The 922,746-nt window shown below is 44.0% G+C and carries 909 protein-coding genes, 23 tRNA genes, 3 rRNA genes, 2 other RNA genes, 29 pseudogenes, 7 riboswitches and 8 other annotated features (1 of these 981 running past the window's edge); of the genes and pseudogenes, 716 read left to right on the top strand and 250 right to left on the bottom strand.

Annotated features, from left to right (window positions below; genetic code table 11):
• Window positions 1–3: 3 nt before the first annotated feature.
• Window positions 4–966, bottom strand: coding sequence for a sporulation hydrolase CotR (gene cotR / locus NST79_RS17965; RefSeq protein WP_015251166.1), 963 nt, complete (start codon window positions 964–966; stop codon window positions 4–6).
• Window positions 967–1,321: 355 nt separating this feature from the next.
• On the opposite strand from cotR, the gene NST79_RS17960 reads away from it, so the two are divergent.
• Complete coding sequence (locus NST79_RS17960) at window positions 1,322–2,665, top strand: FAD-binding oxidoreductase (protein WP_003228217.1); 1,344 nt, start codon at window positions 1,322–1,324, stop codon at window positions 2,663–2,665.
• A 251-nt stretch (window positions 2,666–2,916) separates the two neighbouring features.
• Window positions 2,917–3,429: a DUF3231 family protein gene (locus NST79_RS17955; RefSeq protein WP_003243249.1), complete on the top strand. Its 513-nt coding sequence runs from the start codon at window positions 2,917–2,919 to the stop codon at window positions 3,427–3,429.
• Window positions 3,430–3,464: 35 nt separating this feature from the next.
• Here NST79_RS17955 and NST79_RS17950 read toward each other — a convergent pair whose 3' ends face one another.
• The 6 genes from NST79_RS17950 to sacB all read right to left on the bottom strand — a co-directional run bounded on the left by NST79_RS17950 (window position 3,465) and on the right by sacB (window position 9,594).
• Window positions 3,465–3,785: a QacE family quaternary ammonium compound efflux SMR transporter gene (locus tag NST79_RS17950; RefSeq protein ID WP_003228222.1), complete on the bottom strand. Its 321-nt coding sequence runs from the start codon at window positions 3,783–3,785 to the stop codon at window positions 3,465–3,467.
• On the bottom strand, window positions 3,785–4,120 hold the full coding sequence (locus tag NST79_RS17945; protein WP_014480966.1) for an SMR family transporter: 336 nt from the start codon (window positions 4,118–4,120) through the stop codon (window positions 3,785–3,787). The genes NST79_RS17950 and NST79_RS17945 overlap by 1 nt, the downstream gene beginning before the upstream one ends.
• 81 nt (window positions 4,121–4,201) lie before the next feature.
• Complete coding sequence (locus tag NST79_RS17940) at window positions 4,202–4,786, bottom strand: TetR family transcriptional regulator (protein WP_003244443.1); 585 nt, start codon at window positions 4,784–4,786, stop codon at window positions 4,202–4,204.
• Between the two features lie 94 nt (window positions 4,787–4,880).
• Window positions 4,881–6,443 carry an aspartate/proton symporter AspP gene (gene aspP / locus NST79_RS17935; RefSeq protein ID WP_015384716.1) on the bottom strand — a complete coding sequence of 521 codons (1,563 nt, stop codon included), beginning with the start codon at window positions 6,441–6,443 and terminating at the stop codon, window positions 4,881–4,883.
• 107 nt (window positions 6,444–6,550) lie between these two features.
• On the bottom strand, window positions 6,551–8,101 hold the full coding sequence (levB, locus tag NST79_RS17930) for a glycoside hydrolase family 32 protein (RefSeq protein WP_212060901.1): 1,551 nt from the start codon (window positions 8,099–8,101) through the stop codon (window positions 6,551–6,553).
• 71 nt (window positions 8,102–8,172) lie between these two features.
• Complete coding sequence (sacB, locus tag NST79_RS17925; RefSeq protein WP_001022105.1) at window positions 8,173–9,594, bottom strand: levansucrase; 1,422 nt, start codon at window positions 9,592–9,594, stop codon at window positions 8,173–8,175.
• 538 nt (window positions 9,595–10,132) lie between these two features.
• Here sacB and NST79_RS17920 point away from each other — a divergent pair.
• The 4 genes and pseudogenes from NST79_RS17920 (at window position 10,133) to padC (ending at window position 13,281) form a co-directional block, all read left to right on the top strand.
• Window positions 10,133–11,488, top strand: a complete 1,356-nt coding sequence (locus NST79_RS17920; RefSeq protein ID WP_003243737.1) for a serine hydrolase — start codon at window positions 10,133–10,135, stop codon at window positions 11,486–11,488.
• A 15-nt stretch (window positions 11,489–11,503) separates the two neighbouring features.
• The gene (racX, locus tag NST79_RS17915) at window positions 11,504–12,187 is read left to right on the top strand and encodes a broad specificity amino-acid racemase RacX (protein WP_003244427.1); all 684 of its coding nucleotides are present in this window, start codon (window positions 11,504–11,506) and stop codon (window positions 12,185–12,187) included.
• Between the two features lie 130 nt (window positions 12,188–12,317).
• A pseudogene (locus NST79_RS17910) lies at window positions 12,318–12,773 on the top strand (DUF3237 domain-containing protein).
• A gap of 22 nt (window positions 12,774–12,795) precedes the next feature.
• Complete coding sequence (gene padC / locus NST79_RS17905; protein ID WP_003243190.1) at window positions 12,796–13,281, top strand: phenolic acid decarboxylase; 486 nt, start codon at window positions 12,796–12,798, stop codon at window positions 13,279–13,281.
• A gap of 26 nt (window positions 13,282–13,307) precedes the next feature.
• Here the strand turns inward: padC and NST79_RS17900 are convergent, their stop codons facing one another.
• The 3 genes from NST79_RS17900 to slrR all read right to left on the bottom strand — a co-directional run bounded on the left by NST79_RS17900 (window position 13,308) and on the right by slrR (window position 15,505).
• Window positions 13,308–13,499 (bottom strand): hypothetical protein, encoded by a 192-nt coding sequence (locus NST79_RS17900; protein ID WP_003228241.1) that lies wholly within the window; start codon window positions 13,497–13,499, stop codon window positions 13,308–13,310.
• A 2-nt stretch (window positions 13,500–13,501) separates the two neighbouring features.
• Window positions 13,502–14,971 carry a para-nitrobenzyl esterase gene (pnbA, locus tag NST79_RS17895; RefSeq protein WP_003243926.1) on the bottom strand — a complete coding sequence of 490 codons (1,470 nt, stop codon included), beginning with the start codon at window positions 14,969–14,971 and terminating at the stop codon, window positions 13,502–13,504.
• A 75-nt stretch (window positions 14,972–15,046) separates the two neighbouring features.
• Complete coding sequence (gene slrR, locus NST79_RS17890) at window positions 15,047–15,505, bottom strand: transcriptional regulator SlrR (protein ID WP_014478046.1); 459 nt, start codon at window positions 15,503–15,505, stop codon at window positions 15,047–15,049.
• Window positions 15,506–15,750: 245 nt separating this feature from the next.
• On the opposite strand from slrR, the gene NST79_RS17885 reads away from it, so the two are divergent.
• The 15 genes from NST79_RS17885 (at window position 15,751) to NST79_RS17815 (ending at window position 31,491) form a co-directional block, all read left to right on the top strand.
• A complete protein-coding gene (locus tag NST79_RS17885; protein WP_003228247.1) occupies window positions 15,751–16,455 on the top strand; it encodes a YveK family protein in 705 nt (234 codons plus the stop codon).
• Between the two features lie 5 nt (window positions 16,456–16,460).
• Complete coding sequence (epsB, locus tag NST79_RS17880; protein ID WP_003228249.1) at window positions 16,461–17,144, top strand: protein tyrosine kinase EpsB; 684 nt, start codon at window positions 16,461–16,463, stop codon at window positions 17,142–17,144.
• Window positions 17,145–17,378: 234 nt separating this feature from the next.
• On the top strand, window positions 17,379–19,199 hold the full coding sequence (locus NST79_RS17875; protein WP_212060884.1) for a nucleoside-diphosphate sugar epimerase/dehydratase: 1,821 nt from the start codon (window positions 17,379–17,381) through the stop codon (window positions 19,197–19,199).
• Between the two features lie 11 nt (window positions 19,200–19,210).
• Window positions 19,211–20,356, top strand: a complete 1,146-nt coding sequence (locus NST79_RS17870; protein ID WP_212060880.1) for a glycosyltransferase family 4 protein — start codon at window positions 19,211–19,213, stop codon at window positions 20,354–20,356.
• Entirely contained in the window at window positions 20,353–21,189 is an 837-nt protein-coding gene (epsE, locus tag NST79_RS17865; RefSeq protein ID WP_032722561.1) for a glycosyltransferase EpsE, read from the top strand. Before NST79_RS17870 ends, epsE begins: the two co-directional genes overlap by 4 nt.
• Window positions 21,182–22,336: a glycosyltransferase family 1 protein gene (locus NST79_RS17860; protein ID WP_015251178.1), complete on the top strand. Its 1,155-nt coding sequence runs from the start codon at window positions 21,182–21,184 to the stop codon at window positions 22,334–22,336. The genes epsE and NST79_RS17860 overlap by 8 nt, the downstream gene beginning before the upstream one ends.
• Window positions 22,333–23,436: an EpsG family protein gene (epsG, locus tag NST79_RS17855; RefSeq protein ID WP_212060877.1), complete on the top strand. Its 1,104-nt coding sequence runs from the start codon at window positions 22,333–22,335 to the stop codon at window positions 23,434–23,436. The genes NST79_RS17860 and epsG overlap by 4 nt, the downstream gene beginning before the upstream one ends.
• 24 nt (window positions 23,437–23,460) lie before the next feature.
• Window positions 23,461–24,495, top strand: a complete 1,035-nt coding sequence (locus tag NST79_RS17850; RefSeq protein WP_032726900.1) for a glycosyltransferase family 2 protein — start codon at window positions 23,461–23,463, stop codon at window positions 24,493–24,495.
• A gap of 4 nt (window positions 24,496–24,499) precedes the next feature.
• Entirely contained in the window at window positions 24,500–25,576 is a 1,077-nt protein-coding gene (locus NST79_RS17845) for a polysaccharide pyruvyl transferase family protein (protein WP_212060874.1), read from the top strand.
• Window positions 25,573–26,607, top strand: a complete 1,035-nt coding sequence (locus NST79_RS17840) for a glycosyltransferase (protein WP_212060871.1) — start codon at window positions 25,573–25,575, stop codon at window positions 26,605–26,607. The genes NST79_RS17845 and NST79_RS17840 overlap by 4 nt, the downstream gene beginning before the upstream one ends.
• Complete coding sequence (locus NST79_RS17835) at window positions 26,604–28,121, top strand: MATE family efflux transporter (RefSeq protein WP_029946014.1); 1,518 nt, start codon at window positions 26,604–26,606, stop codon at window positions 28,119–28,121. The genes NST79_RS17840 and NST79_RS17835 overlap by 4 nt, the downstream gene beginning before the upstream one ends.
• On the top strand, window positions 28,118–28,726 hold the full coding sequence (locus tag NST79_RS17830; protein ID WP_014480945.1) for a sugar transferase: 609 nt from the start codon (window positions 28,118–28,120) through the stop codon (window positions 28,724–28,726). The genes NST79_RS17835 and NST79_RS17830 overlap by 4 nt, the downstream gene beginning before the upstream one ends.
• Window positions 28,723–29,373, top strand: coding sequence for an acetyltransferase (locus NST79_RS17825; protein ID WP_086344342.1), 651 nt, complete (start codon window positions 28,723–28,725; stop codon window positions 29,371–29,373). The genes NST79_RS17830 and NST79_RS17825 overlap by 4 nt, the downstream gene beginning before the upstream one ends.
• Before the next feature lie 4 nt (window positions 29,374–29,377).
• The gene (locus tag NST79_RS17820) at window positions 29,378–30,544 is read left to right on the top strand and encodes an aminotransferase class I/II-fold pyridoxal phosphate-dependent enzyme (RefSeq protein WP_198878480.1); all 1,167 of its coding nucleotides are present in this window, start codon (window positions 29,378–29,380) and stop codon (window positions 30,542–30,544) included.
• Window positions 30,523–31,491 (top strand): polysaccharide pyruvyl transferase family protein, encoded by a 969-nt coding sequence (locus NST79_RS17815; protein WP_167408452.1) that lies wholly within the window; start codon window positions 30,523–30,525, stop codon window positions 31,489–31,491. The genes NST79_RS17820 and NST79_RS17815 overlap by 22 nt, the downstream gene beginning before the upstream one ends.
• Window positions 31,492–31,500: 9 nt before the next feature.
• On the opposite strand, the gene yvfG is transcribed toward NST79_RS17815, so the two are convergent.
• Window positions 31,501–31,719 (bottom strand): protein YvfG, encoded by a 219-nt coding sequence (gene yvfG / locus NST79_RS17810; protein ID WP_003219905.1) that lies wholly within the window; start codon window positions 31,717–31,719, stop codon window positions 31,501–31,503.
• A 78-nt stretch (window positions 31,720–31,797) separates the two neighbouring features.
• Between yvfG and rpoN the strand changes: the two genes are divergently transcribed.
• Window positions 31,798–33,108 (top strand): RNA polymerase factor sigma-54, encoded by a 1,311-nt coding sequence (rpoN, locus tag NST79_RS17805; RefSeq protein WP_033883454.1) that lies wholly within the window; start codon window positions 31,798–31,800, stop codon window positions 33,106–33,108.
• A gap of 26 nt (window positions 33,109–33,134) precedes the next feature.
• Here the strand turns inward: rpoN and lutP are convergent, their stop codons facing one another.
• Complete coding sequence (lutP, locus tag NST79_RS17800) at window positions 33,135–34,826, bottom strand: L-lactate permease LutP (RefSeq protein WP_041351729.1); 1,692 nt, start codon at window positions 34,824–34,826, stop codon at window positions 33,135–33,137.
• Between the two features lie 227 nt (window positions 34,827–35,053).
• Here lutP and lutR point away from each other — a divergent pair, with 227 nt between their 5' ends.
• The 7 genes from lutR to ganB all read left to right on the top strand — a co-directional run bounded on the left by lutR (window position 35,054) and on the right by ganB (window position 43,958).
• Window positions 35,054–35,776: an L-lactate utilization/bacilysin biosynthesis transcriptional regulator LutR gene (lutR, locus tag NST79_RS17795; RefSeq protein ID WP_003228277.1), complete on the top strand. Its 723-nt coding sequence runs from the start codon at window positions 35,054–35,056 to the stop codon at window positions 35,774–35,776.
• A 181-nt stretch (window positions 35,777–35,957) separates the two neighbouring features.
• A complete protein-coding gene (gene ganR / locus NST79_RS17790; RefSeq protein WP_003244199.1) occupies window positions 35,958–36,950 on the top strand; it encodes a galactan degradation operon transcriptional regulator GanR in 993 nt (330 codons plus the stop codon).
• A gap of 140 nt (window positions 36,951–37,090) precedes the next feature.
• Window positions 37,091–38,356 (top strand): arabinogalactan oligomer ABC transporter substrate-binding protein GanS, encoded by a 1,266-nt coding sequence (gene ganS / locus NST79_RS17785; RefSeq protein ID WP_095843958.1) that lies wholly within the window; start codon window positions 37,091–37,093, stop codon window positions 38,354–38,356.
• Between the two features lie 39 nt (window positions 38,357–38,395).
• Window positions 38,396–39,652, top strand: coding sequence for an arabinogalactan oligomer ABC transporter permease GanP (gene ganP / locus NST79_RS17780; RefSeq protein WP_015714738.1), 1,257 nt, complete (start codon window positions 38,396–38,398; stop codon window positions 39,650–39,652).
• Window positions 39,653–39,655: 3 nt separating this feature from the next.
• Window positions 39,656–40,507 carry an arabinogalactan oligomer ABC transporter permease GanQ gene (gene ganQ, locus NST79_RS17775; protein WP_015714737.1) on the top strand — a complete coding sequence of 284 codons (852 nt, stop codon included), beginning with the start codon at window positions 39,656–39,658 and terminating at the stop codon, window positions 40,505–40,507.
• 18 nt (window positions 40,508–40,525) lie between these two features.
• Window positions 40,526–42,589, top strand: coding sequence for a beta-galactosidase GanA (gene ganA / locus NST79_RS17770; RefSeq protein ID WP_212060868.1), 2,064 nt, complete (start codon window positions 40,526–40,528; stop codon window positions 42,587–42,589).
• 79 nt (window positions 42,590–42,668) lie between these two features.
• Window positions 42,669–43,958 carry an arabinogalactan endo-beta-1,4-galactanase gene (gene ganB / locus NST79_RS17765; protein WP_212060865.1) on the top strand — a complete coding sequence of 430 codons (1,290 nt, stop codon included), beginning with the start codon at window positions 42,669–42,671 and terminating at the stop codon, window positions 43,956–43,958.
• 52 nt (window positions 43,959–44,010) lie between these two features.
• Here the strand turns inward: ganB and rsbP are convergent, their stop codons facing one another.
• Both rsbP and rsbQ read right to left on the bottom strand, forming a co-directional pair.
• Window positions 44,011–45,222, bottom strand: a complete 1,212-nt coding sequence (gene rsbP / locus NST79_RS17760) for a SpoIIE family protein phosphatase (RefSeq protein ID WP_212060853.1) — start codon at window positions 45,220–45,222, stop codon at window positions 44,011–44,013.
• Between the two features lie 35 nt (window positions 45,223–45,257).
• Window positions 45,258–46,067: an alpha/beta hydrolase gene (gene rsbQ, locus NST79_RS17755; protein ID WP_212060851.1), complete on the bottom strand. Its 810-nt coding sequence runs from the start codon at window positions 46,065–46,067 to the stop codon at window positions 45,258–45,260.
• Between the two features lie 283 nt (window positions 46,068–46,350).
• On the opposite strand from rsbQ, the gene NST79_RS17750 reads away from it, so the two are divergent.
• The 9 genes from NST79_RS17750 to NST79_RS17710 all read left to right on the top strand — a co-directional run bounded on the left by NST79_RS17750 (window position 46,351) and on the right by NST79_RS17710 (window position 55,698).
• Entirely contained in the window at window positions 46,351–47,256 is a 906-nt protein-coding gene (locus NST79_RS17750) for an ABC transporter ATP-binding protein (protein ID WP_072692770.1), read from the top strand.
• Window positions 47,257–47,994, top strand: a complete 738-nt coding sequence (locus NST79_RS17745; RefSeq protein WP_003228297.1) for an ABC transporter permease — start codon at window positions 47,257–47,259, stop codon at window positions 47,992–47,994.
• A 3-nt stretch (window positions 47,995–47,997) separates the two neighbouring features.
• Window positions 47,998–49,113: a two-component system sensor histidine kinase YvfT gene (yvfT, locus tag NST79_RS17740; protein ID WP_003228300.1), complete on the top strand. Its 1,116-nt coding sequence runs from the start codon at window positions 47,998–48,000 to the stop codon at window positions 49,111–49,113.
• A gap of 16 nt (window positions 49,114–49,129) precedes the next feature.
• Window positions 49,130–49,732 (top strand): two-component system response regulator YvfU, encoded by a 603-nt coding sequence (gene yvfU / locus NST79_RS17735; RefSeq protein WP_015251201.1) that lies wholly within the window; start codon window positions 49,130–49,132, stop codon window positions 49,730–49,732.
• 174 nt (window positions 49,733–49,906) lie between these two features.
• Complete coding sequence (gene lutA, locus NST79_RS17730) at window positions 49,907–50,623, top strand: lactate utilization iron-sulfur protein LutA (RefSeq protein WP_119899768.1); 717 nt, start codon at window positions 49,907–49,909, stop codon at window positions 50,621–50,623.
• A 26-nt stretch (window positions 50,624–50,649) separates the two neighbouring features.
• Window positions 50,650–52,089, top strand: coding sequence for a lactate utilization iron-sulfur protein LutB (lutB, locus tag NST79_RS17725; protein WP_069964333.1), 1,440 nt, complete (start codon window positions 50,650–50,652; stop codon window positions 52,087–52,089).
• Entirely contained in the window at window positions 52,089–52,811 is a 723-nt protein-coding gene (lutC, locus tag NST79_RS17720) for a lactate utilization protein LutC (protein ID WP_003228309.1), read from the top strand. Before lutB ends, lutC begins: the two co-directional genes overlap by 1 nt.
• Window positions 52,812–52,918: 107 nt before the next feature.
• The gene (locus tag NST79_RS17715) at window positions 52,919–53,953 is read left to right on the top strand and encodes a glycoside hydrolase family 18 protein (protein ID WP_212060849.1); all 1,035 of its coding nucleotides are present in this window, start codon (window positions 52,919–52,921) and stop codon (window positions 53,951–53,953) included.
• A 97-nt stretch (window positions 53,954–54,050) separates the two neighbouring features.
• Window positions 54,051–54,286, top strand: a binding site (T-box leader).
• Window positions 54,287–54,354: 68 nt separating this feature from the next.
• Entirely contained in the window at window positions 54,355–55,698 is a 1,344-nt protein-coding gene (locus NST79_RS17710) for an amino acid permease (protein ID WP_003228313.1), read from the top strand.
• A 40-nt stretch (window positions 55,699–55,738) separates the two neighbouring features.
• Here the strand turns inward: NST79_RS17710 and NST79_RS17705 are convergent, their stop codons facing one another.
• A complete protein-coding gene (locus NST79_RS17705; protein WP_042975344.1) occupies window positions 55,739–56,656 on the bottom strand; it encodes a DMT family transporter in 918 nt (305 codons plus the stop codon).
• Window positions 56,657–56,755: 99 nt separating this feature from the next.
• Here NST79_RS17705 and NST79_RS17700 point away from each other — a divergent pair, with 99 nt between their 5' ends.
• Both NST79_RS17700 and NST79_RS17695 read left to right on the top strand, forming a co-directional pair.
• Window positions 56,756–57,634: a LysR family transcriptional regulator gene (locus NST79_RS17700; RefSeq protein ID WP_038429652.1), complete on the top strand. Its 879-nt coding sequence runs from the start codon at window positions 56,756–56,758 to the stop codon at window positions 57,632–57,634.
• Between the two features lie 156 nt (window positions 57,635–57,790).
• Window positions 57,791–58,801 carry an MsnO8 family LLM class oxidoreductase gene (locus NST79_RS17695; RefSeq protein WP_003228318.1) on the top strand — a complete coding sequence of 337 codons (1,011 nt, stop codon included), beginning with the start codon at window positions 57,791–57,793 and terminating at the stop codon, window positions 58,799–58,801.
• 49 nt (window positions 58,802–58,850) lie between these two features.
• On the opposite strand, the gene araR is transcribed toward NST79_RS17695, so the two are convergent.
• Window positions 58,851–59,939 (bottom strand): arabinose utilization transcriptional regulator AraR, encoded by a 1,089-nt coding sequence (araR, locus tag NST79_RS17690; protein WP_003243070.1) that lies wholly within the window; start codon window positions 59,937–59,939, stop codon window positions 58,851–58,853.
• A 203-nt stretch (window positions 59,940–60,142) separates the two neighbouring features.
• Here araR and araE point away from each other — a divergent pair, with 203 nt between their 5' ends.
• From araE to eno, 7 genes are all read left to right on the top strand, one after another.
• Complete coding sequence (araE, locus tag NST79_RS17685) at window positions 60,143–61,537, top strand: arabinose-proton symporter AraE (RefSeq protein ID WP_003243899.1); 1,395 nt, start codon at window positions 60,143–60,145, stop codon at window positions 61,535–61,537.
• 297 nt (window positions 61,538–61,834) lie between these two features.
• Complete coding sequence (gene cggR, locus NST79_RS17680; protein ID WP_009968188.1) at window positions 61,835–62,857, top strand: gapA transcriptional regulator CggR; 1,023 nt, start codon at window positions 61,835–61,837, stop codon at window positions 62,855–62,857.
• Between the two features lie 46 nt (window positions 62,858–62,903).
• Window positions 62,904–63,911, top strand: a complete 1,008-nt coding sequence (gap, locus tag NST79_RS17675; protein ID WP_003219957.1) for a type I glyceraldehyde-3-phosphate dehydrogenase — start codon at window positions 62,904–62,906, stop codon at window positions 63,909–63,911.
• 316 nt (window positions 63,912–64,227) lie between these two features.
• Window positions 64,228–65,412 carry a phosphoglycerate kinase gene (locus NST79_RS17670; RefSeq protein ID WP_003243051.1) on the top strand — a complete coding sequence of 395 codons (1,185 nt, stop codon included), beginning with the start codon at window positions 64,228–64,230 and terminating at the stop codon, window positions 65,410–65,412.
• A 30-nt stretch (window positions 65,413–65,442) separates the two neighbouring features.
• Window positions 65,443–66,204 (top strand): triose-phosphate isomerase, encoded by a 762-nt coding sequence (gene tpiA / locus NST79_RS17665; RefSeq protein WP_161476700.1) that lies wholly within the window; start codon window positions 65,443–65,445, stop codon window positions 66,202–66,204.
• Window positions 66,197–67,732, top strand: a complete 1,536-nt coding sequence (gpmI, locus tag NST79_RS17660; protein ID WP_161476701.1) for a 2,3-bisphosphoglycerate-independent phosphoglycerate mutase — start codon at window positions 66,197–66,199, stop codon at window positions 67,730–67,732. The genes tpiA and gpmI overlap by 8 nt, the downstream gene beginning before the upstream one ends.
• A 29-nt stretch (window positions 67,733–67,761) precedes the next feature.
• Window positions 67,762–69,054 (top strand): phosphopyruvate hydratase, encoded by a 1,293-nt coding sequence (eno, locus tag NST79_RS17655; RefSeq protein ID WP_003228333.1) that lies wholly within the window; start codon window positions 67,762–67,764, stop codon window positions 69,052–69,054.
• Window positions 69,055–69,098: 44 nt separating this feature from the next.
• On the opposite strand, the gene NST79_RS17650 is transcribed toward eno, so the two are convergent.
• Window positions 69,099–69,560, bottom strand: coding sequence for a GNAT family N-acetyltransferase (locus tag NST79_RS17650; RefSeq protein ID WP_003244063.1), 462 nt, complete (start codon window positions 69,558–69,560; stop codon window positions 69,099–69,101).
• Between the two features lie 125 nt (window positions 69,561–69,685).
• Between NST79_RS17650 and NST79_RS17645 the strand changes: the two genes are divergently transcribed.
• On the top strand, window positions 69,686–71,503 hold the full coding sequence (locus tag NST79_RS17645; RefSeq protein ID WP_212060847.1) for a zinc ribbon domain-containing protein: 1,818 nt from the start codon (window positions 69,686–69,688) through the stop codon (window positions 71,501–71,503).
• Between the two features lie 35 nt (window positions 71,504–71,538).
• On the opposite strand, the gene NST79_RS17640 is transcribed toward NST79_RS17645, so the two are convergent.
• Both NST79_RS17640 and NST79_RS17635 read right to left on the bottom strand, forming a co-directional pair.
• The gene (locus NST79_RS17640) at window positions 71,539–72,231 is read right to left on the bottom strand and encodes a zinc ribbon domain-containing protein (RefSeq protein WP_212060845.1); all 693 of its coding nucleotides are present in this window, start codon (window positions 72,229–72,231) and stop codon (window positions 71,539–71,541) included.
• A 131-nt stretch (window positions 72,232–72,362) separates the two neighbouring features.
• The gene (locus NST79_RS17635; protein ID WP_003228342.1) at window positions 72,363–72,977 is read right to left on the bottom strand and encodes a PH domain-containing protein; all 615 of its coding nucleotides are present in this window, start codon (window positions 72,975–72,977) and stop codon (window positions 72,363–72,365) included.
• A 149-nt stretch (window positions 72,978–73,126) separates the two neighbouring features.
• Here NST79_RS17635 and NST79_RS17630 point away from each other — a divergent pair, with 149 nt between their 5' ends.
• The gene (locus tag NST79_RS17630) at window positions 73,127–73,762 is read left to right on the top strand and encodes an NAAT family transporter (RefSeq protein ID WP_010886614.1); all 636 of its coding nucleotides are present in this window, start codon (window positions 73,127–73,129) and stop codon (window positions 73,760–73,762) included.
• Between the two features lie 17 nt (window positions 73,763–73,779).
• Here NST79_RS17630 and opcR read toward each other — a convergent pair whose 3' ends face one another.
• The gene (gene opcR / locus NST79_RS17625) at window positions 73,780–74,337 is read right to left on the bottom strand and encodes an opuC operon transcriptional regulator OpcR (protein WP_003244093.1); all 558 of its coding nucleotides are present in this window, start codon (window positions 74,335–74,337) and stop codon (window positions 73,780–73,782) included.
• A 263-nt stretch (window positions 74,338–74,600) separates the two neighbouring features.
• Between opcR and opuCA the strand changes: the two genes are divergently transcribed.
• From opuCA to opuCD, 4 genes are read left to right on the top strand one after another with little or no spacing between them, the layout of a single operon-like run.
• The gene (gene opuCA, locus NST79_RS17620) at window positions 74,601–75,743 is read left to right on the top strand and encodes an osmoprotectant ABC transporter ATP-binding protein OpuCA (RefSeq protein ID WP_003243370.1); all 1,143 of its coding nucleotides are present in this window, start codon (window positions 74,601–74,603) and stop codon (window positions 75,741–75,743) included.
• 22 nt (window positions 75,744–75,765) lie between these two features.
• On the top strand, window positions 75,766–76,419 hold the full coding sequence (gene opuCB / locus NST79_RS17615; RefSeq protein ID WP_003228349.1) for a glycine betaine/carnitine/choline/choline sulfate ABC transporter permease OpuCB: 654 nt from the start codon (window positions 75,766–75,768) through the stop codon (window positions 76,417–76,419).
• Window positions 76,420–76,438: 19 nt separating this feature from the next.
• Window positions 76,439–77,350 carry an osmoprotectant ABC transporter substrate-binding lipoprotein OpuCC gene (gene opuCC / locus NST79_RS17610; RefSeq protein WP_003228350.1) on the top strand — a complete coding sequence of 304 codons (912 nt, stop codon included), beginning with the start codon at window positions 76,439–76,441 and terminating at the stop codon, window positions 77,348–77,350.
• 17 nt (window positions 77,351–77,367) lie between these two features.
• Window positions 77,368–78,042 (top strand): glycine betaine/carnitine/choline/choline sulfate ABC transporter permease OpuCD, encoded by a 675-nt coding sequence (opuCD, locus tag NST79_RS17605; protein WP_014478003.1) that lies wholly within the window; start codon window positions 77,368–77,370, stop codon window positions 78,040–78,042.
• Between the two features lie 31 nt (window positions 78,043–78,073).
• Here opuCD and NST79_RS17600 read toward each other — a convergent pair whose 3' ends face one another.
• Window positions 78,074–78,607, bottom strand: a complete 534-nt coding sequence (locus tag NST79_RS17600; protein ID WP_024571735.1) for a GbsR/MarR family transcriptional regulator — start codon at window positions 78,605–78,607, stop codon at window positions 78,074–78,076.
• A 283-nt stretch (window positions 78,608–78,890) separates the two neighbouring features.
• Between NST79_RS17600 and opuBA the strand changes: the two genes are divergently transcribed.
• From opuBA to opuBD, 4 genes are read left to right on the top strand one after another with little or no spacing between them, the layout of a single operon-like run.
• Window positions 78,891–80,036 (top strand): choline ABC transporter ATP-binding protein OpuBA, encoded by a 1,146-nt coding sequence (opuBA, locus tag NST79_RS17595; protein WP_085185750.1) that lies wholly within the window; start codon window positions 78,891–78,893, stop codon window positions 80,034–80,036.
• Between the two features lie 16 nt (window positions 80,037–80,052).
• Window positions 80,053–80,706 (top strand): choline ABC transporter permease OpuBB, encoded by a 654-nt coding sequence (opuBB, locus tag NST79_RS17590; protein ID WP_161986368.1) that lies wholly within the window; start codon window positions 80,053–80,055, stop codon window positions 80,704–80,706.
• Window positions 80,707–80,717: 11 nt separating this feature from the next.
• Window positions 80,718–81,638 carry a choline ABC transporter substrate-binding lipoprotein OpuBC gene (gene opuBC / locus NST79_RS17585; RefSeq protein WP_021480617.1) on the top strand — a complete coding sequence of 307 codons (921 nt, stop codon included), beginning with the start codon at window positions 80,718–80,720 and terminating at the stop codon, window positions 81,636–81,638.
• Window positions 81,639–81,654: 16 nt separating this feature from the next.
• Window positions 81,655–82,335, top strand: a complete 681-nt coding sequence (gene opuBD, locus NST79_RS17580; protein WP_003228374.1) for a choline ABC transporter permease OpuBD — start codon at window positions 81,655–81,657, stop codon at window positions 82,333–82,335.
• Window positions 82,336–82,374: 39 nt separating this feature from the next.
• Here opuBD and NST79_RS17575 read toward each other — a convergent pair whose 3' ends face one another.
• The 4 genes from NST79_RS17575 to rghR form a co-directional block, all read right to left on the bottom strand.
• Window positions 82,375–84,075, bottom strand: a complete 1,701-nt coding sequence (locus NST79_RS17575; protein WP_212060843.1) for a methyl-accepting chemotaxis protein — start codon at window positions 84,073–84,075, stop codon at window positions 82,375–82,377.
• A 127-nt stretch (window positions 84,076–84,202) separates the two neighbouring features.
• Window positions 84,203–84,529 (bottom strand): catDE operon transcriptional regulator CatR, encoded by a 327-nt coding sequence (gene catR, locus NST79_RS17570; protein ID WP_003242888.1) that lies wholly within the window; start codon window positions 84,527–84,529, stop codon window positions 84,203–84,205.
• Between the two features lie 91 nt (window positions 84,530–84,620).
• Entirely contained in the window at window positions 84,621–85,040 is a 420-nt protein-coding gene (locus tag NST79_RS17565) for a helix-turn-helix transcriptional regulator (RefSeq protein WP_014480905.1), read from the bottom strand.
• A 29-nt stretch (window positions 85,041–85,069) separates the two neighbouring features.
• Window positions 85,070–85,477 carry a transcriptional repressor RghR gene (gene rghR, locus NST79_RS17560; protein ID WP_003220034.1) on the bottom strand — a complete coding sequence of 136 codons (408 nt, stop codon included), beginning with the start codon at window positions 85,475–85,477 and terminating at the stop codon, window positions 85,070–85,072.
• A 151-nt stretch (window positions 85,478–85,628) separates the two neighbouring features.
• On the opposite strand from rghR, the gene NST79_RS17555 reads away from it, so the two are divergent.
• Window positions 85,629–85,862, top strand: coding sequence for a helix-turn-helix transcriptional regulator (locus NST79_RS17555; RefSeq protein ID WP_009968172.1), 234 nt, complete (start codon window positions 85,629–85,631; stop codon window positions 85,860–85,862).
• 39 nt (window positions 85,863–85,901) lie between these two features.
• On the opposite strand, the gene NST79_RS17550 is transcribed toward NST79_RS17555, so the two are convergent.
• Entirely contained in the window at window positions 85,902–86,672 is a 771-nt protein-coding gene (locus NST79_RS17550; protein ID WP_212060841.1) for an alpha/beta hydrolase, read from the bottom strand.
• A gap of 148 nt (window positions 86,673–86,820) precedes the next feature.
• Here NST79_RS17550 and secG point away from each other — a divergent pair, with 148 nt between their 5' ends.
• The 11 genes from secG (at window position 86,821) to azoRB (ending at window position 96,704) form a co-directional block, all read left to right on the top strand.
• Window positions 86,821–87,051, top strand: coding sequence for a preprotein translocase subunit SecG (gene secG / locus NST79_RS17545; RefSeq protein ID WP_003220028.1), 231 nt, complete (start codon window positions 86,821–86,823; stop codon window positions 87,049–87,051).
• A gap of 131 nt (window positions 87,052–87,182) precedes the next feature.
• Window positions 87,183–87,923 (top strand): carboxylesterase, encoded by a 741-nt coding sequence (locus tag NST79_RS17540; protein ID WP_212060838.1) that lies wholly within the window; start codon window positions 87,183–87,185, stop codon window positions 87,921–87,923.
• Between the two features lie 18 nt (window positions 87,924–87,941).
• The gene (rnr, locus tag NST79_RS17535; RefSeq protein ID WP_003228386.1) at window positions 87,942–90,281 is read left to right on the top strand and encodes a ribonuclease R; all 2,340 of its coding nucleotides are present in this window, start codon (window positions 87,942–87,944) and stop codon (window positions 90,279–90,281) included.
• A gap of 144 nt (window positions 90,282–90,425) precedes the next feature.
• Entirely contained in the window at window positions 90,426–90,896 is a 471-nt protein-coding gene (smpB, locus tag NST79_RS17530; protein WP_003220025.1) for an SsrA-binding protein, read from the top strand.
• A 176-nt stretch (window positions 90,897–91,072) separates the two neighbouring features.
• Window positions 91,073–91,435: a transfer-messenger RNA gene (gene ssrA, locus NST79_RS17525) on the top strand.
• A 182-nt stretch (window positions 91,436–91,617) separates the two neighbouring features.
• Complete coding sequence (locus NST79_RS17520) at window positions 91,618–92,412, top strand: SDR family oxidoreductase (RefSeq protein ID WP_015251225.1); 795 nt, start codon at window positions 91,618–91,620, stop codon at window positions 92,410–92,412.
• Between the two features lie 109 nt (window positions 92,413–92,521).
• The gene (locus tag NST79_RS17515) at window positions 92,522–93,094 is read left to right on the top strand and encodes a TetR/AcrR family transcriptional regulator (RefSeq protein WP_032722523.1); all 573 of its coding nucleotides are present in this window, start codon (window positions 92,522–92,524) and stop codon (window positions 93,092–93,094) included.
• Window positions 93,091–93,450 carry a multidrug efflux SMR transporter gene (locus NST79_RS17510; RefSeq protein WP_003228392.1) on the top strand — a complete coding sequence of 120 codons (360 nt, stop codon included), beginning with the start codon at window positions 93,091–93,093 and terminating at the stop codon, window positions 93,448–93,450. Before NST79_RS17515 ends, NST79_RS17510 begins: the two co-directional genes overlap by 4 nt.
• Window positions 93,447–93,848: a YvaD family protein gene (locus tag NST79_RS17505; protein ID WP_003242541.1), complete on the top strand. Its 402-nt coding sequence runs from the start codon at window positions 93,447–93,449 to the stop codon at window positions 93,846–93,848. Before NST79_RS17510 ends, NST79_RS17505 begins: the two co-directional genes overlap by 4 nt.
• Window positions 93,849–94,013: 165 nt before the next feature.
• Window positions 94,014–95,909 carry an FUSC family protein gene (locus tag NST79_RS17500; protein ID WP_212060835.1) on the top strand — a complete coding sequence of 632 codons (1,896 nt, stop codon included), beginning with the start codon at window positions 94,014–94,016 and terminating at the stop codon, window positions 95,907–95,909.
• 159 nt (window positions 95,910–96,068) lie between these two features.
• Complete coding sequence (gene azoRB, locus NST79_RS17495) at window positions 96,069–96,704, top strand: FMN-dependent NADH-azoreductase AzoRB (RefSeq protein ID WP_003243587.1); 636 nt, start codon at window positions 96,069–96,071, stop codon at window positions 96,702–96,704.
• Between the two features lie 36 nt (window positions 96,705–96,740).
• Here azoRB and iolW read toward each other — a convergent pair whose 3' ends face one another.
• Entirely contained in the window at window positions 96,741–97,817 is a 1,077-nt protein-coding gene (gene iolW, locus NST79_RS17490) for an oxidoreductase (RefSeq protein ID WP_212060830.1), read from the bottom strand.
• 127 nt (window positions 97,818–97,944) lie between these two features.
• Between iolW and csoR the strand changes: the two genes are divergently transcribed.
• From csoR to NST79_RS17435, 11 genes are all read left to right on the top strand, one after another.
• Window positions 97,945–98,250 (top strand): copper-sensing transcriptional repressor CsoR, encoded by a 306-nt coding sequence (gene csoR, locus NST79_RS17485; RefSeq protein WP_003228404.1) that lies wholly within the window; start codon window positions 97,945–97,947, stop codon window positions 98,248–98,250.
• A 75-nt stretch (window positions 98,251–98,325) separates the two neighbouring features.
• Window positions 98,326–98,535 carry a copper chaperone CopZ gene (gene copZ / locus NST79_RS17480; protein WP_003228406.1) on the top strand — a complete coding sequence of 70 codons (210 nt, stop codon included), beginning with the start codon at window positions 98,326–98,328 and terminating at the stop codon, window positions 98,533–98,535.
• 83 nt (window positions 98,536–98,618) lie between these two features.
• Window positions 98,619–101,027: a copper-exporting P-type ATPase CopA gene (gene copA / locus NST79_RS17475; RefSeq protein ID WP_119899760.1), complete on the top strand. Its 2,409-nt coding sequence runs from the start codon at window positions 98,619–98,621 to the stop codon at window positions 101,025–101,027.
• Between the two features lie 160 nt (window positions 101,028–101,187).
• On the top strand, window positions 101,188–103,296 hold the full coding sequence (locus NST79_RS17470) for a heavy metal translocating P-type ATPase (RefSeq protein WP_212060823.1): 2,109 nt from the start codon (window positions 101,188–101,190) through the stop codon (window positions 103,294–103,296).
• Window positions 103,297–103,415: 119 nt separating this feature from the next.
• Window positions 103,416–104,084, top strand: a complete 669-nt coding sequence (gene bdbD, locus NST79_RS17465; protein ID WP_003228414.1) for a disulfide bond formation protein BdbD — start codon at window positions 103,416–103,418, stop codon at window positions 104,082–104,084.
• Window positions 104,085–104,088: 4 nt separating this feature from the next.
• Window positions 104,089–104,505, top strand: coding sequence for a disulfide oxidoreductase (locus NST79_RS17460; protein WP_003228417.1), 417 nt, complete (start codon window positions 104,089–104,091; stop codon window positions 104,503–104,505).
• A gap of 186 nt (window positions 104,506–104,691) precedes the next feature.
• Entirely contained in the window at window positions 104,692–105,300 is a 609-nt protein-coding gene (locus NST79_RS17455; protein ID WP_003219999.1) for a trimeric intracellular cation channel family protein, read from the top strand.
• Between the two features lie 197 nt (window positions 105,301–105,497).
• Window positions 105,498–107,822, top strand: coding sequence for an RNA polymerase recycling motor HelD (helD, locus tag NST79_RS17450; protein ID WP_212060820.1), 2,325 nt, complete (start codon window positions 105,498–105,500; stop codon window positions 107,820–107,822).
• A gap of 170 nt (window positions 107,823–107,992) precedes the next feature.
• The gene (locus tag NST79_RS17445) at window positions 107,993–109,810 is read left to right on the top strand and encodes an assimilatory sulfite reductase (NADPH) flavoprotein subunit (RefSeq protein WP_015251233.1); all 1,818 of its coding nucleotides are present in this window, start codon (window positions 107,993–107,995) and stop codon (window positions 109,808–109,810) included.
• Window positions 109,811–109,835: 25 nt separating this feature from the next.
• Complete coding sequence (gene cysI, locus NST79_RS17440) at window positions 109,836–111,551, top strand: assimilatory sulfite reductase (NADPH) hemoprotein subunit (protein WP_003243849.1); 1,716 nt, start codon at window positions 109,836–109,838, stop codon at window positions 111,549–111,551.
• 255 nt (window positions 111,552–111,806) lie between these two features.
• Complete coding sequence (locus tag NST79_RS17435; RefSeq protein ID WP_212060818.1) at window positions 111,807–113,819, top strand: Na+/H+ antiporter; 2,013 nt, start codon at window positions 111,807–111,809, stop codon at window positions 113,817–113,819.
• A 44-nt stretch (window positions 113,820–113,863) separates the two neighbouring features.
• Here the strand turns inward: NST79_RS17435 and yvgO are convergent, their stop codons facing one another.
• Window positions 113,864–114,349: a stress response protein YvgO gene (gene yvgO, locus NST79_RS17430; RefSeq protein ID WP_014480858.1), complete on the bottom strand. Its 486-nt coding sequence runs from the start codon at window positions 114,347–114,349 to the stop codon at window positions 113,864–113,866.
• Window positions 114,350–114,571: 222 nt separating this feature from the next.
• Between yvgO and pgoN the strand changes: the two genes are divergently transcribed.
• Window positions 114,572–115,402: a glyoxal/methylglyoxal reductase gene (gene pgoN / locus NST79_RS17425; protein WP_029318405.1), complete on the top strand. Its 831-nt coding sequence runs from the start codon at window positions 114,572–114,574 to the stop codon at window positions 115,400–115,402.
• Window positions 115,403–115,431: 29 nt separating this feature from the next.
• On the opposite strand, the gene modB is transcribed toward pgoN, so the two are convergent.
• Window positions 115,432–116,124, bottom strand: a complete 693-nt coding sequence (modB, locus tag NST79_RS17420) for a molybdate ABC transporter permease subunit (RefSeq protein WP_014906541.1) — start codon at window positions 116,122–116,124, stop codon at window positions 115,432–115,434.
• On the bottom strand, window positions 116,096–116,878 hold the full coding sequence (gene modA / locus NST79_RS17415; RefSeq protein WP_212060816.1) for a molybdate ABC transporter substrate-binding protein: 783 nt from the start codon (window positions 116,876–116,878) through the stop codon (window positions 116,096–116,098). Before modA ends, modB begins: the two co-directional genes overlap by 29 nt.
• A gap of 110 nt (window positions 116,879–116,988) precedes the next feature.
• Between modA and NST79_RS17410 the strand changes: the two genes are divergently transcribed.
• Window positions 116,989–117,915, top strand: a complete 927-nt coding sequence (locus tag NST79_RS17410; protein ID WP_161619304.1) for a substrate-binding domain-containing protein — start codon at window positions 116,989–116,991, stop codon at window positions 117,913–117,915.
• Between the two features lie 27 nt (window positions 117,916–117,942).
• Here NST79_RS17410 and NST79_RS17405 read toward each other — a convergent pair whose 3' ends face one another.
• Both NST79_RS17405 and NST79_RS17400 read right to left on the bottom strand, forming a co-directional pair.
• Window positions 117,943–119,796 carry an LTA synthase family protein gene (locus tag NST79_RS17405; protein WP_212060814.1) on the bottom strand — a complete coding sequence of 618 codons (1,854 nt, stop codon included), beginning with the start codon at window positions 119,794–119,796 and terminating at the stop codon, window positions 117,943–117,945.
• Between the two features lie 99 nt (window positions 119,797–119,895).
• Window positions 119,896–120,378 (bottom strand): metal-dependent hydrolase, encoded by a 483-nt coding sequence (locus tag NST79_RS17400; RefSeq protein ID WP_003228444.1) that lies wholly within the window; start codon window positions 120,376–120,378, stop codon window positions 119,896–119,898.
• Window positions 120,379–120,544: 166 nt separating this feature from the next.
• Between NST79_RS17400 and sspJ the strand changes: the two genes are divergently transcribed.
• On the top strand, window positions 120,545–120,685 hold the full coding sequence (gene sspJ, locus NST79_RS17395; RefSeq protein WP_003221612.1) for a small acid-soluble spore protein SspJ: 141 nt from the start codon (window positions 120,545–120,547) through the stop codon (window positions 120,683–120,685).
• A gap of 116 nt (window positions 120,686–120,801) precedes the next feature.
• A riboswitch (Lysine riboswitch) is annotated at window positions 120,802–120,981 on the top strand.
• Between the two features lie 103 nt (window positions 120,982–121,084).
• On the top strand, window positions 121,085–122,494 hold the full coding sequence (locus NST79_RS17390; protein WP_212060811.1) for an amino acid permease: 1,410 nt from the start codon (window positions 121,085–121,087) through the stop codon (window positions 122,492–122,494).
• Between the two features lie 286 nt (window positions 122,495–122,780).
• Here the strand turns inward: NST79_RS17390 and NST79_RS17385 are convergent, their stop codons facing one another.
• Entirely contained in the window at window positions 122,781–123,728 is a 948-nt protein-coding gene (locus NST79_RS17385) for an iron-hydroxamate ABC transporter substrate-binding protein (RefSeq protein ID WP_167560390.1), read from the bottom strand.
• Window positions 123,729–123,933: 205 nt separating this feature from the next.
• Here NST79_RS17385 and NST79_RS17380 point away from each other — a divergent pair, with 205 nt between their 5' ends.
• The 6 genes from NST79_RS17380 (at window position 123,934) to NST79_RS17355 (ending at window position 130,074) form a co-directional block, all read left to right on the top strand.
• Entirely contained in the window at window positions 123,934–124,980 is a 1,047-nt protein-coding gene (locus NST79_RS17380) for an iron ABC transporter permease (RefSeq protein ID WP_167560388.1), read from the top strand.
• Window positions 124,980–125,990, top strand: a complete 1,011-nt coding sequence (locus NST79_RS17375; RefSeq protein WP_212060810.1) for an iron ABC transporter permease — start codon at window positions 124,980–124,982, stop codon at window positions 125,988–125,990. Before NST79_RS17380 ends, NST79_RS17375 begins: the two co-directional genes overlap by 1 nt.
• Before the next feature lie 15 nt (window positions 125,991–126,005).
• Window positions 126,006–126,815, top strand: a complete 810-nt coding sequence (locus NST79_RS17370) for an ABC transporter ATP-binding protein (protein WP_003243882.1) — start codon at window positions 126,006–126,008, stop codon at window positions 126,813–126,815.
• 170 nt (window positions 126,816–126,985) lie between these two features.
• The gene (locus tag NST79_RS17365; protein WP_021480587.1) at window positions 126,986–128,179 is read left to right on the top strand and encodes an efflux RND transporter periplasmic adaptor subunit; all 1,194 of its coding nucleotides are present in this window, start codon (window positions 126,986–126,988) and stop codon (window positions 128,177–128,179) included.
• The gene (locus tag NST79_RS17360) at window positions 128,163–128,852 is read left to right on the top strand and encodes an ABC transporter ATP-binding protein (RefSeq protein WP_069322897.1); all 690 of its coding nucleotides are present in this window, start codon (window positions 128,163–128,165) and stop codon (window positions 128,850–128,852) included. The genes NST79_RS17365 and NST79_RS17360 overlap by 17 nt, the downstream gene beginning before the upstream one ends.
• Window positions 128,845–130,074 carry an ABC transporter permease gene (locus NST79_RS17355; protein WP_212060808.1) on the top strand — a complete coding sequence of 410 codons (1,230 nt, stop codon included), beginning with the start codon at window positions 128,845–128,847 and terminating at the stop codon, window positions 130,072–130,074. The genes NST79_RS17360 and NST79_RS17355 overlap by 8 nt, the downstream gene beginning before the upstream one ends.
• A gap of 33 nt (window positions 130,075–130,107) precedes the next feature.
• On the opposite strand, the gene rsiO is transcribed toward NST79_RS17355, so the two are convergent.
• From rsiO to NST79_RS17340, 3 genes are all read right to left on the bottom strand, one after another.
• Window positions 130,108–130,518 (bottom strand): acid stress-sensitive anti sigma factor RsiO, encoded by a 411-nt coding sequence (gene rsiO, locus NST79_RS17350; protein WP_003243579.1) that lies wholly within the window; start codon window positions 130,516–130,518, stop codon window positions 130,108–130,110.
• Between the two features lie 60 nt (window positions 130,519–130,578).
• Window positions 130,579–131,736 (bottom strand): oxalate decarboxylase, encoded by a 1,158-nt coding sequence (gene oxdC / locus NST79_RS17345; protein ID WP_014477958.1) that lies wholly within the window; start codon window positions 131,734–131,736, stop codon window positions 130,579–130,581.
• Window positions 131,737–131,856: 120 nt separating this feature from the next.
• Window positions 131,857–132,009, bottom strand: coding sequence for a YvrJ family protein (locus NST79_RS17340; protein ID WP_212060805.1), 153 nt, complete (start codon window positions 132,007–132,009; stop codon window positions 131,857–131,859).
• A 201-nt stretch (window positions 132,010–132,210) separates the two neighbouring features.
• Here NST79_RS17340 and sigO point away from each other — a divergent pair, with 201 nt between their 5' ends.
• The 5 genes from sigO (at window position 132,211) to NST79_RS17315 (ending at window position 136,538) form a co-directional block, all read left to right on the top strand.
• Entirely contained in the window at window positions 132,211–132,741 is a 531-nt protein-coding gene (gene sigO, locus NST79_RS17335) for an RNA polymerase sigma factor SigO (protein ID WP_014477957.1), read from the top strand.
• Window positions 132,742–132,744: 3 nt separating this feature from the next.
• Window positions 132,745–132,984, top strand: coding sequence for a sigma-O factor regulator RsoA (gene rsoA / locus NST79_RS17330; protein ID WP_003228484.1), 240 nt, complete (start codon window positions 132,745–132,747; stop codon window positions 132,982–132,984).
• 151 nt (window positions 132,985–133,135) lie between these two features.
• Window positions 133,136–133,849 (top strand): two-component system response regulator YvrH, encoded by a 714-nt coding sequence (gene yvrH, locus NST79_RS17325; RefSeq protein WP_003243545.1) that lies wholly within the window; start codon window positions 133,136–133,138, stop codon window positions 133,847–133,849.
• A complete protein-coding gene (gene yvrG, locus NST79_RS17320; RefSeq protein WP_014477955.1) occupies window positions 133,846–135,588 on the top strand; it encodes a two-component system sensor histidine kinase YvrG in 1,743 nt (580 codons plus the stop codon). Before yvrH ends, yvrG begins: the two co-directional genes overlap by 4 nt.
• A gap of 71 nt (window positions 135,589–135,659) precedes the next feature.
• A complete protein-coding gene (locus tag NST79_RS17315) occupies window positions 135,660–136,538 on the top strand; it encodes an SMP-30/gluconolactonase/LRE family protein (RefSeq protein WP_212060803.1) in 879 nt (292 codons plus the stop codon).
• Between the two features lie 36 nt (window positions 136,539–136,574).
• Here the strand turns inward: NST79_RS17315 and NST79_RS17310 are convergent, their stop codons facing one another.
• Window positions 136,575–137,366, bottom strand: coding sequence for an SDR family oxidoreductase (locus NST79_RS17310; protein ID WP_015384617.1), 792 nt, complete (start codon window positions 137,364–137,366; stop codon window positions 136,575–136,577).
• A gap of 153 nt (window positions 137,367–137,519) precedes the next feature.
• A riboswitch (cobalamin riboswitch) is annotated at window positions 137,520–137,659 on the top strand.
• A gap of 104 nt (window positions 137,660–137,763) precedes the next feature.
• On the opposite strand from NST79_RS17310, the gene NST79_RS17305 reads away from it, so the two are divergent.
• The 11 genes from NST79_RS17305 (at window position 137,764) to liaR (ending at window position 147,779) form a co-directional block, all read left to right on the top strand.
• Window positions 137,764–138,708 (top strand): ABC transporter substrate-binding protein, encoded by a 945-nt coding sequence (locus NST79_RS17305; RefSeq protein ID WP_029318420.1) that lies wholly within the window; start codon window positions 137,764–137,766, stop codon window positions 138,706–138,708.
• Window positions 138,671–139,732 (top strand): iron ABC transporter permease, encoded by a 1,062-nt coding sequence (locus tag NST79_RS17300; protein ID WP_015251250.1) that lies wholly within the window; start codon window positions 138,671–138,673, stop codon window positions 139,730–139,732. The genes NST79_RS17305 and NST79_RS17300 overlap by 38 nt, the downstream gene beginning before the upstream one ends.
• Window positions 139,732–141,060: an ATP-binding cassette domain-containing protein gene (locus NST79_RS17295; RefSeq protein ID WP_212060923.1), complete on the top strand. Its 1,329-nt coding sequence runs from the start codon at window positions 139,732–139,734 to the stop codon at window positions 141,058–141,060. The genes NST79_RS17300 and NST79_RS17295 overlap by 1 nt, the downstream gene beginning before the upstream one ends.
• A gap of 22 nt (window positions 141,061–141,082) precedes the next feature.
• Window positions 141,083–141,664, top strand: a complete 582-nt coding sequence (locus tag NST79_RS17290; RefSeq protein ID WP_003228501.1) for a cob(I)yrinic acid a,c-diamide adenosyltransferase — start codon at window positions 141,083–141,085, stop codon at window positions 141,662–141,664.
• A 176-nt stretch (window positions 141,665–141,840) separates the two neighbouring features.
• Entirely contained in the window at window positions 141,841–143,109 is a 1,269-nt protein-coding gene (locus tag NST79_RS17285) for an MFS transporter (RefSeq protein ID WP_038427906.1), read from the top strand.
• Between the two features lie 161 nt (window positions 143,110–143,270).
• Window positions 143,271–143,651: a cell envelope stress-induced membrane anchor protein LiaI gene (liaI, locus tag NST79_RS17280; protein ID WP_042974723.1), complete on the top strand. Its 381-nt coding sequence runs from the start codon at window positions 143,271–143,273 to the stop codon at window positions 143,649–143,651.
• A 26-nt stretch (window positions 143,652–143,677) separates the two neighbouring features.
• Entirely contained in the window at window positions 143,678–144,355 is a 678-nt protein-coding gene (locus NST79_RS17275) for a PspA/IM30 family protein (protein WP_015714684.1), read from the top strand.
• A gap of 100 nt (window positions 144,356–144,455) precedes the next feature.
• On the top strand, window positions 144,456–145,328 hold the full coding sequence (locus tag NST79_RS17270; RefSeq protein ID WP_212060801.1) for a DUF4097 domain-containing protein: 873 nt from the start codon (window positions 144,456–144,458) through the stop codon (window positions 145,326–145,328).
• Between the two features lie 33 nt (window positions 145,329–145,361).
• Window positions 145,362–146,087, top strand: a complete 726-nt coding sequence (gene liaF, locus NST79_RS17265) for a LiaRS two-component regulatory system accessory protein LiaF (protein ID WP_003228510.1) — start codon at window positions 145,362–145,364, stop codon at window positions 146,085–146,087.
• Complete coding sequence (liaS, locus tag NST79_RS17260) at window positions 146,084–147,166, top strand: two-component system sensor histidine kinase LiaS (protein ID WP_014480831.1); 1,083 nt, start codon at window positions 146,084–146,086, stop codon at window positions 147,164–147,166. Before liaF ends, liaS begins: the two co-directional genes overlap by 4 nt.
• The gene (gene liaR / locus NST79_RS17255) at window positions 147,144–147,779 is read left to right on the top strand and encodes a two-component system response regulator LiaR (protein ID WP_003243201.1); all 636 of its coding nucleotides are present in this window, start codon (window positions 147,144–147,146) and stop codon (window positions 147,777–147,779) included. The genes liaS and liaR overlap by 23 nt, the downstream gene beginning before the upstream one ends.
• Before the next feature lie 7 nt (window positions 147,780–147,786).
• Here the strand turns inward: liaR and gerAC are convergent, their stop codons facing one another.
• From gerAC to gerAA, 3 genes are read right to left on the bottom strand one after another with little or no spacing between them, the layout of a single operon-like run.
• A complete protein-coding gene (gerAC, locus tag NST79_RS17250) occupies window positions 147,787–148,908 on the bottom strand; it encodes a spore germination receptor protein GerAC (protein ID WP_015384607.1) in 1,122 nt (373 codons plus the stop codon).
• Window positions 148,905–150,002 (bottom strand): spore germination receptor protein GerAB, encoded by a 1,098-nt coding sequence (gerAB, locus tag NST79_RS17245; RefSeq protein ID WP_047183155.1) that lies wholly within the window; start codon window positions 150,000–150,002, stop codon window positions 148,905–148,907. The genes gerAC and gerAB overlap by 4 nt, the downstream gene beginning before the upstream one ends.
• On the bottom strand, window positions 149,971–151,419 hold the full coding sequence (gene gerAA / locus NST79_RS17240; protein ID WP_212060799.1) for a spore germination protein: 1,449 nt from the start codon (window positions 151,417–151,419) through the stop codon (window positions 149,971–149,973). Before gerAA ends, gerAB begins: the two co-directional genes overlap by 32 nt.
• Window positions 151,420–151,536: 117 nt before the next feature.
• Here gerAA and NST79_RS17235 point away from each other — a divergent pair, with 117 nt between their 5' ends.
• Together NST79_RS17235 and fumC are read left to right on the top strand one after the other, a co-directional pair.
• A complete protein-coding gene (locus NST79_RS17235; protein WP_003244599.1) occupies window positions 151,537–151,722 on the top strand; it encodes a YvzF family protein in 186 nt (61 codons plus the stop codon).
• Between the two features lie 66 nt (window positions 151,723–151,788).
• Window positions 151,789–153,177, top strand: a complete 1,389-nt coding sequence (gene fumC, locus NST79_RS17230) for a class II fumarate hydratase (RefSeq protein WP_167408438.1) — start codon at window positions 151,789–151,791, stop codon at window positions 153,175–153,177.
• 39 nt (window positions 153,178–153,216) lie between these two features.
• On the opposite strand, the gene NST79_RS17225 is transcribed toward fumC, so the two are convergent.
• Window positions 153,217–154,092 carry a TetR/AcrR family transcriptional regulator gene (locus NST79_RS17225; protein WP_003243192.1) on the bottom strand — a complete coding sequence of 292 codons (876 nt, stop codon included), beginning with the start codon at window positions 154,090–154,092 and terminating at the stop codon, window positions 153,217–153,219.
• Window positions 154,093–154,259: 167 nt separating this feature from the next.
• Between NST79_RS17225 and spxO the strand changes: the two genes are divergently transcribed.
• Window positions 154,260–154,424 (top strand): anti-adapter protein SpxO, encoded by a 165-nt coding sequence (spxO, locus tag NST79_RS17220; protein WP_003221681.1) that lies wholly within the window; start codon window positions 154,260–154,262, stop codon window positions 154,422–154,424.
• A gap of 27 nt (window positions 154,425–154,451) precedes the next feature.
• Here the strand turns inward: spxO and cssS are convergent, their stop codons facing one another.
• Together cssS and cssR are read right to left on the bottom strand one after the other, a co-directional pair.
• Window positions 154,452–155,807, bottom strand: a complete 1,356-nt coding sequence (gene cssS / locus NST79_RS17215; protein WP_003228527.1) for a secretion stress-responsive two-component system sensor histidine kinase CssS — start codon at window positions 155,805–155,807, stop codon at window positions 154,452–154,454.
• Window positions 155,804–156,481, bottom strand: a complete 678-nt coding sequence (gene cssR, locus NST79_RS17210; RefSeq protein WP_003228529.1) for a secretion stress-responsive two-component system response regulator CssR — start codon at window positions 156,479–156,481, stop codon at window positions 155,804–155,806. The genes cssS and cssR overlap by 4 nt, the downstream gene beginning before the upstream one ends.
• Window positions 156,482–156,758: 277 nt before the next feature.
• Between cssR and htrB the strand changes: the two genes are divergently transcribed.
• Window positions 156,759–158,135 (top strand): S1C family serine protease, encoded by a 1,377-nt coding sequence (gene htrB / locus NST79_RS17205; RefSeq protein ID WP_212060797.1) that lies wholly within the window; start codon window positions 156,759–156,761, stop codon window positions 158,133–158,135.
• 42 nt (window positions 158,136–158,177) lie between these two features.
• On the opposite strand, the gene mrgA is transcribed toward htrB, so the two are convergent.
• On the bottom strand, window positions 158,178–158,639 hold the full coding sequence (gene mrgA, locus NST79_RS17200) for a metalloregulation DNA-binding stress protein MgrA (protein WP_014477938.1): 462 nt from the start codon (window positions 158,637–158,639) through the stop codon (window positions 158,178–158,180).
• Between the two features lie 89 nt (window positions 158,640–158,728).
• A complete protein-coding gene (locus tag NST79_RS17195) occupies window positions 158,729–159,571 on the bottom strand; it encodes an oxidoreductase (protein WP_212060794.1) in 843 nt (280 codons plus the stop codon).
• A 134-nt stretch (window positions 159,572–159,705) separates the two neighbouring features.
• Here NST79_RS17195 and NST79_RS17190 point away from each other — a divergent pair, with 134 nt between their 5' ends.
• The 4 genes from NST79_RS17190 (at window position 159,706) to NST79_RS17175 (ending at window position 163,406) form a co-directional block, all read left to right on the top strand.
• Window positions 159,706–161,502, top strand: a complete 1,797-nt coding sequence (locus NST79_RS17190) for a M3 family oligoendopeptidase (protein WP_212060792.1) — start codon at window positions 159,706–159,708, stop codon at window positions 161,500–161,502.
• A 109-nt stretch (window positions 161,503–161,611) separates the two neighbouring features.
• The gene (locus NST79_RS17185; RefSeq protein WP_014477935.1) at window positions 161,612–162,049 is read left to right on the top strand and encodes a YusW family protein; all 438 of its coding nucleotides are present in this window, start codon (window positions 161,612–161,614) and stop codon (window positions 162,047–162,049) included.
• Window positions 162,050–162,266: 217 nt separating this feature from the next.
• Window positions 162,267–163,094, top strand: a complete 828-nt coding sequence (locus NST79_RS17180; protein WP_010886609.1) for an ABC transporter ATP-binding protein — start codon at window positions 162,267–162,269, stop codon at window positions 163,092–163,094.
• Window positions 163,095–163,118: 24 nt separating this feature from the next.
• The gene (locus tag NST79_RS17175) at window positions 163,119–163,406 is read left to right on the top strand and encodes a YusU family protein (RefSeq protein ID WP_003228549.1); all 288 of its coding nucleotides are present in this window, start codon (window positions 163,119–163,121) and stop codon (window positions 163,404–163,406) included.
• A 19-nt stretch (window positions 163,407–163,425) separates the two neighbouring features.
• Here the strand turns inward: NST79_RS17175 and NST79_RS17170 are convergent, their stop codons facing one another.
• Window positions 163,426–164,313 (bottom strand): LysR family transcriptional regulator, encoded by an 888-nt coding sequence (locus tag NST79_RS17170; protein ID WP_163131523.1) that lies wholly within the window; start codon window positions 164,311–164,313, stop codon window positions 163,426–163,428.
• A 133-nt stretch (window positions 164,314–164,446) separates the two neighbouring features.
• Here NST79_RS17170 and NST79_RS17165 point away from each other — a divergent pair, with 133 nt between their 5' ends.
• Together NST79_RS17165 and NST79_RS17160 are read left to right on the top strand one after the other, a co-directional pair.
• The gene (locus NST79_RS17165; RefSeq protein WP_015251260.1) at window positions 164,447–165,187 is read left to right on the top strand and encodes an SDR family NAD(P)-dependent oxidoreductase; all 741 of its coding nucleotides are present in this window, start codon (window positions 164,447–164,449) and stop codon (window positions 165,185–165,187) included.
• A gap of 18 nt (window positions 165,188–165,205) precedes the next feature.
• Window positions 165,206–165,589: a tautomerase family protein gene (locus NST79_RS17160; RefSeq protein ID WP_015251261.1), complete on the top strand. Its 384-nt coding sequence runs from the start codon at window positions 165,206–165,208 to the stop codon at window positions 165,587–165,589.
• A 35-nt stretch (window positions 165,590–165,624) separates the two neighbouring features.
• Here NST79_RS17160 and mdtP read toward each other — a convergent pair whose 3' ends face one another.
• The 4 genes from mdtP to NST79_RS17140 form a co-directional block, all read right to left on the bottom strand.
• A complete protein-coding gene (gene mdtP / locus NST79_RS17155; protein ID WP_161476725.1) occupies window positions 165,625–167,250 on the bottom strand; it encodes a multidrug efflux MFS transporter MdtP in 1,626 nt (541 codons plus the stop codon).
• Window positions 167,247–167,714: a MarR family transcriptional regulator MdtR gene (mdtR, locus tag NST79_RS17150; RefSeq protein ID WP_161476726.1), complete on the bottom strand. Its 468-nt coding sequence runs from the start codon at window positions 167,712–167,714 to the stop codon at window positions 167,247–167,249. The genes mdtP and mdtR overlap by 4 nt, the downstream gene beginning before the upstream one ends.
• A 158-nt stretch (window positions 167,715–167,872) precedes the next feature.
• On the bottom strand, window positions 167,873–168,205 hold the full coding sequence (locus NST79_RS17145; RefSeq protein ID WP_003222766.1) for a spore coat protein: 333 nt from the start codon (window positions 168,203–168,205) through the stop codon (window positions 167,873–167,875).
• A 12-nt stretch (window positions 168,206–168,217) separates the two neighbouring features.
• Window positions 168,218–168,463 carry a hypothetical protein gene (locus tag NST79_RS17140; protein ID WP_003228567.1) on the bottom strand — a complete coding sequence of 82 codons (246 nt, stop codon included), beginning with the start codon at window positions 168,461–168,463 and terminating at the stop codon, window positions 168,218–168,220.
• A 94-nt stretch (window positions 168,464–168,557) separates the two neighbouring features.
• Between NST79_RS17140 and NST79_RS17135 the strand changes: the two genes are divergently transcribed.
• Window positions 168,558–169,466 (top strand): proline dehydrogenase, encoded by a 909-nt coding sequence (locus NST79_RS17135; protein WP_212060790.1) that lies wholly within the window; start codon window positions 168,558–168,560, stop codon window positions 169,464–169,466.
• Window positions 169,467–169,490: 24 nt separating this feature from the next.
• Here the strand turns inward: NST79_RS17135 and NST79_RS17130 are convergent, their stop codons facing one another.
• Window positions 169,491–169,637: a YuzL family protein gene (locus tag NST79_RS17130; protein WP_003240817.1), complete on the bottom strand. Its 147-nt coding sequence runs from the start codon at window positions 169,635–169,637 to the stop codon at window positions 169,491–169,493.
• A 174-nt stretch (window positions 169,638–169,811) separates the two neighbouring features.
• Here NST79_RS17130 and NST79_RS17125 point away from each other — a divergent pair, with 174 nt between their 5' ends.
• The 21 genes from NST79_RS17125 to glxB all read left to right on the top strand — a co-directional run bounded on the left by NST79_RS17125 (window position 169,812) and on the right by glxB (window position 187,858).
• Window positions 169,812–172,181: a 3-hydroxyacyl-CoA dehydrogenase/enoyl-CoA hydratase family protein gene (locus NST79_RS17125; protein WP_119900126.1), complete on the top strand. Its 2,370-nt coding sequence runs from the start codon at window positions 169,812–169,814 to the stop codon at window positions 172,179–172,181.
• Window positions 172,182–172,191: 10 nt separating this feature from the next.
• On the top strand, window positions 172,192–173,367 hold the full coding sequence (locus tag NST79_RS17120) for an acetyl-CoA C-acetyltransferase (protein WP_212060788.1): 1,176 nt from the start codon (window positions 172,192–172,194) through the stop codon (window positions 173,365–173,367).
• Between the two features lie 14 nt (window positions 173,368–173,381).
• A complete protein-coding gene (fadE, locus tag NST79_RS17115; RefSeq protein ID WP_153940235.1) occupies window positions 173,382–175,166 on the top strand; it encodes an acyl-CoA dehydrogenase FadE in 1,785 nt (594 codons plus the stop codon).
• 110 nt (window positions 175,167–175,276) lie between these two features.
• Window positions 175,277–175,633, top strand: a complete 357-nt coding sequence (locus NST79_RS17110; RefSeq protein ID WP_003222779.1) for an arsenate reductase family protein — start codon at window positions 175,277–175,279, stop codon at window positions 175,631–175,633.
• 66 nt (window positions 175,634–175,699) lie between these two features.
• Window positions 175,700–176,083, top strand: a complete 384-nt coding sequence (gcvH, locus tag NST79_RS17105) for a glycine cleavage system protein GcvH (protein WP_003222781.1) — start codon at window positions 175,700–175,702, stop codon at window positions 176,081–176,083.
• Window positions 176,084–176,138: 55 nt separating this feature from the next.
• Entirely contained in the window at window positions 176,139–176,375 is a 237-nt protein-coding gene (locus NST79_RS17100; protein ID WP_003228581.1) for a YusG family protein, read from the top strand.
• A gap of 77 nt (window positions 176,376–176,452) precedes the next feature.
• Window positions 176,453–176,815, top strand: a complete 363-nt coding sequence (locus NST79_RS17095; protein WP_015483668.1) for a toprim domain-containing protein — start codon at window positions 176,453–176,455, stop codon at window positions 176,813–176,815.
• A 1-nt stretch (window position 176,816) separates the two neighbouring features.
• The gene (locus NST79_RS17090; protein WP_072173524.1) at window positions 176,817–177,137 is read left to right on the top strand and encodes a thioredoxin family protein; all 321 of its coding nucleotides are present in this window, start codon (window positions 176,817–176,819) and stop codon (window positions 177,135–177,137) included.
• A 106-nt stretch (window positions 177,138–177,243) separates the two neighbouring features.
• Window positions 177,244–177,588, top strand: a complete 345-nt coding sequence (locus NST79_RS17085) for an SCP2 sterol-binding domain-containing protein (RefSeq protein ID WP_003228587.1) — start codon at window positions 177,244–177,246, stop codon at window positions 177,586–177,588.
• 114 nt (window positions 177,589–177,702) lie between these two features.
• A riboswitch (SAM riboswitch) is annotated at window positions 177,703–177,809 on the top strand.
• Window positions 177,810–177,914: 105 nt separating this feature from the next.
• On the top strand, window positions 177,915–178,940 hold the full coding sequence (metN, locus tag NST79_RS17080) for a methionine ABC transporter ATP-binding protein MetN (protein WP_003242531.1): 1,026 nt from the start codon (window positions 177,915–177,917) through the stop codon (window positions 178,938–178,940).
• Window positions 178,933–179,601, top strand: a complete 669-nt coding sequence (gene metP / locus NST79_RS17075) for a methionine ABC transporter permease MetP (RefSeq protein ID WP_003228593.1) — start codon at window positions 178,933–178,935, stop codon at window positions 179,599–179,601. Before metN ends, metP begins: the two co-directional genes overlap by 8 nt.
• A 13-nt stretch (window positions 179,602–179,614) precedes the next feature.
• Window positions 179,615–180,439, top strand: a complete 825-nt coding sequence (metQ, locus tag NST79_RS17070; protein ID WP_003228595.1) for a methionine ABC transporter substrate-binding lipoprotein MetQ — start codon at window positions 179,615–179,617, stop codon at window positions 180,437–180,439.
• Between the two features lie 285 nt (window positions 180,440–180,724).
• Window positions 180,725–181,102 (top strand): carboxymuconolactone decarboxylase family protein, encoded by a 378-nt coding sequence (locus tag NST79_RS17065; RefSeq protein WP_014477920.1) that lies wholly within the window; start codon window positions 180,725–180,727, stop codon window positions 181,100–181,102.
• A 193-nt stretch (window positions 181,103–181,295) separates the two neighbouring features.
• Window positions 181,296–181,433 (top strand): hypothetical protein, encoded by a 138-nt coding sequence (locus NST79_RS17060; protein WP_003228600.1) that lies wholly within the window; start codon window positions 181,296–181,298, stop codon window positions 181,431–181,433.
• 193 nt (window positions 181,434–181,626) lie between these two features.
• Entirely contained in the window at window positions 181,627–182,412 is a 786-nt protein-coding gene (gene sufC / locus NST79_RS17055; protein ID WP_003151872.1) for a Fe-S cluster assembly ATPase SufC, read from the top strand.
• A gap of 17 nt (window positions 182,413–182,429) precedes the next feature.
• Window positions 182,430–183,743, top strand: coding sequence for a Fe-S cluster assembly protein SufD (gene sufD, locus NST79_RS17050; protein ID WP_003228602.1), 1,314 nt, complete (start codon window positions 182,430–182,432; stop codon window positions 183,741–183,743).
• Complete coding sequence (gene sufS, locus NST79_RS17045) at window positions 183,743–184,963, top strand: cysteine desulfurase SufS (RefSeq protein WP_003228604.1); 1,221 nt, start codon at window positions 183,743–183,745, stop codon at window positions 184,961–184,963. The genes sufD and sufS overlap by 1 nt, the downstream gene beginning before the upstream one ends.
• Window positions 184,953–185,396 carry a Fe-S cluster assembly sulfur transfer protein SufU gene (gene sufU / locus NST79_RS17040; RefSeq protein WP_003222809.1) on the top strand — a complete coding sequence of 148 codons (444 nt, stop codon included), beginning with the start codon at window positions 184,953–184,955 and terminating at the stop codon, window positions 185,394–185,396. The genes sufS and sufU overlap by 11 nt, the downstream gene beginning before the upstream one ends.
• 20 nt (window positions 185,397–185,416) lie before the next feature.
• Window positions 185,417–186,814, top strand: coding sequence for a Fe-S cluster assembly protein SufB (gene sufB, locus NST79_RS17035; RefSeq protein ID WP_003228608.1), 1,398 nt, complete (start codon window positions 185,417–185,419; stop codon window positions 186,812–186,814).
• 263 nt (window positions 186,815–187,077) lie between these two features.
• Window positions 187,078–187,356: a metalloregulator ArsR/SmtB family transcription factor gene (locus NST79_RS17030; protein WP_009968126.1), complete on the top strand. Its 279-nt coding sequence runs from the start codon at window positions 187,078–187,080 to the stop codon at window positions 187,354–187,356.
• Window positions 187,357–187,474: 118 nt separating this feature from the next.
• Window positions 187,475–187,858 carry a methylglyoxalase gene (gene glxB / locus NST79_RS17025; RefSeq protein WP_029318442.1) on the top strand — a complete coding sequence of 128 codons (384 nt, stop codon included), beginning with the start codon at window positions 187,475–187,477 and terminating at the stop codon, window positions 187,856–187,858.
• Between the two features lie 64 nt (window positions 187,859–187,922).
• On the opposite strand, the gene NST79_RS17020 is transcribed toward glxB, so the two are convergent.
• A complete protein-coding gene (locus NST79_RS17020) occupies window positions 187,923–188,198 on the bottom strand; it encodes a hypothetical protein (protein WP_003243521.1) in 276 nt (91 codons plus the stop codon).
• A complete protein-coding gene (gene sspG / locus NST79_RS17015) occupies window positions 188,198–188,344 on the bottom strand; it encodes an acid-soluble spore protein SspG (protein ID WP_003228613.1) in 147 nt (48 codons plus the stop codon). The genes NST79_RS17020 and sspG overlap by 1 nt, the downstream gene beginning before the upstream one ends.
• Before the next feature lie 158 nt (window positions 188,345–188,502).
• Between sspG and NST79_RS17010 the strand changes: the two genes are divergently transcribed.
• The 7 genes from NST79_RS17010 (at window position 188,503) to frlD (ending at window position 195,359) form a co-directional block, all read left to right on the top strand.
• Window positions 188,503–189,621 carry an FAD-binding oxidoreductase gene (locus NST79_RS17010; RefSeq protein WP_212060786.1) on the top strand — a complete coding sequence of 373 codons (1,119 nt, stop codon included), beginning with the start codon at window positions 188,503–188,505 and terminating at the stop codon, window positions 189,619–189,621.
• 102 nt (window positions 189,622–189,723) lie between these two features.
• Complete coding sequence (locus tag NST79_RS17005) at window positions 189,724–190,098, top strand: nucleotide excision repair endonuclease (protein WP_003228617.1); 375 nt, start codon at window positions 189,724–189,726, stop codon at window positions 190,096–190,098.
• Between the two features lie 215 nt (window positions 190,099–190,313).
• Window positions 190,314–191,300, top strand: a complete 987-nt coding sequence (gene frlB / locus NST79_RS17000; RefSeq protein WP_015251278.1) for a fructosamine deglycase FrlB — start codon at window positions 190,314–190,316, stop codon at window positions 191,298–191,300.
• 80 nt (window positions 191,301–191,380) lie between these two features.
• Window positions 191,381–192,649: an ABC transporter substrate-binding protein gene (locus tag NST79_RS16995; protein ID WP_041850561.1), complete on the top strand. Its 1,269-nt coding sequence runs from the start codon at window positions 191,381–191,383 to the stop codon at window positions 192,647–192,649.
• 57 nt (window positions 192,650–192,706) lie between these two features.
• Entirely contained in the window at window positions 192,707–193,585 is an 879-nt protein-coding gene (locus tag NST79_RS16990; protein WP_014477910.1) for a sugar ABC transporter permease, read from the top strand.
• 3 nt (window positions 193,586–193,588) lie between these two features.
• A complete protein-coding gene (locus NST79_RS16985; protein ID WP_014477909.1) occupies window positions 193,589–194,491 on the top strand; it encodes a carbohydrate ABC transporter permease in 903 nt (300 codons plus the stop codon).
• A gap of 13 nt (window positions 194,492–194,504) precedes the next feature.
• The gene (gene frlD, locus NST79_RS16980) at window positions 194,505–195,359 is read left to right on the top strand and encodes a fructosamine kinase FrlD (RefSeq protein WP_088326899.1); all 855 of its coding nucleotides are present in this window, start codon (window positions 194,505–194,507) and stop codon (window positions 195,357–195,359) included.
• A 24-nt stretch (window positions 195,360–195,383) separates the two neighbouring features.
• Here frlD and frlR read toward each other — a convergent pair whose 3' ends face one another.
• Window positions 195,384–196,112 carry a transcriptional regulator FrlR gene (gene frlR / locus NST79_RS16975; protein WP_024572487.1) on the bottom strand — a complete coding sequence of 243 codons (729 nt, stop codon included), beginning with the start codon at window positions 196,110–196,112 and terminating at the stop codon, window positions 195,384–195,386.
• A gap of 181 nt (window positions 196,113–196,293) precedes the next feature.
• Here frlR and ugpC point away from each other — a divergent pair, with 181 nt between their 5' ends.
• A complete protein-coding gene (ugpC, locus tag NST79_RS16970) occupies window positions 196,294–197,397 on the top strand; it encodes a sn-glycerol-3-phosphate ABC transporter ATP-binding protein UgpC (RefSeq protein WP_064671609.1) in 1,104 nt (367 codons plus the stop codon).
• A gap of 33 nt (window positions 197,398–197,430) precedes the next feature.
• Here the strand turns inward: ugpC and NST79_RS16965 are convergent, their stop codons facing one another.
• Together NST79_RS16965 and NST79_RS16960 are read right to left on the bottom strand one after the other, a co-directional pair.
• Window positions 197,431–198,297: an endonuclease I family protein gene (locus NST79_RS16965; protein WP_009968119.1), complete on the bottom strand. Its 867-nt coding sequence runs from the start codon at window positions 198,295–198,297 to the stop codon at window positions 197,431–197,433.
• Between the two features lie 81 nt (window positions 198,298–198,378).
• The gene (locus NST79_RS16960; protein ID WP_003228634.1) at window positions 198,379–198,516 is read right to left on the bottom strand and encodes a hypothetical protein; all 138 of its coding nucleotides are present in this window, start codon (window positions 198,514–198,516) and stop codon (window positions 198,379–198,381) included.
• Between the two features lie 222 nt (window positions 198,517–198,738).
• Between NST79_RS16960 and allC the strand changes: the two genes are divergently transcribed.
• From allC to pucE, 7 genes are all read left to right on the top strand, one after another.
• On the top strand, window positions 198,739–199,977 hold the full coding sequence (allC, locus tag NST79_RS16955; protein WP_212060784.1) for an allantoate deiminase: 1,239 nt from the start codon (window positions 198,739–198,741) through the stop codon (window positions 199,975–199,977).
• Window positions 199,978–199,993: 16 nt separating this feature from the next.
• Window positions 199,994–201,244, top strand: a complete 1,251-nt coding sequence (gene pucG, locus NST79_RS16950) for a (S)-ureidoglycine--glyoxylate transaminase (RefSeq protein WP_106073420.1) — start codon at window positions 199,994–199,996, stop codon at window positions 201,242–201,244.
• Between the two features lie 228 nt (window positions 201,245–201,472).
• Complete coding sequence (locus NST79_RS16945) at window positions 201,473–202,465, top strand: XdhC family protein (RefSeq protein ID WP_212060782.1); 993 nt, start codon at window positions 201,473–201,475, stop codon at window positions 202,463–202,465.
• The gene (pucB, locus tag NST79_RS16940) at window positions 202,462–203,079 is read left to right on the top strand and encodes a xanthine dehydrogenase accessory protein PucB (protein WP_212060780.1); all 618 of its coding nucleotides are present in this window, start codon (window positions 202,462–202,464) and stop codon (window positions 203,077–203,079) included. Before NST79_RS16945 ends, pucB begins: the two co-directional genes overlap by 4 nt.
• Entirely contained in the window at window positions 203,076–203,909 is an 834-nt protein-coding gene (gene pucC, locus NST79_RS16935; protein ID WP_212060778.1) for a xanthine dehydrogenase subunit C, read from the top strand. The genes pucB and pucC overlap by 4 nt, the downstream gene beginning before the upstream one ends.
• Window positions 203,910–206,147, top strand: a complete 2,238-nt coding sequence (pucD, locus tag NST79_RS16930) for a xanthine dehydrogenase subunit D (RefSeq protein ID WP_212060777.1) — start codon at window positions 203,910–203,912, stop codon at window positions 206,145–206,147.
• Window positions 206,138–206,659 carry a xanthine dehydrogenase subunit E gene (gene pucE, locus NST79_RS16925; protein WP_003243276.1) on the top strand — a complete coding sequence of 174 codons (522 nt, stop codon included), beginning with the start codon at window positions 206,138–206,140 and terminating at the stop codon, window positions 206,657–206,659. The genes pucD and pucE overlap by 10 nt, the downstream gene beginning before the upstream one ends.
• A gap of 206 nt (window positions 206,660–206,865) precedes the next feature.
• Here pucE and yuzJ read toward each other — a convergent pair whose 3' ends face one another.
• The 6 genes from yuzJ to pucR form a co-directional block, all read right to left on the bottom strand.
• Window positions 206,866–206,997, bottom strand: coding sequence for a YhzE/YjcZ family sporulation protein YuzJ (gene yuzJ / locus NST79_RS16920; RefSeq protein ID WP_009968115.1), 132 nt, complete (start codon window positions 206,995–206,997; stop codon window positions 206,866–206,868).
• Window positions 206,998–207,420: 423 nt separating this feature from the next.
• Entirely contained in the window at window positions 207,421–207,765 is a 345-nt protein-coding gene (uraH, locus tag NST79_RS16915) for a hydroxyisourate hydrolase (RefSeq protein ID WP_003244132.1), read from the bottom strand.
• On the bottom strand, window positions 207,765–209,249 hold the full coding sequence (gene pucL, locus NST79_RS16910) for a factor-independent urate hydroxylase (RefSeq protein ID WP_080529756.1): 1,485 nt from the start codon (window positions 209,247–209,249) through the stop codon (window positions 207,765–207,767). Before pucL ends, uraH begins: the two co-directional genes overlap by 1 nt.
• A 12-nt stretch (window positions 209,250–209,261) precedes the next feature.
• A complete protein-coding gene (pucK, locus tag NST79_RS16905; protein WP_212060775.1) occupies window positions 209,262–210,554 on the bottom strand; it encodes a nucleobase:cation symporter-2 family protein in 1,293 nt (430 codons plus the stop codon).
• Between the two features lie 5 nt (window positions 210,555–210,559).
• Window positions 210,560–211,909: a uric acid permease PucJ gene (pucJ, locus tag NST79_RS16900; RefSeq protein WP_212060773.1), complete on the bottom strand. Its 1,350-nt coding sequence runs from the start codon at window positions 211,907–211,909 to the stop codon at window positions 210,560–210,562.
• 144 nt (window positions 211,910–212,053) lie between these two features.
• On the bottom strand, window positions 212,054–213,649 hold the full coding sequence (gene pucR / locus NST79_RS16895) for a PucR family transcriptional regulator (RefSeq protein WP_212060771.1): 1,596 nt from the start codon (window positions 213,647–213,649) through the stop codon (window positions 212,054–212,056).
• Window positions 213,650–213,823: 174 nt separating this feature from the next.
• Here pucR and NST79_RS16890 point away from each other — a divergent pair, with 174 nt between their 5' ends.
• From NST79_RS16890 to yunB, 7 genes are all read left to right on the top strand, one after another.
• A complete protein-coding gene (locus NST79_RS16890; RefSeq protein ID WP_003243112.1) occupies window positions 213,824–215,164 on the top strand; it encodes an allantoinase in 1,341 nt (446 codons plus the stop codon).
• 98 nt (window positions 215,165–215,262) lie between these two features.
• Window positions 215,263–215,610: a hypothetical protein gene (locus tag NST79_RS16885; RefSeq protein ID WP_015714653.1), complete on the top strand. Its 348-nt coding sequence runs from the start codon at window positions 215,263–215,265 to the stop codon at window positions 215,608–215,610.
• 37 nt (window positions 215,611–215,647) lie between these two features.
• Window positions 215,648–216,496, top strand: a complete 849-nt coding sequence (locus NST79_RS16880) for a DUF72 domain-containing protein (protein WP_003243895.1) — start codon at window positions 215,648–215,650, stop codon at window positions 216,494–216,496.
• Between the two features lie 17 nt (window positions 216,497–216,513).
• Entirely contained in the window at window positions 216,514–217,335 is an 822-nt protein-coding gene (locus NST79_RS16875) for a sulfite exporter TauE/SafE family protein (protein ID WP_003228670.1), read from the top strand.
• Window positions 217,336–217,354: 19 nt separating this feature from the next.
• On the top strand, window positions 217,355–218,743 hold the full coding sequence (locus NST79_RS16870; protein ID WP_212060762.1) for a bifunctional UDP-sugar hydrolase/5'-nucleotidase: 1,389 nt from the start codon (window positions 217,355–217,357) through the stop codon (window positions 218,741–218,743).
• A 64-nt stretch (window positions 218,744–218,807) separates the two neighbouring features.
• Entirely contained in the window at window positions 218,808–219,113 is a 306-nt protein-coding gene (locus NST79_RS16865; protein WP_019712942.1) for a YunC family protein, read from the top strand.
• A 72-nt stretch (window positions 219,114–219,185) separates the two neighbouring features.
• On the top strand, window positions 219,186–219,950 hold the full coding sequence (gene yunB / locus NST79_RS16860; RefSeq protein ID WP_009968113.1) for a sporulation protein YunB: 765 nt from the start codon (window positions 219,186–219,188) through the stop codon (window positions 219,948–219,950).
• A gap of 27 nt (window positions 219,951–219,977) precedes the next feature.
• Here the strand turns inward: yunB and lytH are convergent, their stop codons facing one another.
• Window positions 219,978–220,958: an L-Ala--D-Glu endopeptidase gene (gene lytH, locus NST79_RS16855; protein WP_003243462.1), complete on the bottom strand. Its 981-nt coding sequence runs from the start codon at window positions 220,956–220,958 to the stop codon at window positions 219,978–219,980.
• Window positions 220,959–221,192: 234 nt separating this feature from the next.
• Here lytH and lipA point away from each other — a divergent pair, with 234 nt between their 5' ends.
• On the top strand, window positions 221,193–222,089 hold the full coding sequence (gene lipA, locus NST79_RS16850) for a lipoyl synthase (RefSeq protein ID WP_003222888.1): 897 nt from the start codon (window positions 221,193–221,195) through the stop codon (window positions 222,087–222,089).
• A gap of 15 nt (window positions 222,090–222,104) precedes the next feature.
• Here the strand turns inward: lipA and NST79_RS16845 are convergent, their stop codons facing one another.
• Entirely contained in the window at window positions 222,105–222,737 is a 633-nt protein-coding gene (locus NST79_RS16845; RefSeq protein ID WP_003243821.1) for a YhcN/YlaJ family sporulation lipoprotein, read from the bottom strand.
• Between the two features lie 113 nt (window positions 222,738–222,850).
• Here NST79_RS16845 and NST79_RS16840 point away from each other — a divergent pair, with 113 nt between their 5' ends.
• Genes NST79_RS16840 through nucF form a run of 3 tightly spaced genes read left to right on the top strand, consistent with a single transcriptional unit; the run spans window position 222,851 to window position 224,383 of the window.
• Window positions 222,851–223,126 (top strand): YutD family protein, encoded by a 276-nt coding sequence (locus tag NST79_RS16840; RefSeq protein ID WP_003228682.1) that lies wholly within the window; start codon window positions 222,851–222,853, stop codon window positions 223,124–223,126.
• A 23-nt stretch (window positions 223,127–223,149) separates the two neighbouring features.
• Entirely contained in the window at window positions 223,150–223,584 is a 435-nt protein-coding gene (locus tag NST79_RS16835; RefSeq protein WP_003228684.1) for a DUF86 domain-containing protein, read from the top strand.
• Window positions 223,585–223,612: 28 nt separating this feature from the next.
• Window positions 223,613–224,383 (top strand): 5' nucleotidase NucF, encoded by a 771-nt coding sequence (gene nucF / locus NST79_RS16830; RefSeq protein ID WP_043858611.1) that lies wholly within the window; start codon window positions 223,613–223,615, stop codon window positions 224,381–224,383.
• 26 nt (window positions 224,384–224,409) lie between these two features.
• On the opposite strand, the gene NST79_RS16825 is transcribed toward nucF, so the two are convergent.
• The gene (locus NST79_RS16825) at window positions 224,410–224,910 is read right to left on the bottom strand and encodes a phosphatidylglycerophosphatase A (protein ID WP_003243814.1); all 501 of its coding nucleotides are present in this window, start codon (window positions 224,908–224,910) and stop codon (window positions 224,410–224,412) included.
• A 152-nt stretch (window positions 224,911–225,062) separates the two neighbouring features.
• Here NST79_RS16825 and cotNH point away from each other — a divergent pair, with 152 nt between their 5' ends.
• The 5 genes from cotNH (at window position 225,063) to NST79_RS16800 (ending at window position 231,648) form a co-directional block, all read left to right on the top strand.
• A complete protein-coding gene (gene cotNH, locus NST79_RS16820) occupies window positions 225,063–226,082 on the top strand; it encodes a spore coat putative kinase YutH (RefSeq protein WP_212060761.1) in 1,020 nt (339 codons plus the stop codon).
• 200 nt (window positions 226,083–226,282) lie between these two features.
• Window positions 226,283–227,584 (top strand): homoserine dehydrogenase, encoded by a 1,302-nt coding sequence (locus NST79_RS16815; RefSeq protein WP_003228694.1) that lies wholly within the window; start codon window positions 226,283–226,285, stop codon window positions 227,582–227,584.
• A complete protein-coding gene (gene thrC / locus NST79_RS16810) occupies window positions 227,584–228,642 on the top strand; it encodes a threonine synthase (RefSeq protein WP_003228697.1) in 1,059 nt (352 codons plus the stop codon). Before NST79_RS16815 ends, thrC begins: the two co-directional genes overlap by 1 nt.
• A complete protein-coding gene (thrB, locus tag NST79_RS16805) occupies window positions 228,639–229,568 on the top strand; it encodes a homoserine kinase (RefSeq protein WP_017696732.1) in 930 nt (309 codons plus the stop codon). The genes thrC and thrB overlap by 4 nt, the downstream gene beginning before the upstream one ends.
• A gap of 106 nt (window positions 229,569–229,674) precedes the next feature.
• Complete coding sequence (locus tag NST79_RS16800) at window positions 229,675–231,648, top strand: S9 family peptidase (RefSeq protein WP_212060759.1); 1,974 nt, start codon at window positions 229,675–229,677, stop codon at window positions 231,646–231,648.
• Between the two features lie 42 nt (window positions 231,649–231,690).
• Here NST79_RS16800 and NST79_RS16795 read toward each other — a convergent pair whose 3' ends face one another.
• Window positions 231,691–232,026, bottom strand: coding sequence for a NifU family protein (locus NST79_RS16795; RefSeq protein ID WP_010886606.1), 336 nt, complete (start codon window positions 232,024–232,026; stop codon window positions 231,691–231,693).
• A 99-nt stretch (window positions 232,027–232,125) separates the two neighbouring features.
• On the opposite strand from NST79_RS16795, the gene NST79_RS16790 reads away from it, so the two are divergent.
• Window positions 232,126–232,452, top strand: a complete 327-nt coding sequence (locus NST79_RS16790) for a YuzD family protein (protein WP_015714646.1) — start codon at window positions 232,126–232,128, stop codon at window positions 232,450–232,452.
• Between the two features lie 25 nt (window positions 232,453–232,477).
• On the opposite strand, the gene NST79_RS16785 is transcribed toward NST79_RS16790, so the two are convergent.
• On the bottom strand, window positions 232,478–233,545 hold the full coding sequence (locus NST79_RS16785; RefSeq protein ID WP_003228707.1) for an NAD(P)/FAD-dependent oxidoreductase: 1,068 nt from the start codon (window positions 233,543–233,545) through the stop codon (window positions 232,478–232,480).
• Between the two features lie 262 nt (window positions 233,546–233,807).
• Between NST79_RS16785 and NST79_RS16780 the strand changes: the two genes are divergently transcribed.
• From NST79_RS16780 to paiB, 6 genes are all read left to right on the top strand, one after another.
• Window positions 233,808–234,044 (top strand): YuzB family protein, encoded by a 237-nt coding sequence (locus tag NST79_RS16780; RefSeq protein WP_003222913.1) that lies wholly within the window; start codon window positions 233,808–233,810, stop codon window positions 234,042–234,044.
• A gap of 136 nt (window positions 234,045–234,180) precedes the next feature.
• Window positions 234,181–235,395, top strand: a complete 1,215-nt coding sequence (locus tag NST79_RS16775; protein WP_003228710.1) for a NupC/NupG family nucleoside CNT transporter — start codon at window positions 234,181–234,183, stop codon at window positions 235,393–235,395.
• A 122-nt stretch (window positions 235,396–235,517) separates the two neighbouring features.
• Entirely contained in the window at window positions 235,518–236,372 is an 855-nt protein-coding gene (gene dapF / locus NST79_RS16770; protein WP_003243745.1) for a diaminopimelate epimerase, read from the top strand.
• Window positions 236,373–236,450: 78 nt separating this feature from the next.
• Window positions 236,451–236,813 (top strand): iron-sulfur cluster assembly accessory protein, encoded by a 363-nt coding sequence (locus NST79_RS16765; RefSeq protein ID WP_003244166.1) that lies wholly within the window; start codon window positions 236,451–236,453, stop codon window positions 236,811–236,813.
• A 340-nt stretch (window positions 236,814–237,153) separates the two neighbouring features.
• Window positions 237,154–237,672 carry a spermidine/spermine N(1)-acetyltransferase gene (gene paiA, locus NST79_RS16760; protein WP_038427892.1) on the top strand — a complete coding sequence of 173 codons (519 nt, stop codon included), beginning with the start codon at window positions 237,154–237,156 and terminating at the stop codon, window positions 237,670–237,672.
• Between the two features lie 23 nt (window positions 237,673–237,695).
• The gene (paiB, locus tag NST79_RS16755; protein ID WP_038427891.1) at window positions 237,696–238,319 is read left to right on the top strand and encodes a protease synthase/sporulation negative transcriptional regulator PaiB; all 624 of its coding nucleotides are present in this window, start codon (window positions 237,696–237,698) and stop codon (window positions 238,317–238,319) included.
• A 73-nt stretch (window positions 238,320–238,392) separates the two neighbouring features.
• Here paiB and guaC read toward each other — a convergent pair whose 3' ends face one another.
• Complete coding sequence (gene guaC / locus NST79_RS16750) at window positions 238,393–239,373, bottom strand: GMP reductase (RefSeq protein ID WP_029725886.1); 981 nt, start codon at window positions 239,371–239,373, stop codon at window positions 238,393–238,395.
• Window positions 239,374–239,651: 278 nt separating this feature from the next.
• Here guaC and NST79_RS16745 point away from each other — a divergent pair, with 278 nt between their 5' ends.
• On the top strand, window positions 239,652–239,792 hold the full coding sequence (locus NST79_RS16745) for a hypothetical protein (protein ID WP_003228723.1): 141 nt from the start codon (window positions 239,652–239,654) through the stop codon (window positions 239,790–239,792).
• Window positions 239,793–239,831: 39 nt separating this feature from the next.
• On the opposite strand, the gene yumC is transcribed toward NST79_RS16745, so the two are convergent.
• Window positions 239,832–240,830: a ferredoxin--NADP reductase 2 gene (yumC, locus tag NST79_RS16740; protein WP_015251312.1), complete on the bottom strand. Its 999-nt coding sequence runs from the start codon at window positions 240,828–240,830 to the stop codon at window positions 239,832–239,834.
• A gap of 331 nt (window positions 240,831–241,161) precedes the next feature.
• On the opposite strand from yumC, the gene NST79_RS16735 reads away from it, so the two are divergent.
• The 4 genes from NST79_RS16735 (at window position 241,162) to spsC (ending at window position 243,832) form a co-directional block, all read left to right on the top strand.
• Window positions 241,162–242,382 (top strand): NAD(P)/FAD-dependent oxidoreductase, encoded by a 1,221-nt coding sequence (locus NST79_RS16735; RefSeq protein WP_010886605.1) that lies wholly within the window; start codon window positions 241,162–241,164, stop codon window positions 242,380–242,382.
• A gap of 172 nt (window positions 242,383–242,554) precedes the next feature.
• Window positions 242,555–242,698 carry a YuiA family protein gene (locus tag NST79_RS16730; protein WP_003243733.1) on the top strand — a complete coding sequence of 48 codons (144 nt, stop codon included), beginning with the start codon at window positions 242,555–242,557 and terminating at the stop codon, window positions 242,696–242,698.
• 53 nt (window positions 242,699–242,751) lie between these two features.
• Window positions 242,752–243,072, top strand: coding sequence for a YuiB family protein (locus NST79_RS16725; RefSeq protein WP_003243877.1), 321 nt, complete (start codon window positions 242,752–242,754; stop codon window positions 243,070–243,072).
• Between the two features lie 103 nt (window positions 243,073–243,175).
• Entirely contained in the window at window positions 243,176–243,832 is a 657-nt protein-coding gene (gene spsC / locus NST79_RS16720; RefSeq protein WP_015251313.1) for a stationary phase survival protein SpsC, read from the top strand.
• 29 nt (window positions 243,833–243,861) lie between these two features.
• Here the strand turns inward: spsC and NST79_RS16715 are convergent, their stop codons facing one another.
• Window positions 243,862–244,338, bottom strand: a complete 477-nt coding sequence (locus NST79_RS16715; protein ID WP_003244337.1) for a divergent PAP2 family protein — start codon at window positions 244,336–244,338, stop codon at window positions 243,862–243,864.
• Window positions 244,339–244,495: 157 nt separating this feature from the next.
• Here NST79_RS16715 and NST79_RS16710 point away from each other — a divergent pair, with 157 nt between their 5' ends.
• The gene (locus tag NST79_RS16710; RefSeq protein ID WP_015251314.1) at window positions 244,496–245,998 is read left to right on the top strand and encodes a leucyl aminopeptidase; all 1,503 of its coding nucleotides are present in this window, start codon (window positions 244,496–244,498) and stop codon (window positions 245,996–245,998) included.
• A 146-nt stretch (window positions 245,999–246,144) separates the two neighbouring features.
• Window positions 246,145–247,473, top strand: a complete 1,329-nt coding sequence (locus NST79_RS16705; protein WP_003228736.1) for a Na+/H+ antiporter family protein — start codon at window positions 246,145–246,147, stop codon at window positions 247,471–247,473.
• 69 nt (window positions 247,474–247,542) lie between these two features.
• On the opposite strand, the gene NST79_RS16700 is transcribed toward NST79_RS16705, so the two are convergent.
• Window positions 247,543–248,145 carry a BioY family transporter gene (locus tag NST79_RS16700; RefSeq protein ID WP_003228737.1) on the bottom strand — a complete coding sequence of 201 codons (603 nt, stop codon included), beginning with the start codon at window positions 248,143–248,145 and terminating at the stop codon, window positions 247,543–247,545.
• Window positions 248,146–248,245: 100 nt separating this feature from the next.
• Here NST79_RS16700 and NST79_RS16695 point away from each other — a divergent pair, with 100 nt between their 5' ends.
• From NST79_RS16695 to NST79_RS16660, 8 genes are all read left to right on the top strand, one after another.
• A complete protein-coding gene (locus tag NST79_RS16695; RefSeq protein ID WP_003228739.1) occupies window positions 248,246–248,842 on the top strand; it encodes a sulfite oxidase-like oxidoreductase in 597 nt (198 codons plus the stop codon).
• Window positions 248,843–249,055: 213 nt separating this feature from the next.
• The gene (besA, locus tag NST79_RS16690) at window positions 249,056–249,925 is read left to right on the top strand and encodes an alpha/beta hydrolase (RefSeq protein WP_212059038.1); all 870 of its coding nucleotides are present in this window, start codon (window positions 249,056–249,058) and stop codon (window positions 249,923–249,925) included.
• Between the two features lie 192 nt (window positions 249,926–250,117).
• Window positions 250,118–250,903, top strand: a complete 786-nt coding sequence (locus NST79_RS16685) for a 2,3-dihydro-2,3-dihydroxybenzoate dehydrogenase (protein ID WP_160221794.1) — start codon at window positions 250,118–250,120, stop codon at window positions 250,901–250,903.
• Window positions 250,904–250,928: 25 nt separating this feature from the next.
• Window positions 250,929–252,125: an isochorismate synthase DhbC gene (gene dhbC / locus NST79_RS16680; RefSeq protein ID WP_212059040.1), complete on the top strand. Its 1,197-nt coding sequence runs from the start codon at window positions 250,929–250,931 to the stop codon at window positions 252,123–252,125.
• A 28-nt stretch (window positions 252,126–252,153) separates the two neighbouring features.
• On the top strand, window positions 252,154–253,773 hold the full coding sequence (locus tag NST79_RS16675; RefSeq protein WP_029725883.1) for a (2,3-dihydroxybenzoyl)adenylate synthase: 1,620 nt from the start codon (window positions 252,154–252,156) through the stop codon (window positions 253,771–253,773).
• A gap of 27 nt (window positions 253,774–253,800) precedes the next feature.
• Entirely contained in the window at window positions 253,801–254,739 is a 939-nt protein-coding gene (locus NST79_RS16670; protein WP_003228749.1) for an isochorismatase, read from the top strand.
• 19 nt (window positions 254,740–254,758) lie between these two features.
• Window positions 254,759–261,895, top strand: coding sequence for a non-ribosomal peptide synthetase DhbF (dhbF, locus tag NST79_RS16665; protein WP_212059042.1), 7,137 nt, complete (start codon window positions 254,759–254,761; stop codon window positions 261,893–261,895).
• A gap of 15 nt (window positions 261,896–261,910) precedes the next feature.
• Window positions 261,911–262,120, top strand: coding sequence for an MbtH family protein (locus tag NST79_RS16660; protein WP_029725880.1), 210 nt, complete (start codon window positions 261,911–261,913; stop codon window positions 262,118–262,120).
• Between the two features lie 43 nt (window positions 262,121–262,163).
• On the opposite strand, the gene NST79_RS16655 is transcribed toward NST79_RS16660, so the two are convergent.
• The 3 genes from NST79_RS16655 to adeR all read right to left on the bottom strand — a co-directional run bounded on the left by NST79_RS16655 (window position 262,164) and on the right by adeR (window position 265,459).
• Window positions 262,164–262,841 carry a YukJ family protein gene (locus NST79_RS16655; protein ID WP_021480511.1) on the bottom strand — a complete coding sequence of 226 codons (678 nt, stop codon included), beginning with the start codon at window positions 262,839–262,841 and terminating at the stop codon, window positions 262,164–262,166.
• 111 nt (window positions 262,842–262,952) lie between these two features.
• Window positions 262,953–264,089 (bottom strand): alanine dehydrogenase, encoded by a 1,137-nt coding sequence (gene ald, locus NST79_RS16650; protein WP_014480718.1) that lies wholly within the window; start codon window positions 264,087–264,089, stop codon window positions 262,953–262,955.
• Window positions 264,090–264,190: 101 nt separating this feature from the next.
• A complete protein-coding gene (adeR, locus tag NST79_RS16645; RefSeq protein WP_080263037.1) occupies window positions 264,191–265,459 on the bottom strand; it encodes a sporulation transcriptional activator AdeR in 1,269 nt (422 codons plus the stop codon).
• Window positions 265,460–265,977: 518 nt separating this feature from the next.
• Here adeR and NST79_RS16640 point away from each other — a divergent pair.
• The 9 genes from NST79_RS16640 to NST79_RS16600 all read left to right on the top strand — a co-directional run bounded on the left by NST79_RS16640 (window position 265,978) and on the right by NST79_RS16600 (window position 278,143).
• A complete protein-coding gene (locus tag NST79_RS16640) occupies window positions 265,978–266,271 on the top strand; it encodes a WXG100 family type VII secretion target (RefSeq protein ID WP_003220661.1) in 294 nt (97 codons plus the stop codon).
• Between the two features lie 69 nt (window positions 266,272–266,340).
• Complete coding sequence (yukD, locus tag NST79_RS16635) at window positions 266,341–266,580, top strand: ESX secretion system protein YukD (protein ID WP_003228763.1); 240 nt, start codon at window positions 266,341–266,343, stop codon at window positions 266,578–266,580.
• Window positions 266,581–266,594: 14 nt separating this feature from the next.
• A complete protein-coding gene (essB, locus tag NST79_RS16630; protein ID WP_128471909.1) occupies window positions 266,595–267,950 on the top strand; it encodes a type VII secretion protein EssB in 1,356 nt (451 codons plus the stop codon).
• A 60-nt stretch (window positions 267,951–268,010) separates the two neighbouring features.
• Entirely contained in the window at window positions 268,011–272,498 is a 4,488-nt protein-coding gene (gene essC, locus NST79_RS16625; RefSeq protein WP_192857948.1) for a type VII secretion protein EssC, read from the top strand.
• Window positions 272,495–275,719 (top strand): type VII secretion protein EsaA, encoded by a 3,225-nt coding sequence (gene esaA, locus NST79_RS16620; RefSeq protein WP_181217406.1) that lies wholly within the window; start codon window positions 272,495–272,497, stop codon window positions 275,717–275,719. Before essC ends, esaA begins: the two co-directional genes overlap by 4 nt.
• A 31-nt stretch (window positions 275,720–275,750) precedes the next feature.
• The gene (gene essA, locus NST79_RS16615) at window positions 275,751–276,206 is read left to right on the top strand and encodes a type VII secretion protein EssA (RefSeq protein WP_015251327.1); all 456 of its coding nucleotides are present in this window, start codon (window positions 275,751–275,753) and stop codon (window positions 276,204–276,206) included.
• A 62-nt stretch (window positions 276,207–276,268) separates the two neighbouring features.
• Window positions 276,269–277,000 carry a (S)-benzoin forming benzil reductase gene (locus NST79_RS16610; RefSeq protein WP_151262403.1) on the top strand — a complete coding sequence of 244 codons (732 nt, stop codon included), beginning with the start codon at window positions 276,269–276,271 and terminating at the stop codon, window positions 276,998–277,000.
• 198 nt (window positions 277,001–277,198) lie between these two features.
• Window positions 277,199–277,729 carry an HD domain-containing protein gene (locus NST79_RS16605; protein ID WP_003244444.1) on the top strand — a complete coding sequence of 177 codons (531 nt, stop codon included), beginning with the start codon at window positions 277,199–277,201 and terminating at the stop codon, window positions 277,727–277,729.
• A 177-nt stretch (window positions 277,730–277,906) separates the two neighbouring features.
• Window positions 277,907–278,143 carry a YuzF family protein gene (locus tag NST79_RS16600; protein ID WP_003220677.1) on the top strand — a complete coding sequence of 79 codons (237 nt, stop codon included), beginning with the start codon at window positions 277,907–277,909 and terminating at the stop codon, window positions 278,141–278,143.
• Between the two features lie 40 nt (window positions 278,144–278,183).
• Here the strand turns inward: NST79_RS16600 and NST79_RS16595 are convergent, their stop codons facing one another.
• Entirely contained in the window at window positions 278,184–278,573 is a 390-nt protein-coding gene (locus tag NST79_RS16595; protein ID WP_029318487.1) for a DUF2283 domain-containing protein, read from the bottom strand.
• Between the two features lie 114 nt (window positions 278,574–278,687).
• Here NST79_RS16595 and NST79_RS16590 point away from each other — a divergent pair, with 114 nt between their 5' ends.
• From NST79_RS16590 to pdeH, 7 genes are all read left to right on the top strand, one after another.
• Window positions 278,688–279,797: an AI-2E family transporter gene (locus tag NST79_RS16590; protein WP_029318488.1), complete on the top strand. Its 1,110-nt coding sequence runs from the start codon at window positions 278,688–278,690 to the stop codon at window positions 279,795–279,797.
• Window positions 279,798–279,856: 59 nt separating this feature from the next.
• Window positions 279,857–280,078, top strand: coding sequence for a spore germination protein (locus tag NST79_RS16585; protein ID WP_014477839.1), 222 nt, complete (start codon window positions 279,857–279,859; stop codon window positions 280,076–280,078).
• Window positions 280,079–280,150: 72 nt separating this feature from the next.
• Window positions 280,151–280,399 (top strand): YueH family protein, encoded by a 249-nt coding sequence (locus NST79_RS16580; protein WP_003228783.1) that lies wholly within the window; start codon window positions 280,151–280,153, stop codon window positions 280,397–280,399.
• A 71-nt stretch (window positions 280,400–280,470) separates the two neighbouring features.
• Window positions 280,471–280,869 (top strand): YueI family protein, encoded by a 399-nt coding sequence (locus NST79_RS16575; RefSeq protein WP_015251331.1) that lies wholly within the window; start codon window positions 280,471–280,473, stop codon window positions 280,867–280,869.
• Between the two features lie 96 nt (window positions 280,870–280,965).
• Window positions 280,966–281,517 carry an isochorismatase family cysteine hydrolase gene (locus NST79_RS16570; RefSeq protein ID WP_014477836.1) on the top strand — a complete coding sequence of 184 codons (552 nt, stop codon included), beginning with the start codon at window positions 280,966–280,968 and terminating at the stop codon, window positions 281,515–281,517.
• Between the two features lie 15 nt (window positions 281,518–281,532).
• Window positions 281,533–283,005 carry a nicotinate phosphoribosyltransferase gene (locus NST79_RS16565; RefSeq protein ID WP_003228788.1) on the top strand — a complete coding sequence of 491 codons (1,473 nt, stop codon included), beginning with the start codon at window positions 281,533–281,535 and terminating at the stop codon, window positions 283,003–283,005.
• Between the two features lie 136 nt (window positions 283,006–283,141).
• Window positions 283,142–284,371 (top strand): EAL and HDOD domain-containing protein, encoded by a 1,230-nt coding sequence (pdeH, locus tag NST79_RS16560; RefSeq protein ID WP_212059044.1) that lies wholly within the window; start codon window positions 283,142–283,144, stop codon window positions 284,369–284,371.
• Here the strand turns inward: pdeH and NST79_RS16555 are convergent.
• Window positions 284,347–284,715 carry a hypothetical protein gene (locus NST79_RS16555; protein ID WP_014477834.1) on the bottom strand — a complete coding sequence of 123 codons (369 nt, stop codon included), beginning with the start codon at window positions 284,713–284,715 and terminating at the stop codon, window positions 284,347–284,349. The genes pdeH and NST79_RS16555 overlap by 25 nt on opposite strands.
• A gap of 113 nt (window positions 284,716–284,828) precedes the next feature.
• Entirely contained in the window at window positions 284,829–284,954 is a 126-nt protein-coding gene (locus tag NST79_RS16550) for a hypothetical protein (protein ID WP_003228793.1), read from the bottom strand.
• Between the two features lie 220 nt (window positions 284,955–285,174).
• On the opposite strand from NST79_RS16550, the gene degQ reads away from it, so the two are divergent.
• From degQ to NST79_RS16520, 6 genes are all read left to right on the top strand, one after another.
• On the top strand, window positions 285,175–285,315 hold the full coding sequence (gene degQ, locus NST79_RS16545; protein WP_003220708.1) for a degradation enzyme regulation protein DegQ: 141 nt from the start codon (window positions 285,175–285,177) through the stop codon (window positions 285,313–285,315).
• A gap of 184 nt (window positions 285,316–285,499) precedes the next feature.
• Complete coding sequence (locus NST79_RS16540) at window positions 285,500–286,363, top strand: polyprenyl synthetase family protein (RefSeq protein ID WP_043858576.1); 864 nt, start codon at window positions 285,500–285,502, stop codon at window positions 286,361–286,363.
• 1 nt (window position 286,364) lies between these two features.
• Window positions 286,365–286,586, top strand: a complete 222-nt coding sequence (comX, locus tag NST79_RS16535) for a competence pheromone ComX (protein WP_014480704.1) — start codon at window positions 286,365–286,367, stop codon at window positions 286,584–286,586.
• Between the two features lie 15 nt (window positions 286,587–286,601).
• Window positions 286,602–288,914 carry a histidine kinase gene (locus NST79_RS16530; RefSeq protein ID WP_198878535.1) on the top strand — a complete coding sequence of 771 codons (2,313 nt, stop codon included), beginning with the start codon at window positions 286,602–286,604 and terminating at the stop codon, window positions 288,912–288,914.
• Between the two features lie 80 nt (window positions 288,915–288,994).
• Window positions 288,995–289,639: a two-component system response regulator ComA gene (gene comA / locus NST79_RS16525; RefSeq protein ID WP_003220716.1), complete on the top strand. Its 645-nt coding sequence runs from the start codon at window positions 288,995–288,997 to the stop codon at window positions 289,637–289,639.
• 18 nt (window positions 289,640–289,657) lie between these two features.
• A complete protein-coding gene (locus tag NST79_RS16520) occupies window positions 289,658–290,038 on the top strand; it encodes a hotdog fold thioesterase (RefSeq protein WP_017695528.1) in 381 nt (126 codons plus the stop codon).
• A gap of 40 nt (window positions 290,039–290,078) precedes the next feature.
• Here NST79_RS16520 and mnhG read toward each other — a convergent pair whose 3' ends face one another.
• From mnhG to NST79_RS16485, 7 genes are read right to left on the bottom strand one after another with little or no spacing between them, the layout of a single operon-like run.
• The gene (gene mnhG, locus NST79_RS16515; protein ID WP_014477830.1) at window positions 290,079–290,453 is read right to left on the bottom strand and encodes a monovalent cation/H(+) antiporter subunit G; all 375 of its coding nucleotides are present in this window, start codon (window positions 290,451–290,453) and stop codon (window positions 290,079–290,081) included.
• A complete protein-coding gene (locus NST79_RS16510; RefSeq protein ID WP_003228814.1) occupies window positions 290,437–290,721 on the bottom strand; it encodes a Na(+)/H(+) antiporter subunit F1 in 285 nt (94 codons plus the stop codon). Before NST79_RS16510 ends, mnhG begins: the two co-directional genes overlap by 17 nt.
• A complete protein-coding gene (locus NST79_RS16505) occupies window positions 290,721–291,197 on the bottom strand; it encodes a Na+/H+ antiporter subunit E (protein ID WP_003228815.1) in 477 nt (158 codons plus the stop codon). Before NST79_RS16505 ends, NST79_RS16510 begins: the two co-directional genes overlap by 1 nt.
• A gap of 5 nt (window positions 291,198–291,202) precedes the next feature.
• The gene (locus tag NST79_RS16500; protein ID WP_029725869.1) at window positions 291,203–292,684 is read right to left on the bottom strand and encodes a Na+/H+ antiporter subunit D; all 1,482 of its coding nucleotides are present in this window, start codon (window positions 292,682–292,684) and stop codon (window positions 291,203–291,205) included.
• Window positions 292,677–293,018, bottom strand: a complete 342-nt coding sequence (locus NST79_RS16495; protein WP_003220730.1) for a Na(+)/H(+) antiporter subunit C — start codon at window positions 293,016–293,018, stop codon at window positions 292,677–292,679. Before NST79_RS16495 ends, NST79_RS16500 begins: the two co-directional genes overlap by 8 nt.
• Window positions 293,018–293,449: a Na(+)/H(+) antiporter subunit B gene (locus tag NST79_RS16490; protein ID WP_003228819.1), complete on the bottom strand. Its 432-nt coding sequence runs from the start codon at window positions 293,447–293,449 to the stop codon at window positions 293,018–293,020. The genes NST79_RS16495 and NST79_RS16490 overlap by 1 nt, the downstream gene beginning before the upstream one ends.
• A complete protein-coding gene (locus tag NST79_RS16485; RefSeq protein ID WP_212059002.1) occupies window positions 293,442–295,847 on the bottom strand; it encodes a Na+/H+ antiporter subunit A in 2,406 nt (801 codons plus the stop codon). The genes NST79_RS16490 and NST79_RS16485 overlap by 8 nt, the downstream gene beginning before the upstream one ends.
• 230 nt (window positions 295,848–296,077) lie before the next feature.
• Here NST79_RS16485 and NST79_RS16480 point away from each other — a divergent pair, with 230 nt between their 5' ends.
• The gene (locus NST79_RS16480) at window positions 296,078–296,293 is read left to right on the top strand and encodes a hypothetical protein (RefSeq protein ID WP_134154331.1); all 216 of its coding nucleotides are present in this window, start codon (window positions 296,078–296,080) and stop codon (window positions 296,291–296,293) included.
• A 35-nt stretch (window positions 296,294–296,328) separates the two neighbouring features.
• On the opposite strand, the gene maeN is transcribed toward NST79_RS16480, so the two are convergent.
• The 7 genes from maeN to maeL form a co-directional block, all read right to left on the bottom strand.
• A complete protein-coding gene (maeN, locus tag NST79_RS16475; protein WP_003244241.1) occupies window positions 296,329–297,675 on the bottom strand; it encodes a sodium/malate symporter MaeN in 1,347 nt (448 codons plus the stop codon).
• A gap of 154 nt (window positions 297,676–297,829) precedes the next feature.
• Window positions 297,830–298,789: a guanosine ABC transporter permease NupQ gene (nupQ, locus tag NST79_RS16470; RefSeq protein ID WP_080529731.1), complete on the bottom strand. Its 960-nt coding sequence runs from the start codon at window positions 298,787–298,789 to the stop codon at window positions 297,830–297,832.
• Window positions 298,790–299,836, bottom strand: a complete 1,047-nt coding sequence (nupP, locus tag NST79_RS16465) for a guanosine ABC transporter permease NupP (RefSeq protein ID WP_029318495.1) — start codon at window positions 299,834–299,836, stop codon at window positions 298,790–298,792.
• Complete coding sequence (gene nupO, locus NST79_RS16460) at window positions 299,829–301,361, bottom strand: guanosine ABC transporter ATP-binding protein NupO (protein WP_032722430.1); 1,533 nt, start codon at window positions 301,359–301,361, stop codon at window positions 299,829–299,831. Before nupO ends, nupP begins: the two co-directional genes overlap by 8 nt.
• A gap of 75 nt (window positions 301,362–301,436) precedes the next feature.
• Window positions 301,437–302,516: a BMP family protein gene (gene nupN, locus NST79_RS16455; RefSeq protein WP_212059003.1), complete on the bottom strand. Its 1,080-nt coding sequence runs from the start codon at window positions 302,514–302,516 to the stop codon at window positions 301,437–301,439.
• A 472-nt stretch (window positions 302,517–302,988) separates the two neighbouring features.
• Window positions 302,989–303,696, bottom strand: coding sequence for a two-component system response regulator MaeM (gene maeM / locus NST79_RS16450; protein WP_014477821.1), 708 nt, complete (start codon window positions 303,694–303,696; stop codon window positions 302,989–302,991).
• On the bottom strand, window positions 303,689–305,290 hold the full coding sequence (gene maeL / locus NST79_RS16445) for a two-component system sensor histidine kinase MaeL (protein WP_181217401.1): 1,602 nt from the start codon (window positions 305,288–305,290) through the stop codon (window positions 303,689–303,691). Before maeL ends, maeM begins: the two co-directional genes overlap by 8 nt.
• Window positions 305,291–305,467: 177 nt before the next feature.
• On the opposite strand from maeL, the gene NST79_RS16440 reads away from it, so the two are divergent.
• The gene (locus NST79_RS16440; RefSeq protein ID WP_003228837.1) at window positions 305,468–306,025 is read left to right on the top strand and encodes a YufK family protein; all 558 of its coding nucleotides are present in this window, start codon (window positions 305,468–305,470) and stop codon (window positions 306,023–306,025) included.
• Window positions 306,026–306,225: 200 nt separating this feature from the next.
• On the opposite strand, the gene NST79_RS16435 is transcribed toward NST79_RS16440, so the two are convergent.
• From NST79_RS16435 to NST79_RS16425, 3 genes are all read right to left on the bottom strand, one after another.
• Complete coding sequence (locus NST79_RS16435) at window positions 306,226–306,639, bottom strand: thiol-disulfide oxidoreductase DCC family protein (protein WP_015384506.1); 414 nt, start codon at window positions 306,637–306,639, stop codon at window positions 306,226–306,228.
• A gap of 20 nt (window positions 306,640–306,659) precedes the next feature.
• Window positions 306,660–308,534 (bottom strand): transglycosylase domain-containing protein, encoded by a 1,875-nt coding sequence (locus NST79_RS16430; RefSeq protein ID WP_181217399.1) that lies wholly within the window; start codon window positions 308,532–308,534, stop codon window positions 306,660–306,662.
• A gap of 92 nt (window positions 308,535–308,626) precedes the next feature.
• On the bottom strand, window positions 308,627–309,805 hold the full coding sequence (locus NST79_RS16425) for a multidrug efflux MFS transporter (protein ID WP_072692755.1): 1,179 nt from the start codon (window positions 309,803–309,805) through the stop codon (window positions 308,627–308,629).
• Between NST79_RS16425 and NST79_RS16420 the strand changes: the two genes are divergently transcribed.
• Both NST79_RS16420 and kapD read left to right on the top strand, forming a co-directional pair.
• Window positions 309,738–309,941: a hypothetical protein gene (locus NST79_RS16420; protein WP_003243502.1), complete on the top strand. Its 204-nt coding sequence runs from the start codon at window positions 309,738–309,740 to the stop codon at window positions 309,939–309,941. The genes NST79_RS16425 and NST79_RS16420 overlap by 68 nt on opposite strands.
• Before the next feature lie 75 nt (window positions 309,942–310,016).
• Window positions 310,017–310,634, top strand: a complete 618-nt coding sequence (kapD, locus tag NST79_RS16415; RefSeq protein WP_003228846.1) for a 3'-5' exonuclease KapD — start codon at window positions 310,017–310,019, stop codon at window positions 310,632–310,634.
• Window positions 310,635–310,660: 26 nt separating this feature from the next.
• Here the strand turns inward: kapD and kapB are convergent, their stop codons facing one another.
• From kapB to patB, 3 genes are all read right to left on the bottom strand, one after another.
• Window positions 310,661–311,047 (bottom strand): kinase-associated lipoprotein KapB, encoded by a 387-nt coding sequence (kapB, locus tag NST79_RS16410; RefSeq protein ID WP_080529729.1) that lies wholly within the window; start codon window positions 311,045–311,047, stop codon window positions 310,661–310,663.
• Window positions 311,048–311,092: 45 nt separating this feature from the next.
• The gene (gene kinB, locus NST79_RS16405; protein ID WP_212059004.1) at window positions 311,093–312,379 is read right to left on the bottom strand and encodes a HAMP domain-containing sensor histidine kinase; all 1,287 of its coding nucleotides are present in this window, start codon (window positions 312,377–312,379) and stop codon (window positions 311,093–311,095) included.
• A 126-nt stretch (window positions 312,380–312,505) separates the two neighbouring features.
• Complete coding sequence (gene patB / locus NST79_RS16400) at window positions 312,506–313,669, bottom strand: MalY/PatB family protein (protein WP_212059005.1); 1,164 nt, start codon at window positions 313,667–313,669, stop codon at window positions 312,506–312,508.
• Between the two features lie 86 nt (window positions 313,670–313,755).
• Between patB and NST79_RS16395 the strand changes: the two genes are divergently transcribed.
• Complete coding sequence (locus tag NST79_RS16395; RefSeq protein WP_032722422.1) at window positions 313,756–314,016, top strand: YugE family protein; 261 nt, start codon at window positions 313,756–313,758, stop codon at window positions 314,014–314,016.
• A gap of 25 nt (window positions 314,017–314,041) precedes the next feature.
• Here the strand turns inward: NST79_RS16395 and NST79_RS16390 are convergent, their stop codons facing one another.
• Window positions 314,042–314,863 (bottom strand): alpha/beta hydrolase, encoded by an 822-nt coding sequence (locus NST79_RS16390; RefSeq protein ID WP_014480683.1) that lies wholly within the window; start codon window positions 314,861–314,863, stop codon window positions 314,042–314,044.
• A 147-nt stretch (window positions 314,864–315,010) separates the two neighbouring features.
• Between NST79_RS16390 and NST79_RS16385 the strand changes: the two genes are divergently transcribed.
• From NST79_RS16385 to yugI, 3 genes are all read left to right on the top strand, one after another.
• Window positions 315,011–315,511, top strand: coding sequence for an Lrp/AsnC family transcriptional regulator (locus tag NST79_RS16385; protein WP_009968070.1), 501 nt, complete (start codon window positions 315,011–315,013; stop codon window positions 315,509–315,511).
• Window positions 315,512–316,672 (top strand): aminotransferase, encoded by a 1,161-nt coding sequence (locus NST79_RS16380; RefSeq protein WP_015251346.1) that lies wholly within the window; start codon window positions 315,512–315,514, stop codon window positions 316,670–316,672. It begins immediately after the preceding gene.
• 200 nt (window positions 316,673–316,872) lie between these two features.
• Entirely contained in the window at window positions 316,873–317,265 is a 393-nt protein-coding gene (yugI, locus tag NST79_RS16375) for a S1 domain-containing post-transcriptional regulator GSP13 (protein ID WP_003228864.1), read from the top strand.
• A 78-nt stretch (window positions 317,266–317,343) separates the two neighbouring features.
• Here yugI and NST79_RS16370 read toward each other — a convergent pair whose 3' ends face one another.
• Window positions 317,344–317,580, bottom strand: a complete 237-nt coding sequence (locus NST79_RS16370) for a DUF378 domain-containing protein (RefSeq protein ID WP_003220771.1) — start codon at window positions 317,578–317,580, stop codon at window positions 317,344–317,346.
• Between the two features lie 229 nt (window positions 317,581–317,809).
• On the opposite strand from NST79_RS16370, the gene NST79_RS16365 reads away from it, so the two are divergent.
• The 5 genes from NST79_RS16365 to NST79_RS16345 all read left to right on the top strand — a co-directional run bounded on the left by NST79_RS16365 (window position 317,810) and on the right by NST79_RS16345 (window position 322,607).
• Window positions 317,810–318,973, top strand: a complete 1,164-nt coding sequence (locus NST79_RS16365; protein ID WP_212059007.1) for an iron-containing alcohol dehydrogenase — start codon at window positions 317,810–317,812, stop codon at window positions 318,971–318,973.
• Between the two features lie 102 nt (window positions 318,974–319,075).
• Window positions 319,076–320,248 carry an iron-containing alcohol dehydrogenase gene (locus NST79_RS16360; RefSeq protein WP_077671131.1) on the top strand — a complete coding sequence of 391 codons (1,173 nt, stop codon included), beginning with the start codon at window positions 319,076–319,078 and terminating at the stop codon, window positions 320,246–320,248.
• A 111-nt stretch (window positions 320,249–320,359) separates the two neighbouring features.
• Window positions 320,360–321,712: a glucose-6-phosphate isomerase gene (locus tag NST79_RS16355; protein ID WP_003243401.1), complete on the top strand. Its 1,353-nt coding sequence runs from the start codon at window positions 320,360–320,362 to the stop codon at window positions 321,710–321,712.
• 59 nt (window positions 321,713–321,771) lie between these two features.
• Window positions 321,772–322,143, top strand: coding sequence for a hypothetical protein (locus NST79_RS16350; RefSeq protein WP_015251349.1), 372 nt, complete (start codon window positions 321,772–321,774; stop codon window positions 322,141–322,143).
• Window positions 322,144–322,202: 59 nt separating this feature from the next.
• On the top strand, window positions 322,203–322,607 hold the full coding sequence (locus NST79_RS16345) for a YugN-like family protein (RefSeq protein ID WP_029318502.1): 405 nt from the start codon (window positions 322,203–322,205) through the stop codon (window positions 322,605–322,607).
• Here NST79_RS16345 and kbfO read toward each other — a convergent pair.
• Together kbfO and mstX are read right to left on the bottom strand one after the other, a co-directional pair.
• Complete coding sequence (kbfO, locus tag NST79_RS16340) at window positions 322,604–323,590, bottom strand: potassium channel protein KbfO (RefSeq protein WP_003228881.1); 987 nt, start codon at window positions 323,588–323,590, stop codon at window positions 322,604–322,606. The two genes, NST79_RS16345 and kbfO, sit on opposite strands and share 4 nt — an antisense overlap.
• Window positions 323,587–323,919, bottom strand: a complete 333-nt coding sequence (gene mstX, locus NST79_RS16335; protein ID WP_212059009.1) for a biofilm formation protein MstX — start codon at window positions 323,917–323,919, stop codon at window positions 323,587–323,589. The genes kbfO and mstX overlap by 4 nt, the downstream gene beginning before the upstream one ends.
• A gap of 46 nt (window positions 323,920–323,965) precedes the next feature.
• Between mstX and NST79_RS16330 the strand changes: the two genes are divergently transcribed.
• The 7 genes and pseudogenes from NST79_RS16330 (at window position 323,966) to NST79_RS16300 (ending at window position 329,100) form a co-directional block, all read left to right on the top strand.
• Window positions 323,966–324,229 carry a membrane protein gene (locus NST79_RS16330; protein ID WP_015483620.1) on the top strand — a complete coding sequence of 88 codons (264 nt, stop codon included), beginning with the start codon at window positions 323,966–323,968 and terminating at the stop codon, window positions 324,227–324,229.
• A 41-nt stretch (window positions 324,230–324,270) separates the two neighbouring features.
• Window positions 324,271–324,948 carry a zinc metallopeptidase gene (locus NST79_RS16325; protein ID WP_003228889.1) on the top strand — a complete coding sequence of 226 codons (678 nt, stop codon included), beginning with the start codon at window positions 324,271–324,273 and terminating at the stop codon, window positions 324,946–324,948.
• 43 nt (window positions 324,949–324,991) lie between these two features.
• Window positions 324,992–326,281 carry a hemolysin family protein gene (locus NST79_RS16320; RefSeq protein WP_212059011.1) on the top strand — a complete coding sequence of 430 codons (1,290 nt, stop codon included), beginning with the start codon at window positions 324,992–324,994 and terminating at the stop codon, window positions 326,279–326,281.
• Between the two features lie 124 nt (window positions 326,282–326,405).
• The gene (locus NST79_RS16315) at window positions 326,406–328,070 is read left to right on the top strand and encodes an alpha-glucosidase (RefSeq protein ID WP_212059013.1); all 1,665 of its coding nucleotides are present in this window, start codon (window positions 326,406–326,408) and stop codon (window positions 328,068–328,070) included.
• Window positions 328,071–328,095: 25 nt separating this feature from the next.
• Window positions 328,096–328,230, top strand: a pseudogene (locus NST79_RS16310) (hypothetical protein).
• Window positions 328,190–328,588, top strand: coding sequence for a secondary thiamine-phosphate synthase enzyme YjbQ (locus NST79_RS16305; protein ID WP_003243483.1), 399 nt, complete (start codon window positions 328,190–328,192; stop codon window positions 328,586–328,588). Before NST79_RS16310 ends, NST79_RS16305 begins: the two are co-directional and overlap by 41 nt.
• Before the next feature lie 257 nt (window positions 328,589–328,845).
• The gene (locus tag NST79_RS16300; protein ID WP_212059015.1) at window positions 328,846–329,100 is read left to right on the top strand and encodes a hypothetical protein; all 255 of its coding nucleotides are present in this window, start codon (window positions 328,846–328,848) and stop codon (window positions 329,098–329,100) included.
• 13 nt (window positions 329,101–329,113) lie between these two features.
• Here NST79_RS16300 and NST79_RS16295 read toward each other — a convergent pair whose 3' ends face one another.
• Window positions 329,114–329,851 carry a protein-glutamine gamma-glutamyltransferase gene (locus tag NST79_RS16295; RefSeq protein WP_003228904.1) on the bottom strand — a complete coding sequence of 246 codons (738 nt, stop codon included), beginning with the start codon at window positions 329,849–329,851 and terminating at the stop codon, window positions 329,114–329,116.
• Between the two features lie 158 nt (window positions 329,852–330,009).
• Between NST79_RS16295 and mcpB the strand changes: the two genes are divergently transcribed.
• The 9 genes from mcpB to rhaA all read left to right on the top strand — a co-directional run bounded on the left by mcpB (window position 330,010) and on the right by rhaA (window position 344,509).
• Window positions 330,010–331,998, top strand: a complete 1,989-nt coding sequence (gene mcpB, locus NST79_RS16290) for a methyl-accepting chemotaxis protein (RefSeq protein ID WP_212059017.1) — start codon at window positions 330,010–330,012, stop codon at window positions 331,996–331,998.
• Between the two features lie 176 nt (window positions 331,999–332,174).
• The gene (tlpA, locus tag NST79_RS16285) at window positions 332,175–334,163 is read left to right on the top strand and encodes a methyl-accepting chemotaxis protein TlpA (RefSeq protein ID WP_046160785.1); all 1,989 of its coding nucleotides are present in this window, start codon (window positions 332,175–332,177) and stop codon (window positions 334,161–334,163) included.
• Between the two features lie 125 nt (window positions 334,164–334,288).
• The gene (mcpA, locus tag NST79_RS16280; RefSeq protein ID WP_029318506.1) at window positions 334,289–336,274 is read left to right on the top strand and encodes a methyl-accepting chemotaxis protein; all 1,986 of its coding nucleotides are present in this window, start codon (window positions 334,289–334,291) and stop codon (window positions 336,272–336,274) included.
• A gap of 113 nt (window positions 336,275–336,387) precedes the next feature.
• Window positions 336,388–338,376, top strand: coding sequence for a methyl-accepting chemotaxis protein TlpB (gene tlpB, locus NST79_RS16275; RefSeq protein ID WP_003228913.1), 1,989 nt, complete (start codon window positions 336,388–336,390; stop codon window positions 338,374–338,376).
• A gap of 135 nt (window positions 338,377–338,511) precedes the next feature.
• Entirely contained in the window at window positions 338,512–340,581 is a 2,070-nt protein-coding gene (locus NST79_RS16270) for a bifunctional aldolase/short-chain dehydrogenase (protein ID WP_212059019.1), read from the top strand.
• Between the two features lie 57 nt (window positions 340,582–340,638).
• Window positions 340,639–341,415, top strand: coding sequence for a rhamnose catabolism operon transcriptional regulator RhaR (rhaR, locus tag NST79_RS16265; RefSeq protein ID WP_009968057.1), 777 nt, complete (start codon window positions 340,639–340,641; stop codon window positions 341,413–341,415).
• A gap of 4 nt (window positions 341,416–341,419) precedes the next feature.
• Window positions 341,420–342,877 carry a rhamnulokinase gene (gene rhaB / locus NST79_RS16260; protein WP_003228920.1) on the top strand — a complete coding sequence of 486 codons (1,458 nt, stop codon included), beginning with the start codon at window positions 341,420–341,422 and terminating at the stop codon, window positions 342,875–342,877.
• A gap of 17 nt (window positions 342,878–342,894) precedes the next feature.
• Entirely contained in the window at window positions 342,895–343,209 is a 315-nt protein-coding gene (rhaM, locus tag NST79_RS16255) for an L-rhamnose mutarotase (RefSeq protein ID WP_014480666.1), read from the top strand.
• 25 nt (window positions 343,210–343,234) lie between these two features.
• Window positions 343,235–344,509: an L-rhamnose isomerase gene (gene rhaA, locus NST79_RS16250; protein ID WP_212059021.1), complete on the top strand. Its 1,275-nt coding sequence runs from the start codon at window positions 343,235–343,237 to the stop codon at window positions 344,507–344,509.
• 40 nt (window positions 344,510–344,549) lie between these two features.
• Here the strand turns inward: rhaA and iolU are convergent, their stop codons facing one another.
• Complete coding sequence (gene iolU, locus NST79_RS16245; protein ID WP_212059024.1) at window positions 344,550–345,536, bottom strand: scyllo-inositol 2-dehydrogenase; 987 nt, start codon at window positions 345,534–345,536, stop codon at window positions 344,550–344,552.
• A gap of 181 nt (window positions 345,537–345,717) precedes the next feature.
• Here iolU and NST79_RS16240 point away from each other — a divergent pair, with 181 nt between their 5' ends.
• The 3 genes from NST79_RS16240 to NST79_RS16230 all read left to right on the top strand — a co-directional run bounded on the left by NST79_RS16240 (window position 345,718) and on the right by NST79_RS16230 (window position 347,987).
• Window positions 345,718–346,884, top strand: coding sequence for an AI-2E family transporter (locus NST79_RS16240; RefSeq protein WP_014480665.1), 1,167 nt, complete (start codon window positions 345,718–345,720; stop codon window positions 346,882–346,884).
• A 92-nt stretch (window positions 346,885–346,976) separates the two neighbouring features.
• Window positions 346,977–347,807 carry an undecaprenyl-diphosphate phosphatase gene (locus NST79_RS16235; protein ID WP_014477785.1) on the top strand — a complete coding sequence of 277 codons (831 nt, stop codon included), beginning with the start codon at window positions 346,977–346,979 and terminating at the stop codon, window positions 347,805–347,807.
• Window positions 347,808–347,914: 107 nt separating this feature from the next.
• Window positions 347,915–347,987, top strand: a tRNA-Ala gene (locus NST79_RS16230).
• 105 nt (window positions 347,988–348,092) lie between these two features.
• On the opposite strand, the gene cdoA is transcribed toward NST79_RS16230, so the two are convergent.
• Complete coding sequence (cdoA, locus tag NST79_RS16225; RefSeq protein ID WP_015251362.1) at window positions 348,093–348,578, bottom strand: cysteine dioxygenase; 486 nt, start codon at window positions 348,576–348,578, stop codon at window positions 348,093–348,095.
• Between the two features lie 494 nt (window positions 348,579–349,072).
• Here cdoA and NST79_RS16220 point away from each other — a divergent pair, with 494 nt between their 5' ends.
• From NST79_RS16220 to NST79_RS16210, 3 genes are all read left to right on the top strand, one after another.
• On the top strand, window positions 349,073–350,608 hold the full coding sequence (locus tag NST79_RS16220; protein WP_212059025.1) for an MFS transporter: 1,536 nt from the start codon (window positions 349,073–349,075) through the stop codon (window positions 350,606–350,608).
• Window positions 350,609–350,768: 160 nt separating this feature from the next.
• Window positions 350,769–351,617, top strand: coding sequence for an exo-glucosaminidase LytG (gene lytG / locus NST79_RS16215; RefSeq protein ID WP_003228938.1), 849 nt, complete (start codon window positions 350,769–350,771; stop codon window positions 351,615–351,617).
• Between the two features lie 108 nt (window positions 351,618–351,725).
• Window positions 351,726–351,989, top strand: a complete 264-nt coding sequence (locus NST79_RS16210) for a YiaA/YiaB family protein (RefSeq protein ID WP_003222348.1) — start codon at window positions 351,726–351,728, stop codon at window positions 351,987–351,989.
• Between the two features lie 35 nt (window positions 351,990–352,024).
• On the opposite strand, the gene ktrB is transcribed toward NST79_RS16210, so the two are convergent.
• The 4 genes from ktrB to gbsR form a co-directional block, all read right to left on the bottom strand.
• Window positions 352,025–353,362: a Ktr system potassium transporter KtrB gene (gene ktrB, locus NST79_RS16205; RefSeq protein WP_080529717.1), complete on the bottom strand. Its 1,338-nt coding sequence runs from the start codon at window positions 353,360–353,362 to the stop codon at window positions 352,025–352,027.
• Window positions 353,363–353,368: 6 nt separating this feature from the next.
• Window positions 353,369–354,037, bottom strand: coding sequence for a potassium uptake protein KtrA (ktrA, locus tag NST79_RS16200; RefSeq protein ID WP_029318513.1), 669 nt, complete (start codon window positions 354,035–354,037; stop codon window positions 353,369–353,371).
• Between the two features lie 72 nt (window positions 354,038–354,109).
• A riboswitch (cyclic di-AMP (ydaO/yuaA leader) is annotated at window positions 354,110–354,258 on the bottom strand.
• Window positions 354,259–354,402: 144 nt separating this feature from the next.
• Window positions 354,403–354,948: a biofilm surface layer hydrophobin BslA gene (gene bslA / locus NST79_RS16195; RefSeq protein WP_003243556.1), complete on the bottom strand. Its 546-nt coding sequence runs from the start codon at window positions 354,946–354,948 to the stop codon at window positions 354,403–354,405.
• 197 nt (window positions 354,949–355,145) lie between these two features.
• Entirely contained in the window at window positions 355,146–355,688 is a 543-nt protein-coding gene (gbsR, locus tag NST79_RS16190) for a transcriptional regulator GbsR (RefSeq protein ID WP_014480661.1), read from the bottom strand.
• Window positions 355,689–355,886: 198 nt separating this feature from the next.
• Between gbsR and betB the strand changes: the two genes are divergently transcribed.
• From betB to NST79_RS16175, 3 genes are all read left to right on the top strand, one after another.
• Window positions 355,887–357,359: a betaine-aldehyde dehydrogenase gene (gene betB / locus NST79_RS16185; protein ID WP_212059027.1), complete on the top strand. Its 1,473-nt coding sequence runs from the start codon at window positions 355,887–355,889 to the stop codon at window positions 357,357–357,359.
• A gap of 16 nt (window positions 357,360–357,375) precedes the next feature.
• Window positions 357,376–358,584, top strand: a complete 1,209-nt coding sequence (gene gbsB / locus NST79_RS16180; RefSeq protein WP_212059031.1) for an iron-containing alcohol dehydrogenase — start codon at window positions 357,376–357,378, stop codon at window positions 358,582–358,584.
• 87 nt (window positions 358,585–358,671) lie between these two features.
• Window positions 358,672–359,250 (top strand): MOSC domain-containing protein, encoded by a 579-nt coding sequence (locus tag NST79_RS16175; RefSeq protein ID WP_003228953.1) that lies wholly within the window; start codon window positions 358,672–358,674, stop codon window positions 359,248–359,250.
• Window positions 359,251–359,255: 5 nt separating this feature from the next.
• Here the strand turns inward: NST79_RS16175 and NST79_RS16170 are convergent, their stop codons facing one another.
• Window positions 359,256–359,744: a DinB family protein gene (locus NST79_RS16170; RefSeq protein WP_003242867.1), complete on the bottom strand. Its 489-nt coding sequence runs from the start codon at window positions 359,742–359,744 to the stop codon at window positions 359,256–359,258.
• 167 nt (window positions 359,745–359,911) lie between these two features.
• Between NST79_RS16170 and NST79_RS16165 the strand changes: the two genes are divergently transcribed.
• The 3 genes from NST79_RS16165 to NST79_RS16155 are packed head-to-tail and all read left to right on the top strand — an operon-like array spanning window position 359,912 to window position 362,525.
• A complete protein-coding gene (locus NST79_RS16165) occupies window positions 359,912–360,436 on the top strand; it encodes an NfeD family protein (RefSeq protein WP_212059029.1) in 525 nt (174 codons plus the stop codon).
• 20 nt (window positions 360,437–360,456) lie between these two features.
• Window positions 360,457–361,986: a flotillin lipid rafts scaffold protein FloT gene (gene floT / locus NST79_RS16160; protein ID WP_167408394.1), complete on the top strand. Its 1,530-nt coding sequence runs from the start codon at window positions 360,457–360,459 to the stop codon at window positions 361,984–361,986.
• Between the two features lie 17 nt (window positions 361,987–362,003).
• Window positions 362,004–362,525: a GNAT family N-acetyltransferase gene (locus tag NST79_RS16155; protein ID WP_192857937.1), complete on the top strand. Its 522-nt coding sequence runs from the start codon at window positions 362,004–362,006 to the stop codon at window positions 362,523–362,525.
• Window positions 362,526–362,566: 41 nt separating this feature from the next.
• Here NST79_RS16155 and thiT read toward each other — a convergent pair whose 3' ends face one another.
• Entirely contained in the window at window positions 362,567–363,145 is a 579-nt protein-coding gene (gene thiT / locus NST79_RS16150) for an energy-coupled thiamine transporter ThiT (protein ID WP_003228966.1), read from the bottom strand.
• A 99-nt stretch (window positions 363,146–363,244) separates the two neighbouring features.
• Window positions 363,245–363,346: riboswitch (TPP riboswitch) on the bottom strand.
• Window positions 363,347–363,812: 466 nt separating this feature from the next.
• Here thiT and NST79_RS16145 point away from each other — a divergent pair.
• The 29 genes from NST79_RS16145 to glgP all read left to right on the top strand — a co-directional run bounded on the left by NST79_RS16145 (window position 363,813) and on the right by glgP (window position 378,724).
• Window positions 363,813–365,362 (top strand): 16S ribosomal RNA (locus NST79_RS16145).
• A 170-nt stretch (window positions 365,363–365,532) separates the two neighbouring features.
• Window positions 365,533–368,460, top strand: a 23S ribosomal RNA gene (locus tag NST79_RS16140).
• Between the two features lie 55 nt (window positions 368,461–368,515).
• A 5S ribosomal RNA gene (gene rrf / locus NST79_RS16135) occupies window positions 368,516–368,631 on the top strand.
• The 16S, 23S and 5S rRNA genes sit together here with 21 tRNA genes alongside, the layout of an rRNA operon.
• A gap of 22 nt (window positions 368,632–368,653) precedes the next feature.
• A tRNA-Val gene (locus NST79_RS16130) sits at window positions 368,654–368,729 on the top strand.
• Between the two features lie 32 nt (window positions 368,730–368,761).
• Window positions 368,762–368,837: transfer RNA gene (locus NST79_RS16125), tRNA-Thr, on the top strand.
• 37 nt (window positions 368,838–368,874) lie between these two features.
• Window positions 368,875–368,950, top strand: a tRNA-Lys gene (locus NST79_RS16120).
• 10 nt (window positions 368,951–368,960) lie between these two features.
• A tRNA-Leu gene (locus tag NST79_RS16115) sits at window positions 368,961–369,047 on the top strand.
• A 5-nt stretch (window positions 369,048–369,052) separates the two neighbouring features.
• Window positions 369,053–369,127: transfer RNA gene (locus tag NST79_RS16110), tRNA-Gly, on the top strand.
• A gap of 14 nt (window positions 369,128–369,141) precedes the next feature.
• Window positions 369,142–369,227, top strand: a tRNA-Leu gene (locus NST79_RS16105).
• 9 nt (window positions 369,228–369,236) lie between these two features.
• A tRNA-Arg gene (locus tag NST79_RS16100) sits at window positions 369,237–369,313 on the top strand.
• 15 nt (window positions 369,314–369,328) lie between these two features.
• Window positions 369,329–369,405, top strand: a tRNA-Pro gene (locus NST79_RS16095).
• Window positions 369,406–369,410: 5 nt separating this feature from the next.
• Window positions 369,411–369,483 (top strand) — tRNA-Ala (locus NST79_RS16090).
• 20 nt (window positions 369,484–369,503) lie between these two features.
• Window positions 369,504–369,580 (top strand) — tRNA-Met (locus NST79_RS16085).
• Window positions 369,581–369,582: 2 nt separating this feature from the next.
• Window positions 369,583–369,659 (top strand) — tRNA-Ile (locus tag NST79_RS16080).
• Between the two features lie 6 nt (window positions 369,660–369,665).
• Window positions 369,666–369,758, top strand: a tRNA-Ser gene (locus NST79_RS16075).
• Window positions 369,759–369,775: 17 nt separating this feature from the next.
• Window positions 369,776–369,852 (top strand) — tRNA-Met (locus tag NST79_RS16070).
• Between the two features lie 11 nt (window positions 369,853–369,863).
• Window positions 369,864–369,940, top strand: a tRNA-Asp gene (locus NST79_RS16065).
• Window positions 369,941–369,952: 12 nt separating this feature from the next.
• A tRNA-Phe gene (locus tag NST79_RS16060) sits at window positions 369,953–370,028 on the top strand.
• Window positions 370,029–370,053: 25 nt separating this feature from the next.
• A tRNA-His gene (locus NST79_RS16055) sits at window positions 370,054–370,129 on the top strand.
• 10 nt (window positions 370,130–370,139) lie between these two features.
• Window positions 370,140–370,213, top strand: a tRNA-Gly gene (locus NST79_RS16050).
• A gap of 15 nt (window positions 370,214–370,228) precedes the next feature.
• Window positions 370,229–370,305 (top strand) — tRNA-Ile (locus tag NST79_RS16045).
• Between the two features lie 10 nt (window positions 370,306–370,315).
• A tRNA-Asn gene (locus NST79_RS16040) sits at window positions 370,316–370,390 on the top strand.
• A gap of 3 nt (window positions 370,391–370,393) precedes the next feature.
• Window positions 370,394–370,484, top strand: a tRNA-Ser gene (locus NST79_RS16035).
• A gap of 25 nt (window positions 370,485–370,509) precedes the next feature.
• Window positions 370,510–370,581 (top strand) — tRNA-Glu (locus NST79_RS16030).
• A gap of 231 nt (window positions 370,582–370,812) precedes the next feature.
• Window positions 370,813–372,696, top strand: a complete 1,884-nt coding sequence (glgB, locus tag NST79_RS16025; protein ID WP_212059404.1) for a 1,4-alpha-glucan branching enzyme — start codon at window positions 370,813–370,815, stop codon at window positions 372,694–372,696.
• Window positions 372,693–373,835 (top strand): glucose-1-phosphate adenylyltransferase, encoded by a 1,143-nt coding sequence (locus NST79_RS16020; RefSeq protein ID WP_003229018.1) that lies wholly within the window; start codon window positions 372,693–372,695, stop codon window positions 373,833–373,835. Before glgB ends, NST79_RS16020 begins: the two co-directional genes overlap by 4 nt.
• 23 nt (window positions 373,836–373,858) lie before the next feature.
• Window positions 373,859–374,890 carry a glucose-1-phosphate adenylyltransferase subunit GlgD gene (glgD, locus tag NST79_RS16015; protein WP_015251371.1) on the top strand — a complete coding sequence of 344 codons (1,032 nt, stop codon included), beginning with the start codon at window positions 373,859–373,861 and terminating at the stop codon, window positions 374,888–374,890.
• Window positions 374,887–376,341 (top strand): glycogen synthase GlgA, encoded by a 1,455-nt coding sequence (glgA, locus tag NST79_RS16010; protein WP_134991449.1) that lies wholly within the window; start codon window positions 374,887–374,889, stop codon window positions 376,339–376,341. The genes glgD and glgA overlap by 4 nt, the downstream gene beginning before the upstream one ends.
• Entirely contained in the window at window positions 376,328–378,724 is a 2,397-nt protein-coding gene (gene glgP / locus NST79_RS16005; RefSeq protein ID WP_033884545.1) for a glycogen phosphorylase GlgP, read from the top strand. The genes glgA and glgP overlap by 14 nt, the downstream gene beginning before the upstream one ends.
• A 30-nt stretch (window positions 378,725–378,754) precedes the next feature.
• Here the strand turns inward: glgP and NST79_RS16000 are convergent, their stop codons facing one another.
• Together NST79_RS16000 and cotI are read right to left on the bottom strand one after the other, a co-directional pair.
• Window positions 378,755–379,222 carry a TspO/MBR family protein gene (locus tag NST79_RS16000; RefSeq protein ID WP_204551355.1) on the bottom strand — a complete coding sequence of 156 codons (468 nt, stop codon included), beginning with the start codon at window positions 379,220–379,222 and terminating at the stop codon, window positions 378,755–378,757.
• Window positions 379,223–379,301: 79 nt separating this feature from the next.
• Window positions 379,302–380,375 (bottom strand): spore coat kinase CotI, encoded by a 1,074-nt coding sequence (gene cotI / locus NST79_RS15995; RefSeq protein ID WP_015251374.1) that lies wholly within the window; start codon window positions 380,373–380,375, stop codon window positions 379,302–379,304.
• Window positions 380,376–380,564: 189 nt separating this feature from the next.
• Between cotI and cotSA the strand changes: the two genes are divergently transcribed.
• The 3 genes from cotSA to NST79_RS15980 are packed head-to-tail and all read left to right on the top strand — an operon-like array spanning window position 380,565 to window position 383,201.
• Entirely contained in the window at window positions 380,565–381,698 is a 1,134-nt protein-coding gene (gene cotSA, locus NST79_RS15990) for a spore coat protein CotSA (RefSeq protein ID WP_003229028.1), read from the top strand.
• A 14-nt stretch (window positions 381,699–381,712) separates the two neighbouring features.
• Window positions 381,713–382,768, top strand: a complete 1,056-nt coding sequence (cotS, locus tag NST79_RS15985; RefSeq protein WP_088467357.1) for a spore coat putative kinase CotS — start codon at window positions 381,713–381,715, stop codon at window positions 382,766–382,768.
• A gap of 1 nt (window position 382,769) precedes the next feature.
• The gene (locus NST79_RS15980) at window positions 382,770–383,201 is read left to right on the top strand and encodes a hypothetical protein (protein ID WP_212059402.1); all 432 of its coding nucleotides are present in this window, start codon (window positions 382,770–382,772) and stop codon (window positions 383,199–383,201) included.
• Between the two features lie 73 nt (window positions 383,202–383,274).
• On the opposite strand, the gene NST79_RS15975 is transcribed toward NST79_RS15980, so the two are convergent.
• The 3 genes from NST79_RS15975 to NST79_RS15965 are packed head-to-tail and all read right to left on the bottom strand — an operon-like array spanning window position 383,275 to window position 386,734.
• Window positions 383,275–384,498 (bottom strand): glycosyltransferase family 4 protein, encoded by a 1,224-nt coding sequence (locus NST79_RS15975; RefSeq protein WP_076458306.1) that lies wholly within the window; start codon window positions 384,496–384,498, stop codon window positions 383,275–383,277.
• A 2-nt stretch (window positions 384,499–384,500) separates the two neighbouring features.
• A complete protein-coding gene (locus NST79_RS15970) occupies window positions 384,501–385,451 on the bottom strand; it encodes an NAD-dependent epimerase/dehydratase family protein (protein WP_029318306.1) in 951 nt (316 codons plus the stop codon).
• A complete protein-coding gene (locus NST79_RS15965) occupies window positions 385,448–386,734 on the bottom strand; it encodes a UDP-glucose/GDP-mannose dehydrogenase family protein (RefSeq protein WP_004398478.1) in 1,287 nt (428 codons plus the stop codon). Before NST79_RS15965 ends, NST79_RS15970 begins: the two co-directional genes overlap by 4 nt.
• Window positions 386,735–386,905: 171 nt before the next feature.
• Here NST79_RS15965 and NST79_RS15960 point away from each other — a divergent pair, with 171 nt between their 5' ends.
• Window positions 386,906–387,724 carry a UTP--glucose-1-phosphate uridylyltransferase gene (locus NST79_RS15960; RefSeq protein WP_212059400.1) on the top strand — a complete coding sequence of 273 codons (819 nt, stop codon included), beginning with the start codon at window positions 386,906–386,908 and terminating at the stop codon, window positions 387,722–387,724.
• 8 nt (window positions 387,725–387,732) lie between these two features.
• Here NST79_RS15960 and NST79_RS15955 read toward each other — a convergent pair whose 3' ends face one another.
• Window positions 387,733–388,452: a yteA family sporulation protein gene (locus tag NST79_RS15955; RefSeq protein ID WP_003229046.1), complete on the bottom strand. Its 720-nt coding sequence runs from the start codon at window positions 388,450–388,452 to the stop codon at window positions 387,733–387,735.
• A 289-nt stretch (window positions 388,453–388,741) separates the two neighbouring features.
• On the opposite strand from NST79_RS15955, the gene NST79_RS15950 reads away from it, so the two are divergent.
• From NST79_RS15950 to mntD, 10 genes are all read left to right on the top strand, one after another.
• Complete coding sequence (locus NST79_RS15950) at window positions 388,742–390,157, top strand: isochorismate synthase MenF (RefSeq protein ID WP_212059398.1); 1,416 nt, start codon at window positions 388,742–388,744, stop codon at window positions 390,155–390,157.
• Window positions 390,154–391,896, top strand: coding sequence for a 2-succinyl-5-enolpyruvyl-6-hydroxy-3-cyclohexene-1-carboxylic-acid synthase (gene menD / locus NST79_RS15945; protein ID WP_212059396.1), 1,743 nt, complete (start codon window positions 390,154–390,156; stop codon window positions 391,894–391,896). The genes NST79_RS15950 and menD overlap by 4 nt, the downstream gene beginning before the upstream one ends.
• Entirely contained in the window at window positions 391,884–392,708 is an 825-nt protein-coding gene (menH, locus tag NST79_RS15940) for a 2-succinyl-6-hydroxy-2,4-cyclohexadiene-1-carboxylate synthase (protein WP_212059394.1), read from the top strand. Before menD ends, menH begins: the two co-directional genes overlap by 13 nt.
• Window positions 392,709–392,742: 34 nt before the next feature.
• Window positions 392,743–393,558: a 1,4-dihydroxy-2-naphthoyl-CoA synthase gene (gene menB / locus NST79_RS15935; protein ID WP_003229054.1), complete on the top strand. Its 816-nt coding sequence runs from the start codon at window positions 392,743–392,745 to the stop codon at window positions 393,556–393,558.
• Window positions 393,559–393,648: 90 nt separating this feature from the next.
• On the top strand, window positions 393,649–395,109 hold the full coding sequence (locus NST79_RS15930) for an o-succinylbenzoate--CoA ligase (protein ID WP_029318302.1): 1,461 nt from the start codon (window positions 393,649–393,651) through the stop codon (window positions 395,107–395,109).
• Window positions 395,106–396,221, top strand: coding sequence for an o-succinylbenzoate synthase (menC, locus tag NST79_RS15925; protein WP_003229057.1), 1,116 nt, complete (start codon window positions 395,106–395,108; stop codon window positions 396,219–396,221). Before NST79_RS15930 ends, menC begins: the two co-directional genes overlap by 4 nt.
• 279 nt (window positions 396,222–396,500) lie before the next feature.
• Window positions 396,501–397,421, top strand: a complete 921-nt coding sequence (gene mntA, locus NST79_RS15920; RefSeq protein ID WP_212059392.1) for a zinc ABC transporter substrate-binding protein — start codon at window positions 396,501–396,503, stop codon at window positions 397,419–397,421.
• Window positions 397,422–397,439: 18 nt separating this feature from the next.
• Window positions 397,440–398,192: a manganese ABC transporter ATP-binding protein MntB gene (mntB, locus tag NST79_RS15915; RefSeq protein WP_192857932.1), complete on the top strand. Its 753-nt coding sequence runs from the start codon at window positions 397,440–397,442 to the stop codon at window positions 398,190–398,192.
• A 5-nt stretch (window positions 398,193–398,197) separates the two neighbouring features.
• Window positions 398,198–399,505: a manganese ABC transporter permease MntC gene (gene mntC / locus NST79_RS15910; protein WP_122895726.1), complete on the top strand. Its 1,308-nt coding sequence runs from the start codon at window positions 398,198–398,200 to the stop codon at window positions 399,503–399,505.
• Entirely contained in the window at window positions 399,495–400,382 is an 888-nt protein-coding gene (gene mntD / locus NST79_RS15905) for a manganese ABC transporter permease MntD (RefSeq protein ID WP_003229067.1), read from the top strand. Before mntC ends, mntD begins: the two co-directional genes overlap by 11 nt.
• 18 nt (window positions 400,383–400,400) lie before the next feature.
• On the opposite strand, the gene NST79_RS15900 is transcribed toward mntD, so the two are convergent.
• From NST79_RS15900 to NST79_RS15890, 3 genes are read right to left on the bottom strand one after another with little or no spacing between them, the layout of a single operon-like run.
• A complete protein-coding gene (locus NST79_RS15900; protein WP_003229069.1) occupies window positions 400,401–400,559 on the bottom strand; it encodes a DUF1540 domain-containing protein in 159 nt (52 codons plus the stop codon).
• 53 nt (window positions 400,560–400,612) lie between these two features.
• A complete protein-coding gene (locus tag NST79_RS15895; RefSeq protein WP_015251386.1) occupies window positions 400,613–401,653 on the bottom strand; it encodes a cytochrome d ubiquinol oxidase subunit II in 1,041 nt (346 codons plus the stop codon).
• Between the two features lie 42 nt (window positions 401,654–401,695).
• A complete protein-coding gene (locus tag NST79_RS15890; RefSeq protein ID WP_029318296.1) occupies window positions 401,696–403,027 on the bottom strand; it encodes a cytochrome ubiquinol oxidase subunit I in 1,332 nt (443 codons plus the stop codon).
• Window positions 403,028–403,232: 205 nt separating this feature from the next.
• Between NST79_RS15890 and NST79_RS15885 the strand changes: the two genes are divergently transcribed.
• Entirely contained in the window at window positions 403,233–403,481 is a 249-nt protein-coding gene (locus tag NST79_RS15885; protein WP_003219346.1) for a type B 50S ribosomal protein L31, read from the top strand.
• A 93-nt stretch (window positions 403,482–403,574) separates the two neighbouring features.
• A complete protein-coding gene (locus tag NST79_RS15880; protein ID WP_014477744.1) occupies window positions 403,575–404,138 on the top strand; it encodes a carbonic anhydrase in 564 nt (187 codons plus the stop codon).
• Here the strand turns inward: NST79_RS15880 and yidD are convergent.
• Window positions 404,135–404,362, bottom strand: a complete 228-nt coding sequence (yidD, locus tag NST79_RS15875) for a membrane protein insertion efficiency factor YidD (protein ID WP_003229076.1) — start codon at window positions 404,360–404,362, stop codon at window positions 404,135–404,137. The two genes, NST79_RS15880 and yidD, sit on opposite strands and share 4 nt — an antisense overlap.
• A gap of 127 nt (window positions 404,363–404,489) precedes the next feature.
• Here yidD and NST79_RS15870 point away from each other — a divergent pair, with 127 nt between their 5' ends.
• Together NST79_RS15870 and NST79_RS15865 are read left to right on the top strand one after the other, a co-directional pair.
• Window positions 404,490–404,963, top strand: coding sequence for an S-ribosylhomocysteine lyase (locus NST79_RS15870; RefSeq protein ID WP_003219361.1), 474 nt, complete (start codon window positions 404,490–404,492; stop codon window positions 404,961–404,963).
• Between the two features lie 119 nt (window positions 404,964–405,082).
• Window positions 405,083–405,520, top strand: a complete 438-nt coding sequence (locus NST79_RS15865; RefSeq protein WP_014480629.1) for a FixH family protein — start codon at window positions 405,083–405,085, stop codon at window positions 405,518–405,520.
• Here the strand turns inward: NST79_RS15865 and ytzI are convergent.
• Window positions 405,514–405,654, bottom strand: a complete 141-nt coding sequence (ytzI, locus tag NST79_RS15860) for a YtzI protein (RefSeq protein ID WP_003229081.1) — start codon at window positions 405,652–405,654, stop codon at window positions 405,514–405,516. The two genes, NST79_RS15865 and ytzI, sit on opposite strands and share 7 nt — an antisense overlap.
• Before the next feature lie 128 nt (window positions 405,655–405,782).
• Between ytzI and NST79_RS15855 the strand changes: the two genes are divergently transcribed.
• From NST79_RS15855 to ytkD, 3 genes are all read left to right on the top strand, one after another.
• Window positions 405,783–406,220, top strand: a complete 438-nt coding sequence (locus NST79_RS15855) for a Dps family protein (RefSeq protein WP_003229083.1) — start codon at window positions 405,783–405,785, stop codon at window positions 406,218–406,220.
• A 165-nt stretch (window positions 406,221–406,385) separates the two neighbouring features.
• Window positions 406,386–406,790, top strand: coding sequence for a holin family protein (locus NST79_RS15850; RefSeq protein WP_042977544.1), 405 nt, complete (start codon window positions 406,386–406,388; stop codon window positions 406,788–406,790).
• Between the two features lie 206 nt (window positions 406,791–406,996).
• On the top strand, window positions 406,997–407,473 hold the full coding sequence (ytkD, locus tag NST79_RS15845; protein WP_003229087.1) for an RNA deprotection pyrophosphohydrolase: 477 nt from the start codon (window positions 406,997–406,999) through the stop codon (window positions 407,471–407,473).
• 27 nt (window positions 407,474–407,500) lie between these two features.
• Here ytkD and NST79_RS15840 read toward each other — a convergent pair whose 3' ends face one another.
• The 3 genes from NST79_RS15840 to NST79_RS15830 are packed head-to-tail and all read right to left on the bottom strand — an operon-like array spanning window position 407,501 to window position 410,087.
• On the bottom strand, window positions 407,501–408,313 hold the full coding sequence (locus tag NST79_RS15840; protein ID WP_014477740.1) for an ABC transporter permease: 813 nt from the start codon (window positions 408,311–408,313) through the stop codon (window positions 407,501–407,503).
• Window positions 408,288–409,070 (bottom strand): ABC transporter ATP-binding protein, encoded by a 783-nt coding sequence (locus NST79_RS15835; protein ID WP_003229092.1) that lies wholly within the window; start codon window positions 409,068–409,070, stop codon window positions 408,288–408,290. Before NST79_RS15835 ends, NST79_RS15840 begins: the two co-directional genes overlap by 26 nt.
• A gap of 12 nt (window positions 409,071–409,082) precedes the next feature.
• Window positions 409,083–410,087, bottom strand: coding sequence for an ABC transporter substrate-binding protein (locus tag NST79_RS15830; RefSeq protein ID WP_047183069.1), 1,005 nt, complete (start codon window positions 410,085–410,087; stop codon window positions 409,083–409,085).
• 151 nt (window positions 410,088–410,238) lie between these two features.
• Here NST79_RS15830 and NST79_RS15825 point away from each other — a divergent pair, with 151 nt between their 5' ends.
• On the top strand, window positions 410,239–411,012 hold the full coding sequence (locus tag NST79_RS15825) for a prolyl oligopeptidase family serine peptidase (protein WP_015714567.1): 774 nt from the start codon (window positions 410,239–410,241) through the stop codon (window positions 411,010–411,012).
• Window positions 411,013–411,063: 51 nt separating this feature from the next.
• On the top strand, window positions 411,064–411,306 hold the full coding sequence (locus NST79_RS15820; RefSeq protein WP_212059388.1) for a DUF2584 domain-containing protein: 243 nt from the start codon (window positions 411,064–411,066) through the stop codon (window positions 411,304–411,306).
• Between the two features lie 38 nt (window positions 411,307–411,344).
• Here the strand turns inward: NST79_RS15820 and pckA are convergent, their stop codons facing one another.
• The gene (pckA, locus tag NST79_RS15815; RefSeq protein ID WP_014480627.1) at window positions 411,345–412,928 is read right to left on the bottom strand and encodes a phosphoenolpyruvate carboxykinase (ATP); all 1,584 of its coding nucleotides are present in this window, start codon (window positions 412,926–412,928) and stop codon (window positions 411,345–411,347) included.
• 196 nt (window positions 412,929–413,124) lie between these two features.
• A riboswitch (SAM riboswitch) is annotated at window positions 413,125–413,263 on the top strand.
• Between the two features lie 167 nt (window positions 413,264–413,430).
• On the opposite strand from pckA, the gene metK reads away from it, so the two are divergent.
• The 3 genes from metK (at window position 413,431) to alaP (ending at window position 418,208) form a co-directional block, all read left to right on the top strand.
• Window positions 413,431–414,633, top strand: coding sequence for a methionine adenosyltransferase (gene metK / locus NST79_RS15810; RefSeq protein ID WP_003229102.1), 1,203 nt, complete (start codon window positions 413,431–413,433; stop codon window positions 414,631–414,633).
• Window positions 414,634–414,782: 149 nt separating this feature from the next.
• The gene (asnB, locus tag NST79_RS15805; RefSeq protein WP_004398625.1) at window positions 414,783–416,681 is read left to right on the top strand and encodes an asparagine synthase (glutamine-hydrolyzing); all 1,899 of its coding nucleotides are present in this window, start codon (window positions 414,783–414,785) and stop codon (window positions 416,679–416,681) included.
• Window positions 416,682–416,816: 135 nt separating this feature from the next.
• The gene (gene alaP / locus NST79_RS15800; RefSeq protein WP_003229105.1) at window positions 416,817–418,208 is read left to right on the top strand and encodes an alanine permease AlaP; all 1,392 of its coding nucleotides are present in this window, start codon (window positions 416,817–416,819) and stop codon (window positions 418,206–418,208) included.
• 246 nt (window positions 418,209–418,454) lie between these two features.
• Here the strand turns inward: alaP and NST79_RS15795 are convergent, their stop codons facing one another.
• Window positions 418,455–418,970 carry a gamma carbonic anhydrase family protein gene (locus NST79_RS15795; RefSeq protein ID WP_004399093.1) on the bottom strand — a complete coding sequence of 172 codons (516 nt, stop codon included), beginning with the start codon at window positions 418,968–418,970 and terminating at the stop codon, window positions 418,455–418,457.
• Between the two features lie 48 nt (window positions 418,971–419,018).
• Here NST79_RS15795 and ytpA point away from each other — a divergent pair, with 48 nt between their 5' ends.
• Window positions 419,019–419,798, top strand: coding sequence for a phospholipase YtpA (gene ytpA, locus NST79_RS15790; protein ID WP_004398545.1), 780 nt, complete (start codon window positions 419,019–419,021; stop codon window positions 419,796–419,798).
• A 20-nt stretch (window positions 419,799–419,818) separates the two neighbouring features.
• Window positions 419,819–420,922: a tetraprenyl-beta-curcumene synthase gene (gene tbcS / locus NST79_RS15785; protein WP_029318290.1), complete on the top strand. Its 1,104-nt coding sequence runs from the start codon at window positions 419,819–419,821 to the stop codon at window positions 420,920–420,922.
• On the opposite strand, the gene NST79_RS15780 is transcribed toward tbcS, so the two are convergent.
• Entirely contained in the window at window positions 420,912–421,496 is a 585-nt protein-coding gene (locus tag NST79_RS15780; RefSeq protein ID WP_029318289.1) for a class I SAM-dependent methyltransferase, read from the bottom strand. The genes tbcS and NST79_RS15780 overlap by 11 nt on opposite strands.
• Window positions 421,493–422,461 (bottom strand): TIGR01212 family radical SAM protein, encoded by a 969-nt coding sequence (locus tag NST79_RS15775; RefSeq protein ID WP_024572829.1) that lies wholly within the window; start codon window positions 422,459–422,461, stop codon window positions 421,493–421,495. Before NST79_RS15775 ends, NST79_RS15780 begins: the two co-directional genes overlap by 4 nt.
• A gap of 161 nt (window positions 422,462–422,622) precedes the next feature.
• On the opposite strand from NST79_RS15775, the gene NST79_RS15770 reads away from it, so the two are divergent.
• From NST79_RS15770 to bceB, 12 genes are all read left to right on the top strand, one after another.
• Window positions 422,623–422,895, top strand: coding sequence for a YtzC family protein (locus NST79_RS15770; RefSeq protein ID WP_003229117.1), 273 nt, complete (start codon window positions 422,623–422,625; stop codon window positions 422,893–422,895).
• A 154-nt stretch (window positions 422,896–423,049) separates the two neighbouring features.
• The gene (locus NST79_RS15765; RefSeq protein WP_003229119.1) at window positions 423,050–423,187 is read left to right on the top strand and encodes a hypothetical protein; all 138 of its coding nucleotides are present in this window, start codon (window positions 423,050–423,052) and stop codon (window positions 423,185–423,187) included.
• Between the two features lie 33 nt (window positions 423,188–423,220).
• Window positions 423,221–423,613, top strand: coding sequence for a GntR family transcriptional regulator YtrA (ytrA, locus tag NST79_RS15760; protein ID WP_003229121.1), 393 nt, complete (start codon window positions 423,221–423,223; stop codon window positions 423,611–423,613).
• Entirely contained in the window at window positions 423,606–424,484 is an 879-nt protein-coding gene (ytrB, locus tag NST79_RS15755) for an ABC transporter ATP-binding protein YtrB (protein WP_029318288.1), read from the top strand. Before ytrA ends, ytrB begins: the two co-directional genes overlap by 8 nt.
• Entirely contained in the window at window positions 424,478–425,464 is a 987-nt protein-coding gene (ytrC, locus tag NST79_RS15750; RefSeq protein WP_029318287.1) for an ABC transporter permease YtrC, read from the top strand. The genes ytrB and ytrC overlap by 7 nt, the downstream gene beginning before the upstream one ends.
• 29 nt (window positions 425,465–425,493) lie before the next feature.
• A complete protein-coding gene (locus tag NST79_RS15745; RefSeq protein WP_029318286.1) occupies window positions 425,494–426,471 on the top strand; it encodes an ABC transporter permease in 978 nt (325 codons plus the stop codon).
• 14 nt (window positions 426,472–426,485) lie between these two features.
• Window positions 426,486–427,181 carry an ABC transporter ATP-binding protein YtrE gene (gene ytrE / locus NST79_RS15740; RefSeq protein ID WP_003229129.1) on the top strand — a complete coding sequence of 232 codons (696 nt, stop codon included), beginning with the start codon at window positions 426,486–426,488 and terminating at the stop codon, window positions 427,179–427,181.
• A complete protein-coding gene (gene ytrF / locus NST79_RS15735; RefSeq protein WP_029318285.1) occupies window positions 427,171–428,481 on the top strand; it encodes an ABC transporter permease YtrF in 1,311 nt (436 codons plus the stop codon). Before ytrE ends, ytrF begins: the two co-directional genes overlap by 11 nt.
• A 96-nt stretch (window positions 428,482–428,577) precedes the next feature.
• Window positions 428,578–429,273, top strand: coding sequence for a two-component response regulator BceR (gene bceR / locus NST79_RS15730; RefSeq protein ID WP_029318284.1), 696 nt, complete (start codon window positions 428,578–428,580; stop codon window positions 429,271–429,273).
• A complete protein-coding gene (gene bceS / locus NST79_RS15725; RefSeq protein WP_024573099.1) occupies window positions 429,266–430,270 on the top strand; it encodes a two-component sensor histidine kinase BceS in 1,005 nt (334 codons plus the stop codon). The genes bceR and bceS overlap by 8 nt, the downstream gene beginning before the upstream one ends.
• A gap of 101 nt (window positions 430,271–430,371) precedes the next feature.
• Window positions 430,372–431,133: a bacitracin ABC transporter ATP-binding protein BceA gene (gene bceA, locus NST79_RS15720; RefSeq protein ID WP_003229137.1), complete on the top strand. Its 762-nt coding sequence runs from the start codon at window positions 430,372–430,374 to the stop codon at window positions 431,131–431,133.
• Complete coding sequence (bceB, locus tag NST79_RS15715; protein ID WP_212059387.1) at window positions 431,123–433,063, top strand: FtsX-like permease family protein; 1,941 nt, start codon at window positions 431,123–431,125, stop codon at window positions 433,061–433,063. The genes bceA and bceB overlap by 11 nt, the downstream gene beginning before the upstream one ends.
• A gap of 36 nt (window positions 433,064–433,099) precedes the next feature.
• Here bceB and NST79_RS15710 read toward each other — a convergent pair whose 3' ends face one another.
• Window positions 433,100–433,846: an LMBR1 domain-containing protein gene (locus NST79_RS15710; protein ID WP_048655239.1), complete on the bottom strand. Its 747-nt coding sequence runs from the start codon at window positions 433,844–433,846 to the stop codon at window positions 433,100–433,102.
• A 188-nt stretch (window positions 433,847–434,034) separates the two neighbouring features.
• On the opposite strand from NST79_RS15710, the gene NST79_RS15705 reads away from it, so the two are divergent.
• Complete coding sequence (locus NST79_RS15705; protein WP_042977570.1) at window positions 434,035–435,228, top strand: MFS transporter; 1,194 nt, start codon at window positions 434,035–434,037, stop codon at window positions 435,226–435,228.
• A 236-nt stretch (window positions 435,229–435,464) separates the two neighbouring features.
• On the opposite strand, the gene NST79_RS15700 is transcribed toward NST79_RS15705, so the two are convergent.
• Window positions 435,465–436,250: a blue-light photoreceptor gene (locus tag NST79_RS15700; protein WP_033884846.1), complete on the bottom strand. Its 786-nt coding sequence runs from the start codon at window positions 436,248–436,250 to the stop codon at window positions 435,465–435,467.
• Window positions 436,251–436,654: 404 nt separating this feature from the next.
• Between NST79_RS15700 and NST79_RS15695 the strand changes: the two genes are divergently transcribed.
• The 3 genes from NST79_RS15695 to NST79_RS15685 all read left to right on the top strand — a co-directional run bounded on the left by NST79_RS15695 (window position 436,655) and on the right by NST79_RS15685 (window position 440,256).
• A complete protein-coding gene (locus NST79_RS15695) occupies window positions 436,655–436,990 on the top strand; it encodes a DUF4257 domain-containing protein (protein WP_212059386.1) in 336 nt (111 codons plus the stop codon).
• Window positions 436,991–437,092: 102 nt separating this feature from the next.
• Window positions 437,093–437,307, top strand: a binding site (T-box leader).
• Between the two features lie 107 nt (window positions 437,308–437,414).
• The gene (leuS, locus tag NST79_RS15690; protein ID WP_003229173.1) at window positions 437,415–439,829 is read left to right on the top strand and encodes a leucine--tRNA ligase; all 2,415 of its coding nucleotides are present in this window, start codon (window positions 437,415–437,417) and stop codon (window positions 439,827–439,829) included.
• A 115-nt stretch (window positions 439,830–439,944) separates the two neighbouring features.
• Window positions 439,945–440,256: a rhodanese-like domain-containing protein gene (locus NST79_RS15685; protein ID WP_004398993.1), complete on the top strand. Its 312-nt coding sequence runs from the start codon at window positions 439,945–439,947 to the stop codon at window positions 440,254–440,256.
• A gap of 21 nt (window positions 440,257–440,277) precedes the next feature.
• Here the strand turns inward: NST79_RS15685 and melA are convergent, their stop codons facing one another.
• Genes melA through NST79_RS15660 form a run of 5 tightly spaced genes read right to left on the bottom strand, consistent with a single transcriptional unit; the run spans window position 440,278 to window position 445,675 of the window.
• A complete protein-coding gene (gene melA / locus NST79_RS15680; RefSeq protein ID WP_212059385.1) occupies window positions 440,278–441,576 on the bottom strand; it encodes an alpha-glucosidase/alpha-galactosidase in 1,299 nt (432 codons plus the stop codon).
• A 19-nt stretch (window positions 441,577–441,595) separates the two neighbouring features.
• A complete protein-coding gene (locus NST79_RS15675) occupies window positions 441,596–442,426 on the bottom strand; it encodes a carbohydrate ABC transporter permease (RefSeq protein ID WP_212059383.1) in 831 nt (276 codons plus the stop codon).
• Window positions 442,423–443,334: a sugar ABC transporter permease gene (locus NST79_RS15670; RefSeq protein ID WP_029318280.1), complete on the bottom strand. Its 912-nt coding sequence runs from the start codon at window positions 443,332–443,334 to the stop codon at window positions 442,423–442,425. Before NST79_RS15670 ends, NST79_RS15675 begins: the two co-directional genes overlap by 4 nt.
• On the bottom strand, window positions 443,327–444,607 hold the full coding sequence (locus NST79_RS15665) for an ABC transporter substrate-binding protein (RefSeq protein ID WP_192857926.1): 1,281 nt from the start codon (window positions 444,605–444,607) through the stop codon (window positions 443,327–443,329). Before NST79_RS15665 ends, NST79_RS15670 begins: the two co-directional genes overlap by 8 nt.
• 33 nt (window positions 444,608–444,640) lie before the next feature.
• Window positions 444,641–445,675 (bottom strand): LacI family DNA-binding transcriptional regulator, encoded by a 1,035-nt coding sequence (locus NST79_RS15660; RefSeq protein ID WP_033884841.1) that lies wholly within the window; start codon window positions 445,673–445,675, stop codon window positions 444,641–444,643.
• Between the two features lie 217 nt (window positions 445,676–445,892).
• On the opposite strand from NST79_RS15660, the gene NST79_RS15655 reads away from it, so the two are divergent.
• The 10 genes from NST79_RS15655 to NST79_RS15610 all read left to right on the top strand — a co-directional run bounded on the left by NST79_RS15655 (window position 445,893) and on the right by NST79_RS15610 (window position 456,657).
• On the top strand, window positions 445,893–446,792 hold the full coding sequence (locus NST79_RS15655; protein ID WP_212059381.1) for an alpha/beta hydrolase: 900 nt from the start codon (window positions 445,893–445,895) through the stop codon (window positions 446,790–446,792).
• Between the two features lie 209 nt (window positions 446,793–447,001).
• Complete coding sequence (bioW, locus tag NST79_RS15650; RefSeq protein WP_033884852.1) at window positions 447,002–447,778, top strand: 6-carboxyhexanoate--CoA ligase; 777 nt, start codon at window positions 447,002–447,004, stop codon at window positions 447,776–447,778.
• A complete protein-coding gene (gene bioA, locus NST79_RS15645) occupies window positions 447,768–449,114 on the top strand; it encodes an adenosylmethionine--8-amino-7-oxononanoate transaminase (protein WP_032726441.1) in 1,347 nt (448 codons plus the stop codon). The genes bioW and bioA overlap by 11 nt, the downstream gene beginning before the upstream one ends.
• Entirely contained in the window at window positions 449,104–450,273 is a 1,170-nt protein-coding gene (gene bioF, locus NST79_RS15640) for an 8-amino-7-oxononanoate synthase (RefSeq protein WP_212059379.1), read from the top strand. Before bioA ends, bioF begins: the two co-directional genes overlap by 11 nt.
• The gene (gene bioD, locus NST79_RS15635) at window positions 450,270–450,965 is read left to right on the top strand and encodes a dethiobiotin synthase (protein WP_212059377.1); all 696 of its coding nucleotides are present in this window, start codon (window positions 450,270–450,272) and stop codon (window positions 450,963–450,965) included. The genes bioF and bioD overlap by 4 nt, the downstream gene beginning before the upstream one ends.
• Before the next feature lie 2 nt (window positions 450,966–450,967).
• Window positions 450,968–451,975 carry a biotin synthase BioB gene (gene bioB, locus NST79_RS15630; RefSeq protein WP_212059375.1) on the top strand — a complete coding sequence of 336 codons (1,008 nt, stop codon included), beginning with the start codon at window positions 450,968–450,970 and terminating at the stop codon, window positions 451,973–451,975.
• 68 nt (window positions 451,976–452,043) lie between these two features.
• Window positions 452,044–453,231, top strand: coding sequence for a biotin biosynthesis cytochrome P450 (gene bioI / locus NST79_RS15625; protein ID WP_212059373.1), 1,188 nt, complete (start codon window positions 452,044–452,046; stop codon window positions 453,229–453,231).
• 76 nt (window positions 453,232–453,307) lie between these two features.
• Window positions 453,308–454,069 carry an NAD(P)-dependent oxidoreductase gene (locus tag NST79_RS15620; protein ID WP_003245974.1) on the top strand — a complete coding sequence of 254 codons (762 nt, stop codon included), beginning with the start codon at window positions 453,308–453,310 and terminating at the stop codon, window positions 454,067–454,069.
• 206 nt (window positions 454,070–454,275) lie between these two features.
• The gene (locus NST79_RS15615; RefSeq protein ID WP_015251420.1) at window positions 454,276–455,136 is read left to right on the top strand and encodes a carbohydrate ABC transporter permease; all 861 of its coding nucleotides are present in this window, start codon (window positions 454,276–454,278) and stop codon (window positions 455,134–455,136) included.
• A 24-nt stretch (window positions 455,137–455,160) separates the two neighbouring features.
• Window positions 455,161–456,657 carry an extracellular solute-binding protein gene (locus NST79_RS15610; protein ID WP_024573266.1) on the top strand — a complete coding sequence of 499 codons (1,497 nt, stop codon included), beginning with the start codon at window positions 455,161–455,163 and terminating at the stop codon, window positions 456,655–456,657.
• 40 nt (window positions 456,658–456,697) lie between these two features.
• On the opposite strand, the gene NST79_RS15605 is transcribed toward NST79_RS15610, so the two are convergent.
• Window positions 456,698–459,016: a helix-turn-helix domain-containing protein gene (locus NST79_RS15605; RefSeq protein WP_212059371.1), complete on the bottom strand. Its 2,319-nt coding sequence runs from the start codon at window positions 459,014–459,016 to the stop codon at window positions 456,698–456,700.
• A gap of 215 nt (window positions 459,017–459,231) precedes the next feature.
• On the opposite strand from NST79_RS15605, the gene rmgP reads away from it, so the two are divergent.
• The 6 genes from rmgP to NST79_RS15575 all read left to right on the top strand — a co-directional run bounded on the left by rmgP (window position 459,232) and on the right by NST79_RS15575 (window position 464,065).
• Window positions 459,232–460,197, top strand: a complete 966-nt coding sequence (gene rmgP, locus NST79_RS15600; RefSeq protein WP_029946384.1) for a polygalacturonan/rhamnogalacturonan ABC transporter permease — start codon at window positions 459,232–459,234, stop codon at window positions 460,195–460,197.
• A gap of 7 nt (window positions 460,198–460,204) precedes the next feature.
• Window positions 460,205–461,326 carry a glycoside hydrolase family 105 protein gene (gene rmgQ / locus NST79_RS15595; protein ID WP_212059369.1) on the top strand — a complete coding sequence of 374 codons (1,122 nt, stop codon included), beginning with the start codon at window positions 460,205–460,207 and terminating at the stop codon, window positions 461,324–461,326.
• Window positions 461,323–461,826 (top strand): rhamnogalaturonan transport/degradation protein RmgS, encoded by a 504-nt coding sequence (gene rmgS / locus NST79_RS15590; RefSeq protein ID WP_212059367.1) that lies wholly within the window; start codon window positions 461,323–461,325, stop codon window positions 461,824–461,826. Before rmgQ ends, rmgS begins: the two co-directional genes overlap by 4 nt.
• 11 nt (window positions 461,827–461,837) lie before the next feature.
• Window positions 461,838–463,124: a Gfo/Idh/MocA family oxidoreductase gene (locus NST79_RS15585; RefSeq protein WP_144483299.1), complete on the top strand. Its 1,287-nt coding sequence runs from the start codon at window positions 461,838–461,840 to the stop codon at window positions 463,122–463,124.
• 22 nt (window positions 463,125–463,146) lie between these two features.
• Complete coding sequence (locus tag NST79_RS15580) at window positions 463,147–463,815, top strand: YesL family protein (protein WP_181217352.1); 669 nt, start codon at window positions 463,147–463,149, stop codon at window positions 463,813–463,815.
• 67 nt (window positions 463,816–463,882) lie between these two features.
• Window positions 463,883–464,065 carry a sporulation protein Cse60 gene (locus NST79_RS15575; protein ID WP_003223398.1) on the top strand — a complete coding sequence of 61 codons (183 nt, stop codon included), beginning with the start codon at window positions 463,883–463,885 and terminating at the stop codon, window positions 464,063–464,065.
• Window positions 464,066–464,101: 36 nt separating this feature from the next.
• Here the strand turns inward: NST79_RS15575 and opuD are convergent, their stop codons facing one another.
• Entirely contained in the window at window positions 464,102–465,625 is a 1,524-nt protein-coding gene (opuD, locus tag NST79_RS15570; protein ID WP_212059365.1) for a BCCT family transporter, read from the bottom strand.
• A 188-nt stretch (window positions 465,626–465,813) separates the two neighbouring features.
• The gene (locus NST79_RS15565) at window positions 465,814–467,076 is read right to left on the bottom strand and encodes an NAD(P)/FAD-dependent oxidoreductase (RefSeq protein WP_003229222.1); all 1,263 of its coding nucleotides are present in this window, start codon (window positions 467,074–467,076) and stop codon (window positions 465,814–465,816) included.
• Between the two features lie 202 nt (window positions 467,077–467,278).
• Here NST79_RS15565 and murJ point away from each other — a divergent pair, with 202 nt between their 5' ends.
• Window positions 467,279–468,913 (top strand): lipid II flippase MurJ, encoded by a 1,635-nt coding sequence (gene murJ / locus NST79_RS15560; RefSeq protein ID WP_014480588.1) that lies wholly within the window; start codon window positions 467,279–467,281, stop codon window positions 468,911–468,913.
• Between the two features lie 68 nt (window positions 468,914–468,981).
• Window positions 468,982–469,701 (top strand): pseudouridine synthase, encoded by a 720-nt coding sequence (locus tag NST79_RS15555; RefSeq protein WP_017695479.1) that lies wholly within the window; start codon window positions 468,982–468,984, stop codon window positions 469,699–469,701.
• Between the two features lie 121 nt (window positions 469,702–469,822).
• Here the strand turns inward: NST79_RS15555 and NST79_RS15550 are convergent, their stop codons facing one another.
• Window positions 469,823–470,044 carry a DeoR family transcriptional regulator gene (locus tag NST79_RS15550; RefSeq protein WP_003152337.1) on the bottom strand — a complete coding sequence of 74 codons (222 nt, stop codon included), beginning with the start codon at window positions 470,042–470,044 and terminating at the stop codon, window positions 469,823–469,825.
• Between the two features lie 289 nt (window positions 470,045–470,333).
• On the opposite strand from NST79_RS15550, the gene NST79_RS15545 reads away from it, so the two are divergent.
• Window positions 470,334–471,044, top strand: a complete 711-nt coding sequence (locus NST79_RS15545) for an ABC transporter ATP-binding protein (protein ID WP_015714539.1) — start codon at window positions 470,334–470,336, stop codon at window positions 471,042–471,044.
• Entirely contained in the window at window positions 471,041–472,198 is a 1,158-nt protein-coding gene (locus NST79_RS15540; protein WP_212059363.1) for an ABC transporter permease, read from the top strand. The genes NST79_RS15545 and NST79_RS15540 overlap by 4 nt, the downstream gene beginning before the upstream one ends.
• Window positions 472,199–472,237: 39 nt before the next feature.
• Here the strand turns inward: NST79_RS15540 and pbuO are convergent, their stop codons facing one another.
• Window positions 472,238–473,536, bottom strand: a complete 1,299-nt coding sequence (gene pbuO, locus NST79_RS15535; protein ID WP_212059361.1) for an NCS2 family permease — start codon at window positions 473,534–473,536, stop codon at window positions 472,238–472,240.
• Window positions 473,537–473,632: 96 nt separating this feature from the next.
• Here pbuO and pepV point away from each other — a divergent pair, with 96 nt between their 5' ends.
• The gene (pepV, locus tag NST79_RS15530; RefSeq protein ID WP_029318264.1) at window positions 473,633–475,024 is read left to right on the top strand and encodes a dipeptidase PepV; all 1,392 of its coding nucleotides are present in this window, start codon (window positions 473,633–473,635) and stop codon (window positions 475,022–475,024) included.
• Window positions 475,025–475,057: 33 nt separating this feature from the next.
• Here pepV and cysK read toward each other — a convergent pair whose 3' ends face one another.
• Window positions 475,058–475,993: a cysteine synthase A gene (gene cysK / locus NST79_RS15525; protein WP_003229237.1), complete on the bottom strand. Its 936-nt coding sequence runs from the start codon at window positions 475,991–475,993 to the stop codon at window positions 475,058–475,060.
• Window positions 475,994–476,141: 148 nt separating this feature from the next.
• On the opposite strand from cysK, the gene thpR reads away from it, so the two are divergent.
• The 5 genes from thpR (at window position 476,142) to NST79_RS15500 (ending at window position 481,770) form a co-directional block, all read left to right on the top strand.
• Complete coding sequence (gene thpR / locus NST79_RS15520; protein ID WP_015714535.1) at window positions 476,142–476,693, top strand: RNA 2',3'-cyclic phosphodiesterase; 552 nt, start codon at window positions 476,142–476,144, stop codon at window positions 476,691–476,693.
• Between the two features lie 25 nt (window positions 476,694–476,718).
• Window positions 476,719–477,633: a hypothetical protein gene (locus NST79_RS15515; RefSeq protein WP_212059359.1), complete on the top strand. Its 915-nt coding sequence runs from the start codon at window positions 476,719–476,721 to the stop codon at window positions 477,631–477,633.
• A gap of 48 nt (window positions 477,634–477,681) precedes the next feature.
• Window positions 477,682–478,611 (top strand): YegS/Rv2252/BmrU family lipid kinase, encoded by a 930-nt coding sequence (locus tag NST79_RS15510; RefSeq protein ID WP_174223161.1) that lies wholly within the window; start codon window positions 477,682–477,684, stop codon window positions 478,609–478,611.
• A gap of 25 nt (window positions 478,612–478,636) precedes the next feature.
• Window positions 478,637–480,793 (top strand): type I pullulanase, encoded by a 2,157-nt coding sequence (gene pulA / locus NST79_RS15505; protein ID WP_212059351.1) that lies wholly within the window; start codon window positions 478,637–478,639, stop codon window positions 480,791–480,793.
• Between the two features lie 179 nt (window positions 480,794–480,972).
• Window positions 480,973–481,770, top strand: a complete 798-nt coding sequence (locus NST79_RS15500; protein WP_009967993.1) for a phosphotransferase family protein — start codon at window positions 480,973–480,975, stop codon at window positions 481,768–481,770.
• On the opposite strand, the gene NST79_RS15495 is transcribed toward NST79_RS15500, so the two are convergent.
• Complete coding sequence (locus tag NST79_RS15495; protein ID WP_003237926.1) at window positions 481,771–482,049, bottom strand: YtzH-like family protein; 279 nt, start codon at window positions 482,047–482,049, stop codon at window positions 481,771–481,773.
• 206 nt (window positions 482,050–482,255) lie between these two features.
• On the opposite strand from NST79_RS15495, the gene trmB reads away from it, so the two are divergent.
• The 3 genes from trmB (at window position 482,256) to NST79_RS15480 (ending at window position 485,595) form a co-directional block, all read left to right on the top strand.
• Window positions 482,256–482,897 (top strand): tRNA (guanosine(46)-N7)-methyltransferase TrmB, encoded by a 642-nt coding sequence (trmB, locus tag NST79_RS15490; RefSeq protein WP_014477684.1) that lies wholly within the window; start codon window positions 482,256–482,258, stop codon window positions 482,895–482,897.
• Window positions 482,898–482,966: 69 nt separating this feature from the next.
• Window positions 482,967–483,812: an MBL fold metallo-hydrolase gene (locus NST79_RS15485; RefSeq protein WP_212059349.1), complete on the top strand. Its 846-nt coding sequence runs from the start codon at window positions 482,967–482,969 to the stop codon at window positions 483,810–483,812.
• Window positions 483,813–483,894: 82 nt separating this feature from the next.
• Window positions 483,895–485,595, top strand: coding sequence for an NAD-dependent malic enzyme (locus NST79_RS15480; RefSeq protein ID WP_003229258.1), 1,701 nt, complete (start codon window positions 483,895–483,897; stop codon window positions 485,593–485,595).
• A gap of 52 nt (window positions 485,596–485,647) precedes the next feature.
• On the opposite strand, the gene NST79_RS15475 is transcribed toward NST79_RS15480, so the two are convergent.
• Complete coding sequence (locus tag NST79_RS15475) at window positions 485,648–485,965, bottom strand: PepSY domain-containing protein (RefSeq protein ID WP_014480575.1); 318 nt, start codon at window positions 485,963–485,965, stop codon at window positions 485,648–485,650.
• 158 nt (window positions 485,966–486,123) lie between these two features.
• Here NST79_RS15475 and NST79_RS15470 point away from each other — a divergent pair, with 158 nt between their 5' ends.
• Window positions 486,124–487,197 (top strand): M42 family metallopeptidase, encoded by a 1,074-nt coding sequence (locus NST79_RS15470; RefSeq protein ID WP_014480574.1) that lies wholly within the window; start codon window positions 486,124–486,126, stop codon window positions 487,195–487,197.
• Window positions 487,198–487,251: 54 nt separating this feature from the next.
• Here NST79_RS15470 and NST79_RS15465 read toward each other — a convergent pair whose 3' ends face one another.
• Complete coding sequence (locus tag NST79_RS15465) at window positions 487,252–487,698, bottom strand: YtoQ family protein (protein WP_003229263.1); 447 nt, start codon at window positions 487,696–487,698, stop codon at window positions 487,252–487,254.
• 79 nt (window positions 487,699–487,777) lie between these two features.
• On the opposite strand from NST79_RS15465, the gene NST79_RS15460 reads away from it, so the two are divergent.
• From NST79_RS15460 to motS, 13 genes are all read left to right on the top strand, one after another.
• Window positions 487,778–487,894, top strand: coding sequence for a hypothetical protein (locus NST79_RS15460; RefSeq protein WP_004399150.1), 117 nt, complete (start codon window positions 487,778–487,780; stop codon window positions 487,892–487,894).
• Window positions 487,895–487,932: 38 nt separating this feature from the next.
• Window positions 487,933–488,256 carry a thioredoxin family protein gene (locus NST79_RS15455; RefSeq protein WP_003229265.1) on the top strand — a complete coding sequence of 108 codons (324 nt, stop codon included), beginning with the start codon at window positions 487,933–487,935 and terminating at the stop codon, window positions 488,254–488,256.
• A 14-nt stretch (window positions 488,257–488,270) separates the two neighbouring features.
• Window positions 488,271–489,080 carry a DUF1444 domain-containing protein gene (locus NST79_RS15450; RefSeq protein WP_212059347.1) on the top strand — a complete coding sequence of 270 codons (810 nt, stop codon included), beginning with the start codon at window positions 488,271–488,273 and terminating at the stop codon, window positions 489,078–489,080.
• A 15-nt stretch (window positions 489,081–489,095) separates the two neighbouring features.
• Window positions 489,096–489,701, top strand: coding sequence for a YtpR family tRNA-binding protein (gene ytpR, locus NST79_RS15445; RefSeq protein ID WP_212059345.1), 606 nt, complete (start codon window positions 489,096–489,098; stop codon window positions 489,699–489,701).
• Between the two features lie 159 nt (window positions 489,702–489,860).
• Window positions 489,861–492,719 (top strand): DNA translocase FtsK, encoded by a 2,859-nt coding sequence (gene sftA / locus NST79_RS15440; RefSeq protein WP_212059343.1) that lies wholly within the window; start codon window positions 489,861–489,863, stop codon window positions 492,717–492,719.
• Between the two features lie 249 nt (window positions 492,720–492,968).
• Entirely contained in the window at window positions 492,969–494,267 is a 1,299-nt protein-coding gene (gene murC, locus NST79_RS15435; RefSeq protein WP_003229274.1) for a UDP-N-acetylmuramate--L-alanine ligase, read from the top strand.
• 161 nt (window positions 494,268–494,428) lie between these two features.
• Window positions 494,429–494,851, top strand: coding sequence for a DUF948 domain-containing protein (locus NST79_RS15430; protein WP_003229276.1), 423 nt, complete (start codon window positions 494,429–494,431; stop codon window positions 494,849–494,851).
• Between the two features lie 30 nt (window positions 494,852–494,881).
• Entirely contained in the window at window positions 494,882–495,337 is a 456-nt protein-coding gene (locus NST79_RS15425; protein WP_004398549.1) for a YtxH domain-containing protein, read from the top strand.
• A 23-nt stretch (window positions 495,338–495,360) separates the two neighbouring features.
• Window positions 495,361–495,687, top strand: a complete 327-nt coding sequence (gene ytxJ, locus NST79_RS15420; protein ID WP_015251445.1) for a bacillithiol system redox-active protein YtxJ — start codon at window positions 495,361–495,363, stop codon at window positions 495,685–495,687.
• Window positions 495,688–495,922: 235 nt separating this feature from the next.
• On the top strand, window positions 495,923–496,999 hold the full coding sequence (locus NST79_RS15415; RefSeq protein ID WP_003223454.1) for a bifunctional 3-deoxy-7-phosphoheptulonate synthase/chorismate mutase: 1,077 nt from the start codon (window positions 495,923–495,925) through the stop codon (window positions 496,997–496,999).
• Window positions 497,000–497,274: 275 nt separating this feature from the next.
• Window positions 497,275–498,279, top strand: a complete 1,005-nt coding sequence (ccpA, locus tag NST79_RS15410) for a catabolite control protein A (RefSeq protein WP_003229285.1) — start codon at window positions 497,275–497,277, stop codon at window positions 498,277–498,279.
• 62 nt (window positions 498,280–498,341) lie between these two features.
• The gene (gene motP, locus NST79_RS15405; RefSeq protein ID WP_014477672.1) at window positions 498,342–499,160 is read left to right on the top strand and encodes a flagellar motor protein MotP; all 819 of its coding nucleotides are present in this window, start codon (window positions 498,342–498,344) and stop codon (window positions 499,158–499,160) included.
• Complete coding sequence (gene motS, locus NST79_RS15400; protein ID WP_003229290.1) at window positions 499,150–499,878, top strand: flagellar motor protein MotS; 729 nt, start codon at window positions 499,150–499,152, stop codon at window positions 499,876–499,878. The genes motP and motS overlap by 11 nt, the downstream gene beginning before the upstream one ends.
• 10 nt (window positions 499,879–499,888) lie before the next feature.
• On the opposite strand, the gene NST79_RS15395 is transcribed toward motS, so the two are convergent.
• From NST79_RS15395 to acuA, 3 genes are read right to left on the bottom strand one after another with little or no spacing between them, the layout of a single operon-like run.
• Window positions 499,889–501,052, bottom strand: coding sequence for an acetoin utilization protein AcuC (locus NST79_RS15395; RefSeq protein ID WP_024572896.1), 1,164 nt, complete (start codon window positions 501,050–501,052; stop codon window positions 499,889–499,891).
• On the bottom strand, window positions 501,049–501,693 hold the full coding sequence (locus tag NST79_RS15390) for an acetoin utilization AcuB family protein (RefSeq protein ID WP_003229294.1): 645 nt from the start codon (window positions 501,691–501,693) through the stop codon (window positions 501,049–501,051). The genes NST79_RS15395 and NST79_RS15390 overlap by 4 nt, the downstream gene beginning before the upstream one ends.
• Before the next feature lie 26 nt (window positions 501,694–501,719).
• Window positions 501,720–502,352: an acetoin utilization protein acetyltransferase AcuA gene (gene acuA / locus NST79_RS15385; protein ID WP_014665002.1), complete on the bottom strand. Its 633-nt coding sequence runs from the start codon at window positions 502,350–502,352 to the stop codon at window positions 501,720–501,722.
• 160 nt (window positions 502,353–502,512) lie between these two features.
• Here acuA and acsA point away from each other — a divergent pair, with 160 nt between their 5' ends.
• The 3 genes from acsA to NST79_RS15370 all read left to right on the top strand — a co-directional run bounded on the left by acsA (window position 502,513) and on the right by NST79_RS15370 (window position 506,098).
• Window positions 502,513–504,231 carry an acetate--CoA ligase gene (gene acsA, locus NST79_RS15380; RefSeq protein WP_004399030.1) on the top strand — a complete coding sequence of 573 codons (1,719 nt, stop codon included), beginning with the start codon at window positions 502,513–502,515 and terminating at the stop codon, window positions 504,229–504,231.
• Window positions 504,232–504,285: 54 nt separating this feature from the next.
• Window positions 504,286–504,522 (top strand) — a binding site (T-box leader).
• 49 nt (window positions 504,523–504,571) lie between these two features.
• The gene (gene tyrS, locus NST79_RS15375) at window positions 504,572–505,840 is read left to right on the top strand and encodes a tyrosine--tRNA ligase (RefSeq protein WP_029318254.1); all 1,269 of its coding nucleotides are present in this window, start codon (window positions 504,572–504,574) and stop codon (window positions 505,838–505,840) included.
• Window positions 505,841–505,969: 129 nt separating this feature from the next.
• Window positions 505,970–506,098: a hypothetical protein gene (locus NST79_RS15370; RefSeq protein ID WP_032722349.1), complete on the top strand. Its 129-nt coding sequence runs from the start codon at window positions 505,970–505,972 to the stop codon at window positions 506,096–506,098.
• 21 nt (window positions 506,099–506,119) lie between these two features.
• On the opposite strand, the gene rpsD is transcribed toward NST79_RS15370, so the two are convergent.
• Window positions 506,120–506,722, bottom strand: coding sequence for a 30S ribosomal protein S4 (rpsD, locus tag NST79_RS15365; RefSeq protein ID WP_003229304.1), 603 nt, complete (start codon window positions 506,720–506,722; stop codon window positions 506,120–506,122).
• 294 nt (window positions 506,723–507,016) lie between these two features.
• Here rpsD and NST79_RS15360 point away from each other — a divergent pair, with 294 nt between their 5' ends.
• Window positions 507,017–508,756 carry a diguanylate cyclase gene (locus tag NST79_RS15360; protein ID WP_212059341.1) on the top strand — a complete coding sequence of 580 codons (1,740 nt, stop codon included), beginning with the start codon at window positions 507,017–507,019 and terminating at the stop codon, window positions 508,754–508,756.
• A gap of 37 nt (window positions 508,757–508,793) precedes the next feature.
• Here the strand turns inward: NST79_RS15360 and NST79_RS15355 are convergent, their stop codons facing one another.
• Complete coding sequence (locus NST79_RS15355) at window positions 508,794–509,285, bottom strand: GAF domain-containing protein (RefSeq protein WP_212059333.1); 492 nt, start codon at window positions 509,283–509,285, stop codon at window positions 508,794–508,796.
• A 126-nt stretch (window positions 509,286–509,411) separates the two neighbouring features.
• On the opposite strand from NST79_RS15355, the gene refZ reads away from it, so the two are divergent.
• Entirely contained in the window at window positions 509,412–510,035 is a 624-nt protein-coding gene (gene refZ, locus NST79_RS15350) for a transcriptional regulator RefZ (RefSeq protein ID WP_014477663.1), read from the top strand.
• Here refZ and hisJ read toward each other — a convergent pair.
• Complete coding sequence (gene hisJ, locus NST79_RS15345; protein ID WP_212059331.1) at window positions 510,032–510,838, bottom strand: histidinol-phosphatase HisJ; 807 nt, start codon at window positions 510,836–510,838, stop codon at window positions 510,032–510,034. The genes refZ and hisJ overlap by 4 nt on opposite strands.
• A 196-nt stretch (window positions 510,839–511,034) precedes the next feature.
• Here hisJ and ezrA point away from each other — a divergent pair, with 196 nt between their 5' ends.
• Window positions 511,035–512,723, top strand: coding sequence for a septation ring formation regulator EzrA (ezrA, locus tag NST79_RS15340; protein ID WP_029318251.1), 1,689 nt, complete (start codon window positions 511,035–511,037; stop codon window positions 512,721–512,723).
• Window positions 512,724–512,818: 95 nt separating this feature from the next.
• Here ezrA and brnQ (NST79_RS15335) read toward each other — a convergent pair whose 3' ends face one another.
• Entirely contained in the window at window positions 512,819–514,156 is a 1,338-nt protein-coding gene (gene brnQ / locus NST79_RS15335; protein ID WP_003229322.1) for a branched-chain amino acid transport system II carrier protein, read from the bottom strand.
• Window positions 514,157–514,350: 194 nt separating this feature from the next.
• On the opposite strand from brnQ (NST79_RS15335), the gene NST79_RS15330 reads away from it, so the two are divergent.
• The 5 genes from NST79_RS15330 to NST79_RS15310 all read left to right on the top strand — a co-directional run bounded on the left by NST79_RS15330 (window position 514,351) and on the right by NST79_RS15310 (window position 520,385).
• On the top strand, window positions 514,351–515,496 hold the full coding sequence (locus NST79_RS15330) for a cysteine desulfurase family protein (RefSeq protein WP_161476787.1): 1,146 nt from the start codon (window positions 514,351–514,353) through the stop codon (window positions 515,494–515,496).
• Between the two features lie 3 nt (window positions 515,497–515,499).
• Window positions 515,500–516,705: a tRNA uracil 4-sulfurtransferase ThiI gene (gene thiI, locus NST79_RS15325; RefSeq protein WP_151262375.1), complete on the top strand. Its 1,206-nt coding sequence runs from the start codon at window positions 515,500–515,502 to the stop codon at window positions 516,703–516,705.
• Window positions 516,706–516,798: 93 nt separating this feature from the next.
• Window positions 516,799–517,008 carry an alpha type acid-soluble spore protein SspA gene (gene sspA / locus NST79_RS15320; protein WP_003223491.1) on the top strand — a complete coding sequence of 70 codons (210 nt, stop codon included), beginning with the start codon at window positions 516,799–516,801 and terminating at the stop codon, window positions 517,006–517,008.
• Between the two features lie 178 nt (window positions 517,009–517,186).
• Window positions 517,187–518,776: an acyl--CoA ligase gene (locus NST79_RS15315; protein ID WP_151262374.1), complete on the top strand. Its 1,590-nt coding sequence runs from the start codon at window positions 517,187–517,189 to the stop codon at window positions 518,774–518,776.
• A 19-nt stretch (window positions 518,777–518,795) separates the two neighbouring features.
• Window positions 518,796–520,385 (top strand): amidohydrolase, encoded by a 1,590-nt coding sequence (locus NST79_RS15310; RefSeq protein WP_151262373.1) that lies wholly within the window; start codon window positions 518,796–518,798, stop codon window positions 520,383–520,385.
• Between the two features lie 31 nt (window positions 520,386–520,416).
• On the opposite strand, the gene NST79_RS15305 is transcribed toward NST79_RS15310, so the two are convergent.
• Window positions 520,417–521,220, bottom strand: coding sequence for an NAD kinase (locus NST79_RS15305; RefSeq protein WP_004399091.1), 804 nt, complete (start codon window positions 521,218–521,220; stop codon window positions 520,417–520,419).
• Between the two features lie 185 nt (window positions 521,221–521,405).
• Here NST79_RS15305 and sppA point away from each other — a divergent pair, with 185 nt between their 5' ends.
• The 14 genes and pseudogenes from sppA to NST79_RS15235 all read left to right on the top strand — a co-directional run bounded on the left by sppA (window position 521,406) and on the right by NST79_RS15235 (window position 532,535).
• Window positions 521,406–522,413, top strand: a complete 1,008-nt coding sequence (sppA, locus tag NST79_RS15300) for a signal peptide peptidase SppA (RefSeq protein ID WP_015714516.1) — start codon at window positions 521,406–521,408, stop codon at window positions 522,411–522,413.
• Between the two features lie 12 nt (window positions 522,414–522,425).
• A complete protein-coding gene (locus NST79_RS15295) occupies window positions 522,426–522,920 on the top strand; it encodes an RDD family protein (RefSeq protein ID WP_014480553.1) in 495 nt (164 codons plus the stop codon).
• 74 nt (window positions 522,921–522,994) lie between these two features.
• Window positions 522,995–523,675 carry a DUF2953 domain-containing protein gene (locus NST79_RS15290; RefSeq protein WP_029318246.1) on the top strand — a complete coding sequence of 227 codons (681 nt, stop codon included), beginning with the start codon at window positions 522,995–522,997 and terminating at the stop codon, window positions 523,673–523,675.
• A gap of 13 nt (window positions 523,676–523,688) precedes the next feature.
• A complete protein-coding gene (ytfJ, locus tag NST79_RS15285) occupies window positions 523,689–524,144 on the top strand; it encodes a GerW family sporulation protein (protein ID WP_029318245.1) in 456 nt (151 codons plus the stop codon).
• 108 nt (window positions 524,145–524,252) lie between these two features.
• Window positions 524,253–524,756 (top strand): thiol peroxidase, encoded by a 504-nt coding sequence (tpx, locus tag NST79_RS15280; protein ID WP_029318244.1) that lies wholly within the window; start codon window positions 524,253–524,255, stop codon window positions 524,754–524,756.
• Window positions 524,757–524,816: 60 nt separating this feature from the next.
• Window positions 524,817–525,806 (top strand): class I SAM-dependent methyltransferase, encoded by a 990-nt coding sequence (locus tag NST79_RS15275; RefSeq protein WP_212059329.1) that lies wholly within the window; start codon window positions 524,817–524,819, stop codon window positions 525,804–525,806.
• A pseudogene (locus NST79_RS15270) lies at window positions 525,778–525,980 on the top strand (hypothetical protein). Before NST79_RS15275 ends, NST79_RS15270 begins: the two are co-directional and overlap by 29 nt.
• A gap of 172 nt (window positions 525,981–526,152) precedes the next feature.
• Window positions 526,153–527,340: an acetate kinase gene (locus tag NST79_RS15265; protein WP_003223511.1), complete on the top strand. Its 1,188-nt coding sequence runs from the start codon at window positions 526,153–526,155 to the stop codon at window positions 527,338–527,340.
• An 84-nt stretch (window positions 527,341–527,424) separates the two neighbouring features.
• A complete protein-coding gene (locus tag NST79_RS15260; RefSeq protein WP_033884139.1) occupies window positions 527,425–527,937 on the top strand; it encodes a molybdenum cofactor biosynthesis protein B in 513 nt (170 codons plus the stop codon).
• A gap of 169 nt (window positions 527,938–528,106) precedes the next feature.
• Window positions 528,107–529,318, top strand: coding sequence for an argininosuccinate synthase (locus NST79_RS15255; protein WP_003229357.1), 1,212 nt, complete (start codon window positions 528,107–528,109; stop codon window positions 529,316–529,318).
• Window positions 529,315–530,700: an argininosuccinate lyase gene (argH, locus tag NST79_RS15250; RefSeq protein ID WP_015251461.1), complete on the top strand. Its 1,386-nt coding sequence runs from the start codon at window positions 529,315–529,317 to the stop codon at window positions 530,698–530,700. The genes NST79_RS15255 and argH overlap by 4 nt, the downstream gene beginning before the upstream one ends.
• 64 nt (window positions 530,701–530,764) lie before the next feature.
• Entirely contained in the window at window positions 530,765–530,896 is a 132-nt protein-coding gene (locus NST79_RS15245; protein ID WP_009967976.1) for a hypothetical protein, read from the top strand.
• Between the two features lie 126 nt (window positions 530,897–531,022).
• Entirely contained in the window at window positions 531,023–531,790 is a 768-nt protein-coding gene (locus NST79_RS15240) for an SDR family oxidoreductase (RefSeq protein ID WP_004398521.1), read from the top strand.
• Window positions 531,791–531,851: 61 nt separating this feature from the next.
• Window positions 531,852–532,535: a metal-dependent hydrolase gene (locus NST79_RS15235; RefSeq protein ID WP_003245964.1), complete on the top strand. Its 684-nt coding sequence runs from the start codon at window positions 531,852–531,854 to the stop codon at window positions 532,533–532,535.
• 50 nt (window positions 532,536–532,585) lie between these two features.
• Here the strand turns inward: NST79_RS15235 and ytlI are convergent, their stop codons facing one another.
• Window positions 532,586–533,512 carry a LysR family transcriptional regulator YtlI gene (gene ytlI, locus NST79_RS15230; RefSeq protein WP_004398915.1) on the bottom strand — a complete coding sequence of 309 codons (927 nt, stop codon included), beginning with the start codon at window positions 533,510–533,512 and terminating at the stop codon, window positions 532,586–532,588.
• Window positions 533,513–533,664: 152 nt separating this feature from the next.
• On the opposite strand from ytlI, the gene snaA reads away from it, so the two are divergent.
• From snaA to NST79_RS15165, 13 genes are all read left to right on the top strand, one after another.
• Window positions 533,665–534,201: an N-acetyltransferase SnaA gene (gene snaA, locus NST79_RS15225; protein WP_015251464.1), complete on the top strand. Its 537-nt coding sequence runs from the start codon at window positions 533,665–533,667 to the stop codon at window positions 534,199–534,201.
• A gap of 13 nt (window positions 534,202–534,214) precedes the next feature.
• On the top strand, window positions 534,215–535,024 hold the full coding sequence (gene tcyJ, locus NST79_RS15220) for a sulfur-containing amino acid ABC transporter substrate-binding protein TcyJ (protein ID WP_015251465.1): 810 nt from the start codon (window positions 534,215–534,217) through the stop codon (window positions 535,022–535,024).
• Between the two features lie 13 nt (window positions 535,025–535,037).
• Complete coding sequence (gene tcyK / locus NST79_RS15215; protein WP_015251466.1) at window positions 535,038–535,850, top strand: sulfur-containing amino acid ABC transporter substrate-binding protein TcyK; 813 nt, start codon at window positions 535,038–535,040, stop codon at window positions 535,848–535,850.
• 21 nt (window positions 535,851–535,871) lie between these two features.
• Window positions 535,872–536,591 carry a sulfur-containing amino acid ABC transporter permease TcyL gene (gene tcyL, locus NST79_RS15210; RefSeq protein ID WP_015251467.1) on the top strand — a complete coding sequence of 240 codons (720 nt, stop codon included), beginning with the start codon at window positions 535,872–535,874 and terminating at the stop codon, window positions 536,589–536,591.
• Window positions 536,592–536,620: 29 nt separating this feature from the next.
• Window positions 536,621–537,328, top strand: coding sequence for a sulfur-containing amino acid ABC transporter permease TcyM (gene tcyM / locus NST79_RS15205; RefSeq protein ID WP_019712895.1), 708 nt, complete (start codon window positions 536,621–536,623; stop codon window positions 537,326–537,328).
• On the top strand, window positions 537,325–538,104 hold the full coding sequence (gene tcyN / locus NST79_RS15200) for a sulfur-containing amino-acid ABC transporter ATP-binding protein TcyN (RefSeq protein WP_015251469.1): 780 nt from the start codon (window positions 537,325–537,327) through the stop codon (window positions 538,102–538,104). Before tcyM ends, tcyN begins: the two co-directional genes overlap by 4 nt.
• Window positions 538,101–539,105 (top strand): LLM class flavin-dependent oxidoreductase, encoded by a 1,005-nt coding sequence (locus NST79_RS15195; protein WP_004398798.1) that lies wholly within the window; start codon window positions 538,101–538,103, stop codon window positions 539,103–539,105. Before tcyN ends, NST79_RS15195 begins: the two co-directional genes overlap by 4 nt.
• Window positions 539,106–539,119: 14 nt before the next feature.
• A complete protein-coding gene (locus tag NST79_RS15190) occupies window positions 539,120–539,401 on the top strand; it encodes a glutaredoxin family protein (protein ID WP_134156562.1) in 282 nt (93 codons plus the stop codon).
• Window positions 539,398–540,726 carry an LLM class flavin-dependent oxidoreductase gene (locus NST79_RS15185; protein ID WP_212059327.1) on the top strand — a complete coding sequence of 443 codons (1,329 nt, stop codon included), beginning with the start codon at window positions 539,398–539,400 and terminating at the stop codon, window positions 540,724–540,726. The genes NST79_RS15190 and NST79_RS15185 overlap by 4 nt, the downstream gene beginning before the upstream one ends.
• 46 nt (window positions 540,727–540,772) lie before the next feature.
• Window positions 540,773–541,465, top strand: a complete 693-nt coding sequence (ribR, locus tag NST79_RS15180) for a riboflavin kinase (protein WP_212059325.1) — start codon at window positions 540,773–540,775, stop codon at window positions 541,463–541,465.
• A gap of 17 nt (window positions 541,466–541,482) precedes the next feature.
• A complete protein-coding gene (gene sndA, locus NST79_RS15175) occupies window positions 541,483–542,733 on the top strand; it encodes an S-alkyl-N-acetyl-metabolite deacetylase SndA (protein ID WP_069322813.1) in 1,251 nt (416 codons plus the stop codon).
• A gap of 18 nt (window positions 542,734–542,751) precedes the next feature.
• A complete protein-coding gene (locus tag NST79_RS15170; protein WP_003246070.1) occupies window positions 542,752–543,654 on the top strand; it encodes a sulfite exporter TauE/SafE family protein in 903 nt (300 codons plus the stop codon).
• A 176-nt stretch (window positions 543,655–543,830) separates the two neighbouring features.
• A complete protein-coding gene (locus NST79_RS15165) occupies window positions 543,831–545,150 on the top strand; it encodes a CBS domain-containing protein (RefSeq protein WP_004398641.1) in 1,320 nt (439 codons plus the stop codon).
• A gap of 18 nt (window positions 545,151–545,168) precedes the next feature.
• On the opposite strand, the gene NST79_RS15160 is transcribed toward NST79_RS15165, so the two are convergent.
• Window positions 545,169–545,471 carry a YtpI family protein gene (locus NST79_RS15160; RefSeq protein ID WP_003229401.1) on the bottom strand — a complete coding sequence of 101 codons (303 nt, stop codon included), beginning with the start codon at window positions 545,469–545,471 and terminating at the stop codon, window positions 545,169–545,171.
• Window positions 545,472–545,601: 130 nt separating this feature from the next.
• Here NST79_RS15160 and nrnA point away from each other — a divergent pair, with 130 nt between their 5' ends.
• Window positions 545,602–546,543, top strand: coding sequence for a bifunctional oligoribonuclease/PAP phosphatase NrnA (gene nrnA, locus NST79_RS15155; RefSeq protein ID WP_004398971.1), 942 nt, complete (start codon window positions 545,602–545,604; stop codon window positions 546,541–546,543).
• A gap of 17 nt (window positions 546,544–546,560) precedes the next feature.
• Here nrnA and NST79_RS15150 read toward each other — a convergent pair whose 3' ends face one another.
• The 3 genes from NST79_RS15150 to ytrH form a co-directional block, all read right to left on the bottom strand.
• Window positions 546,561–546,752, bottom strand: coding sequence for a hypothetical protein (locus tag NST79_RS15150; protein ID WP_003229407.1), 192 nt, complete (start codon window positions 546,750–546,752; stop codon window positions 546,561–546,563).
• Between the two features lie 101 nt (window positions 546,753–546,853).
• On the bottom strand, window positions 546,854–547,357 hold the full coding sequence (gene ytrI / locus NST79_RS15145) for a sporulation membrane protein YtrI (protein ID WP_003229408.1): 504 nt from the start codon (window positions 547,355–547,357) through the stop codon (window positions 546,854–546,856).
• Entirely contained in the window at window positions 547,354–547,695 is a 342-nt protein-coding gene (gene ytrH, locus NST79_RS15140; RefSeq protein WP_003229410.1) for a sporulation membrane protein YtrH, read from the bottom strand. Before ytrH ends, ytrI begins: the two co-directional genes overlap by 4 nt.
• A gap of 139 nt (window positions 547,696–547,834) precedes the next feature.
• Here ytrH and dnaE point away from each other — a divergent pair, with 139 nt between their 5' ends.
• From dnaE to NST79_RS15105, 7 genes are all read left to right on the top strand, one after another.
• Complete coding sequence (gene dnaE, locus NST79_RS15135) at window positions 547,835–551,182, top strand: DNA polymerase III subunit alpha (protein ID WP_212059320.1); 3,348 nt, start codon at window positions 547,835–547,837, stop codon at window positions 551,180–551,182.
• Window positions 551,183–551,318: 136 nt separating this feature from the next.
• Window positions 551,319–552,551: an NADP-dependent malic enzyme gene (maeB, locus tag NST79_RS15130; protein WP_014664951.1), complete on the top strand. Its 1,233-nt coding sequence runs from the start codon at window positions 551,319–551,321 to the stop codon at window positions 552,549–552,551.
• 335 nt (window positions 552,552–552,886) lie between these two features.
• On the top strand, window positions 552,887–553,759 hold the full coding sequence (gene accD / locus NST79_RS15125) for an acetyl-CoA carboxylase, carboxyltransferase subunit beta (protein WP_024573337.1): 873 nt from the start codon (window positions 552,887–552,889) through the stop codon (window positions 553,757–553,759).
• Window positions 553,744–554,721, top strand: coding sequence for an acetyl-CoA carboxylase carboxyl transferase subunit alpha (accA, locus tag NST79_RS15120; RefSeq protein ID WP_003229417.1), 978 nt, complete (start codon window positions 553,744–553,746; stop codon window positions 554,719–554,721). The genes accD and accA overlap by 16 nt, the downstream gene beginning before the upstream one ends.
• 183 nt (window positions 554,722–554,904) lie before the next feature.
• Complete coding sequence (pfkA, locus tag NST79_RS15115) at window positions 554,905–555,864, top strand: 6-phosphofructokinase (protein WP_003229420.1); 960 nt, start codon at window positions 554,905–554,907, stop codon at window positions 555,862–555,864.
• Window positions 555,865–555,906: 42 nt separating this feature from the next.
• Window positions 555,907–557,664 (top strand): pyruvate kinase, encoded by a 1,758-nt coding sequence (gene pyk / locus NST79_RS15110; RefSeq protein WP_004398560.1) that lies wholly within the window; start codon window positions 555,907–555,909, stop codon window positions 557,662–557,664.
• Window positions 557,665–557,756: 92 nt separating this feature from the next.
• On the top strand, window positions 557,757–558,140 hold the full coding sequence (locus NST79_RS15105; protein ID WP_015251477.1) for an FxsA family protein: 384 nt from the start codon (window positions 557,757–557,759) through the stop codon (window positions 558,138–558,140).
• A gap of 32 nt (window positions 558,141–558,172) precedes the next feature.
• Here NST79_RS15105 and ytvI read toward each other — a convergent pair whose 3' ends face one another.
• Window positions 558,173–559,288: a sporulation integral membrane protein YtvI gene (gene ytvI / locus NST79_RS15100; protein ID WP_004399115.1), complete on the bottom strand. Its 1,116-nt coding sequence runs from the start codon at window positions 559,286–559,288 to the stop codon at window positions 558,173–558,175.
• A gap of 96 nt (window positions 559,289–559,384) precedes the next feature.
• Here ytvI and NST79_RS15095 point away from each other — a divergent pair, with 96 nt between their 5' ends.
• From NST79_RS15095 to coaE, 10 genes and pseudogenes are all read left to right on the top strand, one after another.
• Complete coding sequence (locus tag NST79_RS15095; RefSeq protein WP_015251478.1) at window positions 559,385–559,849, top strand: DUF441 domain-containing protein; 465 nt, start codon at window positions 559,385–559,387, stop codon at window positions 559,847–559,849.
• 332 nt (window positions 559,850–560,181) lie between these two features.
• Window positions 560,182–561,300: a citrate synthase gene (citZ, locus tag NST79_RS15090; RefSeq protein WP_212059318.1), complete on the top strand. Its 1,119-nt coding sequence runs from the start codon at window positions 560,182–560,184 to the stop codon at window positions 561,298–561,300.
• A gap of 164 nt (window positions 561,301–561,464) precedes the next feature.
• Window positions 561,465–562,736, top strand: a complete 1,272-nt coding sequence (gene icd / locus NST79_RS15085) for an NADP-dependent isocitrate dehydrogenase (protein WP_003229433.1) — start codon at window positions 561,465–561,467, stop codon at window positions 562,734–562,736.
• Window positions 562,737–562,779: 43 nt separating this feature from the next.
• On the top strand, window positions 562,780–563,718 hold the full coding sequence (gene mdh / locus NST79_RS15080; RefSeq protein WP_003237775.1) for a malate dehydrogenase: 939 nt from the start codon (window positions 562,780–562,782) through the stop codon (window positions 563,716–563,718).
• A gap of 211 nt (window positions 563,719–563,929) precedes the next feature.
• On the top strand, window positions 563,930–564,652 hold the full coding sequence (gene phoP / locus NST79_RS15075; protein WP_003229442.1) for a two-component system response regulator PhoP: 723 nt from the start codon (window positions 563,930–563,932) through the stop codon (window positions 564,650–564,652).
• A complete protein-coding gene (gene phoR, locus NST79_RS15070; protein WP_212059316.1) occupies window positions 564,645–566,384 on the top strand; it encodes an ATP-binding protein in 1,740 nt (579 codons plus the stop codon). The genes phoP and phoR overlap by 8 nt, the downstream gene beginning before the upstream one ends.
• A gap of 243 nt (window positions 566,385–566,627) precedes the next feature.
• The gene (gene polA / locus NST79_RS15065; protein WP_212059313.1) at window positions 566,628–569,270 is read left to right on the top strand and encodes a DNA polymerase I; all 2,643 of its coding nucleotides are present in this window, start codon (window positions 566,628–566,630) and stop codon (window positions 569,268–569,270) included.
• A 22-nt stretch (window positions 569,271–569,292) separates the two neighbouring features.
• Window positions 569,293–570,123 (top strand): DNA-formamidopyrimidine glycosylase, encoded by an 831-nt coding sequence (gene mutM, locus NST79_RS15060; protein WP_019712903.1) that lies wholly within the window; start codon window positions 569,293–569,295, stop codon window positions 570,121–570,123.
• Between the two features lie 148 nt (window positions 570,124–570,271).
• Window positions 570,272–570,922 (top strand): annotated as a pseudogene (gene ytaF, locus NST79_RS15055) (sporulation membrane protein YtaF); the annotation flags it as partial.
• Window positions 570,923–570,937: 15 nt separating this feature from the next.
• Window positions 570,938–571,531, top strand: a complete 594-nt coding sequence (coaE, locus tag NST79_RS15050) for a dephospho-CoA kinase (RefSeq protein WP_004398928.1) — start codon at window positions 570,938–570,940, stop codon at window positions 571,529–571,531.
• Window positions 571,532–571,572: 41 nt separating this feature from the next.
• Here the strand turns inward: coaE and ytbE are convergent, their stop codons facing one another.
• On the bottom strand, window positions 571,573–572,415 hold the full coding sequence (gene ytbE / locus NST79_RS15045; protein ID WP_003229455.1) for an aldo/keto reductase YtbE: 843 nt from the start codon (window positions 572,413–572,415) through the stop codon (window positions 571,573–571,575).
• Window positions 572,416–572,438: 23 nt separating this feature from the next.
• A complete protein-coding gene (locus NST79_RS15040; RefSeq protein WP_212059311.1) occupies window positions 572,439–573,626 on the bottom strand; it encodes an MFS transporter in 1,188 nt (395 codons plus the stop codon).
• A 183-nt stretch (window positions 573,627–573,809) separates the two neighbouring features.
• Between NST79_RS15040 and NST79_RS15035 the strand changes: the two genes are divergently transcribed.
• From NST79_RS15035 to thrS, 9 genes are all read left to right on the top strand, one after another.
• Window positions 573,810–574,190, top strand: a complete 381-nt coding sequence (locus tag NST79_RS15035; RefSeq protein ID WP_003229458.1) for a winged helix-turn-helix transcriptional regulator — start codon at window positions 573,810–573,812, stop codon at window positions 574,188–574,190.
• 205 nt (window positions 574,191–574,395) lie between these two features.
• Window positions 574,396–575,418: a glyceraldehyde-3-phosphate dehydrogenase gene (locus NST79_RS15030; RefSeq protein ID WP_003229459.1), complete on the top strand. Its 1,023-nt coding sequence runs from the start codon at window positions 574,396–574,398 to the stop codon at window positions 575,416–575,418.
• A gap of 238 nt (window positions 575,419–575,656) precedes the next feature.
• Window positions 575,657–576,037, top strand: coding sequence for an adenosylmethionine decarboxylase (gene speD, locus NST79_RS15025; protein WP_003223584.1), 381 nt, complete (start codon window positions 575,657–575,659; stop codon window positions 576,035–576,037).
• A gap of 273 nt (window positions 576,038–576,310) precedes the next feature.
• Window positions 576,311–576,769, top strand: a complete 459-nt coding sequence (gene nrdR / locus NST79_RS15020; protein WP_003223586.1) for a transcriptional regulator NrdR — start codon at window positions 576,311–576,313, stop codon at window positions 576,767–576,769.
• A 114-nt stretch (window positions 576,770–576,883) separates the two neighbouring features.
• A complete protein-coding gene (gene dnaB / locus NST79_RS15015; RefSeq protein WP_087614657.1) occupies window positions 576,884–578,302 on the top strand; it encodes a replication initiation membrane attachment protein DnaB in 1,419 nt (472 codons plus the stop codon).
• Window positions 578,303–578,329: 27 nt separating this feature from the next.
• Window positions 578,330–579,265 carry a primosomal protein DnaI gene (gene dnaI, locus NST79_RS15010; protein WP_003229466.1) on the top strand — a complete coding sequence of 312 codons (936 nt, stop codon included), beginning with the start codon at window positions 578,330–578,332 and terminating at the stop codon, window positions 579,263–579,265.
• 33 nt (window positions 579,266–579,298) lie between these two features.
• Complete coding sequence (locus tag NST79_RS15005; RefSeq protein WP_003229468.1) at window positions 579,299–579,940, top strand: TVP38/TMEM64 family protein; 642 nt, start codon at window positions 579,299–579,301, stop codon at window positions 579,938–579,940.
• Window positions 579,941–580,018: 78 nt separating this feature from the next.
• Complete coding sequence (ytxC, locus tag NST79_RS15000) at window positions 580,019–580,864, top strand: putative sporulation protein YtxC (protein ID WP_181217330.1); 846 nt, start codon at window positions 580,019–580,021, stop codon at window positions 580,862–580,864.
• 395 nt (window positions 580,865–581,259) lie between these two features.
• On the top strand, window positions 581,260–583,191 hold the full coding sequence (gene thrS / locus NST79_RS14995; protein ID WP_087614656.1) for a threonine--tRNA ligase: 1,932 nt from the start codon (window positions 581,260–581,262) through the stop codon (window positions 583,189–583,191).
• 39 nt (window positions 583,192–583,230) lie between these two features.
• On the opposite strand, the gene NST79_RS14990 is transcribed toward thrS, so the two are convergent.
• Entirely contained in the window at window positions 583,231–584,013 is a 783-nt protein-coding gene (locus NST79_RS14990; protein ID WP_015251491.1) for an HAD family hydrolase, read from the bottom strand.
• Window positions 584,014–584,179: 166 nt separating this feature from the next.
• Between NST79_RS14990 and lytS the strand changes: the two genes are divergently transcribed.
• From lytS to lrgB, 4 genes are all read left to right on the top strand, one after another.
• On the top strand, window positions 584,180–585,961 hold the full coding sequence (gene lytS / locus NST79_RS14985; protein ID WP_033884115.1) for a two-component system sensor histidine kinase LytS: 1,782 nt from the start codon (window positions 584,180–584,182) through the stop codon (window positions 585,959–585,961).
• A complete protein-coding gene (gene lytT, locus NST79_RS14980) occupies window positions 585,939–586,664 on the top strand; it encodes a two-component system response regulator LytT (RefSeq protein ID WP_019712907.1) in 726 nt (241 codons plus the stop codon). The genes lytS and lytT overlap by 23 nt, the downstream gene beginning before the upstream one ends.
• Window positions 586,665–586,796: 132 nt before the next feature.
• Window positions 586,797–587,237 (top strand): antiholin-like murein hydrolase modulator LrgA, encoded by a 441-nt coding sequence (gene lrgA / locus NST79_RS14975; protein ID WP_014477620.1) that lies wholly within the window; start codon window positions 586,797–586,799, stop codon window positions 587,235–587,237.
• Window positions 587,238–587,258: 21 nt separating this feature from the next.
• The gene (gene lrgB, locus NST79_RS14970) at window positions 587,259–587,954 is read left to right on the top strand and encodes an antiholin-like protein LrgB (protein WP_003229482.1); all 696 of its coding nucleotides are present in this window, start codon (window positions 587,259–587,261) and stop codon (window positions 587,952–587,954) included.
• Between the two features lie 31 nt (window positions 587,955–587,985).
• On the opposite strand, the gene NST79_RS14965 is transcribed toward lrgB, so the two are convergent.
• Window positions 587,986–588,648 (bottom strand): hypothetical protein, encoded by a 663-nt coding sequence (locus NST79_RS14965; RefSeq protein ID WP_032726368.1) that lies wholly within the window; start codon window positions 588,646–588,648, stop codon window positions 587,986–587,988.
• A gap of 257 nt (window positions 588,649–588,905) precedes the next feature.
• Window positions 588,906–589,036, top strand: a sequence feature (ribosomal protein L20 leader region).
• Window positions 589,037–589,094: 58 nt separating this feature from the next.
• On the opposite strand from NST79_RS14965, the gene infC reads away from it, so the two are divergent.
• The 4 genes from infC to NST79_RS14945 are packed head-to-tail and all read left to right on the top strand — an operon-like array spanning window position 589,095 to window position 590,546.
• Window positions 589,095–589,616 carry a translation initiation factor IF-3 gene (gene infC, locus NST79_RS14960; RefSeq protein WP_010886591.1) on the top strand — a complete coding sequence of 174 codons (522 nt, stop codon included), beginning with the start codon at window positions 589,095–589,097 and terminating at the stop codon, window positions 589,614–589,616.
• A gap of 12 nt (window positions 589,617–589,628) precedes the next feature.
• On the top strand, window positions 589,629–589,829 hold the full coding sequence (gene rpmI / locus NST79_RS14955; RefSeq protein ID WP_003222418.1) for a 50S ribosomal protein L35: 201 nt from the start codon (window positions 589,629–589,631) through the stop codon (window positions 589,827–589,829).
• A 31-nt stretch (window positions 589,830–589,860) separates the two neighbouring features.
• On the top strand, window positions 589,861–590,220 hold the full coding sequence (gene rplT / locus NST79_RS14950; protein WP_003222420.1) for a 50S ribosomal protein L20: 360 nt from the start codon (window positions 589,861–589,863) through the stop codon (window positions 590,218–590,220).
• A 56-nt stretch (window positions 590,221–590,276) separates the two neighbouring features.
• Complete coding sequence (locus NST79_RS14945; protein ID WP_003229490.1) at window positions 590,277–590,546, top strand: DUF1294 domain-containing protein; 270 nt, start codon at window positions 590,277–590,279, stop codon at window positions 590,544–590,546.
• A gap of 15 nt (window positions 590,547–590,561) precedes the next feature.
• On the opposite strand, the gene ysdB is transcribed toward NST79_RS14945, so the two are convergent.
• Window positions 590,562–590,954 carry a sigma W pathway protein YsdB gene (gene ysdB / locus NST79_RS14940; RefSeq protein ID WP_029318219.1) on the bottom strand — a complete coding sequence of 131 codons (393 nt, stop codon included), beginning with the start codon at window positions 590,952–590,954 and terminating at the stop codon, window positions 590,562–590,564.
• Between the two features lie 183 nt (window positions 590,955–591,137).
• Here ysdB and NST79_RS14935 point away from each other — a divergent pair, with 183 nt between their 5' ends.
• From NST79_RS14935 to NST79_RS14870, 14 genes are all read left to right on the top strand, one after another.
• On the top strand, window positions 591,138–592,223 hold the full coding sequence (locus tag NST79_RS14935; RefSeq protein WP_003229495.1) for a M42 family metallopeptidase: 1,086 nt from the start codon (window positions 591,138–591,140) through the stop codon (window positions 592,221–592,223).
• A gap of 197 nt (window positions 592,224–592,420) precedes the next feature.
• Window positions 592,421–593,392 (top strand): arabinan endo-1,5-alpha-L-arabinosidase AbnA, encoded by a 972-nt coding sequence (gene abnA, locus NST79_RS14930; protein ID WP_024573508.1) that lies wholly within the window; start codon window positions 592,421–592,423, stop codon window positions 593,390–593,392.
• A 177-nt stretch (window positions 593,393–593,569) separates the two neighbouring features.
• Entirely contained in the window at window positions 593,570–595,060 is a 1,491-nt protein-coding gene (araA, locus tag NST79_RS14925; RefSeq protein WP_003229499.1) for an L-arabinose isomerase, read from the top strand.
• A 13-nt stretch (window positions 595,061–595,073) separates the two neighbouring features.
• Window positions 595,074–596,756 carry a ribulokinase gene (gene araB, locus NST79_RS14920; protein WP_003229500.1) on the top strand — a complete coding sequence of 561 codons (1,683 nt, stop codon included), beginning with the start codon at window positions 595,074–595,076 and terminating at the stop codon, window positions 596,754–596,756.
• 16 nt (window positions 596,757–596,772) lie between these two features.
• Window positions 596,773–597,462 carry an L-ribulose-5-phosphate 4-epimerase gene (gene araD, locus NST79_RS14915; protein WP_003229501.1) on the top strand — a complete coding sequence of 230 codons (690 nt, stop codon included), beginning with the start codon at window positions 596,773–596,775 and terminating at the stop codon, window positions 597,460–597,462.
• On the top strand, window positions 597,440–598,258 hold the full coding sequence (gene araL / locus NST79_RS14910) for a sugar-phosphatase AraL (protein WP_015251501.1): 819 nt from the start codon (window positions 597,440–597,442) through the stop codon (window positions 598,256–598,258). Before araD ends, araL begins: the two co-directional genes overlap by 23 nt.
• Window positions 598,255–599,439, top strand: a complete 1,185-nt coding sequence (gene egsA, locus NST79_RS14905; protein WP_029318217.1) for a sn-glycerol-1-phosphate dehydrogenase — start codon at window positions 598,255–598,257, stop codon at window positions 599,437–599,439. The genes araL and egsA overlap by 4 nt, the downstream gene beginning before the upstream one ends.
• Window positions 599,440–599,469: 30 nt before the next feature.
• The gene (locus NST79_RS14900) at window positions 599,470–600,771 is read left to right on the top strand and encodes an ABC transporter substrate-binding protein (RefSeq protein WP_212059309.1); all 1,302 of its coding nucleotides are present in this window, start codon (window positions 599,470–599,472) and stop codon (window positions 600,769–600,771) included.
• Between the two features lie 35 nt (window positions 600,772–600,806).
• Window positions 600,807–601,748, top strand: a complete 942-nt coding sequence (locus NST79_RS14895) for a sugar ABC transporter permease (RefSeq protein WP_014480514.1) — start codon at window positions 600,807–600,809, stop codon at window positions 601,746–601,748.
• Window positions 601,749–602,594: an arabinose ABC transporter permease AraQ gene (araQ, locus tag NST79_RS14890; RefSeq protein ID WP_029318216.1), complete on the top strand. Its 846-nt coding sequence runs from the start codon at window positions 601,749–601,751 to the stop codon at window positions 602,592–602,594.
• Window positions 602,595–602,612: 18 nt separating this feature from the next.
• Window positions 602,613–604,115 carry an alpha-L-arabinofuranosidase AbfA gene (gene abfA / locus NST79_RS14885; protein WP_029318215.1) on the top strand — a complete coding sequence of 501 codons (1,503 nt, stop codon included), beginning with the start codon at window positions 602,613–602,615 and terminating at the stop codon, window positions 604,113–604,115.
• A gap of 151 nt (window positions 604,116–604,266) precedes the next feature.
• Entirely contained in the window at window positions 604,267–606,063 is a 1,797-nt protein-coding gene (gene cstA, locus NST79_RS14880) for a carbon starvation protein CstA (RefSeq protein WP_014477607.1), read from the top strand.
• A complete protein-coding gene (locus NST79_RS14875) occupies window positions 606,006–606,194 on the top strand; it encodes a hypothetical protein (RefSeq protein WP_080262655.1) in 189 nt (62 codons plus the stop codon). The genes cstA and NST79_RS14875 overlap by 58 nt, the downstream gene beginning before the upstream one ends.
• Entirely contained in the window at window positions 606,109–606,477 is a 369-nt protein-coding gene (locus NST79_RS14870; protein WP_250629443.1) for a VOC family protein, read from the top strand. Before NST79_RS14875 ends, NST79_RS14870 begins: the two co-directional genes overlap by 86 nt.
• 38 nt (window positions 606,478–606,515) lie before the next feature.
• On the opposite strand, the gene NST79_RS14865 is transcribed toward NST79_RS14870, so the two are convergent.
• The 4 genes from NST79_RS14865 to sspI all read right to left on the bottom strand — a co-directional run bounded on the left by NST79_RS14865 (window position 606,516) and on the right by sspI (window position 610,752).
• Complete coding sequence (locus NST79_RS14865; RefSeq protein WP_029318212.1) at window positions 606,516–607,850, bottom strand: (Fe-S)-binding protein; 1,335 nt, start codon at window positions 607,848–607,850, stop codon at window positions 606,516–606,518.
• Window positions 607,847–609,259, bottom strand: coding sequence for a glycolate oxidase subunit GlcD (glcD, locus tag NST79_RS14860; protein ID WP_029318211.1), 1,413 nt, complete (start codon window positions 609,257–609,259; stop codon window positions 607,847–607,849). The genes NST79_RS14865 and glcD overlap by 4 nt, the downstream gene beginning before the upstream one ends.
• 102 nt (window positions 609,260–609,361) lie before the next feature.
• Entirely contained in the window at window positions 609,362–610,468 is a 1,107-nt protein-coding gene (locus NST79_RS14855) for a CdaR family transcriptional regulator (protein WP_004398908.1), read from the bottom strand.
• A gap of 68 nt (window positions 610,469–610,536) precedes the next feature.
• Window positions 610,537–610,752 carry a small acid-soluble spore protein SspI gene (sspI, locus tag NST79_RS14850; protein ID WP_003229525.1) on the bottom strand — a complete coding sequence of 72 codons (216 nt, stop codon included), beginning with the start codon at window positions 610,750–610,752 and terminating at the stop codon, window positions 610,537–610,539.
• A 118-nt stretch (window positions 610,753–610,870) separates the two neighbouring features.
• On the opposite strand from sspI, the gene NST79_RS14845 reads away from it, so the two are divergent.
• Window positions 610,871–611,617 carry an RNA methyltransferase gene (locus NST79_RS14845; protein WP_003246182.1) on the top strand — a complete coding sequence of 249 codons (747 nt, stop codon included), beginning with the start codon at window positions 610,871–610,873 and terminating at the stop codon, window positions 611,615–611,617.
• Between the two features lie 66 nt (window positions 611,618–611,683).
• Here the strand turns inward: NST79_RS14845 and NST79_RS14840 are convergent, their stop codons facing one another.
• Window positions 611,684–611,890, bottom strand: a complete 207-nt coding sequence (locus tag NST79_RS14840; RefSeq protein ID WP_004398812.1) for a hypothetical protein — start codon at window positions 611,888–611,890, stop codon at window positions 611,684–611,686.
• Window positions 611,891–611,971: 81 nt separating this feature from the next.
• Between NST79_RS14840 and pheS the strand changes: the two genes are divergently transcribed.
• A complete protein-coding gene (pheS, locus tag NST79_RS14835) occupies window positions 611,972–613,006 on the top strand; it encodes a phenylalanine--tRNA ligase subunit alpha (RefSeq protein WP_003229529.1) in 1,035 nt (344 codons plus the stop codon).
• 15 nt (window positions 613,007–613,021) lie between these two features.
• Window positions 613,022–615,436 carry a phenylalanine--tRNA ligase subunit beta gene (gene pheT, locus NST79_RS14830; protein WP_212059305.1) on the top strand — a complete coding sequence of 805 codons (2,415 nt, stop codon included), beginning with the start codon at window positions 613,022–613,024 and terminating at the stop codon, window positions 615,434–615,436.
• A gap of 35 nt (window positions 615,437–615,471) precedes the next feature.
• Here pheT and rnhC read toward each other — a convergent pair whose 3' ends face one another.
• The gene (rnhC, locus tag NST79_RS14825) at window positions 615,472–616,410 is read right to left on the bottom strand and encodes a ribonuclease HIII (RefSeq protein ID WP_015251512.1); all 939 of its coding nucleotides are present in this window, start codon (window positions 616,408–616,410) and stop codon (window positions 615,472–615,474) included.
• Window positions 616,411–616,543: 133 nt separating this feature from the next.
• Here rnhC and zapA point away from each other — a divergent pair, with 133 nt between their 5' ends.
• From zapA to NST79_RS14755, 14 genes are all read left to right on the top strand, one after another.
• Window positions 616,544–616,801: a cell division protein ZapA gene (zapA, locus tag NST79_RS14820; RefSeq protein WP_003229534.1), complete on the top strand. Its 258-nt coding sequence runs from the start codon at window positions 616,544–616,546 to the stop codon at window positions 616,799–616,801.
• Window positions 616,802–616,807: 6 nt separating this feature from the next.
• Complete coding sequence (locus tag NST79_RS14815; RefSeq protein WP_003229537.1) at window positions 616,808–617,341, top strand: CvpA family protein; 534 nt, start codon at window positions 616,808–616,810, stop codon at window positions 617,339–617,341.
• 73 nt (window positions 617,342–617,414) lie between these two features.
• The gene (gene polX, locus NST79_RS14810; RefSeq protein WP_015384310.1) at window positions 617,415–619,127 is read left to right on the top strand and encodes a DNA polymerase/3'-5' exonuclease PolX; all 1,713 of its coding nucleotides are present in this window, start codon (window positions 617,415–617,417) and stop codon (window positions 619,125–619,127) included.
• Between the two features lie 20 nt (window positions 619,128–619,147).
• Entirely contained in the window at window positions 619,148–621,505 is a 2,358-nt protein-coding gene (locus NST79_RS14805; protein WP_212059303.1) for an endonuclease MutS2, read from the top strand.
• 14 nt (window positions 621,506–621,519) lie between these two features.
• Window positions 621,520–621,924, top strand: coding sequence for a DUF350 domain-containing protein (locus NST79_RS14800; RefSeq protein ID WP_003237674.1), 405 nt, complete (start codon window positions 621,520–621,522; stop codon window positions 621,922–621,924).
• A 188-nt stretch (window positions 621,925–622,112) separates the two neighbouring features.
• On the top strand, window positions 622,113–623,795 hold the full coding sequence (gene lcfA, locus NST79_RS14795; RefSeq protein WP_015251514.1) for a long-chain-fatty-acid--CoA ligase LcfA: 1,683 nt from the start codon (window positions 622,113–622,115) through the stop codon (window positions 623,793–623,795).
• A 104-nt stretch (window positions 623,796–623,899) separates the two neighbouring features.
• Window positions 623,900–624,484, top strand: coding sequence for a fatty acid metabolism transcriptional regulator FadR (fadR, locus tag NST79_RS14790; protein ID WP_003229547.1), 585 nt, complete (start codon window positions 623,900–623,902; stop codon window positions 624,482–624,484).
• A gap of 14 nt (window positions 624,485–624,498) precedes the next feature.
• Window positions 624,499–625,275, top strand: coding sequence for an enoyl-CoA hydratase (locus NST79_RS14785; protein WP_212059301.1), 777 nt, complete (start codon window positions 624,499–624,501; stop codon window positions 625,273–625,275).
• A gap of 14 nt (window positions 625,276–625,289) precedes the next feature.
• Complete coding sequence (gene etfB / locus NST79_RS14780; RefSeq protein ID WP_014480500.1) at window positions 625,290–626,063, top strand: electron transfer flavoprotein subunit beta; 774 nt, start codon at window positions 625,290–625,292, stop codon at window positions 626,061–626,063.
• Between the two features lie 35 nt (window positions 626,064–626,098).
• Entirely contained in the window at window positions 626,099–627,076 is a 978-nt protein-coding gene (gene etfA, locus NST79_RS14775; RefSeq protein WP_004398999.1) for an electron transfer flavoprotein subunit alpha, read from the top strand.
• Window positions 627,077–627,290: 214 nt separating this feature from the next.
• Entirely contained in the window at window positions 627,291–628,778 is a 1,488-nt protein-coding gene (abfB, locus tag NST79_RS14770; protein WP_212059299.1) for an alpha-N-arabinofuranosidase, read from the top strand.
• Window positions 628,779–629,100: 322 nt separating this feature from the next.
• Window positions 629,101–629,415: a thioredoxin gene (trxA, locus tag NST79_RS14765; RefSeq protein WP_003222500.1), complete on the top strand. Its 315-nt coding sequence runs from the start codon at window positions 629,101–629,103 to the stop codon at window positions 629,413–629,415.
• Between the two features lie 135 nt (window positions 629,416–629,550).
• On the top strand, window positions 629,551–631,323 hold the full coding sequence (gene uvrC / locus NST79_RS14760; protein WP_017696677.1) for an excinuclease ABC subunit UvrC: 1,773 nt from the start codon (window positions 629,551–629,553) through the stop codon (window positions 631,321–631,323).
• 64 nt (window positions 631,324–631,387) lie between these two features.
• A riboswitch (Lysine riboswitch) is annotated at window positions 631,388–631,567 on the top strand.
• A gap of 125 nt (window positions 631,568–631,692) precedes the next feature.
• Window positions 631,693–632,919 carry an aspartate kinase gene (locus tag NST79_RS14755; RefSeq protein ID WP_212059297.1) on the top strand — a complete coding sequence of 409 codons (1,227 nt, stop codon included), beginning with the start codon at window positions 631,693–631,695 and terminating at the stop codon, window positions 632,917–632,919.
• Window positions 632,920–632,962: 43 nt separating this feature from the next.
• Here the strand turns inward: NST79_RS14755 and NST79_RS14750 are convergent, their stop codons facing one another.
• Window positions 632,963–633,409 carry a YslB family protein gene (locus NST79_RS14750; protein ID WP_003222508.1) on the bottom strand — a complete coding sequence of 149 codons (447 nt, stop codon included), beginning with the start codon at window positions 633,407–633,409 and terminating at the stop codon, window positions 632,963–632,965.
• A gap of 292 nt (window positions 633,410–633,701) precedes the next feature.
• On the opposite strand from NST79_RS14750, the gene sdhC reads away from it, so the two are divergent.
• From sdhC to NST79_RS14690, 12 genes are all read left to right on the top strand, one after another.
• On the top strand, window positions 633,702–634,310 hold the full coding sequence (gene sdhC / locus NST79_RS14745; RefSeq protein ID WP_212059295.1) for a succinate dehydrogenase cytochrome b558 subunit: 609 nt from the start codon (window positions 633,702–633,704) through the stop codon (window positions 634,308–634,310).
• A gap of 33 nt (window positions 634,311–634,343) precedes the next feature.
• The gene (gene sdhA / locus NST79_RS14740) at window positions 634,344–636,104 is read left to right on the top strand and encodes a succinate dehydrogenase flavoprotein subunit (protein WP_015714474.1); all 1,761 of its coding nucleotides are present in this window, start codon (window positions 634,344–634,346) and stop codon (window positions 636,102–636,104) included.
• 2 nt (window positions 636,105–636,106) lie between these two features.
• Complete coding sequence (gene sdhB, locus NST79_RS14735; RefSeq protein ID WP_003229569.1) at window positions 636,107–636,868, top strand: succinate dehydrogenase iron-sulfur subunit; 762 nt, start codon at window positions 636,107–636,109, stop codon at window positions 636,866–636,868.
• A 59-nt stretch (window positions 636,869–636,927) separates the two neighbouring features.
• Entirely contained in the window at window positions 636,928–637,371 is a 444-nt protein-coding gene (locus NST79_RS14730; protein ID WP_212059293.1) for a thioesterase family protein, read from the top strand.
• 115 nt (window positions 637,372–637,486) lie between these two features.
• Complete coding sequence (gerE, locus tag NST79_RS14725; protein ID WP_003184172.1) at window positions 637,487–637,711, top strand: spore germination transcription factor GerE; 225 nt, start codon at window positions 637,487–637,489, stop codon at window positions 637,709–637,711.
• 244 nt (window positions 637,712–637,955) lie between these two features.
• The gene (locus NST79_RS14720) at window positions 637,956–638,396 is read left to right on the top strand and encodes a MarR family transcriptional regulator (RefSeq protein ID WP_003229573.1); all 441 of its coding nucleotides are present in this window, start codon (window positions 637,956–637,958) and stop codon (window positions 638,394–638,396) included.
• Window positions 638,397–638,403: 7 nt separating this feature from the next.
• Window positions 638,404–639,222: a glutamate racemase gene (racE, locus tag NST79_RS14715; RefSeq protein WP_015251521.1), complete on the top strand. Its 819-nt coding sequence runs from the start codon at window positions 638,404–638,406 to the stop codon at window positions 639,220–639,222.
• A gap of 114 nt (window positions 639,223–639,336) precedes the next feature.
• Entirely contained in the window at window positions 639,337–640,437 is a 1,101-nt protein-coding gene (gene gerM, locus NST79_RS14710; protein WP_021480263.1) for a spore germination protein GerM, read from the top strand.
• A 110-nt stretch (window positions 640,438–640,547) separates the two neighbouring features.
• A complete protein-coding gene (rph, locus tag NST79_RS14705) occupies window positions 640,548–641,285 on the top strand; it encodes a ribonuclease PH (protein WP_003246039.1) in 738 nt (245 codons plus the stop codon).
• 12 nt (window positions 641,286–641,297) lie between these two features.
• The gene (locus tag NST79_RS14700; RefSeq protein ID WP_015251523.1) at window positions 641,298–641,894 is read left to right on the top strand and encodes an XTP/dITP diphosphatase; all 597 of its coding nucleotides are present in this window, start codon (window positions 641,298–641,300) and stop codon (window positions 641,892–641,894) included.
• Between the two features lie 15 nt (window positions 641,895–641,909).
• A complete protein-coding gene (locus NST79_RS14695; RefSeq protein WP_212059291.1) occupies window positions 641,910–642,419 on the top strand; it encodes a metallophosphoesterase in 510 nt (169 codons plus the stop codon).
• 130 nt (window positions 642,420–642,549) lie between these two features.
• Window positions 642,550–642,623: transfer RNA gene (locus tag NST79_RS14690), tRNA-Arg, on the top strand.
• 63 nt (window positions 642,624–642,686) lie between these two features.
• Here NST79_RS14690 and NST79_RS14685 read toward each other — a convergent pair.
• Window positions 642,687–643,508 (bottom strand): YsnF/AvaK domain-containing protein, encoded by an 822-nt coding sequence (locus NST79_RS14685; protein WP_144483234.1) that lies wholly within the window; start codon window positions 643,506–643,508, stop codon window positions 642,687–642,689.
• 217 nt (window positions 643,509–643,725) lie between these two features.
• Between NST79_RS14685 and NST79_RS14680 the strand changes: the two genes are divergently transcribed.
• Window positions 643,726–644,994, top strand: coding sequence for a DUF1668 domain-containing protein (locus NST79_RS14680; RefSeq protein WP_212059289.1), 1,269 nt, complete (start codon window positions 643,726–643,728; stop codon window positions 644,992–644,994).
• 117 nt (window positions 644,995–645,111) lie between these two features.
• Here NST79_RS14680 and NST79_RS14675 read toward each other — a convergent pair whose 3' ends face one another.
• Together NST79_RS14675 and cotQ are read right to left on the bottom strand one after the other, a co-directional pair.
• On the bottom strand, window positions 645,112–645,567 hold the full coding sequence (locus tag NST79_RS14675) for a GNAT family N-acetyltransferase (RefSeq protein ID WP_212059287.1): 456 nt from the start codon (window positions 645,565–645,567) through the stop codon (window positions 645,112–645,114).
• Between the two features lie 168 nt (window positions 645,568–645,735).
• The gene (gene cotQ, locus NST79_RS14670) at window positions 645,736–646,071 is read right to left on the bottom strand and encodes an inner spore coat protein CotQ (protein WP_004398743.1); all 336 of its coding nucleotides are present in this window, start codon (window positions 646,069–646,071) and stop codon (window positions 645,736–645,738) included.
• Window positions 646,072–646,518: 447 nt separating this feature from the next.
• Window positions 646,519–646,765, top strand: a binding site (T-box leader).
• A gap of 121 nt (window positions 646,766–646,886) precedes the next feature.
• Here cotQ and ilvB point away from each other — a divergent pair.
• The 13 genes from ilvB to yihA all read left to right on the top strand — a co-directional run bounded on the left by ilvB (window position 646,887) and on the right by yihA (window position 663,977).
• Window positions 646,887–648,611, top strand: a complete 1,725-nt coding sequence (gene ilvB / locus NST79_RS14665; RefSeq protein WP_004398643.1) for an acetolactate synthase large subunit — start codon at window positions 646,887–646,889, stop codon at window positions 648,609–648,611.
• Window positions 648,608–649,126 carry an acetolactate synthase small subunit gene (gene ilvN, locus NST79_RS14660; RefSeq protein WP_004399096.1) on the top strand — a complete coding sequence of 173 codons (519 nt, stop codon included), beginning with the start codon at window positions 648,608–648,610 and terminating at the stop codon, window positions 649,124–649,126. Before ilvB ends, ilvN begins: the two co-directional genes overlap by 4 nt.
• Window positions 649,127–649,149: 23 nt before the next feature.
• On the top strand, window positions 649,150–650,178 hold the full coding sequence (ilvC, locus tag NST79_RS14655) for a ketol-acid reductoisomerase (protein ID WP_003222549.1): 1,029 nt from the start codon (window positions 649,150–649,152) through the stop codon (window positions 650,176–650,178).
• The gene (locus NST79_RS14650) at window positions 650,165–651,721 is read left to right on the top strand and encodes a 2-isopropylmalate synthase (protein ID WP_212058958.1); all 1,557 of its coding nucleotides are present in this window, start codon (window positions 650,165–650,167) and stop codon (window positions 651,719–651,721) included. The genes ilvC and NST79_RS14650 overlap by 14 nt, the downstream gene beginning before the upstream one ends.
• Window positions 651,722–651,741: 20 nt before the next feature.
• Window positions 651,742–652,839 carry a 3-isopropylmalate dehydrogenase gene (gene leuB / locus NST79_RS14645; RefSeq protein WP_072175585.1) on the top strand — a complete coding sequence of 366 codons (1,098 nt, stop codon included), beginning with the start codon at window positions 651,742–651,744 and terminating at the stop codon, window positions 652,837–652,839.
• Window positions 652,840–652,888: 49 nt separating this feature from the next.
• Window positions 652,889–654,307, top strand: a complete 1,419-nt coding sequence (gene leuC / locus NST79_RS14640) for a 3-isopropylmalate dehydratase large subunit (protein WP_003229604.1) — start codon at window positions 652,889–652,891, stop codon at window positions 654,305–654,307.
• A 12-nt stretch (window positions 654,308–654,319) separates the two neighbouring features.
• Window positions 654,320–654,919, top strand: coding sequence for a 3-isopropylmalate dehydratase small subunit (gene leuD, locus NST79_RS14635; RefSeq protein ID WP_029318194.1), 600 nt, complete (start codon window positions 654,320–654,322; stop codon window positions 654,917–654,919).
• Between the two features lie 118 nt (window positions 654,920–655,037).
• Window positions 655,038–656,042, top strand: a complete 1,005-nt coding sequence (gene ddcA / locus NST79_RS14630) for a DNA damage checkpoint antagonist DdcA (protein ID WP_015483530.1) — start codon at window positions 655,038–655,040, stop codon at window positions 656,040–656,042.
• 227 nt (window positions 656,043–656,269) lie between these two features.
• The gene (gene tig / locus NST79_RS14625; RefSeq protein ID WP_014480469.1) at window positions 656,270–657,544 is read left to right on the top strand and encodes a trigger factor; all 1,275 of its coding nucleotides are present in this window, start codon (window positions 656,270–656,272) and stop codon (window positions 657,542–657,544) included.
• Window positions 657,545–657,815: 271 nt separating this feature from the next.
• The gene (gene clpX, locus NST79_RS14620; RefSeq protein ID WP_003229613.1) at window positions 657,816–659,078 is read left to right on the top strand and encodes an ATP-dependent protease ATP-binding subunit ClpX; all 1,263 of its coding nucleotides are present in this window, start codon (window positions 657,816–657,818) and stop codon (window positions 659,076–659,078) included.
• A gap of 151 nt (window positions 659,079–659,229) precedes the next feature.
• A complete protein-coding gene (gene lonB, locus NST79_RS14615) occupies window positions 659,230–660,888 on the top strand; it encodes an ATP-dependent protease LonB (RefSeq protein ID WP_004398923.1) in 1,659 nt (552 codons plus the stop codon).
• Between the two features lie 180 nt (window positions 660,889–661,068).
• The gene (gene lon / locus NST79_RS14610) at window positions 661,069–663,393 is read left to right on the top strand and encodes an endopeptidase La (RefSeq protein WP_003229618.1); all 2,325 of its coding nucleotides are present in this window, start codon (window positions 661,069–661,071) and stop codon (window positions 663,391–663,393) included.
• Window positions 663,390–663,977 (top strand): ribosome biogenesis GTP-binding protein YihA/YsxC, encoded by a 588-nt coding sequence (yihA, locus tag NST79_RS14605; protein WP_003229621.1) that lies wholly within the window; start codon window positions 663,390–663,392, stop codon window positions 663,975–663,977. The genes lon and yihA overlap by 4 nt, the downstream gene beginning before the upstream one ends.
• A 21-nt stretch (window positions 663,978–663,998) precedes the next feature.
• Here the strand turns inward: yihA and NST79_RS14600 are convergent.
• A pseudogene (locus NST79_RS14600) lies at window positions 663,999–664,495 on the bottom strand (hypothetical protein).
• 229 nt (window positions 664,496–664,724) lie between these two features.
• Between NST79_RS14600 and hemA the strand changes: the two are divergent.
• The 8 genes from hemA to cotN all read left to right on the top strand — a co-directional run bounded on the left by hemA (window position 664,725) and on the right by cotN (window position 673,894).
• Entirely contained in the window at window positions 664,725–666,092 is a 1,368-nt protein-coding gene (hemA, locus tag NST79_RS14595; RefSeq protein ID WP_004399038.1) for a glutamyl-tRNA reductase, read from the top strand.
• Between the two features lie 7 nt (window positions 666,093–666,099).
• The gene (locus NST79_RS14590; protein WP_003222575.1) at window positions 666,100–666,930 is read left to right on the top strand and encodes a cytochrome c biogenesis protein; all 831 of its coding nucleotides are present in this window, start codon (window positions 666,100–666,102) and stop codon (window positions 666,928–666,930) included.
• 32 nt (window positions 666,931–666,962) lie between these two features.
• Entirely contained in the window at window positions 666,963–667,907 is a 945-nt protein-coding gene (gene hemC / locus NST79_RS14585; protein ID WP_010886587.1) for a hydroxymethylbilane synthase, read from the top strand.
• Entirely contained in the window at window positions 667,897–668,685 is a 789-nt protein-coding gene (gene hemD, locus NST79_RS14580; protein WP_212058957.1) for a uroporphyrinogen-III synthase, read from the top strand. Before hemC ends, hemD begins: the two co-directional genes overlap by 11 nt.
• Window positions 668,682–669,656: a porphobilinogen synthase gene (gene hemB, locus NST79_RS14575; RefSeq protein WP_015483525.1), complete on the top strand. Its 975-nt coding sequence runs from the start codon at window positions 668,682–668,684 to the stop codon at window positions 669,654–669,656. The genes hemD and hemB overlap by 4 nt, the downstream gene beginning before the upstream one ends.
• 29 nt (window positions 669,657–669,685) lie before the next feature.
• A complete protein-coding gene (gene hemL, locus NST79_RS14570) occupies window positions 669,686–670,978 on the top strand; it encodes a glutamate-1-semialdehyde 2,1-aminomutase (RefSeq protein ID WP_212058955.1) in 1,293 nt (430 codons plus the stop codon).
• A 130-nt stretch (window positions 670,979–671,108) separates the two neighbouring features.
• Window positions 671,109–672,836, top strand: a complete 1,728-nt coding sequence (spoVID, locus tag NST79_RS14565; protein WP_128993249.1) for a spore coat morphogenetic protein SpoVID — start codon at window positions 671,109–671,111, stop codon at window positions 672,834–672,836.
• Window positions 672,837–672,868: 32 nt separating this feature from the next.
• Window positions 672,869–673,894, top strand: a complete 1,026-nt coding sequence (gene cotN / locus NST79_RS14560) for a spore coat protein CotN (RefSeq protein ID WP_014480462.1) — start codon at window positions 672,869–672,871, stop codon at window positions 673,892–673,894.
• Between the two features lie 18 nt (window positions 673,895–673,912).
• Here the strand turns inward: cotN and NST79_RS14555 are convergent, their stop codons facing one another.
• Window positions 673,913–674,104, bottom strand: coding sequence for a hypothetical protein (locus tag NST79_RS14555; RefSeq protein WP_003222590.1), 192 nt, complete (start codon window positions 674,102–674,104; stop codon window positions 673,913–673,915).
• 165 nt (window positions 674,105–674,269) lie between these two features.
• Window positions 674,270–674,492: a binding site (T-box leader), on the top strand.
• Window positions 674,493–674,551: 59 nt separating this feature from the next.
• On the opposite strand from NST79_RS14555, the gene valS reads away from it, so the two are divergent.
• The 16 genes from valS (at window position 674,552) to rpmA (ending at window position 688,979) form a co-directional block, all read left to right on the top strand.
• Complete coding sequence (valS, locus tag NST79_RS14550) at window positions 674,552–677,194, top strand: valine--tRNA ligase (RefSeq protein ID WP_004398606.1); 2,643 nt, start codon at window positions 674,552–674,554, stop codon at window positions 677,192–677,194.
• A 59-nt stretch (window positions 677,195–677,253) separates the two neighbouring features.
• On the top strand, window positions 677,254–678,546 hold the full coding sequence (locus NST79_RS14545; RefSeq protein ID WP_003229640.1) for a folylpolyglutamate synthase/dihydrofolate synthase family protein: 1,293 nt from the start codon (window positions 677,254–677,256) through the stop codon (window positions 678,544–678,546).
• Window positions 678,547–678,686: 140 nt separating this feature from the next.
• The gene (locus tag NST79_RS14540) at window positions 678,687–679,433 is read left to right on the top strand and encodes an A24 family peptidase (RefSeq protein ID WP_212058953.1); all 747 of its coding nucleotides are present in this window, start codon (window positions 678,687–678,689) and stop codon (window positions 679,431–679,433) included.
• Between the two features lie 133 nt (window positions 679,434–679,566).
• Window positions 679,567–680,565, top strand: a complete 999-nt coding sequence (gene spoIIB / locus NST79_RS14535; protein ID WP_212058951.1) for an SPOR domain-containing protein — start codon at window positions 679,567–679,569, stop codon at window positions 680,563–680,565.
• 152 nt (window positions 680,566–680,717) lie between these two features.
• Window positions 680,718–681,287 carry a Maf family nucleotide pyrophosphatase gene (locus tag NST79_RS14530; protein ID WP_024572904.1) on the top strand — a complete coding sequence of 190 codons (570 nt, stop codon included), beginning with the start codon at window positions 680,718–680,720 and terminating at the stop codon, window positions 681,285–681,287.
• A gap of 36 nt (window positions 681,288–681,323) precedes the next feature.
• Window positions 681,324–682,019: a DNA repair protein RadC gene (gene radC / locus NST79_RS14525; protein ID WP_014480455.1), complete on the top strand. Its 696-nt coding sequence runs from the start codon at window positions 681,324–681,326 to the stop codon at window positions 682,017–682,019.
• Between the two features lie 91 nt (window positions 682,020–682,110).
• Window positions 682,111–683,124: a cell shape-determining protein MreB gene (mreB, locus tag NST79_RS14520; protein WP_003229650.1), complete on the top strand. Its 1,014-nt coding sequence runs from the start codon at window positions 682,111–682,113 to the stop codon at window positions 683,122–683,124.
• Window positions 683,125–683,154: 30 nt separating this feature from the next.
• Window positions 683,155–684,027 carry a rod shape-determining protein MreC gene (mreC, locus tag NST79_RS14515; RefSeq protein ID WP_212058949.1) on the top strand — a complete coding sequence of 291 codons (873 nt, stop codon included), beginning with the start codon at window positions 683,155–683,157 and terminating at the stop codon, window positions 684,025–684,027.
• Window positions 684,024–684,542, top strand: coding sequence for a rod shape-determining protein MreD (gene mreD / locus NST79_RS14510; RefSeq protein WP_004398811.1), 519 nt, complete (start codon window positions 684,024–684,026; stop codon window positions 684,540–684,542). The genes mreC and mreD overlap by 4 nt, the downstream gene beginning before the upstream one ends.
• Window positions 684,543–684,594: 52 nt before the next feature.
• Window positions 684,595–685,275 (top strand): septum site-determining protein MinC, encoded by a 681-nt coding sequence (gene minC / locus NST79_RS14505; protein ID WP_029318187.1) that lies wholly within the window; start codon window positions 684,595–684,597, stop codon window positions 685,273–685,275.
• A 1-nt stretch (window position 685,276) separates the two neighbouring features.
• Window positions 685,277–686,083 carry a septum site-determining protein MinD gene (gene minD, locus NST79_RS14500; protein ID WP_004398624.1) on the top strand — a complete coding sequence of 269 codons (807 nt, stop codon included), beginning with the start codon at window positions 685,277–685,279 and terminating at the stop codon, window positions 686,081–686,083.
• A 149-nt stretch (window positions 686,084–686,232) separates the two neighbouring features.
• Complete coding sequence (gene spoIVFA / locus NST79_RS14495) at window positions 686,233–687,027, top strand: stage IV sporulation protein SpoIVFA (protein ID WP_004398684.1); 795 nt, start codon at window positions 686,233–686,235, stop codon at window positions 687,025–687,027.
• Window positions 687,020–687,886 carry a stage IV sporulation intramembrane metalloprotease SpoIVFB gene (gene spoIVFB / locus NST79_RS14490; protein WP_004398649.1) on the top strand — a complete coding sequence of 289 codons (867 nt, stop codon included), beginning with the start codon at window positions 687,020–687,022 and terminating at the stop codon, window positions 687,884–687,886. The genes spoIVFA and spoIVFB overlap by 8 nt, the downstream gene beginning before the upstream one ends.
• A 57-nt stretch (window positions 687,887–687,943) precedes the next feature.
• Window positions 687,944–688,019, top strand: a sequence feature (ribosomal protein L21 leader region).
• Window positions 688,020–688,032: 13 nt separating this feature from the next.
• The gene (gene rplU, locus NST79_RS14485; protein WP_003229668.1) at window positions 688,033–688,341 is read left to right on the top strand and encodes a 50S ribosomal protein L21; all 309 of its coding nucleotides are present in this window, start codon (window positions 688,033–688,035) and stop codon (window positions 688,339–688,341) included.
• Window positions 688,342–688,343: 2 nt separating this feature from the next.
• The gene (locus NST79_RS14480; protein ID WP_003229669.1) at window positions 688,344–688,682 is read left to right on the top strand and encodes a ribosomal-processing cysteine protease Prp; all 339 of its coding nucleotides are present in this window, start codon (window positions 688,344–688,346) and stop codon (window positions 688,680–688,682) included.
• A 12-nt stretch (window positions 688,683–688,694) separates the two neighbouring features.
• The gene (gene rpmA / locus NST79_RS14475; protein WP_003222623.1) at window positions 688,695–688,979 is read left to right on the top strand and encodes a 50S ribosomal protein L27; all 285 of its coding nucleotides are present in this window, start codon (window positions 688,695–688,697) and stop codon (window positions 688,977–688,979) included.
• Between the two features lie 120 nt (window positions 688,980–689,099).
• Here rpmA and NST79_RS14470 read toward each other — a convergent pair whose 3' ends face one another.
• Window positions 689,100–689,222 (bottom strand): hypothetical protein, encoded by a 123-nt coding sequence (locus NST79_RS14470; protein WP_003229671.1) that lies wholly within the window; start codon window positions 689,220–689,222, stop codon window positions 689,100–689,102.
• A gap of 77 nt (window positions 689,223–689,299) precedes the next feature.
• Between NST79_RS14470 and spo0B the strand changes: the two genes are divergently transcribed.
• From spo0B to pheA, 4 genes are read left to right on the top strand one after another with little or no spacing between them, the layout of a single operon-like run.
• The gene (spo0B, locus tag NST79_RS14465) at window positions 689,300–689,878 is read left to right on the top strand and encodes a sporulation initiation phosphotransferase Sop0B (protein WP_004399131.1); all 579 of its coding nucleotides are present in this window, start codon (window positions 689,300–689,302) and stop codon (window positions 689,876–689,878) included.
• 33 nt (window positions 689,879–689,911) lie between these two features.
• Window positions 689,912–691,198 carry a GTPase ObgE gene (gene obgE / locus NST79_RS14460; protein ID WP_003246161.1) on the top strand — a complete coding sequence of 429 codons (1,287 nt, stop codon included), beginning with the start codon at window positions 689,912–689,914 and terminating at the stop codon, window positions 691,196–691,198.
• Window positions 691,199–691,258: 60 nt separating this feature from the next.
• Window positions 691,259–691,702 carry a transcriptional regulator ThrR gene (thrR, locus tag NST79_RS14455; protein ID WP_003222630.1) on the top strand — a complete coding sequence of 148 codons (444 nt, stop codon included), beginning with the start codon at window positions 691,259–691,261 and terminating at the stop codon, window positions 691,700–691,702.
• A gap of 16 nt (window positions 691,703–691,718) precedes the next feature.
• Window positions 691,719–692,576, top strand: coding sequence for a prephenate dehydratase (pheA, locus tag NST79_RS14450; protein WP_014477545.1), 858 nt, complete (start codon window positions 691,719–691,721; stop codon window positions 692,574–692,576).
• A gap of 23 nt (window positions 692,577–692,599) precedes the next feature.
• On the opposite strand, the gene NST79_RS14445 is transcribed toward pheA, so the two are convergent.
• Together NST79_RS14445 and nifS are read right to left on the bottom strand one after the other, a co-directional pair.
• Window positions 692,600–693,142, bottom strand: a complete 543-nt coding sequence (locus NST79_RS14445; RefSeq protein ID WP_004398582.1) for a transcription repressor NadR — start codon at window positions 693,140–693,142, stop codon at window positions 692,600–692,602.
• A complete protein-coding gene (gene nifS / locus NST79_RS14440) occupies window positions 693,102–694,289 on the bottom strand; it encodes an IscS subfamily cysteine desulfurase (protein WP_212058947.1) in 1,188 nt (395 codons plus the stop codon). Before nifS ends, NST79_RS14445 begins: the two co-directional genes overlap by 41 nt.
• 102 nt (window positions 694,290–694,391) lie before the next feature.
• Here nifS and nadB point away from each other — a divergent pair, with 102 nt between their 5' ends.
• From nadB to NST79_RS14410, 6 genes are all read left to right on the top strand, one after another.
• On the top strand, window positions 694,392–695,987 hold the full coding sequence (nadB, locus tag NST79_RS14435) for an L-aspartate oxidase (RefSeq protein WP_038829630.1): 1,596 nt from the start codon (window positions 694,392–694,394) through the stop codon (window positions 695,985–695,987).
• Entirely contained in the window at window positions 695,941–696,810 is an 870-nt protein-coding gene (nadC, locus tag NST79_RS14430; RefSeq protein WP_038829631.1) for a carboxylating nicotinate-nucleotide diphosphorylase, read from the top strand. Before nadB ends, nadC begins: the two co-directional genes overlap by 47 nt.
• Entirely contained in the window at window positions 696,797–697,903 is a 1,107-nt protein-coding gene (nadA, locus tag NST79_RS14425; RefSeq protein ID WP_101502146.1) for a quinolinate synthase NadA, read from the top strand. Before nadC ends, nadA begins: the two co-directional genes overlap by 14 nt.
• Window positions 697,904–698,019: 116 nt before the next feature.
• Window positions 698,020–699,183, top strand: a complete 1,164-nt coding sequence (gene safA / locus NST79_RS14420) for a spore coat assembly protein SafA (RefSeq protein ID WP_015251553.1) — start codon at window positions 698,020–698,022, stop codon at window positions 699,181–699,183.
• Between the two features lie 147 nt (window positions 699,184–699,330).
• Window positions 699,331–699,927 carry a spore germination protein SgpA gene (gene sgpA, locus NST79_RS14415; RefSeq protein WP_015714450.1) on the top strand — a complete coding sequence of 199 codons (597 nt, stop codon included), beginning with the start codon at window positions 699,331–699,333 and terminating at the stop codon, window positions 699,925–699,927.
• A gap of 102 nt (window positions 699,928–700,029) precedes the next feature.
• Window positions 700,030–700,752, top strand: coding sequence for a YebC/PmpR family DNA-binding transcriptional regulator (locus NST79_RS14410; protein WP_212058959.1), 723 nt, complete (start codon window positions 700,030–700,032; stop codon window positions 700,750–700,752).
• A 40-nt stretch (window positions 700,753–700,792) separates the two neighbouring features.
• Here the strand turns inward: NST79_RS14410 and NST79_RS14405 are convergent.
• From NST79_RS14405 to NST79_RS14395, 3 genes and pseudogenes are all read right to left on the bottom strand, one after another.
• Window positions 700,793–702,245 (bottom strand): annotated as a pseudogene (locus tag NST79_RS14405) (alanine/glycine:cation symporter family protein).
• Between the two features lie 163 nt (window positions 702,246–702,408).
• Window positions 702,409–702,549: a hypothetical protein gene (locus NST79_RS14400; RefSeq protein ID WP_004398683.1), complete on the bottom strand. Its 141-nt coding sequence runs from the start codon at window positions 702,547–702,549 to the stop codon at window positions 702,409–702,411.
• A gap of 6 nt (window positions 702,550–702,555) precedes the next feature.
• Window positions 702,556–702,882, bottom strand: coding sequence for a DUF5412 family protein (locus NST79_RS14395; protein ID WP_179191255.1), 327 nt, complete (start codon window positions 702,880–702,882; stop codon window positions 702,556–702,558).
• Between the two features lie 203 nt (window positions 702,883–703,085).
• On the opposite strand from NST79_RS14395, the gene NST79_RS14390 reads away from it, so the two are divergent.
• Complete coding sequence (locus NST79_RS14390) at window positions 703,086–703,208, top strand: hypothetical protein (RefSeq protein WP_003229707.1); 123 nt, start codon at window positions 703,086–703,088, stop codon at window positions 703,206–703,208.
• Window positions 703,209–703,253: 45 nt separating this feature from the next.
• Here the strand turns inward: NST79_RS14390 and NST79_RS14385 are convergent, their stop codons facing one another.
• The gene (locus NST79_RS14385; protein ID WP_021480227.1) at window positions 703,254–703,901 is read right to left on the bottom strand and encodes a phosphotransferase; all 648 of its coding nucleotides are present in this window, start codon (window positions 703,899–703,901) and stop codon (window positions 703,254–703,256) included.
• 237 nt (window positions 703,902–704,138) lie between these two features.
• On the opposite strand from NST79_RS14385, the gene iolG reads away from it, so the two are divergent.
• The 9 genes from iolG to yajC all read left to right on the top strand — a co-directional run bounded on the left by iolG (window position 704,139) and on the right by yajC (window position 711,587).
• Entirely contained in the window at window positions 704,139–705,164 is a 1,026-nt protein-coding gene (gene iolG / locus NST79_RS14380; protein ID WP_032726305.1) for an inositol 2-dehydrogenase, read from the top strand.
• 70 nt (window positions 705,165–705,234) lie between these two features.
• Window positions 705,235–706,542, top strand: coding sequence for an MFS transporter (locus NST79_RS14375; protein WP_003246197.1), 1,308 nt, complete (start codon window positions 705,235–705,237; stop codon window positions 706,540–706,542).
• 47 nt (window positions 706,543–706,589) lie between these two features.
• Window positions 706,590–707,102 carry a sporulation cell-cell signaling protein BofC gene (gene bofC, locus NST79_RS14370; RefSeq protein ID WP_003229715.1) on the top strand — a complete coding sequence of 171 codons (513 nt, stop codon included), beginning with the start codon at window positions 706,590–706,592 and terminating at the stop codon, window positions 707,100–707,102.
• Between the two features lie 138 nt (window positions 707,103–707,240).
• On the top strand, window positions 707,241–707,846 hold the full coding sequence (gene ruvA / locus NST79_RS14365) for a Holliday junction branch migration protein RuvA (protein ID WP_003229717.1): 606 nt from the start codon (window positions 707,241–707,243) through the stop codon (window positions 707,844–707,846).
• A gap of 10 nt (window positions 707,847–707,856) precedes the next feature.
• Entirely contained in the window at window positions 707,857–708,861 is a 1,005-nt protein-coding gene (gene ruvB / locus NST79_RS14360) for a Holliday junction branch migration DNA helicase RuvB (protein WP_003229718.1), read from the top strand.
• Window positions 708,854–709,054, top strand: coding sequence for a DUF2905 domain-containing protein (locus NST79_RS14355; RefSeq protein WP_003222669.1), 201 nt, complete (start codon window positions 708,854–708,856; stop codon window positions 709,052–709,054). The genes ruvB and NST79_RS14355 overlap by 8 nt, the downstream gene beginning before the upstream one ends.
• A 29-nt stretch (window positions 709,055–709,083) precedes the next feature.
• A complete protein-coding gene (gene queA / locus NST79_RS14350) occupies window positions 709,084–710,112 on the top strand; it encodes a tRNA preQ1(34) S-adenosylmethionine ribosyltransferase-isomerase QueA (RefSeq protein ID WP_003229723.1) in 1,029 nt (342 codons plus the stop codon).
• Between the two features lie 26 nt (window positions 710,113–710,138).
• On the top strand, window positions 710,139–711,284 hold the full coding sequence (tgt, locus tag NST79_RS14345; RefSeq protein ID WP_003229725.1) for a tRNA guanosine(34) transglycosylase Tgt: 1,146 nt from the start codon (window positions 710,139–710,141) through the stop codon (window positions 711,282–711,284).
• A gap of 36 nt (window positions 711,285–711,320) precedes the next feature.
• Window positions 711,321–711,587 carry a preprotein translocase subunit YajC gene (gene yajC, locus NST79_RS14340; RefSeq protein ID WP_004398708.1) on the top strand — a complete coding sequence of 89 codons (267 nt, stop codon included), beginning with the start codon at window positions 711,321–711,323 and terminating at the stop codon, window positions 711,585–711,587.
• Between the two features lie 56 nt (window positions 711,588–711,643).
• Here the strand turns inward: yajC and NST79_RS14335 are convergent, their stop codons facing one another.
• Complete coding sequence (locus tag NST79_RS14335) at window positions 711,644–712,033, bottom strand: TIGR04086 family membrane protein (protein WP_004398667.1); 390 nt, start codon at window positions 712,031–712,033, stop codon at window positions 711,644–711,646.
• Between the two features lie 197 nt (window positions 712,034–712,230).
• On the opposite strand from NST79_RS14335, the gene NST79_RS14330 reads away from it, so the two are divergent.
• On the top strand, window positions 712,231–712,887 hold the full coding sequence (locus tag NST79_RS14330) for a DUF421 domain-containing protein (protein ID WP_080529623.1): 657 nt from the start codon (window positions 712,231–712,233) through the stop codon (window positions 712,885–712,887).
• Window positions 712,888–712,890: 3 nt separating this feature from the next.
• On the opposite strand, the gene spoVB is transcribed toward NST79_RS14330, so the two are convergent.
• Window positions 712,891–714,447, bottom strand: a complete 1,557-nt coding sequence (gene spoVB / locus NST79_RS14325) for a stage V sporulation protein B (protein ID WP_130572640.1) — start codon at window positions 714,445–714,447, stop codon at window positions 712,891–712,893.
• Between the two features lie 115 nt (window positions 714,448–714,562).
• Between spoVB and comN the strand changes: the two genes are divergently transcribed.
• The 8 genes from comN (at window position 714,563) to dtd (ending at window position 723,935) form a co-directional block, all read left to right on the top strand.
• Window positions 714,563–714,859 (top strand): post-transcriptional regulator ComN, encoded by a 297-nt coding sequence (gene comN / locus NST79_RS14320; RefSeq protein WP_003229735.1) that lies wholly within the window; start codon window positions 714,563–714,565, stop codon window positions 714,857–714,859.
• Between the two features lie 38 nt (window positions 714,860–714,897).
• The gene (gene secDF / locus NST79_RS14315; RefSeq protein ID WP_015251564.1) at window positions 714,898–717,111 is read left to right on the top strand and encodes a protein translocase subunit SecDF; all 2,214 of its coding nucleotides are present in this window, start codon (window positions 714,898–714,900) and stop codon (window positions 717,109–717,111) included.
• Between the two features lie 157 nt (window positions 717,112–717,268).
• Complete coding sequence (locus tag NST79_RS14310) at window positions 717,269–717,766, top strand: cation:proton antiporter regulatory subunit (RefSeq protein WP_003229739.1); 498 nt, start codon at window positions 717,269–717,271, stop codon at window positions 717,764–717,766.
• 75 nt (window positions 717,767–717,841) lie between these two features.
• Entirely contained in the window at window positions 717,842–718,165 is a 324-nt protein-coding gene (locus tag NST79_RS14305; RefSeq protein WP_003229740.1) for a lipopolysaccharide assembly LapA domain-containing protein, read from the top strand.
• A gap of 66 nt (window positions 718,166–718,231) precedes the next feature.
• Complete coding sequence (gene recJ / locus NST79_RS14300) at window positions 718,232–720,592, top strand: single-stranded-DNA-specific exonuclease RecJ (protein WP_212058945.1); 2,361 nt, start codon at window positions 718,232–718,234, stop codon at window positions 720,590–720,592.
• Between the two features lie 5 nt (window positions 720,593–720,597).
• Window positions 720,598–721,110, top strand: coding sequence for an adenine phosphoribosyltransferase (locus NST79_RS14295; RefSeq protein ID WP_003229745.1), 513 nt, complete (start codon window positions 720,598–720,600; stop codon window positions 721,108–721,110).
• 167 nt (window positions 721,111–721,277) lie between these two features.
• Window positions 721,278–723,482: a GTP diphosphokinase gene (relA, locus tag NST79_RS14290; RefSeq protein WP_003229747.1), complete on the top strand. Its 2,205-nt coding sequence runs from the start codon at window positions 721,278–721,280 to the stop codon at window positions 723,480–723,482.
• A 12-nt stretch (window positions 723,483–723,494) separates the two neighbouring features.
• Window positions 723,495–723,935, top strand: coding sequence for a D-aminoacyl-tRNA deacylase (dtd, locus tag NST79_RS14285; protein ID WP_004398689.1), 441 nt, complete (start codon window positions 723,495–723,497; stop codon window positions 723,933–723,935).
• Between the two features lie 26 nt (window positions 723,936–723,961).
• Here the strand turns inward: dtd and NST79_RS14280 are convergent, their stop codons facing one another.
• Entirely contained in the window at window positions 723,962–725,518 is a 1,557-nt protein-coding gene (locus tag NST79_RS14280; protein WP_161476826.1) for an SH3 domain-containing protein, read from the bottom strand.
• A 132-nt stretch (window positions 725,519–725,650) separates the two neighbouring features.
• On the opposite strand from NST79_RS14280, the gene NST79_RS14275 reads away from it, so the two are divergent.
• The 5 genes from NST79_RS14275 to NST79_RS14255 all read left to right on the top strand — a co-directional run bounded on the left by NST79_RS14275 (window position 725,651) and on the right by NST79_RS14255 (window position 730,369).
• Window positions 725,651–725,821 carry a YrzK family protein gene (locus NST79_RS14275; protein WP_004399157.1) on the top strand — a complete coding sequence of 57 codons (171 nt, stop codon included), beginning with the start codon at window positions 725,651–725,653 and terminating at the stop codon, window positions 725,819–725,821.
• A gap of 59 nt (window positions 725,822–725,880) precedes the next feature.
• Window positions 725,881–726,113 (top strand) — a binding site (T-box leader).
• A gap of 89 nt (window positions 726,114–726,202) precedes the next feature.
• The gene (gene hisS, locus NST79_RS14270) at window positions 726,203–727,477 is read left to right on the top strand and encodes a histidine--tRNA ligase (RefSeq protein WP_003229755.1); all 1,275 of its coding nucleotides are present in this window, start codon (window positions 726,203–726,205) and stop codon (window positions 727,475–727,477) included.
• 13 nt (window positions 727,478–727,490) lie between these two features.
• Window positions 727,491–729,269 carry an aspartate--tRNA ligase gene (gene aspS / locus NST79_RS14265; protein ID WP_003229758.1) on the top strand — a complete coding sequence of 593 codons (1,779 nt, stop codon included), beginning with the start codon at window positions 727,491–727,493 and terminating at the stop codon, window positions 729,267–729,269.
• A gap of 60 nt (window positions 729,270–729,329) precedes the next feature.
• A non-coding RNA gene (gene ssrS, locus NST79_RS14260) (6S RNA) lies at window positions 729,330–729,522 on the top strand.
• Window positions 729,523–729,604: 82 nt separating this feature from the next.
• Window positions 729,605–730,369, top strand: coding sequence for a tRNA threonylcarbamoyladenosine dehydratase (locus NST79_RS14255; RefSeq protein ID WP_003229763.1), 765 nt, complete (start codon window positions 729,605–729,607; stop codon window positions 730,367–730,369).
• 41 nt (window positions 730,370–730,410) lie between these two features.
• On the opposite strand, the gene NST79_RS14250 is transcribed toward NST79_RS14255, so the two are convergent.
• Window positions 730,411–731,676 (bottom strand): replication-associated recombination protein A, encoded by a 1,266-nt coding sequence (locus NST79_RS14250; RefSeq protein ID WP_004398500.1) that lies wholly within the window; start codon window positions 731,674–731,676, stop codon window positions 730,411–730,413.
• A gap of 202 nt (window positions 731,677–731,878) precedes the next feature.
• Between NST79_RS14250 and cymR the strand changes: the two genes are divergently transcribed.
• The 8 genes from cymR (at window position 731,879) to NST79_RS14210 (ending at window position 738,664) form a co-directional block, all read left to right on the top strand.
• Entirely contained in the window at window positions 731,879–732,295 is a 417-nt protein-coding gene (gene cymR / locus NST79_RS14245; RefSeq protein WP_003225879.1) for a cysteine metabolism transcriptional regulator CymR, read from the top strand.
• 18 nt (window positions 732,296–732,313) lie between these two features.
• Window positions 732,314–733,456, top strand: a complete 1,143-nt coding sequence (locus tag NST79_RS14240) for a cysteine desulfurase family protein (RefSeq protein WP_212058944.1) — start codon at window positions 732,314–732,316, stop codon at window positions 733,454–733,456.
• A gap of 27 nt (window positions 733,457–733,483) precedes the next feature.
• Window positions 733,484–734,599 carry a tRNA 2-thiouridine(34) synthase MnmA gene (gene mnmA, locus NST79_RS14235; protein ID WP_212058943.1) on the top strand — a complete coding sequence of 372 codons (1,116 nt, stop codon included), beginning with the start codon at window positions 733,484–733,486 and terminating at the stop codon, window positions 734,597–734,599.
• 85 nt (window positions 734,600–734,684) lie between these two features.
• Entirely contained in the window at window positions 734,685–735,305 is a 621-nt protein-coding gene (locus tag NST79_RS14230; RefSeq protein ID WP_202926392.1) for a tetratricopeptide repeat protein, read from the top strand.
• 24 nt (window positions 735,306–735,329) lie between these two features.
• Complete coding sequence (locus NST79_RS14225) at window positions 735,330–737,726, top strand: ATP-dependent RecD-like DNA helicase (RefSeq protein ID WP_212058940.1); 2,397 nt, start codon at window positions 735,330–735,332, stop codon at window positions 737,724–737,726.
• 57 nt (window positions 737,727–737,783) lie between these two features.
• Window positions 737,784–738,308: a PRC-barrel domain-containing protein gene (locus NST79_RS14220; RefSeq protein WP_010886583.1), complete on the top strand. Its 525-nt coding sequence runs from the start codon at window positions 737,784–737,786 to the stop codon at window positions 738,306–738,308.
• Between the two features lie 11 nt (window positions 738,309–738,319).
• Complete coding sequence (locus NST79_RS14215) at window positions 738,320–738,511, top strand: hypothetical protein (RefSeq protein ID WP_003225893.1); 192 nt, start codon at window positions 738,320–738,322, stop codon at window positions 738,509–738,511.
• 21 nt (window positions 738,512–738,532) lie between these two features.
• The gene (locus NST79_RS14210) at window positions 738,533–738,664 is read left to right on the top strand and encodes a YrzQ family protein (protein WP_003229780.1); all 132 of its coding nucleotides are present in this window, start codon (window positions 738,533–738,535) and stop codon (window positions 738,662–738,664) included.
• A 34-nt stretch (window positions 738,665–738,698) separates the two neighbouring features.
• Here NST79_RS14210 and NST79_RS14205 read toward each other — a convergent pair whose 3' ends face one another.
• From NST79_RS14205 to NST79_RS14190, 4 genes are read right to left on the bottom strand one after another with little or no spacing between them, the layout of a single operon-like run.
• The gene (locus tag NST79_RS14205; RefSeq protein ID WP_003229784.1) at window positions 738,699–739,355 is read right to left on the bottom strand and encodes an amino acid ABC transporter permease; all 657 of its coding nucleotides are present in this window, start codon (window positions 739,353–739,355) and stop codon (window positions 738,699–738,701) included.
• A 16-nt stretch (window positions 739,356–739,371) separates the two neighbouring features.
• A complete protein-coding gene (locus tag NST79_RS14200) occupies window positions 739,372–740,022 on the bottom strand; it encodes an amino acid ABC transporter permease (protein WP_038829647.1) in 651 nt (216 codons plus the stop codon).
• A gap of 60 nt (window positions 740,023–740,082) precedes the next feature.
• Window positions 740,083–740,904: a transporter substrate-binding domain-containing protein gene (gene glnH / locus NST79_RS14195; RefSeq protein WP_212058938.1), complete on the bottom strand. Its 822-nt coding sequence runs from the start codon at window positions 740,902–740,904 to the stop codon at window positions 740,083–740,085.
• 20 nt (window positions 740,905–740,924) lie between these two features.
• On the bottom strand, window positions 740,925–741,653 hold the full coding sequence (locus NST79_RS14190; protein WP_212058936.1) for an amino acid ABC transporter ATP-binding protein: 729 nt from the start codon (window positions 741,651–741,653) through the stop codon (window positions 740,925–740,927).
• A 156-nt stretch (window positions 741,654–741,809) separates the two neighbouring features.
• On the opposite strand from NST79_RS14190, the gene NST79_RS14185 reads away from it, so the two are divergent.
• From NST79_RS14185 to NST79_RS14125, 13 genes are all read left to right on the top strand, one after another.
• Entirely contained in the window at window positions 741,810–742,871 is a 1,062-nt protein-coding gene (locus NST79_RS14185) for an AI-2E family transporter (RefSeq protein WP_038429392.1), read from the top strand.
• A gap of 330 nt (window positions 742,872–743,201) precedes the next feature.
• The gene (gene alaS / locus NST79_RS14180) at window positions 743,202–745,838 is read left to right on the top strand and encodes an alanine--tRNA ligase (protein ID WP_043856897.1); all 2,637 of its coding nucleotides are present in this window, start codon (window positions 743,202–743,204) and stop codon (window positions 745,836–745,838) included.
• Window positions 745,839–745,922: 84 nt separating this feature from the next.
• Window positions 745,923–746,189 (top strand): IreB family regulatory phosphoprotein, encoded by a 267-nt coding sequence (locus NST79_RS14175; RefSeq protein ID WP_003225903.1) that lies wholly within the window; start codon window positions 745,923–745,925, stop codon window positions 746,187–746,189.
• Window positions 746,190–746,196: 7 nt separating this feature from the next.
• Complete coding sequence (gene ruvX / locus NST79_RS14170) at window positions 746,197–746,613, top strand: Holliday junction resolvase RuvX (RefSeq protein ID WP_003229795.1); 417 nt, start codon at window positions 746,197–746,199, stop codon at window positions 746,611–746,613.
• A 17-nt stretch (window positions 746,614–746,630) separates the two neighbouring features.
• Window positions 746,631–746,912: a DUF1292 domain-containing protein gene (locus NST79_RS14165; RefSeq protein ID WP_003246199.1), complete on the top strand. Its 282-nt coding sequence runs from the start codon at window positions 746,631–746,633 to the stop codon at window positions 746,910–746,912.
• Window positions 746,913–747,042: 130 nt separating this feature from the next.
• Window positions 747,043–748,125, top strand: a complete 1,083-nt coding sequence (mltG, locus tag NST79_RS14160; RefSeq protein ID WP_014477501.1) for an endolytic transglycosylase MltG — start codon at window positions 747,043–747,045, stop codon at window positions 748,123–748,125.
• Between the two features lie 151 nt (window positions 748,126–748,276).
• Window positions 748,277–748,930, top strand: a complete 654-nt coding sequence (locus NST79_RS14155) for an O-methyltransferase (protein WP_014480416.1) — start codon at window positions 748,277–748,279, stop codon at window positions 748,928–748,930.
• A 5-nt stretch (window positions 748,931–748,935) separates the two neighbouring features.
• Window positions 748,936–749,865 (top strand): peptidase U32 family protein, encoded by a 930-nt coding sequence (locus NST79_RS14150; protein ID WP_070547588.1) that lies wholly within the window; start codon window positions 748,936–748,938, stop codon window positions 749,863–749,865.
• An 18-nt stretch (window positions 749,866–749,883) separates the two neighbouring features.
• Window positions 749,884–751,152, top strand: coding sequence for a U32 family peptidase (locus NST79_RS14145; protein ID WP_003229802.1), 1,269 nt, complete (start codon window positions 749,884–749,886; stop codon window positions 751,150–751,152).
• A gap of 6 nt (window positions 751,153–751,158) precedes the next feature.
• Window positions 751,159–751,794: a uridine kinase gene (udk, locus tag NST79_RS14140; protein ID WP_003225916.1), complete on the top strand. Its 636-nt coding sequence runs from the start codon at window positions 751,159–751,161 to the stop codon at window positions 751,792–751,794.
• Window positions 751,795–752,044: 250 nt separating this feature from the next.
• The gene (gene greA, locus NST79_RS14135; protein WP_004399078.1) at window positions 752,045–752,518 is read left to right on the top strand and encodes a transcription elongation factor GreA; all 474 of its coding nucleotides are present in this window, start codon (window positions 752,045–752,047) and stop codon (window positions 752,516–752,518) included.
• A gap of 53 nt (window positions 752,519–752,571) precedes the next feature.
• On the top strand, window positions 752,572–754,326 hold the full coding sequence (locus NST79_RS14130; protein ID WP_212058934.1) for a penicillin-binding protein 2: 1,755 nt from the start codon (window positions 752,572–752,574) through the stop codon (window positions 754,324–754,326).
• 64 nt (window positions 754,327–754,390) lie between these two features.
• A complete protein-coding gene (locus NST79_RS14125; RefSeq protein ID WP_212058932.1) occupies window positions 754,391–755,092 on the top strand; it encodes a YrrS family protein in 702 nt (233 codons plus the stop codon).
• A gap of 36 nt (window positions 755,093–755,128) precedes the next feature.
• On the opposite strand, the gene NST79_RS14120 is transcribed toward NST79_RS14125, so the two are convergent.
• Complete coding sequence (locus NST79_RS14120) at window positions 755,129–755,332, bottom strand: YrzA family protein (protein WP_014477495.1); 204 nt, start codon at window positions 755,330–755,332, stop codon at window positions 755,129–755,131.
• Window positions 755,333–755,524: 192 nt separating this feature from the next.
• Between NST79_RS14120 and NST79_RS14115 the strand changes: the two genes are divergently transcribed.
• The 5 genes from NST79_RS14115 to NST79_RS14095 all read left to right on the top strand — a co-directional run bounded on the left by NST79_RS14115 (window position 755,525) and on the right by NST79_RS14095 (window position 759,324).
• Entirely contained in the window at window positions 755,525–756,166 is a 642-nt protein-coding gene (locus NST79_RS14115; RefSeq protein ID WP_212058930.1) for a class I SAM-dependent methyltransferase, read from the top strand.
• A gap of 20 nt (window positions 756,167–756,186) precedes the next feature.
• A complete protein-coding gene (gene mtnN / locus NST79_RS14110) occupies window positions 756,187–756,882 on the top strand; it encodes a 5'-methylthioadenosine/S-adenosylhomocysteine nucleosidase (protein ID WP_009967881.1) in 696 nt (231 codons plus the stop codon).
• A gap of 64 nt (window positions 756,883–756,946) precedes the next feature.
• The gene (locus NST79_RS14105; RefSeq protein WP_003229809.1) at window positions 756,947–757,870 is read left to right on the top strand and encodes an O-acetylserine dependent cystathionine beta-synthase; all 924 of its coding nucleotides are present in this window, start codon (window positions 756,947–756,949) and stop codon (window positions 757,868–757,870) included.
• A 1-nt stretch (window position 757,871) separates the two neighbouring features.
• Window positions 757,872–759,011 carry a bifunctional cystathionine gamma-lyase/homocysteine desulfhydrase gene (locus NST79_RS14100; RefSeq protein WP_003229810.1) on the top strand — a complete coding sequence of 380 codons (1,140 nt, stop codon included), beginning with the start codon at window positions 757,872–757,874 and terminating at the stop codon, window positions 759,009–759,011.
• An 82-nt stretch (window positions 759,012–759,093) separates the two neighbouring features.
• Entirely contained in the window at window positions 759,094–759,324 is a 231-nt protein-coding gene (locus tag NST79_RS14095) for a YrhC family protein (RefSeq protein WP_003237358.1), read from the top strand.
• Window positions 759,325–759,359: 35 nt separating this feature from the next.
• Here NST79_RS14095 and NST79_RS14090 read toward each other — a convergent pair whose 3' ends face one another.
• Both NST79_RS14090 and fdhF read right to left on the bottom strand, forming a co-directional pair.
• On the bottom strand, window positions 759,360–759,842 hold the full coding sequence (locus NST79_RS14090; RefSeq protein WP_029727145.1) for a DUF1641 domain-containing protein: 483 nt from the start codon (window positions 759,840–759,842) through the stop codon (window positions 759,360–759,362).
• Window positions 759,843–759,860: 18 nt separating this feature from the next.
• Window positions 759,861–762,803, bottom strand: a complete 2,943-nt coding sequence (gene fdhF, locus NST79_RS14085) for a formate dehydrogenase subunit alpha (protein ID WP_010886582.1) — start codon at window positions 762,801–762,803, stop codon at window positions 759,861–759,863.
• 315 nt (window positions 762,804–763,118) lie between these two features.
• Here fdhF and NST79_RS14080 point away from each other — a divergent pair, with 315 nt between their 5' ends.
• The 7 genes from NST79_RS14080 (at window position 763,119) to cypB (ending at window position 770,120) form a co-directional block, all read left to right on the top strand.
• The gene (locus NST79_RS14080; protein WP_003229814.1) at window positions 763,119–763,487 is read left to right on the top strand and encodes a DUF2294 domain-containing protein; all 369 of its coding nucleotides are present in this window, start codon (window positions 763,119–763,121) and stop codon (window positions 763,485–763,487) included.
• A 261-nt stretch (window positions 763,488–763,748) separates the two neighbouring features.
• Window positions 763,749–764,549 carry a formate/nitrite transporter family protein gene (locus tag NST79_RS14075; RefSeq protein ID WP_130572633.1) on the top strand — a complete coding sequence of 267 codons (801 nt, stop codon included), beginning with the start codon at window positions 763,749–763,751 and terminating at the stop codon, window positions 764,547–764,549.
• A gap of 389 nt (window positions 764,550–764,938) precedes the next feature.
• Complete coding sequence (locus NST79_RS14070) at window positions 764,939–765,088, top strand: YrzI family small protein (RefSeq protein ID WP_004399102.1); 150 nt, start codon at window positions 764,939–764,941, stop codon at window positions 765,086–765,088.
• Between the two features lie 156 nt (window positions 765,089–765,244).
• On the top strand, window positions 765,245–765,403 hold the full coding sequence (locus NST79_RS14065; protein ID WP_003229817.1) for a hypothetical protein: 159 nt from the start codon (window positions 765,245–765,247) through the stop codon (window positions 765,401–765,403).
• Window positions 765,404–765,590: 187 nt separating this feature from the next.
• A complete protein-coding gene (locus NST79_RS14060) occupies window positions 765,591–766,133 on the top strand; it encodes a methyltransferase domain-containing protein (protein WP_212058928.1) in 543 nt (180 codons plus the stop codon).
• 222 nt (window positions 766,134–766,355) lie between these two features.
• Window positions 766,356–766,940, top strand: a complete 585-nt coding sequence (gene fatR / locus NST79_RS14055) for a transcriptional regulator FatR (protein WP_021480200.1) — start codon at window positions 766,356–766,358, stop codon at window positions 766,938–766,940.
• Window positions 766,941–766,955: 15 nt separating this feature from the next.
• Window positions 766,956–770,120, top strand: coding sequence for a bifunctional cytochrome P450/NADPH--P450 reductase (gene cypB, locus NST79_RS14050; RefSeq protein ID WP_212058926.1), 3,165 nt, complete (start codon window positions 766,956–766,958; stop codon window positions 770,118–770,120).
• A gap of 243 nt (window positions 770,121–770,363) precedes the next feature.
• Here cypB and NST79_RS14045 read toward each other — a convergent pair whose 3' ends face one another.
• The 5 genes from NST79_RS14045 to NST79_RS14025 form a co-directional block, all read right to left on the bottom strand.
• Window positions 770,364–770,654: a YrhK family protein gene (locus NST79_RS14045; RefSeq protein ID WP_004398584.1), complete on the bottom strand. Its 291-nt coding sequence runs from the start codon at window positions 770,652–770,654 to the stop codon at window positions 770,364–770,366.
• A gap of 133 nt (window positions 770,655–770,787) precedes the next feature.
• Window positions 770,788–772,692, bottom strand: a complete 1,905-nt coding sequence (gene oatA, locus NST79_RS14040) for an acyltransferase family protein (RefSeq protein ID WP_212058924.1) — start codon at window positions 772,690–772,692, stop codon at window positions 770,788–770,790.
• A 110-nt stretch (window positions 772,693–772,802) separates the two neighbouring features.
• Complete coding sequence (gene rsiV, locus NST79_RS14035; protein ID WP_212058923.1) at window positions 772,803–773,660, bottom strand: anti-sigma-V factor rsiV; 858 nt, start codon at window positions 773,658–773,660, stop codon at window positions 772,803–772,805.
• Entirely contained in the window at window positions 773,660–774,160 is a 501-nt protein-coding gene (gene sigV / locus NST79_RS14030) for an RNA polymerase sigma factor (RefSeq protein ID WP_212058922.1), read from the bottom strand. Before sigV ends, rsiV begins: the two co-directional genes overlap by 1 nt.
• Window positions 774,161–774,356: 196 nt before the next feature.
• The gene (locus NST79_RS14025) at window positions 774,357–775,184 is read right to left on the bottom strand and encodes a TrmB family transcriptional regulator (protein ID WP_040082334.1); all 828 of its coding nucleotides are present in this window, start codon (window positions 775,182–775,184) and stop codon (window positions 774,357–774,359) included.
• Window positions 775,185–775,337: 153 nt separating this feature from the next.
• On the opposite strand from NST79_RS14025, the gene NST79_RS14020 reads away from it, so the two are divergent.
• A complete protein-coding gene (locus tag NST79_RS14020; protein WP_014477480.1) occupies window positions 775,338–775,970 on the top strand; it encodes a LysE family transporter in 633 nt (210 codons plus the stop codon).
• Between the two features lie 84 nt (window positions 775,971–776,054).
• Here NST79_RS14020 and NST79_RS14015 read toward each other — a convergent pair whose 3' ends face one another.
• Both NST79_RS14015 and NST79_RS14010 read right to left on the bottom strand, forming a co-directional pair.
• On the bottom strand, window positions 776,055–777,443 hold the full coding sequence (locus NST79_RS14015) for an amino acid permease (protein ID WP_119899617.1): 1,389 nt from the start codon (window positions 777,441–777,443) through the stop codon (window positions 776,055–776,057).
• Between the two features lie 38 nt (window positions 777,444–777,481).
• A pseudogene (locus NST79_RS14010) lies at window positions 777,482–777,621 on the bottom strand (hypothetical protein).
• Window positions 777,622–778,176: 555 nt separating this feature from the next.
• Here NST79_RS14010 and levR point away from each other — a divergent pair.
• The 7 genes from levR (at window position 778,177) to sacC (ending at window position 785,964) form a co-directional block, all read left to right on the top strand.
• A complete protein-coding gene (gene levR, locus NST79_RS14005; protein WP_212058921.1) occupies window positions 778,177–780,984 on the top strand; it encodes a transcriptional regulator LevR in 2,808 nt (935 codons plus the stop codon).
• A gap of 189 nt (window positions 780,985–781,173) precedes the next feature.
• Window positions 781,174–781,614 (top strand): PTS fructose transporter subunit IIA, encoded by a 441-nt coding sequence (gene levD, locus NST79_RS14000; RefSeq protein WP_003246144.1) that lies wholly within the window; start codon window positions 781,174–781,176, stop codon window positions 781,612–781,614.
• Window positions 781,614–782,102: a PTS fructose transporter subunit IIB gene (gene levE / locus NST79_RS13995; protein WP_029318159.1), complete on the top strand. Its 489-nt coding sequence runs from the start codon at window positions 781,614–781,616 to the stop codon at window positions 782,100–782,102. Before levD ends, levE begins: the two co-directional genes overlap by 1 nt.
• Window positions 782,103–782,118: 16 nt before the next feature.
• Window positions 782,119–782,925 carry a PTS fructose transporter subunit IIC gene (gene levF / locus NST79_RS13990; RefSeq protein WP_014477476.1) on the top strand — a complete coding sequence of 269 codons (807 nt, stop codon included), beginning with the start codon at window positions 782,119–782,121 and terminating at the stop codon, window positions 782,923–782,925.
• Between the two features lie 21 nt (window positions 782,926–782,946).
• Window positions 782,947–783,774, top strand: a complete 828-nt coding sequence (levG, locus tag NST79_RS13985) for a PTS fructose transporter subunit IID (protein WP_003229834.1) — start codon at window positions 782,947–782,949, stop codon at window positions 783,772–783,774.
• 80 nt (window positions 783,775–783,854) lie between these two features.
• On the top strand, window positions 783,855–784,022 hold the full coding sequence (locus NST79_RS13980) for a hypothetical protein (RefSeq protein WP_225722062.1): 168 nt from the start codon (window positions 783,855–783,857) through the stop codon (window positions 784,020–784,022).
• The gene (sacC, locus tag NST79_RS13975; protein ID WP_250629437.1) at window positions 783,955–785,964 is read left to right on the top strand and encodes a levanase; all 2,010 of its coding nucleotides are present in this window, start codon (window positions 783,955–783,957) and stop codon (window positions 785,962–785,964) included. Before NST79_RS13980 ends, sacC begins: the two co-directional genes overlap by 68 nt.
• Window positions 785,965–786,007: 43 nt before the next feature.
• Here sacC and yraA read toward each other — a convergent pair whose 3' ends face one another.
• The 3 genes and pseudogenes from yraA to NST79_RS13960 form a co-directional block, all read right to left on the bottom strand.
• Complete coding sequence (yraA, locus tag NST79_RS13970; RefSeq protein ID WP_003229836.1) at window positions 786,008–786,517, bottom strand: cysteine protease YraA; 510 nt, start codon at window positions 786,515–786,517, stop codon at window positions 786,008–786,010.
• 132 nt (window positions 786,518–786,649) lie between these two features.
• The gene (adhA, locus tag NST79_RS13965) at window positions 786,650–787,699 is read right to left on the bottom strand and encodes an NAD(P)-dependent alcohol dehydrogenase (protein WP_212058919.1); all 1,050 of its coding nucleotides are present in this window, start codon (window positions 787,697–787,699) and stop codon (window positions 786,650–786,652) included.
• A gap of 130 nt (window positions 787,700–787,829) precedes the next feature.
• Window positions 787,830–788,020 (bottom strand): annotated as a pseudogene (locus NST79_RS13960) (carboxymuconolactone decarboxylase family protein).
• A gap of 182 nt (window positions 788,021–788,202) precedes the next feature.
• Between NST79_RS13960 and adhR the strand changes: the two are divergent.
• Window positions 788,203–788,625: a MerR family transcriptional regulator gene (adhR, locus tag NST79_RS13955; protein ID WP_212058917.1), complete on the top strand. Its 423-nt coding sequence runs from the start codon at window positions 788,203–788,205 to the stop codon at window positions 788,623–788,625.
• Window positions 788,626–788,887: 262 nt separating this feature from the next.
• Here adhR and NST79_RS13950 read toward each other — a convergent pair whose 3' ends face one another.
• The 5 genes from NST79_RS13950 to NST79_RS13930 are packed head-to-tail and all read right to left on the bottom strand — an operon-like array spanning window position 788,888 to window position 791,205.
• Window positions 788,888–789,187: a spore coat protein gene (locus tag NST79_RS13950; protein WP_003246006.1), complete on the bottom strand. Its 300-nt coding sequence runs from the start codon at window positions 789,185–789,187 to the stop codon at window positions 788,888–788,890.
• A 15-nt stretch (window positions 789,188–789,202) separates the two neighbouring features.
• Window positions 789,203–789,400, bottom strand: coding sequence for a hypothetical protein (locus NST79_RS13945; RefSeq protein WP_014480384.1), 198 nt, complete (start codon window positions 789,398–789,400; stop codon window positions 789,203–789,205).
• 18 nt (window positions 789,401–789,418) lie between these two features.
• Window positions 789,419–790,555, bottom strand: coding sequence for a zinc-dependent alcohol dehydrogenase (locus tag NST79_RS13940; RefSeq protein ID WP_003229843.1), 1,137 nt, complete (start codon window positions 790,553–790,555; stop codon window positions 789,419–789,421).
• Between the two features lie 18 nt (window positions 790,556–790,573).
• The gene (locus tag NST79_RS13935) at window positions 790,574–790,942 is read right to left on the bottom strand and encodes a spore coat protein (protein ID WP_009967868.1); all 369 of its coding nucleotides are present in this window, start codon (window positions 790,940–790,942) and stop codon (window positions 790,574–790,576) included.
• 17 nt (window positions 790,943–790,959) lie between these two features.
• The gene (locus NST79_RS13930) at window positions 790,960–791,205 is read right to left on the bottom strand and encodes a spore coat protein F-like protein YraG (RefSeq protein ID WP_003229845.1); all 246 of its coding nucleotides are present in this window, start codon (window positions 791,203–791,205) and stop codon (window positions 790,960–790,962) included.
• A gap of 248 nt (window positions 791,206–791,453) precedes the next feature.
• On the opposite strand from NST79_RS13930, the gene NST79_RS13925 reads away from it, so the two are divergent.
• The 4 genes from NST79_RS13925 (at window position 791,454) to NST79_RS13910 (ending at window position 793,124) form a co-directional block, all read left to right on the top strand.
• Window positions 791,454–791,840, top strand: a complete 387-nt coding sequence (locus tag NST79_RS13925) for a VOC family protein (protein ID WP_004398984.1) — start codon at window positions 791,454–791,456, stop codon at window positions 791,838–791,840.
• A 142-nt stretch (window positions 791,841–791,982) separates the two neighbouring features.
• On the top strand, window positions 791,983–792,084 hold the full coding sequence (locus tag NST79_RS13920; protein ID WP_119123071.1) for a hypothetical protein: 102 nt from the start codon (window positions 791,983–791,985) through the stop codon (window positions 792,082–792,084).
• Window positions 792,085–792,355: 271 nt separating this feature from the next.
• Window positions 792,356–792,715, top strand: coding sequence for an SH3 domain-containing protein (locus NST79_RS13915; RefSeq protein WP_004399021.1), 360 nt, complete (start codon window positions 792,356–792,358; stop codon window positions 792,713–792,715).
• A gap of 52 nt (window positions 792,716–792,767) precedes the next feature.
• Entirely contained in the window at window positions 792,768–793,124 is a 357-nt protein-coding gene (locus tag NST79_RS13910) for an SH3 domain-containing protein (RefSeq protein ID WP_004398671.1), read from the top strand.
• A 407-nt stretch (window positions 793,125–793,531) separates the two neighbouring features.
• Here NST79_RS13910 and NST79_RS13905 read toward each other — a convergent pair whose 3' ends face one another.
• On the bottom strand, window positions 793,532–794,347 hold the full coding sequence (locus NST79_RS13905) for an alpha/beta hydrolase (protein WP_212058915.1): 816 nt from the start codon (window positions 794,345–794,347) through the stop codon (window positions 793,532–793,534).
• A 136-nt stretch (window positions 794,348–794,483) separates the two neighbouring features.
• Window positions 794,484–794,747: a CD3324 family protein gene (locus NST79_RS13900; protein ID WP_003229850.1), complete on the bottom strand. Its 264-nt coding sequence runs from the start codon at window positions 794,745–794,747 to the stop codon at window positions 794,484–794,486.
• Window positions 794,748–795,190: 443 nt separating this feature from the next.
• Here NST79_RS13900 and csn point away from each other — a divergent pair, with 443 nt between their 5' ends.
• Window positions 795,191–796,006 carry a chitosanase gene (gene csn, locus NST79_RS13895; RefSeq protein ID WP_014480377.1) on the top strand — a complete coding sequence of 272 codons (816 nt, stop codon included), beginning with the start codon at window positions 795,191–795,193 and terminating at the stop codon, window positions 796,004–796,006.
• 269 nt (window positions 796,007–796,275) lie between these two features.
• On the opposite strand, the gene NST79_RS13890 is transcribed toward csn, so the two are convergent.
• Window positions 796,276–797,379: a 2-methylaconitate cis-trans isomerase PrpF family protein gene (locus NST79_RS13890; RefSeq protein ID WP_212058913.1), complete on the bottom strand. Its 1,104-nt coding sequence runs from the start codon at window positions 797,377–797,379 to the stop codon at window positions 796,276–796,278.
• Window positions 797,380–797,523: 144 nt separating this feature from the next.
• Between NST79_RS13890 and NST79_RS13885 the strand changes: the two genes are divergently transcribed.
• Together NST79_RS13885 and NST79_RS13880 are read left to right on the top strand one after the other, a co-directional pair.
• The gene (locus NST79_RS13885; protein ID WP_015251604.1) at window positions 797,524–798,393 is read left to right on the top strand and encodes a LysR family transcriptional regulator; all 870 of its coding nucleotides are present in this window, start codon (window positions 797,524–797,526) and stop codon (window positions 798,391–798,393) included.
• Between the two features lie 114 nt (window positions 798,394–798,507).
• Window positions 798,508–799,824 carry a citrate:proton symporter gene (locus tag NST79_RS13880; RefSeq protein ID WP_128471855.1) on the top strand — a complete coding sequence of 439 codons (1,317 nt, stop codon included), beginning with the start codon at window positions 798,508–798,510 and terminating at the stop codon, window positions 799,822–799,824.
• 275 nt (window positions 799,825–800,099) lie between these two features.
• Here NST79_RS13880 and NST79_RS13875 read toward each other — a convergent pair.
• A pseudogene (locus NST79_RS13875) lies at window positions 800,100–801,081 on the bottom strand (aldo/keto reductase).
• 135 nt (window positions 801,082–801,216) lie between these two features.
• Here NST79_RS13875 and sigZ point away from each other — a divergent pair.
• The 3 genes and pseudogenes from sigZ to NST79_RS13860 all read left to right on the top strand — a co-directional run bounded on the left by sigZ (window position 801,217) and on the right by NST79_RS13860 (window position 802,849).
• Window positions 801,217–801,737: pseudogene (gene sigZ / locus NST79_RS13870) on the top strand (RNA polymerase sigma factor SigZ).
• A 133-nt stretch (window positions 801,738–801,870) separates the two neighbouring features.
• The gene (locus NST79_RS13865) at window positions 801,871–802,626 is read left to right on the top strand and encodes a metal-binding protein ZinT (RefSeq protein ID WP_212058912.1); all 756 of its coding nucleotides are present in this window, start codon (window positions 801,871–801,873) and stop codon (window positions 802,624–802,626) included.
• Window positions 802,627–802,699: 73 nt separating this feature from the next.
• A complete protein-coding gene (locus NST79_RS13860; protein WP_128474279.1) occupies window positions 802,700–802,849 on the top strand; it encodes a hypothetical protein in 150 nt (49 codons plus the stop codon).
• Window positions 802,850–803,134: 285 nt separating this feature from the next.
• On the opposite strand, the gene NST79_RS13855 is transcribed toward NST79_RS13860, so the two are convergent.
• From NST79_RS13855 to NST79_RS13840, 4 genes are all read right to left on the bottom strand, one after another.
• Entirely contained in the window at window positions 803,135–803,212 is a 78-nt protein-coding gene (locus NST79_RS13855; RefSeq protein ID WP_072175780.1) for a YjcZ family sporulation protein, read from the bottom strand.
• Window positions 803,213–803,794: 582 nt separating this feature from the next.
• Window positions 803,795–804,502 carry a YrpD family protein gene (locus tag NST79_RS13850; RefSeq protein ID WP_015483480.1) on the bottom strand — a complete coding sequence of 236 codons (708 nt, stop codon included), beginning with the start codon at window positions 804,500–804,502 and terminating at the stop codon, window positions 803,795–803,797.
• A gap of 381 nt (window positions 804,503–804,883) precedes the next feature.
• Window positions 804,884–805,645 (bottom strand): glutamate racemase, encoded by a 762-nt coding sequence (gene murI, locus NST79_RS13845; RefSeq protein ID WP_212058911.1) that lies wholly within the window; start codon window positions 805,643–805,645, stop codon window positions 804,884–804,886.
• 334 nt (window positions 805,646–805,979) lie between these two features.
• A complete protein-coding gene (locus NST79_RS13840) occupies window positions 805,980–807,023 on the bottom strand; it encodes a nitronate monooxygenase (protein ID WP_029318149.1) in 1,044 nt (347 codons plus the stop codon).
• A gap of 394 nt (window positions 807,024–807,417) precedes the next feature.
• On the opposite strand from NST79_RS13840, the gene aadK reads away from it, so the two are divergent.
• Complete coding sequence (aadK, locus tag NST79_RS13835; RefSeq protein ID WP_029318148.1) at window positions 807,418–808,272, top strand: aminoglycoside 6-adenylyltransferase AadK; 855 nt, start codon at window positions 807,418–807,420, stop codon at window positions 808,270–808,272.
• A 226-nt stretch (window positions 808,273–808,498) separates the two neighbouring features.
• Window positions 808,499–809,002 (top strand): DinB family protein, encoded by a 504-nt coding sequence (locus tag NST79_RS13830; protein ID WP_015251612.1) that lies wholly within the window; start codon window positions 808,499–808,501, stop codon window positions 809,000–809,002.
• A 229-nt stretch (window positions 809,003–809,231) separates the two neighbouring features.
• On the opposite strand, the pseudogene NST79_RS13825 reads toward NST79_RS13830, so the two are convergent.
• Window positions 809,232–809,348, bottom strand: a pseudogene (locus NST79_RS13825) (TetR-like C-terminal domain-containing protein); the annotation flags it as partial.
• Window positions 809,349–809,813: 465 nt separating this feature from the next.
• Here NST79_RS13825 and NST79_RS13820 point away from each other — a divergent pair.
• The 10 genes and pseudogenes from NST79_RS13820 (at window position 809,814) to NST79_RS13775 (ending at window position 817,031) form a co-directional block, all read left to right on the top strand.
• Window positions 809,814–810,185, top strand: a complete 372-nt coding sequence (locus NST79_RS13820) for a YrdB family protein (RefSeq protein ID WP_153940005.1) — start codon at window positions 809,814–809,816, stop codon at window positions 810,183–810,185.
• A gap of 233 nt (window positions 810,186–810,418) precedes the next feature.
• On the top strand, window positions 810,419–810,982 hold the full coding sequence (locus tag NST79_RS13815; RefSeq protein WP_015251614.1) for a cysteine hydrolase family protein: 564 nt from the start codon (window positions 810,419–810,421) through the stop codon (window positions 810,980–810,982).
• Between the two features lie 98 nt (window positions 810,983–811,080).
• Window positions 811,081–811,230 carry a hypothetical protein gene (locus NST79_RS13810; RefSeq protein WP_003229864.1) on the top strand — a complete coding sequence of 50 codons (150 nt, stop codon included), beginning with the start codon at window positions 811,081–811,083 and terminating at the stop codon, window positions 811,228–811,230.
• A 392-nt stretch (window positions 811,231–811,622) separates the two neighbouring features.
• A complete protein-coding gene (locus NST79_RS13805; RefSeq protein WP_212058910.1) occupies window positions 811,623–812,855 on the top strand; it encodes a cytochrome P450 in 1,233 nt (410 codons plus the stop codon).
• 271 nt (window positions 812,856–813,126) lie between these two features.
• Window positions 813,127–813,362 (top strand): annotated as a pseudogene (locus NST79_RS13800) (barstar family protein).
• Window positions 813,363–813,693: 331 nt separating this feature from the next.
• Complete coding sequence (gene azlB, locus NST79_RS13795; RefSeq protein ID WP_212059573.1) at window positions 813,694–814,167, top strand: Lrp/AsnC family transcriptional regulator; 474 nt, start codon at window positions 813,694–813,696, stop codon at window positions 814,165–814,167.
• A gap of 12 nt (window positions 814,168–814,179) precedes the next feature.
• Window positions 814,180–814,944: an azaleucine resistance protein AzlC gene (azlC, locus tag NST79_RS13790; protein WP_212059571.1), complete on the top strand. Its 765-nt coding sequence runs from the start codon at window positions 814,180–814,182 to the stop codon at window positions 814,942–814,944.
• A complete protein-coding gene (gene azlD, locus NST79_RS13785; RefSeq protein ID WP_003245988.1) occupies window positions 814,941–815,273 on the top strand; it encodes a branched-chain amino acid transporter AzlD in 333 nt (110 codons plus the stop codon). The genes azlC and azlD overlap by 4 nt, the downstream gene beginning before the upstream one ends.
• 160 nt (window positions 815,274–815,433) lie before the next feature.
• Window positions 815,434–816,756 carry a branched-chain amino acid transport system II carrier protein gene (gene brnQ / locus NST79_RS13780; protein WP_212059569.1) on the top strand — a complete coding sequence of 441 codons (1,323 nt, stop codon included), beginning with the start codon at window positions 815,434–815,436 and terminating at the stop codon, window positions 816,754–816,756.
• Window positions 816,714–817,031, top strand: coding sequence for a hypothetical protein (locus NST79_RS13775; protein ID WP_015251620.1), 318 nt, complete (start codon window positions 816,714–816,716; stop codon window positions 817,029–817,031). Before brnQ (NST79_RS13780) ends, NST79_RS13775 begins: the two co-directional genes overlap by 43 nt.
• 157 nt (window positions 817,032–817,188) lie before the next feature.
• On the opposite strand, the gene gltR is transcribed toward NST79_RS13775, so the two are convergent.
• On the bottom strand, window positions 817,189–818,079 hold the full coding sequence (gene gltR, locus NST79_RS13770; protein ID WP_019712544.1) for a glutamate biosynthesis transcriptional regulator GltR: 891 nt from the start codon (window positions 818,077–818,079) through the stop codon (window positions 817,189–817,191).
• Between the two features lie 332 nt (window positions 818,080–818,411).
• On the opposite strand from gltR, the pseudogene NST79_RS13765 reads away from it, so the two are divergent.
• The 3 genes and pseudogenes from NST79_RS13765 (at window position 818,412) to NST79_RS13755 (ending at window position 821,161) form a co-directional block, all read left to right on the top strand.
• Window positions 818,412–818,800: pseudogene (locus NST79_RS13765) on the top strand (tautomerase family protein).
• A gap of 288 nt (window positions 818,801–819,088) precedes the next feature.
• Complete coding sequence (gene czcD / locus NST79_RS13760; RefSeq protein ID WP_212059567.1) at window positions 819,089–820,036, top strand: cation diffusion facilitator family transporter; 948 nt, start codon at window positions 819,089–819,091, stop codon at window positions 820,034–820,036.
• A gap of 87 nt (window positions 820,037–820,123) precedes the next feature.
• On the top strand, window positions 820,124–821,161 hold the full coding sequence (locus tag NST79_RS13755; protein ID WP_212059565.1) for an NAD(P)-binding domain-containing protein: 1,038 nt from the start codon (window positions 820,124–820,126) through the stop codon (window positions 821,159–821,161).
• Between the two features lie 121 nt (window positions 821,162–821,282).
• Here NST79_RS13755 and czcR read toward each other — a convergent pair whose 3' ends face one another.
• Window positions 821,283–822,149, bottom strand: a complete 867-nt coding sequence (gene czcR / locus NST79_RS13750) for a LysR family transcriptional regulator (protein WP_212059563.1) — start codon at window positions 822,147–822,149, stop codon at window positions 821,283–821,285.
• A gap of 125 nt (window positions 822,150–822,274) precedes the next feature.
• Between czcR and NST79_RS13745 the strand changes: the two genes are divergently transcribed.
• The 3 genes from NST79_RS13745 to NST79_RS13735 all read left to right on the top strand — a co-directional run bounded on the left by NST79_RS13745 (window position 822,275) and on the right by NST79_RS13735 (window position 824,987).
• Window positions 822,275–823,240 carry a DMT family transporter gene (locus NST79_RS13745; protein ID WP_212059560.1) on the top strand — a complete coding sequence of 322 codons (966 nt, stop codon included), beginning with the start codon at window positions 822,275–822,277 and terminating at the stop codon, window positions 823,238–823,240.
• A gap of 17 nt (window positions 823,241–823,257) precedes the next feature.
• Window positions 823,258–823,401, top strand: a complete 144-nt coding sequence (locus tag NST79_RS13740; protein WP_014477437.1) for a YrzO family protein — start codon at window positions 823,258–823,260, stop codon at window positions 823,399–823,401.
• Window positions 823,402–823,682: 281 nt separating this feature from the next.
• Window positions 823,683–824,987, top strand: coding sequence for a hemolysin family protein (locus tag NST79_RS13735; RefSeq protein ID WP_212059447.1), 1,305 nt, complete (start codon window positions 823,683–823,685; stop codon window positions 824,985–824,987).
• A gap of 152 nt (window positions 824,988–825,139) precedes the next feature.
• On the opposite strand, the gene bltD is transcribed toward NST79_RS13735, so the two are convergent.
• Window positions 825,140–825,598, bottom strand: coding sequence for a spermine/spermidine acetyltransferase (gene bltD, locus NST79_RS13730; protein WP_041850101.1), 459 nt, complete (start codon window positions 825,596–825,598; stop codon window positions 825,140–825,142).
• 168 nt (window positions 825,599–825,766) lie between these two features.
• Window positions 825,767–826,969: an MFS transporter gene (gene blt, locus NST79_RS13725; protein WP_212059449.1), complete on the bottom strand. Its 1,203-nt coding sequence runs from the start codon at window positions 826,967–826,969 to the stop codon at window positions 825,767–825,769.
• A 116-nt stretch (window positions 826,970–827,085) separates the two neighbouring features.
• Between blt and bltR the strand changes: the two genes are divergently transcribed.
• The 14 genes and pseudogenes from bltR (at window position 827,086) to NST79_RS13655 (ending at window position 835,755) form a co-directional block, all read left to right on the top strand.
• The gene (gene bltR / locus NST79_RS13720; RefSeq protein WP_212059451.1) at window positions 827,086–827,907 is read left to right on the top strand and encodes a GyrI-like domain-containing protein; all 822 of its coding nucleotides are present in this window, start codon (window positions 827,086–827,088) and stop codon (window positions 827,905–827,907) included.
• 64 nt (window positions 827,908–827,971) lie between these two features.
• Window positions 827,972–828,103: pseudogene (locus tag NST79_RS13715) on the top strand (hypothetical protein); the annotation flags it as partial.
• Window positions 828,081–828,224, top strand: coding sequence for a hypothetical protein (locus NST79_RS13710; protein ID WP_076458315.1), 144 nt, complete (start codon window positions 828,081–828,083; stop codon window positions 828,222–828,224). The pseudogene NST79_RS13715 and the gene NST79_RS13710, both read left to right, overlap by 23 nt.
• A gap of 225 nt (window positions 828,225–828,449) precedes the next feature.
• Window positions 828,450–829,010, top strand: coding sequence for a cupin domain-containing protein (locus NST79_RS13705; protein WP_212059453.1), 561 nt, complete (start codon window positions 828,450–828,452; stop codon window positions 829,008–829,010).
• A 383-nt stretch (window positions 829,011–829,393) separates the two neighbouring features.
• A pseudogene (locus NST79_RS13700) lies at window positions 829,394–829,706 on the top strand (sulfurtransferase).
• A gap of 21 nt (window positions 829,707–829,727) precedes the next feature.
• On the top strand, window positions 829,728–829,988 hold the full coding sequence (locus NST79_RS13695; RefSeq protein WP_003237170.1) for a metal-sensitive transcriptional regulator: 261 nt from the start codon (window positions 829,728–829,730) through the stop codon (window positions 829,986–829,988).
• A 147-nt stretch (window positions 829,989–830,135) separates the two neighbouring features.
• Window positions 830,136–830,618 carry a DsrE/DsrF/DrsH-like family protein gene (locus tag NST79_RS13690; protein ID WP_024572226.1) on the top strand — a complete coding sequence of 161 codons (483 nt, stop codon included), beginning with the start codon at window positions 830,136–830,138 and terminating at the stop codon, window positions 830,616–830,618.
• A 185-nt stretch (window positions 830,619–830,803) separates the two neighbouring features.
• Window positions 830,804–831,361, top strand: a complete 558-nt coding sequence (locus tag NST79_RS13685; RefSeq protein ID WP_110109440.1) for a sulfurtransferase TusA family protein — start codon at window positions 830,804–830,806, stop codon at window positions 831,359–831,361.
• A gap of 20 nt (window positions 831,362–831,381) precedes the next feature.
• Window positions 831,382–831,667 (top strand): annotated as a pseudogene (locus NST79_RS13680) (DsrE/DsrF/DrsH-like family protein).
• Window positions 831,668–831,696: 29 nt separating this feature from the next.
• Window positions 831,697–832,831, top strand: a pseudogene (locus NST79_RS13675) (MBL fold metallo-hydrolase).
• Between the two features lie 33 nt (window positions 832,832–832,864).
• On the top strand, window positions 832,865–833,092 hold the full coding sequence (locus tag NST79_RS13670; protein WP_069322778.1) for a sulfurtransferase TusA family protein: 228 nt from the start codon (window positions 832,865–832,867) through the stop codon (window positions 833,090–833,092).
• Window positions 833,093–833,151: 59 nt separating this feature from the next.
• Window positions 833,152–833,928, top strand: a complete 777-nt coding sequence (locus NST79_RS13665; protein WP_212059456.1) for a sulfite exporter TauE/SafE family protein — start codon at window positions 833,152–833,154, stop codon at window positions 833,926–833,928.
• A 582-nt stretch (window positions 833,929–834,510) separates the two neighbouring features.
• Entirely contained in the window at window positions 834,511–834,987 is a 477-nt protein-coding gene (locus NST79_RS13660) for an HXXEE domain-containing protein (RefSeq protein WP_004398792.1), read from the top strand.
• Window positions 834,988–835,230: 243 nt separating this feature from the next.
• Entirely contained in the window at window positions 835,231–835,755 is a 525-nt protein-coding gene (locus tag NST79_RS13655) for an NAD(P)H-dependent oxidoreductase (protein WP_003246192.1), read from the top strand.
• A gap of 489 nt (window positions 835,756–836,244) precedes the next feature.
• Here the strand turns inward: NST79_RS13655 and NST79_RS13650 are convergent, their stop codons facing one another.
• From NST79_RS13650 to NST79_RS13640, 3 genes are all read right to left on the bottom strand, one after another.
• Window positions 836,245–836,802: a GNAT family N-acetyltransferase gene (locus tag NST79_RS13650; protein WP_029318133.1), complete on the bottom strand. Its 558-nt coding sequence runs from the start codon at window positions 836,800–836,802 to the stop codon at window positions 836,245–836,247.
• Window positions 836,803–837,146: 344 nt separating this feature from the next.
• Entirely contained in the window at window positions 837,147–837,395 is a 249-nt protein-coding gene (locus NST79_RS13645) for a hypothetical protein (protein ID WP_119123070.1), read from the bottom strand.
• Window positions 837,314–838,531 carry a DUF418 domain-containing protein gene (locus NST79_RS13640; protein WP_003229894.1) on the bottom strand — a complete coding sequence of 406 codons (1,218 nt, stop codon included), beginning with the start codon at window positions 838,529–838,531 and terminating at the stop codon, window positions 837,314–837,316. Before NST79_RS13640 ends, NST79_RS13645 begins: the two co-directional genes overlap by 82 nt.
• Window positions 838,532–838,798: 267 nt before the next feature.
• On the opposite strand from NST79_RS13640, the gene yrkP reads away from it, so the two are divergent.
• From yrkP to NST79_RS13615, 5 genes and pseudogenes are all read left to right on the top strand, one after another.
• Complete coding sequence (gene yrkP, locus NST79_RS13635) at window positions 838,799–839,494, top strand: two-component response regulator YrkP (protein WP_003229895.1); 696 nt, start codon at window positions 838,799–838,801, stop codon at window positions 839,492–839,494.
• Window positions 839,481–840,779, top strand: a complete 1,299-nt coding sequence (gene yrkQ / locus NST79_RS13630; RefSeq protein ID WP_003246194.1) for a two-component system sensor histidine kinase YrkQ — start codon at window positions 839,481–839,483, stop codon at window positions 840,777–840,779. The genes yrkP and yrkQ overlap by 14 nt, the downstream gene beginning before the upstream one ends.
• A gap of 45 nt (window positions 840,780–840,824) precedes the next feature.
• Window positions 840,825–841,241: a phosphate-starvation-inducible protein PsiE gene (gene psiE, locus NST79_RS13625; RefSeq protein WP_003246154.1), complete on the top strand. Its 417-nt coding sequence runs from the start codon at window positions 840,825–840,827 to the stop codon at window positions 841,239–841,241.
• Between the two features lie 543 nt (window positions 841,242–841,784).
• Entirely contained in the window at window positions 841,785–841,949 is a 165-nt protein-coding gene (locus tag NST79_RS13620) for a hypothetical protein (protein ID WP_080265388.1), read from the top strand.
• Window positions 841,892–842,092 (top strand): annotated as a pseudogene (locus NST79_RS13615) (recombinase family protein); the annotation flags it as partial. The gene NST79_RS13620 and the pseudogene NST79_RS13615, both read left to right, overlap by 58 nt.
• Here the strand turns inward: NST79_RS13615 and NST79_RS13610 are convergent.
• From NST79_RS13610 to NST79_RS13600, 3 genes and pseudogenes are all read right to left on the bottom strand, one after another.
• Window positions 842,058–842,174 (bottom strand): hypothetical protein, encoded by a 117-nt coding sequence (locus NST79_RS13610; RefSeq protein WP_003229898.1) that lies wholly within the window; start codon window positions 842,172–842,174, stop codon window positions 842,058–842,060. The pseudogene NST79_RS13615 and the gene NST79_RS13610 overlap by 35 nt on opposite strands.
• Window positions 842,174–842,566 (bottom strand): annotated as a pseudogene (locus NST79_RS13605) (sigma-70 family RNA polymerase sigma factor); the annotation flags it as partial. The pseudogene NST79_RS13605 and the gene NST79_RS13610, both read right to left, overlap by 1 nt.
• Before the next feature lie 5 nt (window positions 842,567–842,571).
• Window positions 842,572–843,091, bottom strand: a pseudogene (locus NST79_RS13600) (ImmA/IrrE family metallo-endopeptidase).
• A gap of 264 nt (window positions 843,092–843,355) precedes the next feature.
• On the opposite strand from NST79_RS13600, the gene NST79_RS13595 reads away from it, so the two are divergent.
• The gene (locus NST79_RS13595) at window positions 843,356–843,892 is read left to right on the top strand and encodes an AAA family ATPase (RefSeq protein WP_029318119.1); all 537 of its coding nucleotides are present in this window, start codon (window positions 843,356–843,358) and stop codon (window positions 843,890–843,892) included.
• 195 nt (window positions 843,893–844,087) lie between these two features.
• Here the strand turns inward: NST79_RS13595 and NST79_RS13590 are convergent, their stop codons facing one another.
• Together NST79_RS13590 and NST79_RS13585 are read right to left on the bottom strand one after the other, a co-directional pair.
• A complete protein-coding gene (locus NST79_RS13590; protein ID WP_029318118.1) occupies window positions 844,088–844,630 on the bottom strand; it encodes a PadR family transcriptional regulator in 543 nt (180 codons plus the stop codon).
• A complete protein-coding gene (locus tag NST79_RS13585) occupies window positions 844,627–845,469 on the bottom strand; it encodes a sialate O-acetylesterase (protein WP_212059458.1) in 843 nt (280 codons plus the stop codon). Before NST79_RS13585 ends, NST79_RS13590 begins: the two co-directional genes overlap by 4 nt.
• A gap of 425 nt (window positions 845,470–845,894) precedes the next feature.
• Between NST79_RS13585 and NST79_RS13580 the strand changes: the two genes are divergently transcribed.
• The 6 genes and pseudogenes from NST79_RS13580 to NST79_RS13555 all read left to right on the top strand — a co-directional run bounded on the left by NST79_RS13580 (window position 845,895) and on the right by NST79_RS13555 (window position 847,966).
• Window positions 845,895–846,293, top strand: coding sequence for a hypothetical protein (locus NST79_RS13580; RefSeq protein ID WP_033884494.1), 399 nt, complete (start codon window positions 845,895–845,897; stop codon window positions 846,291–846,293).
• A 183-nt stretch (window positions 846,294–846,476) separates the two neighbouring features.
• Window positions 846,477–846,749: pseudogene (locus tag NST79_RS13575) on the top strand (ATP-binding protein); the annotation flags it as partial.
• Between the two features lie 5 nt (window positions 846,750–846,754).
• Window positions 846,755–846,904: a hypothetical protein gene (locus NST79_RS13570; protein ID WP_076458162.1), complete on the top strand. Its 150-nt coding sequence runs from the start codon at window positions 846,755–846,757 to the stop codon at window positions 846,902–846,904.
• 181 nt (window positions 846,905–847,085) lie between these two features.
• A complete protein-coding gene (locus tag NST79_RS13565) occupies window positions 847,086–847,313 on the top strand; it encodes a RusA family crossover junction endodeoxyribonuclease (protein WP_250625384.1) in 228 nt (75 codons plus the stop codon).
• A 189-nt stretch (window positions 847,314–847,502) separates the two neighbouring features.
• Window positions 847,503–847,709: pseudogene (locus tag NST79_RS13560) on the top strand (XtrA/YqaO family protein).
• Between the two features lie 70 nt (window positions 847,710–847,779).
• Window positions 847,780–847,966 (top strand): annotated as a pseudogene (locus NST79_RS13555) (hypothetical protein).
• A gap of 88 nt (window positions 847,967–848,054) precedes the next feature.
• Here the strand turns inward: NST79_RS13555 and NST79_RS13550 are convergent.
• Complete coding sequence (locus NST79_RS13550; protein WP_029318115.1) at window positions 848,055–848,321, bottom strand: hypothetical protein; 267 nt, start codon at window positions 848,319–848,321, stop codon at window positions 848,055–848,057.
• Between the two features lie 297 nt (window positions 848,322–848,618).
• Between NST79_RS13550 and NST79_RS13545 the strand changes: the two are divergent.
• A pseudogene (locus NST79_RS13545) lies at window positions 848,619–849,028 on the top strand (sigma factor-like helix-turn-helix DNA-binding protein).
• Between the two features lie 593 nt (window positions 849,029–849,621).
• Entirely contained in the window at window positions 849,622–849,837 is a 216-nt protein-coding gene (gene cotD, locus NST79_RS13540; RefSeq protein ID WP_212059460.1) for a spore coat protein CotD, read from the top strand.
• 186 nt (window positions 849,838–850,023) lie between these two features.
• On the opposite strand, the gene NST79_RS13535 is transcribed toward cotD, so the two are convergent.
• Together NST79_RS13535 and NST79_RS13530 are read right to left on the bottom strand one after the other, a co-directional pair.
• Window positions 850,024–850,116, bottom strand: a complete 93-nt coding sequence (locus tag NST79_RS13535) for a YjcZ family sporulation protein (RefSeq protein WP_029318114.1) — start codon at window positions 850,114–850,116, stop codon at window positions 850,024–850,026.
• 40 nt (window positions 850,117–850,156) lie between these two features.
• The gene (locus NST79_RS13530) at window positions 850,157–850,243 is read right to left on the bottom strand and encodes a YjcZ family sporulation protein (protein WP_212059475.1); all 87 of its coding nucleotides are present in this window, start codon (window positions 850,241–850,243) and stop codon (window positions 850,157–850,159) included.
• A gap of 182 nt (window positions 850,244–850,425) precedes the next feature.
• On the opposite strand from NST79_RS13530, the gene terS reads away from it, so the two are divergent.
• The 5 genes and pseudogenes from terS (at window position 850,426) to NST79_RS13505 (ending at window position 853,344) form a co-directional block, all read left to right on the top strand.
• The gene (gene terS / locus NST79_RS13525; protein ID WP_212059463.1) at window positions 850,426–851,217 is read left to right on the top strand and encodes a phage terminase small subunit; all 792 of its coding nucleotides are present in this window, start codon (window positions 850,426–850,428) and stop codon (window positions 851,215–851,217) included.
• A pseudogene (locus NST79_RS13520) lies at window positions 851,214–851,399 on the top strand (phage terminase large subunit); the annotation flags it as partial. The gene terS and the pseudogene NST79_RS13520, both read left to right, overlap by 4 nt.
• Before the next feature lie 26 nt (window positions 851,400–851,425).
• Window positions 851,426–851,566: pseudogene (locus NST79_RS13515) on the top strand (phage holin family protein); the annotation flags it as partial.
• A 43-nt stretch (window positions 851,567–851,609) separates the two neighbouring features.
• The gene (locus tag NST79_RS13510) at window positions 851,610–852,428 is read left to right on the top strand and encodes an N-acetylmuramoyl-L-alanine amidase (protein ID WP_212059465.1); all 819 of its coding nucleotides are present in this window, start codon (window positions 851,610–851,612) and stop codon (window positions 852,426–852,428) included.
• A 193-nt stretch (window positions 852,429–852,621) separates the two neighbouring features.
• Window positions 852,622–853,344, top strand: a complete 723-nt coding sequence (locus NST79_RS13505) for an NPP1 family protein (protein WP_144483135.1) — start codon at window positions 852,622–852,624, stop codon at window positions 853,342–853,344.
• Between the two features lie 205 nt (window positions 853,345–853,549).
• On the opposite strand, the gene NST79_RS13500 is transcribed toward NST79_RS13505, so the two are convergent.
• Together NST79_RS13500 and NST79_RS13495 are read right to left on the bottom strand one after the other, a co-directional pair.
• Window positions 853,550–854,014: an SMI1/KNR4 family protein gene (locus NST79_RS13500; RefSeq protein WP_015251659.1), complete on the bottom strand. Its 465-nt coding sequence runs from the start codon at window positions 854,012–854,014 to the stop codon at window positions 853,550–853,552.
• 13 nt (window positions 854,015–854,027) lie between these two features.
• Window positions 854,028–855,794 carry a T7SS effector LXG polymorphic toxin gene (locus NST79_RS13495; RefSeq protein ID WP_212059467.1) on the bottom strand — a complete coding sequence of 589 codons (1,767 nt, stop codon included), beginning with the start codon at window positions 855,792–855,794 and terminating at the stop codon, window positions 854,028–854,030.
• A 462-nt stretch (window positions 855,795–856,256) separates the two neighbouring features.
• Between NST79_RS13495 and NST79_RS13490 the strand changes: the two genes are divergently transcribed.
• From NST79_RS13490 to NST79_RS13480, 3 genes are all read left to right on the top strand, one after another.
• Window positions 856,257–857,129: a LysR substrate-binding domain-containing protein gene (locus NST79_RS13490; RefSeq protein WP_212059469.1), complete on the top strand. Its 873-nt coding sequence runs from the start codon at window positions 856,257–856,259 to the stop codon at window positions 857,127–857,129.
• A 391-nt stretch (window positions 857,130–857,520) separates the two neighbouring features.
• Window positions 857,521–858,189 (top strand): aspartate/glutamate racemase family protein, encoded by a 669-nt coding sequence (locus NST79_RS13485; protein WP_212059471.1) that lies wholly within the window; start codon window positions 857,521–857,523, stop codon window positions 858,187–858,189.
• 89 nt (window positions 858,190–858,278) lie between these two features.
• The gene (locus NST79_RS13480) at window positions 858,279–859,346 is read left to right on the top strand and encodes an isocitrate/isopropylmalate dehydrogenase family protein (protein WP_128471813.1); all 1,068 of its coding nucleotides are present in this window, start codon (window positions 858,279–858,281) and stop codon (window positions 859,344–859,346) included.
• Window positions 859,347–859,754: 408 nt separating this feature from the next.
• Here the strand turns inward: NST79_RS13480 and phrE (NST79_RS13475) are convergent, their stop codons facing one another.
• Window positions 859,755–859,892 carry a phosphatase RapE inhibitor PhrE gene (gene phrE / locus NST79_RS13475; protein WP_212059477.1) on the bottom strand — a complete coding sequence of 46 codons (138 nt, stop codon included), beginning with the start codon at window positions 859,890–859,892 and terminating at the stop codon, window positions 859,755–859,757.
• 179 nt (window positions 859,893–860,071) lie between these two features.
• On the opposite strand from phrE (NST79_RS13475), the gene NST79_RS13470 reads away from it, so the two are divergent.
• On the top strand, window positions 860,072–861,202 hold the full coding sequence (locus tag NST79_RS13470; RefSeq protein ID WP_212059473.1) for an aspartate phosphatase: 1,131 nt from the start codon (window positions 860,072–860,074) through the stop codon (window positions 861,200–861,202).
• 660 nt (window positions 861,203–861,862) lie between these two features.
• Here NST79_RS13470 and NST79_RS13465 read toward each other — a convergent pair.
• Window positions 861,863–862,729 carry a MurR/RpiR family transcriptional regulator gene (locus NST79_RS13465; RefSeq protein WP_339225762.1) on the bottom strand — a complete coding sequence of 289 codons (867 nt, stop codon included), beginning with the start codon at window positions 862,727–862,729 and terminating at the stop codon, window positions 861,863–861,865.
• A 217-nt stretch (window positions 862,730–862,946) separates the two neighbouring features.
• On the opposite strand from NST79_RS13465, the gene NST79_RS13460 reads away from it, so the two are divergent.
• Both NST79_RS13460 and NST79_RS13455 read left to right on the top strand, forming a co-directional pair.
• A complete protein-coding gene (locus NST79_RS13460; protein ID WP_339225761.1) occupies window positions 862,947–864,326 on the top strand; it encodes an aspartate aminotransferase family protein in 1,380 nt (459 codons plus the stop codon).
• A gap of 279 nt (window positions 864,327–864,605) precedes the next feature.
• A pseudogene (locus tag NST79_RS13455) lies at window positions 864,606–864,722 on the top strand (DNA-binding response regulator); the annotation flags it as partial.
• Between the two features lie 291 nt (window positions 864,723–865,013).
• Here the strand turns inward: NST79_RS13455 and NST79_RS13450 are convergent.
• The 3 genes from NST79_RS13450 to rapE all read right to left on the bottom strand — a co-directional run bounded on the left by NST79_RS13450 (window position 865,014) and on the right by rapE (window position 866,843).
• The gene (locus NST79_RS13450; protein ID WP_339225760.1) at window positions 865,014–865,418 is read right to left on the bottom strand and encodes a LysE family transporter; all 405 of its coding nucleotides are present in this window, start codon (window positions 865,416–865,418) and stop codon (window positions 865,014–865,016) included.
• A gap of 173 nt (window positions 865,419–865,591) precedes the next feature.
• Complete coding sequence (phrE, locus tag NST79_RS13445; protein WP_014114495.1) at window positions 865,592–865,726, bottom strand: phosphatase RapE inhibitor PhrE; 135 nt, start codon at window positions 865,724–865,726, stop codon at window positions 865,592–865,594.
• Complete coding sequence (gene rapE, locus NST79_RS13440) at window positions 865,716–866,843, bottom strand: response regulator aspartate phosphatase RapE (protein WP_029727091.1); 1,128 nt, start codon at window positions 866,841–866,843, stop codon at window positions 865,716–865,718. Before rapE ends, phrE (NST79_RS13445) begins: the two co-directional genes overlap by 11 nt.
• A 743-nt stretch (window positions 866,844–867,586) precedes the next feature.
• On the opposite strand from rapE, the gene NST79_RS13435 reads away from it, so the two are divergent.
• Window positions 867,587–868,672: a glycoside hydrolase family 26 protein gene (locus NST79_RS13435; RefSeq protein WP_212060627.1), complete on the top strand. Its 1,086-nt coding sequence runs from the start codon at window positions 867,587–867,589 to the stop codon at window positions 868,670–868,672.
• 438 nt (window positions 868,673–869,110) lie between these two features.
• On the opposite strand, the gene NST79_RS13430 is transcribed toward NST79_RS13435, so the two are convergent.
• Window positions 869,111–870,976 (bottom strand): DUF4365 domain-containing protein, encoded by a 1,866-nt coding sequence (locus NST79_RS13430; protein ID WP_167408301.1) that lies wholly within the window; start codon window positions 870,974–870,976, stop codon window positions 869,111–869,113.
• Between the two features lie 610 nt (window positions 870,977–871,586).
• Here NST79_RS13430 and NST79_RS13425 point away from each other — a divergent pair.
• A pseudogene (locus tag NST79_RS13425) lies at window positions 871,587–871,765 on the top strand (hypothetical protein).
• On the top strand, window positions 871,723–873,183 hold the full coding sequence (spoIVCA, locus tag NST79_RS13420) for a site-specific DNA recombinase SpoIVCA (protein WP_277737219.1): 1,461 nt from the start codon (window positions 871,723–871,725) through the stop codon (window positions 873,181–873,183). Before NST79_RS13425 ends, spoIVCA begins: the two are co-directional and overlap by 43 nt.
• 186 nt (window positions 873,184–873,369) lie before the next feature.
• Here spoIVCA and NST79_RS13415 read toward each other — a convergent pair whose 3' ends face one another.
• The 3 genes and pseudogenes from NST79_RS13415 to NST79_RS13405 form a co-directional block, all read right to left on the bottom strand.
• Window positions 873,370–874,782, bottom strand: a complete 1,413-nt coding sequence (locus tag NST79_RS13415) for an MDR family MFS transporter (protein ID WP_116316519.1) — start codon at window positions 874,780–874,782, stop codon at window positions 873,370–873,372.
• Between the two features lie 150 nt (window positions 874,783–874,932).
• On the bottom strand, window positions 874,933–875,403 hold the full coding sequence (locus NST79_RS13410; protein WP_033884465.1) for a MarR family transcriptional regulator: 471 nt from the start codon (window positions 875,401–875,403) through the stop codon (window positions 874,933–874,935).
• Window positions 875,404–875,542: 139 nt separating this feature from the next.
• Window positions 875,543–875,893 (bottom strand): annotated as a pseudogene (locus NST79_RS13405) (sigma-70 family RNA polymerase sigma factor); the annotation flags it as partial.
• A gap of 195 nt (window positions 875,894–876,088) precedes the next feature.
• On the opposite strand from NST79_RS13405, the gene nucB reads away from it, so the two are divergent.
• Window positions 876,089–876,499 (top strand): NucA/NucB deoxyribonuclease domain-containing protein, encoded by a 411-nt coding sequence (nucB, locus tag NST79_RS13400; protein WP_212060327.1) that lies wholly within the window; start codon window positions 876,089–876,091, stop codon window positions 876,497–876,499.
• A 32-nt stretch (window positions 876,500–876,531) separates the two neighbouring features.
• Here nucB and NST79_RS13395 read toward each other — a convergent pair whose 3' ends face one another.
• Window positions 876,532–877,254: a hypothetical protein gene (locus NST79_RS13395; RefSeq protein ID WP_010886572.1), complete on the bottom strand. Its 723-nt coding sequence runs from the start codon at window positions 877,252–877,254 to the stop codon at window positions 876,532–876,534.
• A gap of 251 nt (window positions 877,255–877,505) precedes the next feature.
• Here NST79_RS13395 and gnd point away from each other — a divergent pair, with 251 nt between their 5' ends.
• Window positions 877,506–878,399 carry a phosphogluconate dehydrogenase (NAD(+)-dependent, decarboxylating) gene (gene gnd, locus NST79_RS13390; protein WP_038429331.1) on the top strand — a complete coding sequence of 298 codons (894 nt, stop codon included), beginning with the start codon at window positions 877,506–877,508 and terminating at the stop codon, window positions 878,397–878,399.
• An 18-nt stretch (window positions 878,400–878,417) separates the two neighbouring features.
• On the opposite strand, the gene NST79_RS13385 is transcribed toward gnd, so the two are convergent.
• Window positions 878,418–879,044 (bottom strand): TVP38/TMEM64 family protein, encoded by a 627-nt coding sequence (locus NST79_RS13385; RefSeq protein WP_033884461.1) that lies wholly within the window; start codon window positions 879,042–879,044, stop codon window positions 878,418–878,420.
• Between the two features lie 186 nt (window positions 879,045–879,230).
• On the opposite strand from NST79_RS13385, the gene cwlH reads away from it, so the two are divergent.
• Window positions 879,231–879,983, top strand: a complete 753-nt coding sequence (cwlH, locus tag NST79_RS13380) for an N-acetylmuramoyl-L-alanine amidase CwlH (protein ID WP_032722147.1) — start codon at window positions 879,231–879,233, stop codon at window positions 879,981–879,983.
• Window positions 879,984–880,234: 251 nt separating this feature from the next.
• Complete coding sequence (locus tag NST79_RS13375; RefSeq protein ID WP_003229964.1) at window positions 880,235–880,966, top strand: SGNH/GDSL hydrolase family protein; 732 nt, start codon at window positions 880,235–880,237, stop codon at window positions 880,964–880,966.
• A 305-nt stretch (window positions 880,967–881,271) separates the two neighbouring features.
• Here NST79_RS13375 and NST79_RS13370 read toward each other — a convergent pair whose 3' ends face one another.
• Window positions 881,272–881,412 carry a sporulation histidine kinase inhibitor Sda gene (locus NST79_RS13370; RefSeq protein WP_003226124.1) on the bottom strand — a complete coding sequence of 47 codons (141 nt, stop codon included), beginning with the start codon at window positions 881,410–881,412 and terminating at the stop codon, window positions 881,272–881,274.
• A 361-nt stretch (window positions 881,413–881,773) separates the two neighbouring features.
• Here NST79_RS13370 and NST79_RS13365 point away from each other — a divergent pair, with 361 nt between their 5' ends.
• From NST79_RS13365 to NST79_RS13330, 8 genes are read left to right on the top strand one after another with little or no spacing between them, the layout of a single operon-like run.
• Window positions 881,774–882,292, top strand: a complete 519-nt coding sequence (locus NST79_RS13365) for a YqeG family HAD IIIA-type phosphatase (protein WP_003226126.1) — start codon at window positions 881,774–881,776, stop codon at window positions 882,290–882,292.
• Between the two features lie 3 nt (window positions 882,293–882,295).
• Entirely contained in the window at window positions 882,296–883,396 is a 1,101-nt protein-coding gene (gene yqeH, locus NST79_RS13360; RefSeq protein WP_003229966.1) for a ribosome biogenesis GTPase YqeH, read from the top strand.
• A gap of 17 nt (window positions 883,397–883,413) precedes the next feature.
• Window positions 883,414–884,256, top strand: coding sequence for a shikimate dehydrogenase (aroE, locus tag NST79_RS13355; protein ID WP_212060328.1), 843 nt, complete (start codon window positions 883,414–883,416; stop codon window positions 884,254–884,256).
• On the top strand, window positions 884,250–884,540 hold the full coding sequence (yhbY, locus tag NST79_RS13350; RefSeq protein ID WP_003226133.1) for a ribosome assembly RNA-binding protein YhbY: 291 nt from the start codon (window positions 884,250–884,252) through the stop codon (window positions 884,538–884,540). Before aroE ends, yhbY begins: the two co-directional genes overlap by 7 nt.
• A gap of 11 nt (window positions 884,541–884,551) precedes the next feature.
• Window positions 884,552–885,121, top strand: coding sequence for a nicotinate-nucleotide adenylyltransferase (locus NST79_RS13345; RefSeq protein WP_004398676.1), 570 nt, complete (start codon window positions 884,552–884,554; stop codon window positions 885,119–885,121).
• The gene (yqeK, locus tag NST79_RS13340) at window positions 885,111–885,671 is read left to right on the top strand and encodes a bis(5'-nucleosyl)-tetraphosphatase (symmetrical) YqeK (protein WP_014480316.1); all 561 of its coding nucleotides are present in this window, start codon (window positions 885,111–885,113) and stop codon (window positions 885,669–885,671) included. The genes NST79_RS13345 and yqeK overlap by 11 nt, the downstream gene beginning before the upstream one ends.
• A gap of 17 nt (window positions 885,672–885,688) precedes the next feature.
• Complete coding sequence (rsfS, locus tag NST79_RS13335; RefSeq protein ID WP_014480315.1) at window positions 885,689–886,045, top strand: ribosome silencing factor; 357 nt, start codon at window positions 885,689–885,691, stop codon at window positions 886,043–886,045.
• Window positions 886,042–886,785: a class I SAM-dependent methyltransferase gene (locus tag NST79_RS13330; RefSeq protein WP_042976537.1), complete on the top strand. Its 744-nt coding sequence runs from the start codon at window positions 886,042–886,044 to the stop codon at window positions 886,783–886,785. Before rsfS ends, NST79_RS13330 begins: the two co-directional genes overlap by 4 nt.
• A 65-nt stretch (window positions 886,786–886,850) precedes the next feature.
• Here the strand turns inward: NST79_RS13330 and comER are convergent, their stop codons facing one another.
• On the bottom strand, window positions 886,851–887,672 hold the full coding sequence (gene comER, locus NST79_RS13325; RefSeq protein WP_041850030.1) for a late competence protein ComER: 822 nt from the start codon (window positions 887,670–887,672) through the stop codon (window positions 886,851–886,853).
• Window positions 887,673–887,755: 83 nt separating this feature from the next.
• Here comER and comEA point away from each other — a divergent pair, with 83 nt between their 5' ends.
• The 3 genes from comEA (at window position 887,756) to NST79_RS13310 (ending at window position 891,343) form a co-directional block, all read left to right on the top strand.
• Window positions 887,756–888,373 (top strand): competence protein ComEA, encoded by a 618-nt coding sequence (gene comEA, locus NST79_RS13320; protein ID WP_041850029.1) that lies wholly within the window; start codon window positions 887,756–887,758, stop codon window positions 888,371–888,373.
• 66 nt (window positions 888,374–888,439) lie between these two features.
• The gene (locus NST79_RS13315; RefSeq protein ID WP_212060334.1) at window positions 888,440–889,012 is read left to right on the top strand and encodes a ComE operon protein 2; all 573 of its coding nucleotides are present in this window, start codon (window positions 888,440–888,442) and stop codon (window positions 889,010–889,012) included.
• Window positions 889,013–891,343 (top strand): DNA internalization-related competence protein ComEC/Rec2, encoded by a 2,331-nt coding sequence (locus tag NST79_RS13310; protein ID WP_041850028.1) that lies wholly within the window; start codon window positions 889,013–889,015, stop codon window positions 891,341–891,343.
• Window positions 891,344–891,382: 39 nt separating this feature from the next.
• Here the strand turns inward: NST79_RS13310 and NST79_RS13305 are convergent, their stop codons facing one another.
• Complete coding sequence (locus NST79_RS13305) at window positions 891,383–891,517, bottom strand: YqzM family protein (protein ID WP_003229983.1); 135 nt, start codon at window positions 891,515–891,517, stop codon at window positions 891,383–891,385.
• A 40-nt stretch (window positions 891,518–891,557) separates the two neighbouring features.
• Between NST79_RS13305 and NST79_RS13300 the strand changes: the two genes are divergently transcribed.
• On the top strand, window positions 891,558–891,707 hold the full coding sequence (locus NST79_RS13300; RefSeq protein WP_120363468.1) for a hypothetical protein: 150 nt from the start codon (window positions 891,558–891,560) through the stop codon (window positions 891,705–891,707).
• 39 nt (window positions 891,708–891,746) lie between these two features.
• Window positions 891,747–892,790, top strand: coding sequence for a DNA polymerase III subunit delta (holA, locus tag NST79_RS13295; RefSeq protein ID WP_029317888.1), 1,044 nt, complete (start codon window positions 891,747–891,749; stop codon window positions 892,788–892,790).
• A 14-nt stretch (window positions 892,791–892,804) separates the two neighbouring features.
• On the opposite strand, the gene rpsT is transcribed toward holA, so the two are convergent.
• Window positions 892,805–893,071 (bottom strand): 30S ribosomal protein S20, encoded by a 267-nt coding sequence (gene rpsT / locus NST79_RS13290; protein WP_003229989.1) that lies wholly within the window; start codon window positions 893,069–893,071, stop codon window positions 892,805–892,807.
• Window positions 893,072–893,274: 203 nt separating this feature from the next.
• Here rpsT and gpr point away from each other — a divergent pair, with 203 nt between their 5' ends.
• From gpr to mtaB, 12 genes are all read left to right on the top strand, one after another.
• Window positions 893,275–894,381 (top strand): GPR endopeptidase, encoded by a 1,107-nt coding sequence (gene gpr / locus NST79_RS13285; RefSeq protein ID WP_212060336.1) that lies wholly within the window; start codon window positions 893,275–893,277, stop codon window positions 894,379–894,381.
• A 62-nt stretch (window positions 894,382–894,443) separates the two neighbouring features.
• Window positions 894,444–895,649: a spore autolysin SpoIIP gene (gene spoIIP / locus NST79_RS13280; RefSeq protein WP_038429323.1), complete on the top strand. Its 1,206-nt coding sequence runs from the start codon at window positions 894,444–894,446 to the stop codon at window positions 895,647–895,649.
• A 16-nt stretch (window positions 895,650–895,665) separates the two neighbouring features.
• A complete protein-coding gene (locus NST79_RS13275) occupies window positions 895,666–896,004 on the top strand; it encodes a YqxA family protein (RefSeq protein ID WP_038429322.1) in 339 nt (112 codons plus the stop codon).
• A gap of 133 nt (window positions 896,005–896,137) precedes the next feature.
• A complete protein-coding gene (gene lepA / locus NST79_RS13270) occupies window positions 896,138–897,976 on the top strand; it encodes a translation elongation factor 4 (RefSeq protein WP_003229999.1) in 1,839 nt (612 codons plus the stop codon).
• Between the two features lie 52 nt (window positions 897,977–898,028).
• The gene (gene hemW, locus NST79_RS13265) at window positions 898,029–899,168 is read left to right on the top strand and encodes a radical SAM family heme chaperone HemW (RefSeq protein WP_015714284.1); all 1,140 of its coding nucleotides are present in this window, start codon (window positions 898,029–898,031) and stop codon (window positions 899,166–899,168) included.
• Between the two features lie 80 nt (window positions 899,169–899,248).
• On the top strand, window positions 899,249–900,280 hold the full coding sequence (hrcA, locus tag NST79_RS13260) for a heat-inducible transcriptional repressor HrcA (protein WP_003246126.1): 1,032 nt from the start codon (window positions 899,249–899,251) through the stop codon (window positions 900,278–900,280).
• 71 nt (window positions 900,281–900,351) lie between these two features.
• Window positions 900,352–900,915 carry a nucleotide exchange factor GrpE gene (gene grpE, locus NST79_RS13255; RefSeq protein ID WP_029317891.1) on the top strand — a complete coding sequence of 188 codons (564 nt, stop codon included), beginning with the start codon at window positions 900,352–900,354 and terminating at the stop codon, window positions 900,913–900,915.
• A 23-nt stretch (window positions 900,916–900,938) separates the two neighbouring features.
• Window positions 900,939–902,774: a molecular chaperone DnaK gene (gene dnaK, locus NST79_RS13250; protein ID WP_004398786.1), complete on the top strand. Its 1,836-nt coding sequence runs from the start codon at window positions 900,939–900,941 to the stop codon at window positions 902,772–902,774.
• Between the two features lie 199 nt (window positions 902,775–902,973).
• On the top strand, window positions 902,974–904,101 hold the full coding sequence (gene dnaJ / locus NST79_RS13245) for a molecular chaperone DnaJ (protein ID WP_212060338.1): 1,128 nt from the start codon (window positions 902,974–902,976) through the stop codon (window positions 904,099–904,101).
• Window positions 904,102–904,125: 24 nt separating this feature from the next.
• Window positions 904,126–905,061 carry a 50S ribosomal protein L11 methyltransferase gene (gene prmA, locus NST79_RS13240; RefSeq protein ID WP_004398884.1) on the top strand — a complete coding sequence of 312 codons (936 nt, stop codon included), beginning with the start codon at window positions 904,126–904,128 and terminating at the stop codon, window positions 905,059–905,061.
• Between the two features lie 22 nt (window positions 905,062–905,083).
• On the top strand, window positions 905,084–905,854 hold the full coding sequence (locus tag NST79_RS13235) for a 16S rRNA (uracil(1498)-N(3))-methyltransferase (RefSeq protein ID WP_212060340.1): 771 nt from the start codon (window positions 905,084–905,086) through the stop codon (window positions 905,852–905,854).
• Window positions 905,854–907,209, top strand: coding sequence for a tRNA (N(6)-L-threonylcarbamoyladenosine(37)-C(2))-methylthiotransferase MtaB (mtaB, locus tag NST79_RS13230; RefSeq protein WP_014114458.1), 1,356 nt, complete (start codon window positions 905,854–905,856; stop codon window positions 907,207–907,209). Before NST79_RS13235 ends, mtaB begins: the two co-directional genes overlap by 1 nt.
• Window positions 907,210–907,245: 36 nt before the next feature.
• On the opposite strand, the gene NST79_RS13225 is transcribed toward mtaB, so the two are convergent.
• On the bottom strand, window positions 907,246–908,169 hold the full coding sequence (locus tag NST79_RS13225; RefSeq protein ID WP_044052498.1) for a Na/Pi symporter: 924 nt from the start codon (window positions 908,167–908,169) through the stop codon (window positions 907,246–907,248).
• A 172-nt stretch (window positions 908,170–908,341) separates the two neighbouring features.
• On the opposite strand from NST79_RS13225, the gene rpsU reads away from it, so the two are divergent.
• The 17 genes from rpsU to glyS form a co-directional block, all read left to right on the top strand.
• Window positions 908,342–908,515, top strand: a complete 174-nt coding sequence (gene rpsU, locus NST79_RS13220) for a 30S ribosomal protein S21 (protein WP_003152957.1) — start codon at window positions 908,342–908,344, stop codon at window positions 908,513–908,515.
• A gap of 14 nt (window positions 908,516–908,529) precedes the next feature.
• A complete protein-coding gene (locus NST79_RS13215; protein WP_003230022.1) occupies window positions 908,530–908,976 on the top strand; it encodes a GatB/YqeY domain-containing protein in 447 nt (148 codons plus the stop codon).
• Window positions 908,977–909,106: 130 nt separating this feature from the next.
• Window positions 909,107–910,420, top strand: coding sequence for a nodulation protein NfeD (locus tag NST79_RS13210; protein ID WP_014477376.1), 1,314 nt, complete (start codon window positions 909,107–909,109; stop codon window positions 910,418–910,420).
• A gap of 21 nt (window positions 910,421–910,441) precedes the next feature.
• Window positions 910,442–911,437: a flotillin-like protein FloA gene (floA, locus tag NST79_RS13205; RefSeq protein ID WP_003230026.1), complete on the top strand. Its 996-nt coding sequence runs from the start codon at window positions 910,442–910,444 to the stop codon at window positions 911,435–911,437.
• Window positions 911,438–911,461: 24 nt separating this feature from the next.
• A complete protein-coding gene (locus NST79_RS13200) occupies window positions 911,462–911,881 on the top strand; it encodes a hypothetical protein (protein ID WP_212060342.1) in 420 nt (139 codons plus the stop codon).
• A 56-nt stretch (window positions 911,882–911,937) separates the two neighbouring features.
• Complete coding sequence (gene yqfC / locus NST79_RS13195) at window positions 911,938–912,219, top strand: sporulation protein YqfC (RefSeq protein ID WP_212060344.1); 282 nt, start codon at window positions 911,938–911,940, stop codon at window positions 912,217–912,219.
• Between the two features lie 18 nt (window positions 912,220–912,237).
• Window positions 912,238–913,434 (top strand): sporulation protein YqfD, encoded by a 1,197-nt coding sequence (gene yqfD, locus NST79_RS13190; protein ID WP_212060346.1) that lies wholly within the window; start codon window positions 912,238–912,240, stop codon window positions 913,432–913,434.
• On the top strand, window positions 913,431–914,390 hold the full coding sequence (locus NST79_RS13185) for a PhoH family protein (protein ID WP_212060348.1): 960 nt from the start codon (window positions 913,431–913,433) through the stop codon (window positions 914,388–914,390). Before yqfD ends, NST79_RS13185 begins: the two co-directional genes overlap by 4 nt.
• A 78-nt stretch (window positions 914,391–914,468) precedes the next feature.
• Window positions 914,469–916,604: a cyclic-di-AMP phosphodiesterase PgpH gene (gene pgpH, locus NST79_RS13180; protein WP_010886570.1), complete on the top strand. Its 2,136-nt coding sequence runs from the start codon at window positions 914,469–914,471 to the stop codon at window positions 916,602–916,604.
• Window positions 916,605–917,078, top strand: coding sequence for an rRNA maturation RNase YbeY (ybeY, locus tag NST79_RS13175; protein ID WP_003230039.1), 474 nt, complete (start codon window positions 916,605–916,607; stop codon window positions 917,076–917,078).
• Complete coding sequence (locus NST79_RS13170; protein ID WP_015384119.1) at window positions 917,059–917,430, top strand: diacylglycerol kinase family protein; 372 nt, start codon at window positions 917,059–917,061, stop codon at window positions 917,428–917,430. The genes ybeY and NST79_RS13170 overlap by 20 nt, the downstream gene beginning before the upstream one ends.
• 118 nt (window positions 917,431–917,548) lie before the next feature.
• Window positions 917,549–917,959, top strand: coding sequence for a cytidine deaminase (locus NST79_RS13165; RefSeq protein WP_003230049.1), 411 nt, complete (start codon window positions 917,549–917,551; stop codon window positions 917,957–917,959).
• A complete protein-coding gene (era, locus tag NST79_RS13160; protein ID WP_003230051.1) occupies window positions 917,940–918,845 on the top strand; it encodes a GTPase Era in 906 nt (301 codons plus the stop codon). Before NST79_RS13165 ends, era begins: the two co-directional genes overlap by 20 nt.
• Before the next feature lie 147 nt (window positions 918,846–918,992).
• Window positions 918,993–919,136 (top strand): YqzL family protein, encoded by a 144-nt coding sequence (locus tag NST79_RS13155; protein WP_003230053.1) that lies wholly within the window; start codon window positions 918,993–918,995, stop codon window positions 919,134–919,136.
• A 36-nt stretch (window positions 919,137–919,172) separates the two neighbouring features.
• Window positions 919,173–919,940 (top strand): DNA repair protein RecO, encoded by a 768-nt coding sequence (gene recO / locus NST79_RS13150; RefSeq protein ID WP_014477369.1) that lies wholly within the window; start codon window positions 919,173–919,175, stop codon window positions 919,938–919,940.
• 297 nt (window positions 919,941–920,237) lie between these two features.
• On the top strand, window positions 920,238–921,125 hold the full coding sequence (gene glyQ, locus NST79_RS13145) for a glycine--tRNA ligase subunit alpha (protein ID WP_003226213.1): 888 nt from the start codon (window positions 920,238–920,240) through the stop codon (window positions 921,123–921,125).
• Window positions 921,118–922,746 carry the 5' portion of a glycine--tRNA ligase subunit beta gene (glyS, locus tag NST79_RS13140; protein WP_038829712.1) on the top strand. It continues 411 nt past the right edge of the window, so only the first 1,629 of its 2,040 coding nucleotides appear in the window; the start codon lies at window positions 921,118–921,120; its stop codon lies beyond the right edge, outside the window. Before glyQ ends, glyS begins: the two co-directional genes overlap by 8 nt.

The raw sequence follows: 922,746 nt of genomic DNA, 5'->3' as shown, positions 1-922,746 counted from the left end.
AATTTATTTGCTTCCCCAGTTCTTCTCTATAAATTGAATTGCAGGCTGTAAGTTGGTTTTGTTCGCAATTTCAATGACAGCGGGAACGACGGCAGGGTCCGTTTTGGAGAAGTTCGGAATCCGCGGATCTAACCGGAAAAAACGATCTCCCAGAAGATTCGCACTGACCATGGATTCATAGTACCCATTACCGCCAGCAATCATCTGAAGAAATGGCAGTAAAGGTTCATTAGGCGACCTGTCCAAAAGGACTCCCCAATTTGGAGGAAGGTTCTTCAGATTTTCGGGACGTATGTTATCTGCACTTACCATTCCCCATCCCCTCGTATCTCTTCTTAACCGAGTCGGGGCTTCACCTGTTCCGATGGACAATACCGCAATTTGATCCAATGGCACGTTGGCTTTACCAACTGCAAACGCGATACTGGCTGTACTGGGATTCGTTGCTACTACATATCCGTCCACATAGTTTTGATAGGCGCGTTGCGTCGCGGGAGCACCGCTGCTCCGCAGTATGACATCACTCACTTTTTCATTTAAATAGGGAGAGCCGGGAAAATTGTGAAATAAGACAGGAGTCCAACGGTCCAGTTTTTGAGAGTATAATTTGAATGATGGGACAACAATTCGTTTTCTTAAATCTATAAGTTGAAGATCTGCTGGGAAAAAATTTCTTACCGCTTTAATAAAACCGGAATAGGGTAATTGTTGGTTGAAAACAGGTCCGCCTGGCCGGGAAATGCTGAATGCGGGTAGGATTTCATCCTCAAAATACTGAAGTGTTTCCCTTGGAGATCTTCCGCTTGCTAATGCAAGGGCAGTAAATGAACCGATTGAATTTCCCGAAAATACATGGGTTCGACTAATTAACTTCGGGTTTTGCCTAGCCAATCTGTTTAATAGTTGTAAACTTAAAGCACCTAAGGTACCGCCGCCGTCAAAGGTCATAATCCGATATTTTGCCAAAGCTGATGTCTCCTTTCTACATACATTCAGTATATGATGATCTAGAGTCTGTTGTATGGATGTATACCTCTGGTACTAAACACTTCTTCATCTCTCTTTTCTTTTGGCCTAAACGAATATTCACTCCGAAAAAAACTGGACACTGCTCCTAAAAACGATAAGAAAAAACGCTTGTTGGAGGATTGGACAGGAAGTTTGCTCAAAATTGTTTGAAAAATGTTTCTCAGCAGACCTCACCGACGAAAAAGGCCTTAGCGTATTATATTTATAGTTCGTAGATCATTTGTCTATGCGATTATCCAGCTCCTGCATATTTTAGTATCTGAATCGAATTTCTTTGGGAGTGAAATAATATATGGGATCAACACAGTTGACAGGGCGTGTAATCTTCAAAGGAGACCCCGGCTATACAGAGGCTATTAAGAATTGGAACCCTTATGTGGATGTCTATCCTCTTGTCTTTGTTTTTGCGCAAAATTCATACGATGTAAGTAATGCCATTAAATGGGCTCGTGAGAATAAAGTGCCCTTACGTGTCAGAAGCGGTCGCCATGCTTTAGATAAGAACCTTTCAGTAGTAAGTGGAGGAATTGTTATTGATGTGAGTGACATGAATAAAGTTTTCTTAGATGAAGAAAACGCTATTGCAACCGTTCAAACTGGTATTCCCGTTGGCCCGCTTGTAAAGGGATTAGCTCGAGACGGTTTTATGGCTCCGTTTGGAGATAGCCCAACAGTTGGAATCGGGGGAATTACGATGGGCGGCGGATTTGGTGTACTCTCACGATCGATTGGCCTTATAAGTGATAACCTTCTCGCGCTGAAAACGGTAGATGCAAAAGGAAGGATTATTCACGCAGATCAATCTCACAATGAGGATTTGCTATGGGCTTCTAGAGGCGGAGGAGGAGGTAACTTTGGATATAATACCCAATATACATTCAAAGTTCATCGTGCCCCTAAAACTGCAACCGTCTTCAATATTATCTGGCCGTGGGAACAATTAGAAACGGTATTTAAAGCTTGGCAGAAATGGGCTCCGTTTGTAGATGAACGATTAGGATGCTACCTTGAAATTTACAGCAAAATAAATGGTTTGTGTCATGCAGAAGGAATTTTCCTCGGTTCGAAAACTGAATTGATTCGATTATTAAAACCTTTATTACATGCGGGAACTCCAACAGAAGCAGATATCAAAACATTATACTATCCAGATGCTATAGATTTCTTAGACCCTGACGAACCCATCCCTGGCAGAAATGATCAGAGTGTTAAATTCTCCTCGGCATGGGGTCATGATTTTTGGTCTGACGAACCCATTTCAATCATGAGAAAATTTTTGGAAGATGCTACTGGAACAGAAGCCAATTTCTTTTTTATCAATTGGGGTGGTGCTATAAGCAGAGTCCCTAAAGACGAAACTGCCTTTTTTTGGCGCCATCCATTATTTTATACGGAATGGACGGCTAGTTGGAAAAATAAATCACAAGAAGATTCAAATCTTGCATCAGTTGAAAGAGTGCGTCAGCTGATGCAACCATATGTAGCAGGTTCATATGTTAATGTTCCAGATCAAAACATTGAAAACTTCGGAAAAGAATATTATGGCGCAAACTTTGCGCGGCTTCGAGAAATAAAGGCGAAATATGACCCCGAAAATGTATTTCGTTTTCCGCAAAGCATCCCGCCATCTCGTTAAAGTTTATTAAAGACAGAATCAATGACTCATACTAAAAAGCACTTGAATGGTTTCCGGTATCTTGTCTGTCGGGGTGCGAATCCCTTCAGTGCGTCCAATCAAACAACAGGAAAGACAATGGTTTGGCAACTTGCCACTCTTGTCTTTTTTGTTTTGTTTCATTTCATAAATCTTTTCCGCTGAAACATAAATGTTCCTCCGCTTGGGCACGTTATGAAATGTGCAATATTGAATATGGGAGGAGAATGAGCATGGGTATTTTAAGCGGAAATCCGCAGGATGAACCGATGCATTACGGTGAGGTATTCGGCTTGTGGAGTTATGTGATGGCGGGCAATAAAATGGTCGGCAATTACCAAATGCTATTGAATCATGTCGGTGATGACGACCTGAAGAAACTGCTTCGTGAGTCTATTGAGAAATGCCAAGATGAAATCAAACAGGTCAGCACGATCCTGAAAGAAAACGGGGTGGCGCTGCCGCCGGCTTCTCCTGAACCGCCGACAGCAGATCTTAACGACATTCCGCCTGGCGCACGGTTTCTCGATCCGGATGTGGCGGCCTCCGCGGCAGCAGAAAATGCTGCAGGTCTTGTGACATGCAGCAAAATGATGGGGCAATCGATTCGTGAGGATATTGCCATGATGTTTGGGCAATTTCATATGTCGAAAGCGGCAACAGGCGCAAAATACTTAAGGCTGCTAAAAAACAAAGGCTGGCTCATCCCGCCGCCGCTTCATCTTCAAAAACATCACGAAGCTTAATGGCAAAGGCATATACAGCTGTATATGCCTTGATTTTATGAAGATGACGTAAGACGCAGGCCGATGACGCCGGCTAGGATAAGGCAAAGTGAAATCACCTGTGAAAGCTGAAACCGCTCCTTAAACCAGATGAGCCCGACCGCCGAAACACCAATGCTTCCAATGCCAGTCCAGACGGCATATGCGACTCCGGCAGGCAGGACGATCATCGCTTGGGAAAGGCAGTAAAAGGATAAGCCGAATCCAACAGTCATCACAATGATTGGCCATTTTTTTCTTGTTCCGTCTATATATTTCATGGCAATGGCAGCTATAATTTCTTCTATGCCGGCAATCACTAATAAAAACCATGCCATTATTGTTCACCTCCCGGCTGAGATTTGCTTTCTTTCGTAAATAATTTCATTCCTAAAATGCCAGCCAGCAATAAAGCTAAAAAGAACATTTGGGCTGCTGAGAAGGATTCGCCCAGAACAATTCCAGTCAGATATGTTCCGACGGTTCCGATTCCCACAAACACAGTGTACGCGGCGGCCATCGGGATTTTTTGATAAGAGCGGATCAACAGGATAAAGCTGACCGCGATTAAGATAAAAATGATGATCCAATCCAAAAGCGAATCGGCATGTTTGAGGGAAGAGGCCCAAACAACCTCTAAAAGCCCTGCAATAAAAACAAGAACCCAATTCAAATGAAACACCTCTCTATTTTATGAATGAACGTCAGTCATTTTTAGGGCATTAAAAAATGAGCGGTGTTACCCAGTCATTTTTTAAGCAGTACCTAAGCTCCGTTTTAAGAAAGTGAAAATTTCCTTTTTATACACTTCAACATTTTCATCTTGTTCAAATCCGATATAGAATCGTTCCGCAGTATTCTCGACCAAGTTGATAATCGTTCTGGCCGTCCATTTTGAATTGATTCCTTCCGTTACCTCATGGTTTGCAATGGCCTTGTTGATGATTTTTTCAAGCCAGGAATAATAAGGCTGATAGATCGTCTCCCATTTTTCCATGGAGTGGTCGATCGCAAGCCCGGAATAACAGAGGACAATAATATCCTTATGGCGTTCTGTAATGAGAAATGTCTCATCAATTAATATATCTAAAACGGTCCAAAAATCCTCGTCCCCATGGAGCCTACCTTTGATTTGATCAAGTGTATGGGTGAGGAGATTTTCTGCAATGGCCGGTATGAGGGCATTTTTAGATGAAAAATACAAATAGAATGTTCCTTGGGCAGTGCCGGCCTTTTTGACAATATCAGAAATAGAAGCTTTGTCGAGGCCTTTTTCAGAAATGACTTCTATGGCCGCCTGCAATATTTTTTCGTATTTACCCGATGTTTGTTTTGGCATGAGGAACACCTCCAGTAATGACTGACTCTCATTCATTTTATCGCGTGTATGTTTGTTTGTAAAGAATAAAGAAGCAAGAAAACCTCTTGCTTCTTTATTTATCATAATCAATGGCGGCTTTTGGGAGCCCGGTATACTTTGCCCAGTAATAAATCGCAAGTGAGCCGATCGCGACTAAAATGAGGTCGACGGGATTGCTGATAATCCCTAAACCATGTCCGAAAGAACCGATGTAGGAAAAGATCAGCATCATAATATAAAACCCGATAAGCCACCAGGCTGATTTCAGCTGCTGAGCAAGGCTGACATCTTCTTTAGGCGTATATTTGCTGAAACAGAGATAGATCAAAAACATCACGAGTTGTGAACCGAGCAGCCAGGAGACTGTTTTCCATCCTGACCAGTACACGATAAACGCTGTAAATATAAAGGAAAGCGGCCCGATAATGCTCATTCCCTTTAAATAAAACGGCCTGTTTAAGTCCTTCGCGTTGACCCTCAGCGCAGCTGAAGAAATGGGTGCAATCGCATATGAAAGAATGAGCGCGACTGAACAGACATTGACGAGCGCGTTCCACGAAGGAAAGGGAAGTGTCCAGAAAATGGACAGGGCAAACGAAAGCCAAAGCGAAGCGCGGGGTGTCCCCGTATCTTTATTGACCTTTGAGAATATGCCAAATAATGTGCCGTTACGCGCCCAGGCGTAAACAAGGCGGGATGTCGTATTCATAAAGATATTCCCGTTTCCTCCGGGAGACAGAATGGCGTCTAAAATGACAAGCGTTGCAAGCCAGCCTAACCCGAGCATGACCGCAATATCCTTAAACGGCAATGAGAACTCCCGGCCAATTGCCGGCCAGCCATGTTTCAGTGTTTCTGTCGGGATTGCACCAATAAAGGTGACCTGCAAAACAGTATAAATGATGGTTGAAACGATGATGCAAATGATTAAAGCGATCGGGATATTGCGTTTGGGATTTTGGACTTCACCTGCTACAGATACAATCGGATGCAGGCCGAGATACGCAAACATCACGCCGCCTGTCGAGATGGCAGCCTGAATACCTGTAAATCCAAACGGTGCAAATCCTTCAACAGATAAATTCTCCGGCTGAAAATGAAAGATCAGCACAATAATGATGGTAATCGGCACAATATATTTAAAAATCGATATGATGAAATTCGCCTTAGCGAAGGTTTTGACGCTCCAATAATTCAGCAGGAAAAACAAGCATAATAGGGCAAACTGCAAGATCCAGCCGGAAATGGTCGGCGAATCAGACCCTTTAATGGTCAGGCCGGGAAACCAATAGGCCACATACTGGCGCACAGCTGTCACTTCAATTGAAATCAAGCTTGTATAAGCGACAATCGTGACAAACGAAATTAAGTAGCCGACAAGGTGGCCATGTGAATAAACGGGGTATCGAATGATGCCTCCGGTACGGGGCAGAGCGGCTCCGAGCTCCGCATATACAAGCCCTATTAACAAAATAATGGCTCCTCCGAGGATCCAGGAAAAAGCGCCGGAGGGCCCTGCTTTTGAAGCGACATTACTGACAGCGAACAGCCACGCTGATCCAAAGATGGCTCCCATCCCAATCAAAATCAGATCAAACAGCGACATTGATTTTTGAAAATTTCCTTGTTTAGACATTCGCTTCCTCCTTTGAAACCAGCCTTATATTCCTTACAATGCCCAATATGTAACAGAGAATACCGCTCCTAATAAAAAAACAGGGGCAGCCTGCGCCGCCCCTGTTTTTATTCATGAATCGAATCAAAGTGTTTCACTGTTATATTTTTGAAGGAGGCTGTGCCGCCGTCAGAATAAAGGGTAATTCCTTTATCTTCAGGCTTTGGGAAGACTTCATTTGAAAAAACGGTTTTCCCGTCGCCAACAAATACTTCTATCGTTGTTTTATCGACAAGTATTTTCAAATGCACCTTACGTTTGCTTACATCATAAGGAGCTTTGCTTTCGACATAGGTATTGCTTTTGTCAGGCTGATTTGTGGCTGCTCTATTGACATAAGCATAGCCGCCTTCAGCGAAAATACCGACATCAATATGGCGTTTTTGGTCTTCTGATTCTCTGAGCCTGACGCCTGCATTCTTTAGCTCTGACCAAGAAAGGTCCGTCTCAAGCTGGTACGTATCACCTGTAATCGACAATGTTTTTGATCCGTTCACATCCTGATCCTCTATTTTGTCAGTTGAAACAGTCAGCTGCTCCAAAGCTTCAATCGGCTGTGAGACGAGGCTGTATGTTCCATCCTGCTCCTTCAGCCGGAGTTCGCGTATGACAGAATCTGTGCCGTTAAAGCCGTTTTTCATTGTCGGGGTGTTGTTGGCATAATCCCAATTGTTCATCCAGGCAAGCGCGTACCGCTTTTCTAATGGATCTGTGCTTTTGCTGTCTTCGAACGTCACACCGCCATACCAGTCGAAGCCATAGTCAAGCCATTGGGCTTCAGTCTGATCCGCTTTGAATTCTTTTCCGTCGAAGCTTCCGGTCCAGTAGGCGTACGTATTTGGTTTGCCCCACGGTTTGCCATTCGCGCTGGCACCGAGAACCCACTTATTCGTTCCGTCGCTTGCCCGCATCATGTAGAGGTCGGGACATTCCACCATTCCCGCCTGTTCTGGGAAGAATCCGCTTGTGTAATGCCAGTCCTTAAGATTATCGGATTCATAAAAACCGATTTTTGATCCTTCAGCCATGACCATGACCCATTTGTTATCCTGGTCATCCCAGATGACTTTCGGATCTCTGAAATCGTCTGTGCCCGGATTAGGCATAACGGGGTTGCCACTGTAGAATTTGAATGATTTTCCTTTGTCTGTGCTGTACCACAAATATTGTTCCTGTTTTTTGTCTTTGGCTGAGGGCTGTGTCACAATCGCGACAAGCGCATTTTTCCCAAAGCCGGCTGTGTTCTCTTTATCAACCACGACGGAACCGGTCCAAATGTCACCGTCCGGGTTTGTATATTTCGGAATCGCCACGCCTTCATCGGTCCAGTGCACCAAATCCTCTGAGACGGCATGGCGCCATTCTGTGCCGTTGCCTTTTGGGTAATCCCGGTTATATAGATAGAAATAATGATACTTGCCATCAAAATAGATCGGTTTTTGAGGGTCATTTTTCCATTTATCCGGCGTCGTAAAATGATATGCCGCCCGGTAGTCCGGCTTCTGTTTTGATTTTGTTTTTTGGTCATGTCCTTCTTTTGGAAATAAGTCGATAAACAGCAATATTCCTAAAAAGGTTAGGAATACGGTTAGCCATTTGCCTGCTTTTATATAGTTCATATGGGATTCACCTTTATGTTGATAAGAAATAAAAGAAAATGCCAATAGGATCGGCATTTTCTTTTGCGTTTTTATTTGTTAACTGTTAATTGTCCTTGTTCAAGGATGCTGTCTTTGACAACAGATGTTTTCTTGCCTTTGATGTTCAGCAGGAAGCTTGGCGCAAACGTTGATTGTTTGTCTGCGTAGAATCCTCTGTTTGTCATATAGCTTGTAATCACGACATTGTTTCCTTTCGCTTGAGGTACAGCGAAGTGTGAGTAAGTAAAGGTTACATCGTTAGGATCAAGATCCATTTTTAACACAAGGCCAGTTTTGTTCAGCGGCTTGTATGGGCCAGTTAAAGAATTAGAAACATAACCAAGCATGTAAATATCGTTAGACGTAATGCCGTCAATCGTCATTTTTGATCCGCGGGAGTCAGTGAACAGGTACCATTTGCCGTTCATTTTAAAGACGTTCGCGCGTTCAATTTCATCTGTTACTGTGTTAGATGCAATCAGCGGTTTCATCACTTTTTTCAGTGTGTAATCATCGTTTAGCTCAATCATACCGAGAGCGCCGTTTGCTAACTCAGCCGTGCGTTTTTTATCGCTTTGCAGAAGTTTTTGACTTTCTTGACGGAAGAATGATGTGCTTTTGCCATAGTATGCTTTGTTAAATAAAGATTCTTCGCCTTGGTAGCCATCTTCAGTTCCAGTGTTTGCTTCAAATACTAAGTATTTGTGGCCTTTATCTTCTACGTAGTGAGGATCTCTCAGCGTATGGTTGTCGCCTGAGCTGTAGTTGCCTTCATCGATGAACTGCTGTACATTTTGATACGTTTTTCCGTCACCGTCAAAGATTGATTTATAATCCTCTACACCGTTGATGTTCAAAGAGCTGTCTGATGCTGATACGTTAACTTGTGCAGTTGTCAGTGTTTGTTTGCCGTAATGTTTACCGGAGAAATCAGTGTAGAATAAACGGATTTTTCCGTCAGATGTAAATGTGGCTGAACCTGACCATTCTTGTGTTTGGTCTTTTAGGATAGAATCATTTGCATCGAATTTGTCGCTGTCTTTAAAGACGCGGCCAGCGTTTTTCCAGCTGTCAATAGAAGTTTCGCCGACTTTTTGATAGAACATGTAAATCGATGTGTCATCCGCATTTTTAGGATCTCCGGCTAATGCAAAGACGATGTGGTAGCCGTGATAGTTTGCGACAGTGCCGTCAGCGTTTTGTAATGGCCAGCTGTCCCAAACGTCCAGGCCTTTTGCAGAAGAGATATTTTTAATTGTGGACGAATCGAATTCAGGAACTTGATATTTTTCATTTTTTTGCTGTTCAGGGATTTGCAGCATATCATGGCGTGTAATATGGGAAATGCCGTATGTTTCCTTATATGGCTTTTGGTTCGTTTCTTTCGCAAACGCTTGAGTTGCGCCTCCTGCCAGCAGTGCGGTAGTAAAGGTTAATACTGTTGCTTGTTTTGCAAACTTTTTGATGTTCATCGTTCATGTCTCCTTTTTTATGTACTGTGTTAGCGGTCTGCTTCTTCCAGCCCTCCTGTTTGAAGATGGCAAGTTAGTTACGCACAATAAAAAAAGACCTAAAATATGTAAGGGGTGACGCCAAAGTATACACTTTGCCCTTTACACATTTTAGGTCTTGCCTGCTTTATCAGTAACAAACCCGCGCGATTTACTTTTCGACCTCATTCTATTAGACTCTCGTTTGGATTGCAACTGGTCTATTTTCCTCTTTTGTTTGATAGAAAATCATAAAAGGATTTGCAGACTACGGGCCTAAAGAACTAAAAAATCTATCTGTTTCTTTTCATTCTCTGTATTTTTTATAGTTTCTGTTGCATGGGCATAAAGTTGCCTTTTTAATCACAATTCAGAAAATATCATAATATCTCATTTCACTAAATAATAGTGAACGGCAGGTATATGTGATGGGTTAAAAAGGATCTCTAACTGAAGGATTTTTCAAAATATTTGAAACGTTAGTAGGTTAGTAACGTACAGAGATATGGGAGGTGGAGGAATGAAGCAGAATAAAAGAAAGCATCTTCAGACGTTATTTGAGACATTAGGCGAAAAACATCAGTTTAACGGGACGGTTCTGGCTGCGGAGGGTGGCGATATTTTATATCACCACTCTTTTGGCTATGCGGAAATGACGGAAAAACGCCCGTTGAAAACCAACTCTTTGTTTGAGTTAGCGTCTTTGTCAAAGCCTTTTACAGCATTGGGAATCATCTTGCTGGAGGAGAAGGGGATTCTTGGCTATGAGGATAAAGTGGATCGCTGGCTGCCCGGTTTTCCGTATCAGGGCGTAACGATTCGGCATTTATTGAACCATACGTCAGGGCTTCCTGATTATATGGGATGGTTTTTTGCCAATTGGGATTCACACAAGATTGCGGTGAATCAGGATATTGTCGATATGCTGATGAATGAGGGGCTATCTGGTTATTTTGAACCGAATGAAGGCTGGATGTACAGCAATACGGGGTATGTGCTGCTGGCGGTTATCATTGAAAAAGCATCTGGCATGAGCTATGCGGATTTTATAAAAACAAGTATTTTTTTACCGGCAGGCATGAATGAAACAAGAGTGTATAACAGGAGGCTTTCGCCTGAGCGAATTGATCATTATGCATATGGATATGTGTATGATGTACATTCCGAAACATACGTCCTCCCTGATGAGCTGGAGGAAACGAACTATGTTGTGTATCTCGATGGCATACAGGGAGATGGGACGGTTAACTCTGTCACAAGCGATTTGTTTCGATTTGATCAGGCTTTATATCAGGACGATTTCATCAGCAAGGCTTCTAAGGAATCTGCGTTTTCTCCAGTGCGCCTCAACAATGGAGAAACAATTGATTATGGCTTTGGCTGGGTGCTGCAAAACAGTCCTGAAAAAGGGCGGATTGTCAGCCACAGCGGAGGATGGCCCGGCTATTCGACGATGATGATCCGATATATCGATCATCGTAAAACGCTGATCTATTTGAGTAATAAGGAAGAGGATACTGAATATGAACAAGCGATTCTGAAGGCGGCGGAACATATTCTATTTGGCCAGCCATATGATGTCCCGGAACGTCCTGCTGATAAAAAGAAAAAAGCAATTGATACGGCGATATACAGCCGCTATGTTGGCAGCTACCTGTTGCAGGATGGGACGGCTGCACAGGTGACAACCGAGAATGAACGGCTTTATTTGGAGATCGCCGGACAGCTGAGACTGGAGTTATTTCCTTCCTCGGAAACCCGTTTCTTTCTGCGAGCATTGTCTGTTGAAGTCGAGTTTACATTAGGTGAGGATGCTGCGAAAAGCTTTATCCTCTATGAGGATGGCTCAGAGGAAGAAGCGGTCCGTACGAAGTAGAAAGGAATGAATTTGATGATCGGAATATTAGCCGGAATGGGGCCGAAATCGACCTCGCCGTTTATTGATAAGGTGATTGATTACTGTCAGAAGCTGTATGGGGCTTCAAACGATATTGACTATCCGCACATGATGATCTATTCATGCCCGACGCCCTTCTATGCAGATCGTCCAATTGACCATGACGAGATGAAAAAAGCGATTATCGACGGAGCGGTAAAGCTCGAGAAAACAGGCGTGGATTTCATTGCGCTGCCTTGTAATACGGCGCATGTCTACTATGAAGAGATTCAGCAGGCATTGTCAGTTCCTATGTTGCATATTGTTGAGGAAACGATAAAAGAGATTCCGCATCCCGCAAAAAAAGCGGTGGTTTTAGGAACAGAGCCAACCATCCAATCCGCCATCTACCAAAAAGTTCTGAAGGGAAATGGACAAGAAGTTATTCACAAGGACCATTGGCAGCAGGCTGTGAACCAGCTTATCGCCGCAATCAAACAGCCAAATCATATGCAGCATACACAAGCATTGTGGCAGACGCTATATGAAGAAATCAGTCAGCATGCAGACATCATCATTTCAGCCTGCACGGATTTAAATGCGGTGTTAGATCATATTCAAAGTGAGATTCCGATTATAGATTCCTCTGCCTGTCTTGCCAAAAGCACTGTCAGCACATATCTTGCTTATCAAAGCTAGCTTCAGACAAGGACTGTCTTCAAACAGTCCTTGTTTTTTTATGTTCCTATTGTTTGACAGTTAACTGCAATGGTGTTAAAGTGAACATGTAAATAGTTACATGATTTTTTCTGAAGGTGAGGTGGTTCTCGTGAAGAAGCCGGTTTTAAAACCATTCGCCTCTTTAGAAATCAAGGTTGATCCGCCTATCACGATTGGTGAGACAAGCCTGGGACTGAGATGATTCATTCCGATTCGTTCGGGAACAATAACCGGGGAAGTAAAGGGACGTATTTTGCCGGGCGGTGCCGATTCACAAATGATTCGCGCTAACGGCAGAACAGATTTATCTGCCAGGTATGTGATTGAAACAGCAGATCATGAACTGATTTACATTGAAAACAATGGAATACGGCAAGTCAGCAAGCCGTTTCGAAAACAAGCGGCAGCCGGGGAAATTATTGAACCGGAGCATGTTTATTTTCGTACGGTACCGACGTTTGAAACAGGCAGTGAAGTCTATCAATGGCTCCATGACCGCTTGTTTATCGGTTCCGCAGAAAGAACCCCTGATTACGTTCTACTAGACATTTATGAAGTACAGTAAAAGACTAAGGAGAGTGTGTAAGATGGAAAACTTTATCGGAAGCCACATGATTTATACGTATGAAAACGGATGGGAATACGAGATTTATATTAAAAACGACCATACAATTGATTATAGAATTCATAGCGGAATGGTTGCCGGACGCTGGGTTCGAGATCAGGAAGTGAATATTGTCAAACTGACAGAAGGCGTATATAAAGTGTCTTGGACAGAGCCGACTGGCACGGATGTTTCATTAAACTTTATGCCAAATGAAAAACGCATGCATGGCATTATTTTCTTCCCGAAATGGGTGCATGAACATCCTGAAATTACGGTTTGCTACCAAAATGACCACATTGATTTGATGAAAGAATCCCGCGAAAAATATGAAACGTATCCAAAATACGTTGTACCTGAATTTGCGGAAATTACATTTCTGAAAAATGAAGGAGTCGACAACGAAGAAGTGATTTCGAAGGCTCCTTATGAGGGAATGACAGACGATATTCGCGCGGGAAGATTATAATAAACATAAAAACCCGGAAAAGAGAATTACTTCTCTTTTCCGGGTTTTCTTTTTGCTGAGTATGCGGGAACCATCACAATTCCCGCGAAAAACAGTATGATGCCAGTCCAGCGCATAGGCTGGTAATAGACTGTGTCCCGTAAACATACCACGGCCGACAAAATAATGATACAAGCTGCCACAACAATGGCAGCACCAATGTATCCTGTTTTCCCCATATTTATTCTCCTTTTGAAGGGAATAGCTTCTGCCTTTTTTCAGATTCGGGATCGTTTTCGATCGTAATCTCTGAGTCTAAAATCAGCGTCTCTCTCGTTTCTTCATGATACGCAGGCCAATTCACAGCTTCGGTGCTTGGGTTTCCTGTTTTGGCGAACGTGATCCACGCTGATTGTATCGTGTGAGAAAGCTGTTTCACCTCATCCGTAATCTCCGCTTTTGCCATTCGTTCCAATCCGTCCAGATTTCCAAAGACAAAAGGAAGCTCTAATGCGTGAAACGCTTTATTGTACGGCGGCTTCTTCGGGTGCCAATCGAACCTGTACATCCAGACAGGGGCGTAATGAGACTGTGCGGATGCATAGGCGACGGCAGGGCGCCAAAATAATAAATCAGTCATCATATGAATTTGGCTTTCCAGAGAACGCGGATACAAATCGGCAACTTTCTCTGCCAGCGGCTTCCCTAGTAAATATTCGAGCGCTGCATCAAGCGTTTCCTGAGAATGAACGTCTGAATCCGGGGTGAAAAATAAATATCCTTCATCACGGGTTGTTCCAATTAATAGCGGAATACCGGAAGCAGCCCCTTCTGCGATCGCTTTTTCTGGTTCTTCAGGCAGCGTTTTCGGATCAAGGGCGGGCTGGAAGAACAGCTGAAAGATATTTTCTTTTTCTGCAATCCGAAGCTGATCAGCCGCTTTTAGCAAATCTTCCGCAGAAACCGTATGCAATTTATCCAGTTGGCCCTCGTTAATCCCAAGGACCTGTAAAAAGGCTGCCGAGGTGCTCGCCGCTTGTTCTTTCGTCATCGTTCGAGAAGCGCCGCTTTCCATGATTGCTTTCTGGAACAGGCCTTTTGCCGCAGGCATAGCAAGCAGCGCGGCAATGCTCATCCCGCCGGCGGATTCTCCAAATACTGTTACGTTATCGGGATCACCGCCAAACGCTGAAATATTCTCTCGCACCCATTTCAGCGCGGCGGCTTGGTCTAAAAGCCCAAGGTTATCAGAATACGCCTCATTAAATGAAGACAAGTGCAAAAAGCCAAACGGCCCCAGCCGATAGTTCAATGTAACGACAATGACTTCTCCCTGTGCCGCAAGTTTTGATCCGTCATACAATGGCTCACTGCCCGCTCCTAGATAAAAAGCGCCTCCGTGAATCCACACCATGACAGGAAGATTTTTACTTGGGGTGTCAGGCGCAAATACATTGACATACAAGCAATCCTCGGACTGGCGGGGCAGCTCAGTATACGAAAGTGACAGCAAATCAGACGGCTGCGGGCAAATAGAGCCGTACGCTGTGGCATCAAGCACATCTTCCCACACTTCAGGCGGCTCAGGTGCTTTAAAACGCCATTGTCCGACAGGCGGCTTGGCATAGGGGATGCCTTTCCACTTATGTACGCCGTTTTCCGTTGTGCCTTTTACTTTGCCGTATTGAGTCGTTACTATTTGATGAGTCATTGTGTTCTCTCCCTTTTTCCCCCATTATAAACAGATTTCCCCTATAGATGCGAACGTTAGCCCTTTAACCGATCATCATCTTCCCATTGTTTTTAAAAAGGATTTGACTTCATGGACAGACAAGCCGATTTCTCTTGCCTCCGCCATCAGCGCTTTCCATTCTTCTATATTGGATTCCGTCAGTTTGCGGTTGCGGTAAGAGGCAGTTTCAGGCTGTTCTTTCTTGAGTCTGTTCGTAAAAGTGAACAATTCTTCCTTTTCCATCCCGGCTTGTACGGCTTGCACTAAATGTACGCGCCATTCTTCTTCACCGCCGCTGATTTTTTCATACATCATTGTTTCTGCGTCAAATAATTCTGTTAATTCAACTTCCAGTGTGGCAGAAACTTTTTTTAAAAATTGAACGGACGGATTCGTGTGAACGCCTCTTTCAATCTTGCTTAAATAGGATTTGGATACGCCTGACTCAACAGCCAGCTGATTAATAGAATAGCCTTTTCTTTTACGGTACAAACGGATAATTCTTCCAATCATAATATGAAATTCTCCTCTATTCCTGTCGTTATTTTGTTCATTATAAGGAATTTTTCGTTCTTTATAAAATTTAAAATAATAAGGGAAGTGCAGTAAATTAGAGGAAAATCATGATTTTGTTCTCTAAAGAGAACTTATTGGCTTATTTTGCAATTTTTAAATAATAACGTTTTCTTTTATAATCCAATCATTAACAGAAAGGGGCGCGGGAAGCCAGCCGCGGGAAGGCTGAAGGCTATGAATACATGAATGAGAATATGAGTTTCAAAGAATTATATGCGATTGTCAGACACAGATTCGTGCTGATTCTGCTCATCACAATCGGCGTCACCCTTATTATGGGTTTTGTGCAATTTAAGGTCATTTCACCGACCTACCAGGCGTCGACACAGGTGCTGGTTCATGAATCAGACGGTGAAGAAAACTCGAATCTCAGTGACATCCAGCGAAATCTTCAGTATAGCAGCACGTTCCAATCGATTATGAAAAGCACTGCCTTGATGGAAGAAGTTAAGGCGGAATTGCACCTATCTGAATCGGCTTCCTCGCTGAAAGGAAAAGTGGTTACCAGCAGTGAAAATGAATCAGAAATAATCAACGTTGCCGTTCAGGATCACGATCCGGCGAAAGCAGCTGAGATTGCGAACACGTTAGTGAACAAGTTTGAAAAAGAAGTAGATGAAAGAATGAATGTACAAGGCGTACATATATTATCAGAGGCGAAGGCTTCTGAAAGCCCGATGATCAAGCCGGCCAGGCTGCGAAATATGGTCATGGCTTTTGGCGCTGCTGTCATGGGCGGCATTACACTGGCATTTTTTCTGCATTTTCTCGATGATACATGCAAAAGCGCACGGCAGCTCAGCGAGAGAACCGGATTGCCATGCTTAGGCTCCGTTCCTGATGTCCACAAAGGGCGGAATCGCGGGATAAAACATTTCGGGGAGTGAAGCGAGTGATCTTTAGAAAAAAGAAAGCAAGGCGAGGTTTGGCTCAAATATCTGTTTTACACAATAAATCAGTTGTTGCGGAACAATATCGCACCATTCGGACAAACATTGAGTTCTCATCTGTCCAGACCAACTTGCGATCTATCCTCGTCACCTCCTCTGTGCCTGGTGAAGGTAAATCGTTCAGTGCAGCGAATCTTGCGGCTGTCTTTGCGCAGCAGCAGGAAAAGAAAGTACTGCTGGTGGATGCCGATTTAAGAAAGCCGACCATCAATCAGACGTTTCAGGTTGATAATGTAACCGGGCTGACAAATGTGCTGGTCGGCAATGCTTCACTCAGTGAGACGGTGCAAAAGACGCCGATCGATAACTTATATGTACTGACAAGCGGGCCGACCCCGCCAAACCCGGCAGAACTGTTGTCTTCAAAAGCAATGGGAGATTTAATATCTGAGATCTATGAACAATTCAGCCTCGTCATCTTTGATTCCCCTCCTCTTTTGGCTGTTGCAGATGCTCAGATTCTAGCAAATCAGACAGACGGCAGCGTGCTCGTCGTTTTAAGCGGAAAAACAAAAACCGATACCGTTCTGAAAGCAAAAGATGCACTGGAACAATCCAATGCGAAGCTGTTAGGCGCTCTTTTAAACAAAAAGAAAATGAAAAAATCGGAACACTATTCCTACTAGTTTTTGTAAAGGTGATGTCTCCTGACCTGTATCAATGGAGGCACTCGGCTCTGCTGTGGGCAGCTGAAGTTGCTGCCTTAGATGCTGGTCGTCGCTGGCGGGGCGTGAGGATGGGTTAAATGCCCACTTATCTCATATATACATAGGACGTATTGTCGGTTTAGCTGCTGCCGATTTTTTGGAGAGACGAAAACCGCCGCAGCTAAACCGATAAAAGAATTAGGGGGGAAAAGGTTGAGTTACCGGAGAAGACTGTCAATGATTATTGCGCTGGATACTTACCTCGTTTTAAATTCAGTTATTGCAGGATATCAATTTTTAAAAGATTCCTATCAATTTTATGACTCCGGAGCATTACTGCTTACCGCTGTCAGCTTGCTCCTCAGCTATCATGTGTGTGCTTTCCTGTTCAATCAGTATAAACAGGTGTGGACATACACCGGACTTGGCGAGCTGATTGTCCTGCTTAAGGGCATTACGCTTTCCGCCGCTGTGACCGGTATCATTCAGTATGCTGTGTATCACACGATGTTCTTCCGTCTGTTAACCGCGTGCTGGGTGCTTCAGCTTTTGTCTATTGGAGGGACCCGTATTTTATCCAGAGTATTAAACGAAAGCATCAGGAAAAAACGCTGCGCCTCGTCCCGCGCGCTGATTATCGGGGCGGGCTCAGGTGGGACTCTGATGGTCAGGCAGCTGCTTTCGAAAGATGAACCTGATATCATACCTGTCGCTTTTATTGATGACGACCAAACGAAGCATAAATTAGAAATTATGGGACTGCCCGTAATCGGCGGTAAAGAAAGTATCATGCCTGCGGTGCAAAAGCTCAAAATTAATTATATTATTATTGCCATTCCTTCACTCCGCACCCATGAGCTTCAGGTGTTATATAAAGAATGTGTGCGAACCGGAGTAAGCATTAAAATTATGCCTCATTTTGATGAAATGCTGCTTGGCACACGAACTGCAGGACAAATCAGAGATGTAAAAGCTGAGGACTTGCTCGGCAGAAAGCCGGTAACCCTCGACACTAGCGAAATTTCGAACCGCATCAAAGGAAAAACAGTTCTCGTCACGGGAGCGGGCGGATCAATCGGCTCGGAAATCTGCCGTCAGATCAGCGCGTTTCAGCCTAAGGAAATTATTCTGCTCGGCCATGGGGAAAACAGCATTCATTCGATTTATACAGAGCTGAATGGACGATTCGGCAAACACATTGTGTTCCATACGGAAATCGCTGATGTGCAGGACCGCGATAAAATGTTTACCTTGATGAAAAAATACGAGCCGCATGTTGTCTATCATGCAGCTGCCCATAAGCATGTGCCTTTAATGGAACACAATCCAGAAGAGGCGGTCAAAAACAATATTATCGGAACAAAAAATGTCGCGGAAGCAGCCGATATGTCGGGAACTGAGACATTCGTGCTGATTTCATCGGACAAAGCGGTGAACCCAGCCAACGTAATGGGGGCGACAAAACGATTCGCAGAGATGATTATTATGAATCTTGGGAAAGTCAGCAGAACCAAATTTGTTGCTGTTCGCTTCGGCAATGTACTCGGGAGCCGCGGCAGCGTCATTCCAATTTTCAAAAAACAGATTGAAAAAGGCGGCCCGGTGACAGTAACACATCCGGCAATGACCCGCTATTTCATGACGATTCCCGAGGCATCAAGGCTTGTGATTCAGGCTGGGGCACTGGCGAAAGGGCGTCAAATTTTCGTTCTCGATATGGGAGAGCCCGTAAAGATTGTGGATCTTGCCAAAAACCTCATTCATTTGTCCGGCTACACGACTGAGCAGGTTCCAATCGAATTCATAGGCATTCGTCCGGGCGAAAAAATGTATGAAGAATTGCTGAACAAAAATGAAGTTCATACTGAACAAATCTTTCCAAAGATTCACATCGGTAAAGCGGTAGATGGCGATTGGCCGGTGCTGATGCGCTTTATCGAGGATTTTCATGAGCTGCCGGAAGCCGACCTGAGAGCGAGGCTGTTTGCTGCAATCAATACATCAGAAGAAATGACGGCTGCCAGTGTTCATTAGGGGGAGTGAAAATGACGAAAAAGATATTGTTTTGCGCGACTGTTGATTATCATTTTAAGGCCTTTCACCTCCCTTATTTTAAATGGTTCAAGCAAATGGGCTGGGAGGTTCATGTCGCCGCGAACGGACAAACCAAGCTGCCGTATGTGGATGAGAAATTCTCCATCCCGATTCGCAGGTCACCTTTTGACCCTCAGAACCTGGCCGTTTATAGGCAGCTGAAGAAAGTGATTGACACCTATGAATACGACATTGTCCATTGCCATACACCGGTCGGCGGCGTTCTCGCCAGACTGGCGGCGAGGCAGGCACGGCGGCACGGAACAAAGGTGCTGTACACAGCGCACGGATTTCACTTCTGCAAAGGAGCACCAATGAAAAATTGGTTTCTTTACTATCCGATCGAGAAATGGCTTTCAGCATATACGGACTGCCTGATTACGATTAATGAAGAGGATTATAAACGGGCGAAAGGACTTCAAAGGCCGGGCGGAAGGACGCAGAAAATTCACGGCATTGGCGTCAATACCGAGCGTTTCCGGCCTGTCAGTCCGATAGAGCAGCAAAGACTTAGAGAAAAGCACGGATTCCGTGAAGATGATTTTATATTGGTTTATCCGGCTGAGCTCAATCTGAACAAAAACCAGAAGCTGTTAATTGAAGCCGCAGCCTTGCTAAAAGAAAAAATTCCCTCGCTTCGCCTTGTGTTTGCCGGGGAAGGGGCAATGGAACAAACGTATCAAACGTTGGCTGAAAAGCTTGGCGCTTCCGCCAATGTCTGTTTTTACGGCTTTTGCAGCGACATACATGAGCTGATTCAGCTTGCGGATATATCTGTCGCATCCAGCATTAGAGAGGGCCTCGGCATGAATGTGCTTGAGGGAATGGCGGCAGAAAAACCGGCGATCGCCACAGATAATCGCGGGCATCGGGAAATCATTCGCGACGGAGAAAACGGTTTTCTGATCAAAATCGGTGACAGTGCTGCTTTTGCCCGCCGGATTGAACAGCTTTACCATAAGCCGGAGCTCTGCCGAAAGCTGGGACAGGAAGGCCGAAAAACAGCCTTGCGCTTCTCGGAGGCGCGAACGGTGGAAGAAATGGCAGATATTTATTCCGCGTACATGGATATGGATACAAAGGAGAAAAGCGTATGAACTCAGGACCGAAAGTTTCTGTCATTATGGGCATTTATAATTGCGAACGCACTTTGGCAGAAAGCATAGAATCTATTCTCAGCCAATCCTATAAAAATTGGGAGCTGATTTTGTGCGATGATGCGTCAACAGACGGCACGCTCCGTATCGCGAAGCAGTATGCCGCTCATTACAGCGACCGCATCAAACTGATTCAAAACAAAACAAATAAGCGGCTTGCCGCATCATTAAATCATTGTCTTTCGCATGCGACAGGCGATTATATCGCACGTCAGGACGGAGATGACCTTTCGTTTCCGCGCCGTCTGGAAAAGCAGGTCGCGTTTTTAGAAAAGCACCGACACTATCAGGTGGTTGGCACCGGCATGCTTGTGTTTGATGAATTTGGCGTAAGAGGCGCCCGCATTCTGCCTTCTGTTCCGGAGCCGGGCATCATGGCAAAAGGGACTCCATTTTGCCATGGCACGATTATGATGAGAGCGAGTGCCTACCGCACGCTGAAAGGCTACCGGTCGGTGCGGCGGACGAGACGAATGGAAGATATTGATTTGTGGCTTCGCTTTTTTGAAGAGGGCTTCAGGGGCTATAATCTTCAGGAAGCCTTGTATAAAGTGAGGGAAGACAGCGATGCATTCAAACGGCGGTCATTTACGTATTCAATTGACAATGCCATCCTTGTCTATCAGGCGTGCAGACGCTTGAAGCTTCCTTTATCTGATTACATATATATCGCAAAACCGTTAATCCGCGCCTTTATGCCTCCAGCCGTGATGAATCGCTACCATAAAAAAAGAGTGATGAACCAAAAGGAAGGGCTTGTCAAGCATGAATAGCAGCCAAAAGCGCGTACTCCATGTTCTCAGCGGCATGAACAGGGGCGGCGCGGAAACCATGGTAATGAATTTATATCGGAAGATGGACAAAAGCAAAGTGCAATTTGATTTTTTAACGTATCGAAATGATCCGTGCGCTTATGATGAAGAGATTTTATCTTTAGGCGGGCGGCTTTTTTATGTCCCGAGCATTGGGCAAAGCAATCCCCTTACATTTGTGAGGAATGTGAGAAACGCGATAAAAGAAAACGGGCCGTTCAGCGCCGTTCATGCGCACACGGATTTCCAAACGGGTTTTATCGCCCTTGCGGCAAGGCTCGCCGGAGTGCCGGTCAGGGTATGCCACTCCCACAATACGTCTTGGAAGACCGGCTTCAACTGGAAGGATCGATTGCAGCTGCTCGTGTTCAGGCGGCTCATTTTGGCAAATGCGACAGCGCTGTGTGCCTGCGGAGAGGATGCGGGCAGGTTTTTATTTGGACAGTCCAATATGGAGCGGGAGCGTGTTCACCTTCTTCCTAACGGGATTGACCTTGAGTTGTTCGCCCCAAATGGGCAGGCGGCTGATGAAGAAAAAGCAGCACGCGGCATTGCAGCCGACCGGCTCATCATCGGCCATGTGGCCCGGTTTCATGAAGTGAAAAACCACGCGTTCCTGCTGAAGCTTGCCGCACATCTCAAAGAAAGAGGCGTTCGCTTTCAGCTTGTTCTTACAGGAGACGGGCCGCTGCGAGGGGAGATAGAGGATGAGGCGCGCCGGCAGAATCTGCTATCAGATGTTCTCTTTTTAGGCACTGAAGAACGGATCCATGAACTAATGCGTACATTTGATGTGTTTGTCATGCCGTCTCTGTACGAAGGCTTGCCGGTTGTGCTTGTGGAAGCGCAGGCGTCGGGGCTTCCATGCATCATTTCAGACAGCATTACAGAAAAAGTCGACGCCGGTCTCGGGCTTGTCACAAGATTAAGTCTTTCTGAACCGATCAGCGTCTGGGCTGAAACCATTGCAAGGGCGGCCGCCGCAGGCAGGCCGAAGCGTGAGTTCATCAAAGAAACACTCGCTCAACTTGGCTACGATGCACAGCAAAATGTAGGAGCGCTGCTGAATGTATACAACATCAGCACGGAAAAGGACCATAACCGATGATTGTATATGCCGTCAATATGGGGATTGTATTTATTTGGTCTTGGTTCGCTAAAATGTGCGGCGGCCGTGACGATTCGCTTGCCACGGGGTATCGGCCGAATAAGCTTTTGATCTGGATTCCGCTCGCTTCACTTGTGCTCGTGTCAGGTCTCCGCTATCGAGTCGGCACGGATTTTCAGACGTACACGCTGCTGTACGAATTGGCGGGCGATTATCAAAATGTGTGGCAGATATTCGGTTTCGGCACAGCGAAAACAGCGACAGATCCGGGGTTTACCGCACTCCTTTGGCTGATGAATTTCATCACGGAAGATCCTCAAATCATGTATTTTACGGTGGCGGTCGTGACCTACAGCTTTATTCTGAAGACACTCGCCGACTATGGCAGGCCGTTTGAGCTGAGTGTCTTTTTGTTTTTGGGAACCTTTCATTACTACGCGTCTTTTAACGGCATCAGGCAATACATGGTCGCAGCTGCTTTGTTTTGGGCGATCCGTTATATCATCAGCGGGAACTGGAAGCGATATTTCCTGATTGTGCTGGTCAGCTCGCTCTTTCATTCGTCGGCGCTGATTATGATTCCGGTGTACTTTATTGTCAGAAGAAAAGCCTGGTCTCCGGCGATATTCGGCCTATCCGCTTTATTTCTCGGCATGACATTTTTATATCAAAAATTTATTTCTGTGTTTGTCGTTGTACTTGAAAACAGCTCATACAGCCATTATGAAAAATGGCTCATGACGAACACAAATGGAATGAATGTGATCAAAATCGCTGTTTTGGTTCTGCCGCTGTTCCTTGCTTTTTGCTATAAAGAACGATTGCGGAGTCTGTGGCCGCAAATCGATATTGTCGTCAATTTGTGCCTGCTTGGTTTTTTGTTCGGCCTTTTGGCAACAAAGGACGTGATTTTTGCCAGATTCAATATTTATTTCGGTCTGTATCAAATGATCTTAGTCCCTTATTTTGTCAGGATATTTGATGAAAAATCGAACGCCCTTATCTATATCGCTATCGTTGTTTGTTATTTTCTTTACAGTTATTTGCTTATGCCGGTTGATTCATCGGTTCTGCCTTACAGAACGATTTTTTCCCGGTAATTTATGCACGAGGAGCCGGTCATTATGGAAACACCTGCGGTTAGTCTGTTAGTCGCTGTTTATAACACAGAAACATATATCAGAACGTGTCTCGAATCACTGCGGAACCAGACAGTGGACAATATAGAAATCATCATTGTCAATGACGGTTCAGCTGACGCCAGCCCGGATATCGCAGAAGAATACGCCAAAATGGACAACAGGTTCAAGGTGATTCATCAGGAAAACCAGGGACTCGGTGCGGTTCGGAATAAAGGCATTGAAGCTGCACGCGGCGAATTTATCGCGTTTATCGATTCAGACGATTGGATTGAGCCTGATTATTGCGAGCAGATGCTCCGGGCAGCAGGCGATGAAACTGATCTGGTCATTTGCAATTACGCCGCAGAGTTTGAGGACACTGGCAAAACCATGGACTCAGACATTGCCCAAACCTATCAGGATCAGCCGAAGGAGCACTATATCAAGGCGTTATTCGAAGGGAAGGTCAGAGGGTTTTCATGGAACAAACTGTACAGAAGAAGCATGATTGAAGCCCATCGGCTGTCGTTTCCGCTCCGAGGCGAGCTGGAGCATGTCGAGGATCAGTTTTTCAGCTTCAGGGCTCACTTTTTCGCCCGCTCAGTATCCTACGTAAAAACGCCGCTCTATCATTATCGAATTCACCTTTCCTCCATTGTGCAGCGCTATCAGAAAAAATTGTTTGAATCAGGACTTGCGCTGTATGAGGCGAATGCGGCGTTTTTACAGGAGAACAACAAACTGGAGGAGTATCGCAAGGAGCTTGATACCTTTATCGTTCTTCACAGCAGCATCTGCATGCTGAATGAATGGAAAACGAGCGGCAGCCGCCGACTGTTTGAAAAGCTTAGAAATGTTGGCGTGATATGCGCGGACCCGGTGTTTCAAGAAAGTCTTTCAAAAACGGGTACTGCTCCTTTTGACGCAAAACGGTCATGCCTGCTTCTGATGGCGAAATACAGAATGATTCCGTTCGTCGCGATGGCATCGGCTGTGTATCAGCGGGTGATCGAGTACAAAATGAGAAACAGAGGGTGAGGACATGTCGTTACAATCGTTGAAAATCAATTTTGCAGAATGGCTGCTGCTAAAGGTCAAATACCCGTCCCAATATTGGCTGGGAGCGGCAGATCAACCAGTAAAGGCCGCAGCACATCAGAAAAAAATCATACTGACCCTGCTGCCGTCCCATGACAATTTGGGAGATCACGCAATTGCTTATGCCAGCAAGGCATTTCTTGAGCAAGAATACCCGGACTTTGACATCGTCGAGGTCGATATGAAGGACATTTACAAATCAGCAAAAAACCTGATCCGCTCGCGCCATCCGGAGGATATGGTCTTTATCATCGGCGGCGGAAACATGGGGGATTTATACCGTTATGAGGAGTGGACGCGCCGCTTCATCATTAAAACATTCCGTGACTATCGGGTTATCCAGCTTCCGGCAACGGCTCATTTTTCTGACACGAAAAAGGGGCGCAAAGAGCTGAAACGGGCACAGAAAATTTATAATGCGCACCCCGGCCTATTGCTCATGGCACGGGATGAAACAACGTATCAATTTATGAAACAGCATTTTCAAGAAAAAACAATTTTGAAGCAGCCGGACATGGTGCTGTATTTAGATAGAAGCAAGACCCCCGCAGAACGCGAAGGGGTTTATATGTGTTTGCGCGAGGATCAGGAAAGCGTGCTTCAGGAGGACCAGAGGAACCGGGTCAAGGCTGCGCTATGTGAGGAATTCGGCGAGATCCAATCCTTTACGACAACGATCGGCCGCCGGGTCAGCCGCGATACACGCGAACAAGAACTTGAAGCACTGTGGTCTAAGCTGCAAAGCGCAGAAGCCGTCGTCACTGACAGGCTTCATGGCATGATTTGTTGCGCGCTGACAGGAACGCCGTGTGTTGTCATTCGCTCCTTTGACCATAAGGTGATGGAGGGCTATCAATGGCTTAAAGACATCCCGTTCATGAAGCTGATAGAACATCCGGAGCCAGAGCGCGTAACAGCCGCAGTCAATGAGCTTTTAACAAAAGAAACACCCCGTGCAGGCTTTCCGAGAGATGTGTATTTTAAAGGTCTGCGTGACAAAATCAGCGGTGAAGCGCAATGATCCCGCTCGTCAGCATTATTGTCCCGATGTATAATGTTGAACCATTTATAGAAGAGTGCATTGATTCTTTGCTTCGTCAAACGCTTTCTGATATTGAAATCATCCTCGTGAATGACGGAACACCGGATCGTTCAGGCGAGATTGCAGAGGACTATGCAAAACGGGATGCGAGAATCCGGGTCATTCATCAGGCAAACGGCGGGCTTAGTTCAGCGCGAAATACGGGAATAAAGGCCGCGCGGGGCACTTACATCGGCTTTGTAGACGGAGACGATTATGTATCATCCGCCATGTTCCAGAGGCTGACTGAAGAAGCGGAGCAAAATCAGCTTGACATCGTCGGATGCGGTTTTTACAAGCAGTCATCGGACAGGCGGACATATGTGCCACCGCAGCTTGAGGCAAACCGCGTGCTGACGAAACCAGAAATTACTGAACAGCTTAAACATGCTCACGAAACGAGATTTATCTGGTATGTATGGCGTTATCTTTACCGTCGTGAGCTTTTTGAAAGGGCGAATCTGTTGTTTGATGAAGACATCCGTTTTGCTGAAGACTCTCCCTTTAATTTGTCCGCTTTTCGCGAAGCGGAGCGGGTGAAAATGCTTGATGAAGGATTGTACATTTATCGTGAAAACCCGAACAGCCTGACAGAAATCCCTTATAAGCCGGCGATGGATGAACATCTTCAAAAACAATATCAAGCTAAAATCGCATTCTACAATCACTATGGCTTAGCAGGCGCATGTAAAGAAGATTTGAATGTGTACATTTGCAGGCACCAGCTTCCGATGCTTTTGGCAAATGCCTGTGCTTCTCCGAATTCGCCGAAAGACATCAAAAAGAAGATCAGACAGATTTTATCCTATGACATGGTGCGGCAGGCTGTCAGACATACACCGTTTCAGCATGAGAAATTATTAAGAGGAGAGCGCTTGGTATTAGCACTGTGTAAATGGCGGCTCACTTTTCTTATCAAGCTGTTTTTCGAGCATCGGGGGACAATGAAAGGCAGTGCGAAGCAGGCATGAAATTCACGATAAACTTCAGCGCTAATCTCACGGCTTTTCTCTTGTCCGTTTTCCTATCGGTTTGGATGACGCCTTTTATTGTCAAAACGCTCGGTGTGGAAGCGTTTGGCTTTGTTCACTTGACACAAAATGTGATTAATTACTTTTCGATTATTACCGTGGCGCTCAGCTCGGTTGTCGTTCGGTTCTTTTCTGTTGCTGCCCACAGGGGAGAGCGGGAGAAAGCAAATGCGTATATCAGCAATTATTTAGCGGCCTCTGTTTTGATTTCATTGCTGCTCTTGCTGCCGCTTGCGGGTTCGGCTTTTTTTATTGACCGCGTCATGAATGTGCCGCAAGCGCTTTTGGCAGATGTGCGTTTGTCGATTTTAATCGGCAGTGTGCTGTTTATTTTAACGTTTCTGATGGCGGGTTTCGGTGCTGCACCATTTTATGCCAACCGCCTTTATATCACCAGTTCCATTCAGGCGGTGCAAATGCTTATACGGGTGCTGTCTGTGCTGCTCCTGTTTGCATGCTTTGCGCCGAAAATCTGGCAGATCCAGCTTGCAGCTTTAGCTGGTGCTGTCATTGCGTCTGTGCTGTCTTTCTATTTCTTCAAAAAGCTGATTCCGTGGTTTTCGTTTCGTATGAAGGATCTTTCATTCCGCACAAGCAAGGAGCTGTTTCAAGCGGGCGCATGGAGCTCCGTCAATCAAATCGGCGTCCTGCTTTTTTTGCAGATTGATCTGTTAACCGCCAATTTGATGCTGGGGGCGTCCGCATCCGGGAAATACGCGGCGATTATCCAGTTTCCGCTGCTTTTGCGCAGCTTGGCCGGAACGGTCGCATCCCTGTTTGCGCCTATCATGACTTCATATTATTCAAAAGGCGATATGGAAGGGTTGATGAATTACGCCAATAAGGCAGTAAGGCTCAATGGTCTTTTGCTTGCACTTCCTGCTGCCTTATTGGGCGGATTGGCGGGACCTTTTCTGACAATCTGGCTCGGACCGTCCTTTTCAACGATAGCACCGCTTTTATTTATTCATGCCGGATACTTGGTTGTCAGCCTCGCCTTTATGCCGCTGTTTTATATATGGACCGCTTTTAATCAACAAAAAACACCGGCGATTGTTACCCTGCTGTTAGGTGCGGTGAATGTGGTGCTGGCGGTCACGCTGAGCGGGCCGGCTCATCTCGGTCTGTACGGCATAACATTGGCAGGGGCCATTTCTCTTATTTTAAAAAATGCCATCTTTACGCCGCTTTACGTATCCCGCATTACAGGCTACAAAAAGCACGTGTTCTTTAAAGGCATAATCGGGCCTCTTTCAGCCGCTGTATTTGCCTGGACGGTCTGTAAGGCAATTCAGTTCGTTGTGAAGATTGACAGCTGGCCGTCACTGATAGCGACGGGAGTGACAGTCAGCTTTTGCTACGCTGTTTTCGCTTTTATGCTCGTTTGTACAAAAGAGGAAAGACAGCTGATACTAAAAAGGTTTCGAAAAACGAAAGGAGCTGTGAATCTTTGATCCTGAAACGACTTTTTGATCTGACGGCCGCCATTTTTTTGTTGTGCTGTACGAGTGTGATCATTCTGTTCACCATCGCCGTTGTCAGGCTGAAAATAGGATCACCTGTCTTCTTTAAGCAAGTAAGGCCAGGCCTGCACGGCAAACCGTTCACCCTATATAAGTTCCGGACAATGACGGATGAACGGGACAGTGAGGGAAATCTGCTGCCCGATGAAGTCCGGCTGACGAAAACGGGCAGGCTGATCAGAAAGCTGAGCATTGATGAGCTTCCGCAGCTCCTGAATGTCCTGAAGGGCGATCTTAGCCTTGTCGGGCCGCGGCCGCTTTTGATGGACTATCTGCCTCTTTATACAGAAAAACAGGCACGGCGCCATGAGGTGAAGCCGGGTATCACAGGCTGGGCGCAAATCAATGGCAGAAACGCGATTTCCTGGGAAAAGAAATTTGAATTAGATGTATGGTACGTTGACAACCGGTCATTTTTTCTCGATTTGAAAATTTTATGTTTGACGGTGCGAAAGGTCCTTGTTTCAGAAGGGATTCAGCAAACCAATCATGTGACCGCAGAACGGTTTACCGGAAGCGGAGATGTGTCCTCATGAAAAACGTGGCCATTGTGGGTGACGGCGGACACGGAAAGGTGATCAGAGAGCTGATAAACGCCCGCTCAGATACGCGCTTAGCCGCAGTGCTGGATGATAAATTCAAAACGTTCGAAGGCGGAAAAGAATGGTACACAGGACCGCCGGAAGCCGTTACTGAACTGCGCAGGCTCATTCCTGATGTGCTGTTTCTGATTGCTGTTGGGAATAACAGTGTCAGAAAACAGCTGGCGGTGCGACTGGGACTGAGGAAAGATGATTTTATTACATTGATTCACCCGTCAGCCATCGTCAGCAAGTCGGCTGTCATCGGGGAAGGGACAGTGATTATGGCGGGCGCGATCATTCAGGCGGATGCGCGCATCGGCGCTCATTGCATCATCAATACGGGTGCAGTGGCAGAGCACGACAATCAAATCAGCGATTACGTTCATCTGTCCCCGCGTGTCACGCTGTCAGGAGCGGTTTCCGTTCAGGAAGGCGCTCACGTCGGAACTGGTGCATCCGTCATACCGCAGATCACAATCGGGGCTTGGAGCATTGTCGGCGCCGGCTCCGCAGTGATCCGTCCCATACCGGACAGGGTAACGGCGGCCGGTGCTCCGGCACGCATCATTTCTTCCATTCAAACATCAAACAAAGGATGATTCTATGCATAAAAAAATCTACTTATCTCCCCCTCATATGAGCGGCAGGGAGCAGCACTATATTTCAGAAGCCTTTCGCTCAAACTGGATTGCGCCGCTTGGGCCGCTCGTGAATTCATTTGAAGAACAGCTGGCAGAACGAGTCGGTGTAAAAGCAGCAGCTGCGGTCAGCTCAGGAACGGCGGCGATTCATCTCGCCCTGCGTTTGCTTGAGGTAAAAGAAGGTGACAGCGTGTTTTGCCAGTCCTTCACATTTGTAGCAACCGCCAATCCGATTTTATATGAAAAAGCGGTGCCCGTTTTTATTGATTCTGAGCCTGATACGTGGAATATGTCGCCGACAGCCCTTGAAAGAGCATTGGAGGAAGCGAAAAGAAACGGAACACTGCCAAAAGCGGTGATTGCCGTCAATCTATATGGGCAGAGCGCGAAAATGGATGAAATCGTAAGCCTGTGTGATGCATACGGAGTTCCTGTCATTGAGGACGCAGCCGAATCTCTCGGCACAGTCTATAAAGGGAAGCAAAGCGGAACTTTCGGGCGCTTCGGCATTTTTTCATTTAACGGGAATAAAATCATTACCACATCAGGGGGAGGGATGCTCGTTTCAAATGATGAAGCAGCAATTGAAAAAGCAAGATTTCTCGCTTCGCAGGCACGAGAGCCGGCTGTTCATTATCAACACAGTCAAATTGGTCATAATTACAGGCTGAGCAATATCTTAGCCGGCGTCGGCATTGCCCAGCTTGAGGTGCTGGATGAGCGAGTGGAGAAAAGAAGGACCATTTTCACGAGATACAACAATGCGCTCGGTCACATAGACGGCGTCCGCTTTATGCCGGAGTACGCAGCAGGCGTATCCAATCGCTGGCTCACCACGCTCACACTTGATAACGGGCTCAGCCCATATGACGTAGTTCAACGTCTTGCTGAAGAAAACATTGAAGCTCGTCCGCTGTGGAAGCCGCTCCATACCCAGCCGCTATTCGATCCGGCTTTATTTTATTCTCATGAAGATACAGGAAGCGTATGCGAAGATTTGTTCAAGCGAGGAATCTGTCTCCCATCGGGGTCCAATATGACAGAAGATGAGCAAGACCGGGTCATTGAAGTGCTACTGCACTTATTCCAAACTGCCGAGGTGAAGAAATGGACAGCAAGCATTCGATGATCAGCTTGAAACAGAAACTGTCCGGGCTGCTCGACGTCATTCCGAAACAATCAGAGATTATATATGCTGACTATCCTCTATATGGGAATGTAGGGGATTTATTTATTATGAAAGGAACAGAAGCCTTCTTTAAAGAACACGGGATTCGGGTCAGAAAACGCTGGAATCCTGACAATTTTCCAGTCGGGCGAAAGCTGGATCCTAATCTCATCATCGTCTGCCAGGGAGGCGGAAACTTCGGGGATCTGTATCCGTACTATCAAGGCTTTAGAGAGAAAATCGTTCAAACCTATCCGAACCACAAAATTGTGATCCTGCCGCAATCGATTTATTTTCAAAACAAAGACAACCTCAAACGGACGGCAGAGATATTTTCTAAGCATGCGAACCTTCACATTATGACAAGGGAAAAAGCCTCCTATGCTACGGCGCAGGCTTATTTTTCAAGAAATCACATTCAGCTTCTGCCTGATATGGCTCATCAGCTGTTTCCCGTCATTCCCACGCAGCAGCCGTCCAATCAAAAGCTGAGATTTATCCGAACAGATCATGAAGCAAACCAGGCGCTTCAGGGACACGCAGAAGCGGAAAGCTACGACTGGCGCACGGTGCTGTCAGCTTCAGACCGCCGGACGATTGCTTTTCTCCAAACGCTGAACGTCTTGAATAAAAAAGCAGGCAACCCTTTGCCCATTGCGTATATATGGGAAAAATACTCGGATTATATCGTCCAAAAAGCGATTCGGTTTTTCAGCCGTTACGAATCGGTGGAAACATCAAGGTTGCACGGCCACATCCTGTCTTCTCTTCTTCAAAAAGAAAACACGGTCATTGATAATTCCTACGGGAAAAACGCCAATTACTTTCATACCTGGATGGAAGGCGTGCCAAGCACCCGTCTCATCCAGCACGCCTCAAAGAAGGAAAACCTTCCTGCTCACATGTGAGCGGAAGGTTTATTTTGATTCTCCACGTTTGACTTTGTTGTATGCTTCATCTAAATGCTGAATCCGTTTCAGGACAACTGCGTTTTTCGTCAGCTGGTCCTGCACTAGTGTTGAGACGACGGAACGGTAGTAGCTGTTCATCGCGTGGATTTTATCCTCAGACTGATTCATTTCAATATGCTGTTTTAAATTCTCAATAAAATAAGGGACGGAAAAAAGTTCAGACATTTCTTTGGCAGCTCCTTTTTCATAAATGTATACGGTGTGATCTCAATCATGTACAATGAAGAAAGGGGAGTGAGCAAGATGGATATGAAACTTCAGCAAGTACAAGTATTAAAGCCTCAACTGACACAGGAGCTCAGGCAGGCCATCACGCTGCTTGGCTATCATTCGGCAGAACTCGCCGAGTACATTGATGAGCTCTCACTGGAAAACCCTCTTATTGAACGAAAGGAAACAGACACACCGCCACTATCTTACCATAAAACAAACAAAAACAGGATGAATGCACAGGAAGCGGGCCTTCAATTAAGTAATCCGCAAAAAACATTGCAGGATGCGTTAAAACAGCAGTCACTCGATATGAATCTGACCAACACTGAAAAAAAGATTTTTAATTATCTGATTCATTCGCTTGATTCAAACGGGTACTTGGAAGAAGATGTGGAGGAGGCAGCACGGCGCCTATCTGTATCGGCTAAGGAAACGGAGGCTGTTTTGGCAAAACTCCAGTCATTAGAACCGGCTGGAATCGGTGCGAGATCTTTGCAGGAATGCATCCTTCTTCAATTACAGCGGCTGCCGAACAGAAATGAACAAGCAGAAATGCTGGTTTCAGCTCATTTTGGTGCTTTTGCACAAAAAAAATGGAAAGCGCTTTCAGTAGAGACAGGAATTCCGCTTCATACCATTCAAGATATCTCAGATGATATCGCGGCTCTTCATCCTAGACCTGGCCTTCTGTTTGCCCGGCCAGAGCAAGATGTGTATATTGAGCCTGACATTTTTATCACCGTAAAAAACGGGCACATCGCAGCGGAACTGAATACCCGCTCGTTTCCCGAGATCGATCTGCATCCGCAGTACAGAACGCTTTTATCATCCGGCTCCTGTCAGGATACTGTCTCCTATTTATCTGCGAAATATCAGGAGTGGCGCTGGCTGAGCCGCGCGCTGAGGCAGCGAAAACAGACAATCACGAGAATTATCAATGAACTGATCACACGCCAAAAGGATTTCTTTCTGAAAGGGCGAAGCGCAATGAAGCCGCTGACTCTCAGAGAGGTGGCGGACTGTCTAAGCCTTCATGAATCAACTGTGAGCCGGGCCATTAAAGGGAAAACAATACAAACGCCTTACGGGCTGTTTGAGATGAAACTCTTTTTCTCAGCAAAAGCCGAGGCTTCAGGTGATGGAGATGCGTCGAATTATGCAGTCAAAACGCATCTGGAAAACCTGATCAATCAAGAGGACAAAACAAAACCGCTTTCAGACCAAAAGCTTGTCGATTTGCTGTATGAACAACACGGCATCCAAATCTCGAGACGCACCGTGGCAAAATATCGCGACCAAATGAATATTCCGTCATCGGCAGCGAGAAAGCGATATAAATAAAATCCTCCCTAGACGGGAGGATTTTTTTAAGGAATCATCCAGCTGAATACGTGATGCTGCAAAAAGGTGATGATACAAACGAGCAGCAGCAAAAACAGACTGTGTTTAATGGTAAAGCGGAAAAGATCTGACTCCTTTCCGGCGAGTCCTACCGCGGCGCACGCCACCGCTATCGACTGCGGTGAAATCATTTTTCCTGTGACACCGCCTGAAGAGTTGGCGGCCACAGACAGAACGGGGTCCATGCCGACTGATAATGCGGTGACTTTCTGCAGGTTGCCGAACAGCAGGTTGGCGGAAGTATCCGAGCCGGTAATGAAGACGCCGAGCCAGCCGAGAACGGGCGAAAAGAAGGTAAACATCGAACCTGTCAGCGCGAGTGTCATCCCGAGTGTCGTGCTCATTCCCGAGGAGTTGGTGACATAGGCAAAACCAACAACAGAAGCAATGGTCAAAATCGGAAGCTTCAATTCCTGGACTGTTTCTTTAAAAACGGTTCCCCAGTCTTTCCACGAAATCGCCGTGATGAACTTTGACAGCACTGCGGCAATCAAAATCGCGGTGCCGGCCGAACCAAGCACCTCCAACTTGTAAACCGCTTCAATCGGTGTACCGTCAGCATTGACAATCTGATTGTTCAAAAAAGGCACACCTGGGGAAAAAGTCAGTTTTTCTCCAACAGCATTCAGCCACTTTAAGAACACCGCAGAGCCTTCATAATGCCCGGTCAGCGCGGATTTGACAGATGGAATGCCCCATACGGATATCATCGCCGTCAGCAGCAGAAATGGCGACCAAGCCTTAAAAATCTGTCCGCCGCTGTACGCAGGCGCTGCCGGATTTGTGCGCGCCGTTTCAATTGAGGCGGCCGACTCTTGTTCACCGGCAAACCGGAATGTTGTTTTCGGCTTCCACCATTTCAAAAACACAGCAAGCGCAGCCATTGAAACAAGAGCTGACAAAACATCGGGCAGCTCAGGCCCTAAAAAATTGGAACTGAGATATTGAACAACGGCAAAGGAAACACCAGATACGAGAATCGCCGGCCAGATCTCCAAGGCTTTCCTGAACCCGCTCATGATGATGATTAAATAAAGAGGAATAAATACGGATAAAAACGGCAGCTGCCGCCCGACCATTTGCGAAATCTCCATCGCCGGAATCCCTGTCGGCCCTTCTACGGCTGTAATTGGAATCCCAATCGCCCCAAAGGCAACCGGCGCCGTATTGGCGATCAAACAGATCCCCGCAGCATAAAGAGGATTAAAGCCGAGACCGACCAGCAGCGCGGCAGAAATGGCGACCGGCGCTCCGAAGCCTGCTGCCCCTTCTAAAAAAGCCCCGAATGAAAAAGCGATCAAGAGAGCTTGAAGCCGTCGGTCATCAGTAATTGAGAGAACAGAGCTGCGAATGATATCAAACTGTCCCGTTTTCACAGTGATTTTATACAAAAAAACAGACGTCACAATGATCCAGCCGATCGGCAACAATCCGTATACGGCTCCTTGTGTCGCGGACATCAGCGCTTTTTCCGCCGGCATCCGATAAACCAATACAGCAATGATAAGGGCGATCCCCAATGTGGCCAAGCCTGCTGTATACCCCTTCATCCGTTTAATCGCGAGTGCCCAAAAAAAGAAAATAATCGGTACAAGTGCGGCAAGCGCTGATAATAGCAAATTTCCCCCTATAGGCGTATATGCCTGTGTCCATTGCATCCCAAACCCCTCCTTGAAACATAAACTGGCGCCATATGTAAGCGGTTTCTATAGATGATATGATCATCTGATGACTGGGTAATAAGACCAGTTACCTAGCATTATATTTTGAAAAAAATCAAAGTACAAGACTTTTTGACGAAATAGTCAAAATCTTTTGGCGGCCCACAAAACAGAGTATAATAGATCGTAAACAGCCAGACCTACAAGTTACGGGGTGAATTGCATTGAAATACAAACAGATTAAAACAAAAAAAATATATGAAGAAGTAGCGGATGCACTATTAGATATGATCAAAAACGGCGAATTGAAGCCGGGGGATAAACTGGACTCTGTTCAGGCGCTTGCTGAGAGCTTTCAAGTCAGCCGTTCAGCGGTTCGCGAGGCACTTTCTGCGCTAAAAGCGATGGGGCTTGTCGAAATGAAACAGGGAGAAGGCACGTATCTGAAGGAATTTGAGCTCAATCAAATTTCTCAGCCGCTCTCAGCCGCCCTTCTGATGAAAAAAGAGGACGTCAAGCAGCTGCTCGAGGTCAGAAAACTGCTTGAAATCGGCGTGGCTTCACTAGCGGCTGAAAAAAGGACAGAAGCAGATCTCGAAAGAATTCAGGATGCACTAAAGGAAATGGGCAGCATTGAAGCGGACGGGGAGCTGGGAGAGAAAGCAGACTTTGCATTTCATCTTGCGCTTGCGGACGCTTCTCAAAATGAACTTCTTAAACACTTGATGAATCACGTGTCATCATTGCTGCTGGAAACAATGAGGGAAACGAGGAAAATCTGGCTGTTTTCCAAGAAGACCTCCGTTCAGCGGCTGTATGAGGAGCACGAACGGATTTACAATGCTGTGGCTGCCGGGAACGGTGCACAGGCGGAAGCCGCCATGCTGGCGCATTTGACGAATGTGGAAGATGTGCTTTCGGGATATTTCGAGGAAAATGTGCAATAACCAACTCATTTCCCGGGCAATTCCGCCGGTTCCGAATGGTACGAACAACTGAGACTGAGCCGCAAATGGTTCAGTCTTTTTACATGAGGCAGCCAGAGGGCTTTGTGCACTTGACATTTGCGAAAAAGAAAGTAAAATATTTTACTAAAACAATGCGAGCTGAATAATGGAGGCAGATGCAATGGCGACAATTAAAGATATCGCGCAGGAAGCGGGATTTTCAATCTCAACCGTTTCCCGCGTTTTAAATAACGATGAAAGCCTTTCTGTTCCTGATGAAACACGGGAGAAAATCTATGAAGCGGCGGAAAAGCTCAATTACCGCAAAAAAACAGTAAGGCCGCTGGTGAAACATATTGCGTTTTTATATTGGCTGACAGATAAAGAAGAATTAGAAGATGTCTATTTTAAAACGATGAGATTAGAAGTAGAGAAACTGGCGAAAGCATTCAATGTCGATATGACCACTTATAAAATAGCGGATGGAATCGAGAGCATTCCTGAACATACGGAAGGGTTTATTGCCGTCGGCACATTTTCAGATGAAGAGCTGGCTTTCCTCAGAAATCTCACTGAAAACGGCGTGTTCATCGATTCAACTCCTGATCCCGATCATTTTGACTCGGTAAGGCCCGATTTGGCACAAATGACAAGGAAGACGGTAAACATCCTGACTGAGAAGGGGCATAAGAGCATCGGTTTTATCGGCGGCACATACAAAAATCCGAATACCAATCAGGATGAAATGGACATCCGTGAACAAACCTTCAGATCCTATATGAGGGAAAAAGCCATGCTGGACGAGCGCTATATTTTCTGTCATCGCGGATTCTCTGTAGAAAACGGCTACCGCCTGATGTCAGCAGCGATCGACACATTAGGCGATCAGCTTCCGACTGCTTTTATGATTGCAGCGGACCCGATTGCAGTGGGCTGTCTGCAAGCCCTGAACGAAAAAGGAATTGCCATACCAAACAGGGTAAGCATTGTGAGTATCAACAACATCAGCTTCGCGAAGTATGTCTCGCCTCCTCTGACGACGTTTCATATTGATATACATGAATTATGTAAAAATGCTGTTCAATTACTGCTTGAACAAGTGCAGGACAAGAGAAGAACGGTAAAAACATTATATGTGGGCGCAGAATTAATCGTCAGGAAGAGTATGAATTAAGGATGACTTAGGACACTAAGTCATTTTTTATTTAGGTAAAAAAATTTACTCTATGAAGTAAATAGTTTGTTTACACATTTTCTCAGGCGTGCTATATTATCTTTAAAGCGCTTTCATTCCTACCGAAAGGGTGACAATCAATGAAAATGGCAAAAAAGTGTTCCGTATTCATGCTCTGCGCAGCTGTCAGTTTATCCTTGGCGGCTTGCGGCCCAAAGGAAAGCAGCAGCGCCAAATCGAGTTCGAAAGGATCAGAGCTTGTTGTATGGGAGGATAAAGAAAAGAGCATCGGCATTAAAGACGCCGTTGCTGCGTTTGAAAAAGAGCATGATGTGAAGGTCAAAGTCGTTGAAAAACCGTATGCCAAGCAGATTGAAGATTTGCGAATGGACGGACCGGCCGGCACAGGCCCTGACGTGTTAACAATGCCAGGTGACCAAATCGGAACCGCTGTCACGGAAGGATTACTCAAGGAATTACATGTCAAAAAAGACGTTCAATCACTTTATACTGACGCTTCCATTCAGTCTCAAATGGTAGATCAAAAGCTTTATGGACTGCCAAAAGCGGTCGAAACGACTGTGCTTTTTTACAACAAAGATCTCATCACAGAAAAGGAATTGCCCAAAACGCTGGAAGAGTGGTACGACTATTCCAAAAAGACTGCTGACGGCAGCAAATTTGGCTTTTTAGCCCTATTCGATCAAATTTATTATGCAGAAAGTGTGATGAGCGGATATGGCGGATACATTTTTGGAAAGGCCAAAGATGGGAGCTATAACCCGTCAGACATTGGAATCAATAATGAAGGAGCTGTCAAAGGTGCGGCGCTGATTCAGAAGTTTTACAAAGATGGCCTGTTCCCAGCTGGCATTATTGGAGAACAAGGGATTAACGTATTGGAATCGCTGTTCACAGAAGGAAAAGCCGCCGCAATTATTTCTGGTCCATGGAATGTAGAAGCCTTTTCGAAAGCAGGAATCAATTATGGCATTACGAAACTGCCGAAGCTGGAAAATGGGAAAAACATGAGCTCCTTTATCGGCGTCAAAAGCTACAACGTCAGTGCATTTTCAAAGAATGCAGAGCTGGCGCAAGAATTAGCCGTTTTCCTGGCAAATGAAAAAAATTCTAAAACACGATATGAAGAGACGAAAGAAGTTCCTGCTGTGAAATCCCTAGCCAATGACCCGGCTATTATGAAAAGCGAGGCGGCACGGGCAGTTACTGAACAATCCCGTTTCTCAGAGCCAACACCAAATATTCCGGAAATGAATGAAATATGGACGCCGGCTGATTCAGCATTACAGACGGTTGCAACAGGGAAGGCGGATCCGAAACAAGCATTGGATCAAGCCGCTGAAACCGCCAAAGGACAAATTAAGGCAAAGCACAGCGGAAAATAAAGAGGAAGCTAGATTTGTATTGTAAGAGAGGTGAAAACGGTGCAGCATCGTCAAGTCGCTTTGTTGCTTTCTATCATCCCGGGGCTCGGGCAATTTTATAACAAGCAATGGATAAAAGGTATTGTCTTTCTTTTCTTAGGCGCATCGTTTTTTGCGGTCTTTGGAGATCTGCTCAATATGGGGTTTTGGGGAATCTTTACACTGGGAACAGAAGTGCCGCGGGATAATTCCGTTTTTCTGCTGGCGGAAGGAATTATCGCTGTCATCGTGACCTGCTTTGGCCTTGCGGTGTATTATGTGAATCTTCGCGATGCGTTCCAAAGCGGAAAACAGCGTGATGAAAATAAGCCATTAAGTTCCTTAAAGGAACAATACCAACATATCATTTCTGAGGGCTATCCTTATGTCGTCAGCGGCCCCTCTTTGTTTATTTTAATTTTCGCCGTGATCTTTCCTATCTTATTCAGCTTTGCATTAGCGTTTACAAACTATGATTTGTATCATTCTCCTCCTGCAAAATTAATTGATTGGGTCGGTTTTCAAACGTTCGCAAATATTTTCACAGTTGATATTTGGAGGTCGACTTTTTTTGATGTACTGGCTTGGACGGTGGTTTGGACACTTGCTGCATCCACACTGCAAGTCAGCTTGGGGATTTTTCTCGCGATCATTGTTAACCAGAAAGACCTTCGGTTTAAACGTTTTTTTCGGACGATTCTGATTTTGCCATGGGCCGTTCCCGGTTTTGTGACGATTTTAATTTTTGCGGGACTGTTTAATGATAGCTTCGGTGCGATGAATCACGACATCTTGGCTTTCTTCGGGATAGATCCGCTTCCGTGGATGACAGATGCCAATTGGTCGAGGCTTGCGTTGATTCTCATGCAGGGCTGGCTCGGATTTCCGTACATCTTTCTCGTCTCAACAGGCGTATTGCAATCCATCCCGGACGATCTGTATGAAGCAGCTACGATTGATGGCGCTTCTGTCTTTTCAAAGCTGAGATACATCACGCTTCCGATGGTGTTCATTGCAATGGCTCCGATTATCATTACCCAGTTTACGTTTAACTTTAATAACTTTAATATTATCTATCTATTCAATGGCGGAGGTCCGGCTGTAACCGGATCAACAGCCGGCGGGACAGATATCCTCGTTTCATGGATTTATAAATTGACAATGCAGTCCAGCCAATATTCTCTTGCTGCGGCTTTAACCATTTTATTATCTGTATTTGTTATCTCCATCGCATTGTGGCAATTCAGACAGACAAAGTCTTTTAAAGAGGGGGCATAAGGTATGCTGGCAGATATGAAAGTCAGAAAATATATCCGTCTCCTTTTCTCTTACTTGTTGCTAGCCTTTATGGCGGTCATCATTGTGTATCCTCTCCTTTGGACGGCAGGCGCAAGCTTTAACCCTGGCAACAGCTTAATCAGTACATCCATCATTCCGAAGCATCCGACATTCGACCATTACAAGGAATTATTTGCGGGCAAAGAAAGCCTTCAATATGTGCAGTGGTATGTCAACTCAATGAAGATCAGCCTGTTTACAATGGCAGGGTCTTTGCTCTGTGTGACGTTTACAGCCTATGCGTTTTCGCGCTTTCGCTTCAAAGGCAGGAAATACGCTTTAACGCTCTTTTTATTGCTGCAGATGATTCCTCAGTTTTCAGCTTTAATTGCCTTGTTTGTGCTGGCGCAAATCTTGGGAATGATCAATAGTCACTGGCTGCTAATCTTGCTTTATATCGGCGGCCTGATCCCGATGAATACGTATTTGATGAAAGGGTACATGGATTCCATTCCGATGGATTTAGACGAAAGCGCCAAGATTGACGGAGCCAGCAGCACCAGAATTTTCTTCCAGATCATTCTGCCATTATCAAAACCGATGGCGGCAGTCGTGGCCATGAACGGCTTTACCGGTCCGCTCGGAGATTTTGTGCTGTCCTCAACCATATTGAGAACGCCTGAATCATATACATTGCCCGTCGGTCTATTCAATTTAGTGAATGATGTCATGGGGGCCAGCTATACGACATTTGCGGCCGGAGCCCTGCTTATCAGCATACCGGTGGCCATCATCTTTATCATGCTGCAAAAGAATTTTGTGTCCGGACTAACCGCAGGCGGAACGAAGGGCTAAGAGAAAAAGGAGGAGAATGTGATGTCAAAGCTTGAAAAAACGCACGTAACAAAAGCGAAATTTATGCTCCATGGGGGAGACTACAACCCCGATCAGTGGCTGGATCGGCCCGATATTTTAGCTGACGATATCAAACTGATGAAGCTTTCTCATACGAATACGTTTTCTGTCGGTATTTTTGCATGGAGCGCACTTGAGCCGGAGGAGGGCGTATATCAATTTGAATGGCTGGATGATATTTTTGAGCGGATTCACAGTATAGGCGGCCGGGTCATATTAGCAACGCCGAGCGGAGCCCGTCCGGCCTGGCTGTCGCAAACCTATCCGGAAGTTTTGCGCGTCAATGCCTCCCGCGTCAAACAGCTGCACGGCGGAAGGCACAACCACTGCCTCACATCTAAAGTCTACCGAGAAAAGACACGGCACATCAACCGCTTATTAGCAGAACGATACGGAAATCACCCGGGGCTGTTAATGTGGCACATTTCAAACGAATACGGGGGAGATTGCCACTGTGATCTATGCCAGCATGCTTTTCGGGAGTGGCTGAAATCGAAATATGACAACAGCCTCAAGGCATTGAACCAGGCGTGGTGGACCCCTTTTTGGAGCCATACGTTCAATGACTGGTCACAAATTGAAAGCCCTTCGCCGATCGGTGAAAATGGCTTGCATGGCCTGAATTTAGATTGGCGCCGGTTCGTCACCGATCAAACGATTTCGTTTTATAAAAATGAAATCATTCCGCTGAAAGAATTGACGCCTGATATCCCTATCACAACGAATTTTATGGCTGACACACCGGATTTGATCCCGTATCAGGGCCTCGACTACAGCAAATTTGCAAAGCATGTCGATGTCATCAGCTGGGACGCTTATCCTGTCTGGCACAATGACTGGGAAAGCACAGCTGATTTGGCGATGAAGGTCGGCTTTATCAATGATCTGTACCGAAGCTTGAAGCAGCAGCCCTTCTTATTAATGGAGTGTACGCCAAGCGCGGTCAATTGGCATAACGTCAACAAGGCAAAGCGCCCGGGCATGAATCTGCTGTCATCCATGCAAATGATTGCCCACGGCTCGGACAGCGTACTCTATTTCCAATACCGCAAATCACGGGGGTCATCAGAAAAATTACACGGAGCGGTTGTGGATCATGACAATAGCCCAAAGAACCGCGTCTTTCAAGAAGTGGCCAAGGTAGGCGAGACATTGGAACGGCTGTCCGAAGTTGTCGGAACGAAGAGGCCGGCTCAAACCGCGATTTTATATGACTGGGAAAATCATTGGGCGCTCGAGGATGCTCAGGGGTTTGCGAAGGCGACAAAACGTTATCCGCAAACGCTTCAGCAGCATTACCGCACATTCTGGGAACACGATATCCCTGTCGACGTCATCACGAAAGAACAAGACTTTTCACCATATAAACTGCTGATCGTCCCGATGCTGTATTTAATCAGCGAGGACACCATTTCCCGTTTAAAAGCGTTTACGGCTGACGGCGGCACCTTAGTCATGACGTATATCAGCGGGGTTGTGAATGAGCATGACTTAACATACACAGGCGGATGGCATCCGGACCTTCAAGCTATATTTGGAGTTGAGCCTCTTGAAACGGACACCCTGTATCCGAAGGATCGAAACGCTGTCAGCTATCGCAGCCAAATATATGAAATGAAGGATTATGCAACCGTGATTGATGTAAAGACAGCTTCAGTGGAAGCAGTGTATCAAGAAGATTTTTATGCGCGCACGCCAGCGGTCACAAGCCATGAGTATCAGCAGGGCAAGGCGTATTTTATCGGCGCGCGTTTGGAGGATCAATTTCAGCGTGATTTCTATGAGGGTCTGATCACAGACCTGTCTCTTTCTCCAGTTTTTCCGGTTCGGCACGGAAAAGGCGTCTCCGTACAAGCGAGGCAGGATCAGGACAATGATTATATTTTTGTGATGAACTTTACGGAAGAAAAACAGCTGGTCACGTTTGACCAGAGTGTGAAGGACATAATGACAGGAGACATATTGTCAGGCGACCTGTCGATGGAAAAGTATGAAGTGAGAATTGTCGTAAACACACATTAGGCTGATGCTCCGCTCGGTATGGGCAGATTCTTTTTTCTATAGAATGAAAACGCTCACTAAGTCTTGGGAGGATGAAATCATGAAAAGCAAAGTGAAAATGTTCTTTGCGGCTGCCATGGTGTGGAGTGCATGTAGTTCAACAGGATATGCCGCTGCCATTGAGAAGGAGAAGCACGTATCAGAGCTTCGGGCAGAGGATCTTTTTGTTAAAAAAGTAGAGGGGATGAACAAGGATTTTATCAAAGGGGCAGATGTGTCCAGCGTTATTGCTTTGGAAAATAGCGGTGTCACCTTTTACAATACAAGCGGAAAACGCCAGGACATCTTTACAACCTTAAAACAGGCTGGGGTCAACTATGTTCGCGTCCGCATCTGGAATAACCCGTATGATTCAAATGGCAACGGGTATGGCGGGGGAAACAATGATGTTCAAAAAGCCATCGAAATCGGAAAAAGAGCGACAGCGAACGGAATGAAGGTGCTGGCCGACTTTCACTACTCTGATTTCTGGGCCGATCCAGCGAAACAAAAGGTGCCCAAAGCCTGGGCGAATCTCAGCTTTGAAGCAAAAAAAGCAAAGCTCTATGAGTATACGAAACAAAGCCTGCAAAAGATGATCAAGGAAGGCGTTGACATCGGCATGGTCCAGGTCGGAAATGAAACAACAGGAGGATTTGCCGGTGAGACTGATTGGACGAAGATGTGCCAATTATTTAATGAAGGAAGCCGAGCGGTCAGGGAGACAAATTCAAATATTTTGGTCGCCCTGCATTTTACCAATCCTGAAACGGCTGGAAGGTATTCATTTATTGCGGAAACACTCAGCAAAAACAAAGTGGATTATGATGTGTTTGCGAGCTCCTATTATCCTTTCTGGCATGGCACATTACAAAATTTGACCTCCGTGCTGAAGGCTGTTGCCAACACGTACGGCAAAAAAGTCATGGTGGCGGAGACATCGTACACCTATACCGCCGAGGATGGCGATGGGCATGGAAATACAGCACCAAAAAGCGGGCAGACGCTGCCATATCCAATTTCTGTTCAAGGCCAGGCAACTGCAGTAAGAGATGTAATGGAGGCAGTGGCGAATACGGGCAAAGCAGGACTTGGTGTTTTCTACTGGGAGCCGGCGTGGATTCCAGTCGGGCCGAAAACACAGATAGAGAAAAACAAAGTGTTATGGGAAACATACGGGTCAGGGTGGGCTTCCAGCTACGCTGCTGAATACGACCCTGAAGACGCCGGGAAGTGGTATGGGGGAAGTGCTGTAGATAATCAAGCTTTATTTGATTTTAATGGACACCCGCTGCCTTCCTTGCAGGTGTTTCAATATGCGGAGTCAGGACATATTCCAAAGAAACGCTGAAACAAAAAATCCATGAGATGTAACAAATCATTGTTATGTCTCATGGATCATTTTATTTTACATCAACTAATATAAAACATTCGTCATCACTCTTATGATGAGCTTCCTTTTGATGCTGCAGTGATGTAAGGATGTTCTCCTTCTGGTCAGCGATCGGCGAATCAGGATGATCCTTTAGTAAATCATATAAATAACATGAAGCCGTAGGATCCATCACGCCATCCGTATACAGAAGCAATTTTCCGCCCTCCGTGTATGAAAGGCTGCTTGACTGAAACACTAAGTCTTCAAACATCCCGATCGGAGGCGAAGTCGCGTGAAGCAGATGTTGAGTTCCGCTATCATCCTGCCAAAGTGCCGGCGGATGCCCTGCGTTGACATAATCAATTCTTTGCCGTGCTATGTCAATCTCGAGATAAATAGCAGTGCAATAATGTCTTGCTTCCTCATCATTTTGAAACAAGCTGTGAAGGTGCCGGTCCAATTCCTTCATAACTTTAACGGGGCTGAGACCTTGCGTGATCTGGCGCTGGAACAAAGGATGAAGAGACATCGTAATCAATGCAGATGAAATTCCGTGCCCCATCACATCAAGGATAATAATGCCGTAACGGTGTTCATCGATTTGATAATATCCGTAAAGATCACCTGACAATTCACTCGATGCGTTGTAATAAGAGTCAATCTGAACCTGATCGTTTACAATCGGTTCAGTCAACGAGTTTTTCTGGATCTTTCTGGCGAGTTCAAGCTCTCTTTTGGTGTTTAATTTAAATTGTTGATTTTGTTTGTTGATCTCAAGAAGTTCTTCTTGTTTTGCTTTCAGCGTTTCCAAGGCAATTTCTAACTCCGCATTGGCTTTCTGTTTGGCAAGCAAAGCTTCCTGAGCCTCATTTCTGGCTATCAGCAGCTCATTTTCATATTCATTTCGCTTTCGCATTGGAATAAGAACACAATCAAAGACAGAAGCCCCGCTACCGTGTCTCGCAACCGCATTGATAAGGACGGGAATTTCTTCTCCATCTCTTGCTTTCAGGGAAATGTATATTTCTTCGATGTGATGCTCCAATTTCAAAAGCGGAAAAAAATAAAGCTGGCAGAAAAGCTGTGCGGGAATGGTCAACATCATATTCATGTGCTGGCCGATAACCTGCTCCGGTTCATAATCCAGAATCTTGATAAGGGTACGGTTGGCAGCTATGATCGACCCCTCTTCTGACAAAGCGAGGAAACCGCATGGTGCATCATTCAATTGTTTGTCCATCTAAGAGGGTCACCTCTATCCCTTTCGTTCCTATATCACACGTGTGCTTTTAAATAATCGCCGATCAGCTGTATCGTCTCATCTGGATGGCTCATATGAGGGCAATGTCCGCGAGCCTCCATTTGTTTCAGACTGCTATAAGGCAGATGCTGATGCATATACTTACCTACTGTTGCAGGTGCGATGATATCATCTGCACATTGGAGAATAAGAGAGGGAACCGTTACCTTCGAAAGATCCTCTCGGTGATCAGAAAAAAACGCCGCTTTCGCGAATTGGCGGGCAATGACAGGATCAGTAGAACAAAAACGGCTTTCAAGCTCTTCCTTAATTTCAGGCCGATCTGGCTGATTCAGAACGGTTGCCGCAAATACAGTTGCCCAGCCGATATAATTTTTCTCCATCATCTCCAGCAAGCCAAGGAGCTGCTCCTCTTTAAATCCTCCGTAATACTCAGGCGGATCATTCAAATAGCAAGGAGAAGGCCCCACCATCACCAGATGGGAAAAAAGCTCCGGGCGGCGGATGGATGCAAGCATCCCAATCAAGGCCCCGACGGAGTGACCTACAAACACGGTTTCCTTCAGATCTAAAGCTTCACAAACATCAAGAACATCCTGGGCATAGCCGTCAAGTGTCTGGTAACGATTCAGGTCATATGCGCGCAAATCTGAATGTCCCGAACCGACGTAATCAAATAAAATCACACGATGATCTTCTTCAAAGGCAGGTGCCACGGCATTCCACACACTTTGATCGCATCCAAAACCAGGTGCGAACATGATAGATGCTCTGCCGCTGCCTTTCACCTTCACATGATTTCTAGACAAAATCGCTTCGTTCATGATTGGCTCCTTTCAGCCGGAAAGTAATATAAAGTTCAATATTTCTATCATAACACTCGGATGGTTTGAAGAGTGTATCTTTCTATGAATGTCACAGCAGTTTAAAAGAAAGAGGACATGGGAGATAGAAAAGATGGATGAATTGGAAGATGCAGGAGGAGGATTGCCTAGACACCGGGGTGAGAAAAAAATGACATTTGTCACTCCATCATCATGACACCCCATACTAACATCGTCTTCTCCGTCATTTTACAATCAATGTAAACGATCAGGAGGTGCTCATGTGATGAAAGAAGCAGTAACAGTAAGCAACGTGACAAAACATTTCCAGCGAAAAACCGCTGTAAACCACATCAGCTTCAGTATTGAAAAAGGAGAAATTGCAGCCATTCTCGGGCCAAATGGGGCAGGGAAGACGACCGTCGTCTCGATGATATTAGGATTGCTGAAACCGAGTGAGGGAGAAATCAAACTATTTAACCGGGTTCCCGATGATCAACAGGTTCGTGAAAAAATAGGTGTAATGCTTCAGGAAGTAAGTGTCATGCCGGGCCTTAAGGTGGATGAAATCCTTGAACTCTTCCGGAGCTATTATCCGAATCCATTGTCCATGAAAGAACTCGTTTCGTTAACAGCACTCACCAAAGAAGATTTGAAAACAAGAGCAGAAAAATTATCCGGCGGACAAAAACGCCGTTTGAGCTTTGCTTTGGCTCTTGCCGGGAACCCGGAGCTGCTTATACTTGATGAACCGACAGTCGGCATGGACACTTCATCAAGACACCGATTCTGGCAGACCATTCACGGACTGTCGGACCAAGGAAAAACGATTATTTTTTCAACTCATTATTTACAGGAAGCAGATGATGCCGCACAGCGAATCCTATTTTTTACTGAAGGACAGCTTGTTGCAGACGGCTCACCAATGCAAATCCGCTCAAGAATTCAAAAACAGTCTGTTTCCTTTACGCTTCATTCAAGTGAATCATTGGAAAGGCTGTCTTGTCACCCGGAAGTCGAGAGAGTGATCCACGAGCATGAGAGAACCATCATCCAGACATCAAATACAGACAAAGTGTTGGCGCTGATCTTTCAAGAAAACATACATGCACGGGATATTCGAATTGAGCAAGCAACGCTCGATGAGGCATTTCGCCAGCTGGCTGACGGCAACAGGGAGGCGATGTGAGTGAACGTGCTGCAAAAGCAAAGCATCGCTGAAATGAAAAGGGTGCTTAGGAACAAGTACTTTGTGCTTTGGTCTCTGATCATGCCGATTGCCTTTTATTATTTCTTTACAAATGTAGTGAATACCAACGTCCCTGATCAACGTGCATGGGAAGCCCATTACCTGATGTCGATGACAGTCTTCAGCGTGATGGGTTCCTCTATCATGACGCTTGGCATCCGAATGGTACAAGAACGGTCACAAGGCTGGGCCGCCTTTATCCGCCTTACGCCTCTTCCGGATCATATCTATTTATCAGCTCAGATGATCGGCCAAAGTGTCATTCACGTTTTATCAATTACCGTCATATTTCTGTTCGGCGCAATCATCAATGATATTGCCTTGTCACCGTTTGAATGGATGATGAGCGGACTGTGGATTTTGTTTGGCGCATTGCCTTTTTTAGCATTAGGCACACTAATCGGCCTCATGAGAAAAGTAGAAACAGCGGCCGGAATCAGTAATGTGCTTTATATGCTGCTGGCTTTAGGCGGAGGGATGTGGATGCCGTTTGAGGTCATGCCTGACATGATGCAGAGCATTGGCCAGTGGCTTCCGTCTTATCATTTCGGGAGCGGAGCGTGGGAACTTGTCCGGGGTGGGAGTCCGACTTGGAAAAATATTCTGATATTAATCGCTTATATGATGCTCTTCATGCTACTATCTAAATATATAAGAAGAAAACAAGAAGCGGTGTAATACATGAAAAAGGCAATATCTATTTTCCCGAAGGAATTCGGGTTTTTCCCTTATATCTTTCTGGTGTATACGATTATGCCGTTCCTCTCTTTATTAAAAGAATCAGGGGTCAAACAGGGGATCGGATATGGTATGCTGCTCCTTTTTGTAGCGGCATATCGCCAGTTATTCTGCAGCGTGGGCAAAGCTTCGTTTACATATTGGCTTATCGTGCAAATGGCGGTTATTTTGATGTATAGTGTGTTTTACAATATCACCTATATATACTTAGGTTTTTTTCCGGCAAACTTTGTTGGTTATTACAAAGAGAAAACGAATTTTAACCGTGCGTTCTGCGCTTTAATCTTTATACTGCTTTTTCCATGCCTATACCAATTTATCGCGAATTCGGTCTCGCTTCGGGAGCTTTTTTCTGTTCTCCCGTTTCTCGTCATTATGCTCATTTCTCCATTCGGAATTCGTTCTATGTTTCGGAGGATTGAGCTTGAAGCTAAGCTTGCACAAGCCAACGAACAGATAAAAGAACTCTCTAAAAGGGAGGAACGTGTTCGAATCGCCCGTGATCTTCACGATACTCTTGGCCACACCCTGTCGCTGCTTACATTAAAAAGCCAGCTCATTCAGCGGCTGGCTGCATCTGATCCAGAACGGACCAAGCTTGAGGCAAAAGAAATGGAAACCAGTTCACGCTCCGCACTCAAGCAAGTTCGAGAGCTGGTTTCTGATATGAGAACGGTCACGATAACAGAGGAGCTCGTAAACATTCAGCACATATTAAGAGCGGGGAACATTACCTTTCAATACGAAGGAGCCGACGACTTTTCAGTGATATCTCCCGTCACTCAAAATATTATCAGTATGTGTATGCGGGAAGCCGTGACTAACATTATCAAGCACAGCAAAGCAACCCACTGTGCCATCACCATTTCTCAATTTGCTGACAAAATGAGGATCGTAATACGGGATGACGGAAAGGGAGCGCCGAAGGAGAAAATGTTTGGGAATGGCCTGTGGGGAATGGAAGAACGGCTCATGCTCATTGAAGGGGGATTAACGGTTTCAGATCATAACGGAACGGTTGTGGCACTGACGATTCCGCTTATTAAAAAAGCAGAATGATTGGAGGACGAAAAGAATGATTCGTCTGTTTATTGCTGAGGACCAGCGCATGCTTTTAGGCGCTTTGGGATCCTTGCTTGATTTAGAAGAGGATATGACAGTCATCGGACAAGCATTGAACGGGGAAGAGGCGCTACATGCTATTTTGAAGCTGGAGCCGGATGTATGCATTATGGACATTGAAATGCCGGTTCGAAGCGGGCTGGATGTGGCAGAGGAATTAATGAAAAAAGGCTGCGTCAGCAAGGTCATTATTTTAACCACCTTTGCCCGCCCCGGATATTTTGAACGCGCCGTAAAGGCCGGTGCACATGGCTATCTGCTGAAAGACGGCGAAATTGACGATCTGGCCGATGCCATTCGAAAATGTGTAAAGGGAAAACGTGTCTTCAGCCCTGAGCTGACGTTTAATATGATGCGAGACGAAAATCCGCTAACCGTTAGAGAGCAAGAAATTCTGAGGCTTGCGGCTTTAGGCAAGACAACAAAAGACATTACGCTTGAGCTCTATTTATCTCAAGGCACAGTTCGAAACTATATCTCAGAAATCATCCAAAAGCTTAATGCGAAAAATCGGACAGAAGCCGCCAGCATCGCTGAGGAAAAGGGCTGGATTTAACCATATACTGCACTCCTGGGAGATCGGGAGTGTTTTTGATATGCCACAAATGAAAATATCCCTAGAAAACTCTTTCCTTCCATTGTCAGAATAGTGTACGATATTCATATAGTTATTTTAACTCAGGTCATCAGATGACCTGATCATATATTGGGGATGAGAGAGGGGTTCATCATGAAAGTCTCACTTTTTGTCACTTGTCTTGTTGATATGTTTCAAACAAATGTCGGAAAAGCAACGGTTGAGCTGCTGGAGCGGCTTGGGTGCGAGGTTGATTTTCCGGAAGGGCAGATTTGCTGCGGGCAGCCGGCATACAACAGCGGCTATGTACATGACGCCAAAAAAGCAATGAAACGGATGATCGAAACGTTTCAGGATTCCGAATATGTTGTCAGTCCTTCCGGTTCCTGTACAACGATGTTCCGGGAGTATCCGCACCTGTTTCAGGATGATCCGAAATGGGCCGATAAAGCGAAAAAGCTGGCGGATAAAACGTATGAACTGACAGATTTTATTGTGAACGTCCTTGGAGTAGAGGATGTCGGCGCGACCCTTCATACAAAAGCGACCTTACATACGTCGTGCCATATGACTAGGCTGCTGGGTGTTCGGGAGGAGCCGATGAAGCTGTTGAGCCATGTGAAGGGCCTGCAGTTTACAGAGCTTCCGGGCAAACATAACTGCTGCGGATTCGGAGGAACGTTCTCCGTCAAGATGGCGCAGATTTCTGAGCAGATGGTCGATGAAAAAGTCGAATGTGTGGAGGAAACGGGAGCAGAGGTGCTGATCGGTGCTGACTGCGGCTGTTTGATGAATATCGGGGGACGGCTTGGCCGAAAAGATAAGAATGTCAAAGTGATGCACATCGCCGAAGTGCTCAACAGCAGATAAAACTGGATTCAGAGGGGGAAAGGATCATGGCGATGAAAATCGGTACTGACGCTTTTAAAGAGCGGGTATCACAGGGGATTGATAATGAATTTATGAGAGGCGCTGTTTCAGGTGCACAGGAGCGTCTGCGGACGCGGCGCCTAGAGGCAGCAGAAGAACTGGGAAACTGGGAGGAGTGGCGCTCATTATCAGAGGAAATCAGGCAGCATGTCCTTGAAAACCTTGATTTCTATCTCGGACAGCTTGCCGAAAATGTGGCGAAAAGAGGCGGACATGTCTATTTCGCGGAAACAGCGGAAGAGGCGTCTTCTTATATTCGTGATGTCATTCAAAAGAAGAACGGGAAGAAAATTGTGAAATCTAAATCAATGGTCACAGAGGAAATCAATCTGAATGAGGTGCTGGAGAAGGAAGGCTGTGAAGTCGTAGAAACCGATCTCGGCGAGTATATTTTGCAGATCGATGATCACGATCCGCCGTCACATATCGTAGCGCCCGCCCTTCATAAAAATAAAGAGCAGATACGCGATGTGTTTAAAGAAAGGCTGGACTATCAATATACAGAAAAACCGGAAGAGCTGGTGATGCATGCGCGCGCCATTCTCCGGAAAAAGTTTCTGGAAGCTGATATCGGCATTACCGGCTGTAACTTCGCCATCGCTGACACGGGTTCTGTCAGCCTTGTGACCAATGAAGGAAATGGACGGCTTGTGAGCACCTTGCCGAAAACACAAATTACCGTCATGGGAATGGAGCGGATTGTCCCGTCATTTTCTGAATTTGAAGTGCTTGTCAGCATGCTGACAAGAAGTGCTGTCGGACAGCGGCTGACAAGTTATATTACAGCTTTGACGGGTCCGAAGCTGGAAGGTGAAGTGGACGGTCCGGAAGAATTCCATCTTGTCATCGTTGACAATGGACGATCCAATATCCTTGGAACGGAATTCCAGTCTGTGCTGCAATGTATCCGCTGTGCCGCCTGTATCAATGTCTGTCCTGTGTACCGCCATGTCGGCGGACATTCATACGGCTCAATCTACTCGGGACCGATCGGAGCGGTTTTATCGCCGTTGCTCGGCGGTTATGACGATTATAAGGAGCTGCCGTACGCGTCTTCACTGTGCGCTGCTTGTTCAGAAGCCTGCCCGGTCAAAATCCCGCTTCATGAGCTGCTACTCAAGCATCGTCAGAATATCGTCGAAAAAGAAGGCAGAGCGCCGATCAGTGAAAAGCTTGCAATGAAAGCATTCGGACTTGGCGCATCCTCTTTATCGCTTTACAAAATGGGCTCAAAATGGGCGCCGGCCGCCATGACGCCTTTTACAGAGGACGAAAAAATTTCGAAAGGGCCCGGCCCGCTTAAAAATTGGACACAGATCCGTGACTTCCCGGCACCGCATAAATCGAGATTCAGAGACTGGTTTGCGGACAGAGAAACAAGTGAACGCACGAAGGAGGAGCAGTGATGACGAAGGGAACCATTCAGAATCAAGAGAGCTTTTTAAATCGAATCGCATCCAGCCTGGGCCGTGAAAGAAGAACAGGAGGCGTGGCAGTCCCTGAATGGGCGCATCAGCCGCAATATAAAACACTTGAAGGTTATTCAGCGGATGACTTAGTCACAGTGCTCAAAAACCATTGTGTCAAAATCCATACAGAGCTGATTGAAACGGATTCAACCGGCCTTTATGATGCCCTGCGCGAGCAAGTCAGCCGCTTTTCCGGAGGCCCTGTCATCATTCCGAAGGACCCCCGCTTTGAAGAATACGGACTGAAAAGCCTGCTCACCAAGGACTGGCCGAGTGAAGGAACGCCGGTCTGGGAGTGGGATGCTGACAAAGGCGAGGAAAATATCAAAAAAGCGGAGCAAGCCAATGTAGGGATTACATTCAGCGAAATTACATTGGCTGAGTCGGGGACGGTTGTCCTCTTCTCCTCAAAAGACATCGGCCGATCTGTCAGCCTTTTGCCGACGACTTATATTGCGATCGTGCCGAAATCAAGCATTGTACCGAGAATGACACAAGCCAGTGATATCATCCGCCAAAACATTGCGAACGGTGTCACTGTTCCTTCATGTATCAACTACATTACCGGACCGAGCAACTCAGCAGACATTGAAATGGATTTAGTTGTGGGAGTGCACGGACCTGTAAAGGCAGCATATATTCTCGTCTCTGACCGCTGAACTCAGGAAGCCCGGCAGGCATATGCCGGGCTTTTTGCTTGTAAAAACTTCAACTTCCAATTTTTTGGCCGATGAGAAGAGTATGACTTGATACAGGAGGAAATGCGATGAAAAAATGGCTGATCATAGCGGTTTCACTGGCGATTGCGATTGTTCTGTTTATGTATACAAAAGGAGAAGCGAAGGCAGCCGGTATGACAGTAGGCTACACGACTGGGGATACGGCTTCATACAATTCTCTTACGAAATATCATACATACATGAATGCCATCGCAACCGATACATTTGCGTTTGAAAAAAACGGACAAATCATTGGCGATGCCCCAAATAAGCAGCTGACATATGCGAAAAAGAAAAAAATCAAGACATGGGCTGTCATTTCAAACTATAATGATGCCATTTATGATTTTGACGGAGATTTAGCGAGTCGGGTCATGAGCAATAAAACAGCGAAAAAACGATTCACAGATCAGTTAATTACACTGGCCAAAAAGCACTCATATTACGGAATCAATATCGATTTTGAAGCAGTAAATCCAGAAGACCGCGCTGCATACTCGAACTTCATTCAATATGTCTCACAGGCTTTGAATAAGAAACATATTAAAACAATGGTATCCGTTCCGGCCAAAAGCGCCGATGATAAAAATGATGACTGGAGCTGGCCGTATGATTATGCGAAAATCGGCAAATATGCCGACTTCGTACAAGTCATGACCTACGATGAACACGGCATTTGGGGTGAGCCGGGGTCAGTGGCAAGCACAAACTGGATCAAAAGCTCTCTGCAGTTTTCAGTCAAAAAGATCAAAGCCAATAAAGTCATCATGGGAATCCCTGCGTACGGCTATGACTGGGATGTAAAAGACGGAAGTGCCAGCACAATAAGGGAATGGAATGAGCTCAAATCCCTCATCCAAAAACAAAAAGCAAAGCCGGCATTCAACAAAAAATCAGGCTCGATGACATTTTCTTATGTTGACAAAAAGAAGCATAAACATGTCGTGTGGTATGAAAACGAAAAAACCGTTCAAACGAAAAGCCATCTGGCAAAGCAATATAAAATAGCAGGTGTTTCAGTTTACGCATTAGGAAACGAGTCAGAATCCTTTTGGAAAGCCATTCGAAAAGGGACAAAATAACAGTTTCTTTTTTCTCTGAAGTTATTGACAGTTAAAAGAGAAGCACGTATATTATGTTAATATATTCAGATCATAAAATTTGAGTTTTTCAGAAAACTAAAACACATAGATTGGGAGCAGTAAAAGAAAGTGATCAGAACAGAGAGCTGCGGGGTGGTGCGACGCAGCCTGATTCTTCTTTGAACTCGCCCGGGAGTGGTAAGACGGAACGGAATAGATTGAATATTCCCTATGTTTTAACGGCTAACCTTCGTTACAGGTCAAAAGCAGGATTCTTCATGAAGAATCAACAAGAGTGGTACCGCGGTCAGCCGAAGGCTCGTCGTCTCTTTATCTATTAGATTAGGTAGGAGACGGCGGGCTTTTTTGTTTTTGAAAACGAGAAGGAGAGGTAGAAGAGGATGAAAAACGACAATCAAACGTTAAAACGCACGATGACGTCCCGCCATATTATGATGATGGCGCTGGGCGGAGCAATCGGCGCAGGTTTATTTAAGGGGAGCAGCTCAGCGATCGATGTGGCAGGGCCATCTGTCATTATCGCATACCTGCTCGGCGGGATTATTTTGCTGTTTATTATGCAGGGGCTGGCGGAAATGGCTGTTCGAAACCGTAACGCCAGAACCTTCCGTGATCTTGTCCAGCAGGTATTGGGAAATTACGCCGCTTACTTTTTGGACTGGATCTACTGGAAAATGTGGGTGCTCAACATTGCGGCTGAAGCTGTAGTAGCTGCGATTTTCATTCAATATTGGCTGCCGGGCTGCCCGATCTGGGTGTTGGCATTAGGAATTTCTCTTATCGTCACGATTGTAAACTTGCTTTCTGTTAAAATCTTCGCCGAAACTGAATATTGGCTGGCAATGATCAAGATTACCGTTATTATTATCTTTATTATTCTGGGATTGCTGCTCTTATTTGTATCATTCGGTGATCATACAGCATCCGGATTTTCCAACCTGACAGACCACGGCGGATTTTTCCCGCACGGCGGCACAGGGCTGATCACGGCGATGCTTGTCGTCATCTACTCTTACGGCGGTACAGAAATTATCGGTGTAACGCTTGCAGAGACAAAAAATCCGGAAAAGGTTGTCCCGAAAGCTGTCCGCAGCACACTGACACGGATTGTCGCGTTTTACCTGCTGCCGTTTTTCATCATCGTCAGCCTGATTCCATGGAACCAAGTCAATTCCGTTCCGGAAAGTCCTTTCGTGATGGTCTTTAAAATGGTAGGCATTCCGGGCGCGGATCATATCATGAATGCAGTCATCCTGCTGGCGATCATTTCTTCTATGAATTCAGGTTTATACGGATCATCACGCATTTTGTATACACAGGCAAGTGACGGAAGGCTTCCAAAGGTCTTCTCGAAGCTTTCATCGAAAAACGTACCGATGTTTGCGATTCTGATGTGCACTTCTTCTCTCTATATTGGCGTATTGATTTCTCTGTTCGCAGGAAGCCAAACATTTAATTATTTAATGGGATCATTGGGATATACCGTTTTATTCATTTGGCTGATCATCGGATTCGCTCATTTAAAATCGAGAAAACAGCAAACGGAAACACCGGCCTATTATGTAAAATGGTTCCCGTACACGACATGGTTTGCGATTGTGGCATTACTCGCCATTCTAATCGGGGTCATCATGACAACATCAATTGTCATTACCGGCATTACTGCGGCGATCTACCTTTTGATTACAGTTGCATATTTGGTCAAAGGACGCAAGCATCAGTAAATAAGAAACCCTCTTGCCGCATCCGGCAAGAGGGTTTTTATTATTGTGCAGCTTTCTCGTTTATACCAATCGCCGCAGCTTTCTGCGCTTTTGATTTTGTATTCACGAGACAGATGCTCGTGACAATCAGCAGCAGCCCTGCCAAGAGGCTAAGGGTGAGCGGTTCATGCAGGAAAATGGAGCTGGCCACGATTGATATGAGCGGAATCAAAAAAGTATAAGATGCGACCTTGCTTGCTTCTCCTGAACCGACAAGCGTAAAAAAGACAAGCCAGCCGAGTGCGATAACGAATACGGAGATAAACAGCAGGCTCGTAATGAACGGAGCTGTCCATTGGATCGCCGAAAAGCTTTCTGTCCAAAAGCCGGATATAAGCAGAAACACGCTTCCGATCGTCAGCTGCAGAGCGACCATCCAGATGGAATCGACGCGGCTGCCTGTTTTTTTCATATATACCGTCCCGAGCGCCCAGCTGATTGCGGAGCCGAGAGCCAGCAGAACCCCCATGACAGAAATATGCCCGCTAAAGCCCGCAGCACTAATGACGGCTACTCCCGCAAAACCGAGGATGAGGCCAATCACTTTCATTACAAACATGGATTCGCCGAGCCACAGCCAAGAAAATACACCCATCAGAACAGGCTGGAAGAAGACGATTGCAGAAAACAGGCCGGCCGGAAGATAATTCAGCCCGATCGTTTGCAGGCCGTAGAATAACGTAATATTTAAAAGAGCAGAAACAAGATAAATCGGCCACGTTTCTTTTAAGCGTAATTTATGAATACGCGGCAGTGCGACAATGACTAATAAAAGCCCGCCGATCAGCGTTCGGATGCCCGCGAACAATAATGGCGGAGAATAGGCGAGCGCGGCTTTGGACAGCGGCCAATTGACGCCCCACATGATGACGAGAAATGCGAGCAGGAGAGCTGTCCGCGTTTTTGAGAGCTGCTTCATTGTTCATTCACTCCTTGTAGAACTTTTCCATCATATGATACGGTAGAACATAAGATAAATAAAATGAATCTTTTTTATAAGGAGCATAAGTAAATTGTTATGACCATTACACAATTAAAGGTTTTTGTGAAAATAGCTGAAACGGGAAGCTTTACAAAAGCGGGTCAGGCGCTGAACATGACACAGCCGGCTGTCAGCCATGCGATTTCTGCGATCGAAGCTGAGCTTGATGTAAAGCTGATCATTCGTGACCGCCGCAATGGCCTGATGCTGACGGATACGGGAAAACAGATCTTAGTACACATTAGAGAAGTCTTAAAAGGCATTGAAAAAGTTGAGCAGGTAGCAGCAGCAGAAAAAGGGCTTGAACTGGGAACGATCCATATCGGCACATTCTCAACTGCCTCGGCTTATTTTATGCCGAAGCTGATCAGTGCATTTAAACAAAAATATCCGAAACTTGAGCTCGTGCTGCACGAGGGAACTGTAAATGAAGTCAAGGAGTGGCTTCATACGCGGATGATAGATGTCGGGATTCTTCTGTATCCAACAGAGGAGATGGAGTACATTCATTTGAAAAAAGACAAAATGGCTGTCGTGCTCAGGGACGATCACCCGCTTGCCAGTCATTCGGCCATTACGCTGAAAGATCTTGACCATGAACCGATGATCGTCTGTGACGGAGGCTATGAATCACCATTTGTCGATATGTTCAGGCAGGCGGGCGCTACGCTGCACCCAGCTTTCACGGTCTATAACATCAACACCTCGATCAGTATGATCAGAGAAGGACTGGGCCTGGCCATTTTATCAGAAATGTCCATGTCGGGGATGCCGCTGCCGGAGCATGTGGTGACCCGGGAATTGGACCCGCAGGTATACCGTGATGTGCAGCTTGCTGTTCCGTCGCTAAAGGAGGCTTCTCTGGCGGCTAAGCTCTTTATTGAGATGGCTAAGGAGTTGTTTGGAGCAGAATAATGTTCCAAACCGTTCGTTTTATATTGTTCGAATTTCATCGAATCAAATTCTTTTATTCCTGAATGCAGTTGTGTTATGGTGTGATAGAAGTTCTTTCAATCATGACCTGACAGCTTTGGGCTGTTTACTGATAACACATTTGCAAAGGAGAACAATATGTCTAACAACCAACGCAAAGATACCTTGCTTTCTGTCTTGAATTTATCTCCGGTTGTTCAGGGAGGAACGATTGCAGAATCATTCCGAAACAGCATGGACTTGGCGCGCCGGGCAGAGGAATGGGGCTATCACCGTTACTGGCTTGCTGAACATCATAATATAGAAGGTGTTGCAAGCTCTGCCACCGCAGTTTTGATTGGCCATATTGCCGGAGGCACGAAGAAAATCCGCGTCGGTTCCGGCGGCATTATGCTCCCGAATCACTCTTCATTAGTCATTGCTGAACAATTCGGCACACTGGAAACACTATATCCCGGGCGGATTGATCTGGGGCTTGGACGTGCGCCGGGAACAGACCAGTTGACAGCCAGAGCGCTCCGCAGAAACATCAACAGCGGGGAGGATTTTCCAGAACAATTAGAGGAACTGCGCAATTATTTTAAACCGTCAGGAAATGTGCGCAATCAAGTTCGCGCCATTCCCGGAGAGGGCATAGATGTGCCGATTTGGCTGCTGGGCTCAAGCGGCTTCAGCGCCCGACTGGCAGGTGAACTAGGTCTTCCGTTTGCCTTTGCCGCTCATTTCTCACCAGCGAATACGGTTCCTGCATTGGAGCTTTACCGCAATTCCTTCACGCCGTCAGACGTGCTCGACGAACCGTATGCGATGGTCGGTGTCACCATTATCGCGGCAGATACAAACGAGAAAGCGCAGCACCTTGCGACTTCGCATTATCAAAGGTTTCTTGATCTTGTCCGCGGTACGCCGAACCAGCTTAAACCGCCTGTTGAGGATATGGACCAAATCTGGAGCCCGTATGAAAAAGCGATGGTCAATGAGCAGCTGAGCTCCACGATTGTCGGAGGTCCGGAAGAAGTGAAGGCGAAGCTTGAAGATTTCGTCAAAACGACACAGGCTGACGAAATTATGGTTAACTCAGAAACCTTTGAACACGCAGACAGAATGCGTTCGTTTGAAATCATCGCTGACGTTTGGAAAAACAGATAACAGCTATAAAAAAAAGCAATGTAGCGGGGAGACCCATACATTGCTTTTTTTATTCATTCAGTTTTCGTGCGGACTGGCGAATGATCAACTCAGGCTCAAATATGACATCCTCTTGCTTCGGCTTTTTATGCTCTAAGCAGTCAATGACATATTTGGCGGCTGCTTTTCCAAGCACTGATTTCGGATGTTTGACAGAGGTTAGTTTCACTTCTGAGATTTGGGCGAAATGTGAATCATCATACCCGACGATAGACATATCTTCCGGCACTTTAAGATCCATCTCCCTCAGCATATCAATCACCTTCAGCGCAATTTCATCGTTATAACAAAGAATGGCTGTCGGCATGTGCTTGCTGTTTTTCTCCAGTGTGGCTTTTACTTTCTCCAGAAGTTTTGATTCTTTTTCTTCCGTTGTAAATGTCACGATCATATCCGGTGAAGGAAACAACTCACGCTCCCGGTGCGCCTGTATAAATCCGTTCATCCGTTTCACGCCTTGTGTGTCATCAGCTTTAAAAATACCCATCATATGCGTGTGGCCGAGAGAAAGCAAATGCTCCGCCGCCATCATCCCGCCTTTCACATCATCCAAGGTAAAACTTGGCGCGGCAAGCTCGGCATATGACGCGTTAATCATCGCAAAAGGAATGCCGTTTTTCTCCAAGTTCAGATAATAGCCGATGTTTGGGGTTTGAAGGGCGCTTTTTGTCGGTTCTACGATGAGTCCGTCAATATGCTGGGACAGCAGGTTTTCTAAGCCTCTTCTTTCGTTGTCCGGGTTGTTGTTTGTGCTTGTCAAAAGCATAGAATACCCCTGCTCGCTTAAATAGGACTCGATTCCTCTGATGATGCTCGGGAAAATATAGTCTGATATGTAGGTTGTCAAAACACCGATCGTTTTATTGGAATGCAGCGCTGACTTAGCAGAGCGTGAAGCGACAAAGGTGCCTCCGCCTTGCACGCTGTACAGCAGACCTTGTGATACGAGGTCTCCGATCGCTTTACGGATGGTATGCCGGCTGACGCCGAATTGCTGCATTAATTCGTTTTCGGTAGGGATTTTTTGATCGGGCAGTATTTTGCCTTGATTAATCCAAGAACTGATTTCTTCTTTTACTTGCGCGTATTTTGGTAACATATCCATTCCTCCAAAATGTATACGGACAAATTTCAGTATATCACAGCGTTCTTTGTAAGAAAACATTGACAGAAAATGCAAACAAGATTATTCTATATTTGTACGTACTAATTAAATGTAATTTTCGTTAAATTTTAATATAAGTACGTACAATTGAAGGTTTAAATGAAAACGCTTCACTCAACATTCGGGAGGGCAGGGAAATGAAGAATACTCCAACTCAATTAGAACCAAATGTTCCTGTAACAAGAAGCCATTCAATGGGATTTGTCATTTTGATCTCATGTGCGGCGGGGCTTGGCGGCTTATTGTATGGCTATGACACGGCAGTGATTTCTGGCGCTATCGGTTTTCTGAAAGATTTATACAGCCTGAGTCCGTTTATGGAGGGACTTGTCATTTCAAGCATTATGATTGGAGGAGTTGTGGGCGTCGGGATATCCGGATTTTTAAGTGACAGATTCGGCCGGAGAAAAATTTTAATGACAGCCGCTTTGTTATTTGCGATATCAGCAATCGTTTCAGCACTTTCTCAAGACGTGTCCACCTTAATCATTGCAAGGATTATCGGGGGGCTGGGAATCGGGATGGGCTCATCGCTCTCTGTTACGTATATTACAGAAGCGGCACCGCCCGCCATACGCGGAAGTTTATCTTCGTTATATCAGCTCTTTACGATACTGGGTATTTCCGCAACATACTTTATTAATCTAGCTGTGCAGCGGTCCGGAACATACGAATGGGGCGTGCACACCGGCTGGAGATGGATGCTTGCTTACGGAATGGTGCCGTCCGTCATCTTTTTCCTTGTCCTGCTCGTCGTCCCGGAAAGTCCGAGATGGCTGGCGAAAGCGGGCAAAACAAATGAAGCTTTAAAGATCCTGACACGTATTAATGGAGAAACTGTTGCAAAAGAAGAATTAAAGAACATTGAGAACTCTTTAAAAATAGAACAAATGGGGTCGCTCTCCCAGCTGTTTAAGCCGGGTCTCAGAAAGGCGCTTGTCATTGGAATCCTGCTGGCGCTGTTTAACCAAGTCATCGGCATGAACGCCATTACTTACTACGGGCCGGAAATCTTTAAAATGATGGGATTCGGGCAAAACGCCGGATTTGTGACAACTTGTATCGTCGGTGTTGTAGAAGTCATCTTTACCGTTATTGCGGTGTTGCTGATTGATAAAGTCGGACGAAAAAAACTGATGTCCATCGGTTCTGCTTTTATGGCTATTTTTATGATTTTAATCGGGACGTCGTTTTATTTTGAGTTAACAAGCGGGATCATGATGATCGTCCTTATATTAGGTTTTGTCGCTGCTTTCTGTGTCTCGGTCGGACCGATCACATGGATTATGATTTCTGAAATCTTCCCGAACCATCTGCGTGCGCGGGCTGCGGGCATTGCGACCATCTTTTTATGGGGAGCAAACTGGGCGATCGGACAGTTTGTGCCAATGATGATCGATTCTTTCGGGCTCGCCTATACATTTTGGATCTTTGCGGTGATTAACATCCTTTGTTTCCTGTTTGTCGTTACGATCTGTCCGGAAACGAAGAACAAATCGCTCGAGGAAATTGAAAAGCTTTGGATAAAATGAAAACGCTTTAATGAAACAGCCCTTTCTACGGGAAGGGCTGTTTATATTGGGATGCACCATTTGGCGCTTTCTGTATAAGATAAAGATATATAGGATAAAATATTGCTGGATAAAACGACGCGGCATGAAAACTCTGCGAATATTGTCGATGAATTGGCTCTTAACAGTTGAATAAACAATTCCACCCTGTTAAAATAATTAAAGAAAGCAGAAATGATTTTTTTTGGCTATGACGGGACGTTTTTTGTCATAGCGGGACATATAATGTCCAGCAAAAAAGGAAGGAACGTTTGAGTCATGAACCAGTTAATACAAGCTCAAAAAAAATTATTGCCTGATCTTCTGCTCGTTATGCAAAAGAGGTTTGAAATCTTGCAGTATATCAGGCTGACAGAACCCATCGGGCGAAGAAGCCTGTCTGCCAGTCTCGGAATCAGTGAGCGTGTGCTGAGGGGCGAGGTTCAGTTTTTAAAGGAACAGAACCTGGTCGATATTAAGACAAACGGCATGACATTGACAGAAGAGGGCTATGAACTGCTTTCTGTTTTGGAAGATACGATGAAAGATGTTTTAGGTTTGACTCTTTTGGAAAAGACATTAAAAGAACGTTTAAATCTAAAGGATGCCATTATCGTATCCGGAGACAGCGATCAATCCCCATGGGTCAAAAAAGAAATGGGAAGAGCGGCTGTCGCATGTATGAAAAAAAGATTTTCAGGCAAAAATATCGTCGCTGTAACTGGCGGTACGACAATTGAAGCTGTCGCCGAAATGATGACGCCGGATTCTAAAAACCGCGAGCTTTTGTTTGTGCCTGCAAGAGGCGGTTTAGGCGAAGACGTGAAAAACCAGGCGAACACCATATGCGCGCATATGGCGGAGAAGGCTTCAGGCACTTACCGGCTTTTGTTTGTTCCGGGACAGCTGTCACAAGGCGCCTATTCATCTATTATTGAAGAGCCTTCTGTCAAAGAGGTGCTGAACACCATTAAATCAGCGAGTATGCTGGTTCATGGAATCGGCGAAGCTAAAACTATGGCTCAGCGCAGAAACACGCCTTTAGAAGACTTAAAGAAAATAGATGATAACGACGCGGTGACGGAAGCGTTCGGCTACTATTTTAACGCGGACGGCGAAGTGGTTCACAAAGTGCATTCTGTCGGAATGCAGCTGGATGACATAGACGCCATCCCCGATATTATTGCGGTAGCGGGCGGATCATCAAAAGCCGAGGCGATCGAGGCTTACTTTAAAAAGCCACGCAACACGGTTCTCGTCACAGACGAAGGAGCCGCAAAGAAGTTATTAAGGGATGAATAATCCCTCAATATAAATATCTCTCACTTATTTAAAGGAGGAAACAATCATGGCAGTAAAAGTCGGTATTAACGGTTTTGGTCGTATTGGACGTAACGTATTCCGCGCAGCATTAAACAATCCTGAAGTTGAGGTAGTAGCGGTTAACGATTTAACAGATGCTAACATGCTGGCTCACCTTTTACAATATGATTCTGTACACGGAAAATTAGACGCTGAAGTTTCAGTTGACGGTAACAACCTTGTTGTTAACGGCAAAACAATTGAAGTTTCTGCAGAACGCGATCCTGCTAAACTTAGCTGGGGCAAACAAGGCGTTGAAATCGTAGTTGAATCTACTGGTTTCTTCACAAAACGCGCAGACGCTGCGAAACACTTAGAAGCTGGCGCGAAAAAAGTAATCATCTCTGCTCCTGCTAACGAAGAAGATATCACAATCGTTATGGGTGTTAACGAAGATAAATACGATGCGGCTAACCACGATGTTATCTCTAACGCATCTTGCACAACAAACTGCCTTGCGCCGTTTGCAAAAGTACTTAACGATAAATTCGGCATCAAACGCGGTATGATGACAACTGTTCACTCTTACACAAACGATCAGCAAATCCTTGATCTTCCGCACAAAGACTACCGTCGTGCGCGTGCAGCAGCTGAAAACATCATCCCAACATCAACTGGTGCTGCTAAAGCAGTTTCTCTAGTTCTTCCTGAACTAAAAGGCAAACTGAACGGTGGAGCAATGCGTGTTCCAACTCCAAACGTTTCTCTAGTTGACTTGGTTGCTGAACTGAACCAAGAAGTAACAGCTGAAGAAGTAAACGCAGCTCTTAAAGAAGCGGCTGAAGGCGACCTTAAAGGAATCCTTGGCTACAGCGAAGAGCCATTAGTTTCTGGCGACTACAACGGAAACAAAAACTCTTCTACAATCGATGCTCTTTCTACAATGGTTATGGAAGGCAGCATGGTAAAAGTAATCTCTTGGTACGATAACGAAAGCGGCTACTCTAACCGCGTTGTTGACCTTGCAGCTTACATCGCAAAAAAAGGTCTTTAATTTATAGCTGAAAAAGGACCTGACTTGGTTCTTTCGAATAGAAGCGCTATAATGAAAGCGGACAAGGGAAGGGGACGGACTCCCTTTCCCTTTTTCCATGAAGACCGGCTTTCAGAAAACGCTCTGTGATAGAGAAACGACCGCGTTTTAAGCAGCTTTGCCGGCGCTTTCGCCTAAGGCCGCTGCCCTGGCTTTTAGACGAACTGCCCTGTGCCGAAAAAGAATGCGATCTGCCCTAGCGGAGTTATCGCTTGAACAGACGGTTTCACGTTTTTCGTGCTGTATGCAAACCATTTTGAAGGAGGATCTCCTAGGCATGAATAAAAAAACTCTCAAAGACATCGACGTAAAAGGCAAAGTTGTATTCTGCCGCGTTGACTTTAACGTTCCAATGAAAGACGGGGAAGTAACAGACGATACACGTATCCGTGCTGCGCTTCCAACAATCAAACACCTTGCAGACCAAGGCGCAAAAGTCCTTCTTGCGAGCCACTTAGGCCGCCCGAAAGGCGAAGTGGTTGAGGAGCTTCGTTTAACTCCTGTCGCTGCACGTCTCGGCGAACTGCTTGGCAAAGAAGTGAAAAAAGCGGATGAAGCATACGGCGATGCTGTAAAAGCACAAATTTCCGAGATGAAGGACGGAGACGTTCTTGTATTGGAAAACGTACGTTTCTATCCTGGTGAAGAGAAAAATGATCCTGAGCTTGCAAAAGCATTTGCTGAGCTTGCAGATGTATATGTAAATGACGCATTCGGTGCTGCCCACCGTGCTCACGCATCTACAGCTGGAATTGCCGAGCATCTGCCAGCAGTTGCAGGTTTCTTAATGGAAAAAGAGCTTGATGTACTTGGAAAAGCGGTTTCCAATCCTGACCGCCCGTTCACAGCGATCATCGGCGGAGCGAAAGTAAAAGACAAAATCGGTGTAATCGAAAGTCTTCTTGATAAAGTAGACAACCTGATCATCGGCGGAGGTCTTGCTTATACTTTCGTAAAAGCGCTTGGCTATGAAGTCGGGAAATCTCTTCTTGAAGAGGATAAAATCGAGCTTGCGAAATCATTTATGGACCGCGCTAAAGAAAAAGGCGTTAACTTCTACATGCCTGAAGATGTACTCGTTGCAGATGATTTCTCTAACGATGCAAACGTGAAAATTGTGCCGATCTCTGAAATCCCTAGTGATTTAGAAGCAATCGACATTGGTACGAAAACACGCGAAACGTATGCTGACGTCATCAAAAACAGCAAACTTGTCGTGTGGAACGGACCAATGGGCGTATTCGAAATCGACTTGTTCGCTCAAGGAACAAAAGCGGTTGCGGAAGCATTGGCAGAGGCGAAAGATACATACTCTGTCATCGGCGGAGGAGACTCTGCGGCAGCGGTTGAAAAATTCGGCCTTGCTGACAAAATGAGCCACATCTCAACAGGCGGCGGCGCATCCCTTGAGTTTATGGAAGGCAAAGAGCTTCCAGGGGTAGCTGCACTGAACGATAAATAATCTCAAAACTGCTATAAGGAAGTGGAACAGATGAGAAAACCAATTATCGCCGGTAACTGGAAAATGAACAAAACACTCGGCGAAGCTGTCAGCTTCGTTGAAGAAGTGAAATCTTCCATTCCAGCAGCAGACAAAGCTGAAGCTGTTGTTTGCGCGCCAGCGCTTTTCTTAGAAAAGCTTGCTTCTGCTGCGAAAGGCACTGACCTAAAAGTCGGCGCTCAAAACATGCACTTCGAAGAAAGCGGCGCGTTCACAGGCGAAATCAGCCCGGTTGCTCTGAAAGACCTTGGCGTTGACTACTGCGTCATCGGCCACTCTGAGCGCCGTGAAATGTTCGCTGAAACTGATGAAACAGTTAACAAAAAAGCACACGCAGCTTTCAAACACGGCATTGTGCCGATCATCTGTGTAGGTGAAACGCTTGAAGAGCGTGAAGCCGGCAAAACAAATGATCTTGTTGCTGACCAAGTGAAAAAAGGCCTTGCTGGTCTTTCTGAAGAACAAGTTGCTGCTTCTGTTATTGCGTATGAGCCAATCTGGGCAATCGGAACAGGCAAATCTTCTACAGCGAAAGATGCGAATGACGTGTGTGCGCATATCCGTAAAACCGTCGCTGAAAGCTTCAGCCAAGAAGCTGCAGACAAGCTTCGCATCCAATATGGCGGAAGCGTAAAGCCTGCAAACATTAAAGAATATATGGCAGAGTCCGATATTGACGGTGCTTTGGTCGGCGGCGCGAGCCTTGAGCCACAGTCATTCGTTCAATTATTGGAGGAAGGTCAATATGAGTAAAAAACCAGCTGCACTCATCATTCTTGATGGGTTCGGATTACGTAACGAAACAGTAGGGAACGCAGTCGCTTTAGCGAAAAAACCGAATTTTGACCGCTATTGGAACCAGTATCCTCATCAAACATTGACTGCTTCAGGCGAGGCTGTAGGTCTTCCTGAAGGGCAAATGGGGAACTCCGAAGTAGGTCACTTAAATATCGGTGCGGGACGTATTGTGTACCAAAGCTTAACACGCGTAAATGTTGCCATTCGCGAAGGAGAGTTCGAACGCAATCAAACATTCCTTGACGCGATCAGCAACGCGAAAGAAAACAACAAAGCCTTGCACCTGTTCGGTCTTTTATCTGACGGAGGCGTGCACAGCCATATCAATCATTTATTCGCACTGTTAAAGCTTGCGAAAAAAGAAGGGCTGACAAAGGTTTATATCCATGGCTTCCTTGACGGCCGAGATGTAGGTCCGCAGACAGCGAAAACGTACATCAACCAGTTGAACGATCAAATCAAGGAAATCGGTGTAGGTGAAATCGCCAGCATTTCCGGACGTTACTACTCTATGGACCGCGACAAACGCTGGGACCGTGTAGAAAAAGCGTACCGCGCAATGGCGTACGGCGAAGGCCCATCTTACCGCAGCGCCCTGGATGTTGTTGATGATTCATATGCAAATGGTATCTACGATGAATTCGTGATTCCATCTGTCATCACAAAAGAAAACGGTGAGCCTGTTGCGAAAATCCAAGACGGCGATTCTGTGATTTTCTATAATTTCAGACCGGACCGCGCCATCCAGATTTCCAACACGTTCACAAACAAAGACTTCCGTGACTTCAATCGCGGCGAGAATTATCCAAAGAACCTGTATTTCGTCTGCCTGACTCACTTCAGTGAAACAGTTGACGGCTATGTAGCGTTTAAACCGATAAATCTTGATAACACAGTCGGAGAAGTATTATCTCAGCACGGGTTAAAACAGCTTCGAATTGCAGAAACTGAAAAGTATCCGCACGTCACGTTCTTTATGAGCGGCGGCCGTGAAGCTGAATTCCCGGGTGAAGAGCGTATTCTCATCAACTCGCCTAAAGTTGCAACGTATGACTTGAAGCCTGAGATGAGTGCGTATGAAGTGAAGGACGCGCTTGTCAAAGAAATTGAAGCTGACAAGCATGACGCGATTATTCTTAACTTCGCAAACCCTGATATGGTCGGCCACTCCGGAATGGTTGAACCAACAATTAAAGCAATTGAAGCAGTGGACGAATGCTTGGGCGAAGTCGTTGACGCGATCCTTGCTAAAGGCGGACATGCCATCATTACCGCTGATCACGGTAATGCTGACATTCTGATTACAGAATCAGGCGAACCGCACACTGCGCATACAACAAACCCAGTCCCTGTGATTGTAACGAAAGAAGGCATTACCCTGCGTGAAGGCGGAATCCTAGGCGACCTTGCACCAACGTTATTAGACCTTCTTGGTGTTGAAAAACCGAAAGAAATGACAGGAACATCTTTAATTCAAAAATAATTTGAAAATCAAAAGGAGAGACAAAACTCATGCCATACATTGTTGATGTTTATGCACGTGAAGTATTAGACTCCCGCGGCAACCCAACAGTTGAAGTTGAAGTATATACAGAAACAGGAGCTTTCGGCCGCGCATTAGTGCCAAGCGGAGCTTCTACAGGTGAATACGAAGCGGTTGAGCTTCGTGACGGCGACAAAGACCGTTACCTTGGAAAAGGCGTGTTAACAGCTGTTAACAACGTAAACGAAATCATTGCTCCAGAGCTTCTTGGCTTTGATGTAACTGAACAAAACGCAATCGATCAGCTTTTAATCGAGCTTGACGGTACTGAAAATAAAGGCAAACTTGGTGCGAACGCAATCCTTGGCGTATCTATGGCTTGTGCGCGTGCTGCTGCTGATTTCTTACAGATTCCTCTTTACCAATACCTTGGAGGATTCAACTCAAAAACGCTTCCTGTACCGATGATGAACATCGTAAACGGCGGAGAGCATGCTGATAACAACGTGGATATTCAAGAATTCATGATCATGCCTGTAGGTGCTCCTAACTTCCGTGAAGCACTTCGCATGGGCGCTCAAATCTTCCACAGCCTGAAATCAGTATTAAGCGCAAAAGGCTTAAACACTGCTGTAGGTGACGAAGGCGGATTCGCTCCAAACCTTGGTTCTAACGAAGAAGCGCTTCAAACAATCGTTGAAGCAATCGAAAAAGCCGGCTTCAAACCTGGCGAAGAAGTTAAACTTGCTATGGATGCTGCATCTTCTGAGTTCTACAACAAAGAAGACGGCAAATACCATCTGTCTGGCGAAGGCGTTGTGAAAACATCTGCTGAAATGGTTGACTGGTATGAAGAGCTTGTTTCTAAATACCCAATCATCTCTATCGAAGACGGACTTGACGAAAACGACTGGGAAGGCCACAAGCTTCTTACTGAGCGTCTTGGCAAAAAAGTTCAGCTTGTTGGTGACGACCTCTTCGTTACAAACACGAAAAAACTTTCTGAAGGTATTAAAAACGGCGTAGGCAACTCTATCCTGATCAAAGTAAACCAAATCGGTACATTGACTGAAACATTCGATGCGATCGAAATGGCGAAACGCGCAGGCTACACAGCCGTTATCTCTCACCGTTCTGGTGAAACTGAAGACAGCACAATCGCTGACATCGCTGTGGCAACAAACGCAGGACAAATCAAAACAGGTGCTCCGTCTCGTACGGACCGTGTTGCGAAATACAACCAGCTTCTTCGCATCGAAGATCAGTTGGCTGAAACTGCTCAATACCACGGTATCAACTCTTTCTACAACTTAAACAAGTAATAAAAAGACCGCCGGGATTTTCTCTCGGCGGCTTTTTTATGCTTTCAGAGATCCAAATAAAGCCTTACCATATCGCGGCATTGAATCCCGTTTTCAAAAATGTCCTCATCATAATGTCTGAGAAAGAAATCGTGGTCGATCGCCTGAATGCGGAATCCGCATTTTTGATAGAGGGAAAGCTGATGAATGCTCGAATTCCCCGTTCCGATTTCAATCGTGTCCGCCCCCAGCTTCTTCGCTTTTTCGATGGCGTCAAGTACAAGCTGTTTGCCAAAGCCTTTCTTCTGAAGAGATTCTTTTACCGCAATATTTACAATTTCAACTGTTTGCGGCCTTGTTTTTAGCAATACATAAACCCCTGCAAGCTCATCACCGGCCCAAGCTGTGTAACATTCTCCCCTCTCAAGATATTCATCTACAATGTCTTTCGATGGATCGGCGAGCAGCAATAGATCATATAATTCGTCATTTGTTTCTTCTCCTAATTCAATCCTGAGCTTTTGCATATTCGTACCACCTTTTTAGTCTGATAGACATTTAATTTTTTCATTCGTTCCCAATTTCATTCTGTTTTATTATAAAATATGAAAAGTAGTAAATGTTATCAAATTAGTAGAATAGGAGGAAAGTCATGTTTTTTTGTAAGAATTGCGGCTCCCAGAATAATGAAGGAGCCAAGTTTTGTAAACAATGCGGCACCCCGATCGGAGGGGGTAGCAAACAGGCAAATCAAGAAACAGCTAGCACTGCAGAAACAAGGCAGGCTCCGCGAAAACCGATCCCTAAGAAAACCATCATTTTATGGAGCAGCATTGCCGCGGCGTGCGTTATATTATTCGCCGCATATAAAACCGGAGCGTATTTTACTTCAAAGGATAGGTTAGTAGACAAGTTTGAACAGGCCGTAAATGATGGGGATCAGGACCAAATCGCGACTCTGCTTACACCGGTAAATGACAATCTTAAACTCACTAAAAATAATGTAAAACCGTTTCTTACATATTTGAAGGATCATCCAGACAAAAAAGATGAACTTTTTGCATCGCTGCGGGATGAAACAGCCCAGAAGGATATCGTATATGCAGAAAAAGACGGGAAAAGCCTGCTGGTATTTGACCATTATGACTTAAAGGTAGCACCTGTTTATTTTGAAGTGAGCAGCAATTATAAAAATACCGATCTATATGTCAATAAAGAGGAAGCCGGATCTGTAAAGAAAGCAGATCAAGCACAAACCCTTGGTCCGTACATTCCCGGCGAATATACAGTCTCAGCCAAACTGAAAAACGATGTCGTTGACCTTGTGAAAAAGGAAGACATTCAGGCGATTGGCGATAGCAGCTTTCGTGTTGATCTCTCATTGGAAGCAGACGATGTGACATTCAGCTTAGCGGATGACATCAAGAGCGGGAAGGGAGATTTGCTGATTAACGGCAAGTCAATTCATAAAGATCCGTTCAAATCCGTAACATATGGTCCGCTGCTGACAGATGGATCAATGACAGCTTCAGTCGAGGCAGAATTTCCGTGGGGAAAAACAAAAACTGCCGGCGTTCCGATCGATGATAAAGAAATGGAGTTAACGTTAATTCCTGATCAAGTTACACAGGAACAGATTATGAACACAATTGTCAAAACAACAAAACAATACTCCAAAGCTCTATCTGATGGGAATACAGCCCAGATGACAGAGGCAAGTGCCAATTGGAAGGCGGAGACGAAGGACACCGTCGATTCTATGAAAAGCGCGGATTCATACTTAAAAGATAGATACTTGGAAACTGATTTTGACCTGGACACATTTGCCCTCTCTCAGAAAAACGACGGAACGTGGCAGGTATCGGTAACAGGAAAAGAACTTCACCAGTCTTCTTCGTATAACGACTATACAAAATCTGAAATGACTGACGACAGTCCGAGTTATGAATATCTTCTTTCATATGATAAAAAACAGAAAAAGTGGATTTTCGAAGATGCAGAATCAACATTCGAATCTGCAGGCACAAATATAAAGAAAATCAAAAATGATAAACCAGAGACATACACTTCCGCCTGGGCTGGCTCGAAAAACAAAGGCAGTGAAAGCTCTGCAAGCGGCGATGTTACAGATGAACAAGTGACATTATTTATGGGCAGTTATCTGCAAAGTCAGGCAGATGCCGTGAATCAAAATAATTTCTCACTGATGGAAGACAGCCTTGAAAAAGGCAGTTCCCTTTATTCCGACCAGCAGCATCTCGTGTCGAAATTAAATAAAGAGGGGACAACAGAAGACTTTAATAACTATGAAGTGAAAAGCTGGAGCCAAAATGGGTCGGCTATCACGATTAAGACGTATGAAGAATTCTATATCACAAAATCAGGCGGCAGTCCAAAGCTCAGAACATATAACTGGACCTACACCGGCGTAGTGAAGAACGGAAGAATTTACTTAACGTCTATTCAATAAAACAACCCCATCACCAGCAGGTGATGGGGTTGTTTTTAAAAGAGCATATAACGGAAAATTTCTTTGACATAGTGTTCGATAATAAGCTGAAATGTAACGCAGATGATCAGATAAATCACAATCGTTGAGTAAATGACATCAACCTTCCCTTTATATGAATGCTGGTAACTGCTCAGCATCGCAGGAGGAATGGCGAAGAATGCACCGATTAAACCAACGGCTAATATGGTAAAGCAAATGTCTGTATGTAATAAAAAGAAGAAAAGGGCAAGAATCAAAATAGCCGTAAAAGGAATAAGAAATGCTCCGAATCTTGAGAATGAATCCTTGAAAGACACTTGGTTTCCCGCGATTTTCAGGGCGAAAAAGATGCATGCATGCAGGCCAAATAGAAATAAAATAAAATAAATGGTTGGCTCTATTGCTGTAAAGCTTACGCTTCCGGGACCGTCTGAAAAAAGAATATAAAACATCAAAGGGGTCAGCAAACTGAAAAGAACCATCGTAATGATTGCGCTGATCAGCTGTTCTCCGCCTGTTGCTTTACATTCCTGATAAGGGCGTTTCAGGACGGATAAGACAAATGAACCGAACTGTTTTGCTGCTTGCTTTGCAGCGGCTCCAGTTTGAGCTGCATGCTGGTGGCCTGATTGACCGGGGAGCGGTGATCCGCATTTCTCACAAAAATTTCCGCCATCTGTTTGATGGCCGCATTGAGGACAATACATAAAATAACTCCTTTATCTGTAATATAGGGAAAATAGACTAATAGTTTTATTATAAAAGAAAAAAGTTGTAAAGTAATCAATATTCATACAAAAAAAGACACGAGCACGATAGCAGCTGTGTCTTTTTTTATCTAGTTATTCATATATTTCTCAAATACATCCCCAAAATCCTTAATATGATACTGCGAGCGAACGGATGTCAGCCAAGTGAATCCGAATTCGGTCAGCTCTTTGTATTGCGTTTCAATATTGACGTGCTCAGGGCGGGTATGGTGAAGAATCGTCACTGCTTTATCTAAGCTTTGCTCCGCTTGATTGATTAAAATGTCATTTTCATAGGTTGTTTCAGCGATGCGAAGCAGTGCTTTATAAAGGTCTTTTAACTTTTCAATCTGGTCTTTGTGGACATCAATGTCGAATTGTTCACCGCCCAGCTTGAACTTAATTTCAACATCCAAATCCACTTTTCCGGCAGTTTCAAGAAAAACGTCAGAGATTTTATATTGCGAATAAGGATAGCGTTTCAACGTTCGTTTTGAGGAAGTGGCGCGTTCGCCGTCCACATGGATCAGGGCCAGGTTCGTAAAGCAATACTCGTCTGCTTTTGTTTTAATCAAGAAATAAATTTTCTCATTATCTTCATGCATGACATAGTCATCTGCATCTGTTTTGTCATAGTCCTGAGGTTCGATAATTTTTCCGATATCAGATAAGCCCAAGGCATCTGCCGCAATTTTTTTGAACATCTGTATACGTCTTTCCTATTCAATTTGTCACTTCATTGTAGCATGGCGCGTTTCTGACAGGCTATAAAGGTTTACCGGGAAATCGCCTCCGGGTAAAAGGGTGGAGAATAATTCTATTTCCTGTGCAGAGACTATCAACAAGGAGGTATATGATGTTCTCATTTATCGTTCACGTCTTCATTTCTTTATTCGCAGTATCGAATCCGATCGGAAACGTACCGATATTTCTGACGCTGACAGAAGGCTATACTGCAGCGGAAAGAAAAGCGATTGCCCGGAAGGCAGCTATTTTATCCTTTTTTATTCTCGCGGCTTTTTTGGTTTTCGGCCATCTTATCTTTAAACTGTTTGATATCAACATTCACGCGCTCCGAGTGGCGGGCGGCATATTCATATTCGGCATTGCCTATAATCTATTGAATGCGAAAGAATCACACGTGCAATCTCTTCACCATGATGAACATAAGGAAAGCAAGGAAAAAGCGGATATATCAGTCACACCTTTATCCATTCCGATTATTGCTGGGCCCGGAACGATTGCAACAGTGATGAGCCTTTCCGCCGGTCATAGCGGCATTGGTCATTATGCGGCTGTCATGATCGGCATAGCCGCCGTTATTGCCCTGACCTTTCTCTTTTTCCACTATTCTGCTTTTATCAGCAGCAAACTCGGAAAAACCGAGATGAATGTGATTACCAGACTGATGGGATTAATCTTAGCCGTGGTTGCGGTCGGGATGATTGGTGCCGGGCTAAAAGGCATGTTTCCGGTCTTAACTTCATGATGCAAAAAGCAGCTCTCTTATTTTAGAGAGCTGCATTCTTTTGTTTTCGGCACATACCGAAAGACTTCCTCACTCTCAAAAAATTCAATCAACCTGCTCAGCCAATCATAGTAATGAAGCCATTCTTTTAATTCATTCAGCAGCTGATTGACTTTCTCTTCCGCTTCCGGGGTAAGCCCGTCCCTTTGTAAAAGATCACTCAGCTCCCGGTTTAATTTTTTATACAGCACTTTGTTTTTGCTCACGACCTTTGTCCAATTCGCCGCAAATAAAGAAATGAAGGTTTGATAATAATCCTGCTCGACGTCATAAAGGTCTTTTCGTACGCCTTTTTCAAACACCTTTTCGGCGATATTGGCATCGATCATTTCCCGGACAACCTGGCTCATCCGTGTTTTGCTCATGCCCGTTGCCTCAGAGAGCTCGCTTAAGGTCATTGGTTTTCGATTCATATAAATAATTCCGAGCACACGTCCGACAGTTGAAGGCATTCCAAACGTATGCATATTTTCGGCAATCTTCTCAATGAGATGCTCTTCAGCATGTTCAATGATGTCGAGAGCGGTTTTTTTCACAGCTGATCATCCCTTCAAATGGCAATTGATGGTGTCAATATATCATATTTCTTCCTGGTGTTGAAAATAGCTGAATGCAGAGGAAGTGGGAGGTATCCGGAGTAATTGTAAGAACACCCTTTCCGTCTCGGTCATAACAATAAATAATCTATAAATAACATATAATTTCAACACATTGTAAACTTTTTATTTTACAAAGTTCAAACTATAATAAGGATTATACTTTTCAGAAAATTTAAAGGAAACCTGCGGAGGTGCACGGATTGCTGAAATTGGAACAAGTGTCAAAAGTATATAAAGGCGGCAAAAAAGCTGTGAACAGCATTGATTTAGATATTGCAAAAGGTGAATTTATCTGTTTTATCGGCCCGAGCGGCTGCGGAAAAACGACGACGATGAAGATGATCAACAGACTGATAGAACCATCGTCTGGAAGGATCTTTATCGACGGAGAAAATATTATGGAACAGGACCCGGTTGAGCTGAGGAGAAAAATCGGCTATGTGATACAGCAGATTGGTTTGTTCCCCCATATGACCATCCAGCAGAACATCTCACTCGTACCAAAGCTGCTGAAATGGCCTGAGGAAAAACGGAAAGAACGGGCGCGCGAGCTGTTAAAGCTTGTGGATATGGGCCCAGAGTATTTAGACCGTTATCCGCATGAGCTCAGCGGCGGACAGCAGCAGAGAATCGGCGTGCTGCGCGCCCTGGCAGCGGAACCCCCTCTCATTTTAATGGATGAACCGTTCGGAGCGCTTGATCCGATTACGCGTGATTCCCTTCAGGAAGAATTCAAAAAACTGCAGAGAACCTTAAACAAAACGATTGTGTTTGTAACCCACGATATGGATGAAGCGATTAAGCTTGCCGACAGGATTGTGATATTAAAAGCGGGAGAAATCGTTCAAGTCGGCACACCTGATGAGATTCTTCGAAACCCGGCAAATGAGTTTGTTGAAGAATTTATCGGGAAAGAGCGCCTGATTCAGTCAAGACCGGATATCGAGCGGGTAGAGCAAATGATGAACAGAACGCCGGTGACGGTATCTGCGGACAAAACGCTTTCTCAGGCGATTCAGCTGATGAGAGAAAAACGTGTTGACTCGCTGCTCGTTGTGGACCGGCAAAACGTGCTGAAGGGCTATGTTGATGTGGAAATGATTGATCAAAACCGCAAAAAAGCGAGCATCGTTGGCGATGTATACCGTTCAGATATATATACCGTTCAAAAAGGGGCGCTTCTTCGCGATACAGTCCGAAAAATTTTGAAGCAGGGGATCAAGTATGTTCCGGTCGTCGATGAACAGAACCATTTAGCAGGGATTGTGACAAGAGCGAGCCTTGTTGATATCGTATACGATTCCATTTGGGGCGACGAGGAAAACCAGCTCATGACGATCTGACCAGGGGAGGAGCTCTTTTAAGATGAATCAAATGATGACTTTTTTGCAAACGAACGGCGGAGAGCTGTTGTATAAAACAGGAGAGCATTTATATATTTCACTCATAGCCGTTGTATTGGGCATTATCGTTGCAGTGCCGCTCGGCGTTGCTCTTACCAGAATGAAAAAAGGCGCAGGTGCGGTAATCGGTTTCGTAAACATTGTGCAAACCCTGCCGAGTCTGGCGATTTTAGCCTTTTTTATTCCGCTTCTCGGCGTAGGAAAAGTGCCTGCGATTGTCGCTTTATTTTTCTATTCGGTGCTGCCGATCCTGCGCAATACGTATACCGGCATTAAAGGTGTAAATAAAAACCTCCTGGAATCGGGGAAAGGGATTGGCATGACCGGCTGGGAGCAGATTCGGCTCGTTGAAATCCCGCTGGCGATTCCCATCATCATGGCGGGGATCCGCACATCAACGATCTATCTAATTGGCTGGGCGACACTTGCGTCGTTTATCGGGGGGGGCGGCCTCGGGGACTATATTTTTATCGGCCTGAACCTATACCAGCCTGAATATATCATTGGCGGTGCCGTGCCTGTCACAATTCTGGCAATTATTATTGATTATGTGCTGGCTGTGACAGAACGAAAGGTGACGCCGAAAGGCTTGCAAGGGATGAAGGAAGTTTCGTAAGGAGTTGGCACTGTTGAAAATGACAAAAATCAAATGGCTTGGCGCGTTTGCTCTCGTCTTTGTCATGCTGCTAGGCGGCTGCTCTCTGCCGGGTCTAGGCGGCGCTTCTGACGATACGATCAAAATCGGGGCGCAGAGCATGACAGAATCAGAAATTGTAGCGAATATGATCGCGCAGCTTATTGAACATGATACAGATTTGAATACTGCTTTAGTGAAAAACCTCGGCTCAAACTATGTTCAGCACCAAGCGATGCTGGGCGGTGACATTGATATTTCAGCCACGCGCTATTCCGGAACAGATTTAACAAGCACCCTCGGCAAGGAAGCGGAGAAAGATCCGAAAAAAGCGCTGAACATTGTGCAGAACGAGTTTCAAAAACGCTTTTCCTATAAATGGTTTGATTCCTACGGCTTTGATAACACATATGCCTTCACCGTAACAAAAAAGTTTGCGGAAAAGGAGCATATTAACACCGTGTCCGACCTGAAAAAAAATGCCTCCCAATATAAATTAGGCGTCGACAATGCTTGGCTGAAACGAAAAGGCGACGGGTATAAAGGCTTTGTCAGCACATATGGCTTTGAGTTCGGCACAACTTATCCGATGCAGATCGGGCTTGTCTATGACGCAGTCAAAAATGGGAAAATGGACGCCGTTTTGGCTTATTCAACGGATGGACGGATTAAAGCATATGATCTGAAAATCTTAAAAGATGATAAGCGTTTCTTTCCACCGTATGACTGTTCACCGGTGATTCCGGAAAAGGTGCTTAAGGAGCATCCGGAACTTGAAGGTGTGATCAATAAGCTGATTGGGCAAATCGACACGGAAACGATGCAGGAACTTAATTATGAGGTGGATGGCAAGCTGAAGGAGCCGTCTGTCGTAGCAAAGGAATTTTTAGAGAAACATCATTATTTTGACTAAGAAAAGAGGTGGATCATATGGAAGTACTACAGCAGCTTGGCACATACTATTCGCAAAACGGCGGTTATGTGCTGCAGGAGTTTTACCGCCATTTTCTGATGTCGGTATACGGCGTTTTATTTGCCGCCATTGTTGGAATTCCGCTCGGCATCCTGATAGCCAGATACAGAAGATTAAGCGGATGGGTTTTTGCGGTCACGAACGTCATTCAGACGATCCCGGCTCTCGCCATGCTCGCCGTGCTGATGCTTGTCATGGGGCTGGGCGCTAATACGGTGATATTGTCATTATTTCTGTATTCTCTTCTGCCGATTATCAGAAATACGTATACTGGGATTATCAGTATTGAGCACGCCTATCTTGAATCCGGAAAAGCAATGGGGATGACAAAATTTCAAGTGCTGCGGATGGTCGAGCTTCCGCTTGCGCTTTCTGTCATAATGGCCGGCCTGCGCACCGCGCTTGTCATTGCCATCGGCATTACGGCCATCGGGACATTTGTCGGTGCTGGCGGTCTCGGGGACATCATCGTCAGAGGATCAAACGCCACAAACGGAACCGCGATTATATTAGCGGGAGCGATCCCCACAGCTCTGATGGCGGTGATTGCCGATTTGGTCATGGGCTGGCTTGAACGAGCATTAAGCCCGATTAAAAAGAGAAAGAAGAAAAACTTGGCAGGTGCCGCATAAGAAAAAACGCCTTGTAATGACAGGGCGTTTTTTACGGCTTCGGCACATATTTAAAAATGTCTTCGCTCTCAAAAAACTCAATCAAACGGCTGAGCCAATTATAATAATCGAGCCATTCCTTTAATTCCTTCAGCAGCTCATTCACTTTTTCTTCCGCTTCAGGAGTAAGCTCTTCATCCAACACGCTAAGTAGCTCCCGATTGAGTTTTTTATGCATCATTTTGTTTTTGCTGACGACTTTGCTCCAGGTGGCTGAAAACAGCGTGATAAATGTTTGATAGTAGTCCTGCTCAACCTCATATAAATCTTTTCGCACGCCTTTTTCGAATACCTTCTCGGCAATGTTGGCATCAAGCATTTCCCGCACTACCTGGCTCATACGTGTTTTGCTCATGCCGGTGGCCTCAGATAATTCCGTAAGCGTCATCGGTTTTCGATTCATATAAATAATGCCCAGCACACGTCCGACGGTAGAGGGCATTCCAAATGCATGCATGTTTTCCGCGATTTTTTCTATAAAATGGTCCTCGGCTTGTTCAATGATCGTTAACGGATCTTTCTCCAACGGTTTCATCCTTTCAGCTAACAATTCCGATGTCAATATACCACATTTTTGATACGGCGAAAATGCTGTCAAAAGAGAATTTGGCAGGAAATTGGAGCAATAAGGAGATCAACACACGTCAATGCGGGTAAATCAGCGTTTACACATACTTTATAAATAATATGAACAAATTGTAAACTTTTTATTTTATAAACTTTATTCTATAATGGGAAGCATTCAATTGTCTGAAAAATTAAATTTAAACTGAACAAATTGAATAAACTTAATTTTGGAGGTGCGATGTTTGCTGACATTAGAAAATGTCTCGAAAACATACAAGGGCGGCAAAAAAGCTGTGAACAACGTAAATCTTAAGATTGCAAAAGGCGAATTTATCTGCTTTATCGGGCCGAGCGGCTGCGGAAAAACGACAACAATGAAAATGATTAACCGATTAATTGAGCCTTCCGCCGGAAAGATTTTCATTGACGGCGAAAACATCATGGACCAGGATCCTGTAGAGCTCAGGCGCAAAATTGGCTATGTGATTCAGCAGATCGGCCTGTTTCCCCATATGACCATTCAGCAGAATATCTCACTCGTCCCAAAACTGCTGAAATGGCCGGAGCAGCAGCGGAAAGAACGGGCGCGTGAGCTTTTAAAATTGGTCGATATGGGGCCTGAATATTTAGACCGTTACCCTCATGAATTAAGCGGGGGGCAGCAGCAGCGTATTGGTGTATTACGGGCACTTGCCGCGGAGCCGCCGCTTATCTTAATGGATGAACCGTTTGGGGCACTCGACCCGATTACGAGGGATTCCCTCCAGGAAGAATTTAAAAAACTGCAAAAAACCTTACATAAAACCATCGTATTTGTTACCCATGATATGGATGAAGCGATTAAGCTGGCAGACCGGATTGTGATTTTAAAAGCGGGAGAAATCGTTCAAGTTGGAACGCCCGATGACATTTTAAGAAATCCGGCAGACGAATTTGTTGAGGAATTTATCGGCAAGGAGCGGCTGATTCAGTCATCCAGCCCGGATGTTGAACGGGTTGACCAGATTATGAACACACAGCCTGTAACGATCACCGCGGATAAAACGCTTTCTGAGGCCATTCAGCTGATGAGGCAGGAACGGGTCGATTCATTGCTGGTCGTCGATGACGAGCACGTTCTGCAAGGCTATGTCGATGTTGAAATCATTGATCAATGCCGGAAAAAGGCCAATCTCGTAGGTGAGGTTTTACATGAAAATATATACACAGTACTGGGCGGCACACTGCTGCGCGACACGGTCCGCAAAATTTTAAAACGGGGTGTCAAATATGTTCCCGTTGTGGATGAAGACCGACGCCTGATCGGAATTGTGACGAGGGCAAGTCTGGTCGACATCGTGTATGACTCCCTCTGGGGAGAAGAAAAGCAGCTCGCAGCATTGTCATAGGGAGGGGCGATAAGTCATGCATCATATTGTTCAATTTTTGCAAATCAATGGGGGCGAGCTTCTTTATAAAACATACGAGCATATTACGATATCGCTCATTGCTGTGATCTTAGGCGTGCTGGTTGCCGTCCCCCTCGGGGTTGTGCTTACCAGAATGAAAAAAGGAGCCGGCACCATTATCGGCATTGTCAATATCATTCAGACGCTGCCGAGTCTGGCCATCCTCGCTTTTTTTATCCCGCTCCTTGGTGTAGGAAAGGTTCCGGCCATTGTGGCTTTGTTTTTCTATTCCGTATTGCCGATTCTACGCAACACGTATACCGGCATTCGCGGCGTCAACAAAAATCTGCTCGAGTCTGGCAAAGGCATCGGAATGACGCCGGCTGAACAAGTCCGCTTGGTGGAGCTGCCGCTTGCCGCGCCAGTGATCATGGCGGGAATCAGAACATCGACGATTTACTTAATCGGCTGGGCCACGCTTGCTTCCTTTATCGGAGGCGGCGGATTGGGTGATTACATTTTTATCGGACTGAATTTATATCAGCCGGAATATATCATCGGGGGCGCGGTACCTGTCACGATATTGGCAATTGTGATTGATTATGTGCTGGCAGTTGCTGAACGAAAACTGACACCTGCCGGCATGCAGAGATTGAAGGAATTGTCATAAGGAGGCGGCTCATGAAAAGAAAATATCTCAAATTAATGATAGGTTTAGCACTTGTGGCAACGCTGACGCTGAGCGGATGTTCGCTTCCTGGTCTCAGCGCTGCTGCAGACCAGACCATTAAAATCGGCGCGCAAAGCATGAGCGAATCAGAAATCATCGCCAGCATGCTTGGTCAGTTGATCGAACACCATACAGATCTCAAAACAACAACGATTAAAAATCTTGGCTCCAACGCGGTGCAGCAGCAGGCTTTAATGAACGGGGAAATCGACATTGCCGCCACAAGATATACGGGAGACGCGCTGACAGGCACGCTGAGAATGGAACCTGAAAAAGATCCGGACAAAGCGCTGGCGCTTACTCAGCGGGAGTTTAAAAAAAGATATGATTTAAAGTGGTATGACTCCTACGGGTTTGATAATACATATGCCTTTACAGTCAGCAAGGAGTTGGCCGACCAATACCATTTAGAGACCGTATCAGACGTTAAAAAATGGGCGCCGCAATTAAAGCTGGGCGTTGATAACTATTGGATGAAGCTCAAAGGAAACGGCTATCAGGATTTTACGAAAACCTACGGCATGACATTCGGCGGCACGTATCCGATGCAGATCGGCCTTGTGTACGACGCGGTGAAAAGCGGAAAAATGGACATTGTGCTTGCGTATTCAACCGATGGAAGAATCAAGTCCTATGGTCTCAAAATGCTAAAGGATGATAAACAATTTTTCCCGCCGTACGACTGTTCTCCGGTTGTTCCGGAAAAGGTGCTCAAAGAACATCCTGAGCTTGAAGGCATCATCAAGAAAATGCTCGGAAAAATCGACACAGCCACGATGCAGGAGCTTAACTATGAAGTCGACGGCAATCTCAAAGAACCGTCTGTCGTTGCCAAGGAATATTTAGAAAAACATCACTACTTCGAATCGTGAAAGGGGGAAGAGGTCAATGAACGTGCTTGAACAGTTAATGACGTATTACGCGCAGAATGGCAGTTACGTCATGGATGAATTCGGCCGCCACTTTCTCATGTCGGCTTACGGCGTTTTATTTGCCGCTGTCGTCGGGGTTCCGGCCGGAATCCTCATCGCGCATTTTCGCCGTTTGTCAGCCTGGGTGTTTGCAGTAACAAACGTTATTCAAACAATCCCGGCGCTCGCTATGCTGGCCGTCTTAATGCTTGTTATGGGGCTCGGCGCAAATACCGTGATTCTATCATTATTTCTGTATTCCCTGCTGCCGATTATTCGAAACACGTACACAGGCATTATCAGTATTGAGCATGCCTACTTAGAATCGGGAAAAGCAATGGGCATGACGAAATTCCAAGTGCTCAGAATGGTTGAGCTCCCGCTCGCACTTTCTGTCATTATGGCGGGCCTTCGCACAGCTCTCGTCATTGCCATTGGAATTACTGCGATCGGCACATTTGTCGGTGCCGGAGGCCTTGGGGACATGATCGTCCGCGGCTCAAACGCGACAAACGGAACTGCGATTATTCTAGCCGGAGCGATACCAACTGCGGTGATGGCGGTAGGGGCGGATTTGCTCATGGCTTGGCTGGAGCGGGCATTAAGTCCGGTGAAGAAAAAAAGAACCGGGGCGAAACATGTTCAATCAGCTGCATAGAATAGAAAAAGAGGCTGGAGTCCAGCCTCTTTTTTCTATTTAAATCGTAAACTGACCCATCTTCTCATTAAGCTCATTGGCCAGCTGCTCAAGCTCTTCAGCATTTAGAAGCACTTGATCCATCGAATGGGCGGATTGCTCGGTAATTGAAAATGTTTCTTCAATGCCGGCGGCAGACTCTTCGGATACAGAAGCGATATTTTCAATCGATTGATTGATGGTAATCGATTGGTTTGTTAACAGCTTCAGGCCATCCGTTACTTCCTTAATGCTGTCTGCAACATGGGTAACGGATTGCTTGATATGCTGCATAGCCTGTCCGGTGTCTGTAAGGTTTTCCGTTCCTTTTTCGACTTCTGTAAAGCTGCTTTCCAAGTACGTAATAACGGAGTGGATTTCCTGCTGTGTCCCGTTTACAATCCGGGTAATGTCCTGCACAGAATCAGAAACGCCGTCAGCCAGCTTTCTGACCTCCTCTGCCACAACGGCGAAGCCTTTGCCGCTTTCTCCTGCGCGGGCAGCTTCAATCGCGGCGTTAAGGGACAGCAAATTCGTCTGCTCGGCAATCCCGTTGATGACCTGAACGAGCTTGTTGATATCCTGAGAATGCTGTTCAAGTGATCTCACTTTATGAACGGCTTCTTGAACGATATGGTGGATGGTTTTCATTTGCTGTAATGACGTAGCCATATTTTCGTTTCCGCTTACCGCGAGTTCGAGAACGTTTTGAGACGTATCGCTGATTGTAATGCCGTGATTATAGGCTTTATCAATGTTTTCAGTGAACTCATTCATCGATTCGGCAATCGTCACCGCGTCTTGGGCCTGCTGTTCAGAGCCCTCAGCCATTTCGTTCATCGTTTCAGTAATATGTTTGCTGCCGGATCTTGTTTCATTCGTTGCGGTTGCAAGCACCTGCGAAGAAGAAAGAACCCGGCTTGATATGTCTTTAGAATATCCGACAATATCTCTCAGATTCCCTACCATTTTTTGCAACGCTTCATTCAGATCACCCAGCTCGTCTTTTGAGTTGAGCGGCTCCATATCGTTCGACAGATCGCCTTCGGCAATATGATTGGCAGATTCCTTCATGCGAATGATAGGCTTTACAATGTTTCGCGTGATATAAAGCCAGATGAAAATGCTGATGAGGACCGATGCTGCCACAAGCAAAGCAGTGTAAATGAGCCCTTTATGATAGACGGCCTTCGTTTCTTTTACCGCTGTGTTGCTGCCTTCTTGATTTAAGTCAACAAGCTGAGTGATTGTTTTTTTCATATCCTCAAAGCTGGCCTCAGTCTGAACCAATAAACCTCTTGCTTTGTCCATGTCATTCGTGCGGCCGCTTTCGATAATTTGCGCATGAATATCCATATAGGTATTCACTTCAGTTTGAAGCTGCTCGAACAGTTTCTGCTCTTTATCAGTGGAGATCGTTTTTTCGTAGTTATCGAGCTTTTGGTTAATGTCTTCCATGATTTGATTCATTTCTTGATCAAGTGTATCCATTTTGCTTTTGTCTGTATAAATCAGAAAGTCCTTTTCTTTAGAAGACAGGTGCTCGGTTACATAATTAATTGAAGTGATTCCTTTGATGCCGTCAATCCATTTTGTGTTGATTTCATCTGTTTTTTGAATGATATGCTGCATATTAAGAACGCCTATTCCGCCTACAAGTAAATTGATCAGGATCAGTGTCAAAAATACCAGGCTGAATTTGCGGGAAATCGTCAGTCGCATATAGTGGTCTCCTTTAAAAACGTAATGTGTGGATGTACTATATATCGGCTGAGAAATCGTTTTTTCACCTGGGAAAAAATAAAAAACGGCTCTTTTCTCGTCTTTGAGATCAGAACCGTTTTAGCAATTAGTCAAGAAAGGAAGGGTCAATCCATTCAGTCGCCCATTTAGAAATCTCACCTAGAATGGGGGCCAGTGCCTTTCCTTTATCAGTCAATGAATATTCGATGCGAACCGGAGTTTCAGGGATGACATCCCGCTTCACTACTCCTTCAAGCTCAAGTTCTTTCAGCCGTTCTGACAGAACTCTGCCGCTTAGATTTGGAAGTGCTGCTTCAATTTCGCTAAATCGCTGCGATCCGTTCAAGAGCTGAAATACGATCAAAGCGACCCAGCGTTTACTCAAGATGTCGACTGCTTTTTCAAATCTAGGACACATTTCTGATTGGTTCATACTTTTCACCTCGTCTGTTACTATTATAACGCAAATAACGAGGGAGGGTATGCAAGCGTGATTGATAAAATATAGAAAGAGAAACAGGGGATTATGAGGAAGAGGCGCGTTTTTTTGCTTCTGAAGACAAAAAATCGAAGTATTTGCTGAGATTTTCAATATCCTGCTTTGAGAGATGTTCCCATTTTTGACTATTGAAAATCGGGAGGTGCTCCGCTCCGCGCGTGACAGCCGTCTGGTAAATTTCATAAACGGATTGATAGCTTTCTGATGCTTCGCGGATTTCTTCAGGAAAGGCCTGAATATGGCCTGCGGCGGCCATTAGGTTTTCGTACGGCACTTTCAGGACGGCTGCTAGTTTTTTAATCGTGGCGGGTTTTGGCGTCCCGCGTTTGCCGTTTTCAATTTTTGAAATGGTGGCCGAGCTGATGCCTGAGTACACCGCAAGCTGATTCACTGTCAGTTTGCGGGCGCGGCGCAGCTCCCGTAATTGCTGTCCGAACGGTGACATGGTCTATCGCCTCACATTTCTATCAAGAGTCAGTCATCAGCAGACCGTTTTTTGGCTTCGTCTGAAATAAACGAAAAATAATGATCCAGCATGAGCAAATCTTCTTTATTGAGATATTGCCACTTTTCGTTCTCAAGAAGCGCAAGGTTTTTCAGGTCATAGGCCTCCGCTTTTTCAAGCAGCTTGCACTTCGTTTCGTAAGGGGCCCTGGCTTCATGCACTTCTTCGATGTAACCAGCCTTGTACATAAGCCCCTCATAAGGAATTTTTAAGGCCTCTGCCAGTTTTTTGATGGTGGCAGGTTTGGGAACGCCCCGTTTTCCGTTTTCGATTCTGGAGATGCCGGCCGCGCTTACGCCTGAATAAGTCGCCAGCTGGTTGACTGTTAACTTTCTCTCTTCACGCAATGCCCGTAATTGTTCGCCAAAGCTTTCCATATATCTCACCCCGTCCCTCACTGTTACTCATATTTTAGTATGTTTATTGACTAAAGGGAATAGGTAGACTGGAAATGTATTGACAAAAGTTAACATAAGCCGTAATGTAAAAGTATAGAAAAAAGTTTTTCAGGAATGGAAGGTGAGGAAAGTGCCAGTAGAAAAGATACAGATTAGACGTGATTATGTCTTGCAGTATATGGTTAATAACGATTATTCCCTTAATCAGCTTGCGCTGGAAATCGGAGTCTCACCCGCCACACTGAGCCGCGTGCTGAATGGAGAAAGACGGCCGGGGCAGCTTGTGATCGGTAAAATGCTTCACTATTTTAATTTGAAATTTGAGGATCTTTTTTACTATGATTTTGTTGACAAAAGTCAATAAAGTAACAAAAAACGCAAGGAAGCCAAGCGTTTTCTATTCCTATGAATGATGTGTCAGCACAAACCCTGTCACCAGCTCATTGCACGTTTTCCATTGTTTTGTCGGCAATTGATGTCCCTGATATTCCAATCTGAAAAATTCGGCATGTCTGCACGATCTTCGGTAATAGCCTGCGTTTGTAAAGGTCCAGTCCCGCAGTCCGCCATACATAAACAGCATTGGCATGTCTAGGCGGGGCAGCTGTTCAATGCAGTTGTAGCCAAGCGAATCCAGATAATACTGATGCCAATGGTCCAGGTCTGCTTTTTTCATATGGTCTGTTAATATGCTGCGAAGCTGTCTGTCTTTTGTGTGGCTGCCAGCGAGGATTTTCATGAGCAAACCGGGGTTTTTTTCAAGCAGATACATTCCCAGTTTGTGCAGCTTCTGGCCGATTACGTTATGAACAGCGGGGTAGGCGCCGGACAGAATAAGGTGTGACACTTTGTCCGGGCGGGTGAAGCCGATATGCTGCGCGATTAAGCCTCCGGCAGAATACCCGAATAACACAGCTTTATCAATGTCCAAAGCGTCCATGAATTGCGCGATCTCGTTTGCGTAATAGGAAATAGACGCTGGCTGATCGATGTGATCACTATCACCGTGGCAGCTTAAATCGGGAAAAATCACCCTGAAATGCTTGGATAGAAGGCGCTGATAATAAAAAACCTTGCGTCCCATGCCCGGCGGGTGGATAAAAATGATAGGGATTCCCTGTCCATATTCTTCATAAAAAAGATGTTTCCTGCTGTCTATGCTGATAAGCGGCATCGCTTTTCTCCTTTGGCCTTTTCATATGAATAGGGTAACCAAGATAAAACGTCTTATCCGGCCTTTTGGCGTCTGATACAGCGTGACATGCCAACCCTTTTCATGTAAAATAGAAGTAATGTAGCCAGTGAGTCTGGAGGTGTATGGGATGCACGCAGTTTTGATTACCTTATTGGTTATCGTCAGCATTGCACTTATTATTGTCGTTTTGCTTCAATCCAGTAAAAGCGCCGGATTATCTGGTGCGATTTCAGGCGGAGCGGAGCAGCTCTTCGGGAAACAAAAAGCAAGAGGTCTTGATTTAATTTTGCACCGCATTACGGTAGTGCTGGCAGTCTTGTTTTTCGTGTTAACGATTGCGCTTGCTTATATCCTATAGGGCAATGTTTGTATAAGGTCTGATGTGAAGTCAGGCCTTTTTCACGTTTCTGGATGATATTCAAAACGTTTTTTTCTGATTAAACTGTGGAAAACTATAATGATCGTGCAGATAGAAAGGGAGACATGAGCATGAAAGTTGTGACACCAAAACCATTTACATTTAAAGGCGGAGACAAAGCGGTGCTTTTGCTGCACGGCTTTACAGGCAATACAGCGGATGTAAGGATGCTGGGACGATATTTGAATGAACGCGGCTATACGTGCCACGCGCCTCAATATGAAGGACATGGCGTCCCGCCTGAAGAACTTGTACATACGGGGCCCGAAGACTGGTGGAAAAACGTAATGGATGGCTATGAATACTTAAAATCTGAAGGCTATGAGAGCATTGCTGCCTGCGGACTGTCGCTTGGCGGGGTTTTTTCGCTGAAATTGGGTTACACTGTACCCATAAAGGGAATTGTCCCAATGTGCGCACCGATGCATATTAAGAGTGAAGAGGTCATGTATCAAGGCGTTCTTTCATACGCTCGCAATTACAAAAAGTTTGAGGGGAAAAGCCCGGAGCAAATTGAAGAGGAAATGAAAGAATTCGAAAAAACGCCGATGAATACCCTCAAGGCGCTGCAAGACTTAATTGCTGATGTGCGGAATAATGTCGATATGATTTATTCACCGACATTTGTGGTGCAGGCCCGTCATGACCACATGATTAATACCGAAAGCGCCAATATTATTTACAACGAAGTGGAAACTGATGATAAACAGCTGAAATGGTACGAGGAATCAGGGCATGTCATTACACTCGACAAAGAACGTGACCTCGTCCATCAGGATGTGTATGAATTTTTAGAGAATCTCGATTGGTAATCAACAGGAGGTCGGATAATGGAAAAAGAAGCATTTATGGAAAAGCTTCTCTCGTTTATGAAGGAAGAGGCGTACAAACCTCTGACCGTTCAGGAACTTGAGGAGATGTTAAATATTACGGAAGCCGAGGAGTTTAAAGAGCTCGTCAAAGCGTTAGTCGCCTTGGAAGAAAAAGGCCTTATCGTACGGACGAGAAGCGACCGTTACGGCATTCCGGAGAAGATGAATTTAATAAAAGGAAAGATTTCAGCGCATGCGAAAGGATTCGCCTTTTTGCTGCCTGAGGATACGTCGTTAAGTGATGTGTTTATTCCGCCTAATGAGCTAAATACGGCAATGAACGGCGATATCGTCATGGTGCGTCTGAACTCACAATCAAGCGGCTCCAGGCAGGAAGGAACCGTCATACGGATTTTAGAAAGAGCGATTCAGCGGGTTGTCGGCACGTATACAGAAACGAGAAACTTCGGCTTTGTCATTCCGGACGACAAAAAAATCACGAGTGACATCTTCATTCCGAAAAATGGGAAAAATGGAGCTGCGGAAGGGCATAAGGTTGTTGTCAAGCTGACGAGCTATCCTGAAGGCCGCATGAACGCAGAGGGTGAGGTTGAAACCATTCTCGGCCACAAAAACGACCCGGGCATTGATATTTTATCGGTCATTCATAAGCACGGCCTGCCGGGAGAATTTCCAGCTGACGCGATGGAACAGGCATCAAGTACGCCTGACACGATTGATGAAAAAGATCTGAAAGACCGCCGTGATCTCCGTGACCAGGTGATTGTCACCATTGATGGTGCGGATGCGAAGGATTTGGATGATGCAGTTACCGTGACGAAACTTGATGATGGAAGCTACAAGCTTGGCGTTCACATAGCTGATGTCAGCCATTACGTAACCGAAAACTCGCCGATTGACAAAGAAGCGCTTGAAAGAGGGACAAGTGTGTATCTGGTTGACCGTGTCATCCCGATGATTCCGCACAGATTGTCAAACGGCATCTGCTCCTTAAATCCAAAGGTTGACCGCCTGACGCTTTCTTGTGAAATGACAATTAACAGTCAGGGACAGGTGACAGAGCACGAGATCTTCCAAAGTGTCATCAAAACAACGGAAAGAATGACATATTCAGATGTGAATAAAATTCTTGTTGATGATGATGAAGAGCTGAAGCAAAAATACGAGCCTCTTGTTCCGATGTTCAAAGACATGGAGCGCCTGGCTCAAATTCTTCGCGATAAGCGGATGGACCGCGGCGCCGTTGACTTTGATTTCAAAGAAGCAAAGGTGCTTGTTGATGACGAAGGAGCGGTTAAAGACGTTGTGATCAGAGAACGCTCTGTCGCCGAGAAGCTGATTGAAGAATTTATGCTTGTAGCAAACGAAACAGTGGCAGAGCATTTCCATTGGATGAACGTCCCGTTTATATACCGGATTCACGAAGAGCCGAATGCTGAAAAGCTGCAAAAGTTTTTAGAATTTGTGACGACATTTGGCTATGTGGTGAAAGGAACGGCGGGGAATATTCATCCGCGCGCGCTGCAAAGCATTCTGGACGCTGTGCGTGACAGACCAGAGGAAACGGTTATATCTACTGTTATGCTCCGTTCGATGAAACAGGCGAAATACGACCCGCAAAGCTTGGGGCATTTCGGTCTGTCAACGGAATTCTATACGCATTTCACATCGCCGATCCGCCGTTACCCGGACTTAATCGTTCACCGTCTGATCCGAACGTATTTGATCAACGGCAAAGTCGATGAAGCGACACAGGAAAAGTGGGCTGAACGCCTGCCGGATATCGCCGAACATACATCATCTATGGAGCGCCGTGCAGTTGACGCCGAGCGTGAGACGGATGATCTGAAAAAAGCGGAATACATGCTTGATAAAATCGGTGAAGAGTTTGACGGCATGATCAGCTCTGTGACAAACTTCGGAATGTTCGTCGAGCTGCCGAATACAATTGAAGGACTCGTCCATGTCAGCTTTATGACAGATGACTACTACCGCTTTGACGAACAGCATTTCGCAATGATTGGCGAGCGGACAGGCAACGTCTTCCGCATCGGGGATGAAATCACAGTCAAGGTTGTCGATGTCAATAAAGATGAGCGCAATATCGACTTTGAAATTGTCGGCATGAAGGGCACTCCGCGGCGTCCGAGAGAATTGGACAGCAGCCGGAGCAGAAAACGCGGAAAGCCTGCCAGAAAACGTGTTCAAAGCACCAATACACCTGTTTCTCCAGCTCCGTCTGAGGAAAAAGGGGAGTGGTTCACTAAGCCGAAGAAGAAAAAGAAAAAACGCGGCTTCCAGAATGCTCCGAAACAGAAACGGAAAAAGAAGAAATAGCAGCTCAACCAGCAAATAGGGCCGCAGCGCTCTATTTGCTTTCTTTCGGAAACAGCTTTTCATTGTAGCGGTACGTGACATTTGGTAAAATAGAGCGTATCGCAAAAGGTGGACAGTTTTTCCTTAGAGAGAGGAGGTTCTGGCATGCCAAAAGGGTCAGGAAAAGTATTATCTCAAAATAAGAAAGCCAACCACGATTATTTTATAGAAGAAACCTATGAAACAGGCATCGTTCTGCAAGGAACCGAAATCAAATCGATTCGCGCCGGCCGCGTAAACCTTAAGGATTCCTTCGCCAAAATCGAACGGGGAGAAGTGTTTCTCCACAATATGCACGTCAGCCCATATGAGCAGGGAAACCGCTATAACCACGATCCGCTCCGGACAAGAAAGCTGTTAATGCACCGCAAGGAGATTAATAAGCTGATCGGGTTAACAAAGGAAAAAGGCTATTCTCTCGTTCCGCTGAAGCTGTATTTAAAAAACGGCTTTGCCAAAGTGCTTCTCGGCCTTGGAAAAGGGAAGAAGAACTATGACAAACGGGAAGATCTGAAGCGCAAGGACGCGAAGCGGGAAATCGAAAGAGCGTTCAGAGACAGTCAAAAAGGCTTCTAAAGGCATAGTGCTTGATTCGAAAATCAGGCCTGTGCTATACTGTGTTCACGATCAGATCACGACGCCATTCATTTGAAGGATTTGACAATTGAAAAGAGCCGTGATCATGTTATAATAAGACTATAGCCAGTTTGAGTGAGAGCTTGATATTTTCTCCCGTATTTCCCTTATACCAAGGGGACGTTACGGATTCGACAGGGATGGATCGAGCTTGAGCTGCGAGCCGAGAGGCGATCTCGTAAACACGCACTTAAATATAACTGGCAAAACTAACAGTTTTAACCAAAACGTAGCATTAGCTGCCTAATAAGCGCAGCGAGCTCTTCCTGACATTGCCTATGTGTCTGTGAAGAGCACATCCAAGTAGGCTACGCTTGCGTTCCCGTCTGAGAACGTAAGAAGAGATGAACAGACTAGCTCTCGGAAGGCCCGCCCGCAGGCAAGAAGATGAGTGAAACCATAAATATGCAGGCTACGCTCGTAGACGCTTAAGTAATCGATGTTTCTGGACGTGGGTTCGACTCCCACCGTCTCCATACATACTGACAATAAAGCAGAACCTCTTAAGAGGTTCTGCTTTATTTTTTCTCCAAACCACAGGCACCAAAAAGTGCGTACTTCCATTTCAATCCCAGCTGTTTCATACTGATTGCAGAGCAGATGTTTCACCAATCAGATTTCTGTCAATAAATAAGAGGAATCAAAAACGGAGGGATGAATAATGAAGCTGAATTTACAAGGAAAAACCGCATTGGTGACCGGTTCGACATCAGGGATCGGAAAAGCTATTGCCTCTTCATTAGCTGAAGAAGGTGCGGCAGTGATCATTAACGGACGCCGGGAAGAGAAAGTGAATCAGACGATAGATGAACTGAAAACACAACATGCTGAAGCGGTTCTTTATCCGGCCGCATTTGATTTGGGAACTGAAGAAGGCTGCAATAAGCTGTTTCAGGCATATCCAGAGGTTGATATTTTGGTCAACAATTTAGGGATTTTTGAACCGGCGGAGTACTTTGATATTCCCGATAATGAATGGTTTCGTTTTTTTGAAGTGAATATTATGAGCGGTGTAAGGCTGACACGCAGGTATTTGCATAACATGATAGAGAAAAAAGAAGGGCGTGTGATTTTCATTGCCAGTGAAGCGGCGATTATGCCGTCACAGGAAATGGCCCATTACAGTGCGACAAAAACGATGCAGCTGTCCATTTCCCGCAGTTTGGCGGAGCTGGCAACCGGCACGAATGTCACAGTCAACACCGTCATGCCGGGCTCTACCTTAACAGAGGGTGTGGAAACTATGCTGAACTCGCTGTATCCTGGTGAAAACCTGACTGTTCAAGAAGCTGAGGCACGTTTTATGAAAGAAAACCGGCCGACATCTATTATTCAAAGACTGATCCGTCCGGAAGAAATCGCCCACTTCGTTACATTTTTAAGCAGCCCGCTTTCCTCTGCGATCAATGGCGCGGCACTTCGGGCAGACGGCGGTTTGGTCCGCAGTGTCTTTTAAACCTCTCCCAACAGGAGAGGTTTTTTATATATTGTTGATTTCCATAAATTTCTGCCGTATAATATTGGTACCGAAATAGTTTTCTTGGTACCGAAAGCGGGGGATTAATATGGATAAAAGAATTCTGGCGGAAACTTTCCGGCTGATCAAGCAAAAAGGATTTTCATTTACGATGAATGATTTGGCTGCAGCGCTGGGAACGAGCAAACGGACGCTCTATGCATATTATTCATCTAAAGATCAGCTTGTTGAGGCGGTTGTCGAACAATTTTTAGCCGAAATGAAGCAAATGGAAAGAGACATCTATGAAAATGAAAGTTTAAATGTGCTTGAAAAGGTGAAAAAAATGCTGATCAGCCTTCCGCAGGGGATGGAACTGCTGAACATGGGATTATTAAATGAACTAAAGAAATACCATTACGATGCGTGGCTTACATTAGACACGTTTATTAAGGCAGAATGGGCCATTGTCCTAGAATTATTAAACGAGTGCAAGCAGCAAAAGAGAATCAGAAACATCAATCCGGACCTGTTTATTCACATGTATATAGGGAGCATCAATCAAGTGTATGACCCTGAATATCCGCTGAAACATCAGTTCACGACAGGAGAGGTGCTTGAATCAATTGTAGATGTTTTGTTTAACGGTATAACAGCTGATGAGGAGGCTGATGCGACGTGAATTGGGTGTTTCTATGCTTGGCGATTTTGTTTGAGGTTGCGGGAACTGTCAGCATGAAGCTATCGTCTGGTTTTACAAAGCTTATTCCCAGTTTGCTGTTGATTTTCTTTTATGGAGGGAGTCTTTTCTTTCTGACGCTTACGCTTAAATCCATTGATGTATCAGTTGCTTATGCTGTATGGTCAGGGATGGGAATTGTCCTGATTACAGTCGTTGGTTTTTTGTTTTTTCAAGAACATGTGAGTGTCATGAAAGTCATTTCAATTGGATTGATTATTGCCGGTGTTGTGTCTTTAAACCTGATCGAGCATGCTGCGGTGTCTGAGCCGGTACATAAAAGCGGGCAGTACAAATGAGATATATGAAGCTGTTTTTTCTCGTGACTGATATCGGTTTTATCTTGTACTGGCTGTCAGCCGGGTTTTCGCTCATACCGGAAAGCTGGGCTTTTAAACATCATGACCATCCGTTTATGATCGCTTGGAACTGGTCTTTTTTTCCGCTGGATATCCTGATTTCTGTCACAGGGTTGTACAGCTTGTACCTACAGCGGGTGAATCGTGCTGACTGGAAGCTGATGGCGCTGATTTCTCTTGTGCTGACCTGTTGTTCAGGTCTGCAGGCGCTATCATTCTGGACATTCAGCAGTGACTTTGATCTTGTGTGGTGGCTGTTTAATGGGTATCTATTGATTTATCCTTTATTTTTTATTCACCTGCTCTTAAAGGAAGGCAGAAGGACAAAACAGTCCTGACAGGTGCCGCTTTTATGATAATAAACTGATGTAATAAAGCAGAGACGGTATAAGTCTCTGTTTTTTTATCGGGCGCACCAATTGAGAAGCTAACCGCGTTTTTGGGCATACTAAAGCGAAGAAACGGGAAAAGTTCTACACATTCATTGAAAAGGATTTTGTCAAATGAACAAAACTGCTGCGAACAATCAAAGAATCATGCCTATCGTGAAGGATGCCTTTCGCATTCATGCAAATCCATTTCCTTGGAAAAAGGCTATCGGATCAGGTTTCGCTTCAGGGTTTCCTGTGCTGGTCGGAGCATTGGCAGGTCACACGGATTACGGATTAACTGCAAGTATCGGAGGCTTTGTTTATTTATATGCGGGCGGTGAATCATACAAAAAGCGCGCCTTGAAGCTGCTCTTGGTTTCCATTGGGATCGCCCTCTCATTTGGCTTAGGGACGCTTTTGTCCGGGATGCTTTGGATGATGGCGGCTGTTTTGGGGCTGATCGGTGCAGCGGCGATGTTTATTTTTAGCGCGCTCGGCATTCAAGGCCCTGCGCCGATGTTTTTTGTCATTGCCTTTTTAGTCAGTTCCGGGCTGCCGGCCGATCCTTCACAAGCGCTGTTCAGAGCGGGACTGACGTTTCTCGGCGGCATCTTCGCCATGGGTATCGCTTTAATCGGCTGGTTATCGAACAAACATGGACCGGAGGGAGCGGTGCTGCAAAAAACATATCATCAGCTGGCTGCATGTCTTTCAGCCGTCGGAACGCCAGGTTTTCATAACGCACAGCATCAGACCGTGCTCATGCTTAGAACAGCCCGCCAAACGGTTCTTGGGAAAGGGAACAGACGGAAAAAATCGCGGCATGATGAACGATTTTTCCGCCTCCTTGAAAAAGCTGACGACATATTCATTGCCATTATTCATTTTTCAGCTGAAACGCCGGACAGAGAGACCGCGCAGATTGAAAAGGCACTTCGCCAAACCGGAGATATGCTTGCGCATGCACGGGTTTCCGGTACGTTTCAGATTAATGAGAACGAATCTGAGCCTAGGCGGAAGCTGTTTGAAGAAATCAATGAGGTTTTGTATATCGCTTCAGGACGTTTTGATAAGCAGCTTGACGGGGAACCAAGCCGCCTGCCATCCTCTTTTTACTTTTTGAGAAATGCCTTTGACTGGAAGTCTCCAGTTTTGATTAGAGCGTTAAAGTACGGAATTGTTCTGTTTGCCGCCGATATGTTTGCCCTCGCATTCGGCTTTGCACGCTCCTATTGGATTCCGCTTTCGGCAGCAGCGGTCATGCTTGGCACTACTGTTGTTTTTACGCTTCACAGGGCTATTCAGCGTTCGGCCGGAACGGTGATCGGTGTTATACTGGCAGGCGCAATCCTGTTTTTTAAGCCGGGCGGTGTTTATATTGCGTTTTGTATTGCAGCGCTGCAATGTCTTCTTGAGATGCTGATCGTCCGCAATTATGCGTTGGCTGTTCCCTTTTTAACCGCAAATGCGCTTGTTATCACAGAAAGTATGCATGGCGGGGCGGGCGCCGGTTATTTTATGATAGCGAGGCTGACTGATGTAGCTGTCGGCAGCGTGATCGGGCTGTTGGGAACAATGCTTTTGTGGCGGCGGTTTTCAACCAAGCGGCTGCCAGAACTTGTGCGGAATGTCATCCGGCTGGAAGGGCAGTTTATGGAGAAACTGTTAACCGGGCAAATTGCCGACGAACACAAGTTAAGGGTGAGTCTTGTCAGGCTTCGGGATGCGTATGACAAGGCGCTTGGCGAGTTTCCTCACGCGAATGCGGAGGCGCTCTGGCCTGCCATTTCCGGTGCTCAGCACTTAGGGTACTATTTGCTCTCGGCGCAAGCTCACCGCCGTCCGCCTGCTCCGTTTTCTGATGAAGAGATCAACCAGCTGCGGGCGTTTTTTGAACGGGCTGAGCAATCCTTTATCATGAAAAGGATGCCTGCGGATATTCAAGTGCCGCATGTCCCTCATTATCCTCGAATCAGTAAAGAATTGTCTGCGCTGTATTCCGGCTTGAGAACAGCTTTTGAAAAGTAAGCTGTTTGGGAAAGTTAAATAATCTTTAATTCGAGATGTTTTACTTGAAAGTAAATTTCTTTGTCTCTATAATAAAGTCTAAGAGAGACAGAATAATCATTATGCATCTGTATGATAATAATTGATGTGTGATTTTTAAAAACGAAAGGGCTGGTAAAAATGGCAAAAGTATTATATATCACTGCTCATCCGCATGACGAAGCAACTTCGTACAGTATGGCAACAGGTAAAGCATTTATCGAATCTTACAAAGAAGCGAATCCAAATGATGAAGTTGTACATATCGATTTGTACAAAGAAAACATCCCGCATATTGACGCAGATGTATTCAGCGGATGGGGAAAGCTTCAGTCAGGTACAGGCTTTGAAGAGCTTTCTGAAAGCGAAAAAGCGAAAGTAGGCCGTTTGGGAGAGCTTAGCGATCAATTTGCATCAGCTGATAAGTATGTATTTGTTACTCCTTTATGGAACTTCTCATTCCCGCCAGTGATGAAAGCGTATCTCGATTCTGTTGCTGTTGCAGGAAAATCATTCAAATACACAGAACAAGGTCCTGTCGGCTTGTTAACTGATAAAAAAGCAATTCATATCCAAGCGCGCGGCGGCTACTATTCAGAAGGCCCTGCGGCTGAGATGGAAATGGGGCACCGCTACATCGGCATCATGATGAACTTCTTCGGCGTACCATCATTCGATGGCATTTTCGTAGAGGGACATAATGCGGAGCCTGATAAAGCACAGCAAATCAAAGAAGACGCGATTGCGCGTGCGAAAGAAGCAGGAAAAACATTCTAATGAAAAAGCCTCCCCTTATTTGGGGAGGCTTTTGTTTTAGTGCTCCAGCATAATGGTTCGTTTCTCTTTACTGCTTTCCATCGCGGCTTCAATGATGCGGATGACATTAATACCTTCCTCAGCAGTGACTGGCAGCGCAGCACCTTCTCGTATGCTTTCCGCTATTTTACGGTAATAAGTAAGGTAGGAGCCATTTACTGATGGGATCGTTTCTGTTTTTTTGTCGGAGCCACGAATGGTTGTAAGCTGTCCGTAAAACTCCGGATCATCTGCACCCCAGCTGTCATCCTCTGGTTTTCTTCCCGCTCTGAGTGCGTCTTCCTGTCCGTCAATTCCGTATTTGATAAAGCTGGAATCTTTTCCATGGATTTGATAACGAGGTCCGTTTGCCGGAACGATTGATCCTCCGTATAGAATGGCTTGAAGCTTGCCATAATCCAGGGTTAAATGAAAATAGTCAACCGTTTCGGCATTTTCCCGCTGGGCCATCACGTTTGCAGTCACGGCTTTAGGCATCCCAAACAAATGCAGGGTTTGGTCTATGATGTGGGAGCCGAGATCATACAGCGTACCAGTGGCAATGCCTTCTTTTTCCCGCCACCGCGCTTGAACTTCAGGTCTGTAGCGGTCATAGGAAACTTGATATGTATTGATATCTTCAAGGGATCCTTCAGAGATCAGTTTTTTAATCGTTAAAAAATCGTTATCCCAGCGTCGGTTATGATATACGCTTAATAATACGCCTTTTTCATCGGCAGCCCTTTTTAATGTTTCCCCCTCTTCGGCCGTTGCTGTCATTGGTTTTTCCATCACAACATGTTTTCCGGCCTGTATGCATGCCATAGCATGCTCGTAATGAAGGCCGCTCGGGGTGGTGACAATGACAAGCTCAATGGCAGGGTCATTTGTGATTTCCTCAAGCTCATGTACAACCTCAGCATCTGGAAAATCCCGTTTCACTTCTTCTGTCCGAGATGTCATGATTTTGCTGATTTGATATTCATCCAGAACATCCAGCAGCGGCCCGTGAAAAACAGAACCGGACAATCCGTATCCTAATATTCCAACCTTGATCGCATCCACTTTTCTTCTCCCCTTTAAAAGCGTTATCAACAGAAGTATATACCCTCCTGATCAAATGGTAAAACCTAACTGATTCATTTTTTGCATCGGCATGCTTAGACAACCGTTTGGACAATCAGTATAATGGGAATTAATATCATTAAACAGAGGTGTACGCATGGAAAAGCATAACGAACATAAAACATTAAACCATAAAAGCTCGAAAGAAAAGGATCAGATTACAAACCGGCTTAAGCGGATTGAGGGTCAAGTCCGAGGCATTCAAAACATGGTGGAAAACGACAGATATTGTGTAGATATTCTTGTGCAAATTTCAGCTGTTCAGGCGGCAATGAAAAATGTGGCGCTTCATTTGCTTGAGGATCATGCCCATCATTGTGTAGCAGATGCCATCAAAAGCGGAGACGGGGAACAGGCCATTTCTGAGCTTTTGGACGTATTTAAAAAGTTCACAAAATCATAAAGCGTTTTTTTATTGTAATACCCTACGGGGGTATGGTAGGATGAAAATAGAAAGAATAAACAGGAGGAATTGATTATGGAACAAAAAACATTGCAAGTTGAAGGAATGTCTTGTCAGCACTGCGTCAAAGCAGTAGAAACAAGCGTAGGAGAACTGGACGGCGTCAGTGCCGTTCATGTCAATCTGGAAGCGGGTAAAGTCGATGTTTCGTTTGATGCTGACAAAGTATCAGTCAAAGATATTGCGGATGCGATAGAGGATCAGGGCTATGACGTAGCTGAGTGATTCAAGGTATCGCGCCTTTAGGGAGGCGCGATATTTCTTTCATTTTTATATACCCCCCAGGTGTATATAAAGGAGTGAGTATGTTGAGTGAACAAAAGGAAATCGCGATGCAGGTCTCTGGTATGACCTGTGCGGCATGTGCTGCCAGAATTGAAAAAGGCCTGAAGCGGATGCCCGGTGTCACGGATGCAAATGTTAATCTGGCAACGGAAACATCAAATGTAATCTACGATCCTGCTGAAACAGGGACTGCAGCGATTCAAGAAAAAATAGAAAAGCTGGGCTATCACGTCGTTACAGAAAAAGCTGAATTCGATATTGAAGGCATGACCTGTGCGGCTTGCGCCAATCGGATTGAAAAACGGCTTAACAAAATAGAAGGCGTCGCAAATGCTCCAGTAAACTTCGCTTTAGAAACAGTTACGGTCGAATACAATCCAAAAGAAGCGTCTGTCAGCGATTTGAAAGAAGCGGTAGATAAGCTTGGATATAAGCTAAAGTTGAAGGGTGAACAGGACAGTGAGGCTGCTGCTAAAAAGAAAGAAGAACGGAAGCAAACGGCGAGACTGATTTTTTCAGCTGTCCTGTCGTTTCCATTGCTTTGGGCGATGGTGAGCCATTTTACATTTACATCATTCATTTGGGTACCGGATATATTTCTCAATCCGTGGATGCAGTTTGCGCTGGCGACACCAGTCCAGTTTCTGATCGGCTGGCCGTTTTATGTGGGTGCTTATAAGGCGCTCAGAAATAAAAGCGCCAATATGGATGTATTGGTCGCCCTCGGTACGACGGCTGCTTACGCTTATAGTCTTTATCTTACTTTTCAAAGCCTTGGCTCTCACGGGCATACAGACGGCCTTTACTATGAAACAAGCGCGATTTTGCTGACGCTGATTTTATTAGGCAAGTTGTTTGAAACAAAAGCAAAAGGCCGTTCCTCGGATGCGATTAAAAAGCTGATGAAGCTTCAAGCGAAAACAGCGACTGTTGTAAGAGACGGACAGGAGCAAATCATCCCGATCGACGAAGTGCTTGTTAATGACATTGTTTACGTCAAACCTGGCGAACGAATTCCTGTCGACGGAGAAGTGGTTGAAGGCCGTTCAGCGGTTGACGAATCGATGATTACAGGAGAAAGTCTTCCTGTTGACAAAAATCCTGGTGACAGCGTGACAGGTTCAACCGTTAACGCAAACGGCTTTCTGAAAATTAAAGCTGTCAACGTCGGAAAGGATACTGCGCTTTCTCATATCATCAAAATTGTTGAGGAAGCACAAGGGTCAAAAGCACCGATCCAGCGTCTCGCTGACCAGATTTCAGGCATTTTTGTACCCATTGTATTGGGGATTGCCGTTCTCACTTTTCTCATTTGGTACCTTTGGGCGGCTCCTGGCGATTTTGCTGAAGCGATCAGCAAGTTCATTGCGGTTCTTGTCATTGCCTGTCCTTGCGCCCTCGGTCTTGCCACTCCGACGAGCATAATGGCTGGATCTGGACGCGCTGCTGAATTCGGGATTTTATTTAAAGGCGGCGAGCATTTAGAAAAAACACATCGTCTCGATACCATTGTTCTTGATAAAACCGGAACCGTGACAAACGGGAAGCCGCATCTGACAGATGCCATTCCATTCGGCCATTTTGAAGAAAAAGATTTGCTTCAATTTGCAGCGGCAGCGGAAACGGGATCAGAGCATCCGCTTGGCGAAGCGATTATTGCTGGCGTGAAAGATAAAGGGCTTGAGATACCGAAACTTACCCGCTTTGAAGCAAAAGTCGGCGCAGGCATTTTGGCTGAAGCCGGAGGAAAAAGCATTCTCGTCGGCACAAGAAAATTAATGGAGAGCGAACAGGTTGAGCATGGGGCTCTTCTCGCCCAAATGGAAGAGCTAGAGGCCGAAGGGAAAACAGTTATGCTTGTATCCATTGATGGAGAAGCAGCGGGGCTAGTAGCAGTTGCAGATACGATTAAGGATACGTCGCGGAAGGCTGTTGCCCGTCTGAAAGAGTTGGGCCTTGATGTCATCATGATGACAGGAGACAATCGCAGAACCGCAGAAGCCATCGCGAAGGAAGCGGGAATTGCGAATATCATTGCGGAAGTCCTTCCTGAACAAAAGGCGGCGGAAATCGCCCGCTTGCAAAAAGAAGGCCGCCAGACAGCAATGGTAGGCGACGGAATTAACGATGCGCCGGCGCTTGCCACAGCTGACATCGGCATGGCGATTGGAACTGGCACGGACATTGCCATGGAAACAGCAGACATTACACTTATTCGCGGCGATCTAAACAGCATTGCTGACGCAATCCGCATGAGCAGATTGACAATGAAAAACATTAAACAAAACTTATTCTGGGCGCTTGGCTATAACAGCCTCGGCATCCCAATCGCAGCACTTGGATTTTTAGCACCGTGGATAGCAGGAGCAGCAATGGCATTCAGCTCCGTTTCCGTTGTTCTGAATGCTCTTCGTCTGCAGAAAGTAAAATGAAAAACCGGCTATATGCCGGTTTTTGTTTTTCATTGACACTTTCTTGGAAAACAACATATAATAGGTGTAACTATTATATGAGTATATGCTCATATATATTATAAAGAATGCAATACTCATTGATACGCTTTGAAGAGGGAACCCTAAATCGGAAGGTAAGGTGAGACTAGTGAAACAGGAATACGTTCTGGACGGTTTGGATTGCAGCAATTGTGCCCGAAAAATCGAAAATGGAGTCAAAGGCATAAAAGGCATTGACGGATGCGCGGTAAATTTTGCGGCAAGCACCTTAACTGTCTCAGCCGATGGGAAAGAAGAGCAATGGGTCACGAATAAAGTAGAGAAAAAAGTGAAATCAATTGATCCGCATGTAACGGTTCGCCAAAAGCATAAAAAGAAATCAGCTGATGATGGCTATCGTAATCGAATGGTCAATATGCTGATCAGAATGGCGGCGGCTGTCATTCTCGGCGCAGCGGCATATTTGGTTCATTCGGGAACCATTGAATTTTTCCTTTTCCTCGGTGCTTATTTGATTATCGGCGGTGACATTATGATCCGCGCAGTCAAAAACATCATCCGCGGTCAGGTGTTTGACGAACATTTCTTAATGGCCCTTGCCACAATCGGCGCTTTTCTGATTCAGCAATACCCTGAGGGGGTCGCCGTTATGCTGTTTTATCAAATCGGTGAGCTTTTTCAAGGAGCCGCGGTCAGCCGTTCCAGAAAATCAATTAGTGCGTTAATGGACATACGGCCTGATTACGCCAATCTCAAAACAAAGAACGGCATCGAACAGGTTTCCCCGGAGGACGTTCAGACAGGAGACATCATTGTGGTTAATCCGGGAGAAAGCATACCCTTGGACGGTAAGGTCGTGCAAGGGTCAGCGATGGTTGATACATCTGCGTTGACAGGTGAGTCCGTTCCGAGAAAAGCTGCGGAAGGACAAGATGTAATGTCAGGCTTTATCAATCAAAACGGCGTTCTGCATATTGAAGTCACAAAGGGCTATCAGGAATCAGCAGTATCAAAAATATTAGACTTGGTTCAGAATGCGAGCAGCCGTAAAGCCCGGACAGAAAACTTTATCACGAAGTTTGCCAAGTATTATACACCTGCTGTTGTGATCATTGCGGTATTGCTGGCCTTTGTTCCGCCGCTTGTTCTTTCTGGCGCCGCGCTTTCCGATTGGGTGTACCGCGCGCTTATCTTTTTAGTGATTTCTTGTCCTTGTGCGCTTGTTGTCTCCATTCCGCTCGGTTTCTTCGGCGGAATCGGAGCGGCCTCAAAGGCCGGAGTGCTTGTAAAGGGAAGCAATTATTTAGAAGCCTTGAATCAAGTCAAATACGCGGTGTTTGATAAAACGGGAACACTAACAAAAGGCAGCTTTGAAGTGACAGAAATCAAACCCGCGGAAGGTTTTACAAAGGATAGATTACTTGAAGCGGCGGCATACGCTGAGCTTCATTCACAGCATCCGATTGCTGAATCTGTGCGTAAAGCTTACGGGAAAATGCTTTCCTCCGATGAGATAGAGTCATACGAAGAAATCCCCGGCCACGGCATTTTTGCAAAGGTAAATGGAACTGAGATCCTTGCCGGGAATAAAAAGCTCATGGAAAGAGAACAAATTGAGGATGTCCCGGATGAAAATGCTGGAACAATCGTACACGTTGCTGTTGATCAACGCTATGCCGGAGCGATCATCATAGCGGATGAAGTAAAGGAAGACGCAGCACAGGCGGTTGCTGATCTGAAGTCGCTTGGGATCAAACAGACAGCTATGCTGACGGGTGATTCGAAACAAACGGGAGAAGCCGTCGGAAAACAGCTTGGGATTGGTGAGGTATATGCAGAGCTGCTGCCGCAAGATAAAGTCGCGCAGGTCGAAGCATTAGAAGCTAAGCTTTTGCCTAGTGAAAAACTGATTTTTGTCGGTGACGGCATCAATGATACGCCGGTGCTTGCACGCGCAGATATAGGGGTTGCGATGGGAGGCCTTGGCTCAGACGCCGCGGTAGAAGCCGCAGACATCGTGCTGATGACAGATCAGCCGTCAAAAATAGCAGAAGCGATTCGGATTGCGAAACGGACACGGCGAATCGTGTGGCAAAACATCGGCTTTGCTTTAGGTGTGAAAGCGATCTTTCTCATTCTTGGAGCATTTGGAATTGCAACCATGTGGGAAGCGGTTTTCTCAGATGTCGGTGTTACACTGCTCGCTGTGGCAAACGCGATGCGCGTCATGCGTCTCAAAAACAAATAAATTGTCGGAGAGAATTCATTTTTTCGGGGTTTTCTTATCGGCGCTTGTCTTGTTAAAATAAAGAAGTGGGTCAATTGCGATCCGCTTCTTTTTTAATTTTAAAACGATGAGGTGTCGGAGTGAAAAAGAAACAGCAGTCTTCTGCGAAATTCGCGGTCATCCTTACGGTTGTGGTTGTTGTATTGCTAGCAGCCATTGTCATCATTAATAACAAAACGGAACAAGGCAATGATGCGGTTTCCGGACAGCCGTCTATCAAAGGGCAGCCTGTGCTTGGCAAGGACGATGCACCGGTAACTGTAGTAGAATTCGGAGATTACAAATGTCCGTCTTGCAAGGTGTTTAACAGTGACATCTTTCCAAAAATACAAAAAGACTTTATTGATAAGGGCGATGTGAAATTTTCTTTCGTGAACGTCATGTTCCATGGAAAAGGTTCAAGGTTAGCGGCTCTTGCATCTGAAGAAGTATGGAAGGAAGACCCTGACTCTTTCTGGGATTTCCATGAAAAGCTGTTCGAAAAACAGCCGGATACGGAACAGGAATGGGTAACCCCAGGCCTCCTTGGTGATCTTGCAAAAAGCACCACAAAGATAAAACCTGAGACGCTCAAGGAAAATCTTGATAAGGAAACATTCGCTTCTCAAGTGGAAAAGGATTCTGACCTTAATCAAAAAATGAACATACAGGCAACACCGACGATTTATGTCAATGATAAAGTGATCAAAAATTTTGCGGATTATGATGAAATCAAAGAGACAATAGAAAAAGAGCTGAAAGGGAAGTAACAATATGAAAAATAGAATCGTATTTTTATATGCTTCCTGGGTTGTGGCTCTTATCGCTATGCTGGGCAGCCTGTATTTCAGTGAAATCAGAAAGTTTATTCCATGTGAACTGTGCTGGTACCAGCGTATCCTCATGTATCCGCTCGTCCTGATTTTAGGCATCGCCACCTTTCAAGGGGACACACGAGTGAAAAAATATGTGCTCCCGATGGCGATTATTGGGGCATTCATTTCGATCATGCATTACTTAGAGCAAAAAGTGCCCGGCTTTAGCGGCATTAAGCCATGTGTCAGCGGCGTGCCGTGCTCGGGCCAATATATTAACTGGTTTGGTTTTATTACGATTCCATTCCTGGCCCTGATTGCTTTTATCCTGATTATCATTTTTATGTGCCTGCTGAAAGGCGAAAAATCTGAATAACAAAAAAAGCGCCCGCGTATGCCGGGCGCTTTTTTAATTTCGCAAACTCATGTCCATCAGCAATAGCCGTATTCCCTCTAAATTTATCTTTTTTTCTCATAAAAATGTTATTGATTTTACGCTTGAGCGATTATAAAATCTAGAGGTCGTCAGAAAATTTAACAAACATAAAAGGGAGTCATCAGAATGGCTTGGGAGCTGCTCAGTGTGATTGGCATCATTGCGTTTGCAGTCAGCGGCGCAATTGTTGCGATGGAAGAGGAATATGATATTTTAGGAGTTTATATATTAGGGATTGTCACAGCTTTTGGAGGAGGAGCGATCCGCAATTTGCTGATCGGTGTTCCGGTGTCAGCGCTATGGGAGCAGGGAGCGTACTTTCAAATCGCGCTTTTATCTATTACAATTGTGTTTCTGTTTCCGAAGCTGCTGCTGAAGCATTGGAATAAGTGGGGCAATTTATCAGATGCGATCGGCCTCGCTGCCTTTGCTATCCAAGGCGCACTGTATGCCGTCAAAATGGGCCATCCGCTTAGTGCCGTGATCGTGGCTGCGGTGCTGACGGGAAGCGGGGGCGGGATCATCCGCGACCTTCTTGCCGGGCGCAAACCGCTTGTGCTGAAGGCAGAAATTTATGCAGTCTGGGCGGCTCTCGGCGGTTTAATCGTTGGCTTGGGCTGGCTGGGGAACTCGTTCGGCTTATACGTTCTGTTTTTCGTGCTCGTTGTTTGCCGGGTTTGTTCCTATATGTTTAATTGGAAGCTGCCAAACCGTTCTTTTCGCTTAGATAATTAATAGCAAAAAAACCGATTTCGAAGTGAAATCGGTTTTTTTCTGCATAATATAAATAACCCAAACCTTGATTGGTATTGGGTGAATGTGCTATTATAAATTGTATTTGCCAGTTTACATCATATATTTAATATATGTATCCAATTATATTTTACAGTATTTCATCTATGTTTGTCAACTATTTTCTGGAGGTGCCGTTCATGAATCAGCAGGATAAGGAATGGAAGGAAGAGCAGTCGAGAATAGATGAGGTGCTGAAGGAGCTCGAAAAAAAAGAGCGGTTTCTGGAAACGTCTGCGGGCGGGTTGAAGCATGATATCATCGGATTAAGAAAAAGCTTTTGGGAGGATGTTAAGGTTAATTTTGATGATGCCCATGAAGCGATTGAAACGATGGCAAGCATTAAGCAGCAGGCAGAGCTGCTGTCTGATCGGGAACAGAATCATCGGCGCATGGATCAGCAGCTCAAACGAATTCATCAATTGAAAAAATCGCCTTATTTCGGCCGGATTGATTTTATTGAAAACGGCGAGGCGGAGGCAGAGCGAATTTATATCGGTTTAGCTTCCTGTTTGGATGAGAAAGAGGAACACTTTCTGATCTATGACTGGAGGGCGCCGATATCAAGTTTGTACTACAATTATTCTCCAGGAAAAGCGGAGTACGAGGTGCCCGGTGAAACGATAGAAGGGGAAATGGTGCTGAAACGCCAGTTTATGATCAAAAACGGCACTCTCAAGGCGATGTTTAATACCGATATGACGATTGGCGATGAAATGCTGCAAGAGGTATTAAGCCATCACTCCGATACCCAAATGAAAAACATCGTGTCTACGATTCAGAAAGAACAAAATCAGATTATCCGTAATGAAAAAAGCAAGATCCTGATCGTGCAGGGAGCGGCTGGCAGCGGGAAAACATCGGCTGCGCTTCAGCGTGTCGCTTATTTGTTATACAGGCACCGCGGCGTCATTGATGCCGGACAAATCGTTTTGTTTTCTCCCAACTTCTTATTTAACAGCTATGTCTCCTCTGTTTTGCCGGAGTTAGGAGAAGAGAATATGGAGCAGGCGACGTTTCAGGAATATATCGAGCATCGTCTTGGCCGCAAGTTCAAATGTGAAAGCGCCTTTGATCAGCTCGAATATTGCCTGACCGAAACTAAGGAAGGCGATTTTCCAACAAGGCTCGCGGGAATCACATGGAAGGCGGGTTTATCCTTTCAGCAATTCATTAATGAATACGTCACACGGCTTTCCTCTGAAGGGATGATTTTTAAAAATATCATATTCCGCGGACAAAAGCTGATCACAAAGGAGCAAATTCAATCCTATTTTTACTCATTGGATCAAAATCACTCCATTCCGAATCGGATGGAGCAAACCGCGAAGTGGCTGCTGAGTGAGCTTAACAAGCTTGAGAAAAAGGAACGGCGAAAGGATTGGGTTGTTCATGAAGCTGAGCTGCTTGACAAAGAGGACTACTTGGACGTGTACAAAAAACTGCAGGAAAGGAAACGGTTCAGCGAGAGTACGTTTAACGATTATCAAAGAGAGCAGCAGCTGCTTGCCGCCATCATTGTGAAAAAAGCTTTCAAACCGCTCAAGCAGGCAGTCAGGCTCCTTGCATTTCTTGATGTTTCACAGCTGTATTTGCAATTGTTTTCTGGCTGGGGAGGGAAATCTCAGCATGAGAAGATGGCGGCAATAGGAGAGCTGACCCGATCGGCATTTGCAGAAAATAAATTGCTCTATGAGGACGCAGCACCGTTTCTTTATATGCAGGATCTGATTGAGGGCAGAAAGAAAAATACGAAAATCAAACATCTATTTATTGACGAAGCCCAGGACTATTCACCGTTTCAGATGGCTTACATGAAAAGCATTTTTCCGGCTGCCAGCATGACAGTGCTCGGTGATATCAATCAGTCCATCTACGCGCATACCATACACGGGGATCAGCGTATGGATGCGTGCTTTGAGGATGAGCCTGCTGAGTATGTTCGTTTAAAGAGAACATACAGATCAACAAGGCAGATTGTCGAGTTTACCAAAGCGATGCTTCAAGATGGAGCGGATATTGAGCCGTTTAATAGAAGCGGGGAAATGCCGCTCGTTGTCAAAACTGAAGGACATGAGAGCCTTTGCCAAAAGCTCGCGCAAGAAATTGGACGGCTCAAGAAAAAAGGGCACGAAACAATAGCCGTCATCTGCAAGACTGCGCAGCAATGCATACAGGCGCACGCCCACATGAGTGAATATACAGATGTTCGCCTGATTCATAAAGAAAATCAACCATTCCAAAAGGGTGTTTGCGTGATTCCGGTGTATTTAGCAAAGGGAATTGAATTTGACGCAGTGCTTGTCTATGATGCATCTGAAGAACACTATCATACAGAGCACGACCGCAGGCTTTTATATACTGCGTGCACCCGTGCGATGCACATGCTGGCGGTATTTTATACAGGTGAAGCCAGTCCGTTTGTAACCGCTGTGCCACCTCACTTATATCAGATGGCTGAATGAAGAGAAGGGAGTCCTTCTCTTTTTTCTATTTACATGAAGCATAGCCGTTTTATCATTAGGATTCTTAATAGTTATCATCATGTAAATATATTTTACTTAAGCCTAGTATTCGGGTAAAGTTCAATTAGATGCAATTTTCGATCAGTTTATAACTTTGTGAGGTGGATACGTTGCAACTTCAGGTAATGAACAGTCCGTTTAATCAGGAGCAGGCAGAGCTCCTTAACCGCCTTCTGCCGACCTTGACCGAATCCCAGAAAATCTGGCTGAGCGGATATTTATCCGCTCAATCTGTTTCCGCCCAAGAAGCTGCGGGTGCGCCGGCGGCAGCTGTGTCTGCGGAAGCACCGGCACCGGCCGTTTCAAAAGAAGTGACCGTTCTTTATGGTTCGCAGACGGGAAACGCACAGGGGCTTGCAGAAAATGCCGGCAAGCAGCTTGAACAGAGCGGTTTTCAAGTGACCGTCTCATCCATGAGCGATTTTAAGCCGAATCAGCTGAAGAAGGTAACCAATCTTTTAATCGTCGTCAGTACGCATGGAGAAGGAGAGCCGCCTGATAACGCGCTGTCGTTTCATGAATTTCTGCACGGAAGACGGGCGCCTAAGCTTGAAGATCTGCGTTTTTCCGTTTTGGCGCTTGGTGACAGTTCGTACGAATTTTTCTGCCAGACAGGGAAAGAATTTGATCAGCGCTTAGAAGAACTCGGCGGAAAACGGATTTCTCCGCGCGTTGATTGCGATCTTGACTATGATGAACCGGCAGCCGAATGGCTTGAGGGTGTATTGAAGGGATTAAATGAAGCTGGGGGCGGAAGCGCCGCGCCTGCGCCGGCGGCTGCGTCTCAAACCGGTGAGTCTTCGTATTCCAGAACAAACCCGTTTCGGGCTGAAGTGTTAGAAAATTTAAATTTAAACGGCAGAGGATCAAATAAAGAAACACGCCATGTGGAGCTGTCTCTTGAAGGATCAGGCCTGACTTACGAGCCTGGTGACAGCCTCGGCGTCTATCCGGAAAACGATCCGGAACTTGTCGAGCTGCTCCTTAAGGAAATGAATTGGGATCCGGAAGAAATTGTGACGCTTAATAAGCAAGGTGATGTCCGTCCGCTGAAAGAAGCGCTGATTTCTCACTATGAGATTACCGTTCTCACAAAACCGCTTCTTGAACAGGCAGCCCAGCTGACAGGGAACGATGAGCTTAGAGAGCTTTTAGCCCCGGGAAATGAGGAGAATGTAAAAGCCTATATTGAAGGGCGCGATTTGCTTGATCTCGTCCGTGACTATGGCCCATTTAGTGTATCTGCGCAGGAGTTTGTCTCGATTTTGCGAAAAATGCCTGCCCGCCTTTATTCGATTGCAAGCAGTTTATCCGCAAATCCGGATGAAGTGCATTTAACAATCGGCGCAGTCCGCTACGATGCGCACGGCCGTGAACGAAAAGGCGTCTGCTCGATTTTGTGCGCGGAACGTCTGCAGCCAGGAGACACACTGCCGGTTTATGTACAGCACAATCAAAACTTTAAGCTTCCGAAAGACCCTGAAACACCGATTATCATGGTGGGCCCTGGGACAGGCGTCGCACCTTTCCGTTCCTTTATGCAGGAGCGTGAGGAGACGGGAGCGGAAGGAAAGGCATGGATGTTCTTTGGCGATCAGCACTTTGTCACGGATTTCCTTTACCAGACAGAGTGGCAGAATTGGCTCAAAGACGGTGTGCTGACAAAAATGGATGTGGCGTTCTCACGTGATACGGAAGAAAAAGTATATGTGCAGCACCGCATGCTTGAACATAGCGCAGAATTGTTTGAATGGCTTCAAGAAGGAGCGGCTGTTTACATTTGCGGAGATGAAAAGCACATGGCGCATGACGTCCATAACACATTGCTTGAAATTATCGAAAAAGAAGGCAATATGAGCCGCGAAGAAGCGGAGGCTTATCTTGCCGATATGCAGCAGCAAAAACGCTATCAGCGTGATGTATATTGATTTGACTTGAAAGGAGTTTTTCAACATGGTGACCAAAATTCTAAAAGCACCGGACGGCTCTCCAAGTGATGTTGAACGCATTAAAAAAGAAAGTGATTATTTGCGCGGCACGCTGAAAGAAGTGATGCTCGATCGAATCAGTGCGGGAATTCCGGATGATGACAACCGCCTGATGAAACACCACGGCAGTTATTTGCAGGATGACCGCGACCTCCGAAATGAACGCCAAAAGCAGAAGCTTGAGCCCGCATATCAGTTCATGCTGCGCGTGCGTATGCCCGGGGGCGTCTCGACGCCTGAACAATGGCTTGTCATGGATGACCTGTCCCAGAAATACGGGAACGGCACATTAAAATTGACGACACGTGAAACGTTCCAAATGCACGGGATTCTGAAATGGAACATGAAGAAAACCATTCAGACGATCCACTCAGCACTTTTGGATACGATCGCAGCCTGCGGAGACGTAAACCGTAACGTCATGTGTGCATCAAACCCTTATCAATCTGAAATCCACTCAGAGGTATACGAGTGGTCTAAAAAATTAAGTGATGATCTGCTGCCGCGGACGAGAGCATATCATGAAATTTGGCTTGATGAGGAAAGAGTTGCCGGCACGCCGGAGGAAGAAGTCGAGCCAATGTACGGACCGCTCTATCTGCCGCGGAAGTTTAAAATCGGTATTGCCGTTCCGCCGTCTAATGATATTGACGTCTTTTCACAAGATCTCGGATTCATTGCGATTGTCGAGGATGGCAAGCTGATCGGTTTTAACGTGGCAATCGGCGGCGGTATGGGAATGACGCATGGCGATACTGCGACATATCCGCAATTAGCCAAGGTGATCGGATTCTGCCGGCCTGAGCAAATGTATGACGTTGCTGAAAAAACGATTACGATTCAGCGTGATTACGGCAACCGTTCTGTCCGTAAAAATGCGCGGTTCAAATACACAGTTGACCGCCTCGGTTTAGAAAACGTAAAAGAAGAATTGGAAAACCGTCTCGGCTGGAGCCTGGAAGAAGCGAAGCCGTATCATTTCGATCATAACGGCGACCGCTACGGCTGGGTGGAAGGCATCGAGGATAAATGGCATTTTACGCTGTTTGTCGAAGGCGGCCGTATAACGGATTACGATGATTATAAGCTGATGACAGGCTTGCGGGAAATCGCCAAAGTTCATACAGGCGAGTTCCGGCTGACAGCCAATCAGAACTTAATGATTGCGAACGTTTCAAGCGATAAAAAAGAAGAAATCAGTGCTTTAATTGAACAATACGGACTAACTGACGGCAAGCACTATTCAGCACTTCGCCGCAGCTCGATGGCATGCGTCGCGCTTCCGACCTGCGGATTGGCAATGGCCGAAGCAGAACGTTATTTGCCGACCCTGTTAGATAAGATTGAAGAGATTATTGACGAAAACGGCCTTCGTGATCAGGAAATCACCATTCGCATGACAGGGTGTCCGAACGGCTGTGCACGTCATGCACTCGGTGAGATCGGATTTATCGGAAAGGCGCCGGGCAAATATAATATGTATCTTGGCGCTGCGTTTGACGGAAGCCGTTTAAGCAAAATGTACCGTGAAAACATCGGTGAAGCAGACATTTTAAGCGAGCTGCGCATCCTTCTTTCCCGCTATGCGAAAGAACGCGAGGAAGGCGAGCATTTCGGTGACTTTGTCATCCGCGCGGGCATTATTAAAGCAACAACTGACGGTACGAATTTTCATGATTGAGAAAACTAAGAAGAGAGACAGGGAATAGCTTCCTGTCTCTTTTTTCTGTAATTTGCTCTGCTGCAAAAAAGTTCACTGTGAGCATATCATGAGAAAAAATACCCTAAAAAGGGTACTATAAAAGAAGACAAGTGTGGAGAGAACTCCTGCGAAACCACATAGCGGATGCAAGGCCACCCTAGCTCAAGGGCTTTTAGACAAACAGATTTTTTGGCTCATCATGCCGACACACAACAGACGAAGGAGGTCATGCATTTGGACATATTTTTAGTTGTGCTCGTATTATTAACGATTATTGCGATTTCTAATATCGTGAACCGGTTTATTCCGTTTATTCCGGTGCCGCTGATTCAAGTGGCTCTTGGGATTCTTGCCGCCTCATTTCCACAGGGACTTCATTTTGAATTAAACACCGAATTGTTTTTTGTTCTGTTTATCGCGCCTCTGCTATTTAATGATGGAAAGAGGACACCGCGGGCAGAGCTTTGGAATTTAAGGGCTCCGATTTTATTGCTTGCACTCGGCCTTGTATTTGCGACTGTGATTGTAGGCGGCTACACGATTCACTGGATGATTCCTGCTATTCCGCTGGCAGCGGCCTTTGGACTTGCGGCCATTCTTTCACCGACTGATGTCGTCGCTGTCAGCGCATTATCAGGAAGAGTGAAAATGCCAAAAGGGATTCTTCGCCTGCTGGAAGGTGAGGGGCTGATGAATGATGCATCAGGTCTGGTGGCCTTTAAGTTTGCGATTGCAGCGGCAGTGACTGGTGCATTTTCATTAGCACAAGCGGCTGTCAGCTTTGTCTTTATTTCTCTCGGAGGCTTGCTGTGCGGGGTTGTCATTTCATTTTTGATTATTCGTTTTCGCCTATTTCTGCGCCGCCTTGGCATGCAGGATGTCACGATGCATATGCTGATTCAAATTCTGACGCCGTTTGTGATTTATTTGTCAGCTGAAGAAATCGGCGTTTCCGGCATTTTAGCTGTTGTGGCTGGCGGTATTACCCATGCGGTTGAACAGGATCGTCTGGAATCAACGATGATCAAGCTGCAAATCGTCTCCTCAAGTACGTGGAACATTATTTTATTTATTTTGAACGGCCTGGTCTTCGTTATTCTCGGCACGCAAATCCCTGATGTTATTTCTGTTATCTTTAACGACACTGCCATCAGCAACATGAAGGTGATCGGCTATATCCTAGTCATCACATTTACGTTAATGCTCCTGAGATTCCTGTGGGTGCTGTTCTTCTGGAACGGCAAATGGTTCTTTAATAAAGATCAGAACATCTATAAACCGGGTCTTCGTTCGACGCTGTTAATTTCGATTTCCGGTGTGCGTGGAGCAGTAACGCTTGCAGGTTCTTTTTCCATTCCGTATTTCCTGGAGGACGGCACGCCGTTTCCGGAAAGAAATCTGATTCTCTTTTTAGCAGCCGGCGTCATTTTATGCACGCTTGTCATTGCTACCGTTGTGCTGCCGATTCTGACTGAAAAAGAAGAAGAGGACGAGGAACGAAACAAGAAGCTGCTGACGGCGAGACGCAAATTGATCAAAACAGCCCTTCAAACGATTAAAGAGGACATGAATGAGACAAACAAAACGGCCTCTCTTGCGGTGATAGCTGAATACAATGAGAAAATGAAAAATCTTCGTTTTCAGCAGTATACATCATCTAATCGCATTAAGAAGCACGAGCGAAAAGTCCGTGCGCAGGGGGTTAAGGCTGAGCAAGAGGCGCTGATGAAAATGCTGGAGCGGGGAGACATCCCGGAAGAAACAGCAAATGTGCTGCAAGAACGATTTAACGAGTTGGAAATTTTGTATGCGAACCCGTTTAAAGTCGGATTATCAAAAACAAGGCTCAAGCGGCTGATGTATTGGATTTTCTTCGGTGAACATAAAAAGCCGGAGATGTCGATTTTAAATGAAGCGGGATTGATACGGGCAACAAGAGTGAAAACGGCAAAAGCAGCGATAGAATATCTGGAAAAACATAAGACGGAAGAACATAAAGAAGTATTTTTATCTGTCATTTCGTTCTATAAACAGTTAATTTTCAGGCTGGAGCACAGCCATCATGAGCTGAAATCAAGCGCCCATTTTGAAAATCAGAAGCTGGAAGTAAAGCTGAAGGCTGTGCAGGCGATCAGAAATGAAATTCAAACGCTCTTCGAAGAGAGGGAAATTTCCCGGGACATTTCCCATGAGCTTCGCCAATACATTAATGATGTCGAAGCCGCCATGCTTGAAGGCGGCGAATAAATGCAGCAAAAAAGCTGGCGTTAGAGCGCCAGCTTTTTTCTATATTAAGGGCGATGAAATGCGACAGTGCTGCCATCCCGGTCGAACCAGCCTCTGAAGGCCCAGTTGATCCAGCCGCCATCGCCTTTGTTTGTAAAGGTTCCATCTTCAAATACCCAAATGCCATACGTAATGCCGTCGTAAACGGCTGAGCCGTAAAATTGCACACCGTTCAAATGATCTTCATATTCCTGGCTTAAATTAAAGACCATGACATTATATTTTTGGCCGGATGCGTAGAAGGAAGACTCCATGAGGTTTTTCACAAACCCATCCCTGTTCTGTGCGGATTTGATGGCATCAGCGATCTGGTTGGCAATTCCAAGTACATCCAGATTGACGTTTAAACCTACATCAGCGGCAGTTGTTCCAGCAGCAGTTGTCTGCGACATCTTCGGAGCAGGATTTTCTTCAGCGGAAGCAAAGGACAAAGGGGCAATTGTCAAAGCGGCACCAAGAGCAAGTGTCATTGGGATACGAATACGTTTCAAGTTGTTTCCTCCTTTGTTTTCATTTGGTTACACTAAACGCATACCCTGCTCAATGTATTTGTAATCTCAATATTGTTAAAATAGGAAAAAAATAGTGTTTGGATTTGCCTGTGCTGTGAAAAAAGAAGCAAAAAGAGGGTCTTAAGCGTATTATTGGTATCGGCTGAGAGGAATGTGAGATAATATAGACGCTTACATTTCAGTGAAAGGGTGGATGTTCAAGTGCCAACAAGTTTAAAAGATACTGTAAAGTTACATAACGGAGTTGAAATGCCTTGGTTCGGTCTGGGTGTTTTTAAAGTAGAAAATGGTAATGAAGCGACTGAATCAGTGAAAGCGGCAATTAAAAATGGCTATCGCAGCATTGATACAGCAGCGATCTACAAAAATGAAGAAGGCGTTGGCATCGGGATTAAAGAATCCGGTGTGGCAAGAGAAGAGCTCTTCATCACATCAAAAGTGTGGAATGAAGATCAAGGCTACGAAACAACGCTTGCTGCCTTTGAAAAGAGTCTGGAAAGATTGCAGCTTGATTACTTAGATTTATATTTGATCCACTGGCCTGGCAAAGATAAATATAAAGATACATGGCGCGCGCTTGAAAAGCTGTACAAAGACGGCAAAATCCGCGCGATCGGCGTCAGCAACTTCCAAGTTCATCATTTAGAAGAGCTGTTGAAAGATGCTGAAATCAAACCGATGGTGAACCAAGTTGAGTTTCACCCTCGCTTGACGCAAAAAGAATTAAGAGATTACTGCAAAGCGCAAGGCATTCAGCTGGAAGCGTGGTCTCCGCTCATGCAGGGACAGCTTTTGGATAACGAAGTACTGACACAGATTGCTGAAAAACACAATAAATCTGTGGCTCAAGTGATTTTGCGCTGGGATCTGCAGCATGGAGTTGTAACCATTCCAAAATCCATTAAAGAACACCGTATCATCGAAAACGCTGATATTTTTGATTTCGAATTGTCTCAAGAAGACATGGACAAAATTGACGCATTAAACAAAGATGAGCGTGTCGGCCCAAATCCTGATGAGCTTCTGTTTTAATCAAAAAACTCCCCGCTACGGGGAGTTTTTTAGTGCGTTTTTTTCTGTTGAATGAAAAACAGCATCAAAAAGGAAATGACAACAATACAGACGACCCACGCCCAGGCAAGGGTATTGTTGCCGGAATCCAATGCGACATATATCGCCGTTGGCAGTGTTTGCGTAACACCGGGGATGTTCCCTGCAAACATGAGTGTTGCGCCAAATTCTCCGAGCGCCCGCGCAAGGCTGAGGATGCTTCCGGTCAGCAATGAAGGATAGGCAAGCGGGACGGAGATATGGATAAACACTTTCCATCTGCTAGCGCCGTCTACCATTGCCGCACCTTGTATATCGGGGTCAATGTCAGCAAATCCGGTTTTGGCTGATTGATACATAAGCGGAAAGGCTACAACAGCCGAGGCGATCACAGCGGCCCACCAGGTGAAAATGACAGGCTGCTGGAAAATCCACTCGATGGCTTGTCCGATGAAGCTGTGCTTTCCGAAAATGACGATCAGAATAAAACCGACAACAGTAGGCGGAAGAACGAGCGGAAGCATAAAACATGTTTCGAGTGCCGTTTTTCCGAAAAATGATGCCCGTGACATCCATGCTCCAGCAAGTGTTCCGAGAATAATGACAACAATTCCGGCAACTGCCGCCACCTGAAAGGAAAGCACAACGGGTGTGAAAAATTCTGAAGCGCTTATGCTACTCGGCAGTAAAGCCATATTTCTCAAATACTTTCATTGCTTCATCAGATTGCAGGTATTCGTAAAATTCCTTCGCTTCCTTACGGTGTTTTGTATCTTTTACGATTCCTAACGGATAGACAATTGGGCTGTGTGTATCTGCTTTTGCCTCGTCAACAATGTTGACCTTTTTCGAGACTAGGGCATCTGTTTTATAAACAACACCTGCGTCTACATTGCCGGTTTCAACATAAGAAAGAACTTGGCGAACGTCTTTTCCATACACAATTTTCTCCTTCACTTTGTCCCATAAAGACAGCTTTGTCAGTGATTCTTTCCCATAAGCTCCTGCCGGTACGGATTCCGGAGTGCCAAGAGCGATTTTTTCTGATTCAGCCAGATTGCTGAAGCTTGTCACAGGTGAATCTCCGTTTTTCGGTACGACCAGCACAATTTCATTACCGACTAATTCAGTGCTGTCTTTTTTTGCGATATCTCCATCATCCACCAGCTTTTTAAATTTATCCTCAGCAGCTGAGAAGAACAGATCTGCTCCTGCTCCTTGAGAAATCTGTTTTTGCAAGGCGCCGGATGAGCCATAGTTATCTTGGATGGTTATATGTTGATGATCTTTTTCATAATTTTTTTGGATTTCCTCAAGTGCATCCTGCGCGCTGGCGGCAGCTGAGATGGTTAACGTTACTTTTTTCTCGCTGTCCGTTGAAGACTGGTTTGAAGAACAGCCTGCTGCAAGCAGAAAAGCAGTTAAGGCTGCGATGAAAATAGAATACTTCTTAAACATGATTGCACCCCTTATCATTAGATATAACTAATTATAACTGATTATGTTTGGTTTATGTGGGTTTTTTTACATTCGGCGAAAAGGTATAATAAAATAGGAGAGTGATGATGATGAATGAAACCTCTTCCTATACGATAGAAGAAGTTGCAGGTCTGCTGAAGGTATCAAAGCTGACCGTTTATGATTTGATTAAAAAAGGCGTGCTGCCTGCTTACCGTGTCGGAAGGCAGATGCGTGTGGATGAAGAAGATTTAAAGCAATATAAAACGAATATGAGAATGTCTCAGCCCATCGCTGCAACTGAAGCGCCGAAACAGGTGCAGGAGGCTGAGCCGGACGGCAGACTGAATGTCATGATCAGCGGACAGGATATTTCGATGGATATCCTCAGCAAGCATTTGGAGAATGCCATTCAGGAGACGCCGCTCCGTAAATACAAAGGAAGCTTAAACAGCCTGATTGATATGTATCAAGGCAAGTGTGACATTGTCAGCCTCCATTTGTACGATGCAGAAACGGGTCAGTATAACGCGCCTTATGTAAAACGGATTTTGACAGGTGAACCGTTTTGTCTCATCAATGTCGTTCTCCGCAAAGCAGGACTGTATGTGCAAAAAGGGAATCCGAAAAACATTCAAGGCTGGAAAGACTTGAAAAGAGCCGATATCCGGATCATCAACAGGGAAAAGGGTTCTGGCGCAAGGGTGCTCCTTGATGAACAGCTTGGCTTGCTTGGTGTGAATCCGGCTGATGTAGTGGGATATGGCGATATCGTGACTGATCATTACGCTGTCGCTTCACAAGTTTCAAGCGGACAGGCTGACGCGGGAATCGGGGCGCAGCACGCGGCACATATGGGCAGTGTTGATTTTATCCCGCTCATCGACGAACAATATGATATCGTTGTTTTGAAAAAACATGAGCAGCTGCTGAAAGCCGTGAAGGAGATTTTGAATTCTGAGGAATACAAGGCGAATTTGTCTCATTTAAACGGCTATGAAACGAAGCTGACTGGCAAGGTGATGTTGGAAACGTAAAAAATCCCTCTTGATAGAGGGATTTTTTCATTCGGAAAACCTGAGCAGGTCACCATTTAAAATTTTATCAGAGAGAGAAAGTTCTTCGTTTGCTTTCTCCTTGTAAGGGAGGCACGCATCCTGATCTTCCAGCACTTCACCTGTTTTTTGGCTATAGCACGTGTTCTTTGTGTATACATAATCGTTCGTAATAAAGCTGCCGTTTCGCAGAACGGCGAATGGGGTGCGGTCGCCCGACAGCAAATCATTGCCGAATTGGATATCGCCTTTTGTCTCAACGCCGAGCAAATGCATCAGCGTCGGCCTGACGTCGACTTGCCCGCCAACATCAGAGATGGTTTCCGGCTGTTGATCGGTGATTCCCGGGATATGTATGATAAACGGCACCCGCTGGAGCTGAACGTTGTCATACGGTGTGATTTCGTCTTTCCCTAAAAACTCAGCCATTGCCTCGTTATGGGCTTCAGAAATGCCGTAATGATCTCCCATAAATACGATCATCGAATTTTCGTATAAGCCTTCGTCCTTCAGTTTTTTGATAAAATGCTTCAATGCTTCATCCTCATAGCGAACCGTGGTCACATAGCGGTTTAACAGATCACTGCTTGAATCGAATTCATCTATCAGCTGATCCTTTTCATCAATCTCAAACGGAAAATGATTCGTTAACGTGATAAAACTGCTGTAGAACGGCTGCGGCAGGCTTTTCAGCTTTTCGGCGGACTGCTCTAAAAATTCTTTGTCTTTTAAGCCCCAGTTTGTCGATGTCCCGGGAGTGACATGAAAATCATCAACATCAAAAAAGCGGTCAATGCCAAATGTATCGTACATGACATCTCTGTTCCAAAATGTTTTATGGTTAGCGTGAAAGACGGCTGAATAATAATCGTGCTGTTTCAGCGATTTATACATCGTATGAAATTGATGGTCGCTTTTCGTGAAAAAGACGGCGCCGCTAAGGGAAGGATACAGTGAGTTAGCGACGATAAATTCTGAATCTGATGTTTTTCCTTGTTCTGTTTGCTGATAGAAATGATCAAAGGAATAGCTTTTTTTAATGAGATCATTCATAAAAGGGGTAATTTCTTTTCCATTTACTTTTTCATTCAGAACAAAGCTTTGGGTCGATTCAAGTGTTACAAAGATGACATTGCGCCCCTTTGCAAGGCCGAATTTGCTTTGATCAGGCTTGCTGTAATCAGCCTCTGTGTAGTTTTTAATGGCAGTTATACTGTCTTCATCGGCAAAAGCTTTCGCGCTGATATTAACAGTCTGAGAAATTGTATCGTAAATGTGGAACTGAAACAGACCGATGCTTTTGACTAGCATTTCTCGGTCAAAAGAATGTGCCAAAAGCTTCGGCTGCTGTACTTCTGCAAGTGCCAGTGTGCATAAAAGCATGCCGCAGGAAGCTGCATAGTACCGTTTGATCGTGCGGGGAGCGGCTTTTGTCTGTGGGTGTTTGGTTTTTCTGGCGAACAGCAGCAGAAAAACCAAATCCACAAACAGGGCGATAAACAGAGGATGGAACAGTTCTTTTACACTGCTGCCCATATCGCTCATGTTGCTGGCCTGAAATAAAACCGGGATGGTAATAAAATCGATATAAAAGCCGTAAAAAATCGTATTAGAGATCAAGATAACAGTCAGAACCAAATTGGCAATCAGCAAAAAGGCCCGCTGCTTGTTTTCTTTTAGAAACAGGCCGATCCCGAATAAAGGAAGAATAAAGCTGAGCGGGTTGACCAGCAGCATTAGCTCCTCCAACAGAGTATCGATTTGCAAATCAAAGCCGAGTTTATATATCACATACGTTTTGATCCACATAAATAAGATCGAAAAACATAAAAACCGCTGATTGTGAAAAAAGGTTCCTTTCATCAATATGACTCCTCACGTTTTCTTGATCATCTGCATGAAATGCTTCTTAAGTAAAACCTACTAAAAACAGCCGGTTCAGACAAGTCTCAGCACTCATGTTTAAAACATGCGCCCATGAAACAGCATATAAAAGTAGTAACATGAAGCAAGGGTCAGGCCGGCTAGCACGAGCTGCTCAGAAAAACTGCCTGTCTTCATATATAATGGAAGCCGAACGCGGATCGTTGAAGGGAATAATAATTTGATTCCGTTCACCGTCCAAGCGTCAAGAATCAAGTGGCTCGCCATTCCGATCATCAGGCCGGCTGATATGTTTTTATCTGGAATGTATGTAGAAGTGATAAAAAACATGATGAGCATAAACAGCAAGCTGTGTGTAAAGGTGCGATGGCCAAAAACGGAGCTGACCACTTTCGATAAAATAGGAAATTTTCTCCCGATTTTGCTTTGTGTGTGGCAGATATCGGGTATTAATGCTCCAACCGCGCCTGACGCAGCCATAAGCACTGGATCAAATCCATAATAATAAGCCGCTGCCGTACAAGAAGCGATGCCTCCCATGATGTGTGTTTTTCCTGTCATTTGCCGCTTCTCCTTTTATCTTTTGCAAAAAATCTCTGAATTACAAATATATCAAGAGAATGTATGTTTGATCAACAGGACTTTGGACGATAAAAAATATCCCGCATAATTTTTCAGGAAAGAGGCATCTTAAACATGTACCTATTTTTTAAAAGAGGTGATACGAATGGGTTTCTTTAATAAAGATAAAGGAAAACGTTCCGAAAAAGAAAAAAACGTAATCCAAGGAGCTCTTGAAGATGCTGGTTCAGCTCTAAAAGATGATCCGCTTCAAGAAGCTGTGCAAAAAAAGAAAAATAATCGATAACCACATGCGGATAGGGCTTGGCTCTATCCGTATTTTCCATCTGTTCCCTTTGACAGATCATCCTTTCTTTGATAACCTTCTGGGAGTAACTGAATAATTAAATCCTCACTCTTTCTCAGTGAGGTAGAGGTTGCGCGGATGATGAGTCACACATGCTAGGCTGACAGGGGCTGTTAAACATGTGTAAAAGGCATCAGCGCCGAAGTGTGGAGAAAGCCGATCCTTCTCTATGCTGGGACTGTATCTGAATAAGTGCAGGACTGCCGCGTGCTTTTTCGCGGAGGGCTATCCGGAGATCAAGGGTGTGTGTTTCTTTAAGCATGGACTTTTGTTCAGGCTTTTTTTGCGTTTATATGATCTCGGGGTCTGGTCCGTACAAAGAATCATGGAGGTACTGGAATGGAACAGACAAAAAAATGGGGTTTTTGGTTATTAACGGCGTTTGTCGTTGGAAATATGGTTGGATCAGGAATTTTCTCCTTGCCGAGCTCGCTTGCTTCAATTGCGAGTCCGTTTGGAGCTACGTCCGCCTGGCTTTTGACAGGTGCCGGCGTGCTGATGATTGCACTTGTGTTCGGACATTTGTCCATTCGTAAGCCTGAACTGACAGCGGGACCGCAAAGTTATGCAAGAGCGCTGTTTTCTGACCCGAAAAAAGGCAACGCTGCCGGTTTCACAATGGTGTGGGGCTACTGGGTGGCGAGCTGGATCAGTAACGTGGCGATCATCACAAGTCTCGCCGGTTACTTGACTTCGTTCTTCCCGATCTTGGTTGATAAACGTGAGATGTTTTCGATCGGCGGGCAAGAGGTGACACTCGGCCAATTACTGACGTTTGCCGTATGTACGATCTTGTTATGGGGAACGCACGCGATTCTTGTTGCCAGCATTAACGGCGCAAGTAAATTAAACTTTGTCACAACGCTTTCTAAAGTATTAGGTTTTGTCTTCTTTATCGTTGCCGGTTTGTTTGTGTTTCAAACGTCATTATTCGGTCATTTTTATTTCCCGGTTCAAGGAGAAAACGGCACAAGCATTGGAATTGGTGGCCAGGTTCATAACGCTGCGATTTCTACACTGTGGGCGTTTGTCGGAATTGAATCCGCGGTGATCCTGTCCGGCCGTGCGCGCTCTCAGCGTGATGTGAAACGTGCGACAATTACCGGCTTGCTGATTGCCTTGAGCATATATATTATTGTGACTTTAATTACGATGGGTGTTCTGCCGCATGATAAGCTTGTCGGCTCTGAAAAACCATTTGTTGATGTACTCTATGCGATTGTTGGAAACGCGGGAAGCGTGATTATGGCGCTTTTGGCTATCCTTTGTTTATTCGGAACGATGCTCGGCTGGATTTTGCTTGGCTCTGAGGTGCCATACCAAGCCGCTAAAGCAGGAGATTTCCCGGCATTTTTTGCAAAAACGAATAAAAAGGGAAGTCCGGTCATTGCACTCATTATTACAAACGTCATGTCACAGGTCTTCATTTTCTCGGTTATTTCCCGGACAATAAGTGACGCATTTACATTTTTAACGACAGCGGCTACACTCGCATATTTAATTCCGTATCTGGTATCTGCAATCTACAGCTTGAAGGTAGTCATCAAAGGTGAAACGTATGACCAGCTGAAAGGCTCCCGTGTAAGAGACGGATTGATCGCGATACTGGCGTGTGCATACTCCGTGTTTGTTATCGTAACAGGCACAGCAGATTTAACGACATTTATCCTCGGCATCGGTTTATTCTTTGTCGGCTTGATCGTTTATCCATTTGTGAGTAAAAAGTTCCAGAAAGAAAAACAAGCATAATGAAAAGACACCTGATTTGCTCAGGTGTCTTTTTTATAAAATCACAATTTCTTCTGTTAAGAATCCGTTCGTTAACCTAGCTGATAGGAAAGCTGAAATCGAAAGAAAAACTTTAAGGCACAATCGAATATGCAAAAAACGTTTTTCAGTCTCTCCAGCATAAAAAAACTGATCGTGATGAGGATGCAGCTTAATATGAATGGCTCAAAGAAAATATCTGATATGATTCAAATTGAGCCGTTCCTTATAAATCAGCAAAAGAGCCGCGGGCAGTCGGCTCTTTTGTTTATTTAGTCAAGCTTTCCGTAATAAACTCCAGTTGTCCTTCTAATGAAATCGGGTCAGAGAAATAGAATCCGATCGGATCCATCTTGTAGACATGGCCATTTTTAACGGCATTCAGGTTCTTCCAAATGGAGCTTTCAAAAACGCCGCCATCATCACCGCCTGATTGCCATGGGCCCGCGAAAATGTAATCTCCGGCGAAATCAGGGAGCTTCTCTAATGAAATACTTGTATAACCTGGCCCCTGGTCAATGGCTTTTTCTTTTGTCAGCTTTGTAGCCTGCAGGCCGAGGTCTTTGTAAATGATGCTTCCGCCTCTTCCAAAGTCTTTACCGAATACGTAAATGTCTTTTCCGTTCGTTTGCATAATGGAAATGGTTTTGTCACCGACCGCTTTTTTGATTTTTGTTTTAGCTGCCGCAACTTTTTTATCCCACTCGGCCAGCCATTTTTCAGCTTTATCTTCAGTTCCCGTCATTTTTGCAAATTCTTTTAGCTGTTCAATGTTGTCGAGCTTATCGTATTTTACTGCGACAGTCGGCGCAATTTTTTCAAGCTTTTTAATATCAGCGCCCTGTGTTGTCCAGACGATAATCAGGTCAGGGTTCAAATCAATGACCTTTTCAACCGAAGTGCCGTCTCCGATGTTTTCGACGCCGTCGGTTTTTCCTTTGTAGTAAGGGTTTTTAAATACATTCTCAGGCGCGCCGACAACGTTGATGCCGAGTGTTTTGAAGTAGCCGTAATAGCCGTCTGCCATGACAACCACCCGTTTAGGATGCTTCGGGATTTTTACATTTCCGTTTTCAGCCTTGTATGTAAAGGTTTCTGCGCCTTTTGAATCAGAGGCAGAACCTTTGCTTTCTGAGTTATTCCCGCAGGCTGCCAGCGCTGCAATCAATAACAGGGCAAAAAACGCGGTTCCGAGTTTCTTGTATATATGGGTCATATCTCATACCTTCTTTCTAAAAAATAGATGAAAAAGAGAATCATTATCATCTGTGATTATACCACTGCAAGTGCCGGTTGACACGATATTTTTGCAAATGCATTTTCATTTTTGTTCAAAACACTCTATTAAATCAGCTGAAAAAAGTGATATACTGAAACAGCAATTGATAATCATTATCAGTAACAGAAAGGAAGTACGGCAGTTGAGTCAACATAAAAATATACAGACTGCATCAGAAAAAATCCAATGGACGTCAAGGACATATGGCGCGGTCATCGTCCTTATTGCAGGTCTATGCCTGCTTTGCCTTGGCGCATTTTTATCCATATCCCTCGGTGCAGCGGATATTCATTTGCGCACTGTATGGGACGCCATTTTTCATTATCAGCCGACAAAGACATCTCACCAAATTATACATGATCTTCGGCTGCCGAGAACGGCGGCTGCCGCGCTTGTAGGCGCATTGTTGGCAGTGTCGGGAGCAATCATGCAGGGGATGACGAGAAACCCATTGGCAGAGCCTTCGATTATGGGTGTGACATCAGGCTCTGCGTTTGCTGTTTCGATTGCGTTTGCCTTTTTTCCCGGACTTTCTGCAATGGGGCTTGTGCTATGGTCCTTTGCGGGAGCGGGGCTGGGGGCATCGACGGTAATGGGCATCGGCATGTTTTCAAGGGGTGGACTTACGCCTGTAAAGCTTGCTCTGGCGGGTACGGCAGTTACTTATTTCTTTACCGGCATTTCAACTGCCATTGCAATCCGCTTTGATGTCGCTCAGGATATCAGCTTTTGGTACGCAGGCGGGGTAGCGGGTGTGAAATGGTCGGGGGTCCAGCTTTTGCTTATTGCAGGGGCTGTCGGTTTAACGCTCGCGTTTTTCATCGCCAGGTCTGTTACAGTGTTAAGTCTCGGTGACGATCTGGCAAAAGGGCTTGGACAATATACATCAGCGGTGAAACTGGTTGGCATGCTTATTGTAGTAATTCTGACCGGAGCTGCGGTTTCCATTGCCGGCACTATTGCATTTATCGGGCTGATCATTCCGCATATTACCCGTTTTTTGGTCGGTGTGGATTATCGGTGGATCATTCCTTGCTCGGCGGTGCTCGGTGCTGTTTTGCTTGTTTTTGCTGACATAGCGGCCAGACTCGTAAATGCGCCCTTTGAAACGCCTGTCGGCGCGCTGACTTCTCTGATCGGCGTTCCCTTTTTCTTTTATTTGGCACGTCGTGAAAGGAGAGGGCTGTAATGAAAACAAAAACAAACAAACCGCTTATTGTAATGGCTGTGACCTTTTTGCTTATCGTGGTGGTCTTTTTTATCAGTCTCAATTTGGGCGTTATCAAAATTGCACCGCTTAAAACGCTTCAGGTCTTTTTCGGCCAAGGAACGGCGCGTGATGAACTTGTCTTATTTGAGTTCAGGCTGCCCAGGATCATCCTTTCTTTGCTTGTTGGAGCAGGGATCTCCGTAGCTGGAGTCATTTTGCAAAGCGTGTCTCAAAATGAACTTGCCGAGCCTGGTATTCTCGGAATTAACGCCGGCGGTTCACTTGCTGTAGTGCTTTTTATATACTTTTTTCAAGGGTCAGCTTCAGATCTTAGCTTTTTCGGAACATTTATGCTGCCGTTCAGTGCTTTGGCAGGAGCAATCCTCGCTGCGTTTCTCATTTATATTCTGGCATGGAAAAAAGGCGTGACACCGATTCGGCTGATTTTAGTCGGCATAGGGGTGAATGCCGGGTTCAACGCCCTGTTGCTGATTTTTCAGCTCAAGATGGACCCTCATGATTTTATGCAAGCCGCGGTTTGGATATCCGGCTCAATATGGGGGGCGAACTGGAATATGATCTGGGCGATTCTCCCTTGGATTGTGATCTTGCTTCTGTTTACTTTATATAAGGCACGCTATTTGAACATTATGCAGCTCGGAGACCAATTGGCGACCGGGCTGGGCACCGCTGTTGAAAGGGAAAGACGGATTCTTCTTCTGGCAGCGGTCACTCTTGCCGCTTCATGCGTGGCAGCTGCTGGGGGCATCGCGTTTCTCGGATTGATCGCGCCGCATGTGGCTAGAAGGCTGACCGGTCCACGTCACCAGACGCTGATACCGGTCTCCGCCTTCATCGGCTCATTCCTGTTTTTGCTTGCTGATACGCTGGCGAGAAATGTATTGGCACCATCAGAAATTCCGGTCGGACTTGTCATTTCCGTGCTAGGTGCACCTTACTTTATTTATTTATTGATGAAAGCGAATTAGAGGAGGGGGCCGAATATGAATTCATTATCAACGGAACAGCTTGGAATCGGTTATGGCGACAGGGTGATTGTAGAGGATTTAAATATATCGATTCCTAAAGGGAAAATTACCACCTTAATTGGCCCGAACGGCTGTGGGAAATCAACGATTTTAAAAACAATGTCCAGAATTATGCGTTCACATGCAGGTGCCGTCTATTTAAACGGCAAAGCGATTCATAAAATGTCTACAAAGGACATTGCAAAAGATATGGCGATTCTTCCACAGACACCTGAAGCGCCGAGCGGCCTAACAGTGCACGAATTGGTGTCGTACGGCAGGTTTCCGCATCAATCAGGATTCGGCAGATTAAATGACGAAGACCGCCGGATTATCAAATGGGCGCTTGAAGAAACAGGCATGGCTGAATATGCTGAACGGCCGATTGAGGCATTGTCAGGCGGACAGCGTCAACGCGTGTGGATTGCCATGGCGCTTGCGCAAGGGACGGAACTTCTTCTGCTGGATGAACCTACAACGTATCTTGATCTTGCACATCAGCTTGAAATTCTGCAGCTGCTTGACAGACTCAACAAAGAGCAAGGGCGGACGATTTTAATGGTCATTCATGATCTTAACCATGCAGCTCGTTTTTCTCATTATATGATCGCGCTCAAAAAAGGCACGGTCATCAAGGAAGGAACTGCACTGGAGGTCATGACACCGGACATTTTGAAGCAGGTATTTCAGATTGATGCCGAAATCGTGACTGATCCCCGTACAAATAAACCTGTATGCTTGACCTATGACTTGATTAAAAATGAAAAAGAGCTAGTTACTGTATGAAAAAATCCCGGTTTGAAGCCGGGATTTTTTTTATTCGGCTTTGAAAATACAATTTTTCTATTTGATTCCGTCATTTCAATAAAAGGATTGCAAGTCTTTTTGAATTAATAGATAATATTGGTTAGAATGTTTCGAAAATATTACATAGTTTACAGAAAGAGGAGATCGTTGTGTCCAAGAAGAAAAAATGGCTTATTGGCGGTGCGATATGTGCCGGTGTGCTTGTATTGGCTGGGATCGGCGCTGGCGGTTTTTACTTTTTTACTCACATGAACCAAGTTGCCGTATCATCGGAGCCCTATGCTGAATCGGTCGCGGTATACATGGGAGGAGATTCAGAATCAGGCCAAACGTTTTCTGGAAAGGTTGAACCTGAGAAACAGCAGAAAGTATACATAGATTCAGAAAAAGGCAGCATTAAAAAAACATACGTCAAAGAAGGTGATCAGGTTAAAAAGGGCGATAAGCTTTTTGAGTATGAGGGCGAGGATCATTCTGATGAAGTGGAGCAAGCCAATTTGCAAATTGAAATGACAAATCTGCAAATCAACCGTTTGCAAAAATCAATAACGGAAACGGAAAAGAAGCTGAAAGTTGCAGGGAAAGAAGAGAAAACCCAGCTTCAAGATGAACTTGACCAAGCCAATTTCGATTTGAAAACAAGCCAGCTTGAACTGAAGCAGCATCAAAAAGAACTGGCTGGCCTGACGAAAAACAAAGGTTCCAATGTCATTACAAGCAAGCATGACGGAATCGTTCAAAGCGTCAATCAGGATATCGCTGACGGTGCAACAGGCGACCAGGCAGCAGGCCCGTATATCCAGATTGTTTCGACAGGCAAATATCTGGTCAAAAGCCAAATCAATGAGCTGTTAATGGACACGATCAAAAAAGGCAGCAAAGTCAGGGTCACGCTGAAAACAGGCGGTGAGGGCGAGTGGAAAGGAAAGGTCACCTCGATCGGCAAGCTTCCAGCGGGAGCAGGCGAGGGTGAAGAATCAGAAAGCTTTGCTGATGAAGAAATGAATCCCCAGTCCTCTAACTATCCTTTCACCATTTTATTAGACAGCCATAAAGGTCTTGAAGTCGGCTATCATGTCAACATCGAAGTGATGAGTGATAATGCTGATGCGGACACGATCAAGCTGCCGTCCGACATGGTCATTCAGGATGACGGCGAACCGTACGTATGGAAAGCTGATGAGAATCACAAAGCGGTTAAGCAGCCTGTTGAAATCGGAGAGACTGATGAAAATGACATGGTGGAAATTAAGAGCGGCCTGACGCCGGAAGATTATGTGATCTATCCTGATCCCGCGGTCAAGGAAGGAAAGCAGGTTACAGTCAATGCTGACACTGAATAATATTTCGAAGTCGTACAAGCTGGGAAAAGAAGAAGTTCCAATCTTGAAACATATCAATCTGACTGTTCAGGCGGGGGAGTTTTTAGCTATTATGGGGCCTTCCGGTTCTGGAAAGTCAACGCTAATGAATATTATCGGCTGTTTGGACAGGCCAACCTCAGGAACCTATACGCTTGACCAGATCGATATATTGAAAGGGAAAGACGGGGCTTTAGCCGAAATTCGCAATGAATCAATCGGGTTTGTGTTTCAAACTTTCCATTTGCTGCCGCGTCTCACCGCGCTGCAAAATGTCGAGCTGCCGATGATCTACAATAAAGTGAAGAAAAAAGATAGAAGGCAACGGGCATATGAAGCGCTGGAAAAGGTCGGATTAAAAGACAGGGTCTCCTACAAACCGCCTAAGCTGTCCGGCGGCCAAAAGCAGCGGGTGGCGATAGCGAGGGCCCTTGTCAATCAGCCGAGGTTTATTTTAGCTGATGAACCGACCGGGGCGCTTGATACCAAATCAAGTGAACAAATTTTGTCACTGTTTTCTGAACTGCATCGGGAAGGCAAGACCATTATTATGATAACCCACGACCCGGACGTCGCCAAAAAAGCTGACAGAACCGTTTTTATCAGAGACGGAGAGCTGGTATTAGATGAGAGAGGGGATATCAGCCATGCTTGAACATATTCGAATCTCCTTTCAATCCATTTTCTCTCATAAATTAAGATCCATTCTGACAATGCTCGGCGTGATTATCGGCATAGCGGCAATCATCGCGATTGTTTCAATGCTGAAGGGCCAAAGTGAGCAATTAAAGCAAAGTATGATCGGCATGGGAAACAACGCCATCAATGTTGTCTATCAGCCGTCTGGCGGAGAAGAGGAGAGCGGCGGCCCTCAGGTGTCGTATGCGTCCGCGCCGCCTGTAGCGGAAGAAAAAGTAAAGGCGATCAAATCAGATCCGATGGTCAAAGGATTATCCTTATATTACTTGTCAGAAGGCGCGAGCGTTTTTCATTTAACAAACGTTTCGTATCCCCAAGTGTATGGAGTGGACGATGATTACTTCGACATGTTTCCAATCCGAATAACCGAAGGGAGAAAGCTGACGGAAAACGATTTAAACAGCACACACCAAGTAGTGATGATCAATGAAGCTGTCAGAGATGAACTGTTTCCAGACGGAGAAGCTCTGCATAAAAGCATTGAGATGAATGGTGTGCCGTTTAAGGTCGTCGGTGTTTTTAAAGAAAAAAATCAACAGGAAAGCATGTTTGAAGGCGACTATGCGAACCCGGTTTTGTACGTGCCGAAAAAAGTGTGGCCGCTTATTGAAGGGTTTGACGCGCCAACGCAGATTGCCGTGCAGGCTGATTCTTCTGAGCATATCCAAGAAGCGGGTGTAATGGCTGCAGATCTTTTAAATCAGGGACTGTCAGAAGCTGAGCTGGAAAAAGCAGAGTACAGTGTAATAGATCTTCAGGAGATCGCGCAGGAAGTGGAGTCCTTTAATCAGTCATTTGCATTGCTGCTTGGCGGAATCGCCAGTATTTCACTTTTGGTGGGCGGTATCGGCGTCATGAATATTATGCTCGTTTCCGTAACGGAGCGCACGAGGGAAATCGGAATTAAGAAAGCGCTCGGTGCTAAGCGGCGTGTGATTTTATTTCAATTTTTAACCGAGGCTGTCGTGCTGACAAGCATTGGCGGAATACTCGGTGTGCTGGCGGGCTTCGGCATCGCCAAGCTGCTGACGGTCATTTTTCCGATGCCTTTTATCGTCTCCATTCCAGCTGTTGTCGGAGCACTCATCTTTTCAATGGCAGTCGGCATTATCTTCGGCTTGCTTCCGTCTATCAAGGCTTCGAAGCTTCAGCCTGTAGACGCGCTTCGCTATGAATAAAAAGAACGCATCCAATTGGAATGCGTTCTTTTTTTAGCTGGGAAGAGCCGAGTTGCATTTGTCTAAAATCAAAAAAACGGCTGCGACAATCATTTCTTCTGTGGTGGACAGCCAGATGTCGCTGATCAATTGGTCTGTTGTATGAGCAGTCATCCACAAAAATAGCAGCTGTACGATGCCGGCAAGGAGAATGAATAGACGTTTTCCTGTCTTGAAAAATGTAAAGCTATGTATCATCAGCCTTTCAAATGGTTCAAAGCATAATCCGAGAACAAGAAATACCACGGCAAAAAGCAGGACATGAGCTGCTGAGCGGTAGCTCGTTCCCGCTAAAGAAAACAATATATAGATGACAGCAAAATAGGTCAACACCACTGCTGCTGCGGCCAGCAAGTACTTTATGGAGAGCCGCAATAAGCGTTTTGAAGGGTTTTGATGTTTCACTGGTTCAGCTCCTTATGAAGGCTTGCAGAGAACGAGTGCTCTCTGCAAGCCGCAAGTCTTTTATTTACTGCATTTCTTTTTCACTACTGGGTGCTTTTCTTTTGAAAGCACATCAGTAAAGTCTTTGCCCAAGTCAAGGTGCGCTTGAACAAATGTTTCAGGAAGCATGGCAAGCCATTGGTTTAAAGATACATCAGCATAATGGTCGTCTTTGAAGATTTCTAAAAAGACAAGCGGTTCATCCCCGATGTTTTCAACGTAATGACCCATTGCAAATGGTACATATCCGACATCACCGGCTTGGTAATTAAACGTTCTGGCATGGCCGTCAGATGCAAAAACGGTCATCCTAGCTTTACCGGAGATGTAGTATTGCCATTCGTGTGTATTCGGATGCCAGTGCAGTTCCCTCATGGCGCCGGGTTCTACTGTTACGAGCGCTGATGCGATGGTTTTAGACACTTTGAAGTTTGTCGAATCTGCAATGTATACTTTTCCTCCCTCAGATTCGATCGGCTCTTGTTCAAGAAGGCGGTAAGTAAATGGATAAGGCACTTCGCCATTCGGCCCTTCCACAATATCATCTTTTAAACTGCCAGGGAGTTGGTTTTCAAATATATATTTTTCTTTGCCAGGCAAATTGGCAATCTCTTCTTTTGTCACGCCGAAGTTCGCAGCAATGACTTCTTTTGGAGTGTGGGCAAGCCAATCTGTCAGCTGGAACGTGCTGTTTTCAGAGAATGATCCATCGTCAAACACGAGCAGGAACTCAGCTCCCTCATCCAGCGCTTGGATGGAGTGCGGCAAGCCTGACGGGAAGTACCAAAGGTCTCCTTCACCTACATCGTCAATAAAGCTGCGCCCTTTTTCATCTACAATTGTGACTCTTGCACTTCCGTAAATCATATAAGCCCATTCTGCTTCTTTATGCCAGTGAAGCTCGCGAATGGCGCCTGGCTTCAGCCGCATATTTACGGATGCAAGGTTTTCTGAAATCGGCAATTCACGTACTGTCACTTCACGGGCATATCCGCCCTTTTCTAATCGGTTATGAGTATCAGAGAACGAAAACTTCATATTGCTGACGGTGCCATGATCGGTTTCAGGCGGAACGAGCATATCAGGGTTTTGCCGGTCTCTTTCAATATTGCGCGGGATTTTTACCGTTGCTCCTTTGTCTCCTCTAATTGGCTGCGGAATGTCATTTTGTTTTTTCATGAAATGTTTCCTCCTTACATTTAAATGTGATAGCAGAAAGAGAAGGTGAAAGGCCTTTCGTTTTCCCTTCTGTTTTGTTAAGTGAAAAAAACCAGTGAAAAGTCAACTTCGATTGAAAAATTATTTTTTTGCATGATCTTTCAGTTCTGTCATTAGTTCTATTAATTGATCAAACTTCTTTTCGAATCGGGTCAGCAAGTACATTGCAATCAGCGCGGGAAACCCCAAATTGCCTATCTGTTTTACGACTTCCTCTATAAAAATCTGATCCATAGGAAAATACCTCCCTTCTTTTTCTGCAGTCATGTATGTAAGTGAAGGAAATCCGATAAAACGTAAACTGCTGCAAAGTATTTTGGAAGACACTAGTCGGAAAGTAGTAGTTTACTTTTTTTTGCTTTCCTTCATTTAATTTAGTAGGGAGGCGGTTTGATGGACTATCAAAGTCTTTTACGGTCAAAATGTAAGGAGATAATGAAGCATCCCATCGTGAAGCATTTTTTGAGCAATCCTCAGCATTACCGTTTGTTCAAAAACGTAATGGAAAGCCCTAACGAAAAAGATGCAAAATCATTGGACGAGCTATTTAAGCAGTTTTATAAAGAAATCCGCATCGTCAAGTATATGAATTCAATGATCCGCATCTTTTCTATTGATTTTGATAAGCGGGTTCGCAAAAATCAAAAACGGTATCCGCTGACGGTTGATCATCCGGAGGCAGGAGATCGGCTTCCTTCCGAAACAGGAAGCGATGCATTTGAAGAATTTTTAGACAGGCAGGATGATTTGAGCCAGCATGTTCAGGATTACCAGCTCTACCAAGCGATTCAGAAGCTGACTGACAAACAAAAAAGTGTGCTGACGAAAGTGTATCTTCACGGTGCCACGATGCAGGAGATTGCAGATTCATTAGGGGAGTCCCGACAAAACATTTCCAACATTCATAAAAAGGGGCTGGAGAATATCAGAAAGCAGCTAGCGGCGCAAAAAAAGGGGGAAAAGTAAGCTGTGGACGGCCAGTTTGAACAAAAAAAGAAACAAAAAGACGAGACTTATGACATTGAGCACCTGATTGCATGCTTTTCACCGATGATCAGAAAAAAACTCAGCAATACGTCCTATCAAGAAAGAGAAGATTTAGAGCAAGAGCTGAAGATCAAAATGTTTGAAAAGGCTGATATGCTTTTATGTCAGGATGTACCGGGGTTTTGGGAGTTTATTTTGTACATGGTGGATGAGAACTCATAATATTTTCATATGAAAAAACATCAAAAGGGAGCGCTTGTTTGCTCCTTTTTTGCTGTTTTGATTTGCCAAGCTCCAATGTATTCAAAAATGTACCATAAATAAACGATATAATGATAAGATGAAAAAAACAGTGACAGAAAGGAACATAAAAGTGGAAAATGCGTCAATTTTAATCGTAGACGATGAGAAAGCGATTGTGGACATGATCAAACGCGTTCTCGAAAAAGAAGGTTATCGAAATATACTGGATGCGGCAAGCGCAGAAGAAGCGATTCCCGTTGTGAAGGCCAATAAGGTTGACTTGATTGTGCTGGATGTCATGATGGGCGGAATGTCCGGTTTTGAAGCCTGCACATTGATCAGAGAGTATTCAGACGCTCCGATTTTTTTCCTGACGGCAAGATCATCCGACGCGGACAAATTATCGGGCTTTGCGGTTGGAGCTGATGACTATATCACAAAACCATTTAATCCGCTGGAATTAGCGGCGCGGATCAGAGCGCATCTCAAGCGTACATATCAATCGAAAGAAACGAGTTCAAATCAAACCTACACATATGATTACTTTACTTTTTCTCCGCAAAATGCCGAGTTGATCGTAGGCGGGGAAGCCGTTGCCTGTTCAGCCCAGCTTCTGCAGCTTTTGCAGTATTTTTGTGAACACCCTAACGTGGTGCTTTCCAAAGATCAAATATATGAAAAAGTATGGGGCTATCCTTCCTACGGTGACAACAACACCGTCATGGTTCATATTCGCAAGCTTAGGGAGAAGATTGAGCGCGATCCGAGCAATCCGGAGTATATTGTAACCGTTCGAGGTCTCGGCTATCGTTTTATCCCAAATCCTGAAGGCAAGCGGTCATGAGGTTAAGATGGAAGTTTTTGTTTCACTTTTTCGGTCAGATGCTGATTGTGATCCTGCTGCTTACGGTTATGCTTGTTGCGTCGTTTTTCTATTTAGACGCTCGTTTTAGCGATGCGGAATCCAATTCAGGGCTGACGAAAGCAACGACCGACACACTTGAGGCATATCTCGATGTAAACGAAGACGGGACATGGGAAGTGGATAATTTCCTGAAGAAATCTGTTGATAAACAGCACGGCTGGATGCAAATCATTGATTCGGAAGGAAACACTGATTATTCCTACAGCGTGCCAAAAGACGTGCCTGGCACCTATACCAAGAAAGAGCTTTTGTCTATTTATAAAACCAAAAAGCTTCATAACTATAAACTGAATTATTGGGCCATCAATATTGAAGATAAGTCGTATCTTCTATTGTCCGGCTGGAAATCAAAAAGTGAACAGCTCCTGACTTCCGTTGAAAAGCGCGAACAAAAGATAGACTCACTAGCGCACTATAAGTCTAGTACCATCGACTATATTAAACGGAAAAAAGGCGCCATTTACCTGTTAGACAGCAATGGAAAGATTCTCGACAGCATCAACAGCACAAAAAGCGAAAGAAAAACGATGAACCAGCTGGAGCTGCTTAAATACAGCTCTAAACCTTGGAACTATAAGCGGGAAATTTCCGTTAAGATCCTCAATAAAGACAGATGGATGGTCGCTACGGTGCCGAACCCTGTCTATGTAACCGATCAGGAGTTTAACAAATCGTTCCTGAAGGTTGTATTAAAAGCGATGTTTCTCGTGATGGCCGTTTTGTTCATGTATATCATTTGGATGACCGTTTGGTATATGTTCCGATTCGGGCTGCCGATTTTTCATACGATTAGATGGCTGGTCAATCTGTCAAAAGGGAAGCTTGAGGAACCCAGAAACCGGGACGGCCGTCCTGTCAGCAAAAATAAAAAGGGAAAAATCAAACAGCCGTACCGCTTCTTCGGTGAGATATTTGAATCAATGGATCAGCTGACTGAAACGCTGAGAAGGGATAAAAGAAACAGAGAAAAAATCCAGGCGACAAGGGAAGAATGGATTGCCGGTTTGTCACATGACTTAAAAACACCGCTCAGCAGCATTTACGGCTACAGCATGATGCTCGAGTCGAAGCAGTATGACTGGTCGCCGGAAGAAGTGAAAGAAATGGGGCAGGTTGTCAGAGAAAAATCTGAATACATGTCTAAGCTGATTGAAGACTTAAATTTAACGTATCGGCTGAAAAATGATGCTCTTCCTATTGAGAGAAATCTCACTAGCCTTATCCCGTTTTTTAAAAATGTCATTGAGGATTTTAAGAAAAATCCGTTTTCTGAAGGCTATGATATCTCGTTTGTATCCAAAGAAGAGCATATTGAATTTGCCCTTGATGAAGCGTGGTTCAGGCGCATATTAGAAAACCTCCTTGGGAATGCCGTGAAGCACAACGACAAAGGAACAGAGATTCAAGTCATTCTGGAGCAAACAAAAAATCATATATCTTTAAAGGTGAAGGACAATGGGAAAGGAATGGATGAAGAAACGATTACCCATTTGTTTAACCGTTACTACAGAGGGACGAACACAAAAGATTCAACTGCCGGAACGGGTCTCGGGCTCGCGATTGCCAAGGAGCTTGTCCATCTGCATAACGGAACGATACATGTGAACAGCAGAATGAACATTGGAACGGTCATTACCATCCTTTTTAAAAAACATTAAACATCAAGTGGTTTGGACACCTCTTTGCCGGGAATAACAATATATAGACTGAAGCTAAAGAGGTGTAACACATGGATGCAGTATTGGAAGCAGACACTCGGGCAGTGATTGGAGAAGGCCCGTTATGGGATGAAGAAAACGGCCGCTTATATTGGGTTGATATCCTGGGAAGCGAGCTTCACATCTTTAACCCTGAAGAAAAAATCAACCGATCGATCAAATTCAAATCCTTTGTGACGGCGCTTGCGAAATATTCAAAGGATGAACTGATTATGACGATGAAGGACGGGTTTTACCTGTATCATCTTCGGGATGACAGCTTGGAAAAAATTAAACAGCCGAAGGACATGCATGAGAGCCTGAGATTTAATGATGCTAAATGTGACCCTTACGGAAGGCTTTGGGCGGGGACGACGAGCATGGAAGGCGAGCAAAAACAGGCGTCGCTGTACCGTTTGAATCTAGACGGCAGTCTTGTCAAAATCAAGGATCAAGTCTCCACCTCAAACGGTTTGGATTGGGACCGCGAGCGGAATTTGATGTATTACATCGATACGCCGACGCAGGAGATTGTGCGTTACAGCTATGATCCTGAAAGCGGAGATGTTTCGAATCCAGAACCTGTCTATCGTTTTGATCAGTCAGACGGATTACCGGACGGCATGACAATTGACCAAAATGGCATGCTGTGGGTGGCGCTGTTTGGCGGCAGCCGCGTTGTTCACATTGACCCGTTTCAGAAAAAAGAAATCAATTCAATCAGCGTGCCGGCTAAATATGTCACGTGCTGCGCGTTCGGCGGCAGAGACTTAAAAACCCTTTACATTACAACGGCAACAGAACAAATGACAGAAAAAGAGAGATACGAGCAGCCTCACGCTGGAGGGTTGTTTTCAGCACAACTGGAAACAGGCGGATATCAGCCGGTACCATTTGCTGGAGACGTATAAAAAAACGCATCCGAAACACGGATGCGTTTTTTTATACTACAGAGAACGGATAATGCCGCCTTCCACACGCTGTGCCGTGCCGTTAATGGCGGATGCGGCGTCAGACGCGAGGAATACGATTGTGTTAGCGACTTCTTCTGCTGTCGCGTATCGCTGAATAAGCGAGGTTGGCTCATTGACCTTGAAATAGTCTTTGATAAATGTATCTGTATCCTGGCCGGCTGCTTGTGCGGCGCCTTCCATATAGGATGCCACGCCCTCTGTCCAAGTAGGTCCCGGGAGCACTGAGTTGACCGTCACATTTGTGCCTTTTGTCATTTCAGCCATTCCTCTTGAAAGGCTGATCAGTGCCGTTTTTGTCATTGAGTATGGAATCATCGTTGGCAGCGGTTTGACGCCTGCTTCACTTGCAATATTTAAAATACGGCCGCTGTTTTTGGCAAGCATTTTTGGAAGGAAGTGACGGCTTGTCCGAACGGCGCTCATCACGTTCACTTCGAAATATTGATTCCACTCTTCATCTGTCACATCGGCAAAGTCTTTTACCTCGAAGAAACCAAGGTTGTTGACAAGGATATCGATATCACCGATTTCATTTACTTTTTCAATAAAAGCCGCTGCTTCATCTGTTTTTGACAAATCGGCAGCAGCACCGTGCACTGTTCCATAGCCAGAAAGCTCTTCAATCGTGCGATCGACAGTCTCCTGTTTGCGTCCGTTGACAATGACTGCCGCACCCTCTTGCAGAAAGCTTTTTGCGGCGGCTTTCCCGATGCCGGACGTCGAGCCGGTGATTAAGACGAGTTTGTCTTTTAGCTGTAAATCCATAAGAATCATTCCTTTTGATTGATGATGGTATTAAGTATACAAGATCAAATTTAGTGTTTACGAGGATTTTGCTTCCATACACAATATGGGGAAAAGTCATTCAGGACACATATACAAGCCTGTCAGTCATATAGTATAATTACTCCGAAAAACGGATACGAATGTCAAATAGGTGCCGGTCCGTGAACAACAGCCGGCTTAAAAGGGAAACCGGTAAAAGCCGGTGCGGTCCCGCCACTGTAATTGGCCAAGCGCCAAGAGCCAGGATACCTGCCTGTTTGATCAGCACGAATTCTGCGAGGACAGATGATGTGTAAACAATAGGCTTTTTTGTGTTGTTTACAGCATCTTTACCGTCGTAGAGATGCTTTTTTAGTTCGTTTAGGAGGAAAAGATTATGAAAAAACGAGCCGGGATATGGGCTGCGCTTCTGTTGGCTGCTGTTATGCTGGCAGGCTGCGGCAATCCTGCGGATCAGAAGGATTCAAAGGCAAAACAAAAAACAGAAGCGTTCCCTGTCACCATTGATGATGCGTCAAACCAAGATGTAACCATCAAAAAAGAGCCAAAAAAGATTGTTTCATTAATGCCGAGCAACACAGAAATTACATACGCACTCGGCCTTGGTGACAAAGTGGTCGGTGTCACCACAAACGATACCTATCCAAAGGAAGTCAAAAAGGTTGAGAAAGTCGGAGATATGAATGTAAACGTTGAAAAAGTCATTTCTCTAAAACCAGATCTCGTTCTGGCCCATGAGTCTTCCATGTCAGCATCAGCGGATGCCATCAAACAGCTGAAGGACGCGGGCATTACAGTGCTGACTGTCAATGATGCACAATCATTCTCCGAGGTGTACAAATCAATCGAAATGATCGGAGAAGCTGGCGGGGCGGAGAAAAAAGCCGATCAGCTCGTGAAAAGCATGAAATCAGATCTAAAGGATATTCAAGAAAAAGCGAAAACCATTTCAAAAGACGAGGAGAAAAGCGTATTTATCGAGGTTTCTCCTGATCCTAACATTTATACAACCGGAAAAGATACGTTTATGAATGAAATGCTGAATGTCATCCATGCTAAAAACGCAGCTGCGGATCAGACAGGATGGGTGCAAATGACAGATGAGGCGATCGTAAAACTCAATCCTGATGCAATTGTTACAACGGACGGTGTGAAAGCGAAAGCTGTGGAAAAACGCGATGGCTGGAGCGAAATCAATGCTGTGAAACATCAGCGTGTATATGATGTGGACCCAGATCTTGTGACACGTTCCGGTCCCCGTCTGATCGAAGGGGTCGAAGAACTTGCGGAAAGCATTTACCCGGATACGTTTAAGGAATAATCGTTATGCCGCATATATCATTGGTTTCTCATTTTTAGCCGTGAGCATCATCTTAGGAATTTCTTGCGGCAGCCTGCATATTCCTATTCCCGCTGTTTTTCGTGTCTTTTGGCATCAAGGTTTCGGCGGCTCTATCGGTTCTGATGATCCGATGTACACTAATATTATGATGAATATCAGACTGCCGAGAGTTGTGCTGGCCGCCCTTGTGGGGGCGGCTCTTTCTGTTGCAGGGGCCGCTTTTCAAGGATTGTTGAAAAATCCACTTGCTGATCCCTATACGCTAGGTGTGTCATCCGGTGCTTCAGTCGGAGCTGTTGTGACTCTGTTCTTAGGTCTGCACCTTCCTGTCATCGGAGAGTTTACACTCCCGGTTGTGAGTGTAGCCGCGGCACTGGCCACGATGGCGGCAGTCCTTTTCTTCAGCCGCCTCGTTCATGCTTCGATGTCTGTTTCCACCCTCATTTTGACCGGTGTCATCACTAACTCTTTTTTGGGCGCATTTATTTCTCTTATCATCGCCTTGACAGGAGACAACCTGCTTCCGATTGTGCATTGGCTGCTTGGCAGCGTCTCAATGAGGGGCTGGAGCTATGTTATTTTGTTTCTCCCGTTTTTTCTTTTGGGAATCACTTTATTGATTATAAACGGAAGGGAATTGAACGTGATGACATATGGAGAAGATAAAGCAAAGCTTCTTGGAGTCAGCGTTCAGCAGAGGAAGATGATGATATTAATAGCAGGATCTCTTTTGACGGGAAGCGCTGTGGCAGTATCGGGCACGATCGGCTTTGTCGGCCTTGTGATTCCGCATATCACAAGGCTTTTGTGGGGAACGGACCATCGGCATTTACTGCCGCTGTCCGCCTTGCTAGGGGCAGGGTTTCTCGTTTTAGCCGATCTGCTTTCCAGAACCATCATTGAGCCGATTGAACTGCCGATCGGGATCATTACGTCCTTGGCGGGAGCACCTGTGTTCGCTCTTATTTTAATTCGGCAGCACCGCGGGGGGAGAAGCTTATGATGAAGGCAGAAGGGCTGTCGGGAGGATACGGGGACCGCCGCCTAATCAACAATGTCAGCTTAACAGTGGAGAAAGGAGAATTTCTCGGAATTCTCGGCCCTAATGGAAGCGGAAAAACCACGCTTTTGCACTTGCTGACAGGCACGCTGCCGGCCAAGGAAGGCAGCGTTTATCTGGCCGGAAAACTGCTGGCGGACTTTAAACCGAAGGAACTGGCGCAAATCATGGCTGTCCTGCCGCAAAAAACGGATCAAGCCTTCACCTTTACCGTCGAAGAAACTGTAGCCTTTGGCAGATATCCATTCCAAACGGGGCTGTTCAGACAGCAGACTGAAAAGGATGAAGCCATTGTACAGGAAGCAATGGAGCAAACAGGAGTGGCCGATTTTGCGCAAAAGCCGATTCGCGAACTAAGCGGAGGGGAACAGCAGCGGGTGTATTTGGCACAAGCTTTGGCGCAGCAGCCGCGTATTTTATTTTTGGACGAGCCGACTAATTTTCTCGATCTGGCTTATCAAAAAGACCTGCTTGATCTGATCAAACGCCTGACGAGAGAAAGCGGATTGGCAGCTGTCAGCGTTTTTCATGATCTGAACACCGCAAGCCTGTACTGTGATGAGCTCATGTTTATGAAAAACGGTACCGCCGGGCCTAAGCAAAAACCGGAATATGCTGTCACAGAACAAAGCATAAAGGCGGTGTACGATACAGATGTCACCGCCTTGGTACATCAAAGCTCACCTAAACCGATGATTGTGATTCAGCCTGAAAAAGATAGCGTGAAGCGGCAGTCTATCTCATTTGAAGCATTGCTCCAAGCGGGGCGTGATGACATTCTTCTGCAAACGGAAATCCCGCTTCGAACATTGTCCTCGACGCCTATCGGTGCAGGGTTTTCGTGGAGCAGGACGCTGATCCATAAACGGCTGCCAGATCAGCCAGATCCGATAGAAGGACTTACGGCCTGTCTTTCAGAAAGCGGTTTTCAACTGCAGGAGACGTGTGCGATGGCTTCTTCAGAAAGACTTGACCGTTTCGTGTATCGAACGTATGAAGACAGAGAGTTATCCGTTTTCATATGCGTTCAGACCGGCTTTTCGATTTGGATTTTGATAAACGGCTATGCGGCAGATCAATTCTTCATCAAAGCTCTTATGGCTGCCGAAGCAGAACGGACGAAAGTGCTGGGAGACGGAGGAGGCACAGGTGATATTCTCATCGCCGCGACTCAAACTCAGCAATCCGAAAACATAGAACAGCGGCTGAACCAATTGATAAAGAAAGGGACAGCTGAATGTGTAAAAGAGGCTGCTGAGTTGTTTGAATAAGTCTGTAAAGGAGATTCAGGGTATGAAACTATATACAAAAACAGGCGATAAGGGACAAACGGGCTTAGTCGGGGGCAGAACGGACAAGGACAGCCTACGCGTCGAAAGCTACGGCACGATTGACGAGCTTAACAGCTTTATCGGGCTTGCTTTGGCAGAGCTTTCCGGGCAGCCCGGCTTTGAAGATCTGACAGCCGAGCTTCTGACCATCCAGCATGAGCTGTTTGACTGCGGAGGCGATCTGGCAATCGTCACAGAAAGAAAAGACTATAAACTAACGGAAGAATCTGTTTCCTTTTTAGAAACGCGCATTGATGCCTATACAGCAGAAGCGCCGGAACTGAAGAAATTTATTCTTCCAGGCGGATCAAAGTGTGCTTCGCTTCTCCATATCGCACGCACCATTACAAGGCGGGCAGAACGAAGAGTGGTGGCGCTGATGAAATCGGAGGAGATTCATGAAACAGTGCTGCGTTATCTCAATCGTCTGTCCGATTATTTCTTTGCCGCCGCCCGGGTTGTGAATGCAAGAAGCGGTATTGGCGATGTAGAATATGAAAGAAGTGCCATTGTGTTTCGGGACCGAAACAGCAGTGAATCATAAAAAGTGAAAAGGAAGCCGGCGTGTTCAAATACATGCCGGCTTTTTTTGTTTTTCACTCTGTCAATTTCCCATTTTACGACAAAAAATGAACCTTATGAATTATTGACTGAAAAATGGAAAAATGAGATATTGTAATAAATAGATGTAAAAAATAGGCAACGGGGGGGCTCTGATGGATGGTGAAATTGATTGAAAGTGATAGCATCTGGAAGAGAAATTTCAATTATCTGTTTTTCTCAAGAATAGTCAAGATATCCGGCGATATGTTCGCATTTAATTCAATATTATGGTTTTTAATTTATGACGGCAAAGGTGCGATCGGCACTGCTTTATTGATTGCTGTCACGTTTTTGCCGGAAGCCGTTCTGGCGCCTGTGACGGGGCCTTTTATGAAACAGACCACGCTGAAATTTTGGATGTACTTTTCAGATCTGACAAGGGCGGCGATTGTTTTGATTATCCCTCTATGTCATTTTGCGGGCTTCTCTCCGCTGTGGTTTGTCATGACGCTTATGATTGTGCATTCAGCTACTGGAGCTGCCTACAATCCCGCCTCTATCGCTTTGATTCCTCAAATCGTCAATGAACAGGGCATTCAAAAAGCAAATGCTGTGCTGCAGTCCTCCGCTCAAATTGTTAGGCTCGGGGCTGTCACATTATGCGGCGCTTTTCTTACATTTATCAGTCCTTCTTATACCATGCTTATCGCACTTGTGCTCTATTTGGTGTCAGGTTTTCTCGTTCTTTTTATTAAGTACACTGCGGTTGAATCTCAATCAGAGTCTGCGGTTGTTACACAGAGAGGCACATATATCGGAAGACTGAAACGCGGCTTTAGGCTCGTCAGAAAACACCAGATTTTATACCCGCTCGCCATTTACTGTATCTTTATGAATTTCGCGGCTGCCCCATGGGAAGCGCTCTCTGCCGTATACGTTGCGGAAGATTTAAACGGCCAGCCGATCGTATACTCGCTTTTAAAGGCCACCACCGCCGCGGGCGCGTTTTTATTAGGGTTTGTGCTGGCGAAAGTCAAGGTAAACAGGTACGGCTTGTTATTCGTCACTGCCGGTATTATTGAAGGATTTGCTTTCTTTATTACCGGGATGAATACCTTTTTGCCGCTCGTCTTTTTCGCTGCTTTTACCTTTGGCGCCGCAGTCAGTGCTGTTAATGTTCCTGAGTACACGATTATCCAGACGTCTGTGGATAGTGAGGATCAGCCGCAGGTTTACGCCGTTATACATATGATCTCCAATATTTCGATCCCTGCCGGAGCTGTCATTTGCGGGTATGCCGCTAATGCTTTCGGCTCAGGAACAGTGATTGCTGCCGGCGGGATTGTCGAAATTATTGCGGGTATCGGAATCTTGCTGTTTACAAAACTGGCCAAAGCAGAAAGGTCCGACCTGATTAAAGAAAGGGAAGCAAGTGTTCATCTGTAAAGGGTTTTGAAACGCCATGCCTCGTGCATGGCGTTTTTTTGTGCCGATGGGTCCTGTGCGAGATACGACTCCGGTCTTATATAAAAATCAATCTCTGATTCGTTTTGCATATCTTCCAACTTGTATAAGATGAAGACAAGGAAAACGAAAGGAGGATCTGCATGAAAATAAACAAGAAAACAATAGGCGGATTCTTATTAATTGTATTTGGGATCTCCGTCTTTTTTGGAGGAGGAAGCTTCGGCTTTATCATCCCGCTCGCCATCGGGGGCTTAATGACATACGCAGGAGTCAAAAGGTTTGCCGCGGGAAAAACCATCACGGGAATCATTGTGGGTGGTATCGGAGCCATTATGCTCATCTGCTCACTTCCGTTTGTCGTCGGAATCGCATTGGCAGCCGCTATGGTTTATTACGGCTGGAAGCTGATGAAAAACGGATCAGCTGATAACGGTGTATCATCTTTTGATCCTGAACCGGCTTCTGTTGCCTACCAATCTCACTTTGATGACGAATGGGAAGAATTTTTGAAGAAAAAATAATATCAATATATTAGGAGGAATCAGGTATGGTATTAAAAAGAATCAGAGACATGTTTGTTGCGTCAGTTCATGAAGGACTTGATAAAATGGAGAATCCAAAGGTGATGCTGAATCAATATGTACGCGATATGGAAAGCGACATCGCAAAAGCAAAGCAAACAATTGTGAAACAGCACACGATTGCCTATCAATTTAAGAAAAAATATGAAGAAGCCGCTGAAGTGGCTGGCAAACGGAAAAATCAGGCACAGCTCGCATTTGACGCAGGTGAAGAAGAACTGGCGAAAAAGGCGCTGACTGAAATGAAGTATTTAGAAGGAAAGGCGGCTGAGCATAAAGCTTCCTATGAACAGGCAAACAGTCAGCTGGCCGATCTGAAAGAGCAGCTGGCTGCACTTGAAACAAAGCTTCAGGACGTAAAGGATAAAAAACAGGCGCTGATTGCGCGGGCAAATGCGGCGAAAGCTAAAGAGCATATGAATACGACATTTGACAAAATTGACAGTGAAAGCGCGTATCGTGAATTTTTGCGTATTGAAAATCGTATTGAAGAAATGGAAATCCGCGCGAATTATTCAAAGTCAGCGGAAGCCGGCGCAGAACTTACACGTAAAGAATTTGCAGACGATGTGGAAGCAGAGATTGAAAAAATGCGGACACTTTCACTGCAAAAATCAGACCAGACACAAGCGGCAAATGAATAAGCGGAACGGGGAAGGATTTGCGGTCAAGTCCTTCCCTTCCGCACGTATCAATTCGCAAGCTTTTCCTTTATAATAGAATGAATGAGAAGGATGAAACCGAATGAAAAAAATGCTTGGCAAACTGTTGATCACTGCCGGTATTCTGGTTTTTTTCGCTGTTGTCGTAAAAGATGTGTTTGCTGCAGGCCTGGGTTTCATAAATGGCACAGAAGCCGATTCAGCCAGCGCATCGCCGCGGGACATTGACAGCATGGTCATTGAGTCGGATAGCAAGGATGTCCGGATTATAGCGGAAGAACGAAGTGACATATCGGCAGGCATTTCAGGAGACTCAGGAAAGTTATTTGTTACTGAAAACAAAAGAAAACTGGAGCTGACCGTAAAGGAAAAAGAATTTCAATTTTTGAATGGGTTTAACCGTTCAACTCTTATCGTCAGGCTTCCGTATGATTATAAAGGTGATCTGGCAGTACGAACCTCAAGCGGTGACGTGTCTGTGGCCGGGAATGACCATCTTGCGCTTTCCGGGCTGAACGCAGTATCTGCGAGCGGAAATACGAGCGTGACGGACGTCCGCATTCAAGACCTGAAAGTGAAGGCATCATCGGGGGATGTTTCCATTTCAAATACCGTCTCCAAAACAGCCGGCATTGATTTAGCTTCAGGGGACGCAAATCTGGTTCATGTATCAGGCTCTCTTGATGTGAAAATGACTTCAGGAGATTTTAATGCTGTATTGAAAAAGGTAACCGGTCCCGTATCTGTCACGCTGACAAGCGGTGATGCTAATTTAAGCCTTCCCCAAAACGGCAGCTTTGCAGTCAATGCTTTATCAGCAAGCGGTGACGTCAGTTCGCCGTATTCATTTGCTGACAAAGCACATAAAGAACAGCATCACATCACAGGCACGCAAGGAAGCGGCCGGCATCCAATCGACATCAAAACGGACAGCGGGGATCTAACGATACGGTAGCACCAGGCAGAAGAAAGGAGGCGGACACCAGGAATGACAAAAAAACAGCTTCTCGGATTGATCATTGCTTTATTCGGCATCAGTATGTTTTTGCAAATTATCGGAATAGGCGATCTGCTGTTTTGGCCGCTCTTTTTTCTGATTGCCGGCTATTTCCTTAAAAAATATTCCCGTGATTGGCTTGGCTCCGTCATGTATATCTTTGCCGCGTTTCTATTTTTGAAAAACCTCTTCAGCATCACCTTTAATTTATTCGGCTATGCGTTTGCCGCATTTCTGATTTACGCCGGCTACAGGCTTGTCAAAGGGAAGCCGATATTCGAACCGAATGAGAAACAGGTCAACCTCAATAAAAAAGAACATCATGATCCGCCAAAAGATGTAAAACATCCCGACATGCGCAGCTTTTTTATCGGTGAGCTGCAAATGATGAAGCAGCCGTTTGACCTGAATGATTTAAATGTCTCTGGTTTTATCGGTGATATCAAAATCGATTTATCTAAAGCGATGATTCCCGAGGGAGAAAGTACAATCGTCATTAGCGGAGTCATTGGTAACGTTGATATTTATGTACCATCGGACCTTGAAGTGGCTGTCAGCTCAGCTGTTTTTATAGGTGACATCAATCTGATCGGCTCGAAGAAAAGCGGATTAAGCACGAAGGTATATGCCGCGTCAACCGATTTCAGCGAGTCAAAGCGCCGAGTCAAAGTGTCCGTTTCCTTATTTATCGGTGATGTGGATGTGAAGTACGTATGAGAAAAAAAATGCTTGCCAGCCTCCAATGGCGCGCCATCCGCATGACAACGGGAATCAGCCTGCTCCTTTTTGCCTGCCTGATTTCCTTTATGATGTTTTACTATCGGCTCGATCCGCTTGTTTTGCTGTCATCTAGCTGGTTCGGAATTCCGTTTATCCTGATTTTGCTTCTGATCAGCGTGACCGTCGGTTTCGCCTCAGGGTATATGTACGGCAACCGGTTGAAGACAAGGATTGATACATTAATTGAATCCATTTTAACCTTTGAAAACGGCAATTTCGCTTATCGGATACCGCCGCTCGGTGATGATGAAATCGGCCTGGCTGCTGATCAGCTGAACGAAATGGCGAAGCGCGTGGAACTTCAAGTCGCATCCCTCCAGAAACTTTCCAATGAACGTGCGGAATGGCAGGCTCAAATGAAGAAGTCGGTTATCTCAGAAGAACGCCAGCGATTGGCCAGAGATCTTCATGATGCGGTCAGCCAGCAGCTCTTTGCCATATCGATGATGACATCAGCCGTGCTGGAACATGTCAAGGATGCTGATGACAAAACAGTCAAGCGGATCAGGATGGTAGAGCATATGGCAGGCGAAGCCCAAAATGAGATGAGGGCGCTGCTGCTCCATTTACGGCCTGTTACCCTTGAAGGAAAAGGGCTGAAGGAGGGCCTTACGGAGCTTTTGGACGAGTTCCGAAAAAAGCAGCCGATTGATATTGAGTGGGATATACAGGACACAGCGATATCCAAGGGTGTTGAAGACCACTTGTTCAGAATCGTGCAGGAGGCCCTTTCAAACGTATTTAGACATTCAAAAGCGTCAAAAGTAACCGTGATTCTGGGCATAAAGAACAGCCAGCTCCGTCTGAAGGTGATTGATAATGGAAAAGGCTTCAAAATGGACCAGGTGAAAGCATCCTCATACGGATTGAATTCTATGAAAGAACGTGCAAGTGAAATCGGCGGGGTCGCCGAAGTGATTTCAGTAGAAGGAAAAGGCACCCAAATCGAAGTGAAGGTCCCGATTTTCCCGGAAGAAAAAGGAGAGAACGAACGTGATTCGAGTATTATTGATTGATGATCATGAAATGGTCAGAATGGGGCTCGCGGCTTTTTTGGAGGCGCAGCCCGATATTGAAGTCATCGGCGAAGCATCGGACGGCAGCGAAGGTGTTCGGCTTGCTGTGGAACTGTCGCCTGATGTCATTTTAATGGATCTTGTCATGGAGGGCATGGATGGCATTGAAGCTACAAAGCAAATTTGCCGGGAGCTTTCCGATCCGAAAATTATTGTGCTCACTAGCTTCATTGATGATGACAAAGTGTACCCGGTTATTGAAGCTGGCGCGCTCAGCTATCTGTTGAAAACCTCAAAAGCGGCAGAAATCGCCGATGCCATCCGCGCCGCAAGCAAAGGAGAGCCGAAGCTGGAGTCAAAAGTGGCGGGAAAAGTATTATCCAGGCTGCGCCACTCAGGTGAAAACGCGCTCCCGCATGAATCACTTACGAAACGGGAGCTCGAAATACTCTGCCTGATCGCAGAAGGAAAGACAAACAAAGAAATAGGCGAGGAACTGTTTATTACGATTAAAACAGTCAAAACACATATTACCAATATTTTATCAAAGCTGGATGTCAGTGACCGGACGCAGGCGGCGGTGTACGCACACCGAAATCATCTCGTAAATTAGGCGGTTGCTATTTGTTTGCGCCTTTCGTTCCGAAGTCTCTGACAATCACATTGACCCGGTAGTCTATTTCCGCATTGCTGAAATAATCATCATCCCATTTTCTTGAAATCTTTTTCCACTTTTGAGGATAATGAATTCTGACCTCGTTTCCCAGCCCGGTGACGTCCGCTTTGATCTCTTTCTGGAGTTTCCCTGTAATAAATGCTGTTACTGTATCGTGTACCCGTTTTTCAACTGTCTTTTCAATATTTTTGATATATGAATCCTTAAACGAATCTTCATTGGGATTCCAGTCTTCTGATAGACGCCCTTCAATATTGCGGGTGACAGTGAATTTGAACTTTCCGTCCTTATAGGCCGTCTTGATCTTCCGATTGCTCGAATATACTTCATAAGAAAAGAGATGGCCATCGCGCTTCAAGTCAATGACGCCTCCCTCGACAGTGCCTGAAAATAAGTTGATATTTTGAACCTCAATCGGGGTGAGATCCCGGTGCCATAATTTATTTTTTATAATAGTGGCTCCGTTTATTGCGAGCTTACCGTTTTCCTCACCGACATGAGGGATGAGGAATGAATCGTCAGAGGTTAAGTGTTCTGAAATCTCCCCCAATGTAACAGGCTCCATCATTCTGATCGTAACCTTATTATTCTCTGTCAGATCATAAATCACATTGGATGCGGGCTCGCCTTCATCATTCTTTTTAAATATATCCTTAGTTCGGCCGTCGGTGATAAAGACGTACGAACTCCTCCTTGTTCCGTTGTCTCTGACAAACTGGTTAATGATCGCATCCATTCCAATCTCATCCGCAATCACGCTCTTGGAAAGCAGAATGAGACGCAAATGCTGTGAAAACGTAGGGTTATGCTTTAATGCAGATGTTCTCATCATTTGATGGACAGTTTCACCCTTTGTGATAGAAAGCTGTGTCGGGTCAGAAGAAGTGCCCTCCTTGGAGCTGATTTTTTTCGGCACGAGAATTTGCTGTGTCAGCTCTAAATTGTCATCGTCAGGCTTGTCTAGCCCTACTCCGATCACTAAGCTTAATTCCTCGATATTCTCACTGTCCCAGCATCCGGACAGCAATAGAGTGCATATAAACATACATAAAATCCGAATTTTCATTTTGCTGTAATCCTCCTCTTGAGAGCTACAATGAAAAAGAGAATGAAGGGAAGCAGAAACAGGGAGACAAAAATATAGCCAAGATAATCGCTATACATCATGACTTGATTGGCGTCATCCGGCCAGAGAGAAAAATAAAAGACCGTTATGCCGATAATCACCATGCTTGTTTTAGTCGATAATCCGAATGTCTTCTTTAGCCCGTTAGCGGCAAAGTATCCGTAAATGACAAATGTGGTGAAAAACTGGATGATCCAGACCACCAGTAAAAACGATTCAAACCGTTCAATGAATATGCCTTTAAGCTCAAAGGACTGAAAGAGAGAAATAGTCGGCCAAATCAGCGTTTTCACCTCGGGAGCGGTCAAAGCTCCGACAACGATAATATACGTCAGGATATATAAGATAATCGGAATCAAAAATCCTAGAGACGCATATCTGAACGTGTATTTCTTTTTCTTCATATGTTCAGGGAGAAACAGCATCACTTCCATTCCTAAAAAAGAGATGGAAACGACAGTAAGGGAGTTTGCAATGGGGCCAAGGCCTTGGCCTAAAACAGGACGCAAATTATTGATATCAAAAATTTTAAAACTGATTCCGAATACAACCAGCAAAATAATAATGGTTACCGTTAAATAAAAGGGAAACAGCCGCGACACATCACTTAAACCTCCAATTATTAAATAAATACCGCAGCAAATAAACGTTAAAATAATGACTTGAATTGGGGTTCTCTCCAGCAGGAAAAACTTCACCATTTCAGCCATTGCCCGGGTCTCGAAGCTGGCTACGCCGAGGAAATAGCCGCAGATCAAAAGGCCAATGATGCTGCCGATCCATTTCCCAAGCCCTTCCTGCAAATACTCAAAGAGTGAAGGGTATTGATGTTTTTTCTGAATGAGCGTGTTTAAATAAATGAAGAAAATAAAAATGAAACCTTCTAATATCAGCGTGATCCAGCCGTCAGGCGTATTAGCCTTAGTGGTCAGCGCTCGCGGCAATGTTAAAAGTCCGGCCCCAAGCATTGTATTTGCAACAATAGAAATACCTTGAAAGGTATTAAGTTTCAGTGGAGTCTGTTTTTGGCTCATTTGGATTATTCGCCTCTTTTGGTTTGTTTTTAATTGGGAGACGGATAATGGAGTCACTCGTATTTTTCAGGCTGAAGAATCCATTCGGCGAAAAATACGGAGACCCAAAGCTCGTTTGTCTCGTTAAGTGCGTATAAACGACAAGCATAAATAAAATAATGCCGTACAGCCCTAAAATAGCGGCGGAAAACATCGAAATAAAACGCAGCACCCGGAAAGATAGACCCATTCCGTATTGAGGAACGGTAAAGGATGCCAGGGCAATGACACTGACGACAATGACCATAATCGAACTGACGAGATTCGCTTCTACAGCCGCCTGTCCGATGACTACGCCCCCGACGAGACCGATCGTCTGTCCGAGCGGATTGGGGAGACGCAGCCCGGCTTCCCTCAGCAGCTCGATGGTTACTTCCATCAGCAGGGCTTCAAATATCGGAGGGAACGGCACGTTTTCCCTGTTCGCCGAAATCGTGACGGCGAGTGCGGTCGGCAGCAGCCCCTGATGGAAGGAAACGAGTGCAATATAAATCGATGACAAAAACAAGGTGATGAAGATAGACGCAAAGCGCAGCGACCGGATAAGAGATGCTGAAATCCAGCGTTCATAGTAGTCATCCGGGGATTGCATCAGGATGCCGAGAGAAACCGGCACCAGCAGCACAAATGGTGAACTGTCGACCAAAATTGCCACACGGCCGTTAAACAGGGCTGAAGATACTTTGTCAGGTCTTTCCGTATTTTGAATCTGCGGAAATGGTGAATATTTATTATCTTCAATGAGCTCCTCGAGCGTTCCGCTGTCCTGGATATCTTCCAGCTGGATATTTTTAAGCCGCGCCTTCACTTCTTTTATGACGGACTTTTTTGCTTTGCCTTCAATGTACATAATGGCTGCAGGCTTCAGCTTGTTTTCGCCGATCATGATTTTTTTGGTGATCAATTTCGGATGAGAGGTTCTTTGTCTGATCAGAGCGAGATTTGTATCAATATCCTCTACAAACGCTACTTTTGGGCCCCGAACCACTTTTTCAGTTGTCGGCTCTGTCAGGCTTCTTGTTTTTTTCTTTCCTGTGGTCAGAATATAGGCTTTATCCAATCCGTTGATAAACACAGCACAATTGCCGTTGAGAATCGATTCAATCGTTTTTTTTGCAGTTTCAACAGGTCTTGCGTCAAGCTGGTCAAGGCGTTTTTTGACCTGGTCAAGCGTTAAGGTCTCCTCATCTTTAATCAAAGTTTTAATGGCTTCTGACACCTTATTCTCATCAGTCATTTCACTGAAATAGAGATAGTAAAAAACCAGTCCGTTCGCAAGCATTTTTTTGTTTTTCACCAGATCATCGTTTTCTTTTAATTTTGGCAGCACCAATGCTAAATTATCGTGTATATATTCCTTAAACTCTGTTTGTTCCAATGAGGTCACCTCTTATCCAAAACCTTAGTAGAGGTTATCTTTTCCTGTTAAAAAAATGATATACTGTGTTAGAGTATTTCATGGAGTAAGTTTTTTTATGAAAGCGGAGGAGACGAAGTGGCACAGGTAAGGCTAGCTGGAAAACAAGAAGAAATTGAACAGCTCATTAGATCATTTGAACAGCATTATGATGTCTCTTATACATCAAAGGAGTACGGCAGGACAAATCCAAAATACAAATATTCAAAGGATTCCCGCGTATATCTTGAATTAAAATTAAAATCTGCCAAGATCGAAAAATAAAAAGGATTTTTTGTGTCATTGGCGAATTATGATCTATTGAAGCAACCGTTATGGAGGGATACATAAATGGAATACAGAATTGAACGAGACACCATGGGAGAAGTAAAAGTTCCTGCTGATAAATTTTGGGGCGCCCAAACACAGCGAAGCAAGGAGAACTTTAAGATCGGTTCTGAAAAAATGCCGATGCGTGTTGTGAAGGCGTTTGCAATATTAAAACGAAGCACAGCTCTAGCTAATAAACGCCTCGGCAATCTGGATGCTGAAAAAGCAGAAGCCATTGCAGCGGTTTGTGATGATGTGCTCAAAGGCAAGTACGATGACAACTTCCCGCTTGTCGTATGGCAGACCGGAAGCGGCACTCAAAGCAATATGAACATGAACGAAGTGGTAGCCAACCGTGCGACTGCTTTATTAAAAGAGAAGAACTCTGATCAAACGATTCATCCAAATGATGACGTGAACCGCAGCCAAAGCTCAAACGACACATTCCCGACTGCGATGCATGTTGCCGCTGTTTTGGCTATTTACGAGCAGCTTGTGCCGGCGCTTGATCAGCTTCGCAATACACTGGATGAAAAAGCAAAAGCATACAATGATATTGTCAAAATCGGACGCACGCATCTTCAGGATGCTACGCCACTGACCCTCGGACAGGAAATCAGCGGATGGGTTCACATGCTGGACCGTTCGAAGGAAATGATTTTGGAAGCGACAGATAAAATGCGTGCGCTTGCAATTGGTGGAACGGCTGTCGGAACGGGTATCAACGCTCACCCAGAGTTTGGAGAGCTTGTCTCAGAAGAGATCACTAAGCTGACCGGCCAAACGTTCAGCAGCTCGCCGAATAAATTCCACGCGCTGACAAGCCATGACGAAATTACTTATGCGCATGGCGCATTAAAAGCGCTTGCTGCTGACTTAATGAAAATCGCGAACGATGTCAGATGGCTCGCAAGCGGACCCCGCTGCGGCATCGGGGAGATCGTCATTCCTGAAAATGAGCCGGGAAGCTCCATTATGCCTGGTAAAGTCAACCCGACACAAAGCGAAGCGTTAACAATGATCGCAGCGCAAATCATGGGGAACGATGCGACAATCGGCTTTGCGGCGAGTCAGGGGAACTTTGAACTGAACGTGTTTAAGCCTGTTATTATTTACAACTTCCTGCAATCTGTGCAGCTGCTCAGTGACGGCATGAATTCATTCCATGATAAATGTGCTGTCGGTATTGAGCCTAATAAAGAAACCATTCAGGAAAACCTGTCAAATTCATTAATGCTTGTTACGGCGCTGAACCCGCATATCGGTTATGAAAACGCGGCGAAAATCGCCAAGCTTGCCCATAAAGAGGGATTGACGCTCAAAGAAGCAGCTTTGAAGCTTGAATTGCTGACAGAGGAGCAATTTAACGAAATGGTTAAGCCGGAAGACATGGTAAAACCAAAGGCGTAATAGAAAGAAAGAACGGCTGCTTTTTAAGCAGCCGTTCTTCTAAATATGTTGCTGTTTTAATAAATATTTAAGCTGTTCCGCATCTTTGGCGAGAGCTTCAGACTCCGTCAGATTATGAATCATTCCTTTTATGATCGCCAGCTTCGGTGTTTTTTTCTTCATTTCTGCTTCAAGTATGTCCAGGCTCTCCGATAATTCAAGAGAGGAGTTTGTGTTTAAGCTGTTAATTTTGTCACGTAGGCTTTTCACAATCGATTCAGTCAGCGGGTCAGGCCGTCCGTGCGTAAGAGGCCCGAATAAAGAGCTCGCCTCTTCCAATGTGATGAAAGGCTTATCGTTTCGTTCAGACATGCCTTTTACCATATCATCAATTCGATTCATAATGATATCAGCTAATTGAGACGGCTTCACAGTGTACCCGAGCAAAATCATGCATTCCAGGTAAATCTGGCTGATGCCCTCTATTAAAAAACAAAGCTCAGCAGTGTAGGGTTCCGCTTTTTTTCCATAGATGTTCAGCAGGCTGTCGATATGAAATTGAAGTGAGGACTGGCGGATTTTTTTTGCGCATTGCTCCACTTCTTCTGTGTAAGGCAGAGAACCCTCCTTCAACTGCATGCTGATAAAATCTTTGTGTTCAAGAATGTTTTCATAGAGGACGGTCAGCTGTTTACGGTAAGCCGTTCTGGGGCTGTCGCCCTTCGTTTTAATATTTAAAATTCGGGTAAACGTTTTATCATAATAGTAGTTCAGCATAGAGAGAAGAAGCGCTTCTTTCGAAGGAAAATAAATATAAAAAGCGCCTTTAGATATTTTGCATTCTTTTGCGATTTCCTGGACTGATGTTGAATTGTATCCTTTTTGGGCAAATAGTTTTAAGGCTGTTTCAATAATCAGTTTTTCTTTTTCCTTCAATGGTTCCACCCTTTCGGAGCCCGGAGGCCTGCTAGGATATGACCATATAGTCACACCGTCTGTTATAAAATTAACCTTATTGTAACTTGTTTTTTTATCATGTATTATTTATATTATAAATTGAGATGACCGAATGGTCAAAGCTCAAGCGAAAGGGTGAATCTAGAATGAGAGAATTGGACGAAATGATCAGCCGCTTGCGAAACAGAGGAATCAAAGTGGAGAAAGTCAAATATCCGAAGCAGACCTTGTCAGAGAAAAAATGGGTTCATCAATGCAAACAGCCGCTCAAAACAAATTACAGAGATTTTAACGGCTATTCTTTCACATAAAAAAATAGACTGCAAAACATCTACAGTCTATTTTGGCACTGCTATGCGGTATGTTACACCCGTTTTGTCATTTTCAATTGAGATAGATGCCTTATGAAGAGTTAAAATTCGTTTTACGATGCTTAGACCAATGCCGAATTCGCCTTTCTTCCCTTTATTAAAAGGCTCATAGAGGCTGGAGAGCATCTCATCTTCAATATGCGGACCGTCATTTTTAATGGTGATCACGATATTTCGATCATCTTGTTTCATGCTGATTTCTATTTTTGTCTCAGCATAGCGGATTTGATTTTCCAGAATGTTTTCGAGGAGTTTGTTCCATTGCTCCGGATCGCCCGGCATCAAAATATCCTCTTCTACATCAATTTCCCACGATAGTTCTTTCCGCGCCCACTTCAATCGTTCGATGACTTCTTCTGTCACTTCCACAATACTGAACATGTCGTGCTGCACTTTTTGCTTCGCTAAATAATCCAGCTTCGTTAAATATAATAAATCCTTTATTTTTTTCTCCAGCTTAAGAGCTTCGCATTCAATAACATCTACAGTGTTTTCAAGGTCTCCTTTAGGAAAAATCCCGTCTTTAATTGATTGTGTATAGCCTCTGATGACCATGACCGGCGTTTTTAAATCATGAGAGATATTTTGCAATAGAGTTCTTTCTGTTTCATCCTTTTGCACAAGCTTTTGGCGCATCTCTTCGATGGTATGGCCCAATTTGCCGATTTCATCTTTCCGGTCCACTTTTACTGGGTCATCCCAATCCTGTTCAGAAATCCGTTTGACGTGTTTTTCAAATGATACAAGAGGCCTTGATAAATACTTTGCAAGCCAAATAGCCGGAATCCAGCTTAATAAAATGACGACAGCTATAATAAACAGAAGCTGTTTGAACAAGGTATAGGCCAAATCGTCCCGATAAGAATCAAGCGCGTAAGAGAGCATCATCGCTGATTGTCCATTGACGGAAAGTCCCTTTTTAATGACAAAAAACACTTTCTCTCCATTGACGTCGGCGCTGTAACGTTTCTTTTTAGCTTCCTGCTTATCAGCCAGCTTGTACACCTTGTGGATAAATGAAGATGACAGAATGCTTAAATCCTTGTCTGAAGAAGCCTCTTCATTTTCAGGAAGGAGCACGTGCTGTACGGAGCGGACAGTTGTCGGCGCCGTCGCTTCCTCGCTGTAATAGCGCCTTTCAATCGAACCTGGCAGGCGGTACTCTGTCAGAACATGCTGCTCATTTTCAATCGTCGTATACGTTTCATTAGTGAAAAAATCTCGCAGCGTGTTTGAAAATAACACAAGCAGTAAAATCGATATCGCTAACAGGATGCCGGATATGACAACCCATATCTGAAACGCGAGCGGCTTGTTTTTCATGATGACATCATCCTGTAGCCGAAACCGTAAATCGTCTCCACCTTCAATTCAGGCATCTTTCTGCGCAGTCTCCGGACGAGATCATCAACTACCCGGTCTGTTCCGAAGTAGTCATGTCCCCACACTTTTAGGAGGATATCCTCACGAGAGTATGGATGCCCTTTATGATGGATAAATAATAGCAGCAGATCAAATTCCTTTGACGTCAAATTGATGATATTCCCGTTTTCGTCATAGACCTCGCGGGCGTCTTCAGCGACCCGATACGAGGAGACGGCAATTTCATTTTTTTGGACAGGAGGAGCTTCCTTATATACGAGCTGCAGCAGCTTTTGCACACGGATAATCAGCTCCCGCGGCAGAAACGGCTTTGAAATGTAGTCATTGCTGCCAAGCTCTAAGCCAAGCACTCTGTCAATATCCGCATCTCGGGCGGAAATAAAAATGACCGGCACGTCAGGATCTTTCGCCTTGATTTCTTTTATTAATGTATAGCCGTCGGTATCCGGCAGCATGATATCGAGAATCCATAGGTGGGGAGACGGTGTCATTTTCTTTCTGGCGTCTTCACCTTTCGTAAAAGATGTAATGTTCCAGCCCTCATTCTCTAAATACTTCGTCAGCAGTTCATTCAGGTTATCCTCATCTTCAACTAGATAAATGGTGTATGACAAGGCTCTTCACATCCTTTCAACGTCATTATAAACTAGTTTTAACATACGGCAGGCAATTTTCATAATTTCACATATTCTTTTCATTTTTATCCCACAATGTTTGTTTATGATATGGTTAAGGGAAGAAAGGAAGAGAAAAAGAGCGAGGAAGATGTAGGATGATCAAACATATTCTATTTTGGTGCTTTGCTTTTCTCCTCATTATTGGGACAATTGAACTTGTACATGCGATGAATATGTAACGATAAATGAATAACCGTTAAAGGAGTGTCAGAACATGGATTATCGACGTGATGGCCAAAACGATCAACATCAAACTGAACCTTCACATACAGAACAGCAGAATACAGAAAACCAGAAGCTGATTGGACATTCTGAACAAGAATTGCTTGACGCGCCTGTGTCGTATGAAGCGGGACGGCAGGAAACGGCTTCTGCTTTAGAAATGGAAAAGCAACAAACGGCTGTGAAAAAAGAAAAGAAACGGAGAGCCGCATGGCTGAGCCCGATTTTAGGCGGTATTATCGGCGGGGGCCTCATGCTTGGCATCGCGCCTTATCTGCCGTCAGACCAAAATCAGGCGACCGAGACCGCTTCCGCAAATAAACAGGTGCAGTCTGATAATTTTACAACGGCGCCGATAACGAACGCATCAAACATCGCTGATATGGTAGAGGATTTAGAGCCTACGATTGTCGGAATCTCAAATATCCAAACCTCTCAAAATAACACATTCGGCACAGGAGGAGGCTCCAGCTCAGAAAGTGAAAGCGGAACCGGGTCAGGTGTTATTTTCAAAAAAGACAGCAATAAAGCGTATATCATTACAAACAACCATGTCGTTGAAGGCGCGAACAAGCTGACTGTTACGCTATACAACGGAGAAACGGAAACTGCCAAGCTTGTCGGCAGCGATACCATTACTGATTTGGCAGTTTTGGAAATCAGCAGCAAGAACGTCAAAAAAGTGGCGAGCTTTGGTGATTCTTCACAGCTGCGCACTGGCGAAAAGGTAATCGCTATCGGTAACCCGCTCGGACAGCAGTTTTCCGGTACGGTGACACAAGGCATCATTAGCGGATTGAACCGGACAATTGATGTGGATACAACACAAGGGACGGTGGAAATGAACGTGCTGCAAACTGATGCAGCGATCAATCCGGGGAACAGCGGAGGCCCATTAATCAATGCAAGCGGCCAGGTCATCGGCATCAACAGTTTGAAGGTGAGCGAAAGCGGCGTGGAATCACTTGGATTTGCGATCCCAAGCAATGATGTCGAGCCGATTGTTGACCAGCTGCTGCAAAACGGGAAGGTGGACCGTCCGTTTTTAGGCGTGCAGATGATTGACATGTCACAAGTTCCTGAAACCTATCAGGAAAATACGCTCGGTCTGTTTGGAGATCAATTGGGCAAAGGTGTTTATGTAAAAGAAGTTCAAGCAAATTCGCCGGCAGAAAAAGCAGGTATTAAATCTGAGGATGTCATTGTCAAACTAAACGGTAAAGACGTGGAAAGCAGTGCGGATATCCGTCAGATCCTTTACAAAGACTTAAAAGTCGGAGATAAAACAACAATCCAAGTGCTGCGAAAGGGAAAAACGAAAACGTTGAACGCAACACTGACCAAGCAGACAGAAAGCAGTTCAAGCTAAGAAAAAAACAAAAAGCTGAACCCAAATAGGGTTCAGCTTTTTTTATCCTAAATAAGAGGAAAGCATCCACACTTGTTTTTCAACTTCTTCAATTAATCCGACAAACAAGTCCGCTGTCGCATTGTCTTGATTTTCTTCAGCCAGGCCGATCACGAATTTAGATTCGCTGCTGATTTGTTTGTAGTCGTTTACCAATGCTTGTACCATTTCTGATGCTGATGTTTCATTTCCGCCGTCTGTGATAGATGCATGCTCAGTGTATTCTTTCACTGTGGCAACAGGCTGTCCGCCAATCGCCAGCAGGCGCTCAGCGATGGTATCCACTGTTTCAGCCGCATGGTCATAAAGTTCTTCAAATTTCTCGTGCAATGTAAAGAAATGAGGCCCTTTCACATACCAATGGAAACGGTGGAGCTTAGAGTATAAAAGAAACCAGTTTGATAATTGTGTGTTCATTGAATTCTCAACTAATGTTTGATTTGTTTTTGCGTTTTCAGTTTTCATAAGATAACGTCCTCCTTGTGATCTGTTGACTTAATTATATCATATACTAAATAAAAATAAATACTAAATTATAATAATTATAATTTAGATCAGCTGTATAGCTTTTTCTTCAGGATAGACTCCCACGCAGACCAAGGAAAAAACGATCGGAACAGCAGGGTGAGCTTGATGCCCTTTCCGATCGGGTATCGCAATTTCTTGATATGCTGTTTTGTTGCCAATTGATAAATGAGGTCGGCAACCTCTTGGGGATCTCCGCTTTCTTCTCCGTTTTTTTCAACGTAGGAAAGGATCTTTTTATAGTATTGATGATAGGCTGAATCGTCAGCAGGCACCGACATAAAATTTGATAATGACGTTGTCCAGATCGATGTCTTATATGAGCCCGGCTCGATCAAAGCGGTTTCGATACCGAACGGAAGCAGCTCGATACGCAGGCTTTCAGAAAAACCTTCCAATGCATGCTTAGAAGAAACATATGGCGACAGCGCTGGGAATCCGGTCAGTCCGCTGATGCTGCTCACGTTTATAATCTTTGCGCCGCCATGCTTTCTTATGTAATGCAGAACGGTTTTTGTCACATGGATCACACCGAAGACGTTCGTTTCAAATTGTTGTCTGAAATGTTCCATCGGCACATCCTCGACAAAACCTCCATAAGCCGTTCCGGCGTTGTTAACGAGTAAGTCGATCGGGGCGTAAGCACTAACGGCTTTTCCGAATGAGACTATAGATTGTTCATCGGTGACATCGAGAGCTGTAATGTGAATAGAATCAGACACATTGTGTGCTGCAGCCAATTCCCGCAGCTGTTCCGCTTTTTCAGGCTGTCTTGATGTGGCTATCACGAAAAATGATCGGGCAAGCTTTACAGCTGCCAGCAGACCGAAGCCGCTGGAGGCTCCCGTTACGATTGCTATTTTTTTATTCATCCTAACCCTCCTATTAAACTGCTACAGCTATTGTACTATCCTGAACAGGAGATGACGCCTGTAAAAAGAAATTTTTATAAAACAATTCAGAATTGTTCTATAATAGAACGAAAGAAGGAAAGGGGTTTTGTGAAATGGCGTTGGAAGGGGTAGGCCAAAGATGGGATCTTGATTCATTTTTTAAGGGCGGGAGCCAATCGGAAGAATTCAAAGGTTATATTGAGAAGCTGTCACAAAGTCTGCGTGCATTTCAAGACAGGACTGATGCGTTTCAGGTGCCTGAATCGCCTGAAGAGGCTGAAGGACTGACCGCGTTGCTTGATTTATTCGAACAGACATCCGTCAAGCTTCAGCAGGCCGGCGCGTTTGTTGCCTGCCTTCAGGCCCAGAATATCAATGATCAAAAGGCTATAGAGCATCAGGCACTCATGAACCGGCTTTCCGCAGATTTTCAATCGTCGCTCGTTACATTAGATCATAAACTTGTGGACATTGATCAAGAAGTGTGGAATAGGTTGTTAACAAAACCGGGATTGCGCGATGTTTCTTACATATTAAATGAAAGAAGACAGAGGGTTGCCGAAAAGCTTAGCCCCGGTAAAGAAAAACTGATCGGGAACCTTGCCGTGGACGGATATCACGCTTGGAGTGACTTCTACAATATGGTTGTCGGGAAAATGACGATCCCCTATGAGGAAAACGGTGAAAACAAGCAATTGTCTGTCGGTCAGGCGGAGAATATGATGGACCATCAAGACCGTACTGTCAGAAAAACAGTATATGAACATTTCCGCCAAGCTTGGGAGAGCAAGCAAGATATTTTCAGCAGCACGCTGAATCATTTGGCGGGATTCCGGCTTGAAACCTATAAAGCGCGCGGCTGGGAGAATGTCCTGAAGGAACCGCTGCAAATTAACAGGATGAAAAAAGAAACACTTGATACGATGTGGCAGGTCATCACTGAAAACAAGAAGCCGTTCGTTCAGTTTTTGAACCGGAAAGCATCCATGCTCGGCCTTGAAAAACTCAGCTGGTACGATGTCGAGGCACCGATCGGTTCTGACGGAAAGGCCTATTCGTATGATGAAGCCGCAAATATCATTACCAGCCAGTTTTCAACATTTGGCAAAAAGCTGTCCTCATTCACTGAAAAAGCGTTTCGGGACGGCTGGATTGAGGCGGAAGACAGGAGTGGAAAAAGAGTCGGCGGCTTTTGCACGAGCTTTCCTGACAGCGGGGAATCCCGGATTTTCATGACATTTTCGGGCAGCGCCTCAAATGTCTCTACTCTTGCGCATGAACTCGGGCACGCGTTCCATCAGGAAGCAATGCTCGACGTCAGGCTGTTAAACCGTTCCTACGCTATGAACGTTGCGGAAACGGCTTCAACGTTTGCAGAGATGATAGTCGCGGACGCGACTGTCCAGCAGGCCGAGACAAAGGAAGAAAAGCTTGTTCTTCTGGAGGATAAAGTGCAAAGAAGTGTTGCGTTCTTCATGAACATTCACGCGAGATTTCTATTCGAAACGAGATTCTACGAGGAACGAAAGCGGGGAGTGGTACCGGCCAGCCGCTTGAATGAGCTGATGGAAGAGGCGCAAAGAGAGGCTTACTGCAATGCGTTAGGAGAGTATCATCCACTTTTTTGGGCATCAAAGCTTCACTTTCACATCACGAGGGTGCCGTTTTACAATTTCCCTTATACATTCGGCTACCTGTTTTCTCTTGGCATTTACGCGTTGGCGCTTGAAGAAAAAGACACATTCGAAGAGAAGTATATGGCGCTATTGCGCGATACGGCTTCTATGACAGTGGAGGATTTGGCGATTAAGCATTTGGGCGCTGACATCACAAAGCGCGATTTCTGGGAGAATGCCATCAAGCTGGCTGTGCGTGACGCCGAAACCTTTTTACAAATGACCGAATCTTAAAGAAAAAGCCGTGGCGTTAAATGCCCCGGCTTTTTCAATTCTTCTCTGAATGAGGATTTCATTCTCTGGATATACCTAAAATAAATGGAATCCTACAGGGGGGAAACATATGCATTTGATCAGAGCAGCCGGGGCTGTATGTCTCGCAGTGGTTCTGATTGCGGGCTGCCGTTTCAATGAAGACCAGCAGCAGGCAGAAGGAGAAAATACAGCCGTCACCCAGCTGAAGTCCGTTCCCTACAGTAATTTTTCGCTTCGTGTGAGCTACGGGGATGGTGAGCATAACCGTTATGAAGGAATCTATACAAAGAACGGGACTCAGGAAAAAGCGGAAATACAGGATAAGCTCTCCGGTGTCAATCAGGAGGGAGAAGAAGCACTGGATGAGATGAAAATGATTTTGAGCGAGCTTTCCGTGACAGACCAAATGGCTGAAACAGAAGTGATACACAGTGTGCTGGCAGCATTTAATCTGGACAGTCATTATGATCACATCGATTTAAAATTGAAACTGAAGGACGGCTCCATCAGAGAAATCAAGAAGTAATCTTGTGATAAAAAACCCATAAACGTCAATTATGTCCATAAAACTAATTGAAAATGATTTTCAAAGTCAGTGTTTTCTGCTACAATGAGGGATATATGACCATATCAAATGGCTGAATATCGGAATCACTTGCATTGATGACAATTGACTTAAAAGCATGTATATAGAAAACGTGCAATACATAGTGCTGCTAAAAAGCCAGCAAAAAGGAGCGGTTATGGGTATGAGTGCAATTTCTACAGAAACGCTGAGCTTAGGATACGGGGATGCCGTTATTATTGATGAGTTGAATTTAACAATTCCCAAAGGTGAAATTACCGTATTTATTGGCAGCAATGGCTGCGGAAAATCGACACTTTTACGTTCATTAGCGCGCCTGATGAAGCCGAGAGGCGGTTCAGTGCTGCTGGAAGGAAGAGCGATTGCCAAGCTTCCGACGAAGGAAGTCGCAAAAGAGCTCGCAATCCTGCCCCAAGGTCCTTCGGCTCCAGAGGGGCTGACGGTGCATCAGCTGGTGAAGCAAGGAAGATATCCTTACCAAAACTGGCTGAAGCAGTGGTCAAAAGAGGATGAGGAAGCAGTTGAAAGAGCGCTTAAAGCAACAAAGCTTGAGGACATGGCTGACCGTGCCGTTGATTCTTTGTCAGGCGGACAGCGCCAGCGGGCTTGGATCGCGATGACGCTTGCCCAGGAAACGGATATCATCCTTCTTGACGAGCCGACGACGTATTTAGACATGACGCATCAAATTGAAATTCTTGATTTGCTGTTTGAGCTGAATGAAAAGGAAGACCGGACGATTGTTATGGTTCTCCATGACTTAAACTTGGCGTGCCGCTATGCGCATCATCTTGTGGCCATAAAAGATAAACGGATTTATGCAGAAGGCCGTCCGGAAGAGGTCATCACTTGTGATCTTGTGCAAAATGTGTTTTCTATGAACTGTCAGGTTACACAGGATCCGCTCTTCGGAACGCCTCTTTGCATTCCTCATGGCAGGGGCAGATGCATTGTCCAGGAAGCCGCTTTCACATCACATGGATAAATAACGCAGCGAAGGAGCTTTCAATTGAGAAAGCTCCTTGCTGTTTTTTCGAAAGGAAGATGGAAAATGGAACAAAAACTTCAGGAGCAGCTGGATGGATTGCTGGAGAAGTATACTGAGCTTCTGCTTGGTGAGACAAACGATGAGCTAAAAGAAGAAGTGAAGCAATGGATTTTGTACACCCATATAGCCAAAAGCATGCCTCCGCTCGCTAAGCATTGGAATGCGACATACCCTGATGCAAAGCAGGGCATTAAAGAGATCATTCAGCATATTAAGGAATTAAATGAAGCGCATCGAAACAAACAATAGCCAAAAAGCAGTCTGTTCATTATAGCAGACTGCTTTTTTGTGATTCAGCCGTTTTATCTGGCGTAAAGGAATCCATAAAGGTTCTCAGCGCGCTGCTGATAAACGAATCTTTTCGAACAATAAATTCTGTTTTCATCTGGCTGAGAGCTTCAGGCAGCGGGTACAATCGAATTGATCCTTCTGCTTCATGTTTCTGCACAACCGTTCTTGGCAGCAACGAGATGCCAAGACCTGCTGTAACCCCGCCGATAATTGCTTCAAGCGTCCCAAATTCCATAATGACTGGCTGTGTGACACCGACGGAACGCAGCCATTTTTCAAGTGTTTCTCGATACGAACAGCCTGTGCTGTAAACGAGAATCGGCTTTGTGATGGCTTCCTCAACATCGGGCACGGAGGCAGCCGAAACAACTACTGGTTCTTCTTCAAACGCAGGATAGGATTCGAGCTCAGGATGATGGCATTCGCATCCGATAAACGCGCCATCCAATTCATAACGAAGAACTTTATCAAGGAGAAATTGCGTATGTCCTGTTGTTAAAGACAGCTGGACGTTTGGATGTTCTTCATAATAAGATGCCAGGAGCTTTGGAAGCCTTACCGCGGCGGTTGTCTGAGTGGAGCCGATCATAAGCGGCCCGCTTGGTTCTGCGGAGGATGAGAGCGCTTTAGACGCTTCATCAAGCAGGCCTATAATTTTATTTGCGTAATCCAGCAGCAATTTTCCGCTTGCAGAAAGTGTCATGCCCCGATTATGGCGCAAAAACAGTGTGGTACCCAGATCAGCTTCCAATTGCTGAATTCTGGCCGTGACATTCGATTGTACATAGCCAAGCTGCAAGGCTGCTTTCGTAATGGTCCCTTCACGGGCTACCATTTGAAACACACGTAAATCTCCGCTTTCCATTTTGAACTCCTCCGTTCGTTTGCTATCAATATGAGTGATATCTAGTATCTTTAACAATCATTATACGCAACATCAAAGCTGGATTACAATGGAATCAGAAATATACTTTAGTCAACAGCAAGGAGTGGCGGCAATGAATGTCTTGAACAAAATAGCTCTCGTAACCGGGGGCGGCACAGGAATCGGAAAAGCAGCCAGTATGGAATTGGCAAAGCGCGGGGCGATTGTGGCGGTAAATTATTCACGCTCGCAATCAGAAGCGGAGGAAACAGTGGAAATGATCCAAAAAGCTGGCGGGCAAGCCTTCGCCATCCAAGCAGATGTATCCAAAAACAGCGACGTGCAGGATATGATTCAAGCAATCGTGAACACACACGGCACGGTTGATATTTTAGTCAACAATGCCAGCATTACACGGCATATTCCAATGGATGATCTTGAGGCTGCGACAGAAGACATATGGGATGAGCTGTATGCCGTCAATGTGAAAGGGATGTTTTTCTGCGCGCGGGCAGTGGTTCCGTTCATGAAGAAAAGCAAGGCCGGGGCGATCGTAAACGTCGGCAGCATTGCAGGGGTAACTGGTGCCGGCTCATCTATGCCTTACGCAGTATCAAAATCAGCGGTGCACGGTTTAACGAAATCATTGGCCCACGCCTTAGCGCCTGAAATCAGAGTGAGCGGTGTAGCACCAGGAGCTGTGGCAACGAGATGGTGGGCCGGACGGGAAGAAAAAATGAAAAGCATGATTGGCTCTTTGCCGCTGCAGTGTATTGCTGAACCAGATGATGTTGCCAAATTGATTTGTTCACTAATTGAACAGGAATCACTCACAGGCCAAATTATCACAATTGACAGCGGACAGACGCTGTAAAGAAAGGGATGCAGGGAGATGCCATTTGTACAGATTCATTTACGGTCGGGAAGAAGCGAAGCGTGGCTTCAAAAACTGAGCAGGACTGTCCACCAATCGATGATTGAAGAAATCAATGTGCCGGAAGATGACTATTTCCAAGTCATCAGACAATATGAAAAAAGCGAATTTTTTTATGATCCATTTTATCTCCAAGTCGAGCGAACTGATGAACTGATATACATTCATTTTACACTGAAACAGTCAAGAACAACTGAACAGAAAAAAGCACTTTACCGCTCAATCGCGAGCCGGATTCATTCCGAGCTTGGCGTCAGAAAAGAAGATGTGTTTATCATGCTGGCCGGAAATCAGGCTGAGGATTGGTCTTTCGGAAATGGAAGAGCCCAGATGATTGAATAAAAAACCCCGCGGATTGATACCCGCGGGGTGCTCTATTAATGGGAAGGTGATTCAACGGCTTTTGCCGCCTTCTCTTTTTCTTGTTGGTCTTCCGCTTTCTTATTTGATAGCTTGATAGGTTTTAAGAACAAGGTGAATACGGCTCCGACTGCGATAAAGATCAGGCCCGTATAAAACACGCTGTGGAGCGAATCCATCAACGATATTTTTAAAATCGGCACAATATGGGATGAGAAAGCCGCAGGGATTTGTTTGACCGCGTCCGGACTGAACAGTGATTGCAGCAGCCCTTGCGGATTTGTATCAATCATACCCTTTAGCTGGGCGGCAAACGAGCTTGCCTGTGCCGGAAGAGAGTCTAAATATGGAACCAATTTATCTGTTAATAGATTTCCTGATCTCGCATTCATTACGGCTCCCAGCATGGTAATGCCGAATGTTCCGCCGATAGAACGGAAGAATTGGCTGGATGAAGTGACAACTCCAAGCTCCTCCTTCGAAAAGCTTTCCTGTAAAGCCAATGTCAGAATCGGCATAACAAGACCCATTCCCAGACCAATAATCGCCATAAAAGATGTAGCGACAAGCTTGCTCGTGTCGAGATCCAAGGTCGTTAACAGCAGGAATCCGCCGGCCATAACCAGCATGCCTGCAATGATTTGCGGTTTAATCCCGATTTTATAAACAAGCTGTCCGCCGATGATACTTGTGATAATCATAGAAATCATCATCGGTGTCATAATTGTACCCGATTCAGACGCACTTACACCGACAATTCCCTGCATAAAGAAAGGAACAAACGTAATGGCGCCAAACATACCGATACTCATAAAGAAGCCGATCAAGTTTAGAAATGTAAATGTTCTGTTTTTAAATAAATACATTGGCAGGATTGGCTCTTTTGCTTTTGATTCTACGATGATAAAGCTGACAATGCCGATCAGTGCGAGAGCGAACAACCCAAGAATCTGCCATGAATCCCATGCATAATCTTTTCCGCCAAAGCTTAAGGCGAGCAGGAGGCTGACAACACCGACAATCATTGTGAAAATACCAGCGATATCGAAGTTGATCGGACCAGTCTGCTGGCGTCCCTGTAATCCTCTGGCAATAAAAATAACCGCAATAATTCCGACTGGCAGGTTAATATAGAAAACCCATTTCCAGTTTAACGAGTCTACAATCCAGCCGCCGATTTGCGGCCCAATCACTGAAGCCAGCCCGTAAATTGCACCAAAGACACCTTGGAATTTAGCACGCTGTTTTCCTGTGAACAAGTCACCGATGACAATCATCGCCATCGGCATCATGATGCCTCCGCCGATGCCCTGCAGTCCACGGAAGATAATCAATTCCGTCATGTTGTTGGCCATTCCGCACAAAGCAGAAGCGGCCATAAAAATAATCAAACCTGATACATAGACAATGCGGCGTCCCAATAAATCAGCCAGTTTACCGGCAATTGGAACAATGGTTGTTGATGTTAACAAATATGCAGTTGTCAGCCAGGTCATCATGCTCAAACCGCCCAGATCACCGACAATTTTCGGCATGGCCGTTCCGACAATGGTACCGTCAAGGGCTGAAAAAAACATGGCAATAATTAAGCCTGTTATTAATAACGTTCGTTTTGATTGTTTGCCTTCTTTACTCATTTTCATCCGTTTCCTCTTTTCATGTTTTGCTTTTCATCCGTTTCTGCTGCTTGTGCGAGCTTTGCTGTAATATGCGCCGCCTGCAGCATCTCCTCCTTCGTCAAAAAGGAAAGATAGCGCGCCATTATGGCTTTTCTGCCCGCCAGAACCTCCTCGAACTTTCTGTCTCCTTCGTCAGTAAGACTGAGATCAATCACTCGCCTGTCTTTTGTGTTGTGTGTTCTGGCGATAAGATTTTTTTGTTCAAGGCGATCTGCCATCAGCGTCACCGCGCTTGGCTTCACCTCCATACGCTCGGCAATTTCAGAAACTTTGAGGCTGCCGTGTTTCTTTAGGCTGGCCAGCACAAACAGCTGCGCTGGGGTGACACCTTGTTTCTCCATGCTTTCCAGCATTTCAGGCTGTATCTTTTGAAAGAGCGCCTGAAGCGATAATTGAATATCGGACATTAACTGATCCGCACTCTTCATATTCATTTCCCCTCTGTTACATACACTGTATATATATTTTAATGACAAAATAGTTAATGCTTATTAAATATAAATAAGCGTAAATGAAAAGTCAACTGATTTTACACAAAAAAAGGATAGATGCCCGAAAGAACATCGTATCCTTTTTACTAATGTTGTTATTGCTGATAAGGAGACTGCTGCTGAATGGTCTGCTGGAATTTTTGATAGGACTGCTGCAGCTTTTGTGCATCCTCCGCTTCAACAGAATACCATCCATATTGGAACATGAGATCATATAGTTTTCTTTGCGCTTTTTGTGACTCATCAAAAATGGATTGAATATCCTGATAAAGAGACTCGTGGCTGAATTCGTGCAAAGCAGTGCAATAAGCTGTTGTCATGTATTTTTCGGTTGTCAGCAATTCGTTGACGAAATCTCTGTCATTCATTTCCGATGTTGTCGGTACAGGTGTCTGCGGGTTGCTGATTTTTTGATTTTGCTGATTCATTCTGGCGCCTCCTTATTGGATGTAGCCGGACTGCTGCTGGCCTGGCTGCAGGTGCTTTAATATTCTTTGATAGTGATCATGATGCATGTGTCCGACGCGGTCGAGTTCTTGCTTTAACGTTTGATCCTGGCACTGCTGCGCCATGAAATGCGCTTTTTTCATCGCGAGCAAATTCCAGTTCAGCATGTCATTGAGATACAAATGATCCTTTGTCGAAATAACGGAAGGCGGCATTTGAGATTGCTGCTGATTATCCATTGTGATCCTCCTTTGGTTTCTGTTCATTTTATAGTTTCCTTCAGACTGGGAGTTATATACAGGTGTTTTGAAGATGACGGCGGGAGGGAGTCGGATGTTGAGACATGTGTTTTTATTCTTATCTCAAAATAAAACACTTACCAAGTTCGCAAAAGCATACGGAACGCGGCTTGGAGCACGAAGGTTTGTCGCAGGGAATACGATTGAATCGGCGGTTAAGACCGTCAAAAGGCTAAACAGATCCGGTTTGTGTGCAACAATTGATTATTTAGGCGAGTATGCAGCTTCGGAAAAAGAAGCAAACCAAGTCGCAGAGGAATGCAAGAAAGCCATTCAAGCCATTGCCGAACATCAATTGAATTCAGAGCTTTCACTTAAGCTGACCTCAATCGGGCTCGATCTTTCAGAAGAACTTGCTCTTACTCATTTGCGCGCCATTCTTTCCGTTGCGAAGCAATATGATGTTGCTGTGACCATTGATATGGAAGACTATTCTCATTATGAACAGACACTTTCTATTTACAGGCAATGCAAACAGGAATTTGAGAAGCTCGGCACGGTCATTCAGGCGTATTTGTACCGGGCGGCAGAAGATATCAGAAAGATGCGGGACTTAAAGCCGAATCTCAGACTTGTAAAAGGCGCTTATAAAGAATCTGCGGCTGTAGCGTTTCCCGACAAAAGAGGCACGGACCTTCATTTTCAGAGCTTAATAAAGCTGCAGTTGTTAAGCGGGAACTACACGGCTGTCGCCACACATGACGATGACATCATTGCATTTACGAAACAGCTCGTCGCCGAACATCAAATCCCCGCATCGCAATTTGAGTTTCAAATGCTATACGGCATCAGGCCGGAGCGTCAGAAGGAACTCGCCAAGGAAGGCTACAGAATGCGTGTGTATGTCCCATATGGAACGGACTGGTTCAGCTACTTTATGAGAAGAATTGCCGAACGGCCTGCCAATGCAGCGTTTGTGTTAAAAGGAATTTTGAAAAAGTGAAAGCAGCCGCGGGAAGCAGCTGCATTATGATTGTTCCATGTTATGTTTTTTATACTGCTGATTTTGACTTGTCCGTTTTCCGCCGCCGTAATGCTGAGTCGGACCGGCATCTCCCTTTACGCTCGCCGCGCTGACTGCCGCTGAAGACGGATTTTTTTTCTCTCGTACCATTCCCTTCACCTCCGGGCTTAAGTTGCCCGACTTTTATAGGCTTCATACAAAAAAATAACAAATTAGCTATTGAAGTCGAACCGGAAATCTTTTAAGATGAAAGAAGAAACGGGTTTCATTTTTTTTAGCCAAAAAATGAATGACTATTCATTCAATGTTCAAGGGGGATATCTCATGCACAAACACATTCGGAAGGCAGCCGTTTTAGGATCGGGGGTAATGGGTTCCGGGATAGCGGCGCATTTGGCTAACATCGGAATTCCTGTCCTGCTGCTAGATATTGTGCCGAACGATTTGACAAAGGAAGAGGAAAAAAAAGGGCTGACGAAGGACAGTCCGGAGGTGCGCAGCAGGCTGAGCCGGCAGGCGATGAAAAAACTGCTGAAACAAAAGCCCGCTCCCCTCACATCAGCGAAAAATACCTCCTATATTACACCGGGCAATCTGGAGGATGATGCAGAAAAACTGAAAGAAGCAGATTGGATTATTGAGGTCGTTGTCGAAAACCTTGAAGTCAAAAAGAAAATTTTCGCTCTTGTGGATGAACATCGAAAGACTGGAAGCATCGTCTCAAGCAACACATCCGGCATATCAGTGCAGGAAATGGCTGAAGGCCGGTCGGATGATTTTAAAGCCCATTTTCTCGGAACGCATTTTTTTAATCCCGCACGCTATTTAAAGCTGCTGGAGATCATTCCGATTAAGGAAACGGATCCTGATATTTTAAAGTTTATGACAGCTTTCGGAGAAAATGTCCTCGGGAAAGGTGTTGTTACAGCAAAGGACACACCGAACTTTATCGCAAACCGCATCGGGACGTACGGGCTTCTCGTGACAGTCCAAGAAATGCTGAAAGGCGGCTATCAGGTCGGGGAGGTTGATTCGATCACAGGACCGCTGATCGGCAGGCCGAAAAGCGCTACCTTTAGAACGCTTGATGTGGTCGGTCTCGATACATTCGCCCACGTTGCCCGAAATGTGTATGACAAAGCTGATGGCGATGAAAAAGAAGTGTTTCGCCTTCCAAGCTTCATGAACGATATGCTGGAAAAAGGGTGGATCGGAAGTAAGGCCGGCCAAGGCTTTTATAAAAAAGAAGGAAAAACGATTTATGAGCTTGACCCAGTGACGCTTACTTACGGCGAGCGGACAAAAATGAAAACACCGGCACTTGAAGCGGCAAAACAGGCAAAAGGGACAAAAGCCAAAATGAAAGCGCTTATTTATTCGGATGACAGAGCCGGCCGATTGCTGTGGAATATCACATCTCAAACCCTGCTTTACTCAGCCGAGCTGCTTGGCGAGATTGCCGATGATATTCATGCGATTGACCAAGCCATGAAGTGGGGATTCGGCTGGGAACTGGGACCTTTTGAGATGTGGGACGCCATCGGCCTCAAGCAGTCAGCGGAAAAGCTCGAGCAGCTTGGAGCAGATATGCCTGGCTGGATAAAAGAGATGCTGGACAAAGGAAATGAAACCTTCTACATCAAAGAGAACGGAACGGTATTTTATTATGACCGCGGCGAATACAGAGCCGTGAAAGAAAACAAAAAACGAATTCATTTACAAGCACTTAAAGAAACAAAAGGCGTGATTGCGAAAAACAGCGGAGCAAGCTTAATTGACCTTGGAGATGATGTGGCCCTTCTTGAATTTCATTCGAAAAGCAATGCGATCGGCCTTGATATCATTCAAATGATCCACAAAGGATTAGAGGAAACAGAACGGAATTACAAGGGGCTTGTCATCGGCAATCAAGGGAAAAATTTCTGCGTCGGCGCGAATCTCGCCATGATCTTAATGGAAGTCCAAGATGACAACTTTTTGGAAGTTGATTTTGTGATCCGCCGTTTTCAGGAGACGATGATGAAGATCAAATACAGTGCGAAACCGGTCGTCGCCGCGCCATTTGGCATGACGCTCGGCGGAGGAACGGAAGTATGCCTGCCTGCGGCGCGTACTCAAGCGGCAAGCGAAGCCTATATGGGCCTTGTTGAATCAGGTGTCGGCCTCATCCCTGGCGGAGGGGGAAACAAAGAGCTGTACATCAATCATCTACGCCGTGGCCTTGATCCGATGAATGCGGCAATGAAAACATTTGAAACGATTGCGATGGCGAAAGTGTCCGCTTCCGCTCAAGAGGCTCGTGAGATGAACATCTTAAAAGAAACGGATCAGATTAGCGTGAATCAAGACCACCTGTTATACGATGCGAAGCAGCTGGCGGCATCTTTATACGATACCGGCTGGCGGCCGCCTGTAAAAGAAAAGGTCAAGGTGCCGGGAGAAACCGGTTATGCGGCACTCTTGCTTGGCGCTGAGCAGATGAAGCTGTCCGGCTATATATCTGAGCATGATTTCAAGATCGCGAAAAAACTCGCTTATGTCATTGCGGGCGGAAAAGTGCCGTTTGGTACAGAGGTTGATGAAGAGTATTTATTGGAGATCGAAAGAGAAGCGTTTTTGAGTTTGGCAGGAGAAGCAAAATCTCAAGCGAGAATGCAGCATATGCTTGTGAAAGGTAAACCTTTACGGAATTAGGAGGGAGCTTATGAAAGAGGCAGTCATTGTGTCAGGTGCAAGAACACCGGTTGGAAAAGCAAAAAAAGGATCGTTGGCCACCGTTCGCCCGGATGATTTGGGAGCGATTTGTGTAAAAGAGACACTGAAACGGGCAGGCGGTTACGAAGGCAATATTGACGATTTGATTATTGGCTGTGCAACGCCTGAAGCGGAGCAGGGGCTTAATATGGCGAGAAATATCGGTGCGCTCGCGGGCCTGCCGTACACGGTTCCGGCGATTACAGTTAACCGTTATTGCTCTTCAGGCCTTCAGTCTATTGCATATGCAGCAGAAAAAATTATGCTGGGCGCCTACGATACAGCGATCGCCGGCGGAGCAGAATCCATGTCGCAAGTTCCGATGATGGGGCATGTTACCCGTCCGAACCTTGCTTTGACAGAAAAGGCACCGGAATATTATATGAGCATGGGCCACACAGCCGAGCAAGTCGCGAAAAAATACGGCGTCTCCCGTGAGGATCAAGACGCGTTTGCCGTTCGCAGCCACCAAAACGCTGCTAAAGCCCTTGCAGAAGGAAAATTTAAAGATGAAATTGTACCCGTAGAAGTGACGGTGACAGAAATCGGAGAAGACCATAAGCCTATGGAAAAACAGTTTGTGTTTTCTCAGGATGAAGGTGTTCGCCCGCAAACGACTGCAGACATCTTATCGACATTGCGCCCGGCCTTTTCCGTTGATGGGACGGTGACTGCGGGCAATTCCTCGCAGACAAGTGACGGAGCGGCGGCTGTCATGCTGATGGACCGGGAAAAAGCCGATGCTCTTGGCCTGGCGCCGCTTGTGAAATTCCGCTCCTTTGCGGTAGGCGGCGTACCGCCGGAAGTGATGGGAATCGGACCGGTGGAAGCGATTCCACGCGCTTTGAAGCTTGCCGGACTTCAGCTGCAGGACATCGGCTTGTTTGAACTGAATGAAGCTTTTGCCTCACAGGCCATTCAAGTAATCAGGGAATTGGGAATTGATGAAGAAAAAGTGAATGTCAACGGGGGCGCAATCGCGCTTGGACACCCGCTTGGCTGTACGGGCACAAAGCTTACACTCTCACTCATCCATGAAATGAAACGGAGAAACGAGCAATTTGGAGTCGTGACCATGTGTATCGGCGGCGGGATGGGAGCGGCCGGTGTATTTGAATTATGCTAAAGGGGGAAAAACAAATGGCAAAAAAAGCGGCTGAAGTACAAAAAGGCGGCGGATTTTTAATCGAGGATGTCACATACGATCAAATGTATACACCGGAGGATCTCACTGACGAGCATAAAATGATTGCGAAAACAACAGAGGATTATATCGAGCAAGATGTTCTCCCTCATATAGATGATATCGAAAACCATCAATTCGAGCATTCTGTCAGACTGTTGAAGAAAGCGGGCGAACTAGGGCTGCTTGGCGCCGATGTGCCGGAAGAATACGGCGGGCTCGGCCTTGATAAAATCAGCTCGGCACTCATCACTGAGAAATTTTCGCGTGCGGGAAGCTTTTCTCTTTCTTATGGCGCGCATGTCGGTATCGGTTCCTTGCCGATCGTCTTTTTCGGGTCAGAAGAACAAAAGAAAAAATATTTGCCTGGACTCGCTTCAGGCGAAAAGATCGCCGCTTATGCTCTGACTGAGCCTGGCTCTGGGTCTGATGCACTTGGAGCAAAAACAACAGCTGTGCTGAATGAAGCAGGAACCCATTATGTATTAACAGGGGAAAAACAGTGGATTACCAACTCTGCTTTTGCCGATGTATTTGTGGTTTACGCTAAGGTAGACGGCGACAAGTTTTCAGCCTTTATTGTAGAAAAAGAGTTCCCGGGTGTCTCCACGGGACCGGAAGAAAAGAAAATGGGAATCAAGGGATCATCGACAAGAACCCTCATTCTGGATCAAGCTGAAGTGCCAAAGGAAAACCTGCTCGGAGAAATCGGCAAAGGGCATGTCATCGCCTTTAATATTTTAAACATCGGCCGTTATAAACTGGCGGTTGGCACAATCGGCGCATCTAAACGCGTCATCGAGCTGTCTGCGGCATACGCAAATCAGCGCCGCCAATTTAAAACGCCGATTGCTGGTTTTTCATTGACACAGGAAAAAATCGGGACAATGGCCTCAAGGCTGTATGCGATGGAAAGCTCTGTATACAGAACCGTCGGGCTGTTTGAAGACAATATGAGCCAGTTCACGGCCGAAGATCTCAAGGACGGCCGGCAAATCGCCAAATCGATTGCGGAATACGCCATCGAATGCTCTCTGAATAAGGTATTCGGCTCTGAAACGCTTGATTATATCGTTGATGAAGGCGTGCAGATTCATGGAGGCTACGGCTTTATGCAGGAATACGAAGTAGAAAGGGCCTATAGGGATTCAAGGATCAATCGGATTTTTGAAGGCACAAACGAAATCAACCGGTTAATCGTGCCAAGCACCTTCCTGAAAAAAGCGCTTAAAGGCGAGCTGCCTTTATTCGAAAAAGCGCAGTCGCTGCAGGAAGAACTCATGATGCTTATGCCTGAAGAGCCTGGAAGCGGCGTCTTAGAGCAGGAGAAATATATCGTCAAGCAAGCCAAAAAAATTGCGTTGTTTGCTGCCGGCCTAGCCGCGCAAAAATACGGAAAAGCGATCGATCGTGAGCAAGAAATTCTCGTGAACGTAGCGGATATCGTCAGCAATGTATACGCAATGGAATCAGCCGTGCTCAGAACGGAAAAGGCCATTGCCGCACAAGGCGCTGAAAAAGCAGCGCAAAAGGTGCTGTACACAGAAATTTTCGTTCAAGAGGCCTTTAACGAAATTGAAGCGCATGCGAAGGAATCCCTTATCGCAATGGAAGAAGGAGATTCACTCCGCATGATGCTTTCCGCTCTGCGCAAGCTGACACGCGTAACGCCTAAAAACGTGATTCAGAAAAAACGCGAGGCGGCGGCAGGCATTTTTGAGGCTGAGAAATATACTGTCTGATTGGCCATGAGCTCCGCATGCGCGGAGCTCTTTTTTAAGAAGCACTGTTTTAGGTTTTTAAAACAAACTGTGTTAAAATAACCTCGATTATTTTATTGAGGGGGAAGAAGATGTCGTTAACTTTTTACTGGTACCCTAAATGCGGAACGTGCCGCAAAGCAAAGAAGTGGCTTGAAGAGCATGGGAAAGAAATAAACGAAATACATATTGCTGAGCAGCCGCCAAGCAAAGAAGAATTAAAAGCGCTTTATGAAAAAAGCGGGCTGGATCTCAAGAAATTTTTCAACACGAGCGGCATGAAATACCGCGAGCTCAATCTCAAGGAAAAGCTGTATCACATGTCAGAGGACGAACAGCTCGAGCTGCTGGCTTCAGATGGCATGCTGATCAAACGCCCGCTTACAACAGACGGCGAAAAAGTGACTGTCGGATTTAAAGAAGACCAATTTGAAGAAAACTGGGCTTAATGTAAATTTTTTTTGAAAAGTGTGGTATCTTCTTATTGTAGTGCTGTAAAAAATGGAGGGATTCAATTGAGCATACCAAAAGATTTGCGTTACTCAGGAGAACACGAGTGGGTAAAAGTTGAAGGAGAAAAAGCCAGAATCGGAATTACGCATTTTGCCCAGTCAGAACTAGGCGACATCGTGTTTGTCGAACTTCCTGAAGTGGGCGCTGAAATCAAAGCGGACGAGCCATTCGGCAGTGTTGAATCCGTTAAAACGGTATCTGAGCTTTATGCACCGATTAACGGAACGGTTGTGGAAGTAAACGAAGATCTTGATGACAGTCCGGAATTCGTCAACGAATCTCCGTACGAAAAAGCATGGATGATCGTCGTTGAGCCATCTGACGCTTCTGAAATTGAAAAACTGATGACAGCAGAGCAATACGAAGAGATGACACAAGAAGACTAAAACAGGATAGCCGTAAAAGCAATTGGACACGCTAACGTTATGGGAGGTGTCCAATATGGCTTTCGACAAACAAAAGCTCGATGTCACCAATGACGTGACAGGCCGCTTTCAAAATGGCCGGCTCTCGTTATATCATGATAATGAGATGATCGGCCAAATGACAAGCATGAATGAATATGAGCTTAAGTCCGGTTATTCCTTTGAAAATGAGAAATTTTATAAGACAGCCGATGTGGTCTCTGGAGACGACGCAAAATATGTAGATTGTGACTACGAAAACGGCTGGTGTTAATGTTGGCGGTGAATTTCACTGCCTTCTTTTACAATCTGAACGTTTCAAATTTGACGCGGCAGGTGAACAAGATGAAGATGGATGAGCTGGAAAAGGTTATGATTGTTGAGGGGAAATCAGATAAAGAGAAAATCGAAAGCGTCCTGAATGAACCGGTGCGCATTATCTGCACAAACGGAACAATCAGCCAGCTGAGGCTCGAGGAATTGGCTGACGAGCTTTATGATAAAGACGTCTATATATTAGTTGATGCTGATGAATCAGGTGAGAAATTGAGAAAACAGCTGAAGCGTGAATTTAATGAAGCCTGCCATCTCCATATCGACAGAGCCTATAAGGAAGTAGCGGCTGCGCCCAGGCACCATGTCGCCTCTGTATTGCTGCGTGCGAATCTGAATGTCCATACTATTTTTCTTGAAAGAAAGTCCCGAGGTGTATAGCATGAAAGAACTCCAAGAACACGAACTTGATCACATTGAAGATGATGTGTACCTTCTATATTTATATACTCCGTTTTGCGGCACCTGCCAGCTTGCAAGCAAAATGCTGACAGTGGTGAAAGAAATGCTGCCGGATGTCGCCTTCTATCAAAACAATGTCAATTACTCTCCGACATTCGCAAAAGCGTATCAAATTGAAAGCGTCCCTTGTTTTCTGCTGTTTAAAGGCGGAAAGTTGGTAGAAAGAGGATATGCATTTCATTCCGTTTCTTATTTATATGAGCTGATCAAACAAAAATCATCTTCCGCATCCCATTTATGACATATTTCTCAGCATATCCAATGAAATTGTCGTTCGTTTTATAAAGGGGTTCTTGCGACAAAGAGAGAAATGTGTATGTATGACCAACAAATAGGAGGTTGTACATATGGAGAAAGCGGAAGTTTTAGAGGATGAGTATCAGCATCTGTTTTTAAAACCCCTTTTGAATGCCTCAACATTGCTCATTACCTTCCAAGGAGAAGCAGAAGCCTTAACCGTCTCAATAAACGAACAGGGAGAAATGAAAAAAGTTTCTCCGCCCCAAACGTCCAACCTGACCTTTTACGGAAACCAAACGGAAATTATTGATTTATTGCACGGAGACATTTCCCTGCAGCACCTCATTCAGAGCGGAAGCCTCAAAGTAAAGGGGTCATTCAGGGCCCTGTTAAAACTGGAAGCCATTCTCTGGCTGACAAATGGATTTTTTCAGAGGATTTTAAAAAATTAAAAAATAATAAATTATTATAATAGTAAAAGTTGACATCATTTATTTTATTGACATTTAATCATTAGCCGTGCTATTCTACATTAAGAATTTCCGGACGAAAAAGACTATATATTTCTCTTATCAAGAGAGGTGGAGGGAAGTGCCCTATGAAGCCCGGCAACCATCAACACTGTTGAAATGGTGCCAATTCACACGAAGCGTTCAGCTTTGAAAGATGAGAGAAAGGCATTTTATATAAGCCTTTCTGCTCAAGTGTGCAGAAAGGCTTTTCTTTTGCAGAAAAAACCGGAAGATTTCTTAGAATAGTGTTAAGGCAGGTGATTGCTTTGATCAATCTTCAGGATGTTTCAAAAGTTTACAAGTCGAAACATGGAGATGTCAATGCTGTCCAAAATGTCTCGCTTTCCATTAAAAAAGGTGAGATTTTTGGAATTATAGGATATAGCGGAGCTGGTAAGAGTTCCTTAATCCGTCTGCTGAACGGCCTTGAGAAACCAACCTCAGGAACCGTGGAAGTGGCGGGAACCAAGATTAATGAAGTAAATGGACGCGGTTTAAGAAAAGCACGCCATGAGATCAGTATGATTTTCCAGCATTTCAATTTGCTTTGGTCGCGGACTGTCAGAGATAATATCATGTTTCCTTTGGAAATTGCCGGAGTGAAAAAGAGCGAGCGGATCAAGCGCGCCAATGAACTGATTAAACTGGTAGGTTTAGAAGGAAAAGAAAAATCTTATCCGTCTCAGCTGAGCGGCGGTCAGAAGCAGCGTGTGGGAATTGCCAGAGCGCTTGCAAACAATCCGAAGGTTCTTCTTTGTGACGAAGCGACATCAGCATTAGATCCGCAAACGACAGATTCAATTCTGGATCTATTGTCCGATATTAATGAAAGACTCGGTTTGACGATTGTGCTGATTACGCACGAAATGCATGTCATCCGCAAAATCTGCAACAGAGTCGCCGTCATGGAAAACGGCAAGGTGGTCGAAGAAGGCGAGGTTCTCGATGTCTTTAAAAATCCAAAGGAACAAATGACAAAACGATTTGTTCAACAGGTGACAGAGCCGGAAGAAACGAAAGAGACGCTTCAGCACCTTCTTGATGATACAGCATCAGGAAAAATGGTTCAGCTCACATTTGTCGGTGAGTCAGCAGAACAGCCTCTGATTACAGAGATGATCAGAAACTTCAATGTCAGCGTCAATATTCTGCAAGGGAAAATTTCGCAGACGAAGGATGGGGCTTACGGTTCACTGTTCATCCACATTGACGGGGACGAGGAAGAAGTGCAAAACGTGATCCGATTCATTAATGACAAACAGGTGAAAGCAGAGGTGATCACGAATGTTTGAAAAATACTTCCCGAACGTTGATTTAACTGAATTATGGAACGCGACATATGAAACACTTTATATGACGCTGATTTCTTTACTGTTTGCTTTTGTCATCGGGGTCATCCTCGGCTTGCTGCTCTTTCTGACGAGCAAAGGAAGCCTCTGGCAGAATAAAGCGGTCAACTCTGTGATTGCGGCCGTTGTTAACATATTCAGATCGATTCCGTTCCTTATTTTAATTATTTTACTATTAGGTTTTACGAAATTTTTAGTCGGCACGATCTTAGGGCCAAACGCCGCATTGCCGGCGCTGGTAATCGGCTCGGCACCATTTTACGCGCGCCTTGTTGAAATCGCGCTGCGTGAGGTGGATAAAGGTGTGATTGAAGCCGCTAAATCAATGGGCGCGAAAACGTCTACGATTATTTTCAAAGTGCTGATTCCGGAATCAATGCCTGCTCTTATTTCTGGCATTACGGTTACTGCCATCGCTTTGATCGGCTCAACGGCAATTGCCGGAGCCATTGGTTCAGGAGGCCTTGGAAACCTTGCGTACGTAGAAGGATATCAGTCTAATAACGCTGATGTTACCTTCGTTGCTACTGTGTTTATTTTAATCATCGTGTTTATTATTCAAATCATCGGTGATCTAATAACAAATATTATAGACAAACGATAAGGGAGGATTTACATTGAAAAAGCTATTTTTGGGTGCATTACTGCTTGTATTTGCAGGAGTTATGGCTGCCTGCGGTTCGAATAACGGCGCTGAATCCGGCAAGAAAGAAATTGTCGTTGCGGCAACGAAAACACCGCATGCGGAAATTTTAAAAGAAGCTGAACCATTGCTGAAAGAAAAAGGCTATACGCTGAAAGTGAAAGTTCTTAGTGATTATAAAATGTACAATAAAGCTTTAGCTGATAAAGAAGTGGACGCGAACTACTTCCAGCACATTCCTTACCTTGAGCAAGAAATGAAAGAAAACACAGATTACAAACTTGTGAATGCCGGCGCTGTTCACTTAGAGCCATTCGGTATTTACTCTAAAACATACAAATCACTGAAAGACCTTCCAGACGGTGCGACAATCATTCTGACAAACAACGTTGCTGAACAAGGCCGTATGCTTGCAATGCTTGAAAACGCTGGATTAATCACTCTTGATTCTAAAGTGGAAACAGTTGACGCAACATTGAAAGACATTAAGAAAAACCCGAAAAACCTTGAATTCAAAAAAGTAGCGCCTGAATTAACGGCAAAAGCATATGAAAACAAAGAAGGAGACGCGGTCTTCATCAATGTAAACTATGCGATCCAAAATAAATTAAATCCTAAAAAAGACGCAATTGAAGTAGAATCAACGAAAAACAACCCATACGCTAACATCATCGCAGTAAGAAAAGGCGAAGAAGATTCTGCAAAAATCAAAGCGCTGATGGAAGTTCTTCACTCTAAAAAGATCAAAGACTTCATCGAGAAAAAATACGACGGAGCTGTGCTTCCTGTATCTGAATAAGACTGAAACCCCGGATGAGAATTCCGGGGTTCAATTATTGACAAAGCCCTAAAACGATATTCGTTTTAGGGCTTTGTCATCTTTTCAGCGTGATTGAAAACCCTTGAAGTCTAGGAAGGCCGAGCATTGGAGCGGAGCGAATGTTGCAATTCGTGAGCACCAACGCGCAGGTCTGACAACGAATGCGAGGGTTTGCTGACACGGTGAAACCCCGGATGAGAAATCCGGGGTTTTTTTCGCGTATTTTCCTAAAAGCTGTTCATAATAAAAAGGAATGTTAAACAGATGGAGGGATTTTCTTTGAATCAAGACAGAGGAAGCATGCAGGACGCGTTAAAACAATATAAACATGGTTTAGGTACATTTGAACAAAAGATGCCGCTGATGGGAAGAAAATTTAACGAATTTACTGAACAGTGCTTTGCCGGGAATTCTCTGACTGAAAGAGAAAAACAGCTGATCGCCCTCGGAATTGCCATCAATGCTCAGGACGAATATTGCATGATCTATCATACAAAAGGCTGTCTCGATCAGGGAGCGACAGAAGAAAACATTCTCGAAGCCGTCAGTGTGGCAGCGGCATTTGGAGGCGGAGCGGCTTTCAGCCAAGGCGTGACAGTCGTTCAACAGTGCATTGAGGAATTCGGAAACACCACGCATTAAGAGAAGGAATATTCCGAAAAACCATTCTCATTTGTTCTGAAAGGATGCTTTCGTCTCATCTGCCGCTATTTCACGCCAAATCGTTTTTGCGGCATCCAACGCAGCACTGGTACAATAAAAAGCAAATATATGAAGGGATTGATTCATTATTTGCAGCAGCCAGGACAGACTGAACCTCGATTATACGTCAGAAATGGAAAAAGCGATGCAGCTGTCACACGGAATTGGATACGAGGAATATGGACGCCGGCTGGAAACAAGAATGAAAGTAGAGCGGCAGAGAGAGCTTGATTATGAAAAAAGCAAGCGGATTTCTGCGGGAGCTTATTGAGAAAATCAATCTTTTAAAAAAGGGTGGGAATCCACTCTTTTTCTTTTTCAATCGCTTTAATAAAGTGCTGATCTTTGTTAAACTTGAGGAATGTGCAAGGCACGATAAAAAGTTGTATTTACTTTTCATTTGTTATAAAATTAGAATGAGAATAAAATGAGAATAATGATTATATATTTTTGGAGGTATAGATATGGCTGCTTCAACATTAACGATCAAAGATCTTCACGTTGAAATCGAAGGGAAAGAGATCTTAAAGGGTGTAAACCTTGAAATAAAAGGTGGAGAATTCCACGCAGTAATGGGCCCGAACGGAACTGGTAAATCCACTTTATCAGCTGCTATTATGGGGCATCCTAAATATGAAGTAACAAAAGGCAGCATCACGCTTGACGGCAAAGATGTACTGGAGATGGAAGTGGACGAGCGTGCGCAGGCAGGCTTATTCCTTGCGATGCAGTACCCAAGTGAAATCAGCGGTGTGACAAATGCCGACTTCCTTCGCTCAGCAATCAACGCGCGCAGAGAAGAAGGCGATGAAATTTCTCTCATGAAATTCATCCGCAAAATGGACGAAAACATGGAGTTCCTTGAAATGGACCCCGAAATGGCTCAGCGCTATCTTAACGAAGGCTTCTCAGGCGGGGAGAAAAAACGCAACGAAATCCTTCAATTAATGATGATTGAACCGAAAATCGCCATCCTTGATGAAATTGACTCAGGTCTTGATATTGACGCTTTGAAAGTTGTATCAAAAGGGATCAACAAAATGCGCAGCGAAAACTTCGGCTGCTTGATGATCACTCACTATCAGCGCCTGTTAAACTACATCACTCCGGATGTTGTTCACGTTATGATGCAAGGCCGCGTTGTAAAATCCGGCGGTGCAGAGCTTGCACAGCGTCTTGAAGCAGAAGGTTATGACTGGATCAAACAAGAACTTGGCATTGAAGACGAAACTGTTGGCCAAGAAGCGTAAGCGTTAGGGGGATTAATATGACACTAGGTACAAAACTATCCGTAGATCAGGAGTATCTCAAAAGCTTTTCCGAAAAGCACCAAGAACCTGCCTGGCTGAAGAACCTGCGCTTACAGGCTCTTGAACAAGCTGAGGATCTGCCGATGCCGAAACCTGACAAAACAAAAATCACAAACTGGAACTTCACGAATTTCGCGAAGCATACAGTGGATAACGAACCGCTTTCTTCATTAGAAGATTTGACTGATGAAGTAAAAGCGCTGATCGACATTGAAAACGAAGATAAAACATTATACGTACAGCGTGACCAGACGCCGGCACATCTTTCTCTTTCTCAAGAATTGAAAGACAAAGGCGTCATCTTCACTGATATTCTGACTGCTGCACGCGAGCACAGCGACTTGGTGGAGAAATACTTTATGAAGGACGGCGTGAAGGTTGACGAACATAAGTTAACTGCACTTCACGCGGCTCTTGTTAACGGAGGAGCATTCCTTTATGTTCCGAAAAATGTTCAGGTGGAGACGCCGGTTCAGGCTGTTTATGTCCACGAAAGCAATGATACAGCTCTATTCAACCACGTGCTGATTGTGGCTGAAGACCACAGTTCTGTAACATATGTAGAAAACTACATCAGCACTGTAAACCCGAAAGACGCTGTCTTCAATATTATCAGTGAGGTCATCACAGGTGATAATGCCAGCGTGACATACGGTGCGGTGGATAATCTGTCAAGCGGTGTGACAACTTATGTGAACCGCCGCGGTGCTGCGCGCGGACGCGACAGCAAAATCGAGTGGGCTCTTGGCCTGATGAACGACGGCGACACGATTTCCGAAAATACAACAAACCTTTACGGTGACGGCACATACGGCGATACGAAAACGGTTGTTGTCGGAAGAGGAGAGCAGACAGAAAACTTCACAACACAAATCATCCATTTCGGTAAAGCTTCTGAAGGCTATATCTTGAAGCACGGTGTGATGAAGGATTCCGCTTCTTCTATCTTTAACGGAATCGGCAAAATCGAACATGGCGCTTCTAAAGCGAATGCGGAGCAAGAATCACGCGTGCTGATGCTTAGCGAAAAAGCACGCGGAGACGCAAACCCTATTCTTTTAATTGACGAAGACGATGTAACTGCAGGACATGCGGCATCTGTCGGCCGTGTGGACCCTATTCAGCTTTACTACCTGATGAGCCGTGGAATTCCGAAAGAAGAAGCAGAACGCTTAGTCATTTACGGATTCCTTGCACCGGTAGTAAATGAACTTCCGATTGAAGGCGTTAAGAAACAATTAGTTTCTGTTATCGAAAGGAAAGTGAAGTAATGAATATCACAGATATTCGTGAACAGTTCCCCATCCTTCATCAGCAAGTGAACGGACATGATCTCGTTTATCTCGACAGCGCGGCGACTTCTCAGAAGCCGCGTGCTGTCATTGAAACACTGGATAAGTATTATAACCAATACAATTCCAATGTTCACCGGGGCGTCCATACACTTGGAACCAGAGCGACAGATGGTTATGAAGGAGCGCGTGAAAAAGTCCGCAAGTTTATTAACGCGAAGTCAATGGCTGAGATTATTTTCACAAAAGGCACGACCACATCACTGAATATGGTGGCGTTAAGCTATGCACGCGCCAACCTGAAACCTGGTGATGAAGTGGTCATCACCTACATGGAGCATCATGCGAATATCATTCCGTGGCAGCAGGCTGTAAAAGCAACTGGCGCCACATTAAAATATATTCCGTTGCAGGAAGACGGAACGATTTCTTTAGAAGACGTCAGAGAAACGGTCACAAGCAACACAAAAATTGTTGCGGTGTCTCATGTATCTAATGTCCTCGGCACGGTCAACCCGATTAAAGAAATGGCGAAAATCGCTCATGACAATGGGGCTGTCATTGTGGTGGACGGTGCACAAAGCACGCCTCACATGAAAATTGACGTGCAGGATCTCGATTGCGACTTCTTTGCGCTTTCTTCCCATAAAATGTGCGGACCTACCGGTGTTGGTGTGCTGTACGGAAAGAAAGCCCTGCTGGAAAACATGGAGCCTGCCGAATTCGGCGGTGAAATGATCGACTTTGTCGGGCTTTATGAATCAACTTGGAAAGAGCTTCCGTGGAAATTCGAAGCGGGTACGCCGATTATTGCAGGAGCAATCGGCCTCGGTGCCGCCATTGATTTTCTCGAAGAAATCGGTCTTGATGAGATTTCCCGCCATGAGCACAAGCTTGCAGCTTATGCGCTTGAACGCTTCCGCCAGCTTGACGGCGTAACGGTTTACGGGCCGGAAGAGCGTGCCGGGCTTGTCACATTTAACCTTGATGATGTTCATCCGCACGATGTGGCGACTGTGCTTGATGCGGAGGGAATTGCAGTCAGAGCCGGCCACCATTGTGCGCAGCCGCTGATGAAATGGCTGGATGTAACTGCTACTGCAAGAGCAAGCTTTTATCTGTATAATACAGAGGAAGAGATTGATAAGCTTGTGGAAGCTCTTCAAAAGACAAAGGAGTATTTTACAAATGTCTTTTAATGCAAACTTAGATACATTGTACAGACAGGTGATTATGGATCATTACAAAAACCCGCGAAATAAAGGGGTTTTGAATGACAGCATCGTCGTGGATATGAACAATCCGACATGCGGCGACCGCATCAGACTGACAATGAAGCTTGACGGAGACATCGTGGAAGATGCGAAGTTTGAAGGGGAAGGCTGTTCTATTTCAATGGCATCCGCTTCGATGATGACTCAGGCGATTAAAGGGAAAGATATTGAAACTGCCCTTTCCATGTCTAAGATTTTCTCGGATATGATGCAAGGGAAAGAGTATGATGATTCTATAGATCTCGGGGATATTGAAGCCCTTCAAGGTGTTTCAAAATTCCCGGCCCGTATCAAATGTGCAACCCTGTCATGGAAAGCACTTGAAAAAGGAGTCGCGAAAGAAGAAGGCGGCAATTAAAAGGATTGGAGTGAAAATGGATGGCTAAAAAAATGCCTGATATTGGTGAATACAAGTATGGTTTTCACGACAAGGACGTTTCCATTTTCCGTTCAGAGCGCGGATTGACAAAAGAAATCGTAGAAGAAATTTCTCGCATGAAAGAAGAGCCTCAATGGATGCTTGACTTCCGCTTGAAATCACTTGAGCATTTCTACAACATGCCGATGCCTCAATGGGGCGGAGATTTAAACTCACTGAACTTTGACGAAATTACGTACTACGTAAAACCGTCTGAGCGTTCAGAGCGTTCTTGGGATGAAGTTCCTGAAGAAATTAAACAAACATTCGACAAGCTCGGTATTCCTGAAGCTGAACAAAAATACCTTGCGGGTGTTTCTGCTCAGTACGAATCTGAGGTTGTATACCACAACATGAAAGAAGATCTTGAAGCGCAAGGCATCGTCTTTAAAGACACTGACAGCGCGCTGAAAGAGAATGAAGATATTTTCCGTGAGCACTGGGCAAAAGTAATCCCGCCGACTGATAACAAGTTTGCGGCGCTTAACTCAGCTGTTTGGTCCGGCGGATCTTTCATCTACGTGCCTAAAGGCGTGAAGGTTGAAACACCGCTTCAAGCTTACTTCCGTATCAACTCTGAGAACATGGGTCAGTTCGAACGTACACTGATCATTGTTGACGAAGAAGCAAGTGTTCATTATGTTGAAGGCTGTACTGCGCCTGTTTACACAACAAACTCACTTCACAGTGCGGTCGTTGAGATCATCGTGAAAAAAGGCGGCTACTGCCGTTATACAACGATCCAAAACTGGGCGAACAACGTTTACAACCTTGTAACAAAGCGTACAGTCTGTGAAGAAAACGCAACAATGGAATGGATCGACGGCAACATCGGTTCTAAGCTGACAATGAAATATCCGGCTTGTATCCTAAAAGGCGAAGGCGCGCGCGGTATGACGCTTTCTATCGCTCTTGCGGGTAAAGGCCAGCATCAGGATGCAGGTGCGAAAATGATTCACCTTGCACCAAACACATCATCTACAATCGTATCAAAATCGATTTCAAAACAGGGCGGAAAAGTAACGTACCGCGGAATCGTCCACTTCGGACGCAAAGCGGAAGGCGCTCGCTCTAACATCGAGTGCGATACGCTCATTATGGATAACAAATCAACTTCAGACACAATTCCTTACAATGAAATCTTAAATGATAACATTTCATTGGAGCACGAAGCGAAAGTGTCTAAAGTATCTGAAGAGCAGCTCTTCTACTTGATGAGCCGCGGTATTTCTGAAGAAGAAGCAACTGAAATGATCGTAATGGGCTTTATCGAGCCATTCACAAAAGAGCTTCCAATGGAATACGCAGTTGAAATGAACCGTTTGATTAAGTTCGAAATGGAAGGTTCTATCGGTTAATGATGAAAACTCCTTTGTTTATCAAGGGGTTTAGAGATAGTTTTTAAAATGGCCGGCGTGCCGAATTTGATTGTAGAAGACGAACTTTTGAAGTTCGTCTTCTTTTATTTTTCAGAGACATATCCACTGTTATTTTGATGGTTTTAAGTCCTTATCGATTAGAATATTTCAGAGCTGCGCCGGATAGGTTCAGTTTCTATATCGCGCAACCATACAGTTGCTTATGCTTGACATGCAACTAATGAGTTGCTTATACTCAATATATGAATGGGAACAAAGACGCTATATTCAAAGCACTCGGCGATTCGACTCGGCGGCTTATATTAGACGAATTATCTGAACGCAACGAGCTGACGTTGTATGAACTTACGATACGTCTTATTACAAAGTACGACCTTTCTATTACGCGACAGGCGATAGCTAAACACCTTTCTGTACTGGAGGATGCAGGACTCGTAACATCAAAACGAAAGGGAAAATATCGAGTACTTATATTCAACAACGAACCACTTAAAAATTTGCTGAAAGGATGGATAGAATAATTTTATAAAATCAGAACAGGGCCTCGGGGCCTCTGATAAATGTGTGGGTTGTTTTGCTTGTAGCCAGATTGTTAGCATAGTACCATGCTTCATTCATATCGAAGGAGGGAAAAACAGTATGAAAATCGTTGTTACCAGTATATTTGTACAAGATCAAGACATGGCACTGGAGTTTTATACAGAAAAACTTGGGTTTATAAAAAAGGAAGACGTTCCTATGGGGAAATTCAGGTGGATAACGCTTGTTTCTCCAGATGATCAAGACGGAACCGAGCTTTTACTCGAACCGAATGAACATCCTGCCGCCAAGGAGTATCAAAAGAAAATATTCTCCGAAGGCCTCCCGGCCACAATGTTTGGCGTTGCAGATATTCAAAAAGAGTACAACCGATTAAAGGAAAAAGGCGTGACGTTTACGATGGAACCGACAAAAATGGGCGAAGTCACAATAGCTGTCTTCGACGACACATGCGGTAACCTTATTCAAATTGTACAGAAGTAACCGATTCAGTCGCGTCCTTTTTGTATGCAGAAGAAAAACCGCTGGCCACAGGGCCCGCGGTTTTTTACTCTTCTTCTGTCTCCTGATTGATAATTTGCTTTACAGATGATCTGCTGTTATTTTCTCTGTTCATCTCTCGCAATTGAGTATAAGCCATATCGAATTCCTCTTTTGTCATCTGCTTTGCGGCTAATGCAGAGCATAATATAGCAAAAGCAATTGGCATTGTATCAATGTGAATGTCGATATGGACCTCTGAGTTGCCGCTGTTTTTGATAACAGATTCAGTAGTGGGTATCTCTTGAGTATGTCTGTTGAGAGGAATGATGTTTTCGTTCATTAGTCTTCTCCGTCTTGTGACTGCGCCTGTGCCTGATCCTGATCTGTATTCACGCTGACCACGACTTTTGCATTACCGCTGTTTTGGACTTTTGCGACTGCCGCATCGCGTCTGTTTTCTTCATTTTCATGACGATTTTCGCTCATGGTATCATCCTTTCTCTATTGATAGTGACAGGATATTCGATAGGAGAGTAAAGAGATTGGACGAACTTCGCGGTTTTTCCACATTAGGGCAAAAGGTCGAAGGAAAGCATTCTATTTGGTAAAATGAATAGACATTATAATAGAAAAGGTGTTTGCATATGAAATCGTACATCATCGTCGGCGCAGGGATTCTGGGCGCGTCGACGGCTTATCATCTCGCAAAATCAGGCGCTCGCGTTACTGTCATTGATCGGAAAGAGCCGGGACAAGCGACTGATGCGGCGGCGGGGATCGTCTGTCCATGGCTCTCGCAACGTCGTAATCAGGATTGGTACCAGCTTGCTAAGGGGGGAGCCAGGTACTATAAGGATTTAATCCATCAATTGGAAAAAGACGGTGAAACGGATACAGGATACAAACGTGTCGGTGCCATCAGCATTCATACTGACGCGTCTAAACTCGATAAAATGGAGGAAAGGGCGTATAAGAGACGGGAGGATGCGCCGGAAATCGGCGACATTACCCGCTTGTCTGCAAGTGAAACGAAAAAGCTGTTTCCGATTTTAGCTGACGGCTATGAATCGGTTCATATCAGCGGTGCCGCCCGTGTGAACGGAAGAGCGCTGTGCCGGTCGCTTTTAAGCGCTGCAGAGAAACGCGGCGCAACGGTCATCAAAGGAAATGCGTCCTTGCTTTTTGAAAACGGAACAGTCACCGGCGTGCAAACAGATACAAAGCAGTTTGCAGCTGATGCGGTGATTGTGACGGCGGGAGCATGGGCCAATGAGATATTGAAGCCTCTTGGCATTCATTTTCAAGTGTCATTTCAAAAAGCGCAGATTATGCATTTTGAAATGACAGATACAGATACAGGATCGTGGCCGGTTGTAATGCCGCCGAGTGATCAGTACATTCTGTCGTTTGATAACGGCAGAATTGTAGCCGGCGCCACACACGAGAACGATGCCGGTCTTGATGATCTTCGTGTGACAGCCGGAGGCCAGCACGAAGTATTGAGCAAAGCGTTAGCCGTTGCACCGGGTCTTGCTGATGCGGCTGCTGTTGAAACAAGAGTGGGCTTCAGGCCGTTTACACCGGGTTTTCTGCCGGTCATAGGGGCTGTGCCGAATGTTCAAGGCCTGTACGCTGCTAACGGTTTGGGCGCTTCTGGACTGACGATGGGGCCGTTCTTAGGTGTAGAGCTCGCAAAGCTAGTTCTCGGAAAGCAGACAGAATTAGACCTTAGTCCTTATGATCCAGCCGGAGCACTTGCATAATAAGTAAGAGCATGACAAACAAATATAATAAAGCTGTTCTAGCTTTTCTTTTCTGTATGTGTTAGCATTTATCTTTAATGAAAAAGAGGACGTGAACTGATTTTGATAAAAATTGATATACCCGCACCGAATGTCACCATCACTGAACGACAGCAGTCAGCTAATGATAACGAGCCGAAGATAAAACCGATTCACGGATTCATCGACTTTCACCAGATCCCAAGGGACAAAGGCGGCATTTTTATGTTTTACAACATTCATGACGAGCTGCTGTTTGTCGGTAAAGCCAGAAAGTTAAGACAGAGAATTAAGAAGCATTTCGAAGACACTGTTTCACCGATCAAACATCACAGAGATGAAGTCTATAAAATCGAGGTATGTGTAGTTGATGATCCAATGGAAAGAGAGATTTACGAAACATATATCATCAATACACAGCACTCGAAGTACAATATAGACAAGGTATTTTTTAAATAAGACGTCAGTCTGCGGATTGAACAGCGAAGCCAGAGCTTAAGTCAAGTTCTGGCTTTTGATTTGGGCATTTTTTCGTGTATAGACCCTTTGTCTATCATTCGAATAAATTATTGAGAAATTTCAGAAAATAATATTGACAATCCTACCCGCGGACTTTAATATAACAATATATAATGTTATATAACGTTATATAATAAAAACGGGGAGTGAAGGATTTGAGTCAGGCCACAGCAAAAGTAAATCGTGAGGTTCAAGCTTTCTTGCAGGATTTGAAAGGGAAAACCATTGATCATGTATTCTTTGTCGCATGCGGAGGGTCTTCTGCCATTATGTATCCGAGTAAGTATGTGTTTGACAGAGAGTCAAAATCAATAAACTCCGACCTCTACAGCGCCAACGAATTTATTCAGCGCAACCCTGTTCAGCTTGGTGAAAAGTCTCTTGTTATTTTGTGCTCGCATTCGGGAAATACCCCGGAGACAGTCAAAGCTGCTGCGTTTGCAAGGGGCAAGGGTGCACTTACGATTGCGATGACGTTTAAACCGGAGTCTCCTTTAGCGCAGGAAGCGCAATATGTTGCCCAGTACGATTGGGGTGATGAGGCGCTTGCGATCAATACAAACTATGGCGTTTTGTATCAAATCGTTTTTGGAACCCTGCAAGTATTAGAAAACAATACGAAATTCCAACAAGCAATTGAAGGCTTAGATCAATTGCAGGCTGTATATGAAAAAGCCCTTAAGCAGGAAGCTGACAACGCCAAGCAATTTGCAAAAGCCCATGAAAAAGAAAGCATTATTTATACCATGGCAAGCGGTGCAAACTACGGTGTCGCTTACTCCTACAGCATCTGCATTCTCATGGAAATGCAATGGATTCATTCCCACGCCATTCATGCCGGAGAATATTTTCACGGACCGTTTGAAATTATTGATGAATCCGTGCCGTTTATCATCCTGCTCGGTTTAGATGAAACAAGACCTCTTGAAGAGCGGGCGCTTACCTTCTCGAAAAAGTATGGCAAAAAGCTCACTGTGCTTGATGCTGCATCTTACGACTTCACTGCAATTGACGATTCAGTTAAAGGCTATCTTGCTCCGCTCGTTCTCAATCGTGTGCTGAGAAGCTATGCAGACGAGCTGGCAGAGGCGAGAAATCATCCTTTATCTCATAGAAGATATATGTGGAAAGTTGAGTATTGATCTGAAAATGAGGAACCATTATGCATTAGACTATAATGTTATATAACATTATAGTCTAATGTCCAGAGGAGGCCAACCCTTTGAAGAAAATGTTGTTGTTCTTGATCATTGCAGCTGTCAGTATGCTCACCATCGCAGGCTGTTCGAGCCAAAGCAGTTCAGCGGACGGAAAGGTGACATTGAAATTTTTCCACAGATGGCCAAAGGAGCCGGAAAAAAGTTATTTTGAAGAGGTTGTTAAGGAATTTGAAAAAGATCACCCAGATATCGACATTCAAATTGAAGCCGTTTTAAATGACTCCTATAAAGATAAAATTAAGGTCATGCTGGGAACCACCAGCCCTCCTGACATTTACTTCTCTTGGAGCGATGAGTTTGCTTTTAAATTTATCAGAGGCAATAAAGCACTTGATCTCTCGTCCTACTACAAAAATGACACCGATTGGTCATCACAGCTCGTTCAATCGCAAATTACACCATTTACTTATGAAAACAAGCAATATGGCGTGCCGTGGCAAATGGACGCTAAATCATTCTTCTATAATAAAGACATTTTCCAAAAGATGAATCTTGATCCCCCGAAGACGTGGGATGAATTAATCGATGTGTCAAAAAAGCTGAAAGAACATGGCTACACACCGATCAGCTTCGGAACAAAGGCGACTTGGACAATCTCGCACTATATCGGCACGCTTAATCAGCGGATGGTCGATGAAAAAACGCGAGACAAGGACTATAACGCCAAAACGGGTGAATTTACTGATGAAGGCTACGTAAAAGCACTTGAAAAGCTTCAAGAGCTGATGCCTTACTTTAATAAACATGTAAACTCCGTCGACCACGAATATGTGAGACAGCAATTTAAGAGCGGAAAGTCGGCGATGATATATGCGGAAACAGCGGAAATCAAGCTGGTTGAACCGGTTAATCTCGGGATGTTCCCATTTCCTGAAATCAGCGGGCAGAAAGGATCTTCAGAAGCGTTAACGGGAGCGCCGGAAGGATTCATGATTTCCTCAAGAACAAAACATCCGAAGGAAGCAATGGAATTTTTGCAGTTCTTGACGTCGAAAAAAATGGGCGAAAAGCTCGTGAAAGATGTCGGGAAATACAGTGCAGTGCAAGGTACGGCTACTGAAGAAAATGCAACAGCTATTCAGCGTGAAGCCGTTCAGCATATTGTTGATGCCAAATCAATGGTTCCATGGTTTGATATGGATGTCGATGTTGAAGTCGCAGATGCGTACCTAACAGGCGTCCAGCAAATGCTTGGCGGCGACATGACACCGCAGCAGGTGATGAAAGCCGTTCAAAAGGCAGCAAAGCAGGTGAGGGCGTCAGCTGAATAAATCAAAGAAAAGGTGAAGCTTCGCACCTTTTCTTTTTATAAAGGAGATGAGATACCCTTGGTCAATCAGAATAAAATAATCCCCTATTTGTTTTTGGTGCCCGCTCTCGTTTTTTTACTTTTCGTTTATATCCCGATTTTTGAGAATGTATTCCTCAGCCTGTTTCAGTGGAGCTCATTTTCTCCGGAAAAAACGTTTATCGGCTTAAAAAACTATGTTGAATTATTTCATGATCCTGTCTTCTATCAGGCACTTACCAATAATGTGCTTTATGCAGTGATCTCAATTGTATGCCAGGTATTTGGAGGTTTGATTTTGGCGGCGGTGCTTGAGGATAAGCTGGTCAGAAAATGGTCGCCGTTTTTTCGTACCGTTTTCTTTTTGCCGGTTGTCATCTCAATGACGGTGATCGCGCTTTTGTTTGATTTTATTTACAATCCGGAGACAGGGCTGTTGAATCAGCTGCTTCAGGCCATCGGTCTTGATCAGCTGACGAGGGCCTGGCTCGGGGATGACAGCACAGCTATGCTTTCTGTCATTTTTGTGTCCCAGTGGCAATCTGTCGGTTATATTGCGATGCTGTACATCGTGTCGATTCAAAAAATACCGGATGAACTGTATGAAGCGGCCCGGCTTGACGGCGCGGGTAAAATTCAGCAGTTTTTTCATATTACTGTTCCCCAGACGAAAGAGATGTCTTTTGTTGCGGTGGTCATGACGCTGACCGGGGCCTTTACGGTCTTTAATGAGCCGTACATTTTGACAGGCGGCGGGCCGGGAAACGCGTCAGAAGTCTTGAGCACGTTTTTATATAAAAGCGCCTTTACAAAGGATATGATGGGCTACGCCTCAGCGATTGCCACTGTCGTGTTAATCATTACGCTTGCATTATCGCTCATGCAAATGAAGTTCTTTAAAACCGGAAAGGAGGAGTAACTGATGCTGCCTCAGAAGAAGACAGATTCGTTCAGATTGGAGCCTGTGCCTGACCAGCACATTGAGGTGAAAAGAAAGCCTAGACGAAAATGGTATATCGGAGAAACGTCTGTGTGGGTTTTTCTGTTTCTTTATCTGATTGCGATTGCCTATCCGCTTCTCTGGATGGTGATGAGCGCCTTTAAAAACTCTGACGATATTTTTGAGCACAGCTGGTCGCTGCCGTCTTCGTGGCATCCGGAAAATTTTGTTTCCGCCTGGAACCAGGGGATTTCTTCTTATTTTATGAACAGTGTCATCGTTACGGCGCTGACGTGTGTGATCACTGTCTTTATCAGTGCATGGGCAGCGTATGGCCTTTCCCGGTTTGAGTTTAAAGGAAAAGGATTCTTTTTGGTGCTATGTCTTGGCGGATTGATGCTGACGCCGCAGGTCAGTCTTGTGCCGCTTTATTCTATTATTCAGTCGCTTGGCCTGTACAATACGTATTGGGCGTTAATCCTGCCGTATGCGGCTTATCGGATCCCATTCACCATCATTTTGATCCGCTCTTATTTTCTTTCTATTTCCAAAGAATTGGAGGAGGCGGCCTATTTGGATGGGTGTACAAGTTTTGGAGTATTTTTCAGAATTTTCTTACCAATGAGCGTGCCGATTTTGGTGACATCCGGCATTTTGACAGCTTACCATACATGGAATGAGTTTATGTTTGCGATTATTTTCATAGATGATGAGAATTTGCGGACCATTCCAGCCGGGCTGATGCAGTTCAGAGACGCGCTGCAGACAGACTGGGGCGTCCTGCTGGCGGGGTTAACGATTTCAGCCGCGCCGATTATTATTCTATTTTTATTGATGCAGAAATATTTTGTCCGCGGGATTGCAAGCGGCAGTGTAAAAGGATAAAGGAGGAAGCACTATGAAATTGATTGCGGTTGGAGATAATGTTGTAGATTATTACCAGGATCAAGAAACATTCTACCCGGGAGGAAATGCCTTAAACGTTGCTGTGCTTGCCAAGCGGCTCGGGCATGAGTCTTCCTATATCGGAATCGTCGGCAATGACGAAGCCGCGGCGCATCTGTTGAACGTTCTCAAGCTGGAGCAGGTCAATGCAGATTATATCCGCCAGGCGCACGGGGAAAACGGGATGGCGATTGTCACCCTTGATGAACAGGGGGACCGTATTTTTGTCAGGTCAAATAAAGGCGGCATTCAGTCCCGGCTTCGGCTCGTGTTCCAGGAGAAAGATATAGCCTTTATCAGCGGACATGATCTGTTGCATACGAGCGTGTACAGCAGGCTTGAGAACGATCTTCCGAAGCTGTGCGGGCTTGTCCCGGTCTCATTTGATTTTTCAACCAATCGGGAGGATGATTATTTGAGGAGGGTCTGTCCTTATGTGACGTATGCGTTTTTTTCAGGAAGCGATTTGAGTGAGTCGGAATGCGGTGAGCTTGCCAAAACAGCTCATGGATACGGAGCCAAAATGGTTTGTATGACCCGAGGGGGCCAAGGAGCAATCCTGTCTGCGGGTGATCGAGTCTATCATCAGCCGATTGTGGAAGCTGATATAATAGATACACTTGGGGCGGGAGATTCTTTTATAGCAGGCTTTTTGACTGCCTTTTGCGTGAAGCAGGATATAACGTACGCTTTGCGCCAGGCTGCTGAAACGGCTGCGAAAACATGCGGTGTGTACGGAGCTTTCGGCTATGGCTATCCTTATCGCTTGGAGGACGGGGGAAGCAGTGAAAAAACGAGAATACTATAAGCAGTGTCTCGTTTTTTATGCCTGTTATGTGTAGGGGCTGTTGATGGTAAAAGTGACACGGTTTGTGTGCATCAAAAACAATGAGCAATAGATTGGCTGGTCGTTTGATGTAAAAGCCGTTTTATCAATTTCAAACAGCGCATCCCCGATATCACAATCCAGGTATTTGCTTTCCTCCTGTTGGGCATATACAACGTTTAATAGCTTCGTATTGTGCGTGGGTACAACTTTGTATTGCTGTTTCAAAATATCATGCATGGATACGCCGTCAGCAATAAAGGTATCAATGCCGGGAAACAAATCAAGCGGATAATGCGTCACTTCAAAGGTGAGAGGCTGATCATCATTATATAAAATCCGTTTTAATTCAACGACAGGGCTCTCGGGATGGATTTGAAGCTTTTCGGCGATGGGTTTTGTCGCTGGAATGATGTCATGGGACAGCACATGATGCTTCGGTTTTTTGCCGGTGGATTCCATAAATTCCGAGTAGCCGTTTACAGCGATCAGCTCTCGTTTTAATTTAGGGCTTTTAACGAACGTTCCCTTTCCCTGCTGCCTGATCAGATAGCCTTCTTCGACTAAATCGAGAATGGCTTTCCTGACGGTGATGCGGCTGACGTTATACTTGCTGCAAAGCTCGTTTTCGGTAGGCAGCTTGGCAGTTGGGGAATACACGCCCTTTTTGATGTCATCAGTGATGATTTGTTTTAGCTGAATGTATAAAGGTGTAGAACTTCCGTTGTTTAACAAAGGGTAGCCTCCTTTTAACCTATTATTTATATTATAATGTATTATGACGTTATAATACAAATTTACATTTTTTATTTTAGAGATATAGCAAAAATGGGAATCGATTACTCTAAAAATAACAGAAAGACCAAGTTGTTTCCAGTGACGAAATAACGGGTCAAAAGATAGGGGGACTTTTCTGATGGCTTCATTAACATTTGAACACGTCAAAAAATCATATCACTCACAATTAACCGTGAAGGACTTTGATTTAGATGTAAAGGATAAGGAGCTTTTGGTGCTGGTGGGGCCGTCAGGATGCGGAAAATCAACAACGCTGCGGATGGTGGCTGGATTAGAAAGCATTTCTGAAGGAAATCTTCTTATTGATGGGGAGCGGGTCAATGATCTTCCGCCGAAAGAACGTGATATTGCGATGGTATTCCAAAACTATGCGCTTTATCCGCATATGACGGTTTTTGATAATATGGCGTTTGGATTAAAGCTCAGAAAGATGGCGAAACAGGAAATTGCCGAGCGGGTTCATGCGGCAGCCAGAATTTTAGAAATTGAACATTTGCTGAAGAGAAAACCGAAGGCGCTCTCCGGCGGGCAGCGGCAAAGGGTGGCGCTTGGCAGGTCGATTGTGAGGGAGCCGAAGGTCTTTTTAATGGACGAGCCGCTTTCTAATCTGGATGCAAAACTAAGAGTGACGATGCGGACAGAAATCAGCAAGCTGCACCAGCGATTAGAGGCAACGATCATTTATGTCACGCATGACCAGACCGAAGCAATGACAATGGGAGATCGGATTGTCGTCATGAATGAAGGGGAAATTCAGCAAGTGGCGAAACCTCATGACATTTATCATTACCCGGCCAATTTGTTTGTCGCAGGCTTCATTGGCTCTCCCGGAATGAACTTTTTGAAAGGCATCATAGAACAGCAGCATGGCGAGCTGTTTTTCACAAATTCTTCGATCCGGCTTCATATTCCTGAAGAAAAAGCAAAGCGGCTGAAGGAAAAGGGATATGCCGGAGAACAGATGATTGCCGGTGTACGGCCGGAGCACATCACACAAATGACAGGAAATGACCAGTTGTTTGATTCAGTGTTTCAAGCGAAGGTGGAAGTGAATGAAAATTTGGGCTCGGAGCTCATAGTGCATGTCATGGCTGGGGATGAGCGGCTCAAGGTCCGTCTGGACGGAAACACGCGAATCGATGCAGGCGATTTAATCCAGCTCTCAGTGAAAATGGACCACGTCGTCTTTTTCGATGTGGAAACGGAAGAGGCTGTGTATTAGAAAAAGGTGCTCCTCAAAAGGAGCACCTTTTTCTTACGGCCAAATCTCATCCGCCCATTCAGGGTGGTCGATAAATGGATTGCGGTTGTGCTGATATTTTTCATAAATGATTTCATTTCTTTTCCGCTCGCGGTCGTCAACCGGATCCTGCTTATTCCATTCGAGCAGGACAGATTGTTTGCCATGATAAGGAGCTGAGCCGTTGCCTGTCTTATCATTAAGCTCAAGATCAGGATAGCCGTCATCACCCTCGTAACGGACAGCCATGTAAAACAGCATGCGGGCAACATCGCCTTTCACATCATCGCGGGGCTCCCATGAATCGCCGTCATAATAATTTCCGGGTGCCTTCGCATATTCAGTGCCGCCATTGTCAAAATCCATATTTCCTCTGGCGCTGTTAACTTGAACATCAGCCGGGCGCAAATGATGAATATCAGTACCAGGTCCCTTGCTCGTACCAAAATCGCCATGGGATTTCGCCCAGACATGCTCGCGGTTCCAATCGCCGACATTGCCGCCGTTCAGGTTTTTGGAACGCGATTCATTCGTATAGAGCAGGATGACGTTATTCGGATTTCTTGGGTCTTCATCCGTTTCTTTCAGCGCGTTCCACACTTCGCTGTAGGACAGCATCGTGTGTCCGCTGATAATACGGTGCAGGGTGCTTTTTAGCGAGTCTCCTGTTTTACCTTCAGCCCCTTCATAATAGGTATCTGTATCAGCATAGGGTGCAGCGGGGGCGGCTAATGAGAGAAGGCTTCCCGTTCCTGAAGGGGAAGACGCCAATCGGTCATTAAGGCTTAATGTGGTTTGCGCGCTTGCTGAAGCTGCTGGCGCAAGCCATCCGGAAATCAGTAATACACAGACGAGCGGCAGAAACCATGCTTTTTTTGTCATCACTTGCCCTCCTTTTATCAGATCATGTCTATTATCTAAAATTGAAATAAAGGATAGAAGTGTCATTTTGTATATTTTTCATTAAAATTGTAAATTAGTCCCTTTGGAGGAGGCGGAAATCTCCTGTTTCCATATCTTTAGGTCCTGTTTTTGCGGGCTGCCGGCATTTCTGTTTTCATCCGTTCCGCGAACATCGCCTCTCCAGCTTAGCTTGTTCATATGAAAGGCATTTTGACCCTCTCTTTCGCTCTTGCTGGCTCTCTTCCTTACCGTGTTTTCTTTTGACCTTTACATCAAAATAGTTGTGACATGTAGGGTGTATCTGGTTGCTGGATGGATACTGTGGCTAAAAAATAAACGTTTTTTTGGTTAATCTGTCAATGAACTATCATGTTGCTCCTTCTATAATGAAGTCACCATAGCGGCCAGAGGGGGGAGTACATGGAAAAGCAGAAGCTTTCAGTAAAAAACAGCATCACAGATTATATTGAATGGCTCGCCCAATACGGTGCGTCTGCGGATGGCGGCGTAACGAGGCTTTTATACACAAAAGAGTGGATGGACGCACAGCTTGCTGTGAAAACGGAAATGTCTTCTTTCGGGCTTGAAACAAGATTCGACGATGTCGGCAATGTGTTTGGAAGGCTTTCGGGCACCCAGTCTCCGGATGAAGTCATTGTAACCGGTTCACATATCGATACTGTCATCAATGGAGGAAAATACGACGGCGCCTATGGCGTTCTGGCGGCAATGCTCGCGTTAAAGCAGCTCAAGGAAACATACGGAGCGCCAAAAAAAACGCTCGAGGCGGTCTCCTTATGTGAGGAGGAAGGCAGCCGTTTTCCAATGACCTATTGGGGGTCGGGGAATATGACGGGTGTTTTTTCAGAACAAGATGCAAAAGAGCCAAGAGACGAGTCGGGAGTCTCGCTGCAACACGCGATGCATGAGAACGGTTTTGGCAAAGGTGTGTTTCAGGCAGCATATCGGACAGATATCAGCGCTTTTGTTGAGCTCCATATTGAACAGGGACAGACATTGGAAATGTCAGGACGGGATCTCGGGATTGTGACAAGCATTGCGGGGCAGAGGCGCTATCTCGTCACGCTGGAGGGGGAATGCAATCATGCGGGAACCACCTCCATGAAATGGCGCAAGGACCCGCTCGCAGCCAGCAGCCGTATCATTCATGAGCTGTTGCTGCGGTCGGAGGAGCTGCCGGATGAGCTCCGTCTGACATGCGGAAAAATAACGGCAGAGCCCAATGTAGCCAATGTCATACCGGGCCGCGTCCAGTTTTCAATCGATATTCGCCATCAGCATCAGCATGTGCTGGAACAGTTTCATCAAGACATGGTTGCTTTGATCAACGGCATTTGCCTACAAAAAGGAATTCGCGCTGTGATTGATGAATATATGCGGATAGAGCCTGTGCCGATGGACGAAAGGCTGAAGGCTGCGGCTTTTGAAACAGCATTAGAAAACGGCTTCAGCTGTGAGGAAATGGTGAGCGGAGCAGGGCATGACGCGCAAATGATCGGAAGGCGCTATCCTGCTTGTATGCTGTTTGTGCCGAGCCGAGGCGGCGTCAGCCACTCACCGAAGGAATATACGTCAGCCAGACAGCTTGAGATCGGCGTCCGCGCACTGACTGATTTATTATACAAACTGGCTTACTGATAAAGGAGGAATGGCTGTGTCAGGCAGAAGAGAATTATGCACCCCGTTAAGAACGATTATGACGCCGGGGCCTGTTGAGGTTGATCCGCGTGTATTAAGAGTAATGAGCACCCCGGTTGTCGGCCAATTTGATCCGGCGTTTACAGGTATTATGAATGAAACGATGGAGATGCTTCGGGAGCTGTTCCAAACAAAAAACCGCTGGGCATACCCGATTGACGGCACTTCACGGGCGGGAATTGAAGCAGTGCTGGCTAGTGTGATAGAGCCGGAAGATGATGTGCTCATTCCCATTTACGGCCGTTTCGGTTATTTGCTGACTGAAATCGCCGAGCGATATGGGGCAAATGTTCATATGCTGGAGTGCGAATGGGGAACGGTTTTTGACCCGGAGGACATCATACGGGAGATAAAAAAAGTGAAGCCGAAAATTGTGGCCATGGTGCATGGAGAAACATCGACAGGACGGATTCACCCGCTGAAAGCCATCGGCGAATCCTGCCGCACCGAGGATGCATTGTTTATCGTCGATGCAGTCGCAACGATTGGGGGCTGCGAGGTTAAAGTCGATGAATGGAAGATTGACGCTGCCATCGGCGGAACGCAAAAATGTTTGTCTGTGCCTTCAGGAATGGCGCCGATTACATATAATGAGCGGGTGGCGGACGTGATTGCAGCTCGCAAAAAGGTGGAACGCGGGATTGCGACACAAGCTGACAGGGCAGCACTTTCGGGAAATCGGCCAATTACAAGCAACTACTTTGATTTGAGCCAGCTTGAGGATTATTGGAGCGAAAGACGGCTCAATCATCATACAGAAGCGACGACGATGCTGTACGCCTTACGTGAGGGAGTCAGACTGGTGCTTGAAGAAGGTCTTGAGACGCGTTTCGAGCGGCATCGGCACCATGAAGCCGCATTAGCAGCAGGGATAAAGGCAATGGGGCTAAGATTGTTTGGAGATGACAGCTGCAAAATGCCTGTTGTCACCTGTGTCGAAATTCCCGGCGGCATTGACGGCGAGTCTGTTCGTGACATGCTGCTGGCACAATTCGGCATTGAAATCGCCAGCTCATTCGGCCCGCTTGCAGGGAAGATCTGGAGGATCGGCACGATGGGGTACAGCTGCAGAAAAGAAAACGTGCTATTCGTGCTTGCCGGGTTAGAGGCTGTGCTTCTCAGACATAACGCAGGAATCGAAGCAGGAAAAGCGCTCCAAGCAGCGCTGGATGTGTATGAAAACGCTGGCCGCCAGGCAGCGGTGTAAAGAAAAGCTTGCGGAACTCCGCAAGCTTTTTAACGATATGATTTCGTGTTTTCTCCAATCTGATTTTCTTCGTTTGACTCTTTTTACAAATCCTCTTTCTATGTGTTTCATTTTCTGACAAATCATGAGTCATTTTTTCTTCCATCGTCTATTCTTTATACAAGTTACCTATAAAATCACGCTGAACTAGTTGTTTCTCACGGCAATTTTCGAGAGGAGGATGCGGCATTGGGGAATTTTCACACGATGTTAGATGCGCTCCTGGAAGACCAGGAGGAGGCTGTACTGGCGACAATTGTTCAAGTTGAAGGCTCCGCGTATCGAAAAGCAGGCGCCTCTATGCTCTTTAAGAAAAAAGGCAGACGGATTGGCTTGCTGAGCGGCGGGTGTGTGGAAGAAGATGTATTCCAAAGAATCAGTGCGCTGGGCGATCAGCTCACATCAACGCTGATTCCCTACGACATGCGGTCGGAGGACGATCTTTCTTGGGGCATGGGAGCCGGGTGCAATGGCATTATTCATGTTCATGCAGAGCGAATCACTCAGGAAAAAAGGCGGCACTATGAGAAAGTGAGGGACTGCCTTCATTCAGGCAAAGCTGTCACTTCCGTTATAAAGATTGAATCCTCCCATTATTTATTTCTGACGGAGAACGGACATTTTGGGAACTGGCCGGACGCGCCTCTGCAAGATATTCAACGTACTGTTTCAACGCTTCATTTACCGCATTTCGATCAAACCACTAACATGTTTATTCAGCGAATTGAACCGAAGCCGCGTCTCATTCTGTTTGGGGCGGGACCGGATAATGTACCGCTGGCCAATTTGGCGGCTGAAACAGGGTTTTCTGTTATCGTGACGGATTGGCGGCCCGCTTATTGTACATCCTCTCTTTTTCCAAAAGCGGATCAGCTGATCACCGCTTTTCCGGAACAAATGCTTAGCGAATTTCAATTTTTTCCGCATGATGCAGCTGTTGTGGCAACCCATCATTATCAGCACGATCAAACGATCATCAACTTCTTATTTTCTCAAAACCTCCATTATATTGGACTGTTGGGTTCGGCAAACCGCACGAAACGGCTGCTGAACGGAAAACATCCCCCATCTCACTTTTACAGTCCGGTCGGGCTGAAAATCGGTGCGGAAGGTCCCGAGGAAATTGCGGTAAGTGTAGTTGCAGAAATTATTCAAACAAGAAAACGGCTGGCGGTTGTATGAGAAACCCCTATCTGATCGGCGTGTTTCTCGCTGCCGGCAAAAGCAGAAGAATGGGTCAAAACAAGCTGGCTTTGCCGCTAAAAGGAGAAAACATAGGCTCACTTTCCTTGAAAACTGCTCTGTCGTCCCGCCTTGATCACGTGCTGGTCGTCGAGCGGACAGAACATGCCTCCCTTGAGTGGATAGGAGCGCCGTATCACGCTCCGCCTTTTCAAAAACGCTGGAGCCTGCACGTTTGCCAAGACGCAGAAAAGGGTCAGGGGCATTCAGTCAGCAGCGGGGTGAGAAAAGCAGAAAGCATGGGGGCGGACGGCGTTGTCATTTTGTTAGCCGACCAGCCTCAGCTTTCCGTCGATCATCTCAATGCCCTTGTGGCTCTGGCTCCTGAGTCATTTGCCGTGTCATCGTTTTTAGGGGCGTTCACCCCGCCAATCTACTTCTCGTCGGCTTGTTTTCCTTATGTAAAGGGGTTAACGGGAGATGAAGGGGCTCGCAGGCTCCTGAAAAGCGGACAGCTTGGAGCAGGAGCGGTTTTGGAGCCAAAGGATAGCGGTGAGTTGGACGATATTGATACACCCGAGGAATATGACATGGTAAGGAGGGCGATGTCTTGAACGGCCAAGTGACAAAAGCAAGGATGAATATTCAATTATGGAGGCCGACAGCGCTTGATGAGGCCTATTCGCTTTTAGAGAAGCTTGCTTCGGATGTGTGTGCCGCATCGGGAAGCACGCTGCTTCAGCTTCAGTGGGACAAAGGAACTCTGCCGAAACAGCACCTTGTCAGCCTTGAAGGGATTGACGAGATGCGAGGGATCAGCGCCAGTGACACCCACGTGTCGATCGGGGCGCTCACATCACTGAATGAATGCAGAAAGAACCCTTTGATCAAGAGAGCGCTTGGCTGTTTCAGTGACGCTGCTTCCGCTGTCGCTGCACCGGGGATTCGCAGCCGTGCCACGATTGGCGGCAACATAGCGAGTAAAATCGGTGATTTCATTCCGCTTCTGCTTGTGCTTGGTGCTGAGCTTATCGTATATCAAAAGGAGCTAATCAGGCTGCCGCTTGGCGCTTGGCTCAGTGAGGAAGACTTTAGAACGGCTATCGTCACGCGTGTCATCATCCCGCGGGCGGAGGGAGAGCGTGTATTTTATCACAAGCTTGGAAGGCGCCAGGCTTTTACAGGAGCGGCTGCTGTTGCAGCTGGACGTTTTTTGAAAGACGGCAGCATTCGTCTCGCCGCTGGCCATGCCGATATCACTCCTAGGAGATTATTGGACAGCGAAGCGAAATGGATGGCACCAGGGTGGGACTCGCATGAGCTGTACAAAACACTTATCCATGAGCTGCCGTTTTCCTCAGATGCTTTTATGTCAGCGGCATACAGAAAAAAAGCCGCTGCCAACGTCATCATGGCAGAGCTGATGGCTGAGGGAGGGGAATAAATGATCATCAACAAACCGTCAAGGGTCAGGCCGGATGGAAGGGGTAAGGTTACAGGGGAATTGAAATATATGACCGATCTCAGCTTTCCGGGAATGCTGTATGGCAAGGTGCTGAGAAGTGCTTATCCTCATGCAGAGATTGTGTCGGTTTGCACCATAAAAGCTGAGAAAATGGAAGGCGTGCAAGCCATCGTCACGCATAAAGACGTTCCCGGCTTAAACCGATTTGGCATTGTCATCCCTGATCAGCCGGTTTTATGTGAGGACAGGGTGCGGTATGTCGGGGATGCGATCGCCGCAGTTGCTGCGGAAACGGAGGAAATCGCGGAAGCGGCGCTGGAGCTGATTCGAGTTGAGTATAAAGAGCTGGAAGTCATAGATTCACCAGAAAAAGCGCTTCGGCCGAATGCGCAAAGACTGCATGAGGACGGGAATATCCTGCACCGCACATTTTTTTCAAACGGCGATGTGGAAGAAGGGTTTCAAGCATCTGATACAGTCCTTGAAGAAACCTATGAGCTGCCGCGGCAGATGCATACGTATATGGAAACGGAGGGAGGCGTAGCCGTTCCGGAAGACGACGGGGGTTTTACGATGTATGCAGGAACTCAGCACGGCTATAAAGACCGTTTCCAGCTTGCCCGTATTTTTGATATTCCTGAAGAGAAGATCAGAATTGTGTCAAGTCCGATGGGCGGCTCGTTCGGAGGGAAGGATGAGCTGAATATTCAGCCGTATGCTGCGCTTTTGGCCCTGAAAAGCGGACGCCCTGTCAAAATCCATCAGACACGAAAGGAATCTGTACGTTCTGGCATTAAGCGCCATCCGATGAAGATTACGATAAAAACGGGTGCAGATCATTCGGGAAATCTATTGGCGCACGACGTGAAAATTGTGGCGGACACAGGCGCTTACGCCACGCTTGGGCCTGCCGTTCTAGATTTTTCTGTCGAGCATGCCGCGGGGCCGTACCGTATTCCGAATATCCGGACTGAAGGAATATCAGTATTTACGAACAACGGGGTGGCGGGTGAATTTCGAGGCTTTGGCGGCAACCAAATCACATTTGCACTCGAAACCCATCTCGATCGTCTCAGCGGCATGCTCGGCATCGACCCGCTGGAGCTGAGAAGAAAAAATATCAGAAAACCGCATGACTTGGGGCCGCTGGAGCATCGGATTGCATCGACTGACGGAGCGGCACAGGTGTTGAATGCCATATCTAAATCTCCCATTCTTAAAAAAACAAGCCGGAACTGCGGGTATCTGCAAAGAGGCACGGGAGCGGCAATTACAATGCACGGCGGCGGGCTGGGGTTTGGCCGAATGGATGCGGCAGGAGGCCGTTTGTCTCTTTCGAGTGAAGGCAAAATCACAGCATCATTTGGATTTGAAGAATGCGGACAGGGGATTCTAGCAGCGATTGAACAGATTGTCATGGAGGAGCTGGGTTGTGCCGCAGAGGATATTTCCATTGTTATTGGGGATACCGCAAAAGTGCCGAAGTCAGGCTCCTCCACAGCATCCCGCGGCACAAGCATGGTGTGGCACGCGATCCAGCGTTTGAAGAAGCCGTTTCTATCTCAGTTGAAAAAACGGGCGGCAGAATGGAGCGGCTGTTCAGCGGAAAACCTTATTCCCGGCGCTGCAGGCTTGCGTGACAAAAACACAAAGGCGCTCGTGGTGACGTATAAGGAGCTGGCTGAAAAAGGCCCTTTGGCAGAGGAAACGGCCTTTGACTTTCCAACAACGCCTGATCCTGTGGTGGGCGGCCATTTCCTCTACTCATTTGGAGCGGCTGCCGTTGAGGTGGAGGTAGATCTGTTAACAGGCGATGTCAAATTGATAGATTGTGAGCACGCTATTGCGGCAGGTCCGGTTGTCAGTCCGCAGGGATATCGAGGTCAAATTGAAGGCGGCGCTGCCATGGCACTCGGCTATACGCTGATGGAGGAAGCGAAAATGACGGACGGCCGTTATGCTGCGGAAAATCTCGATCACTATTTGATTCCCGGAATCAAAGATGTTCCTGACATGAAGCTGATTGCAATAGAAGACTTAATGAAGGGAGACGTATATGGACCGCGCGGTGTTGGTGAAATCGGAACAATCGCCATCACTCCGGCGATTGTAAAGGCAGTACATGATGCGGTCGGATGCTGGATAAACAAGCTGCCAATTTCAAGAGAAGAGTTGCTTGAAGCGATCGACAGAAAGGGGCTGAAGCAATGGACATAAAAGAGGCCGGGCCATTTCCTGTAAAAAAGGAACAGTTCCGGATGACCGTGAATGGTCAGGCGTGGGAGGTTGCTGCCGTTCCTACGACACATCTGAGTGACCTGCTTAGAAAGGAATTTCAGCTGACCGGGACAAAGGTGTCCTGCGGAATCGGCCGCTGCGGAGCCTGCTCTATTTTAATCGACGGAAAACTGGCCAATGCGTGCATGACGATGGCCTATCAAGCAGACGGCCATTCCATCACAACCATCGAGGGGCTTCAAAAAGAAGAGCTGGATATGTGTCAAACCGCTTTCCTGGAAGAAGGCGGCTTCCAATGCGGCTACTGTACGCCGGGAATGATCATTGCGCTTAAAGCATTGTTTCGGGAAACCCCTCAACCTTCTGACAAAGATATAGAAGAAGGGCTGGCGGGGAATTTGTGCCGGTGTACCGGGTATGGCGGGATTATGCGGTCAGCTTGCAGGATTAGAAGAGAGTTGAACGGAGGGAGACGGGAGTCCGGCTTTTAAAAGCCGGACTTTTTTAGCCTCAGTCAGACAGCGCGATCAAGACGCAGAAGCGTTGTGGGAAAACACACGATAAATCTCGTAGAACTTGACAGCTTCTGAATTACAAAAAGATTAGTGAGCACATAGCAAAGACGCCATAAAAACTTCTTATGGCGTCTGTACGGACAGGGAGGTGTTGGATACGGCGGAGGCAAGGAAAGTTAAACTTAATAATTAAAGATAGCTGCTCCAACAATGATCAACAAAATGAATAGCACCACGATCAAAGCGAAGGAGCTCCCGAAACCGTTTGAGTAACCAGAGTTTCCACTGTATCCACCAGAATTGTAGAATCCCATAATGTCACCTCCTTTAGTGGAGATAGTATAAGATATGCCAACGATTATTTTCGACATAGATTTAAGTCTAAAAAAGAAAAAATGAATATTTTGTCTAAAGGTGTAAGAGAGAACGCGTTATCAAAACTATTAAAAACGCAGCAATTGTCTTCAGAGTATTTTTTCGAGAAAAAACGCGGTCTGTTTATAGGATTGGAGAAGGGAGCTCGGCTGCTAAGAGCTGACTTATTAGTTTGAAACCTCGATTTATAAATGAAAGGACTACAGGGTATTTTTCTCGTAGGCAATTATCCTGAAAAATATAGGTGAATGTTTATTCTAGCTGTTGTTTCACTAAGTGTGGGGATCACTTCAAGTACTGTCCTAGGATCAAAAGTTAATTGAAGTGCAAAAAGAAGCCCGCCGGTGAGGCGGGCTTCCTTCTTAACTCCCCCTATACACCTGATAACCAAACGGCGACAGCAAGAGCGGGATATGATAATGTGCATCTGGATCTGCTAGCTGAAAACGGACGGTGACGATGGTTAAAAACGGCTGATCGGCTGCGTTCATGTTTTTACTCGCAAAATAGTCTCCTGCATGAAATTCCATCACATACTCTCCTGACATCAGCTCTTCACCAGCCAGCAGAGGGACATCGACCCTGCCGTCATTGTTAGTGTATACCTCTTTCATAATACTTTCGCCCAGCCGCTTCAATCCAATTTTTACGTTCGCCGCTGGTTTGCCGCAGGTTAAATCTAAAATATGGGTTGTCAGTTTTCCCATCAGGCTTTCAGGCTCCGACATTTTTCAGCGGCTTTCTGTTTTTCTTTCTCGGCGTCTTCTCTTGTCACGGTAAAATGTTGGAAACCGTATGGCGGGCGCGGTTCGGTGTAGACTTTTCCTTTTGAGCCCGGGATTTCTTCGACAACCGTATCCCACGTGTGATTTTGAGATTGGAAGCTGACATCAGTGAGCTGCGGGAACCTCGCTAATATTCTGCAGCCGATATGATAGATTAGGTTTTGGATTGAAGGGGTTTCGAGCTCGTGAAAAACGGTGCTCGCCAAGTCGCGGACTTGTTCAGCCGCAACGTAGCGGGCTGGATCAGAAGCGTATGAGTCATTTGTATTTTCATATTGCCAGCTGATGTTTAAATAGACAAACAGCGGGCGGTTGCCGTCTTCGGGGAGAGTCGTATATTCGTCCCGGATGAAGCCGACGAAGGAGTTGCCGCTCACCTTGACGAGCTGAAGATCCATGATTTCGCTGTATTGCTCGGTAATCGTTATGGTATTCCCGCTTCGTTCTGCTTTCAGCACAGAGCGGCTTCGTTCATTACGCGATCTTCTGAAGACGAGGCGGCTTGTGCTGAGATCTTTCTCCTCGTATGCAGGCATTGCTTCAAACGGAATGTCTTCGCCAGTCAGAGTGATCGTGTCCATATGAGAATAGGTATCTAAAAATCGGTGAGCTACATAGTGTAGGAACCCCTCGGTTGTCGTTCCTTCATAGGATGCGAGATGGCGCTGGATAAAGTTTTTCATTGAATCCGTTGCCACGACGAGAGTGTTGTCTCCGTCTGTAAATGATGGCAGGAAGGCTTCTCCGCCAATTTCGCATGTCACATCAACGCCGACAACGGTATTATCTCTTCCGGCAAAAGATGATTCCGGGATTTGCTTCACTCCAGTGAGCGGTTTTAAATACGTTCGGTATGCAAATACATTTCCTTTGCCATAAGACATGGTTCTTTTCATTTGCGTCTCTCCTTTTTCAGTGATGATGTCAGCCAGACGAAAGCGGGCGATTCGGTAAATTTCTATAAGGGCCTGCTGGAACTCCGTTTCTCGTTCGCTCTCAAGCCTTGCCAGCAGGGCTTGGTGAATGTCCTGTTTCGTCTTTCCCTTCACCGCTAAAATAAAAGGAAAGCCGAAGCGATCATAATAGTGTTCATTCAGCATGAGAAACTCCTCGTATTCCTGCTGTTCTAATTTGCCGAGCCCTGCGTTCTGCTGCTCTCGTACCGAGTCATCGCTCATTGTTTTCTTTGTTCCGAGCCGGGGATGCTTTTTGATTAAATCAAGCTGTGTCTCGCGATCCGCAGCTTTTACAATGCCAGTCATTTTGCGGTGAAGATCAGAAAGGGACGAAAACGGCCGTAGTGCTGCGGATCTCTCCGCAATCCATGAAGAGTGTTCAAAAATAGAGCCAAGTGTGTCTGTCAGTGTTTGTGTGTCCATTTGGTTCAGGTCATCCATTGTGAACATTGGCATCTTCCTTTACGTTTTTATGTCTGCGCCATTCGGCTGTTTGGTTTGAAAACAAGCGTGCAGTGCAATGGCCGTCAAACTGCCGATCACAATTCCGCTTCCTGCCAAGACAGAGGCCGCGCCCGGAAGAGATGAAAACAACGCGGGAACTGTTGTAGCGCCAAGCCCCAAGCTGACGGAAGAGGCGATAATCAGCAAGTTGCCTTGCGAATCAAGGTCAACGCTGGATAGCATTTTGATCCCGTAAGAAATGACCATGCCGAACATGACGATCATTGCGCCGCCGAGAACTGGGGTGGGGATCACTGTTGTCAGGGCCGCTGCTTTTGGAACCAGCCCGATCGCGACCAGTATGATTCCTGTGATGGCGATGACGTTGACACTTTTCATCTTTGAGAGCTGAACGATGCCGACATTCTGCGAGAAAGCTGTATAGGGAAACGCGTTAAATAAGCCGCCCAGCAAAATCGCAAGGCCTTCTGCCCGGTAGCCTTTTTCCAGATCCTTCTCCGACAGCCTGCGGTTTGTGATATCAGCGAGGGCAAAATAAACGCCTGTCGATTCAACGAGGCTGACAATCGCAACGAGAAGCATCGTGACAACAGCCGGCAGCTCAAAGGTTGGCGGTCCGAAATAAAACAGAGACGGAACATGAAGCCAAGACGCCTCCAAAACCTCAGAAAAATCGACCTTTCCCATGAAATATGCAGCCGCTGTTCCTGCGATAAGACCGAGTAAAATCGCTATGGAGCGGATAAAGCCTTTAAAGAAATAAAACAGCAATAAGATAAAAGCTGTGACGCCAAACCCGAGGAGCACGTTGTCGAGTGAGCAGAATTCTTTGCTTCCTTCACCTCCGGCCAGGTTATTCATTGCCGTTGGAATCAGGCTGATGCCGATGATCATGACGACTGATCCGGTTACGACAGGCGGAAAAAAACGGACAAGCTTCCCGAAGAAGCCCGCGGCTAAGACGACAATCAGTCCTGCGGCGATAATGGCACCATATATCGCTGGGACACCGTAAGTGCTTCCGATGGAAATCATCGGGCCGACTGCGGTAAACGTGCATCCGAGCACAACGGGAAGGCCGATGCCGAAATATCGGTTTCTCCAGAGCTGCAAAAGAGTTGCCGCCCCGCACATAAACAAATCAATCGCGATTAAATACGTCAGCTGCCCCGCATTCAGCCCGATCGCTGCTCCGACGATCAACGGAACGAGAATGGCTCCCGCATACATGGCAAGCATGTGCTGAAGCCCCAGCATCATTAGCTGTAAGGCATTGTGCTGTTCCTTCATCTTTTTTACACCTCTTTTTCTAATGCGAGTGTATGTTCTAATACCGGAAGTTCTGTTTGCTGTGCTGTTAATTCTTTTTTGTCGCGCAAGCTGAAAAATAGATTCAAAAAGATGGCGGTTAGGCTTCCGGTGATGGTGCCGTCACTGACCAGAATCCGGATCGGAGCGGGGAATTCAGCAAAAATCCCGGGGGCCGTGCTGGCGCCGATGCCGAGTGCGATTGAGCATGCGATGGTCAGGAGGTGGTATTGATTTTTGAGATCCGCTGTGCTGAGCATTTTGACGCCGGAGGCAATCACCATGCCGAACATGACGACGGTCGCGCCGCCAAGTACAGCAGCAGGAACGGCAGATGCAAGGGCGGCAATCTTCGGAATCAGTCCGAGACAGACAAGGATACAGCCTGCGGTAACGACGATGTTTCTTGTTTTCACTTTGGTCAGCTGCAATAAGCCGGCGTTTTGCGCAAAGGTATTATAAGGAAAGGCATTGAACAGCCCGCCGATGAGAATGGCGATTCCTTCCGCTCGATAGCCTTTGACGAGATCTTTGTCAGTTAAAGGTCTGCCGCATATCTTTCCGATTGCGTAAAAAACGCCGGTTGATTCCACAATAATGACGATTCCGACGATCAGCATCGTTAAGATCGGACCGATTTCAAACGCAGGGGCTCCGAAGTAAAAAGGCTTCGGGATTTGGAAGAACGGTGCTTCTGTAACAGAAGAAAAGCTGACTTTGCTCATGATCGCTGCTGCCGCTGTTCCGGCGGCGATGCCGATCAGAACGGATAGTGTTCGGGCAAATCCTTTGAGAAAGCGGTTGAGGACTAAGATCAGAACAAGGACACCGACAGAGAGAAGAAGGTTTTCGAGCGAACCGTATTCGGGGTTGGCGCTGCCGTTTATTTTTTCGCCGCCAGCCATATTTTTCACACCTGTTGGAACAAGTGAAAGGCCGATCAAGGTCACAACGGTACCTGTTACGACAGGAGGAAATAACACAGTCAGCTTGCCGAAAAAACGCGCAAACAAAAAGATGAACACACCGGCCGCAATGATGGAACCATAAATCGCGTGAATGCCGTAATTGCTGCCGATTGCAATCATTGGGGTGACGGCCACAAATGAACTGCCAAGCATGACGGGAAGCCCGATGCCGATGTATGTTCCGCGCAAGGTTTGCAAAAGCGTAGCGACGCCGCATGTTAACAGGTCAATCGCCAATAGGTAGGACAGCTGTTCAGTTGTTACATTCAGCGCCCTGCCGACAAGCAGGGGCACCAAAATCGCACCTGCATACATGGCGAGCACATGCTGCAGGCTAAGTGTAAACACCTTAAACGATCTTTTTTTCACTATAGTCCCTCCCTGTATGTGAACTTTAGTAACATAATATCGTTCCGGTCGAGGGGTGTCATTGGATACAGTAGCTGAAAAAGACAGGTGTGATTGCTGAAAGTGACGAAAAACGATTCGTTTTGTAAGAAAATGTAACAAACTTTAGCTGATCAGCCGCTGCATACGTAATGCAAGCCGCAAACGCATCGTTGTTTCAGGATCTTTTAAGCTTTTCCCCAGAAGCTCTTCGCATTTTTCAAGGCGGTATATGACCGTATTGCGATGAACGTACAGACGCTTTGCCGTCTCTGAAATTTGGCAGTGTGTCTCTAAATAGACGGAAAGCGTATGAAGCAGGCTTTGATCCTCCTGCTGTTTTTCAGCGAGGCTCTGAAGCGTGGAGTTGTAAAATTTCTTCAAATCCTCAACTGGGAGCAAGCGCAGAAGCTCAGGCACATCTTTGGCGTGATACACCTGGATAAATGCGGTGCTTCTTGACAAATGCCCCGATTGCAGAGCATCAGAAGCTTCTGTGAAAGCGTCGGGAACATCAATGAGCTTTTGGCAGATATTGCTGATGCCAAAGGACACGGTTCGTTTAAATTGAGCGCTGGCCTGTGTTTGAAACTGTTCTAAAAAGCTGATCACCGAGGCGTGCATTTCACTCCAGCTGTCTGTCGCCTCGATTAGAATAATGCCGACATTTCCTTTCATAAAGAAGTGAGGTGGAAACGGGAAGGCTGATAATTCACCTTCAAGAAATTCGAATACGCTGTCGGAAGCGAGCTGATTTTCTGTAAAGCTGATTGATTCGTCATTGCGATCGAGTTTGCCGGCGATGCACATGTATTTTTGATCCCAGCGCAGCTTGAATTCTTTCGCCCGGTTTTTGATTTCGTCATCTGAAGAAAAGGTCCGCTCAATAAAATTGTTGAAAAACTCATTGCGGGCCCGCCGGCTGAACTGCTTCAGCGCATTTTCCTTCAGCAGTTCAAAGGAAATGACGTTGGCCGCTTGTTCAATCGTGAGGATCAATCCTTTGTCGCCTGCCTGCACCATGTCGGGTATCAGCAGGTAGCCGCAGTTTTTTTCGTGATTATAAATAGGCAGGACAGAATATGTTTTCTGATCTGAGATTGTAGAGAAACAAGTGAAAAATGGCCCGGATACGGTATTCAGGGTGCCTTTCAGCTTTTCGGTCTCAACTGAAATCTGATGAGACGCAGACAGCATTTTGGCATGCTGGTCAAGCAGCAGCACGGGAAGCTGAAGGATGTCTGACACCTTTTTGAGGAGGGATTGCAGCCCCTTGCCGCTCATAATGTGGTTTGTGAATTTTTTGTGCGCGTAAATGGCTTGCTGCAGCTCGTTAGAACGCATATCGAGAATATGGCTGAGTGTGGCATTCACAATATCGCCGAGTCGGATGTGTTCCGGAAGCTCAATGATCGGAAACGCATATGAATCGGCCAGTTCGATGATTTCCTTCGGGATATCTTCCAGATAGCGCTTTGTTTTAATGCCGAGGCCCGCGCAGCCGCGTTTTGCCATTTGCCGAATCAGTTCAGATAATTGATGCGGGTGATCCTTCAGGTGATAGGCGGTGGTGACGAGCAATTCATTCTTATGCAAAAAGTCTGCGATATCCGGAGCGTCCATCATATTGACATGCTGAACCTCTCTTTCCCCTCCTGCTTTTCCAGCGATTAAATTGGCGTTTTCAAAAGCCGGTATTTTCATCACATCAAGAATATTCATAGCGCATTCTCCTTTTCTATAAAAACATTGGTTAAGGTGAATAATTTTCAATAGGAATTCTAGCGGTTTTGCTGATGTAATACGATCATAGTAGCAGTAAACTGTTGAAAATAGAACTGGTTGTGTTACATAAACTGACATGGAAAATCGTCATCCTGACATGGGGGGATCAATATGGCTTACGATATGGTGATAAAAGGTGCGAAGGCAGTTACGCCAGATGGCGTTATAGAAGCTGATATTGTAGTTCAAAACGGTGTCATTGCCGAGATAGGTTCTGACATTGAAGCAAGCGGGACGGAAATCATCCAGGCAGACGGGAAATACGTGTTTCCTGGTGTGATAGATTGCCATGTTCATTTTAATGAACCGGGCAGGGAGGATTGGGAGGGGTTTGAAACAGGTTCTCAAATGATGGCCGCAGGCGGTTGCACTACCTATTTTGATATGCCGCTCAACTGTATTCCATCAACCGTGACAGCAGAGCATCTTCTCGCAAAAGCTGAGCTAGGCAGGCAAAAATCTGCCGTGGATTTTGCGCTATGGGGCGGCCTTGTGCCAGGCCATATCGAGGACATCCGTCCGATGGCTGAAGCGGGAGCGATCGGGTTTAAAGCGTTTTTATCAAAGTCAGGCACTGATGAGTTCCGCTCTGTTGATGAACGGACATTGCTCAAAGGCATGGCAGAAATCGCGGCTGCAGGAAAAATCCTCGCTCTCCACGCGGAAAGCGACGCGATCACAAGCTACTTGCAGATGGTTTTGGCCAATAAAGGAAAGGTGGATGCGGATGCGTACGCCGCCTCCCGCCCGGAGGAAGCAGAAGTTGAAGCGGTGTATCGCACGATTCAGTATGCGAAGGTGACAGGCTGTCCGGTTCATTTTGTCCATATCAGCACGGCGAAAGCGGTCCGGCTGATCAGAGAGGCGAAACAGGAAGGTCTTGATGTTTCGGTTGAAACATGTCCGCATTATGTCTTGTTCAGCCATGACGATTTACGGCAAAGGGGCTCTGTCGCAAAATGCGCGCCTCCGCTCCGGTCACGGCAATCAAAAGAGACGCTGATCGAGACGCTCATTGCCGGGGACATTGACATGGTTTCCTCAGACCATTCCCCTTGCCGTCCATCCTTGAAGCGGGAGGATAACATGTTTTTATCATGGGGCGGAATCAGCGGCGGGCAGTTCACTTTATTAGGAATGCTGGAACTGGCGCTTGAGCATCAGATTCCATTTGAAACCATCGCAGAATGGACAGCGGCGGCCCCTGCAAAACGATTCGGCCTTCAGAAAAAAGGGCGGCTTGAGGCGGGGTGTGATGCAGATTTCGTGCTCGTCAGCATGGAGCCGTACACTGTTACAAGAGAATCGATGTTTGCAAAGCATAAAAAAAGCATTTACGAAGGACATACATTTCCCTGCAGCATTTCGGCCACTTACAGCAAAGGCCGGTGCGTGTACAATGATGGGGAAAAAGTCACTGAAATTGACGGAGCTCTGGTCGTTCCTTCGTAAGCCCGGCGGATTTTACCGCCGGGTTTTTTGATTTCCTCCGTTCTAGTTTTTAAAATCTCATCAACGTGGTATCTTTTTTTAAAAAGGAGGCGGAGGCAATGGAGCATGTCAAATACATACTTAAGCAATCCTGGTCGCGCCATTCGAGCTCTAAATGGACGGAAGAATGCCCGTCATGCGGCCAATGCGGCGTGACGGCATTGGTGATTCAAGACCATTTCGGCGGCACGATTTTCAAAACAAAAGTCGGTGAGAGCTGGCATTTTTACAACAGCATCAATGGTGTGATGTACGATTTTACGAGTGAGCAGTTTCAGGCGCCTATTGAATATCAGCATATTCCTTCCTCAAGAGAAGAGGCGTTTTTAGATACGAATGAGGAACAATATCAGCATCTTCGTTCTGCATTTTCCCGCCATATGAACAGCATTTCCGAGGAAACCTGAAAACACGTGTGATAAACTGGAAGAGAGGTGAATGAGTGTGATTTATATCGGACTGACGGGGTGGGGGGATCATGACAGCATCTATCCGCCGAAAACGGCCAGCCAGAAAAAATTGCAGGCCTATTCCTCCCATTTTCCGATCGTGGAATTAGACGCGAGCTTTTACGCGATTCAGCCGGCGCGCAATAATGAAAAGTGGGTGAAGGAAACGCCCGAAACCTTCCAATTTATCGTGAAAGCATATCAGGGCATGACAGGGCATCAGCGCGGCGAAATTCCCTTTGACTCAAAAGAGGAGATGTTTGATGCGTTTAAGGTGTCTTTAACGCCATATTTACATAGCAATAAGCTCGCCATGGTGCTGTTTCAATTTCCGCCGTGGTTTGACTGCAAGAAGGAGAATGTCGCCTATTTGAGATGGTGCAAGCACCAAATGGGAGATATTCCTTGCGCGCTTGAATTCAGAAACCGTTCCTGGTTCTCGCCGCCATTTTATGAGCAGACGCTTTCATTTATGAAAGCGGAAGGCTGGATTCACAGTGTCTGTGATGAACCGCAAATCGGAGAAGGCAGCGTTCCTACTGTGCTGCGCGCGACCGATGAAAACAAAACGCTCGTCAGGTTTCACGGACGCAACAAGCAGGGCTGGATGAAGCCTGATGGCGGGAAAAACTGGCGGGAGGTCAGGTACTTATACCGCTACAACCAACAGGAGCTGGAGGATTGGAAAAAGCACCTGAATGAATTGCAGCAGCAATGTAAGGATGTTTTTGTTCTGTTCAACAACAATTCCGGCGGTGACGCTGCGGATAATGGCAAGCAGATGCTTGAACTGCTTGATATCGAGTACAGCGGACTTGCTCCGAGACAGCTCGATTTATTTTAGAAAAGAGGTTTTTATTGATGTCGTTTGTGATTTTGGTCGTACTGGGATTAATCGCAGGTACGGTAGGAAGTCTGATCGGGCTTGGCGGCGGAATTGTCATTGTGCCGTCTCTGATGTTTTTAAGCACAGTGACGCAGCTGTTTCAGGATGTGACGCCGCAGGTTGCGATTGGAACTTCGCTTTTGGTCATTATTTTTACGGGCCTTTCTTCAACTTTGGCTTATATTAAATATAAAACAGTTGATTATAAGAGCGGACTCATTTTCTTTATCGGTTCGGGTCCCGGCAGCATGATCGGGGCTTACGTGTCAAAGCTGTTCAATTCAAACTCGTTTTCCGTTTGGTTTGGCATTTTTATGATTCTGATTTCATTATCCTTAATGCTGAAAGCGAAAGCCCGGCCAATCAACAAAGCGCACAAAGGAATTATCCGGACATTTCAGGATGATGCCGGTGAGCCTTATACGTACTCATATCAGGCCTCTGTCGGTATTGCCATTGCCTTTGTTGTCGGTTTTTTAGGCGGACTTTTCGGTATAGGCGGCGGATCACTGATGGTTCCGGCGATGATGCTGTTATTTCTGTTTCCGCCGAAGGTTGCGGTGGCAACGTCCATGTTTATTATTTTCCTGTCTTCTATGACAGGGTCTGTTTCACATATGATTTCCGGGCACGTCAATTGGCTGTACGCCCTCGCGCTTGTGCCCGGCGCTTGGTTCGGCGGAAAGCTTGGCGCCGCCATCAACAGAAAAATGCAGACGAAAACGATCGTTATGATCATGCGGATCGTATTGATTTTGATCGGCTGCCAGCTCATTTATGAAGGCATTTTCAGCTGAACGATTAGGGAGAGATATTATGAAGGAGAAGCTCCGCTTATATCATACAAATGATTTGCACAGCCATTTTGAAAACTGGCCGAAAATTGTAGATTATATCGAGCAGAAAAGAAAAGAGCATCAGTCAGACGGCGAAGAGACGCTCGTTTTTGATATTGGCGATCATCTTGATCGTTTTCAATTCGTGACAGAGGCAACATTCGGAAAAGCGAATGTCGATCTCTTAAACCGCCTTCACATTGATGGAGCGGCGATCGGAAATAACGAAGGGATTACGCTTCCGCATGAAGAGCTTGCTGCCTTATATGATCATGCTGAATTTCCTGTCATCGTCTCTAATCTGTTTGATAAAAATGGAAACCGTCCGTCCTGGGCGGTGCCTTACCATATCAAATCATTGAAAAACGATATGTCCATCGCTTTCTTAGGTGTAACTGTGCCGTATTATCCTGTATATGACAAGCTGGGATGGACAGTAACGGATGCCCTTGAAAGCATAAAGGAAACCATTCTGGAAGTGAAAGGGCAGGCTGATATTATCGTTCTGCTGTCACATTTAGGCATTCTTGATGATCAGGCAGTGGCTGAAGGGGTGCCTGAGATTGATGTAATCCTCGAATCACATACCCATCATTTGCTTGAAGATGGACAAGTGGTGAATGGGGTACTGCTGGCCAGCGCCGAGAAATACGGGCATTATGTCGGCTGTGTAGAAATCACGGTGGACAGCGTACAGCGAAGCATCATCAGCAAAACGGCTTCTGTGCAGAACATGGCGGAATGGACAGGAGAATCCGCAGAAACAAAAGCGTTTCTCAATGAAAAAGAACGTGAAGCCGAGGAGAAGCTGTCCGATGCCGTTGCAGAGCTTGCACAAGATGCTGAGGTGAAGTGGTTTGAAGAATCAGAGCTGCCTTTGCTTTTGGCATACGCCTTAAAGGAATGGTGCGAGACGGACATCAGTATGGTCAATTCAGGTGTCATTCTCGGTCCGCTTAAAGCAGGTCCTGTGACAAAGCTGGATCTGCACCGAATCTGTCCGCATCCGATCAACCCGGTGGCTGTCCGCCTGACGGGAGAAGAACTGAAGGAAACCATTGTCCATGCCGCTTCCGAACAAATGGAGCAGCTCCGGATCAAAGGACTCGGCTTCCGCGGAGAAGTGATGGGGAAAATGGTGTATGCCGGCGTTGAGGTAGAAACGAAACGGCTCGATGACGGGATCACCCATGTCACCCGCATCACGCTGAACGGGGAAGATATTGAAAAACATAAACAATACTCTGTTGCGGTGCTTGATATGTTCACGCTCGGCAAACTGTTTCCGTTGATTCGCGACGCTGCAGAAAAAGAATATTTTATGCCGGAATTTTTGCGGGATCTGCTTGCTTGGAAGCTTGCGCAATAAGGCAGTCAGCCCACAACAAGCTGTGCCCTTCATCATAAAGTGATGAATGAAGGGAGTGGTTGACGTGGTAAACCTGACACCGATCATGATAGAAGGACAGCCTTTTACAGCTGTGACAGTGAAACTTCCAAAAACGAATTTTATGGCCGTCGCCAATGATCACGGATACATTATGTGCGGCGCGCTTGATGTGGCGCTGCTGAATGAAAAATTAAAGGAGCGCGGCATCGTGGCGGGGCGGGCAGTTGGTGTCCGCACCATTGACCAGCTGTTAGACGCACCTTTAGAATCCGTCACGTACGCTGCGGAAGATCTTGGCATCAAAGTCGGCATGAGCGGCAGAGAAGCGCTTTTAAAAATGGTGAAATAAAATAAATTGGCCCCGGCTATTACTATGTCCCCTCTTACAAGCATACATTGTGATATGTAAGGGGGGATTTTCTTGCCAAGATATCGCGGCCCTTTTCGCAAGAGAGGACCTTTGCCTTTCCGTTACGTGATGCTCCTGTCAGTTGTCTTTTTTATCCTGTCAACAACGGTCAGCCTTTGGATGATCAATGGCTCGATCAAACCTGTTTTAATGGACATCGGCGAGATGGAAACGAAGCGTATAGCGACAGAGGTGATCCAGGATTCGATTGAGGACTATATGTCTGACAGTGAAAATATGAAAGATATGTTTCAAATGAATTCTGATGAAAACGGAAACTTAACGACAATCGATTTTAATACACAGGTTGTAAACAGTGTGAAAACAAAAGTGACAAAGCAGCTTCAGGCTCATTTGAAAGAGATGGAAACCCATACCGGACACAGCGGCGCCAGTGAAAACATTATGATCAACATTCCGCTGGGACAGGTAACCGGCAACAGCCTTCTTGGAAACCTCGGGCCGAAAATCCCGGTCCGGTTCAATTTAATCGGTGACGCTTTTACAGATGTCAAAACCAAAATCAAGCCGTATGGCATAAATAACGCACTTATTGATATCAGCATCTTTGTCGAAATTAAAGTGAAGGTCATCATTCCATTTGCCAGCAAAACCGCTGTCGTCACAAATAATGTTCCTGTATCGATTAAAGCAGTGCAGGGCGAAGTGCCGCAGTTTTATAATGGAAGCGGCGGCTCGGGTGTCACGCCTTCTGTCCAGCTTCCGAGCAGCAAAGAAAACGGTGCCGATTCAAAAAAAGAAAAAAGCAGCAAATAAGCCGCCTGTTGAAGAGGCGGCTTTTTGTTACTTCTTTTTTTGGTATTCATATCGCTCCCACGCCCTCAAATGCGGGTATGGATCAAATGACCATTCGGTTCTTCCGTTATCTTTGTACATGCCATAGTGCAGATGCGGCGGGAACTTCCCGGCGGTTCCCGGCGGGCCGTATCCGGAGCTGCCGACTGATCCGATCACTTGGCCAGGCTCAACGATTTGTCCTGTTTTAATCCCTTTGGCAAACCCATTGAGATGGGCAAAATAATGATACGTATTGTTAATGTCCCTGATGCCGATTCTCCATCCTCCGAAGCGGTTCCAGCCCTTCATTTCAACTACGCCGTAACATGTGGATTTGACAGGAAGGCCGTAATGGGCAAAGATATCCGTACCTTCATGAATCCGCCTTCCACCGAAGCCGCGGGCATCTCCCCACGTGCTTCGGTAGCTGTAATCGGTTCTGATCGGAAGCGGGAATGCATGCTCGCCCAGATCAATATGGCCGTAGGCTTTAAACAGCTTCATGAATTCAGATATAATCCCCACTGTCTGATCACGCCGGTAATAATTCCAAAGCCCGATCCGGATGTTGTCTTCATCTGTGCCATACGACAGTAAGTATTGGCTGAACGTATACAAGATATCTTCATCGTTGCTGACCTCGGCTTTCCCGTCTCCATCGCCATCCATTCCGATTCCGTCAAACACTTTAATGCTTAACGGCGCATCGTCTTTCGGATTCGGGTTTTCAGGCCCGCTCCAGATATCATCGGGTATATAGATGCTGATGATTCCCGCCTTTTCAGGCAGATCTTTCCGGTTGCTCCGCACGTTTTCTTCGTATTGATCAACAGCGGCGAGCGCATACCAAGGGATCTGCGTCACAGCTTCGATTTTATGATATAATTCCATCCGTTTCGACAGCACTGGATCTGAAAGTTTTTTTCCAGACGCAGAAGGCTCAAATGCAAACAAAAGGAGAAGAAGAGCGGATAACAAAACTTTCACAAAATAATCTCCTTTCATATTGAATACACATAGTTTGCGGCAACCCGGCTTAAAAATGTCAGTAATCATCTTCCCTTGTCGAGAAATTTTTCCTATGTTAAAGTGTCTAAAGAAAAGACTTTCTTTAGTTAGAAAAACATTATTTTTGTTGCAGAACTAAAACCTGCACCTTTCTCGTTTTCAGAATGTTTCGTGTCAGAAATTGAGTATATTGGATATTGGAGATGATGGGAATTGGCAAAGAAAGACGAACACCTCAGAAAGCCCGAATGGCTTAAAATTAAATTAAATACAAATGAAAACTATACAGGGCTCAAAAAACTCATGCGGGAAAACAACCTGCATACCGTATGCGAAGAAGCAAAGTGTCCGAATATTCATGAATGCTGGGCGGTCAGACGTACAGCGACATTTATGATTTTAGGTTCTGTTTGTACAAGAGCATGCCGTTTCTGTGCTGTCAAAACAGGCCTTCCAACTGAGCTTGATCTGCAAGAGCCGGAACGCGTAGCGGATTCAGTCGCGCTTATGAATTTGAAACACGCGGTCATTACGGCTGTTGCGCGTGACGATCAGAAAGATGGCGGGGCAGGCATTTTCGCGGAAACTGTCCGTGCGATCCGCAGAAAAAGCCCGTTCACAACAATTGAGGTGCTGCCGTCTGATATGGGCGGAAACTACGATAACCTAAAAACCTTGATGGATACACGCCCAGACATCCTGAATCACAATATCGAAACGGTTCGCCGCCTGACGCCAAGAGTCCGCGCGCGTGCGACGTATGACCGTTCATTGGAATTTTTGCGCCGTGCGAAGGAAATGCAGCCTGACATTCCGACAAAATCAAGTATCATGATCGGACTCGGCGAAACAAAAGAAGAGATTATTGAAGTAATGGACGACCTCTTGGCGAACAACGTGGATATTATGGCAATCGGCCAATATCTGCAGCCGACGAAGAAACACTTGAAAGTCCAAAAATACTACCATCCTGATGAATTTGCAGAATTAAAAGAAATCGCGATGCAAAAAGGCTTCAGCCATTGTGAAGCCGGTCCGCTTGTCCGTTCCTCTTACCATGCGGATGAACAAGTAAACGAAGCATCTAAAAAGCGTCAAGCACAAGCATAATGCCAAAACGCCAGATCATCTGGCGTTTTTGTCATTCCTATCGATTTTCATGTCCTGACGCGTTTCTCCATTGGCATTTTCATTCTCTGAGACAGGGCTTCCTTGCGGGGAGGTTTTCATTTCTTGAATCGTCCCCGACATGATCTCTCTAATATCCCTTGAACCAGAGCCGAGATTGCTGTAATTTTCGACGGATTGCATATGGTTTGGATTATCGGAAATATACACGTGATAGTATCGCGGTATCACAGAAGCCGCTGTTTTTTTCACCTGATCGGCGGTCAGCTCCCGGTTTTTAGAATCGGTTTTGTATACGACAAGCGCTTCTCGGTCAGTCACCAATGTCGCAGCATCTTGAATATGGGGGAGCTGAACCGTTAAACTTGATATCATGTGAGCGGTTTCTTCCCGGTTCATCACCGGCGTTTTCTGCTGTTCTCCGTCAAATTGTTCTTTTTGATAGCGGACATAGCCAAATTGTTCGTTCTCATTATGCCTGTTAAAAGCCTCGTTGCGGTCCGACACATGAATGGGTTTGGTTTGATTCTGCGTCTGATTCCGGACATTTTGGGCATTATCCAATCCTGCGCCTCCGCACCCGGATAATAGTCCGGTCAGCAGGCAGAGGCTGACAGCGGTTCGTTTCATTTATAAATCCCTCCTCATGTGTAGGGTAGCCAAATCGCATGATTTATTCTTTAGCAATTGATGGGGACGGGGCAATGAATTATGATAGGAATGAGTGAAAAAGAGGTGAGATCATGATTCTTATTCAAAATGCCGAATTTGAATTGGTGCACAATTTCAAAGACGGCTTCAACGAAGAGGCTTTTAAAGCCCGCTACTCCGATATATTAAATAAATACGATTATATTGTGGGAGACTGGGGATACGGTCAGCTAAGGCTCAAGGGCTTCTTTGACGACCAGAATCAAAAGGCAACCTTCGAAACGAAAATCAGCACATTAGATGAATATATTTACGAATACTGCAATTTCGGCTGTGCGTATTTTGTCTTGAAACGGATCAGAAAATAAATATACACAAAGGGGATGCTGTCATGTATTTTGTTGACAGAAGCAAAATCGAGAAAACACTAGGGTTCTTCGAGCACCAGCTGGCGCTATTTGACTCACAAACAGACTGGCAGTCTGAAATCGGGGAATTGGCACTTCAGCGTATAGGCCATCTGTTAATCGAATGCATTTTGGATACAGGCAATGACATGATTGACGGCTTTATTATGCGGGACCCGGGCAGCTATGACGACATTATGGATATACTTGTTGATGAGAAAGTTGTCACGGAAAAAGAGGGTGATGAGCTCAAAAAATTGATCGCCTACCGCAAAACGTTGGTTCAACAGTATCTGCTCGCTGACAGCGGCGAGCTTTACAGGCTGATCAAGGCGCATCAAACAGCTCTTCAGGACTTCCCGAAACGGATCAGAAGCTATTTGGAAACAGAGCTAGGACCTGTTTCTGCGTTTAAATAACAACTGGAAAGCCACAGGAGTGTTGGATATGAAAACATATAAAGGGTATTTAATTGATTTAGACGGAACAATGTACAATGGCACGGAAAAAATCGAGGAGGCGTGTGAATTTGTCAGAACGCTGAAAGATCGCGGCGTTCCTTATCTTTTCGTGACAAACAACTCTTCGCGCACACCGAAGCAGGTAGCGGACAAGCTCGTGTCTTTTGATATTCCGGCAACAGAAGAGCAGGTCTTCACGACCAGCATGGCAACTGCCCAGCACATTGCACAGCAGAAAAAAGACGCGTCTGTGTATGTGATTGGGGAGGAAGGAATCCGCCAGGCGATTGAAGAAAACGGCCTGACATTTGGCGGAGAAAACGCGGACTTTGTCGTTGTTGGCATCGACCGTTCCATTACATACGAAAAATTTGCTGTCGGCTGCCTGGCAATCAGAAATGGCGCCCGCTTTATTTCCACTAACGGAGATATTGCGATTCCGACTGAAAGAGGCCTTCTGCCGGGAAACGGCTCACTGACATCGGTGTTAACCGTATCTACAGGTGTACAGCCTGTATTTATCGGCAAGCCGGAATCAATTATTATGGAGCAGGCGATGCGCGTTCTCGGCACTGATATGTCTGAAACACTCATGGTCGGCGACAACTACGCCACTGATATTATGGCCGGCATTAACGCGGGTATGGATACGCTGCTCGTTCACACAGGCGTAACGAAAAGAGAACATATGACAGACGATATGGAAAAACCGACTCACGCCATTGACTCTCTGACTGAATGGATTCCATACATTTGAAAAAAGGGCGCCCTAAAAGGGTGCCCTTATTCTGTATGCCGCGCGCGGTGAGCAAGTCTGCTTGAAGCCGCGGCGGAAATCGCTCCGACGATGTCATCTAAAAAGGTATGGCATTCACCGGTTGATTTATCATTCAATCGTTTAAGGATTCCGGGTTTTTCTTTGTCGATGTAACCGTAGTTCGTAAACCCGATCGATCCGTAAATGTTCACAATGGAAAATGCCAGAACTTCATCTACTCCATATAGGCTTTCATCTATTTCCAGCATCGTTTGCAGCGGTTCAGACAGTTTTTTCTGCTCAGCAAGAACATCCAATTCAATGCCCGTTAAAATCGCGTTTTGCACCTCGCGTTTTGCGAGAACACGATTGACGTTCAGCGTGCATTCATCAATGGTTAAATCCGGATGATATTTTTTCTGCAGAAAAAAGACAAGCTCGGCAATGTCTGATACCTCAACGCCGCGCTCCTTCATCCGTGCTCTTGCTTTAGCTTCCATCTGACTGAATTGTTCGTTTTCTGACATCAGCTTCACCCAATCTTTTTTACTAGTTTATACAAAATGCTTGAGAAGTTTACGACTTTTTCTTGCGCCTTCTTCGGATTAAAATATGTATTCATAATTCCGGCTGTGTATGACTACGATGTGATGAGCCCTAATTCAACAGGCAGGTGATCATGGTGAAAGGTACAATAAAAGAAAAATACGGCATTCACATCAGGCAGCTTTCCATGTACCAGCACACATATCAATGCTTTCAGACGCCTAATTCATACTTTCTGATTATCCCCGTTTCCCAATTCTCAGATACAGAGCTGGCGGAGCTTTATTACATGAGTCAGTATTTACAAGAACAAAGTGACCCATACGTTTCGGTTTTTATCTTTACAAAAGAAGGTGAGCTGACATTTGAACATGAGGGAAAAACGTACGCTCTGCTGAAGGCGGCCCCCCCTTATTCAAACAGGGCGTTCTCCATTGGAGCGGAGCTTGCGGAATTTCACCGAAAAGGCCGAGGATATCCATATGAGGTGAAGGCAGCCGGAAGAATCGGCCAGTGGAAGGATCTGTGGGGAAAACGAATTGATCAGCTGGAAGCATTCTGGCAGAGAAAGGTTCAGACCCCTCCGCATGAGCCATTCGATAAAAAAATGATCGAATCATTTCCATATTATTTAGGACTGTCAGAAAACGCGATACAATATTTAGTGGACACTGAGCTGGATGACAAGCCCCAAGCCGCTGATTCAGGAACGATATGCCATCAGCGGATGGAAAGGCATACATGGTCACCGGAATCATTGATCAGGATTCCGGCGGATTGGGTGTTTGACCACGCTTCCCGTGATTTGGCTGAATATATGAGGCATACGTTTTTGCATCACAGACAAGATTTTAATCAGCAGGGCTTTCTCTTTTTACAGGAATACGAGCAAGTCACACCGCTGTCTTCATTTTCGAAACGCCTTTTATACAGCCGTCTGCTTTTCCCGCTTCATTATTTTGAAATCGTAGAAAGCTATTACATGTCATCAGAATCAGAAAAGCATTATTTTGAAGAACAGCTTGACTTCATTCTTAATGACTGTGGGCGTTATGAACAATTTCTCAATACAGCGCAGGAATTCATGAATATGCGGGCGCAGAAGCTGTTTGTTCCACGCGTCAGCTGGCTCGGCAAAGGCAGCTCAAGGTGAGGAGAAAATCTGACAAAAATAATTAGAAAATAAAGAATCTTGTCATATCAATGCGTTAAGCGTTTACATTCGCAAAATTCAGCCTAATGCTGTCTTGTCAAAACAGGAGCGGGCTTATATAATGTTTGTAACTTATATGTCTGTGTTGAGTTAACAATTGTCTTTTCCAAGAGGACAATCAAAAGAAAGGTGGAGTTTTTTTGAAAGCGATTCGTGTAGGGCTTTTAGGTTTAGGTACCGTCGGAAGCGGTGTCGTTAAAATTATTCAAGACCATCAGGATAAGCTTATGCATCAGGTCGGCTGTCCGGTTACGATAAAAAAAGTGCTTGTAAAAGATTTAGAGAAAAAGAGAGAAGTAGATTTGCCGAAGGAAGTGCTCACGACAGAAGTGTATGATGTCATTGATGATCCAGATGTTGATGTCGTCATCGAGGTGATCGGCGGCGTTGAACAGACAAAACAATATTTGGTCGACGCGCTGAGATCGAAAAAGCATGTTGTCACAGCAAACAAGGACTTAATGGCTGTGTACGGCTCCGAGCTGCTTGCTGAAGCGAAGGAAAATGGATGCGATATCTACTTTGAAGCCAGTGTTGCCGGCGGGATTCCGATTCTGCGCACATTAGAGGAAGGCCTCTCATCAGATCGAATTACAAAAATGATGGGAATTGTGAACGGCACAACAAACTTTATCTTAACCAAAATGATCAAAGAGAAAAGCCCATACGAGGAAGTGCTTAAGGAAGCGCAGGATCTCGGTTTTGCCGAAGCTGATCCGACTTCTGACGTGGAAGGGCTTGACGCCGCACGGAAAATGGCGATATTGGCGCGCCTCGGCTTCTCGATGAACGTGGATCTGGAAGACGTCAAAGTAAAGGGGATCTCCCAAATTACAGACGAGGACATCAGCTTCAGCAAACGCCTCGGCTATACAATGAAGCTGATCGGGATTGCCCAGCGTGACGGCAGCAAAATCGAGGTCAGCGTACAGCCGACACTGCTTCCTGACCACCATCCGCTTTCTGCTGTTCATAATGAGTTTAACGCTGTTTATGTATACGGCGAGGCTGTCGGTGAGACGATGTTCTACGGGCCGGGAGCCGGAAGCATGCCGACAGCGACATCCGTTGTTTCTGACCTCGTCGCTGTCATGAAAAATATGCGCCTCGGTGTAACCGGCAACAGCTTTGTCGGACCGCAATATGAGAAAAACATGAAATCGCCGTCTGACATTTATGCACAGCAGTTTTTAAGAATTCATGTAAAAGATGAGGTTGGTTCATTCTCGAAAATTACATCTGTGTTCTCAGAGCGGGGCGTGAGCTTTGAAAAAATCCTTCAGCTGCCAATTAAAGGCCATGATGAGTTAGCTGAAATCGTAATTGTCACACATCATACATCAGAAGCTGATTTCAGTGATATCCTGCAAAACCTAAATGATTTGGAAGTCGTTCAAGAAGTCAAAAGCACATATCGTGTAGAAGGGAACGGTTGGAGCTAATGTGGAAAGGACTTATCCATCAATATAAAGAATTTTTACCTGTAACAGATCAAACACCAGCGCTAACTTTACATGAAGGAAACACACCTCTTATTCACCTGCCGAAGCTGTCTGAGCAGCTCGGAATTGAGCTTCATGTCAAAACGGAAGGCGTCAATCCTACGGGATCATTTAAAGATCGCGGAATGGTTATGGCTGTGGCAAAGGCAAAAGAAGAAGGCAATGACACGATTATGTGCGCGTCAACAGGTAACACTTCCGCTGCTGCGGCAGCATATGCAGCCCGTGCTAACATGAAATGCATTGTCATCATCCCGAACGGAAAAATTGCATTTGGAAAACTCGCTCAAGCTGTCATGTACGGAGCCGAGATTATCGCAATTGACGGAAACTTTGACGATGCGCTTAAAATTGTCCGTTCCATCTGTGAGAAATCACCGATTGCCCTTGTCAACTCAGTCAACCCTTACCGCATTGAAGGCCAAAAAACTGCTGCCTTCGAAGTGTGCGAACAGCTGGGGGAAGCGCCTGATGTTTTAGCGATCCCGGTCGGAAATGCTGGAAACATCACTGCGTACTGGAAGGGCTTCAAGGAATATCATGAGAAAAACGGCACAGGCCTTCCGAAAATGCGCGGCTTTGAAGCTGAGGGTGCGGCGGCAATCGTGCGCAATGAAGTGATTGAAAATCCGGAAACAATAGCGACAGCCATTCGTATCGGAAACCCGGCAAGCTGGGACAAAGCTGTAAAGGCAGCCGAGGAATCCAATGGGAAAATTGACGAAGTCACTGATGATGAAATCCTTCACGCATATCAGCTGATCGCCCGTGTAGAAGGCGTGTTTGCAGAACCAGGTTCTTGCGCGTCTATCGCAGGAGTGCTGAAACAGGTGAAATCCGGAGAAATTCCGAAAGGCAGCAAGGTCGTAGCTGTGTTAACAGGAAACGGACTGAAAGATCCGAACACAGCGGTCGACATTTCAGAAATCAAGCCTGTCACATTGCCGACTGATGAAGACAGCATCCTTGAATATGTAAAAGGAGCGGCCCGTGTATGAACGAAGCCGACATGCTGTTCTCTGTCACTGTTCCCGGAAGCACAGCTAACCTAGGCCCCGGCTTTGATTCAGTCGGAATGGCGCTCAGCAGATATTTGAAGCTGACCGTCTTTGAAAGCGACAAATGGTCTTTTGAGGCTGAAACAGAAACAGTCGCCGGAATTCCGGCGGGTACAGATAACCTGATCTATCAAGTGGCTAAACGGACCGCAGATTTGTACGGAAAAGAAATGCCTCCTGTCCATGTGAAGGTGTGGAGCGACATCCCGCTTGCACGCGGCCTTGGCAGCAGCGCCGCAGCGATTGTAGCGGCCATTGAACTGGCTGATGAATTATGCGGCTTAAAGCTGTCTGAAGCGGACAAGCTGCATTTAGCGAGTCTAGAAGAAGGACACCCGGACAATGCTGGCGCTTCTCTCGTCGGCGGACTTGTGATCGGCCTGCATGAGGATGACGCGACCCAAATGATCCGCGTCCCGAATGCTGACATTGACGTAGTCGTTGTCATTCCTTTTTATGAAGTGCTGACAAGAGACGCGAGAGACGTGCTTCCGAAGGAGTTTCCATATGCCGATGCCGTAAAAGCAAGTGCTGTCAGCAATATCCTCATTGCTGCGATCATGTCCAAGGATTGGCCGCTTGTCGGGAAAATCATGAAGAAGGATATGTTCCATCAGCCGTACCGGGCGATGCTTGTGCCTGAGCTGTCAAAAGTAGAGCACGTCGCCGAGATGAAGGGCGCATATGGAACGGCTCTCAGCGGAGCAGGCCCAACGATTCTCGTCATGACCGAAAAAGGAAAGGGAGAAGAGCTAAAAGAACAGCTCGCGCTTCATTTCCCTCATTGTGAAGTAGACGCTTTGACCGTTCCGAAAGAGGGAAGTATAATAGAGCGAAATCCTTTATATCAAGTAAAAAGTGTATAGATCATGCCAAGCGTTCCTCAGCGTCAGCGGAGGGCGCTTTTTTTGCTGGAGATAAAGGAGTTTTTATTTAGAAAAACGAAATACATGTAAAAAGGAGGAGATGAATATGAAAAAGCTGATAACCGCAGACGACATCACAGCGATTGTCTCTGTGACCGATCCTCAATACGCCCCAGACGGTACCCGTGCCGCATATGTAAAATCACAAGTAAATCAAGAGAAAGATTCGTATACATCAAATATATGGATCTATGAAACGAAAACGGGCGGATCTGTTCCTTGGACACATGGAGAAAAGCGAAGCACCGACCCAAGATGGTCTCCGGACGGGCGCACGCTTGCCTTTATTTCTGATCGAGAAGGCGATGCGGCACAGCTTTATATCATGAGCACTGAAGGCGGAGAAGCAAGAAAACTGACTGATATCCCATATGGCGTGTCAAAGCCGCTATGGTCCCCGGACGGTGAATCGATTCTGGTCACTGTCAGTTTGGGAGAGGGGGAAAGCATTGATGACCGAGAAAAAACGGAGCAGGACAGCTATGAACCTGTTGAAGTGCAAAGCCTCTCCTACAAACGGGACGGCAAAGGGCTGACGAGAGGCGCGTATGCCCAGCTTGTGCTTGTCAGCGTAAAGTCGGGTGAGATGAAGGAGCTGACAAGTCACAAAGCTGATCATGGTGATCCTGCTTTTTCTCCTGACGGCAAATGGCTTGTTTTCTCAGCTAATTTAACTGAAACAGATGATGCCAGCAAGCCTCATGATGTTTACATAATGTCATTGGAGTCTGGAGATCTTAAGCAGGTTACACCTCATCGCGGCTCATTCGGATCTAGTTCATTTTCACCAGACGGAAGGTATCTTGCTTTGCTTGGAAATGAAAAGGAATATAAGAATGCAACGCTCTCAAAGGCGTGGCTCTATGATATCGAACAAGGCCGCCTCACATGTCTGACTGAGATGCTGGACGTTCATTTAGCGGATGCGCTGATTGGAGATTCATTGATCGGTGGTGCTGAACAGCGCCCGATTTGGACAAAGGACAGCCAAGGGTTTTATGTCATCGGCACAGATCAAGGCAGTACGGGCATCTATTATATTTCGATTGAAGGCCTTGTGTATCCAGTTCGCCTGGAAAAAGAGTACATCAATAGCTTTTCTCTTTCACCTGATGAACAGCACTTTATTGCCAGTGTGACAAAGCCGGACAGACCGAGTGAGCTTTACAGTATCCCGCTTGGACAGGAAGAGAAACAGCTGACTGGCGCGAATGACAAGTTTGTCAGTGAGCATATGATATCAATACCTGAAGAGATTCAATATGCTACAGAAGACGGCGTGACGGTGAACGGCTGGCTGATGAAGCCTGCACAAATGGAAGGTGAGACAACATATCCACTTATTCTCAACATACACGGCGGTCCGCATATGATGTACGGACATACATATTTTCATGAGTTTCAGGTGCTGGCGGCGAAAGGATACGCGGTCGTTTATATCAATCCGAGAGGAAGCCACGGCTACGGGCAGGAATTTGTGAATGCGGTCAGAGGGGATTATGGGGGAAAGGATTATGACGATGTGATGCAAGCTGTGGATGAGGCTATTAAGCGAGATCCGCATATTGATCCTAAGCGGCTCGGTGTCACGGGCGGAAGCTACGGAGGTTTTATGACCAACTGGATCGTCGGGCAGACGAACCGCTTTAAAGCTGCCGTCACCCAGCGCTCGATATCAAACTGGATCAGCTTTCACGGCGTCAGTGATATCGGCTATTTCTTTACAGACTGGCAGCTTGAGCATGACATGTTTGAGGACACAGAAAAGCTCTGGGACCGGTCTCCTTTAAAATACGCAGCAAACGTGGAGACACCGCTTTTGATACTGCATGGCGAGCGGGATGACCGATGCCCGATCGAGCAGGCGGAGCAGCTGTTTATCGCTCTGAAAAAAATGGGCAAGGAAACCAAGCTTGTCCGTTTTCCGAATGCATCGCACAATTTGTCACGCACCGGACACCCAAGACAGCGGATCAAGCGCCTGAATTATATCAGCTCATGGTTTGACCAATATCTCTAATAAAAAAAGCCAGGCTGATCAAATATCAGCCTGGCTGCTTTATTAAAAGACTTGTTCTACTTCAACGACACCCGGCACTTCTTCTAGAAGAGCGCGCTCAATTCCGGCTTTCAGCGTAATTGTTGAACTTGGGCAGCTGCCGCATGCGCCTAGAAGACGAAGCTTAACGATACCTTCATCTACGTCTACAAGCTCACAGTCACCGCCGTCACGAAGTAAAAACGGACGAAGTTTGTCCAGTACTTCCTGCACCTGTTCTTTCATTTCAACTTCAGTCATGACATTCGCTCCTTTCGTCGTCATAAAACCATTATATTCAGTGTAACAATAAAAATCTATTGTTTGGTTTGCAAAGTTGCTTTCCCTATTATAGCACATTCAGACTTCAACACAAAAACGGTTTTTTTCTATAAAAACGCCCTTTGGCTCTGTATACTTAAAAGAAAGGACTTACATAGGAGAAGGGGGCGTCTACAAGTGATGAAACCAGTCATTCTAAGCGTGTACGGGGCAGAAACCGTTTGTGCGAGCTGTGTCAATATGCCGACAGCCAAGGATACATACGAGTGGCTTGAGGCTGCGCTGAAAAGAAAATATCCAAATCAGCCTTTTGAGATGCAGTACATCGATATTCATGAGCCGCCTGACAATGAACATGCGAAAGAGCTTGCGGAAAAAATCAGAAATGACGAGTATTTTTATCCGCTTGTGCTCGTAGAAGACAAAATTGTCGGTGAAGGCAATCCAAAATTAAAAGACGTTTATGAGGAAATGGAGAAGCATGGGTATACAGAAAACCGCTGACTTGATCAGCGGTTCTTCTCTATCATTAACCGTTATGGTGTTTATACATCCACAGCAAGCCGGATTTCAGCATACGCGGAACACGGCCGATCAGCGGACGGTCAGCAACAAGCCCGAAGCCGGCTTTTTTTCCGAGTGAACCGAGGACGCCTTTCAGCTTAAACTGCGGCATTGATTCAGGCAGGGCTTCTCCATTCCAGCGTTTTTGCAAGATTTGGACAATCTGCTCTGCTTGAGCCTCTGCCAGCTGGGCGCTCGGTGCATGAGGAAGGCTGGCGCAATCACCGACAACGTACAGATGTTCATCACCTGGAAGATTGTGATGAGGCGTTAATACAATACGCCCTTGTGCGTCCTTCTCCACATCTAAGTCTCTGACGACTTTGTTTGGCTGGATGCCGGCTGTCCACACGATGGCGTCTGCAGAAATCGGATCATCGTGGTTATACACAACGCCTTCTTCTACTTTTGTGATATTTGCCCTGTTAATAATGCGGACACCGTGCTCTTCGAACCATTTTTGCACATATTTGCTTAAACGCTCGGGAAAGCTTGATAAAATGAGATTACCGCGGTCGAACAAAATAATGTTCAGGTCATCACGGCTTTCTCTCAATTCACTTGCAAGCTCAACGCCGCTTAAGCCCGCTCCGACAATGGCGACGGTGGCATTAGCGCTCAGATTATTCAGCTTTTGGTAGGTTTCGCGGGACTGATCGATGGTTTGAATACTGTAGGTGAATTCAGGCGCTCCCGGCACGTTGTGATATTTATCCTCACAGCCGAGCCCAATTACGGCGTCATCGTAAGAAATCGGTTCACGATCTTGGAACAGCACTTGTTTTTGTACAATATCAATTGATGTGATATCACCGTATTGGACATCCAGGCGAGGGTGCTCTGGGAATGACACTCTGATATGATGGTCAGAAATTGTGCCTGCGGCAAGGGCATAATATTCTGTTTTCAAGCAGTGATAAGGATTTCTGTCAATTAACGTGATTGAAACATCATCAGGCAGCTGGTTTGGCAATAAGCGATGAAGAACACGCATGTTCCCGTAACCTCCGCCGATCAAGACCAATTTTTTCATTTGAATTCCCCTTTAATCCGAAGAGTATGATAGATACATTGAAGAAAATACGAACTATGTAAAATAACATCTAGAATTATATCGAATTTGATCTAAAATCACAATAATAGTTTCAAAATAACCTACAATTTAGCCTGAAAACACAAATTAGTAAAACGTTATTTGAGAAATAATATGTTACGATAATAAATTTTGAATCATCCGTTGTCTTTGACGAATAGTGAAAAATTCGCGATAATGGACATATGTGAGGTGAAACCGCATGAATCCAATGATTGAATTTTGTGTCAGCAATCTGGCTCACGGCTCTCAGGAAGCCCGGGCGATTTTGGAGAAGGATCCCAACCTTGATGTCCTTGAATATGGCTGCTTAAGCTACTGCGGGACATGCATGGAATCGCTTTTCGCTCTGGTAAACGGAGAAGTCGTCATGGGTGAAACGCCTGCTGAGCTTGTTGAGAATATATATACCTTTATTGAAGAAAATCCAATGTTTTAAAGAAAAGGGCCTGGACAGGCCCTTTTTTATTTTGCCGTACAAAAGAACTAAAAAAATGTGTAGACATCAAAAAATATTATTGTTATCGTATAAAAGATATTTTTTTAAATAAAATTTAAGAGGTGTACGAGTATTCATGAATGTTCTGTGGGGGCTGCTGGGCGCAGTTGCGATCATTGCTATCGCGTTTTTATTTTCAGAAAAGAAAAGCAATATTAAGATAAGAACCGTCATCGTTGGTTTATGCACACAGGTGGCGTTTGGATACATCGTGTTGAAATGGGAAGCGGGACGCGCTGTTTTTTTATGGTTTTCAAGCCGTGTACAGCTTCTGATTGACTATGCGAATGAAGGCATCAGTTTTATTTTTGGACCGCTTCTAAAGGTCGGAGACAGTCCGGCATTTGCATTAAGTGTACTGCCCGTTATCATTTTCTTCTCAGCACTGATTGCAGTTTTATATCATTTGAAAATCATGCAGCTCGTTTTCCGTGTCATTGGCGGCGGATTGTCGAAGCTCCTTGGAACAAGCAAAACGGAATCTCTGGCGGCTGCTGCCAATATTTTTGTAGGACAATCAGAATCTCCGTTAGTGATCAAACCCCTGATTGCCGGGCTGACGCGCTCTGAGTTGTTTACGATTATGACGAGCGGTCTATCGGCAGTTGCGGGATCTACCTTGTTTGGGTACGCGCTTCTTGGTATTCCGATTGAATATTTGCTGGCGGCCAGCTTTATGGCTGCTCCAGCTGGACTAGTCTTTGGTAAATTGATTATACCCGAAACGGAAAAAACGCAAACCGTAAAAAGCGATTTCAAAATGGATGAAGGCGAAGGCGCAGCCAATGTCATTGACGCAGCTGCAAAGGGAGCGTCAACAGGACTGCAAATTGCGTTAAACGTTGGGGCGATGCTGCTTGCGTTTGTTGCGTTAATCGCTGTAGTAAACGGTATTCTCGGCGGGGCTTTCGGCTTGTTCGGTTTAAAAGGCGTAACATTAGAATCCATTCTCGGTTATGTGTTTTCTCCTATCGCCTTTTTGATTGGCGTGCCTTGGCATGAAGCATTGCAGGCGGGAAGCTATATCGGTCAGAAATTGGTGCTGAATGAGTTTGTCGCTTATTCTAACTTCGGTCCGCACATCGGCGAGTTTTCTAAGAAAACTGCTACCATTATCAGTTTCGCGTTATGCGGATTCGCCAATTTTTCATCAATTGCGATTATGCTTGGTACGCTGGGCGGATTAGCACCCAGCCGCCGTTCAGATATCGCGCGTCTCGGCCTGAAGGCTGTTCTTGCAGGAACATTAGCCAATCTGCTCAGCGCAGCCATTGCCGGCATGTTTATATAAACGATAAAAGCTCCTTGCGTCAGTGCAAGGAGCTTTTATGTATGAAAAACGGGGGATAATTGTATTGTGTCCGCTTATAATAGCTTTTATACTAAGAAAAAGAAAAAAAGTTGGAGGCACCTATGAACTCATTTCGATTTACCAAAATGCACGGCCTGGGAAACAGTTATATTTATGTGAATCAATTTGAAGAACAGCTTCCAGAAGAAAAACTGTCAGAGATTGCAATTCAGGTTTCTTCTGTTTATACAGGGATCGGATCCGACGGAATGATCCTGATATGCCCATCAGACCAAGCGCCTGTTAAAATGCGGATTTTTAATAATGACGGATCTGAAGGGAAAAATTGCGGCAACGGCCTGCGCTGCGTCGCAAAATACGCATATGAGCATAAGCTGGTTGAGGAAACATCTTTTCTGATTGAAACTCTCTCCGGGCTTGTGAAAGCGGAGGTTCAAGTCGAAAACGGAAAAGTGAATGTGGTCACTGTCGATATGGGCGAACCGCGCTTGACAAAATCCGAGCTTCCGATGCTTGACGGCGGGGAAGAGCACACAATCAATGAAACGATGGCATTTGGTGAAGTAGAACTAACAGGCACTGCCGTTTCAATGGGAAATCCGCATATCGTTTTTCCGATCGCAGACATTGAACAGGCACCCTTAACGACACTGGGGCCGGTGATTGAGAAAGATCCGAGATTTCCGGAAGGCATCAATGTGGAATTCGTTGAAACCGTGAATGAACAAGAATTGCATTTCCGCGTCTGGGAACGGGGATCAGGGATTACTCAGGCATGCGGGACAGGAGCATGTGCAGCGGCAGTCGCATCTGTATTAAACGGCGTATCAAAGCGAAATCAAGACATCACGGTGCATTTAGCAGGCGGGGATTTGGTGATAAACTGGAAAGATAACGGCCATGTAATGATGACAGGGCCGGCTGAAACCGTTTGTGAGGGTGTCTATTTCTTGTAAAACACCTTGTTTGAGAATTGGAACGATCATGTTTATAATAAAAGACAGCAACCGGTTTTTAAAAGGAGGTTCACAATGATGAGCAACCCGGTAACAATTACAGAAGCAGCAGCTTTGCATATAAAAGATATGATGAAAGAGCATGAAGAAGAAAACGCGTTTCTGCGTGTAGGCGTCAAAGGCGGCGGCTGCAGCGGACTTTCTTACGGCATGGGCTTTGAGCATGAAAAGAGTGAATCAGACAGTGTGTTTGATCAGCACGGCATCACTGTTCTAGTTGACAAAGAAAGCCTTGACATCATGAACGGCACCGTGATTGATTATAAACAATCCATGCTCGGCGGCGGCTTCACCATCGACAATCCAAACGCCATCGCTTCATGCGGCTGCGGTTCTTCGTTCAGAACAGCAACGAATGCAGGCAAGCCTGAAGAGTGCTAAGCACTAAAAACGGATAGCAACTATTACTGACGCTTTTCTTAGCGATAAATCATCGTTAAGGGAGGCGTTTTTATTATGGGGAAATGATGCAGAGAGTTCCGGGGACTTCGGCAAGAGAAACGCTGCTTTGTTGCTTGATTTTTGTTGTAAATACAGCAAAGTTACGCTATATTTAATGCGGGGTATATTTTATTGCATTTGCAACAAAATCACGATAGGGAGTTGATGATGAAGAAGATTTTTGGAATGGTAACAAGGTCAGTATCTGTTCCGTGTTTAAATATATTAAAAAAGGGACACAAGACAATTGAATTTTAAATAAAGGGGCTGAATCCGAACAATGAGTGTAAAAATGAAAAAATGCAGCCGGGAAGATTTACAAACACTTCAACAATTGAGTATTGAAACATTCAATGACACTTTTAAAGAACAGAACTCACCTGAAAATATGAAAGCCTATTTAGAAAGCGCATTTAACACTGAGCAGCTGGAAAAAGAGTTATCCAATATGTCTTCGCAATTCTTTTTTGTTTACTTTGATCATGAAATCGCTGGATATGTAAAGGTCAATATCGATGATGCTCAGTCTGAAGAAATGGGTGCTGAATCACTTGAAATCGAGAGAATTTATATAAAGAACAGCTTTCAAAAACATGGGCTTGGCAAACATCTGCTGAATAAAGCGATAGAAATTGCGCTGGAACGTAATAAAACGAACATTTGGCTAGGTGTGTGGGAAAAAAATGAAAATGCCATTGCCTTTTATAAGAAAATGGGGTTTGTTCAGACCGGCGCCCACTCTTTTTATATGGGTGATGAAGAGCAAACGGATTTAATCATGGCTAAAACACTCATATAATATTTTTCGAAGGGTGGATGATGATGTATATTCCAAAATATTTTAAAGTCACAAATGCTGAAGAAATTTGGAATTTTGTACAAGAAAACTCCTTTGGTACGATTGTCACAACAGAACAAGGAAAACCAATTGCCACACATTTGCCGTTAGGATTCAATAAAAAAGACGATCATTACTATATTACGGGGCATTTCGCTTATGGAAATCCTCAGTGGAGAACGTTTGAAGCCTGTGAAGATGTGCTTGTGATGTTTCAGGGACCGCACGCTTATATTTCTTCTTCCTGGTATTCGCGCGAAAATGTTCCGACGTGGAATTATCAGGCTGTCCACATGTATGGAAAAGCAAGTATGTTAGAGAAAGATGAATTAGCAGAAGAATTAACAATCATGCTGGAGAAATACGAAAAACATCGTGACAATCCTGTTTTATGGGATAAGCTTTCTCCAAAACTCTTAGAACGTGAATTGAAAGGTATCGTTGGATTTAAGATTAAGGTGGAAGACATTCAAGCGGCATATAAATTAAGCCAGAACCGAAATGAAACGGATTATATGAACATCATTGAACAGTTGCAAAATGAAGAAAATCCAAATGCAAAACAAATGGCAGAACTGATGGAAAATAAATTCAAAAAGCAAATATAAGCTTACTTTGCTGAAGAAGTAGCAGAAAACGCCAACTCAAGCGGAGAACCGCTGACTTGGCGTTTTTTTATGATTAATATTTATCCCCATTAAAAATGGAATTCTTCACAATCACATAATCCACATTGCGGATGGCGTCAAGCTTTGTTCCGCCTGCATAAGAAATAGAAGATTGAAGATCCTGCTCCATTTCAATCAGTGTATCCTTGATTGAGCCTTTATGCGCCACGTGCATTTTTTTGCCTTCGACATTTTTCTTTTCGCCTTTTTGGAATTCAGAGGCTGAGCCGAAGTACTCCTTGTAAAGCTTTCCGTCTTTTTCGATCGTTTGGCCTGGCGACTCTTCGTGTCCGGCAAATAGTGAACCGATCATGACCATCGTTGCGCCGAATCGGATTGATTTTGCGATGTCGCCATGGGTACGGATGCCGCCATCCGCGATAATCGGTTTGCTGGCAGCCTTGGCACACCAGCGCAGCGCCGCTAATTGCCAGCCGCCTGTGCCGAAGCCTGTTTTGATTTTCGTAATACATACTTTTCCCGGTCCGATGCCGACTTTAGTGGCATCCGCTCCCGCATTTTCAAGCTCTCTGACCGCTTCTGGCGTTCCGACATTGCCAGCAATAACAAAGCTGTCCGGCAAATGTTTTTTAAGGTGCTGGATCATTTCAATGACAGCATTTGAGTGCCCGTGAGCAATGTCAATTGTCACGTATTCAGGCGTCAGATTTTCTTCTGCCAGCTGGCGGACAAATTCATACTCCTCATCTTTGACGCCCACGCTGATAGAAGAGAATAACCCGCGTGCGTTCATATCTTTAATAAAATCAATTCGTGTCTCAGGCTCAAATCGGTGCATGACATAAAAGTAGCCATTTTCGGCTAATTGAATCGCTAGCTTTTCATCTATAATCGTCTGCATATTGGCAGGGACGACGGGTAATTTAAATGTACGTCCGCCTAAACGTACGGATGTATCACATTCTGAACGGCTATTTACAATGCATTTTGCAGGAATTAGCTGAATATCTTCGTAATCAAATACGTTTTCCATGGTTTTCACTCCTAAAAACGAATATTTAAAAGTATAATATATGAAATGTTCGCCTTATATAATGTACTCTGTTTTATTTAGGATGTCAAACATTATGATTTGCTGGCAGGTGTGGTGCAAGTGCCGAAGCTTGTCATGCAGGGTGAGTTTAGGTATCATAGTTTTAACGAATGGTCTTAGAGAGCGGATCAAAACGCGAATGATATACGTTCAGCAAAGCTTGGTCGTTCAGCACCAGGCTTTCTTTATGGCATGGACATGGGAAAGGAGCGAATAAGATGGCCCAAAACGAAGAAAAAACACCGAAGTCCCAAAAGATTCAGGACCGCATTATTATGGCAATGATCTGGGTAGTCGCAGCCCTTGTGATTGCGCTGGTTGTAGGAACTGCATTGAATTATATAAATATCTTCAAATAAAAAAGGAGCTGTGTCGCAGACACAAGCTCTCTTTTTTTATTATTTATTTTCAAAAAGACTTGTTGAGTGAAGAGGCTGTACGCGGGCTTTCGGGTCCATGTAAGCCTTGGCGTTGTTCACTGCTGTCGGTGCCTCGCCGAAGCCGCTGGCAATCAGGTTGACTTTTCCTTCGTATGTACAAATGTCACCTGCTGCAAAGAAGCCTTCGATATTTGTTTCCATTGTTGATTTTACGACAATGGAATTTTTCTCGATGTCCAGGCCCCAGTTTTTGATCGGTCCAAGAGATGAAACGAAACCGTAGTTGACGATTAAGTCATCAATTTCTAAAATCTCTTTGCGGTCGCCTTTCACTTCTTCAAGCACTAGCTGTTCGATTTTGCCTTCGCCGATCAGCTCCGCAGGGACGAATGGTGTCAGGACATTAACCTTCGACGCATGAAGGTTTTCCACACTGTGCTCGTGCGCGCGGAACTTGTCGCGGCGGTGAATGATCGATACTTCTTTTGCGATTGGCTCAAGCATAAGCGCCCAGTCAACCGCGGAATCTCCACCGCCAAGGATCGCAACGCGTCTGCCGGAGAATTTTTGCAGATCATCAACGAAGTAATGGAGGTTTTTGCCTTCATACTGCTCGGCATTTTCAAGTTCCAGCTTTCTCGGTTTGAATGCGCCGTTTCCTGCAGTGATGATGACCGTTTTAGAGTAGTGGGTTTCTTCATTTGTTACAAGCTTAAACACGCCGTCCGCTTGTTTCTCAACAGATTCAACCGCTTGCTCCAGACAAATGGTTTGGTCGAATTTCGCCATTTGCTCTTTTAGGTTATTGATAAGCTCTTGCGCACGGATTTTCGGGAATCCCGCTACATCATATATATACTTCTCAGGGTATAGGGCGCTAAGCTGTCCGCCGAGCTGAGGCAGGCTTTCGATAATTTTGACGCTTGCCTGTCTCATCCCGCCGTAAAAAGCGGTGAATAAGCCGACCGGTCCCCCGCCTATAATTGTAATATCATAAACCTTTGTATCCTCTCGCATACGAAAATTGCCTCCTAAATGAAAATTGTTATTAATTATACCATATTGCCGTTCAAATTGACGAGTCAGCAGAAAAAATCGTAAGGATCTAACGTGCCCATCCGTTCTTGAAAATATTTCCGCAGGCCGCTACGATAATAACCAAATGAAATGATCTTTTTCTGAATGTTTCTTGGGCCAGCCGGATAAACATGATAATAGTGCTACGGGTAAGGACTTCACAAAAAACTTTTCAATATATTTCATAAAATCCCGCCAATAAGCTGAAGCTAACACAAATGATGATTTTATTATGGGTCTAACAAAAGCAAAAAAAGAGAAGGTGGATGTGATGGCATTGAATAAGCCCAAAATCGTGATTTTAGGTGCAGGATATGGCGGATTGATGACGGTGACAAGGCTGACGAAGTATGTCGGGCCGAATGATGCTGACATTACGCTTGTAAATAAACACAATTATCATTATGAAACGACATGGATGCATGAAGCGAGCGCGGGTACGCTCCATCATGACCGCTGCCGTTATCAGATAAAAGATGTAATCAACCAGTCACGGGTGAATTTTGTACAGGATACCGTAAAGGCAATCAAAATTGATGAGAAAAAAGTTGTGCTTGCGAATGGAGAATTGCAGTACGATTATTTAGTCATCGGGCTCGGCGCCGTGCCTGAAACGTTCGGCATTAAAGGCTTAAAAGAATATGCGTTTCCGATTGCCAACATCAACACGTCGCGCCTGCTGCGGGAACATATTGAGCTGCAGTTTGCGACTTACAATACGGAAGCGGAAAAACGGCCGGACAGGTTAACGATCGTTGTTGGCGGTGCCGGATTTACGGGAATTGAATTTCTTGGCGAACTGGCTGCTCGCGTGCCGGAGCTCTGTAAGGAATATGACGTTGACAGAAGCCTTGTCCGCATCATTTGTGTGGAAGCAGCGCCGACCGTTTTGCCGGGCTTTGATCCGGAACTTGTTGATTACGCCGTACATTATCTTGAGGAAAACGGAGTTGAGTTCAAGATCGGAACGGCTGTACAAGAATGTACACCAGAAGGAGTCAGAGTCGGCAAAAAAGATGAAGAACCAGAGCAGATCAAATCGCAAACCGTTGTATGGGCGGCAGGTGTCCGCGGCCATCCGATTGTGGAGGAAGCCGGTTTTGAGAATATGCGCGGCCGAGTCAAAGTCAACCCTGATCTCCGCGCCCCGGGACATGACAATGTCTTTATTCTCGGCGACAGCTCGCTGTTTATGAATGAAGATACAGAGCGCCCGTATCCGCCGACTGCGCAAATTGCAATGCAGCAGGGCATAACGGTCGCTAAAAACCTTGGCAGGCTTATTAAAGGCGGAGAGCTTGAGGAATTCAAGCCGGACATTAAGGGAACAGTGGCTTCTCTTGGCGAGCATAACGCGGTTGGGGTTGTTTATGGCAGAAAGCTGAAAGGCACGCCCGCTTCGTTTATGAAAAAAGTCATTGATAACCGCTCACTGTTTATGATTGGCGGACTCGGACTGACATTGAAAAAAGGCAAGTTCAAGTTTTTCTAAAAACCCGCGGAAGCGGGTTTTCTTTATTAAAAAACGCCAAAATAAAAAGAGAACGAGAGGAAAACAAGTATGTTTCCGCTTACATCAAAAGATTTGTCACATGATCTGACTTTATTGTTGACAGCTTGATATGGTATATTATCAGAAAATTTAGAAAAAGGGTGATGATTAGATGAAAACTGCAACGACAACCGCTTCACATGCATGCCCATTTTGTTCAGGGAAAGGATATTTTCAATTGATTCTCGGCGGTTCAGAGACTTGTCCGTCTTGCCAGGGGACAGGAAAAGACAGTCATTCTTTTTCCAGCCGTTGACTTTATTTCAGCCCCCGCGTTACACTAAAAACAACGCAGGGGGGTGGAATAGGTTGATTAGTCTGCCAGTCGTAATCATCTCAATTGTTTTGTTTTTTGTCTTGTTTTTTGGAATCGGTTTCTTATTAAACATGCTGCTGAGAATGTCTTGGATTATGGCTGTGATTTATCCAATTGTATGCCTTTTCATTATCAGCAAAGAAAAGCTGATCAGCTATGTCCAGTCGCCGGGAGAATCCTTTGCCAGCCTGTTTCATCGTGTCTTATCATTAGCGGCTGCTGATGTGCTGATTTTAGTCAGCGGTTTGGCCGGCGCCATCGTGTCCGGTATAGCGATCAACATGCTCAGAAAAAGAGGATATCAAATGTTTTAAATGCCGCTTTCTTCTAAAGAAAGCTTTTTTTATGCGTTCAGCTCATTCACCATTTTGAATAATGCTCTCTCCACTTGGGAACAATGATTCGGAGGAGAGGTGAATGATGTTGAATATGATCAGACGTTTGCTGATGACCTGTTTATTTCTGCTTGCATTTGGCACGACATTTTTATCAGTGTCAGGAATTGAAGCGAAGGACTTGTCAAAATGGGTGCAGGAACATCAGGAAAAGCACTTGAAGCATGCAGGACTGACATTAAAAGCATTGCAGCAGAAACAAACACAAACCACGTCCGCGGCTGAGGATAAAACAAAACCGTTAGAAGAGGCATTTGATTGGAATGAATATCCAGTCCAAAGAGTAACAGCAACAGGCTACACAGCAGGAGCTGAGTCGACGGGCAAAAATCCCGGTGATCCATTATACGGGCTTACATATTCAGGTGTGAAAGTGAAACGGGATTTATATTCCACGGTTGCTGCTGACCCGTCCGTTTTTCCGATCGGAACAATTTTATTCATTCCGAACTACGGTCTCGGAGTTGTGGCCGACACAGGATCAGCTATTAAGGGAAACCGCCTTGATCTGTACTTTGAGACAGTCAAAGATGTATACAATGAATGGGGCAAAAAAACCCTTGATGTATATGTGATTAAAAAGGGAACGGGAAAGATTACCGAGGATGAGCTTGAGAAGCTCAATGAAACAAAATCTTTGCAAGTGTTCAGAAATCAATATAAAACTGTGAAAGAATAAAACGCTCCAGCGAAAGCAGGAGCGTTTTTTTACATGAAAAAGTAAGCGAGTACCAATGTCAGTAAAATACCTGTTAGGCCTCCGAAAAAGACTTCGATCGGCTGATGTCCGAGAAGCTCTTTCAGCTTTTTTTGCTTTTCTTTCTCTGCAGCCTTAGGGAAGTCCTTCGCTTCATTTACGAAACGGTTAAAATCAATAACAAGCTTATTAATGACTGTTGCCTGCTCACCGGCGTGGCGTCTGACGCCAGTTGCGTCAAACATGGTTATGACGGCGAAAATGGCGGAAACCGCAAAGAGTGAGGAGTCTAATCCATGCTCCAAGGCTACGCCTGTAGAAAGCGCAGTGACCGCTGCGGAGTGAGAGCTCGGCATGCCGCCTGTGCTTGTGACCAGCGACCAGTCCAGTTTTCTGGACACGATAAACTGTATGGGCACTTTGATGACCTGAGCAAAAATAATTGCGGCCAGGCTTGATAATAAAGGAAAATTCGTTAAAAGTTCCATCGGCGACATCCTTTCTATTTGAAAAATCCTTCGTGTTTCAAAAGAAAAAAGCAAGTCTTAGACTGTTGTTTGTTAAAATAAGTATAGTGGAAAGAATGTTTTTCCTATTATACCATTGTTCATTACAAATACCCATTACGTTAGGAGTGTAAGCCTCATGTTTTATGCGGTTCAACAATCAGAGCATACAGAAACCCTTGTTGTCGGGCTTTTTCAAAAAAGCCAGCTGACAGGAAAAGCGTTGGAAATTGATGAAATGCTCGAAGGCCATCTGACACAGCTTTTAAAAGAGGGTGATGTCTCTGCGAAACCGAATCAAGTATCAAAAGTATTCCCTCCATCTTCTGCGGGTATGAAACGGATTTATTTCGTTGGCCTGGGGAGAGAAGCAAATTATTCGTTTGAACAGGCGAAGGAACGTTTTGCTCATGTTTTTCAAGCCATTCATAAAGATCGAAAACAAGAAACTGCTGTTCTGCTTGATACGTTTATTTCGGAAGACGTGCCTCCAGCCGATGCCGCTCATGCTTTAGCTGAGAGCTGCCTGCTTGCTTCCTATGAGGTGCAGGATTATAAGCACAAATCAAATGAGCCTGACAAACAAATTGAAGCCGTGTATGTTGTAACAGATGAAGATACACAGGAAGTGCAGGCCGGGCTTCGCGTCGGCCAGGCATACGGACAAGGGACAAATTCGGCTAGAACGCTTGTGAATATGCCGGGAAACATGCTGACAGCGACTGACCTCGCTTCGTATGCTGAAGAGCTTGCGGCGAAATATGATTTTGAGTGTGAGATATTGGAGAAATCAGAGATGGAAGAGCTCGGTATGGGCGGAATACTTGCGGTAAACCAAGGCTCCACCGAACCGCCGAAAATGATTGTGTTGAAATATCAGGGCAAAAAGGAATGGGAGGACGTGGTCGGACTAGTCGGGAAAGGAATTACCTTTGACACAGGCGGCTACTCCATTAAAACGAAATCTGGAATTGTCGGCATGAAATCAGATATGGGAGGAGCAGCTGCGGTTCTCGGTGCTATGGAAACGATCGGAGAGCTTCGTCCTGAGCAAAACGTGCTGTGCGTTATTCCATCAACCGATAATATGATCTCCGGCGGGGCCATGAAGCCGGATGACGTGATCGTATCTTTAAGCGGAAAAACAATAGAAATCCTTAATACGGATGCTGAAGGAAGGCTAGTGCTTGCAGATGGCATTACATACGCGAAACAGCATGGCGCGTCAGTTCTTGTCGATGTAGCTACGCTTACCGGCGGCGTCGTTGTGGCATTAGGAACTGAAACAACCGGTGCAATGACAAATGATCAAAGCTTTTACCAGCAGGTAGCTGATGCTGCACAAGAGTGCGGCGAGGCGATCTGGCAGCTGCCGATAACAGAGAAGGATAAAAAACGCGTGAAAAGCAGCCAAATGGCGGATCTCAACAATTCACCGGGACGCGAGGGACATGCGATTATGGCAGGAACGTTTCTTGGTGAATTCGCTGAGTCAACACCTTGGGTTCACCTTGATATTGCAGGAACAGCGACTGCCAATAAAGCAACCTGCTTCGGGCCGGCCGGGGCTACTGGCGTTATGGCAAGAACACTGGCTACACTTGCGGAGCGATTTACATTGGAAGAAGATAAAAACGAGTAATGAAAAATCCCTGCTGTATGATGCGGCAGGGATTTTTTCTTCCGAAATCTTTAGTTGACTAAAGTGGATCGGTTATGATACGATACGTTCGTACTTTATTTATCTACTACATTAGCAAACTAAAGGATTTTTGGAGGGGTATCATCATGAATGCAGTCGTCATCGCAGTCCTGCTTATGCTTGTATTAAGCCTGCTGCGTGTCAATATTGTTATCGCATTAATTATAGGCGCCTTGGCCGGCGGGTTAACAGGCGGGCTCGGTCTTGGCGAAACGGTTAAAGCTTTCACAGACGGTCTCGGCGGAAATGCCACCGTTGCAGTTAGCTATGCCATGCTTGGCGCGTTTGCCGCCGCTTTGACGAAAACGGGTCTTCCGGACGCAATGGTGGAAGCCTCCGTTAAATTAATCGGAAATAAAGAAGATTCTCGAAAAAAAGCACTGTCTAAGGTGCTGATTGTGCTGATTATTTTAATTGTATCTTGTTTTTCGCAAAACGTCGTTCCGGTTCACATCGCGTTTATCCCGGTGCTGATTCCGCCGCTTTTGAAAATCTTTAATGAACTTGAAATGGACCGCCGTCTGATCGCGTGTGTAATTACATTTGGCTTAACGGCTCCTTATATTTTGCTTCCGGTCGGTTTCGGCCAAATCTTCCAAGGCATGCTGAAGGACAATATGGCGGATGCCGGGTTAAACGTTCCGCTTGCTGATATTCCGTACGCACTGATTATTCCAGTTGCAGGTATGGTTGTCGGCCTTATTTTATCAGTGATCGTATACCGTAAACCGAAACAATATGAAACAAAAGACATTTCAGGTGCAGAAGCATCGCCATATACGAGAAAAAGTATTGGTATCGCGGTTCTAGCCATTGTTGTGTCACTCGGCGTCCAGCTTTACTTATCTCAGACTTTGGGAGTAGAAGGAATGATTATGGGGGCGCTCGCTGGTCTGATTGTTCTGTTTGTCAGCGGTGTGATGAAGCGTGATGAAGCGGACTCACTGATTACTGATGGAATGGTTTTAATGGCCTTTATCGGCTTTGTCATGCTTGTTGCAGCCGGGTTTTCAAACGTATTGACGAAAACCGGAGATGTCGAGTCACTGGTCAAAACGTCAGCTGGTTTTATCGGACACAGTCAGTCCTTGGGCGCATTGCTGATGCTCATTGTCGGCTTATTAATTACAATGGGGATCGGATCTTCTTTTGCGACCATTCCTGTTATCACAACCATTTTCGTGCCTCTATGCATGCAGCTTGGATTCAGCCCGATGGCAACGATTGCGATTATCGGGGCTGCTGCTGCGCTTGGCGATGCCGGTTCACCTGCCAGTGACAGTACGCTTGGGCCGACTTCAGGTTTGAGTGCGGACGGCCAGCATCACCACATTTGGGATACTTGTGTGCCGACATTTATATTTTATAATATTCCGCTTGTCATCTTTGGCTGGATTGCAGCGCTTGTTTTATAGGAAAAAGGCTCCCCTTTACTGGGGAGCCTTTTCTCGTTATGATAAAAAAACCGTCCAATAGAACGGTTTTTACGTAGATGATATGTGATTTCTGTTAAAGCCGGTTGCTTTATGAATAGAGCGGTAGATTGCTGGAGCGATAAACGACAGTATCACAGCCAGCGCTGTATCTTTTACCATAAACCAAATCATAAAGCCCCAAGCCGTGCCGTAGCTCACTGGCGTATGAATCCACAGCTTCAGTGCAAGATACATATAGGTAGTGCCGATGAGATACATGATCGCCGTTCCGATAAGTGAAGCAATGAGAAATCGAATTTTACTTGGCTGAATGTTTCGTTCTAAAAACCATCCCGCTGCAAATGCTGCCGGAATGTATGAGATAATAAACCCGCCGCTTTTCCCTGCAAACGGTGCGAAGCCTGCTGAAAATTGAGCAAACACAGGCGCTCCGGCCAATCCCACAAGTGCATATACAATCATGGCAATCGCTGCCCGTTTGCTGCCAAGAAGCAAAGCTGCCAAGAGACAGAAAAACGGCTGCATCGAAAGCGGAATGCCGGCTACTTGTAAAAAGGGTGCTACTGATGTAATGTTGGCCCCGACAGCCATAAGTGCGGCGAACATGCCAATCAGCGCCATATCTCCCGCACGAAGTTTACGTTGTTTCATCGTTGTTCCCCCTTAGGTTGACATACACAATCATAGAGTAATAAAGAACAAAAAGATTGTCAACATGATTTTAATTTAGGTTAACAAAAAGGAGGCCCATATGTATTTCGGAAAAACAAGACAGTCCGATCAATCTGGAAGAGTGCCGCCAAATCAAAACGTCACCACTTCATTTCCTGTGCTTCATACCGGAGATGTCCCATATTACGAAGATATGACGAAATGGAATCTTCAAGTATACGGTTTGGTTGACCATCCGATGCTGCTAAGCTTTGAAGATGTCAAAGCCTTTCCACGGTATGAATCGAAAAATGACATTCATTGCGTCACGGGATGGTCAAGGCTTGATAATGTGTGGCAAGGCGTGCGGGCTTGTGATATAGCGGAAAAAGCGGGTGTAAAAGAAGAAGCGGGCTACGTCATTTTACATGCTGAAGAGGGCTGGACGACCAATCTGCCGCTTGATGATTTCTTAGCGGAAACTTCCCTTCTGGCTTATGCGCATAATGGCGAACCTTTAACCCCTGAACACGGCTTTCCGCTGCGGGGTGTATTTCCGCATCTGTATTTTTGGAAAAGCGCCAAGTGGCTGCGCGGCATCCAATTTACGAAAGAAAATCATCCTGGCTTTTGGGAGCGGAATGGCTATCACATGAGAGGCGATCCTTGGCAAAATCAAAGGTTTACATGGGATTAAGGTTCTATTTCAAATAGGACAATCCGCATCTTTATTGGGTTTTTACTTCCATATTGATAGTCTGCAGGTACCTTATTTGATCAAGGTGCCTTTTTTATTCGGGAAAAAGTTGACTTTCTTTGGAAGAAAACCTATTATTTGAGGTGTCTAGTTGATAGTGAAAATCATTATCATACATTGCGGTTTAGTTTAAGGAGAGGAATGTCGTACTGCATGAAAGAGCAAACAACAGACCGGACAAATGGCGGGACATCAAACGCATTTACGATTCCTGGTACGGAAGTGCGTATGATGTCTTCACGCAATGAAAACCGTACCTATCACATTTTTATCTCGAAACCTAGTACGCCGCCGCCACCCGCTGGTTATCCTGTGATTTATCTGCTGGATGCCAATTCTGTCTTCGGAACGATGACGGAAGCCGTTCGAATACAGGGACGCCGACCCGAAAAAACCGGGGTGATCCCTGCAGTGATCGTCGGCATTGGCTATGAGACAGCGGAGCCGTTCTCTTCAGCACGCCACCGGGATTTTACAATGCCAACAGCCCAATCGAAGCTGCCGGAAAGGCCCGACGGCAGAGAATGGCCGGAGCATGGCGGAGCGGAGGGCTTTTTCAGATTTATTGAAGAGGATTTAAAACCGGAGATAGAACGAGATTACCAGATTGATAAAAAAAGACAAACAATCTTTGGCCATTCGCTCGGAGGGCTTTTCGTGCTGCAGGTGCTGCTAACAAAGCCCGATGCGTTTCAAACGTATATCGCGGGAAGTCCGTCCATTCATTGGAATAAACTGTTTATTCTCGAGAAAACGGACCATTTCGTCTCTCTCACCAAGACAAACAATCAGCCTATCAATATCCTGCTTGCCGCAGGAGAATTGGAGCAGCATCATAAAAGCCGGATGAACGACAATGCGAGGGAGCTTTATGAGCGGCTGGCCGTTTTATCTGAACAAGGCATACGGGCGGAATTTTGCGAGTTTTCAGGAGAAGGACATATTTCAGTTCTTCCTGTTTTGGTCAGCCGGGCGCTGCGTTTTGCGCTTCACCCTGACGGACCGCATCTTTCAATGGGCTGAGACATACTCAGCCTTGCCTTTAAAAAATATTTGTCACTGAAATTATATTTGACTGTCACATGACATTTGGATATGATTATTTTTATAATTGATAATGATAATCATTATCAATAGATTGCGTTTTTCAAGGCGCAGCAGTCTTTTGCGCTGGATGTCTGTTCGGCATTTAGAGCGAAGAAAGGAATTGATGATATGAATGCAAAGGGTATAGAGGGAAAAATTGCTTTTATAACAGGGGCTGCCCAAGGAATAGGCGAAGCTGTTGCGCGGACGCTTGCCAGTCAAGGCGCACATATTGCGGCAGTTGATTATAATCCTGAAAAGCTGGAAAAGGTTGTGAGCAGCCTCAAAGCAGAAGGCCGCTATGCAGAAGCTTTTCCTGCGGATGTGAGAGACAGCGCGGCGATTGACGAGATCACGGCGCGCATCGAACGTGAAATGGGGCCGATTGATATTTTAGTGAATGTAGCGGGTGTCCTTCGCCCGGGACTGATCCATTCGCTTAGCGATGAGGAATGGGAGGCGACGTTCTCAGTGAATTCGACTGGCGTATTTAACGCCTCGCGTTCAGTCAGCAAATATATGATGGACCGAAGATCGGGTTCGATTGTAACAGTCGGATCGAATGCTGCCGGTGTACCAAGAACATCTATGGCGGCATATGCGTCTTCAAAGGCTGCGGCTGTGATGTTTACGAAATGCCTTGGCCTTGAGCTTGCAGAATACAATATTCGCTGCAACATTGTATCTCCCGGATCAACGGAAACAGACATGCAGTGGTCATTATGGGCCGACGAGAATGGAGCGGAGCAAGTCATAAAAGGATCACTTGAGACATTTAAAACAGGGATCCCGCTCAAAAAACTAGCCAAGCCTTCGGATATTGCGGATGCGGTGCTCTTTTTGGTTTCTGGCCAGGCAGGGCATATTACGATGCATAACTTATGCGTAGATGGCGGCGCGACCTTAGGCGTGTAACTGAATTTAAAGGAGGTTCATGAGAATGTTGGATCAAAACGTTATAACAGAAACAAAAGCGGAGCATTTGCTTCATGAATATCAGCCGGGCGCCTTTTTCTTAGCGTCTCCTCATCGTGTACTGTTAGCGAAAGGCATATGTGAAATCGTACCGGAGGCAGACGGGCAAAACCAAATGGAAACCCTTTCTGGCCGAATTGCAGAGGCGTTACGTCAGGCAAAACAATCAGGGCAAAGCCGGCCGCTTGTTGTCGGGGCCGTTCCTTTTGATCAAGTAAAAGCAGCGCGGCTCGTTGTACCTGAAGAAGTGCGCTGGTCAGGACCGCTTCAATTTGATCATGAGGAAGAGGAACAGCAGGCTGGGCATACATACCACATAAAGCCTGTTCCTGAACCTGAGGATTATAAAAATGGTGTTGAACAAGGGCTGGCACGCATTGCCGATGGAACACTCAGCAAAATCGTTCTGTCCAGGTCGCTGCATTTGACATCGCCTGAACCGATTCAGACGGATGAATTGCTTCGCCATCTGGCTCAGCATAACTCGCATGGCTACACGTTTGCCGCAGACGTGTCCAGTCAGGAGGAAACGTCTCCCCGCCGAACATTGCTCGGAGCAAGTCCGGAGCTTCTCGTTTCAAGGATGGGAACACAGGTCGTTTCCAACCCATTAGCCGGCTCAAGGCCGCGCAGTAATGATCCTGTTGAAGACCAGCGCCGGGCAGCTGAATTGCTTTCTTCCGCAAAGGATCTTCATGAGCACGCGGTTGTCGCTGACGCGGTTGCGGCAGCGCTGAGACCTTTCTGCCGGACGCTGGAGGTTCCGGAGAAGCCTTCACTGATCAAAACGGAAACGATGTGGCACCTGTCCAGCGTGATTAAGGGAGAGCTTTCCGACCCGTCTGTAACCGCACTTGAATTGGCGGCGGCTCTCCACCCGACGCCAGCAGTCTGCGGAACACCGACTGATCTTGCAAGAGAAGCGATTCTCAGCATTGAACCATTTGACCGCGGTTTCTTTACCGGCATGGTCGGATGGTGTGACGATGCCGGTGACGGAGAATGGATCGTGACCATCCGTTGTGCAGAAGCAGAAGAACGCTCACTCCGCCTGTATGCTGGAGCTGGTGTTGTGGCCGGTTCAAAGCCTGAGGACGAGCTTCAGGAGACGTCCGCAAAGTTTCGGACAATGCTGCGGGCAATGGGCGTGGATCACATATGAACAGAATGAATTGCTGGAGGGATACAACATGCTGAAAGGATTTACGCCTTGGCCTGATGAGTTAGCTGAGACCTATCGAAAGAACGGCTGCTGGGCCGGTGAGACGTTTGGAGATTTGTTAAGGGACCGGGCAGCCAAATATGGTGATCGCATTGCCATTACATGCGGAAACACCCATTGGAGCTATCGAGAGCTTGACACAAGGGCTGATCGCCTGGCTGCCGGATTTCAAAAGCTCGGCATTCAACAGATGGATCGTGTTGTGGTGCAGTTGCCAAATATCAAAGAGTTTTTTGAAGTCATTTTCGCGCTTTTCCGTCTGGGGGCGCTTCCAGTCTTCGCACTGCCTTCTCATCGAAGCAGTGAAATTACATATTTTTGCGAGTTTGCTGAAGCGGCTGCATATATCATTCCCGACGCTTATTCCGGTTTTGACTACCGTTCGCTTGCCAGACAGGTTCAAAGCAAGCTGCCGACTTTGAAAAACATCATTGTCGCAGGTGAGGCAGAGGAATTTTTACCGCTGGAGGATTTGCATGCAGAACCTGTAAAACTGCCTGAAGTCAAATCATCGGATGTGGCGTTCCTCCAGCTTTCTGGCGGGAGCACCGGGCTATCGAAACTGATTCCGAGGACCCACGATGACTACATATACAGCCTGAAGCGGAGTGTGGAGGTCTGCTGGCTCGACCACAGCACGGTGTACTTGGCCGCGCTGCCGATGGCACACAATTATCCGCTGAGCTCACCCGGCGTTCTCGGCGTATTATACGCTGGAGGAAGAGTGGTATTATCTCCTTCTCCAAGTCCAGATGACGCATTTCCTTTAATTGAACGGGAAAAGGTCACGATAACCGCTCTTGTTCCGCCTCTTGCGATGGTATGGATGGATGCGGCATCCTCACGCCGTGATGATTTATCCAGCCTTCAAGTGCTGCAGGTCGGCGGTGCCAAGTTTAGTGCTGAAGCCGCGCGCAGGGTAAAAGCTGTTTTCGGCTGCACGCTGCAGCAGGTGTTCGGAATGGCAGAGGGTCTCGTCAATTATACGAGATTGGATGATCCTGAGGAGATCATTGTCAACACCCAAGGAAAACCGATGTCTCCATATGATGAAGTGCGTGTTTGGGATGATCATGATCGCGACGTAAAACCTGGTGAAACAGGCCATCTGCTGACGCGGGGGCCGTATACAATTCGAGGTTACTATAAGGCAGAAGAGCATAACGCCGCTTCATTTACTGAGGACGGTTTTTACCGTACGGGTGATATCGTCAGGCTGACACGAGACGGCTATATTGTCGTTGAAGGCCGGGCGAAGGATCAAATTAACCGTGGAGGAGAAAAGGTTGCCGCTGAAGAGGTAGAAAATCATCTGCTGGCGCATCCGGCTGTCCATGATGCGGCAATGGTCTCCATGCCTGATCAATTTCTTGGCGAAAGATCTTGTGTGTTCATTATTCCCCGGGATGAAGCCCCAAAAGCCGCAGAGCTTAAAGCATTTTTGAGAGAGCGCGGACTGGCGGCATATAAAATCCCTGATCGAGTTGAATTTGTCGAATCCTTCCCGCAGACAGGAGTAGGAAAAGTCAGCAAAAAAGCGCTCCGTGAAGCCATTTCCGAGAAGCTTCTTGCAGGATTAAAAAAATAAAACAACAATTTGAGAGGAAGTGTTCATATGGCTATACCTGCCATTCAGCCGTATCAAATGCCGACAGCATCTGATATGCCGCAAAACAAAGTATCATGGGTGCCTGATCCGAATCGGGCTGTCTTGTTAATACACGATATGCAAAACTATTTTGTTGATGCTTTCACAGCGGGAGCGTCTCCGGTAACAGAGCTTTCAGCGAATATACGAAAGCTGAAGAATCAATGTGTTCAGCTTGGGATTCCTGTTGTCTATACCGCACAGCCGGGAAGCCAAAATCCGGATGACCGTGCGCTGCTGACAGACTTTTGGGGCCCGGGATTAAACAGCGGTCCTTATGAGGAGAAAATTATAACCGAGCTGGCACCAGAGGATGATGATCTTGTGCTGACAAAATGGAGATACAGCGCGTTTAAGAGAACGAATCTGCTTGAAATGATGCGCAAAGAGGGACGCGATCAGCTGATCATTACAGGAATTTACGCCCATATCGGCTGTCTTGTTACAGCATGTGAAGCATTTATGGAGGATATTAAAGCCTTTTTTGTGGGAGATGCAGTTGCTGATTTTTCATTAGAAAAACATCAAATGGCGCTGGAATATGCGGCTGGACGCTGTGCGTTTACCGTGATGACTGACAGTCTTCTTGATCAGCTGCAGAATGCGCCGGCAGACGTTCAAAAAACGTCAGCAAACACTGGCAAAAAGAACGTGTTTACATGTGAGAATATCCGTAAACAAATTGCTGAGCTTCTACAAGAAACACCGGAAGACATCACAGATCAAGAGGATTTGCTCGATCGTGGTCTTGATTCGGTAAGGATCATGACATTGGTGGAACAATGGCGCCGTGAAGGGGCAGAGGTGACTTTCGTGGAATTGGCTGAACGCCCAACGATCGAAGAATGGCAGAAATTGCTCACAACCCGCAGCCAGCAAGTGCTGCCAAACGCGGATTATTTATAAAAGGAGGGTAAACAAACGGATGCCTGATACAAAAGATCTTCAATATTCTTTGACCGGGGCGCAAACTGGCATATGGTTTGCTCAGCAGCTTGATCCGGACAATCCAATCTACAATACAGCGGAATATATAGAAATCAATGGACCAATCAATATTGCTCTTTTTGAAGAAGCTTTGCGGCACGTGATCAAGGAAGCGGAATCGCTGCATGTCCGCTTCGGTGAAAATATGGACGGGCCTTGGCAGATGATAAACCCGTCTCCGGATGTACAGCTGCACGTCATTGACGTCAGCTCTGAGCCTGATCCGGAAAAAACAGCATTAAACTGGATGAAAGCTGATTTAGCAAAGCCGGTTGATTTAGGGTATGACCCTTTGTTCAATGAAGCTCTGTTTATTGCCGGGCCTGATCGTTTCTTTTGGTATCAGCGCATTCACCATATAGCGATCGACGGCTTCGGTTTTTCCCTGATAGCCCAGCGTGTGGCAAGTACATATACTGCCCTTATAAAAGGACAAACAGCTAAAAGCCGTTCCTTTGGGTCTCTCCAGGCCATTTTGGAGGAGGATACAGATTATCGCGGATCAGAGCAGTATGAGAAGGATCGTCAATTCTGGCTGGACCGTTTTGCAGATGCACCTGAAGTTGTGAGCTTGGCTGATCGGGCGCCAAGAACATCTAACAGTTTTCTTCGTCATACGGCATATCTGCCTCCGTCTGATGTAAACGCGTTAAAAGAAGCGGCGCGCTATTTCTCAGGAAGCTGGCATGAAGTCATGATTGCGGTGTCAGCTGTTTATGTGCACCGTATGACCGGCTCTGAGGATGTTGTGCTCGGCCTGCCCATGATGGGTCGGATAGGGTCCGCGTCACTGAATGTACCGGCTATGGTGATGAACCTTCTCCCGCTCCGGCTGACGGTAAGCTCTTCGATGAGCTTTTCTGAACTGATTCAGCAAATTTCCCGGGAAATCCGCAGTATTCGGCGACATCATAAGTATCGCCATGAAGAGCTTAGGCGCGATCTGAAATTGATAGGAGAAAATCATAGATTATTTGGCCCTCAAATCAATCTTATGCCGTTTGATTACGGTCTCGACTTTGCCGGCGTCCGGGGCACAACGCATAATCTTTCAGCCGGTCCTGTTGATGATCTATCAATCAATGTATATGACAGAACAGACGGCAGCGGGCTGCGAATTGATGTTGATGCGAATCCCGAGGTATACAGTGAGTCTGATATTAAGCTTCATCAGCAGCGTATTTTGCAGCTGCTGCAAACGGCTTCTGCCGGAGAGGACATGCTGATTGGGCAAATGGAGCTTCTGTTGCCAGAGGAGAAAGAAAAAGTCATTTCTAAATGGAATGAGACGGCAAAATCCGAGAAGCTGGTCAGCCTTCAGGACATGTTCGAAAAGCAGGCAGTTCTTACGCCAGAACGTATCGCTCTCATGTGTGATGACATTCAAGTCAACTATCGAAAGCTCAATGAAGAGGCAAACCGCCTCGCGCGTCTGTTGATCGAAAAAGGGATTGGTCCGGAGCAATTTGTCGCTTTGGCGCTGCCACGTTCCCCTGAGATGGTGGCCTCAATGCTTGGTGTGCTCAAGACTGGTGCGGCGTATCTCCCACTTGATCCGGAGTTTCCAGCCGACCGCATTTCTTACATGCTGGAGGATGCGAAACCTTCATGCATCATAACGACTGAGGAAATAGCAGCCAGTCTGCCTGATAACCTGGCTGTACCGGAGCTTGTGCTTGATCAGGCTGTTACACAGGAGATTATAAAACGCTATTCGCCGGAAAATCCGGATGTATCGGTTTCTCTTGACCATCCTGCGTATATCATCTATACCTCAGGATCAACAGGAAGACCGAAGGGTGTCGTTGTGACACAGAAAAGCTTAAGCAATTTTCTGCTGTCCATGCAGGAGGCATTTTCTCTAGGAGAAGAAGACAGGCTGTTGGCTGTGACGACTGTCGCTTTTGATATTTCAGCATTGGAGTTATATCTTCCGCTGATTAGCGGAGCGCAAATTGTGATCGCAAGGAAAGAAACGATCCGTGAGCCGCATGCATTAGCTCAAATGATTGAAAATTTCGATATTAACATCATGCAGGCGACACCGACACTGTGGCACGCTTTGGTAACGAGTGAACCTGAGAAACTTCGGGGGCTTAGAGTGCTTGTAGGAGGCGAGGCGCTGCCGAGCGGTCTTTTGCAGGCGCTTCAAGACCTTCATTGTTCAGTCACGAACTTATACGGTCCCACTGAAACAACGATTTGGTCTGCCGCAGCTTTTCTTGAAGAAGGGCTGAAGGGCGTTCCTCCGATTGGGAAACCGATTTGGAACACGCAGGTGTATGTGCTTGATAATGGATTGCAGCCGGTGCCGCCGGGCGTTGTCGGAGAGCTTTATATTGCAGGAACCGGCTTGGCCAGAGGTTATTTCCATCGCCCTGATTTAACGGCGGAGCGCTTCGTTGCAGATCCATACGGACCGCCGGGAACTCGGATGTATCGGACCGGAGACCAGGCCCGCTGGCGCGCCGATGGGTCTTTGGATTATATCGGGCGGGCGGATCATCAAATCAAAATTCGCGGATTCCGAATTGAACTTGGAGAAATTGATGCCGTGCTTGCCAATCACCCGCACATTGAACAGGCCGCGGTTGTCGTACGGGAAGATCTGCCGGGAGACAAACGATTGGCGGCTTATGTAGTCGCTGATGCTGCTATTGATACTGCAGAGCTTCGTCGTTATATGGGGGCTAGTCTTCCTGATTATATGGTACCGTCGGCGTTTGTGGAGATGGACGAGCTGCCGTTAACACCTAATGGCAAGCTTGACCGGAAAGCACTGCCGGCACCAGACTTCAGCACATCTGTCAGTGATCGGGCCCCTCGGACTCCTCAGGAAGAGATATTGTGTGACTTGTTTGCAGAGGTTCTCGGTTTGGCACGCGTCGGTATCGATGACAGTTTCTTCGAGCTTGGGGGCCATTCTCTTCTTGCAGCCCGTCTGATGGGCCGCATTCGCGAGGTAATGGGAGCCGAACTTGGTATCGCCAAGCTCTTTGACGAACCGACAGTAGCCGGACTCGCAGCCCATCTTGATTTGGTGCAGAGTGCACGTCCCGCTTTGCAGAGAGCTGAGCGGCCTGAAAAGATCCCGCTCTCATTTGCCCAGCGCCGGCTATGGTTCCTGCATTGTCTGGAAGGACCGAGTCCTACTTATAATATTCCGGTTGCTGTCCGTTTGTCAGGTGAGTTGGATCAAGGATTGCTGAAAGCGGCACTTTATGACCTCGTCCGCCGTCATGAAAGTCTTCGGACGATCTTCCCTGAATCACAGGGGACATCCTATCAGCATATTTTAGATGCCGATCGAGCCTGTCCCGAGTTACATGTTACTGAAATTGCTGAGAAGGAGCTTTCTGATCGGCTTGCCGAAGCTGTACGCTACAGCTTTGATCTTGCAGCTGAACCTGCTTTTCGTGCCGAGCTTTTTGTGATCGGTCCTGACGAGTACGTGCTGCTTCTTCTCGTCCATCATATTGTCGGGGACGGCTGGTCCTTAACACCGCTGACCAGAGACCTTGGGACAGCTTATGCGGCTCGCTGCCACGGACGATCTCCCGAATGGGCGCCTCTTGCTGTGCAGTATGCAGACTATGCGCTTTGGCAGCAAGAACTGCTTGGAAACGAGGATGATCCAAATAGCTTGATTGCCGGACAGCTTGCTTTCTGGAAAGAAACCTTGAAAAACCTGCCTGATCAGCTTGAACTGCCAACCGATTATTCACGTCCGGCTGAGCCGAGTCATGATGGAGATACGATTCATTTTCGTATTGAGCCCGAGTTTCACAAGCGATTGCAGGAGCTGGCTCGCGCAAATAGGGTGAGCCTGTTTATGGTGCTTCAATCCGGTCTCGCCGCTTTATTGACAAGGCTCGGGGCGGGCACCGATATTCCGATCGGCAGTCCGATCGCGGGACGGAATGATGATGCGCTGGGCGATCTTGTAGGGCTGTTCATTAATACATTGGTGCTCAGAACTGATACGTCCGGTGACCCAAGCTTTCGTGAGCTTCTAGACAGAGTACGGGAAGTGAATCTGGCCGCCTATGACAATCAGGATCTGCCGTTTGAGAGACTTGTAGAGGTGCTCAATCCGGCTCGTTCGCGTGCGACGCATCCTTTATTCCAAATCATGCTTGCGTTCCAAAACACACCGGACGCTGAACTGCATCTTCCTGATATGGAGAGCAGCCTGCGAATCAACAGTGTCGGTTCTGCCAAGTTTGATTTGACGCTGGAAATTAGTGAAGATCGCCTTGCTGACGGGACACCAAACGGAATGGAAGGACTGCTTGAATACAGCACTGATCTTTTCAAGCGGGAAACTGCTCAGGCTCTTGCTGACCGATTGATGCGCCTGTTGGAGGCTGCCGAGTCTGATCCTGACGAGCAAATCGGAAATCTGGATATTCTTGCGCCAGAGGAACGCAGCAGCATGGTGACTGATTGGCAAAGTGTATCTGAAAAGATTCCGCACGCATGTTTGCCAGAGCAATTTGAGAAGCAGGCTGCTTTACGTCCTGATGCCATTGCCGTTGTATATGAAAATCAGGCACTGAACTATGCAGAGCTGAATGAAAGAGCAAACCGGCTTGCCCGAATGCTGATTAGTGAAGGTGTCGGGCCGGAGCAATTTGTGGCATTGGCACTGCCCCGATCGTTGGAAATGGCTGTCGGCCTATTGGCGGTGCTAAAAGCCGGGGCAGCTTATCTCCCTCTTGATCCGGATTATCCGGCTGATCGAATTGCTTTTATGCTAAAAGATGCCCAGCCTGCGTTTATCATGACGAACACTAAAGCTGCAAATCACATTCCGCCAGTTGAAAACGTGCCGAAAATCGTGCTGGATGATCCCGAGCTGGCAGAGAAACTAAACACGTACCCTGCAGAGAATCCAAAAAATAAGGATAGGACTCAGCCGCTTTCGCCTTTGAATACGGCGTATGTCATTTATACATCCGGCTCAACAGGTGTTCCAAAAGGTGTGATGATTCCTCACCAAAATGTAACACGTTTATTTGCAGCGACCGAGCACTGGTTCCGTTTCAGCTCAGACGATATCTGGACCATGTTCCATTCCTATGCGTTTGATTTTTCGGTGTGGGAGATCTGGGGTCCTCTGCTGCATGGCGGACGTCTTGTAATCGTGCCTCACCACGTCAGCAGATCGCCAGAAGCGTTTCTGCGCCTGCTTGTCAAAGAGGGGGTGACTGTTCTGAACCAGACACCGTCTGCTTTCTATCAGTTTATGCAGGCGGAACGGGAACAGCCGGATCTCGGACAGGCACTCAGTCTGCGCTATGTCATTTTTGGCGGAGAAGCGCTTGAACTCAGCCGTTTAGAGGATTGGTACAACCGCCACCCTGAAAATAGACCGCAGCTTATCAATATGTATGGTATTACAGAAACGACGGTGCATGTGAGCTATATCGAATTAGACCGAAGCATGGCAGCTTTACGGGCAAACAGCTTGATCGGCTGCGGCATTCCCGATCTTGGTGTATACGTGCTGGATGAACGCCTGCAGCCGGTCCCGCCGGGTGTTGCCGGAGAGCTGTATGTATCAGGAGCGGGGTTAGCACGAGGTTATCTAGGCCGGCCTGGTTTAACATCTGAACGCTTCATAGCTGATCCGTTCGGTCCTCCAGGCACCCGGATGTACCGCACTGGGGATGTGGCCCGCCTCCGCGCTGACGGTTCTCTCGACTATGTCGGCCGTGCAGACCATCAAGTGAAAATTCGGGGATTCCGGATTGAATTGGGAGAAATTGAAGCCGCGCTTGTTCAGCATCCGCAGCTTGAAGATGCGGCAGTGATCGTTCGTGAGGATCAGCCGGGAGATAAACGGTTGGCAGCTTATGTCATCCCTTCGGAAGAAACATTTGATACGGCGGAACTGCGCAAATATGCTGCGGAGAGACTGCCGGATTACATGGTGCCTGCTGCCTTTGTGACGATGAAAGAATTGCCGCTGACACCGAATGGAAAGCTTGATCGTAAAGCACTGCCCGCTCCGGATTTCGCAGCGGCAGTGACAGGACGAGGACCGAGAACGCCGCAGGAAGAAATTCTCTGTGACCTCTTTATGGAGGTGCTTCACTTGCCGCGTGTCGGCATTGATGACCGTTTCTTTGATTTAGGCGGACATTCCTTGCTTGCTGTACAGCTCATGAGCCGCATTCGTGAAGCGCTCGGCGTTGAACTCAGCATCGGCAACTTGTTCGAAGCACCTACTGTAGCCGGACTCGCTGAAAGACTTGAAATGGGATCAAGCCAAAGCGCTCTTGACGTTCTGCTGCCGCTCCGAACAAGTGGAGACAAGCCTCCTTTATTCTGTGTTCATCCGGCAGGGGGGCTCAGCTGGTGTTATGCCGGTTTGATGACCAATATAGGAACAGATTATCCAATCTACGGCTTGCAGGCACGGGGAATCGGGCAGCGCGAGGAGCTTCCGAAAACACTTGATGACATGGCTGCCGATTACATTAAACAAATCCGAACGGTCCAGCCAAAAGGCCCGTACCATCTGCTGGGCTGGTCCCTGGGCGGGAATGTCGTTCAAGCGATGGCTACCCAGCTGCAAAATCAAGGAGAAGAAGTATCCCTGTTGGTGATGCTGGACGCCTATCCGAACCACTTCCTTCCTATAAAAGAGGCACCGGATGATGAGGAAGCGCTTATTGCCCTTCTGGCGTTAGGCGGGTACGATCCAGACAGCTTAGGGGACAAACCGCTAGATTTTGAAGCGGCGATTGAGATTCTTCGCCGTGACGGCAGTGCGCTTGCGAGCCTGGATGAAACGGTCATTTTAAATTTGAAGAATACGTATGTCAATTCTGTCGGCATTTTAGGTTCCTATAAGCCGAAAACCTTCCGTGGAAATGTTTTGTTTTTCAGATCAACAATCATTCCTGAATGGTTTGACCCGATTGAACCTGACTCGTGGAAGCCTTATATTAACGGACAGATTGAACAAATCGACATCGACTGCCGTCATAAAGATCTATGTCAGCCGGAACCTCTGGCTCAAATCGGCGAGATTCTCGCTGTCAAATTGGAAGAGTTGAATAAATAAGGGAGGAGAAATAGAATGGCAAATCCTTTTGAAAATGCGGATGGCACATATTTGGTGCTGGTCAATGAAGAAGGCCAATATTCCCTATGGCCGGGTTTTATAGATGTGCCGAGCGGCTGGACAGTTGTTCATGAGGAAAAAGGGCGTGAAGCTTGTTTGGACTATATCCAATCGCATTGGAGCGATATGAGGCCAAACAGCCTAAAGACTGTTGAAAATGTGTAATCGTATCAAAAAGAGACTGCTCGCCGCAGTCTCTTTTTCTATCTTACGCAGACGTTTGAGTATGATCACAATCTCTGACCGGGTTTCCGTTTTCATCGGTACACCAAGATTGGGACAAAAACGCTAAAAACACAGCGGCCCACTGATCTGCAAACTGAATCAGAATACCCCCGTCATGCCAAGAGCCGTTGTCTTTTTTCCAGCGCGTATCCATTGCATTCCCTTGATTCATATGGATATTGTGCATTCCGTTAGTCGGGGTAAAGCCGAATATTTTATCTGCAGCCCGTTCAGGTCCGAATTTTGAACCAAATATATAAACCGGCGCTTTCTCATCTTGTGCTTTCTTCATATAGGTTTCAATAAAATCATTTAAATCATTATCAGGTCCCGTGATTTCATGAGGCAAAGGCTTCATTTCCCGCGGGTCAAACAAATTGCCCCGCACATAATCCAGTGCCACTTCACGGTTTGCTTCATTGATCCTTGTATATCCATACGGCATGTTCGGAAGGATGGTAATTGAGCCCGAATCAAACTGATCGTCAGCCAAATACAATACTTCAGATTCCTCAGAACTGGACATCACATTGATGGCGCACCTGTAATACGTATTCTCTTCACCGAGCATTTTGACTTGGAAATGAGGACTGTCATCATCTGTTTCCCGCTTCATGTCTAAGACTATGCCTTTTAACACGCCATATTGCTGAACAGCCATATGAATCCTCCTTTATGATCAACTTCATAGTCATAATTCGTGAAATGGTCTCTTTTTTCCTTTTAAAAAATAAAAAAGCCTGCAGAAATCTTTCTGCAAGCTCATTGTGAATTAAGCACCCGCCACAGATGATTCATCCTGTAAAGCTTTCTCGGCAGGAACATACTCATAGCCTAGATCTCTTGCTACAGCTTCATAGGTCACGTGTCCGTTTGCGGTGTTTAAACCCGCTCTCAGTGCCGCATTGTCTGCGAGCGCTTTTACTGCCCCTTTGTTCGCGATTTGCAGCGCGTATGGAACAGTAACGTTAGTCAGGGCGATTGTTGATGTACGAGGGACTGCGCCCGGCATGTTCGCTACAGCATAATGCACAACCCCGTGTTTTTCATATGTTGGCTGATCATGTGTTGTGATATGGTCGACAGTTTCGACGATGCCGCCTTGGTCGATCGCTACATCAACAATGACTGAACCGGGTTTCATTTGTTTTACCATTTCCTCAGTGACAAGAGTCGGAGCTTTAGCACCCGGAATTAATACCGCGCAAATGAGGAGATCCGCTTCCGCTACAGCATCAGCAATATTGACCGGATTAGAAATTAACGTTTTAATCTGATGACCGAAGATGTCATCAAGCTGGCGCAAGCGGTCTGCGTTTAAGTCAATGATCGTCACATCTGCACCGAGGCCGACAGCCATTTTCGCCGCGTTTGTTCCGACAACGCCTCCTCCGATAATCGTTACTTTTCCGCGAGAAACGCCCGGCACCCCGGCAAGCAGAATGCCTTTTCCGCCTTTAGGCTTTTCTAAGAATTGAGCGCCGATTTGCGCTGCCATTCTGCCCGCAACCTCTGACATTGGCGTGAGAAGAGGCAATGTCCGGCCTTCACTGACCGTTTCATATGCGATGGCAGTTACTCCTTTATCCTTCAAGGCCTGTGCAAGCTCAGGCTCAGCTGCTAAATGAAGGTACGTAAACAGCACAAGTCCTTTGCGGAAATAAACATATTCTTCCGGCAGCGGTTCTTTTACCTTCATGACCATTTCGGCGTCCCAGACCTGTTTCGGATCAGCGATGATTTCCGCTCCTGCTGACTCATAGGCTTCATTTTCAAATCCGCTTCCAAGGCCCGCGCCTGTTTCAACCAGCACCCGGTGGCCGTTTGAAATGAGCTGAGAAACGCCCCCGGGTGTTAATGCGACACGGTTTTCATTGTTTTTTATCTCTTTAGGAACCCCTATGATCATATCTGTCTCCTCCTGTATCTGTGATATTTTTAGTGTAGCTTGATATTTTGGAAAATTCTTTGTTTGATTAAGAAAATAAAAAAACATGGATTTGTGAAATTTCACAAATCCATGTGCCGAAGTTTGATATCTAAATAGATGGTGAATTTTTGATTCACATTTTTCAAATCAATTTCAGCGATCTGGCTGATCCGCTTGAGTCGGTAATTCAACGTATTAACGTGTATATTTAACAGCTTGGAAGCGGTATTCACGTTGCTGTCCGCTTCAATAAAGCGCTCTAGCGTCTCTACCATATTTGACTGGTGATCCCGGTCATATTGTTCAAGTTTGGAAAGCGAGTAATTATAATGGCCCGCCTGTTTCCGTTTTTCATATAAGACATCTAAGTATTGATAAATGCCTAACTCAGAAAAGCTGAAAAGATGTTTGGTCTCTTCAGCGAACCGTTCCTTCGTTTTTAAGACGGACAATGCTTCCTGATAGGAGCGGGAGACAAAAGAAATAGAGTTGTATATTCCGCCAAAAGCGATAGAAACGTCTTCTATTTTATACCGCTCCTTCAGCTGTTTTTGCGTACTTAAAGCAAACTGTTTTAAATCTTGAAAAGGATGATCTGTTTTGGGTGAGGTTAATATAATAAGTTCATTGGAATCTACGGTCGCCAGCAGCACGTAAACCTGCTGGGTCGTTTCCTGTAAATATTGCAGCTGCTGTTCGATTTTTTCAGTCAGCTCGCCATTTATGCGGATGATCATAACGGAAAACTCTGAAGGAGCGGCCATTCCAAGCTTATGGAACCCATCCGCCATATCATCCTCCTGATGGATGTGTCCGGTCAGCATTTTCCAGAAAAATTCTTGGCTGCGTTCTTCATTTTTCGTTTTTCTGATTTGAAGTTTGAGAAGCTTGTTTTTCACTGCTTTTGCTGCCATTTGCAATGTCAGCAGATCTTCATCGGACAATGTTTTTTGGATCTCAAGCGCCCATATGAAGCCAAGTACTTGCTTGTTTTTCCAAATCGAAATAGCGACGCGATTGCTCAGCCCGACTTCATCAATTTGCTTGACTCTGATCGGCTGGTCCGTTTTTAAGAGAGCTGGAATTGTCCCATCTTTCCACAACTTGTTAATCACCTTTTCCGGTACCCTTCTGCCAATAATGGTAGACGTCCGGGCAGGGTCTGTGCAGTCGCTGTGTGTACTGTAGGCAAGCAGCTTGTGGTTAACATCCTCTATGGTGATCGGGCACCGCAGAACGTCGCTGATATGATCAGCCACATCTTCAAGTCTGTCAAAACTATATTTAAACGGATCATTCGGCATGGTCATAAATCTCCCTACTTTTCGTGCTTGATTTCTCTTTGACATCTCATCCCCTTCCTTTTATTATGATTGTTGTTGTTTGTGAAAATCAACAACAAAGAACAGAAGCAAAAAAACAATTTCATGAGAGAAACGTTCTATATACATTTGGCGGTGTAATCGCCTTTTTGCAGGACAGTATGCCTCATATAATACGACAGCTTATCCTATTAATCTTCTAAGAAAGTCATCGGAGGCAAGACTAATTAAGGAAAGAAAAAACTGAACCTTTCAGAAATGGTGCTGTAGCATCAAATTTTCTGAAAGGTTTTTTTTGGGAGTTGGAGCGTTATTTGGGTCTTTTGGATTATTCGGAGAATGAAGAGAAGATTAAGAAAATAAACCTATTTACTTTACATTATATGTCATTTTTAAGTGATTCGGGGTAAACCATTGGACTCATTTTGTAAAATTAAAACATATTTGTTTGACTATGCCGAAAAACTGTTTTTATAATAATGACGTTCTAAAAATAAGTGAATTAGCCCATATTTAGGCTGATGGCACAGGAGGTAATGAGGAATATGGCAGGATTAATTCGTGTCACACCCGAAGAGCTAAGAGCGATGGCGAAGCAATACGGCGTTGAAAGCCAAGAAGTATTAAATCAGGTTGATCGTTTAAACCGAATGATCTCTGATTTGAAAAGCATGTGGGAAGGTGCTTCAAGCGAAGCGTTCGCAGATCAATACGAGCAGCTCAAACCTTCATTTATCAAAATGTCAGATTTGCTTCAAGATGTGAATCAGCAGCTTGATCAAACAGCAAATACACTTGAGTCTACTGACCAAGACATCGCAAATCAAATCCGCGGATAACAGTATGAAAGGGAAGGAGCGCCTGATTCAAAAGAAGACGGCGCTCTTTCTATGTAAGGGTGATCCTAAATGTATATTGATATTACAATAGATTTGAAACATTATAACGGCAGTGTCTTTGATCTCAGATTGTCAGATTACCACCCGGTGAAAAAAGTAATTGATATTGCTTGGCAGGCCCAAAGCGTATCTATGCCTCCGCGCGAAGGGCACTGGATCAGAGTGGTGAACAAGGATAAGGTGTTTTCCGGAGAATGCAAGCTGTCTGATTGCGGCATTACAAACGGAGACCGGCTTGAAATATTATGAAAGGATCTGGTTGAATGTCAGGTAAACAAAAATCATATTTAGAAAACCAATTAGAAGCTGTTGCCGAGAAAACAGATGCCGGCTATACATTTACCTTTCAACGGGAAAAAATAAAGCTTCTCGACGGTCTTGAAGCTAACGTGATCAAAGATATAAATCCATTTTTTCATAAAGAAATCGATGTGACGGATGATGAAGTAATCATCACAATCCAACCTCCCTCCTCCTATAAAGCATTCCGCTTCATGAAAGCTAAGGATAAAAAAAGTAAATGGCAGTTTGCCTATCAGCTTGTTCAAGCCGTACAGCAGCACAATCTGTCGAGGCTGAATTTGATTGTCGCTCCTGAAAACATTGTATTCGATAAAGGGCTTACGCCTTATTTTCTCCATTATGGAGTAAAAGAAAGCATTCCTCCTTACGAGCGTGATGAGGAAAGAGTATGGCAGGAGCTGAAAGCGGCAGCGGCTTTGGCAGTTGACGGCGCTTTTGCGTTTGAAGACTACCTGAAATTCAATGAAACGCTGACGTTCTCCGCAGAGGCAAAGGCGATATTAGATGCTGAATCCTATGATGATTTGCTCGAGCTGATTCAAACCCATATTGATGAGCTCGAAGCCAAAGCAAAAACATACATACATATCCCGAGAAAGAAGTGGAACATCCAGCGATATATCGGCCTGGGGCTCATTGTTTTGCTTGTACCGGCACTTATTTATTCGATGTACGCCTTATTTTTCGCGCAGCCAAAGCACCAGGCGATAGTGGACAGCAACCGTGCGTTCTTAAACAAGCAGTACAGTGAAGTCATCAGCACACTGTCCAAGTACGATGCGGAAAGCCTGCCTGAATCGGTGCAGTATCAGCTGGCGACGTCCTATGTTGAGGTCGAAAACCTGGGGAGTGCAAAAACCAAAAATATAGAAAATAATTTAGTCACCCTTCAATCAGACCCTCAGCATTTCTTATATTGGATTGATTATGGTCGAGGAGAATACAAAGAAGCGATCAGTATCGGCCGTAAGCTTGAATACAATGATTATATTTACTTTGCCCTAGCTAAATATAAACAGCAGCTTTTATCTGAGGATACAAATGATGAAGACATACAAAAAGAACTTGACTCAGTAAATAGTGAGCTTGAAAAAGCGCAAAAAGAACGTCAAGAAAATAAACAGTCTAATTCTGAAACATCGTTAGTCGATACAAGCGAAGAACAGACACAAACAGACGAAGAAAAACAAGCAGAAGAGAAAGCGGCAGAAGAAAAAGCCGCAGCCGAGGAAAAAGCGAAAAAAGAAGAACAGAAGGAAAAAGAAGACGAGAAAAAAGAAACAGAAAAGAAAGATGAGAAAAAAGATGACAAATAACGTGAGACATGAAGCGCAGGTCATCGCATGCTGCCATTCGGCCGTAAGGGGGTTCGCCATTTGAGTCTATTATGGGTTTTTTACCAAAATAACGTTCAAAAATTAAATCTGTCTAACCTCCCGTCGTCTCATCCGGTGACCATAGGGCCTGATGTGAAGGATTCTGTTACGATCAGCTCCATTCCATTTAATAGCGGAGTGATTTCTCTTAAAAGAAAGGAATCCGGCGGCCAATACGAAGTTTTCCTGGGAAATGATTGTCTCGGCACGATTGAGGCGGATATATCATTTACTCTCCAAACGGATCAGCATGATATACGCTTGATATTGACGGGCAGTGAACCTGAGAAATCCGTTTATTTTACGGGAAACCGGGATGAAATTGTATGTTCCTCAGAAAAAACGAATGCAGATATTTATCTGAATCCGCAAGACTTTGCATTTGCAGAACAAAGCACGTTTTCTTTGCTTCGTTCAGGCGGCAGCTGGTCGGTCCGCCCTGAAAACGGGTCTATCTTCTTGAACGGAGAGAAAATCAACGTCAATACGCCGCTTAAGCCGGGGGACGAAATATTCTGGAACTTCACGCAAATGAGGGTGACGGAACAAGACCTGTTAGAAATTGTTCATTATGCCCAGTTTGAAACAGCGTTAACAGAAACGGTCAAACCGAGTACAGAGATGCAGAAAAAATATCCGCAGTACAGAAGAACGCCGCGGATGGTATACGATCTGCCGGATGACCGCGTTTCTTTCAGTTTTCCCTCTCAGGAGAGCGATCAAACCAACAGAGGGCTGTGGCTCGTCATCCTGCCTCCGCTTGTGATGCTGATCGTGATGGGCGTAGTTGCCATCATCCAGCCGCGCGGCATATTTATACTCGTTTCTTTGGCGATGTTTATGATGACTCTCATTACCTCGACAGTGCAATATTTCCGGGATAAAAACCAGCGGAAAAAACGCGAGGAAAAACGGGAGCGTGTATATAAGCTTTACTTAGACAATAAGCGGAAAGAGCTTCAGGCACTTGCTGAAAAACAAAAGCAGGTTCTTGAATTTCACTTTCCTTCATTTGAACAAATGAAATACTTAACAAGTGAAATCAGTGACCGGATCTGGGAAAAATCCCTTGAAAGCAAGGATTATCTCCAGCTGCGGCTTGGGACGGGAACAGTTCCGTCAAGCTATGAAATCAATATGAGCGGCGGAGACTTGGCTAATCGTGATATCGATGATCTCATGGAGAAATCGCAGCACATGCAGCGCGTCTATAAAGATATCCGCAATGCGCCGGTGACGGTCGATTTGGCAGAAGGTCCGATGGGGCTTGTCGGTAAATCGCAAATTGTGAAAAATGAGATTCACCAGCTGATCGGACAGCTGTCGTTCTTTAACAGCTATCACGATTTGCGTTTTGTATTTATTTTTCATGAAGATGAGTATAAAGACTGGGAGTGGATGAAGTGGCTTCCGCAATTTCAAATGCCCCATATTTATGCAAAGGGATTTATTTATAATGAGCAAACGCGAGATCAGCTCCTGTCTTCACTTTACGAATTGATCAGAGAGCGTGATCTCGAAGATGACAAAGAAAAACTGCAGTTCAAACCGCATTTTGTATTTGTCATCACGAATCAGCAGCTGATCTCCGAGCATGTCATTCTCGAATATTTAGAAGGACAGCATGAGCATCTGGGCATCTCGACAATTGTCGCTGCGGAAACAAAGGAAAGCTTGTCGGAAAACATTACAACTCTTGTCCGCTACATCAATGAGCATGAAGGCGACATTTTAATACAAAAGAAAAAAGCGGTAAGAATTCCGTTCCGTCTCGATCATCATCAGCGTGAGGACAACGAACGGTTCTCACGCACACTGCGGACGCTGAACCACCAGGTCGGCATTACGAATTCCATTCCGGAAACGGTATCGTTCCTGGAGCTTTTTCAGGCGAAGGAAGTAAAAGAAATCGGCATTCAGCAAAGATGGCTGACAAGTGAATCGTCGAAGTCGCTGTCAGTGCCGATCGGCTATAAAGGGAAAGATGACATTGTGTATCTGAACCTTCACGAAAAAGCACACGGTCCGCACGGCTTGCTTGCGGGTACAACGGGGTCAGGGAAAAGTGAATTTCTCCAGACCTACATCTTGTCACTTGCAGTGCATTTTCATCCGCATGAAGCGGCTTTCTTACTAATTGACTATAAAGGCGGAGGAATGGCGCAGCCGTTCCGCAACATTCCCCACCTCCTCGGCACGATCACAAATATTGAAGGAAGCAAAAACTTCAGTATGCGTGCGCTTGCTTCCATTAAAAGCGAGCTGAAAAAAAGGCAGCGCCTGTTTGACCAGTATCAAGTCAATCACATCAATGACTATACAAAGCTATACAAGCAAGGGAAAGCAGAAGTGGCGATGCCTCACTTGTTCTTAATTTCTGATGAGTTTGCCGAGCTGAAAAGCGAGGAGCCTGATTTTATCAGGGAGCTTGTCAGTGCCGCGCGTATCGGACGAAGCCTCGGAGTTCATTTGATTTTGGCGACACAGAAGCCAGGCGGCATCATCGACGACCAGATCTGGAGTAACTCGCGCTTTAAAGTAGCGCTCAAGGTCCAGGATGCCACCGACAGTAAAGAAATTTTGAAAAACAGCGATGCCGCAAACATTACCGTAACAGGCCGCGGCTATTTGCAGGTCGGAAACAATGAAGTGTATGAGCTGTTCCAATCTGCATGGAGCGGGGCGCCTTACTTAGAGGAAGTCTACGGTACCGAGGATGAAATCGCGATCGTTACAGATACGGGTCTGATCCCGCTTTCTGAGGTTGATACCGAAGATAACGCGAAAAAAGACGTTCAAACCGAAATCGAAGCTGTAGTTGACGAAATTGAACGCATCCAAGATGAAATGGGAATCGAGAAGCTGCCAAGCCCTTGGCTTCCGCCGCTTGCGGAACGTATTCCGCGCACTCTTTTCCCTTCAAACGAAAAAGACCATTTCCACTTTGCGTATGTCGATGAACCTGATCTGCAAAGACAAGCGCCAATTGCTTATAAGATGATGGAAGATGGAAATATCGGCATCTTCGGCTCTTCGGGCTACGGAAAATCGATTGCAGCCACAACGTTCCTGATGAGTTTTGCGGACGTATACACACCTGAAGAGCTTCATGTCTATATCTTTGATTTCGGTAACGGAACGCTGCTGCCATTAGCGAAGCTCCCGCATACCGCGGATTACTTCCTGATGGACCAGTCAAGAAAAATTGAAAAGTTCATGATTCGCATCAAAGAAGAAATTGACCGCCGTAAACGTTTGTTCCGGGAAAAAGAAATCAGCCACATCAAAATGTACAATGCGCTGAGCGAAGAAGAGCTTCCGTTCATTTTTATCACCATTGACAACTTTGACATTGTCAAGGATGAGATGCATGAGCTTGAATCGGAATTTGTCCAGCTTTCCAGAGACGGACAAAGCTTGGGTATCTACTTTATGCTGACAGCAACGAGGGTGAATGCTGTCCGCCAGTCATTGTTAAATAACTTGAAAACAAAGGTTGTCCATTATCTCATGGATCAATCAGAAGGATATTCCATTTACGGCCGTCCGAAATTCAATCTTGAGCCGATTCCGGGACGCGTCATCATTCAAAAGGAAGAGCTTTATTTCGCGCAAATGTTCCTGCCTGTTGACGCCGATGATGATATCGGCATGTTCAACGAGCTGAAATCAGACGTACAGAAACTTCAAGGGCGATTTGCTTCAAATAAGCAGCCGGCACCGATTCCGATGCTGCCTGAGAGCTTGTCGACGAGAGAATTTTCTATCCGCTTCAAGCTGGAACGCAAGCCTTTATCTGTACCGATCGGGCTTCATGAAGAAACAGTCAGCCCAGTCTATTTTGATTTAGGCAAGCATAAGCACTGCCTGATTTTAGGCCAGACTCAGCGCGGGAAAACAAACGTCTTAAAAGTCATGCTCGAACATCTGATTGATGATGAAACTGAAATGATCGGCCTGTTTGACTCGATTGACCGCGGCTTATCTCATTATGGAAAGGAATCAGATGTTTCATATTTGGAAACGAAAGAAGATATTGAGCAGTGGATTGAAACAGCTGAAGACATTTTCAAAACAAGAGAGGCGATGTATGTAGAAGCCGTCCGCCAAGGAGACGCACAAAATCTGCGATTCTCACAAGTCGTGCTGATGATTGACGGGATAACGAGATTCCAGCAGACGATTGATACGAGAATACAAGATCGTCTCGCTAACTTCATGAAATCATACGCTCATCTTGGGTTCAGCTTTATCCCGGGCGGAAACCACAGCGAATTCTCAAAAGGCTATGACTCCTTGACGACTGAGATGAAGCAAATCCGCCACGCGATTCTGCTGATGAAAAAGTCTGAGCAAAATGTCATTCCTCTCCCGTACCAAAGACAGGAGCCTGAGATTCAGCCGGGCTTCGGATATGTTGTGGAAAACGGGAAGGAGCAAAAAGTTCAAATTCCTTTATGTTCTGCTGAAAGGGAGAGTGCTAGATGACAGAACAACGAAAAAGCTTGATCAAGTTAATATCCGCCGTCATCATCATTTTGCTGCTGCCGGTTTTGTTTTTCCGATTTATCGGAGACGATCCGACGAAAAAAGCAGTCAATTCCACCCGGCAAATCGCGGTGGTGAATGAAGACACAGGCGTATTGAGTGATGAGGTAAAGTCTGATGAAGAGGACAAATCCGCCCAGTTCGGCAAGGAAGTAGCGGCCGTTCTGGGTGAACGTCCTGATTATTCGTGGACGGTCGTAAACCGAAGCGCGGCCGAGACCGGTCTTGCTTCAAAGAAATATGATGCGATCGTCTACATTCCCTCAGACTTCTCAAAAAACATTTTGAGCTATGACAAAGACCATCCTCAAAAAGCAACGCTCGAATTCAGCATTCAAGATAACCTGAATGCGGTTAACAAAGAAAAAGTTCAGCGGGAGCTTGAGGATGCCCAAAAGACAATGAACAAAAAAATGTCGGCCTTATACTGGAACTTTGTTTCGCAAAAAGTGGACAACATCAGAGGAGAATTTGACAAGATCGTCAATAAAGAATCTGAATTCCAGAATGTCATGTACAACTTTTACAAACCAAGCTCTAATGATTTAGCAGGTGAAATCAAACAGCAAAAAGACTTAATCGATGAGCTGAAGAAATCAATGAATGAAGCGCAAGGCACGACAAAAGAAAAAGCTTCTACAGCGGAGGAAGCCAAAAACACGCTGAAAGAATTCATTGATACAGTTGAAAGGTACAAAGAATATCAAGAGAATCAGAAAAAGCTGCTTTTGGCAGCCCAGGATTCAACACAGCAGCAAATCCGGACAGGTCTGGATGCCATCCAGGCACAGCAAAAGGCGAATCAGTTCAGCGAACGCATGAGCGGGTTGGCAACCGGGATCGGCCAAGCGAAGACACAGCTCGGACAAACCAGTAATGTGCTGGCAAACGCCCAGGAAATTAGGGAAGGGCAAGTGTCCCAGCAGGAACTTGGCATGGCAAAAATCCAAAGTAATTTAATCGAACAATATCAGGCCGCATCAAGACAGGCTGCACTAAATCAGGTGTACCAATTGCTTGTCCCGGCACGTCAGGCATTGACAGTTGCGAAAGGGGACGACCCAGTCATAGACGATGGTTCTGACAACAATGATAAAGATAAAGACCCTAAAGAAGAAGATCCTGAAGAACTCAAAATTGATCTTGAAAAACAGCGTGAAGAACTGAAAAATATCGCTGCTGATATTCAGGATATTTCAGACAATCTGAAGGAGCCTGAAAAAGAGGACCCAACACCGGAGGACCCGGGTACTGAACCAGACGATCCGTCCACTGATAATCCAGAAAAACCTGATGACGGGGGCAGTACAAAGCCCGATGATACACAGGGCGACACAGGGAACGACAATAACAGCAGTGATACCGGTAATGACGGACAAACGGACGGCAGTACTCAGGATCAAGACCAGCAGAAGGGAACAGACGGTCAGGAGCAGAACGGCGATGCGTCAGACAGCGGAAAAACTGAAACGGGCACATCTGCCGAACAGACTGCTTCATCTGACTCAGCCCTTCAATTTATCAAGCTGGCAAATGAAGACGGTACCGGAGATTCAGGAGATACCGGCAGCGGCGGAGATACGACGGAGCCTGGGGACCAAGATCAACCAGGAAACGGCGGCATTTCTGATATCGCCAAAGCAAAGGAACAGCTCAGCAAAGCGTCTGAGCGAATCAAGCAAATTGAAGAAGAGCTCAAAGAAAAAGAAACTGCCCATAATGAAGAGCTGAAAAAGAAGTTAGAGGAAATAAAAGTACAAATGGAAGGTCTTAATGATGAAATTGAAGACCTGAAAGACAAAGTGAAAAAGCTCGAAGGTAAGCTTGAAAATCTCGAAGCGAAACGGAAGCGGGAGTTTGAAGGGATTTACAGTGCGATTCGCGAGCTTGAAAATAAAGATCAGCTTCAATTTTCAGGAGAAATCAATACAGAAAGCATCTCCGCTTTAATGAGATACTATAAATATTTGTCTGTTTATGACTCTGTATTATCCGGTACGATTGACAGTGCTGCAAAAGCCGGCGCTATTGACGGCCAGCAGGGCAACGTCAAATCAGTCCTGGCTCTCACACCTGAAGAATCAGCCAGCTGGGAAGCTCTCAAAAACAACACGATGCAAACAGATGAGGATATTAACAGCTTCATCGACGGCATGACCAAATTTGCGGACGACTACAGCGGCTATATCCGTGACTCTCAAGCAGGTGTTCTCGACGAACTGACGAAAATCTCTGAAAGTGCCGCAAAAGCGTCAGAACAGCTTGTAACGGGCGCAACACAGGAATCTGCGACGTTCAGCAACGATGGGCTGTCTGGCACCATGGCACTGAGTGTCCAAGATACGGTCGGCCAGGAAGTGCTGCAAATGTCAGACATGATGGGTTCATTGTCTGATCGCCAGTCAGGCATCATTGATTACACAACCAACATGCAGCAAAGCGTCAATGATGTTCAAGCGAAAGCCGACACCTTAAACAACAACTGGGGGAAAAATGTCGCCTCCACGAAACTCGTGCGAAATGACGTATACGGCATACTCGGAAATACATTAGTAGACGGGCAAAACAATGGCTATGTATATGATTACTTAGCGAATCCGCTTAAAATCAGCGGAGAGGTTCCGGAAGAAAAAATTCAGACGGTACCTCCGGTTGTCATCCTTGTCATTGTGTTGATCAGCAGTCTGTTAATCGGCTATTTCAGCTCGTATTACCAAAACGCACCGCTTCTCGTCAAAGGAGCGTTATTCGGAATTCTGAATATCCTTGTCGGACTTATGATCAGCTTGTTCGGTTTGAATATTTATTCACTGCCGGACGATCAGACGATTAAGTGGTCGGTGTTTACGATTCTATTGCTGGTCGCAAGCTCTGCCTTCATCCGGACGGCATTCAGATTCGGATCAATCCCTGGCTGGGTTGCTTCAGCGGCAATGATCCTATTCTATGTCGCACCGCTTATTGATTTGATCATGCCGAACTTTACATTTGAAGATCCGGTTTCGAAAGTATATATCGACATCCAGTACGGTACTGGGCACTTGTTTACAATGGGAATAACAGTTCTGCTGATCATTACGGTGATTGCCGCGGCTCTGCCGCTGATTATCCGGCTGATGGCTGAACACACAGCAGAAAGCGATGAAACGTATGAAGCGTGATCGCAGCATGGAAAAGGGGATCATGATTTGTATGCTCTCCTTTTCCCTTTTCATACCCTCTGCAGCTGCTGCCCAAACTGAAGAAAATACAGATGTCGCGCCAAACCAGTATGAGAAAAAAGACATCGAAATCGATACGAATTATTTGCATGAAGATACCTACTATGAAGAAAAAACAGAACTGCCTGAGGAACAAAAGGATATCACTTTTGATAAACCGAAGGACAAGGACGCCGAGCTGATAAAAGATTTGTTTACATCAACAAATGCCGAGGATTCCAACACGATTGCGGCCCAGTCGAAACAGCTTGGAATTACATTTGCAGAAAAACCAATAACAAAGACATCATCAACGGAAACAGAAGATGAACAAGAAACATCATCATTGCTGCTGCCGATGATCTATGTCGTACTGATCCTGCTCGGAATTGCAGGCATCGTGTTCCTCATCCCAAAAGTCACAGCGCAGGAAAACAAGAAGGCGTAGGCCGCGTGCTTGTGTTGTGTAAAAGCGGTGCCGTACAATAATAACGGAAAAGGAGGTTTCCAATGGAACTTTATATCATCACCGGAGCGTCAAAAGGGCTGGGTCAAGCCATTGCATTACAGGCTTTAGAAAAGGGGCATGAAGTCCATGCCTTATCCAGAACGAAAACAGATGTCTCTCACAAAAAACTAACGCAGCATCAAATAGACCTCATCAATCTCGAAGAAGTTGAACAGCAATTTGAAACATTGCTCTCATCCATCGATCCATATCGTTATTCTGGTATTACCCTGGTCAATAACGCCGGAATGGTAACGCCGATCAAACGTGCCGGCGAAGCGTCTCTTGACGAGCTTCAGCGCCATTATCAGCTGAACCTGACTGCGCCCGTGCTTTTGAGTCAGCTGTTTACAAAACGGTTTGCTCCATACAGCGGCAAAAAGACGGTTGTCAACATTACTTCAGGAGCCGCCAAAAATCCATATAAGGGATGGAGCGCGTATTGCAGTTCAAAAGCCGGGCTCGACATGTTTACGAGGACATTCGGATTTGAACAGGAGGATGAAGAGCTGCCGGTGAACATGATTTCGTTCTCACCTGGAGTGATGGACACTGAGATGCAGGCCGTCATCCGTTCTTCATCAAAAAAGGATTTCCACCACATTGAACGATTCCGGAAATTAAATGAAACAGGAAGCCTTCGCAGTCCGGACTTTATTGCCGGCACGCTGCTTTCTTTACTAGAAAAAGGGACGGAAAACGGCCGCATTTATGATATTAAAGAGTTTTTGTAGAGCAGATATTTTCTGCTCTTTTTTTTTATACAAAAGGCTACAGCCAGCGCATTTTATTGAACAGCCGCATATACTGACTGAAACGTTGCTTTTAGGGTATAACAATGATGATAAGAAGATCAAAATGATGTGACATAAGAATTGAGTTTCTCTGCAAATTATGTTAGGATTCTAAAAATATCTAAAGGAGGGGTTTCCATGAGAAAGGTTACATTAATGGATGTTTTCACCCATCCAATTGCACAAAAATATCTTCAGCGTTCCGGCGTGGCACATGCGATTGCCTGCGCTTATCATGCATACAGGCTGTCTGTGAAGGCTGACATCAATCCTGATTTAGCAGCAAAAGCGGCACTGCTTCATGACATCGGCCATTATGAATGGTATACAGACGGAAAGTGGGATTATGAGAAATACAAAAGAAATGACATTCATGCCATTAAAGGGGCGGAACGGGCGCATAAGCTTCTGATTCGGCTTGGCGAGGAACCGAAAGCGGCAAAAGAGATTGCACTAGCCATTTTGCTTCATACAGATTCCTATTTGCCTGAAGGCGAATTAGATAAAAACACGCTGCAGCAGATTGTCAAAAAAGCGGACGAACTGGATGAAGAGCCGGGCGGCCACCATCATTACCGCCAAATTGATCCTTCAACCGCACGAAAAAAAATAGAAAAGCTGGACCAATTAATCGACCAAGCCCAGGCATCCGTGATAAAGCCTGTATAAGTACGGAACAGCGCCCAGCTTTCTTCGCTGTCTCCGCTTCATCGATACTTCCTTTACACCCGCTTCCAAACGTATTCTCCTAAAATCTCCGCACCCCTTTGTTTTATCAGGTAAGCCTGTGTCATTATCCATAAGCGCGGCATAAGCTGAGATAAAACACACAAAGGGGATAAAAGTATGGTCAACCAAGGTAGTCCGCAACTGGTCTCTTTAGTCGATCCTTATGTCTATCAGACCATTAAAAAGCTCATCGGCTCAAGGTTCGTTATACAGACAGTACGAGATACGGTCAGAGGCAGACTGATCGATGTAAAACCTGACCATATCACAATTGAAGGAGCCCGAAATTCTGTTTGTTTGATCAGAATCCAGCACATGATTTCCGTCACCCCAGATTACAGTGAGCGGGTCTAACAGTGCTTGCGCATGAAAAATAGGCGTACACCGGGACGTCCTATTTTTCAGTTAAGCGCTGTAAAAACGCACTAAGATACATTGTTCCATCAAGGTCAAAGCCGGCAAATTCCTGATAGTCACCATCTGAAAAACAGAAAGTGACACCGTACACCGTATAGCAGGAACGGACTGAAGCATGCTGGCAGACCCGAAAATGATAACCGTCTGAATCTTTTACATATAGCCGGGATTTCCCGGCAAATGGGGCACAGAGGTGTGCTGCCTCACCAAAACATTCGAATCCGGCGATTTTGCCGTCTTGGCTGATATCCAGCAGGAGACAATCATTGACTCTGAGCTCCTCAGTCCGTACATTCCTGTTCTTTTTCGGAGGAAGAACATAGATATAAGCCAGTTCTGAATCTGTATCGTATGTCACGGCCTTCATCACCAACACTCCTTTCATTATATTAAGAGTTCTGATATGAGTTCATTTTTGTTACAATGATGGGGTATAAGTTCTTTTATCTGACAGACAAAGAAAAACTAGGAGGAACAAAGCTTGTTGAAATCAAAAGTCCATTTTTGGACATTGCAGATTTTATTTGTTTTGCTGATTATTTTTGTAGCAACAAAAGTTTCATTTGTATTTCAGCCGTTTATTGTTTTTATCTCGACATTGTTTTTCCCGATGCTGATTGCGGGAATTTTGTATTTCATATTTAATCCGGTCGTCCGCCTGCTTGAGAAAAAAATTCCGCGGACATTATCCATCCTATTGATCTATTTACTGTTTATCGGTTTGCTTGCCTTTATTTCAGCGTCAGTCGGACCTATCATCACCTCACAGGTGACAGGGCTGTTTAACAACCTTCCTGATTATATAAAACAGATTCAGGGGCTGACAAAGGATTTGTCCCATTCTCAATGGTTTACCTGGATGATGAACCAAGATTATGTATCGATATCAAAAATTGAACAGTCATTGACAAGCTTTCTCCAAAACCTGCCGCAAAATATCACGTCCAGTTTATCTGCGGTGTTTGGTGTCGTGACAAACATCACGCTTGTTATTATTACTGTTCCATTTATCCTTTTTTACATGCTGAAAGACGGACACCGCTTTCCGCATTTGGCAGTAAAAATTCTACCGGCTTCTTATCGGACAGAAGGCTTAAAGATTTTTAAAGATTTATCCGATACGCTTGCGGCATATTTCCAGGGGCAGCTGTTAATCTGTCTTTTTGTCGGGACAGCGTGTTTTATCGGCTATTTAATTGCCGGACTGCCGTATGCCCTGATTCTTGGGATTGTCATGGCGATTACCAATATCATTCCCTATGTCGGGCCTTTTCTCGGTGCCGCGCCGGCTGTCATTGTCGGTTTTATGGACTCGCCGGCCAAAGCGCTGTTTGCGATTATTGTGGTCGTCATCGTTCAGCAGCTGGACGGAAACCTGCTGTCTCCTCTTGTGATCGGAAAGCGGCTGAATACCCATCCGCTTACGATTATTTTGCTATTAATCGGAGCGGGAAGCTTCGGCGGAATTCTCGGCATGATTTTAGCGGTGCCGGTTTATGCGGTAGTGAAGGCGTTCTTCCTGAATATTGTCCGCTTGATCAAGCTGCGCCAGCGGTCACGACTCGAGGAAAACGCAAAGCCAGCTGAATAGGCGGGCACCATTATCGGCTCCTTGCATATGATGCTGTAAATCAATGCGGAGGTGGGGAAATGCCTGCAATTGTGGGGCCGATTTATATCATGTCAGTTACGGGTAATGCCGCGGCAAGCTTTGGAGACGTATTTGCGATTTCGCCCAAAAGCGTCGCTCATTCAGGGGCGGGGTCAGGCACATTTCAGCTTGGTGATTTTGTGAAGATTAACAACCAAACGAGTAAAACTCTCTTCAAAGATGCCGATATCACTGATGAAACAGTTTCGTTTAACGGGTAACAGCCTTTTCACAAGAGGCTGTTGCTTTTTTATTGTATAATATGGGTAGTCTTTAAATAGAGAGGTCATGTTATGAAAATCAGAAAAGCAAATATCAATACGCAAACCGGAATGATCACGGACGTGTATCTGCATGAAAACAGAAAAGAACTGCGCACGCTTGTAGCGGTACCGCAGCTGGAGTGGAGCACGATCATTTCCTATGAAGAAGATAAAGCAACTCTGCCTGAACGGCTGGAAGCGTCGTTGCGCCGGCATACAGAGGAAACCCCTGCTGGTGAGCTGGCCAAAAAAATCATTCATTGGGTAACAGAAATGTAAACGGCGCTTGAAAGTTTAGCTCCTGCCTGATCAGGTGATAATGAAGACAAACAAGACGGGAGGACAGGCTTTTGAGTGAAGATAAAATGGATCTCTATTTGCAGCAAGGAATGTATGGGCCTTTGGAGACAAAGCCTGACGAGCGCCATTTGTTTTTAGGCTCTTTAAGAGAAAGAGTCGTTTTGGCACTGACGAAAGGACAGGTGCTTAGAAGCAAACCGTATAAAGAGGCGGAGCACGAGCTGAAAAACAGCCATAACGTCACCCTTTTGATTAATGGAGAGCTTCAATACCAGTCTTACTCTCCTTATATCCAAATGGCGAACCGGTACGGAGTGCCCTTCAAGATTGTATCTGATCTTCAGTTTCATACGCCTTTAGGCATCGTCATTGCGGCTGACATCGCTGTGAATCGTGAATTGATATATATTCAGGACGACATTTATAATCGGTCAGTGCTGAAATCGTAAGAGACAAACGGACCGTTTGTCTTTTTGTTCATGGCAATTCACTTACAACTGGAGATAAGATATAATGTTCTCATACTGATGGCGGGGAGGCCGGCTATGAAAAAAGCACTTATTTGTATTGATTATACGAATGATTTTGTGGCGAGTGACGGAAAATTGACCTGCGGGGAGCCCGGCAGAATGATTGAAGAGGCGATCGTCAATTTAACTGAAGAATTCATCACAAACGGTGATTACGTCGTATTAGCAGTAGATTCTCATGATGAAGGGGATCAATATCACCCTGAAACCCGTCTTTTTCCTCCGCATAATATAAAAGGCACGGAAGGAAAAGATCTGTACGGAAAGCTTTTGCCTCTATATCAGAAACATGAACATGAGCCTAATGTTTACTACATGGAAAAAACGAGATATTCTGCTTTTGCGGGAACTGATTTAGAGCTCAAACTCAGAGAGCGGCAGATTGGCGAACTGCACCTTGCCGGTGTCTGCACAGATATTTGTGTGTTGCATACAGCTGTTGACGCATATAACAAAGGTTTTCGGATTGTTGTGCATAAACAAGCTGTTGCCAGCTTTAATCAGGAGGGGCACGCATGGGCTCTTTCCCATTTTGCAAACAGCATCGGAGCGCAAGTGGCAGAGTAAGGAAGGGGAAAAACAGTGTTAGAGTACGGATTTAAAGATGACAGCCTGTCATTACATACAGACCTTTATCAGATCAATATGGCGGAAACGTACTGGAGAGACGGCATTCATGAAAAGAAAGCGATTTTTGAGCTGTTTTTCAGAAGGCTTCCGTTTGAAAATGGCTATGCCGTATTTGCGGGCTTGGAAAAAGCCATTGAATACTTGGAAAATTTCAAGTTTACGGATAGCGATTTGAGTTATTTACAGGATGAACTCGGGTATCATGAAGATTTTATTGAATATTTGCGCGGCTTATCTTTTACAGGTTCACTTTACTCCATGAAAGAAGGAGAGCTCGTTTTTAACAATGAGCCGATTATGAGGGTGGAGGCACCCCTGGTAGAAGCGCAGCTGATTGAAACAGCTTTGCTCAACATTGTGAACTATCAAACATTAATTGCAACAAAGGCTGCCCGGATTAAAGGCGTCATTGGTGATGAAGTTGCGCTTGAATTCGGAACAAGACGGGCGCACGAAATGGATGCGGCCATGTGGGGAGCGAGAGCAGCCTTAATCGGCGGCTTTAGCGCGACAAGCAATGTAAGAGCCGGAAAGCGCTTTAATATCCCGGTTTCCGGCACACATGCGCATGCGCTTGTGCAGGCTTACCGCGATGAATATACAGCTTTCAAAAAATACGCGGAAACACATAAGGATTGCGTCTTCTTAGTTGACACGTATGACACGCTGCGTTCAGGCATGCCGAACGCGATTAGGGTTGCCAAGGAATTCGGCGACCGCATTAATTTCATTGGCATCCGTCTGGACAGCGGCGATTTGGCGTACCTGTCAAAAAAAGCCCGGAAAATGCTTGATGAAGCAGGATTTACAGATGCGAAGGTGATTGCTTCAAGCGATTTGGATGAGCACACCATTATGAATTTAAAGGCTCAGGGAGCGCGCATTGATGTCTGGGGTGTCGGTACGAAGCTGATCACTGCCTATGACCAGCCGGCTCTCGGCGCAGTTTATAAACTCGTTGCCATTGAAGAAGACGGGAAAATGGTCGACACGATCAAAATTTCGTCCAATCCTGAAAAAGTGACGACACCGGGCAGAAAGAAAGTCTACCGCATTATTAATCAGTCCAACCATCATTCTGAAGGCGACTATATTGCGCTTTATGATGAGCAGGTGAATGATCAGAAGCGGCTCAGAATGTTCCACCCGGTTCATACATTCATCAGCAAATTTGTCACGAATTTTTATGCGAAGGATCTTCATGAGCTGATTTTTGAGAAGGGTATTCTTTGCTACCAAAACCCTGAGATTTCAGACATACAGCAGTATGTGCAGGATAACCTCAGCCTGCTTTGGGAGGAATATAAGAGAATCAGCAAGCCGGAGGAATACCCGGTTGATTTAAGCGAGGACTGCTGGAGCAATAAAATGCAGCGGATCCACGAAGTGAAAAGCAGAATTGAAGAAGAGCTTGAGGAAGAATAAAGAAAAACTGGCCTTTCATTCGCGAAGGGCCAGTTTTCTTTATGTATATATTATTTTTCATGTTTAGACAATTTTCGTCAAATTATTTGATATACTTAGGGGTGAAAGCCGCGCGTATTGTAAGGGGGATAAATCAATGAGGGTGTTTGTTGCAAGACAGCCTATTTTTAATAGAAAAGAACAGGTTGTTGCTTATGAACTGCTGTATAGAGAAAGCGAAGAGAACGTGTATAGCGCTAAAGACGGCGATCAGGCAACAACAGATTTGGTGATCAACAGCTTTTTAAACATCGGAATTGAGAAGCTGACGGAAGGGAAACGCTGTTTTGTTAATTTTACGGAAAGCCTGATGTTTTCGAATCTTCCCACCTCCTTCAATCCGAAACAGCTTGTCATTGAAATCCTTGAAGATATACCGATCACGCCGGCCCTCATTTCTAGATGCAAAGAATTGAAAAAAATGGGGTATATGCTGGCGCTTGATGATTTTTATGCAATAAATCCGCAAGATGAGGACTTACTGGAAAAACTCATGAGCTATATTGATATATTGAAAATTGATTTTCTCAAAACAACACGAATGGAACGCAGAACAATTTTGCAAACCTACGGCTGCCGCGGCCTGATTTTTTTAGCGGAAAAAGTAGAGACCCGAAAAGAATATAAACAGGCGGTCCAAGACGGCTTTCAATTATTCCAAGGCTACTTTTTCAGCGAGCCGCGCATCATCAGCGGGCATGACCTATCGACTCATTTCTATTCTTACTATGAACTGCTTAACGAACTGAGTAAAGAGCAGCCTAACATAAAGCGTGTGACAGAGTACATAGAGCGGGATTTATCACTGTCCTATCAAATTTTAAAATTTTTAAACTCATCCCACAGCCGTTTGAGCCAGAAAATTGAAAGCATTCAACAGGCCATTATGCTGCTGGGATTTAATGAAATCAAACGGTGGATATATATTCTTTCCTTTAAGGATTTAAGCAGGAAAGGGCATTCCAGCAAGCACGAAATCATTAAGATTTCTCTGATAAGAGCAAAGCTTTGCGAACTGCTGGCGAGAAAGACATCCCGGCCGCAGCCAGCTTCTTATATGCTGATCGGAATGTTTTCTCTCATAGACACCCTCCTGCATAGAGAAATAGAGGAAATTGTTCAAGAATTGCCTTTAAAAGATGAAGTCGGGCAAGCATTATTAGGCCATCAAAACGACTACTACCAAATGCTTGAGCTTGTGAAATTAATTGAAAGCAACAACTGGGACACTTGCTCGGAATTAGACAATCAACTCGACAAAGAAGAAGCGTATGAATGTTATCTTGAGGCTCTGGAATGGTGTCATAATCTTATGGACGCAAAATGATTGCGGTCCTCTGACCACCGCAAAGCAAGAATGATTCGGCTTTGCGTTCCGATAAGGCTGATATAGATGCCGTCGGGATTAAAGACCGTATCCACTTCATGCCGGACGCCCATTTGTTTGATCAGGCGCTTGATGGTTTGTTTATCGGACTGCTCGGCTGCGGTCAGAATGCGGCGCGAGAGCTCCCGCGAGCCCGCAATGCGGCCGAGAACGAGCTGGGCATCCGCAAATATCCCTGCGGCCTGCCTCGCTGAACGGATAAAGGTATCAATATTGTTGGCAGGAGCGGGCGGACGGCGTACCTCATACGGATACACGTAAAACCAGGGATAACGATATCTCATGGGAGCACCTCGCAAAAAAGGATGTTTCTATATGTATAGATCCCTAATTGCCGAATATGACAAAGCGAAAAGGCCACAACTTTAGCGTTGCGGTCTTTTTCGGTGTTTGTCGGTCAGGAAACGCCAAGAATCGCATATTCAATTTTGAAAATACGGTATGAAGGACTATAGTCTTGCTTAGTGAAAATGCGAAACCCGTTAAAATCAAGGAGATTAAGAATCTTTCTCAATTTCAGCACATATAAACGCTCTTTCACACAGAAAGATAGTCCCGTTCTTGTTGTGATTCCTTTGAGTATAAGGACCTATTTAGATTTGCGGTGTCACGCAGGACTTTTTTGTATACTTTTCGGTGAAAAATAAGCCGAAAGCAGATACACTATTAGTAACAGATCAAATACCTAGGACTCGTTCACCATACACAATTCATTGATCTTTCAAAAAAGGAGTGTGGAAACGATGGAAAAGAAACTTGAAGAAGTAAAACAATTGTTATTCCGACTCGAACTTGATATTAAAGAAACGACAGATTCATTACGAAACATTAACAAAAGCATTGATCAACTCGATAAATACAATTATGCAATGAAAATTTCGTGAAAAAGACTTGGAAACAAGTCTTTTTTTTCGTTCTACCGATACAATAAATGGATAAAGTATTATATGATTGTTAAAAAACGAAAAACCTGCTGTCCTTTAAATGTCCCATTTAGTAAAATGGAATGGGAGGGGGGAAGTCGTTATTGAGCAGATATGTTTAGATTCTGTCCGGATCAAGGAGAAAATGAAGGAGATTGTAGATGAAAATATTTTAAATGAGGACTTAAAAGTGAAGCTCATTTCTTTTATCGAAGAAAAAAAACAATTTTCATTTGCAGAACTGGCTTATTACCATTACATAGCATTTGATGGAAAAAACGACAAAGCAATTGAGTTATTGGCGTCAGGTATAGAACTTTTAATTTTATCTGCGGACATTTTTGACGATATTGAGGATAAGGACAATCTTCAGGCTTCTTGGATGAAATTAGATCCTTCTATAGCAACTAACGCAGCTACCGCACTTTATACATTAAGTCTGCAGGTAATAGGTTCAGTCTCAAATCATCCAAAACTTTTAAGCCTTACTTTGCAATATTCACTCCAATCTTTACAAGGACAACATGTAGATTTGAATTTAACAGCCTCATCAGAATCAGAGTATATTGAAATGATTAAACTTAAGTCGGGTTCTCTGGTAACATTGCCCAGTATTCTTGGTGTATATCTGGCAACTGGAGAATGTAATGAAACAGTTGAGGAGTATTCACGTTATTTAGGTGTAGTCGAGCAAATTGCAAATGATCACTATGGACTTTATTACCCTAACAATAATGACTTCAAAACTAGACATACGCTTGCCTTCAATTATCTTAAAAATAAATTTAACCAATCATCAATTGACTTATTAAATTTTTATGCGCAAGAAAATCATATGATAAATAATTTGGAAGATTTGAAGGGAAAGTTAAGAGAATCAGGTGTAATACAATATTTGAATGTTATAAAAAATTTAGCAGTGGAAAATTTTAAGGAATCATTCAAAAAACTGAGATTAGATGAACAAAGAAAAAATAAATTACTTATTCAATTATTAAGGGGGATTTAATTTGAAACATATTGATAAAATCATTAGCCATCTAGTAAACAACCCGGAAGCGTTTGATCAATTTAAGAATGGGAACTTAACCTTGCTAAATATAAATGAAAAAGAAAAGAAAGCAATATTATACGCGTTTGAACAAGGAGAGGTGCCAAGAACAAGCAAGTGGCCTCCAATAGAAGCTATTAGTAATTTTTTTGAGGATGATAAAAGAAAAAGTTTGATTTAATTACGGGATGATGTGATGTACAGATATATTAACGTCTATAAATATTTGTCTCTAGTTTTTATCATTTTAAGTTTTATTTATGTTATATACCTCTCGTATAGCTTTGCTTTTAACATCTTCGTAGGTGCGGATGTAAAGATAAATGAACAGGGTAAGTTAGAGGTCACTAATGTTTTAGATTATACAGATGAATATTATTCAGGTGTGAAAAAGGGAGATATCATTCTTGAAGTAAATGGGGAGAAAGGCAGTGATATTCAATTAAAAAGTGGAAGATTGGTCAATGTAGAAAGTTTAATTGTTGAGAGAGATAATAAATCATTTCATTTACAAAATGTAAGCCTAATCAGTGAAGAAAATTTATTTATGTATCTCATTCCTGTAATATCTTATTCAATCTGTTTATTTTGTATATTTTTTATTTATAGAATAAATAAAGTAAGAAAATCAACTTCTGCTTATATTTTAATATTATTTTTGTTATTTGTATCAGTAGCGTATGTAAGTGCATGCGGGGCAAGAAGAGGTGAAGAGATAAGCACTTACCTGCTTGTTCTTACTTTAGTCAGCTGTCCGGTGTTATATATTCATTTTATATATAAATACTTTATAGAATTAGGAACAAAGTTATTCGAAAAGAAGATTTTAATCATTATGTATATGCTCCCGCTAATAAATCTTTTATTAGAGGACGTTCTGAGTAATAGATTAAAATCTTCGGCTTTTTTGTCTAATCTGAATTTGATTTCATTTTTTGTCCTAGTTCTTACTGTATCGATTCTTATCCATAAAGGGATAAGAAAATTTAAACAAAAAGAGCAAAAGTCAATTTTGAAAGTCCTTGCTTATACAAATATCTTTTCTTTCAGTCCGTTTATTGTCTTTTTTGCTGTTCCATATGTGTTTTTGGAGAAGTATGTCTCACCTTTTAGTTTGGCTGCTTTTACACTTGTTATACCTTTTTCTTTAGTATATCAATTTATGACTAATAGACTTTATAATATCGACTTTGTTGTGGGGCGGCTTAAGTACTACGGTTTTTTAGCCATTACACCTACTATTATCGTAGTGACCATCTTTAATTACATTCAGCAACCAAAGGATATCTTTTATTTAGTTAAACTAACAATTGCAATATATGTGCTTATGTTTGCCGTTTTTTACTTTAAAGAGATTATTGACTTTCGTTTCAAGTTAAAAAGATTTACTGAAAAATTTAATTATCAAGATGGGATTTTTAAATTTACTCAATTAATAAAGCAAGCATCATCAGTAGATCAAGTACTTAATCACTTTAAGAATACAATCTTAGATGTATTAAATATAGATAATGCTTGTGTGTATGATAATTCAAAAGGAGAAATTACTCTCCTTAGCAAGAATAACTTTAAAGATCTCACTTATAAAAATCATGAGCAATATGTGAAAAATTTTACTGGTGATATCGGCAAAATTAAAGAGTTTAAACAAGGTTTTATTATTAAAATAGGTGAACGAGGAGACAAATCATTTTTAGTACTCTGTTTCTCAAGTTATAATACTTTTAAATTAACAAGAGATGAAATTGCATGGCTCCAAACATTAGCGTTTTATACAAATGTTTCATTGGAAAACGTGATGAAAATAGAGGAATTGATGGTGCATCTTGAGGATTTAAAACAACAAGAATCCAACCCCGTATGGCTCAAAAAACTCATGTACACGATCGAGGAAAAACAACGCTCCGATCTCGCCCGCGATCTCCACGATTCGGTTCTTCAGGATTTGATTTCCTTAAAACGCCAGTGTGAGCTGTTTTTGGGTGATTTCAAGAAGGATGATAATCCGTGCCGTGAAGAGGTGCAGGACAAGCTTGTACAGATGAATGAGCAGATGTCTGATGTGATTTCGATGACGAGGGAGACGTGTCATGAGCTGCGGCCGCAGCTTCTGTATGATCTCGGATTGGTGAAGGCGCTGTCGAAGCTGGTGGCGCAGCAGCAGGAGCGGGTTCCGTTTCATATCCGTTTAAATACCGGGAGATTTACGGCTTCCCTTGATCTGGATTCGCAGCTGAATTTGTACCGGATCATTCAAGAGTTTCTGTCTAATGCGGTCAAGCACTCTCAGGCGACGGATGTGCTGATTATGCTCATCAGTATTCAAAACAAAATCGTTCTTCATTATGAGGACGATGGCGTTGGGTTTGATCAGGAAAAGAATACTGAGCATTCCATGAGCATGGGGCTTTCTGGCATTAAGGAGAGAGTCAGGGCTTTAGATGGGCGCCTTCGGATTGAAACAAGTGAAGGAAAGGGCTTTAAGGCTGATATTGAAATCGAATTGTAATGGATTTATAACGGAAACGACTTGGCACAGGCCAAGTCTTTTTTATAAAATGGAAAAGAGTGAGTAAAAGGGAGGAAAACATGAAAAAGATACTAGTGATTGATGACCATCCGGCTGTCATGGAAGGCACCAAGACAATTTTGGAAACGGATTCGAATTTATCTGTTGATTGTCTCAGTCCTGAACCGAGTGAACAGTTTATCAAGCAGCATGATTTCTCGTCATATGATCTCATTTTAATGGATCTGAATTTAGGCGGCGAGGTCAATGGGATGGAGCTTTCTAAACAGATTTTACAAGAGAATCCTCATTGTAAAATTATCGTGTATACCGGTTATGAGGTCGAGGATTATTTCGAGGAAGCGATTCGTGCGGGTCTGCACGGTGCCATCAGCAAAACGGAATCTAAAGAAAAGATCACCCAATACATATACCACGTACTCAACGGAGAAATTTTAGTCGATTTTGCTTACTTTAAACAGCTGATGACTCAGCAAAAAACAAAGCCGGCTCCTTCCTCTCAAAAAGAACAAGATGTGCTCACACCTAGAGAATGCCTGATTCTTCAAGAAGTTGAAAAGGGATTTACAAACCAAGAAATCGCAGATGCCCTTCATTTAAGCAAGCGGTCCATTGAATACAGCTTGACATCGATTTTCAATAAGCTGAATGTCGGTTCACGGACGGAAGCGGTTTTGATTGCGAAATCAGACGGTGTACTTTAAATGTTGGGGGTGTAGATGATGGATACGAAACACACATTGCTTGAAGCGCTTGGTATAGAGATTGTTGAAAACACAGCGGAACGATGCGTTGCGGTCATGCCGGTGGATCATCGGACGGTTCAGCCGTTCGGATATTTGCATGGGGGCGCTTCAGTGGCCTTGGCGGAAACAGCGGCGAGCGCAGGTGCACAGAACCTGATTGATCATTCAACACAGGCTTGTGTCGGTTTGGAGATTAACGCCAACCATTTAAAATCTGTAAAGGAAGGAACGGTAAAGGCGATAGCCGAGCCCGTTCATATCGGCAGAACGACGATTGTCTATCACATTCACATATATGACGAGCAAGAGAGGCTGATCTGTATATCCAGATGCACGCTGGCTGTCATCAAGAAATAAAAAAACAGCCGGAACTCTGCCTGTCCGGCTGCTATTATTTTTATAGATAAGAATCCTCTTTTCGTTTAATCACAAAGTTTCTGATTCCGTTATAGTCATCCTGTACGCTTCTCTCATCAAGCTTGACGCCGGAGTTATACGCAGCACGGCAGATCAAGTGCCCGCCGATAGGCGACGTAATAAAGATAAAGAGAATCCCAAGCAGGATTTTAGCGGAGAGCTCCCCCGTCACAAACCACAAATAGAAGAAGACACCGAGCAGTATCATATTGACACCTAATGTTGAGCCTTTAGAAGCAGCATGAGCGCGTGTAAACACATCGGGAAGGCGAAGTACGCCAAATGAAGCAATGAGGCATACAAGAGCTCCCAGCAATATGAATACAGCCACAACGACTTTAGCGGTTTCGATCATTTTCGATAATCTCTCCTTTCTCCAGGAACTTGGAAAATGCGATCGTTCCGATAAACGATAAAATCCCCAGCAACAAAATAATATCCAAAAACGCACTTGTTTTCAGCAAAATGGAGACAAGCGCCGTGATTGCGATCAGATTGATGCCGATTGCATCCAGAGCCACCACCCGGTCAGGCACAGTCGGCCCTTTAATGACACGAATGACATACAAAAAGGTAGACACTGCCATAATGCCGAGCGCGATTTGCAGGATCAGCGTAAACATCACCGGCTCACCTCCTGTATGGCTTTTTCAAATGACTCCCGAATGTCAAAAATCGCTTTTTCCGCATCCTCGATATCCATTGCATGAATATAAAGTATTGTTCTGTCATCTGAAATATCCATCACCAAGGTTCCCGGCGTTAATGTAATGAGCAGAGAAAGCAGGGTGATTTCCCAGTCCTTCGTCAGTTCAGTTTTAAAAGCAAAAATACCCGGTCTGATATTCAGTTTTGGAGATAAGACTGATTTCATCACACTGACATTGGCAAGGTACAGTTCCTTTATAAAAATGAAACAGAGCTTGATGATAGAAATCAATTTCCATAGATAAAACTGGCGAGTGAAAAAGCGCCGGAAGAAAAAGAGAGAGAGCATGCCCAGAATATAGCCTGTAATGAATCCTGCGGCGCTTGGACTGTTGCTTAAGAACATCCAGCAAAAAGCGAGAAACACATTTAATAAAATTTGAAATGCCATGCGATCTACTCCTTCAGAACAGCTTCGATATATTTTTCCGGATTCAGCAGCGTCTCGGCCGCTTGATCAACGTAAGGCGACACCCATTCTGTACCCAACCCGAAGAGAAGAGACAGCAAGAGAAAAATAGCTGCCGGATAAAGAAGTCCTTTAGCTGTTCGATGATTTGGTTTTGGCGTTTCTTTTTCTTCGCCCCAAAACGCATGTATAAAGATCCTCAGCACAGAGTACAGTACGAGCAGACTTGAAAGCAGAATCAGCATGGATATCGTAAATTCACCTTCTGCGAAGCCGCCCTCCGCAATTTTAAATTTGCCGACAAATCCGCTCAGTGGCGGAATGCCTGCAAGAGAAATAGCGGAAATGAAAAACATCCATCCAAGAACAGGATAGCGTTTGATCAGCCCGCCCATTTTATGCAGGCTCGCGGTTCCAGTCAATGCGATCAGCGTACCTGCCAGCATAAACAAAGCGCCCTTAATCAGCATATCGTGAATCAGATAGTAGATCGCGCCCTGAATGGATGCGGGGGTGTGTACTGCCACACCGAACAAAATCACGCCGACAGCGGTAATAATGTTATAGATCACAATTTTCATGACATTCGAATAAGCGAGTGAACCGATCACACCGAAAATCACAGTCAGCGCCGCCAGCCAAATCATCAGCTGATGGGTAAAGGCAGTATCGTGAATAAAAATCAATGTGAAAACCCTCGTAATCGCATATAACCCGACTTTTGTCAGCAAAGCGCCGAACAACGCGGAGATTGCCGCCGGTGGCGCGTAATAAGAGCCTGGAAGCCAAAAGTAGAGGGGGAAGATTCCGCCCTTCATGCCAAATACCAAAAGCAGCAGGACACCAATCACAGTGATCAGCCCGGTTTGTCCTGATTCGCTGATTTTCACGCTAAGATCCGCCATGTTTAACGTACCGGTTACAGCGTATAAAAAGCCGACCCCTATGACAAACAGGGCAGACGATACGATATTAAACACAATATATTTAAGGGATTCCCGCAGCTGAATTTTTGTGCCGCCTAATACAATCAGCATATAGGAAGCAATAAGCAGAAGCTCAAAAAATACGTACATATTAAATAAATCGCCTGTTAAAAACGCTCCGCTGACACCGGCAAGCAAGAACTGAACGCCGGAGTAGTAAAAGGAGCGCTCCCGTTTTTCACCGACGGAACGGAAGGAATAAAGCCCAACCAATAAACCGATGACCGCTGTTGTGAGAACGAGCAGGCTGGCGAATTGGTCTGCGGCGAGCACAATGCCGTACGGCGCTTTCCAGCCGCCTAAGCTGAGTGTCTGGATACCTTTTGTGAAGACAGTCTGTACAAGTATGCCGCTAATCACAATCCCGATGGCCGATGCCGCCGTGCTGAAGATTCTCATGAGCATAAGATTCTTCGTCATGAAAATCAGAAGAATAGCCGACAAAAGCGGGATCAGGATTGGCAAAATAACAAAATTATTCATGTTGATCATTTCCCCTCATTTGATCCATATCGTCCGATTTCAATTCCTGATAAGCGCGAAAGGCCATGACGAGGATGAATGATGTAACGCCAAAAGAAATGACAATTGCGGTCAAAATCAGGGCTTGCGGAAGCGGATCGACAAATGATTTGGCATGCTCGCTCAAAATCGGAGCGGCGCCTTTCTTTAACCCTCCCATAGTCAAAAGCATTAAATGAACGCCATGGCTTAACAGTGCTGTTCCGATAATGACGCGAAGCAGGCTTTTAGACAGCAGCAAATACGTAGCAGCCATAAAAATAATACCGGCTAATACAGCCATTAAGATTTCCATTATTCTTCCTCTCCAATCGTTTGAATAATGGTCATCGTTATGCCTACGACAACAAGATAAACGCCTAAATCAAATATCGTCGCTGTGGCGAGCTCCGTTTTCCCAAGGATCGGCAGCTGAAAGTATCCGAATGTGTGGGTTAAAAAAGGAGCCCCGAAGACAAAGGAGCCAACGCCTGTTAATACAGCGAGCAGAAGGCCGGCTCCCGCGACATAAATGAAATTGACCGGCAAAAGGGAACGCACGGTTTTTAAATCATACGCCAAGAGCAAGAGAACGATGGAAGAGGACGTGATCAGTCCGCCGACAAAGCCTCCTCCGGGCGCGTTATGCCCTGATAAAAATAAATAGAAAGAGAAAAGCAAAATGATAAAGGATACAAGCTTTGTCGCGGTTTGAAGAATCAAGTCATTTGTTTTTTGTTCATTCACCGCTTTTCCCCTCCTCTTTTACTTTTGTTTTAATCATGCTGTAAATGCCGAGAGCGGCTATCGTTAATACCGTAATTTCAAACATTGTATCAAATCCCCTGAAATCAACGAGAATGACATTGACGACATTATCCCCTCCGCCGAGATCGTGGCTGTGTTTGACAAAGAAGGACGCAATGCTGTCTTTTGTCCGCTGGCTTGAGGATGCGATGCCGAGCAGAGTAACGATAACACCGACGCCTAAAGAAATGATAAAATTCGTCATCCGGAACGTTCTCGTTTTTGTTTTCAGCCTCAGTTTCGGCAAATGGTAGAAGCAAAGCAGAAACAGTGCCACAGAAATCGTTTCAATGACGAGCTGAGTCAATGCCAAGTCCGGCGCTCTGAAAATGACAAAAAACAATGCAAGCGTATAACCGACAACACCGAGTGCAATGATCGCCGTCAGTCTTGACCTAGCAAAAACAGTCGCCACTGTGGCGCTGATCATGACAAGCGTCAAAATGATTTCGTATACACCGATTTTAGCCATGCCTTCCGTTTTAAATGAAAATCCGCCTTTAATGGCAAAAGCTCCGCCTATCAGAATGATGAAACCAGCGAAGATATACAGCAAATAATCTCTTAAAAACCCGGTCATATATTGTTTTGTGATCCGGTAAGAGCCTTTCTCCATCAGAGTCAAAAGCTTATCGTATAACCGGTTGAGTGTGAGTTTCGAAGGAAACAGTTTATAGATTCCTTTCCACTTATTCAGCGACAAATAACCAATTGTTCCGATCACAACAATACCCGCAGTCATGAGCAATTCCGTTGTAATCCCATGCCACTGTGAAATGTGAACGTGGAATTTCTCATGGCCGGCAAGCAGTGTCGGATAGATTGAGTTCATCGCAGGCTCTATCAGGGTGTACGACAATATATTCGGGAAAAAGAAGAGACTGACAGCCAAAGCGACAAGAATGACCGGTGGTACGAGCATGCCGACAGGCGCTTCGTGAGCCTGTTTTTCAAGGTGTTCAGGCTGGTAATTTCCTCTGAATGTTTTAAACAGCAATTTCATGCTGTAGATAAACGTAAATACACTTCCGATCCAGGCGAAAAGAGGGAACAGAACGCCCCATGTCTGCACGTTGAACAGGTCAAAATGTGTCACGCGAAGCATGCTTGTGAAAAACATTTCTTTACTCAAAAATCCGTTAAACGGCGGTAGGCCGGCCATTGAAAATGTCCCGATTAAGGAAATGGTAAATGTAATCGGCATAATCGCCATCAGGCCGCCTAGCTTCCGGATATCCCGTGTGCCTGTTTCGTGATCGATAATCCCGACTGCCATAAACAAGCTTCCTTTAAAGGTAGCGTGGTTGATCAAATGGAAAATGGCAGCCATAGCGGCAACTGTATAATATTCTGTATGGCCGTAATGAAGGGCCGCAGCACTGACTCCAAGCATGGAGATGATCATGCCGAGCTGGCTGACGGTTGAAAACGCCAAAATCGATTTTAAATCAGTTTGTTTCACGGCATGGAATGAACCCCAAACCATCGTAAAAAGGCCAACGAGGGACACGATCCAAAACCACTGAGCTGAAAAGGCGAAAATAGGACTGAATCTCGCAATCACATAAATGCCGGCTTTTACCATAGTAGCTGAATGGAGATAAGCGCTGACAGGCGTCGGAGCTTCCATCGCGTCAGGGAGCCAGATGTAAAAAGGAAATTGCGCTGATTTCGTAAAAGCCCCTAATAAAATGAGAATCATAGCCGGGATAAACAATTTGTGGCCGGCAATTAATTGAACCTGATGAACCATCTCTCTAATACTGAAGGAATCCGTTATCAAATAAAGGAGAATAAATCCGCCGAGCATGCACAGCCCGCCGCTGACCGTAATCAAAAGTGATTTGGCTGCGCCATAGCGCGACTTTTCCCGCTTATACCAATAGCCGATCAGCAAAAAGGATGAAAGGCTTGTAAGCTCCCAGAACATGTAGAGAACCATGACATTGTCTACTAGAACGACGCCGAGCATGGCGCCCATGAACATCAATAAGTAGACATAAAAGGGCCCAAGCTGTTCTTTTTCTTTCGATAAATAAAAAATGCTGTAAAGAGTGACCAAAGAGCCAATGCCTGTGATCAGTAAAGCGAATAATAACCCGAGGCCGTCTATATAAACGGTAAAGTTAATGCCGAGTGACGGAATCCACTCTAATACCGATCGAAGTGTTTCTCCAGATTGTGTCATCCTGATCATTGGGAGAAAGTATATAAACAGCAAGACGGGCAAGATCAACACAAACCAGCCCGTATGCACTCTTTTTGCGTATTTTGCCAAGAAGGGAATGATAAAAGCAAATAAAAAAGGCGATAAAATAGCAAGATGTAAGAGCTGCAAAGATAAGACCTCCTTTTCTCGTTCTCAATTGAAAAATGCGCTATGTATGAAATATACGGTCAAACGACCTAGTCCAAATTATATCGCACTTTTCTGCAAGCTGCCACGCTTCGAACTGCTGTAATGGGTTTTTATGAGTTCTTTTGACCTCAAAATAAGTCTAACAAAAAAGAGGTTATTTGTATATTTAAAATCAATCCTGATCAAGCTGAAGGAAAGGAGCTGGTCATGTGAAAAGAAAAGTCGTGATGTGCTCAGGTTTATTCTGCTCAGTATTTGCAGGGGCATTCATATTGAATCAATATGACGGGCGCAGCGGTGTGGCGGCTAGTGATGAGTGGGAGCTGTATTTACTGGAGCACCACCTGTCAGCCAGAATGAGTGAGACGGAATCAAAGGATCTGCCGTTTGGTCCCCGAGAGTATATTCGGATTGTGAATAAATAAAAAAAGAGTTCCGCATAAAACGGAACTCTTTCTGTTTATGAAGTGAAAAAACGAAGCAGCACTGTCGCGCAAATAACTGTGCCTGCACCGCCGAGACGGGTTGAAATTTGGGCAAACGGCATAAGGCCCATTCTTCCTGATGCCGATAAAATGGCAACATCACCCGTTCCGCCGAGACCGCTGTGGCAGCAGGTAACGATTGCGGATTCAACCGGATACATGTTCATCAGCTTGCCTACGAAATATCCAGAACCAATCATCGCGATAACAACTGAAATACAGATGATGACAAACGGTATAGAAATCACAGACGCTACGTCATCCAACGGAATAAAGAGGATGCCGAGACCGACCATCAGCGGCCATGTAAAGCTTGAAGAAATAAACTTATAAAGCTGGTAAGCGCCTTCTTCCATTTTTTTCGGAAGAATATTTGCATACTTGACAGCCGCAGCTGAAATAATCATTAAGATCGCGCCCGGGATGAAGATGAATTTCTCCAATAACCCGCCAAAAATAAAGAATGTACACGCGAGCAGAACTCCTGCTCCCATTAATTTGAAATCAATTTTTGCTTCGGCTTCTTTTTGATTGAAAATCTCATTTGCTTTTTTAGATTTTACGAGACGTCCGTTCCCATTTAGATCTGGACGCTTATCGCCAAGCTTTTTCATTAAGGCTGCACATATGATAGCAAAAACATTTCCTATAATTGCGGCTGGCACCAGCTGAGACACAAATACATCGGCGGATGAGCCCAGTATTTGTGAATAGGCGATTGAAAGCGGCAAAATCCCTTCACCTATTCCCCCGGCAATAATCGGGACAACAACAAAGAAAAAGGAATCATAGGCACTATAGCCAAAAATAAATCCGACAAGGATGCCGGCTGCAACGGCCGCGATCGTTCCTGCAACCAGTGGAACGAACATTCTGATAAACCCCTGTATTAAAACAATTCTGTTCATACCGAGGATACTTCCCACAACAAGGCACGCGATATAGAAATAAAGGAAGTTAGACGTTTTCATCAAGTTGGTTACAGCGTCTAAAGATGTTGAATTCAGTACATTGTAAAAGACTAAAAATGAAGGAACAAACAAAGATAAAATAGCAGGGCCGCCAATATCCTTCAATATCGGTATGCGTTGGCCTATGTCTCCGAGAAACACACCAAGAATCATAATGATGGCAAACCCGCCAAGCATATTTGCCGGCAGCTCATTGTAATAGGCTGCAAGAATAATAATAACAGCTAATACTGTGTATAATGGCAAAGGAATCACACCGATTTCCCAAGACCAAATTTTTTGAAACAGGTTTTTCTCCTGTGAGTCTTTTTGCTCAGGTGAAATTGTCCCCGTTTTTGGAATTGCTCCCATGTCATACACCCCCATGTATTGTTTGTTACAGTCTACAAGAAAGCGTTAACACTTCATATTTTTTTAAGTTAAAAAACTAATAAACAATTAAATTAAGAGGGTCTTTTGGATTAGAAAAAAATCCCTGAGAATCGTCTTCCCAGGGGAGAATGTTTTATCTTTTTCCTTTAATATAAGGCACGCCATTGGCTTTTGGCGCATCTGCCCGCCCGATAAAGCCGGTTAAAGCGAGAATCGTTAAGACATAAGGAGCCATCAGCATATACACATTTGGTATGTCTTTAAAAAGAGGGAGCAGCGATCCAATGATGCTTAAGCTTTGGGCGAATCCGAAAAACAGGGCGGCCCCCAGTGCTCCGATTGGATGCCATTTTCCGAATACAAGCGCTGCCAGGGCGATAAAGCCTTGCCCGGAGATGGTAGAGTGCGTGAAATCAAGCGCAATTGTGGAGGCATATACGCCGCCGCCGAGACCGCCGAACAATCCGCTGATCATCACGCCGATGTAGCGCATTTTATATACGTTGATTCCCATCGTATCGGCCGCCATCGGATGCTCGCCGACAGAACGGATACGAAGGCCGAACGGCGTTTTGAATAAGATAAACCAGGAAATAAAGGCAAGTGCTATTGCAAGAATAGACGTATAATAGACATCCGAAAAGAGGATCTTTCCCAAGACGGGAATATCGCCCAAACCGGGGATTTTCGTCTTATAAAAAGGCTCTGGAATTTTGTCTGTCTGCGCTTTGCCGTAGATCAGTTTGACGATAAATAAAGTTGCCCCAAGCGCCAGCATGTTAATGGCGACACCGCTGACTGTCTGGTCGGCGCGAAACGAAATCGCCGCTGCCGCGTGAATCAGTGAAAACAGGGCGCCTGCTGCCATGGCGGCAAGGAGCGAAAGCCAAGGTGCGGCGGCACCTAATTCCGGGCCTAAAAATAGATTAAATAGCACGCTGGTGAACGCCCCGATAATCATGAGGCCTTCTAAGCCGATATTTACAACGCCTGATCTCTCGGAAAACACGCCGCCGAGAGCAGTTAAAATAAGCGGGGCCGCATAGACGAGTGTTGCAGGGACAATGATAGATAAAATCTGCACAATGTCCACTTAGTTCGCCCCCTTTTTCTTCAATTTGCCCATGACGAAACGAATCGCATAGCTTGAAGCCACAAACAGAATAATAATAGCAATCACAATATCAACGACCTCTGATGGAACGCCTGATTCAATCGGCATATTTAATGCGCCGATTTTCAGCCCGCCAAGCAGGCATGCTGCCAGTACAACGCCGATGGCTGTGTTTCCCCCGAGAAGAGCGACAGCGATACCGTCAAAGCCTACGCCAGTAAATGCGCCTTTCACTGCGGCGTATTCGAATGTTCCTAGCCCCTCCATGGCTCCGGCAAGGCCTGCAAAAGCGCCGGAGATAAGCATGGAGGTCATGATATTCTTCCGCACGCTCATGCCGGCATACTGGGAAGCGTGCTGGTTAAACCCGACCGCCCGGAGCTCAAATCCTTTTGTAGTTTTGTTGATGATAAACCACATGATAACTGCTGCGAGAAGGGCAACGATGATTCCCAAATGCAGCCGTGAGTAATCGGTGATCTGTTCAAGAAAAGGAGAGCGGAGGGAGGCGGATTCGTGAATTTTCCCCGTCTTGTCCTGATGATCTGTCAAGACGTTTGAAATGATGTAATTGGTCATGTGCAGCGCGATATAATTCATCATAATGGTGACAATGACTTCATGAACGTAAAATCGCGCTTTCAAAATGCCGGGAATAAACCCCCATAATCCTCCTGCAGCTGCCGCTGTAATCAATGCGAGCGGCAAGTGAATATATGCCGGTCCGTCAAACGCCGTACCGACCCAAACCGCTGCTGTCCAGCCGACGAGCAGCTGTCCCTCGACGCCGATATTAAAGAGTCCGGTTCGGAATGCAAAGGCGACAGCCAATCCGGATAAAATATAAGGCGTAATTTGCCGGATTGTTTCTCCGACATAATAGATTTCTCCGAATATCCCATTCCACAAAGCCGAATATCCGCTAGCCACACTGTAGCCGCTCACAAGCATAATCAACGCGCCGGCCGCAAGACCAAGTATGATTGCGATGAGCGGCACGAGTAAATGAGAGAGTCGTTTAACCATTTGCTTTCCCCGCTTCCTTTTGCGTGCTTCCTGCCATCAAGAGACCAAGCTCCTGTTCAGTGGTTTCCTGCGGATTAACGCTGGCGATAATGCGTCCTTCAAAAATAACGGCGATTCTGTCACTGAGATTCATAATTTCTTCAAGCTCAAACGAGAGGAGAAGAACGGCTTTCCCGGCATCACGCTGTTCAATGAGCTTTTTATGGACAAATTCAATCGCTCCGACATCAAGGCCGCGAGTCGGCTGGGCGGCAATTAATAAATCAGGATTTCGGTCTATTTCCCGCCCGATAATCGCTTTTTGCTGGTTTCCGCCTGACAATGCCCGAGCGTGTGTATATTCATCCGGCGTTCTGACGTCGTACTCGCTGATCAGGCTGCGTGCTTTTTTGTACATTTCGCCTTTATGTAAAACGCCCAATGCTGAATACGGCTTTTTGTAATAGCTTTGCAGCAGGATATTCTCTCCGATTGGAAAATCAAGGACGAGACCGTGTTTATGGCGATCCTGAGGAATATGCCCGATCCCGGATTCAGTGATTTTTCTTGGCGTCAGGTTTTGGATCTGTTTTCCGTTTAAGGTGATTGTTCCTGAATCTGTTTTGCGGAGTCCTGTCACCGCTTCGATCAGCTCTGATTGCCCGTTTCCGTCGACGCCTGCTATGCCGACTATTTCTCCCGCTTTGACAGAAAGAGACAAATCTCTGACTGTCTCTATTCCGCGGGTATCCTTTACAGTTATGCCGTCAATCGCAAGCACTTCCGCTCCCGGCTGAGCAGCTCTCTTTTCAGTTTTGAACGATACCTCGCGGCCGACCATTAGACTGGCGAGTTCGTCTTGGTTTGTATCACGGACATCAAGGGTTTTGATGCCTTTTCCTTTACGGATAACCGTAACGCGGTCACAAATCTCCATAATCTCTTTCAGCTTATGGGTGATTAAGATGATGGACTTCCCTTCTTTGACCAGGTTCTTCATAATTTGCATCAGTTCCTTAATTTCATGAGGCGTCAAAACAGCCGTCGGTTCATCAAAAATCAGAATGTCGGCACCGCGGTAGAGGGTTTTTAATATTTCTGCGCGCTGCTGCATACCGACTGATATGTCAGCTGCTTTTGCTTCAGGATGGATCTGCAGGCCGTATCGATCGGAAATGTCCTGCACCTCTTGGCCAGCACGCTTCCGGTCAATTCTGCCAAACTTCTTTGGCTCCTTCCCGAGAATAATATTTTCAGCAACTGTAAAGGTGTCAACAAGCATAAAGTGCTGGTGCACCATTCCAATTCCAAGGTCATTCGCTTTGTTCGGGCTGTTGATGTGCACCTTCTCGCCGCGCACCCGAATTTCACCCCGCTCCGGCTGATACAGCCCGAAAAGGACATTCATCAACGTTGATTTCCCCGCTCCGTTTTCACCGAGCAACGCGTGTATTTCGCCTTTTTTGACTTGAAGATTGATATTGTCATTGGCGACGATACCTGGAAACGCCTTGCGGATATTGAGCATTTCAATGACATATTCCATTGATTGACCGCTCCTTTATTTCAAAATAAAAGAAAAACAAGGGATAAGGGCTCGACCTCCTTATCCCTGCGATTCTTATTCAGCTTTGAAGGTTTTCAGCTCTTTCTCAGTTGCCGGGATTTCCAATCCGTCGATGATTTTTTTCTTCCATTTATCGACCGCTTTGATCACATCATCCGATAGATTTTGTTTAGATGGAGAAATGCCGACTCCGTCTTGATCAAGCCCGTAGGTAAGTGTTTCGCCGCCCGGGAACTTTCCGTCACTCGCTTTTTTCGTTACATCTTCAACGACTGTATCTACTTTTTTCACCATGGAAGTGAGGGTGACGTTATCATCTGTTCCTTCTACCTGGCCTTCTGCGTATTGGTCTTTATCGACACCGATGACCCAGACATCGCGTTTTGGATCTTCTTTTTTCAGGTTTTTCGCTTCAGTAAAGACGCCTGTGCCAGTGGCGCCCGCAGAGTGATAAATAACATCTACGCCTGATTTATACATGCTTTCGGCGGTTGCTTTACCGACATCGGCTTTATCGAAACCCCCTGCGTATTTCACTTCTACAACGGCTTTAGGGTTAACTGCTTGCACGCCGGCACGGAAGCCGACCTCGAATTTTTTGATTAACTCTGATTCCATGCCGCCTACAAAGCCGATTTTTCCTGATTTGCTTGATAGGGCTGCGGCCACTCCGACGAGAAATGAGCCTTCCTGCTCTTTAAACGTAATACTTGCGACGTTGTCTTTATCGACAACAGCATCTATAATCGCAAAGTTTGTATTTTTACGCTGGTCAGCAATTTCGCTGATTGAATCCTCCATTAAGTAGCCGACGCCGTAAATTAAGTCAATATTCTCACGCGCCAATTTATTTAAGTTCGTTGTATAGTCTGCATCAGATTTGGATTGAAGATAGTCGTAACCGTTTTTGCCTTTTTTCAGCCCATTCTCTTTCCCAAAGGCTTGGATGCCTTCCCAGGCTGATTGGTTGAAGGATTTGTCATCCACTCCGCCTACGTCAGTAACCATCGCCACACTGAATTTGTTTTTGCCTTCGCCTGAGCCGCTGCTTTTTTCGCTGTTTCCGCATGCTCCTAATATGGTGCCTGCTGCGATCACAAGTGACATCGCCAATCCGATTTTTCGTTTATTCAAGATATAACCCCCCAGAAAAATTTGGTTCAAAGCTGATCCGGCCAGTCATGTGATGGGCTGTCCTGAACAATTTCTTAGAATCGATAAAATTTTCTGATAATAACAAATGGAATGCGCTGAGACAGTTCTATTCTTCCCTGAATAAGCGTGGTGTGAGTATTTCCTTCGAAAGGCGGGGAAGAGAAGGATGCGGAAGGCGTTCCGGGCGGAAAACCGTGACATCGTTTTCTGAAGTAAGACTTATGACTTAGTTTTTCGGGATCAACTAACCAATCATAATTTATCATTTAACTAATAAGAAATAAATAGAATTTCGCATAATTTTTTAAAAAGTATCTATTTTTAGAATTATTTGCTTAAAAATGTGAAAGGCCCTTTGTTATTCTTGTATAACTTATCAACAATAGAATCAAGCATCTTGGCAAGAGATATGACAGAAAAACGCACTGCTCAAAGCAAGCAGTGCGTTTTCTTATAGATATTGCTTTATTCCGTTAAGGTTACTGTTGTTGACGTTGTACTGAAACACAGGTCTTCCGATCGTTCCGTACGCCATTTCTACATTCAGAACTTGTATATCTTCAAGAAACTTTAAGTATTTTCGTATGGATACTTGAGAGATTTCTGTGTGCTTTGCCAAGTCTTCTGTCGTAAAAGATTCATTTTCAAATGACTGGATACTGGACCAGATCAGCTTCAGCGTGCTTTTTGTCAGGCCTTTAGGAAGCTGCACTTTTTCTGTTGCTTCTTTCTTTTGAAAAAGCTCGGCGTCCAGTTCTTTTTGGCTCATGTTGCGATGGGTTGAATACACCTTTTGTTTTCGTCTGTAATCAGACAAAGCCGTTTGGAAACGTTCAAATTCAAACGGTTTGATTAAATAATCGACAGCTCCGTACCGAAGTGTTTTCTTGATTACGTCAAGCTCGCTGGCCGCTGAGATGACAATCACGTCAACCGCTTCATTTTGGGCTCTCAATTCCGTCAGCAGTTCCAGCCCGTTTTTTCCCGGCATATAAATATCAAGCAAAATGAGGTCGATATGGTGCTCGCCTAAAATATGCAGAGCGCTTTGAAAGGAAGAAGCGATGCCTTTCAGCTGAAAGCCATCTATTTGGCTTAAATATCGTTTATTTAATTCACCCACCATGGGGTCATCTTCAACTATTAGTACATTAATCATGATTTTCCTCCTTCGGTTCGTACGGGATGCGAATACTGAATGTCGTTCCTTCATTCTTTTCGCTTGTGAGGATCATTTGGCCTTTTAAATTTTCGATGCTTTGCTGTGTGAAATAAAGGCCGAATCCCCGGTTTTTGCCCTTTGTTGAATAGCCTTGTTCAAATACTTTGGCTTGGTCTTCTTCAGACATGCCTGCTCCAGTATCGGTAATTTCAATATCAAGTATGCTGTTATGGAAGCGCATGGACATGGTGATTTGTTTTTTCGGCATATCGGCAACGGCGTCTAAGCCATTGTTGATGAGATTTCCGATGATTGTAATAAGTTCATGGATGACAGAAGGGTCTGCCGCGTTCGGGATGACACCGTTGCATTCAATATCAAGATTTGCGCCCTGCTCACGTATAAAGCTTTGCTTTCCGAGCAGAAAACCGGCCAGTACGGAGCTTTTGACATCATTTATAATTTCACTTGTTTCTGATTTTTGCTGTATGGCTATATCTTTAATATAATCTCCAAGATCATCATACTCTTTCAGCTGGACGAGACCTAATATCACATGCAGTTTGTTCATAAATTCATGAGACTGCGCTCTCAGTGCGTTTGCATACATTTTAACACCGGAAAGCTGTTCAGCTAAATGTTTTACCTCGGTCTTGTCGCGGAATGTTGCAATCGCTCCGACAGTTTGTCCTTTCAGCTGGATAGGAACTTCATTAAACACAAGCTCCAGCCCGTTAATGCGGATGTCTCTGTCTTGAAGAGGTTTTTTTGTCTCAATGACCTTTTTCAAGCGGCTTTTCGGCAAGATGTCATCTACATCCTGATCAATGGGATTTGTGTTGATGCCCATTTTGACGAATAGGCGTTTTGCTTCCGCGTTGGCAAGTTTAATTTTGCCATGTTCATCGACAGCGAGTATTCCTTCCTTCGTCGATTCCAGCATCGCGCTCCGTTCTTCAAGCAGAGTCGCAATTTCATAAGGTTCAAGTCCGTACATGATATTTTTCACTGTACGGGCGACGATAACGGCTCCGATCACACCGACGAAGATGCTGACGCAAATAATAAAGTAAAGCGGCCGTAAGCTATGGCTGATCACTTCATCAATTTCATTTACGGTGATGCCGACCGCGACTGCACCGACCTGTTTTCCATTCTCTGCGTAGACAGGGACGAACGCTCTCTGCGATTTCCCGAGCGTGCCAGAGGCTGTGCTGATATGGACATGCCCTTTTAATACCTCGGACTCATCACCGCCCCTGAATTTTTTTCCGATTTTGCTCGGGTCAGGATGAGTTTTGCGGATACCGTTCATATCCATGACGACAACAAATTCCGTGCCGGTAATTTTCTGAACCCGCTTTGTGTAGCTCTGCAGTTCCTTTTGTTTTTTTCCGCTTTCTAAAGCAGCGGCTGTCATCGGCGCTTCAGCTACCATTTCAGCAGTCTGCAGCGCAGTGGCCTTTTCCTGATCTCTAATTCGTTTGGTGGTTTGGGCACCGACTGTAAAAAACGTAATGAGCAATGCGATTAATACAACGATACAAACAAATATGGTGAGTCTGGTTTGCAGTTTTAATGTTTTTTTCATATAAAACTTCCTTACGTTTTATGATTCCTGCGTACTACTTTACTCTCAAAATGCTGCTTTGTGAAGATTTGGGACCGTAATTCGTAAAAAGGAGAAAAAATGGAATAATTTATCTTGTCAATGTGTTTTAAGTCCTCCATAATAAATGAGGTAGATTATAGAAAGGGACTTTTTTATATGAAAAATACTTATTTGACAGGATATTTTCCGCTGATTGCGATCCTGCTTTTTAGTTCGTCCTTATCCATCTCAACTTCACTTTATGCGTTGAAGATGCTGTCTTCATTTGGAATGTATGATGGAATGCTCGATTATTTTTCAGAGAAAGGAATCAGGCTTGCGTTATTTGCTGCCTTTGCACTTTTATATTTTATGGTTCTGTCCGCTCTGAAATTAATTGCAAATACCGTGACCGAGCTGTCATTGCTGTTTTTTGCTAATGATCCGGAAGGGAACAACCTGAAAAAACTCAGAATGGGTTCCATGATTTATTTGGGCGGCGGGATTTTATCCTTTGTGCTCTTGCAAAATGTCATTTGGATTGTGATCTGGTTTGCGGTCGTCACGCTCGCTTACTTTGTGTTTACCGTGTACCGGATTTATTCGACGCTTTCTCTCATGTCATTAGTCGGATTCATTCTATTGGAACTGCTGTTTTGGTTTACCTTTGTTATCGGTATTCTGTTCATATTTATCAAGCTTTATAATAGCATAATGGCTAGCTTACCTGTGTAGCTAGCCATTTCAGCGTTTGGTGGTCAGATTTGCGCTTCGTGCTCTGTACGCAATGAAACGGCGGTAGATTCTCAGGTTTCCGCCGTTTCACAACTTCAAAAGTTTTCAATCACGCTGAATAGATGACAAAATCCTAAAACGAAGCCGTTTTAGGATTTTGTCAACAATCTGTGATGGCTAGCGTCCTAGCCATTTTTTATTTACGGTAAAAATCTTTTTTTAATAGAAGGGGAGGGGAGCATACATTCATTTTTTTTGCCAAACCACTTATAGCGGTTGTTGGCAATGAAAGAATAGACCATATCTCTGACAGGCTTCGGCACTGCGAAAAACAGGACGAAGAGCCGCCATGGGCCTCGCAGATGCCTGAAAACCTTAATGGCTGCAGTTGACTTTGTGTACACTTGGCCGTCTTCAATAAAGACAAAGCTGTCAAACCGATCAGTCGGAAGCCCGCTTTTTTTCAGCAGGCTCTGTCCTGTTTCCGACTGCAGCGATGTGAAAGAAATCAATCCGTCCGGATCACGTTTAATGATAAACTGCACGGCTCCATTGCATAAATTGCAGACACCGTCAAACAGCAAAACGCGATTTGGAATTTGTTCTGAAGTCACCCCATATCCCCTCCGATCCTTTAATAAGCCGCTTGCAGCGTTCCTTTCCAGATGGAAAGCTGAGGGCTGATGCTGTGAAGATATTCAACGCTGGTCGGTGTATCCTTTCCGACCCAGACACCCATTGTATACGTATCAGTCAGGCCGACAAACCACATATCGTGATAATCATTTGATGTACCGGTTTTACCGCCGATGTAAGGCGCATTGAAATATGCTTTTTTCCCTGTTCCGCTTTTCACAACGGAAGACATCAGTTTTTTCAGCTGCATGTTCGTGCGGACGCTGAATATTTGAGTCGCTTTATCATTCCATTTATAAAGCGTTTTTCCTTTAAGGTCTGTCACCTTTGTAATCGCATGGCTCGGCGTATAGCTTCCGCTGTTGCCGAATGTCGTATAAGCCTTTGTCATCTCAAGAGGCGTCATGCCGTTTGTAAATCCGCCAAGCGCCGCCGGAAGAAGATAGTCACTGTCGACAAGTTTGGCAAAATGATACGGCTCAATATAACTGAATGCCTTTTGGATGCCGACGCGGTCGAGCATTCTAATAGCCGGTGTATTATATGAATTTTTAAACGCCGTATCAAGCGTCACTGTGCCGTAAGTACGGTTATTGTAGTTTTGCGGACAGTAGTCTTTGCTGCAAAACTTGCTGGCATCAATGGTGCTGCTTCCTGTCGCGCCGGTCTGTTCAATATAAGGGCCGTAATCAAGAAGCGGCTTAATGGAAGACCCCGGCTGCCTGTACGCCTGGTAGGCGCGGTTAAAGTCATATTTTTGATAGTTTCTCCCGCCGGATAGAGCGATGATTTGATGCGTCTGGTGATTAATCACAGCCGCTCCGCCCTGTACGTCCGCATACGGGAGCTTGGAATTCATTTGTGCCACAACTTGATTTTGCATGTACGGATCAAGTGCAGTATAAATTTTCACGCCGTCTTTCATCAGAGTGCTGACTCTTGCGGACAGCTCGTTCTCGATCTTTTCTTTTTGTTTTCCTGATGCTTTTTGAAGGCGTTTATCAAAGCCTTCTGATTCAGACACCAGCTGAGTGAATTCATCATTGACGTAGGAAACGTAGTCAGGATATTTGTCTTCTCTTTTTTCAACATCCAGTTTGATTTTTTGTTTTACGGCTTTTTTCAGCTCTTTGTCCGTAATAACCCCGGCATCTTTTAGCCCTTTAAGCAAACGTTCTTGACGGCTTTTCGTGTAGTCAAAATGCTTGAGAGGATCATATAATGTAGGGTTATTAGGTATAGCACAGATAAAAGCCATTTCTCCCACTGTGAGAGATTTCAGCGGTTTGCTGAAATAGAATTGAGCTGCTGAACCGACGCCATAAACACCATTGTTAAAATAAATGGTATTTAAGTAAGCTTCAAGAATTTCATTTTTCGTATATTTTTTCTCCAGCTGATAGGAATACGCGAGCTCTGTCAGCTTGCGGCTGAAGGAGCGTTCGTGGCTCAAATATAAGTTTCTTGAAAGCTGCTGTGTGATGGTGCTGGCACCCTGGTCAATTTTCTTGTCTTTTACGTTAGAAGCAGTAGCCCGCACCATTCCCATAAAGTCAAAGCCTTTATGCTCGTAAAAATGGCGGTCCTCAGATGTTAAGAAAATCTGTTTGACTTCCTCGGGAATCTTGTTAAATGGAACGAGCACACGGTTTTCGTGGTCGCTGACGATTTCCGAGACAAGGGAGCCGTCCCTGTCATACATGTAGCTGTTCTGAACAAGGCTGATATCTTTTAGATTAATATTTTTATCAAGCACCTGATCCAGGGACTTCATTTGTTTTACTTCTTTTCCGGAAGCGATAACTGTAAATGCAAACAATGGGATTATGCAAAGGAGCAAAATCCATCCGATTATTTTTCGTAACATGGTCACTCTCTTTTCTCCTAAATTCTAGCCATATCGTACCATTCTTTTGAGATTACGAGAAGGTTAAATTTAGAAGATTCCTCAGTTTTTTCTCGGAATCAGCTTGCTTTGGCATAAGAATCTTTCCGAAGTTTCTGCATGATCCAAAGCATGCAGGCGCCGGCGAAAAAGAGAAACGCTGTGACGTAAAAGGTGGCCGAAATGGTAAAATGGCTCGATATGATTCCGCCGAGCAGAGGCCCGAGCACGTTTCCTAAAAAGCGAAAGCTGACATTGTAGCCGAGAACTTCACCTTGAATGCTGCCGGGAGCCTGAACGCGGATCGCTGCCGTAATGCATGGCAGCAAACCGCCCATCGCCATCCCGAATAAAAATCTGAAAACAAGGAGCACGCTGAGTGAGGACGCGAGCGCCTGCGGAATAAAAAAGAAAGAGGCGGCGAGCAAAAGTCCGATTAAAATGCGGCGGTGGCCGTAGCGGTCGCCCAGATCACCCCATTTTCTAGCCAGCAGCAAACTTCCGAGCCCCGTTGCTGAAAATGCCATGCCGGAGAAAAAGGCAAGATTGACAGGTCCGTGCAGCTCATTTACATATAAAGCGAGCAGGGGCTGGATACTGAAATTGCCTGTTTGAATCAGCATGGTTAACAGCATCATGACCCACAGCGCCGGCTGGTGAAAAATATAGGATAGCACTTCTTTCCTCGAGTAAGACGTACGTTTGGCTGTTTTCTCTGCAAGAGGCTTTTCTTTGACACCAAATAACACGAGAAGAACAGACGAGAAAATCACAAAGGATGTGATAAAAAAGGTATACGTAAAGCCGAAATGATCAGCAAGCATGCCTCCCAAAAGCGGGCCGAACAAGCTTCCGGACACTTGCCCCATTTGCAGCGTGCCAAGTGTTTTGCCGGCTGAGCTCTTCGGAGTCTGTGCCGAAATCATCGCAAGAGAAGTCGGGATGAATCCGGTTACAAGACCCATTGCCATACGCAGAAAAAACAATTGGTACACCGATGTAACAAAGCCCATGAAGAAAATGCTGAGGGCAATGCCCGTTCCGGTTGCCATAAGGATTTTCTTGTATCCGCGTTTGTCTCCGAACCGTCCCCAAAACGGGGATACCAAAAACGCCATGAGAAATGTAATGCCGAACACATAGCCGCTCCACCTTTGCACAAAGCCGTTTGAAAAAGAGCTGAGCGTCTCAATGTATAAGGAGAGAAAAGGAACGATCATCGTTGTGCTAGCGGAGACAAAAAAGTTCGCCAGCCACACAATGACAAAGTTTTTCTTACGGATAGAAATAACATCACCTTCTTATTATTTCGGGTTCCTTACTAATTATAAAGAAACGATTCACAATTTAAAAGAAACGAAGCGGCTGGGAAAATTCATTATTTTTAGAAAATGAAGAAATGTCGAGAAGGGGAATTGATATACTATAAAGATAGCATTTTCTGATCGGAGGAAAGGCAGGTGTAAAAAGGTGACGACAAACAGCTTACTCATTATTGATTTCGAATTTACAATGCCTGATGGAAAGTACAGTCCTCAAAACTTCTTCCCGGAAATCATTGAAGCCGGAATTGTAAAGTCGATTGATGATGAAGTGGTTGAGACGTTTTCTAGCTATGTTAGACCGAAAAAGTTCCCGAAGCTTACGAAACGATGCAAATCATTTTTAAAAATAACCCAAAAACAGGTAGACGAAGGAATGAGATTCGAGGATTTCATCCGTAAACTAAACGAGCTGGATCCTGAGAAAAACAGCACAATTATTACGTGGGGAAACATGGATATGAAAGTGCTGAAGCAAAACTGTATGTTTAACCATATCCCTTTCCCGTTTAAGGGAGAAATGAGAGATTTATCGCTTGAATACAAAAACTTTTTTGGAGACCGGACATTGACGGGTTTATGGAAAGCTGCCGAAGAGTATGGAGATTCCGGAACCGGCACCCATCATAAAGCGCTTGATGATGCCCTTACAGCATATAAACTTTTTAAGCTTGTTGAGCAGGATAAGCAGTATCTCGAAAAGCCAAAACCGCCCACAATCGGCGAAAGAATCGATTTAACCGAACTGTTGAAGCGCGCGACGTGAAAAACCCAATCTTTTGTCAGACTGGGTTATGGCAGGTTAAAATATTCTTTTTCTAAAATGTCCAGATTATGAAGGGAGCGCTTTGCCCACTCCGAACCATCCTCATTCAATTTGGCTCTCATCTGTGCTGTCGCCTCCCGCAGAGATTCGGTATAATCCGGCACTTCACCGTCATAAGGCTTCACCATATGGTGGGGGATATTGGTCTGTTCACCATATGCGAGCGCTTTTCTCTCATGAAAAAATGGCACATCCGCCTGTTTTGGATGATGAAGGTCTCCCTGAGCGGGATGGGTAAGAACCGCTTTCACTTTCACTAAATAATGCTGCGGCCTGCAAGCCGTGATTTCTCCTATGTATACACCTGTTTTGTAAAATCCTTTAACGATAGAGCCTGTCTCAAACGTGCTCATCTGTCATCACCTCGCATTTATTCTATTAAAGTTCCAATCGATTTGCTAGTGAGGAAGATCAGCGGGAAGCTTAATGGTCACCGTAGTGCCTTTTTGGAAGCTGCTGTTAAATGAAATGGTCCCGTGATGATGTTCAATAATGGAAAAGGTTACGGTGAGGCCGAGTCCCGTTCCGTTCGTTTTTAAGGAATAATAAGGTTCGCCGAGTTTTTGCATTTGATGGTCTGTCATCCCGACCCCATTGTCTGTGATGTTAATCATGATCGTATGGCCGTTTCTTTTGGCTGATATGTGGATCATCCCCTTCCCGTGAGGAACCGCTTCAATACTGTTTTTCATCAGGTTGATGACAGCCTGCTTCAGCTTTGTTGCGTCTCCGTATATCAAAAGGTCCGGTTCTGTTTCAGCCTCGACGGTTACTGACTTGTAATTGGCGTACGACACCATAAGGGAGCTTGTCTCTTTGATAAGGGCAGATAGGTCAAAAACCTCTTTTTCGTATAATTGCTGTTTGGCCATATCGAGATAGTTTGTGATAATGCCTTGCGCCCGGTCAAGCTCTGACAGTACAAGCTTTTTGTAATCCGCACTCGACTTGTTTTGTAGGGTTTCGTCATTAAAAAGCAGCTGGACAAACCCGCGGACAACTGTCAGCGGATTCCTGACCTCATGGGCGACGCTCGCTGCCAGTTCACTCACAATCGTCATTTTTTCAGAATGGATAAGCTGTGAGCGCAGGGCGATATTTTCGGCGATGCTTTCGATAATATAGATGCTTAATAGAAGAACACTGGAGCGGAAAAGCCCTGAGACTGCCGCCTCGTAAACGAAAATTCCTGATTTTTGAAAATTTAAAATATTCAAGTCGGAAAGAATCCAGCTTGAGGCGAAAAATAGGAAAATCTCCACGCAGCTGATCAATAAAGACAGCAGCAGTTTTTTCGCTTTGGACATGAATGGCCATTTTTTCTGAAATAAGATTGGGATAATGATAAGAAAAGGCAGCAAAGTGAAAACAAACATTGCGGAAGGTTCGTAAAAAAGCAGTTCAAAACATAGGACAGATGCGGCGACTGTAAGTCCGGAAGCGGTACTAATGTAAAATAAACAAATGATAACGGGAATCATCTGAAGGCCGTATTGTATGTAGTCCATTTCATGAATCGGGAAAATAATGCATAAAACGGAGGCACCGCAGGCGAAGAGCGTGACCAAACCGCTGTTTATTTTTGGCACAAGAATCGCAGGTTTTCCAAGCCAAAACACTTGGTAAAGAAGAATAGGAAACAAAATAAAGCAGATGTGCAGAAGATAGTCTTTTAGAATTTCCATTCGTGTGAAATCCTTTCGTATAAAATATGAATCTATTATAACACTAAATATTAGAAGTAAAATATAAAATTCCTTTATTAAGAACGCCTTTACAAATGAAGACGTAAAGGCGTTTAACAGCTATATTTACGATAATGCGGCTTTGATGCGGCGCAGGCCGTCCTGCAGGGTTGCAAGAGAGCATCCTGCGTTCAGGCGCATAAATCCTTCTCCGCCAGGCCCGTATTTCGTCCCGGGCTCTAAAATAATTTTTCCTTTTTTTAGCATTCTTTGCTGAAGCTCTGCATCGGACAAGCCGTAAGCGCTGAAGTCGAGCCAAATCAAGTATGATGCATCCGGCTTCATCATTTTGACCTTTGGCAGCTCGGTGCTCAAAAAGGCTTCCGCTTCGTTCATGTTTCTCTCAATGTAAGAGATCAATCCATCAAGCCACGGTCCCCCTTTTGAATACGCGGCTTCGATTGCAGTGACGGCAAACGCGTTCAGTCCGCCTAAACCATTGCGCTGAAGGCTTGCGGAAAACTTGGCGCGCTTCAGGCGATCCGGAATAATGATTGCTGAAGCCTGCAATCCGGCGATATTAAATGTTTTGCTTGGAGCAGCACATGTCACAGAAATATCAGCGAAATCGTCAGAGAGCGAAGCGAACGGCGTGTGTATGTGTCCGTACAGCATTAAATCAGAATGGATTTCATCCGATACAACTGTGACGCCATGCTCAAGGCACAATTCGCCTAGCTTCAGTAAGTCTTCCCGGCCCCATGAACGCCCAGAAGGGTTATGAGGATTGCATAAAATAAACAATGTAACACTTGGGTCACTAAGCTTCGTCTCCAAATCTTCAAAATCCATTGCATATGCGCCGTCTTTTTCTAGCAGCGGATTATGTAAAATGTGCCGGCCGTTTTTCTCCACCATATGGTAAAAAGGCGTATAAACTGGAGGCTGAACAACTACTTGATCGCCCGGCTCCGTAAAAGCTTGTACCGCCATGCTCAAAGCCGTTACAACGCCGGGGCTGAATGTGATGCTTTCCGGATTCACCTTCCAGCCGTGCCTGTTTTGCATCCATCCGCACACAGCATCCCTCGTTTTTTGATCTGGAGTTGTATAACCAAAAATACCGTGGTCAAGACGCTCTTTTAACGCTTCAGTTATCGCTTCTGGCGCGCGAAAATCCATATCCGCCACCCACATCGGGAGTGCGTCTGTCACGCCAAATAATTCGCCTGTTTTGTCCCATTTGACCGATTGGGTGCCAAGGCGTTCTTCTCGTTTATCAAAGTTCATTCTGTTACCCCCTCATGTATGTTTATTCTTCTAAGCTTCACTATGATAAGATAGAACTGCAAATTTTATTATAAGCGGTGATGAATATGGAAGAAAGTCAAGCGGTCAGGGAAATGATTAAGATCATTGCCAAATGGGACCCGTTTAAATATGGAGAAGAGTTTTACGAAACGGAGGCTGTTGATGTCGTGCAGGCAGTCTATGATGAAGACGATCCCGACGTGCTGGCGAAAAGCATTCAGCAAATATTTGAAACTTCTTTTGAACAAACGCTGCCGATCGCCAGCTGCCGGGAAGTGGCTGGCCAGCTTTTATTCATTAAAAACAGCAGCTCCTGCACGCCTTAAAAAAACCGGTTCAGCACCGGTTTTTTTAATTGATAAAATCAGCAATGTGTTCAGAAACAAGTTCAGGCCGTTCTTCAGGCACCAGATGTCCGGTCTGGCCAAGTGAGTACAGCACGGAATTAGGCAAATCTGCGTGCAGCCGTTTACCGATCTCCATTGGGACAATTCGATCCTCCTCGCCCCAAATCAATAGAGCAGGCTTGTTCATTTTCTTCAATTGCTCGGGTTCTAAATCTCCTTCTCTGTGGCGGATAAACCTTGTCATGGCTTTGAAAATCTGCTCGTCCTGAAACGGTCTGCCATAGCCGTCGATCATCTCCTCATCAATCAGCGATTTGTCATGCACCACATTTAATAAATTTTTCATCACGCCTTCTTTCGAGAGCCAGCGTTTGATGTAAAGATGAAAATACGGGATATGGGTCCCGAAAATGATCGTCGGGTGTGAACGTTTTAAATACCCTGAACTGCAAAGCAGCACAACCTTTGAAAAAAGCTCAGGTTTTTGGAGAGCAGCAGACAGCGATATCTGCCCGCCCATAGAATGCCCGACAAGCACAGCCTGTTTCACTTGCAAGTGCTCCAAAATCCCAATGACAAGCTTAGCAAGGTTTTGATAGGTATAGATAAACGTTCTTGATTTTTCAGATTGGCCGAAAGGAGGCAAATCAAGCGCGATGATGTCGTACTTGTCCCGAAGGAGAGGGATTACTTTTCTGAAGCTGAATGCAGATGATAAAAAACCGTGTACGCAGACCAGCGTTTGCCTGCCGGGATTTTGATAATGTTCGTAGTATACATTGACTCCATCGACCGTAAACCGCCTTATTGGTGAAACCGCCTCCATTCTGTGTCACTCCCTTTTTTTGATGGTTGTATTATGCCCTGAAATTGTAAATTCTAGCGGAAGTTTCTCCTCGTTTTTTCTTAGCATTCGTCAAAAAACGTGATATAATGTCATGAGATTTCTTGACATTGCAAAGGTGTGAATCAAATGAAATTGACAGAAAAAGAAACAGAAATATTAGAAATTTTAGACGAAAACAGCCGCGCCGATTTAGAAACAATTGCAAAGATGGCAGGCATCCCTGTAAATGAAGTAAAAACAATTATTGACAAACTGGAGAAAGAAAAGGTTATTATCGATTATTCCGCTATGATTGATTGGCGAAAAGTAGACGGACATGAGGGCGTTACGGCCATGATCGACGTCAAAGTAACGCCGAAGCGGGGCGTCGGTTTCGATGAAGTGGCGGAACGGATTTACCGATTCCAAGAGGTTGAATCAGTTTACCTGATGTCAGGCGTATACGATTTGTCTGTCGTGATTCGCGGCAATTCGATGTCTGACGTAGCGCGTTTTGTTTCGGATAAACTCTCAACGCTTGATTCAGTTGTATCTACGACAACCCATTTTATCCTGAAAAAATACAAGCATGACGGCAAAGTGTTTGAAACAGGAGACGACGACAAAAGAATCGTGGTGTCACCGTAAATGACTTCGTATTTATCAGACTATGTACAACAAATAAAACCATCCGGCATCCGCAAATTCTTTGATTTGGCGGCAACGATGGAAGGCGTCATTTCTTTAGGCGTCGGCGAGCCTGATTTTGTTACCGCGTGGAATGTCCGCGAAGCAAGCATTCTCTCTCTTGAACAAGGATATACGTCATACACGGCCAATGCGGGTTTATACTCATTGCGGGAGGAAATCAGCCGTTATTTGAGCAACAGGTTTGACCTTAGCTACTCGCCAGATAATGAGCTGATTGTGACAGTGGGGGCAAGTCAGGCTTTAGATATTGCGATCCGCGCCATTGTGAATCCAGGTGAGGAAGTCATCATCCCTGAGCCGTGTTTTGTGGCTTACGATGCGCTTGTTTCTTTGGCAGGCGGTATCCCGGTTCACGTTCATACAACGGCAGACAAAGGATTTAAAGCAACGGCTGCTGATTTTGAAGCGGCAGTCACTGAAAAAACAAAGGCCATTCTCATCTGCTCACCATCGAATCCGACAGGTTCGGTTTATTCGAAGGAAGAGCTGAATGAGATTGCTAAGTTTGCCAAAAAACATGATGTCATCGTTTTAGCCGACGAGATCTACGCGGAGCTGACATATGATGAGGAATTTACAAGTATAGCGGCATTACCGGGAATGAAGGAACGGACGGTAGTCATCTCAGGCTTTTCAAAAGCATTTGCAATGACGGGCTGGAGGCTCGGTTTTGCCGCGGCACCATCCTTGCTTCGGGATGCCATGCTTAAAATTCATCAATATGCGATGATGTGTGCGCCCGCAATGGCGCAGTTTGCCGCCCTTGAAGGCCTGAAGAACGGCATGGAAGACGTAGAAAAAATGAAAAAAAGCTATCGAAGAAGACGGAATCTGTTTGTAGAATCGCTCAATGAAATCGGCCTCAGCTGTCATCATCCGGGCGGCGCTTTCTATGCTTTTCCATCTATTAAAAGCACGGGAATGAGTTCAGAACAGTTTGCCGAGGAGCTTCTTACGCAGGAAAAAGTGGCAGTTGTTCCTGGAAGTGTGTTTGGTCCGAGCGGTGAGGGATATATCCGTTGTTCATACGCAACCTCGATTGAACAGCTTCAAGAAGCGTTAGTCAGAATGAAACGCTTCCTGCAAAAAACAACATAAAAAAAGATACGAACCTTTTGTTCGCATCCAATAAAAGGGGGGAATACTAGAAAGCCTTTGGTATTTTCAGTTTACCCCCTTTTTGCTGTGCATAAACCTGATTTTTTATAAAAAGTTTTCTTTGCGGAAATAAGACATGTGTGATATAATTTTAAATTGCGTATAAACAGATATTTAATTTAACTTAGGAGTTGTTATGAATGGCAGCAAAATTTGAAGTGGGCAGTGTTTACACTGGTAAAGTTACAGGATTACAAGCGTATGGTGCGTTTGTTGCATTAGATGAAGAAACTCAAGGTTTAGTACACATTTCTGAAGTGACTCACGGTTTCGTAAAAGATATCAACGAGCACCTTTCAGTTGGCGACGAAGTACAAGTAAAAGTACTTGCTGTTGATGAAGAAAAAGGCAAAATCAGCCTTTCAATTCGTGCGACACAAGCTGCGCCTGAGAAAAAAGAAAGCAAACCAAGAAAACCTAAAGCTGCTCAAGTAAGCGAAGAAGCTTCTACACCACAAGGTTTCAACACATTAAAAGATAAGCTTGAAGAGTGGATCGAAATGTCCAACCGCAAAGACCTTATCAAAAAATAAGCATGAAAAAAAGCACCGGACAGGAATGTTCGGTGCTTTTGATTTCATGCAAAATCCTATTTCAGCGTGATTGATATCCTATCGCATTTCAGGATTTGCTGCTTCTTCACGTGATCTTTCCTCGTTTGGCTTAAATAGCAGACCGAGGTTGATTAAGCCGGCGATTCCGACAAGTCCGTAAATGATTCGGGAAAGAGCTGACCCTTGGCCGCCGAAGATAGCCGCTACTAAGTCAAATTGGAAAAATCCGATCAGTCCCCAGTTAATGGCGCCAATGATGGTTAATACAAGACAAATTCTTTGAATGGTACTCATGTTTTGCAACCTCCTCCATGAATTATTAAAACAGTTATAGATTGTGACATATTGGAGAATCTATACATGCATTCTCCATATGAGGGAAGCTGGCCTGCCCTCGCTTATATCAGCTTCTTTCCCAGCATCTTGCAAAATAAAACCATCTGGTATGCTGATCGGTGAGAGCTGATTGCTTTACATGTGGTGAGGACATTCTGCATAATAAAAAATCTAAGGAGGAGATGTCATGCAAAACTTTACATACTGGAATCCGACCAAATTAATTTTCGGGCGCGGCGAAGTGGAAAGACTTCCGGAGGAACTCAAACCTTACGGAAAAAACGTATTGCTTGTGTACGGAGGCGGCAGCATTAAACGCAACGGCCTGTATGATCAAGTGATTGATCAGCTGAATAAAGCAGGAGCGACCGTGCATGAATTAGCAGGTGTGGAACCGAATCCTCGTGTGTCGACTGTTAATAAAGGTGTTGCCATCTGTAAAGAACAAAACATTGATTTCTTGCTGGCTGTCGGAGGCGGAAGCGTAATCGACTGTACAAAAGCGATTGCCGCAGGAGCAAAGTATGATGGTGATGCGTGGGATATCGTTAAGAAAAAGCATCAGCCAAAAGATGCTTTGCCATTCGGAACGGTATTGACTCTCGCTGCGACTGGTTCAGAAATGAACTCAGGATCTGTTATTACAAACTGGGAAACAAAAGAAAAATACGGCTGGGGCAGCCCGCTCGTATTCCCTAAATTTTCGATTCTTGATCCGGTGAATACATTCACAGTACCTAAAAACCACACGATCTACGGGATGGTTGACATGATGAGCCACGTATTCGAACAATACTTCCATCATGTATCAAACACGCCGTATCAGGACCGCATGTGTGAATCACTTCTGCGTACAGTCATTGAAACAGCGCCTAAGCTGATCAATGATCTCGAAAATTACGAATTGCGTGAGACGATCCTGTACACAGGAACAATCGCATTAAACGGCATGCTTTCTATGGGGGCAAGAGGGGATTGGGCTACTCATAATATTGAACATGCAGTATCAGCCGTTTATGATATTCCGCATGCCGGCGGACTGGCGATTCTGTTCCCGAACTGGATGAGACACACATTGTCTGAAAACCCTGCCCGCATGAAACAGCTTGCAGTTCGCGTGTTTGATGTTGAAGAAGCAGGTAAAACGGATGAAGAAATTGCCCTTGAAGGTATCGATAAGCTGTCCGCATTCTGGACAAGCCTTGGCGCTCCGAACCGTCTTGCTGATTATGATATTAATGATGAGCAGCTTGACACAATCGCTGACAAGGCAATGGCTAACGGTACATTCGGCCAATTTAAATCACTCAACAAAGAAGATGTGCTGTCAATTTTAAAAGCATCTCTATAAAAAAAGGGGAAATAGCCGTTTGGCTGCTTCCCTTTTTCTTTTTGTCAACTTATGTTACAATGGAAAATCTGTTTTTCACCAGCATCATTTGGAGGTTTTACTATGGAAAATTTCACTTATTATAATCCGACAAAGCTGATTTTTGGAAAAGGTCAGCTTGAACAATTAAGAAAAGAATTCAAACGATACGGCAAGAATGTACTGCTTGTTTACGGGGGCGGCAGCATTAAACGCAACGGCCTTTATGATCAAGTCACAGGCATTTTAAAAGAAGAGGGCGCTGTTGTTCATGAGCTGTCAGGTGTAGAGCCGAACCCGCGTCTTGCGACAGTGGAAAAAGGCATAGACCTTTGCAGAGAGCATAACATTGATTTTCTGCTTGCTGTCGGCGGAGGCAGTGTGATTGACTGTACAAAGGCAATCGCAGCTGGCGTCAAATACGATGGCGACGCTTGGGATATTTTCAGCAAAAAAGTAACAGCGGAGGATGCGCTGCCGTTTGGAACTGTTTTAACGCTTGCTGCGACAGGGTCTGAAATGAACCCTGATTCCGTGATTACAAACTGGGAAACAAACGAGAAATTTGTATGGGGCAGCAATGTCACTCATCCGCGTTTCTCTATTTTAGACCCTGAAAATACGTTCACGGTTCCGGAAAATCAAACAGTATACGGCATGGTTGACATGATGAGCCACGTATTCGAACAATACTTCCACAATGTTGAAAACACGCCGCTTCAGGATAGAATGTGCTTTGCTGTTTTGCAGACGGTCATCGAAACAGCTCCTAAGCTTCTTGAAGATCTGGAAAACTACGAGCTTCGTGAAACGATTTTGTATGCTGGTACAATCGCTTTAAACGGCACGCTCCAAATGGGCTACTTTGGTGACTGGGCTTCTCATACAATGGAACACGCCGTTTCAGCTGTGTATGATATTCCGCACGCGGGCGGTTTGGCGATACTGTTCCCGAACTGGATGAGATATACTCTTGATACAAATGTAGGCCGCTTCAAAAACCTCATGCTCAACATGTTTGACATTGATACTGAAGGCAAAACAGATAAAGAAATTGCGCTTGAAGGAATCGATAAACTGTCTGCGTTCTGGACAAGCCTTGGCGCGCCTTCTCGTCTTGCTGATTACAATATTGGAGAAGAAAAGCTTGAGATGATTGCTGATATCGCAGCCAAGGAAATGGAACACGGCGGCTTCGGCAACTTCCAAAAACTGAACAAAGATGACGTGCTTGCCATCCTTCGCGCGTCTCTATAAACTCAAAGGGCGGAATCCAGTCATTCCGCCCTTTCTTCTTGACTTGATTTCACAGATAAGTTCATATAAAGTGAAAGGTGAAAACATTATACCGTTATGGAGGGACAAGCAATGACGCATGTACGCTTTGACTACTCAAAAGCGTTGACTTTCTTCAACGAACATGAACTTACATATCTGCGGGACTTTGTAAAAACAGCACACCATAATATCCATGAAAAAACAGGCGCGGGCAGCGATTTTCTAGGCTGGGTGGACCTCCCTGAACATTATGATAAAGAAGAATTCGCGCGCATCAAAAAAAGCGCGGAAAAAATCAAATCTGACTCTGATGTCTTGCTTGTTGTCGGCATTGGCGGTTCTTATCTTGGAGCGCGGGCAGCGATTGAAGCGCTGAATCACGCGTTTTATAACACTTTGCCAAAAGCAAAACGCGGTAATCCGCAAGTCATTTTTATCGGGAACAACATCAGTTCATCTTATATGAGAGACGTCATGGATCTTCTTGAAGATGTTGACTTCTCTATTAATGTGATTTCTAAATCAGGTACGACAACTGAACCTGCAATCGCTTTCCGTATTTTCCGCAAGCTTCTTGAAGAGAAATACGGTAAAGAAGAAGCGAAAGCGCGGATTTATGCAACAACTGATAAAGAGCGCGGCGCATTAAAAACGCTTTCTAACGAAGAAGGCTTCGAATCATTTGTTATTCCTGACGATGTCGGTGGCCGTTATTCAGTTTTAACAGCTGTAGGTCTCTTGCCGATTGCTGTCAGCGGCGTCAACATTGATGACATGATGAAAGGCGCCCTGGATGCGAGCAAAGATTTTGCAACATCTGAACTGGAAGATAACCCAGCATACCAATATGCGGTTGTTCGCAATGTCCTTTATAATAAGGGCAAAACAATTGAAATGCTCATCAACTACGAACCGGCGCTTCAATACTTTGCGGAATGGTGGAAGCAGCTGTTCGGAGAAAGCGAAGGGAAAGATGAGAAGGGCATTTATCCTTCTTCAGCGAACTATTCAACAGACCTTCATTCTTTAGGCCAGTATGTACAAGAAGGCCGCAGAGATTTATTCGAAACGGTCCTGAACGTAGAGAAGCCTAAACATGAACTGACAATTGAGGAAGCGGATAACGATCTTGACGGCTTGAACTATTTAGCCGGTAAAACTGTTGATTTCGTTAACAAAAAAGCATTCCAAGGTACAATGCTTGCCCATACAGACGGAAATGTTCCGAACTTAATCGTTAACATTCCTGAGCTGAATGCATATACTTTTGGATACCTTGTATATTTCTTCGAAAAAGCCTGCGCGATGAGCGGTTACCTCCTTGGCGTCAATCCGTTTGACCAGCCTGGTGTAGAAGCGTATAAAGTCAATATGTTTGCGTTACTCGGCAAACCTGGCTTTGAAGAGAAAAAAGCAGAGCTTGAAAAACGTCTGGAAGATTAATGTGAGAAAGCTGACTGGCATTTGCCGGTCGGCTTTTTATAAAATCAGAAAGGGTGCTGATGTTCATGAAACAATTGGTTAAACATCTCATCATTGCCGGTTTTTCTGCAGCTATTTTAAGTTTCCTTATCTCCTTTGATGCCGTGTATACAGAGTTTTCTTCAAGCTTTGGCGGCACGCTTTCACATTTTTTCATCCACGCCTTTCTTCTCATTGGTTTGCCGCTTGCCCTTTTTACCGATGCAGTACATCGGATTTTGCATTTAAAACGAACCCATACTCTTTTCACTAAATTAGGACTCTATGCAACGGTTGTTTATGTGTCTTGGGATTCAGCTGTATGGCTTGCAGCGGCAATGGCTGTTTACTTCTTAATTGAATGCGCTTTCTTTTCTGTTGGCCGCGCGAAAGAAACAACGATTTCCATGTAGGTGCCTCTGAATGAAGTCTTGTTCGGCAGGACAGGATAAGTGAAAAAAGGGGCATTCTGATGATACCAATACCTTCCGCGATAGATGGGCAGTCTTTTCTGCTTCAAGAACTGGAACAAGTGATGAAGCCGCTCGGTTATGTGATAAACGGCGGCTGGGAATACGATCATGGCTACTTTGATTATAAAATTGATGATAGAGACGGCTATTTATTTTTAAGAATTCCCGTCAATTCGGTACAGGGCAGTCTCGATGAACGAGGGGCGGCCGTCCGGATCGGAACGCCATTTATGCTGAGACAGGTGTTTCAGGCGGATGTTGACGATCACGCCGAGGGAGGGCCTTTCCAATCACTGTTTAATCAATTTTCCGAACCGGAAAGGCGGGACGCGGAAATTGATCCGGCATTTTTGGATATCGGCGCCTCTCTCGTGAAAGAATTGGAGGATGTTCTGTTACACTAGATGGCAAGGAATTGATCTGTTTCGAGCACCTTGTATGTAAGAGGAGGGGAAAGCATCGGCCCCTCCTTTTTTTGTACGCCTATAATTGTTGTGTTGTGATCAAGGAAATAGAGAACACAGGTTTTGTAAGCCGCTCCCTTTAGTTCGTCAGGAACAGCAAGAAGCTCCACGTGCTGATCAAGTGTCAGCTTGATTCCGTTCTGCTGTTTAGACGGCCGTAACTTGACTTGGTAATGCTGCAGCATCGCCCGGCTGATAAATTCTGAAGTTCCGATGATTTGGTTTGCGCCTGCCCGTTCCGCATTGGTGACAAAACGGTCAGTCAAAATCTCGACGATGCAATAAGCAAGGGGATTAAGCCCTTTAACAGATAAAAGAGTCAGCACTGACAGCATATCAGCATCAGTTTCACTTTTATACTGATCGGCAGTAATCATCACTGATTCCGCTTCAGTAATATTGGCCCGTTTCAGTGTCCCATCATCGGCAGCGTGCCCGCGTATGAAATGAACGTTTTCAATAAGCGGGCCTTCTGTTAAGGATTCATCGATTAGTACGACTGTTTTGGAAGGGGCGGCAAGCTGAAGGTCCTTCAAAAGCCGGTTTGTTTTTTCATTCCACCCGATCAGAATGATGTGGTCCCGGCCTTTGTAAGCAACTTTTCCTTCGATGTAGCGATGCTGTCTGCTGAATGCGGCCGCTGATAACGTAGCGAAATATGCTGTTACAAAGCTTGCTCCGCTCAAAATCAGCAGTATTCCGGCTGCCTGTCCCAGCGGCGTGTGCGGCACATAGTCTCCATAACCGACTGTAGAAACCGTAACGACAGCCCACCAAATACCTTCGAATACCGAAGTGAACTGCTTAGGCTCAAGTATATAAATGATTTGGCCGAACAAAAGAATCAGACATAAAATAATAACCCCGATTCGGATAAATAACGGCCACCTGAGCCATGAAATAAATATCCGATTTGATTTCATTCTTTTTCTCCTTCTTCAGATACTGAGATGGATAAAATCTGTTTAATAATTGTATTTAATTTCTCATTTAGCTTTTCCTGGCCGTACTTATCTCGGGCCTGCTTCATTAACTCGGCTGTATCATCATCAAGCTGAATAAGCGGTTCATCAATTTCCGATTCATTATACAGCTGGATAAACGCGTCCAGTCCTTCATTCATTCGGTCGATTGCTGTGCTCAGCTGTTCCTTTTCCTCACTCGTCACTTTCATAGTTTCCATCACACCCGTGCTTTTTTCTAACAGTATGTCCCACTTCCGGTGATGTTTTTCAAAAAATGTACAAAACATATAAAACCGGATTTCTCCATAAACTAAAACAAAAAGGATGAAAAAGATGACGATCTTTCAAAGAACGATCGTGGTTTTAATCGGTACGCAGCTGGCGGCATCCGCGGTGATTTTGTTTATTTTCGATTTGAATTCATATAATCACTTTTCCGGAAGCTTCTCCTGGCTTCATTTTCTGAAAGAACTGGCCGGCAGTTTCGCCTTTTATTTGTTTTCAGCAGGCCTGTTCTTTTTGCTGATTGGATTGTGTGCTCCAAGCCGGAAGAAAAAGCGCATTTCTGTACACGGGAAAGAAAACTCATTAAAATAATCGTAATAGAGAAATGATCATGGAAAAAGGATGATGAAAAAATGCTGTTTATATTTTTAACAATAGCCGCATTGGGATTGTCGTTTTGGGCACAATTTAAAGTAAAGAGCAACTTTGAAAAATATTCAAAAGTGGAAGCCTCAAGCGGACGTACAGGGGCAGAAACGGCAAGACGGATTTTAGATATAAACGGTCTTTACGACGTGCCGGTCGAACCGGTAAGAGGCACTTTAACAGACCATTACGACCCGACAAGACGGGTAGTGCGTTTATCTGAGCCGGTCTATTACGGCCGCTCAATTTCCGCCATATCCGTAGCTTCCCATGAAGTCGGACATGCCTTGCAGCATCAGGAGTCATATGGTGCGCTTGTGCTGAGACATAAAATCTTCCCAGTCGTGAATTTTGCATCCGGTGTAGCTCCTTTGCTTTTCTTAGGGGGCATGCTTCTCGGCAGCCTGAATTTGATCGGGCTTGGCATCATACTGTTTTCAGCGGCAGTCTTTTTCCAGCTGATTACATTGCCTGTCGAATTCAATGCAAGCTCACGCGCGAAGCAGATTATTGTGTCAGAAGGATTCATCCGAAACAATGAAGAAAATGGGGTAAATAAAGTGCTGAGCGCTGCTGCCTTAACGTATGTGGCCGCCGCCCTGGTTTCCCTGTTTGAACTACTTCGTTTTGTGATGATTTTCTTAAACGGTCGTGATGAGAATTAACGTTAAGGAGGTGGCCCCTTACCATTTATGGTAAGGGCTTTTTTTGCTTATTTTACAATTGATCGCCATTTTTGTTTTGATTGGCATTACGGCTGTTTTCGTTGCAGCGGAATTTGCGATCGTCAAAATCAGAGGTTCAAAAATCAATCAGCTCATCGAAAGCGGTGACAGCCGAGCACTAGCCGCACATAAAATCATCTCCAATCTTGACGAGTATTTATCAGCCTGCCAGCTCGGGATTACGATTACAGCCCTCGGCCTTGGATGGCTTGGTGAACCTACATTTGAACGTTTTCTTCATCCCTTATTTACAATGACAGGCATGCCGGAACCGTTTAACCACATTGTCACATTTGTAGTTGCATTTATCATCGTCACTTTTTTGCATGTGGTGATGGGGGAGCTTGCCCCGAAAACGGTTTCTATTCAAAAAGCTGAAGCTGTAAGCTTATGGATTGCAAAGCCGCTGATCTGGTTTTATAAAATCACGTACCCGTTTATTAAGGCATTAAACGGCTCTGCAAGCTTTCTTGTGAAATTGTTTGGCTTTCATTCAGTAAAGGAGCATGAGGTTGTCATCAGCGAAGAGGAACTAAGGCTGATCCTTTCTGAAAGCTATGAAAAGGGAGAAATCAATCAGTCTGAATTCCGCTATGTAAATAAGATTTTTGAATTTGACAACCGGGTAGCGAGAGAGATTATGATTCCGCGGACAGAAATTGCGGTTATCTCTCTGGAGCAGTCGCTTGAAGAGGCAATTCATCACATCATTAATGAACGGTATACGCGCTACCCTGTCATCAAAGATGACAAGGATCATATTTTAGGGATCATCAACAGCAAAGATATGTTTAAAGCTTATTTTCTCGGCCAGCCGATAAAGCTGGAGCAAATCATGAGGCCCGTTATCAGAGTCATTGAAAGCATTCCTGTTCAACAGCTTTTAATCCGCATGCAGAAGGAGCGGATTCACATGGCGATTCTCGTCGATGAATACGGGGGAACGGCGGGGCTTGTCACTGTAGAGGATATTATAGAGGAAATCGTCGGGGAAATCCGCGATGAGTATGATCAGGATGAAACACCGCACATCCTGAAAAAGGGCGAGCACCATTATGTGATGGATGGAAAAGCGCTAATAGACGAAGTGAATGACCTTCTCGACATTGCGATTGAAAATGAAGAAATTGATACGATTGCAGGCTGGCTTCTAACGCAAAAAATGGAGCTGAAAGCAGGAGATGTGATACACGCGGAGGGCTGTGAATTTAAAATCCTCGACGCCGAAGATCATCACATCCGTTTTGTAGAAATTAAAAAAACTAATTTTTAATAAAAAACAGCCGGGGAACGAACGGCTGTTTTTTGTGTCATCAAGTCATTTCTTAAAAAGCAATGCTGTAAAGCCTTTTTTCTACATAGGATATATAAGATGGACACTGGGAAGGAGTGGCTGTATGAAAAAGGCTTGGTGGAAGGAAGCCGTTGTTTATCAAATTTACCCCCGCAGTTTTAAAGATTCAAATGGCGATGGAATCGGGGATATTCAAGGAATCAGATCCAAGCTTTCTTACATAAAAGAGCTGGGCGCTGACGTCATATGGATTTGCCCGCTGTATGATTCACCGAATGCCGATAATGGCTATGATATCCGGGATTATCAAAACATATTAAGCGAGTTTGGCACGATGGAAGACTTTGACGAGCTGCTTGGTGACATTCATGATCTGGATATGAAGCTGATTATGGATCTCGTTGTGAACCACACAAGCGACGAACATCCATGGTTCATAGAATCCCGTTCATCCATACACTCGGAAAAGCGCGACTGGTATATTTGGAAAGACGGCAAAAACGGAAAAACGCCCAACAATTGGGAAAGCATTTTCGGCGGGCCGGCTTGGGAGTATGATCAAAAGACAAGCCAGTATTATCTGCACCTTTTTGATAAAAAACAGCCTGATTTGAATTGGGAAAATGAAAAGGTGAGGAATGCTGTTTATGACATGATCAATTGGTGGCTTGATAAAGGAATTGACGGATTTCGGGTGGATGCCATTACGCATATTAAGAAAAAAGAAGGGTTTCCCGACATGCCGAATCCAAAGGGGCTGGACTATGTCCCTTCCTTTCCTTATCATATGAATGCTGACGGTATTATGGATTTTTTAACAGATCTGAAGGAAAACACATTTTCCCGCTATCCGATTATGACAGTTGGTGAAGCAAACGGCGTCGCTGCAAAAGAAGCAGCTGATTGGGCTGGAGAAAAAAACGGCATATTCAGCATGATTTTTCAATTTGAGCATCTCGGCCTGTGGGATGTAGAGATCAATGAAAGTATTGATATCGTTGCATTTAAACGAATTTTAACTGACTGGCAGGACAGTCTGGAAGGGATCGGCTGGAATGCTTTGTTTATGGAGAATCACGACCAGCCCCGTTCAGTTTCTGTGTGGGGAGACGACGGAGTGTACCTGAAAGAAAGTGCAAAAGCGCTTTCCGCTGTTTATTTTCTCATGAAAGGCACACCGTTTATTTATCAGGGACAGGAACTCGGGATGACGAACGTGGCTTTTCCCTCTATTGAGGACTATGATGATGTCGCAATGAAACGCCTGTATGAAACAAAAACAGCGAAAGGCACATCACACGAGGATGTGATGAAGATTGTCTGGAAAAAGGGAAGAGACAATTCGCGAACGCCGATGCAATGGAATGCTGGTCCATACGCCGGATTTTCTGAGGCCAAACCGTGGATCGGAATCAATGAGAATTACAAATGGCTGAATGCCGAGGCGCAAAAAAACGATAAAACATCCGTTTACCATTTTTACAAAAGCTTGATCAAGCTGCGCCAAACATATGATGTTTTTATTAACGGGACATACGAGCTCATTTTACCGGAAGATCAGCAAATCTTTGCATATCTTCGGAAAAATGAGAGCCATACTGCACTGATTGCGGCCAATCTGACAGGAACACCGGCGTTGTTCAAGCACTCTGGATTGCCATTGTCATCAGATGCACTCGTCTTGTCAAATATTGAAGCAGAGCCGCACCAGCATATGACATCAGTACTCTTAAAGCCGTATGAAGCAAGAATATATCTATGGTGCTAAACTCCAGCCTTAGACTGGAGTTTTTTTGTTTTAACGGGTTTATGAGAGCGGTTTAACAGGAAAAAAAAGAACACAGAACGAATTAAGCGATGAGAGCGGACAAACGAAAGGAGAAACAAATGCTGAAAACACTGCAAATCAAAACAACCAAACGAGATGAAATGATTGATATCACCCGGGAGGTGGAAGCGTTTCTTCAAGAAACAGGTATAACGAGCGGCGCAGCGCTGATTTACTGTCCGCATACGACTGCGGGCATTACAATTAATGAAAATGCCGATCCGGACGTCAAAAAAGATATGCTCAGAAGGTTTGATGAGGTATATCCGTGGGAACATGAGCTGGACCGCCATATGGAGGGCAATACAGCTGCACACATGAAGTCGAGTACAGTCGGAGCTTCACAGCATGTCATTGTGGAAAACGGCCGGCTCATTCTTGGAACGTGGCAGGGCATTTATTTCTGCGAATTTGACGGCCCTCGCACCCGGACATGCTATATCAAAATGATGGGATAATAGGCTGTTTTTTATGACAAAAGCATGATCGCTGAACAAGCGCCGATAGCCGGAGGGCCTGTCACACCCGCCCACGCTGCGGCTTTATCGAATGAAGGCGCGCTTGGCATTCGTCCATATGCGAAATAAAAAGCGCGGGAAAGAGACACGCGCCTCATCCTTTGTTTTCAGGAAAGCCTGCATGAGGGATAGTCAATCAATGGATGTGAACGTACCGAGCTTTGCCGAACGTAACTTGATAAACTGAGGTGACAGATATGAACATTCTTCAATACTCTTATAAAAAAAGAGGGAAAATTGAGTTTGTATTTGAAGGCTGGCCTCACTCAAAAGTTACAATGGTTCCTATCAAAGGCTACTATTTTGTCCGCTTTATCAAATGGAACAGCCTGGATCCAATCGTGACAAGAAATGACCTTGAAAAAATGGAGTGGGCTGCGAACCAATATTTCGGCACAGCCCCCTTCTATCGAAAACGAAAGGCATTTGAAACCCCATCGTCCGGAAAATAGGCGATGGGGCTTTTTAGCGGACGATGCGGAAAAGAGACGGAACATCCAGTCTGGTCGCCTGAGACAGAAGGTAGGCTGACTGTAAGGCTCCTTTTTTCCTAAAAGAATTCAGCTTATCTATAATTTGCTTTCCGTTTAAGATTCCAAGACCATGGGCAAAATATTTATCTTCCCCCAGTAAAATCACATTTTCGCCTCTCCATTGTGCTTTTTGCGGATCAAATTCAGGATTCTTAAAATACAAACAATCTCCAAGGAAAAAGTGGTGTCCTGTTTCCGTATAGATCGGCAATTTCTCATAATGCCAGTCATATAAAATAATTCTGTCAAAGCTGGCATTGAATTTATCTTCTCCGATTGTATCGATTAAGGCCAAGTAATAAATGATAACGATTGCGGTTGCGCATTCAAACGCATAAAACGGGCCGTTCTCAGCAATGTCACGAATCGCTTTTGAAGGCGGCATTCTGTATTTCAGCTCCAAGGCGCCCTCCGGTGAAACCCTCCAATACGTTGTATTCCCGTATGTTTTTAAAAAAGTGGCAAACTTCGCCCCGCTTTTGTGCAGCGTCTTTGCCGCTGCTACAATATTCATCCGCAGTTTAAGCTCAAACATCAGTTCAGCAATTGAATGATAATCAAACTGAACAGGCGTCTCAATCATCTCTTTTAACAGCGGATTCAGATTTTGATCAATCTGCCAATTTTCAATATCCTGGGGACGGAGCAATTGTCCTGATACAATAATCATGTTTAGCCCCCCTTGTTTTATATAAGATATGCAAAGAGCTTGGGCAATGAAAGCTAAAAAGACAGAAGACTGCCAAAAAGAACTTCTTCCATTTTTTATTTTAAAACTTTTTTAAGCAGCCGATATATACTGTATCAAACCTGAAGGAGCAAGTGGACATGAAGACTTTTATCAATTGGCTTAAGAAACCGTCTATTTCAAAGAAATTAATCGTCTCATTTATTGCGATTCTCATTATCCCTATTCTTATATTAGAATTTAGCTCTTACCGAAGCGCCAGCGGAAAGCTGGATCGGGAAATTATGGGAAATGCGAAAAACAGTGTCGATACATTTAATACAACTGTTACAAATGATCTGGGAGAAAAAGCGAAAGCAGTCACCTTTTTCAGTGAATCTCTTAAAAGGTCCGCATTCAAAGGGAAATCGAATCAAGAAGAGATCAAAGCTAAATTTTCACAATATGTATCTATTAATCAAGGAGTAGCCAGAATTTATGGGGGCGCAGATAACGGCACTTATGTACAAGCGCCAAAAGAAAAATTGCCGGAAGGATACGACCCGAGACAACGGCCTTGGTACCAGGATGCGATGAAGGCCGGCGGTGAAATTGTCGTGACAGATCCTTACGTGGCTGCGAGTGACGGAAGCATGGTCATTACCATTGCACAGGAGCTGAAGGACGGATCTGGCGTTGTCGCCATGGATATTACCATTGATAAATTGTTAGAACAAATGAAACAAATCAAGGTCGGAAAAGAAGGTTATGCTTTCATTGCAACAAAAAACAAAACCTATGTCGCCCACAAGAACCATAAGGCTGGAGAAAAGCTTTCAGGCGACTGGGTAGCCAAAATGTATGCGAATGACAGCGGTGAACTCCAGTATACTCTTAATAACGAAGATAAAAAGATGACCTATACTACAAACGAACTGACTGGTTGGAAAATAGCCGGCACAATGTATATGGATGAAATTAAGGATGCCTCAAAGTCTGTGCTGACAACAGGAATGATTGTGCTGATTGCTTCCATTGTGGCAGGCGGAATTTTAATTCTGTTTATCGTTCGTTCGATTACAAAACCGTTAAAACGTCTTGTTCAATCATCGAAAACGATCAGCAGGGGGGATCTGACCGAAACGATCGAAATCCATTCAAAGGATGAGCTTGGGGAGCTTGGGGAAAGCTTCAATGAAATGGGACAAGCTCTCCGCTCTCTGATCAGCGCTATTCAGGACTCGGTGAACAATGTGGCCGCATCTTCCGAACAGCTTACCGCATCTGCCGGGCAGACGAGTAAAGCCACCGAGCATATTACGATGGCGATTGAGCAGTTCTCAAACGGAAACGAGGAGCAAAGCGAAAAGGTTGAATCCAGCTCTCATCAGCTGAACTTAATGAATGAAGGACTCCAGCAAGTCTCACAAACATCGTCAGATATTACAAAGGCATCTATCCAATCAACGGAAATCGCCGGAACGGGTGAGAAGTTTGTGCAGCAGACAGTCGGACAAATGAACTCGATTAATCAATCTGTTCAGCAGGCTGAAGCTGTTGTCAAAGGCTTAGAAGGAAAATCAAAAGACATCACAAGCATTTTGAGAGTCATCAACGGAATCGCTGACCAAACAAATCTGCTTGCACTAAACGCAGCCATTGAAGCGGCGCGTGCCGGAGAGTCAGGACGCGGCTTCTCTGTCGTAGCGGAGGAAGTGCGCAAGCTGGCTGTCCAATCAGCCGATTCAGCGAAAGAAATCGAAAAGCTGATCCAAGAAATCGTCGCAGAAATCGAAACCTCTCTTCACATGTTTAAAGAGGTCAATCAGGAAGTACAGTCCGGACTTGTTGTCACAGACAATACAAAAGAAAGCTTCCAGAGCATTTTCAGCATGACAAACGAAATCGCGGGCAAGCTGCAGACGATGAATTCCACCGTCGAGCAGCTGTCAGACCGTTCACAGCATGTTTCAGCAGCAGTCAGCGGCATTGCAGACGTGTCGAAAGAAAGCTCGGCAAGCATCCAGGACATTGCCGCATCAGCTGAAGAACAGCTTGCTTCCATGGAAGAAATCAGTTCCTCAGCGACGACTCTTGCGCAGATGGCAGAAGAGCTTCGCGATCTGACGAAACAATTTAAAATCGAGTAAAAACCGAAAAACAGCGCTATCAAAGCGCTGTTTTTTTATATGGTAAACAATAATAAAGTCCTAGTTTAAACGGTGAACTTAGAACTATTTTTCATTTTTTCCTCCATTTTCAATGTAATTTAAAGGAAGATCCGCCGATATAATTTGTAAATTATTGAAAGAAGGTTCAAAAGGAAATGAAAAAAACACTCACCACTATTCGTAGATCATCAATTGCAAGGAGACTTATTATTTCTTTCCTGCTGATCTTAATTGTTCCGATAACCGCCCTTTCGGTTAGCGCTTATCAATCAGCAGTTGCCTCACTTGATGTACAGATGACGCAAAGCGCAAAGGAAAATGTTCAGATATTAGATCACATCATTGATGATAAAATCAGCACGACTGAAAAAAGCCTCGCATATTTCAGCGATTGGGCTACAGAAGAAAAATTTCAGGATAAAAAGAAAACAGAGCTGAAACAGGAATTTAAACAATTTATCCAAATGAATGATAATGTCGCTGCGGTATTTTCAAGCGGCAAAGACGGGGAATTCACCCGTTATCCGTACGCTGACATGCCAAGTGACTTTAATGCTTTGGAACGAGATTGGTACAAAGAAGCAATGGCCAATAAAGGCAAAACAATTGTCACTGAGCCTTATGAATCGATTTCATCAGGAAAAATGGTCGTCACCATCGCCCGTCAAACGGTGGATGGGTCAGGCGTTGTCGCCATTGATATGAAAATTGATGACTTAGTCACTACCGCGAAAGGAATCAATATCGGAAAAGAAGGCTATGCTTTTATTTTGAGCCAAAACAAGAAAGTCATCGCCTACTCCGGAGAAAAAGCGGGAACAGAGCTAAAAGGGGACTGGGTTGATAAGCTCTACAAGGATAAAAGCGGGGACTTTGAATATACGTACAAAGGCAAAAAGAAAAAAATGGCATTTGCAACAAGCGAAACAACAGGCTGGAAAATCAGCGGCACGATGTATGCAAACGAGATTCACGATGCTGCAAGCAGGGTTCTGATCATGGCTTCAATCGTTCTGGCGATTGCCATCGCAGCTGGAATGACGGCGATTTATTTTGTGATTCGATCCATCACAAAGCCATTGAGACGCATTGTCGCATCCGCTGAAAAAATTAGTGAAGGCGATCTAACCGAAACGATTGAAATCAATTCAAAAGATGAACTCGGCGTTCTGAGCGAGAGCTTCAATCATATGGCACACTCGCTTCGCTCGCTCATTCAGGGGATCAAAGACTCAGTAGAACACGTTGCCTCATCGTCCGAAGAGCTGACTGCATCGGCAGACCAGACAAGCAGAGCCACTGAACACATTACGATGGCTATCGAGCAATTTTCAAACGGCAGCGAAAGCCAAAGCGAGAAAATAGAAACGACAACCGAACAAATTAATGAAATGAATGACGGATTGGCAGAGCTGGCGCGGGCTGCAGCAGTGATTACAGAAACATCCGCAGATTCAACCGAAGTGTCAAGCAAGGGGGAGACACTCGTCCAGAAAACAGCCGGCCAAATGAACACAATTGACCATTCCGTAAAAGCAGCGGAACAAGTGGTGAAAGGGCTGGAGATCAAATCAAAGGATATCACGAATATTTTGCGTGTCATCAACGGTATTGCGGATCAAACCAATCTTTTGGCTTTAAATGCCGCCATTGAAGCGGCCAGAGCGGGTGAATATGGCCGGGGCTTTTCAGTCGTCGCTGAGGAAGTGAGAAAGCTCGCGGTACAGTCGGCTGACTCAGCAAAAGAAATTGAATCGCTGATCAGTGAAATAGTAAAAGAAATTCACACATCACTGAACGTGCTTCAGTCCGTAAACAAAGAAGTTGAAACAGGGCTTGTCATGACGGATGAAACTAAACAGAGCTTCAAACATATATCGCAAATGACCAATCAAATTGCTTCCGAGCTGCAAAACATGAATGCAACGGTTGAGGAGCTGTCAGCGGGAGCTCAAGAAATTTCCGCAGCTTCAAATGATATCACAGCCATTTCTAAGGAAAGCTCGGATGGCATCCAAGATATCGCCGCTTCAGCTGAGGAACAGCTGGCTTCCATGGAGGAGATTAGTTCATCTGCACTGACGCTTGAAAGAATGTCTGAAGAACTCCGTGATCTGACAAAACAATTTAAAGTAGATAAATAATAGGTCTAAAATACTATTTATTTATGGGAAATTAGTTACTTTCGTTAAATTTCTTCTTTTTTGCTGTATATATTTACCCATTTCCAGCCGATATGAAGGGTAGCATAAAAAAGGAGAAATGAATGATGAAAAAAATACTCCAACTCATAAAACAAAGATCAATTACACGGAAGCTTCTCGTTTCCTTTCTGTCGATCCTCATCATACCGGTTGTTATATTGGCGATCTTTGCGTATCAATCGGCTAGCAGCTCACTCGACAGACAGATGATGGGGAGCGCATTGGAAAATGTACAGCAATTAAACGAAATCATTAACACCAGCATCGGCGAAAAAGAAAACAGTGCTGATTATTTCAGCGAATGGCTGACAAAAGAGAAATACAATGCAAAAAGCAATGCAAGCATTGCAGAGAAATTCTCACAATATATCAGCATTAACAAGGATGTAGAATCCATTTATACAAGCGACACAAAAGGGCACTTTACCCGCTATCCGGATCTTCCGATGCCAAGCGGCTATAATCCGGTTGAGCGCGACTGGTACAAAAAAGCGGTTGCGAATAAAGGAAAAGTCGTTGTGACAGATCCTTATAAAACCGCGTCGACAAATACGATGGTTGTGACAATCGCCCAGCAGACAAAAGATGGTTCAGGCGTTATCGCAATCAACATGACGATTGAAAATCTGCTGAAAACAACCAAAAAAGTCAACATCGGCACACAAGGCTACGCATTTATCATGACGAAGGACAAAAAAGTTGTCGCACACCCGAATGAAAAATCAGGAACTGAATTAAAAGGCGACTGGCTCGATAAGATGCTGAGTGCTGATAAAGGCGATTTTCAATACACCATGGATGGCGATAAGAAAAAAATGGCCTTTGATACAAACAAGTTGACGGGATGGAAGATCGGCGGCACCATGTATTTGGATGAAATCCATGAGGCAGCCCAGCCTGTCCTACACCTTGCTTTAATTGTCTTGGCCGCAGCTATTATCATAGGGATTATCGTCATGACTTTGATCATTCGGTCGATTACAACACCGCTGAAACAGCTTGTCGGTTCCTCTAAGCGGATCAGCGAGGGAGATTTGACGGAAACCATTGATATCCGTTCAAAAGATGAATTGGGCGAGCTTGGCAAAAGCTTTAACAATATGGCGTCGTCACTTCGTTCTCTCATACACGCCATCCAGGATTCCGTAGATAATGTTGCCGCTTCCTCTGAGGAGCTCACTGCATCAGCTGCGCAAACGAGCAAGGCAACAGAGCACATTACATTGGCGATTGAACAATTTTCTAACGGCAATGAAAAACAAAACGAAAACATTGAAACGGCAGCAGAGCACATTTATCAAATGAATGACGGGTTGACGAATATGGCTCAAGCTTCTGAAGTGATCACTGATTCATCTGTTCAATCGACAGAAATTGCAAGTGAAGGCGGCAAGCTTGTTCATCAAACCGTCGGCCAAATGAATGTCATTGACAAGTCCGTTAAAGAAGCGGAGCAAGTCGTACGCGGATTGGAAACGAAATCGAAAGATATTACAAACATTTTGCGTGTGATCAACGGCATCGCAGACCAGACGAACCTGCTTGCCTTAAACGCAGCAATTGAAGCAGCGCGCGCAGGCGAGTACGGCCGCGGCTTCTCCGTTGTAGCGGAAGAAGTAAGAAAACTGGCAGTACAGTCAGCAGATTCAGCAAAAGAGATTGAAGGATTAATCATCGAAATTGTGAAGGAAATCAATACATCACTCGGCATGTTCCAATCTGTCAATCAAGAGGTGCAGACAGGACTTGACATCACAGATAAAACAGAAATGAGCTTCAAACGCATTTCTGAAATGACGAACCAAATCGCCGGCGAACTGCAAAATATGAGTGCGACGGTTCAGCAGCTTTCTGCCAGCTCCGAAGAAGTTTCGGGAGCGTCTGAGCACATTGCATCGATTTCAAAAGAAAGCTCAGCGCATATACAAGATATCGCGGCGTCAGCCGAAGAGCAGCTTGCTTCCATGGAAGAAATCAGCTCGTCTGCAGAGACCCTTTCGTCTATGGCGGAAGAGCTTCGCGATATGACCAAACGATTCAAAATCGAATAATAAGCCTTAACACCCAAGCTTGTTACGCTTGGGTGTTTTTTTTAGTTTTTTTATTAAACCTTTTATCCTAGTTTGACGATATTAGATTTATCTTAAAGGAGGAGTCAACAAGAATGGGAAAATTCATACATTGGATCAAACAGCCATCGATCAGCAAACCGCTAATCGCTGCGTTTCTGGCAGTGCTTATTTTGCCGGTTGGGGTTTTAGCATATTTCAGTTATCAATCAGCTTGGAACGCGTTAGACAGAGAGCTCATAAACAGTGCGAAGGGAAATGTTGAAGAACTAAACAGTACGCTGCAAAATAAATTAGAAGATAAAGTAAAAGCAATAGATTATTATAGTGAGACAGTCGATAAAGACATATTGTTAGGCAAAAACAAAACATTACTGAAAGAGAAATTTAAGCAGTACACGACACTTAACGACGATGTAGGCGCAATCTATGCTGCTTCAGAAGATAAGAAGCTTTATAAATATCCGGATAGCGGTGTTCCGAAAGGTTTCGATCCGACAGGACGTGACTGGTACAAACAGGCGGTTGCGGAAAAAGGACAAGCTGTTTTCTCAGAACCGTATACTGATGAAGCGACAGGAGATATCGTTGTCACAATTTCAAAACAATTAAAAGACGGTTCAGGGGTTATAGCGCTTGATTTAAACCTGGATGAAGTGCTTACTGCATCACAAAGAATCAAAATCGGTAAAGAAGGCTTTGCATTTATTACGACTGGCAACAAAAAATATATCGCCCATCCGACCATTAAGCCGGGGACAACCGGATCCGGCGATTGGACAAACCAAGTATATTCCAAAAAAGAAGGCTCATTTGAATATATATTCGAAGGCAAAGAAAAGAAAATGGCCTTTACGACAAATAAACTGACTGGCTGGAAAATCGCAGGCACATATTTTGTCAGTGAATTGCAAGATGCTTCAAGTCCGGTGCTGAACACTGCGGTTATCATTCTATGCGTGTCAATTGTAATCGGCGGCATACTCATACTCTATATTATTCGTGCCATCACCAAGCCGTTAAGAAAACTTGTCTCAACGTCTGCAAAAATCAGCAGTGGAGATCTCACAGAAGTCATTGACATTCACTCGAAAAACGAGTTTGGCCAGCTTGGCGAAAGCTTTAATGAAATGTCTGCATCATTGCGTTCTGTAATCGGCGTTATTCAAACGTCTGTAGAAAACGTTGCTTCATCTTCTGAGGAGCTGACGGCAAGCGCAGCCCAAACGAGCAAGGCAACTGAACATATTACACTTGCCATCGAACAATTCTCAGATGGCAACGAGGCACAAAGCGAGAAACTGGAAACAAGCTCAAATCATCTTTCTCAAATGAACGAGGGGATTTCAAAAGTGGCTCAGGCCTCTTCAACCATTACGAAATCATCGATTCAGTCCTCTGAGGCAGCGGGTAGCGGAGAAAAGCTGGTGGAGCATACAGTCGGCCAGATGAAAACAATTGACCAATCCGTTCAAAAAGCGGAAGCGGTTGTGAAGGGCCTTGAAACAAAATCGCAAGATATCACAAGCATCTTGAATGTGATTAATGGCATTGCTGATCAAACCAACCTGCTTGCATTAAATGCTGCGATTGAGGCGGCAAGAGCGGGAGAATACGGAAGAGGTTTCTCAGTAGTTGCGGAAGAGGTTAGAAAACTTGCTGTACAATCAGCAGACTCCGCCAAGGAAATTGAAGGATTAATTCAAGAGATTGTCAGGGAAATCAGCACCTCACTTTCAATGTTCCAATCCGTGAATCATGAAGTGAAAGAAGGCTTGCAGATTACGGATCAAACAGCGGAAAGCTTTAAACAAATCTATGAGATGACAACCCAAATTTCCGGCGAATTGCAAAACTTGAACGCGACGGTTGAACAACTGTCAGCCGGATCACAGGAAGTGTCAAGTGCTGTTGAAGATATTTCTGCAGTGGCGAAAGAAAGCTCAGCAGGCATTCAGGATATCGCAGCTTCGGCGGAAGAACAGCTTGCGTCCATGGAAGAAATCAGCTCTTCAGCGGAAACGTTGGCAAACATGGCGGAAGAACTTCAGGACATTACGAAGAAATTTAAAATAGAATCATAATGAAACAAGAAAGCGGCATATCTGCTGCTTTCTTTTTTGTTAAAAGCAAAAATAAACAAAAACAATTCAAAAACAAACAGAAATCATATATAATGAAAACGGATACAAATAAAAGGGGATGGAGGAATATCAAATATGGCGAAACATATATGGGATTCAGAGCGAGCTGCACGGCTGCCTAAAGGTGTAGAGGAATTGGTGTACAGGTCCAATCTGATCGGGTCAGACCGCACTGTCTGCAACTGGGGCGGGGGGAATACATCTATGAAAACAACGGAAAAGGATTTTAGAGGCCGTGAAATAGAAGTCATGTGGGTAAAAGGAAGCGGTTCGGATTTGGCAACAATGAAAGCGCATAACTTTACCGGTTTGAAATTAGATGATATCCGCCCGCTGATTAAAAGGGACCAAATGCCAGATGAAGAAATGGTAGACTACCTGTCTCATTGTATGATAGACAGCAAACATCCCCGCCCTTCAATTGAAACGCTATTACACGCTTTTCTGCCATACAAACATGTTGACCATACCCATCCAGATGCGATTATCAGCATATGCTGTGCGGATAATGGAAAACAAATCGCTGAAGACATTTACGGAAATCGGTTTGTATGGGTGCCATACGTCCGTCCTGGATTTACTTTGTCTAAAATGATCGCTGAAGGCGTAGCAAACAATCCCCACGCCGAGCTTATATTAATGGAGAAACACGGCTTAGTCACTTGGGGAGAGACGTCTGAAACATGTTATCAAAAAACGATATCCATCATTCAAGAAGCCGAGCAGTATGTTAACGATCGTATCAATCAGCATGAGGTATTCGGAGGCAAAAGGTATCAGCCGCTGCCGGAGGATAAAAGAAAACAAATCTTGGCAGGCATCATGCCTGTGATCAGAGGAGCAGTAAGTGAAGAAAAGAAAATGATCCTTTCCTATGATGATCATGACGATGTCTTGGAATTTGTAAACAGTGTCCAAGCGCCAGCACTTTCGCAAATCGGTGCGGCATGCCCGGATCACCTTGTTCACACAAAACGGGTTCCGCTGTACATTGATTGGAATCCGGAAACTCAAGATGTGCACAAGCTTGCAGATCTGATCAAGTCAGGAGTCGAGACCTTTACATCAGAGTATCAGGCTTACTTTACACGAAATCAGCAGGATGGGGATCAAATCTTTGAATCCTCCCCACGGGTGATATTGATTCCGGGAATCGGAATGGTGAATACAGGAAAAAGTTATGCCATGTCTAAAGTAAGCGGGGCTTTATATCGGAGGGCCATCGCCGTGATGAAAGGAGCAACCGCTCTGGGGCAATTTGTTTCTTTACATGAAAATGAATCCTACCATGTCGAATATTGGCCGCTCGAACTATATAAACTCACGCTGGCCCCGCCGGAAGCAGAATTTTCCCGAAAAGTAGCGTTGATAACTGGAGGAGCCGGCGGAATCGGCAGTGCAGCATGCCGCCGATTTGCAGCTGAGGGAGGGCACGTGATCGTAGCTGATCTGAATATAGAAGGTGCACAGAAAATTGCCGGGGAAATAAACGATGCATACGGAGAAGGACGGGCAATGGCTGTCAAAATGGATGTGACAAAGGAGGAAGACGTACAATCAGCTTTTGAACGAGCGGCGCTTGCTTACGGCGGCATTGATACCGTCGTCAATAATGCCGGGCTGGCCACATCAAGCCCATTTGACGAAACAAGTCTAAAAGAATGGAATCTTAATATGAATGTTTTAGGAACAGGCTATTTCCTTGTAGCCCGTGAAGCGTTTAAACAGATGAAAAACCAAAATAGAGGCGGAAGCATGGTATTTGTCGGATCGAAAAATTCGGTTTATGCGGGAAAAAACGCCTCTGCCTACAGCTCTGTTAAGGCGCTTGAAACCCATTTAGCAAGATGCATCGCAGCAGAAGGCGGAGAATTCGGCATTAGGGTCAACTCCGTTTTGCCTGATGCAGTTCTTCAAGGATCGGCAATCTGGGGTTCAAGCTGGCGGGAGGAACGAGCCGCGGCGTACGGGATTGAACCAGATCAGCTGGAGGAACATTACCGGAAACGGACAGCATTGCTCGTCAATATTTACCCGGAGGATATTGCCGAAGCCATTGCATTCTTCGCTTCTTCTAAAGCCGAAAAAACAACGGGCTGCATGATCACGGTAGACGGCGGCGTCCCTGCTGCTTTTACGCGTTAGAAATATGCTATGATAAAAAATAAAAGACGGACTACGATATGAGGAAGGGCGTTACCGATGCTAGTAGCAGAACGGCAGCAAAAAATAGTGGAAATAGTAAATATGCGTTCAAGCATCCGCGTTTCCGAATTAAGTGACATATTTTCAGTCACAGAGGAAACCATTCGGCGTGATCTTGAAAAGCTTGAAAAAGAACATAAACTGAGCCGGAGCCACGGAGGAGCGGTCAGTATTCAGCAGAAGGAATCAGAAATTCATTTTTCTGAACGGGAAATCACGAATGTCATCGAAAAAAAAGCCATCGCTCACGAAGCGGCCAAATATGTAAAAAGCGGAGACCGAATTATTCTCGATGCAAGCACAACTGCCTGGTACATGGCGAAAATACTCCCTGACATTGAGCTCACCGTGATTACAAACTCAATGAAAGCAGCTATTGAACTCAGCAATAAAGAAAACATATCAGTCATTTCAACAGGCGGCATTTTGCTGGAAAAATCATTATCGTTTGCCGGCCCGTTAGCAGAGCGTTCACTTGAGACCTATCATGTCAATAAAACCTTTCTGTCATGTAAGGGATTTGACGTACACAACGGGATGAGTGATTCAAATGAGTGGCAGGCGCTGCTCAAAAAACGGATGATCGAAAGGTCGGACCAGACCATTTTGATGGCCGATTCAAGCAAATGGGGGAACCGCGAGTTTTCACATATTGCCTCGCTGCAAGATGTCAGCCGCCTTATTACGGATTCTGGACTTGATCCGGCATCGGTAAAAGCTCTTGAGGACAAAAAGGTGAAGGTGACAGCTGTTCCTCTTTCGAAGAGAGGGTGAAAGGATGATTTATACTGCCATTGATATAGGCGCATCAAGCGGGAGAATCATGGTAGGTGAACTGAATGAAGGGAAGCTTGACATACAAGAGATTCACAGGTTCGCTAACGGTTTCAGTCAAAGAGACGGGCATTGCTTTTGGGATATTGATCATTTGCTAAAACAAATCCTGCAAGGACTGCAAAAAGTAAAGACGCTTGGGTATGAACACTGCACCGTAGGCATTGATACATGGGCAGTTGATTATGTCTTACTGGACGAAAAAGGCGATCGGTTGCGGGAAGCAATCTCCTACCGTGATAGAAGAACAGATCACACAATAGACAAACTGGAACATACCCTCTCAAAAGCCGCAATTTATCAAAAAACAGGAATACAATTTCAGCCTTTCAACACGATCTATCAATTGTATGAGGAAGACCGTGAGCTGCTGATAAAGACAGACAAAATTATGATGATTCCTGATTATTTAGGCTATTGTTTAACCGGAAAAGCTGTAACGGAAATCACAAATGCGTCCACAACACAGCTTTTAAACGCCTCAACGGGAAATCTTGATCCTGAATTGCTTGAAGCCGTGTCCGTTCAGGAACAGCAATTTGCCCCGCTGACTGAACCGGGGTGTGAACTCGGGAAGCTAAGAAATGAGTGGTTCCCGGATTATGATCTCCCGGCGTGCAAGGTGATGACAGTCGCAACACATGATACGGCCTCGGCCGTCATTGCAGCGCCAGGAATAAATGATGGCTGGGCGTATATCAGCAGCGGAACATGGTCGTTAATCGGGGTTGAAAACAAAACACCGATAATAACTGATCTTGCTTTAGAAAACAACTATACAAATGAACGCGGCGCAAACAACACCATTCGCTTTCTCAAAAACATTATCGGCATGTGGGTGATACAAGAAGTCAGACAACAGTTACAAGCAGATTACTCTTTCCAGCAGCTTGCAGAAGAAGCCAAAAAAACAGAACCATTCCAGCAATTTATAAACTTAAATGATAAACGTTTCCTGAATCCAGAAAACATGATAAAGGAAATACAACATTATTGCAGACAAACCCGCCAAAAGACTCCTCGCACTGCAGGCGAACTTGCCTGCTGCATCTACAGCAATTTAGCCATCATCTATGCGATAGCCATCAAAGAGCTCGAAACAATCACAGAAAAACCGATCGAGCAATTTCATATCATCGGCGGCGGAGCCCGGAATGATTTCTTAAATCAATTAACGGCAGACATGAGTGGAAAAGCGGTATATGCAGGGCCGATAGAGGCAACTGCCACCGGAAATCTTTTGATGCAAATGATTGCTGCCAAAGAAGTCAAAGACATAAAAGAAGCCCGGCAAGTCGTCAGAAATTCCTTTCCGATCAAAGTGTTTACACCTAAAGACATTGACAGAAGCACGATCATTCAGTCATTTCAGCAAACTGTTTTGAAAGCGCTATCTAAATGATGAAGAGGTGAAAAGGTTTGAAAAGAAAAGCCAGTATCATGTTTGTCCATCAAGACAAGTACGAAGAATACAAACAGCGGCATGATGACATTTGGCCTGAGATGGCAGAAGCACTCAAAGCTCATGGAGCACACCATTATTCCATTTTTCTAGACGAGGAAACAGGCAGGCTTTTTGCATATTTAGAAATAGAGGATGAAGAGAAATGGAGAAAGATGGCGGACACGGAAGTTTGCCGAAGATGGTGGAAATCGATGGCGCCATTAATGAAAACAAATTCGGATTTCAGTCCTGTTTCGATAGATCTAAAGGAAGTTTTTTATTTGGATTAAAAAACTGATAAAGGGAGAGAGCCGCATGACCATAAAAGCCAATTATGACAGTGCAAAACAGGCATATGAAAAATGGGGAATTGATGTTGAAGAGGCGCTTCGGCAATTAGAGCAAGTGCCCATTTCGATCCATTGCTGGCAGGGTGACGACATTGAAGGCTTTGAAGTAAATAAGGGCGAGCTTTCAGGCGGAATTGACGTGACTGGCAATTATCCCGGAAAAGCGCAAACTCCTGAAGAATTAAGAAGAGATTTGGAGAAGGCTCTTTCTCTCATTCCTGGAAAGCACCGCGTAAACCTGCATGCGATATACGCAGAAACAAACAGGGAAGCGGTAGAACGTGACGAATTGAAGCCGCAGCATTTTGAAAACTGGGTGAAATGGGCAAAAAACCTTGGTCTCGGTTTAGATTTTAATCCAACCTTGTTTTCGCATGAGAAAGCGGCTGACGGACTCACCCTTTCACACCCTGATCCGGATATCAGAGAATTTTGGATCAGGCATTGCATCGCTTGCCGCCGTATCGGGGAATACTTCGGGAAAGAATTAGGAACACCTTGCTTGACGAATATTTGGATTCCCGACGGCTATAAGGATATCCCGAGTGATAGGCTGACACCGCGTAAAAGACTAAAAGAATCACTGGATCGGATCTTCGCAGAGGAGATCAGTGAACAACACAATCTTGATTCAATCGAGAGCAAGCTGTTCGGGCTTGGCTCCGAATCATATGTTGTCGGATCTCATGAATTTTATTTAGCTTATGCTTTGACGAATCATAAGCTTTGTTTACTTGATACAGGCCATTTCCATCCGACTGAGACGGTATCAAACAAAATCTCGTCCATGCTGCTTTACACAGACAAGCTTGCCTTGCACGTATCGCGGCCTGTTCGTTGGGATAGCGACCATGTAGTGGTTTTGGATGATGAATTGAGAGAAATCGCTCTTGAAATTGTACGAAATCATGCTCTTGAGAAGGTCGCCATCGGTCTGGATTTTTTCGATGCCAGCATTAACCGTGTAGCCGCCTGGACCATCGGAACGAGAAATATGATCAAAGCTTTATTGTATGCCCTGCTTCTCCCGAACGGATATTTAAAACAATTGCAGGAAGAGGGCCGCTATACAGAAAGGCTGGCCCTGATGGAGGAATTTAAAACATATCCTTTCGGAGCCATCTGGGATTCCTACTGTGAGCAAATGGGTGTTCCGGTAAAAGAGGCATGGCTTCATGACATCAAAGAATATGAACAACAGGTGCTTTTAAAAAGGAAGGCATCTTCTCCGATTGCCTAATAAAAAATCCGCCGCGGCATTTGCACGCGGGCGGATTTTTTTAAGCTTGATCAGCAGGGTATACAATCCCCATTTGCTTTCTTGCTTCTTCCATAATTTTTGCGGTGGTCAAAGACCGTTCAAATGTATTTTCTTCAGATTCCAGCTTATTCTCTTTTATGAGCGAGACAAATTCTTCTGCTTCATAGAACATCGCTGGTTTAGGATCAGGGATCGCGATGTTTTCAAGGCGGCCGTCCCGGTAGCGGATTTCAACACGTTCAGGCCGGTGAATCGTATCGATTACAATCGTCCCGTCTTCACCCTGGATTTCCGCTGGGGCATAGGAAGTAGAGATTTTGGAATGCATCAGAACGGCTTCGAACCCATCGTAAGACAGAATGACAGTTCCTTCTCCATCCACTCCGGAAGATAAAGCATATCCGTTTGCTTTTACATCCTTTGGCGCGCCAAACAACACAACAGCCGGATAAATACAATAGACGCCAATATCCATTAATGACCCATTGGAAAGCTCAGGCTGAAACGCATTCAAAACAGTTCCGCCTCTGAACGCGTCATACCGTGAGGAATACTGGCAGTAGCTTGCGGTAAATCTGCGGACAGTGCCGATTTTATGCAGGTGTTTTTTCAGCTCTTTGAAATTCGGCAGGAAAGTGGTCTTCATTGCTTCCATGAGAACAACGCCGTTTGCCTTAGCCGCTGAGATCATCTCTTCTGTTTCTTTTGTATTCGAAGCAAACGGCTTCTCACAAAGCACATGCTTGCCATGGTTCATAAAGAGAACGGCTTGTTCCTTGTGAAGAGCGTTCGGGCTCGCTATGTATACGGCATCAAAGCAATCGCTCGCCGCCATTTCCTGAAGGTCTGAGAAGGCATGCGCAGCGTTGTGTTTAGCAGCAAACTCGCCAGCGCGTTCAGCCGATCTTGAATAAACAGCAGTCAGCTGAAAATCTTCGATATCCGCTGCTGACTCAAGAAAGCGGTCTGTAATCCAGTTGGTTCCTATTATTGCAAAACGTATCACTCGTATCGCTCCTTTTGCATGATATAGCTAAATTATAGCTTAAAAAGAACAAAATCACATGATAGATATAAATAGAATGTTAAAACCGTGAAAGCTTTTCCAGCAATTAACGGTTTTTATTTTTCATTATAGGGACGATAGTGTACAATTTAATTAAACTATGTATGACGGAGGAACGATAGTGGAGACGTTGCAAACATGGAGCGGCAGATTCAAGCGATTCTTCTTGGACAATAAGTTTGTTTTATTTTTGCTTGTGCTGCTGCTGATTGGTTTAAATATTCTAGTATTTACAAAAACATCATTTATTTTCACCCCGATTATTGTTTTGCTCAAAACGATATCACTTCCGATTATTTTGACAGGCATTGTTTTTTATCTGTTAAACCCGGTCGTCGATTTCCTTGAGAGAAGAAGAATAAGAAGAATCTATTCTATATTGCTGCTATATCTATTGGTTATCGGGCTGATCACGATCACAATCGTGTCGATCATTCCCTTCTTAAAAGAACAAATTATGAGTTTAATCGACAACATCCCAAGATATGTGGATATCGTTGAAAATCAGACGAAACAGCTGATCGGCAGCAACTTCGTCAATCAGGCCCAGCAAACGACGAACATCAATATATCTGATCTCGCAACAAAGGTTTCAGATCAGGCAGCGACAATTGTGAACAGTACCTTTACCGGCGTTGGGAATTTTATCGGCGCCCTGACTGAGATTATCATTTCAATCGTTACGGTTCCGTTTATCCTTTTCTATTTGTTAAAGGACGGAAAAAAATTGCCGGTCTACATACTGAAGTTTGTTCCGACGCAATTGAAAGAACAGACATACACAGTCTTAAGCGAAATGAATCATCGGTTAAGCTCTTATATCAGAGGCCAGATCATTGTCAGCTTCTGTATCGGGTTTTTGCTGTTTATCGGTTATTTGATTATCGGGCTGGATTATGCTTCATTGCTTGCAGTCATTGCGGCTTGCACAAGCATCGTTCCATATTTAGGGCCAACGATTGCCATTACGCCTGCGATTATCATTGCCATAGTGACATCGCCGCTCATGCTGCTTAAGCTGGTGATCGTTTGGACGATTGTTCAGCTGATTGAAGGGAAGCTGATCTCTCCGCAAATTATGGGAAAAAACCTTCACATCCATCCGATTACGATTATTTTTCTGCTGTTAACAGCCGGCAAGCTGTTTGGTGTTGTTGGAATCATTCTTGCCATTCCTGGCTATGCAGTTGCCAAAGTCATTACGACACATTTATTTGACTGGTTTAAAATGCGGTCACATTTATACGATGAAGAAAAAAATGAAAATACGCCGGGGCATAAAGTGTGATTTTCGTTTATAGTTATATAAGACGGGCTTTCCATTTATGGAAAGCTCCCGTTATGTAAAAAAATAAATGTCTAATGGGGAGAATCAAAATCATGACTCTATGGGAATTGTTTGTAGCCGCCATTTTAGGAATCGTAGAAGGATTAACAGAGTACGCGCCGGTTTCTTCGACAGGACATATGATTATAGTAGACGACATCTGGCTTAAATCAAGTAATCTGATGTCAGAAGAAGCTGCTAACTCATTCAAGGTGGTTATTCAGCTAGGCTCCATTTTAGCAGTAGCTATCGTGTTTAAAGACCGAATTTTAAATTTACTGGGCTTGAAAAAAAATATTACAAGCGACCAGGAGCAGGGACATAAATTAAGCATTGCCCAAATTGCCGTCGGACTCGTGCCTGCTGCTGTTCTCGGCTTTTTGTTTGAAGATTACATTGATGAATATTTATTTTCCGTTAAAACTGTGGCCATCGGTTTAATTGCCGGGGCAATCCTCATGCTTTTTGCTGACTGGGTCAATAAACGGAAAACAGCGACAGACACACTCGACCGCATTTCCTATAAACAGGCGATAGCCGTCGGCTTATTCCAATGTCTTGCCCTTTGGCCGGGTTTCTCGCGTTCGGGTTCAACCATTTCCGGCGGTGTTATTCTCGGATTAAACCACCGAGCTGCAGCCGACTTTACGTTTATTATGGCGATGCCGATCATGATGGGAGCCAGCTTTCTAAGCCTCGTGAAGCATTGGGACAGCTTAAGCTCGGATCTGATGCCATTTTTCATCGTCGGCTTTATCTGTGCCTTTGTTGTCGCACTGTTTGTCGTCCGTTTCTTCTTAAGGCTGATTAACAAAATCAAACTTGTCCCATTTGCAATCTATCGAATTATTCTCGGTGTGATTTTACTTTTGATCATGATGTAAGTCGAAAATAAGGCTCTTTTTACGAGCCTTATTTTTTCTGTCAATTCAAGAGGAAACAGCTTGTTTTTCAAAATAAAATCATCTATAATAAACATGACATTACATACGGGGCCATAGCTCAGCTGGGAGAGCGCTACGCTGGCAGCGTAGAGGTCAGGGGTTCGAGCCCCCTTGGCTCCATACCTTTAAACCCTTATTCTATAAGGGTTTTTTTGTTTTGAGGAAAAGATTCATTCTCTGAATCCTCCAGTTGAGCGAAGTCAAAGTGAGCAGTTTATCTGTCAATCATGAATTTTCCAATACCTCCTTTTGTTCCTCAAAGACCGTCATGTCTTCCAAAGGAGGGGAGTAGACATGAAGAGACACCATTCGTTCGGATGTGGGATTAGACATTTTGTGAATTAAACCTTTGGTTGAAATAAGGCATTCTCCTTCGTGGACAAAGTATGAATTGGAGAGTTCTGCGTGTTCGCCGGCTGAGCGATAAATAGAATTAAGAAGCTTTCCTTCTAACACCATTGCACAACCAATGGATTGACCATGATCGTGGACTGTTGTCTCCTTGTTTGGCGGAATGTTAATCACGATAATTTCCAATTCATTATTTCGATAGATGGCATTTCGGCCGTAAGCGTACTGGTCTGGTTCCTTAATATACGGTTGACTCAATTTTGCTGCGTTTGGAATTTGTTTTAAAGACGTTGCTAAATCTTTAACCGATGGATTTTTCAAGCCGCCAAAAATGTCTTGGATACACTCATACAGTTCCATTCGTTTTTGCCTCCCGGAATATTTAAAATTTCCTTACATTGGTATTTCATAGGTTAATTCATGGTATTTACCCATATACAATTTAGAGGCGGCAAACGCCCAGTGAACACAAAAAAATGTGCGGCCAAAATGTTGTCTTATCACCAACTTATTCGAGTTTATTAGTTGGAATAGTGGATTGAAAGGGTTAAAACGGCCTGCTTTAATTCGCTTGAGGGAACGAGCAGGGATTCATAAGTGCAGTTCTAGACACAATATCGGGGAAAAGCTTTCTATGTTGTGCTTGAAATTTACTCCATTGACAAAACACAATCGATTTGAAATAATATTTGATTATATGCTCATTCATTCACATAATTATAATAAAATAATATCATTTCCCCTGAAAGGGAGAATATTAGACTGAAAGCTAATGGTATGCAAAATCTATTAGCTTCTTTTGGTTTCAAAAAATGATGTGTTTCGCATGTATTCATATAGGAAGGAATGACAACATGAAGACAAAACACTATTGGGTGATTTCTTTGCTCGCCGTCTTAGCGGTCGGGCCGGGATTGATGTCTAACACGGCATTGTCGTCAGTTCAAGGCCTTGTTCAGAAAGCGGTTGGAACAAGTGGCTTCACATCAGTAAATCCAATATTGATCGGCAATATGGCCTTTGCCTTATTAGTTCCGGCAGGACCGCTGCTGAGGAAAAAATTCGGTGCTCGTCCCCTCTATCTGGCTTCATTACCTGTCTTTATACTAGGTTCACTGCTCATCGCATGTTCAAGCGATGTTGCATGGATGGCGGCAGGACGCTTTTTACAGGGAGCGGCAACAGGTGTCATGCTGATGATTATGATTCCAATGCTTGTACTGTCATTCCCGATTGAACGCAGGAATTATGCACTGCTTGTGCTGATCGGGGGATTCTATGGTTCTGTTATCATCGGCACAATCCTGGGAACCATTGCAACAAGCTGCGGGCATTGGAGATGGCTGTTTTTCATCTTTGGCACCTCGTCCCTGATCGGTGTCGCGGTGAGCCATTTCTTTCTCCATGACGAACATCACGGAGCGGCGGATCAAGAACAGCCGCTTGATCGTGCGGGAATTCTTTTATCTGTTTTCCTTGCCGCAGCCTCAGCGGTTTCATTCATTTTTCTGCAAAAATGGGGGCTGTCATCGGGTTATGTATGGATTGGTTTCGGGGTGACGTTATGTTTGCTCATTGGTCTATTGATTGTGGAATATAAAGTGAAAAACCCATTCATATCTATTAAACTGATGCTGCTGCCAAAACCGGTGCTTGGCTTATTGATCATAGCTGCAGGGACGATAACGGTAGCTGTCAGCCTGTCTGCTTTTCAAGGCTTGCTCCGTCAAATGTATGATATTTCTCAGGAGCATCTCATTCTTTTACACTTGACTCTTTTAATCGGAGTGGCGATCGCGGCCATTTTGAGCGCTCTGTTTTATGATAAAGTCGGACCAGGGATGCTCGGTATTATCGGCGGACTCATTCTCGTCTTTGTGAATTTTCAATGGCTGCATATGCAGGATCGATCATCTCTTTATATGTTCGCGGCACTGTTTATCATGCTTGCAGCAGGAACAGGCCTGACAGTCGCCGCAGGGCTGATGGGAGCTGCCATGGGAGGCCCGCTGCCTGATTTGGTCAAGAGAATGACAGCTGTTCAGTTTTTAAGATTGTTTGTCTATATGGGAGTTCCCATTCTCATCGGCTTTTTCACGAAAAAAGATGCTGCCAGACAAAGCGGTTCGGTACAGGATTCTATGATGACTGCTTATCATGATCTTTTCTTCATTTCTTTTATCCTTAGCGTGCTGCTCGTCTGCCTGTCATTTTGTATGAATGCCACTGGAATGGGGCACAAGCTGGCACATAAACCACATGATAAAGCGAAAACAGCTCCGGAAAAACCGGCCGTCTCAGCACAAGGTTTGTCGAAGGCAACTGTCAAATCATATAAAGTAATAAATGATACGGAATATCGGAATGCACTCAGAAATTTACAAAAATAGAAACATGGTAAAAACCTTTTCATTGAGCGAAAAGGTTTTTATTTTGCAATCTTTTCCCAACTTTATCCCTAAAGAATTGAAAAATATTAGAAGTGCAAGTAAAATTCTAAAAGGTAGATTCTTTTACATTCGTAATCTTTTAATTCGAAGGAAGGTTTTCATGGCCCGTAAAAAACTTAAAAAACGTAAACTCTTGATTTCACTATTTTTCCTTGTATCGATTCCGCTAGCTCTGTTTGTTTTAGCGACAACTTTATCAAAACCGATTGAAATATCCAAAGAAACTGAAGAAATCGATGAACAGCAAGTATTTATAGACAGTCTGTCCGGACATGCCCAAATTTTGTATGAAAAATACCATGTTCTCCCCAGCATCACAATTGCTCAGGCCATTCTCGAATCGGACTGGGGGAACAGTGAACTGGCTGCTAAGGCCAACAACCTTTTTGGCGTAAAAGGGAATTATAAAGGCCATCATGTCACGATGGAAACGGACGAAGTTGAAAAAGGGAAAAGAAAAACCATTCGCGCGAAGTTTCGAAAATACAGCACGTTTTTTGAATCTATGGATGATCACGCCCAATTGTTCGTCCGTGGCACATCTTGGAATAAAAAGAAGTATAAACCGGTGCTTGAGGCAGGGAATTATAAGGAAGCGGCAACCGCCCTGCAAACATCAGGATATGCTACAGATCCTGACTATGCTGACAAAATCAGCGCTATTGTGGAAAAATACGATTTAGATGAGTACGATGAGGTAAATCCATCCCTCAAATCTGTGGATTTAAACGCCTCTATTAAAGACAGTGCCGTTCAAGACGTATGGTCCAAGCCTTCTACTGATGATCGGTCCATAAGGCTTACCTCTGCCCAATCTTACGTCGGCAAAGACATAAAGGTTGTGTCTAAAAAACAGAAAGGCCAGTCTGTATGGTACCAATTCCAAATCAATGATAAACTTATCGGCTGGATTGATGATTCAGCTGTTGAAATAAAGGAGGCAACCTAAGCCCTTTTTACTGGTATTTTTAATTCTTTGTTCCATTACGGGGAATTTGAGGTATAATATTCCACGGAAGTTATCACTTTTTAACTATGCTTTCGGGAGGGAACAAAGGTGCAGAAATATAGACGCAGAAACACGGTTGCCTTTACAGTATTAGCTTATTTTACTTTTTTTGCGGGAGTATTTTTGTTTAGTATCGGACTCTATAATGCTGATAACCTGGAACTCAATGAAAAAGGTTATTACATCGCTGTTATGATACTTGTAGCAGTTGGTGCGATTCTTACACAAAAAGTAACCCGTGATAACGCGGAGGATAATGAAATCATCGCGGAACAGGAAAAAAGACAAAATCAATCTCATATTGAATCATAAAAAATCCGGCGACTGCACGTCGGATTTTTTTGATATCACCCTGTAAACACTTCGCCATCAGGATAACGGATATTTGATTGCTCTGTTTTTGCGAATGAAAACACGAACGTTAAAGGGCCAATTCTTCCGATAAACATGATGACAATGATGATACACTTTCCAGCTGTTGTCAGTTCAGGAGTAAGCCCCATCGTAAGGCCGACAGTTCCGAATGCGGAAAAGGTTTCAAACACAATTTGAAGAAATGGCGCTTGTTCTGTGATCGTCAGGGCAAAAATCCCTAAAAACACGATGAACAAACTGGTGACGCTCACAGCTAAAGCTTTAATGATAATCGGATATTTGATGGAACGGCGGAAAATAACCGTTTCTTTTTTACCTCTCAAGTAAGCAATAACAGATGTTAAAATCACGATGAACGTAGTCAGCTTAATGCCGCTCGCCGTTGATGCGCTTCCTGCTCCGATAAACATCAATAATAAAGTAAATACAATTGTTCCTTCTCTCATGCTTCCAAAATCTAGAGAATTGAAGCCTGCGGTTCTCGGCGTCACTGCCTGAAAATAGGACGCCCACAGTTTATCCACTATATGCAGGTGGCCGAGCGTGCCGGGGTTGCTGTATTCTAAAATAAAGACCGTAAGCATAGCAATCGCATTCAACATCAGCGTTCCTGTAAGCATGAGCTTTGTATGTAAAGAAAAAGCTTTAAAACGCCGATTTTTCATCACATCAAACAGAACCGTAAATCCGATCCCTCCTGTGATAAATAAGAAAGTAATCACGAGGTTTACTGTAGGATCGCCAACGTAGCTCATCAAATTATCAGGCCACAGCGAAAACCCGGCATTGTTAAAAGCAGAAATTGCGTGAAACAAACTTGCAAACAAGCCGGATGACCAGCCGTACTGAGGTACAAGCCGGATGGATAAAATGAGTGCTGCTATCAATTCAATACTGATCGAAAACAGAAACAGGACTTTGACAAGGCCAATGACACCGCCGATTGTCGGCTGGTTTAAGGCTTCCTGGACGAGCATTCGTTCTTTTAAGCCGATTTTTTTTCCTAATATCATGACGATCAAGACCGCAAATGTCATAAATCCAAGCCCGCCAATCTGAATCAGCCCCATAATAACTGTTTGCCCGAATACCGTAAATTGAGTACCGGTATCGACAACAGCAAGCCCTGTAACAGTTGTAGCGGAAGCCGCAGTAAAAAGGGCATCTATCCATGACAATGGCTTCGTAGTGGAAATCGGAAGCATTAATAGGACAGCCCCGATGATAATGGTAAGGAAAAAACCAATGGCAAGCACTTGAGGCGGTGTAAACCGAACCCATTTGATCACTTTATCCCTTTGAAGTGTCACTTTTGTCTACATCCCTTCGTTTTCAAAACGTTTAATATCCTTTTTGTGGCCCATGATCACCAGGCAATCTTGCTCGTGAATGATGTCTTCAGGCGCGGGGGAAAGACAGATATCTCCATGATGTTTAATGGCCAGGATCGTGCAGCCGTACTTTGCTCTTACATTCAGGTCAATAATCGATTTTGAATCAAGCTTGCGCGTAGCCAGCAGCTCGACAATACTGTATTCATCAGATAGATCAATGTAATTCAAAACATTTTCGTCTGAAAGGCTTTGTGCGATTTTAACTCCCATATCTTTTTCAGGATGAATAATGCGGTCAGCGCCTATTTTTTCAAGCACCTTGTGATGATAATAGTTTTGAGCCTTCACCCAAATATTTGGAACATCAAGCTCCTTTAATAATAGGGTGGTCAGCGTACTCGCTTGAATATTTGCTCCGATGGCAACAATCACATATTCAAAATTGCGTATTCCTAATGAAAGCAATTCGTTTTCTTCGGTGGCGTTGGCAATTACCGCATGAGTGGCGTAAGAAGCATATGCATTGACCTTTTCTTCGTTGATATCAACCGCAAGGACCTCATGCCCCATTCTATGAAGTTCTTTACAAATGCTGCCGCCAAATCGGCCCAGCCCGATCACGGCAAATTGCTTATTTTTAATTCTTCCCAATGTTCATATCTCCCTTAGTGAATTAACGTTTTTGAAGCAAAAAAGACCATTGCAAAGAATGGCCGATAATAGACCTCCTCTCTGTATACGCCTACGAGGTTAGCTGTCGGATTAGGGATTCAGAGTACCCCCTCTTACTTAGTAAGATTCACCCCAAGGCTGTTAATAAAACAGCCAATCGTTGGTTCCCCCGTTCGTGTTTGATTAAGCGGTAAAAGAGACTGTATGAAATTGAACACTCAAGAATTTACTCCTGTTTCTAGTGTTTGTCAATTTAAATTTTAAACCAGAAAAAAGATAACGGGAATTAGAGAAAAAGGGGAGGGTAAAACGCAAAAAAGACCGGCGTTAACCGGTCTTTTACATTAGTTGCAACCGCAAGGCTGAGTCGGAGGAGTGCTGCGCTTAGCCACGTCAATGCTGGCTTCTGCGTAAAATTTATTTCCGATGCTTAATGATTTATTCTCTGCACGGAAAGTATATGTACCTGCGGCAGGAAGTGTTTTGTTATTCAGTTTTAATTTAAATTCGCCAGCTCCTAACAAATCAAGTGCCAAAGGAACTCTTACTGTTTTCCCGTTATTGAGGATCTGTGTTGTACGCAAGGCATTTCCGTTCAATGTGTCTTTCGTGTTTGCAGTAAATCCGCTTGGCAATGTAAACTCCATAACGCCAAGGCTGAGAAGCGTGTTTGGACGGTAAGTCAATTCGATATCTGAGAAAGACCATTCCGTTTTGCTGGCGCCAGTGATTGTTGCGAACAATGAAGCTGTAGACTGTGTTCTCATAGTAGATTCAGTATGAGCTTTAGTTGATGTAGATTCAGCCGCGAAAGAAGCTGTAGGTGCAGAAACGAGTAACCCGAGACTTAATGCACTAATTGCCAAAGAAGATAATAATTTGCGTTTCATAACAAAATTCCCCCTAAAAAATGATAAATTAAACAGGCCTGCCCGCTTTTCACCTCCTCTGAAAGGCCAAATACAAATTTTACCTACATAAAATTACCATCAAATATTTTGGAAGTAAATGGGGTGTTTTTCCCGTATTTTTCAAATTTGTAGTAGTTACATCAAAAAAACGCCTGGTTTCCCAGGCGTTTTCTGCTTTACTTTGTTTCGATCGGTATAAATTTAAAAATTTCTCCGGTCTGCACCGATTCAGCAAGCCGTTTCAGCCAGTCATAGTAAGCTTTAGAGCTTTCCAGCTGATCATATAACTGCAGTGCTTCATTTTTGATATCCTCATCGAGATCTTCCTTGCATAAAACCTTTTGTAAATCAGCTTGAGCTTCCTCGATCGCTGCTACATTCACTTGAACCTCCCGCTCCCATTTAGGCGGAAAGAAATTTGTGAAAAATTTAAAGAAATCCTTCTCAGCCACAAATGTATGCTTACGGATGCCCCGGTGAAATGTTTTTTTCACTACATTTAAGTCTTGAAGCTTTTTGACGCCTGTGCTCATGCTTGGTTTGCTCATTTGCAACTCCTCACGCATTTCGTCAAGCGTCATCTCATCCCTCATATACATGGTCCCATATAAAATCCCGACACTGCGGGTAATTCCGTAAAGATCCATCGTTTCAGCAATGGAGTCAATAACAAGATCCCGAGCCTGTTCTATAGCTGCAAATTCTGGATTTTCATCCATACTGACCCTCTTTTCCTTTAGAAAATTAAATTCGTTAAGTTATTTCTTTATGTTCTTTATCTTAACGAAACATGAGGAAAAGTCAAAAAGAAAAATCGAAATGGGACTTTGACAGTTTAAAAACCATATGTTAGATTAAGGTTGTTAAAAACATTAAATTTTTATTTAACAAACTTTATTTACGTCAAGGAGGCTTATATGAGTCAAACATTATTCATTGACGGAGAATGGATCAGTGCCGAAAAAGAACAGATCCGCAGTATTATCAACCCATTTAATCAAGAAGAAATTGCAACTGTAAGCGAGGGAGGGCGAGAGGACGCCATCAAAGCAATCGCAGCCGCACGCAGAGCATTTGACAAAGGAGAATGGTCTTCGCTATCCGGGCTTGAACGCGGAAGAATTGTTCTGAAAATTGCGGAATTAATCAGACGCGATCTTGAGGAGCTGGCTGAGCTTGAATCTCTTGATACAGGAAAAACACTCGAAGAAAGCAAGGCCGATATGGACGATATCGCCAATGTTTTTCAATATTACGCCGGCTTGGCAGACAAAGATGGCGGAGAGATCATTTCATCTCCGATTCCTGATTCAGAAAGCAAAATTATTAGAGAGCCAATCGGGGTTTGCGGCCAGATCACTCCATGGAATTATCCGCTCCTTCAAGCGAGCTGGAAAATCGCCCCTGCACTGGCTGCAGGAAACACAATCGTCATGAAGCCGAGTGAGATTACGCCGCTGACGACAATCAAAGTCTTTAAGCTGATGGAAGAAGCCGGTGTTCCAAAAGGTGTCGCAAATCTTGTTCTTGGACCGGGAGCCACAGTGGGCGACGAGCTTGCCGTAAACAAAGACGTCGATTTGATTTCATTTACGGGCGGAATTGAAACAGGCAAAAAAATCATGCGGGCGGCAAGCGGAAACGTCAAAAAAATCGCCCTTGAACTTGGCGGGAAAAACCCAAATATTGTTTTCAAGGACGCGGATTTAGAAGTTGCGGTTGATCAGGCCTTAAACGCTGTATTTTTCCACGCCGGCCAAGTATGCTCTGCAGGTTCCCGCTTGCTTGTGGAGGATGCCATTCATGATCAATTTTTGGCGGAGCTGGTCAAACGGGCAAAACGCATAAAACTCGGAAATGGTTTTCATGCTGAGACAGAAAGCGGTCCGCTTATTTCGGCGGAGCACAGGGCAAAGGTAGAAAAATATGTAGAGATCGGAATAGAGGAAGGCGCGAAGCTGGAGACAGGAGGCAAACGCCCGGAAGATCCTGCGCTTCAAAACGGCTTTTTCTATGAACCTACTATTTTCTCAAACTGTAATTCTGACATGAGAATCGTTCAGGAAGAGGTTTTCGGTCCTGTATTGACAGTCGAAACCTTCAGCTCTGAAGAAGAGGTAATCGAGCTTGCGAATGATACCATCTATGGCTTGGCTGGAGCGGTATGGTCAAAAGATATTGAAAAGTGCGAACGGGTAGCAGCCCGCTTGAGAATGGGAACCGTTTGGATCAACGATTTTCATCCGTACTTTGCACAAGCGCCATGGGGCGGATATAAGCAATCCGGGTTCGGACGCGAGCTTGGAAAAATAGGCCTTGAAGAATACACAGAAGTCAAACATGTATACCGTAATACAAAACCGGCAGCGGTTAACTGGTTCAATTCATAAGAGGGGGAGATTGATGATGACATTAAATATGAAGGTAGAAAGCATGCAGAAATTCCACACATTTGAAATTCCGACTGTGATTAAGCATGGAATCGGAGCCATCAAGCATACGGGTGAGGAAGTAGCTGCACTGGGCGTTTCAAAAGCGCTCCTTGTCACAGACCCAGGGATTTATAAAGCCGGTGTTGCTGATCCTATAATCGAATCACTTAAAGAAGCAGGCATTGAAGTGGTGCTCTTTAATAAAGTTGAGCCAAACCCGCCTGTCCGTCTGGTGAATGAAGGATCTGAGCTTTACAAAAAAGAGAACTGTAATGGTTTGGTGGCAGTCGGAGGCGGAAGCTCCATGGATACAGCAAAAGCAATCGGAGTAGAAGCGACTCACGAAGGAAGCGTGCTTGATTATGAAGCGGCAGATGGGAAAAAACCGCTGGAAAACCGCATTCCTCCGCTGACGACAATTCCCACTACAGCTGGAACAGGATCAGAAGTAACCCAATGGGCGGTTATCACAGATGAAGAAAGAGAATTCAAATTCAACACGGGCGGTCCGCTGATTGCAGCGCACTTGACAATCATTGATCCTGAGCTTCATGTTTCAATGCCTCCGCATGTAACAGCTATGACGGGAATTGATGCGCTCGCCCATGCCATTGAGTGCTATACAATGAAATTTGCACAGCCAATCACGGATGCGGTTGCCTTAATGGCGATTGAGTATGCCGCTCATTACATCAAGAGGGCATTTGCTGATGGAGAGGATCTGGAAGCAAGGTACGGAATGGCGCAGGCTGCGATGCTTGCCGGTCTTTCTTACGGAAGTGAATCAGCGGGCGCTGCTCATGCGATGAGCCAAACGCTTGGCGGTATTATCCCAGTCGCTCACGGCCAATGTGTAGCGGCGATGATGGGCCCTGTCATGGAATACAACTGGAAGGGCTATCCTGAGAAGTTTGCGCGTATTGCGAAAGCGTTCGGTATTGATACAAGCAAGATGACAACAGAAGAAGCTGCGAAAGCATCTGTCAATTGGATGTATGATCTGGTCGAAGATTTAGAAGTGCCGACTTTAGAAGAGCAGGGAGTATCACCTGATATGATCGAACGCTTGTCTAAAGAAGCAATGAAAGATCCGCAAACCTTCGGAAACCCTAGAGATTTAAATGAAAAAGCATACAACTGGATCTACAAGCGCTGCTTTAACCTTACGCCTAAAACGGTATAATCAAAATCCCGCTCCTTTACAGAGCGGGATTTTTTGGGATAATGAAGCATAGGTGGAAATTTTAGATAAGAAAGAAGGTGCCAGCTGATGTGGAAGCGTATGACTGCAAAAGCGGAAGGCTTATATATCGCAGATACAAAAAGCTTCGTAACAAAGCAAATGGACAAGCTTGATTTTGATTATGGCGGCATCCCCGGCGACTTGCATTTTGGCCTGACCAAAAAAGCGGGAGCCAGAGAACCAATGTTTTCAAGAGGGACTGAAATTTTCAACCGCAGACAAATTTCAATTGTTTCAATAGAGGAATGCAACGAAATCGCTTTAAAAATGGGAGTGCCGAGAATTTTGCCGGAATGGCTCGGGGCGAATGTGGCAGTCAGCGGTATGCCAGATCTTACTTCATTAAAAGAAGGAAGCCGGATTATTTTTCCGAGCGGAGCGGCTCTGCTGTGTGAGGGCGAAAATGATCCGTGTATCCAGCCGGGAGAAGTCATTCAGTCTTATTATCCGGACCAACCGAAGCTGGCGCCGGCTTTCGTCCGCCACGCACTGGGCATTAGAGGGATTGTCTGTATTGTGGAAAGACCTGGTGCTGTTTACACAGGTGATGAAATAGAAGTTCATTCCTATCAGCGAAAAGTCAAACGAAAAGCAGAAAGGGTCTGATTAAATCAGGCCCTTTCTATCTTTTCTTTAATTTCTTTCATTTGGCTGAGGTGCCGTTTTTCATGATGGCCGATAAAATCGATCCACTGTCTGACAGTCAGCTCTTGAAACACGGGATGCGGAAGCACTCTTTCAAAATCTTCTTCTTTCAGAGAGGCAATCGCAGCAGTCAGCTGCTCTCTTACCACATCAAGCTCACGTTTCATTTGGCTGCCTGAAATAAAATCATGCGCAGGCTCAAGATGACTCGGGGCTTTCCGTTTATTATTTCTGTCCTGTGCTACCTCAAGCGGTTTTTCTTCAATTTCTTTAATCGGAGCGTCCTTTACACGTTCCTTCAACATTTTTTGTGCGGTCATATCGATTTTTTTCAAATGGTCAAGAACTTCCCGTATGCTCCATTCTTCAGCAGAAGGCTTTTGGTTCAGCTTTTCGTCAGAAAGTCCTTTCAATTCGTTCCACGTTTCTAATCTGGCTTCATTAAAGATACTCATCATATCTCCTCCTAAAATGACATTACCATATATATAAGCAATTATCATTTATAAAGCACTTCAAACGGGTTATTTGTCTTAAAATTTTGAAACTTTTCCCGGGGTGTCTCGTATAAATGGTAACGGCAGCCGTTCATCAATGCATTGATGAAGAAAGGATGAGGAAATTGGAGTTATTTGGAGTACCTATACAAACAATGTATCTTTATACGCTTATTATTGCGGGCAGCCTTACGCTGTTATTCCTGTTTTTCGGAGATGTATTTGCAGGGCTGCCAGAAGGCATTCCGTTTCTTAATCCGACATTAGTGCTCTCATTTTTCACATGTTTTTCAGCGGGCGGATATATAGGTGAACTCGTATTGCCTCTGTCGAGCTTGCTGATTGCGCTTTTATCTTGCATCCTTTCAATCATGCTGGTGGTATTGTTTCACATCTTTGTACTGGTACCATTATCATCTGCAGAAGAATCATTGGCATATAGAGAAGATGATCTCAGAGGAAGACTCGGTAAAGTGATTACAGCTGTGCCGGTTGACGGGTTTGGTGAAGTGGTCATAGAAGGGATAGGCGGGACCATTTCAAAGTCAGCGGTCAGTTTTGATAATCAGCAGATCAGTTACGGGACAACGGTGTTAGTCGTAGATATTAACAACGGAGTTCTTTCGGTTACTCCGCATGAACCCATTTAACATACAAGGAGGAATTTGATATGACAATGCCGATTATAATGATCATCGGAGTTGTATTCTTTTTATTAATTGCACTAATAGCTGTGTTTATTACGAAGTATCGTACAGCAGGGCCTGATGAAGCGTTAATTGTAACAGGGAGCTATCTGGGCAATAAAAATGTTCATGTCGATGAAGGCGGCAACCGTATTAAAATCGTCCGCGGCGGAGGAACCTTTGTCCTTCCCGTCTTCCAGCAGGCAGAGCCGCTAAGCTTATTATCAAGCAAACTCGATGTTTCGACACCTGAAGTCTATACAGAACAAGGAGTGCCAGTAATGGCCGATGGAACTGCGATTATTAAAATCGGCGGTTCTATAGGAGAAATCGCTACAGCGGCCGAACAATTTTTAGGGAAATCAAAAGACGACCGTGAGCAGGAAGCGCGGGAGGTTTTAGAAGGCCACCTTCGTTCCATTCTCGGCTCAATGACAGTAGAAGAAATCTATAAAAACAGAGAAAAATTCTCTCAAGAGGTGCAGCGTGTCGCTTCACAGGATCTCGCGAAAATGGGGCTTGTAATCGTCTCGTTTACCATTAAAGATGTTCGTGATAAAAACGGTTATCTTGAATCATTAGGGAAACCGAGAATTGCCCAAGTAAAACGCGATGCTGATATCGCAACAGCAGAGGCTGATAAAGAAACCCGAATTAAGCGGGCAGAAGCCGATAAAGACGCAAAAAAATCAGAACTTGAACGGGCGACGGAAATCGCTGAAGCTGAAAAACTCAATCAGCTCAAAATGGCTGAATTCCGCAGAGAACAAGATACGGCAAAAGCGAATGCCGACCAAGCATATGATTTAGAGACTGCCAGAGCGCGCCAGCAAGTCACAGAGCAGGAAATGCAGGTTAAAATTATCGAACGCCAAAAACAAATAGAGCTAGAAGAAAAAGAAATTCTTCGCCGTGAACGTCAATACGACTCAGAGGTAAAGAAAAAAGCCGATGCAGACCGTTATTCTGTTGAGCAGTCCGCAGCAGCTGAGAAAGCCAAACAGCTCGCGGAAGCCGATGCCAAGAAGTACAGTATTGAAGCAATGGCAAAGGCTGAGGCGGAAAAAGTAAGAATTGACGGGCTAGCAAAAGCAGAAGCGGAAAAAGCGAAAGGAGAGACAGAGGCAGAGGTTATCCGCCTGAAAGGTCTTGCAGAAGCGGAAGCAAAAGAGAAAATTGCGGCTGCCTTTGAACAGTACGGGCAGGCGGCGATTTTCGATATGATTGTCAAAATGCTTCCGGAATACGCGAAACAAGCAGCGGCACCTCTTTCAAATATTGATAAAATCACCGTTGTCGATACAGGAGGAAGCGGTGAATCAAGCGGAGCAAACAAAGTAACCAGCTATGCGACGAACTTAATGTCAAGTCTGCAAGAAAGTTTAAAAGCATCCTCAGGAATTGATGTAAAAGAAATGCTTGAGAACTTTTCAGGAAAAGGAAACGTAAAACAAAGCATTAATGAATTAACAAATGAAATCAATGAAGCCAAAACGGTCCAAAAATCAGAGTAAGGAAAGGGCAGAACCGTATGGTAACTGTACGTGAAGCGAAGTTAGAGGATATAAAGGACATTGCAAAAGTGCATGTAGACAGCTGGAGGACAACATACCACGAAATTATCCCGATTGATTATTTAAACAGCCTGAACTATAAGGAATTTGAAGACAAATGGAAAAGTCGCTCGTTAAAAGGAGTATTTGTTGCTCAGGACGAAATGGGTTCAGTATTCGGCTTTGCTTCATTTGGACCTATTCGCTCTGAACAAGAAGGCTATGACGGCGAGTTATACGCTATTTATCTTGTGGAAGAGCGCCAGCGGCAAGGTGCAGGCAGGGCGCTCTTAGCAAAAGGAGCGGAGTATTTGCTTCAACATGGGTTTTCAAGTATGTTTGTTTGGGTTATTGAGCAGAATCCCTCGATTATATTTTATCAGGCCTATTCACCTGAAAGAGTAGCGGAGGACAACTTTGAAATTGCCGGAGTAAGGCTGAAAGAAGTAGGTCTTGGCTGGCCGGATCTTTCAGCTTTAAAAACACTTCTTAACAGATAACGAACAATCCCCCAGCAGAATTCGCTGGGGGATTGTTACTTTTACGCTTTGTCACTTTTAAGCAGACGGGGTGCTGTCATAAATAATAAACATAGGACAATTGCACAAATAATGAATGAAGGAACCATGTAAGTCGCATTATAAGTTAAAGAATAAATCCATACCGGTGTTCCTTTTGGAGCAAAGCTGCCGAAAAACACAGCTCCTGAAATGACATGCGCGGCATAGCGCAGCAAACTGCCGATAAAAACTGCGCTGACCACTGAAACAATCAATTTCCCTTTTGTTTTTGATACAGCGGCTTTACGGACAGAAGAAGCGAAACAGCCGCTTATGCCGATTGCTGCGAAAGCGACAATGTAATCTAACAATAGCTGTACAGGATGTTGAGCAAACAAGTTTCCGATTGCTATTTGTACTAGACCTGTCAACAAACCTGTAGTAAGACCTGCTTTGACACCCCAGCGAAACGAAATTAAAAAGATCGGAATCATCATGATGGAGACCGAGCCTCCTTGAGGCATGCTAAGAAACATTCCTGAGACAATGTCTAAAATAACGGCTGCCGCTGTCATAATGGCAATTTCAATAAGGCGAACCAGTTGCTTAGATTGATTCATATCTATCTCCTTCCATTGACAGACAACCAAAAGGACAACAAAAAAGCAGCACGCGGAAGGATGAGAAAAGTTCCACGCACTGCTTTACGATCTGCAATTCATTTGACTTTGCCACATCCCTACGCCAGCGTTAACTAACAGGTTCAAAGGGTCAGAACGAAACCGCTCACTCTCAGCTTTAATGCTCCCCTTGTGGTCATCAGTATTTAGTTCGTTTCTACTATACAAGAAAACGAAAAAAACAACAAGATCATATGACTGATGTATATGTTCTTTTAAGATACTTATATGATACACACGCTTTAGAAATCATGGCGAGGATTATAGTTTATTTGTTTTATAGATTTTTTTAAAAAAACTATTGCAATAAATAAATACAGGTGTTATATTATTAAACGTCGCTGATGCACAGCGGACACAAACTAGATGCTTCAAAACAACTCGAAAAAAGTTGTTGACAAAAAAGAAGCTGAATGTTATCTTAGTAAAGATGCTTCATTGAGAAGTAACGAAATGATCTTTGAAAACTAAACAAGACAAAACGTACCTGTTAATTCAGTTTTTAAAAATCGCACAGCGATGTGCGTAGTCAGTCAAACTAGGGCCTGCACGACGCAGGTCACACAGGTGTCGCCGCAGGATGCGGTGAACTTAACCTGTGATCCATTTATCGGAGAGTTTGATCCTGGCTCAGGACGAACGCTGGCGGCGTGCCTAATACATGCAAGTCGAGCGGACAGATGGGAGCTTGCTCCCTGATGTTAGCGGCGGACGGGTGAGTAACACGTGGGTAACCTGCCTGTAAGACTGGGATAACTCCGGGAAACCGGGGCTAATACCGGATGGTTGTTTGAACCGCATGGTTCAAACATAAAAGGTGGCTTCGGCTACCACTTACAGATGGACCCGCGGCGCATTAGCTAGTTGGTGAGGTAATGGCTCACCAAGGCAACGATGCGTAGCCGACCTGAGAGGGTGATCGGCCACACTGGGACTGAGACACGGCCCAGACTCCTACGGGAGGCAGCAGTAGGGAATCTTCCGCAATGGACGAAAGTCTGACGGAGCAACGCCGCGTGAGTGATGAAGGTTTTCGGATCGTAAAGCTCTGTTGTTAGGGAAGAACAAGTACCGTTCGAATAGGGCGGTACCTTGACGGTACCTAACCAGAAAGCCACGGCTAACTACGTGCCAGCAGCCGCGGTAATACGTAGGTGGCAAGCGTTGTCCGGAATTATTGGGCGTAAAGGGCTCGCAGGCGGTTTCTTAAGTCTGATGTGAAAGCCCCCGGCTCAACCGGGGAGGGTCATTGGAAACTGGGGAACTTGAGTGCAGAAGAGGAGAGTGGAATTCCACGTGTAGCGGTGAAATGCGTAGAGATGTGGAGGAACACCAGTGGCGAAGGCGACTCTCTGGTCTGTAACTGACGCTGAGGAGCGAAAGCGTGGGGAGCGAACAGGATTAGATACCCTGGTAGTCCACGCCGTAAACGATGAGTGCTAAGTGTTAGGGGGTTTCCGCCCCTTAGTGCTGCAGCTAACGCATTAAGCACTCCGCCTGGGGAGTACGGTCGCAAGACTGAAACTCAAAGGAATTGACGGGGGCCCGCACAAGCGGTGGAGCATGTGGTTTAATTCGAAGCAACGCGAAGAACCTTACCAGGTCTTGACATCCTCTGACAATCCTAGAGATAGGACGTCCCCTTCGGGGGCAGAGTGACAGGTGGTGCATGGTTGTCGTCAGCTCGTGTCGTGAGATGTTGGGTTAAGTCCCGCAACGAGCGCAACCCTTGATCTTAGTTGCCAGCATTCAGTTGGGCACTCTAAGGTGACTGCCGGTGACAAACCGGAGGAAGGTGGGGATGACGTCAAATCATCATGCCCCTTATGACCTGGGCTACACACGTGCTACAATGGACAGAACAAAGGGCAGCGAAACCGCGAGGTTAAGCCAATCCCACAAATCTGTTCTCAGTTCGGATCGCAGTCTGCAACTCGACTGCGTGAAGCTGGAATCGCTAGTAATCGCGGATCAGCATGCCGCGGTGAATACGTTCCCGGGCCTTGTACACACCGCCCGTCACACCACGAGAGTTTGTAACACCCGAAGTCGGTGAGGTAACCTTTTAGGAGCCAGCCGCCGAAGGTGGGACAGATGATTGGGGTGAAGTCGTAACAAGGTAGCCGTATCGGAAGGTGCGGCTGGATCACCTCCTTTCTAAGGATATTATACGGAATATAAGACCTTGGGTCTTATAAACAGAACGTTCCCTGTCTTGTTTAGTTTTGAAGGATCATTCCTTCGAAACGTGTTCTTTGAAAACTAGATAACAGTAGACATCACATTCAATTAGTAATACAAGATATCACATAGTGATTCTTTTTAACGGTTAAGTTAGAAAGGGCGCACGGTGGATGCCTTGGCACTAGGAGCCGATGAAGGACGGGACGAACACCGATATGCTTCGGGGAGCTGTAAGCAAGCTTTGATCCGGAGATTTCCGAATGGGGAAACCCACCACTCGTAATGGAGTGGTATCCATATCTGAATTCATAGGATATGAGAAGGCAGACCCGGGGAACTGAAACATCTAAGTACCCGGAGGAAGAGAAAGCAAATGCGATTCCCTGAGTAGCGGCGAGCGAAACGGGATTAGCCCAAACCAAGAGGCTTGCCTCTTGGGGTTGTAGGACACTCTGTACGGAGTTACAAAGGAACGAGGTAGATGAAGAGGTCTGGAAAGGCCCGCCATAGGAGGTAACAGCCCTGTAGTCAAAACTTCGTTCTCTCCTGAGTGGATCCTGAGTACGGCGGAACACGTGAAATTCCGTCGGAATCCGGGAGGACCATCTCCCAAGGCTAAATACTCCCTAGTGACCGATAGTGAACCAGTACCGTGAGGGAAAGGTGAAAAGCACCCCGGAAGGGGAGTGAAAGAGATCCTGAAACCGTGTGCCTACAAGTAGTCAGAGCCCGTTAACGGGTGATGGCGTGCCTTTTGTAGAATGAACCGGCGAGTTACGATCCCGTGCAAGGTTAAGCAGAAGATGCGGAGCCGCAGCGAAAGCGAGTCTGAATAGGGCGCATGAGTACGTGGTCGTAGACCCGAAACCAGGTGATCTACCCATGTCCAGGGTGAAGTTCAGGTAACACTGAATGGAGGCCCGAACCCACGCACGTTGAAAAGTGCGGGGATGAGGTGTGGGTAGGGGTGAAATGCCAATCGAACCTGGAGATAGCTGGTTCTCTCCGAAATAGCTTTAGGGCTAGCCTCAAGGTAAGAGTCTTGGAGGTAGAGCACTGATTGGACTAGGGGCCCCTACCGGGTTACCGAATTCAGTCAAACTCCGAATGCCAATGACTTATCCTTGGGAGTCAGACTGCGAGTGATAAGATCCGTAGTCGAAAGGGAAACAGCCCAGACCGCCAGCTAAGGTCCCAAAGTATACGTTAAGTGGAAAAGGATGTGGAGTTGCTTAGACAACCAGGATGTTGGCTTAGAAGCAGCCACCATTTAAAGAGTGCGTAATAGCTCACTGGTCGAGTGACTCTGCGCCGAAAATGTACCGGGGCTAAACGTATCACCGAAGCTGCGGACTGTTCTTCGAACAGTGGTAGGAGAGCGTTCTAAGGGCTGTGAAGCCAGACCGGAAGGACTGGTGGAGCGCTTAGAAGTGAGAATGCCGGTATGAGTAGCGAAAGAGGGGTGAGAATCCCCTCCACCGAATGCCTAAGGTTTCCTGAGGAAGGCTCGTCCGCTCAGGGTTAGTCGGGACCTAAGCCGAGGCCGAAAGGCGTAGGCGATGGACAACAGGTTGATATTCCTGTACCACCTCCTCACCATTTGAGCAATGGGGGGACGCAGGAGGATAGGGTAAGCGCGGTATTGGATATCCGCGTCCAAGCAGTTAGGCTGGGAAATAGGCAAATCCGTTTCCCATAAGGCTGAGCTGTGATGGCGAGCGAAATATAGTAGCGAAGTTCCTGATTCCACACTGCCAAGAAAAGCCTCTAGCGAGGTGAGAGGTGCCCGTACCGCAAACCGACACAGGTAGGCGAGGAGAGAATCCTAAGGTGATCGAGAGAACTCTCGTTAAGGAACTCGGCAAAATGACCCCGTAACTTCGGGAGAAGGGGTGCTCTGTTAGGGTGCAAGCCCGAGAGAGCCGCAGTGAATAGGCCCAGGCGACTGTTTAGCAAAAACACAGGTCTCTGCGAAGCCGTAAGGCGAAGTATAGGGGCTGACGCCTGCCCGGTGCTGGAAGGTTAAGAGGAGCGCTTAGCGTAAGCGAAGGTGCGAATTGAAGCCCCAGTAAACGGCGGCCGTAACTATAACGGTCCTAAGGTAGCGAAATTCCTTGTCGGGTAAGTTCCGACCCGCACGAAAGGCGCAACGATCTGGGCACTGTCTCAACGAGAGACTCGGTGAAATTATAGTACCTGTGAAGATGCAGGTTACCCGCGACAGGACGGAAAGACCCCGTGGAGCTTTACTGCAGCCTGATATTGAATGTTGGTACAGCTTGTACAGGATAGGTAGGAGCCTTGGAAACCGGAGCGCCAGCTTCGGTGGAGGCATCGGTGGGATACTACCCTGGCTGTATTGACCTTCTAACCCGCCGCCCTTATCGGGCGGGGAGACAGTGTCAGGTGGGCAGTTTGACTGGGGCGGTCGCCTCCTAAAAGGTAACGGAGGCGCCCAAAGGTTCCCTCAGAATGGTTGGAAATCATTCGCAGAGTGTAAAGGCACAAGGGAGCTTGACTGCGAGACCTACAAGTCGAGCAGGGACGAAAGTCGGGCTTAGTGATCCGGTGGTTCCGCATGGAAGGGCCATCGCTCAACGGATAAAAGCTACCCCGGGGATAACAGGCTTATCTCCCCCAAGAGTCCACATCGACGGGGAGGTTTGGCACCTCGATGTCGGCTCATCGCATCCTGGGGCTGTAGTCGGTCCCAAGGGTTGGGCTGTTCGCCCATTAAAGCGGTACGCGAGCTGGGTTCAGAACGTCGTGAGACAGTTCGGTCCCTATCCGTCGCGGGCGCAGGAAATTTGAGAGGAGCTGTCCTTAGTACGAGAGGACCGGGATGGACGCACCGCTGGTGTACCAGTTGTTCTGCCAAGGGCATCGCTGGGTAGCTATGTGCGGACGGGATAAGTGCTGAAAGCATCTAAGCATGAAGCCCCCCTCAAGATGAGATTTCCCATTCCGCAAGGAAGTAAGATCCCTGAAAGATGATCAGGTTGATAGGTCTGAGGTGGAAGTGTGGCGACACATGGAGCTGACAGATACTAATCGATCGAGGACTTAACCATATTTTTGAATGATGTCACACCTGTTATCTAGTTTTGAGAGAACACTCTCAATTTGTTTGGTGGCGATAGCGAAGAGGTCACACCCGTTCCCATACCGAACACGGAAGTTAAGCTCTTCAGCGCCGATGGTAGTCGGGGGTTTCCCCCTGTGAGAGTAGGACGCCGCCAAGCAATTGCACGTTAGTGCAATTATGGAGGATTAGCTCAGCTGGGAGAGCATCTGCCTTACAAGCAGAGGGTCGGCGGTTCGAGCCCGTCATCCTCCACCATTTTTCATTATACATATCGGTTTTACATATATGCCGGTGTAGCTCAATTGGTAGAGCAACTGACTTGTAATCAGTAGGTTGGGGGTTCAAGTCCTCTTGCCGGCACCACTTTTATATGATATAATATTCAAGTCTCTTGTAAGAAGAGCCATTAGCTCAGTTGGTAGAGCATCTGACTTTTAATCAGAGGGTCGAAGGTTCGAGTCCTTCATGGCTCACCATTTACATGTTGCGGATGTGGCGGAATTGGCAGACGCGCTAGAATCAGGCTCTAGTGTCTTTACAGACGTGGGGGTTCAAGTCCCTTCATCCGCACCATTTCTGCGGAAGTAGTTCAGTGGTAGAACACCACCTTGCCAAGGTGGGGGTCGCGGGTTCGAATCCCGTCTTCCGCTCCAACTATACCATCCACGCCGGGGTGGTGGAATTGGCAGACACACAGGACTTAAAATCCTGCGGTAGGTGACTACCGTGCCGGTTCAAGTCCGGCCCTCGGCATTAAGTGTTGCGCCCGTAGCTCAATTGGATAGAGCGTTTGACTACGGATCAAAAGGTTAGGGGTTCGACTCCTCTCGGGCGCGCCATGATCTATATGAAATCGGGAAGTAGCTCAGCTTGGTAGAGCACATGGTTTGGGACCATGGGGTCGCAGGTTCGAATCCTGTCTTCCCGACCATTCTTGGGGCCTTAGCTCAGCTGGGAGAGCGCCTGCTTTGCACGCAGGAGGTCAGCGGTTCGATCCCGCTAGGCTCCACTTGATTTTAAAAAATATTTGGCGGTGTAGCTCAGCTGGCTAGAGCGTACGGTTCATACCCGTGAGGTCGGGGGTTCGATCCCCTCCGCCGCTACCAATGGACCTTTAGCTCAGTTGGTTAGAGCAGACGGCTCATAACCGTCCGGTCGTAGGTTCGAGTCCTACAAGGTCCACCACTATACGGAGGAATACCCAAGTCTGGCTGAAGGGATCGGTCTTGAAAACCGACAGGGGTGTCAAAGCCCGCGGGGGTTCGAATCCCTCTTCCTCCGCCATACATATTCCTAATCATCGCGGGGTGGAGCAGTTCGGTAGCTCGTCGGGCTCATAACCCGAAGGTCGCAGGTTCAAATCCTGCCCCCGCAACCAAATTTTAAAATGGTCCGGTAGTTCAGTTGGTTAGAATGCCTGCCTGTCACGCAGGAGGTCGCGGGTTCGAGTCCCGTCCGGACCGCCATTTAAATACTTAGGCTCGGTAGCTCAGTTGGTAGAGCAACGGACTGAAAATCCGTGTGTCGGCGGTTCGATTCCGTCCCGAGCCACCATTTATCAATTTATCAATATATTTTGGCGGTTGTGGCGAAGTGGTTAACGCACCAGATTGTGGCTCTGGCATTCGTGGGTTCGATTCCCATCAATCGCCCCAAATAAAAATTGCGGGTGTAGTTTAGTGGTAAAACCTCAGCCTTCCAAGCTGATGTCGTGGGTTCGATTCCCATCACCCGCTCCATTTCTATATCGTCATGGGCCTGTAGCTCAGCTGGTTAGAGCGCACGCCTGATAAGCGTGAGGTCGATGGTTCGAGTCCATTCAGGCCCACCATGACTTTTGTTCCACAGTAGCTCAGTGGTAGAGCTATCGGCTGTTAACCGATCGGTCGCAGGTTCGAATCCTGCCTGTGGAGCCAAATGGAGAAGTACTCAAGTGGCTGAAGAGGCGCCCCTGCTAAGGGTGTAGGTCGTGTAAGCGGCGCGAGGGTTCAAATCCCTCCTTCTCCGCCATATGATTACAGATATAATAATTATCGGCCCGTTGGTCAAGCGGTTAAGACACCGCCCTTTCACGGCGGTAACACGGGTTCGAATCCCGTACGGGTCATCCAGAAGCCTTGCATATCCTGCAAGGTTTTTTTGTTTTATAAATCATGATATGTCTTAGATTTTGTTCTTTATTTTAAAAACAGACTACAATTATCTCCATATATTTCGTTTTTCTTCAGAAAATGAAGTTAATTGTCTATAAGTATAAGCGCTTTCAGGAAAGGGCTTTTTTTTATTTCTTCGAATAAATACTATAAATGAAAACTATGATGTCAGAAAGGATGATTACATGGCCGCTGCCAGCCCGACAGCACATGATGTTTATCTTTTTCACGAAGGCAGTCTGTTTAAAAGCTATCAGCTGTTTGGCTCGCATTACCGCGAGCTGAATGGCAAAAGCGGATATGAATTCTGTGTGTGGGCGCCTCATGCGTCGGAAGTACGAGTGGCTGGAGATTTTAACAGCTGGTCTGGAGAAGAGCATGTGATGCACAGAGTGAATGATAGTGGTATTTGGACGTTATTTATTCCAGGTTTAGGAGAAAAGGAACGATATAAATATGAAATCGTGACGAATAACGGTGAGATCAGGCTGAAGGCAGATCCATACGCTATTTATTCAGAAGTCAGACCAAACACAGCGTCATTTACTTACGATTTGGAAGGGTACAGCTGGCAAGACCAAAAATGGCAAAAGAAACAGAAGGCTAAGACGCTGTATGAAAAACCTGTTTTCATTTATGAACTGCATCTTGGGTCTTGGAAGAAGCATTCTGATGGCAGGCATTATTCCTATAAAGAATTAAGTCAGACGCTTATCCCTTATATCAAGGAGCATGGGTTTACCCATATTGAACTGCTTCCGGTGTATGAGCATCCATATGATCGTTCATGGGGGTACCAAGGAACGGGGTATTACAGCCCGACAAGCAGGTTTGGCACGCCGCATGATCTGATGAAGTTTGTTGATGAATGTCATCAACAAAATATCGGAGTCATTTTGGATTGGGTCCCCGGACATTTTTGTAAAGATGCACATGGCCTTTATATGTTTGATGGAGAACCGCTTTATGAATACAAAGAAGAACGTGATCGGGAGAACTGGTTATGGGGCACGGCAAACTTTGACCTGGGAAAACCGGAAGTTCATAGTTTTTTAATTTCGAATGCGTTGTACTGGGCGGAATTCTATCATATAGATGGATTTAGGGTTGATGCAGTGGCTAATATCCTGTATTGGCCAAATCAGGATGAACGCCACACGAATCCATATGCTGTTGATTTTTTAAAAAAACTCAATCAAACCATGAGAGAGACATATCCCCATGTGATGATGATTGCAGAAGATTCTACAGAATGGCCTCAAGTGACAGGTGCCGTTGAGGAAGGGGGGCTTGGTTTTCATTATAAATGGAATATGGGATGGATGAATGACGTACTGAAATACATGGAGACGCCGCCCGAAGAAAGGCGGCATTGTCATCAGCTTATCTCTTTTTCATTACTATATGCGTTTAGTGAACATTTTGTATTGCCGTTTTCTCATGATGAAGTCGTATACGGAAAAAAATCACTTCTCAATAAAATGCCTGGCGACTACTGGCAGAAATTTGCCCAGTATCGGCTTTTGCTGGGCTATATGACAGTGCATCCCGGAAAGAAATTGATCTTTATGGGATCAGAGTTTGCTCAATTTGATGAATGGAAAGATACAGAACAGCTTGATTGGTTTTTGGACTCCTTCCCCATGCATCAGAAAGCCAGCGTTTTTACGCAAGATCTTCTCCGCTTTTACCAAAAAAGCAAAATCCTTTATGAGCATGACCATCGTGCACAATCGTTTGAATGGATTGATGTCCATAATGACGAACAATCAATCTTTTCTTTTATTCGTTATGGCAAAAAGCACGGTGAGGCGCTTGTCATCATTTGTAATTTTACACCCGTGGTCTATCATCAATATGATGTTGGAGTTCCTTTTTTTACTCAATATATTGAAGTGCTTAACAGTGACAGTGAAACATATGGAGGCTCAGGGCAAATCAACAAAAAGCCGTTATCGGCCAAAAAGGGAGCACTTCATCATAAACCGTGTTATATCACGATGACCATCCCCCCTTACGGCATCTCGATTTTACGGGCGGTTAAAAAAAGAGGAGAGATAAAAAGATGAAAAAACAATGTGTAGCCATGCTCCTTGCCGGCGGGAAGGGCAGCCGTCTCAGCGGATTAACAAAAAATATGGCCAAACCGGCTGTATCTTTCGGGGGAAAATACAGGATTATTGATTTTACCCTAAGCAACTGTTCTAATTCAGGCATAGACACAGTCGGGATTTTAACGCAATATCAGCCGCTTGAGCTGAATTCCTATATTGGGATCGGCAGTGCATGGGACCTGGATAGATATAATGGCGGCGTGACAGTTTTACCCCCTTATGCCGAGTCATCAGAAGTCAAGTGGTATAAAGGGACGGCAAGCGCCATTTATGAAAATCTCAATTATTTGAATCAGTATGATCCTGAGTATGTACTGATTTTATCAGGAGATCACATATACAAAATGGACTACGGCAAAATGCTTGATTATCACATTGAAAAGAAAGCAGATGTGACCATCTCTGTCATCGAAGTGGGCTGGGAGGAAGCAAGCCGGTTCGGCATCATGAAGGCCAATCCAGATGGGACGATCACACATTTTGATGAAAAGCCCAAATTCCCTAAGAGCAATCTTGCCTCAATGGGAATTTATATATTCAATTGGCCGCTTTTGAAACAGTATCTTGAGATGGACGATCAAAACCCTTATTCTAGCCACGACTTCGGCAAAGACATTATTCCTCTGCTTTTGGAGGAGAAAAAGAAGCTTTCTGCTTATCCGTTCAAGGGATATTGGAAGGATGTTGGAACAGTGCAGAGCTTGTGGGAAGCCAATATGGATTTGTTAAAAGAGGACTCGGAGCTGAAGCTGTTTGAACGCAAATGGAAAATTTACTCCGTCAATCCAAATCAGCCTCCGCAATTTATTTCATCTGATGCGCAGGTTCAAGATTCGCTTGTGAACGAAGGTTGTGTTGTATATGGAAATGTGTCTCACTCCGTTCTTTTTCAAGGTGTGACTGTCGGTAAGCATACGACTGTTACATCATCCGTCATAATGCCGGATGTGACGATTGGGGAGCATGTAGTCATTGAAAATGCCATCGTTCCTAATGGGATGGTGCTGCCGGATGGCGCAGTGATTCGCTCCGAAAAAGACATTGAAGAGGTGCTGCTCGTTTCAGAGGAATTTGTAGAAAAAGAATTGATTTAATTACTGAAGAGGGGGCAGAGTCAGTGTTCAATAATCAAATGTTAGGTGTTATAGATGAAACCACATATAAGCATTCTCTTCAGGATTTAACAGCACAGCGGTCGCTCGGGGCGATCCCTTTTGCCGGCAGGTACCGACTGATTGATTTTATGCTTTCCAACATGGTGAATGCGGATATTAGGAGTGTTGCAATTTTTCCGAAGTATCGTTACCGTTCGCTCATGGATCACCTTGGGGCGGGTAAGGAATGGGATTTGCACCGGAAAAAGGACGGCCTCTTTTTTTTCCCGTCTCCCCATCTTCATCACGAATACGATGAATTCGGTTCCTTTCGCCAGTTTTCGGACCATCTAGATTACTTCCACAGAAGCACTCAGCAATATGCTGTAATCTCCAACAGCCATACCGTATGCAACATTCAATTTCAATATGTGCTGAAACGCCATCAGGAGGTTGGCTGCGACGTCACCGAGGTATTTCAGGACGGCCAGTCGCTGCAAATCTATATCATGTCAACAACGCTTTTAAAGGATCTGATCTACGGACATAGCGAAAAAGGCTATAAAACCATTCAGGAGGCTGTTGAAAAGGAATCTTCCGCCCTGACCATTTGCCCTTATGAATATTCAGGTTATGCCGCTGTCATTGATTCGGTGGAAAAATATTATACCCACAGTATGGAGCTCATTCAGCCTCGTTTTTGGCAGCAGGTGTTTTTGCCTCAGCAGCCTATCTATACAAAAGTGAAGGATGAGCCGCCTACGAAATACGGAAAGCACAGCACTGTCAAAAATTCTTTGGTGGCAAACGGCTGTGTGCTTGAAGGAGAGGTTGAAAACTGCATTTTGTTCAGGGCGGTCCATGTCGGAAAGGGTACGAAGCTGAAAAACTGTATTATTATGCAAAAAACGCAGATTGGCGAGGATTGTCTTCTTGAGCAGGTCATTTCGGATAAGGACGTTAAAATCGGCAAGGCGACAGAAGCTGTAGGAACAGCTGAGCAGCCGCTTGTATTAAGAAAAGGTTTGGTGCAAGGAGAGCTGATGAATTCTTGAAGATATTATTTGCTGTGTCTGAATGCACCCCATTTGTGAAATCAGGAGGTCTTGCCGATGTAGCAGGCGCTCTTCCGAAGGCGCTTGCGCGATTAGGCAATGAAGTATATGTGATGCTGCCGAAGTACAGCCAAATACCTGAACCGTGGAAAAAGCGTATGAAAAAAAAGGCTGAGTGTACGGTAGCTGTCGGCTGGCGTCAGCAATATTGCGGAATTGAACATATGGCCGAAGACGATGTGAATTATTACTTCATCGACAATGAGTACTATTTCAACAGGGATTCGTTGTACGGGCATTATGATGACGGTGAGCGGTTTGCCTTTTTTTCAAGAGCTGTGCTGGAGGCTGCCAAAGTTGTGAATGTTCCAGCCGATATTGTTCATACTCACGATTGGCATACAGCGATGGTCAATTATTTGCTGAAAGAGGAGTACAGAAAACATCCTTTTTATGAACGGATGAAAAGCGTGCTCACGATCCACAACCTGCAGTTTCAAGGCATATTTCCTCCTGATGTCACACATGACTTGCTGGGTCTTGAGATGGATCATTTTCATTATGAAAGGTTAGAATGCAACGGATTTGTCAATTTTATGAAGGCGGGCATCATTGCGGCTGATCATGTGACAACTGTGAGTCCCACTTACAGAAATGAAATATTGACGCCGTATTATGGTGAGCAGCTGGAGCAGGTTTTGCAATATAGGGAAAATGATGTAACCGGCATATTAAATGGCATTGATGATACGTTCTATCAGCCGAAAAGCGACCCTTATATAGAGGCGCAATACGATTCAGGGGATCTTGCATGCAAGTTGGAAAACAAAACGAAGCTTCAGCGGCGGATGGGGCTTCCAGAGAAAAACGATATTCCGCTGATCAGTATGGTGACAAGGCTCACTAAACAAAAGGGGCTTGATCTTGTCCGCAGAATTATGCACGAACTTCTTGAGGAGCAAGACATACAGCTGGTTGTGCTGGGCACAGGAGAACGTGAATTTGAAGATTATTTCCGGTATGCAGAATTTGCTTTTCATGAGAAGTGCCGGGCTTATATCGGGTTTGATGAGCCACTAGCCCATCAAATTTATGCGGGCTCTGATATGTTTTTGATGCCGTCGAAATTTGAGCCGTGCGGTTTGGGGCAGCTCATTGCTCTTCAATATGGCGCCATTCCGATTGTCAGGGAAACGGGCGGTCTTTACGACACTGTCCGTGCCTATCAGGAGGAAGAGGGAACGGGCAATGGCTTTACGTTTTCCGCCTTTAATGCGCATGATCTGAAATTTACGATTGAACGAGCGCTGTTGTTTTATCGCCAACAGGATGTATGGAAGAGCATCGTGAAGACCGCTATGAATGCAGATTACAGCTGGGGGAAGTCGGCTAAAGAGTATCAGCGTATTTTCGAGCAGGTGACAAGGAGTGGACGGGATGTTCTCGAGTAAAGAACGCTTTGCAGACTTATTTTTAAAGCGTCTGGAAATGACGTGCGGAAAAAGCTTTAAAGATTCTGCCAAGCTGGATCAATATAAAACGTTGGGCAATATGGTCAGAGAGTATATCAGCGCTGATTGGATCGAAACGAATGAAAAAAGCAGATCAAATTCCGGGAAGCAGACATATTATTTATCAATCGAATTTCTGCTCGGTCAGCTCCTTGAGCAAAACTTAATGAATCTTGGTGTTCGTGATGTTGTAGAAGCTGGTTTAAAGGAAATCGGCATCAATTTAGAGGAAATCCTTCAGATAGAGAACGATGCAGGTCTCGGCAACGGCGGGCTTGGCCGCTTGGCCGCTTGCTTTTTAGATTCTCTTGCTTCGTTGAACCTGCCGGGGCACGGGATGGGCATACGTTATAAGCATGGCTTGTTTGAGCAAAAAATTGTAGACGGACATCAGGTGGAGCTGCCTGAGCAATGGCTGAAAAACGGGAACGTATGGGAAGTAAGGAATGCGGATCAAGCAGTGGACGTGCCGTTTTGGGGCGAAGTCCATATGACAGAAAAAAGCGGGCGCCTGCATTTTCGCCACGAACAAGCGACAATTGTTACCGCTGTTCCTTATGATATCCCGATCATCGGCTATGAAACGGGCACTGTCAACACGTTAAGGCTTTGGAACGCCGAGCCCTATGCCCATTATCACGGCGGTAATATTTTGTCTTATAAGCGAGAAACAGAAGCGGTTTCTGAATTCTTATATCCCGATGACACCCATGATGAGGGAAAAATTTTACGGCTGAAGCAGCAGTATTTTTTAGTATGCGCAAGCTTAAAAAGCATTGTGAACAATTACCGAAAAACACATAAATCTTTATCCGGCCTGCATAAAAAAGTGAGCATTCATATTAATGACACTCACCCTGCGCTTGCGGTGCCTGAGCTGATGCGGATTTTGCTCGATGAAGAGAACATGAGCTGGGAAGAAGCTTGGCATATCACTGTACATACGATTTCTTATACAAATCATACAACATTGTCAGAAGCGCTCGAGAAATGGCCGATTCATTTGTTTAAGCCGCTGCTCCCGCGAATGTACATGATTATTGAAGAGATCAATGAGAGGTTTTGTCGTGCAGTTTGGGAAAAGTATCCGGGAGACTGGAAAAGGATAGAGGACATGGCGATTACAGCGCATGGTGTTGTCAAAATGGCTCATCTGGCCATAGTAGGCAGTTACAGTGTAAATGGCGTTGCAAAAATACATTCCGATATATTAATGGAAAGGGAGATGCGCGACTTTCACTTGCTGTTTCCGAATCGTTTTAACAATAAGACGAATGGAATTGCCCACAGGCGCTGGCTGTTAAAAGCGAATCCAGGCTTGTCTGCCATCATTACAGAGGCGATCGGCGATGAATGGGTCAAACAGCCGGAATCACTGATCCGTTTAGAACCGTACGCCACTGATCCTGCATTTATTGAACAGTTTCAAAACAACAAAAGCAAGAAAAAACAAGAGCTTGCCGATTTGATTTTTTGCACGGCCGGGGTGGTTGTGAACCCTGACAGCATATTCGACGTACAGGTGAAACGGCTTCATGCATATAAACGGCAGCTGCTGAATGTTCTTCACATTATGTATTTGTATAACCGCCTCAAGGAGGACGCCGGGTTTTCAATCTACCCGCAAACCTTTATTTTCGGGGCAAAGGCTTCACCAAGCTATTATTATGCCAAGAAAATCATTAAGCTGATCCATTCTGTCGCAGAAAAAGTCAATTATGATCCGGCAGTCAAACAGCTGATCAAAGTTGTTTTTTTAGAAAATTATAGAGTTTCTATGGCTGAGCGAATTTTTCCGGCATCAGACGTAAGTGAGCAAATTTCAACCGCAAGCAAGGAAGCGTCTGGTACAGGGAATATGAAGTTTATGATGAACGGGGCTTTGACGATCGGCACGCATGACGGCGCAAATATCGAGATCCTTGAGCGGGTGGGCCCTGACTGTATTTACACGTTCGGCTTAAAGGCGGATGAGGTTCTATCGTATCAGGAAAATGGTGGCTATAGATCGAGGGAATATTATCAGCATGACAGAAGAATCAGGCAGGTAGCGGATCAGCTGATCAATGGTTTTTTTGAAGGAGAAGCAGATGAATTTGAATCGATCTTTGACTCGCTGCTTCCGCATAATGATGAGTATTTTGTGCTGAAGGATTTCAGCTCATATGCAGATGCGCAGGAGCGAATTCAAGCTGATTATCGAGAGCGAAGGAAATGGTCTGAGCGTTCGATTGTAAACATTGCTCATTCAGGATATTTCTCCAGCGACCGCACGATCCGGGAATATGCGAAGGACATTTGGGGCATCAAGCCGATGATGTGAAAAAGCCGCTGTATAAGCGGCTTTTTTTGTTCACAGATCCATTGAATTGATTGTAAAGGATAAGAACGTCGCAAATGCACTCCATAAAAAATAAGGCAAAAGAAGATAGCTTGCGGCTCTGCTGTATTTTTTGGCAATGATCAGTAATACGATTGCTGTGATGGCGACAAGCAGGCAGTCAAGCGATGCAGCCAGCAGATTTTTTTGCGTAAACTGGAAATAGCTGAAGGCTTGATTGAGCACGTAATTTATCAAAAGTGTAAACCAAAAGCTTTTCGCACCTTTAAATGAAAACGCAGCATATACAATGGCTGCTGAAAGGGAGATCAGGGCAAACAGGATGGCCCAAATGATGCCGATCGCAGTTCCGCTTGGCGTCCAGTCCGGTTTTTTCAATGAATTGTACCATTCTTGGTCCACAGGAAACAGGTAGCCTGCGGCTGAAAACAGCGCATATGTAATTACAAAAACGGCTAAAGCGCCGACAATCTTTTTCATATTTGCAACCTCCGCATGTATTTAATTACCCTTTATCTTATAAAGATCAAACCCCCGATATGCGGGGGAAATGATGGTCTTAAATAAGCTGCCGCAATGCGTTTGCTTTAATGCGTTCATATTCAAAAGCTGATTCTAATTCTTCCTTCGGTAAAGCAGACTTGCGGACGTATTTTTCGCGAATGACATCGTAAAGCTCGTAAGGAAACAGCATATCAATAAACATGACTTGTTTTTGTTCTTCAGTTAATGGGGCTCTGGATTCGTATGCGTTCAGCATGACATTAAATGTTTCTTCATCCCAAACGCCCGTCGTATCCAAAAGCGGAATAATCATTTTGCGCAAATCGCGAATAGGCAGATCAAATGAAACGGTATCTAAGTCAATGACCCAAATCTGTTCATTTTCCCCTAAGAGTGTATTTCCGGTTCCGTAATCTTGGTGGCAAAGGTTAGGGCTTTTTTTCAGCTGTTCAGTCCATGGAACATAGGTCGACTGCAAAAGCTGGTCTTTGATGCGCAGCCCGTCTTCAATAAAGCCATCTATCTCCTGAAGATAAAACTGTGAGAAAGGATCTTCTTTTTCCGCCTCCGCCATCAGCTTCCACGTTTCCATCTGTTTGCATCGTTTCGTGTAGTGATTCGGCCAGCGACCTAATTTGGTAAATACGGGAACGCCATTTGGCGGCTGATATCCGACGGAAGCTGTATGAAAATCAGCAAGGCCTTTCATGATAAACTCCAAGTCCTGCTTTACAGTCAGCTCAAACGGCCTTCCTTCGATCCAGTCATATACGACAAATAGAAATGAGCCGTGCTTGGAATATAGGCTGCCTTTTTTGTTTGGGAGTATGCCAGGAACATTCATTCCTTTTTTTGCTAAATAGTCCTGCGCGAAAATGGAAAACAACGCTTTCTTTTCTGGCCTGTGTATTCGTTTTAGACAAACCGCGCCGGAGTCTGTGTGGACCTTCCAGACAAGGGCCATCTGGTTTCCCTGAATGACGTCTATTTTTTCAGCCTGCACATCCCATCCTTGAAGCACATTTTCAGCCAGCTCCGTTAATTTTTTTGCATCTTCTGCTGATAAAGGAAGCTCTGATGAATTCCCCTCCTCAATGACTTCATGGTTTTCTGCCATTAAAGGACACATCCTTACCTGTTTTACTCCTACCTTATGAATCAAAAGGAAAAAATGATTGAGTTATTTGACTATATTTAATAGATGAATCTGGTTGTTTACCCGTTTTGTTTTTAGGGCAGTCCCATTCCGCACAAGTTGGTTGTTCAGCCGTATCATGATTCTAACTAGTTAAAAATCATGCAGGAATGGAGGCTATGTATGAAAATAGCACTGATCGCCACAGAGAAGCTTCCTGTCCCATCGGTTCGAGGAGGCGCCATTCAAATCTACCTAGAAGCGGTTGCCCCTTTAATTGCCAAAAAACATGAGGTGACTGTGTTTTCTATTAAAGATCCGAATCTCGCTGATAGAGAGAAGGTAGACGGTGTCCATTATGTGCATTTGGATGAAGACCGTTATGAAGAAGCCGTTGGAGCAGAGCTGAAAAAGAGCCGTTTTGATCTTGTGCATGTTTGTAATCGCCCAAGCTGGGTTCCGAAATTGAAGAAACAGGCGCCGGATGCTGTTTTTATTTTAAGCGTTCACAATGAAATGTTCGCTTACGATAAAATCAGCCAGGCGGAAGGCGAGATTTGCATCGACTCCGTAGCGCAGATTGTTACGGTCAGCGATTATATCGGACAGACGATCACAAGCCGTTTTCCGTCAGCACGATCAAAAACAAAAACGGTGTATTCTGGTGTGGATTTAAAAACGTACCACCCTCGCTGGACGAATGAAGGGCAGCGGGCTCGCGAAGAGATGCGTAGCGAGCTGGGGCTTCACGGCAAAAAAATCGTCTTGTTTGTCGGCCGGCTTAGCAAAGTCAAAGGCCCGCACATATTATTGCAAGCTTTGCCGGACATCATTGAGGAGCACCCCGATGTCATGATGGTGTTTATCGGGTCAAAATGGTTCGGAGATAATGAATTAAATAACTATGTCAAACATCTTCATACCCTTGGTGCGATGCAAAAGGATCATGTCACATTTATTCAATTTGTGAAGCCAAAGGACATTCCGCGCCTTTATACCATGTCAGATGTATTTGTATGCTCTTCGCAATGGCAGGAGCCTTTAGCAAGGGTGCATTATGAAGCGATGGCTGCGGGACTTCCTATTATTACAAGCAATCGGGGAGGCAATCCAGAGGTCATAGAGGAAGGGAAAAACGGCTACATCATTCATGACTTTGAAAATCCTAAACAATATGCCGAACGTATCAATGATTTGCTGAGCAGCTCGGAAAAGCGGGAACGGCTTGGGAAATACAGCCGCCGTGAGGCAGAAAGCAATTTTGGCTGGCAGAGGGTGGCTGAAAATCTGCTCAGCGTCTATGAAAAGAACAGATAAAAGGGGTGAACAGAGTGTACCAAAAAGAGCATGAAGAACAGATTGTGTCCGAAATTCTCAGCTATTATCCGTTTCATATCGACCATGTGGCGCTGAAATCGAACAAAAGCGGGCGCAAAATCTGGGAAGTCGAAACTGATCATGGCCCAAAGCTGCTAAAAGAAGCGCAAATGAAACCGGAGCGGATGCTTTTTATCACTCAGGCACACGCCCATTTACAAGAGAAAGGGCTGCCGATAGCGCCGATTCATCAAACAAAAAATGGCGGGAGCTGCTTGGGCACGGATCAGGTTTCTTACAGCTTATATGACAAAGTGACAGGAAAAGAAATGATTTACTATGATGCAGAGCAAATGAAAAAAGTCATGTCATTTGCCGGCCATTTTCATCATGCCTCAAAAGGATATGTTTGCACAGATGAAAGCAAGAAGAGAAGCAGGCTGGGAAAATGGCATAAATTGTACCGATGGAAGCTGCAGGAACTTGAAGGGAATATGCAGATCGCGGCATCCTATCCTGATGACGTATTTTCGCAAACTTTCTTAAAACATGCTGATAAAATGCTGGCAAGAGGAAAAGAAGCTCTTCAGGCGCTTGATGACTCAGAATACGAAACCTGGACAAAAGAAACGCTCGAGCATGGCGGATTCTGTTTTCAAGATTTTACATTGGCACGTTTGACAGAGATCGAAGGGGAGCCTTTTTTAAAGGAGCTTCACTCGATTACCTACGATTTGCCGTCAAGAGACCTTCGTATTCTACTGAATAAAGTGATGGTTAAGCTTTCTGTATGGGATACTGATTTCATGGTCGCACTGCTTGCGGCCTACGACGCAGTGTATCCGCTCACAGAAAAACAGTACGAGGTACTTTGGATTGATCTCGCGTTTCCGCATTTGTTCTGTGCAATCGGGCACAAATATTATTTGAAGCAAAAGAAAACGTGGTCAGATGAGAAATATAACTGGGCGCTGCAAAACATGATTTCTGTTGAAGAATCTAAAGATTCGTTTTTGGATAAACTGCCGGAACTGTATAAAAAGATAAAAGCGTATCGGGAGGCGAATTGACATGAGGTCATCGAGACAAAAAGCCTCTATTTCTAAACTGGATCTCGACCAATTCGTATTTACACCGCCTGGACCGATGGGATGGCAGGCTCATGACTCAACCTCAGCTGAGAAGGAAGAAGAGGAGAAGCATTTAGATGTGGGCAGCATTCGAGAGCTCCCTCACATCAATGCACCGAAAGAATATCAAGAAGAAACGAAGGAAAAGGAAACAGATCACAAAATCGTCGATGATGAAGAAGAAACGAAATTCGAAACCACTCTGGAGCCTGAGGAGGAGCGTGATTCGAAACGCTCAGCGCCCCCATATGAAGAAGAGGATGAAGATGAAGAACCAGACTTAGCGGAAGAAGCTAAAGTGGAAATCATCATTCTTCCAAGTGAATCTAAACCAGCTCCATGGTTTTCTCAAACTGTAAAGCGCAAGGCATAAAGTCACATTTATGCCTTTTTTTAAGTTCTCTGCAGCGAAAAAACAGCCCGTTTTGCAACACGAGCTGTAGGTTTTATGTTTTTGCTTTCACAAAAAGCTGATTGATAGATGATAAATCAAAATTTTGCGTCAGAAAAGGCGGCGGAAATTGTTTGTTTTTCGGAGTGAGAACGGATTGGTAAACAGTATTGAGCCTTTTGGCCGCATGGGTAAAGGTAAATAAAGCTTCTACATGCTGTCGGGCGTTTTTTGTCATTTTGCTCATTAATTCTTGATCTGTAAAGGCTCTGTCAATTGCTTTTGCAAATGAAGAAGGTTTGTTGTATCTGTCGATGACAAGGCCGGTGACTTCGTCTTTTACGACTTCACCGTTTCCGCCCCGATTTGTGGTAATTAAGGGCGTGCCGGCCGCCATTGCTTCATAATTCACACGGGCGAGGGGTTCGTTCCACTGAGAGCTGCACACAAATACATCTGCCATCAGAAAAAGGTTTGGGATGTCGTCTGCGGGAATGAATTTTGTAAAGATTATGTGGTCTCTGTATGGCAGCGCCAGCGTGCGCAGATAGGTGACATATTGGTTTTCGCTGTCATCGCTGAACCACTTCCCGCCTGCTATGACCAATACAGCATCAGGGTGCTGCTGCAAAATCCTTCTCATGCTGTGAATGAGAAGGTGAGGTCCTTTTGTCGGGCTTAAGCGGCCGGCGAATAAAATAACTTTTTTATCTTCAATACCGTATTTTTTCCGGTATGTTTTTCTGACAGCCGAGCCTTTCATCGTCCAGACGGGCGGATAAGAGTTTAAATCAACGCCGGAATACACAACTTTTGTGATGTCCTCGGCTTCAGGGAAACGTTCAATGACGGTTTGTTTAATAAATTCGCTCACAGTTGTGATCATGGAGACATTGTCGAGTACTTCTTTTCCTTGCGCGAAGGTCATCTTTTTTTCAGAAAACATTTCGTTATGCAGGCTCAGAACGATCTTGCTGTTTGGTGAGGCTTTTTTATATAAAGAGACATTTAAAGGCCTGTTGAACACATGAATGAGGTCAAAGGAAGAGGCTCGCAGCTCTTCGGCTACCGCCTCGCGGTAATGTTCTTTTGGCAGATGGATATAATGTACGCCGTCTTTTGTTTCTCTTTTTGGGAGCGCTGGATCTTCTATTGAAAAAATGGTCAGGTCGTACCTGCTGCTGAAATAGGGCGTGACACCGTCAATCATCATTTGAATAGCGCCGCCGCGTACTGCGGGCGCCGGCAGCTTTTCTGTACAGATAAAGGCAAGCTTCATTTTTATTCCCCCTGATACAGCGACGATAAATAGGCGATTTCGTTGGTCAAGCCATCCTTTAAGGATGTGGCGGGATCATAATGCAAGAGCTGTTTTGCTTTTGAAATATCCGCCCACGTGTTGCTCGGTTCCCCTGCTATTTTGTCCGAAAAGTGCAGTGTTGCTTTTCTCCCGGAAATATCCTCAATGAGGGAGACAACTTTTAAGACTGAGGCACGCTCTGCGCCGCCGATATTTACTGTTTCACCAATAAGGTGGGGTTTCCCAAGAACAGCGGTGATGCCTTTGACACAGTCGCTGATATAAGTGAAATCTCTTGACTGCTGCCCATCACCGAAGATGGTAAGCGGCTTTTGCTGAAGGTGCTGCTTAATGAGCCGGTGAAAAGCCATATCCGGCCGCTGTCTTGGCCCGTATACGGTAAAAAAACGGAGAATCACAATTGGAATGCCAAAGCTCTGTTTATACACATGGCAAAGCTTTTCTCCCGTAAGCTTTGTTACCCCGTACGGAGATAAAGGAGAAAGCGACGTGTTTTCGCTGACTTTTCCTTGTTTTTCGCCATAGACGGAAGAGGTGGATGCAAAGACGAACGTTTGAATAGAATGTTCCCGGCACGCCTCGAGGAGCCTTTGGAGCGCTTGGATATTATGTGCGGCATATGGGTGAAAATGATTGCCCCAGCTTGAGCGGACACCCGGTATGGCCGCCAAATGAAAGATGACGTCCACTCCTTCCAGTAAGGGAGCAAGATCGGCTGTCAGCAGATTTTCCTTTATGAACGTAAATCGCTTTTCCGGCAGCAGGTTTTTAAGGTTTTTTAATTTCAAGGAAAATGGAGTAGGACCGATAAAGTCATCGATTCCGATAACGTTATGTTTCTTATCTTTTAGTAATTCTTCGCAGAGGTGGGAGCCGATAAAGCCCGCTGCTCCTGTGACGAGTATTTTCATGGACGGCCAACTCCCGTACAGATCAGGCCGCAAGCCTCGATCAGTTCTTTTTTTAGTACGTTGCGTCCGTCAATCACAAGACGCCCTTTCATGATATCTGCAGCCTTTTTCCAATCAAACGCTAAAAACTCAGACCATTCTGTCGCCAAAAATAAAAAGTCACTCTCTTCGATCGCATCAAAAGCTTGAGAATGCTGAGTTACATGTTGCCGCAAATGTTCTGGAAGTACAGCTTCAGGATCATATGCATGAACATCACATCCCAGCTCCGCCAGCCTTTCCATCAGTCTGACAGCCTGAGAATTCCGGATGTCATCAGTATTCGGTTTGAAGGAAATGCCGAGTACAGCCGCTTTCTTGCCTTGAAGTGTTTCGAAGAATGACTGTATTTTTTTGATATACAGGCCAAGCTGGGTGTCATTAATGTGCTGCACGGCCCGGAGCAGGAAGGTCTCCGTGTTTTTTTCCTGGGCAGCAAATTGCAGCGCCTGCAGATCCTTTGGAAAACAAGAGCCTCCGTATCCGATGCCTGCCTGCAAAAAGTGCTTCCCGATCCTTGGGTCTAGACCGATAGCGCGGGAAATATCTGAGATATCTGATTGATAGGCTTCACATATGCGGGCCATTTCGTTAATAAACGAAATTTTGGCCGCTAAAAAGAAATTGTTGGCATATTTGATCAGCTCTGCTCCCGCTAAGCTTGTAACGATAAAAGGGGTATCAATGTGTTTGTAAATGGATTTGACGATGGCTGCCGATACGTGATCTTCTTCCTGAACACCGATGACTGTTTTGTCAGGATGCAGCATGTCATATAAGGCATTGCCTTCCCGCAGAAACTCCGGATTGGATACGATATTAAAGAGGTTTTTAGACACTCCGGAGGCAATCAGCTGTTTTGCTATGTTTTCATTTGTCCCGGGCGGAACAGTGCTTTTCGTAATAATGGTTTTATACGATCGGATCGCCTCGCTTAAATCACCGATGACGGACTGCAGGGCTTTCGTATCAGCTGATCCGTCCGAACGCGGCGGAGTTCCGACTGCGATAAAAATAACGGGACATTCCTCCATGCTCGATTTCACTTCAGAAGAAAACGAGAGATTGCCGCAACGAAGTATTGCATCTGAAAGCCCAGGCTCGTAAAAGGGAATGACTCCTTTTTTCAGCTGCCCGATTTTTTTGACGTCTTTGTCTGTGCATATCATGTCATGTCCGATGGATGCCAGTGCCGCTGATAGGGTTAAACCGACATACCCGGCGCCAACCACACAAATTTTCATCACCTGAGCTCCTTTACAAGATTACTGGTCATATATCAATATCCTATTAAAAAAGGGCTGGTTCGTGATTCCGCTTTCTGCCCAGTTGCTTCCGCCTAATTTCAGATGTACAAACATCGGGATGCGCTCTTGGAATATCATGTAATAAACATGAGCTGAGGGGAAAATACCATGATAAAAAAAGCGATCATTCCTGCAGGCGGATTCGGCACGAGAAATCTGCCGGTGACGAAGGTGATTCCGAAAGAAATGTTTCCAGTAGGATCTAAGCCTGTGATTCATTATCTTGTTGAAGAATTAAAGGAGTCAGGCATTGAGGACATTTTGATGGTTGTATCGAGCCATAAAAATCTGATTGTCGACTATTTTGATTCCTCTTTGGCACTTGAGGCTTTTTTGGCCTCTAAGAATAAACTGCATTTGCTTAGTGAGCATCCCATTCCGGATATACGGATTCACTATGTGCGGCAGCCTTATGCAAAGGGTCTTGGCGACGCCATTTCTTTCGGAAAGCAATTTGCAGGCGGAGAGCCTTTTGCCGTCGTTTTGCCTGATGATCTGATTTTTTCCGCCAATCAGCCGGCTTTGGGGCAGCTGATTGAAGCATATACGAAATATCAGTCCAGTGTGATCGGCTTAAAAGAAACAAAAACGGAGGATTTACATCATTACGGTGTGATAAGGGGGGAGTCTGTTGAAAAAGGGCTTTATCGCATACAGGATATTGTGGAAAAACCTAAACAAAACCCTCCGTCTCATTTTGCCGCAGCAGGGCGTTATATTTTCACACCGGATATTTTTAATGAGCTGGAGGCATTAGAAGCTGATAGCGGAGGAGAAGTGCAGGTAACGGATGCGATAAAAGCTTCGCTCGGGGCATGTACCGTATACGGGAAATTGCTAGAGGGCGAGCGGTATGACATCGGCCTGCAAAAGGATTATCTGAAGCTGATTTACGATATGCTGAAAACGGAAAAGAACCCCCAATAATCGGGGGTTCAATCAGCGTGGAGATCGCCGAATGTGGTCATGATTCCCTCTTCGTCAAGTTCTTCTTCATAGCGCTCATGGGCTCTGCTTTGATAAACGGTAATTTCTTTTCCAGTGATATCTGTAGCGATGAAATTTTCGTAAGACTCCGTATTGCCGATATTCTCTTCGGCATTCATCGTCATATCATCATAGCTGAGCGGAGGGTTTTCCATATCCTGCGGCGTTTGTGAGTTACCATATTTTTCGACATCCTGATAGGAATCCTCACTGTCATATGGCGCTCTGATTTCTTCATCATCATCAAATTCAAATTGCCCGAATGGTGTTTCTTCTTCAATCGGACGGTCTTTGGAAACCACGTCCTGTGAAGAATACTCCGCGAGGGTTGTGGCAGTCGGAAGCGCTTCAAGTCGTTCGAAAGGGATTTCCTTTCCGCTGACTTCACAAATGCCATACGTACCGTTTTCTATTGCCTTCAATGAATGCTCAATGTCCCGAAGGTGCTCTCGCTCATGCAAGTCTAGAGCGATGTCTTTCTCACGCTCGTAAAGTTCTGTCGCCTGATCGCCGGGATGGTTGTCGTATGCCGAAAGCTCACCCCACGAATCATAAGGAAATGCTGAGTTAAGCTGAAAATGATCATTGTCTTTGAAACGGTTTAAGATATCTTTTTTCGTTTGTTCCAGTTCATTTTTTAAATGCTGAAGCTGTTCTTTCGTAAGCAATGTGATCGCCTCGTTTCTCTGTGATGCATACCTTTAGTATGAACAGATCGCCTGAGAACTTTCATAAATGGCGGGTGGAGGAATATAGGAGGTTTTCCTTTTATGGTAAGCGGATACAACCTTTGCTATCAGTGGAGAAAGAAATTTAAGCTTTGTTTCTTTTTCATTTCTGAAATTAGGTTTATAATAGGTAAGGCAGGCCATTTGGACTGCATGATCTGTGTTTGACACAGAGGAGACACAGGTGTATGGTATTAAAAGCATTTTAAGGATTATGGAGGAATGTCTCATGGTGACAACGGTGCAGCGTACGTTCCGAAAGGAAGTTCTACATGCATTACATAAAGCCAAAGAAGTCAACCATGCTGTCTTAATAAGCTATTCGAGACAAATCGAGTCTCTTGACCCTCTATCATTTTTCAATTACGGAGCAAAAAAATATACAGGCAATCGATTTTTTTGGTCAGATCCTGAAAGTGAATTGACAATAGTCGGTCTTGGCAAAGAAGCGGTTTTCCAGACAAATCAAAAAAACAGCGAGCGGTATCGTGAGGTTTTTGAACAATGGGAGCGCTTTAAAAAGACGGCTTTTCATATTTATGAAGAAGAAAAGCTGCAGCATTCTGCAGTGGGACCTGTGTTATTCGGAGGATTTTCTTTTGACCCTTGCGAAGAAAGAGGTTCACAATGGGACCATTTCTCGGAAGGGGATTTCTTTGTGCCTGCGCTTATGCTGACAATGACTGCTGAAGGCCCGTTCTTAACAGTTAACAAATGGGTAAGCGGAGGAGAAGATGCAGAAGCTGTTTTAGAAGGCTTAAAAGTTTTTGCAGCGGAATTTATGGTTCCCGATTTCAAGCAAGAAGATCAGGCTGTGATTGCAGCAGCCGAAGAGCTGGATAAGGATGATTGGCTGAAAGCAATCGAAATGGCCACAAGCCAAATTAAAGAGAAACAATATGATAAGGTTGTTCTTGCCCGAGAGCTGCTGCTCACGTTTGACGGTCCAATCCAAATTGAACCGGTGCTTAAAACGCTTCTGGACGATCAGCAGACAAGCTATGTTTTTGCAATTGAACAAGAAGGCAAAACTTTTGTCGGCGCGTCTCCGGAAAGACTGATCAAAAGAGACGGCGGCACTGTCATGTCTTCCTGTCTGGCAGGCTCCATTAAACGAGGCGTGAATGAAGAAGACGACCGCCGGATAGGCCTTGAATTATTAAACGATGAGAAAAACCTGCTTGAGCATGATATTGTGGTAGGTATGATTCATAATGCTTTTGTATCAAGCTGTTCAGAGGTTGAAAAGCCTGATGGACCTGTTTTGTACAAAACAAAAAGCGTTCAGCACCTGTTTACGCCGATTGTCGGACAGCTGCGCGAGTCTGCATCGATTTTTGACTTAATTGAGAAGCTGCATCCCACTCCGGCGCTTGGGGGAGCACCTCAGGAAAAAGCTGTTGACGTGATCAGGGAGATTGAACCGATGTCTCGCGGCTGGTATGCGGCCCCTATCGGCTGGATTGACAGCCAGGATAACGGGGAATTCGCGGTCGCCATTCGTTCAGGGCTCATCGAAGGAAGCACAGCAAGGCTGTTTGCCGGGTGCGGTATTGTGGAAGACTCGGAACCAATCTCGGAATATGAAGAAACACAGATTAAATTGAAGCCGATGATCTCTGCATTAGGAGGTGAGAGGCGTTGACAGTCAACCCGATTACTCATTACATCGGAAGTTTTATTGATGAATTCGCCCTTTCCGGAATTACGGACGCCGTCGTTTGTCCGGGCTCAAGATCTACACCGCTGGCTGTTCTTTGTGCTGCGCATCCCGATATCAGCGTCCATGTCCAAATTGATGAAAGGTCTGCCGGATTTTTTGCCTTAGGTTTGGCAAAAGCGAAGCAGCGTCCCGTACTATTGATCTGTACATCTGGAACAGCCGCGGCCAACTTTTATCCGGCTGTGGTTGAAGCCCATTATTCAAGGGTGCCTATTATTGTGTTAACTGCTGATCGGCCTCATGAGCTGCGCGAAGTAGGCGCACCGCAGGCTATTAATCAGCACTTCTTATTCGGTAACTTTGTTAAGTTTTTCACAGACTCTGCTCTTCCTGAAGAGTCTCCGCAAATGCTGAGATACATCCGAACGCTGGCAAGCCGCGCTGCCGGAGAAGCACAAAAGCGCCCGATGGGGCCTGTCCATGTGAATGTGCCGCTGCGCGAACCGCTGATGCCGGATCTTTCAGATGAGCCGTTTGGAAGAATGAGAACAGGCCGTCATGTGTCTGTGAAAACGGGTACGCAGTCTGTTGACCGAGAGTCCCTGTCTGATGTGGCTGAGATGCTCGCAGAGGCTGAAAAAGGAATGATCGTCTGCGGAGAGCTCCATAGTGATGTGGATAAGGAAAACATTATTACGCTGTCAAAAGCGCTTCAGTATCCAATTTTAGCGGATCCGCTGTCTAATCTGCGGAATGGTGTTCATGATAAAAGCACTGTTATTGATGCGTATGATTCGTTTTTAAAAGATGATGAGCTGAAGCGGAAACTTCGTCCTGATGTTGTCATTCGGTTTGGACCGATGCCTGTTTCAAAACCGGTTTTCTTATGGCTTAAGGATGATCCTGCGATTCAGCAAATCGTGATTGACGAGGATGGAGGGTGGAGAGACCCGACACAGGCAAGCGCGCATATGATTCATTGTAATGCGTCTGTTTTTGCTGAGGAGATCATGGCAGGCCTTACTGCTGCTGCCAGATCCTCAGAGTGGCTGGAAAAGTGGCAGTTTGTCAATGGGCGGTTCCGCGAGCATCTGCAAACAATCAGCAGTGAAGATGTTTCGTTTGAAGGCAATCTCTATCGAATCCTTCAGCATCTTGTGCCTGAAAACAGCTCGCTGTTTGTGGGAAACAGCATGCCGATCAGGGATGTTGATACGTTTTTCGAAAAGCAGGACCGCCCTTTCCGGATTTATTCAAACCGGGGAGCAAACGGGATAGACGGTGTCGTCTCCTCTGCCATGGGGGTATGTGAAGGAACAAAAGCGCCTGTTACCCTTGTGATTGGAGATTTATCTTTTTATCACGATTTAAACGGCCTGCTGGCGGCCAAAAAGCTGGGTATTCCTCTTACTGTGATTCTTGTCAATAATGACGGAGGAGGGATTTTCTCCTTTTTGCCGCAGGCTTCTGAGAAGACACACTTTGAAGATTTGTTCGGCACACCGACAGGGCTCGATTTCAAGCATGCGGCTGCACTTTACGGCGGAACGTATTCATGCCCGGCTTCTTGGGATGAATTCAAAACAGCTTACGCGCCGCAGGCAGACAAGCCCGGACTCCATTTGATTGAAATCAAAACGGATCGCCAATCAAGAGTCCAGCTTCATCGCGATATGCTGAATGAGGCTGTGCGGGAAGTGAAAAAACAATGGGAACTGTAAACATAACGGTATCAGATGGTGTCCGATATGCAGTGGCAGACGAGGGGCCGAATGCTTCCGAAGCCGTCGTCTGTCTGCACGGGTTTACCGGCAGCAAACAATCATGGAATTTTCTTGATGAAATGCTGCCTGATTCCCGCTTGATCAAAATTGATTGTTTAGGGCATGGGGAAACCGATGCCCCGCTGAATGGGAAAAGATACAGCACAAGCCGGCAAGTTTCTGACCTTGCCGAGATTTTGAATCAATTAAAACTTCACAAAGTGAAATTGATTGGGTATTCTATGGGAGGAAGGCTTGCTTACTCTTTCGCGATGACATATCCCGAGCGGGTATCGGCACTTGTGCTTGAAAGCACGACGCCGGGGCTCAAAACACTTGGAGAACGGCGGGAACGAATCATGCGGGACCGGAAGCTTGCTGATTTTATTTTACGAGACGGGCTCAAAGCGTTTGTTGCGTATTGGGAGAATATCCCTTTGTTTTCATCTCAGCAGAGGCTGGCTGAAGATATTCGGCACAGGATACGATCGGGCCGTCTGCGGAACAATAAGATTGGGCTTGCGAACAGTTTAACCGGCATGGGCACCGGTTCACAGCCTTCCTTGTGGAGCCGTGTAGAGGAAATAGATGTTCCTGTGCTTCTTATCTGCGGGGAGTGGGACGAAAAATTTTGCGCCATCAATCAAGAGGTGCATAAGATGCTTCCTTCTAGTAGAATAGAGATTGTTCCAAAAGCAGGACATACGGTCCATGTGGAACAGCCGCGATTGTTTGGTAAAATAGTGAGTGAGTTTTTGACAAGCATCTGACTCATTCACATAGAGAATAAAAGGAGGTCATCATATGGCTGAATGGAAAACAAAACGGACATACGATGAGATATTGTATGAAACGTATAATGGCATTGCAAAAATAACAATCAACCGACCTGAGGTACATAATGCGTTTACCCCTAAAACGGTTGCTGAAATGATTGATGCGTTTGCTGACGCAAGAGACGACCAAAACGTTGGGGTTATCGTGCTTGCCGGTGCAGGGGACAAAGCATTTTGTTCTGGCGGAGACCAAAAAGTGCGCGGCCACGGTGGATATGTAGGAGACGACCAGATCCCTCGTCTTAACGTATTGGATCTTCAGCGTTTAATCCGCGTCATCCCGAAACCGGTTGTTGCGATGGTGTCCGGCTATGCGATCGGCGGAGGCCATGTGCTTCACATCGTATGTGACTTGACAATTGCTGCGGACAACGCAATTTTCGGACAAACAGGCCCTAAAGTGGGAAGCTTCGATGCAGGTTACGGTTCTGGCTACCTGGCTCGAATTGTAGGACATAAAAAAGCACGTGAAATCTGGTACCTATGCCGTCAGTACAACGCACAGGAAGCACTGGACATGGGTCTTGTCAACACAGTCGTTCCTTTGGAACAGCTTGAAGAAGAAACGATTAAATGGTGTGAAGAAATGCTTGAAAAAAGCCCGACCGCACTGCGCTTTCTTAAAGCTGCGTTTAACGCGGACACAGACGGACTTGCTGGAATTCAGCAGTTTGCAGGGGATGCTACCCTTCTTTACTACACAACAGATGAAGCAAAAGAAGGCCGTGATTCCTTTAAGGAAAAACGCAAACCTGATTTCGGACAGTTCCCTCGTTTTCCGTGATCAGCAATACCTAGTAAACCAACAGCTTGAGACTTTGCGGTCCAAGCTGTTTTCTTTTCAATACAGACATTTTACCTCGGAGATGATGACATGCTGACAGAACAGCCTAACTGGCTCATGCAGCGGGCACAGCTGACACCTGAGAGAATCGCTCTCATCTATAGAGACCAAACAGTGACATTTGCAGAATTATTTGCCGCGTCTAAGCGAATGGCGGCACAGCTTGCCGCTCATTCGGTTCGGAAAGGGGATACTGCGGCTATTTTGCTCCAAAACCGTGCAGAAATGGTATACGCCGTTCACGCTTGTTTTTTGCTTGGTGTTAAGGCGGTGCTTTTGAATACGAAGCTGTCAACACATGAAAGGGTGTTTCAGCTGGAGGATTCGGGATCCGGCTTTTTATTGACAGATTCAAGCTTTGAGAAGAAAGAATATGAACACATCGTTCAAACGATTGATGTGGATGAACTGATGAAAGAAGCAGCAGAGGAAATTGAGATCGAGGCTTATATGCAAATGGATGCAACGGCAACGCTGATGTATACGTCGGGTACGACAGGAAAGCCCAAGGGAGTTCAGCAAACGTTCGGAAACCACTATTTCAGTGCGGTGTCGTCCGCGCTTAATTTGGGTATAACAGAACAAGACCGCTGGCTTATCGCATTGCCGCTCTTTCATATCAGCGGCTTGTCCGCATTATTCAAATCTGTGATCTATGGAATGACTGTCGTGCTTCACCAGCGTTTTTCCGTAAGTGATGTGCTGGATTCTATCAATAGGCATGAAGTGACAATGATATCTGCGGTGCAGACTATGCTGGCCAGTCTTTTGGAAGAAACAAGCCGCTGCCCTGAATCCATCAGATGCATTCTTCTCGGCGGCGGCCCTGCACCTCTGCCATTGCTTGAGGAATGCCGTGAGAAAGGATTCCCTGTCTTTCAGTCATATGGAATGACAGAAACATGCTCACAAATTGTTACCCTGTCGCCGGAATTCAGTATGGAAAAGCTCGGATCTGCGGGGAAACCGCTGTTTTCATGTGAAATCAAAATAGAGCGGGACGGACAGGCATGTGAACCGTTTGTACACGGTGAAATCATGGTCAAAGGCCCGAATGTTATGAAAAGCTATTTTAACCGAGAGAGCGCAAATGAAGCCTCCTTTCAAAATGGCTGGCTGAAAACAGGTGATCTTGGTTATTTGGACAGCGAAGGCTTTTTATATGTATTAGACAGACGTTCAGATCTGATCATATCCGGCGGAGAAAACATTTATCCGGCCGAAGTGGAGTCAGTGCTGCTTTCACACCCCGCTGTGGCCGAAGCCGGGGTTTCAGGGGCTGAGGACAAAAAATGGGGGAAAGTGCCTCACGCCTATCTTGTCCTTCACAAGCCTGTGAGCGCAGGAGAATTGACTGACTACTGCAAAGAACGCTTGGCGAAGTATAAAATTCCGGCAAAATTCTTTGTGCTTGACCGCCTGCCGCGCAATGCGTCTAATAAGCTCTTGCGAAATCAGCTGAAGGATGCGCGTAAAGGAGAACTGCTATGATCGAAATAGAAAAAATCACGCTTTACCATTTGAGCATGAACTTAAAGAAACCGTTTAAAAACAGTATCGAAACGCTTCAAGAGCGTAAATTTCTGATCGTGGAAGCCATTGATACATCAGGTGTCACAGGCTGGGGAGAAGTTTCCGCTTTCTCTTCGCCTTGGTACACCGAGGAAACCATTGGAACATGTTTGCATATGCTAAAAGATTTTTTTATCCCAAATGTCGTCGGCCGTGAATTCAATCACCCTTCAGAAGTGCCGGACAGCCTGGCGCGGTATAAAGGAAACCGGATGGCAAAAGCGGGACTTGAATCGGCTGTATGGGATATTTATGCCAAAAAGAAGGGCGTATCCCTTGCTGAGGCATTGGGCGGAACAAGAGATAAAGTCCCTGCCGGGGTGGTAGTCGGCCTGGCGCCTCTTGACGATATGCTGAAGGAAATTGAGAGCTATCAAAAAGAAGGTTATCAAAGAATAAAAATTAAAATTCAGCCTGGGCAGGATGTGGAATTGGTCAAGGCCATCCGCAGCCGATTCCCAAACATCCCGCTTATGGCCGATGCCAATTCCTCTTACGAACTGAAGGATATCAGCCGTTTAAAGGAGCTTGATGACTATCATTTAATGATGATTGAGCAGCCGCTCCAAGCTGACGATATCGTTGACCACCGCCACTTGCAGAAACATTTGAAAACGGCCATTTGCCTTGATGAGAGCATTTGTTCAGTTGATGATGCGAGACGGGCGATTGAGCTAGGAAGCTGCAAAATTATTAATATAAAACCTTCTCGTGTCGGCGGCTTAACAGAAGCCTTAAAAATTCATGATTTATGCAAAGAGCATCATATGCAGGTTTGGTGCGGAGGAATGCTGGAAACAGGCATATCAAGAGCGCAGAACGTGGCGCTTGCTTCACTGCCTCAATTCACAATACCTGGCGATATATCTTCATCCTCACGCTATTGGGATGAAGATATTGTAACTCCTGATATTCGTATTGATAATGGATTTATTTCTGTGTCAAAACAGCCTGGTTTAGGGGTTGAGGTAAACCAAGATATTATGCGAAAATATGTGACCAAAATGGATGTTTTCACACAGCATGGTTAAGAAAAAAGCATTTTGCTATTTTGAATAAATGACACTGTGCTGTTACAGTAAAAGTGTTCGTTGAATACATCCCTTCTCGTTTGGACCGGCTGCTGACCCAGCCGGTTTTTTTATGTAAATCAGCTTGACAAAAATGGCCAAACGCGATAATTTTGCATAAGGGAAACTTTTTGTCCTGTGTAAATAAAACATGCTTTTGGCTAATTTAATGTCACATGTCTAAGAACTGACAACATAAGATAAAACAATCGGACATTGATGGCAAAGAGGAGGAGAAATATGAGACAAGGGCTGATGGCAGCAGTACTTTTTGCGACCTTTGCTTTAACGGGATGCGGAACGGATTCAGCCGGAAAAAGCGCTGATCAGCAATTACAAGTGACAGCGACAACATCTCAAATTGCCGATGCAGCAGAAAACATCGGAGGTAAGCATGTAAAAGTCACCTCTTTAATGGGACCGGGGGTTGATCCGCACCTTTACAAAGCTTCCCAAGGTGACACGAAAAAATTAATGTCTGCCGATGTTGTTCTGTACAGCGGGTTGCATTTGGAAGGGAAAATGGAGGATGTCCTCCAAAAAATCGGCGAACAAAAACAATCGGCGGCAGTAGCTGAGGCCATTCCGAAAAATAAGCTTATTCCCGCGGGGGAAGGCAAGACGTTTGATCCCCACGTCTGGTTCAGCATTCCGTTATGGATCTATGCGGTGGATGAAATTGAAGCGCAATTCAGCAAAGCAATGCCTCAGCACGCAGATGCCTTTCGGAAAAATGCCAAAGAGTACAAAGAAAATTTGCAATATTTAGATAATTGGTCGCGTAAGGAGATCGCACATATTCCGGAGAAAAGCCGTGTGCTTGTGACTGCTCATGATGCGTTTGCGTACTTTGGGAATGAGTATGGATTTAAGGTAAAAGGCCTGCAGGGACTCAGCACAGATTCGGACTATGGATTAAGGGATGTTCAGGAGCTGGTTGATCTTCTGACAGAAAAACAAATAAAAGCTGTGTTCGTAGAAAGCAGTGTATCTGAAAAATCAATCAATGCAGTGGTGGAAGGCGCTAAAGAAAAAGGCCATACAGTCACAATCGGCGGTCAGCTTTATTCGGATGCCATGGGTGAAAAGGGCACAAAAGAAGGCACATACGAAGGAATGTTCCGCCACAATATCAACACGATTACTAAAGCGCTTAAATAAAGAAAAGAGGTGGAGGATATGTTCTCTGTTGAGCTTGATAATGTGACGGTTGCTTATCATAAAAAGCCTGTACTGCAGGATATTTCGCTGCAGGTGCCTGAAGGAAAACTTATTGGCATTATCGGCCCAAACGGCGCGGGAAAATCAACCTTGATCAAAACGATTCTCGGTCTTGTGCCCCGAGCTTCCGGAGACATCTCTATTTACGGCAAAGACTATAAGGATCAGCGGACCAGAATCGGATATGTTCCGCAGCGCGGCTCGGTTGACTGGGATTTCCCCACAAGCGCGCTCGATGTCGTCCTAATGGGAAGATACGGGAGAATCGGTTTATTAAAGAGGCCAAAGAAAGCGGATGTGGAGATGGCGAAGGCCGCATTAACAAAAGTCGGGATGCATGATTATGCGAAGAGGCAAATCAGCCAGCTGTCAGGCGGACAGCAGCAGCGGGTGTTTCTTGCCCGGGCACTCTGCCAGAACGCTGACATTTATTTTATGGATGAACCGTTTGCAGGTGTCGATGCAGCGACGGAGCGCGCGATTATGACGCTGTTGGCAGAACTCAAAGAAAAAGGAAAAACCGTGCTTGTCGTCCATCATGATCTGCAGACCGCCGAGGATTATTTCGATTGGATCTTACTGCTTCATTTAAGAAAAATCGCTTTCGGACCAGCGGAAAACGTTTTTACGATCGAAAACCTGCAAAAAACATATGGAGGAAGGCTTACGTTTTTAAAAGATAAAGTGCTGGCAGAAGGACATAAGGAGTGAGCGCAATGTTTGAAAGTTTGTGGCTGCAGCTTCAGCATCCGAATACACAGTGGGTGCTGGCCGGTACGCTTTTGCTCGGGACGGCAAGCGGTGTTTTGGGCAGCTTTGTGCTGCTGAGAAAGCAAAGTTTAATCGGCGATGCGATGGCCCATTCAGCTCTGCCGGGAGTGTGTCTCGCTTTTCTGTTCACCGGGCAAAAATCACTGCCTTTCTTTTTGCTGGGGGCAGCGCTCGCCGGACTGCTCGGAACGTTTTGTATTCAGCTGATTCCTCGGCTTTCAAAAACAAAGGAGGACTCGGCGATCGGGATTGTTCTTTCTGTGTTTTTTGGCGTCGGGATCATTCTGCTGACATATATTCAGCAACAGGGGGCGGGAAGCCAAAGCGGGCTTGATTCTTTTTTATTCGGCCAGGCTGCTTCATTGGTCAGGCAGGATATCATCCTTATTGCAGGGATATCCGCTGCTCTGCTGCTCCTATGTATTGTTTTCTTTAAGGAATTTACATTGATTACTTTTGATCTCGCGTTTGCAAAGGGATTAGGAATCCCGGTGCGTTTTTTAAACGGGCTTTTGGCTTGTCTGATTGTCTGTGCTGTCGTCATTGGGCTTCAGACTGTTGGTGTGATATTAATGGCGGCTATGCTGATTACACCTGCCATAACCGCGAGATATTGGACCGAACGATTAACCGGGATGATCATCATTGCCGGGATTACAGGCGGGGTCAGCGGAGTGGCCGGAACCCTGCTTAGCACCACGATGAAGGGAATGGCGACAGGGCCATTAATGATCTTATCTGCAACGCTGCTCTTTCTTTTTTCAATGATTTGCGCGCCTAAGCGGGGATTGGCTGCTAAAGCCATAAGGCTGATGAGGCTGCGGCGCAGAACAAGCAGGGAGCAAGTGCTTTTGGCGATTTATGAACAGTATGAAAAGAAAAATCTTTGTGTAACTGTTGAAAGTGTAAGAAAGAAAAGACGCCTATCCCCTTCATTATGCCTTAAGGCATTAAATGACTTGGAACAAGAGAGGTGCATTGAGCGTATCGAAAATGGGATTTGGCAAATCACAAGCAAAGGGATTGAAAAAGGCTATCACACAGCTTTGAAGCAGCGGATGTATGAAGTGTATCTCATGCATGAAATGGAACTTGCCAATATAGAATCCGATCAGGACTACTTTGACCCGGACCGTTTACCGAGAGAAACGAGAGAGCGGCTTTATTCACTCTTAAAGCTGTATGGACGGATGCCTGAGCTTCGAAAAGTGTCTCATGATGCCGAGAAGGGACAGATCGCGAATGAGTTTTGAAGCATGGATTATAGCTACCGGTGTATTAGTCGGTGTAAGCTGCGGATTGATCGGCACATTTCTTGTACTGAGAAGCATGGCGATGCTGGCCGACGCAATCAGTCATACAGTGTTGCTTGGAATTGTCGGCGCTTTTCTAGTGACGGGAAGTCTCGATGGGATTTATATGTTTATTGGCGCAGCCGCAACCGGTCTGTTAACGGCTTTCTTGGTTCAGCTTCTTCATAGCAAGGGGGTTCAATCAGATGCTGCCATAGGAGTTGTGTTTACATCCTTATTTGCAATCGGGGTTATTTTGCTTTCTGTGTATGGAGCGAATGTCCATCTCGATATTGAGCACTCGTTAATGGGAGAAATCGCTTTTGTGCCGTGGAATACGGTGACGGTATTCGGGGTTGATATTGGGCCGAAAGCGTTTTGGATGCTGGCATCTGTTCTGGTTTTAAACGTAGTGTTGATCAGTGTGTGCTATAAGGAGTTTAAAATCGCTTCGTTTGATCCTCAAATGGCTTTAGCCTTGGGAATACCGGTTTTGCTCATTCATTACGTGCAAATGGGCATGCTGTCCTTGACGACTGTTGCTTCCTTTGATTCGGTGGGTGCCGTATTGGTTGTGGCCATGCTGATTGTTCCGCCGGCTGCGGCACATTTGCTGACAGACCGGCTTCTTTATATGCTGATTCTCAGCGCGTTGATTGGCGGGCTGTCGGCGGTCATGGGCTATTTCTTCGCAACGTGGCTTAATGTTTCGATTTCAGGAGCGATGGCGGCCATGACAGGTGTATGTTATGCAAGCGCCTTTTTGTTTTCACCTGCAAACGGGGTCATAACTAAAAAGCTGAGAACACTCAACATGCAAAAAGAAAGAGCTGGCTGATGCAGCTCTTTCTTTTAATTACAAATCATGCGGCTTAAACGTTTTGCAGTCTGTTTCCCGGCTGTTTTCAGCCGTTTCACCAGTATGGCTGACAACATAAATGGCATCAGCGGTGCATTTGTTACCTTTGCCCCAATAAGAACAGTTGTTGACCTCACATAGAATTTTCTGCTCCATGCCATCCCCTCCTTATAAAGGTTCTGGATTAGTATAGCCGGCTGGCTTGCCCTCTATTCCTCCTGGCGGATATAGCGTTTATCTCGCATAAACATTTTCCAGAAGAAATAAAAGCCCGGAAATAGAATGATAAATGCAACGATATACGTTGCAAACAGCGCTCTGAACGTTGCTGGCTCTGTGAAGCCTGACATGACTGTCACATCGGGATAAATCATATACGGAAGATGCGCCCGCCCGTACGCGTAGCTTGCGAGAAAATACTGTATCCCAATCGCGACAAGTGCAAGCCGCGGTTTTCCGATGTTTTGCCCAAAGCTCTTATTAGGCAGAAAAAGGGCGATTCCAGCAATGACAAATGTAATGAACGATGCAATAATCCAAGTAAAATCATTCATCATTCCGCTGTACAGCCAGTTTGCTTCATTCCGCATTGTCACCATAATGCATACTGCAAACAACAGTGAAATCGGGCCGGTAATCAGGGCGCTTTTTCTGTAGGCTCGGTACGCATCCTGTTCCTCTGCCACATTTGAAACATCTGCAAGCAGCAGCGAGGACAAAAATAAGGTGCTTAAAATCGCAAACCCGATAAATGAATAGGCGTTGGGGCTTGAAAAGATTTTAGACATATTTAAGTTATAGATTCCATCCGTTTTTTCTATAAACCCTCCGTGTGTCACAGGAAGCACCAAAATTAAAATAGCAGGAATGATAAAGCCGGAGATGCCGGAAATATATCTTAGCGTTTTCCGCTCCTTTGCTGTATTTGAAAACACGAGAAATCCGCTTCGAATCGCTAAAAGCAGTAAAATCATGCTTCCGGGAATTAATAAAACGGTGCCGAGCACAAATGTCGCGCCGGGGAAAAAACTGAAAAGCGCCACGACGATGGCCACAATAAAGACATTTGTGACCTCCCAAGTCGGGGACAAAAAGCGATTCGCAATATCGGTGGCCTTCATATGCTCCTTGTTTAAATAGATCATAGACCAAAATCCCGCTCCAAAATCCATTGTCGCCATGACGGCGTAAATAAACACAAAGCCCCAGATAATTGAGATGGCGATCAGAGCGTCAGTTGAAATCTCCATTTGTCGATCTTCCTTCCATTTGGTTTCCTGTTTGCGGAGCCATTACGACTCCGCTGTATTTAAATCTTCGTCAACCGGGTGCTTGCGGAAATAATACAGCAGCACGTAGACGACAGCTGCGCCTAACACGGCATAAACAAATGTGAAAAATAAGAACAGCACCCCGATCGAGCCAGTCGTAGTTACGACATCTGACGTTTTCAGCAGATGATAGATGACCCAAGGCTGTCTCCCCGTACATGCGAAAATCCAGCCGAATTCAATGCCGATGAGACTAAAAGGGCCTGCTGTCATGAAAATGATCAAAAGCCACGTTGGGAAACGGTCTTTCTTGAGCACCTTTCTCCAGACCACACCGATGATGGAATAAAGAATTAGCAGCATGCCTACACCCACCATCGCATTAAACAGCGTGTGAATGAAAAGCGGCGGCCATTCATCTCTAGGAAATGCATTCAATCCCTTTACAACAGTGTCAAAACGGTTCGCTGCCAAAAAGCTTAAAGCCCATGGAATCTCGATAGCCCATTTTACTTTTTCTTCATTCGGGTCGGTAAAACCGCCGATAGCGAGCGGGGCGTGGGATCTTGTTTCAAATAGGCCTTCCGCACCGGCTAATTTTTCGGGCTGGTATTCGTACAGCATCTGTGCAGATTCGTGTCCGTTCAAAGCGGTCAGCAATGAAAAAATACCGCCGATCGTCAGTGCGAGCAAAAGGGCTTTCCGGTGAAAGCGATAGACCTTTTCCTTTTTCCTCGTTCGGATCATTTTATACGCCGCAACAGAAGCCACGATAAACGCACCGGTCATAAACGCGGACAGCACGACATGGCCGGCAGTGATAAAAAAGCTAGGATTAAAAAACGCAGCCCACGGGTCAACATCTGTAATTTTTCCGTTTAAAATTTTAAAACCGGCGGGCGTACCTTCAAAAGCGTGAACATTCGTGATCAGAACAGCGGATGCTGCTGCCCCGACTAACACAAAGAAAACAGCAACAATCCTCATTGCAGGTGACAAACGGTCTGCAGCGTATACATAAATCGACATGAATAGGGCTTCAACAAAAAAAGCATAGATTTCAATTTGAAATGGCAGGGACATCACCCGGCCGATGACTTCCATAAATCCCGGCCATAAAAGCGCGAGCTGAGTGCCCGCGATCGTTCCGGTCGGTATGGCGACCCCCAGCAAAACGGCTTGTGCTTTCGTCCATCTTTTCGCCATGATCGCATAATGGTCATCTTTCGTTTTTTGATAGATCAATTCCGCCACTAAAATCATGAGCGGGAGACCGACTCCAAGCGTTGCGAAAATAATATGAAAGCCCATTGTCGTGCCAAAGAGGCTTCTGGCCAAAACTAAATCATCCACAATCGTAAACCACCTTTCTAAAAAGACGTTCTGTATGTATTTTGGGTTTATTATTTGCTTCCTCGGTTAGATTATTCTTCCTATTCTTAAATGCCATGAGGTTTACGATGTGAAAACAGAGGGAAGGATATAAGAAGATTGACAAAACGTTTGTAAGGTTATAAAATAAAACGTAATTATTACGATTTATTGAAAGGAGATTCACATGAAAGAAGGAATTCATCCGAAGAACCACAAAGTGATATTTCAGGATGTCAACAGCGGCTACCGTTTTCTCAGCACCTCTACGAAAACATCTAATGAAACAGCAGAGTGGGAAGACGGAAACACATATCCTGTCATTAAAGTAGAGGTAAGCTCTGACACGCATCCGTTTTATACAGGCCGCCAGAAATTCAATGAAAAAGGCGGACGAGTTGAGCAGTTCAAAAAACGCTATAACATGGGGAAATAAGGCAGGCCTGAGGGTTTGTCTTTTTTTATTATGACGTATAAACAAGGGTTGTGATATATTGAAGAGTAAAAAGAATAGAAAGGGACAACGAACATGAGTCTTCTAAATGATATTCTCGAATTTAACAAGACATTTACTGAACAAAGAGAGTATGAAAAGTATCAAACATCAAAATTTCCAGATAAAAAAATGGCGATTCTTTCTTGCATGGATACTCGTCTGGTTGAACTGCTGCCGCATGCGATGAATTTGCGAAACGGTGATGTGAAAATCATTAAAAGTGCCGGTGCGCTTGTGACACACCCATTCGGAAGCATCATGAGAAGTTTACTCGTCGCAGTGTACGAGCTGAATGCAGATGAGGTGTGTGTGATCGGGCATCACGATTGCGGCATGAGCAAAATCAGCAGCAAAAGCATGCTTGAAAAAATCAAAGCAAGAGGGATTCCGGAAGAACGCATCGAAACAATAAAGTACTCCGGTGTAGACTTTGATCAATGGTTTAAAAGCTTTGATTCAGTGGAAGCGAGTGTGAAAGACAGCGTAGATGTTATTAAACATCACCCGCTGTTCCCTGAAAACGTTCCGGTCCATGGCTTAGTCATTGATCCTAAAACCGGAAAACTGGATCTTATCGTAAACGGTTATAACAATTAATGTTTTTGTTTCTTTTCAGGAACGGGATCGACTCCTCCCGGATGGAACGGGTGGCATTTCAAAATCCGTTTGATTGTCAGCCATCCGCCTTTTAAAGCGCCATGTGTTTTAATCGCTTCGATTCCATATTGGGAACAGGTCGGATAAAAGCGGCACGTTGGCGGTGTCAGGGGCGAGATGAATTTTTGATATCCTCTGATCAGAGCGATGAATAGGGTTTTCATGTTTCTTCAGCAACCTTTCTGATCAAGTATAAGAAAAAAAGCACAGATTGAAAAGTTAATCAATAATTCTTATCGGAAAAGTATGTTATAATGAAATTACATTTTTAAAAAAGGGGAGAGTGCCATTATGCCTTCAGTAGAAAGTTTTGAGCTTGATCATAATGCGGTTGTTGCTCCATATGTAAGACATTGCGGCGTGCATAAAGTGGGAACAGACGGCGTTGTAAATAAATTTGACATTCGTTTTTGCCAGCCAAATAAACAGGCGATGAAGCCTGACACCATTCACACACTCGAGCATTTGCTCGCGTTTACGATTCGTTCTCACGCTGAGAAATACGATCATTTTGATATCATTGATATTTCTCCAATGGGCTGCCAGACAGGCTATTATCTAGTTGTGAGCGGAGAGCCGACATCAGCGGAAATCGTTGATCTGCTTGAAGACACAATGAAGGAAGCGGTAGAGATTACAGAAATACCAGCTGCGAATGAAAAGCAGTGCGGCCAAGCGAAGCTTCATGATCTGGAAGGCGCTAAACGTTTAATGCGTTTCTGGCTTTCACAGGATAAAGAAGAATTGCTAAAAGTATTTGGCTAAAATAGAAAGGACCTTTTTGCGCATAAGCAAAAAGGTCTTTTTTGTGACGTCTCATATTTTGTGTACCATTTGCTGTAAGCGTTTGCTACTATTTAGGTAAACGATGAAAGGGTGATGGCATGAAAAAGATGTTGGTTGTTCTGCTTTTTTCTGCTTTTTTGCTTAACGGGTGCGGATCTGGTGAAAGCAAAGCAAATACAGCTGAGACGCCCGAGGTTTTGGATGTCAAGCTGACCGGGCCTGAAAAAGTAAATCCCGGAGAAAGCGCTGCTTATGAAGCAGCCGTATCATATGGTGATGAAGCTGTGACGGATGCCGATGAAGTAGAGTTTGAAGTATGGAAAGAAGGGGAAAAAGACGCAAGCCAAATGTTTAAGGCGAAACAAGAAAAAGGCGTATACCGATTGGAAACGACGTTTAAGGAAGATGGTGTATACACTGTCCAATCCCATGTCACAGCAAAAAAACAGCATAGCATGCCGACCTTAAAAGTCCAAGTCGGAGACGCCGATGCTGCCAGCAATCAGTCAGAAGAGGAGCATTCACATCATCATTGATTGTGTGAATCAGAGTGATTTTCTTGTGGTGGATCAATGGTATGCTTTACATTATAGGCTTTTACAGTCGTCCAAATGGTTACAAGCAAAACAGCCAGCACAATCAAAATACTTATCGTAATGAGAAGCGTCATGACATTCCACCTCCCGTTTTTTAACAATTGTAGCATAATAGAAGAAATCGTGACAGATAAGGGTAAAAAAGAGGTTTTAGCGTACGATATTAAGGGTATACATAGTCATATAACAAGGAGGAGATACCATGTCAGAACAATTGATTCAAGCAGTGAACAAACAAGTAGCCAACTGGACGGTCATGTATGTGAAACTACATAATTATCACTGGTATGTGAAAGGAAAAGATTTCTTCACTCTTCATGAAAAGTTTGAGGAGCTGTACAACGAAACAGCAACTTATATTGATGACTTAGCAGAACGTCTTTTGGCGCTGAACGGAAAACCGATTGCAACAATGAAGGAATCCTTAGAAACGGCTTCTGTCAAAGAAGCGGCTGGAAATGAAACAGCTGAACAAATGGTTCAAAGCGTATATGATGATTTCACAGTCATCGCGGAAGAGCTGAAAAACGGCATGGATTTAGCTGATGAAGTCGGTGACGAAACAACAGGGGACATGCTTCTTGCGATCCATCAAAATATTGAAAAACATAACTGGATGCTAAAAGCTTACCTAGGTTAAGTTCAAAAATAGAACGGTCGGATGTCTTAAAAAAGACGTCCGGCTTTTCTTTTTGTATCTGAAAAATAGGCGACAACCAGTCCATTTTTCTGAAAAATCCAATCCGTTCGGCTTGTTTTCCATAGAATATCGTAAGGCCGTTTCTGTGAAAGGATGTTGGGATAAATGGATAGAGACTTTGGCATCTTTTCGTTAATAGCAGTCAGCGTTTCAGCAGCGGGTTTTTTCTTTGGAGGTTTTCAGTATTCATTTCTGATTTTGCTCTCTCTTATGGCAATTGAATTTATCAGTACGACTTTGAAGGAAACCATTATTCACAAACTGTCATTTAAAAAGGTATTTGCCCGGCTTGTCAAAAAATTAGTCACGCTGGCTCTGATCTCTGTATGCCACTTTTTTGATCAGCTGCTGAATACACAGGGATCAATTCGTGACTTGGCTATTATGTTTTATATTCTTTATGAATCTGTGCAAATTGTTGTGACAGCCAGCTCTCTTGGCATACCGGTTCCTCAGATGCTTGTCGATCTTTTAGAAACGTTAAAAAATAAATTTAAGCGCAAACCGTAACTTTTCCCTGTTCGCGGGTCATAATAAAGCCCAGAGCGTCGGTCGCACTTTCCGGCAAAAGTATCGCAAAAAAACTGTACGAGCTAGTCTGCATGCAGAACCTGACGGCGTGCTGGGTCCCTTATTTTTTGATAAAAGGCTTCCGAAGAAACGTAACTGTGGTATGATGTATGGAAGATAGCTAGGAACGGATTTGAGGGATAAACATGTACGAGTTTAAAGATTATTATCAGAATACTGTTCAGCTTTCCTTTGACGATCAGCCTTTCTCGGACAGCCCGAAGCATGTCTGGGTGATTTGCCGTTTTGGCGGTAAATGGCTTTTAACAGAACATGAGGACAGAGGCTATGAGTTTCCAGGCGGGAAAGTAGAGCCGATGGAGTGCGCAGAAGAGGCTGCGCTCCGGGAAGTAAAGGAAGAGACGGGCGCGAGAGTCAAAAGCCTCAAGTATCTCGGACAGTATAAAGTTCTCGGAAAAGAAAAAGTAATTGTAAAAAATATATATTTTGCAGATATAGAAAAGCTTGAAAAGCAGGCTGATTACTTTGAAACGAAAGGCCCGGTTTTGTTTCACGAGCTTCCGGAGAACCTTTCCCGCAATAAAAAATTCAGCTTTATTATGAAGGATTCCGTACTTCCGATCAGCTTGAAAAAACTGAAAGAATCTGGATGGATTGAATAAAAAAACCCGGCACATATGCCGGGTTTTTTATGTCCTCCCCTTCGTCCATTTCTTTTCCAGCAGCTCGACGCCCTGATACATCAGAGTGGCGAAGATGGCGATGATCAGCAGGCTTAAGAAGACGAGTGTAAAATTGAAGACTTGGAATCCGTAAATAATCATATATCCTAATCCGACCTTCGAAACGAGGAATTCCCCTACAATGACGCCAACCCATGATAAACCGACGTTCACTTTTAGTGTTGAAATAATCGCGGGGGAGGATGCAGGCAGTATGACTTCTTTAAAAATAACCCACTTTTTTGCGCCGAATGTTTTCATGACTTTCGTATAGTTTTCGTCGACCTCCTGGAAGGCGGTGTAGACAACGATGGTTGTGATAATGACGCTGATGATGGCTCCCATCGCAATGATGCTGATAAAACTGGGGCCGAGCGCGACAATCAGGATCGGGCCCAGGGCCACTTTCGGCATTGCATTCAAAATCACAAGATACGGATCTAAAATTCTGGCAAGTCGGTTAGACCACCATAACAAAGCGGCGAGGCACGTGCCCATAAACGTCCCAAGCAAAAAGCCAAGCACCGTTTCAAATAAAGTGACGCCGATGTGTGACAGTAAAGAACCGTCACCAAGTTTCTCCAGCAATAATCGCCACACAGCTGATGGAGAGCTGAAGATCAGCGGATCGATCCAGCCCTGCCTGCTGGAGGTTTCCCAGCCCGAGAAAAAGAGAATAAATATGGCAAGCTGAAAGGAATGGACCTTCCACTTTTCCTTTTTCTGTTTGAATTGATACTGCTCGTGAAGCAGATCAATGGTTTCTTTGCTGTTTCTCAAGAGAATTCAGCTCCTTCCATATCGTTTGAAACAGTGTCTGGAAGGAAGGTTCCTGACGGGCGTCAAAAGGCAACATCGCGGCCAATTCCTTAGGAATGGTAAAAATCTGATGGATGGTGCCCGGCTGATTTGAAAATAAAAAGATCGTATCGCTCATCGCTATCGCTTCCCCTATATCATGAGTGACAAGCACTGCTGTTTTTTGATATTCCTTTAATGTGCGGAATACCAGGTTTTCCAAAGACAGCTTTGTCTGAAAATCAAGCGCGGAAAATGGCTCATCCAGCAAAAGCAGACTAGGGTTAGGCGCAAGTGTTCTTGCAAGCGCAGCCCGCTGGCGCATCCCGCCTGACAGCTCTTTCGGATATTTTTTCTCCACATCTATGAGGCCGAACTCCGGCAATAGACCGAGTGCAGCGGCTTTGCTTTCTTCTGTCAGCGTGTCGGCGATTTTTAAACCGAGAAGCACATTTTCCTCGATAGATTTCCAGGGAAATAAGTAATCCTGCTGAAGCATATAGCCAATATTATGTTCTTTTTGATTCGGCTCACGGCCTTCAATCAGAACTCTGCCTTCTGATGGCTCAATCAAACCGGCAATAATGGAAAGCAGTGTTGTTTTTCCGCAGCCGCTTGGGCCGAGAAATGAGATGAAATCGCCTTTTTCGGCATCGAAATGAATATCCCGCACAGCCGTTGTTTTTTCTTTAATAGAAAAATAAGTATGGGTTACATGGTCGACATGTAAGAAAGACATAGATGGCGCCTCCTATTTCTCCGAGGTGACTTTTTCAGCAATTTCTTTATTTACAAGCTGATTGTATGGAATGTGCTTCGGCAGTTCTCCCGATTGATCCATAATGGTTTGGAGAAGCTCCCATTCTTTTTCGTTAAGCAGAGGGTCTGGCGAATATGAATGCTGTTTTTTATAGCGTTCAATGGATGTTTCGATGACGTCTGGGTCGGTATCATCAAATTCATCTTTAATGGCATCTGTGATGTCCTTCGCAGAATGATTTTCAACCCACTGCTGCGCCTTATAAATGGCCTTTGTAAACTTGACGGCTGTGTCTTCATTTTTCTTCAAATAGCTTTGTTTCGCCATAAAAGTCGTATAAGGAACCTCTCCTGATTCTTCTCCGAATGAAGCCACGATATGGCCGATGCCTTTTTTCTCAAAGAGAGAAGCCTGCGGTTCAAAGAGCTGTACATACTCACCGGTTCCAGAAGCAAACGCATTGGCAATATTGGCGAAGTCTATGTTCTGGATGAGGTCTATATCCTTATGCGGGTCAATCTTATGTTTGTTCAGTACATACTCGCCGACCATTTGCGGCATGCCGCCTTTTCGCTGACCGAGAAACGTTTTTCCTTTCAGCTGATCCCAGTCGAAGTGTTCAACATCTTCTCTCGCGACAAGAAACGTTCCGTCTGTCTGAGTCAGCTGGGCGAAATTAATGACGGGATCTTTAGCCCCTTGCGCTTCGACATAAATAGATGTTTCTGACCCGACAAGCGCGATGTCGGAGCCGTTGGAAAGAAGCGATGTCATCGTTTTATCTCCGCCCCAGGTCGTATTCACATCGACATCAAGCCCTTCTTCCTTAAAAAAACCTTTAGACTCAGCAACATATAAAGGTGCGTAAAAAATTGAATGGGTCACTTCAGCTACTTTGACTTTGGTGAGCGTTTCTTCCTGCTTGCAAGCCGCCAGGGCGAACATCAGAAAGATACTGCCGACACAGGCGAAGCCCAGCCTTAACCATCTGTTCACATAGACAACCTCCTTATTTCGCATCAAGTTAATATCCTTTTTTGCTTTACATATCGTATGATGGGTATAAAAATGTGTGAATGCCTAACCAGGTTCTCCGGATGTAATTTTGGAGTAAGGAAAGCATATAGAAAAAAAGGAGGCGGCTGTTTTGATTGTAGAGAAAAGAAGATTTCCGTCGCCAAGCCAGCATGTGCGTTTGTATACGATCTGCTATCTGTCAAATGGATTACGGGTTAAGGGGCTTCTGGCTGAGCCGGCGGAACCGGGACAATATGACGGATTTTTATATTTGCGCGGCGGGATTAAAAGCGTGGGCATGGTTCGGCCGGGCCGGATTATCCAGTTTGCATCCCAAGGGTTTGTGGTGTTTGCTCCTTTTTACAGAGGAAATCAAGGAGGAGAAGGCAATGAGGATTTTGCCGGAGAAGACAGGGAGGATGCATTTTCTGCTTTTCGCCTGCTTCAGCAGCACCCAAATGTCAAGAAGGATAGAATCCACATCTTCGGTTTTTCCCGCGGCGGAATTATGGGAATGCTCACTGCGATCGAAATGGGCGGGCAGGCAGCTTCATTTGTTTCATGGGGAGGCGTCAGTGATATGATTCTTACATACGAGGAGCGGCAGGATTTGCGGCGAATGATGAAAAGAGTCATCGGCGGAACACCGAAAAAGGTGCCTGAGGAATATCAATGGAGGACACCGTTTGACCAAGTAAACAAGATTCAGGCTCCCGTGTTGTTAATCCATGGAGAAAGAGACCAAAATGTTTCGATTCAGCATTCCTATTTATTTGAAGAGAAGCTAAAACAACTGCATAAGCCGGTGGAGACGTGGTACTACAGTACATTCACACATTATTTCCCGCCAAAAGAAAACCGGCGTATCGTGCGGCAGCTCACACAATGGATGAAAAACCGCTGACAGTGAAATATGTTATGATAAAGAAAAAAGAGAACGAAAGGGGATTTCACTTTGGGAATGCCTATTGAATTTAATACACTGATTGTGACAAAAGGAAAAGAAGTTCGCATAGATGAAAATATATTCACGTTAGAGAAGGACGGATACCGAGTATATCCGATGGAGATTCCAATGGATGTACGCAAAACAAAGTTTGGCGAAAAGTCAGGCACAGCTGAAGTGCAGAAGCTTCAATGGGAAGACGACCGGACCATCATTACATACAAGCTGACTTCTTTGCATTCCGTCAATTAAAACAAGCCAAGAGCATAATTGCTCTTGGCTTTTGTTTTTTATACGAGAGGGCCGCCTGCCTGGGCGATGGCATCGGTATGTGCGAACTTTTTAAAGTTCTCTTTGAATTCATTTGCAAGGTAGACTGCTTTTTCTTTGTATTCTTCCTTGTTGGTCCACGTGTTTTCAGGCTGAAGGATATGATCAGGAACGCCAGGAACATGGGCCGGAATGTGCAGGCCGAAAATATCGTCAGTTATCATTTCAGCATCCTCTAATTTGCCTTCAATCGCTGCTTTGACCATTGCTCTAGTGTAAGAAAGCTTCATTCGTTCGCCTGTGCCGTAGCCGCCCCCGGTCCAGCCGGTATTGACTAGGAAAACGTCTGCGCCGTGTTCATCGATCTTTTTGCCGAGCATTTCAGCATAGACGTGAGCAGGAAGCGGCAGGAACGGTGAGCCGAAGCATGTAGAGAACGTCGTTTCAGGAGACGTGACACCACGTTCGGTTCCGGCAAGCTTACTCGTGTAACCGCTCAAGAAATGGTACATCGCCTGCTCCTTCGTCAGTTTGCTGATCGGCGGCAGGACTCCGAAGGCATCAGCCGTCAAAAATACAATTGCTGACGGATGGCCGGCCATGCTTGGAGTCACGATGTTGTCAATCATATGAATCGGGTAAGCTGCCCGCGTGTTTTCAGTATAGAAGGAATCATCATAATTGGCTTCGCGTGTATCTTCATCAACAACGACATTTTCGAGAACAGACCCGAAGCGGATCGCGTTAAAGATTTGCGGCTCCTTTTCCTCGCTTAAATGAATGCACTTAGCGTAGCATCCGCCTTCAATATTAAAGACGCCTGTATCAGACCAGCCATGTTCATCGTCACCGATCAGCTTGCGGTCAGCATCTGCCGACAGGGTGGTCTTGCCTGTTCCTGACAGTCCGAAGAAAAGGGCGACATCGCCTTTTTCACCGACATTGGCGGAGCAGTGCATAGATAAAATATCTCTTTCAGGCAGCAGGAAATTCATAATGGAGAAAATGGACTTCTTCATTTCACCGGCATACTCAGTTCCGCCGATTAAAATTGTCCGCTTTTCGAAAGAGACAATAATAAACGTTTCGGAATGAGTGCCGTCTGTTTTTGGATCCGCTTTGAAATGCGGAGCAGAAAGAATGGTGAACGGCTGCTCAACTGTTTTCTTATCATTTCCTTCCGGACGGATAAACAGCTGCCGCGCAAATAAATTGTGCCATGCGAACTCATTTACGACAGTGATCGGCAGCCTGTATTTCTCGTCTGCTCCGGCAAATCCTTCGAAAACAAACAGTTCATCTCGCTCCTTTAAATAGCTGACAACTTTCGTGTACAGCCGCTCAAACGCTTCTTCTGAAATCGGCTGATTCACCGGGCCCCAATCGATCTTATTTTTCGTGCTTTCTTCTTCCACGATGAATTTATCTTTAGGTGAGCGTCCTGTGTAAGCGCCTGTTGTCGCGCGAACAGCACCTGTGGATGTTAAAATGCCTTCGTTTCGGGAGAGGACTTTTTCTGTTAGCTGTGCTGCTGATAAATTATGACGCACATTTGGACATGTTAATAAGGCTTGTAAATCAGCGGTCAAATCAACTGAGTTCATATGAAACCTTCCTTTATCGTTTTTTGTGTTTTGCTAATTGTGAATTAGTATAACATATATTTTCAAATAGTCTATACTATTTATCATTTTTTGTGTGTGCATTTCCATTGTTTTCCTTCAATATAGGTGCCTATTTCTTCTGAATCATATTGACATTGCAAACCCTTTTACGATAAGATATTTCATTGAGCGGATACTCTTATCCCGAGCTGGCGGAGGGACAGGCCCTATGAAGCCCAGCAACCGGTTTCTCTGTTATTTATTATGTTCAACTGAGTGAGACAACCAAGGTGCTAACCTGTTGCAAGGTTGTATGATTCCTTGAGCGATAAGAGTGAAAGGCACAAAGACCAAACCCTTTCCTCGATGGAAAAGGTTTTTTTATTTCATAAATATGCCAATTAACATTCTCTAATATAACTGTACATTGTATAAGAGGGAGCGAGTTCCGTATCATATATACAAGGTCTTTCGGGAGGCCTTGTGCAGGAGGAAGCAAATCATGAGTAAAAATCGTCGTTTATTTACATCAGAATCTGTTACGGAGGGGCATCCGGATAAAATCTGTGACCAGATTTCTGACAGCATTTTAGATGAAATTTTAAAGAAAGACCCTAACGCGCGTGTTGCTTGTGAAACATCTGTGACAACAGGTTTGGTTCTTGTAAGCGGAGAGATCACAACTTCTACGTATGTTGACATTCCGAAAACGGTTCGCCAAACCATTAAAGAAATCGGATACACACGTGCAAAATACGGATTTGATGCGGAAACTTGTGCGGTTTTAACATCAATTGATGAGCAGTCTGCTGATATCGCGATGGGCGTAGACCAAGCGCTTGAAGCCCGTGAAGGCACAATGAGCGACGAAGAAATTGAAGCGATTGGTGCGGGTGACCAAGGATTAATGTTCGGTTATGCGTGCAACGAAACGAAAGAGCTTATGCCTCTTCCAATTTCACTTGCCCATAAATTAGCCCGCCGCCTAAGTGAAGTCCGTAAAGAAGATATTCTTCCGTACCTTCGCCCTGACGGCAAAACACAGGTAACGGTTGAGTACGATGAAAATAACAAACCAGTCCGCATTGACGCGATTGTTATTTCAACTCAGCATCATCCTGAAATTACACTTGAGCAAATTCAGCGCAACATTAAAGAACATGTAATCAATCCGGTTGTTCCTGAAGAGCTGATTGATGAAGAAACAAAATATTTCATCAACCCTACAGGACGTTTCGTAATCGGAGGCCCTCAAGGGGATGCAGGACTTACAGGACGCAAAATCATCGTTGATACGTACGGCGGCTATGCACGCCACGGCGGAGGCGCGTTCTCAGGTAAGGACGCGACGAAGGTAGACCGTTCTGCAGCTTATGCGGCAAGATACGTTGCGAAAAACATCGTTGCGGCTGAGCTTGCTGATTCTTGCGAAGTACAGCTTGCTTACGCGATCGGTGTTGCACAGCCTGTGTCAATCTCAATCAACACATTCGGTTCAGGAAAAGCTTCTGAGGAAAAACTGATTGAAGTTGTTCGCAATAACTTTGATTTACGACCTGCCGGCATTATCAAAATGCTTGATTTGCGCCGTCCGATCTACAAACAAACTGCTGCGTACGGCCACTTTGGACGTCACGATGTTGACCTTCCATGGGAGCGCACAGACAAAGCGGAGCAGCTGCGTAAAGAAGCGTTAGGAGAATAATTTTATAGCCGCTTACTGGTTAAGCGGCTTTCCCTTTTTTATCGTTGTATTCATGTTTATTTTTTTACATAACTGTGAAACCAAATACTATTCACAGCGTCTATAAATAGGGGTTCAATGATGACAATTTTAATTATGGAGGCAATACTATGTGTGGATTTGTCGGGGTTTTTAACAAGCATCCGTTAGCTCAAACCGCTGATCAAGAAGAACTAATCAAACAAATGAACCAAATGATCGTTCACCGCGGTCCTGACAGTGATGGATATTTCCATGATGAGCACGTCGGCTTCGGATTCAGACGGCTCAGCATTATTGATGTAGAAAATGGCGGACAGCCTTTATCATATGAAGATGAAACATATTGGATTATCTTTAACGGAGAAATCTATAACTATATTGAACTGAGAGAAGAACTTGAAGCAAAGGGGTACACATTCAACACGGATTCGGACACAGAGGTTCTTCTTGCGACTTACCGTCACTATAAAGAAGAAGCGGCGTCCAAACTGCGCGGTATGTTTGCCTTTCTGATTTGGAATAAAAACGATCATGTGCTTTATGGAGCAAGAGATCCATTCGGCATTAAACCGTTGTACTATACAACAATCAATGATCAGGTTTATTTTGCCTCAGAGAGAAAAAGTTTAATGGTTGCTCAGAATGATATTGAAATAGATAAAGAGGCATTGCAGCAGTACATGTCTTTCCAATTTGTTCCTGAACCGAGCACGCTTGATGCCCATGTGAAAAAAGTAGAGCCGGGTTCACAGTTCACAATCCGCCCGGACGGCGATATCACATTCAAAACGTATTTCAAAGCGAACTTCAAGCCGGTTCAGACTGAAGAAGACAAGCTTGTGAAAGAAGTCAGAGACGCGATCTATGACTCTGTAAACGTTCATATGAGAAGTGACGTTCCTGTCGGTTCGTTCCTGTCTGGCGGGATTGATTCTTCCTTTATTGTTTCTGTTGCGAAGGAATTTCATCCAAGCTTAAAAACATTCTCTGTCGGCTTTGAACAGCAGGGCTTCAGTGAGGTTGATGTAGCGAAAGAAACGGCAGCGGCGCTGGGCATTGAAAATATCAGCAAAGTCATTTCGCCTGAGGAATACATGAATGAGCTTCCGAAGATCGTATGGCATTTTGATGACCCGCTTGCTGATCCGGCAGCGATTCCGTTGTACTTTGTTGCAAAAGAAGCAAAAAAACATGTAACGGTTGCTTTATCAGGTGAAGGAGCGGATGAGCTCTTCGGCGGATATAACATTTACCGTGAGCCGCTTTCGCTTAAACCGTTTGAACGGATTCCGTCCGGCTTGAAAAAGATGCTTCTGCATGTTGCTGCCGTTATGCCTGAAGGTATGAGAGGAAAGAGCCTGCTTGAGCGCGGCTGCACTCCGCTTCAGGATCGTTATATCGGTAACGCGAAAATCTTTGAAGAGTCTGTCAAAAAGCAGCTGTTGAAGCATTATAATCCGAACCTTTCATATCGCGATGTGACGAAGACTTACTTTACAGAAAGCAGCTCGTACAGCGATATCAACAAAATGCAGTATGTCGATATCCACACTTGGATGCGCGGCGACATTTTGTTAAAGGCGGATAAAATGACGATGGCGAATTCTTTGGAACTGCGTGTGCCGTTCTTGGATAAAGTCGTATTCGACGTCGCTTCAAAAATTCCTGATGAGCTGAAAACGAAGAACGGCACGACGAAGTATCTTCTTCGCAAAGCCGCTGAAGGAATTGTGCCTGAGCACGTATTAAACCGCAAAAAGCTTGGTTTCCCTGTACCGATCCGTCATTGGCTGAAAAACGAAATGAACGAATGGGTGCGGAATATTATTCAGGAAAGCCAAACGGATGCTTATATCCATAAGGATTATGTCCTTCAGCTTCTTGAAGACCATTGTGCGGACAAGGCTGATAACAGCCGTAAAATCTGGACTGTGCTAATCTTTATGATCTGGCACAGCATCAATATTGAAAAACGGTATATGCCTGAAGAGCTGAGCCATCAGCCTAAAGAAGTCATCTTTGTGTAACAGACAACAAGGCTTTCGAGTAGTCGAAAGCCTTGTTGTTATCCTTTTATTTCTCCATCATCATTGATTTACCCAATCCGTACGGAATATTCAGAAAAATGATATAATGATATTTTTTTCTAGGGGAGAAGAAGCATGCAAAAACAAAAACAAGAGCTGCACCGCGGACTCGAAGAAAGGCATATTTCTTTAATGTCTTTAGGAGCTGCTATAGGAGTAGGGTTGTTCCTCGGCTCCGCATCAGCTATTCAATTAGCAGGGCCTGGTATTTTGGTAGCGTATGCCGCAAGCGGCCTGGTCATGTTTTTTATTATGAGAGCGCTTGGGGAAATGGCCATTCAAAAACCGGTCGCAGGCTCCTTCAGCAGGTATGCGCGTGACTACTTGGGACCGCTTGCAGGCTATTTAACAGGGTGGAACTACTGGTTTTTATGGGTTGTCACCTGTATGGCCGAAATTACTGCTGTCGGTATCTATATGGGGTTCTGGTTTCCTGACGTGCCAAACTGGATTTGGGCATTATCGGCACTGGTCATTATGACGGGTGTTAATTTCCTGGCTGTCAAAGCTTACGGTGAGCTGGAATTTTGGTTCGCATTGATTAAAATTGTTGCGATCTTATCCATGATTGCAGTCGGTTTATTGATGATTATTGCAGGAGTCGGCAATGGGGGCATTGCCACCGGAATCAGTAATTTGTGGAACAACGGAGGATTTTTCCCTCATGGATTAAAAGGGGTTCTATTGTCTCTTCAAATGGTCATGTTCGCCTATTTAGGGATTGAAATGATCGGGGTGACGGCTGGCGAAGTAAAAAACCCGCAAAAATCGTTAGCCAAAGCAATCGATACAGTATTTTGGCGGATTTTGATTTTTTATGTAGGCGCTTTATTTGTCATTATGTCTATTTATCCGTGGCAGGAAATTGGCTCTCAAGGAAGTCCATTTGTTCTCACATTTCAAAAAGTGGGCATTCCATCGGCCGCAGGTATCATTAACTTTGTCGTGTTGACAGCCGCGCTGTCTTCATGTAACAGCGGTATTTTCAGCACAGGGCGGATGCTGTTTAACTTGGCGGAACAGAAAGAGGCGCCACAAGCATATGGTCAGCTGACGAAAGGCGGCATCCCGGGTAAAGCTGTTCTGGCTTCAGCGGGCGCTTTATTAGTCGGAGTGCTGTTAAACTATGTTGTCCCTGCGAAGGTATTTACCTGGGTTACAAGTATTGCGACGTTCGGAGCGATTTGGACGTGGGCAATCATTTTGCTTTCTCAAATCAAATACAGGAAAAGTTTGAAGCCGGAAGAAAAGAAACAATTAAAGTACAAAATGCCTTTATTTCCGTTTACGTCTTATGTGTCATTGGCATTTCTAGCATTCGTCGTCATTCTTATGGCTTACAGCCCTGATACAAGAGTAGCCGTGATTATCGGGCCGATATGGTTTCTCATCTTGCTGGCTGTGTACTATGGAAAAGGGTTTCACAAAAAAAATGCAGCAGCTGCCAGCGAACGAAATATCAGCTGACAAAAAGAGCTCCCAGTGGGCTCTTTTTGTGTGTGCTCATAGAAAATAGAGAACAGGAAAGAATAGGTATGTGTGTTTGCAGAGGCTGTTTACAGTTTTGTGATAAGATAAAAGTCATACGTTTAGATGCCATATGTGAACGTTTTATGGAAAAATCGAAACCCGAACTGTGATGACGTCCGGGTTAACGATGGTTATTGCTTTCAAATATAATTTGAAAAATGGTAAAGTAAGACGAAGCAGGTCTTATGTTTGTTGAAGAAATTTATAATATTGGCCCTTTTCTACATATTCTGACCGTATTCTTTGCATATCTTTTCGGTCTTCTTCCGTCAAAGGGCGGATGACTTTTGCAGGGCGGCCAAAGGCGAGATGGCCAGGCGGAATGATTTTTCCGGGCGGGACAAGACTGCCGGCACCAATAAAAGCGCCTTCGCCAATTTCGGCTCCGTCTAAAATGATTGAGCCCATGCCGATTAAGGCGTTCTTGCGGATAACAGCGCTATGAAGTGTAACCTGATGGCCTATCGTGGCGTCATCTTCAATGAGCAGCGTCTTGTTCGGGCTTTGATGAAGGCAGCTTAAATCCTGGATATTGACTCTGTTTCCGATTCTGGTCGGTGCAACATCTCCCCTTATGACAACAGAAAACCAAATGCTGGACTGTTCTCCGATAACGACATCACCGGTAATTGTTGCATTATCAGCTATAAAGGCTGTTGGGTGGATATCTGGCTTGTGTTCCTTATAAGGGTAGATCATAAGATTCATCCTTCTTTCTCTATTTAAATTTCGTATGAGGTGAAGAGCATGTGGACCTGGAAAGCAGACAGACCTGTTGCAGTGATTGTAATCATTCACGGGGCAAGTGAATATCACGGACGATATAAATGGCTGATTGAAATGTGGCGGTCTTCGGGTTATCACGTTGTCATGGGCGATTTGCCTGGACAGGGAACAACGACAAGAGCGAGAGGGCATATTCGCTCGTTTCAAGAATACATTGATGAAGTAGATGCTTGGATAGATAAAGCGCGAACCTTTGATCTGCCGGTTTTTCTGCTAGGTCACAGCATGGGCGGTCTGGTCGCGATTGAATGGGTTAAACAGCAAAGAAATCCCCGGATTACGGGAATTATTTTATCATCACCGTGTCTCGGACTGCAAATTAAAGTCAATAAAGCGCTTGATCTTGCATCAAAAGGCCTGAATGTCATCGCTCCGTCACTTAAGGTTGATTCGGGATTATCAATTGATATGGCGACGCGCAATGAGGACGTCATCGAGGCTGACCAAAATGATTCGTTATACGTCAGGAAAGTTTCTGTCAGATGGTACAGAGAGCTTTTAAAGACAATTGAATCGGCAATGGTGCCGACAGAGGCATTTTTGAAAGTTCCGCTTCTTGTGATGCAAGCCGGTGATGATAAGCTTGTTGACAAAACGATGGTCATCAAGTGGTTTAATGGTGTTGCTTCTCATAATAAAGCATACAGAGAGTGGGAAGGGCTTTACCATGAGATCTTCAATGAACCCGAGAGAGAAGATGTCTTTAAAGCAGCAAGAGCGTTTACTGATCAATATATTTGAACTAGTAGGGGGTGCATGTGTTGACAGTACCGGAACATCCTTTTGGATTGATGACAAAGGTATATCGAGATATTTTTCCGCTCGTTCATCAAGAGCTGGACATATGGAAGCAAAAATCAGAATCGATTCATAACAGTGAATTGAAAGCACAGGCAACCGCAAGTATTCGGGACAAAACGTTTCACTGTGAAGGCGGCGGCATACTGGCCTTATTGTCAGGCAGCCAAAAGCAGAAATGTGTCGAGTTTATCATCGCGTATCAAACGATTAGTGATTATTTGGACAATCTATGTGACCGCAGCACCTCGCTGGACCCACAGGATTTTCGGATGCTCCATGCCTCAATGCAGGACGCACTGACAGTGGGAGCGGAACTGCAAAATTATTATCAATTCAGGGAAGAACAGGATGACAGCGGATATCTGCACGAACTGGTCAAAACGTGCCAGCGTGTCCTTGGTTCCATTGAGCACTATGACATGATTAAACCTTATCTGCTTGAACTGTGCGGCTATTATTGCGATTTGCAGGTGCATAAGCACGTTATTGAGCATGAGCGTGTTCCGCGGCTTGAAAAGTGGTTTACTCAATATGAATCAGAGCTGCCTGAGATGGAATGGTATGAATTTTCAGCCTGTGCAGGCTCAACGTTAGGCATTTTCTGTCTGGTTGCGTATTCGTTCCAGCCTGATTTCACAGAAAGCACCGCTAAAAAAATCCGCGACAGTTATTTTCCTTACATACAGGGTCTTCATATTCTTCTTGATTATTTGATTGATCAAGAGGAGGACTTGCTGGAAGGAGACTTGAATTTCTGCTCGTATTATCAGTCTCATGAAGAGATGATGAATCGGCTTGAACACTTTATCCATAAAGCCGACGAGCATCTACAAGGCATTCCGCATGAAAACTTTCATCGTTTAATCAATCGCGGCTTGCTTGGTGTTTATTTGTCAGATGATAAAGTGGCAGGCCAAAAGGAAATGGGCCGGCTCGCAAAGAAGCTGATCAAAGCCAGCGGAAAAACCTCCCTTTTCTTTTATATCAACGGCAGAGCCTACCGGAAATTTCAAAAAATGTCCTGGATGAAAAACTCAAAGAAAAAAGCTCAAATCATTTGCTGATCTGAGCTTTTTTTTCGATGGCGACAATAAATGGCGGGTCATTTTGCTGATTGATAAATCCGTATGTTAATACACGGGCTGATTGCTGGTCCAAGTCCCGGCAAAATTCGAGCACGTCGTTTTTTTCAGCTTTGCCTTCCGGGTGGCCATGATAGACGACGAGAACAATCAGACCTTCGTCTTTCATGATGCCGAGAAGCTGTTCAATTGCTTTGATCGTAGAACTGCCGTTTGTCGTAATTGATTTGTCCCCGCCCGGCAAATAGCCGAGGTTAAATACCGCGGCCGCCACTTTGCCATGTGTTTCAGGCGGGAGGGATTCAGCGATTTTATCATGGCTTTTGTGAAATAACGTTGTTCGCGCTTGATACATGTCACCGAGCCGTTCCTTTGTATTGGCCACGGCTGATTCTTGGATGTCGAATGCGTACACATGACCGTTTTCACCAACAAGCTCCGCTAAAAATTGTGTATCATGTCCGTTGCCCATTGTCGCATCTACGACAATATCTCCTTCTCCCGCGGCCATTTTCAGCAGTTCTTTGCTGTAGGGAAGAATTTTCTTCAAAATCATAGCGCTGATTCCTCCTCAAGCCGCTGAAAGAACTTTCCTTGATAGCTGCCTCGATTTTCTAGCTCTTTATTAATGGCGCCAAGCACTTCCCATTTGTTGACGCTCCACATTGGCCCGATCATCAACTCAATCGGTCCGTCACCTGTAATGCGGTGGACGATCATTTCAGGCGGAATGATCTCAAGCTGATCGCAGACGAGCTGCACATAATCATCTTGAGAAAGAAATTCCAGCTTCCCCTTTTCATATTGCTTGACCATTGGCGTGCCTTTCAGTAGGTGAAGCAGATGGATTTTAATGCCCTGGACGTCCAAATCTGCGACGGCCTTTGCCGTTTCCATCATCATGTCCCGGTCTTCCAAAGGCAGCCCATTGATAATATGCGAGCAGACACGTATGCCGTGTTTTCTTAATTTATTGACGCCTTCCACATAGCAGTTAAAATCATGTGCGCGGTTGATCAGAAGTGCAGTCCGTTCATGAACTGTTTGAAGCCCAAGCTCCACCCACAAATACGTGCGTTCATTCAGCTCTGCCAAGTAATCAACGACATCATCAGGCAGACAGTCCGGGCGTGTGGCGATCGAAATGCCGACCACATCATCTAAGGCGAGGACGGATTCGAATTTCTCACGAAGCACCTCAACCGGGGCGTGAGTGTTTGTGAAAGCCTGAAAATAAGCGATGTACTTGCCATCCTTCCATTTTTCGTGCATGCGGTTTTTGATGTCATGGAATTGCGTAATTAAATCATCGGCCCGGTTCCCGGCAAAATCGCCGGAGCCTGCTGCGCTGCAAAAAGTACAGCCTCCGTGGGCTACGGTGCCGTCCCGATTCGGGCAGTCAAAACCGCCGTCAAGCGCTACTTTAAACACCTTATGGCCGAAATGTTCTCTGAGATGATAATTCAATGTATGATAGCGTTTTTCCGTATTTGAATAAGGAAAAGGATTGTTCTGCATCACAATTCATGTGCCTCCTTGCGTACGATTGCATCCTAAAATTGTAGCACGCATTTCACAAGAGAACAAATGAATATCGACCATAAATTACTTTATTGAATAAAGTCAGATGAGGCTACAATATGAATGATGGATGATTTCCATTACCAAGAGGAGGGGTTACTGTGGCAACAAGACAATCAGTAGATGAACATCTCCAGCAATGTATGCAGGCCTATGATTATGCTGAAGAACAGCTGAAAATCGCTTCTAAACAAGAGCATTATAACGATCAAGAATATAGTGATGCACAAATGCAGCTAGAAGATGCGGTAAATGCCTTGAATAAACTATGGCTGTCGTCAAATGATCAGCAGAGAGAACAGCTGTACAGAATGAGACTTCAGCTTCAATCTTTGCAAAATAATATGATCCTGCAGCACCCTCTTGATGTGTAGGAAAACGGACCCTTTTAAAAGGGTCCGTTTTTTTGTAAAAAAAGGATTGACTTTGTGAGTCAAAGTATTTATTGTATTAAGTGTACTAATTGAAGTAATACACTATAGACACTAATATAAAATCATTTATATATTGACATTAAGGGAGGCAGTTATGAAACATAAAAAACGAAACAAACGTAACGTGCCAATGCTGATTGCGGCATCTGTGATCGCTTGTTCTTTTTTTCTTGTTCTTGTGATGATCGGTTTTGAATGGCAAAAAAGTATAATTGATCATTTTTATCTATAAAAGGTTCAGATCGTATAGAAAGTAGGGAAGTAAATGATTCAAATCGATCCAAGAAGCTCAACACCCATTTACGAACAAATTATTCAGCAAATGAAAGAGCTTTGTTTGAAAGGGATCATGAAGCCTGGTGATAAGCTTCCTTCTGTCAGAGAATTGGCAACGATCATTATTGCGAATCCGAACACTGTCAGCAAAGCGTATAAAGAACTTGAGCGAGAGGGGATTATTGAAACGCTGCGGGGCAGAGGGACCTATATATCGGAGAATGCAAAAACGACACTGGTTGAAGGGAAGATGACGATGATTAAAGAGCAACTCAAACAGCTCATCATCGATGCACACTATGCAGGGGTTGAGCTGGAAAAACTGCACGAATGGATAAAGGAAATCAGCGCTGATGTGAAGGGAGGCAAAAAAAATGATTGAACTGCGGCAGCTGTCAAAAGCGATTGACGGCAATCAAGTATTAAAAGATGTTTCATTAACAATCGAAAAAGGAGAAATCTTTGGATTGCTTGGACGCAACGGATCAGGGAAAACGACGATGCTTCGCTTAATCCAGCAAATCATTTTCGCTGACAGCGGAACGATTTTATTTGACGGCGTAGAAATCAAAAAGCACCCGAAGGTCAAACAAAATATCATCTACATGCCTGTTCAAAATCCTTTTTACGACAAGTATACATACAAGCAGCTTGTTGATATCCTGAGAAGAATATATACGAAATTTGATGTCACGTACGCGAATGAACTGATGAACAGATACGAAATTCCAGAAACGAAAAAATACCGTGAGCTGTCGACAGGCTTGAAAAAACAGCTGTCGCTCGTTCTGTCGTTTGCGGCGAGACCGGCGCTGATCCTCCTTGATGAGCCGACGGATGGTATTGATGCGGTAACTAGACATGATGTGCTGCAGCTGATGGTCGATGAAGTGGCAGAGCGTGATACGAGTATCCTGATTACGTCCCACCGGCTTGAAGACATAGAGCGGATGTGCAACCGAATTGGCTTTCTTGAAGATAACAGGCTGACCAACGTCATGGATCTTGATGAATTAAAAGAAGAATACATCAAAATACAAATGGCGTTTGACACAGATGTCAATCTGGCCATCAGAGAGCAAAACATTCCGATGCTCGATCAGGCCGGCGTGTTTTACACAGTGCTGATTCCGAAAAGCGATGAGGAGAAAAAGAGCTTTTTGAGAGAGCTGAAGCCAAAAGTATGGAATGAGCTTCCTGTCAACTTAGAAGAAGTGTTCATTGCGAAGTTTGGAGGGAAGCGGAGATGGTAGACCGAGGTCTCCTCTATCGAGAGTGGAAACAGAATCAAGTGGTGATTTTGCTGAGTATTGTGTTTTTGGTGCTGGCAAATCCGCTTTCTATTGTTAATACGTATTTGTCTTATCAAGGGTGTCTGGCTCATCAAGACCCGCAATATTGTGAATTTATTGTGAATTATCATAGGAGCAATCTAATAGATATCAACTGGGTGCCGGGGGTCATTTTGGCGGTCTGCTTCCTCGGAATGGAGCGTTCGAAAGGCACGATGGATTTTATATTAAGCCTCCCGTATAACAGAAGCCAAATTTTCCAGACGAAATTTTGGTTAGGGGGCATTGTGATTGTGATGTCACAATTGATTGGCTTTTTACTTGCGTGGCTGCTAATTCTTGTTTATAGCCCTGAACACGTCTACTTTTTTGAGCACAGCAGCGTTGGAGTAATTGTGATTAGTTTTATGGCTTATTGTTTGTTGATGGCTGCTGGTGCATTAACGGGGAGTGTTTTTGCCCAGTTATTAACGGCATTTGCTGCTGCGGCATTGCCATATTTAATTGTCGCATTACCGCTTGGAAACTTTGAAGTTGTTTTTGGCGTGAGTATATGGGAAATGTTCCCTTCCCCTGAGGCGTATTTCTCTCTGACAAGCAATTTATTATATCTTGTGCCCATTGGTTATGTTGATAGTGACTGGCTTATCCATAGTAAATATATTTTAATGATTCCAGCTGCCATGAGCATTCTGTTTTACTTGGTTGGTTTGATAAGCTTCAAAAAGCTTCCAAGTGAACGAAACGGACACTTTTTCTTATGGAACAGATTAGACCGTCCGGTGCAAATTCTGGTTATGGCTTTTGGTATTCTTGGATTTGGTTTGTTTGGATACTCTGCCGGACAATCAATGATTGGTTATATTTTAGGAATGATCATTGGGGCAGTTGTTGGATTCTTTGTGAGCTACTTCGCTATTAATAAGAAAATGAAACATTAAGGAATACTTTCGGTTTGGAGGGAAGTGGTGTGCCAGATTCCGGGCTATTTTATAAAGAGTGGAAGCAAAATAAAGCTCTGCTAACCACGGTTTTTTTCGTACTTATGCTTAGCAATCCTTTTACCGTTTTAAATACGTACATCTCATATCAAGGCTGCGTTGATCATCAGAACGAGTGGGTCGGAAACTGCGTATTTTCGATTAACTATTTAAACGGTACATTTATCTCAGTGTTCTGGATTTGGGGTGTCGTTTTAGCGGTCAGCCAGCTTGGAATTGAACGAAGCAAGGGCTTGTTTGATTTTACATTTAGTCTTCCTTATACACGCGGACAGATATATAATACGAAGTTCTTTACCGGCGGAATGGTGATTGTGGTGCCGCAACTCATAGGTTATGTTTTGTCTGTTTTCCTGATTTTGCTTTTGAAGCCAGAAAAAGTGATTTATTTTCATCATCTTAGTATAGGGATGATGCTTATCAGCTTAATGGCGTATTCGCTAGTCATGGCCGCAGGTGCTTTAACAGGAAGTATTTTTTCGCAGCTGCTGGTTTCATTTACTGTCACTATCTTGCCTTTTCTATTGATTGCTTTACCGGCTGAAAATTTAGAGATTATATTTGGACATAATGTCGCGTTTTTAAATACTGATATACCTGATTGGCTTCAGTATATTATCCCAATTATGTTTGTTAATCCCGAATGGGTGATGGATTCAGCTCAATATCTTTTCTTTCCGGCAGCCTGGAGCGGTATATTTTATATCATCGGTTACATCAGCTTCATCAAACTGTCAAATGAACGAAACGGATATTTCTTTTTGTGGAAAGCATTGGATCGTCCGGTGCAATTGGTCGTCATCATCATTGGTATTTTAGGCTTTGGCTATTTTGGTTTTACGGCCAGCGAGAGCTTTGCAGGCTATTTCATTGGCATGGCTGCAGGTGCGGTAATCGGTTTCTTGATTAGTTATTTTGCGATTTATAAAAAAATGAAACTTTTGTAAGGGAGAGAGAACATATGATTGATGTTCAGCATATCGACCATTCTTTCACGATCGGAAAAAAGGGCCGTGAGAATGAAGTTCCAGTATTGAAGGATGTTTCATTGAGCGTGGCGAAAGGGGAAATCGCCTGCATTGTCGGACGAAGCGGCTCAGGGAAATCAACGCTTTTGAATTTAATTTCCGGCTACATATCGCCGACAAAAGGGCGGATTGTCATTAATGGCACTGATGTTACGGGGTTTAATGAAAAGGAATGGGCGCAATTTCGGCTTGACCATTTCGGGTTTATTTTTCAGAGCTTTCAGCTCATCCCGGGTTTAACGACGTATGAGAATGTGGAAATGCCGCTGGCGTTAAAAGGAATCAAGCCATCTGAGCGGAAGCAAAAGGTGCAGGACATGCTGAAACGCGTCGGTCTGGAAAACCACGCCGCTCATTATCCGAATGAACTGTCAGGCGGCCAGCAGCAGCGTGTCAGTATTGCTCGAGCATTGATTTTAAATCCTTCGATTATCTTAGCGGATGAGCCGACGGGAAGCCTTGATTCAGAAACGGAACATGAAGTGCTGGAATTGATCCAGCAGCTGAATCGTGAGCGTGGCATTACATTTGTGATCATTACTCACGATGATGAAGTCGCTTCTATCGGACATTCAAAATTTCAGCTTCATGATGGTGTGCTAAAAGGAGGAATTACCGTTGAGGTTTAAGGATCAGGTTCATTTTATCAGAAGAAATATGAAGAAAAACAGGCTTCGCGTCTTTATGACGATTCTGGCGACAACAATGGCGTGTGCGTTTTTGGTTGTGTTGTCGTCCGTTGGATTTGGGATTCAAAAGACGATTACAGATATGACAATGAGCCAGCAGATTGTAACGAAAGTCAGCGTAATGGGCAAGGAAGGAGACAAGCCGATTAAAAAAGCTGATTTAGAGAAGTATGATCACGTAAGGTCAGTTGTAGAAAGAACGCAAGTGTATGAACCAAACAAAGCTACTTTAGGCAATCGTACAAATGAAAGCTCAAATCTCATTTTTACTAATATGAATGATGAATTAAAGGCCAATATGGAATTGGAAAAGGGAAGAGTCGCAAAGTCGGAAAATGAAATCGTAGTAGGATACGACTTCGCAAAGAGATTATTAACGAAAAAAGAATCGGAAGAATATAACAAAAAAATCGAGGAAGCAAAAGGAAATCCAGAAGATATAAAAGAACCAAAGGGCTATACGAAAGATATTCTAAATAAAACAATTGAACTAAGTGTATCGAAGACAGATTCTAAAACAGGGGATGTTACAAAAACAAAAACATATGACTTTAAAATTGTCGGTATTACAAAAAAACCATCTCAAGACTGGATGGAGGACTCAAATATTTTTATCAGTGATCAATTCAAAAAAGATTTTTCGGAATTCTTAGATTTCAAAGGCGGAAATGTTGAAACGAACATTGGTGTTTTTGCTGATAAGTTTGAGAATGTGGAACAGCTGACAAATGATCTAACAGATGACGGGTACTATGTCACATCAGTGACTACCGAACTTGAGGGAGCCAATACCTTCTTCATGGTCTTCAAAATCGGACTGATCTTTGTCGGATGTATCGCAGTTATCATTTCAGCGATCGGCATTTTTAACACGATGACGATGGCGGTGACAGAGAGAACGCAAGAGATCGGCATTATGAAAGCGATTGGGGCGAGCCCGTCAATCATTCGCCGAATGTTCTTGATGGAAAGCGCGTATATCGGAATTTTAGGCTGTGTGATTGGGATTATCATTTCTTACGGCGTGAGCTACCTTGTCAACCTGGCCGTTCCGATGATTCTTGCGGCCACAAGCGGAAGTGATGCGGGCGACTTGAATTACACATTCTCCTACATCCCGGCGAGTCTTGTGATCATTGCCGTTGTGATTTGCGGAGGGGTCGCAGTCATTTCCGGAATGAACCCGGCGAGAAAAGCAACAAAAACCAACGTGCTGACAGCCTTGAGAAGAGAACTATAATGTGAACGAGCCGGCTGAGACAGCCGGCTTTTTCTATAGCACATGCTGGCGTTTTGCTATACACTTGATAAAAAAGGAAAAAGTGCGGTGAGTCGATTGTTTAAACTTTTGCTGATTGAAGATGATGAATCGCTGTTTCATGAAATCAAGGATCGTTTAACGGGATGGTCCTATGATGTATACGGCATTCAGGATTTCAGTCAGGTGCTGCAGGAATTTGCGGCGGTTAATCCTGATTGTGTCATTATTGATGTACAGCTGCCTAAATTTGACGGCTTTCATTGGTGCCGGCTGATCCGCTCCCGGTCAAATGTTCCGATTCTCTTTTTATCCTCCCGGGATCATCCTGCTGATATGGTGATGTCCATGCAGCTCGGGGCAGATGACTTTATTCAAAAGCCATTTCATTTTGATGTGCTGATCGCGAAAATCCAAGCGATGTTCCGGCGTGTGCACCATTATAATATGGAGCCGAGTACGATTAAAACGTGGTGCGGCGCTGCTGTAGACGCGGAGCAGAACCTCGTCAGCAATGACAAAGGATCTGTTGAACTGACCAAAAATGAAATGTTCATTCTAAAACAATTAATAGAGCAAAAAAACAAGATCGTCAGCCGGGAAGAGCTGATCAGAAGCTTGTGGAACGATGAGCGTTTTGTTAGTGATAATACGCTGACCGTCAATGTCAATCGCCTGCGAAAAAAACTGGACGCCCTGCAGCTTGGCGCATATATCGAGACAAAGGTGGGCCAGGGCTACATCGCGAAGGAAGAGGACAAGTTTTATGATTAAAGCATTCCTTATCGAAAGGCGGAGCTGGATTGCCGCGTTTTTGTTTCAGCAGGCTTTGATGCTGTTCATTGCTTTTGTCGATCCTTCCATATCATTTGGGAATGTACTTTATATGGTGTATTTGTGCATCTTGTTTTTTATCATATTCCTTTGGTTCCGCTATCGGAAAGAAACAGCGTTTTATAAAAGCTTGAAAACATGGGAGAACAATCTCGATGTGACAGCCATAAATGAACCGGAAACGCCGTTTGAAGCAATGGTTGAAAGAAGCATTGCCGGGCAAACAGAACACTTGAAGCAGACCGCAGCACGGCATCGCTTAGCATTGGAAAATGAAAAAGATGAGCTGATGGCATGGATACATGAGGTCAAAACCCCATTAACAGCGATGCATTTAATCATTGATAGAATGGAAGAAAAAGCACTGAAATCCCAGCTGTCATATGAATGGCTGCGTATTCACCTGCTTCTTGATCAGCAGCTTCATCAAAAACGCATTTCATTTATTGAAAACGACCTGTCAGTAGAATTCATTCAGCTTCAGCCTTTGATTTTTAAAGAAATCAAAGATTTACAATCGTGGTGTATCCAAAAAGGGATCGGTTTTGACATACAGCTCGATGCCAAAGAAGTGCTGAGCGATGCAAAATGGCTGGCGTTTATCATCAGGCAGCTGCTGACAAACGCGGTGAAATACAGCGAAGCCTCTGAAATCGAGATCAAAAGCTTTCAAAAAGGGGAACAGACGCAGCTCCAAGTGAAGGACTGTGGCAGGGGCATTGATCCAAAAGATGTACCGCGTATTTTTGATAAAGGGTTTACATCCACAACGGATCACCATGATCAAGCATCAACTGGCATGGGGCTGTACTTGGCAAAAAAAGCAGCGGCGCCGTTATTGATCCATATTGATGTTGAGTCGGAGTTTGGTGCGGGAACAGTTTTTACATTAACCTTTCCAATACGGAATCAATTTGAACATGTCATAAGCGTGTGACGAAAATGTCACATGCTTTTCTTTTTTGTTCGCCGTATCGAAGGAAAAGCCCGGCATTCCTTTTTATAATGAGATTATCCAATATAAAGGAGACTGCGTAAATGGTGATTTTAGAAGCGAATAAAATTCGAAAAAGTTATGGAAACAAGCTGAATAAACAGGAAGTGCTGAAGGGCATCGATATTCACATTGAAAAGGGCGAATTCGTCAGTATTATGGGTGCTTCCGGGTCGGGAAAAACCACTTTGCTCAACGTTCTGTCCTCAATCGATCAGGTCAGTCACGGAACCATTCATATTAATGGAAATGACATGACGGCTATGAAGGAAAAGCAGCTGGCTGAATTTAGAAAACAGCATTTAGGCTTTATCTTTCAGGATTACAATTTGTTAGACACATTGACAGTGAAAGAGAATATCCTTCTGCCTTTATCGATCACGAAACTATCAAAAAAGGAAGCCAATCGCAAGTTTGAGGAAGTTGCAAAGGAACTGGGAATATATGAATTGCGGGATAAATACCCGAATGAAATTTCCGGCGGCCAGAAGCAGAGAACATCCGCTGGAAGAGCGTTTATTCATGACCCGAGCATTATTTTCGCTGATGAACCGACCGGCGCGCTCGATTCGAAATCGGCCTCCGATCTATTAAATAAGCTGAGCCAGCTCAATCAAAAACGCAACGCGACGATTATTATGGTTACCCATGATCCCGTCGCTGCCAGCTACTGCGGCAGAGTCATTTTTATTAAGGACGGGCAAATGTATACACAGCTGAATAAAGGGGGCCAGGACAGGCAAACGTTTTTCCAGGATATTATGAAAACGCAAGGCGTGTTAGGCGGGGTGCAGCATGAACATTAATCAGCTCATCCTGCGAAATTTGAAAAAGAATCTCCGGAATTACTATTTGTATGTGTTTGCGCTCATCTTTAGCGTGGCGCTTTATTTCGCCTTTGTCACGCTGCAGTATGATCCAGCAATTAACGAAGTGAAGGCTTCAATCAAGGGAGCCGCGGCTATTAAAACCGCTTCGATTTTGCTTGTGGCTGTAGTGGCGATCTTCATTTTATATGCCAATACGATTTTTATTAAGAGACGGAGCAAAGAAATCGGGCTGTTTCAATTAATTGGAATGACGAAGCATAAAATTTTTCGCATCTTAAGTGCAGAAAATGTCATGCTGTATTTCGGTTCATTAGCGATCGGGGTAGCGGCCGGGTTTTCGATATCGAAGCTTGTCTTGATGATTCTGTTCAAAATTGTCGATGTCAAAGCGGATGCGAAACTGCATTTTTCTGAGCAGGCCTTGGTCCAAACGGTCATTGTGTTCTGCGGCATTTACCTTTTGATCATGATCATGAATTATACGTTTATCAAAAAACAGAGTATTTTATCTTTGTTTAAAGTAACGTCCTCCACTGAAGACAAAGTGAAGAAAATATCATTTTTCCAAACGCTGATCGGCGCTTTAGGCATCGTGTTGATTTTGACAGGATACTATGTGTCTTCTGAGCTGTTTGGCGGAAAATTTAAGACCATTAATGAACTGTTTGGTGCGATGAGCTTCATTCTGGGGAGCGTCATTATCGGGACGTTTTTGTTTTACAAAGGATCAGTTACGTTTATCTCGAATATCATTCGAAAAAGCAAGGGCGGTTACTTAAATATTTCTGAGGTTCTGTCACTGTCATCGATCATGTTCAGAATGAAATCGAATGCGCTGCTGCTGACGATTATTACAACCGTTTCAGCGCTCGCCATCGGGCTGTTATCTCTTGCTTACATCTCGTATTACTCGTCAGAAAAGACCGCTGAACAAAATGTAGCGGCTGATTTTTCATTCATGAATGAGAAAGATGCCAAGTTATTTGAAAACAGATTGAGGGAAAGCAACATCTCGTTTGTAAAAAAAGCAATCCCTGTCCTGCAAGCAAATGTTGACATTGCAAATATCATGGATGGAACTCCTAAAGAGATGCAGGGCGATCCCGGCAATATGCAGCTTGCTGTTGTTAGCGACAAAGATGTAAAAGGAGTCGATGTGGCGGCTGGAGAAGCCGTTTTCTCAGGATACACCGACTTGCTGCAAAAAATAATGGTTTTCAAGGACTCTGGTGTTATTAAAGTAAAAAGCAAGCACGAGACGCAGCCATTAAAATATAAAGGATTAAGAGAAGAGTTTCTTGTATCCTACACGTTTACAAGCGGGGGCATGCCCGCTGTCATTGTGGATGACAGCCTGTTTAAACAGCTGGACAAGGATAAAGACCCCCGCATTCAGCTGGCGCAATCTACATTTATCGGCGTCAATGTGAAACATGACGATCAAATGGAAAAAGCAAATGAGCTTTTTCAACAGGTGAACAAGAAAAACGAGCATTTATCAAGACTAGATACAAGCGCTGCGCAAAAATCACTGTTTGGTATGGTGATGTTCATCGTCGGCTTCTTAGGGTTAACGTTCCTGATTACATCAGGTTGTATCCTTTATTTTAAACAAATGGGTGAAAGTGAAGATGAAAAACCGAGCTATACAATTTTAAGAAAACTCGGCTTTACGCAGGGCGACCTGATAAAGGGGATACGCATCAAACAAATGTACAACTTCGGCATTCCGCTCGTTGTCGGCCTCTTCCACAGTTACTTTGCCGTCCAATCCGGCTGGTTCTTATTCGGATCAGAGGTATGGGCGCCTATGATTATGGTGATGGTGTTATATACTGCGCTCTACTCCATTTTTGGTTTTCTGTCAGTTCTTTATTATAAGAAGGTCATTAAATCGTCGTTGTGAAACAGAAAAAGCTCCAGACATTCTGGAGCTTTTTGTTTATCGTTTTGGCGCCCGATAACCGGCGGCTTCAGCTTCTTCAACTGAGCAAAACATTTCAGCCGGATCGGTTGTCCGGTCGTAGTATGTACTGCCTGGCGTGTGGTAGATGCCGTTTTTGCTTCCTTTGATATTACAGCCTTCTGCTTTGTCAGCTGTTTTGGTTTCATCACTTTTACTCGTATTGTTTGAAGAACTTCCAGTGTCTTCATGAGAACTGGCAGTTTGGCTTTCCGTCTCTTTTAATTGATTTTCAAGCTTTGTTTTATCTTGTCGGAGTGTTTCATTTTCAGCCTTTGCCGTTTTTGCATCTTCTTTGAGCTGCTTTTGATTTTCTTGAAGCTCTTTAATCTCAGCTTTTAATGATTTCTGAGTCTTTTTTAGATCGCTATTTTCGTTTTTAAGCTTTTCAAGCTTGTCTTGATCTTCTTTGTTGTCTTTTAATTTCTTTGCTTCGGAGCTGACAGATTTATATTCTTTCTCAAGTTCTTCATGCTCTTTTGTGAGGTTTTTATATTCGGCGTTTAGCGCTGAATATTTTTTCTCGGCATTTGCTGCGGAAGTGTCAGGTTCTGCCAATGCTGCCCCGGTAAAGAGCAGCACAAGGCCTCCAATGAAAAGCGGCCAAAAAAGTCTCTTGGAGAAACGTTTTTCCTTTTTCAGTACATATCTGACAAGGTGATATAATCCATAGCCCAGTGCAATGAGACATGCCAGAAAACCTAAGAATGCTAATACCATTTCCATAATATGACCCCTTTTTCTATTTATTTTACATTTTTCAAACAATATTTGTTAGATTTTTTCACGCTCATCAGTTGAAAAATGTGAGAGAGACAGATAGAATGAATGTGCTATGATAACTGGATTCGTACGGAGCCGTTTTAGGTTTCGTTTTTTTCATGAGCTTTTTTAGGTAAGAAAGGGGGATGAGTATGCCGCGTGCTCTTAAAATTTTAGTCATTGGAATGTTTATCAATGTGACGGGTGCTTCTTTTTTATGGCCGCTGAATACGATTTATATCCATAATCATTTAGGAAAGTCGTTAACAGTAGCCGGACTTGTCCTGATGCTGAATTCCGGCGCCAGTGTGGCTGGCAATTTATGCGGAGGTTTTTTGTTTGATAAAATCGGCGGTTTTAAATCGATTATGCTTGGGATAGCCATTACGTTAGCAAGCCTGATGGGTCTTGTCTTTTTTCATGATTGGCCAGCCTATATTGTGCTGCTGACGATTGTGGGCTTTGGCTCCGGTGTTGTTTTTCCGGCCAGCTACGCAATGGCGGGATCGGTATGGCCTGAAGGGGGAAGGAAGGCATTTAATGCGATATATGTCGCGCAAAACGCGGGCGTGGCCGTCGGTTCAGCGCTTGGCGGTGTCGTGGCGTCTTTCTCGTTTTCATATGTATTTTTGGCGAATGCCGCGCTGTATCTGGTCTTTTTCTTTATTGTATATTTCGGATTTCGAAATATTCAGACGGGAGATGCGTCCCAAACATCCGTGCTTGATTACGATGCTGTGAACAGCAAAGCAAAATTTGCCGCACTGATCATTTTAAGCGGAGGCTATGTACTGGGATGGCTGGCTTATTCTCAATGGTCAACCACAATTGCTTCGTACACACAAAGCATTGGAATATCTCTTTCCTTATACAGCGTGCTGTGGACGGTTAACGGAATTCTCATTGTGCTCGGCCAGCCGCTCGTCAGTTTTGTGGTGAAAAAATGGGCCGAGTCGCTAAAAGCGCAAATGGTCATCGGCTTTATCATTTTTATTGTGTCTTTCAGCATGCTGCTGACTGCAAAGCAATTTCCGATGTTTCTCGCTGCGATGGTGATCCTGACTATCGGGGAAATGCTTGTTTGGCCTGCTGTGCCGACTATTGCCAATCAGCTTGCCCCTAAAGGGAAAGAAGGCTTTTATCAAGGCTTTGTCAACAGTGCGGCGACAGGCGGCAGAATGATTGGTCCCCTGTTCGGAGGAGTGCTTGTCGATCATTACGGCATTAAGGCTCTTGTTTTATCTCTGTTGGTATTGCTGCTGATCAGTATTGCCACAACGCTTCTATATGACAAACGGCTAAAATCAGCTAAAGAAACAAATAAGCAGGCATCAATCTCTTCATAATAAAAGATCCCGCCGGATGAGCGGGATCTTTCAGCGTGTCGACAAACCCTCGCATTCGTTGTCAGGCCTGCGCTTCGGTGCTCACGAATTAGAACATTCGCTCCGCTCCTATGCTCGTCCTTCCTAGACTTCAAGGGTTTTCAATCACGCTGAAAAGATGACAAAATCCTAAAATGAAAACCATTTTAGGATTTTGTCAACAATCTGAAAGATCCCGCCGGATGAGCGGGATCTTTTTACATAATCGGAAGCACTTTAACGGCATCCTTTACATTTGAATATGTTTTCAGCGACGAAAAATTGGCATCCAGTTTATTCATTTTCATAGCCAATTCAGGCTTAATGCCAGTAATGATTAACTCAGTTCCGGTCAATTTCAGCAAATGGCTCAGCTTGAAAATTTGGTCGGCCGTTTGTTCGTTCACTTGGGCCAATCCGGATAAATCAATGATCAAATAATCATCTTTGGATGTTGATAAGATATTCGTCAATGTGCAAACGATGGAATTAAATCGCTCCTCTGTCAGGTTTCCGACTAGCGGAAGAGCCGAAATGCCATTGCGAATCGGGACAATAGGAGTTGAAAGTGCAGTAATTTCCGTGAGGGAATCCTCGAGAAGCTTTTCATACTCTTTTTGCTTGGTGATGTCTTTCTGAATTCCGACAAAATACGTTTTATCCTCTATTTCCATTGGATCAATATTTAATTCATTCCAGAACATCGTTCCGTCTTTTTTGTAGTTTTGAATCTGAACGGTGACCGGTTCTTTATTTTGTAAAGCGGTTCTGATGTTGTCCACTTCTGCAGGATCTGTGTGTTTCCCCTGTAAGAAGCGGCAGTTCTTTCCTAAAATTTCCTCGGTTTCGTAGCCGGTCATTTGAACAAAGCCTTGATTTACGTAGACAATAGGATTATCTTCAAGTGCGGGATCTGTAATTACCACACCGACTCGCACGTGATCAAGCGCTTTTTTGATGACTTCCAGCTGTCCTGGTATCCCAAATGATTGAAAACTAGCCATATAAATCCCCCTTAGGCCGTCAGCTTGCTATGCGAAAGCCTGATATTCCCCTTTTTTAAAATGAATTCTACAGTAACCGTAGCACAACACATGTTCTGATTCAAGCAAGTGCAGTTTGTTGTTTGTCATTAGGGCTTGTCCTCGTATACACTAAAAATAAGAACAGAATTTGAACATATGAACGGAAAGGTTTTTTACATGCTAAATAGGTGACTAGGTCAATGTCACTGGGTGAAAAATGAATCCAATGCATCAAGCTTACCGATCATGTGTTCACATATAATGGAAGAAACAAGCTTTTTACAGATTTGCCGGTATGTAGATATCGAAAATCATCGGAATCGTTTAAGGGGGCTGGATGGCCTGAAGTCGCTTTACGAAATAAGGGCTTTAGGAAGGTGATGATGAAGATGCTGCATCAGGTACTCATTGCTTGTGTAATTGGAGGAATCATGGGGATTCTCGGTCATGTGAAAAAGAGAGGCAGGCTGGAGAAGCCCAGAATGACGAAGCGGTTTATCTACCTTGGATTTTTGGAAGATTGGTTTATCGGCATGACGGCTTCCATTTTACTTGTATTATCCGCTGACCCCGATTCAGGAATTCAACTTGTCATCTTATCCATTATCTCAGGCTACGGCGGTGAAGCTGTTCTCAGAAGTTTTGACTTTGTGAGAGAACTGAACAGCGGCGGCGAACCGACCGAGTCCAAACGTCAAACCAAAACTCCACCCGAATAATTGTCCTCAATCTCCGCCCGTTCAGGGTACATTCCCATTGTATACAAACCTGCTTGCACTTATGAACAGAATTCTATAAAATACAGTTAGATTACGGTTGCGATAAGAACAATGAAGAGGAGCAGTAAGAAACAGATATTGTTGCAGAGAGTTGACGGCTGGTGAAAGTCAATCAAGTTTGTTTCCGAACTCACCTCAGAGTTGCAGCGGTGAAAAGCCGCTGACGCATAACTGCGTTAAAAGTATCAAGTGAGTGCGGCGTATGCCGCGCTAACGAGGGTGGTACCGCGGGAAAACGAAAGTCTCTCGTCCCTTTTAGGGATGAGGGAGTTTTTTTTAGTTTGGGAATATTCTGAATAATCCTCTCCTTCCCGTCAATACTTGAACCATACACGCCGTATTCAATCAGAAGGAGGTTTTTACTTTGAGTTTTCAGCACAAAGAGATAGAAAAGAAATGGCAAACATATTGGCTTGAAAACAAAACATTTGCCACTCTTGATAATAATGAAAAACAAAAATTCTACGCGCTGGACATGTTTCCTTACCCGTCTGGAGCTGGGTTGCACGTCGGCCATCCTGAAGGATACACAGCTACGGATATTCTGTCCCGCATGAAGCGCATGCAGGGCTATGATGTCCTTCATCCAATGGGCTGGGACGCATTCGGCCTGCCAGCTGAACAATACGCGCTTGACACAGGGAACGACCCCGCTGTGTTTACGAAGCAGAATATTGATAACTTCCGCCGCCAAATTCAAGCGCTTGGCTTCTCATATGACTGGGATCGCGAAATCAATACGACTGACCCTGAATACTATAAATGGACGCAATGGATTTTCTTAAAGCTATACGAAAAAGGCCTTGCTTACGTTGACGAAGTGCCTGTAAACTGGTGCCCTGCGCTCGGTACGGTTCTTGCCAACGAAGAAGTCATTGACGGCAAGAGCGAACGCGGCGGCCATCCGGTAGAGAGACGCCCAATGAAGCAGTGGATGCTGAAAATCACCGCTTATGCGGACAGGCTCCTTGAGGACTTGGAAGAGCTTGATTGGCCGGAAAGCATTAAAGATATGCAGCGCAACTGGATCGGCCGTTCGGAAGGCGCTCACGTTCATTTTGCAATAGATGGACATGATGATTCCTTTACGGTGTTTACAACAAGACCAGATACGCTGTTTGGCGCTACATACACTGTCCTTGCCCCGGAACACGCATTAGTGGAAAACATCACAACGGCAGAGCAAAAAGAAGCTGTTGAAGCTTATATCAAAGAAATTCAATCAAAGAGTGACCTTGAACGCACAGATCTTGCGAAAACAAAGACAGGCGTATTCACAGGAGCGTATGCGATCAATCCTGTAAACGGAGAAAAACTGCCGATTTGGATTGCAGATTATGTTCTTGCATCATACGGAACAGGTGCTGTCATGGCAGTTCCAGGCCACGATGAGCGTGATTTTGAATTCGCCAAAACATTCGGCCTTCCGGTGAAGGAAGTCGTAAAAGGCGGGAACGTCGAGGAAGCAGCTTATACTGGCGACGGCGAGCACGTGAACTCTGATTTCCTGAACGGCCTTCACAAACAGGAAGCGATTGAGAAAGTGATCGCTTGGCTGGAAGAAACGAAAAACGGTGAGAAGAAAGTGACGTACCGTCTTCGTGACTGGCTCTTCAGCCGCCAGCGTTATTGGGGCGAGCCGATTCCGGTCATTCATTGGGAAGACGGAACGTCAACAGCTGTCCCGGAAGAGGAGCTGCCGCTGATTTTGCCAAAAACGGATGAAATCAAACCGAGCGGAACGGGCGAATCACCGCTTGCGAACATTAAAGAGTGGGTGGAAGTCACAGATCCTGAGACAGGGAAAAAAGGAAGAAGAGAAACGAATACAATGCCGCAATGGGCGGGAAGCTGCTGGTATTTCTTGCGCTATATTGATCCGCACAATCCGGATCAGCTGGCATCACCAGAAAAATTGGAAAAATGGCTTCCGGTCGATATGTATATCGGCGGTGCAGAGCATGCCGTGCTTCACCTTCTGTATGCCCGCTTCTGGCATAAGTTCCTTTATGATATCGGTGTAGTGCCGACGAAAGAACCGTTCCAAAAGCTGTACAACCAAGGAATGATTCTCGGTGAAAATAACGAAAAAATGAGTAAATCTAAAGGGAACGTTGTCAACCCTGACGAAATCGTGTCCTCTCACGGTGCTGATACCCTGAGATTGTACGAAATGTTCATGGGGCCTCTTGATGCTTCAATCGCCTGGTCTGAATCAGGATTAGACGGTGCGCGTCGTTTCCTTGACCGTGTATGGCGCCTATTTGTTGAAGAAAACGGTGAGCTTAATGGCAAAATCGTTGAAGGCGCTGGTGAAACATTGGAGCGCGTCTATCATGAAACGGTTATGAAAGTCACAGACCATTATGAAGGCCTTCGTTTCAACACGGGTATTTCCCAGCTGATGGTCTTTATTAATGAAGCTTATAAAGCAACAGAACTGCCGAAAGAATATATGGAAGGCTTCGTGAAGCTTCTTTCTCCTGTCGCGCCACACTTAGCGGAAGAGCTTTGGGAGAAGCTTGGCCATTCCGGCACAATTGCCTACGAAGCTTGGCCTGTATATGATGAAACAAAACTTGTGGATGATGAAGTTGAAATCGTTATTCAGCTGAACGGAAAAGTAAAAGCGAAATTACAGGTTCCTGCCGATGCAACGAAAGAACAGCTGGAACAGCTTGCTCAAGCAGATGAAAAGGTCAAAGAGCAGCTTGAAGGCAAAACGATTCGGAAAATCATCGCGGTGCCTGGCAAGCTTGTCAATATTGTGGCAAACTAAGCCTAGAAAAAATCCCCTTTGCCAAAAGGGGATTTTTTTCATCAGTCTCAGAATAGCAATCGTTCAGCTGACTTTGATATACTGAACATGATCACTGTGAATAGGAGTGTTTTCTTTGGAAATAAAAGAAATCAGCACAGCCGCTTTGAAAGAAAAAATTGAGGCGGACGAAGAATTATATTTAATTGATGTCAGAGAAGATGAAGAGGTAGCGGAAGGCATGATCCCGCAAGCCGTTCATATTCGCATGGGGGATATTCCTGAAAAAATGGAAACCCTTGATAAAGACAAAGAGTACGTATTTATCTGCCGCTCAGGAATGCGCAGCATGAACGTCTGCAAGTACCTGGATGAGCAAGGCTTTAAAACAGTCAATGTTGAAGGCGGCATGATGGCCTGGGAAGGCGAAACAAAACCAAAAAACTAGGGGAGAGCAGTCCCCTAGTTTTTATTTGTATTCCGGAAGCCAATCGCCGTGTGCTGCAAATAAATCGTCACACATGGAGATGATGTCCTTCATGGAAAGCTCCGCGCTTGTATGCGGATCAAGCATTGCAGCTTGGTAAACCGCTTCTTTTTTTCGTGTGACAGCCGCTTCGATTGTCATCAGCTGTGTATTAATATTCGTCCGGTTTAAGGCGGCAAGCTGCTCAGGCAGTTCTCCGGCGAAGCACGGTGTAATTTTTTTTCTGTCGGCGACGCATGTCACTTCCACAACCGCTTTTGAAGGAAGGTTGGTGATCAGCCCTGTATTCAAGACGTTTCCTCCGAAGGTGAATGGTTCGTTTGTTTCCATTGCTTCTATAATTCTTGAACCATATTCCTTTGAGCGTTGGTACGTAAGGTGTTTATTGTTGACGATATCATCCCGCATTTTCTCCCAATTTTCAATTTGCTTGACGCACCTTCTCGGATATTCGTCGAGCGGGATTTGCAGCTCGCTGATCAGTTCAGGGTAATTCCGTTTAATAAAGTATGGGTGATACTCTGCGTTATGTTCGGACGATTCCGTGACATAATAGCCGAACTTATCCATTAATTCAAACCGCACCATATCATGATGCTTTGTTTTTTGTTTTTCTTTCGCTCTCCTTTTGATTTCTGGATATAAATCTGTGCCGTCTTTTTTGACTTCCAAAAGCCAAGCCATATGATTAATGCCCGCAATGCGTTCCTCAATTCCGTCATGCTCCATTCCGAGAGCTTTAAATAAATCCTTCGTGCACACTTGAACACTGTGGCAGAGCCCGATTGTTTTGATATTGGTATAGCGGAGCATGGCGCCTGTAAGAGTGGCCATTGGATTTGTATAGTTTAAGAACCATGCGTCAGGGCACATTTCCTCCATATCTTTTGCGATATCAATTAAGACCGGGATTGTTCTGAGAGATCTGAATATCCCGCCGATGCCGACTGTATCGGCGATCGTCTGGCGCAGCCCATACCGTTTAGGAATCTCGAAATCGATGACTGTGCTCGGTTTGTATCCTCCAACCTGAATCGCATTGATGACATAGCCTGCGTTTTGCAAGGCGAGTTTTCTGTCATCATAGCTGTTGATGGCCACACTTGGGTTATAACGGTCTCTTAGATTTTCGAGCATGAGCTGGGATTCCTGCAGGCGTTTGGGATCAATGTCGTAAAGAGCGAACTCAAATCCATTCAGTGCCTCTGTTAACAGGCAGTCTCCCAAAACATTTTTGGCGAAAATCGTGCTCCCTGCACCGATAAATGTAATCTTTTTCATATTGCTTCCTCCTTTAATGTTAACCCTTTACCGCTCCGGAAGACAGGCCGGCAATAAAGTATTTTTGCAGCGCCAAAAACAGAACAACCATCGGCAGCATTGCCATAAGTGCCGCTGCGGCAACTAAATGAAGGTTGTTTGCGTTTTCTCCGAAAAAACCTGCCATGGCTACTGTTAATGTCTGAACCTTTTGATCTTGTAAAAAGAAAATGGCAAATTGATAGTCGTTCCAAATAAAGACACAAGAAATGATACAGATGGTCGCAGTGATCGGCTTCAGCAGAGGAAACACAATCGTAAAAAAGATTTTCAGCATGCCTGCGCCGTCAATTCTTGCGGCTTCTTCAAGCTCTTTTGGAATGGTCGATCGGATAAAGCCTGAATATAAGAATACGGTTAACGGCATGTAAGCCGCTGTATTGATGAAAATGGCGATTGCGTGTGTATTGACCATTCCGGCGTTCACGACCATTCGGTACAAAGGAACCATGGACGTTAACGGAGGGATGATCATAATGGAAATCAACAAGACAAAAACAGCTTTATTCAGTTTCGTTTCCCGCCGGGCAAGCGGGTAGGCGGCGAGTGAGCCGAATATAATTAATAACAAGGCAGAAAAACCTGTGATGATCATGGTGTTTATAAAAGAGTTTCCTAGTGAAGCGCGCTCCCACGCCTCTGAAAAATTATGAAAGGAGATGTCGGCTGGGAATATCCATTTCGAACTGTAGTCTCCTTTTGCTTTCAATGAAGTGGTCAGCAGGATATAAAAAGGAATAAAATGCGCACAGGCCACAATGGCGGCAAGAAGCGTAATGATCCGCATGTTTTTTGTACGGGCGGCTCTCATGACATTTCCGTCTCCTTTCTTTTAAAGTACGCAAGCGCGCAAAAGCTGATGATCAAAATGACAAATGCCATAAATATGCCTTGCGTTGCGGCATAACCGGCATCCTGCCGTTTGAAATACAAATCATACATAAACGTGGACATGGATTGTGACGCATTTCCGGGGCCGCCGGCGGTGAGTGCAATGATGACGTCAAACAGCTTTAAGCCTCCGATAATGTTGATGACCATATTAATGGTAATGGAGGGCATTAACAGCGGCAGCGTGATGGTAAAAAACTGCTGGCCTTGTTTCGCGCCATCCATTTGCGCCGCTTCATAGTAATCTCTTGGAATGCTTTGCAGACCGGCTAAGTAGACAACCATAGCGATCCCGACATATTGATAGGTGTTAATCATGACAATGATCCATGGATTGAGCGATGGACTGGCGAGCGCATTAATAGGGCTGATGCCGAAGACCCCGAGCAAATCGTTGAGCGCGCCTCCGTCATAGGAGAAGAAAAAGTACCAAATGTAGCCCATAATGAGCGGGCTGATCATCACCGGCAAATACACAATTGTTCTTGTTACCGCTTTCGTTTTAATGCTTTGATTTAAGAGCAGAGCGTACAGAAGCCCGACCACATTTTGAAAAAAAGTGCTGCCAAGCCCGTAAAGCAGCGTGTTTTTTAAGATGTGCCAAGTGTCAGGATCAGAAAACAGCCTTTCATATTGCGCGAATCCAACCCATTGGTAGACTTGTGAAAAGCCGTTCCAGTTTGTAAAGGTAATCAATGTGCCTTTCACAAACGGATAAATCATAAAGACCAGAACGGAGAGCAAAGCAGGAATGTACATCCACCAAAGTGAGGACTGCTTTTTTGGCTTAACCTGTTTCACATGAACGTCCCTTGCGATCTCACTCATTGTTTTCAGCTCCCTGTGTTTCCGATTGCTCCCGGAGTCGTTTATATTCTCTTCCCAGCTTCTGCGAAATGTCTTGAGGCGCCAAAATGTCAGCCGCCAGCTCCTGCCCAACCGTGCCTAGGACATCCCACATTCCGTTTGGCAAGTATAAACGGTCGAAGTAAGGCTCGACTTTGACATCTTGATAATGCTCATAATCGTTTGCGTAGAAAATATCAGCTTTCACATTGGTCAGCCCTGAAGGAAGCGATGTGGCTTCAGCCATTTGTTTGGCATTGGCCGGGCGGGCCATAAATGCGATAAATTCTTTTGCCTCTTTTAATTGAGGCGAATCTTTCCATGCTGCAAGCGTGTAGCGTTCACCGCCGATCCATATCGGGTCATCACCGGGATGGATGGCAGGTGTCGGGATAATGCCGACCTCGACGTTAGAGTTGATCTGGGCAACGTCTTGGCCGAGGGTGCCGCCTTGCATTGTAAAGGCGATTTTGTTTTGGGCCATTAATTCGATGAGCTGTGATTTTTTTGCCGTTACGGCGTCGATATTGATCAATTTTTCTTTCTGCATTTGTTTGAGGATTTTTGATAAGTAAGTGAATTTATTCCATTGAAAAGTGCCGTTGATGAGCTGTTTTTTTTCATTATGGGCAGGGTCTGTGATGAGAAGAGGTGTAGCGAATTGGTCGTAATATTGGGCGAATGAGCTTTTGTCATATCCGGCAAACCAGAAGGGAACAATGCTTCCCTTGCTCTTTTCTTTAATCGTTCTCAGTGCTTTGATAAAGTCATCCATGGTTTCCGGCGGAGCAATGCCGTAACGGTCTAAAATATTGCGGTTATACGCCAGACCGTCTTTTGCCTGATTGATCGGATAGGCATACACCTTTCCGCTTTTATTTTTGAGGATGCTGTTTAAATTGGGATCAAGATCTTGAGTCCATTCCATATCCCGGAGATCCGCTGTATATTCTCCGTACCTGATTTTCCCCCAGCCATGTGTATCGAATAGATCTGGCAAATCATTGGCCGCCATTCTGACACGCATCATATTTTCATAGTCATTGCCTGGGAAATGAAGGCTGACATGAATGTCACTGTGTTCCTTTTCGAATGCTGCCGCCAGTTTTCTGAACGTATCTCTTTCACTGTCGGTTGACATTGTAGAATAAATGGTTAACGTCTTTTTTGCGGTATCTGCTGAGCTTTTCTCTGCTGAACACCCGGGCAGAACAAGCAGAATAAGAGAGAGAAATAAAACAAAAGTGTGTTTCATCTTTTCCTCCTTATCATCGTGATGAATCTTTGCTTATGTCACCTCCTTTGCTGTACATCCGCAGCTTTGTCTTACGATTAATGTTGTAGGCAGGGTGACATGGTGAGGAAGCGTTCGGCCATTGAGACGGTCAAGCAGCAGTTTTACGCCTGTCCGGCCCATTTCCTCTGTGTATACCTTCACCGTCGTTAAAGGCGTGCTGGCAAATTCAGCTTCCTCAATGCCGTTAAAGCTGACGATTGCGGTATCCCGCGGCACTTGCAGTCCGGCTTCCTGCAGCGCTTTTAATGCGCCGATCGCCATAGAATCGCTGGCAATAAAGAATGCTTCCGGCAGATGGCCTTGATCGATTGCTTTCTTCATCAGGCGATAGCCCTCACGCATGCTGTATTCTCCGATCAGCACATGCTCAGGCTGGGGGGCGGCTGACTCCAAAAAAGCGGTCAGGCGTTTATCTTCAATCGTTCTGCGAATGCTTTGGCCGTCCTTCAGCGTATGCTCTTTTTCTTGTCCGCCAATGTAGCCTAACCGTTTGTAGCCTAAGTCGAAAAGGTGATCAATCGCCTGGCGTGAAGCCGATTCAAAATCGATTCCAATCGAATCGTATGCTTGCGGATCTGGTGAATGATTGATAAATACGGCATGCTCCAGCCTTCCGCTGATATGCTTAACCGCTTCATCATGAACACGGCCGATGACAATGACACCATCCAATTCCCGAAAGATATGTTCCTGAAAGGAGCCGAGATGAATTGAATTTGTAATGAAAATTTCCTGTTCAAAGCATTCCTTTTCAATCCCTTTCCGAATGGAAGAAAAATAAGGGTCCTGCCTTTCCTGATCAGGGGACAGACAGCTCAGCACACCGATCAGCGGCTGGGCCCGCTGTTTTTGCCCGCGGGCTTTTCGGCGTTTGGCAACGGTTTGATAACCAAGCTCTTCAGCGATGTTGATGACTCTTTGTCTCGTTTCGCCCGCAACAGAAAGCGACTCATCTTCATTTAAAATTCTGGACACAGTTGCGCTGGAAACTTTAGCTTTCAAGGCGATATCTTTAATACGAACCATGGGTATCCCTCTCATCTATTTAGTAAAATATTAACTCATCTGTTTTTGATAAATTGATACTATCATATAAAAGTAAGCGGTTACAATAATTGTTTTCGAAATATTTCATGATATTTACTAAATATTTAGTGAATGATGTGATTTATGTTGGAAAAATAAAGGGGAACCCAGAACTGTCTCGTAAATGTGAAGTAAGCGAATAAGGAAGGGTGATGGGATGAGAGCCGAAAGAAGAAAGCAACTGTTTCGATTGCTTGGTGATTTGCCTGATCGGAGGCCAATCAGTGTTGAGACATTACGTATTGAAGAAAGAGAAGAAAATATCGTTGAAACGCTCCTGCTCGATTTAAATGGACATGAAAAGGCGCCCGCTTATTTTGTGAAGCCGAAGAAAACAGAAGGACCGTGCCCAGCCGTATTGTTTCAGCATTCGCATGGGGGCCAGTATGATAGGGGAAAAAGTGAGCTGATTGAGGGAGCGGATTATTTGAAAACGCCTTCTTTTTCTGATGAGCTTACTTCACTCGGATACGGCGTTCTTGCGATTGATCATTGGGGATTTGGAGATCGGCGGGGAAAAGCGGAAAGCGAGATATTTAAAGAAATGCTTCTCACCGGAAAAGTGATGTGGGGGATGATGATTTATGACAGTTTAAGTGCGTTGGACTATATGCAGTTACGCTCTGATGTTCAGCCTGACAGGATCGGAACCATCGGCATGTCTATGGGAGGTTTGATGGCGTGGTGGACAGCGGCGCTCGATGACCGGATTAAGGTGTGTGTGGATTTGTGCAGCCAGGTGGATCATCACGTGCTGATCAAAACACAGAATCTTGACAGGCACGGCTTTTATTATTACGTCCCATCGCTTGCAAAGCATTTTTCCGCATCGGAGATCCAAGGCCTGATCGCGCCGCGCCCGCACCTTAGTCTTGTTGGTGTACACGATCGGTTAACGCCGGCCGAGGGCGTGGACAAAATCGAAAAAGAATTGACAGCTGTCTATGCTGGACAGGGAGCTTCTGATTGCTACCGAGTGGTCCGTTCTGCTTCGGGACATTTCGAAACAGCAGTTATGAGGCATGAAGCTGTCCGGTTTTTGCAAAAGTGGCTGTGACTGTTAAAAGAAATCGAAAAAGACCGTTTTATGTGAAAACGGTCTTTTTGTTTCCTTTTAACCAACTGCCATAAATCGATGCTTTCTTCTATTGACAGAAACAGGAGAGAATAATATATTCTAATTGTTAACCTTAAAATATAATTGGTTAACAATTAAGGTGAGAAGCACTACACGTTCTTCAGTTATCAGTGAAAGGGCGAGAAATGATGCAAGAAGAAACTTTTTATAGTGTCAGAATGAGGGCTTCTATGAATGGATCTCATGAAGACGGCGGAAAGCATATATCCGGCGGAGAACGGCTTATACCTTTCCATGAGATGAAGCATACAGTCAATGCTTTATTAGAAAAAGGGTTATCCCATTCAAGAGGAAAACCTGATTTTATGCAAATTCAATTTGAAGAGGTATATGAATCGATAAAAACCATTCAGCCATTGCCTGTGCATACGAATGAAGTGAGCTGCCCGGAAGAAGGACAAAAGCTGGCCCGATTGTTATTGGAAAAAGAAGGCGTTTCACGAGACGTGATTGAAAAAGCATATGAACAAATCCCTGAATGGTCAGATGTCAGGGGTGCGGTGTTGTTTGATATTCATACAGGAAAGCGAATGGATCAAACAAAAGAAAAAGGGGTGCGGGTCTCCAGAATGGATTGGCCGGACGCTAATTTTGAAAAATGGGCGCTTCACAGTCACGTGCCAGCTCATTCAAGAATAAAAGAGGCCCTTGCGCTCGCTTCAAAGGTAAGCCGGCACCCGGCAGCCGTTGCAGAATTATGCTGGTCGGACGATCCGGATTACATAACAGGCTATGTTGCGGGTAAGAAAATGGGCTATCAGCGTATTACAGCAATGAAAGAATACGGGACTGAAGAGGGCTGCCGAGTCTTTTTTATTGATGGATCCAATGATGTAAACACGTACATACATGATCTGGAGAAGCAGCCTATTTTAATAGAGTGGGAGGAAGATCATGACTCATGATTTGATAGAAAAAAGTAAAAAGCACCTCTGGCTGCCATTTACCCAAATGAAAGATTATGATGAAAACCCCTTAATCATCGAAAGCGGGACTGGAATCAAAGTCAAAGACATAAATGGCAAGGAATACTATGACGGTTTTTCATCAGTTTGGCTTAATGTCCACGGACACCGCAAAAAAGAACTAGATAATGCCATAAAAAAACAGCTCGGAAAAATTGCGCACTCCACGTTATTGGGCATGACCAACGTTCCAGCAACCCAGCTTGCCGAAACATTAATCGACATCAGCCCAAAAAAGCTCACGCGGGTCTTTTATTCAGACAGCGGCGCAGAAGCGATGGAAATAGCCCTAAAAATGGCGTTTCAGTATTGGAAGAACATCGGGAAGCCCGAGAAACAAAAATTCATCGCAATGAAAAACGGGTATCACGGTGATACGATTGGCGCCGTCAGTGTCGGTTCAATTGAGCTTTTTCACCACGTATACGGCCCGTTGATGTTCGAGAGTTACAAGGCTCCGATTCCTTATGTGTATCGCTCTGAAAGCGGTGATCCTGATGAATGCCGTGATCAGTGCCTCCGAGAGCTTGAACAGCTGCTTAAGGAACATCACGAGGAAATTGCCGCGCTTTCCATTGAATCAATGGTACAAGGGGCTTCCGGTATGATTGTGATGCCGGAAGGATATTTGGCAGGGGTGCGCGAGCTATGTACAACATACGATGTCTTAATGATCGTTGATGAAGTCGCTACAGGCTTTGGCCGTACAGGAAAAATGTTTGCGTGCGAGCACGAGAATGTCCAGCCTGATCTGATGGCTGCCGGTAAAGGCATTACAGGAGGCTATTTGCCAATTGCCGTTACGTTTGCTACTGAAGACATCTATAAGGCATTTTATGATGATTATGAAAACCTAAAAACCTTTTTCCATGGCCATTCCTATACAGGCAATCAGCTTGGCTGTGCGGTTGCGCTTGAAAATCTGGCATTATTTGAATCTGAAAACATTGTGGAACAAGTAGCGGAAAAAAGTAAAAAGCTCCATTTTCTTCTTCAAGATCTGCACGCTCTTCCTCATGTTGGGGATATTCGGCAGCTTGGCTTTATGTGCGGTGCAGAGCTTGTACGATCAAAGGAAACTAAAGAACCTTACCCGGCTGATCGGCGGATTGGATACAAAGTTTCCTTAAAAATGAGAGAGTTAGGAATGCTGACAAGACCGCTTGGGGACGTGATTGCATTTCTTCCTCCTCTTGCCAGCACAGCTGAAGAGCTCTCGGAAATGGTTGCCATTATGAAACAAGCGATCCACGAGGTTACGAGCCTTGAAGATTGATTCCTGGTTAAACGAGCGGTTAGACATAGCAAAGGAAGCCGGCGTACACCGTAACCTGCGGTCAATGAATGGGGCACCGGTTCCAGAGAGGAACATTGATGGCGAAAATCAAAAGGTCTGGTCCTCAAACAATTATTTAGGGCTCGCAAGCGATAGACGTTTGATCGATGCAGCCCAAACAGCATTGCAGCAATTTGGGACAGGAAGCAGCGGTTCACGTTTAACGACAGGCAATTCAGTCTGGCATGAAGAGCTAGAAAAGAAGATTGCCAGCTTTAAGCGGACAGAAGCGGCCCTGCTGTTTTCGAGCGGTTACTTGGCCAATGTCGGTGTCCTTTCATCCTTGCCAGAAAAGGAAGATGTCATTTTAAGTGACCAGCTCAATCATGCAAGTATTATCGACGGCTGCCGACTTTCTAAGGCTGATACAGTTGTTTATCGGCATATTGATATGAATGATCTTGAAAATAAGCTGAATGAAACACAGCGTTATCAGCGCCGTTTTATCGTAACAGACGGGGTATTCAGCATGGATGGTACAATCGCCCCTCTTGATCAGATCATCTCACTTGCGAAACGCTATCATGCCTTCGTGGTCGTTGATGACGCCCACGCAACAGGAGTTTTAGGCGATTCGGGACGAGGAACGAGTGAATACTTTGGTGTTTGTCCCGACATTGTGATCGGCACCTTAAGCAAAGCTGTTGGCGCGGAAGGAGGTTTTGCGGCAGGATCAGCGGTCCTCATCGACTTTTTGCTGAACCATGCCAGAACATTTATCTTTCAAACCGCTATTCCGCCAGCCAGCTGTGCGGCTGCTCACGAGGCTTTCAACATCATTGAAGCCAGCAGGGAAAAACGACAGCTTTTATTTTCTTATATCAGTATGATCAGAACCAGTCTGATGAATATGGGGTATGTGGTGAAAGGAGATCACACACCGATTATTCCTGTAGTCATTGGCGATGCCCATAAAACGGTCATATTTGCTGAAAAACTGCAGGGCAAGGGAATTTATGCTCCTGCCATTCGGCCGCCGACCGTTGCGCCGGGTGAAAGCCGTATTCGAATTACAATCACGTCTGACCACAGTATGGGTGATATTGATAATTTGCTGAAAACATTTCATTCAATCGGAAAGGAGCTGCATATCATTTGAGGGGTTTTTTTGTGACGGGAACTGATACAGAAGTAGGGAAAACGGTTATATCCAGCGGAATCGCCGCTTTATTGCGAGAACATAATAGAGATGTCGGGGTGTATAAACCATTTTTAAGCGGGATATCGCGCCATCATCCAGATAGTGATACAAGTTTGCTGAAAGATATGTCGCAGACCAGTCTTTCTCATGAAGACATTACGCCTTTTGCCTTCAAGGCGCCGCTTGCACCATACGTTGCAGGGAAACTTGAGGGAAAGACTGTCACCATGGAAGAGGTTTTAAGCCATTGGGGGCGGATTAGAGAAAAACATGAATGCTTCATCGTAGAAGGTGCGGGCGGTATTTCTGTGCCATTGGGAGAGGACTATTTGGTCAGTCATGTCATAAAAGCGTTGCAGCTTCCCATGATTATTGTGGCACGTCCTCACCTTGGAACCATTAATCATACCTTTTTAACTGTCAAATATGCAGAAAGCATGGGGCTTCCAATTGCCGGAATTATCATCAATGGAATCAGTGACTCTCCTGATGAAGATGAAAAAACCAATCCTGAGATGATTGAGCGCTTATGCGGTGTGCCGATTTTAGGGGTTACGCCAAAGCTTGCCAACGTGACGAAAGAAACGGTTCTACATATGGTAAAAGACCATATCAATCTATCATTACTGATGAATCAAGTGGGGGTATGAGAATGAATCAATGGATGGAACTCGCAGACCGGGTGCTGGCTGGAGCAGAAGTGACTGACGAAGAGGCGCTTTCAATATTACATTGTCCTGATGAAGATATTTTGCTATTAATGCATGGAGCTTTTCATATCAGAAAACACTTTTATGGAAAAAAAGTAAAGCTCAATATGATTATGAATGCGAAATCCGGGCTCTGCCCGGAAAACTGCGGCTATTGTTCACAGTCTGCGATTTCGAAAGCGCCGATTGAGTCTTACCGGATGGTGAATAAGGAAACGCTGCTTGAAGGCGCGAAGCGGGCGCACGATCTGAATATCGGCACATATTGTATCGTGGCAAGCGGCAGAGGGCCGTCTAACAGAGAAGTGGATCAGGTCGTAGATGCGGTTCAGGAAATTAAAGAGACGTATGGACTGAAGATTTGTGCATGTCTTGGACTGTTGAAGCCAGAGCAGGCGAAGCGGCTCAAAGATGCCGGAGTAGACCGCTATAATCATAATTTGAATACGTCACAGAGAAACCATTCAAACATCACGACCTCACATACATACGATGACAGAGTCAGTACGGTTGAAATCGCAAAAGAATTGGGGCTGTCTCCGTGTTCAGGCGCCATTATCGGGATGAAGGAGACGAAACAGGATGTCATTGACATCGCCAAAAGCTTGAAGGCTCTTGACGCGGATTCCATTCCTGTGAATTTTTTGCATGCAATTGATGGCACGCCGTTAGAAGGCGTCAACGAATTAAACCCGCTGTATTGTTTAAAAGTGCTGGCGCTGTTCCGTTTTATCAATCCATCAAAAGAAATTCGCATTTCCGGGGGAAGAGAGGTCAATCTCCGCTCGTTGCAGCCATTAGGGCTTTACGCCGCAAACTCCATTTTTGTCGGAGATTACTTAACAACTGCCGGGCAAGAGGAGACGGAGGATCATAAAATGCTGAGTGATTTAGGCTTTGAAGTTGAATCAGTCGAAGAAATGAAGGCCAGTTTAAGTGCGAAAAGCTGAAAGAATCAATAAAAGCAATCGGTATGATGTCGATTGCTTTTATTTTTGAACAGAAAGGAGAAAATCACGTGACAATTGCATCGTCAACTGCATCTTCTGAGTTTTTGAAAAACCCATATTCTTTTTACGACACATTGCGAGCTGTTCATCCTATCTATAAAGGGAGTTTCTTAAAATATCCGGGCTGGTATGTCACAGGATATGAAGAAACGGCTGCTATTTTGAAAGATGCGAGATTCAAAGTCCGCACCCCGCTGCCTGAGAGCTCAACCAAATATCAGGACCTTTCACATGTGCAAAATCAAATGATGCTGTTTCAGAACCAGCCTGATCATAGACGATTGCGGACGCTTGCCAGCGGAGCGTTTACGCCGAGAGCGACAGAGAGTTATCAGCCGTATATCATTGAAACTGTCCATCATTTGCTTGATCAAGTGCAAGGTAAAAAAAAGATGGAGGTCATTTCGGACTTTGCTTTTCCTTTAGCAAGTTTTGTCATAGCTAACATTATAGGTGTACCGGAGGAAGATAGGGAGCAATTAAAGGAGTGGGCTGCGAGTCTCATTCAAACGATTGATTTTACCCGCTCAAGAAAGGCATTAACAGAGGGCAATATTATGGCTGTGCAGGCTATGGCATATTTCAAAGAGCTGATTCAAAAGAGAAAACGCCACCCTCAACAGGATATGATCAGCATGCTCTTGAAGGGGAGAGAAAAGGATAAGCTGACGGAAGAGGAGGCGGCATCTACGTGCATATTGCTGGCGATCGCCGGACATGAGACAACGGTCAATCTCATCAGCAATTCAGTCCTTTGTCTGCTGCAGCATCCAGAACAGATTTTGAAACTGAGAGAAAATCCAGATCTTATTGGTACCGCAGTCGAGGAATGTTTACGCTATGAAAGCCCCACGCAAATGACAGCCAGAGTTGCGTCAGAGGATATTGACATCTGCGGGGTGACGATCCGTCAAGGAGAGCAAATATATCTTTTGTTAGGAGCGGCTAATCGAGACCCTAGCATATTCACGAACCCCGATGTCTTCGATATTACGAGAAGTCCTAATCCGCACCTTTCATTCGGGCATGGCCATCATGTTTGCTTAGGGTCCTCGCTGGCACGATTAGAAGCGCAAATTGCGATTAACACCCTTCTGCAGCGAATGCCCAGCCTTAAGCTCGCGGATTTTGAATGGCGGTATCGGCCACTTTTTGGATTTCGGGCGCTTGAGGAGCTGCCGGTGACTTTTGAATAAGCCTAAGAATGTGAGTGCCAAAAAAGTGTCAGCCCCGCCGAAAATGGGCAATCTATAAAAAAGGGGAGTGAACATCGTGAAAAAAGTGCTGATTGCCGGCGGAAATGGTGTGATTGGGAGACTGCTTGCTGAAGGGCTTATTTCAGACTATGAAGTGACAGTGCTTGATAAAGATCATTTCGATGGCAAAGCCTCTTCCATTCAGGCTGACGCGGCAAATTATGAGGAGCTGTTGAAGAAGATTCCAAAAGATACCGATGCCATCTTGAATTTACTCGCTGTGAAAATCAAATACGATATTATGGACATCGCTGAGTTTGAAAAAATGACGGATGTTTTCTATAGGGCAAGCTATTATCTGTGCCGTGCGGCAGCGGAGCTCGGCATTCAAAAGCTCGTGTTCGCCAGCAGCAATCATGTCACAGATGTATATGAAAAAGACGGGCGCTCGCTCTTAGGACGGGAAATCACAACAAGCGATTATCCGCTGTCAAAAAACTTGTACGGTGTATTAAAGCTGACCTCTGAACAGATCGGCCATTTGTTTTATTTGGAAAATAAGCTATCAGTAATCAACCTTCGAATCGGAACAGTCGTGACAGATGAAATGGATACGCTGCATGAAAAAGAACGGACGAAAAAGACACTGCTTTCTCACCCCGATCTGCTGTCGATTTTCAAAGCCGCCATTGAGACCAACATCCGGTATGGCACTTATTACGCCGTCTCTGATAATCCGGGCCGGCCATGGTCCATTGAATCTGCCGTGAATGAACTTGGGTTTTCGCCACAAATCAATACGGCTGAACTTCTGAACGAGGAGGAGAACGGAGCATAATCATTTTCTAAGATTATGCTCTTTTTCTTTTGTTATCGGTCTCAATTCGCGGCAGCCCCTGCCCGGCCGAGGACACTGTTCAAATGATTATAGACATGGCAATCACAGATTTGCTACATTTTAGACACGATATCGTCACATGCTGAGCTCGGTTTCCAAAAATATGATAACGCTTACAAAGAGAGGTGGGAGCTATCGCACATTCACTGAAAAACCGTCTGTTTGATATGTTGATTTATGGTTTCTTGCTGATGTTCGCTTTAATATGCGTACTTCCGTTCATTCATGTCATCGCAGCATCCTTTGCCACAGTAGAAGAAGTCGTGTCGAAAACATTTATTTTAATACCGACCACTTTTTCGCTAGATGCTTATCGCTACATTTTTTCAACAGATATTATTTATAAGAGTTTGCTTGTTTCTGTGTTTGTGACAGTGATAGGCACTGCGGTCAGCATGTTTCTTTCTTCACTGATGGCTTACGGGTTATCCCGCCGTGATTTAATCGGCCGGCAGCCGCTCATGTTTCTCGTCGTATTTACGATGCTGTTTAGCGGCGGCATGATTCCGACTTTCCTTGTGGTCAAATCGCTTGGATTGCTCGATTCTTACTGGGCGCTTATTTTGCCGACAGCCATTAATGCCTTTAACCTGATCATTCTGAAAAACTTCTTTCAAAATATCCCATCAAGCCTGGAAGAGTCCGCGAAAATTGACGGGTGCAATGATCTGGGCATATTCTTTAAAATTGTGCTGCCGCTGTCTCTTCCTGCGATCGCAACGATTTCACTATTTTATGCGGTCACGTATTGGAACACGTATATGACAGCGATCTTGTACTTAAATGATTCAGCAAAATGGCCGATTCAGGTGCTTCTGCGCCAAATCGTCATTGTATCAAGCGGTATGCAGGGGGATATGTCTGAAATGGGGTCGGGCAGCCCGCCGCCTGAGCAAACCATTAAAATGGCGGTCATAGTGGTGGCGACCATCCCGGTTCTGCTTGTCTATCCGTTTATACAAAAGCATTTTGCAAAAGGAGCTTTGCTGGGATCTGTCAAAGGATAAAGAAATATGAAACGGAGGGGTACGATGGGAAACAAATGGAGGGTGCTTTTGATTGTGCTTGTACTGGCACTCGGCGGAGTGCTGGCGGGCTGTAAAGGAGCTGATCAGTCTTCGGCTGAAGGCAAAGCTGGCCCAGATTCAAAGGTAAAGCTGTCTTGGATGGCGATTTTGTATCACCAGCAGCCGCCGAAAGACAGGGCGATTAAAGAAATTGAAAAGCTGACAAATACAGAACTCGACATCACCTGGGTTCCAGACGCGGTGAAAGAAGACAGGCTGAATGCAGCGCTTGCAGCCGGGAATCTTCCGCAAATCGTGACCATCCAGGATATTAAAAATTCGTCAGTCATGAATGCCTTTCGGTCAGGAATGTTTTGGGAAATCGGCGATTATATCAAGGATTATCCCAACTTAAACAAAATGAACAAACTCATTAATAAAAATGTGACAATTGACGGCAAGCTCTACGGGATATACAGAGAGCGCCCGCTTTCCAGACAGGGGATCGTCATTCGGAAGGACTGGCTGGACAATTTAAATTTGAAAACCCCGAAAACGTTGGATGAGCTTTATGAAGTGGCCAAAGCATTTACGGAGGACGACCCGGACAAGGATGGGAAAGATGATACGATCGGGCTGACAGACCGTAATGACTTGATTTACGGCGCGTTTAAAACGATTGGCTCGTATGAAGGCATGCCGACAGATTGGAAGGAATCGGGCGGCAAATTCACGCCTGATTTCATGACACAGGAATACAAAGACACGATGAACTATATGAAAAAGCTGCGTGATAACGGGTATATGAATAAGGATTTTCCCGTCACGAGCAAAACCCAGCAGCAGGAGCTGTTTTCTCAAGGAAAAGCCGGAATTTATATTGGCAATATGGTAGATGCGGTCAATCTGCGCGACCATGCCTCTGATAAATCAATGAAGCTCGAGATCATCAACCGCATAAAAGGCCCAGATGGGAAAGAGCGGGTATGGGCATCAGGAGGCCATAACGGCGTGTTTGCTTTCCCGAAAACGAGTGTGAAAACGGAAGCTGAGCTTAAACGGATCTTGGCGTTTTTTGACCGAATTGCCGAAGAAGATGTCTATAGCCTGATGACTTATGGCATTGACGGCGTTCATTACAACAAAGGTGAGGACAAAACGTTTACACGCAAAGAAAGCCAGGTAAAAGACTGGCAGACTGATATTCAGCCGCTGTCCGCTTTAATTGCCATTGATAAAGCCTACTTAAAAAACACTGGAGATCCGCTTCGGACGGCGTACGAGGAGCTGACCGAGGACAATGAAAAGATTATCGTCTCAAACCCGGCTGAAAGCCTGTATTCCGCATCGGAGTCGGAACGGGGTGACGAACTGAAGAAAATCATTGATGACGCGACCTACAAATATATGATTGGAGACATCACAGAAAGCCAGTTCGATAAAGAAGTGGAAAAATGGGAGTCAAGCGGAGGAAAACAAATTATTCAGGAATACGAAGAAGCGTTTAAACAAGCAAAATAACATTGGAAAAACCCAAAACGCGCAAGCGGTTTTGGGTTTTTTACATGCTTCTTTTTTGCTGGCGGTAGTTTCCCGGTGTAATCCCTTCCAGCTTCTTAAATGATCTGATGAAGTTTTGGGAGTTTTTATATTTCAGCTTTTCGGCAATGTCCTTGACCGCCATGTCGGTTTCGGCAAGCCAGCTTTTCGCCATATGGTGTCGGTAGCTTGAGACATACTCGCTGAATGAAATTCCCATTTCTTTTTTGAAAATACTGCTTAAATAATTTGGGTTGTAATGCAGCCTGCGTGCGATTTCGTCCAGTGTCAATTCGGATTCAAACTCATGATGGATGATATGAATGATGTTGTCGGAAATATTTTTGTACTGGGCATCCGCGCGGGCGTTCACTTTGTCTGTCATCGGATCAATAAACTCATTCTTTAGCCAGTTTTCGGTATCCTCGAACGTTTTCAGCTCAAAAATTTGGTCATACAGCATTTTGTTTTCTTCAAGCTCAAACAATTCGATCCCAAGCACATGCATCAGCTCAATCACATGGTTCAAAAAACGGGCGATGGCGATTTGAAATTGATACGGGTTGGTGTTCTGGGTGAAAATGGCTTGTAAAATCGCGTGCAGGCATTTATCCGCTTTCTCCTTGTCTCCTGCTTTGACAGCATCGAACAGCTCATGCTGAAGCTGCTTTGGAAAATGGGTTTTGAAGGTTTTTTTCTGGTCAAGGTCTTCGTAAAAGATGATCGACTTGTTTTCCACTTTCAGCCGATATTTCAACGCTTCTGAGCCTTCCGCATAGGCTGTTTTCGCTTTTGTCAGCACATCAAACGGCTGGCTGATGCCGATGCTGACAGACAGCTGCAGCTCAGCTTCCGCTTTTTCCTGAATCATCCTTGCAGTCTCATTCAGCTCAGCCATGAATTCTTCCTTTGTCCCGCTTTGATTGATCAAAATCGTCGCCTGCTGTTTGTCAACTACGGCGGGGGCAAGATGTTTGTCCGTCGGGATGTTGCGCTCAATCAGGCTGTTGACGGCAAACAAAAGCAGATCCATATCTTTTTTCTCATAAGGCGTATGATTCAGTGTGTCAATTTGGAGCACAAGCAGGGCAAGGTGCCGCCAATTTTGCTTTAAGCCGAGGCTTTCAAAACGGTTATCAACCTCCTCATCCGTCAGTTTTCCAAGCATAAGCCTGACCATAAAATATTGCTGCAGATGAGTGGCCTGCTGCTTCATCGTTTCTTCAAGGTCGTCATTTCTGTCCTTCAGCTGCTTAAAGCTCTGTTCAATTAACTCAAATTCATTTTGAGGAGGCTGTTGTTTCTCTTGTATGGCTCCATGTCTTGCGAATGATTCGTAAAGCACCCTGATCGGCTTGTAAAAATGGCGGGAGCCCAGCCAGGAGAACAATAATGAAAGCGTTAACAAAATAAGGCATACTGCAAAAGTGATCCAGCCGATTGATTTGGCTTCTTTTTTTAGCTCAGGCAGGGAAACGAGAGAAAAATAAGTCCATGTATTATAGTCAGATTTTTGATAGGTGACTTTATAATGAATCCGGTCAATAACTGTTTCAAACTGTCCGCTATTGGCCGTTTGCGCCAGCACTTTTTGGACAAAGCCGTCGTTATGAAGAGATTCACCAACGTCAGACATATTGTTATGAAGGATGATGCGGCCTTTTTCATCGATGATAAACAGGTTGTTGGCGTTTGAATAGCCAGGCATATTTTTGACAAGCGAACAGCTCGGGATGCTTGCTGCGGCCAATCCCTTTGTATTTGTGCTGTTCAAAGGAAGCTGCTTAATTAAATTGATATTGTAGCGGCAGTTTTCTGATGTGCCTTCTTTGGTTGAAATCAAATGATTGTTTTCCTCAAGCGTCCAATAGGAGCGGCTCGCTTTGTGTTTCGTGTACGCTGAGGCTGCTTCATGAAGAGTGTCTGTATTCAAACGGTACAAACCGGAATTGTTCATGTACCATTTTTTCGTATAACTGACTAACGTCATGTTGGACAGATCGGTATCAAAGCTTTGCAGATAATTGAGCTCTTGGTTCACTTGGTTATAGATTTGAAATTGGTCTGAGTGCAAAGGCTCGGACAATGTGCGAAGGAGAGGCGGCGAACTCACATAGTGGGTTAAAGAGTGATCGACGGTTTTCAATATATGCTCGATGCTTTGCTGGGTCTGCTGGAGTGTGTCGAATTTTTCCTCCGAAACGTTGGAAATAGCCGTTTTCTGAGAGTGCTCGTACGAAAACAATCCGACCAAAATAACCGGAATGGTGCTGAGCAGGCAGAAAAACGTGATCAGTTTGTAGTAAAACTTGTATTGGCTTCTTTTCATAAAACCCCCCATTTCATAACATCCACTTCACCTTAATACAATTAATCCAAAGATTGATAGATATTGTCAATAATCATTTTCTAATATCGGTGTCTTTTTTTCAGGTGGACCTGCTGAACCCTTGATTATAAAGGGATAAAACAGGATGTGATCATATGATTGTAGACGGACTTTTGCCTGCTGCGCTACAGTGAATGCAAGAACCCGTGAAAGGAGGCTGGAAAAAAATGAAAACAGCAGAAGCGCAAGCGCCGGCTGTTGATACAGTCATTTTTAAAAAAGAAAAAAGAAAGCGCTTACTAATCAAGCTGATTCAGCAAAAATATTTGTACTTGATGATTTTGCCGGGGTGTATTTATTTTTTGCTTTTTAAGTATGTCCCGATGTGGGGAATTGTGATTGCGTTTCAGGATTATCAGCCGTTCCTCGGCATTTTGGGCAGTGAGTGGGTGGGGCTGAAGCATTTTATCAGGCTGTTTACTGAGCCTACATTTTTTCTCTTGTTAAAAAACACGCTCGTGTTATTTGCTTTGAACCTGGCCATATTTTTCCCGGTACCGATACTGCTGGCGCTTTTATTGAACGAAGTGCGGATTGCTCTCTTTAAAAAATTTGTTCAGACGCTGATTTATATCCCGCATTTTATGTCTTGGGTCATTGTTGTATCGCTTTCGTTTGTGCTTTTAACGGTAGACGGAGGCTTGATTAATGAACTGATTGTGTTTTTTGGCGGTGAAAAAATCAATTTTCTGCTGAACGAAGAATGGTTCCGGCCCCTGTATATTCTTCAGGTTATCTGGAGGGAAGCGGGCTGGTCGACGATCATTTATCTGGCGGCCATTACAGCGGTTGACCCCCAGCTGTATGAAGCGGCGAAAATGGACGGAGCGGGACGGCTGCGGCAAATGTGGCATATTACGCTGCCCGCCATTAAAAGCGTTATCGTCGTTTTGCTGATTTTGAAAATCGGAGACACGCTGGAGCTTGGCTTCGAGCATGTGTATTTGCTGTTAAATGCGACTAACAGGGAAGTGGCGGAAATTTTTGATACGTACGTTTATACTGCAGGGCTGAAACAGGGCCAATTCAGCTACAGTACAGCAGTCGGCGTATTTAAAGCGGCGGTCGGGCTGATTTTGGTCATGCTTGCGAATCGTTTAGCGAAGAAATTTGGCGAGGAAGGAATTTATTAAGAAAGGGATGGGATCAATGGATCAATCAATCGCTGTAAAATCGCCTCTTACGTACGCGGAGGCATTGGCAAAAACCATTATGAATACGTACACAGTCCAGGAGCTGCCTCCTGCAAACCGCTGGCACTACCACCAGGGTGTTTTCTTATGCGGTGTATTGCGGCTGTGGGAAGCAACCGGGGAAAAGCGGTATTTTGAGTATGCGAAGGCTTATGCAGATCTCTTAATCGATGATTATGGCAATCTATTATTTAGAAGAGATGAACTGGACGCCATTCAAGCGGGTCTCATTCTTTTTCCATTATACGAGCAGACGAAGGATGAACGGTATGTCAAAGCGGCAAAAAGGCTGCGCGGCTTATATGGAACACTAAACCGGACGTCTGAGGGCGGTTTTTGGCACAAAGACGGTTATCCTTACCAAATGTGGCTTGATGGCTTATACATGGGGGGGCCGTTCGCACTGAAATATGCCAATCTGAAGCAGGAGCCGGAGCTGTTTGATCAGGTCGTGCTGCAGGAGTCATTAATGAGAAAGCATACGAAGGATTCAAAAACCGGACTTTTTTATCACGCCTGGGATGAAGCGAAAAAAATGCCTTGGGCCAATGAAGAGACAGGCTGTTCACCGGAATTTTGGGCACGTTCCATCGGCTGGTATGTCATGTCTCTTGCTGACATGATTGAAGAGCTGCCGAAGAAGCATCCAAACCGTCATGTGTGGAAAAACACGCTGCAGGACATGATGGAAAGCATCTGCCGCTATCAAGACAAAGAGACGGGGCTATGGTATCAGATCGTTGATAAGGGAGACAGGTCTGATAACTGGCTGGAAAGCTCAGGATCCTGTCTGTACATGTACGCAATCGCAAAAGGAATCAATGAAGGCTATCTAGACAGAGCTTACGAAACAACACTGCTAAAAGCGTATCAAGGCTTGATTCAGCATAAAACCGAAACATCAGAAGCCGGCGCGTTTCTCGTCAAAGACATATGTGTCGGAACGTCAGCCGGTTTCTATGACTATTATGTCAGCCGCGAAAGAAGCACAAACGATCTGCACGGAGCCGGCGCGTTTATTTTAGCTATGACAGAGCTGGAGTCTCTTTTTAGGTCAGCGGGGAAATGACAAAAAGGATACGTACGGCTTTGTGTGTGATCGTCTCAGTGCTCTTTTTGGCATCATGCTCAAGCAGGCCGGACGGAATGCATGTCATTCTCTTTTCTGATATGCAGGCTGGCATACAGGAAAAAATAAAAAAGGCCGCAGAGCAGAATGCCGGGAAGATCGATATCTTTCCAGCTTTTCAGGAAAAACTGCTGACTGAAATTACCGCCCATGAGGGAGATGTTTTCATCGTGCCTGAAGACATGTTTCAAGCTTACGATGATCCGGAAAATTTTCAGCCGTTAAATGGATTGCCTCCTGAAAAAACATCTCCTTATACAACTGTTAATAAAAAAACAGGAGAAAAAACGATCTATGCCGTTCAGATCAAAAAAGGGGAAAAACAGCTGAACGGCTATTCTTTTCGAGTGAATCGCGATATGGCGGCGTTTATCCCTGTGTATGCTGATAAAATAGAGGAAGCGCTGCAGCTGATTTCTCAACTAACTGAAGCCCGATAGAGGTGAGGATATTGAAGAACATCGTCTTTTGCGGATTGAGCAGCAGAGCATTCAGTATGTTTATCAAACCGCTGTTGGAGCGGTTTTCAACTCATTATGAGATTACGGGATTGCTGGATGCCGATCCGAAACGTTTTGCCGTTTGCAAGAAGAAATTTCCCGAGCTGGCCCACGTGCCCGAGTTTAGCGAAGATGCTTTTGACGAGATGATGCGCGTGTCAAAGCCTGATATCGTCATTGTGGCAGGCAGGGACGATACGCATGTCACATATATTGTAAAAAGTCTTCAGTGGAATACAAATGTGATTACTGAAAAACCAATGGTGACAACAGTGCAGGATGCGAATCGGGTGCTTGAAGCGGAGGCCAAAAGCGAAGGAAAAGTCACCGTCGCGTTTAACTATCGCTACAGCCCGTTTCATCGGAAAATAAAAGAAATGATTCTGGACGGAAAAATAGGCAGGGTCACCTCCGTTGATTTAAATTGGTATATTGATACGTATCATGGCGCCAGCTATTTTAAACGCTGGAACAGGTCGAGACAGTTTTCCGGGGGCCTTTCTGTCCATAAATCAACACATCACTTTGATCTCGTCAATTGGTGGCTCGGGCAAAATCCGGAAGAGGTATTTGCTTATGGCGCCTTGAATTACTATGGGCCGGACAGTGAGTGGAACCCCTTGCCGGAAGAAGACGGGCGTTTTTGCGGGACGTGCCGGGTCAAAGAAAAATGCCACTACTATTCAAGGTGGCATCCCCGTTCCTCTAAAGCTTCTATAAAGGATGATCATCTCGAAGCAGGAGACCAGTCCAGCTTATATACTGCATACAGGCCTGACGCGTGTATTTTTGACGAGGAAATTGACATCGAGGATACGTACGTGGCGGCAGTCAAATATGATGGCGGCGCACTGTTAAGCTACTCGATTATTTTTTCGGCCCCGTATGAAGGCTACCGGCTGACGATCAACGGCACAAAAGGGCGTATTGAATCAAATGAATTTCACGAACCTTCCAGAATTCCGTTTGCTTTTCCTGAGCAGACAATCGATTACTATCCGCTTTTTGAATCAAAGCAGACGATACAAGTGGTCAAAAATGAAGGGGGGCATGGCGGAGGTGATCCGCTTTTGCTTGAGGATCTTTTTTTAGGAAAAGACCCGCTGCGCCGCTATGATATTTTAGCCGGGGCTGAAGCTGGAGCCTACTCCATCGCGGTTGGTGAGGGAATGTGGCGCTCGGTTGCCGAAAAGAAGCCGATCGGCATGAAAGAGCTTTTTCAGATGCAGAATGTATAATGCAAAAAAAGGAGGGGGCACCATGGAACATGATGGCTCACTGGGACGGATGCTGCGTTTTTCCGAATGGATTATGAGATTTGCGTATACAAACTTGCTGTGGCTGTTTTTTACGTTACTCGGTCTCGGCGTGTTTGGCATCATGCCCGCGACCGCGGCTTTATTCGCTGTCATGCGGAAGTGGATCCAGGGGCAGGACAACGTTCCGGTGCTCAAAACGTTTTGGCAGGAATATAAGGGTGAATTTTTTCGTTCAAATCTGCTCGGCGCTGTACTGGCGCTCATCGGAGTGATCATTTATATTGATTTGGCCTTCATCTATCCAAGTCATTTCCTTCTGCACATCCTGCGCTTCGCCATTATGATATTTGGCTTTTTGTTCGTATCCATGCTTTTTTATGTGTTTCCGCTGCTTGTCCATTTTGACTGGAAAAAACGTCTGTATGTGAAATTTTCGCTCTTGCTCAGTGTGGCGTATTTGCAATATACGCTTGCTATGCTTGCGCTGACTGTTGCTCTCTTTTTCTTGCTTGCGTACCTGCCGGGCATTGTCCCTTTTTTTAGCGTCAGCCTGATCAGCTACTGTCATATGCGCATTGTTTATGCCGTGCTGCTGAAAGTGGAGCAGCACGGCGGCGAGCCACAGAGGAAATCCCATATACGGAAAGCTTTTTATCCGGAAACGAGATAATCATCATTTCTCTATCATAACGCTGTTCCAAACGGAATAGATTGATAGAGAAAGGAGAGCGGATAAAATGCTGAAGGTAGCGGTATTTGATGAAGAGCATGAAAAAGACTTACAAACGGAAATCAATTCATTTTTAAAAGGGATATCGGAGGAGCAGCTGATTGATATCAAATATACGGTTTCGGCGGCGTGCGACCCAGACGGCGAGCAGCTTTACTGTTTTTCCGCCCTTATTTTATATCGCAAATAAAAAGATCTTCCCGCAGGCGCGGAAAGATCTTTTTGGTTAATATGCTTTTTTCACTCTAGGACTTCTCGGGGCTTTTTTGATCTCTCTTCTTTCTTTTGAGAGCGATTGATAGAGAGAGGCAATCATCAGCAGGATAACGATAGAAAACGGCAGCGCTGCCAGAATCGCTGTGTTCTGCAAAGCGGCAAGCCCTCCGGAATATAGGAGCACAGCCGCCATGGCAGACTGAATGATCCCCCAGCTGAGTTTCACAGAATTCGCCGGATTTAAAGAACCGTACGACGTCTGCATGCCCAGCACGAATGTAGCTGAATCTGCAGACGTGATAAAAAATACTGCGATCAGAATCAATGCAAGGATCGATGTCACCATTGTCAGCGGATAGTGATCAAGTGTTCCGAACAGCATCGTTTCAGTGGACAGCTTTGCTACATTGAACGTGCCTTTTTGCTGGAGATCCATGGCTGATACGCCGAAAATGGAGAACCATAGAAATGTCAAAATACAAGGTGTCACCAAGACGCCGATTAAAAATTCGCGGATCGTCCGGCCTCTGGATACACGGGCGATGAAAATGCCGACAAATGGAGACCAGGAAATCCACCATGCCCAATAGAAAATCGTCCAGCTGTTAATCCATTCGCGTTTTTCAGGATCGTTCGGTGTCAGTCTGAAGCTCATTTGAACGATATTTTGAATGTATTGTCCGATAGAATCTGTAAATGAGTTCATGATCAGCACTGTAGGCCCGACAACGAGCATAAACAACATTAACAATCCGGCCAATACCATGTTTGTGTTGCTTAAATACTTAATTCCTTTTCCGAGTCCGCTCCACGCAGAAAGTAAAAAGAGCACTGTGACAATAATGATTAAAACCAATTGGACGATAAACGCATTCGGAATGCCGAACAGGTAATTCAAACCGCCGTTAATTTGGGTTGCGCCAAGACCAAGACTAGTTGACACCCCGACAACAGTGGCGAAAACTGCAATACAGTCAATGGCCTTTCCGATCGGTCCGTTTACTTTATCCCCGAGAATCGGTGACAGTGTGCTGCTGATTAATCCGGGCGCGCCTTTGCGGAATTGAAAATAGGCAATGCATAATGCCACAATGGCATAAATGGCCCAAGCGTGCAAACCCCAGTGGAAAAACGTATAGCGGAGTGCATCTCTGAAGGCTTGGGGGGTTTCTGTTTCACCTGATGGAGAGCTAATTGCGTAATGGCTGATCGGTTCAGCCGCACCGTAGAATACTAAGCCGATTCCCATGCCTGCGCTGAACAGCATGGCAAACCATGATAATAACCCGAATTCCGGTTTTTCATCAGGCTTTCCGAGTTTGATTTTTCCGATCGGGCTGAAAATCAAAAAGAGACAAAACCCGACAAACAAAGAGACAACTAAAAGATAATACCAACCAAATGAATCGGTAATAAATGCTTGTGCCGATTGAGACACATTTTGCAGGCTGTCAGGAGAAATAACACCCCATAATACAGCTGCAGCTGTGATTGCAATCACAATCCAAAATACACTAGATATATGTTTCAACATTTCTCACCCTCTAATTTTTTGTGTACGCCTATATCTTGCTCGCAGGCTTAGTATGGTCGTACGATGGCAGCTCATTCCTCTCTTAAAATTACCCCGCAATCAGGTGAAACAAAACAAGTCTCACCCTAACATGAATGCGGGGAATGTTCAAATGTGAGTTTGGCGGCAAGAGATTTAAAGAGTAATGATTAAGAACGGGCGTATTGCCCGGCATTTAGCCCTGCAAGCCTGCCTGTGACAAGGGCGGAGGTAATGTTGTATCCGCCTGTGTAGCCGTGGATATCCAGAATTTCACCGCAAAAATAAAGCCCCTCCATTTTTTTAGAAGCCATTTTTTTCGGGTCAATTTCTTTTACAGATACCCCGCCTCCCGTGACAAATGCCTTATCAAGCGACAGTGTGCCATTTGCGAGGACAGTAAACTGCTTGCAGTCCCTTACAAATTGTCTGAAAGGATCCTTCGGCAGCTCAGAAAACGATACGTTCGGAGAGATGCCGTTTTTTTCGAGCAGGAATAGGAGATAGCGCTCCTGCATCCAAGGCTTCAGCACGTTTTTAATGGTTTTTTTCGGTGCTTCCTTCAGTTCTTTATACATCTTTTGGAAAAGCGTTTCTTCATTGATATCAGGATACAAGTCGATTCTGATCGGCACTTGAGGCTGTTTTTTCAGCTCTTTTACGACAAATTGGCTGCATCTGAGAATGGCAGGTCCTGAGAGGCCGAAATGGGTAAACAGCATGTCCATTTTATGTGTGATAATCGGTTTGCCTTTTTTATTTAACACACTGACGGCTACATCTCTTAGTGATAAGCCCTGAAGTGTTTTTTGCTTAATGAACGGTTCGCCAGAAGTGACGGGAACCTCTGTCGGGAACAGCTCTGTTATGGTATGGCCCGCGGCTTCAGCCCATTCATAGCCGTCTCCCGTGCTTCCGGTATGAGGCACGCTTTTACCGCCGACAGCGATAATGACTGCCTGGCTATGGATCATTTCGCCATTATTCGTCACAATCCCTGCTGCCTGTCCATCTTCATATAAAACAGATTTAATTTTCTCGTTCGTTCTGATTGTTACGCGGAGCTGCTTCAGCCTGTTTAACAGCGCGTCTACGACACTTTGGGCTTTGTCGGTCACAGGGAACATCCGGCCGTGATCCTCTTCCTTCAATTGAATGCCGAGGTTTTCAAAAAACTTGATAATGTCTTCATTATTAAATTCAGAAAACGCGCTGTATAAAAAACGCCCGTTGCCGGGGATGTGCTTGATAATTTCTTCCACAGGAAGGCGGTTCGTCACATTACAGCGGCCGCCCCCGGAAATCGCGAGTTTCCGTCCTAATTTATTTCCTTTATCTATCAGCAACACGCCAGCGCCCTGTTCTCCTGCTGCAATCGCAGCCATCAAGCCTGAAGGGCCTCCGCCGATTACAATTACGTCATATTGTTTCATCTTTATCATCAACTTTCTTTTCATTTCGTGTGCGGACACCCCGTCCGCAGTACTATTATAGCGAAAGAAAGCCGCTCCTTAAACGTCTTTTGCCGCGGACATGAATGTTCACAGGATTGCTTTTGTATTTATTACCGTCTAAATGCCCAGTTGTGGTAAAATAGAAAAGTTGAATCTTCGTAGAAAATGGTGATGAAGAAACATGTCAAGCAAACTGTTAAGAGGCACGTTTGTATTAACGCTCGGTACATATATATCGCGGATTCTGGGGATGGTCTATTTAATTCCCTTCAGCATTATGGTCGGGGCGACAGGCGGTGCATTATTTCAATACGGATACAACCAATACACTTTATTTTTGAATATTGCTACGATGGGCTTTCCGGCCGCTGTTTCTAAATTTGTTTCCAAATATAATTCAAAAGGGGATTATGAGACAAGCAGGAAAATGCTCAAGGCGGGCATGTCGGTTATGCTCGTCACAGGAATGATAGCCTTTTTCATTCTGTATCTATCGGCTCCGATGTTTGCGGAAATATCGCTGGGAGGCAAGGATAATAACGGCTTGACAATTGATCATGTCGTTTATGTCATCCGCATGGTCAGCTTAGCGCTTTTGGTCGTACCGATTATGAGCCTTGTTCGCGGATTCTTTCAAGGGCACCAAATGATGGGTCCGACAGCTGTTTCCCAAGTCGTTGAACAGATTGTCCGCATCATCTTTCTATTGAGTGCGACATTCTTGATTTTGAAGGTTTTCAACGGCGGCCTTGTCATCGCTGTGGGCTATGCAACCTTCGCAGCGCTGATCGGTGCCTTCGGAGGGCTGGTCGTGCTTTATATTTATTGGAACAAACGGAAGGGCAGCCTGCTGGCGATGATGCCGAATACGGGTCCGACAGCAAACCTAAGCTACAAGAAAATGTTTTTCGAGCTGTTCAGCTATGCTGCTCCGTACGTTTTTGTCGGACTAGCCATCCCTTTGTATAACTATATTGATACAAATACGTTTAACAAAGCGATGATTGAAGCCGGTCATCAAGCTATCAGCCAAGACATGCTTGCGATTCTAACCCTGTATGTTCAGAAGCTCGTGATGATCCCGGTTTCCCTAGCAACTGCTTTCGGACTGACATTAATTCCAACGATTACTGAATCGTTTACAAGCGGAAACTATAAGCTGTTAAATCAGCAGATTAATCAAACGATGCAGACGATCCTGTTTTTAATTATTCCGGCTGTTGTCGGGATCTCTCTATTGTCAGGACCGACGTATACGTTCTTTTACGGGTCAGAGAGCCTTCACCCTGAACTGGGGGCAAACATTTTGCTATGGTATTCGCCAGTCGCAATTCTGTTCTCTTTGTTTACAGTCAACGCAGCCATTCTGCAGGGCATCAATAAGCAAAAATTTGCAGTTGTCAGCCTTGTGATCGGCGTCGTGATCAAGCTTGTGCTGAATGTTCCGCTGATCAAGCTGATGCAGGCTGACGGAGCGATTTTAGCGACGGCGCTTGGATATATCGCTTCCCTTTTATATGGGTTTATCATGATTAAGCGCCATGCAGGCTATTCGTATAAGATACTTGTTAAACGAACTGTTTTGATGCTGGTCTTATCAGCCATTATGGGTATTGCCGTGAAAATCGTGCAGTGGGTATTAGGCTTCTTTATTTCCTATCAGGATGGCCAGCTGCAAGCTGCGATTGTTGTGGTGATCGCAGCCGCTGTTGGCGGAGCAGTCTACCTGTATTGCGGCTACCGATTAGGATTTTTGCAGAAAATTTTAGGCCGCCGTTTGCCAGGTTTCTTAAGGAAAGGCAGACATGCAGGCTGATGAACTAGATATGATGAAACTGAGGGCTCGCATGCTGCGGGCTTTCTTTTATAAAGGAGAGATTGGGAATGAGACTTGATAAGCTGCTTGCCAACAGCGGGTATGGTTCCAGAAAAGAAGTCAAAGCCGTTGTGAAGGCTGGAGCCGTGATGATCGACGGCAAACCTGCCAAAGATGTAAAGGCGCACGTTGATCCTGATACGCAGGAGGTGACCGTATACGGGGAACCGGTTGATTATCGAGAGTTCATTTATCTTATGATGAATAAACCGCAGGGCGTGCTGTCGGCGACTGAGGACAGCCGGCAGCAAACAGTGGTCGATCTGCTGACGCCGGAGGAGATGAGATTTGAGCCATTTCCAGCCGGCAGGCTTGATAAAGATACAGAGGGCTTTTTGCTGCTCACAAATGACGGGCAGCTCGCACATCGGCTCCTTTCTCCTAAAAAGCATGTTCCAAAAACGTATGAAGTCCATTTAAAATCACAGATTTCTCGGGAAGACATCTCCGATTTGGAAACGGGTGTCTACATAGAGGGCGGCTATAAAACAAAGCCGGCAAAAGCGGAAATCAAAACAAACGACAGTGGCAATACCGTGATATATCTGACAATTACAGAAGGAAAATACCATCAGGTCAAGCAAATGGCAAAGGCAGTCGGCAATGAAGTGGTTTACCTGAAGCGGCTTTCGATGGGACGCGTTTCCCTAGATCCCGCTCTGGCACCCGGAGAATACCGTGAGCTGACAGAGGAAGAGCTTCATTTGCTCAATGAGCCGCAAGCATGACAAAAACCCCGCATACCGAATGCGGGGTTTTATTTATAAGCACACAAAAACAAGGCTCAGCAGGTTCTTCGCCCTATTATCTATCGGGCCGCTCTCAGGCGGCCCTATGTAATTTTTCAATTTATGAGGTAATCTTTACTTTCTTTCTCGTTGTCTCCCACTTGCCACGGCTTGGACTATGAACAAGATCATTATATGCCAACACATTTAAGTCTCTTTGAATCGTTCTAGGTGTAATGCCGAATTCGTCAACCAGTTCCTGTGTTGTCACAAGACCTTTTTCTTGGATAAACATGTAAACTGATTTGATTCGAGTTAGCATACGGTTTGTTGAAGGTTTCAAAAAACCACTCCCTATCATAAGATCGGATGGACTTGACTAACCACAACTCACGACTATCAACTGCGTACGAAATAGCAACAAAGGCAGACATCTGTAATTGTTATAATAATTCGCCCTCATTATACACGATATTGCAGTGATGAATCTAGGGATAACTCCTATTAATTTTTTCCAATTCGCGTTGGGCAGCCATCCTTGTTGGATTACTATGTATTTCGGCTCAATATTATTATGGTTAAAGAAACTTTTTTTATTCTGTTTCGTAGTAAATTTTGGAGGTGGGAGAGTTTTGACAAATTTGCTTGAAGCTTCAATAGAACAGGCCGGGTATACAAGCCGAAAAAAAGTGCTCACCGATGTTTTTTTGGAAGTCAGAAAAGGGGAACTGGTTGGACTGATCGGAGCTAACGGCGCCGGAAAAAGCACCGCAATCAAGGCGATACTCGGCCTTTCAGAAGATTTTAAAGGGCATATTGCCTGGAACGACTGTTCATTTGCATATATTCCGGAGCATCCGTCCTTCTACGAAGAACTGACGCTGTGGGAGCATTTGGATCTGATCAGCACACTCCACGGCATTGAAGAGAGGGAATTTGCGCATCGGGCCCAAAGCCTGCTGCAGACGTTTTCGCTTGATCATGTCAAACATGAGCTGCCTGTCACCTTTTCGAAGGGCATGCAGCAAAAACTAATGCTTATCCAGGCCTTTCTCTCTAAGCCGGATATGTATGTGATTGATGAACCGTTTATCGGCCTTGATCCGATATCGACGAAACGCTTTGTGGACATGCTTAAGGCTGAAAAAGAACGTGGAGCCGGAATTCTTATGTGCACGCATGTACTCGATACCGCGGAAAAAATCTGTGACCGGTTTTATATGATTGAGAAAGGTTCATTATTTCTCCAAGGCACGTTAAAAGATATTCAGGACAAGACCGGATTAGAGGGGCAGTCATTGCTTGACTGTTTTTATAAGGCAGTTCAAGGTGATCGGCCATGAACGGGCGTACGCTCTTTTTTCGAAGGCTGTTTGACTATTACAAGTATCAGTTTAAAGTGTTGCATGCGGTCATTGACTGGACAGTCGCTCTCTATATTGTTTTGCCGGCGATTGCTTTTGTCATCTATCAGTATATTGATTTGATGAATGGAAGAGGTCTTCTTTATGAGTGGTCTGAAGTGGCGGAGTGGAGATGGCTGTACGCTGTGTGTGGGCTGATCATGTTTACAGGCTCGATTCGTACATTTTTAATGGAAGCGGACAAAGTGTTTTTGCTGCAAAAGAAGGAAATCATCTATCAGCTCAAACGGTACGCGCTTTTGTATTCTTTTCTGGTCACGATGGCTAAATGGCTGCTTCTCTTTTTTAGTGTCCTTCCCCTTATCAGTCATTTTGTTCACATCACATTCGCAGAAAGCACTGCTCTATTGTGTTATTTGTTTGGCCTTCATATATTCTTTTTATCCTTAAAGCAAGACAGGATCAGAAAGCCGCGCTCTATTTCGAGATGGATTGGCGATATCCTTGTCAGAGCTATTCTTTTTACTGGTTCTGCTATCCTGATTGTTTTTACTGAGCGGCATTTGATTGCGCTTTTTGGCATTTTATTTTTGCTTTTCTCAGTTATCCGCAGTTTGAAAAAGACGGCTTCGTTCACGGCTTTTGAAGCTGAGGTGACTGAAGAGAAAAAAAGCAGGCTTGCCCTTGCAGGACTTGTGATGATGATGAGTCAGGAGGCGGGAATGCCAAAAGTAAAAGACAGGATGAGAAGAAAACCGTTATTATACCGAAATTCAAAAAGGATATTTAAAAGGCGAACGATCTGCACAGGCTATAAGGAATTGTTTTTTAAAGTCATGCTGAGGAATGGCGAGTATGCGAGGCAGATGTACATGCTACTGTCAGCTTTCACCGTTCTCATATTTGTTTCCCCAATTTGGCTGAAGGTGATTGCGCTGCTGGTATACACAGGGGTTTGCCGTTATATCCTGACGCTTATTTTTGACAAGGTCATGGATGCCCCTTTTTTAATTGGCACCGATAAGGAAAGTGATGAATATTATCGGGCCAGAAAAAGCTGTATCAACATCCTGCACTATGCGTTTGCCGCCTGTTGTTTTTTAGCGGCCGCTGTCTCTTTATTGTTTACATAAAAAAACCCAAACGGCGACGTTTGGGTTTTTCTGTATGCATTATAAAATAAACAGCTGGATGAAAAACAGAATGGCGAAAACGATGACGAGCGGATGAATCTCTCTCCATTTTCCCCGCGCCGCTTTTACGATCGGATATGAAATAAAGCCAAGCGCAATTCCTGTAGAAATGCTGGATGTCAAAGGCATGGCTAGAATGACGAGAAACGCAGGAAATGCCTCGTCCATCTCTTTCCAGTTCATATTGGAAACTGAGCCCATCATCAGGCTGCCGACGATAATCAAAGCAGGCGAGGTGATGGCGGCTATACCGGACAAGGCGCTGACAAGCGGACTGAAAAACATTGAAGCCGTAAACATCACAGCCACAGTCAAAGCCGTAAGCCCCGTTCTTCCCCCGGCTGCGACACCGGCGGAAGACTCGATAAATGCAGTCGTCGGACTTGTGCCGAAAACAGCTCCTACTGTCGTCGCGGTTGAATCAGCAAGCAGCGCTTTTCGCACGTTCGGCAGCTTGTTGTTCTTCATCAGCCCGGCTTGCTCGGCAACTCCGATCATCGTGCCTGTCGTATCAAAAATGGTGACTAATAGAAAAGAAAAGACGACAGCGTACAGGCCGTGATGAATGACATCGCCAAAAGCGGTAAATGGATTTGAGATCATCAATCCTTCCGGCAAATGAGGAAGCGACATAAATCCCTTTGGAAAATGGAGCTGACCGGTGAAAAAGGCGATTAAAGCGGTAGCTGCCATTCCGATAAATAAAGCGCCGCTTACATTCAGCACCATCAGGACCACGCTGATCAAAAGGCCAACCAGCGTTAAGATAACACCAGGTGAATGCAGATTGCCGAGAGTGACCAGGTTTGACTCATCAGCTGCCACAATGCCCGCTTGACGCAAACCGATAAAAGCAATAAACAGCCCGATCCCTGTTGTGATCCCGTATTTTAAATTGTTTGGAATCGCTTCTATAAGTTGTTTTCTTAAAGGCGTTAACGATAGAATAATGAAGAGAACCCCTGCTGTAAATACTGCGCTGAAAGCTGTTGCGTACGTGATGCCGCCATCGCTTGCGCTTACGACATGAAAGGCTAAATAAGCGTTCAAGCCCATGCCGGGCGCAATAGCAATCGGATAATTTGCTGCCAGGGCCATCCACAGCGTTCCGACAATGGAGGCAATAATCGTTGCGGTGAAAACCTGGTCGAAAGGAACCCCGGCGTTAGCCAGAATGACCGGATTGACCACGACGATATAGACCATTGTGAAAAAGGTCGTCAGCCCTGCTATGATTTCTTGCTTTATGGATGTTTGCTGCTCTTTTAGATGAAACATAGTATCCTCCAATTACGAACGTTTTAACAAAACACCATTAATATTATTCGTTTTATTTGGTTTTTGCAAGTCATTTCTTGCGGAAAGGGGATCATTATGAACTGGGAAGTTGAAGTGATCAGAAAAAAAGAGGATTTAATTCGTGATACGCAGGAATTTTTGAGAATCAACAGTGTCATGGACGAAACAACCGCTGGACCCGGTAAACCGTTTGGAGAAGGGGTAAATGCCAGCCTGACTTCATTGCTGGAGCTTGGAGAAAAAGAAGGCTTTACAACAAAAAATCTTGACGGCTTCGCAGGTCATATTGAATGGGGGGAGGGCGATGACATTATCGGCGTACTTTGCCATGTTGACGTCGTGCCGCCGGGAGATGGGTGGACGAGTGATCCATTTTCAGCTGAAATCCGCAACGGACGGATTTATGCAAGGGGCGCCATTGATGACAAAGGCCCGACAATGGCGGCATTCTACGCGCTGAAAATCGTGAAAGACATGAATTTGCCCCTGTCCAAGCGAGTCAGAATGATTATCGGAACAGATGAAGAAAGCGATTGGAGATGCGTAGAGCATTATTTCAAGCATGAAGAAATGCCAACAATGGGCTTTGCGCCTGACGCCGATTTTCCAATCATTAATGCGGAAAAAGGGATCATCGATGCTTCTTTACTTATTCCGCACCGCCCAAATCAAGCAGAACCAAAGGCAGTGCTTGTCTCGTTTCAATCAGGCCTTCGTTTGAACATGGTGCCTGATGCTGCGGAAGCTGTCATTGAAGGGCCGAAAAATGAAGAGATTCTATCTTCATTTAAAGACATGCTCCGCACGACGGACCAAAAAGGGGAAGCTGCAATAGAGAACGGACAGCTCATTTTGCGTATGTACGGTCTTTCCTGCCATGCGATGGAACCGAACAATGGGATCAATGCCGGTATTTTATTGTGCGAATTTCTCCAGCAGACTGAGCTTGACGATGCAGGAAAGCGGTTTGTGCAAGTTGTGACAGATAAGTTCTCAGGTGATACAAGAGGAAAAAAACTGGACATCGACTGTGAGGATGAAATCAGCGGTGAGCTGACATTAAATGTCGGAACACTGCGCTATAAAGAAGGGCAAGGAGGCGAGCTCGGGATCAATATCCGCTATCCTGTGACAGCAGAAAGCAAAGCGATTCGCGATGCATTCGAAAGTGCATCTGAATTTGATCTGGGAGAATTCAAAGACAGCAAGCCGCATCACGTGTCCGCAGATCATCCGTTAGTCAAAACCCTGCAAAAGGTTTATGAAGGCCAGCTGGGTAAAAAAGCTGACTTAATCTCAATCGGCGGGGGGACATATGCGAGATCCTTAAAAGCCGGTGTCGCGTTCGGCCCGCTGTTCCCCGGACGCCCTGACAGCGCACACCAAAAGGATGAATATATCGAAATTGATGACCTGCTGAGATCGACAGCGTTATATGCTCAGGCCATTTACGAGCTTGCAAAATAAAAGGACCGGCTTCTGCTGAAGCCAGTCCTTTTTTTAAATAAATGACCATAAATCAGTTGATAAGTACCGTTCTCCTGTATCAGCTGTCATGCAGACCACAACTTTGTCAGGAGAGAGGCGTTTCGCTGTTTCGATTGCCGCGAAGCAGGCAGCGCCTGATGAAGGACCGACAAGAATTCCTTCTTCAGCAGCAAGCCGTCTTGTCGTCGTATACGCGTCTTCATCAGAGATTTTGATAATTTCATCATAAACGTCTTCATTTAAAATCGGCGGTATAAAGCCTGGGCTCGTTCCTACAAGTTTATGCGCGCCAGGTTTTCCGCCGGATAATACAGGCGAACCCGCTGGCTCAACAACATGAACCGTGATATCCGGAAAAAGCTCTTTGAGCGCCTCACCTGTTCCGGTAATGGTTCCGCCCGTTCCAGAGGAGGCGACAAAAGCGCCGAGCGGTTTTCCGATTTCCTCTATTGCCCGGGCGATTTCAGGCGCTGTTGTTTTCCGGTGCGCATCAGGATTAGCAGTGTTATCGAACTGCATTGGAATATAGCTGTTCGGAATTTGTTCGGCAAGCTCCTTCGCTTTTTTGATGCTGCCCGGCATTCTTTCCTCTCCGGGAGTTAATACAACCTCTGCACCGTAAGCTTTAAGTAGGTTGATCCGTTCCTTCGTCATCGTATCAGGCATCACTAAGATTGCTTTATATCCGCGTGCTGCCGCATTCATGGCGAGCCCGATTCCGGTATTTCCGCTTGTCGGCTCTATAATAACTGATCCCGGCTTGAGTAAACCGTTTTGTTCAGCTTCTATGATCATTTGATAAGCGGCTCTGTCTTTCACACTGCCGCTCGGATTGAAAAATTCAAGCTTCAAATAGACTTGTGCCGCATTTTCCGGCTGAAGCCTATTCAATCTCACTAGCGGTGTATCTCCTATCAGATCAGCTGTGTTTGCAACGATTTTCAACATTGTCATTCCTTTCTGAATAAAACAAGTGTCATATAATATCCTAACATAATAAACGTTTGTGCGAGAGTGTTTTCATACACTGTTCCTCTATCCGCACAGCCTCTTTATTGATAAAATAATAGCTGTCAAAGAAGGGAGTGTCAGACGGATGCCAGATATACGGCCTCATTATTTCATCGGCGTTCCCATACCTGAGGGAATTGCAAATCCGATCTACCAGGCTGCGAAAAACGAACCGGTATTGACGTTTCAAAAATGGGTGCACCCGCTTGACTATCATATCACGTTAATTTTTCTCGGAGCGGCGGATGAGACACAAATAAAGAAGCTTGAAGGTTCGCTAGCAGAGATTGCTTCAGAAATTGATCCATTTTCAATTAAGTTTGGCAAGATAGATGTATTCGGCGACCGCAGAAAGCCGCGCGTTTTACATCTGGAGCCAAAGAAAAACAAAACGCTTGATAGACTGCGGGAACATACGAAGCAGGCTGTACTTCAGGCCGGCTTTCAAGTGGAAAAAAGACCGTATCATCCTCATATGACGCTGGCAAGAAAATGGACAGGCGAAGATGGATTTCCAGCTCATGTTCCGTTTGAAAGCGGCGAAGTTTCGATGATGGCTGAACGGTTTTCGCTCTTTCAAATACACTTGAACCAATCACCAAAATACGAGGAAATATTCAAATTTCAATTATCTTAATTCATTGCGGAGTGGAGAAACAAACATGGCACAAATCATCAAAATTCATGATTATATATCGAGATATGAGCTTGATCCGTACCATTATATCAACCAGTTTGTACGTTTGAAAAAAGAGCGCTGGCTTTCACTAGTAGAAGCAGCGGAGCGCCAGCATGAAGAAAGGCAAGCCATTGCTGAAGAACCGGAACCGGTGCAGAAACGAAAAAAATTTTCATTGAAAAGAAGAAAAGAAGAGATAAAAGCCGATATACAAGAAGAGAGACACCAATGGTTTGAGGACGAAGAAGATATTCATGTAAGGCTCCCGAAGAGCAGGGTGGCGCTTGCTTCTTTTTATAAAAGGCATTTATATGATTTTCAGCTCAAATGGGCAAGCTCTACTCTTTCAGAAATATCTCAACTCTCAAACCAGGTGAAGCAGGACCGCATTTTGCGTTATCTGACCCAGCAGCTGCCTGATTCTTATTTTATTATGTATAAGCCTGTGCTGAAAATTCAGCAGGCGGCGGTTGAATTAAGCATTGTGATTATTTCTCCTCTGGAAATTTATTGCGTTTCTTTTTTAGAGGCTGAGGAAGACAGTGTCTACATAGGGTCTAAAAATCGTTTTTGGGACAAGAAAACAGCCTCTCAGACTGCATCAGTGTTAAATCCAGGGCTTAGCCTGTTTCGCACGGACTCGGTTGTGTCGAAGATCGTAAAGGAAAAACAGGCTGAGATCCCGGTTCGAAAATTGCTTCTGAGCAGAACGTCGTACATCGATTACCCGGAGCCGCCATACGGCTTAGAAATAGCGGATAGGCGGAGCGCGGAAGAATGGATTGAGCGGCAGAAGAAAAACACTGCGCCGATCAAACATCATCAGATAAAGGCTGCAAAGGCTCTATTGTCTTACTGCATGTCTGACTCCTATCGCAGACAGGAGTGGCTGGAGTAAAAGAGAACGATTTGAGCGGTTTTCTCATAACATAAGCAGGTGAGAAAGATGAGCCATTGGTTTTTTATTATTAATCCGACAGCAGGACATCGAAACGGCCTGCGTGTTTGGAAGTCCATTCAAAAAGAATTGATCAAACGAAAGGTTGAGCACCGTTCATTTTTAACTGAACATCCGGGACACGCCGAGGTGCTCGCCAGACAGATTTCAACGATACAGGAATATAAGCTGAAGCGCCTGATCGTCATTGGCGGAGACGGAACCATGCATGAAGTTGTCAACGGGCTGAAAGATGTTGACGATATTGAGCTGAGCTTTGTGCCGGCGGGCGCGTATAATGATTTTTCGCGAGGATTCTCTATTAAAAAAATCGATCTGATACAGGAAATCAAGAAGGTAAAGCGCCCGTTAACAAGAACCTTTCATTTAGGGAGCGTCAATTTCCTTCAGGATAAATCACAGATTCTTTATTTTATGAATCATATCGGGATCGGGTTTGACGCATATGTCAATAAAAAGGCGATGGAATTTCCGTTGAGACGGTTTTTTCTTTTTCTCCGCCTTCGATTTCTTGTGTATCCGCTTTCTCATTTGCACGCTTCGGCAACCTTTAAGCCGTTTACGTTAGCTTGTACGACGGAAGACGAGACGCGCGAATTTCATGATGTCTGGTTTGCCGTTGTATCCAACCATCCGTTTTACGGGGGAGGCATGAAGGCGGCGCCCCTAGCAAATCCGCGCGAGAAGACATTTGATATCGTAATCGTTGAAAACCAGCCGTTTTTGAAAAAATATTGGCTTTTATGTCTCATGGCATTTGGAAAACATACAAAGATGGATGGCGTTACGATGTTTAAAGCGAAGGACATTACATTTTACACGAAGGACAAAATCCCGTTCCATGCTGACGGAGAAATCATGGGCACTACCCCGTTTCGTCTGGCATCTAGTCCTTCACCCCTAAGGATCAAAACATAAACGTGTTTGAAGGAGAGAGCTTCCGATGGTCAGCATCCGCCGCAGCTTCGAAGCGTATGTCGATGACATGAATATCATTACTGTTCTGATTCCTGCTGAACAAAAGGAAATCATGGCACCGCCGTTTCGGCTTGAGACAGAAACAACAGTTTTTCCTCTGGCTGTCAGGGAGGAATACTCCCTTGAAGCAAAATACAAGTACGTCTGCGTATCCGACCATCCTGTGACATTTGGAAAAATCCATTGCGTCAGAGCATCCAGCGGCCACAAAACGGATCTCCAAATTGGCGCGGTCATCCGGACGGCTGTGTTCGATGACGAATTTTATTATGACGGAGAGCTGGGCGCCGTTTATACCGCGGATCATACCGTATTTAAAGTATGGGCGCCTGCTGCAACCTCAGCTGCTGTCAAGCTTTCACACCCCAATAAAAGCGGGCGCACATTCCAAATGACTCGGTTGGAAAAAGGCGTCTATGCCGTTACGGTCACAGGTGACCTTCACGGATATGAGTATTTGTTTTGCATCTGCAACAATTCAGAATGGATGGAAACCGTTGACCCGTATGCCAAGGCTGTGACTGTAAATGGAGAGAAGGGCGTCGTCTTGCGCCCGGATCAAATGAAATGGACTGCTCCTCTTAAACCATTCTCACACCCTGTGGATGCCGTCATCTATGAGACGCACCTTCGCGACTTCTCCATCCATGAAAACAGCGGCATGATAAACAAGGGAAAATACTTAGCATTAACGGAAACTGATACACAAACCGCAAATGGCAGTTCTTCTGGACTGGCGTATATAAAAGAGCTCGGTGTTACACATGTGGAGCTTCTGCCGGTGAATGATTTTGCCGGAGTTGATGAAGAGAAGCCGCTTGATGCATACAATTGGGGATATAACCCGCTTCATTTCTTTGCCCCGGAGGGAAGCTATGCCTCAAACCCTCATGATCCTCAAACGAGAAAAACAGAGCTGAAACAAATGATCAATACCCTGCATCAGCACGGTCTGCGAGTCATTCTGGATGTTGTTTTTAACCATGTGTATAAGAGGGAGAATTCCCCCTTTGAAAAGACAGTGCCAGGTTATTTTTTCCGGCACGACGAATGTGGGATGCCATCAAACGGCACCGGCGTTGGCAATGATATCGCATCAGAAAGAAGGATGGCAAGAAAATTCATTGCGGATTGCGTGGTCTATTGGCTTGAAGAATACAATGTTGACGGCTTCCGCTTTGATCTCCTCGGGATTTTAGATATTGACACCGTGCTTTATATGAAAGAGAAAGCAACTAAGGCAAAGCCCGGAATCCTGCTTTTTGGAGAAGGGTGGGATCTGGCTACACCGCTGCCGCATGAACAGAAAGCTGCTTTGGCGAACGCGCCAAGAATGCCGGGCATCGGCTTTTTTAATGATATGTTTCGTGACGCTGTAAAAGGGAACACCTTTCACCTTAAGGCAGCAGGGTTTGCGCTCGGCAGCGGTGAATCAGCACAAGCTGTGATGCATGGAATTGCCGGGTCTTCCGGATGGAAGGCATTAGCACCGATTGTTCCGGAACCAAGCCAGTCCATCAATTATGTCGAATCACACGACAATCACACCTTTTGGGATAAAATGAGCTTTGCGCTTCCTCAAGAAAATGACAGCCGAAAGCGAAGCAGGCAAAGGCTTGCAGCCGCGATTATTTTGCTTGCCCAAGGGGTGCCGTTTATTCACAGCGGCCAGGAATTTTTCCGGACGAAGCAGGGAGTGGAAAACAGCTATCAATCCAGTGACAGCATCAACCAGCTCGACTGGGATCGCCGTGAAACATTCAAAGAAGATGTTCACTATATCCGCAGGCTGATCTCGCTGAGAAAAGCGCATCCTGCATTCCGTCTTAGGTCCGCTGCAGACATCCAGCGCCATCTTGAATGCTTGACGCTAAAAGAACACCTTATCGCATACAGGCTTTATGATCTTGACGAGGTTGACGAATGGAAAGATATCATTGTTATCCATCACGCGAGTCCAGACTCCGTCGAGTGGAGGCTGCCAAACGACATACCTTATCGGCTTTTATGTGATCCATCAGGATTTCAGGAAGACCCAACAGAAATCAAGAAAACGGTTGCAGTAAACGGCATCGGAACGGTTATCTTATATTTAGCATCAGATCTTAAGAGTTTTGCTTGACGAAGTTTGTGCTATAGCGCTAAAATTTAAAGGACGGCTATTGATTAGCATATGAGACTCTCAATAGCTGTCTTTTTTATTTTTATACGATTCGTACGAAAAAGGCATTCGCTGGATAGACTAGAGACGATTAGCCTTAATTCTAAAATATTTTAAGAAATGATGGGTTGAACATTGATATGAACTGGTTGGGACAATTACTAGGTAGCGATTGGGAGATCTTCCCCGCCGGAGGAGCTACAGGAGATGCATATTATGCGAAACATAACGGGCAGCAGCTTTTTTTAAAACGTAATAGCTCACCTTTTTTAGCTGTTTTATCCGCCGAAGGCATTGTTCCGAAGCTGGTTTGGACAAAACGGATGGAAAATGGGGACGTCATTACGGCCCAGCACTGGATGACCGGCAGAGAGCTGAAGCCTAAAGACATGAGCGGACGGCCCGTTGCTGAATTGCTTCGTAAAATACACACATCAAAAGCCTTGCTGGACATGCTGAAGAGACTTGGAAAAGAACCGCTGAACCCGGGGGCTCTTTTGTCTCAGCTGAAGCAGGCTGTATTTGCTGTGCAGCAATCTTCGCCGCTGATTCAAGAAGGGATCAAGTATTTGGAAGAACACCTGCATGAAGTGCATTTCGGTGAGAAAGTCGTTTGCCATTGTGATGTCAATCATAATAACTGGCTATTGTCTGAAGACAACCAGCTGTATTTAATTGACTGGGACGGCGCCATGATCGCTGATCCGGCGATGGACCTCGGGCCTTTGCTGTACCACTACGTCGAAAAGCCAGCTTGGGAGAGCTGGCTGAGCATGTACGGCATAGAGCTGACAGAAAGCCTTCGGTTGCGAATGGCTTGGTATGTGTTATCTGAAACAATTACTTTCATTGCCTGGCATAAAGCAAAAGGCAATGATAAGGAATTTCATGATGCAATGGAAGAGCTGCATATCCTCATGAAACGAATTGTTGATTAATCAGGAATACGAATCCATTTGCTCTACCCATTGAGACAGGCTGTTCTGATGCTCTTGTATGTGTGAGTCGATGGATTTGGACGATATTCCTGATTGGCTGTAGCGGTAAACATCTTCAAGCACGTTTTTGAAATTTGAATCAAGCTCGGTGTTTGCCATCAGTGATTTAATCACACGCTCAAGCTGCTCGTACTCTGCGACTGTTCCGCAGCAGTCCAATTGATGGTCAGTCAATATATCCTTCAATAAATGAACTTGATGCTCATAATGTAAACCCATAACGGTACACATCCCTTCAGTATCATACGGGTTAAATTGTTCAAAACAGAGCGTTTTTATACATGGGAAAGGAGTGTTCCAGCAGACGGGACCCTCTTTTTTTATGCGCTCGGCCTTAAGAGAGATACACTGGAAAAACGAGCTTGCGGGTCTTTTTAATTCATGGTATGTTGTTAGTCGAAATAATAGATAGAGGTGTCAATCATATGAGAATGCGCCACAAGCCTTGGGCTGATGACTTTTTGGCTGAAAACGCAGATATTGCCATCAGCAATCCTGCTGATTATAAAGGGAAATGGAACACAGTGTTTGGCAACGACAATCCGATCCATATCGAGGTTGGTACAGGAAAAGGCCAATTTATTTCTGGTATGGCCAAACAAAATCCCGACATCAATTATATTGGTATTGAGTTATTTAAAAGCGTCATCGTGACAGCCGTCCAAAAAGTAAAAGACAGCGAAGCGCAGAATGTAAAGCTTCTGAATATAGATGCGGACACGCTGACGGATGTGTTTGAGCCGGGGGAAGTGAAACGGGTCTACTTGAACTTTTCTGATCCTTGGCCGAAGAAACGGCATGAAAAACGCCGCCTGACATATTCCCACTTCCTCAAAAAATATGAAGATGTAATGGGCAAAGGCGGAGCGATTCATTTTAAAACGGACAACCGAGGTTTGTTTGAGTACTCTTTGAAGAGCTTCTCTGAGTACGGCCTCCTGCTGACATACGTCAGTCTCGATTTGCATAACAGCAATCTCGAAGGCAATATTATGACAGAATATGAAGAAAAATTCTCTGCACTCGGCCAGCCGATCTATCGGGCTGAGGTTGAATGGAGAACGTAAAGACAGACTCTGACAGGAGTCTGTTTTTTTTATGGGCCGTTTGCTACCATGATGACAGGGGGGATGAAAATGGAAACAATGAAAATTGGAAACATCACGTTGACCTGGCTTGACGGGGGCGTGACGCATATGGACGGAGGTGCCATGTTCGGCGTCGTTCCAAAGCCGCTTTGGTCTAAAAAATATCCAGTCAATGAAAAAAACCAGATTGAACTAAGGACAGACCCTATTTTGATTCAAAAGGATGGGCTCAATATCATCGTTGACGCCGGAATTGGGTCCGGCAAGCTGACTGATAAACAAAAACGAAACTATGGCGTGACACAAGAGTCGAATGTGAAACCCTCATTAGCTGCACTCGGATTAACGGTTGCCGATATAGATGTGATCGCAATGACACACCTTCATTTTGATCATGCATGCGGTTTAACGGAATATGAAGGTGAACGGCTCGTCTCTGTCTTTCCGAATGCAGTGATTTATACATCAGCTGTTGAATGGGACGAAATGCGCCATCCGAATATCAGGTCGAAAAATACGTATTGGAAAGAAAATTGGGAGGCTGTAGCTGGCCAAGTCAAAACCTTTGAAGACACCTTAACGATCACGGAGGGTATTACAATGCATCACACCGGAGGCCATAGCGACGGACACAGTGTCCTGCTATGCGAGGATGCGGGTGAAACTGCCGTACATATGGCAGATCTGATGCCGACACATGCCCACCGCAATCCGCTATGGGTGCTGGCTTACGATGATTATCCGATGACCTCTATCCCGCAAAAGCAGAAATGGCAGGCGTTCGCAGCAGAAAAAGACGCTTGGTTTATTTTTTATCATGATGCCGAGTATCGCGCCCTTCAATGGGAGGAGGACGGAAGCATCAAAGATTCAGTCAAGCGAATGAAGCAATAGCATATTTTTATGTTTACCCTGCATGTTTTCCGGCTAATAATGCAAACCTAGTACTAATTATGCTCAGAAAGGAAGAGGCAGGGTGAAACAATTCAGAGTAACAAACGAAGGAGACATTCAAACAACATTAAGAGGCCTTGAAGTGCTCTCTGTTCCTTTTTTGAACAAAGGTGTTGCTTTTACTGAGGAAGAAAGAAAAGAACTTGGTTTAAAAGGCTTTCTGCCGCCCAAGGTATTAACAATTGATGATCAGGCGAAAAGAGCGTATGAGCAATATTCCGCACAGCCTGACGATTTGAGCAAAAATGTCTATTTAACGGCGCTGCACGATCGGAATGAAACGCTGTTTTACCGCCTGTTAAATGACCATTTAGGGGAAATGCTCCCGATTGTCTACACACCGACAGTCGGAACGGCAATCCAGAGATACAGCCATGAATACAGAAAACCACGAGGGCTCTATCTGTCAATCGATGACCCGGACGGTATGAAAGAAGCATTTAAACAGTATAAAGATCAAAGCGATACGATCGATTTAATTGTTGCAACTGATGCGGAAGGAATTTTAGGAATCGGTGACTGGGGCGTCGGAGGAATCGCGATTTCTATTGGCAAGCTGGCGGTTTATACAGCGGCTGCGGGCATTGATCCGAGCAGAGTGCTGGCTGTTGTTTTAGATGCGGGGACAAATCAGGAGAGCCTCTTAAACGACCCGCTTTATGTCGGCAACCAGCATTCCAGAGTGCGCGGGGAACGCTATGACCAATTTATTGACGACTACGTTGCGCTGGCGAGAGAAACATTTCCGAATGCATTGCTGCATTGGGAGGATTTCGGGGCGAAAAACGCGCGAAGCATTTTGAAACGCTATAAAGATAAAGTGTGTACCTTCAATGATGATATCCAAGGAACTGGCGCTGTTTCTTTGGCCGCAGTCTTATCCTGTGCAAAAGCGTCTAAAGTTCCGCTGAGAGATCACAGAGTTGTTATATTCGGAGCGGGAACGGCAGGAATCGGAATTGCCGAACAGCTGCGGGAAGCATTGGTGCGCGAGGGACTGAGTGAAGAAGAATCATACAAGCGCTTCTGGTGCATAGACAGAAACGGGCTGTTAACAGATGATATGGATCAGCTTCTTGATTTCCAAAAGCCGTATGCCCGTTCGGCTGATGAAGTGAAGGATTATCAGCGGAACGGAGACGGCGGAGGCATTGATCTTCTTGAAGTGGTCCGGCAGGCGAAACCGACGATCCTGATCGGCACATCTACGGTTTCCGGCGCTTTCACTGAAGAAATTGTAAAAGAAATGGCGTCACATGTGAAACGGCCGGCGATTTTGCCAATGTCAAATCCGACAACTCTTTCTGAAGCAAAACCAGAGGATTTAATCGAATGGACAGAAGGCCGTGCGCTGATCACGACAGGAAGCCCGTTCCCGCCAGTTGAATATAACGGAGTTACGTATCATATCGGGCAGGCAAACAACGCGCTTGTCTTCCCTGGTCTCGGTCTTGGAACGATTGTTACCAAATCAAAATTAATTACCGACGGCATGTTTGAAGCATGTGCCCGGGCAATCGCAGGTATGGTCAATGTCGGGGTGCCTGGCGCGCCGATGCTTCCAAAAGTTGAAGATTTGCGCACTGTTTCGGCAACCGTTGCTGTTGAAGTTGCAAAAACCGCAATGAAGGAAGGCGTCGCTACGGAAGAGCCTGAAGACATTATACAGGCAGTGCAGGATGCGATGTGGTATCCGGTATACAAACCGATTCGCGCGATATAATAAAAAAGAGCCGCTGCGTGGGCAGCGGCTTCTATTTTTTGCTTGTCCGGTGTTAAGAGGCGATTGTATCAATGACATCAACAATTTCTCCCGTTTTCGCATCCACCATGACTTCATACTGTTCTAATTCTCCGAAAGCTGATCGTGTAATGCCGGTTTTGTATACCTGTACCGTTTCTCCGTTAATATTGTAAGGCTCCGGCTGGGTGTAAATCCATGATCCGTCAATCGGGCCCCGCTGCTTAAAAGCAGATTTTACAATTCGAAGCGCTTTTTCTGAAGAAATATAAGGCTTCATCACATATTGTTTTACAACGACAGCCGCACAAATTCCAAGTCCTGCACCTAAAAGAAGATGACGCAATTTCAAAATAAAGCACCTCCTGGTTGATCGTACTTTTCATTATACAGAAACAGCCAAATCCTGTTAAGCAATACGCGGCTGATCGAGCAGATTCGGTCAGGGTGCTTGGAAAACTTCATTGTTTCTAATAAAATAAAAGGACTACATAGAAATGAGGGGAAAACATGAATCAAGAAACGAAAGCGCTTTTCCAAACACTGACGCAGCTTCCCGGCGCGCCGGGCAATGAGCATCAGGTTCGTGCTTTTATGAAGCAGGAGCTAGCCAAATATGCCGATGACATCGTTCAGGACAGACTGGGAAGTGTTTTCGGAGTCAGACGAGGCGCAGAGGACGCACCGAGAATTATGGTAGCCGGGCACATGGACGAAGTCGGCTTCATGGTGACATCCATTACAGACAACGGGCTGCTCAGATTCCAGACGCTCGGAGGCTGGTGGAGCCAGGTTTTGCTTGCGCAGCGGGTTGAAATTCAAACAGATAACGGGCCGGTTCCGGGTGTGATTTCAAGCATACCGCCGCATTTATTGACAGATGCGCAGCGAAACCGTCCGATGGATATCAAAAACATGATGATCGACATTGGAGCGGATGATAAGGAAGACGCCATCAAAATCGGCATTAAACCGGGACAGCAGATCGTGCCTGTTTGTCCGTTTACGACGATGGCGAATGAAAAGAAAATTTTATCAAAAGCATGGGATAACAGATATGGATGCGGCTTAAGCATTGAACTTCTGAAGGAATTACACGGTAAAGAGCTTCCGAATACACTCTATGCGGGTGCAACGGTTCAGGAAGAAGTAGGGCTAAGGGGCGCGCAGACGGCTTCTCATATGATTAAACCGGACTTGTTTTTCGCCCTTGACGCCAGCCCGGCAAACGATATGAGCGGAGACAAAAATGAATTCGGCCAGCTTGGAAAAGGCTTTTTGCTGCGCATTCTTGACAGAACGACAGTCATGCATCGCGGAATGAGGGAATTCGTTCTTGATATGGCTGAAACGCATGATATTCCATATCAATATTTTGTATCCGGCGGGGGAACAGATGCAGGCAAGGTTCATATTTCGAACAGCGGTGTGCCGTCAGCGGTTATCGGAATATGTTCCCGCTATATTCATACAAACGCTTCTATCATTCATATTGATGATTATGCTGCTGCTAAAGAAATGCTCATCAAACTTGTAACAGCCTGCGATAAGCAGACAGTGGATGCGATTAAAGAAAATATGTAGGTTTCATAAAAGCTTGTTGAACGAGCAGTAAGCCCGGATCGACAAGCTTTTTTCTTATTCTGTTTCAAATAGATAGGAAAGGGCCTTAATGGCTTGGTTAACGGTTTCAACCGTAATATTCGCTTTATTGGAAAGCTCTTTTAAAGGATGGTGGAGCGATTCCGGCCGGATAATAATCAGGGGTTTTCCTTTTGCGATCGCATATGATGCATCCATTGCCGTGTTCCACTGTTTGTACTTTTCGCCAAACAGGGCGATCACAAAGTCTGCTTTATTCATCAGGACGGCGGTTCTGAAGTTGTTGATGTCAGAGGCTTTGTCATCCTTTAAAACGGCATTTGGCTGTACGCCCATAATTTCTTCACCAATATTGTCTGAGCGGTCATGATTCTCCATCGGGCCAACAAACGTAATCGGGAGCTTCAGTGATTTTGTTTTTTCTTTAATTTCCTCGCGCCAATTGCTGTGGATTTCTCCTGCTAAATAGACGATAAACTCCATAATAAAAATCCCTCCTTATGTATATCCATCTGTAAATTTCACCCTCATGTACACGATGTTAAACGAAACGAGCTTGATAATGCAAATAAAATATGATAATGATAATGGGAAAGCCAATCTTACATATTCATTCGTTGCATATAAGTGGTTTTGCCTCAAGCAGTTTGGTATGATCCAAATGGACGAGTATCGATAAAAAACATGTAAGAACATAAACAACTGGAGGGATATGAAATGAAAAAAATTGAATCAACTCAAGAGCTGGAAAAAGCGGTAAAGGATGATTGGTCTGTATTTATGTTTTCAGCCGATTGGTGCCCGGATTGCCGTTTTGTAGAGCCTTTCCTGCCTGAACTGGAAGCGAATTTCCCTGAATTCACCTACTACTACGTAGACCGTGACAAATTCATTGATACATGTGCAGAGTGGGAAATTTACGGAATCCCAAGCTTTGTGGTGTTTAATGAAGGAAAAGAAGTAAATCGTTTTGTGAGCAAAGACCGCAAAACAAAAGAAGAAATTGAACAGTTTTTAACAGACTCTCTCGCTAAAGCGTAAAGGAGGACATCGGTTTGAAAATGACCTCAAGGAAGCTGTCAGATATACTGAAACAGCGCCTTCAGCACGAGAATCGCTCCTTTCTGTTTGACAGAGAAAAAGACACCCTCCGTGTTGAGGATCAAACGACTAAAAAAGGGATTACGCTCGATTTACCGCCGATTATTGCAAAATGGGAACTGAAAAAAGACGAAGCCATTGATGAGATCGTGTACTATGTCTCCGAAGCGATGACGGCAATGGAAGGGAAGGCTCAGGAAATGACCGGGAAAGAAACTCGCATTTATCCGGTCATCCGCTCGACTTCCTTCCCGGACAAGTCCAGCGAAGATATCCCGCTCATTTATGACGATCATACCGCAGAGACAAGAATTTATTACGCGCTAGATCTCGGGAAAACCTACCGTTTAATTGACCAGCGCATGCTTGAGAAAGAAAACTGGACAAAAGAGCGGATCAGAGAGACGGCCGCATTTAATCTCCGTTCCCTGCCGACGGTTGTCAAAGAGGATACGGTTGCCGGCAATTACTTTTATTTCTTCAGGGCAAACGACGGATACGACGCAAGCCGGATTTTGAACGAAGCGATCTTAAATGAATATAAGCAGCATGCAGAAGGTGAGCTGGCGATCTCTGTTCCTCATCAGGACGTTTTGATTCTTGCTGACATCCGAAATGAATCGGGGTATGATATTCTAGGACAAATGTCGATGAGCTTCTTTGCAGGCGGCACCGTCCCGATTACCGCCCTATCATTTTTGTACAATGAAGGAAAGCTGGAACCGGTGTTTATCATGGCGAAAAGCCGTCCGAAAAAGGATTAGAAAGGATTTTTACTTATGAACGCTTTTTATAATAAAGAAGGTGTGGGAGACACGCTCCTGATCTCTCTTCAAGATGTGACACGCCAACAATTAGGCTATGAAAAACACGGCGACGTCGTCAAAATTTTCAATAACGAAACAAAAGAAACAACGGGCTTCAACATTTTCAATGCGTCTTCTTACTTGACCATTGATGAAAACGGCCTTGTTGCGCTCTCAGAAACATTCGTGCAAGATGTGAATGAGATTTTAAACAGAAACGGCGTTGAAGAAACATTAGTCGTTGATTTATCTCCGAAGTTTGTTGTGGGTTATGTAGAATCAAAAGAAAAACATCCGAATGCTGATAAATTAAGCGTATGTAAAGTCAACGTAGGAGAAGAAACGCTTCAGATCGTCTGCGGCGCGCCTAACGTTGACCAAGGCCAAAAAGTTGTCGTTGCCAAAGTCGGTGCTGTGATGCCTAGCGGACTTGTCATTAAGGATGCAGAGCTTCGTGGCGTTCCGTCAAGCGGGATGATCTGCTCAGCGAAAGAGCTTGATTTGCCGGATGCCCCTGCTGAAAAAGGAATCCTTGTGTTAGAAGGAGACTATGAGGCGGGAGACGCATTTCAGTTTTAGACTCCCATAAATCCGCCAAAAAAAACGAATCATGTGAAAAGCCGCTAAGCCCTTGTTTAGCGGCTTTGTTTCTGCTGATAGCTTAATCTTTTCTGGGCCGACCAGCAGTGGTATACTAAAAACCGTCCCAGAAAACTATAAGGGAGTTAGAGATAAATTATGAGTTGGCTTCATAAATTTTTTGATTTGTTTTTAGGCGAAAGCGAAGAGGATGCTGAACGGGAGACAAAACCCGCTCAAATTCCGCAGCAACAAGAAGTACATCATCCTGAAGGACAATTAAAAAGATTGGAAGATCCTAAAATATATTATGAATATCCAAAAGGCAAATTCCGTTTTCCAGTCGTGCCTGACGGATACAAAAATCATGACCTGAGAAGGCGCCGCACACCATCGGACGAACCGAAATCCGCGCCTCGTCCAAGTGCTGCACCTTACAGAGAGCGTCCCAGAAATGAAGAAGAGCAGCATACATATCAAGCAGCAGAGCCGGCGAAGAAACCGTTTAAACCGACAAATATCCCTTCGCCTGTCTATGGATTCAATCAAAAACCATCTGTTAAAAAGGATGTGCCGAAAAAGCCTTCTGAAACATTGAACGAACCGGATAAATCGGTAAAAGAGAAGGTAACACTGCTGTCAGAAGAGATCGAACGTGAACGCGGCTATCCTGCTTCAGACACACAGGCGCATTCCAAAAAAGAAAGTCCTTTCTTCCCGGATACCCAATTTGAAAAACAGCCTTCTGGCGTTTTAAACAGAAAGGATACGGAGCATGATGAGGCGCTGGCGAAACGGCCAGCCGAGCCGTCAGGTAACAAAGTGCCATTTGAGTCAGGCGTTCAACAGCCGGAAAAAGAGGAGCCTTTCTTCCCAGCTGAACAAGCCGAAGAGCAAACACCGCCTGAGATGCTCACAGATACGGCGGCTGAAGGGCTTTCAGACAGTGAAGTAGGCCGCGAAGAGCCTGCAACGGCTGAGGAAGAACAAAGGGAGCAGCAGTCAGAGAAATTTGAAGAGCCTGTTTTCTCCGCTGAACTTGATGAAGAGCAAACAGCTCCTGAATCTCAGACAGAGGCAGTATCTGAGGATGAAAAAGCAAAAGAGCCGTCAGACAGCCCAGTATACAATCATCATGAAAACGCGGAAGAAGGTGCTGAGTCCCCGTTCGTTAAAGAAGAACAAATGGAAATTCGTCAGGAAGAGCCTTTATTTACTGATCATGAGTATTCATCAGAGGCTCTGGCTCAAGCAGAAACTGTGGCAAAAGAATCAGAAGAGCCATCAGACAGCATAATAAATAATCATTATGACATCCTGGGAGAGGCTCAGAAAACGAAGATAGATGTTCAGCCAGACAGCCATACAGGGCTTGAGAAAACTGAACGCTTGGAGCAGGGTTCCAAATCGTTTTCTGCAGCCCTTGAAAACCGGCAGGAAATTCGCGCAGACAAACCTCGCGAAGCTTCAGAAGAGCCGAAAAAAAAGCCTGGTGTACAGGAAAAAAGGGCCGAACAAAGCGCATCTTCTCAAAAAGGACCATCCGTTCCTTTTAATGTGATGATGCTGAAAAGAGATACGCATAAACAGCAAAAAGCAGAGGAGCGCCGCGGCAGCTATGTATTTCCGAATGTTGCACTGCTTGATGTCCCGCCAGCGCAGGTTCAAGATGATACTGCGTGGATCGAAGAACAGCGTCAGCTTCTTGATTTAACCTTGAAAAACTTCAATGTCCGCGCCAATGTGGTCCATGTAACCCAGGGTCCGTCTGTCACGAGATTTGAAGTGCATCCTGAACCAGGTGTAAAGGTGAATAAAATCACCAACTTGTCCGATGATATTAAACTCAGTCTCTCAGCGAGAGATATTCGGATTGAAGCGCCGATTCCGGGGAAAAACACGATCGGAATTGAAGTGCCGAACCGCACGAGCAAGGTGGTTGATTTGCGCCAAATGATTCGCAGCTCAGCTTTCAGGACAAGCAAGTCACCGCTCACAGCTGCGCTGGGATTAGATATTTCAGGAAATCCTGTTGTTATCGACTTGAAGAAAATGCCGCATGGCTTGATTGCCGGCGCTACAGGCTCCGGAAAAAGCGTATGCATCAATACAATATTAGTCAGCCTGCTTTATAAAGCTGACCCGAGTGAGGTAAAGGTGCTGCTGATTGATCCGAAAATGGTAGAGCTGGCCCCTTACAATAAAATTCCTCACCTCGTCAGCCCGGTCATTACTGACGCTAAAGCGGCTACAGCTGCTTTGAAATGGGTCGTTGAGGAAATGGAGCGGCGCTATGAGCTGTTTGCCCATTCAGGTGTCCGCGACATTGACCGCTTTAATCAATTAACCGCTGAACACCAAATGGGTGAAAAGCTGCCATATTTAGTTGTCATTATTGATGAGCTTGCAGATTTGATGATGGTGGCTCCAAACGATGTGGAAGAAAGCATTGCGCGGATCGCCCAAAAAGCCAGAGCGTGCGGTATCCATCTTCTCGTCGCCACTCAGCGTCCGTCAGTCGATGTCATTACAGGTCTGATTAAGGCGAATATCCCAACGAGAATCGCCTTTTCTGTTTCAAGCCAGGTTGATTCCCGAACAATTATTGACATAGCCGGTGCAGAAAAGCTTCTCGGAAAAGGGGATATGCTCTTTTTGGAAAACGGATCGGGAAAACCGGTACGTCTGCAAGGTAACTTTGTGTCAGACCGGGAAATCGACCGCGTCGTTTCCCACGTCAGAAGCCAAATGCCGCCGACCTATTTATTTGAACCAGAAGAGCTCGTAAGACAAGGATCAGCCCTGAAAGAAGAGGACGAACTGTTTTACGAAGCGTGTGAGTTTGTTGTAGAGCAAAACAGTGCGAGCACTTCAAGCCTGCAAAGAAGATTCAGAATCGGTTACAATCGTGCGGCAAGGCTGATCGACATGATGGAAGCGGAAGGCATGATCTCTGAGGCAAAAGGAAGCAAGCCTCGGGAGGTGCTGATCACAGCAAGTGATTTAATAAACGAATAATATGGGTTCATTTTCACACCAAACATGGTATGATAGTGTTTAGAGCATTTAACAGCTATGCCGCTTTACAGCAGCTGTGCATAGACAAATCTTGATATCTGGGTTTAATCGGAAAGAAATAACCTGATACTAAACATAACAAAACATATAAAATACGCCGCTAAGGGAGGCTTTTCAGCCGCCGCGGTCGCAAATTGAAATGAGCGTCATATACTGGGGAACAGATAGACGTTTGTTGGAGGTACAATTATGACTGTTTATCATTTTGTTGGAATAAAAGGGACCGGTATGAGTCCGCTTGCCCAAATACTTCATGATAATGGATATACTGTCCAAGGATCGGATATCGAAAAATTTATTTTTACGCAAACAGCGCTTGAAAAAAGAAATATTACGATTCTTCCTTTTAGCGCGGAAAATATTAAACCCGGCATGACAGTCATCGCCGGAAACGCATTCCCAGACACGCATCCTGAAATAGAAAAAGCGATGTCTGAGGGAATTCCGGTGATACGTTATCATAAGTTTTTAGGCGACTACATGAAAAAATTCACGAGTGTTGCCGTTACGGGCGCACACGGCAAAACGTCGACTACGGGTCTGCTGGCTCACGTGATCCAAAACGCAAAACCGACGTCTTTCTTAATCGGAGACGGAACAGGCCAGGGAAATGAAAACAGCGAATACTTTGTGTTTGAAGCGTGCGAATACCGCCGCCATTTCTTAAGCTATCAGCCAGATTATGCGATTATGACGAATATTGATTTTGATCACCCTGATTACTTCTCAAGCATTGACGATGTATTTGACGCTTTCCAAGAGATGGCTCTTCAAGTCAACAAAGGCATTATTGCCTGCGGAGACGATGAGCATCTGCCGAAAATCCATGCGAACGTCCCGGTTGTGTATTACGGCACGGGGGAAGAAAATGATTTTCAAGCCAGAAACATCGTAAAAAGCACGGAAGGGACAACTTTTGATGTCTTTGTCCGCAATACGTTCTATGATACGTTTTATATTCCTGCGTACGGCCACCACAATGTATTAAACTCATTGGCGGTCATTGCGTTATGCCATTATGAAGAAATTGATTCCAGCATCATTAAGCATGCTCTCAAATCCTTTGGGGGCGTCAAACGCAGATTCAATGAGAAGCAGCTTGGGGATCAAGTGCTGATCGATGACTATGCTCATCATCCGACAGAAATAAAAGTGACAATTGAGGCGGCAAGACAGAAATATCCTGATCGGGAAATTGTCGCGGTATTCCAGCCTCATACATTTACACGGACGCAGCAGTTCCTTGACGAATTTGCAGAAAGCCTGAGCGGCGCTGACTGTGTGTATTTATGCGATATTTTCGGCTCAGCCCGTGAGAATGCCGGAAAGCTGACGATCGGCGATCTCCAGGGAAAAATTCATAATGCCAAGCTGATTGAAGAAGATGACACATCTGTTTTAAAAGCTCATGATAAAGCCGTTCTCATCTTCATGGGAGCAGGAGATATCCAAAAATATATGAGAGCCTACGAAAACGTCATGGCATAATAAAAAGCAGTGATCTCACTGCTTTTTATTTATCTGATGGAAAAGCTTATTAAAGGATTTTCTTACATAACGGAGAATAGTATGTATACAGCCCAGTACACATGTTTATGATTGAAGAAAACGGGTAAACAGCAGTATATCCTGCAGCAAGGAGGTTTGAGATGATTATTATTCTTTATTTGAGCGTTGCACTCATCGCAGTTGCATTTCTCGTATTAGTGATCTACTTGTCTAAAACATTGAAGTCACTGCAGCTGACACTAAAAAACGTCGCATCCACTCTTGAAGGGCTGGAGGGACAAATGAAGGGCATCACAACTGAAACAGCCGAGCTTTTACATAAGACCAACCGCCTGGCTGAAGATATTCAGGAAAAATCAGAAAAGCTGAACACGGTCGTTCATGCTGTTCAAGGAGTGGGAGCTTCTGTACAGCAGTTCAATACATCCATGAAACAAGCGGCAGGGTCTGTATCGGCATCAGTTAGAGAAAATCAAGATAAGATCAATCAAGTTGTCACATGGAGTCAAGCAGCAATGGAAATTTGGGAGAAATGGAAGCAAAAGAAAAAATCAGCCCTGTAAGAGAAAAAAATACTAAGAGGAGGAATAATGATGAGCAAAGATGGAATTAATAGTAAAGATTTTTTAATCGGAACTTTAATCGGGGGAATCATCGGTGCCACTACAGCTCTTTTTCTAGCGCCTAAATCAGGCAAAGAACTTCGCGACGATCTCGGCAGCCAGGCTGTTGCCTTACGGGACAAAACTGATAAAATGACGGCAGATGCGAAGGAAAAAGGCACGCAATATGTCAGCATCGCAAAAGACAAAACTTCCAACATTACACAGCTTGTAGCGGATCAGTCTGGGCAGATCATGAACAAGGTAAAGGATTTAAGAGACCGTTCCAAATCTGACAAAACGGATTCATCGACTGCAATGCAAGATATGAGGGAAGAAGCGATGCAGGCGGCTGATGAAACAAAAGATCAAGTCCTCCAGACGAAAGAAGATGTAAAAGACGAACTGAAAGATGCACAAAAACAGGCTGAGCAGTTGAATCGCTGAGCAGGGAAGGAAGAGCTTGAGTCATGGCTAAACAGCTTATTCAATCTGAGGAAGAATTTAAACGGATTGCAGAACAGGAAGGCGTTTTCGTCTTCTTTAAACACAGCACCACATGCCCGATCAGCCAGGCAGCATTTCATGAGTTTGATGCCTTTGCAAATCAGCATGAGGATGTGCCGGCTTACTACCTTCAAGTACAAGAAGCCCGGCCGCTGTCCAATTTCATTGCAGAAACATATGGGGTCAAGCATGAAAGCCCTCAGATATTCATCATTCAGAACGGTGAAGTGAAATGGCATACCTCACATTCACAAATTACAGAAGCCGCTATTGAGCAGCATTTGTCATAGAAAAAAGCGTCCAGATATCATCTGGCGCTTTTTTTTGTAAAAAACCCTTGAACATTGCCCTCACATCATGTAGGATAGCTTCATAGATTACTTTATCACTTAAAAGCGTTTGGGTGATAAAGTAGAGTTTTTATAAAATTTTTTGTATTTCAGTATTTCCATTTGGAATTACTTATAGTAAGATGCATGATAACTACAAAATAAAAAATGAATGTGCAGGGAAAGGATGAAAAAAATGAGCAACACAGAGTTAGAGCTTTTAAGGCAGAAAGCAGACGAATTAAACCTACAAATTTTAAAATTAATCAACGAACGCGGCAATGTTGTAAAAGAGATCGGTAAAGCGAAGGAAGCACAGGGTGTCAACCGATTTGACCCTGTCAGAGAACGCACAATGTTAAACAATATCATTGAAAACAATGACGGGCCGTTCGAAAATTCAACCATCCAGCACATTTTTAAAGAGATATTCAAAGCCGGTTTAGAGCTTCAGGAAGAAGATCACAGCAAAGCGCTGCTTGTCTCCCGCAAGAAAAAACCTGAAGATACAATTGTTGATATCAAAGGCGAAAAAATCGGAGACGGCCAGCAAAGATTCATTGTCGGCCCATGTGCGGTAGAGAGCTATGAGCAGGTAGCTGAAGTCGCTGCAGCTGCGAAAAAACAAGGGATTAAAATTTTGCGCGGTGGAGCCTTTAAGCCTCGTACGAGCCCATACGATTTCCAAGGGCTTGGTGTTGAAGGCCTTCAAATTTTAAAACGTGTAGCGGATGAATTTGATCTGGCGGTTATCAGTGAAATCGTAACTCCGGCTCATATCGAAGAAGCGCTGGACTACATTGATGTCATTCAAATCGGAGCGCGCAACATGCAAAACTTCGAATTGCTGAAAGCGGCCGGCGCCGTGAAAAAGCCAGTGCTTCTGAAGCGCGGTCTTGCTGCAACGATCTCTGAATTCATCAATGCTGCTGAATACATCATGTCACAAGGAAATGACCAAATTATCCTTTGTGAGCGCGGAATCAGAACATATGAAACAGCAACGAGAAACACGCTGGATATTTCAGCTGTGCCGATTTTGAAACAAGAAACGCATTTGCCAGTCTTTGTTGATGTTACGCATTCAACAGGCCGCCGTGACCTCTTGCTTCCGACAGCTAAAGCCGCTTTAGCGATCGGTGCTGACGGCGTAATGGCTGAGGTTCACCCTGATCCGTCAGTCGCACTTTCTGACTCTGCTCAGCAAATGGCGATTCCTGAATTCGAAAAATGGCTGAATGAACTGAAGCCAATGGTGAAAGTCAACGCTTAATTGAACAATCCAAAAGGCCGCGCCTGCGGCCTTTTTTTATGCTTTCTCGTTTATTTAGTTATAAAAACCAAGTATACGTTTTCATCATCTATAAAAACGTGTATAATTTCATGAGAAGTAATTAAATTTGATGAATAATGAAAAATAATGTACACTACTGACTTACGCTTACAAATCATAAACGACATAAATTCGGACATTATGACATTTCTCTACATAAAGTGTTTATGCTATAGATAAGGATAAGTGTATCCAGTAAAAGGAGTGGTTTTAGGATGAGCAATATTACGATCTACGATGTAGCGAGAGAAGCTAATGTAAGCATGGCAACCGTTTCCCGTGTCGTGAACGGCAACCCGAATGTAAAACCGACAACGAGAAAAAAAGTCTTGGAAGCCATTGAACGTCTCGGTTACCGTCCAAACGCGGTGGCAAGAGGACTGGCAAGTAAAAAAACAACAACTGTAGGTGTCATCATTCCCGATATCTCAAGCATTTTCTATTCAGAGCTTGCGCGCGGAATTGAAGATATCGCGACAATGTATAAATACAATATTATTTTGAGCAACTCTGACCAAAACATGGAGAAAGAGCTGCACTTGTTAAACACAATGCTCGGCAAACAAGTGGACGGCATCGTGTTTATGGGCGGAAACATTACGGACGAGCATGTGGCGGAATTTAAGCGTTCTCCAGTGCCGATTGTACTTGCCGCTTCTGTAGAAGAGCAGGAGGAAACACCGTCAGTCGCTATCGATTACGAACAGGCGATTTATGATGCCGTGAAGCTTTTGGTTGATAAAGGACATACAGACATCGCGTTCGTTTCCGGACCAATGGCAGAACCGATCAACCGTTCGAAAAAACTCCAAGGCTACAAACGTGCGCTTGAAGAAGCGAACCTTCCGTTTAATGAACAATTTGTAGCTGAAGGGGATTACACATATGATTCCGGACTCGAAGCACTGCAGCATCTGATGAGCCTGGATAAAAAACCGACAGCCATTCTTTCTGCAACTGATGAAATGGCACTCGGCATTATCCATGCCGCTCAGGATCAGGGCTTATCCATTCCGGAGGATCTCGACATTATCGGTTTTGATAATACAAGATTAAGCCTCATGGTTCGTCCTCAGCTTTCAACAGTTGTTCAGCCGACATATGATATCGGCGCCGTTGCGATGAGACTGCTGACGAAGCTCATGAATAAAGAGCCGGTTGAAGAGCATATCGTCGAACTGCCGCACCGTATAGAGCTTAGAAAGTCAACCAAGTCATAAGAAAAACAAAGAGCAAGCTTCACCTTTATGGTGAATTCTTGCTTTTTTCATGGGGAGAAATGATGAAACGTTTTGATTATCTTACACCTGTTGGATTTGTGTTAGGAACGATTATTATTGTTATCGGGATTATTTCAGGATCGGGAGTAAGCGGTTTCCGCTCTTTTCTTGATCTGACCTCTTTCTTCATCGTAACAGGGGGACTTTGCGCCGCTGTTTTTATCAGTTTTCCGCCAAGAGAGCTGAAAAAAGCGCCCTCTGTGTTAAAGCAGGCATTCATCCGCCAGGAAGACAATGTGAAAGATCTTGTGAAAACCTTTGTTTCCCTTTCCGATCACGCGCGAAAACACGGGCTTTTATCATTGGATGATCAGGCTCGGGAAATCAAAGATCCATTCTTGAAAAAAGGGCTGCTTTTAGCCATTGATGGCTGGGATGAAGAAACGATTCGGCTCGTCATGGATTCAGAAATCGCAGCAATGGAGGAACGGCACCGAAAAGGGCGGCGAGTTTTTGAAAAAGCGGGAGAATTCGCTCCGGCGTGGGGAATGATCGGAACACTCGTCGGGCTTGTGCTGATGCTCAAAAACTTAAACGACCCGCATATGCTCGGACCAAACATGGCCATTGCGCTTCTGACGACTTTATATGGTTCATTACTGGCAAATATGGTCTTCAACCCGATCGCGGCTAAGCTTGAAGAGAAAACAGAAAGTGAAATTTTCATCAAGCAGGTAATGGTGGAAGGGATTATCGGTGTTCAATCCGGAAAAAACCCGCGCAACCTTGAAAGCCAGCTGGTCGTTTTCAGCTCACGGGAAGAATGGCAGAAGCAGCCAAAACAAGTAAAAACAAAAAAGGGATCTGTACATGAAGCTTAGAAGAGAACGTTTTGAAAGAAGGAATGGAAGCGGAAAAAACAGTCAATCTTCATCCAGCTGGATGGTAACCTTTACAGATTTGATCACCTTGATCCTTGTGTTCTTTATTTTACTCTTTTCGATGTCCCAAATTGATCTGCAAAAATTTAAAGCGGCAGTGGACTCGATCCAGAAGGAAGGCAACGGGCTTCAGCCGGACCAAACATCCATAGAAAAAAAGAATACATCCCCATCTGATACGAAGAAGCAAGAGGATCAGCAGGATCAGCTTCTCAAGAAAGTAAATACATATATAAAAGACAATCATTTGAAGGCCCAAATGACAGCCAAACGGGATGAACGCGGTGTCGTGCTCGTTCTTCAGGAGGCTGTGCTGTTTGATACAGGTGAGGCAAAGGTGCTGAAAAATGCCGAAACACTTCTTCACCAAATTGCCGTTCTTCTTCAAACCATTCCAAATGACATTCAGGTGGAGGGGCATACAGACAGCCGAAACATTTCGACATACCGATACCCGTCGAATTGGGAGCTATCAGCAGCACGGGCAAGTGGAGTGATTCAATACTTCACGTCAAAAGAGAAGCTTCCCTCCAAGCGCTTTATTGCTGTCGGTTATGCGGATACAAAGCCGGTAAAGGATAACAAGACAAATGAACACATGAAGGAAAATCGGCGTGTGGAAATAGTGATTAAAAAATCAAAAACGACCTCTTCGTAAAGGTCGTTTTTTACTTTGTTCTTTGCTGTTCAGAACGTATCGCATATAATGCTTTGCTGACAGTTTGGGCATTTTTTTCTGTGATTTCAGGCTTGCGGGGAATCGGAGGATATAAATCAGCCGGATCGCTCCAGCTCGACGGAAGGGCCACGGGGCATTGTTTTTGCCATTTAGCAATCCATTCCGGCGGGATCTCGTGTCCCGGATCAATTCCCTTCATTTCAAGCCATATTCTGGCCCAGGCGCGGGGCACGACACGCCAAATATCATATCCGCCCCCTCCGACTGCAATCCATTTCCCTCCGCAATATTGATGAGCCAAAGTGTGTGCAAGACGGGGGATTTCTTCGTATATATTGATTGTTGCTGATAAATGCGTCAGCGGGTCGTAGTAATGGGCATCGGCGCCGTTTTGGCTGATAATGACATCAGGCTCGAAATACGCGGCGACTTCTGAAGCTGCTGTCCGGTAAGCCTCAAGAAAAGAATCATCCTCTGTAAAAGCGTCAAGCGGAATATTAAAGGAATAGCCATATCCTTTTCCGCTGCCTTTTTCTTGGATCTGGCCGGTTCCAGGGAATAAATACCTTCCTGTTTCATGAATGGACAGCGTGCATACGTCAGGATTATCGTAAAATGTAAATTGCACACCGTCCCCGTGGTGGGCGTCGGTATCAATATAAAGTACCCTGGATCTGTATTTTTTCTGGATATATTGAATCGCCACAGCGCTGTCATTATATATGCAGAACCCTGAAGCTCTCCCGCGAAAGCCGTGATGAAGCCCTCCGCCAAGGTTTGCCGCATGCAGGGCTTGTCCTGACATGACCCAGTCTGCGGCCGTTAAAGTGCCGCCGACCAAGAGTGATGCCGCTTCGTGCATGCCGGCAAAGACGGGTGTATCTTCAGTGCCGAGCCCGTAGCTTTCTCCTTCTTCAGCGGGAAGCTTTCCGGCGCCCGCAAGCTTTACGGCCTGAATGTAATCGTCCGTGTGGACAAGGGAAAGCTCCTCTTCTGAAGCGAGTCTGGGGGTGACAATGTCTCCATCATCAAAGGCATTGATCGTCTTAAGCAAATCATATGTTAACAGAACCCGCTGCTGATTAAAGGGATGCTCCTGATGAAACATATAGGTTTGGTAGGATGGAGAATAGATAAATACACTGTCTCTCATAGCAGATCCCTTTGCTCTGACGGCCATACGACGTGGTGTCCATTTCTTTGTAATGCCTGCAAAAACGGCAGCGGATTCATCGTTTTTACACGGAAGACAAGCACTTTTACACCGGGATCGTCATGCGGATAAACAAGCACGCTTAATATTTTCACTTGAAGGTCTTGGCAAAGACTGCTGATCTCAGCGAGGCTTTTGGTGATGTCGTTTACTTTTATCTCAATTTGCGAGCCCGGCTGGTCAGCGCCTGTCAATTTGACAAACGTCCGCAGCAAATCGGTTTTTGTTAAAATGCCTATTAATTTTTGATGGTGTACCACTGGAAGGCAGCCGATGCCATGCTCGTAGAACACGGCTGATATTTCTTCGACAAAATCTAACGGATGGGCGCAGACAACATCCTTTTTCATAATTGAATCTACGCTTCGTGTGAGAAATAGGCTTCGTTTGTTTTCTTCAAAAATACTCGGGCTGGCCTGTTTCATGTCTCTGTCTGTAATCATGCCGATCACGTGTCGTTCTTCATCTACAACAGGCAGATGCCTGATATGGAATTCCTTCAGTTTGCATATGGCTGTTTCAAGCGTATCCGTCTTCGTTAATGTAATGACATCTCTTTTCATGATCTGCTCAACAATCATTATTTTTTCCCCTTTGCCAGTGTCAGTTAATACATATAACGATGATAAAAACGGAGCCTGTCAAATTGCTCAATTGATTCTTGGCTGACGTTTTTTCCGATGCGGGCCATCAGACAGTTTGCAGGGTGGGAGCTGATCTCCGGCTCATCCGTTGCAAACCAGACCAATCCGCCTGCATTCATCATCTTTTCCATGATCTTTCTGTATTCCCACACATCTTTTTTCATCCCTTTTAAATCCCAATGCCAGTAATATTCTGTCGTCATCACAATGTAGTTTTCCATTTGTTCATCCATCATGCTGACGGTCAGGAGCGTCTTTCCGACAGCGCATCCCCGATAGTCCGGCGCTACTTCGATGGCTCCGAGCTCAAGCAAATCCTCCATATTTCCTTCAGACCATCTTTCGAGCGGGTCAGGATATAAATACGTGACATAGCCGACAATGGTTCGGCCATCTCTGGCAATAATAATGCGCCCTTCGGGAAGGCCTGCAATGTCGACTAGCGCTTCATGCTGCTCACGAGGTGGGCGAAATGCGGTTAAATCTTTATGAAACTCATAACCTGCCAAATCCTCTGGAGAGACAGGCCCTTCTATCAGTAAAGAGCCGGTTGCTGTTTTGATGTTTGCTGAATGGTATGTTTTATGATGTTCCACTAATTCACCGTCCCATCAATTCTTATCAAAAATACATGCCTTCTTTAAGAATACCAAATTATAAAGCGTTTTCAACATGGTTTATATTTTAAAAATTGAGAAGAATATGAATATATACTATAATAATTGTGACAACTTCAGCAAAGGGGGATGTTTGGGCATGAATTTGAAAGCGTTACCAGCAATAGAGGGGGATCATAACTTAAAAAACTATGAAGAAACGTACCGGCATTTTGATTGGGCCGAGGCGGAGAAACATTTCTCTTGGCATGAGACAGGGAAACTGAATGCGGCGTATGAAGCGATTGACCGCCATGCCGAATCGTTTCGAAAAAACAAAGTAGCGCTTTATTATAAAGACGCAAAACGGGATGAAAAATACACATTTAAAGAAATGAAGGAAGAATCAAACAGAGCCGGGAATGTGCTGAGACGGTATGGAAATGTGGAAAAAGGGGACCGCGTTTTTATTTTTATGCCGAGATCACCCGAGCTTTATTTTATTATGCTTGGCGCAATCAAAATTGGCGCCATCGCCGGGCCGCTGTTCGAAGCATTTATGGAGGGAGCGGTGAAAGACCGGCTTGAAAACAGTGAGGCAAAGGTTGTTGTCACAACACCTGAGCTGCTGGAGAGAATACCGGTAGACAAACTGCCTCATTTGCAGCATGTCTTCGTAGTCGGGGGAGAGGCTGAGAGCGGCACGAATATCATCAATTATGATGAAGCAGCGAAACAGGAAAGCACAAGACTGGATATCGAATGGATGGATAAAAAAGACGGCTTTCTGCTTCACTATACATCAGGTTCCACTGGTACGCCAAAGGGCGTGCTGCATGTCCATGAAGCGATGATTCAGCAATATCAAACAGGAAAGTGGGTCCTTGATTTAAAGGAAGAAGACATTTATTGGTGCACGGCTGATCCAGGCTGGGTGACAGGTACGGTATACGGCATTTTTGCACCGTGGCTGAACGGAGCGACAAATGTCATCGTCGGCGGACGTTTCAGCCCGGAAAGCTGGTATGGTACGATTGAACAGCTTGGCGTCAATGTCTGGTACAGCGCGCCGACCGCTTTTCGGATGCTGATGGGAGCGGGAGATGAAATGGCTGCGAAATATGATCTAACTTCACTCCGGCATGTGCTCAGTGTCGGTGAGCCGCTAAATCCGGAAGTCATCAGATGGGGACATAAAGTTTTTAACAAACGAATTCATGATACATGGTGGATGACAGAAACGGGCAGTCAGCTTATCTGCAACTATCCTTGCATGGATATTAAACCGGGTTCAATGGGTAAGCCGATTCCAGGAGTGGAGGCAGCGATCGTTGACAATCAAGGCAACGAGCTTCCGCCGTACCGAATGGGCAATCTCGCCATCAAAAAGGGCTGGCCTTCCATGATGCATACCATTTGGAATAACCCTGAAAAATATGAATCGTATTTCATGCCGGGCGGCTGGTATGTGTCTGGGGATTCTGCTTACATGGATGAAGAGGGATACTTTTGGTTCCAAGGCAGAGTTGATGACGTCATCATGACCTCCGGTGAGCGCGTCGGCCCATTTGAAGTGGAAAGCAAGCTTGTCGAACATCCGGCTATTGCAGAAGCAGGCGTAATCGGAAAGCCTGACCCAGTGCGTGGAGAAATCATTAAAGCCTTTATTGCACTCAGAGAAGGATTTGAGCCGTCTGATAAACTGAAAGAAGAGATCCGCCTATTTGTAAAGCAGGGTCTTGCAGCCCATGCGGCTCCGCGTGAGATCGAATTTAAAGATAAGCTTCCGAAAACCCGAAGCGGAAAGATCATGAGACGCGTGCTGAAGGCATGGGAGCTTAATTTGCCGGCTGGAGATCTGTCAACAATGGAGGATTAAAAGGCGGCGTTGACACAGGATTTTATTTATGTTAAAAATGATATAGCTTCATATGAAAAGGTAAAGATTGAGACAAGTAGAATATCCTTACGTTCCAGAGAGCTGATGGCCGGTGAAAATCAGCACAGACGGATATATCGAATACACTCATGAACCGCTTTTGCAAACAAAGCCGCCCAGGCTTTCAGTAGTGAAAGAACGGACCTGATCCGTTATCAGGCAAAGTGATAAGACGAATGTTTGCATTCTCTTATTAGTAGGGTGGTACCGCGATAATCAATCGTCCCTTCGTGTAAACGAAGGGGCGTTTTTATTTTAATCAAAAAAGGAGCTTTATCTTATGACAAACTTACTTGAAGACTTATCCTTCCGCGGATTGATTCAGCAAATGACAGATGAAGAAGGGTTAAATAAACAGCTGAATGAAGAAAAAATCCGCTTGTACTCAGGCTTTGACCCGACAGCAGACAGCTTGCACATCGGACACCTGCTGCCTATTTTAACACTTCGCCGTTTTCAGCTCGCAGGGCATCATCCAATTGCGCTTGTGGGCGGCGCGACGGGCCTCATCGGTGATCCAAGCGGAAAAAAAGCAGAGCGTACACTAAACACTGCTGACATCGTATCCGAATGGTCCCAAAAAATCAAAAACCAGCTGTCCAGATTTCTAGATTTTGACGCAGCAGAAAACCCAGCTGTCATTGCGAACAACTTTGACTGGATCGGCAAAATGAATGTGATCGATTTTCTTCGTGACGTTGGTAAAAATTTCGGCATCAATTACATGCTTGCAAAAGATACGGTCAGCTCAAGAATTGAATCCGGCATCTCGTACACGGAATTCAGCTACATGATTCTTCAATCTTATGATTTCTTAAATCTTTACAGAGACAAAAACTGTAAATTGCAAATCGGCGGAAGCGATCAGTGGGGCAACATCACAGCGGGTCTTGAACTGATCAGAAAATCAGAAGAAGAAGGAGCAAAAGCGTTTGGCCTTACGATTCCGCTTGTCACAAAAGCAGACGGCACGAAGTTCGGAAAAACGGAAGGTGGCGCGATCTGGCTTGATAAAGAAAAAACATCGCCATATGAATTCTATCAATTCTGGATCAACACAGACGACCGTGACGTTATCAAATACTTGAAATACTTTACGTTCCTTTCAAAAGAGGAGATTGAAGCATACGCTGAAAAAACAGAAACGGCGCCAGAAAAACGTGAAGCGCAAAAACGCCTGGCAGAAGAAGTGACATCGCTTGTTCACGGACGCGAGGCGCTGGAGCAAGCCATCAACATCTCCCAAGCGCTGTTCAGCGGCAATATTAAAGAGCTTTCCGCTCAAGATGTAAAGGTAGGCTTTAAAGATGTTCCTTCTATGGAAGTTGACAGCACCCAAGAGCTTTCACTTGTAGATGTGTTGGTGCAATCTAAATTATCTCCTTCTAAACGCCAAGCGCGTGAAGACATTCAAAACGGAGCTGTTTACATTAACGGTGAACGCCAGACGGAAATAAATTATACCCTATCAGGTGAAGACCGCATCGAAGATCAATTTACTGTTCTGCGCCGCGGGAAGAAAAAATACTTCCTTGTGACGTATAAATAAGAAAAAGATCCTTTGCCACTGAAGGCAAAGGATCTTTTTGTTTACCGCATAGGAATGAAAGGAAAAGAGTATATTAGATAGGGCAAACACGACCAATCACCACCTTTTAAATGAAAGGAGCGCTAAAGCGTGAATCTCATGTGTACGATTGCAAAAGAACGGCTGCAGCGGGATCATTGGGAGCAGCAGGCGCAAGATAGTGTTGGCCAGCAAGAGGCGAATGACGAAACAGACGATAAAAAAACCCCGACCGCATAGCGGCAGGGGTTTTTAAAACGATTAACGAGAGTAGAACTCAACGATAAGCGCTTCGTTAATTTCCGGAGCAAGTTCAGAACGCTCAGGAAGACGAGTGAAAGTACCTTCAAGCTTTTCAGCGTCGAAAGTAAGGTATTCAGGAACGAAGTTGTTCACTTCAACAGATTCTTTGATGATAGAAAGGTTTCTTGATTTTTCGCGAACACCGATTGTTTGACCAGGTTTCACTAGGTAAGACGGGATGTCAACGCGGCTTCCGTCTACAAGAATGTGACCGTGGTTAACCAATTGGCGAGCTTGACGGCGAGTACGTGCTAAACCTAGCTTGTACACAACGTTATCAAGACGAGAATCTAAAAGAATCATGAAGTTTTCACCGTGTTTACCAGCTAGTTTGCCAGCTTTGTCAAACAAAGTGCGGAATTGACGTTCGTTTACACCGTACATGTGACGAAGCTTTTGCTTTTCTTGCAATTGCAAACCGTATTCTGATAATTTTTTACGTTGTCCTGGGCCGTGTGGACCTGGAGCGTAAGGGCGTTTTTCTAATTCTTTTCCTGTACCGCTAAGAGAGATTCCTAGACGGCGGGACAGTTTCCAAGATGGACCTGTATAGCGAGCCATAATGTGACTCCTCCTTTGGTTTTATTTTTGTGGAAAATAAAAACCGTCTGCTCTATTCGACCATGCACATTTTGTTTTCATGTATCCTCGCTCCAGCAGCAGAGAGTTACACGATACACCTTATCGATAAGGAACAAAATGAAAACATAGAAGCTGAACAAAAAGGCTGCAATATTTCACACAAAGGTCATTATATAATTTATTTGTTTTGAAGTCAACCATTCCTCCATTATTGCTTCACCGTTTATGATATAATAAACAAAAATTAGTGGTAAACTTTTAGGTGATAAAAACATGGTAGAACAAACTAAAGATCAATTATCCGCCTTTCATTATCATATGCTCGATTTTTTATTAACCAAATCTGAAAAAGTCACATTCACCGACTCTTTCATATGGCTGACTTCGGCTATTCAAACCTATTTTTCAACCCTTTGTGTTTCGCTTACACCGTCATCATCAGACTTTGTGACAAAACTGGCAGATGGTGAAGCGCGTTTTTCCGCTTCGAAAATAAACGCTTCATGTTACCTGATTGAGGACGGCTCCGGCAGGCGTTTCCATCTTGCATGCAGGCAGGATGAAGAGATTCCTGAAGGGCTTCCGGACGTGGTTGCTTCATTTTTAAACCAGTCGATGAAACAGGAAAGACTCTATAACAAAACGATCTACCAAAAAAAGATATACAAAATGACAGAGCTGTTCCATTCACTGCTTGATCAGACAGATGTGCTGAAGCAGCTTTTAGAAAGCTTGACAAGCACATTTTCTCTTTTTGAGTTTTCTTTATTTATATCGCACGATCAAGACCAATGTTTAGGGATTCCTGCAAAAGAGCTGTATATGGAAGGGGAAAAATCCGATTCCTTTGCGCTCAAAGTGTATTTGTCCGGAGACATTTTGCGGAAAAATGAATCTGTCGCCTATATTCCGATCAAAGGACAGCAGGGCACATACGGGGTGTTGAAGGCTGAAGGAACGGGTGACAGCTTTCTTACTGATGCCTGCCTTGATGAAATGTCGCTGTTAGCAAACGCGGCGGGAAAAGCGTTTGAAAATGCCCAGCTCTACGAACAATCCAAAGCAAGCATCGCAAATTTGGAATTGATTAATGAAACATCACGCCGCCTGAATCAGCGGCTGACATTGACTGATACAATGAATGATCTGGCTGTGAGAATGGCAGAATCGTTTCAGGCAGAAGAAGTGGGATTTTTTCATATAGACCATTTTGAAAACCTAACATTGCTCCCAGGCAGCACAGCATTTTTTAAAGAAGCGAAGCCGTCAGATTTTTATAATGAGCTGAAAGAAAAGCTGTATGAAGGTGAAAAAGGGGTTTTCATCGGGAATGGCCAGTCTGTTTTTGGGAAGGCGGGGTACGGCTCGCTGATGGCTGCTCCGATGATTCAAAACGACCGGCTTCTGGGCTTTGCGGTTTTATTGAAACAGGAGCTGTACGCTTTTACATTTGAAATGTACAAGCTGTTTCAGGCGCTGATTCATCACGCGACACTGGCTGTAACCAATTCAATGCTTCGCGACCGTCTTGAGCACCTTGTGAAAACAGATCAGCTGACTGAACTGTATTCACGAGCGTATTTAGATGAAAAAATTCAATACAGCATGAAAATCCACCAAAAGGGTGTTTTTATTCTTGTTGATATTGATAATTTTAAAAATGTAAATGATACGTACGGCCATCAGACTGGGGACGAGATTTTAATTCAAGTCGCTTCAGTGATTAAAAGCAACATCCGAAAGCATGATGTCGGTGCCCGCTGGGGAGGAGAGGAGCTGGCGATTTATTTGCCAAATGTGCCGGTTGCAGTGGGGAAACGGATTACCGAGCGGCTGGTTTACGCGGTCAGAAAAAATACGAAACCCGAGGTAACCATTTCCTGCGGTATCTCCTGCTGGACGACAGAAACAAAAAAGTCGCTGAAAGAGCTTGTGCATGAGGCAGACGAAGCGCTCTACAGCGCGAAACGGAGCGGGAAAAACCGCTTGATGGTTCATGACTCAATAAAATAAAAAAAGCCCAAAACGATATCAGTTTTGGGCTTTTATATTACTGCGCTAACGCTTTTTCTAGCGTTTCGGCAAATTGAGTTAAGTATTTTTCATCAATTTCGTCGAAACGGTTTTTCACTGGGCTGTCGATGTCCAAGACGCCGACAATTTTTCCGTCTACACGAATCGGAAGCACAATTTCTGATTGGGACTCTGCATCGCAGGCGATATGTCCAGGAAACGCGTTTACATCCTCAACACGTTCCACTTTTCCGTTTGCGTACGCTGTGCCGCAAACCCCTCTGCCGAAAGGAATCCGAACACATGCCGGGAGGCCTTGGAACGGACCTAACACAAGCTGTCCATCCTCTTCTTTGGCAAAATAGAAACCCGCCCAGTTGACTTCAGGCAGCGAATGATACAGCAGTGCTGAGGCATTTGCATAGTTAGCTATTTGGTCTGTTTCGTCTTCGGTCATGGCTTCGAGCTGTTTTAGCAGAAGCTGATAGTCTTTTTCTTTATCTCCAGATTGTTTTTCGACATGGAACATGGAAAACCCTCACTTTTTCTATAATATAAAACAAAGTTCCGGCTTTTCTGCCGGCATTTGTCGATAAGTTCTTACAGGAACAGCGGCTTTCTGCTTGAATAGTATCAAGAGGAAGGAGTGAGCCGTATGAAAGTAAGCACCAAAGACAAAATTATTGAATCTGCTGTCATGCTTTTTAACCAAAAAGGATTTTCTGGCACGTCTGTCCGTGAAATCGCAAAGTCAGCTGATGTAAATGTTGCGCACATCTCCTACTATTTTAAAGGCAAAGGAGGCTTGATGGAACACTTAGTTTCAGAGTTTTACGAGGGCTACAGCAAAACGCTTGAAACAGCGGCAAGCAATATCTCTTCTCAAAGCACTCAGGAACAGCTTCTTCAATTGGTTTTCGATATTTTATCCTATCAGCATAATCATCGTCAATTAACTCGTTTTGTCTACCGGGAAGTCACAATTGACTCCACATTAATCAGGGAAATTATGTCGACATATCTAATGAAGGAAAAGTATATCTTCCAGCTGATCATTGAGGAAGGAGAAAAACAGCGTGAATATTTAACGCTGCCGCTGCCTCATTTTATTCTCCAATTAAAATCTCTCTTGATGATGCCCTATCTCCAGCCTCAATATATTTCAGAAGTACTCTACATGCAGCCGCACGAGCCGTATTTTTATAAAATGTATTTTGAAGAAATCAAGATTTGGATCAGAAGCGTCTTCCGGACAGGAGACGTGGCGCTCACCAACTAGCACCGTTCCAAAAACGCCTCATACGCATATCCGACATCTCCCGCTTGATGGGCATCTGACCCAAACACAAGCGGGATCTTCTTTTGCTTCGCTTCATTCAGCATCCAATCCTCGATATAAATACCGCCAGCGTAAGTTTTTCTTAAGCCGGAAGTATTGAAGTCGAGCTCCATTCCGTTTTCTTCAATGGCATTCAGGCACAGGGAAACGAGGCCGCGAATATGTTCTGACATGCTGTATGGAAACAGCTTGATGAATTTTTGGACGAGTGTGATGTGACCGACTCTTTTTGGCTTATAAACGCCGAGAGATGCTACAATGGAAGAATAGATACTCCGGTAATATTGTTCATATACCGCTTCAATGCTTCCGCAGGCTGAAATCAGCTCTTTGAAGGTATGCTCGTCATAATCAAGGCATAGATAGGAAGAGTCTGTGCGCAAAAAATGAACGGATAAGATGCTGTCATCTAAATATGGCCCGTATGTGTCCAGGAATAATGTAATTTCGTCTTCAAATTCAGCGATATAATCGACTTCAAGCCCTATCCGTATGCTAAGCTGTCCGCGATATTCTTTTTTTAATCCGGAAATTTCATGAATATAGCGTTCCAAAGAAGCTTGCGCCATCGCGCTGTCTTTCAGCGGCGTGGGATCGGTAAAAGAGGGCGGCAATGGGGCGTGTTCGGTAAAAGTAATCGATTCGAACCCTTTTTTTAAGGCTTCTTCTGCATATTGTCTGAGTGTGTCATTGGAGCCGTGAGGGCAAAATGGTGTGTGAATATGTCCGTCTCGCTTTTGCATTGATGTCACCCCATGAAAAAATAGTCAAATCCTGCCGATTTTGCACAAAAAGTTTTTGATTTCTGGTCAAAAAATGTTTGTTACATGGTATCATAATAACAATGAAAACGACAGTTTTTCTCAATACATATCCTGAAATCTTTCTGAATAAATAAAACACCCTGACAGATTAAGGTAAACAGCAAGGGGGCTCATTATGGAGTTTGTCATTGGATTATTAATTGTACTGCTTGCGCTGTTTGCGGCAGGCTACTTTTTCAGGAAAAAAATCTACGCCGAAATCGACCGGCTGGAATCGTGGAAGATTGAAATTCTGAATCGGTCGATCGTGGAAGAAATGTCTAAAATAAAACATTTAAAAATGACGGGTCAGACAGAAGAGTTCTTTGAGAAGTGGCGTGAAGAATGGGACGAGATTGTCACAGCCCACATGCCGAAAGTTGAAGAGCTCCTTTATGATGCCGAGGAAAATGCAGACAAATACCGGTTTAAAAAGGCCAATCAAGTGCTCGTTCATATCGACGACCTGCTGACAGCGGCTGAATCAAGCATTGAAAAGATTCTTCGGGAAATCAGCGATCTTGTCACAAGTGAGGAAAAGAGCCGTGAAGAGATTGAACAGGTGAGGGAGCGCTATTCGAAATCTCGAAAAAACCTGCTGGCTTACAGCCACCTTTACGGGGAGCTTTATGACAGCCTTGAAAAGGATCTGGACGAAATTTGGAGCGGCATCAAACAATTTGAAGAAGAAACAGAAGGCGGAAACTATATTACTGCACGAAAAGTACTGCTTGAGCAGGACCGCAATCTTGAACGGCTTCAGTCATACATAGATGATGTGCCGAAGCTGTTAGCTGACTGTAAACAGACGGTGCCCGGACAGATTGCAAAGCTCAAGGATGGCTATGGCGAAATGAAAGAAAAAGGGTACAAGCTTGAGCATATCCAGCTTGATAAGGAATTAGAAAATCTGTCAAACCAGCTGAAACGAGCGGAACATGTCCTGATGACTGAGCTGGATATTGATGAAGCGTCCGCAATCCTGCAGCTCATTGACGAAAATATTCAATCTGTTTATCAGCAGCTGGAGGGCGAAGTTGAAGCCGGTCAATCCGTACTAAGCAAAATGCCTGAATTGATTATTGCTTACGACAAGCTTAAAGAAGAGAAAGAGCATACGAAAGCGGAAACTGAGCTGGTGAAGGAAAGCTACAGGCTGACAGCCGGTGAGCTCGGCAAACAGCAGGCTTTTGAAAAGCGCCTTGATGAAATTGGAAAGCTGCTATCATCCGTTAAAGATAAGCTTGATGCAGAGCATGTCGCCTACTCACTTTTAGTAGAAGAAGTTGCTTCAATAGAGAAGCAAATTGAAGAAGTGAAAAAAGAGCATGCCGAGTATCGTGAAAATCTGCAAGCGCTGAGAAAAGAAGAGCTTCAGGCGAGGGAGACGCTCAGCAATTTGAAAAAAACAATTTCTGAGACAGCTAGACTGCTGAAGACTAGCAACATTCCAGGGATTCCGAGCTATATTCAAGAAATGCTGGAGAACGCGCATCATCATATTCAAGAAACAGTCAATCAACTAAACGAACTTCCATTAAATATGGAAGAAGCCGGAGCCCATTTGAAGCAAGCAGAAGAAATCGTCAACAGGGCAAGCCGGGAATCAGAGGAACTTGTCGAGCAGGTCATCCTCATTGAAAAAATCATTCAGTTCGGAAACCGGTTCAGAAGCCAGAATCATATTTTATCTGAACAGCTGAAAGAAGCGGAAAGACGTTTTTATGCTTTTGATTATGACGACTCTTATGAAATTGCAGCTGCCGCTGTAGAAAAGGCTGCGCCAGGTGCAGTTGAAAAAATCAAAGCAGACATATCCGCTTAGATAATCACGACTATGAAAAAGAGCCCGCAGTGTAATGAGCAGGCTCTTTTTTTCATTGCAAAACGCCTGCGCAATAACGCAGGCGTTCTGTGACATTAACTTATTTCATTAAGCTGTTTGGATGGTCCGATGAATAAGGTCAGCACATAGCCGATAACCGCTCCGACGATTCCTGGAAGCACCCAGCCGATGCCGAGGCTGTAAAGAGGAAGATTCGCATTTAGAAACACATCTAAAGATCCAAGTGAGAAACCGGCTGCTTTGATACCGTCTAAAATACTGAAAAGTCCTGTACCGATCAAGCATGCGATGTACACTTCGCGTCTTTCTTTAAAGATCTTATCGATGAAGGAAAGAACGATAATGACAATGGCAAGCGGATAGATAGCTGATAAAATAGGAACAGAAAACGCGATAATTTGCGCGAGTCCGAAATTCGCAATGATCAAGCTGAATAACGTGACAATCGTAACGACAATTTTATATGATAATGCCGGAATAAGTTTTGAAAAATATTGGCCGCAAGATGTGACAAGGCCGATGCTTGTTGTTAAACATGCGACTGTAATCGCTGCTCCGAGTACGATGTTGCCTAATGAACCGAATAAATAATGGGAAGACGCAGATAAAATTTTAGCTCCTTCACCAACAGGACCGATGGCATTTGTGCTTGTTGCACCTAAATAAGCAAGGGATACATAAATGAAAGTCAGCCCTAAAGCGGCAATCACACCTGCTTTAATGCAGGCTGCAGCAAGAGCTTTAGACTGTGTAACGCCTTTGCTTTTTACAGCATTTACAACGACAACGCCAAATACAATTGAAGCAAGTGCGTCCATTGTTTTATAGCCTTCTAAAAATCCTTTAAAAACCGGTGTTCCTTTATATGCTTCTGTCACGGCGCCCAATCCGCCCATCGGCGTGAAGATGGCTTTGAGAACAATGATTAAAATAATCGTGAATTTGATGGGAGTCAGAATTTTTCCGACTCGATCGACAACCTTGGATGGGTTTAACGCTAAATAGTACGTAACGCCGAAAAAGATAAGTGTAAATATTAATAAAGAAAGTCTTTCTGGTACGCCAGTCAAAAACGGAACAGCGCCAATTTCATATGAAACAGTTCCTGTTCTCGGGATGGCGAATAATGGTCCGATTGATAAATAAAGCACGACAGTAAAGATTGTGCCGAAAACAGGGTGCGCTTTGTCAGCAAGGCCTTTAGCGTCCTTACCGGTTAATGCGATGGCGATAATGCCGAGAAGCGGCAGGCCTACCCCTGTCAGTAAAAATCCGCCGATGGCCTTCCAGACGTTGTGTCCGGCTGCTTGTCCAAGTTCCGGCGGATAGATCATATTTCCTGCTCCAAAGAATAACGCAAATAGCATGAAACCAATAATAATGGTATCTTTGACAGGCAGTGAGTGTTTCATGAAAAAAATCCTCCTAATAATTATGTTAAAATATTCTGTCAATTAATTGTCAGATAATATGACGAAACGAACAAATCTTATTATATGGTAAAAAAATTAGAAGTCAATACTAGTTTTTCGTAATTTTCTATTAAATTTTGTTATGGTAACATAAATATCATACCTTGTACCGCTTTCATAAAGGAGTAAAAAAGATGATATATTTAGATAATAGTTCAACGACGAAGCCTTACGATGAAGTCTTGAACGTATATGAACAGACAAGCAGCCGATACTTTGGCAATCCTTCATCTTTGCACCGATATGGAGCCGAAACGGAACAGCTGCTTCAAGCAGCCAAAAATCAAATCAAAAGGTCCTTAGGCCTAAAAAAATATGATATTGTATTTACGTCAGGCGCCACAGAAGCCAATAATGCGGCTTTAAAAGGAGCGGCTTTGTCAAAGATAAAAACAGGCAAACATATCATTGCCACTTCTATTGAACATCCATCCGTTACGGAATCGTTAGAACAGCTGAAAGAGTTGTTCGGGTTTGATATCACTTATCTTTCTGTGAATGAAGACGGATTTGTTTCTATTGAAGATCTAAAAGCAGCCATCCGTCCCGATACCGTGCTTGTCAGCATGATGCATGTGAACAATGAAGTCGGTTCCGTGCAGCCGATTGAAGAGGCAGGAGAAGTGCTGAAAGAGCATTCGAACATTTTGTTTCACGTCGATTATGTGCAGGGCATCTATAAAGTGCCCTTGGCAATTGAAAAGGCCGGCATTGATCTATGTTCAATTTCGGGGCATAAATTTCACGGCCTAAAGGGGACAGGCGCACTTATTGTAAAAGAAGGAACACGCCTTATTCCGCTCATAACGGGAGGCTCTCAGCAAAAAGGCATACGGGCCGGAACAGAACATACTGCTGGTGCGGTTTCGCTTGCCAAGGCCATTAATCTGGCCTCTGCTGATTTTGACACACGGCTTGACACGATGACTGCCGCAAAGGAATTGTTTATGAAAAGGCTGAGTGAAATTGAGGGCGTCGTTATCAACACGCCTCAAATGAATAGCGCGCCGCACATTATTAATTTCTCTGTACCGGGGATTAAAGCGGAAGTGCTTTTACACATGCTTGAGGAACAGGATATTTTCGTCTCCACAACATCGGCTTGCTCGGCAAAAGAACATAAGCCCAGTAAAGTTCTCTTAGAGATGGGCAAAGGAGAGCAGATTGCCGGAAGCAGCATCAGAATCAGTTTAAATTACAGCCAGACAAGCGATGTGGCAGAACCGTTTATGAACGCGCTTCGTCCTGGTATCAAAAAATTAAGGGAAATGATGAGGTAGAACATGAATTACGATCATATATTAATTCGTTTTGGGGAAATTTCCACCAAAGGCAAAAACAGAAAAAGCTTTATTGAGCGCTTAAAACAAAACATCAGACTCGTTTTGAAAGACTATCCGAATTTAAAATACTTTTCCAACAGGGATCGTATGACGATTACATTAAATGGAGAGGATCCTGAGGCTCTTTTTCCTCATTTAAAGCAAGTGTTTGGGATTCAAAGCTTCAGCCTGGCAATTAAGTGTGACAGCCGCCTTAATGATATTAAGGAAACCGCACTAAAGGCTATCAAAGATCAATATAAACCAGGTGATACGTTTAAAGTCGCGACAAAGAGAGCGTATAAGCAATTTGAATTAGATACAAACCAGATGAACGCTGAAATCGGCGGCCATATTTTGCGAAATACAGAAGGATTGACGGTCGATGTTCGCAACCCAGACATCCCGCTCAGAATCGAAATCAGGGAAGAAGCAACATTTTTGACAATTCGTGATGAAAAAGGTGCAGGCGGGCTGCCAGTTGGTTCAGCAGGAAAAGCGATGCTGATGCTTTCTGGCGGTTTTGACAGCCCTGTGGCTGGTTTTTATGCGATGAAACGGGGACTGTCGGTAGAAGCTGTTCATTTCTTCAGCCCGCCATACACGAGTGAGCGCGCAAAGCAAAAGGTAATGGATCTGGCGAAATGTCTGTCCCGTTTTGGGGGAAGCATGACACTTCATATTGTTCCATTTACAAAAACGCAAGAGCTCATCCAAAAACAAATTCCTGAAAATTACACAATGACGGCAACCCGCCGCCTCATGCTTCAGATCGCCGACAGAATCAGAGAAAAGAGAAACGGGCTTGCCATTATTACGGGAGAAAGCCTCGGTCAGGTAGCGAGCCAAACGCTTGAAAGCATGTATGCAATTAATGCGGTGACGTCAACACCGATTTTGCGGCCGTTAATCGCCATGGACAAAACAGAAATCATCGAAAAATCACGGGAAATTGGCACATATGAGACAAGCATTCAGCCATTTGAAGACTGCTGCACGATCTTTACACCGCCAAGCCCGAAAACACGCCCTAAAAAAGAGAAAATTGAACACTTTGAAAGCTTTGTTGATTTCGAGCCGTATATTCAAGAAGCGGTAGATAACATTGAGACAATGACCCTGTATAGCGAACAAGAAGCTAACGATAAATTCGCTGAACTCTTTTAAATTAATTTTCAGCTCCTGTATACAATTACCAAAGTTTTTCTGAATGAAGCCATGTGTTTTGACACATTCTATACTCACAAGGAGGTGAGACACATGGCTAACAATAACTCAGGTAACAGCAACAACCTTTTAGTACCAGGAGCTGCTCAAGCGATCGACCAAATGAAATTAGAAATCGCTTCTGAATTCGGTGTAAACCTTGGAGCAGACACAACTTCTCGCGCTAACGGTTCTGTTGGAGGAGAGATCACAAAACGTCTTGTATCTTTTGCTCAACAAAACATGGGCGGAGGACAATTCTAATTTACAATTTCACATAATGGCTTAGGAGTGGGGGTATCCCCACTCCTTTTCATTTTTTACATATAAAAAAGGACCAGCGGCCTATAAAATCTATGTTTACAGAGGTTGCTTTTAGGCATATCCTTACGGAAAGAGCCTGTATTTATGTATAATGGGTGGAGAAAGTGAGGAGTTGTTCGTGTTAAAACGTGAAGATTTAATTGCCCCTATGCAATATAATTTAGTGAATGAAATGGAAAAGTTCAGTGCCGCTGGACAAAAAACCGCTCTTCTGTGGGAGGACGAGTCGGGTAAGCAAGAATCTTGGTCGTATGAAAAGCTGATGGAAGAAACAAATAAAATCGGAGCGGCCTTAGCTGATCTTGGATTTAAAAAGGGAGACAAGCTGATTGTAATGGTTCCGCGGGTGCTTGAAGCCTATGCTGTTTATTTGGCTATCCTGAAATCAGGAATGGTTGTCATTCCGTGCTCCGAAATGCTTCGCGCGAAAGATCTTGAATACCGGATTGAACATGCAGAGGTAAAAGGCGCTATCGTCTACTCAGAATTTATTGGCGCTTTCCGGGATGTCAGTACGACTGACAAACTGATTACACTGTCTATTGGTGAAAATGATGCCGGCTGGAAAAACCTCTTATCAATTGAAGCGGACGGAAGCCAATTTAAAACAGCTGACACAACAAGAGATGATATGGCTTTCTTATCTTATACATCCGGGACAACAGGTCAGCCGAAAGGTGTTGTACATACACATGGATGGGCATTTGCTCATTTAAAAACTTCTGCCGGCGCTTGGCTTGATATTTCTGAAAAGGATATCGTCTGGGCAACTGCTGCCCCTGGCTGGCAAAAGTGGGTATGGAGTCCGTTTTTAGCGGTGCTTGGCAGCGGAGCAACCGGTTTTGTGTACCACGGCAGATTCAAAGCAGAAAAATATCTAGAGCTTTTAAATCGCTACAAAATCAATGTTTTCTGCTGCACGCCTACAGAATACCGCTTAATGGCGAAGGTTGAAGGCTTGGACCGTTTTGATCTTTCTGCCCTGCACAGCGCTGTTTCCGCAGGTGAGCCGCTCAACCGTGAAGTCATTGATGTTTTCCAAAAGCACTTTGGCATTAAGGTACGGGACGGATATGGCCAAACAGAAAGCACGCTTTTGGTTGGTGTTTTGAAAGATACGCCTATTAAACCGGGAAGCATGGGAAAACCGACACCGGGAAATCAGGTGGAGATCATAAATGAAGACGGTGAAATCTGCAAACCTGGTGAGGTTGGCGATATCGCTGTTCACCTCAGTACGCCTGCGCTCTTTAAAGAGTATTTTAAAGATCCGGAAAGAATGAAAACACAAATTCGCGGCGATTATTTCCTAACGGGAGACAGAGCAAGAAAAGATGAGGAAGGTTACTTCTGGTTTGAAAGCCGAAATGACGATATTATTATCAGCTCCGGCTATACGATCGGGCCTTTCGAGGTGGAAGACGCGCTTGTTAAGCACCCAGAAGTAAAAGAATGTGCTGTTGTCGCAAGCCCTGATGAAATCAGAGGCTCCATCGTAAAGGCATATGTTGTCCTGCAAAATCATGAAAAACGCAGTGATGAGCTTGTCAAAATGCTGCAAAACCATGTGAAGACGATTACCGCTCCATACAAATATCCTAGAGAAATTGAATTTGTGGAAAGCCTGCCGAAAACGGCTTCTGCAAAAATCAGACGAGTGGAATTAAGAAAACGTGAAGAACAGCTCAAAGCCAATAAAAAGGCGTAAAGAAAGAGAGTGAACGTGAATGAAGGCGATATGGCACGGCGGTTTCATTTATACGATGCTCAAAGAAGGCGATCGGACTGAGGCAGTTTATGTTGAGGATGGTGTCATAAAAGGCACCGGCAGCTATGAACGTTTGAAGGAAAAGTACGGGTCGCCGGAAACAGAAGAAATCAGCCTGAACGGAGCAGTGATGTTCCCCGGTTTTGTTGACAGCCATCTACATTTGATCGGCCACGGTGAGAAACAGCTTCAGCTCGATGTGTCCGCACTGACGTCGAAAGATTCAATTTTACAGGCTGCGAAGGAAAGAGAGCGGCAGCTTCCTAAAAACGATTGGCTCATTGGAGAAGGCTGGAATGAAAATCAGTTTGAGACACCTGACTACTTGACTAAGCATGATCTTGATCGCCTGTTTCCTGACAGGCCCGTCTTGCTCAAGCGTATATGCCGGCATGCAATAGCTGTCAATTCTGCGGCTCTTCAAGCAGCGGGAATTTCAAGAAATACTCCTGATCCTGACGGCGGAGTCATCGTAAAAGATGCAAATGGCGAGCCGACCGGACTCCTGTTTGATAAGGCGCAGGATTTGATTCTGAAGGCTGTCCCGCCAGTCTCCCAGCACTATGTTGATGAGGCATTAATGGCTGCAATAAAGGATTGCTGGACAAAAGGCCTGACGGGCGGTCATTCGGAAGACTTGTCCTATTATGGTGATGTTTCGGTGCCGTTGAAAGCTTATGAGAAAGCTGCCGCTGGCGGAAAGTATCCGTTCCGCTGCCATTTGCTCGTTCATCATGAAGCGGTCGATCGATGGGAGCAGCTGGAGAAACCGTCCGGCCCGTATGTGGAGTTCGGTGCGATGAAAATCTTTGCGGACGGGGCGCTTGGCGGGAGAACGGCTTTATTGAAAGAACCATATCAGGATGATCCATCAACAAATGGTGTTCAGATTCACGATGACGAAACCCTTGGCCGGCTCATTCGCAAAGCGAGAGAAAAAGGGATGGAGGTTGCTGTTCATGCAATCGGCGATCTTGCTTTTGAAAAAGTGCTGAACGCAATAGAAAAGCATCCGCCCAAAAACGGCCGGCATGATCGGCTTATTCATGCTCAAGTGCTTGATAACGAATTAATCGAGAGAGCAGCACGCATGCCGATCGCACTTGATCTTCAGCCGCATTTCGTTGCAAGCGACTTTCCGTGGGTCATTGACCGTCTCGGAAAAGACCGGATGAAGACTGCATTTGCCTGGAAAACCCTCATATCTAAAGGCATTTTATGCGCGGGCGGTTCAGACGCCCCGATTGAGCCTGTTGACCCGCTTCTAGGGATCCAGTCCGCGGTCCTCAGGAAAAGCAGTCATGAGCAAAACGGGCCAAGCTATAATGAAAGTGAATGCTTACCTGTATATGAAGCGATAAAGCTTTATACAGAAGGTAGCGCCGGTATCATTTATAAAGAGAAGTCACGCGGAAAAATTGCGGAAGGCTATGATGCGGATTTTACAGTTCTCAGTGGTGATCCGTTTGCCATTGACCCCGCACAGCTTCATCTTTTAGATATTAAAAAAACCGTGATTAACGGCCAGATTGTATATGAGAAATCATAAAAGGACAGGCAGCAGCCTGTCCTTTTATTTTCTATAAAAAAGTACGCTTCACTTTTTCCCAAAATGAATTGTCCTTTAGTTTGACTGTTTTGATTTTCTTATTAGACAGTTTGATTTCGATCGTTTTCACATTTCTCGTGCTGAGTGCTTCATTGTCCAAGCCGATGATTGGGTGTTCGTTGCCGTCCTGCACCACACGAAGGGTCAGCTTTCGGTCAGAGCTGAGGACAAATGGCGAGCCGAGTGTCCGGTAGGTATTATTGTTAAGGGATGCAAGCTCTGATACCTGCATGCATGGAAGCAGCGGATCAACAACCGCTCCTGCAACAGACTTGTTATAGGCGGTGCTCCCTGTAGGCGTTGAGATAATCATTCCGTCACCTCTAAACGTTTCAAAGTGCAGATCGTCAATCAGCACGTCCATCACAAAGGTTTTAATGATGCTTGAGCGGATGGATACCTCGTTTAAGCAGTGAAAAGGACTGGCTTGATCCACTGTCACTTCAATCAGCGGGTATTTTCTCACTTCAATTTGTTCAAACGTCATTGCATCGACCATTTTTTCTCGCTCATCACTATGAAAGTCGCAATATAAATGAGCTTTCCCCTTTTTGGTAATGCCGACGTACAAGCAGTCGTCACGAAAATTCGTCTTTCTGACTGCCTGCAAAAATGTGCCGTCCCCGCCAATGCTGGCGATAATATTAGCGTCTGAGTGCTGGTTCACAACGGTAAATCCATGCTCTTCCGCCAATTGTGTTAACGAGCGGGCTTGTTCGTTCGTTTCCTGATCCTGTTTGTGAAAAAAATAAACATTACGGCGTTGATCGGTCATATCCCATTTCCCCTTTGCTGTCATATTTAAGTTTTTCTGCCATCCAGTATTTGTGATAAAATACCTTTGGCCATAAGTGTACCACGTTTGCCGGCAGCCCGTTAAGCCGGAGCTTTCTCATGAAGTGAAACATTTTTCATATTGAATCGTATAATGAGAGAGTTTAGGAAAAAGGAGGAGAAAAAATGAATGCAAAAAGATGGATTGCATTAGTGATTGCTCTGGGGATTTTCGGCGTGTCTATTATCGTCAGCATCTCTATGAGTTTCTTTGAAAGCGTCAAAGGCGCTCAAACGGATCTCACATCACTGACGGATGAATCGCAGGAAAAGACGCTGGAAAACGGCAGTCTCTCAAGTAAAATTGCCGTATTAGAGGTCAGCGGCACCATTCAGGATAATGGGGACTCAAGCAGTCTGCTTGGTGCAGACGGATATAACCACAGAACGTTCTTAAAAAACCTTGAGCGCGCAAAAGATGACAAGACGGTCAAAGGTATCGTTCTGAAGGTGAATTCTCCGGGTGGCGGAGTGTATGAAAGTGCTGAAATACATAAGAAGCTGGAAGAAATCAAGAAAGAAACGAAAAAACCGATTTACGTGTCAATGGGTTCGATGGCAGCATCAGGAGGCTATTACATCTCAACAGCGGCTGATAAGATTTTTGCGACACCGGAAACCCTGACCGGGTCACTCGGCGTCATTATGGAAAGCGTCAATTATTCAAAGCTTGCCGATAAGCTTGGCATTTCTTTTGAAACGATTAAGAGCGGGGCCCATAAGGACATTATGTCTCCTTCCCGTGAGATGACGAAAGAAGAAAAAAACATCATGCAATCGATGGTTGATAATTCGTATGAAGGCTTTGTTGATGTCATTTCAAAAGGGCGCGGCATGTCGAAAGCAGAGGTAAAGAAAATTGCGGACGGCCGCGTGTATGACGGACGGCAGGCGAAAAAACTGAACCTCGTTGATGAGCTTGGTTTTTATGACGATACCATTACGGCCATGAAAAAGGATCACAAGGATTTGAAAAACGCCTCTGTCATTTCTTATGAGGAAAGCTTCGGATTAGGCTCACTGTTTTCCATGGGCGCGAACAAAATGTTTAAAAGTGAAATTGATTTTTTGAATATGAGAGAAATTCTATCGCAATCCGGTTCGCCGAGAATGATGTATCTCTATGCGAAGTAGGAGGGAACAATAATGGACGCGACATATGAAGAGTTAGAGCGCAATGACATCAAAGGCCCGCAAGAAGCGGAGCAGCTGACACATGCCTATGCTGGCTTTTGGGTTCGTTTCTGGGCTTTCCTGCTTGATTGGCTCGTGATATGGGGATTAAACCATTTGCTCGTTTCTCCCCTCTTTACCGTATTGGATCTGCCGAAAACATCCGGCATGTTTACCTTCTCGGCCTACAGTGTGACAACGCTTATTGTGTATCTTGCCTATTTCGCACTCATGACTAAATACTTCAGGCAGACGCTTGGTAAAATGGTGTTCGGCCTCAAAGTGGTTTCTGTGAAGCGAGATAGCAAGCTGACATGGAGTACAGTGATTTTTCGTGAAGTGGTTGGACGGTATATTGATAAGATTTGGATTTTATATATCGTTGTTGCTTTTTCACCTACAAAACAAGGGATTCATGATTACATCGCGGATACCACCGTGGTGCATGAAAAATTATACCGCAAATAACCGATAACCCGGACCTCCGTCCGGGTTTATTTTTTTAGGAATTGGCGATAATGCTCCTAGAGGAAGTGAAGAATATGGTGTATGTACTGACAGCCATTCTTATTCTCATAGGGATCGTACTGCTTCTCAGAATGAAAATCCATGTCGCGCTGGAGTATCTTCATGCCGATGATAATGACAAATTGACCTTGAAGATTACGGCGCTGTTTGGCCTTATAAGGATCAAAAAAACAATCCCGGCGATTAAGGTGAACAAAGAAGACGGAACAGTGGATATCAAACAAAAAACTGAATCCAAAATGAAAAAAAGCAGCGGAAAGAAAAAAATTACACAAAACGATGTGCAGCAAAGCATTAATAAAATCGAAATGCTTTTGCATCAGGTCACCAGACTACGGAAAATCAGCGCGTCTTTTCTCGCGCATTTACATATCACAAAACTAGAATGGGTTACAGTAATCGGAATTCAGGACGCGGCAGTGACAGGTGTGTTAACAGGTGCTGTATGGGGTGTGAAGGGCGGTATCGCAGCAATGCTCTACGACCACCTGGACTTTGTGAATAAACCTGTCTATGAGGTGATCCCGTCGTTTCAAGTCCCTGCTTCCAAGACCCATTTTCAGTGTATATTCTTTTTTCGCTTTGGACATGCTATGCTTGCAGCTTTCAAATTCGTCAAATACGGACGGGAGCTATCCGTATTAAAGAAGAATCCGTCGGCTAGAATGACTTCAAAGAATGATTCATCAGTTTAAGGAGGAAGCGTATATGGCAGACCATCCCATCCAAGGTTTAATGAAAACCGCAATGGAAAACTTGAAGGAAATGATTGATGTTAACACCATCATCGGAGATCCAGTAGAAACGCCTGATGGAAGTGTGATTTTAACTGTTTCTAAAGTTGGATTCGGATTCGCCGCAGGCGGAAGCGAGTTTGGCGGAAAGCCGGCCGAAAAGAAATCGGAAGACGATGAGACAAGAGAACAGAAACTTCCTTTCGGAGGCGGAAGCGGGGGCGGTGTGTCCATTACGCCGATCGCGTTTTTAATTGTCGGATCGACAGGCATCAGAATGCTTCATTTAGATGAAAATACCCATTTAATAGAGAAAATTTTAGACGCAGCCCCTCAAACACTCGAACGCATCCAGCAAATGTTCAAGAAAAATAACAAGAACCAAAGCCAGGGCCAAAGTCAAAACCAAATGAACAATATGAATTATTAAAAAAGGTTAACTGCGCTGGCCGCAGTTAACTTTTTTTTGGCATAAACTTTGCAGTTTGCAGGAAACTTTACTATGATAGAGACATACATACAAAAGGGAGGAATTATAATGGCTGAAATTACATTCAAAGGCGGTCCGGTTACACTTGTCGGACAAGAAGTGAAGGTAGGAGATCAAGCTCCTGATTTCACAGTGCTGACTAACAGCCTTGAAGAAAAATCGTTAGCTGACATGAAAGGAAAGGTAACGATTATTTCTGTTATCCCTTCAATTGATACAGGTGTTTGTGATGCACAAACACGCCGTTTTAACGAAGAAGCTGCAAAGCTTGGAGATGTCAACGTCTACACAATCAGTGCAGACCTTCCATTCGCGCAAGCGCGCTGGTGCGGCGCTAACGGAATTGACAAAGTGGAAACACTGTCTGACCACAGAGATATGTCATTTGGCGAAGCGTTCGGTGTGTATATTAAAGAACTTCGTCTGCTTGCGCGTTCCGTATTTGTCTTTGATGAGAATGGAAAAGTCGTTTACGCTGAATATGTAAGCGAAGCAACAAACCACCCGAACTATGAAAAGCCAATTGAGGCTGCTAAGGCATTAGTGAAGTAAGCAGGGAAAAAAGCTCCAGGCTGCCGCCGGAGCTTTTTTCATGGCAAGGAGGAACACAATATGCAAAACGACCATGTAGGTGCGGTGTATGAGCTGTTAAACGAAGCAGCGATTATGATAAAGAATGAATTGCAGATTTCATATATAGAGGCGCTGGCCGAAGCAGGAGAAATGTATTTTCTTGAAAAAACGGATCAGCTGAAACTGCCTGCTGATCAGAAAACCAAACATCTTCAGGCTCTGCTTGAAAAAGCGGAATTCGGCACGTATGAGCATGAGTGGGTACGCAAGGCTTTTCAGCTTGCCGTCCTTAAAGGAATGAAAGATATCTCCCATCCAAACAGACAAATGACGCCGGATACGATCGGGCTTTTCATCAGCTATTTGGTGAATAAGTTTATGGCGGACAAAAAGGAACTGACCATTCTTGATCCAGCCTTGGGAACTGGAAACCTTCTGTTTACCGTGCTGAACCAGCTGTCTGAAAAAACGGCAAACAGCTTTGGCATTGAAATTGATGATGTGCTCTTGAAGATTGCCTATGCCCAAGCGAACCTTCTGAAAAAAGAGCTTGAGCTTTTCCACCAGGACAGCCTTGAGCCGTTGTTTATTGATCCAGTTGACACGGTCATTTGTGATCTGCCAGTCGGCTATTATCCGAATGACGAAGGAGCAGAAGCGTTTGAGCTCAAAGCTGACGAAGGCCATTCCTTCGCTCATCATCTGTTTATTGAACAGAGCGTCAAGCATACCAAACCGGGCGGCTACTTATTTTTTATGATTCCGAATCATTTGTTTGAGAGCTCCCAAAGCGGCAAGCTGAAACAGTTTTTCAAAGATAAGGTTCATATCAACGCACTGTTGCAGCTGCCAAAATCTATTTTTAAAGACGAAGCTCATGCCAAAAGCATCCTTGTGCTTCAGAAACAAGGAGAGTATACGAAAGCGCCGGGGCAAATTCTGCTTGCGAATCTTCCGTCTTTCTCCAATCAAAAGGCGATGCTTGATATGATGGCTCAATTTGATGAATGGTTTAAAAAAGAAAAGTAAGTGTTTTAAAAGCAGCTTAGGCAGCCGTATGAGGCGATGCCTAAGCTGCTTTTATTTATGCTTTTGAAGACCGGACTTGACGAATTGAATCCAGCTTTGAAACACAAAATACAGAGGGAAAAACCGCAAATTGTAAGCGTTCATCAATACAAAACCTATAGGGAATGTGTCTGAAAATAACGACTTCTTATTGTAAGCGTTATCAATACGCAAGTTGACTTGAAAAGCCGACATGACAATGTTTAAATGGAAAAGTCAGATATTTTTCGGAGAAGATGTTGATATTCACCGGGAAAAAAGTACGAAAAACGAAGTTGTTGATACAGAGTATAAAGGAGCGTCAATCATGTCCAAAATTATTGCAATTAACGCAGGAAGCTCGTCTTTGAAATTTCAGCTTTTCGAAATGCCTTCAGAAACCGTTTTAACGAAGGGTTTAGTTGAACGAATCGGTATCGCCGACAGTGTATTCACAATTTCTGTGAACGGCGAAAAAAATACAGAAGTAACTGATATTCCGGATCATGCGGTAGCTGTTAAAATGCTGCTGAATAAGTTAACGGAATTCGGCATTATTAAAGACTTGAATGAAATTGACGGAATTGGCCATCGTGTCGTTCACGGCGGAGAAAAATTCAGCGATTCTGTTTTATTAACGGATGAAACCATTAAGGAAATCGAAGATATTTCTGAATTGGCACCGCTTCACAATCCGGCAAATATCGTTGGAATTAAAGCGTTCAAAGAAGTGCTTCCAAATGTTCCTGCGGTAGCTGTATTTGATACGGCATTCCACCAAACAATGCCTGAGCAGTCTTACCTGTACAGCTTGCCGTATGAATACTATGAAAAATTCGGCATCCGTAAATACGGCTTCCACGGCACTTCACATAAATATGTAACTGAGCGTGCGGCAGAGCTTCTCGGCCGTCCGTTAAAAGACTTGCGCCTGATTTCCTGCCACCTTGGAAACGGAGCAAGTATTGCGGCTGTTGAAGGCGGAAAATCAATTGACACATCCATGGGCTTTACGCCGCTTGCCGGTGTAGCAATGGGCACACGCTCTGGAAACATCGACCCTGCCCTGATTCCATACATCATGGAGAAAACAGGTCAAACGGCTGACGAAGTATTGAATACATTAAACAAAAAAAGCGGACTGCTCGGCATTTCCGGTTTCTCAAGCGATCTTCGTGACATCGTTGAAGCAACGAAAGAAGGAAATGAGCGCGCGGAAACGGCTCTTGAAGTATTCGCAAGCAGAATCCACAAATACATCGGTTCTTACGCTGCAAGAATGAGCGGTGTAGATGCGATCATCTTTACTGCCGGTATCGGTGAAAACAGTGTGGAAGTCAGAGAACGCGTTCTTCGCGGTTTAGAATTCATGGGCGTATACTGGGATCCTGCGCTTAATAACGTGCGCGGCGAGGAAGCTTTCATCAGCTATCCGCATTCTCCTGTAAAAGTCATGATCATTCCGACTGATGAAGAAGTCATGATTGCGCGCGACGTTGTTCGTTTAGCAAAATAAATCGCATGAAAGCACATTCTCTTGAATGTGCTTTTTTGTTGATGCATGATAGTGACAGACAGAAAACATAAAAGAGGTGGGCCAATGAGCGTTCAAGAGCATAAACAAGAAGCTCCCGATATCGTTCGGTGCAAAGTGATTACTGTCAGTGACACGAGGACAGATGAAACCGATAAAAGCGGCAAGCTGATGATCTCATTTTTAGAAGAAGCCGGTCATCATATTGCCGCATATGAAATTGTAAAAGACGAAAAGGATGCTTTGCAGCGGTCAGTGCTTGCGGGCTGCATGGATGAACAGACAGACGCGGTACTCTTAAACGGAGGGACAGGCATAGCAGATCGGGATGTCACAATTGAAGCCATAACGCCGCTGTTTTCGAAAGAACTGCCCGGCTTTGGAGAAATATTCAGGATGCTGAGTTATACAGAGGATATCGGCCCTGCCGCAATCATGTCGAGAGCAACTGCCGGCGTCATTCAGCATACCGCTGTTTTCTCAACGCCAGGCTCAAGCGGCGCGGTAAAGCTGGCAATGAATAAGCTGATTATTCCCGAACTTGCACATGTGGTCAGAGAAATCAGAAAAGACAAGTAAATGAATAAATACTACGAAACTTCACCTGAAATTTAGGTGAAGTTTTTTTTATAAAAGGCTTGAAAAAACGAAACGTACTTGTTAAAGTGTATACATACAAAATGTATTTTTATTAAATATAATTTATTTTTATACAAAATAGAAACACGGTTGAGAGGGGATTTTTATCATGTCAGAACAGAAAAAAGTCGTATTAGCATACTCAGGGGGTCTTGATACTTCCGTCGCAATAAAATGGCTTCAGGAGCAAGGATATAATGTCATCGCCTGCTGCCTGGATGTCGGTGAGGGCAAAGATTTGGCATTTGTTCAGCAGAAAGCGCTTGAAGTCGGCGCGACAAACTCCTACGTGATCGATGCAAAAGAAGAATTTGCACAGGATTACGCGCTTATTTCTTTGCAGGCCCACACGATGTATGAAGGAAAATACCCGCTCGTTTCGGCATTATCTCGGCCGCTGATCGCGAAAAAGCTGGTTGAAATAGCGGAAAAAGAAGATGCACAGGCGATTGCCCATGGATGCACTGGGAAAGGAAATGACCAGGTTCGTTTCGAAGTCTCCATTAAATCATTAAACCCTGACCTAGAAGTCATCGCGCCGGTTCGCGAATGGCAGTGGTCACGTGAAGAAGAAATTGAATATGCGGCTAGCCGCGGCATTCCGATTCCGATCAATCTTGACAGCCCGTATTCTATCGATCAAAACCTCTGGGGACGCGCCAATGAGTGCGGCATTTTAGAAGATCCATGGGCGGCGCCGCCAGAAGGTGCATACGATTTAACAGCTCCGCTGGAAAAAACGCCGGACACGCCGGAAGTGATTGAAATTGCATTTGAACAGGGCGTGCCTGTCTCCATTGACGGTGTTTCCTACTCGCTTTCTGAGCTGATCTTGAAGCTGAATGAAATGGCGGGCGCGCACGGTGTCGGACGTATCGACCACGTGGAAAACCGCCTCGTCGGCATTAAATCCCGGGAAGTATACGAATGCCCTGGTGCGATGACACTGATCAAAGCGCATAAAGAATTAGAAGATTTGACACTGGTGAAAGAGGTAGCCCACTTTAAACCGATCATCGAGCAAAAAATGTCAGAGATCATTTACAACGGCTTATGGTTCTCGCCGTTAAAAGATGCGCTGCACGCTTTCTTAAAAGAAACGCAAAAGCATGTCACAGGCATTGTCCGCGTGAAGCTGTTTAAAGGCCATGCAATTGTAGAAGGACGTAAATCAGAATACTCTCTATATGATGAAAAACTTGCAACATATACAAAAGACGATGCATTTGATCACCATGCAGCAATTGGATTTATCGAGCTTTGGGGACTTCCGACAAAAGTGAACAGCATCGTAAAAAAGAAGGAGCAGATTAAAGCATGAAGAAGCTCTGGGGAGGCCGATTTCAAAAAACACCGGAAAAATGGGTCGACGAGTTCGGCGCGTCCATATCATTTGACCAAAATTTAGTTGCTGAAGACATTACAGGGTCTCTCGCACATGCTGCCATGCTGAAAAAATGCGGTATTCTGACAGCAGAAGAAGAGCTGAAAATCCGAGAGGGCCTGAATACCCTTTTGCAAAAAGCAGAGGAGGGAGCATTGGAATTCTCAGTCGATTATGAGGATATTCATTTGAACATTGAGAAAATGCTCATTGACGAAATCGGTCCTCTTGGCGGCAAGCTGCATACCGGCAGAAGCCGGAATGACCAGGTGGCGACTGACATGCATTTATACTTGAAGAATCATGTCGGCCACATCATCGAGCTGATTGAGGCATTCCAAAGTGCGCTGATTGAAAAGGCGGAAGCGAACGTTGAAACGATTCTGCCGGGCTACACACATCTGCAGCGCGCCCAGCCGATTTCATTCGCTCACCATATGCTTGCGTATTTCTGGATGCTTGAGCGCGACAAAGAGCGTTTTCAGGATTCAATGAAGCGGATTAACAAATCTCCGCTCGGCTGCGGGGCGCTCGCGGGAACAACCTTCCCAATTGACCGTGATTATTCAGCGGAACTGCTCGGCTTTGATGCCATATATGAAAACAGCTTGGACGGCGTCAGCGACAGAGACTTCATTTTGGAGTTTTTAAGCAACAGCAGTATGCTGATGATGCACCTATCCCGTTTCTCTGAAGAAATCATTTTATGGTGCTCGCAGGAGTTTAAATTCATCGAGCTTGACGATACGTACGCAACAGGAAGCAGCATGATGCCGCAAAAGAAAAACCCTGATATGGCGGAGCTGATCCGCGGCAAAACAGGACGCGTATACGGTGATATGATGGGGCTGTTTACGATCATGAAAGGACTTCCGCTCGCTTACAACAAAGATCTGCAGGAAGACAAAGAGGGCATGTTTGACACGGTGAAAACGGTGGAGGGCAGCCTGCAAATCTTCACAGGCATGATCCAAACAATGACTGTAAACAAAGACGTCATGAAGCAAGCAACAAAACAAGACTTTTCAAATGCGACGGAACTGGCGGATTATTTAGCTAAAAAGGGAATGCCGTTCAGAGAAGCGCATGAAGTGGTCGGGAAACTTGTGTACACATGCATCGAAAGAGGGATCTATTTAAGCGATATGCCGTTTGGCGAGTTTCAGCAGGCGAGCACACTATTCGAAGAAGATATTTACACTGTGTTAGACCCTTACTACGCAGTTGAAAAAAGAATGAGCGCCGGGGGCACCGGATTTAAACAGGTAAAGCAGGCGCTTGAAAAAGCGAAAGCTTGCGTGGCAGCTGGAGTTTGTTAAAATTTCCTTCATAAAATCCCGTCATTATAGCCAACCTACCTCTATAATGATGGGAGGCAGAATGATGAAAAAAGAACCGGAACGCTATATTTATGATGAACAAGAAAGCCAGGAGACAACAAGGCTCATTTCAGAAGCATATCAAAGCGGTTATGTCGATATGCCTGATCAGGAGTCTTCATCTCCTGCAGAATAAGCTGTCTGTACAGGCAGCTTTTTTTGTATGCCAAAGTGTAAAAAGTGATATTGCAAGCCTTTTATAGTAAAGTAGAAGAAGAAACACTTTATTGAAAGCGGCGACGTTGCTTTGGGAGGTATTCATGTGCGACATGCTTTAATTACTGCCGGTTCGAAGGGTTTAGGCCGCAAAGTGACTGAAACGTTGCTTGCAAAGGGGTATTCAGTAACAGTCAATTACAGACAGGATGAGGAGGCAGTCAGCCGCCTGAAGGAAGCCTGTCCCGATTGTCTTGACCGGCTGCAATTTGTAAAAGGTGATGTCACCAAAAAAGAAGATCTGCTGCGTATTGCAGAGGCTGCCTTAAACCGCTTCGGAAGGATCGACTTTTTGATTAACAACGCGGGACCATACATATTTGAACGTAAAAAGTTAGCCGATTATACTGATGATGAATGGTATGGCATGCTGGAAGGAAATTTAAGCGCCGTCTTTCATTTATTCAAAGCGGTTATTCCTATTATGAGAAAACAGCAATTTGGACGCATCATTACGTACGGATTCCAAGGTGCGGCTCACGCGCCCGGCTGGCTTCACCGATCGGCATTTGGCGCTGCGAAAGTGGGCTTGGCTTCTTTGACGAAGACAATTGCCATTGAAGAAGCCGAATTCGGCATAACCGCCAACATGGTTTGCCCGGGAGACATTGTCGGCGACATGAAAGAAGCATCGATAGAGGAAGCCAGAATGCGAATCGGCAAAGAAAAAACGCCGATAGGAAGATCCGGTACAGGCGAGGATATCGCCCGGATTATCGCTTTCCTGTGTGAGGAGAACTCAGACCTTGTGACAGGGACTGTCATTGAAGCCACCGGAGGCCTCAATGTCATTAACAAGAATCAAACAACATAAGTTTTTCAGCTTTTTAAAAAGGGAAAATAAAAAAACAAAATCATGTGACGAGGTGAAAGAAATGAAAGTGACATATCACGGACATTCTGTAATCACAGTGGAAACGAAGGACCATCATATTATTTTTGATCCGTTTTTAACAGGGAATTCATTAACGGATATAAAGCCGGAGGATGTAAAAGCGGATGTCATCTTACTAACGCACGGCCACAATGACCATGTCGGTGATACTGAACAAATCGCCAAGCAAAATAACGCGCTGGTTATAGCCCCGAACGAGCTCGCTGTGTACTTAGGCTGGAAAGGCTTGAATGTTCATCCAATGCACATCGGCGGCTCCCGCCAGTTCGATTTTGGAAAAGTGAAGCTCACACAGGCCTTTCATGGATCAGCCATCACAGATGAAGAAAACAAAACGATCACTTACACAGGCATGCCTGCCGGTATTTTGCTGACTGTAGAAGATAAAACGATTTTCCACGCGGGCGATACGGCACTTTTCTCTGATATGAAACTCATTGGCGAATTGAATCATATCGACCTTGCTTTCCTTCCGATTGGCGATAACTTTACAATGGGGCCTGAAGACGCCAAGCTTGCTGCTGAATGGCTGCGCGCAAAACAGGTCGTGCCGGTGCATTACAATACATTCCCGGTCATCGAACAAGACCCAGAAGCATTCGCTGACAGCCTGCCGGGCGGAGTCGGCAAAGTCATGTCGGTCGGTGAGACGATCGAGCTTTAAACCGTGAAACCATCTCCTGATGAATCAGGAGGTGGTTTTTATTTTTTCAGTTATCCTGTAATGGTCTTATCAGAGGTTCCTTCCAATTCTTTGCTGCGCTGCTGAAAACGTTTGGTTATCCGGGCGATCAAGTCCTTCGTGGCGCGGTCAAAATGAACTTCTTTTTGATTTGTCAACAGCCCTATGGGCGGGGTGATATCCAGGTTCAGAATTGGAATGACTTTAGTGCCGTTGAACGGTTTAGAATGTGCGGTGCTGGTAAAGATTGAAATTCCGATGTTTTCACGTACGTAATATTCATGTGACATGCTGCTTGTGAGCTCCATTTTTTTGTAGCGATTCCCGAGTTCTCTATGTAAATGCTGTTCAATTTGTAAGCGAATGGGGCAATTGGCGGGCGTAAATATGAAGCGCTCTTCTGCTAAATCAGACAAATGGACAGCCTTCTTCTCAGCGAGCGGATGTTGATCAGATACAATCACATTTAATGTGTCATAAAAAAATGGATGGTAGTAATTTTCAAGAATCAGCTCCGGCTCGCCGCAGACTGCAAAATCAATCGTCCCGTCTAAGAGCTTTTGACTGCAGGTATTGGCGTCATCAACCTTGATATTAACCGTTATCTTTGGGTAATCCATTAAGAAATCCTTTAAAATCTCGGGGAATATCAGACTGGCGGTTGGCTCTGAAACCCCTATGTTGATAATGCCTGCCTCTTCTTCCTTTAAGTCGGAGAGGTTGTGTTTAAGCGCCTCGTATTGCATCAAAAGATCTCCTGTTCGTTCATAAAAAAGCTTCCCTGCTTTTGTCAACTGCAGGCTTTTTCCTCTTTCAAACAGCAGTACGCCTAAATCCTGCTCCAATTGCTTCATACGCATCGATATCGTCGGCTGCGAGTAGTTGAGTATTTCTGCAGCTTTATAGAAGCTTCCAAATTTTACAATCGTATGAAACGTTTTGATTGAGCGTAACTCCAATGTGCTCCCTCCTGTTTTTCATCATTAAAATTACTGAAGTGAAGGTTTACTTTTTTTGATTAGTCAAAGATCAGAGTATGCTTTATAGTATAAACAATAAAAGCTTAGTAAACAAATAGGAATTATATATTTTATGAAGAGGAGTGACAAAAATGAGTGAGGACATTTTTCGACTGGCAACTGTTGAAGATGCATCGGAGCTGTTGAAACTGGTTAACAGCGCATTTCAGCCCATTCGGCAGCTGGATATTGATTGGCCATCCACGAGAGCTGATATCCAAATGGTATCAGAAAATATTGAACATCATTCAGCGATTGTGCTGGAGCGGGATGGGAAGCTGATTTCAACGATTACAATCAGGTTCCCGTGGGAGAGTGAGACGCCTCCTTCAAAATATCCGTTTGTATGGTGGTTTGCGACACTGCCGGAATATAAAGGGCAAGGCGCCGGAAGTAAGCTGCTTACGTATGTTGAAGAAAAAGTGCTTCGAGATATGCTGAAGGCTCCTGCGCTGACACTCGGCACATCGGCGCGCAAGCATCCTTGGCTTGCTGACATGTACAGAAGGAGAGGGTATGAAGTGTATTTTGAGCAGGAAAAAGACGGGGACATAGGTGTGATGATGCACAAGGTTCTGATTCCGGAACGATTTAACCCAACGCTTTTAGGTGCGCCCAGCTGGGCATGATGTGAGGCAGCCTATGAATAAGCGTAAAGGATTGGTTTTGCTGCTGTCAGTGTTTGCATTACTTGGCGGGGGATGTTCGCAAACAAATAACAAAACAGATCGTCAGGCTCAAACGGTCATAGTCGGCACTGGAACAGATTTTCCGAATATTGCGTTTTTAAATGAAAAAGGCGATTTGACCGGGTATGACATTGAAGTGATGAAAGCCATCGATAAGGAGTTGCCTCAATATACATTTGAATTTAAAACGATGGATTTCTCAAATTTGCTGACGAGTCTCGGAAATAAAAAAATTGATGTGATTGCTCACAATATGGCCAAAAATAAAGAACGAGAAAAGCGTTTTTTGTATCATAAAGTCCCATATAACTACTCGCCGATGTACATCACGGTGAAAGAGGATAATCACAAGATTCATACATTAAAAGACTTGCACGGAAAAACAGTCATAGTTGGCGCCACGTCAAATGCGGCAGATTATATTACAAAGTACAACAAAACGCACGGCAGCCCGATTCATTTGAAATATGCGGGACAGGGAAGCAATGACACCGCCAATCAAATTGAAACCGGGCGCGCAGATGCAACGATAGCTACACCGTTTGCCGTCGATTTTCAGAATAAAACGCACGCCTTCCGCCAAAAGACAGTCGGTGACGTGTTATTAGATACCGAGGTGTACTTTATGTTTAATAAAGGCAGCCAAACCTTGGCGGATGACACGGATCAAGCGATTAAAAAGCTGGAGAAAAACGGAACGCTAAAAAAACTAAGCCGAAAATGGCTCGGGGCAGATTATTCAAAATCAAGTTTTGAAAAATAAATGGGGCGATGAGATGAAAACGAAAGCAGCATTCATGGCAATATTATTTTCGCTTATAACAGTTCTGTCAGCTTGCGGTGCAGGCAGTCAAACGACGGGAGCCGGGCAAAAGAAGGTACAGACGATCACGGTCGGAACTGGAACCCAATTTCCGAATATTTGCTTTATCGATGAAAAAGGCGATTTAACCGGTTATGATGTCGAACTGATCAAAGAGCTTGATAAGCGCCTGCCACATTATAAATTCACATTTAAAACGATGGAATTTTCCAACCTGCTTGTCAGCCTCGGACAGCATAAAGTCGATATTGTGGCACATCAAATGGAGAAAAGCAAAGAGCGTGAGAAAAAATTTCTGTTTAACAAGGTTGCTTACAACCATTTTCCTTTAAAAATTACTGTGCTTCAAAATAACGATACGATCCGTGGAATTGAAGACTTAAAAGGAAAACGGGTGATTACGAGTGCAACCTCCAACGGGGCGCTTGTACTGAAAAAATGGAATGAGGAAAATGGACGCCCATTTGAGATTGCCTATGAGGGTCAAGGCGCGAATGAGACTGCGAATCAGCTGAAATCAGGGCGTGCCGACGCCACGATTTCAACGCCTTTTGCAGTAGACTTTCAAAACAAGACGAGTGCCATTAAAGAAAAAACGGTCGGTGACGTGCTTTCGAATGCCAAAGTGTATTTTATGTTTAACAAAAATGAACAAACGTTAAGTGACGATATTGATAAAGCCTTACAGGAAATCATTGATGACGGAACGCTGAAAAGGCTCAGTTTGAAATGGCTTGGTGACGACTATTCCAAAGAGCAGTATTAGGTAAAAAGAGAGGGAGCAGTGATGGAAAAAGCGTTTGATATGAACATGATTGGAGATTTTGTGCCGACGTTAACCGCTTATTTGCCGGTTACATTATACATTTTAACACTGTCCTTGCTTTTCGGTTTTGTATTAGGGCTCTTTCTGGCACTGCCCCGCATCTACAATATTCCAATTGTAAATCAATTGGCAAAAGTGTATATCTCATTTTTCAGGGGAACGCCTATCATGGTGCAGCTTTTCATCGTGTTTTACGGAATCCCGGCGCTTACGGGGCTTATCGGGATTGATACATCAAAAATGGACCCGTTTTATGCTGCTGTCGCAACCTACGCGTTAAGCAATGCAGCGGCAGCCGCAGAAATCATTCGAGCGGGGGTGGGCAGTGTAGATAAAGGCCAAACGGAAGCGGCGTACAGTATTGGCTTAAGCGGTAGTCAGGCCTTCAGGCGAATCGTTCTGCCCCAGGCACTTGTCCAGGCGTTTCCGAATATGGGAAACATGGTGATCAGTTCTTTAAAAGATACATCTCTAGCCTTTTCAATTGGTGTTATGGATATGTCCGGAAGGGGCCAAACATTGATCACCTCAAGCAACCATTCTCTTGAAGTTTACATTGCGCTATCGATTGTTTATTATGCTGTAGCGATTTTATGTGAATGGTTCTTTCGAGTGGCAGAAAAACGAATCAAGAAGAATCAAACAAGGATTGTTACTGTTTTTGACATGAACATACATTGATATATTTCTTCGGATGAGGGGGGAGAAGATTGCAATTTGACTTTCCATTTATCGTTTCCGCCATGAAAGAAATGGTAAAGACCATTCCTCTGACATTGATGATGGCTGTTTTGCCGATTGTGTTTGGATTTCTCGTGGCTCTTGGAAATATAATTGTTAGAATTTTTAGAATTAAGGGCTTGGTGGCTTGCTCAAGGTTTTATGTGTCTTTCTTTCGAAGTACACCTGCAATTCTTCACATTATGTTGATTTATTTAGGGATACCACCTGTTGCAGATCAAGTCAGCAGTTTTTTTCATCTCGGCTGGTCCGCCAATGAGATACCGGTCTCCATGTTTGTCATCATGGCCTTGTCTTTAACTGCCGGAGCTTATCTCACAGAAATCATCCGGTCGGGCATTCTGGCGATGGATACCGGACAGGTCGAAGCGGCTTATTCAATCGGCTTGACATACAGCCAAACCTTTCGGCGTGTAATATTGCCGCAGGCGCTGATGGTTTCCATCCCAAACTTCACAAATTTGGGTATCGGCTTTTTGCATACCACCTCTATCGCGGCTATAGTGGCTGTCCCAGAGATTACAGGGACGGCGACTATCGTTGCTTCTGATAATTATGCATTTTTAGAAGCGTTTATCGGAGCAGCGATTATCTATTGGGTGCTGACTCTAATCCTAGAATCCGTAAATGGAGTATTAGAGAGAAAGGCAGCCAGATTTCAAGGAGGCACTTTATGATTGAGATTAAAAATATCCATAAACAGTTTGGCATCCACCATGTATTAAAAGGGATAAATCTCACGGTACGCAAGGGAGAAGTTGTGACGATTATCGGGCCGAGCGGATCAGGGAAAACCACCTTTTTACGGTGCCTGAATTTATTAGAACGTCCAGACGAAGGGATCATTTCTATACATGACAAAGTGATTAATTGCAGCTTTCCGTCCAAAAAAGAGGTTCACTGGCTCAGAAAACAGACGGCAATGGTATTTCAGCAATACCACCTGTTTGCTCACAAAACGGTGATTGAAAATGTCATGGAGGGCTTGACGATTGCCCGGAAAATGAGAAAACAAGACGCGTATGCCGTAGCAGAAAATGAACTGAGAAAGGTCGGGCTTCAAGATAAATTGAACGCTTATCCGAGTCAGTTATCGGGAGGACAAAAGCAGAGGGTAGGGATAGCAAGGGCGCTTGCCATTCATCCTGATGTGCTGCTGTTCGATGAGCCGACGGCAGCGCTTGATCCGGAGCTGGTCGGTGAAGTGCTTGAGGTAATGCTGGAAATCGTGAAAACCGGAGCCACCATGATTGTTGTTACACATGAAATGGAGTTTGCAAGAAGGGTCTCTGATCAAGTTGTTTTTATGGATGAAGGAGTCATTGTTGAACAAGGAACCCCGAAGGAAGTCTTCCGCCATACCAAAAAAGACAGAACGAGGCAGTTTCTCCGCCGTGTTTCGCCGGAATATTTATTTGAACCAAAAGAACACATAAAGGAGCCGGTGATATGATCCGCTTAAGTATTTTAGACCAAAGCTTGATTGGTGAAGGGGAGACAGCAGCTGATACATTACAGCATACAGTGAAATTGGCACAAATGGCTGAAGAATGTGGATATCACCGATTTTGGGTGGCCGAACATCACAACAATGATGAGATTGCAGGGTCTGCACCCGAGGTTCTTTTAGGCTATCTTGCTGCAAGCACAAGAAAAATTCGTTTAGCATCAGGCGGAGTGATGCTGCAGCATTACAGCTCTTATAAAGTAGCGGAGCAATTCCATCTTCTATCAGCGTTAGCTCCCGGCCGTATAGATCTTGGAGTGGGCAAAGCGCCCGGCGGGTTTCAGCTGTCCACAGACGCGCTGCAGGCCGAATATAAAAAACCGGTGCGTCAGTTTGATGAAAAACTGGAGGAGCTTACTCATTTCGTTCGGGATGATTTTCCTGATACCCACCGTTATGCCGCATTGCGTCCTAGGCCGCAGGTTGATCGGAAGCCGGGTATTTTTCTATTGGGAGGAAGCACAGAGAGTGCCATTTCTGCTGCAAAACTGGGAATCTCTTTTGTCTTTGCTTACTTTATTAACGGTGAAGAGGAAGTGCTGAAGGAAGCCCGCCGAGCATTTGACGCGCATCTCCCCCCAGGATCTGAGGCTGAATTTCATCTTGCTCCCGCTGTTTTTGCGGCACATACAAAAGAAGAAGCGGAAAAACATATTGTGTCGCGTGAATCGATAAAAGTGGTTTTGAAAGACGGGCGTAAGGTCAACGTCGGTTCCCGCGAACAGGCTGAGGCCTATCTGGAAAACGTCACAGAGCCATATGACATCATCGTGCAAAAAACCGGGATTATTGCCGGAACAAAGGAAGAAGTGGCAGAAGAATTAACACGTTTATCAGGCACATACAAAATCAATGATTTTGTTATTTTTACACCTATCAAAAATGCTGTAGAAAAACAGCTGTCTTATCAGCTGCTGAGCGATGCAGTTTTAGCTGCAAAACGTTAAGGAGGGACAGAAGAATGAGTGATGTTTTGAACATTGTGGTTTGGAGTAAAAAAGGCTGTTCGTATTGTGAGGAAGTCAAGAATTATTTGAATGAAAAAGGGTTCCCGTTCCAAAATATCGATGTTTCAGAGAAAGAGGAACTTCGGGATATTTTACAGGTGAAATATGGGGTGCGCCATGTGCCTGTGGTCGAAATCGGGCGCGGCAATCAGTATCAAGGGATAACTGAAATCGGCATTGAACACCTTGATCTTGCACTTGCTAATCATGCACAGATAAAGGAGGCAAAAAGATGACACGTTCAGATTTTATTCAGTTTGGAGCCATGATTCACGGTGTCGGGGGAACAACTGACGGCTGGCGTCATCCCGATGTTGATCCCTCGGCCAGCACGAATATTGAATTTTACATGAAAAAGGCGCAAACAGCCGAAAAAGGCTTGTTTAGTTTTATTTTCATTGCAGACGGCTTATTTATTTTTGAAAAATCGATTCCTCATTTTTTAAACCGTTTTGAACCGATCACCATTTTATCTGCGCTGGCATCGGTTACCAAAAATATTGGTTTAGTAGGGACGTTCTCTACATCTTTTACTGAGCCATTCACTATCTCCAGACAATTGATGTCGCTGGACCATATCAGCGGGGGCAGGGCCGGCTGGAATCTGGTTACTTCGCCGCAGGAAGGAGCGGCGCGCAACCATAGTAAGTCTAATTTGCCAGAACACACTGAACGTTACGAGATCGCACAAGAGCATTTGGATGTTGTGCGCGGGCTGTGGAATTCCTGGGAGCATGACGCATTTATACACAATAAGAAAACAGGGCAGTTTTTCGATCAGGCGAAGCTTCATCGCCTGAATCATAAAGGAAAGTATTTTCAAGTAGAGGGGCCCTTGAATATCGGGCGCTCTAAGCAGGGAGAGCCTGTAGTGTTTCAAGCGGGTTCATCAGAAACAGGCCGGCAGTTTGCTGCTAAAAATGCGGATGCGATTTTTACCCATTCCAATTCATTAGAAGAGACAAAAGCGTTTTATGCGGATGTGAAAAGCCGAGCTGCTGATGAAGGGCGTGATCCTTCAAGTGTGCGGATTTTTCCAGGGATCAGCCCGATTGTGGCAGATACGGAAGAAGAGGCGGAAAAGAAGTATCGTGAATTTGCAGAATTGATACCGATTGAAAATGCTGTTACTTATTTGGCCCGTTTTTTTGATGATTATGATCTGAGTGTTTACCCGTTGGATGAGCCATTTCCCGATATTGGCGATGTGGGAAAGAATGCGTTTCAAAGCACAACAGACCGGATTAAGAGAGAAGCAAAAGCCAGAAATCTGACATTGCGGGAGGTAGCACAGGAAATGGCTTTTCCACGGACTCTATTCATCGGAACACCAGAGCGTGTCGCATCCTTAATTGAAACTTGGTTCAACGCTGAGGCGGCGGATGGGTTTATCGTTGGGTCGGATATACCGGGAACACTTGATGCTTTTGTAGAAAAGGTGATTCCGATTCTTCAAGAAAGAGGGCTTTATCGTCAAGATTATCGCGGCGGGACATTGCGGGAAAATCTCGGTCTTGGCATTCCGCAGCATCAATCCGTTTTACATTCATCACATCATTAGGTTTCGTCTGATCGAATGCGGAAGCTGAGAGAGGAGGCTGACTTTTTTGACGATCATTGCCGGTACGGTTGTGAAAGGAAAACAATTAGGCAGAAAGCTTGGATTCCCCACGGCAAATGTAGATGCAAAAATACATGGGCTGCGTAATGGAGTTTATGGGGTTCTGGCGACAGTCAATCATCAATTTCATTTAGGGGTTATGAATATCGGTGTGAAACCGACGGTGGACTCTAACCTTGAAAAGACATTGGAGATTTTTTTGTTTGACTTTCATAGAGACATTTATGGAGAAAAAATCGAATGCAGCATTCTCTTTAAAATTAGAGAAGAAAGAAGGTTTGATTCTTTGGAGTCTTTAACAAAGCAAATTAAAAAGGATATTTCGTGCGTTGCAAAACGCTTTGAGCTGATTGGGATTATGGCACCAAACAAAAAAGAAAGCCTTCTTTCCCATCAGGAGTTAAATCTTCCGGATCTCTGCTTTTACAAGAAATGTAACAACCTATATGGCGTCAACCGAGGCGTATACAATGTCATTGATAACTGGTTTTTTGAGTACGGAATTACACAAGTAGCTTACAGGCGCATTTATATTTTATCTTTTTTAAGCTTTTTGAAAGAGGATAATCCGAAAGTTTCCAGCAAGTATATAAGATTTGGGGCGAGCGGTCTTGCTGATAAATTGAACCGATTTATTTCATCTTATGTTGAAGAGTCTGAAGAAAATATATTGGGATAGGGAAAGGAGCGGAACATATGTCTTTGGATTATTGGAGAAATATAGAAGGCTCCTATCCATATCAGACTACAGGAAATGACATCCTGAAGTTGAAAGGGGAGTATAATCCCGTAAATCTCTCAACGCTAGAAAAGCAGCTCATCGGCATTCGCCGGCACCTGCACCAATATCCTGAACTGTCAAAAGAAGAATTTGAAACAACTGCTTTTATAAAAAAATGCCTTAAAGAAAAGGGGATACAGATTCGCCCTACTGCTCTAAAAACGGGTGTGTTCGCAGACATAGCAGGGGAGTCAGAAGGTCCGGCGATTGCTTTGAGGGCTGATATTGACGCCTTGCCAATTGAAGAAAAAACAGGATTGCCTTATGCGTCTAAACATAAAGGGATCATGCATGCGTGCGGTCATGATTTTCATACGGCAGCGCTTCTTGGTGCGGCCTTTTTATTGAAGGAAAATCAAGACAGTCTGAAAGGAAAGGTTCGTTTATTATTTCAGCCGGCAGAGGAAGCGGGTGCAGGCGCTGCAAAAGTGATAGAGGACGGCCAACTGGATGGCATTGATGCGGTTATTGGACTTCACAATAAACCGGATATCGCGGTTGGGACTGTAGGGTTAAAAACAGGCCCGCTTATGGCTGCTGTTGACCGATTTAAAGTAGAGATAGAAGGGAAAGGAGCTCATGCAGCATTGCCGCATAATGGTTTTGATCCAATTGTCGGCGCCTCTCAGCTTATCGTCGCCCTGCAAACGATTGTAAGCAGAAATGTAAACCCGCTGCAAAGCGCGATTTTAACCGTAGGGAAAATCAACGGCGGCAGCACTTGGAATGTCATTCCGGATACAGTTGTCATTGAGGGCACTGTTCGTACATTTGATTCAGAGGTTCGTAATCAAGTGAAACAGCGTTTTTTGGCAGTCACAGAACAGATTTCTGCCGCTTTCTCGTTAAAGGCAAATGTGAAGTGGCATTCCGGACCGCCGCCGCTTTGTAATGATGAGGCAATTACGGGGCTGGTGCGAGACGCTGCGCATAAAGCGAAACTTCAAGTCATTGATCCCGCCCCATCAACCGCGGGGGAAGATTTTGCTTATTATCTTGAGCATATTCCGGGATCCTTTGCGTTTTTTGGAACAGACGGTGATCATGATTGGCACCACCCTGCATTTACAATTGATGAAACTGCCATTATCAAAGCCTCTTATTTTTTATATGAAAGCGCCAAGAGATTGTTAGATTTGAATGAAGAGTCAAAAATATCTGATTGATATAGATGGGGTGTTCTGATGAAGAAATTAATCGTTTTTGCATTTATTGGTTTATTGTCGCAGTTAATAGACGGTTCGTTAGGTATGGCTTATGGGGTTACCTCAACTTCTTTGTTATTGGCGTTTGGCATCACACCTGCTGTGGCTTCGGCTTCTGTCCATTTAGCGGAAGTCGTAACGACTGCCGCATCGGGAGTGTCGCATATTAAATTTGGCAATGTTGACAAACAAACCGTTTATCAGCTTGTCATTCCCGGCTCTATAGGCGCTTTTTTAGGCGCGGCATTCCTCAGCCAATTACCTGGAGATGTGGCGAAACCCTATATTTCTTTGTTTTTGCTCCTTCTGGGCGGATATGTATTGATCAGGTTTTTATTTCAATATAAGCCGGCTCTTGAGAAGAAGCATGTGCCGTTAAACCGAAAACAATCCATCCCATTGGGAGTGATCGCTGGTTTTGCAGATGCCACAGGCGGAGGCGGCTGGGGACCGGTGACCACTCCGATTTTATTATCCCGCAAAGGCTTGAGCCCGAGGAAAGTTGTCGGGACTGTAGACACAAGTGAATTTGCCATCGCCGTATCTGCAACCGCCGGTTTTCTTATTTCATTAGGATGGGAGGACGTCAATTGGTTATGGGTGTTTTCACTAATGGCCGGCGGAATTATCGCTGCCCCTATCGCAGCATGGCTGGTGCAGAAGTTTCATCCGCAATTGATGGGTGTGCTTGTAGGAGGATTTATTATTCTGGTAAATGCCAGAACATTAATAAATGAATGGATCGCAAATACAGCTGTTCATCCATTGATCTATACGGCCATAGGGGCGATATGGCTATCCGCAGTTTTATTTGTTTTATCTAAAATAGGGAATCGAAATATTGTTAAGACAGCGGTTGATGTCCATTTAAAAGAAAAATAAAGGGTTTTTCCGCTTTACGATGTAAAAGGAGCCACGGGGTCCTTGCGCTTGACTGGAACGAAATCAACGCTGTAAGAAGCCGGTCGGGCTTCTTTTTTATTTTCCAGCCTCATTGCGTATAAATCCTTTGAAACCTTATAATAAAAACAAGAAGACTGTCCTTAGAGGTGAAAGGCTTGGCAACGAAGCATGAACAAATTTTAACGTATATCGATTCACTGCCTGTCGGTGAAAAAATTTCTGTCCGAAGAATTGCAAAGGAAATGAAAGTAAGCGAAGGAACCGCGTACAGAGCGATCAAGGAAGCAGAGAATAAAGGGTTTGTCAGCACAATTGAACGTGTGGGCACAATCAGAATTGAACAAAAGAAAAAAGAGAACATTGAAAAGCTTACCTATGCAGAGGTTGTAAATGTTATAGACGGACAAGTGCTCGGAGGCAGGGCAGGGCTCCATAAGACATTGAATAAATTCGTCATCGGCGCGATGGAGCTTGACGCGATGATGCGTTACACCGCAGCGGGGAATCTTTTGATTGTCGGAAACAGAATCAATGCACACAGGCAGGCGCTTGAAGCGGGCGCGGCCGTATTGGTGACCGGGGGCTTTAACACGGATGACAGCATTGTGCAGCTGGCAGATGAGCTTGAACTGCCGATTTTATCCACGAGCTATGACACCTTTACAGTTGCCGCGATGATTAACCGGGCAATATATGACCAGCTGATCAAAAAAGAAATTGTTTTGGTGGAGGACATCCTAACACCTGCTGACCGCACGGTATATCTTTCGCCTAAGGATAAACTTGAAAAATGGTATGAGAAAAATTTTGAAACGGGGCACGGCCGCTTCCCGGTTGTCGACGATCAAATGAAAATCCATGGCATTCTGACATCAAAAGATATTGCTGGCCATGACCGAAATGCATCTATAGAAAAAGTCATGACCAAAAATCCCGTCACGGTTATTGGGAAAACATCTGTCGCTTCAGCTGCGCAAATGATGGTATGGGAAGGGATCGAAGTGCTTCCCGTCACTGATGGCCACCAAAAACTCATCGGCATGATCAGCCGCCAAGACGTATTGAAAGCTCTTCAAATGATTCAAAAGCAGCCGCAGGTCGGGGAGAAGCTTGATGATATCGTTTCAAGGGGGTTTAAAGATGAGGGTGATGATAAAGAAGATCAAACGGTTTACGAGTATGAAGTCACGCCGCAAATGACAAATCAGCTTGGAACCATTTCTTATGGCGTATTTACGACCATTTTGACGCAAGCGGCAAACCGATTTTTGCGCTCGAAAAAACGCGGCGAACTCGTCATAGAGAGCATCACCATCTTCTTTTTGAAGCCTGTGCAGATGGAATCAGTCATCGAAGTCAAACCTCGCATCTTGGAGGCTGGCAGAAAGTTCGGGAAAATGGAAGTGGAAGTGCACAGCCAAGGTCATATCGTGTCTAAAGCGATGCTGATGGTTCAGCTGATGGAAAGAAGCTAAGGGACGTTCAGGCGCCCCTTACGCGTGATCTCTTTCAGCTTCTTTGGCGTGAAGGGGATTGTAATGCCTGAAGGCTTTATAACCTGCCCAAGCGCTTCCTGCTCCTATGACGATAAAGATACCGCCGATTACTAACGTTAATACTGAATGGAATAATATCATTTGGTTAAGCCCGTAGAACAGGACTAGTGACCCTAAGGCCATGCTTGATTTTGCTGAACATATTTCTTTTGCTAAAGATGGCTTTGCCCGTACGCCTTTTACTTTATAGTACACATAAAAGCAGGCTGAAAGCCCAATCAAAAAAACAAGAACCAGCATAAATGAAATCCTCCATCGTAAAAGTTTACAAACCCATTTTATACAAAAACGGGCTTGGTTTTGACGTTATTTTTCTTTTCCGTCGGCAGAGAATGTGATTTAATGAATAAAAACAATAAAGGAGTATCAAATGAAAACAGAATTGATCAGAACCATATCATTATATGACACGATTATCTTACATAGACATGTGCGTCCTGATCCGGATGCCTACGGATCACAGTGCGGGCTTACGGAAATCTTGCGTGAAACATATCCTGAAAAAAATATTTTTGCGGTCGGCACGCCTGAACCGTCCCTCTCTTTCTTATATTCCCTCGATGAGGTGGACAATGAAACATATGAAGGCGCACTTGTCATTGTCTGCGATACGGCAAATCAGGAAAGAATCGACGATCAGCGTTATCCTTCAGGCGCCAAACTAATGAAAATCGACCACCATCCGAACGAAGATCCATACGGTGACCTTCTCTGGGTCGATACAAGCGCCAGCTCAGTAAGTGAAATGATTTACGAGCTGTATTTAGAAGGAAAAGAGCACGGCTGGAAGCTGAATACGAAAGCGGCAGAGCTGATCTACGCCGGCATTGTTGGAGATACCGGACGCTTTTTATTTCCGAATACCACGGAAAAAACATTAAAATATGCAGGCGAGCTCATTCAGTATCCATTCTCTTCCTCAGAGTTATTTAATCAATTGTATGAAACAAAACTGAATGTGGTGAAGCTTAACGGCTTTATCTTTCAAAATGTGTCTTTGTCCGAAAACGGGGCTGCTTCTGTTTTCATCAAAAAGGATACGCTTGAAAAATTCGGCACAACGGCTTCTGAAGCGTCGCAGCTTGTCGGGACGCTTGGCAATATCTCAGGTATTCGCGCCTGGGTGTTTTTCGTAGAAGAAGACGATCAAATCAGAGTCAGATTCCGTTCGAAGGGGCCTGTCATTAACGGACTTGCCCGGAAATATAACGGCGGAGGGCATCCGTTAGCTTCAGGCGCCTCTATTTACAGCTGGGATGAAGCTGATCGGATTTTAGCTGATCTGGAAACATTATGTAAAGAACACGAGTAGAGGGGAGACCCTCTCTCTTAGTGTTCATCTGTGACGGGGATGAACCAGCAGCCGAAATCAGTAAGGTCCTCGTAGACTTGGAGATTGTGTGATTGAAGTTCTTTTTTGATGAGGGAAGCGAGTGAGTTTGTTTCGGCATATGCAGAAAAACCTTGTCTGAGACGGGCTGCTTGATCTTTTGCTAACTGACGGTCACTGTAAACCTCCATTTCCCTTCCTCCTTCCTTTCGCCATTAAGCCTCACATATAGTTTATAAAAAAGAATGGGAAAAAGCGACAGAAGTTTGGAGAATTTGAAAAAAATCCATAATTATGTGGCGAAAGATATTTCAAGTTCCACTGTCAGCCTCGTATAAATAATCAATTCTCTGACGGTTGCCTCGTATTTTTTTTCATTGATCATATAGACTTTATTTTCAATTGTCCGCTTCAAGAGATCCTTTGTTTGATAGACGCTCTCTATGTCTTTTGTAATCACCTCTGAAATATCATCCTTTACATGCTCCTCGAATTTCGTTTTATCCGGCTGTGATATTTTATATTTATCCCCATTCAGCAATTTGACGCTGACGCTTTGAATCAGCAGTTTTCTTTTATTATCTTCATTCAGTTTATGGAGATCTTCCTGATAGATCGAAATTTGATTGTTCAAGTCTTTTACATGCTCTTTTTGCTTTTCGATGAGGCTGACCTGCTCCTCTTGGAATGTTCCGTAAGTAAACAGGAAAAAGAACCAGCTAATTACGGCTCCGCACATCATTCCCGCGAAAAAACGCTGCCATCCCGGTTTTTTGTAATGCTGGGGGACCCTCATGAAGAAAGATGCTCCTGGGTCAGCCATGATATAATAAGCCAGCCGCTTTGCGCGCCTCCCATGGCCGAAATAATTAAAAGAAGCTGTTTAAAAATATCTCTCGTATTGCCTTCGAGTATGCCGCGTTCAAAGCTGTATACCGCATCAAAGGTGCCTCCGATAGCTGCGACAAGCGCCCATATTTTTAACCGGTTGGCAAGCTTTGTAATGGCTGTAAGCGGGGGTTCGCCTGCCAAGTATGCTCCGAGCCCCCCAATGAGTGCGCCCCCGATCAGCACCCCTAACGCAATGAAGTAGCTATTGATAAAATTCACCATAAATCCTGCTTCCTGATCCATCTTTATCACCTCACCTTTTATATCATATTGAGCTTTCAGGACAAGTATGATGATGAGTCAAAAAAGAACATTTGTTTCTTTTGGAAACCGGCCTTATAATGAAGGAAGAAATGGATCGTAATGAGAAAGAGGTGATAGCATGTCTTTTGTTCACCTGCAAGTGCATAGCGGGTATAGCCTGCTAAACAGCGCCGCGGCTGTGGAAGAGCTCGTCAGTGAAGCTGACAGGCTCGGATATGCGTCTTTGGCGCTGACAGATGATCATGTCATGTACGGAGCTATTCAATTTTATAAAGCTTGCAAGGCGAGAGGGATCAACCCAATAATCGGTTTGACGGCTTCTGTTTTTACAGATGACAGCGAGCTTGAAGCATACCCGCTCGTCCTGCTGGCAAAATCAAATACAGGCTATCAAAACCTGCTGAAAATCAGCAGCGTTCTGCAATCTAAATCAAAAGGCGGACTGAAGCCGAAATGGCTTCACAGTTATCGAGAAGGGATTATCGCAATAACGCCCGGCGAAAAAGGATATATTGAAACGCTTCTTGAAGGAGGGCTGTTCGAACAGGCTGCTCAAGCCTCGCTGGAATTTCAGTCTATATTCGGAAAGGGAGCTTTTTATTTCTCCTATCAGCCTTTTAAAGGGAATCAAGTCTTGTCTGAGCAGATTCTAAAGCTATCAGAAGAAACGGGTATCCCTGTTACGGCCACAGGCGATGTGCATTACATAAGGAAGGAAGATAAGGCTGCCTACCGTTGTTTGAAAGCGATTAAAGCGGGGGAAAAACTGACGGATGCACCCGCTGAAGATTTGCCTGATCTCGATTTGAAACCACTCGAAGAAATGCAAAACATTTATCGAGAGCATCCCAGGGCACTGCAAGCTTCTGTAGAGATCGCGGAACAATGCCGGGTTGACGTCAGTCTCGGGCAGACCCGTCTACCGTCTTTTCCGACCCCAGACGGAACGTCCGCTGATGATTATTTAACGGATATCTGTATGGAGGGACTCCGCAGCCGTTTCGGCAAGCCTGATGAACGATACCTTCGCCGTCTTCAATATGAGCTTGATGTCATCAAGCGGATGAAGTTCAGCGATTACTTTCTGATCGTGTGGGATTTTATGAAGCACGCCCATGAAAAAGGGATTGTTACAGGACCGGGAAGGGGTTCTGCGGCAGGTTCTCTTGTGGCATATGTGCTGTATATCACAGATGTTGACCCGATTAAGCATCACCTTCTATTTGAAAGATTTTTAAATCCCGAACGCGTCAGCATGCCGGATATTGATATTGACTTTCCCGATACTAGAAGGGATGAAGTCATTCAATATGTTCAGCAGAAATACGGTGCGATGCACGTCGCACAGATTATCACCTTTGGAACACTTGCGGCAAAGGCGGCGCTCCGGGACGTCGGCAGAGTATTCGGCGTCAGCCCGAAGGAGGCAGATCAGCTTGCAAAACTCATTCCTTCAAGACCGGGAATGACGCTGGATGAAGCGAGACAGCAGTCACCGCAGCTGGATAAGCGGCTTCGGGAGTCAAGCCTGCTTCAGCAAGTCTATTCAATTGCCCGGAAAATAGAAGGGCTGCCAAGGCATGCATCAACCCACGCAGCGGGCGTTGTCCTGAGTGAAGAACCGTTAACAGATGTTGTTCCGCTTCAAGAAGGGCATGAAGGGATCTATTTAACGCAATACGCGATGGACCATCTTGAAGACTTGGGCCTTTTAAAAATGGATTTCTTAGGTTTGAGGAATCTGACACTTATTGAATCCATCACTTCAATGATTGAAAAAGAAGAAAATATTAAAATAGATCTTTCAAGTATTTCCTACAGCGATGACAAAACGTTCTCCTTGCTGTCAAAAGGGGATACGACAGGCATTTTCCAGCTTGAATCTGCAGGGATGAGAAGCGTCTTGAAACGGCTGAAACCTTCGGGCCTAGAAGATATTGTGGCGGTCAATGCACTGTACCGGCCGGGTCCGATGGAAAATATTCCGTTATTTATCGACCGTAAACACGGCCGGGCGCCTGTTCACTATCCTCATGAAGATTTAAGGAGCATTTTGGAAGATACATATGGCGTCATTGTGTATCAGGAACAAATTATGATGATTGCTTCCCGTATGGCGGGGTTTTCTTTAAGCGAAGCGGACCTATTGAGAAGGGCGGTCAGCAAAAAGAAAAAAGAAATCCTGGACAGAGAGCGAAGCCATTTTGTTGAAGGGTGCTTAAAAAAGGAGTATTCTGTAGACACTGCAAATGAGGTCTACGATTTAATCGTCAAATTCGCAAACTATGGCTTTAACCGAAGCCATGCGGTGGCATACAGCATGATCGGGTGCCAGCTTGCGTATTTGAAAGCTCATTATCCGTTATATTTTATGTGCGGATTGCTGACAAGCGTCATTGGCAATGAGGATAAAATCTCTCAATATCTTTACGAAGCAAAGGGGAGCGGGATTCGTATCCTTCCTCCGTCAGTGAATAAAAGCAGTTTTCCGTTTACCGTTGAAAACGGATCTGTCAGATACAGCCTCCGCGCGATAAAAAGTGTAGGCGTCTCAGCAGTCAAAGATATATATAAAGCAAGAAAAGAGAAACCATTTGAAGATCTTTTCGATTTCTGCTTTCGCGTGCCGTCAAAAAGCGTAAATCGCAAAATGCTTGAAGCACTTATCTTTTCTGGTGCGATGGACGAATTCGGCCAAAACCGGGCCACGCTGCTCGCATCCATTGATGTTGCTTTGGAACATGCTGAGCTATTCGCCGCGGACGATGACCAAATGGGATTGTTTTTAGATGAATCGTTTTCAATTAAGCCGAAGTATGTGGAAACGGAAGAGCTTCCGCTAGTGGATTTACTTGCATTTGAAAAGGAAACGCTCGGCATTTATTTTTCAAATCATCCCCTCTCCGCCTTCCGAAAACAGCTCACTGCGCAAGGAGCAGTCTCCATTCTGCAGGCTCAGCGGGCAGTCAAAAGGCAGCTTTCACTAGGCGTTCTGCTGTCGAAGATCAAAACGATTCGGACGAAAACAGGTCAAAACATGGCGTTTTTAACGCTCAGTGATGAAACCGGCGAGATAGAAGCCGTAGTCTTCCCTGAACAATTCAGACAGCTTTCTCCCGTTTTAAGAGAAGGCGCTCTTTTGTTCACAGCGGGGAAATGCGAAGTAAGACAAGATAAGATCCAATTCATCATGTCCCGGGCAGAATTATTAGAAAATATGGATGCAGAAAAAGCGCCATCGGTTTATATAAAAATAGAAAGCAGTCAGCACAGCCAGGAGATCCTGGCAAAGATTAAGCGCATTTTGCTGGAGCATAAAGGGGAAACAGGCGTTTATCTCTATTATGAAAGGCAAAAACAGACGATTAAGCTACCTGAGTCGTTCCATATCAATGCAGATCACCAGGTGTTATATCGCTTAAAAGAGCTGTTGGGTCAAAAAAACGTCGTTTTAAAACAGTGGTAACGATTCGCTTTTTGTTATACAATTGGAGCAATTATGTGATCCTGTTTAAATATTCAGATAGATTTACTCCGCAGAATGCAGCAATCAACGCAGCAGTATACGAATCAAAAAATATCCATAAGGAGTGTTTAGTAGAATGTCATTAAGAGAAGAAGCATTACACCTGCATAAAGTCAACCAGGGGAAACTGGAGTCTAAATCAAAAGTAGAGGTCAGAAATGCGAAAGATCTAAGCCTCGCGTATTCTCCGGGTGTTGCAGAACCGTGTAAGGATATTCATGAAGACATTAACAAAGTATATGATTATACAATGAAGGGGAACATGGTAGCAGTTGTAACTGACGGTACAGCTGTGCTTGGCCTTGGAAACATCGGCCCTGAAGCGGCGCTTCCTGTTATGGAAGGGAAAGCAGTTCTTTTCAAAAGCTTTGCGGGCGTAGATGCGTTCCCGATTGCTTTAAACACAAACGATGTTGATAAAATCGTTGAAACTGTAAAATTGCTGGAACCGACATTTGGCGGCGTCAACCTTGAAGATATTGCAGCGCCAAACTGCTTTATCATTGAAGAGCGCCTCAAAAAAGAAACAAACATCCCGGTTTTCCATGATGATCAGCACGGTACTGCCATTGTAACCGTAGCAGGTCTTGTGAACGCGCTGAAACTGTCTGGAAAATCCATGTCATCCATTAAAGTTGTCGCAAACGGCGCGGGTGCGGCTGGCATTGCGATTATCAAGCTTCTTCATCATTATGGCGTTCGCGACATTGTGATGTGCGATTCCAAAGGGGCCATTTATGAAGGGCGCCCGAACGGCATGAACGATGTCAAAAATGAAGTGGCGAAGTTCACGAACCAAGATCGCAAAGACGGTTCTCTGAAAGATGTCATCGTTGATGCTGACGTATTTATCGGTGTCTCTGTAGCAGGCGCGTTAACAAAAGAAATGGTTCAAAGCATGGCAAAAGATCCAATTATCTTTGCAATGGCAAATCCAAATCCGGAAATCATGCCGGAAGATGCGCGTGAAGCCGGAGCAAGCGTTATCGGAACTGGCCGTTCTGACTTCCCGAACCAAGTAAACAATGTTCTTGCATTCCCAGGTATTTTCCGCGGAGCACTTGATGTGCGTGCCACTCATATTAACGAGGAAATGAAAATCGCAGCGGTTGAAGCCATTGCTTCACTGGTTTCAGAAGATGAGCTTAGCGCAGACTATGTCATCCCTGCACCGTTTGATAAACGTGTTGCGCCTGCTGTTGCGAAGGCTGTGGCAAAAGCTGCGATGGAAACAGGTGTTGCAAGAATCACTGTTGACCCTGAGGAAGTCGCAGAAAAAACAAGAAAACTTACGATTATTGGTGAATAATTTTAATTCATTCCAAAAATGGCAGCGCGTTGGCGGAGACCGGCGCGCTGTTCTCAAGTTAAACTGACGGCTGAATTTTTTTTTAGGGGGTTAGCCTTAAAAAAATTTCAGCCGGGTTTAACATTATTTTTGAATGCGCTGTCAACCTTGTCGTTTCAACACCTTATCTGATTTCATACAAGCCTTTCCGAGCACGTCATCGAATAAAAAGTTGTCGAATTGAGGATGACAGCGTTTGACAAAAAAAGTACAATAGTTTCGGTAAAGTTATTAGCAAGTCTATCTGTTTGATGACATGCGGTGAAGAGAACCCTTCACAAAAGGGAGGTAATCATTTGTTAAAGGATATATTCACGAAAAAGAAAAAGTATGCTTCCGTACCATCTGATCAAGCGAAGCACGATGTTCCGGAAGGCATTATGACAAAATGTCCTAAGTGTAAAAAAATCATGCTCACTAAAGAGTTGGATAAAAATATGCGGGTATGCATGAACTGCGATTATCATTTCCCAATGAACGCAAAACAGCGTATCGAAAGCTTGATGGATGAAAAATCTTTTGAGGAATTCAATCAGGGAATGCTCTCGGAAAATCCGCTTGGTTTCCCGGGATATCTGGAAAAGCTTGAAAAAGATCGCGAGAAAACATCCTTAAACGAGGCTGTTGTGACAGGCAAGGGCACCATTGGCGGACACCCGGCTGTAGTCGCCGTCATGGACTCTTCATTCAGAATGGGCAGCATGGGTTCAGTCGTCGGTGAAAAAATCACGCTTGCGATTGAAAAAGCAAAAGCTGATAAAGTTCCGTTTATTATTTTTACGGCTTCAGGCGGCGCTAGAATGCAGGAAGGCGTATTAAGTTTGATGCAGATGGCTAAGACAAGCTCTGCGTTAAAACTGTTCAGTGAAGAACAGGGTCTTATTATTTCAGTAATGACGCATCCGACTACCGGGGGCGTATCAGCAAGCTTTGCATCCCTTGGCGATTACAATTTCGCTGAGCCTGGCGCGCTGATCGGTTTTGCTGGAAGACGGATTATTGAACAGACAATAGGAGAAAAACTGCCTGAGGACTTCCAAACGGCTGAGTTTTTATTAAAACATGGACAGCTTGATGCGGTTATTCATCGCGACGATATGAAAAAAACGTTAGAAAATCTGCTAGATATGCATCAAACAGGAGGTGACATTGAGTGGCTCCAAGATTAGAATTTGAAAAACCGGTGATTGAACTGCAAACCAAAATCGCCGAACTAAAAAAATTCACCCAAGATTCCGATATGGATCTAAGTGCGGAAATCGAACGGCTCGAAGACCGTCTCGCTAAGCTTCAGGATGATATTTACAAAAATTTGAAGCCGTGGGACCGGGTTCAAATCGCGCGTCTGGCGGACCGTCCGACAACTCTTGATTATATCGAACACCTGTTTACCGACTTTTTTGAATGTCACGGAGACAGAGCGTACGGGGACGATGAAGCCATTGTCGGCGGGATTGCGAAGTTCCACGGCCTCCCTGTAACGGTAATCGGGCATCAGCGCGGCAAAGACACGAAGGAAAACCTAGTCCGCAATTTTGGGATGCCGCATCCAGAAGGCTACAGAAAAGCGCTTCGTCTGATGAAACAGGCTGACAAATTTAACAGACCAATTATCTGTTTTATTGATACGAAGGGGGCATACCCTGGACGAGCAGCTGAAGAAAGAGGACAAAGTGAAGCTATTGCCAAAAACCTGTTTGAGATGGCCGGCCTTCGAGTGCCTGTTATCTGCATCGTCATCGGTGAAGGCGGAAGCGGCGGAGCCCTTGGTCTGGGTGTAGGCAATCACTTGCATATGCTGGAAAACTCTACTTATTCTGTTATTTCTCCGGAAGGTGCCGCGGCACTTTTATGGAAGGACTCCAGTCTTGCTAAAAAAGCAGCAGAAACAATGAAAATCACTGCGCCGGATTTAAAAGAATTAGGTATTATAGATCATATGATTAAAGAAGTAAAAGGCGGAGCGCACCATGATGTGAAGCTGCAGGCAAGCTATATGGACGAAACCCTTAAACAATCGTTAAAAACTTTACTGAAGCTGAGCGAAGAAGAATTAGTTCAGCAGCGTTATGAAAAATATAAAGCAATTGGCAAAGTCTCGGTTGAAGATCAATATATCGGGGTAAACTAAATAAACGTGAAGCCTTTGGCTCACGTTTATTTTTTGTGACATTCCTTAAATTTTATTTAAAAACAATTTATTTAATTGTATAATAGGTAAGGTTTCATAGGGAGGATGGAGATCCCTTTTCATTGTTTTTAGGGCAATGATCATGTTATGTTTAATCATATATGTTGCTGAGGTGAATGGAGAATGAAACGAATAGGGGTATTAACGAGCGGCGGGGATTCCCCGGGAATGAACGCAGCAGTTCGCGCAGTAGTCAGAAAAGCGATCTATCATGACGTTGAAGTTTACGGTATTTACAACGGATACGCGGGATTGATCAGCGGAAAGATTGAAAAGCTTGAACTCGGATCAGTAGGCGATATTATACATCGTGGAGGGACTAAGCTTTATACGGCGAGATGTCCTGAATTCAAAACAGTTGAAGGCCGTGAAAAAGGGATAGCAAACTTGAAGAAGCTTGGTATTGAAGGCCTTGTTGTTATCGGCGGAGACGGTTCCTATATGGGTGCGAAAAAATTAACGGAACACGGGTTTCCATGTGTAGGTGTACCGGGTACAATTGATAATGACATTCCAGGCACTGATTTTACAATCGGTTTCGATACAGCTTTAAATACAGTAATTGACGCAATTGATAAGATTCGTGATACAGCGACTTCTCATGAACGTACATATGTAATCGAAGTAATGGGCCGTCATGCCGGCGATATCGCATTGTGGGCCGGTCTTGCAGGGGGCGCAGAATCGATCTTAATCCCTGAGGCAGACTATGACATGCACGAAATCATTGCCCGCTTAAAACGCGGCCACGAACGCGGCAAGAAGCACAGTATTATTATTGTTGCCGAAGGTGTAGGCAGCGGTGTTGAATTCGGGAAACGCATTGAAGAAGAAACAAATCTTGAAACTAGGGTATCTGTATTGGGCCATATCCAGCGCGGAGGTTCTCCGAGTGCTGCTGACCGTGTGTTGGCAAGCCGTCTCGGCGCATATGCAGTTGAACTGCTGCTTGAAGGAAAAGGCGGACGCTGTGTAGGTATACAAAACAATAAGCTTGTAGACCATGATATTATAGAAATACTTGAGACAAAACACACAGTTGAGCAAAACATGTATCAGCTTTCAAAAGAACTGTCTATCTAATGTACAGCTGAAGGCTGAAGATTTCAGAAGGAAGTGAACCAAATGAGAAAAACTAAAATTGTTTGTACCATCGGTCCGGCAAGTGAAAGTATTGAAATGCTTACGAAATTAATGGAGTCAGGAATGAACGTGGCTCGATTAAACTTTTCTCACGGAGATTTTGAGGAGCACGGTGCAAGAATTAAAAATATCCGCGAAGCAAGTAAAAAACTTGGCAAGAACGTTGGAATTCTGCTTGATACAAAAGGTCCTGAAATCCGCACACATACAATGGAAAACGGCGGTATTGAGCTTGAAACAGGCAAAGAGCTCATTATTTCAATGGACGAGGTTGTAGGAACAACAGATAAAATTTCAGTGACATATGAAGGTTTAGTCCATGACGTTGAACAAGGTTCAACGATTCTGTTAGATGACGGCCTTATCGGTCTTGAGGTACTTGATGTAGATGCCGCTAAACGCGAAATCAAAACAAAAGTATTAAACAACGGAACACTCAAAAATAAAAAAGGTGTTAACGTACCGGGCGTAAGTGTCAATCTTCCGGGGATTACTGAAAAGGATGCGCGAGACATCGTTTTCGGTATTGAGCAAGGAGTAGACTTCATCGCACCATCTTTCATTCGACGTTCTACGGATGTGCTCGAAATCCGTGAGCTTCTTGAAGAGCACAACGCTCAGGATATTCAAATCATCCCTAAAATCGAAAACCAAGAGGGCGTTGACAACATCGATGCGATTCTCGAAGTGTCTGACGGCTTAATGGTTGCACGCGGAGACTTAGGTGTGGAAATTCCAGCTGAAGAAGTGCCGCTTGTGCAAAAAGAACTGATCAAAAAATGCAACGCGCTGGGCAAACCTGTTATTACAGCGACACAAATGCTTGACAGCATGCAGCGCAACCCGCGTCCGACTCGTGCGGAAGCAAGTGACGTTGCAAACGCGATCTTCGACGGAACAGATGCGATCATGCTTTCTGGTGAAACTGCTGCCGGAAGTTACCCGGTTGAAGCAGTTCAAACAATGCATAACATCGCGTCCCGTTCTGAAGAAGCATTAAATTATAAAGAAATTCTCTCAAAACGCAGAGACCAAGTGGGCATGACAATTACAGACGCAATTGGACAATCTGTCGCACATACGGCGATTAACCTGAATGCTGCTGCGATCGTAACGCCGACAGAAAGCGGCCATACAGCACGTATGATTGCAAAATACCGTCCGCAGGCCCCGATTGTTGCGGTTACTGTAAATGACTCTATTTCCAGAAAGCTTGCCCTCGTATCTGGCGTATTCGCGGAAAGCGGCCAAAATGCGAGCTCAACAGATGAGATGCTTGAGGATGCTGTCCAAAAATCATTGAACAGCGGAATTGTAAAACACGGCGATCTTATCGTTATTACAGCTGGCACTGTCGGTGAGTCCGGCACTACGAACTTAATGAAGGTTCATACTGTCGGCGATATCATCGCTAAAGGCCAAGGCATTGGACGCAAATCAGCTTACGGTCCGGTTGTCGTTGCACAAAATGCAAAAGAAGCTGAGCAAAAAATGACTGACGGTGCGGTACTTGTTACCAAAAGCACTGACCGTGATATGATTGCATCCCTTGAAAAAGCGTCTGCTCTTATTACAGAAGAAGGCGGTTTGACTAGCCATGCTGCGGTAGTCGGATTAAGCCTTGGCATCCCGGTTATCGTGGGTCTGGAAAATGCGACATCTATTTTGACAGATGGCCAGGATATTACAGTTGACGCTTCCAGAGGCGCAGTCTATCAAGGCCGTGCGAGCGTTCTTTAATTACAGGTGAAAATGGAAGGGGAATCCCTTCCTTTTCTCTTTATCATGCCTTTTGTTGAACAGAACGTGTTACACGTGTGGGGGGCTTGGATATGAGATTTTTGTTTTTGCTTTTTATTGTGTTTCCGGCAATAGAAATCGGCATATTCCTATTTTTAGGCAAGCTGATTGGCATTTTACCGACAGTTCTATTCATGATTCTGACTGGCATTATCGGCGCAGCAGCTGCAAAAAAACAAGGAACCGAAGTGTATTATAAGGTTCAGCGTGATCTTCAATATGGCAAAATGCCGGGAGAAGCGATTGCTGACGGTCTGTGCATTTTCATTGGCGGTCTATTGCTGATGCTTCCGGGCTTTTTATCAGATTTGGCCGGCGCCTGTCTTCTTATCCCGTTTACCCGCGGCTGGTGTAAGCCGATTCTGTTCAAATGGCTGAGAGGTATGTCGAAGAATAAGCGGATCATCATCAAATAAAAAACGGCAGCCATGAAAAAACGGCTGCCGTTTTATTTTTGCTGAACGGTGATATAGGACCATATTTCTTTTAATGCGCCTGTTGTGATGAAAGCTTGGATGATGACGAGTACAGCCGGTCCCGCAATCAGTCCTAAAAACCCGAATAATTTAAAGCCGGCAAACAGGGCGATGAGTGTTGCCAGCGGATCGATCCCGATAGATTTACTTAGTATCTTGGGCTCTGTCAGCTGCCGCTGAATAAGAACGACGAGGTACAGGATACCAATTCCGATTGCTTGGGGCAGCTGGCCCGTAATCGATAAATACAAAATCCAGGGCACAAATACGGAGCCGGCACCTAAGTAAGGGAGAAGATCTACAAGCCCGATTAAAAAAGCAATTGTTGCGGCGTGTTCAACCTTTAAGAGAGAAAGGCCGATAAATACAATCACCATCGTGATGAAAACGAGGACGGCTTGTGCTTTGATAAAACCAGTCATTGCTTTTTTTAATTCGCTGCTGATTGCTTTGCTGTTAGCTGTCACACGATCCGGCAGAATTAAAACAAGCATGGCTTTCAGCTTATGCCAATCCTTTGTCATAAAAAAGGTTGCCAGAAGAGAAAAAATCAGAACCGCCGCCGTATTGGGAAGAAGAGCGAAAAATCTCGGGATCATCTCTAGAATGTGGGACAGCAGGAGCCCGGCATTTTTAGCGGCAGAATCACCGAGTGTCTGGATATGAGTGACGATGGAAGCCTGCTGGTTCGTTTCCAATTCTTGAAACAAAAGAGTTAACTCGTTATAGAGCGGCTGAATATGAGTTGTAAACAATTTTTCGCAATATGAAATAAACGTGCTGATATGCGGAGGCAGCGTTTTTGCTAGATAGGCTGTTCCCGTTACGATTTCGGCTACCAGAATGGTGAGGACGCCGAAGGCTGCGAGCAGAAAAAAAGCAAGAACGCCCAGAACATTTATCGTTCGGGGGAATCCTGTCACTTTGTCCAAATAATCGACAACAGGATGAATCACTGAAGAAAGAATAAGGGCGATCAGGAACGGATAAGTTAACGGAAACGAATAATAGGCCGCAGCTATCGACCCTGCGGTCATTGATATGACAAAGAGGGTTCTGAAAAAAATAGTGATATAAGATTGATTCACGAAAACGGTCCTCCTCTCGTCAGCATGTCCTATTTTTTATATGTATTCACGCTGCGGCTGAATATGAATACATTCATCTTAAAGGAGGGATGGCATGTGTTTACACAAGCGAATTTATTTTTAATTTTACTCTTGGCTATCGCACTTATCGCAAAAAACCAATCATTGCTCTTTGCTGTATCCGTCCTTTTGATCATCAAAATCGTTGGGCTTGATCAGAAATTATTTCCGACCATCCAGTCAAAAGGCATTAACTGGGGTGTGACCATTATTACCATCGCCGTTCTTGTCCCGATTGCCACGGGAGAAATCGGATTTAAGCAGCTTGGAGAAGCAATGCGGTCTTCCTACGCATGGATCGCCCTTGGAGCGGGGATCGCAGTGGCGCTGATTGCAAAAAACGGCCTGGCCCTGCTTGAAAATGATCCGCATATTACAACTGCTCTCGTGATCGGGACCATTCTTGCAGTCGCGCTTTTTGGAGGAGTTGCGGTGGGGCCGCTGATCGGAGCGGGGATTGCTTATTTAGCCATGCAGATCGTAAAACTGTTCACTTCATAAAAAAAAGCGGCCTTAAAGCCGCTTTTTTTTATGCAAAAACCCGCAAATAAAGGCGTTTTTTCGGGGAAATCACAGAATGAAAAAAAAAATTATAGGTAAACATTTAACAAATGTCTGATTATTGTTTATAATGAGAATAGGCTTAAACTTAAATAAGCTTATAAGAATTTGTTATGTTCTTTCATAAGCAAAGGGTTTTAGTTCCAGCAGCCAGTAAAATGTAAGCATTTTCTTTTTGGGGAAGAGAAATACTTGCATCGTGCTTTTTAAGTAAGCCTCATGTTTTTACAACACTCTTAAAGGGGAAATTTATTGAAAAGGAGATGTTATATATGACAGCGACACGCGGTCTTGAAGGGGTTGTAGCAACAACATCATCTGTTAGTTCTATTATTGATGATACCCTTACATATGTGGGGTATGATATCGATGATTTGACAGAGAATGCAAGTTTTGAAGAAATCATCTACTTGCTTTGGCATCTAAGGCTGCCAAACAAAAAAGAGCTTGAAGAGTTAAAGCAGCAGTTTGCAAAGGAAGCTGCCGTTCCGCAAGAAATTATTGAGCACTTCAAATCTTATTCCCTCGAAAATGTTCATCCCATGGCTGCTCTTCGGACAGCAATTTCATTACTAGGCCTGCTTGACAGCGAGGCTGATACCATGAACCCGGAAGCCAACTACAGAAAGGCGATCCGCCTTCAGGCAAAGGTGCCTGGCCTGGTTGCAGCGTTTTCCAGAATTCGCAAGGGTCTTGAGCCTGTTGAACCGAGAGAAGATTACGGTATTGCGGAGAATTTTCTTTACACATTAAACGGTGAAGAGCCTTCACCAATTGAAGTTGAAGCCTTCAACAAAGCATTGATTTTACATGCTGACCATGAGCTGAACGCGTCAACGTTCACAGCGAGGGTCTGCGTCGCAACACTTTCTGACATCTATTCAGGCATTACTGCAGCAATCGGCGCGCTGAAAGGGCCTCTTCACGGCGGAGCGAATGAAGGCGTTATGAAAATGCTGACAGAAATCGGTGAAGTGGAAAACGCTGAGCCGTACATCCGCGCTAAACTTGAAAAGAAAGAAAAAATCATGGGATTCGGCCACCGTGTGTATAAGCATGGTGATCCGCGCGCGAAGCATCTGAAAGAAATGAGCAAGCGCCTGACCAACCTGACAGGCGAAAGCAAATGGTATGAGATGTCGATTCGTATAGAAGACATCGTCACATCAGAGAAAAAGCTTCCGCCTAACGTTGATTTCTATTCGGCTTCTGTATATCACAGCCTCGGTATTGACCATGATTTGTTTACACCGATTTTTGCTGTAAGCAGAATGTCCGGCTGGCTCGCTCATATTCTTGAGCAGTATGACAACAACCGTCTGATCCGCCCGCGCGCAGATTACACGGGCCCTGACAAACAAAAATTCGTTCCGATTGAAGAAAGAGCCTAAAGAACCATTGGAGGCTGGCTTGCGTTAATGAGGTTAGCCTCTTGTTCAGAACATCAAAAGTGGTTTACACTTTAAATTGAATGTTGGGAAAAATCATTTTGTTTTCTATATAAGAAAAATAAAATGTTTTCTAAATATGAATTACATACTGGGAGGTTTTTATTGTGGCACAAGGTGAAAAAATTACAGTCTCTAACGGAGTATTAAACGTTCCAAACAACCCGATTATCCCATTTATCGAAGGAGACGGAACCGGTCCTGATATTTGGAACGCGGCTTCGAAGGTTTTGGAAGCAGCAGTAGAAAAAGCATACAAAGGCGAAAAGAAAATTACATGGAAAGAAGTTTACGCCGGAGAAAAGGCTTATAATAAAACAGGTGAGTGGCTCCCTGCTGAAACATTAGATGTGATCCGCGAATATTTCATCGCGATTAAAGGCCCGTTAACGACACCTGTCGGCGGCGGTATCCGTTCTTTGAACGTAGCGCTCAGACAAGAGCTTGACCTATTCGTCTGCTTAAGACCTGTAAGATACTTTACTGGAGTGCCGTCACCGGTAAAACGCCCTGAAGATACTGATATGGTCATCTTCCGTGAAAATACAGAAGATATTTACGCAGGCATCGAGTATGCAAAAGGCTCTGAAGAAGTGCAAAAGCTTATCAGCTTCCTTCAAAATGAGTTAAACGTCAACAAAATCCGTTTCCCTGAGACATCAGGTATCGGCATTAAGCCTGTTTCAGAAGAAGGAACAAGCCGCTTGGTCAGAGCTGCCATTGATTATGCGATCGAGCATGGCCGCAAATCTGTAACGCTTGTTCACAAAGGAAACATCATGAAGTTCACAGAAGGCGCCTTCAAAAACTGGGGCTATGAACTTGCTGAAAAAGAATACGGAGATAAAGTCTTCACATGGGCTCAATATGACCGCATTGCTGAAGAACAAGGAAAAGACGCTGCCAACAAAGCGCAAAGCGAAGCGGAAGCAGCAGGAAAAATCATTATCAAAGACAGCATTGCTGACATTTTCCTTCAGCAGATCTTAACGCGTCCAAACGAGTTTGATGTCGTTGCGACAATGAACTTGAACGGAGATTACATTTCTGATGCTCTTGCTGCGCAAGTCGGCGGAATCGGCATTGCTCCTGGAGCGAACATCAACTACGAAACAGGACATGCGATTTTCGAGGCGACGCACGGAACAGCTCCTAAATATGCAGGCCTTGATAAAGTAAACCCATCTTCAGTTATTCTTTCAGGCGTTCTGCTTCTTGAGCATTTAGGATGGAACGAAGCGGCTGATTTGGTTATCAAATCTATGGAAAAAACAATCGCTTCTAAAGTCGTAACTTACGATTTTGCTAGATTAATGGACGGCGCGACTGAAGTGAAATGTTCAGAGTTCGGAGAAGAACTGATCAAAAACATGGACTAAGCAAGGAAAAAGCCTAAAACTAGCCATAAAGGAGAAGAGAGACATGGGAAATACTCGTAAAAAAGTTTCTGTTATCGGAGCAGGTTTTACCGGAGCTACAACTGCATTTTTAATTGCTCAAAAAGAGCTGGCAGACGTTGTTCTTGTTGACATTCCGCAATTGGAGAACCCGACAAAGGGAAAAGCGCTTGATATGCTTGAAGCAAGCCCGGTTCAAGGCTTTGACGCAAAAATTACGGGAACATCCAATTACGAGGATACAGCTGGCTCTGACATTGTTGTCATTACAGCCGGTATCGCAAGAAAACCTGGTATGAGCAGAGATGATCTGGTCTCTACAAACGAAAAGATTATGAGAAGCGTTACGCGGGAAATCGTAAAATATTCTCCTGACTCTATTATTGTGGTGCTGACAAATCCTGTTGATGCAATGACATACGCGGTGTACAAAGAATCAGGCTTCCCTAAAGAGCGTGTAATCGGCCAGTCCGGTGTGCTTGATACGGCAAGATTCAGAACATTTGTGGCAGAGGAATTAAACCTGTCAGTGAAAGATGTGACTGGTTTCGTACTCGGCGGACACGGTGACGATATGGTGCCGCTTGTGCGTTATTCTTATGCTGGCGGTATCCCGCTTGAAACTCTTATTCCGAAAGAACGGATTGACGCAATTGTGGAGCGCACTAGAAAAGGCGGAGGCGAAATCGTGAATCTTCTTGGAAACGGAAGCGCGTATTATGCGCCTGCGGCTTCTCTGACAGAAATGGTCGAAGCGATCTTGAAAGATCAGCGCCGCGTCCTTCCTACAATTGCTTATCTTGAAGGGGAATACGGCTATGAAGGCATCTACCTTGGTGTTCCTACAATTGTAGGCGGCAACGGTCTTGAGCAAATCATTGAACTTGAACTGACAGACTATGAAAGAGCGCAGCTGAATAAATCAGTTGAATCTGTCAAAAATGTCATGAAAGTATTATCCTAATAAAAAGAGAGAAAGGCTTGCTTAATACAGCCTTTCTCTTTTTACTATAAATGAAAGCGCTATCATAAGCGTCTTTATTTCTTTTAAAAATGATGTAAAAGGCGAATTGTCGGAATGTCCTGCTTTCGCTAAAATAAAATCATGAAACATGTTAAGATGACATAAAATAGAGAAATAGGATGTCGGGGAATTATAATACTGGAGGCACAGCATGAACAAGAAAATTTTAGTTGTGGATGATGAAGAATCTATTGTTACTCTTTTACAGTACAATTTGGAACGGTCAGGCTATGATGTCATTACCGCCTCGGATGGGGAAGAAGCACTCAAAAAAGCGGAAACAGAGAAGCCTGATTTGATTGTGCTTGATGTGATGCTTCCAAAATTGGACGGAATCGAAGTATGCAAGCAGCTGAGACAGCAAAAACTGATGTTTCCCATTTTAATGCTGACAGCGAAGGATGAGGAATTCGACAAAGTATTAGGGCTGGAGCTCGGTGCTGATGATTATATGACCAAGCCGTTCAGTCCAAGGGAAGTAAATGCGAGAGTCAAAGCGATTTTAAGGCGTTCGGAAATAGCTGCGCCCTCTAGTGAGATGAAGAACGATGAAATGGAAGGCCAGATCGTAATCGGCGATCTGAAAATCCTGCCTGATCATTATGAAGCGTACTTTAAAGAAAGTCAGCTTGAACTGACACCGAAAGAATTCGAACTGTTGCTCTATTTAGGCAGACATAAAGGCAGAGTTCTGACAAGAGACCTGCTGCTGAGCGCAGTCTGGAATTATGATTTTGCCGGAGATACGAGAATTGTTGATGTGCACATCAGCCATCTTCGCGACAAAATTGAAAACAATACCAAAAAACCGATCTACATTAAAACGATTAGGGGATTGGGGTATAAACTGGAGGAGCCAAAAATGAATGAATAAATACCGTGTGCGCCTTTTTTCTGTATTCGTTGTCTGTATGATTCTGGTGTTTTGTGTCCTCGGGCTGTTTTTACAGCAGCTTTTTGAAACATCTGATCAAAGGAAAGCAGAGGAACACATTGAAAAAGAAGCAAAATACTTGGCTTCGCTTCTTGATGCCGGCAATCTGAATGATCAAGCAAATGAGAAAATCATTAAAGATGCAGGCGGCGCGCTTGATGTGAGCGCATCCGTTATCGATACAGACGGCAAGGTGCTGTATGGGTCAAACGGGAGAGCGGCTGATTCCCAAAAGGTGCAGGCGCTTGTTTCTGGACATGAGGGTATTCTGTCAACAACAGATAACAAGCTTTATTACGGACTTTCACTTAGAAGCGAAGGTGAAAAAACAGGATATGTGCTGCTTTCCGCCTCTGAAAAAAGCGACGGCTTAAAAGGCGAATTGTGGGGGATGCTGACGGCCAGTCTTTGTACCGCATTTATCGTCATTGTTTATTTTTATTCCAGCATGACCTCACGTTATAAAAGGTCAATTGAGTCAGCGACAAATGTAGCCACAGAACTCTCTAAGGGCAACTACGATGCACGGACGTACGGCGGCTATATTAGGCGTTCTGATAAGCTAGGACATGCGATGAACAGCCTTGCCATTGATCTGATGGAAATGACGCGAACGCAGGAAATGCAGCGGGATCGGCTGCTGACAGTCATTGAAAACATTGGCTCCGGGCTGATTATGATCGACGGAAGAGGCTTTATTAATCTCGTAAACAGGTCTTACGCCAAGCAGTTTCATATCAATCCGAATCATATGCTGCGCCGTCTTTATCACGATGCATTTGAACATGAAGAAGTGATCCAGCTTGTCGAAGACATTTTTATGACGGAGACAAAGAAATGCAAGCTGTTAAGACTACCGATCAAAATAGAACGGCGTTATTTTGAAGTGGACGGTGTTCCGATTATGGGGCCGGACGATGAATGGAAAGGAATTGTGCTTGTTTTCCATGACATGACGGAAACGAAGAAATTAGAGCAGATGAGGAAGGATTTTGTGGCCAATGTTTCTCATGAGCTGAAAACGCCGATTACGTCCATAAAAGGGTTTACGGAGACGTTATTGGACGGGGCGATGGAGGATAAAGAGGCGCTTTCTGAATTTCTCTCTATTATTCTTAAGGAAAGCGAAAGGCTTCAGTCTTTGGTTCAGGATTTGCTCGATCTCTCAAAAATCGAGCAGCAAAATTTCACGCTCAGTATCGAAACGTTTGAGCCGGCCAAAATGCTTGTTGAGATTGAAACGCTTCTGAAGCATAAGGCGGATGAGAAAGGCATCTCCTTGCACCTGAATGTCCCGAAAGACCCTCAATATGTATCTGGTGACCCGTACAGGCTGAAACAGGTATTTCTTAATCTCGTAAACAATGCGTTAACCTACACGCCTGAGGGGGGCTCCGTGGCTATCAATGTAAAGCCCAGAGAAAAAGACATTCAGATTGAGGTTGCCGATTCTGGAATCGGAATTCAGAAAGAAGAAATTCCGCGCATCTTTGAACGCTTTTACCGCGTAGATAAAGACAGAAGCAGGAATTCGGGCGGAACCGGGCTGGGCCTTGCGATTGTCAAGCATTTAATAGAGGCTCATGAAGGGAAAATTGATGTCACAAGCGAGCCTGGACGGGGAACTGTCTTTACCGTGACGCTGAAACGGGCCGCTGAAAAGTCCGCCTAATGTTTACAAAGGTTTAACAATATCTTCATGCACTGTTAAACCTATGCTGGTAGGATGTAGTAGAACCCCTTCATCCAAGGAGCCAATTTTGACGGCGGGAACCTATTTGTGTTCCCGTCCTTTTTTGTGTCTTCTCTTATAGTTCACGTATTTTCCTTTCAAATTGAACTTTGTTAAAATAAGAGGAGCTAATGACTATGTAAGAGATGAATGGAAGCCTGAGGCTTCTTAGGAGGAAATTGAATGACGGAACGAAAAAAATTAGTGCTTGTAGACGGAAACAGTCTGGCTTACCGGGCGTTTTTTGCATTGCCGCTGTTAAGCAATGATAAAGGTGTTCATACAAATGCTGTATACGGCTTTGCGATGATTTTGATGAAAATGCTTGAGGATGAAAAACCGACGCACATGCTGGTTGCGTTTGATGCCGGGAAAACAACATTTCGTCACGGCACATTTAAAGAATATAAAGGCGGCAGACAGAAAACCCCGCCTGAGCTTTCCGAACAAATGCCGTTTATCCGCGAGCTGCTGGATGCCTACCAGATCAGCCGCTATGAACTGGAACAATATGAAGCGGATGATATTATCGGCACACTGGCCAAATCGGCTGAAAAAGACGGGTTTGAAGTTAAGGTTTTCTCAGGAGATAAGGATTTAACACAGCTGGCAACGGACAAAACGACAGTTGCCATTACGAGAAAGGGAATTACCGATGTTGAATTTTACACACCGGAGCATGTCAAAGAGAAATACGGGCTTACGCCTGAACAAATCATTGACATGAAGGGTCTGATGGGCGATTCCTCAGATAATATTCCGGGTGTGCCCGGCGTCGGAGAAAAGACTGCGATTAAGCTTTTAAAACAATTTGATTCCGTTGAAAAGCTGCTGGAGTCCATTGACGAGGTGAGCGGAAAGAAATTGAAGGAAAAGCTTGAGGAGTTTAAGGATCAAGCATTGATGAGCAAGGAGCTTGCGACAATTATGACGGATGCTCCGATTGAGGTATCTGTTTCCGGCCTGGAATATCAAGGCTTTAATCGTGAACAGGTCATTGCCATCTTTAAAGATCTTGGCTTCAACACGCTTCTTGAACGGCTTGGAGAAGACAGTGCAGAAGCAGAACAGGATCAATCGTTGGAAGACATTAATGTCAAAACAGTCACAGACGTGACAAGCGATATATTGGTTTCTCCATCCGCATTTGTCGTTGAACAGATTGGCGATAATTATCATGAAGAGCCGATCCTCGGATTATCGATCGTAAATGAAACGGGAGCTTATTTCATTCCGAAAGACATTGCCGTTGAGTCTGAGGTGTTTAAAGAATGGGTGGAAAATGACGAGCAGAAGAAATGGGTCTTCGACAGCAAGCGGGCTGTTGTCGCTTTGCGCTGGCAGGGCATTGAGCTGAAAGGAGCCGAGTTTGATACGCTCCTTGCGGCTTATATCATCAACCCGGGCAATTCATATGACGACGTTGCGAGTGTGGCTAAGGATTACGGCCTGCATATCGTTTCAAGTGATGAATCAGTTTATGGAAAAGGAGCAAAACGGGCAGTGCCGTCAGAAGACGTACTGTCTGAGCACCTTGGCCGAAAAGCGTTAGCAATTCAAAGCCTTCGGGAAAAGCTCGTTCAGGAGCTGGAAAACAACGACCAGCTTGAACTGTTTGAAGAGCTGGAAATGCCTCTTGCGCTTATTCTTGGCGAAATGGAATCAACTGGCGTCAAGGTCGATGTTGACCGTTTAAAACGGATGGGTGAAGAACTGGGTGCGAAGCTGAAGGAATATGAAGAAAAAATCCATGAGATTGCGGGAGAGCCGTTTAACATCAATTCTCCGAAACAGCTAGGCGTCATCTTATTTGAAAAGATCGGCCTTCCTGTCGTAAAGAAAACGAAAACAGGCTATTCTACGTCTGCCGATGTGCTTGAAAAGCTGGCTGACAAGCATGATATTGTCGACTATATTTTACAGTACAGACAAATTGGCAAGCTTCAATCAACATATATCGAAGGGCTTTTAAAGGTGACGAGACCGGATTCGCATAAAGTGCACACGCGATTTAACCAGGCCTTAACGCAAACTGGCCGTCTCAGCTCGACTGATCCGAACCTGCAAAACATTCCGATCAGGCTTGAGGAAGGCCGGAAAATTCGCCAAGCTTTTGTGCCGTCTGAAAAAGACTGGCTCATTTTTGCAGCCGATTATTCACAAATCGAGCTGCGGGTGCTTGCCCATATTTCAAAGGATGAAAATCTGATCGAAGCTTTTACAAATGATATGGATATTCACACGAAAACGGCAATGGATGTGTTCCATGTCGCTAAGGATGAAGTGACATCTGCGATGAGACGCCAGGCGAAAGCGGTCAACTTTGGCATTGTTTACGGGATCAGCGATTACGGTCTGTCACAGAACCTCGGCATTACTCGGAAGGAAGCGGGAGCATTTATCGACCGCTATCTGGAAAGTTTCCAAGGCGTAAAAGCGTACATGGAAGATTCAGTACAGGAAGCGAAGCAAAAAGGATACGTAACAACGCTTATGCATCGCCGCCGCTACATCCCTGAGCTGACGAGCCGGAACTTTAATATCCGAAGTTTTGCGGAGCGGACGGCCATGAATACGCCGATTCAAGGAAGCGCCGCTGATATTATCAAAAAAGCCATGATTGACATGGCTGCCAAGCTGAAAGAAAAACAGTTGAAAGCAAGGCTTCTGCTTCAAGTACACGATGAATTGATTTTTGAGGCGCCAAAGGAAGAAATTGAAATTCTTGAAAAGCTTGTTCCTGAAGTGATGGAGCATGCGCTTGCATTAGATGTGCCGTTAAAGGTGGACTTTGCATCAGGCCCATCTTGGTACGATGCGAAATAAACAGAGATAGGAAGTGATGGATGTGCCGGAATTACCAGAGGTTGAGACGGTCCGGCGCACTCTGACCGGGCTTGTAAAGGGAAAAACAATCAAATCGGTAGAGATCAGATGGCCGAATATCATCAAACGGCCTGCCGAACCGGAGGAATTTGCGCGAAAACTAGCAGGAGAAACGATACAGTCCATCGGAAGACGGGGAAAGTTTTTACTGTTTCATTTAGATCATTATGTTATGGTTTCTCACCTTCGAATGGAAGGAAAATACGGTCTTCATCAAGCCGAGGAGCCTGACGATAAACACGTGCATGTCATATTCACGATGACGGATGGAACCCAGCTCCGGTACAGGGATGTGCGGAAATTTGGAACCATGCACTTATTTAAACCGGGAGAAGAAGCGGGCGAGCTCCCGCTTTCTCAGTTAGGTCCGGAGCCGGATGCAGAAGAATTTACGAGTGCGTATTTAAAAGAACGGCTTGCGAAAACAAACCGCGCTGTCAAAACTGCCCTACTGGATCAAAAAACGGTAGTTGGACTAGGAAACATTTATGTGGATGAGGCTCTTTTCAGAGCGGGTGTTCATCCCGAGATAAAAGCAAATCAATTATCAGATAAAACAATCAAAACCCTTCACGCTGAAATCAAAAACACTCTGCAGGAGGCGATTGATGCGGGCGGAAGCACAGTCCGTTCATATATCAACTCCCAAGGGGAAATCGGAATGTTCCAGCTGCAGCATTTTGTGTACGGAAAAAAAGACGAGCCATGCAAAAATTGCGGAACGATGATTTCGAAAATTGTCGTTGGAGGAAGAGGCACGCATTTTTGCGCAAAGTGCCAGAAAAAAAAGTAGCATAATGCTTCATCGTCCAAGCTGTCGGTGCATATATCAGTAACTCTGTAATGGAGGATGCCATTTTCGAAACACGGATTTTTCACTTTCCCATATATATGATTGTGATGAATCCCGGGCATTTCACATCTGATACAAGAGCACCAACAGAAAGGAAGAAACGGATATGCAAATGGTTTCTATACTGCTGCTGGCGTTGGCTGTCAGCTTGGACAGTTTTTCAGTCGGATTTACGTACGGATTGAGAAAAATGAAAATACCGTTTAAAGCGATTTTGGTTATCGCCTGCTGTTCCGGTGCTGTCATGTTTATATCCATGCTGATCGGAAGCTTTCTCACGAAGTTTGTTCCTGTATATGTGACGGAGAAGCTTGGCGGTTTGATATTGGTTGGAATCGGTGCGTGGGTTCTGTACCAATTCTTCAAACCGGCAAAAGATAAAGAATACCTCTTGCATGAAAAAACACTGCTTAATTTAGAGGTTCGGTCATTAGGAATTGTGATTCATATTTTGAGAAAACCCATGAGTGCGGATATCGACAAATCGGGTGTGATCAATGGAATTGAGGCGGTCTTATTGGGATTTGCCTTATCGATTGATGCCTTTGGAGCAGGTATAGGCGCAGCCATTCTCGGTTTTTCACCGATTGTGATGAGCATCGCCGTGGCAATCATGAGCTCGCTGTTTGTATCAATTGGAATCAATGCCGGCCATTTTCTGTCTAAGTGGAAATGGATCGATAAAATGGCGTTTTTGCCGGGGCTTCTATTAATCACGATTGGGCTCTGGAAATTGTAAAAAGGAGTGGATCTCTTGACCTTAGTCATTGGTTTAACGGGAGGAATAGCTAGCGGCAAAAGCACGGTAGCCAATATGCTGATTGAAAAAGGAATAACAGTTATAGATGCAGATATCATTGCAAAACAAGCGGTAGAAAAAGGGATGCCGGCCTACCGGCAAATCATTGACGAATTCGGTGAAGACATACTGCTCTCAAATGGCGATATAGATCGAAAAAAGCTTGGAGCGCTGGTATTTACAAATGAACAAAAGCGTCTCGCTTTAAATGCAATTGTTCATCCCGCAGTCAGGCAGGAAATGCTCAATCGCCGTGATGAAGCCGTTGCAAATCGGGAGGCATTTGTTGTATTGGATATCCCGCTATTGTTCGAAAGCAAATTGGAATCATTGGTTGATAAAATTATCGTGGTCAGTGTGACAAAAGAGCTTCAACTGGAACGTCTGATGAAGCGCAATCAGCTGACGGAAGAAGAAGCAGTCAGCCGTATCCGCTCTCAAATGCCCTTAGAGGAAAAAACAGCAAGAGCAGATCAAGTCATCGATAACAGCGGCACGCTTGAAGAGACCAAAAGGCAGCTTGATGAAATCATGAACAGCTGGGCATAATACAAAAAACACCGTTCATATTGAACGGTGTTTTTTGGCCATTAAAAATCAAAGTTGTCCGGATCAGGACCGACGCGCAAGTTTTCATTCAGTGCATCGATTCGGTTCATGTCATCCTGCGTTAATTCAAAGTCAAATACGCTTGCATTTTCTTTAATGCGGTGTTCCTTCGTTGATTTAGGAATCGTTATAATGCCATGCTGCAGATCCCAGCGCAAGATAATTTGTGCGACAGATTTGTTATATGTTTGAGCGATGTCAGCCAATACAGGATGATCCAGCAGCTGCCCCTGCATTAAAGGTGACCAAGCCTCCATCTGGATGCCCTGATTTTGGCAGTATCTTATCAACTCTTTTTGTGTGAGGCGCGGGTGAAATTCCACTTGGTTAATCATAGGCTTAATTTCAGCTGCCGTCATCAGATCTTCAAGATGGTGAATTTGGAAGTTGCTTACGCCAATCGCTTTGATACGGCCTTCTTTATACAGCGTTTCAAGCGCTCTCCAAGCTTCTTTATACTTTCCTTCTACAGGCCAGTGGATGAGGTATAGATCCAAATAATCCAGACCGAGTTTGGACAGACTTGTTTCAAACGCGGCGAGTGTTTCTTCGTAGCCTAAATCCGCATTCCATACTTTCGATGTGATAAACAGATCCTCTCTTGAAATGCCTGCTTCTTCAATGCCTTCCCGAATCCCTTCTCCAACGCCAGCTTCATTTCCATAGATAGCTGCAGTATCAATACTGCGGTACCCGTGAACAATGGCAGTTTTAACTGCGTTTACCAGTTCAGATCCTTCTTCCACTTGGAACACGCCGAGGCCGAACCAAGGCATTTCTACCCCATTATGAAGTGTTGCTTTTGCTTGTAAATGTGTTGTCATGTTCATTTCCTCCTTTAAAATTGTCAGGCTTCCTGCCGATCTCGTTTTTCCATTAAGCGGCTCCAGCCTGTTAAAATGACTGCACCGACCACCATTAATCCGCCTATCCAAGCGGTATGAATCAATCCGATTGAATCGGTGATCACACCGCCAAGGTATGACCCAAGCGCGATTCCTGCATTAAAGGCAGCGATATTCATCGCGGATGCGACGTCAACTGCACTCGGGACAAAACGCTCAGCCAGCATGACGACATACACCTGAAGGCCGGGCACGTTCATAAAGGCCAGCAATCCCATACAGAGAATGGTAATGAGCCCTGCTGTTTGATACGGGGCTGTAAATGTCAGTACGAATAGAACAATTGCTTGTACGATAAACATATAGAATAAAGCGGCAATCGGATTTCGGTTTGACAGCTTTCCGCCAATCATATTGCCGATAGCAATAGCTATTCCGTATCCGAGCAGAATCACTGCAACAGTCCCGGCTTTGAAGCCTGTTACTTCCTGAAGCAGGGGAGACAGATACGTGAACACAACGAATGTTCCTCCGTATCCAAGCGCTGTAATGACAAATAAAAGCAATAACCGGCTGTTTGTCACAAGCTTCAATTGATCCTGCATCGTTGTTTTCGTCCCTTTTCGTAATTTGGACGGTACAAGAATACCATTTGTAATGAAAGCAATGATTCCGACGGCGATAATGACCATAAAGGCGAAACGCCAGCCGAACTGCTGGCCGATAAATGTCCCAAAAGGAACTCCGGTTACAGTTGCCACAGTGAGGCCAGTAAACATAATTGAAATCGCGCTAGCCCTTTTATCTTCCGGGACAATATCCGCTGCGATTGTCGAACCGATCGACATAAACACACCGTGCGAAAATGCCGATATCACACGTGCTGCTAGTAAAATCCCGATGCTTGAAGCGGTTGCTGCCATCGTATTACCGGCAATAAAAATAAACATGATCCAAAGCAATAGTGTCTTACGCGACATGCTTGAGGTCAATGAAGTTAATATAGGTGCCCCAAATGTAACGCCGAGCGCATAAAGGGAAACGGTTAATCCTGCTGTCGTGACTGGAATATGCAGGTCATCAGCAATGAGCGGCAAAAGGCCGACACTGATAAATTCAGTTGTCCCTATTGCGAATGCACTTACGGCCAAAGCCAGTAGTGCAGGAATACTGCTTTTGGCTGAAGTCATGATGTTCCTCCTTTGTAAGATGTGTTGTATGATTGAAATTCTGCCGAGTAAGCTATATAAATAAAAAAGAGCAGATTCAAATCAGCCGGCAAATGTGATTATGAAACATATCGTTAAGAAATAAAAGTACGTACTTTGAAGTGCTATAGTCACTTTTTGGTGCCTGTGAGGAGAATGGATTGTATGGAGAAGAAAAAATATAACATTTCTGTTGAAGCGACTCTTGAAGTGATTGGAGGGAAATGGAAATGCGTCATTTTATGCCATCTGACGCACGGAAAAAAACGTACAAGCGAATTAAAACGCCTAATGCCCAATATCACGCAAAAAATGCTGACTCAGCAGCTGCGCGAGCTGGAAGCGGACGGTGTCATTAACCGAATCGTATATAATCAAGTTCCTCCCAAAGTGGAATACGAGCTCAGCGAATACGGCCGCAGCTTAGAAGGGATTTTAGATATGCTGTGTGCTTGGGGAGCGAATCATATTAACAGAGTGTACGGGGATACATTTTCTGTGCTAGAAGAAAGTGTGCTCAATGATAAGTTAAAACAGGAATCATAAAGCATGAGGGCAGTCAGTGCGGAGCGCTGGCTGCTTTTTGGTTCTTACGCCTGATATTCTGTGCAAGAAAACATAAGATGCATCATAAATTAGCGTTATAATCGTTGATTTTTATCAATATGTACTGGCGAATTTGTTTTAATGTGTTATACTAATTTTAGATAGTAACAAATTAGGATGGCATAATTGATAAGGGGTGTCCAACATGAAGGTAAAAGTAGCGATCAACGGGTTTGGAAGAATCGGAAGAATGGTTTTTAGAAAAGCGATGTTAGACGATCAAATTCAAGTAGTGGCCATTAACGCCAGCTATTCCGCAGAAACGCTGGCTCATTTAATAAAGTATGACACAATTCACGGCAGATACGACAAAGAGGTTGTGGCTGGTGAAGACAGCCTGATCGTAAATGGAAAGAAAGTGCTTTTGTTAAACAGCCGTGATCCAAAACAGCTGCCTTGGCGGGAATATGATATTGACATAGTCGTCGAAGCAACAGGGAAGTTTAATGCTAAAGATAAAGCGATGGGCCATATAGAAGCAGGTGCAAAAAAAGTGATTTTGACCGCTCCGGGAAAAAATGAAGACGTTACCATTGTGATGGGCGTAAATGAGGACCAATTCGACGCTGAGCGCCATGTCATTATTTCAAATGCGTCATGCACGACAAATTGCCTTGCGCCTGTTGTAAAAGTACTGGATGAAGAGTTTGGCATTGAGAGCGGTCTGATGACTACAGTTCATGCGTATACGAATGACCAAAAAAATATTGATAACCCGCACAAAGATTTGCGCCGGGCGCGGGCTTGCGGTGAATCCATCATTCCAACAACAACAGGAGCGGCAAAGGCGCTTTCGCTTGTGCTGCCGCATCTGAAAGGAAAACTTCACGGCCTCGCCTTGCGTGTCCCTGTTCCGAACGTCTCATTGGTTGATCTCGTTGTTGATCTGAAAACGGATGTTACGGCTGAAGAAGTAAACGAGGCATTTAAACGCGCTGCCAAAACGTCGATGTACGGTGTACTTGATTACTCAGATGAACCGCTCGTTTCGACTGATTATAATACGAATCCGCATTCAGCGGTCATTGACGGGCTTACAACAATGGTAATGGAAGACAGGAAAGTAAAGGTGCTGGCGTGGTATGACAACGAATGGGGCTACTCCTGCAGAGTTGTTGATCTAATCCGCCATGTAGCGGCACGAATGAAACATCCGTCTGCTGTATAAAATAAGGTCATGGACACATTTTAAAGAAAAAACCCTTAACAGCATATTTCTGAAAAAACGCACCTTGCAAATTAGACTTAAACACAGTATACTATTTTTCGTGAACTTCTTGCTTGAGACTGTTTCGGAATTACTTAAAGGGTTAGGACCTCTCCGGACTAACTTTCCCCCGTGGTAAATGGCCGACCCAGTTGTTGGAATTTCACTTTTTAATTCTTGTTAAGGGGGGTCCATGACTATGGAAACAATGGGGCGTCACGTTATCTCCGAGCTATGGGGATGCGATTTTGATAAGCTGAATGACATGGATTTTATTGAAAAAACGTTTGTAAATGCTGCTCTAAAATCAGGTGCTGAGGTGCGCGAGGTTGCATTTCACAAATTTGCACCGCAAGGCGTAAGCGGAGTTGTGATTATTTCTGAATCACACTTAACGATTCACAGTTTTCCTGAGCACGGATATGCGAGCATTGATGTTTATACTTGTGGAGACTTAGATCCTAATGTCGCTGCTGATTACATTGCAGAGGCATTACATGCTGATACAAGAGAAAACATTGAAATACCAAGAGGAATGGGGCCTGTGCAAATTAAACAGGCGCAAGCGAAAGTACTATAAAGTAAATTGCGAACACAAAGGGAGCTGAAGCTAGAAAGCCATTATGCGCTTTTTAGCTTATGCTCCTTTTATTTTTATAAAGAAACGAGAGTGTCAGCTTTTTCTTTTTTCATTTTTTTTGTAAAATAAGAAGGAGATTTTCACAAACCACCTAATGCTATAGAAACAAATTTAACAACGGCTCTCCCGACAGATGCTGTCACATCTATTTTTAAAAGGCGGAGGCTGCCGAAAATACATTGCAGGGAACGATATAGTTGGGAGCTGATTTTATTGAAATGTCCTTCATGCCAGCATAACGGAACACGAGTCCTTGATTCACGGCCTGTGGATGACGGAAAGTCGATTCGCCGAAGACGCGAGTGCGAATCCTGCCACTACCGGTTTACGACCTTTGAGAAAGTGGAGGAAACCCCGCTCATCGTCGTGAAAAAAGAAGGTGTGCGTGAGGAATTCAGCAGAGAAAAAATGCTGCGCGGCCTCATAAAAGCATGTGAAAAAAGACCTGTTTCACTCAAAACGCTTGAAGACATGTGCTTTGATATTGAAAAAGAGCTTCGCAATCAAGGCTGCTCCGAGGTGAAGAGTGAGCTCGTCGGAGAAATGGTCATGGACCGGCTGGCTAAGATTGACGAAGTCGCATATGTGCGGTTCGCGTCCGTCTATCGGCAGTTTAAAGATATAAACGTCTTTATCGACGAATTAAAAGACTTAATAAAGAAAGAGCGTTAAAAGAGCTAAGAGGATTCTTCTAGCTCTTTTCTCATGTGCAAAATTGGCATTTGATAGATATAAGAAACGGTGTAAAATGAAAGGTAGAAACAAATTCGGAAGGTTTGAGAATGTATGGCTGACTATTGGAAAGATGTACTGCCTGTAGACCCGTATGTGGTTAAAAGCAGATCGATGCTGCAGGATATTGACAGACAAATTATTACACAACTGTACCAGCCCTTAATCGGCCCTGTTGCATTCTCTCTTTATATGACATTGTGGGGAGAGCTTGAACAAAACCGTCTGTGGGGCGGAGAGTCCACACATAGACAGCTGATGGCGATGACACAGTCCAACTTAAAAACGATCCATCAGGAACAGGGGAAGCTCGAGGGCATCGGATTGCTGAAAGTATATATGAAAGAATCCGAGCGGCAGGAGCGCCTCTTTATATATGAACTCCTTCCGCCGCTCAGACCAAATGAATTTTTTGAAGACGGAATGCTGAATGTTTTTCTGTATAATAGGGTCGGAAAAACGAAATATCAGCAATTAAAACAATTTTTTACGCACCCGGCCATTTCAGAAGATGCGAAGGACATTACGCGTCCGTTTAATCATGCGTTTGAATCGCTGCAGCCGAGTGAATGGAAGCTCACATCCGATATGGAGGAAACGGTAAGGCTTGCCGAGGGGTCCGAGTATACTTCTGTCGGACAGTCTCCGTCCTACACCATAACGGAGGATGTGTTTGATTTTGATTTGTTTTTAGCGGGACTTTCTGAGACGATGATACCGAGAAAAGCGATGACCCAGCAGGTGCGGGACACAATCAAAAAGCTTTCTTATCTGTACGGAATTGACCCTTTGCAAATGCAAAATGTTGTGATGAGCGCAATTGATGAGCGTGACGTCATTACGACGGAGGCATTAAGAAAAGCGGCGAGCGACTGGTATCAAATTGAAAGAAACGGACAGCTGCCCGATTTGGTGGAAAAAACACAGCCGGTGCATCTGCGTGAAGGCGAAAAACCGGCAGAAGAGGATTCTCTGGATGGGAAGCTGATTGCATTGCTGGAGGCGATTTCCCCGAAGAAGCTTCTGCAGGACATTGCTGACGGAACAGAGCCGTCAAAAGCTGATCTGAAGATCATAGAAGAAATTATGTTCGAACAGAAGCTCGAGCCAGGCGTCACAAATGTGTTAATTTATTATGTCATGCTGAAAACCGACATGAAGCTGTCGAAAAACTATATCCAAAAAATCGCTTCGCATTGGGCACGCAAAAAGGTGAAAACGGTCAGGGAAGCGATGAAGCTCGCAATAGAAGAAAACCGCCAGTATCTTGAATGGGCTGAGGGAAAAACAAAGTCTTCGAAACGAAACCAAAAAGTGATTCGTGAAGAAAAGCTTCCTGATTGGATGACAGAAAAGGAAACAGCGTCCGATTCAGAATCCGGACAGCAGAAGCTGCATCCGCAGGATTTGGAAGAACAGAAGAAAAAGATGATGGAAGAAATGCAAAAACTGAAAAAATACTCTGCCTATTAAAGACAGAGATGCGGGGTGAAGGAATAGATGGAACCAATCGGCCGTTCCCTGCAGGGCGTAACCGGCAGGCCGGATTTCCAAAAACGTCTTGAACAAATGAAGGAAAAAGTCATGAAAGATCAAGATGTTCAAGCATTTTTGAAGGAAAACGAAGAAGTGATTGACCAAAAAATGATCGAAAAGAGCTTAAATAAGCTTTATGAATATATCGAACAAAGCAAGAATTGCTCCTATTGTTCGGAAGATGAAAACTGCAACAATTTGTTGGAGGGCTACCATCCGAAGCTTGTTGTCAATGGGAGGTCTATTGATATCGAGTATTACGAATGTCCAGTCAAACGGAAGCTCGACCAGCAGAAGAAACAACAGTCTCTTATGAAAAGCATGTATATCCAGCAGGATCTTCTTGGAGCGACGTTCCAGCAAGTTGATATCAGTGACCCAAGCAGACTCGCGATGTTTCAGCATGTTACAGACTTCCTGAAAAGCTATAATGAGACGGGAAAAGGGAAAGGATTATATTTATACGGGAAATTTGGGGTAGGAAAAACGTTTATGCTCGCTGCAATTGCCAATGAGCTGGCGGAAAAAGAGTATTCCTCCATGATTGTTTATGTGCCTGAATTTGTGAGAGAGCTTAAGAATTCGCTGCAAGACCAGACATTGGAAGAGAAGCTCAATATGGTAAAGACCACACCCGTATTAATGCTTGATGACATCGGAGCAGAATCAATGACAAGCTGGGTAAGGGATGAGGTCATCGGAACGGTGCTTCAGCACAGAATGTCCCAGCAGCTGCCAACGTTCTTTTCTTCTAATTTCTCACCTGACGAGCTGAAGCATCATTTTACGTATTCGCAGAGGGGAGAAAAAGAAGAAGTAAAAGCTGCAAGATTAATGGAGCGGATATTATATTTGGCTGCTCCGATCCGCCTTGACGGAGAAAACCGCCGACATCCATAATTGCTGCGGTTCAAAGGGGAAGGAACTGAGGGTATGAAACGAAAAACGGCTGTCAAATGGCTGGCAGTGCTTGCAGGTGCTGGTTTACTCTATTGGGGAAATAAAACGTATTTGAATGTATCGCCGAAAGAAATCAGGGTATGGGTATTGTCGTTCGGAGTCTTTGCACCTCTGATGTTTATCGGGATATCCATCGTCAGGCCACTTGTTTTATTTCCGGTGTCTGTTATTTCAATAGCTGGCGGACTTGCGTTTGGCCCGCTTCTCGGCACGCTTTATACGTTATTCGGTTCGATGTGCGCTTCAGCTGTATCGTTTTTTGCGGCCGGTTTGTTTTCGGCGAAAAAGAACGGGCATTACGAAAGGCTTGAAGCCATACAGAAGCAAATGGAGGATAACGGATTTTTCTATATCTTTCTTTTGAGAATCCTGCCGATCAATTTTGATTTCGTCAGCTATGCGGCAGGCCTTTCCAATGTCAAAGCGCTGCCGTATTTTGCCGCAACGGCTGTGGGAATCATCCCTGGGACGATTGCGCTTAATGTGCTGGGTGCGAGCTTTTTGGCTGGCAATCTGCCCGCTTTCTTTATGGTGCTCGCTTTGTATATCGTGTTTATCTCATTGCCGTTCATCTTCAGAAAGAAAATGCAAAACTTGTTCCAAGAATCAAATTAAGATTTGCCAATGACCTTTACGTCTATTTTAAAAACATCCCCCATATACTTGTAACAGATGCCGTAAGGGGGGACAAACATGCTTGAAATAATCTTTGAAGATGACCATGATGCAGCCGCTTTTTTACATCTCATTCAGCATTCGGACGATCGGAACAATATCATTGTCCGTGAAGGCATACGAAAAATCGGGATTGAAAAAGCGAATCCGGCTTTTCCTATTCAGCGTTTTATGGAGCCGATTCTGGTCAAATTTTTTTTGGAATGCAAAGAAGACGAGCATATGCTGTCATTGATTGAGGAAACGTATTGTTTCACGGATCAGGATGAACAGCAGCAAATCCTTCAGCTCGCACACAGTATTATTGAAGGTGAAGCAGACGATCTTCCGTTTGAGCCGCTGAAGCTTTCACGGAAACAATCAATTTTGGATGAACTCCAAACGATCTGTTTAGAGGAAGGAGTATTTTACATTCGCTCCTTTCAGACCTTCCGACTTGGATCATACTATAAGCAGCTGAGAGATATTACAGAAGCAGCGATTGATGAATATAAAATGGAACAGGAATATCAAAACTTTATTCAAACACTCAGAGACTATGTAAACGCCAAACAGCCGCGAATCAAAAAAGTGCATATTGTCCATGATGGTTCCTTTACATTATGGGAGCTGCGCTATGTGTCGGAACGGGAAAAAATGAAATACATAGACAGGAGATTTGTCCGGGATCATCCTATGTATATTGATTCTCATTTGCTCGCACCGCTGATTTCCATTGCGCCTGATGAAGTCGTGCTTTATACCGACCAGCCTGAGCACATGATGGCAAGGACCATTCAAAACGTATTTCAAGAGAGAGTGGAAATGCTCCCGCTGCACGCTTTTGCAGATGCAGAAATACCGGTGAAGCACTCGGAAGGATGAGGGCCGGCAGCCTGTCTATATAAGGCTGTCGGTTTAAAAAAGGAAACGCGATCGTGTTGATTTTTTGGATTGAACAATTTATAATACATAGGAGATTAAGAAAGACACACGTATTGATAAGGACACGAAGGAATGATACCGGCTCAAAGAGAGGGAAGCCCTGGCTGCAAGCTTCCCAGCTAAGGACCATTCGCTTTACCGCCTTTGAACTTCAGCTGTGAACCTCTTGAAAAGGAACAGTAATGGCTGACGGGAACTCCCGTTACAGAGCTTAGAGTCGCAGGTGCCGTGTATTGGCTTTGCGGAAAAAAGGGTGGAACCACGATTCCGTTTATTCAACCTCGTCCCTTTCATAGGGGGCGGGGTTTTTATATGCAAAAAAAGGAGTGACAAAGATGTCAGATATGGTAAAAATCACATTTCCTGATGGAGCAGTCAAGGAGTTTGCGAAAGGAACAACAACAGAAGATATCGCGGCATCCATCAGTCCGGGATTAAAGAAAAAGTCATTAGCCGGAAAACTGAACGGAAAAGAAATCGATTTGAGAACGCCGATCAATGAAGACGGTACAGTGGAAATCATTACAGAAGGCTCAGAAGAAGGTCTTCAAATTATGCGCCACAGTGCGGCTCACTTGCTGGCTCAAGCGATTAAACGCATCTACAAGGATGTTAAATTCGGCGTCGGTCCGGTTATCGAAAACGGTTTTTACTACGATGTAGAAATGGACGAAGCGATTACACCGGAGGATCTGCCGAAAATCGAGAAAGAAATGAAAAAAATCGTTAATGCGAACCTTCCGATCGTTCGAAAAGAAGTCAGCCGTGAAGAAGCGAAAGCCCGTTTTGCGGAAATCGGCGACGACCTGAAGCTTGAACTATTGGATGCGATTCCTGAAGGAGAAACCGTTTCGATCTATGAGCAAGGCGAATTCTTTGACCTGTGCCGCGGCGTCCATGTTCCTTCAACCGGAAAAATCAAAGAATTTAAGCTGTTAAGCCTTGCTGGCGCATACTGGCGCGGTGACAGCAAAAACCAAATGCTTCAGCGCGTATATGGTACAGCTTTCTTCAAAAAAGCTGATCTTGAAGAGCATCTTCGTATGCTAGAAGAAGCGAAAGAACGCGATCACAGAAAGCTCGGCAAAGAATTAAAGCTGTTCGCGAACTCTCAAAAAGTCGGACAAGGCCTGCCGCTTTGGCTGCCAAAAGGCGCGACAATCCGCCGCGTCATCGAGCGCTACATTGTTGATAAAGAAATCAGCCTCGGCTATGAGCACGTATACACACCTGTGCTAGGCAGCAAAGAGCTGTATGAAACATCAGGACACTGGGATCATTATCAGGAAGGCATGTTCCCTCCGATGGAAATGGACAATGAAACACTTGTATTGCGTCCGATGAACTGTCCGCACCATATGATGATTTACAAACAAGACATTCACAGTTACCGCGAGCTTCCGATTCGTATAGCAGAGCTTGGAACGATGCACCGCTATGAAATGTCAGGTGCGCTGTCAGGACTTCAACGGGTACGCGGAATGACGTTAAATGATGCACACATCTTTGTGCGCCCGGATCAAATTAAGGATGAGTTTATCCGTACAGTCCGTTTAATCCAGGATGTTTATGAAGACTTCGGTTTAAGTGATTACACATTCCGTCTGTCTTACCGCGATCCGGAAGATACAGAGAAATATTTTGATGACGATGAAATGTGGAACAAAGCGCAATCCATGCTGAAAGAGGCAATGGACGAAATCGGCCACGACTATTACGAAGCAGAAGGTGAAGCGGCATTCTACGGCCCTAAACTTGATGTTCAGGTGAAAACTGCGATCGGAAAAGAAGAAACACTGTCTACGGTACAGCTTGATTTCTTATTGCCGGAACGTTTCGACCTGACATACATCGGTGAGGACGGCAAGCAGCACCGTCCGGTTGTCATTCACAGAGGTGTCGTTTCAACAATGGAACGCTTTGTTGCCTTCTTAATCGAAGAACACAAAGGCGCGCTGCCGACATGGCTTGCACCGGTTCAGTTCCAAGTCATCCCGGTTTCTCCGGCTGTGCATTTAGACTACGCGAAAAAAGTGCAGGAACGCCTGCAGCGTGAAGGCCTGCGTGTTGAAGTCGACAGCCGCGATGAAAAAATCGGCTACAAAATCCGTGAAGCGCAAATGCAAAAAATCCCGTACATGCTGGTGGTCGGTGACCAAGAAGCAGAAAACGGAGCGGTAAACGTGCGTAAATACGGAGAACAGAACTCTGAAACCATTTCACTTGATGAGTTTGTGAAAAAGGCAGTAGCTGAAGCGAAAAAATAAAATAAAAAGCATGATCTCGTTGAAGAGATCATGCTTTTTTTATTTCTCTAATATAGGAAACAAATCATGAAGGCTGCTGATGATGTAATCAGGCGTTACGTCAGTTTCGTTTTTCTTATCCGTCCGGTTGATCCAAACGGTTTTGATTCCGGCTCTTGAAGCGCCTAAAATATCAGTATTCAAATTATCGCCGACCATGATGGCATCGTCTTTTTCAATATTCATCAGCTTAAGGCAGTGTTCAAAAATTGAAACATCCGGCTTGCCCTTGCCGAATGCGCCCGAGATGACGATTTCATTGAAGTAAGGAGCGAGTTCAGGTACGCCGGCAAGCTTCTCCTTTTGCAGACTAGGATCGCCATTTGTCAAAAGCAATAATTCATACTTGCCTTTTAATTGATCGAGTACAGCAAAAGTTTCATCATATACAAACGGGCGCTTTCTGCGCTCTGCCGCAAAAAACTCTCCCAAGTATTCGCCATATGCAGGATCATCGATCCCAAGCGCTTTCAGTCCGTTTGTCCATGCATTTCTTCTGTACTCCGGCACAATCTTGTTCAGCTTTTGAAAGCCTTCACTGATTGGCTCTGAGAAATTGGACCACAGTCCTTCAAACGGGTTAATGCCGATCATCACTGTATATGGATACGTCTCATATGACATGTACAATTCTCTCGCCGCTTCGCGAACAGCTGCTTCGAATTCCTCAGGGGCAAGGCCATATTTTTTCTCCGCCTGTAAGCAAGTTTCTGCAAATGTTGTTCTGACGCTTTTCTCGTCCCAAAGTAGTGTATCATCTAAATCAAAAAATACGGCTTTCATGATCTTCTCCTCTGCTTCAGATTCAAATCTTTCTGCCAAAAGGCTCATGTTTTATTTTACAATAGATAAAAGCCTTGTGAAATATGTTTTCAGACGATTTTAAAAAAACAGTCAGCCGTAAAACGAAAACATGCTAGAATGAAAACGGAAAGAACAGGTGACATGAATGATTCATTTAATGATTATGATGCTGGAGAGAGTGGGGATTATTGTTATATTAGGGTTCATTCTCGCCCATACGAAACTTTTCAGACAAGCTCTTCAGAATCAGGACGGCTATAAAGGAAAAGCGATTTTAATTTCAATTTTTTCTCTTTTCAGCATCATCAGCAATTATACAGGCATCGAAATTCAAAGAAATATGATTGTAAACAATGACTGGGTGTTTACGATAGATCCATCGGGCTCTATCGCGAATACCCGTATTTTGGGCGTGGAAATCGGGGGCCTTCTCGGAGGTCCGTTTGTAGGGGCTGGGATCGGCATACTGGCGGGCCTGCATCGTTTTTCACTCGGTGGCAGCACGGCTTTAAGCTGTGCCGTATCATCTATTTTAGCGGGTGTTCTTGCAGGCTTGATCGGCAGGTATTTTACGAAGCGATATCGAATGCCGACACCGCGCATCGCCGCTCTTGTGGGAATCGGCATGGAGTCACTGCAAATGATCATTATTTTGCTGATGGCAAAGCCGTTCAGTGACGCTTGGGAGCTTGTCAGCATGATCGGAATTCCGATGATACTCATCAATGGAACAGGCAGTTTTATTTTTCTGTCTATTATTCAAGCGATCATTCGCAAGGAAGAACAGGCAAGGGCTCTCGAAACGCATCGAGTGCTGACGATTGCTGATCAGACACTTCCATTTTTTCGCCAAGGATTAAATGAAAACTCCTGTAAAAGTGTAGCGGCTATTATCCATAAGCTGACAGGAACAGATGCGGTGTCTCTCACTGACAAAGAAAAGATCCTTGCGCATGTCGGTGCGGGAATGGATCACCACATCCCATCGAAAAGTTTGATCACCGGGCTGTCCAAAAAGGTGATTAAAACAGGGCATATTATGAAGGCGATTTCGCAGGAAGAGATTGAATGCACGCATGCTGAATGCCCTTTGCACGCTGCAATTGTCCTGCCGCTGACATCGAACGGCAATACAATCGGCACCTTAAAAATGTACTTTAAAAGCCCGGCAGGCCTGAGTCAGGTAGAGGAGGAACTTGCCGAGGGGCTGGCCATGCTGTTTTCGACACAGCTTGAGCTTGGGGAAGCAGAGCTCCAAAGCAAACTTCTCAAGGATGCTGAAATTAAAGCGCTTCAAGCACAGGTGAATCCGCATTTTTTATTTAATGCGATCAACACGATTTCTGCGTTATGCCGTACAGATGTTGAAAAAACCCGTAAGCTCCTATTGCAGCTCAGTGTTTATTTTCGTTCAAACCTTCAAGGAGCGAGACAGCTGCTGATCCCGCTCTCAAAGGAGCTGAACCATCTAAACGCCTATTTGTCATTAGAACAGGCGCGTTTTCCCGGGAAATATAAAATTGAGCTTAAGATCGACACAAGACTGGAGCAGATTGAAATCCCTCCGTTTGTTTTGCAGGTGCTTGTCGAGAACGCGCTTCGGCACGCGTTTCCGAAAAAACAAGACATATGCAAGGTTACAGTCTGTGTCTTATCTGATAATGCATCCGTCTATATGAAGGTGGCGGATAACGGACGCGGAATTCCGCCGGACGTCTTGCCGGAACTGGGAAAGAAACCGTTTCCGTCTAAGGAGGGAACCGGTACAGCGCTTTATAACCTAAATCAGCGGCTGATCGGTTTATTCGGACAGCAGGCTGCACTGCATATCAGCAGTGAGGTTCATAAAGGGACAGAGGTTTCCTTTCAAGTGCCAATGCAACAGATGAAAGAGGGAGAAGAACATGCTCAGGGTGTTAATAGTTGATGATGAGATGCTGGCAAGAGATGAACTGGCTTACTTGCTTAAGCGGACCAATGAGGAAATGGAAATCAATGAAGCGGAAAATATCGAATCCGCTTTTGACCAAATGATGGATCAAAAACCTGATTTGCTGTTTCTAGACGTTGATTTATCCGGAGAAAACGGTTTTGATATCGCAAAGCGATTGAAGAAAATGAAGCATCCTCCTGCTGTTGTGTTTGCGACAGCGTATGACCAGTATGCGCTCAAAGCGTTTGAGGTGGACGCTCTTGATTATTTAACCAAGCCTTTCGATGAAGAAAGAATTCAGCAAACGCTGAAAAAATATAAAAAAGTCAATCGGGATATTGTAGAAATAGAGCAAAACAGCCATGCCGGCCAGCACAAGCTCGCGCTATCTGTGGGGGAATCGATTGTGATTGTGGATACGAAGGACATTATCTATGCCGGAACAGAAGATGGTCATGTCAATGTAAAAACCTTCGATCATTCTTATACGGTCAGCGATACACTCGTTGTGATTGAGAAAAAGCTGCCGGATTCTGATTTTATCCGCGTCCATCGGAGCTTTGTCGTGAATACCGAATATATTAAAGAAATTCAGCCATGGTTTAATTCAACGTATAATCTGATCATGAAAGACGGATCGAAAATACCGGTCAGCCGGACATATGCGAAGGAATTGAAAAAGCTGCTCCATATTTGATGGGCGGCTTTTTGCATTTCAGCCATTTGATTCTGCAACTCAGACCCGCTATTCGGCATGTTATCTTGTAAGCGCTTTATAACAGGAATTCTTATTTATAATGAGGGTACCAAAGAGAAAGAGGTGAAGAAAATGAGTGCTAAAAAAGTGTACGGGTTTTTAACACAAGCATTTATTTTTGCCGTCATTATGCTGGTTTCAAATATGATTGCCGCTATTGTCCCAATACCTATCCCGGCATCGGTTGTAGGGTTGGTCTTATTATTTCTCCTATTATGTTTGAAAGTCATTAAACTGGAACAAGTGGAAACGCTCGGAACGTCTTTAACCTCTCTGATCGGATTTTTATTTGTTCCGTCAGGTATATCTGTTATGAATTCGCTTGGTGTGATGCAGCAATACGGCCTGCAAATTGTTCTTGTCATTCTGCTCGCAACGATTATTCTGCTGGGGGCTACGGGATTGTTTTCTCAGCTGATTCTGTCGCTGAGCGGAAAACGCAAAACCGCAGCGGACATGAAAACAAAAACAGTGCAAAGCCCGCAGAACAATAACGAACTCGTTCACCATTAAGGGAAACAGGAGGTTCTTCACATGGAAAGCACAATGAGTCCTTATTTTGGGATTGTCGTATCACTTGCTGCATTCGGCATCGGCACCTTTTTATTTAAGAAAACGAAAGGCTTCTTCCTTTTCACTCCTTTGTTTGTTGCCATGGTGCTGGGGATCGCATTTTTAAAAATCGGCGGTTTTTCCTACGCGGATTATAATAACGGGGGAGAGATCATTAAGTTTTTCCTTGAACCGGCAACGATCGCATTTGCAATTCCGTTGTACAAACAAAGAGATAAGCTTAAAAAATACTGGTGGCAAATCATGGCCTCCATTATTGCAGGCTCTATCTGCTCTGTCACGATTGTTTATTTGCTTGCTAAAGGCATTCATCTCGATTCGGCCGTAATGAAAAGCATGCTTCCGCAGGCGGCTACAACGGCAATTGCGCTTCCTTTATCAAAAGGCATCGGGGGCATCAGCGACATCACAGCCTTTGCGGTCATCTTTAACGCTGTCATCGTATATGCGCTCGGAGCATTGTTCTTGAAGGTGTTTAAAGTGAAAAATCCGATTTCTAAAGGATTGGCTCTTGGAACATCCGGACATGCACTTGGTGTAGCGGTCGGGATTGAGATGGGAGAAGTTGAAGCTGCGATGGCAAGTATTGCTGTTGTCGTAGTAGGAGTGGTAACGGTTCTGGTCATCCCTGTGTTCGTGCAGCTGATCGGAGGATAAGCCAAGGCTGAATGCCTTGGCTTTTTTTATTTTATGGTGCGTCTTCGGGATCGATATACCCTTGTTTAATGCCCCATTCTACTTGATCGTCATGCCACTTTTTTCGTTCTTCATAACCATAACCATCGTCATCAGGAAGCTCTGAAGCTGGCTGTTGAATGGTTTTATCTGTCTGACTCGAGGGAGATGGTGGATTTTTACTATTAGATGAGGGTGCCTCGGTCTGCTGCCGTTGTGCCTGTGATTGCCGCTTTTTCTCAGCGTTCGCTTTCTGCTCTTTTTGGATTGCTGCCTGCCGCTGTCTTTCAAGTTCAGCTTGTCTTTTTGCTTCCGCTAATCGCTGATTCTCTGCCGCCTGCTGCTCTGCTAATCGCTGTCTCTCTGCTTTTTCCTCCTGCTGTTTCTTTCGTTTCGCCTCCCGCTCTTTTTCAAGCTTTTTCTCTGCGGCGATTTGTCTTTGCTTTTCAGCTTCTTCTTTTGCCTTCCGCTTTCCTAACTCAGTAGCAAGTGGACTCTCGAACTTCATGTCCAATGAAACGGGTTTTAGTTTTTTTAGCTCTTTCTCCAGCCCCTTTTGAGGAAATGCTGCAGTTGTCTTAACAGTTTCGACTTTTGATTCGGAAGATGTGCTGCTATTCGAGCAACCGGTTAATATCAATGTGAAAAATAAAGCAAGCTGTATCAGTTTGTTCATGTGTCAGGCTCCCTTCTGCTTCTTATATCGGTCAGAGATTAACTTTGTTTTACATTTCTTCCTGTCGGTGGTTTTGTTGTAAATTGCGAAATAAGGGGGGAATTGTTGGTTCTTTGTATTCTGGGTGGGGATGAAAGATTTTCTTTTTCTCTCTTGCGCTCATAGAAAACCCATGTTACAATGTAAAAGTTGTTCCGGATAAGTCGTCCTTGACTAAAGATCCGGTATTGTGTAGAATAGTTATTGAATTGAATATAAATCACAAGCAGAAGCACCCGCTTCTCACCTGATTGACACATGCATGTAGTTGGCAGGTTGACCGTACATTTTTATTGATACAGATGTTCGTAGTGTGGGTGTTTTATAATGCCCACACTTTTTGTTTGCCTGCAAAATGCATTCAAAATGAGTTGTGAATCAATTCGAAGAAACTATGGAGGTGGCTCATTATTAGCAAAGATCAATTGGTTAATGAGGGTATCCGTGCACGTGAGGTCCGTTTAATCGGACAAAATGGCGACCAGCTTGGAATCAAGTCCCGTCAGGAAGCACTTGAAATCGCCGGCCGCGCAAATCTTGACCTTGTGTTAGTTGCAGCGAATGCAAAACCGCCTGTCTGCCGAATCATGGACTACGGTAAGTTCCGATTTGAGCAGCAGAAAAAGGAAAAAGAAGCACGCAAGAATCAAAAAATCATTAACTTAAAAGAAGTTCGGTTAAGTCCGACAATCGATGAGCATGACTTTAACACGAAATTGCGCAATGCGATTAAATTCCTTGAAAAAGGCGATAAAGTGAAAGCTTCTATCCGCTTTAAAGGACGCGCAATCACTCATAAAGAAATCGGTCAGCGTGTATTAGACCGTTTCTCCGAAGCATGTGCTGAGGTTGCGACAGTCGAAACAAAACCAAAAATGGACGGCCGCAGCATGTTCTTAATGCTCGCACCGAAAAACGAAAAGCAATAAGGAGGAAATCCCATGCCAAAAATGAAAACTCACCGCGGATCTGCTAAACGTTTTAAAAAGACAGGTTCTGGGAAGTTAAAACGTTCTCACGCGTACACAAGTCACTTATTCGCCAACAAATCTCAAAAGCAAAAGCGTAAGCTTCGCAAGAGTGCTGTTGTAAGCGCAGGAGACTTCAAACGTATCAAACAAATGCTTGCTAACATCAAGTAATCGGATAAGGAACAATTAGGAGGGAAATTCAATGCCAAGAGTAAAAGGCGGAACTGTTACACGTAAGCGTCGTAAAAAGGTTCTTAAATTAGCAAAAGGTTATTTCGGTTCAAAACATACATTATACAAAGTAGCTAACCAGCAGGTCATGAAATCTGGAAACTATGCTTTCCGTGACCGTCGTCAGAAAAAACGTGATTTCCGTAAACTTTGGATCACTCGTATCAACGCAGCTGCTCGCATGAACGGCCTTTCTTACAGCCGTTTAATGCACGGTCTTAAGCTTTCTGGTATCGAAGTAAACCGTAAAATGCTTGCTGATCTTGCTGTAAACGATCTTACTGCATTCAATCAGCTTGCTGATGCTGCTAAAGCTCAATTAAACAAGTAATCATATAGAGCCGCTCTCCAGCAGAGCGGCTTTTTCTATATAAAGGATGAGGCAACATGATTATTGCTGCTTATTTGGTGTTGATTAATCTGTGCGGTTTTTGGGTGATGGGCATTGACAAACGCAAAGCGCAGCAGCACAAGTGGAGAATTTCTGAAGACCGGCTGTGGCTGATAGCCATCGTGTTTGGAGCGCTCGGTGTCTGGCTTGGCATGCAAACCTTCAGACATAAAACGAAACACGCTTCTTTTAAGTACGGAGTACCGCTTCTTCTGGTAATTGAAGCGATTCTCATCGCTATTTACTACAGCCCGTTTGATTTATAAAAAGCAGAAAAGCGTTTAACGCTCTTCTGCTTTTTTTGCGAGTTTAATGGGCTGGTCCCAGTCAATCTTACAATTTGGATATCGTTCCAGCACTTTTTCTTCAATGCTCTCAAAATCTTTTGCAGAGAAATGCTTCAGCTTCTCAGGAGATTCTGTCCAGACAAAGATCGTGTGAATAAACAGCGGATGATCCTTGGAAGGAATATGCTTTTCTCCCTCAAAAAGCACGCCTTTATACGTCAGCTGAAAATTCTTCCTGGTATTGTTTTGTTCATCAATAATATAAAAATGTTCTTTTGATTGGGCCAGCTTAAGCCTTCTCTTAGGATTCGCGACATATTTGACCACGGCATAAATACAATAAGCAAAAAGTGCAAGCAAAATAATCCTTAGAACCATGACAAACATTGTGTGAAGGCACCTCCCTTATGGTGATGATCTGATGTAATACGAAAAGTATAGAAAAAGGTTTCACTTTTTCTAAAAGAAAGCTGTAAAAACATATACCCGATTTTCAAGTGAAATAGTCGTATGGTTAGCGCTATGTTTTGTATAATAAGAATGCAGGACTGATGAAGGAGGGTTTGGAACATGGCAAAATTAGATGAAACATTGACCATGCTGAAAGATTTAACAGATGCAAAAGGCATACCGGGCAATGAAAGAGAAGTAAGGCAAGTGATGAAATCATACATAGAACCATTTGCTGATGAGGTGACAACAGATCGCCTGGGCAGTTTAATTGCCAAAAAAACTGGTGCAGAAAACGGCCCGAAAATTATGATCGCCGGACATTTGGATGAAGTCGGCTTTATGGTGACACAAATCACAGATAAAGGCTTTATCCGTTTTCAAACCGTTGGCGGCTGGTGGGCTCAGGTTATGCTTGCCCAGCGGGTCACCATTGTCACAAAAAAAGGAGAAATCACTGGGGTTATCGGATCTAAGCCGCCTCATATTTTGTCTCCTGAAGCAAGAAAAAAATCAGTGGAAATAAAAGACATGTTTATTGATATTGGAGCTTCAAGCCGGGAAGAAGCCTTGGAGTGGGGGGTACTTCCGGGAGATATGATCGTTCCGCATTTTGAATTTACGGTCATGAACAATGAAAAATTCCTACTCGCAAAGGCGTGGGACAACCGCATCGGCTGTGCGATTGCAATTGATGTGTTAAGAAACTTACAAAACACAGACCATCCAAATATAGTGTATGGCGTCGGAACCGTGCAGGAGGAAGTTGGGCTGAGGGGAGCGAAAACGGCTGCACACACCATTCAGCCTGATATTGCGTTTGGTGTTGATGTAGGGATAGCAGGAGACACGCCTGGCATTTCCGAGAAGGAAGCGCAGAGCAAAATGGGCAAAGGCCCGCAGATTATCGTTTACGATGCATCCATGGTCTCTCACAAAGGTTTGCGTGATGCAGTTGTGGCAACTGCAGAGGAAGCCGGCATTCCCTACCAATTTGATGCCATTGCCGGCGGCGGAACTGATTCGGGTGCCATCCATTTGACGGCAAATGGCGTTCCTGCGCTGTCCATTACCATTGCAACCCGCTACATTCATACGCACGCGGCCATGCTGCATCGTGATGATTATGAAAACGCGGTAAAGTTAATTACAGAAGTCATTAAGAAGTTAGACCGAAAAACGGTTGACGAAATTACGTACCAATAAAGATACGGAAGAATCCGCCTATTGAGGCGGATTCTATTTTTTTGTCTGTACAAATTACAGCATAGTGACTACAATAAAGGGGATACCGAAAATTTCCTGAACATGACGATATACGATACGCAGCTCGATTTGACAGGAAGGGAGGATAAACAATCTAATTTGTAAGCGCTTTCTAATATAAAGGAGGTTAAACAAAATTGAAAAAGAAAAAAACATGGAAACGTTTCTTACATTTTTCGAGTGCAGCTCTGGCTGCAGGTTTGATATTCACTTCTGCTGCTCCCGCAGAGGCAGCGTTTTGGGGTGCATCCAATGAGCTGCTTCATGACCCGACTATGATTAAAGAGGGGAGCTCATGGTATGCGCTCGGAACAGGGCTTACTGAAGAACGGGGACTGCGGGTTTTGAAGTCTTCAGACGCTAAAAATTGGACCGTACAAAAATCCATTTTCAGTACACCGCTATCGTGGTGGTCCAATTATGTGCCGAATTATGGTCAAAACCAGTGGGCGCCGGACATCCAATACTATAACGGCAAGTATTGGCTGTATTATTCCGTTTCTTCTTTTGGAAGCAATACATCTGCCATTGGCCTGGCATCTTCAACAAGCATCAGTTCGGGGAGCTGGAAGGACGAGGGCTTGGTGATTCGTTCGACAAGTTCAAATAATTATAACGCCATTGATCCGGAGCTGACATTCGACAAGGATGGCAACCCGTGGCTTGCATTCGGCTCGTTTTGGAGCGGCATTAAGCTGACTAAGCTCGATAAGAGTACGATGAAGCCTACAGGCTCGCTCTATTCGATTGCTGCCAGACCGAATAATGGCGGGGCGCTTGAGGCTCCTACTCTTACGTATCAAAATGGCTATTACTACTTAATGGTCTCATTTGATAAATGCTGTGACGGGGTAAACAGTACGTACAAAATTGCTTACGGAAGATCCAAAAACATTACAGGCCCTTATCTTGATAAAAGCGGAAAAAGCATGCTTGAAGGCGGAGGCACCATTTTGGATTCGGGCAATGACCAATGGAAAGGACCTGGAGGCCAGGATATTGTGAACGGAAACATTCTTGTTCGCCATGCCTATGATGCCAATGACAACGGCATTCCAAAGCTTCTTATCAATGATTTGAATTGGAGCTCGGGCTGGCCGTCCTATTGAATCAAAAAGCCGGGCTCTGCCCCCGGCTTTTTTTAAAAGAAAAGATTGACAGTATAATAGTCAATTACTATAATAAAATTGTTCGTACAAATATTTATTTATAGGTTTATTTTCTATCATTAGTACGTATCTTTTGTATTTGAAAGCGTTTTATTTTATGAGAAAGGGGCAGTTTACATGCTTCAGACAAAGGATTATGAATTCTGGTTTGTGACAGGAAGCCAGCACCTATACGGGGAAGAGACGCTGGAACTCGTAGATCAGCATGCTAAAAGCATTTGTGAGGGGCTCAGCGGGATTTCTTCCAGATATAAAATCACTCATAAGCCCGTCGTCACTTCACCGGAAACCATTAGAGAGCTGTTAAGAGAAGCGGAGTACAGTGAGACATGTGCTGGCATCATTACATGGATGCACACATTTTCCCCTGCAAAAATGTGGATAGAAGGCCTTTCCTCTTATCAAAAACCGCTTATGCATTTGCATACCCAATATAATCGCGATATCCCGTGGGGTACGATTGACATGGATTTTATGAACAGCAACCAATCCGCGCATGGCGATCGAGAGTACGGTTACATCAACTCGAGAATGGGGCTTAGCCGAAAAGTCATTGCCGGCTATTGGGATGATGAAGAAGTGAAAAAAGAAATGTCCCAGTGGATGGATACGGCGGCTGCATTAAATGAAAGCAGACATATTAAGGTTGCCAGATTTGGAGATAACATGCGTCATGTCGCGGTAACGGACGGAGACAAGGTGGGAGCGCATATTCAATTTGGCTGGCAGGTTGACGGATATGGCATCGGGGATCTCGTTGAAGTGATGGATCGCATTACGGACGACGAGGTTGACACGCTTTATGCCGAGTATGACAGACTATATGTGATCAGTGAGGAAACAAAACGTGACGAAGCAAAGGTAGCGTCCATTAAAGAACAGGCGAAAATTGAACTTGGATTAACCGCTTTTCTTGAGCAAGGCGGATACACAGCGTTTACGACATCGTTTGAAGTGCTGCACGGAATGAAACAGCTGCCGGGACTTGCCGTTCAGCGCCTGATGGAGAAAGGCTATGGGTTTGCCGGTGAAGGAGATTGGAAGACAGCGGCCCTTGTACGGATGATGAAAATCATGGCTAAAGGAAAAAGAACTTCCTTCATGGAAGATTACACGTACCATTTTGAACCGGGAAATGAAATGATTCTGGGCTCTCACATGCTTGAAGTGTGTCCGACTGTCGCTTTGGATCAGCCGAAAATCGAGGTTCATTCGCTTTCGATTGGCGGCAAAGAGGACCCTGCGCGTTTGGTATTTAACGGCATCAGCGGTTCTGCCATTCAAGCTAGCATTGTTGATATTGGCGGGCGTTTCCGCCTTGTGCTGAATGAAGTCAACGGCCAGGAAATTGAAAAAGACATGCCGAATTTACCGGTTGCCCGTGTTCTCTGGAAGCCGGAGCCGTCATTGAAAACAGCAGCGGAGGCATGGATTTTAGCCGGCGGTGCACACCATACCTGCCTGTCTTATGAACTGACAGCGGAGCAAATGCTTGATTGGGCGGAAATGGCGGGAATCGAAAGTGTTCTCATTTCCCGTGATACGACAATTCATAAACTGAAACACGAGTTAAAATGGAACGAGGCGCTTTACCGGCTTCAAAAGTAGAGGGGGATGTCACATGGCTTACACAATAGGGGTTGATTTTGGAACTTTATCAGGAAGAGCAGTGCTCGTTCATGTCCAAACAGGGGAGGAACTTGCGGCTGCTGTAAAAGAATACAGGCATGCTGTCATTGATACCGTCCTTCCAAAAACGGGTCAAAAGCTGCCGCGTGACTGGGCGCTGCAGCACCCTGCTGATTACCTCGAAGTCTTGGAAACAACCATTCCGTCTTTACTCGAACAGACGGGCGTTGACCCGAAAGACATTATCGGGATTGGAATTGATTTCACGGCATGTACGATCCTTCCTATTGACAGCAGCGGGCAGCCGTTATGCATGCTGCCTGAATATGAAGAGGAGCCGCACAGCTATGTGAAGCTCTGGAAGCATCATGCGGCCCAAAAACATGCTGATCGGCTCAATCAAATCGCGGAAGAAGAAGGAGAGGCTTTTTTACAGCGGTACGGAGGAAAAATTTCATCAGAATGGATGATTCCAAAGGTCATGCAAATTGCCGAGGAAGCGCCTCACATTTATGAAGCGGCTGACCGGATCATCGAGGCTGCGGACTGGATCGTGTACCAGCTGTGCGGCTCGCTCAAGCGAAGCAATTGTACCGCAGGGTATAAAGCGATGTGGAGTGAAAAAGCGGGGTATCCGTCAGATGATTTCTTTGAGAAATTAAATCCTTCAATGAAAACGATTACAAAGGACAAATTGTCAGGTTCTATTCATTCAGTAGGAGAAAAAGCCGGCAGTCTGACTGAAAAAATGGCAAAGCTGACAGGGCTTCTCCCGGGAACGGCTGTTGCGGTTGCCAATGTGGACGCTCATGTTTCGGTACCGGCGGTCGGCATTACAGAGCCAGGGAAAATGCTGATGATTATGGGAACCTCGACGTGCCATGTTCTACTTGGTGAAGAGGTGCATATCGTTCCAGGAATGTGCGGCGTTGTGGACAACGGAATTCTCCCGGGCTATGCGGGATATGAAGCCGGGCAGTCCTGTGTCGGCGATCATTTTGACTGGTTTGTGAAAACATGTGTCCCGCCAGCTTATCAAGAGGAAGCAAAGGAAAAAAACATTGGCGTTCATGAGCTGCTGAGTGAGAAAGCAAACCATCAAGCGCCTGGTGAAAGCGGCTTGCTTGCTTTAGATTGGTGGAATGGAAACCGTTCAACTCTTGTTGATGCAGATTTAACAGGGATGCTGCTTGGCATGACACTGCTGACGAAGCCTGAAGAGATTTATAGAGCGTTAGTTGAAGCGACAGCTTACGGAACCCGGATGATTATCGAAACATTCAAAGAAAGCGGTGTTCCGATTGAGGAACTGTTCGCAGCCGGCGGAATAGCTGAGAAAAACCCGTTTGTCATGCAGATTTATGCGGATGTGACAAACATGGACATTAAAATCTCTGGTTCACCGCAAGCCCCAGCCTTAGGATCTGCCATTTTCGGCGCGCTTGCAGCAGGCAAAGAAAAAGGCGGCTACGATGATATCAAAAAGGCAGCGGCGAACATGGGAAAACTGAAAGATATAACTTATACGCCAAATGCCGAAAACGCCGCGGTTTATGAAAAATTGTACGCTGAATATAAAGAGCTGGTTCATTATTTCGGAAAAGAAAACCATGTCATGAAGCGTCTGAAAACGATCAAAAATCTTCAATTTTCATCTGCCGCCAAAAAGAATTGATAAAGGGTGATGGAGCATGCTTGAAACATTAAAAAAAGAAGTGCTGGCTGCCAACCTGAAGCTTCAAGAGCATCAGCTGGTAACCTTTACGTGGGGAAATGTCAGCGGCATTGACCGTGAAAAAGAAAGAATTGTCATCAAACCTAGCGGAGTCGAATACAGCGACCTGACAGCCGATGACTTGGTTGTTTTGAACCTTGATGGAGAGGTCGTCGAAGGCTCGCTTAAACCTTCTTCAGATACACCTACCCATGTTTATCTATATAAAGCCTTTCCGAATATCGGGGGAATTGTCCATACCCATTCTCAATGGGCGACAAGCTGGGCGCAATCGGGCAGAGACATCCCTCCGTTAGGCACGACCCATGCTGATTATTTTGACAGTGCGATTCCATGTACTCGAGAAATGTACGATGAAGAAATCATTCATGACTACGAACTGAATACAGGAAAAGTCATAGCGGAAACCTTTCAGCATCATAATTACGAACAGGTGCCGGGTGTGCTCGTGAATAATCACGGACCGTTCTGCTGGGGCACTGACGCCTTAAATGCCATTCATAACGCAGTTGTATTAGAAACGGTTGCCGAAATGGCCTATCACTCCATTATGCTGAACAAGGATGTAACCCCAATCAATACAGTCCTGCATGAAAAGCATTTTTATCGAAAACACGGAGCAAATGCGTATTATGGCCAGTCATGATACGCCTGTGTCACCGGCTGGCATTCTGATTGACTTGGACGGTACTGTATTCAGAGGAAATGAGTTGATCGAAGGAGCAAGAGAAGCGATCAAAACGCTTAGGAGAATGGGAAAGAAAATCGTCTTTTTAAGCAACCGGGGGAATATCTCCCGTGCCATGTGCAGAAAAAAACTTCTTGGCGCGGGGATTGAAACGGACGTAAACGACATTGTTCTGTCATCAAGCGTGACAGCGGCTTTTCTGAAAAAACATTATCGTTTTTCAAAGGTATGGGTGCTTGGGGAGCAAGGCTTGGTTGACGAGCTGAGGCTGGCCGGTGTGCAGAACGCGAGCGAACCGAAGGAAGCGGATTGGCTCGTGATCTCCCTTCATGAAACGCTCACGTACGACGATTTAAATCAAGCCTTTCAAGCGGCTGCCGGCGGCGCTCGTATTATCGCTACAAACAAAGACCGCTCTTTTCCGAACGAAGACGGAAATGCCATTGATGTGGCTGGAATGATTGGGGCGATAGAGGCTTCCGCACAAGCGAAGACTGAACTTGTTGTCGGAAAACCGTCATGGCTGATGGCGGAGGCTGCCTGTACAGCAATGGGGCTGTCCGCACATGAATGCATGATTATAGGAGACAGCATTGAATCTGACATTGCGATGGGGAAGCTTTATGGCATGAAAAGCGCCTTAGTGCTAACTGGTTCTGCGAAACAGGGTGAACAGCGTTTGTACACGCCGGATTATGTGCTGGATTCTATTAAGGATGTAACCAAATTGGCTGAGGAGGGGATTCTGATATGAATCGTATCGCAGCTGACGTTCAGCGTGCTTTTGAAAACGCCGGAGAAAAGACGTTACCTATAAAAGTTGAAGAAATTGTTCTCGGTAAACAAGCAGTTGATTCGCTTTTGGATTATGTAAAACGAAAAAACAATAAACATATTGTCCTTGTCTGCGACGCGAATACACACCGCATTGCAGGAATTGATCTGGAAAATCAGCTGAATCAAGCAGGATTTCAGGCCGAGTGCCTGATCATTCCAGAAAATGAAGCTGGAGATGTGACAGCTGATGAACGATCGCTCATTCATGTGCTGATCCATACGAAACAAACAACGGATGTCATGATCGCAGTCGGTTCGGGCACGATTCATGATATCGTCCGCTTTGCAGCGTTTCAAAGAGATTTGCCGTTTATTTCTTATCCGACTGCTCCATCTGTAGACGGTTTTACATCAGCAGGGGCGCCGATTATTTTATACGGTACGAAAACAACCATTCAAACGAAGGCCCCGTCTGCACTGTTCGCTGATCTGGATCTATTAAAAGCGGCACCGCAGTCAATGGTGGCGGCTGGATTTGGTGACATGCTCGGTAAAATAACGTCTTTAGCAGATTGGGAAATATCCCGGAATCTTGCCGGTGAGCCTTATTCGCCTGCAGGAGCTAAGATTGTTCAGGAGGCGCTTGCTGCCTGCATTGAACACACAGAAGACATTGCGATGAAAACGGAAACAGGCATACGGGTTTTGATGGAGTCTTTACTTGTATCGGGGCTTGTCATGCTGGCATTAGATCATTCCCGCCCGGCATCAGGCGGAGAGCATCATATTTCACATTGGATTGAGATGGAATTAATGGAGAAAAAACGGCCACAGATTCTTCATGGGGCAAAGGTGGGCTGTGCTGCTGTTTTATTAACTGACACATACAGAAAGCTCGCTAAGGATGACGGGCTGAACGAATTTTCACCGAGCCGGCGGCAAGCCATCCAATCAGCTTATCAAACTCTCCCGGAAGGAGAAGTGCTGGCTGATTGGCTGAGATCAGCCGGAGGCGCTGCGTATTTTGACGAAATCGGTGTCGGGCAGGATTCCGTCAAGAATGCCTTCAGACACGCGCACACCTTAAGAGACCGCTGCACCGGATTAAGAATCATTAATGAAAACAAAACGCTGATCAACCATGGTCTATATGAATAGCCCGCACCTCGAATGGAAGGGGTAACGCAGATGAAAAAAATGACTGTCTGTTTTCTTGTGCTCATGATGTTGCTGACATTACTCATTGCCGGGTGTTCAGCAGAAAAATCATCCGGCAAATCGGGTGAAACTGAGCTGACCTTTTGGACATTTAACGGGCTTCATGAGCAGTTCTATGTGGAAATGGTGAAGGAATGGAACAAAAAATATCCTGACCGCAAAATTAAGCTGAATACGGTCGTTTATCCGTATGGACAAATGCACGATAACTTATCTATCTCCCTAATAGCGGGAGAAGGCGTTCCTGATATTGCAGATGTCGAATTGGCCCGTTTTTCAAACTTTTTGAAGGGCTCTGACATACCGCTTGCCGACTTGACTCCGCTGATTGAAAAGGACCGCGATAAATTCGTTGAGGCGCGGCTGACCCTGTACAGCAAAAACGGCAAGCTTTACGGACTCGATACGCATGTAGGAACAACGGTCATGTTTTATAACATGGATGTGATGAAAAAAGCCGGCGTCAATCCTGACGATATTAAAACATGGGATGATTACCATAAAGCCGGACAGAAAGTGCGCAAAGTGACCGGGAAGCCGATGGGAACGGTGGAAACAAATGATTCCGCAACGTTCTTATCTATGATTTCACAGCAAAACTCAGGCTATTTTGATAAAAACGGCAAGCTGATCCTCAATAATGACACCAACGTAAAAACACTTCAATATTTAAAAGACATGATCAATGATAAAACGATGATTCCTGCGCCGGGCGGCGGGCATCACAGTGAAGAATACTACGGCTTTATGAACCAAGGAGGAGCTGCTTCAGTCCTCATGCCGATTTGGTATATGGGAAGATTTATCGATTATATGCCTGATCTGAAAGGGAAGATTGCCATCAGGCCGCTCCCGGCATGGAAAGAGGGGGGCGACCGCTCGGCAGGCTTGGGCGGTACGGCAACCGTTGTGCCGAAGCAATCCAAGCATGTTGAGTTAGCAAAAGAGTTTTTGGCCTTTGCGAAGGGCTCTGAAGAAGGAAATAAAAAACTCTGGAGCGTACTCGGCTTTGACCCGCTTCGCTGGGATGTCTGGAGCTCCAAGGAATTGAAAGAGAAAAACAAATACACGGATTACTTCCAAAACGGAACAGGCATTTTTTCCGTGCTGCTCGATATCAAGGATGAAATCAATCCGATTTATTTACATGAGGATTTTGCCAAGGCTTCAGACCTTGTCAACAGAAGCGCGTTGTTCGACGCACTTAAATCTCAGCAAAAAACGCCTAAACAAGCCTTGGACAGAGCGGCAGGTGAACTGAAACAGAAATAGAATCCCATTCAAAAAGTGAAAGCGGGGAGGTTCTCATGAAACCTGTGAAAACAGGAACGGTTCATCCCGTTCCTTCAGCTGCGAAACAATCAGGCTGGCGAGATGTATTTTATTCGAAAAAAGCGGCGCCCTATCTGTTTACAGCGCCATTCGTTTTATCCTTTCTCGTATTTTTTCTATACCCCATCATTAGTGTCTTCATCATGAGCTTCCAAAGAATTTTGCCGGGAGAGGTGTCCTTTGTCGGATTGTCTAATTATACAGCGCTAAACAACCCGACGTTCTATACCGCCCTTTGGAATACGCTGGAATACACCTTTTGGACGCTAATCGTGCTGATTCCTGTCCCATTGCTTCTGGCCATATTCCTGAATTCAAAGCTGGTCAAATTTAGAAATATATTTAAATCAGCACTATTCATCCCGGCATTGACCTCCACCATTGTCGCGGGGATCATTTTTCGGCTGATCTTCGGAGAAATGGAAACGTCTCTGGCCAATTCCATCCTACTCAAACTCGGCTTTTCACCTCAGAACTGGATGAACAATGAACATACCGGCATGTTTTTGATGGTGCTGCTTGCTTCATGGAGATGGATGGGAATCAACATCCTTTACTTTTTAGCCGGTTTGCAAAATGTGCCGAAAGAGCTGTACGAAGCCGCTGATATAGACGGCGCGAATACAATGAAAAAATTTCTGCACATCACGCTGCCGTTTCTCAAACCTGTAACCGTATATGTGCTGACCATCAGCATTATCGGCGGCTTCAGGATGTTTGAGGAAAGCTACGTCCTTTGGCAGAATAATTCCCCGGGTAATATTGGTCTGACGCTTGTCGGATATTTGTATCAGCAGGGACTTGCCTACAACGAAATGGGGTACGGAGCAGCCATCGGCATCGTGCTTTTGATTGTGATACTTGTTGTCAGCCTGATTTCATTAAAGCTGTCAGGCTCGTTTAAGGGGGAGGGATAAATGTTGCGGCACAGTCCTCAGTTTAGCGTTTATAGAATTGCGCTAACCCTGTTTTTTATTATGCTGAGCCTATTGTATCTTTTTCCGATTTTCTGTTTGCTTTTAGGATCATTAAAGCCGTCATCTGAGCTTTTGCGTGTGGGGCTGAATCTTGAAATTGATCCAAAAGTGATGAGTTTTGATAACTACACATTTCTGTTTAATGGCGGCAGCATTTATTTCAAATGGTTTTTTAACAGTCTTGTACTCGGACTTTTTACGACCGTGCTCACTCTGTTTTTTTCTTCGATGATCGGGTACGGGCTTGCGGTTTATGATTTTAAGGGCAGAAATATCATCTTTGTTCTTGTGCTGATTATCATGATGGTTCCGCTGGAAGTGATGATGCTTCCTTTGTTTAAGCTTACTGTCGGACTGCACTTGATCGATTCATATACAGGTGTCATATTGCCGTTTATCGTTTCACCTGTTGCCGTTTTCTTTTTCAGGCAATATGCTCTTGGCCTTCCAAGAGATCTGCTGGACTCTGCAAGGATGGACGGCTGTACGGAATTCGGCATCTTTTTCAGGATTATGGCACCGCTGATGAAACCGGCTTTCGGCGCGATGATTATCCTTCAGTCCTTAAACAGCTGGAACAACTTCTTATGGCCGCTGATTGTGCTTCGGTCGAAAGAAATGTTTACGCTTCCAATAGGGCTGTCCAGCTTGCTGAGCCCTTATGGCAACAACTATGACATGCTTATATCCGGCTCAGTATTTGCGATTTTGCCGGTGATTATCATTTTCTTGTTTTTCCAAAAGTACTTTATCTCCGGCCTGACGGTAGGGGGAGTCAAAGGTTAATGAAGGAGGAAACGTGTGATGAAAAAAGCGCGAATGATTGTAGACAAAGAATATAAAATCGGTGAAGTAGATAAACGGATTTATGGCTCGTTTATCGAACATATGGGTCGTGCGGTATATGAAGGCATATACGAGCCTGATCACCCTGAAGCGGATGAAGATGGATTTAGAAAAGATGTCCAGTCGCTGATCAAAGAATTACAGGTTCCCATCATCCGCTATCCGGGCGGAAACTTTTTATCCGGATACAACTGGGAGGACGGTGTCGGACCAGTCGAAAACCGCCCGAGACGGCTTGACTTGGCATGGCAAACGACAGAAACCAATGAAGTGGGAACAAATGAATTTTTATCTTGGGCAAAAAAGGTGAACACTGAGGTCAATATGGCCGTCAACCTTGGCACAAGAGGCATAGATGCCGCCCGTAATCTCGTTGAATATTGCAACCATCCGAAAGGCTCTTACTGGAGTGATTTAAGAAGATCGCATGGCTATGAACAGCCGTATGGCATCAAAACATGGTGCTTAGGAAACGAAATGGATGGACCGTGGCAGATCGGCCACAAAACAGCTGATGAATACGGACGGCTTGCCGCAGAGACAGCAAAGGTCATGAAGTGGGTTGACCCATCAATTGAACTCGTTGCCTGCGGCAGCTCAAACAGCGGTATGCCGACCTTTATCGATTGGGAAGCGAAGGTGCTTGAGCATACGTATGAGCATGTCGACTATATCTCTCTTCACACTTACTACGGAAACCGGGATAACAATCTGCCAAACTACTTGGCACGTTCTATGGATTTGGATCATTTTATCAAATCAGTCGCTGCGACCTGTGACTATGTAAAAGCAAAAACACGCAGCAAGAAAACTATCAATCTCTCTCTGGATGAATGGAACGTATGGTACCACTCAAATGATGCTGATAAAAAAGTCGAGCCGTGGATCACTGCGCGTCCGATTTTAGAGGATATTTACAATTTTGAAGATGCCTTATTAGTCGGCTCTCTGCTCATTACGATGCTGCAGCACGCAGACCGTGTGAAAATTGCGTGTCTTGCACAGCTTGTCAATGTCATCGCGCCGATCATGACGGAAAAAGGCGGAGAAGCATGGAGACAGCCGATTTTCTATCCATACATGCATGCTTCTGTTTACGGAAGGGGCGAGTCACTGAAACCGCTTATTTCTTCTCCTAAGTACGATTGTTCTGATTTCACTGATGTGCCATATGTTGATGCTGCTGTTGTGTACTCTGAAGAAGAAGAAACACTCACTATTTTTGCGGTAAACAAGGCTGAGGATCAGATGGAGACGGAGATTTCGCTCAGAGGCTTTGAATCCTACCAAATCGCAGAGCACATCGTACTTGAGCATCAGGATATCAAAGCAACAAACCAGCATAACAGAAAAAATGTCGTTCCGCATTCCAACGGATCATCGTCTGTCAGCGAAAACGGCTTAACTGCTCATTTCACGCCGCTTTCCTGGAATGTGATCCGCCTGAAAAAACAGTCATAAGAATAGCAAAGCCGGAGAGAAATCTCCGGCTTGTCTTTCAACTGCCACGAGCCGGCCCGTTCAAGCCGGCTTTTTGTATAGGAAAAAATGACCGCTTTTCACCATGAAATTGTGATATATTTATGAAAAACAGCAAAGGGGATGGGAGAAAATGAATGCGGTTACAATTGTGATAGCATCAATGTGTATTTTGGCTATTGCCTATCGTTTATACGGAACATTTATGATGGTGAAGGTTCTCAAAGTGAATGATGACAAGCCAACACCTGCTCATGCGCTTGAGGATGGGAAAGACTATGTGCCTACAAATAAATGGGTTTCGTTCGGCCACCATTTTGCCGCGATCGCAGCGGCCGGACCGCTGGTCGGACCAATTCTGGCGGCGCAGTTTGGCTATTTGCCGGGATTATTGTGGCTGTTAATCGGGGCGGTAATTGGGGGAGCCGTCCATGATATTGTGGTGTTGTTTGCATCGATGCGCAAAAACGGAAAATCGCTGTCGGAAGTGGCAAAGGATGAGCTTGGCCCTGTTGCAGGATTTTGTACAGGACTGTCCATGCTGTTTATCATCACGATCACAATGGCGGGCCTGTCGATGGTTGTCTTGCATGCGCTTGAACGTAATCCATGGGGAACATTTGCGGTAGGGATTACGATTCCGATTGCGATGGGTGTGGGCTTATTTTATAAGAAAACGGGAAATTTAAAGCTCGCTTCAACGGTCGGCTTTCTCTTTTTAATGGCAGGAGTCTTTATTGGTCCATGGGTACAGACTACCGCGCTCGGTGACTTTTTAACGCTAGATACGAAAACGCTTGCAATCGCGCTTCCTGTTTACGCGTTTTTTGCGGCTGCGCTTCCCGTTTGGCTGCTTCTTGCTCCGCGTGATTATTTAAGCAGCTTTATGAAAATCGGTGTTTTTATCGCTTTGATTGTTGGTGTGTTTGTCGTCAATCCGTCCATTCCGTTCCCTGCGTTTACAGAATTCGTAAAAGGCGGCGGGCCGGTGCTGGCAGGGCCTGTCTGGCCGTTCATCTCAATAACCATCGCCTGCGGGGCGATCTCTGGGTTCCATGCCTTTGTCGGTTCAGGAACGACACCGAAAATGCTGAATAAATGGAGTGATATGAAGCCGGTTGCGTTTGGCGCAATGCTTGTTGAGTGTCTTGTCGGCATCATGGCGCTGATTGCAGCGACCGCTTTACAGCCTGCTGATTACTTTGCGATTAACAGCACGCCTGAGGTTTTCCGTACGCTTGGCATGAATGTCGTACATTTGCCTGAATTGAGCAGGGAAATCGGTTTGGACTTAGAAGGAAGAACAGGGGGAGCCGTAACGCTTGCGGTGGGGATGACTTATATTTTTACCGGAATGCCGTTTTTCAGCCATTTGGCCTCATACTTTTTCCAATTTGTCATTATGTTTGAAGCGGTCTTTATTTTAACAGCGATTGACGCCGGCACACGTGTCGCCCGTTATTTGATCCAGGACTTCTTCGGGGAGGTGTATAAGCCGCTGAAGAAAACAGACTGGATTCCGGGCTCTGTATTTGCCAGCGCGCTTGCCTGTTTGATGTGGGGGTACTTGCTGTATTCAGGAGATATCGGTTCCATTTGGGCGCTGTTCGGCGTTTCTAATCAGCTGATGGCTTCAGTGGGGCTGATTATCGGAGCGACGATCGTGCTGAAAATCGCCGATAAACGCCGGTACATTCTGACCTGTCTTATCCCGCTTGCCTATTTATATGTCACTGTCAATTATGCGGGCTATTGGATGGTGCGCAATGTGTATCTCAATCCTGAAGCAGCAGGATATAGTGTATTGAATGGCGTATTATCTATCATCATGCTGGTGTTAGGCTTCATCATTATCGTGGCGGCTGTGAAAAAATGGGCGCAGATGTGGAAAGATCCGAGCTTAAGGATGGAAGCATCTATACCGGGCTAGAAGGACTATTGAAAATGCTGAGAGGGGTTGGCAATGAATCTATCAATGAAATATCTTATTCTATACGTATCGGACAGCAAGCGGGCTATTCATTTTTACCGGGATATTTTAGGACTGCCGATTCGTGCTGAACACGGCACGTATGTCGAATTTGATACAGGGTCGACGATATTGGTGCTTAATACCCGGGAAAGCGCCAGAGACATCACGGCGCTGGACATTCCGGATACATCTGCTTCAAACACATTTGAAATCGGGTTTGTTACTGAAAATGTAGAAGCGGTCATCAAAAGGATGAGAGAACAAGGCGTATCGATTATCGGGGAGCCGAAAGTGAAACCATGGGGGCAGACGGTCGCCTATATCGCTGATCCGGATGGACATTATATCGAAATTTGCAGTCCGATGGAATAACGCACAAAAGCCCAAAACAATGTCTGTTTTGGGCTTTCTCATGATGTTTTGTGCCCGGCTGCTTCCAATAGCAAATCAGCCAGGTGAACGGCTCTGACTTTACCGCTTAGTCCTTCGCGTTCAATGCCGAGCTTCATCTGCAGCAGGCAGCCGGGATTTGCTGTTACAATGAGGATCGCTTCGGTTGCTTTGACGGCAGTCATTTTGCTGTCCAGTATTTTCATAGACATTTCAGCTTCGACGATGTTGTAAATTCCCGCTGACCCGCAGCAGCTGTCTGCTTTCTCCATTTCTTTGAATTCAGCACCTTTTATGCTTTTAAGAAGCTGGCGGGGCTCGAGTGACGTATGCATCACATTTCTTAGGTGGCATGAATCTTGGTAGGTAACGACCTGAGGCGTCTCGAGCGCTAAGTCCATTTGATGGAAATCGAGTTCAACCAAAACAGAAGAAAAATCCTTCAGCTTTTGAACAAAAGCGGCAGCCCGTTCCGACCACTCAGGGTCATCCTTCAGCAAATGATCATATTCAGTGAGAAAGGCTCCGCATCCTCCTGCGTTTGTAATGACTGCATCCACGTCTAATGCTTCGAAAGCAGCGATATTTTGTTTCGCGAGCTCTTTCCCTGTGTTTTTTTCACCGCTGTGTCCATGAAGCGCCCCGCAGCAAGCCTGTTCAGGCGGAATGACAATGTCGCAGCCTGCCAGCTGTAAAAGCTTCAATGTGGCGTTATTGGTCGGTAAAAACATTGTATCCATTAAGCAGCCCGAAAAAAAGGCGACCCGTTTTTTCATGGGGCCAATGGAAGGCAGGAAACGCGGCCGATGTTTCATGTCTTTGCTTTTTGGAACATCAGGAAGAACAGCTTCCATCGTCCGCAAATGCTCAGGCAGGACCCGAAGCATACCGGTTTTACGCACAGCGGTTTGCAGTCCTGAACGCTGATACAAACCGATAAGGCTTACAGCTGAGCGCATGCGGTTTTGATGCGGAAACAGCTCGTGAAAAGCCGTCTTTCGAATGACACGTGTGCCGAGCGAGTGTTTTTTGTTTTGGTGGATAATATCTCTGGCTTCCTCAAGCAGCTGTCCGTATTTCACGCCTGACGGGCATACAGGTTCACAGGCGCGGCAGCCGAGGCAAAGTGACAGCGACCGTTCGACATCTTCATCCGGTTCAATCATACCGTCGGCTACGGCTTTCATTAAGGCGATGCGCCCGCGCGGAGAGTGTGTTTCCTGAAATCCCGATTCGATATAGGTCGGACAGGAAGGAAGACAGAAGCCGCAGCGCATACAATTTAATAACTCTCCTTCATCCATACGCTCTTTAAATTCATTTTGGATCTGTTTCATTTCTTTTTCTGTTGTCATCTTTCCGCCACCACACGTTTTCTGGCATCTTTCGCAAACATTTTGCCGGGATTTAATATGTTCCGGGGGTCAAATGCCGCTTTCAACGCTTTCATCGCATCAATGCCTTCTTTTTTCAGCTTCATTTCCAAGTAAGGCGCTTTCATTTCCCCGACTCCGTGCTCTCCGGTTATCGTCCCGCCAAGTTCAATCGCTTTCTCAAAAATCTCGGCAAAGGCCTGTTCGACACGTTCCATTTCATCCTTATTTCTTATGTCTGTCGTGCATGTCGGGTGAAGGTTCCCGTCTCCCGCATGACCAAAGGTGCAGATGGAAATATCATATTTAGCAGCAATATCATTAATCGCTTTAACCATATTGGCTATTTCTGAGCGAGGAACGGTCGCATCCTCTAAAATCGTCGTCGGTTTGAGGCGGGCTAGGGCAGAAAGTGCAGAACGCCGGGCTTCAGTCAGGGCAAACGCTTCCTCCTCTGTTTGTGCGGTCTGAACGGAAACGGCGTCGCCTTTTTTGCAGATCGCCTCAATCTTTTCCATATCCCGTTCAACAGTTTCAAATGGCCCATCTTGTTCAATTAACAGAACTGCTTTTGCGCTTGTCGGAAGTCCGATTTTGGCATAATCCTCAATCACCAAAAGTGTAGGCTGGTCGAGAAATTCAAGTGTGGCGGGTATGATTTTTGCGGCAATGATGTCTGATACCGTTTGAGCAGCGGCATCGATATTTTCATATAGGGCAAGCAGCGTCTTTTTTGTTTCAGGCTTTGGAACGAGCTTGACGATTGCCTCTGTTACAATGCCGAGTGTTCCTTCTGAGCCGACAAAAAGACGTGTGAGATCGTATCCGGCCACATCCTTTGCGAGTTTTCCGCCGGTGCGGATGATGTCACCATTTGCGAGCACAACCTCCAGTCCAATAACATAGTCGCGGGTGACGCCGTATTTTAATCCGCGGAGCCCGCCGGAATTTTCATTGATATTGCCGCCGATAGTTGATATTTTCATAGAACTCGGGTCAGGCGGATAAAACAAACCTTTGCTTTCAACCGCGCGGATCATATCCAGCGTAATGACGCCCGGCTGAACTGTGGCAGTTAAATTTTCTTCATCAATTTCAAGAATCCGGTTCATGTGCTTAAAGAGAAGCACAAGTCCGCCTTCAGTCGGGCACGTGCCGCCGCACAGGTTTGTCCCTGATCCTCTTGGAACGATCGGCACTCGATGTTCGCTGCAAATTGTTAAAATGCGTGATATTTCATCAGTATTCCTCGGAGCAATCACGGCATCAGGCATAGACTGATACTGAGGCGTCGCATCATATGAATAGACGAGACGGCCGGCATTCGAGTCATCAAAGTTTTCTGGTCCGGAGACCTGAATCAGCTGCTCCTTTACATCCTTGGTGATCATTTCACCCATCCCCCTGTCAAAAAACGCTTTCAATCTATTGTAAAAGAAAAAAAGCAAAGCCTTCCATGGAGAAACATACAAAAAATGAAACTGAAACTCTCTCTATTTTGTATCTTGATCTAAAAAATAGAGTGCGACGTACATCGTGACGACGTCCTCGGTACGGTCAAAACGTAATCCCGTCAGCTGTTCAGCCTTAGCCAGACGATAACGCAATGTATTGATGTGTATATGCATGTCTTCAGCGGTTTGTTTCAAAGACAAATCGTGATGAAAGAAAGTCCGTATCGTATTCATAAGTTCCTGATGCTCTAGCGCCTTTCCTAATACTCTTTGCGGAAATTCGTTTCGGGTTCCCGGGCTGATCTCCGTCAGACACATATCAAGCTTCAGATCCTCTTCAAATATGGGCGTTTTTCGCTTAAGGCTGACAGCCAGCGCTTTTTCCGCTTGCTCGTATGAATCTGTCAGGCTGGAGCTTGCGACAGCCCTTCCGGCGCCAGCTGCTGTATATTGGCTGCTTGCGGTATTGGCAAACGAACAAATGTGAAGGATTTTCCGTAAAAGCCGATCCCTTTGTTCATGCTGCGGCACTTCATGATTAATCAAAATCCGTTCATTTCCCCACCTGATGAACAAATCCGCAGGGTACGAGGATTTCCAGCTGCGTGCCATTTGTTCAATATCATGAGGTGACCACTCATACCCCTGAATAAGAATCATTTGGCGCCGGGAAGAAAGGTCAACACCAAGAAGCTGAGCTTTCTCAAGAAAACTGGGAGACCACTCCTTTAATTGCAGCCAATCGATCATAAAGGACTCCAGCATTCTCTCACGCCACTGGGATTGCTCTAAGTGCCGCGATTCCTTAATGAACAGTTCTGTCATTTTTCGAAGCAGTTCTCCGAATGGCTGAATCTCTGCAGGCTCACCTGTCAGCCCGAAGACGGCAATCACATCATGGTCAAAAAATACAGGGAGGTTTATGCCTGCTTTCACTCCTTTTAACCTTGTTTCATCTTCTTTTGTAATAATCACGCTGCGTCTTTCTTTTGCGCAGATAAGCGCTCCCTCATGAAATTGTCCGACACGCTCATCGTTTGTGCCTGCCATAATAAGACCGTCCGTGTTTACAATAATGACTTCACGTTCGTACATTTTTTTAACTTCAGCAATAATTTTTTTCGCTAATAACGGCTGTAAAAACATGGCGTTCCCCCTCATCATGTTTTTATTATATAAGAAAAAAACCGGGCGCTGTCACCCGGTTTCATGTCTTATTCGGCGGGTTTTAATCCGCCTTCAAGCGTTTTCAGCATTTCGTTTTTCTCACTTTCGGATGCGTGCTGCCAAATGACTTCGAATAAAACGCCGAGCCCTGGAAGCATTTTTTCTTCACCGCTTTGAATCGCATCTACGATTGTATGCTCAAGCTGCTCCTGATTATTGCCGGTGACATTGGCAATGACGGCATGACGTAAATTAAGATCCATGTAAAACGCTCCTTTTTCTAAAATGTAATACGTATATTCTAACCCTGCACCTGGTTTATTATGTGCTGTTCTTGCGATATAATAACATCATGTTAAAAAAAGGAGCGCCACATAGACAGTGAAACAAATAGAATCGGCAAAAAACCAAAAAGTGAAGGATTGGAAAAAGCTTCACACAAAAAAAGAACGAACAAAAACAAATACATTTCTGATAGAGGGAGAACACCTCGTTGAAGAGGCGTTGAAAAGCCCGGGCATTGTGAAAGAAATCCTTGTAAAGGATGAAACGAGGATTCCTTCAGATCTTGAGACTGGTATCCAGTGCTATATGCTGAGTGAAGATGCGTTTTCAGCTGTGACTGAAACCGAAACGCCGCAGCAGATTGCCGCTGTGTGCCATATGCCTGAAGAAAAGCTGGCAACGGCACGCAAGGTGCTGCTGATTGACGCTGTTCAAGATCCGGGAAACCTTGGCACAATGATTCGAACGGCTGATGCGGCCGGTTTGGATGCGGTTGTACTCGGTGACGGCACGGCGGACGCCTTTAACGGAAAAACACTGCGATCTGCTCAAGGATCTCACTTCCATATTCCTGTTGTGAGAAGAAACCTGCCTTCATATGTGGACGAATTGAAGGCAGAGGGCGTAAAAGTATACGGCACGGCGCTGCAAAACGGAGCGCCTTACCAGGAGATTCCTCAGTCTGAATCCTTTGCGCTCATTGTAGGAAATGAAGGTGCAGGGGTGGATGCTGCATTGCTGGAAAAAACGGATTTGAACCTGTACGTGCCGCTTTACGGACAGGCTGAATCACTAAACGTTGCGGTTGCGGCTGCCATCCTCGTGTATCACTTGCGAGGATAGTGTTGCGCCAAGCGTTGGATTTCTCTATAATAGAACATAATATTTCAAAAACCGTGACAGAGGACCTCAATTTCTGATCAACTGCTTTCCAGGGAGAAAATGCCGCTGACTGAGAGCATTTTTAACGCAGCCGGAAATTGGCTTCACCTCTTGAGTTGTCGCCGGGACCGCGTACACTGCGCGTAAAGGTGAACCGGAATCTGATTCCGTTATGTCAATGAAGCTGACGACAGCATCAGTCTGTCTGAAATAAGGGTGGTACCGCGGCCACAACTCGTCCCTTGTACAAGGGACGGGTTTTTTTTATTTTCCAAAGACATATGACGGTTTGTTTACATAAAAGGAGGATGCAAAATGGAAGAAAAGCTAAAACAGCTGGAACAAGAAGCTTTAGAACAAGTAGAAGCGGCAAGCTCATTGAAGGTTGTCAATGATATTCGGGTGCAATATCTCGGAAAAAAAGGGCCGATTACAGAAGTGCTGCGCGGAATGGGCAAGCTTTCTGCTGAGGAACGTCCAAAAATGGGGGCGCTCGCGAACGAAGTAAGGGAGCGTATTGCCAATGCGATTGCTGACAAAAACGAGAAGCTTGAAGAAGAGGAAATGAAACAGAAGCTTGCAGGACAGACAATTGACGTCACGCTGCCGGGGAACCCTGTTGCAGTCGGCGGCCGCCATCCGCTCACTGTTGTCATTGAAGAAATTGAAGATTTATTTATCGGTATGGGCTACACAGTCGAGGAAGGGCCAGAGGTTGAAACGGATTACTACAACTTCGAATCGCTCAATCTTCCGAAAGAACACCCTGCGCGCGATATGCAGGACAGCTTTTACATCACAGAGGAAACTTTGATGAGAACGCAAACTTCTCCTGTCCAAACACGGACGATGGAAAAGCATAAAGGCAAAGGTCCCGTTAAAATCATTTGCCCGGGTAAAGTATATCGCCGTGATAACGATGATGCGACGCACTCTCACCAATTTATGCAAATTGAAGGGCTTGTCGTTGACAAAAACATCAGCATGAGTGATTTAAAAGGAACGCTTGAACTCGTTGCGAAAAAAATGTTCGGGCAAGACCGTGAAATCAGACTCCGCCCAAGCTTCTTCCCGTTTACTGAGCCTTCAGTAGAAGTGGATGTGACATGCTTTAAATGCGGTGGAAACGGCTGCTCAGTATGTAAAGGAACAGGCTGGATTGAAATCCTCGGTGCCGGAATGGTTCACCCGAACGTGCTTAAAATGGCTGGCTTTGATCCGAAGGAATATCAGGGCTTCGCATTCGGAATGGGTGTTGAGCGCATCGCGATGCTGAAATACGGCATTGATGATATCCGCCACTTCTATACAAACGATGTCAGATTTATTTCGCAGTTTAAACAGGCGTAAGAGGAGGATGCAAGGATGTTTGTTTCTTATAAATGGTTAGAGGATTATGTTGATTTAAAAGGCATGGACCCGGCTGTTCTTGCTGAAAAAATTACAAGAGCCGGTATTGAGGTTGAAGGAATTGAATACAAAGGAGAAGGCATCAAAGGCGTTGTCATCGGCCATGTGCTGGAGCGCGAGCAGCACCCGAATGCTGATAAGCTGAATAAGTGCCTTGTGGATATCGGAGCTGAAGCCCCTGTACAAATCATTTGCGGCGCGCCGAATGTGGATAAGGGACAAAAAGTCGCAGTTGCAACAGTCGGAGCGGTGCTGCCGGGCAATTTCAAAATCAAAAAAGCCAAGCTTCGCGGTGAAGAATCAAATGGCATGATCTGTTCCTTACAGGAGCTTGGTATCGAAAGCAAACTTGTGGCGAAGGAGTATGCAGAAGGCATTTTCGTATTCCCTAATGACGCTGAAACAGGAAGCGATGCCTTAGCGGCTTTACAGCTTGGCGATGCGATTCTTGAGCTGGGTTTAACGCCAAACCGCGCGGATGCCATGAACATGCTTGGTGTTGCTTACGAGGTTGCCGCGATTTTAGACACTGAGGTAAAGCTTCCGCAAACGGATTACCCGGCTGCTTCAGAACAAGCGTCTGATTACATTTCAGTCAAAATTGAAGATCAAGAAGCGAACCCGCTGTACACTGCAAAAATCATTAAAAATGTCACGATTGCTCCGTCACCGCTTTGGATGCAGACAAAGCTGATGAATGCAGGCATTCGTCCGCACAACAACGTCGTTGACATCACAAATTTTGTCCTGTTGGAATACGGACAGCCGCTTCATGCGTTTGATTATGACAGATTTGGCTCTAAGGAAGTCGTAGTAAGAAAAGCAGCTGAGAATGAAATGATCGTAACTCTTGATGATCAAGAACGTAAGCTGTCCGCCGATCACCTTGTCATTACAAACGGAACGAAAGCGCAGGCCGTTGCGGGTGTCATGGGAGGAGCAGAGTCAGAGGTTCAGGAAGATACGAAAACGATTTTGCTTGAGGCTGCGTATTTCAATGGGCAGACGGTTCGCAAGGCTTCCAAAGACCTTGGTTTGAGAAGTGAATCAAGCGTAAGATTTGAAAAAGGAATTGATCCGGCGCGCGTACGTCTTGCAGCAGAACGGGCTGCGCAGCTGATCCATCTGTATGCCGGCGGTGAGGTGCTTGCTGGAACAGTTGAGGAAGATCACCTGACAATCGAAGCAAATAACATTCACGTATCTGCTGACAAAGTGAGCAGCGTTCTAGGCCTGACGATCAGTAAAGAAGAACTGATCAGCATTTATAAACGTCTCGGTTTTACGGTCGGTGAAGCGGGTGAACTTCTCGTTGTGACTGTCCCATCACGCCGCGGCGACATTACAATAGAAGAGGATTTAATCGAAGAAGCGGCAAGACTGTACGGCTACGATAACATTCCGTCTACGCTTCCTGAGACAGCGGGGACTACAGGCGGATTAACGGCATATCAGGCAAAACGCCGTAAAGTCAGACGCTTCCTTGAAGGCGCAGGCTTATCACAAGCCATCACTTACTCACTGACAAACGAGAAGAAAGCGGCAGCGTTTGCAATTGAAAAATCACTGAATACTGTGCTTGCGCTTCCAATGAGTGAAGAAAGAAGCATTCTCAGACACAGTCTTGTTCCGAATCTGCTTGATTCTGTTTCTTACAACCTCGCAAGACAGACTGACTCAGTTGCACTGTACGAAGTCGGTTCCGTTTTTCTGACGAAGGAAGAGGACACAAAACCTGTTGAAACAGAACGCGTGGCAGGAGCTGTTACCGGATTATGGCGCAAGCAGCTATGGCAGGGTGAGAAGAAACCAGTTGATTTCTTTGTTGTCAAAGGTATTGTCGAAGGGCTGTTAGACAAACTCAACGTCCTAGACAGCATTGAATTTGTACAGTCTGAACGCAAACAGCTGCATCCGGGCAGAACAGCGAACATTTTATTGAATGGTTCTCTGATCGGCTTCATCGGCCAAGTCCACCCTTCATTGGAAAAAGAACTGGATATAAAGGAAACATACGTATTTGAGCTCGATCTTCATGCGTTGCTCGCAGCAGAAACAGCACCGCTTGTTTACACGGCGATTCCGAAATATCCGTCTGTGACACGTGATATCGCCCTTGTAACAGATAAAACCGTTACAAGCGGACAGCTCGAGAGCGTCATTAAAGAGGCTGGCGGCAAGCTTCTGAAAGAGGTAACCGTCTTTGACGTATACGAAGGCGAACATATGGAGGAAGGCAAGAAGTCAGTCGCTTTCTCACTCCAGTATGTCAACCCTGAACAAACACTGACTGAAGAAGAAGTGACAAAGGCGCACAGCAAAGTGCTGAAAGCGTTAGAAGACACATATCAAGCTGTTTTAAGAGGCTGAGAAAAAAGCTTGCAGAGAAATCTGCAAGCTTTTTTCTATGAGCGTTTTTTATCAGCAAGGCGCTGCGCTTTTTGCGTATTGGCGAAATGGAGTTTTGTAAAGGTTCTGAGTGCAGATGCCCCTTTTTTGAGGATCAGCTTGGCGGCCGCTTCATCAACGTGCGGACCGGCTCCTTTCGGAAGTGTCATTCCTGCCTCGCGTGACAGTTTATCCATTTCCATTAAAAATGAATATCTTGCAATGATTGAAGCAGCGGCGACAGCCAGGTGAATACCTTCAGCTTTTGTGCTAAAATAGGTCCGCTCCTTCACAATGTCTCTGCCCTTTAAATGATTGAAGTAGACGCCTGGCTCAGCGAATTGGTCAATCAAAATGGCCTCAGGCTTTATTCCATCCATTTTCCTTAATAAATGGGTGATCGCCTGATTGTGCAGCAATGCTTTCATTTTCCCTTGGCTCATGCCTTTTTCCTGCATGCTGTTATACTTTTCATTTTTTAAAACCAGCAGGCTATATGGAATAGTTTTGATCAGGTTTCGGGCAATCTCGATGATTTGCGGATCTTTTAAATCTTTAGAATCCTTAACACCGAGTTCCTTCATTAAAGGAAGCATGGTTTTGTCGACGTACGCGCATACAACCGTCATTGGGCCAAAGTAATCTCCGGTTCCGACTTCGTCAGAACCGATAACAGACATTCCGGCGATATCTGCCGGAGGGGCATAGCGGGGATCAGCCGGCTTTTTGGCCATTTTCTTCTTTTCCGGCTCTGCTGTTCCCCAGCGCGCGGATTCTGCCGCTGCGTTTTTGCCTTGAAACAAGACCTTGCCGGATTGATATGCTGTAATGGTACAGCCGGGCGGTTTCGCCTGAAAAACGGCTCCCTGCGGAACAGAGGCTGTAAGCGAACCGCTGTATGTCATTTTCATTTGGTCAATAGCAGACAACGATACTTTTATCACTGAATGGGACACGTAATAATCTCCTTTTTTTACACTTTTCGCTGTATATACCAGTGTATCATAACAGCGGGAGGCTCGTCTTTCCATTCATTTAATAAACGTGTTATGATAAGAACTAGGATTCTCGCGGAATGGAGGAGAAACGTTGTCTGACGGCAAAAAAACAAAAACAACCGTTGACATTTACGGCCAGCACTTCACGATTGTCGGTGAAGAAAGCAGAGCCCATATGAGGTATGTCGCCGGAATTGTTGATGATAAAATGAGAGAAATCAATGAAAAAAATCCATACCTTGATATAAATAAACTTGCAGTGCTGACAGCGGTAAATGTGGTGCACGATTATGTCAAATTACAAGAGAAATGTGAAAAACTGGAGCGTCAGCTTAAAGAAAAGGATTGAACAACTATGCTAGATATCATCATCTTAATCTTGCTCCTGATGGGGACTTTACTGGGGTTAAAACGCGGTTTTATCCTGCAGTTTATCCGCTTGACGAGCTTTATTTTATCAATTGCCTTTGCGGCTTTATTCTATAAAAACGTGGCACCGCATTTACATTGGATTCCCGCACCCGATTTTTCAGCGGGACAGCCGGCTCTTTCTTTTTTTACGGGGAATTTGGAAGCAGCGTACTATAATGCGATTGCGTTTATCGTTTTATTTATCATTGCTAAAATCTTACTGAGAATCATCGGCTCGTTCCTGAGTATTGTAGCCGGCATTCCGGTGATTAAACAAATCAACCAGATGCTGGGAGCCGTTCTCGGTTTTCTAGAAGTCTATTTATTTACATTTGTGCTGCTGTATGTCGCATCCGTTCTGCCGGTAGACGCGTTGCAGCAAATGATGGGGCAATCGTCTCTCGCAAATGTGATCATTAACCATACACCGTACTTGTCAGGGCTTTTACAAGAGCTGTGGACACAGTACGGGGCATAAAAAAACTTCTCTTGTCCGGAGAAGTTTTTTTCAAGTATGATGGAAACATATGTGAACGTCTGGGGGTTATGATATGCATAAAAAAGATATTATCCGGCTGCTTGAAACCATTGCAGTCTATATGGAACTAAAAGGGGACAACCCGTTTAAAGTATCTGCCTTCCGAAAAGCAGCGGCAGCCTTGGAACAGGATGACCGCAGTTTATCAGAAATGGACGATATGATGTCGCTGTCCGGCATTGGAAAAGGAACGTACAGCGTCATTAAAGAGTATATAGATGAAGGAAAGTCAAGCACGCTCGAATCGCTGCAGAAAGAAGTGCCGGAAGGACTCGTGCCTTTATTGAAGCTGCCAGGGCTCGGCGGCAAAAAAATCGCAAAGCTGTATAAAGAGCTCGGCGTACATGATGCAGAATCTCTGAAGGAAGCCTGTGAACAGCAAAAGGTACAAGGTCTTGCGGGCTTCGGCAAAAAATCGGAAGAAAAAATATTACAGGCGCTCGGGGAAGCCGGAAAACAGCCTGAACGGTTCCCGATCGGCTACGCCCTCCGGATCGCGCGGGAAATTGAAGAGCATCTTTCTCAATTTACGCATATCATCAAATTTTCTCGTGCCGGAAGTCTCCGCAGAGCGCGGGAAACGGTGAAGGATCTGGATTATATCATTGCTACAGATCATCCGGCTGAAGTAAGAGAGCAGCTTCTTGAGCTGCCAAACATCAAAAGCGTGATCGCAAGCGGAGATACGAAGGTGTCCGTCATCCTTTCCTTTGAATATGAAACAAGCGTCGATTTCCGTCTTGTGACGGAAGAGCAGTTTCCGACAACACTCCATCATTTTACGGGATCAAAGGATCACAATATTAAGATGCGCCAAATCGCCAAAGAACGCGGCGAGCGGATCAGTGAATACGGCGTTGAGACAGTTGAAACCGGAGAGATCAAAACATTTCCGAGTGAACGTGAATTTTATGCGCACTTCGGCCTGCCGCTGATTCCGCCGGAAATTCGTGAAAGCGGACAGGAAGTGGAAACCTACAGCGACAGCATTGAACTGATAGAGCCCGGGCAAATCAAAGGTGATCTCCACATGCACTCAACGTGGAGCGATGGTGCATTTTCGATCAGAGAGATGGCTGAAGCCTGCATCAAAAAAGGCTATCAATACATGGCGATCACCGATCACTCACAATATTTAAAGGTCGCCAACGGGCTTACTGCAGAAAGACTTAAGCAGCAGGCAAAAGAAATTGACGCGCTGAATGCAGAGTTTGAAAACTTCCGTATTTTGAAAGGCGTTGAGATGGATATCCTGCCTGACGGTACGCTCGATTATGATGACGATGTGCTTGCGGAAATGGATATCGTTATTGCATCGATTCATTCCAGTTTTAATCAGCCGGAACACGTGATTATGAAACGGCTTGAGACGGCACTGACAAACAAGCATGTTGACATTATCGCACACCCGACCGGGCGCCTTATCGGCAGACGGGCCGGTTACGAAATCGATATTGATCAGCTGATTGAGCTTGCGAGGAAAACAAATACGGCGCTTGAACTCAATGCCAACCCTGCGCGCCTTGATCTGCGCACAGAGCATTTAATGAAAGCAAACGAACAAGGGGTTACATTGGTGATTAATACTGATGCCCATAATATTGAGATGTTAGACGATATGAAAACTGGCGTTACTGCCGCGCGCAAAGGATGGACGGAAACGAAAAACGTTCTGAATGCCCGGTCGCTTAAAGACGTAGAGGCATTTCTGAAGCGCAACGATTAAGTAAGGAGGCTCACACAATCGTGCAGCAAAAAGTATTATCAGCTCTTGAATTTCATAAAGTGAAAGAACAGGTTATTGGGCATGCCGCTTCATCGCTCGGAAAAGAAATGCTTCTCGAGCTTAAGCCTTCTGCTTCTATAGACGAAATCAAAAAACAGCTGGATGAAGTAGACGAAGCTTCTGACATTATCCGGCTGAGAGGCCAAGCGCCATTTGGCGGCCTTGTAGATATCAGAGGAGCGTTAAGACGGGCGGAAATCGGCAGCGTTCTCAGTCCTTCTGAATTCACTGAAATCTCAGGCCTGCTTTATGCAGTTAAACAAATGAAACATTTTATCACGCAAATGGCTGAAGACGGTGTCGACATTCCGCTGATCCATCAGCATGCTGAACAGCTTATCACGCTGTCCGATTTAGAGCGGGACATTAATTCCTGCATTGATGATCACGGAGAAGTGCTTGATCATGCATCGGAAACATTAAGAGGAATCCGCACACAGCTCAGAACACTCGAATCAAGAGTCAGAGACCGGTTAGAGTCGATGCTGCGTTCCTCTTCCGCATCGAAAATGCTGTCTGATACGATTGTTACGATTCGGAATGACCGCTTTGTGATCCCGGTCAAACAGGAGTACAGATCCAGCTATGGAGGAATTGTGCACGACACCTCATCCTCTGGTGCGACACTATTCATTGAACCGCAGGCGATTGTAGATATGAACAATTCCCTTCAGCAGGCGAAAGTGAAAGAAAAGCAAGAAATTGAACGGATTTTGCGTGTGCTGACAGAGAAAACGGCAGAGTATACAGAGGAGCTATTTCTAGATTTGCAAGTGCTGCAGACGCTTGACTTTATTTTTGCAAAAGCTAGATATGCAAAAGCGGTTAAAGCGACAAAACCGATTATGAACGACACCGGCTTTATCCGTTTGAAAAAAGCCCGCCATCCATTGCTTCCGCCTGATCAGGTTGTTGCCAATGACATCGAGCTTGGCCGCGATTTTTCAACCATTGTCATCACAGGGCCAAACACCGGGGGGAAAACAGTCACCCTTAAAACGTTAGGCCTGCTAACCTTAATGGCGCAGTCAGGTCTTCATATCCCGGCAGATGAAGGGTCAGAAGCGGCAGTATTTGAGCACGTATTCGCTGATATCGGTGATGAACAGTCGATTGAGCAAAGTTTAAGTACGTTCTCATCCCATATGGTGAATATTGTCGGCATTTTAGAACAGGTCAATGAAAACAGCCTTGTGCTTTTCGATGAACTTGGTGCAGGGACAGATCCGCAGGAGGGGGCGGCCCTCGCCATGAGCATCTTGGATGACGTGCATCGCACCAATGCACGAGTGTTAGCTACGACGCATTATCCGGAATTGAAGGCGTACGGCTATAACAGAGAAGGCGTCATGAATGCCAGCGTTGAATTTGACATCGAAACGCTGTCACCGACCTATAAACTTTTAATTGGTGTGCCGGGTCGAAGCAATGCTTTCGAAATTTCAAAACGCCTCGGGCTCCCGGACCATATCATCGGGCAGGCGAAGTCAGAAATGACGGCCGAGCATAACGAAGTCGATACGATGATTGCGTCGCTGGAACAAAGCAAAAAACGTGCGGAAGAAGAGCTTTCTGAGACAGAATTAATCAGAAAAGAAGCGGAAAAACTGCATAAAGAGCTGCAGCAGCAAATCATCGAGCTTAACAGCAAAAAAGACAAAATGCTTGAAGAGGCAGAACAGCAGGCTGCTGAAAAAGTAAAAGCGGCAATGAAAGAAGCCGAGGACATTATTCATGAATTGCGCACCATAAAAGAAGAACACAAATCCTTCAAGGATCACGAGCTGATTAACGCGAAGAAACGGTTAGAAGGCGCTATGCCTGCTTTTGAAAAGTCCAAGAAACCGGAAAAGCCGAAAACGCAAAAACGCGACTTTAAGCCTGGCGACGAGGTGAAAGTCCTCACTTTCGGGCAAAAAGGAACATTGCTCGAAAAAACAGGCGGCAATGAATGGAACGTTCAAATCGGTATTTTAAAGATGAAAGTAAAAGAAAAAGATCTGGAGTTTATCAAATCAGCTCCGGAGCCAAAAAAAGAAAAAATGATTACAGCGGTCAAAGGAAAGGACTATCACGTATCGCTTGAACTTGATCTTCGCGGCGAACGCTATGAAAATGCCCTCAGCCGGGTTGAAAAATACTTGGATGATGCGGTGTTAGCCGGATATCCAAGAGTGTCAATCATCCACGGAAAAGGAACCGGCGCTTTAAGAAAAGGCGTACAGGATCTTCTGAAAAACCACCGCAGCGTCAAAAGTTCCCGTTTCGGTGAAGCAGGTGAGGGAGGATCAGGCGTTACGGTTGTTGAACTAAAATAAAAGGGAGTATGGCCATGAGTGATTTTTGGGAAAACGAGCTTGTGGAAATCGCGGCATATTACAGTGTCGCGGTTCTCTGCCTCGTCCTCTTTTTGACTGTGTTTGAGCTGGTGACGGCTTATAAAAACTGGGAAGAGATTCAAAAAGGAAATCTTGCGGTGGCAATGGCGACCGGCGGAAAAATTTTGGGAATCGCAAACGTATTTCAGCATTCCATCTCCCAGCACAATTCGCTGCTGCAAATGATCGGCTGGGGCGTTTACGGGTTTGTTATGCTTCTGATCAGCTACTTTATTTTTGAGTTTTTGACTCCGCGGTTTAAAATTGATCAGGAAATCGAAAATGATAACCGGGCTGTCGGCTTTATTTCATTTGTCATTTCTGTCGGGCTTTCTTTTGTGGTGGCAGCCGGAATATAAGGGGACGGAGAATAAATGGAAAAGCTTGCGAAAATACTGCTCGCCGCGGCGGGAATCTTTTTGTTAATTGGTCTTATATATCTGTTCATATTATGAGAAAAAGAAAGATTTACCTTTCTTTTTCTTTTTTTTGCCGTCCATCTGCTATAATGATAAGGTGGATCTCTAAAATCGAAAGGGGAGGTTTTATGCAGTCTCAAAAGCCGTGGCTTGCCGAGTATCCCAACGATATCCCGCATGAGCTTCCGTTGCCGAATAAAACCCTGCAATCCATCCTGACAGACTCCGCCGCACGATTTCCTGATAAAACCGCAATATCGTTTTATGGAAAAAAACTCACCTTTCATGACATTCTGACGGATGCTCTTAAACTTGCAGCTTTTTTGCAGTGCAATGGCCTGCAAAAAGGAGACAGAGTGGCTGTTATGCTGCCCAATTGCCCGCAAACAGTGATTTCTTATTATGGCGTCTTGTTTGCCGGTGGCATCGTGGTGCAGACGAATCCGCTTTATACCGAGCATGAGCTTGAATACCAGCTTAGAGATGCTCAGGTAAGTGTAATCATCACCTTAGATTTGCTTTTCCCGAAGGCAATAAAAATGAAAACGCTATCAATAGTTGACCAGATTTTGATAACCAGCGTAAAAGACTATTTGCCTTTTCCGAAAAATATTCTTTACCCGCTGACGCAAAAACAAAAAGTGCATATCGACTTTGACAAAACAGCTAACATTCACACGTTCGCTTCCAGTATGAAGCAGGAAAAAACTGAACTCCTGACAATCCCGAAGATCGATCCTGAGCATGATATCGCTGTCCTCCAGTATACCGGAGGAACAACCGGAGCTCCAAAAGGGGTCATGCTCACGCACCAAAATATTTTGGCAAATACTGAAATGTGCGCCGCTTGGATGTATGACGTGAAAGAAGGCGCTGAAAAAGTGCTGGGCATCGTTCCATTTTTTCATGTCTACGGACTGACGGCAGTCATGAACTATTCGATTAAACTAGGCTTCGAAATGATTCTTCTTCCTAAGTTTGATCCGCTCGAAACACTGAAAATCATCGACAAACACAAACCGACGCTCTTTCCTGGCGCACCGACAATTTACATTGGCCTTTTGCATCACCCTGAATTGCAGCATTATGATCTGTCATCCATTAAAAGCTGTCTTAGCGGATCAGCCGCGCTCCCCGTGGAGGTAAAGCAGAAATTTGAAAAGGTGACTGGCGGAAAGCTTGTGGAAGGCTATGGTTTGTCTGAGGCATCCCCAGTGACGCACGCCAACTTTATCTGGGGAAAAAACAAGCCGGGCAGTATCGGCTGTCCTTGGCCGAGTACGGACGCTGCGATCTATTCTGAAGAGACGGGTGAGCTTGCCGCTCCGTATGAGCATGGAGAAATCATTGTAAAAGGTCCGCAAGTCATGAAAGGATACTGGAATAAACCAGAGGAAACCGCCGCAGTGCTGAGAGATGGCTGGCTGTTCACCGGGGACATGGGCTATATGGATGAAGAAGGCTTTTTCTATATTGCTGACAGGAAGAAGGATATCATCATTGCCGGCGGTTACAATATTTACCCGCGTGAGGTAGAAGAAGCGCTTTATGAACATGAAGCCATCCAGGAAATTGTTGTCGCAGGCGTTCCCGATTCCTACAGGGGAGAAACAGTAAAAGCATTTGTCGTATTAAAGAAAGGCGCAAAAGCCGATACAGAAGAACTGGACGCTTTTGCGAGATCACGTCTAGCTCCCTATAAGGTGCCCAAAGCCTATGAGTTCAGAAAGGAGTTGCCGAAAACGGCGGTGGGAAAAATTTTAAGAAGGCGTTTACTTGAAGAAGAAACCGAAAATCATCATATCAAATAAAAAAAGAGAACGCCTATGAATAAACTTGACAAACCTGAAAATCCTTCTTATCATGAAATTATGAATGAATAGTCATTCATTTCTATAGGAAGGAACGATGAACATTGAAGCAAAAACGGCCAAAGTATATGCAGATTATTGATGCAGCAGTAGAAGTCATTGCAGAAAACGGCTACCACCAGTCACAGGTATCCAAAATTGCCAAACAAGCCGGGGTAGCGGACGGCACCATCTATCTCTATTTTAAAAACAAAGAAGATATTTTAATTTCTCTTTTCAAAGAAAAAATGGGTCAATTTATTGAGCGGATGGAAGAGGACATTAAAGAAAAAGCAACAGCGAAAGAGAAATTGGCGCTTGTGATTTCAAAGCATTTTTCCCTTTTAGCGGGTGACCATAATCTCGCCATTGTCACGCAGCTTGAGCTCCGCCAATCCAACTTGGAGCTGCGCCAAAAAATCAACGAAATATTAAAAGGCTACTTAAATATTTTGGATGGCATTTTGACGGAAGGTATACAATCAGGCGAAATAAAAGAAGGCCTCGATGTCCGCCTCGCCCGGCAGATGATTTTTGGAACGATTGACGAAACTGTGACAACTTGGGTGATGAATGACCAAAAGTACGATCTCGTTGCGCTTTCAAACAGCGTTTTAGAATTATTGGTATCCGGAATTCACAATAAGTAAAGGAGTTCTGTCCTATGAATGCAATTTCACTTGCGGTTGATCAATTTGTGGCAGTCTTGACGATTCACAATCCGCCGGCAAACGCGCTTTCAAGCCGGATATTAGAAGAGCTGTCTTCCTGTCTTGATCAATGTGAGAAAGATGCAGGCGTACGAAGCATTATCATTCACGGCGAGGGAAGATTTTTCTCAGCCGGCGCTGATATTAAAGAATTTACATCGCTTAAAGGCAATGAGGATTCCTCATTGCTCGCTGAGCGCGGCCAGCAGTTAATGGAGAGAATCGAAAGTTTTCCAAAACCGATTATCGCAGCGATTCACGGCGATGCTCTCGGAGGCGGGCTGGAGCTTGCAATGGCCTGTCACATCAGAATCGCGGCAGAAGATGCTAAGCTGGGGCTCCCGGAGCTTAATCTCGGTATCATTCCAGGTTTTGCGGGGACACAGCGCCTTCCGAGATATGTCGGTACAGCCAAAGCACTGGAGCTCATCGGATCAGGAGAACCGATATCCGGAAAAGAAGCGCTTGATCTCGGACTTGTCTCAATTGGAGCGAAAGATGAGGCAGAAGTGATTGAAAAAGCAAAAGCACTTGCCGCTAAGTTTGCAGAGAAAAGCCCGCAAACGCTGGCATCTTTGCTTGAACTTCTTTATTCCAACAAGGTGTATTCCTATGAAGGCAGCTTAAAGCTTGAAGCAAAGCGATTTGGGGAAGCATTTGAGTCAGAGGACGCCAAGGAAGGCATCCAGGCATTTCTCGAAAAAAGAAAGCCTCAGTTCAAAGGCGAATAAAAGGGGATATGATCATGAATCTATTTGTACTGATGAAACGGACGTTTGACACAGAAGAAAAAATCGTCATTGAAACAGGAAAGATTCAGGATGACGGAGCGGAATGGATCATTAATCCATATGATGAGTACGCGATAGAAGAAGCCATCCAGCTGAAGGAAAAGCATGGCGGCACGATCACCGCTGTCACGGTCGGCGGTGAAGAAGCGGAGAAAGAATTGCGTACGGCGCTTGCCATGGGTTGTGACCAAGCTGTTTTAATCAACATAGAAGATGATCTTGAAGAACCCGACCAATATTCCATTTCTCAAGTTTTATACCACTATATGAAGGATCAGGAGTTTGATTTGATTCTCGGCGGAAATGTTGCCATTGACGGAGGATCAGGACAAGTGGCGCCTCGGCTTGCCGAGCTACTGGACATTCCGTGTATCACTACGATCACCAAACTCGAAATCAACGGCACTGATGCAGAAGCAGAAAGGGACGTCGAAGGGGATGTTGAAAAAATCAAAACGACGCTCCCATTGCTTGTCACAGCTCAGCAGGGCTTAAACGAGCCGCGCTATCCATCGCTTCCGGGAATTATGAAGGCTAAGAAAAAGCCGCTTGAAGAGCTTGAACTTGATGATCTTGATCTGGACGAAGAGGATGCTGAACCAAAGCTGAAAACCATTGAACGTTTTCTGCCGCCGAAAAAAGAAGCCGGGAAGCTTCTCCAAGGTGAGCCTGCTGAACAGGCAAAAGAGCTTGTTTCATTGCTCCGCAGCGAAGCTAAAGTCATTTAAAACTTGGACATTCAAAGAAACAGGGGGATGTTAGAATGGGAAAAAAAGTGATCGTGCTTGGAGAAATACGCGATGGGGAATTGCGAAATGTCACCTTTGAAGCAATAGCTGCAGGAAGAACCATTTCAGGAGATGGGGAAGTCATCGGTGTTCTCATCGGTGAAAATGTACAAAGCATTGCACAAGAGCTTATTCATTACGGAGCAGATAAAGTTCTTACCGCTGAGGACCCGAAGCTGAAAACATACACGGCAGACGGGTACAGCCAAGTCATGAGAGGTGTTATCGAGCAAGAAAATCCTGATTCAGTCATCTTCGGGCATACGGCAATGGGCAAGGATCTTTCACCGAAGCTTGCTGCCCGGCTGCAAACAGGCTTAATTTCTGATGCTATAGATGTAAGCGTTACCGGAGGGAATGTTGTGTTCACACGGCCGATTTACTCGGGGAAAGCTTTTGAACGCGTCATTTCAACCGATCCGATGATCTTTGCAACAATTCGCCCCAATAACATTCAAGCTTCAGAAAAAGACACCAGCAGATCGGGGAGCATCGAAAGCATTGATGTTTCTCTTACTGACCTCCGCACTGTTATCCAAGAGGTCGTGAAAAAAACAGCTGACGGCGTTGATCTCTCCGAAGCAAAAATTATCGTTGCGGGCGGCCGAGGAGTCAAAAGCAAGGAGGGATTTCAGCCTCTGCAGGAGCTTGCAGAGGTGCTAGGGGCCGCAGTCGGGGCTTCTCGCGGGGCATGTGACGCTGATTATTGCGATTATGCTCTCCAAATCGGGCAGACCGGGAAAGTCGTTACTCCGGATTTGTACATTGCATGCGGCATTTCCGGTGCCATCCAGCATTTGGCCGGCATGTCAAACAGCAAGGTGATCGTCGCCATCAATAAAGATCCCGAAGCCGATATCTTTAAAATAGCGGATTACGGCATCGTCGGTGATTTATTTGAAGTTGTCCCGTTATTAACTGAGGAATTCAAACAGTTGAATATACACTCATAAAGGAAATCCCGGACTTTAAAAGTCCGGGTTTTTATATTTGTAAATACATACGTACAAATATAAATGAGATAGAAAATGTCGTTGACATGTACGAACATATATAATATGGTTACTTTAAAAGCGCTTACATTCATGCTGACTCCTCAGGCAAAAGACAGATCACATATTTGACTGTGGTGCTTTTCATATCCGTATGAAAGGAATGATCAGAGGCATGTCTGAACATCAAGCAGTGATTCAAACAGATATCGTAAAAGGAACCATTAACAAAAATATATACGGTCATTTTGCTGAGCATTTAGGAAGAGGGATTTATGAGGGGATCTGGGTCGGAACGGACTCAGACATCCCCAATATCAACGGGATACGAAAGGACGTGCTGGAGGCGCTCAAACAGCTGCACATTCCTGTCCTCAGGTGGCCGGGCGGGTGTTTTGCGGACGAATACCATTGGGCAAACGGTGTCGGTGACCGTAAGACAATGCTGAACACTCACTGGGGCGGTACAATTGAATCAAATGAATTCGGAACGCATGAATTTATGATGCTTTGCGAGCTGCTTGAATGCGAGCCATATATTTGCGGCAATGTCGGAAGCGGAACCGTTCAGGAAATGTCGGAGTGGATTGAGTATATGACATTTGAAGAAGGCACGCCGATGTCAGACTGGAGAAAACAAAATGGAAGAGAAGAGCCTTGGAAGCTGAAATATTTCGGCGTGGGCAATGAAAACTGGGGCTGCGGCGGCAACATGCATCCCGAATACTACGCAGATCTGTACCGGCGTTTTCAGACTTATGTCCGCAATTACAGCGGGAATGAAATTTATAAAATTGCAGGCGGAGCAAATGTGGATGATTTTAATTGGACGGACGTGCTTATGAAAAAAGCCGCTGGCCTGATGGACGGGTTGAGTCTTCATTATTACACGATTCCGGGGGATTTCTGGAAGGGCAAAGGATCAGCCACAGAATTCACGGAAGATGAGTGGTTTATTACGATGAAAAAAGCCAAATACATCGATGAATTGATTCAAAAACACGGCACGATCATGGACCGGTACGATCCGGAGCAGCGGGTCGGGCTGATTATTGATGAATGGGGCACTTGGTTTGATCCCGAGCCAGGCACGAATCCCGGTTTCTTATATCAGCAAAACACCATTCGTGATGCACTGGTGGCGGCTTCTCATTTCCACATTTTCCATCAGCATTGCCGCCGGGTGCAAATGGCCAACATCGCCCAAACAGTAAACGTTCTACAAGCGATGATTTTGACTGAGGGCGAGCGGATGCTTTTGACACCGACGTACCATGTATTCAATATGTTTAAGGTGCACCAGGACGCTTCTCTTTTAGCAACAGAGACAATGTCTGCCGACTATGAATGGAAGGGTGAAACGCTTCCGCAAATCAGCATTTCAGCGTCGAAACAAGCTGAAGGTGATATCAATATCACTATTTGCAACATCGATCACCAAAACAAAGCGGAGGCGGAAATCGAGCTGAGAGGCCTACACAAGGCAGCGGACCATTCCGGAGTCATTCTTACGGCAGAAAAAATGAATGCGCATAACACGTTTGACGATCCTCATCATGTCAAACCGGAATCCTTCAGACAATACACGCTCAGCAAAAACAAACTGAAAGTAAAACTCCCGCCAATGTCAGTCGTCTTACTTACGCTGCGTGCTGATTCTTAATCGCGCAAGAGCGCCGGAGCTTCATGCCGGCGCTCTTTTTCAGGTTTTAAAACAGCTCCGGCAGGGCATGGTAAAGTACATGACAGTGAAGAGGAGATGTGATCTTATGCTTCGTACCATTTTAATGATTATTGGGGCAATTGTAGTGATTGGGGCCATTATCAGATTTGTGTTTTAAAAAAAGAGCATATCCCATTCAACCATATAAAAATGAGTAAACCGGCTGTGATCAGGAAAAAATAATTTGTAAGCATTAAAATAGCGTGAACGAATGGGAGATGCTATACTAAAAATCATCATTTCACATTGGAGGAATTCAATAATGGCTATCGTAAAAGCAACTGATCAATCTTTCTCAGCTGAAACAAGCGAAGGCGTCGTACTGGCAGACTTCTGGGCTCCTTGGTGCGGACCTTGTAAAATGATTGCACCTGTTCTTGAAGAATTGGATCAAGAAATGGGAGACAAACTGAAAATCGTAAAAATCGATGTAGACGAAAACCAAGAAACTGCCGGAAAATACGGCGTTATGAGCATCCCGACTCTTCTTGTGTTAAAAGACGGCGAAGTAGTTGAAACTTCAGTCGGCTTCAAACCAAAAGAAGCGCTTCAAGAGCTTGTAAACAAACATCTTTAATTTTCCGCTGCTTACATGCCAGAGCGATTCCGATTGAGGGATCGCTTTTTTTATTCGCCAATTGTGAACCATAGAGAAAAACAAACGTTCGTGTTAAACTGGATATAAAGGATTAAACATAAGGAAGGGTAACATATGAACAAACAACTGAAAGAAAAACTCGCCCTCCTTCCCGATCAACCGGGTTGTTATCTCATGAAGGACCGGCAGCAGACTGTGATCTACGTAGGGAAAGCAAAAGTGCTGAAAAACAGAGTGCGCTCCTACTTCACCGGTTCTCACGACGCGAAAACCCAAAGGCTTGTGACGGAAATCGAGGATTTTGAATATATCGTGACGTCCTCCAATCTTGAAGCGCTTATTTTAGAAATGAATCTGATCAAAAAGCATGATCCGAAATACAACGTCATGCTCAAAGACGACAAAACCTATCCTTTCATAAAACTCACCCATGAACGCCACCCAAGGCTGATTGTCACCCGCAATGTCAAAAAAGACAAAGGGCGCTATTTCGGGCCGTATCCGAATGTACAGGCAGCAAGGGAAACAAAAAAACTGCTCGACCGTCTGTATCCTCTCAGAAAATGCTCCAAGCTCCCGGACAGAGTGTGCCTTTATTATCATCTGGGCCAATGTCTTGCTCCGTGCGTAAAGGATATTTCCGAAGAGACGAACAGAGAGCTGGTTGAAAGCATTACACGTTTCTTAAGGGGCGGCTATAATGAGGTCAAAAAAGAGCTTGAAGAGAAAATGCATGAAGCTGCTGAGAATCTTGAGTTTGAACGAGCAAAAGAGCTTCGTGACCAAATTGCCCATATTGAATCAACGATGGAAAAACAAAAAATGACGATGAACGATCTAGTCGACCGTGATGTATTCGCGTACGCGTACGATAAGGGCTGGATGTGCGTGCAGGTCTTTTTCATCCGCCAAGGGAAGCTCATTGAACGCGATGTCAGCATGTTCCCGCTTTATCAGGAAGCAGATGAAGAGTTCCTCACGTTCATCGGGCAGTTCTATTCAAAAAACAACCACTTCCTTCCGAAGGAGATTTTAGTTCCAGACAGCGTAGATCAATCCATGATCGAGCAGCTGCTGGAAACAAACGTTCACCAGCCGAAGAAAGGCCCGAAAAAAGAACTGCTCATGCTGGCCCATAAAAATGCGAAAATCGCATTGAAAGAAAAATTCTCTTTAATCGAACGGGACGAGGAGCGTTCAATCGGGGCTGTGCAGAAACTAGGTGAGGCATTAAATATTTATACGCCGCACAGAATTGAAGCGTTTGATAACTCAAACATACAGGGGACAAACCCGGTTTCCGCGATGATTGTGTTTATCGACGGCAAACCATACAAAAAGGAATACCGCAAATATAAAATCAAAACCGTTACAGGGCCGGATGATTACGGTTCTATGAGAGAGGTTGTCAGAAGACGCTATACGAGAGTGCTTCGTGAGAATCTGCCGCTGCCCGATCTGATCATCATTGACGGAGGAAAAGGGCAGATCAACGCAGCAAGGGATGTCATTGAAAATGAACTCGGCTTGGATATCCCGATCGCCGGTTTAGCGAAAGATGAAAAACACAGAACCTCAAATTTACTGATCGGTGATCCGCTGGAGGTGGTGTATCTGGAACGAAACAGCCAGGAATTTTACCTCCTGCAGCGCATTCAGGACGAGGTGCACCGTTTTGCAATCAGTTTTCACAGGCAAATCCGCGGAAAAAGCGCGTTTCAATCCGTTTTGGACGACATCCCGGGTATCGGAGAGAAAAGAAAGAAAATGCTGTTAAAGCATTTCGGTTCCGTTAAAAAAATGAAGGAAGCAAGCCTTGAGGACATCAAAAAAGCCGGTGTTCCCACAGCGGCGGCTCAGCTCCTTTACGACAAATTGCAAAAATAATGTTGTCCTTTTAAATAAGATCTGATAAAATGTGAACTAATTTCATAGTTAGATCGTGTTATATGGTGAAGATAGAGGTGCGAACTTCAAGAGTATGCCTTTGGAGAAAGATGGATTCTGTGAAAAAGGCTGAAAGGGGAGCGTCGCCGAAGCAAATAAAACCCCATCGGTATTATTTGCTGGCCGTGCATTGAATAAATGTAAGGCTGTCAAGAAATCATTTTCTTGGAGGGCTATCTCGTTGTTCATAATCATTTATGATGATTAATTGATAAGCAATGAGAGTATTCCTCTCATTGCTTTTTTTATTGTGGACAAAGCGCTCTTTCTCCTCACCCGCACGAACCAAAATGTAAAGGGTGGTAATACATGGGTCTTATTGTACAAAAATTCGGAGGCACTTCCGTCGGCTCAGTCGAAAAAATTCAAAATGCGGCAAACCGCGCAATTGCAGAAAAACAGAAAGGCCATCAAGTCGTTGTCGTCGTTTCAGCAATGGGAAAATCCACTGACGAATTGGTCAGCCTTGCAAAAGCTATTTCTGACCAGCCGAGCAAACGCGAAATGGATATGCTGCTGGCGACAGGCGAGCAGGTCACGATTTCACTCCTTTCAATGGCATTGCAGGAAAAAGGCTATGACGCTGTGTCTTATACTGGCTGGCAGGCGGGAATCCGTACGGAGGCCATTCACGGAAACGCCAGAATTACAGATATCGACACTTCGGTTTTAGCAGACCAGCTTGAAAAAGGAAAAATTGTCATTGTTGCAGGATTCCAAGGCATGTCAGAGGATTGTGAAATTACGACATTGGGCCGGGGCGGTTCAGATACAACAGCAGTTGCTTTGGCTGCCGCTTTAAAAGCTGATAAATGTGACATATACACAGACGTGCCAGGCGTGTTTACAACCGATCCGCGCTATGTGAAATCAGCGAGAAAACTTGAGGGCATCTCATACGATGAAATGCTTGAGCTTGCCAATTTAGGCGCCGGTGTTCTTCATCCGAGAGCAGTTGAGTTCGCGAAAAATTACCAAGTGCCGTTAGAAGTGCGTTCAAGTACAGAAACCGAAGCGGGAACATTAATTGAGGAGGAATCATCCATGGAACAGAATTTAATTGTCAGAGGCATTGCATTTGAAGATCAAATCACAAGAGTAACCATTTACGGGCTGACTAGCGGCCTGACAACTTTGTCTACTATTTTTACAACACTTGCCAAAAGAAACATAAACGTGGATATCATTATCCAAACGCAGGCCGAGGACAAGACTGGAATTTCCTTCTCTGTCAAAACAGAAGATGCAGACCAAACCGTTGCGGTGCTTGAAGAGTATAAAGACGCGCTGGAATTTGAGAAAATCGAGACAGAAAGCAAATTGGCTAAAGTATCTATTGTTGGATCCGGCATGGTCTCAAATCCCGGTGTAGCGGCTGAAATGTTTGCTGTACTGGCGCAAAAAAACATTTTAATCAAAATGGTCAGCACATCTGAAATCAAAGTGTCAACAGTCGTAAGCGAAAATGACATGGTGAAAGCAGTCGAGTCGCTTCACGATGCATTTGAGCTTTCAAAACACCCTTCAGCTGTGTAATGACAATCAAAAAGGCGGGACTATGCAGTCACCGCCTTTTTGATTACACTGGGTCTTTCATATCCCATTTCACAGTCAGAACCACTTTATCGGCTCTCTTTTTCACTTGTTCATATGATTCGGCAATCTGATCATTCATCAATTGAATTTGTTCAGCGATAAAACCAGCCTCCAGCTGAAAGCAAGGTTCTTTCTGATGTTTAAGCCGGTTGGAAATGATCGGCCCTTCAAGTTCAAATTCAAGCTCCTGTTTTTTAGCGCTTACGTTGGTGAGGGTTCCCCAGCCCGCTTCTTCAAAGAAGGCCGGAAATTCCTCCCATGATTCAAGAGGAAACTTACGGGCGAGATGTTTTCCTGCCCAATACATCATGGAAGAGTAATCTTGGCCAAGCATATCTGGGAGAACGATCTCTCGTATTAGTTCGTAGGCATAGGCGTTCATTTCAATTTCTTTTAGGTTGTCAATAGATGCTTCAAATTTAGACTTCATATCTGTCTCCCCTCTCTCCTGCGTATATTATAGCTTAAACAGGGGGGAGGATTACAGAATGATCCTGTAATTCTTATGAAAAATTAAGCAAGAAATATATATTGATAAAATAAAATTTTTCAATCAACTAATCAATTCGGAAAATTATAATTTATGTACGCGTTTTCTTGACGCCCTTTTGAGGGAGGAGTAAAATGAAATTGTCAATAAATCTTAATAAAGTGCTTACAATTGAAAGAAGTGGGGGAAGAGATTTAGCACATTTCGCACTTATCAAACAGGGGGTAAAGTAATGTCTGGGAACAGAGAGTTTTATTTTCGAAGATTGCATTCCTTGCTTGGCGTCATACCGGTCGGCATCTTTCTTATTCAGCATTTAGTCGTCAACCAGTTTGCCGCAAGGGGCGCTGAAGCATTCAATAGCGCTGCTTATTTTATGGATAGCCTGCCTTTCAGGTATGCCTTGGAAATTTTTATTATCTTCTTACCATTAATTTATCATGCAGTTTATGGTGTGTACATAGCGTTTACTGCGAAAAATAACGCAGGCCAATACAGCTACATGAGAAACTGGCTATTCGTCCTGCAGCGTGTAACCGGTATCATCACCCTCATTTTTGTCAGCTGGCACGTGTGGGAAACCCGCATTGCCGCACAAATGGGCGCTGAGGTCAATTTCGACATGATGGCGAATATTTTGAGCTCTCCGGCTATGCTTGGTTTTTACATTGTCGGTGTTTTATCAACAATTTTCCACTTCTCGAACGGTTTATGGTCTTTCGCTGTTACTTGGGGCATCACGGTAACGCCTCGTTCTCAAAGAATTTCGACATACGTTACGCTGATTATTTTTGTTGCACTGTCATACGTAGGCTTAAAAGCGATTTTTGCATTTGTTTAAGAGTACTAGATTACTAGAGGGAGAGGGGCTATCATGAGTCAATCAAGCATTATCGTAGTCGGCGGGGGTCTTGCCGGCCTCATGGCGACAATTAAAGCAGCGGAATCAGGAATGGCGGTTAAGTTGTTTTCCATCGTTCCTGTCAAACGTTCTCATTCGGTTTGTGCGCAAGGCGGCATAAACGGAGCGGTCAATACAAAAGGGGAAGGTGACTCTCCGTGGGAACATTTTGATGACACGGTATACGGGGGAGACTTTCTTGCCAACCAGCCGCCGGTCAAGGCGATGTGTGAAGCGGCGCCTTCGATCATCCACTTATTAGACCGGATGGGCGTCATGTTTAACCGGACTCCTGAAGGCCTGCTTGATTTCCGCCGATTCGGGGGTACACAGCACCACAGAACTGCTTATGCTGGTGCGACGACGGGACAGCAGCTGCTTTACGCACTGGACGAGCAAGTGCGCAGATACGAAGTTGCGGGTCTGGTCACAAAATACGAAGGCTGGGAATTCCTTGGCGCTGTTTTAGATGATGACAGAATCTGCCGCGGAATTGTTGCACAAAACCTGACAAACATGCAAATTGAATCCTTCCGTTCAGACGCTGTCATTATGGCGACGGGCGGACCGGGAATCATCTTTGGAAAATCAACGAACTCCATGATTAATACAGGATCTGCTGCATCAATCGTTTATCAGCAGGGAGCGTATTATGCAAACGGAGAATTCATTCAAATCCACCCGACAGCCATACCGGGCGATGACAAACTAAGACTGATGAGTGAATCAGCGCGTGGTGAAGGCGGGCGCGTGTGGACATATAAAGACGGCAAACCATGGTATTTCCTGGAGGAAAAATATCCGGCATACGGAAACCTGGTGCCGCGTGATATTGCGACACGCGAAATATTTGATGTGTGTGTGAACCAGAAGCTCGGCATTAACGGTGAAAACATGGTATATCTCGATCTGTCTCATAAAGATCCGAAAGAGCTTGATATTAAGCTTGGCGGCATCATTGAGATTTATGAGAAATTCATGGGAGACGACCCGCGTAAGCTTCCAATGAAAATCTTCCCGGCGGTCCATTATTCTATGGGCGGTTTATGGGTGGATTACGATCAAATGACAAATATCCCTGGACTGTTTGCGGCTGGGGAATGTGATTATTCTATGCACGGCGGCAACCGCTTGGGAGCGAACTCCCTGCTGTCTGCGATTTACGGAGGCATGGTGGCCGGTCCGAATGCGGTGAAATATGTAAACGGCTTAGAATCTTCAGCGGAAGACATGTCTTCATCTTTATTCGACGCTCACGTTAAGAAAGAAGAAGAAAAATGGGCTGATATTATGAGTATGGACGGAACCGAAAATGCCTATGTTCTTCACAAAGAGCTCGGTGAGTGGATGACGGCGAACGTAACGGTTGTCCGCCATAATGACAAGCTTTTGAAAACGGATGACAAAATTCAGGAGTTAATGGAGCGCTTCAAAAAGATCAACATCAATGACACGACAAAATGGAGCAACCAGGGAGCGATGTTCACACGCCAGTTCTCGAACATGCTTCAGCTTGCGAGGGTGATTACCCTTGGCGCATACAACCGTAATGAAAGCCGGGGCGCCCATTATAAACCGGATTATCCTGAACGTAATGATGATGAATGGCTCAAAACAACAATGGCTAAACATGTAAGCCCGTATGAAGCGCCGGAATTTGAGTATCAGGATGTCGATGTATCACTGATAACGCCTCGGAAACGGGATTACTCGAAGAAGAAGGTGGCGAAATAATCATGAGTGAACAAAAAACCATACGATTTATTATCACACGTCAAGATACAGCTGACAGCACGCCTTATGATGAAGAATTTGAGATTCCATACCGCCCGAATCTGAACGTCATTTCCGCTCTGATGGAAATCCGCCGGAATCCGGTTAATGTCAAAGGTGAGAAGACAACCCCTGTCACATGGGATATGAACTGTCTTGAGGAAGTATGCGGCGCATGTTCAATGGTTATAAACGGAAAACCCCGCCAGTCTTGTACGGCGCTTATTGACCAGCTTGAACAGCCAATCCGTTTAAAACCAATGAAAACATTCCCAGTCGTTCGTGATTTGCAGGTTGATCGCAGCAGAATGTTTGATTCATTGAAAAAAGTTAAAGCATGGATACCGATTGACGGTACGTACGATTTAGGACCGGGGCCGAGAATGCCAGAAAAACGCCGTCAATGGGCATATGAATTATCAAAATGCATGACATGCGGCGTCTGCCTCGAAGCTTGCCCGAATGTGAACAGCAAATCGAAGTTCATGGGGCCTGCACCGATGTCGCAAGTCCGCCTGTTTAACGCGCATCCGACAGGCGCCATGAATAAATCTGAACGATTAGAAGCATTAATGGATGAAGGCGGCCTTGCAGATTGCGGCAACTCGCAAAACTGTGTTCAATCCTGTCCGAAGGGGATTCCGCTTACCACTTCGATTGCAGCCTTGAATAGAGATACAAACTTACAAGCGTTCCGCAATTTCTTCGGAAGCGACAGAGTATAAGAAGAAAAACCTCTTCCGCATGGGAGAGGTTTTTTTAAACAATAAGGAGATGAAAAAAGATGAAGCTTCCCGCTTATATTGATATGCCGTTTCAAGAATGGAAAACATCCTTTTCTTTTTTCAATGAGGTATCCGTAAGATTTTCGGAGACAGACATGTTTGGGCATATGAATAATGTAACCCCTTTTATATATTTTGAGGAGGCGCGGATTTCTTATTTTAAAAAGTTGAATATGATGAGTGAAAACAAACAGACCATGACAGTCGTGGCAAGCCAGCAATGCGATTATTTGCGCCAAGTCATGCCTTATGAAGAGTTGCGCATCTATGTGAAAACAAGCGCAGTCGGCAGTTCATCTCTTACCTTGCACTATCTCGGAGAGAACCTCGAAGGCGAGCCCTGCTTCACCGGGGCAGTCGTGATGGTTCAAGTCTCAAAGGAAAGCGGCAAGGCTGTCAGCTGGAAAGATGAGGAGAAAGAAACGCTTCTTCATACACGATAAACTAATTATCTTGTAAACGTCACCTCCTGCGCCCTTCTTACATATGATATCTCGACTATATCAAAACCCATTCGTTTCTGATTCGCTCTCACCTTAGCAAGGAGGGTTACAATACTTGAAGGAGAAAGAATTTCAATCGAAGCCGCTGCTAACGAAAAGAGAAAGAGAAGTGTTCGAATTGCTCGTTCAAGATAAGACAACAAAGGAGATTGCAAGCGAGCTATTTATCAGTGAGAAAACCGTTCGAAACCATATTTCAAATGCCATGCAGAAATTGGGTGTGAAAGGGCGTTCGCAAGCCGTTGTTGAGCTTCTTAGAATGGGTGAGCTAGAGCTTTAATCCTTGCCGGTATTCCTTCTTTTAGGAAGGAGCCGGTTATTGCTGTTTGTTTGGAACATTCGAAACCAAATTTGGAATGCTGTGCAAAACGTAGGCAAGTCATAAAATAAATTTTATTACTTGATGTTGTTTGACTAAAGTCCTCTATTTCTCTCCTGCGAGTCTTGCATTTTCTTCAAAAAAGAAGGAAAATAGACACGGAACGCTTTTGTGCGTAAGAGATCCTTGAGTGAGGGATGGACAAATGACATCAAAACCTTTGGAGCATGTTGCGGATATTGAAAAGTCACTCCGCCACATTGCCGCGATCATTAAGCAAAAAGGACGAGAAATCCTTAATCAATATGCGATTACGCCGCCGCAATTTGTCGGCTTGCAATGGCTTTATGAATTAGGAGATATGACAATCGGTGAATTATCGGGCAAAATGTATCTGGCATGCAGCACGACAACGGACTTAATCGACCGCATGCAAAAAAATGAGCTTGTTGAGCGGGTCAAGGACCCGGCGGACAGACGTGTTGTCCGGATACATCTGCTGCCTGAAGGAGAACGGATTATCCAAGAGGTCATTACAAAAAGACAGGAATATCTGCGTGATATGTTCGAATCGTTTACAGATGAAGAAATAGCCATCTTCGAAAAATCTTTGATGAAACTGCAGCATGAAATGAAGAGAAAATGAGGCGATTTTGTTGGAACAACCAATAGGAGTCATTGATTCCGGGGTTGGCGGTTTAACCGTTGCGAAGGAAATCATGAGACAGCTACCTAAAGAAAATATTATCTACGTCGGGGATACGAAACGGTGTCCTTATGGGCCGCGCCCTGAAGAAGAGGTGCTTCAATATACGTGGGAGCTGACGAATTATTTACTCGAAAACCACCACATCAAAATGCTCGTGATCGCCTGTAATACAGCAACAGCGATCGCATTGGATGACATCCAGCGAAGCGTCGGTATACCGGTGGTCGGAGTGATCCAGCCTGGTGCGAGAGCAGCGATAAAAGTGACGGATAATCAGCATATCGGTGTCATCGGCACAGAGAATACGATTAAGAGCAATGCATACGAAGAGGCGCTTTTGGCATTAAATCCTGATCTGAAGGTTGAAAACCTTGCCTGCCCGCTGCTTGTGCCTTTTGTGGAAAGCGGGAAGTTTCTTGACAAAACAGCAGACGAGATTGTCAAAACCTCGCTGTATCCGTTAAAAGATACATCGATTGATTCGCTGATTTTAGGCTGCACCCACTATCCCATTTTAAAAGAAGCCATTCAAAGATATATGGGAGAACACGTGAACATTATTTCGTCCGGCGATGAAACAGCCCGGGAAGTCAGCACGATTCTCTCATATAAAGGGCTGCTGAACCAGTCTGCGAATGCCCCTGATCATCAGTTCTTGACAACAGGAGCGCGTGATCAGTTTGCGAAAATCGCAGACGATTGGTTTGGGCATGAGGTAGGCCATGTGGAATGCATCTCACTGCAAGAACCGATTAGAAGATAGTTTTCCCCGCAACGGTATGTTGCGGGTTTTTTTCTGTTTTGCCGGAATTCTTCGGTCTATTTCCTAAAGAGGCTCGTATACATAATAGTACAAACATCCTTAGGAGGGAAAAGTATGCTGAAAAAAGGACCTGCAGTCATTGGTGCCACTTGTCTCACCTCTGCCTTGCTTTTATCCGGATGCGGTTTGTTTCAATCTGATAAGGCAGCCGAGGAAATTGATCCGCCTCAAGACGTTACATTCGTGAACGATGAAGCGGGTGCCAATTCAAATACAACAGCAGCCAAAAAAACAGAAAGTGAAAAAAGCGATACCGCAAAAGCGGATCAAGCCTCATCTACTGTTATGAGGGAGCTTTATCTCATTGATAAAAACGGGTATGTTGTTGCGCAAACGCTGCCTCTTCCTAAAAGTGAGAGCACGGCTAAGCAGGCGCTTGAATACCTCGTACAGGGCGGGCCTGTGTCTGAAATTCTTCCGAATGGCTTCAGAGCGGTATTGCCGGCTGACACAACTGTTAACGTTGACATCAAAAAAGATGGAACCGCGATAGCTGATTTCTCTAATGAGTTCAAAAATTATAAGAAAGAAGACGAACAGAAAATCGTTCAATCTGTGACGTGGACGCTGACGCAATTTAGTTCGATAGATAAAGTGAAGCTGAGAATAAACGGGCATGAACTGAAGGAGATGCCTGTAGGAGGGACACCGATCTCAGATGATTTAAGCCGCAAAGACGGCATTAATTTGGAAACAGCCGGTGTAAATGATCTCACTGCTACCCATCCGCTGACAGTCTACTATTTGGCGGAAAATGAAGACAGTGAATACTACGTGCCGGTGACGAAACGAATCGACAATTCGGAAAAAGACGACATCACAGCAGCCATTAATGAATTGGCTAAAGGCCCAAGCAAGGTGAGCGGGCTGTTAACAGACTTCAGTGAAGATGTAAAGCTGGTCAGCAAACCGAAAATCAAAGACGGGCGCGTGACGTTGGATTTCAATCAATCTATATTCGGCAGCGCCGATGAGAAGACGAAAATGATTTCTTCAGAAGTGCTGAACAGCATTGTGCTCACGTTAACGGAGCAGCCGGATATAAAAGGCGTGTCTGTTAAAGTGAACGGAAAATCAGAGCTGGTAAATGAAAAAGGCGAAAAGCTCACAGAACCGGTCTCCAGACCATCTCAAGTGAATACGGGTAGTTTTTAAATTGGGATTTTTGATATACTAGAAAGAAAGAGGTTAGCGTTCCGGCTGCCTCTTTCTTTATTCAATTCCGGGACAAAAATGGTTTATGTACATACAATCGGAGGTAAAACATGAGACATGACGGAAGACAACACGATGAGCTGCGTCCAATCACATTCGATTTGGATTTTATCAGCCATCCGGAAGGTTCTGTTCTAATAACAGCAGGGAATACAAAGGTAATCTGCAACGCGTCTGTTGAGGACCGCGTACCGCCGTTTTTGCGGGGCGGAGGGAAAGGCTGGATTACAGCAGAGTACAGCATGCTGCCGCGGGCAACAAACCAAAGAACAATCAGAGAATCTTCTAAGGGGAAAATTTCCGGCAGAACAATGGAGATCCAACGCCTGATCGGCCGCGCGCTTCGAGCTGTTGTAGATCTGGAAAAGCTCGGTGAACGGACGATTTGGATTGACTGTGATGTTATTCAAGCTGATGGAGGAACTAGAACAGCTTCCATTACAGGCGCATTTCTTGCTATGGCGATTGCGATTGGCAAGCTGATCAAAGCAGGAACAATCAAGACAAATCCGATCACTGATTTTCTTGCTGCAATCTCTGTTGGAATTGATAAGGAACAGGGAATTTTGTTAGATTTAAATTATGAAGAAGATTCCTCGGCTGAAGTTGACATGAATGTCATCATGACAGGCAGCGGCCGTTTTGTGGAACTGCAGGGAACCGGGGAAGAGGCGACTTTTTCAAGAGAGGATCTGAACGGTCTTCTGGGTCTTGCGGAAAAAGGAATTCAAGAGCTGATTGACAAGCAAAAAGAAGTGCTGGGTGATTCTCTGCCAGAACTGAAATAAAGACAGAAAGGCTTGATCATCATGAAAGAAGCAATTATTGCAACACATAATCCGGGAAAAGTGAAGGAATTCAAAGAAATTCTTGAGCCAAGAGGCTATGATGTCAAATCTTTAGCTGAAATTGGATTCACAGAAGAAATTGAAGAAACAGGCCATACATTTGAAGAAAATGCCATTCTGAAAGCGGAAGCTGTTGCCAAAGCAGTGAACAAAATGGTGATTGCGGACGACTCCGGTCTATCCATCGATAATCTTGGCGGCAGACCCGGGGTTTATTCAGCCCGCTATGCAGGAGAACAGAAAGACGACCAGGCAAATATCGAAAAAGTGCTCAGCGAGCTGAAAGGTATCGAAAAAGAACAGCGCACCGCCCGTTTCCGCTGCGCACTGGCCGTGAGTATTCCCGGAGAGGAAACAAAAACAGTCGAAGGCCATGTCGAAGGGTATATTGCCGAAGAACCGAGAGGAGAATATGGCTTTGGCTATGACCCAATCTTTATCGTGAAAGATAAAGATAAGACAATGGCTGAACTGACAAGTGATGAAAAAAATAAAATCAGCCATAGGGCTGACGCGCTTAAAAAGCTATCTAAGCTTTTGGAGGCATAAGGAGGAAGCTTGTACATGAACGTGCTGATTATCAGTGACAGCCATGGGCTTGAAGAAGAACTCCAAACCATTGCGAAACGGCATGAGGCAGAAGTTGATCTCATGATTCATTGCGGGGACTCTGAGCTTGAGACGAGGCATCCTGCATTGGAGCCTTATGCGGTTGTAAAAGGCAATTGCGATTTTGCCGGCGATTTTAAGGACGAGCTTCTTCTGACTGTCGGCTCAAGAAAAATACTAGTCACACACGGCCACCTTCACGGTATAAAACAGACCTTGTTAAACGTATACTATCGTGCAGAGGAGCTCGGGGCGGATGTTATCTGCTTCGGGCATTCGCACATCGCGGGAAGCGAAGTGCTGCGCGGAAAACTGATGATTAACCCAGGCAGCATCCGGCTTCCGAGGGTGCGCAGGACAGAAAGCTATGCTATACTGACATTAGAAAATGATGCTGCGACAGTCCGTTTTTACGACCAAGCAGGCAATGAAATTGAGGATCTGCAAAATCGAGTCACACTATGAAAATGTCATGAGGAAGAAAATTTTCTTCCTCATGAAAAAAATTCTAAAAAACCGTTGACTTATTATTGCATCCCATATATAATAAATCTTGTCGCTGATAGTTAAAGCGAAAAACAAAAAAACAAAACGTGTCCCAGTAGCTCAGCTGGATAGAGCAACGGCCTTCTAAGCCGTCGGTCGGGAGTTCGAATCTCTCCTGGGACGTACCAAAAGAAAAACCTCAAATCCATTTAGGATTTGAGGTTTTTTGTTGTCGGTCTATGATTTTCATTTGTTATTTAACGGATCATCATCCAAGCCGTCAACTTTTCCTTCTTTATTCAGACGAGGTTCTTCTTTTTTCACAGTTTCAGAAATATGTTCATTTTCTTCAACAGTGCGTTTGCCGACAACCACTTCATCAGTGACAACCGGTTTTTTAGTCACTTCCAGCTTTTCCTCAACGATTGGAACTCTGATCTCTTCCGAATCGTTGACGGGAGCAGCGTCCGTTTTATTTTCATCCACTGGACGGCGTTCGACATAAATTTCATCATGTCTCACCGGAATGTCCATATCTCTTTTTTCTGTTTTCACTTCTTTTCCTATTTCTACTTCGCCGGTTTGAACGTCTTCCTTATCGACCTTCAGCTGTTCTTCCCGGAGCGGCATCGTTTTTTCTTCTTTCGTTGTATAATCCAATTCATTTGTGCTTGAAAAGCCGCCTGAAAGGGCATTGCCGTTATCAATAGGAGCAATTACATCTGCATCTGTATCGACGGCTACCAGAAGTTTTCCGTCATCCAAATCTTCTTGATACTTGTCTATTTCATCAGTTTTAATATCCAAGTCGGATAATGCTTTGCTGTGTGTAGCAGTATCATCCATTGTGAAATAATCTTTCAGTTTATCGAAAAAAGATTCAGATTCGCCCTGATGTGCATCGATAGCTTGATTGACTTCTGTTCCTGTACGTGACTCCAAATAATCTGTATCTCGCCGGCTTGTCACAACAGAAATGTCATCAGAATCATAGCCTTTTGTGAGTAAGCCTTCAATCGCTGCGATGGTTTCCTGCGGGGTATCGTATACACCAACTATGCTTTTCATATCAATCTCCTCCTTTATGAATTTGCATGATATCGTTCATGTCGTTTGTAATTCCCGCTGTTCTTTGAATTAAACAAAATTGAAAACATTCGAGTTTTTTAGAGAAAATTTTAATTGGAATTTCCTGAAAAATGAATATACAGGAAAAGATATGAAAAAATTCATAGTCATGCCGATATTTGTTATGTGAAACAATTAAATAAAGGAGTGTTTTCTTTTGAAAAAATGGTTCGTTGTTTTTTTCTTATTTGTTATTGCGCTGTTTCAATCGCTCCAAACAGTTAGCGCGGAAACAGTTGAATGGAAAGAAAGAGCAGATTTGCCTGAGCCGCGTGTCGGCGCAAGCAGCGGTGTAGTAGATGGAAAGATATATGTGATAGGTGGCGGGACTGTAAAACCAGGTACTTATGGGAATCAAACGTTTGTCTATGATCCTAAAACAAATGAATGGACAAGAAAAGCCGACATGCCCACAGAGAGGGGAGGTGCTGCAACTGTTACAGTTGACGGTAAAATTTATGTCATGGGTGGAAGGTCAAACGATGGAGTTGTCAAGACAGTAGAAGTTTATGATCCAAAAAAAGATACATGGGAAAAATTGGATGATCTTCCCTTTGGAAATAATAAAGTTCCAGCTTATAAGATTTATGCAGAAGCTATAGGAAAGAAAATATATGTTGTGGCCTATGAAAATTCTAGATATGCAACGACTTACAGTTACGATCTCGAAACGAAAAAATGGGAGAAAAAACAGAATTTAAATTATGAAGTAACAGGAGCTTCTACTGCAGTAATTGATAATAAACTATATATTCTTGGCGGAACGCATTATATTCCCCAAATCGTTTATGTTTATGATCCAGAAAAAGACACATGGGCAGAAAATGGTAAAGGATTCACAGCAGGATATTATTCTGCGCTTGCTTATAAAGGGAAAATTTTGATGACTGGAGGTGTAAACCGAATTAAGGTGTACGATCCTAAAAGTCAATCAGTTACAGCAGTGACAAATCCGAAAGCGCTATACAGAATGGCGCATTCTTCTGCCATTATTGATGATACACTTTACGTAATTGGTGGAAGAGAAGAAAACTCCAGTTTTGGTGGAAGTTTTGGTGATAATGCAAATGCTAAAATTAAATCAGTTATATCTATTTCGCTAAAGGATTTAAACATACCATCCGATTCAGAGGAAACTCCGGGAGATAAGGATAAAGGATCAACAACACCTTCTGAGGATAACTCAGCAGAAGACGGAGACGCCCTTCTTGTTGTCACCATGGTAAACGGTTTGCAAAAAGAATATCAGCTGTCTATGAAAGAAGTGAATGGATTCCTCAAATGGTACAAGCAGCGTGATGCCGGAGAGGGACCAGGCTTTTATGAAATAGATGAGCATGACAACAACAAAGGGCCTTTTGAGAGTAAAAAGGATTATGTTGTGTTTAAAAATATTTTGATGTACGAAGTAAATAAATATAAATAAACCATCCAATGCAATGTTGGATGGTTTTTGTTGACTTACTCTATTAAACTTTAGAAGGGAAAACGGTAAGAGATAGACAGACCTTCCCCTGCACTTATCTATCCTTATAAAATCGTCTCACAATTCCTTCGTCATAAACACACTGGTTGGATCTTCACTGTAGTCTGCAAACGGTTCACAATACTGGAAACCGAAGCTTTCATACAATTTTCTTGCCGGCTCAAATGAAGCCATTGAACCCGTTTCTAAGCTTAACCGCTCATAGCCTCGCTTCTCGGCTTCTTCAATGATGTGCTGGAGAACTTGTTTGGCAACGCCTTTTCTTAAATGTGATGCAGATGTTCGCATTGATTTGATTTCTCCATGCCGGGTGTCCAGTTCTTTTAGCGCTCCGCAGCCAGCTAGTTCATCACCTTCCCATGCGCTCCAAAATGTTATTTCAGGCCCTCTTAGTTTTTCTAAACCTAAGGCATGAATGCTTTCTGGCGGGGACATAAGCGTCATGCTATGTAAATGCTCATTCACCAGTGAAACCACCTGACGTCCAGTTAAATCGTCTATTTTTATATGCAATTTTATTCCTCCTCGAAAACTTACGGATTGTGCAGAATATCGTTCAATTCATCTAAATCATATTCCATCCTGTTTCCAAATATAAAGACAGAAAATGTGACTGTATTTGTGAAGTCGTTTTAAAACAATAAAAGGACCGCAATAGATGTTCGGCCCTTGTGGTATTCTTTAATATCTAAAGCCTCCGTGTACGCCTGGCGCCCCGCTGAATCCGCCGGCATGTATCGCTGGAGCACTTAAGCTGCCGCCATGGCCGCTAAAGCCTGCACCTGAAAATTGCTGTCCGTAAAATCCTGAAGCGTATGGGAATGAGGAGTACATTCCAGAGGGAGTGGTTAACGGGCTGTATGCCTGACTGAACGGCTGTCCGTATCCGTAGCCTCCAAATGGTTGCTGGCTTTGCTGGTAAAAGGGAGGGACAGCAGGATAGTACTGCTGCGGAAAGTTGGGGAAGCTTGGAAAGCCCGCAGGAAATCCTTGCATGTCTGCAAATGATTTATTCATCGTATCACCTTTTCTTTGCAAGATATCATTAATGTATGCCGAGGGAACAAGAGAAGTGCCTATCCGAAATTGAAATGGATTGCAAGATGATCTGTCAGACTCAATCCATATACGAACCATATCGTGTTATAAAATCTTACATGTTTATATAAAATTAAATAATTCTGGTTTATTCTTGATAGATTAATAAAAAAATTATAAAAACTTTTAACATTTGCAATTCCTTTTGTACCAATAATGAAAGCGTATACAATATAGTTTGATTAATCGAAATTGTCTAATAATTTTAAAAAATGCTGTTGACACTGCGTCCAAAGCGGCGTAATATGAGTTCAACAAAAGATAAACGCAAGCTTCACAAGCGAAAATCATCGCAGTATGATTCTAAAAAAATGAAAAACAAACGACCTTCTTGAACAGCTGGAAAGCCGTTCCGAAGGCTGAATATGAAAAGCGCAGATGAGGATAAGTAGCCTTGATAAAGTTTTCCACAGAGAACCGGGTTAGCTGAGAACCGGCGAAGCTTTACAAGGTGAACTCGCCTCAGAGTGCCAGTCTGAAATGACAGTAGGACTTGGCCGGGTGAACTTGATTCACTCGTTACTAAAGCGGATAGAAATATCCATGAGACGGCCGATTAACAGGCCGTAAACAAGGGTGGTACCGCGGAAAGAAAAGCCTTTTCGCCCCTTTTAGCTATCGCAGTTACTGCGCGGCTGATTGTGGGCGGAAGGGCTTTTTTTATTGAATAATCAGCTATCTAGATAATGAAAAGATGATCTTTAAAGGATGAAAATCCAAAAGGAGGAACTAAAATGGGGACTAATGTACAGGTGGATTCAGCATCTGCCGAATGTACACAGACGATGAGCGGAGCATTAATGCTGATTGAATCATTAAAAAAAGAGAAAGTAGAAATGATCTTCGGTTATCCGGGCGGGGCTGTGCTTCCGATTTACGATAAGCTATACAATTCAGGGTTGGTACATATCCTTCCCCGTCACGAACAAGGCGCAATTCATGCAGCGGAGGGATACGCAAGAGTCTCCGGAAAACCGGGTGTCGTCATTGCCACGTCAGGACCGGGAGCGACAAACCTTGTTACAGGCCTTGCTGATGCCATGATTGATTCATTGCCGTTAGTCGTCTTTACAGGGCAGGTAGCAACCTCTGTAATCGGGAGCGATGCATTTCAGGAAGCGGACATTTTAGGGATTACGATGCCAGTGACAAAACACAGCTACCAGGTTCGCCAGCCGGAAGATCTGCCGCGCATCATTAAAGAAGCGTTTCATATTGCAACAACTGGAAGACCCGGACCTGTATTGATTGATATTCCGAAAGATGTGGCAACAATTGAAGGAGAATTCAGCTACGATCATGAGATGAATCTCCCGGGATACCAGCCGACAACAGAGCCGAATTATTTGCAGATCCGCAAGCTTGTGGAAGCCGTGAGCAGTGCGAAAAAACCGGTGATCCTGGCGGGTGCGGGCGTACTGCACGGAAAAGCGTCAGAAGAATTAAAAAATTATGCTGAACAGCAGCAAATCCCTGTGGCACACACCCTTTTGGGGCTCGGAGGCTTCCCGGCTGACCATCCGCTTTTCCTGGGGATGGCGGGAATGCACGGTACTTATACAGCCAATATGGCCCTTCATGAATGTGATCTATTAATCAGTATCGGCGCCCGTTTTGATGACCGTGTCACAGGAAACCTGAAACACTTTGCCAGAAACGCAAAGATTGCTCACATCGATATTGATCCAGCTGAAATCGGAAAAATCATGAAAACACAGATTCCTGTAGTCGGAGACAGCAAAATTGTCCTGCAGGAGCTGATCAAACAAGACGGCAAACAAAGCGATTCAAGCGAATGGAAAAAACAGCTCGCCGAATGGAAAGAAGAGTATCCGCTCTGGTATGTAGATAATGAAGAAGAAGGTTTTAAACCTCAGAAATTGATTGAATATATTCATCAATTTACAAAAGGAGAGGCCATTGTCGCAACGGATGTAGGCCAGCATCAAATGTGGTCAGCGCAATTTTATCCGTTCCAAAAAGCAGATAAATGGGTCACGTCAGGCGGACTTGGAACGATGGGATTCGGTCTTCCGGCGGCGATCGGCGCACAGCTGGCCGAAAAAGATGCTACTGTTGTCGCGGTTGTCGGAGACGGCGGATTCCAAATGACGCTCCAAGAACTCGATGTTATTCGCGAATTAAATCTTCCGGTCAAGGTAGTGATTTTAAATAACGCTTGTCTCGGAATGGTCAGACAGTGGCAGGAAATTTTCTATGAAGAACGTTATTCAGAATCTAAATTCGCTTCTCAGCCTGACTTCGTCAAATTGTCCGAAGCATACGGCATTAAAGGCATCAGAATTTCATCAGAAGCGGAAGCAAAGGAAAAGCTGGAAGAGGCATTGACATCAAGAGAACCTGTTGTCATTGACGTGCGGGTTGCCAGCGAAGAAAAAGTATTCCCGATGGTGGCTCCGGGGAAAGGGCTGCATGAAATGGTGGGGGTGAAACCTTGAAAAGAATTATCACATTGACTGTGGTGAACCGCTCCGGGGTGTTAAACCGGATCACCGGTCTATTCACAAAAAGGCATTACAACATTGAAAGCATTACAGTTGGACACACAGAAACAGCCGGCGTTTCCAGAATCACCTTCGTCGTTCACGTTGAAGGAGAAAATGATGTTGAACAGTTAACGAAACAGCTCAACAAACAGATTGATGTGCTGAAAGTCACGGACATCACAAATCAATCGATTGTCCAGAGGGAGCTGGCCTTAATCAAGGTTGTCTCCGCACCTTCAACGAGAACAGAGATTAATGGAATCATAGAACCGTTTAGAGCCTCTGTCGTTGATGTCAGCAGAGACAGCATCGTTGTTCAGGTGACAGGTGAATCTAACAAAATTGAAGCGCTTATTGAATTATTAAAACCTTATGGCATTAAAGAAATCGCGAGAACAGGTACAACGGCTTTTGCGAGGGGAACCCAGCAAAAGGCGTCATCCAATAAAACAATATCTATTGTATAAAACATAACAAGGGAGAGATTAAAATGGTAAAAGTATATTATAACGGTGATATCAAAGAGAACGTATTGGCTGGAAAAACAGTAGCGGTTATCGGGTATGGTTCGCAAGGCCACGCACATGCCCTGAACCTTAAAGAAAGCGGAGTAGACGTGATCGTCGGTGTTAGACAAGGAAAATCTTTCACTCAAGCCCAAGAAGACGGACATAAAGTATTTTCAGTAAAAGAAGCGGCAGCCCAAGCTGAAATCATCATGGTTCTGCTTCCGGATGAGCAGCAGCAAAAAGTATACGAAGCTGAAATCAAAGATGAATTGACAGCAGGAAAATCATTAGTATTCGCTCATGGATTTAACGTGCATTTCCATCAAATTGTTCCTCCGGCGGATGTAGATGTATTCTTAGTGGCCCCTAAAGGCCCGGGACACTTGGTAAGAAGAACATATGAGCAAGGAGCTGGCGTACCGGCATTGTTCGCAATCTATCAAGATGTGACTGGAGAAGCAAGAGACAAAGCCCTCGCTTATGCTAAAGGAATCGGCGGCGCAAGAGCGGGCGTATTAGAAACGACATTTAAAGAAGAAACAGAAACAGATTTGTTCGGTGAGCAAGCAGTTCTTTGCGGCGGATTAAGCGCGCTTGTCAAAGCCGGATTTGAAACATTAACTGAAGCAGGTTATCAGCCTGAACTTGCATACTTCGAGTGTCTTCATGAGCTGAAATTAATCGTAGACCTTATGTACGAAGAAGGACTTGCAGGAATGAGATATTCAATCTCTGACACAGCACAGTGGGGAGATTTCGTATCAGGTCCTCGCGTTGTGGACGCTAAAGTAAAAGAATCTATGAAAGAAGTATTAAAAGATATCCAAAACGGTACATTCGCAAAAGAGTGGATCGTCGAAAACCAAGTAAACCGTCCTCGTTTCAACGCTATCAATGCAAGCGAGAACGAACATCAAATCGAAGTAGTGGGAAGAAAGCTTCGTGAAATGATGCCGTTTGTGAAACAAGGCAAGAAGAAGGAAGCGGTGGTCTCCGTTGCGCAAAATTAATTTTTTCGATACGACGCTTCGTGATGGTGAACAGTCCCCTGGAGTGAACTTGAATACACAGGAGAAACTTGCCATAGCTAAGCAGCTCGAAAGACTCGGGGCAGATATCATTGAAGCGGGATTTCCCGCTTCGTCCCGAGGTGACTTTTTAGCTGTTCAGGAAATCGCAAGAACCATTAAAAATTGTTCAGTAACTGGTCTGGCCCGTTGTGTAAAAGGTGATATTGATGCTGCTTGGGAAGCGTTAAAAGAAGGTGCTCATCCGAGAATACATGTTTTTATCGCCACATCGGACATTCATTTGAAGCACAAGCTGAAAATGACACGTGAGCAAGTCATTGAAAGAGCGGTTGAAATGGTGAAATACGCAAAAGAACGTTTTCCGATTGTGCAATGGTCAGCTGAAGATGCCTGCCGCACTGAACTGCCGTTTCTAGCAGAAATCGTCGAGAAAGTGATTGACGCAGGCGCCAGTGTTATCAATCTTCCGGACACTGTCGGCTACCTGGCCCCGGCGGAATACGGAAATATCTTTAAATACATGAAAGAAAACGTTCCGAACATTCACAAAGCAAAGCTTTCAGCCCACTGTCATGATGATTTGGGAATGGCAGTCGCAAACTCTCTTGCTGCGATTGAAAATGGCGCTGATCAAATCGAATGCGCTGTGAACGGGATCGGTGAAAGAGCCGGAAACGCGGCATTAGAGGAAATTGCCGTAGCCCTCCATACCAGAAAAGATTTCTACCAAGTCGAAACAGGTATTACGCTGAACGAGATTAAGAGAACAAGTGATTTAGTAAGCAAACTGACAGGCATGGCTGTCCCGCGCAACAAAGCGGTTGTTGGAGATAATGCATTTGCTCATGAATCAGGCATCCATCAGGACGGCTTTTTAAAGGAAAAATCGACTTATGAAATTATTTCACCGGAGCTTGTCGGCGTAACCGCAGATGCGCTTGTCCTAGGTAAACATTCCGGACGTCACGCATTTAAAGAACGGCTGACTGCTTTAGGATTCCAATTTGACAGTGAAGAGATTAATAAATTCTTTACGTTGTTCAAAGAGTTGACTGAGAAGAAAAAAGAAATCACTGATGAGGATCTTGTTTCTCTTATTTTAGAAGAAAAAGTAACAGATCGCAAGATTGGTTATGAATTTCTTTCTCTGCAAGTACATTACGGAACAAGTCAGGTCCCTACGGCTACTCTTTCTTTGAAAAATCAAGAAAACGCACAGCTTATTCAGGAAGCTGCAACTGGAGCTGGAAGCGTGGAAGCAATCTACAATACGCTTGAGCGCTGCATCGATAAGGACGTGGAGCTCTTAGACTACCGCATTCAGTCTAATAGAAAAGGCGAAGATGCATTTGCCCAGGTGTATGTAAGAGTTTTGGTGAACGGAAAAGAATCAGCAGGGCGGGGCATAGCGCAAGACGTATTAGAAGCATCAGCGAAAGCCTATTTGAACGCAGTAAATCGTCAATTGGTTTTCCAGTCGAATATGAGCGGATTGAAAAACCATACAGCTGTCGGATCATAAAAGAAAGGAGAACGGTTAACTTGAAGAAACGTATTGCTCTATTGCCCGGAGACGGGATCGGCCCTGAAGTATTAGAATCAGCGACAGACGTACTGAAAAGTGTTGCCGAACGCTTTAACCATGAATTTGAATTTGAATATGGCCTGATTGGAGGGGCGGCTATTGATGAACATCATAACCCCCTCCCGGAGGAAACTGTTGCTGCTTGTAAAAATGCAGACGCGATATTGCTTGGCGCTGTCGGCGGACCGAAATGGGATCAAAATCCTTCGGAACTGAGACCGGAAAAAGGGCTGCTCAGCATCAGAAAACAGCTTGATTTGTTTGCGAATTTGCGGCCTGTGAAGGTATTTGAAAGCCTTTCTGACGCTTCGCCTTTGAAAAAAGAATATATAGATAATGTTGATTTCGTTATCGTTCGTGAGCTCACAGGCGGCTTGTATTTCGGCCAGCCGAGCAAACGCTATGTAAACACTGAAGGTGAGCAGGAAGCAGTAGATACACTGTTTTATAAGCGAACGGAAATTGAACGAGTGATCAGAGAGGGCTTCAAAATGGCGGCAGCCAGAAAAGGCAAAGTGACCTCTGTAGATAAAGCGAATGTTCTTGAATCAAGCCGGCTGTGGCGTGAAGTGGCTGAGGACGTTGCACAAGAGTTTCCTGATGTGAAGCTTGAGCACATGCTTGTGGATAACGCGGCCATGCAGCTAATTTATGCACCGAATCAATTTGATGTCGTGGTGACTGAAAATATGTTCGGTGATATCTTAAGCGATGAAGCGTCCATGCTTACAGGCTCGCTCGGAATGCTCCCGTCAGCCAGCCTATCAAGCTCTGGCCTTCATCTGTTTGAACCTGTTCATGGCTCCGCGCCTGATATTGCCGGTAAAGGGATGGCAAATCCGTTCGCAGCCATATTGTCAGCGGCAATGCTTTTGAGAACATCTTTCGGGCTTGAAGAGGAAGCGAAAGCTGTAGAAGATGCGGTAAACAAAGTCTTGGCTTCTGGAAAAAGAACAAGAGACTTGGCACGGGGTGAAGAGTTCAGCAGCACTCAGGCCATTACAGAGGAAGTTAAGGCAGCAATCATGAGTGAAAATACAATGTCTAATGTGTGACAGCTTACGTTAAGCGGTCTTAGCTCTAGGTAGAGGGAGGAAATAAAAGATGATGCCTCGAACAATCATCGAAAAGATTTGGGATCAGCATATTGTAAAACATGGTGAGGGAAAGCCGGATCTTCTCTATATTGATTTGCACCTCATTCATGAGGTGACGTCTCCTCAGGCATTTGAAGGCTTGAGACAAAAGGGAAGAAAGGTCAGAAGACCCCAAAACACATTTGCGACAATGGACCACAACATCCCGACTGTCAATCGTTTTGAGATAAAGGATGAAGTTGCGAAACGCCAGGTAACGGCGCTTGAAAGAAACTGTGAGGAATTTGGCGTGCGCCTTGCCGATCTTCACAGCGTGGATCAAGGGATTGTCCATGTCGTCGGCCCTGAACTGGGCTTAACGCTTCCAGGGAAAACGATTGTGTGCGGTGACAGTCATACATCAACACATGGCGCTTTCGGCGCTCTTGCATTTGGAATCGGGACGAGTGAAGTCGAACATGTCCTTTCCACACAGACACTTTGGCAGCAGCGTCCAAAAACACTTGAAGTGCGCGTAGATGGAACGCTTCAAAAAGGGGTAACGGCAAAGGATGTCATCCTTGCTGTCATCGGCAAATACGGTGTGAAATTCGGCACAGGCTACGTCATTGAATACACTGGGGAAGTATTCAGAAATATGACGATGGATGAACGAATGACCGTTTGTAACATGTCAATTGAAGCAGGAGCAAGAGCAGGTTTGATTGCACCTGACGAGGTGACGTTTGAATATTGCAAAAATCGCAAGTACACGCCAAAAGGCGAAGAATTTGACAAGGCCGTAGAGGAATGGAAGGCGCTGCGCACAGACCCGGGCGCTGTTTACGATAAATCTATCGTCCTTGACGGCAACAAAATTTCCCCTATGGTGACATGGGGCATTAACCCGGGAATGGTTCTTCCTGTCGATTCTGAAGTTCCTGCGCCGGAAAGCTTTTCTGCAGAAGATGATAAAAAAGAAGCGATTCGCGCTTATGAATATATGGGACTGACTCCTCATCAGAAAATTGAAGACATTAAAGTGGAGCACGTATTTATCGGTTCCTGCACAAATTCCCGCATGACTGACCTTCGACAGGCTGCTGACATGATCAAAGGGAAGAAGGTAGCTGACAGCGTAAGGGCCATCGTCGTGCCCGGATCCCAAAGCGTGAAGCTTCAGGCTGAAAAAGAAGGGCTTGACCAGATTTTCTTGGAAGCTGGATTTGAATGGAGAGAGTCAGGCTGCAGCATGTGTTTGAGTATGAATAATGATGTTGTTCCTGAGGGAGAGCGCTGTGCATCAACCTCTAACCGCAACTTCGAGGGCAGACAAGGAAAAGGTGCAAGAACACATCTCGTCAGCCCGGCAATGGCTGCGATGGCTGCCATTCACGGACACTTCGTTGATGTCAGAAAGTTTTATCAGGAAAAAACAGTTGTGTAAGGAGTGCGCGAGATGGAACCTTTGAAATCACATACGGGGAAAGCAGCCGTATTAAATCGGATCAATGTGGATACAGACCAGATTATTCCTAAGCAATTTTTGAAGAGGATTGAAAGAACAGGCTACGGGCGTTTTGCATTCTTTGACTGGAGATATGATGCGAATGGTGAACCGAACCCTGAATTTGAATTAAACCAGCCTGTTTATCAAGGAGCTTCCATTTTAATAGCAGGAGAAAACTTCGGCTGCGGGTCATCGCGTGAACACGCTCCGTGGGCACTTGATGATTATGGGTTTAAAATTATCATTGCGCCGTCATTTGCTGATATTTTCCATCAGAACTGCTTTAAAAACGGCATGCTTCCGATCCGCATGCCATATGACAATTGGAAACAGCTTGTCGGCCAGTATGAAAACAAGTCATTGGAAATGACTGTTGACCTTGAAAAGCAGCTGATTCATGACAGTGAAGGCAATCAAATTTCATTTGAAGTTGATCCGCATTGGAAAGAGATGCTGATTAACGGATATGATGAAATTTCCTTAACGCTGCTGCTGGAGGATGACATTAAGCAATTTGAATCACAAAGAAGCTCTTGGCTTCAAGCCTGAAAAAGCGGCCGGTATTTGTCCGGCGGCTTTTTTTGCCTGATGAAACCTTTCATTTCTTGTGTTTGTTCACAGGTGTTGATACACTTGAACAAAATAAATGCCTGAAAGGAATATAGGTATGACGCATGACAAGAAGAACGCAAAAATTATTCCTTTTCCTCATCTGAAAGACCGCCTTGTGGAAAAAGGGATGTCATCACTAAAGGAAAAAAAGTATCAAGAAGCGCTTGAACTGTTTTCAGAAGCGATGAAATATGATGATACTGAATCCGATCTTCACTTAGGGATGGCCATCTGCTTTTTAGAGCTGGGCGAGCTGGAAGAGGCAAAAAGCGTGTGCGAGAAGATGCTCAAAGAAGGTTATGGCCATTATTTTACGGTTTTGCAGGTGTACATGACCATCTTAATTCAGCTCAAAAAATACGAGGAAGTCAAAAGCACCATTGAAGCCGTTTTGGAAGAAAATCAGCTGCCGGCAGAAAGCGCCGAGCAATTTTATAAGCTGCTGGATTTCAGCCGGAAAATGACCGATCCGGATCGTGAGGACGAGGCTTGGGCCGAAGAATATGAGGATACAATTGACACCGAGAAAGTGCTGGCAAGCCCTGAGGAGCAAATGAATCTCATTCATTCCTTAAAAGACCGTAACGTAGCAAAGTATACAGGATTGCTCAAAACAATCCTCCAAGACCCCTCAGCCCACCCGATTATCAAAACGATGATTGTCATGCTGTTGGCTGAGCATGAGTACAGTAAACCTGTGCACATTAGCAAATTTGGCGAGTCGTTGACAATTGAACCATCTGAGATTGTTCCGCCTGATGCCGCCCCGATTCTGCACCGTGTTCTCAGGGTGCTGGATGAGACACTTGGAAATGAAAATCCAACCTTATATGCGGCAGTAGAAGAATTGTGGAGAAGACATTTATACGTTTTATATCCGTTCCAGCCGAAATTGCTGTCGGCTGACCTTTGGGCGGCTGCCCTGCATAAAGTCGGTTACGAGATGCACGGAATTGAAATTGAAAGCGAAGAACTTCATATGATGTATGAATTTACCGACAGAGAACTCGATGAAGCTTGCACAATGTTAAAAGATATTGAAGAAATTTCTTATTTGTAAATCGCGCCATATAGTTGAAAGCGCTATGTGTTATGTTATAATATAATGGTTGTATTTGTGTATAACGGGTTATAAGAAATACGGTTGGACAGGCTTTGCAGTTCATTATTAACATCTATACATAATGATTCTGATCTTTGGCAGCTTTGTTTTTGTTGGACGAAGCCGTATGATTGCTTTAGAATGGAAGACCGACACAACCTGAATAGATTTTTGGAGGGAAACACATGTCTGTAAAATGGGAAAAACAAGAAGGCAACGAAGGCGTTTTAACGGTTGAAGTTGATGCTGAAACGTTTAAAACAGCACTTGATGATGCATTTAAAAAAGTAGTAAAACAAGTTTCAATTCCTGGATTCCGTAAAGGTAAAATTCCTCGCGGATTATTCGAACAGCGCTTTGGCGTAGAAGCTCTTTACCAAGATGCTTTGGATATTCTTCTTCCTGTAGAATACCCTAAAGCGGTTGAAGAAGCTGGAATCGAGCCTGTAGACCGTCCTGAAATCGATGTTGAAAAAATCGAAAAAGGCGAAAGCTTAATCTTCACTGCGAAAGTAACAGTAAAACCTGAAGTGAAGCTTGGCGACTACAAAGGCTTAGGCATTGAAAAAGACGACACAACTGTAACTGACGAAGATGTTCAAAACGAACTAAAAGCGCTTCAAGAGCGTCAAGCTGAGCTTGTTGTAAAAGAAGAAGGCGCTGTTGAAGAAGGAAACACAGTTGTTCTTGATTTCGAAGGATTCGTTGACGGCGAAGCATTCGAAGGCGGAAAAGCTGAAAACTACTCTCTAGAAGTAGGTTCTGGTTCATTCATCCCTGGCTTCGAAGATCAATTAGTTGGCCTTGAAGCAGGTGCTGAGAAGGATGTTGAAGTGACATTCCCTGAGGAGTACCACGCTGAAGATCTTGCAGGCAAACCAGCTGTGTTCAAAGTGAAAATTCACGAAATCAAAGCGAAAGAGCTTCCTGAGCTTGACGATGAATTCGCAAAAGATATCGATGAAGAAGTGGAAACACTCGCTGAATTAACTGAAAAAACTAAGAAACGTTTAGAAGAAGCAAAAGAAAACGAAGCTGACGCTAAATTGCGTGAAGAGCTTGTTCTGAAAGCTTCTGAAAATGCTGAAATCGATGTGCCTCAAGCAATGGTCGATACTGAGCTTGACCGCATGCTGAAAGAATTCGAACAGCGTCTGCAAATGCAAGGCATGAACCTTGAGCTTTACACTCAATTCTCAGGCCAAGATGAAGCTGCGTTAAAAGAGCAAATGAAAGAAGATGCTGAAAAACGCGTAAAATCTAACCTGACTCTTGAGGCGATTGCGAAAGCGGAAAACCTTGAAGTATCAGATGAGGAAGTTGATGCTGAGCTTACTAAAATGGCTGAAGCATACAACATGCCTGTTGAAAATATTAAACAAGCCATCGGTTCTACTGACGCGATGAAAGAAGATTTAAAAGTTCGCAAAGCAATTGATTTTCTTGTAGAAAACCGTTAATATGGTGCATAATAATAGTACTAATAAAACAGGGCGCGAATCATTCGTGCCTTGTTTTGTACAATTATGAGTTATCTCTTTTTCTTGGGGCAATATAGTTAATGCAGGGCTGTTTTTTGTCATACATATAGAATGTGCAAGTCAGAAACACATTGTTACCGTCTTTTTGGAAAGTATGGTAAAATGCAATACATACTCGTTCGTTTCAAGAATCATTTTCTTTTGCTCTGCCGGTAAAAGAAAAAGTGAGACAAGATTAAGGGGTGAAAGAATGTTTAAATTTAACGAGGAAAAAGGACAATTAAAATGCTCGTTCTGTGGAAAAACACAAGATCAGGTTCGTAAGCTTGTAGCTGGGCCTGGTGTATATATATGTGACGAATGTATCGAACTCTGCACTGAAATTGTAGAGGAAGAACTCGGAACAGAAGAAGAAGTAGAATTTAAAGACGTACCAAAGCCTCAGGAAATTCGCGAAATTTTGAATGAATATGTCATCGGCCAAGATCAAGCGAAGAAATCACTTGCTGTTGCTGTGTATAACCACTATAAGCGCATTAACTCTAACAGCAAAGTTGATGATGTTGAGCTCTCAAAAAGTAATATTTCATTAATCGGCCCTACGGGAAGCGGTAAAACCCTTCTGGCGCAAACATTGGCTCGCATTTTAAATGTGCCGTTTGCGATTGCGGACGCTACATCTTTGACTGAAGCTGGATACGTGGGTGAAGATGTAGAGAATATTCTCTTGAAGCTCATCCAAGCTGCTGATTATGATGTGGAAAAAGCCGAAAAAGGCATTATCTATATTGATGAAATCGATAAAGTGGCTAGAAAATCTGAAAACCCGTCTATCACACGTGATGTGTCAGGTGAGGGTGTACAGCAGGCATTGCTTAAAATTCTTGAGGGTACAGTGGCAAGCGTACCGCCTCAAGGTGGACGTAAGCATCCTCATCAAGAATTCATTCAAATTGACACAACAAATATTTTGTTCATTTGCGGCGGAGCTTTCGATGGTATCGAACAAATCATCAAACGCCGTTTAGGCCAAAAAGTGATTGGATTCGGTGCCGACAATAAAGCTGCTGATCTTGAGAAAGAAGATCTTCTTTCAAAAGTGCTTCCTGAAGATTTGCTCCGTTTCGGGTTAATTCCTGAATTTATCGGACGTCTTCCGGTTATTGCAAGCCTTGAAAAGCTTGACGAAGAAGCATTGGTTGCCATCTTAACAAAACCGAAAAACGCTCTAGTTAAGCAATTCAAGAAAATGCTTGAGCTTGACAACGTTGAGCTTGAGTTTGAAGAAGAAGCGCTTTCTGAAATTGCTAAAAAAGCAATTGAACGCAAGACTGGAGCACGCGGACTCCGTTCCATCATTGAAGGCATCATGCTTGATGTGATGTTTGAGCTGCCTTCTCGTGATGACATTGAAAAATGTGTAATCACCGGGGCAACTGTGACACACGGAGAGCCTCCTCGCCTCTTATTAAAAGACGGCACTGAGGTAAGCCAAGATAAAACATCTGCATAAAGATAAGCACAAACCTCCTGAGTGGTAACACTCAGGAGGTTTTTTTGCATGCAACTCTTCCGGAAAAACGTTTATTCCCGTCTTCTATGGGAGATACTAGCAATCAGAGGAATGAATTGGATACATAAATTGTTTTTCAGGAGGGACCACCATGAGTTGGACAGGGATCGCGTTATTTATTCAGCTGTTTTTTGGGATCATCATCGGTTTGTATTTTTGGAATTTGCTTAAGAATCAAAGGACACAAAAGGTCACGATAGATAAAGAATCAAAGAAGGAAATGGAGCAGCTTCGGAAAATGCGCGCTATCAGCTTGTCCGAGCCATTATCTGAGAAGGTCCGCCCCAAAAGCTTTAAAGATATCGTCGGACAGGAAGACGGCATTAAAGCATTAAAGGCGGCTTTATGCGGGCCAAATCCTCAGCATGTGATTGTCTATGGGCCACCGGGAGTTGGGAAAACGGCTGCTGCGCGGCTTGTGTTGGAAGAAGCAAAAAAACATAAACAATCACCGTTTAAAGAGCAGGCTGTCTTTGTGGAACTCGATGCGACAACAGCCCGTTTTGATGAAAGAGGAATTGCCGATCCGCTCATCGGCTCTGTCCATGACCCGATATACCAAGGGGCCGGAGCGATGGGACAGGCTGGGATTCCGCAGCCGAAGCAGGGAGCTGTCACCCATGCCCATGGCGGTGTGCTGTTTATTGATGAAATAGGGGAGCTGCATCCTATTCAAATGAATAAAATGCTGAAGGTGCTTGAGGACAGAAAAGTCTTTTTAGATAGTGCGTATTACAGTGAGGAAAATACACAAATTCCGAATCATATTCATGATATTTTTCAAAATGGGCTGCCGGCTGATTTTCGCTTGATTGGCGCGACCACGAGAATGCCAAACGAAATTCCGCCAGCTATCCGGTCCCGCTGTTTGGAGGTTTTTTTCCGCGAGCTTGAAAAGGACGAGTTGAAAACGGTTGCCAAAACAGCAGCGGATAAAATTGAAAAAAATATCTCCGAAGAAGGACTGGATCTTTTGACCAGCTACACGCGGAACGGGCGGGAAGCCGTCAATATGATTCAAATCGCAGCGGGGATGGCTGTAACGGAGAATCGAAAGGACATTACGATTGAGGATATTGAATGGGTCATTCACTCCAGTCAGCTTACTCCAAAGCACGAGCAAAAAATCGGTGTTGAACCACAGGTTGGCATTGTAAATGGGCTTGCAGTCTATGGGCCTAACAGCGGATCGCTTCTGGAAATCGAAGTAAGTGTAACCGCGGCTCAAGATAAAGGATCAATTAACATCACAGGAATAGCTGAAGAAGAAAGCATCGGCAGCCAATCAAAATCGATCAGGCGAAAAAGCATGGCGAAGGGTTCGGTTGAAAATGTATTAACCGTGCTCCGGACAATGGGAATGAAGCCTTCTGATTATGATATTCACATCAATTTCCCAGGAGGGATTCCGATTGATGGGCCGTCAGCAGGCATTGCGATGGCGGCGGGGATTTTCTCGGCGATACACAAAATTCCTATTGACAATACCGTTGCGATGACGGGCGAAATCAGCCTGAACGGTCTTGTGAAACCCATCGGAGGCGTCATTCCGAAAATAAAAGCGGCCAAGCAGTCCGGTGCGAAAAAGGTGATTATCCCATATGAAAATCAGCAGGCCATCTTAAAGCAGATTGACGGGATCGAGATTATTGCAGTGAAGACGTTCCAAGAAGTGCTTGATGAAATTTTGGTGAATCCGCCAACGGAACAAAAACCGTTTCATATCGAAATCAATAAAGAATCCGTTTAAACCCTATTTTGATAATAGGGTTTTTTTCATGAAGGACATCTTTTCCTTTTTCATATCAGAAAGAAAGGGTATACTACGAGGAGACTGTTTTATAGAAAATGGAACCATGCCGTTTATTGTACAAGGATGAAAAAGTTGTATTATAATGGTTCATACTAAAGTCACGGAGGTGTCAGTCACATGGCAGAAGAATTAAAACGCAGCATCCCGCTCCTCCCTTTAAGAGGTTTATTAGTGTACCCGACGATGGTTTTGCATTTAGATGTAGGACGTGACAAGTCGGTTCAGGCTCTTGAACAGGCAATGATGCATGATCATATGATATTTTTAGCCACTCAGCAGGATATTTCGATAGACGAACCTGGTGAAGACGAGATTTTCACTGTCGGCACCTATACAAAAATTAAGCAAATGCTGAAGCTTCCGAACGGTACGATTCGTGTGTTGGTGGAGGGCCTCAAGCGCGCCCATATCGTCAAATACAATGAACACGAGGATTACACGTCGGTTGACATTCAACTTATTCATGAAGATGATTCAAAAGATACAGAAGACGAAGCATTGATGCGGACTTTGCTAGACCACTTTGATCAGTACATAAAAATTTCTAAAAAAATCTCGGCCGAAACGTACGCTGCGGTTACTGATATCGAAGAGCCGGGGAGAATGGCAGACATCGTTGCTTCTCATCTGCCCCTTAAACTAAAGGATAAGCAGGATATTTTAGAAACGGCTGATGTCAAAGACAGGCTGAACAAGGTCATTGATTTTATTAATAATGAAAAAGAAGTGCTGGAGATTGAGAAAAAAATCGGCCAGCGCGTCAAACGTTCGATGGAGCGTACGCAGAAGGAATACTACTTGCGTGAACAAATGAAGGCGATCCAAAAAGAGCTTGGCGATAAAGAAGGCAAAACTGGCGAAGTTCAGACGCTGACGGAAAAAATCGAAGAAGCAGGCATGCCTGATCATGTGAAGGAAACAGCGCTTAAAGAATTGAACAGATATGAAAAAATTCCGTCAAGTTCTGCGGAAAGCTCTGTGATCCGCAACTATATCGACTGGCTGGTTGCTCTTCCGTGGACGGATGAAACAGATGATAAGCTTGATTTGAAAGAAGCAGGACGTCTCTTGGACGAAGAGCACCACGGGCTTGAAAAAGTAAAAGAACGTATTTTAGAATATTTGGCTGTCCAGAAGCTGACCAAATCCCTGAAAGGCCCGATTCTCTGTTTGGCAGGACCTCCAGGTGTCGGAAAAACGTCTTTAGCCAAATCAATTGCAAAAAGCTTGGGACGCAAATTCGTCAGAATCTCACTCGGAGGAGTACGGGATGAATCAGAGATACGCGGACACAGACGGACCTATGTCGGAGCAATGCCTGGACGTATTATTCAAGGGATGAAAAAAGCGGGCAAGCTGAATCCGGTCTTCTTATTAGACGAAATTGACAAAATGTCATCTGATTTTAGAGGAGACCCATCATCCGCTATGCTTGAAGTGCTTGATCCAGAGCAAAACAGCAGCTTCAGTGATCACTATATTGAAGAAACCTTTGATTTATCCAAAGTGCTGTTTATCGCAACGGCGAACAATTTGGCCACAATCCCGGGCCCGCTCAGAGACAGAATGGAAATTATTAATATCGCAGGCTACACAGAAATAGAAAAACTTGAAATCGTAAAGGATCACTTGCTTCCAAAGCAAATCAAAGAACACGGGCTGAAGAAAAGCAACCTGCAGCTGCGTGATCAGGCGATTCTTGATATTATCCGCTACTATACGAGAGAAGCTGGTGTGAGAAGCCTTGAACGCCAGCTTGCCGCGATTTGCCGTAAAGCTGCAAAAGCCATTGTTGCTGAAGAGCGAAAACGGATTACGGTTACTGAGAAGAACCTTCAAGACTTTATCGGAAAACGTATTTTCAGATATGGACAAGCTGAGACAGAGGATCAGGTTGGTGTAGTGACAGGGCTTGCTTATACAACCGTTGGCGGAGATACGCTGTCGATTGAAGTATCGCTTTCTCCGGGGAAAGGGAAATTAATCCTGACAGGAAAGCTCGGAGATGTTATGAGAGAGTCTGCTCAGGCTGCATTCAGCTATGTGCGATCCAAAACAGAAGAACTTGGCATTGAACCTGACTTTCATGAGAAGTATGATATTCATATACATGTACCAGAGGGTGCGGTGCCAAAAGATGGTCCGTCAGCCGGTATTACGATGGCAACAGCGCTTGTTTCTGCTTTAACGGGACGGGCGGTTTCGCGTGAAGTCGGCATGACTGGGGAAATCACGCTTCGCGGGCGCGTGCTGCCGATCGGCGGCTTAAAGGAAAAAGCGCTTGGCGCACATAGAGCGGGATTAACGACCATTATTGCGCCTAAAGATAATGAAAAAGATATAGAGGATATTCCGGAAAGCGTCAGGGAGGGGCTGACATTTATATTGGCGTCCCACTTAGACGAGGTTTTGGAACATGCCTTAGTAGGAGAGAAGAAATGAAAGTCACAAAGTCAGAAATCGTGATCAGTGCAGTAAAACCGGAACAGTACCCTGAAGGGGGGCTTCCGGAAATCGCATTGGCCGGAAGATCGAACGTAGGAAAATCGTCTTTTATCAATTCATTAATCAATCGCAAAAATCTTGCGAGAACGTCATCAAAGCCGGGAAAAACACAAACGCTTAATTTCTACATTATCAATGATGAGCTGCATTTTGTGGATGTGCCGGGCTACGGTTTTGCCAAAGTGTCAAAGTCTGAGCGTGAAGCATGGGGGAGAATGATTGAAACCTATATCACGACACGCGAGGAATTAAAAGCTGTGGTGCAGATCGTTGATTTGCGGCATGCGCCATCTAATGATGATGTACAGATGTATGAATTCTTAAAGTATTACGGCATTCCTGTTATTGTTATCGCTACAAAGGCGGATAAGATCCCGAAAGGCAAATGGGACAAACACGCAAAGGTTGTCCGACAAACATTAAATATTGATCCGGAAGACGAGCTGATTCTCTTTTCCTCAGAAACGAAAAAGGGAAAAGACGAAGCTTGGGGAGCGATCAAAAAAATGATAAACCGGTAGAGGATCCTCTACCGGTTTTATTTATCGTATAGATTTTTTTCGTTTTATCAATAATAACAATAAACTGATTCCAATAAAGACAAACGGCCAATACTCCTTCAGAAGCGCTGTTGGAATATGCGCAGACTCAAGCCATGCCATAATTTGTTTGAAAAAGTACAAAAACAGGGAAAAACAAATCATCGACACAGCTTCATATACATATTCTTTTTTTTGAACGGTTGAAACGAGAAGTGAGAAGCCGATCATAAAGAGGAGCATTTCAAAATCATCCGGCCACCATACCCATTTCGGCTTGGAAAAAAGTGTAAACCGATCCCGAAGAGAAGTAAACCAATAAAAAAATGGGGTGTAACGGCTTCTTTTTTTCCTTGATATACAAAGGCTACGCCTAATAACATGAGGAGAACAGGCCATTGATCCTGCCCTGAAAACAGTTCGGCTTGACCGCTTTCTAGCCATGCATATACAGAAGCGGCAAGCAGCAGACAAGGGAATAAAATTGATTTTTGTTTCATGCATATCACCTTCTTGTTTTTTAGAGCTGATGTGTAGTAAATTTCTGCTGTTTTTGGTATTGTCAATAGGAATGCTTCTTTTCCCTGAAGCTTTTTCTAATATAGCATAAGAATTTTAAAATCTGTTCACATTTTGTGAAAGAAACTATGTTATAATTATTATAAATAATGAGTTCTATGTTAGAATGATTATAAATTAAGATTGGGTGTTGGGGGTGTAATTAGAGCGATGCATATACTTGTTGTGGGAGTAGATTATAAATCCGCCCCTATTGAGATACGTGAAAAAGTAAGTTTTCAGCCGAATGAGCTGGCAGAAGCAATGGTGCAGCTGAAAGAAGAGAAAAGCATTCTTGAAAACATCATTGTCTCAACCTGCAACCGCACTGAAATTTATGCGGTAGTCGACCAGCTCCATACCGGCCGTTATTATATAAAAAAGTTTTTAGCTGATTGGTTTCAATTAAGCAAAGAAGAGCTGTCACCGTTCTTAACGTTTTATGAGAGCGATGCCGCTGTTGAGCATTTATTCCGTGTAGCCTGCGGACTTGACTCTATGGTGATTGGCGAAACGCAGATTCTCGGACAGGTACGCGACAGCTTTAAAACGGCTCAGCAAGAAAAAACGATCGGGACTATTTTTAATGAGCTGTTTAAGCAGGCAGTTACAGTGGGCAAACGGACTCACGCCGAAACAGACATTGGCTCAAATGCGGTGTCAGTAAGCTATGCTGCAGTTGAACTTGCCAAAAAAATCTTCGGAAATCTTTCAAGCAAGCACATATTGATTCTCGGTGCGGGAAAAATGGGCGAGCTTGCTGCGGAAAACCTGCACGGACAGGGAATCGGCAAGGTCACTGTCATTAACCGAACATACTTGAAAGCGAAGGAGCTTGCAGACCGTTTTTCAGGTGAAGCGAGAAGCTTGAATCAGCTTGAAAGCGCGCTTGCGGAGGCTGATATTTTAATCAGTTCAACCGGTGCAAGTGAATTTGTCGTGTCCAAAGAGATGATGGAAAACGCGAATAAGCTTCGCAAGGGACGTCCGCTGTTTATGGTCGACATTGCCGTGCCTAGAGATCTTGATCCGGCGCTGAATGATCTTGAAGGTGTTTTTCTTTATGATATCGACGATCTGGAAGGCATTGTAGAAGCGAACATGAAAGAGCGGAGAGAAACAGCTGAAAAAGTTGAACTGTTAATTGAAGAAACCATTGTGGAATTTAAACAATGGATGAATACACTTGGTGTTGTGCCGGTTATTTCTGCATTGCGCGAAAAGGCGCTTGCTATCCAGTCAGAAACGATGGACAGCATTGAGCGTAAGCTGCCTCACTTAAGCACAAGAGAGAAAAAACTGTTGAACAAACACACCAAAAGTATTATTAACCAAATGCTTCGTGATCCGATTTTAAAGGTGAAAGAGCTTGCGGCAGATGCTGATTCGGAAGAAAAGCTCGCGTTGTTTATGCAGATTTTTGATATTGAAGAAGCTGCGGGCCGTCAAATGATGAAAACCGTTGAAAGCAGCCAAAAGGTCCACTCTTTTAAGAAGGCTGAATCAAAAGCGGGCTTTAGCCCACTTGTAAGTGAGTGAAAGCTGAATGATTGATACTGCAATGGCAAGACTTAATGAGGGGACAATCGTCATTTACGCTTTAAGTGTACTCTTTTATTTTATAGATTTTCTTCAACACAACCGGAAGGCTGGAAAAATGGCCTTCTGGTTGCTTTCTATTGTCTGGACTCTGCAAACCGTGTATTTGGCCTATTTTATGTGGGTGACGGGGCGGTTTCCGGTATTAAATGTGACAGAGGCGCTTTATTTTTATGCCTGGGTGCTTGTCACGCTGTCACTTGTACTGACAAAGCTTTTACGTGTTGACTTTATCGTGTTTTTTACAAATGTTATAGGATTTTCTATGATCGCCATTCACACATTTTCACCGACAGAGCAGCAGTCAGCTGCTTTTTCCGGGCAGCTTGTATCTGAGCTTTTGGTGATTCATATTACAATGGCGATTCTTTCATATGGCGCTTTTTCCCTTTCTTTCGTTTTTTCTGTGCTATATATGTTTCAATATCATCTGCTGAAAAAGAAAAAGTGGGGAAAATGGCTGTTGAGAATAGAAGATTTATCTAAGCTTGATTATATGGCGTATGTTTTAAATGTCATTGGGGTTCCGATGCTGCTGCTGAGTTTGATTCTCGGCGTCATTTGGGCGTATGTCTCACTAGAAACGCTGTATTGGTTTGACGCCAAAGTGCTTGGTTCGTTTGTCGTCCTGCTGCTGTACAGCTATTATCTTTATATCAGGCTGATTAAGGAGCTGCAAGGAAAGGTCGCTGCACTGTGGAATACGGCTTGTTTTCTGGTGCTGATGATCAATTATTTCCTGCTTGGAAGCCTGTCGCAATTCCATTGGTTCAGTTAAACGATGTCCCAAGCAGATTCGGGAGGAAAGAAATGATGAGAACGATTAAAGTAGGTTCCAGACGGAGCAAACTCGCTATGACTCAAACAAAATGGGTTATTCAAAAACTGAAGGAAATCAATCCTTCGTTTGCTTTTGAAATTAAAGAGATCGTGACAAAGGGCGACCGGATTGTCGATGTTACACTCTCAAAAGTGGGTGGAAAAGGGCTTTTTGTCAAAGAAATTGAACAGGCGCTTTTAAACGAAGAGATTGATATGGCAGTGCACAGCATGAAGGACATGCCTGCTGTTTTGCCTGAAGGCCTTGTGATCGGCTGTATTCCTGAACGGGAGGACCCGCGTGATGCCCTTATTTCAAAGAATCGCGTAAAGCTTTCAGAAATGAAGAAAGGTGCTGTCATTGGCACAAGCAGTTTAAGAAGAAGCGCTCAGCTTTTGATTGAGCGCCCTGACCTTACAATTAAATGGATTAGAGGTAATATAGATACAAGACTTCAAAAGCTGGAAACAGAGGATTATGACGCGATTATTTTAGCGGCTGCCGGACTTTCTAGAATGGGGTGGAAGCAAGATGTCGTAACCGAATTCCTTGAGCCTGAGCGCTGTTTGCCTGCTGTGGGGCAGGGAGCACTGGCGATTGAGTGCCGAGAATCGGATGAAGAGCTGTTGGCGTTGTTTTCTCAGTTTACAGATGAATATACAAAACGGACTGTCTTAGCGGAACGTGCTTTTTTAAACGCGATGGAGGGCGGCTGCCAGGTTCCGATCGCGGGCTACTCCGTGTTAAATGGACAGGATGAAATTGAAATGACAGGTCTTGTCGCTTCACCTGACGGCAAAATCATTTTTAAAGAAACCGTCACCGGAAACGATCCGGAGGAAGTAGGAAAGCGCTGTGCCGCTCTTATGGCTGACAAAGGAGCAAAAGATTTAATTGATCGTGTAAAACGGGAGCTTGATGAGGATGGAAAATGATTTTCCGTTGGAAGGAAAAACAGTGCTTGTCACCCGGAATAAGGCACAGGCAACATCATTTCAGCAAAAAGTGGAGGCGCATGGCGGTAAAGCGGTTTTAACCTCTTTGATTACGTTTCGCCGCGCTTTGCCGAATGATGTTGCGGAACAGGTAAGAGAGGATCTTGCCGCGCCAGGCTGGCTTGTTTTTACAAGTGTGAACGGGGCAGACTTCTTTTTTTCTTATCTGAAGGAAAATCAGCTTATTCTCCCTGCGCATAAAAAAATTGCAGCCGTCGGTGAAAAAACCGCCCGCCGTTTAAAAACGCATAACGTATCGGTTGATGTGATGCCACAGGAGTATATTGCTGAACAATTGGCTGACGCTCTTAAGCAGCATGCTGAACCGGGGGAGCCCATTACCGTGATGAAAGGGAATTTGTCACGTGATGTGATAAAACAAGAGCTTGTCCCGCTCGGTTTTGAAGTAAAGGAATGGGTTCTCTACGAAACGATTCCGGATGAAGAAGGCATTGAGGCACTGAAAGACGCTGCGGGTCAATATTCCTTTGACTATGTAACATTTACGAGTTCATCAACCGTACATACGTTTATGCATGTCTTGGGAGAAGAATTAAAAAAGTGGAAGGCGAATGGGACGGCGTGTATCAGCATTGGGCCTTTAACAAATGATGCCCTTCTGACGTACGGCATCACATCGCATACGCCTGATACATTTACAATAGATGGCATGCTTGAGTTAATGTGCAGCATGTCAAGAGAGGAAGAGAGAATATGAGTCAATCATTTAATAGACACCGCCGCCTGCGGACATCAAAAGCAATGAGGGAAATGGTAAAGGAAACACGTTTGCATCCATCAGATTTTATTTATCCGATTTTTGTCGTTGAAGGGCTGGAAGGCAAAAAAGCTGTTCCGTCAATGCCTGATGTTTACCATGTATCATTAGATTTATTGAAGGATGAAGTAGCGGAGCTGGTCAAACTGGGCATTCAATCTGTTATCGTGTTCGGCATCCCGGAAGAAAAAGATGATTGCGGAACACAAGCGTACCATGATCACGGAATTGTCCAAAAAGCCATCACAGAAATTAAAGAACACTTCCCTGAAATGGTTGTTGTCGCTGACACGTGCCTGTGCGAATATACAGACCACGGCCATTGCGGACTTGTCAAAGACGGGGTCATCCTCAATGATGAATCGCTGGAGCTTTTGGCGCAGACAGCTGTCAGCCAAGCGAAAGCAGGTGCGGATATCATTGCGCCATCAAACATGATGGACGGATTTGTTACAGTGATCAGAGAAGCACTTGATAAAGAAGGATTCGTCAATATTCCCATCATGTCTTACGCTGTGAAATATTCTAGCGAGTTTTACGGTCCGTTCCGTGATGCAGCAAACAGCACACCGCAATTCGGAGATCGCAAAACATATCAGATGGACCCTGCCAACCGTATGGAGGCACTCCGCGAAGCACAATCAGATGTCGAGGAAGGCGCGGACTTTTTGATTGTCAAACCTTCGCTTTCTTATATGGATATCATGCGTGACGTAAAAAATGAGTTTACTTTGCCGCTCGTCGCTTATAATGTAAGCGGAGAGTATTCAATGGTGAAGGCTGCAGCGCAGAACGGCTGGATCAAAGAAAAAGAAATTGTGTTGGAAATTTTGACAAGCATGAAGCGCGCGGGTGCCGACCTGATTATTACGTATCATGCGAAAGACGCAGCGAAATGGCTTGCGGAGTAATTTTATTCAGTTGACAGGAGTTGAGGCAGATGAGAAGCTATGAAAAATCAAAAACGGCTTTTAAAGAAGCGCAAAAACTCATGCCGGGCGGTGTGAACAGCCCCGTTCGCGCATTTAAATCGGTAGACATGGACCCGATTTTTATGGAACGCGGAAAAGGCTCGAAAATCTTTGATATTGACGGGAATGAATATATTGACTACGTCTTGTCATGGGGGCCTTTAATTTTAGGGCATACAAATGACCGCGTCGTAGAAAGCCTCAAAAAAGTGGCTGAATACGGGACAAGCTTCGGTGCTCCGACTGAAGTAGAAAATGAACTGGCTAAGCTCGTCATTGATCGTGTGCCATCTGTAGAAATTGTACGAATGGTAAGCTCCGGAACAGAGGCTACAATGAGTGCCCTCCGTTTGGCAAGGGGCTATACGGGCCGCAACAAGATTTTAAAGTTTGAAGGCTGCTACCACGGACACGGCGATTCTCTCTTGATTAAAGCTGGTTCAGGTGTTGCCACTCTCGGTCTGCCTGACAGCCCGGGGGTGCCTGAAGGCATTGCGAAAAACACCATCACCGTTCCGTACAATGATTTAGAAAGTGTAAAGCTTGCTTTCCAGCAATTCGGTGAAGACATTGCGGGAGTCATTGTAGAGCCAGTTGCCGGAAATATGGGTGTTGTTCCGCCGCAAGAAGGCTTCCTGCAGGGTCTGCGTGATATCACTGAGCAGTACGGCTCCCTGCTGATTTTTGATGAAGTGATGACTGGCTTCCGGGTCGATTATAACTGCGCTCAAGGCTACTTCGGCGTAACGCCTGATCTGACTTGTTTAGGAAAAGTAATCGGGGGCGGACTTCCTGTCGGCGCTTATGGCGGAAAGGCAGAAATCATGGAGCAGATCGCTCCAAGCGGTCCGATCTATCAAGCTGGTACATTATCAGGCAACCCGCTTGCGATGACGGCTGGCTTAGAGACATTGAGACAGCTGACACCTGAATCCTACAAGAATTTCATTAAAAAAGGCGACAGGCTGGAAGAAGGAATTTCAAAAGCCGCCGAGGCTCACGGCATTCCGCATACCTTTAACCGTGCAGGTTCGATGATCGGTTTCTTCTTTACAAACGAACCAGTCATCAATTATGAAACAGCGAAATCATCTGATTTGAAGCTGTTCGCAAGCTATTATAAAGGGATGGCAAATGAAGGGGTATTCCTTCCGCCATCACAATTCGAAGGTCTTTTCCTCTCAACGGCCCATACTGATGAAGATATTGAAAACACAATCCAGGCAGCTGAGAAAGTATTTGCCGAGATCAGCCGCAGATAAGAGTGAAAACCGGTATCAAGGACTCCTTGTGCCGGTTTTTTCGTGCTCTCCCACTCATATTTTCTCCAGTTCATACATACACCTTTAGTGACATCTAATTTTAAGGATTAGATGAAAGGAGGATATGAACTTGCCGCAAAATCATCGATTGCAATTTTCTGTAGAAGAATCGATCTGTTTCCAAAAAGGACAGGAAGTTTCTGAACTGCTTTCTATTTCATTAGATCCTGATATTAGGGTTCAGGAAGTAAATGATTATGTATCAATCATAGGATCGCTTGAACTTACAGGTGAGTACAACATAGATCAAAACAAACATACCGAAGAGATTTATACAGATAAGCGGTTTGTTGAACAAGTCAGAAAGAGAGAGGATGGAAGTGCGGAACTGACTCACTGTTTTCCTGTGGATATTACCATTCCGAAAAATAAAGTGAGCCATTTACAGGATGTCTTCGTCTTTATTGACGCATTTGACTATCAATTGACGGATTCGCGCATTTTAACAATTCAAGCTGATTTAGCGATTGAAGGGCTTTTGGATGATACGCAAGACAAAGAGCCGGAGATACCTTTATATGAAGCTCCTGCGGCATTCAGGGAGGAAGAGCTTTCAGAGCCGCCGGCACATAGTGTAGTAGAAGAACCGGGTGCATCATCGGCAGAGGAAGCAGTTCTTCAGCATGAACCGCCAGCCGAACCGCCAGAACTTTTTATCTCGAAAGCGGGGCTCCGTGAAGAACTGGAGACAGAAAAAGCAGAATCTGAGCCGCCTGAATCGGTTGCTTCAGAACCAGAGGCCAGAGAAGATGTGAAAGAGGAAGAAGAGTCAGAAGAGCTTGCTGTGCCGGAAACGGAGGTTCGTGCTGAATCGGAAACAGAAGAATCTGAGCCAGAACCTGATCCTTCAGAAATAGAGATTCAAGAGATCGTTAAAGCAAAAAAAGAAACGGCAGAGCCGGCAGCTGCAATAGCGGATGTTCGTGAAGAAGCAGACTCTCCAGCGGAGACTGAGCTTCGTGAACACGTTGGAGCAGAAGAATCGCCTGCTTTGGAAGCTGAGCTTCATTCAGAGACTGTGATTGCAAAGGAAAAAGAGGAAACAACAGTGTCTCCTAATCATGAATATGCGCTGCGCCAAGAGGCTCAAAATGAAGAAGCAGCTCAATCGGATCAGGCTGACCCTGCGCTTTGCCAAGAAGAGGCGGAAGCGGATGAAGCTTTGGAGAGTGTATCAGAGGCCGCTCTCTCCATAGAAGATAGCAGAGAAACAGCTTCAGCTGTATATGTGGAGAATGACAAAGCCGATTTACATTTCCATTTCAATCAAAAAACAAGCTCGGAGGAGGCATCTCAAGAAGAATTGCCTGAACCGGCATACCGTACCTTCCTGCCTGAACAAGAAGAGGAGGATTCTTTTTATTCAGCGCCTAAGCTGCTGGAGGAGGAAGAACAAGAGGAAGAGAGCTTCGAAATTGAAGTGAGAAAAACACCATCAGCTGAAGAGCCTAAGGAAGAAACACCTTTTCAATCCTTCCAGCTGCCTGAATCTTCTGAGACTGAAAGGAAGGAAACGGATGCTGTTCCTAGGGTTGCTCCTGCTGCTGAAACGAAGGAACCTCAAACAAAGGAAAGTGATAATTCTCTTTATTTAACAAAACTCTTTACAAAAGAAGCGGATGAGTTTTCGAGAATGAAAATTTGTATTGTGCAGCAGGAAGATACGATCGAGCGTTTATGCGAACGGTATGAAATTACATCCCAGCAGCTGATCAGGATGAATTCTTTAGCCTTGGATGATGAATTAAAAGCAGGACAGATTCTCTATATTCCTCAATATAAAAATAGCCATGCGTAAACCGTAAGTGATCGGAAAATGTGGTGAATGAAATGGAAGATACCCAATCGGTTCTTCAGGAATACGGACTGACTGCTCAATTTATTGAGCCTGTCAGTCCTCTTGTTTGGAAAGTGTATACAGACTACGGCATATTTGCCCTGAAAAAATTGAAAGAGGGTCGCGGCAAGCATTTTACAGATCATATGGTGGCGATTGAGGAAAAAGGCTTTCGTTCATTCGTTCCCGTTTACAGAACAAATAGCGGTGAGTTTTTCTCAGCAGGCATACAATACGGAGATACCTACTATTTAATGCCTTGGCTCCAATTTGACCAAGAGGAAGAACGGGATCAGAAACATGCTTATTTATTTAGAGAAACAGCCCGTCTTCACGAGAGAACCGCGCAGGAACTAAAGGTTAGACGTGATGAGATTGAACGTTATTACGGGCAAACGAAAAAAAAGTGGGAACAAGATAAAATTTTCTATGAGCAGTTTGTGGATAGAGCGGAGAAGGAGTGGTACCTTTCTCCTTTTGAACTCCAGGCCATAACCTATTTTTCAGAAACCATTTCCGCGGTGAATTTTGCGCTGGAACGGTTGGAGGACTGGTATGAGTCTGCAAAGGAAAAGGACGTTTCAAGGGTTGTAATGAACCACGGCAGCCTGTCTATACACCATTTTCTGTATAATGATGCCGGGACCGGATATTTTACAAACTTCGAAAGAGCATCTGTCGGTCCGCCGCAAAACGACCTGCTCGGCTTTTATACAAAAATGTTCAGAGGCTTTCCGAAAGCTTGTCCGGAATGCGTCGAATGGTTTTATGGATATACGAAATCATTCCCTTTGCGTGAAGCGGAAGTCAGCCTTTTTCTCAGCTATATGGCATATCCGGCAGCCATGTACAAGGTGCTGAACGGTTATCAAACTGGGAAAAGACAGCATGAAAAAGAGGAATGTACACAATTATTAAAGGCTTATTGGCAAATGAAAAATATAGAGCCGTTTGTGATGAAAATCCATCAGATTGAACAAGAGAAAAAATTTCAGGCTGAAAACGAGTCCACGTCTTAATGGCGCGGACTTGTTTGTTTATATCCATTCTAAATGAAGGGCGCAAGCTAAAAAGATTAGGATTGCGAGCAGCAAAACATCAAAGGTTGTCGGAAAGAAAATGGTTCTGATTCCTTGAAAAATCGTAATGGGAATAATCACTTGTGCGGATACAAGCCGAATTTGCCTTACCCATGGCGGCAGCGAATAAGAGCTGAAACGTTTCTTCACGGTGCATCCTCCTCTACGCATTTACAAGCATCATATGTAAACTTGGGCAATAGGTGCCTGCCCATCTGTATAGAAAGCGGTGTTTTTGGAAAAGATGATTGACGAATCAAAAACACTTTTACTATAATAAAGAACATAAATAATGTATACAATGAGCTGATAAATACACCTGCTTAGAACGGGAAGAGTACAAAAAAGGCGCATGCAGAGAGAGAAGCCGTTTGCTGAAAGGCTTCTTATGTTGTCTGATTGGAAGGTCGCCCGGGAGCATAATTTCTTGAAAGAAGAGTAGAGAAATTCGGGAAACACCCGTTATCCGTTATAAGTGCATGAACTGATAGAGTTCATGAAAAAAGGTGGTACCGCGAAAGAGCTTTTCGTCCTTTTACAGGGATGAAGAGCTCTTTTTTCGTTCTCAGCCATTTTTAAACATGCTGGAGGGTTATGATGGAAACGAATGAACAAACAATGCCGACGAAATATGATCCGGCAGCGGTTGAAAAAGACCGATATGATTTTTGGCTAAAAGGCAAATTTTTTGAAGCGGGCAGTGACCAGACAAAAGAGCCATACTCTGTTGTCATCCCGCCGCCAAACGTAACAGGGAGACTTCACCTTGGCCACGCATGGGACACAACGCTGCAAGACATTGTAACAAGAATGAAACGCATGCAGGGCTATGATGTGCTGTGGCTTCCAGGCATGGACCATGCCGGCATCGCAACACAGGCTAAAGTGGAGGCGAAACTTCGTGAAGAAGGCAAATCCCGCTACGATTTAGGCCGTGAAAAATTCCTCGAAGAAACGTGGAAGTGGAAGGAAGAATATGCTGACTTTATTCGCAGCCAGTGGGCGAAATTAGGTCTTGGCCTAGATTATTCCCGTGAACGTTTTACGCTGGATGAAGGCTTGAGCAAAGCGGTAAGAGAAGTATTCGTTAAGCTTTATGAAAAAGGCCTGATCTACAGAGGCGAATATATTATTAACTGGGACCCAGCGACAAAAACAGCCCTATCCGACATTGAGGTGATTTACAAGGATGTTCAAGGCGCGTTCTATCATATGAGCTATCCGCTTGCTGACGGTTCAGGCTCAATTGAAATTGCGACGACACGTCCTGAAACAATGCTCGGTGATACAGCTGTTGCCGTTCACCCTGAAGACGAGCGCTATAAACACCTTATCGGAAAAACGGTGATCCTGCCGATTGTAAATCGTGAAATTCCGATTGTCGGTGATGACTATGTTGATATGGAATTTGGTTCAGGTGCCGTGAAAATTACGCCTGCTCATGATCCGAACGACTTCGAGCTTGGCAACCGCCACAATTTAGAACGCATCCTTGTCATGAATGAAGATGGCACGATGAATGAAAATGCGCTCCAATATCAAGGTATGGATCGTTTTGAATGCCGCAAAAAGCTCGTGAAAGATTTACAGGAGGCGGGAGTTCTCTTCAAGATCGAGGATCATATGCACTCTGTCGGCCATAGTGAACGAAGCGGGGCTGTTGTGGAGCCTTATCTTTCTACACAATGGTTTGTGCGCATGCAGCCGCTTGCTGATGCAGCGATTGAGCTGCAAAAGAAAGAAGAAAAGGTCAACTTTGTGCCTGACCGTTTCGAAAAAACGTATTTACACTGGATGGAAAATATCCGCGACTGGTGTATCTCCCGTCAATTGTGGTGGGGCCATCGTATTCCTGCCTGGTATCATAAAGAAACAGGCGAGCTATATGTCGGACTTGAAGCGCCGGAAGACAGCGAAAATTGGGAACAGGATACAGACGTACTGGATACATGGTTCAGTTCTGCGCTATGGCCTTTCTCCACAATGGGCTGGCCTGATGTAACGGCTGAAGACTTTAAACGCTACTATCCGACAGATGTTCTCGTGACAGGGTACGATATCATTTTCTTCTGGGTATCACGCATGATTTTCCAAGGCATTGAATTTACAGGCGAGCGCCCGTTCAAAGATGTTTTAATCCACGGCTTAATCCGTGACGAGCAAGGCCGGAAAATGAGTAAATCTCTTGGCAACGGTGTCGACCCGATGGATGTGATTGACAAGTACGGAGCCGATTCTCTGCGTTATTTCCTTGCGACTGGAAGCTCTCCTGGCCAGGATCTGCGCTTCAGCTATGAAAAAGTGGAATCGACCTGGAATTTTGCCAATAAAATTTGGAACGCCTCCCGTTTTGCATTAATGAATATGGATGGCATGACGTACGATGAGCTTGATCTGTCAGGTGAAAAGTCAGTCGCTGACAAGTGGATTTTAACGCGATTAAATGAAACGATCGAGCACGTGACCCAGCTTGCTGACCGATATGAATTTGGTGAAGTAGGACGCCATTTATATAACTTTATTTGGGATGATTTCTGTGATTGGTATATTGAAATGGCGAAGCTTCCGCTTTATGGAGAAGACGAAGCGGCTAAGAAAACTACCCGTTCCATCCTTGCTTACGTACTTGATCAAACGATGCGTCTGCTCCATCCGTTTATGCCATTCTTAACGGAGGAAATTTGGCAGCACCTTCCTCACCAAGGGGAATCGATTACAGTAAGTCAATGGCCTGCAGTAGTGCCGGAGCATACCGATACTGAAGCGGCAGCTGACATGAAGCTTCTTGTTGAGCTGATCCGTTCTGTGCGCAATATCCGCAGTGAAGTCAATACGCCAATGAGCAAGCAGGTTGAACTGTACATTAAAACAAGCACAGACGAAATAGCGTCCCGCCTCGAAGCGAACCGTTCATATGTTGAACGCTTTACGAATCCGAGCGTGCTTAAAATCGGCACCGATATTGAGGCTGTTGATAAGGCGATGACGGCCGTTGTCTCAGGAGCAGAGGTTATTCTTCCGCTTGAAGGCTTAATCAATATTGATGAAGAAATTGCCCGTCTGCAAAAAGAATTTGATAAACTGACAAAAGAAGTTGAGCGTGTCCAAAAGAAACTTGGAAATGAAGGATTTATGAAAAAAGCGCCTGCACACGTAATTGATGAAGAACGTGAAAAAGAAAAAGATTATGTGGCGAAGCGTGACGCTGTTCAAAAACGAATGGCTGAGCTGAAGGGTTAATGAAAAGCCGGGGCGGTTTCTAGAGAAACCGCCTTGTCTTATAAAAGAGGGGATTATCATTGTTTACTGCATATCAAGATGCGCGCAGCTGGATTCACGGGAGGCTGAAATTCGGGGTGAAGCCCGGACTTGGCCGAATGAAACAGCTGATGGCGCGGTTAGGACATCCTGAAAAAAAAATCCGAGCGTTCCACGTCGCAGGAACAAACGGTAAAGGATCAACTGTCGCTTTTATCCGTTCTATGCTGCAGGAAGCCGGATATACGGTTGGAACATTTACATCGCCTTATATTATTACGTTTAATGAACGGATCAGCGTAAACGGGATACCGATTTCAGATGAGGAATGGACAGCACTCGTCAATCAAATGAAACCGCACGTTGAAGCCCTTGATCAAACGGAATACGGACAGCCGACAGAATTTGAAATTATGACGGCCTGTGCATTTTTATATTTTGCAGAATTTCATAAGGTCGATTTTGTTATTTTTGAAACAGGTCTGGGCGGTAGATTCGATTCTACTAATGTGGTTGAACCGCTCTTAACTGTGATTACAAGCATCGGACACGATCATATGAACATTTTGGGAAACACCATTGAAGAAATTGCAGGAGAAAAGGCCGGCATTATTAAAGAAGGTATTCCAATCGTTACAGCAGTTACCCAGCCGGAAGCTTTACAGGTCATCCGCCACGAAGCCGAACGGCATGCTGCGCCGTTCCAGTCATTGCATGATGCATGTGTTATTTTCAATGAAGAGGCTCTGCCTGCAGGAGAACAGTTTTCATTCAAAACGGAAGAGAAATGCTATGAAGATATTCGGACATCTCTGATTGGCACCCATCAAAGACAAAATGCTGCTTTGTCCATTTTGGCTGCGGAGTGGCTCAATAAGGAGAATATCGCCCATATCAGTGACGAAGCGTTAAGGAGCGGGCTTGTGAAGGCTGCTTGGCCGGGACGGTTAGAGCTTGTTCAGGAACATCCTCCGGTATATTTAGACGGTGCGCATAACGAAGAAGGTGTTGAAAAGCTGGCGGAAACGATGAAGCAGCGTTTCGCCAATTCACGCATTTCTGTGGTGTTTAGTGCGTTAAAGGACAAACCGTATCAGAACATGATTAAAAGACTGGAAACCATTGCTCATGCGATTCATTTTGCTTCTTTTGATTTCCCGCGTGCTTCTCTTGCAAAAGATCTCTATGATGCAAGTGAAATCAGCAATAAAAGCTGGAGTGAAGATCCAGACGATGTGATCAAATTCATAGAAAGCAAAAAGGGCTCAAATGAAATTGTGCTGATTACCGGATCTCTTTACTTTATTTCTGACATTCGAAAAAGGTTGAAATAAAAGCATCCGGCTCCGGCAGAATCAAAAAAAAGATTCTGCCGGTTTTTTTATGTGTAAAATTGAATATCTCCAATTGGAGCTCAGGATGCTCATTTTGCTACAATCCATACCAGAACTCAGTGAGTAAAGGTGTGTTGTCTATGCTATCCATTCTTTTTATCTTCGGACTTATCCTTGGTTCTTTTTACTATACGGCCGGGTGCCGTATCCCCTTACATCTATCTATTATTGCGCCCCGTTCATCATGCCCGTTTTGCCGGCGGACATTAACTCCTGCAGAATTAATTCCCATCCTGTCATTCCTATTTCAAAAAGGTAAATGTAAAAGCTGCGGGCATAGGATTTCTTTTATGTATCCCGCAGCAGAGCTTGTGACAGCGTGTTTATTTGCCGCCGCAGGAATACGCTTTGGCACGTCGCTGGAACTGTTTCCCGCTGTGGTGTTTATCTCTCTTCTCATTATTGTTGCAGTGACAGATATTCATTTTATGCTGATTCCAAATCGAATATTGATTTTCTTTCTTCCCTTTTTGGCGGCCGCGAGATTGATTTCTCCGCTTGATTCCTGGTATGCAGGCCTGCTAGGTGCGGCAGCCGGATTTCTATTTCTGGCTGTAATTGCCGCAATCACCCATGGGGGAGTAGGGGGAGGAGATATTAAATTATTTGCGCTGATTGGCTTTGTGCTTGGTGTGAAAATGCTGGCAGCTGCCTTTTTCTTTTCTGTTTTGATAGGTGCATTATATGGAGCGGCAGCTGTTCTGACTGGTAGACTCGCTAAAAGGCAGCCGCTTCCCTTCGCCCCCGCTATAGCCGCAGGGAGCATTTTAGCCTATTTATACGGTGACTCTATCATTTCTTTTTATATCAAAATGGCATTGGGCTGACTGCTGAAAAATTTGACGAACGTTTTTTGGACAAGGCGACAAAAGTCTTGTTCTTTTTTTCTTTGCCTGTGCTAAAGTGTGTAGCATGAAAAGCCGACAAGAACGGTCAAGCAAATGAAGGGAGGAAGCGGAATTGAAAAAAAGAAAGAATAAAAAAAACAGTAAAGCCGCAGAAAAAGCCCTCAAGGTGACGATTAATGGAAAAGAAGAGACGGTTTACGAACAAGAGACGCCTGAGACAGAGGCGAATAAAAGCATGACATTTTCAAATTGGGAGGAAAAAAGACAGGCAGAACAAGAGGTTGCGGCATCCCAGGAACACCCTGATGAAGATGAATTCAATTGGGATTCCGAGGAGGACAAGGTGTTTAAAGAGGACCCTAAAGTTGTTCCTCCTTTTCAAAAGAAAAAAACAAAGCTTTATGCAAAAGGAAAGACCGGGGCTGCCAAACCGGTAAAAAGAGTGGCCGCGACGATTGCCTTCGCGGCTGTCATTGGCACTGGATTAGGGTTATTCGCGTTAAACATATCGGGGAATAAAGAAGCGTCAGCACCGGCCTCTTTAGAGGATTCTTTAGGCAGCCAAACGGCAAAAGCAGGGGATACTTCAACTGAAAAACAAACTTCAGGCGCAGAAAAACAAGCGGCACAAACTGAAGGTACATACAAAACATACGCTGTGCAAGCCGGAAAATTTTCAAATGAAAAGGGCGCCGAAACGTTAACAGAACAATTGACCGAAAAGGGTTATTCCGCTGTGTCACTGTCAAAGGATGACGGGTATACGTATGTCATCGCGGGCTTAGCAAGTGAAAAGGATGTCTCACAGCAGTTAGGACAGGTTTTAATCGACAGTGATTTTGAAGCCTGGGGAGGCAAGGAGCTTTCCTTATCAATAGAGTCAGATATGACAGATACTTTTAAGGAAACAGCGGAGCTTGCAGCAAAGGCGATTCTCGGGGAAGACATTACAAAAGCGAGTGTAGAGAAAATAGAAAAGTCGCTTGGTGAAACAAAAGCGTCAGAAACAGGAGAGAAAAAAGCGATTTTGCAGGCTTTAAAGGAATTAGAGGATCCAAGTGCTGAAGCCGGGTGGAAGGCTCAGCAGGAGCTGTTAGCCGTCGTAAAATAAGAGATAGTGCCCTGAGCCTTCGTCCTTTAGTGACAGGCTTTTTTTATTTTGTCATGAAAAAGTTATTTTTCTGAAATTGTGACAAGCCTCGTGATTTGGTAGGATAAACGAGTATCTTTTTTTCTTAAGCAAACCCTGAAAGGATGACGAACATGACAAAACCGCTAATACTTGCATCACAATCTCCGCGCAGGAAAGAACTCCTCGATCTTCTCCAGCTGCCCTACTCCATTATTGTCAGTGAAGTAGAAGAAAAATTAAATCGAAACTTTTCACCAGAAGAAAACGTCCAATGGTTGGCAAAACAAAAAGCTAAGGCTGTAGCTGATCTCCACCCGCATGCAATCGTTATCGGTGCTGATACAATGGTATGCCTTGACGGCGAATGTCTTGGCAAACCGCAGGATCAAGAAGAAGCTGCTTCTATGCTGCGGAGGCTTTCAGGCCGAAGTCACTCAGTAATAACCGCGGTCAGCATTCAAGCTGAAAATCACAGCGAGACTTTTTATGATAAGACAGAAGTTGTGTTTTGGTCCCTCAGTGAAGAAGAGATTTGGACGTATATTGAAACAAAAGAGCCGATGGATAAAGCAGGTGCATACGGCATCCAAGGAAGAGGCGCGCTTTTTGTAAAGAAAATAGACGGAGATTATTATTCAGTCATGGGCCTTCCTATATCAAAAACAATGAGAGCTCTTCGCCATTTTGATATAAGGGCATGACGGTTCTATAAACGGGAAGGGAAAGAAAAGGAGTGCTTGGTCATACACGATCTGCCATTAAAACTCAAAGATTTCCCAATCAAAGAAAAGCCAAGAGAACGGCTCCTGAAAGTCGGAGCCGAGAACTTAGCGAATCATGAACTTTTGGCTATATTATTGCGGACAGGGACTAAACACGAATCTGTTTTGGACCTGTCAAACCGGCTGCTGCGCTCATTTGACGGGCTGCGTCTGCTCAAGGAAGCATCGGTTGAAGAGCTGTCAAGCATCCCGGGAATCGGTATGGTAAAAGCGATTCAAATACTGGCTGCAGTTGAGCTTGGAAGCCGGATTCATAAATTAGCCAACGAAGAACATTTCGTTATTCGCTCCCCGGAAGACGGCGCTAATCTTGTCATGGAGGATATGCGCTTTTTAACCCAGGAGCATTTTGTCTGTTTATACTTAAATACAAAAAATCAAGTCATCCATAAACGCACCGTATTTATCGGAAGCCTGAATTCATCTATTGTCCACCCGCGAGAGGTGTTTAAAGAAGCGTTTAAACGATCTGCCGCTTCCTTTATCTGTGTTCATAATCACCCTTCTGGAGATCCGACGCCGAGCAGGGAAGATATTGAAGTGACAAGACGGCTGTTTGAATGCGGAAACCTGATTGGCATCGAGCTGCTAGACCATTTGGTGATCGGGGATAAAAAATTTGTGAGTTTAAAGGAAAAAGGATATTTGTAACACTTTTTTTTTCGTCGAATTAAGCTATAATAGAGTTTATGAGTTTTTCCCTTTAGGGTATTTTTGCTTTAAGAAAGGAAGATACATACATATGTTTGGAATTGGTGCTAGAGACCTTGGTATAGATCTTGGAACTGCTAATACGCTTGTTTTTGTAAAAGGAAAAGGAATTGTTGTGAGAGAGCCGTCAGTTGTCGCTTTGCAGACGGATACGAAATCGATTGTCGCTGTTGGAAATGATGCGAAAAATATGATTGGACGGACACCGGGCAACGTGGTGGCTCTTCGCCCGATGAAAGACGGCGTTATCGCTGATTATGAAACAACGGCGACGATGATGAAATATTACATCAATCAAGCCATAAAAAATAAAGGCATGTTTGCCAGAAAACCATATGTAATGGTATGTGTCCCATCAGGCATTACAGCTGTTGAAGAACGCGCTGTTATCGATGCGACAAGACAGGCGGGAGCACGTGACGCGTATCCGATTGAAGAGCCTTTTGCCGCAGCAATCGGAGCCAATCTGCCAGTTTGGGAGCCGACTGGAAGCATGGTTGTTGATATCGGGGGCGGTACGACAGAAGTTGCGATTATTTCCCTCGGAGGCATCGTAACGTCTCAGTCAATCCGTGTAGCCGGTGATGAGATGGACGACGCAATTATCAACTACATCAGAAAAACGTACAACCTGATGATCGGTGACCGTACCGCTGAAGCGATTAAAATGGAAATCGGATCTGCAGAAGCTCCTGAAGAATCCGACAACATGGAAATCCGCGGACGCGATTTGCTGACAGGTCTGCCGAAAACAATTGAAATTACAGGGAAAGAGATTTCTAACGCTCTACGCGATACTGTATCTACAATTGTTGAAGCAGTGAAGAGCACACTCGAAAAAACACCGCCTGAGCTTGCAGCAGATATCATGGACAGAGGTATAGTGTTAACCGGCGGCGGAGCGCTTTTGCGCAATTTGGACAAAGTCATCAGCGAAGAAACAAAAATGCCGGTCCTTATCGCCGAAGACCCGCTTGATTGTGTAGCGATCGGAACAGGGAAAGCACTGGAGCACATCCATCTTTTCAAAGGGAAAACTAGATAATCGGGAGTTCAATAGAAGAGGTGTAACACGATGCCGAATAAGCGGTTAATGCTATTACTTCTGTGTATTATCATATTGGTGGCTATGATTGGATTTTCGCTGAAGGGCGGCCGCAATACCACCTGGCCTGAGAAAGTGATCGGCGATACGACGGGAGTATTTCAAAATATTTTTCATACGCCTGCCGAATTTTTTGCAGGAATATTTGAAAACATCAATGATTTAAAAAACACATACAAAGAAAACGAGCGTCTAAGAGAAAAACTTGACGGACAGACACAATATGAAGCCAAGCTTCAAGAGCTTGAAGAAGAAAACAAATCCTTGCGTGACGAGCTTGGCCATGTCAAATCGATTAAAGATTACAAGCCGATTTTAGCAACGGTCATCGCCAGAAGCCCTGATAATTGGGCGAAACAGGTCACCATTAACAAGGGGACTCAGCAAAACGTAGCGAAAGATATGGCCGTTACAAACGAAAAAGGCGCATTAATCGGCAAGATCAAAAGCTCCGGACTTAACAATTTTACGTCTACTGTTCAGCTTTTAAGCGATACTGACCGCAATAACAGAGTCGCGACAAAAATTTCCGGAAAAAAAGGCAGCAAAGGCTACGGCTTGATCGAAGGATATGACAAAGAGAAAAAACGTCTTAAGATGGCAATTATTGAGCGTAAGGATAAACAAGACGTGAAAAAAGGCGATCTTATTGAAACATCAGGGACAGGCGGTGTTTTCCCAGAAGGGCTGACAATCGGTGAAGTGACTGATATCGAGTCAGATTCCTATGGATTAACGAAGGTTGCTTATGTAAAACCTGCGGCTGACCTTACAGATTTAAATAATGTGATCGTTGTTAACCGTGACGTGCCGACTGTCGATACAGAGGAGGAAGGATCGTGAAACGTTTCCTTCTCCCTTTCGTTATGATGCTTGTTTTTTCTGCGGAAAGCATTTTTACAGATTTGGTGCATTTTCCTTTCGTTACAGATGACCAAGTGCTCGCCCCGCGTTTTTTGATGCTTGTATTGATATTCATGTCGGCTTTTATCAACCAAAAACACGCGATGATTTACGGATTTATTTTTGGTTTTCTATATGACATGAACTATACAAGTCTATTAGGCGTTTACATGTTTGGTTTTGCAGGGCTATGCTATTTGGCTTCAAAAGCGTTTAAAGTGTTGCATACAAACGCATTTGTAGTGATATTGATAGCAGTTCTGGCTGTCTGTCTGCTCGAATTTTACGTATTCGGCATTCAGTCTTTGATTCATAAAGACATTATGACGTTTAACGGATTTGTGCTTGACCGGTTTATACCGACAATTTTATTAAATATTGCAGCAGCTCTTATTCTTGTTCTGCCATTTAGATTGTTTTTTATGAGTCTAAAGAAAGAATTGAGAGATGAGTAAAAAGGATTTTATCTTTTTTTGACGAAATGAGTATGTTGTTGAGGTGAATATTGTGAAGACCAAAAAGCAGCAATATGTAACAATAAAAGGAACAAAGAATGGACTAACATTGCATCTGGATGATGCGTGTTCTTTTGATGAGCTTCTCGATGGTCTTCAGAATATGCTGTCAATTGAACAATATACCGATGGAAAAGGCCAGAAAATCAGCGTTCATGTTAAGCTGGGAAATCGCTTTTTATATAAGGAGCAAGAGGAACAGCTAACCGAATTGATTGCGTCAAAGAAAGATTTGTTTGTTCATTCTATTGACAGTGAAGTCATTACTAAAAAAGAAGCACAGCAGATAAGAGAGGAAGCCGAAATTATTTCTGTTTCAAAAATTGTCCGTTCAGGCCAAGTGCTGCAGGTAAAAGGCGACTTGCTCCTGATCGGTGACGTGAATCCCGGCGGAACAGTCAAGGCCGGAGGGAACATTTTTGTTCTGGGCTCACTGAAGGGAATCGCGCATGCTGGATTTAATGGAAATAATCAAGCGGTCATCGCCGCCTCTGAAATGCTTCCGACACAATTAAGAATCAATCATGTGTTAAATCGCTCCCCAGACCACATTCAAAAAGGGAACGAAATGGAATGTGCTTATTTAGATACAGACGGAAATATGGTCATTGAACGCCTTCAACATTTGGCTCATTTAAGACCTGATCTAACAAGGCTTGAGGGAGGAATGTGAATTGGGTGAGGCTATCGTAATAACTTCGGGAAAAGGCGGAGTAGGTAAGACAACAACATCTGCGAACCTCGGTACCGCCTTAGCCATTTTAGGGAAGCGCGTATGCTTAGTAGATACTGATATAGGACTGCGCAACCTTGATGTTGTAATGGGTCTTGAAAATAGAATTATTTACGATCTGGTAGACGTTGTAGAGGGCAGATGCAAAATGCATCAGGCGCTCGTAAAAGACAAACGTTTCGATGATCTGCTCTATTTAATGCCCGCTGCTCAAACGAGCGATAAGACAGCTGTTGCTCCTGAACAAATTAAAAACATGGTCCAAGAGCTCAAACAGGAATTTGACTATGTCATCATAGACTGTCCTGCCGGAATCGAGCAAGGGTACAAAAATGCCGTTTCCGGAGCTGATAAAGCGATTGTGGTCACTACGCCTGAAATCTCAGCTGTTCGTGATGCTGACCGTATTATAGGACTGCTGGAGCAAGAGGAAAATATTGAACCGCCGCGGCTCGTTGTTAACAGAATCAGAAATCACCTGATGAAAAACGGTGACACGATGGATATCGACGAAATCGTACAGCATCTGTCGATCGATTTGCTCGGAATCGTGGCTGATGATGATGAAGTCATTAAAGCTTCCAATCATGGCGAACCGATTGCGATGGACCCTAAAAACCGCGCTTCCATTGCATATCGCAATATTGCCCGCCGCATCTTAGGTGAATCTGTTCCTTTACAGGTGCTTGAAGAGCAAAACAAAGGAATGATGGCTAAGATTAAGTCATTTTTCGGAGTAAGATCTTAATGTGATAGAATCAAAGAGAAGAATCTGACAAAGCATATGCTGTGTCAGGTTTTTTTTGTTTTTGCCTGCTTTGTTCTTGACTAAACCGAATATTTGCCATGGACAAGACATATGATGTACAAACCCAACGAATGCAAAGGATGATGGCAATGAGTCACAGAGCAGATGAAATCAGAAAACGATTAGAGAAAAGAAGAAAGCAGCTTTCCGGCTCAAAACGTTTCTCTACTCAGACAGTTTCTGAAAAGCAGAAACCCCCGTCCTGGGTGATGGTAACGGATCAGGAAAAGCATGGAACACTTCCGGTCTACGAAGATAACATGCCAACATTCAACGGAAAACACCCATTGGTGAAAACAGATTCAATTATCCTGAAATGTCTTCTGTCGGCCTGCCTTGTTCTCGTTTCAGCTATAGCCTATAAAACAAACATTGGACCCGTCAGTCAGATTAAACCCGCCGTAGCCAAAACCTTTGAAACTGAATTTCAATTTGCTTCAGCAAGCCATTGGTTCGAAACCAAATTCGGAAATCCGCTTGCTTTCCTGGCTCCTGAACACAAAAATAAGGAACAGCAGATTGAAGTAGGCAAAGATCTGATCGCGCCTGCATCCGGGAAAGTACAGCAGGATTTTCAGGACAATGGGGAAGGAATTAAAGTCGAAACAAGCAGTGATAAGATTGATAGCGTAAAAGAAGGCTATGTGGTTGAAGTCAGCAAAGACAGCCAAACGGGACTGACGGTTAAGGTGCAGCATGCTGACAACACCTATAGTATCTATGGCGAGCTCAAAGATGTGGATGTTGCTTTATATGATTTTGTGGATAAAGGCAAAAAGCTCGGTTCGATTAAGCTTGATGATCATAATAAAGGGGTCTATTATTTTGCCATGAAAGACGGCGATAAATTTATTGATCCGATTCAGGTGATTTCATTTGAATAAATGGCTCGACCTTATCTTAAAGATCCATGTGCATCCTTTTCTTTGGATTATTGCGGCGCTGGGCTTGCTCACAGGCCATATGAAAGCATTATTATGTCTGCTCCTGATTGTATTGATTCATGAGCTGGGGCATGCTGCTCTGGCTGTGTTTTTTTCTTGGAGAATCAAGCGTGTTTTTTTGCTGCCGTTTGGGGGAACGGTCGAAGTGGAAGAGCACGGGAATCGGCCGTTAAAGGAAGAGTTTGCGGTCATTATTGCCGGCCCTCTTCAGCACATCTGGCTTCAGTTTGCCGCCTGGATGCTTGCAGAAGTCTCAGTGATTCATCAACATACCTTTGAACTCTTCACCTTTTATAATCTTTCTATCTTATTTGTCAATCTACTGCCGATCTGGCCGCTGGATGGAGGAAAACTGTTATTTTTGTTGTTTTCCAAACAGCTGCCTTTTCAAAAGGCTCACCGGCTTAATCTAAAAACGTCGCTCTGCTTCTGCCTGCTGCTCGGGTGCTGGGTTTTATTCGTGATTCCTCTGCAAATCAGCGCATGGGTTTTGTTTGTCTTTCTGGCTGTTTCCTTGTTTGAGGAATATCGGCAAAGGCACTATATCCATGTGAGATTTCTCCTCGAAAGGTATTACGGAAAAAACAGGGAGCTTGAGAAACTTCTGCCGCTGACAGTAAAGGCGGAGGATAAAGTCTATCATGTGATGGCCGAGTTCAAACGTGGCTGTAAGCATCCGATTATTATAGAAAAATCAGGCCAAAAGCTCAGCCAGCTTGACGAGAATGAAGTGCTGCACGCTTACTTTGCCGATAAGCGGACGAATTCTTCCATGGAGGAACTGCTTCTGCCCTACTAAAACTGATTGACAAACGCCTTGTATTTTGGTATATTTTTTAATGTTATGGATGTAGCACCATTGCTACAACCGCTCAGTACAGGTGTTAAGAGCTTTTACAGCCCCCTGGTATCTGGCGAGTCTTAGTCTAATAGGAGGTGCAGAGAATGTACGCAATCATTAAAACAGGCGGTAAACAAATCAAAGTTGAAGAAGGCCAAACTGTTTACATCGAAAAACTTGCTGCTGAAGCAGGTGAAACAGTTACTTTTGAAGACGTTTTGTTTGTTGGCGGAGACAACGTGAAAGTCGGCAACCCTACAGTTGAAGGCGCAACAGTAACGGCTAAAGTTGAAAAACAAGGCCGCGCGAAAAAAATCACTGTTTTCAGATACAAACCAAAGAAAAACGTTCATAAAAAACAAGGTCATCGTCAGCCTTACACTAAAGTGACGATCGAAAAAATCAACGCGTAAGCATGATTCAGGCAACAATCAGAAGGTCTCATGATAAAGGCATATTGTCTTTTGAAATGACGGGCCATGCGAATTTTGCTGAACATGGACAAGATCTTGTTTGTGCCGGAGTGACAGCCGTTGTGTTTGGGGCCGTTAACGCGGTCATTGTGCTCGCGGGCTTCGAGCCGCTTCTTGATATAGGGGAGGACGGGGGTTATTTTTATTTTGAATTCCCTGAATCTCTTGATCCAGAGGCACGCCAAAAAGCTCAGCTGCTGATTGAAGGCATGATTGTTTCGCTGGAGACAATCGAACGGGATTACAAAGACAACTTGCGTGTGACCACAAACATAATATAGGAGGTGAGCTACATGCTTAGATTAGATCTTCAGTTTTTCGCTTCTAAAAAAGGAGTAGGTTCTACAAAGAACGGACGTGACTCTGAGGCTAAACGTTTAGGTGCTAAACGTGCTGACGGTCAATTCGTAACAGGCGGTTCTATCCTTTACCGTCAACGCGGAACAAAAATTTACCCAGGTGAAAACGTGGGCCGCGGCGGAGATGACACTCTATTTGCGAAAATCGACGGAACTGTTAAATTCGAACGTTTCGGCCGTGACCGCAAAAAAGTGAGCGTATATCCTGTAGCTCAATAATGATTCAAAAAACTCCGGTCGATGATGACTGGAGTTTTTTTTGCAATATGCGGAGTAAACACCTAGAATGAAATGCAGAGTATGTGCGAGCAGACCCCGCCAAGAATGAGAATAAACATCTCAAACCCACTGGATATGTTCCCCAAGCAGTAATACATAAAATGTTCTGCCTGGCTGCAAATCAACCAAAGCCAGAAAAAAGGAACATGATATTTCTGGGAAAAACAATTGTTTTTCTAACAAAGCCTTCTCTGTTATAATTCATAATACACACTTATACAGACTCCTAAATAAGAAATTAAATGATTGGGAGTGCGAAAATGAAGGATGTTTCAAAAAATCAAGAAGAAAATATAAGCGACACGGCATTAACAAACGAACTGATTCATCTGCTTGGCCATTCCCGGCATGATTGGATGAATAAGCTGCAGCTGATTAAAGGAAACTTAAGCTTACAGAAGTATGACCGTGTCTTTGAAATGATTGAAGAAATGGTTATAGACGCAAAGCACGAATCAAAGCTCTCAAACCTGAAAACACCGCATTTGGCGTTTGATTTTCTTACGTTTAATTGGAAAACCCATTATATGACGCTTGAATATGAAGTTCTCGGAGAAATTAAGGATTTGTCGGCTTATGATCAAAAGCTGGCGAAACTGATGAGAAAGCTGTTTCATCTGTTTGATCAAGCAGTCAGCAGAGAGAGTGAAAATCATTTAACGGTTTCGCTTCAAACGGATCATCCTGACAGACAGCTGATTCTGTACCTTGATTTTCACGGCGCCTTTGCCGATCCATCTGCTTTTGATGATATTCGGCAGAATGGATATGAGGACGTTGATATCATGCGTTTTGAAATCACGAGTCACGAATGTCTGATTGAAATTGGGTTGGACTAGCGGAGTTTTTAACGGTTTAGAACGGAGGACATTATGTTTGTAGATCAGGTCAAAGTATATGTAAAAGGCGGCGACGGCGGCAACGGTATGGTTGCGTTTCGCCGTGAAAAATATGTGCCGAAAGGCGGCCCTGCCGGCGGTGACGGAGGAAAGGGAGGAGACGTCGTTTTTGAAGTAGATGAAGGTCTCCGCACCCTGATGGATTTTAGATACAAAAAACACTTTAAAGCGATTCGCGGCGAGCATGGCATGTCCAAAAACCAGCACGGGCGAAATGCTGATGATATGGTCATTAAAGTTCCGCCGGGCACCGTTGTGACAGACGATGATACAAAACAGGTCATTGCTGATTTAACAGAGCACGGACAGCGGGCTGTCATTGCAAGAGGCGGAAGAGGCGGAAGAGGAAATAGCCGCTTTGCTACACCGGCTAATCCCGCGCCTCAGCTTTCAGAAAACGGCGAGCCGGGAAAAGAACGCTACATTGTTCTTGAATTAAAAGTGCTTGCAGATGTCGGACTTGTCGGGTTCCCGAGTGTGGGAAAATCTACTTTGCTGTCTGTTGTCTCATCTGCAAAACCGAAAATTGCGGACTATCACTTTACAACGCTTGTCCCGAATCTCGGCATGGTTGAAACGGATGACGGACGCAGCTTTGTCATGGCTGATTTGCCGGGGCTGATTGAAGGCGCACACCAAGGCGTCGGACTGGGCCACCAGTTTTTGCGCCATATTGAACGGACGAGGGTTATTGTTCATGTCATTGACATGTCAGGCTTAGAAGGCCGTGATCCATATGATGATTATCTTACGATTAACCAGGAGCTGAGCGAGTACAATCTGCGTCTCACTGAGCGTCCGCAAATTATCGTTGCAAATAAAATGGACATGCCGGAGGCTGCGGAAAATCTCGAAGCCTTTAAAGAAAAGCTGACGGATGATTATCCGGTATTCCCGATCAGTGCGGTGACAAGAGAAGGTCTGCGTGAGCTTCTGTTTGAGGTTGCCAATCAGCTTGAGAACACACCGGAATTCCCGCTGTATGACGAGGAAGAGCTTACACAAAACCGTGTCATGTACACGATGGAAAATGAAGAAGTGCCATTTAACATTACACGCGATCCAGACGGTGTATTTGTGCTTTCAGGAGACAGCCTTGAGCGGTTATTCAAGATGACTGATTTCTCACGTGATGAATCGGTTAAACGGTTTGCAAGACAGATGCGCGGAATGGGTGTTGATGAAGCACTCAGAGAACGCGGAGCCAAGGATGGAGATATAATCAGGCTTCTGGAATTTGAATTTGAATTTATTGATTAATGAATGTTGGCTGAAAAGAGAGCCTGGTGCCAGGCTCTCTATTTTAAAGGGGGGATGCAAATGAAAGAGGAGACATTTTATCTTGTCCGTGAAGATGTATTGCCCGATGCAATGAGAAAAACATTAGAAGTCAAAAAGCTGCTTGATCGAAAAAAAGCAGATTCAGTAGCAGATGCCGTTCAAAAGGTCGATTTAAGCAGAAGTGCGTTTTATAAATACAGGGATGCTGTTTTTCCATTCTACACCATGGTAAAAGAACAAATTATCACACTTTTCTTTCATTTGGAGGATAGGTCAGGTGCGTTATCTCAGCTTCTTCAGGCGGTAGCTGATTCTGGAAGCAACGTTCTTTCCATTCACCAGACCATTCCGCTTCAAGGCAGAGCAAATGTGACACTGTCTATCAGTACGTCGGCAATGGAAGAAGACATTCATACATTAATGAATAAGCTCAGGAAGTTTGATTTTGTAGAAAAGGTTGAAATATTAGGTTCAGGTGCATAAGGGAGAGAAAATCGTCATGAAAGTCGGTTATTTAGGTCCAGCAGCTACATTTACACATCTAGCAGTCAGTTCTTGTTTTCAAAACGGCGCCGAACATGTTGCTTACCGCACCATTCCGGAGTGTATAGATGCAGCCGTTGCAGGCGAAGTTGATTTTGCTTTTGTTCCTTTGGAAAATGCATTAGAAGGATCTGTTAATCTAACAATAGACTATTTAATACATGAACAGCCCTTGCCAATCGTGGGTGAAATGACGTTGCCGATTCATCAGCACTTGCTCGTCCATCCCTCTAGAGAGAATGCATGGAAAGAGCTCGACAAAATTTACTCACATTCACACGCGATTGCGCAATGCCATAAATTTCTTCATCGACATTTTCCTTCCGTTCCATATGAATACGCCAATTCTACCGGGGCGGCAGCAAAGTTTGTCAGTGACCATCCCGAGCTGAATATCGGGGTCATTGCCAATGATATGGCAGCTTCTACATACGAATTAAAAATCGTGAAACGGGATATACAGGATTATAGGGACAATCATACAAGATTTGTTATCCTGTCTCCTGATGAAAACATATCTTTTGAAGTGAATTCAAAATTGAGTTCTAGGCCCAAAACGACCTTAATGGTCATGCTGCCGCAGGATGATCAGTCCGGGGCGCTGCATAGAGTGCTGTCTGCATTTTCTTGGAGAAATTTAAACTTGTCAAAAATTGAGTCACGTCCGACTAAAACCGGATTAGGCCATTATTTCTTTATTATTGATATTGAAAAAGCGTTTGATGATGTATTGATTCCAGGGGCCATGCAGGAGCTTGAAGCGCTCGGCTGCAAAGTGAAGCTCCTGGGTGCATACCAGTCTTACCAATTATAAAAAAGCCCTCTAGAGGGCTTTTTTTAGTCTTTAATTAAAATGCCGGCTTCTTCGAGGGCTTGGCAAGCTTGATCGATGCGATGTTCATCAGGTGCTGTCAGTGTATGCAGGTGCACGCCGTCGGTCAGCTGTGATAAGTAGGCAGCATTCGTAGAATTGATTTTTTTAATGAAATGGCTAACTTCCTTCCGGGTGCCTACTTGGATGGCTGCAGTTAAATCTCCGTATACGGGATGCTCGATTTTTACGTCTTTTACTGTAACGCCTTCGTCGACGATGAGCTGCAGTTCCTCTTCTGTCCGTTCAGGACCGTGCAGACATGCTATGATTCTTTCTGCCTGCTGGTGCTGCTGAGCGGCTGCATCCATGTATACATATCCTTGGCTTGTGGCGATAATCGGTACATTTTTCGCTTTCAAGAGCGATATATCCTGTACAATAACCTGTCTTGAGACGTTCGCTTTTTTTGCGAGTTCTCCTCCTGTCAGCGGTGATTTAGATTCCTTCAGCCACAGAAGAAGCTGGTCACGCCTGTTGGCGCCCATTAGCTTTAATTCTTCGGTCAATATCAAATTCTCCTTTCTTTTGTTCCCAAAGCACTGTAAACGTATGTAATAACTGTTCCAGCTGTTCAGCTGTTGTATGCCTGCCAAAAGAGATGCGGATAAATTGCAGAGCTTCTTGTTCGGTTTTTCTTAATGCTTTCATTGTTTCAGACGGACCGTGGTAACCTGCAGAACAAGCGCTGCCGGTTGAAATGCAAATATTACTCCGATTACATTCTAACATAACATATTGTCCTTCAAATGAGTGAAAAAAACACCCTATAATATGCGGAAGACATTCTGCTTGCGAAGTGTCTGCCGCAAGGGTTACAGGGAGAGACCGAATACGGATTTGGTCTAGAAAGTATGTTCTTAATGCCTCATTGCGGGATATCTGTTTTTCCATTTCGCTTACGATCAATTCTGCAGCGGCGGTGAAGGCACCGATCCCGGGAACATTTACGGTGCCGGCTCTGAATCCGTATTCGTGAGTAGTCAGAGGATAAACGGGTTTCCAAGGGACATCCGGACGGATATAGACCGCCCCTACTCCTTTAGGACCGTAGATTTTATGGCTGGACATTGAGAGTGCATCTACTCCCAGATTTTTTGTATTGATCAGGATCTTTCCAAACGTTTGAACAGCGTCGCAATGAAGAAGAATGCCCTTATTGTGCAGGTATGAAGACAGGCGGTGAATGGGCTGAATGATCCCGGTTTCAGAATTTGCATGCTGAATAGATACAAGGCCTGTTTCCGGCCGGATATGGGCTAGTAATATTTCCTCGGTAATAAGCCCGTATTCATTCGGTTCAATGACTGTTACATCATATCCCTGCTGTTCCAAAAAAGCAGCGCAATTATGAATGGACTGATGCTCCATGGCAGTCGTAATAAAATGTCTTTTCGTTTTTGGCAGGCCGTTTAGCAATGATTGAATGGCCAGAAAATTGGATTCAGTGCCGCCGCTTGTAAAATAGATGCCGCTTGCTTCTCCGCCAATGATGTTGGCGATTTTTTCACGGCAGTACTCCAGTATGTGCTTTGCTTTTCCTCCTGCATCATGCAGGCTGCTGGCATTTCCGTACATATCCATACTAAGCTTCTGATATACAGTAAGGGCTTCCTCACAAATAGGCGTTGTCGCTGCATAATCTAAATAAATCATCCGGTCTTCCTCCATCCGTTCTCCATAAAAAACTCTTGAGTTTATTTTATCCTTGTGTAAATATAGGTGTCAAGACAGGTGTAAACAACAGGAGGATGGCATATGTCTAAAAAGACGATTGCAGTCATCGGTTCAGGGGCGGCGGCACTTTCCTTAGCTGCAGCTTTCCCGTCCTCATACGAAGTGACTGTTATCACAAAAAAAAGCGTCAAAAACAGCAATTCTGTCTATGCACAAGGTGGGATTGCTGCGGCCTATGCAAAAGATGACTCGATTGAAGCCCATCTGGAGGATACGTTATACGCAGGGTGCGGCCATAATAATCTAGCTATTGCAGCAGACATTTTACATGATGGAAAAATGATGGTTCAAAGCCTATTGGAGCGTGGATTTCCATTCGACCGCAATGAACGAGGCGGTGTTTGTCTTGGAAGAGAAGGGGCCCACTCATACTACCGCATATTTCATGCAGGCGGAGACGCAACAGGCAGGCTGCTTATCGATTATTTGCTCAAACGGATCAACAGCAAAATCAAGTTAATCGAGAATGAAATGGCAGCAGATTTGCTTATAGAGGACGGACGATGTATCGGCGTCATGACAAAAGACAGCAAAGGGCGGCTCAAGGTAAGGCACGCAGACGAAGTTGTGCTGGCTGCCGGCGGCTGTGGAAACCTGTTTCTTCACCATACGAATGATCCTACTGTCACAGGTGACGGTCTTTCTCTGGCTTACCGGGCCGGGGCGGAATTAACGGATTTGGAGTTTACTCAATTTCACCCGACACTGCTTGTGAAAAATGGTGTTTCCTACGGGCTTGTTTCAGAAGCTGTCAGAGGGGAAGGCGGATGTTTAGTAGACGAAAACGGCCGCAGGATTATGGCTGAACGGCATCCTTTAGGTGACCTGGCTCCAAGAGATATTGTCTCACGGGTTATTCACGAAGAAATGGCAAAAGGAAATCGCGTTTATATAGACTTCAGTGCGATTTCTGATTTTGAAACGCGTTTCCCTACCATCACCGCTATTTGTGAAAAAGCAGGGGTTGATATCCAAAGCGGAAAAATTCCTGTTGCTCCGGGAATGCATTTCTTAATGGGAGGTGTTTCAGTTAATCGCTGGGGAGAAACGACAGTGCCGGGACTTTATGCGATTGGCGAGACAGCATGCTCCGGTTTACATGGAGCAAACCGGCTTGCAAGCAATTCTTTATTGGAAGCGCTGGTATTTGGAAAAAGGGCAGCAGAGCATATTATCCAAAAACCGGTTTATAACAGGCAATATCAATCAGGGCTAGAAACCAGTGTCGTCTACGAGGTGCCGGATATAGAGGTGTATGAACTGCAAAGCAAAATGACAAGCCACATGTCTATTTTGCGGGAACAAAGCAGTTTGATTGAGCTTAGCATCTGGCTTCATACGCTGCCTTTTCAGGAAGTAAATGTGAAGGATATCACAATTCGGCAGATGGAACTTTCTCATCTATGGCAAACTGCAAAGCTGATGACGTTTTCTGCGCTTTTGCGGGAGGAAAGCAGAGGGGCTCACTTCCGCACCGATTTTCCTCATGCTGAGGTGAGCTGGCAAGGAAGACAAATTGTCCATACAAAAAAAGGAACGAAGATCAGAAAAAACGAGGGGATTTGGAACAATGAATCATTTACAGCTGAAAAAATTACTGAATCACTTTTTTCTTGAGGATATTGGGACAGGGGATCTTACATCGCAGTCTATTTTTGGAGAACAGAGCTGTGAAGCGGAGATTGTTGCAAAGTCAGAGGGTATTTTTGCAGGAGCAGCGATCATAAAAGAAGGCTTTTCGTTATTGGACGAAAATGTTCAAATCATTTTACACAAAAAAGATGGGGACATGTTGCATAAAGGTGAAGTGATTGCCGAGTTACACGGTCCCGCAGCTGCGCTCCTTTCAGGAGAGCGGGTCGTATTAAATCTTATTCAGAGGCTGTCAGGAATTGCGACAATGACAAGAGAGGCTGTTCGGTGTCTGGATGATGAACAGATTAAAATTTGTGACACGAGAAAAACAACACCGGGGCTCAGAATGCTGGAGAAATATGCTGTCAGAGCCGGGGGCGGGTATAATCATCGATTCGGTTTGTATGACGGCATCATGATTAAAGATAATCATATCGCAGCATGCGGCTCTATTTTAGAGGCGTGCAAAAAAGCCCGTCAGGCCGCGGGGCACATGGTAAATATCGAGGTGGAAATTGAAACGGAGGAACAGCTGCGGGAAGCAATTGCAGCTGGAGCGGGTGTTATTATGTTTGACAACTGTCCGCCTGATACGGTCCGTCATTTTGCAAAGCTCACACCGGATCATATAAAAACTGAAGCCTCCGGCGGGATTACGTTAGAATCTTTGCCTGCTTTTAAAGGGACGGGTGTGAATTATATTTCATTAGGATTTCTGACTCATTCCGTCAAAAGTTTAGATATCAGCATGGATGTTAGGTTATCAAATGAATCTGTGGAGGAATGCCGTTATGTCAATTCTTGATGTGATCAAACAATCGAATGATATGATGCCCGAAAGTTATAAAGAACTATCGAGAAAGGATATGGAAACGCGCGTTGCCGCCATTAAAAAAAAGTTCGGCAGCAGGCTCTTTATACCAGGCCATCATTATCAAAAGGATGAAGTGATACAATTTGCTGACCAAACAGGCGACTCCCTGCAATTGGCCCAAGTAGCGGAAAAAAACAAAGAAGCGGATTATATCGTATTTTGCGGCGTTCACTTTATGGCAGAAACCGCCGATATGCTGACAAGCGAGCGGCAAACGGTCGTCCTTCCAGATATGAGAGCTGGATGTTCTATGGCTGACATGGCTGACATGCAGCAGACCAATAGGGCATGGAAGAAGCTTCAGCATATATTTGGAGATACGATCATACCTTTAACTTATGTGAACTCCACTGCGGAGATCAAGGCATTCGTCGGAAAGCATGGCGGAGCAACTGTGACTTCTTCGAATGCGAAAAAAGTGCTTGAATGGGCGTTTACACAGAAAAAAAGAATTTTATTTTTGCCTGATCAGCATTTAGGGAGAAATACGGCTTATGATCTGGGCATTGCGCTTGAAGATATGGCTGTGTGGGATCCGATGAAAGATGAATTAGTAGCTGAATCCGGGCATACGAATGTGAAAGTGATTTTGTGGAAAGGGCATTGCTCTGTTCACGAGAAATTCACCACTAAAAATATCCATGATATGAGAGAGCGAGACCCCGACATTCAGATCATTGTGCACCCGGAATGTTCACACGAAGTCGTGACACTAAGCGATGATAACGGATCAACGAAATATATTATCGACACAATCAACCAGGCTCCGGCGGGAAGCAAGTGGGCAATCGGGACAGAAATGAATCTTGTTCAGCGGATCATTCACGAGCATCCAGATAAACAAATCGAATCACTCAACCCTGACATGTGCCCTTGCCTGACAATGAACCGAATTGATTTGCCGCATTTGTTGTGGTCGCTGGAACAAATTGAAAAAGGAGAACCTTCAGGCGTCATCAAGGTGCCAAAAGCCATTCAGGAAGATGCACTCCTTGCCCTGAATCGAATGCTTTCGATCACGTAGATCAGAAATATTTTCCCTTCCTTTACTCATAACTTCTTTTGTTCAGGCATATGTTGTGAAGAAACATATTGTAATCACAGCTGAACTGTTCACGTTTTGCATAGGAGGGGAAAACGTTGAAAATCCATATCGTTCAAAAAGGCGATTCGCTCTGGAAAATAGCTGAAAAGTACGGAGTCGATGTTGAGGAAGTGAAAAAACTCAATACACAGCTTAGCAATCCAGACTTAATCATGCCTGGAATGAAAATAAAAGTGCCGTCAGAAGGAGTCCCGGTCAGAAAAGAGCCAAAAGCGGGCAAAAGTCCTGCGGCCGGGAGTGTGAAGCAAGAACATCCATATGCGAAAGAGAAGCCTAAATCCGTTGTCGATGTAGAAGACACAAAGCCGAAAGAAAAGAAGTCCATGCCGTATGTCCCGCCGATGCCTAATTTGCAGGAAAATGTGTACCCTGAAGCTGATGTGAACGATTATTATGATATGAAACAGCTTTTCCAGCCTTGGTCGCCTCCTAAACCGGAGGAGCCAAAAAAACATCATGACGGAAATATGGATCATATGTATCATATGCAAGACCAATTTCCACAACAGGAGGCTATGAGTAATATGGAAAATGCTAATTATCCGAATATGCCTAATATGCCAAAGGCGCCAGAGGTAGGCGGTGTAGAAGAGGAAAACGTTCATCACACAGTTCCGAATATGCCGATGCCGGCTGTTCAGCCTTATTATCATTATCCGGCTCATTTCGTACCGTGTCCGGTGCCTGTTTCGCCAATTCTTCCAGGATCAGGATTATGCTATCCGTACTATCCGGCACAGGCTTTTCCAATGCATCCGATGCATGGATACCAGCCAGGCTTTGTATCGCCTCAGTATGACCCGGGTTATGAAAACCAGCATCATGAAAACACCCATCACGGACATTACGGTTCATACGGTGCGCCGCAATACGCATCTCCGGCTTATGGATCTCCGTATGGACATATGCCGTATGGCCCTTATTACGGCACTCCCCAAGTAATGGGAGCATACCAGCCTGCTGCGGCTCATGGTTACATGCCATACAAAGATCATGACGACTGCGGCTGTGACGGTGATCATCAGCCATATTTCTCTGCGCCTGGCCATTCGGGAATGGGGGCTTATGGAAGCCCTAATATGCCATATGGCACAGCTAACCCAAATCCAAACCCATATTCGGCAGGAGTTTCTATGCCAATGACGAATCAGCCTTCTGTAAACCAAATGTTTGGCCGGCCGGAAGAAGAAAATGAGTGATCGTTCGGAACGATGTAAATCGTTCCTTTTTTTGTTTTCAAGCAGATCACTGCCAAATGGAGAGAACTGACACGCTTAACATGCCCCCCATACGCACATGATAAAAGCGAGCAAACATGCTCAATTCGTCCACGGGGGGTTTTTCCATTGGGTAAAAAAATGACGATCGCTAGCTTGATTCTAATGACAGCCGGCTTAACAGCATGCGGAGCAAACGATAATGCTATGAATGATACGCGCAATAACGGCAATACCCGTCCAATCGGATATTATACAAATGAAAATGACGCCGATAGACAGGGAGACGGAATCGACCACGATGGTCCTGTTTCTGAATTAATGGAGGATCAGAACGACGGTAACCGAAACACCACGAATGTAAATAACCGTGACCGTGTTACTGCTGACGATCGTGTTCCTTTGGCAACTGACGGAACATATAACAACACGAATAACCGAAACATGAATCGGAATGCAGCGAACAACGGGTATGACAACCAAGAAAACAGAAGACTGGCTGCAAAAATTGCCAACCGTGTGAAACAAGTGAAAAACATCAATGACACACAAGTTATGGTATCGGATGACCGAGTAGTTATCGCAGTCAAAAGCCACAGAGAGTTCACAAAGTCTGACAGAGATAATGTCGTAAAAGCAGCGCGCAACTATGCAAATGGCCGTGACGTTCAAGTATCAACAGATAAAGGGCTGTTCAGAAAACTTCATAAAATGAACAACCGCTAGGAAGGAAGGGCTGCCGGAAGTGATATTCGGCAGCCTTTTTCTTTGCATCAGCGAACAATTCCCATTAAAGTGTACATAGAAAATGTAAAAGAAGGTGAAAACATGGCAGGCCATTCCAAGTGGAAAAACATTCAAAAAAGAAAAAATGCACAGGATGCAAAGCGCGGCAAAATATTTATGAAGCTGGCAAAAGAAATCTATGTGGCAGTGAAAGAAGGCGGAGCGGATCCAGAAGCAAATTCAGCATTGCGTCTTGTTATCGAAAAAGCAAAAGGCGCCAATATGCCGAATGAAAATATAGATCGGGCCATTAAAAAAGCTGCGGGAGGCCAAGATGGAAGCAGTTATGAAGAAATCACCTATGAAGGCTACGGCCCTTCAGGGATTGCCGTGATGGTTGAATGCGTAACAGATAATAAAAACCGAACGGCGTCAAATGTGCGGACAGCCTTTAATAAAAATGGCGGAAGTCTGGGAGAAAGCGGATGTGTAGCCTTTTTATTTGAACGGAAGGGGTTCATTACGATAGACCGCACTGAACGGCAAATAGAAGAAGATGAGCTCATGCTTGATGTGCTTGAAGCAGGAGGAGAAGAGCTGCGAATTAAAGAAGACCTATATGAGGTTTTCACAGAGCCTGAGCATTTTGAAGAGGTGAAAACAGCCCTCGAATCGAAATATCCAATTTCTTCGGCGGAGGTGACCATGCTTCCCAATACCTATGCAGATGCCGATGATCAGGCTGTTGAGAAGCTGGAAACATTAATAGACGTCCTTGAAGATGACGATGATGTTCAAGAAGTGTATATAAACTATCGTTCATAAAAAACCGGCACGAGGTCATATCGGGCCGGTTTTAGTATGTTCAGGAGACACGTTCACTTTCATGAGTGTATTCTTTCTCCCAGAAATCAGCGTTTTTGATACCCAGCGCTTTTGGATCAAAGACCGGGTCTAAGCCCTGCTTTTTTTGGCGCTCATAATCCTTTAAAGCAAGAAGCGCCGGTTTGGCCAGCAGCACAATGGCAATGACGTTCAGCCATACCATAATGCCAAGCCCTGCATCCCCTAATGCCCAAGCAAGCGAAGCTGTTTTCACAGTACCATAGAATGTGGCGGCTAAAATAATCAGTTTTAAGCCAAGCATCGCCCATTTGCTTTCTCTGCCTCGTGCTAAATAGGCGATATTTGTTTCTGCGATGTAGTAATACGCCATAATTGTTGTAAAAGCGAAGAAGAATAAAGCGATGGCAACAAAGCCTGCACCGAATCCGGGAAGAACACTGTCAATTGCCGCTTGTGTGAAACCAGGTCCTGCTTCTACGCCTTTAAGCTGGTGAACGATAAAGGAACCATCTGCAGCCTGGGTATTGTACATGCCGGTAAACAAGATCATGAAAGCTGTAGCGGAACATACAAACAAGGTGTCAATATAAACAGAAAATGCCTGAACCAGTCCCTGCTTGACCGGATGAGAAACTTCTGCAGCAGCTGCCGGATGCGGGCCTGTTCCCTGGCCGGCTTCGTTTGAGTAAATGCCACGTTTAACGCCCCAGGAAATCGCCATGCCGATCAAGCCGCCAAAAGCGGAATCCAATGCAAAGGCGCTTTTGAATATTAATGAGCACAGCAGGTAATTCAGACACATTCATGACAATAATAATCAAAGACAGCAGGATATATCCAATGGCCATAAATGGAACAATCATTTGCGCCGCACTGGCAATTCGTTTGACGCCGCCAAAAATAATAAACCCTAATAATAAAACCAGACCGCACCCTGTGACGAAAGGAGAGATGCCGAATGCATTTTGGATCCCAGCCGCAATGGAGTTGGACTGTACGCCTGGCATTAGAAAGGCCATTGCAATAAGGGCAGCAGCGGCAAATAAGACGGCAAACCACTTAATGCCTAAGCCTTTTTCTATATAATAAGCAGGGCCGCCCCGATATTGACCGTCTTGTTTTACTTTGTAAATTTGAGCAAGTGTTGATTCTACAAAGGCACTCGCCGCCCCGATAAAGGCAATCGCCCACATCCAGAACACCGCACCGGGTCCGCCGAATGCAATTGCTGTCGCCACTCCCGCGATGTTTCCTGTGCCCACACGGCCGGACAGCGCAATCGATAACGCTTGGAAAGATGAAACGCCGGCTTCAGAGCTCTTGCCTTTGAACATCTGAACAATCATTTCTTTTAAATGTCGGACTTGTAAAAAACGGGTCATAATTGAAAAGGCGAATCCAATTCCCAATAAAATATAAATGACGGGCGTACTCCATAAGACCGCATTCAAACTAGCAACAAAATCTGCCATCAAGATTCCCCCTCACTTCAAATTCGAATACATGTATAAAAAGGATTTTGGTCTAATCGAACTATTTCTACAATCGATTTGTCACATTATATGACCTGTAATTATCAATAAGAAGAGGAAGGGAAAAAGAAAAAACGCGGCGTATCGACTACGCTGCGTTTTTCTACAGAGGCAAACTTATGGCAATTGTTATAAAATCCTTCAGCAACAAATAGCCTAGTTCAGTCAAACCGTATATAAAGGATAAAGCAATCACAAAATGATTGAAATGCTTTTCATCATTTGTTCCGTTCATCTTATTCATGTTTCATCACCTCACTGACGCCTGCGGCGGTTCTTCACGGATCCAATGATCATCTTTTCGCCAATCATACGTTTCATCAGTATCAAGATGTAAAGTCTGATTGCCGATTTTCACTGTATTGTGATTGACCCACGTCACTGCTGGGCGGCTGTCCGGGTAATTCCAGTAGATTGTTCTCTTGACAAGTGTTTTTTCATTTACAAGTTCACCTCTGGCTGCATCTAAGCTCAAGGTGTTTTCGGATACATAAGTGTTTAACGTATAGCTGCCGTCCGGCGATTCAACCGATTGGACGAGATTGCCTTTCGGAACGTTTTTTAGTGAAAATAACATCCAATAGATGGCGCCGCCGAAGAAGACCAGCAGGGCAAACATAATAAACGGGATGTTGCTGCGTGTCTTAATGTGACTCTCTCCCTTTTTTCTCTCATTTTACTATATATCGGATTCATATGATCTTTACATTTCTTTAAAATTACCTTAATAAAGCAATGATAAGATGAAATAAAGCCAATAAAGGGTGAGGGGAGACAGAAATGGAAAAAACGTATTGTCATTCCGGCGAGAAGGACCCAGAAGCGGTCTACTTAACTGTGAGAGGCTATCGAATTAAGCTGTCGCCTGAACAAATGAAACTGATTTCTGCCGTCAGAAAGTAAAAAATACATGATAAAGGCAGCCGCTTGTGCGGCTGCCTTTTTGATTTAAGAATATTTTCTTTTCCGCTGTGCGAAATGCTTTTGAAACCAATCTTTCTTATATAAAAATGCGATGGTCTCCAGCCAAAAACCCGGAATCTTTTTGGGGAATATCGGTTTTTTGTAGAGTGCATGATATGCGGATTTTAAGTCGTCCCACTGCGTGCATGTTTTTGTCTGCTCAAATCTCGCAACATCAATCACCCGCACCGCCCCGGTTTCTGTCAATATCAGATTCCGCAAATGAATATCTGACGGGTTCAGTCCGGCTGCCCGGGCGTCAGAAAGCGCTTCTTCAACCTGCTGAATCATGTCATCACTGATTGCAATGCCTTTCTTCAGACAGTTATAAAAGGTTTCACCTTTAATATATTCCATGAGAATAAATGAATCGCCAGTTTCGTAAATGTCAGGATAGAATGCGGACCCGGCTAATTTTTCATAGATCGCTGCTTCTTTGACTGCTGTCGCTTGATATTCCGGAAAAAATACTTTCAGCGCCATTTTTCGACCGCCTTCTGTTAAGGCAAACACATAGGCGCTTCTTCCCTTGCCGATTAGTGTTAATTCCTCGGATTTCTCTTTGACTTTATCAAATCTGCTGTTCTTGCGGTATATGACGGAATGGGCCAGTGCCTCTGCTTTTGTCAGCATTTCATTCACCTTCTTTGCTCTATTTTATGCAGCTGTTTATAGGAAAATCATAAACTGTTCAGGAAAAAGAGCCTAATTCTAGTGTATCTGGTCTTGAAGAAGAAGGCTACTTATAAGCATGAATTGTGATAAAAGTGACATAGAACTTTTAATTTCCATTCTTGAAAAGCGCTTACAAATGGGATAGTATTAATTTTAAATAAAGCGCTTTCGTGAATGATCAAGGGGGAAGAAGCTATGACAAAACAGATTGTGACAGGGATTATCGGTGCAGGCCGCATCGGCAAACTTCATGTTCAAAATATAAGCCGGATTCCTCACATGAAAATAAAAGCAGTCTCTGACATTCAGGCAAGCCGTATAAAAAGCTGGGCCGACAGTCATCAGATTGAATACATAACCTCTGATTATCGTGATTTATTACATGATCCTGATATTGATGCTATTTTTATTTGCTCTCCTACAGCCGTACATGCACAGATGATCAAAGAAGCAGCCGAGGCGAAAAAGCATATATTTTGTGAGAAGCCCGTTAGTTTCTCTCTGGACGAAACGAGTGAAGCGCTTGCGGCTGTCCGGAAACACGGTGTAACACTTCAAGTCGGATTTAACCGCCGCTTTGATCCTCATTTTAAGAAAATCAAAACGATTGTTGAAAATGGTGAAATTGGTACACCTCATTTATTAAAAATCACGTCCCGGGACCCAGAACCCCCGAATATAGATTATGTCCGTACGTCAGGCGGATTGTTTATGGATATGTCGATCCATGATTTTGATATGGCCAGATATATTATGGGAAGTGAAGTGACGGAAGTGTATGCCAAAGGGGCGGCTTTGGTGAATCCTTCTTTTGCGGAGCTGGGTGATATTGATACAGCTGTTATTACACTGACTTTTGAAAACGGTGCCATGGCTGTGATTGATAACAGCCGCCAAGCTGTGTACGGATATGACCAGCGGGTTGAGGTTTTCGGGACGAAAGGCTCTGCAGCGGCTGACAATAGCAGGCCGACAACGGTTGAGGTGTCAACAGCTGATTTTGTGATGAAGGATAAACCGCATTTCTTTTTCCTTGAACGCTATAAGGATTCATATGAGGAGGAGATTCTCCGTTTTGCAGAAGCGATCGGCACAAACCAGGAGACTCCCTGCACCGGCAATGACGGTTTACAGGCCGGAAGGATCGCCAGAGCAGCACAGCAATCGCTTGCTTTTGGCATGCCTGTCAGCATTGAGCACACTGAAAAAATCGCTTTTTAATCTAACAGGATTACAATTCAGCAAGCTTGGGTATATACTCCATTGATACTTTAAGTAGGCGGTGGAGAAAATGAATACAGTACATGCTAAAGGAAATGTTTTGAACAAAATCGGAATTCCTTCTCACATGGTTTGGGGTTATATTGGCGTTGTCATCTTTATGGTTGGAGACGGCCTCGAACAAGGCTGGCTGTCTCCTTTTCTCGTTGATCATGGTCTCAGTATGCAGCAATCCGCATCGTTATTTACCATGTACGGCATTGCTGTCACCATCTCAGCTTGGCTTTCAGGAACGTTTGTCCAAACTTGGGGGCCGAGAAAAACGATGACTGTCGGATTGCTTGCATTTATCCTCGGTTCGGCCGCTTTTATCGGCTGGGCGATTCCTCATATGTATTATCCGGCTCTCTTGGGCAGCTATGCTCTTAGAGGCTTGGGATATCCGCTGTTTGCATACTCTTTTCTCGTATGGGTGTCATACAGCACCTCTCAAAATATTCTCGGCAAAGCCGTCGGCTGGTTTTGGTTTATGTTTACGTGCGGCCTTAACGTGCTGGGCCCGTTCTATTCCAGCTATGCAGTTCCGGCCTTTGGAGAAATCAATACGCTTTGGAGCGCTTTACTGTTTGTGGCGGCAGGCGGAATTCTTGCCTTATTTTTTAACAAAGATAAATTTACTCCGATACAAAAACAAGATCAGCCGAAATGGAAAGAACTGTCGAAGGCATTTACGATTATGTTTGAAAACCCTAAGGTAGGCATCGGCGGAGTGGTCAAGACGATTAATGCGATAGGACAATTTGGATTTGCCATCTTTCTTCCTACTTATTTAGCACGATACGGGTATTCGGTTTCGGAATGGCTGCAAATATGGGGGACGCTGTTTTTTGTGAATATTGTGTTTAATATCATTTTCGGTGCAGTCGGAGATAAACTTGGCTGGCGCAATACGGTCATGTGGTTTGGCGGTGTCGGATGCGGTATTTTTACGCTGGCGCTGTATTACACGCCTCAGCTGATCGGGCATCAGTATTGGGTGCTCATGATTATCGCCTGCTGCTACGGCGCGGCTTTAGCAGGGTACGTTCCATTAAGCGCGCTTTTGCCGACGCTTGCACCTGATAATAAAGGTGCTGCCATGTCAGTGTTGAATTTGGGATCTGGTTTATGTGCGTTTATCGCGCCGGGCATCGTGAGTCTTTTCATTGGGCCGCTCGGTGCAGGCGGCGTGATTTGGATCTTTGCGGCATTGTATTTTTTCAGTGCCTTTCTGACGCGATTCTTGACAATTTCTGAGCAAAGCACAGATGTGTATACGGAGGAACGGTTTGTCAGGGAAAATGTGCAGACAAATTTTGATAAAACGGTTAAGCAGTAGCCTCTTTGGTCAAACTAATCATAAACGTGTGCAAAGAGGTGTAGAGGGTGAAACGATTCAGCACGGCGTATCTTTTGCTGGGCATTCTTTGCTCAGCGGCAGTATTTTTAATAGGAGCTCCTTCCCGCGCACTTGGCGCGGAAGTGGAGCACTATGAGCCGCTGCAGGTGCATGTGCAGCTTGAAAAGGTGTATTTGGACGGCGATGTCAGCATTGAGCATAAGCATGAAAAAGTGTTTTCTATGGATGATTTTTGGGCAGCTTATGCCGGATGGACGCTTGTGGAACAAAAAAAGGGATATGTGCTCTTCCGGAAGCAAATGGACGATATTTCTCCGCTCAGCAAGGTCAACGGGTATATCGGTGTATCGGATAATGGAGTGATTTCTACTTTTCATGGGCGGCCTGAGCCAGCTTCCGAACCAATTCAGTCTTTTTTTCAAATTGATTTAGAAAGGCTGGAAAGCCATATGCAAAAAAATCTGCTGAAAGGCATTCCATTTCGGACAAAAGCGGAGTTTGAGGATGTCATCGAACATATGAAGACATACAGCGGGTAACGTCCGCTGATTGAAGACATGTATTCATGTCTTTTTTTTCGTGAAAGAATGAGAGAGAAGCGAACATATGTTAACTTTTCTATAAGACTTTGGCTGTTTTTATGGTACAATGAAGAACAGTCAAAGAGGTGAATTTGCGTGATTGAATTTGTTAAAGGGACGATTGATTATGTATCTCCCCAATATATTGTCATAGAGAACGGCGGCATCGGCTATCAGATTTTCACGCCGAATCCGTTTATATATAAGGAGAGAAGCCAGGAAACGATTTTTACATACCATCATATCAGAGAGGATGCTTTTTCGCTTTACGGTTTTTCAACAAGAGAGGAGAAGGCGCTCTTTACAAAGCTGTTAAACGTGACCGGAATTGGCCCGAAAGGAGCACTTGCCATCTTGGGCTCGGGTGATCCCGGAGCGGTCATCCAAGCAATTGAAAATGAAGATGAAGCTTTTTTGGTCAAGTTTCCTGGAGTAGGAAAGAAAACCGCACGCCAGATTATTCTAGATTTAAAAGGAAAGCTGGCAGATGTTGTGCCTGAAATGATTGAAAATCTGTTTAATCATGAAGAAAGGCTTGAAAAGCAAACAGCGGAAACGGCTCTTGAAGAAGCACTTGAAGCCCTCAGGGTTCTCGGATATGCTGAAAAAGAAATCAAAAAGGTGCTTCCTCACCTTAAAGAAGAAATTGGGCTGACAACAGACCAATATGTGAAAAAAGCATTACAAAAACTATTAAAGTAAGGTGATGTTCATGGATGAACGGCTCGTCTCAAGTGAAGCAGACAACCATGAATCAGTGATAGAGCAAAGCCTGAGGCCGCAAAATCTGGCACAGTATATCGGGCAGCATAAGGTAAAAGAAAATTTGCGCGTGTTTATAGATGCGGCGAAAATGAGACAGGAGACGCTGGATCATGTTCTTCTGTACGGGCCGCCCGGACTCGGAAAAACAACGCTTGCTTCGATTGTTGCTAATGAAATGGGAGTGGAATTGCGGACGACCTCAGGGCCTGCGATTGAAAGGCCTGGTGATTTGGCTGCTATATTAACGGCGCTGGAACCGGGAGATGTATTATTTATTGATGAAATACATAGGCTGCACAGATCGATCGAAGAGGTGCTTTATCCTGCAATGGAAGACTTTTGCCTGGACATTGTGATTGGCAAAGGCCCATCTGCCCGCTCGGTTCGGCTCGACCTTCCGCCTTTTACGCTGGTGGGAGCCACGACGAGGGTGGGGCTTTTGACGGCTCCTTTAAGAGACAGATTCGGCGTCATGTCTCGCCTTGAGTACTATACACAAGAAGAACTGGCGGATATTGTCACAAGAACCGCTGATGTATTCGAGGTTGAGATTGATAAACCGTCGGCTCTTGAAATTGCAAGAAGATCGAGAGGGACGCCCCGCGTGGCGAACCGCCTGCTGAGAAGGGTGCGCGATTTCGCCCAAGTGCTGGGTGACAGCAGGATTACGGAAGACATTTCTCAGAATGCGCTGGAGCGGCTTCAGGTTGACCGCCTCGGTTTGGATCATATTGATCATAAGCTGCTGATGGGCATGATCGAAAAATTCAACGGCGGCCCAGTAGGCCTTGATACGATTTCAGCTACCATCGGGGAGGAATCGCATACGATTGAAGACGTATATGAACCATATCTGCTGCAAATTGGATTTATACAAAGAACGCCGCGTGGAAGGATCGTGACACCGGCCGTTTATCATCATTTCCAAATGGAGGCTCCCCGATATGACTGAATTTCCTAAGATCATCATGATTCTTGGTGCTGTTTTGCTTATTATCGGAGCAGTTTTGCATTTTGTCGGCAAGATGCCGGGAGATATTTTTGTAAAAAAAGGAAATGTCACGTTTTTCTTCCCGGTTGTCACTTGTATTATTATAAGTGTGGTATTATCAATTTTGCTTAATCTTTTTGGCAGAATGAAATAACAAAAGACTAGAATAAAGGTGAAATCATCATGAAAGTCGATTTATTTGATTTTGAACTACCAGAACGTTTAATTGCACAAGTACCGTTGGAGCAGCGTGATGCTTCAAGGCTGATGGTGCTCGATAAACATACAGGAGAGCTTACTGACAGCTCGTTTAAACACATTATCAGCTTCTTTAACGAAGGCGATTGTCTAGTCCTGAACAATACCCGGGTACTGCCTGCGCGGTTATTCGGCACAAAAGAGGATACCGGCGCGAAAGTGGAACTTCTTTTGCTGAAACAGGAAACCGGTGATAAATGGGAAACACTTGCCAAACCGGCGAAACGGGTGAAAAAAGGAACTGTTGTCACATTTGGAGACGGAAGATTGAAGGCAATCTGCACGGAAGAGCTTGAGCACGGCGGCAGAAAGATGGAATTTCAATATGACGGTATTTTCTACGAGGTGCTTGAATCCCTTGGAGAGATGCCGCTCCCTCCATATATCAAAGAACAGCTTGATGACAAAGAGCGCTACCAGACAGTGTATTCAAAAGAAATCGGCTCTGCTGCTGCGCCTACAGCTGGCCTTCACTTCACGGAAGAAATCTTACAGCAGCTGAAAGACAAAGGCGTGCAAATTGAGTTCATCACACTGCACGTAGGCCTTGGAACGTTTCGCCCTGTGAGTGCCGATGAAGTGGAAGAGCATAATATGCATGCAGAGTTTTATCAAATGTCAGAAGAAACGGCTGCAGCCTTAAACAAAGTAAGAGAAAATGGCGGTCGGATCATTTCTGTCGGCACGACCTCGACACGCACGCTTGAGACGATTGCCGGGGAACATGACGGGCAATTTAAAGCATCAAGCGGCTGGACATCTATTTTTATTTATCCGGGCTATGAATTTAAAGCCATTGACGGAATGATTACAAACTTCCATTTGCCGAAATCGTCATTGATTATGCTGGTCAGCGCGCTTGCTGGAAGAGAAAACATTCTGCGTGCCTATAACCATGCAGTGGAAGAGGAATACCGTTTCTTCAGCTTCGGAGACGCGATGCTGATTATATAATTTGAGAACAGGAGGCCTCATCAAAAGTGGCTGAACAACCAATACGCTATGAATTTATAAAAGAATGCAAACAAACAGGAGCGCGGCTGGGCAAAGTGCATACGCCTCACGGCTCCTTCGAAACGCCGGTTTTTATGCCGGTCGGCACACTGGCGACAGTCAAAACAATGTCGCCTGAAGAGCTGAAAGCAATGGATGCAGGCATCATTTTGAGCAACACTTATCATCTATGGCTTCGTCCGGGCCAAGACATTGTCAAAGAAGCGGGCGGGCTCCATAAATTTATGAACTGGGACCGCGCAATTTTAACAGATTCAGGCGGTTTTCAGGTCTTTTCTTTAAGCAAGTTTCGTAATATAGAGGAAGAGGGTGTCCATTTCCGCAATCATCTAAATGGAGACAAGCTGTTTTTATCTCCGGAAAAAGCGATGGAGATCCAAAACGCACTCGGCTCTGATATTATGATGGCGTTTGACGAATGCCCGCCATACCCGGCGGAGTACGACTACATGAAGAGGTCAGTTGAACGGACAAGCCGTTGGGCGGAACGCTGCCTGAATGCCCACAATCGTCAGGATGAACAAGGGCTGTTTGGTATTGTACAAGGCGGAGAATATGAAGATCTGCGGACACAAAGTGCGAAGGACTTGATTTCGCTTGATTTTCCGGGATATGCTATAGGCGGATTGTCTGTAGGTGAACCGAAGGATGTCATGAACCGTGTACTCGAATTCACAACACCGCTCTTGCCGAAGGATAAACCGAGATATCTGATGGGAGTAGGTTCTCCGGACGCACTGATCGACGGAGCGATCCGCGGGGTCGATATGTTTGACTGTGTGCTGCCTACACGGATTGCAAGAAACGGCACAGTGTTTACTGCTGAAGGACGACTCAATATGAAAAATGCGAAATTTGAAAGAGACTTCCGTCCGATTGATGAAGAGTGTGATTGCTATACATGTAAAAACTACACTCGCGCGTACATTAGGCACTTGATTCGCTGTAATGAAACATTCGGCCTTCGATTAACAACTTACCATAACCTTCATTTTCTGTTACACTTAATGGAGCAGGTAAGACAGGCTATTCGCGAGGATCGTCTGGGTGATTTCAGAGAAGAGTTCTTTGAGCGTTACGGCTATAACAAGCCAAATGCGAAAAGCTTCTAAATAAACATAACAGGCTTACAGAAAGGGGTGAAAATGATGACTGGCACTTTAGGTACATTGGTTCCTATTATTTTAATGTTTGCGGTCCTTTACTTCTTGCTGATTCGTCCTCAGCAAAAGCAGCAAAAGGCTGTACGCCAAATGCAAGAGGAACTGAAAAAAGGCGATTCAGTAGTGACAATCGGGGGATTGCACGGTACTGTTGACTCTATCGACGAAAGCAAAGTCGTAATTAAGACTGGTGATAACACACGTCTTACGTTCGACCGCCGCGCGATCAGAGAAGTTTCTGCTGCTGAATAACAGCAGGAGCTATACATAGCAAACAAAAAAGAGCGGGCAAGTGAGCCCGCTCTTTTTTATGTGGAAGACCTGTTTCCCCTCATGTTCACGCCGAAAATCCCGCCCAGCATGCACACCCCTAAAAATCCCAGATGGAAGATCAGCTGTTCTGCTGTAAATGTCTTTCCGAATCCTAAATACTGAAACAATAAGATAATCAGAGAAAAACTTAAGGCGGTCAATGCGCCAATCATCCAGCCTCTTTCCTTGCCTTTCCCGCCTGAAATGAATCCGCCAATAAATAAAGAGAGAAATGAGATAGCGGTGATCAGCCAGTTAAATGATGATTCTTCCAGCGAGGTTGCGGTCAATAAAAGTGAAACCGCCAAACTTGTCAGGAGCATGGCTGAAAATATGGCGATTAAGCCGTAAAGAATGCCTTTTCCAACTTGTTTCGTTTCCTCCATGATTGTCTCCTCTCTGCCTGTATTAAAAGGCTTCTGTTCTTTTTGTTCAAAACCGTCAGACATGCTGATGGCTCGTCTTTGTAAAAATGTATTCCCTTATCCCATGAATTAGACGTAAAAGCTTTGTGAAATGCAATCGGTTTTTCTTACATAAATTGATCATTTTGTTGCAACCTATAATGAGTTGGAGGTGCATAATGGAAGAGCTTCTCACTATTGCGTTTCGCACAGTCGTATTGTATTTTGTGATATTGGTCATTTTTCGTTTCATGGGCAAACGGGAGATCGGAGAGCTTAGTATTTTAGATCTAGTTGTTTTTATCATGATGGCTGAAATTGCCGTTTTAGCCATAGAAAACGTAGACGATCATCTATTTCATACCATTTTGCCAATGCTTGTATTAATGATCATTCAAGTGACTTTGGCATACTTTTCTTTAAAAAACCGAAAAGTCCGCCAGCTTCTTGACGGTAAGCCGACCATAATTATCAAATATGGAAAAATTGACGAAGAAGCCATGAAATCACAGCGTTATAATTTTGATGATTTAATGGTTCAGCTCAGAGAAAATAGCGTCGACAGAGTAGCTGACGTATCATTTGCCATTTTAGAGCCGTCGGGCAAACTGACTATTGTAAAGAAAGAAAATAGCGGAGAGCATCGGCAGCTCGAAATGCCGCTCATTATAGACGGCTTCATTCAAACAGAAAACCTCTCCAGAATCAGTAAAGATAAAAAATGGCTGCTTGAAAATTTGCAAAAACACGGATACACCAACCCTTCAGATATTTCATTTTGCTCGTTTACAGACGGAGAAATATATATTGATGAAAAAGATGGGCACCGCACGTGATCATTATCGGATGATCAACCGTCCGATAATGGGAATGCGGCGAAGCTCATCTTTTTTAATTAAACGGAAAACGAGCAGGAGGATCATATAAACGGCGGCGCTCGCCGCAATCCATCCGGCTAGATTGACAGCCTCAGATGCTCCAAAGCTTATATAATGTTTGATGGCGGAGCTGATGAATCCGCAAATTACAATAACAGCGAAGCTGAGCGCGTACTCCTTGATTTTGATGCTGATCGGCAGCACTTTGCTTACGGTTGCTGCGTGCAATAGCGTAACGAGCACCATGCCTGTCACAATGGCTAATGCCGCGCCCATAATGCCAAGAGAAGGCCTTGTGGCAAGGACAAAAATAAGGCCTGTTTTGACTAGCGCTCCGATTAAGCTGTTCATCATCGCAGCTCCTGCCAAATTAAGCGCCTGCAGCACAGCTTGAAGCGGGCCTTGAAAATAATAAAGCAGAAAAAACGGGGCCATCACTTTTATAAATACAGCTGCGCCTGAAGAACCGTACATCACTCTCATCAGCTCATCCGCAAATACAAATAAAATAACAACTGAAATGCCTCCGCTGAGCAGACAGAGACGCATCGCCTGTTCCAAGCGGTATTCCACCACCTGCAATTTTTTCTGCTCCATTCCTTCACTGATCGCAGGAACAAGCGCGGTCGACAAAGAATATGTAATAAAGCTGGGCAGAGTCAGCAGCGTCATGGCAAAGCCGGTCAGTTCCCCGTATTGCTTTGTTGCGGCAACTGTTGCCACACCGGCGATGGCAAGGCTTTGAGCGACGACGATTGGCTCGAAAAACCAAGAGAGGTTTCCGATAAAGCGGCTCCCGGTTGTTGGAAGGGACACGCTCATTAATTGGGTAAAGGTTTGTTTTCCGTTTTTAATTGACTGGAAAAAATGCTTTCTGATTTTAATTGTCTTTTTATACTTAAAGCAAACGAATAAATAAAGAAGTGATGCCAGCTCCCCTGCCACTGAGGATAGCATTGCCCCCGCTGCAGCATATTCAATTCCGTAAGGGAGAAAAATCGTTGTGCAGACAGCCACGAGTGAAATGCGGACGACCTGTTCAAGGACTTGTGACATAGCAAGCGGGTTCATATTCTGTTTTCCTTGAAAGTATCCCCTCAGCACACTCGATATAGCAATAATCGGCACAACCGGCGTAATGGCCAAGAGCGGATACAGTGTTCGCTTATCTGTCAGCATCGTTTCAGCCATAACCGGGGCGAAAAACAGAAACAGCGGTGTAAAGATGAGGCTGAGCACTCCCGTAATGGTCAGAGACATGACTAAAATATTTTTCGTTTTTTGATGATCTCCCCGCGCACTGGCTTCAGCGACTAGCTTGCTGATCGCGACCGGCAGACCGAATTGAGTTAATGTAGTGGCCAAGAAGAAGGTAGGCGCTGCCATCATGTAAAGCCCGACTCCTTCTTCACCGATAAAACGGGCGATAACCACCCGGTTGACAAACCCGAGCATTCTTGTAACCATTCCTGCTGCGATAAGGATAAGAGTGCCTTTTAAAAACGTCTGTTTCGCCATTTTTACCCCCTGCCTTCTCAAACTACCTGGAATCATATACAATAAAGATATGCGTATATGTCGTCCAAGCATGACAAGTCTTCTTGAAAAACAATAAAAAAGGAGCGTGGAATTCGTGGAGAAGCATCCAGCCGATCTATATAAAGACCACGTCAGGCCGTTTCTTTACAGCAAACTGGAAGAGTTTAAGATTCTCGGGTATGATGATGTTGAACTCGAAAGTTTGTGGTCATACTTAACAGATAAGAAGTGGAAAAAGAAAACGGAACTGAACATTTATGAACTGGCGAGTGATATTTTATCAGTGAAAATTGGCGAATTTATGAACTATGCAACCGTTGAGTCATTTAAAACGTCTAATTGGCTGGGCAGTGAAGAGGGCCAGGAAGCATTGGAAGAACTGCTGAGATAGCAGGTTGATTCGCATAGGTTTAAGGGAGGATATACATAATGAAAAAAGGACGCTTGATTGCGTTTTTCCTTTTCGTTCTATTGATCGGCACGGGCTTGGGCTACTTTACGAAGCCTGCCGCTAACAATATTACGTTAGGATTGGATTTGCAAGGCGGATTTGAGGTGCTGTATGATGTACAGCCTGTAAAAAAAGGTGACAAAATCACAAAAGACGTTCTGGTCAGCACAGTAGAGGCATTGAACCGCCGGGCCAATGTTCTCGGGGTCAGCGAACCGAACATCCAAATTGAAGGGAATAACCGGATTCGCGTTCAGCTCGCTGGCGTGACAAACCAAAACAGAGCGCGTGAAATTTTGGCGACTGAAGCGCAGCTTTCTTTCAGAGATGCAAATGATAAGGAACTGTTAAACGGTGCTGATTTAGTCGAAAACGGCGCTAAACAAACTTATGATAGCACAACAAATGAGCCAATTGTCACGATTAAGCTGAAAGACGCTGATAAATTTGGTGAAGTGACCAAGAAGGTCATGAAAATGGCGCCAAACAACCAGCTTGTCATTTGGCTGGATTATGATAAAGGTGATTCCTTTAAGAAAGAAGTTCAAAAAGAGCATCCTAAATTTGTATCCGCTCCAAATGTAAGTCAGGAACTAAATACAACTGATGTAAAAATTGAAGGTCATTTCACAGCTCAAGAAGCGAAAGATTTAGCCAGCATTTTAAACGCAGGCGCACTTCCTGTGAAACTGACTGAAAAGTATTCGACATCAGTAGGCGCACAATTCGGCCAGCAGGCTCTCCATGATACGGTGTTTGCCGGTATTGTCGGTATTGCAATTATTTTCTTATTTATGCTTTTCTATTACCGTCTGCCGGGATTAATCGCGGTGATTACGCTATCTGTTTATATCTACATTACACTCCAGATCTTTGACTGGATGAATGCCGTACTCACGCTTCCGGGAATTGCCGCTCTCATTTTAGGTGTCGGGATGGCTGTTGACGCCAACATTATTACCTATGAGCGGATTAAAGAAGAGCTCAAGCTAGGAAAGTCAGTCCGCTCTGCCTTCCGTTCAGGAAACAGACGGTCATTTGCGACGATTTTTGACGCGAATATTACAACCATTATTGCAGCGGTTGTGCTCTTTATCTTTGGGACAAGCTCTGTTAAAGGGTTTGCGACAATGCTGATCCTATCGATTTTGACAAGCTTTATCACTGCCGTTTTCTTATCGAGATTTCTCCTCGCTCTCCTTGTGGAAAGCAGATGGCTTGATCGGAAAAAAGGCTGGTTTGGTGTCAATAAGAAACATATCATGGATATTCAGGATACGGATGAAAATACAGAGCCGCATACGCCATTCCAAAAATGGGATTTCACGAGCAAACGCAAATACTTCTTTATTTTCTCCAGTGCGGTCACGGTTGCCGGGATTATTATCCTGCTTGTGTTCAGGCTGAATCTTGGCATTGACTTTGCAAGCGGTGCACGGATTGAAGTGCAAAGCGACCATAAGCTGACGACAGAGCAAGTTGAAAAGGACTTTGAATCTCTTGGTATGGACCCTGATACTGTCGTTCTGTCAGGCGAAAAGAGCAATATCGGTGTTGCCCGTTTTGTCGGGGTGCCAGATAAAGAAACCATAGCAAAAGTAAAAACGTATTTTAAAGACAAATACGGGTCTGAGCCAAATGTCAGCACAGTTTCACCGACAGTCGGTAAGGAGCTGGCAAGAAATGCGCTGTACGCAGTTGCTATAGCTTCTATTGGCATCATTATTTACGTTTCAATCCGATTCGAATACAAAATGGCGATTGCTGCCATCGCCTCATTGTTATATGACGCATTCTTTATCGTCACGTTCTTCAGTATTACAAGGCTTGAGGTAGATGTTACGTTCATCGCGGCCATCTTGACGATAATCGGGTATTCCATTAACGATACAATCGTTACATTTGACAGGGTCCGCGAGCATATGAAAAAGCGTAAGCCGAAAACATTTGCCGATCTGAACCATATTGTAAACCTGAGCCTTCAGCAAACCTTTACACGTTCAATTAACACTGTATTAACCGTTGTGATTGTTGTTGTGACATTGCTGATCTTTGGAGCATCTTCTATTACTAACTTCTCAATTGCTTTATTGGTCGGGCTGTTAACAGGCGTTTATTCTTCTCTATACATTGCCGCACAAATTTGGCTTGCATGGAAAGGAAGAGAACTGAAAAAAGATTCGGCGCAATAAAAAATAGCAGGCTGTCCTCTGCAGGGCAGCCTGTTTTTTGAAGTTTCATTGAACTTAAAATAGACATTTGCTATAATGACATACGCTTACATTTAAACATATATATGGTGTTAAAAGTGTTTATGGCTGGTTTTCAGATATGTAGGAGGGTTTATATATGAGGGTTCGCGAATCAGAGCTGCCGGGCATAGGACAAAAAGTTGAAATGATTACTAGAAACCGTGATAAAATTTCAATTATCATTCATCATGACGGACGGAGAGAGCTTTACTATTTTGACGAAAACGACCATGAGGAATGTGTTGCCTCCGTGCAGTTTGATGACGCTGAAGCAAGGCAAATGTCTGCAATTCTTGGCGGAATGGCATATAAACCGAAAGCATTAGAACAGGTCGAGTCAGCCCTTGATGATTTGATTATAGAGTGGTGTAAAGCAGAGGCGGGAGCGCCTGCCATTCATCAGACGATTGGTGATTTGAATGTGGGTCAGGAATATCATGTGACGGTCATTGCAATTGTTAAAAAGAATCAGGATAAACAACTGAATCCGAGCTCTGAAACAGTCATTGACGAAGGCGATACACTTGTGATTTCCGGTGAGGGAACCGGACTGAAGAGGCTGATCCGGGAAAAATTAACAGCAAAGGGAGCTTAACCTAGTGTTAAGCCATGTTTAAAACCAGTCTTGATGGGGAAAGTTACCTCAATAAGAAGTTTGGGGGAAAAGAGAATGAATAAACAATGGACCATTATTTTCGCACTTATTTTCACCTTAATTGTCGCTATTTTCGCAGTCATTAATGTTCGATCCGTAGAAGTTGATTACCTGTTTGGAAGATCAGAATGGCCGCTCATTCTTGTTATTTTGGGCTCAGTTTTAATGGGAGCGCTGATCGTATTTTCTGTCGGCATTTTTCAGGTAATGAAATTGAAGCGGGAAATAAAAACCTTGCGGAAAGAAAATAGAACAGCAATACATAAACAAGAGGATACTCATCTTGCTGATCAGACTGACACACAGGATGCATCAGCCATGATTGAGAAAAAAGACTAGTTTTCGAATATTATTTGAAACCCCTCAGCCTGCTCTAGTATAATAGGGTGGTTGAGGGGTGAATTTATGTTAGCGTCAAAAATGCGATGGGAAATCCAGCGACCAGATCAGGATAAGGTCAAATCACTCACAGAACAATTGCATATAACACCTCTTGTTGCGTCCCTGCTTGTAAAAAGAGGCTTTGATACGGCAGAAAGCGCTAGGCTGTTTTTACATACAAAGGATGCCGATTTTTATGATCCTTTTGAAATGAAAGGCATGAAAGAAGCGGCATATCGAATAAAACAGGCGATTTCACAACAAGAAAAGATTATGATATATGGCGATTATGACGCCGATGGGGTTACAAGTACGTCAGTGATGCTTCACACGCTGCAAAAACTGTCGGCTCAAGTTGATTTTTATATACCTGACCGTTTTAAAGAAGGATATGGACCTAATGAACAGGCGTTTCGTTCGATTAAAGAACGGGGCTTCTCTTTGATCATTACGGTTGATACAGGAATTGCCGCTGTGCATGAAGCGAAGGTGGCAAAGGAACTCGGACTGGATGTCATCATTACCGATCATCATGAACCGGGACCGGAGCTTCCGGATGTCCATGCGATCGTCCACCCGAAGCAGCCTGGCTGCACTTACCCGTTTAAAGAGCTTGCCGGGGTTGGAGTCGCGTTTAAGCTTGCCCACGCTTTATTGGGTGAACTTCCTGATGAACTGCTTGACCTGGCGGCTATCGGCACCATTGCCGATCTAGTCCCACTGCATGACGAAAACAGATTAATTGCAACACTAGGACTTGAAAGGCTTCGACGGACAAATCGGCTCGGCTTAAAAGAGCTGATTAAGCTGTCAGGCGGAGACATCGGAGAAGCGAACGAAGAAACAGTCGGATTTCAGCTCGCACCAAGGCTGAATGCCGTCGGAAGAATCGAACAGGCGGATCCCGCTGTTCATTTGCTTATGTCAGAGGATTCGTTTGAAGCGGAAGAGCTTGCCGCAGAAATTGACCAGCTGAACAAAGAGCGCCAAAAAATGGTCAGCAAAATGACGGATGAAGCGATTGAAATGGTTGAACAGCAAGGGCTCGATCAAACTGCAATTGTCGTGGCCAAAGCCGGATGGAACCCGGGAGTCGTCGGGATTGTGGCTTCAAAGCTTGTGGACCGTTTCTACCGACCGGCCATTGTTCTTGGTATTGATGAAGAAAAGGGAATCGCTAAGGGTTCGGCCCGAAGCATCAGAGGATTTAATTTATTTGAGAGCCTTTCTGAATGCAGAGATATTCTTCCTCATTTCGGCGGCCATCCAATGGCTGCGGGGATGACGCTGAAAGCCGAAGATGTGCCGGATTTGCGAAGCAGGCTGAATGAAATAGCGGACAATACGCTTACGGAAGAGGATTTTATTCCCGTACAGGAAGTCGACCTTGTCTGCGGCGTCGAAGACATTACAGTTGAAAGCATCGCAGAAATGAACATGCTGTCTCCTTTTGGCATGCTGAACCCGAAACCGCACGTTCTCGTAGAAAATGCAGTACTGGAAGATGTCCGCAAGATAGGGGCAAATAAAACTCATGTCAAAATGACGATCAGAAACGAGTCGTCCCAGCTTGATTGCGTCGGTTTTAATAAAGGCGAGCTTGAAGAAGGCATCGTACCGGGTTCAAGAATTTCTATTGTCGGTGAGATGTCAATCAACGAATGGAACAATCGAAAAAAGCCGCAGCTTATGATAAAGGATGCCGCTGTTTCTGAATGGCAGCTGTTTGATTTAAGGGGAAAACGGACGTGGGAAGACACAGTTTCCGCCCTTCCATCTTCTAAACGGGCCATTGTCTCTTTCAAAGAAGACTCAACAACATTACTTCAAACTGAAGACCTTCGCCGAGAAGTGCACGTCATCAGTTCTAAAGATCAAGCAAAGGCGTTTGACCTCGATGGTGCATATATTGTATTACTGGATCCGCCGCCTTCGCTGGACATGCTCGCACGTTTGCTGGAAGGAAAGGCGCCCGAGCGGATATATTTTATTTTTCTCAATCATGAGGACCACTTTTTATCAACTTTTCCCGCAAGAGACCACTTTAAATGGTATTATGCGTTCTTGCTGAAAAGAGGCGCTTTTGACGTGAAAAAACACGGTTCAGAGCTTGCAAAACATAAAGGCTGGTCCGTTGAAACAATCAATTTCATGACAAAGGTGTTTTTTGATCTCGGTTTTGTTAAAATAGAGAATGGTGTGCTGTCTGTTGTGAGCGGAGCAAAGAAACGCGACTTAACAGACTCACAAACATATCAGGCGAAACAGCAGCTGATGGAACTGGATCAAAAGCTGAATTATTCTTCTGCTGAAGAGCTGAAGGAATGGCTGAATAAGCTGATGAAACAAGATTCAGAGGCTTATGAAAGTACGAGGAGGACATAAAACAGATGGATTTAAAACAATACGTAACAATTGTACCGGATTACCCGAAAGAGGGCGTGCAATTTAAAGATATTACGACACTGATGGATAAAGGCGATGTATACCGCTATGCCACAGATCAAATTGTTGAATATGCGAAAGAAAAGCAAATTGATTTGGTCGTTGGCCCTGAAGCGCGCGGCTTTATTATCGGCTGTCCCGTTGCTTACGCGCTTGGCGTAGGTTTTGCGCCGGTCCGCAAAGAAGGCAAGTTGCCTCGTGAAGTAATCAAAGTGGATTATGGCTTGGAATACGGAAAAGACGTATTAACGATCCACAAAGATGCGATTAAGCCTGGTCAGCGTGTGCTTATTACAGATGACCTGCTTGCGACAGGCGGCACAATTGAAGCGACAATCAAACTTGTTGAAGAACTTGGCGGCGTTGTTGCTGGTATCGCTTTCTTAATCGAGCTTTCTTACCTTGACGGCAGAAATAAGCTCGAAGATTACGACATCTTAACATTGATGAAATACTAAGGATAACCGCATAACGAAAAAGCACTCCATGTCAGGGTGCTTTTTTCCTATTGTTTTGCATTTATTTTATATAATATTTGGCTATTTGAACTTCTGCTCTTTACATCTTTCGTTTTTTTCTTGATAATAAACTACAATACAGTTTACATTTTAAAAAAGGTGATTCCATGGCGAACGAACAAGTATTGACTGCCGAGCAAGTTATAGATAAAGCGCGCAGCTATCTATCTGATGAGCATATCGCATTTGTCGAAAAAGCATATCTGTACGCTGAAGATGCTCATCGCGAGCAATACCGCAAATCGGGCGAGCCATATATTATTCATCCGATTCAGGTTGCGGGGATACTCGTTGATCTTGAAATGGACCCTTCCACAATCGCGGGCGGATTTTTGCACGATGTCGTGGAAGATACAGATGTGACGCTCGATGACCTGAAAGAAGCATTTTCCGAAGAAGTGGCAATGCTTGTAGACGGCGTAACGAAACTCGGCAAAATTAAATATAAATCTCAAGAGGAACAGCAGGCGGAAAATCATCGCAAAATGTTTGTCGCTATGGCTCAAGATATCAGGGTCATATTGATCAAGCTGGCGGATCGTCTTCACAATATGCGGACACTGAAACATCTGCCTCAGGAAAAACAGCGGAGAATCTCCAATGAAACGCTGGAAATTTTTGCTCCTTTGGCGCATCGTCTCGGGATTTCAAAAATTAAGTGGGAATTGGAAGATACGGCGCTCCGTTATTTGAACCCTCAGCAATATTACAGAATTGTCAACCTCATGAAGAAGAAACGTGCAGAACGAGAGCTTTATGTCGATGAGGTTGTCAATGAAGTGAAGAAACGTGTCGAAGAAGTAAATATCAAGGCTGACTTCTCGGGACGCCCGAAACATATTTACAGCATTTATCGAAAAATGGTGCTGCAAAATAAGCAATTCAATGAAATTTACGATTTGCTGGCTGTCCGTATTCTTGTGAATAGCATAAAGGACTGCTACGCGGTGCTTGGCATCATTCACACATGCTGGAAACCGATGCCAGGCAGATTCAAAGATTATATCGCAATGCCGAAGCCGAATATGTATCAATCGCTTCATACAACGGTTATTGGGCCTAAAGGCGATCCGCTTGAAGTGCAGATCCGCACCTTTGAAATGCATGAAATAGCGGAATACGGGGTTGCGGCTCACTGGGCTTATAAAGAAGGGAAAGCAGCCAATGAAGGTGCAACCTTTGAGAAAAAGCTTTCTTGGTTCCGTGAAATTTTAGAATTTCAAAATGAATCGACAGATGCAGAAGAATTTATGGAATCGCTCAAAATTGATTTGTTCTCTGACATGGTGTATGTCTTTACGCCAAAAGGAGATGTAATCGAGCTTCCGTCCGGTTCTGTTCCGATTGACTTTTCTTACCGGATTCACTCTGAAATCGGCAATAAAACAATCGGTGCCAAAGTAAACGGAAAAATGGTTACGCTTGACCATAAGCTTCGGACAGGTGATATCGTTGAAATTCTCACCTCTAAGCATTCCTACGGTCCGAGCCAGGATTGGGTGAAGCTTGCCCAAACATCCCAAGCGAAGCATAAAATCCGTCAATTCTTTAAGAAACAGCGGCGTGAAGAAAATGTCGAAAAAGGCCGTGAGCTGGTCGAAAAAGAAATTAAAAACTTGGATTTTGAATTGAAGGATGTTTTAACGCCAGAGAATATTCAAAAGGTTGCTGACAAATTTAATTTCTCAAATGAAGAGGATATGTACGCGGCGGTCGGTTACAACGGCATCACAGCTCTGCAGGTGGCGAACCGCCTAACAGAAAAAGAGAGAAAGCAGCGCGACCAGGAAGAACAGGAAAAGATCGTTCAGGAAGTCACTGGGGAACCTAAGCCATACCCGCAAGGAAGAAAACGGGAAGCTGGCGTTCGTGTCAAGGGCATTGACAACCTCCTTGTCCGTTTATCAAAATGCTGCAATCCTGTGCCAGGTGATGATATTGTCGGCTTTATCACAAAAGGCAGAGGGGTTTCGGTCCATCGCGAAGACTGTCCGAATGTCAAAACGAATGAAGCCCAAGAGCGGCTGATCCCGGTAGAGTGGGAGCATGAGTCACAAGTTCAAAAGCGCAAGGAATACAATGTTGAGATAGAGATTCTTGGGTATGACCGCCGCGGATTGCTGAACGAGGTGCTCCAGGCAGTGAATGAAACGAAAACAAATATTTCATCTGTCTCTGGCAAATCGGATCGCAATAAAGTGGCAACCATTCATATGGCGATTTTTATACAGAATATCAATCACTTGCACAAAGTCGTCGAGCGTATTAAACAGATTAGAGATATCTACTCTGTGCGCCGCGTCATGAACTAAAGGGGTTAGAAAATGAGATTAGTTGTTCAGCGAGTAACAGAAGCAAGCGTTACAGTGGACGAAGAGGTCGTCGGCCAAATTGGACAAGGCCTTATGGTGCTGGTCGGCATCACTCACGATGATACAGAAGATGATGCAGCTTATTTAGCCGATAAAGTTGTCAATCTCCGTATTTTCGATGACAGTGAAGGAAAAATGAATCTGTCTCTTGTAGATATAGGAGGAGAGATTTTATCCGTCTCACAGTTTACGCTTTATGGAGATACGAAAAAAGGGCGCCGGCCGAACTACATGAACGCAGCCAAACCTGATAAAGCTTTAGGTCTTTATGAAAAATGGAATGACCTGCTTCGTGAAAAAGGAATCAAAGTGGAGACCGGAACGTTTGGAGCAATGATGGATGTTCAGCTTACAAACTCCGGACCGGTCACGCTCATTATGGATTCAAAATAAAAAAAGCTGCCAAAAGGCAGCTTTTTTTATTGGAAGTATTTCTCTAATCCGCTTTCGATCCCATCTGTTACTTTTTCTTGGTATGAATTGCTATGTACAATGGCTTCTTCCTGCGGATGGCTTACATATCCCAGCTCGTACAGCATAGCGGGCTGTCTGTTTTCCCGGAGCACATAATAATCTCCGAATAATACGCCGCGGTCTGGAATGGAAGAACGCTTCACCACTTCTGAGTGGACATCTGATGCGAGTTCCTGATCTTTGGCAGGACTGTAGTAATATGCTGTACTGCCTCTTGTAGAGGTATCCGCATAGCTGTCATAATGAATGCTGATAAAGGCGTCAGCGTTACGGTAGTGAGAGGTAGAGACCCGTGACTGCAGGCTGACAAAGGTATCATCCTGGCGTGTCACATATACATCCGCTCCAGCCGATCTAAGTTTGCTGGCGAGCAGTTTTGCCGTTTTGATCGTCAGGTTTTTCTCGAATTTCCCCGAATACCCGATCGTTCCGCTGTCTTTTCCTCCATGTCCCGGGTCAACAATAATCGTTTTATTGTTTAGAGAGCCGTTTCCAGACGGGGAATCAGAGACTGGCGGTTCACCTGCTTCTTCTGCGCTTTTAGACGTTTGGACCACCCAATTGGCTACATAAGCAGTTTGCCCGTTATCAAGCTTTATTTCATACCAGCTTCCCTTTGAACCGGTAATGGTGTATGAATCTCCTTTGGCAGCGCGCTCAACGATCGAAGCTGATGTTGACGCATCACTTCTTAGATTCGTTCCTCCGTACATGATATAGGCTTTTTTAGCGGAGGATGAACTGCCGGCATTTGCTGAATCATCAGCTGGAACAGAACTAGTCAAAAGGTAATGGCTTGCAACCCAGCCTTTTAGCCCGTTCACCTCAATGTGAGCCCAGCCATTTTTCTCGTTGAGAACCGTCAGTTTCGTTCCGCGATCAAGTTTTGTTATAATTGCCGCGTCATGTGAGGCGGAGGCTCTTACATTTAGCGAAGAAACACCGACTGTGCCCGTCGTTGACGCACCGGAATCCTCGGTTTGGTCACTCTCATCAGACGCTGAACTGCTGCCTCCTGATGTGACATATTCAGATGATACCCACCCGGTGGCACTGTGATAGGATATCTTGATCCAGCCCGAATCTTTATCAATGACAGATGCTTGGCTGCCTTGCGGGAATTTGCCGATGACTTCGTAGGAAGTGCCCGGGCCGCTTCTCATCCGCAGATCGGGGTCTGTTGATGTCACAGTGTCACTGCTTCCTGAGGAGCTTGTGCTGGCCTGGTCTTCCTTTGTAATAAGCCAGGAGACTACCCAGCCCTTTTCTCCGGAACCAAGCTGTATCTGCACCCAGTCTCCATCTTCCTTTAAAATTGGATAGCGTTCTCCCTTTTTTACTTCCGCTGAAATGCCGTAGCTAAGCCCAGGGCCGCTTCTGACGTTCATTTCATCTGTTGCGATGACCGCTTCTCCTTGAGCAGCTGTAACGGATGAAAAGGTCGGGAATAGCGCTGCGGTGAAAATAATACATACAATAAGGACAAAGTATTTCTTGTTCATTGTGTCCTCCTTTCTGATGATCATTAAAAAAGCATTCTTGTTTAATATCGTAAAGTCCTTTCTGATTTTTAAATAAAAATAAAATGATTTGTTTATACTAAGCGTAAATACAATCAAAAAGGTGTGCAAATCATGAAATATCATCCAAAAATGGGACGTGCATTTCACGACGGTGAAGCGAATCTGCATTACAGCGATCACGCAGATCCCGATACGACTGGTTATCTTACGGAAACAGCATCTGAATTTGGTCTTATGTCCAAAGAAGCAGCGCTGAGGAAAAACAACCGGAATAAAGCTTGACAGAGAACCCCAATCCCATTATTATAATAGAAATTGAGTACATAGCAAATGATGAAAGATTTGAACCAATAATGGAGAAGAGTAGGTCAGATTGCATGATTAGAGAGGAACCCGCCCCAGGCTGAAAGCGGATCCCATTGCGTCTTTCTCGAAACAACACTCCGGAGGTTTCCTGCTGAACGCGTGAATAACGCCATTAGGCAGTGAACGTGAACCTGCGTTAAAGGATCGAGCGGGAATATGAACGTATTCCAACTAGGGTGGCACCACGGGTATAACTCTCGTCCCTACTATCATGTATAGTAGGGGCGGGAGTTTTTTTCATTTTCATCATTAACGATCATTGGATATTTTATAAGGAATACATAAGGAGGTCTACCTATGGGATATAACATTCCGAGAGGAACACAGGATATTCTGCCTGGAGAATCAGATCGCTGGCAGTTTGTTGAACAAATTATGAGAGACACTTGCCGCACTTATCAATATAAAGAAATCCGCACACCGATTTTTGAGCATACAGAACTGTTTGCCAGAGGCGTCGGAGAATCAACGGATATCGTACAAAAAGAAATGTATACCTTCGAGGACCGCAAAGGCAGAAGCCTGACGCTTCGTCCGGAGGGAACAGCTGCTGCGGTTCGCGCTTTTAATGAAAACAAGCTGTTCGCAAATCCTGTACAGCCGACAAAGCTTTATTATGTCGGGCCGATGTTCCGTTATGAACGTCCTCAGACGGGCCGTTACCGCCAGTTTTATCAGTTTGGAATTGAAGCGATTGGTTCGAAAGACCCTGCAATCGACGCTGAAGTAATGGCGCTTGCGATGAGTATTTATGAAAAAGCAGGTTTAGAAAACGTTAAGCTTGTCATAAACAGTCTCGGCGATCAAGATAGCCGCAAAAGCTACAGAGAAGCGCTCGTGAAACACTTCGAGCCTCGCATCGAAGAATTTTGTTCAGACTGCCAGTCCCGGCTGCACACGAACCCGCTTAGAATTTTGGACTGCAAAAAAGACCGTGATCATGAGCTGATGAAATCGGCACCTTCGATTTTGACATATTTAAATGAAGAATCAGCCGCTTATTTTGAAAAAGTGAAACAATACTTAAATGATCTTGGCATTTCGTATGAAATCGATCCGAACCTTGTGAGAGGGCTGGATTATTACAACCACACCGCATTTGAAATTATGAGCAATGCGGAGGGCTTTGGCGCGATTACGACACTTGCCGGCGGCGGACGCTACGACGGGCTTGTCGAACAGATCGGCGGACCTGAAGCACCGGGCATCGGATTTGCGATGAGCATCGAACGCTTGCTTGCCGCAATTGATGCTGAAAAAAGAGAGCTGCCTGTTGATAAGGGAATCGACTGCTATATCGTCACACTCGGCGAAAAAGCAAAGGATTATTCTGTTTCATTGGTGTACAAACTGAGAGAAGCAGGCATTTCCAGTGAAATCGATTATGAAAATAAGAAAATGAAAGGCCAGTTTAAAACAGCTGATCGCTTAAAGGCCAGATTTATTGCGATTTTGGGTGAAGATGAGCTTGCCCAAAACAAAATCAATGTAAAGGATGCACAGACGGGCGAACAGATTGAAGTGGCACTTGATGAATTTATACATGTGATGAAGGCAAACCAAAAGGGATAAGGAGTGAAACGCATTGTTTGGAAGAACATATTATTGCGGTGATATAACTGAAAAAGCAATTGGCGAATCTGTAACGCTGAAAGGCTGGGTCCAAAAAAGACGAGACCTCGGCGGATTGATTTTTATTGACTTGCGTGACCGTACGGGCATTGTTCAAGTCGTTTTTAACCCTGATGTGTCAAAAGAAGCGCTAGCTATTGCGGAAGGCATCAGAAATGAATACGTGCTTGATATTCAAGGAAAAGTGGTGGCGCGTGAAGAGGGAACAGTTAATCCGAATTTGAAAACAGGCGCGATCGAAATACATGCTGATGGAGTGAACGTATTAAATGCTGCAAAGACACCTCCATTTGCGATTTCTGATCAAGCTGAAGAAGTGTCAGAGGACGTTCGTTTAAAACACCGTTACTTAGATTTGCGCAGACCGGCTATGTTCCAGACGATGCAGCTGCGCCATAACGTGACGAAAGCTGTTCGCAGCTTTTTAGATGAAAATGGGTTTCTTGATATTGAAACGCCGATTTTAACAGGAAGCACGCCTGAAGGCGCACGTGACTACTTGGTGCCGAGCCGTGTGCACGAAGGTGAGTTCTACGCGCTGCCGCAGTCTCCGCAGCTATTTAAACAGCTTCTGATGGTATCAGGCATTGAACGATATTATCAAATTGCCCGCTGTTTCCGCGATGAAGACTTGCGTGCGGACCGTCAGCCTGAGTTTACGCAAATTGATATTGAAATGTCCTTTATGAGCCAGGAAGACATTATGTCATTGGCTGAGGAGATGATGGCAAAGGTTATGCGTGAAACAAAAGGTGAGGAACTTCAGCTTCCTCTTCCTCGAATGACGTATGACGAAGCAATGAACAAGTACGGGTCTGATAAACCGGATACGCGTTTTGACATGCTTTTGACGGATGTGTCTGACATTGTAAAGGATACGGAATTTAAAGTGTTTTCATCAGCTGTAGCAAACGGCGGCGTGGTCAAAGCCATCAATGTAAAAGGCGGTGCCGGCGATTACTCCAGAAAAGACATCGACGCTCTTGGCGCTTTTGCTGCAAACTACGGGGCAAAAGGGCTTGCCTGGGTGAAGGTTGAGGCAGACGGAGTGAAAGGCCCGATCGCTAAATTCTTTGATGAAGAAAAGCAGTCTAAGCTGATTGAAGCACTTGATGCTGCTGAAGGTGATTTGCTGCTGTTCGGAGCGGATCAATTCGAAGTTGTGGCCGCATCACTCGGCGCCCTGCGCTTAAAGCTTGGGAAAGAACGCGGACTGATTGACGAAAAATTGTTCAATTTCTTATGGGTCATCGACTGGCCGCTATTAGAGCATGATCCGGAAGAAGGCCGTTTTTACGCAGCGCACCATCCGTTCACAATGCCTGTCCGAGAAGACCTTGAGCTGATTGAAACAGCGCCTGAAGACATGAAAGCGCAAGCTTATGACCTCGTCTTAAACGGCTATGAGCTTGGCGGCGGTTCAATCCGTATTTTCGAAAAGGATATTCAGGAAAAAATGTTTGCGCTTCTCGGCTTCTCACCAGAAGAAGCGGCTGAACAGTTCGGATTCCTGCTGGAAGCATTTGAATACGGCGCTCCTCCGCACGGCGGAATCGCACTCGGCTTAGACCGTCTCGTTATGCTTCTCGCTGGACGTACGAACCTGAGAGATACGATTGCATTCCCGAAAACGGCAAGTGCAAGCTGCCTGATGACAGAAGCGCCAGGCGAAGTAAGCGACGCCCAGCTTGACGAGCTTCATCTTTCTATCAAGAAAAAAGTTAAGAACTGAATGTGCAGTTCGATTCTTGAAAATCAAAATCGTCTGTGATATGATTTTGACAAGTTAAATAAAGTCCTGATGTGTTAGTTGTACACCTAGTTTTGACCGAACATTTTTTTGATTTGGGAGCCCGCATTTTTAAATGGCGTACATGCCTCTTTTCATTCGGTAAAGAGGACTTACAAGATTTAAAAGAGGGCACCCACCTGCTGAGAGCGGGTTCAAAACAAAGGAAAGCTGCAACGGCACTATTGGGACTTTATTTTTTGTGCGCAGAAAAAACGGCTGCTCATGGATCAGCCATTTTATAGATGAAACCAGAATACGAATGTGGAGTGAGGTTCTTGTTACACCAGTTTTCACGCAATGAATTAGCTATCGGAAAAGAAGGCCTTGAAACGCTGAAAAACAGCACAGTTGCTGTGCTTGGAGTCGGGGGAGTCGGGTCGTTCGCGGCGGAAGCTCTCGCGCGGTCAGGCGTCGGCCGCATTCTGCTTGTCGACAAAGATGATGTCGACATTACAAATGTAAATCGTCAGCTTCACGCGCTGCTTTCAACTGTCGGACAGCCGAAAGTTGATTTAATGAAGGCGCGGATCGCAGACATTAACCCGGAGTGTGAAGTGATCGCGTTAAAAATGTTCTATACGGAGGAAACGTATGAGCAGTTTTTTGACTATGATCTTGACTATGTCATTGATGCGTCAGACACCATTTGTTATAAAATTCATTTAATGAAAGAATGTCTAAAACGGGATATTCCGCTCATCTCCAGCATGGGTGCTGCAAATAAAACGGATCCGACACGCTTCCAAATCGCTGATATCTCAAAAACGCACACTGATCCAATTGCGAAGGTCGTTCGTACGAAATTACGCAAGGAGGGTATCAAAAAAGGCGTTCAAGTGATTTTCTCTGATGAAAGCCCGATTGTTATTCGGGAAGATGTCAGAAAAGAAGTGGGGAATGACGAAGCGAAAATACGTAAAGCAAAAATGCCGCCTTCCTCTAATGCTTTTGTGCCGTCAGTTGCAGGTTTGATTATGGGCGGACATGTTGTCATGGATCTTTTGAAAGACATTGAAATCAAACGTGTGAAGGATAAATAATGCATAAAAACAGCCTTGATGATCAAGGCTGTTTTTTTGTTTTATTTTCTTTTCATTAATTTATCGTACACCTGCTTTAAGGCAGATTCGAACTTTCCAGTCTGTTTCGGCTTATAGTATTGCTTATTTTTCAGAGGATCAGGGAGGTATTGTTGTTCGACCCAACCGTTGTCGTAATTGTGCGGGTATTTATAGTCGATTCCTCTTCCTAATTCCTGAGCTCCTTTATAATGCGCGTCTTTTAAATGCTTCGGGACATCCCCAATTTTTCCGGCTCTGATATCTGCCAGGGCCTCATCGATTGCCAGAATGGCAGAGTTTGATTTCGGTGAGAGGCAAAGCTCAATAACTGCGTTGGCCAGCGGGATTCGCGCTTCAGGAAACCCGACTCGCTCAGCGGTCTGAATAGCGTTCAGCACTCTAGGGCCGGCTTGCGGGCTTGCTAAACCGATATCCTCATAGGCGATAACAAGCAATCGTCTTGCGATGCTCTCCAGATCACCGGCTTCAATTAATCTAGCCAAATAGTGAAGAGCAGCGTTGGCATCAGAGCCGCGGATTGATTTTTGAAAAGCGGACAGTACATCATAATGCGCGTCACCATCTTTATCGTGAGAAAAGCTTTTTTTCTGCAAGCATTCTTCCGCGGTTTCTAATGTAATGTGAATTTCACCGTCTGCTGACTCCTTCGTTGACAACACGGCAAGCTCAAGCGCATTTAAAGCGGAGCGGACATCTCCTCCGCATCCGTGGGCAAAATGCTCCATCGCCTGATCATCAATGGATACAGAATAGGTGCCAAGGCCCCGATGCTCATCATGGAGCGCACGTTCCAGTGCCTGTTTAATCAGTTCAGGTGTTAACGGTTCAAGCTCAAAAATCTGGGTCCGGCTTCTGATCGCCGGATTAATGGCATGATACGGGTTAGCCGTCGTTGCTCCGATCAAAATGATCATTCCGTTTTCTAAATAGGGTAATAGAAAATCCTGTTTTCCTTTATCCAGCCTGTGGACTTCATCCAGAATCAAAATCACTTGGCCGGACATCTTGGCTTCCTGAGCTACGATTTCCATATCTTTTTTATTGTTAATGACAGCATTCAGCTTTCGAAAAGCAATACTTGTTGAACCGGCGATTGCTGTTGCGATTGATGTTTTTCCAATTCCGGGCGGCCCGTACAAAATCATGGATGACAAATGTTTTGCCTGGACCATTCTGCCAATAATTTTATCTTCAGCCACCAGATGCTGCTGGCCGATAATATCCTCTATTTTTGTCGGACGCATCCGATATGCCAATGGCTTCATCTATCATCTCTCCTTACTTAATTACAGGGTAACGGAAAACCGTACATTAGAAAAGGGTAAAGGCCCCTTTCCTTCTGCCTCAATGAAAATTCGCTGAAGGTATGTTATAATAACAGTTGGTCTATAAGATAATAAACGGACGAAACATATAGAAATTACCATTATAAATGTGGAAAATCATGAAATAACAGAGGTGTTCATGTTGAAAATATCAACTAAGGGAAGATACGGGCTCACCATTATGATCGAGCTTGCAAAAAAGCACGGTGAAGGCCCGACTTCATTAAAAAGCATCGCACAGACGAATAATTTGTCCGAGCATTATTTGGAGCAGCTGGTATCGCCGCTCAGAAATGCCGGTTTAGTGAAAAGCATCAGAGGCGCATATGGCGGATATGTATTAGGCAGTGAGCCGGATGCCATTACTGCGGGAGATATTATCCGTGTGCTTGAGGGGCCGATCAGCCCTGTTGAAGTGCTGGAAGATGAGGAGCCTGCCAAGCGTGAGCTCTGGATTCGCATCCGGGATGCTGTAAAAGAGGTTTTAGACAGTACAACATTAGAGGATCTTGCCAGCTATACAGACGGAGAGCAAGAAGCTTATATGTTCTATATTTAGATCAGAGGTGTAAACATAATGGAACGGATTTATTTAGATCATGCCGCAACGTCTCCGATGGATGAGCGCGTGCTGGAACAAATGATACCGCACTTCTCCGGCAGTTTCGGTAATCCCTCCAGTATTCATTCATTTGGCAGAGAATCTCGAAAATGGGTGGATGAAGCAAGAGCGCAGATCGCAGCAGAAATCGGAGCGGCAGAGCAGGAGATCATTTTTACAAGCGGGGGAACGGAAGCTGATAACTTGGCGATCATGGGAACCGCACTTGCAAGAAAAGATCTTGGCAGACATATCATCACAACAAAAATTGAGCATCACGCCGTGCTTCACACATGTGAAAAACTTGAGGGAGACGGATTTGACATAACGTATCTGGACGTTGACCAAAATGGAAGAGTCAGTGCAAAACAGGTGAAAGAAGCACTGCGTGATGATACAATCCTTGTGACAGTGATGTATGGAAATAATGAAGTCGGAACAGTGCAGCCGATCGAAGAAATCGGTGAGCTGTTAAAGGAACACAAAGCTTATTTTCATACCGATGCTGTTCAGGCATTCGGGTTGCTGCCAATTGATGTGAAAAACAGCCATATTGACCTTCTGTCTGTTTCCGGGCACAAGCTCAACGGGCCAAAAGGGACAGGCTTTTTATATGCTAGTAAAGATGTGAAGCTTTCACCGCTTTTATTCGGAGGAGAGCAAGAAAGAAAACGCCGTGCCGGAACCGAAAATGTTCCAGGCATTGTCGGGCTGAAAGAAGCGATCAAGCTGTCAAGTGAAGAACGGGACGAAAAAAACGAGAAGTATCAATCGTTTAAAGCAATCTTTGCCGACACGCTTAGAGATGCAGGTGTGGCATTCGAGATCAACGGGGACAAAGAGCATAGTCTGCCGCATGTTCTGAATCTTTATTTCCCCGGTGTGTCAGTGGAAGCGCTGCTGGTTAATCTTGATATGGCGGGTGTCGCTGTCTCCAGCGGTTCAGCGTGCACGGCCGGTTCAGTCCTGCCGTCACATGTTCTGACTGCTATGTTCGGAGAAGAGAGTGACCGGCTGACGTCCTCTATTCGAATCAGCTTCGGCCTCGGCAATACGGCTGAGCAAGTGAAAACTGCTGCCAAACATGTGGCCGACGTTGTCAAACGGCTGACACAATAAGGCGGCTTAGTAATTGGAGTGAATGAAATGGAAAAACGGCCGGAGGATACAAGAGTCGTCGTCGGCATGTCCGGCGGAGTAGACTCATCTGTGGCGGCCCTGCTGTTAAAAGAACAGGGCTATGATGTAATCGGAATCTTTATGAAAAATTGGGACGATACGGACGAAAACGGTTTTTGCACGGCGACAGAGGATTATGAAGATGTGATCCGCGTCTGCAACCAAATCGGAATTCCGTATTATGCCGTAAACTTTGAAAAGCAATATTATGAGAAGGTATTTCAATACTTCCTTGATGAATATAAAGCAGGCAGAACACCAAACCCGGATGTACTGTGCAACAAAGAAATTAAATTCAAGGCCTTTTTGGAGCATGCATTGTCACTTGGCGCCGACTATTTAGCGACTGGCCACTATGCAAGAGTAGACAGAAGCGGCGGAAAAGTCAGAATGCTGCGCGGCATTGATGAAAACAAGGATCAAACGTACTTCTTGAATCAGCTGACAGAAGATACGCTGAGCAAAGTCATGTTCCCGATCGGCGAACTTCAAAAAAGCCGTGTGCGTGAAATCGCCAAAGAAGCAGAACTTGCAACGGCGACGAAAAAAGACAGTACAGGCATCTGCTTTATCGGCGAACGCAACTTCAAAACGTTTCTCAGCCAATATCTCCCTGCACAGCCGGGCGATATGATGACGATGGACGGTGAAGTAAAAGGCCGTCACGACGGGTTGATGTATTACACGATCGGACAGCGTCACGGCCTTGGCATCGGCGGAAGCGGCGAGCCGTGGTTTGCGGTAGGCAAAGATCTTGAAAAGAACATCCTCTACGTGGATCAAGGGTTCCATAACCCGCTTTTATATTCTGACAAAATCACAGCAACAAATATCAGCTGGGTACGTTCGGATATCATGAAGGGCGAAGAGATTTCCTGCACGGCTAAATTCCGTTACCGCCAAGAAGATCATAAAGTAACGGTGCGCATGACTGGCGAAGGTGAAGCGGAAGTCATCTTTGATGAAAAAGTCCGTGCTGTAACGCCGGGACAAGCCGTTGTCTTCTATGACGGCGAAGAATGTCTTGGCGGCGGGACAATTGATGATGTGTACAAAGATGGAACAAAATTGTGGTACGTATAAAAGATGAAAAACCTCAACACTGAGTTGGGGTTTTTTAATGAAAGGAAGATGATCGGTGGATTATAATCAACTCGGTATAGAGGCGATGCAGGAAGGCGATTACGAGAAAGCGGCAGAGGCATTTACAAAAGCGATTGAAGAAAATAAAGAAGACGCGATTCCGTATATCAATTTTGCCAACCTGCTTTCATCCGTAAACGAGCTGGAACGTGCGCTTGCGTTTTATGATAAAGCGCTTGAATTAGACAATAGCGCAGCCACTGCTTATTATGGAGCAGGAAATGTCTATGTTGTAAAAGAAATGTACAAAGAAGCCAAAGACATGTTTGAAAAAGCGCTTCGTGCGGGGATGGAAAACGGCGACCTGTTTTACATGCTCGGAACGGTGCTTGTCAAGCTCGAACAGCCTAAGCTTGCACTGCCATATTTACAAAGAGCGGTCGAACTGAATGAAAACGATACGGAAGCGCGTTTTCAATTCGGGATGTGCTTAGCCAACGAGGGCATGCTGGACGAAGCGCTCAGCCAATTCGCAGCTGTAACAGAGCAAGACCCGGGGCATGCAGATGCATTTTATAATGCCGGTGTCGCTTATGCTTATAAAGAAAACCGAGAAAAAGCGCTGGAAATGCTGGACAAGGCAATCGATATCCAGCCAGATCATATGCTTGCGCTTCATGCTAAAAAACTGATTGATCCATCATAACAGGCACAGGAGGAGGGACAGCTCGTGCAGCAGCATCCGGATCAGCTTAAACTGGAGGAAGAGCCCTATTTAAAAGGGACAGTCAACACAGTCATCTATCATAATGACACCAATTTATATACGGTTCTGAAAGTGAAAGTCACAGAGACCTCCGAAGCCATTGAAGATAAAGCCGTATCCGTGACGGGCTACTTCCCTGCGCTTCAAGAAGAAGAGACCTATACGTTTTACGGAAAGATCGTAACCCATCCAAAATTCGGGCTCCAATTTCAGGCGGAGCATTTCAAAAAGGAGATTCCAACGACTAAGGAAGGCATCATTCAATATTTATCGAGTGATTTATTCGAGGGAATCGGCAAAAAAACTGCTGAAGAAATTGTGAAAAAGCTGGGAGACAGCGCCATTAATAAAATATTGGCTGACGCTTCAGTGCTTTATGATGTTCCCAGACTCTCAAAAAAGAAAGCCGACACGCTGGCCGGTGCATTGCAGCGGCATCAGGGACTGGAGCAAATCATGATTTCCTTGAATCAGTTTGGTTTTGGCCCGCAGCTGTCTATGAAAATCTATCAAGCCTATGAATCCGAGACGCTTGAAAAGATTCAGGAAAATCCTTATCAGCTTGTGAAGGATGTAGAAGGCATCGGGTTTGGGAAAGCAGATGAGCTGGGCAGCAGAATGGGTCTTTCGGGTAACCATCCTGAGCGGGTAAAAGCTGCTATTTTGTACACGCTTGAAACGACTTGTCTGTCAGAGGGGCACACGTACATAGAAACGGAACAGCTGATCATTGACACCCAATCTCTGTTAAACCAGTCAGCAAGGGAAGGACAGCGCATCACAGAAATGGATGCCGCTAACGCGATTATTGCCCTTGGAGAAAATAAAGACATTGTCATTGAAGATGGCCGCTGTTATTTTCCGTCGCTGTTTTACGCAGAACAAAACGTTGCAAAGCGTGTGAAACATATCGCTAGCCAAACCGAATATGAGAACCAGTTTCCCGAATCAGAGTTTTTGCTCGCGTTGGGAGAACTGGAAGAACGGATGGACGTTCAGTATGCCCCCAGCCAGAAGGAAGCGATTCAAAAAGCCCTTTCCTCGCCGATGCTTCTTTTAACAGGCGGCCCGGGAACAGGAAAAACGACGGTAATCAGAGGGATTGTCGAGCTCTACGGAGAGCTTCACGGTGTGTCACTAGACCCGTCAGCTTATAAAAAGGATGAAGCTTTTCCGATTGTTTTGGCCGCTCCGACAGGGAGAGCAGCAAAACGGATGAGTGAATCAACGGGACTCCCTGCAGTTACGATACACAGGCTGCTTGGCTGGAACGGCGCTGAAGGCTTTACTCATACAGAGGATCAGCCGATCGAAGGGAAGCTGTTAATTATCGATGAAGCCAGTATGCTTGATATATGGCTGGCGAATCATTTGTTCAAGGCGATCCCTGATCATATACAAATCATCATTGTCGGAGACGAAGACCAGCTGCCTTCCGTCGGTCCGGGACAAGTGCTCAGAGACCTGCTGGCATCCCAGGTGATTCCGACTGTGAGACTGACAGACATCTATCGCCAGGCAGAAGGGTCATCAATCGTCGAGCTTGCCCACCAGATGAAAAATGGATTGCTGCCGAACAATTTGACTGCCCCGACAAAGGACCGTTCCTTTATTCGTTGCGGCGGGTCGCAAATCAAAGAAGTAGTTGAGAAGGTTGTCGCCAATGCATTGAAAAAAGGCTATACAGCAAAGGACATTCAGGTCCTCGCTCCGATGTACAGAGGAAAAGCCGGCATTAATGAATTGAATGTGATGCTGCAGGACATTTTAAATCCTCCTAAAGAAAAACGGAGAGAATTGAAGTTCGGGGATGTTGTCTACAGAACCGGAGATAAAATTTTGCAGCTTGTCAATCAGCCGGAAAACAATGTGTTCAACGGAGATATTGGCGAAATCACGTCGATATTTTATGCAAAGGAAAATACAGAAAAAGAAGACATGGCCGTCGTTTCTTTTGACGGCAATGAAATGACATTTACGAAAAAAGATTTTAATCAATTTACCCATGCGTATTGCTGTTCTATTCATAAATCGCAGGGAAGTGAATTTCCGATTGTGGTTTTGCCTATTGTGAAAGGCTATTATAGAATGCTCAGAAGAAACCTTCTTTATACCGCGATTACAAGAGCGAAGAAATTTCTCATTTTATGCGGGGAAGAGGAGGCGCTGGAGTGGGGCGTGAAAAATAATGATGCAACTGTCAGACAGACCTCCTTGAAAAACAGGCTGTCCGTACAGGTTGAGGAAATGGATGCCGAGCTTGAAGCTTTGCAAAAAGAGCTCCCGTTCAGCGTACACGACGCCAACATTGGCATGGAAGGCATTACACCATTCGATTTTATGAAAGAAGAACAGCAATAAAATGCTCCCGTGCAAGCGGGAGTTTTTTTTCATTTGCAGTGGAATTGATTTCATCGTATGAGTCTAAGGCGCAAAGCAAAACCTAAGCCTGTTCAACAAAAGGTGGTTGATCACACTTTGAGAACATGCCATGAAGTAGAAGGATTCCCAGTATACTCAGAACGAACTTCTAGTTATCTCGGGACAATTTCCGATATTTGTTTTTCTCTGAAAGGAGATTGTCTTGGGTTTATTCTTGCACAAAAACGCTTTTTGCATCATCATCATGCGCTATTACGGGCGTGTGATATCTCTTCCATTTTTGATGACCGCATATTGGCTTCGGTCAGTTCAGAACAGCTTTTGCCTCTTCCGAAATCATGCTTCACATACGAGCAGATGAAGATGAAGCTTGTGAAATCGCAAGAGGGGGATATATTGGGGATGCTGGAAGATGTATACTTTTGTTTGGACAGGGGCATAATCGTAGCATATGAACTCTCGGACGGTTTCTTTTCTGACCTGGCGGGAAGCAAGCGCCAGATCCAAAGAGCGGATTCGCTTGTCGAGGTGCGGAAAGACGAGATCGTTCTGAACGGATAGAGGTGTGAGGTATGCTTATATGCCCGAATTGCAAAAGTAAGGATATCGGCAAAATCGGCGTGAACCAATATTATTGCTGGGGCTGTTTTATTGAACTGACAGTGGCGAAAGGGAAGATTGCAACTCATCAGGTGGAAGAAGACGGAACGTTAAGCAGCTTGGATGATTTGTTTTCTGAGGATGAACGCAGCATCAATTTTTAATCATGAAAGGAGATGCGCAGGATGAATCGGACGATGACTTCTCTTTTGGCAATGGGAGCCGGAGCTCTCGTGTACCGAATGGCGACTCAATCTGACATGCTGAATAATCGAAGCATGAAGCGGATGAGAAGAAGAATTACGAAAATGTTTTAATGCAAAAAGGATACTCTCCAAAGAGTATCCTTTTCTATGTTTGCCGGACCTCGAGGCGTCTTGCTGCGAGTGAAAGGCTGTAGTTGACTGCGAAATACATAAGGGCCGCAAGTAAAAAGATCGGGAAAAAATAACTGCCGTCTGCGCTTTGGCCGTTAATAATTTGCGCGTTGTGAATCAGTTCAGGCAGGGCGATCACAACAGCGAGCGATGTATCTTTTAATAAAGAAATAAACTGGCTTACGATGGGCGGAACCATGCGGCGAAGCGCTTGCGGCATAACGATAAAGAACAGGGTCTGTGTATAGCTCAGCCCGGAGGAGCGCGCCGCTTCAATTTGTCCTTTGTCAATTGATTTCAGTCCGCTTCGGATAATTTCAGATAGCATAGCCGATTCAAAAATCGTTAGTGCTGTAATTGCAGCAGCTGTAATTTCAAGCTTAATACCAATTTCCGGAAGGGCAAAAAACGTAAAGAAAATAATTAACAGCAAGGGGAGGTTTCTGATCGTTTCAACGAGAACCGCAATCAATTGAGAAAGAACGGGAACTTTCGCATATCGCAGGGTGCCTGCGATTAAACCGAAGAAAAAGCTCAGAATGATGGAGATGAAAGCAACGTACAAGGTGACGAGAAAGCCATCCCATAAAAACGCTAAATGCTCCTGTGAATAAGCACCGATGAAATCCAATGTAACTCACTCCTTATCAATAGCTTTTTTCCAGCCGTTTTTCCAGATAGTTAACACCGATGCTAAGCGGAATCGTCAGCACTAAGTAAAAAAGCGCCACAAAAATATAAACATCAAATACAACGAGTGTGCTCGACGAAACTAAATCGGCTTGGTACATAAGATCCAATCCGGCCACAACCCCAAGAATCGAAGAGTTTTTGACTAAGTTTAAAAATTGATTGCCTAAAGGCGGAATGACGATTTTGATTGCCTGCGGCAAAATGATATGGAGCATGGCTTGGCTGTAGGTAAAGCCTGACGAGCGTGCCGCTTCCATCTGCCCTTTTGAAACAGACTGGATTCCTGCTCTGATGGCTTCAGCGATAAACGCAGAGGTATAAATGGTGAGAGCAACCGTTCCCGCTTGAAAACCGTCAAGCCTCAGGCCTGCGTTTGGAAGTCCGAAATAGAAAACAAAGGTAATTAAAAGAAGAGGGATGTTGCGGATGAATTCTACATATGCGGTCCCGAGCCATTGCAGCGGCTTAAAGACTGTTATTCTCATAACCGCTACAGCAACGCCGAGGACAAAACTGCCGGCCAGCGCGATAACACTTGCAAGCAAGGTATGGTAAAAACCGTCCATATACATGCCGAAGTTATCGAAAAGAATTGACACATTCATCTGCCTATTCACTCCTTATCAAATTGGGATGAGCATCGCCTGCTCATCCCGGGATGGTTGTTATTCAGCTGGGTCTTCTTTGATCCATTTTTTATAAATTTCATCGTATCTGCCATCCGACTTCATCTTTTTAAGTGAAGCGTTGATTTCTTTCGCGAGAGCAGATTGCCCTTTTTTCACGGCGATCCCGTAAGGCTCATCTGTAAAAGGCTTTCCTGTTAATTGATAATTTTTATTTTCATCAGCCATTCCATATAAAATCGCATTATCTGTGGTGAGGGCATCGCCTTGCCCCGATTTAAGGGCTGTAAAGGCTTCTGCGTAGTTTTCAAATTCTAAAACAGATGCTTCAGGCACCTTTTCACGAATGTTTTGAGAGGAGGTGGAGCCTTTTACTGCAAGAACTTTTGAGCCTTTGCCAAGATTCTCGACACTCTTGATTTTGCTGCCTTTTTTCACGAGAAGCGATTGCCCGGCCTCGAAATAGACATCAGAAAAGTCAACTTCCTTTTTTCGTTCATCAGTGATCGTCATTGTGGCGACAATGGCGTCGATATCCCCGTTTTGCAGCATAGGAATCCTTGTTTTTGAGGTGACCTCTTTAAATTCAGCTTTTTTCTCATCACCTAAAATGTCTTTAGCGATTTGTTTGGCAATATCAATATCAAAACCCTCAATCTCACCTGAGCTTGGATTTTTAAGACCGAACAGTCGAGTGTCCGTTTTTACGCCGAAGACAATTTTGTCATTGTCTTTAATGGCGGCTAGCGTATCTTTTTTGCTCTCCTTTGAGGCTTCTCCGTTTGATCCCTTGCTGCCGCAAGCGGCAAGCAAGATGACAGCGAATAAAGAAATCAATGCTAAAGAAAAAATCTTTTTCATACAAGCTCCCCCATTCTGTTTTAATGATTTAAAATACGGCTTAAGAATAAGCGGGCCCGTTCTTCCTTTGGGTTCGCGTAAAACTCAGCCGGCATTGCTTCTTCTAAAATTTTTCCTTCGTCAATGAAGACAATCCGATCGGCAACTTCTTTGGCAAACCCCATTTCGTGTGTCACGACAACCATTGTCATGCCTTCTTTGGCGAGTGTTTTCATGACATCTAGCACCTCACCGATCATTTCAGGATCAAGTGCTGATGTCGGCTCGTCAAACAGCATGACCTCCGGCTTCATCGCCAGTCCTCTTGCGATGGCAACACGCTGCTGCTGCCCGCCGGAAAGCTGGGAAGGATAGGCGTCAGCCTTGTCTGGGATGCCGACTTTTTCAAGATAGTACCGCGCCGTTTCCTTTGCTTGTTCAGGTGGTTGTCTAAGCACTTTTACCGGAGCCAGCATGATGTTCTGCAGCACTGTTTTATGCGGATATAAATGAAAGTGCTGAAACACCATCCCGATATTTTGCCGCACTTGATTGATATCAGTTTTTCTGTCGTTAATGGCGGTGCCGTTTACTGTAAGCACTCCCTCATTGATCGACTCAAGTCTGTTGATGCATCTGAGCAATGTGCTTTTACCGGAACCGGATGGGCCGATGATAACAACGACTTCACCTTTTTCGATTTGAAGATTAATTTGTTTTAACACGTGAAAATCTCCGTAATGCTTGTTTACATTTTGAAATGTGATCATCGCAATCCTCCTATCAGAAAATTTGACCAAAAAAGTAAATGATCAAACTTTTCTGAAAATTAAAAGTGAAAAAATGTCCATGACTTCTGACTGACTAAAGAAACATAAAGAATAATTCCGTGTAAACCTCAAAAGATATAGGTGAGGTGAAAGCAGATGCTCCAAAAACCGGTGCAGCTTTTGTTGTGGGTGGCTATTTGTTTGCTGGTTCTGTTAACAGTCTATGTCTTTTTTATGCTTGATATGTTATGGTCACCCTTTTGGCTCGTCATAAAAACGATCTTTATTCCCTTGATCATTTCTATTTTTATATCTTATTTATTGCTTCCGGTCACGGAATGGCTGCATAGCAAAGGATTGCCTAGGACTTTGAGCATCTTGGTTATTTATGTTCTTTTTTTTGGCGGGATTGGCTGGGCGTTGTATAAAGGGGTGCCTGTTTTAATCGTGCAGCTGACGGATTTGTCAGAAAATATACCCATGTTTGCCGAAACGTATAACGGGCTTCTTCTTCATGTGCATAACCATACGGATGACTGGCCTGATGGTATGCATCACCGTATAGATAAAATGATCCGCCAAACGGAGGCGTTTTTTGCGGGAACGATCGAGGGTGCGATCAGCGGGATCCGCAATGTGCTTGATTACTTCTTAATTGCTGCAACAATCCCTTTTCTCGTGTTTTATATGGTGAAGGACATTGAATTAATGAAAAAGACAGTATGGTACTTGACTCCGAAGTCGTGGAGAAAGCGGGGCAGCGCCTTTTTGCGGGATGTGGATGATTCGCTTGGCGATTATATCCGCGGCCAGCTTTTGGTCTGCTTGATTCTTGGCGTGATTGCAGGCATTTCGTTCTGGGTATTTGGGCTTCCATATCCGCTGATACTTGGCCTTATCTCTGGAGTAACAAATGTCATCCCGTATTTTGGCCCTTTCATCGGAGCTGTTCCTGCGTTGTTAATTGCGATGACGATCTCAGTGAAGGCGGTTCTTGTTGTGGTGATTACGGTGTTTATTCTGCAGTTTATGGAAGGAAATATCCTCAGTCCGTTCATTGTCGGCAGAAGCCTTAAAATGCATCCGGTCGTTATCATGCTTGCACTCCTTGCCGGAGGGGAGCTTGCGGGAATCGTCGGGATGATTCTGGCTGTTCCTGCGACGGCTGTTTTAAAAGTAATGGTGATCCATTTTTTGCGGATGAGGACGGAGCATTGACATCGGCGTGCCGCTTGTCTATAATTTCTCGTAGAATACATACGAATCTCGAGTGACGGATCTGAGTACGCCGAAGCCCTGTTAAAGAGAGAAGCTCCATAAGCTGAAAGGAGCTTTATCAGAAGATCGGAGGAAGCTAATCCTGAGTGCAGTTAATCACTGCCGCTTATCCTGCGTTACAGGGTTAAAGGTGACGGGCGCATGAATGCCCGTAATCAGGGTGGTACCGCGAGACAGCTCTCGTCCCTGTGTAAACGTTGGTTTGCATAGGGGGAGGGCTTTTTTGCTGTCACTGAAGAGAATTTCGATTTTTATAGAGGAGGAAATACAATGAAACACTTAACTTCTGCGGAAGTGCGTCAAATGTTTTTGGATTTCTTTAAAGAAAAAGGACATGCGGTAGAGCCAAGCGCGTCATTAGTGCCTCATGAGGATCCTTCACTGCTTTGGATCAACAGCGGTGTTGCGACGCTGAAAAAATATTTTGACGGCCGTGTCGTGCCGGAAAATCCAAGAATCGTAAACGCTCAAAAAGCGATCAGAACAAACGATATAGAAAATGTAGGTAAAACTGCGCGCCATCACACTTTCTTTGAAATGCTCGGAAACTTTTCCATCGGCGATTATTTCAAAGAAGAAGCCATTACATGGGCTTGGGAGTTTTTAACGAGCGACAAGTGGATTGGCTTCGACAAAGAGCTTCTCTCTGTTACGGTTCATCCTGAAGATGAAGAGGCATATGAGTTTTGGGCGAAAAAAATCGGTATTCCTGAAGAAAGAATTATCCGTCTGGAAGGGAACTTCTGGGATATCGGTGAAGGGCCGAGCGGACCGAATACGGAAATCTTTTACGACCGCGGTGAAGCATACGGTAATGATCCAGAAGATCCGGAGCTTTACCCAGGCGGGGAAAACGACCGTTACCTGGAAGTATGGAACCTTGTGTTCTCAGAGTTCAACCATAACCCTGACGGCACGTACACACCGCTTCCAAAGAAAAATATTGATACAGGCATGGGTCTTGAAAGAATGGTATCTGTCATCCAGAATGTTCCGACAAACTTTGACACCGATTTGTTTATTCCGATCATCAAAGCAACAGAATCGATTTCTGGTGAAACATATGGCAAAGACAATGTGAAAGACACTGCGTTTAAAGTGATTGCTGACCATATCAGAACGGTTGCCTTTGCTGTCAGTGACGGTGCGCTGCCGTCAAATGAAGGCCGCGGCTATGTATTAAGACGCTTATTACGCCGTGCCGTGCGTTATGCCAAAACGATCAACATCCATCGTCCGTTCATGTTTGATTTAGTGCCGGTTGTCGCAGAAATCATGGCTGATTTCTATCCTGAAGTGAAAGAGAAAGCGGATTTCATCGCAAAAGTCATTAAAACCGAGGAAGAACGCTTCCATGAGACCCTTAATGAAGGGCTTGCGATCCTGTCAGAAATGATCAAAAAAGAAAAAGACAAGGGCAGCAGCGTTATCTCAGGTGCTGATGTGTTTAAACTGTATGATACGTATGGATTCCCGGTTGAATTGACTGAAGAATACGCAGAAGACGAGAACATGGCGGTTGATCATGAGGGTTTTGAGGAGGAAATGAACCAGCAGCGTGAACGGGCAAGAAACGCCCGCCAGGATGTCGGCAGCATGCAGGTGCAGGGCGGCGCACTGCGCGACGTGACAGATGAAAGCACATTTGTCGGCTACTCTCAAACCAAAGCTGATGCCAATATCATTGTGCTTCTTCAGGACGGCCAACTAATCGAAGAGGCTCATGAAGGAGAAAGCGTTCAAATCATTCTTGATGAAACACCGTTCTATGCAGAAAGCGGCGGCCAAATTGGCGATAAAGGCTATCTCCGAAGCGAGCAGGCAGTTGTAAGAATTAAAGATGTTCAAAAAGCGCCGAATGGCCAGCATGTGCATGAAGGTGTTGTGGAGAGCGGCACTGTTCAAAAAGGCCTGCATGTTACGGCTGAAGTTGAAGACCATATGAGAAGCGGCGTCATTAAAAACCACACGGCAACGCATTTATTGCATCAGGCTCTAAAAGATGTTCTTGGAACTCATGTCAATCAGGCGGGCTCTCTTGTAACGGAAAACCGTCTTCGTTTTGACTTCTCGCACTTTGGCCAAGTAACAAAAGAAGAGCTCGAACAAATTGAAAGAATCGTAAACGAAAAGATCTGGGCGAGCATCCCGGTCAGCATTGATTTGAAACCGATCGCTGAAGCAAAAGAAATGGGTGCGATGGCACTGTTCGGCGAAAAATATGGCGATATTGTCCGTGTCGTTCAAGTTGGAGATTACAGCTTAGAGCTGTGCGGCGGCTGCCATGTCAGAAATACAGCAGAAATCGGCTTGTTTAAAATCGTTTCTGAATCTGGAATCGGCGCAGGCACAAGACGGATTGAAGCTGTAACGGGACAAGGCGCTTACGTCGAAATGAACAGCCAGATTTCTGTATTGAAGCAGACCGCTGACGAGCTGAAAACAAATATCAAAGAAGTGCCGAAACGGGTCGCGGCTCTGCAGGCTGAACTGAAGGAAGCGCAAAGAGAAAATGAATCTCTTCTTGCAAAACTAGGCAACGTGGAAGCAGGAGCAATCCTGTCGAAAGTAAAAGAAGTTGACGGCGTAAACGTGCTTGCGGCAAAAGTAAATGCAAAAGACATGAATCATCTCCGCACAATGGTCGATGAACTCAAAGCAAAGCTTGGCTCTGCGGTGATCGTGCTTGGTGCGGTACAAAACGATAAAGTTAATATCTCTGCCGGAGTCACAAAGGACCTCATTGAGAAAGGACTTCACGCCGGCAAGCTGGTTAAACAAGCTGCGGAAGTTTGCGGCGGAGGCGGCGGAGGCCGTCCGGACATGGCGCAGGCAGGCGGCAAACAGCCGGAAAAATTAGAAGAAGCTTTGGCTTCTGTAGAAGATTGGGTGAAATCCGTTTTATAATTCGCCCATGTAGTGTAGAATGATGGTAAGATTAGGACCCCAGGCTGAACTTTGCCTGCGAATTTGGGAAAGAGGTGCAAAACGGTGAGCTCGTTTGATAAAACGATGAAATTTAATTTCTCCGATGATTCTGCTGAGACTAACGTAAATGAGGTGCTGATTACAGTGTATGACGCGCTTCAGGAAAAGGGCTACAATCCAATCAACCAGATTGTCGGATACTTGCTGTCAGGTGATCCCGCTTATATTCCTAGGCATCGTGACGCTCGCAATTTAATTCGCAAACTTGAAAGAGACGAATTAATCGAGGAATTGGTAAAGTCTTATTTAGAACAGCATAAAGAGGCGTAAATAAAGAATGAGAATATTAGGACTCGATTTAGGAACCAAAACACTCGGTGTAGCTCTGAGCGATGAAATGGGCTGGACTGCTCAAGGCATTGAGACCATAAAGATAAATGAAGCAGAAGGCGATTATGGTTTATCCCGTTTATCTGAACTGATAAAGGACTATACTATAGATAAAATCGTGCTCGGCTTTCCTAAGAACATGAACGGAACAGTCGGCCCGAGAGGCGAAGCCAGCCAAACATTTGCGAAAGTGCTTGAAACAACGTACAATGTTCCTGTTGTGCTGTGGGACGAGCGTCTTACCACAATGGCGGCTGAAAAAATGCTGATTGCAGCTGACGTCAGCAGGCAAAAACGAAAAAAAGTCATTGATAAAATGGCGGCTGTTATGATTTTACAAGGATATCTTGACAGCTTAAATTAAAGCCAGAGGTGAAGAAAATGGAACACGGCGAAAAAAATATTACAATTGTTGACGATCAAGGAAATGAACAGCTTTGTGAAGTGCTGTTTACATTTGAAAACGAAGAGTTTGGCAAGTCTTATGTCTTGTACTATCCAATCGAATCAAAAGATGACGAAGAAGTAGAAATTCTTGCTTCCAGCTTCACGCCAAACGAAGACGGTGAAAACGGTGAGCTATTCCCGATTGAAACTGACGAAGAATGGGATATGATCGAAGAAACACTAAACACATTCTTAGCGGACGAAGACGAAGAGTAAAACATCGCGCCAAACCAAAGCCGGAGCTATACTGCTCCGGCTTTTTTCTGCTTTATGCAGGCCTCTTTTTGTAATAAATTGCCGAAATACAATGAATCATGTAGTATAAGAGCTGATGGGAGGAGACCTAATGTATATCAATCAGCAAAAAAAATCGTTTTTTAATAAAAAAAGAATCATACTGTCTTCCATTGTTGTGCTGTTTCTCATCATTGGCGGGGCATTTTTATATGGGAAATCATTGCTTGAACCTGTTGAAAAAGACAGTAAAACGACAGTTAATATTAACATTCCGAGCGGTTCGTCTGTTTCAGCCATCGCATCGATATTAAAGAAAAATGATGTCATAAAAAGCGAGAAGGCGTTTCAGTACTATGTGAAATATAAAGGTGCTTCCGGGTTTCAGGCCGGATTCTACCATTTGAATAAAGGTATGGATTTAGATGCCATTATTCAGAAGCTGACAAGCGGGGCTACAGGTTACGCTTTTCAAATCACAGTGACTGAGGGAGCACAGCTGACCCAAATCGCGGCTGCTATTGCGGATGAAACAAAATACTCTAAAAAACAAGTCATAGCGAAGCTGGACGATGAAACATTTATCAATCAGCTGAAGAAAGAATTCCCGGACACTGTGACAAATGATGTTTTCAATAAAAACATTAAGCACCCGCTTGAAGGGTACCTATTCCCGGCTACATACCCTTTTAACGATCCGGACACATCACTTGAAGACATTATCAAGGCAATGATTAAGCAGACAAATTCTTATGTGGAAACATATAAATCAGAAATGAAGAAAAACAAACTTTCTGTGCATAAGCTGCTGACAATGGCTTCTTTGATAGAAGAAGAAGCGACTGAAAAAGCCGACCGCCATAAAATTGCGAGCGTCTTTTATAACCGCCTGAAAAAGAAAATGCCGCTCCAAACAGATCCGACCGTCCTGTACGCGGCAGGCAAGCATAAAGATCGGGTTCTTTATAAGGATCTGGAAATCGATTCACCATACAATACGTATAAAAACACAGGGCTGACGCCAGGGCCGATTGCCAATGCCGGCATGTCATCATGGGAAGCGGCGCTGCATCCGGATAAAACGGACTATCTGTATTTCTTGGCCAAATCAAATGGTGAGGTCGTATTTACAAAAACGCTAAAAGAGCATAATAAAGCAAAAGAAAAATACATTTCCTCAAAAAATGAGAAATAAAAGGAGAGCAAAAAGCTCTCCTTTTGTTCGCTTTCCGCAAGGTTTTATGATAAAATATATCGGGTTGTTTACCGATGTATCATGATGTATTCAGAGAGTGTCCTGCGCATAAGACTGGGGCACTCCTTTTTAGAACGGGAGGCTGTTTGTAGTGACTGACCGGTATGAACAAATAAATGACTATATAGAAGCATTATTAAAGCCTCGGCCGGATAACGTGAAGAAGCTTGAAGCATATGCAGAAGAACATCATGTCCCGATTATGGAAAAAGCGGGCATGGAGGTGCTGCTTCAAATTTTGTCTGTGAAACAGCCGAAAAAAATACTAGAAATCGGAACGGCCATTGGTTATTCAGCCATTCGAATGGCGCTGGAGCTGCCGTCTGCTGAAATATATACAATTGAACGCAATGAGAAACGGCATGAAGAAGCGGTAAACAATATCAAGGAATTTCAGCTTGATGACCGGATTCATGTTTTTTACGGAGATGCGCTTGAATTAGCCGACGCCGTTCATGTAACCGCGCCTTACGATGTCATTTTTATTGACGCTGCAAAAGGTCAGTATCAAAACTTTTTTCATTTATATGAACCGATGCTTTCACCGGACGGGGTGATTATAACAGACAACGTGCTGTTTAAAGGTCTGGTGGCAGAGGATTACAGCAAAATAGAACCGAAGAGAAGGCGCAGGCTTGTAGCAAAAATTGATGAATATAATCATTGGCTGATGAATCATCCGGATTATCAAACTGCGATTATTCCTGTCGGGGACGGACTTGCGATTAGTAAAAAGAAGAGGTGAACGTCATGAAAAAACCAGAGCTCTTAGTGACGCCGACGAGTACAGCGGACATTTTGCCGCTCATACAGGCTGGGGCAACTGCGTTTTTAGTTGGGGAACAGAGATACGGCTTGAGATTAGCCGGAGAATTTTCTCGTGAAGATGTAACAAAAGCCGTAGAGATTGCTCACAAAGAAGGGGCAAAAATATACGTTGCTGTAAATGCAATTTTCCATAACGATAAAGTGGGTGAGCTTGGCGAATATCTGGCTTTCTTAGCAGAAGCCGGTGTCGATGCAGCGGTATTTGGCGATCCTGCCGTGCTGATGGCTGCCCGTGAATCTGCGCCTGATCTGAAGCTTCATTGGAGCACAGAAACGACAGGCACCAACTATTATACATGCAACTACTGGGGACGCAAGGGTGCGGCGCGTTCTGTGCTTGCCAGAGAATTAAACATGGACAGCATTGTTGAGATTAAAGAAAATGCGGAAGTCGAAATTGAAATCCAGGTGCATGGAATGACGTGCATGTTCCAATCGAAGCGTTCTTTGATTGGAAACTATTTTGAATATCAGGGCAAAGTCATGGACATTGAAAGAAAGAAAAAAGAATCAGGCATGTTTTTACACGATAAAGAACGTGATAATAAATATCCGATTTTCGAAGATGAAAACGGCACTCACATCATGAGCCCGAACGATGTGTGCATCATTGATGAGCTCGAGGAATTGATAGATGCCGGAATTGATTCTTTCAAAATCGATGGTGTTTTGAAAACGCCTGAATACCTAATAGAAGTCACCAAAATGTACAGAGAAGCAATTGATTTGTGCGTGGAAAACCGTGACGAATACGAAGCGAAAAAAGAAGACTGGATCGAACGCATTGAAAGCATCCAGCCAGTAAACAGAAAAATTGATACCGGATTCTTCTTCAAGGAAACGGTTTATTAATCAAAAGGAGGTTAAGCTATGACTGCCGTAAATGATAAAATATCCACAATCGTTAATGGAAAGCGTGTGATTACGAAAAAGCCGGAGCTTCTCGCACCTGCTGGTAATCTTGAAAAGCTGAAAATCGCTGTTCATTACGGAGCGGACGCGGTCTTTATCGGGGGACAGGAATACGGGCTTCGCTCGAATGCCGATAACTTTACGATCGAAGAAATTGCAGAAGGCGTTGAATTCGCAAAGAAATATGGCGCGAAGATCTACGTAACAACGAATATTTTCGCTCATAATGAAAACATGGACGGGCTTGAAGACTATTTAAAAGCGCTTGGAGACGCCAACGTTGCCGGTATTATTGTGGCAGATCCGCTTATTATTGAAACATGCCGCAGAGTGGCGCCGAATGTTGAGGTTCACTTGAGCACACAGCAGTCTCTTTCAAACTGGAAGGCTGTCCAGTTCTGGAAGGAAGAAGGTCTCGACCGCGTCGTGCTGGCACGTGAAACTAGCGCTCTTGAAATCAGAGAAATGAAAGAAAAGGTAGATATCGAAATCGAATCCTTCATTCATGGCGCAATGTGTATTGCATATTCCGGCCGCTGCGTGCTGAGCAATCACATGACAGCGCGGGATTCCAATCGCGGAGGCTGCTGCCAGTCATGCCGCTGGGATTATGATCTCTACCAAACAGACGGTGCCAACGCCGTTGCTTTGTATGGTGAAGAAGATGCACCATTTGCGATGAGCCCGAAAGATTTGAAGCTGATTGAATCCATTCCAAAAATGATTGAAATGGGGATCGACAGCTTAAAGATTGAAGGCCGCATGAAATCCATTCACTATGTAGCAACTGTTGTCAGCGTATACCGCAAAGTAATCGATGCTTATTGCGCTGATCCAGAAAACTTTGTGATTCAAAAAGAATGGCTTGAAGAGCTTGATAAGTGCGCCAACAGGGACACTGCGACAGCTTTCTTTGAAGGAACGCCAGGCTATGAAGAGCAAATGTTCGGCGAACACGCCAAGAAAACGACATATGATTTTGTCGGCTTAGTGCTGAATTATGATGAAGATACACAAATGGTCACGCTTCAGCAGCGCAATTTCTTCAAAAAAGGCGACGAAGTGGAATTTTTCGGTCCAGAAATCGAAAACTTTACACATACGATTGAAACCATTTGGGACGAAGACGGAAATGAGCTAGATGCTGCCCGCCATCCCCTGCAAATTGTCAAATTCAAACTAGACAAAAAGATTTATCCGAGCAACATGATGAGAAAGGGGAAGTAACAGCCCATGGGTAAGAATCCAGTAGTCATTGGAATCGCAGGAGGTTCCGGTTCAGGAAAAACGAGTGTCACACGGTCCATTTATGAACAGTTTAAAGGACACTCAATTTTAATGATCCAGCAGGACCTTTATTATAAAGACCAAAGCCATCTTCCGTTTGAAGAAAGGCTGAACACAAACTATGATCATCCGCTTGCGTTTGATAATGACTATTTAATCGAGCATATTCAGGATCTATTGAATTACCGCCCGATTGAAAAGCCGATTTATGACTATAAGCTTCACACACGTTCAGAAGAAACGGTTCACGTAGAGCCAAAGGATGTTATTATCCTTGAAGGCATTCTTGTTCTTGAAGACAAAAGGCTTCGTGATCTGATGGATATCAAGCTTTATGTTGATACGGACGCTGACTTGCGTATCATCAGACGGATTATGAGAGATATTAATGAGCGCGGACGCTCTATTGATTCTGTCATTGAACAATATGTGTCAGTGGTCCGTCCGATGCATAACCAATTCGTCGAGCCGACGAAACGATACGCTGATATTATTATCCCGGAAGGCGGTCAGAATCACGTCGCAATTGATCTGATGGTCACAAAAATTCAAACCATTCTTGAACAAAACGCGATTTTGTAATACCATAGCATAGACATAAATAACTCTGACCATATTATGTATAGGCAGGAAGGGAATGTGCGAATTCCCTTCTTTCCCTGTTTATAAACGCGAAATATTTGCAGAACGACACGATTCAGTTTAAGATAAACAGTACCTATATGGGAGAGAAGAACGAGGACTGCCCTGTGTTCTCATTCTTGTATTTTTTAGTTTATGCTCTCATACATAATCGAAGATGTTGAGGGACAACCAGAAGGAGTGAAGGGACATGGCACAAGAGAAAGTTTTTCCTATGACTGCAGAAGGAAAACAAAAACTTGAACAAGAATTAGAATATTTGAAAACGGTTAAACGAAAAGAAGTAGTAGAGCGAATCAAAATTGCGAGAAGCTTCGGAGACCTTTCCGAGAACTCTGAATACGATTCAGCGAAAGAAGAGCAGGCATTTGTAGAGGGCCGCGTGACGACTCTTGAAAATATGATTCGCAATGCGAAAATCATTGAAGATGACGGCGGCTCTAACGTTGTCGGTTTGGGTAAAACCGTCACTTTCGTCGAACTGCCTGACGGTGATGAAGAATCATATACGATCGTCGGAAGCGCAGAAGCTGACCCGTTTGAAGGGAAAATCTCAAACGATTCACCGATCGCAAAAAGCCTCTTGGGCAAAAAAGTAGATGAAGAAGTCACAGTACAAACACCGGGCGGAGAAATGCTCGTGAAAATTGTGAAAATTTCATAATATCTGTTTAGCAGCGAAACACCTCGTCCACAATGTGGGTGAGGTGTTTTTTTATGAAGATATCGAAACGAATGAAGCTGGCAGTCATCGCTTTTTTGATTGTATTTTTTCTGCTTCTGCTGAGGCTTGCAGAAATCCAGCTGTTTTTCACAGAATCATTTTCTAAAAAGAAAATTAATTTGATTCAAGAAAGTGTGAAACAGCGGACGGAGGAAGTGCTCATTTCAGATGGAAGAGGCTCTTTTTTAGATCGAAACGGGCGGGCGCTGACAGGACAAAGCGAGCCTGCGGTTGTTTTGTTCCCTTTTCTGCTGACGCAGGATTGGCCGATCAAAAAAGTTGCGGACATCCTCGGCATGTCTGAAGATGATTTGCGCCAGACACTAGGTCAGGCAAAAAAACCGGTCATTTTGCAGCAAAAGAAAATCAAAACACTTTCAAAACAATCTATCACAAAAATCAATTCTTTGAAATATCCCGGTATTTACGGCGTATATATGGAGAATGAAGACAAGCCCAGCCTTGCTTCACATACGATAGGGAGCACGAACCAAGATCCGGCGCTGCTTCGCAAGAAATATCCTGACAAGGAGAGCCTTCCGATTACAACAGAAATCGGAACAACCGGTTTAGAACGGACATTTGACGAGTTTTTGCTTCCGGAACAAGACACAAAGCTTTTATATCATGTGGATGGAAAAGGAAACCCTTTGTTTGGCATGGACGTCAAATATACAGCTGAAGCCAATACATTTTATCCGCTCCAGGTCAAAACAACGATCGATCAAAGCATTCAAAAAGCAATGGAGGAGGTATTGGATGAACAGGGGCTGAAAAAGGGAGGAGCTGTGCTGCTGGACATCGAAAATAGCAGTGTTCTGGGAATTGTAAGCAAACCAGATGCGGATGTGTCCCGGCAAAACACACTTCAAAATTATATGCTGACGCCAATCTATCCCGGATCAGTTTTTAAAACAGTCATTGCCGCAGCTGCAATCGAAAATAATATGGTGAAGCCTAGTCAAATCTTTAATTGCAATTTAAACCTGTATGGGGAACCGGGGGACGACAAAGGAACCTTGTCTTTTGATGAAAGTTTTGCCCAAAGTTGTAATTACACATTTACGAGTCTTGCAGAACAATTAATGAAAAAAGACAGCTCGGTTATTGAAGATATGTCCGAGAAGCTGGCTCTCACTGATCGGGCAGGCTGGGAGGGAAAACTGTACCACGAAACCGATTTCCGCCAGCTGTATAACGAAAAAAGCGGCGTGATTTGGGGGGATGAAAAAGACAAATCAGTCAAAAAAGCCATTGCGCAAACAGCAATCGGGCAGAAAAATGTAAAGGTAACGCCGCTGGAGATAGCCAATATGATGGCGACAATCGCCCGCGGCGGAGAAAAACGGCAGGTGAAAATTGCCGAACAAATTGAGTATAAGAACGGCACAACGCTCGTTACGTTTAAAGATCAGAAGCTCAAAGGGGAAACGATAGACAAATATACGTCACAGCAGCTTCAAAAAATACTGCGGCGGGTAGTAGAATCTCCTTCCGGAACGGGCAGAAGGTTTCAAGATCTTCCGTATACTGTAGCAGGGAAGTCGGGCACAGCCCAGACAGGCAAGCTTTCAAAAGAGAAGGAAACGCTCTACGAAAAATGGTTTGCCGGATATTTTCCCGCGGATAAGCCGAAATACGCTCTGGTTGTTTTACACATGGATACACCGGGAGATAAGGCTCTGACAAATTCGGTGTTTTATGATATTGTTAAAAAAGTACACGAAATTGAAATCAATCAGAAATAGAACAACTTCTCAGCACATGTTAAAATATATGCTGAGCCAAGAGGGATAAAGGAGTGCAGAATTATTGAGCAATAATCAATCTCGTTATGAAAATCGTGATAAACGCAGAAAAGCCAATTTAGTGCTTAACATTTTAATCGCAATCGTATCCATACTAATTGTCGTAGTAGCAGCGAATCTCTTCATTAACAGTCCTTCTAGCAAAGATGTCAGCAAGGATTCTGAAACGGCGCAAAAACAGGAATCTCCGGCTTCAGGAAAGACGGAAAAGAAATCGGATGAGGATATAAAAGACAGCAAGAAAGATACATCTGACAGCGAAAAGGATTCTGAGAAGTCTTCTGACTCTGATTCCAAAAAAGATGATTCTTCTTCTAAAAAAGATGACTCTGATTCAGATTCAAGCTCAGATTCAGCCGGTGACGGGCTTAAAGATGCAAAAGTAACAGAAGGCGGCTCATCGAGCGATGTGGAAAAAACGTATGAAAATCCTAACTGGAAAGCAGTCGGAACTGAGCAGACTGGCGAGCATGCCGCTACTTATGATTCAAGTTCACAAGACTGGGCTGAGATGCTGAAAGCCATTTCGTACGCAACTGGTGTCTCAACAGATAACATGACGGTGCTCTGGCTTGGAAATAACGGCAGCCCTCAGGATGCCAAAGGCAAAATTTTGGACAAGGCGACTGGGAATAAATATCAAGTCACGATTACATGGATCGATGGAAAAGGCTGGAAGCCGACAAAAGTAGAAAAGCTAAAATAAACAAAAGCAGCCGGGTTACAACCGGCTGCTTTTGTTTTAGGCTTCAGCTGCGAAATGAACCACCGCGCTGTACAATATTCTTCCTTCTGCCACAGCAGTTTGGTGTGAAACAGATTTCACCCGGAGCATGATGGCTTTATTGTTTTCAATTTGTGTATTGATTTTCTTTTCAAGCTCCTGCAATGAAGCGGCTTCAAAAAATTCCACTTTGTCTTTAATCAGATCTAATTGAAAATTCATGTCTTGACCCTCCAGCTTTCACAAGTCATATGAAGTATAAGCTTTTTTGCGGTCAATGCGCAATATGAGATGGCATAAAATACACAAAGTGTTTTAGTACCTGCTTTTCAGAAGATGTGGTAATATAGGAACTGTTCCATCATTAATTCATAGTATGCTTATAGGAATTATTAAATATGGAGTGTGACAAATATGGGACGTGAATTTATCCCTCTCTTTGAAGATTGGGCAGCAACTTATGATCAAACAGTACAAGGTTTAGATATTCAGTATAAAGAAGCATTCAGAGGCTACGATCATATCCTTGATGCCATCGTCAGAAAATCTGGAACGCATGTGTTAGAATTTGGCCCGGGGACAGGGAATTTGACAGCTAAGCTGCTCGATGCAGGCAAAACTGTATTTGGAGTCGAACCTTCTCCAGCAATGCGTAAACTGGCTTCTGACAAGCTTTCAGGCAGGTCGGAAATCGTTGATGGAGACTTCCTGACATTCCCTGAGCCGCCATTTCAGGCTGATACAATTGTCAGTTCATATGCTTTTCATCATTTGACTGACGAAGAAAAGCGGGCTGCCATAAAGCAATATGGCAAATACCTTCACTTGCATGATAAAATAGTGTTTGCCGATACCGTCTTTGAAAATGCGCAAGCGTATCAACAGGCTATCGATAAAGCCCGTTCTCAAGGCTTTTATCAGCTTGCAAATGATTTAGAGACAGAGCATTATCCTACATTGGATGCGTTGAAAGAAATGTTTACAGCTGAAGGTTTTGCAGTCCGATTCACTCAGCAAAACGACTTCGTGTGGATAATGGAGGCGATCAAACGGTAAAGTGAAGGGAATGTGAATAGATGAGACTAGCAGTCATCGGAGCAATGGAAGAGGAAGTTACCATCTTAAGAAACAAACTTGAAAATGCAAAAACAGAAACGATCGCACACTGTGAATTTACAACAGGCGAATACGAAGGAACTGAAGTGATTCTTTTAAAATCAGGAATTGGAAAAGTAAATGCTGCTATCAGCACGACGCTTCTGCTTGACCGTTACAAGCCTGATTATGTCATTAACACAGGCTCAGCCGGCGGATTTCATCATACATTGAATGTAGGGGATGTCGTTATTTCCACTGACGTTCGTCACCACGATGTAGACGTAACGGCTTTTGACTATGAATACGGCCAAGTGCCGGGTCTTCCGGCTGCTTATGCGGCGGATGAAAAGCTGATCAGCATCACTGAAGAAGCGGTATCTGAACTCGACGGCATTCAGGTTGCAAAAGGAACGATTGCAACAGGCGATTCTTTCATGAACGATCCGAAGCGGGTTGAAGAGGTGCGTGCGAGATTTTCTGATCTGTACGCGGTTGAAATGGAGGCTGCGGCAGTGGCTCAAGTATGCCATCAATTTAAAACGCCGTTTGTCGTCATCAGAGCGTTATCAGATATCGCAGGCAAAGAATCACATGTTTCATTTGACCAATTTTTAGAGCAGGCGGCTGTTCATTCAACAGAGCTTGTGTTAAAGGTGATCAAACGAATTCATTAAAACGGGGAGAACGTTCTCCTCCGTTTTTCTCTAAAAACAACCTCTATTAAGGAGGAGGACATATATGACAGTGATTACGGACATTACCGAGCTGATTGGGAATACACCGCTTCTCCGCTTGAAGAACTTTGATGTTCCAGAAGGAGTCGCGGTGTATGCCAAGCTTGAAATGATGAATCCAGGGGGAAGCATCAAAGACAGACTGGGAGATATGCTGATTCGTGACGCGCTCGATTCAGGCAAAGTGAAACCCGGCGGAGTGATTATAGAAGCTACGGCAGGCAATACAGGGATCGGCCTTGCGTTAAGTGCCAGAAAATATGGGCTGAAAGCGATTTTCTGTGTCCCTGAACATTTCAGCAGAGAGAAACAGCAAATTATGCAAGCGCTTGGCGCATCAATCATTCATACACCGCGTCAAGACGGAATGCAGGGAGCCATTCAAAAAGCCATTCAGCTGGAGACTGAAATTGAAAATTCTTATTGCGTTTTGCAATTTAAAAACCGAGTAAATCCATCGACTTACTATAAGACGCTTGGACCTGAAATGTGGGAAGCGCTTGACGGGAATATTCATACATTTGTCGCAGGGGCAGGATCAGGAGGCACATTCGCAGGGACAGCTTCCTTCTTAAAAGAAAAAAATCCAGCAGTCAAAACGGTGATTGTTGAACCGGTGGGCTCGATTTTAAACGGAGGAGAGCCCCACGCTCATAAAACAGAGGGCATCGGCATGGAGTTTATCCCCGATTATATGGATAAGAGCCATTTTGACGAGATCTACACCGTAACAGATGAGAATGCGTTTAGACTTGTGAAAGAAGCGGCAGAAAAAGAAGGCCTGCTGATCGGAAGCTCTTCAGGTGCAGCGCTTTATGCGGCATTGGAGGAAGCGAAAAAAGCATCCGCTGGAACTAACATTGTCACAGTATTTCCTGACAGCAGCGATCGATATATCAGCAAACAAATATACGAAGGAGGCATCTGATATGAAGAAAAAAACATTGATGATACATGGCGGAATCACAGGTGATGAGAAAACAGGCGCAGTTTCCGTGCCGATTTATCAAGTAAGCACGTACAAGCAGCCGAAAGCAGGGCAGCATACAGGCTACGAGTATTCAAGAACGGCCAATCCGACTCGAACCGCTCTCGAAGCACTTGTGACAGAACTGGAAAGCGGGGAAGCAGGCTATGCGTTCAGCTCAGGAATGGCTGCCATTACAGCGGTTATGATGCTGTTTAACAGCGGAGATCATGTCGTGTTGACTGATGATGTGTACGGCGGAACATATCGCGTGATGACAAAGGTGCTTAACCGTCTTGGCATTGAATCAACATTTGTTGATACGAGCAGCAGGGAAGAAGTTGAAAAAGCGATTCGCCCTAATACAAAAGCAATTTATATTGAAACACCGACAAACCCGTTGCTCAAAATCACCGACCTGACGCTCATGGCTGATATCGCAAAAAAAGCGGGTGTTCTGCTTATCGTAGACAATACCTTTAATACTCCTTATTTTCAACAGCCGCTTACTTTAGGCGCTGATATCGTACTGCACAGTGCGACAAAATATCTTGGCGGACACAGTGATGTCGTCGGAGGTTTAGTTGTGACAGCTTCGAAAGAGCTTGGAGAAGAGCTGCATTTTGTGCAAAACTCCACAGGCGGCGTGCTCGGCCCTCAAGATTCCTGGCTGTTAATGAGAGGAATCAAAACGTTGGGACTCAGAATGGAAGCGATCGATCAAAATGCGCGGAAAATCGCAAGCTTTCTTGAGAATCACCCTGCTGTCCAAACGTTATATTACCCTGGTTCTTCAAATCATCCCGGACATGAGCTTGCAAAAACGCAAGGAGCGGGCTTCGGCGGCATGATCTCCTTTGATATTGGCAGTGAAGAACGGGTTGATGCGTTTTTAGGAAATCTGAAACTGTTTACCATTGCTGAAAGCCTGGGGGCGGTTGAAAGCTTAATTTCTGTTCCTGCAAGAATGACACATGCCTCTATTCCGAGAGAACGCCGGCTTGAGCTCGGCATTACGGACGGCTTGATCAGAATTTCTGTAGGAATTGAAGATGCGGAAGACTTGTTGGAAGATATCGGCCAAGCGCTTGAAAATATATAACAAATGGATAGAATTACTTTCTCTGTAAGCCGCCGGATTATATTATAATAGTCGTATACTATGAATCTGGCAGGTGATTCTTTTGAACAAAAATAGAATGAAATCTTTAAAAGAAGACTACAAGCATTTTGCTTTTACATTGCTTGCAGTCAGCACTTTTTTATATATAGGCGCAGTTCTCCCTGATCAAGGCTTAACATTAGGCCAGAAATCGACGATGTTTTTAGCGGATTGCGTATTTTTAGCCGGTGCCTTCTTTTGCGCTGACCGTTCACTTATTTACAAGAAGCGTCTGGAAGAAGCCGACGAATAAAAAAACAGCCATCATCAGAGATGGCTGTTTTTCTGTTATTGTTCTCGAAGTTCTTTTCCCATGCCTTTTAAAAACTGAAGGCCGAACCCGACGGCTCTGTTGATGTCAGGATCGTTCATTGCTTTTAACAGGTCGAGAATCCCGACTTTCTTGTCTTCTTTTAAAAAGCTTTGTGCCTGTTCAGTCCCAGCCATTACGCTTTCTAAAAGCTTTGCTGTAAACTCAGGATCGGCTTTTGTCAATGCGCCTCCGGCGGCCATCATCGTGTTGATGAGGTTGGTGACAGGCTCGCGGGAAACTTGGCCAAGCGCAATCTTGGCAATGTCTTCCTTCGCTCTGAGCATGCTTGTTGCCGCATCAAAAATTCCAAGATCATTGAGTTCATTCATTAACGTCATCGTTTTAGAGACGGCGTCCTCATTTTCCGCCAGCAGCTCTTTCAGTTCTTCTATTTTTTCAAGCTTCATTTGCTCAGCTGTTTTTGTTTCTTTTTTGATCGTCGTAATCGGAGTGGCCATTCGTTTTCCTCCTATCGTTTAATCAGTCAGATGTACATAGCCAGGGCGGTTCCATTTTCTTTCTGCTTCGACTCCGTTTTGCGGATGCCGTTTTTTGTTGCGCGGATTTGTTTTTGGAAGCGGCGCTGTTTCACAGCCGCCAAGCACTTCCATGCGGACCTTTGTCTGTTTATAAGCAGGCGTGTTCGTCCGTTTATCAGCTGCAGGGCCCGTCAAGAAGTTAATCGCTGACTCCTTGTCTGTCGAGTTCATTGGCAAATAGAGTTCATTTTTCCGTACCCGGTCTGTGATCAGCGCGTTCAATTTGACTGCTCCGAACGGAGAAACGAGCCGTACAAGCGAACCGTCACAAACACCTCGCTCTTGTGCAAGCTCAGGTGAGATCTCAACGAATACATTCGGCACTTTCGCTTGGATGCCTTTCGATTTATTTGTCATGTTTCCTTCGTGGAAATGCTCCAGCATCCGGCCGTTATTGATATGAAGGTCATATTCCTCCGGAAATGCCGCTGGCTCGGTCCAATCAGAAAGGGCAAAGCGGGCTTTTTTGTCAGGGAAATTAAATCCGTCTTCATACAGAAGCGGTGTGCTTTCACCTGTGAAGCTGCCCCATAGGAAGCTGTTCCAGCCTTCAAGCACCTCATAGCTTGCTTTGGCAAACAGAGGAGAAAGACTTGCCATTTCAGAGAAAATGTCACTTGGATGGCTGTAATTCCAATTCGCTCCTAAACGGTTTGCCACCTCTTGAATAATCCACCAGTCCGGTTTTGCGTCACCAAGCGTCGGAAGCGCCTGATACAATCGCTGGACACGGCGTTCTGTGTTGGTAAATGTTCCGTCTTTTTCAAGTGAAGGAGTGGCCGGCAAGACGACATCAGCATATTGAGCTGTTCTTGACAGGAAGATGTCCTGTACCACGAAGAAATCAAGGCTTGATAAAATATCATGCACATGGTTCGCGTTTGAATCGACCAGTGCCATATCCTCACCGACAAGATACATAGCTTTCATTTTTCCTTCTTCAATGGCATGAAGCATTTGAATATTATCTAAACCAGGCTTTCCATCAATCTCGACACCATATGCCTCTTCAAATTTAGCGCGTGCTTTGTCATCTGTAATATGCTGATATCCCGGCAGCCAGCCAGGCAATGTTCCCATATCACATGCGCCTTGCACGTTATTGTGTCCGCGCAGAGGATAAGCGCCGGCACCTGGACGGCGATAGTTGCCCGTAGCGAGAAGCAGGTTTGAAATGGCTGCTGATGTATCAGAACCGCCTGTATTTTGTGTGACACCCATTCCCCAAAGGACACAAGTGCCGTCAGCATCACGAATCATTTCAGCAATTTGAATGATGTTTTCTTTTGAAAGGCCTGTGATGCGTTCTGCATAATCAAGCGTATACGTTTTAAGGGTTTCTTTATAATCTTCAAAGTAATTGACGTTCTCATCAATAAACGCCTGATCGTGCCAGCCTTGGTCGATCATATATTTCGTAACAGCCATCAGCCAAACTTGGTCTGTGCCTTGTTTAGGGCTGATGAACAGATCAGATCGCTCAGCCATCTCATTTTTACGCAGGTCAGCAACAATCAGTTTTTGACCGTGGAGCTTGTGTGCCCGTTTGACGCGTGTTGCGAGCACTGGGTGTCCTTCCGCCGGATTGGCACCGACAATGATGACCAGGCCTGCTTTGGCAATATCTTTAATCGTGCCGGCGTCACCGCCCATGCCGACAGTGCGGAACAATCCGTCTGTAGCAGGAGACTGGCAGTAGCGTGAGCAGTTATCGACGTTGTTTGTTTCAAATACCTGACGCGCTAGTTTTTGAATGACGTAGTTTTCTTCATTCGTAATTTTAGAAGAAGAAATAAACCCTACAGAGCCTTTACCGTACTGCTCTTTAATTGATCCTAATCTGCTTGCGACAAGATCGAGGGCTTCTTCCCAAGAAGATTCCACAAAGGCTCCGTTTTTACGGATTAAAGGCTTTGTGATCCGCTCTTTTGAATTGACAAAATCCCAGCCGAATTTCCCTTTGACACATGTGGAAATTGCGTTAACCGGAGCATCAGAAACAGGCTGGATCTTTAAAATATCCCGTCCTTTTGTCCATACTTCAAATGAACATCCGACACCGCAGAACGTACATACAGTTTTCGTTTTTTTCGTTCTCGTTTCACGCATTGCCGCTTCGACTTCAGAAATGGCAAAAATGCTGCCATACCCCGGTTCAACATTTTTCACGAGATCAATCATCGGTTCCATGACGTCCTCTTTAATGCCTGTCATAAAACCAGCCTGCCCGAGCATTGATTTTTCCATCAGTGCATTACATGGACATACTGTTACACACTGACCGCAGCTGACACAGGAAGATTCATTGATCGGAACTCCCTCATCCCAAATGACGCGAGGGCGTTCGCGTTCCCAGTCGATTGAGAGTGTTTCATTTACCTGAAGGTTTTGACAGACCTCAACACACTGGCCGCAGGCAATACATTGGTTTGGATCATAGCGGTAAAAAGGATGAGACATATCAACCGCGCAAGAAGGATCTTCTTTTGGCGTGTATGGGTATTTTTGATGCTCGATCCCCATCATTTCCGCTGTATTATGCAGCGTACAGTTTCCATTGTTGTTATCGCAGACTGTACAATACAGCAAATGATTTTCAAGAAGGCGGTCCATCGCTTCGGTTTGCGCTTCTTTCACTCGATTTCCTGAAAGATCAATAGACATCCCGTTTTCTGCAACCGTCGCGCATGAACGAACCAGCTTGCCGTTTGCCTCTACTATGCAAGTATCACAAGTTTGAATCGGGTCAACCTCTGGTACGTGGCAAATCTGCGGGTACTCAATTCCGTTTTCATTTAAAATATCTAAAATTGTGGCCCCTGCTCGTGCTTGAATTTCTGTTCCGTCTACACGGACACTGATCGACTTAACGTCCATCATATTCATATTCCCCTCCATCTTTCTTTCAAGAAGTCAAAAAAAGCCATGTATAGATACACCTGCCCTTAATTCTAAGAAGGTGTAAACACACATGGCGGAATAGTTCACTAGCAAGTCTTACTAACAGACCAATCCTTGATTTTTATAAAACGATAGACTCATAACAAGATCCTATTACAAATCCATCAACACTGCTTTTATTATAATGTGATATTTATTATAATACAATATGGCAGGAAAATTTTAACCAAGTGAAATGTCCTGAGGGGAACCGGGAAAAGCCTTTATAAGGCAATATCGGAAGGGGTAATCAGCATGTCTAAAAAAATTCATGAATTCAATGATATCATTCGAAAACTTCGCAAAGAATTGTTCGGAAAAGGGCCTGAGAGAATTCATACTGTATTTGTAGAAAACATGGCAGTTTCAACACTATACGGAAATCTGAGTGCAAGCGAGCAGTTTATCGCCCGCACGCCTGAAGGAAGAGAGATGGTACATGCGGCCCGGACAAGCCTAATTCAAGACCTTTATTCCAAACAAACACCGGAAGGAATGGAGGAACTCATGGGAGCTAAGCTAGTCCATTTGTTTTCTGATATTAAAATTGAGGAAAACATCGCTGTATCTGTATTTGTTTTTGACCGAAAAATAGATGAGCAAAAAGAAGTTCTGCAAAGCTAGTATATTTGTCATTGACACAAATTTGTCACATTTGATATGATGTTGCTACAGTTATAGAAGGCTAAAGCAATGGAATGTATGCACGAACTGTATATATTCTCTTTCAATATCTTCATACTGCTTGATATTGTTGTATGGGTATGCATACAAGTTAGGCAGCATTCAAACGCCTGGTTTGACACAGGTTATTTGAGTGCTGCCTTTTTTATTGCCTTTCTTGCATAACTGTGAGAAAAGAAGAAGTAATGGAGGCGTTTAATTATGGCTTTTCGAAAACCGGATGAAATAGCGGAAGCAACAATTGAAGCAGGAATGAAAAAAATAAAGCTCCCACTGCCGTCACTGCTTGTGCTGGGGTTTTTAGGCGGTGCATTTATCGCGCTTGGGTATTTGCTTGATATCAGGGTAATCGGCGATCTTCCGAAAGAATGGGGGAGCCTGTCCAGTTTGATTGGTGCAGCAGTATTTCCAGTCGGTCTGATCCTTGTCGTACTCGCTGGCGCCGAACTGATCACAGGCAATATGATGTCAGTTGCGATGGCGTTATTTTCGAGAAAAATATCAGTAAAAGAGTTAGCGATTAACTGGGGAATCGTCACAATTATGAACTTAATCGGCGCATTGTTTGTTGCGTACTTTTTCGGGCATTTGGTTGGATTGACTGAAACAGGTCCCTATTTAGAAAAAACGATTGCCGTTGCCCAAGGAAAGCTCGATATGAGCTTTGGCAAGGTTCTCATTTCCGGCATCGGCTGTAACTGGCTTGTATGTCTTGCAGTGTGGCTTTCTTTCGGCGCCCAAGACGCAGCAGGAAAAATCCTTGGCATCTGGTTCCCAATCATGGCTTTTGTGGCTATCGGATTTCAGCACGTTGTCGCCAACATGTTTGTGATTCCTGCTGCCATTTTTGCAGGCTCATTCACGTGGGGGCAGTTCATCGGAAACATCATTCCGGCTTTTATCGGTAATGTTATCGGCGGAGCTGTATTTGTAGGTCTCATTTATTTTATTGCATATCATAAGAAAGACCGTTCCAGAAAAGAAATGAAGCAGGTGTCATGACCAACGGGCAAATCCATTCGATGATTTACACAATTTCCGTCCATTTTTAGAAAAAGATGTTTACAAAATGGAATTTGGTGGATATACTTACAAAGTAAGAAAAAAGCAAAGGAGGCTGAACCAAAATGACAATGAGACAACGACGTCAACCTGTACGTGATACACATGTAAAAGTTCATAGTTTATTCAGCCTGTGGAAGAGTTCGTGTCCTTCCTTAACCGATGCTTATCGCACGCATTAAATTCGGAATAGTCGGACATACGCAACTCCCCGCAGGCAGTAGAGGCATTGGTGTCTTCTTTTGTCTGCGGTTTTTATTTGCCCGCGGCAGAAGGGGTGTGCCGCGGGTTATTTCGCTTGATGCGGACTTTGAAAGGGGGTGAGCGATATGACGATTAACCTATTCTTTTTAACGTTAACGATTAAAAAACGGTTTAAAAGCCTGGAAGAATTCGAACGAGAACAGCAGATTGAACAAATTTATGATGAAATGAAAGAGTCTCAGTTAAAGCATCTTTATTTAACAAACTGGCGCTAAAAGCAACGAAAAAAACTGAAGGGGGAATGGCATATGCTTAGAATGGAACTATTGATGCATTATACTATGGAGAAGGACCAAGTTTAGCGAAACAGCTGTCAAGAAAATGCCTGCCTGCATACAATAAATCAACGTTACTGTGAGGCAGGTGATGGCATGATGAACGATTATCAAAAAAGGCTGCCGTCGATTGGCCATGGTTATGCGTCCATGCCGCATTCCTTCAAACATGGTTATGGAAATCCATTCCGACAGCAGAGGCTGATGGCAATGCAGCAGCAAAGGCTGTATGTATTCCCTTATCATTGGCATTAGAGAGAGGGCAGAAAACATTTTGTTTTCTGCTTTTTTTGCGGAAAAAAATGAAAAAGTTTAGTTCTATTGAAACATTTCTCAATACATTGCCGTCTAGTTGGTACCTTCCTTCACTTTTAGAATGAAGATGATGTTTATTTTTTGAATATAATAAATAAACATAGGAAACCAAAAGCAGGTGTTTAAAATGCTAGAAAATAGACTCTATAAACGATCGGATTTTTGGAAATTATTTTCTCGGAAATATAAGCTAACCAAAACAATTGAGCATATGATGATTGACTCTATAGATATACAAGAAAATGACAGAATTTTAGAAATTGGAATCGGAAATGGCACTGTCTTTAAAAGCATAACCAAGAAACTAGAAAAGGGAAGCCTAAAAAGCATTGATCCTTCAAAGCGAAAGGTAAGACAGATATCACGTGCGAATCGAAAGAACATGGGGAACGGGGAGCTTTTTCATGGCTATCCAGAGGACATTCCCTTTGATGACCGTACCTTTAATAAAGTCTTTTCTTTACATACGGTTCAGAGCTGCACCGATATTAGGCTTGCATTAAGAGAAATTTACAGGGTGCTTCAAATTGACGGCCGGTTTTATATCAGTATTGACACAAATACCGGTGAAAAAGAGAAAACGTATATTCAACTGCTGAAAGACCAGCATTTCAGGGATCTTTCTGTTATCAGGCGTGATTCCTGTCTATGTATTGTGGCTGTTAAATAAAAAATTTCTCGGGAAATATATCCAAGATCCTTACATTTGGATTTGGGTATATTTTCTTAATTTTTTATTTTTTGCATATACTTTATATTAAAAAAAGTTTTTTTCATTTAAACTTATAACAGAAGAAAGAACAAAGAGGTGATTTCAGACAGGGCAGACATTATTTGTGAACAAAAGGAATGAATATTCATTCCGCAAACGAATCGGAGGTTGTCAGATTACATGTTATCCGCATCCAGCAGTAAATACGACATGATTATGAAAGCGTCGGTCTCACTTTTTACGGAAAGGGGTTTTGACGCTACCACTATTCCTATGATAGCTGAACGTGCTCATGTAGGGACAGGAACGATCTATCGTTATTTTGACAGCAAAGAAACACTCGTTAACGTACTGTTTCAAGAAAGCATCCAGCGATTTACGGAAAAACTGAAGCAAGATGTTTCAGAATTGCCTGTCAGAGAAGGCTTTCACCACGTATTTTGCTGTCTCGTTCAGTTTACGAAAGAGAGCGACTATGCGCTTTTTTTTCTTGAAACCAAAAAAGATGCTCATTACTTAAATCATACAAGCAAAAAAATGATAGAAAATCTGACTCAAATGCTTGATGACTATTTTAATAAGGGAAAAGCGGAAGGCGTGATTCGCAGCCTGCCCTCTAATGTGTTAATTGCGATTGTATTAGGGGCGTTTCTCAAGATATATCAGCTCGTTCAAACAGGTGATATAGAGATGGACACTGATTTAATTACTGAATTGGAACAATGCTGCTGGGACGCCATTAAGCTTCATTCATCACAAAAATAGGAAAGGGAGATGTTAATGAAACAGGCAAGCGCAATACCTCAGCCCAAAACATACGGACCTTTAAAAAATCTTCCGCATCTTGAAAAAGAACAGCTTTCTCAATCCTTATGGCGGATAGCTGATGAATTGGGGCCGATTTTCCGTTTTGATTTTCCGGGAGTATCCAGTGTTTTTGTATCGGGCCACAATCTTGTGGCTGAAGTGTGTGATGAAAGCCGCTTTGACAAGAACCTTGGCAAAGGCTTGCAAAAGGTGCGCGAATTCGGGGGAGATGGCTTATTTACAAGCTGGACGCACGAACCGAACTGGCAAAAAGCCCACCGCATTTTGCTGCCGAGTTTTAGTCAAAAAGCGATGAAAGGCTACCATTCTATGATGCTGGATATCGCAACCCAGCTGATTCAAAAATGGAGCCGGTTAAACCCTAATGAAGAAATTGATGTAGCAGACGATATGACACGTCTGACGCTTGATACGATTGGGTTATGCGGATTTAACTATCGATTCAACAGCTTTTACCGTGATTCACAGCATCCGTTTATCACCAGTATGCTCCGTGCCTTAAAAGAGGCGATGAATCAATCGAAAAGACTAGGTCTGCAAGATAAGATGATGGTGAAAACGAAGCTGCAGTTCCAAAAGGATATAGAAGTCATGAACTCCCTGGTTGATAGAATGATAGCGGAGCGAAAGGCGAATCCGGATGAAAACATTAAGGATCTCTTGTCTCTCATGCTTTATGCCAAGGATCCAGTAACGGGTGAAACGCTGGATGACGAAAACATTCGATACCAAATCATCACATTTTTAATTGCTGGACATGAGACAACAAGCGGGTTGCTATCCTTTGCGATTTATTGTCTGCTTACACATCCGGAAAAACTGAAAAAAGCTCAGGAGGAAGCGGATCGCGTGTTAACGGATGACACGCCTGAATATAAACAAATCCAGCAGCTCAAATACATTCGGATGGTTTTAAATGAAACCCTCAGACTGTATCCAACAGCTCCGGCTTTTTCTCTATATGCGAAGGAGGATACTGTTCTAGGCGGGGAATATCCGATCAGTAAAGGGCAGCCAGTCACTGTTTTAATTCCAAAACTGCACCGGGATCAAAACGCTTGGGGACCGGATGCGGAAGATTTCCGTCCGGAACGGTTTGAGGATCCTTCAAGTATCCCTCACCATGCGTATAAGCCGTTTGGAAACGGACAGCGTGCTTGTATTGGCATGCAGTTTGCTCTTCAAGAAGCGACAATGGTTCTCGGTCTTGTATTAAAGCATTTTGAATTGATAAACCATACTGGCTACGAACTAAAAATCAAAGAAGCATTAACGATCAAGCCGGATGATTTTAAAATTACTGTGAAACCGCGGAAAACAGCGGCAATCAATGTACAGAGAAAAGAAGAGACAGACATCAAAACAGAAACAAAGCCAAAAGAAACCAAACCTAAACACGGCACACCTTTACTCGTTCTTTACGGTTCAAACCTTGGGACAGCTGAGGGAATAGCCGGTGAACTGGCTGCTCAAGGCCGCCAGATGGGCTTTACAGCTGAAACGGCTCCGCTTGATGATTATATTGGCAAGCTCCCTGAAGAAGGGGCAGTCGTCATTGTAACGGCTTCTTATAATGGGGCGCCGCCTGATAATGCTGCCGGCTTTGTAGAGTGGCTGAAAGAACTTGAGGAAGGCCAATTGAAAGGTGTTTCCTATGCGGTATTCGGCTGCGGGAACCGGAGCTGGGCCAGCACGTATCAGCGGATTCCCCGCCTGATTGATGACATGATGAAAGCAAAGGGGGCATCGCGTTTAACAGCGATTGGGGAAGGTGACGCCGCCGATGATTTTGAAAGCCATCGCGAGTCTTGGGAAAACCGCTTCTGGAAGGAAACGATGGACGCATTTGATATTAACGAAATAGCCCAGAAAGAAGACAGGCCTTCATTATCGATTACTTTTCTCAGTGAAGCGACGGAAACGCCGGTTGCTAAAGCATATGGCGCGTTTGAAGGGATTGTGTTAGAGAATCGAGAACTCCAGACAGCTGACAGCACGCGTTCAACCCGCCATATTGAATTGGAAATTCCGGCTGGTAAAACATATAAAGAAGGCGATCATATCGGAATCCTGCCAAAGAACAGCAGGGAGCTTGTTCAGCGGGTTCTCAGCCGATTCGGTTTGCAGTCCAATCATGTGATAAAAGTAAGCGGAAGCGCTCAAATGTCTCATCTGCCGATGGATCGGCCGATCAAAGTTGCGGATTTATTGTCGTCCTATGTAGAGCTGCAGGAACCGGCATCAAGGCTTCAGCTTCGGGAGCTGGCCTCTTATACAGTCTGTCCGCCGCATCAAAAAGAGCTGGAACAGCTCGTTTCAGATGATGGCATTTACAAAGAGCAGGTACTTGCAAAACGTCTTACCATGCTTGATTTTTTAGAGGATTATCCTGCTTGCGAAATGCCGTTTGAACGGTTTTTAGCACTTTTGCCATCACTAAAACCGAGATACTATTCCATTTCAAGCTCACCGAAAGTTCATGCAAATATCGTGAGCATGACGGTAGGAGTTGTGAAAGCCTCAGCATGGAGCGGCCGAGGTGAATACCGGGGTGTCGCCTCTAATTATTTAGCAGAATTGAATACAGGTGATGCAGCAGCTTGCTTCATTCGTACGCCGCAGTCCGGATTCCAGATGCCGAATGATCCTGAAACGCCTATGATTATGGTCGGGCCGGGCACAGGAATTGCGCCATTCAGAGGCTTTATTCAGGCAAGATCGGTTTTGAAGAAGGAAGGAAGCACCCTTGGTGAAGCACTTTTATACTTCGGCTGCCGCCGCCCGGACCATGACGACCTTTACAGAGAAGAGCTGGATCAAGCGGAACAGGACGGTTTGGTCACAATCCGCCGATGCTACTCGCGCGTCGAAAACGAACCAAAAGGATATGTCCAGCACTTGCTCAAGCAAGATACGCAGAAATTGATGACACTCATTGAAAAAGGGGCTCATATTTACGTATGCGGTGATGGATCGCAAATGGCTCCTGATGTAGAGAGAACTTTGCGATTGGCATATGAAGCTGAAAAAGCAGCAAGTCAGGAAGAATCAGCTGTATGGCTGCAAAAGCTGCAAGATCAAAGACGTTATGTGAAAGACGTTTGGACAGGAATGTAAAATATAAAATCCCGCCAATCTGATTGGCGGGATTGCTTTGCATATGAGAAAACCGGCACGATAATGAAATCTACTGAAAAGGATGTTATAGGGAGTATCGCGCCGGCCTTATTATTCATATCGGCATGCAGAGGCAAAAGTTTAGTTCTTTTTACCTTATTTTCAAAAATAAATAGTCTGAAAGTCTTGTTTTTGATTTTCGACTCAGGCTTTTGGCATTTTGTTCTTTCTTATTCCTTAAGATCAGTCATCTGTTGAAGATTGATGCTTGAATTGCTGTTCCACATGCTTACGGTAATGAAAGTCATGAATCAGCCGAATGGTCGGCCTGATTAACAGCAGCAAACTTCCGATCGCAAACAGCCATATCCCTGCCGACATTAACCGGTCATAGAAAAAGAAAAAACTTCCAACGAGAAACATAGCACCGATGATAAAATCGTTTACTGTATAAAGAACCTTATATCGTTTTTTGAAAAAAAGCTCATATCGTTTCAACTCTTTTTGGATGTCATGTTCTTCATTTCCTTTCATTATCATCCCTCCATTCAATTTTGGCTTACCCTTACGTAAACGGCATGTAAACATAAGGGCTGCCTTGCTGAAAGGAGACATAATCAACGATCAGAAACTAAAGTGAAAAAGTAATCCGCATAGGATCTCTTTTTTACGATTTCATCGCCTGAACAATAAGAGCAGTCAAAGCTTTTGCCCCTTTAGGAACCAAGTGAACACCATCAGGGGTAAAATATTCCGGATGCTGAAGAGCTTCTGTATGCCAGTCAACTAACGTAACATGTTGATGTGCGCTTGCCTGGCGCTGTAAAGACTCATTAACCTTGCTTTCCCATTGGCGGGGAACCCGTGTATTGACAAGATAGATATGAGCTTTTGAGAAAGATTGAAGCAGTTGTTCGATTTGGCTGTTTGTAAAGTAGCCATTGGTTCCAAGCTCAATGATAACAGCCTTGTTCAGCTGATTAAAAGACTTGTATTCCCTTGTGAGTTCCAAAGCTTGAGACATTTGTCTCCCTACCTTTCCATCAATCGTCACATTTGAAAATGACTGACGCAGGTGTGAAGAAATATCAAGCATGACGGAATCTCCTATAGCTAAAACTTCTTTCGCAGTGTCTGCTGGTTTTTTCAACTGTTGGGATTGCGTGTCTTTCTTTTTATGAGTCTCTTGCCCACTATCTTTGTTTTCCTTTTGACCCTGATTGGAATCTGTTGTCTTTTGTTCAGGATTGTGTTTTTTATCTGCTGCAGCGTTCTTTTTATCCCCAGAAGCCTGGCTGGTGTCAGCATTTGTTTCTTGTGAGCTATAGGTCCATTTGGTAGGGTGCTTTTGCTCGCCGGCTAGCCCTGACAGCCCGCCTGCAAAAATAAGTATAGCGAAAATAATGAAACCAATTGACATTTTGCTGATGACAGATGTCGTTTTCCATTCCTTGATTCTATGTATAAAAACACGGCGGGAAAATGACCTAAATCCCTGTGTCCGTATCGGCTTCTCAATAAAATGGTAGGAGAGCTCGGCAAGTATACATGTCACAATGACCTTTAGCACGATATGCCAAAAAACAGGGTTTCCGATTTCTTGAACTGGCGTGCTTAACACAATAACAGGGTAGTGCCAAAGATAAATTCCGTAAGACCTCGTTCCAAGCCACCGAAGCGGCCTCCATGAAAGCGGATTGCCTAAAAAGCTGCTCGGATGGCAAACACATGCAATAAGGATTGCGGCAGTCACGCTAATGAATAGCATTCCGCCTCTGTAAAGAAAAGGCTCGTATTCATCTGTGAAATAGACACACAACACTAAAATACAAAATGCCAAAAATTCAGTGGCGTGCAAAGTGTGCTTCAGTTTGCTTGGCAGCCTGTTGGAAGACAGCCTTTTCATCGGCCATACCAAAGCCAAGGCACATCCGATGAGAAGTTCAAACGAACGAGTGTCTGTGCCATAGTAAACGCGGCTCGGATCTCCGCCAGGTTCATACAGTACGCTCATCATCACGGCTGAACAAAGCACAAGCAATGATATCACCGCAGCCAATCTGGCGCGGCTTTTCATTATGTACATTCCAACAACTAAAAACATCGGCCATATGATATAAAATTGTTCTTCAATCGCCAGCGACCAAAGGTTTTTTAGAGGTGATGGGGAACCGAAACTATCAAAATATGATAGCTTGTGAAAAATAAACCACCAATTGCTCATATAAAAGAGAGAAGAGATCGCATCTCCACGTACAGTGTGTAATAGTTCTCGATCAAACAATACGACCCACACAACAGTGGAAAAGATCATAAGGTAAGCCGCTGGCATAAGCCGCCGAATGCGGCGCACCCAAAAATCCCGAAAATCAAGATTGATATCATTTCCATATGCCGGTAATAGAATAGATGTAATCAAATATCCGGATAAAACAAAAAAGATATCAACTCCGATAAAACCACCGTTAGCCCAATTGAAATTTAGGTGATAAGCGATAACTGACAGGACGGCGAAAGCCCGAAGGCCATCAAGTCCAGGAATGTATCGATGATGCTGTGTCTTGTGATACATGGGTATTCCTCCAATAGTATGTAAATATTCTCGTTGTTTTTGGTAGCGAGGTTACGACCTCGAATAGAGAAGAGAGAAAACATCCATAATCTTAGATGGATGTTTTTATTTTATCGAATATAACGTTCTCCCACGAGCAAGTTTGAAATGACACGGGTTGGAATTGTAAACTCTGTAACGCCCATATAGCCGGGGGCGACTTCATATTCGTCAAATGAGATCACAAGTTTATGGTCTTCAGTAATGTAAAACGTCTGATCAGGAAGAATCGTTTTGAACGGTTCTGCATCTTCGTCAGTGAGCCAATATATTTTATTTGGATCTTCCTTCATTTGCTGTTTCATTTGCTCTCTAATATTTTGACTGATGACTTTAATATAGCGCTCATCTTTGAATAAGCTTTTTAATGTAAGTAAAATATCATTCTTTTTGTCAATTGTAATATAACGGCTTTGTGTGTAGGAAGATGCTTGTGTTTTTTCAATATTGCGCCGGATAGAGAGTAAATCTGGCGTGTCTGTGACCGTCTCGTAATCACTGTAGATGCTGAGATGCCCTTTTTTGTTTTTGGATGTGGACTGTATAAACTCTTTATACAGCTGCTGGCTTTCTTTCAAGTATTTCTGGTTAATGCTGTTTTCAAGCTCTTTATTAGAAAGCCCGGACAAAGCAGGTGTTTTGACATCAATGCTTGATTGGTCTTTTTCCTCTTTGATTTCAATAAAGGTGATCGCTTGGACGATTTTGCCGATGACAGGGATCTTGGACATAGCCTGAGCGGCGTCCGGGTTGATATTAACAAGCGCAGTGAATAAAATAGCTGCAGCGATTGCTGCTGATGTCGGCCACATGACGATTCTTTTCTTTTTTGGTTCTTGCTGAAGGGCTTTTTCAACAATGATATCCAATTCTTTAGGAATCTGAACATTTTTATATTCTTCTCTTAATTGCTGTAATCTCTTATCCATTAAGAAAGATCCTCCTTCGTCAACTGAATGCGCATCAGCTTCAATGCTCTGTATAGGCGCGTTTTGACGGTATTCGTGTTTTCTCCTGTAATTTCCGCAATTTCTTCTAATTTGAGGTCTTCAAAAAAACGTAAAATAATAATGGTTTTATAGCGGTACGGCAATTCGTCAAGCGCTTCATGGAGATCAGTATCCTTGTAATGGTCTTCCTTTCCTTTGCTTAAAAATTCTATCGTTTCGTCGTCCATCACTCTTATCTTTTTTTGTTTGCGCAAAAAATCAATGGCTGTCCGTACTAAAATTTTATAAAACCAGCTTTTTATCGTCCCAGGGTTCCTGACCGTTTTAACTGAGCTCAGCGCTTTTTTTATAGATTCCTGAACAATATCTAATGCGTCATCTTGATTTTTCACATAACTGAAAGCCAACCTGTAGAAATCTTGCTTATGGTCAGTTATGCATGTGACAAGCAACGCTTTTGTTGTTTGTTTTTTCTTCATTGCAATAAAGGGCTCCTTTTTGAATATACGTATATCGTAGGCTGTTACCTAGGATAGACGCGGCAGGCTGAAAAATAGTTTGCGCAGAATCACATTTTTTTAAAAGAGAGAAGTAAATCAGCATGGGGGGTTTATGCATAAAAAAACAAGGCTTGTTTTGTACAAGCCTTGTTTTTGGGGTAAGAGATGCCAAACATTATTCCAAATAATGTTTCTTGAAATCTGAGTGAATAGAAAATTTACGGCGCAACTGGATGAGATTTTTCCCGAAGCTCTCTTCTAATAGCTCTCTATGCTTTTTCAGAATTTCCATGAGGTACAGATCATGAATGATCACTTCAGTAATAGGCATGACTAAACCTACATGCATCGTCCATGCAGCACGGCTGTCATTGCCAAGTGAGACAATGCCCGCTACTACTTCTGAATCATCTCCGCTATAGACAAGCCACCGTCCGTCATACTCTTCTGTAATTTCACTGCTCATATCATGAAGGTAAACATTGGCAAAATCAGATACGATGTCTCCGTACGCAATAATGGTGACAATAACGCCTTGATCTGCCGCCTGTTTGAGCTCTGATTCTATCTCCTCAAAATCCTCTTTCCATATTTCTAAGAGGATTCTTTTTTTGGCGGATAAGATACAAGCCTTCACCTTTTCAAGAATTTCACTGCGGCCGGTGATATTCCAGATGTTTTCCCGGTCATTAGCAGTCTGCTCGAACTTTTCAAAATATTTCTCAGCCTGATCAAAATGCTCTTCCGCTTTGAGCCGGCGGTTTTTAATCAGTTCTTTTGCGGGGACTGGAACATACTGAGGCGTATTTCCATGACTGACAAAAACATCTCCCCTTATGACAAGGCTTTCCAATACTTCATAAATTTTAGAACGGGGCACTCCGGATTTTTTGGCAACGGCATAGCCTGTTAAAGGTGATTCTTGCAATAATGCCAAATACGCTTTCGATTCATATTCTGTAAAATTGAGGTTTTTTAAAATGTCTAACATATTTTCTTTCATATATCCTCCAATATAAAGAGCAATCGCTGCCTTAGTAATCGCTATTTTAACAAACCATATTGATTTATTCCAAACGCATTGATACACTTTTATAAGTAGTTACTTTTGTAGTCACTATATGATTGAGGGGATTTTTTAAAGGGGGAGAGAACAATGCACAGCTTACTCGCATACATACCGATTGCTGCCATGATGGTTATCATGCCGGGGGCAGATACGATGCTTGTGATGAAAAATACGCTTAGGTATGGCCCGAAAGCCGGCCGTTATAACATTCTCGGATTGGCAACAGGACTTTCCTTTTGGACGGTGATTGCCATTTTAGGATTATCAGTGGTGATCGCAAAGTCAGTGATTCTTTTCACAACGATCAAATATTTGGGAGCGGCATACTTAATTTATTTAGGTGTAAAAAGTTTTTTTGCGAAAAGTATGTTTTCGTTAGATGACATGCAATCCCAAGCAAAAAATATGGCAAGTTCTCCGAAACGTTATTATAAAACTTCCTTTATGCAGGGATCACTCAGTAACATTCTCAATCCTAAAACTGTTTTGGTGTATGTTACAATCATGCCCCAATTTATCAATTTGAACGGAAATATAAACCAGCAGCTCATTATTTTAGCTTCAATCCTAACCTTATTAGCGGTGTTGTGGTTTCTGTTTCTTGTTTATATTATTGATTACGCAAAAAAATGGATGAAAAACTCAAAGTTCCAGAAAGTGTTTCAAAAAATTACCGGAATAATATTAGTAGGTTTCGGCATCAAAACTGGTTTGAGTTAACACTTAAATGAAATTTGAAACCAAAGTTTAATTTAGTGTTTGGCCCTATAAAAAAGACAAGGGAGTGAGTATCCCTTGTCTTTTTTATTTCACCTTATGTCCTCTGCGGGTTTGCACCTTATACAAAATAATCAATAAAACAAACCAGACCGGGGTGACAAACAAAGCAATACGTGTATCATTTGCCAGTGCCAATATGACAAGAATGAACGCGAGAAATGCAAGTGTTAAATAGTTGGATAATGGGTAAAAAGGCATTTTAAATTTGTTTGCTTTCGCTTCATGCTGCCTTGTTTTTCGATATTTCAAATGGCAAATCACCGTGATGCCCCAAATAAAAATGAAGCATATTGTAGAAACACTTGTAATCAGTGTGAAGACTTGCTCAGGCATTAAATAATTCAGACTAACGCCAATCAGAATGGCGACGGATGAAAAGAACAGCGCATTGCTTGGCACGTTAGAAGAAGTCAATTTCTTTAATAGTCCAGGTGCGTGATGATCCTTTGCAAGTGAATAGACCATTCGGCTTGTGCTGAATAAAGCGCTATTTGCAGCTGACGCGGCTGATGTTAATACAACAAAATTGATCAAACTGGCAGCCACAACGATGCCTACTGCAGAGAAGACCTGAACAAATGGGCTTTCGTTTGGATTCAACACATTCCAAGGATAGATACACATAATCACGAAAAGTGCGCCAACATAAAAAAGTAAAATCCGGACAGGGATTTGATTGATGGCTTTAGGGATCACTTTTTGGGGATTTTCTGTTTCACCTGCTGTCAGTCCAACCAGTTCAATACCCACGAAAGCGAAGACAACCATTTGGAACGATAGGATAAACCCATGCCATCCATTTGGGAACATGCCGCCGTGGCTCCAAAGGTTGGTGAGGCTGGCAGGGCCGGAAGCTGCGGAAAAACCTTTCGCAATCAGGAAAATGCCAGTTACGATCAGAGCCAGTATGGCAATGACTTTGATCAATGCAAACCAAAATTCTAATTCTCCGAAAAGTTTAACGGTGGCAAGGTTCATGACCAGCAGGATAATAAGCGCAAGAAGACCCGGCAGCCATTGAGGCACATCGGGAAGCCAATATTGCGTATAAATGCCGACCGCCGTTAAATCAGCCATCGCGAGGGAAATCCAACAGAACCAGTAGGTCCACCCAGTGATAAATGCTGCCATGTTTCCTAAATAGTCCCTTACAAAATCAACAAAAGAGTGGTATCCCGCATTTGATAAGAGCAGTTCTCCGAGCGAACGCATAATGAAAAAGCAAAATACGCCGGTGATCAAGTAAGCAAATAAAATGGATGGTCCTGCGAAATGGATGGATTTACCTGAACCTAAAAATAAACCTGTACCGATTGCACCTCCAATCGCCATTAATTGTATATGCCTGTTTTTAAGGCCTCTAGACAATTTCTGTTGCTGGCCAAAATTGTCTTTGCTAGAATTGCCTATCAATTTTATTTTCCTCCAGTAATAAAAAGATGAGTAAAGTTTTATCGGATATTATAACATTTAAAAGAATAGATACTTTTATTTTTAAATTTTAAAACTATTTTAAGTGCTGTTACATGTCTTGTGGCTCTATTTTTACTCGTGATTCTACCTGAATAGCAGAGTAAAACAGGAAAGTCATTTGGACAATCTGACAGGCTAGTTTTAATCGGTAATGATTTGTATAATTGCATACCCACTATGATTGAGGCCTGCAGGGGGATCAAATCGATAGAATCGGAGATAAAGTTTTTAAGCTTACAGACTCCTTAACTTTCAAGGTGGATTGCAAAAATGACGAAGTTTTGCAAATTGTAATACTGTGGCGGTCACATAGAGTGTTCGTCTTTTTAGTTGTGAACGAACTTAAGGGGTTATATTTGGGTAATTTGTCATGATCTATAAGATTCATTTTTTGTCATTGATGATTTTGACATCATTACATTCCCCGAGAATGATAAACTGTTTACTGATTATTACTTTTGAAGGGGACTGGCCCTCTAGAACTGAGCATCTATCATACTAATATGAGATGCAAATGATTCAACATGTAAACATATACGCATAAAAGCCAGCTTTGTCAATCTGCTATAGAGACCTTTTTAAACGTGTATCAGCAGATAATCTCAACGCGGACTATAAAGTTTCGAAATATTCTTGTTAATGGCTTATCTAATAAGGACAAAGGATGATAGACGTGAGAAGAATAGATAAAATATACCATCAGCTCAAGCATAATTTTCATGATTCAACCTTAGATCATCTTTTAAAAATACAGGGGAATTCAGCAAAGGAGATTGCCGAGCAGCTGAAAATGGAGCGGTCCAATGTCAGCTTTGAATTGAACAATCTCGTCCGGTCCAAAAAGGTCATCAAAATTAAAACGTTTCCTGTAAGATACATCCCAGTCGAGATAGCAGAAAAATTATTCAACAAGAAATGGGATACAGAGATGATGGAAGTGAAAGACCTTCAGGCGTTTTCCGGAAATTCAAAGCAAAATCATCAACACATTTCCACGAATCCCCTAGAGCTTATGATAGGGGCAAAAGGGAGTTTGAAGAAAGCGATCTCCCAGGCAAAAGCAGCTGTCTTTTATCCGCCGAACGGTCTGCATATGCTCCTCCTAGGGCCGACTGGTTCCGGTAAATCCCTTTTTGCGAACCGAATTTACCAGTTTGCCATTTACTCTGACATATTGAAGGCCGGCGCACCATTTATTACATTTAACTGTGCAGACTACTACAACAACCCTCAATTATTGCTTTCTCAATTATTCGGACACAAAAAAGGTTCATTTACAGGTGCTGCCGAGGATAAGGCGGGTTTAGTCGAACAGGCCAATGGGGGCATTCTTTTTATGGATGAAATCCACCGCCTCCCTCCCGAGGGACAAGAAATGCTGTTTTATTTTATTGACAGCGGTTCTTATAACAGGCTTGGAGAATCTGAACATAAACGAACATCGAACGTATTGTTTATTTGTGCGACTACAGAAAATCCGAGTTCTGCACTATTGAAAACGTTTTTGCGAAGAATCCCAATGACCATTCATATTCCTTCGCTTGAAGAACGATCGCTTAAAGAAAGAGTGGATCTGACGACGTTTTTATTAGGGAAAGAAGCAGAGCGAATTAAGAAGAATCTGAGTGTGCATATCGATGTCTATAATGCGCTTATTCACTCTGCGAAATTTGGAAATGTCGGACAGCTGAAATCAAATGTCCAGTTAGTTTGCGCACACGGATTTTTGCATAACCTTGACAGAAATGAAGTTATTGAACTGACTGTTCGCGATCTGCCTGATGAAATCAAGCAAGAATGGATGTCCAGCAGCAAAAACATGCAAAGAAGCAAAGCCATTTCTGAATATGTCAATATTACAACGATTATCTCTCCGATTGTAGAAGATGAAACAACAAAAATTGACGAAGACCTCTCATTTAACTTATATCATTTGATTGAGGAAAAAGTGAAAACGCTTATGAAAGAAGGTTTATCCAAAAAGGATATTAACCAATACATCTTGACTGATGTCCATTTGCATGTCAGAAGTTTTTTTCATCATCAAGCTTTTCAAAAAGACAGCCTGCTGACATTCGTTGAAGATGACGTGATTCAAATGACAAAACAGTTAAAAGAAATAGCTGAACATGAGCTGGATTGCACATTTGACCGTAAGTTTATTTATTTCTTGAGTATGCATATTGACGCATTTTTAAAGCGAGGAAAGCAAATTGATGTTTTGAATACACAGGAGACGGATGAAATTCGTGATACCCATGTGAAAGAATATCGGGTGGCGATGATTTTTAAAGATAAAATTCAGGAATATTTTAAAGTGGCTATTCCTGAAATAGAAGTCATCTACTTAACGATGTTAATCCATTCCATCAAATCGTTAAAGGAGAACAAAAGAGTCGGTATCATCGTGGCTGCGCATGGAAACAGCACGGCGAGTTCGATGGTTGAAGTCGCGACAGAACTGCTAGGGAGCACGCCGATTGCAGCAGTCGATATGCCGCTTTCTGTTTCACCTTCGGACATTCTTGAATGCGTAGCAGAAAAAATGAAACAGGTTGATGAAGGTGAAGGTGTTTTAATGCTGGTAGACATGGGGTCGCTTGCAATGCTGGAAAGCAGGCTGGAGGAAAAGACAGGAATTTCCATTAAAACGATCAGCAATGTTACGACTTCAATGGTGCTGGATGCTGTCAGAAAGGTCAACTATTTGAATTTAAATTTGCATGCGATCTATCAATCGGTCACGAAGGATTTTATCGAGTTGTGGGAGCGTCAGCCAGCGGCACCCGGCAAAAAGAAGGCATTGGTATCCATCTGCACCACGGGCAGCGGGACGGCGAAAAAGCTGGAAGACATTCTAACCACGATCGTAAACAAGGCCTCCGATACACCGATTCACATATTGACCGTATCATCGATTAAGCTGGCCAACAGCATAAAAGAAATCGAAAAAGAGTATGAAATCCTTGCGACAGTCGGAACGAAAGACCCTAAAATCAATGCTCCGCATGTATCTTTAGAAGTGTTAATTGAAGGGCAGGGAGAGAAGCTGATTCAACAGGCGATTACAAAAGGAAGCATCCCCTTGAGCAATGGATTGAACGAAGCAAATATGATTGTCAGGGAGCTTTGCGAGGATAGCCTGAAAAAATACCTTGTCTTCTTGAATCCCCACCATGTGATCGAAATGTTATTGGAGTGGCTGCAAACCGTTCAAGATGAGCTGGGGGTCATTTTCAATAATGCGGTTTTGATCAAAGTCATTATGCACACGGCTTTCGCCTTTGAAAGGGTAATTAAGCAGAATCCGATCGCTTTCTCAGAGGAAGAAGAGATCAATGATCAGCTGAAGGAAATGGTGTACGTGACAGAGCGAACATTAGCCCCTTATGAAGAAAAGCTCGGACTTCGCATAAGTGATGATGAAAAATTATTTATAGCCGCCATATTTGCTGAAGAAGTGCATGACCAGCTGTTTTAAAAACAGTTTTTTCATATGAACCTGTATTAAATGGAACACCATTTTAATACAGGTTTATTTTTTTCGTTTTAAGTGTTTCAACAACAAATTGCTATTGGCTGAAATAACAATGAAAACGCTTAACACAACTGTGTTGGCACGATCCTTGCATTATATATGGATGTACAAAACAGGAAAGGAGCAATAGATATGATTTCAGTTATTATCAGCGGTCATGGAGATTTTCCCATAGCATTAAAAGAATCTTCAGGGATGATATTCGGTGAAGAAAATAACCTGATTGCAGTGCCGTTTTTTAAAGGGGAAGGAATACAAACGCTGCAAGAAAAATATCATCAGGCGCTCAAGGATATCCCGGAAGAACATGAAGTGCTTTTTTTAGTCGATATTTTTGGAGGGACGCCATATAACGCGGCAGCTTCCTTTATTGCTGAGGATCAAAGAATGGATATGGCAGCCGGCGTAAACCTGCCGATTCTGCTGGAGGTATTAAGCCTGAGAGAACATCTGGCTCTCAAAGATTTGCTGAACAACTTAAAAGCAATGAGTCAGCAAAGCTTTCAAGTGTGCAGTGAACATTTAGAAAAAGTAAAAACAGCCAATCAAGATACAAGAGAGGATGAATTATGATGAACATTGTGTTAGCAAGAATTGATGACCGCTTTATTCACGGCCAAATCCTGACAAGGTGGATAAAAGTCCATGCAGCCGACCGAATCATCGTTGTCTCCGACGATATTGCTCAGGACGAAATGAGAAAAACGCTGATCCTTTCTGTTGCTCCTTCAAATGTAAAGGCAAGTGCCGTCTCGGTTTCTAAAATGGCAAAAGCATTTCATAGTCCGCGCTACGAAGGCGTAACAGCAATGCTCTTGTTTGAAAATCCGTCTGATATTGTATCTCTTATAGAAGCAGGTGTACCGATCAAAACCGTAAACGTCGGGGGAATGCGTTTTGAAAATCATCGCAGGCAAATCACAAAATCAGTCAGTGTCACAGAACAAGATATAAAGGCATTTGAAACATTAAGTGACAAGAGCGTGAAACTGGAATTGAGGCAGCTGCCTTCAGATGCCAGTGAGGATTTTGTACAGATTTTACGGAACGTAACAAAATAATCAAGGGGATGAGAATATGTCTTCATTACAAATTATTTTGTTGTTAATCATTGCAGCAATCACCGGAATCGCAAGTGTATTGGATGAAGGGCAGACACACCGGCCGCTTGTGGCCTGTACGTTAGTTGGCTTGGTGCTCGGGGACTTAAAAACGGGAATTATTCTTGGAGGCACACTGGAGCTGATGGCGCTCGGCTGGATGAACGTCGGGCTTGCCATGGCACCTGATACAGCGATCGCCTCTGTCATCTCAACCATTTTAGTTATTACCGCTGATCAGGGAATTGGCGAAGGGATTGCTGTTGCTGTTGCTTTAGCAGCTGCGGGTCAGGCGCTGACGATTTTTGTTCGGACGATCACTGTCTTTTTCATCCACCGCGCTGATCAATATGCAAAAGCGGGAAATATAAAAGGAATTGAAATTATGCATATTACCGCGATGGTGTTTCAAGCTTTGCGCGTCATGATTCCTACATTGATTGTTGCTTTAATTAGTGTCAGCGCTGTTCAGGCGTTCCTGGGAAATATTCCTGATGTCATTACAAAAGGACTGCAAATAGGCGGAGGCATTATTGTGGTTGTCGGGTATGCCATGGTGATCAATATGATGAATATTCCTTATTTAAAGCCATTTTTCTATATTGGTTTCTTATTAGCGGCGTTTACCGATTTTAACTTAGTGGGATTTGGAGCCCTTGGTCTCTGTCTGGCGCTTTTATACCAGCAGGTGATGCAAAAACAAAGCGCTCACGGAGCAGTCGCGGCCGCATCAGACAGTGGCAGTGTTGCTGTTTATGATGACGATGATGATCTTGATGCCTAAACGATGAGGGGGGAAGAAAAAATGGAGAAAGAAAAACGATTAACGAAAAAAGAAATTTTCAGCATGTTTATTCGTTCAAATTTTTTGCTCGGTTCCTTTAACTTCGAACGTGTGCAGGCAATGGGATATTGTTATGTCATGATACCGGCGATCAAAAAATTGTACGGTCCCGGAGCGAAAAGAAACGAAGCCTTGCAGCGGCATTTGGAATGGTTTAATACACATCCGTGGCTGACAGCGCCTATATTTGGCGTGACGGCAGCCATGGAAGAAGAAATGGCGAACAATAAAGGAATTGACGGAAAAGCGATAAGCGGAATGAAAATTGGTTTGATGGGACCAATAGCGGGCGTAGGCGACCCAATTTTTTGGGGAACGATTCGTCCTGTCTTAGCTGCGCTAGGAGCCTCCCTTGCTTTAGGAGGAAACATTGCCGGCCCTTTGCTATTCTTTTTCTTGCTGAATGCCATAAGATTAAGCACAAAATATTACGGATTAAAGTATGGCTATGTGAAAGGAATGGAGATTCTTCAGGATTTAGCGGGGAATCGCATTCAAAAGCTTACAGAGGGCGCTTCGATTCTCGGATTATTTGTTATGGGGGCTCTCGTGTCCAAATGGACCACCATCAACATTCCAATCGTTGTATCCAGGATTAAGGATGAAAGCGGAAAAGTAGATGTTCAAACTGTACAAAATGTGTTAGACAGCATTATGCCGGGTGCGCTGCCTCTCGGATTAACGTTATTGGTGGCATGGATGCTTCGCAAAGGGGTGAATCCTCTTCTCATTATTTGCGGCATCTTTGTCATCGGGATTCTCGGGTATTGGGCTGGATTCTTAGCATAAGGTGTGTGAAGGAAAAAGAGAGAAACTGCAGCAGTCTTTTCATATATAAATCATTCGGATAACAGCGAAACAGAGGAGAATTGCCAGAAACGGACCAGCTTGCGCAGCAGTCTCTCTTGAAAGTGTTCAAACATGAAGAGAGGAGCGAAGGAACAAATGAAAAAGAGACTTATTCAAGTCATGATCATGTTCACCCTGCTGTTGACTATGGCATTTTCGGCAGATGCAGCCGATTCAAGCTACTATGATGAGGATTACCGTCCTCAATACCACTTCACACCGGAGGCAAACTGGATGAATGACCCAAACGGAATGGTATATTATGCCGGGGAATATCACTTGTTCTATCAATACCATCCATACGGGCTTCAGTGGGGGCCCATGCATTGGGGGCATGCTGTCAGCAAAGATTTGGTTACATGGGAACACCTTCCTGTTGCGCTTTATCCGGATGAAAAAGGCACGATCTTTTCTGGAAGTGCAGTTGTAGATAAAAATAACACAAGCGGTTTTCAAACAGGCAAAGAGAAGCCGCTTGTGGCCATTTATACACAGGATCGGGAAGGCCATCAAGTGCAAAGTATTGCCTATAGCAACGACAAAGGAAGAACATGGACGAAGTACGCTGGCAACCCTGTCATTCCAAACCCGGGTAAAAAAGATTTTCGCGATCCAAAAGTCTTTTGGTATGAGAAAGAAAAAAAGTGGGTGATGGTGCTTGCGGCCGGTGACCGAATCCTCATTTATACATCAAAAAATCTGAAGCAGTGGACGTATGCAAGTGAATTTGGACAGGATCAAGGAAGCCACGGGGGAGTATGGGAATGCCCGGATTTATTTGAGCTTCCGGTAGACGGCAATCCGAATCGAAAAAAATGGGTCATGCAGGTCAGTGTCGGAAACGGAGCGGTCTCGGGAGGATCAGGCATGCAATATTTTGTAGGGGACTTTGATGGAACTCATTTTAAAAATGAAAACCCGTCAAACAAAGTTCTCTGGACGGATTACGGCAGAGACTTTTATGCGGCTGTATCCTGGTCTGATATTCCATCCACAGACAGCCGCCGGCTATGGTTAGGGTGGATGAGCAATTGGCAATATGCGAATGATGTTCCGACATCCCCATGGAGAAGTGCAACGTCCATTCCAAGAGAGTTAAAATTGAAAGCGTTTACCGAAGGGGTTAGAGTGGTCCAAACACCGGTGAAAGAGCTGGAAACCATTCGCGGAACCTCTAAGAAGTGGAAGAATCTGACCATATCGCCTGCAAGTCATAATGTGTTAGCGGGGCAATCTGGAGATGCCTATGAAATAAATGCAGAATTTAAAGTAAGCCCTGGTTCAGCTGCTGAATTTGGTTTTAAGGTCCGAACAGGTGAAAATCAATTTACGAAGGTCGGCTATGACCGAAGGAACGCCAAATTGTTCGTTGACCGGAGCGAGTCGGGCAACAACACCTTTAATCCGGCCTTTAACACCGGAAAAGAAACAGCCCCGTTGAAGCCGGTAAATGGGAAGGTTAAGTTGCGCATTTTTGTTGACCGCTCCTCGGTTGAAGTATTTGGGAATGATGGAAAGCAGGTCATAACGGATATTATTCTCCCAGACCGATCAAGCAAAGGGCTTGAATTATATGCTGCAAATGGCGGTGTAAAGGTAAAATCTTTAACCATACACCCTTTAAAAAAGGTATGGGGAACGTCACCTTTTATGTCCAATTTGACTGGCTGGACGACTGTAAATGGCACGTGGGCAGACACAATTGAGGGGAAACAAGGGAGGTCGGACGGAGATTCCTTTATCTTGTCTTCAGCATCCGGGTCAGACTTCACTTATGAATCTGATATCACCATTAAGGATGGAAACGGAAGAGGGGCAGGAGCACTAATGTTTCGCTCTGACAAAGATGCCAAAAACGGTTACCTTGCCAATGTGGATGCGAAGCATGATCTAGTGAAATTCTTTAAATTTGAGAACGGTGCTGCTTCTGTCATTGCTGAATACAAAACACCGATAGACGTTAATAAAAAGTATCATCTGAAAACAGAGGCCGAGGGCGATCGCTTTAAAATCTATTTAGATGATCGTCTTGTGATTGATGCAAATGATTCCGCATTTTCAGAAGGCCAATTTGGCTTGAATGTGTGGGACGCGACTGCTGTCTTTCAGAATGTAAAGAAGGAGTCTTAATTTTAAAAAAGGCACAGACCTGAACAGTCTGTGCCTTCTCGTTTTATTTTAACAAATTTAATGATTCGCGGTTAAATGCTTCCAAATCATCAGGTGTTCTGCTTGTGACAATGTTGTGGCTGACGACTACTTCTGCATCTTTGTAGTTTGCACCGGCATTGATTAAATCTTTGCGGATGCTGCGGTAGCCTGTGATATCTTTGCCTTTTAGAAGATCCGTATCAATCAGTACTTGCGGGCCGTGGCAAATTGCGAAAACAGGTTTTTTGTTTTCGACAAATGCTTTTGCGAATTCACCCGGACGGTCATCTGCACGAAGCAAATCCGGAGAGAATCCCCCAGGAATTAAAAGTGCATCAAAGTCACTTGCATCCACATCAGAGATGGCTTTGTCAATCTTTACTTTCTCGCCATGCTTACCGGTAACTTCTTTGCCGGCTTCCAAATCGATAGCCACAACACTGTAGCCAGCTTCTTCGTATGCTTTTACCGGACTTGTATATTCGATGTCTTCGAATTGGTCTGTAACAAGAACTGCGATTTTTTTGCTCATAAAAAACCCTCCTAATAACTCTCTATTCATAGAATAACAGGAAGATTGACCGGCCTTCAAAATATTTGCTTAACGAGATTATTTTTCGTGAGTTTCATTAAAAGCGGGTCAGCCCATATAAGGACTAACCTATTACAATGTGGAAATATCAATCACAAATCGATAACGGACATCGCTTCGGAGGATACGTTCGTATGCTTCGTCCACTTGGTCAACTCCGATGACTTCGATTTTAGGTTCGATGCCATGCTCAGCTGCGAAATCCAGCATCTCTTGAGTTTCTTGAATTCCGCCGACTAGAGAACCTGCAATGCTGCGGCGCCCCATGATTAGGGAAAACACACTGTATGTGTCCGGCTTGGCAGGAGCTCCAACGTTTACAAGTGTCCCGTCTATACGAAGCATTGATAAATAGGCATCTACATCGAGATTTGCCGATACCGTATTTAAGATCACGTCAAAACGCCCGGCCAATGCAGTGAATGTGGCTGGGTCACTTGTTGCAAAGTAATGATTTGCACCGAGTTCTAGAGCTTCCTCTTTCTTATTCATGGAACGGCTCAGAACGGTTACCTCTGCACCCATCGCATGTGCAAATTGAATCGCCAAATGTCCAAGGCCACCCACGCCTACAATCGCAACTTTTTTACCAGGGCCAACATTCCAGTGTTTCAGCGGGGAATACGTGGTGATACCTGCACACAACAGCGGACTGGCAACATCCATTTCCAAACGATCTGGTATGCGAACAACAAATCTGTCAGTGACAACGATTTTTTGGCTGTACCCGCCATAAGTGGGGTTTCCGTCGTAGTCTACTGAGTTATACGTTTGAACAACACCCTTCGTGCAGAATTGTTCCTCTCCGTTGAGACAGTATTCGCATTCTCCGCAAGAGTCAACAAAACAGCCGACACCAACGCGGTCTCCGACAGCAAACTTGGTGACTTCTGCTCCAACGGCTGTTACGACACCGGCTATTTCATGTCCAGGCACCATAGGGAAGATGCCACCGCCCCATTCATCAAAAGCGCTATGAATGTCTGAATGGCAAATACCGCTGAATTTAATATCGATTAAGACATCGTGCGGCCGTAATCCTCTTCGCTCAATCGTCGTTTGTTCAAATTTGGCTTTTGCATGTGACACGCTTAATACACGGGTTTGATGTTGATTACACATATGAACCTATCCTTTCTTCATCATAAGTGTTGTAAATAAAAACATGCACTTATTTATGTTTTATGGTGTCTTCAACATAACGATAAACCTTAAAGTCTGCTTTAAGGCAAGGGTTTTTTTAAAAAACCATTTAAAATGAACCTGATTTATAAGCTGAGAAACAGTCAGTAATTAATGCAGAAACTGTAATCATGCTGCGATCCCGGGGTGAAAGTTTTTCTTCTCTTGCCCAAATGTCACCGAAACATCATCATGAAGTTCAGCAAACTTTGGCGCAAATTCTCCTAATTGTTCTCTTCCGGCAGTGTGTTTATTTGCCATTCAGCAATCCCTCCAACTACACTGTTTTTAGTGCATGGAGAAGTATAGAGTTTAAAGTGTGCTTTAAGGCAAGTCCCGAATATATAAACCCAGATTCAGCAGCTAACCACTTGTTTTGAGCTTGACTTAAAGTTAACTTTAAGTGTTACCTTCACAACATACAGGATAGAGAGGTGAAGATCATGAATATTGCTCAGGTGGCAAAGCAGTTTGGCCTGACAGCCGCAACACTCCGATATTACGAACGTGTAGGATTAATCCCGCCTGTAAAACGAAAAGACAGCGGCATTCGCGACTATGATGAAGAAGATATCAAATGGATTGAATTCATTAAATGCATGCGAAATGCGGGACTATCGATAGAAGCGCTAATTGAATATACAACATTATTTACCGAAGGTGACCGTACAGTAGAAGCTCGAAAAAATATCCTGGCTGACGAACAACAGCGGCTGATAGAGAAGCGGAAAGAAATTGATGCAACAATTAAAAGATTAGACACAAAAATTAAAGATTATGATGGGAAATTGCGCGAAAATGAGGCAAAGCTCAAAAGCAGGCCTAAAACGGAAAGTCTTCACGGATCAGTGGAGCAAAGAAGGTAGCATTCTTTGCGTGTGAAGAGGGCAGGTCAAAAACGAAGGATTTTGTTTCTGGCCTGTTTTCTCCATCAAGAGATCGCATAAAAAGAGGTGGTTACGATTCCTTATTTGGATTGGAGAATTTGCAAACATTATCGGAGATCAGATGGAGAAAAGCGGTTAATCTATTTACGGTCATAGGACCCGAACAAACAGTGCTCATTTTGAAGCTGAGGAACAGTTGTGGCCAATCAATACTGTTCCTCAGCAAATCAGTCATTGTATGTTAAAGGGTTGGCAATTGAATGGCTGTATCAATATTTTTTAAATTCAGCTTGACTTGTTCGTCAGGGTTCCAAGGATGGTACCAGCCTTTTTCCATCATATAGCTTGAGAGTTGTTCGTGCATATCGAGTGCTTCTTCCAAATGGCGGATAAGGACCTCTTTTACTTCAGGTGTTCCGGCTTCAGTGGCTGCCATCGCATAATTTCTGACTCCGTTCTTTGCTGAAATTAATAAGTCCATAGCAATGATTTGGTCTGTTAGAACATTCATGCCAGTCAGATATTCTATGATAGGATTCATGATTTATTCATCTCCTCATTCGTGCTTTGCATTAGATAAAATAGAGGCAAATTCCTGCAACTGGCGTGTGGTGATATCAACATCTTGCTGCATGATTTCTTTCAGCTTCGGATCAGATACCAGTGCTTTCATTGTTTTAGATTTCGTCAAACAAAGTGTCTTAAATGCAGTCATTTCCTGAACCTCAAGCACTTCGTGTAAGGCGTATTCCATTTCTGTAACCTCCGTTTTTTAAGGCTTTAACACAACTTTGATACAATCATCCATTTTTGAATCAAAAATGTCATAGCCATGCTTGGCTTCACTAAGCGGCAGGACATGGCTGACAACATCTCCCGGATCAATTTTGCCTGTCGATACTAGTTCAAACATGTACGGCATATAGTGGATCACTGGAGCCTGTCCAGAGCGTATATTGACGTTTCGCTGCATAATATCTCCTAACGGAAAACCGTTATATCTGCCTCCATACACACCTGTAATTTGTATGGTTCCTCCTTTGCGAACAGCTTGGGAAGCAATGACCAATGCACTCATCGTTCCGCCATGAAGCTTTAAGCCGCTGGCAAGGAACTCGAGATCGCTCATTTTACCATCCATCCCAACAGCGTCAATGACTACATCCGCTCCGCCTTTCGTGATTTCCTTTAAATAATTCCCTGTATTCTCATGGTCTTCAAAATTAACGATTTCTACTTTGTTTGTACGTTTCGCATGCTGTAAGCGATAGTTTACATAGTCTACTGCTATGACGCGTTTTGCACCTTTTAGCCAACAAAACTTTTGAGCAAACAGGCCGACTGGTCCGCAGCCGAGAACGATAACTGTATCGCCTTTTTTTACGCCGGCATTATCCACACTCCAAAAGCCGGTGGTCATGGCATCGGCAATCACGCTTAATTTCTCATCGGGTTCCTCACAAGATTCAGGGATTTTAAAATGGGTAAAATTCGCAAACGGCACTCTTAAATATTCAGCTTGCCCGCCTGGATAACCGCCAGTTTGCCCTGAATAGCCGAAATAAGCACCCATTTCCCCATTGTCATTAGACTGATCACATTGACTTTCCAGCTGGTTTTTACAAAAAAAGCATTCCCCGCATGCTATATTAAAGGGAATAATTACCCGATCTCCCTTTTTTAGTTTAGTCACCCCAGAACCAACTTCTTCGACGATTCCCATCGGTTCATGGCCGATGACATAGTCTTCTTGCATATTTGGAATGAATCCATGGATTAAATGTAAATCTGATCCGCAAATGGCTGTACTGGTGACTTTGATAATCATGTCATCGGATTTTTCAATCTTTGGATCGGGGACATCTTTGACAACAACATTTTTAATGCCTTGATACGTTACTGCCTTCATGCTGTAAAACCTCCAGTGTTAGTGTTCATCAGGTGTCCGGTCAAACATCCCTTTACGATTTGTTTCATCAGGAAAGAGGTTCATATTGCCGACCATGATCGTGTTTTTTGCAGAGAGCTGATCCAGCTTATACTGTTCGCTCAGCTCATATGGATGGAACCATTTTTTGCTGATCATCAGTTCCGTAATCTCTTGGTGCATTGCAATTCCTTGCATCAGCTGTTTCCGCAGCAAGGCTCTTACATCTGGTGAAGCGGTTTCTGTCAAAGCTACAGCAGTATTCCTTACGCCTTCCTTAGCTCGTATAAGAAAATCCATCGCGAATGTAGTGTCTGCTAGTTCAGGCACATTCAGCGAATTAATGGGGTCTAAATGATCATTATTCAAAGAGGCTTACCTTCCTTTCAATTGATGATTGGCGTTGGGCGGCTTTGAGGGACAGGGGCCTGAAATGAGGCACGCTCATAAACCGCTTGTAATTCAGTAAGGTCTTGAATGGATTGCTGTACATCTTTTTCCATCAAGTCCTTCAGTTCTTGGTCAAACACAAGCCCTTGCATTAACTTTGATTTCGCTATACAAAGTGTTTTAAAGTTCACGATTTCATGTAAGTCAACAGCCTCATGAGCTGCCAATGTTTGATGATCCATATTGATGTAACCTCCTTTTATCAACGTTACATTTCCCGAAATGAAGTTGAAGCATACAGAAAATACACTCGGTATCATTTTTTGTTTTAAGAATCGCTGTTTTTGCTCGTTCTTATGACATGGACTAAACTGCACTTAAATCTGAAATAAGGGTGAAGTATGGAAACTTGACATAGTGCTGTCAGGTTTCTTTGGTATCATTAAATTGGATGACCAGTAAAAGTATGGTTTTATAGGAGGCACTCGATATGAAGCTGTTACAAATTAGACTGTTGGTGAATGATTTTAAGAAAAGCGTCGAGTTTTATAAAGATTCATTAGGACTTCCAATAAGTTGGTTAGAGAATGAAATGGAATATGCACTCTTTGATAATGGGGAAACGAAAATAGAGCTTTTATCTCGAGAAACGATGGCTGAAATCGTTGGAGAGGAAAAAAAGTCCTTGGAAGGAGAAGCTCAATCAAAATTTTTGCTTCAGTTTAAGGTAGAAGATGTTGATAAAACGTATGACGATTTACACGAAAAAGGAGTTAAATGTGAGAATAAACCGCATGATCGCAAGGAATGGAGTGCCCGAGTTGCTCACTTCAGAGATCCAGATCATAATCTGATTGAAATATATAAAATGTTATGATTTTTTGACTCGCAAAATCATAGAATAACGTTTGATAACGTACCTAATCATTTTTACACGCCCTGGTAAAAGAAAGCAAAGTCATAATAGGTTGCGGACACTGAACTTGCAGCATTTACGCTGATTTGTATGGTGTCCGTTTTTGATTGGTGAAAAAGGTGGAGTATCTATGAATCGAGAAGAAGCGTGGATACAAGGAAGCAGTACACTGATTGAGTTAATTGGTGGAAACGAAGCCGCTTGATCCATGTCCTTTTTCCTGATTGTCAATCGTGATTACCGACTGGACAAATGATTAAGAGCCAAATGTAACACACCATCAATATCAAGCCTGACTACCATTTATTTTGTATCCTTAATTGTCGAAAACATAGGAATAATTCCACTTTTGAAAGATCTAGTTTATGGTACATTGATAAATATATGGGAGGGGAGGGGGCATGGTATCTGAAAGTAAATCCTTAACTGGATGTAAGAAAGTCAAACGTACGGCATTTATAAGGGGAGGGTATAAGGTGAATAAGCTAAAGAGGCTAAGTATGCTAACGGTGATGATTGCATCTGTGTTCATTTTTTCTAGCCATGCACTTGCAGCTCAGTATTATACGGTTTCAACAAGCAGCGGTGCTCCTGTCAATATGCGCAGCGGCCCAGGTACAAGTTGGGGAATTGTAACGACCATTCCGAGCGGAACCCGCATCCCGATCTATTGCTACAAAACCGGTACAACTGTAACTGGAAAGTATGGAACGAGTAATATTTGGAATTACACAGAGCGGACGCTTGCCAGCGGGGAGATCGTTCCTGGATTTGTCTCTGATACATATATGTATACAGGCTCAGACGGTCCGGTTGTTCCTAAATGCAGCTGGTAGCCTATGTTCTATCGTTTTTTAAAATGAAGGAATTGAAGAAAGAGGGATGACATTGACTAAACTGAAAATGCTGAGTATGTTAACCGTTATGATTGCATCATTATTTATTTTTTCCAGTCAGGCACTTGCCGTTCAGTACTTTACTGTCTCAACAAGCAGCGGTGCGCCTGTCAATATGCGCAGCGGTCCTGGTACAAATTATCCTATTATGCTTTCCATTCCGAGTGGCTCCCGTGTTCCTTATTATTGTTACGCTTATGGAACGACTGTTACAGGGAAGTATGGAACGAGTAATATCTGGGACCAAATCCAGTGGAAAGATTCCCGGGGTGTCGTGAATATTGGATATGTGTCTGACACATATGTGTACACAGGTTCAGACGGCCCTGTCGGTTACAAATGCAATTAGCTAAATACTCCGTACAATAGAATCTCTTCTTAAGGGCCAATCTAGGACGAACCATACCAACAACAATAGTTGGTATGGTTTTTGCTGCGATGAAGTCTTCCATACCTGCATTTGTGGTGATTTTCCAAAGAGATTCATGATGTTAGACACTGGTTGTTGTTGAGGACAAAATAACGAGCCGCTTTAGAGTTGTATCTAATGGTATAAAATACGGAATTAAGATAGGAAATAATCAATAGGAGAACGTAATGTACAAACCTATTTTTCGATGAAATCCCTAATATCACTTTGGTTAAACATCTCACATTGCGTTCTCGTTAGTGAAAAGTTCTTTTTACGCTTCGTGAAATCTTCTCCAATTCCATAGTTAGTTTTACCTGTCCTATTTTGAAAATTTTAATCAATCCTTAACACGTATGTTTCTTTTCTTTTTCTAACATGTCGTGTAACCTCTCAGAAAATTCTTTATGGTACATTGTGTACCCCGTATGATTTCCGGGGAATTCAACCCATTCTGTTTCCAATTGTTCCGCTAGGGCGTTCGCGCAACGATAAGGAAAAAGCTCCCGAGAAGCACTTCCGCCAGCTGGGAGTATCTTCATCGGTGAAGATGTAAACACAGTTTTTAATGCTTCGAAATCTAATGTATAGCTGAGAATTCCTTGAATTTCATACTCAGTGAAATACGTTGAATTGCCGAGAAGCCGCTTTGTCAGCACTGCCTTTGATTGTTCGTCTGTCTCTAATCTTGACATGAACTTAATGACTTCACTTCGGTGATTTTTCTTAAGGTCTTCCATGAATTGCTCGGCTTGTTTCAGCTCATTTCCATGCAGAAGCTGCAATAAGATTGGTTCGTGTGAGATCATGACATGTACTTGTTCGGGATGGCGTATGCACAGATCAAGCCCGATAACAGCCCCGGAGCTGCTTCCAAATATGTATGCCGGTTTATTGGTGATTTTGGCTAGAAGACGGTGAGCATCGTCACTGTGTGTTTCCACACGGTAATCCTCAATCTGATTGGCGAGATTGCTGCGGGAATGGCCGCGGCGATCGTAAGTAACAACCGTGTACCAGTTAGCCAGATGATTGGCAACATGATGGAACTTGTCGGCATCACCGCCTCCGCCGTGGACCAAAAGAATGATTGGACCTGAGCCACGCACCTGATAGTGGATGTTCGCGCCGGGTACTTGCAACGTTCCATTGTTTATCGTCATTTGTAGGACCTTCCTTTCTTCTCATCTCCCTTAACTTTACACAATTGGCCAATGGTATTATATGCAGGAAATAACTAAGAAACAAACTCGCCATATAAAAAGCACTGATGATTTTTCATCAGTGCTTCCGTTTTGTTTATTTAGAGTAGACAATTTTTTTTATTGTTTCAATAGAGAGGTGATATTCATCAGATAATTGATGAATGGTTTTGCCGTTTTTAAATGCTTTTTTAATAGAAGCGTTTCTGTCATCGATCAGCTTTCTTGTTCCTGAACACGCACCCCATTTTTGATGAGAGGATTCAGGTTTAGGGATATATATTGTTTTTCCTTGAACATACTTTTGAATTTCCGATATCAGCTTTTCAGGTAAAATAGCGGTTGCTTTTACATATGCCATTTCTGCCAGCTCCTTATTTTTTTATGTCAAATAAGGTGCAAAGCCACTATATCAGAAAAGCTTACTTGGGCGATCTTTTAGAAAGTCTACCCCATGCAAAGTATCGCCTTCCCAATAGTAGGCTTTGCATGGGACGTTGCGGAATCTGGCATTCTCATCTTGTTTGCCATTTACATCACCTCCCTAACGATTTTCGATGATCACTTCCATTATAAAATAGAGTAAAGCCTTATGGCATCTTGTTAATGAAAGTTGAAGCAGTATGAAAATCAAGGGACCTTCCCAGTGAGAGGGGCTAAGGCTGATTGGCAATGAAAAGAGTAAGATTCAAGCTATATTACTTTAGATTCAAAATATTGACAAATTGATGTATTTTCAACAATAGGGCAGTTTCTTCATGTATACTGAGTCTGTATTTACAATATTTAGAAAGGGGAAGTGCAATGAAAATCAGTATGCAAAAAGCAGCGATCTCATTACTTGTTTTCACCATGTTTTTTACCCTGATGATGAGCGAAACGGTTTTTGCGGCGGGACTGAATAAAGATCAAAAGCGCCGGGCGGAACAGCTGACAAGTATCTTTGAAAACGGCACAACGGAGATCCAATATGGATATGTAGAGCGATTGGATGACGGGCGAGGCTATACATGCGGACGGGCAGGCTTTACAACGGCTACCGGGGATGCATTGGAAGTAGTGGAAGTATACACAAAGGCAGTTCCGAATAACAAACTGAAAAAGTATCTGCCTGAATTGCGCCGTCTGGCCAAGGAAGAAAGCGATGATACAAGCAATCTCAAGGGATTCGCTTCTGCCTGGAAGTCGCTTGCAAATGATAAGGAATTTCGCGCCGCTCAAGACAAAGTAAATGACCATTTGTATTATCAGCCTGCTATGAAACGATCGGACAATGCCGGACTAAAAACAGCATTGGCTAGAGCTGTGATGTACGATACGGTTATTCAACATGGCGATGGTGATGACCCTGACTCTTTTTATGCCTTGATTAAACGTACGAACAAAAAAGCGGGCGGATCACCTAAAGACGGAATAGACGAGAAGAAGTGGTTAAATAAATTCTTGGACGTACGCTATGACGATCTGATGAATCCGGCCAATCATGACACCCGTGACGAATGGAGAGAATCAGTTGCCCGTGTGGACGTGCTTCGATCTATCGCCAAGGAGAACAACTACAATTTAAACGGACCGATTCATGTTCGTTCAAACGAGTACGGTAATTTTGTAATCAAATAAGCAGTGAGGAAAAGAAACCGCTGCAGATGAACTCAATCTAAAAGATACCAATGATATTGGTATCTTTTTATTTGCAGTAAAAAGTATTCAATTTTCTCTAATGATTATGTCATGCTTGAGGCAGATACATGAAAGGACCTTGGCGATTTCATAAAAAACAATATAGAGGCTTTCCTAAAGCCATGCAAGATTACAATGGATCTGTGCAAGAAGGCGCATTCAATCCATCTATTAACGATGGAAAGGGGGAGGCTTTTTGCACAGTCCATCTACATCATTTGATAGTCTCCATGCGTATAAACTGTTCCGTCCATAATACGTCGTGCGGTACGGACGATCTTTATACCAGTGGGCTCCACCATTGTTTCAATAATACCAGAAGAATGAGCTAGCCGAACCTTTGTAGAGTGGTTTTTTGCTATTCTTGCAGGGATTGCACCTTCCACTGAAAGGGCTCTTGTTGTACATATCGCTCCAGTGACAGCCAGTGCTTGATGTGGCTTTTGCATGGACATCATCCTGATGTGTAAGTCCATCTCAACGTTTGAATGCCAAGCACCTGTACTATCTTTATATTTCTCTGGTTTTGCTACTATAGCCAGTTTGGGGACAGCCGGCGATAACTTTGTAGCTGAAAATCGACTGGCAAAGCCGCATTTCTCTGCCGCAATGGATCTTAATTCTTCAAATTGAGCCAACTGTAGATCAGTAAATTCTTCTGCAAGTTCCGTTCCATCCAGGCCGATACTGCTCGCTTCCACAAAAACTAATGGATTTGCATAGTCGATAATAGACACCTCTATTTGGCCTTGACTTGTATCTAAAAACTCCGAACTATTTCCAGTAGGCAATAAATGACCGGTAACTGAACCAGCGGCATCATGAAAGTTTAAATAGATTGGAGATCCAGATCCAGGTACTCCAGATATCGTAACATCTCCGTCATATTTGACCTGACCGTCTTCCACTTCTACTTCCGCAATGATCATTTTATTCGTATTGGTATTCAGGATCCTTACCGCAGTCATTGGTTCTGTCGCTTTTACAAGTCCTTCTTCGATAGCAAATGGACCAACAGCAGCGGAGATATTTCCGCAGTTCCCCTTAAAGTCCACTTTTTCTTCTGAAATGCTGACTTGACCGAAAGTATAGTGAACATCAATATCCGAAGTATATGCTTTCTTTATTATTGCCACTTTACTAGTAAGGGAATTACCGCCACCCAAACCATCTATTTGTCTTTTATCAGGACTTCCCATGACATCAAGCAAAAAGGGCTCCCATTCGTTTTTATTGTTAGGCATGGCTGATTCGTGGAAAAAAACGCCTTTGCTTGTTCCGCCTCTCATGATTGTTACATTCGTCTTGACCATCGTCATCATCCTCATCTTAAAGGTAGTATTTTTTATGTTTTTTAGTGTAGAAGGTAAAAAAATAAAAATAAAATATAAGTTTTCTTAATATTCGATAAAAAAACTTTTATAATTGTGAAAGAAGGACTAGAAAGGAAGATGAAAATGGATGAGAAAGATTGGATTTTATTGAAAATTCTTCACGAAGAACAAAGTGTAACAAAAACAGCAGAACGATTATTTACATCACAGCCTTCCATCACTTATCGGTTGAATAAGATTGAGGAGATTTTCGGAATTGAATTATTCACCAAAAGGCATAAAGGAATTACCTTTACTGCGGAAGGAGAACACTTGGTTGCTTATGCAAGAAGAATGCTACAGGAACTTCAAGATACCAAAGATCATATCTCTAATCTAAGCAAAGAGGTGCAAGGACATCTAAGGCTGGGGGTATCAAGCAATTTCGCTCAATATAAGCTCCCTAAGTTATTAAGGGAATTTTCCACTATGTATCCTAATGTCCAATATAGTGTACAAACAGGCTGGAGCACAGATGTCATGAAATTATTAGATGCTGGTATTGTACAAGTCGGTATACTGAGAGGAAGCCATCGCTGGAAAGGGGTGGAGGAACGGCTGACACGGGAAAAATTACATATCATCTCAAAAAAACCAATAACGATAGAGCAACTTCCTTTTTTACCTTTTATCAAATATAAAACGGATGCTTCTTTAAAAACGATTATAGAAGATTGGATGCATACGAATCTAAAACAAGCCCCCATTATTGCAATGGAAGTGGATCGACAAGAGACTTGCAAAGAGATGGTAAAGCATGGTCTTGGTTACTCCATAGCACCAGAAATTTGCCTGCAGGAATCTGATCATTTGTACACAATGGAACTGTATAATGCTAAGGGTAAGCCTCTAATGAGAGATACTTGGCTAATGTACGATCAAAAATCATTAGGAATCAAACTCGTTAAAGCATTCATTGATTTTTTAAAGGGTGAACAAATGGTAACCATTTAAAGTTATGATAGAATTTTTTTTGGAACACAGTAAAAAAATATTTATTTAACTTATTACACCGTATAAGATATGTTAATCAAAAGTCATTTGAAAGCGCATTCTTGGAGGTGTAATATGCTTACTATTTTAGGTTTTTCGATGGTAACTGTTTTTACAATATTAATAATGACAAAGAAAGTCTCGCCTATTGTTGCCTTGACCATCACTCCCATTGTTTTTGCTCTTATTGGAGGTTTTGGTAAGGGTATTGGCGACATGATTTTAGAAGGAATTCAAACAGTTGCAAGTTCAGCGGCATTGCTATTGTTTGCTATTCTTTTTTTCGGAATTTTAATTGATGCAGGTTTATTTGATCCGCTAATAGAAAAAATTTTATCTATAGTAAAGGGAGACCCTGTGAAAATAGCGATAGGGTCTGCCGTCTTGGCAATGCTTATCGCTTTAGATGGGGACGGTACAACAACCTATATGATAACAGTCTCAGCAATGTTACCTTTGTATAAAAGAATTGGTATGAATCCCATGGTTATGGCGACATTAGCAATGCTGTCGTTGAGTATCGTTAGCGGAATGACTCCATGGGGCGGACCAGCTACAAGAGCGATTTCAGTGCTGGGTTTGGATCCTTCAGATTTTTTTGTGCCATTACTTCCGACCATGCTTGGAGGTATTGCTTGTGTGATATTTCTGGCTTTTCTAATGGGAAGGAAAGAGAGGAATCGAATAGGCATCGTTCAATTAGAGCCTAGACATATAACAAAGGACAGCTCTCAATCTTATATGGCTGCTAGTTTGGAGAGCGAGCAATTGAAAAGGCCACGCTTAATATATCTTAATTTATTCCTCGTTATAAGTATCATGGTGTTTATTGTGCTTGGAACTAAGCATCCGTCAGTTTTATTTTTAATTGGTTTTGTTCTTGCCCTTACTATAAATTATCCGAATGTAAAAATGCAGAAGGAGCGAATCGCCGAGCATTCTGGTAATGCCATAACTGTAGTATTATTGGTATTTTCAGCAGGAGTATTTGCTGGTATATTATCCGGGACAAAGATGGTGGATGCCATAGCAGGATCATTAATATCCGTTATTCCCTCATCAATGGGAGGGTTTTTCCCCGTTATTGTAGCACTCACTAGTATTCCGTTTACTTTTGTTTTATCAAATGATGCATATTACTTTGGTATGGTACCTATCTTTGCAGAAGCTGCCTCAGCATATGGTATAGAACCAGTAGAAATTGCGAGGGCTTCTATAATGGGGCAGCCGGTTCATCTGATGAGTCCATTAGTTGCGTCAACACTACTGTTAGTAAGCATGCTTAAAATGGACTTGGGGTCATTTCAAAGGTTTGCCGTTAAGTGGGCTGTAATTACATCATTAGTTATTACGTTGTTAGCAATCATTACAGGGGCTATTACTATTTTGTAAAGAAACAATAATAATATTTAGACTGCCAATGAATCATTAGTTTGATTGATTTAAATACAGCTGAAAGGGGTCCCAAGCTGATCAAGCCAGTTGTCTTTCAAGTTACTCTATTGTTTAGGGTTCTTTTTTAGAAGCGGCAGCGTTTTTGTCGATGTTTAGCCAGCATTTTCAGCATGATGTGGAAAAGACAAGAGACAAACAAGCTCTTGTCTTTCCTAATATGATAGTTCAGTATAAATATTTAAGAAAAATGTCAGTATTGAGTAATGAATGTATCACCAGGCGTATGCCTCAGGTGTCTCTCCTCCAGGTCCGGGAAAGATATCATTTAACATGCGGAGAATCTCCTTATCCAGACTGATTTCAACGGCTTTTATCGTATCACGCAGCTGCTCAACTGTTCGTGGTCCGATGATCGGCGCAGTTAAAACTGGATTTGCCAGCACCCATGCCAAAGCCACATTTGCTTCTTTTTCTCCTAGTTCTTTGCATAAATCTGAAAATTTCTCGAGTTGCAAACGATGTTTTTCAATTAAATCTGCTCTTTTTGCTGTACGAGTTCCGGCATTGCTTTTCAATGCCTTCCCGCCAAGAAGCCCTCCTGCAAGGGGACTCCACGCCACTACTCCTAAACCAAGATCCCGTGCAGCCGGCAGCACTTCCATTTCAGCTGTTCGTTCTAATAAACTATACTTATGCTGTTCAGTGACGAGTCCCATGAATCGCCGTTTTTCAGCTTCAGCTTGCGCTTTAACTAAATGCCAGCCTGCAAAATTACTGGATCCAATATAGTCTACTTTGCCGGAGCGAACCTGAGTCTCAAAAGCTTCCCATATCTCATCCCACGGTGTCCGCCTATCGATATGATGCATTTGGTACAATTCAAATATGATCTGTCTGAAGCCGCTTCAGTGATCCTTCCAGATGACGTCTGATTTTGTATAGAGACAAGCCCCTCATATCATTTGGTCCGTCATTCGGATCAGAAATCGGTTCATATACTTTTGTCGCCAGAACAACTTTCTCGCGGCGCTGTCCTCCTTGTGCAAACCATTTTCCAATGATGCTCTCTGTCAATCCTGCGTTTTTGCCCCAGCCGTAAATATTGGCAGTATCAAAAAATTGAATGCCGTTATCAAGCGCTTCATCCATGATACGGAACGCAGTCTTTTCGTCTGTATCAACTCCAAAATTCATCGTGCCTAAACATAAACGGCTCACCCGCAATCCTGTTCTCCCTAAATAGGTATACTCCACAACAAACCTCTCCTTTATCATTATTTTTTGCAACAGCTGCAATACAATTGATTCAACAATTGTTTCGCTCTTTGTTACGATTAAAAAGACGAAGCAAATGTAAAGCAGACGCAAAATTATAGGAGGTTTTGTCAAATGAATATAGAGGATCTATGGGATCAATTTCATCAGCCGTTAAAAACATATATTTCACATAGGGTTAACGATCAATCTATCGTTGATGACCTCTTGCAAATCGTATTTATGAACATCTCCCAAATCTGATCGATGAACGAAAGATCGACAGCTGGATTTATCGGATCACTAGAAATACGATTATTGATTTTTACCGTACAAAAAAAACAAGCGAAATATTGCCTGATGTTCTACATTTTAATGACAGTGCAGAGGAAGAAAATTTCACCAAGGAAGCAGCTGTGTGTATTCGATCGACCATCAAACGGTTGCCTGAAAAGTATCGAGAGGCTCTCGAGTTAACTGAATTCCAGGGGTTATCACAAAAAGAGTTGAGTGAAAAGCTCGGCATTTCTTACTCGGGAGCAAAATCAAGGGTACAACGCGGACGTGGAAAATTAAAACAGCTGCTTGAGGGGTGCTGTCATATTGAAGCGGATCGATATGGAAATATCGTAGACTTTCGTATTTTAAAGGAATAACTGATGAACATAGTCAGTTATTCCTTTAAAATAGGCCATCCACATGAAGAGCATTTTTCCTTTGATGTTTGCAAGAGATGTATGTATAATATAAATCGTAATGTTTTCGATTTAATAAAAAAGGAGTGTTGGAATGAACATTTTATTTTCAAAACGGCTAGGCATATTAACGATTGGTTCATTACTAGTTTTGGCAGGATGTCAGACTTCCGGTTCTTCTGCAGGTGAGTCTAATCAAACAACATCATCCTCAGCAGTTGAAGAAGACTCTTCCAAAACGCAAGAGCAAACATCTGACAGTCATACACACGAACATTCTCACGATCATAGTCATGCGCATGATGAAGAAACAGAAAAAATATATGAAGGCTATTTTAAAAACAGCCAAGTAAAGGATCGCTCACTTTCTGATTGGGAAGGAGATTGGCAATCTGTATATCCATACCTGCAAGATGGTACTCTTGACGAAGTGTTTTCATATAAATCAGAACACGAAGGCGGCAAGACAGCTGAAGAATATAAAGAGTATTATAAAAAAGGCTATCAAACAGATGTTGACCGTATTGTAATCCAGAAAGATACTGTAACGTTCTTCAAAAATGGAAAAGAATATTCTGGTAAGTATACGTATGACGGATACGAAATTCTAACCTATGATGCGGGCAATAGAGGGGTAAGATACATATTCAAACTAGCTAAAAAAGCAGAAGGGCTGCCTCAGTATATTCAGTTTAGTGATCATAGTATTTACCCGACTAAAGCTAGTCATTACCATCTCTATTGGGGGGACGACCGTGAAGCTTTACTTGATGAAGTCAAAAACTGGCCTACTTACTACCCGTCAAAAATGGATGGACACGATATTGCCCATGAGATGATGGCTCATTAAATGATGATTACTCTATGAAAGTTGTTCTGCCATAGCCATTTTTTCTGTGGAGAATTGATAGAATGGGGAAAAACTGATTGAGACCATTCAGTATCCGCCATATTATTGTGACGTGGCATACCTTGAGTCATCTCACATGAAGAGTAGAAGAAACCTATTTCAAAATAAAAAATCATTGGATGTATGGCAGTGGATTACGCTTGAAATCTATTGGCTTATATGAAGCAAAGAAGAGACCCAAAGACCGCAAAGCTTTCAAGAAAGCTTTGCGGTTTTTTATATGTCTAAGCCTCGATTCATCTCACCATAAAAAGGTATTTCAACTTTCTCTTTTGATCGACAATAGTCCATAAAGGGAAGAATATTTCCCTCACAAAGAAGTCGTGGCAGTAATCTCCATAGGTGTGTTTGCATGGCCCCACTTTAATGGTTTTGTTTAAATCTAATAAAAAACAGACGCCATAAAGATTTCTTATGGCGTCTGATGGATATGAGGTAAGGTGTGTTCTTAATAGCCACCAAAGAAAGATGTCCCAACGATGATTAATAGGATGAATAGAACTACGATTAATGGAAATGACCTCATAACATCACCTTCCTTAAAAGAGGATAGTACATGATATGCAGATCGAGCTTATTCGATAGTGATGCTAGTTTAATTGATGTAAAAATATTTTTTAGCCTAAGGCTGGACTGCTAACTCATCTTTATTAGTTATTAGATCATACTTATGATTTTGGAATGAATCCGTTTCAAAGTGATGTGTTGTTCTCGGCCAATCGCTGGCTAATCTTCCTGATGCAATCGAGCTATATGAAGCCATCCCTCTTTTATGAAAGTACACCCAAAACTTCTCTCTCTTGCAGACCCTTAATCATTTGACTTGCATATCGAGCGTAAGCATGCCTCATCTAAAAATAAAGTGCACCATCTGCTATTTGTTTTAACATTTTTAAGACAGTGATGCACACCTTTTGCGTTGAGCAAATGGAACAGGCTCAGAAGGGGCGAGCTGCTCCTTACTTCACCCAGATAAAAGACGGGGATAGACGGCATGCACCGAAGCTAACTGAAAGTTAAATTGAAATGAAAAAAGGGGCATGTTAAGCCCCCTTTAAGACTATCGAGAACTTCTCAATAGCCTAACGCATTGTATGTTTAACATGTTTTAATTTTTCACAACGGATAAACTGACACTGTTGCCTGAGACTGTTACTTTAGCGAAGTCTTGTGTATCAATTACAGGTGTTATTGCTTTGTTGTCGATGGTGATGTTTGTAAAAGATGTTGAAAAATTTGATTTGATAGATTGGCGTGAACCTGTTGTTGCAACTGTAGCGAGCGCTTTCCATTTGGAGATGGAGCCGACATTTGTTTTGCTGATTTCTGAAATGAGACGGCCGTTGTATCCTGCATTGTTTGTGCCCCAGTATGTAGCGCGTGTATTGCCGTTAAGGTTTTTGTAGATGGTAAGTTGTACGGTGCTGCCGGGACGGAAGCCTTTCGTATTCGTAAATTGGCTTCCTCCTTCGAGGTACTGAACCTGATCCTGTCCTTTTGAACCGACTTTCATATATGGTTTCCATACGTTATATTTATCACTGTACTGAAACCCGATATCGGATTCTGTGCCCCCGCTAAAGCCAGAGTAGATGTAGGCTGTCCCATTTGAAACCTGAATGGAGCTAGGAAGCTGGATTTTTGTAACAAAAATGGCACCAGTGCTGTTCAAGTAAGCCCTTCCGCCGATTCCATCAGTTAGCTGTGATGCAGCTTCTGCGGTTTTTGGACTAATAATACCCGGCACATCTACTGCACATGTGCCAAAAAGCACAGTTGCCGTAAGCGCACCCGCGAGCAGTCCTTTTTTCATCATCATTATTTCCCCCTATCATTATAATTAGAAAACGCTATCATCTTGTATTATAAAACATTATGAAAATAATTCCATAATCAACATGAAAATAGACACAGAATTTACACATTATGACTTTGTGTATCTGGCAAACGGTCGATTTCTAATCTCGAAAAATGTCCTGTGAAGTGTAAATGTTACGATAACTTTTCAATCGAGACTTGTGTTTTATTGAAATAGAAAAGCTATAAGAGATGGGGGAGAAATAAGAGGGGAAAGAGCGAAAACACTGTAATCAGATATGTGTGTATAACTCAATTGTTTGTTAGAAAAAAAGTGGGCTTTTTAAGCCCGCTTCTTAGTTCATGTTTCTCTTCAGGAGATTGTCTTTTTCATTTACATTCAATGTCCAACATGACTCCTTTGAGTTTCATCTAATATTTCAAATAATCTTTTGTACTTTGATATGACTACTTGGTCCACAATTTTATGGCCAGAATTGAAAAAGGTGATTGAGCCCGATCCTTTACCAAGCTGGTTACGATCTGCAAGAACTTTTTTCAACTGTTTTGCAGTACCGACACTGCCTGAAATCATATCAACTTTTATCCCAAATAGTTTTTCAAAACTGTTTTTGAAAAACGGAAAATGAGTGCATCCTAACACAATCGTTCCATATTGTTTCAGATCAAAAGAAGATAGTTCGTTCTTTAGATATTTAATGATTTTGTCTTCACTAAAATCAAAGTTCTCAGCAAATTCAACTAGTCCTGGAAGAGCTAAGCAATCAACAAGGTCATGGTGATCAATTTCTTTAACTAGATTATGAAATTTCTCTTCTTTAAGCGTCAAATGAGTAGCAACTACCAGAACTCTTTTTCTTTCCTCTGTACATTTATTTATAGCAGGCTTTACAGCGGGTTCGATTCCGATTATCGGAAAGTCGAAGTTTCTCCGAAGATCCTCTATCGCAATGCTAGTAGCTGTATTACACGCAATAACCAGAGCTTTGATATTTTGACTGGCCAGAAATTCAGCTGCATTGAAAATATATTCTTTAACTTTACCCTTTGATTTTTCACCGTATGGAACGTTTAACGTATCTGCATAAAAAATGTAATCTTCATAAGGAAGAACTTTTATGGCCTCATACAATACAGTCATGCCACCAATTCCTGAATCAAAAAATGTCTCATTCTTTTTTTATCATATGACTTTATATCATCTGAATCAAACGAAAAAGAACCATTTTACTATTCGAATTTAATATGGGAGTTATCGATTTTTCGAATAGGCAGCAAAACTTGAGAAGGGGAGATAAGATCGAAATGTTGGTGATGTATTGTGGTGAAATCATCAAGATCGCACCGTATCAATGGGATGATTTTAGCTTTGAAAATGTAGAGTATTTAGATTTCCAGAGTCAGTGGATGAAATTACGAAAAAAAAAGCAAACTGCCTGTCAAAGTTTGCTTTTTGCTCTATCAATGAGGTGCGCCTATATTTTTATATCCTCTTGGCAAAGCTGATTTAAAAGCTGCTTAACCGAAATTTCCTCAGTCAATGACCGTATCCCTTGACCTGCCCATAAAGACATCTGATCATGGTTATTTTGAAGTGAAGCCTGCTGTCTCATTGCCTTCGTTAGTGTATTTTGATAAGGGTACGGAAGGGTTTGTGTCTCAAACTGTTCTTTTTCTTCCATCCATTTATTTACGATTCCTCTGGCCTCTTTACCTGAAAATAATGTCGTAAGCTTTGTATCTGCTTCGTTTGCTTCTAGTATTTTCTGTTTATGTACTGGATGTGCGTTACTCTCGTGACAAATTAAAAAGGCAGAACCGATTTGAACGCCTTGGGCTCCAAGGGTTAAAGCTGCTTTTACTCCTCTGTGGTCTATCATTCCCCCAGCAGCTATGACAGGTACACTCAATGCATCTGCCGCTTGTGGAATCAGAGCCATTAAACCTATGGCAGATTCACCTTTGGAAGGTAAAAATGCTCCGCGATGTCCACCGGCTTCGCTTCCTTGAAGGACGACGATATCCATTCCCCGTTCCTCCATTAACAATGCTTCTTCCACTGTTGAAGCGGTTCCAATTAAACAGCATCCAGCGGTTTTTAGCTCCTTTACTGCGTCTTCAGGCGGCAGATCAAAAGTGAATGAGCAAGCCTTAACCTTGTATTTTAAAATTAGATCAATTTTTTGATAGAAGTCATCCCACTCTTCTTGTACAGATGTGAATTGATTTACTTGATTAGCTAACGGTATGTTTTCTTTCCACTTTTTAATCTGATCTTCTGGTGGCATCTCTAGACCTAGCGGAACAAACACATTAATTTGAAAAGGAGCGTCTGTCAGCTCAAACATTTCTTTTATTTGTTGTTCTAGGAGGTCTGGCGTAAGATACCCCGATGCTAAGCTGCCAAGAGCACCTTGATTCGAAACTGCAGATGCAAGTCGGGGCTTTGTAATACCGCCAGCCATTGGAGCTTGAATAATCGGTTTTGTTAAGGAAAACTTCTTCATAAATTCATTCATACCGAATCCCCCCGTTAAGACATGATTTTTGAAAAAAGTGCCATTTTAAAATTTACTCAAAAACTCGTATTCGCTTAAATATATCGTTTTCCTTCTTTTTGTCAATCTCTCATACCAGTTAACATGTCGATAAAGCAGGGGGATTAAAGTGTGTCAAAGATAGTGTCGTCCCATGGCGGCTCTACAAAAAACTGAATATTCATGTAGTCCGTCATAGTTGATATCTGATTTTGAGATGTCTTGCATCTTAATATTGAATGATATATAGGAGAACATCATGTAAAATAAAGCTTAGAAGAATACATCACATTCAAGAGTAAAAAAATCTATAAGACGTACAGATCAATATTCGGTTTTACAGTTAGATATTAAGGCTGAAACGGAGGAACATGTAATGCGAAGTGAGCAGGAAATGATGGACATTTTTTTGGACTTTGCTTTGAACGATGAGAGAATCCGATTGGTCACTTTGGAAGGGTCACGTACAAACAGAAATATCCCTCCTGACAACTTCCAAGATTATGACATCTCGTATTTTGTAACTGATGTAGATTCTTTTAAAGAAAATGATCAGTGGCTCGAAATCTTTGGGAAGCGCATTATGATGCAAAAACCAGAAGATATGGAGCTTTTTCCTCCCGAATTAGGTAATTGGTTTTCATACATTATTCTTTTTGAGGATGGCAACAAATTAGATCTAACCCTTATTCCAATTCGTGAAGCAGAAGATTATTTTGCTAATAACGATGGTTTGGTTAAGGTATTGCTTGATAAGGATTCGTTCATCAACTATAAAGTGACCCCAAATGATCGCCAATACTGGATGAAAAGGCCGACTGCAAGGGAATTTGATGATTGCTGTAATGAGTTCTGGATGGTTTCGACTTACGTAGTAAAAGGACTAGCAAGAAATGAAATCCTTTTTGCCATTGACCATTTAAATGAAATTGTACGTCCTAATTTATTGAGAATGATGGCCTGGCATATCGCATCTCAGAAAGGGTATTCATTTAGTATGGGGAAGAACTATAAATTTATGAAGCGGTACCTTTCAAATAAAGAATGGGAGGAACTCATGTCTACATATTCTGCGAATGGGTATCAGGAAATGTGGAAGTCTTTATTTACTTGCTATGCATTATTTAGAAAGTATTCAAAAGCTGTATCAGAAAGTCTTGCATATAAGTATCCTGATTACGATGAAGGCATCACTAAGTATACGGAAGGTATTTATTGCTCAGTAAAGTAATAAGAATATAGGATTGTTTTCATATGATATTTGATTCTCGCTGACAATGGAGACCAAGGAGTCACCATGTTTGTAAAAAGATGCGTAAATCGTTATGTTTAAGAATGTCTACGCATTTTACTATGATTATTCTTGTCCAAAATTTTTGTTCTTTTTAACGAAACGAGGCATTATAATTAACCTATAGGCACATTAAAAAAATAATAGAATGTAAAGGAGGATTTTTGTGTTCCAAACCTTAGACCATTTTTTGAAATCTTGGGAGTTCGAAGCAGATGCTACACAGAAACTATTAAATAGTCTGACTGATGAATCACTTAAACAAGAAATAACTTCACAAAATTGGACTCTAGGCCGTATTGCTTGGCATACTGTTGCTGCCATTCGCATCATTACCTCAAACACAGACTTAACGTTCCATGCCCCAGCTGAAGATTATCCTGTTCCAACTTCGGCTCAGTTTATAGCTGACAGCTATCATCAAGCCAGTAATGCATTTGTACAGGCATTAAAAACCCAATGGACTGACCATACACTTCAAGAACGTATCAACTTTATCGGACAACAATTGCCTAACGGTTCACTTTTGATGTTTTTAATTCAACATCAAAATCACCATCGGGGACAAATGACTGTTCTTATGAGACAAGCAGGGTTAACTGTTCCAGGTATTTATGGTCCAGCAAAAGAAGAATGGGCAAAATTTGGTTTGGAAGCCCCGAAAATGTAATCAACCTTTTTATAAAAAAGTTACGCTATGACAACATATAAGAAGATGTTTTGATCTATCTTTTTTCAAAACATGTTCTTTTTTTGTTCGTTTACCAATGATAAGAACATATTCGAATCATTTTTATTCCAAACCACTTCAAATGACAACGTTCTTCCGCTTTATTGTTGGCCTATTCCCAACGATGTAAGTATAATTTTTAATGCTGTCAAATCTTCGATACACATATCTATAGATTCCTCTCTAACAAAACCCCCGCTTTTTCTGCCATCACTCGAGGTGGGGAAGGCATTTCATTTTTCAACCACCATTCGACTACTCCTACGTATGCATTTGCAACAAATTCAGCAGCGATCGATGGTTCAGAAATTCCAATGAAACATTCAGGTGTTGCTCAATTTTTGAATAAAAGCAGCTGCGCCAAAAGGAAGCCTATTGGAAGAGTCTAGCTGAGTTGGAACGTCTTCTCAAAAGGGAAGGCAATTTATTTACTGTAATTCATACAATGAGTAAAGCCTCCCAGGTATAATCTTTACTTCGTTCGACAAATTCTGCAAATTGTAGACAACTTCCTGATTATTTGGATAATTAACTGAATAGGAGGGGAAAAGTTGTCATATTTCATTATACTTATCATCGTTCTATTATCGGAGCATTGGTAACAGCAGCAGTCGGTATCATCTCTTCAAAAGTAGAGGTAATCTCGCCGAAAACTACAATAGAATCTAAAGAGGAAGAACAGAAAAGTTTTTATACGCTGAAATAAAGCAGAGAAAGAGCATCTCCTGCGGGGGTGTTTTTTATAGAGGAGTTGGAAAAACTGAATCAGACTAATTTACTTTTAAGATTCACCCTTGAAATTGCTGCACTAATCTCCTTAGGGGTGTATGCTTGGATAAGCTTTAATGGTTATTTTAAATATGTTTTAACTTTGGTTTTACCTATTGCAGTTATGATTGTCTGGTCTGTATTTGCAGTACCTCATGATCCTAGTCGAAGCGGACAAACTGTAATAGCTGTAAACGGGGTAACAAGGTTAGTTATTGAATTATTGATCTTTGCAATGGCTGTTGCAGCGCTTTATTTTAGTCATTTAAAACCAGTTGGTATTGTCTTTTTATGTCTAATAATACTCCACTACATCTTTTCAGCTGAGCGTATCAAATGGCTTCTAAATCAATAGAATAGTTTTTAATTTCGGCACTCGTTATTTGAGTGCTTTTTATCATTCTCTGTAGAGCCAGTGATTCTCAGATTAGATTTGAAGGTTAACGGCTTGGGCACAGTTGCAGTATAGAACGCATTTTCCAATAAAGAAGGCGCTCATTTGAAATTCATCATTAAACAATTGTACAAAAGTAAAATTTGTATTTAGAATGTAGTAATAAATAGAAATTCTACGTAGGAGGGTATCTTGTGGAAGAAAAGAAAGCTTTAATCATTGTGGATGTACAAAAAGCCTTCGATGATAAAAAATGGGGGGAACGGAATAACGTAAAGGCGGAAGAAAACATTAGTAAAATACTAAAATTATGGAGAGAAAAAGGATGGACAGTCATATACATACAACACACTTCTGATAAACCTCATTCTTTATTCCATCCAAAGAATGAAGGGTTTGCGATAAAGGAAATAGTTAAGCCTATGGATGAAGAAGTCATTATAACCAAGACAGTAAATAGCAGCTTTATTGGTACGAATTTAGAAGAATTCTTAAAATTAAATGAAATAACCACTGTAGTCATAACTGGTTTAACCACGCCTCACTGTGTATCAACCACCACAAGAATGAGTGGTAATTTAGGGTTTGATACATACCTGATTTCAGATGCAACAGCAGCCTTCGGAATGAGAGACCAAAATGATACATATTATGATGCGGCGACTATTCATAATATATCTCTAGCTACATTGCATGATGAATTTGCCACAATATTGACAACTGATCAATTAATAAATGATTTTATAAAAACTCACTGATGAAAAACATTTTGGCACAGTAAAACGGCAGGCGCCTTTCCAATAGGAAGGGCGCTTTAATTCGATTTCCTGCTTTACTGCTCAGAGGAGGTGCATCAATGTTTCTTTATCGACAAGCAAGAGCAGATGAAGTAAGCAAAGTGGCAAAGCTATTCCATCAATCTTTCAATCAATATCCTTTTATGGATTTACTCGTAAAACGCGAAAAAAAGATCATTCATTTATTTTTGAAATGCATAAAGTACTGACAAGAGCATATTTTAAAAAGCATTTCTTTTTTGTTGGCATTCAGAATGGTGAAATGGTTGTTGCCGCTCTATTAAAACATCGTGATAAACCCGACATTAAACTTGATCGATTATATAGCAGCAGGGGGGATAACATTAATCAAAATGGGGCTAAAAAATTTTCCAAATCCTTAAAAGAGCCGGCATAGAAGTATTAGGAGTTTCGCCATTTTATCAGGGAAAGAGTTTAGGCAGCAAAATGATTAATGACTGTCTCATATCTTTTATTTCAAAATGAGGGGACGGCATTTTGGCCCTTATCATGAATACTGATCTCAATGGATCATTTTACAAATCGTCCTGATTTTATATTTAAAGATTATCATAACCTTTCAAAGATGGAGGTCGAATGAATGTCTTCAAAAGAAAAAAAGAGTGTAACCATTTTGACGGAAAGTCAATTGTCTTCGAGAGCATTTAAAGATGAAGCGTATGAATTTTATAAAGAATTGCGAAAATCACAGCCTCTCTACCCATTATCTTTAGGAGCTCTGGGGAAAGGCTGGCTCATATCGAGATATGATGATGCAATACATTTATTAAAGAATGAAAAATTAAAGAAAAACTATGAAAATGTATTTACCGCAAAAGAAAAACGTCCTGCTCTATTGAAGAATGAAGAGACTTTAACAAAACATATGCTTAATTCAGATCCCCCTGATCACAACCGCTTGCGAACTCTTGTTCAAAAAGCATTTACGCATCGGATGATTTTGCAGTTGGAAGACAAAATCCAGCATATCGCAGATTCTTTATTGGATAAAGTGCAGCCCAACAAATTCATGAACCTAGTAGACGATTATGCGTTTCCATTGCCGATTATCGTGATAAGTGAAATGCTCGGCATTCCTCTAGAAGATCGTCAAAAATTTAGAGTTTGGTCGCAAGCAATTATTGATTTTTCAGATGCCCCTGAAAGACTTCAGGAGAATAATCAATTGTTAGGGGAATTTGTTGCATACCTTGATTACTTAGTTCGTAAAAAAAGGAGCGAACCTGCAGGAGATTTAATCAGTGCATTAATTCAAGTGGAAAGTGAAGGCATACAATTAAGTACAGATGAATTGTACTCGATGATTATGCTGCTTATCGTTGCAGGTCATGAAACAACCGTAAACTTAATCACCAATATGACATATGCTCTGATGTGTTATCAAGATCAATTAGAAAAGCTCCGTCAGCAGCCGGATTTGATGAATTCAGCCATAGAAGAAGCATTGCGGTTTCATAGCCCGGTTGAGTTAACGACTATTCGATGGACGGCTGAACCGTTTATACTGCATGGACAGGAGATTAAACGGAAAGATGTGATCATCATTTCCTTAGCATCAGCAAATCGCGATGAAAAGATATTTCCAAATGCCGATATATTTGATATTGAAAGAAAAAACAACCGCCATATTGCTTTTGGCCATGGAAGCCATTTTTGCCTTGGTGCACAGTTAGCCCGCTTAGAAGCAAAGATAGCGATTTCCACCTTATTACGCCGCTGTCCAAATATACAGTTAAAAGGCAAAAAGGAACAAATGAAATGGAAAGGGAATTTTCTGATGAGAGCACTCGAAGAACTGCCGCTTAGTTTTTAATTTTTTGGGGATATGTGATTTTCAAACATATCTTGTTTTACTCTTCAATTAGATTAAACGATAGTAAAAGCTGTAACATAAAAATTTGATATGATAGCTTTTCAAAAACAAAGTTTAGCATTATTTATGCCTACCGGGCATGAAGATGTCTTGCAAACACCAATAGTTTCATCCTATCGGTGTTTTTTATTTGTTTTCAGCCTCATTTGGACAAACAGCTGTTACATAGTAAACGTTTGTTAAGATAAAATAATGGAGGGCATAGTTTCTAATGAGAAAAATAATGATAGATGGAAAAGACTTTGAAAATATAGAAGTTTTACATGATGTTTTAAAAGATAAATCTTTATGGGATTGCCTGACAGGGTGGGTGGATTTGCCGCTCACTTTAGTCTTGAAAAATTTTGAGTTCATACATTTTTAGGTTCATACGCTGACGATGTATTAGAAGTTTTACAAGAGGCTCAAGAGGAACTAAAGGACGAATTTAAAATAATAATAGAGTAGACTTTCTGTTTTGCGAATTTTAACAATTTTCGTTCGCGGAAAAAGGCAATGGGCACCGCAAATTCAATTTTCGGTGAGACCGCAATAACTTTTTGGCTTCTGATAAGTTTCTTATGATGTTGGTATCAAGTCACACAAGTACATAACTCTCCCATGACTTCTTTCTGATGTAAGTTAATTTCATTATGAGTTAATCTCGGGGATAATTTTATTCTGTGAATAATATTTTAAAGGGATTTAAATTTAAATAATATTTGATTATCGAATAAAAATTCGTTATTATTTAAATTGGATGAAATATAATTCTGTTAAGGGTATTGGGGGTTGTGAAATGGGTATTATGCTTGACGAAACTGATAAGGCCATCTTAAGAGAATTGCAGGAAGATGCTTCAATATCAAATTTAAATTTATCTAAGAAAATTGGGCTTTCACCATCAGCTTGCCTTGCAAGAACAAAGAACCTAGTAGAAGCAGGTATAATTAAAAAGTTTACGACTATTGTTGATGAGAAAAAACTTGGAATCGAAGTCACAGCACTAGCTCTCATCAACTTATCACCCTTAAATAGGGAGACAATTCATTCATTTTTAGAGGATATAAACAAATTCCCACAGGTTCAAGAATGCTACACACTTACAGGAAGCCATGACTATATGCTTAAGATTGTGGCGAAGGACATGGAGAGTTATCGGAATTTTATCATTGATTCATTAATGCAGAACCCTGCTATTAGTGGAGTTGACACAAGCATAGTCATTAGTACAGAAAAAAGAACTGTCAGTGTGCCAATTGATGAAATGTAGGAGGTTGTTGATTTGAATAAAAATAAAGAATCGTTACATTTAAGCTCTTCTGCTATAAACACTCATATGAATAAGAGAAGTCAAATATGGGCTGCATTTCGTTCTGCATTCCCATATACCATTCCGATTTTTGCGGGGTTTTTGTTTTTGGGGATAGCTTATGGAATCTTTATGCATTCTTTGGGATTTAGCGCAATCTATCCAATCATCATGAGTTTTATGATATTTGCGGGCTCAATGGAGTTTGTTGCAGCGAATTTTTTACTTGGTGCGTTCAACCCTATGAATGCTCTTTTTTTGACGTTAATGGTCAATGCCCGGCATTTGTTTTATGGAATTTCCATGTTGGATAAGTACAGGGGGACTGGAAAGAAAAAGCTTTATCTGATTTTCGGAATGTGCGATGAATCATTTTCTATCAATTATACCGCTAATGTTCCGGCGAATGTTGATAAGGGCTGGTTTATGTTTTTTGTGACACTGCTTAATCATTTATATTGGGTCGCGGGGGCAGCGATAGGAGGTATTTTTGGGTCGTACGTGAAGTTTAATACCGAAGGGCTTGATTTTGTGATGACTGCTCTGTTTATTGTGATATTCATAGAACAATGGATGAAAGAGAAAAAGCATTACAGTGCTCTCTCAGGACTTGGACTTTCAGTAGCCTGTCTTATCCTTTTTGGCGGAAACCAATTTATTATTCCTGCTATGCTCGCCATTTTAGGGGTACTGACTGTTCTGAGAAAACCATTGGAGAAAGCTGAGGTTTCCGTATGACGATGACTATGACGCAGCAAATGATCACCATTGCAATGGTCGTGCTAGGAACAATGCTGACACGGTTCCTTCCATTCATGATTTTCCCGTCTGGCAAACCGACACCGAAATATGTACAGTATCTTGGTAAAGTGCTGCCATCAGCGGTAATCGGGCTTTTGGTCATTTATTGTTTAAAAGATGTGAGTCTGCTTTCTGGAAGTCATGGCATTCCTGAATTAGTTGGAGCAGCTGCAGTTGTACTGCTTCACTTGTGGAAGAAAAATATGCTTCTTTCCATAGCGGGGGGAACCGTTGTTTATATGGTTTTGGTGCAATTGGTTTTTTAACCGGTATCGGAAACTATCAAATCATGCTTTTATTAAACTTGATAAAAATATATAAAACTGACACAAGTTTATTTTGGAATCAACACTGTGCCAGTGCAAATAGCACCTGTAATGTTTCCTGGCTATTCAAGAAGTGTCTACTTTAATCGGAGGATGTATAATGTCAAAAAAAGTGTCGGTTTCCTATATCATCATTATAGGATTAATGCTATTTGCATTGTTTTTTGGAGCAGGAAATCTCATTTTTCCGCCTATGCTTGGTCAATTGGCCGGGAAAAATGTATGGATCGCTAATGCAGGTTTCTTAGTGACCGGAGTTGGATTGCCATTACTGGCTATAACAGCATTTGTTTTTTCGGGTAAACAAAACTTACAGTCGTTAGCCAGCCGTGTTCACCCGGTGTTTGGCATTGTATTTACGACGATTCTCTATTTGGCAATCGGGCCTTTTTTCGCTATCCCGAGATCAGGAAACGTATCGTTTGAAATTGGGGTAAAACCTTTTTTATCAAATGATGCAGGCCCTGTCTCATTGATCATATTTACAATATTATTTTTCGGATTGGCATGCGTGTTATCACTTAATTCTTCAAAAATCATTGATATAGTTGGGAAATTTTTGACGCCAATTAAGCTGACATTTATCGGATTGCTTGTAGTGGTAGCTCTTATTCGCCCAATTGGAACCATTCAAGCACCATCAAAAGGGTACACATCACAAGCGTTTTTTAAAGGATTTCAGGAAGGATACCTTACTCTGGATGCCCTTGTAGCATTTGTTTTTGGAATTATCATCGTGAATGCATTGAAGGAACAAGGAGCTTCTACCAAAAAACAGCTGATGGGTGTTTGTGCAAAAGCAGCCGCGATTGCAGCTGTACTCTTAGCAGTTATGTATACAGCTCTTTCCTATATGGGGGCTTCCAGCGTTGAAGAACTAGGGATTTTAGAAAATGGAGCAGAGGTTTTGGCTAAGGTTTCATCCTATTATTTTGGTTCTTATGGTTCAATCTTATTGGGCTTAATGATTACAGTGGCGTGTCTGACGACAAGTGTCGGACTGATCACTGCGTGTTCTTCATTTTTTCATGAACTATTCCCGAACATTTCTTATAAAAAAATTGCTGTCGTTTTATCAGTGTTTAGTACGCTTGTCGCAAATATAGGATTAACCCAGCTTATTAAGGTGTCAATGCCTGTCTTACTGACGATGTATCCTATCGCGATTTCCTTAATATTTTTAACGTTTTTGCATTCTGTATTTAAAGGGAAGACAGAAGTGTATCAAGGCAGTTTATTATTCGCATTCATCATCAGCTTATTTGACGGTTTGAAGGAGGCGGGAATAAAAATTGAAGTTGTGAATCATATTTTCACTCAGATTCTTCCTATGTATAACATAGGGCTGGGGTGGCTCATTCCAGCTATTACAGGGGGAATATGCGGCTATATACTGAGTATATTCCGAACAAAAACAAGTTGATCAATCAACAGCAATATCACTCAGATCTGCAGGATCTCCTCCATCAGTGGATACTTCAACTGTTACAATTGGATGTTCTGCCCCTGTCCAACCGAAAATATCAATCTTTCCGTTGTCACCCGAAATCTGTAGGTGAATATTTAATAGTTGTGAGAGCGATTGACTCTTTAGGAAATAGTCAGCCTTTAACTTCAAGACGCAACCAAGTGTCTAGGGCAATGATCTTCGTTCAAAATTCTTTGAATGAGGAAAATCTACATTCTAATATCGACTAGGTTTCACAATTCAGAGTGCAAAATCACGAAGAAAAAGCAAACTACATACCGAAGTTTGCTTTTTTGCTCTATACAAACAATGAGATGCGCCTATATTTTTATATCAGACAACTGATCAGAGGTATTTTGAGGCGAAGCCTGCCTTCCATCCATTTATTTACGATTGATCTGGCCTCTTTACCTGAAAATGATCCCTCATATGCGTTAAAAAAGCAGATAAAGCAGGGGTAATTAAAGTGTCTTTCCGCCTTATAAACATGGTTGATACGAAAGAATATTTGTCAGAGATAGTGTGGCTGCGAATGCGGCCTTCTTTTTCATGCGAAGCAATGATTGAACGAGGCAGCAGTGAAATCCCCAAGCCGGCGCTTACACAGCCAATGATCGCTTCAAGTATGCCAAATTCCATTAATTTTATAGGTAATAAACCTTCTTCTTGGAGGATATGATTGAGCTTTGCTCTGTAAGAGCATCCTTTACGGAATACAAGCATTGTTTGTGTTTGAACATCCTGAATGGAAGAAATCACAGGGTGTGAAGCGCTTGTAACAAGAACCATCTCTTCATCCAATACCTTTTCTTGAACTAAATCAGGGTGTTCAATAGGCCCTGAAATAAAAGCGCCGTTTAACTCATAATGTAAAACTGCTTGTATTTGTTGTTCCGTAGGGCCGGTTACTAGGTTCAAATCAACATTTGGATAGAGGTTATTATAATGTGCAAGGAGTTGAGGAAGCCAAACTGCAGCTGTTGTTTCCATTGATCCTATACGCAGTGGCCCAGAAGGCGCGGATGATTCGCCCATGGCTGCTCTAGCTTCTTCAATAGTATGTAGAATTTTCTCTGAGTAAGAAACAAGAATTTGCCCTGGGGGAGTAAGTGTGATTCCTCGACTATGGCGATAGAATAATTTTGTCTGTAAATCGTTTTCTAGTTGTTGTATCTTATTCGTTACGTTCGATTGTGCATAATTTAAAGTCTGAGCAGCCTTGGAAATACTGCCTTCACGAGCAGTAGTGAGAAAAACCTGTAACAACTGAATATTCATCTAGTCCTCCATAGTTAATATCTGATTTTGAGATGTCTTCCATCTTAATTTTGAATTATATATGATAGCAGAGCTTCATGTAAACTAAAGCTTAGAAGAATAAATGATTTCTAAAGTAAGTGATAAGGCTATTTCAAAAAATGGTTAATTTACTCGAAGTTGATTCTGTATATTGCCTATGGAAATACACATCATAACATAGGCTTGACTAACACCAGAATGAAGGGGTTATTGGGAAATTACTTTATTCTAAATGTAGCAGCTGCTTGGAAATAGCTGACACATTAACGAATGAAATTAAAAAGACTGTTGTAGTAGAAGGAGGGGATTTTATGCCATTACTTCGTTTTGACTTTTAGAAGGGCGAGATCAATCAAGTTTGAAAAAACTTTTAGATGTCGCTCACAATGTTGTAGTAGAGGCTTTTGATGTGCCTCAACAAGACCGTTATCAAATTGTTCATGAACATCCAGAAAATCATATGATTATTGAGGATACTGGGTTAGGATTTAACCGAACTAAAAATCTTGTTGTTCTTTCAGTTACAAGTAAATCCCGACCGGAAGAGAAGAAACAAAAATTTTACAGGCTGTTAGCTGAAAGACTGGAATCTGAGTGTGGTATCGCATCAACTGATTTAATTGTATCTATTGTTGAAAATGATAATGCTGACTGGAGTTTTGGACTTGGTGAGGCCCAATTTTTAACAGGTAAATTGTAGTTGAATACTACCCTCAAATGCTTGATTGAAGAAAAGGATAGAGAAACTAGGGTAGCGGAGCAAACCATGTGTTTGCTCCGCTTTTTTATGTTTATAAAAGAATAATTAAGGAGGTATTGTGGATTTCTATAAAAAATATTTTGACATTTCAGTAAAGAGCAGATATATTTATATATGAACACATGCTCATATATAAATATTGTTTGCATTATGTTAGAATGCTTCATAACAGATTTGAAATAATAAATACATATGTATCAATAAACTTTAGGTAAGGAGGAGTTTTTTATGGGTCACAATCATAGTCACAATCATAATGAAGGAGCAAATAAAAAGGTTTTATTGATCTCTTTTATCATGATTACAGGTTATATGATAATAGAAGCTATAGGAGGATTTTTAACAAATAGTCTGGCGCTTTTATCTGATGCAGGCCATATGCTGAGTGATTCAATTTCATTAATGGTTGCCCTGATTGCTTTTACATTAGCTGAAAAAAAGGCAAATCACAATAAGACATTCGGCTATAAACGATTTGAGATTCTTGCAGCTGTGATAAACGGTGCTGCCTTAATTCTTATTTCTCTTTATATCATTTATGAAGCAATCGAACGCTTCTCTCATCCACCAGAAGTAGCAACAACCGGTATGCTTACAATTAGTATCATCGGGTTAGTTGTGAATCTATTGGTCGCTTGGATTATGATGAGTGGCGGAGATACAAAGAATAATCTGAATATAAGAGGAGCTTATTTACATGTAATAAGCGATATGCTCGGCTCTGTAGGTGCCATTTTAGCTGCCATACTTATCATCTTCTTTGGATGGGGCTGGGCAGACCCATTGGCTAGTATCATTGTGGCTATTCTTGTTCTAAGAAGCGGTTACAATGTGACTAAAGATTCCATTCACATATTAATGGAAGGAACTCCAGAAAATATCGATGTCTATGATATCATTCGTACAATTGAAGGGACAGAGGGAATTCAAAACATTCATGATTTACACATATGGTCTATCACAAGCGGATTGAATGCTCTTTCTTGCCACGCAGTTGTTGACGGTCAACTGACCATTTCAGAAAGTGAAAATATTTTACGCAAAATTGAACATGAACTTGAGCATAAAGGCATTACGCACGTAACCATTCAAATGGAAACCGAAGCGAATAATCACGATAATGCGATCCTTTGTCAGGCCAAAATTGAGAAGCCACGTGACCACCATCACCATTAAATTTTTTATCTAACTTTATAGTGAGGAGATCAACTAGCATTTTGCAGATTCTGTCTACTGACAATTTGAAATTGGCGGGGTGATAATGTGTACGACACTATAGTAATCGGGGCTGGTCAAGCAGGGATCTCGATAGGATATTATCTAAAGCAGTCCGATCAAAAGTTTATTATTTTGGATAAAAGTCATGAGGTGGGGGAGAGCTGGAAAGATCGGTATGACTCATTAGTTTTATTTACTTCTCGAATGTATAGCTCTTTGCCTGGAATGCATCTTGAAGGAGAAAAACATGGATTTCCTTCAAAAAATGAAATTGTTGCTTATCTAAAGAAATATGTTAAAAAATTTGAAATTCCAATCCAATTACGGACAGAAGTAATAAGTGTCCTAAAAATAAAGAATTATTTCTTAATAAAAACAAATCGGGAAGAATATCAAACGAAGAATCTTGTCATTGCTACAGGGCCTTTTCATACCCCTAATATTCCATCAATATCAAAGGATTTATCCGATAATATTAATCAATTACACTCATCACAATATAAGAATTCAAAACAATTGGCATATGGAAATGTACTAGTAGTTGGTGGTGGGAATAGTGGTGCTCAAATAGCTGTTGAATTATCCAAAGAAAGAGTTACATATTTAGCCTGTAGTAATAAACTAGTTTATTTCCCTTTAATGATCGGAAAAAGAAGCATCTTTTGGTGGTTTGATAAATTAGGAGTTTTACATGCAAGTCATACATCAGTAGTAGGCAAATTCATTCAAAAGAAAGGTGATCCAGTATTTGGGCATGAATTAAAACATGCAATAAAACAGAAAAAGATCATCTTAAAAAAAAGAGTCATTGCCGCAAAGCAAAATGAAATCATTTTTAAAGATTCATCTACATTAGAAGTAAACAATATTATTTGGGCTACTGGTTTCAGGAATCCCTTATGTTGGATAAATATAAAAGGTGTTTTGGATCAAGAAGGTCGAATCATACATCATAGAGGTGTTTCACCTGTAGAAGGATTGTACTTTATAGGGTTGCCTTGGCAGCATAAGCGAGGTTCAGCGTTGCTTCAAGGTGTAGGAAATGATGCTGAATACATTGTAAAACAAATGAACGGTGGATAAACGAAGCAGAGCAGTAACTCACATGTTTACTGCTCTATTTTATTGTGAATAAGGGTAGCGAAGTGGAGATGCGCTTTCTCTTTTATTTAAGAAGTTAGAACATAGAAATAGAAAAAGCACTTTAAGACATACTCATATTTTTATGTTCAACAATGGTCTTAAGGAGGCTGCGCATTGAATTTGTCAGGTACGCATCTTTATGGCGTATAAAGATTGTTGAGATACAGCTGTCTTTCTCAGGTAATGGGTGACAATAAACCTTACCTTGTGCAGCTAGATGCATAACAGCAGATTCCGGTACCACTGTTATACCGAGTCCAAGTGCAACACTATTTAAGATTGTCTCCAGGATGTTAAATTCCATCATTCTGTTTGGGTGCACACCTTCATCTTTGAGCCATTGTTCAAGCCTAGACCGATACCCGCACCCCTGATTAAAAACAAGAATCGGAGTCGTTGAAAGATCCTCTATATTAAACGTTTTGTTACTGGTTACAAGAGTAAGTTTTTCAGTATAAACATCATACTGTTCCAGAATAGAATGTTTCAAAGGGCCTGAAATAAAAGCTCCGTCTAATTCGTGATTCATGACCTTTTTAATAAGTTCCTCTGTTAGACCAGCCTGCAATGATAAATCCACATTAGGATACTTTTTATAATAGGAAGCTATGATGGTCGGCAGTATCCTCACTGTTTCCACTGTACCGATTTTTAATATTCCAGATGGTATTTCAGTATCTAGAAAGACCTGCTCCAGTTCTTCAACATCTTTCAAAATTTTGTTAACGTATTCAATCATTTTTCGGCCCTCTGGGCTTAGTGAAACCCCTTTTTTATGGCGATTGAAAAGAGGTGTTTTGAGCTCATTCTCTAATTGCTTAATCCGCGCAGTTACATTAGATTGTACATAATTTAACTCTTTTGCAGCACCGGTAATACTCTTGTGATGGGCTACGCATTTGAAAATTTGTAAGTCTCGCAGTTCCATGAAGATCCCCCCTTCATTAAAGTATCATTATCAATGATGTTTTTCATCACTTTTGTTCATTTTACTTGATGCTTACTTCTTTTTATAATTCTCATTGTAATTTTAAAGAAAAGGAGGGGAATTCAATGAAAAAAAGTCAATTATTCATTGGTGCCCTTACATGTTTAGTGGCAAGTATGTCTTGGGGCGCGATGTTTCCAGTTGCAGATCATGCATTAGAATTTATTGATCCGTTTTATTTTTCATTTATTCGCTACGGTATGGTAACGATTATGTTAGTGATTTTATTATTAGTGAGAGAAGGAAAAAAATCATTTCATTTAGAGGGTAAAGCAAAATGGATCATTTTATTTGGGGTGATGGCGTTTACTGTATACAATGTTCTTATTTTTTTAGGTCAAAGGTTGATGGGGAAGTCTGGAATTATGACAGCATCCATTGCCGAGGCACTCATGCCGATGCTTTCAATTGTTATTCTATGGGGATATAAACATGTGAAACCTAAAAAATACACAATGATCAGTATATTGATTGCCTTTTTGGGGGCTTCGATGGTCATAACCAAAGGTAATATAAGTTTCTTTTTTTCATTAGGGGATCATCTATTCTCGATACTCTTTATATTCATTGGTGTTTTAGGGTGGGTTGTCTACACAATGGGGGGACAGATATTCCGAGAGTGGTCCACACTTCGTTATTCAACTTTGACATGTTTATTCGGCACAGCTATAACAGGAATCATGACAGCTATACTTACCGCGCAAGGTTACGTGTCGGTACCGAGTATTAAAGTGATTGCAGCAATTAAGTATGATTTTTTATTTATGATTACTTTACCAGGTATCATAGCCCTCCTTAGTTGGAACTATGGCATTAAAATCCTATCATCCATTAATGGGATTTTATTTATTAACTTTGTCCCCATTACTACATTGTTAATCATGGTGATCAAAGGATATAACATAACTGCATTTGATATAGTAGGAACACTGTTTGTCATTATTGGACTCATTTTAAATAACATATATCAGCGTAAGGAAGATTATAAGCAGGTATTACAAAAAGAAAAAACAAATTTGACTATCACTTAGACGGTGGGGGATTTAAAATGTTTGAAGGTTTATTGTTTTTCATTTCAGCTGGAATTGTCTGTGAACTTGCTGCAATTAATAGAAATGGCCGCAAAAATATAAAGCAACAGGCGGAATTGATTCAAATTTTAAAAGAAAACCTTAATAAAGACATTAAATAAATCAAGACGGTTGGATATTATTGAAACACACCAGAAAATTCAGGTGTGTTTTTATTTTGCTTTCTTTTTTAAGCCTTAAAACGTCACCAATCGCTAGTTGAATACTATGGGAACCACTCTCCATACGGAAAAAGATGATTATTTACATCATTCAGAGTTGATTTTAGGTTCTTTTGAACTTATAATGTTATATATACTGTTTTTTGTTTATTCAGAAAAAACGGGTTATAAAAATAAATATTTATATCGGAGGTGTACGCCTTACTAGGTAAGGCAAATCATTGACAACCATTAACCTTATAATCTTTACTATTTTAATTGTCTTAACAGCATTTTTTGTTGCGACTGAATTTGCGATAGTAAAGATCAGGTCATCAAAAATTGACCAACTCATATTAGAGGGAAAAAAAGGTGCCATATCAGCCAAAAAGGTCATTACTCATTTGGACGAATATTTGTCAGCTTGTCAATTAGGGATCACGGTTACAGCGTTGGGAATTGGCTGGGTCGGAGAATCGACTTTTGAAGTGATTTTGCACCCCTTATTTGCTCATTTTCATGTAAGTGAAACAGTCTCACATGTATTGATCTTAGTGATTGCTTTTGTGATGGCGACTTTTTTGCACGTTGTAGTTGGAGAGCTTGCTCCTAAAACACTCGCTATCCAAAAAGCGGAAACCATCACTCTTTTGACTGCAAAGCCAATTATTTGGTTTTACCGCATCCTGTTCCCTTTTATATGGTTTTTAAATGGTTCAGCCCGGTTTATAGTAGGACTCTTCGGTTTGAAACCTGCATCAGAACATGAACTTGCTCATTCTGAAGAAGAACTGCGCATCTTACTGTCTGAAAGCTATAAGAGCGGTGAAATCAATCAAAATGAGTTGAAATATGTAAATAATATTTTTGAATTTGATGAAAGAATCGCCAAAGAAATTATGATTCCGAGAAGAGAGATCGTAGCGATTTCTAGTGAGGATTCTTATGAAACTATTGTTAAGACCATTAAGACAGAGAGCTATACAAGGTACCCCGTCCTAAATGGAGATAAAGATTCAATCATTGGTTTTATCAATGCTAAAGAATTTTTGTCAGCTTATATTGACACAGACCAGAAGATAAAAGAGGATTTCAAGTTAGAAAATCATATCAACCCTGTTATCCATGTTATTGAATCCGTTCCAATTCATGATGTATTGGTAAAAATGCAAAAAGAGCGAACACATATCGCTATTCTTGTGGATGAATATGGCGGCACTTCAGGTTTAGTCACTGCTGAAGATATTCTTGAAGAAATTGTCGGGGAAATCAGAGATGAATTTGATAAAGATGAAGTGCCTAATATTAGAAAAGTAAATGATAATCACTATATCTTAGATTCGAAAGTGCTCATTGAAGATGTAAATGATTTATTGGGAACGACGTTAGCAAGTGACGAAGTGGATACAATAGGCGGCTGGTTTATGACTCAACAAATAGACGCTGCAGTTGGATCCGTTATAGAAGCCGATGGGTATATTTTTAAAGTGCACAAAACAGTTGGCCGGCATATTAATTATTTAGAAATTGTCCGGAAAAAAGAATAACATCTAGATAAAGCACATGAGATTTTGACTAGATGCTTAAAGCCTGAGATGAAATTTTCATCCAGGCTTTTTTAAACAATGATCTTGCAGTTTAAGTAGGTAATCATGATCGAAATTCAAACGTTTCTCAGCAAACAAGGAGGCTTGGATATCTATAGCTCTTTTACCATTACCTTCTCACCATTAAAGTCGAGTTCACCATTAAATCGAAAACCAAACCTTTGATAAAGGCGTATAGCATGAATATTATTTTCAAATATACTTAAATAAATTCTCTTGCATTTATATAGCTCTGCAAGGTGCTGAATGAGGGCTTTAAGCATTTTCTTCCCTAATCCTTTTCCCTGATAGCGTTCGTCAATAAAAAATCGGTCAAGCCAGACTCGTCCGTTTTTATTATCTTCATCATACTCGGGAAACAATCCATACATTGCAAAACCGACTAGATCTCCATCATAGTAAAGCCCGACAGGTTTATAATAGTGACATTCTTTTGCATCCTCTAAACATACTTTTGTAGATTCAATATATGATAATTGATTCTGGCTGACATGCAGATCAAGAATTGCAGCACGATTATCATCAGTTACTGCTTTTATGTTTATACTCATACTACATTCTCCTTTTTTCTTATCCCGGTATCCTGATATTGCTAAAACTCAGCTTAAACTATATTCACGTCAAGCAACATGTAGCCTATCAAATTAAGTACCTTTTCTTATTGTGCCTAACCAGAGGCATTCCCTGCATCCAAATGACTTGACTTTATAGAGGCTGAATTAATTCAAAGCTGTAGCATCATTCTTTTTTTCTTTCCAAACCATTGTAAGACCAAGGCCGACAATCATAACGAAACCTGCAAAAAGGAAAGGATAATGAATGTTAAGATCAAATAGTATACCGCCTAGAGCAGGTCCAAATATATTTCCCAGGCTGGTGTATGTGGAGTTCATGCCTGCTACGAAACCCTGCTGGTTACCGGCCATATTGGATAAATGAGCGGTTAAGGCCGGACGTAGCAAATCGAACGCCAGAAAAATAAAACAAGTTACAAGCAAAACAGTTAAAAATCCTGACATAACAGTAGACACGAAAGCCAAGATCGCACCGGTTATTAAGCACAGCTGAATCATTCTTTTCTCTCCAAGTTTGTTGACCAATTTCCCGAAAAGTAAAACTTGAATAACTACCGCAACAATGGAGCTAATCGTAATAATGGCTGCAATATCTTTTGGTGTGAAGCCAAATTTATGATCAGAAAACAAGCTGAATACCGTTTCATAAGCTGATAAACCAAAAGCCATTACAAAGACGATAATAAATGCAATGAAATAGACAGGATGAATGGATCTCTTCAAGTCTTTAATGAAATTTGATTCCTTTGTATGAGATGAGAGTTGATGGCGTTCTTCTATCGACAATGACTCTTTTAGTATAAAAACAGAAGTGACAGCTGCTATTAACGCGATGGCGGAGGCGAAGAAAAACGGCATGCGGATGCCAAAGCCGGCAATAAATCCTCCCGCACCAGGCCCAATAATAAAGCCTGTGCTAATTGCAGCAGAAACATACCCCATAGCCTTTGACCTTTCCTTTAGGGTTGTAATATCAGCTACATATGCTGTTACCGCGGGCATGATAAAAGCCGCACTTACACCACCCAATATCCTCGAGAAATAAAATATTGAAACATGGGTCCCTAATCCGAAAATCAACTCAGATAAACTGAATATAAGCAACCCGAGAATAATCATTTTTTTTCTCCCGAAACGGTCAACCCACCTACCTGCAAAAGGTGAAGTAATTAACTGAGAAATGGCAAAAGCCGCAACAAGATAACCCATTGTGCTGCCGGATAAATGCATGATTTTCATAAAAGAAGGCATAACTGGAATGATTAAACCGATACCAAGAAATGCTACGAAGATGTTGCTTAATAGTATAATGAATATCGTTTTTTGCTCATTTATTGATTTTTTCATCTGAATTCCCCTTTTACTCAATTGAACCCTTTTTACCTATCCTTTTCGCTTGACGCTTTTTTCAAGTACAATCAAATCATAAGGTATATGGTTACCGTATAGTCAAGGAGGTTTTTATGAGCGAAGATGTTAAGAAGTATTTCACAACAGGGGAGTTTTCGAAGCTCTGCCGTGTAAAAAAACAAACCTTATTTCATTATGATGAGATTGGTCTTTTCTCGCCGGAAATAAAAAAAGAAAATGGGTATAGATATTATTCCTATCATCAATTTGAGATTTTTCAAGTCATCAGTCTATTTAAAGAGCTTGGGGTTCCATTAAAAGAAATAAAGTGTCTAATAAAAGGAAAAACACCAGACAAGATCCTGCATGTTCTAAAAGAAAAGTCTATTGAGATTGATAAAAAAATAAATGAGCTTAAGCAGTTGCAAATGATCTTACAAACAAAAGTGACGCTTACAGAACAAGCACTTGAGACTGATTTTTCCTCAATTTCTTTTGAATATTTAAATGAAGAAACATTCATGTTAAGCCGAAAAACATTAAACTTACCGGAACGAAAATATGTGGCAGCCATTTCAGAACTCATTCATGAAGTTCAGCAATATGAATTAGATGAAGGATATCCGATAGGCGGAATCTTTGCACGGGAACAAATCTTAGAAAAAGACTTCTACAATTACAGTTACTTTTATATAAAAGTAAAAGATGGGGCAGAGAACATAAATTATCATGTACGACCAAAAGGCCTGTATGCAGTTGGATATGAAATAGGCGGAAATACTGAAGAGGCGTACCGGAGAATCATTGAGTTAATTGAAAGAAATGGAATGCAAATAGGGGAAAATGCATATGAGGAATATATGCTGGATGAGATGGTAGTTGACGGGTATGAAAATACATATGCAAAAATCCTCCTTCAAGTTAAAGAGGTGTAAGATTACGAGATTTTCATATGGGAAAATTGTTTCTGTTGTGTGCCCAAAAAGAATATAAACTGGTTTACTAAAAGCGAGCCCACATACAGGAGACGGTACAAACGGCACTGGGAACCGCAAGTCTATCGGCGTTGAAATATGCTATAACGATTCAGGAGGCGCTAAATACTACGCTGCTGAAAAGCTGGCCATCAAGGCGCATCCAAAGAGATAAATCTAAAAGAGCTGGGATAGGGGGGACAAACAACAGAATTCCGTATACTCTGTTGTTGTGCTATGTAAATGTTCAAAAGCCATTTAGGATCGTCGACTTTTGATAATCCATCATATAAAGGTGTCATTCGATGTCATGTTAACAAAGGCTAGTGAAATTCAACATCCAGAAAACGATTACAAGGTCGGTGATAAATTATTCATCCATGAATCAAACGGTGATCGAACATTCATTTTTGTGTTTAATATGAGTTTTCTTGATTTAGCACACTCCCTTAATAAATGCATAGGATACTATCACAAAAATTTATAATTGCGGGGATCAAAAAATGTACTATAACCCTTTTTCGCCTCAATGTTATTATTATGTGACTGTGCCGATGTATAATGATGGAAGATCTGTTTATTGGACTATTCCAAATGAGATGGAGAACGTACACAGAGGTGCCGATTTGCGCTCTTCATATGAAGATAGAAACCTTCTTTTGAGGGATTATGGACCAAAACCATTTGTTGTAAATATCAATAGAGCCACAAAACAAAACAATACGTTCCGTACTGCTTTATGGACAGGAAAGCATTTTCAAGTTACTTTGATGAGTATTGGTATTGGAGAAGACATTGGTTTGGAAATCCATCCTAACGTTGACCAGTTCTTACGGATTGAGCAGGGGCGTGGGATCGTCAAAATGGGAAAGAGTAAAGATCATTTGAACTTTCAAAGAAATGTCTATGATGATTCTGCCATTGTTGTCCCTGCCGGCACTTGGCACAACGTAATTAATACAGGAAATACGCCATTAAAACTTTACTCCATTTATGCTCCTCCTAACCATCCATTTGGTACAGTTCATAAAACCAAAGCAGATGCAGTGGCTGCGGAAGATTAGCACAGATATTCTGCAGAATTCTAGAATAATTAAAGTCACATTCAGCATGAAACATGGGGAACCAGTACCATGCTAATGAAACCCCATTTAATATCCAAGCAGCGTGTCTTGTGCTAATTTTAAGTAATTGATAAATAAAGCCGATTTAAAATTAAATCGGCTTATTGCTTTATTCGAGTTCCTTTTAGCAGAATTGGCATTATCGAATGTAAGTATTTTTTCAATCCGCGGATATCGAAATGAATCTATCAGCTCAAAGAAAGTAACTTTCACACTTGACTATATACCTATGGGGGTATATTATTGTTTTGTGAATAACAAAGAGTTAATAAGGTGGTGTAAGTAGTATCAATTATTTAGTTATTGCATTCCTGCTTATTTTTGTGATTATCATTGCAACGTATAGACGTTATTATCCTATAACCGGAATCTCTTGTATCCATAAAGATAAATTAGAGGCTATGGACATCACAATATTAGATATTCGTCATTATAACGATGTACCCAATTTTTCGGATAATATTATTTTAAACATCCCATATGCGTATCTAAAACGTTTTTATTTAGAGATTCCACGTGATAAAATACACATAATAGCTCGTGACCGGGTGGAATTAAATTTAGGAGTGCGTTTTCTAAAGCGCAAAGGTATCCATGTAAACAGTTATGAACTGGCAGCATTGTAAAAATAAATGAAAGAAAGGATTTCATTGATATATGGAGTATGATCAAAAGATTAAAAACCGCTTACGACGGATTGAAGGACAAATTAAAGGTGTATTGACTATGATGGAACAAGGAAAAGATTGTAGAGAGGTTGTGACCCAATTAGCAGCTTCCCGTAATGCGATCGATCGAGCGATGGGTTTAATTGTGAGCACAAACCTTGAACATTGTGTTCGTGAAAGTTTAGAAAAAGGCGAAGACACACAAAATTTAGTAAAAGAAGCAGTCGACTTATTGGTAAAGAGCCGATAAAAATTCATCAACCTAAGGTTGACGAATTTTTATATGCGTTATATTATACCCCCTATGGTATTTAAAGAGTTGAATAAAAGCAGATCTTTCGAAAAAAATTTTTTGACTTCAATATACCCATGGGGGTAATTAGTTAGGAGAATCAACATGACAGAACAAACAAAACGCACAACAATTGTTTTATTTAGCGGGGATTATGATAAAGCAATGGCAGCCTATATTATTGCAAATGGTGCAGCTGCCTACGATCATGAAGTGACGATCTTCCATACTTTTTGGGGATTAAACGCTTTACGTAAAGAAGAGCTGATTCCAGTGAAAAAAGGATTTCTTGAAAAAATGTTTGGAAAGATGATGCCTCGTGGTGCTGATAAGATGGGTTTATCTAAAATGAACTTTGCAGGTATGGGCCCTAAAATGATTAAAAATGTGATGAAAAAGCATAATGCACTTACATTACCTCAGTTGATTGAGATGGCTCAAGAACAGGGGGTAAAGCTCGTAGCTTGTACGATGACAATGGATCTTCTTGGTTTACAGGAAAAAGAACTATTAGATGATATTGACTATGCTGGTGTAGCAGCTTATTTGGCAGATGCTGAGGAAGGCAGTGTCAACTTATTTATCTAATGTTACTCATTTACTCATTGCTAAGCGGAAGGAGAAGTTTAAAGGGAAGTAAAAATATTGAAGAAACAAGGATTTAAAAAGATCACAAATATAAAAGGGGCATGAATACATGGTATTAACTTCTAGTGAGAAACTTTTTGTATATTTATATACCCCCACCCCTATATGAGAAAAGGAGGAAAAAAATGATGAAAGCAACTATTGTACTAGACGCTAAAGGTTTGGCGTGTCCAATGCCTATCGTAAAAACGAAGAAGAGAATGAAGGATTTAAAAGCTGGTGAAGTATTGGAAATTCATGCGACAGATAAAGGTTCTACAGCAGATCTGGAAGCATGGGCAAAAAGTACAGGCCATGAATATCTAGGTACTGAAGCAGAGGGAGAAATACTTCGTCATTTTCTTCGAAAAGGAGGAGAGCATTCATCAGAAAATGCATCTTCAATTCCTGAGATTTCATTAGAAGCTTTCAAACAGAAAGTAGATAGTGACGAGTCTCTTAACATTTTAGATGTTCGAGAGATAGAGGAATATGAAAAAGCTCATATCCCTGGAGTTGTGCATATCCCTCTTGGTGAAGTGGAAAAGCGCTCTGACGAATTAAACAAAAATGATGAAATTTATATTATCTGCCATTCGGGAAGAAGGAGTGAAATGGCGGCCCGCACCATGAAGAAACAAGGTTTTAAAAAGGTTATTAATGTTGTCCCCGGTATGCGGGATTGGACAGGTAAAACCGAATAAATAAAAAGCATGATGAACAGATGAGTACAAGAGTAGCGATTATTGCGGCAAATGGCGGTCTGTTTGATGCTTATAAAGTCTGTAATATTGCGACAAGGAAAAGAACATGTCGCAGAAGGTTGTAAGAAAGCAAATGTGCCTTCTATTCCTAAACTGATTGAAATGGGAGTTGCATGATTTGGTTGTCAAATAACGATGGACGTTATGGGTTTAACAAAAGATGATTTTATGGAAGGAATCGAAGTAGGCGGGGCTGTTACCTTTTTAGATTTTACTAAAGATGCTGATGTATCCTTAACATTTTAGTCCCGCTAAAAGATTCGATATAGGAGGTATTGAAACATGACCGTAAAGGCAATGACCCCAAAAGAAGTCACACAAAAAATCTTTAACAAAGAACCTTTATTTATTTTGGATGTGCGTAATGAAAATGATTTTAACGATTGGAAGATTGAAGGACATGACTTTGACCATTTAAATATACCGTATTTCGATCTTTTAGATGGCGTAGAAGATATCTTGGAGAAAATTCCTTCTGATAAAGAAGTGCTGGTCGTTTGTGCAAAAGAAGGTTCATCCGTCATGGTATCCGAAATGCTATCTGAAGCAGGTCATTCTGTATCCTATCTTAAGGGTGGAATGAAAGCATGGAGCGAACATTTAGAGCCGGTAAAAGTCGGGGATTTAAAAGATGGCGGTGAGATGTATCAGTTTGTTCGAATCGGTAAAGGCTGCCTGTCATACATGGTCATTTCCAATGGTGAAGCAGCAATTATTGATGCGACACGTATGGTAGATTTCTTTATGGATTTTGCGAAGGAGAAGAGTGCAACGATTACTCACGTATTTGATACACATCTTCACGCGGACCATATTTCAGGCGGCAGAGTCATTGCTGAAAAAACAAAAGCAACCTACTGGTTACCGCCTAAAGATGCTGAAGAAGTGGTATTCGATTATCAGCCGTTGGAAGAAGGAAACGACATGATCATTGGAAATACAACGATTAAAATTCAACCGATTTATTCTCCGGGGCACACGATTGGGTCCACTTCTTTCATTGTCGATGATCTGTATCTTCTTTCAGGTGATATTTTGTTTATTGATTCAATTGGCAGACCAGACTTAGCCGGTATGGCAGAAGATTGGGTAGGAGATTTAAGAAAAACGCTTTATAGCCGTTACAAAGCGTTATCAAAGGATTTAATTGTATTACCAGCACACTTTACGATCATTGACGAGCTAAATGAGGATGGAAGTGTTGGTAAAAAACTAAGTACATTATTTAGCGAGAACCATGGTTTGAACATTGCGGATGAAACAGAATTTAGACACCTAGTAACAGATCATTTGCCTCCGCAACCAAATGCATACCAAGAGATTCGAGAAACAAACATGGGGAAAATCAGCCCAGATGAAGAAAAACAGCGTGAAATGGAGATTGGTCCAAACCGCTGTGCAATACGGTAACACAAGTTTCTATTAAAAAGAGGAGAGATGAACATGAAATCAGATAAAGTATTAGACGCAAAAGGCCTGGCATGCCCAATGCCAATCGTCAGGACAAAAAAAGCGATGGATGAACTGGAATCAGGTCAAATATTAGAAGTGCATGCAACAGATAAGGGAGCTAAAAGTGATCTTGCAGCTTGGTCTAAATCAGGCGGGCATGACCTTTTAGAGCAAACTGATGAAGGTGATGTATTGAAATTCTGGATTAAAAAAGGCTAATAATGTGAAAGGGTATCGAATAAAAAGATACCCTTTTCCTTTGAAAGGAGGAAACCAAAGTGGATATTGCCTTTATCACAACTCTTTTCATTATAGGGTTTATTGGTGCCTTTATTTCCGGAATGATTGGTATTGGCGGAGCAGTTATTAATTATCCAATGCTATTGTACATTCCTTCTTTAGTGGGAGTGATGTCATTAACTGCCCATGAAGTTTCAGGGATAGGGGCTATTCAAGTTTTCTTTGCGACACTCGGCGGTGTTTGGGCTTATCGTAAGAGTGGTCTTCTAAATAAAGCATTAATTATTTACATGGGAAGCAGCATCCTTTTAGGGAGTGTATTGGGGAGTTACTTTTCTCATTACATATCTGAAAAAGGAATTAACTTTATATACGGAATTCTGGCTATTTTAGCAGTTATTTTAATGTTGATACCTAAAAAAGGACAAGAACATAGCGAAGATAAGGAAGTGATATTTAATAAATGGTTGGCTTCTTCCTTAGCGTTTATCATTGGTGGCGTATCAGGTATTTTAGGAGCTGGCGGCGCCTTTATCCTAGTCCCCATTATGTTATCGATTTTAAATATTCCTGTTAGAGTCACAGTCGCTTCATCTCTTGCGATTACATTTCTTTCATCCATTGGCGCAACAGTTGGAAAAGTAATCACGGGCCAGGTTCTTTTTGTACCAGCGCTGGTTCTTATGATTGCTAGTTTAATTGCATCTCCTATTGGCGCATCAGTTGGGCAAAAAGTAAATACAAAATTCCTGCAATGGGTTTTAGCGCAATTAATAGGTGCGACAGCTATTAAAATTTGGTTAGAGCTCCTTTGATATGAGCCAGCGGGTAAAATGAAAGATTAAAAGATTCATCACTCGTTGGTTTCTTATTAATGTTATGACACTTGGCCGCGTTCAATAAATGTTTCAAGTGTTTGATGAAATTCATTTTGATAATGGTGACTTGGACAAGTCTTGACTATAGTACCATGAAATGCATTTGACTTAGTGGTGTCCAGTGTTGTTTTGCATTAAGACAGCATTCATAAAATAAAAGAGACCATAACTTAATCTTTGATCACCTTTTTTAAAACATTTTAATCCTGATTGGTTTAAGGGGTATGGTATGTGATGGGTATAATGAGTCAATATAAATTATGTCTATTTTGTGCCCAAAATAAATAGAGGGACTCGAACTAAAAAAGAGGATGCCAAACTATATAGGTATCTTTGTTTGCTTTAGAGTTATTATATTTGAATATGACATGCCACGTAACAACACGTTATTGCACATATAATTAAGAAGCAACTACTAAGGCAGATTCTTCTCTCTTTTAACACCATATCCAATCAGCCTCAAATGTAATATAATGTTGCCAAACCATATTGGTTGTGGCACCGAGGAGGAAATGATAGGTGGTTTATTTCGTAGCATTTTTTTGTTTTGCTATTACACTTCATAATATTGAGGAAGCTATTTGGTTACCTGAGTGGTCACAACAATCTTCAAAGTTTCAAAAGCCAGTAACTTCAAATGAATTTCATTTTGCTGTCATTGTTATAACTATGTTGGCTTATTTATCTGCATTTGGTTTTTTATATATGCCAGAATCAGATATTGCAAAATGGATTTTCATTGGCTTTCTAGGTTCTATGGTTATCAACGCTATTTTTCCACATCTTATCGCAACTGTTGTAATGAAAAAGTATGCACCTGGACTTCTTACGGGCTTATTGCTTAACATTCCAGTAAACTCATTAGTTATTTATCAAATGTTTTTAAAGAATTTGATTGTATGGAAGGAGTTAATAATATCTACGTTGGTTGTAGGAATTATTTTATTAGCACTTATTCCATTATTATTTAAAGTTGGTGATAAAGTATCTCCTTAATGAGTTTAAATTGGTAAGGATTGAGGGAAAAGGTGGAAATTTTCTAAATAATGGATTATTCTGTATATCGGATTTCTACAAAACAATGTCTTAAGTCATCATTGATTTTGGTGCCCAATTAGTTGCCCTGAATTCATGAAAAAGGATAAAATAGGTGTAAATAAAGTTGCTATTTTAAAATTAGAATCAATTCATTATCGTAAAAAATAATAACTAATTGGCAAAGAAAGGATAATCAGTCTAATGAAAACATTAGTTATCGTTATACATCCTAATTTGGAAACGTCTGTTGTCAACAAAACCTGGATGAATCGTTTAAAGCAAGAGAAAGACATTACGGTTCATGACCTGTACGGTGAATACCCTAATTTTATCATTGATGTAGAAAAAGAGCAGCAGCTCCTGTTAGATCATGAGCGTATCGTTTTTCAGTTCCCAATGTATTGGTACAGCAGTCCCGCGTTACTCAAACAATGGGAAGATGATGTGTTAACACATGGCTGGGCTTATGGAACTGGAGGAACTAAATTGCATGGAAAAGAACTACTCTTAGCTATCTCCTTAGGCGCACAGGAATCTGATTATCAAGCAGGCGGAGAATATAATATCACGATCAGCGAGCTTATCAGACCGTTTCAAGTCACTGCTAACTATATAGGAATGCGTTTTCTTCCTGCGTTTACACAATATGGGACACTTCATCTTTCAAAAGAAGATGTTAAGAACAGTGCGGAGAGATTGGTTGACTATCTTAAAGCCGAGCATTAATCCGGTATTCGCGAGGGAAGCTGAAACAAATGATGTGTTATGAAATAAGGGTTTGTGACAGATTTTCATAAACTTAATTTCAAAGTTACATCAAATACTTAATTCAGGGGGGGCATAGTGCGAGGGCTTAAAATTAATTAAAGCAGGGCAATGAGTACGGATTTCTTAATGAAATGTAGAGTTCCTTGGCCTCTAATAGGTACCCGATTTGTGTCCAGAATTCTGAAAAATGATGAAAATAAGTATAAATAAAATAAACATATGCTTTGAATAAAAGCTTTTGTAACTCATGATATGTTTTTACTATGTTGAGGGACTAGTGGGCGTGGTATATGTCAGAAAAGAAACCGATGATTCAAAGGTGTTTTGACCCCTGTTTATGAGACAGGGATCAAAACACCTTTTAAACATCATTATTACCTTCCTCTGATAATGAAATATAAAAAAGTTACCAGCAACTCTCTGCGGCATCTCGCCGTGTTCAATTGTTTAGTCCTTTTTTTTCATAATCTTTACAAATCTGAAAAAGTCATCATCATTCAGTAGGGGCTTGTCATCTTCACGTCCATTGCGATGCATATGCGGATCAGAGTGATGTTCATTGTAGAACTCTACGATATGAAATCCACACTTATTCACATAGAAGTTGATATTTCGCTTTTCGAAATAAGGTGTCACGGTTTCCCAAAGCACAGTATCCGGATACTGTGCTTCAATGGCTTTCCAAGCAGAAAGACCAATCCCTTGGCTGTGATATTCTGGAGATACATAGAATAAATCTAGCGAATTATGATTTGTTTGGCTGTTGATACGTACTACTGCACCACCGACATTCTTACCATCCTGAAGAATATGATATACCACTGCTCCGGGAGCATTGAAAGACTCCTGAACATCATTGTCCGATGGAATCGGCCCATCTTCGCAATCACCGAACGTTTCAATCACGGCGATCGCAAAGGCTTCTTGTAATTTTTTTTGGAATTCTGGCAGATCAGATTCCTTTGCTAGTTCCAGAATAACTTTTGGTTCATTTTTAGTTTTCATGATTGTTCACTCCCTCAGTTGCTAAAATATAGAGTTCAGTCGTTCAGTAAAACATTCGAGCTGCTCTGCGAGGCCTTTTCACAAAAAAGTGATTCCATCGCTCTTTCTTCCGCGGTAAATTTGGCGTTAAAATACTTCAAAAGCTTTCTCCTGTCTTTTTGTATGATTCTTTTTCTTTGTTTCATTGGAAAACAAGCTGCATGTAACCCTAATTTACTATTGTTCACTACCGTATTAAGTGTCGTATGCGGGATTTGTCATCATTCTCGAATTTTTCCTGCGAAAAGTTACAAAAATAGTCGAATGAGGCGCCTTTGACTATGAACATGCGTAAAAGATTCAATTTAGATTCGATCATGAGCAATGCACATTGAGTAAACTCTGGTGGATTTATTAGCCCAAAGAAGCCTAAATGATATAAAAATAACTAGTCCATATATCAAATCTGTCCGTTTAATGCCCGCTTCATTCAACAACACTAATTTGAAGTCATGCAATCTGTGCAAGGGGGTTATTTCTGAATAGATTTTTCCGAATGCAGCGGAGTTGCTTTGGGACTCCCGTTTACTTTGCCGTACGTCAGCTTGCGCCATACTAATTCCATCGGACCGTACCTAAACCGTTTCAACCACAATGTACTAAAGCTCATAAGAACGAAGTACACGGCCAGACTGAACATGAACGTGCCGGCGGATTGAATATGATCCGCAAGCCCGAATCCGTACCTGAGGAACAGAACTGTTCCAATGATAGAGTGAAGCAGATAACAGGTCAATGACATCCGTCCGACTTTGGTGAATATCATCATAGGGCCTCGCAGCTGAGGAAGGTATAGAAACAGCATTGCAAAAGTGCTCATATAAAACATACTTCCGGTTAAGCCGCCATTTTGACCCAAGACAGAGGAAATGTCCTTCCACAGCATATTCTCAGAAAGATTAAACATGTCTAGTAATATACTGCTTTGTGTTATTAGAAAAGCGATTGTGCTAATGATCCAGATACGCTTCCATATAGGCTTTTTCGCTTCCATGTCTTTGAAAAATTCCATCTTAACAAAGTACACGCCCAGCAGAAACATGAGAAACATGGAATAGATCATAGAGAAAGAGCCGGCAGCCATCGTGACCATATCTGTCCACCGAGTGCTGATGGATTCCATGTAGGTAAGGCTGCTGTGGCTAAACAAAGTAAACTCTGAAAAATTCGGGTTTTTTGACCCTGCAGTATTGATGACATTGTACAACATTGTGAAAACAGGAGTCAGGAATTGAAACACGATAAGTGCGATAATCCATCTAAGCACCGTTTTGGCCGTGCGTTTATAGAAGGCGAGTAACAGGAAGCCACTTACGGCGTAAAAGGCCAATATGTCACCGACCCAAACAAATGTGATGTGCAAAATGCCAAATCCCAACAGGATAGATAACCTGCGGGCAAACAGCTTGTTGGGACTCTCTACCTTCTGCGCGGCTCGATCCATAAAGATCATAAACCCGACTCCGAACAGGAAGGAGAATAACGTAACGAATTTCCCTTCGGCAAACCAGGAAACCAGCTTATGCAGTACGTCATCGGAGGCCATTTCGAATCCCTTTACTGAATCTACGATCAGAAAATAATTGACAATAATAATGCCAAGCAAGGCAAATCCTCGTACGATGTCCAGAAAATGAACCCGTTCCCGCAGACTCACCGGTTGCCCGCGTCCTTCTTTTTGTACAATCATATCAATACTCCTTTCCCATTTATCACGGCAATGTGTAGTGCGGATCTGAAAAACTTGAGCCTTACAATGGATAAATATAAAGACCGAATCTTAACAATTTATGAAGAGTCATCATTTTTTTTAGAAAATGTGACAAATTTGTGGCGAGCATCAGCTTTCATAAATTGTTAAGATTTACGTAGTATCTTATAACGTACTTATTACTATGAACGATATATAGTAAGGACACACGAGAAATAACAACAAGAATCATGAGGTGAGAGAGACATGGCCTATCGAATATTAGTCGTAGAGGATGATGAGGATATTGGTGATCTTTTGGAGGAATCCCTTACACGTGCAGGTTACGAGGTGCTAAGAGCCAAGGATGGAAAGCGAGCATTGCAACTTGTGAATGACTCGCTTGATTTGGTTATTTTGGATATTATGATGCCAGGCATTTCGGGAATTGAAACATGTCAGCACATCAGGAAATCCTCTAACGTCCCGATTCTGTTTCTGACGGCCAGATCGAGTACACTCGATAAAACTGAGGGATTACTCGCCGGCGGCGATGATTATATGACTAAACCATTCTCGGAAGAGGAACTTCACGCTAGAGTGATTGCTCAATTACGCAGATATACTATCTATCAGGAAAAGAAGGAACAGGAAGAAACATTTCTTATCGGGGGCAAACTAAGAGTGAGCGAAGAATTTAATGAGGTGTGGAAAGAGGAGAAGCAAATCAAGTTGTCAGATCTGGAGTATCGTATCCTGAAACTTCTGATGAACAAACGCAACAAAATATTTTCTGCCCAAAATATATATGAGAGTGTGTGGGGACAGCCTTACTTTTACTGTTCCAACAATACGGTGATGGTGCATATACGGAAGCTGCGCTCCAAAATTGAGGATGATCCGGCACGTCCGGTTTATATAAAAACTGAATGGGGAAGAGGATATCGATTTGGCGCATCTTAAATTTACGCTAACCAAAAAACTGGCTTTGCTGATAATGGTTGCTGCGATTGTGAGTGGTGTGATCTTTCTGACGTTGCAAAAGATCACAGATGATCTGATCGAGGGATATCTGAGTTCGGAAGAGTATTATCACGAGGAGTCAGCAAGATACATTCAAAAATTCAGCAAGTACGTTTCAGAAAATGAGTTGTCTACATCAGATAGAAAAGCGTTTGGCGAGTGGGTCAAAAAAGAAAATTACATTAACCTCACCATATTCAAGGATCAGGAGCTGCAATATGATTCTATTTATTCCGAATCGGATTATGGAAAGGAAAAGCTGACTCAGTACGCTCAAAATCATTCACATCCTGTCAAGTTTAGCGATGGTGAAGGACGAGTCATTATCGACGGTTTCTACTCTTCCCGATATTATGATCTGGCCTTTGCATTGGATTTGCTCGGGGCAACCCTCATCTTTTTAATCATTGTTCTCTTCGGAATTCGCCAAAGTCTTCGCTACCTTAAAACGATTCATCAAGAGATTCATATTCTTGAAGGGGGCGAACTGGACTACGAGATGACGATAAAAGGGCATGATGAATTAGCGATGATTGCAAAGAGCATTGAGGATCTGCGGAAAGCTTTCCTGGATAAACTTAAAGCTATCGAGGAATTGCAAGCTGAGAGCCGCAGCCTGGTTACCGAAATGTCGCACGATATGCGCACACCGCTGACGTCGCTGATCATGAATCTGGAGTTTGCCAAAAAAGAGGGAGGCGAAGCGGGTGCCAGCAAAGATCGGTATGTAGCCAATGCTTATGGTAAAGCACTGCAATTAAAAAGCTTGTCTGACAATCTGTTTGCGTATTTCCTGCTGAACAAGGAATATGAGGCCGATCTGGAGACCGTTGCAGTGAAAGAAGTGATCTACGATCTAATATCAGATCAGATTGCTATCCTTCATCAGGAGCATTTTCGGGTCCATATTTCAGGCGAGCTGCCGGAAACCTATATTAACGTGAATTTGGAGGAGCTTGGTCGTGTATTTGATAATGTGATGTCAAACTTATTGAAATACGCAGATCCGGAAGAAAAAATCAGTATCACGTTTGTATCGGATCAAGAGATATTTGAGATCCATGTTAGCAATACGATTAAACTTGCAGATATAACACCGGAAAGCAACGGACTCGGTGAAAGAAGCATTGCGCGAATGATGTCCCGCATGCAGGGACAGTTTCACAGTATACAAAAGAATTCTAAGTACTACATTGTGCTACGATTTTGGAACACCAAGATGTAGGCTGAGAATAAAAACCACGAATATATTGAAATAGGAGACAACATGATGAGATTTTCTAACAAATTCAAAAAGGTGCCTTACCTGTTACAAGCGCTTCTCAACGTCTGTCTGTTCTTTCTGGCGTTAGCCTTAAGCGCACTTCTGATCAGCGAGACTTGGTACATTGTGCTATTCGTATACAAGTCACTGTTCAACAAAGTGGACAGCTATTATGAGATGCTTGGAGAACTGCTTATATTCTTCATGTACTTTGAGTTCATTGCTTTGATTATCAAATACTTCAAATCAGACTTTCATTTTCCGCTTCGCTACTTCATTTATATTGGCATCACAGCTGTCATTCGTTTGATTATCATCGATCATGATCAGGCGATCTCAACGTTCTGGTGGGCGATGGCCATTCTTGCAATGATTTGTGGATTCTTTATTGCCAATAGACGAAATTCTGTTGTTGAACATTAATAAATTAGTTCGCATTATGCCGATACGCCGCCGAAATGTCCTAATTGTGAAAGGGAACTGGTACAGATTTTTATAACTCTATCTGTTTAATGTCAGCTCAGAAATCTGTAGTGGATCAAATTGAATCGTGGTTGTAAGTGGATATCCGAATGTATTTATTGGCTACTTTAACAGACATGTCCCGATGAAATAGCATTAACTGTTTGGAGATGAAAATCGCTTCTTTATTTCACAAGGAAGAGGTTAAAATTCTTAATAAATAAGATGAAAAAGTTAGGTTGGACGTTTATTGGGTTTTTGTAACCATTTTTTACCATAATTGATATAAACGTATAGAAATGATAACAAATGAATATATAGTGTGTAATGAAAATAAGCTTCATAACCAATGAGCTAGATTTACTATATTGAGGGCCTAGTGATATAGAAAACAGATCGATGGTACAAACCATCGGTTTTTTTATTTGTTTTCATACTCATTGAAAATCACCTCATTAGGACAAACAGGTATTACGCAGCATTACCCAAGGGGTGATGTATTTTATGAAGGTAATAATCATCGAGGGACTGCAAACTGACAAATGCATGAACGATTGCTATCATTATTTAATAAAACTTTATAGGAAGGAGATCCAGGGTGATAGCAATATATCGTGGAACAAGCGATCAAGGGATCGAGCATCGACAGCCAGATCGAGGCCTGTATAAAGAAAGCAGGGACTAAAGATGTACTGAAGTATACCGATCTAAGGATTTTCTCAGGAGAGCTTTTAGAACGTCCGGCTTTGAATGCCTGCGGGAGGATTATAAGTCAAGTTATTTGTTACGATCCTGCCTGTCTTTCTCGGAGAGCTTATCAGCGATGAAAAAAATGATTTTCATAACTCTTTCAAATAGAGAAAGCCGGAGTATGAGATCCGGCTTCTTCTGCATTATTTCCCCTTCGCCTTCTTCCGCTTTTCCTTCTCTGCCCGATAAAACTCATGAAACATCTTCATCAGCGCCCGTTTTTCAATCCGCGATACATAGCTGCGTGAGATACCGAGTTCTTTGGCAATCTCTCGCTGCGTTTTTTCCTTCTTCAAATCAAGTCCAAACCGCCCGACAATCACTTCCTTCTCACGGTCATCTAAAATGTCAATGTATTGTTTCACTTTTTCAAGCTCCATATTGAGCTGGATCGTATCTATCACGTCTTCGTTTTCTGATTTCAAAACGTCAATCAGGCTTATTTCATTCCCTTCCTTATCCTGCCCGATCGGATCGTGAAGGGAGACGTCTTTTTTTGTTTTTTTCAATGCGCGCAAATGCATGAGGATTTCATTATTCATTACAAAAGGGGGGTGCATAAATTTCCCATAACAGTTTGACTAAATAAATGTTGAGTCAGTTTCCTGTAATAAATGCTTAAACGTTTCTTAGCGAATGAAGGGGATACCTTAAATAGCCAAGCCACATTTTCAATTGCATGTGATTGTATGTACGAAAGATTAATATTACGCAACATGAAAGTTGGAATGCAAAAGTGATATGTAAAATAATTGGACTGCCACTCTAAATAATCTGTCCAAGTTGCAGGCATTGTTTTTTTTATCGCCTTCATGTCTATATATATGGCAAAATTCATGAGCGAAATCATACCATAGTTCAATTCGGCTTTTTCGGCTGTCCAAGCATATATTATAAATCCCGCTGTGTTTAAGTGCGAAGCTTGTAACAGGTTTAAACGACAGTCTGATGTCTAAAGCTTCGGCAATCCGTTCAAAATTAATTTGTTCAGGTTCTGTAATATCAATCTTTCTGTATAAGTTTTCAATCCAATCCTCTAAATGACTGTTTGTATACCTCAAGATGAAATACCTCCTTAAATACGACAATCTAAAAATTGGATTCGTTTAAATATTATAGGGAAATCAAGACTTTTTTCATAGGAAAATGCGTCTGAGGAGATGGAATATGAATCCGTTTAATAATGACTGTTTTCGTAAGTATGATGATTTTAACACGCATCTGGATTTCTCTAGAAAAGTAAAGGTCTTTAGGGATTTATGTCAAAATAATAGTAAGTACCTTATGCAACAGGGAGTTTGGTTGCTTAATAAGGAGGGGGAAGTATGAAAAAAAATATTCACATATTGGGAGCCTCTGGGGTCGGAACGTCAACATTGGGTGCTGCATTATCAAAGCATTTGCCTCATACGCATCTTGATACCGATGATTACTATTGGTTAAATAAATTCACTAAAAAAAGAGAAATTCCTGAAAGACGAAAGTTGCTTGAAAAAGACTTAACAATAAATGAGAAATGGATTCTTTCTGGTGCAGTGTGTGGCTGGGGCGATAATCTAAAAAGTTATTTTGACCTTGTCGTCTTCTTATGGATTCCACAAGATATACGGCTTGAGAGATTAAGGCATAGGGAATTTCAGCGTTATGGAAATGAAGTGTTAGCCGGTGGCAGTAAATATGAACAATCAAAAGCATTTTTAGAGTGGGCTTCTTTATATGATACTGCTGGAATGGAAGTTAGAAGTAGAGCTTTGCATGAACATTGGATGGCAGATTTATCTTGTCCAGTGTTAAAAATTGAAGGCGATTGCTCAGTCAACGAAAGAGTTCACCGCGTCTTGGATTATTTGAATTCTAATTAAACTAACGGCTAGCGATTGAAAAAGAAGAACACGGAGCTGATTCACTTGCTCTTGTTGGGGGCAAGTGCTGACAACCCTATTACTGGTTTAATTAAAGAAGGAGTATAAAACCTGTATAAAAGATGTTACTAAATATCTACGACACAGGTTTTATATGTAGGTAACTAATATTCTTATTTTTAACTTTGCATTTTTTTATTCTGCAATAGTCGATTCTATTTCTGCTTTCAATTTTTCGAACCACTCTAAGTTAACCAAGTGATGTGAACGGGAATTTTCGTTCATACGGCGAAAGTAATCGATTGTGCCGGGAATTTCTTGAGTGATGGACAGGTATTCATCAAGGAGCTCGATTCGAGCTTTAGTCTGATCGATTTGTGATTGGATCAGCTCCAGTAATTTATTTTTGTCGAATTCATCTGCAAAGAGTAACGCCCCATAAAATTGCAGGTTCACATATTCCGATTTGGCGCCGTATTTGATCATTAATTTTTCGAATTCTGCCCTTCCCGAATCTGTGACTTTGTAGTTACGGATTTCACGCCCGCTGGTTGAGGGTTTCTGCTCAATCTGTTCAATAAAACACTTTTCTTCAAGCTGCTGCAGATTGTAATAAAATGAACCTTTCGTGAAGTTAACAATGTATTTGTAATGACGCTTTTCCATTAAGGCCAGAAGTTCATAGCCGTGAGCTCCGGGGTTTTGGATTAGCAAGCCAAGGATAAGTAAGGGAATCATGGTTTCATCACCTTCGCCATCCGCGCCTCAAATTCCGCGTACGTGATTTTACCCGAAGCCAAATCCATACTATGAAGGTAAATCTGTTCTGTTTTAGAATAGTCACCATTCACTTTCAGCGATTGCTCCTCTCCCGAAATGGGTTTCAGGATATGGTGTTTTTTCGAAAAAGCCTCGAAATAGCGGTAACCGAATTTGCGTTGTGAAGCTGCGTCTAAATGAATGCCATCAGGATTCGCAGTCAAACCTGCTGCAGTAACAAAATAACAATTCTGTTTTTCATTAGCAAAACGCAGCAATTGTTCATTAACCTGTCGAAATTCAGTCGCGTGCTGTCCAAAACCGGTCTTTCCAAGAAAGTCACCAAGCCCTCCAATAATCAACGGTACCTCATCAAGTTCCAACTCGTTTCTTAGCGTCTCAATAATAAGAGTTAATTTCTCGTAATAAGTTTCATGTAGCGAACGATAACTGTCACTCTCACCTTGGTGCCAAAGGATTCCACAAATTTGACTGGACCGGAGGGCGAAGCCGGCTTCGGACAAAGCATGCTGAAAAAGGATGCCTTCCGGATGCCAGTCATTCAATGAACTGCCACCTTCGGCACAAGGGATCAAGCCAATTTCTTCATCAGGATGAGCTTTCGACCAAGCATCTGCAAAAGATGCCGCCAGGCCAACGCCGGAAACCGGACGGTCGTAATTAATCGGCTCTGTCATCATCTGCCACTGTCCATTGCGCAGCATTTTTATTTTTTCATTATAGATCGGGTCTACTTCATTCAAAAATCCACGGCCCGCCATATTCGACTGCCCCAACATTAAAAAAGACTTTATCATCTAATTTTTCACTTCTTTACATCAATATTTTAGTCTAATTAGACTATAGTCGATTCAGTTTGTCTTGTAAAGTTTTAATAAGGTTTTACTTTTATTATTAGTATGTATGAAAAACAAACTAACATTGAACATTTGGTGGATGTATTTGAGAAATAGCAAGTTCTTTTGCTATTTCTTATCCCACTATCGGGGGCGATTATTGAACAAAAACTAAAGGAGTGATACATATTAGTCATGTATAATATGTATCACTCCTTATTTTTTATAGCTTTTTTTGATTTAGATCTTGATAGACAATGAAAAAACAACAAAAACCCTGTCATGTAAGGGTTCCTATGAGCTTCAAAATCATTTTTCATGGGAAATACCTTCAATAATGGGGGTGTATCCCAAATGAAATGGATTGTTAAAAAGGGAGGACTATGTTGAAGAGGTTAAATATCAATAAAAAAGTATTAAAAAGGTTAACGATTGTACCAATTCTATTCATTTGTTATGTTTTATTTTTAAATCCTGAAGTTATACTTGAAGAGCAATGTCCTAATAAGCCTTATAGTTTAACAATCGTAAAGCACGGGACAGGTATATTTGATAAAAAAATTGTTCTAATATATTACAAAATCAACGGAAAAACAGTAGCTGTTGGAAATTTGGTGTTTTTTGAGAATTTGGGAAGAGATATAGATGTTACTTGGGATACTAATACTGATGATGGAACTTGGTGGATAGATAAAAGCGTACATTTAACAATGACTTATGCTAAAAATTTTGAGGGAGATTTAGACAAGAAAGATATTGATTTTGATTATGGTACTGTCCAATAATAATGAAGTCAAATAGGAATATATACTAAAAGAACCGCCAGTTGCGGTTCTTTTGTGTTTAGATTTAAACGGGTTTAGGAGCAGTTTTCTTACCTTGCAAGTACCATGATTCCAGAAGATTATCATAAGTATTGCTGGCAATAAGTAGAACAAATCAATACATAACTTGACTACTTAGTAGTAAAACTCGATGCCATGAGAAAGGTTGAAGTCCTACTCATTTATGACTTATTTAAACCAATAAACGGTCAACCGAGAGTAACCGATTGGCAGGTTGAAATCCAGTCAGTTTTAAATTATCGATATTTAAATCACAAACCTTTGCTGATTTCTTCGGAGTTAACAGTCGATGAGATTTTGGATATAGACGAGGCTCTTGGTTCACGGATTCACCAGATGTGTCGTGATTACATAGTGATTATTAAAGGCGATCGAATGCAATTAAATCATAGGTAAGGTGATTGGGAATGAAGGAGGAAACGAATGTGAAAGTAATTGGTGGACTTTATATATTTGGACCTTCAAATCCAACTGAAGGTAAAGATCTTACACCAACAATCCGTTTACTTGAGGAAAAAATAAAGCAAATGGAGCGGATGCTGAGTGCTTAAAGCAGTCGTGTCTCTGCTGGCAATTTTACTCTCCGCACCGAGAATAGAAAAAGAAATTGAGCTATGGGAACAGCTTGACGGGAGGTAAAGAACAGTTGTATTGCATTAAGTTCACTGTTTATGGTGAGCCAGTCGCGCAAGGACAGCCGCGTGGATCAATACGAGAAATGGGAAGGTGCATATGCGAAATCCAGTGAAATCAAAGTATTTTAAGCAGTATGTAGCTTTGGTTGCGTCTCAGCATCGACCAGAAACAATTATTACTGGTCCTGTTTCAAAGTGTACAGACCAATGCCTAAGTCAGTTTCAAACTCAAAAAAAAAAGAAAGAGAAAGCTGAAAATGGTCTTTTGCGGCCTACTACAAAGCCTGATGTTGATAACTATGTAAAGGGTGTGAAAGTGCTTTGAATCAGTTGATATACAAAGATGATAATCAGGTGGTGGATTTGAAAGTCAGTAAGTTTTATAGCGAAGAGCCGAGGGTGGAAATCATGATAAAAGAGGTTTCTGCCTAAAAATAAAACACACCGAAGCGCTTAGCCTCAGTGTTCTCGATATGAACTGGTACTTCTATCAAAACACAGGGGGGACCTTTGAGTGTACAATCCAAGAGAAATAAACATCAAAAAAGACTTAACTATTCAGCAGAAGATTGACCCAGGGAGAGTTCAAATCATTGTTTTATATGGAAATCAAGGTACAGCCCATGTCTAAGATGCTCCGGAGCACGGGAAAACAGTGATTCAAACTGTAAAGGGCAGTTTTGCGCGGGTTGATCATGAGATAGGTTACAAAATTAAATAGCAGTGGCTTTCCACTGCGGGGAAGGAACGGTATGGATAAATTATAGGAAATTTAGTGACATCCACGAAAGATGACAGTTGAGCAGGAGGCGGAATATTTGAAAGTGCATCCGGATTACATAGCGATACTCGTGCCAAAGGCAGAGAAAAAAGATCGGTGATGAAACAATTATTGCAAAGCGTGATAGGACAAACGATTGGCTCCTTGGCGCTATCGCTGTGGTTTTATTATTTGCGATTGCAGTCCTGCCGGGATAGGGGATAAAGGCATTGCAAGAATACGAGAAGTGGCATAATTTAAAAGAAGGCTGGAATAAAAAAAGGGAGAGCTATCTCCCCCTATATATTAGTAACAACGTTCATAATTTCCATACCATATCCCACTCCACGAGGTAACACCTTTCAGATACCACTTATAAACGCCGTCATCATAGACGTTAGGTATTTCATTTCTTGAATTATAAGGACCGAATTGTTCTACTATACAAGTTTTTAGTGCGTTTGCCTCGGTAGTTGTGTTTGTGGTCGAAGAAGTGGTTGCAAATGCAGGAGCTGCTGAAACAAGTAAAGCAAGTGATAAAGCTGAACCAGTTAACACTTTTTTCAATTTCATTTTAAACACTCCCTTTGTTTTTTTAATACAACTGTATTATCGCATGTTATCCAAAAATATCCAAGTTATTTTTTGTTAATGTTTTGTGAACTTAGTTGGAATAAAGAAATCTGCCCGAATGCCTGTACCCCGAAATGGGGGCACAGCATGGGCGATGAGGAGGTAATATTGTCCAAGACGGAAAGCCTGTGGACACTGAACTTACAGCATTTACGCTGTTTGTTTGGTGTTCGTTTTTTATTTGAAAAAGGGGGATACAATCATGAATCAAAAAGAAATTGAAACTCTAATCACTGGATGGTGAAAGAGGTTCGTCGTTTGCAAAAGGTACTCTATGGTTCAGTACTTCCCATGAAGAATTGGAGTGTTGCACAATATGGATTAGAATCAGCTATGCCAAAAGGAAGTCCCGGGAAGAGTCAGGCAGAATTGCGGCAAATGGAATGAGAGAGGAACGTCTTTTCAAACGTCTTAAGTATTATGAAGAACGAGTCTATGCGGTTGAGTTGGGGGCAGAAAAGATCAAAGGGGAGCAGCACAAAGTTATTTATGATTGCATGATGGAGGGGATGAGTTATCGTGCAATAGGTCTTCATCTTGGCATTTCAAGGGAAACTGTACGCAAAATGAAAGATGAGTTCATCAGCCATTTATGCCAAGATTGCCACTTTGAGCGCTTGTTGAATCTGAAAAAATCTGTGGTGTAAAATGGGAGGCAGGTCGGCGCGGTGAATTATTCCTGCGTCACCACTACATTCATGCAATGAGAAAACCTCCCAGCGATAAGCGAGGATCAACTCAACTGGGAGGTTTTATACAGTGAATTCGGGTGATAAAACAGCAGCAGTATTGCATACACATTAATATTCCCGACAAAATATGGTTTTATTCTTTTTGCAATTAATACAATGATTAACAAAATAAAGCCTAACGTTTGATGACGATAAGGGTTGAATGTGCTCTATCAAACGAAGGCTTTTAGAGCGAATTCACCAATAACGGGTGCATTCGTTCGTAGGAGGATTATTTCCAAGAAAAAAGAGTTCTATTCATATTGAGGAGCGCTTTTCATATTAAAACCCCACGTTGATTATAAAGAGTTGGAGAAACGTGGGGCAGAGCGATAGGGTATTTATGTGTAGGGTTGCTCTAATAAGTATTCTATACAGCTTATGTTGTTATGTGTATGGTTTTTTTGATAAATCCTCATGGAGCGGTAAATAGGTGGTTGTAATAGAACGAGTAGATGCTTCTGAACATAGTTTATAACAGATAAAAAATAATGAAAGGAGAAGAAAATATGCATCATTGCAAGATTTTACCTCCAATTGTGCATCCGACTAAGTGTTGTGAACATCATACGTTCTCCAATACAATTGTTCCTCACATTCATCCGCAGCATACAACTAGCGTGAATCATCAACATTATGAGCATGTTCATTACTTTCCGCATAGTTACTCAAATTACGATCCTGTCACTGAGCATCATAAGTATTGCGGAAAACCTTGTTGTTAAGGATTTCCGAAAACAATTAATTAAAAAGAGAGGTTTTAAAGTGGCCTCTCTTTTTATTGTCTATCCTATTTTGACAATTTAAGGGTATTGTTAATAACATAGCAAAACGCCATAAAAACTTCTTATGGCGTCTTCGTACAGGGAGGTGAAATTCAAAAGGCCGCTTTGGATTAAAGTGCCTAAAGACTAATAAAGGAATGCAGCACCAACAATGATTAACAGGATGAATAGCACTACGATTAATGCGAAGGTGCTACCATAACCATTTGTGTTTCCCATATAGTTACCTCCTTTTATAGTAGATTAAAATATTTCAAGACTAATAAAGGAATGTAGCACCAACAATGATTAACAGGATGAACAACACCACAACTAACACGAAGGTGCTATTGTAACCATTTGACATGTTATCACCTCTTTTAATGGAGTTAGTATAAGATATGTCAAACAATAATTTTCGACATAGATTTAAGTCTAAATAAGAAAAAATGAATATTTTGTCTAAAGGTGCAATAGTAGACACATCAGAAAAAAACTATTAAAACAAACACAAACTCAAACATGAGGTCCGGAGGTGGGTGAGATGTAATGCCAAGACCACGAGATCCACGAAGAGATAGAGCTTTTCGTTTATGGGAAGAAAGTGGCGGGAGCAAGAAGTTAAAAGACATTGCCGAGCAATTAGGCATCCCAAGCAGCACTATTCGCAAATGGAAAGCAAACGATAAATGGGAAGAAAAAATAAAATGGAGCGCTCCTAAATCGAAAGGGAGCGCTCTTTTACGTCGAGGCGCACCAAAAGGTAATAAAAACGCAAAAGGGAACAAGGGAGGAAGAGCACCGCTTGGAAATAAAAATGCACTAGGGAATAAAGGCGGTGCTGCTCCACTAAGAAATAAAAATGCTGTGACTCATGGTTTCTTCTCAAAGTTCCTGCCAGAAGAAACACTATCCATCATGGAAGGGATTCAAGAACGTTCACTTGTCGATATGATATGGGACCAAATACAAATTCAATATGCTGCGATTATAAGGGCACAAAAAATCATGTTCGTTTCTGATAAGGGAGAAATGATTAAGGAACTGAAAAAGAAAAAAACAGTTTTATCTGAGACAAACGAGGTCGAAGAGGAAGAATACGAATTCCAATTTTCTTGGGATCGTCATGCAACGTTCTTGAACGCTCAATCTCGTGCAATGGCAGAGCTCAGGAACTTAATTAAACAGTTTGATGAATTAGCCCATTCGGAAGACGAACGACGCCTTAAATTGGAGCATATGCGCTTAAATATCAACAAGAAAAAATTAGAGATTGAAGAACTTACAGAAGAAGATAAACCTTTTGAGATCACTATTGTAAACAAGAGTGATGACAAATGATTAAACAAGTAAATCCTCATTTTAAAGAATTTCTCTTTGACTGGAATCAAAAGTTTCAGTTTCTTGTTGGTGGTTATGGGTCATCCAAAAGCTATCATGTGGCACTCAAAATTGTTCTGAAATTGCTTAAAGAAAAACGAACTGCACTTGTTATAAGAGAGGTGTACGACACACATAGGGATATTTTACCTACGTGCGTCAGAAAGCTGTCGCTAATGAAGGCTTGTCAATAACTGAAAACTTAGCACAGATCGGTGTTAAAATCCCTTCATCGATAACAGATCGATTACAAACAATTGAGAACGAAAAAGAACAGAGCAAGAATAACGCAGACAAAGCTGCTGGCTAAGCCAGTGGCTTTTTTATTACACAGACAGAAGGAGAGAGGATATATGGCCATTAAAGTTGTTAAGAATCTAGTCTCTAAATCAAAATATGGATTGAAATGTCCAAACCCAATGAAAGCTGAATATATCACTATTCATAACACTGCGAATGATGCTTCAGCAGCCAATGAGATTTCTTACATGAAGAATAACTCTAGCTCAACGAGTTTTCACTTTGCAGTAGACGATAAACAAGTCATTCAAGGGATTCCAACGAAATGTAACGCTTGGCACACAGGAGATGGAACAAACGGTACAGGGAATCGTAAGTCGATTGGTGTCGAAATTTGTTATAGCAAGTCAGGAGGGGCACGATATAAGGCAGCGGAAAAGCTTGCTATTAAGTTTGTGGCACAGCTACTGAAAGAACGCGGATGGGGTGTTGATCGTGTCCGTAAGCACCAAGGCTGGAACGGCAAGTATTGCCCGCACCGTATTTTGTCAGAGGGAAGATGGAATCAAGTTAAGGCTGCTATTGAAAAAGAATTAAAGTCGCTAGGTGGCAAAACAAGCTCAGACAAAACAAGTGCAACTAAAAAGAAAACAACAAACTCAAGTAGCAAAAAAACGTCATATGCGCTGCCTTCTGGCATCTATAATGTCACAAGCCCTATGCGAAAAGGGGCTGACGTAAGGCAGATTCAAAAAGCTCTAGCGGCTCTTTATTTCTATCCGGACAAAGGTGCGAAGAATAACGGTATTGATGGTGTGTATGGACCAAAAACAGCAAATGCAGTCAAACGGTTCCAATCTATGTATGGTCTTACCCAAGACGGTATTTATGGACCGGATACGAAAGCTAAACTTGAAGCATTATTGAAATAACAACCCTCTTTTTTAAAGAGAGGACATTTTATGTATTTTTGAAGAGTGTATTATTTACTGAATTTAAAGACCAAAGAAAAATAAAATAGTACTCTAGTATGGATATTCAGTTAGCTCTCAAAAAAGATATTGATATTTATTCCAACTCTGTGGTATTTAATTGTTGTCAATATTCTTAAAAGGAGTTGGAATAATGAACAAATTTTTCTTGGCTCTCTTTTTATCTGTAATCACTTCTGTTAGCATGGTTTCAACAGCAAATGCAGCTGTAATCGATCATGATAAAGTAGTGGGTTTTAGAGAGGTGGTGCCTACAACTGTTACTCAAAAAGCGGCGAAACGTTTTCAGCCATATTTAAAGGTTTATAGCGGCTGTGTACCTTTTCCTGCAGTAGATGCGCAGGGTAATACAAGTGGTGGTTTAGAGCCGACTGGAGCACCTGAAGGACATTGCAGCAAAAATACTGGACAAGTATATTCACGTTCTGCATGGTACAATGGGGTTTGGGCAATTATGTATTCTTGGTATTTTCCTAAAGATGAAGCCTCTCCAAGCTTAGGTCACAGACATGACTGGGAAGGAATCGTTGTATGGATTGATAATCCAGCAAATCAAAATCCAAAGGTTTTATCAATTGCATATTCTGGACATGGAAAATTTACAAATGTAGCACCAAGCGGAACCAACATGAAAGATGGCACTCATCCTTTGATTGCTTATGACAGCACATGGCCTCTCAACCACGAATTGATGATGAGCGATCGTGTTGTAGGTGGAACTCAACCGTTAATCGGCTGGGATGATTTAACTCCTGCCGCAAGGAATGCATTAAATACAGCAAATTTCGGTAAAGCAAATGTTCCTTTTAATAATAGTAATTTTACCAACAATTTAAAGAAAGCTTGGTTTAAATAGAAAAAATAAAATAATTCTGTACTGAGAAGAGTCCTTACTTAAAGAAGGGCTCTTTTTCTACTGAAATCAAGACGGTAGTTACGGACAGAAAACAAAAAAGACTGGATGGGCTATTATAAATATCTTGTTAGCTTTGCAAAGAAAAACACCAATCAATTTAAAAAAAGCCCCTCATTTGCAAGGGGCACTAAATTCAATTTTTTGCTTAATCGTCCCAGTCTTCATCCTCTTCCCAGTTTTCTTTCATCTCATGGAGCCTTTCATAAAAGAACTTTATAAAATGCGCCGAATCAAGCTCTTTATAGCCACCAAATTCACTCCAAATAACAACTGGACATTCTCCTTCACTGTTCATTTTATTGGTATCTAAGCAATAACCAAAAAAATCAACATGCTCTATAACTACCAATCCACTTGGCAATTCCCTATATTGACGATATTCCCTGGTTGTCTCAACAACTGAAGCACCACCTAAGTCATAGCCTAATAAATCAATTCCATAAACCCCGCCAGAACCATAGTTTCTAAGAAACCATTTGTAGCTATCTGGAAGTGTGACTTGAAGATCTTGTTCAATTTTTAAGATTTTATCTTCGCTAATTCCACCTGTGAAATCTTTTTCTTTTGCATTTTCAGCTAAGAATTCTTTTACTTTCAAATAAAAATCCATGGCTTATAACCCCTTATTCTTTCTCATATTGTTTTGCTCTCCACTTCCAATACCTTGTCTTAAAGTTATTGTATTGTTTCTCCAGGTAAACATCATTTCTAAAGCTTTCGCCATTACCTTTTAGGCCATGTATCACATCACTATACTTTGTATGTAAACTGTTAGGTATCTCAAGCAATGTTCCACTTTCTTCTTGTATGAGGTGATGTAAGTTAATCTGTGTTCCGTCTTTAGCATAAGGGGATTTACCATCCTTCATTAATTCAAGATTGGTTTTTCCTCTTGGAGTTTTTTGATTAATATCAATGTCTTTTAAGGTATAGACTCTCCGGCTTACATCTCTAACTTCACCTTTAACCTTTACTTTGCCGTCTATTTCAACAGCACTGTACTTTTCTTTATTTAACCAAGGGAGATTTATTTCCTGACCTGTAAATGGCTTTCTACTTTCATCTAATTTTTTGGCAAGCTGAAGCAGCCTGTCTTTTGCGCTGACATCGTTGATGACATTATACGGCATGCCACCTGCTACAACAACATCTTCTCGCATGACAAACGGTTTAATTGTTGTTAGTGGATCAGGAGTTTCATCCAGTTTTTTAGACACTTTTTTGACTGCAGCTTTTCCGGCTGTTTTCACTCCTATTTTAGCAACTGAACCAGCACCTTTTAAGCCAAAGATGTTTACTGCTGCATATGTAAACCAATGAGCCTTTGATTCTGTGTCTCCGTTCTTTACGTCTCTTACATAGGAGGTTATAATCGCATCTTTAATTGAGTTAAATGTGGAATCATAGTGATAAACTGCAACTGCAGAATTAATAAGCATGTCGACAGGATGATTGTGTGCCATATAGTCTAATGTTTCAACTGTCATATCATAAAGAGCTGTAACAGTACCTTTGGCTCCAGCCATTAGCTCACGTGTGTTCTCAATCTGTGTGAAATATCTTTGTTGATCTGCTGTCAGATTTTCATAACCAATGGTTTTAGCCATTGAATAGAATTCATCGGCATCTGCATAATCGTAATTTTTTAGTCTTTCTTTCAGCTTTTCGATTTCCCGTTCTTTTTCTTCCTTCTTCTTAATCGTCAAATAAGCTTCCGTTCGCTTTTCAATATCGCCTTTTTTCTTATGTATATCACTCTCACGGTACGCCTTAGCGTTGTAGTGGATGGGCGTAGCGTTTTTGCCTTTGCCCGTTGCTTCTTGGAGCTTTTGGAAGTCTGACTTGATGAATTGTTCATTTGGCTCTGACATAGCATATTCTGTCAGTAAATCTTCGTCAAGATCACCTAGTTTTTCAATTGTTTTTTTGCGTTTGTCATTGGCATCTGCAAGCCCATCCTTGAAGGTTTCTGTTGAAAACAAGTCGAGCGGGAGGATGTCGTCGATATCGTTTAGAATATCTTTCATGGCTTTTTTCTGTTCAGACATGATAGATTTTGATTTTTTATGGGCGTTAGCCAGTTCATGTTCTAGAAAAGATTCTTCAATATAAGCATCAGAGAGACCTTTGTCCTCGACAGCTCCGGCAATGCTGTTAAAGAATGCGATTTTCATGTCAATGTAGTCAATCCATTGATCAGTGACACCAACATGATCATGATAGAATGCTTTAATGTTATTAGCGCCTTTACCAGAGAATTCGCTGTCATCCAGTTCAGCGACGCTTTGTAAAGCTTTTCTCAAGTTGACCATTTGCGTCCTTAGTTCTTTATATTCTTTGGCGCGGTCTGTAGCTTCAGACATAAGTGTTTTAGCTTCAAAGACTTTCATAATCATACCCTTTCATTTAATTATATAACAAAATATTACCATGGAAGAATGATGAAACTAACTGTTATGTGGATCAAAGGGTGGAAATGAATCATTAGATCTGTGTCTTTTGGCCTGTTTCGGGGGATTGGGATAGTTGGTCGAGAGTTTCTTGATGTCTCCTGAAACTCGCTTTCTCTACTTAAATTAAAAGAAAAAGATCAAACTTGTTGGTATTCAAAGTCAAGTCATTACCTATGAATTATTTGTGGTATACCTATTGATTAATAAAAAACTTCATATTAAAAAAGAAGAAGGAACAAAAAAATACGCATTTAAAAGGGTTCTGGTGCAAAAAATTAAGTGGGCCCACACTATTGAAATATGAAAAGAAGTTCCGACATAGTCAGATAACTTTTAGGTTATGAAATATAATGTGAATCTTTAAAATATTTGATTGAAAAATCAAAGAGGAGAAGGAAAGTGGAAAAAAGAGATTGGATCATTTTACAAACCGTTTACGAAGAAAAAAACATTACAAAGGCAGCAGAACGTTTATTTATTTCACAGCCAACTTTAACTTACCGCCTTCAGCAACTTGAAAAAGAATTTAATATTAAAATTTTAAATAGAGGTAGAAGAGGTGTGGAATTTACTCAGCAAGGAGAATATCTTGTTACCTATGCAAAAGACATGCTAAGTCAATTAAAAATAATGGAAGAGAACTTATGGAATATAGGGGACCATATTCATGGAACCATTCGTTTATGTGTCTCCAGAGCTTTTGCTTTATATAAGCTGCCGTATATCGTGAAAAAATTTACTGATATACATCCATTTGCGCAATTTTCCATCAAAACTGCATTAAACTTAGAGGTCATTAAAGCAGTTTATAAGCAAGATGCACATATTGGTTTTGTCAGGGGAGAGCATCATTGGAGCAACGAAAAGAAAATGATCAGCCAGGAGACCATGTGTATTATTTCTAAAGAAGAAATAAAGTTTCATCAAATTCAAAGGCTAAACAGAATTACTTATAATACGGATCCAGCATTAAACATGGTGATCGATAATTGGTGGAATCAACATTTTAATAAACCTTCGAATGTCTTAGTTCATACAGATAATATGGAAGTTGCAAAAAAATTGGTTATGAAAGGTATTGGATACGCAATTGTTCCGAGTACAGTTTTAGAAGGTCGTGACTCACTGCACACAATCGTTTTAAAAGATAAAGAAGGCAACCCTTTAATGTGGCGGACTTGGATGCTCTATCTAAAAGACAATTTAAATTTATCTATGGTAAATGAGTTTGTTAATCAAGTTGAAAGGTTTTCAAATATAGATTCTGTTTAGAAACGAACTTAGCTTCAGCAAAAGCAGTAGGCTATAACAGCACTATTATTGCGTCAGACAGAGGTCAAATTGAAAACCCTCTTTGGAAGGATTATATTAATGAGTATATACAATACTTTAAAGACAATGGTGTCTCTTAACAAGATATTGATGCCATGACAAAAACAAACCTAGAAAAACTATTAGGGTATGCTAACGAATAATGCAGTAACCATCGAAAAAATCTATCGGATTTCATTATAAAGTGATATTTTATCTATTTCATAGTTTGTCTTACAGTAAAGATAACAGGGTGGCTTATATAAATTTCAATAACGTACACTCTGTTTTTTAAGGAATTGTAAGCGTTATATAAAAATGAATGCTGTGGGACACAAAAGGAGGGACATCATTGACAAAACTTCGCATTGGATTAATCCATGCCACAATGAATTCAGTTGCTCCAATCCATCGGGCTTTCTCCATGCATTCAGAAGACGTAGATCTCATCAATTTTATGGATGAAGGATTGATTTACGAGCTGAATACAACAAATAAAATTACAACACGGATGATCTTGCGGCTTTGTGAATTAGCTGGAAAAGCAGTAGAAAGCAACGTGGACGCTATACTATTTACATGTTCATCTTTTACGCCTTACATAAGCAGAATAGCGTCTTTGCTTCCTGTTCCTGTTCTGCCATCTGATATTAGTATGCTTCAGGAAGCAGTGAAAAGAAGTGCAAATATAAGTATTGTGGCAACTGTTCAGACTGCAGCCCCGACAACAAAAGAAATGCTGTTCGAACTGGCAAAAATACACAAGAAAAAGATAAAGGTTAACACGTATTTCATTCCTAAGGCATTTCATGATCTTCAGAAAGGTAATGAATCAGGTCATGATAAACTCATTCAAGACAAAATTGACGAAATAGACGCCTCCAGCGAAGTGATTATTCTAGCTCAATATTCAATGGCTCGTGCAGTTGAGAAAATAGAAAATCAAAAGGTTTTAACGGGACCACGAATAGGTGCTGATCACGTTATTCGATTGGCAAAAGAATTTAAATCAGGTTCATAGTTAGTGGGACGGTTAAAGAGCCGTCTAAACTGTTTACAGCCTTTTTATTTTATATTTTGTAAGCGAATTAGTATCAAGGAGATGGTTATATGACAACATATCGCATTGGAGTTTTACATGGAGATGGAATTGGACCTGAAATTGTAAAAGCGACAACTTTGGTGCTGAAGGCCGCAACTCAAAAAGCAGATATGTCTTTGGATTTGGTTGATTTACCAATGGGATGGGATGCAATAAAAAAATATAATGATCCAATGCCAGATGTAACCGTAAAAGAATTAGAGAAGTGTCATGGATGGATATTAGGCCCACATGATTCTGCTGCTTATCCAGAAGAACACAAAGAAAAACGTAACCCAAGCGGAGAACTTCGTCACCATTTTGACCTTTATGCAAATATAAGGCCGGCAAAGACAATACCTGGAACGAAAAGTGTTGTAGGGGAAGCAGATTTGGTCATTTACCGTGAAAATACTGAAGGCTTCTATGCTGACAGAAATATGTATATTGGTGTAGGAGAATGGCAAATTACGCCGGAGGTGGCTGTATCAACAGGGGTTTTTACTAAAAAAGCTATTTCACGTATCGCACATGCAGCATTTCAAAGTGCGATGGAGCGCCGTAAGAAAGTTACCATCGTCCACAAAGCGAATGTAATAAGACTTGGATCGGGTCTCTTTTTGAATACGTGTCGTGAAGTGGCAGAACAATACCCGGAAGTAGAAGTAGATGATTATCATATTGATGCAATGACCGCGCATTTAGTTCGTCGTGCAAAAGATTTTGATGTTATTGTGACGGAAAATATGTTTGGGGATATTCTTTCGGATTTAGCAGGCGAGTTAGTTGGCAGCTTAGGACTTGCACCGTCAATTAATTCAAACGCAAAGCAGGCAATGGCACAGGCTGCTCACGGTTCGGCACCTGATATTGCAGGGAAAAACATCGCAAACCCTATTGGAATGATGCTTTCAACAGCTATGTTGTTTGAATGGCTTAATACTCAACATCATGATAAAAAACTGAAAGAAGTTGCAGAACTAATAGAAAATTCACTTTTTGAAACCGTTAGGGCTGGAATCAAAACAGGAGATCTTGGTGGTAAATCTTCAACATCAGAGTTTGCAGAAGCGATTGTAGAGCGGTTCAGCCTTTGAGATGGGAAAAATGATAGTTTAGTAAGAGATTTAGTAGATTATTATCAAAACACCAATGGTTTGAGGCTATTGGTGTTTTTTTTAAATCAAGTTTAATATTCTTTAAACAATTTAATATCATGTATTTAAATATTTTGGACAAACAGCTGTTACATAGCATTACTCAAGGGGTGATGCATTTTATGAAGGTGATAATCATCGAGGGACCTCAAACTGACAAATGCATTAACGATTGCTATACATAGGAATAGAATTTCTGCTGTTTTTTTATTTGCTGGGGCAGAGGAGACAATAGTGAAAAATTTATACTATTGTATGTAGGTCAACAATTAGCTTATCTTTCTTAGAAATAAGAAAAAGCCGTTATGAAACGGCTAAAGGGAATCAGAACTAATGTTGTTTATCGAATCAAACAAGGAATTCATGAGTAGGTGCTAGAGTTACATTCCGGGATGCTTCCTTCATTTCGCCAATAGACATAGATCCGAAAAAGGCAAGTCCAATTAAAACGGCGGATAAACTGATAAACAATTTAGATTTCGATATTTGCTTTTTAGTCTATGCCCTATTTATTGGAAGGGGGAGTCCTGCTGCTGTTTGGGCTGCGCATATCATGTTGCACCTTTTATGATGAAAACGTTAAAAAGTTTGCGGTTTTTTTGCGGCCCAAACACTTTTTAGAAATGTTAGAATATTACATAAAAAGACATAAAAGGAGGGGTCCTGTGAATCCGGTTTTGTCATCGTCAGAAGTTGGCGTAAAGATCAATGAATGGTATAAAATGATACGTCAATTTAGTGTCCCGGATGCAGAGATTTTAAAGGCAGAGGTGGAGCAAGAAATCCAACGGATGGAGGAAGATGAGTACTTACTCATTTACTTCTCCCTAATGAAATTCCGTCATCAACTCATGTTAGATTATTTGGAACCCGTAACAACACGCATAAGACCAACTATTGACGAACTTCTTGATAAAATTGAGACTTCAAATAAAGGCATATCTGGTCTTTTGTCGTATTATTCTCTGTTTTTCAGAGGGATGTATGAGTTTGATAAGAGGGAATATGTCAAAGCAATTGGTTTTTATCGAGAAGCAGAAAAACACCTTACTCATGTAAATGATGATATTGAGAAGGCGGAATTTCATTTTAAGTTGGCTGAAGCTTACTATATTATGAAGCAAAATCATATCTCTATGCACCATGTTAAACAAGCGATGGACATTTATAATCAATATGAACTTTATAAAGTGCGAAAAATACAATGTCATTTCGTGATATCTGGAAATTACGTTGATTTTAAACATTTCGAGAAAAGCCTGCCGCACCTTGAAAAAGCCTTAGAGTTGTCCAAACAATTAGATCGCAATGAAAGGCTACTTAGTTCGGCTTACTACAATCTCGGAAAGAATTACGCAGATTTAGGAATAAATGATAAAGCAGATCATTTCTTAAATGAGGCTGCCAAGGTATCAGAAAGTGCTAAGTTGAGCAATTTACCACATTCCCTGTTTACATACGCTAAATTTCTTTTTAAGCAGGGGAAAACAAGTGAAGCAATAAAAATGAGTAAAAAGGGTTTATCCGCTGCGATATCCCAAGGTGATAAACTTTTTGTGTCCCTGCAAAAGTACTTGGAAGCACTTTATATTAATGCAGTAGATCAAGCGGGAATCAAAAAAACGATTGATTACTTAGAAAGAAATAAGAATTATGCGTATGTGGAAGATATCGCAATTGATACGGCTGAAGTTTTTGCAAAATCAAAGGAATTTGAAACATCATATGTTTATCATCAAAAAATGCTTGAAACGCAAAAACAAATTCAGAGGGGAGAATGCCTGTATGAATTTTAAAAAAAGCGTAATCATTATTCTTACTGCAGTTACTTTAAGTTTAGGTTTCGTTACTACTTTTACTGTAGAGCAAAGTGAAGCATATCATCAACTTTCTGACCGGAATCAAACATAAAAACTGATTAAACCCTCTTAATTGAGGGTTTTTATTAAGGTAGTAGGGCACCACAATATAAATTTTCGGTGAGACCGCAATAACTTTTTGGTTTCTTATAAAAAAACGTGATCATGTGCCAGGCATCTGAGATAGCTTATCAAGGAAAACACCAGATTATGAAAATCAAACGTAAGAACTAAGTAAGAGGAGTAAATCATGTATTTACTCCTCTTTTAACTGTCTATGAAAGGGTTGTTGTGATTTTGACGTTTCTCCATTGTGGTTTTAATTTGTACATAACACTCTCTTGTGAATCGCACTAGATCGATATCAAGTTAATAATTAATAATTTTATTCTGTGAACTGTTTTGTAAAAATTAAATTGATGTTGATATTGATTATTAACGAATAATTCGTTTTACACCCTGATTGTTAGACATAACTAATAATTGCAGGTGCAGTTTCTTAATAAAAAATATAATTTAAACACACTTAACAGCTATTTGAGCAATTTCTTGAGGGACAGAATCGTTAGATCCAGTTAGATTAGCACCCTTTTTTATTTATTTCCTTTGGTTAGAATAAAACGTGCCAAATCGTTCCCAAATTTCCTCAAGTTTTTCAAGACGATCCTCAGAGTCATTCATTCTTTTTTTTCCAACAAATGCTATAAGTGTATTAATAAGACTTAGCGGAGCAACAAAAGAATCAAAAAAAGTTGGTAACTGACTTGAAGCAGTTAGTACTACATCCGCATGAGGGACGAGTGGAGAAAGGAAATTATCAGTAATGACAATTGTGGTTGCACCTCGTTCTTTGGCAAAAGCAATCATATTAACAGTACTTGTTGAATAACGTGAGAAACTAATACCGACTACTACATCTTTCTCATTTAATCTATATAATTGTTCAGGTTTATTTTCAACGGGACCCAGTAATTGAGCGTTTCCTATGATAATATCCAAGTAATATTGCAGAAATAGCCCAAGTGATGTGGCACTCCGATTCGCAGATATATAGACTTCTTTTCCGTTTATCAGAAGGTTTGCTGCATCTAAAAATGCTTTCGAATCTAAATTTTCCATTGTCGATTTAATATTCGCTATATCATCTTTAAAAATATCGTAGATGTCCTGGTTTGAATCATCATAAACTTGGGAAGACATTTTTAATCTGTCCCTCGTCGTCAATTGCATCTGAACAGAGTTCTGCATCTGGTTCTGCAGTTCACGATATCCGGAAAATCCTAAAAAGACAGCAAAACGTACCACCGAAGCTTCACTTACACCTGTTAGTTTCGCTAGAGTTGCAACTGTATAAAAAGGGACCGTGTTCGGGTTGTTAATGATATAGGCAGCCAGCTTTTCCTGTGACTTACTCATAGCAGGCATTTTCTCAGCTATTAATTGATAGACATTTTTCTGACCCATATAGTTACCTCTTTTTAATTTTTTCTTTATAAAAAAGGATAGTTCAATTTATAAACAAATGCAATGGAATTTTCATTTTTAAAAGTTTTTTGAAATATTTTTGTCGTTTTTGTTCTAAAAGGTTTCCAAATAAACTTTTTTCATCTAAAATGAAATAGATATTTCATTTTAGATTTGTTTTAGAATATATTATTTCTTTTTGTGGGAGGATAATGAGATGACATTAATGAAAAAACATTTTTTAACAGAGTTTGAGAACCGAACATCAAAATCCAGAGCTTTCTTCTCAAAAGCAAAGGAAATCATGCCGGGCGGGGTAACAGCTAATATCAAATCTTTTGACCCCTATCCAATTATTATGGAAAAAGGAAAGGGAGCCTATTTATACGATCTTGATGTAAACAAGTATATTGATTATCTGCTTTCCTACGGTGCTCTAATGCTTGGACATGGTCATCCCAAGATCATTAAAGCCATAAATGAACAGCTTGAGGAGGAGGGAACGATGTTATTTGGGACCCCTCATCAGCTTGAACTTAGTATGGGGGAGAAAATAAAAGAGCTTTATCCAAGTATGGAAAGAATCCGTTATACCAACTCTGGAACAGAAGCTACTCTTTTGACTTTACGTTTGGCATATGCGTACACGGGTAAAACCAAAATTGCTAAGTTTGAGGGTCATTATCACGGGGGGTATGATCAAGTTCTTTTAAGTGTAAATCCTTCTCTTGAAGAAGCAGGTCACCCTCACTCGCCAAAATCAGTGATCGAATCTAAAGGGATTGACCCATATCATGAGAAACATACCATAACACTACCTTTTAATGACCTAGAACATACTTCTGACATCTTAACGAAAAAAAAGGATGAGATTGCCGCGGTTATCCTTGAGCCTATACAAGGAGGATTTATTCCGGCAGAACCTTCTTTTATGAAGGGGCTGAGAAAGTTAACGGAAGAGTTAGGCATCTTGCTAATTTTTGATGAAGTAAAAACAGGTTTTCGCTTAGGGCTTGGAGGAGCTCAAGGGCACTATAATATTAAACCGGATCTCACTGCACTAGGAAAAGTGATAGGTGGTGGTTTTCCTGTGGGAATCGTGGGGGGGGAAGAAGAAATAATGAGGATAAGCGCCCCCACCGCTTCGTCTGATGTTTTTGACAGCAGTCAGAGCAAAAAATCTAATGCTAAAGATGTTCTTTTTCACAGCGGGACATACAATGGACACCCTACGATTCTGGCAGCTGGTCTTGCTACTATAAAAGTTTTAGAACAAGAAATCGAACACGTTTTTAAGATGACTGCTAGATTAAAAAAGGGAATAGAAGATCTTTTTGAACACCGAGGAATTACGATGCAAACGATTGGTCTGGGTTCCATTTTTAATGTTGTCATTACGGAAGAAGAAAAAGTAAGAAACTACAGAGATTTGCAACAAGCTAATTTTTCTATGAGAAAGGAATTAGATTTTGGTTTACTTTCAAAAGGAATCTATACAAAGCCATTAAACAGATACAGCATAGCTACAGTGCATGGGGAGAAAGAAGTAGACTATACACTTGAGGCGTATGATACAGTTCTATCTAAAATGATTTAGGAATCATCTCCTAAGAAGATAAACTGATTTTTCACTTTATTAATGATTTATTGTGCCATAACCGGTAAAGGTTTATGTTCTCTCGGTAGCACCTTGGATAATAATGACCTTTCTCTTTAATTTCTTTATAAATATATTTAACTTGATGTTCATACTCTGATCATATTTCTTTTCTTAAATGTAGTCTTGATATTAAGGCCGTTAGCTATAAGATAGTATTGAGAGACCGTTACTAACATTTGTGACTGGTCTCTTTTTTTGAAAAAATAGAAATCCGCAAAAAAGAGGGGTTTCTGTTGAATGGATGACTATCTGACTAAACCTTTCGAGCCGAAAGAATTACTGTTTCGCATAAAAGCATTATTACTGCGACGGTATATAATGTTGAATTCAGAAGAAAATCCGCCGGATTCTATTGCCAGTAATGGTGTTAAGGTAGCATCTTAACTTTTAATCACTTTGTAGATGTAGAAAGGGCTTAAAATGTTTGATTCAAAAATTGCTGCAGATCGAGTTGGTGCATAATGAGGAAGGGAAATAATCCATTAATGACCCTATCGACCTGCAACATTTTCGAATCGCCCGGGTCATCCATTCCCAGGAGATTAAACATCCATTAGTCCACCCACATAAAATTGCTAGATCCCGGGAGCGGGTGGTTGGTTAGGTCTGAACATTTTCGACGTGCTAGAGATAAATACTGACTGCAGAGTAAACAAGCAGCAAACACATGACTGTGCGAAATGCCTTATCGTGTTTCTCAAAGAGCTTTTTGAACACAGAGCCGAATCCAGACCATAAAAGCAGTGCCAGCCAGCCGAGAATAATGGCTAATGTGAGATAAACAATGATCGCTGTTATTGTATGCTGAAACGGAAAGATAAAAGCACTCATCACTGTTAAGAAGAACAAAATGCTTTTGACATTGATTACTTGAAAAATAAATCCTGATAAAAAAGAAGAATGTACATCTTCAGAGTCCTTCTTTGCTTTTGTGGACTTGCTGATCTGCCAGGCCAGGTAAAGCAGATAGACTGCACCTGCTATTTTGAAGTACGGCTCTGCAACTGGAATCCATTTGTATAATCCCACCGTAAATACACCGCTGAGAAACCCCAAGACTGCAACTTGCTGGGGCAGAGGAGACAATAGTGAAAAATTTATACTATTGTATGTAGGTCAACAATTAGCTTATCTTTCTTAGAAATAAGAAAAAGCCGTTATGAAACGGCTAAAGGGAATCAGAACTAATGTTGTTTATCGAATCAAACAAGGAATTCATGAGTAGGTGCTAGAGTTACATTCCGGGATGCTTCCTTCATTTCGCCATTAGACATAGATCCGAAAAAGGCAAGTCCAATTAAAACGGCGGATAAACTGATAAACAATTTAGATTTCATACATGCATTCCCCTTTCGATATTTGCTTTTGAGCATATACCATCTTCTTGAAACAGATGATACTATCCTCTATTTTTCCATTATAATCGAAAAGGTTGCCTCCTAACAATGCCAGCTCTTCCAGATAAGGGTATCCTTTGCCGTTCTCTAAACGAGAGAAAATGTTGAGGAGTTTAGGTGTATCGCCATTTCTTATATAAAGAACGTCTAATGCTTCAAATAAGTTCATAAAAAGTTCGTCTTTAAAATCTACAGCACTTCTTATTCCTTTGCGGAAGCAATCCATTGCTTGTTCTTTTTTGCCTTGTTTAAAATAAATCAACGCTAGGTCATGATAAGCTTGCGGAAGTACGTCAGAGTTTATTTTTCTGTATTGAACCAAGGCTTGTTCGATGTAACGTGCAGCCTTATTTAAGTTGTCCATTTTGTGATAGCAGTTGCCGAGATTGAAAAATGCAGTGGCATAGATGTGAGTATTTTTACTTTTAAGCAGCTCGGCACCTTTTAAAGCTTCTTGAAGGTGAGGGAGAGCCTTTTCGTGATTTTCAAGGTCATCGTAGTTACCGGCAATGACAAAATGGCACTGTATACGTCTGACAGAATAAAGTTCATGTTTTTTATAGATGTTGTATGAAAGTTCAGCGTAATGCATTGAGATGTGAGTCATCTTCATATGATAATAGACTTCAGACAGTTTAAAATAAAACTCAGCTTTTTCAATCTTGTCGGAGATCGTTGGAATTTTGCGTTCAGCTTTTTTGTAATATGTAATGGCCTTTGTGTATTCACCGTTTCTAAATTCATACATCCCGCGGAAGAAGTTATAATAATATGCCCGCATATTGTCTAGTTTTTTCTTATGTCCTTCGATTTTCTTTAAATATTCTGAAAGTTCCATTCGATTTTCATCAGATGGCAGCGTATACTCCAGCATGATTTTATGTCGAAAGGCCATTAGTTGATAATAAATAAGCAAGTCTTGATCTTCTTCCATAACCTCTATATCACGTTCGATTTCAGCTTTTAACATTTCAGCATCAGTTACGTTGAATTTTTGAATATGCCTATGCCATTCATTAATCTTCATTCCCACTTCAGCTGATGTGATTGATATCAAGATATTCACCCTTCCCTTAACTCTACTAGTAATGTAAATATTAACAAGTTTTCCTTCGCAGAAAAAGGCAATAGGGCACCGCAATTTAAATTTTCGGTGAGACCGCAATAACTTTTTAGCTTCGTATTAAGGAGCTTGATTATATGCTAGGTAACGGGGAAAGTGACAGACAGGTTGGGCTGTCAAAGAAAACACCAGAATATGCAGAAGCAAAAGGTAAAGCAACTAAGTTAGAGGAGTAAACCATGTGTTTACTCCTCTTTTTTCTGTTTATAAAAGGATTGTTGCGGAATCGTCATCAAGTCGCAAAAGTATTGTTGAGCTCTATTGTTGGTGACTATTGGGGAGTATTTCAAACATTTATTTTAAAAATCGTTTCGGAGAAAGGAAAAAAGAGAGTGAAAAAATGGTTCACCTCTTTATATCGATAATAAATAAACCAGATAAATAGGGAAAAAGACTTCAATACAAAAGAAAAAGTTTATTTTATAGACTGTTAGACATATATAAAAACAGGAAAACTGTCTGATGTAAGAAGGTAGTTTTAAGTTTAATATAGTTAATGCCCAAAAAATGGAGATTTATAATGGGTAATGTAATATCTCGAAGGAAAACTCTCTTAATTTAAAACTGAAAGGAGAATCATAAACTACTAGGAGAAAGATAGATTAAATTGTTAGTGAATTAATCTTAAGAGAATTAATGATTAGTAATCCTAAAAACAAAGAAGATGGAGAATATGTATGTTTAAAAAAATTAGTATTTTTATATTACTTTCTTCAATAATCATTTCAGCTTTTTCACAGACGGCATCTGCTCATACAGTCAACCCTGTGAATCCTAATGCTCAGGCGACAACGAAAGAGTTGATGAATTGGCTAGCTCATCTACCAAACCGGTCTGAAAATCGCATACTGTCAGGTGCATTCGGCGGATATACAAATGCGACGTTTTCTATGATAGAAGCTAATCGAATCAAAAATGCTATTGGCCAGTCACCTGCAGTATATGCTTGTGATTATTCGAGAGGGTGGTTGGAGTCAGGAAATATTACTGATGCAATTGATTATAGCTGCAACAGTGATTTAATTTCTCATTGGAAGAGCGGAGGTATACCTCAGATCAGTATGCATCTTCCTAACCCTGCGTTTCAATCTGGACATTATAAAACTCAAATCTCAAACAGTCAATATCAAAAAATCTTAGATTCATCAACTACTGAGGGCAAGCGATTGGACGCTATTTTGAGCAAAATTGCAGATGGTCTTCAACAGCTAAAGAATGAAGGTGTACCTGTTCTATTTAGACCTCTTCATGAAATGAATGGAGAATGGTTTTGGTGGGGACTAACCGAATATAACAAAAAAGACAGCCAACGCATCTCACTTTACAAACAACTTTATCAAAAAATCTATCATTATATGACTGATACAAGAGGTTTGGACAACCTGATTTGGGTATATGGACCAGACGCTAACAGGGATTTTAAAATAGATTTTTATCCTGGCTCATCATATGTTGACATTGTGGGATTAGATGCATATTTCTCAGATGCTTATTCGATTAAAGGATATGACGAGTTAACGGCTCTGAATAAGCCATTTGCTTTTACAGAAGTAGGTCCTCAAGAAACAAATGGCAGCCTGGATTATTCACAATTTATCAATGCAATTAAACAAAAATACCCTAAAACCATCTATTTCTTAGCTTGGGATGACGGTTGGAGCCCTGTCGCTAATCAAGGTGCCTCTAATCTCTATAATGACAGTTGGACACTGAATAAGGGCGAAGTGTGGAGTGGTAGTTCACTTACACCAATAGTTGAATAACTGAAATGACAAAGGACATAATGAGTAAACAATTTCTTCATGTGGTATAGTGAGACTTGCTGAATTTCTTACAGAAAAAAAATTCATCTCATCATAGAAGAAATGGACGTTATGGTTTCCAAAAGAAGATACTAGACGTTGTGCAAAGAAAAACGTAAGGAGCAGACATGAGTTTGCTCCTCTTTTTTTCCGTTTATAAAAGGATTGTGGTGATGTTGACGAATTTTCGGTGAGACCGCAATAACTTTTTGGTTTAAATGGAAAATTTACAGGCAGGGAATTAAGTGGTTTTGAGGGTTACTTAATAAAAAACTCAAAATAGCCGCAGATCAAGTTGGTGCATAAAAAGGAAGGGTATTATACCTTCCTTTTTTTATTTGAACGGAATTTTGGAAATTGCCCAATTCCCAGCTTTTTAAATATAAGAATAGTAGTATACTACCTTGAATTTTTGTAAAAATGGTAGATTGGAAATCCAAGTAAATTTTCTTTTTCTTCGCCTTTAAGTGAACTAAATATTCTCTGAGCCTTCACTTTACTTCCTAATAAGACTTCACACGCGAAACTTAATGTTAAGTCTTTAGTACTCTCAGCCCTATCTTGTATATCTAAGATCTCAGCTTGTTCTTCTTCTGATAGTTTATAACCCTTTATGAGTTTAATTAAGTAAATATTAACCTTTGGAATATCCTCTGTTGAAAACTCCAAGAGATGTCGTTTATTAAGATCAAGAGCAAGGTCTAAATATTTCTCGTCTCGGAATTTATTATAATAATTTATAAAGTTTAATGAAGTGTTTATTGTAAAGTGAGCTTTGATATCATGATACTTATCAGAGAAAGATAATTTTATTATTTCGAAATCAAAGTTAGCATCTTTCGCCAACTCCTCAATGTTTTGTGCTGAGTAAATACTCACTCGTTGATAATAATCCTCCCAATTATCAGGTATACTAACAGGATTCTCATTATCTAGGCTATTTTTTCTAGGTATATCTTCTTTCGGCAATAATCCACCTATAGTTGTTAAAGCTTCATTACTGTAAAAGTTAATGAATTTATCACCTGTAAAAACTAACCTTACTCTTATATAATCAGAAAGATTAATGGCGTATATCCTTGTGTTTTCCAGTTTTTCTCCATTGTTAATTTTCAGCAATCCATATTGATTATTTTTAAAAACTTGGATGATGCCTTTAAATAATGACGATAAATTCTCCTTATCATGAAATACATAATTTTCGTTTATGCCTATTTGACTGCAAACGTTTATTAACTCTTGGTGAAATTTAATGTCTTCTTCAATATTCTTAAATTTCTTTTTGTTGTCTAACCTCAGTTCTAACTCGAAAGAATGAAATGGAAACTTCTCATGTACAAAGAAATAGTTTATTATTTGCAAACACTTCATATATGAACCAAGTGTTTTCAATTTGCCTAATTTAAAAGACCCGCCTTTTTTATCTTTTGGCAATTCAATACTCAAAGTGTCCTCTATAACGACTTCGTGAGAATTTTCCGTCTCAATTATCTTGTAGGTAATATTAACTTCCTCATCATTTAATCGTATCCTTTCTGTATTAACCCTTTGGATTTTGTCAAGTTGGGCTACGTCTATAGGAATCCCAATATTATCTGTTGTAAATCCATAAACATAGGCAGACTTTTCAAATAGATCAGAATAATCATTATTTATATCAATGATGTCTACTTTATAACTTGTGAAATTCATATGCTCACTAAGCTCAATGTAGTGTTGAGGCTGTTTTTTTACGATATTTATAAATACATTGCATAGAGGTTCTAAAGTATCCTTTTCTAATCTTTTGAAATCTAAGGAAATAGAGTCCCTTCCATTATTGTTAAGTTCAAGTAAGAGCTTTTTTAAATCTAATGGAGCCAACATCCGATAATATGCCTGCTTTTTTAATGTAGTTGGATTTATTGTTACAACAAAGTATAATACGCCCACCCCAAACTTATAATACACTTCTATGTCTGCTTTCTTTACCGAATGTTTTATTTTTCCTTTTTTGTGAACTTTTTTGAAGGTCGTAGTTCCTTTAACTTGAACTTTAACTTCGCCAACAGCATTTTTTTTGACTAATTCACTATTGTTATAAACAAGAATTTCACCATCAAAAGAGATCCCCTTATCATTCCAGGTAATGTTACTAACTAAGTGGAAGGGTGGTTGAAGTATTAAATTATTCATTTCTAAACAAGCCAAATGTTCAATAATTGTTGTATCAATGGCTACTTCGTTTCTATCAGGATTTTTGCCATTACGATTTTTTGATCCCATTAAAAATATCTCCTTATTATATTAATTAGAAGTTCATAACTTATTGAGATTTGAGAGCTTTATCTTTGATAGATCAATACTCCGCATATCAATAATACCAAGTATTACATTTTCTTTGGGATTTTTTTGTTTCTGTTTTTGGTTCAAAGTATTGTAAATTTTCCATAGCTGGATGGAAGGTTGAACAGGCCGAGAAATAAAGAAAGGAGGGAGTATCGCTGGACATTAGCTGATACTAATGACAATGTTGAGTTAACTAAAAAGATGGTGCTTCAAATGGTGGTTTCAAAACTTCAGGCGTTCAGGTGGGGGATCTAAAGGAAGAAATAGAACTTTCATTTTTTTACTCGAATGATTTGAAAACAGTGCCCATTTTGTACCTGAAATCAATATAAAACGGTGTAAATGGATGAAAGGAATGACATCAAGTGCATGAGATGACGGGGTTTTGAACAAGTGATAAGCTTTCACTTTATTGAGGGCCAAGTGGGTGTCGAAAAACCGATGGTTTCAAACTATTGGTTTTTTATAATGTTTTCATACTCATTGAAAATCACCTCATTAGGACAAACAGTTGTTACATAGCATTACCCAAGGGGTGATGCATTTTATGAAGGTAATAATCATCGAGGGACCGCAAGCTGACAAATGCATTAACGATTGCTATCATTATTTAATAAAACTTTATAGGAAGGAGATCCAGGGTGATAGCAATATATGTAAGGGTATCGACCGAGGAGCAAGCGATCAAGGGATCGAGCATCGACAGCCAGATCGAGGCCTGTATAAAGAAAGCAGGGACTAAGGATGTGCTGAAGTATGCCGATGAAGGATTTTCAGGAGAGCTTTTAGAACGTCCGGCTTTGAATCGCTTGAGGGAGGATGCGAGTAAAGGACTTATAAGTCAAGTTATTTGTTACGATCCTGACCGTCTTTCTCGGAAATTAATGAATCAGCTTATCATTGATGATGAACTCCGAAAGCGAAATATACCCTTGATTTTTGTTAATGGAGAATACGCCAATTCTCCAGAGGGTCAATTGTTTTTCGCAATGCGGGGGGCAATCTCAGAATTTGAAAAAGCCAAAATCAAAGAACGGACATCAAGCGGCCGACTTCAAAAAATGAAAAAAGGCATGATCATTAAAGATTCCAAGCTATATGGCTATAAATTTGTTAAAGAGAAAAGAACTCTTGAGATATTTGAAGAGGAAGCAAAAATTATTCGGATGATTTTCAATTACTTCACCGATCATAAAAGCCCTTTTTTCGGCAGAGTAAATGGTATTGCTCTACATTTAACTCAGATGGGGGTTAAAACAAAAAAAGGCGCCAAAGTATGGCACAGGCAGGTTGTTAGACAGATATTAATGAACTCTTCTTATAAGGGTGAACATAAGCAGTATAAATATGATACAGAGGGTTCCTATGTTTCAAAACAGGCAGGAAACAAATCTATAATTAAAATAAGACCTGAAGCAGAGCAAATCACTGTTTCAATTCCAGCAATAATCCCAGCCGAACAATGGGATTATGCTCAAGAACTCTTAGGTCAAAGTAAAAGAAAACACTTGAGTATCAGCCCTCACAATTACTTGTTATCGGGTTTGGTTAGATGCGGAAAATGCGGAAATACCATGACAGGGAAGAAAAGAAAATCACATGGTAAAGACTACTATGTATATACTTGCCGGAAAAATTATTCTGGCGCAAAGGATCGCGGCTGCGGAAAAGAAATGTCTGAGAATAAATTGAACCGGCATGTATGGGATGAAATTTTTAAATTCATCACAAATCCCCAAAAGTATGCTTCTTTTAAAGAGATTGAACAATCAAATCACCTGTCTGATGAATTAGAACTCATTCAAAAAGAGATAGAGAAAACAAAAAAAGGCCGCAAGCGTCTTTTAACGCTAATCAGCCTAAGCGATGACGATGATTTAGATATTGATGAAATCAAAGCACAAATTATTGAGCTGCAAAAAAAACAAAACCAGCTTACTGAAAAGTGTAACGAAATTCAATCAAAAATGAAAGTCCTGGATGATACAAGCTCAAGTGAAAATGCTCTAAAAAGAGCTATAGACTATTTTCAATCAATCGGTGCAGATAATTTAACCCTTGATGATAAAAAAACAATTGTTAACTTTATCGTGAAAGAAGTTACCGTTGTGGATTCTGACACTATATATATTGAAACGTATTAAAGAGGGTTATTGCCCTCTTTTTGTAATTGAAACCTCTGAAGTAGATCCAGACATCGAAGAAAACAGATAGCCAATCAAATTAGTAAGCGCCTTTCTAAATGGGCTTATGAAACTGGTGCACATTACATGTATCAACATTTATCCAAACAAACCATTCGGCAGTCGAGTATTCAAGTGCAGATTTCTTTATTGTGGATGCTTTTTATGTGTGAGAAATAGACTTGGGATGAAGATTATCGCAAGGACAATGGCGGATACTAAGAATCCGGCATGGTAACCTTTTAAGTCATTCGCAATCGTTGGTTGCAATCCTTGTATAGTAGTTGCGACAACAGTTGCGATAACAGCTGAACCAAAACTTGAACCAAGGTTTTCAATAATATTAATACCGACACCTGCTTCTGGAAGTTGTTTGCTGTCAAGTCCTGTATAAGCATCACTTGTTAACGGAAGCATAATTCCTCCAAAACTGGTCCCGCGGATGAATAATATGATAGAAATCCACATCATACTTGTTTTATCGGTGATAAAGATAAGCGGAATAGATCCGATAAGCGAAAGAACAAGACTGACCATAACCACGTATTTTGCACCGATCTTATCAATCATTTTTCCAATCATTGGCCGAGTAACGAGCATCCCAACTCCTTGAGGGATTAATGCAAGCGCAGCTTCGATTGCCGTGAAATGACGGAAGTTTTGAAAGAACAATGGAAGTATTAACATGGGTCCCATGACGGCAATATTCGCTAATAATAACCCGACGCTGGATGTTAAGAAGTTTTTGTGTGCAAACAAATTTATAGGGAGTACGGTTTGATTTTTTCTGATTCGATTATATACGATGTAAATTAAAGCTAAAGCGAGGCCGAAGCCCACCCATAGGATTGTTTCGCTATTGTTAAATGATGCATGGTCTGCTGCTTTTGTAATTCCGTATATCATTGCTGCACTCATTAAGGATAGATTGATAATTCCAAAAATATCAAGTTTACTATTTTTGTTGAATGGCTCAAAGTCTGGAAGAGTTTTCATCATCAGTGGTGCAGCAATCAAAACGATGAACACGTTGATGAAGAAAATCCAATGCCATGATGTAGCTTGAACGATGAAGCCCCCGATTACAGGTCCTAAGATTGGGCCCAAAATCATAGGTGTGCTGACGATAGCCATAACTTTTCCTATATTCTCTGGACCTGCTGTTTTAACCAAGAGTGTTGACATAAGTGGAGTAATAATCCCAGCGCTAAATCCTTGAAGCATACGGAATAAGATAAAGCTAGAAACATCCCAACTAATTCCAGCAAAAACAGAAGTTACACCAAAGGCAATGACTGCGCCGATTAAGATTTTCTTTCCATTAAATTTGTTCATAAGCCATCCGGATACTGGAACTGCAATAGCAAGAGCTAAAACATAACCTGTAATGGACCATTGAATGGTATCCAACGTCGTACTGAAATCCTTATTTAATTTGTCGATGGCAATGTTCACCATAGTTGAGTCAAGCATTGGGGCAATTGCTCCAAGTGCAATAGCCCAGGCAGCCATGAGGATTTCTTTTGGTAATCCTGGTTCCTTTACTTTGCCTTTTAACATATTATTCTCCTCTCAAAAGTTGTATTTTTGTTTCCTGGTCAACAAAAAATAACATAATTTTGTTTCCGCGTCAACAAAATAACGGTAATAAAAAGGCAGCCGAAACTCAATAGAGTTGGCTGCCTGTGGTTACATTTTCATTATTTAAATTTATTCCGACTTAATATCAACACCATGTTTTTTTATTTCTGCATCCAAATGTCTATTATACTTTTCCGCAAAGTTAATCATAAAATCAAATTGTTCCTCGGTTACCTGTTCAAATACTGCCTTATCACGCTCTAGAAACTCTTTATGCAGTTTATCATGGATTTTATAAATTTCTTTCCCTTGCTCGGTAAGCCTAAAATGAATTTCTTTCTTGTTATCTGGCTTCTGGTAGCTCTCGATTAAGCCTTTTTCTATGAGCTTTTTAGTCATTTTACTAATGGCGCCCCTCGTCATATAAAGGGACTCAGCAAGTTTTGTCACATTAGTATTTCCATGTTCAATGGATTCTATACAATGTACTTCAGAAGGCTTATACCCTTTAAGACAGACTTCCATCTTTGGCTTATTAAGCCAAGCCATCTTGTTAAACAAGTCCCTGAAATTCATTAGGAGCAGTTCTTTTTTGTTCATGGCGAGTCCTCCCACCCGTTGGTGCATCAGCAATAGTGTAATGGATTTTTGTTTCCGTTTCAATAATAAACCAAGAGAGGAGAAGAGATCACCGAATATATTTAAACGTATTAAAGAGGAGTATGCACCCCCCTTTTGTAATTACAATCTCATTTTCAATACACCTCGCAGCATACGTCGCCAGCTTTGTCCCTTTACCAGCGGAATAGCTTTCAATTCCTTTTATCAGCCCGATCGTTCCGATGGAGATTAAGTCCTCTGCATCCTCACCTGTATTTTCAAATTTTTTCACAATATGGGCGACCAAGCGAAGATTATGCTCAATCAGCATGTTCCTGGCATGTTCATCCCCTTTAGCCATGAGCTCTAAGTATTTTTTTTCCTCGCTGCTTGAGAGCGGTTGTGGAAAGGCATTGTTTTTCACGTAAGATACTAAAAAGACAAGCTCTTTAACAACAAAGCCGAGCGCTGCGAAAACACCTGTCACCATCGTCACCTCCACAAAAGTATGTAGGCAAAAGCCTATATGTAAATGTATGTGACCGGGAGGCTGTCTGTGTCTGTACCGGGAAATTTCTCGCGGGGGAGTCCGGCTTTTGTAAGCAGCATACTAACTTCAAATGTTAAAAATAATCTTTATCAAGCGCCCATACATTGAAATGAACAAAGGTATGGGGGGATGGGAATGAAAAAATGGATGGCAGGCCTGTTTCTTGCTGCAGCAGTTCTTCTTTGTTTAATGGTTCCGCAGCAGATCCAAGGCGCATCTTCGTATGACAAAGTGTTATATTTTCCGCTGTCTCGTTATCCGGAAACCGGCAGTCATATTAGGGATGCGATTGCAGAGGCACATCCAGATATTTGTACCATTGACAGAGATGGAGCAGACAAAAGGCGGGAGGAATCTTTAAAGGGAATCCCGACCAAGCCGGGCTATGACCGGGATGAGTGGCCGATGGCGGTCTGCGAGGAAGGCGGCGCAGGGGCTGATGTCCGATATGTGACGCCTTCTGATAATCGCGGCGCCGGCTCGTGGGTAGGGAATCAAATGAGCAGCTACCCTGACGGCACCAGAGTGCTGTTTATTGTGCAGTAATAAAGAAGAGGCTCTTTCTTGAGCCTCTGTTGTTACAATCCTTCGCCGAGCTGAATTTTCGGGGGATAGGTTTCTGCTTTTCGCCAATATTGGCGTGTGCCTTCGTCCCGTACAACGATGCCCAGCTGTGCCAGTTCGAGACGGAATTCTTCAATATCGTCTTTTTCTTCGTCCTGCAGTGCTTTGTGACGAGCTTTTAATAAGGCATGGGCGCCTTGCGATAGGTCTGGTGCATCAGGAATCCATCGGCGAAATTGATCTTTAAACGGATCACCATCTGTTGCCCATTCGTAATGATGCTGTCTAAAGGCCTTCTCAACGTTTACTGGTTTTTCATCAATTTCTTCCCGTACCAATTCATATCCGGCTGTTCCCAGGAGGACAAGCCGTTTGTGATCCATAAATACAAGAGCGATGTCATCGGAATGAATTGTTTGCACTTTTTTTCCTTTGATGAATTCCACTGTGTGATCTGTAATTTTGACAGACAGCAGCATTGCAATAACAGAATGAGCGAACCAAATCCCCGCACACATACCGAGAAGAGCAGTGATAAATGAAGCTGTAGATCCCTGAAAAGAGGTAATGAGCCGAAGTGGTCCTTCAAGAGGGATCCAGGGGAGGGATAATGCCCATTTCGCAATCTGCGGAATAAAATACCCGATTGCAAAACCGATGATTGCAAGTGCAGCGTATAAAAAGAATACAGCGGTTTTCGTAACTCCGATAAGAGTATGAGATTGATTCTGCAACATGTCACCTTCTTTTTACTAAAAAAATCGAATACCTTCCCATATTTTAACTTAAACTGATGGTAAATCAAGGATAAAGTGATAATTATGGATATAAAGAGATTCAGTAATAGAACTGGCAGGCACAGTCAGTCATGAAAAATAAAATTTACATGCGCAGACGATGTAAGCCCCATTTGTTTTCTGCGTATCACAATACAATCCAAAGGGAACATAAAGAGTAAAGGCTTTTTAGACAATCAGGAGGAACAGATATGAAAATTGGATTAATCGGCTTAGGGAAAATGGGCATAAACATAGGAAAGCAATTCATTGACCGCAATCATCAAGCGGTTGGATATGATGTAAATCAAGCGGCTGTTGATGAACTGAAAGCATACGGGGCTGAGGGGACAACGAATCTTAAAGAGTTCATTTCTTTATTAGACCCGCCGCGTATCCTATGGGTTATGGTACCGCATGGCATTGTCGATGCTGTTTTGCGTGATGTATCACCTTTATTAAGTAAAGGCGATATGATTATCGAAGCTGGAAACTCTCATTATAAAGAATCAATTCGCCGCTACAATCAAATGAAAGAAGCGGGTATCCATTATCTCGATGCCGGAACGTCGGGCGGAATGGAAGGCGCACGGCATGGAGCCTGTTTTATGGTGGGGGGCGACCATGAAGCATGGGAGATTGTGGAACCGCTTTTTCGTGATACTGCCGTCGAAAATGGTTATCTATACGCTGGTGAAGCGGGAAGCGGACATTTTTTAAAAATGATCCATAATGGAATTGAGTATGGAATGATGGCCGCGATTGGTGAAGGATTCGAAGTGCTTGAAAACAGCCAATTTGATTTTGACTACGAGAAGGTTGCCAGAGTGTGGAATCATGGTTCTGTCATTCGTTCTTGGCTTATGGGACTGACTGAGCGAGCTTTCGCTAAGGATGCGAAACTGGATCAGATCAAGGGCATTATGCATTCCTCAGGTGAAGGAAAATGGACGGTGGAAACCGCGCTTGATCTGCAGACGGCAACGCCGGTCATCGCCATGTCACTAATGATGAGATACCGTTCTTTAACAGACGATACGTTTACAGGAAAGGTGGTTGCTGCGCTTCGAAATGAATTTGGAGGCCATGCGACAGAAAAAAAGTAAGGGGGCTAACAAGCCTCCTTATTTTTTTGGCACCTTCAGAAGATGAGGGAACTTTTTATAAATGACCAGCATGATGATCAGAATATATGTACCGTAAATGCTGATAGACAATAATTTATTGCTGGTGAAATTGGCACCTGCAATAGTGACAACAATAATATTGGGGATTTTCCCTATTAAAGAAGCAAAGAAAAAAACATGCCAGCGAACCTGGCTCAGACCGCAGATCACATTCATTATAAGGGAAGGTATGACAGGTATCAGCCTTCCTAATAAAACAGCGGTAAAAGCGTTTTTGTTGAAGGAAGCCTCGTAGCTTTGTATGGCAGGATAGGCCTGAACTTTTTTTCTGGCCCAATCTCTAAAACTGTACCTGGCGAGAAAAAACAGCAATATTGTACCAAGCATTGAGCCGGTCAGTGTAATCCAAATTCCATTTGCAGTCCCGAACACTGCGCCATTTAAAGCAGCAATCAAAGCAAACGGCACTATTGGGAAAAAAACATCGGCAGCAATCAGCAGCATACTAAATAAAACGGAAAACATCCCTCCTGCTTTGATTGCATCAAGCCAAGCTTCTTTCTGAAAAAAACCAACTGAAATGATAGCGATAATCACAAGTATACCTATTACTTTTTTTAACATGTCTATGGTCACTCCCAACTTAGGTGATGTCAGGAGTCAAAACCTCCGTCATCTAAATTAGTATAACTGGTGCCATTTCAGCGGTTCAACTGAAAACCAGGTTGAGAACACAATTCTTTTTAACCTTATAAAAAAGGCTGTCCATCTCTCTGTTTTCTGCATTCTTATTAATAGGGAGGGATAGAAATGGTAACCATAAAAAAGGATTTTATACCGGTATCAAATGATAATCGTCCTGGCTATGCGATGACGCCTGCTTATATTACGGTGCATAATACAGCGAATACAGCAAAAGGCGCTGATGCGAAAATGCACGCCAATTTTGTGAAAAACCCGAGCACATCCGAAAGCTGGCATTTTACAGTTGACGATTCAGTCATTTATCAGCATCTCCCGATAGATGAAAACGGCTGGCATGCGGGAGACGGTACAAACGGGACAGGAAACCGCAAATCGATCGGGATTGAAATCTGCGAAAATGCTGATGGCGATTTTGAAAAAGCAACATCAAATGCCCAGTGGCTGATCAGAAAGCTGATGAAGGAAAACAATATTCCGTTACATCGTGTTGTTCCCCACAAAAAATGGTCTGGGAAAGAATGTCCGCGGAAACTCTTGAACCACTGGAACTCTTTTATAAACGGAATTTCTTCCTCGGATACACCTCCAAAAGAACCTTCACCATCATATCCTCTGCCGTCTGGGGTTATAAAGCTCACTTCGCCTTATCGAAAGGGCACAAACATTCTCCAGCTGCAAAAGGCTTTAGCTGCACTTCACTTTTACCCTGATAAGGGAGCCAAAAACAATGGCATAGATGGAGTTTACGGACCGAAAACAGCGAATGCCGTCAAGCGTTTTCAGCTCATGAACGGATTAACTGCAGACGGGATTTATGGGCCAAAAACAAAGGCCAAGCTTAAATCGAAGTTAAAGTAAATGCAGGATTTAACGGATAACCTGTTTCCAGTGCGGATTCAGGTTATTTTCTTTTCTTTGGTTTGTGTGTTTTTCAGATTGGAAAGAAGGGAATTTTAAAAAATCATCAGCTGCGCCGCAATGAAAGCAGAATGATATTCACTGAGGGGGACACGTTAACTATAGGAAAAAACAGTGATAGCGAAAAACTCTTCATTGAACGAAGAGAAACAGAGGTATAACATTAAGGTGAGGCTTTTGGGGGTGTAAAGATGAAACATTTTATCATCCTTTTCCTTCTGCTGTTTGTTACAGCAGGATGCGAGGGAAGGGGATACGAAGACGTTGTAGCATTTGGTGACAGCAATACGCGTGGCTCTAATTGGGATTATCGCGATTATCCAAAAGCACAGCAGTGGGTCAATATATTAAAAACAGCTGAGCGCGGTAACCTTGATATACTCAATGCGGGAATCGGCGGACAGACGACAGAGGATGCCCGTCTCCGATTTCAGACAGATGTGCTGGATCAAAAACCGAAGTATTTGTTTATTATGTTCGGCACCAATGACGCTGCCATACTGACTGAGGGGAAACCGAGAGTGTCGAAGCAGCGTTTTAGAGAAAATCTGGTTTATTTTATTGAAGAAAGCAGAAAACACGGGATCAAGCCAATCTTAATGACGTGTATCCCAATTATAGAAGGTAATGGGAAGCATCATTTGTTTTACTATTCCAGATATCAAGCAGCTGCTTTTGAACCAAAAGGCGGAGCAAGGAAATGGCACAACTCATATAACGATATTACAAGAGATGTGTCGAAGCGCCTGGATGTCCCTCTTGTAGATAACTGGAAGCATTTTATAGAAGCAGACGGCGGAAAAGCAACTGATGAAGCGCTTATCCAATCTGGTCTTATAGATCCTTCTGGAAATCATATGACACCTAAAGGGGCAAGGATCGTATATGAAGGAATACAAGATGGGCAGATCCTGCAGCGTTGAGCCGGACAACCGCCTAGTCCGATTTATTTCTCCTACATAGGCTGTTATAAAACCTTATTAAGGAGGCGCTTCACATGTATGGCGCAGGCAGAGCATATGGATACGCTTTTATTGTTGTTTTAGTTGTTGTTCTCCTTGTTGTGGGCGGCATATACTGGTTAGCATAATAACCGGCCCTTTAAAACACCTCTTTTTAGGGGTGTTTTTTGCTGAAAATAGTAGTAAAGCGCGCAGCCAAAGTGATATAATATCAGTCATCTGAGTAAAAAAAGGAAATACGCCCGGAAAAAATAGACAAATTCCTATTAAGAAGATACGGAAATAATATGTCCGAGCGATCTTCTTTTTATTTCGTTTTCAATTAACTCGATAAAGTCACGGTTTAAATTCATTTCGGTGGCTTTGAAATAAGATTCTATTAGTAATTCATCAGACAGTTTTCTCATGCTAGGAACCCAATTAATGGGAGAGGCACCTCCTTAAAAGTTGGAATCATTCATGATTTTAACGCATACAATGATAAGTTGCGTTCATCTGAGGTTGAAGTTATCTTTAATCTACCATGAAATGCATATAAGAACAATCGTTCTGTTATCCACACCAAAAAGTGGATAACTTGTGAGTATCGTGTTTATAATTTGTCTAAAGAGTGATGTAATAAGAGTGGATAGTGTGTGTAAATTTATCCACACCTGGTGAAGAAACCCAATTTTTGTCGAAATTTTTTTGCTCAGTTTTTCTTTAGGCGCAAGTTCGATTTTTTTCGACAATCATTTTGAAAGAAAGAAAAAGGGAAGGGTGCGGGTTTTGTTAAAAAAGTTTTTTTTACCTGACGAGTTTGTAAAAAATATTTTTCATATTACACCTGAGAAATTAAAGGAACGAAATGTAAAAGGGATTATTACTGACCTGGATAATACGCTTGTTGAATGGGACAGGCCGAACGCGACGCCGCGATTGATCGAGTGGTTTGAAGAAATGAAGGAACACGGCATTAAAGTGACAATTGTCTCTAATAATAACGAAAGAAGAGTGAAACTTTTCTCAGAACCGCTTGGAATCCCATTCATCTATAAAGCAAGAAAACCGATGGGTAAAGCCTTTAATAGAGCGGTGCGTAATATGGAGCTGAAAAAAGAGGACTGCGTTGTCATCGGAGACCAGCTGCTGACCGATGTGCTCGGGGGAAACCGAAACGGCTACCATACGATTTTGGTCGTGCCAGTCGCTTCCTCTGACGGATTCATTACGCGCTTTAACCGCCAGGTCGAACGCAGAATACTGAGTGCTCTCAAACGAAAAGGGCACATTCAGTGGGAGGAGTAAGAAATGGAAAAGGTTGTTTGTATCGGGTGCGGAGTTACGATCCAAACCGAGGACAAAACAGGTTTGGGGTACGCGCCGCCTGCATCACTTACGAAAGAAAATGTGATTTGCCAGCGTTGCTTCAGACTGAAAAACTATAATGAAATACAAGATGTCTCCTTAACTGATGATGATTTTTTGAACATTCTTCACGGTATTGGAGAAACGGACTCTCTTGTCGTAAAAATTGTTGATATTTTTGATTTTAACGGCAGCTGGATTAATGGGCTGCAGCGCTTGGTGGGGGGAAACCCTATCTTATTAGTTGGCAATAAAGCGGATATTTTGCCTAAGTCACTGAAAAGAGAGCGTCTGATCCAATGGATGAAGCGTGAAGCGAAAGAGCTTGGCTTAAAACCGGTTGACGTATTTTTGGTCAGTGCGGGACGCGGCCAGGGAATAAGAGAAGTAATTGACGCGATTGAGCATTACCGCAACGGAAAAGACGTCTATGTTGTCGGATGTACAAATGTAGGAAAGTCAACCTTTATTAACCGGATTATTAAAGAAGTGTCAGGTGAAGAAGATATTATTACAACATCCCAATTTCCTGGCACAACCCTTGATGCGATTGAAATCCCGCTGGATGACGGTTCATCGCTTTATGATACACCGGGAATTATCAACAACCATCAAATGGCGCATTATGTCAATAAAAAGGATCTGAAAATATTATCTCCTAAAAAGGAGCTGAAGCCTCGCACATTCCAGCTTAATGATCAGCAAACACTGTATTTTGGCGGACTTGCAAGGTTTGATTATGTGTCTGGGGAAAGATCTCCTTTTATTTGCTATATGCCGAATGAGCTGATGATTCATAGAACAAAACTTGAAAATGCAGACGCGCTTTATGAAAAGCATGCAGGGGAATTGCTCACACCTCCGGGTAAAGATGAAATGGATGAGTTTCCTGAATTGGTCGCCCATACGTTTACGATAAAAGACAAAAAGACAGATATCGTTTTCTCTGGGTTAGGCTGGGTTACTGTCCATGACGCCGATAAAAAGGTAACTGCATACGCGCCAAAAGGCGTTCATGTATTTGTTCGGCGTTCATTAATTTAAGAAAAGGGGAGAGGAGTATGAAAAAGCTGTACGGGGTTATCGGAAATCCGATTGGCCATTCTATGTCACCTGATATTCATAACGCATCATTGAAAGACCTCGGGCTTGACGGACATTATCATGCCTTCAAGGTAGAAGAGAATGATCTGGAGGATGCGGTAAAAGGAATAAGAGCTCTAGGCGTACAAGGAATCAATGTGACTGTTCCGCACAAGGTTTCCATTATGGATTATCTGGATCATATTGATGAGAGTGCAAAATTGCTCGGTGCCGTAAACACGGTCAGAAGAGAGGGAGATAAGCTTGTCGGATACAATACCGATGGGGAAGGCTTCGTGAAGTCATTAATGAAGGTATTAGACAAGCCCATCTCTGAACTGTCATTCTTAATGATCGGCGCTGGCGGAGCGGCGAGAGCCATTTTTACAACAATTGTCCGAAATACCCCGAAAAAATTTGACATTTGCAACCGGACGTTAGAAAAAGCAAAGCGGCTTACAGAAGCTACTCCCTCGTTTCACAATAAAGAAGTATTAAGCATAAAAGAAGCAGAAGAACGTCTTGAGCAGTATGATGTTATCATCCATACAACGTCTGTGGGCATGTATCCGAACGTGGACGATGTGCCGCTTTCATTACAGCGTGCCGCGAGCAGTGCCGTCGTATGTGATATCGTGTATAATCCAATACAGACGGCCCTTTTAAAGGAAGCAAGCCAAAAAGGCTTGAAAACACTCGACGGTGTGGGCATGTTTGTTGAACAGGCAGTATTGTCTTTCCAATTGTGGACTGGACAAGAGCCTGATATTGAAAAAATGAGATCCATTGTAATAGGAAAATTAGGAGGAACAGAATGTTAACAGGTAAACAAAAACGTTTTTTGCGTTCAAAAGCGCATCATTTAACGCCGATTTTTCAAGTAGGTAAAGGCGGAGTAAACGACAACATGATTAAACAAATTGCTGAGGCGCTTGAAGCGAGAGAGCTGATTAAAGTCAGCGTGCTTCAGAATTGCGAAGAGGATAAAAACGATGTAGCGGAAGCTCTTGTAAAAGGAAGCCGCTCTCAATTGGTGCAGACAATCGGCAATACGATTGTGTTATATAAGGAATCAAAGGAAAATAAACAAATCGAGCTTCCTTAAAGGTGGTTGAAATGAAGAAAATCGGAATTTTCGGAGGCACGTTTGACCCTCCGCATAATGGTCACCTCTTAATGGCGAATGAGGTGCTGTACCAGGCGGGGCTTGATGAAATTTGGTTTATGCCTAATCAAATTCCGCCGCATAAACAGAACGAAGACTATACCGACAGCTTTCATCGCGTGGAAATGCTAAAGCTTGCAATTCAATCTAATCCGTCCTTTAAGCTGGAGCTTGTTGAAATGGAAAGAGAAGGGCCATCATATACCTTTGATACCGTTTCTTTACTGAAGCAGCGTTATCCAAATGATCAGCTGTTCTTTATTATCGGCGCTGATATGATTGAATATTTGCCGAAATGGTATAAGCTGGACGAGCTGCTGAACCTCATTCAATTTATTGGAGTAAAGCGCCCCGGTTTTCATGTTGAAACCCCTTATCCGCTTCTCTTTGCAGACGTTCCGGAATTTGAGGTATCATCAACTATGATAAGGGAACGGTTTAAAAGCAAGAAGCCCACTGACTACTTAATCCCTGATAAAGTGAAGAAGTATGTAGAGGAGAATGGTTTATATGAATCGTGAGGAGGCACTTGCATGCGTGAAGCAGCAATTGACCGAACACCGATATATCCATACGGTTGGCGTGATGAACACGGCGATCGAACTTGCGGAGCGTTTTGGAGCCGATTCTAAAAAAGCGGAAACAGCGGCAATCTTTCATGATTACGCCAAATTCCGCCCGAAAGAAGAAATGAAACAAATTATTGCGCGTGAAAAAATGCCTGCGCATTTATTGGATCATAATCCGGAGCTCTGGCACGCTCCGGTCGGCGCTTATTTGGTCCAAAGAGAGGCAGGGGTTCAAGATGAAGACATTCTTGACGCCATTAGGTATCATACCTCAGGGCGCCCCGGCATGACACTTTTAGAAAAAGTCATTTACGTTGCCGATTACATTGAGCCAAACCGGGCATTTCCCGGTGTCGATGAGGTGCGTAAGCTTGCTGAGACAGATTTGAATCAAGCGCTGATTCAGTCCATTAAAAATACAATGGTTTTTCTTATGAAAAAAAATCAACCGGTTTTTCCAGACACATTTTTAACGTATAACTGGCTTGTGTCTGGCAGCTGAACAGGAGGAATTTGTGAATGAACCAAAAGTCCATTTTAAAGATCGCAGCTGCGGCTTGCGATGATAAACGGGCAGAGGATATTTTAGCACTGGATATGGAAGGTATTTCTCTGGTTGCTGATTATTTTCTGATCTGCCACGGAAATTCAGATAAACAGGTACAGGCGATTGCCCGTGAAATCAAGGATCAGGCTGATGAAAACGGCATTCAAGTCAAAAAGATGGAAGGCTTTGATGAAGCAAGATGGGTTCTCGTTGATCTAGGCGATGTAATTGTCCATGTCTTCCACAAGGATGAAAGAAGCTACTACAACCTTGAAAAGCTGTGGGGAGACGCTCCGCTCGCAGATCTTGATCTTGGAATGAATCAATGATTTATCAAGGCTTTGCAAGCGTGTATGACGAGTTAATGTCACACGCGCCTTACGATCAATGGACAAAATGGATTGAAGCATCCCTCCCGGAAAAAGGCCGTATTCTCGATCTAGCATGCGGCACGGGGGAAATCTCCATCCGGCTTGCCGAAAAAGGCTTCGAGGTTACAGGCATCGATCTCAGCGAAGAGATGCTTTCTTTCGCCCAGCAAAAGGTATCGAGTAGCCAGCCTATTTTATTTCTTCAGCAGGATATGAGAGAGATCACCGGCTTTGACGGTCAGTTTGACGCTGTTGTGATATGCTGTGACTCATTAAATTATTTAAAAACAAAAAATGATGTGATCGAAACCTTTAAAAGTGTATTTCGGGTATTAAAGCCTGAAGGCATTTTGCTGTTTGATGTTCATTCATCTTTTAAAATTGCGGAAGTCTTTCCGGATAGCACATTTGCTAACCAGGACGAAGATATCAGCTATATTTGGCAGAGCTTTGCCGGAAGTGACGAGCTTTCTGTCATTCATGATATGTCGTTTTTTGTGTGGAACGGAGAAGCGTATGATCGTTTTGATGAGACACACGAGCAAAGAACGTTCCCGGTGGAAGAATACGAAGAAATGCTTAAGAACTGCGGCTTTCAGCTCCATCACGTGACAGCTGATTTTACGGATTCCGAGCCATCAGCACAATCAGAACGCCTCTTTTTCAAGGCGCAGAAATCAAAAACCATCGTTTCTTAAAACGATGGTTTTTTAAAATGCTTTTTTATGCTTTTGCAGTACAGACGAAGGTATGACATACTCGTCTACACATGAAACTGCTTTTTCACTGCGGAAATATCCTCCTCGTACTTCATATGAGTATTTTGAAATACCCGGTGAAACATATCCTGCACACCGCTTTCCAGCGCTTTAATGCCTTCTCCTGTTACACCGCCTTTAACGCAAACCTTTTCCTGTAATGCAGGCAGGGTATACAATTCGGTTTCTAACAGTTTTCCCATTCCGACAAGCATTTCCTTACACATCAAAATCGCGTCCTGTTTAGACACTGATGTTTCCGAAACAGCTGCATCTATAAACCGCTGAATCAGATAGCTCATAAAAGCAGGGCCGCAGCTTACGATGTCTGATGCAACCCTCGTGATGTCACTTTCAATTTGCAGCGGATGAGAGATATGCTGCATCAGCTCATTGATTTTCGCTTTTGCAGATTCGCTGCAGCTTGTGCCGAAAGTGACGAGAGAAACACCTGCCAGCGCTCTGTTCGTAATACTTGGGATCACTCGCGCCACTTGACACGGCACATATTGTTCGAGCTGTTCGGTTTGAACGGGGCTTGTAATTGAAATGAGAATATGATCTTTTCTTAAATAAGGTAACGCTCTTGCCAGTAAAGGATATATATCAAGCGGCTTAACACAAATAAAAATCATCTCGTTCTCAGAAACGAGCTTTTCGAGACTTTCGGTAACGTTTATGCTGTGGTAGCGGTTTTTTATGTGTAACGCTTTTTCAATTGTGCGGTTTGTGATTGTCATGTTTGAGGGATCGGCCGCTTTTGATTCAATAAATGATTCGATAAGGATCGTACCCATATTTCCTGTGCCGATAAAGCCTATCTTCAATGGTTTCCCCTCCTTTGAGCTATTATCCTCTAAACCATATGTGTTATGAAAATAAAATATGACGAAAGCGGGGAACATGCACGATGAATTGGTTGAATCAGCATAAGAAAGCAATTATTTTAGCGGCTTCTGCGGCTGTTTTCACAGCAATTATGATCTTTCTGGCCACAGGGAAAAATAAAGAGCCGGTGAAGCAAGCTGTACCAACAGAGGCAGAAAATACAGTGGTAAAGCAGGAAGCAAACAACGACGAGTCAAACGAAACAATTGTGATAGACATCAAAGGTGCTGTTCAGCATCCTGGCGTTTATGAAATGCGAACAGGGGACAGAGTATCTCAGGCAATTGAGAAAGCGGGCGGGACCAGTGAACAAGCAGACGAAGTGCAAGTAAATTTGGCGGAGATTCTGCAGGACGGGATAGTGGTGTACATCCCGAAAAAGGGAGAGGAAACAGCAGTGCAGCAAGGTGGCGGAGTGTCTGTCCAAAGCGATGGAGGGAAGGGAGCGCTGGTGAATATCAATACAGCAACCTTAGAGGAGTTACAAGGCATCTCAGGGGTGGGGCCATCCAAAGCTGAAGCTATTATTGCATATCGGGAAGAAAACGGTCGTTTCCAAACAATTGAAGATATCACTAAGGTTTCAGGAATAGGTGAAAAGTCATTTGAGAAAATAAAGTCTTCCATTACAGTAAAGTGATTTGACGGTCATGCATTATGATAGGTAAACTAAAGGTCAGGCAATACAACATTTGGAGGGAACAACGTGGAACGAATTTCATGGAATCAATACTTTATGGCTCAAAGCCATTTATTGGCGCTGCGCAGCACATGTCCGAGATTATCTGTCGGCGCTACTATAGTCAGAGACAAACGCATGATAGCAGGAGGCTACAACGGGTCAATCGCGGGCGGCGTACATTGTGCAGATGAAGGATGCTTAATGATAGATGATCATTGTGCAAGAACGATTCACGCTGAAATGAATGCGATTCTTCAATGCTCTAAGTTTGGGGTGCCGACTGATGGAGCGGAGATTTATGTGACGCATTATCCGTGCATTCAATGCTGCAAATCTATTATTCAAGCTGGTATCAAAACGGTTTATTATGCTGAGGATTACAAAACACATCCGTATGCGCAGGAATTATTTGAACAGGCGGGTGTAACTGTTGAACAGGTTGAACTCGATGAAATGATCGTTGATCTGAAAAACAGAGAAAAGCTTTCATTTGTAGCGGGTCTTATAGGGAAATTGGCCGATGCCGGTTTAGCGGAGGAAGAATTGAAAAAGATACATGAACAGGCGAATACACTTTTCACGAGCTACGTGTTATGAATGCGTAATTCGCGTTTGTTATTGCCTATGGCGGCAGCTTCGGCAACGGTTGGAATTACTGCCGCCGCTTATTTCCCCGCTATTTTTCTTTTCATCCTCTTTCTCCTCATCATTTTAATCAAAACGAGGCACGCTTTTCTTATTATTGTTTGTTTCTTCTCTTTTATATTGTTTTTTGTACTGTATGCAGTCACAGATTCTCAGAATGTCTCTTCCTATCGGCAGGGAACCTATCAATTCAAGGCAGTGATTGCCACTATTCCCAAAATTGACGGCGACCGTATGTCTATGATGGTTAAGACACCTGATAAGGAAAAATGGGCTGCTGCGTATCGCATTCAGTCTGCTGGTGAAAAAGAACAGCTGTTATACATAGAACCAGGAATGTCATGTGAGTTGACTGGTACATTGGAAGAACCGAAACACGCAACTGTGCCGGGTGCATTTGATTATAACGAGTATCTTTATCGGCAGCATATTCATTGGAACTACTCTGTCACGTCTATCCAAAACTGCAGCGAACCTGAAAATTTCAAGTACAAGGTGCTCAGCTTGAGAAAACATATCATATCATTCACAAACAGCCTGCTGCCTCCTGATTCGGCAGGAATTGTACAGGCACTTACAGTCGGTGACAGATTTTATGTGGAGGATGAAGTGCTTACCGCGTATCAAAAGCTTGGTGTTGTCCATCTCTTGGCAATATCAGGACTCCACGTGGGGATTTTGACAGCAGGTTTGTTTTATATCATGATCCGCCTTGGTATAACAAGAGAAAAGGCGTCAATTCTGTTGCTGTTATTTCTGCCGCTCTATGTGATGTTGACCGGCGCTGCTCCTTCAGTGCTACGCGCCGCTCTCATGTCGGGTGTTTACTTAGCTGGAAGTCTTGTCAAATGGCGTGTCCACTCTGCAACTGCAATTTGCCTTTCATACATCGTCCTTCTGCTCTTCAATCCTTATCATCTCTTTGAAGCCGGTTTTCAGCTATCGTTCGCCGTCAGTTTTTCTTTAATTCTATCCTCTTCTATTTTTCAGCAGGTTAAAACCTCCTTGGGGCAGCTGACAATTGTATCACTCATCGCTCAGCTGGGCTCGCTTCCGATTCTTCTATATCATTTTCATCAGTTTTCTATCATCAGCGTACCGATGAATATGTTGATGGTACCATTTTATACCTTCTGTATTTTGCCGGGAGCTGTAGCAGGTGTTCTTCTATTAAGTCTTTCCGCTTCGTTTGGGAGATTGTTTTTCAGCTGGTTTGATTTATTGATAAGCTGGACCAATAGGTTAATCACAAAAATTGCAGATGTTGATGTGTTCACGATTATGATCGCACATCCTGCACCTGTTCTGCTTTTTTTATTCACGGTCACGATCATCCTATTGCTTATGGCGATTGAAAAACGCTCCTTGTCGCAGTTGATGGTAACCGGCGGCATTTGCTGCACAGTGCTGTTTCTGCTCTTTATATATCCGTGTCTTAGTTCCGAAGGAGAAGTGGATATGATAGATATTGGACAGGGTGACAGCATGTTTGTAGGTGCTCCGCATCAGCGGGGTCGTGTCTTAATTGATACCGGCGGCACTTTGTCTTACTCGTCAGAGCCTTGGCGCGAAAAACAGCATCCGTTTTCACTGGGGGAAAAGATGCTGATTCCGTTTTTAACTGCTAAGGGAATCAAACAGCTTGACGCTTTAATTCTGACGCACGCTGACCAAGATCATATCGGAGAGGCGGAGACTCTGCTGAAGCATCATAAAGTAAAGCGCCTCGTGATTCCGAAAGGGTTTGTTTCTGAACCTAAAGATGAGAAAGTGCTGCAGACAGCCAGAGAAGAGGGAGTGACAATTGAAGAGGTGAAGCGAGGCGATGTATTGCAAATAAAGGATTTGCAGTTCCATGTACTGTCACCTGAAGCACCTGATCCGGCAAGCAAAAATAATTCATCTCTCGTTCTGTGGATGGAGACGGGCGTTCTGAGCTGGATCTTGACGGGTGATCTGGAGAAAGAAGGGGAACAGGAGGTGATGGACGTGTTTCCAAATATTAAAGCAGATGTCTTAAAGGTGGGGCACCATGGGAGCAAAGGCTCTACCGGTGAAGAATTCATCCAACAGCTTCAGCCGAAAACGGCCATTATCTCAGCCGGGAAAAACAATCGGTACCATCATCCTCATCAAGAAGTTCTGCAACTATTACAGAGACATTCTATCCGCGTGCTGCGAACAGATCAAAACGGAACGATCCAATATAGATACAAAAACAGAGTTGGAACCTTTTCTGTCTATCCTCCATATGATACATCAGATATAACAGAGACGAACTAAAAAAGACTGCCGAGAAATCAGCAGCCCGGGCAGTCGCTGTTATGAACCAACTAGGTGAATAACCGTTGCCATGACAAACAAGAAGGCGAAAAATCCGAAGGACACAACAAAACCAACAGCTGAATCTACAGCATCATTTCGTTTGCTTTGAACGTTTTTTTCAAAATCATTCAACTTTATCCCTCCTGACTGACTTAAGTATAATGGAATTGTTTTGAAAAATCTAGAAGCTAAGGTAACGTTTTCTGTTCTGGTGATTATCGCCTTTTTACAAGCTGTCCCGGGGGCTTGCGAACAGGCGTTTAATATAAATGGGGAAGCAGCAGTCAGGCTTCCTCTTTACTATTTTCCAAACTCAATTTAGGATAGAAGGGGATGATGAAAGAGAGGAAGTCGTACAACAATGGTATTTGATGTGTGGAAAAGCCTGAAAAAAGGAGATGTCCATCCAGTTTATTGTTTATACGGAAAAGAGACATATCTGCTGCAAGAAACCGTCAGCAGGATCAGACAGACGGTCGTTGATCAGGAGACAAAGGATTTCAATCTGTCCGTTTTTGATCTGGAAGAGGACCCGCTGGATCAAGCGATTGCAGATGCTGAAACGTTTCCGTTTATGGGGGAGCGGCGTCTTGTCATTGTGAAAAATCCATATTTTTTAACAGGTGAAAAGAAAAAAGAAAAAATTGAGCACAACGTCAGTGCGCTTGAATCATATATACAATCACCTGCGCCTTACACAGTCTTTGTCCTGCTTGCTCCGTATGAAAAGCTTGATGAGCGGAAAAAGCTGACGAAAGCGTTAAAGAAGCACGCGTTTATGATGGAGGCGAAGGAATTAAATGCAAAGGAAACGACAGACTTTACTGTCAACCTTGCAAAAACAGAGCAGAAAACAATCGGTACGGAAGCGGCGGAGCATTTGGTTCTGCTTGTGAACGGGCATCTGTCATCGATTTTTCAGGAGATTCAAAAGCTCTGCACGTTTATTGGAGATCGTGAAGAAATTACGCTGGATGATGTAAAAATGCTTGTTGCTAGAAGCCTTGAACAAAATATTTTTGAGCTGATCAATAAAATCGTCAACCGAAAACGAACAGAGAGTCTGCAAATTTTTTATGATTTGCTTAAACAAAATGAAGAACCGATCAAAATTATGGCGCTTATTTCGAACCAGTTCCGGCTGATTCTGCAGACAAAGTACTTCGCGGAACAGGGATACGGACAAAAACAAATCGCTTCTAATCTAAAAGTTCACCCATTTCGGGTAAAGCTGGCGATGGATCAAGCAAGGCTTTTTTCAGAGGAGGAGCTCCGTTCAATTATTGAACAGCTTGCTGTCATGGACTATGAGATGAAAACCGGGAAAAAGGACAAGCAGCTCCTGCTCGAACTGTTCCTTTTACAGCTGTTAAAAAGAAATGAAAAAAACGATCCCCATTATTGAGGATCGTTTTTATATTATGCAGAAAGTCCGTTCACTTTTTTCGCTAGTCTTGATTTGTATCGAGCTGCGGTATTTTTGTGTACAAGACCTGTTTTCACTGCTTTATCAATACGTTTAGCTGCTTCAGTAAGAGCAGTTTTCGCTTTGTCAGCTTCGTTGTTGGCAACAGAAGCTTCAACTTGTTTGATTGCAGTACGCATAGCAGATTTGATTGTCGCGTTATGAACGCGGCGTTCGTTGTTTGTTTTTGTACGTTTAATCGCTGATTTAATGTTTGGCATGTGTTTCACCTCCTAAGATACAACCTGTAGCACAGTGTCTTAAGGTTAAATCTTCTTCACAATAGAACAAATTGTATTCTATCAAACACACCTTTAGATTGCAATATAAATGTAAAGTATTTTTCATTGAAGGTTCTCTTTTTAGCATGATTCATTCAGCAAATGGCAACAATATAGGTACTTAATGTGAAGGAGGCCCCTGTATGAAAAAAAGTGAGCTAGATGTGAATCAGTATTTGATACGTACCGATTTGGCAGTGGAAACGAAGGAAGCAATGGCCAATCAGCAGGCTGTGCCGACAAAAGAAATTAAAGGCTTTATTGAAAAAGAGTGTGATCACGGCGGCATTAAAATCCGCACAGTTGATGTTACAAAGGAAGGCGCAGAGCTTTCGGGAAAAAAAGAAGGGCGCTATTTAACGCTTGAAGCACAGGGAATCAGGGAGAATGATTCGGAAATGCAGGAGAAGGTCTCTGCTGTCTTTGCAGAGGAATTCTCAGCTTTTCTTGAAAACCTTAATATCTCAAAAGATGCGAGCTGTTTGATCGTTGGGCTCGGCAACTGGAACGTGACACCTGATGCGCTTGGACCGATGGCAGTAGAAAATCTGTTGGTAACAAGGCACTTGTTTAAGCTTCAGCCGGAAAACGTACAGGAGGGTTACAGGCCTGTCAGTGCTTTTGCACCGGGTGTAATGGGGATAACAGGAATCGAAACAAGTGACATTATTAAAGGTGTGATTGAGCAATCGAAGCCTGATTTTGTCATCGCCATTGATGCGTTGGCGGCGCGGGCGGTGGAAAGGGTCAACACAACCATTCAAATATCGGATACAGGCATTCACCCGGGATCTGGAGTGGGGAATAAACGAAAAGATTTAAGCAAAGACACGCTTGGTGTTCCGGTGATTGCTATCGGTGTTCCGACAGTAGTTGATGCCGTGACAATTGCCAGCGACACGGTGGACTACATATTAAAACATTTTGGCAGAGAAATGAAGGATAACAGGCCATCAAGATCGCTTGTTCCGGCAGGCATGACGTTTGGGAAAAAGAAAGTGCTCACTGAAGAAGATCTTCCCGATCAAAAGCAGCGCCAATCGTTCCTAGGGATTGTCGGAACCCTTCAAGAAGATGAAAAACGGCAGCTCATTCACGAGGTGCTTTCGCCTTTAGGACACAACTTAATGGTTACGCCGAAGGAAGTCGATTCATTTATCGACGATATGGCAAATGTTTTAGCGAACGGACTAAACACAGCGCTTCATGAAAAAGTGTCACAAGAAAACAAAGGCTCCTACAATCACTAAACAGTTCTACTTCCTCTAGCTTGTTCATAGAGTAATTACTAGACAAGCGCTGGAGGGATTCAATGAGAAATAAACGCAGAAACAGACAGATTGTTGTTGCGGTAAATGGAGGGAAAGCGATAAAAGCCATCTTTCTATTTATCGTAAGCCTTATCGTGATTTTTGTTCTATCCGGTGTGCTGACGTCTCTCCGGCCGGAACTTAGGCCGTCGTCTGACTCTTTTTATGGGATTGCTGAAGAATTGCCGGGTGACGTATTTGCACATTTGCTGCGGATGGAAAACCATTATTTCGCTTCTGACCTCTCTCAAACCGACAGCTCATTTCATCTTTCTCGTCTTTCTTTAAAGCTGGCGACGAGCATTAACCTCGAAGATCCGCGGAGCTTTCTCGGTCGGGAGCTGCCAGGGTTTGCACAATTTGATACCGAGATTTTGTTAGCTGGACAAGGAACCGATTATACGAATATGCCTGCGGAATCGCCGCCGCCGTCTAAGGTGATGGAGGAAGAAAGGGAAGCGAATTTGGCAGAGATTGAAAAACAGCAAACGCAATCAGATAATGCGCAAAAAGATCCGCCCAAACAAACAACAGGTGATAAAAAGGTCGTGTTTATCTATCACACGCACAATACGGAATCATATCTCCCTCTATTAAAAGGTGAGACCGATCCTGACATGGCGCGCCATTCTAAAGCCAACGTCACGCTTGTAGGAGATATGTTCGGACAAGCGCTTGAATCCCAAGGCATCGGAGCCACAGTGAATAAAACCGATATACAATCAAAATTGAATAAAAAAGGCTTAAACTATGCCAGGTCCTATGATGAATCAAGGCCGGTTGTGAAAGACGCCCTCGCTTCAAACAAAAATCTGCAATATATCATTGACATCCACAGAGACTCACGGCGCAAAAAAGACACAACCGCAACGATTAAAGGGAAAAGCTATGCCAGGGTAGCCTTTGTCGTCGGGAAAAAAAGCAAAAACTTCGAAGAAAACTATAAAATTGCGAGTGAGCTTCATAAACTGATGGAGAAAAAATACCCCGGACTTAGCACAGGTGTCTTTTCCAAAGGCTCGCCAGGCGATAATGGTGTTTACAATCAGGATTTAACCGATAGAGCGCTTTTGCTCGAGTTTGGCGGAGTAGATAATAATCTCGAAGAGCTGCAGCGTGCGGCTAACGCGGCCGCGGACGTATTCAGCGAAATGTACTGGGATGCTGAAAAGGTCAACGCAGCGAGCGGGGAGACGAAAAAACAATAAGAAATAGGTGGTTGATTTGATTGCATACTTTGGAAAATGCTTACTGCTTATCACGATCATGTTTTTAGGCGTACTGTTCGGCATGCAGCAGGCAAACAACGGGATGCTGAGTATGAAAGGCTATCATGACCCTTCACTGAAGGGGGCGTTTACGCTCACCGACGGAAAAGATAATGAAAAAGAAGCCTCAATCCTAGGAGAAACAGTCACGGCAAAAGATTTAGAAGAAAAACAAAAAGAGCTGGAAAAGGTGGAGACATTCAATATGTTTTCAAAAGCCGGAAAAGCGCTTTCGGACACCGTAACCAATACTGCCCAGTCAATGTATGAATGGATACGGGATATGAATCAATAAGTACGTGAAAGAGAAAAGCAGCCCAGATATGATAGGGAACTTTTCTCTTTCTTGTTTTACATTGAATCTTTACAATCCTATTGATATAATCTAAGCTAGTGTATTTTGCGTTTAATAGTAGGAGTGATAGATTGTGACAGATAAAGAAAAGCGTTTAGAGAGGCAATCGAGAATACGGAATTTCTCTATCATTGCCCATATTGACCACGGAAAATCGACCTTAGCGGATCGTATTTTAGAAAAAACGTCGGCAATCACTCAACGAGAAATGAAAGAACAATTGCTCGATTCTATGGATCTTGAACGTGAGCGGGGCATAACCATTAAATTAAACTCTGTTCAGCTTAAATATAAAGCAAAAGACGGAGAAGAATATATCTTTCATCTAATCGATACGCCGGGACACGTCGACTTCACGTATGAAGTATCCCGAAGCCTTGCTGCCTGCGAGGGAGCGATTCTTGTCGTGGATGCAGCCCAGGGGATTGAAGCGCAGACGCTCGCCAATGTCTACTTAGCGCTTGACAACGATCTTGAAATCCTTCCGGTCATCAATAAAATCGACCTTCCGAGCGCCGAGCCCGAACGTGTGCGCCAAGAGGTAGAAGACGTTATCGGCCTTGACGCATCAGAAGCCGTGCTTGCTTCAGCAAAAGCCGGTATCGGGATTGAGGAGATTTTAGAACAAATCGTAGAAAAGGTGCCAGCTCCGACCGGAGATCCGGAGGCGCCGCTCAAAGCGCTGATCTTCGACTCGCTTTATGACGCCTACCGCGGTGTCGTGGCTTATATCAGAGTCGTTGAAGGAACGGTAAAGCCGGGACAAAAAATCAAAATGATGGCAACCGGGAAAGAATTCGAAGTAACAGAGGTGGGCGTGTTCACGCCGAAAGCAACTCCGACAAATGAACTGACGGTCGGTGATGTAGGCTTCCTGACTGCCTCAATCAAAAATGTCGGTGACACACGTGTCGGTGATACAATAACGAGCGCTGCCAATCCTGCAGAAGAAGCGCTGCCGGGATACCGCAAGCTAAACCCGATGGTGTACTGTGGTTTGTATCCGATTGATACAGCGAAGTATAATGATTTAAGGGAAGCTCTTGAAAAGCTTGAGCTGAATGATTCCTCCCTTCAATATGAAGCGGAAACTTCGCAAGCGCTTGGATTCGGGTTCCGCTGCGGATTTTTAGGCATGCTTCACATGGAGATCATTCAGGAGCGAATTGAGCGTGAGTTCAACATCGACCTGATTACGACAGCGCCAAGCGTTATCTATGACGTGTATATGACAGACGGCGAAAAGGTCGTTGTCGACAACCCGTCCAACATGCCGGATCCTCAAAAGATCGAAAGGGTTGAGGAGCCATACGTAAAAGCGACGATGATGGTGCCGAATGACTATGTCGGCGCTGTAATGGAGCTTTGCCAAGGAAAACGCGGCAATTTCATTGATATGCAGTATTTAGACGCAAACCGTGTCAGCATCATTTATGATATGCCATTAGCGGAAATCGTATATGAGTTTTTTGATCAGCTGAAATCAAGCACTAAAGGCTATGCGTCCTTTGATTATGAACTGATCGGCTACAAACCGTCCAAGCTTGTGAAAATGGACATTATGCTGAATGGTGAAAAAATCGATGCCCTTTCCTTTATCGTGCATCGTGATTACGCATATGAACGGGGAAAAGTGATCGTTGAAAAACTGAAAGAACTCATTCCGCGCCAGCAGTTTGAAGTTCCGGTACAAGCCGCAATCGGCCAGAAAATCGTGGCCCGCTCCACCATAAAAGCAATGCGTAAAAACGTATTGGCTAAATGTTACGGAGGGGACATCTCGCGTAAACGGAAACTTCTTGAAAAACAAAAAGAAGGAAAGCGCCGTATGAAGCAGGTCGGCTCAGTTGAAGTGCCGCAAGAAGCATTTATGGCAGTTCTGAAAATGGACGACAGTCCGAAAAAACAATAGAAGCCGCCGCAGTCTTGTACTGCGGCTTCTTTCTGTAAAGAAGGTGAATCCGTTGAAATCAGCTTATATCCATATCCCATTTTGTGAGCATATTTGCCACTACTGCGATTTCAATAAATATTTTATTCAAAGTCAGCCAGTCGACGAGTATTTAAACGCACTCGAACAGGAAATGATAAATACAATAGCAAAAACCGGGCAGCCTGATCTCAAAACAATCTTTATCGGAGGAGGCACGCCGACCTCCCTGTCTGAGGAACAGCTTAAAAAGCTGATGGATATGATCAACCGCGTGCTAAAGCCCTCAAGCGACTTATCGGAATTTGCGGTTGAAGCGAATCCGGACGATTTGTCCGCAGAGAAATTAAAAATATTAAAAGAAGCAGGCGTAAATCGCCTTAGCTTTGGTGTGCAAACGTTCGAAGACGATCTGTTAGAAAAAATCGGCCGAGTGCACAAGCAAAAAGATGTATTCACCTCTTTTGAAAGAGCGCGGGAAATCGGTTTTGAGAATATCAGTCTTGATCTCATGTTCGGGCTTCCGGGGCAAACCCTCAAGCATCTGGAACATTCCATAAACACTGCTTTATCATTGGACGCCGAGCATTATTCCGTTTACTCCCTTATTGTAGAACCGAAAACGGTATTTTATAATTTGATGCAAAAAGGGCGGCTTCATCTTCCGCCGCAGGAGCAGGAAGCTGAAATGTATGAAATGGTGATGAGCCAGATGGAAGCTCACGGCATTCATCAATATGAAATCAGCAACTTTGCTAAGGCAGGCATGGAATCTAAGCACAATCTAACGTATTGGAGCAACGAACAATATTTCGGTTTCGGAGCTGGCGCTCACGGATATATTGGCGGCACACGAACAGTGAACGTCGGACCTGTTAAGCATTACATTGACCTGATAGCTGAAAAGGGTTTTCCGTACAGAGATACACATGAAGTGACAACAGAAGAACAGATTGAGGAAGAAATGTTTTTAGGTTTGAGAAAAACAGCCGGTGTCAGCAAAAAACGATTCGCAGAAAAATACGGCCGCTCCCTGGATGGACTTTTCCCAAGCGTGTTAAAAGACCTCGCTGAAAAAGGGCTGATTCACAATTCGGAGTCTGCCGTTTATTTGACTCATCAAGGGAAATTATTAGGCAATGAAGTTTTTGGCGCTTTTTTGGGTGAGTTATAATTGACATTTTTCTTGTGGTTTGATACTTTTGTTATAGAATTAGCACTCGCTTATTGAGAGTGCTAACAGAGGTGATGATGATGTTAACAAATCGTCAGCTGCTGATCCTACAGGTTATAATCAACGATTTTATTAAATCGGCACAGCCGGTGGGATCAAGAACTCTTTCGAAAAAAGATGAAATCACATTTAGCTCTGCAACAATAAGAAACGAGATGGCTGACTTGGAGGAATTGGGCTTTATTGAAAAAACCCATTCATCCTCAGGACGTGTTCCGTCAGAGAAAGGGTATCGGTACTATGTTGACCATTTGCTGTCACCCGTCAAACTGACGAAAAGCGACCTGGACCAAATCCACTCGATCTTCAAAGAGAAAATTTTCGAGCTGGAGAAGACAGTTCAAAAATCAGCGCAAATTTTGTCCGATCTGACGAATTACACATCCATCGTACTCGGGCCGAAGCTGAGTGAGAATTACCTTAAACAGATTCAAATCATTCCGATTCAGCCTGATATGGCGGTAGCGATTCTCGTTACCAATACGGGGCATGTGGAAAACAAAACGATTAACTTTCCGACCAAAATGGATCTGTCTGATATTGAAAAACTGGTAAATATACTGAACGACCGTTTAAGCGGCGTTCCAATGGATGAACTGAATGAGCGCATATTTAAAGAAGTTGTCATGTACCTAAGACAGCACATTAAAAACTATGACAATATACTCGACGCGCTTCGTTCAACCTTTCATTCCACAAATCACGTTGAAAAGTTGTTTTTTGGCGGGAAAATCAATATGCTGAACCAGCCTGAGTTCCATGATATCACCCGAGTTCGGTCGCTGCTTTCATTAATTGAGAAAGAACAGGATGTTTTAAAGCTGGTTCAATCCCCGCACACGGGAATTTCGATTAAAATCGGAAAAGAAAACGACTATGAAGAGATGGAAAATTGCAGTCTGATTACGGCTTCTTATTCCGTAGACCAGAAGCAGATCGGCTCAATTGCGATTATCGGCCCGACCCGCATGAATTATTCCAGGGTTGTCAGCCTGCTTCAGCATGTGACTTCGGACTTGTCAAAAGCATTAACAAGTCTGTATGATGAATAAGGGAATTTTGGCAAATTTTATCGAAGGGCAGCACCTGTCCTTCTCCTTACACTTTGAGGGAGGTGAACACAATGTCAGAAGAAAAACAAACCGTTGAACAAAACGAAACAGAAGAGCAAGAAATCATTGAAGAACAAGCTGCCGCTGATGAACATCAGGAAGAAACAAATGAAAGCGAACTTCTTCAAAACCAAATTAACGAATTGCAAGGTTTGCTTGAGGAAAAAGAAAACAAACTTTTGCGTGTTCAAGCAGACTTTGAAAACTATAAACGACGCAGCCGTTTAGAGATGGAAGCGTCCCAAAAATACCGTTCTCAAAATATCGTGACTGATTTACTGCCGGCTCTTGACAGCTTTGAACGAGCGCTTCAGGTTGAAGCCGACAATGAACAGACGAAAAGTTTGCTCCAGGGAATGGAAATGGTCCACCGTCAGCTCGTAGAAGCCTTGAAAAAAGAAGGCGTCGAAGCCATCGAAGCTGTAGGGCAGGAATTTGATCCTAATCTGCACCAAGCTGTTATGCAGGCTGAAGACGAAAACTACGGCTCAAACATTGTTGTTGAGGAAATGCAAAAAGGCTATAAGCTGAAGGATCGCGTCATTCGCCCTTCCATGGTCAAAGTGAATCAATAATTACATAGCAGGAGGTTATTCAAGTGAGTAAAGTTATCGGAATCGACTTAGGAACAACAAACTCATGTGTGGCAGTGCTTGAAGGCGGCGAGCCTAAAGTTATTGCTAACGCTGAAGGAAACCGCACAACGCCATCAGTTGTTGCATTTAAAAACGGCGAACGTCAAGTAGGGGAAGTGGCTAAACGTCAATCTATTACAAACCCTAACACAATTATGTCTATCAAACGTCATATGGGTACTGATTATAAAGTTGAAATTGAAGGAAAGGATTACACTCCACAAGAAGTGTCTGCTATCATCCTTCAACACCTTAAATCATACGCTGAAAGCTATCTTGGCGAAACAGTATCAAAAGCAGTTATCACAGTTCCTGCATACTTTAACGATGCTGAGCGTCAAGCAACAAAAGACGCTGGTAAAATTGCAGGTCTTGAAGTAGAACGTATCATCAACGAGCCGACTGCAGCAGCGCTTGCATACGGACTTGATAAAACAGATGAAGATCAAACGATCCTAGTATACGACCTTGGCGGCGGTACATTCGACGTTTCCATCCTTGAGCTTGGCGACGGTGTATTCGAAGTTCGTTCAACTGCCGGCGACAACCGTCTGGGCGGGGACGATTTTGACCAAGTTATCATCGATCATCTTGTGTCTGAATTCAAAAAAGAAAACGGCATTGATTTATCAAAAGACAAAATGGCGCTTCAGCGTTTGAAAGACGCAGCTGAAAAAGCGAAAAAAGATCTTTCCGGCGTATCTTCTACGCAAATTTCTTTACCGTTTATCACAGCTGGAGAAGCAGGACCGCTTCACCTTGAACTTACATTAACTCGCGCTAAATTCGAAGAGCTTTCTTCTCATTTAGTAGAGCGCACAATGGGTCCTGTCCGTCAAGCGCTTCAAGATGCAGGACTTTCTGCAAGCGAAATCGATAAAGTCATCCTTGTCGGCGGATCAACTCGTATCCCTGCTGTACAAGAAGCAATCAAAAAAGAAACTGGAAAAGAAGCTCATAAAGGCGTAAACCCGGATGAAGTTGTGGCGCTTGGTGCTGCGATTCAGGGCGGCGTTATCACAGGTGACGTAAAAGATGTTGTTCTTCTTGACGTTACACCGCTTTCTCTCGGTATCGAAACAATGGGCGGCGTGTTTACAAAACTGATCGACCGCAACACGACGATCCCAACAAGCAAATCTCAAGTGTTCTCAACTGCTGCTGATAACCAAACAGCTGTTGATATCCATGTTCTTCAAGGTGAGCGCCCAATGTCTGCCGACAACAAAACACTCGGCCGCTTCCAGCTTACTGATATCCCGCCAGCACCGCGCGGCGTGCCTCAAATCGAAGTTTCTTTCGATATTGACAAAAACGGTATCGTAAACGTAAGAGCAAAAGACTTAGGCACAGGAAAAGAACAAAACATTACAATTAAATCTTCTTCAGGTCTTTCTGATGAAGAGATCGAACGCATGGTAAAAGAAGCGGAAGAAAATGCTGACGCTGATGCGAAGAAAAAAGAAGAAATCGAAGTCCGCAACGAAGCAGATCAGCTTGTTTTCCAAACTGAGAAAACATTAAAAGATCTTGAAGGCAAAGTGGACGAAGAACAAGTGAAAAAAGCCAACGATGCCAAAGATGCTTTAAAAGCAGCGATTGAGAAAAACGAATTTGAAGAGATCAAAGCGAAAAAAGATGAGCTTCAAACAATCGTTCAAGAGCTTTCTATGAAGCTTTATGAAGAAGCTGCTAAAGCACAGCAAGCTCAAGGCGGAGCAAACGCTGAAGGCAAAGCGGATGACAACGTTGTCGACGCTGAATACGAAGAAGTAAACGACGACCAAAACAAAAAATAAGTTCTTTTTAGTGTCAGCCCCGCTTCCGGAGCTGACCGAAAAGAACACATTTCATAATCTGATTCAATGATTAGAAAGTCAAAGTCAGGCATCTCTTGGCTTTGACTTTTTTTCTTGCCCGGGATAAAAGGAATTGAAAAATCATAATTCAAAATGATACAATCTAATTTATGTGAGAAATTCGGGAGAGTGAAGCGAGATGAGTAAGCGTGATTACTATGAAGTGCTGGGAGTAAGTAAGAGCGCTTCAAAGGATGAAATTAAAAAAGCTTATCGGAAGCTGTCAAAAAAATATCATCCTGATATTAACAAAGAAGCCGGATCAGATGAAAAATTTAAAGAGGTAAAAGAAGCGTACGAAACGCTGTCAGATGACCAAAAACGTGCGCATTACGATCAATTTGGTCACACTGACCCTAACCAAGGCTTCGGCGGCGGAGGTTTTGGCGGCGGCGATTTCGGCGGTTTTGGTTTCGATGATATTTTCTCAAGTATTTTCGGCGGAGGCACAAGACGGAGAGATCCAAATGCTCCGCGCCAGGGTGCTGATTTACAGTATACGATGACCCTGTCGTTTGAGGATGCGGCTTTCGGTAAAGAAACAACCATCGAAATTCCCCGCGAGGAAACGTGCGAGACATGTAAAGGCTCAGGTGCGAAACCTGGAACAAATCCAGAAACATGCTCCCACTGCGGAGGCTCCGGCCAGTTAAACGTGGAGCAAAATACACCGTTTGGAAAAGTCGTTAACAGACGGGTCTGCCACCACTGTGAAGGTACAGGCAAAATCATTAAAAACAAATGTGCGGACTGCGGCGGCAAAGGAAAAATCAAAAAACGCAAGAAAATCAATGTGACAATTCCAGCCGGTGTAGATCACGGGCAGCAGCTTCGTCTCTCGGGACAGGGTGAACCAGGAATAAACGGCGGCCCTGCCGGGGATTTATTTGTCGTGTTCCATGTACGCGCACACGAGTTCTTCGAGCGTGACGGCGATGATATTTACTGTGAAATGCCGTTAACGTTTGCTCAGGCTGCTCTTGGAGATGAGGTAGAAGTGCCGACGCTGCATGGAAAAGTGAAATTGAAAATTCCGGCCGGTACACAAACAGGAACGAAATTTAGATTAAGAGGCAAAGGCGTTCAAAATGTCAGAGGCTATGGACAGGGTGACCAGCATATCGTCGTCCGCGTCGTTACGCCGACAAATCTGACTGATAAACAAAAAGACATTATCCGCGAATTTGCTGAAGTCAGCGGAAACCTGCCTGACGAACAGGAAATGAGTTTCTTTGACAAGGTAAAACGCGCGTTTAAAGGCGATTAATTATTGGATGAGGAGTTGGTAGTTTTGAAATGGTCCGAATTAAGCATTCACACAACACATGAAGCGGTCGAACCTATCTCAAATATATTGCATGAAGCTGGTGCAAGTGGGGTTGTGATAGAGGACCCGCTTGATTTAATTAAAGAACGTGAGAATGTGTACGGGGAAATCTACCAGCTCGACCCCAATGATTACCCAGATGAGGGTGTCATTGTCAAAGCATATCTGCCGGTTAACAGTTTTCTGGGCGAAACTGTAGACGGCATCAAAGAAACGATTAATAATCTCCTTCTTTACAATATTGATTTGGGCAGAAACCACATCACTATTTCTGAAGTAAATGAAGAAGAGTGGGCGACTGCCTGGAAAAAGTATTATCATCCTGTGAAAATTTCTGAAAAGTTTACAATTGTGCCGACGTGGGAGGAATATACGCCGGTCCATACTGATGAACTGATTATTGAAATGGACCCGGGAATGGCTTTCGGCACAGGGACACATCCGACAACCGTACTCTGCATTCAGGCGCTTGAACGCTTTGTGCAAAAGGGTGATAAGGTGATTGATGTCGGCACTGGTTCGGGAATTTTAAGTATTGCGGCTGCAATGCTTGAGGCTGAATCGGTTCATGCCTACGATCTTGATCCCGTGGCTGTAGAAAGTGCACGCCTCAATCTCAAGCTGAACAAAGTCAGCGATATTGCTCAAGTGAAGCAAAACAATTTGTTAGACGGGATTGAAGGGGAACATGATGTGATTGTGGCCAACATTTTGGCTGAAGTCATTCTTCGCTTTACTTCACAAGCGTACAGCCTGTTAAAAGAAGGCGGTCACTTTATTACGTCAGGAATCATCGGTCATAAAAAACAAGAAGTAAAAGAAGCACTGGAACAAGCTGGCTTTACCATTGTAGAAATCCTTTCAATGGAAGATTGGGTCAGCATTATTGCGAAAAAATAACAGTTAGTAGGTGTCACAGCGTATGCAACGATATTTTATCGAGCTCACGAAGCAGCAAATAGAGGAAGCGCCGGCTTTTTCGATTACCGGCGAAGATGTTCATCATATTGTGAACGTGATGAGAATGAATGAGGGAGATCAGATTATCTGCTGCTCTCAAGACGGCTTCGAGGCAAAATGTGAACTTCAATCTGTTTCCAAAGATAAAGTGTCCTGCCTTGTGATAGAATGGACGAATGAAAACAGAGAGCTTCCTATAAAGGTCTATATTGCGAGCGGCCTTCCGAAAGGAGATAAGCTTGAATGGATTATCCAAAAGGGGACTGAGCTCGGAGCTCATGCCTTTATTCCTTTCCAAGCCGCGCGTTCTGTTGTCAAGCTGGATGACAAAAAGGCAAAGAAAAAGCGGGAAAGATGGACGAAAATTGCGAAGGAAGCGGCTGAGCAATCGTACCGTAACGAAGTGCCGCGAGTGATGGATGTCCATTCTTTTCAGCAGCTTCTTCAAAGGATGCAGGATTTCGATAAATGTGTCGTTGCATACGAGGAGTCATCGAAGCAAGGGGAATTAAGCGCATTCAGCGCGATTGCAAGCAGCCTTCCGAAAGGATCATCTCTATTGATCGTATTTGGTCCCGAAGGCGGTTTAACAGAAGCGGAGGTTGAACGGCTCACAGAGCAAGACGGTGTGACGTGCGGCCTTGGACCGAGAATTTTAAGGACAGAAACCGCTCCGCTATACGCGTTGAGTGCGATTTCTTATCAAACAGAGTTATTAAGAGGTGATCAGTAATGGCAACTGTTGCTTTCCATACGCTTGGCTGTAAAGTCAACCATTATGAAACAGAAGCAATCTGGCAGCTTTTCAAAGAAGCGGGCTATGAAAGAAGAGACTTTGAACAAACAGCTGATGTATATGTCATTAATACATGTACGGTTACAAATACGGGAGATAAAAAAAGCCGCCAAGTGATCAGACGCGCCATTCGTCAAAATCCTGACGGTGTCATCTGTGTCACAGGCTGCTACGCGCAAACCTCACCTGCTGAGATTATGGCGATCCCCGGTGTCGACATTGTAGTTGGAACACAGGACCGTGAAAAAATGCTTGGCTACATTGACCAATACCGAGAAGAACGCCAGCCGATTAATGGCGTCAGCAACATCATGAAAGCAAGAGTATATGAAGAGCTTGATGTGCCTGCTTTCACGGACCGCACAAGAGCGTCATTGAAAATACAGGAGGGCTGCAATAATTTCTGCACATTCTGTATCATTCCGTGGGCGCGCGGCCTGCTCCGCTCCCGCGACCCTGAAGAAGTCATTAAACAAGCGCAGCAGCTTGTTGATGCCGGATATAAGGAAATTGTTCTTACGGGTATTCATACAGGCGGCTACGGCGAAGATATGAAAGATTACAACTTCGCGAAGCTTTTGAGCGAATTAGACACCCGTGTGGAAGGCGTGAAACGGATCAGAATTTCTTCAATCGAAGCCAGCCAAATCACTGACGAAGTGATCGAGGTCTTAGACCGCTCAGATAAGATAGTGAATCATTTGCATATTCCGATCCAATCCGGATCAAACACAGTGCTTAAACGGATGAGACGCAAATATACAATGGAATTCTTTGCAGACCGTTTAAATAAATTGAAAAAAGCACTGCCAGGCTTAGCTGTTACTTCTGATGTCATCGTCGGATTCCCTGGAGAAACAGAAGAAGAATTTATGGAAACCTATAACTTTATTAAAGAACATAAATTCTCTGAACTGCATGTTTTCCCTTACAGTAAACGTACAGGAACACCAGCTGCGCGAATGGAAGACCAAGTGGATGAAAACGTGAAAAACGAACGTGTGCACCGCCTGATTGCTCTTTCTGACCAGCTTGCAAAAGAATACGCTTCTCAGTATGAAAATGAAGTGCTTGAGATTATTCCTGAGGAAGCCTATAAAGAAACAGAAGAAGAGAACATGTTTGTCGGTTACACAGACAACTATATGAAGGTTGTTTTCAAAGGCACGGAAGATATGATCGGCAAAATCGTAAAAGTCAAAATCCTAAAAGCAGGTTATCCTTACAACGAAGGACAGTTTGTCCGTGTGGTTGAGGATGAAATAACTGAACACATGCGTTTGTCTTCTTAACCTAAAAAATCGGTGCATTAAAATGTACCGATTTTTTTATTTAGCCGGGATAAGAAGGTGAATCAATCGGTAAAACAAGTTTGTAAGCGGAAGAAATAAAAGAGCTGTCACCACATTAAATAAAAGGCTGAAATGCGCGATCTTTTGTGCGGGATCAGGTGATAACTGCTCTACAAAGCCGGTCGCTGCGGTCAGAAAAGGCAATACTAGAGCCACCCCTAGCACGTTAAATACCACATGGGCATATGCTGTCTGTTTCGCCGCATATCCGCCGGATACAGCAGCCATGACAGCTGTAATGCATGTCCCGATATTTGATCCGAGTACGACGCTCATCGCCTGTGTCAGTCCGATAATCCCTTCATTCATAAAACTCATCAAAATGCCGATACAGACAGAACTGGAGTGAATGATGGCAGTTAACACCATCCCGATTAGCAAAGCGGACCAGTTTGAATCGTTAACATGATATAGAACGTCGGCTCCCGTTTTCAGCTTCGTCAGCGGCCCGGCAAGATGGCTGAATCCGCTGATGCAAAAGAAGATGATGCCCAGTCCAAGGAAGCTTGTTCCCAGCTGTTTCAAAGGATACCTGCCAGTCAGAAAAAACAATAAACCTCCTATTAAAAGAACCCAAATCAAAATATCCATTTTGATAGCAATAAATTCAGTTGTAAAAGTAGAGCCAACATTTGTCCCCAGAATCATCGGTATCGTCCGCTTAAAAGAAAGAACGCCCGCACTTACAAAGCCGATGACAATGACCATAAAGGCTGAGCTGCTCTGAAGTATCCCCGTAAATACAATGCTGATAAGAAACGCTTTTAACGGATGGTCTGTAAATAAAAGCAAACGTTCTTCAATTTTTGAGTACGCCATTGAAATTAAGCCCTTTCGAAGCATGTTCATGCCTGCGAGAAAGAATAATATAAGAGCAGTAAAGCTAATCAGAATTAACATCCTATTCACCAACCCCTTTCTTTCATTATATAGACAGGCAGTCGCACTCATGACGGAAAAGTGAACTCACTTAGTTGACCTGACTGATGGCTTATATTATAATGTCAAAGTACATGTTTATATGTGTAACTTAAAGGTAGTCGATTGGTGTATTCGGAGGGAGGGAAAGAGAATGTCAAAAACGGTCGTTAGAAAAAACGAATCGCTTGAAGATGCTCTTCGTCGCTTCAAACGCAGTGTATCAAAGACAGGTACTTTGCAAGAAGCAAGAAAGCGTGAATTTTATGAAAAACCTAGCGTAAAGCGCAAGAAAAAGTCTGAAGCTGCTAGAAAACGCAAATTCTAAAAGAGGGTGGATTTATGAGTCTTCTTGAGCGTCTCAACCAGGATATGAAGCTGTATATGAAAAACCGTGAGAAAGACAAACTGACTGTCGTTCGAATGGTTAAGGCTTCACTTCAAAATGAAGCAATTAAGCTTAAGAAAGACAGTTTGACCGAGGATGAGGAACTCACTGTCCTTTCTCGTGAACTTAAGCAACGTAAAGACTCCCTCCAGGAATTTTCAAACGCTAATCGTTTAGATTTAGTAGATAAAGTTCAAAAAGAGCTGGACATTTTAGAAGTTTATTTACCTGAGCAGCTGTCAGAAGAAGAGCTGCGTACAATCGTAAATGAAACCATCGCGGAGGTCGGTGCGAGCTCAAAAGCGGACATGGGCAAAGTGATGGGGGCAATTATGCCTAAAGTAAAAGGTAAAGCTGACGGAAGTTTAATTAATAAGCTTGTGAGCAGTCAACTGTCTTAAATGGCAAAGAAAAGGACATCTTTCTAAGAGAGATGTCTTTTTTTATACATAAAAAAATGAAACCTTTGATACATTTGTTACGTATGAAGAGAAGGCACTTATTATAAAAGGAAGGAGGGATACACCGCCCTTGCTTCAAATCAAAGGATTCCGTGCTGCTCTTTTGAGTATATTTTTGCTTTCTTTATTAGGCGTACAACTGAACGCAAAAGCAGAAAAACAAACTGTTTATGTGATTCCGGTTGAAAAAAATGTCGAACAGGGTCTCGCCTCGTTTTTGTCCCGTTCGTTACAAGATGCAAAGGATGCACATGCAGACCATATTATTCTCGATATCAATACCCCGGGGGGATTGGTCAAATCTGCTATAGATATGGCCGATTTGATAACCGAAAGCGAGATCCCCGTAACTGCATATGTCAACAAACGCGCGTTGTCTGCTGGTGCATATATTGCACTTCAAGCAGATCACATTTATATGGCGCCTGGCGGAAAAATGGGAGCCGCCGCGATTGTTGATGGCCAAGGCAATGCCGCTGACCAAAAAGCTCAATCACTTTGGCTGGCAGAGATGGAAGATGCCGCAGTGAAAAATAACCGCGATCCAAAATATGCGCTCGCAATGGCTGATCCGGATATAGATGCCAAGGAAGTCGGCGCGCCTAAGGGAGATCTGCTGACACTTAACGCAGACAAGGCAATTGAGGTAGGCTATTCAGAAGGCACTGCTGACAATTTGTCCACGCTCGTAAAGAAGCTTGGGTTCGAAAAGGCGCAGATTAGCTACGCAAAGGAGAGCTTTGCGGAAAAGACAGCAAGATGGCTGACGAATCCGGTCATTGTCCCTATTCTGCTGACAATCGCTTTTTTAGGTCTGACGGTGGAGCTTTTTTCCCCGGGTGTCGGCCTCCCTGGAACGGCTGGACTCATTGCGTTATTGCTGTTCTTCTACGGGCATCTCGCAGCAGGCCTTGCCGGGTATGAGACGGTTCTCCTCTTTATAGCAGGGGTGATTCTCATTCTGCTTGAGATTTTTCTTCCCGGAGGAATCATTGGATTACTGGGCTTGGGAGCGATTATTGCGAGCCTGTTTTTAGCCGCGGGGAGCTTCACTGTCATGGCGGTTTCTCTCTTGATCGCCTCAGCTGTTTCGATTACAGCTTTTATTTTACTGACAAGGGTGTTGGGAAAGCGTATGAAATTCTTTAAGAAATTGATATTAAATGATTCTACAAACACGGAGAGCGGCTACGTTTCAAATCAAACGCGCACGGACTTAATGGGAAAAGTGGGTATAACCTTTACACCGCTGCGTCCTTCCGGTACCGTGATTATTGATGATGAACGCCTTGACGTTGTTTCGGAGGGATCGTTTACAGAAAAAGATAAAAAAGTAAAAGTGATTAAAGTAGAAGGCTCACGCATTGTCGTGAGAGAAATTTAAATAGAAACGAGGAGAAGTTATATGGATCCGTCAACACTTATGATTCTGGCAATTGTCGCAGTAGCGATCATTGTTTTGGCAGTATTTTTTACATTTGTGCCTGTAATGCTTTGGATTTCAGCTTTGGCAGCCGGAGTGAAAATCAGCATTTTCACTCTAGTTGGGATGAGGCTTCGCCGCGTCATTCCGAATCGGGTTGTTAACCCGCTGATTAAAGCGCATAAAGCGGGACTTAATGTTGGAACAAACCAGCTTGAAAGCCACTATCTGGCTGGAGGTAATGTTGACAGAGTCGTCAACGCGCTGATCGCCGCTCAGCGAGCTAACATTGAACTCACATTCGAGCGCTGTGCTGCCATTGATCTTGCAGGCCGGGACGTGTTGGAAGCTGTTCAAATGAGCGTTAATCCTAAGGTGATTGAAACACCGTTCATTGCCGGTGTCGCCATGGACGGAATTGAAGTGAAAGCGAAAGCGAGAATCACAGTAAGAGCGAATATCGAGCGCCTCGTCGGGGGAGCAGGGGAAGAAACCATTGTAGCTCGTGTAGGTGAGGGGATCGTTTCTACAATCGGTTCATCTGATAATCATAAAAAAGTGCTTGAAAACCCTGACATGATTTCTCAGACAGTCCTTGGAAAAGGATTGGACTCAGGAACTGCGTTTGAAATTCTCTCAATTGATATTGCAGATGTAGATATCGGCAAAAACATCGGTGCAATTTTACAAACCGATCAGGCCGAGGCTGATAAAAACATCGCGCAGGCAAAAGCGGAAGAACGACGTGCGATGGCTGTCGCTCAAGAACAGGAAATGCGTGCCCGCGTAGAAGAGATGCGCGCGAAAGTGGTAGAAGCCGAGGCGGAAGTGCCGCTTGCGATGGCAGAAGCTTTGCGTGAAGGGAATATTGGCGTCATGGATTACATGAATATCAAGAACATCGATGCTGACACAGAAATGCGTGATTCATTCGGCAAGCTGACGAAAGACCCTTCGGATGAAGACCGCAAATCATAATCTCTCTAAGAAGGGAGAACGCTGATGGAAGATTTACTGACCAATCCGCTTATTATTGCAGCGATCATCGGAATCATTTCTGCAATTTTCGGCAAAAAGAGCAAAGAAGAAAAGCAAAACAGCCAAAAAAGAAAAAAACCTCAACACGTGCAATCTGCTTCTCCTCAAAAGAAGCAGTCAAAAGAAGATGCCCCTGCACCTATCCCTAACCGTATGGAACAGGCAAGACGGGAAGCGGAAGAAAGACGCAGGGAAACAGCAAGAAACCTGAAAGGGCTGGGACGAGATCTTGCTGCTGCCAAACAAAAAACAGTATATACAAAACAAAAAATGCTTCAGGTGAATAAGGACACCGTCGTACAGGGGATCGTTCTAGGAGAGGTGTTCGGGCCTCCACGGGCGAAAAAACCTCACCGTACGATGCGCTCAGCCCGTAAAAATTAAAGTGTTAGAACCTCCTTTCAAATCATACATATGAGATGAAAGGGGGTTCTTTTTGTATGGGGCAAAGAAAGAATCGTATGAAAGCTTGGCTGACAAGAGCATTGGAAATTCCCCCGGACGTTATGATGGATCTGCCGAGGATTACAATGGTTGGCAGACTTCATATCTACATAGAAAACCACAGAGGCCTTTTGCTTTTCAGTGAGAATGAAGTGCGGCTGATGCTGAAGCAGGGCCAGTGCATCATATCTGGTAAAAATTTTGTCATCAAGGCGATTCTTCCGGAAGAGATAATTTTGGAGGGTACGATTGATGTCGTTCGATATGTTGAGTCATAAAGCCGAGGGGGAAATGTTGTGAAAAATAAATGGCTGTCTTTTTTTTCGGGTAAGGTCCAGCTTGAATTGACGGGAAGAGGGATTGAGCGGCTCCTTAATGAATGCACAAGACAGGGGATTCCGGTCTTTCATGTCAAAAAAAAGAAAGAAGCCGTATCGTTATATATACAGCTTCAGGATGTACATGCCTTTCGGCGGGTGAGAAGTAAATTTAAATGTAAAGCCCGATTTATCAATCGGAAGGGTTTTCCCTTCCTGTTGCTGAAATCAAAGCTGAATATAGGGTTTACGATCGGTTTTGCGATTTTTTTCATCCTTTTGTTTTTGCTGTCCAATATGGTGTGGAAAATTGATGTGACAGGCGCTAAGCCTGAAACAGAACATCAAATGAGGCAGCATCTTAATGAAATCGACGTCAAAAAGGGCCGTCTGCAGTTTTTAATGATGTCGCCCGAAAAAATACAGAAATCATTAACCAATGGAATAGACAATATCACTTGGGTCGGAGTTGATCTGAAGGGGACGACCATTCACATGAAAGTTGTGGAGAAAAATGAGCCCGAAAAAGAAAAGTATGTTAGCCCGCGCAATATTGTCGCCAAAAAGAAAGCAACCATTACGAGAATGTTTGTGCAAAAAGGACAGCCCATGGCCGCCATACACGATCATGTTGAAAAGGGGCAGCTGCTTGTTTCGGGACTGATCGGCAGCGAAGACCATCAGCAGGAAGTTGCCTCAAAAGCAGAAATTTACGGAGAAACCTGGTATAGATCAGAAGTGACAGTCCCGCTTGAAACATTATTTAACGTCTATACGGGCAAAGTAAGGACAAAGCACAAGCTTTCTTTTGGTTCTTTGGCAATCCCGATCTGGGGGATGACGTTTAAAAAAGAGGAATTGAAGCATCCAAAAACAGAACAAGAAAAACATTCGCTTCATTTTCTCGGATTTAAGCTCCCTGTATCCTATGTCAAAGAGCAAACGAGAGAAAGTGAAGAGGCTTTGCGAAAATATACAAAAGAAGAAGCAGTTCAAGAAGGCATTAAATTGGGTAAACAGGATGTAGAGGATAAAATAGGCGAAAACGGCGAGGTGAAAAGTGAAAAAGTTTTGCACCAGACTGTTGAGAATGGTAAAGTAAAGTTGATTATTCTCTACCAAGTTATAGAAGATATCGTTCAAACCACACCTATTGTCAGGGAGACTGAAGAATGACAGAACATTTACTTGCGATGAATCAAAAACTGAAAAACCCGGACGAGGCGCTTTCACTCTTCGGGAACCAAGATTCTTTTTTGAAATTGATGGAGAAAGATCTGAATGTAAATATCATTACGCGCGGCGAGACGATTTATGTGTCAGGCGATGATGAATCGTTTCAGATTGCAGACAGGCTGCTGGGATCGCTCCTCGCTTTAATTCGCAAGGGGATAGAGATCTCTGAACGTGATGTGATTTACGCCATCAAAATGGCAAAGAAGAATGAACTTGAATACTTTGAAAGCATGTATGAAGAAGAAATTACAAAAAACGCAAAAGGCAAATCAATCCGTGTAAAAACAATGGGACAGCGGGAATACGTGGCCGCTATGAAGCGGAATGACCTTGTATTCGGCATTGGTCCGGCGGGAACCGGGAAAACGTACCTGGCTGTCGTAAAAGCAGTCCATGCTTTAAAAAACGGACATATCAAAAAAATCATTTTAACAAGACCTGCCGTGGAAGCCGGTGAAAGCCTTGGTTTTCTCCCAGGTGACCTAAAAGAAAAAGTAGATCCTTATTTGCGCCCGCTGTATGACGCTCTCCATGATGTGCTTGGGGCAGATCATACAGAACGTCTGATGGAAAGAGGCATCATTGAAATTGCTCCGCTCGCATATATGAGGGGGCGGACGCTCGATGATGCTTATGTTATACTTGATGAAGCACAGAATACCACGCCTGCTCAAATGAAAATGTTTTTGACGAGACTGGGTTTTGGCTCTAAAATGATCATTACAGGTGACGTCAGCCAAATTGATCTGCCGAAAGGCGTCAAATCGGGACTTGCAGTAGCGAAGGAGATGCTGAAAGGAATAGACGGCGTTTCTATGATTGAGCTAGACCAGACAGACGTGGTCAGACATCCGCTTGTTGCGAAAATTATTGAAGCATACGATAAGCAAAATTAATGCTGAATGACCCGATCGCGCGTTATCGGGTCATTTTTATGATTGCTTATGGGCTTGATGTTTCAAGAGGAGGTTCTTGTGTTGAAAAAGAAGGCTAAGACCAAAAGCAGCTCGAAAAAATGGAGCAGTTTTAAAAATGCCCGCTCCATGCATGTACTGCTGTATCTTCTGCTGGCTGCCATTATGTTTGCTTTGCTTTTTGTACATGTTAAGCCGGAAACACTTGATTTAGACCTGTTTTCAGTCAGCGACAAGACCATTTACGCTCCGGCAACCGTAGAAGATCAAAAAGCCACAGAGGAAAAAAAGCAAGCCGCTGAGGACGCGGTTGAAGATCAATATACATTAAAAAAAGAATATACAGACAATCGGATTGACCTTGTGTCATCAATATTCGACAGTATTAGTGAAGTGAAAAAATCATCGGAAGAAGGCAGTAAATCACCATCGGAAAAATCAATGGTCAAATCTGTAAAGGACAAATTGACATCAGATGTGAATGATTCTATATCGGAGGATTCCATCAAGACATTGCTGAAAGCAGACAGTGAAGACTTTTCTTTTGTCAGAGATACGGTCATTACCGCAGTAAATACGGTCATGAGCAGTGAAATCCCCTCGGATAAACTATCTGATGCAAAGGATAAGGTAGAAAAAGAGCTAAAAAGCAATTCTATTCCTTCTAAATACTTGGGAGCTGCGACAGAAATCGGGCGTTTTGCTATTATTCCGAATTACGTCTTCGATCCGAAAGCAACAGAGGCAAAACGGCAGGAAGCCTCAGATAATGTCCAGCAGGTTCAAATCAAACAGGGGCAAGTGCTCGTGGAAGAAAATGACCTCATTGATCGGGAAGTGTACAGAAAACTTGAGCTGACCGGGTTATTAAATAACTCAAATCTCTTTAAACCGATCAGCGGGCTATTGATTATGATCGGACTTTTCATTGCAACACTTGTATATTATTTTGAAAAACAGAAACAAAATCTGAAGTTTAAAAACCAATCCATTCTGTTATTCTCCATAATCACAACACTTTTGCTTGTGATCATGGAGGTTGTCAGTTTGTTTCAGAAGATGGAGTATAATAATATCGGCTATCTGGTCCCCATTGCGGCCGGCGCCATCTTAATCAAACTGCTGATGAATGAACGCATTGCCATTTTGGGAAGTATCATTCTTGCGATTTGCGGAAGTATGATGTTTAATCAGGGTGTGACAGGAACATTCAATTATGTCATAGGGATTTATTATTTGATCAGCGGCATTTCAGGTGTATTATTTTTAGGAAAACACAATGCAAGATCAAAGATTTTGCAGACCGGACTTTTCGTGGCGTTTATTAATATGGTTGTCGTTCTATCCTTATTATTGATCCAGAACACTGCGCTGTCGGGTCTTGAAATCGGCACGTTAATGCTCATGGGGGTTGTGTCGGGGTTTGCTTCATCTGTATTGATCATCGGCCTGATGCCGTTTTTTGAGACGGGCTTTGGCATTTTATCCACCATGAGGCTGCTCGAGCTGTCTAATCCTAACCATCCGCTATTGCGCAAAATACTGACAGAAACACCAGGTACATATCATCACAGTGTAATGGTTGCCAATTTATCAGAGGCAGCCTGTGAAGCGGTTGGGGCTAATGGTTTGCTTGCAAGAGTCGGCGCATATTATCACGATCTCGGAAAAACAAAGCGCCCGCAATATTTTATTGAAAACCAAATGAATATTGACAATCCGCATGACAAGCTGTCACCTCAGTTGAGTAAAAATATTATTATCTCGCATACGACAGACGGTGCGAATATGCTGAGAAGCTATAAATTTCCGAAAGAGCTTGTCGATATTGCTGAGCAGCATCATGGAACCTCGCTTTTAAAGTTTTTTTACTATAAAGCGAAGGAAAAAGGCGACCAGATTACAGAGGAAGAGTTCCGTTATCCGGGGCCGAAGCCGCAGTCAAAGGAAGCCGCAATTATATCAGTGGCCGACAGTGTTGAAGCGGCCGTCAGATCCATGCATAATCCAAATCCTGAACGAATTGAAAAGCTTGTCCGGGGTATTATATCCGATAAGCTTCAGGACGGACAGTTCAGTGAATGCGATTTGACATTTAAAGAGCTGGATACAATCGCAAAAACGCTCTGTGCAACATTAAAAGGAATTTTCCACTCCCGGATTGAATATCCGGAGGCTACTAAGAAGGTGAAATAGATGAGTTTACTGATTGATATCGTTGATGAAACGGGAAGCGTCTCAGAAGAGATGCTCAAAGAAGTAGAAAATCTGCTTCAATTTGCCGCTGAGCGTGAAGGCGTTCAGGATCAGGCTGAAGTTTCTGTCACGATTGTTTCCAATGATGACATACATCAGATTAACAAAGAATACCGGGGAAAGGATGCTCCGACAGATGTCATCTCATTTGCTCTTGAAGAAGAGGGGGAAGGCGAGATCGAAATCGTGGGCGCCGAAATGCCTCCGGTTTTAGGTGATATTATCATCAGTGCCGATCGCACAAGAGAGCAGGCAGAGGAGTATAATCATTCTTTTAAAAGAGAGCTCGGATTTCTAGCTGTACACGGATTTCTGCACCTTTTAGGATATGACCATATGACGAAAGAGGAAGAAGAGGAGATGTTTACTAAGCAAAAGGAATTGCTGGACGCTTATGGACTCAAAAGATCATAGAAATGAGCTGAAGCGATTCTTCAAAAGCTTCGTGCATGCAGGCCGGGGCATCTGGGAAACAGCGCGGACGGAGCGGAATTTCCAATTTCATGCCGCAGCCGCCTGTGCTGTTCTCATTTGCGGCTTCCTTGTAGAGCTCAGCATGATTGAGTGGATGATTATATTCCTTTTGATAGGCGGTATGTTTTCGCTTGAGCTTTTAAATACAGCCATTGAACATACGGTTGATTTAATAACTGACAAACATCACCCTCTTGCTAAAGCGGCCAAGGACGCTGCCGCCGGGGCTGTTTGCGTTTTTGCCGTGATTTCGTGTATCATTGGTTTACTTATTTTTTTGCCAAAGCTGTAATGGCTGAAAATTCTTACATTTATTTTACATTTTTAGAAATGGGCGTGAAAAAAAGCGCGCGATTATGTAAAATATAAAGTGATAGCGGTACCATTATAGGTAAGAGAGGAATGTACACATGAACAGACAAGAATTAATAACAGAAGCTTTAAAAGCGCGTGATATGGCATATGCGCCGTATTCCAAATTCCAAGTAGGAGCCGCTCTTCTTACCAAGGATGGAAAAGTGTACAGAGGCTGCAACATTGAGAACGCGGCATACAGCATGTGCAATTGCGCCGAGCGTACCGCTTTATTTAAAGCTGTTTCTGAAGGGGATACAGAGTTTCAGATGCTGGCCGTTGCGGCTGACACCCCTGGACCGGTATCTCCGTGCGGAGCCTGCCGCCAGGTGATTTCTGAGCTTTGCACAAAAGACGTTATTGTCGTACTGACTAATTTACAAGGACAAATAAAAGAAATGACTGTGGAAGAATTATTGCCAGGCGCATTTTCATCGGAGGATTTACATGACGAACGAAAGCTTTAAATCAGGATTTGTATCCATTATTGGAAGACCAAACGTAGGAAAATCTACATTTTTGAACAGAGTCATTGGACAAAAAATCGCGATCATGAGCGATAAGCCCCAAACGACGAGAAACAAGGTGCAAGGAGTACTGACGACAGGCACATCACAAACCATTTTTATTGACACACCAGGGATTCATAAACCTAAGCATAAGCTTGGGGACTTTATGATGAAAGTGGCGCAAAATACATTAAAAGAAGTCGATTTGATCTTGTTTATGATCAATGCTGAGGAAGGCTACGGGAAGGGCGACGAATTCATCATTGAGAAATTGCAGACGATGTCTACGCCTGTATTCTTAATCGTAAACAAAATCGATAAAATTCATCCCGACCAATTGCTTCTGCTAATTGACGAATACCGCAAACGTTATCCTTTTAAGGAAATTGTTCCGATTTCTGCTTTAGAAGGAAATAACATCGAAACCTTGCTCGCTCAGATTGAAGCGTATTTGCCGGAAGGGCCGCAATTCTATCCGAGTGACCAGGTAACTGACCACCCTGAGCGATTTATCATTTCTGAATTAATCAGAGAAAAGGTGCTGCATTTGACGAGAGAAGAAATCCCGCACAGCATTGCGGTGGCCATCGAATCCATCAAAGGGCAGGACAACGGTTCTGTGCACGTAGCGGCAACGATTGTGGTCGAGCGGGATTCCCAGAAAGGCATCGTGATCGGTAAAAAAGGAAGCCTTCTAAAAGAGGTTGGAAAAAGAGCGAGAGCGGATATTGAAGCACTGTTGGGCTCCCGTGTTTACCTTGAATTGTGGGTGAAAGTGCAGAAAGACTGGCGTAATAAAATGTCCCAGCTTCGCGATTTTGGCTTTAAAGAGGACGAATATTAATCTCTAGCTGTGTGTGTCATTATCTCACAGGAACAGGGATACATTAGCAAATTTTGTTTAACATGAAATGGAGGACATCTGGTCAAGATAAAGGTAAGAATTTGGAGTTTAGGTAAGCTAGTTTAACTACAGAAAGGTGGGTTTCTTGTGTTGAATTTTACCTGGAACGTATTTTCTCAAACAGGAAATGTTGATACGTATCTTCTTTTTAAAGAACTGGAAAAAGAGAACATGGAAAGACCCGAAGAACTAGAAGATGAGCTAGCCCGATTTGATTATCCAATTTTATAAACCTCTTGGCCGCTCCTGCTTGAGGAAGGTGCGGAAATGCTGACAAAATGTGAAGGAATCGTTCTTCGCACAAATGATTACGGAGAGACGAATAAAATCGTAACTTTACTGACAAGAGAACACGGAAAAATAGGTGTTATGGCACGAGGCGCCAAAAAACCGAACAGCCGTTTATCAGCAGTCAGCCAGCCCTTTTTGTATGGTTCTTTCTTAATGCAAAAAACATCGGGCCTCGGAACGCTTCAGCAGGGGGAAATGATCCTCAGCATGAGAGGCATCAGGGAAGACTTGTTTTTAACAGCATATGCTGCCTATATTGCTGAGTTAGTCGACAGAGGCACAGAAGAAAAAAAGCCAAATCCTTATTTATTTGAATTCATATTAGAGTCATTAAAACAGCTGAATGAAGGAACAGATCCGGATGTTATCACCTTCATTGTTCAAATGAAGATGCTCGGTGTCATGGGCCTGTATCCTGAGCTAAATCATTGTGTACATTGTAAAAGCCAAGACGGAACCTTTCATTTCTCTGTTCGTGATAATGGTTTTATATGCCACCGCTGTTTTGAAAAAGATCCTTACAGGATACCGATCAAACCGCAAACGGCAAGGCTGTTAAGACTCTTTTACTATTTTGATCTGTCGAGGCTCGGCAATGTGTCCTTAAAAGAGGAAACAAAAGCTGAATTAAAGCAAGTGATTGATTTATATTACGAAGAATATTCGGGATTGTATTTAAAATCAAAGCGCTTTTTAGATCAAATGGAAAGCATGAAACATCTTATGGGTGAAAACAAAAGTTGACTTTTGGTCCATCTTTTTATATGATCATTTATTATAAAATATGTTGCAGTGAGAGAAAGAAGTACTTGCGTTTACCTCATGAAAGCGACCTTAGGGCGGTGTAAGCTAAGGATGAGCACGCAACGAAAGGCATTCTTGAGCAATTTTAAAAAAAGAGGCTGGGATTTTGTTCTCAGCAACTAGGGTGGAACCGCGGGAGAACTCTCGTCCCTATGTTTGCGGCTGGCAAGCATAGAGACGGGAGTTTTTTGGTTGCTGCCGCAGTCAACTTATGAAAGAAAAGTGGAGGTGCTTGAAATGAATATTCAAGACATGATTCTAACCTTGCAAAAGCATTGGTCCAGTCAGGGCTGTGTGCTTATGCAGGCTTACGATGTAGAAAAAGGAGCCGGCACGATGAGCCCGTATACATTTTTGCGCAGTATCGGCCCTGAGCCGTGGAAAGTGGCTTATGTAGAGCCTTCCAGACGTCCGGCAGACGGCCGCTACGGGGAGAACCCGAACAGACTGTATCAGCATCATCAGTTCCAGGTCATTATTAAACCGTCACCTGATAACATTCAAGAGCTGTATTTGGATTCCTTGCGTGCTCTTGGAATTGATCCGCTTGAGCACGATATTCGCTTTGTTGAAGACAACTGGGAGAATCCGTCTTTAGGCTGTGCGGGTCTAGGCTGGGAAGTTTGGCTTGACGGAATGGAAATAACTCAATTTACGTATTTCCAGCAGGTCGGGGGATTAGAGTGTAAACCCGTTTCTGTAGAGATTACGTATGGAATTGAGCGTCTCGCGTCTTATATCCAGGATAAAGAAAACGTGTTTGACTTGGAATGGACGTCAGGGTTTACAGTAAAAGATTTATTCATGATGGCTGAATATGAGCATTCTGTTTATACGTTTGAAACATCAGACGTCGATATGCTGTTCCAATTGTTCAGCACATATGAAAAAGAAGCGATCAAGCAAATGGACAACGGACTTGTTCATCCAGCATATGACTATGTGCTGAAATGCTCGCACACTTTCAACCTGCTTGATGCCAAAGGTGCGATCTCTGTTACCGAGCGGACGGGCTATATCGCAAGAGTGCGGAATTTAGCTAGAAAAGTAGCAAAAACCTACTATGAGGAACGAGAAAAACTAGGGTTCCCAATGCTTAAAGGGGAGGGTTCTTCTCATGAGTAAACAGGATTTACTTTTAGAGATCGGATTAGAGGAAATGCCGGCGCGCTTTTTGAATGAAAGCATGGTTCAGCTTGGCGACAAGCTGACAGGCTGGCTTAAAGAAAAAAATATTACTCACGGTGAAGTGAAACTCTTCAATACACCGAGACGTCTTGCTGTGTTCGTTAAGGATGTCGCAGAAAAGCAGGATGATATAAAAGAAGAAGCAAAAGGGCCTGCGAAAAAAATTGCCCTTGATGCGGACGGGAACTGGACAAAAGCGGCAATCGGCTTTTCAAAAGGCCAAGGCGCGAATGTGGAAGACCTGTACATCAAAGAAGTAAAAGGCATAGAGTATGTATTCGTGCAAAAATTCCAAGCCGGCCAAGAAACGAAGTCGCTTCTGCCGGAATTGAGCGGTTTAATTACAAGCTTGCATTTCCCGAAAAACATGCGCTGGGGAAATGAAGATTTGCGTTATATCCGACCGATCAAATGGATTGTCGCATTATTTGGACAGGATGTCATTCCATTTTCGATCACAAACGTTGAGTCTGGACGGACAACACAGGGACATCGTTTCCTCGGACATGAAGTGTCAATTGAATCACCTTCAGCTTATGAAGAGCAGCTCAAAGGACAGCATGTTATTGCTGATCCTAGCGTCCGAAAGCAAATGATTCAATCTCAGCTGGAAGCAATGGCTGCTGAAAACAATTGGAGCATTCCAGTTGACGAAGACCTTCTTGATGAAGTGAATCATTTAGTAGAATACCCGACAGCTCTTTACGGTTCATTTGAATCCGAGTTTCTGTCAATTCCTGAAGAAGTGCTTGTCACAACAATGAAAGAGCATCAGCGCTACTTCCCTGTCAAAGACAAAAACGGTGACCTGCTGCCTCACTTTATCACAGTCCGAAACGGCAACAGCCACGCGATTGAAAATGTGGCCCGAGGCAATGAAAAAGTGCTGCGCGCACGTTTATCTGATGCTTCATTCTTCTACAAAGAAGATCAGAAACTAAACATTGATGCAAATGTGAAGAAGCTTGAAAATATCGTTTTCCATGAAGAGCTTGGTTCTCTTGCTGATAAGGTTAGGAGAGTCACATCAATCGCAGAGAAACTTGCCGTTCGTCTTCAGGCTGATGAAGATACATTAAAACATGTGAAGCGGGCTGCTGAAATTTCTAAATTCGACCTTGTGACGCATATGATATATGAATTCCCTGAACTTCAAGGAATTATGGGCGAAAAGTATGCGAGAATGCTTGGCGAAGATGAAGCTGTGGCTGCGGCAGTTAATGAACATTATATGCCTAGATCAGCGGGCGGAGAAACGCCTTCTACTTTCACCGGAGCTGTTGTAGCAATGGCGGATAAGCTTGACACAATCGCTTCATTCTTCTCTATCGGCGTAATTCCGACCGGTTCCCAGGACCCTTACGGACTGCGCCGCCAAGCAAGCGGTATTGTTGCGATTCTTCTTGACCGCAACTGGGGAATTTCATTTGAAGAGCTGCTTACTTTCGTTCAAACCGATAAAGAAAATGAACTGCTGGATTTCTTCACTCAGCGCTTGAAATATGTCTTGAATGCTGAACAAATCAGACATGATGTCATTGACGCCGTGCTGGAAAGC

The sequence above is a fragment of the Bacillus sp. PS196 genome (assembly GCF_037963555.1).
Lineage (GTDB): Bacteria > Bacillota > Bacilli > Bacillales > Bacillaceae > Bacillus > Bacillus subtilis.
The sequence above is the reverse complement of the archived record's forward strand: the minus strand, read 5'-3'. Positions and strand labels throughout refer to the sequence as shown.

Excerpts from the sequence above, each read along its gene's own strand:
- yvrG (WP_014477955.1), top strand. The coding sequence starts at position 133,846 with ATGAGGTTAAGATGGAAGTTTTTGTTTCACTTTTTCGGTCAGATGCTG.
- NST79_RS17845 (WP_212060874.1), top strand. The coding sequence starts at position 24,500 with ATGTCGTTACAATCGTTGAAAATCAATTTTGCAGAATGGCTGCTGCTA.
- NST79_RS14720 (WP_003229573.1), top strand. The coding sequence starts at position 637,956 with ATGACATCAAAACCTTTGGAGCATGTTGCGGATATTGAAAAGTCACTC.
- NST79_RS17135 (WP_212060790.1), top strand. The coding sequence starts at position 168,558 with ATGTTGAGACATGTGTTTTTATTCTTATCTCAAAATAAAACACTTACC.
- kbfO (WP_003228881.1), bottom strand. The coding sequence starts at position 323,590 with ATGAAATCAAATCGGATATTTATTTCATGGCTCAGGTGGCCGTTATTT.
- glgB (WP_212059404.1), top strand. The coding sequence starts at position 370,813 with ATGGCCGCTGCCAGCCCGACAGCACATGATGTTTATCTTTTTCACGAA.
- NST79_RS16540 (WP_043858576.1), top strand. The coding sequence starts at position 285,500 with ATGAAGGAGATTGTAGATGAAAATATTTTAAATGAGGACTTAAAAGTG.
- NST79_RS16295 (WP_003228904.1), bottom strand. The coding sequence starts at position 329,851 with ATGATTATTGTATCAGGACAATTGCTCCGTCCCCAGGATATTGAAAAT.
- NST79_RS15275 (WP_212059329.1), top strand. The coding sequence starts at position 524,817 with ATGCAAAACGACCATGTAGGTGCGGTGTATGAGCTGTTAAACGAAGCA.
- ganQ (WP_015714737.1), top strand. The coding sequence starts at position 39,656 with ATGCTGGCAGATATGAAAGTCAGAAAATATATCCGTCTCCTTTTCTCT.
- NST79_RS14220 (WP_010886583.1), top strand. The coding sequence starts at position 737,784 with ATGAGTCTAAGGCGCAAAGCAAAACCTAAGCCTGTTCAACAAAAGGTG.
- NST79_RS14730 (WP_212059293.1), top strand. The coding sequence starts at position 636,928 with ATGAAGCTTCCCGCTTATATTGATATGCCGTTTCAAGAATGGAAAACA.
- NST79_RS17290 (WP_003228501.1), top strand. The coding sequence starts at position 141,083 with ATGAAACTATATACAAAAACAGGCGATAAGGGACAAACGGGCTTAGTC.
- NST79_RS14240 (WP_212058944.1), top strand. The coding sequence starts at position 732,314 with ATGGAACGGATTTATTTAGATCATGCCGCAACGTCTCCGATGGATGAG.
- bceB (WP_212059387.1), top strand. The coding sequence starts at position 431,123 with ATGAACATTAATCAGCTCATCCTGCGAAATTTGAAAAAGAATCTCCGG.
- NST79_RS15255 (WP_003229357.1), top strand. The coding sequence starts at position 528,107 with ATGTCAGAACAGAAAAAAGTCGTATTAGCATACTCAGGGGGTCTTGAT.
- pucE (WP_003243276.1), top strand. The coding sequence starts at position 206,138 with ATGGACATAAAAGAGGCCGGGCCATTTCCTGTAAAAAAGGAACAGTTC.
- csoR (WP_003228404.1), top strand. The coding sequence starts at position 97,945 with ATGGAAAAGCATAACGAACATAAAACATTAAACCATAAAAGCTCGAAA.
- rpsT (WP_003229989.1), bottom strand. The coding sequence starts at position 893,071 with ATGCCAAACATTAAATCAGCGATTAAACGTACAAAAACAAACAACGAA.
- spsC (WP_015251313.1), top strand. The coding sequence starts at position 243,176 with ATGATGTTGAATATGATCAGACGTTTGCTGATGACCTGTTTATTTCTG.
- NST79_RS16585 (WP_014477839.1), top strand. The coding sequence starts at position 279,857 with ATGCCTGCAATTGTGGGGCCGATTTATATCATGTCAGTTACGGGTAAT.
- leuD (WP_029318194.1), top strand. The coding sequence starts at position 654,320 with ATGGAACCTTTGAAATCACATACGGGGAAAGCAGCCGTATTAAATCGG.
- uvrC (WP_017696677.1), top strand. The coding sequence starts at position 629,551 with ATGAACAAACAACTGAAAGAAAAACTCGCCCTCCTTCCCGATCAACCG.
- secG (WP_003220028.1), top strand. The coding sequence starts at position 86,821 with ATGCACGCAGTTTTGATTACCTTATTGGTTATCGTCAGCATTGCACTT.
- NST79_RS16675 (WP_029725883.1), top strand. The coding sequence starts at position 252,154 with ATGCTGAAAGGATTTACGCCTTGGCCTGATGAGTTAGCTGAGACCTAT.
- tcyK (WP_015251466.1), top strand. The coding sequence starts at position 535,038 with ATGAAAACGAAAGCAGCATTCATGGCAATATTATTTTCGCTTATAACA.
- glcD (WP_029318211.1), bottom strand. The coding sequence starts at position 609,259 with ATGATCACCAAGGATGTAAAGGAGCAGCTGATTCAGGTCTCCGGACCA.
- fadE (WP_153940235.1), top strand. The coding sequence starts at position 173,382 with ATGGCAAAAAAAGCGGCTGAAGTACAAAAAGGCGGCGGATTTTTAATC.
- NST79_RS15195 (WP_004398798.1), top strand. The coding sequence starts at position 538,101 with ATGATCCGCTTAAGTATTTTAGACCAAAGCTTGATTGGTGAAGGGGAG.
- aspP (WP_015384716.1), bottom strand. The coding sequence starts at position 6,443 with ATGTCTAAACAAGGAAATTTTCAAAAATCAATGTCGCTGTTTGATCTG.
- NST79_RS14100 (WP_003229810.1), top strand. The coding sequence starts at position 757,872 with ATGAAGAAAAAAACATTGATGATACATGGCGGAATCACAGGTGATGAG.
- NST79_RS15660 (WP_033884841.1), bottom strand. The coding sequence starts at position 445,675 with ATGGTTCGTATTAAAGATATCGCCTTGAAAGCTAAAGTTTCCAGCGCA.
- holA (WP_029317888.1), top strand. The coding sequence starts at position 891,747 with ATGGTATTTGATGTGTGGAAAAGCCTGAAAAAAGGAGATGTCCATCCA.
- NST79_RS15170 (WP_003246070.1), top strand. The coding sequence starts at position 542,752 with ATGAAGAAATTAATCGTTTTTGCATTTATTGGTTTATTGTCGCAGTTA.
- NST79_RS17575 (WP_212060843.1), bottom strand. The coding sequence starts at position 84,075 with ATGCGACTGACGATTTCCCGCAAATTCAGCCTGGTATTTTTGACACTG.
- NST79_RS16785 (WP_003228707.1), bottom strand. The coding sequence starts at position 233,545 with ATGAAAAAATTGGTCTTGATCGGCGGAGGTTACGGGAACATGCGTGTT.
- opuCC (WP_003228350.1), top strand. The coding sequence starts at position 76,439 with ATGACAAAAATCAAATGGCTTGGCGCGTTTGCTCTCGTCTTTGTCATG.
- rpmI (WP_003222418.1), top strand. The coding sequence starts at position 589,629 with ATGCCAAAAATGAAAACTCACCGCGGATCTGCTAAACGTTTTAAAAAG.
- NST79_RS14025 (WP_040082334.1), bottom strand. The coding sequence starts at position 775,184 with ATGAAAGAAAATATGTTAGACATTTTAAAAAACCTCAATTTTACAGAA.
- iolG (WP_032726305.1), top strand. The coding sequence starts at position 704,139 with ATGACAAAACAGATTGTGACAGGGATTATCGGTGCAGGCCGCATCGGC.
- kapB (WP_080529729.1), bottom strand. The coding sequence starts at position 311,047 with ATGAGCACGTTTGAGACAGGCTCTATCGTTAAAGGATTTTACAAAACA.
- NST79_RS17515 (WP_032722523.1), top strand. The coding sequence starts at position 92,522 with ATGGATAAAAGAATTCTGGCGGAAACTTTCCGGCTGATCAAGCAAAAA.
- cotQ (WP_004398743.1), bottom strand. The coding sequence starts at position 646,071 with ATGAATAAATCATTTGCAGACATGCAAGGATTTCCTGCGGGCTTTCCA.
- dtd (WP_004398689.1), top strand. The coding sequence starts at position 723,495 with ATGAGATTAGTTGTTCAGCGAGTAACAGAAGCAAGCGTTACAGTGGAC.
- azlB (WP_212059573.1), top strand. The coding sequence starts at position 813,694 with ATGGGTATTATGCTTGACGAAACTGATAAGGCCATCTTAAGAGAATTG.
- NST79_RS17315 (WP_212060803.1), top strand. The coding sequence starts at position 135,660 with ATGGATGCAGTATTGGAAGCAGACACTCGGGCAGTGATTGGAGAAGGC.
- pheS (WP_003229529.1), top strand. The coding sequence starts at position 611,972 with ATGGAAGAAAAGCTAAAACAGCTGGAACAAGAAGCTTTAGAACAAGTA.
- udk (WP_003225916.1), top strand. The coding sequence starts at position 751,159 with ATGGGTAAGAATCCAGTAGTCATTGGAATCGCAGGAGGTTCCGGTTCA.
- yukD (WP_003228763.1), top strand. The coding sequence starts at position 266,341 with ATGTATATTGATATTACAATAGATTTGAAACATTATAACGGCAGTGTC.
- clpX (WP_003229613.1), top strand. The coding sequence starts at position 657,816 with ATGTTTAAATTTAACGAGGAAAAAGGACAATTAAAATGCTCGTTCTGT.
- cotNH (WP_212060761.1), top strand. The coding sequence starts at position 225,063 with ATGGTGAAAGGTACAATAAAAGAAAAATACGGCATTCACATCAGGCAG.
- NST79_RS17065 (WP_014477920.1), top strand. The coding sequence starts at position 180,725 with ATGGAGGGATTTTCTTTGAATCAAGACAGAGGAAGCATGCAGGACGCG.
- NST79_RS15425 (WP_004398549.1), top strand. The coding sequence starts at position 494,882 with ATGAGCAAAGATGGAATTAATAGTAAAGATTTTTTAATCGGAACTTTA.
- NST79_RS16235 (WP_014477785.1), top strand. The coding sequence starts at position 346,977 with ATGACTCTATGGGAATTGTTTGTAGCCGCCATTTTAGGAATCGTAGAA.
- cypB (WP_212058926.1), top strand. The coding sequence starts at position 766,956 with ATGAAACAGGCAAGCGCAATACCTCAGCCCAAAACATACGGACCTTTA.
- NST79_RS14390 (WP_003229707.1), top strand. The coding sequence starts at position 703,086 with ATGGAAAAAACGTATTGTCATTCCGGCGAGAAGGACCCAGAAGCGGTC.
- NST79_RS17870 (WP_212060880.1), top strand. The coding sequence starts at position 19,211 with ATGACGAAAAAGATATTGTTTTGCGCGACTGTTGATTATCATTTTAAG.
- mreC (WP_212058949.1), top strand. The coding sequence starts at position 683,155 with ATGCCGAATAAGCGGTTAATGCTATTACTTCTGTGTATTATCATATTG.
- NST79_RS13465 (WP_339225762.1), bottom strand. The coding sequence starts at position 862,729 with ATGGGTCAGAAAAATGTCTATCAATTAATAGCTGAGAAAATGCCTGCT.
- NST79_RS14120 (WP_014477495.1), bottom strand. The coding sequence starts at position 755,332 with ATGAATTTTCAATTAGATCTGATTAAAGACAAAGTGGAATTTTTTGAA.
- NST79_RS15850 (WP_042977544.1), top strand. The coding sequence starts at position 406,386 with ATGGATAGAGACTTTGGCATCTTTTCGTTAATAGCAGTCAGCGTTTCA.
- glxB (WP_029318442.1), top strand. The coding sequence starts at position 187,475 with ATGAAAATCGTTGTTACCAGTATATTTGTACAAGATCAAGACATGGCA.
- NST79_RS14075 (WP_130572633.1), top strand. The coding sequence starts at position 763,749 with ATGGCTTTTCGAAAACCGGATGAAATAGCGGAAGCAACAATTGAAGCA.
- ezrA (WP_029318251.1), top strand. The coding sequence starts at position 511,035 with ATGGAGTTTGTCATTGGATTATTAATTGTACTGCTTGCGCTGTTTGCG.
- NST79_RS15865 (WP_014480629.1), top strand. The coding sequence starts at position 405,083 with ATGAAAAAGATGTTGGTTGTTCTGCTTTTTTCTGCTTTTTTGCTTAAC.
- tlpB (WP_003228913.1), top strand. The coding sequence starts at position 336,388 with ATGGGAAAATTCATACATTGGATCAAACAGCCATCGATCAGCAAACCG.
- NST79_RS13590 (WP_029318118.1), bottom strand. The coding sequence starts at position 844,630 with ATGATTCCCTTACTTATCCTTGGCTTGCTAATCCAAAACCCCGGAGCT.
- NST79_RS13385 (WP_033884461.1), bottom strand. The coding sequence starts at position 879,044 with ATGTTAAAAAAAGTAATAGGTATACTTGTGATTATCGCTATCATTTCA.
- NST79_RS13585 (WP_212059458.1), bottom strand. The coding sequence starts at position 845,469 with ATGATAAAGTCTTTTTTAATGTTGGGGCAGTCGAATATGGCGGGCCGT.
- yumC (WP_015251312.1), bottom strand. The coding sequence starts at position 240,830 with ATGCGAGAGGATACAAAGGTTTATGATATTACAATTATAGGCGGGGGA.
- NST79_RS14295 (WP_003229745.1), top strand. The coding sequence starts at position 720,598 with ATGGATTTAAAACAATACGTAACAATTGTACCGGATTACCCGAAAGAG.
- thrC (WP_003228697.1), top strand. The coding sequence starts at position 227,584 with ATGTGGAAAGGACTTATCCATCAATATAAAGAATTTTTACCTGTAACA.
- NST79_RS17400 (WP_003228444.1), bottom strand. The coding sequence starts at position 120,378 with ATGACAGGAAAAACACACATCATGGGAGGCATCGCTTCTTGTACGGCA.
- NST79_RS17860 (WP_015251178.1), top strand. The coding sequence starts at position 21,182 with ATGAATAGCAGCCAAAAGCGCGTACTCCATGTTCTCAGCGGCATGAAC.
- NST79_RS16825 (WP_003243814.1), bottom strand. The coding sequence starts at position 224,910 with ATGTCAGAAAACGAACAATTCAGTCAGATGGAAGCTAAAGCAAGAGCA.
- ruvB (WP_003229718.1), top strand. The coding sequence starts at position 707,857 with ATGGATGAACGGCTCGTCTCAAGTGAAGCAGACAACCATGAATCAGTG.
- tcyN (WP_015251469.1), top strand. The coding sequence starts at position 537,325 with ATGATTGAGATTAAAAATATCCATAAACAGTTTGGCATCCACCATGTA.
- pfkA (WP_003229420.1), top strand. The coding sequence starts at position 554,905 with ATGAAACGAATAGGGGTATTAACGAGCGGCGGGGATTCCCCGGGAATG.
- NST79_RS16170 (WP_003242867.1), bottom strand. The coding sequence starts at position 359,744 with ATGAGTATCTTTAATGAAGCCAGATTAGAAACGTGGAACGAATTGAAA.
- essB (WP_128471909.1), top strand. The coding sequence starts at position 266,595 with ATGTCAGGTAAACAAAAATCATATTTAGAAAACCAATTAGAAGCTGTT.
- gerM (WP_021480263.1), top strand. The coding sequence starts at position 639,337 with ATGCTGAAAAAAGGACCTGCAGTCATTGGTGCCACTTGTCTCACCTCT.
- NST79_RS17820 (WP_198878480.1), top strand. The coding sequence starts at position 29,378 with ATGCATAAAAAAATCTACTTATCTCCCCCTCATATGAGCGGCAGGGAG.
- yraA (WP_003229836.1), bottom strand. The coding sequence starts at position 786,517 with ATGAGCAAAAAAATCGCAGTTCTTGTTACAGACCAATTCGAAGACATC.
- sacC (WP_250629437.1), top strand. The coding sequence starts at position 783,955 with ATGATCATGTTCACCCTGCTGTTGACTATGGCATTTTCGGCAGATGCA.
- NST79_RS15260 (WP_033884139.1), top strand. The coding sequence starts at position 527,425 with ATGAGCGTTCAAGAGCATAAACAAGAAGCTCCCGATATCGTTCGGTGC.
- NST79_RS15835 (WP_003229092.1), bottom strand. The coding sequence starts at position 409,070 with ATGTCTTTCTTACATGTCGACCATGTAACCCATACTTATTTTTCTATT.
- phoR (WP_212059316.1), top strand. The coding sequence starts at position 564,645 with ATGAATAAATACCGTGTGCGCCTTTTTTCTGTATTCGTTGTCTGTATG.
- tyrS (WP_029318254.1), top strand. The coding sequence starts at position 504,572 with ATGACAAACTTACTTGAAGACTTATCCTTCCGCGGATTGATTCAGCAA.
- NST79_RS13165 (WP_003230049.1), top strand. The coding sequence starts at position 917,549 with ATGAACAGACAAGAATTAATAACAGAAGCTTTAAAAGCGCGTGATATG.
- NST79_RS13565 (WP_250625384.1), top strand. The coding sequence starts at position 847,086 with ATGCGAAATCCAGTGAAATCAAAGTATTTTAAGCAGTATGTAGCTTTG.
- NST79_RS17090 (WP_072173524.1), top strand. The coding sequence starts at position 176,817 with ATGAAAGAACTCCAAGAACACGAACTTGATCACATTGAAGATGATGTG.
- NST79_RS15540 (WP_212059363.1), top strand. The coding sequence starts at position 471,041 with ATGAACGGGCGTACGCTCTTTTTTCGAAGGCTGTTTGACTATTACAAG.
- NST79_RS16355 (WP_003243401.1), top strand. The coding sequence starts at position 320,360 with ATGACGCATGTACGCTTTGACTACTCAAAAGCGTTGACTTTCTTCAAC.
- gpr (WP_212060336.1), top strand. The coding sequence starts at position 893,275 with ATGAAAAAAAGTGAGCTAGATGTGAATCAGTATTTGATACGTACCGAT.
- rsfS (WP_014480315.1), top strand. The coding sequence starts at position 885,689 with ATGAACCAAAAGTCCATTTTAAAGATCGCAGCTGCGGCTTGCGATGAT.
- NST79_RS14310 (WP_003229739.1), top strand. The coding sequence starts at position 717,269 with ATGAGGGTTCGCGAATCAGAGCTGCCGGGCATAGGACAAAAAGTTGAA.
- bslA (WP_003243556.1), bottom strand. The coding sequence starts at position 354,948 with ATGAAACGCAAATTATTATCTTCTTTGGCAATTAGTGCATTAAGTCTC.
- hisJ (WP_212059331.1), bottom strand. The coding sequence starts at position 510,838 with ATGCAAAAGCGAGACGGACATATTCACACACCATTTTGCCCTCACGGC.
- melA (WP_212059385.1), bottom strand. The coding sequence starts at position 441,576 with ATGAAAAAGATTACATTTATCGGTGCAGGGAGCACGATTTTCGCCAAA.
- rpmA (WP_003222623.1), top strand. The coding sequence starts at position 688,695 with ATGCTTAGATTAGATCTTCAGTTTTTCGCTTCTAAAAAAGGAGTAGGT.
- cdoA (WP_015251362.1), bottom strand. The coding sequence starts at position 348,578 with ATGGAACTGTATGAGTGTATCCAAGACATTTTTGGCGGCTTGAAAAAT.
- NST79_RS16270 (WP_212059019.1), top strand. The coding sequence starts at position 338,512 with ATGGCGAAACATATATGGGATTCAGAGCGAGCTGCACGGCTGCCTAAA.
- NST79_RS13705 (WP_212059453.1), top strand. The coding sequence starts at position 828,450 with ATGTACTATAACCCTTTTTCGCCTCAATGTTATTATTATGTGACTGTG.
- NST79_RS16305 (WP_003243483.1), top strand. The coding sequence starts at position 328,190 with ATGCTGAAAACACTGCAAATCAAAACAACCAAACGAGATGAAATGATT.
- rpsU (WP_003152957.1), top strand. The coding sequence starts at position 908,342 with ATGTCAAAAACGGTCGTTAGAAAAAACGAATCGCTTGAAGATGCTCTT.
- nifS (WP_212058947.1), bottom strand. The coding sequence starts at position 694,289 with ATGATTTATTTAGATTATGCAGCGACAACGCCTATTTGTGAGGAAGCC.
- NST79_RS15290 (WP_029318246.1), top strand. The coding sequence starts at position 522,995 with ATGGTGTATGTACTGACAGCCATTCTTATTCTCATAGGGATCGTACTG.
- NST79_RS17370 (WP_003243882.1), top strand. The coding sequence starts at position 126,006 with ATGAATTCATTATCAACGGAACAGCTTGGAATCGGTTATGGCGACAGG.
- NST79_RS15700 (WP_033884846.1), bottom strand. The coding sequence starts at position 436,250 with ATGGCTAGTTTTCAATCATTTGGGATACCAGGACAGCTGGAAGTCATC.
- gnd (WP_038429331.1), top strand. The coding sequence starts at position 877,506 with ATGAAAATTGGATTAATCGGCTTAGGGAAAATGGGCATAAACATAGGA.
- NST79_RS16380 (WP_015251346.1), top strand. The coding sequence starts at position 315,512 with ATGACTTCGTATTTATCAGACTATGTACAACAAATAAAACCATCCGGC.
- sspI (WP_003229525.1), bottom strand. The coding sequence starts at position 610,752 with ATGGATCTTAATTTACGTCATGCCGTCATTGCCAATGTCACCGGCAAT.
- NST79_RS14540 (WP_212058953.1), top strand. The coding sequence starts at position 678,687 with ATGCTATCCATTCTTTTTATCTTCGGACTTATCCTTGGTTCTTTTTAC.
- NST79_RS15265 (WP_003223511.1), top strand. The coding sequence starts at position 526,153 with ATGTCCAAAATTATTGCAATTAACGCAGGAAGCTCGTCTTTGAAATTT.
- thrB (WP_017696732.1), top strand. The coding sequence starts at position 228,639 with ATGAACGAAGCCGACATGCTGTTCTCTGTCACTGTTCCCGGAAGCACA.
- NST79_RS13310 (WP_041850028.1), top strand. The coding sequence starts at position 889,013 with ATGCGTAATTCGCGTTTGTTATTGCCTATGGCGGCAGCTTCGGCAACG.
- ytrA (WP_003229121.1), top strand. The coding sequence starts at position 423,221 with ATGATTCAAATCGATCCAAGAAGCTCAACACCCATTTACGAACAAATT.
- opuBB (WP_161986368.1), top strand. The coding sequence starts at position 80,053 with ATGCATCATATTGTTCAATTTTTGCAAATCAATGGGGGCGAGCTTCTT.
- gap (WP_003219957.1), top strand. The coding sequence starts at position 62,904 with ATGGCAGTAAAAGTCGGTATTAACGGTTTTGGTCGTATTGGACGTAAC.
- speD (WP_003223584.1), top strand. The coding sequence starts at position 575,657 with ATGGAAACAATGGGGCGTCACGTTATCTCCGAGCTATGGGGATGCGAT.
- NST79_RS15005 (WP_003229468.1), top strand. The coding sequence starts at position 579,299 with ATGAAACGAAAAACGGCTGTCAAATGGCTGGCAGTGCTTGCAGGTGCT.
- htrB (WP_212060797.1), top strand. The coding sequence starts at position 156,759 with ATGGATTATCGACGTGATGGCCAAAACGATCAACATCAAACTGAACCT.
- NST79_RS15695 (WP_212059386.1), top strand. The coding sequence starts at position 436,655 with ATGAAGATGCTGCATCAGGTACTCATTGCTTGTGTAATTGGAGGAATC.
- NST79_RS17840 (WP_212060871.1), top strand. The coding sequence starts at position 25,573 with ATGATCCCGCTCGTCAGCATTATTGTCCCGATGTATAATGTTGAACCA.
- NST79_RS16715 (WP_003244337.1), bottom strand. The coding sequence starts at position 244,338 with ATGGAACTTTTAACGAATTTTCCTTTATTATCAAGCCTGGCCGCAATT.
- NST79_RS15415 (WP_003223454.1), top strand. The coding sequence starts at position 495,923 with ATGAGCAACACAGAGTTAGAGCTTTTAAGGCAGAAAGCAGACGAATTA.
- rhaR (WP_009968057.1), top strand. The coding sequence starts at position 340,639 with ATGCTAGTAGCAGAACGGCAGCAAAAAATAGTGGAAATAGTAAATATG.
- dnaJ (WP_212060338.1), top strand. The coding sequence starts at position 902,974 with ATGAGTAAGCGTGATTACTATGAAGTGCTGGGAGTAAGTAAGAGCGCT.
- cstA (WP_014477607.1), top strand. The coding sequence starts at position 604,267 with ATGAATGCGGTTACAATTGTGATAGCATCAATGTGTATTTTGGCTATT.
- NST79_RS17410 (WP_161619304.1), top strand. The coding sequence starts at position 116,989 with ATGAATGAAACCTCTTCCTATACGATAGAAGAAGTTGCAGGTCTGCTG.
- levE (WP_029318159.1), top strand. The coding sequence starts at position 781,614 with ATGAACATTGTGTTAGCAAGAATTGATGACCGCTTTATTCACGGCCAA.
- NST79_RS16670 (WP_003228749.1), top strand. The coding sequence starts at position 253,801 with ATGGCTATACCTGCCATTCAGCCGTATCAAATGCCGACAGCATCTGAT.
- NST79_RS14590 (WP_003222575.1), top strand. The coding sequence starts at position 666,100 with ATGATTGATACTGCAATGGCAAGACTTAATGAGGGGACAATCGTCATT.
- rmgS (WP_212059367.1), top strand. The coding sequence starts at position 461,323 with ATGACAAAAAGGATACGTACGGCTTTGTGTGTGATCGTCTCAGTGCTC.
- NST79_RS13505 (WP_144483135.1), top strand. The coding sequence starts at position 852,622 with ATGAACAAATTTTTCTTGGCTCTCTTTTTATCTGTAATCACTTCTGTT.
- alaP (WP_003229105.1), top strand. The coding sequence starts at position 416,817 with ATGCAAAAACAAAAACAAGAGCTGCACCGCGGACTCGAAGAAAGGCAT.
- helD (WP_212060820.1), top strand. The coding sequence starts at position 105,498 with ATGAATCAGCAGGATAAGGAATGGAAGGAAGAGCAGTCGAGAATAGAT.
- floT (WP_167408394.1), top strand. The coding sequence starts at position 360,457 with ATGACAATGCCGATTATAATGATCATCGGAGTTGTATTCTTTTTATTA.
- queA (WP_003229723.1), top strand. The coding sequence starts at position 709,084 with ATGAAAGTCGATTTATTTGATTTTGAACTACCAGAACGTTTAATTGCA.
- NST79_RS14165 (WP_003246199.1), top strand. The coding sequence starts at position 746,631 with ATGGAACACGGCGAAAAAAATATTACAATTGTTGACGATCAAGGAAAT.
- NST79_RS14115 (WP_212058930.1), top strand. The coding sequence starts at position 755,525 with ATGGGACGTGAATTTATCCCTCTCTTTGAAGATTGGGCAGCAACTTAT.
- ilvB (WP_004398643.1), top strand. The coding sequence starts at position 646,887 with ATGGGGACTAATGTACAGGTGGATTCAGCATCTGCCGAATGTACACAG.
- mntC (WP_122895726.1), top strand. The coding sequence starts at position 398,198 with ATGTTTGAAAGTTTGTGGCTGCAGCTTCAGCATCCGAATACACAGTGG.
- sufS (WP_003228604.1), top strand. The coding sequence starts at position 183,743 with ATGAATATCACAGATATTCGTGAACAGTTCCCCATCCTTCATCAGCAA.
- NST79_RS13345 (WP_004398676.1), top strand. The coding sequence starts at position 884,552 with ATGAAGAAAATCGGAATTTTCGGAGGCACGTTTGACCCTCCGCATAAT.
- NST79_RS15495 (WP_003237926.1), bottom strand. The coding sequence starts at position 482,049 with ATGGGTTTACATTATGAGCATCAAGTTCATTTATTGAAGGATATATTG.
- NST79_RS17850 (WP_032726900.1), top strand. The coding sequence starts at position 23,461 with ATGGAAACACCTGCGGTTAGTCTGTTAGTCGCTGTTTATAACACAGAA.
- NST79_RS16800 (WP_212060759.1), top strand. The coding sequence starts at position 229,675 with ATGAAAAAGCTGATAACCGCAGACGACATCACAGCGATTGTCTCTGTG.
- NST79_RS14785 (WP_212059301.1), top strand. The coding sequence starts at position 624,499 with ATGAATGCAATTTCACTTGCGGTTGATCAATTTGTGGCAGTCTTGACG.
- recO (WP_014477369.1), top strand. The coding sequence starts at position 919,173 with ATGCTGACAAAATGTGAAGGAATCGTTCTTCGCACAAATGATTACGGA.
- NST79_RS16610 (WP_151262403.1), top strand. The coding sequence starts at position 276,269 with ATGGAACTTTATATCATCACCGGAGCGTCAAAAGGGCTGGGTCAAGCC.
- NST79_RS15355 (WP_212059333.1), bottom strand. The coding sequence starts at position 509,285 with ATGTTCCATGTCGAAAAACAATCTGGAGATAAAGAAAAAGACTATCAG.
- murI (WP_212058911.1), bottom strand. The coding sequence starts at position 805,645 with ATGACTGTATTGTATGAGGCCATAAAAGTTCTTCCTTATGAAGATTAC.
- ytrC (WP_029318287.1), top strand. The coding sequence starts at position 424,478 with ATGGTAGACCGAGGTCTCCTCTATCGAGAGTGGAAACAGAATCAAGTG.
- hemL (WP_212058955.1), top strand. The coding sequence starts at position 669,686 with ATGAGAAGCTATGAAAAATCAAAAACGGCTTTTAAAGAAGCGCAAAAA.
- NST79_RS15430 (WP_003229276.1), top strand. The coding sequence starts at position 494,429 with ATGATTATTATTCTTTATTTGAGCGTTGCACTCATCGCAGTTGCATTT.
- NST79_RS14355 (WP_003222669.1), top strand. The coding sequence starts at position 708,854 with ATGACTGAATTTCCTAAGATCATCATGATTCTTGGTGCTGTTTTGCTT.
- NST79_RS16530 (WP_198878535.1), top strand. The coding sequence starts at position 286,602 with ATGTACAGATATATTAACGTCTATAAATATTTGTCTCTAGTTTTTATC.
- spoIVFA (WP_004398684.1), top strand. The coding sequence starts at position 686,233 with ATGAGTCACAGAGCAGATGAAATCAGAAAACGATTAGAGAAAAGAAGA.
- floA (WP_003230026.1), top strand. The coding sequence starts at position 910,442 with ATGGATCCGTCAACACTTATGATTCTGGCAATTGTCGCAGTAGCGATC.
- spxO (WP_003221681.1), top strand. The coding sequence starts at position 154,260 with ATGAGAGAATTGGACGAAATGATCAGCCGCTTGCGAAACAGAGGAATC.
- lytS (WP_033884115.1), top strand. The coding sequence starts at position 584,180 with ATGATTCATTTAATGATTATGATGCTGGAGAGAGTGGGGATTATTGTT.
- NST79_RS16330 (WP_015483620.1), top strand. The coding sequence starts at position 323,966 with ATGACGATCTTTCAAAGAACGATCGTGGTTTTAATCGGTACGCAGCTG.
- NST79_RS15565 (WP_003229222.1), bottom strand. The coding sequence starts at position 467,076 with ATGAAACAATATGACGTAATTGTAATCGGCGGAGGCCCTTCAGGCTTG.
- secDF (WP_015251564.1), top strand. The coding sequence starts at position 714,898 with ATGAAAAAAGGACGCTTGATTGCGTTTTTCCTTTTCGTTCTATTGATC.
- NST79_RS15160 (WP_003229401.1), bottom strand. The coding sequence starts at position 545,471 with ATGCTGGTTCTTGTTTTTTTGATTGGGCTTTCAGCCTGCTTTTATGTG.
- betB (WP_212059027.1), top strand. The coding sequence starts at position 355,887 with ATGAGTCAAACATTATTCATTGACGGAGAATGGATCAGTGCCGAAAAA.
- sufD (WP_003228602.1), top strand. The coding sequence starts at position 182,430 with ATGACACTAGGTACAAAACTATCCGTAGATCAGGAGTATCTCAAAAGC.
- NST79_RS15675 (WP_212059383.1), bottom strand. The coding sequence starts at position 442,426 with ATGAGAGCCGCCCGTACAAAAAACATGCGGATCATTACGCTTCTTGCC.
- sppA (WP_015714516.1), top strand. The coding sequence starts at position 521,406 with ATGAATGCAAAAAGATGGATTGCATTAGTGATTGCTCTGGGGATTTTC.
- NST79_RS17835 (WP_029946014.1), top strand. The coding sequence starts at position 26,604 with ATGAAATTCACGATAAACTTCAGCGCTAATCTCACGGCTTTTCTCTTG.
- nucF (WP_043858611.1), top strand. The coding sequence starts at position 223,613 with ATGAAAACATATAAAGGGTATTTAATTGATTTAGACGGAACAATGTAC.
- NST79_RS17310 (WP_015384617.1), bottom strand. The coding sequence starts at position 137,366 with ATGGATTTACAGCTAAAAGACAAACTCGTCTTAATCACCGGCTCGACG.
- mreB (WP_003229650.1), top strand. The coding sequence starts at position 682,111 with ATGTTTGGAATTGGTGCTAGAGACCTTGGTATAGATCTTGGAACTGCT.
- bltD (WP_041850101.1), bottom strand. The coding sequence starts at position 825,598 with ATGAGTATAAACATAAAAGCAGTAACTGATGATAATCGTGCTGCAATT.
- maeM (WP_014477821.1), bottom strand. The coding sequence starts at position 303,696 with ATGATTAATGTACTAATAGTTGAAGATGACCCCATGGTGGGTGAATTA.
- NST79_RS15895 (WP_015251386.1), bottom strand. The coding sequence starts at position 401,653 with ATGGAGATTTCAACTGACGCTCTGATCGCCATCTCAATTATCTGGGGC.
- lutB (WP_069964333.1), top strand. The coding sequence starts at position 50,650 with ATGGCGATGAAAATCGGTACTGACGCTTTTAAAGAGCGGGTATCACAG.
- NST79_RS14800 (WP_003237674.1), top strand. The coding sequence starts at position 621,520 with ATGAGTGATTTTTGGGAAAACGAGCTTGTGGAAATCGCGGCATATTAC.
- rnr (WP_003228386.1), top strand. The coding sequence starts at position 87,942 with ATGGAAAAAGAAGCATTTATGGAAAAGCTTCTCTCGTTTATGAAGGAA.
- NST79_RS17190 (WP_212060792.1), top strand. The coding sequence starts at position 159,706 with ATGGCGTTGGAAGGGGTAGGCCAAAGATGGGATCTTGATTCATTTTTT.
- acsA (WP_004399030.1), top strand. The coding sequence starts at position 502,513 with ATGAATTTGAAAGCGTTACCAGCAATAGAGGGGGATCATAACTTAAAA.
- NST79_RS13185 (WP_212060348.1), top strand. The coding sequence starts at position 913,431 with ATGACAGAACATTTACTTGCGATGAATCAAAAACTGAAAAACCCGGAC.
- slrR (WP_014478046.1), bottom strand. The coding sequence starts at position 15,505 with ATGATTGGAAGAATTATCCGTTTGTACCGTAAAAGAAAAGGCTATTCT.
- tcyL (WP_015251467.1), top strand. The coding sequence starts at position 535,872 with ATGGAAAAAGCGTTTGATATGAACATGATTGGAGATTTTGTGCCGACG.
- leuC (WP_003229604.1), top strand. The coding sequence starts at position 652,889 with ATGATGCCTCGAACAATCATCGAAAAGATTTGGGATCAGCATATTGTA.
- NST79_RS13925 (WP_004398984.1), top strand. The coding sequence starts at position 791,454 with ATGAAGCTGTTACAAATTAGACTGTTGGTGAATGATTTTAAGAAAAGC.
- ugpC (WP_064671609.1), top strand. The coding sequence starts at position 196,294 with ATGGCTTCATTAACATTTGAACACGTCAAAAAATCATATCACTCACAA.
- thiT (WP_003228966.1), bottom strand. The coding sequence starts at position 363,145 with ATGAATCAATCTAAGCAACTGGTTCGCCTTATTGAAATTGCCATTATG.
- NST79_RS14105 (WP_003229809.1), top strand. The coding sequence starts at position 756,947 with ATGACAGTGATTACGGACATTACCGAGCTGATTGGGAATACACCGCTT.
- smpB (WP_003220025.1), top strand. The coding sequence starts at position 90,426 with ATGCCAAAAGGGTCAGGAAAAGTATTATCTCAAAATAAGAAAGCCAAC.
- NST79_RS17635 (WP_003228342.1), bottom strand. The coding sequence starts at position 72,977 with ATGTTCAAAAAAATTGCGGCAGATGCCTTGGGCTTATCTGATATCGGA.
- sdhA (WP_015714474.1), top strand. The coding sequence starts at position 634,344 with ATGAGTCAATCAAGCATTATCGTAGTCGGCGGGGGTCTTGCCGGCCTC.
- abfB (WP_212059299.1), top strand. The coding sequence starts at position 627,291 with ATGTCTGAACATCAAGCAGTGATTCAAACAGATATCGTAAAAGGAACC.
- NST79_RS15880 (WP_014477744.1), top strand. The coding sequence starts at position 403,575 with ATGAGTCTTCTAAATGATATTCTCGAATTTAACAAGACATTTACTGAA.
- rhaA (WP_212059021.1), top strand. The coding sequence starts at position 343,235 with ATGACCATAAAAGCCAATTATGACAGTGCAAAACAGGCATATGAAAAA.
- NST79_RS16315 (WP_212059013.1), top strand. The coding sequence starts at position 326,406 with ATGAAAAAGGCTTGGTGGAAGGAAGCCGTTGTTTATCAAATTTACCCC.
- metK (WP_003229102.1), top strand. The coding sequence starts at position 413,431 with ATGAGTAAAAATCGTCGTTTATTTACATCAGAATCTGTTACGGAGGGG.
- maeN (WP_003244241.1), bottom strand. The coding sequence starts at position 297,675 with ATGGGAGCAATTCCAAAAACGGGGACAATTTCACCTGAGCAAAAAGAC.
- fatR (WP_021480200.1), top strand. The coding sequence starts at position 766,356 with ATGTTATCCGCATCCAGCAGTAAATACGACATGATTATGAAAGCGTCG.
- NST79_RS16890 (WP_003243112.1), top strand. The coding sequence starts at position 213,824 with ATGGCTTACGATATGGTGATAAAAGGTGCGAAGGCAGTTACGCCAGAT.
- NST79_RS16745 (WP_003228723.1), top strand. The coding sequence starts at position 239,652 with ATGGCCCAAAACGAAGAAAAAACACCGAAGTCCCAAAAGATTCAGGAC.
- NST79_RS14400 (WP_004398683.1), bottom strand. The coding sequence starts at position 702,549 with ATGAATAAGATGAACGGAACAAATGATGAAAAGCATTTCAATCATTTT.
- NST79_RS16705 (WP_003228736.1), top strand. The coding sequence starts at position 246,145 with ATGAATGCAGTCGTCATCGCAGTCCTGCTTATGCTTGTATTAAGCCTG.
- ytrH (WP_003229410.1), bottom strand. The coding sequence starts at position 547,695 with ATGGATCAGGAAGCAGGATTTATGGTGAATTTTATCAATAGCTACTTC.
- NST79_RS14190 (WP_212058936.1), bottom strand. The coding sequence starts at position 741,653 with ATGATCACATTTCAAAATGTAAACAAGCATTACGGAGATTTTCACGTG.
- sdhC (WP_212059295.1), top strand. The coding sequence starts at position 633,702 with ATGTCTGGGAACAGAGAGTTTTATTTTCGAAGATTGCATTCCTTGCTT.
- NST79_RS17550 (WP_212060841.1), bottom strand. The coding sequence starts at position 86,672 with ATGCCGCTTATCAGCATAGACAGCAGGAAACATCTTTTTTATGAAGAA.
- NST79_RS15780 (WP_029318289.1), bottom strand. The coding sequence starts at position 421,496 with ATGATTTTGAAGAAAATTCTTCCCTACAGCAAAGAACTGCTGAAAATG.
- terS (WP_212059463.1), top strand. The coding sequence starts at position 850,426 with ATGCCAAGACCACGAGATCCACGAAGAGATAGAGCTTTTCGTTTATGG.
- NST79_RS16505 (WP_003228815.1), bottom strand. The coding sequence starts at position 291,197 with ATGGCATTTCAAATTTTATTAAATGTGTTTCTCGCTTTTTGCTGGATG.
- NST79_RS16175 (WP_003228953.1), top strand. The coding sequence starts at position 358,672 with ATGTGGAAGCGTATGACTGCAAAAGCGGAAGGCTTATATATCGCAGAT.
- nrnA (WP_004398971.1), top strand. The coding sequence starts at position 545,602 with ATGAAAACAGAATTGATCAGAACCATATCATTATATGACACGATTATC.
- sftA (WP_212059343.1), top strand. The coding sequence starts at position 489,861 with ATGAGTTGGCTTCATAAATTTTTTGATTTGTTTTTAGGCGAAAGCGAA.
- nadC (WP_038829631.1), top strand. The coding sequence starts at position 695,941 with ATGAATCATTTACAGCTGAAAAAATTACTGAATCACTTTTTTCTTGAG.
- nadB (WP_038829630.1), top strand. The coding sequence starts at position 694,392 with ATGTCTAAAAAGACGATTGCAGTCATCGGTTCAGGGGCGGCGGCACTT.
- pucL (WP_080529756.1), bottom strand. The coding sequence starts at position 209,249 with ATGTTCACAATGGATGACCTGAACCAAATGGACACACAAACACTGACA.
- NST79_RS16960 (WP_003228634.1), bottom strand. The coding sequence starts at position 198,516 with ATGAACAAGCTAAGCTGGAGAGGCGATGTTCGCGGAACGGATGAAAAC.
- hisS (WP_003229755.1), top strand. The coding sequence starts at position 726,203 with ATGGGATATAACATTCCGAGAGGAACACAGGATATTCTGCCTGGAGAA.
- NST79_RS15855 (WP_003229083.1), top strand. The coding sequence starts at position 405,783 with ATGTCAGAACAATTGATTCAAGCAGTGAACAAACAAGTAGCCAACTGG.
- brnQ (WP_212059569.1), top strand. The coding sequence starts at position 815,434 with ATGTCAAAAAAAGTGTCGGTTTCCTATATCATCATTATAGGATTAATG.
- ytpA (WP_004398545.1), top strand. The coding sequence starts at position 419,019 with ATGTGGACCTGGAAAGCAGACAGACCTGTTGCAGTGATTGTAATCATT.
- NST79_RS13500 (WP_015251659.1), bottom strand. The coding sequence starts at position 854,014 with ATGGATTTTTATTTGAAAGTAAAAGAATTCTTAGCTGAAAATGCAAAA.
- NST79_RS15885 (WP_003219346.1), top strand. The coding sequence starts at position 403,233 with ATGAAAGAAGGAATTCATCCGAAGAACCACAAAGTGATATTTCAGGAT.
- NST79_RS17405 (WP_212060814.1), bottom strand. The coding sequence starts at position 119,796 with ATGAAAGGAACCTTTTTTCACAATCAGCGGTTTTTATGTTTTTCGATC.
- NST79_RS13395 (WP_010886572.1), bottom strand. The coding sequence starts at position 877,254 with ATGTTGCAGAATCAATCTCATACTCTTATCGGAGTTACGAAAACCGCT.
- yqeH (WP_003229966.1), top strand. The coding sequence starts at position 882,296 with ATGGAAAAGGTTGTTTGTATCGGGTGCGGAGTTACGATCCAAACCGAG.
- sspA (WP_003223491.1), top strand. The coding sequence starts at position 516,799 with ATGGCTAACAATAACTCAGGTAACAGCAACAACCTTTTAGTACCAGGA.
- guaC (WP_029725886.1), bottom strand. The coding sequence starts at position 239,373 with ATGGAAAACGTATTTGATTACGAAGATATTCAGCTAATTCCTGCAAAA.
- NST79_RS14060 (WP_212058928.1), top strand. The coding sequence starts at position 765,591 with ATGCTAGAAAATAGACTCTATAAACGATCGGATTTTTGGAAATTATTT.
- mnhG (WP_014477830.1), bottom strand. The coding sequence starts at position 290,453 with ATGATCGAAACCGCTAAAGTCGTTGTGGCTGTATTCATATTGCTGGGA.
- mtnN (WP_009967881.1), top strand. The coding sequence starts at position 756,187 with ATGAGACTAGCAGTCATCGGAGCAATGGAAGAGGAAGTTACCATCTTA.
- ytzI (WP_003229081.1), bottom strand. The coding sequence starts at position 405,654 with ATGACGCTTCTCATTACGATAAGTATTTTGATTGTGCTGGCTGTTTTG.
- rmgP (WP_029946384.1), top strand. The coding sequence starts at position 459,232 with ATGAAAACAGCAGAAGCGCAAGCGCCGGCTGTTGATACAGTCATTTTT.
- pckA (WP_014480627.1), bottom strand. The coding sequence starts at position 412,928 with ATGAACTCAGTTGATTTGACCGCTGATTTACAAGCCTTATTAACATGT.
- NST79_RS17060 (WP_003228600.1), top strand. The coding sequence starts at position 181,296 with ATGGAAAAAGCGATGCAGCTGTCACACGGAATTGGATACGAGGAATAT.
- NST79_RS15040 (WP_212059311.1), bottom strand. The coding sequence starts at position 573,626 with ATGACTTCAGCCAAAAGCAGTATTCCTGCACTACTGGCTTTGGCCGTA.
- NST79_RS16870 (WP_212060762.1), top strand. The coding sequence starts at position 217,355 with ATGAAGGAGAAGCTCCGCTTATATCATACAAATGATTTGCACAGCCAT.
- refZ (WP_014477663.1), top strand. The coding sequence starts at position 509,412 with ATGAAAGTAAGCACCAAAGACAAAATTATTGAATCTGCTGTCATGCTT.
- NST79_RS17825 (WP_086344342.1), top strand. The coding sequence starts at position 28,723 with ATGAAAAACGTGGCCATTGTGGGTGACGGCGGACACGGAAAGGTGATC.
- opuD (WP_212059365.1), bottom strand. The coding sequence starts at position 465,625 with ATGTTGAAACATATATCTAGTGTATTTTGGATTGTGATTGCAATCACA.
- NST79_RS17085 (WP_003228587.1), top strand. The coding sequence starts at position 177,244 with ATGGAGAAAGCGGAAGTTTTAGAGGATGAGTATCAGCATCTGTTTTTA.
- NST79_RS17375 (WP_212060810.1), top strand. The coding sequence starts at position 124,980 with ATGAAAACAAAAACAAACAAACCGCTTATTGTAATGGCTGTGACCTTT.
- obgE (WP_003246161.1), top strand. The coding sequence starts at position 689,912 with ATGTTTGTAGATCAGGTCAAAGTATATGTAAAAGGCGGCGACGGCGGC.
- oatA (WP_212058924.1), bottom strand. The coding sequence starts at position 772,692 with ATGTATCACAAGACACAGCATCATCGATACATTCCTGGACTTGATGGC.
- liaF (WP_003228510.1), top strand. The coding sequence starts at position 145,362 with ATGACAAAAAAACAGCTTCTCGGATTGATCATTGCTTTATTCGGCATC.
- NST79_RS15950 (WP_212059398.1), top strand. The coding sequence starts at position 388,742 with ATGGTGACAACGGTGCAGCGTACGTTCCGAAAGGAAGTTCTACATGCA.
- NST79_RS13650 (WP_029318133.1), bottom strand. The coding sequence starts at position 836,802 with ATGAAAACTAAAAATGAACCAAAAGTTATTCTGGAACTAGCAAAGGAA.
- NST79_RS16350 (WP_015251349.1), top strand. The coding sequence starts at position 321,772 with ATGTTCATGAAACAATTGGTTAAACATCTCATCATTGCCGGTTTTTCT.
- NST79_RS15105 (WP_015251477.1), top strand. The coding sequence starts at position 557,757 with ATGAGATTTTTGTTTTTGCTTTTTATTGTGTTTCCGGCAATAGAAATC.
- araR (WP_003243070.1), bottom strand. The coding sequence starts at position 59,939 with ATGTTACCAAAATACGCGCAAGTAAAAGAAGAAATCAGTTCTTGGATT.
- NST79_RS13775 (WP_015251620.1), top strand. The coding sequence starts at position 816,714 with ATGCGGCTATATACTGAGTATATTCCGAACAAAAACAAGTTGATCAAT.
- NST79_RS17010 (WP_212060786.1), top strand. The coding sequence starts at position 188,503 with ATGAAATCGTACATCATCGTCGGCGCAGGGATTCTGGGCGCGTCGACG.
- NST79_RS17385 (WP_167560390.1), bottom strand. The coding sequence starts at position 123,728 with ATGACCCATATATACAAGAAACTCGGAACCGCGTTTTTTGCCCTGTTA.
- sspG (WP_003228613.1), bottom strand. The coding sequence starts at position 188,344 with ATGAGCGAAAATCGTCATGAAAATGAAGAAAACAGACGCGATGCGGCA.
- NST79_RS15605 (WP_212059371.1), bottom strand. The coding sequence starts at position 459,016 with ATGGGGGGTTTTATGAAAAGAAGCCAATACAAGTTTTACTACAAACTG.
- ytxC (WP_181217330.1), top strand. The coding sequence starts at position 580,019 with ATGCTTGAAATAATCTTTGAAGATGACCATGATGCAGCCGCTTTTTTA.
- rsbP (WP_212060853.1), bottom strand. The coding sequence starts at position 45,222 with ATGGACAAACAATTGAATGATGCACCATGCGGTTTCCTCGCTTTGTCA.
- lonB (WP_004398923.1), top strand. The coding sequence starts at position 659,230 with ATGAGTTGGACAGGGATCGCGTTATTTATTCAGCTGTTTTTTGGGATC.
- NST79_RS14855 (WP_004398908.1), bottom strand. The coding sequence starts at position 610,468 with ATGTTTTTACAGCCGTTATTAGCGAAAAAAATTATTGCTGAAGTTAAA.
- NST79_RS16835 (WP_003228684.1), top strand. The coding sequence starts at position 223,150 with ATGTATTTTGTTGACAGAAGCAAAATCGAGAAAACACTAGGGTTCTTC.
- bceS (WP_024573099.1), top strand. The coding sequence starts at position 429,266 with ATGATTAAAGCATTCCTTATCGAAAGGCGGAGCTGGATTGCCGCGTTT.
- blt (WP_212059449.1), bottom strand. The coding sequence starts at position 826,969 with ATGAAAAAATCAATAAATGAGCAAAAAACGATATTCATTATACTATTA.
- hemA (WP_004399038.1), top strand. The coding sequence starts at position 664,725 with ATGCATATACTTGTTGTGGGAGTAGATTATAAATCCGCCCCTATTGAG.
- NST79_RS15245 (WP_009967976.1), top strand. The coding sequence starts at position 530,765 with ATGAAAAAAGAACCGGAACGCTATATTTATGATGAACAAGAAAGCCAG.
- sspJ (WP_003221612.1), top strand. The coding sequence starts at position 120,545 with ATGGGTTTCTTTAATAAAGATAAAGGAAAACGTTCCGAAAAAGAAAAA.
- NST79_RS13430 (WP_167408301.1), bottom strand. The coding sequence starts at position 870,976 with ATGGGATCAAAAAATCGTAATGGCAAAAATCCTGATAGAAACGAAGTA.
- yqfC (WP_212060344.1), top strand. The coding sequence starts at position 911,938 with ATGGGGCAAAGAAAGAATCGTATGAAAGCTTGGCTGACAAGAGCATTG.
- NST79_RS17640 (WP_212060845.1), bottom strand. The coding sequence starts at position 72,231 with ATGTATTGTCCTCAATGCGGCCATCAAACAGATGGCGGAAATTTTTGT.
- NST79_RS14385 (WP_021480227.1), bottom strand. The coding sequence starts at position 703,901 with ATGCTGACAAAAGCAGAGGCACTGGCCCATTCCGTCATATACCGCAAG.
- NST79_RS13535 (WP_029318114.1), bottom strand. The coding sequence starts at position 850,116 with ATGGGAAACACAAATGGTTATGGTAGCACCTTCGCATTAATCGTAGTG.
- NST79_RS15460 (WP_004399150.1), top strand. The coding sequence starts at position 487,778 with ATGCAAATAAAATATGATAATGATAATGGGAAAGCCAATCTTACATAT.
- yvfT (WP_003228300.1), top strand. The coding sequence starts at position 47,998 with ATGAAAAAGGCAATATCTATTTTCCCGAAGGAATTCGGGTTTTTCCCT.
- trxA (WP_003222500.1), top strand. The coding sequence starts at position 629,101 with ATGGCTATCGTAAAAGCAACTGATCAATCTTTCTCAGCTGAAACAAGC.
- NST79_RS13855 (WP_072175780.1), bottom strand. The coding sequence starts at position 803,212 with ATGAGGTCATTTCCATTAATCGTAGTTCTATTCATCCTATTAATCATC.
- NST79_RS14215 (WP_003225893.1), top strand. The coding sequence starts at position 738,320 with ATGCTTATATGCCCGAATTGCAAAAGTAAGGATATCGGCAAAATCGGC.
- NST79_RS17920 (WP_003243737.1), top strand. The coding sequence starts at position 10,133 with ATGAAGCAGAATAAAAGAAAGCATCTTCAGACGTTATTTGAGACATTA.
- NST79_RS16365 (WP_212059007.1), top strand. The coding sequence starts at position 317,810 with ATGCAAAACTTTACATACTGGAATCCGACCAAATTAATTTTCGGGCGC.
- NST79_RS14020 (WP_014477480.1), top strand. The coding sequence starts at position 775,338 with ATGCACAGCTTACTCGCATACATACCGATTGCTGCCATGATGGTTATC.
- valS (WP_004398606.1), top strand. The coding sequence starts at position 674,552 with ATGGAAACGAATGAACAAACAATGCCGACGAAATATGATCCGGCAGCG.
- rph (WP_003246039.1), top strand. The coding sequence starts at position 640,548 with ATGAGACATGACGGAAGACAACACGATGAGCTGCGTCCAATCACATTC.
- ytrI (WP_003229408.1), bottom strand. The coding sequence starts at position 547,357 with ATGAGGGTCCCCCAGCATTACAAAAAACCGGGATGGCAGCGTTTTTTC.
- NST79_RS13645 (WP_119123070.1), bottom strand. The coding sequence starts at position 837,395 with ATGGCGCAAGCTGACGTACGGCAAAGTAAACGGGAGTCCCAAAGCAAC.
- NST79_RS17650 (WP_003244063.1), bottom strand. The coding sequence starts at position 69,560 with ATGCAAAAGCTCAGGATTGAATTAGGAGAAGAAACAAATGACGAATTA.
- adhR (WP_212058917.1), top strand. The coding sequence starts at position 788,203 with ATGAATATTGCTCAGGTGGCAAAGCAGTTTGGCCTGACAGCCGCAACA.
- rpsD (WP_003229304.1), bottom strand. The coding sequence starts at position 506,722 with ATGGCTCGCTATACAGGTCCATCTTGGAAACTGTCCCGCCGTCTAGGA.
- NST79_RS17355 (WP_212060808.1), top strand. The coding sequence starts at position 128,845 with ATGCTTGAACATATTCGAATCTCCTTTCAATCCATTTTCTCTCATAAA.
- NST79_RS13880 (WP_128471855.1), top strand. The coding sequence starts at position 798,508 with ATGCTTACTATTTTAGGTTTTTCGATGGTAACTGTTTTTACAATATTA.
- NST79_RS17110 (WP_003222779.1), top strand. The coding sequence starts at position 175,277 with ATGTCGTTAACTTTTTACTGGTACCCTAAATGCGGAACGTGCCGCAAA.
- glgP (WP_033884545.1), top strand. The coding sequence starts at position 376,328 with ATGTTCTCGAGTAAAGAACGCTTTGCAGACTTATTTTTAAAGCGTCTG.
- liaI (WP_042974723.1), top strand. The coding sequence starts at position 143,271 with ATGAAAATAAACAAGAAAACAATAGGCGGATTCTTATTAATTGTATTT.
- NST79_RS16875 (WP_003228670.1), top strand. The coding sequence starts at position 216,514 with ATGTCGTTTGTGATTTTGGTCGTACTGGGATTAATCGCAGGTACGGTA.
- NST79_RS14200 (WP_038829647.1), bottom strand. The coding sequence starts at position 740,022 with ATGAATGTGTCAATTCTTTTCGATAACTTCGGCATGTATATGGACGGT.
- NST79_RS15470 (WP_014480574.1), top strand. The coding sequence starts at position 486,124 with ATGAATCAAGAAACGAAAGCGCTTTTCCAAACACTGACGCAGCTTCCC.
- trmB (WP_014477684.1), top strand. The coding sequence starts at position 482,256 with ATGAGAATGCGCCACAAGCCTTGGGCTGATGACTTTTTGGCTGAAAAC.
- NST79_RS14275 (WP_004399157.1), top strand. The coding sequence starts at position 725,651 with ATGAAATATCATCCAAAAATGGGACGTGCATTTCACGACGGTGAAGCG.
- NST79_RS17885 (WP_003228247.1), top strand. The coding sequence starts at position 15,751 with ATGAATGAGAATATGAGTTTCAAAGAATTATATGCGATTGTCAGACAC.
- menC (WP_003229057.1), top strand. The coding sequence starts at position 395,106 with ATGATCGAAATAGAAAAAATCACGCTTTACCATTTGAGCATGAACTTA.
- ytrB (WP_029318288.1), top strand. The coding sequence starts at position 423,606 with ATGATTGAACTGCGGCAGCTGTCAAAAGCGATTGACGGCAATCAAGTA.
- NST79_RS16840 (WP_003228682.1), top strand. The coding sequence starts at position 222,851 with ATGATTCTTATTCAAAATGCCGAATTTGAATTGGTGCACAATTTCAAA.
- mntA (WP_212059392.1), top strand. The coding sequence starts at position 396,501 with ATGAGACAAGGGCTGATGGCAGCAGTACTTTTTGCGACCTTTGCTTTA.
- NST79_RS16495 (WP_003220730.1), bottom strand. The coding sequence starts at position 293,018 with ATGGAAATCTTAATGGCTGTATTAGCCGGTATTATTTTTATGGCTGCT.
- NST79_RS16440 (WP_003228837.1), top strand. The coding sequence starts at position 305,468 with ATGAAAAATACTTATTTGACAGGATATTTTCCGCTGATTGCGATCCTG.
- tlpA (WP_046160785.1), top strand. The coding sequence starts at position 332,175 with ATGAAAAAAACACTCACCACTATTCGTAGATCATCAATTGCAAGGAGA.
- NST79_RS14280 (WP_161476826.1), bottom strand. The coding sequence starts at position 725,518 with ATGAACAAGAAATACTTTGTCCTTATTGTATGTATTATTTTCACCGCA.
- esaA (WP_181217406.1), top strand. The coding sequence starts at position 272,495 with ATGACAGAACAACGAAAAAGCTTGATCAAGTTAATATCCGCCGTCATC.
- sigO (WP_014477957.1), top strand. The coding sequence starts at position 132,211 with ATGAAGCATCCCATCGTGAAGCATTTTTTGAGCAATCCTCAGCATTAC.
- NST79_RS13415 (WP_116316519.1), bottom strand. The coding sequence starts at position 874,782 with ATGTTAAAAGGCAAAGTAAAGGAACCAGGATTACCAAAAGAAATCCTC.
- NST79_RS17340 (WP_212060805.1), bottom strand. The coding sequence starts at position 132,009 with ATGGATCAGATTTTTATAGAGGAAGTCGTAAAACAGATAGGCAATTTG.
- gpmI (WP_161476701.1), top strand. The coding sequence starts at position 66,197 with ATGAGTAAAAAACCAGCTGCACTCATCATTCTTGATGGGTTCGGATTA.
- pucB (WP_212060780.1), top strand. The coding sequence starts at position 202,462 with ATGAGAAACCCCTATCTGATCGGCGTGTTTCTCGCTGCCGGCAAAAGC.
- NST79_RS15930 (WP_029318302.1), top strand. The coding sequence starts at position 393,649 with ATGCTGACAGAACAGCCTAACTGGCTCATGCAGCGGGCACAGCTGACA.
- motS (WP_003229290.1), top strand. The coding sequence starts at position 499,150 with ATGAAGCTTAGAAGAGAACGTTTTGAAAGAAGGAATGGAAGCGGAAAA.
- gerAC (WP_015384607.1), bottom strand. The coding sequence starts at position 148,908 with ATGAAAATTCGGATTTTATGTATGTTTATATGCACTCTATTGCTGTCC.
- NST79_RS15390 (WP_003229294.1), bottom strand. The coding sequence starts at position 501,693 with ATGATTGTTGAGCAGATCATGAAAAGAGATGTCATTACATTAACGAAG.
- NST79_RS14480 (WP_003229669.1), top strand. The coding sequence starts at position 688,344 with ATGATTCAGGCAACAATCAGAAGGTCTCATGATAAAGGCATATTGTCT.
- NST79_RS14330 (WP_080529623.1), top strand. The coding sequence starts at position 712,231 with ATGGAAGAGCTTCTCACTATTGCGTTTCGCACAGTCGTATTGTATTTT.
- NST79_RS16020 (WP_003229018.1), top strand. The coding sequence starts at position 372,693 with ATGAAAAAACAATGTGTAGCCATGCTCCTTGCCGGCGGGAAGGGCAGC.
- aadK (WP_029318148.1), top strand. The coding sequence starts at position 807,418 with ATGCGAAGTGAGCAGGAAATGATGGACATTTTTTTGGACTTTGCTTTG.
- yvfU (WP_015251201.1), top strand. The coding sequence starts at position 49,130 with ATGATTCGTCTGTTTATTGCTGAGGACCAGCGCATGCTTTTAGGCGCT.
- NST79_RS17455 (WP_003219999.1), top strand. The coding sequence starts at position 104,692 with ATGGCTTGGGAGCTGCTCAGTGTGATTGGCATCATTGCGTTTGCAGTC.
- hrcA (WP_003246126.1), top strand. The coding sequence starts at position 899,249 with ATGTTAACAAATCGTCAGCTGCTGATCCTACAGGTTATAATCAACGAT.
- NST79_RS15965 (WP_004398478.1), bottom strand. The coding sequence starts at position 386,734 with ATGAAAATTTGTGTGGTTGGCGCCGGGTATGTCGGTTTAACCCTATCA.
- opuBC (WP_021480617.1), top strand. The coding sequence starts at position 80,718 with ATGAAAAGAAAATATCTCAAATTAATGATAGGTTTAGCACTTGTGGCA.
- NST79_RS14815 (WP_003229537.1), top strand. The coding sequence starts at position 616,808 with ATGCTAGATATCATCATCTTAATCTTGCTCCTGATGGGGACTTTACTG.
- NST79_RS14685 (WP_144483234.1), bottom strand. The coding sequence starts at position 643,508 with ATGAAAAGCATAGTTGGTGTATACGATACCCCGCAGGAAACCATCGCA.
- NST79_RS13695 (WP_003237170.1), top strand. The coding sequence starts at position 829,728 with ATGGAGTATGATCAAAAGATTAAAAACCGCTTACGACGGATTGAAGGA.
- recJ (WP_212058945.1), top strand. The coding sequence starts at position 718,232 with ATGTTAGCGTCAAAAATGCGATGGGAAATCCAGCGACCAGATCAGGAT.
- NST79_RS16500 (WP_029725869.1), bottom strand. The coding sequence starts at position 292,684 with ATGAATAATTTTGTTATTTTGCCAATCCTGATCCCGCTTTTGTCGGCT.
- levD (WP_003246144.1), top strand. The coding sequence starts at position 781,174 with ATGATTTCAGTTATTATCAGCGGTCATGGAGATTTTCCCATAGCATTA.
- brnQ (WP_003229322.1), bottom strand. The coding sequence starts at position 514,156 with ATGAAACACTCACTGCCTGTCAAAGATACCATTATTATTGGTTTCATG.
- pnbA (WP_003243926.1), bottom strand. The coding sequence starts at position 14,971 with ATGACTCATCAAATAGTAACGACTCAATACGGCAAAGTAAAAGGCACA.
- cotI (WP_015251374.1), bottom strand. The coding sequence starts at position 380,375 with ATGTGTCCTTTAATGGCAGAAAACCATGAAGTCATTGAGGAGGGGAAT.
- NST79_RS14695 (WP_212059291.1), top strand. The coding sequence starts at position 641,910 with ATGAACGTGCTGATTATCAGTGACAGCCATGGGCTTGAAGAAGAACTC.
- NST79_RS16555 (WP_014477834.1), bottom strand. The coding sequence starts at position 284,715 with ATGAGATATCGTTATCCCTGGTTTTACGTGTATCCGTATGAGGTACGC.
- thiI (WP_151262375.1), top strand. The coding sequence starts at position 515,500 with ATGAATTACGATCATATATTAATTCGTTTTGGGGAAATTTCCACCAAA.
- NST79_RS15395 (WP_024572896.1), bottom strand. The coding sequence starts at position 501,052 with ATGAGAGACAGTGTATTTATCTATTCTCCATCCTACCAAACCTATATG.
- adhA (WP_212058919.1), bottom strand. The coding sequence starts at position 787,699 with ATGTGTAATCAACATCAAACCCGTGTATTAAGCGTGTCACATGCAAAA.
- NST79_RS13480 (WP_128471813.1), top strand. The coding sequence starts at position 858,279 with ATGACAACATATCGCATTGGAGTTTTACATGGAGATGGAATTGGACCT.
- NST79_RS17185 (WP_014477935.1), top strand. The coding sequence starts at position 161,612 with ATGCATTTGATCAGAGCAGCCGGGGCTGTATGTCTCGCAGTGGTTCTG.
- maeB (WP_014664951.1), top strand. The coding sequence starts at position 551,319 with ATGTCATTAAGAGAAGAAGCATTACACCTGCATAAAGTCAACCAGGGG.
- NST79_RS17100 (WP_003228581.1), top strand. The coding sequence starts at position 176,139 with ATGGCTTTCGACAAACAAAAGCTCGATGTCACCAATGACGTGACAGGC.
- czcR (WP_212059563.1), bottom strand. The coding sequence starts at position 822,149 with ATGGAACTGCGAGACTTACAAATTTTCAAATGCGTAGCCCATCACAAG.
- NST79_RS17815 (WP_167408452.1), top strand. The coding sequence starts at position 30,523 with ATGGACAGCAAGCATTCGATGATCAGCTTGAAACAGAAACTGTCCGGG.
- opuBD (WP_003228374.1), top strand. The coding sequence starts at position 81,655 with ATGAACGTGCTTGAACAGTTAATGACGTATTACGCGCAGAATGGCAGT.
- frlD (WP_088326899.1), top strand. The coding sequence starts at position 194,505 with ATGAAATTGATTGCGGTTGGAGATAATGTTGTAGATTATTACCAGGAT.
- NST79_RS13375 (WP_003229964.1), top strand. The coding sequence starts at position 880,235 with ATGAAACATTTTATCATCCTTTTCCTTCTGCTGTTTGTTACAGCAGGA.
- mcpB (WP_212059017.1), top strand. The coding sequence starts at position 330,010 with ATGAAGACTTTTATCAATTGGCTTAAGAAACCGTCTATTTCAAAGAAA.
- NST79_RS13685 (WP_110109440.1), top strand. The coding sequence starts at position 830,804 with ATGATGAAAGCAACTATTGTACTAGACGCTAAAGGTTTGGCGTGTCCA.
- NST79_RS17390 (WP_212060811.1), top strand. The coding sequence starts at position 121,085 with ATGGAACAGACAAAAAAATGGGGTTTTTGGTTATTAACGGCGTTTGTC.
- rhaB (WP_003228920.1), top strand. The coding sequence starts at position 341,420 with ATGATTTATACTGCCATTGATATAGGCGCATCAAGCGGGAGAATCATG.
- lrgB (WP_003229482.1), top strand. The coding sequence starts at position 587,259 with ATGGAAAGCACAATGAGTCCTTATTTTGGGATTGTCGTATCACTTGCT.
- NST79_RS17305 (WP_029318420.1), top strand. The coding sequence starts at position 137,764 with ATGAAAAAACGAGCCGGGATATGGGCTGCGCTTCTGTTGGCTGCTGTT.
- glyQ (WP_003226213.1), top strand. The coding sequence starts at position 920,238 with ATGAATATTCAAGACATGATTCTAACCTTGCAAAAGCATTGGTCCAGT.
- araE (WP_003243899.1), top strand. The coding sequence starts at position 60,143 with ATGAAGAATACTCCAACTCAATTAGAACCAAATGTTCCTGTAACAAGA.
- NST79_RS17125 (WP_119900126.1), top strand. The coding sequence starts at position 169,812 with ATGCACAAACACATTCGGAAGGCAGCCGTTTTAGGATCGGGGGTAATG.
- padC (WP_003243190.1), top strand. The coding sequence starts at position 12,796 with ATGGAAAACTTTATCGGAAGCCACATGATTTATACGTATGAAAACGGA.
- ddcA (WP_015483530.1), top strand. The coding sequence starts at position 655,038 with ATGACGCATGACAAGAAGAACGCAAAAATTATTCCTTTTCCTCATCTG.
- NST79_RS17670 (WP_003243051.1), top strand. The coding sequence starts at position 64,228 with ATGAATAAAAAAACTCTCAAAGACATCGACGTAAAAGGCAAAGTTGTA.
- dnaE (WP_212059320.1), top strand. The coding sequence starts at position 547,835 with ATGTCTTTTGTTCACCTGCAAGTGCATAGCGGGTATAGCCTGCTAAAC.
- NST79_RS14395 (WP_179191255.1), bottom strand. The coding sequence starts at position 702,882 with ATGTTATTTTCACTAAAAAACGTTCCGAAAGGCAATCTCGTCCAATCG.
- NST79_RS17140 (WP_003228567.1), bottom strand. The coding sequence starts at position 168,463 with ATGGATAATCAGCAGCAATCTCAAATGCCGCCTTCCGTTATTTCGACA.
- menH (WP_212059394.1), top strand. The coding sequence starts at position 391,884 with ATGGGAACTGTAAACATAACGGTATCAGATGGTGTCCGATATGCAGTG.
- NST79_RS13840 (WP_029318149.1), bottom strand. The coding sequence starts at position 807,023 with ATGAATGAATTTATGAAGAAGTTTTCCTTAACAAAACCGATTATTCAA.
- levB (WP_212060901.1), bottom strand. The coding sequence starts at position 8,101 with ATGAACTATATAAAAGCAGGCAAATGGCTAACCGTATTCCTAACCTTT.
- ald (WP_014480718.1), bottom strand. The coding sequence starts at position 264,089 with ATGATCATAGGGGTTCCTAAAGAGATAAAAAACAATGAAAACCGTGTC.
- NST79_RS17285 (WP_038427906.1), top strand. The coding sequence starts at position 141,841 with ATGGTGAAATTGATTGAAAGTGATAGCATCTGGAAGAGAAATTTCAAT.
- NST79_RS17695 (WP_003228318.1), top strand. The coding sequence starts at position 57,791 with ATGTCTAACAACCAACGCAAAGATACCTTGCTTTCTGTCTTGAATTTA.
- greA (WP_004399078.1), top strand. The coding sequence starts at position 752,045 with ATGGCACAAGAGAAAGTTTTTCCTATGACTGCAGAAGGAAAACAAAAA.
- NST79_RS16370 (WP_003220771.1), bottom strand. The coding sequence starts at position 317,580 with ATGAGTACCATTCAAAGAATTTGTCTTGTATTAACCATCATTGGCGCC.
- NST79_RS14045 (WP_004398584.1), bottom strand. The coding sequence starts at position 770,654 with ATGAAAGGAAATGAAGAACATGACATCCAAAAAGAGTTGAAACGATAT.
- NST79_RS13810 (WP_003229864.1), top strand. The coding sequence starts at position 811,081 with ATGTTTCTTTATCGACAAGCAAGAGCAGATGAAGTAAGCAAAGTGGCA.
- NST79_RS15555 (WP_017695479.1), top strand. The coding sequence starts at position 468,982 with ATGAGACTTGATAAGCTGCTTGCCAACAGCGGGTATGGTTCCAGAAAA.
- NST79_RS15900 (WP_003229069.1), bottom strand. The coding sequence starts at position 400,559 with ATGGAGCAGAAAATTCTATGTGAGGTCAACAACTGTTCTTATTGGGGC.
- cysI (WP_003243849.1), top strand. The coding sequence starts at position 109,836 with ATGGTGACCAAAATTCTAAAAGCACCGGACGGCTCTCCAAGTGATGTT.
- NST79_RS14080 (WP_003229814.1), top strand. The coding sequence starts at position 763,119 with ATGTCTAAAAAAATTCATGAATTCAATGATATCATTCGAAAACTTCGC.
- ccpA (WP_003229285.1), top strand. The coding sequence starts at position 497,275 with ATGAGCAATATTACGATCTACGATGTAGCGAGAGAAGCTAATGTAAGC.
- NST79_RS14750 (WP_003222508.1), bottom strand. The coding sequence starts at position 633,409 with ATGAAGTCTAAATTTGAAGCATCTATTGACAACCTAAAAGAAATTGAA.
- NST79_RS14375 (WP_003246197.1), top strand. The coding sequence starts at position 705,235 with ATGAATACAGTACATGCTAAAGGAAATGTTTTGAACAAAATCGGAATT.
- pheT (WP_212059305.1), top strand. The coding sequence starts at position 613,022 with ATGTTTGTTTCTTATAAATGGTTAGAGGATTATGTTGATTTAAAAGGC.
- cotN (WP_014480462.1), top strand. The coding sequence starts at position 672,869 with ATGGAAGATACCCAATCGGTTCTTCAGGAATACGGACTGACTGCTCAA.
- ganS (WP_095843958.1), top strand. The coding sequence starts at position 37,091 with ATGAAAATGGCAAAAAAGTGTTCCGTATTCATGCTCTGCGCAGCTGTC.
- NST79_RS14145 (WP_003229802.1), top strand. The coding sequence starts at position 749,884 with ATGACTGCCGTAAATGATAAAATATCCACAATCGTTAATGGAAAGCGT.
- NST79_RS14230 (WP_202926392.1), top strand. The coding sequence starts at position 734,685 with ATGCAGGAAGGCGATTACGAGAAAGCGGCAGAGGCATTTACAAAAGCG.
- copZ (WP_003228406.1), top strand. The coding sequence starts at position 98,326 with ATGGAACAAAAAACATTGCAAGTTGAAGGAATGTCTTGTCAGCACTGC.
- bltR (WP_212059451.1), top strand. The coding sequence starts at position 827,086 with ATGAGCGAAGATGTTAAGAAGTATTTCACAACAGGGGAGTTTTCGAAG.
- NST79_RS13805 (WP_212058910.1), top strand. The coding sequence starts at position 811,623 with ATGTCTTCAAAAGAAAAAAAGAGTGTAACCATTTTGACGGAAAGTCAA.
- NST79_RS14990 (WP_015251491.1), bottom strand. The coding sequence starts at position 584,013 with ATGAAAGCCGTATTTTTTGATTTAGATGATACACTACTTTGGGACGAG.
- mnmA (WP_212058943.1), top strand. The coding sequence starts at position 733,484 with ATGGAAAAACGGCCGGAGGATACAAGAGTCGTCGTCGGCATGTCCGGC.
- tig (WP_014480469.1), top strand. The coding sequence starts at position 656,270 with ATGTCTGTAAAATGGGAAAAACAAGAAGGCAACGAAGGCGTTTTAACG.
- citZ (WP_212059318.1), top strand. The coding sequence starts at position 560,182 with ATGACAGCGACACGCGGTCTTGAAGGGGTTGTAGCAACAACATCATCT.
- nucB (WP_212060327.1), top strand. The coding sequence starts at position 876,089 with ATGAAAAAATGGATGGCAGGCCTGTTTCTTGCTGCAGCAGTTCTTCTT.
- NST79_RS17540 (WP_212060838.1), top strand. The coding sequence starts at position 87,183 with ATGAAAGTTGTGACACCAAAACCATTTACATTTAAAGGCGGAGACAAA.
- catR (WP_003242888.1), bottom strand. The coding sequence starts at position 84,529 with ATGAACCAATCAGAAATGTGTCCTAGATTTGAAAAAGCAGTCGACATC.
- yhbY (WP_003226133.1), top strand. The coding sequence starts at position 884,250 with ATGTTAACAGGTAAACAAAAACGTTTTTTGCGTTCAAAAGCGCATCAT.
- ybeY (WP_003230039.1), top strand. The coding sequence starts at position 916,605 with ATGAGTTTACTGATTGATATCGTTGATGAAACGGGAAGCGTCTCAGAA.
- thpR (WP_015714535.1), top strand. The coding sequence starts at position 476,142 with ATGCCAGATATACGGCCTCATTATTTCATCGGCGTTCCCATACCTGAG.
- cotD (WP_212059460.1), top strand. The coding sequence starts at position 849,622 with ATGCATCATTGCAAGATTTTACCTCCAATTGTGCATCCGACTAAGTGT.
- NST79_RS13900 (WP_003229850.1), bottom strand. The coding sequence starts at position 794,747 with ATGGCATATGTAAAAGCAACCGCTATTTTACCTGAAAAGCTGATATCG.
- NST79_RS15795 (WP_004399093.1), bottom strand. The coding sequence starts at position 418,970 with ATGATCTACCCTTATAAGGAACACAAGCCAGATATCCACCCAACAGCC.
- paiA (WP_038427892.1), top strand. The coding sequence starts at position 237,154 with ATGAGTGTAAAAATGAAAAAATGCAGCCGGGAAGATTTACAAACACTT.
- lutA (WP_119899768.1), top strand. The coding sequence starts at position 49,907 with ATGAAAGTCTCACTTTTTGTCACTTGTCTTGTTGATATGTTTCAAACA.
- aroE (WP_212060328.1), top strand. The coding sequence starts at position 883,414 with ATGAAAAAGCTGTACGGGGTTATCGGAAATCCGATTGGCCATTCTATG.
- NST79_RS16220 (WP_212059025.1), top strand. The coding sequence starts at position 349,073 with ATGAAGACAAAACACTATTGGGTGATTTCTTTGCTCGCCGTCTTAGCG.
- NST79_RS16845 (WP_003243821.1), bottom strand. The coding sequence starts at position 222,737 with ATGAAACGAACCGCTGTCAGCCTCTGCCTGCTGACCGGACTATTATCC.
- murC (WP_003229274.1), top strand. The coding sequence starts at position 492,969 with ATGACTGTTTATCATTTTGTTGGAATAAAAGGGACCGGTATGAGTCCG.
- sdhB (WP_003229569.1), top strand. The coding sequence starts at position 636,107 with ATGAGTGAACAAAAAACCATACGATTTATTATCACACGTCAAGATACA.
- NST79_RS14150 (WP_070547588.1), top strand. The coding sequence starts at position 748,936 with ATGAAAAAACCAGAGCTCTTAGTGACGCCGACGAGTACAGCGGACATT.
- mtaB (WP_014114458.1), top strand. The coding sequence starts at position 905,854 with ATGGCAACTGTTGCTTTCCATACGCTTGGCTGTAAAGTCAACCATTAT.
- NST79_RS16510 (WP_003228814.1), bottom strand. The coding sequence starts at position 290,721 with ATGTTTACGCTGATCCTGCAAATCGCGCTCGGCATTATGGCAGTGTCT.
- lytT (WP_019712907.1), top strand. The coding sequence starts at position 585,939 with ATGCTCAGGGTGTTAATAGTTGATGATGAGATGCTGGCAAGAGATGAA.
- NST79_RS16695 (WP_003228739.1), top strand. The coding sequence starts at position 248,246 with ATGTATTTCGGAAAAACAAGACAGTCCGATCAATCTGGAAGAGTGCCG.
- NST79_RS13940 (WP_003229843.1), bottom strand. The coding sequence starts at position 790,555 with ATGAAGGCAGTAACGTATCAAGGCATTAAAAATGTTGTTGTCAAAGAT.
- NST79_RS13225 (WP_044052498.1), bottom strand. The coding sequence starts at position 908,169 with ATGTTAATTCTGATTAGCTTTACTGCTCTTATATTATTCTTTCTCGCA.
- lutP (WP_041351729.1), bottom strand. The coding sequence starts at position 34,826 with ATGCAATGGACACAGGCATATACGCCTATAGGGGGAAATTTGCTATTA.
- NST79_RS17195 (WP_212060794.1), bottom strand. The coding sequence starts at position 159,571 with ATGAATAAAAAAATAGCAATCGTAACGGGAGCCTCCAGCGGCTTCGGT.
- cysK (WP_003229237.1), bottom strand. The coding sequence starts at position 475,993 with ATGTTGAAAATCGTTGCAAACACAGCTGATCTGATAGGAGATACACCG.
- NST79_RS13550 (WP_029318115.1), bottom strand. The coding sequence starts at position 848,321 with ATGAAATTGAAAAAAGTGTTAACTGGTTCAGCTTTATCACTTGCTTTA.
- etfB (WP_014480500.1), top strand. The coding sequence starts at position 625,290 with ATGAATCTATTTGTACTGATGAAACGGACGTTTGACACAGAAGAAAAA.
- bioB (WP_212059375.1), top strand. The coding sequence starts at position 450,968 with ATGAATCAATGGATGGAACTCGCAGACCGGGTGCTGGCTGGAGCAGAA.
- relA (WP_003229747.1), top strand. The coding sequence starts at position 721,278 with ATGGCGAACGAACAAGTATTGACTGCCGAGCAAGTTATAGATAAAGCG.
- ytkD (WP_003229087.1), top strand. The coding sequence starts at position 406,997 with ATGTACGAGTTTAAAGATTATTATCAGAATACTGTTCAGCTTTCCTTT.
- NST79_RS17645 (WP_212060847.1), top strand. The coding sequence starts at position 69,686 with ATGTTTTTTTGTAAGAATTGCGGCTCCCAGAATAATGAAGGAGCCAAG.
- ysdB (WP_029318219.1), bottom strand. The coding sequence starts at position 590,954 with ATGTTTGTCATGGTTCTAAGGATTATTTTGCTTGCACTTTTTGCTTAT.
- NST79_RS15190 (WP_134156562.1), top strand. The coding sequence starts at position 539,120 with ATGAGTGATGTTTTGAACATTGTGGTTTGGAGTAAAAAAGGCTGTTCG.
- lrgA (WP_014477620.1), top strand. The coding sequence starts at position 586,797 with ATGAGTGCTAAAAAAGTGTACGGGTTTTTAACACAAGCATTTATTTTT.
- thrS (WP_087614656.1), top strand. The coding sequence starts at position 581,260 with ATGTCAGATATGGTAAAAATCACATTTCCTGATGGAGCAGTCAAGGAG.
- NST79_RS15515 (WP_212059359.1), top strand. The coding sequence starts at position 476,719 with ATGGCACAAATCATCAAAATTCATGATTATATATCGAGATATGAGCTT.
- NST79_RS13930 (WP_003229845.1), bottom strand. The coding sequence starts at position 791,205 with ATGGATCATCAAACATTGGCAGCTCATGAGGCTGTTGACTTACATGAA.
- NST79_RS14065 (WP_003229817.1), top strand. The coding sequence starts at position 765,245 with ATGATGAACGATTATCAAAAAAGGCTGCCGTCGATTGGCCATGGTTAT.
- murJ (WP_014480588.1), top strand. The coding sequence starts at position 467,279 with ATGTCAAGCAAACTGTTAAGAGGCACGTTTGTATTAACGCTCGGTACA.
- menB (WP_003229054.1), top strand. The coding sequence starts at position 392,743 with ATGGCTGAATGGAAAACAAAACGGACATACGATGAGATATTGTATGAA.
- epsE (WP_032722561.1), top strand. The coding sequence starts at position 20,353 with ATGAACTCAGGACCGAAAGTTTCTGTCATTATGGGCATTTATAATTGC.
- NST79_RS17170 (WP_163131523.1), bottom strand. The coding sequence starts at position 164,313 with ATGGAAAGCGGAGATTTACGTGTGTTTCAAATGGTAGCCCGTGAAGGG.
- araB (WP_003229500.1), top strand. The coding sequence starts at position 595,074 with ATGGCTTACACAATAGGGGTTGATTTTGGAACTTTATCAGGAAGAGCA.
- NST79_RS13200 (WP_212060342.1), top strand. The coding sequence starts at position 911,462 with ATGGAAGATTTACTGACCAATCCGCTTATTATTGCAGCGATCATCGGA.
- yihA (WP_003229621.1), top strand. The coding sequence starts at position 663,390 with ATGAAAGTCACAAAGTCAGAAATCGTGATCAGTGCAGTAAAACCGGAA.
- lutC (WP_003228309.1), top strand. The coding sequence starts at position 52,089 with ATGACGAAGGGAACCATTCAGAATCAAGAGAGCTTTTTAAATCGAATC.
- besA (WP_212059038.1), top strand. The coding sequence starts at position 249,056 with ATGAAAGAGCAAACAACAGACCGGACAAATGGCGGGACATCAAACGCA.
- egsA (WP_029318217.1), top strand. The coding sequence starts at position 598,255 with ATGAATCGTATCGCAGCTGACGTTCAGCGTGCTTTTGAAAACGCCGGA.
- NST79_RS15305 (WP_004399091.1), bottom strand. The coding sequence starts at position 521,220 with ATGACCGATCAACGCCGTAATGTTTATTTTTTTCACAAACAGGATCAG.
- NST79_RS13690 (WP_024572226.1), top strand. The coding sequence starts at position 830,136 with ATGACAGAACAAACAAAACGCACAACAATTGTTTTATTTAGCGGGGAT.
- NST79_RS15295 (WP_014480553.1), top strand. The coding sequence starts at position 522,426 with ATGGACGCGACATATGAAGAGTTAGAGCGCAATGACATCAAAGGCCCG.
- NST79_RS13945 (WP_014480384.1), bottom strand. The coding sequence starts at position 789,400 with ATGGAATACGCCTTACACGAAGTGCTTGAGGTTCAGGAAATGACTGCA.
- NST79_RS17705 (WP_042975344.1), bottom strand. The coding sequence starts at position 56,656 with ATGAAGCAGCTCTCAAAAACGCGGACAGCTCTCCTGCTCGCATTTCTC.
- ytfJ (WP_029318245.1), top strand. The coding sequence starts at position 523,689 with ATGGCAGACCATCCCATCCAAGGTTTAATGAAAACCGCAATGGAAAAC.
- czcD (WP_212059567.1), top strand. The coding sequence starts at position 819,089 with ATGGGTCACAATCATAGTCACAATCATAATGAAGGAGCAAATAAAAAG.
- NST79_RS13850 (WP_015483480.1), bottom strand. The coding sequence starts at position 804,502 with ATGATGAAAAAAGGACTGCTCGCGGGTGCGCTTACGGCAACTGTGCTT.
- cssS (WP_003228527.1), bottom strand. The coding sequence starts at position 155,807 with ATGAAAAACAAGCCGCTCGCGTTTCAGATATGGGTTGTCATATCCGGC.
- comA (WP_003220716.1), top strand. The coding sequence starts at position 288,995 with ATGAAAAAGATACTAGTGATTGATGACCATCCGGCTGTCATGGAAGGC.
- NST79_RS15970 (WP_029318306.1), bottom strand. The coding sequence starts at position 385,451 with ATGAAAATACTCGTCACAGGAGCAGCGGGCTTTATCGGCTCCCACCTC.
- NST79_RS16390 (WP_014480683.1), bottom strand. The coding sequence starts at position 314,863 with ATGGAGGCGGTTTCACCAATAAGGCGGTTTACGGTCGATGGAGTCAAT.
- tpiA (WP_161476700.1), top strand. The coding sequence starts at position 65,443 with ATGAGAAAACCAATTATCGCCGGTAACTGGAAAATGAACAAAACACTC.
- NST79_RS14305 (WP_003229740.1), top strand. The coding sequence starts at position 717,842 with ATGAATAAACAATGGACCATTATTTTCGCACTTATTTTCACCTTAATT.
- rpoN (WP_033883454.1), top strand. The coding sequence starts at position 31,798 with ATGGATATGAAACTTCAGCAAGTACAAGTATTAAAGCCTCAACTGACA.
- patB (WP_212059005.1), bottom strand. The coding sequence starts at position 313,669 with ATGAACTTTGATAAACGAGAAGAACGCCTTGGCACCCAATCGGTCAAA.
- dnaI (WP_003229466.1), top strand. The coding sequence starts at position 578,330 with ATGGAACCAATCGGCCGTTCCCTGCAGGGCGTAACCGGCAGGCCGGAT.
- adeR (WP_080263037.1), bottom strand. The coding sequence starts at position 265,459 with ATGTCAAAGAGAAATCAAGCACGAAAAGTAGGGAGATTTATGACCATG.
- pbuO (WP_212059361.1), bottom strand. The coding sequence starts at position 473,536 with ATGTTTCATCTAAAAGAGCAGCAAACATCCATAAAGCAAGAAATCATA.
- NST79_RS17160 (WP_015251261.1), top strand. The coding sequence starts at position 165,206 with ATGCCATTTGTACAGATTCATTTACGGTCGGGAAGAAGCGAAGCGTGG.
- NST79_RS15765 (WP_003229119.1), top strand. The coding sequence starts at position 423,050 with ATGAAACATAAAAAACGAAACAAACGTAACGTGCCAATGCTGATTGCG.
- NST79_RS15610 (WP_024573266.1), top strand. The coding sequence starts at position 455,161 with ATGGGAAACAAATGGAGGGTGCTTTTGATTGTGCTTGTACTGGCACTC.
- tcyJ (WP_015251465.1), top strand. The coding sequence starts at position 534,215 with ATGAATAAGCGTAAAGGATTGGTTTTGCTGCTGTCAGTGTTTGCATTA.
- NST79_RS14900 (WP_212059309.1), top strand. The coding sequence starts at position 599,470 with ATGAAAAAAATGACTGTCTGTTTTCTTGTGCTCATGATGTTGCTGACA.
- NST79_RS16345 (WP_029318502.1), top strand. The coding sequence starts at position 322,203 with ATGATACCAATACCTTCCGCGATAGATGGGCAGTCTTTTCTGCTTCAA.
- alaS (WP_043856897.1), top strand. The coding sequence starts at position 743,202 with ATGAAACACTTAACTTCTGCGGAAGTGCGTCAAATGTTTTTGGATTTC.
- NST79_RS13745 (WP_212059560.1), top strand. The coding sequence starts at position 822,275 with ATGAAAAAAAGTCAATTATTCATTGGTGCCCTTACATGTTTAGTGGCA.
- NST79_RS17275 (WP_015714684.1), top strand. The coding sequence starts at position 143,678 with ATGGTATTAAAAAGAATCAGAGACATGTTTGTTGCGTCAGTTCATGAA.
- dapF (WP_003243745.1), top strand. The coding sequence starts at position 235,518 with ATGAACTCATTTCGATTTACCAAAATGCACGGCCTGGGAAACAGTTAT.
- rmgQ (WP_212059369.1), top strand. The coding sequence starts at position 460,205 with ATGGGATCAATGGATCAATCAATCGCTGTAAAATCGCCTCTTACGTAC.
- NST79_RS15975 (WP_076458306.1), bottom strand. The coding sequence starts at position 384,498 with ATGAAGCTTGCCTTTATCTGTACAGAAAAGCTGCCGGCGCCCGCAGTA.
- NST79_RS14870 (WP_250629443.1), top strand. The coding sequence starts at position 606,109 with ATGAAATATCTTATTCTATACGTATCGGACAGCAAGCGGGCTATTCAT.
- NST79_RS17900 (WP_003228241.1), bottom strand. The coding sequence starts at position 13,499 with ATGGGGAAAACAGGATACATTGGTGCTGCCATTGTTGTGGCAGCTTGT.
- nupO (WP_032722430.1), bottom strand. The coding sequence starts at position 301,361 with ATGGAATATGTCATTGAAATGCTCAATATCCGCAAGGCGTTTCCAGGT.
- NST79_RS16710 (WP_015251314.1), top strand. The coding sequence starts at position 244,496 with ATGTTTTATGCGGTTCAACAATCAGAGCATACAGAAACCCTTGTTGTC.
- NST79_RS15705 (WP_042977570.1), top strand. The coding sequence starts at position 434,035 with ATGCCGCGTGCTCTTAAAATTTTAGTCATTGGAATGTTTATCAATGTG.
- yqeK (WP_014480316.1), top strand. The coding sequence starts at position 885,111 with ATGAATCGTGAGGAGGCACTTGCATGCGTGAAGCAGCAATTGACCGAA.
- NST79_RS16795 (WP_010886606.1), bottom strand. The coding sequence starts at position 232,026 with ATGTGCTATAATAGGGAAAGCAACTTTGCAAACCAAACAATAGATTTT.
- NST79_RS16640 (WP_003220661.1), top strand. The coding sequence starts at position 265,978 with ATGGCAGGATTAATTCGTGTCACACCCGAAGAGCTAAGAGCGATGGCG.
- NST79_RS13610 (WP_003229898.1), bottom strand. The coding sequence starts at position 842,174 with ATGCAGAAGAAGCCGGATCTCATACTCCGGCTTTCTCTATTTGAAAGA.
- NST79_RS13495 (WP_212059467.1), bottom strand. The coding sequence starts at position 855,794 with ATGAAAGTCTTTGAAGCTAAAACACTTATGTCTGAAGCTACAGACCGC.
- yidD (WP_003229076.1), bottom strand. The coding sequence starts at position 404,362 with ATGAAAACCCTATTCATCGCTCTGATCAGAGGATATCAAAAATTCATC.
- ganB (WP_212060865.1), top strand. The coding sequence starts at position 42,669 with ATGAAAAGCAAAGTGAAAATGTTCTTTGCGGCTGCCATGGTGTGGAGT.
- NST79_RS14530 (WP_024572904.1), top strand. The coding sequence starts at position 680,718 with ATGACAAAACCGCTAATACTTGCATCACAATCTCCGCGCAGGAAAGAA.
- gltR (WP_019712544.1), bottom strand. The coding sequence starts at position 818,079 with ATGAATATTCAGTTGTTACAGGTTTTTCTCACTACTGCTCGTGAAGGC.
- NST79_RS13620 (WP_080265388.1), top strand. The coding sequence starts at position 841,785 with ATGAAGGTAATAATCATCGAGGGACTGCAAACTGACAAATGCATGAAC.
- phrE (WP_014114495.1), bottom strand. The coding sequence starts at position 865,726 with ATGAAATCTAAATTGTTTATCAGTTTATCCGCCGTTTTAATTGGACTT.
- NST79_RS17710 (WP_003228313.1), top strand. The coding sequence starts at position 54,355 with ATGAAAAACGACAATCAAACGTTAAAACGCACGATGACGTCCCGCCAT.
- NST79_RS15960 (WP_212059400.1), top strand. The coding sequence starts at position 386,906 with ATGATAAAAAAAGCGATCATTCCTGCAGGCGGATTCGGCACGAGAAAT.
- gerAB (WP_047183155.1), bottom strand. The coding sequence starts at position 150,002 with ATGAGCCAAAAACAGACTCCACTGAAACTTAATACCTTTCAAGGTATT.
- yvfG (WP_003219905.1), bottom strand. The coding sequence starts at position 31,719 with ATGTCTGAACTTTTTTCCGTCCCTTATTTTATTGAGAATTTAAAACAG.
- NST79_RS14210 (WP_003229780.1), top strand. The coding sequence starts at position 738,533 with ATGAATCGGACGATGACTTCTCTTTTGGCAATGGGAGCCGGAGCTCTC.
- asnB (WP_004398625.1), top strand. The coding sequence starts at position 414,783 with ATGTGTGGATTTGTCGGGGTTTTTAACAAGCATCCGTTAGCTCAAACC.
- NST79_RS16685 (WP_160221794.1), top strand. The coding sequence starts at position 250,118 with ATGAATGCAAAGGGTATAGAGGGAAAAATTGCTTTTATAACAGGGGCT.
- NST79_RS17500 (WP_212060835.1), top strand. The coding sequence starts at position 94,014 with ATGAACAAAACTGCTGCGAACAATCAAAGAATCATGCCTATCGTGAAG.
- rsbQ (WP_212060851.1), bottom strand. The coding sequence starts at position 46,067 with ATGAACGAAGCGATTTTGTCTAGAAATCATGTGAAGGTGAAAGGCAGC.
- levG (WP_003229834.1), top strand. The coding sequence starts at position 782,947 with ATGGAGAAAGAAAAACGATTAACGAAAAAAGAAATTTTCAGCATGTTT.
- rplU (WP_003229668.1), top strand. The coding sequence starts at position 688,033 with ATGTACGCAATCATTAAAACAGGCGGTAAACAAATCAAAGTTGAAGAA.
- NST79_RS16595 (WP_029318487.1), bottom strand. The coding sequence starts at position 278,573 with ATGAAGGCCGTGACATACGATACAGATTCAGAACTGGCTTATATCTAT.
- pdeH (WP_212059044.1), top strand. The coding sequence starts at position 283,142 with ATGAGGGTGTTTGTTGCAAGACAGCCTATTTTTAATAGAAAAGAACAG.
- nupP (WP_029318495.1), bottom strand. The coding sequence starts at position 299,836 with ATGGTTAAACGACTCTCTCATTTACTCGTGCCGCTCATCGCAATCATA.
- NST79_RS15510 (WP_174223161.1), top strand. The coding sequence starts at position 477,682 with ATGAGCCATTGGTTTTTTATTATTAATCCGACAGCAGGACATCGAAAC.
- hemB (WP_015483525.1), top strand. The coding sequence starts at position 668,682 with ATGAGTCAATCATTTAATAGACACCGCCGCCTGCGGACATCAAAAGCA.
- NST79_RS13950 (WP_003246006.1), bottom strand. The coding sequence starts at position 789,187 with ATGAATCCTATCATAGAATATCTGACTGGCATGAATGTTCTAACAGAC.
- NST79_RS17955 (WP_003243249.1), top strand. The coding sequence starts at position 2,917 with ATGGGTATTTTAAGCGGAAATCCGCAGGATGAACCGATGCATTACGGT.
- maeL (WP_181217401.1), bottom strand. The coding sequence starts at position 305,290 with ATGAAAAAAACATTAAAACTGCAAACCAGACTCACCATATTTGTTTGT.
- sufB (WP_003228608.1), top strand. The coding sequence starts at position 185,417 with ATGGCTAAAAAAATGCCTGATATTGGTGAATACAAGTATGGTTTTCAC.
- NST79_RS16395 (WP_032722422.1), top strand. The coding sequence starts at position 313,756 with ATGGAAGAAAGTCAAGCGGTCAGGGAAATGATTAAGATCATTGCCAAA.
- ruvX (WP_003229795.1), top strand. The coding sequence starts at position 746,197 with ATGAGAATATTAGGACTCGATTTAGGAACCAAAACACTCGGTGTAGCT.
- NST79_RS15655 (WP_212059381.1), top strand. The coding sequence starts at position 445,893 with ATGAGAGCCGAAAGAAGAAAGCAACTGTTTCGATTGCTTGGTGATTTG.
- NST79_RS15455 (WP_003229265.1), top strand. The coding sequence starts at position 487,933 with ATGAAAAAAATTGAATCAACTCAAGAGCTGGAAAAAGCGGTAAAGGAT.
- NST79_RS17630 (WP_010886614.1), top strand. The coding sequence starts at position 73,127 with ATGATGTTCTCATTTATCGTTCACGTCTTCATTTCTTTATTCGCAGTA.
- dhbC (WP_212059040.1), top strand. The coding sequence starts at position 250,929 with ATGTTGGATCAAAACGTTATAACAGAAACAAAAGCGGAGCATTTGCTT.
- NST79_RS13330 (WP_042976537.1), top strand. The coding sequence starts at position 886,042 with ATGATTTATCAAGGCTTTGCAAGCGTGTATGACGAGTTAATGTCACAC.
- bioW (WP_033884852.1), top strand. The coding sequence starts at position 447,002 with ATGCAAGAAGAAACTTTTTATAGTGTCAGAATGAGGGCTTCTATGAAT.
- gbsB (WP_212059031.1), top strand. The coding sequence starts at position 357,376 with ATGACATTAAATATGAAGGTAGAAAGCATGCAGAAATTCCACACATTT.
- mdtR (WP_161476726.1), bottom strand. The coding sequence starts at position 167,714 with ATGAAGAGTGCGGATCAGTTAATGTCCGATATTCAATTATCGCTTCAG.
- NST79_RS13890 (WP_212058913.1), bottom strand. The coding sequence starts at position 797,379 with ATGGTCAAGACGAATGTAACAATCATGAGAGGCGGAACAAGCAAAGGC.
- NST79_RS13460 (WP_339225761.1), top strand. The coding sequence starts at position 862,947 with ATGACATTAATGAAAAAACATTTTTTAACAGAGTTTGAGAACCGAACA.
- gbsR (WP_014480661.1), bottom strand. The coding sequence starts at position 355,688 with ATGGATGAAAATCCAGAATTTGCAGCTATAGAACAGGCTCGGGATCTT.
- NST79_RS13170 (WP_015384119.1), top strand. The coding sequence starts at position 917,059 with ATGGACTCAAAAGATCATAGAAATGAGCTGAAGCGATTCTTCAAAAGC.
- argH (WP_015251461.1), top strand. The coding sequence starts at position 529,315 with ATGAAGAAGCTCTGGGGAGGCCGATTTCAAAAAACACCGGAAAAATGG.
- opuCD (WP_014478003.1), top strand. The coding sequence starts at position 77,368 with ATGGAAGTACTACAGCAGCTTGGCACATACTATTCGCAAAACGGCGGT.
- NST79_RS17030 (WP_009968126.1), top strand. The coding sequence starts at position 187,078 with ATGAATGGGAACAAAGACGCTATATTCAAAGCACTCGGCGATTCGACT.
- mntD (WP_003229067.1), top strand. The coding sequence starts at position 399,495 with ATGAGTTTTGAAGCATGGATTATAGCTACCGGTGTATTAGTCGGTGTA.
- NST79_RS17130 (WP_003240817.1), bottom strand. The coding sequence starts at position 169,637 with ATGGTACGAGAGAAAAAAAATCCGTCTTCAGCGGCAGTCAGCGCGGCG.
- NST79_RS16520 (WP_017695528.1), top strand. The coding sequence starts at position 289,658 with ATGGATACGAAACACACATTGCTTGAAGCGCTTGGTATAGAGATTGTT.
- pheA (WP_014477545.1), top strand. The coding sequence starts at position 691,719 with ATGAAAGTCGGTTATTTAGGTCCAGCAGCTACATTTACACATCTAGCA.
- NST79_RS16660 (WP_029725880.1), top strand. The coding sequence starts at position 261,911 with ATGGCAAATCCTTTTGAAAATGCGGATGGCACATATTTGGTGCTGGTC.
- spo0B (WP_004399131.1), top strand. The coding sequence starts at position 689,300 with ATGAAGGATGTTTCAAAAAATCAAGAAGAAAATATAAGCGACACGGCA.
- NST79_RS15665 (WP_192857926.1), bottom strand. The coding sequence starts at position 444,607 with ATGAAACACACTTTTGTTTTATTTCTCTCTCTTATTCTGCTTGTTCTG.
- yrkP (WP_003229895.1), top strand. The coding sequence starts at position 838,799 with ATGGCCTATCGAATATTAGTCGTAGAGGATGATGAGGATATTGGTGAT.
- eno (WP_003228333.1), top strand. The coding sequence starts at position 67,762 with ATGCCATACATTGTTGATGTTTATGCACGTGAAGTATTAGACTCCCGC.
- dnaB (WP_087614657.1), top strand. The coding sequence starts at position 576,884 with ATGGCTGACTATTGGAAAGATGTACTGCCTGTAGACCCGTATGTGGTT.
- NST79_RS17095 (WP_015483668.1), top strand. The coding sequence starts at position 176,453 with ATGGATGAGCTGGAAAAGGTTATGATTGTTGAGGGGAAATCAGATAAA.
- fdhF (WP_010886582.1), bottom strand. The coding sequence starts at position 762,803 with ATGATGGACGTTAAGTCGATCAGTGTCCGTGTAGACGGAACAGAAATT.
- NST79_RS17180 (WP_010886609.1), top strand. The coding sequence starts at position 162,267 with ATGGGTATGAGTGCAATTTCTACAGAAACGCTGAGCTTAGGATACGGG.
- NST79_RS17145 (WP_003222766.1), bottom strand. The coding sequence starts at position 168,205 with ATGAATCAGCAAAATCAAAAAATCAGCAACCCGCAGACACCTGTACCG.
- mrgA (WP_014477938.1), bottom strand. The coding sequence starts at position 158,639 with ATGAAAACTGAAAACGCAAAAACAAATCAAACATTAGTTGAGAATTCA.
- NST79_RS16570 (WP_014477836.1), top strand. The coding sequence starts at position 280,966 with ATGAAAAAAGCACTTATTTGTATTGATTATACGAATGATTTTGTGGCG.
- mdh (WP_003237775.1), top strand. The coding sequence starts at position 562,780 with ATGGGAAATACTCGTAAAAAAGTTTCTGTTATCGGAGCAGGTTTTACC.
- polA (WP_212059313.1), top strand. The coding sequence starts at position 566,628 with ATGACGGAACGAAAAAAATTAGTGCTTGTAGACGGAAACAGTCTGGCT.
- polX (WP_015384310.1), top strand. The coding sequence starts at position 617,415 with ATGCATAAAAAAGATATTATCCGGCTGCTTGAAACCATTGCAGTCTAT.
- NST79_RS16700 (WP_003228737.1), bottom strand. The coding sequence starts at position 248,145 with ATGAAACAACGTAAACTTCGTGCGGGAGATATGGCGCTGATTGGCATG.
- spoVB (WP_130572640.1), bottom strand. The coding sequence starts at position 714,447 with ATGGCGAAACAGACGTTTTTAAAAGGCACTCTTATCCTTATCGCAGCA.
- NST79_RS13655 (WP_003246192.1), top strand. The coding sequence starts at position 835,231 with ATGAAAACATTAGTTATCGTTATACATCCTAATTTGGAAACGTCTGTT.
- glnH (WP_212058938.1), bottom strand. The coding sequence starts at position 740,904 with ATGAAAAAGATTTTTTCTTTAGCATTGATTTCTTTATTCGCTGTCATC.
- NST79_RS17565 (WP_014480905.1), bottom strand. The coding sequence starts at position 85,040 with ATGTCACCGTTCGGACAGCAATTACGGGAGCTGCGCCGCGCCCGCAAA.
- ytxJ (WP_015251445.1), top strand. The coding sequence starts at position 495,361 with ATGGCTAAACAGCTTATTCAATCTGAGGAAGAATTTAAACGGATTGCA.
- NST79_RS16730 (WP_003243733.1), top strand. The coding sequence starts at position 242,555 with ATGAAAACTGCAACGACAACCGCTTCACATGCATGCCCATTTTGTTCA.
- NST79_RS15360 (WP_212059341.1), top strand. The coding sequence starts at position 507,017 with ATGGTAGAACAAACTAAAGATCAATTATCCGCCTTTCATTATCATATG.
- rghR (WP_003220034.1), bottom strand. The coding sequence starts at position 85,477 with ATGGAAAGCTTTGGCGAACAATTACGGGCATTGCGTGAAGAGAGAAAG.
- ganR (WP_003244199.1), top strand. The coding sequence starts at position 35,958 with ATGGCGACAATTAAAGATATCGCGCAGGAAGCGGGATTTTCAATCTCA.
- rplT (WP_003222420.1), top strand. The coding sequence starts at position 589,861 with ATGCCAAGAGTAAAAGGCGGAACTGTTACACGTAAGCGTCGTAAAAAG.
- mstX (WP_212059009.1), bottom strand. The coding sequence starts at position 323,919 with ATGTTTTGTACATTTTTTGAAAAACATCACCGGAAGTGGGACATACTG.
- araL (WP_015251501.1), top strand. The coding sequence starts at position 597,440 with ATGCGTATTATGGCCAGTCATGATACGCCTGTGTCACCGGCTGGCATT.
- levF (WP_014477476.1), top strand. The coding sequence starts at position 782,119 with ATGTCTTCATTACAAATTATTTTGTTGTTAATCATTGCAGCAATCACC.
- NST79_RS13370 (WP_003226124.1), bottom strand. The coding sequence starts at position 881,412 with ATGAGAAAACTGTCTGATGAATTACTAATAGAATCTTATTTCAAAGCC.
- NST79_RS16580 (WP_003228783.1), top strand. The coding sequence starts at position 280,151 with ATGAAAATCAGAAAAGCAAATATCAATACGCAAACCGGAATGATCACG.
- NST79_RS13215 (WP_003230022.1), top strand. The coding sequence starts at position 908,530 with ATGAGTCTTCTTGAGCGTCTCAACCAGGATATGAAGCTGTATATGAAA.
- NST79_RS13905 (WP_212058915.1), bottom strand. The coding sequence starts at position 794,347 with ATGACGATAAACAATGGAACGTTGCAAGTACCCGGCGCGAACATCCAC.
- rsiV (WP_212058923.1), bottom strand. The coding sequence starts at position 773,660 with ATGGATAAGAGATTACAGCAATTAAGAGAAGAATATAAAAATGTTCAG.
- NST79_RS16985 (WP_014477909.1), top strand. The coding sequence starts at position 193,589 with ATGCTGCCTCAGAAGAAGACAGATTCGTTCAGATTGGAGCCTGTGCCT.
- NST79_RS14895 (WP_014480514.1), top strand. The coding sequence starts at position 600,807 with ATGAAACCTGTGAAAACAGGAACGGTTCATCCCGTTCCTTCAGCTGCG.
- NST79_RS14865 (WP_029318212.1), bottom strand. The coding sequence starts at position 607,850 with ATGACAACAGAAAAAGAAATGAAACAGATCCAAAATGAATTTAAAGAG.
- NST79_RS15235 (WP_003245964.1), top strand. The coding sequence starts at position 531,852 with ATGAAAGTGACATATCACGGACATTCTGTAATCACAGTGGAAACGAAG.
- pucK (WP_212060775.1), bottom strand. The coding sequence starts at position 210,554 with ATGAAGGAACAGCACAATGCCTTACAGCTAATGATGCTGGGGCTTCAG.
- mltG (WP_014477501.1), top strand. The coding sequence starts at position 747,043 with ATGTATATCAATCAGCAAAAAAAATCGTTTTTTAATAAAAAAAGAATC.
- racX (WP_003244427.1), top strand. The coding sequence starts at position 11,504 with ATGATCGGAATATTAGCCGGAATGGGGCCGAAATCGACCTCGCCGTTT.
- NST79_RS15670 (WP_029318280.1), bottom strand. The coding sequence starts at position 443,334 with ATGAGTGAGATCGCAAGGGACGTTCATGTGAAACAGGTTAAGCCAAAA.
- NST79_RS15185 (WP_212059327.1), top strand. The coding sequence starts at position 539,398 with ATGACACGTTCAGATTTTATTCAGTTTGGAGCCATGATTCACGGTGTC.
- dhbF (WP_212059042.1), top strand. The coding sequence starts at position 254,759 with ATGCCTGATACAAAAGATCTTCAATATTCTTTGACCGGGGCGCAAACT.
- NST79_RS15485 (WP_212059349.1), top strand. The coding sequence starts at position 482,967 with ATGGAAACAATGAAAATTGGAAACATCACGTTGACCTGGCTTGACGGG.
- NST79_RS16600 (WP_003220677.1), top strand. The coding sequence starts at position 277,907 with ATGGTCAACCAAGGTAGTCCGCAACTGGTCTCTTTAGTCGATCCTTAT.
- NST79_RS16300 (WP_212059015.1), top strand. The coding sequence starts at position 328,846 with ATGAACATTCTTCAATACTCTTATAAAAAAAGAGGGAAAATTGAGTTT.
- sufU (WP_003222809.1), top strand. The coding sequence starts at position 184,953 with ATGTCTTTTAATGCAAACTTAGATACATTGTACAGACAGGTGATTATG.
- sufC (WP_003151872.1), top strand. The coding sequence starts at position 181,627 with ATGGCTGCTTCAACATTAACGATCAAAGATCTTCACGTTGAAATCGAA.
- phoP (WP_003229442.1), top strand. The coding sequence starts at position 563,930 with ATGAACAAGAAAATTTTAGTTGTGGATGATGAAGAATCTATTGTTACT.
- cwlH (WP_032722147.1), top strand. The coding sequence starts at position 879,231 with ATGGTAACCATAAAAAAGGATTTTATACCGGTATCAAATGATAATCGT.
- pucD (WP_212060777.1), top strand. The coding sequence starts at position 203,910 with ATGATCATCAACAAACCGTCAAGGGTCAGGCCGGATGGAAGGGGTAAG.
- NST79_RS16385 (WP_009968070.1), top strand. The coding sequence starts at position 315,011 with ATGAAATTGACAGAAAAAGAAACAGAAATATTAGAAATTTTAGACGAA.
- tpx (WP_029318244.1), top strand. The coding sequence starts at position 524,253 with ATGGCTGAAATTACATTCAAAGGCGGTCCGGTTACACTTGTCGGACAA.
- NST79_RS17940 (WP_003244443.1), bottom strand. The coding sequence starts at position 4,786 with ATGCCAAAACAAACATCGGGTAAATACGAAAAAATATTGCAGGCGGCC.
- mdtP (WP_161476725.1), bottom strand. The coding sequence starts at position 167,250 with ATGAAAATGAGTAAAGAAGGCAAACAATCAAAACGAACGTTATTAATA.
- NST79_RS14090 (WP_029727145.1), bottom strand. The coding sequence starts at position 759,842 with ATGGCCACTCCGATTACGACGATCAAAAAAGAAACAAAAACAGCTGAG.
- psiE (WP_003246154.1), top strand. The coding sequence starts at position 840,825 with ATGAGATTTTCTAACAAATTCAAAAAGGTGCCTTACCTGTTACAAGCG.
- era (WP_003230051.1), top strand. The coding sequence starts at position 917,940 with ATGACGAACGAAAGCTTTAAATCAGGATTTGTATCCATTATTGGAAGA.
- NST79_RS15030 (WP_003229459.1), top strand. The coding sequence starts at position 574,396 with ATGAAGGTAAAAGTAGCGATCAACGGGTTTGGAAGAATCGGAAGAATG.
- NST79_RS15580 (WP_181217352.1), top strand. The coding sequence starts at position 463,147 with ATGGAACATGATGGCTCACTGGGACGGATGCTGCGTTTTTCCGAATGG.
- NST79_RS15330 (WP_161476787.1), top strand. The coding sequence starts at position 514,351 with ATGATATATTTAGATAATAGTTCAACGACGAAGCCTTACGATGAAGTC.
- snaA (WP_015251464.1), top strand. The coding sequence starts at position 533,665 with ATGAGTGAGGACATTTTTCGACTGGCAACTGTTGAAGATGCATCGGAG.
- NST79_RS14185 (WP_038429392.1), top strand. The coding sequence starts at position 741,810 with ATGCTCCAAAAACCGGTGCAGCTTTTGTTGTGGGTGGCTATTTGTTTG.
- pucR (WP_212060771.1), bottom strand. The coding sequence starts at position 213,649 with ATGAATATTCTTGATGTGATGAAAATACCGGCTTTTGAAAACGCCAAT.
- NST79_RS16360 (WP_077671131.1), top strand. The coding sequence starts at position 319,076 with ATGGAAAATTTCACTTATTATAATCCGACAAAGCTGATTTTTGGAAAA.
- fumC (WP_167408438.1), top strand. The coding sequence starts at position 151,789 with ATGGAATACAGAATTGAACGAGACACCATGGGAGAAGTAAAAGTTCCT.
- NST79_RS14130 (WP_212058934.1), top strand. The coding sequence starts at position 752,572 with ATGAAGATATCGAAACGAATGAAGCTGGCAGTCATCGCTTTTTTGATT.
- ytpR (WP_212059345.1), top strand. The coding sequence starts at position 489,096 with ATGAACGCTTTTTATAATAAAGAAGGTGTGGGAGACACGCTCCTGATC.
- NST79_RS17460 (WP_003228417.1), top strand. The coding sequence starts at position 104,089 with ATGAAAAATAGAATCGTATTTTTATATGCTTCCTGGGTTGTGGCTCTT.
- NST79_RS14410 (WP_212058959.1), top strand. The coding sequence starts at position 700,030 with ATGGCAGGCCATTCCAAGTGGAAAAACATTCAAAAAAGAAAAAATGCA.
- csn (WP_014480377.1), top strand. The coding sequence starts at position 795,191 with ATGAAAATCAGTATGCAAAAAGCAGCGATCTCATTACTTGTTTTCACC.
- NST79_RS16420 (WP_003243502.1), top strand. The coding sequence starts at position 309,738 with ATGTATAAGGAGAGAAAAGGAACGATCATCGTTGTGCTAGCGGAGACA.
- NST79_RS17165 (WP_015251260.1), top strand. The coding sequence starts at position 164,447 with ATGAATGTCTTGAACAAAATAGCTCTCGTAACCGGGGGCGGCACAGGA.
- NST79_RS16885 (WP_015714653.1), top strand. The coding sequence starts at position 215,263 with ATGGAGCATGTCAAATACATACTTAAGCAATCCTGGTCGCGCCATTCG.
- NST79_RS17360 (WP_069322897.1), top strand. The coding sequence starts at position 128,163 with ATGCTGACACTGAATAATATTTCGAAGTCGTACAAGCTGGGAAAAGAA.
- NST79_RS17715 (WP_212060849.1), top strand. The coding sequence starts at position 52,919 with ATGAAAAAATGGCTGATCATAGCGGTTTCACTGGCGATTGCGATTGTT.
- bioA (WP_032726441.1), top strand. The coding sequence starts at position 447,768 with ATGACTCATGATTTGATAGAAAAAAGTAAAAAGCACCTCTGGCTGCCA.
- hemD (WP_212058957.1), top strand. The coding sequence starts at position 667,897 with ATGGAAAATGATTTTCCGTTGGAAGGAAAAACAGTGCTTGTCACCCGG.
- kinB (WP_212059004.1), bottom strand. The coding sequence starts at position 312,379 with ATGGAAATTCTAAAAGACTATCTTCTGCACATCTGCTTTATTTTGTTT.
- NST79_RS13530 (WP_212059475.1), bottom strand. The coding sequence starts at position 850,243 with ATGTCAAATGGTTACAATAGCACCTTCGTGTTAGTTGTGGTGTTGTTC.
- cggR (WP_009968188.1), top strand. The coding sequence starts at position 61,835 with ATGAACCAGTTAATACAAGCTCAAAAAAAATTATTGCCTGATCTTCTG.
- azlD (WP_003245988.1), top strand. The coding sequence starts at position 814,941 with ATGACGATGACTATGACGCAGCAAATGATCACCATTGCAATGGTCGTG.
- NST79_RS15465 (WP_003229263.1), bottom strand. The coding sequence starts at position 487,698 with ATGGAGTTTATCGTCTATTTAGCAGGAGAAATCCACAGCAATTGGCGC.
- yuzJ (WP_009968115.1), bottom strand. The coding sequence starts at position 206,997 with ATGGGATTCTACAATTCTGGTGGATACAGTGGAAACTCTGGTTACTCA.
- nadA (WP_101502146.1), top strand. The coding sequence starts at position 696,797 with ATGTCAATTCTTGATGTGATCAAACAATCGAATGATATGATGCCCGAA.
- NST79_RS14935 (WP_003229495.1), top strand. The coding sequence starts at position 591,138 with ATGGCAAAATTAGATGAAACATTGACCATGCTGAAAGATTTAACAGAT.
- uraH (WP_003244132.1), bottom strand. The coding sequence starts at position 207,765 with ATGGGAAAACTGACAACCCATATTTTAGATTTAACCTGCGGCAAACCA.
- NST79_RS14965 (WP_032726368.1), bottom strand. The coding sequence starts at position 588,648 with ATGAACAAACTGATACAGCTTGCTTTATTTTTCACATTGATATTAACC.
- NST79_RS17520 (WP_015251225.1), top strand. The coding sequence starts at position 91,618 with ATGAAGCTGAATTTACAAGGAAAAACCGCATTGGTGACCGGTTCGACA.
- araQ (WP_029318216.1), top strand. The coding sequence starts at position 601,749 with ATGTTGCGGCACAGTCCTCAGTTTAGCGTTTATAGAATTGCGCTAACC.
- NST79_RS13670 (WP_069322778.1), top strand. The coding sequence starts at position 832,865 with ATGAAATCAGATAAAGTATTAGACGCAAAAGGCCTGGCATGCCCAATG.
- NST79_RS17295 (WP_212060923.1), top strand. The coding sequence starts at position 139,732 with ATGAAGGCAGAAGGGCTGTCGGGAGGATACGGGGACCGCCGCCTAATC.
- epsG (WP_212060877.1), top strand. The coding sequence starts at position 22,333 with ATGATTGTATATGCCGTCAATATGGGGATTGTATTTATTTGGTCTTGG.
- bceA (WP_003229137.1), top strand. The coding sequence starts at position 430,372 with ATGGTGATTTTAGAAGCGAATAAAATTCGAAAAAGTTATGGAAACAAG.
- NST79_RS15575 (WP_003223398.1), top strand. The coding sequence starts at position 463,883 with ATGCTGAAGGTAGCGGTATTTGATGAAGAGCATGAAAAAGACTTACAA.
- thrR (WP_003222630.1), top strand. The coding sequence starts at position 691,259 with ATGAAAGAGGAGACATTTTATCTTGTCCGTGAAGATGTATTGCCCGAT.
- NST79_RS16155 (WP_192857937.1), top strand. The coding sequence starts at position 362,004 with ATGGTAACTGTACGTGAAGCGAAGTTAGAGGATATAAAGGACATTGCA.
- degQ (WP_003220708.1), top strand. The coding sequence starts at position 285,175 with ATGGAAAAGAAACTTGAAGAAGTAAAACAATTGTTATTCCGACTCGAA.
- yajC (WP_004398708.1), top strand. The coding sequence starts at position 711,321 with ATGACTGGCACTTTAGGTACATTGGTTCCTATTATTTTAATGTTTGCG.
- araA (WP_003229499.1), top strand. The coding sequence starts at position 593,570 with ATGCTTCAGACAAAGGATTATGAATTCTGGTTTGTGACAGGAAGCCAG.
- allC (WP_212060784.1), top strand. The coding sequence starts at position 198,739 with ATGGAAAAGCAGAAGCTTTCAGTAAAAAACAGCATCACAGATTATATT.
- lytG (WP_003228938.1), top strand. The coding sequence starts at position 350,769 with ATGGCCCGTAAAAAACTTAAAAAACGTAAACTCTTGATTTCACTATTT.
- NST79_RS13235 (WP_212060340.1), top strand. The coding sequence starts at position 905,084 with ATGCAACGATATTTTATCGAGCTCACGAAGCAGCAAATAGAGGAAGCG.
- comEA (WP_041850029.1), top strand. The coding sequence starts at position 887,756 with ATGAATTGGTTGAATCAGCATAAGAAAGCAATTATTTTAGCGGCTTCT.
- pulA (WP_212059351.1), top strand. The coding sequence starts at position 478,637 with ATGGTCAGCATCCGCCGCAGCTTCGAAGCGTATGTCGATGACATGAAT.
- NST79_RS17020 (WP_003243521.1), bottom strand. The coding sequence starts at position 188,198 with ATGAACGAAAACATCATTCCTCTCAACAGACATACTCAAGAGATACCC.
- NST79_RS17960 (WP_003228217.1), top strand. The coding sequence starts at position 1,322 with ATGGGATCAACACAGTTGACAGGGCGTGTAATCTTCAAAGGAGACCCC.
- pyk (WP_004398560.1), top strand. The coding sequence starts at position 555,907 with ATGAGAAAAACTAAAATTGTTTGTACCATCGGTCCGGCAAGTGAAAGT.
- spoIIP (WP_038429323.1), top strand. The coding sequence starts at position 894,444 with ATGAGAAATAAACGCAGAAACAGACAGATTGTTGTTGCGGTAAATGGA.
- motP (WP_014477672.1), top strand. The coding sequence starts at position 498,342 with ATGAAACGTTTTGATTATCTTACACCTGTTGGATTTGTGTTAGGAACG.
- NST79_RS13740 (WP_014477437.1), top strand. The coding sequence starts at position 823,258 with ATGTTTGAAGGTTTATTGTTTTTCATTTCAGCTGGAATTGTCTGTGAA.
- NST79_RS13410 (WP_033884465.1), bottom strand. The coding sequence starts at position 875,403 with ATGAACAAAAAAGAACTGCTCCTAATGAATTTCAGGGACTTGTTTAAC.
- ytrE (WP_003229129.1), top strand. The coding sequence starts at position 426,486 with ATGATTGATGTTCAGCATATCGACCATTCTTTCACGATCGGAAAAAAG.
- NST79_RS16000 (WP_204551355.1), bottom strand. The coding sequence starts at position 379,222 with ATGAAAAAGATTGTCGGCGCTTTAGCCGTTTTTGTAATTACATATGCG.
- NST79_RS16780 (WP_003222913.1), top strand. The coding sequence starts at position 233,808 with ATGAATCCAATGATTGAATTTTGTGTCAGCAATCTGGCTCACGGCTCT.
- NST79_RS14070 (WP_004399102.1), top strand. The coding sequence starts at position 764,939 with ATGACGATTAACCTATTCTTTTTAACGTTAACGATTAAAAAACGGTTT.
- NST79_RS14945 (WP_003229490.1), top strand. The coding sequence starts at position 590,277 with ATGATTATTGCTGCTTATTTGGTGTTGATTAATCTGTGCGGTTTTTGG.
- NST79_RS13885 (WP_015251604.1), top strand. The coding sequence starts at position 797,524 with ATGGATGAGAAAGATTGGATTTTATTGAAAATTCTTCACGAAGAACAA.
- NST79_RS13640 (WP_003229894.1), bottom strand. The coding sequence starts at position 838,531 with ATGATTGTACAAAAAGAAGGACGCGGGCAACCGGTGAGTCTGCGGGAA.
- NST79_RS14875 (WP_080262655.1), top strand. The coding sequence starts at position 606,006 with ATGGGCGCAGATGTGGAAAGATCCGAGCTTAAGGATGGAAGCATCTAT.
- NST79_RS16965 (WP_009968119.1), bottom strand. The coding sequence starts at position 198,297 with ATGACAAAAAAAGCATGGTTTCTGCCGCTCGTCTGTGTATTACTGATT.
- NST79_RS15500 (WP_009967993.1), top strand. The coding sequence starts at position 480,973 with ATGAACTGGTTGGGACAATTACTAGGTAGCGATTGGGAGATCTTCCCC.
- NST79_RS13435 (WP_212060627.1), top strand. The coding sequence starts at position 867,587 with ATGTTTAAAAAAATTAGTATTTTTATATTACTTTCTTCAATAATCATT.
- NST79_RS16765 (WP_003244166.1), top strand. The coding sequence starts at position 236,451 with ATGAGCAACCCGGTAACAATTACAGAAGCAGCAGCTTTGCATATAAAA.
- oxdC (WP_014477958.1), bottom strand. The coding sequence starts at position 131,736 with ATGAAAAAACAAAATGACATTCCGCAGCCAATTAGAGGAGACAAAGGA.
- opuCB (WP_003228349.1), top strand. The coding sequence starts at position 75,766 with ATGAATCAAATGATGACTTTTTTGCAAACGAACGGCGGAGAGCTGTTG.
- NST79_RS15150 (WP_003229407.1), bottom strand. The coding sequence starts at position 546,752 with ATGGAGGTTTACAGTGACCGTCAGTTAGCAAAAGATCAAGCAGCCCGT.
- azoRB (WP_003243587.1), top strand. The coding sequence starts at position 96,069 with ATGGCAAAAGTATTATATATCACTGCTCATCCGCATGACGAAGCAACT.
- grpE (WP_029317891.1), top strand. The coding sequence starts at position 900,352 with ATGTCAGAAGAAAAACAAACCGTTGAACAAAACGAAACAGAAGAGCAA.
- NST79_RS15035 (WP_003229458.1), top strand. The coding sequence starts at position 573,810 with ATGGAGAAGAAAAAATATAACATTTCTGTTGAAGCGACTCTTGAAGTG.
- metP (WP_003228593.1), top strand. The coding sequence starts at position 178,933 with ATGTTTGAAAAATACTTCCCGAACGTTGATTTAACTGAATTATGGAAC.
- pepV (WP_029318264.1), top strand. The coding sequence starts at position 473,633 with ATGAACTGGGAAGTTGAAGTGATCAGAAAAAAAGAGGATTTAATTCGT.
- NST79_RS17950 (WP_003228222.1), bottom strand. The coding sequence starts at position 3,785 with ATGGCATGGTTTTTATTAGTGATTGCCGGCATAGAAGAAATTATAGCT.
- NST79_RS16325 (WP_003228889.1), top strand. The coding sequence starts at position 324,271 with ATGCTGTTTATATTTTTAACAATAGCCGCATTGGGATTGTCGTTTTGG.
- NST79_RS16775 (WP_003228710.1), top strand. The coding sequence starts at position 234,181 with ATGAATGTTCTGTGGGGGCTGCTGGGCGCAGTTGCGATCATTGCTATC.
- NST79_RS16605 (WP_003244444.1), top strand. The coding sequence starts at position 277,199 with ATGAGAAAGGTTACATTAATGGATGTTTTCACCCATCCAATTGCACAA.
- lon (WP_003229618.1), top strand. The coding sequence starts at position 661,069 with ATGGCAGAAGAATTAAAACGCAGCATCCCGCTCCTCCCTTTAAGAGGT.
- sndA (WP_069322813.1), top strand. The coding sequence starts at position 541,483 with ATGTCTTTGGATTATTGGAGAAATATAGAAGGCTCCTATCCATATCAG.
- NST79_RS15870 (WP_003219361.1), top strand. The coding sequence starts at position 404,490 with ATGCCTTCAGTAGAAAGTTTTGAGCTTGATCATAATGCGGTTGTTGCT.
- modA (WP_212060816.1), bottom strand. The coding sequence starts at position 116,878 with ATGTTTAAGAAGTATTCTATTTTCATCGCAGCCTTAACTGCTTTTCTG.
- NST79_RS15710 (WP_048655239.1), bottom strand. The coding sequence starts at position 433,846 with ATGGAAATGGTATTAGCATTCTTAGGTTTTCTGGCATGTCTCATTGCA.
- NST79_RS17270 (WP_212060801.1), top strand. The coding sequence starts at position 144,456 with ATGAAAAAAATGCTTGGCAAACTGTTGATCACTGCCGGTATTCTGGTT.
- liaS (WP_014480831.1), top strand. The coding sequence starts at position 146,084 with ATGAGAAAAAAAATGCTTGCCAGCCTCCAATGGCGCGCCATCCGCATG.
- hemC (WP_010886587.1), top strand. The coding sequence starts at position 666,963 with ATGATGAGAACGATTAAAGTAGGTTCCAGACGGAGCAAACTCGCTATG.
- etfA (WP_004398999.1), top strand. The coding sequence starts at position 626,099 with ATGGGAAAAAAAGTGATCGTGCTTGGAGAAATACGCGATGGGGAATTG.
- NST79_RS17505 (WP_003242541.1), top strand. The coding sequence starts at position 93,447 with ATGAGATATATGAAGCTGTTTTTTCTCGTGACTGATATCGGTTTTATC.
- sigV (WP_212058922.1), bottom strand. The coding sequence starts at position 774,160 with ATGAAGAAAAAACAAACAACAAAAGCGTTGCTTGTCACATGCATAACT.
- NST79_RS14755 (WP_212059297.1), top strand. The coding sequence starts at position 631,693 with ATGGGTCTTATTGTACAAAAATTCGGAGGCACTTCCGTCGGCTCAGTC.
- abfA (WP_029318215.1), top strand. The coding sequence starts at position 602,613 with ATGAAAAAAGCGCGAATGATTGTAGACAAAGAATATAAAATCGGTGAA.
- araD (WP_003229501.1), top strand. The coding sequence starts at position 596,773 with ATGCTTGAAACATTAAAAAAAGAAGTGCTGGCTGCCAACCTGAAGCTT.
- mcpA (WP_029318506.1), top strand. The coding sequence starts at position 334,289 with ATGAAAAAAATACTCCAACTCATAAAACAAAGATCAATTACACGGAAG.
- NST79_RS17700 (WP_038429652.1), top strand. The coding sequence starts at position 56,756 with ATGACCATTACACAATTAAAGGTTTTTGTGAAAATAGCTGAAACGGGA.
- lcfA (WP_015251514.1), top strand. The coding sequence starts at position 622,113 with ATGCAGTCTCAAAAGCCGTGGCTTGCCGAGTATCCCAACGATATCCCG.
- cotSA (WP_003229028.1), top strand. The coding sequence starts at position 380,565 with ATGAAAATAGCACTGATCGCCACAGAGAAGCTTCCTGTCCCATCGGTT.
- ytbE (WP_003229455.1), bottom strand. The coding sequence starts at position 572,415 with ATGACAACACATTTACAAGCAAAAGCAACACTTCATAATGGGGTAGAA.
- NST79_RS15310 (WP_151262373.1), top strand. The coding sequence starts at position 518,796 with ATGAAGGCGATATGGCACGGCGGTTTCATTTATACGATGCTCAAAGAA.
- mntB (WP_192857932.1), top strand. The coding sequence starts at position 397,440 with ATGTTCTCTGTTGAGCTTGATAATGTGACGGTTGCTTATCATAAAAAG.
- NST79_RS16735 (WP_010886605.1), top strand. The coding sequence starts at position 241,162 with ATGGCATTGAATAAGCCCAAAATCGTGATTTTAGGTGCAGGATATGGC.
- ilvC (WP_003222549.1), top strand. The coding sequence starts at position 649,150 with ATGGTAAAAGTATATTATAACGGTGATATCAAAGAGAACGTATTGGCT.
- yugI (WP_003228864.1), top strand. The coding sequence starts at position 316,873 with ATGGCAGCAAAATTTGAAGTGGGCAGTGTTTACACTGGTAAAGTTACA.
- paiB (WP_038427891.1), top strand. The coding sequence starts at position 237,696 with ATGTATATTCCAAAATATTTTAAAGTCACAAATGCTGAAGAAATTTGG.
- NST79_RS14335 (WP_004398667.1), bottom strand. The coding sequence starts at position 712,033 with ATGGAGGAAACGAAACAAGTTGGAAAAGGCATTCTTTACGGCTTAATC.
- NST79_RS16655 (WP_021480511.1), bottom strand. The coding sequence starts at position 262,841 with ATGGCTGTTCAGCAATATGGCGTGTTAAAAGGCATAGTCTTAGACATG.
- sacB (WP_001022105.1), bottom strand. The coding sequence starts at position 9,594 with ATGAACATCAAAAAGTTTGCAAAACAAGCAACAGTATTAACCTTTACT.
- NST79_RS17120 (WP_212060788.1), top strand. The coding sequence starts at position 172,192 with ATGAAAGAGGCAGTCATTGTGTCAGGTGCAAGAACACCGGTTGGAAAA.
- NST79_RS13595 (WP_029318119.1), top strand. The coding sequence starts at position 843,356 with ATGAAAAAAAATATTCACATATTGGGAGCCTCTGGGGTCGGAACGTCA.
- NST79_RS14250 (WP_004398500.1), bottom strand. The coding sequence starts at position 731,676 with ATGAAGCCATTGGCATATCGGATGCGTCCGACAAAAATAGAGGATATT.
- NST79_RS15980 (WP_212059402.1), top strand. The coding sequence starts at position 382,770 with ATGAGGTCATCGAGACAAAAAGCCTCTATTTCTAAACTGGATCTCGAC.
- NST79_RS13865 (WP_212058912.1), top strand. The coding sequence starts at position 801,871 with ATGAACATTTTATTTTCAAAACGGCTAGGCATATTAACGATTGGTTCA.
- NST79_RS13510 (WP_212059465.1), top strand. The coding sequence starts at position 851,610 with ATGGCCATTAAAGTTGTTAAGAATCTAGTCTCTAAATCAAAATATGGA.
- essA (WP_015251327.1), top strand. The coding sequence starts at position 275,751 with ATGCTCTCCTTTTCCCTTTTCATACCCTCTGCAGCTGCTGCCCAAACT.